785 protein-coding genes, 5 tRNA genes, 1 other RNA gene, 6 pseudogenes, 4 riboswitches and 1 other annotated feature (2 of these 802 cut by a window edge) are annotated in these 922,746 nt (G+C 65.2%); of the genes and pseudogenes, 435 read left to right on the forward strand and 362 right to left on the reverse strand.

Annotation, left to right across the window (positions count from 1 at the left end; genetic code table 11):
• The 3 genes from SJY41_RS03085 to SJY41_RS03095 all read left to right on the forward strand — a co-directional run.
• Positions 1-508 carry the 3' portion of a potassium transporter Kup gene (locus SJY41_RS03085; protein WP_380778969.1) on the forward strand. Its footprint begins 1,427 nt before the window's first position, so 508 of the gene's 1,935 nt are visible here — the last part of the coding sequence; the start codon falls outside the window, past its left edge; the stop codon is at positions 506-508.
• Between the two features lie 2 nt (positions 509-510).
• Positions 511-1,038, forward strand: coding sequence for a 2'-5' RNA ligase family protein (locus tag SJY41_RS03090; RefSeq protein WP_380778970.1), 528 nt, complete (start codon positions 511-513; stop codon positions 1,036-1,038).
• A gap of 66 nt (positions 1,039-1,104) precedes the next feature.
• Positions 1,105-1,181, forward strand: a tRNA-Met gene (locus SJY41_RS03095).
• On the opposite strand, the gene fdhD is transcribed toward SJY41_RS03095, so the two are convergent.
• Genes fdhD through SJY41_RS03110 form a run of 3 tightly spaced genes read right to left on the reverse strand, consistent with a single transcriptional unit; the run spans position 1,160 to position 4,793 of the window.
• Positions 1,160-1,972, reverse strand: coding sequence for a formate dehydrogenase accessory sulfurtransferase FdhD (gene fdhD, locus SJY41_RS03100; protein WP_380778972.1), 813 nt, complete (start codon positions 1,970-1,972; stop codon positions 1,160-1,162). The genes SJY41_RS03095 and fdhD overlap by 22 nt on opposite strands.
• The gene (locus tag SJY41_RS03105) at positions 1,969-2,457 is read right to left on the reverse strand and encodes a molybdenum cofactor guanylyltransferase (protein WP_380778974.1); all 489 of its coding nucleotides are present in this window, start codon (positions 2,455-2,457) and stop codon (positions 1,969-1,971) included. Before SJY41_RS03105 ends, fdhD begins: the two co-directional genes overlap by 4 nt.
• Positions 2,458-2,480: 23 nt before the next feature.
• A complete protein-coding gene (locus tag SJY41_RS03110) occupies positions 2,481-4,793 on the reverse strand; it encodes an FdhF/YdeP family oxidoreductase (protein WP_380778976.1) in 2,313 nt (770 codons plus the stop codon).
• Positions 4,794-4,920: 127 nt separating this feature from the next.
• Between SJY41_RS03110 and trxB the strand changes: the two genes are divergently transcribed.
• Positions 4,921-5,889, forward strand: a complete 969-nt coding sequence (trxB, locus tag SJY41_RS03115) for a thioredoxin-disulfide reductase (protein WP_380778978.1) — start codon at positions 4,921-4,923, stop codon at positions 5,887-5,889.
• Positions 5,890-5,910: 21 nt separating this feature from the next.
• Here trxB and SJY41_RS03120 read toward each other — a convergent pair whose 3' ends face one another.
• From SJY41_RS03120 to SJY41_RS03130, 3 genes are read right to left on the reverse strand one after another with little or no spacing between them, the layout of a single operon-like run.
• The gene (locus tag SJY41_RS03120) at positions 5,911-6,669 is read right to left on the reverse strand and encodes a hydrolase 1, exosortase A system-associated (RefSeq protein WP_380778980.1); all 759 of its coding nucleotides are present in this window, start codon (positions 6,667-6,669) and stop codon (positions 5,911-5,913) included.
• Positions 6,657-7,364, reverse strand: coding sequence for a hypothetical protein (locus SJY41_RS03125; RefSeq protein WP_380778982.1), 708 nt, complete (start codon positions 7,362-7,364; stop codon positions 6,657-6,659). Before SJY41_RS03125 ends, SJY41_RS03120 begins: the two co-directional genes overlap by 13 nt.
• Positions 7,365-7,366: 2 nt before the next feature.
• Positions 7,367-7,645, reverse strand: a complete 279-nt coding sequence (locus SJY41_RS03130; protein ID WP_380778984.1) for an acyl carrier protein — start codon at positions 7,643-7,645, stop codon at positions 7,367-7,369.
• A 94-nt stretch (positions 7,646-7,739) separates the two neighbouring features.
• Between SJY41_RS03130 and SJY41_RS03135 the strand changes: the two genes are divergently transcribed.
• From SJY41_RS03135 to SJY41_RS03190, 12 genes are all read left to right on the forward strand, one after another.
• A complete protein-coding gene (locus tag SJY41_RS03135; RefSeq protein ID WP_380778986.1) occupies positions 7,740-9,437 on the forward strand; it encodes an AMP-binding protein in 1,698 nt (565 codons plus the stop codon).
• Complete coding sequence (locus SJY41_RS03140; protein ID WP_380778988.1) at positions 9,434-10,660, forward strand: pyridoxal-dependent decarboxylase, exosortase A system-associated; 1,227 nt, start codon at positions 9,434-9,436, stop codon at positions 10,658-10,660. Before SJY41_RS03135 ends, SJY41_RS03140 begins: the two co-directional genes overlap by 4 nt.
• A 153-nt stretch (positions 10,661-10,813) precedes the next feature.
• Positions 10,814-11,458 carry an XrtA/PEP-CTERM system exopolysaccharide export protein gene (locus SJY41_RS03145; RefSeq protein ID WP_380778990.1) on the forward strand — a complete coding sequence of 215 codons (645 nt, stop codon included), beginning with the start codon at positions 10,814-10,816 and terminating at the stop codon, positions 11,456-11,458.
• Positions 11,459-11,468: 10 nt separating this feature from the next.
• Positions 11,469-12,992 carry an XrtA system polysaccharide chain length determinant gene (locus SJY41_RS03150; protein WP_380778991.1) on the forward strand — a complete coding sequence of 508 codons (1,524 nt, stop codon included), beginning with the start codon at positions 11,469-11,471 and terminating at the stop codon, positions 12,990-12,992.
• Between the two features lie 3 nt (positions 12,993-12,995).
• Positions 12,996-14,039, forward strand: coding sequence for an AAA family ATPase (locus SJY41_RS03155; RefSeq protein ID WP_380778993.1), 1,044 nt, complete (start codon positions 12,996-12,998; stop codon positions 14,037-14,039).
• Positions 14,039-15,772: a hypothetical protein gene (locus SJY41_RS03160; protein WP_380778995.1), complete on the forward strand. Its 1,734-nt coding sequence runs from the start codon at positions 14,039-14,041 to the stop codon at positions 15,770-15,772. The genes SJY41_RS03155 and SJY41_RS03160 overlap by 1 nt, the downstream gene beginning before the upstream one ends.
• Before the next feature lie 13 nt (positions 15,773-15,785).
• Positions 15,786-16,859, forward strand: a complete 1,074-nt coding sequence (locus SJY41_RS03165; protein WP_380778997.1) for an ExeA family protein — start codon at positions 15,786-15,788, stop codon at positions 16,857-16,859.
• On the forward strand, positions 16,846-17,721 hold the full coding sequence (locus SJY41_RS03170; protein ID WP_380778999.1) for an XrtA system polysaccharide deacetylase: 876 nt from the start codon (positions 16,846-16,848) through the stop codon (positions 17,719-17,721). Before SJY41_RS03165 ends, SJY41_RS03170 begins: the two co-directional genes overlap by 14 nt.
• The gene (locus tag SJY41_RS03175) at positions 17,718-18,755 is read left to right on the forward strand and encodes a FemAB family XrtA/PEP-CTERM system-associated protein (RefSeq protein WP_380779001.1); all 1,038 of its coding nucleotides are present in this window, start codon (positions 17,718-17,720) and stop codon (positions 18,753-18,755) included. Before SJY41_RS03170 ends, SJY41_RS03175 begins: the two co-directional genes overlap by 4 nt.
• Positions 18,752-20,041, forward strand: coding sequence for a glycosyltransferase (locus SJY41_RS03180; protein WP_380779003.1), 1,290 nt, complete (start codon positions 18,752-18,754; stop codon positions 20,039-20,041). The genes SJY41_RS03175 and SJY41_RS03180 overlap by 4 nt, the downstream gene beginning before the upstream one ends.
• The gene (gene xrtA, locus SJY41_RS03185) at positions 20,038-21,531 is read left to right on the forward strand and encodes an exosortase A (RefSeq protein ID WP_380779005.1); all 1,494 of its coding nucleotides are present in this window, start codon (positions 20,038-20,040) and stop codon (positions 21,529-21,531) included. Before SJY41_RS03180 ends, xrtA begins: the two co-directional genes overlap by 4 nt.
• Positions 21,532-23,418 (forward strand): XrtA/PEP-CTERM system amidotransferase, encoded by a 1,887-nt coding sequence (locus SJY41_RS03190; protein ID WP_380779007.1) that lies wholly within the window; start codon positions 21,532-21,534, stop codon positions 23,416-23,418.
• Between the two features lie 4 nt (positions 23,419-23,422).
• On the opposite strand, the gene SJY41_RS03195 is transcribed toward SJY41_RS03190, so the two are convergent.
• From SJY41_RS03195 to SJY41_RS03215, 5 genes are all read right to left on the reverse strand, one after another.
• A complete protein-coding gene (locus SJY41_RS03195; protein WP_380779009.1) occupies positions 23,423-25,093 on the reverse strand; it encodes a formate--tetrahydrofolate ligase in 1,671 nt (556 codons plus the stop codon).
• Between the two features lie 94 nt (positions 25,094-25,187).
• Positions 25,188-25,673 carry a DUF4142 domain-containing protein gene (locus SJY41_RS03200; RefSeq protein WP_380779010.1) on the reverse strand — a complete coding sequence of 162 codons (486 nt, stop codon included), beginning with the start codon at positions 25,671-25,673 and terminating at the stop codon, positions 25,188-25,190.
• Between the two features lie 26 nt (positions 25,674-25,699).
• Positions 25,700-26,485: an SDR family NAD(P)-dependent oxidoreductase gene (locus SJY41_RS03205; protein WP_380779012.1), complete on the reverse strand. Its 786-nt coding sequence runs from the start codon at positions 26,483-26,485 to the stop codon at positions 25,700-25,702.
• Positions 26,486-26,496: 11 nt separating this feature from the next.
• Complete coding sequence (locus tag SJY41_RS03210; RefSeq protein WP_380779014.1) at positions 26,497-27,675, reverse strand: zinc-dependent alcohol dehydrogenase; 1,179 nt, start codon at positions 27,673-27,675, stop codon at positions 26,497-26,499.
• On the reverse strand, positions 27,675-28,256 hold the full coding sequence (locus tag SJY41_RS03215; RefSeq protein ID WP_380779016.1) for an SRPBCC family protein: 582 nt from the start codon (positions 28,254-28,256) through the stop codon (positions 27,675-27,677). The genes SJY41_RS03210 and SJY41_RS03215 overlap by 1 nt, the downstream gene beginning before the upstream one ends.
• A 256-nt stretch (positions 28,257-28,512) precedes the next feature.
• On the opposite strand from SJY41_RS03215, the gene SJY41_RS03220 reads away from it, so the two are divergent.
• On the forward strand, positions 28,513-30,108 hold the full coding sequence (locus SJY41_RS03220) for an isocitrate lyase (protein WP_380779018.1): 1,596 nt from the start codon (positions 28,513-28,515) through the stop codon (positions 30,106-30,108).
• 96 nt (positions 30,109-30,204) lie between these two features.
• On the opposite strand, the gene SJY41_RS03225 is transcribed toward SJY41_RS03220, so the two are convergent.
• Entirely contained in the window at positions 30,205-33,327 is a 3,123-nt protein-coding gene (locus tag SJY41_RS03225) for a PAS domain-containing protein (RefSeq protein WP_380779019.1), read from the reverse strand.
• Between the two features lie 190 nt (positions 33,328-33,517).
• Positions 33,518-35,071, reverse strand: coding sequence for an aldehyde dehydrogenase (NADP(+)) (locus SJY41_RS03230; protein WP_380779021.1), 1,554 nt, complete (start codon positions 35,069-35,071; stop codon positions 33,518-33,520).
• Between the two features lie 187 nt (positions 35,072-35,258).
• Between SJY41_RS03230 and SJY41_RS03235 the strand changes: the two genes are divergently transcribed.
• Together SJY41_RS03235 and SJY41_RS03240 are read left to right on the forward strand one after the other, a co-directional pair.
• The gene (locus SJY41_RS03235; RefSeq protein ID WP_380779023.1) at positions 35,259-36,341 is read left to right on the forward strand and encodes a LacI family DNA-binding transcriptional regulator; all 1,083 of its coding nucleotides are present in this window, start codon (positions 35,259-35,261) and stop codon (positions 36,339-36,341) included.
• Positions 36,342-36,384: 43 nt separating this feature from the next.
• Positions 36,385-38,184, forward strand: a complete 1,800-nt coding sequence (locus tag SJY41_RS03240; protein ID WP_380779025.1) for an IlvD/Edd family dehydratase — start codon at positions 36,385-36,387, stop codon at positions 38,182-38,184.
• Between the two features lie 338 nt (positions 38,185-38,522).
• On the opposite strand, the gene SJY41_RS03245 is transcribed toward SJY41_RS03240, so the two are convergent.
• The 5 genes from SJY41_RS03245 to SJY41_RS03265 are packed head-to-tail and all read right to left on the reverse strand — an operon-like array spanning position 38,523 to position 43,672.
• Complete coding sequence (locus SJY41_RS03245; RefSeq protein WP_380779026.1) at positions 38,523-39,365, reverse strand: aldose 1-epimerase; 843 nt, start codon at positions 39,363-39,365, stop codon at positions 38,523-38,525.
• Positions 39,365-40,882, reverse strand: coding sequence for a sugar porter family MFS transporter (locus tag SJY41_RS03250; RefSeq protein WP_380784041.1), 1,518 nt, complete (start codon positions 40,880-40,882; stop codon positions 39,365-39,367). The genes SJY41_RS03245 and SJY41_RS03250 overlap by 1 nt, the downstream gene beginning before the upstream one ends.
• Positions 40,824-41,702 carry an SMP-30/gluconolactonase/LRE family protein gene (locus tag SJY41_RS03255; protein ID WP_380779028.1) on the reverse strand — a complete coding sequence of 293 codons (879 nt, stop codon included), beginning with the start codon at positions 41,700-41,702 and terminating at the stop codon, positions 40,824-40,826. The genes SJY41_RS03250 and SJY41_RS03255 overlap by 59 nt, the downstream gene beginning before the upstream one ends.
• Before the next feature lie 13 nt (positions 41,703-41,715).
• On the reverse strand, positions 41,716-42,501 hold the full coding sequence (locus SJY41_RS03260; RefSeq protein WP_380779030.1) for an SDR family NAD(P)-dependent oxidoreductase: 786 nt from the start codon (positions 42,499-42,501) through the stop codon (positions 41,716-41,718).
• Between the two features lie 4 nt (positions 42,502-42,505).
• Positions 42,506-43,672, reverse strand: coding sequence for a fumarylacetoacetate hydrolase family protein (locus SJY41_RS03265; protein ID WP_380779031.1), 1,167 nt, complete (start codon positions 43,670-43,672; stop codon positions 42,506-42,508).
• A gap of 204 nt (positions 43,673-43,876) precedes the next feature.
• Here SJY41_RS03265 and SJY41_RS03270 point away from each other — a divergent pair, with 204 nt between their 5' ends.
• From SJY41_RS03270 to SJY41_RS03280, 3 genes are read left to right on the forward strand one after another with little or no spacing between them, the layout of a single operon-like run.
• The gene (locus tag SJY41_RS03270; RefSeq protein WP_380779034.1) at positions 43,877-46,126 is read left to right on the forward strand and encodes a WD40/YVTN/BNR-like repeat-containing protein; all 2,250 of its coding nucleotides are present in this window, start codon (positions 43,877-43,879) and stop codon (positions 46,124-46,126) included.
• A 2-nt stretch (positions 46,127-46,128) separates the two neighbouring features.
• On the forward strand, positions 46,129-47,760 hold the full coding sequence (locus SJY41_RS03275) for a DUF5597 domain-containing protein (protein WP_380779036.1): 1,632 nt from the start codon (positions 46,129-46,131) through the stop codon (positions 47,758-47,760).
• Positions 47,761-47,795: 35 nt separating this feature from the next.
• On the forward strand, positions 47,796-50,681 hold the full coding sequence (locus SJY41_RS03280) for a TIM-barrel domain-containing protein (protein ID WP_380779037.1): 2,886 nt from the start codon (positions 47,796-47,798) through the stop codon (positions 50,679-50,681).
• 348 nt (positions 50,682-51,029) lie between these two features.
• Here the strand turns inward: SJY41_RS03280 and SJY41_RS03285 are convergent, their stop codons facing one another.
• On the reverse strand, positions 51,030-52,655 hold the full coding sequence (locus tag SJY41_RS03285; protein ID WP_380779040.1) for an alpha-L-fucosidase: 1,626 nt from the start codon (positions 52,653-52,655) through the stop codon (positions 51,030-51,032).
• A 9-nt stretch (positions 52,656-52,664) separates the two neighbouring features.
• Entirely contained in the window at positions 52,665-53,444 is a 780-nt protein-coding gene (locus tag SJY41_RS03290; RefSeq protein WP_380779042.1) for an SGNH/GDSL hydrolase family protein, read from the reverse strand.
• 392 nt (positions 53,445-53,836) lie between these two features.
• On the opposite strand from SJY41_RS03290, the gene SJY41_RS03295 reads away from it, so the two are divergent.
• Entirely contained in the window at positions 53,837-56,662 is a 2,826-nt protein-coding gene (locus SJY41_RS03295) for a TonB-dependent receptor (RefSeq protein WP_380779044.1), read from the forward strand.
• 85 nt (positions 56,663-56,747) lie between these two features.
• Here the strand turns inward: SJY41_RS03295 and SJY41_RS03300 are convergent.
• Positions 56,748-56,824: transfer RNA gene (locus tag SJY41_RS03300), tRNA-Arg, on the reverse strand.
• Positions 56,825-56,885: 61 nt separating this feature from the next.
• On the opposite strand from SJY41_RS03300, the gene SJY41_RS03305 reads away from it, so the two are divergent.
• Positions 56,886-57,641 carry a queuosine precursor transporter gene (locus SJY41_RS03305; protein WP_380779046.1) on the forward strand — a complete coding sequence of 252 codons (756 nt, stop codon included), beginning with the start codon at positions 56,886-56,888 and terminating at the stop codon, positions 57,639-57,641.
• Positions 57,642-57,739: 98 nt separating this feature from the next.
• Here the strand turns inward: SJY41_RS03305 and purQ are convergent, their stop codons facing one another.
• Genes purQ through purC form a run of 3 tightly spaced genes read right to left on the reverse strand, consistent with a single transcriptional unit; the run spans position 57,740 to position 59,415 of the window.
• A complete protein-coding gene (purQ, locus tag SJY41_RS03310) occupies positions 57,740-58,408 on the reverse strand; it encodes a phosphoribosylformylglycinamidine synthase subunit PurQ (RefSeq protein ID WP_380779049.1) in 669 nt (222 codons plus the stop codon).
• Positions 58,405-58,635, reverse strand: a complete 231-nt coding sequence (gene purS / locus SJY41_RS03315; RefSeq protein ID WP_031439802.1) for a phosphoribosylformylglycinamidine synthase subunit PurS — start codon at positions 58,633-58,635, stop codon at positions 58,405-58,407. Before purS ends, purQ begins: the two co-directional genes overlap by 4 nt.
• Positions 58,636-59,415 (reverse strand): phosphoribosylaminoimidazolesuccinocarboxamide synthase, encoded by a 780-nt coding sequence (purC, locus tag SJY41_RS03320; RefSeq protein WP_056050712.1) that lies wholly within the window; start codon positions 59,413-59,415, stop codon positions 58,636-58,638.
• A gap of 344 nt (positions 59,416-59,759) precedes the next feature.
• Here purC and parC point away from each other — a divergent pair, with 344 nt between their 5' ends.
• On the forward strand, positions 59,760-62,009 hold the full coding sequence (parC, locus tag SJY41_RS03325; RefSeq protein WP_380779051.1) for a DNA topoisomerase IV subunit A: 2,250 nt from the start codon (positions 59,760-59,762) through the stop codon (positions 62,007-62,009).
• Between the two features lie 191 nt (positions 62,010-62,200).
• Positions 62,201-63,757, forward strand: a complete 1,557-nt coding sequence (locus SJY41_RS03330; RefSeq protein ID WP_380784042.1) for a putative bifunctional diguanylate cyclase/phosphodiesterase — start codon at positions 62,201-62,203, stop codon at positions 63,755-63,757.
• A gap of 14 nt (positions 63,758-63,771) precedes the next feature.
• Here SJY41_RS03330 and SJY41_RS03335 read toward each other — a convergent pair whose 3' ends face one another.
• The 4 genes from SJY41_RS03335 to SJY41_RS03350 are packed head-to-tail and all read right to left on the reverse strand — an operon-like array spanning position 63,772 to position 66,734.
• Positions 63,772-64,995: a CCA tRNA nucleotidyltransferase gene (locus SJY41_RS03335; RefSeq protein ID WP_380779053.1), complete on the reverse strand. Its 1,224-nt coding sequence runs from the start codon at positions 64,993-64,995 to the stop codon at positions 63,772-63,774.
• The gene (locus SJY41_RS03340) at positions 64,992-65,588 is read right to left on the reverse strand and encodes a CoA pyrophosphatase (protein ID WP_380779055.1); all 597 of its coding nucleotides are present in this window, start codon (positions 65,586-65,588) and stop codon (positions 64,992-64,994) included. The genes SJY41_RS03335 and SJY41_RS03340 overlap by 4 nt, the downstream gene beginning before the upstream one ends.
• A complete protein-coding gene (locus SJY41_RS03345; protein WP_380779057.1) occupies positions 65,585-66,163 on the reverse strand; it encodes a DUF1285 domain-containing protein in 579 nt (192 codons plus the stop codon). Before SJY41_RS03345 ends, SJY41_RS03340 begins: the two co-directional genes overlap by 4 nt.
• Positions 66,164-66,206: 43 nt before the next feature.
• Positions 66,207-66,734 (reverse strand): GNAT family N-acetyltransferase, encoded by a 528-nt coding sequence (locus tag SJY41_RS03350; RefSeq protein ID WP_380779059.1) that lies wholly within the window; start codon positions 66,732-66,734, stop codon positions 66,207-66,209.
• A gap of 193 nt (positions 66,735-66,927) precedes the next feature.
• Between SJY41_RS03350 and SJY41_RS03355 the strand changes: the two genes are divergently transcribed.
• Both SJY41_RS03355 and SJY41_RS03360 read left to right on the forward strand, forming a co-directional pair.
• Positions 66,928-67,299 (forward strand): dihydroneopterin aldolase, encoded by a 372-nt coding sequence (locus SJY41_RS03355; protein ID WP_380779061.1) that lies wholly within the window; start codon positions 66,928-66,930, stop codon positions 67,297-67,299.
• A gap of 4 nt (positions 67,300-67,303) precedes the next feature.
• On the forward strand, positions 67,304-67,579 hold the full coding sequence (locus tag SJY41_RS03360; protein WP_380779062.1) for a Rossmann fold domain-containing protein: 276 nt from the start codon (positions 67,304-67,306) through the stop codon (positions 67,577-67,579).
• Here the strand turns inward: SJY41_RS03360 and SJY41_RS03365 are convergent.
• Positions 67,576-68,457 (reverse strand): hypothetical protein, encoded by an 882-nt coding sequence (locus SJY41_RS03365; protein WP_380779064.1) that lies wholly within the window; start codon positions 68,455-68,457, stop codon positions 67,576-67,578. The two genes, SJY41_RS03360 and SJY41_RS03365, sit on opposite strands and share 4 nt — an antisense overlap.
• Positions 68,458-68,699: 242 nt before the next feature.
• On the opposite strand from SJY41_RS03365, the gene SJY41_RS03370 reads away from it, so the two are divergent.
• The 5 genes from SJY41_RS03370 to SJY41_RS03390 all read left to right on the forward strand — a co-directional run bounded on the left by SJY41_RS03370 (position 68,700) and on the right by SJY41_RS03390 (position 71,870).
• Positions 68,700-69,380 carry an energy transducer TonB gene (locus SJY41_RS03370; RefSeq protein WP_380779065.1) on the forward strand — a complete coding sequence of 227 codons (681 nt, stop codon included), beginning with the start codon at positions 68,700-68,702 and terminating at the stop codon, positions 69,378-69,380.
• Between the two features lie 66 nt (positions 69,381-69,446).
• Complete coding sequence (locus SJY41_RS03375) at positions 69,447-70,241, forward strand: MotA/TolQ/ExbB proton channel family protein (protein ID WP_380779067.1); 795 nt, start codon at positions 69,447-69,449, stop codon at positions 70,239-70,241.
• 92 nt (positions 70,242-70,333) lie between these two features.
• Positions 70,334-70,810 carry a biopolymer transporter ExbD gene (locus SJY41_RS03380; protein WP_132735542.1) on the forward strand — a complete coding sequence of 159 codons (477 nt, stop codon included), beginning with the start codon at positions 70,334-70,336 and terminating at the stop codon, positions 70,808-70,810.
• 39 nt (positions 70,811-70,849) lie between these two features.
• Positions 70,850-71,272 carry an ExbD/TolR family protein gene (locus SJY41_RS03385; RefSeq protein ID WP_380779069.1) on the forward strand — a complete coding sequence of 141 codons (423 nt, stop codon included), beginning with the start codon at positions 70,850-70,852 and terminating at the stop codon, positions 71,270-71,272.
• A gap of 238 nt (positions 71,273-71,510) precedes the next feature.
• Positions 71,511-71,870, forward strand: a complete 360-nt coding sequence (locus SJY41_RS03390; protein ID WP_380779071.1) for a tetratricopeptide repeat protein — start codon at positions 71,511-71,513, stop codon at positions 71,868-71,870.
• A 528-nt stretch (positions 71,871-72,398) separates the two neighbouring features.
• On the opposite strand, the gene dcd is transcribed toward SJY41_RS03390, so the two are convergent.
• Complete coding sequence (gene dcd / locus SJY41_RS03395) at positions 72,399-72,953, reverse strand: dCTP deaminase (RefSeq protein WP_093397227.1); 555 nt, start codon at positions 72,951-72,953, stop codon at positions 72,399-72,401.
• Positions 72,954-73,258: 305 nt separating this feature from the next.
• Between dcd and SJY41_RS03400 the strand changes: the two genes are divergently transcribed.
• From SJY41_RS03400 to SJY41_RS03410, 3 genes are all read left to right on the forward strand, one after another.
• A complete protein-coding gene (locus SJY41_RS03400; RefSeq protein ID WP_380779073.1) occupies positions 73,259-73,978 on the forward strand; it encodes an N-acetylmuramoyl-L-alanine amidase in 720 nt (239 codons plus the stop codon).
• Between the two features lie 11 nt (positions 73,979-73,989).
• An RNA gene (rnpB, locus tag SJY41_RS03405) (RNase P RNA component class A) lies at positions 73,990-74,379 on the forward strand.
• Positions 74,380-74,427: 48 nt separating this feature from the next.
• Entirely contained in the window at positions 74,428-76,425 is a 1,998-nt protein-coding gene (locus SJY41_RS03410) for a hypothetical protein (RefSeq protein WP_380779075.1), read from the forward strand.
• 74 nt (positions 76,426-76,499) lie between these two features.
• Here the strand turns inward: SJY41_RS03410 and SJY41_RS03415 are convergent, their stop codons facing one another.
• Positions 76,500-77,138: a carbonic anhydrase gene (locus tag SJY41_RS03415; RefSeq protein WP_380779077.1), complete on the reverse strand. Its 639-nt coding sequence runs from the start codon at positions 77,136-77,138 to the stop codon at positions 76,500-76,502.
• Positions 77,135-78,715 (reverse strand): SulP family inorganic anion transporter, encoded by a 1,581-nt coding sequence (locus tag SJY41_RS03420; RefSeq protein WP_380779078.1) that lies wholly within the window; start codon positions 78,713-78,715, stop codon positions 77,135-77,137. Before SJY41_RS03420 ends, SJY41_RS03415 begins: the two co-directional genes overlap by 4 nt.
• Positions 78,716-78,930: 215 nt before the next feature.
• On the opposite strand from SJY41_RS03420, the gene SJY41_RS03425 reads away from it, so the two are divergent.
• Positions 78,931-79,470 carry a J domain-containing protein gene (locus tag SJY41_RS03425; RefSeq protein WP_380779080.1) on the forward strand — a complete coding sequence of 180 codons (540 nt, stop codon included), beginning with the start codon at positions 78,931-78,933 and terminating at the stop codon, positions 79,468-79,470.
• Positions 79,467-79,814: a (2Fe-2S) ferredoxin domain-containing protein gene (locus SJY41_RS03430; protein ID WP_380779081.1), complete on the forward strand. Its 348-nt coding sequence runs from the start codon at positions 79,467-79,469 to the stop codon at positions 79,812-79,814. The genes SJY41_RS03425 and SJY41_RS03430 overlap by 4 nt, the downstream gene beginning before the upstream one ends.
• 58 nt (positions 79,815-79,872) lie before the next feature.
• Here SJY41_RS03430 and SJY41_RS03435 read toward each other — a convergent pair whose 3' ends face one another.
• The 10 genes from SJY41_RS03435 to SJY41_RS03480 all read right to left on the reverse strand — a co-directional run bounded on the left by SJY41_RS03435 (position 79,873) and on the right by SJY41_RS03480 (position 83,473).
• A complete protein-coding gene (locus SJY41_RS03435; protein ID WP_380779083.1) occupies positions 79,873-80,280 on the reverse strand; it encodes a SufE family protein in 408 nt (135 codons plus the stop codon).
• Between the two features lie 187 nt (positions 80,281-80,467).
• Positions 80,468-80,707 carry a hypothetical protein gene (locus tag SJY41_RS03440; RefSeq protein WP_380779085.1) on the reverse strand — a complete coding sequence of 80 codons (240 nt, stop codon included), beginning with the start codon at positions 80,705-80,707 and terminating at the stop codon, positions 80,468-80,470.
• 11 nt (positions 80,708-80,718) lie between these two features.
• Positions 80,719-80,961: a hypothetical protein gene (locus SJY41_RS03445; RefSeq protein WP_136190431.1), complete on the reverse strand. Its 243-nt coding sequence runs from the start codon at positions 80,959-80,961 to the stop codon at positions 80,719-80,721.
• Entirely contained in the window at positions 80,958-81,311 is a 354-nt protein-coding gene (locus SJY41_RS03450) for a hypothetical protein (protein ID WP_380779087.1), read from the reverse strand. The genes SJY41_RS03445 and SJY41_RS03450 overlap by 4 nt, the downstream gene beginning before the upstream one ends.
• A gap of 12 nt (positions 81,312-81,323) precedes the next feature.
• A complete protein-coding gene (locus tag SJY41_RS03455) occupies positions 81,324-81,617 on the reverse strand; it encodes a hypothetical protein (protein WP_136190430.1) in 294 nt (97 codons plus the stop codon).
• A gap of 12 nt (positions 81,618-81,629) precedes the next feature.
• Positions 81,630-81,905 (reverse strand): hypothetical protein, encoded by a 276-nt coding sequence (locus SJY41_RS03460; protein ID WP_380779089.1) that lies wholly within the window; start codon positions 81,903-81,905, stop codon positions 81,630-81,632.
• Positions 81,906-81,937: 32 nt separating this feature from the next.
• Positions 81,938-82,321: an envelope stress response membrane protein PspC gene (gene pspC, locus SJY41_RS03465; protein WP_056482352.1), complete on the reverse strand. Its 384-nt coding sequence runs from the start codon at positions 82,319-82,321 to the stop codon at positions 81,938-81,940.
• A 1-nt stretch (position 82,322) separates the two neighbouring features.
• A complete protein-coding gene (gene pspB / locus SJY41_RS03470; RefSeq protein WP_380779091.1) occupies positions 82,323-82,610 on the reverse strand; it encodes an envelope stress response membrane protein PspB in 288 nt (95 codons plus the stop codon).
• Position 82,611: 1 nt separating this feature from the next.
• The gene (pspA, locus tag SJY41_RS03475) at positions 82,612-83,277 is read right to left on the reverse strand and encodes a phage shock protein PspA (RefSeq protein WP_380779093.1); all 666 of its coding nucleotides are present in this window, start codon (positions 83,275-83,277) and stop codon (positions 82,612-82,614) included.
• A gap of 52 nt (positions 83,278-83,329) precedes the next feature.
• Positions 83,330-83,473, reverse strand: a complete 144-nt coding sequence (locus SJY41_RS03480) for a hypothetical protein (RefSeq protein WP_168711631.1) — start codon at positions 83,471-83,473, stop codon at positions 83,330-83,332.
• A gap of 172 nt (positions 83,474-83,645) precedes the next feature.
• On the opposite strand from SJY41_RS03480, the gene pspF reads away from it, so the two are divergent.
• Complete coding sequence (gene pspF, locus SJY41_RS03485) at positions 83,646-84,683, forward strand: phage shock protein operon transcriptional activator (protein WP_380779095.1); 1,038 nt, start codon at positions 83,646-83,648, stop codon at positions 84,681-84,683.
• On the opposite strand, the gene SJY41_RS03490 is transcribed toward pspF, so the two are convergent.
• Positions 84,680-85,888, reverse strand: coding sequence for a cation:proton antiporter (locus SJY41_RS03490; RefSeq protein ID WP_380779098.1), 1,209 nt, complete (start codon positions 85,886-85,888; stop codon positions 84,680-84,682). The genes pspF and SJY41_RS03490 overlap by 4 nt on opposite strands.
• A 242-nt stretch (positions 85,889-86,130) precedes the next feature.
• Between SJY41_RS03490 and SJY41_RS03495 the strand changes: the two genes are divergently transcribed.
• Positions 86,131-87,051: a right-handed parallel beta-helix repeat-containing protein gene (locus tag SJY41_RS03495; RefSeq protein ID WP_380779100.1), complete on the forward strand. Its 921-nt coding sequence runs from the start codon at positions 86,131-86,133 to the stop codon at positions 87,049-87,051.
• 189 nt (positions 87,052-87,240) lie between these two features.
• Here the strand turns inward: SJY41_RS03495 and SJY41_RS03500 are convergent, their stop codons facing one another.
• Positions 87,241-88,881 carry an alkaline phosphatase family protein gene (locus SJY41_RS03500; RefSeq protein ID WP_380779102.1) on the reverse strand — a complete coding sequence of 547 codons (1,641 nt, stop codon included), beginning with the start codon at positions 88,879-88,881 and terminating at the stop codon, positions 87,241-87,243.
• 120 nt (positions 88,882-89,001) lie between these two features.
• On the opposite strand from SJY41_RS03500, the gene SJY41_RS03505 reads away from it, so the two are divergent.
• The 4 genes from SJY41_RS03505 (at position 89,002) to SJY41_RS03520 (ending at position 94,395) form a co-directional block, all read left to right on the forward strand.
• Complete coding sequence (locus SJY41_RS03505; RefSeq protein WP_380779105.1) at positions 89,002-91,044, forward strand: protein-disulfide reductase DsbD family protein; 2,043 nt, start codon at positions 89,002-89,004, stop codon at positions 91,042-91,044.
• 86 nt (positions 91,045-91,130) lie between these two features.
• Complete coding sequence (locus SJY41_RS03510; protein ID WP_380779107.1) at positions 91,131-92,651, forward strand: circularly permuted type 2 ATP-grasp protein; 1,521 nt, start codon at positions 91,131-91,133, stop codon at positions 92,649-92,651.
• Positions 92,651-93,586 carry an alpha-E domain-containing protein gene (locus SJY41_RS03515; RefSeq protein WP_380779108.1) on the forward strand — a complete coding sequence of 312 codons (936 nt, stop codon included), beginning with the start codon at positions 92,651-92,653 and terminating at the stop codon, positions 93,584-93,586. Before SJY41_RS03510 ends, SJY41_RS03515 begins: the two co-directional genes overlap by 1 nt.
• Positions 93,586-94,395, forward strand: coding sequence for a transglutaminase N-terminal domain-containing protein (locus SJY41_RS03520; protein WP_380779110.1), 810 nt, complete (start codon positions 93,586-93,588; stop codon positions 94,393-94,395). The genes SJY41_RS03515 and SJY41_RS03520 overlap by 1 nt, the downstream gene beginning before the upstream one ends.
• Positions 94,396-94,465: 70 nt before the next feature.
• Here the strand turns inward: SJY41_RS03520 and SJY41_RS03525 are convergent, their stop codons facing one another.
• Together SJY41_RS03525 and SJY41_RS03530 are read right to left on the reverse strand one after the other, a co-directional pair.
• Positions 94,466-95,242, reverse strand: coding sequence for an arginyltransferase (locus SJY41_RS03525; RefSeq protein ID WP_380779112.1), 777 nt, complete (start codon positions 95,240-95,242; stop codon positions 94,466-94,468).
• Positions 95,243-95,372: 130 nt separating this feature from the next.
• Positions 95,373-96,632, reverse strand: a complete 1,260-nt coding sequence (locus tag SJY41_RS03530; protein WP_380779114.1) for a threonine ammonia-lyase — start codon at positions 96,630-96,632, stop codon at positions 95,373-95,375.
• 201 nt (positions 96,633-96,833) lie between these two features.
• On the opposite strand from SJY41_RS03530, the gene SJY41_RS03535 reads away from it, so the two are divergent.
• On the forward strand, positions 96,834-98,519 hold the full coding sequence (locus SJY41_RS03535; protein ID WP_380779116.1) for an amidohydrolase: 1,686 nt from the start codon (positions 96,834-96,836) through the stop codon (positions 98,517-98,519).
• A gap of 6 nt (positions 98,520-98,525) precedes the next feature.
• On the opposite strand, the gene SJY41_RS03540 is transcribed toward SJY41_RS03535, so the two are convergent.
• The 5 genes from SJY41_RS03540 to SJY41_RS03560 all read right to left on the reverse strand — a co-directional run bounded on the left by SJY41_RS03540 (position 98,526) and on the right by SJY41_RS03560 (position 105,498).
• On the reverse strand, positions 98,526-99,413 hold the full coding sequence (locus SJY41_RS03540) for an acyl-CoA thioesterase (protein WP_380779118.1): 888 nt from the start codon (positions 99,411-99,413) through the stop codon (positions 98,526-98,528).
• A gap of 127 nt (positions 99,414-99,540) precedes the next feature.
• A complete protein-coding gene (locus SJY41_RS03545) occupies positions 99,541-100,668 on the reverse strand; it encodes an acyl-CoA dehydrogenase family protein (RefSeq protein ID WP_380779119.1) in 1,128 nt (375 codons plus the stop codon).
• A 133-nt stretch (positions 100,669-100,801) separates the two neighbouring features.
• Positions 100,802-101,986 carry an acyl-CoA dehydrogenase family protein gene (locus SJY41_RS03550; RefSeq protein ID WP_380784043.1) on the reverse strand — a complete coding sequence of 395 codons (1,185 nt, stop codon included), beginning with the start codon at positions 101,984-101,986 and terminating at the stop codon, positions 100,802-100,804.
• Between the two features lie 145 nt (positions 101,987-102,131).
• Entirely contained in the window at positions 102,132-104,168 is a 2,037-nt protein-coding gene (locus SJY41_RS03555) for a 3-hydroxyacyl-CoA dehydrogenase NAD-binding domain-containing protein (protein ID WP_380779121.1), read from the reverse strand.
• A gap of 109 nt (positions 104,169-104,277) precedes the next feature.
• Positions 104,278-105,498, reverse strand: coding sequence for a serine hydrolase domain-containing protein (locus tag SJY41_RS03560; RefSeq protein ID WP_380779123.1), 1,221 nt, complete (start codon positions 105,496-105,498; stop codon positions 104,278-104,280).
• 193 nt (positions 105,499-105,691) lie between these two features.
• On the opposite strand from SJY41_RS03560, the gene SJY41_RS03565 reads away from it, so the two are divergent.
• The 4 genes from SJY41_RS03565 to SJY41_RS03580 all read left to right on the forward strand — a co-directional run bounded on the left by SJY41_RS03565 (position 105,692) and on the right by SJY41_RS03580 (position 109,195).
• The gene (locus tag SJY41_RS03565) at positions 105,692-107,398 is read left to right on the forward strand and encodes a class I adenylate-forming enzyme family protein (protein WP_380784044.1); all 1,707 of its coding nucleotides are present in this window, start codon (positions 105,692-105,694) and stop codon (positions 107,396-107,398) included.
• 228 nt (positions 107,399-107,626) lie between these two features.
• Complete coding sequence (locus SJY41_RS03570) at positions 107,627-108,898, forward strand: AI-2E family transporter (RefSeq protein ID WP_380779125.1); 1,272 nt, start codon at positions 107,627-107,629, stop codon at positions 108,896-108,898.
• A gap of 44 nt (positions 108,899-108,942) precedes the next feature.
• Positions 108,943-109,019, forward strand: a tRNA-Asp gene (locus SJY41_RS03575).
• 99 nt (positions 109,020-109,118) lie between these two features.
• A tRNA-Asp gene (locus SJY41_RS03580) sits at positions 109,119-109,195 on the forward strand.
• Positions 109,196-109,485: 290 nt separating this feature from the next.
• Here the strand turns inward: SJY41_RS03580 and SJY41_RS03585 are convergent.
• From SJY41_RS03585 to SJY41_RS03600, 4 genes are all read right to left on the reverse strand, one after another.
• Complete coding sequence (locus tag SJY41_RS03585) at positions 109,486-109,686, reverse strand: DUF2842 domain-containing protein (protein ID WP_380779127.1); 201 nt, start codon at positions 109,684-109,686, stop codon at positions 109,486-109,488.
• Positions 109,683-110,216 carry a 5-formyltetrahydrofolate cyclo-ligase gene (locus SJY41_RS03590; RefSeq protein ID WP_380779130.1) on the reverse strand — a complete coding sequence of 178 codons (534 nt, stop codon included), beginning with the start codon at positions 110,214-110,216 and terminating at the stop codon, positions 109,683-109,685. Before SJY41_RS03590 ends, SJY41_RS03585 begins: the two co-directional genes overlap by 4 nt.
• Positions 110,217-110,420: 204 nt before the next feature.
• A complete protein-coding gene (locus SJY41_RS03595; protein ID WP_380779132.1) occupies positions 110,421-110,732 on the reverse strand; it encodes a cell division protein ZapA in 312 nt (103 codons plus the stop codon).
• An 11-nt stretch (positions 110,733-110,743) separates the two neighbouring features.
• Complete coding sequence (locus tag SJY41_RS03600; protein ID WP_380779133.1) at positions 110,744-110,989, reverse strand: hypothetical protein; 246 nt, start codon at positions 110,987-110,989, stop codon at positions 110,744-110,746.
• A gap of 144 nt (positions 110,990-111,133) precedes the next feature.
• Between SJY41_RS03600 and gap the strand changes: the two genes are divergently transcribed.
• The 3 genes from gap (at position 111,134) to SJY41_RS03615 (ending at position 114,041) form a co-directional block, all read left to right on the forward strand.
• Entirely contained in the window at positions 111,134-112,144 is a 1,011-nt protein-coding gene (gene gap / locus SJY41_RS03605; protein ID WP_056048489.1) for a type I glyceraldehyde-3-phosphate dehydrogenase, read from the forward strand.
• 299 nt (positions 112,145-112,443) lie between these two features.
• Positions 112,444-112,854, forward strand: coding sequence for an MOSC domain-containing protein (locus SJY41_RS03610; protein WP_380784045.1), 411 nt, complete (start codon positions 112,444-112,446; stop codon positions 112,852-112,854).
• On the forward strand, positions 112,851-114,041 hold the full coding sequence (locus SJY41_RS03615) for a phosphoglycerate kinase (protein WP_380779135.1): 1,191 nt from the start codon (positions 112,851-112,853) through the stop codon (positions 114,039-114,041). The genes SJY41_RS03610 and SJY41_RS03615 overlap by 4 nt, the downstream gene beginning before the upstream one ends.
• On the opposite strand, the gene SJY41_RS03620 is transcribed toward SJY41_RS03615, so the two are convergent.
• Positions 114,038-114,493, reverse strand: coding sequence for a TlpA family protein disulfide reductase (locus SJY41_RS03620; protein ID WP_380779137.1), 456 nt, complete (start codon positions 114,491-114,493; stop codon positions 114,038-114,040). The two genes, SJY41_RS03615 and SJY41_RS03620, sit on opposite strands and share 4 nt — an antisense overlap.
• Before the next feature lie 163 nt (positions 114,494-114,656).
• On the opposite strand from SJY41_RS03620, the gene SJY41_RS03625 reads away from it, so the two are divergent.
• The 28 genes from SJY41_RS03625 (at position 114,657) to SJY41_RS03760 (ending at position 139,463) form a co-directional block, all read left to right on the forward strand.
• Complete coding sequence (locus SJY41_RS03625; RefSeq protein ID WP_380779139.1) at positions 114,657-114,893, forward strand: ribbon-helix-helix protein, CopG family; 237 nt, start codon at positions 114,657-114,659, stop codon at positions 114,891-114,893.
• Positions 114,884-115,216, forward strand: a complete 333-nt coding sequence (locus tag SJY41_RS03630; protein ID WP_380779141.1) for a type II toxin-antitoxin system PemK/MazF family toxin — start codon at positions 114,884-114,886, stop codon at positions 115,214-115,216. The genes SJY41_RS03625 and SJY41_RS03630 overlap by 10 nt, the downstream gene beginning before the upstream one ends.
• Before the next feature lie 13 nt (positions 115,217-115,229).
• Positions 115,230-116,150: a class I fructose-bisphosphate aldolase gene (locus tag SJY41_RS03635; RefSeq protein ID WP_380779143.1), complete on the forward strand. Its 921-nt coding sequence runs from the start codon at positions 115,230-115,232 to the stop codon at positions 116,148-116,150.
• A gap of 6 nt (positions 116,151-116,156) precedes the next feature.
• On the forward strand, positions 116,157-116,633 hold the full coding sequence (locus SJY41_RS03640; RefSeq protein ID WP_380779145.1) for a hypothetical protein: 477 nt from the start codon (positions 116,157-116,159) through the stop codon (positions 116,631-116,633).
• Positions 116,630-117,319 (forward strand): thiamine phosphate synthase, encoded by a 690-nt coding sequence (thiE, locus tag SJY41_RS03645; RefSeq protein ID WP_380779147.1) that lies wholly within the window; start codon positions 116,630-116,632, stop codon positions 117,317-117,319. Before SJY41_RS03640 ends, thiE begins: the two co-directional genes overlap by 4 nt.
• 66 nt (positions 117,320-117,385) lie before the next feature.
• The gene (locus tag SJY41_RS03650; RefSeq protein WP_380779149.1) at positions 117,386-118,399 is read left to right on the forward strand and encodes a L,D-transpeptidase; all 1,014 of its coding nucleotides are present in this window, start codon (positions 117,386-117,388) and stop codon (positions 118,397-118,399) included.
• A 3-nt stretch (positions 118,400-118,402) separates the two neighbouring features.
• On the forward strand, positions 118,403-118,999 hold the full coding sequence (locus SJY41_RS03655) for a M23 family metallopeptidase (protein WP_380779151.1): 597 nt from the start codon (positions 118,403-118,405) through the stop codon (positions 118,997-118,999).
• An 86-nt stretch (positions 119,000-119,085) separates the two neighbouring features.
• The gene (efp, locus tag SJY41_RS03660) at positions 119,086-119,649 is read left to right on the forward strand and encodes an elongation factor P (RefSeq protein ID WP_093397280.1); all 564 of its coding nucleotides are present in this window, start codon (positions 119,086-119,088) and stop codon (positions 119,647-119,649) included.
• A 101-nt stretch (positions 119,650-119,750) separates the two neighbouring features.
• Complete coding sequence (locus SJY41_RS03665) at positions 119,751-120,563, forward strand: inositol monophosphatase family protein (protein ID WP_056048515.1); 813 nt, start codon at positions 119,751-119,753, stop codon at positions 120,561-120,563.
• Between the two features lie 457 nt (positions 120,564-121,020).
• Entirely contained in the window at positions 121,021-121,395 is a 375-nt protein-coding gene (locus SJY41_RS03670) for an NADH-quinone oxidoreductase subunit A (RefSeq protein ID WP_056048518.1), read from the forward strand.
• Positions 121,386-121,934 (forward strand): NADH-quinone oxidoreductase subunit B family protein, encoded by a 549-nt coding sequence (locus SJY41_RS03675; RefSeq protein WP_056058310.1) that lies wholly within the window; start codon positions 121,386-121,388, stop codon positions 121,932-121,934. The genes SJY41_RS03670 and SJY41_RS03675 overlap by 10 nt, the downstream gene beginning before the upstream one ends.
• Positions 121,931-122,791, forward strand: coding sequence for an NADH-quinone oxidoreductase subunit C (locus SJY41_RS03680; RefSeq protein ID WP_380779154.1), 861 nt, complete (start codon positions 121,931-121,933; stop codon positions 122,789-122,791). The genes SJY41_RS03675 and SJY41_RS03680 overlap by 4 nt, the downstream gene beginning before the upstream one ends.
• 17 nt (positions 122,792-122,808) lie before the next feature.
• Positions 122,809-124,023 (forward strand): NADH-quinone oxidoreductase subunit D, encoded by a 1,215-nt coding sequence (locus SJY41_RS03685; RefSeq protein WP_380784046.1) that lies wholly within the window; start codon positions 122,809-122,811, stop codon positions 124,021-124,023.
• Positions 124,020-124,358: a nuclear transport factor 2 family protein gene (locus SJY41_RS03690; protein WP_380779156.1), complete on the forward strand. Its 339-nt coding sequence runs from the start codon at positions 124,020-124,022 to the stop codon at positions 124,356-124,358. Before SJY41_RS03685 ends, SJY41_RS03690 begins: the two co-directional genes overlap by 4 nt.
• Positions 124,358-125,026: a complex I 24 kDa subunit family protein gene (locus tag SJY41_RS03695; RefSeq protein ID WP_380779158.1), complete on the forward strand. Its 669-nt coding sequence runs from the start codon at positions 124,358-124,360 to the stop codon at positions 125,024-125,026. The genes SJY41_RS03690 and SJY41_RS03695 overlap by 1 nt, the downstream gene beginning before the upstream one ends.
• Positions 125,026-126,327 carry an NADH-quinone oxidoreductase subunit NuoF gene (gene nuoF / locus SJY41_RS03700; protein ID WP_380779159.1) on the forward strand — a complete coding sequence of 434 codons (1,302 nt, stop codon included), beginning with the start codon at positions 125,026-125,028 and terminating at the stop codon, positions 126,325-126,327. The genes SJY41_RS03695 and nuoF overlap by 1 nt, the downstream gene beginning before the upstream one ends.
• Positions 126,327-128,321: an NADH-quinone oxidoreductase subunit NuoG gene (nuoG, locus tag SJY41_RS03705; protein ID WP_380779161.1), complete on the forward strand. Its 1,995-nt coding sequence runs from the start codon at positions 126,327-126,329 to the stop codon at positions 128,319-128,321. Before nuoF ends, nuoG begins: the two co-directional genes overlap by 1 nt.
• The gene (gene nuoH, locus SJY41_RS03710; protein ID WP_056058320.1) at positions 128,318-129,364 is read left to right on the forward strand and encodes an NADH-quinone oxidoreductase subunit NuoH; all 1,047 of its coding nucleotides are present in this window, start codon (positions 128,318-128,320) and stop codon (positions 129,362-129,364) included. Before nuoG ends, nuoH begins: the two co-directional genes overlap by 4 nt.
• The gene (gene nuoI / locus SJY41_RS03715) at positions 129,361-129,846 is read left to right on the forward strand and encodes an NADH-quinone oxidoreductase subunit NuoI (protein WP_055877898.1); all 486 of its coding nucleotides are present in this window, start codon (positions 129,361-129,363) and stop codon (positions 129,844-129,846) included. Before nuoH ends, nuoI begins: the two co-directional genes overlap by 4 nt.
• 119 nt (positions 129,847-129,965) lie before the next feature.
• Positions 129,966-130,577, forward strand: a complete 612-nt coding sequence (locus SJY41_RS03720) for an NADH-quinone oxidoreductase subunit J (protein WP_056048540.1) — start codon at positions 129,966-129,968, stop codon at positions 130,575-130,577.
• A complete protein-coding gene (gene nuoK / locus SJY41_RS03725) occupies positions 130,574-130,882 on the forward strand; it encodes an NADH-quinone oxidoreductase subunit NuoK (RefSeq protein ID WP_082441002.1) in 309 nt (102 codons plus the stop codon). The genes SJY41_RS03720 and nuoK overlap by 4 nt, the downstream gene beginning before the upstream one ends.
• A 5-nt stretch (positions 130,883-130,887) precedes the next feature.
• Positions 130,888-132,975: an NADH-quinone oxidoreductase subunit L gene (nuoL, locus tag SJY41_RS03730; RefSeq protein WP_380779165.1), complete on the forward strand. Its 2,088-nt coding sequence runs from the start codon at positions 130,888-130,890 to the stop codon at positions 132,973-132,975.
• Entirely contained in the window at positions 132,975-134,510 is a 1,536-nt protein-coding gene (locus SJY41_RS03735; protein WP_380779167.1) for an NADH-quinone oxidoreductase subunit M, read from the forward strand. Before nuoL ends, SJY41_RS03735 begins: the two co-directional genes overlap by 1 nt.
• Positions 134,510-135,955, forward strand: coding sequence for an NADH-quinone oxidoreductase subunit NuoN (gene nuoN, locus SJY41_RS03740; RefSeq protein ID WP_380779169.1), 1,446 nt, complete (start codon positions 134,510-134,512; stop codon positions 135,953-135,955). Before SJY41_RS03735 ends, nuoN begins: the two co-directional genes overlap by 1 nt.
• Positions 135,956-135,957: 2 nt before the next feature.
• On the forward strand, positions 135,958-136,689 hold the full coding sequence (locus SJY41_RS03745) for a biotin--[acetyl-CoA-carboxylase] ligase (RefSeq protein WP_380784047.1): 732 nt from the start codon (positions 135,958-135,960) through the stop codon (positions 136,687-136,689).
• A gap of 10 nt (positions 136,690-136,699) precedes the next feature.
• The gene (locus SJY41_RS03750) at positions 136,700-137,476 is read left to right on the forward strand and encodes a type III pantothenate kinase (RefSeq protein WP_380779171.1); all 777 of its coding nucleotides are present in this window, start codon (positions 136,700-136,702) and stop codon (positions 137,474-137,476) included.
• A gap of 63 nt (positions 137,477-137,539) precedes the next feature.
• Positions 137,540-139,177: a ribonuclease J gene (locus SJY41_RS03755; RefSeq protein WP_380779173.1), complete on the forward strand. Its 1,638-nt coding sequence runs from the start codon at positions 137,540-137,542 to the stop codon at positions 139,175-139,177.
• A 4-nt stretch (positions 139,178-139,181) separates the two neighbouring features.
• Positions 139,182-139,463 carry a DUF1467 family protein gene (locus SJY41_RS03760; RefSeq protein WP_380779175.1) on the forward strand — a complete coding sequence of 94 codons (282 nt, stop codon included), beginning with the start codon at positions 139,182-139,184 and terminating at the stop codon, positions 139,461-139,463.
• 151 nt (positions 139,464-139,614) lie between these two features.
• On the opposite strand, the gene SJY41_RS03765 is transcribed toward SJY41_RS03760, so the two are convergent.
• Together SJY41_RS03765 and SJY41_RS03770 are read right to left on the reverse strand one after the other, a co-directional pair.
• On the reverse strand, positions 139,615-140,394 hold the full coding sequence (locus SJY41_RS03765) for an SDR family oxidoreductase (protein WP_380779177.1): 780 nt from the start codon (positions 140,392-140,394) through the stop codon (positions 139,615-139,617).
• A 96-nt stretch (positions 140,395-140,490) separates the two neighbouring features.
• Entirely contained in the window at positions 140,491-142,776 is a 2,286-nt protein-coding gene (locus SJY41_RS03770; protein WP_380779179.1) for a hypothetical protein, read from the reverse strand.
• Between the two features lie 103 nt (positions 142,777-142,879).
• On the opposite strand from SJY41_RS03770, the gene SJY41_RS03775 reads away from it, so the two are divergent.
• The 4 genes from SJY41_RS03775 (at position 142,880) to SJY41_RS03790 (ending at position 146,958) form a co-directional block, all read left to right on the forward strand.
• Positions 142,880-143,173 (forward strand): Hpt domain-containing protein, encoded by a 294-nt coding sequence (locus SJY41_RS03775; protein ID WP_380779180.1) that lies wholly within the window; start codon positions 142,880-142,882, stop codon positions 143,171-143,173.
• 79 nt (positions 143,174-143,252) lie between these two features.
• Complete coding sequence (locus tag SJY41_RS03780) at positions 143,253-144,434, forward strand: hypothetical protein (RefSeq protein ID WP_380779182.1); 1,182 nt, start codon at positions 143,253-143,255, stop codon at positions 144,432-144,434.
• Between the two features lie 35 nt (positions 144,435-144,469).
• Positions 144,470-145,570 carry a DUF2336 domain-containing protein gene (locus tag SJY41_RS03785; RefSeq protein WP_380779184.1) on the forward strand — a complete coding sequence of 367 codons (1,101 nt, stop codon included), beginning with the start codon at positions 144,470-144,472 and terminating at the stop codon, positions 145,568-145,570.
• Positions 145,567-146,958 (forward strand): sensor histidine kinase, encoded by a 1,392-nt coding sequence (locus SJY41_RS03790; RefSeq protein ID WP_380779186.1) that lies wholly within the window; start codon positions 145,567-145,569, stop codon positions 146,956-146,958. The genes SJY41_RS03785 and SJY41_RS03790 overlap by 4 nt, the downstream gene beginning before the upstream one ends.
• Here SJY41_RS03790 and SJY41_RS03795 read toward each other — a convergent pair.
• The 3 genes from SJY41_RS03795 to gltX are packed head-to-tail and all read right to left on the reverse strand — an operon-like array spanning position 146,920 to position 149,862.
• The gene (locus SJY41_RS03795) at positions 146,920-147,123 is read right to left on the reverse strand and encodes a hypothetical protein (RefSeq protein WP_380779188.1); all 204 of its coding nucleotides are present in this window, start codon (positions 147,121-147,123) and stop codon (positions 146,920-146,922) included. The two genes, SJY41_RS03790 and SJY41_RS03795, sit on opposite strands and share 39 nt — an antisense overlap.
• Positions 147,123-148,406 carry a citrate synthase gene (locus tag SJY41_RS03800; protein ID WP_380779190.1) on the reverse strand — a complete coding sequence of 428 codons (1,284 nt, stop codon included), beginning with the start codon at positions 148,404-148,406 and terminating at the stop codon, positions 147,123-147,125. The genes SJY41_RS03795 and SJY41_RS03800 overlap by 1 nt, the downstream gene beginning before the upstream one ends.
• A gap of 25 nt (positions 148,407-148,431) precedes the next feature.
• Positions 148,432-149,862 (reverse strand): glutamate--tRNA ligase, encoded by a 1,431-nt coding sequence (gene gltX, locus SJY41_RS03805; protein WP_380779192.1) that lies wholly within the window; start codon positions 149,860-149,862, stop codon positions 148,432-148,434.
• Between the two features lie 39 nt (positions 149,863-149,901).
• Between gltX and SJY41_RS03810 the strand changes: the two genes are divergently transcribed.
• Positions 149,902-152,109, forward strand: coding sequence for a ComEC/Rec2 family competence protein (locus SJY41_RS03810; RefSeq protein ID WP_380779194.1), 2,208 nt, complete (start codon positions 149,902-149,904; stop codon positions 152,107-152,109).
• 51 nt (positions 152,110-152,160) lie between these two features.
• Here the strand turns inward: SJY41_RS03810 and lexA are convergent, their stop codons facing one another.
• The 6 genes from lexA to SJY41_RS03840 all read right to left on the reverse strand — a co-directional run bounded on the left by lexA (position 152,161) and on the right by SJY41_RS03840 (position 157,268).
• Positions 152,161-152,835, reverse strand: a complete 675-nt coding sequence (gene lexA / locus SJY41_RS03815; protein ID WP_380779196.1) for a transcriptional repressor LexA — start codon at positions 152,833-152,835, stop codon at positions 152,161-152,163.
• Positions 152,836-152,903: 68 nt separating this feature from the next.
• A complete protein-coding gene (locus tag SJY41_RS03820) occupies positions 152,904-154,085 on the reverse strand; it encodes a molybdopterin molybdotransferase MoeA (protein ID WP_380779199.1) in 1,182 nt (393 codons plus the stop codon).
• Between the two features lie 341 nt (positions 154,086-154,426).
• Complete coding sequence (moaC, locus tag SJY41_RS03825) at positions 154,427-154,894, reverse strand: cyclic pyranopterin monophosphate synthase MoaC (RefSeq protein ID WP_380784048.1); 468 nt, start codon at positions 154,892-154,894, stop codon at positions 154,427-154,429.
• An 11-nt stretch (positions 154,895-154,905) separates the two neighbouring features.
• On the reverse strand, positions 154,906-155,682 hold the full coding sequence (trpC, locus tag SJY41_RS03830) for an indole-3-glycerol phosphate synthase TrpC (RefSeq protein WP_380779201.1): 777 nt from the start codon (positions 155,680-155,682) through the stop codon (positions 154,906-154,908).
• Positions 155,683-156,675 carry an anthranilate phosphoribosyltransferase gene (gene trpD, locus SJY41_RS03835; protein WP_380779203.1) on the reverse strand — a complete coding sequence of 331 codons (993 nt, stop codon included), beginning with the start codon at positions 156,673-156,675 and terminating at the stop codon, positions 155,683-155,685.
• Positions 156,672-157,268, reverse strand: coding sequence for an anthranilate synthase component II (locus tag SJY41_RS03840; RefSeq protein WP_380779205.1), 597 nt, complete (start codon positions 157,266-157,268; stop codon positions 156,672-156,674). Before SJY41_RS03840 ends, trpD begins: the two co-directional genes overlap by 4 nt.
• A 221-nt stretch (positions 157,269-157,489) precedes the next feature.
• On the opposite strand from SJY41_RS03840, the gene SJY41_RS03845 reads away from it, so the two are divergent.
• Positions 157,490-157,894, forward strand: coding sequence for a hypothetical protein (locus SJY41_RS03845; protein WP_380779207.1), 405 nt, complete (start codon positions 157,490-157,492; stop codon positions 157,892-157,894).
• Between the two features lie 77 nt (positions 157,895-157,971).
• Here SJY41_RS03845 and trpE read toward each other — a convergent pair whose 3' ends face one another.
• Both trpE and SJY41_RS03855 read right to left on the reverse strand, forming a co-directional pair.
• The gene (trpE, locus tag SJY41_RS03850) at positions 157,972-159,462 is read right to left on the reverse strand and encodes an anthranilate synthase component I (RefSeq protein ID WP_380779209.1); all 1,491 of its coding nucleotides are present in this window, start codon (positions 159,460-159,462) and stop codon (positions 157,972-157,974) included.
• Positions 159,463-159,469: 7 nt separating this feature from the next.
• The gene (locus SJY41_RS03855) at positions 159,470-161,425 is read right to left on the reverse strand and encodes a SurA N-terminal domain-containing protein (RefSeq protein ID WP_380779211.1); all 1,956 of its coding nucleotides are present in this window, start codon (positions 161,423-161,425) and stop codon (positions 159,470-159,472) included.
• 160 nt (positions 161,426-161,585) lie between these two features.
• On the opposite strand from SJY41_RS03855, the gene tpiA reads away from it, so the two are divergent.
• Positions 161,586-162,332 (forward strand): triose-phosphate isomerase, encoded by a 747-nt coding sequence (gene tpiA, locus SJY41_RS03860; RefSeq protein ID WP_380779214.1) that lies wholly within the window; start codon positions 161,586-161,588, stop codon positions 162,330-162,332.
• Between the two features lie 117 nt (positions 162,333-162,449).
• Positions 162,450-163,148: a hypothetical protein gene (locus SJY41_RS03865; protein WP_380779216.1), complete on the forward strand. Its 699-nt coding sequence runs from the start codon at positions 162,450-162,452 to the stop codon at positions 163,146-163,148.
• A 114-nt stretch (positions 163,149-163,262) separates the two neighbouring features.
• On the opposite strand, the gene SJY41_RS03870 is transcribed toward SJY41_RS03865, so the two are convergent.
• Entirely contained in the window at positions 163,263-164,651 is a 1,389-nt protein-coding gene (locus SJY41_RS03870) for a leucyl aminopeptidase family protein (RefSeq protein WP_380779217.1), read from the reverse strand.
• On the reverse strand, positions 164,648-166,039 hold the full coding sequence (locus SJY41_RS03875; protein ID WP_380779219.1) for a serine hydrolase domain-containing protein: 1,392 nt from the start codon (positions 166,037-166,039) through the stop codon (positions 164,648-164,650). The genes SJY41_RS03870 and SJY41_RS03875 overlap by 4 nt, the downstream gene beginning before the upstream one ends.
• A gap of 165 nt (positions 166,040-166,204) precedes the next feature.
• On the opposite strand from SJY41_RS03875, the gene SJY41_RS03880 reads away from it, so the two are divergent.
• Complete coding sequence (locus tag SJY41_RS03880; RefSeq protein ID WP_107954842.1) at positions 166,205-166,351, forward strand: lmo0937 family membrane protein; 147 nt, start codon at positions 166,205-166,207, stop codon at positions 166,349-166,351.
• A gap of 104 nt (positions 166,352-166,455) precedes the next feature.
• On the opposite strand, the gene rimO is transcribed toward SJY41_RS03880, so the two are convergent.
• Entirely contained in the window at positions 166,456-167,808 is a 1,353-nt protein-coding gene (gene rimO, locus SJY41_RS03885) for a 30S ribosomal protein S12 methylthiotransferase RimO (protein WP_380779221.1), read from the reverse strand.
• Positions 167,809-167,902: 94 nt separating this feature from the next.
• On the opposite strand from rimO, the gene SJY41_RS03890 reads away from it, so the two are divergent.
• On the forward strand, positions 167,903-169,045 hold the full coding sequence (locus SJY41_RS03890) for an anhydro-N-acetylmuramic acid kinase (RefSeq protein WP_380779223.1): 1,143 nt from the start codon (positions 167,903-167,905) through the stop codon (positions 169,043-169,045).
• Positions 169,046-169,337: 292 nt separating this feature from the next.
• On the opposite strand, the gene SJY41_RS03895 is transcribed toward SJY41_RS03890, so the two are convergent.
• From SJY41_RS03895 to SJY41_RS03925, 7 genes are all read right to left on the reverse strand, one after another.
• Positions 169,338-169,664 carry a hypothetical protein gene (locus SJY41_RS03895; RefSeq protein ID WP_380779225.1) on the reverse strand — a complete coding sequence of 109 codons (327 nt, stop codon included), beginning with the start codon at positions 169,662-169,664 and terminating at the stop codon, positions 169,338-169,340.
• A gap of 89 nt (positions 169,665-169,753) precedes the next feature.
• Positions 169,754-170,932, reverse strand: a complete 1,179-nt coding sequence (locus tag SJY41_RS03900) for a VWA domain-containing protein (RefSeq protein ID WP_120300105.1) — start codon at positions 170,930-170,932, stop codon at positions 169,754-169,756.
• Positions 170,933-170,944: 12 nt separating this feature from the next.
• Positions 170,945-172,858 (reverse strand): CocE/NonD family hydrolase, encoded by a 1,914-nt coding sequence (locus tag SJY41_RS03905; RefSeq protein ID WP_380779227.1) that lies wholly within the window; start codon positions 172,856-172,858, stop codon positions 170,945-170,947.
• 121 nt (positions 172,859-172,979) lie between these two features.
• A complete protein-coding gene (locus tag SJY41_RS03910; protein ID WP_380779229.1) occupies positions 172,980-173,546 on the reverse strand; it encodes a CHAP domain-containing protein in 567 nt (188 codons plus the stop codon).
• 48 nt (positions 173,547-173,594) lie between these two features.
• Positions 173,595-175,040 (reverse strand): hypothetical protein, encoded by a 1,446-nt coding sequence (locus tag SJY41_RS03915; protein WP_380779232.1) that lies wholly within the window; start codon positions 175,038-175,040, stop codon positions 173,595-173,597.
• 36 nt (positions 175,041-175,076) lie between these two features.
• Entirely contained in the window at positions 175,077-175,931 is an 855-nt protein-coding gene (locus tag SJY41_RS03920) for an AAA family ATPase (RefSeq protein WP_380779234.1), read from the reverse strand.
• 66 nt (positions 175,932-175,997) lie between these two features.
• A complete protein-coding gene (locus tag SJY41_RS03925; protein ID WP_380779236.1) occupies positions 175,998-176,708 on the reverse strand; it encodes a DUF6975 family protein in 711 nt (236 codons plus the stop codon).
• Between the two features lie 271 nt (positions 176,709-176,979).
• On the opposite strand from SJY41_RS03925, the gene SJY41_RS03930 reads away from it, so the two are divergent.
• From SJY41_RS03930 to SJY41_RS03945, 4 genes are all read left to right on the forward strand, one after another.
• Positions 176,980-179,268 carry a DPP IV N-terminal domain-containing protein gene (locus SJY41_RS03930; RefSeq protein WP_380784049.1) on the forward strand — a complete coding sequence of 763 codons (2,289 nt, stop codon included), beginning with the start codon at positions 176,980-176,982 and terminating at the stop codon, positions 179,266-179,268.
• 340 nt (positions 179,269-179,608) lie between these two features.
• Entirely contained in the window at positions 179,609-180,634 is a 1,026-nt protein-coding gene (locus tag SJY41_RS03935) for an aspartate-semialdehyde dehydrogenase (protein WP_380779238.1), read from the forward strand.
• Positions 180,635-180,830: 196 nt separating this feature from the next.
• The gene (locus tag SJY41_RS03940; protein WP_380779240.1) at positions 180,831-181,592 is read left to right on the forward strand and encodes an alpha/beta fold hydrolase; all 762 of its coding nucleotides are present in this window, start codon (positions 180,831-180,833) and stop codon (positions 181,590-181,592) included.
• A 211-nt stretch (positions 181,593-181,803) separates the two neighbouring features.
• A complete protein-coding gene (locus tag SJY41_RS03945) occupies positions 181,804-183,636 on the forward strand; it encodes a M2 family metallopeptidase (RefSeq protein WP_380779242.1) in 1,833 nt (610 codons plus the stop codon).
• A gap of 281 nt (positions 183,637-183,917) precedes the next feature.
• On the opposite strand, the gene SJY41_RS03950 is transcribed toward SJY41_RS03945, so the two are convergent.
• The 3 genes from SJY41_RS03950 to SJY41_RS03960 form a co-directional block, all read right to left on the reverse strand.
• The gene (locus tag SJY41_RS03950) at positions 183,918-184,436 is read right to left on the reverse strand and encodes a hypothetical protein (protein WP_380779244.1); all 519 of its coding nucleotides are present in this window, start codon (positions 184,434-184,436) and stop codon (positions 183,918-183,920) included.
• A 76-nt stretch (positions 184,437-184,512) separates the two neighbouring features.
• On the reverse strand, positions 184,513-185,949 hold the full coding sequence (locus SJY41_RS03955; protein WP_380779245.1) for an AMP nucleosidase: 1,437 nt from the start codon (positions 185,947-185,949) through the stop codon (positions 184,513-184,515).
• A gap of 222 nt (positions 185,950-186,171) precedes the next feature.
• Positions 186,172-186,651, reverse strand: a complete 480-nt coding sequence (locus SJY41_RS03960) for a peroxiredoxin (protein WP_380779247.1) — start codon at positions 186,649-186,651, stop codon at positions 186,172-186,174.
• 109 nt (positions 186,652-186,760) lie between these two features.
• Here SJY41_RS03960 and SJY41_RS03965 point away from each other — a divergent pair, with 109 nt between their 5' ends.
• The 3 genes from SJY41_RS03965 (at position 186,761) to SJY41_RS03975 (ending at position 190,507) form a co-directional block, all read left to right on the forward strand.
• Positions 186,761-187,321 (forward strand): YqgE/AlgH family protein, encoded by a 561-nt coding sequence (locus tag SJY41_RS03965; RefSeq protein ID WP_380779249.1) that lies wholly within the window; start codon positions 186,761-186,763, stop codon positions 187,319-187,321.
• A 234-nt stretch (positions 187,322-187,555) separates the two neighbouring features.
• Positions 187,556-189,016 carry an adenosylhomocysteinase gene (ahcY, locus tag SJY41_RS03970; protein WP_380779250.1) on the forward strand — a complete coding sequence of 487 codons (1,461 nt, stop codon included), beginning with the start codon at positions 187,556-187,558 and terminating at the stop codon, positions 189,014-189,016.
• Positions 189,017-189,574: 558 nt separating this feature from the next.
• Complete coding sequence (locus SJY41_RS03975) at positions 189,575-190,507, forward strand: hypothetical protein (RefSeq protein WP_380779252.1); 933 nt, start codon at positions 189,575-189,577, stop codon at positions 190,505-190,507.
• Between the two features lie 239 nt (positions 190,508-190,746).
• Here SJY41_RS03975 and SJY41_RS03980 read toward each other — a convergent pair whose 3' ends face one another.
• Positions 190,747-191,586 carry an oxidoreductase gene (locus tag SJY41_RS03980; protein ID WP_380779253.1) on the reverse strand — a complete coding sequence of 280 codons (840 nt, stop codon included), beginning with the start codon at positions 191,584-191,586 and terminating at the stop codon, positions 190,747-190,749.
• A 47-nt stretch (positions 191,587-191,633) separates the two neighbouring features.
• Between SJY41_RS03980 and SJY41_RS03985 the strand changes: the two genes are divergently transcribed.
• The gene (locus SJY41_RS03985) at positions 191,634-192,239 is read left to right on the forward strand and encodes a TetR/AcrR family transcriptional regulator (protein WP_380779255.1); all 606 of its coding nucleotides are present in this window, start codon (positions 191,634-191,636) and stop codon (positions 192,237-192,239) included.
• 259 nt (positions 192,240-192,498) lie between these two features.
• Here SJY41_RS03985 and SJY41_RS03990 read toward each other — a convergent pair whose 3' ends face one another.
• The gene (locus tag SJY41_RS03990; RefSeq protein ID WP_380779257.1) at positions 192,499-195,432 is read right to left on the reverse strand and encodes a TonB-dependent receptor domain-containing protein; all 2,934 of its coding nucleotides are present in this window, start codon (positions 195,430-195,432) and stop codon (positions 192,499-192,501) included.
• A 285-nt stretch (positions 195,433-195,717) separates the two neighbouring features.
• On the opposite strand from SJY41_RS03990, the gene SJY41_RS03995 reads away from it, so the two are divergent.
• The 7 genes from SJY41_RS03995 (at position 195,718) to trxA (ending at position 207,140) form a co-directional block, all read left to right on the forward strand.
• Positions 195,718-198,093 carry a PAS-domain containing protein gene (locus SJY41_RS03995; RefSeq protein WP_380779259.1) on the forward strand — a complete coding sequence of 792 codons (2,376 nt, stop codon included), beginning with the start codon at positions 195,718-195,720 and terminating at the stop codon, positions 198,091-198,093.
• Between the two features lie 118 nt (positions 198,094-198,211).
• Positions 198,212-198,661 carry a tRNA (adenosine(37)-N6)-threonylcarbamoyltransferase complex ATPase subunit type 1 TsaE gene (gene tsaE / locus SJY41_RS04000; protein WP_380779261.1) on the forward strand — a complete coding sequence of 150 codons (450 nt, stop codon included), beginning with the start codon at positions 198,212-198,214 and terminating at the stop codon, positions 198,659-198,661.
• Positions 198,658-199,638 (forward strand): aminoglycoside phosphotransferase family protein, encoded by a 981-nt coding sequence (locus SJY41_RS04005; RefSeq protein WP_380784050.1) that lies wholly within the window; start codon positions 198,658-198,660, stop codon positions 199,636-199,638. Before tsaE ends, SJY41_RS04005 begins: the two co-directional genes overlap by 4 nt.
• 53 nt (positions 199,639-199,691) lie before the next feature.
• The gene (locus tag SJY41_RS04010) at positions 199,692-200,390 is read left to right on the forward strand and encodes a nucleotidyltransferase family protein (protein ID WP_380784051.1); all 699 of its coding nucleotides are present in this window, start codon (positions 199,692-199,694) and stop codon (positions 200,388-200,390) included.
• Positions 200,383-203,343 (forward strand): double-strand break repair protein AddB, encoded by a 2,961-nt coding sequence (addB, locus tag SJY41_RS04015; RefSeq protein ID WP_380779263.1) that lies wholly within the window; start codon positions 200,383-200,385, stop codon positions 203,341-203,343. The genes SJY41_RS04010 and addB overlap by 8 nt, the downstream gene beginning before the upstream one ends.
• Positions 203,327-206,752 carry a double-strand break repair helicase AddA gene (addA, locus tag SJY41_RS04020; RefSeq protein WP_380779265.1) on the forward strand — a complete coding sequence of 1,142 codons (3,426 nt, stop codon included), beginning with the start codon at positions 203,327-203,329 and terminating at the stop codon, positions 206,750-206,752. The genes addB and addA overlap by 17 nt, the downstream gene beginning before the upstream one ends.
• 64 nt (positions 206,753-206,816) lie before the next feature.
• The gene (trxA, locus tag SJY41_RS04025) at positions 206,817-207,140 is read left to right on the forward strand and encodes a thioredoxin TrxA (protein ID WP_380779267.1); all 324 of its coding nucleotides are present in this window, start codon (positions 206,817-206,819) and stop codon (positions 207,138-207,140) included.
• 190 nt (positions 207,141-207,330) lie between these two features.
• On the opposite strand, the gene argJ is transcribed toward trxA, so the two are convergent.
• Positions 207,331-208,557 carry a bifunctional glutamate N-acetyltransferase/amino-acid acetyltransferase ArgJ gene (gene argJ / locus SJY41_RS04030; protein ID WP_380779269.1) on the reverse strand — a complete coding sequence of 409 codons (1,227 nt, stop codon included), beginning with the start codon at positions 208,555-208,557 and terminating at the stop codon, positions 207,331-207,333.
• Positions 208,558-208,602: 45 nt separating this feature from the next.
• Here argJ and SJY41_RS04035 point away from each other — a divergent pair, with 45 nt between their 5' ends.
• From SJY41_RS04035 to SJY41_RS04055, 5 genes are all read left to right on the forward strand, one after another.
• A complete protein-coding gene (locus SJY41_RS04035; RefSeq protein ID WP_380779271.1) occupies positions 208,603-209,199 on the forward strand; it encodes an energy transducer TonB in 597 nt (198 codons plus the stop codon).
• A gap of 78 nt (positions 209,200-209,277) precedes the next feature.
• Complete coding sequence (locus SJY41_RS04040; protein ID WP_380779273.1) at positions 209,278-209,529, forward strand: hypothetical protein; 252 nt, start codon at positions 209,278-209,280, stop codon at positions 209,527-209,529.
• A gap of 99 nt (positions 209,530-209,628) precedes the next feature.
• Positions 209,629-212,367 (forward strand): preprotein translocase subunit SecA, encoded by a 2,739-nt coding sequence (secA, locus tag SJY41_RS04045; RefSeq protein ID WP_380779275.1) that lies wholly within the window; start codon positions 209,629-209,631, stop codon positions 212,365-212,367.
• A 257-nt stretch (positions 212,368-212,624) separates the two neighbouring features.
• Positions 212,625-213,041, forward strand: coding sequence for a secondary thiamine-phosphate synthase enzyme YjbQ (locus SJY41_RS04050; RefSeq protein ID WP_380779277.1), 417 nt, complete (start codon positions 212,625-212,627; stop codon positions 213,039-213,041).
• A 123-nt stretch (positions 213,042-213,164) separates the two neighbouring features.
• Positions 213,165-213,791: a CC0125/CC1285 family lipoprotein gene (locus SJY41_RS04055; RefSeq protein WP_353468224.1), complete on the forward strand. Its 627-nt coding sequence runs from the start codon at positions 213,165-213,167 to the stop codon at positions 213,789-213,791.
• Between the two features lie 176 nt (positions 213,792-213,967).
• On the opposite strand, the gene mfd is transcribed toward SJY41_RS04055, so the two are convergent.
• Together mfd and SJY41_RS04065 are read right to left on the reverse strand one after the other, a co-directional pair.
• Positions 213,968-217,438 (reverse strand): transcription-repair coupling factor, encoded by a 3,471-nt coding sequence (gene mfd / locus SJY41_RS04060; RefSeq protein WP_380779279.1) that lies wholly within the window; start codon positions 217,436-217,438, stop codon positions 213,968-213,970.
• 117 nt (positions 217,439-217,555) lie between these two features.
• Positions 217,556-217,822 (reverse strand): succinate dehydrogenase assembly factor 2, encoded by a 267-nt coding sequence (locus SJY41_RS04065; protein WP_380779280.1) that lies wholly within the window; start codon positions 217,820-217,822, stop codon positions 217,556-217,558.
• A 107-nt stretch (positions 217,823-217,929) separates the two neighbouring features.
• Here SJY41_RS04065 and recG point away from each other — a divergent pair, with 107 nt between their 5' ends.
• Complete coding sequence (gene recG, locus SJY41_RS04070) at positions 217,930-219,981, forward strand: ATP-dependent DNA helicase RecG (RefSeq protein ID WP_380779282.1); 2,052 nt, start codon at positions 217,930-217,932, stop codon at positions 219,979-219,981.
• Between the two features lie 4 nt (positions 219,982-219,985).
• Here recG and SJY41_RS04075 read toward each other — a convergent pair whose 3' ends face one another.
• The 6 genes and pseudogenes from SJY41_RS04075 to serS form a co-directional block, all read right to left on the reverse strand.
• On the reverse strand, positions 219,986-220,303 hold the full coding sequence (locus SJY41_RS04075; protein WP_380779284.1) for a PilZ domain-containing protein: 318 nt from the start codon (positions 220,301-220,303) through the stop codon (positions 219,986-219,988).
• Between the two features lie 107 nt (positions 220,304-220,410).
• Positions 220,411-221,634, reverse strand: coding sequence for a tyrosine--tRNA ligase (tyrS, locus tag SJY41_RS04080; protein WP_380779286.1), 1,224 nt, complete (start codon positions 221,632-221,634; stop codon positions 220,411-220,413).
• Positions 221,635-222,039: 405 nt separating this feature from the next.
• Positions 222,040-222,678: pseudogene (locus SJY41_RS04085) on the reverse strand (murein hydrolase activator EnvC family protein); the annotation flags it as partial.
• Between the two features lie 132 nt (positions 222,679-222,810).
• Positions 222,811-223,191, reverse strand: a pseudogene (locus SJY41_RS04090) (hypothetical protein); the annotation flags it as partial.
• Positions 223,191-223,955 (reverse strand): 5'/3'-nucleotidase SurE, encoded by a 765-nt coding sequence (gene surE / locus SJY41_RS04095; protein ID WP_380779288.1) that lies wholly within the window; start codon positions 223,953-223,955, stop codon positions 223,191-223,193. The pseudogene SJY41_RS04090 and the gene surE, both read right to left, overlap by 1 nt.
• Positions 223,955-225,232 (reverse strand): serine--tRNA ligase, encoded by a 1,278-nt coding sequence (gene serS / locus SJY41_RS04100; RefSeq protein WP_380779290.1) that lies wholly within the window; start codon positions 225,230-225,232, stop codon positions 223,955-223,957. The genes surE and serS overlap by 1 nt, the downstream gene beginning before the upstream one ends.
• 154 nt (positions 225,233-225,386) lie before the next feature.
• Here serS and SJY41_RS04105 point away from each other — a divergent pair, with 154 nt between their 5' ends.
• The 5 genes from SJY41_RS04105 (at position 225,387) to SJY41_RS04125 (ending at position 228,384) form a co-directional block, all read left to right on the forward strand.
• Positions 225,387-225,827, forward strand: a complete 441-nt coding sequence (locus SJY41_RS04105) for a host attachment family protein (RefSeq protein WP_380779292.1) — start codon at positions 225,387-225,389, stop codon at positions 225,825-225,827.
• Between the two features lie 191 nt (positions 225,828-226,018).
• Positions 226,019-226,225 carry a hypothetical protein gene (locus SJY41_RS04110; RefSeq protein ID WP_380779294.1) on the forward strand — a complete coding sequence of 69 codons (207 nt, stop codon included), beginning with the start codon at positions 226,019-226,021 and terminating at the stop codon, positions 226,223-226,225.
• A 6-nt stretch (positions 226,226-226,231) separates the two neighbouring features.
• The gene (locus SJY41_RS04115; RefSeq protein ID WP_380779296.1) at positions 226,232-226,738 is read left to right on the forward strand and encodes a hypothetical protein; all 507 of its coding nucleotides are present in this window, start codon (positions 226,232-226,234) and stop codon (positions 226,736-226,738) included.
• A gap of 679 nt (positions 226,739-227,417) precedes the next feature.
• Positions 227,418-227,888 (forward strand): RNA polymerase-binding protein DksA, encoded by a 471-nt coding sequence (gene dksA, locus SJY41_RS04120; protein WP_380779299.1) that lies wholly within the window; start codon positions 227,418-227,420, stop codon positions 227,886-227,888.
• Positions 227,889-228,015: 127 nt separating this feature from the next.
• Positions 228,016-228,384 (forward strand): PilZ domain-containing protein, encoded by a 369-nt coding sequence (locus tag SJY41_RS04125; RefSeq protein ID WP_380779300.1) that lies wholly within the window; start codon positions 228,016-228,018, stop codon positions 228,382-228,384.
• Positions 228,385-228,430: 46 nt separating this feature from the next.
• On the opposite strand, the gene SJY41_RS04130 is transcribed toward SJY41_RS04125, so the two are convergent.
• Entirely contained in the window at positions 228,431-228,586 is a 156-nt protein-coding gene (locus SJY41_RS04130; RefSeq protein WP_380779302.1) for a YdcH family protein, read from the reverse strand.
• Between the two features lie 278 nt (positions 228,587-228,864).
• Between SJY41_RS04130 and SJY41_RS04135 the strand changes: the two genes are divergently transcribed.
• Complete coding sequence (locus tag SJY41_RS04135; RefSeq protein WP_380784052.1) at positions 228,865-229,026, forward strand: DUF465 domain-containing protein; 162 nt, start codon at positions 228,865-228,867, stop codon at positions 229,024-229,026.
• A gap of 115 nt (positions 229,027-229,141) precedes the next feature.
• Positions 229,142-229,603, forward strand: a complete 462-nt coding sequence (locus tag SJY41_RS04140; RefSeq protein ID WP_380779304.1) for a DUF1465 family protein — start codon at positions 229,142-229,144, stop codon at positions 229,601-229,603.
• A gap of 44 nt (positions 229,604-229,647) precedes the next feature.
• Here the strand turns inward: SJY41_RS04140 and SJY41_RS04145 are convergent.
• Positions 229,648-229,724 (reverse strand) — tRNA-Pro (locus tag SJY41_RS04145).
• 131 nt (positions 229,725-229,855) lie between these two features.
• Here SJY41_RS04145 and lepA point away from each other — a divergent pair.
• From lepA to SJY41_RS04175, 6 genes are all read left to right on the forward strand, one after another.
• Positions 229,856-231,664 (forward strand): translation elongation factor 4, encoded by a 1,809-nt coding sequence (lepA, locus tag SJY41_RS04150; protein ID WP_380779306.1) that lies wholly within the window; start codon positions 229,856-229,858, stop codon positions 231,662-231,664.
• A gap of 533 nt (positions 231,665-232,197) precedes the next feature.
• Entirely contained in the window at positions 232,198-234,477 is a 2,280-nt protein-coding gene (locus SJY41_RS04155) for a TonB-dependent receptor (protein WP_380784053.1), read from the forward strand.
• Between the two features lie 251 nt (positions 234,478-234,728).
• A complete protein-coding gene (locus SJY41_RS04160) occupies positions 234,729-238,100 on the forward strand; it encodes a polysaccharide deacetylase family protein (RefSeq protein ID WP_380779308.1) in 3,372 nt (1,123 codons plus the stop codon).
• 77 nt (positions 238,101-238,177) lie between these two features.
• A complete protein-coding gene (gene modA, locus SJY41_RS04165; protein WP_380779309.1) occupies positions 238,178-238,936 on the forward strand; it encodes a molybdate ABC transporter substrate-binding protein in 759 nt (252 codons plus the stop codon).
• Positions 238,937-239,626 carry a molybdate ABC transporter permease subunit gene (gene modB, locus SJY41_RS04170; RefSeq protein ID WP_380779311.1) on the forward strand — a complete coding sequence of 230 codons (690 nt, stop codon included), beginning with the start codon at positions 238,937-238,939 and terminating at the stop codon, positions 239,624-239,626.
• A complete protein-coding gene (locus SJY41_RS04175; RefSeq protein WP_380779313.1) occupies positions 239,616-240,215 on the forward strand; it encodes an ATP-binding cassette domain-containing protein in 600 nt (199 codons plus the stop codon). Before modB ends, SJY41_RS04175 begins: the two co-directional genes overlap by 11 nt.
• A 112-nt stretch (positions 240,216-240,327) precedes the next feature.
• On the opposite strand, the gene htpG is transcribed toward SJY41_RS04175, so the two are convergent.
• Entirely contained in the window at positions 240,328-242,232 is a 1,905-nt protein-coding gene (htpG, locus tag SJY41_RS04180; protein WP_380779315.1) for a molecular chaperone HtpG, read from the reverse strand.
• Between the two features lie 360 nt (positions 242,233-242,592).
• Between htpG and SJY41_RS04185 the strand changes: the two genes are divergently transcribed.
• From SJY41_RS04185 to SJY41_RS04215, 7 genes are all read left to right on the forward strand, one after another.
• Positions 242,593-244,227, forward strand: a complete 1,635-nt coding sequence (locus SJY41_RS04185) for a flavin monoamine oxidase family protein (RefSeq protein ID WP_380779317.1) — start codon at positions 242,593-242,595, stop codon at positions 244,225-244,227.
• 75 nt (positions 244,228-244,302) lie between these two features.
• On the forward strand, positions 244,303-244,836 hold the full coding sequence (locus tag SJY41_RS04190) for a RidA family protein (RefSeq protein ID WP_380779321.1): 534 nt from the start codon (positions 244,303-244,305) through the stop codon (positions 244,834-244,836).
• A 243-nt stretch (positions 244,837-245,079) separates the two neighbouring features.
• The gene (locus SJY41_RS04195; RefSeq protein ID WP_380779323.1) at positions 245,080-245,487 is read left to right on the forward strand and encodes a DUF4126 domain-containing protein; all 408 of its coding nucleotides are present in this window, start codon (positions 245,080-245,082) and stop codon (positions 245,485-245,487) included.
• A complete protein-coding gene (locus tag SJY41_RS04200; RefSeq protein ID WP_380784054.1) occupies positions 245,484-246,866 on the forward strand; it encodes an FAD-containing oxidoreductase in 1,383 nt (460 codons plus the stop codon). The genes SJY41_RS04195 and SJY41_RS04200 overlap by 4 nt, the downstream gene beginning before the upstream one ends.
• Positions 246,863-248,521 carry an FAD-dependent oxidoreductase gene (locus SJY41_RS04205; protein ID WP_380779325.1) on the forward strand — a complete coding sequence of 553 codons (1,659 nt, stop codon included), beginning with the start codon at positions 246,863-246,865 and terminating at the stop codon, positions 248,519-248,521. The genes SJY41_RS04200 and SJY41_RS04205 overlap by 4 nt, the downstream gene beginning before the upstream one ends.
• Positions 248,518-248,823, forward strand: coding sequence for a UBP-type zinc finger domain-containing protein (locus SJY41_RS04210; protein WP_380779327.1), 306 nt, complete (start codon positions 248,518-248,520; stop codon positions 248,821-248,823). Before SJY41_RS04205 ends, SJY41_RS04210 begins: the two co-directional genes overlap by 4 nt.
• A gap of 70 nt (positions 248,824-248,893) precedes the next feature.
• Positions 248,894-249,571: a peptidylprolyl isomerase gene (locus SJY41_RS04215; RefSeq protein ID WP_380779329.1), complete on the forward strand. Its 678-nt coding sequence runs from the start codon at positions 248,894-248,896 to the stop codon at positions 249,569-249,571.
• Positions 249,572-249,727: 156 nt separating this feature from the next.
• On the opposite strand, the gene SJY41_RS04220 is transcribed toward SJY41_RS04215, so the two are convergent.
• Complete coding sequence (locus tag SJY41_RS04220; RefSeq protein ID WP_380779331.1) at positions 249,728-251,344, reverse strand: NAD(P)/FAD-dependent oxidoreductase; 1,617 nt, start codon at positions 251,342-251,344, stop codon at positions 249,728-249,730.
• Between the two features lie 54 nt (positions 251,345-251,398).
• Between SJY41_RS04220 and cobO the strand changes: the two genes are divergently transcribed.
• The 5 genes from cobO (at position 251,399) to cobS (ending at position 255,136) form a co-directional block, all read left to right on the forward strand.
• A complete protein-coding gene (gene cobO, locus SJY41_RS04225) occupies positions 251,399-252,004 on the forward strand; it encodes a cob(I)yrinic acid a,c-diamide adenosyltransferase (protein ID WP_380779333.1) in 606 nt (201 codons plus the stop codon).
• Between the two features lie 28 nt (positions 252,005-252,032).
• A riboswitch (cobalamin riboswitch) is annotated at positions 252,033-252,233 on the forward strand.
• 176 nt (positions 252,234-252,409) lie between these two features.
• Positions 252,410-252,817 carry a DUF1636 domain-containing protein gene (locus SJY41_RS04230; RefSeq protein WP_380779334.1) on the forward strand — a complete coding sequence of 136 codons (408 nt, stop codon included), beginning with the start codon at positions 252,410-252,412 and terminating at the stop codon, positions 252,815-252,817.
• Positions 252,814-253,827, forward strand: a complete 1,014-nt coding sequence (gene cobT, locus SJY41_RS04235; protein ID WP_380779336.1) for a nicotinate-nucleotide--dimethylbenzimidazole phosphoribosyltransferase — start codon at positions 252,814-252,816, stop codon at positions 253,825-253,827. Before SJY41_RS04230 ends, cobT begins: the two co-directional genes overlap by 4 nt.
• 11 nt (positions 253,828-253,838) lie before the next feature.
• The gene (locus SJY41_RS04240; RefSeq protein ID WP_380784055.1) at positions 253,839-254,396 is read left to right on the forward strand and encodes a histidine phosphatase family protein; all 558 of its coding nucleotides are present in this window, start codon (positions 253,839-253,841) and stop codon (positions 254,394-254,396) included.
• Complete coding sequence (gene cobS / locus SJY41_RS04245; protein ID WP_380779338.1) at positions 254,393-255,136, forward strand: adenosylcobinamide-GDP ribazoletransferase; 744 nt, start codon at positions 254,393-254,395, stop codon at positions 255,134-255,136. The genes SJY41_RS04240 and cobS overlap by 4 nt, the downstream gene beginning before the upstream one ends.
• Here cobS and SJY41_RS04250 read toward each other — a convergent pair.
• The 3 genes from SJY41_RS04250 to SJY41_RS04260 are packed head-to-tail and all read right to left on the reverse strand — an operon-like array spanning position 255,086 to position 258,463.
• Positions 255,086-256,570, reverse strand: coding sequence for a cobyric acid synthase (locus SJY41_RS04250; protein ID WP_380779340.1), 1,485 nt, complete (start codon positions 256,568-256,570; stop codon positions 255,086-255,088). The two genes, cobS and SJY41_RS04250, sit on opposite strands and share 51 nt — an antisense overlap.
• A complete protein-coding gene (cbiB, locus tag SJY41_RS04255; RefSeq protein ID WP_380779342.1) occupies positions 256,558-257,496 on the reverse strand; it encodes an adenosylcobinamide-phosphate synthase CbiB in 939 nt (312 codons plus the stop codon). Before cbiB ends, SJY41_RS04250 begins: the two co-directional genes overlap by 13 nt.
• A complete protein-coding gene (locus tag SJY41_RS04260) occupies positions 257,489-258,463 on the reverse strand; it encodes a threonine-phosphate decarboxylase (RefSeq protein ID WP_380779344.1) in 975 nt (324 codons plus the stop codon). The genes cbiB and SJY41_RS04260 overlap by 8 nt, the downstream gene beginning before the upstream one ends.
• A gap of 93 nt (positions 258,464-258,556) precedes the next feature.
• Between SJY41_RS04260 and cobU the strand changes: the two genes are divergently transcribed.
• From cobU to SJY41_RS04275, 3 genes are all read left to right on the forward strand, one after another.
• Complete coding sequence (gene cobU, locus SJY41_RS04265; RefSeq protein WP_380779346.1) at positions 258,557-259,123, forward strand: bifunctional adenosylcobinamide kinase/adenosylcobinamide-phosphate guanylyltransferase; 567 nt, start codon at positions 258,557-258,559, stop codon at positions 259,121-259,123.
• Between the two features lie 87 nt (positions 259,124-259,210).
• Positions 259,211-259,408, forward strand: coding sequence for a hypothetical protein (locus tag SJY41_RS04270; RefSeq protein WP_380779347.1), 198 nt, complete (start codon positions 259,211-259,213; stop codon positions 259,406-259,408).
• 341 nt (positions 259,409-259,749) lie between these two features.
• Positions 259,750-260,631, forward strand: a complete 882-nt coding sequence (locus SJY41_RS04275; RefSeq protein WP_380779349.1) for a Crp/Fnr family transcriptional regulator — start codon at positions 259,750-259,752, stop codon at positions 260,629-260,631.
• Positions 260,632-260,640: 9 nt separating this feature from the next.
• Here SJY41_RS04275 and SJY41_RS04280 read toward each other — a convergent pair whose 3' ends face one another.
• The 5 genes from SJY41_RS04280 to SJY41_RS04300 all read right to left on the reverse strand — a co-directional run bounded on the left by SJY41_RS04280 (position 260,641) and on the right by SJY41_RS04300 (position 264,652).
• A complete protein-coding gene (locus tag SJY41_RS04280; RefSeq protein WP_380779351.1) occupies positions 260,641-260,859 on the reverse strand; it encodes a hypothetical protein in 219 nt (72 codons plus the stop codon).
• Positions 260,860-260,955: 96 nt separating this feature from the next.
• Positions 260,956-261,972, reverse strand: coding sequence for an arginine N-succinyltransferase (locus tag SJY41_RS04285; protein WP_380779353.1), 1,017 nt, complete (start codon positions 261,970-261,972; stop codon positions 260,956-260,958).
• Complete coding sequence (locus tag SJY41_RS04290; RefSeq protein ID WP_380779355.1) at positions 261,969-263,174, reverse strand: hydrolase; 1,206 nt, start codon at positions 263,172-263,174, stop codon at positions 261,969-261,971. The genes SJY41_RS04285 and SJY41_RS04290 overlap by 4 nt, the downstream gene beginning before the upstream one ends.
• A gap of 40 nt (positions 263,175-263,214) precedes the next feature.
• Positions 263,215-264,117, reverse strand: a complete 903-nt coding sequence (locus tag SJY41_RS04295) for a YdiY family protein (RefSeq protein WP_380779357.1) — start codon at positions 264,115-264,117, stop codon at positions 263,215-263,217.
• Positions 264,118-264,157: 40 nt separating this feature from the next.
• Complete coding sequence (locus tag SJY41_RS04300; RefSeq protein ID WP_380779359.1) at positions 264,158-264,652, reverse strand: RNA pyrophosphohydrolase; 495 nt, start codon at positions 264,650-264,652, stop codon at positions 264,158-264,160.
• 94 nt (positions 264,653-264,746) lie between these two features.
• On the opposite strand from SJY41_RS04300, the gene SJY41_RS04305 reads away from it, so the two are divergent.
• Genes SJY41_RS04305 through SJY41_RS04315 form a run of 3 tightly spaced genes read left to right on the forward strand, consistent with a single transcriptional unit; the run spans position 264,747 to position 268,365 of the window.
• A complete protein-coding gene (locus SJY41_RS04305; RefSeq protein ID WP_380779360.1) occupies positions 264,747-265,664 on the forward strand; it encodes a histone deacetylase in 918 nt (305 codons plus the stop codon).
• 23 nt (positions 265,665-265,687) lie between these two features.
• Positions 265,688-267,052, forward strand: coding sequence for a cryptochrome/photolyase family protein (locus SJY41_RS04310; protein WP_380779362.1), 1,365 nt, complete (start codon positions 265,688-265,690; stop codon positions 267,050-267,052).
• Positions 267,053-267,102: 50 nt separating this feature from the next.
• Positions 267,103-268,365: a class I SAM-dependent methyltransferase gene (locus tag SJY41_RS04315; RefSeq protein WP_380779364.1), complete on the forward strand. Its 1,263-nt coding sequence runs from the start codon at positions 267,103-267,105 to the stop codon at positions 268,363-268,365.
• A 108-nt stretch (positions 268,366-268,473) separates the two neighbouring features.
• Here SJY41_RS04315 and SJY41_RS04320 read toward each other — a convergent pair whose 3' ends face one another.
• On the reverse strand, positions 268,474-269,184 hold the full coding sequence (locus tag SJY41_RS04320) for an SDR family NAD(P)-dependent oxidoreductase (RefSeq protein ID WP_380779366.1): 711 nt from the start codon (positions 269,182-269,184) through the stop codon (positions 268,474-268,476).
• Positions 269,185-269,200: 16 nt separating this feature from the next.
• The gene (purF, locus tag SJY41_RS04325; RefSeq protein WP_380779368.1) at positions 269,201-270,658 is read right to left on the reverse strand and encodes an amidophosphoribosyltransferase; all 1,458 of its coding nucleotides are present in this window, start codon (positions 270,656-270,658) and stop codon (positions 269,201-269,203) included.
• 121 nt (positions 270,659-270,779) lie between these two features.
• Here purF and hisI point away from each other — a divergent pair, with 121 nt between their 5' ends.
• Genes hisI through SJY41_RS04345 form a run of 4 tightly spaced genes read left to right on the forward strand, consistent with a single transcriptional unit; the run spans position 270,780 to position 273,918 of the window.
• Positions 270,780-271,142, forward strand: a complete 363-nt coding sequence (gene hisI, locus SJY41_RS04330; protein ID WP_380779370.1) for a phosphoribosyl-AMP cyclohydrolase — start codon at positions 270,780-270,782, stop codon at positions 271,140-271,142.
• A complete protein-coding gene (locus tag SJY41_RS04335) occupies positions 271,139-271,624 on the forward strand; it encodes a hypothetical protein (protein ID WP_380779372.1) in 486 nt (161 codons plus the stop codon). The genes hisI and SJY41_RS04335 overlap by 4 nt, the downstream gene beginning before the upstream one ends.
• A 32-nt stretch (positions 271,625-271,656) precedes the next feature.
• The gene (locus tag SJY41_RS04340; protein ID WP_380779374.1) at positions 271,657-272,112 is read left to right on the forward strand and encodes a MerR family DNA-binding transcriptional regulator; all 456 of its coding nucleotides are present in this window, start codon (positions 271,657-271,659) and stop codon (positions 272,110-272,112) included.
• A gap of 3 nt (positions 272,113-272,115) precedes the next feature.
• Positions 272,116-273,918, forward strand: a complete 1,803-nt coding sequence (locus SJY41_RS04345) for an acyl-CoA dehydrogenase C-terminal domain-containing protein (protein ID WP_380779375.1) — start codon at positions 272,116-272,118, stop codon at positions 273,916-273,918.
• 193 nt (positions 273,919-274,111) lie between these two features.
• Here the strand turns inward: SJY41_RS04345 and SJY41_RS04350 are convergent, their stop codons facing one another.
• The 3 genes from SJY41_RS04350 to SJY41_RS04360 are packed head-to-tail and all read right to left on the reverse strand — an operon-like array spanning position 274,112 to position 277,691.
• Positions 274,112-275,425: a cell wall hydrolase gene (locus tag SJY41_RS04350; RefSeq protein WP_380779377.1), complete on the reverse strand. Its 1,314-nt coding sequence runs from the start codon at positions 275,423-275,425 to the stop codon at positions 274,112-274,114.
• On the reverse strand, positions 275,422-276,342 hold the full coding sequence (gene cysK, locus SJY41_RS04355; RefSeq protein WP_056048760.1) for a cysteine synthase A: 921 nt from the start codon (positions 276,340-276,342) through the stop codon (positions 275,422-275,424). The genes SJY41_RS04350 and cysK overlap by 4 nt, the downstream gene beginning before the upstream one ends.
• Positions 276,339-277,691 (reverse strand): MFS transporter, encoded by a 1,353-nt coding sequence (locus SJY41_RS04360; protein WP_380779379.1) that lies wholly within the window; start codon positions 277,689-277,691, stop codon positions 276,339-276,341. Before SJY41_RS04360 ends, cysK begins: the two co-directional genes overlap by 4 nt.
• A gap of 472 nt (positions 277,692-278,163) precedes the next feature.
• Between SJY41_RS04360 and pdhA the strand changes: the two genes are divergently transcribed.
• Together pdhA and SJY41_RS04370 are read left to right on the forward strand one after the other, a co-directional pair.
• On the forward strand, positions 278,164-279,216 hold the full coding sequence (gene pdhA / locus SJY41_RS04365) for a pyruvate dehydrogenase (acetyl-transferring) E1 component subunit alpha (RefSeq protein ID WP_056048766.1): 1,053 nt from the start codon (positions 278,164-278,166) through the stop codon (positions 279,214-279,216).
• On the forward strand, positions 279,216-280,643 hold the full coding sequence (locus tag SJY41_RS04370) for a pyruvate dehydrogenase complex E1 component subunit beta (protein ID WP_380779381.1): 1,428 nt from the start codon (positions 279,216-279,218) through the stop codon (positions 280,641-280,643). Before pdhA ends, SJY41_RS04370 begins: the two co-directional genes overlap by 1 nt.
• Before the next feature lie 34 nt (positions 280,644-280,677).
• Here the strand turns inward: SJY41_RS04370 and SJY41_RS04375 are convergent, their stop codons facing one another.
• From SJY41_RS04375 to SJY41_RS04385, 3 genes are read right to left on the reverse strand one after another with little or no spacing between them, the layout of a single operon-like run.
• A complete protein-coding gene (locus SJY41_RS04375; protein WP_380779383.1) occupies positions 280,678-281,325 on the reverse strand; it encodes a TadE/TadG family type IV pilus assembly protein in 648 nt (215 codons plus the stop codon).
• The gene (locus SJY41_RS04380; protein ID WP_380779385.1) at positions 281,322-281,906 is read right to left on the reverse strand and encodes a TadE/TadG family type IV pilus assembly protein; all 585 of its coding nucleotides are present in this window, start codon (positions 281,904-281,906) and stop codon (positions 281,322-281,324) included. Before SJY41_RS04380 ends, SJY41_RS04375 begins: the two co-directional genes overlap by 4 nt.
• A 29-nt stretch (positions 281,907-281,935) precedes the next feature.
• Positions 281,936-283,687, reverse strand: a complete 1,752-nt coding sequence (locus SJY41_RS04385; RefSeq protein ID WP_380779387.1) for a Tad domain-containing protein — start codon at positions 283,685-283,687, stop codon at positions 281,936-281,938.
• 171 nt (positions 283,688-283,858) lie between these two features.
• Here SJY41_RS04385 and SJY41_RS04390 point away from each other — a divergent pair, with 171 nt between their 5' ends.
• On the forward strand, positions 283,859-284,548 hold the full coding sequence (locus SJY41_RS04390; RefSeq protein WP_380779389.1) for a squalene/phytoene synthase family protein: 690 nt from the start codon (positions 283,859-283,861) through the stop codon (positions 284,546-284,548).
• Between the two features lie 67 nt (positions 284,549-284,615).
• Positions 284,616-285,086 carry an EF-hand domain-containing protein gene (locus tag SJY41_RS04395; protein ID WP_380779390.1) on the forward strand — a complete coding sequence of 157 codons (471 nt, stop codon included), beginning with the start codon at positions 284,616-284,618 and terminating at the stop codon, positions 285,084-285,086.
• Here SJY41_RS04395 and trmFO read toward each other — a convergent pair.
• Complete coding sequence (gene trmFO / locus SJY41_RS04400) at positions 285,022-286,389, reverse strand: methylenetetrahydrofolate--tRNA-(uracil(54)-C(5))-methyltransferase (FADH(2)-oxidizing) TrmFO (RefSeq protein ID WP_380784056.1); 1,368 nt, start codon at positions 286,387-286,389, stop codon at positions 285,022-285,024. The genes SJY41_RS04395 and trmFO overlap by 65 nt on opposite strands.
• 58 nt (positions 286,390-286,447) lie before the next feature.
• Between trmFO and SJY41_RS04405 the strand changes: the two genes are divergently transcribed.
• Both SJY41_RS04405 and SJY41_RS04410 read left to right on the forward strand, forming a co-directional pair.
• Complete coding sequence (locus tag SJY41_RS04405; RefSeq protein ID WP_380779392.1) at positions 286,448-286,879, forward strand: DUF488 family protein; 432 nt, start codon at positions 286,448-286,450, stop codon at positions 286,877-286,879.
• A 315-nt stretch (positions 286,880-287,194) separates the two neighbouring features.
• Positions 287,195-287,250: a sequence feature (sul1 is cis-regulatory element that is thought to sense ions involved in sulfur or methionine metabolism; They are found in Alphaproteobacteria), on the forward strand.
• 68 nt (positions 287,251-287,318) lie between these two features.
• Positions 287,319-288,803: a SulP family inorganic anion transporter gene (locus SJY41_RS04410; RefSeq protein WP_380779394.1), complete on the forward strand. Its 1,485-nt coding sequence runs from the start codon at positions 287,319-287,321 to the stop codon at positions 288,801-288,803.
• Between the two features lie 18 nt (positions 288,804-288,821).
• Here the strand turns inward: SJY41_RS04410 and SJY41_RS04415 are convergent, their stop codons facing one another.
• The 9 genes from SJY41_RS04415 to SJY41_RS04455 all read right to left on the reverse strand — a co-directional run bounded on the left by SJY41_RS04415 (position 288,822) and on the right by SJY41_RS04455 (position 296,042).
• Positions 288,822-289,163: a hypothetical protein gene (locus tag SJY41_RS04415; protein WP_380779396.1), complete on the reverse strand. Its 342-nt coding sequence runs from the start codon at positions 289,161-289,163 to the stop codon at positions 288,822-288,824.
• An 11-nt stretch (positions 289,164-289,174) separates the two neighbouring features.
• Positions 289,175-290,602 carry a murein L,D-transpeptidase gene (locus SJY41_RS04420; RefSeq protein ID WP_380784057.1) on the reverse strand — a complete coding sequence of 476 codons (1,428 nt, stop codon included), beginning with the start codon at positions 290,600-290,602 and terminating at the stop codon, positions 289,175-289,177.
• A 180-nt stretch (positions 290,603-290,782) separates the two neighbouring features.
• On the reverse strand, positions 290,783-291,598 hold the full coding sequence (locus tag SJY41_RS04425; RefSeq protein WP_380779398.1) for a TrmH family RNA methyltransferase: 816 nt from the start codon (positions 291,596-291,598) through the stop codon (positions 290,783-290,785).
• A gap of 106 nt (positions 291,599-291,704) precedes the next feature.
• Entirely contained in the window at positions 291,705-291,980 is a 276-nt protein-coding gene (locus SJY41_RS04430) for an HPr family phosphocarrier protein (protein WP_380779400.1), read from the reverse strand.
• A complete protein-coding gene (locus tag SJY41_RS04435; protein WP_380779402.1) occupies positions 291,977-292,384 on the reverse strand; it encodes a PTS sugar transporter subunit IIA in 408 nt (135 codons plus the stop codon). Before SJY41_RS04435 ends, SJY41_RS04430 begins: the two co-directional genes overlap by 4 nt.
• Positions 292,385-292,417: 33 nt before the next feature.
• Positions 292,418-293,332, reverse strand: coding sequence for an RNase adapter RapZ (rapZ, locus tag SJY41_RS04440; RefSeq protein WP_380779404.1), 915 nt, complete (start codon positions 293,330-293,332; stop codon positions 292,418-292,420).
• Positions 293,333-293,342: 10 nt separating this feature from the next.
• Positions 293,343-293,774, reverse strand: coding sequence for an HPr kinase/phosphorylase (locus SJY41_RS04445; protein ID WP_380779406.1), 432 nt, complete (start codon positions 293,772-293,774; stop codon positions 293,343-293,345).
• Between the two features lie 8 nt (positions 293,775-293,782).
• On the reverse strand, positions 293,783-295,366 hold the full coding sequence (locus SJY41_RS04450; RefSeq protein WP_380779408.1) for a stimulus-sensing domain-containing protein: 1,584 nt from the start codon (positions 295,364-295,366) through the stop codon (positions 293,783-293,785).
• Positions 295,335-296,042, reverse strand: coding sequence for a response regulator transcription factor (locus tag SJY41_RS04455; protein WP_353442738.1), 708 nt, complete (start codon positions 296,040-296,042; stop codon positions 295,335-295,337). Before SJY41_RS04455 ends, SJY41_RS04450 begins: the two co-directional genes overlap by 32 nt.
• A 182-nt stretch (positions 296,043-296,224) precedes the next feature.
• Between SJY41_RS04455 and SJY41_RS04460 the strand changes: the two genes are divergently transcribed.
• Both SJY41_RS04460 and SJY41_RS04465 read left to right on the forward strand, forming a co-directional pair.
• On the forward strand, positions 296,225-297,835 hold the full coding sequence (locus tag SJY41_RS04460; RefSeq protein WP_380779410.1) for a phosphoenolpyruvate carboxykinase: 1,611 nt from the start codon (positions 296,225-296,227) through the stop codon (positions 297,833-297,835).
• 212 nt (positions 297,836-298,047) lie between these two features.
• Positions 298,048-298,239, forward strand: a pseudogene (locus SJY41_RS04465) (phosphoenolpyruvate carboxykinase (ATP)); the annotation flags it as partial.
• Between the two features lie 121 nt (positions 298,240-298,360).
• Here SJY41_RS04465 and SJY41_RS04470 read toward each other — a convergent pair.
• Complete coding sequence (locus SJY41_RS04470; protein WP_380779412.1) at positions 298,361-298,798, reverse strand: NfeD family protein; 438 nt, start codon at positions 298,796-298,798, stop codon at positions 298,361-298,363.
• Positions 298,798-299,769, reverse strand: coding sequence for an SPFH domain-containing protein (locus SJY41_RS04475; RefSeq protein ID WP_380779414.1), 972 nt, complete (start codon positions 299,767-299,769; stop codon positions 298,798-298,800). The genes SJY41_RS04470 and SJY41_RS04475 overlap by 1 nt, the downstream gene beginning before the upstream one ends.
• A gap of 129 nt (positions 299,770-299,898) precedes the next feature.
• On the opposite strand from SJY41_RS04475, the gene guaB reads away from it, so the two are divergent.
• The 3 genes from guaB (at position 299,899) to SJY41_RS04490 (ending at position 303,546) form a co-directional block, all read left to right on the forward strand.
• Positions 299,899-301,356: an IMP dehydrogenase gene (gene guaB, locus SJY41_RS04480; RefSeq protein WP_380779416.1), complete on the forward strand. Its 1,458-nt coding sequence runs from the start codon at positions 299,899-299,901 to the stop codon at positions 301,354-301,356.
• A 445-nt stretch (positions 301,357-301,801) separates the two neighbouring features.
• The gene (locus SJY41_RS04485) at positions 301,802-302,989 is read left to right on the forward strand and encodes an RsmB/NOP family class I SAM-dependent RNA methyltransferase (RefSeq protein WP_380779418.1); all 1,188 of its coding nucleotides are present in this window, start codon (positions 301,802-301,804) and stop codon (positions 302,987-302,989) included.
• A gap of 56 nt (positions 302,990-303,045) precedes the next feature.
• The gene (locus SJY41_RS04490; RefSeq protein WP_380779420.1) at positions 303,046-303,546 is read left to right on the forward strand and encodes a tetratricopeptide repeat protein; all 501 of its coding nucleotides are present in this window, start codon (positions 303,046-303,048) and stop codon (positions 303,544-303,546) included.
• Positions 303,547-303,721: 175 nt separating this feature from the next.
• Here SJY41_RS04490 and rsmA read toward each other — a convergent pair whose 3' ends face one another.
• From rsmA to SJY41_RS04510, 4 genes are all read right to left on the reverse strand, one after another.
• Positions 303,722-304,537, reverse strand: coding sequence for a 16S rRNA (adenine(1518)-N(6)/adenine(1519)-N(6))-dimethyltransferase RsmA (gene rsmA / locus SJY41_RS04495; protein ID WP_380779422.1), 816 nt, complete (start codon positions 304,535-304,537; stop codon positions 303,722-303,724).
• Positions 304,534-305,574: a 4-hydroxythreonine-4-phosphate dehydrogenase PdxA gene (pdxA, locus tag SJY41_RS04500; RefSeq protein WP_380779424.1), complete on the reverse strand. Its 1,041-nt coding sequence runs from the start codon at positions 305,572-305,574 to the stop codon at positions 304,534-304,536. Before pdxA ends, rsmA begins: the two co-directional genes overlap by 4 nt.
• Positions 305,552-306,913 (reverse strand): peptidylprolyl isomerase, encoded by a 1,362-nt coding sequence (locus tag SJY41_RS04505; protein WP_380779425.1) that lies wholly within the window; start codon positions 306,911-306,913, stop codon positions 305,552-305,554. The genes pdxA and SJY41_RS04505 overlap by 23 nt, the downstream gene beginning before the upstream one ends.
• A 97-nt stretch (positions 306,914-307,010) precedes the next feature.
• Positions 307,011-309,278, reverse strand: coding sequence for an LPS-assembly protein LptD (locus tag SJY41_RS04510; RefSeq protein WP_380779426.1), 2,268 nt, complete (start codon positions 309,276-309,278; stop codon positions 307,011-307,013).
• A 202-nt stretch (positions 309,279-309,480) separates the two neighbouring features.
• On the opposite strand from SJY41_RS04510, the gene SJY41_RS04515 reads away from it, so the two are divergent.
• The 4 genes from SJY41_RS04515 to SJY41_RS04530 all read left to right on the forward strand — a co-directional run bounded on the left by SJY41_RS04515 (position 309,481) and on the right by SJY41_RS04530 (position 312,550).
• Positions 309,481-310,956, forward strand: coding sequence for a leucyl aminopeptidase (locus tag SJY41_RS04515; protein ID WP_380779428.1), 1,476 nt, complete (start codon positions 309,481-309,483; stop codon positions 310,954-310,956).
• Positions 310,957-311,072: 116 nt separating this feature from the next.
• Positions 311,073-311,519: a DNA polymerase III subunit chi gene (locus SJY41_RS04520; protein ID WP_380779430.1), complete on the forward strand. Its 447-nt coding sequence runs from the start codon at positions 311,073-311,075 to the stop codon at positions 311,517-311,519.
• Positions 311,520-311,609: 90 nt separating this feature from the next.
• Positions 311,610-312,032: a nucleoside-diphosphate kinase gene (gene ndk / locus SJY41_RS04525; protein WP_056058698.1), complete on the forward strand. Its 423-nt coding sequence runs from the start codon at positions 311,610-311,612 to the stop codon at positions 312,030-312,032.
• Positions 312,032-312,550, forward strand: coding sequence for a GNAT family N-acetyltransferase (locus tag SJY41_RS04530; protein WP_380779431.1), 519 nt, complete (start codon positions 312,032-312,034; stop codon positions 312,548-312,550). The genes ndk and SJY41_RS04530 overlap by 1 nt, the downstream gene beginning before the upstream one ends.
• 162 nt (positions 312,551-312,712) lie before the next feature.
• On the opposite strand, the gene SJY41_RS04535 is transcribed toward SJY41_RS04530, so the two are convergent.
• From SJY41_RS04535 to purM, 4 genes are read right to left on the reverse strand one after another with little or no spacing between them, the layout of a single operon-like run.
• On the reverse strand, positions 312,713-313,318 hold the full coding sequence (locus SJY41_RS04535; RefSeq protein ID WP_380779433.1) for a hypothetical protein: 606 nt from the start codon (positions 313,316-313,318) through the stop codon (positions 312,713-312,715).
• Positions 313,315-313,680, reverse strand: coding sequence for an MmcQ/YjbR family DNA-binding protein (locus SJY41_RS04540; RefSeq protein WP_380779435.1), 366 nt, complete (start codon positions 313,678-313,680; stop codon positions 313,315-313,317). Before SJY41_RS04540 ends, SJY41_RS04535 begins: the two co-directional genes overlap by 4 nt.
• The gene (purN, locus tag SJY41_RS04545) at positions 313,677-314,249 is read right to left on the reverse strand and encodes a phosphoribosylglycinamide formyltransferase (protein WP_380779437.1); all 573 of its coding nucleotides are present in this window, start codon (positions 314,247-314,249) and stop codon (positions 313,677-313,679) included. The genes SJY41_RS04540 and purN overlap by 4 nt, the downstream gene beginning before the upstream one ends.
• Complete coding sequence (gene purM / locus SJY41_RS04550; RefSeq protein ID WP_380779439.1) at positions 314,242-315,357, reverse strand: phosphoribosylformylglycinamidine cyclo-ligase; 1,116 nt, start codon at positions 315,355-315,357, stop codon at positions 314,242-314,244. The genes purN and purM overlap by 8 nt, the downstream gene beginning before the upstream one ends.
• Before the next feature lie 64 nt (positions 315,358-315,421).
• Here purM and SJY41_RS04555 point away from each other — a divergent pair, with 64 nt between their 5' ends.
• Genes SJY41_RS04555 through SJY41_RS04570 form a run of 4 tightly spaced genes read left to right on the forward strand, consistent with a single transcriptional unit; the run spans position 315,422 to position 321,012 of the window.
• Complete coding sequence (locus SJY41_RS04555; RefSeq protein WP_380779441.1) at positions 315,422-316,666, forward strand: heavy-metal-associated domain-containing protein; 1,245 nt, start codon at positions 315,422-315,424, stop codon at positions 316,664-316,666.
• Positions 316,667-316,677: 11 nt separating this feature from the next.
• Positions 316,678-317,322, forward strand: a complete 645-nt coding sequence (locus tag SJY41_RS04560) for a chromosomal replication initiator DnaA (RefSeq protein WP_380779443.1) — start codon at positions 316,678-316,680, stop codon at positions 317,320-317,322.
• Positions 317,323-317,338: 16 nt separating this feature from the next.
• A complete protein-coding gene (locus SJY41_RS04565; RefSeq protein ID WP_380779445.1) occupies positions 317,339-319,504 on the forward strand; it encodes an RNA degradosome polyphosphate kinase in 2,166 nt (721 codons plus the stop codon).
• A complete protein-coding gene (locus SJY41_RS04570; RefSeq protein ID WP_380779446.1) occupies positions 319,501-321,012 on the forward strand; it encodes a Ppx/GppA family phosphatase in 1,512 nt (503 codons plus the stop codon). The genes SJY41_RS04565 and SJY41_RS04570 overlap by 4 nt, the downstream gene beginning before the upstream one ends.
• Before the next feature lie 57 nt (positions 321,013-321,069).
• Here the strand turns inward: SJY41_RS04570 and SJY41_RS04575 are convergent, their stop codons facing one another.
• Together SJY41_RS04575 and rnd are read right to left on the reverse strand one after the other, a co-directional pair.
• Positions 321,070-321,366, reverse strand: a complete 297-nt coding sequence (locus tag SJY41_RS04575; RefSeq protein ID WP_380779448.1) for an I78 family peptidase inhibitor — start codon at positions 321,364-321,366, stop codon at positions 321,070-321,072.
• Positions 321,363-322,538, reverse strand: coding sequence for a ribonuclease D (rnd, locus tag SJY41_RS04580; RefSeq protein WP_056048878.1), 1,176 nt, complete (start codon positions 322,536-322,538; stop codon positions 321,363-321,365). The genes SJY41_RS04575 and rnd overlap by 4 nt, the downstream gene beginning before the upstream one ends.
• Before the next feature lie 175 nt (positions 322,539-322,713).
• Here rnd and aspS point away from each other — a divergent pair, with 175 nt between their 5' ends.
• Entirely contained in the window at positions 322,714-324,537 is a 1,824-nt protein-coding gene (gene aspS / locus SJY41_RS04585; RefSeq protein WP_380779450.1) for an aspartate--tRNA ligase, read from the forward strand.
• Between the two features lie 170 nt (positions 324,538-324,707).
• The gene (locus SJY41_RS04590; protein WP_380779452.1) at positions 324,708-325,481 is read left to right on the forward strand and encodes a polyphosphate kinase 2 family protein; all 774 of its coding nucleotides are present in this window, start codon (positions 324,708-324,710) and stop codon (positions 325,479-325,481) included.
• A gap of 11 nt (positions 325,482-325,492) precedes the next feature.
• On the opposite strand, the gene SJY41_RS04595 is transcribed toward SJY41_RS04590, so the two are convergent.
• The gene (locus tag SJY41_RS04595; RefSeq protein ID WP_380779454.1) at positions 325,493-326,122 is read right to left on the reverse strand and encodes a carbonic anhydrase; all 630 of its coding nucleotides are present in this window, start codon (positions 326,120-326,122) and stop codon (positions 325,493-325,495) included.
• A gap of 59 nt (positions 326,123-326,181) precedes the next feature.
• Here SJY41_RS04595 and lipA point away from each other — a divergent pair, with 59 nt between their 5' ends.
• Positions 326,182-327,105 carry a lipoyl synthase gene (gene lipA / locus SJY41_RS04600; protein ID WP_380779456.1) on the forward strand — a complete coding sequence of 308 codons (924 nt, stop codon included), beginning with the start codon at positions 326,182-326,184 and terminating at the stop codon, positions 327,103-327,105.
• Positions 327,105-327,593, forward strand: coding sequence for a type II toxin-antitoxin system RatA family toxin (locus SJY41_RS04605; RefSeq protein WP_380779458.1), 489 nt, complete (start codon positions 327,105-327,107; stop codon positions 327,591-327,593). The genes lipA and SJY41_RS04605 overlap by 1 nt, the downstream gene beginning before the upstream one ends.
• Here the strand turns inward: SJY41_RS04605 and SJY41_RS04610 are convergent.
• Genes SJY41_RS04610 through SJY41_RS04620 form a run of 3 tightly spaced genes read right to left on the reverse strand, consistent with a single transcriptional unit; the run spans position 327,524 to position 329,726 of the window.
• Complete coding sequence (locus SJY41_RS04610) at positions 327,524-328,054, reverse strand: CinA family protein (protein WP_380779459.1); 531 nt, start codon at positions 328,052-328,054, stop codon at positions 327,524-327,526. The genes SJY41_RS04605 and SJY41_RS04610 overlap by 70 nt on opposite strands.
• Positions 328,054-328,578 (reverse strand): hypothetical protein, encoded by a 525-nt coding sequence (locus SJY41_RS04615; protein WP_380779461.1) that lies wholly within the window; start codon positions 328,576-328,578, stop codon positions 328,054-328,056. Before SJY41_RS04615 ends, SJY41_RS04610 begins: the two co-directional genes overlap by 1 nt.
• Positions 328,575-329,726: a bifunctional 2-C-methyl-D-erythritol 4-phosphate cytidylyltransferase/2-C-methyl-D-erythritol 2,4-cyclodiphosphate synthase gene (locus SJY41_RS04620; protein WP_380779463.1), complete on the reverse strand. Its 1,152-nt coding sequence runs from the start codon at positions 329,724-329,726 to the stop codon at positions 328,575-328,577. Before SJY41_RS04620 ends, SJY41_RS04615 begins: the two co-directional genes overlap by 4 nt.
• 91 nt (positions 329,727-329,817) lie before the next feature.
• On the opposite strand from SJY41_RS04620, the gene dusB reads away from it, so the two are divergent.
• The 7 genes from dusB to hflX all read left to right on the forward strand — a co-directional run bounded on the left by dusB (position 329,818) and on the right by hflX (position 338,914).
• Positions 329,818-330,816 (forward strand): tRNA dihydrouridine synthase DusB, encoded by a 999-nt coding sequence (gene dusB, locus SJY41_RS04625; RefSeq protein ID WP_380779465.1) that lies wholly within the window; start codon positions 329,818-329,820, stop codon positions 330,814-330,816.
• Complete coding sequence (locus SJY41_RS04630; protein ID WP_380779467.1) at positions 330,803-331,867, forward strand: nitrogen regulation protein NR(II); 1,065 nt, start codon at positions 330,803-330,805, stop codon at positions 331,865-331,867. Before dusB ends, SJY41_RS04630 begins: the two co-directional genes overlap by 14 nt.
• The gene (gene ntrC, locus SJY41_RS04635) at positions 331,864-333,303 is read left to right on the forward strand and encodes a nitrogen regulation protein NR(I) (RefSeq protein ID WP_380779469.1); all 1,440 of its coding nucleotides are present in this window, start codon (positions 331,864-331,866) and stop codon (positions 333,301-333,303) included. The genes SJY41_RS04630 and ntrC overlap by 4 nt, the downstream gene beginning before the upstream one ends.
• A 52-nt stretch (positions 333,304-333,355) precedes the next feature.
• Positions 333,356-335,599, forward strand: a complete 2,244-nt coding sequence (locus tag SJY41_RS04640; protein ID WP_380779471.1) for an ATP-binding protein — start codon at positions 333,356-333,358, stop codon at positions 335,597-335,599.
• A 4-nt stretch (positions 335,600-335,603) separates the two neighbouring features.
• A complete protein-coding gene (locus SJY41_RS04645) occupies positions 335,604-336,980 on the forward strand; it encodes a sigma-54-dependent transcriptional regulator (RefSeq protein ID WP_380779473.1) in 1,377 nt (458 codons plus the stop codon).
• An 87-nt stretch (positions 336,981-337,067) separates the two neighbouring features.
• Entirely contained in the window at positions 337,068-337,625 is a 558-nt protein-coding gene (hfq, locus tag SJY41_RS04650; protein WP_380784058.1) for an RNA chaperone Hfq, read from the forward strand.
• A complete protein-coding gene (gene hflX / locus SJY41_RS04655) occupies positions 337,622-338,914 on the forward strand; it encodes a GTPase HflX (RefSeq protein ID WP_380779475.1) in 1,293 nt (430 codons plus the stop codon). Before hfq ends, hflX begins: the two co-directional genes overlap by 4 nt.
• Here hflX and mazG read toward each other — a convergent pair.
• The 8 genes from mazG to SJY41_RS04695 all read right to left on the reverse strand — a co-directional run bounded on the left by mazG (position 338,895) and on the right by SJY41_RS04695 (position 346,902).
• Positions 338,895-339,605, reverse strand: coding sequence for a nucleoside triphosphate pyrophosphohydrolase (gene mazG, locus SJY41_RS04660; RefSeq protein ID WP_380784059.1), 711 nt, complete (start codon positions 339,603-339,605; stop codon positions 338,895-338,897). The two genes, hflX and mazG, sit on opposite strands and share 20 nt — an antisense overlap.
• A gap of 151 nt (positions 339,606-339,756) precedes the next feature.
• Positions 339,757-340,521: an MBL fold metallo-hydrolase gene (locus tag SJY41_RS04665; RefSeq protein WP_380779476.1), complete on the reverse strand. Its 765-nt coding sequence runs from the start codon at positions 340,519-340,521 to the stop codon at positions 339,757-339,759.
• Positions 340,518-341,312: a TatD family hydrolase gene (locus tag SJY41_RS04670; RefSeq protein ID WP_380779478.1), complete on the reverse strand. Its 795-nt coding sequence runs from the start codon at positions 341,310-341,312 to the stop codon at positions 340,518-340,520. Before SJY41_RS04670 ends, SJY41_RS04665 begins: the two co-directional genes overlap by 4 nt.
• The gene (gene metG / locus SJY41_RS04675; protein ID WP_380779480.1) at positions 341,312-342,859 is read right to left on the reverse strand and encodes a methionine--tRNA ligase; all 1,548 of its coding nucleotides are present in this window, start codon (positions 342,857-342,859) and stop codon (positions 341,312-341,314) included. The genes SJY41_RS04670 and metG overlap by 1 nt, the downstream gene beginning before the upstream one ends.
• 71 nt (positions 342,860-342,930) lie before the next feature.
• A complete protein-coding gene (locus SJY41_RS04680) occupies positions 342,931-343,908 on the reverse strand; it encodes an AAA family ATPase (protein ID WP_380779482.1) in 978 nt (325 codons plus the stop codon).
• Positions 343,909-343,936: 28 nt separating this feature from the next.
• The gene (locus tag SJY41_RS04685; RefSeq protein WP_380779484.1) at positions 343,937-345,100 is read right to left on the reverse strand and encodes a D-alanyl-D-alanine carboxypeptidase family protein; all 1,164 of its coding nucleotides are present in this window, start codon (positions 345,098-345,100) and stop codon (positions 343,937-343,939) included.
• Between the two features lie 25 nt (positions 345,101-345,125).
• Positions 345,126-345,872, reverse strand: coding sequence for a septal ring lytic transglycosylase RlpA family protein (locus SJY41_RS04690; RefSeq protein ID WP_380779486.1), 747 nt, complete (start codon positions 345,870-345,872; stop codon positions 345,126-345,128).
• On the reverse strand, positions 345,856-346,902 hold the full coding sequence (locus SJY41_RS04695) for a lytic transglycosylase domain-containing protein (protein WP_380779487.1): 1,047 nt from the start codon (positions 346,900-346,902) through the stop codon (positions 345,856-345,858). The genes SJY41_RS04690 and SJY41_RS04695 overlap by 17 nt, the downstream gene beginning before the upstream one ends.
• Before the next feature lie 407 nt (positions 346,903-347,309).
• Between SJY41_RS04695 and SJY41_RS04700 the strand changes: the two genes are divergently transcribed.
• Complete coding sequence (locus tag SJY41_RS04700; RefSeq protein ID WP_380779489.1) at positions 347,310-348,599, forward strand: N-succinylarginine dihydrolase; 1,290 nt, start codon at positions 347,310-347,312, stop codon at positions 348,597-348,599.
• A 48-nt stretch (positions 348,600-348,647) separates the two neighbouring features.
• Here the strand turns inward: SJY41_RS04700 and SJY41_RS04705 are convergent, their stop codons facing one another.
• From SJY41_RS04705 to SJY41_RS04735, 7 genes are all read right to left on the reverse strand, one after another.
• Positions 348,648-351,686: a TonB-dependent receptor gene (locus tag SJY41_RS04705; RefSeq protein ID WP_380779491.1), complete on the reverse strand. Its 3,039-nt coding sequence runs from the start codon at positions 351,684-351,686 to the stop codon at positions 348,648-348,650.
• 402 nt (positions 351,687-352,088) lie between these two features.
• A complete protein-coding gene (locus tag SJY41_RS04710; RefSeq protein ID WP_380779493.1) occupies positions 352,089-353,669 on the reverse strand; it encodes a carboxylesterase/lipase family protein in 1,581 nt (526 codons plus the stop codon).
• Positions 353,656-354,663, reverse strand: a complete 1,008-nt coding sequence (locus tag SJY41_RS04715) for a sugar kinase (RefSeq protein WP_380779495.1) — start codon at positions 354,661-354,663, stop codon at positions 353,656-353,658. Before SJY41_RS04715 ends, SJY41_RS04710 begins: the two co-directional genes overlap by 14 nt.
• 129 nt (positions 354,664-354,792) lie before the next feature.
• The gene (kduD, locus tag SJY41_RS04720) at positions 354,793-355,563 is read right to left on the reverse strand and encodes a 2-dehydro-3-deoxy-D-gluconate 5-dehydrogenase KduD (RefSeq protein WP_380779497.1); all 771 of its coding nucleotides are present in this window, start codon (positions 355,561-355,563) and stop codon (positions 354,793-354,795) included.
• Positions 355,564-355,679: 116 nt separating this feature from the next.
• Complete coding sequence (gene kduI, locus SJY41_RS04725; RefSeq protein WP_380779500.1) at positions 355,680-356,522, reverse strand: 5-dehydro-4-deoxy-D-glucuronate isomerase; 843 nt, start codon at positions 356,520-356,522, stop codon at positions 355,680-355,682.
• 12 nt (positions 356,523-356,534) lie between these two features.
• On the reverse strand, positions 356,535-357,977 hold the full coding sequence (uxaC, locus tag SJY41_RS04730) for a glucuronate isomerase (RefSeq protein WP_380779502.1): 1,443 nt from the start codon (positions 357,975-357,977) through the stop codon (positions 356,535-356,537).
• A gap of 103 nt (positions 357,978-358,080) precedes the next feature.
• Positions 358,081-359,115 carry a LacI family DNA-binding transcriptional regulator gene (locus SJY41_RS04735; protein WP_380784060.1) on the reverse strand — a complete coding sequence of 345 codons (1,035 nt, stop codon included), beginning with the start codon at positions 359,113-359,115 and terminating at the stop codon, positions 358,081-358,083.
• Positions 359,116-359,270: 155 nt separating this feature from the next.
• On the opposite strand from SJY41_RS04735, the gene SJY41_RS04740 reads away from it, so the two are divergent.
• The 6 genes from SJY41_RS04740 to SJY41_RS04765 all read left to right on the forward strand — a co-directional run bounded on the left by SJY41_RS04740 (position 359,271) and on the right by SJY41_RS04765 (position 370,261).
• Entirely contained in the window at positions 359,271-360,062 is a 792-nt protein-coding gene (locus tag SJY41_RS04740; RefSeq protein ID WP_380784061.1) for a 2-keto-4-pentenoate hydratase, read from the forward strand.
• Positions 360,063-360,086: 24 nt separating this feature from the next.
• Positions 360,087-361,397, forward strand: coding sequence for an MFS transporter (locus SJY41_RS04745; protein ID WP_380779504.1), 1,311 nt, complete (start codon positions 360,087-360,089; stop codon positions 361,395-361,397).
• 94 nt (positions 361,398-361,491) lie between these two features.
• Positions 361,492-365,292: a LamG-like jellyroll fold domain-containing protein gene (locus tag SJY41_RS04750; RefSeq protein ID WP_380779505.1), complete on the forward strand. Its 3,801-nt coding sequence runs from the start codon at positions 361,492-361,494 to the stop codon at positions 365,290-365,292.
• A gap of 199 nt (positions 365,293-365,491) precedes the next feature.
• The gene (locus SJY41_RS04755) at positions 365,492-366,937 is read left to right on the forward strand and encodes a DUF885 family protein (protein WP_380779507.1); all 1,446 of its coding nucleotides are present in this window, start codon (positions 365,492-365,494) and stop codon (positions 366,935-366,937) included.
• A complete protein-coding gene (locus tag SJY41_RS04760; RefSeq protein ID WP_380779509.1) occupies positions 366,934-368,532 on the forward strand; it encodes a family 43 glycosylhydrolase in 1,599 nt (532 codons plus the stop codon). Before SJY41_RS04755 ends, SJY41_RS04760 begins: the two co-directional genes overlap by 4 nt.
• Positions 368,533-368,608: 76 nt before the next feature.
• Positions 368,609-370,261: a Na+/H+ antiporter gene (locus tag SJY41_RS04765; protein WP_380779511.1), complete on the forward strand. Its 1,653-nt coding sequence runs from the start codon at positions 368,609-368,611 to the stop codon at positions 370,259-370,261.
• Between the two features lie 321 nt (positions 370,262-370,582).
• Here SJY41_RS04765 and SJY41_RS04770 read toward each other — a convergent pair whose 3' ends face one another.
• Positions 370,583-370,930, reverse strand: a complete 348-nt coding sequence (locus SJY41_RS04770) for a hypothetical protein (protein ID WP_380779513.1) — start codon at positions 370,928-370,930, stop codon at positions 370,583-370,585.
• A gap of 143 nt (positions 370,931-371,073) precedes the next feature.
• Between SJY41_RS04770 and SJY41_RS04775 the strand changes: the two genes are divergently transcribed.
• Entirely contained in the window at positions 371,074-373,227 is a 2,154-nt protein-coding gene (locus SJY41_RS04775) for a TonB-dependent siderophore receptor (protein ID WP_380779515.1), read from the forward strand.
• 90 nt (positions 373,228-373,317) lie between these two features.
• Positions 373,318-373,989 (forward strand): glutathione S-transferase, encoded by a 672-nt coding sequence (locus tag SJY41_RS04780; RefSeq protein ID WP_380779517.1) that lies wholly within the window; start codon positions 373,318-373,320, stop codon positions 373,987-373,989.
• Positions 373,990-374,122: 133 nt separating this feature from the next.
• On the opposite strand, the gene SJY41_RS04785 is transcribed toward SJY41_RS04780, so the two are convergent.
• The gene (locus SJY41_RS04785; protein ID WP_380779519.1) at positions 374,123-376,258 is read right to left on the reverse strand and encodes a M3 family metallopeptidase; all 2,136 of its coding nucleotides are present in this window, start codon (positions 376,256-376,258) and stop codon (positions 374,123-374,125) included.
• A 202-nt stretch (positions 376,259-376,460) separates the two neighbouring features.
• Between SJY41_RS04785 and SJY41_RS04790 the strand changes: the two genes are divergently transcribed.
• Positions 376,461-376,730, forward strand: a complete 270-nt coding sequence (locus SJY41_RS04790) for a hypothetical protein (RefSeq protein WP_380779520.1) — start codon at positions 376,461-376,463, stop codon at positions 376,728-376,730.
• A 53-nt stretch (positions 376,731-376,783) separates the two neighbouring features.
• Here SJY41_RS04790 and SJY41_RS04795 read toward each other — a convergent pair whose 3' ends face one another.
• The 7 genes from SJY41_RS04795 to cbiE form a co-directional block, all read right to left on the reverse strand.
• Positions 376,784-376,906: a hypothetical protein gene (locus SJY41_RS04795; protein ID WP_380779522.1), complete on the reverse strand. Its 123-nt coding sequence runs from the start codon at positions 376,904-376,906 to the stop codon at positions 376,784-376,786.
• Positions 376,907-377,062: 156 nt separating this feature from the next.
• Entirely contained in the window at positions 377,063-377,833 is a 771-nt protein-coding gene (gene cobF / locus SJY41_RS04800) for a precorrin-6A synthase (deacetylating) (protein WP_380779523.1), read from the reverse strand.
• Positions 377,830-378,552, reverse strand: coding sequence for a uroporphyrinogen-III C-methyltransferase (cobA, locus tag SJY41_RS04805; protein ID WP_380779525.1), 723 nt, complete (start codon positions 378,550-378,552; stop codon positions 377,830-377,832). The genes cobF and cobA overlap by 4 nt, the downstream gene beginning before the upstream one ends.
• Positions 378,549-379,856 carry a cobyrinate a,c-diamide synthase gene (locus tag SJY41_RS04810; protein WP_380779527.1) on the reverse strand — a complete coding sequence of 436 codons (1,308 nt, stop codon included), beginning with the start codon at positions 379,854-379,856 and terminating at the stop codon, positions 378,549-378,551. Before SJY41_RS04810 ends, cobA begins: the two co-directional genes overlap by 4 nt.
• Positions 379,853-380,638, reverse strand: a complete 786-nt coding sequence (gene cobM / locus SJY41_RS04815) for a precorrin-4 C(11)-methyltransferase (RefSeq protein WP_380779528.1) — start codon at positions 380,636-380,638, stop codon at positions 379,853-379,855. The genes SJY41_RS04810 and cobM overlap by 4 nt, the downstream gene beginning before the upstream one ends.
• The gene (locus SJY41_RS04820; RefSeq protein ID WP_380779530.1) at positions 380,635-381,000 is read right to left on the reverse strand and encodes a cobalamin biosynthesis protein; all 366 of its coding nucleotides are present in this window, start codon (positions 380,998-381,000) and stop codon (positions 380,635-380,637) included. The genes cobM and SJY41_RS04820 overlap by 4 nt, the downstream gene beginning before the upstream one ends.
• Positions 380,997-382,196, reverse strand: coding sequence for a precorrin-6y C5,15-methyltransferase (decarboxylating) subunit CbiE (gene cbiE, locus SJY41_RS04825; protein WP_380779532.1), 1,200 nt, complete (start codon positions 382,194-382,196; stop codon positions 380,997-380,999). Before cbiE ends, SJY41_RS04820 begins: the two co-directional genes overlap by 4 nt.
• On the opposite strand from cbiE, the gene SJY41_RS04830 reads away from it, so the two are divergent.
• Complete coding sequence (locus SJY41_RS04830; RefSeq protein WP_380779533.1) at positions 382,195-382,944, forward strand: cobalt-precorrin-6A reductase; 750 nt, start codon at positions 382,195-382,197, stop codon at positions 382,942-382,944. The two genes, cbiE and SJY41_RS04830, sit on opposite strands and share 2 nt — an antisense overlap.
• Here the strand turns inward: SJY41_RS04830 and cobJ are convergent.
• From cobJ to SJY41_RS04865, 7 genes are all read right to left on the reverse strand, one after another.
• Positions 382,920-383,669, reverse strand: coding sequence for a precorrin-3B C(17)-methyltransferase (cobJ, locus tag SJY41_RS04835; RefSeq protein WP_380779535.1), 750 nt, complete (start codon positions 383,667-383,669; stop codon positions 382,920-382,922). The two genes, SJY41_RS04830 and cobJ, sit on opposite strands and share 25 nt — an antisense overlap.
• Positions 383,666-384,403 carry a precorrin-2 C(20)-methyltransferase gene (gene cobI, locus SJY41_RS04840; RefSeq protein ID WP_380779536.1) on the reverse strand — a complete coding sequence of 246 codons (738 nt, stop codon included), beginning with the start codon at positions 384,401-384,403 and terminating at the stop codon, positions 383,666-383,668. Before cobI ends, cobJ begins: the two co-directional genes overlap by 4 nt.
• Positions 384,400-385,029: a precorrin-8X methylmutase gene (locus tag SJY41_RS04845; protein WP_380779538.1), complete on the reverse strand. Its 630-nt coding sequence runs from the start codon at positions 385,027-385,029 to the stop codon at positions 384,400-384,402. The genes cobI and SJY41_RS04845 overlap by 4 nt, the downstream gene beginning before the upstream one ends.
• Positions 385,030-386,187 (reverse strand): cobalamin biosynthesis protein CobG, encoded by a 1,158-nt coding sequence (locus SJY41_RS04850; RefSeq protein ID WP_380779540.1) that lies wholly within the window; start codon positions 386,185-386,187, stop codon positions 385,030-385,032. It lies immediately after the preceding gene.
• Positions 386,184-389,417 carry a cobaltochelatase subunit CobN gene (gene cobN / locus SJY41_RS04855; RefSeq protein ID WP_380779542.1) on the reverse strand — a complete coding sequence of 1,078 codons (3,234 nt, stop codon included), beginning with the start codon at positions 389,415-389,417 and terminating at the stop codon, positions 386,184-386,186. The genes SJY41_RS04850 and cobN overlap by 4 nt, the downstream gene beginning before the upstream one ends.
• An 8-nt stretch (positions 389,418-389,425) precedes the next feature.
• Positions 389,426-390,475 carry a cobalamin biosynthesis protein CobW gene (cobW, locus tag SJY41_RS04860; protein ID WP_380779544.1) on the reverse strand — a complete coding sequence of 350 codons (1,050 nt, stop codon included), beginning with the start codon at positions 390,473-390,475 and terminating at the stop codon, positions 389,426-389,428.
• Positions 390,476-390,574: 99 nt separating this feature from the next.
• Positions 390,575-390,790: riboswitch (cobalamin riboswitch) on the reverse strand.
• Positions 390,791-390,845: 55 nt separating this feature from the next.
• Positions 390,846-391,907 (reverse strand): HoxN/HupN/NixA family nickel/cobalt transporter, encoded by a 1,062-nt coding sequence (locus SJY41_RS04865; RefSeq protein ID WP_380779546.1) that lies wholly within the window; start codon positions 391,905-391,907, stop codon positions 390,846-390,848.
• Between the two features lie 166 nt (positions 391,908-392,073).
• Positions 392,074-392,291: riboswitch (cobalamin riboswitch) on the reverse strand.
• A gap of 243 nt (positions 392,292-392,534) precedes the next feature.
• Between SJY41_RS04865 and SJY41_RS04870 the strand changes: the two genes are divergently transcribed.
• From SJY41_RS04870 to SJY41_RS04885, 4 genes are read left to right on the forward strand one after another with little or no spacing between them, the layout of a single operon-like run.
• Positions 392,535-395,873 (forward strand): LamG-like jellyroll fold domain-containing protein, encoded by a 3,339-nt coding sequence (locus SJY41_RS04870; protein ID WP_380779547.1) that lies wholly within the window; start codon positions 392,535-392,537, stop codon positions 395,871-395,873.
• The gene (locus tag SJY41_RS04875) at positions 395,870-397,819 is read left to right on the forward strand and encodes a glycoside hydrolase family 97 protein (RefSeq protein ID WP_380779549.1); all 1,950 of its coding nucleotides are present in this window, start codon (positions 395,870-395,872) and stop codon (positions 397,817-397,819) included. The genes SJY41_RS04870 and SJY41_RS04875 overlap by 4 nt, the downstream gene beginning before the upstream one ends.
• Before the next feature lie 2 nt (positions 397,820-397,821).
• Entirely contained in the window at positions 397,822-398,568 is a 747-nt protein-coding gene (locus SJY41_RS04880) for a GDSL-type esterase/lipase family protein (RefSeq protein ID WP_380784062.1), read from the forward strand.
• Positions 398,565-400,034, forward strand: a complete 1,470-nt coding sequence (locus SJY41_RS04885) for a carboxylesterase/lipase family protein (RefSeq protein ID WP_380779551.1) — start codon at positions 398,565-398,567, stop codon at positions 400,032-400,034. Before SJY41_RS04880 ends, SJY41_RS04885 begins: the two co-directional genes overlap by 4 nt.
• 5 nt (positions 400,035-400,039) lie before the next feature.
• Here SJY41_RS04885 and SJY41_RS04890 read toward each other — a convergent pair whose 3' ends face one another.
• The 3 genes from SJY41_RS04890 to SJY41_RS04900 all read right to left on the reverse strand — a co-directional run bounded on the left by SJY41_RS04890 (position 400,040) and on the right by SJY41_RS04900 (position 405,410).
• Positions 400,040-401,284 (reverse strand): ROK family protein, encoded by a 1,245-nt coding sequence (locus SJY41_RS04890; RefSeq protein ID WP_380779553.1) that lies wholly within the window; start codon positions 401,282-401,284, stop codon positions 400,040-400,042.
• Between the two features lie 586 nt (positions 401,285-401,870).
• On the reverse strand, positions 401,871-403,991 hold the full coding sequence (locus tag SJY41_RS04895) for a S9 family peptidase (protein ID WP_380779555.1): 2,121 nt from the start codon (positions 403,989-403,991) through the stop codon (positions 401,871-401,873).
• A 45-nt stretch (positions 403,992-404,036) separates the two neighbouring features.
• Positions 404,037-405,410 carry a cytochrome P450 gene (locus SJY41_RS04900; protein WP_380779557.1) on the reverse strand — a complete coding sequence of 458 codons (1,374 nt, stop codon included), beginning with the start codon at positions 405,408-405,410 and terminating at the stop codon, positions 404,037-404,039.
• Between the two features lie 104 nt (positions 405,411-405,514).
• Between SJY41_RS04900 and SJY41_RS04905 the strand changes: the two genes are divergently transcribed.
• Positions 405,515-406,294 carry an SDR family NAD(P)-dependent oxidoreductase gene (locus tag SJY41_RS04905; protein ID WP_380779559.1) on the forward strand — a complete coding sequence of 260 codons (780 nt, stop codon included), beginning with the start codon at positions 405,515-405,517 and terminating at the stop codon, positions 406,292-406,294.
• A gap of 304 nt (positions 406,295-406,598) precedes the next feature.
• Here the strand turns inward: SJY41_RS04905 and SJY41_RS04910 are convergent, their stop codons facing one another.
• The gene (locus tag SJY41_RS04910) at positions 406,599-408,218 is read right to left on the reverse strand and encodes a choline dehydrogenase (RefSeq protein WP_380779561.1); all 1,620 of its coding nucleotides are present in this window, start codon (positions 408,216-408,218) and stop codon (positions 406,599-406,601) included.
• A gap of 50 nt (positions 408,219-408,268) precedes the next feature.
• The gene (locus SJY41_RS04915; RefSeq protein ID WP_380779563.1) at positions 408,269-408,841 is read right to left on the reverse strand and encodes a TetR/AcrR family transcriptional regulator; all 573 of its coding nucleotides are present in this window, start codon (positions 408,839-408,841) and stop codon (positions 408,269-408,271) included.
• A gap of 100 nt (positions 408,842-408,941) precedes the next feature.
• Between SJY41_RS04915 and SJY41_RS04920 the strand changes: the two genes are divergently transcribed.
• The 7 genes from SJY41_RS04920 to SJY41_RS04950 all read left to right on the forward strand — a co-directional run bounded on the left by SJY41_RS04920 (position 408,942) and on the right by SJY41_RS04950 (position 418,955).
• The gene (locus SJY41_RS04920; protein ID WP_380779564.1) at positions 408,942-410,195 is read left to right on the forward strand and encodes an acetyl-CoA C-acetyltransferase; all 1,254 of its coding nucleotides are present in this window, start codon (positions 408,942-408,944) and stop codon (positions 410,193-410,195) included.
• Positions 410,195-411,733: an acyl-CoA synthetase gene (locus SJY41_RS04925; RefSeq protein WP_380779565.1), complete on the forward strand. Its 1,539-nt coding sequence runs from the start codon at positions 410,195-410,197 to the stop codon at positions 411,731-411,733. Before SJY41_RS04920 ends, SJY41_RS04925 begins: the two co-directional genes overlap by 1 nt.
• Positions 411,730-412,827: an acyl-CoA dehydrogenase family protein gene (locus SJY41_RS04930; protein ID WP_380779567.1), complete on the forward strand. Its 1,098-nt coding sequence runs from the start codon at positions 411,730-411,732 to the stop codon at positions 412,825-412,827. Before SJY41_RS04925 ends, SJY41_RS04930 begins: the two co-directional genes overlap by 4 nt.
• A gap of 25 nt (positions 412,828-412,852) precedes the next feature.
• Positions 412,853-414,058 (forward strand): acyl-CoA dehydrogenase family protein, encoded by a 1,206-nt coding sequence (locus tag SJY41_RS04935; protein ID WP_380779569.1) that lies wholly within the window; start codon positions 412,853-412,855, stop codon positions 414,056-414,058.
• A gap of 5 nt (positions 414,059-414,063) precedes the next feature.
• A complete protein-coding gene (locus tag SJY41_RS04940) occupies positions 414,064-415,023 on the forward strand; it encodes an NADPH:quinone oxidoreductase family protein (RefSeq protein WP_380779571.1) in 960 nt (319 codons plus the stop codon).
• 19 nt (positions 415,024-415,042) lie between these two features.
• Entirely contained in the window at positions 415,043-416,449 is a 1,407-nt protein-coding gene (locus SJY41_RS04945) for a coniferyl aldehyde dehydrogenase (protein WP_380784063.1), read from the forward strand.
• 142 nt (positions 416,450-416,591) lie between these two features.
• Entirely contained in the window at positions 416,592-418,955 is a 2,364-nt protein-coding gene (locus SJY41_RS04950; protein ID WP_380779573.1) for a TonB-dependent receptor, read from the forward strand.
• 45 nt (positions 418,956-419,000) lie between these two features.
• On the opposite strand, the gene SJY41_RS04955 is transcribed toward SJY41_RS04950, so the two are convergent.
• Both SJY41_RS04955 and SJY41_RS04960 read right to left on the reverse strand, forming a co-directional pair.
• Positions 419,001-420,980 (reverse strand): ATP-binding protein, encoded by a 1,980-nt coding sequence (locus SJY41_RS04955; protein ID WP_380779574.1) that lies wholly within the window; start codon positions 420,978-420,980, stop codon positions 419,001-419,003.
• A 1-nt stretch (position 420,981) separates the two neighbouring features.
• Positions 420,982-422,493, reverse strand: coding sequence for an ATPase domain-containing protein (locus tag SJY41_RS04960; protein ID WP_380779576.1), 1,512 nt, complete (start codon positions 422,491-422,493; stop codon positions 420,982-420,984).
• A gap of 156 nt (positions 422,494-422,649) precedes the next feature.
• On the opposite strand from SJY41_RS04960, the gene SJY41_RS04965 reads away from it, so the two are divergent.
• From SJY41_RS04965 to SJY41_RS04975, 3 genes and pseudogenes are all read left to right on the forward strand, one after another.
• Positions 422,650-423,165, forward strand: coding sequence for a DNA-deoxyinosine glycosylase (locus tag SJY41_RS04965; RefSeq protein ID WP_380779577.1), 516 nt, complete (start codon positions 422,650-422,652; stop codon positions 423,163-423,165).
• Positions 423,166-423,175: 10 nt separating this feature from the next.
• Positions 423,176-423,676: pseudogene (locus SJY41_RS04970) on the forward strand (DUF1993 family protein).
• A gap of 42 nt (positions 423,677-423,718) precedes the next feature.
• Positions 423,719-424,306: a DedA family protein gene (locus SJY41_RS04975; protein ID WP_380779579.1), complete on the forward strand. Its 588-nt coding sequence runs from the start codon at positions 423,719-423,721 to the stop codon at positions 424,304-424,306.
• 418 nt (positions 424,307-424,724) lie between these two features.
• Here the strand turns inward: SJY41_RS04975 and SJY41_RS04980 are convergent, their stop codons facing one another.
• From SJY41_RS04980 to SJY41_RS05005, 6 genes are all read right to left on the reverse strand, one after another.
• The gene (locus tag SJY41_RS04980; RefSeq protein ID WP_380779581.1) at positions 424,725-424,943 is read right to left on the reverse strand and encodes a hypothetical protein; all 219 of its coding nucleotides are present in this window, start codon (positions 424,941-424,943) and stop codon (positions 424,725-424,727) included.
• A 175-nt stretch (positions 424,944-425,118) separates the two neighbouring features.
• On the reverse strand, positions 425,119-425,889 hold the full coding sequence (locus SJY41_RS04985; RefSeq protein WP_380779583.1) for a gamma-glutamyl-gamma-aminobutyrate hydrolase family protein: 771 nt from the start codon (positions 425,887-425,889) through the stop codon (positions 425,119-425,121).
• The gene (gene epsC / locus SJY41_RS04990; RefSeq protein WP_380779585.1) at positions 425,886-426,833 is read right to left on the reverse strand and encodes a serine O-acetyltransferase EpsC; all 948 of its coding nucleotides are present in this window, start codon (positions 426,831-426,833) and stop codon (positions 425,886-425,888) included. The genes SJY41_RS04985 and epsC (SJY41_RS04990) overlap by 4 nt, the downstream gene beginning before the upstream one ends.
• Before the next feature lie 19 nt (positions 426,834-426,852).
• Positions 426,853-427,665, reverse strand: coding sequence for a phosphate/phosphite/phosphonate ABC transporter substrate-binding protein (locus SJY41_RS04995; RefSeq protein WP_380779587.1), 813 nt, complete (start codon positions 427,663-427,665; stop codon positions 426,853-426,855).
• The gene (locus SJY41_RS05000; RefSeq protein ID WP_380779589.1) at positions 427,662-428,555 is read right to left on the reverse strand and encodes a fatty acid desaturase; all 894 of its coding nucleotides are present in this window, start codon (positions 428,553-428,555) and stop codon (positions 427,662-427,664) included. Before SJY41_RS05000 ends, SJY41_RS04995 begins: the two co-directional genes overlap by 4 nt.
• A gap of 173 nt (positions 428,556-428,728) precedes the next feature.
• On the reverse strand, positions 428,729-430,408 hold the full coding sequence (locus SJY41_RS05005; protein ID WP_380779590.1) for an alkaline phosphatase D family protein: 1,680 nt from the start codon (positions 430,406-430,408) through the stop codon (positions 428,729-428,731).
• Between the two features lie 167 nt (positions 430,409-430,575).
• Between SJY41_RS05005 and SJY41_RS05010 the strand changes: the two genes are divergently transcribed.
• Positions 430,576-432,978: a TonB-dependent receptor gene (locus SJY41_RS05010; RefSeq protein ID WP_380779592.1), complete on the forward strand. Its 2,403-nt coding sequence runs from the start codon at positions 430,576-430,578 to the stop codon at positions 432,976-432,978.
• Between the two features lie 50 nt (positions 432,979-433,028).
• Positions 433,029-435,500 carry an alkaline phosphatase PhoX gene (locus SJY41_RS05015; protein WP_380779594.1) on the forward strand — a complete coding sequence of 824 codons (2,472 nt, stop codon included), beginning with the start codon at positions 433,029-433,031 and terminating at the stop codon, positions 435,498-435,500.
• 219 nt (positions 435,501-435,719) lie between these two features.
• Here SJY41_RS05015 and SJY41_RS05020 read toward each other — a convergent pair whose 3' ends face one another.
• Positions 435,720-436,112: a MerR family DNA-binding transcriptional regulator gene (locus SJY41_RS05020; RefSeq protein ID WP_120300301.1), complete on the reverse strand. Its 393-nt coding sequence runs from the start codon at positions 436,110-436,112 to the stop codon at positions 435,720-435,722.
• Positions 436,109-437,794, reverse strand: coding sequence for a long-chain fatty acid--CoA ligase (locus SJY41_RS05025; RefSeq protein WP_380779596.1), 1,686 nt, complete (start codon positions 437,792-437,794; stop codon positions 436,109-436,111). The genes SJY41_RS05020 and SJY41_RS05025 overlap by 4 nt, the downstream gene beginning before the upstream one ends.
• A gap of 131 nt (positions 437,795-437,925) precedes the next feature.
• On the opposite strand from SJY41_RS05025, the gene SJY41_RS05030 reads away from it, so the two are divergent.
• The 4 genes from SJY41_RS05030 to SJY41_RS05045 all read left to right on the forward strand — a co-directional run bounded on the left by SJY41_RS05030 (position 437,926) and on the right by SJY41_RS05045 (position 443,452).
• The gene (locus SJY41_RS05030) at positions 437,926-439,062 is read left to right on the forward strand and encodes a thiolase family protein (protein ID WP_353468033.1); all 1,137 of its coding nucleotides are present in this window, start codon (positions 437,926-437,928) and stop codon (positions 439,060-439,062) included.
• Positions 439,062-441,380, forward strand: a complete 2,319-nt coding sequence (locus SJY41_RS05035) for a 3-hydroxyacyl-CoA dehydrogenase NAD-binding domain-containing protein (RefSeq protein WP_380784064.1) — start codon at positions 439,062-439,064, stop codon at positions 441,378-441,380. Before SJY41_RS05030 ends, SJY41_RS05035 begins: the two co-directional genes overlap by 1 nt.
• Before the next feature lie 313 nt (positions 441,381-441,693).
• Positions 441,694-442,104, forward strand: a complete 411-nt coding sequence (locus tag SJY41_RS05040) for a DUF2147 domain-containing protein (RefSeq protein ID WP_380779598.1) — start codon at positions 441,694-441,696, stop codon at positions 442,102-442,104.
• Positions 442,105-442,147: 43 nt separating this feature from the next.
• Positions 442,148-443,452, forward strand: coding sequence for an OmpP1/FadL family transporter (locus tag SJY41_RS05045; protein WP_380779600.1), 1,305 nt, complete (start codon positions 442,148-442,150; stop codon positions 443,450-443,452).
• Positions 443,453-443,500: 48 nt separating this feature from the next.
• On the opposite strand, the gene SJY41_RS05050 is transcribed toward SJY41_RS05045, so the two are convergent.
• Together SJY41_RS05050 and SJY41_RS05055 are read right to left on the reverse strand one after the other, a co-directional pair.
• Positions 443,501-444,028 (reverse strand): gamma carbonic anhydrase family protein, encoded by a 528-nt coding sequence (locus tag SJY41_RS05050; protein ID WP_380784065.1) that lies wholly within the window; start codon positions 444,026-444,028, stop codon positions 443,501-443,503.
• Positions 444,003-446,135, reverse strand: coding sequence for a malate synthase G (locus tag SJY41_RS05055; RefSeq protein ID WP_380784066.1), 2,133 nt, complete (start codon positions 446,133-446,135; stop codon positions 444,003-444,005). Before SJY41_RS05055 ends, SJY41_RS05050 begins: the two co-directional genes overlap by 26 nt.
• Before the next feature lie 103 nt (positions 446,136-446,238).
• Here SJY41_RS05055 and SJY41_RS05060 point away from each other — a divergent pair, with 103 nt between their 5' ends.
• Entirely contained in the window at positions 446,239-447,114 is an 876-nt protein-coding gene (locus SJY41_RS05060) for a LysR family transcriptional regulator (protein ID WP_380779601.1), read from the forward strand.
• On the opposite strand, the gene SJY41_RS05065 is transcribed toward SJY41_RS05060, so the two are convergent.
• A complete protein-coding gene (locus SJY41_RS05065; RefSeq protein WP_380779603.1) occupies positions 447,069-447,569 on the reverse strand; it encodes a MarR family winged helix-turn-helix transcriptional regulator in 501 nt (166 codons plus the stop codon). The genes SJY41_RS05060 and SJY41_RS05065 overlap by 46 nt on opposite strands.
• Positions 447,570-447,645: 76 nt before the next feature.
• Here SJY41_RS05065 and hppD point away from each other — a divergent pair, with 76 nt between their 5' ends.
• From hppD to SJY41_RS05090, 5 genes are all read left to right on the forward strand, one after another.
• Positions 447,646-448,725 carry a 4-hydroxyphenylpyruvate dioxygenase gene (hppD, locus tag SJY41_RS05070; protein ID WP_380779605.1) on the forward strand — a complete coding sequence of 360 codons (1,080 nt, stop codon included), beginning with the start codon at positions 447,646-447,648 and terminating at the stop codon, positions 448,723-448,725.
• A 203-nt stretch (positions 448,726-448,928) separates the two neighbouring features.
• Entirely contained in the window at positions 448,929-450,254 is a 1,326-nt protein-coding gene (gene hmgA, locus SJY41_RS05075; RefSeq protein WP_380779607.1) for a homogentisate 1,2-dioxygenase, read from the forward strand.
• Positions 450,251-450,895, forward strand: a complete 645-nt coding sequence (gene maiA, locus SJY41_RS05080; RefSeq protein ID WP_380779609.1) for a maleylacetoacetate isomerase — start codon at positions 450,251-450,253, stop codon at positions 450,893-450,895. Before hmgA ends, maiA begins: the two co-directional genes overlap by 4 nt.
• Positions 450,892-451,257, forward strand: coding sequence for a Rieske (2Fe-2S) protein (locus SJY41_RS05085; RefSeq protein WP_380779610.1), 366 nt, complete (start codon positions 450,892-450,894; stop codon positions 451,255-451,257). The genes maiA and SJY41_RS05085 overlap by 4 nt, the downstream gene beginning before the upstream one ends.
• Before the next feature lie 54 nt (positions 451,258-451,311).
• Entirely contained in the window at positions 451,312-452,286 is a 975-nt protein-coding gene (locus tag SJY41_RS05090; protein ID WP_380779612.1) for a rhodanese-related sulfurtransferase, read from the forward strand.
• 48 nt (positions 452,287-452,334) lie between these two features.
• On the opposite strand, the gene SJY41_RS05095 is transcribed toward SJY41_RS05090, so the two are convergent.
• Genes SJY41_RS05095 through SJY41_RS05110 form a run of 4 tightly spaced genes read right to left on the reverse strand, consistent with a single transcriptional unit; the run spans position 452,335 to position 455,224 of the window.
• Positions 452,335-452,853 carry an ankyrin repeat domain-containing protein gene (locus tag SJY41_RS05095; RefSeq protein WP_380779614.1) on the reverse strand — a complete coding sequence of 173 codons (519 nt, stop codon included), beginning with the start codon at positions 452,851-452,853 and terminating at the stop codon, positions 452,335-452,337.
• Positions 452,846-454,015 carry a glutathionylspermidine synthase family protein gene (locus tag SJY41_RS05100; protein WP_380779616.1) on the reverse strand — a complete coding sequence of 390 codons (1,170 nt, stop codon included), beginning with the start codon at positions 454,013-454,015 and terminating at the stop codon, positions 452,846-452,848. The genes SJY41_RS05095 and SJY41_RS05100 overlap by 8 nt, the downstream gene beginning before the upstream one ends.
• Positions 454,015-454,764 (reverse strand): PspA/IM30 family protein, encoded by a 750-nt coding sequence (locus tag SJY41_RS05105; protein ID WP_056481642.1) that lies wholly within the window; start codon positions 454,762-454,764, stop codon positions 454,015-454,017. The genes SJY41_RS05100 and SJY41_RS05105 overlap by 1 nt, the downstream gene beginning before the upstream one ends.
• A 25-nt stretch (positions 454,765-454,789) precedes the next feature.
• Positions 454,790-455,224: a YjfI family protein gene (locus tag SJY41_RS05110; RefSeq protein WP_380779618.1), complete on the reverse strand. Its 435-nt coding sequence runs from the start codon at positions 455,222-455,224 to the stop codon at positions 454,790-454,792.
• Positions 455,225-455,351: 127 nt separating this feature from the next.
• Between SJY41_RS05110 and SJY41_RS05115 the strand changes: the two genes are divergently transcribed.
• The 3 genes from SJY41_RS05115 to SJY41_RS05125 are packed head-to-tail and all read left to right on the forward strand — an operon-like array spanning position 455,352 to position 457,019.
• The gene (locus SJY41_RS05115) at positions 455,352-455,993 is read left to right on the forward strand and encodes a DUF2491 family protein (RefSeq protein ID WP_380779620.1); all 642 of its coding nucleotides are present in this window, start codon (positions 455,352-455,354) and stop codon (positions 455,991-455,993) included.
• 32 nt (positions 455,994-456,025) lie between these two features.
• Positions 456,026-456,439, forward strand: a complete 414-nt coding sequence (locus tag SJY41_RS05120; RefSeq protein ID WP_380779622.1) for a DUF350 domain-containing protein — start codon at positions 456,026-456,028, stop codon at positions 456,437-456,439.
• A 10-nt stretch (positions 456,440-456,449) separates the two neighbouring features.
• Entirely contained in the window at positions 456,450-457,019 is a 570-nt protein-coding gene (locus SJY41_RS05125) for a DUF1190 domain-containing protein (RefSeq protein WP_380779623.1), read from the forward strand.
• Between the two features lie 27 nt (positions 457,020-457,046).
• Here SJY41_RS05125 and SJY41_RS05130 read toward each other — a convergent pair whose 3' ends face one another.
• Positions 457,047-457,673 carry a glutathione S-transferase family protein gene (locus SJY41_RS05130; protein WP_380779625.1) on the reverse strand — a complete coding sequence of 209 codons (627 nt, stop codon included), beginning with the start codon at positions 457,671-457,673 and terminating at the stop codon, positions 457,047-457,049.
• Positions 457,674-457,774: 101 nt separating this feature from the next.
• On the opposite strand from SJY41_RS05130, the gene SJY41_RS05135 reads away from it, so the two are divergent.
• Entirely contained in the window at positions 457,775-459,190 is a 1,416-nt protein-coding gene (locus tag SJY41_RS05135; RefSeq protein ID WP_380779626.1) for a dihydrolipoyl dehydrogenase, read from the forward strand.
• Positions 459,191-459,239: 49 nt separating this feature from the next.
• On the opposite strand, the gene SJY41_RS05140 is transcribed toward SJY41_RS05135, so the two are convergent.
• Positions 459,240-459,440: a hypothetical protein gene (locus tag SJY41_RS05140; RefSeq protein WP_380779628.1), complete on the reverse strand. Its 201-nt coding sequence runs from the start codon at positions 459,438-459,440 to the stop codon at positions 459,240-459,242.
• Between the two features lie 108 nt (positions 459,441-459,548).
• Between SJY41_RS05140 and paoA the strand changes: the two genes are divergently transcribed.
• The 4 genes from paoA (at position 459,549) to SJY41_RS05160 (ending at position 464,393) form a co-directional block, all read left to right on the forward strand.
• Complete coding sequence (gene paoA / locus SJY41_RS05145) at positions 459,549-460,193, forward strand: aldehyde dehydrogenase iron-sulfur subunit PaoA (protein WP_380779630.1); 645 nt, start codon at positions 459,549-459,551, stop codon at positions 460,191-460,193.
• Positions 460,190-461,140, forward strand: coding sequence for an FAD binding domain-containing protein (locus SJY41_RS05150; RefSeq protein ID WP_380779632.1), 951 nt, complete (start codon positions 460,190-460,192; stop codon positions 461,138-461,140). Before paoA ends, SJY41_RS05150 begins: the two co-directional genes overlap by 4 nt.
• 5 nt (positions 461,141-461,145) lie before the next feature.
• The gene (gene paoC, locus SJY41_RS05155) at positions 461,146-463,338 is read left to right on the forward strand and encodes an aldehyde oxidoreductase molybdenum-binding subunit PaoC (protein ID WP_380779634.1); all 2,193 of its coding nucleotides are present in this window, start codon (positions 461,146-461,148) and stop codon (positions 463,336-463,338) included.
• Positions 463,339-463,433: 95 nt separating this feature from the next.
• The gene (locus SJY41_RS05160; RefSeq protein WP_380779636.1) at positions 463,434-464,393 is read left to right on the forward strand and encodes an NAD(P)H-dependent flavin oxidoreductase; all 960 of its coding nucleotides are present in this window, start codon (positions 463,434-463,436) and stop codon (positions 464,391-464,393) included.
• A 28-nt stretch (positions 464,394-464,421) separates the two neighbouring features.
• On the opposite strand, the gene poxB is transcribed toward SJY41_RS05160, so the two are convergent.
• A complete protein-coding gene (gene poxB / locus SJY41_RS05165; protein ID WP_380779638.1) occupies positions 464,422-466,170 on the reverse strand; it encodes a ubiquinone-dependent pyruvate dehydrogenase in 1,749 nt (582 codons plus the stop codon).
• Positions 466,171-466,424: 254 nt separating this feature from the next.
• Between poxB and SJY41_RS05170 the strand changes: the two genes are divergently transcribed.
• From SJY41_RS05170 to SJY41_RS05190, 5 genes are all read left to right on the forward strand, one after another.
• Positions 466,425-467,798, forward strand: a complete 1,374-nt coding sequence (locus tag SJY41_RS05170; RefSeq protein ID WP_380779640.1) for a cellulase family glycosylhydrolase — start codon at positions 466,425-466,427, stop codon at positions 467,796-467,798.
• On the forward strand, positions 467,798-468,805 hold the full coding sequence (locus SJY41_RS05175) for a glycosyl hydrolase (protein ID WP_380779642.1): 1,008 nt from the start codon (positions 467,798-467,800) through the stop codon (positions 468,803-468,805). Before SJY41_RS05170 ends, SJY41_RS05175 begins: the two co-directional genes overlap by 1 nt.
• Complete coding sequence (locus tag SJY41_RS05180) at positions 468,802-469,896, forward strand: GDSL-type esterase/lipase family protein (RefSeq protein ID WP_380779644.1); 1,095 nt, start codon at positions 468,802-468,804, stop codon at positions 469,894-469,896. The genes SJY41_RS05175 and SJY41_RS05180 overlap by 4 nt, the downstream gene beginning before the upstream one ends.
• 87 nt (positions 469,897-469,983) lie before the next feature.
• Positions 469,984-472,509, forward strand: a complete 2,526-nt coding sequence (locus tag SJY41_RS05185; protein ID WP_380779646.1) for an exo 1,3/1,4-beta-D-glucan glucohydrolase — start codon at positions 469,984-469,986, stop codon at positions 472,507-472,509.
• Complete coding sequence (locus tag SJY41_RS05190) at positions 472,506-474,317, forward strand: glycoside hydrolase family 9 protein (RefSeq protein ID WP_380779648.1); 1,812 nt, start codon at positions 472,506-472,508, stop codon at positions 474,315-474,317. Before SJY41_RS05185 ends, SJY41_RS05190 begins: the two co-directional genes overlap by 4 nt.
• Here SJY41_RS05190 and SJY41_RS05195 read toward each other — a convergent pair.
• Positions 474,314-475,330, reverse strand: a complete 1,017-nt coding sequence (locus tag SJY41_RS05195) for a cupin-like domain-containing protein (RefSeq protein WP_380779650.1) — start codon at positions 475,328-475,330, stop codon at positions 474,314-474,316. The two genes, SJY41_RS05190 and SJY41_RS05195, sit on opposite strands and share 4 nt — an antisense overlap.
• Before the next feature lie 37 nt (positions 475,331-475,367).
• Positions 475,368-478,751: a TonB-dependent receptor gene (locus SJY41_RS05200; RefSeq protein ID WP_380779651.1), complete on the reverse strand. Its 3,384-nt coding sequence runs from the start codon at positions 478,749-478,751 to the stop codon at positions 475,368-475,370.
• Between the two features lie 262 nt (positions 478,752-479,013).
• Here SJY41_RS05200 and SJY41_RS05205 point away from each other — a divergent pair, with 262 nt between their 5' ends.
• The 6 genes from SJY41_RS05205 to SJY41_RS05230 all read left to right on the forward strand — a co-directional run bounded on the left by SJY41_RS05205 (position 479,014) and on the right by SJY41_RS05230 (position 487,913).
• Complete coding sequence (locus SJY41_RS05205) at positions 479,014-480,534, forward strand: tryptophan halogenase family protein (protein ID WP_380779652.1); 1,521 nt, start codon at positions 479,014-479,016, stop codon at positions 480,532-480,534.
• A complete protein-coding gene (locus SJY41_RS05210; RefSeq protein WP_380779653.1) occupies positions 480,531-482,003 on the forward strand; it encodes a tryptophan 7-halogenase in 1,473 nt (490 codons plus the stop codon). Before SJY41_RS05205 ends, SJY41_RS05210 begins: the two co-directional genes overlap by 4 nt.
• The gene (locus SJY41_RS05215; protein ID WP_380779655.1) at positions 482,000-483,532 is read left to right on the forward strand and encodes a tryptophan halogenase family protein; all 1,533 of its coding nucleotides are present in this window, start codon (positions 482,000-482,002) and stop codon (positions 483,530-483,532) included. Before SJY41_RS05210 ends, SJY41_RS05215 begins: the two co-directional genes overlap by 4 nt.
• Before the next feature lie 90 nt (positions 483,533-483,622).
• The gene (locus SJY41_RS05220; protein ID WP_380779657.1) at positions 483,623-484,123 is read left to right on the forward strand and encodes a hypothetical protein; all 501 of its coding nucleotides are present in this window, start codon (positions 483,623-483,625) and stop codon (positions 484,121-484,123) included.
• Positions 484,124-484,263: 140 nt separating this feature from the next.
• Positions 484,264-486,489, forward strand: coding sequence for a TonB-dependent receptor (locus SJY41_RS05225; protein WP_380779659.1), 2,226 nt, complete (start codon positions 484,264-484,266; stop codon positions 486,487-486,489).
• A 14-nt stretch (positions 486,490-486,503) separates the two neighbouring features.
• Positions 486,504-487,913 (forward strand): PepSY-associated TM helix domain-containing protein, encoded by a 1,410-nt coding sequence (locus tag SJY41_RS05230; RefSeq protein ID WP_380779661.1) that lies wholly within the window; start codon positions 486,504-486,506, stop codon positions 487,911-487,913.
• 9 nt (positions 487,914-487,922) lie between these two features.
• Here SJY41_RS05230 and SJY41_RS05235 read toward each other — a convergent pair whose 3' ends face one another.
• The 6 genes from SJY41_RS05235 to SJY41_RS05260 are packed head-to-tail and all read right to left on the reverse strand — an operon-like array spanning position 487,923 to position 498,222.
• Positions 487,923-488,999, reverse strand: coding sequence for a glycosyl hydrolase family 8 (locus SJY41_RS05235; protein ID WP_380779662.1), 1,077 nt, complete (start codon positions 488,997-488,999; stop codon positions 487,923-487,925).
• Positions 488,989-489,444, reverse strand: coding sequence for a cellulose biosynthesis protein BcsD (gene bcsD / locus SJY41_RS05240; RefSeq protein WP_380779664.1), 456 nt, complete (start codon positions 489,442-489,444; stop codon positions 488,989-488,991). Before bcsD ends, SJY41_RS05235 begins: the two co-directional genes overlap by 11 nt.
• On the reverse strand, positions 489,441-492,866 hold the full coding sequence (locus tag SJY41_RS05245; RefSeq protein ID WP_380779666.1) for a cellulose synthase subunit BcsC-related outer membrane protein: 3,426 nt from the start codon (positions 492,864-492,866) through the stop codon (positions 489,441-489,443). The genes bcsD and SJY41_RS05245 overlap by 4 nt, the downstream gene beginning before the upstream one ends.
• On the reverse strand, positions 492,863-497,215 hold the full coding sequence (bcsA, locus tag SJY41_RS05250) for a UDP-forming cellulose synthase catalytic subunit (RefSeq protein WP_380779668.1): 4,353 nt from the start codon (positions 497,213-497,215) through the stop codon (positions 492,863-492,865). The genes SJY41_RS05245 and bcsA overlap by 4 nt, the downstream gene beginning before the upstream one ends.
• A complete protein-coding gene (locus SJY41_RS05255) occupies positions 497,212-497,928 on the reverse strand; it encodes a cellulose synthase operon protein YhjQ/BcsQ (protein ID WP_380779670.1) in 717 nt (238 codons plus the stop codon). The genes bcsA and SJY41_RS05255 overlap by 4 nt, the downstream gene beginning before the upstream one ends.
• Positions 497,929-498,222 carry a hypothetical protein gene (locus tag SJY41_RS05260; RefSeq protein WP_380779672.1) on the reverse strand — a complete coding sequence of 98 codons (294 nt, stop codon included), beginning with the start codon at positions 498,220-498,222 and terminating at the stop codon, positions 497,929-497,931.
• A gap of 603 nt (positions 498,223-498,825) precedes the next feature.
• Here SJY41_RS05260 and SJY41_RS05265 point away from each other — a divergent pair.
• The 3 genes from SJY41_RS05265 to SJY41_RS05275 all read left to right on the forward strand — a co-directional run bounded on the left by SJY41_RS05265 (position 498,826) and on the right by SJY41_RS05275 (position 503,896).
• Positions 498,826-500,505 carry a ShlB/FhaC/HecB family hemolysin secretion/activation protein gene (locus SJY41_RS05265; RefSeq protein WP_380779674.1) on the forward strand — a complete coding sequence of 560 codons (1,680 nt, stop codon included), beginning with the start codon at positions 498,826-498,828 and terminating at the stop codon, positions 500,503-500,505.
• A gap of 66 nt (positions 500,506-500,571) precedes the next feature.
• Positions 500,572-503,148 (forward strand): filamentous hemagglutinin N-terminal domain-containing protein, encoded by a 2,577-nt coding sequence (locus SJY41_RS05270; RefSeq protein WP_380779676.1) that lies wholly within the window; start codon positions 500,572-500,574, stop codon positions 503,146-503,148.
• A gap of 1 nt (position 503,149) precedes the next feature.
• Positions 503,150-503,896, forward strand: a complete 747-nt coding sequence (locus SJY41_RS05275) for a L,D-transpeptidase (protein ID WP_380779677.1) — start codon at positions 503,150-503,152, stop codon at positions 503,894-503,896.
• 4 nt (positions 503,897-503,900) lie between these two features.
• On the opposite strand, the gene SJY41_RS05280 is transcribed toward SJY41_RS05275, so the two are convergent.
• Positions 503,901-504,590: a prolyl hydroxylase family protein gene (locus SJY41_RS05280; RefSeq protein ID WP_380779679.1), complete on the reverse strand. Its 690-nt coding sequence runs from the start codon at positions 504,588-504,590 to the stop codon at positions 503,901-503,903.
• A gap of 608 nt (positions 504,591-505,198) precedes the next feature.
• Between SJY41_RS05280 and SJY41_RS05285 the strand changes: the two genes are divergently transcribed.
• Positions 505,199-505,642: a hypothetical protein gene (locus SJY41_RS05285; RefSeq protein WP_380779681.1), complete on the forward strand. Its 444-nt coding sequence runs from the start codon at positions 505,199-505,201 to the stop codon at positions 505,640-505,642.
• A gap of 429 nt (positions 505,643-506,071) precedes the next feature.
• Positions 506,072-508,051, forward strand: coding sequence for a beta-N-acetylglucosaminidase domain-containing protein (locus SJY41_RS05290; RefSeq protein WP_380779683.1), 1,980 nt, complete (start codon positions 506,072-506,074; stop codon positions 508,049-508,051).
• 56 nt (positions 508,052-508,107) lie between these two features.
• Here the strand turns inward: SJY41_RS05290 and SJY41_RS05295 are convergent, their stop codons facing one another.
• Positions 508,108-510,579, reverse strand: coding sequence for a TonB-dependent receptor (locus SJY41_RS05295; RefSeq protein WP_380779685.1), 2,472 nt, complete (start codon positions 510,577-510,579; stop codon positions 508,108-508,110).
• A 105-nt stretch (positions 510,580-510,684) separates the two neighbouring features.
• The gene (bamA, locus tag SJY41_RS05300) at positions 510,685-513,306 is read right to left on the reverse strand and encodes an outer membrane protein assembly factor BamA (RefSeq protein ID WP_380779687.1); all 2,622 of its coding nucleotides are present in this window, start codon (positions 513,304-513,306) and stop codon (positions 510,685-510,687) included.
• A gap of 228 nt (positions 513,307-513,534) precedes the next feature.
• On the opposite strand from bamA, the gene SJY41_RS05305 reads away from it, so the two are divergent.
• From SJY41_RS05305 to glpD, 7 genes are all read left to right on the forward strand, one after another.
• Entirely contained in the window at positions 513,535-513,861 is a 327-nt protein-coding gene (locus SJY41_RS05305) for a hypothetical protein (protein WP_380779689.1), read from the forward strand.
• A 271-nt stretch (positions 513,862-514,132) separates the two neighbouring features.
• On the forward strand, positions 514,133-516,970 hold the full coding sequence (locus SJY41_RS05310) for a TonB-dependent receptor (RefSeq protein ID WP_380779691.1): 2,838 nt from the start codon (positions 514,133-514,135) through the stop codon (positions 516,968-516,970).
• Positions 516,971-517,144: 174 nt separating this feature from the next.
• The gene (locus SJY41_RS05315) at positions 517,145-517,507 is read left to right on the forward strand and encodes a GCN5-related N-acetyltransferase (RefSeq protein ID WP_380779692.1); all 363 of its coding nucleotides are present in this window, start codon (positions 517,145-517,147) and stop codon (positions 517,505-517,507) included.
• A 121-nt stretch (positions 517,508-517,628) separates the two neighbouring features.
• Positions 517,629-518,831: an endo-1,4-beta-xylanase gene (locus tag SJY41_RS05320; RefSeq protein WP_380779694.1), complete on the forward strand. Its 1,203-nt coding sequence runs from the start codon at positions 517,629-517,631 to the stop codon at positions 518,829-518,831.
• Positions 518,832-518,972: 141 nt separating this feature from the next.
• Entirely contained in the window at positions 518,973-519,782 is an 810-nt protein-coding gene (locus tag SJY41_RS05325; RefSeq protein ID WP_380779696.1) for an MIP/aquaporin family protein, read from the forward strand.
• Between the two features lie 31 nt (positions 519,783-519,813).
• Positions 519,814-521,301 carry a glycerol kinase GlpK gene (gene glpK / locus SJY41_RS05330; protein ID WP_380779698.1) on the forward strand — a complete coding sequence of 496 codons (1,488 nt, stop codon included), beginning with the start codon at positions 519,814-519,816 and terminating at the stop codon, positions 521,299-521,301.
• Complete coding sequence (glpD, locus tag SJY41_RS05335) at positions 521,298-522,794, forward strand: glycerol-3-phosphate dehydrogenase (RefSeq protein ID WP_380779700.1); 1,497 nt, start codon at positions 521,298-521,300, stop codon at positions 522,792-522,794. Before glpK ends, glpD begins: the two co-directional genes overlap by 4 nt.
• A gap of 239 nt (positions 522,795-523,033) precedes the next feature.
• On the opposite strand, the gene SJY41_RS05340 is transcribed toward glpD, so the two are convergent.
• Entirely contained in the window at positions 523,034-523,450 is a 417-nt protein-coding gene (locus SJY41_RS05340) for a DUF3597 family protein (RefSeq protein ID WP_380779701.1), read from the reverse strand.
• A gap of 144 nt (positions 523,451-523,594) precedes the next feature.
• On the opposite strand from SJY41_RS05340, the gene SJY41_RS05345 reads away from it, so the two are divergent.
• The gene (locus SJY41_RS05345; RefSeq protein ID WP_380779703.1) at positions 523,595-524,167 is read left to right on the forward strand and encodes a DUF4142 domain-containing protein; all 573 of its coding nucleotides are present in this window, start codon (positions 523,595-523,597) and stop codon (positions 524,165-524,167) included.
• A gap of 109 nt (positions 524,168-524,276) precedes the next feature.
• Here the strand turns inward: SJY41_RS05345 and SJY41_RS05350 are convergent, their stop codons facing one another.
• Positions 524,277-524,411, reverse strand: coding sequence for a hypothetical protein (locus tag SJY41_RS05350; RefSeq protein WP_380779705.1), 135 nt, complete (start codon positions 524,409-524,411; stop codon positions 524,277-524,279).
• Between the two features lie 138 nt (positions 524,412-524,549).
• Complete coding sequence (locus SJY41_RS05355; RefSeq protein WP_380779707.1) at positions 524,550-525,257, reverse strand: PAS domain-containing protein; 708 nt, start codon at positions 525,255-525,257, stop codon at positions 524,550-524,552.
• 469 nt (positions 525,258-525,726) lie between these two features.
• Between SJY41_RS05355 and SJY41_RS05360 the strand changes: the two genes are divergently transcribed.
• Entirely contained in the window at positions 525,727-525,966 is a 240-nt protein-coding gene (locus SJY41_RS05360; protein WP_380779709.1) for a hypothetical protein, read from the forward strand.
• Entirely contained in the window at positions 525,959-526,945 is a 987-nt protein-coding gene (locus SJY41_RS05365) for a diguanylate cyclase (RefSeq protein ID WP_380779711.1), read from the forward strand. The genes SJY41_RS05360 and SJY41_RS05365 overlap by 8 nt, the downstream gene beginning before the upstream one ends.
• Positions 526,946-526,999: 54 nt before the next feature.
• Here SJY41_RS05365 and SJY41_RS05370 read toward each other — a convergent pair whose 3' ends face one another.
• Positions 527,000-528,886: a putative bifunctional diguanylate cyclase/phosphodiesterase gene (locus SJY41_RS05370; protein WP_380779713.1), complete on the reverse strand. Its 1,887-nt coding sequence runs from the start codon at positions 528,884-528,886 to the stop codon at positions 527,000-527,002.
• A gap of 228 nt (positions 528,887-529,114) precedes the next feature.
• Positions 529,115-530,395, reverse strand: a complete 1,281-nt coding sequence (locus SJY41_RS05375; RefSeq protein ID WP_380779715.1) for an amidohydrolase family protein — start codon at positions 530,393-530,395, stop codon at positions 529,115-529,117.
• Positions 530,396-530,423: 28 nt separating this feature from the next.
• On the opposite strand from SJY41_RS05375, the gene SJY41_RS05380 reads away from it, so the two are divergent.
• The 3 genes from SJY41_RS05380 (at position 530,424) to ahpF (ending at position 535,474) form a co-directional block, all read left to right on the forward strand.
• Positions 530,424-532,619, forward strand: coding sequence for a penicillin acylase family protein (locus SJY41_RS05380; RefSeq protein WP_380779717.1), 2,196 nt, complete (start codon positions 530,424-530,426; stop codon positions 532,617-532,619).
• Between the two features lie 595 nt (positions 532,620-533,214).
• A complete protein-coding gene (ahpC, locus tag SJY41_RS05385; protein WP_380779719.1) occupies positions 533,215-533,778 on the forward strand; it encodes an alkyl hydroperoxide reductase subunit C in 564 nt (187 codons plus the stop codon).
• A 106-nt stretch (positions 533,779-533,884) separates the two neighbouring features.
• Positions 533,885-535,474: an alkyl hydroperoxide reductase subunit F gene (gene ahpF, locus SJY41_RS05390; RefSeq protein WP_380779721.1), complete on the forward strand. Its 1,590-nt coding sequence runs from the start codon at positions 533,885-533,887 to the stop codon at positions 535,472-535,474.
• 123 nt (positions 535,475-535,597) lie between these two features.
• On the opposite strand, the gene SJY41_RS05395 is transcribed toward ahpF, so the two are convergent.
• Entirely contained in the window at positions 535,598-535,897 is a 300-nt protein-coding gene (locus SJY41_RS05395; protein WP_380779722.1) for a putative quinol monooxygenase, read from the reverse strand.
• Between the two features lie 189 nt (positions 535,898-536,086).
• Between SJY41_RS05395 and SJY41_RS05400 the strand changes: the two genes are divergently transcribed.
• A complete protein-coding gene (locus SJY41_RS05400; protein WP_380779724.1) occupies positions 536,087-537,655 on the forward strand; it encodes a tetratricopeptide repeat-containing sulfotransferase family protein in 1,569 nt (522 codons plus the stop codon).
• An 83-nt stretch (positions 537,656-537,738) separates the two neighbouring features.
• Here SJY41_RS05400 and SJY41_RS05405 read toward each other — a convergent pair whose 3' ends face one another.
• The 5 genes from SJY41_RS05405 to SJY41_RS05425 all read right to left on the reverse strand — a co-directional run bounded on the left by SJY41_RS05405 (position 537,739) and on the right by SJY41_RS05425 (position 544,658).
• Positions 537,739-540,150: a TonB-dependent receptor gene (locus tag SJY41_RS05405; protein ID WP_380779726.1), complete on the reverse strand. Its 2,412-nt coding sequence runs from the start codon at positions 540,148-540,150 to the stop codon at positions 537,739-537,741.
• A gap of 190 nt (positions 540,151-540,340) precedes the next feature.
• Entirely contained in the window at positions 540,341-541,204 is an 864-nt protein-coding gene (locus tag SJY41_RS05410) for a sterol desaturase family protein (protein ID WP_380784067.1), read from the reverse strand.
• Positions 541,205-541,579: 375 nt separating this feature from the next.
• Entirely contained in the window at positions 541,580-542,509 is a 930-nt protein-coding gene (locus SJY41_RS05415; protein ID WP_380779728.1) for a YncE family protein, read from the reverse strand.
• A gap of 32 nt (positions 542,510-542,541) precedes the next feature.
• Positions 542,542-543,555 carry an MBL fold metallo-hydrolase gene (locus SJY41_RS05420; RefSeq protein WP_380779730.1) on the reverse strand — a complete coding sequence of 338 codons (1,014 nt, stop codon included), beginning with the start codon at positions 543,553-543,555 and terminating at the stop codon, positions 542,542-542,544.
• 17 nt (positions 543,556-543,572) lie between these two features.
• A complete protein-coding gene (locus tag SJY41_RS05425; protein WP_380779731.1) occupies positions 543,573-544,658 on the reverse strand; it encodes an MBL fold metallo-hydrolase in 1,086 nt (361 codons plus the stop codon).
• A gap of 147 nt (positions 544,659-544,805) precedes the next feature.
• Here SJY41_RS05425 and SJY41_RS05430 point away from each other — a divergent pair, with 147 nt between their 5' ends.
• The 4 genes from SJY41_RS05430 to SJY41_RS05445 are packed head-to-tail and all read left to right on the forward strand — an operon-like array spanning position 544,806 to position 548,026.
• Positions 544,806-545,891 (forward strand): putative urea ABC transporter substrate-binding protein, encoded by a 1,086-nt coding sequence (locus SJY41_RS05430; protein ID WP_380779733.1) that lies wholly within the window; start codon positions 544,806-544,808, stop codon positions 545,889-545,891.
• Positions 545,892-545,921: 30 nt separating this feature from the next.
• Positions 545,922-546,737 carry an ABC transporter permease gene (locus tag SJY41_RS05435; RefSeq protein WP_380779735.1) on the forward strand — a complete coding sequence of 272 codons (816 nt, stop codon included), beginning with the start codon at positions 545,922-545,924 and terminating at the stop codon, positions 546,735-546,737.
• Entirely contained in the window at positions 546,734-547,504 is a 771-nt protein-coding gene (locus SJY41_RS05440; protein WP_380779737.1) for an ATP-binding cassette domain-containing protein, read from the forward strand. The genes SJY41_RS05435 and SJY41_RS05440 overlap by 4 nt, the downstream gene beginning before the upstream one ends.
• Positions 547,505-547,516: 12 nt before the next feature.
• On the forward strand, positions 547,517-548,026 hold the full coding sequence (locus SJY41_RS05445; protein WP_380779739.1) for a CopG family ribbon-helix-helix protein: 510 nt from the start codon (positions 547,517-547,519) through the stop codon (positions 548,024-548,026).
• A 60-nt stretch (positions 548,027-548,086) separates the two neighbouring features.
• On the opposite strand, the gene atzF is transcribed toward SJY41_RS05445, so the two are convergent.
• Genes atzF through SJY41_RS05470 form a run of 5 tightly spaced genes read right to left on the reverse strand, consistent with a single transcriptional unit; the run spans position 548,087 to position 555,414 of the window.
• Positions 548,087-549,853, reverse strand: coding sequence for an allophanate hydrolase (atzF, locus tag SJY41_RS05450; protein ID WP_380779741.1), 1,767 nt, complete (start codon positions 549,851-549,853; stop codon positions 548,087-548,089).
• Positions 549,850-553,470, reverse strand: coding sequence for an urea carboxylase (gene uca, locus SJY41_RS05455; RefSeq protein ID WP_380779743.1), 3,621 nt, complete (start codon positions 553,468-553,470; stop codon positions 549,850-549,852). Before uca ends, atzF begins: the two co-directional genes overlap by 4 nt.
• A gap of 3 nt (positions 553,471-553,473) precedes the next feature.
• On the reverse strand, positions 553,474-554,100 hold the full coding sequence (locus SJY41_RS05460; protein ID WP_380779745.1) for an urea amidolyase associated protein UAAP2: 627 nt from the start codon (positions 554,098-554,100) through the stop codon (positions 553,474-553,476).
• A gap of 10 nt (positions 554,101-554,110) precedes the next feature.
• A complete protein-coding gene (locus SJY41_RS05465; RefSeq protein WP_380779746.1) occupies positions 554,111-554,938 on the reverse strand; it encodes an urea amidolyase associated protein UAAP1 in 828 nt (275 codons plus the stop codon).
• Positions 554,935-555,414: a CopG family ribbon-helix-helix protein gene (locus SJY41_RS05470; RefSeq protein ID WP_380779748.1), complete on the reverse strand. Its 480-nt coding sequence runs from the start codon at positions 555,412-555,414 to the stop codon at positions 554,935-554,937. The genes SJY41_RS05465 and SJY41_RS05470 overlap by 4 nt, the downstream gene beginning before the upstream one ends.
• Positions 555,415-555,708: 294 nt before the next feature.
• Here SJY41_RS05470 and SJY41_RS05475 point away from each other — a divergent pair, with 294 nt between their 5' ends.
• The 6 genes from SJY41_RS05475 to SJY41_RS05500 all read left to right on the forward strand — a co-directional run bounded on the left by SJY41_RS05475 (position 555,709) and on the right by SJY41_RS05500 (position 562,086).
• Positions 555,709-556,713, forward strand: coding sequence for a sterol desaturase family protein (locus tag SJY41_RS05475; protein WP_380779750.1), 1,005 nt, complete (start codon positions 555,709-555,711; stop codon positions 556,711-556,713).
• A gap of 99 nt (positions 556,714-556,812) precedes the next feature.
• Positions 556,813-557,418, forward strand: coding sequence for a hypothetical protein (locus SJY41_RS05480; protein WP_380779752.1), 606 nt, complete (start codon positions 556,813-556,815; stop codon positions 557,416-557,418).
• A 190-nt stretch (positions 557,419-557,608) separates the two neighbouring features.
• Positions 557,609-557,947, forward strand: coding sequence for a hypothetical protein (locus tag SJY41_RS05485; protein ID WP_380779754.1), 339 nt, complete (start codon positions 557,609-557,611; stop codon positions 557,945-557,947).
• 349 nt (positions 557,948-558,296) lie between these two features.
• Complete coding sequence (locus SJY41_RS05490; RefSeq protein WP_380779755.1) at positions 558,297-560,660, forward strand: FdhF/YdeP family oxidoreductase; 2,364 nt, start codon at positions 558,297-558,299, stop codon at positions 560,658-560,660.
• A gap of 4 nt (positions 560,661-560,664) precedes the next feature.
• Positions 560,665-561,444 carry a formate/nitrite transporter family protein gene (locus SJY41_RS05495; RefSeq protein ID WP_380779757.1) on the forward strand — a complete coding sequence of 260 codons (780 nt, stop codon included), beginning with the start codon at positions 560,665-560,667 and terminating at the stop codon, positions 561,442-561,444.
• Positions 561,445-561,540: 96 nt separating this feature from the next.
• Positions 561,541-562,086 carry a hypothetical protein gene (locus SJY41_RS05500; RefSeq protein ID WP_380779759.1) on the forward strand — a complete coding sequence of 182 codons (546 nt, stop codon included), beginning with the start codon at positions 561,541-561,543 and terminating at the stop codon, positions 562,084-562,086.
• A gap of 73 nt (positions 562,087-562,159) precedes the next feature.
• Here SJY41_RS05500 and SJY41_RS05505 read toward each other — a convergent pair whose 3' ends face one another.
• Positions 562,160-563,095: a GNAT family N-acetyltransferase gene (locus SJY41_RS05505; protein ID WP_380779761.1), complete on the reverse strand. Its 936-nt coding sequence runs from the start codon at positions 563,093-563,095 to the stop codon at positions 562,160-562,162.
• 181 nt (positions 563,096-563,276) lie between these two features.
• On the opposite strand from SJY41_RS05505, the gene SJY41_RS05510 reads away from it, so the two are divergent.
• The gene (locus SJY41_RS05510) at positions 563,277-563,600 is read left to right on the forward strand and encodes a hypothetical protein (protein WP_380779763.1); all 324 of its coding nucleotides are present in this window, start codon (positions 563,277-563,279) and stop codon (positions 563,598-563,600) included.
• 127 nt (positions 563,601-563,727) lie between these two features.
• On the opposite strand, the gene SJY41_RS05515 is transcribed toward SJY41_RS05510, so the two are convergent.
• Both SJY41_RS05515 and SJY41_RS05520 read right to left on the reverse strand, forming a co-directional pair.
• Positions 563,728-566,229, reverse strand: a complete 2,502-nt coding sequence (locus SJY41_RS05515; protein ID WP_380779765.1) for a PepSY domain-containing protein — start codon at positions 566,227-566,229, stop codon at positions 563,728-563,730.
• The gene (locus tag SJY41_RS05520; RefSeq protein WP_380779766.1) at positions 566,226-568,286 is read right to left on the reverse strand and encodes a TonB-dependent siderophore receptor; all 2,061 of its coding nucleotides are present in this window, start codon (positions 568,284-568,286) and stop codon (positions 566,226-566,228) included. The genes SJY41_RS05515 and SJY41_RS05520 overlap by 4 nt, the downstream gene beginning before the upstream one ends.
• A 635-nt stretch (positions 568,287-568,921) precedes the next feature.
• On the opposite strand from SJY41_RS05520, the gene SJY41_RS05525 reads away from it, so the two are divergent.
• Complete coding sequence (locus SJY41_RS05525) at positions 568,922-571,951, forward strand: TonB-dependent receptor domain-containing protein (RefSeq protein ID WP_380779768.1); 3,030 nt, start codon at positions 568,922-568,924, stop codon at positions 571,949-571,951.
• A 553-nt stretch (positions 571,952-572,504) separates the two neighbouring features.
• Entirely contained in the window at positions 572,505-575,180 is a 2,676-nt protein-coding gene (locus SJY41_RS05530) for a TonB-dependent receptor plug domain-containing protein (RefSeq protein WP_380779770.1), read from the forward strand.
• Positions 575,181-575,279: 99 nt separating this feature from the next.
• On the opposite strand, the gene SJY41_RS05535 is transcribed toward SJY41_RS05530, so the two are convergent.
• The 3 genes from SJY41_RS05535 to hemN form a co-directional block, all read right to left on the reverse strand.
• Positions 575,280-575,654 carry a hypothetical protein gene (locus tag SJY41_RS05535; protein ID WP_380779772.1) on the reverse strand — a complete coding sequence of 125 codons (375 nt, stop codon included), beginning with the start codon at positions 575,652-575,654 and terminating at the stop codon, positions 575,280-575,282.
• 34 nt (positions 575,655-575,688) lie between these two features.
• Positions 575,689-575,868, reverse strand: a complete 180-nt coding sequence (locus tag SJY41_RS05540) for a hypothetical protein (RefSeq protein WP_380779773.1) — start codon at positions 575,866-575,868, stop codon at positions 575,689-575,691.
• Positions 575,869-576,178: 310 nt separating this feature from the next.
• Positions 576,179-577,459, reverse strand: coding sequence for an oxygen-independent coproporphyrinogen III oxidase (gene hemN, locus SJY41_RS05545; protein WP_380779775.1), 1,281 nt, complete (start codon positions 577,457-577,459; stop codon positions 576,179-576,181).
• 127 nt (positions 577,460-577,586) lie between these two features.
• Between hemN and SJY41_RS05550 the strand changes: the two genes are divergently transcribed.
• The 3 genes from SJY41_RS05550 to SJY41_RS05560 all read left to right on the forward strand — a co-directional run bounded on the left by SJY41_RS05550 (position 577,587) and on the right by SJY41_RS05560 (position 579,967).
• Positions 577,587-578,285 carry an OmpW family protein gene (locus tag SJY41_RS05550; protein ID WP_380779777.1) on the forward strand — a complete coding sequence of 233 codons (699 nt, stop codon included), beginning with the start codon at positions 577,587-577,589 and terminating at the stop codon, positions 578,283-578,285.
• Positions 578,282-579,073: a sterol desaturase family protein gene (locus tag SJY41_RS05555; RefSeq protein WP_380779779.1), complete on the forward strand. Its 792-nt coding sequence runs from the start codon at positions 578,282-578,284 to the stop codon at positions 579,071-579,073. The genes SJY41_RS05550 and SJY41_RS05555 overlap by 4 nt, the downstream gene beginning before the upstream one ends.
• 183 nt (positions 579,074-579,256) lie before the next feature.
• Positions 579,257-579,967, forward strand: coding sequence for a Crp/Fnr family transcriptional regulator (locus SJY41_RS05560; protein WP_380779780.1), 711 nt, complete (start codon positions 579,257-579,259; stop codon positions 579,965-579,967).
• Here SJY41_RS05560 and SJY41_RS05565 read toward each other — a convergent pair.
• The 6 genes from SJY41_RS05565 to SJY41_RS05590 form a co-directional block, all read right to left on the reverse strand.
• Positions 579,964-580,497, reverse strand: coding sequence for a hemerythrin domain-containing protein (locus SJY41_RS05565; RefSeq protein WP_380779782.1), 534 nt, complete (start codon positions 580,495-580,497; stop codon positions 579,964-579,966). The genes SJY41_RS05560 and SJY41_RS05565 overlap by 4 nt on opposite strands.
• Positions 580,498-580,656: 159 nt before the next feature.
• Positions 580,657-581,685, reverse strand: a complete 1,029-nt coding sequence (locus SJY41_RS05570) for an acetate/propionate family kinase (protein WP_380779783.1) — start codon at positions 581,683-581,685, stop codon at positions 580,657-580,659.
• The gene (locus tag SJY41_RS05575; RefSeq protein WP_380779785.1) at positions 581,673-584,057 is read right to left on the reverse strand and encodes a phosphoketolase; all 2,385 of its coding nucleotides are present in this window, start codon (positions 584,055-584,057) and stop codon (positions 581,673-581,675) included. Before SJY41_RS05575 ends, SJY41_RS05570 begins: the two co-directional genes overlap by 13 nt.
• The gene (gene adhP / locus SJY41_RS05580) at positions 584,054-585,091 is read right to left on the reverse strand and encodes an alcohol dehydrogenase AdhP (protein WP_380779786.1); all 1,038 of its coding nucleotides are present in this window, start codon (positions 585,089-585,091) and stop codon (positions 584,054-584,056) included. Before adhP ends, SJY41_RS05575 begins: the two co-directional genes overlap by 4 nt.
• A gap of 25 nt (positions 585,092-585,116) precedes the next feature.
• Positions 585,117-585,800, reverse strand: coding sequence for an NAD(P)H-dependent oxidoreductase (locus tag SJY41_RS05585; RefSeq protein WP_380779788.1), 684 nt, complete (start codon positions 585,798-585,800; stop codon positions 585,117-585,119).
• 127 nt (positions 585,801-585,927) lie between these two features.
• Entirely contained in the window at positions 585,928-586,629 is a 702-nt protein-coding gene (locus SJY41_RS05590) for a DUF2490 domain-containing protein (RefSeq protein ID WP_380779789.1), read from the reverse strand.
• A 219-nt stretch (positions 586,630-586,848) separates the two neighbouring features.
• Between SJY41_RS05590 and leuC the strand changes: the two genes are divergently transcribed.
• Genes leuC through SJY41_RS05605 form a run of 3 tightly spaced genes read left to right on the forward strand, consistent with a single transcriptional unit; the run spans position 586,849 to position 589,509 of the window.
• Positions 586,849-588,252 (forward strand): 3-isopropylmalate dehydratase large subunit, encoded by a 1,404-nt coding sequence (gene leuC, locus SJY41_RS05595; RefSeq protein ID WP_380779790.1) that lies wholly within the window; start codon positions 586,849-586,851, stop codon positions 588,250-588,252.
• Between the two features lies 1 nt (position 588,253).
• Complete coding sequence (gene leuD / locus SJY41_RS05600) at positions 588,254-588,877, forward strand: 3-isopropylmalate dehydratase small subunit (protein ID WP_380779792.1); 624 nt, start codon at positions 588,254-588,256, stop codon at positions 588,875-588,877.
• Entirely contained in the window at positions 588,874-589,509 is a 636-nt protein-coding gene (locus SJY41_RS05605; RefSeq protein ID WP_380779793.1) for an isochorismatase family protein, read from the forward strand. The genes leuD (SJY41_RS05600) and SJY41_RS05605 overlap by 4 nt, the downstream gene beginning before the upstream one ends.
• Here SJY41_RS05605 and leuD (SJY41_RS05610) read toward each other — a convergent pair.
• The 3 genes from leuD (SJY41_RS05610) to SJY41_RS05620 are packed head-to-tail and all read right to left on the reverse strand — an operon-like array spanning position 589,497 to position 592,693.
• Positions 589,497-590,120: a 3-isopropylmalate dehydratase small subunit gene (gene leuD, locus SJY41_RS05610; RefSeq protein ID WP_380779795.1), complete on the reverse strand. Its 624-nt coding sequence runs from the start codon at positions 590,118-590,120 to the stop codon at positions 589,497-589,499. The two genes, SJY41_RS05605 and leuD (SJY41_RS05610), sit on opposite strands and share 13 nt — an antisense overlap.
• A gap of 3 nt (positions 590,121-590,123) precedes the next feature.
• Positions 590,124-591,509: a 3-isopropylmalate dehydratase large subunit gene (locus SJY41_RS05615; protein ID WP_380779797.1), complete on the reverse strand. Its 1,386-nt coding sequence runs from the start codon at positions 591,507-591,509 to the stop codon at positions 590,124-590,126.
• A 2-nt stretch (positions 591,510-591,511) separates the two neighbouring features.
• Positions 591,512-592,693 carry a CaiB/BaiF CoA transferase family protein gene (locus SJY41_RS05620; protein ID WP_380779799.1) on the reverse strand — a complete coding sequence of 394 codons (1,182 nt, stop codon included), beginning with the start codon at positions 592,691-592,693 and terminating at the stop codon, positions 591,512-591,514.
• Positions 592,694-592,784: 91 nt separating this feature from the next.
• Here SJY41_RS05620 and SJY41_RS05625 point away from each other — a divergent pair, with 91 nt between their 5' ends.
• From SJY41_RS05625 to SJY41_RS05640, 4 genes are read left to right on the forward strand one after another with little or no spacing between them, the layout of a single operon-like run.
• Complete coding sequence (locus SJY41_RS05625; RefSeq protein WP_380779801.1) at positions 592,785-593,717, forward strand: hydroxymethylglutaryl-CoA lyase; 933 nt, start codon at positions 592,785-592,787, stop codon at positions 593,715-593,717.
• Positions 593,714-594,397, forward strand: coding sequence for an isochorismatase family protein (locus SJY41_RS05630; RefSeq protein WP_380779803.1), 684 nt, complete (start codon positions 593,714-593,716; stop codon positions 594,395-594,397). The genes SJY41_RS05625 and SJY41_RS05630 overlap by 4 nt, the downstream gene beginning before the upstream one ends.
• Positions 594,397-595,305, forward strand: coding sequence for a polysaccharide deacetylase family protein (locus SJY41_RS05635; protein ID WP_380779805.1), 909 nt, complete (start codon positions 594,397-594,399; stop codon positions 595,303-595,305). The genes SJY41_RS05630 and SJY41_RS05635 overlap by 1 nt, the downstream gene beginning before the upstream one ends.
• Positions 595,302-596,219, forward strand: coding sequence for a polysaccharide deacetylase family protein (locus tag SJY41_RS05640; protein ID WP_380779807.1), 918 nt, complete (start codon positions 595,302-595,304; stop codon positions 596,217-596,219). The genes SJY41_RS05635 and SJY41_RS05640 overlap by 4 nt, the downstream gene beginning before the upstream one ends.
• Before the next feature lie 50 nt (positions 596,220-596,269).
• Here SJY41_RS05640 and SJY41_RS05645 read toward each other — a convergent pair whose 3' ends face one another.
• Entirely contained in the window at positions 596,270-596,977 is a 708-nt protein-coding gene (locus tag SJY41_RS05645) for a hypothetical protein (RefSeq protein ID WP_380779808.1), read from the reverse strand.
• Positions 596,978-597,178: 201 nt separating this feature from the next.
• On the opposite strand from SJY41_RS05645, the gene SJY41_RS05650 reads away from it, so the two are divergent.
• The 4 genes from SJY41_RS05650 (at position 597,179) to SJY41_RS05665 (ending at position 600,838) form a co-directional block, all read left to right on the forward strand.
• Positions 597,179-598,750: an FAD-binding oxidoreductase gene (locus tag SJY41_RS05650; protein WP_380779810.1), complete on the forward strand. Its 1,572-nt coding sequence runs from the start codon at positions 597,179-597,181 to the stop codon at positions 598,748-598,750.
• A 90-nt stretch (positions 598,751-598,840) separates the two neighbouring features.
• On the forward strand, positions 598,841-599,134 hold the full coding sequence (locus tag SJY41_RS05655; RefSeq protein WP_380779812.1) for a DUF1330 domain-containing protein: 294 nt from the start codon (positions 598,841-598,843) through the stop codon (positions 599,132-599,134).
• A gap of 112 nt (positions 599,135-599,246) precedes the next feature.
• Positions 599,247-600,476 carry a class I SAM-dependent methyltransferase gene (locus SJY41_RS05660; protein ID WP_380779814.1) on the forward strand — a complete coding sequence of 410 codons (1,230 nt, stop codon included), beginning with the start codon at positions 599,247-599,249 and terminating at the stop codon, positions 600,474-600,476.
• Positions 600,473-600,838 (forward strand): hypothetical protein, encoded by a 366-nt coding sequence (locus tag SJY41_RS05665; RefSeq protein WP_380779816.1) that lies wholly within the window; start codon positions 600,473-600,475, stop codon positions 600,836-600,838. Before SJY41_RS05660 ends, SJY41_RS05665 begins: the two co-directional genes overlap by 4 nt.
• A 294-nt stretch (positions 600,839-601,132) precedes the next feature.
• Here SJY41_RS05665 and SJY41_RS05670 read toward each other — a convergent pair whose 3' ends face one another.
• Positions 601,133-602,350: an FAD-dependent oxidoreductase gene (locus tag SJY41_RS05670; RefSeq protein ID WP_380779817.1), complete on the reverse strand. Its 1,218-nt coding sequence runs from the start codon at positions 602,348-602,350 to the stop codon at positions 601,133-601,135.
• Positions 602,351-602,594: 244 nt separating this feature from the next.
• Between SJY41_RS05670 and SJY41_RS05675 the strand changes: the two genes are divergently transcribed.
• From SJY41_RS05675 to SJY41_RS05690, 4 genes are read left to right on the forward strand one after another with little or no spacing between them, the layout of a single operon-like run.
• On the forward strand, positions 602,595-603,353 hold the full coding sequence (locus tag SJY41_RS05675; protein WP_380779819.1) for an arylmalonate decarboxylase: 759 nt from the start codon (positions 602,595-602,597) through the stop codon (positions 603,351-603,353).
• Between the two features lie 17 nt (positions 603,354-603,370).
• Positions 603,371-604,294 (forward strand): polysaccharide deacetylase, encoded by a 924-nt coding sequence (locus SJY41_RS05680; protein ID WP_380779821.1) that lies wholly within the window; start codon positions 603,371-603,373, stop codon positions 604,292-604,294.
• Position 604,295: 1 nt separating this feature from the next.
• Positions 604,296-605,447: an FAD-dependent monooxygenase gene (locus SJY41_RS05685; protein ID WP_380779823.1), complete on the forward strand. Its 1,152-nt coding sequence runs from the start codon at positions 604,296-604,298 to the stop codon at positions 605,445-605,447.
• Positions 605,444-606,958 carry an aldehyde dehydrogenase family protein gene (locus tag SJY41_RS05690; RefSeq protein ID WP_380779824.1) on the forward strand — a complete coding sequence of 505 codons (1,515 nt, stop codon included), beginning with the start codon at positions 605,444-605,446 and terminating at the stop codon, positions 606,956-606,958. Before SJY41_RS05685 ends, SJY41_RS05690 begins: the two co-directional genes overlap by 4 nt.
• Before the next feature lie 140 nt (positions 606,959-607,098).
• Here the strand turns inward: SJY41_RS05690 and SJY41_RS05695 are convergent, their stop codons facing one another.
• The 5 genes from SJY41_RS05695 to SJY41_RS05715 form a co-directional block, all read right to left on the reverse strand.
• A complete protein-coding gene (locus SJY41_RS05695) occupies positions 607,099-607,872 on the reverse strand; it encodes an IclR family transcriptional regulator (RefSeq protein ID WP_380779826.1) in 774 nt (257 codons plus the stop codon).
• A gap of 116 nt (positions 607,873-607,988) precedes the next feature.
• Positions 607,989-609,101 (reverse strand): zinc-binding dehydrogenase, encoded by a 1,113-nt coding sequence (locus tag SJY41_RS05700; protein ID WP_380779828.1) that lies wholly within the window; start codon positions 609,099-609,101, stop codon positions 607,989-607,991.
• Positions 609,098-609,964, reverse strand: coding sequence for an oxaloacetate decarboxylase (locus tag SJY41_RS05705; RefSeq protein WP_380779830.1), 867 nt, complete (start codon positions 609,962-609,964; stop codon positions 609,098-609,100). The genes SJY41_RS05700 and SJY41_RS05705 overlap by 4 nt, the downstream gene beginning before the upstream one ends.
• Positions 609,965-609,973: 9 nt before the next feature.
• Positions 609,974-611,863: a hydantoinase B/oxoprolinase family protein gene (locus tag SJY41_RS05710; protein ID WP_380779832.1), complete on the reverse strand. Its 1,890-nt coding sequence runs from the start codon at positions 611,861-611,863 to the stop codon at positions 609,974-609,976.
• 10 nt (positions 611,864-611,873) lie between these two features.
• Positions 611,874-613,922 (reverse strand): hydantoinase/oxoprolinase family protein, encoded by a 2,049-nt coding sequence (locus tag SJY41_RS05715; protein ID WP_380779834.1) that lies wholly within the window; start codon positions 613,920-613,922, stop codon positions 611,874-611,876.
• Positions 613,923-614,110: 188 nt separating this feature from the next.
• On the opposite strand from SJY41_RS05715, the gene SJY41_RS05720 reads away from it, so the two are divergent.
• On the forward strand, positions 614,111-615,616 hold the full coding sequence (locus tag SJY41_RS05720; protein ID WP_380779836.1) for an aldehyde dehydrogenase family protein: 1,506 nt from the start codon (positions 614,111-614,113) through the stop codon (positions 615,614-615,616).
• Between the two features lie 18 nt (positions 615,617-615,634).
• Here SJY41_RS05720 and SJY41_RS05725 read toward each other — a convergent pair whose 3' ends face one another.
• Complete coding sequence (locus tag SJY41_RS05725; RefSeq protein ID WP_380779838.1) at positions 615,635-616,447, reverse strand: helix-turn-helix transcriptional regulator; 813 nt, start codon at positions 616,445-616,447, stop codon at positions 615,635-615,637.
• 109 nt (positions 616,448-616,556) lie between these two features.
• Between SJY41_RS05725 and SJY41_RS05730 the strand changes: the two genes are divergently transcribed.
• The gene (locus SJY41_RS05730) at positions 616,557-617,459 is read left to right on the forward strand and encodes an SDR family oxidoreductase (protein WP_380779840.1); all 903 of its coding nucleotides are present in this window, start codon (positions 616,557-616,559) and stop codon (positions 617,457-617,459) included.
• A gap of 135 nt (positions 617,460-617,594) precedes the next feature.
• Here the strand turns inward: SJY41_RS05730 and SJY41_RS05735 are convergent, their stop codons facing one another.
• Both SJY41_RS05735 and rsgA read right to left on the reverse strand, forming a co-directional pair.
• The gene (locus tag SJY41_RS05735) at positions 617,595-618,611 is read right to left on the reverse strand and encodes an LLM class flavin-dependent oxidoreductase (RefSeq protein WP_380779842.1); all 1,017 of its coding nucleotides are present in this window, start codon (positions 618,609-618,611) and stop codon (positions 617,595-617,597) included.
• A 133-nt stretch (positions 618,612-618,744) separates the two neighbouring features.
• Positions 618,745-619,743 (reverse strand): ribosome small subunit-dependent GTPase A, encoded by a 999-nt coding sequence (gene rsgA, locus SJY41_RS05740; protein ID WP_380779843.1) that lies wholly within the window; start codon positions 619,741-619,743, stop codon positions 618,745-618,747.
• A 311-nt stretch (positions 619,744-620,054) separates the two neighbouring features.
• Between rsgA and SJY41_RS05745 the strand changes: the two genes are divergently transcribed.
• A complete protein-coding gene (locus tag SJY41_RS05745) occupies positions 620,055-621,335 on the forward strand; it encodes a DEAD/DEAH box helicase (RefSeq protein ID WP_380784068.1) in 1,281 nt (426 codons plus the stop codon).
• A 108-nt stretch (positions 621,336-621,443) separates the two neighbouring features.
• On the opposite strand, the gene SJY41_RS05750 is transcribed toward SJY41_RS05745, so the two are convergent.
• The gene (locus tag SJY41_RS05750; RefSeq protein ID WP_380779845.1) at positions 621,444-622,331 is read right to left on the reverse strand and encodes a PAS domain-containing protein; all 888 of its coding nucleotides are present in this window, start codon (positions 622,329-622,331) and stop codon (positions 621,444-621,446) included.
• A 325-nt stretch (positions 622,332-622,656) separates the two neighbouring features.
• On the opposite strand from SJY41_RS05750, the gene SJY41_RS05755 reads away from it, so the two are divergent.
• The 7 genes from SJY41_RS05755 (at position 622,657) to SJY41_RS05785 (ending at position 631,879) form a co-directional block, all read left to right on the forward strand.
• On the forward strand, positions 622,657-623,094 hold the full coding sequence (locus SJY41_RS05755) for a TadE/TadG family type IV pilus assembly protein (RefSeq protein WP_380784069.1): 438 nt from the start codon (positions 622,657-622,659) through the stop codon (positions 623,092-623,094).
• A 16-nt stretch (positions 623,095-623,110) separates the two neighbouring features.
• On the forward strand, positions 623,111-624,766 hold the full coding sequence (locus tag SJY41_RS05760; RefSeq protein ID WP_380779847.1) for a pilus assembly protein TadG-related protein: 1,656 nt from the start codon (positions 623,111-623,113) through the stop codon (positions 624,764-624,766).
• A gap of 299 nt (positions 624,767-625,065) precedes the next feature.
• A complete protein-coding gene (locus SJY41_RS05765; RefSeq protein ID WP_380779849.1) occupies positions 625,066-625,446 on the forward strand; it encodes a lysozyme inhibitor LprI family protein in 381 nt (126 codons plus the stop codon).
• 210 nt (positions 625,447-625,656) lie between these two features.
• Positions 625,657-627,810, forward strand: a complete 2,154-nt coding sequence (locus SJY41_RS05770; protein ID WP_380779851.1) for a putative bifunctional diguanylate cyclase/phosphodiesterase — start codon at positions 625,657-625,659, stop codon at positions 627,808-627,810.
• Positions 627,807-629,585, forward strand: a complete 1,779-nt coding sequence (gene kaiC / locus SJY41_RS05775) for a circadian clock protein KaiC (protein ID WP_380779852.1) — start codon at positions 627,807-627,809, stop codon at positions 629,583-629,585. The genes SJY41_RS05770 and kaiC overlap by 4 nt, the downstream gene beginning before the upstream one ends.
• A complete protein-coding gene (locus SJY41_RS05780; protein WP_380779854.1) occupies positions 629,586-629,945 on the forward strand; it encodes a circadian clock KaiB family protein in 360 nt (119 codons plus the stop codon).
• 125 nt (positions 629,946-630,070) lie between these two features.
• Positions 630,071-631,879, forward strand: coding sequence for a diguanylate cyclase (locus SJY41_RS05785; RefSeq protein WP_380779857.1), 1,809 nt, complete (start codon positions 630,071-630,073; stop codon positions 631,877-631,879).
• Positions 631,880-631,957: 78 nt separating this feature from the next.
• On the opposite strand, the gene SJY41_RS05790 is transcribed toward SJY41_RS05785, so the two are convergent.
• A complete protein-coding gene (locus SJY41_RS05790; RefSeq protein WP_380779859.1) occupies positions 631,958-633,739 on the reverse strand; it encodes a DUF885 domain-containing protein in 1,782 nt (593 codons plus the stop codon).
• A 418-nt stretch (positions 633,740-634,157) separates the two neighbouring features.
• Here SJY41_RS05790 and SJY41_RS05795 point away from each other — a divergent pair, with 418 nt between their 5' ends.
• Complete coding sequence (locus tag SJY41_RS05795) at positions 634,158-634,847, forward strand: response regulator transcription factor (protein WP_380779861.1); 690 nt, start codon at positions 634,158-634,160, stop codon at positions 634,845-634,847.
• Between the two features lie 2 nt (positions 634,848-634,849).
• On the opposite strand, the gene SJY41_RS05800 is transcribed toward SJY41_RS05795, so the two are convergent.
• The 5 genes from SJY41_RS05800 to SJY41_RS05820 all read right to left on the reverse strand — a co-directional run bounded on the left by SJY41_RS05800 (position 634,850) and on the right by SJY41_RS05820 (position 640,305).
• Positions 634,850-635,755 carry a hypothetical protein gene (locus SJY41_RS05800; RefSeq protein ID WP_380779863.1) on the reverse strand — a complete coding sequence of 302 codons (906 nt, stop codon included), beginning with the start codon at positions 635,753-635,755 and terminating at the stop codon, positions 634,850-634,852.
• Positions 635,724-638,174 carry a fimbria/pilus outer membrane usher protein gene (locus SJY41_RS05805; protein ID WP_380779864.1) on the reverse strand — a complete coding sequence of 817 codons (2,451 nt, stop codon included), beginning with the start codon at positions 638,172-638,174 and terminating at the stop codon, positions 635,724-635,726. Before SJY41_RS05805 ends, SJY41_RS05800 begins: the two co-directional genes overlap by 32 nt.
• Positions 638,175-638,283: 109 nt before the next feature.
• Positions 638,284-639,039 (reverse strand): fimbria/pilus periplasmic chaperone, encoded by a 756-nt coding sequence (locus SJY41_RS05810; RefSeq protein WP_380779866.1) that lies wholly within the window; start codon positions 639,037-639,039, stop codon positions 638,284-638,286.
• A 63-nt stretch (positions 639,040-639,102) separates the two neighbouring features.
• Positions 639,103-639,450 (reverse strand): hypothetical protein, encoded by a 348-nt coding sequence (locus SJY41_RS05815; protein ID WP_380779868.1) that lies wholly within the window; start codon positions 639,448-639,450, stop codon positions 639,103-639,105.
• Positions 639,451-639,642: 192 nt separating this feature from the next.
• Positions 639,643-640,305 carry a helix-turn-helix transcriptional regulator gene (locus tag SJY41_RS05820; RefSeq protein ID WP_380779869.1) on the reverse strand — a complete coding sequence of 221 codons (663 nt, stop codon included), beginning with the start codon at positions 640,303-640,305 and terminating at the stop codon, positions 639,643-639,645.
• 258 nt (positions 640,306-640,563) lie between these two features.
• Here SJY41_RS05820 and SJY41_RS05825 point away from each other — a divergent pair, with 258 nt between their 5' ends.
• Positions 640,564-640,986, forward strand: coding sequence for a hypothetical protein (locus tag SJY41_RS05825; RefSeq protein ID WP_380779871.1), 423 nt, complete (start codon positions 640,564-640,566; stop codon positions 640,984-640,986).
• Between the two features lie 172 nt (positions 640,987-641,158).
• Positions 641,159-641,359 carry a 30S ribosomal protein S21 gene (rpsU, locus tag SJY41_RS05830; RefSeq protein ID WP_031393196.1) on the forward strand — a complete coding sequence of 67 codons (201 nt, stop codon included), beginning with the start codon at positions 641,159-641,161 and terminating at the stop codon, positions 641,357-641,359.
• A gap of 384 nt (positions 641,360-641,743) precedes the next feature.
• Here rpsU and SJY41_RS05835 read toward each other — a convergent pair whose 3' ends face one another.
• The 7 genes from SJY41_RS05835 to SJY41_RS05865 form a co-directional block, all read right to left on the reverse strand.
• On the reverse strand, positions 641,744-642,850 hold the full coding sequence (locus SJY41_RS05835; RefSeq protein ID WP_380779873.1) for an ABC transporter permease: 1,107 nt from the start codon (positions 642,848-642,850) through the stop codon (positions 641,744-641,746).
• The gene (locus tag SJY41_RS05840; protein ID WP_380779875.1) at positions 642,847-643,983 is read right to left on the reverse strand and encodes an ABC transporter permease; all 1,137 of its coding nucleotides are present in this window, start codon (positions 643,981-643,983) and stop codon (positions 642,847-642,849) included. The genes SJY41_RS05835 and SJY41_RS05840 overlap by 4 nt, the downstream gene beginning before the upstream one ends.
• Complete coding sequence (locus tag SJY41_RS05845; protein WP_380779878.1) at positions 643,980-644,981, reverse strand: HlyD family secretion protein; 1,002 nt, start codon at positions 644,979-644,981, stop codon at positions 643,980-643,982. Before SJY41_RS05845 ends, SJY41_RS05840 begins: the two co-directional genes overlap by 4 nt.
• Positions 644,978-646,456 (reverse strand): TolC family protein, encoded by a 1,479-nt coding sequence (locus SJY41_RS05850; protein WP_380779880.1) that lies wholly within the window; start codon positions 646,454-646,456, stop codon positions 644,978-644,980. Before SJY41_RS05850 ends, SJY41_RS05845 begins: the two co-directional genes overlap by 4 nt.
• 317 nt (positions 646,457-646,773) lie before the next feature.
• Positions 646,774-648,288 carry a S10 family peptidase gene (locus tag SJY41_RS05855; RefSeq protein ID WP_380779882.1) on the reverse strand — a complete coding sequence of 505 codons (1,515 nt, stop codon included), beginning with the start codon at positions 648,286-648,288 and terminating at the stop codon, positions 646,774-646,776.
• Positions 648,289-648,290: 2 nt separating this feature from the next.
• Positions 648,291-650,120, reverse strand: coding sequence for a DUF885 domain-containing protein (locus tag SJY41_RS05860; RefSeq protein WP_380779884.1), 1,830 nt, complete (start codon positions 650,118-650,120; stop codon positions 648,291-648,293).
• 117 nt (positions 650,121-650,237) lie between these two features.
• The gene (locus SJY41_RS05865) at positions 650,238-652,754 is read right to left on the reverse strand and encodes a hypothetical protein (RefSeq protein ID WP_380779887.1); all 2,517 of its coding nucleotides are present in this window, start codon (positions 652,752-652,754) and stop codon (positions 650,238-650,240) included.
• Positions 652,755-652,912: 158 nt separating this feature from the next.
• Between SJY41_RS05865 and SJY41_RS05870 the strand changes: the two genes are divergently transcribed.
• The 4 genes from SJY41_RS05870 to SJY41_RS05885 all read left to right on the forward strand — a co-directional run bounded on the left by SJY41_RS05870 (position 652,913) and on the right by SJY41_RS05885 (position 657,327).
• Positions 652,913-653,833: a LysR family transcriptional regulator gene (locus SJY41_RS05870; protein WP_380779889.1), complete on the forward strand. Its 921-nt coding sequence runs from the start codon at positions 652,913-652,915 to the stop codon at positions 653,831-653,833.
• A 124-nt stretch (positions 653,834-653,957) separates the two neighbouring features.
• Complete coding sequence (locus SJY41_RS05875) at positions 653,958-654,287, forward strand: hypothetical protein (protein WP_380779890.1); 330 nt, start codon at positions 653,958-653,960, stop codon at positions 654,285-654,287.
• Positions 654,284-655,438: a class I SAM-dependent methyltransferase gene (locus SJY41_RS05880; RefSeq protein WP_380779892.1), complete on the forward strand. Its 1,155-nt coding sequence runs from the start codon at positions 654,284-654,286 to the stop codon at positions 655,436-655,438. Before SJY41_RS05875 ends, SJY41_RS05880 begins: the two co-directional genes overlap by 4 nt.
• A gap of 383 nt (positions 655,439-655,821) precedes the next feature.
• Positions 655,822-657,327, forward strand: coding sequence for a hypothetical protein (locus tag SJY41_RS05885; RefSeq protein WP_380779895.1), 1,506 nt, complete (start codon positions 655,822-655,824; stop codon positions 657,325-657,327).
• A 177-nt stretch (positions 657,328-657,504) separates the two neighbouring features.
• Here SJY41_RS05885 and SJY41_RS05890 read toward each other — a convergent pair whose 3' ends face one another.
• On the reverse strand, positions 657,505-657,720 hold the full coding sequence (locus SJY41_RS05890; protein ID WP_380779897.1) for a hypothetical protein: 216 nt from the start codon (positions 657,718-657,720) through the stop codon (positions 657,505-657,507).
• A gap of 38 nt (positions 657,721-657,758) precedes the next feature.
• Here SJY41_RS05890 and SJY41_RS05895 point away from each other — a divergent pair, with 38 nt between their 5' ends.
• From SJY41_RS05895 to SJY41_RS05970, 16 genes are read left to right on the forward strand one after another with little or no spacing between them, the layout of a single operon-like run.
• Positions 657,759-659,099 (forward strand): AtzE family amidohydrolase, encoded by a 1,341-nt coding sequence (locus SJY41_RS05895; RefSeq protein WP_380779899.1) that lies wholly within the window; start codon positions 657,759-657,761, stop codon positions 659,097-659,099.
• Positions 659,096-660,430: an NCS2 family permease gene (locus tag SJY41_RS05900; RefSeq protein ID WP_380779901.1), complete on the forward strand. Its 1,335-nt coding sequence runs from the start codon at positions 659,096-659,098 to the stop codon at positions 660,428-660,430. Before SJY41_RS05895 ends, SJY41_RS05900 begins: the two co-directional genes overlap by 4 nt.
• Positions 660,427-661,326 carry a 5'-methylthioadenosine/S-adenosylhomocysteine nucleosidase gene (locus tag SJY41_RS05905; RefSeq protein WP_380779903.1) on the forward strand — a complete coding sequence of 300 codons (900 nt, stop codon included), beginning with the start codon at positions 660,427-660,429 and terminating at the stop codon, positions 661,324-661,326. Before SJY41_RS05900 ends, SJY41_RS05905 begins: the two co-directional genes overlap by 4 nt.
• A 1-nt stretch (position 661,327) precedes the next feature.
• Positions 661,328-662,911, forward strand: a complete 1,584-nt coding sequence (locus SJY41_RS05910) for a gamma-glutamyltransferase family protein (protein ID WP_380779905.1) — start codon at positions 661,328-661,330, stop codon at positions 662,909-662,911.
• Positions 662,905-664,290 (forward strand): Zn-dependent hydrolase, encoded by a 1,386-nt coding sequence (locus SJY41_RS05915; RefSeq protein WP_380779907.1) that lies wholly within the window; start codon positions 662,905-662,907, stop codon positions 664,288-664,290. The genes SJY41_RS05910 and SJY41_RS05915 overlap by 7 nt, the downstream gene beginning before the upstream one ends.
• A 43-nt stretch (positions 664,291-664,333) precedes the next feature.
• The gene (locus tag SJY41_RS05920; protein WP_380784070.1) at positions 664,334-665,515 is read left to right on the forward strand and encodes a pyridoxal-phosphate-dependent aminotransferase family protein; all 1,182 of its coding nucleotides are present in this window, start codon (positions 664,334-664,336) and stop codon (positions 665,513-665,515) included.
• A complete protein-coding gene (gene puuE, locus SJY41_RS05925; protein WP_380784071.1) occupies positions 665,512-666,399 on the forward strand; it encodes an allantoinase PuuE in 888 nt (295 codons plus the stop codon). The genes SJY41_RS05920 and puuE overlap by 4 nt, the downstream gene beginning before the upstream one ends.
• A complete protein-coding gene (gene hpxZ, locus SJY41_RS05930; RefSeq protein ID WP_380779909.1) occupies positions 666,396-666,776 on the forward strand; it encodes an oxalurate catabolism protein HpxZ in 381 nt (126 codons plus the stop codon). The genes puuE and hpxZ overlap by 4 nt, the downstream gene beginning before the upstream one ends.
• Positions 666,773-667,249, forward strand: a complete 477-nt coding sequence (gene uraD / locus SJY41_RS05935) for a 2-oxo-4-hydroxy-4-carboxy-5-ureidoimidazoline decarboxylase (RefSeq protein WP_380779911.1) — start codon at positions 666,773-666,775, stop codon at positions 667,247-667,249. Before hpxZ ends, uraD begins: the two co-directional genes overlap by 4 nt.
• Entirely contained in the window at positions 667,249-668,667 is a 1,419-nt protein-coding gene (locus SJY41_RS05940; RefSeq protein ID WP_380784072.1) for an FAD/NAD(P)-binding protein, read from the forward strand. Before uraD ends, SJY41_RS05940 begins: the two co-directional genes overlap by 1 nt.
• On the forward strand, positions 668,664-668,996 hold the full coding sequence (gene uraH, locus SJY41_RS05945; RefSeq protein WP_380779912.1) for a hydroxyisourate hydrolase: 333 nt from the start codon (positions 668,664-668,666) through the stop codon (positions 668,994-668,996). Before SJY41_RS05940 ends, uraH begins: the two co-directional genes overlap by 4 nt.
• Position 668,997: 1 nt before the next feature.
• Positions 668,998-670,443 (forward strand): xanthine dehydrogenase small subunit, encoded by a 1,446-nt coding sequence (xdhA, locus tag SJY41_RS05950; RefSeq protein ID WP_380779914.1) that lies wholly within the window; start codon positions 668,998-669,000, stop codon positions 670,441-670,443.
• Entirely contained in the window at positions 670,436-672,718 is a 2,283-nt protein-coding gene (gene xdhB, locus SJY41_RS05955; protein ID WP_380779916.1) for a xanthine dehydrogenase molybdopterin binding subunit, read from the forward strand. The genes xdhA and xdhB overlap by 8 nt, the downstream gene beginning before the upstream one ends.
• Positions 672,715-673,635: a xanthine dehydrogenase accessory protein XdhC gene (xdhC, locus tag SJY41_RS05960; RefSeq protein ID WP_380779918.1), complete on the forward strand. Its 921-nt coding sequence runs from the start codon at positions 672,715-672,717 to the stop codon at positions 673,633-673,635. The genes xdhB and xdhC overlap by 4 nt, the downstream gene beginning before the upstream one ends.
• Entirely contained in the window at positions 673,635-674,948 is a 1,314-nt protein-coding gene (gene guaD, locus SJY41_RS05965) for a guanine deaminase (protein ID WP_380779921.1), read from the forward strand. The genes xdhC and guaD overlap by 1 nt, the downstream gene beginning before the upstream one ends.
• Positions 674,945-676,093: a nucleoside hydrolase gene (locus tag SJY41_RS05970; protein ID WP_380779923.1), complete on the forward strand. Its 1,149-nt coding sequence runs from the start codon at positions 674,945-674,947 to the stop codon at positions 676,091-676,093. The genes guaD and SJY41_RS05970 overlap by 4 nt, the downstream gene beginning before the upstream one ends.
• Here the strand turns inward: SJY41_RS05970 and SJY41_RS05975 are convergent.
• Both SJY41_RS05975 and SJY41_RS05980 read right to left on the reverse strand, forming a co-directional pair.
• A complete protein-coding gene (locus SJY41_RS05975; protein WP_380779925.1) occupies positions 676,086-677,042 on the reverse strand; it encodes a LysR family transcriptional regulator in 957 nt (318 codons plus the stop codon). The genes SJY41_RS05970 and SJY41_RS05975 overlap by 8 nt on opposite strands.
• A gap of 223 nt (positions 677,043-677,265) precedes the next feature.
• Positions 677,266-680,277: a TonB-dependent receptor plug domain-containing protein gene (locus tag SJY41_RS05980; RefSeq protein ID WP_380779927.1), complete on the reverse strand. Its 3,012-nt coding sequence runs from the start codon at positions 680,275-680,277 to the stop codon at positions 677,266-677,268.
• Between the two features lie 579 nt (positions 680,278-680,856).
• Here SJY41_RS05980 and SJY41_RS05985 point away from each other — a divergent pair.
• Positions 680,857-682,485 carry a chloride channel protein gene (locus SJY41_RS05985; protein ID WP_380779930.1) on the forward strand — a complete coding sequence of 543 codons (1,629 nt, stop codon included), beginning with the start codon at positions 680,857-680,859 and terminating at the stop codon, positions 682,483-682,485.
• Positions 682,486-682,570: 85 nt separating this feature from the next.
• Positions 682,571-683,068 (forward strand): DUF2141 domain-containing protein, encoded by a 498-nt coding sequence (locus tag SJY41_RS05990; protein ID WP_380779932.1) that lies wholly within the window; start codon positions 682,571-682,573, stop codon positions 683,066-683,068.
• Between the two features lie 52 nt (positions 683,069-683,120).
• Here the strand turns inward: SJY41_RS05990 and SJY41_RS05995 are convergent, their stop codons facing one another.
• From SJY41_RS05995 to SJY41_RS06015, 5 genes are all read right to left on the reverse strand, one after another.
• The gene (locus SJY41_RS05995) at positions 683,121-683,663 is read right to left on the reverse strand and encodes a transcriptional regulator (protein ID WP_380779934.1); all 543 of its coding nucleotides are present in this window, start codon (positions 683,661-683,663) and stop codon (positions 683,121-683,123) included.
• A 140-nt stretch (positions 683,664-683,803) separates the two neighbouring features.
• Positions 683,804-684,094, reverse strand: coding sequence for a DUF1488 family protein (locus SJY41_RS06000; protein WP_380779936.1), 291 nt, complete (start codon positions 684,092-684,094; stop codon positions 683,804-683,806).
• A 5-nt stretch (positions 684,095-684,099) separates the two neighbouring features.
• Complete coding sequence (locus tag SJY41_RS06005) at positions 684,100-684,381, reverse strand: hypothetical protein (RefSeq protein WP_380779938.1); 282 nt, start codon at positions 684,379-684,381, stop codon at positions 684,100-684,102.
• A 179-nt stretch (positions 684,382-684,560) separates the two neighbouring features.
• Positions 684,561-685,955, reverse strand: coding sequence for an alpha-amylase family glycosyl hydrolase (locus SJY41_RS06010; protein WP_380779940.1), 1,395 nt, complete (start codon positions 685,953-685,955; stop codon positions 684,561-684,563).
• Positions 685,955-687,544 (reverse strand): MFS transporter, encoded by a 1,590-nt coding sequence (locus SJY41_RS06015; RefSeq protein WP_380779942.1) that lies wholly within the window; start codon positions 687,542-687,544, stop codon positions 685,955-685,957. Before SJY41_RS06015 ends, SJY41_RS06010 begins: the two co-directional genes overlap by 1 nt.
• 48 nt (positions 687,545-687,592) lie before the next feature.
• Here SJY41_RS06015 and SJY41_RS06020 point away from each other — a divergent pair, with 48 nt between their 5' ends.
• Positions 687,593-688,273: a DUF6445 family protein gene (locus SJY41_RS06020; protein WP_380779943.1), complete on the forward strand. Its 681-nt coding sequence runs from the start codon at positions 687,593-687,595 to the stop codon at positions 688,271-688,273.
• A gap of 113 nt (positions 688,274-688,386) precedes the next feature.
• Here SJY41_RS06020 and SJY41_RS06025 read toward each other — a convergent pair whose 3' ends face one another.
• Complete coding sequence (locus SJY41_RS06025) at positions 688,387-689,409, reverse strand: substrate-binding domain-containing protein (RefSeq protein ID WP_380779945.1); 1,023 nt, start codon at positions 689,407-689,409, stop codon at positions 688,387-688,389.
• Between the two features lie 200 nt (positions 689,410-689,609).
• Here SJY41_RS06025 and SJY41_RS06030 point away from each other — a divergent pair, with 200 nt between their 5' ends.
• The 6 genes from SJY41_RS06030 (at position 689,610) to SJY41_RS06055 (ending at position 701,614) form a co-directional block, all read left to right on the forward strand.
• Positions 689,610-692,558 carry a TonB-dependent receptor gene (locus tag SJY41_RS06030; RefSeq protein WP_380779947.1) on the forward strand — a complete coding sequence of 983 codons (2,949 nt, stop codon included), beginning with the start codon at positions 689,610-689,612 and terminating at the stop codon, positions 692,556-692,558.
• Positions 692,559-692,633: 75 nt separating this feature from the next.
• Complete coding sequence (locus SJY41_RS06035) at positions 692,634-694,148, forward strand: tryptophan halogenase family protein (RefSeq protein WP_380779949.1); 1,515 nt, start codon at positions 692,634-692,636, stop codon at positions 694,146-694,148.
• The gene (locus SJY41_RS06040; RefSeq protein WP_380779950.1) at positions 694,145-695,947 is read left to right on the forward strand and encodes an alpha-amylase family glycosyl hydrolase; all 1,803 of its coding nucleotides are present in this window, start codon (positions 694,145-694,147) and stop codon (positions 695,945-695,947) included. The genes SJY41_RS06035 and SJY41_RS06040 overlap by 4 nt, the downstream gene beginning before the upstream one ends.
• Before the next feature lie 11 nt (positions 695,948-695,958).
• Complete coding sequence (locus tag SJY41_RS06045; protein WP_380779952.1) at positions 695,959-697,560, forward strand: alpha-amylase family glycosyl hydrolase; 1,602 nt, start codon at positions 695,959-695,961, stop codon at positions 697,558-697,560.
• A complete protein-coding gene (locus tag SJY41_RS06050) occupies positions 697,557-699,089 on the forward strand; it encodes a tryptophan halogenase family protein (protein ID WP_380779954.1) in 1,533 nt (510 codons plus the stop codon). The genes SJY41_RS06045 and SJY41_RS06050 overlap by 4 nt, the downstream gene beginning before the upstream one ends.
• On the forward strand, positions 699,086-701,614 hold the full coding sequence (locus SJY41_RS06055; protein WP_380779955.1) for a TIM-barrel domain-containing protein: 2,529 nt from the start codon (positions 699,086-699,088) through the stop codon (positions 701,612-701,614). Before SJY41_RS06050 ends, SJY41_RS06055 begins: the two co-directional genes overlap by 4 nt.
• A 182-nt stretch (positions 701,615-701,796) precedes the next feature.
• On the opposite strand, the gene SJY41_RS06060 is transcribed toward SJY41_RS06055, so the two are convergent.
• Together SJY41_RS06060 and SJY41_RS06065 are read right to left on the reverse strand one after the other, a co-directional pair.
• Positions 701,797-702,237, reverse strand: a complete 441-nt coding sequence (locus SJY41_RS06060; RefSeq protein WP_380779957.1) for a DUF3617 domain-containing protein — start codon at positions 702,235-702,237, stop codon at positions 701,797-701,799.
• A 222-nt stretch (positions 702,238-702,459) separates the two neighbouring features.
• Positions 702,460-703,203, reverse strand: coding sequence for a dienelactone hydrolase family protein (locus tag SJY41_RS06065; RefSeq protein ID WP_380779959.1), 744 nt, complete (start codon positions 703,201-703,203; stop codon positions 702,460-702,462).
• 286 nt (positions 703,204-703,489) lie between these two features.
• On the opposite strand from SJY41_RS06065, the gene SJY41_RS06070 reads away from it, so the two are divergent.
• The 4 genes from SJY41_RS06070 (at position 703,490) to SJY41_RS06085 (ending at position 708,633) form a co-directional block, all read left to right on the forward strand.
• Positions 703,490-704,347, forward strand: a complete 858-nt coding sequence (locus SJY41_RS06070) for an oxygenase MpaB family protein (RefSeq protein WP_380779961.1) — start codon at positions 703,490-703,492, stop codon at positions 704,345-704,347.
• A gap of 143 nt (positions 704,348-704,490) precedes the next feature.
• Complete coding sequence (locus SJY41_RS06075; protein ID WP_380779963.1) at positions 704,491-705,585, forward strand: FUSC family protein; 1,095 nt, start codon at positions 704,491-704,493, stop codon at positions 705,583-705,585.
• Positions 705,586-705,722: 137 nt separating this feature from the next.
• Complete coding sequence (locus SJY41_RS06080; protein WP_380779965.1) at positions 705,723-708,170, forward strand: S9 family peptidase; 2,448 nt, start codon at positions 705,723-705,725, stop codon at positions 708,168-708,170.
• Positions 708,171-708,321: 151 nt separating this feature from the next.
• Positions 708,322-708,633, forward strand: a complete 312-nt coding sequence (locus SJY41_RS06085; RefSeq protein ID WP_380779967.1) for a hypothetical protein — start codon at positions 708,322-708,324, stop codon at positions 708,631-708,633.
• A 100-nt stretch (positions 708,634-708,733) separates the two neighbouring features.
• Here SJY41_RS06085 and SJY41_RS06090 read toward each other — a convergent pair whose 3' ends face one another.
• Genes SJY41_RS06090 through SJY41_RS06100 form a run of 3 tightly spaced genes read right to left on the reverse strand, consistent with a single transcriptional unit; the run spans position 708,734 to position 711,945 of the window.
• Positions 708,734-710,182 carry an aldehyde dehydrogenase family protein gene (locus SJY41_RS06090; protein WP_380779969.1) on the reverse strand — a complete coding sequence of 483 codons (1,449 nt, stop codon included), beginning with the start codon at positions 710,180-710,182 and terminating at the stop codon, positions 708,734-708,736.
• A gap of 25 nt (positions 710,183-710,207) precedes the next feature.
• Positions 710,208-710,744 (reverse strand): hypothetical protein, encoded by a 537-nt coding sequence (locus SJY41_RS06095; protein WP_380779970.1) that lies wholly within the window; start codon positions 710,742-710,744, stop codon positions 710,208-710,210.
• Positions 710,745-710,775: 31 nt separating this feature from the next.
• On the reverse strand, positions 710,776-711,945 hold the full coding sequence (locus SJY41_RS06100; protein ID WP_380779972.1) for an FAD-dependent monooxygenase: 1,170 nt from the start codon (positions 711,943-711,945) through the stop codon (positions 710,776-710,778).
• A 197-nt stretch (positions 711,946-712,142) separates the two neighbouring features.
• Between SJY41_RS06100 and SJY41_RS06105 the strand changes: the two genes are divergently transcribed.
• A complete protein-coding gene (locus tag SJY41_RS06105) occupies positions 712,143-713,147 on the forward strand; it encodes a LacI family DNA-binding transcriptional regulator (protein ID WP_380779974.1) in 1,005 nt (334 codons plus the stop codon).
• Here SJY41_RS06105 and SJY41_RS06110 read toward each other — a convergent pair.
• The 4 genes from SJY41_RS06110 to SJY41_RS06125 are packed head-to-tail and all read right to left on the reverse strand — an operon-like array spanning position 713,134 to position 716,948.
• Positions 713,134-714,369 (reverse strand): M24 family metallopeptidase, encoded by a 1,236-nt coding sequence (locus tag SJY41_RS06110; protein WP_380779976.1) that lies wholly within the window; start codon positions 714,367-714,369, stop codon positions 713,134-713,136. The genes SJY41_RS06105 and SJY41_RS06110 overlap by 14 nt on opposite strands.
• A gap of 13 nt (positions 714,370-714,382) precedes the next feature.
• Positions 714,383-714,910 (reverse strand): VOC family protein, encoded by a 528-nt coding sequence (locus tag SJY41_RS06115; RefSeq protein ID WP_380779978.1) that lies wholly within the window; start codon positions 714,908-714,910, stop codon positions 714,383-714,385.
• The gene (locus tag SJY41_RS06120; RefSeq protein ID WP_380779980.1) at positions 714,907-715,596 is read right to left on the reverse strand and encodes a hypothetical protein; all 690 of its coding nucleotides are present in this window, start codon (positions 715,594-715,596) and stop codon (positions 714,907-714,909) included. The genes SJY41_RS06115 and SJY41_RS06120 overlap by 4 nt, the downstream gene beginning before the upstream one ends.
• The gene (locus SJY41_RS06125; RefSeq protein WP_380779982.1) at positions 715,596-716,948 is read right to left on the reverse strand and encodes an LLM class flavin-dependent oxidoreductase; all 1,353 of its coding nucleotides are present in this window, start codon (positions 716,946-716,948) and stop codon (positions 715,596-715,598) included. The genes SJY41_RS06120 and SJY41_RS06125 overlap by 1 nt, the downstream gene beginning before the upstream one ends.
• A 156-nt stretch (positions 716,949-717,104) precedes the next feature.
• Between SJY41_RS06125 and SJY41_RS06130 the strand changes: the two genes are divergently transcribed.
• From SJY41_RS06130 to SJY41_RS06165, 8 genes are all read left to right on the forward strand, one after another.
• Complete coding sequence (locus SJY41_RS06130) at positions 717,105-718,496, forward strand: MFS transporter (RefSeq protein WP_380779984.1); 1,392 nt, start codon at positions 717,105-717,107, stop codon at positions 718,494-718,496.
• Between the two features lie 28 nt (positions 718,497-718,524).
• Positions 718,525-719,346, forward strand: a complete 822-nt coding sequence (locus SJY41_RS06135; protein WP_380779985.1) for an alpha/beta fold hydrolase — start codon at positions 718,525-718,527, stop codon at positions 719,344-719,346.
• A 265-nt stretch (positions 719,347-719,611) separates the two neighbouring features.
• Entirely contained in the window at positions 719,612-722,158 is a 2,547-nt protein-coding gene (locus SJY41_RS06140) for a TonB-dependent receptor (RefSeq protein WP_380779987.1), read from the forward strand.
• 87 nt (positions 722,159-722,245) lie between these two features.
• Positions 722,246-724,045: an amidohydrolase family protein gene (locus tag SJY41_RS06145; protein WP_380779988.1), complete on the forward strand. Its 1,800-nt coding sequence runs from the start codon at positions 722,246-722,248 to the stop codon at positions 724,043-724,045.
• Between the two features lie 10 nt (positions 724,046-724,055).
• Complete coding sequence (locus tag SJY41_RS06150; protein WP_380779990.1) at positions 724,056-725,228, forward strand: M24 family metallopeptidase; 1,173 nt, start codon at positions 724,056-724,058, stop codon at positions 725,226-725,228.
• On the forward strand, positions 725,221-726,564 hold the full coding sequence (locus tag SJY41_RS06155) for an MFS transporter (protein ID WP_380779992.1): 1,344 nt from the start codon (positions 725,221-725,223) through the stop codon (positions 726,562-726,564). Before SJY41_RS06150 ends, SJY41_RS06155 begins: the two co-directional genes overlap by 8 nt.
• 16 nt (positions 726,565-726,580) lie before the next feature.
• Positions 726,581-727,951, forward strand: coding sequence for an LLM class flavin-dependent oxidoreductase (locus SJY41_RS06160; RefSeq protein ID WP_380779993.1), 1,371 nt, complete (start codon positions 726,581-726,583; stop codon positions 727,949-727,951).
• Positions 727,951-729,042, forward strand: a complete 1,092-nt coding sequence (locus SJY41_RS06165) for a DUF3089 domain-containing protein (protein WP_380779995.1) — start codon at positions 727,951-727,953, stop codon at positions 729,040-729,042. The genes SJY41_RS06160 and SJY41_RS06165 overlap by 1 nt, the downstream gene beginning before the upstream one ends.
• Before the next feature lie 41 nt (positions 729,043-729,083).
• Here the strand turns inward: SJY41_RS06165 and SJY41_RS06170 are convergent, their stop codons facing one another.
• The 3 genes from SJY41_RS06170 to SJY41_RS06180 form a co-directional block, all read right to left on the reverse strand.
• On the reverse strand, positions 729,084-730,016 hold the full coding sequence (locus tag SJY41_RS06170; protein WP_380779997.1) for an alpha/beta fold hydrolase: 933 nt from the start codon (positions 730,014-730,016) through the stop codon (positions 729,084-729,086).
• A 344-nt stretch (positions 730,017-730,360) separates the two neighbouring features.
• Entirely contained in the window at positions 730,361-730,588 is a 228-nt protein-coding gene (locus tag SJY41_RS06175) for a hypothetical protein (protein ID WP_380779999.1), read from the reverse strand.
• A gap of 3 nt (positions 730,589-730,591) precedes the next feature.
• Positions 730,592-731,323 carry a Crp/Fnr family transcriptional regulator gene (locus tag SJY41_RS06180; RefSeq protein WP_380780000.1) on the reverse strand — a complete coding sequence of 244 codons (732 nt, stop codon included), beginning with the start codon at positions 731,321-731,323 and terminating at the stop codon, positions 730,592-730,594.
• Between the two features lie 211 nt (positions 731,324-731,534).
• On the opposite strand from SJY41_RS06180, the gene SJY41_RS06185 reads away from it, so the two are divergent.
• From SJY41_RS06185 to SJY41_RS06200, 4 genes are all read left to right on the forward strand, one after another.
• The gene (locus SJY41_RS06185) at positions 731,535-731,927 is read left to right on the forward strand and encodes a hypothetical protein (protein WP_380780003.1); all 393 of its coding nucleotides are present in this window, start codon (positions 731,535-731,537) and stop codon (positions 731,925-731,927) included.
• A gap of 204 nt (positions 731,928-732,131) precedes the next feature.
• The gene (locus SJY41_RS06190; protein ID WP_380780005.1) at positions 732,132-732,881 is read left to right on the forward strand and encodes an SDR family NAD(P)-dependent oxidoreductase; all 750 of its coding nucleotides are present in this window, start codon (positions 732,132-732,134) and stop codon (positions 732,879-732,881) included.
• A gap of 204 nt (positions 732,882-733,085) precedes the next feature.
• Positions 733,086-733,499 carry a DoxX family protein gene (locus SJY41_RS06195; RefSeq protein WP_380780008.1) on the forward strand — a complete coding sequence of 138 codons (414 nt, stop codon included), beginning with the start codon at positions 733,086-733,088 and terminating at the stop codon, positions 733,497-733,499.
• A gap of 369 nt (positions 733,500-733,868) precedes the next feature.
• Positions 733,869-735,104 carry a CaiB/BaiF CoA transferase family protein gene (locus tag SJY41_RS06200; protein ID WP_380780010.1) on the forward strand — a complete coding sequence of 412 codons (1,236 nt, stop codon included), beginning with the start codon at positions 733,869-733,871 and terminating at the stop codon, positions 735,102-735,104.
• 125 nt (positions 735,105-735,229) lie between these two features.
• Here the strand turns inward: SJY41_RS06200 and SJY41_RS06205 are convergent, their stop codons facing one another.
• Both SJY41_RS06205 and SJY41_RS06210 read right to left on the reverse strand, forming a co-directional pair.
• A complete protein-coding gene (locus tag SJY41_RS06205; protein ID WP_380780012.1) occupies positions 735,230-736,564 on the reverse strand; it encodes a chloride channel protein in 1,335 nt (444 codons plus the stop codon).
• Between the two features lie 173 nt (positions 736,565-736,737).
• The gene (locus tag SJY41_RS06210; protein WP_380780014.1) at positions 736,738-737,046 is read right to left on the reverse strand and encodes a YdeI/OmpD-associated family protein; all 309 of its coding nucleotides are present in this window, start codon (positions 737,044-737,046) and stop codon (positions 736,738-736,740) included.
• A 272-nt stretch (positions 737,047-737,318) separates the two neighbouring features.
• Between SJY41_RS06210 and SJY41_RS06215 the strand changes: the two genes are divergently transcribed.
• Positions 737,319-737,483, forward strand: a complete 165-nt coding sequence (locus SJY41_RS06215; RefSeq protein WP_380780015.1) for a hypothetical protein — start codon at positions 737,319-737,321, stop codon at positions 737,481-737,483.
• Here SJY41_RS06215 and SJY41_RS06220 read toward each other — a convergent pair.
• Together SJY41_RS06220 and SJY41_RS06225 are read right to left on the reverse strand one after the other, a co-directional pair.
• Positions 737,471-739,003, reverse strand: coding sequence for a DUF4139 domain-containing protein (locus tag SJY41_RS06220; RefSeq protein WP_380780017.1), 1,533 nt, complete (start codon positions 739,001-739,003; stop codon positions 737,471-737,473). The genes SJY41_RS06215 and SJY41_RS06220 overlap by 13 nt on opposite strands.
• Positions 739,003-740,433, reverse strand: a complete 1,431-nt coding sequence (locus SJY41_RS06225; protein ID WP_380780018.1) for a DUF4139 domain-containing protein — start codon at positions 740,431-740,433, stop codon at positions 739,003-739,005. Before SJY41_RS06225 ends, SJY41_RS06220 begins: the two co-directional genes overlap by 1 nt.
• Before the next feature lie 204 nt (positions 740,434-740,637).
• Here SJY41_RS06225 and SJY41_RS06230 point away from each other — a divergent pair, with 204 nt between their 5' ends.
• The 3 genes from SJY41_RS06230 (at position 740,638) to SJY41_RS06240 (ending at position 742,840) form a co-directional block, all read left to right on the forward strand.
• Positions 740,638-740,886, forward strand: coding sequence for a hypothetical protein (locus SJY41_RS06230; protein WP_380780020.1), 249 nt, complete (start codon positions 740,638-740,640; stop codon positions 740,884-740,886).
• A 320-nt stretch (positions 740,887-741,206) separates the two neighbouring features.
• Positions 741,207-741,593, forward strand: a complete 387-nt coding sequence (locus SJY41_RS06235) for a hypothetical protein (protein WP_380780022.1) — start codon at positions 741,207-741,209, stop codon at positions 741,591-741,593.
• The gene (locus SJY41_RS06240; RefSeq protein ID WP_380780024.1) at positions 741,590-742,840 is read left to right on the forward strand and encodes an arsenic transporter; all 1,251 of its coding nucleotides are present in this window, start codon (positions 741,590-741,592) and stop codon (positions 742,838-742,840) included. Before SJY41_RS06235 ends, SJY41_RS06240 begins: the two co-directional genes overlap by 4 nt.
• A 417-nt stretch (positions 742,841-743,257) precedes the next feature.
• Here the strand turns inward: SJY41_RS06240 and SJY41_RS06245 are convergent, their stop codons facing one another.
• A complete protein-coding gene (locus SJY41_RS06245; RefSeq protein WP_380780026.1) occupies positions 743,258-744,142 on the reverse strand; it encodes a hypothetical protein in 885 nt (294 codons plus the stop codon).
• Between the two features lie 23 nt (positions 744,143-744,165).
• Between SJY41_RS06245 and SJY41_RS06250 the strand changes: the two genes are divergently transcribed.
• The 7 genes from SJY41_RS06250 to SJY41_RS06280 all read left to right on the forward strand — a co-directional run bounded on the left by SJY41_RS06250 (position 744,166) and on the right by SJY41_RS06280 (position 748,103).
• Entirely contained in the window at positions 744,166-744,375 is a 210-nt protein-coding gene (locus SJY41_RS06250; protein WP_380780027.1) for a hypothetical protein, read from the forward strand.
• A gap of 150 nt (positions 744,376-744,525) precedes the next feature.
• Entirely contained in the window at positions 744,526-744,969 is a 444-nt protein-coding gene (gene msrB / locus SJY41_RS06255) for a peptide-methionine (R)-S-oxide reductase MsrB (RefSeq protein WP_380780030.1), read from the forward strand.
• Position 744,970: 1 nt separating this feature from the next.
• Positions 744,971-745,507 (forward strand): peptide-methionine (S)-S-oxide reductase MsrA, encoded by a 537-nt coding sequence (gene msrA, locus SJY41_RS06260; RefSeq protein WP_380780032.1) that lies wholly within the window; start codon positions 744,971-744,973, stop codon positions 745,505-745,507.
• Between the two features lie 76 nt (positions 745,508-745,583).
• Positions 745,584-746,552, forward strand: coding sequence for a magnesium and cobalt transport protein CorA (locus SJY41_RS06265; RefSeq protein WP_380780033.1), 969 nt, complete (start codon positions 745,584-745,586; stop codon positions 746,550-746,552).
• 206 nt (positions 746,553-746,758) lie between these two features.
• Positions 746,759-747,208, forward strand: a complete 450-nt coding sequence (locus tag SJY41_RS06270) for a hypothetical protein (protein WP_380780035.1) — start codon at positions 746,759-746,761, stop codon at positions 747,206-747,208.
• Positions 747,209-747,269: 61 nt separating this feature from the next.
• Positions 747,270-747,671: a RidA family protein gene (locus SJY41_RS06275; RefSeq protein ID WP_380780037.1), complete on the forward strand. Its 402-nt coding sequence runs from the start codon at positions 747,270-747,272 to the stop codon at positions 747,669-747,671.
• 141 nt (positions 747,672-747,812) lie between these two features.
• On the forward strand, positions 747,813-748,103 hold the full coding sequence (locus tag SJY41_RS06280) for a DUF2218 domain-containing protein (protein WP_380780039.1): 291 nt from the start codon (positions 747,813-747,815) through the stop codon (positions 748,101-748,103).
• A gap of 184 nt (positions 748,104-748,287) precedes the next feature.
• On the opposite strand, the gene SJY41_RS06285 is transcribed toward SJY41_RS06280, so the two are convergent.
• Positions 748,288-748,719, reverse strand: a complete 432-nt coding sequence (locus tag SJY41_RS06285; protein WP_380780040.1) for a heme-binding protein — start codon at positions 748,717-748,719, stop codon at positions 748,288-748,290.
• A 499-nt stretch (positions 748,720-749,218) separates the two neighbouring features.
• Positions 749,219-749,359, reverse strand: a complete 141-nt coding sequence (locus tag SJY41_RS06290; RefSeq protein WP_380780042.1) for a hypothetical protein — start codon at positions 749,357-749,359, stop codon at positions 749,219-749,221.
• Between the two features lie 325 nt (positions 749,360-749,684).
• Here SJY41_RS06290 and SJY41_RS06295 point away from each other — a divergent pair, with 325 nt between their 5' ends.
• A complete protein-coding gene (locus tag SJY41_RS06295; RefSeq protein ID WP_380780044.1) occupies positions 749,685-750,290 on the forward strand; it encodes a sulfite oxidase-like oxidoreductase in 606 nt (201 codons plus the stop codon).
• The gene (locus SJY41_RS06300) at positions 750,283-751,029 is read left to right on the forward strand and encodes a ferredoxin reductase (protein ID WP_380780046.1); all 747 of its coding nucleotides are present in this window, start codon (positions 750,283-750,285) and stop codon (positions 751,027-751,029) included. Before SJY41_RS06295 ends, SJY41_RS06300 begins: the two co-directional genes overlap by 8 nt.
• Positions 751,030-751,190: 161 nt before the next feature.
• On the opposite strand, the gene SJY41_RS06305 is transcribed toward SJY41_RS06300, so the two are convergent.
• Entirely contained in the window at positions 751,191-752,270 is a 1,080-nt protein-coding gene (locus SJY41_RS06305; RefSeq protein ID WP_380780048.1) for a sodium:calcium antiporter, read from the reverse strand.
• Positions 752,271-752,502: 232 nt separating this feature from the next.
• Between SJY41_RS06305 and SJY41_RS06310 the strand changes: the two genes are divergently transcribed.
• The 4 genes from SJY41_RS06310 (at position 752,503) to SJY41_RS06325 (ending at position 755,959) form a co-directional block, all read left to right on the forward strand.
• A complete protein-coding gene (locus tag SJY41_RS06310; RefSeq protein ID WP_380780050.1) occupies positions 752,503-753,255 on the forward strand; it encodes an SDR family oxidoreductase in 753 nt (250 codons plus the stop codon).
• Between the two features lie 311 nt (positions 753,256-753,566).
• Positions 753,567-754,988: a PLP-dependent aminotransferase family protein gene (locus SJY41_RS06315; protein ID WP_380780051.1), complete on the forward strand. Its 1,422-nt coding sequence runs from the start codon at positions 753,567-753,569 to the stop codon at positions 754,986-754,988.
• Positions 754,989-755,018: 30 nt separating this feature from the next.
• Entirely contained in the window at positions 755,019-755,669 is a 651-nt protein-coding gene (locus SJY41_RS06320; RefSeq protein WP_380780053.1) for an FMN-dependent NADH-azoreductase, read from the forward strand.
• Complete coding sequence (locus SJY41_RS06325) at positions 755,666-755,959, forward strand: GNAT family N-acetyltransferase (RefSeq protein WP_380780055.1); 294 nt, start codon at positions 755,666-755,668, stop codon at positions 755,957-755,959. The genes SJY41_RS06320 and SJY41_RS06325 overlap by 4 nt, the downstream gene beginning before the upstream one ends.
• 130 nt (positions 755,960-756,089) lie before the next feature.
• Here the strand turns inward: SJY41_RS06325 and SJY41_RS06330 are convergent, their stop codons facing one another.
• From SJY41_RS06330 to SJY41_RS06355, 6 genes are all read right to left on the reverse strand, one after another.
• Positions 756,090-756,926, reverse strand: a complete 837-nt coding sequence (locus tag SJY41_RS06330; protein ID WP_380780057.1) for an SDR family oxidoreductase — start codon at positions 756,924-756,926, stop codon at positions 756,090-756,092.
• Positions 756,927-757,007: 81 nt separating this feature from the next.
• The gene (locus SJY41_RS06335) at positions 757,008-757,667 is read right to left on the reverse strand and encodes a DsbA family oxidoreductase (RefSeq protein ID WP_380780058.1); all 660 of its coding nucleotides are present in this window, start codon (positions 757,665-757,667) and stop codon (positions 757,008-757,010) included.
• Between the two features lie 71 nt (positions 757,668-757,738).
• Positions 757,739-758,323, reverse strand: a complete 585-nt coding sequence (locus SJY41_RS06340) for a glutathione S-transferase C-terminal domain-containing protein (protein WP_380780061.1) — start codon at positions 758,321-758,323, stop codon at positions 757,739-757,741.
• Positions 758,324-758,347: 24 nt separating this feature from the next.
• Positions 758,348-758,812, reverse strand: a complete 465-nt coding sequence (locus SJY41_RS06345; protein ID WP_380780063.1) for a carboxymuconolactone decarboxylase family protein — start codon at positions 758,810-758,812, stop codon at positions 758,348-758,350.
• Positions 758,809-759,234: a hypothetical protein gene (locus tag SJY41_RS06350; protein WP_380780065.1), complete on the reverse strand. Its 426-nt coding sequence runs from the start codon at positions 759,232-759,234 to the stop codon at positions 758,809-758,811. The genes SJY41_RS06345 and SJY41_RS06350 overlap by 4 nt, the downstream gene beginning before the upstream one ends.
• 33 nt (positions 759,235-759,267) lie before the next feature.
• Complete coding sequence (locus SJY41_RS06355; protein WP_380780066.1) at positions 759,268-760,029, reverse strand: SDR family oxidoreductase; 762 nt, start codon at positions 760,027-760,029, stop codon at positions 759,268-759,270.
• A gap of 200 nt (positions 760,030-760,229) precedes the next feature.
• Between SJY41_RS06355 and SJY41_RS06360 the strand changes: the two genes are divergently transcribed.
• Complete coding sequence (locus tag SJY41_RS06360) at positions 760,230-760,889, forward strand: NADPH-dependent FMN reductase (RefSeq protein WP_380780068.1); 660 nt, start codon at positions 760,230-760,232, stop codon at positions 760,887-760,889.
• A gap of 38 nt (positions 760,890-760,927) precedes the next feature.
• On the opposite strand, the gene SJY41_RS06365 is transcribed toward SJY41_RS06360, so the two are convergent.
• The 6 genes from SJY41_RS06365 to SJY41_RS06390 all read right to left on the reverse strand — a co-directional run bounded on the left by SJY41_RS06365 (position 760,928) and on the right by SJY41_RS06390 (position 768,006).
• Positions 760,928-761,380, reverse strand: coding sequence for a group III truncated hemoglobin (locus SJY41_RS06365; RefSeq protein WP_380780070.1), 453 nt, complete (start codon positions 761,378-761,380; stop codon positions 760,928-760,930).
• A gap of 98 nt (positions 761,381-761,478) precedes the next feature.
• On the reverse strand, positions 761,479-762,408 hold the full coding sequence (locus SJY41_RS06370; protein ID WP_380780072.1) for a catalase family peroxidase: 930 nt from the start codon (positions 762,406-762,408) through the stop codon (positions 761,479-761,481).
• Positions 762,409-762,782: 374 nt separating this feature from the next.
• Entirely contained in the window at positions 762,783-765,164 is a 2,382-nt protein-coding gene (locus SJY41_RS06375; protein WP_380780074.1) for a TonB-dependent receptor domain-containing protein, read from the reverse strand.
• Complete coding sequence (locus tag SJY41_RS06380; protein WP_380780075.1) at positions 765,151-766,119, reverse strand: FecR family protein; 969 nt, start codon at positions 766,117-766,119, stop codon at positions 765,151-765,153. Before SJY41_RS06380 ends, SJY41_RS06375 begins: the two co-directional genes overlap by 14 nt.
• On the reverse strand, positions 766,109-766,663 hold the full coding sequence (locus tag SJY41_RS06385) for an RNA polymerase sigma factor (protein ID WP_380780077.1): 555 nt from the start codon (positions 766,661-766,663) through the stop codon (positions 766,109-766,111). Before SJY41_RS06385 ends, SJY41_RS06380 begins: the two co-directional genes overlap by 11 nt.
• Positions 766,660-768,006, reverse strand: a complete 1,347-nt coding sequence (locus SJY41_RS06390) for a lipopolysaccharide biosynthesis protein (protein ID WP_380780079.1) — start codon at positions 768,004-768,006, stop codon at positions 766,660-766,662. The genes SJY41_RS06385 and SJY41_RS06390 overlap by 4 nt, the downstream gene beginning before the upstream one ends.
• 112 nt (positions 768,007-768,118) lie before the next feature.
• Here SJY41_RS06390 and SJY41_RS06395 point away from each other — a divergent pair, with 112 nt between their 5' ends.
• Entirely contained in the window at positions 768,119-769,342 is a 1,224-nt protein-coding gene (locus SJY41_RS06395) for a hypothetical protein (RefSeq protein ID WP_380780081.1), read from the forward strand.
• 67 nt (positions 769,343-769,409) lie between these two features.
• Complete coding sequence (locus SJY41_RS06400; RefSeq protein WP_380780083.1) at positions 769,410-770,336, forward strand: formyl transferase; 927 nt, start codon at positions 769,410-769,412, stop codon at positions 770,334-770,336.
• Here the strand turns inward: SJY41_RS06400 and SJY41_RS06405 are convergent.
• From SJY41_RS06405 to SJY41_RS06420, 4 genes are read right to left on the reverse strand one after another with little or no spacing between them, the layout of a single operon-like run.
• Positions 770,287-771,390: a glycosyltransferase gene (locus tag SJY41_RS06405; protein WP_380780085.1), complete on the reverse strand. Its 1,104-nt coding sequence runs from the start codon at positions 771,388-771,390 to the stop codon at positions 770,287-770,289. The two genes, SJY41_RS06400 and SJY41_RS06405, sit on opposite strands and share 50 nt — an antisense overlap.
• A complete protein-coding gene (locus tag SJY41_RS06410) occupies positions 771,387-772,475 on the reverse strand; it encodes a glycosyltransferase (protein ID WP_380780086.1) in 1,089 nt (362 codons plus the stop codon). The genes SJY41_RS06405 and SJY41_RS06410 overlap by 4 nt, the downstream gene beginning before the upstream one ends.
• Before the next feature lie 26 nt (positions 772,476-772,501).
• Positions 772,502-772,738: a hypothetical protein gene (locus tag SJY41_RS06415; RefSeq protein WP_380780088.1), complete on the reverse strand. Its 237-nt coding sequence runs from the start codon at positions 772,736-772,738 to the stop codon at positions 772,502-772,504.
• Between the two features lie 17 nt (positions 772,739-772,755).
• A complete protein-coding gene (locus SJY41_RS06420; RefSeq protein WP_380780090.1) occupies positions 772,756-773,337 on the reverse strand; it encodes a TetR/AcrR family transcriptional regulator in 582 nt (193 codons plus the stop codon).
• Positions 773,338-773,514: 177 nt separating this feature from the next.
• On the opposite strand from SJY41_RS06420, the gene SJY41_RS06425 reads away from it, so the two are divergent.
• Together SJY41_RS06425 and SJY41_RS06430 are read left to right on the forward strand one after the other, a co-directional pair.
• On the forward strand, positions 773,515-774,114 hold the full coding sequence (locus SJY41_RS06425; protein ID WP_380780091.1) for a DUF308 domain-containing protein: 600 nt from the start codon (positions 773,515-773,517) through the stop codon (positions 774,112-774,114).
• 171 nt (positions 774,115-774,285) lie between these two features.
• The gene (locus SJY41_RS06430) at positions 774,286-775,428 is read left to right on the forward strand and encodes a DUF1176 domain-containing protein (RefSeq protein ID WP_380780093.1); all 1,143 of its coding nucleotides are present in this window, start codon (positions 774,286-774,288) and stop codon (positions 775,426-775,428) included.
• A gap of 54 nt (positions 775,429-775,482) precedes the next feature.
• Here the strand turns inward: SJY41_RS06430 and SJY41_RS06435 are convergent, their stop codons facing one another.
• Together SJY41_RS06435 and SJY41_RS06440 are read right to left on the reverse strand one after the other, a co-directional pair.
• Positions 775,483-776,295 carry a hypothetical protein gene (locus SJY41_RS06435; protein WP_380780095.1) on the reverse strand — a complete coding sequence of 271 codons (813 nt, stop codon included), beginning with the start codon at positions 776,293-776,295 and terminating at the stop codon, positions 775,483-775,485.
• Between the two features lie 251 nt (positions 776,296-776,546).
• Complete coding sequence (locus tag SJY41_RS06440) at positions 776,547-777,737, reverse strand: DUF2252 family protein (RefSeq protein WP_380780097.1); 1,191 nt, start codon at positions 777,735-777,737, stop codon at positions 776,547-776,549.
• A 475-nt stretch (positions 777,738-778,212) separates the two neighbouring features.
• Here SJY41_RS06440 and SJY41_RS06445 point away from each other — a divergent pair, with 475 nt between their 5' ends.
• From SJY41_RS06445 to SJY41_RS06455, 3 genes are read left to right on the forward strand one after another with little or no spacing between them, the layout of a single operon-like run.
• Complete coding sequence (locus SJY41_RS06445) at positions 778,213-779,310, forward strand: Acg family FMN-binding oxidoreductase (protein WP_380780099.1); 1,098 nt, start codon at positions 778,213-778,215, stop codon at positions 779,308-779,310.
• 31 nt (positions 779,311-779,341) lie between these two features.
• Positions 779,342-780,082, forward strand: coding sequence for a DUF6920 family protein (locus SJY41_RS06450; RefSeq protein ID WP_380780101.1), 741 nt, complete (start codon positions 779,342-779,344; stop codon positions 780,080-780,082).
• Positions 780,079-781,587 carry an acetyl-CoA hydrolase/transferase family protein gene (locus SJY41_RS06455; protein WP_380780104.1) on the forward strand — a complete coding sequence of 503 codons (1,509 nt, stop codon included), beginning with the start codon at positions 780,079-780,081 and terminating at the stop codon, positions 781,585-781,587. Before SJY41_RS06450 ends, SJY41_RS06455 begins: the two co-directional genes overlap by 4 nt.
• Positions 781,588-781,599: 12 nt before the next feature.
• Here the strand turns inward: SJY41_RS06455 and SJY41_RS06460 are convergent, their stop codons facing one another.
• Positions 781,600-781,803 carry a hypothetical protein gene (locus tag SJY41_RS06460; RefSeq protein ID WP_380780106.1) on the reverse strand — a complete coding sequence of 68 codons (204 nt, stop codon included), beginning with the start codon at positions 781,801-781,803 and terminating at the stop codon, positions 781,600-781,602.
• Positions 781,804-781,959: 156 nt separating this feature from the next.
• On the opposite strand from SJY41_RS06460, the gene SJY41_RS06465 reads away from it, so the two are divergent.
• Positions 781,960-782,523 carry a GNAT family N-acetyltransferase gene (locus SJY41_RS06465; RefSeq protein ID WP_380780108.1) on the forward strand — a complete coding sequence of 188 codons (564 nt, stop codon included), beginning with the start codon at positions 781,960-781,962 and terminating at the stop codon, positions 782,521-782,523.
• Positions 782,524-782,750: 227 nt separating this feature from the next.
• On the opposite strand, the gene SJY41_RS06470 is transcribed toward SJY41_RS06465, so the two are convergent.
• Complete coding sequence (locus tag SJY41_RS06470; protein WP_380784073.1) at positions 782,751-783,257, reverse strand: VIT1/CCC1 transporter family protein; 507 nt, start codon at positions 783,255-783,257, stop codon at positions 782,751-782,753.
• A 54-nt stretch (positions 783,258-783,311) separates the two neighbouring features.
• Complete coding sequence (locus tag SJY41_RS06475; protein ID WP_380780109.1) at positions 783,312-783,962, reverse strand: BON domain-containing protein; 651 nt, start codon at positions 783,960-783,962, stop codon at positions 783,312-783,314.
• 172 nt (positions 783,963-784,134) lie between these two features.
• Here SJY41_RS06475 and SJY41_RS06480 point away from each other — a divergent pair, with 172 nt between their 5' ends.
• From SJY41_RS06480 to SJY41_RS06515, 8 genes are all read left to right on the forward strand, one after another.
• The gene (locus SJY41_RS06480) at positions 784,135-784,953 is read left to right on the forward strand and encodes a universal stress protein (protein WP_380780111.1); all 819 of its coding nucleotides are present in this window, start codon (positions 784,135-784,137) and stop codon (positions 784,951-784,953) included.
• A gap of 262 nt (positions 784,954-785,215) precedes the next feature.
• On the forward strand, positions 785,216-786,778 hold the full coding sequence (locus tag SJY41_RS06485; protein ID WP_380780113.1) for a PAS domain S-box protein: 1,563 nt from the start codon (positions 785,216-785,218) through the stop codon (positions 786,776-786,778).
• The gene (locus SJY41_RS06490) at positions 786,771-787,403 is read left to right on the forward strand and encodes a response regulator transcription factor (protein ID WP_380780115.1); all 633 of its coding nucleotides are present in this window, start codon (positions 786,771-786,773) and stop codon (positions 787,401-787,403) included. Before SJY41_RS06485 ends, SJY41_RS06490 begins: the two co-directional genes overlap by 8 nt.
• A 79-nt stretch (positions 787,404-787,482) precedes the next feature.
• Complete coding sequence (locus SJY41_RS06495; protein WP_380780117.1) at positions 787,483-789,585, forward strand: oleate hydratase; 2,103 nt, start codon at positions 787,483-787,485, stop codon at positions 789,583-789,585.
• Between the two features lie 69 nt (positions 789,586-789,654).
• A complete protein-coding gene (locus SJY41_RS06500) occupies positions 789,655-790,233 on the forward strand; it encodes a general stress protein (RefSeq protein ID WP_380780121.1) in 579 nt (192 codons plus the stop codon).
• Positions 790,230-790,856, forward strand: a complete 627-nt coding sequence (locus SJY41_RS06505) for a cation-transporting P-type ATPase (protein ID WP_380784074.1) — start codon at positions 790,230-790,232, stop codon at positions 790,854-790,856. The genes SJY41_RS06500 and SJY41_RS06505 overlap by 4 nt, the downstream gene beginning before the upstream one ends.
• 108 nt (positions 790,857-790,964) lie before the next feature.
• Positions 790,965-793,418, forward strand: a complete 2,454-nt coding sequence (locus SJY41_RS06510) for a membrane-bound PQQ-dependent dehydrogenase, glucose/quinate/shikimate family (RefSeq protein WP_380780123.1) — start codon at positions 790,965-790,967, stop codon at positions 793,416-793,418.
• A gap of 91 nt (positions 793,419-793,509) precedes the next feature.
• A complete protein-coding gene (locus tag SJY41_RS06515; protein ID WP_380780124.1) occupies positions 793,510-794,904 on the forward strand; it encodes a carbohydrate porin in 1,395 nt (464 codons plus the stop codon).
• 11 nt (positions 794,905-794,915) lie between these two features.
• Here the strand turns inward: SJY41_RS06515 and SJY41_RS06520 are convergent, their stop codons facing one another.
• Complete coding sequence (locus SJY41_RS06520; RefSeq protein WP_380780126.1) at positions 794,916-795,536, reverse strand: TetR/AcrR family transcriptional regulator; 621 nt, start codon at positions 795,534-795,536, stop codon at positions 794,916-794,918.
• Positions 795,537-795,628: 92 nt separating this feature from the next.
• On the opposite strand from SJY41_RS06520, the gene SJY41_RS06525 reads away from it, so the two are divergent.
• Complete coding sequence (locus tag SJY41_RS06525) at positions 795,629-796,942, forward strand: NAD(P)/FAD-dependent oxidoreductase (RefSeq protein WP_380780128.1); 1,314 nt, start codon at positions 795,629-795,631, stop codon at positions 796,940-796,942.
• 338 nt (positions 796,943-797,280) lie between these two features.
• Here the strand turns inward: SJY41_RS06525 and SJY41_RS06530 are convergent, their stop codons facing one another.
• Positions 797,281-798,015, reverse strand: coding sequence for an SDR family NAD(P)-dependent oxidoreductase (locus SJY41_RS06530; RefSeq protein WP_380780130.1), 735 nt, complete (start codon positions 798,013-798,015; stop codon positions 797,281-797,283).
• A gap of 82 nt (positions 798,016-798,097) precedes the next feature.
• Here SJY41_RS06530 and SJY41_RS06535 point away from each other — a divergent pair, with 82 nt between their 5' ends.
• Entirely contained in the window at positions 798,098-798,502 is a 405-nt protein-coding gene (locus tag SJY41_RS06535; RefSeq protein WP_380780132.1) for a winged helix-turn-helix transcriptional regulator, read from the forward strand.
• A gap of 180 nt (positions 798,503-798,682) precedes the next feature.
• Here SJY41_RS06535 and SJY41_RS06540 read toward each other — a convergent pair whose 3' ends face one another.
• Positions 798,683-801,022: an EAL domain-containing protein gene (locus SJY41_RS06540; protein WP_380780135.1), complete on the reverse strand. Its 2,340-nt coding sequence runs from the start codon at positions 801,020-801,022 to the stop codon at positions 798,683-798,685.
• A complete protein-coding gene (locus SJY41_RS06545; protein WP_380780137.1) occupies positions 801,022-801,621 on the reverse strand; it encodes a methylamine utilization protein in 600 nt (199 codons plus the stop codon). Before SJY41_RS06545 ends, SJY41_RS06540 begins: the two co-directional genes overlap by 1 nt.
• Positions 801,622-801,760: 139 nt before the next feature.
• Here SJY41_RS06545 and SJY41_RS06550 point away from each other — a divergent pair, with 139 nt between their 5' ends.
• Positions 801,761-802,657, forward strand: coding sequence for a DUF3034 family protein (locus SJY41_RS06550; RefSeq protein WP_380780139.1), 897 nt, complete (start codon positions 801,761-801,763; stop codon positions 802,655-802,657).
• A 12-nt stretch (positions 802,658-802,669) separates the two neighbouring features.
• Positions 802,670-803,140, forward strand: a complete 471-nt coding sequence (locus SJY41_RS06555) for a group 1 truncated hemoglobin (protein WP_380780141.1) — start codon at positions 802,670-802,672, stop codon at positions 803,138-803,140.
• A 1,006-nt stretch (positions 803,141-804,146) separates the two neighbouring features.
• Here the strand turns inward: SJY41_RS06555 and SJY41_RS06560 are convergent.
• The gene (locus tag SJY41_RS06560; RefSeq protein WP_380780143.1) at positions 804,147-805,079 is read right to left on the reverse strand and encodes a GlxA family transcriptional regulator; all 933 of its coding nucleotides are present in this window, start codon (positions 805,077-805,079) and stop codon (positions 804,147-804,149) included.
• 186 nt (positions 805,080-805,265) lie between these two features.
• On the opposite strand from SJY41_RS06560, the gene SJY41_RS06565 reads away from it, so the two are divergent.
• The 5 genes from SJY41_RS06565 (at position 805,266) to SJY41_RS06585 (ending at position 810,315) form a co-directional block, all read left to right on the forward strand.
• On the forward strand, positions 805,266-806,138 hold the full coding sequence (locus SJY41_RS06565; RefSeq protein ID WP_380780145.1) for an alpha/beta fold hydrolase: 873 nt from the start codon (positions 805,266-805,268) through the stop codon (positions 806,136-806,138).
• Positions 806,135-806,485, forward strand: coding sequence for a hypothetical protein (locus SJY41_RS06570; protein WP_380780147.1), 351 nt, complete (start codon positions 806,135-806,137; stop codon positions 806,483-806,485). Before SJY41_RS06565 ends, SJY41_RS06570 begins: the two co-directional genes overlap by 4 nt.
• Before the next feature lie 244 nt (positions 806,486-806,729).
• On the forward strand, positions 806,730-807,293 hold the full coding sequence (locus SJY41_RS06575) for a DNA-3-methyladenine glycosylase I (RefSeq protein ID WP_380780149.1): 564 nt from the start codon (positions 806,730-806,732) through the stop codon (positions 807,291-807,293).
• Positions 807,290-808,708, forward strand: a complete 1,419-nt coding sequence (locus tag SJY41_RS06580; protein WP_380780151.1) for an MFS transporter — start codon at positions 807,290-807,292, stop codon at positions 808,706-808,708. Before SJY41_RS06575 ends, SJY41_RS06580 begins: the two co-directional genes overlap by 4 nt.
• A 275-nt stretch (positions 808,709-808,983) precedes the next feature.
• Positions 808,984-810,315: an MFS transporter gene (locus tag SJY41_RS06585; RefSeq protein ID WP_380780153.1), complete on the forward strand. Its 1,332-nt coding sequence runs from the start codon at positions 808,984-808,986 to the stop codon at positions 810,313-810,315.
• 96 nt (positions 810,316-810,411) lie between these two features.
• Here the strand turns inward: SJY41_RS06585 and SJY41_RS06590 are convergent, their stop codons facing one another.
• Both SJY41_RS06590 and kdgD read right to left on the reverse strand, forming a co-directional pair.
• A complete protein-coding gene (locus tag SJY41_RS06590; protein WP_107959558.1) occupies positions 810,412-811,299 on the reverse strand; it encodes a LysR substrate-binding domain-containing protein in 888 nt (295 codons plus the stop codon).
• Between the two features lie 48 nt (positions 811,300-811,347).
• Complete coding sequence (gene kdgD / locus SJY41_RS06595; RefSeq protein ID WP_380780155.1) at positions 811,348-812,283, reverse strand: 5-dehydro-4-deoxyglucarate dehydratase; 936 nt, start codon at positions 812,281-812,283, stop codon at positions 811,348-811,350.
• 342 nt (positions 812,284-812,625) lie between these two features.
• Between kdgD and SJY41_RS06600 the strand changes: the two genes are divergently transcribed.
• The 8 genes and pseudogenes from SJY41_RS06600 to SJY41_RS06635 form a co-directional block, all read left to right on the forward strand.
• Entirely contained in the window at positions 812,626-813,780 is a 1,155-nt protein-coding gene (locus tag SJY41_RS06600; RefSeq protein ID WP_380780157.1) for a mannonate dehydratase, read from the forward strand.
• A 54-nt stretch (positions 813,781-813,834) separates the two neighbouring features.
• On the forward strand, positions 813,835-816,687 hold the full coding sequence (locus SJY41_RS06605; protein ID WP_380780159.1) for a TonB-dependent receptor domain-containing protein: 2,853 nt from the start codon (positions 813,835-813,837) through the stop codon (positions 816,685-816,687).
• Positions 816,688-816,868: 181 nt separating this feature from the next.
• Positions 816,869-818,179, forward strand: a complete 1,311-nt coding sequence (locus tag SJY41_RS06610; RefSeq protein ID WP_380780161.1) for a sugar porter family MFS transporter — start codon at positions 816,869-816,871, stop codon at positions 818,177-818,179.
• A complete protein-coding gene (locus SJY41_RS06615; protein WP_380780163.1) occupies positions 818,176-819,534 on the forward strand; it encodes a family 43 glycosylhydrolase in 1,359 nt (452 codons plus the stop codon). The genes SJY41_RS06610 and SJY41_RS06615 overlap by 4 nt, the downstream gene beginning before the upstream one ends.
• Positions 819,531-822,698 (forward strand): glycoside hydrolase family 2 TIM barrel-domain containing protein, encoded by a 3,168-nt coding sequence (locus tag SJY41_RS06620; protein WP_380780165.1) that lies wholly within the window; start codon positions 819,531-819,533, stop codon positions 822,696-822,698. The genes SJY41_RS06615 and SJY41_RS06620 overlap by 4 nt, the downstream gene beginning before the upstream one ends.
• 399 nt (positions 822,699-823,097) lie before the next feature.
• Positions 823,098-823,763: a dihydrofolate reductase family protein gene (locus tag SJY41_RS06625; protein WP_380780167.1), complete on the forward strand. Its 666-nt coding sequence runs from the start codon at positions 823,098-823,100 to the stop codon at positions 823,761-823,763.
• 408 nt (positions 823,764-824,171) lie between these two features.
• A riboswitch (cobalamin riboswitch) is annotated at positions 824,172-824,408 on the forward strand.
• Between the two features lie 168 nt (positions 824,409-824,576).
• Positions 824,577-826,616 carry a TonB-dependent receptor gene (locus tag SJY41_RS06630; protein WP_380780168.1) on the forward strand — a complete coding sequence of 680 codons (2,040 nt, stop codon included), beginning with the start codon at positions 824,577-824,579 and terminating at the stop codon, positions 826,614-826,616.
• A gap of 40 nt (positions 826,617-826,656) precedes the next feature.
• Positions 826,657-826,808, forward strand: a pseudogene (locus tag SJY41_RS06635) (IS481 family transposase); the annotation flags it as partial.
• 98 nt (positions 826,809-826,906) lie between these two features.
• Here SJY41_RS06635 and SJY41_RS06640 read toward each other — a convergent pair.
• From SJY41_RS06640 to SJY41_RS06660, 5 genes are all read right to left on the reverse strand, one after another.
• Positions 826,907-827,755 carry an alpha/beta fold hydrolase gene (locus tag SJY41_RS06640; protein ID WP_380780170.1) on the reverse strand — a complete coding sequence of 283 codons (849 nt, stop codon included), beginning with the start codon at positions 827,753-827,755 and terminating at the stop codon, positions 826,907-826,909.
• Between the two features lie 293 nt (positions 827,756-828,048).
• A complete protein-coding gene (locus tag SJY41_RS06645; RefSeq protein WP_380780172.1) occupies positions 828,049-829,542 on the reverse strand; it encodes a deoxyribodipyrimidine photo-lyase in 1,494 nt (497 codons plus the stop codon).
• The gene (locus SJY41_RS06650) at positions 829,536-830,030 is read right to left on the reverse strand and encodes a DUF427 domain-containing protein (RefSeq protein WP_380780174.1); all 495 of its coding nucleotides are present in this window, start codon (positions 830,028-830,030) and stop codon (positions 829,536-829,538) included. Before SJY41_RS06650 ends, SJY41_RS06645 begins: the two co-directional genes overlap by 7 nt.
• On the reverse strand, positions 830,027-830,389 hold the full coding sequence (locus SJY41_RS06655; RefSeq protein ID WP_380780176.1) for a thiol-disulfide oxidoreductase DCC family protein: 363 nt from the start codon (positions 830,387-830,389) through the stop codon (positions 830,027-830,029). The genes SJY41_RS06650 and SJY41_RS06655 overlap by 4 nt, the downstream gene beginning before the upstream one ends.
• Positions 830,386-832,113 (reverse strand): tryptophan-rich sensory protein, encoded by a 1,728-nt coding sequence (locus SJY41_RS06660; RefSeq protein ID WP_380780178.1) that lies wholly within the window; start codon positions 832,111-832,113, stop codon positions 830,386-830,388. Before SJY41_RS06660 ends, SJY41_RS06655 begins: the two co-directional genes overlap by 4 nt.
• Positions 832,114-832,224: 111 nt before the next feature.
• On the opposite strand from SJY41_RS06660, the gene SJY41_RS06665 reads away from it, so the two are divergent.
• From SJY41_RS06665 to pelF, 11 genes are all read left to right on the forward strand, one after another.
• The gene (locus tag SJY41_RS06665; RefSeq protein ID WP_380780180.1) at positions 832,225-833,100 is read left to right on the forward strand and encodes an SDR family oxidoreductase; all 876 of its coding nucleotides are present in this window, start codon (positions 832,225-832,227) and stop codon (positions 833,098-833,100) included.
• Positions 833,101-833,178: 78 nt separating this feature from the next.
• Entirely contained in the window at positions 833,179-834,957 is a 1,779-nt protein-coding gene (locus tag SJY41_RS06670) for a diguanylate cyclase (RefSeq protein ID WP_380780182.1), read from the forward strand.
• A gap of 226 nt (positions 834,958-835,183) precedes the next feature.
• Positions 835,184-836,644, forward strand: a complete 1,461-nt coding sequence (locus SJY41_RS06675; RefSeq protein ID WP_380780184.1) for an aminotransferase class I/II-fold pyridoxal phosphate-dependent enzyme — start codon at positions 835,184-835,186, stop codon at positions 836,642-836,644.
• A gap of 236 nt (positions 836,645-836,880) precedes the next feature.
• The gene (locus SJY41_RS06680) at positions 836,881-840,276 is read left to right on the forward strand and encodes a M10 family metallopeptidase C-terminal domain-containing protein (protein ID WP_380780186.1); all 3,396 of its coding nucleotides are present in this window, start codon (positions 836,881-836,883) and stop codon (positions 840,274-840,276) included.
• A gap of 24 nt (positions 840,277-840,300) precedes the next feature.
• On the forward strand, positions 840,301-841,698 hold the full coding sequence (pelG, locus tag SJY41_RS06685) for an exopolysaccharide Pel transporter PelG (RefSeq protein ID WP_380780189.1): 1,398 nt from the start codon (positions 840,301-840,303) through the stop codon (positions 841,696-841,698).
• Entirely contained in the window at positions 841,695-842,591 is an 897-nt protein-coding gene (locus SJY41_RS06690) for an endo alpha-1,4 polygalactosaminidase (protein ID WP_380780191.1), read from the forward strand. The genes pelG and SJY41_RS06690 overlap by 4 nt, the downstream gene beginning before the upstream one ends.
• Positions 842,588-844,309 (forward strand): hypothetical protein, encoded by a 1,722-nt coding sequence (locus SJY41_RS06695; RefSeq protein ID WP_380780192.1) that lies wholly within the window; start codon positions 842,588-842,590, stop codon positions 844,307-844,309. Before SJY41_RS06690 ends, SJY41_RS06695 begins: the two co-directional genes overlap by 4 nt.
• On the forward strand, positions 844,306-845,781 hold the full coding sequence (locus tag SJY41_RS06700; RefSeq protein ID WP_380780194.1) for a hypothetical protein: 1,476 nt from the start codon (positions 844,306-844,308) through the stop codon (positions 845,779-845,781). The genes SJY41_RS06695 and SJY41_RS06700 overlap by 4 nt, the downstream gene beginning before the upstream one ends.
• On the forward strand, positions 845,778-846,746 hold the full coding sequence (locus SJY41_RS06705) for a hypothetical protein (protein WP_380780196.1): 969 nt from the start codon (positions 845,778-845,780) through the stop codon (positions 846,744-846,746). Before SJY41_RS06700 ends, SJY41_RS06705 begins: the two co-directional genes overlap by 4 nt.
• Positions 846,743-847,681 carry a hypothetical protein gene (locus SJY41_RS06710; RefSeq protein WP_380780198.1) on the forward strand — a complete coding sequence of 313 codons (939 nt, stop codon included), beginning with the start codon at positions 846,743-846,745 and terminating at the stop codon, positions 847,679-847,681. The genes SJY41_RS06705 and SJY41_RS06710 overlap by 4 nt, the downstream gene beginning before the upstream one ends.
• A complete protein-coding gene (pelF, locus tag SJY41_RS06715) occupies positions 847,678-849,189 on the forward strand; it encodes a GT4 family glycosyltransferase PelF (RefSeq protein WP_380780200.1) in 1,512 nt (503 codons plus the stop codon). Before SJY41_RS06710 ends, pelF begins: the two co-directional genes overlap by 4 nt.
• Before the next feature lie 33 nt (positions 849,190-849,222).
• On the opposite strand, the gene SJY41_RS06720 is transcribed toward pelF, so the two are convergent.
• From SJY41_RS06720 to SJY41_RS06730, 3 genes are read right to left on the reverse strand one after another with little or no spacing between them, the layout of a single operon-like run.
• Positions 849,223-850,824, reverse strand: a complete 1,602-nt coding sequence (locus SJY41_RS06720; RefSeq protein WP_380780202.1) for a TolC family protein — start codon at positions 850,822-850,824, stop codon at positions 849,223-849,225.
• Positions 850,814-852,187, reverse strand: coding sequence for an HlyD family type I secretion periplasmic adaptor subunit (locus tag SJY41_RS06725; protein ID WP_380780204.1), 1,374 nt, complete (start codon positions 852,185-852,187; stop codon positions 850,814-850,816). The genes SJY41_RS06720 and SJY41_RS06725 overlap by 11 nt, the downstream gene beginning before the upstream one ends.
• Positions 852,184-853,929: a type I secretion system permease/ATPase gene (locus SJY41_RS06730; protein WP_380780206.1), complete on the reverse strand. Its 1,746-nt coding sequence runs from the start codon at positions 853,927-853,929 to the stop codon at positions 852,184-852,186. The genes SJY41_RS06725 and SJY41_RS06730 overlap by 4 nt, the downstream gene beginning before the upstream one ends.
• Before the next feature lie 728 nt (positions 853,930-854,657).
• On the opposite strand from SJY41_RS06730, the gene SJY41_RS06735 reads away from it, so the two are divergent.
• From SJY41_RS06735 to SJY41_RS06745, 3 genes are all read left to right on the forward strand, one after another.
• Complete coding sequence (locus SJY41_RS06735; protein WP_380780207.1) at positions 854,658-855,935, forward strand: sensor histidine kinase; 1,278 nt, start codon at positions 854,658-854,660, stop codon at positions 855,933-855,935.
• Positions 855,932-856,612 (forward strand): response regulator transcription factor, encoded by a 681-nt coding sequence (locus SJY41_RS06740; RefSeq protein ID WP_380780209.1) that lies wholly within the window; start codon positions 855,932-855,934, stop codon positions 856,610-856,612. The genes SJY41_RS06735 and SJY41_RS06740 overlap by 4 nt, the downstream gene beginning before the upstream one ends.
• A 90-nt stretch (positions 856,613-856,702) precedes the next feature.
• The gene (locus SJY41_RS06745) at positions 856,703-859,183 is read left to right on the forward strand and encodes a TonB-dependent receptor (protein WP_380780211.1); all 2,481 of its coding nucleotides are present in this window, start codon (positions 856,703-856,705) and stop codon (positions 859,181-859,183) included.
• A gap of 74 nt (positions 859,184-859,257) precedes the next feature.
• Here the strand turns inward: SJY41_RS06745 and SJY41_RS06750 are convergent, their stop codons facing one another.
• Positions 859,258-860,157, reverse strand: a complete 900-nt coding sequence (locus tag SJY41_RS06750) for a quinoprotein relay system zinc metallohydrolase 1 (protein ID WP_380780213.1) — start codon at positions 860,155-860,157, stop codon at positions 859,258-859,260.
• 47 nt (positions 860,158-860,204) lie between these two features.
• Positions 860,205-861,002, reverse strand: a complete 798-nt coding sequence (locus SJY41_RS06755; RefSeq protein WP_380780214.1) for a quinoprotein dehydrogenase-associated SoxYZ-like carrier — start codon at positions 861,000-861,002, stop codon at positions 860,205-860,207.
• A gap of 73 nt (positions 861,003-861,075) precedes the next feature.
• Between SJY41_RS06755 and SJY41_RS06760 the strand changes: the two genes are divergently transcribed.
• The gene (locus tag SJY41_RS06760; RefSeq protein WP_380784075.1) at positions 861,076-861,615 is read left to right on the forward strand and encodes a rhodanese; all 540 of its coding nucleotides are present in this window, start codon (positions 861,076-861,078) and stop codon (positions 861,613-861,615) included.
• Positions 861,616-861,689: 74 nt separating this feature from the next.
• Here the strand turns inward: SJY41_RS06760 and SJY41_RS06765 are convergent, their stop codons facing one another.
• Entirely contained in the window at positions 861,690-861,989 is a 300-nt protein-coding gene (locus tag SJY41_RS06765) for an EthD family reductase (RefSeq protein ID WP_380780216.1), read from the reverse strand.
• A gap of 1 nt (position 861,990) precedes the next feature.
• Positions 861,991-862,443 (reverse strand): pseudoazurin, encoded by a 453-nt coding sequence (locus SJY41_RS06770; RefSeq protein ID WP_380780218.1) that lies wholly within the window; start codon positions 862,441-862,443, stop codon positions 861,991-861,993.
• A 190-nt stretch (positions 862,444-862,633) separates the two neighbouring features.
• On the opposite strand from SJY41_RS06770, the gene adh reads away from it, so the two are divergent.
• The 4 genes from adh to SJY41_RS06790 all read left to right on the forward strand — a co-directional run bounded on the left by adh (position 862,634) and on the right by SJY41_RS06790 (position 868,148).
• Positions 862,634-864,154: an aldehyde dehydrogenase gene (gene adh / locus SJY41_RS06775; RefSeq protein WP_056025322.1), complete on the forward strand. Its 1,521-nt coding sequence runs from the start codon at positions 862,634-862,636 to the stop codon at positions 864,152-864,154.
• A gap of 112 nt (positions 864,155-864,266) precedes the next feature.
• Complete coding sequence (locus SJY41_RS06780) at positions 864,267-864,683, forward strand: DUF779 domain-containing protein (protein WP_380780221.1); 417 nt, start codon at positions 864,267-864,269, stop codon at positions 864,681-864,683.
• Between the two features lie 40 nt (positions 864,684-864,723).
• Positions 864,724-865,899, forward strand: a complete 1,176-nt coding sequence (locus SJY41_RS06785) for an FIST N-terminal domain-containing protein (protein ID WP_380784076.1) — start codon at positions 864,724-864,726, stop codon at positions 865,897-865,899.
• Positions 865,896-868,148 (forward strand): NahK/ErcS family hybrid sensor histidine kinase/response regulator, encoded by a 2,253-nt coding sequence (locus SJY41_RS06790; protein WP_380780223.1) that lies wholly within the window; start codon positions 865,896-865,898, stop codon positions 868,146-868,148. The genes SJY41_RS06785 and SJY41_RS06790 overlap by 4 nt, the downstream gene beginning before the upstream one ends.
• Positions 868,149-868,266: 118 nt before the next feature.
• On the opposite strand, the gene SJY41_RS06795 is transcribed toward SJY41_RS06790, so the two are convergent.
• The 4 genes from SJY41_RS06795 to pedF form a co-directional block, all read right to left on the reverse strand.
• Positions 868,267-868,923 (reverse strand): response regulator, encoded by a 657-nt coding sequence (locus SJY41_RS06795; protein ID WP_380780225.1) that lies wholly within the window; start codon positions 868,921-868,923, stop codon positions 868,267-868,269.
• 86 nt (positions 868,924-869,009) lie between these two features.
• The gene (locus SJY41_RS06800) at positions 869,010-870,689 is read right to left on the reverse strand and encodes a methanol/ethanol family PQQ-dependent dehydrogenase (protein ID WP_380784077.1); all 1,680 of its coding nucleotides are present in this window, start codon (positions 870,687-870,689) and stop codon (positions 869,010-869,012) included.
• Positions 870,690-870,980: 291 nt separating this feature from the next.
• On the reverse strand, positions 870,981-871,838 hold the full coding sequence (locus SJY41_RS06805; RefSeq protein ID WP_380780227.1) for a substrate-binding periplasmic protein: 858 nt from the start codon (positions 871,836-871,838) through the stop codon (positions 870,981-870,983).
• Entirely contained in the window at positions 871,835-872,227 is a 393-nt protein-coding gene (gene pedF, locus SJY41_RS06810; RefSeq protein WP_380784078.1) for a cytochrome c-550 PedF, read from the reverse strand. The genes SJY41_RS06805 and pedF overlap by 4 nt, the downstream gene beginning before the upstream one ends.
• Positions 872,228-872,398: 171 nt before the next feature.
• On the opposite strand from pedF, the gene SJY41_RS06815 reads away from it, so the two are divergent.
• From SJY41_RS06815 to pqqE, 8 genes are all read left to right on the forward strand, one after another.
• Positions 872,399-873,361 (forward strand): PQQ-dependent catabolism-associated beta-propeller protein, encoded by a 963-nt coding sequence (locus tag SJY41_RS06815; RefSeq protein ID WP_380780229.1) that lies wholly within the window; start codon positions 872,399-872,401, stop codon positions 873,359-873,361.
• A gap of 105 nt (positions 873,362-873,466) precedes the next feature.
• A complete protein-coding gene (locus tag SJY41_RS06820; RefSeq protein ID WP_380780231.1) occupies positions 873,467-874,888 on the forward strand; it encodes a porin in 1,422 nt (473 codons plus the stop codon).
• A gap of 57 nt (positions 874,889-874,945) precedes the next feature.
• Positions 874,946-876,883 (forward strand): acetate--CoA ligase, encoded by a 1,938-nt coding sequence (gene acs, locus SJY41_RS06825; RefSeq protein WP_380780233.1) that lies wholly within the window; start codon positions 874,946-874,948, stop codon positions 876,881-876,883.
• Positions 876,884-876,994: 111 nt separating this feature from the next.
• Complete coding sequence (gene pqqA / locus SJY41_RS06830) at positions 876,995-877,075, forward strand: pyrroloquinoline quinone precursor peptide PqqA (RefSeq protein WP_042466497.1); 81 nt, start codon at positions 876,995-876,997, stop codon at positions 877,073-877,075.
• A 6-nt stretch (positions 877,076-877,081) separates the two neighbouring features.
• Positions 877,082-877,984, forward strand: a complete 903-nt coding sequence (pqqB, locus tag SJY41_RS06835; RefSeq protein ID WP_380780235.1) for a pyrroloquinoline quinone biosynthesis protein PqqB — start codon at positions 877,082-877,084, stop codon at positions 877,982-877,984.
• On the forward strand, positions 877,981-878,718 hold the full coding sequence (gene pqqC / locus SJY41_RS06840) for a pyrroloquinoline-quinone synthase PqqC (protein WP_380780236.1): 738 nt from the start codon (positions 877,981-877,983) through the stop codon (positions 878,716-878,718). The genes pqqB and pqqC overlap by 4 nt, the downstream gene beginning before the upstream one ends.
• Positions 878,715-878,978, forward strand: a complete 264-nt coding sequence (gene pqqD / locus SJY41_RS06845) for a pyrroloquinoline quinone biosynthesis peptide chaperone PqqD (RefSeq protein WP_380780238.1) — start codon at positions 878,715-878,717, stop codon at positions 878,976-878,978. The genes pqqC and pqqD overlap by 4 nt, the downstream gene beginning before the upstream one ends.
• Positions 878,975-880,060 carry a pyrroloquinoline quinone biosynthesis protein PqqE gene (gene pqqE / locus SJY41_RS06850; protein ID WP_380780240.1) on the forward strand — a complete coding sequence of 362 codons (1,086 nt, stop codon included), beginning with the start codon at positions 878,975-878,977 and terminating at the stop codon, positions 880,058-880,060. The genes pqqD and pqqE overlap by 4 nt, the downstream gene beginning before the upstream one ends.
• On the opposite strand, the gene pip is transcribed toward pqqE, so the two are convergent.
• The gene (pip, locus tag SJY41_RS06855; RefSeq protein ID WP_380780241.1) at positions 880,057-881,001 is read right to left on the reverse strand and encodes a prolyl aminopeptidase; all 945 of its coding nucleotides are present in this window, start codon (positions 880,999-881,001) and stop codon (positions 880,057-880,059) included. The genes pqqE and pip overlap by 4 nt on opposite strands.
• A gap of 296 nt (positions 881,002-881,297) precedes the next feature.
• Here pip and SJY41_RS06860 point away from each other — a divergent pair.
• The 3 genes and pseudogenes from SJY41_RS06860 (at position 881,298) to SJY41_RS06870 (ending at position 885,575) form a co-directional block, all read left to right on the forward strand.
• Positions 881,298-882,102: pseudogene (locus SJY41_RS06860) on the forward strand (IS5 family transposase).
• A gap of 76 nt (positions 882,103-882,178) precedes the next feature.
• Entirely contained in the window at positions 882,179-882,454 is a 276-nt protein-coding gene (locus SJY41_RS06865) for a hypothetical protein (RefSeq protein ID WP_380780243.1), read from the forward strand.
• 331 nt (positions 882,455-882,785) lie between these two features.
• Positions 882,786-885,575 carry a PAS domain-containing protein gene (locus SJY41_RS06870; protein ID WP_380780245.1) on the forward strand — a complete coding sequence of 930 codons (2,790 nt, stop codon included), beginning with the start codon at positions 882,786-882,788 and terminating at the stop codon, positions 885,573-885,575.
• Positions 885,576-885,590: 15 nt separating this feature from the next.
• Here SJY41_RS06870 and SJY41_RS06875 read toward each other — a convergent pair whose 3' ends face one another.
• Together SJY41_RS06875 and SJY41_RS06880 are read right to left on the reverse strand one after the other, a co-directional pair.
• Entirely contained in the window at positions 885,591-885,959 is a 369-nt protein-coding gene (locus SJY41_RS06875; protein WP_380780246.1) for a hypothetical protein, read from the reverse strand.
• A gap of 89 nt (positions 885,960-886,048) precedes the next feature.
• On the reverse strand, positions 886,049-886,597 hold the full coding sequence (locus SJY41_RS06880) for a hypothetical protein (RefSeq protein ID WP_380780248.1): 549 nt from the start codon (positions 886,595-886,597) through the stop codon (positions 886,049-886,051).
• Positions 886,598-887,389: 792 nt separating this feature from the next.
• On the opposite strand from SJY41_RS06880, the gene SJY41_RS06885 reads away from it, so the two are divergent.
• Both SJY41_RS06885 and SJY41_RS06890 read left to right on the forward strand, forming a co-directional pair.
• Positions 887,390-888,511, forward strand: a complete 1,122-nt coding sequence (locus tag SJY41_RS06885; protein ID WP_380780250.1) for an ATP-binding cassette domain-containing protein — start codon at positions 887,390-887,392, stop codon at positions 888,509-888,511.
• A complete protein-coding gene (locus SJY41_RS06890) occupies positions 888,508-888,855 on the forward strand; it encodes an ATP-binding cassette domain-containing protein (protein WP_380780251.1) in 348 nt (115 codons plus the stop codon). Before SJY41_RS06885 ends, SJY41_RS06890 begins: the two co-directional genes overlap by 4 nt.
• A 75-nt stretch (positions 888,856-888,930) precedes the next feature.
• On the opposite strand, the gene SJY41_RS06895 is transcribed toward SJY41_RS06890, so the two are convergent.
• A complete protein-coding gene (locus SJY41_RS06895; protein WP_380780253.1) occupies positions 888,931-890,091 on the reverse strand; it encodes an FAD-dependent monooxygenase in 1,161 nt (386 codons plus the stop codon).
• 62 nt (positions 890,092-890,153) lie between these two features.
• Here SJY41_RS06895 and SJY41_RS06900 point away from each other — a divergent pair, with 62 nt between their 5' ends.
• From SJY41_RS06900 to SJY41_RS06910, 3 genes are all read left to right on the forward strand, one after another.
• Positions 890,154-890,804 carry a TetR/AcrR family transcriptional regulator gene (locus tag SJY41_RS06900; protein ID WP_380780255.1) on the forward strand — a complete coding sequence of 217 codons (651 nt, stop codon included), beginning with the start codon at positions 890,154-890,156 and terminating at the stop codon, positions 890,802-890,804.
• Between the two features lie 152 nt (positions 890,805-890,956).
• Entirely contained in the window at positions 890,957-891,580 is a 624-nt protein-coding gene (locus SJY41_RS06905; RefSeq protein WP_380780257.1) for an epoxide hydrolase family protein, read from the forward strand.
• Positions 891,581-891,664: 84 nt separating this feature from the next.
• Positions 891,665-893,047, forward strand: coding sequence for an alpha/beta fold hydrolase (locus tag SJY41_RS06910; protein WP_380780259.1), 1,383 nt, complete (start codon positions 891,665-891,667; stop codon positions 893,045-893,047).
• Between the two features lie 73 nt (positions 893,048-893,120).
• On the opposite strand, the gene SJY41_RS06915 is transcribed toward SJY41_RS06910, so the two are convergent.
• The 8 genes from SJY41_RS06915 to SJY41_RS06950 all read right to left on the reverse strand — a co-directional run bounded on the left by SJY41_RS06915 (position 893,121) and on the right by SJY41_RS06950 (position 899,894).
• Positions 893,121-893,831, reverse strand: coding sequence for an SDR family NAD(P)-dependent oxidoreductase (locus tag SJY41_RS06915; protein ID WP_380780261.1), 711 nt, complete (start codon positions 893,829-893,831; stop codon positions 893,121-893,123).
• Positions 893,832-893,927: 96 nt separating this feature from the next.
• Positions 893,928-894,689: an SDR family NAD(P)-dependent oxidoreductase gene (locus tag SJY41_RS06920; RefSeq protein WP_380784079.1), complete on the reverse strand. Its 762-nt coding sequence runs from the start codon at positions 894,687-894,689 to the stop codon at positions 893,928-893,930.
• Positions 894,689-895,258 carry a type 1 glutamine amidotransferase domain-containing protein gene (locus tag SJY41_RS06925; RefSeq protein ID WP_380780263.1) on the reverse strand — a complete coding sequence of 190 codons (570 nt, stop codon included), beginning with the start codon at positions 895,256-895,258 and terminating at the stop codon, positions 894,689-894,691. The genes SJY41_RS06920 and SJY41_RS06925 overlap by 1 nt, the downstream gene beginning before the upstream one ends.
• A 37-nt stretch (positions 895,259-895,295) precedes the next feature.
• Positions 895,296-896,381 (reverse strand): catalase family protein, encoded by a 1,086-nt coding sequence (locus tag SJY41_RS06930; protein WP_380780266.1) that lies wholly within the window; start codon positions 896,379-896,381, stop codon positions 895,296-895,298.
• Positions 896,382-896,457: 76 nt separating this feature from the next.
• Positions 896,458-897,549, reverse strand: a complete 1,092-nt coding sequence (locus SJY41_RS06935; RefSeq protein WP_380780268.1) for a catalase family protein — start codon at positions 897,547-897,549, stop codon at positions 896,458-896,460.
• 69 nt (positions 897,550-897,618) lie between these two features.
• Positions 897,619-898,080, reverse strand: coding sequence for a hypothetical protein (locus SJY41_RS06940; RefSeq protein WP_380780270.1), 462 nt, complete (start codon positions 898,078-898,080; stop codon positions 897,619-897,621).
• Positions 898,077-898,685 carry a carboxymuconolactone decarboxylase family protein gene (locus tag SJY41_RS06945; RefSeq protein WP_380780272.1) on the reverse strand — a complete coding sequence of 203 codons (609 nt, stop codon included), beginning with the start codon at positions 898,683-898,685 and terminating at the stop codon, positions 898,077-898,079. The genes SJY41_RS06940 and SJY41_RS06945 overlap by 4 nt, the downstream gene beginning before the upstream one ends.
• Before the next feature lie 87 nt (positions 898,686-898,772).
• Positions 898,773-899,894, reverse strand: a complete 1,122-nt coding sequence (locus SJY41_RS06950) for an alpha/beta hydrolase (protein WP_380780274.1) — start codon at positions 899,892-899,894, stop codon at positions 898,773-898,775.
• A 94-nt stretch (positions 899,895-899,988) separates the two neighbouring features.
• On the opposite strand from SJY41_RS06950, the gene SJY41_RS06955 reads away from it, so the two are divergent.
• On the forward strand, positions 899,989-900,768 hold the full coding sequence (locus SJY41_RS06955; RefSeq protein ID WP_380780276.1) for a Crp/Fnr family transcriptional regulator: 780 nt from the start codon (positions 899,989-899,991) through the stop codon (positions 900,766-900,768).
• 237 nt (positions 900,769-901,005) lie between these two features.
• Here the strand turns inward: SJY41_RS06955 and SJY41_RS06960 are convergent, their stop codons facing one another.
• The 10 genes from SJY41_RS06960 to SJY41_RS07005 are packed head-to-tail and all read right to left on the reverse strand — an operon-like array spanning position 901,006 to position 910,405.
• A complete protein-coding gene (locus SJY41_RS06960) occupies positions 901,006-902,013 on the reverse strand; it encodes an aldo/keto reductase (protein ID WP_380780278.1) in 1,008 nt (335 codons plus the stop codon).
• Positions 902,014-902,047: 34 nt separating this feature from the next.
• Complete coding sequence (locus tag SJY41_RS06965) at positions 902,048-902,800, reverse strand: SDR family NAD(P)-dependent oxidoreductase (RefSeq protein WP_380780279.1); 753 nt, start codon at positions 902,798-902,800, stop codon at positions 902,048-902,050.
• Complete coding sequence (locus tag SJY41_RS06970; RefSeq protein WP_380780282.1) at positions 902,797-903,414, reverse strand: c-type cytochrome; 618 nt, start codon at positions 903,412-903,414, stop codon at positions 902,797-902,799. Before SJY41_RS06970 ends, SJY41_RS06965 begins: the two co-directional genes overlap by 4 nt.
• The gene (gene soxC, locus SJY41_RS06975; RefSeq protein ID WP_380780284.1) at positions 903,401-904,660 is read right to left on the reverse strand and encodes a sulfite dehydrogenase; all 1,260 of its coding nucleotides are present in this window, start codon (positions 904,658-904,660) and stop codon (positions 903,401-903,403) included. Before soxC ends, SJY41_RS06970 begins: the two co-directional genes overlap by 14 nt.
• A gap of 35 nt (positions 904,661-904,695) precedes the next feature.
• Complete coding sequence (locus tag SJY41_RS06980) at positions 904,696-905,811, reverse strand: LLM class flavin-dependent oxidoreductase (protein WP_380780286.1); 1,116 nt, start codon at positions 905,809-905,811, stop codon at positions 904,696-904,698.
• A gap of 44 nt (positions 905,812-905,855) precedes the next feature.
• Positions 905,856-906,710, reverse strand: a complete 855-nt coding sequence (locus tag SJY41_RS06985) for an NADPH-dependent oxidoreductase (protein ID WP_380780287.1) — start codon at positions 906,708-906,710, stop codon at positions 905,856-905,858.
• Complete coding sequence (locus SJY41_RS06990; RefSeq protein ID WP_380780289.1) at positions 906,707-907,504, reverse strand: ABC transporter ATP-binding protein; 798 nt, start codon at positions 907,502-907,504, stop codon at positions 906,707-906,709. The genes SJY41_RS06985 and SJY41_RS06990 overlap by 4 nt, the downstream gene beginning before the upstream one ends.
• Complete coding sequence (locus SJY41_RS06995) at positions 907,501-908,364, reverse strand: ABC transporter permease (protein ID WP_380780291.1); 864 nt, start codon at positions 908,362-908,364, stop codon at positions 907,501-907,503. Before SJY41_RS06995 ends, SJY41_RS06990 begins: the two co-directional genes overlap by 4 nt.
• Complete coding sequence (locus tag SJY41_RS07000; protein WP_380780293.1) at positions 908,361-909,458, reverse strand: ABC transporter substrate-binding protein; 1,098 nt, start codon at positions 909,456-909,458, stop codon at positions 908,361-908,363. The genes SJY41_RS06995 and SJY41_RS07000 overlap by 4 nt, the downstream gene beginning before the upstream one ends.
• The gene (locus tag SJY41_RS07005) at positions 909,458-910,405 is read right to left on the reverse strand and encodes an aldo/keto reductase (protein ID WP_380780294.1); all 948 of its coding nucleotides are present in this window, start codon (positions 910,403-910,405) and stop codon (positions 909,458-909,460) included. The genes SJY41_RS07000 and SJY41_RS07005 overlap by 1 nt, the downstream gene beginning before the upstream one ends.
• 159 nt (positions 910,406-910,564) lie before the next feature.
• Between SJY41_RS07005 and SJY41_RS07010 the strand changes: the two genes are divergently transcribed.
• Entirely contained in the window at positions 910,565-913,120 is a 2,556-nt protein-coding gene (locus SJY41_RS07010) for a TonB-dependent receptor (RefSeq protein ID WP_380780296.1), read from the forward strand.
• 71 nt (positions 913,121-913,191) lie between these two features.
• Here SJY41_RS07010 and SJY41_RS07015 read toward each other — a convergent pair whose 3' ends face one another.
• From SJY41_RS07015 to SJY41_RS07040, 6 genes are read right to left on the reverse strand one after another with little or no spacing between them, the layout of a single operon-like run.
• Positions 913,192-914,115 carry a TauD/TfdA dioxygenase family protein gene (locus SJY41_RS07015; RefSeq protein ID WP_380780298.1) on the reverse strand — a complete coding sequence of 308 codons (924 nt, stop codon included), beginning with the start codon at positions 914,113-914,115 and terminating at the stop codon, positions 913,192-913,194.
• Positions 914,073-915,347, reverse strand: a complete 1,275-nt coding sequence (locus SJY41_RS07020) for an APC family permease (protein WP_380780300.1) — start codon at positions 915,345-915,347, stop codon at positions 914,073-914,075. Before SJY41_RS07020 ends, SJY41_RS07015 begins: the two co-directional genes overlap by 43 nt.
• A complete protein-coding gene (gene def / locus SJY41_RS07025; RefSeq protein WP_380780302.1) occupies positions 915,344-915,889 on the reverse strand; it encodes a peptide deformylase in 546 nt (181 codons plus the stop codon). The genes SJY41_RS07020 and def overlap by 4 nt, the downstream gene beginning before the upstream one ends.
• A 6-nt stretch (positions 915,890-915,895) precedes the next feature.
• Positions 915,896-917,221 carry an LLM class flavin-dependent oxidoreductase gene (locus SJY41_RS07030; protein WP_380780305.1) on the reverse strand — a complete coding sequence of 442 codons (1,326 nt, stop codon included), beginning with the start codon at positions 917,219-917,221 and terminating at the stop codon, positions 915,896-915,898.
• 16 nt (positions 917,222-917,237) lie between these two features.
• Positions 917,238-918,173 (reverse strand): serine O-acetyltransferase EpsC, encoded by a 936-nt coding sequence (gene epsC / locus SJY41_RS07035; RefSeq protein WP_380780307.1) that lies wholly within the window; start codon positions 918,171-918,173, stop codon positions 917,238-917,240.
• A complete protein-coding gene (locus SJY41_RS07040) occupies positions 918,170-918,811 on the reverse strand; it encodes an RBBP9/YdeN family alpha/beta hydrolase (RefSeq protein WP_380780308.1) in 642 nt (213 codons plus the stop codon). Before SJY41_RS07040 ends, epsC (SJY41_RS07035) begins: the two co-directional genes overlap by 4 nt.
• 199 nt (positions 918,812-919,010) lie before the next feature.
• Between SJY41_RS07040 and SJY41_RS07045 the strand changes: the two genes are divergently transcribed.
• From SJY41_RS07045 to SJY41_RS07065, 5 genes are all read left to right on the forward strand, one after another.
• Positions 919,011-919,661 (forward strand): peroxiredoxin, encoded by a 651-nt coding sequence (locus tag SJY41_RS07045; protein WP_380780310.1) that lies wholly within the window; start codon positions 919,011-919,013, stop codon positions 919,659-919,661.
• Positions 919,662-919,738: 77 nt separating this feature from the next.
• Complete coding sequence (locus tag SJY41_RS07050; RefSeq protein WP_380780311.1) at positions 919,739-920,923, forward strand: dipeptidase; 1,185 nt, start codon at positions 919,739-919,741, stop codon at positions 920,921-920,923.
• Positions 920,920-921,489, forward strand: a complete 570-nt coding sequence (locus tag SJY41_RS07055; RefSeq protein WP_380780313.1) for an alpha/beta hydrolase — start codon at positions 920,920-920,922, stop codon at positions 921,487-921,489. The genes SJY41_RS07050 and SJY41_RS07055 overlap by 4 nt, the downstream gene beginning before the upstream one ends.
• Positions 921,490-922,087: 598 nt before the next feature.
• Positions 922,088-922,324: a DUF2188 domain-containing protein gene (locus SJY41_RS07060; protein ID WP_166748305.1), complete on the forward strand. Its 237-nt coding sequence runs from the start codon at positions 922,088-922,090 to the stop codon at positions 922,322-922,324.
• 153 nt (positions 922,325-922,477) lie between these two features.
• Positions 922,478-922,746: the beginning of a hypothetical protein gene (locus SJY41_RS07065; protein WP_380780315.1), read on the forward strand. Its footprint extends 535 nt past the window's final position; 269 of the gene's 804 nt are visible here — the first part of the coding sequence; the start codon lies at positions 922,478-922,480; its stop codon lies off the right edge, out of view.

Consider the following 922,746-nt stretch of genomic DNA (forward strand, 5'->3'; position numbering starts at 1 on the left):
GGCGTCGATGCCGATCAAGGTGTTCATCGGCTCGGCCGCCAGCTCCGCGTCGCGCGTGCCGGGGACCGCGGTCTTCATGACCTCGACGCCCGATGGCGTACCGCATGCGCTGCTCCACAACCTCAAGCACAACAAGGTCCTGCACGAGCGCGTCATCCTGCTGACCGTGAAGATCGTCAGCCAGCCCTACTGGCCCGCCAACGACCGTGCGGTGCGCGAGGAGCTCGGCGAAGGCTTCCACCGGCTGGTCCTGCGTTATGGCTTCATGGAGGATGCCGACGTGCCCGCAGCGCTGCGCCAGGTTCATAACTGCGGCGCGGACTTCAAGATGATGGACACCAGCTTCTTCCTGTCGCGGCAGACGCTGCTGGCCTCCGACAAGCCCGGCATGATGATCTGGCGCGAGAAGCTGTTCGCCTGGATGCTGCGCAACGCGGAAAGCGCGATGGAGTTCTTCCGGCTGCCCACTAACCGCGTCGTCGAGCTCGGCAGCCAGATCGAGATTTGAGCGTGAGCGATACGACACCAGCGTCTCTCCCGGCGCCGATCATCGTTACGGCGCTATTCGGTCGTCAGGACACCGCGTTCTTCGATGCGATGCGCCGCGAGCATTTTCCGCCCGAGCGCAACCAGCTCGACGCACACCTGACGCTGTTCCACCATCTGCCGCCGTCGGGGCTCGACGAACTCAAGCACCGCCTCAACCAGGAGACACGAGGCATCCGCGCGCCTCAGGCGCGTGTGGGCGGCCTGATGTCGCTGGGGCGGGGTGTGGCGTATCGAATAGAAGCGCCGGACCTGATCGGCATCCGCGGGCGGCTGGCAGACGCGTTTACGGGCATGCTCACGCCGCAGGACGCGGGCGGCTGGCGCCCACATGTGACGATCCAGAACAAGGTCAGCCCTCAGGTAGCCAAGCTCCTGCTCGGCAATCTGCAACGCGATTTCACGCCGAAAGACGTCGAAATCGCCGGTCTGGGTGCGTGGTGGTACCGCGGCGGACCCTGGGAAGCGATTTCTCGACACATGTTCGCTTGACCGCCTCGAAACGTCTTCCTATAGGCCGCGCCTCGCAGGGAAGAACGCTTCCCTGACGGACGGTACGGCGAAGTAGCTCAGTTGGTTAGAGCACGGGAATCATAATCCTGGGGTCGGGGGTTCAAGTCCCTCCTTCGCTACCATTTTCAAAGATATTCCACGGGTCGTTGACCACCAGGATCGCATCGCTGCGGGCGAGTGCGAGCAGGGTCAGGCCGTGCTCGCGAGCATGATCGATCGCCAGGCTGGTGGGTGCGGAAATTCCGACCAGCATCGGCGTGCCGGCGATCAGCGCCTTGTCGACCATCTCAAAACTGATCCGCGAGGTGACGAGGATGAAGCCCTCGATCGCTTGTGCCCGGATCGCCAAACCCCCGACAAGCTTGTCGAGCGCGTTGTGGCGGCCGACATCCTCAAAGGCGGCGATGACCGCGCCGGTGCGATCGCACGCGGCCGCGGCGTGGATAGCCCCCGTAGCGGCATTGAGAGGCTGGTGGGCCCGTAACCCCGCCAGTGCCGTAAACAGGCTGGAAACGGGCGTGTCGGGCCTTGGAGGAGTCTTCGGGACTGGCTTGCGAAGTTGTTCGAGCCCGGAGATGCCGCAAAGCCCGCAACTCGTGTCGCTGGTCCGGTGGCGGACGCGGTCATGGATGCGACCCTTGCAGCGTTCCGACAGCCCGACCCGGACGATCCAGCCCGCCTCCGCCTCGAAGATGTCGATATCGCGGACGTCGTCAGCGCTGTCGGCTAGCCGCTCGGTCAACAGGAAGCCGGTCGTGAACTGGGCAAGATCGGCCGGCGTCATCATCATCACCGCGTAGCCGAGTCCGTCGATCTCGATCGCCACCGGGACCTCGACCGCAATGGCGCGTTCGCCGGCGACCCTCGAATCAGGCCGCAGGATCGTGATCGCTTGCGTACGCGACGTGTTCATACGGTATCGAGGTCCTGCGGTGTGTTGACGTTCGGGATAGCCGCCGCCGCAGGGATCGGGATAGCGCCGATCGCTTCCGCCCAGCCACGTACCGAACGTCGTGGCACGGTCTCGATATGCGTGAGCAGGTTTCCGAGCAGGCCCGTCTCCCAGTGGCCGAGAACGGGCGCGTCGGGACAATAGGCGGATGCTCGTCGGGACAGGGCGGCGAGCAAGCCATCCGGCAACCACGGCATGTCGCACGCGATCGTCATGACCGACGTGAAACCGAGTGCGGCCGCATGATCGAGCGCTCCGGCGATACCGCCCAGGGGGCCCATGTCCGGCCCAGGCCGATCAGGTATCGCTCCGTCGCGTCCGGCGATCACCGCGACCTCGACATGCGGCATCAGCAACGCGCGCGCATGTTCGGCCAGCACCCGCCCGTTCACGACCGCCATCGCCTTGTCGGACCCGAAGCGGGACGACCGCCCGCCCGCGAGCACGACGCCGAGAATACGCTGCGCGGTCAGCGCGTCTTCTCGATGCGTACCGGTACGGATTTTGCCGCGGGAACATGACTTTCGCGGGCATGGTGCGCAACCGGTATGAGCAGGTTGCACTCGGGGTAATAGGCGCCGAGGCAGCCCTCGGGGATCGCATATTCGACCACGCGGAGCTTGTTCAGGCGACGGTCCGAATTGTCGCCTGCGTCGCCGACCAGATCGACGTCGTCGCCATCGGTGATCCCCATCCGGATCATGTCGCTGCGATTCATGAACACGATGTCGCGCGTCCCCTTCACGCCGCGGAAGCGGTCGTGATAGCCGTATACGGTCGTGTTGAACTGATCGTTCGACCGCAGCGTCATCAGCCGGAAGCGGCCCTCCGCCTCCTCGAACCCGGTGACGTTCAGCGCCTGCGGAACGTTGATTTCCGCCTTGCCGCTCTTGGTCTTCCACTCGCGGTGCGCCGCGGGCACGCCCTTCCAGAAGCCGCCCGGCGTGAACATCTGGTCGTTGAAGTTCTTGAACAGGTCCGGATACGTCACTTCGATCGCGTCGCGAACGCGCGCATAATCGCGCACCCACGCATCCCAATCGAGCTTTGGATTGGGCGCGAGTGTCGCCTTGGCGATCCCTGCGACGATCGCGGGCTCGGACAACAGCGTCTCCGCCGCCGGCGTCGCCTTGCCCTTCGATCCGTAGATCTGGCTGAACGAATCCTCGATCGACACGCTCTGCGGCCCGGTGCCCTGCATGTCGGTCTCGATCCGGCCGAGGCAGGGAAGCAGATACGACGTCTCGCCGGGCAGCAGGTGTGAGCGGTTGAGCTTGGTCGCGATGTGCACGGTCAGGTCGAGCGCGCGCCATTTCGGCTCCATTCGCGCATGATCGGGGATCGCGCGGACGAAATTGCCGCCGAGCCCGACGAACGCCTGCGCGCTGCCGTCGAGCACCGCTTCGCACGCCTCGACCGTATCCCAACCCTTGGCACGCGGCGGCTCGAACCCGTATTGCTCGGCAAGCTTGTCGAGCGGCGCGAGTTCGGGCTTCTCGGTAATGCCGACGGTGCGCTGGCCCTGCACGTTCGAGTGGCCACGAACCGGCCCCATGCCGGCACCGGGCTTGCCGATATTGCCGCGGAGCAGCATCAGGTTGACGAGCATGTGGACGTTGTCGATCCCGCCGACATGCTGCGTCAGGCCCATGCCGTACACCGCGATGACCGCCTTCGACTTGGCATAGACCTTCGCCGCCGCCTCGATCTCGGTGCGGGGCAGGCCGCTCTCATGCTCGATCGTCGCCCATTCGGTCGCGCGTGCGACATCGGCGAACGCCTCGAACCCGGTGGTGTGCTCGGCGAGGAACGCGTGATCCAAGACGGGCAGGCCGTTGATCCGCTTGGCGTTGTCGTCGGCCTCGATCAGGTATTTGCACATCCCCATGATCGCGCCGACATCGCCGCCGGTCTTCAACTGGTGATATTGCGAGGCGATCGGCGTCGATTTGCCCGTCACCATCTCGATCGGGTTCTGCGGGTCCTGGAATTTCTCCAGCCCGCGCTCCTTGAGCGGATTGAACACGACGATCTCGACGCCGCGCTTCGCACAATCGCGCAAGGGATGGAGGAACCGCGGGCTGTTGGTTCCGGGATTCTGCCCGAAATAGAAGATCGCGTCGCACTTCTCATAATCGGAGAGGTGGATCGTGCCGACCGCCGAGCCGATCGCCGACTTCAGACCGACCGAGGTCGTCTCGTGGCACATGTTCGAGCTGTCGGGCAGGTTCTGGCTGCCATACATGCGGGCCAGCAGGCTGTACATGTACGAGGTTTCGAGGCTGGCGCGGCCCGACGCGTAGAAGATGACCTTGGTCGGATCATAGGTCTTCAGCTTGGCACCGATGCCGGCGAACGCCTCGTCCCAACTGCATGCCGCATATTTGTCGGTCGTCGGGTCGTACTTCAGCGGATGCGTCAGGCGGCCTGCCTGTTCGAGATCGTAATCCTTCCAGCCTACCAGTTCGCTGACCGTATGCTGTTCGAAGAAGGCGGGCGTGACCCGGAACGACGTCAGCTCCCACGCGGTCGCCTTCGCGCCGTTCTCGCAGAACTCCGCGACGTGCGGATGCGCCGGTTTGCCCCAGGCGCAACTCACGCAGGCAAAGCCGTCCGGCTTGTTCTGGCGTGCGAGTTCGCGGACCACTTCGGGCCCCACTCTCTCTCGCGCGGAGATCTCGACGAGCGACTTCATCGACCCCCAGCCACCGGCGGGCGCGGTATAGTCTTCGATCTCGATGCTGCGGTCGTGGACGGGGGCGTCGGTGGGGGTATCGCTCATGGTAACTCCTTGCGTCGACACGAGAACGAAGCTCCAAAGCTTTCGATGCATGCGCAACAGATTTACCGACGGTTCAAATCGGGCCGCCGATCGCCTAGATGCAATCTCGAATCTCCAAGGAACGACGATGACCACCCATACCACCCGCATGCTCATCCTCGGCTCGGGCCCTGCCGGGCTCTCGGCCGCGATCTATGGCGCGCGTGCCGGCATGGCGCCGATCGTCGTGCAGGGCATCCAGCCGGGCGGCCAGCTGACGACGACGACGGATGTCGAGAACTATCCCGGCTTCAAGGACGTGATCCAGGGGCCGTGGCTGATGGAGCAGATGCAGGCGCAGGCCGAGCATGTCGGCACGCGGATGATGTGGGACACGATCGTCGAGGTCGACCTGACCAGCCGCCCATTCCGCCTGATCGGCGACAGCGGCGACGTGTATGAGGGCGACACCCTGGTCATCGCGACCGGGGCGCAGGCCAAGTGGCTCGGCATCGACAGCGAAGAGCCGATGAAGGGCAAGGGCGTCAGCGCCTGCGCGACCTGCGACGGGTTCTTCTACCGCGGCAAGAAGGTGGCGGTGATCGGCGGCGGCAACACCGCGGTCGAGGAGGCGCTGTACCTGACCAACCATTCGCCCGACGTGACGCTGATCCACCGCCGCGATTCGCTGCGCTCGGAGAAGATCCTCCAGGAACGCCTGTTCGCGCACAAGGGCGTGACGGTGTTGTGGAACAAGGAAGTCCGCGAGTTCATCGATGGCGGCGGCAATGCCGGGCTGGTCGCGCTGGAACTGGAGGACACGGTGACGGGAGAGCGTTCGCGGCTCGACGTCGATGGCGGGTTCGTGGCGATCGGCCACCATCCGGCGACCGAGCTGTTCCGGGGTCATATCGATCTTGATTCGGATGGGTATATCGCCGTCGAGACCGGTTCGACGCGGACCAGCGTCGAGGGTGTGTTCGCGTGCGGCGACGTCGCGGACAAGGTGTACCGGCAGGCGGTGACGGCGGCGGGGACGGGCTGCATGGCGGCGCTGGACGCCGAGCGCTTCCTGGCGGCGGCCGAGTTTGCGGAGCTTGCCGAAGCCGCTGAATAACGGGCGTAATCGGGGAGACTATCAGACCAGGTTACGCCTGAGTGCGGTCTCCAGTGCGGCGCCTGCCGCACCGGTGAAGCTGTGGGAGTCGGTGTCGATCGTCTCGGTCTGGACGGCCTTGCCGGCGGCCGCGGCGAAGGCGATCGCGGTCGCATCGCCGTGGGCCAGGATGACCGCGGCGTTGGTGTGCCAGCTCGCTAGCGCTGTCAGGACACGGGTTGCTAGCGCTTCGGGTTGGGTGTCATATATCCTTACTAAGCCTCTGATAAGCTTGCGAAAGTCGATCCCTCCGAGTAGTGCGCGGCGCCATGTCGCGGGGTCGTGTAGCGCGGTCCTGTAGCGGGCACGGATGGCGGCGGCGGGGGGGAGGTCGTCGATCGGTTCTACCACCCAGGGGTTGGCGAGGACGATCCGGTTCAGGCCTGCCGCCCGCCCGAACAATGCCAGGGTGCTGGCGGCGTCGCAGTTTCCGAAGCCGACGATGCGGGTGACGTGTGGCGCTAAGGATCGGAACGCGGCGGCGGCGGCGATGAGGTCGGGTTTGGCGGTAAGGAACTCGCCATTGTCGCCGGTTGAATCCCCTACGCCGCGGCGATCGTAACGGAAGACGGGGGTGCCGGTTGCGGCGAGGCGGTGGGCGAGCATCGCCATGCCGCGATGTGCGCCGCTGCGGATCTCGTTACCGCCGGACACGATCAGCAGGCCGGTGGCGCCGGGGGCTTCGTCGAGCGTTGCCGCTAGCGTTTCGCCTTCGCAGGGGAAGGCGATCAGCTTTCGCATGATGCCATGCACTGTGCGATATCGATAGCAAGTCTCTGTGCAAAAACGATATCATTTCCCGGCTCTGAGCGACGCCAGAGTGGCGAACCCGGATGTGCAACGTCCGCGGGCCGCGGGTCCGTATCCAAGCGGGCGATCCGCATCGGGCCTTCGCCGGCGTACGCCGTTGCCTCACGGAGATCGGCGAGCATGTCGGAGCATAGAATATTGCCGGCGTATTCGCGGTCTGCCGCCGGGGTGGTTCGGGTAGCGGCGTTGCGCGTGCGTTCGAGATCGCGGAGCAACTCTGCTCCGGTCTGCGGCGCCAGTTGCCAGCGACCGGCGAGGGTCGCCTGAGTGTCGAGCAGCGCGCCGCTTCTTATGGAGATGGCGTAGGTGCGGCTGCCAAGCTGTTGTGCGAGCGCCGTATATGCCTCGCGCTGGTCGTGCAGTCTCGCCTCGCAGGTCACGACGATGCTCTCACCGGTGCCGGGGAAGTCGGGGAGCACGCTGCCGATGCCTTTGGCCGCGAGGGCGCGCAGGATCGTGACCAGGAACTGCCGTGTGCGGTTCGCTTCTTCGAACAGCGGGAGTGCGGCGATGACGATCGGGCCGGTGTCGGGGCCGAATCGCAGCATCGCCTCGCTGCCGCCGTTCCAGTCATAGGTGTCGAAGCGGAGGCCGGTCATCCCGGTGGAGGCTAGACCCCCGGTCAACGCTAGACCAGCGCCTTGCCCGCGGCAAACGTCACCAGTGCGCCGAACGTCTCGAGCATCTCGCCGTCGATCTCGTCGTCCTCGATCAGGATGCCGAGCCGGTCTTCGAGCTCGGTCAGGACACTCGCCACCGCCATCGAATCGAGTTCGGGCAGTGCGCCGAACAGCGGCGTGTCGGCGGTGAACGCGGCGACTCGCTCGGCGCTGAGGCCGAGGATATCAGCAAGGACGGCGCGTACCGCCGTTTCGACTTGGGAAGTGCCTTCGAAGATCACGAGCATCGCCTGAACCGTTGCGAACCGGGCCCCGCTAGCGCGTGGGGGTGAATTCGGCAACGGCTTCGCGCCATCGGGGCTTGGCGCTATGAGGGTCACGATGATCGCGCTCGACCCCAAGCCATACCCTATCGACCATGTCGCGTTGCGCGGCGCTGCGGATGACGTCGCGCTGATCGACAAGGCGGGGACGATGACCTTCGCCGAGCTTGAGGCTGGCGTCGCGGCGTTGGCCGGGTGGCTGGCGGCCAGGGGACTGGCGTCTGGGGATCGGGTCGCGACGTGGTTGCCAAAGACACGGGCTGCCTGCCTGATGCCGCTGGCGGTGGCGCGGGCGGGGCTGGTGCACGTGCCGGTCAATCCGCTGCTGCGTAGGGCGCAGGTTGCGCATATTTTGGGGGATAGCGGGGCGCTGCTGCTGGTGACGCAGGGCGCGCGAGCGGCGACGCTGGAAGCGGACGACGTGCCGGATGGCTGTGCGATCGTGGACGAGGCTGACGTCCCGCTTGCGGATCCCCGGCTGAGGCCGGGGCCCAGTTGGGATGATGCCGATGACGTCGCGCGACGTGCTGCCACGAGGGTTCTCCCAACTGGGCCCCGGCCTTCGCCGGGGAACCGTGAGTGCGGTAGTTTGGGACCGTCGGATGCCGATCCTGATAGCCTTGCCGCGATTCTCTATACCTCCGGGTCTACCGGGCGGCCGAAGGGCGTGATGCTGAGCCACGCCAACCTGTGGCTCGGGGCGATTTCGGTTGCGCATTATCTGAAGCTGGAGCCCGAAGACCGTGTGCTGGGCGTGCTGCCGCTGTCGTTCGACTATGGCCAGAATCAGCTGTTCTCGACCTGGGTGGCGGGGGCGTCGGTGGCGCCGCTCGATTACCTGGTAGCGCGTGACGTGGTGAAGGCGGTCGAGCGGGTCGGAGCGACGACGCTGGCCGGTGTGCCGCCCCTTTGGGTGCAGTTGCTGGAGGCGGAGTGGCCGGGCGAGACCGCGACCCGGTTGAAGCGGCTGACCAACTCTGGAGGGGCGTTGACGCCGCGACTGGTGCGCGGGCTTCGCGCGCGGTTTCCGGCGGCGGACGTCTACGCGATGTACGGGCTGACCGAGGCGTTCCGGTCGACCTATCTCGATCCCGCGCTGATCGATTCGACGCCCGACGCGATGGGGCGGGCGATCCCGTTTGCCGAGGTGTCGGTGGTGAAGCCCGATGGGACGCGCGCGGTACCCGGCGAGGTCGGGGAACTGGTGCATTCGGGTCCCCTGGTCGCGCAAGGCTATTGGCGGGATGCGGCGCGGACGGCTGTGCGGTTTCGGCCTGCGCCGGATGGTGTCGGCATGGCGGTGTGGTCCGGGGATACGGTGGTCGAGGGTAAGGACGGCTTGCTCCGGTTCGTCGGGCGCGATGACGAGATGATCAAGAGCGCGGGGAACCGGATCAGCCCTCTTGAGATCGAGGAAGCCGTGCTGGCGGGCGGGGAAGCGCGCGAGGCGGTCGCGGTAGGGGTGCCGGACGATCGGTTGGGGCAGGGTATCGTCGTCATGCTGGCTGGGGATGTTAGCGGTGAGGCAACGTTGCGGGCGCGGTTGCGGACGGCGTTGCCGAGTTTCATGCAACCGGGTGTGTATCTCTGGCGAGACGAATTGCCGCGCAATGCCAACGGGAAGATGGACAGGTCTGCTATCGCCGCTGAAGTAAAGGCGGAGGTCCAGACTGGGCCCCCGCCTTCAGAGCCCCTTCAGAATATTACTTTGAAGGGCGACCCTTCGCGGGGGAACATGGAAGGGAGTGCGTCATGAAACCGATGGGCGCCCTTCCTCAGGAGTTCTCGCAGCAGTCCGGCGTGCTGAGGATCGGCCGCCGGTCCGCTAACGACTGGGCTGCGAAGGCCGGCGACACGCCGCTGTTCGTCTACGACATGGCCATCGTCGCTTCCCGCATCGCGCGGTTTCGGGCGGCGATGCCGGCGATCGACCTGCATTATGCGATCAAGGCCAATCCGCATGTCGACCTGCTCGCGGCGATCGCGCCGTTGGTCGATGGGCTCGACGTGGCCTCGTCGGGCGAGCTGGCCAAGGCGCTCGCGGTCAAACCCGCCGCGTCGATCAGTTTCGCGGGTCCGGGCAAGCGCGACGACGAACTGGTCGCCGCGATCACCGCCGGTGCCACGCTCAACGTCGAATCGGAAGGCGAGGCCGCGCGCGCGTTCGCGGTCGGCGATCGGCTCGGCCGCACGCCGCAAATGGCCGTGCGCGTCAATCCGGACATCGAACTCCGCGGGTCTGGCATGCGGATGGGCGGGCGAGCGTCTCCGTTCGGGGTCGATGCGGTCCGTGCGGCGGCACTGGTAAAGACGATAGTCACGGCCGGGGCGGACTGGCGCGGATTTCACATCTATGCCGGGAGCCAGGCGCTCGACCCTGTCGCGATCATCGAGACGCAGGGCGCGACGATCGCGCTTGCTGCGCGATTGAGCGAGGCGGCTGGCGTTGCGCCGCCGCTCGTCAATCTCGGCGGCGGGTTCGGCGTGCCGTATTTCGCTGGCGACGTGGCTCTGGACGTCGAACGTGTCGGCGAAGCGCTGAGCGAATCGCTTGCCGCGCGTCCCGACGTTCTCGCCGATACGCGGTTCGCGATCGAACTCGGGCGCTGGCTCGTTGCCGAAGCCGGCGTGTACCTGACCCGGGTCGTCGACATCAAGGAAAGCCAGAGCGAGACCTTCGTCATCGTCGATGGCGGGCTCAACCACCAGCTCGCCGCCAGCGGCAATTTCGGCACGGTCGTCCGCCGCAACTATCCGATCGCGGTGGCCACGCGGATGGGGCACGATGTTTCGGAAACCGTCTCCGTCGTGGGTCCGCTCTGCACCCCGCTCGACCGGCTCGGCGACAAGATCGCGCTGCCGGCCGTCGCGGTCGGCGACCTCATCGCCATCTTCATGGCCGGCGCATACGGCGCCAGCGCGAGCCCGACCGCATTTCTCGGGCATCCACCGGCCGTCGAGATCGTTACTGGTGTATAAGCCTCAGATGCCAAGGTCTTGGCGGAGCATGGTTACGGGGCGCTCCTAACCCTATCTTCACCTGTTCCTCACATAGCCAAGGCTGAGTTTAGCCGACCGCCGGGCAACCGACGGCCAGCGTTCCGCCAGTGAGGCGCCAGGAGAAAAGTGCCCATGCGTTCCGGATCCGTATCCAAATCCCTGCTGACCCTCGGCCTTGCGGCGACCACCCTGAGTGCCTGCGCGACGGCGGACACGCGTCCCGAGTTGCCACCCGCGTCGTTCGTCGCGAATCAGGAATTGCCGGGCGAGGAATACGTCATCGGCCCGCTCGATCAGCTCAATATCTTTGTCTGGCGCAATCCCGAACTGTCATCGAAGGTCCAGGTGCGGCCCGATGGCCGGATCACCACGCCACTGATCAACGACATGCCCGCGGTCGGCAAGACCCCGGCGATGCTCAGCGACGACATCAAGAAGGCGCTCGGCGCCTATATCAAGGATCCGATCGTATCGGTCATCGTCGAGAACTTCAGCGGCACCTACAGCCAGCAGGTCCGCATCGTCGGCGCGACCGAGAAGCCGGCGTCGATCCCGTACCGCGCCAACATGACGCTGCTCGACGCGATGATCGCGGTCGGTGGCCTCAGCCAATATGCGGCGGGCAACAAGGCGCGGCTGGTTCGCTACGATCGCAAGACCGGCAAGCAGACCGAGTTCGGATTGCAGATCGGCAATCTGCTGAAGAAGGGCGATTCGTCGGCCAACGTCCAGCTCGCGCCGGGCGACGTGATCATCATCCCCGAATCGATGTTCTGAGGCAGCCAGGATGAACGGGATCTACGACGAGGTGCGGGTCGCCCTGCACGCGATCTGGACGCGGCGCTGGCTGGCGCTCGTCGTCGCGTGGGGCGTGTGCGTGCTCGGCTGGCTTGTGGTGGCGCAGATTTCCAACCGCTACGAATCGACCGCGCGCGTGTTCGTGCAGATGCAGACGATCCTGCCGTCGGGCATGGACGGCGTGCCGCAAAGCGTGCCGATGAGCGTCGATACGATCCGCACCACGTTGATTTCGGCCGTCAATCTGGAAAAGGTCGTGCGCGGTACCGACCTCGCGAACACGGTGTCGAGTGACCGTGACGTCGCCGACCGGGTGGCGGCACTCGCACCCAACATCAAGATCGCGTCGCAGCAGGACAATCTGTTCCAGATCACGACGACCGCGGCGAGCCCGAAGCTCGCACGCCAGATCACGCAGAAGTTGATCGACCTGTTCGTCGAGCAGAACCTCGCCGGTGACCGGTCCAAGACGACCCAGAGCCTGACCTTCCTCGACCAGCAGCTTGCGGCACGCCAGAAGCAGCTGTCCGATGCGGAGACCAAGCGCGCGGACTTCCAGAATCGCTATCTCGGCGCGCTGCCGGGTACCGGGTCGGTAAGCGACCGGATCGGTGCATCGCGCTCGCAGATGTCGCAGGTCGATGCCGATCTTGCCGCCGCGCAGTCGAGCCTGGCGGCCGTGCAGGGCCAGCTGGCAGGTACGCCGGCGACCGTCGCCGGGGCTGGCGGTGTCGCCGGTGCGGCCGGACCAGCACGGGCGCGGTTGCAGGCGATCCAGGGCCAACTCGCCGATGCGCGCGCGCGCGGCTATACCGAAAATCACCCCGACGTCGTCGCGTTGAAGAGCCAGCTCGCAGCGGCGACCGCGGCCGCGCGCAGCGAACCGCTGTCGGGCGGAAGCGCGGGTAATTCCGCGCAGAACCCGCTTTACACTTCGCTCCAGTCGATGGCCGCCGATCGTCAGGCAACCGTCGCGTCGCTGCGCATGCGCAAAGGCCAGCTGCAGGGCGATCTCGATCTGTTGAACTCGAAGCTGTCGGGCGATCCCGAGGTGGCTGCCGAGCAGGGATCGATCGACCGCGACTATCAGGTGCTGAAGGATCAGTATGACGCGTTGCTACGCCAGCGCGAGCAGACCGCTTTGGTCGGGCAGGCCCAGTCACAGACCGATCACGTGAAGTTCAGCGTGATCGATCCGCCGACGACGCCGCGCACGCCGAGCGCACCGAACCGCATGCTGCTGCTGTCGGGCGTGCTGGTCGCTGGACTCGCAGCCGGGATCGGCGCAGCGTTTGCCATGGGGCAGCTTCGATCCACCTTCGCGACGACCGCTCGGCTTGAAAAGGCGGCCGGCATGCCGGTGATCGGCTCGATCGGGGAAGTCGTGACACGCGTACAGGCGAGTCAGCGTCGGCGAAAATTGAAGATGTTCCTGGGCGGCACTGCCGCGCTGGGCGCTGCGTATGTTCTTTTGCTGGGGGTCGAAATCCTTCAGCGCGGCCTGGCGGCATAGGGGATGACCGTGAGGAAACCTGTTCGCGAACCGTCGCTGCTCGAACGTGCGGCCAAGGTATATGATCTGAGCGCGCATCGCCGCGCCCGTGGTACGGTCGAGGCGGACAGCGGGGCCGAACCCGGTGTCGCGGACGACGAACCGTCGACCGACACGCCCGACTTCGACGGTGTTCCAGCGTCGCGGCCGGAACCTACCACCAGTCCGTTGCGGGAATTCCTCGATCCGACGTTCCTCGCGATCCCGGAAGAACTGCGTGCGCCGGTCGGCGAGGAGTTTTCGGACGAATTCTACCTTCCCGACAGCGTGGACGATGCGGCGCGGATCGATCGCGGGATGCTGGCGATCAACGGCATGATCGTGCCCGGTGCGCCGGTCGGCCCGCTGGCGGAGGAGTTTCGCCTGATCAAGCGCCAGTTGCTGATCTCCGCCGCGCGGATCGCCGAGAGCGAAAGTGCCGACAAGGCGCGCATGATTCTCGTCTGCTCGGCCCGACCCGGCGACGGCAAGACGTTCTGCGCGATCAACCTCGCGCTCTCCATCGCCGCCGAACGCGATACCGAGGTCCTGCTCGTCGACGCGGACGTGGCGAAGCCGGACGTCGTCAATCGCTTGGGCCTGACCGACGGTCCCGGCTTGCTTGACGCGCTCGGCGATGCAGGGATCGACGTCGAGGACCTCGTGATCGAGACCGACGTGCCGCATCTGTCGATCCTGCCGGCCGGTTCCAAGACCACGATGGATACCGAGCTGCTCGCCAGTGCCCGGACCAGGGCCGTGATCGCGCGACTGCTGGAAGCCAACCCGCGCCGCGTCGTTATCTTCGATTCGCCGCCTGCGCTCGCCGCGTCGCCCGCGGCCGTGTTGGCGATGCGTGTCGGACAGGTTATGCTGGTCGTTCGCGCTGATCGGACGCCCGAAAACGAACTTCGTGCCGCGGTGAACCTGCTCGACGGGTGTGATCACATCCAACTCGTGCTGAACGCCGTCTCGTTCGTTCAAGGCGGGGCGCGGTTCGGCAGCTATTACGGCCAGGAGGCCTCTTGATGACTGGGCCAACCATCAGGCCGACCGTTCGCGGCCGCGCATTGCTTCAGGGTGCAGTTGTGCTCGCCGCGCTGACCGTTCCGTCTGCGATCGCGCAGGCACAGGCACAGGCGCAGGCGCAGGCACAGGTGACGCCGACCGCGACCGACACGCCCGGTGCCGCGCAGGGCGCACGGCGCGTCACGATCGTCCCATATGTCGAGGTCAGCCAGACATTGGCCGCCGATCTCGATGGCGACGATGTCCTGACGTACACCAGCCTTGCCGCCGGCGTCGACGCGGCGGTCCAGACGAAACAGATTTCAGGCCAGCTCAGCTACCGCTACGAACACCGGTTCGGGTGGGGCGACAAGCTGGGTGACGACGATATCCATTCGGGTCTCGCGCGCGTCGATGCGCGGTTGACCCGGAACCTCACGCTCGAAGCCGCGGGCATCGCGACGCGCGCACGCTCCGACATCCGGGGGGCGGCGCCCGGGCTGCTCGTCGGCAACGTCAACAACGTCAGCCAGGTCTTTGCCGTCTACGCCGGTCCGAGCTTTACCAGCACTGCCGGCCCGGTCACGTTCAATGCCGACTATCGCCTAGGCTACACGAAGGTGGAGACACCGACTTTCGGCGATACCGCGCTCGGCGGACAACGGCTCGATTATTACGACGATTCGATCGGCAATACCGTCACCGCCAGTGCATCGGTCCGGCCGGGTGCGATCGCGCCGTTCGGCGTCACGGTCAGCGGATCCTACGACCGCGAGACCGCAAGCCAGCTGAAGCAGCGTTACGAGGGCTATTACGGCCGCGGCGACGTTCTCATGCCGATCTCCCCCTATGTCGCGCTGACTGCAGGCGTCGGCTATGAAAAGATCGAGACGAGCCAGAAGGACGCGGTCGTCGACGCGACCGGCACGCCGGTTCTCGACGACGACGGTCGTTTCGTCACCAACGCCGCATCGCCGCGGCGGATCGCCTATCGGACCGACGGGATCTATTACGACGCCGGCGTAATCTGGCGGCCCAACCGGCGTACCTCGGTCGAGGGACATGTCGGGCGTCGCTACGGTTCGCTCAGCTATACCGGCACCGCGACCTATCAGGCCTCGCAATCGGTCGGCATGGCGGTCAACGTGTATGACGGCGTGCAGACTTTCGGTCGGCAGTTGCGGACCGGTATCGGCAGCCTGCCGACCAGTTTCCTGACCGGTAACCAGCAAGGTTTCGGCCAGCAGTTCAACGGATGCGTGTTCGGCTCGACCGGCACGGCGCCGGGCGCGTGCCTCGACGACGTGTTCCAGTCGATCTCCACCGCCAGCTACCGCGCACGGGGCATCGACGCCGTGATCAGTGCCACCCGCGGCCGTTCGACCTGGGGCGCGGGCGCTGGCTATACCAACCGCAAGCTCTACGCGCCCAACGTCGCGCCGGGGCTGATCGTGACCGGTGTCGAGGATCAGAGCTACTACGGCCAGCTCTTCTACGTGCGCAGGTTGACCCAGGCGTCGGGCATCAACGCCGACCTGTTCGTCAACTATTACGACCCAGGTGTCGCCAATGTCGTCGCGGACGGCGTGTCCGGTGACGACGGCGTCTGGTCGTACGGTGCGACGGGCACATATTACCACAATTTCGGGCGTCTCGGCACAACCGCCTCGCTCGGGCTTTACAGCTTCAAGGTCGGCGACCTCGACAGCGACTGGTCGGCGCAAGCGCTGATCGGTGCGCGGTATCAGTTCTGAAGGCGAGCAGCAGATGTACGATGAACATTACGGACTGACGGGTCGGCCTTTCCAGCTCACCCCCGATCCCAAATTCTGGTTCGAGACCGCGACCCACCGCAAGGCGATGGCGTATCTCGGCTATGGGCTGGCGCAAGGCGAGGGCTTTATCGTCATCACCGGCGATATCGGCGCGGGCAAGACCACGCTGGTCGGCCATCTGATGGACACGATCGACCACCAGCAACTGAACGCGATCCGCCTGGTATCGACCGCGATCGAGGCCGACGACCTGCTGCGGATCGTCGCGACCGCCTTGCATATCGATCCGGCCGCGCTGACCAAGGCCGAGCTGCTCACCGCGGTCGAGCGGGGCCTGCATGCCGTCGCGCGCACGGGCAAGCGTACGTTGCTGATCGTCGACGAGGCGCAGGCGCTGCCGGTATCCGCGCTCGAAGAATTGCGGATGCTGTCGAACTTCCAGGCCGGCGGCCATGCGCTGCTGCAGATCGTCCTGCTCGGCCAGCCCGAGTTCCGCGACCGCCTGCACGGTTCGGAGCGGCTCGAGCAGCTTCGCCAGCGGGTCATCGCGATCCACCATCTCGATCCGATGGAAGAGCATGAGGTATCGGAGTATCTCGAGCATCGCCTGTCGGTGGTCGGTTGGACCGGAAACCCCGGATTTGCCGACGACGCATTCGCGGCGTTCTTTGCAGGGTCGGCGGGCGTTCCGCGTCGCCTGAACCTGCTTGCCGGGCGAGTTCTGCTCCACGCCGCGATCGAGGACCTGACGGTGATCGACGCCGACGTCGTCCGGACGGTGCAGCGCGATCTCGAAGGCGATCTGCCGATGCTCGCCACCGACAAGGGCAAGGGTGCGCCAGCGCTCGATGCCAAGCCCGAACCCGTCGCCCAGCCGCATACCGAAGCGCCGCGCACGGATCCCGTCATCGAGGACCGTATCGCCGAGCTCGAAGCGCGCGTGGAGTTGCAGGACAAGGCTCTGCGCCGCGTGCTGACGCTGCTGGTCGACTGGGTCGAAAGCGATGCAGACAAGCCGGAATACGCCCCGATCCGCGGTGTCGCCGCCTGGCATGACGCCGCGTAACATGGGCGCATCGAAGGTTTCCGTGCTGAACGGCATGTCGGTCGACGTCGAGGACTGGTTCCAGGTCGGCGCCTTCGAAAAGGTGATCGACAAGGCGGATTGGGACTCTCTCCAGCCCCGTGTCGAGGCGAACACCGACGCCGTCCTCGCACTGTTCGCCGAACAAGACACCAAGGCGACGTTCTTCACGCTTGGTTGGGTGGCGTATCGCTACCCCGCGTTGATCCGTCGGATCGTCGATGCGGGCCACGAGATCGCCAGCCACGGCTGGGATCACCAACGCGTCTTCACGATGACCCCGGAGGTCTTCCGCGCCGACCTTAGCCGCGCGCGCTCTGCGATCGAGGACGCCGCGGGGACGAAAGTCACCGGCTACCGCGCGCCGAGCTTCTCCATCGATCAGCGTACGCCCTGGGCGCACGTCGAACTGGCGGAGGCGGGCTACACCTACTCCTCCAGCGTCGCACCGGTGAAGCACGATCATTATGGCTGGCTCGATGCGCCGCGCTACGGCTTCAATCCGCTCGGCGACAGCGCGCTGATCGAGGTGCCGGTGACCGTGGCCGCGTTTGGCAAGCGCAAGCTCGCCACCGGTGGCGGCTTCTTCCGGCTGCTCCCCGCGGCGATCACGGATTTCGCCGTACGCCAGGTCAACCGCGAAGATCGTCCGGCGATGTTCTACTTCCACCCGTGGGAGATCGATGCCGCGCAACCACGCGTCGCGCAGGCACCGATGCGCGCGAAAATCCGCCATTATTCGCGGCTCGGCGCGATGGCGGGCAAATTGCGTGGCTTGCTCGGGCGCCACGAATGGGGCCGCGTCGATGCGGTGGTCGCACGCGAAGCGGCCCGGCTGGCGTGACTGCACCGATGCCCGTCGGCGTGCGCGAAGTGGACCTTCGCGATCCGGCCGAGTGCGCGCGGATCGCGGCGTTCGTCGCGGCAACCGACGGCGCAACGCCGTTTCATTTGCCGGCATGGAGCCTTGCCGTGCAGGATGGCTGCGGCCAACGCGCGCGCTATCTGGTCTCGGAGAATGCCGGCGCGATCGTCGGCGTCCTGCCGCTGACCGAGATGCGTTCGCCGCTGTTCGGGCGTGCGCTCGTATCGTCCGGGTTTGGTGTCGATGGCGGCATCTTGGGCGGCGCCGTCGAACCGCTCGCGGCGGGCGCGTGGAACCTGGCGCTGCGCATCGGCTGCCCCTCGGTCGAACTTCGCGGCGGTCCGGCACCGCAAGGCTGGGCCAGCGACGATGCCAGCTATCTCGGCTTCGTGCGCGATCTCGCGGCGGACGATGAGGCGGAACTGCTCGCGATCCCGCGGAAACAGCGCGCCGAGGTTCGGCGGTCGCTGGGCTTCGAACTCGAGATCGTGGCTGGCAACGACCGCAGATTGCTGGCCGAGCATTACCGGGTCTACGCCGAATCGGTCCGCAACCTTGGTACGCCAGTGTTTCCCGCCAAGCTGTTCCGGAGCGTCGCGGCGTCGATGGATGCCGACATTCTCACCGTCCGTCATGAGGGCAGGGCGGTCGCCAGCGTCCTCAGCCTGTATTTCAACGGCATCGTCTATCCCTATTGGGGCGGCGGGACCGGTGCAGCGCGGGGCTTGCGCGCCAACGATCGGATGTATTTCGCGCTGATGGCCCATGCCCGGGGACGTGGTTGCACCCGGTTCGATTTTGGTCGTTCGAAAACCGGCACCGGGGCGGCGGCGTTCAAAAAGAACTGGGGCTTCACCGCTGAGTCACGGCTCTACGCCAAGCGCAGCGATGGCCCGGCGCGCGAGGTGAATCCGCTGAACCCCAAATACGCGCTGATGGTGCGGACGTGGAAAAAGTTGCCGCTGTGGGCCGCCACTGCCGCAGGACCGTGGATATCCCGAGGCTTGGGGTGAACCTCCTCTTCCTGGCGCACCGCGTACCTTTCCCACCCGATCGCGGCGACAAGATCCGCAGCTTCCACATTCTCCAGTATCTGGCGAAGCGCGCGCGCGTGCATCTGGTCGCGTTCGCCGACGACGCGGCCGACTTCGATCCGCCCGCGGTGTTTACGGACATGCTGGCGAGTTGCACGATCCTGCCGCGCGGCAAGTCGCAGAAGCGCGCCGCGATCGAAGCGCTGGCAAGCGGCAAGCCCGTGTCGCTGACGGCTTTCGCCAGCCGCGCAGTGCAAGCCGCGGTTGACCGGGCCGTGCCGCATGTCTCGGGGATTTACTGCTTCTCGGGGCAGATGGCGCAGTTTCTTCCTGCTGGCGGTCCGCCGGTCGTCATGGATTTCGTCGATGTCGACTCTGCGAAATTCGCCGGGTTCGCGGATGACGTACGCGGTCCCATGCGCTGGATGATGCGAAGGGAGGCGCGGTTGCTTGGTGCGTTCGAACGTAAGATCGCGGCGAGAGTGTCAGCCAGTCTGTTCGTTAGCGAAGCGGAGGCCGCGCTTTTCCGCGATGGTGGCGCGATGGGCCGAATACTGGCGGTCGAGAACGGTATCGATGCGGGGAAGTTCGATCCGGCCGACAGCTACCTGAACCTTGGCCGCCACCCCGGCGGAGGCCGGGGCCCAGTTGGAAAGGTCGTAGTAACTGCGGACAGTCCGTCGTCATCGACGTTCCCCAACTGGGCCCCGGCCTCCGCCGGGGTGGTGGTAGGCGAGGACGACGTTAGCGCACCGCTCATCGTCTTCACCGGCCAGATGGACTATCGCCCCAACATCGACGCGGTGACCTGGTTCGTCCGCGACATCCTCCCGCTGATCCGCCAGAGCCACCCCGCACACTTCACGATCGTCGGCCGCGCTCCGACCGCTGTGGTGCAAGCACTCGCGAGCGACCACGTCACAATTACCGGCGCAGTCGACGATGTCCGGGGCTGGCTTGCGGCCGCCGATATCTGCGTCGCACCGCTGAAACTCGCGCGGGGCATCCAGAACAAGGTGCTCGAAGCGATGGCGATGGCGCGTCCGGTCGTCGCCTCGACCGCAGCGGCCGAGGGCATCGACCATGCCGGCACGATCCGCGTCGCGCAGACCGCACAGGATTTCGCCGATCAGGTGAAGGCGTTGCTCGAAACGCCGGAGGCCGCGACGACATTAGGCCATGCTGCCCGCGCGCAGGTCATCCGCCGCTATGGCTGGGACGCACGGCTCGCGCCGCTCGACGCGCTGCTGGACCTCGATTCGTGACGGCGTGGCGCCTGCACGGCATCGCACTGGCCATCGTCGCGATCCTGATCCTGTTGACGTTTCACGGCGACGTCGCCGACCTCGTGCATATCTGGTGGAACAGCACGACGTTCGGGCATTGTCTCTTCATCGGTCCGGTCGTCGCGTGGCTGGTCTGGCAGCGACGCACGGACCTTGCCCAATTGACCCCGACCGGCTGGTGGCCCGGCCTGGCGCTTGTCGCAATCGGCGGGATCGGCTGGCTCATGGGCGATGCCGCGTCGGTCGGCTTCGCGCGTCAGCTCGGCCTGATCATGATACTACAGGGCGCGGTAGTCACGATCCTTGGGCCGAACGTCGCCCGCGGGCTGCTCTTCCCTATGGCGTACGCGTTCTTCCTCGTGCCGTTCGGCGAAGGCATTGAGCCGCCGCTCCAGACCATTACGGTCGCGATCGTCATGCCGCTGCTCCATCTGGTCGGCGTGCCTGCCGTGGTCGACGGCGTGCTGATCCACGCCGGTCGCTATTATTTCGAGGTCGCCGAGGCGTGTTCGGGCGCGAAGTTCGTCATCGCAATGGTCGCGTTCGGCGTCCTCGTCGCCAATCTCTGCTTTGTCTCGTGGAAACGCCGCGCGATCTTCCTGCTGGTCTCGGTCGTCGTTCCCGTCATCGCCAACGGATTCCGCTCGTTCGGGACGATCTGGGCGGCCGACCTGACTTCGGTCGAGGCGGCGACCGGTTTCGATCATATCGTCTACGGGTGGGTGTTCTTTGCGCTCGTGATGGCCGGCGTTCTCGCGGTCGGCTGGCGCTGGTTCGACCGCGCGCCGGATGATCCCGCGTTCGACCCCGCACGGCTTCAGTCCGTCCCGACCTATCGCGCCGGCCCGTTTGCCGCGACTGCCCTCGTGCTCGCGACGGTCGCCATATTCCCGGTCTGGAGCGCCGCGATCGCCCGTCGCGCGCAGGTGCTGCCGGCGCATATCGACCTGCCCGAGATACCCGGTTGGCACCGCGTCGCGGTCAGCGTCCGGGCGCCGTGGACGCCCTATTACCCCGGCGCAGACCATTATCTGTTCGGTCGCTACGCCGACGCCACGGGCGCTTCCGTCGACATGAGCATCGCGGTGTTCGGCAACCAGCATGAAGGCAAGGAGCTGATCGGGTTCGGCACCGGCGTCCTGCGCCAGGAGGATCGCTGGGTCCGCGTCGAGGATCTGCCGCAAACCGTCGACGGCGCAGGCGCGGCCGGTTCGACGATGCGGATCACCGCGCCCGGGCCCATAGAGCGGATCGTCGCGACGTGGTACCGGGTCGGCGACGACACGACCACGCAGGACGACACGCTGGTGAAGATCGAGACGATGAAGGCGAGACTGCTCGGCGGTCCGCAACGCGCGGTGGCCATTCACCTGTCGGTCGAGGGTTCGGACCCGCGCCCGATTACGCGGTTTCTCGCGGCACTCGGGCCGATCGCACGGGTCGCCGACAACGCTGCGGGGATGCGCTGAATGTGCGGCATCGCCGGCATCTTCCATCCGGGCACGCCGAAGCCGGTCGATCCGAACCGGGTTCATGCCATGATCGCCGCGCTGGCGCACCGTGGTCCGGACGGCGACGGCATCTGGACCGCGCCCGGCGTCGGGCTCGGCCATCGCAGGCTGTCGATCATCGACCTCGAAGGCTCACCACAGCCGATGTCGAACGGCACGCTGACGATAACCTATAACGGCGAAGTCTATAATTTCGCCGATCTCCGCGACGAACTGACCGCGAAGGGTGCTGTCTTTCGCACGTCGGGCGATACCGAGGTCCTGCTGCATGCGTGGCGCGCCTGGGGCCCGTCGATGCTCGACCGGCTGAACGGCATGTTCGCCTTCGCGATCCATGATTCGGCCGCCCATACGCTGTTCATCGCGCGCGACCGGATGGGCGTGAAGCCGCTCCACTATGTCGAACTGGCGGACGGCTCGCTGGCGTTCGCTTCCGAACTGAAGGCCCTGCTCGCGCATCCGCAACTTCGCCGGGTACCCGATCTGGGGGCGGTCGAGGATTATCTCGCGCTCGGCTACGTTCCCGATGACGCGTGTATCGTCGCAGGCGTCAGGAAGCTCGCGGCCGGTCACTTCCTGCTGGTCGAGCGAGGCCGTCCGGTCCCGCCGCCACGCAAATGGTGGGACATCGACTTTTCCAACCGCGCAACCGGCTCTGCCAAGGCGCTGGGCGAGGAACTGGTCGACCGGATGCGCGCCGGCGTCCGCTCGCGGATGGTCGCGGACGTGCCGCTCGGCGCGTTCCTGTCGGGTGGCGTCGACAGTTCGGCAGTCGTCGCGCTGATGGCCGAGGCAAGCCCGAAGGCGGTCCGCACCTGCACGATCGGCTTCGAGGAGGCAGGGCATGACGAGCGTAGCTATGCCGACACCGTCGCGCGCCGCTTCGCCACCGACCACCGCGAGCGCGTCGTCAAGTCGGGCGACGTATCGCTGATCGACACGCTCGTCGCCAGCTTCGACGAACCCTTCGCCGACGCCTCCGCGCTCGCCACCTATCAGGTCTGCGCGCTCGCCCGCGAGAGCGTCACTGTCGCGTTGTCCGGAGATGGCGCCGACGAAGCACTCGCCGGGTATCGCCGCTACAAGTTCCAGTCCGTGGAAGAACGCGTCCGCGGCCTGCTTCCGGCGCATCTGCGCGCGGACGTGTTCGGCACGCTGGGCCGCTGGTATCCCAAGGCCGACTGGGCACCGCGCCCGCTGCGCGCAAAATCGACGTTGCTCGCGCTCGCGCAGGGCGGCGGCGAGGCCTATGCCCGCTCGGTCGGCGTCACCACGCCCGAACTCCGCGCGCAGTTGTTCAACCAGGGCGCGCGCGCCAGCCTCGGCGGCTACCGGGCGGAGGACCGTTACGTCGCGACGATGGCGAACGCGCCTGCGCGCGACGCGATCGACCGCGCGCAATATGCCGACATCAAGCATTGGCTGCCCGGCGACATCCTGACCAAGGTCGATCGCACCAGCATGGCGGTTGGCCTGGAGGCACGCGAACCGCTGCTCGATCACCGCCTCATCGAATTCTGCGCGACGTTGCCGGCCAGCATGCGGCTGCGCCACGGCGAGGGCAAATGGCTGATGAAGAAGGCAATGGAGCCCTATCTCCCGCGCGACATCCTCTATCGCCAGAAGATGGGCTTCGTGACGCCGATCAGCGCCTGGTTCCGCGACGCGCTGGCTGGCGAAGCGACCGCGCTCGCCAAGTCGCGCACGCTCGGCGAGACCGGCTGGTTCGACATGGCGACGATCGCGCGGATCGCCGACGAGCACCGGATGGGCCGTGTCGAGCACGGCCGCACCTTGTGGCAGTTCGTCATGCTCGAACGCTCGATGAAGCGGATGTTCGGGTAGGGGCTCAGAACAGCCCTTCGATCAGCCCTTCGTCGTTCAACCGGATTGCCTCGGCGGCCGGAACGCGCGGCAGGCCCGGCATCGTCATGATCTCGCCGCAGATCGCCACCACGAACCCGGCGCCCGCAGCAAGCCGGACCTCGCGCACCGGTACGATATGCCCGGTCGGCGCACCGAGCAGGGCAGGGTCGGTCGAAAAGCTGTACTGCGTCTTGGCGAGACACACCGGCAGATGGCCGTATCCCGCATCCTCCCAGCGCTTCAGCTGCGCCAGCACGCTCGGCTCGGCGACCGCGTGCTCGGCGCGGTAGATCCGGCGTGCGACGGTATCGATCTTGTCGAACAGCGACAGTTCGTCACCGTAAATGGGCGCGAACCCGCCACCGTGCGTATCGCAGAGCTCGGCGACCGCGTCGGCCAGTTCGACCGCGCCAGCCCCGCCTTCCGCCCAGTGCCGACACAGGATCGCGCGCGATCCGTGCTGCGCGGCCGCCTCGACGATCGCGGCGATCTCCGCGTCGCTATCGGTATGGAAATGGTTGATCGCGACGACCGCGGGCACGCCGAACTGCCGGATGTTCTCGATATGCCGGACGAGATTGACCGCGCCGCGCCGTACGGCGTCGACGTCCTCACGTCCAAGGTCAGCTTTGGCGACACCGCCGTTCATCTTCAGCGCGCGCGCGGTCGCGACGATCACGACCGCGTCGGGCGCCAGCCCCGCCTGACGGCATTTGATGTCGAAGAACTTCTCCGCGCCAAGGTCCGCTCCGAACCCGGCTTCGGTCACCACATAGTCACCCAGCGACATGGCTGCCCGTGTGGCGATCACCGAGTTGCATCCGTGGGCGATGTTGGCGAACGGGCCACCATGCAGGAATGCGGGCGTCCCCTCCAGCGACTGGACGAGGTTCGGCTTGATCGCCTCCGCCAGCAGCACCGCCATCGCGCCGTCCGCCTTCAGGTCGCGCGCGGTGATCGGTCGGCGATCGCGCGTGTACGCGACCACGATATCACCCAGCCGGCGCTCCATGTCGGCAAGGCCGTCGGCCAGGCACAGGATCGCCATGACCTCCGACGCCACCGTGATGTCGAAGCCCGACTCGCGCGGATAGCCATTGGCCACGCCGCCGATCGACTGGACGATATCGCGCAGCGCGCGGTCGTTCATGTCGAGTACCCGCCGCCAGACCACGCGGCGCACGTCGATCTCGAGCGCATTGCCCCAGTGGATGTGATTGTCGATCATCGCCGCCAGCAGATTATGCGCGGCGGTGATCGCGTGGAAATCACCGGTGAAGTGGAGGTTGATATCCTCCATCGGCGCCACCTGGGCACGGCCTCCGCCGGTCGCGCCGCCCTTGGTGCCGAAGCATGGCCCGAGCGACGGCTCGCGCAACGCCAGCACCGCGTTGCGCCCGGTATGCCGCAGCGCATCGGCGAGCCCGATCGAGGTGGTGGTCTTGCCCTCGCCAGCAGGCGTCGGGTTGATTGCCGTGACGAGGATCAGCCGACCGTTCCGCTCCGCTTTGCGCGCGTTCAGCCATTCCAGCGCGATCTTCGCCTTGTAGCGCCCGTAAGGCTCGATCGCCTCGTCGGGAATGCCAAGACCTTCGGCGATGGCGGCGATGGGGCGCAGGGCAACGCTGCGAGCGATGGCAATATCGGTATCCATGTCACCGCCTAGCGGGGGACAGCACGGCTTTCCAGACGGTTACAAACCTCAAATGTAACGCGGCGCCCGCTTTGTATCGCGGGCGCCGGCGCGCTTACATCGTCTGCAGTTCGGAAATGTGCGTCTGCACGACCGGGACGATCCCGGCAGCGACGGTCTTCAGCCCGGGTACGGTGCCATTGTCCGCATAGCCCTGCTGCAGGGCCAGTGCCTTCTGGTGCGCGGCCTTCTGCTGCGTGACGTACAGCCGGTCGCGTGCCATGCCCTTCGCGGCCCTCAGCGCCGCGACGTTCTTGGCGCCCATCGCATCCAGCTTCGGCGGCGCGACCTTCACTTTGGCGGCCATCGCTGCGGCCTTGACGTCCTCGGTGCTCTTGGTGTGATCGGTTACCATCATCTGCGCAAAGCCCTTGAGCTTCGGGTTGGTCGTCGTCGCCAGGACAAGCTGGCTGGACGTCTTCTCGTACAGGTCGCTGGCACCGGCCTTCATCACATAGGTCGAGGCGGGCATCGGCGCCTGGGCGGACAGCGCCGTCATCGGCATCGCGATCAGTGCCGCGGCGGTCAGGAACGTCTTCATGGTCTTCTCTCCTCGTCGTGTTCTGTTCAGCTGTCGGCGGTACCGGGTTCGGCCATCTTGCGGTGCATTTCGGCCAGCACGGCGTTCGGCGTGACGTTGGCGATCGTCGACTGGATCTTGTTTTTCCAGCCGGACACGATCGCCGCCTTGCCCGCCATCAGCGCATCCCAGCCGTCCTTCGCCACGTCGGCAGGGTCGCTCTTCTTCGGATCGGTGCCGACGTCGGTGTCCATCATGTGCGCGCGGTCGAAGAACTCGGTGTCGACCGGTCCCGGCATCAGGTTGGTCAGCGTGACACCGTCCGCATCCTTGATCTCGTTCTGGATCGCTGCGACGAAGCTGTCGACGAAGCTCTTGGTGCCGTTGTAGACCGCCTGGAACGCGCCGGGGATGTAGCCTGCAATCGATCCGGTCACGAGCACCTTGCCGGCGTTCCGCGCGACCATCGGCGGCAACACCTTCTGCAACAGATAGGCGGTGCCGACGACGTTGGTGTCGACCACCTTGCGCCACTCGGCCAGGTCCTGGTCGAGGAACGCCTTGCCGAGCCCGCGTCCCGCATTGGCGCAGACCAGATCGACCGTCCGGCCGTTCGTTGCCGCCAGCAACTGGTCGACGCCCTCGAGCGTCGAGAGGTCGGCCTGGACCGACTGCACGTCGGTGCCGAACTGCTTGAAGTCCTGCGCCGCGGCCTCGATCAGCGGTTCGTCGGCGACGACCAGGATGTCGTAGCCGTCCTTCGCGGCGAGCGTGGCGAGTTCGAAACCGATGCCCGTCGAGGCGCCGGTGATGATTGCGAATTTATCAGCCATTTCAGGTATCCTCAGTTGAAGCCGGGTTTCAGCACGACTTTCGTCACTTCGTTCTGGTTGTTCTTGAACATGTCATAGCCCTTGGGGGCATCCTCCAGGTCCATCCGGTGCGAGATCAGGAAGGTCGTGTCGATCTTCCCCTCCATGATCGCGTTGAGCAGCGCCGGCATGTAATGCTGGACGTGCGTCTGGCCGGTCTTGAGGGTCAGCCCCTTCTCCATGAAGGCGCCGAGCGGGAACTTGTCGATGAACCCGCCATACACCGCCGGCATCGACACCCGTCCGCCCTTGCGACAGGCGATGATGGCCTGGCGGATCGAGTGCGCCCGATCGGTGCCGAGGAAGGTGGATGCCTTGATCTGGTCGAGCACGTTGTCGACGAAGAACCCGTGCGCCTCCAGGCCAACGCTATCGATCACCGCGTCCGGACCGATGCCGCCGGTCATCACCATCAGCGCTTCGTAGACCGCGGTTTCCTCGAAGTTGATCGTCTCCGCGCCGAACTTCTTGGCGAGCTCCAACCGGTGCGGAAAATGGTCGATGGCGATCACGCGCTCGGCACCCATCAGGAATGCCGATTGCACCGCGAACAGGCCGACCGGGCCACAGCCCCAGACCGCGACCGTATCGCCGGGCTCGATCTGCGCGTTCTCCGCCGCCATCCAGCCGGTCGGCAGGATATCCGACAGGAACAGCACCTTCTCGTCGTCGACTCCCTCGGGAATGACGATCGGACCGACGTCGCTGAACGGCACGCGGACATATTCCGCCTGGCCGCCCGCATAGCCGCCGGTCATGTGGCTATAGCCGAACAGGCCCGACATGGGCTGGCCGTACAGTTCCTGCGCGATGTCCTGATTGTCGGCGGGAAGGCCGTTGTCACACGCTGAATATTGATGCTTGCCGCAGTGATAGCAGCTGCCGCACGCGATCGTGAACGGGACGACGACCTTCTGGCCCTTCTTCAGGGTCGACTTGGCGCCGACTTCCACGACTTCGCCCATGAACTCGTGGCCGAGGATGTCGCCAGCCTGCATCGTCGGGATGTACCCGTCGTACAGATGCAGGTCGGAGCCGCAGATCGCGGTCGCGGTGACCTTGATGATGCAGTCGCGCTGGTTGACGATTTCGGGGTCGTCGACCGTATCGACGCGAACGTCGTGCTTACCGTGCCATGCCAGAGCGCGCATCAGGCCATCTCCTCTTCGCGTTGCTTGCGGTTCATTGCGGCGGTCGCGATCTCGCCGGTTTCCATCAGTTGCTTGAAGCGGCGCAGGTCACGGCGTGCCTGGATCGCGGGTTCGCGCTGGAACATCTTGGCGATCAGCTTGCCGATCACGCCACCTGGCGGATCGTACAGGATGGTCGCGGTCACGACCGTGCCGCGGGCACCGGCGTCACGGAACTCGACGCGGCCGCTGTTCGGTACATCTGCCCCGTCTTCGGAGGCCCAGGCAATGACGCTGTCCTGCGCTTCGTCCGTAATCGCGGACGTCCACTCATAGGATTTGCCGGCCGGGCCTTTGACGACCCAGTGCGATCGGCGCTGGTCGAGGACATCGACGCGCTCGACATTCTCCATGAAGGTCGGGAGGTTCGTGAAATCACGGAAATAGGCGAACAACTCGGCGACCGGACGATTGATCGTCACGGCGCGGGCGACGATGCTGCTGCCCTTGCCATCAGTCAGTTCACGTGCTGCATCCGCGCCGGCGTCGCTGCGCTTGGACGTGCTGAGTGGCGCATCGTCCCTTGGTCCGCTTTCGGTCATGATCGTCTCCAGACTGCGAAGCCTGTTCAACAGCGTCGGGAGTTCGAATGTTCCGATCTTTCACGAGGAATAGCAGTGGCTTGATCTGCGTTAAGGCATCAGCGCGCTCGTCCAAGTCGCCTTTGTCACGAACATGACAAGTGGACACGCTGTCCGCATCGTTCGTGACACCGATACGCTGTGCGCCACGCGTTATTGGGCTTGGTGACTGTCAACATCGCTACACACCGATCATCGCAGCAGACGAGGATCGCCCGTGACCTACCAGACGCATATCGCACACATGACCAACCTCATCGCCGACCGGAACGGTACCTGGGATGCGATCTCGGCGGAGTCGGTCGCCCGGATGCGGTTGCAAAACCGGTTCACGACGGGGCTCGACATCGCCCGCTACACCGCCGCGATCATGCGCAAGGACATGGCCGCCTATGATGCGGACCCGACCAGCTACACGCAGTCGCTCGGATGCTGGCACGGGTTCATTGCGCAGCAGAAGATGATCAGCATCAAGAAGCATTTCGGGACGACCGATCGTCGGTATCTGTACCTCTCGGGATGGATGGTCGCGGCGATGCGGAGCGAGTTCGGTCCGCTGCCCGACCAGTCGATGCACGAGAAGACCAGTGTCCCGGCGCTGATCGAGGAACTCTACACATTCCTGCGTCAGGCGGACGCGCGCGAGCTCGGCATGATGTTCCGCGACGTCGATGCCGCTCGCGCTTCCGGCAACGCGATCGAGGAACAGCGGCTGCTCAACGCGATCGAGAACCACCAGACGCACGTCGTGCCGATCATCGCCGACATCGATGCCGGCTTCGGCAATGCCGAGGCGACCTATCTGCTTGCGCGGAAGATGATCGAGGCGGGTGCCTGCGCGCTCCAGATCGAGAACCAGGTCAGCGACGAGAAGCAGTGCGGTCATCAGGACGGCAAGGTGACCGTGCCGCACGAGGACTTCCTCGCCAAGGTTCGCGCGTGCCGTTACGCGTTCCTCGAACTCGGCGTCGAGGACGGCATCATCGTCACGCGCACCGACTCGCTCGGCGCCGGCCTGACCAAGCAGATCGCGGTCAGCAAGGAAGCGGGCGACCTGGGCGACCAGTATAACTCGTATCTCGATTGCGAGGAGATCGATCCGGCGACCGCGCAGAACGGCGACGTTATCCTCAACCGCGACGGCAAGCTGCTCCGGCCGAAGCGCCTCCCGTCGAACCTGTTCCAGTTCCGCGCCGGGACGGGCGAGGATCGCTGCGTGATGGACTGCATCGCGTCGCTACAGAACGGTGCGGACCTGCTGTGGATCGAGACCGAGAAGCCGCATATCGAGCAGATCGCCGGCATGGTCGACCGCATCCGCGAAGTCGTCCCCAATGCCAAGCTCGTCTACAACAACTCGCCATCGTTCAACTGGACGCTGAACTTCCGCCAGCAGGTGTTCGACGCATGGTCGGCGGAAAACAAGGACGTTTCGGCCTATGATCGCGCTCGCCTGATGAGCGTCGATTATGACGGCACCACGCTTGCCGACGAAGCCGACGAACGCATCCGCACCTTCCAGGCGGATTCGGCCAGGCGCGCCGGCATCTTCCACCACCTCATCACGCTGCCGACCTATCACACCGCGGCCCTGTCGACCGACAACCTCGCCAAAGAGTATTTTGGCGACGCCGGGATGCTGGGTTATGTGAAGGGTGTCCAGCGCAAGGAAATCCGCGAGGGTATCGCCTGCGTGAAACACCAGAACATGTCCGGCTCGGACCTAGGCGACGACCACAAGGAATATTTCGCGGGCGAGGCGGCATTGAAGGCCGGCGGCGCGCACAACACGATGAACCAGTTTGCGGCCTGACATCCGCGCCGGAGTGAAAGCTCCGGCGCGGCTCCAGCATCAGGCCAGGCCGGCGGGGCCAACAGCTCCGCCCGACGCCGTGGTCTCGGCTCGGTGCTACTTTGCGAGCTTCACGCGGTCCGTCACCGGCGGTTCCGCCAGCGTCGTTTCTCCGATCGACGCCATCACCGCCGCGGTCAGCGCATCCAGCCCATAGGGCTTCTCCAGCATGATCGCGTCGGTATCGCCCTCGACCGAGGCGGTATCGCCGCTTGCGAAGACGATCCCCACGCCGGGTCGCAGCGCGCGCGCGGTTCGGGCAAAATCGGGTCCCGACACACCCGGCAAATTGATGTCGGTAACCAGGGCATCGATCGGCACGGTCTGGAGCGCGGTCATCGCGTCCTCCGCGCTGGCCGCATCGACGACGACGAAGCCGCTTCCCTGCAGCATCTCGGCGGTATTCGCGCGGATCATCTCGTCGTCTTCGACCAGCAGCACCGTCCGCCGTGCCGGCGCGTCCAGCCGCCGGTCGGCCTCGATGCGTGAGTCGCGCGCGGCCTTGGCGGCCGGGTCGGCGACACGCGGGCCATTGGCCAGCACGTCGCGGAACTTACGCGCCAGGGCTTCGCGTGTGTACGGCTTTGACAGCAGGTCGACCCCGGCATCCAGCTTGCCGCCATGAACGATCGAATTTTCGGTATAACCAGAGGTGAACAACACCGCGATATCCGGCAACCGCTCCTTGGCCTTGCGTGCGAGTTCCGGGCTTTTAAGTGTTCCGGGCATCACCACGTCGGTGAAAAGGATGTCGATCGGCACGCCGCTTTCCACCACGTTGAGCGCGCTGGCCGCGTCGACCGCCTTCAGGACGCTGTACCCCAGATCCGTCAGCAACTCGACGACCGTCGTGCGCACCTCGTCGTCATCCTCGACAACCAGAACGGTCTCGGTGCCGCCCAGGATCGGCCCGGCATCGGCGACGACCTCGATGGCCTCGCTTTCCATCGCGCGCGGCAGATAGAGCTTGATCGTGGTCCCTTCGCCGACCTCCGAATAGATCTTCACGTGGCCGCCGGACTGTTTGACGAACCCGTAAACCATCGACAGGCCGAGGCCGGATCCCTTGCCTTCACTCTTGGTCGAGAAGAACGGCTCGAACACCTTTTCGATGATGTCGGGAGTCATGCCACTGCCGGTATCCGACACTGCGAGAAGGACATATTGGCCCGCTTCGACCTCCTCGTGGCTGCGCGCATAATTGTCGTCGAGGTGCGCGTTGCCGAGTTCGATCGTCAGCTTGCCTTGGCCCTCCATGGCGTCGCGGGCATTGATCGCGAGGTTGAGGAGTGCGTTCTCGATCTGGGCGGGATCGATGAAGGTGTTCCACAGGCCACCGCCGACGACCGTCTCGATCTCGATGCCTTCGCCGATCGCACGGCGCAGCATGTCGTCCATCCCGCGCACGAAGCGGGTGACGTTGACCACCTTCGGCTCCAGCGCCTGACGACGCCCGAACGCGAGCAGTTGCGATGCAAGCTTCGATCCGCGCGAGACCCCGGCCATCGCGTTGTCGACCCAGCGCTGAGCCCGTTCGTTCCCGGCCAGATTCTTGCCGAGCAGCTGGAGGTTGCCCGACACGACCTGAAGCAGGTTGTTGAAATCGTGCGCGACGCCGCCGGTTAGCTTGCCGACCGTCTCCATTTTCTGCGCCTGGGCGAGCTTGGCCTCGGCCTGTCGACGTTCGTCGATCTCGGAGATGACCCGCGCCTCGAGCGTCTCGTTGAGCTGGCGGAGTTGGTCCTCGGCGCGCTCACGATGACGGACCTGCCGCGCGAGCACCTCGGCCTGCTCGCGCAACGCCGCTTCGGCTGCGCGCTGGTGCGTGATGTCGGTATGAACCCCGACCCATTCGACGATGTCGCCGCCCTCGTCGATGATCGGCAGGCTTCGGACGGCGAAGGTACGCCATGCGCCGCAATGCCGACGGACGCGGTGTTCGAACACGAACATGGATTTCGCCAATACCGCCGCGGTCCACGCCTTAATGGTTGCGGCGACGTCGTCGGGATGGATCACGTCGGCCCACCCGAAATTCTGGTATTCGGCGATCGACTGGCCGGTCAGCGCAGCCCAGCCGGGTTGTTCGCCGACCATCCGGCCATCCGGGCTGTTGGTCCACAAGACGCCGTGGACCGCGTCCATCGCGGTCCGGAACCGGCCGTTGCTGATGCCGAGCGCCGCCTCGCGTTCGGCACGCTCCTCGACGTCGATGCCGAGGATGTAGATGCCGGGGATCGTGCCGTCCGCCGCGAAATGGGGCACGTAGCGAAACTCGGAACGGCGTGGCCGACCGTCGCGGTGCGGGAAGACCGCCTGCGTGGTGAAGCTTTCGCCGGCAAAGGCACGGTCGAACGATGCGCGACGATCCTGGTAGACCGCCTCGCCGACGATCTCCCTGACCGGCCTGCCGATCATTGCCTCGGGCGACGCGCCGATCCACGCGTCATACTGCGCGTTCGCCAGTCGATAGATGTGGTCGCGGTCGACATACGAGATGAGCATCGGCACGGCGTCGGTCACGCGGCGCAGTTCGGCTTCGCTGGCGGCGAGGCGGCGTTCGGCTTCGGCTCGGCCGCTATTGTCGACCATCGTGCAGAGCACACCGCCGACCGTGCCGCCCGCGCAGTAGACGGGGGTGTAGAACAGATCGAGCGTCAGCGTCTCGGGGCCGGTGGTCCGCTGGAAGAGGATCGGCTGGTCGCGGTAGGCAACGGTCTCGCCTGCGAATCCCGCTTTCAGAACGTCGCGGTTCCAGTCCCACACTTCGGGGAACGCCGTCGCGACCGGGCTGCCGAGCGCGGCGGGGTGGCGGTCCCCGGCGATCGCGCAGTAGCTGTCATTGTAGAGCATGATGTGCTCGGGCCCCCACATCACGACCTTGGCGACCGGCGAATTGAGGATGTTGGCAAGCGTGACGCGTAGTTCGGCGGGCCATGAGTCGATCGGCCCGAGCGGCGTGGCGTTCCAGTCGCGCTGGCGAACGAGCATGCCGCATTCGCCGCCGCCGATCAGGCTCGCGGCTGGTGCGGTCGAGGCGACATCGCGGTCGCGCATCTGCTGGAGCGCGGTGCGGACGATGGCGGTGGCGTCGCCAAGCCCTCCGCTGGTCAATTCGTCGATGTAGTTGCCAAGATCGGATGGCAGGGAAATGGAGCGCGACGAGCCAGGCGTTGTCATGCCGGACTAGTGGGTAAGCGACGCGCGCGTGTCAATAATTACGCGTGTTCTGAAAGGGCGCGTCGGCTGAACTCAAGCATGTCCGTCCGGTAAGGGAAGGACCCAGACCGGGCTGCCGCCCTCGCAGTAGAACAAGGGAGGAGGCGCCGCCGTGCGGTAGCACTTCCTCCCTTGTCAGGTCTCGAGTCGATCAGCCCTCGGTGCGCGGCAGGCCGAGCGGGTTGTCGTGCTTGACGGCCTTGGGAAGCAGCGCGTCGGGAAGGTCCTGGTAGCAGACCGGGCGCAGGAAGCGCTCGATGGCGGCTGTGCCGACCGAGGTCGTGCGCGGGTCCGAGGTAGCGGGGAAGGGGCCGCCGTGAACCATCGCCGGTGCGACCTCGACGCCCGTGGGCCAGCCGTTCGCGAGAATGCGCCCAGCCTTGCGCTCGAGCACCGGGACCAGCGCTGCCGCGTCGGCGTAATCGCCTTCGTCGATCTGCAGCGTGATCGTCAGCTGCCCCTCGACCTGTTCGAGAACCTGGCGGACCTCGGCCAGATCGGTGCAGCGGACGATGATCGAGGCCGCACCGAACACTTCGTGCGACAGCGCCGGATCGGCAACGAACGCCTTGCCGGTGGTCGAGAACAGCGCGGCGCGACCGCGATTGGCACCCTCGGCTTCGGTGCCGCGTGCGAGCGTCTCGACCGCGTCGTGACCGGCAAGCGCCGCGACGCCCTTGTCATAGCTGGCATGAATGCCGGGGGTCAGCATGACCTGCGGCGCAGCTTCACCGAGGGCTGCGGCGGCGGCCTCGACGAACGTGTCGAGGTCAGGGCCGTCGACTGCGACGACGATACCCGGGTTGGTGCAGAACTGGCCGGAACCCATCGTCAGCGAACCGATATAGGCCTTGCCGAGCGCGGCACCGCGCGCCGCGAGGGCGGCCGGGAACACGATCACCGGATTGACGCTGCTCATCTCGGCATAGACCGGGATCGGCTCGGCGCGCGCTGCGGCGAGAGCGACCAGCGCCAGGCCACCACCACGCGAGCCGGTGAAGCCGACCGCCTTGATGCGGGCATCCTTGACGAGCGCCGCGCCGAGTTCGTTCGCGGGCCCCTGGACCAGCGAGAACACGCCTTCGGGCAGGCCGCACTTGGCGACCGCAGCCTGGATCGCCTTGCCGACCATCACCGACGTGCCGGGATGCGCGGGGTGGCCCTTGACCACGACCGGGCAACCGGCGGCGAGGGCCGAGGCTGTGTCGCCGCCCGCGACCGAGAAGGCGAGGGGGAAGTTCGAGGCGCCGAACACGGCGACCGGGCCGACTGCGATGCGGCGCTGGCGCAGATCGGAGCGGGGGGCAGGCTTACGATCGGGCTGTGCTTCGTCGATGATGACCGACGCCCAGGTCCCGGCGCGGAGATGCTTGGCGAACAGGCGGAGCTGACCGGTCGTCCGGCCGCGTTCACCTTCGAGGCGTGGGCGGGGCAGGCCGCTCTCCTGGATCGCACGCGCGACGAGGGGATCGTGGATCGCTTCGATCTCGTCGGCGATCGTCTCGAGGAATTTGGCGCGAGTCTCGGGATCGGTTTCGCGGAAGGTGTCGAAGGCCGCCTCGGCGAGCTTGCATGCTTCGGCAACGTCGGCCTCGCTCGATACCGCGAAGGCGGGCTCGATCTTCGCGTCGGTCGACGGATCGATCGCCAGGAAGGTGACGTCGCTGCTTACGGCGCGCGCGCCGATCGGGAAGGTGCCGTCCATTTTAAATCTCCAGGCGTTCGGAGCGGCCACGCAAAAGGTAAGGCGGGGCCGCAAATGATGCTGGCGGCAAAGTAAGGTTGGGAGCGATAACACGCAAGCCACGCTTCAAATGTGGTGAAGTGTAGAGTGATATCGATTGCAGGCTGATTATCCTGCGTTCCCCTGCTAAACGTCGGCGATGGGGACAATGACGCGCAAACCGCGCACCGCAACCGGACGCCGGAGCGGAGCACCGACAATTTCCGATGTGGCGGCGCTCGCCGGCGTCTCGCCGATGACCGTGTCACGGGTCATCAACGGCGAAGCCAAGGTGCGCGATGCGACCCGGGACGCGGTCAACGCCGCGATCGCGACGCTTCACTACGCCCCGAACCGTGCCGCGCGCAGCCTTGCGGGCGGCGGGCAGATGCGGATCGGCCTTCTCTACAGCAACCCCAGTTCGGCCTATCTCAGCGAGTTCCTCGTCGGCAGCCTCGAACAGGCGAGCCGCAGCGACGTGCAACTTGTCGTCGAGAAATGCGACATCGGCGACCATGAGATCGAGGTGGCGCGGCACATGATCGACAGCGGGATCGATGGCGTGATCCTGCCGCCGCCATTGTGCGACTCGCGCGCCGTGCTGGACGTGCTGATGGAAGCGGGGGTGCCGACGGTCGTCGTTGCCACCGGGTCGCCGCCGAATGGGTCCGCGGCCGTCACCATCAACGATTTCGAAGCCGCACGGGCAATGACCGAACACCTTGTGAAACTGGGGCATTCGCGAATCGGGTTCATCATCGGCAACCCCAACCAGACCGCCAGCGAGTTGCGTCATCAGGGCTATCTGGCGGCGATCTCCGATGCCGGGTTGGCGGCGGACGAGTCGCTCGTGGTCGGCGGGTTGTTCACCTATCGATCGGGGCTCGATGGCGCAGAGCAATTGCTCGACGCGAAGGATCCGCCGACCGCGATCTTCGCGAGCAACGACGACATGGCGGCGGCGAGCGTCGCCGTCGCGCATCGTCGTGGCCTCGACGTACCCGGCGATCTTACGGTGTGCGGCTTCGACGACAGCGCGCTCGCGACGACGATCTGGCCCGAATTGACCACCATCCATCAGCCGATCGCCGACATGTCGCGCGCGGCGGTCGAGCTGCTCGTCTCGGCGATCTCGCATCGGCGCGGTGGCGGCAAGGATACCAACGGGCACGTCGTACTGGACTATACGCTCGTACGACGACAGTCGGATGCGGCGCCGCGGCGACGTCCTCCCGCCATCGTGCGCGCTTGACCGACTCCCGTTCGTCGCGGTAGCGCTCCCATAAGACAATCGAATGCGTTCAGGAGAGTTTGCAGTGGACCGTGTACCGGTGAAGCCGTTCCGATCGCGCGACTGGTTCGCCGATCCCGCGCGTTCCGACATGACCGCGCTCTACCTCGAACGCTTCATGAATTACGGGCTGACCCCGGCCGAGTTGCGCTCGGGGCGGCCGATCATCGGCATCGCGCAGTCGGGCAGCGATTTGTCACCCTGCAACCGGATCCACCTCGAACTCGCCAAGCGGACCCGCGACGGGATTCGTGATGCGGGCGGCATCGCGATGGAGTTTCCGGTTCACCCGATCTTCGAGAATTGCCGCCGGCCGACCGCCGCGCTTGATCGCAACCTCGCTTATCTTGGGCTGGTCGAGACGCTGTACGGCTACCCCATCGATGCGGTCGTGCTCACCACGGGCTGCGACAAGACCACGCCGAGCGGCATCATGGCAGCGTCGACCGTCGATATTCCTGCGATCGTGTTGTCGGGTGGCCCGATGCTCGACGGCTGGCATGACGGCGAACTGGTCGGATCGGGGACGGTGATCTGGCGCAGTCGGCGCAAACTCGCGGCGGGCGAGATCGACGAGGAGGAGTTCCTCAACCGCGCCACCGACAGCGCGCCCTCGGCCGGGCATTGCAACACGATGGGCACGGCATCGACGATGAACGCGGTCGCCGAAGTGCTTGGCTTGTCGCTCACCGGGTGCGCGGCGATTCCAGCGCCGTACCGCGAGCGCGGCCAGATGGCGTATGAGACCGGGCGGCGGATCGTCGAGATGGCGTACGAGGATCTGCGGCCGTCGAAGATCCTCACGCGCGAGAGCTTCCTCAACGCGATCCGCGTCGTCAGCGCGATCGGTGGGTCCAGCAATGCCCAGCCGCATATCATGGCGATGGCGCAGCATGCCGGCGTGACCTTGTACCCCGAGGACTGGTCGGATCATGGCTATGACCTGCCGTTGCTGGTGAACATGCAGCCGGCGGGGAAGTATCTCGGCGAGCGTTTCCACCGCGCGGGCGGCGTGCCCGCGGTGCTGCATGAACTCATCGCGGGCGGGAAGCTCGACACGAGCTGCCTGACGGTCACGGGCCGGTCGATCGGCGAGAACATCGCGGGGCGTGAGACGCGCGACCGCGAGATGATCAAGCCGTTCGACGCGCCGATGATGGAGCGTGCGGGCTTCCTGGTGCTGAAGGGCAATCTGTTCGATTTCGGGATCATGAAGACGTCGGTGATCTCGCCGGCGTTCCGCGAGCGGTATCTGTCGACGCCGGGCGCCGAGGATCGGTTCGAGGCGCGGGCGATCGTGTTCGAAGGCTCGGACGATTATCACCACCGGATCAATGATCCTGCGCTCGACATCGACGAGAGCTGTATCCTGGTAATCCGCGGGGCGGGGCCGATCGGCTGGCCGGGCTCGGCGGAAGTCGTCAACATGCAGCCGCCCGACGCGCTGATCCAGCGCGGCGTACTGGCGCTGCCAACGCTCGGCGACGGGCGACAGTCGGGGACGTCTGACAGCCCTTCGATCCTGAACGTGTCGCCCGAGAGTGCGGTCGGTGGCGGGTTGTCGTGGATCCGGACCGGCGATATCGTGCGGATCGATCTGGTCGCGGGACGGTGCGACGCACTGGTCGAGCCGGACGAGATCGCGCGGCGCAAGGGCGAGGGCCTGCCGCCGGTGCCCGAAAGCCATACGCCCTGGGAGGAACTGTACCGCGAGAAGACCGGGCAGCTGGCCGAGGGCGGCGTACTCGACTTCGCCGTGAAGTATCGCGGGATCTCGGCAAAGACGCCTCGGCACAACCACTGAGGCTTGGGCGGGGCGCGGGTGGAGGTGCGCAGCGTTCCTCTCCCCCGTCATCCCAGCGAAAGCTGGGATCTCTCAGTGGAGCGAGCGTCACCCGCCCCGCGGGATACCCCAGCTTCCGCTGGGGGGACGGATTTTAGGGGAGGGCGCTGGTAATCAATCTGGCCACGCAACGGCCGTGTCGCCCGTACCACTCGTGTCACGCACCACCCCGGCGAAGGCCGGGGCCCAGTTGGGGAACGTCGCTAACGAACGGCAGTGCGCAGTTACTGCGACCTTTCCAACTGGGCCCCGGCCTCCGCCGGGGTGGTGCTCCCCAACAATATGATGTGGTAGCCTGACTAGCCCCGGGCCACCGTCAGCGACATCGCGATCGTGCGCGTCTCGCCAGGTGCCAAAATCACCGGGTCCGCCAAGTTCAACGCGTTCGGCATGTCGCTCACCGGTTCGGCGCAGAAGAAGCCCAAACCCGGCGGCGTGAAGACGTGGAGATAGGGCGTACCTTCCCCGGTCAGCGTGATCGTGTCGTCCAGGGTGGCGATCGTCGCTTCCTTGTCCCACCCTTCATAGGCATTGTCGATCAGCGACGGACGCACGACCGTCTCGCCCTTCGACCAATCGGCGAAGTGGGTCGCGCCGATCCGTTCGGTCGGGAGCATGGCGTCGTCGGCCAGCCACACGGACCCTGCATCGAAACGCAGGCACGTGTCGTCGGCGGCAGGGAAATACGGGTGGAAACCCAGCCCGGCAGGCATGGCCCGGTCGGTCGTGTTCTGGACCGACAGCGATACGCGAAGGCCGGTCTCGTCGAGCGAGACATGCTGTTCGGCGCGGTACGACCACGGCCAGTTCGCGTCGGACCCGTGGGTGTGGACCAGGACCGCCGAGACCGCGTCGGAACTGTCAACGTCCCAAACCCGCAGCCAGCCGACGCCGTGGAGCGGGTGGTCCTGCCCCGCCATGTTGCGCGGGAGCACATACGACTCCCCCGCAAACATGAACCGGCCGTCCGCGATCCGGTTCGCATACGGCACCAGCGGGAAGCATGCCGTCTCCAGCGGGTTGGTCGCGCCCGCCAGGGTCGGTCGCAGGATGTCGCGGCCCTGGTAGGTGAGGGCGGCAATCGTGCCGCCCAGTTCTGGCTGGAGCGCGACCGTCCAGTCGCCGGCGTCGAGGTGCAGCATCAGCCGAGCATGTCCTCGAGCTCGCGACCGCGCGTCTCGGAGACCATCTTCCATACGAAGAAGAACGAGACGAACGCCGACAGCGCGTAGAAGCCATAGGTGAGCGACAGGCCGAGCGAGATCGCCATCGTCGGGAAGCTGACCGAGATGACGAAGTTGGCGAACCACTGCGCAAAGCCGGCGACCGCCAGACCCGAACCGCGGATCTGGGTCGGGAACATCTCGCCGAGCATCACCCACATGATCGGGCCCCAGCTCAGGTTGAAGAACACGACATAGGCGTTGGCGGCGATCAGCGCGATCAGGCCGTTGCGATCCGACAGGTGCAGCGAACCCTCGACGATCGCACCGCTGGCAAAGCAGATCCCGACAATCGCGAGCGTGACGGTCATGCCGGCCGAACCGATCAGCAGGAGCGGCTTGCGCCCGACCTTGTCGACCAGCGCGACCGTGAGCAGGCAGGCGATGATCGACAGCGAGCCCGACAGGATGTTGATGAGCAGCGCGTCGCTCTCGCTGAAGCCGACCGACTGCCACAGCACCGAGCCGTAGTAGAACACGATGTTGATGCCGACGAACTGCTGGAAGATCGCGAGGCCGATGCCGGTCCAGACGATCGGGCGGACCTTGCCACTGGCCTTGTCGATCAGGTCGGAGAGCTTGGGACGATGCGCGTCCGCCGACAGCGAACCGCGGATCTCGGCGACCTTGCGCTTGGCCTCGACCGCACCGAACAGGCGGGTGAGGACGACTTCGGCTTCGTCATAGCGGCCCTTGAGGACCAGGAAACGCGGGCTCTCCGGGATCAGGAACAGCGTCACGAGGTAGATCGCAGCCGGGATGACCTGCATCCAGAACATCCAGCGCCAAGCCGGATAGTCGAGCCAGAACGGCGCCGTCGACGATCCCGCGACGCGCGCGAGATACCAGTTGGCGACGAACGCACCGGTCAGGCCGGTGATGATCATGATCTGCTGCACGCTCGACAGTCGACCGCGGACGTTGGCGGGGACGACTTCGGAGATGTAGACCGGCGCGAGCACGCTGGCGGCACCGATGCCGAGTCCGCCGATGATCCGCGCCAGCACGAACATGGTGGCCGAGGTCGCGGCACCCGCGGCGAGCGCGCTGATGATGAACAGGACTGCGGCGATCATCATGACGTTGCGGCGGCCAAGATTGTCGGCGAGCCTGCCAGCCATGAACGCGCCGACCGACGAGCCGATCAGGATCGCGCCGACGGTGAAGCCGGTGCCGAGCGACGACAGCGCGAAGGTGCTTTCCAGCCCCGCCTGCGTGCCGTTGATGACGCCCGAGTCATACCCGAACATGAACCCGCCGATCGTCGCGACGATGACGATCATCGCGATGAGGGCTCGGTTCACCTGGGGTGCGGAAGCTGCCGCAATATTCATTGGTTTTCCTCTCCGGTACGACGCTCTGGCGGCATCGTTCGCATTACAATGTGATAGGTTCGACGGGGACGCCAGGGACGTCGACGCGGAAGGTGAACAGATTTCCCGCGAGCGGCTGGGCCGCGCGGGCTTCGTCGTCGAGGCCCTTCGCTGCGGTCGTCGCATACGCGGTGCGACCATCGGGGCCACCGAGCGCGATCTTGGTGATGTTCGCGACGGGGAAGTGGACGATGTCGGTGCAGGTGCCATCCGCGGCGAACCGGCGAGCCGCCCAGCCGCCGAAGAACCCGACCCAAACGCCGCCTTCCGAATCGCAGATCGCGCCGTCGGGATGACCGTCGTCGGGACCGATCGTCAGGAAGAGGCGCGGCTCGCCGACGTTGCCGCCTGCATCGATCGGGTACGCGTCGATCCGCTTGCCGAGCGTATCGACCGCGTAGAGCGTGCCGCCGTCGGGCGAGATCGCCGGGCCGTTGGTGATCGCGACGGGCGGGATGTCGGTCTTGGTCAGTTCCCCGCCGAGCCAATGATAGACGTGGCCGGTGTCCTCGGACTCGGCATTGTCCATCGTCCCGAACCACACGCGGCCCGACGGGTCGCGCGCGGCGTCGTTGAGGCGATTACCCGGCGTTTCGGCGTGAACGGACACCAGCTGCGCAAACGTGCCGGACGCGGGATCGAAGCGGTGAAGCCCGCCGCGAACGCCCGCAAGGAAGCCACCGTCATCGGACGGGATGACCCAGCCGGTCTGATCGGGCGCGTCCCACGTGTCCAGCTTGCCGGTTGCCGGATCGAAGCGGTGGACATGCGGTGCCTTGATGTCGACGAACCACAAAGCCGCGTCGCGGGCGACCCAGATCGGTCCTTCGCCGAGCGTCGCACCCACCTCGCAGATGCTTTCGGCCTGGCGTTCGCGGATCATGTCCCCGCCCACCCTAGCGCCAGCCGGCATCGACGAAATAGTCGTGGCCGGTGCACATCCGTGCATCGTCGGACGCCAGGAACAGTACGAGTGCGGCGACGTCGGCTGGCTGGACACGCGTTTTCAGGCACTGCGCGGCGATGATCTCGGCCTCGCCCTCGGGCGTGTACCATTTCAGCTGACGCGGCGTCTCGACGTTGCCGGGAACGATCGTGTTCACGCGGATGCCGTCGCCGCCCAGATCGCGCGCCATCGCGCGGGTCATGCCCTCGATACCGGCCTTGGCGGTCTGGTAGATCAGCAGTTCGGGCAAGGCGAGATGCCAAGAGATCGACCCGAAGTTCAGGATCACGCCGCCGCCGGCGCGCTTCATCGACGGCACCACGGCCTGCCCTGCGAAGAACAGATGGCGCAAATTGGTCGCCATCCGCTCGTCCCAATAGGCGGGCGTGATCTCTTCGATGGTGTGGCGATCGTCGTTGGCGGCGTTGTTGATCAGGACGTCGATCCCGCCGAGCTGGTCCTCGATGCGAGCGACCGTCGACTTCAGTGCATCGACGTCACGCAGATCGAGCGGCAGGAAGATCGGCGCGGTCGCGACATGGGGCGTCAACGCGTCGATCAGCGCGGCGGCAGCGTCCTCGGCCATGTCGACGAACGCGACGTGCGACCCCTGACGCGCGAACGCCTCGACCAGGCCAGCGCCGATCCCCGATGCGCCGCCGGTGATCAGGACGCGCTTGCCCTTCAGGCTCGGATAGATCGCCGTCTGGTCGGCGGCTTCGGTCTTCTGCAACACGTGTTTACGCTCCCTGATTCTTGTTGTGCGCCAGCAGGCCACGACCTGCCAGATTGCGCATGAGATCGCCGATCCCGTACTCCCACGGTGCAGCATCCTTCGACGTCGTCACCGGATTGACGAGTGCGCCGAGCTTGGGGTTCGAGATCGTCACGACGTCGCCGACGGCGTGCGTGAAACCGCGGCCGGGCTCGTCGCGGTCCTGCGTCGGCGCGAACAGCGTGCCGAGGAACAGCACGAAACCGTCGGGATATTGATGCTCGCTCATCGCCTGGCGAACGAGCTCCTCGGGATCGCGGCTGATCTGGTCCATCGAACTGCTGCCTTCGAGACGGTAGCCCTCGGCCCCTTCGATCGTCAGCGCGATCTGGGCGGCGCGCACGTCGTCCATGCCGAAATTATCGTCGAACAGGCGAATGAACGGTCCAAGCGAGCAGGACGCGTTATTGTCCTTGGCCTTGCCGAGCAGGAGCGCGGAACGACCCTCGAAATCGCGGAGATTGACGTCGTTGCCGAGCGACGCCCCGACCGTCTTGCCGTTGCGGTCGACGATCAGGACCACCTCGGGCTCGGGATTGTTCCAGGTCGAATCGGAGCGGATGCCGATCTCGCCGCCCCAGCCGATGGTCGACAACGTCGGCCCCTTGGTAAAGATCTCCGCATCAGGACCGATCGCGACTTCGAGATATTGCGACCACATGCCGTCTTCGATCAGTGCGGCCTTCAGCGCGGCGGCCTCGGGCGAACCCGGGACGACCGAGCGGATGCTGCCGCCGACTCGTTCCTCGAGACGACCGCGAACCGATGCCGCGGCGTTCGCATCGCCGCGCGCACGCTCCTCGATCACGCGTTCGAGCGCGGAAACGGCGAAGGTTACGCCCGACGCCTTGACGCACTGAAGGTCGATCGGGCTGAGCAGGCGCGCCGCGGCGTCGGCGGCCGGCGAAAGCTGCAGGTCGTCCAGATGGCCGAGGTCGGTCGCGGCGTCGGTAGCGAAGTCGCCGGCTGCGATCAGGTCGGCGACGGTCGGTGCGACCGACGACATGTCATATACGCGCCCTTCACGGACGATGACGGGCGTCGGACCCTCGCCCAAATCGAGTCGGCCGAGCAATGCCGCCTGTTCCCAATCGGCGGGCAAAGCCCACGCCGACGCGAATGCGATCTCCACGATGTAATCCCCTCCAGGCTGTTAGCGGTACCGTATGCTGCGTAGCGACAGCGTCAAGCCCCCAATGCGCGATCACGTTTCCTGACGCGGTCATCGATCGGGGTTGCGTAAAGATGAAATCGAAGTCATTAATCATACAAATCAAATGTGCGATTAGCACGGGCGTGTGAGCCGCGTCGAGGGGGGAGGGTAGCGAGAATGGCGATGCGAAAATCCATCACCGCCGCGCTGGGCTTCGCTATGGTAGCGATATCATTCGACTCGAGTGCGGCGACTACCGGAGCACCGCTCTATACGTGGCGCACCGTTACCGTCGGCGGCGGCGGGTTCGCGCCCGGCATCGTGTTCAGTACCGCCGAGCGGGGTTTGGCCTATCTGCGCACCGACATGGGCGGCGCCTATCGGTTCGATGCCAAGCGCGCACGCTGGGTGCCGCTGCAGGACGGCAATGCGATCGGCAGCTACATGGGCGTAGAGAGCATCGCGGCCGATCCGGTCGATCCGAACATCGTGTATCTGGCGGCAGGGATGTCGTGGCGGAGCGAGGCAGCGATCCTGCGCTCGGGGGATCGCGGCGCGAATTGGAGCGTGACGCCGGTGCCGTTCCGGATGGGGGGCAACGAAGACGGGCGTGGGCTCGGCGAGCGGTTGGCGATCGATCCGAACCGGACGTCGCGGCTGCTGTTCGGATCCCGGCACGACGGATTATGGCGGAGCGTCGATAGCGGCGCGCACTGGGTGAAGTTGGCGGCGTTTCCGCTCGCCGGGCTCGGTACGCCGACGGTTGCAAGGGCGACCCATGGCGGGTTGTCCTTCGTGCTGTTTGACAAGACGCATCCGGGCCGCGTGTTCGTGGCGAGCGCCGATCCGGGGGCGCGGCATCTGTTCCGGTCCGACGATGACGGCGCTACCTGGAGTGCGGTAGCCGGTGGTCCCGACGCGGCTATGCTGCCGGTAAAGGCAGTGCTGGGGTCGGACGGCGTGCTGACGATCAGCTATGCGAACGGCATCGGTCCGAACGGAATCACGCGGGGCGCGGTCTGGCGATACGATTTCGCGCGCGCGCTGTGGTCCGACGTGACGCCCGACAAGCGCGCGGATGCTCCGGTCGGCGGGTATATGGGCGTGGCGGTGTCGGCGCAGGATCCGCGGGTGATCGCGGTGAGTACGGTCGATCGCTACCAGCCGGTCGATACGGTATGGCGGTCGAGCGATGCCGGCGCGCATTGGGACGAGCTCTATACGAGAAGCACGCGCGATGTCGCCGCCTCGCCGTTTCTCAAGCTTGCTGGCGACAAGGCGGATTTCGGGCACTGGATCGCGGGGCTAGCGATCGATCCGTTCGATGCGAACCATGCCGCTTACGTCACCGGCGCGACGATGTATGCGACCAGGGCGTTCGGTGCGCGCGGGGCGATGGCGTGGAAGCCGTGGACCGCCGGGATCGAGCAGACCGCGATCATCACGCTGACCAGCCCGACCAGTGGCGCGCCATTGATCTCGGGCTTCGGCGATATCGGCGGGTTTCGGCATGACGATCTGAGCGTGTCGCCGGCGAAGGTGCATACGAACCCGTATCTGACGAACACCAACAATCTCGATTATGCGGGCATGGCGCCGCAGGTCGTGGTGCGCAGCGGCAATACGCATGCGCGCGAGGCTGCCGTGACGCTGGCCTGGTCGGGCGACGGCGGCACCAGCTGGCAGCCGATCGTACCGCCGACCGTGGCGACGACGGCGGTCGCGGGGCGCTTGCCACCCGAAAAGACCGGCGATGCGCCGATCGTGGTGTCGGCGGACGGCACGACGTTCATAGTTGGGACGGGGCTGGCGTTGCTGACGCGCGACCGGGGGCGGACCTGGTCTGCACCCGCGGGCCTGCCGTTGGAGACGCGGGTCACCGCGGACAAGGTCGATGCGCGCAAATTCTACGCGGTAGACGTCGGTCGACACGCCGTGTTGCGCAGCGATGACGGCGGCGCGAACTTCGCGGCGGTCGCCGGGCGCGGGTTGCCGGCGGATCTGCGCGCGGTTCGGACGACCAATCGCGAACAGCAGAACCCGTTGGCGGCGGTGCCGGGACAGGCAGGCGCGCTGTGGCTGAAAGTCGGTAGCGACTTGTATCGGTCGAGCGATGCCGGCGAGAGTTGGTCCAAGGGGAGCGATGGCTTGGCAGTCGATCTCTACGGCCTCGGCCGCGCGGCGCCGGGATCGCGATGGCCCACGGTCTACGCGATCGGGCGCAAGGGCGGCGTGCAGGCGGTGTGGCGGTCGATCGACGGCGGCGCGGGCTGGCAGCGGATCAACGACGAACGGCATCAATGGGGACTGCGCTTCCGCGTGATCTCCGGCGATCCGAAGACCTATGGCCGGGTGTATATCGGCACCGACGGGCGGGGGATCGTCTATGGCGACCCCGTTTTTGCAAAACCCGCCTTCACGAAAAAGGATTGATGATGGTTCGTATGAAACGCGTGCTTGCGGGGTTGGCTCTGTCCGCATCGATGATCGCCGGCGTCGCGTCGTCGCAGACCGCCACCGAGATCCCGCGGATCGTCACCAAAGGCGGCCGGCATGCGCTGATCGTCGACGGCGCGCCGTTCCTGATGCTCGGCGCGCAGGTCAACAACAGCAGCAACTACGCGGCCGCGCTGCCGCAGGTCTGGCCGATGCTGGACCGTATCCATGCGAACACGGTCGAGATCCCGATCGCGTGGCAGCAGGTCGAGCCGGTCGAGGGCAAGTTCGACCTCAGCTTCCTTCAGACGCTGCTCGATCAGGCGCGGGCGCATGACAAGCGCGTCGTGCTGCTCTGGTTCGGGACGTGGAAGAACACTTCGCCCGGCTACACGCCGGACTGGTTCAAGGCCGACAACCGCCGTTTCCCGCGGATGAAGGCGAAGGACGGCACGGACCACTATGTCCACTCGCCGATGTTCCGCGCGACGCTGGAGGCGGACAAGCGGGCGTTCGTCGAGGTAATGCGGTATCTGAAGGCGCACGACCCGCAGAACACTGTGATCATGGTGCAGCCCGAGAACGAGGTCGGCAGCTATCGCTCGCCGCGCGACTACGGGGCGCAGGCCAATGCGGTCTTCGCAAAGCCCGTTCCGACGGAACTGGCGAAGGCGCTGAAGAAGCCGGGCGGGAGCTGGACGCAGATGTTCGGCGCGCAAGCCGACCGCGCGTTCAACACCTGGCATACCGCGCGCTTCGTCGACGAGATCGCGGCGGCGGGGAAGGCGATCAAGCCGCTGCCGATGTACGTCAACGCATCGCTGGCCGGGCCGTCGAACGTGCCCGATCCGACCGGGGTGGCGAGCGGCGGGCCGCAGCAGGACGTCCTCGACATCTGGAAGGCGGCGGCACCCGCGATCGATTTCCAGGCGCCTGACATCTACGACCGCGATGCCGCGCACGTCGCACTGTACCTCGACGCCTATGCGCGCCCCGACAACGCGCTGATGGTCCCCGAGATCGGCAACGCCAAGGAGTTCGCGCGGTTCTTCTGGGCGGCACTGGGGCGCGGTGCGATCGGCTACGCGCCGTTCGGGATGGATGACACCGGGTATTTCAACTACCCGCTCGGGGCGAAGGCGCTCGACGGCGAGACGCTCGATGCGATCGGCCTGAAATATGGCGCGCTCGCGACGATGGGGCGCGACTGGGCGAAGATCGCGTTCGAGCATCCGACCTGGGGTACGGCCAAGCCCGAAGATGGCGCGGGCCAGACCACGACGATGGGCGATTGGACGATCGCCACGAGCTATGGCGAATGGCAGTTCGGGCAGAAGGACTGGACCTGGATCAAGTCCGAACCTCCCACATGGGCGAAGGAGGCTGTCGGCGGCGTCGCGGTCGCGCAGCTGTCCCCGAACGAGTTCCTCGTGGTCGGCGATCACGTCCGCCTGAACTTCGGCACCGCCAAGGATGGTCCCAAGAACGGCTCGGTCTTCCGCGTCGAGGAGGGCCGCGTCGTCGATGGGCGCTGGGTGATGAGCCGCATCTGGAACGGCGACCAGACCGATTACGGGATCAACCTCATCACGCCGGTCATCCTGAAGGTGACCATGGGCAGCTACAAATAACGAGCGCGACGCTCGACGGTATCAAGGGGATGACGATGACGAAGGCTTTCGGTTTCGCGGTGCTGCTCGCGGGCAGCGCACTCACGCCGGCGCTGGCTCAGGCGCAGGTCGCCAGGGGTGGGTTCGCGAAGATCGCGGGCGGGATCGGCGTCGCGCCGTCGAGCGGTCCGGCGCGGTGGGTCGAGGTGACGGTGCACGGCGACGGGATCATCCATGTCGTCGCGAGTCCGACGCGCGTGGCTACCGCGCCGAGCCTGATGGTGCCGACGCCGCCGATCGCGGGTCAGTACACCGTCACGCGGGAGGGCAAGCGCGTGCTGGTCGCGACCGCGCGCGATACCGCCGAGGTCGACCTGAAGACCGGTCGTGTCCGCTTCCTCGACGCGGCCGGCAAGGTCGTGCTCGATCAGGCGGCGGCGCCCGCCTTCGCGGCCACGAGTGCCGACGGCAAGCCGTTCGTCACTGCCTCGCAGCAGTTCAATCGCGGCACGGACGAGGGGCTGTACGGCCTCGGCCAGCACCAGAACACGCAGATGGATTACAACGGCGAGGACGTCGAACTCGCGCAGCACAACATGGACATCGCCGTCCCGTTCGTCGTCTCGACGCGCAACTACGGCTTGCTGTGGGACAATGACGGCATCACCCGGTTCGGCAATCCGCGCCCCTATTCGCTGGTCGGCACCGATGGCCTGAAGGTGACGAGTGGCGGCAAGCCGGGCTTTACGGCGCAATATTATCTCGGCGACCGGCTGGCGGTGACGCAGCAGGAAGCGTCGATCAACTACCAGTTCATCAAGGATCAGGCGAAGTGGCCCGCCGCTGCCAAGGCGCAGACGGTTGCTGCCACGGGTGGCCAGAACACCGCGGGCAATGCGGTCGAGACGCAGAAGGTCGTGTGGACCGGCGACGTGACGCCCGACGTCAGCGGCGTGCACAAGTTCCAGCTCTACGGCTCGAGCTATTTCAAGGTGTTTGCGGACGGCAAGGAGGTGCTCAATCGCTGGCGCCAGAACTGGAACCCCTGGTACGCGAACTTCGATCTGCCGATGACCAAGGGCAAGCGCGTCGCGGTACGGATCGAATGGGAGCCGAACGCAGGGTATATCGCGCTGCTCCACAACAACCCGCTGGCGACGCCCGATCGCCATTCGGTGTGGTTCACCAGCGATATCGCGAAGTCGGTCAATTATTGGTACGTGCCCGGCAAGGACATGGACGAGGTCGTCGCGGGCTATCGCTCGCTCACCGGCAAGGCCGTGATGATGCCGAAATGGGCGTACGGATTCTGGCAGTCGCGCCAGCGGTACAATACGCAGGACGAGGTCGTCGACGTCGTCAAGAAATACCGCGACCTGAAGATTCCGCTCGATAACATCGTCCAGGACTGGTTCTACTGGCCCGAGAATGCCTGGGGCAGCCACCAGTTCGACAAGGCGCGTTTCCCCGAGCCGCAGAAGATGGTCGACAAGATCCACGACATGAACGCGCGCTTCATGATTTCGGTCTGGCCGAAATTCTATCCGACGACCGAGAACTACAAGGAGCTTGCGGCGAAGGGGTACACCTATCGCGGCAACCTCGACTTCAGGAACAAGGACTGGGTTGGGCCGGGCTACGCGAACACCGATTACGATCCGTATGCGCCCAAGGCTCGGACGATCTATTGGCGGCAGATTAAGGACAGCCTCGCTAAGATCGGGACGGACGCGTGGTGGCTCGATGCGAGCGAACCGGACGTGCATTCGAACCTGTCGATCCCGGAGCGGATCGCGACGATGGGCCCGACCGCGGCGGGGCCGGGCGCGCAGTATTTCAACAGCTATCCACTGGTGCATGTCGGCGCGGTCTATGACGGCTGGCGGCAGTACAAGCCCGACGTCCGGCCGTTCATCCTGACGCGCTCGGGGTTCGGCGGGTTGCAGCGCGAGGGCGCGGCGGTGTGGTCCGGCGACGTGGCGAGCCGCTGGTACGATCTGCGCGCGCAGATCTCGGCGGGCGTGAACCTGTCGATGTCGGGGATCCCGAACTGGACGCATGATATCGGCGGGTTTGCGCTGGAGGATCGTTATTCGGCCAAGACGCCAACCGCGGCGAACCTGGACGAGTGGCGCGAACTGAACCTGCGCTGGTTCCAGTTCGGCGCGTTCAGCCCCCTATTCCGCAGCCACGGGGAGTCGCCGTACCGCGAGATCTACGAGATTTCGCCGGAAGGCTCGCCGATGCGGCAGTCGATGGTGTGGTACGATCAGCTTCGCTACCGCCTGATGCCGTATATCTACACGGTCGCGGCGGACACGTGGTTCAAGGACGGCAGCATCATGCGCGGGCTGGTGATGGACTATCCGAACGACGTGCAGGCGCGGAAGGTGAACGACGAATATCTGTTTGGCGACAGCTTCCTCGTCGCGCCGGTGACCGAGTACAAGGCACGGTCGCGCGCGGTGTATCTGCCGGCGGGGACGGCGAGCTGGTATGATTTCCAGACCGGGCAGGTGTATCGCGGCGGACAGACCGTCACGGTTTCGGCGCCGTTCGAGCGGATGCCGCTGTTCGTGAAGGCGGGCGCGATCGTGCCGATGGGGCCGGTCACGCAATATGTCGACCAGAAGCCCGACGCGCCGCTGACGCTGGCGGTCTATACCGGCGCGAACGGCAGCTTCGGGCTGTACGAGGATGACGGCACCAGCGAGCAGTATCGCGGCGGGGCGTATAGCCGGATCCCGGTGACGTATGACGATACGACCGGGGTGGTGACGCTCGGCGCCCGCGAAGGGCAGGGGTATAAGGCGATGCCGGCCAGTCGGACGGTTCGGGTGAAGTGGATGACCGCCGGTCGTCCGCTGGATCTCGACGGAGCGGGCGACGCAACGGTGACGTATCGGGGGGCTGCGGTGGAGGTGAAGCGCCCGGCTAAGTAAGGGCTGCCGATGGGCCCCCGGTCATGCCGGACTTGTTCCGGCATCCACCGTACCGCGGACCAACGCCAAGTTGGAACGCGGTACGACGGCCCGGCCACTACCCGTTCCCTCGCGCCTCGCCGAACGCGCGGATCAGTGGATGCCGGAACGAGCCCGGCATGACGGTGGAGCGCTGTGAAGCCTCGGCCTGCCACGATTACCGTGCCGGACCCCGCCTCCCGCCGTCATCCCAGCGAAAGCTGGGATCTCATCGTGGAACCCTCGGCACCCGCCACGAGGATACCCCAGCTTTCGCTGGGGTGACGCTTTTTGGTGGCGTACAGTGCGGGTCAGAACTCGCCTTTGGGCCTAGGCCAGCCCGCGCCCTTCCAGCTTCAGCACCGGCACGAACCCGCCGCGCGTATTCGCGGGCATCGTCACGTGCAGCCCCTTCGCATCCTGCCGATGCGCAACCACACCGCCACCCAGTAGCGTAACCCGCTCGACCACGCCGCTATTCACCGTCCGCGCCAGCGAGCCAACCGTCGCCGCGCCCTCCGGCCAGCCGAGGAACACCGCGTACAGCGCGCCCTTGTTGGTCGTGAACCGGATGTCCTTCGGCGTAAACGGCTTCACCGTCTCGTTCTGCATCCCGGTCGGCAGGATCGTCGGGCCCTCGCCGTACCGCCGCCACGGTCGCGAACCGAAGATTGCTTCGCCGTTGATCGCGACCCAGTCCGTCATGCCGTCGAGGATATGCTCGACCTCGCTGTCGATCGAGCCGTCCCCTGGCTGCGGCACCGACAGCAGCAGGTTGCCGTTCTTCGACACCACGTCGGCCAGTCGCTGGATCACTTCCGGCGCGCTCTTGTAGCTTTTGTCGCGGAGGCGGGCGACGTTGTAGAACCAGTCGCCCAGGCACGTATCGGTCTGCCACGGCTCGTCCCAGATGTGATCGGTGTAGCCGCGCTCGACATCCTGCACGAGGCCGAAGCGCTGGTGCGGCTTCAGCTGCTTGGCGGTGAGGACGACGTCGATCTTGCCGTGCCACTGGATCGAACGGTTGTAATAGTCGGCCAGCGACTCCAGCCCGATCGGCCCGAACGGCAGCTCGTAATCGTCGAAATAGACCATGTCGGGCTTGTACTTGTCGATCAGGTCGGTCTGGCGGAGCAGCCATTTCGCCGCATAGCCGGGGGCGTCCTTCGGGCCGTGCTCCATCCACTGGCCGTCGTTCTTGTCGTGCCAGTCGTTCATCGCGGCGATGCTGTCGATGCCGTCGGGCGCCGCCATGTGCGCACCGGTGTAGAGCTGCTGCGGGTCGAGTCCGTCCCACCATTTGCCCTTGCCATCCGCCTTCCGGAGGGTGGATGCGTCGTAGCGCACGCCCTTCAGCGGGCCGGTCGGATCATACGCGTAGCCGGGCTGGTACCAGTGCCAAGCATGCGCGGCGTGGTTGGAGACGCCGAACTTCAGTCCGGCCTTCCGCGCCGCCTTCTCCCACGTACCGACGATGTCGCGCTTCGGCCCGACGCGCAGCGAGTTCCACGCGTGATAGCGGCTGTCGTAGCAGTCGAGGTTATCGTGATGGCACGCCAGCGACATGAAGTATTTCGCGCCGGCCTTCTTGTAGCGTTCGATCAACGCATCGGGGTCCCAGCGGTCCGCGGTCCAGCGGTTCTGGATGTCCATCATCCCGGTCTTGGACGGATGGCCGTAGGTCGCCAAGTGATGCTCGTACATCGGATGCCCCTGCATATACAGGAACCGGCCGTACCAGTCGCCTTGCTCTGGTACCGATTGCGGGCCCCAGTGCGACCACAGCCCGAGCTTGGCATCGCGGAACCAGTCGGGGTAGCGATACGCGTTGACCAGCGACGGCCAGTTGGGCTGCACCGGGCCGGCAGCGAGACCCATCGGGCTCTGCGCCACCGCACCACGCGCCGCTCCGAGCGCCGCCATGCCGGCAAGGACCGACCGCCTGTTGAAATCCATGATCTTTCCTTACCGGCGGCCGAGGGTCTTGGTAATCGCAGCGAGCGCGAGCGGCTTCATTACCGCGTAACCCTGCGGCGTCGGGTGGACACCGTCGCTGGCATAGCCCGGCTTCATCCCGCCGTCAGGGCCGGCAAGCGCGGTGTAATAGTCAACATAGGTAAAGCCGTTCCTGGCCGCATAGCCGCGCAGCCACCCATTGAACGCGACGATCTGCGGTGCGGGCTTCATGGCCGGGCTCCAGGGGAAGGCGGCGGCGGGGGGCGTCGAGGCCAGGATGACCTTGATACCGTGCGCGCGCGCCAGTTCGGCCATCGTCATGACGTTGCCCTGCACGGTTTCGATCGTGGCCGCGCCGGTGTTGCCGGCGATGTCGTTCGTGCCTGCCATGATGTGGACCGCGAGCGGCTTCAGCGCGAGCACGTCGGCGCGAAAGCGGACCAGCATCTGCGGCGTGGTCTGGCCGCTGATCCCGCGATCGACGAGACCATTGGTGAACAGCGTCGCGTCCGCGCCGATCCAGTTGTCGGTGATCGAATCGCCCATTAACACCACGCGAGTCCTTGCCCGGGACGCGGTCAGCGCGGCGTTCTGGTGGGCGTACCGGCAAAGCTGCCCGAAATCGCGCGTGAGCATGTGCAGCTTCCAACGATCCCAGCCCGCGCCATCGGTCGGATTGGGATGGGCCGGGCAGGGATCTGCGACGATCCCGACCGGATCGCCCGCAAAGGGATCGCCCGGTACGCTGGTCTGTGCAGCGCCACCCTGCGGCGCCAAGCCGCACACCATGGCAGCGCATACCGAACGCACAAATCGCGATTTGATCATACCGTGCCTCATCCTCAAACTCTCTATGTCTGACAATCAACCAGGGTAACCGACGATGACCGATTATGACGGAACGTTACGGTTACCACGCGACCTTGCGCTCTTGTTTAGCCCGATACCACGTAGAAAACACTCTTCCCAACCGCAAAGATCGTGGTATGACAAATCAAGGCCGTTAGCGCTATCGCTAGCTGAAGAGGTCGAAGGAGGGAACGGGCAGGATCAGTGATCCGAGCCGGGCCATCGAAACTAGAGGCGCGAAATCGCGTACCCGGATCGCAATTCGACCGGGAGCAATCGGCACCGACGCGGCGACGCGGCGTGGCCATTTCGATGTGTTGAAAGGGAAAATCATGTTCGTCCGTCCGCAGCGCCAGATCGCGCTTCGTCTGCTCGCCGGGTCCTCCGCCGCAGTGCTGGCGCTGAGCCTCGCGCCCGCCGCGCATGCGCAGGACACGACGGTTGCCACGCCGTCGGCTGCTGCTCCGGCCGCTGATGGCCAGACCGCGTCGGACGCGCAGGCGACCACCGGCGCGAACACGGCACCCAGCGGCGATCAGGGCCAGGGCGTCCAGGCGGCCGAAGCGCCCGGCGGCGACGACATCGTCGTGACCGGCGTCCGCGCGAGCCTGCGCAGCGCGCAGGCTATCAAGCGCAACTCCGATCAGATCGTCGACTCGATCGTCGCCGAAGATATCGGCAAGCTTCCCGACCGCAACGTCGCCGAAGCCCTGCAGCGCATCTCGGGTATCCAGATCCAGCGCAATTACGGCGAAGGCAGCAGCGTCGCGATCCGTGGCCTTACGCAGGTCCGCACCGAGATCAACGGCCGCGACAGCTTCACCGCGAGCGGCAGCAATGGCCTGAGCTTCGAGGACGTGCCGTCCGAACTGCTCGCGGGCGTCGACGTCTACAAGAACCCGGCGGCCGACATGATCGAGGATCAGATCAGCGGCACGATCAACCTGCGGACGCGCAAGCCGTTCGACTTTGACGGCTTCCGCGCCTCGGCGAGCGTCACCAACAGCTATTTCGACCTGCTCGGCAAGAGCAAGCCATCGGTGTCCGGATTGATCAGCGATCGCTGGAATACCGGGATCGGCGAGATCGGCATTCTGGTCGACGTCGCGTACCAGAAGACGGCGTTCCGCCAGGACGTGATATCTACCGAGCCGTTCTACACGCTCGATCCGACCAACGCGACCGATGCCGGCACGCTTGCCGCTCTGGGCCGCAGCGGACAGGTCACGACCTTGCCGCACGGCACCGGGATCGGCGAGACGCTCGGCGATCGTCGGCGCCTGGGCACCGACGTGTCGATCCAGTGGCGCCCCACCAGCACGCTGGAGTTCACGGGCGAGGTGCTGCGCTCGGACTATAAGTTCCAGTGGCAGGACTACAGCTACTTCGCCTACACCAGCGGCAGCTCGATCACGCCGCTCGCCGGCGCACCGTTCACCTTTGCGCCGAACGGTGATTTCCAGAGCGGCACGTTCGCCAACGTGCCAACGGCCTCGAACACCAGCCTGACGCGGCGCCACTCGGTCACGACCGACTATTCGCTCAACGGCAAGTGGACGCCATCGTCGAAACTGACGATTACCGCCGATGCCCAGTATGTCCGCGGCACGACCAAGAACCTGCGCTCGATCGTCTCGCTCTCGTCGACGCCGGTGACGCTGTATCAGAATATTTCGGGCGCGGTGCCGGTGGTCAACATCACCAATGCGACCAGCCTTACCGATCCGACCCAGTACGGCGTCGGTTATTATCTCGACCATATCGACGAATCGACCGCGAGCAACAAGGCGGCGCGTCTCGATGCCGAATACAAGTTCGGCGATGGTTTCCTGCAGTCGGTCAAGGTCGGCGCACGCTATGCCAACCGCAAGAACACCACGGAGGATGCCGGCTATCGCTTCGTGTATCTGGGGCGTGGGATCGGAGCGGGAGACCAGGAAGTCGCCGATCTGAGCGACTTCTTCCGTGGCCAGGCGAATCTGTTCGGCAACGTCCTCGCCTTCCCGGCCTCGACGACGCTCGACTATGATGCGACGCTCGCACAGCTCGGGATCACCTCGAAGGTCGCCTATACGCCGACCAGCCTGAACGAGCAGAGCCAGAAGACCTATACCGGCTACGCGACCGCCAAGTTTGCCGCCAACGACCTGTCGATGCCGATCGACGGCACGGTCGGTCTCCGTGTGGTGCGGACCGAGCTGAACACATCGGGCTTCTACGCGATCAGCAGCTACAATGCGGCTACCGGCACGAACAACGACCCGACCTTTTCCGCGATCGACTTCACGCGGAAATACACCTCGTTTCTGCCCAGCGTGAACATCCGCCTGCACATCACCGACAATCTGCAGGCTCGCGTGGCTGCCTCGCGCGCGGTGTCGCGTCCGACCTTCACGCAGCTGAACCCGAGCCTTCAGATCAACGCGCCGTCGCCGATCACGCAGGCGCCGTACACCGCAAGTGGTGGCAACCCGTTCCTGAAGCCGCTGACGGCAAACCAGCTCGACGGCTCGCTCGAATGGTATTTCGCCAAGGCTGGTTCGTTGACCGGCGCGGTGTTCTACAAGAAGGCGAAGAACTTCATCCAGACTGCCGTGGCAGACCGTGTCGTCACGTTCGATGATGGTACGAGCGCGACCTACCAGGTCACGTCCTATCTCAACGGCGACAAGGGCACGATCAAGGGCTTCGAAGTCGCATACAACCAGTTCTTCGACTTCCTGCCGGCACCGCTTGACGGGTTCGGGGTGCAGGCTAACTTTACCTATGTCGACAGCAAGGCGCCGAGCCCGTCGGCCTCGGATACCGCCGGTAACGCACTGTCGGTACCGCTCGAGCTGCTCTCGAAGTACAGCTACAATCTCGTCGGTATCTACGAGAAGGGAAAGCTGTCGGCGCGCGCCGCTTATAACTGGCGCAGCAAGTATGTCGTGACGACCGCGGGCAACGGTACGGGCGCACTGCCAATCATCAACAAGGGGTTCGGCCAGCTCGACGCGTCGGTGAACTACAACGTCACCGACCATTTCTCGCTGGGCGTCGATGGCACCAACCTGCTGGACACGCGCCGCGCGACCTATTTCGGCGTCGAGACCCGTCCCCGCGACGTGCAGCTCAACGATCGTCGTATCAGCGGAACGGCACGCATCACCTTCTGATCCTCCTCTTTCACTATCTCTCCCCCCGACTGGCCGGATCTCACGATCCGGCCATTTTTTGTCGTGTCGAGGAGAACGGAAAGATTGGCGCGCCCGGAGGGGTTCGAACCCCCGACCGAGGAGGTAGAAGCTCCTTGCTCTATCCAGCTGAGCTACGGGCGCGCGCTGCGGCGACGACTAGCGCGGATTGTGCGGGCTTGGAACCTCGATCATAACCCGCTGCATGGATATTGATGTGGATGGGGGGCGGGGGCCCGAACCGGTTGCCGCGAGTGCGGTGTCAGGCGGGCAGTTTCGCTATTACGACTTCGTGATGGCGGCGTTCGTCACGATCCTGCTGCTGTCGAACGTGATCGGTGCGGGCAAGCGCGCGGTCATCGACCTGCCCTGGATCGGCGCATGGCCGTTCGGCGCGGGCATCCTGTTCTTCCCGGTGAGCTATGTGATCGGCGATATCCTGACCGAGGTGTACGGGTACGCGCGGGCGCGGCGCTGCATCTGGGCGGGGTTCGGCGCGATGCTGTTCATGGTGTTCATGTCGGCGGTCGTCGTCGCGTTGCCGCCCGACGCCGGGTGGACGGGCCAGGCCGCGTACGAGTCCGTGTTCGGACAGGTGCCGCGGATCGTGCTCGCGTCGATCTGCGCGTTCTGGGTAGGGGAATTCGCCAACAGCTTCGTGCTGGCGCGGATGAAGATCTGGACGCAGGGTCGCATGCTGTGGACCCGGACGATCGGCAGCACGGTGGTCGGGCAGGCGTTCGACAGCCTGATCTTCTACCCGCTCGCCTTTTACGGCGCGCCGGACTGGCCGGTCGAGGCGATGCTGATGGTGATGGTCAGCCAGTTCTTGCTGAAGGTATCGTGGGAGGTGTTGCTGACGCCGCTGACCTATGTCGCGGTCGGGTGGCTGAAGCGCCGCGAAGGCGTCGACGTGTACGACCGGGGGACGGATTTCTCGCCGTTCCGCACACGGGTTTGACGCCTCGACCTTGACCGTTCTCCCGCGCATGCGGGAGTCCAGGGTCACGGTCGATGTGGGTGGTATCCCGGGCCTCCGCTTTCGCGAGGGAACAAGGGTCAGGCGTTGACCGCTTCGAGCAGGCCCTTGAACAAACGACGACCATCGGTGCCACCGTGGGCCGCCTCGATACGACGCTCCGGATGCGGCATCATGCCGAGCACGTTGCCCTTGTCGTTGAGCAATCCGGCGATGTTGCGCGCCGAGCCGTTGACGCTCTCGGCATACCGGAACGCCACGCGGCCTTCGCCTTCGAGGCGGTCGAGCGTCTCGGTGTCGGCGAAATAGTTGCCGTCGTGGTGCGCGACCGGGAACGAGACCTGCTCGCCGGCGGAATAGCCCGACGTGAAGGTCGAACTCGCGGTCTCGACGGTCAGCGCGACATCGCGGCAGACGAAGTTCAGCCCCTCGTTGCGCATCAGCGCACCGGGCAGCAGTCCGGCTTCGGTCAGCACCTGGAAGCCGTTGCAGATACCGAGCACGGGAAGGCCCTTGCCAGCCTGCTCGACGACCGCACGCATGATCGGCGAGCGTGCCGCGATCGCGCCCGAGCGGAGATAATCGCCGTACGAGAAGCCACCGGGCACCGCGACCAGGCCGACATCCGCCGGCAGGTCGGCGTCACCGTGCCAGACCATCAGCGGCTTGACGCCGGTCACCGCTTCCAGTGCGACGGCAATGTCGCGGTCGCAGTTGGAGCCCGGGAAGACGATGACCGCGGTCTTCATGCTTTTTCCACGCGGTAGTTCTCGATCACCGTGTTGGCGAGCAGCTTGCGGCACATGCCGTCGATGGTCGCGTCGTCGGTGTCGTCGGCGACTTCCAGTTCGATCAGCTTGCCCTGGCGGACGTCCTGCACGCCGTCGAAGCCAAGGCTGCCGAGTGCGTGGTGGATCGCCCGGCCCTGCGGATCGAGCACGCCGGGCTTCAATGTCACGAAAACCTTGAGTTTCATCTACTTGCCCCGGTTCTTGCGATGCTTTTCGAGGTCGAGGACGGCGTTGTCGGCACCCTCGGGCAGCAGGCCGAGACGGCGTGCGACCTCCTGATACGCCTCGACTTCGCCGCCGAGATCGCGACGGAAGCGATCCTTGTCCATCTTCTCGTTGGTTTCCATGTCCCACAGGCGGCAGCCATCGGGGCTGATCTCGTCGGCGAGGATGATACGACCGAAGTCGTTGTCGAAGATGCGACCGAATTCGAGCTTGAAGTCGACGAGGCGGATGCCGACGCCGGCGAACAGCCCGCACAGGAAATCGTTCACGCGGATCGCGAGGTCGGCGATGTCGTGCATCTCCTCCTGGCTCGCCCAGCCGAACGCGGCGATGTGTTCGTCGGAGATCATCGGATCGCCGAGCGCATCGTCCTTGTAGTAATATTCGATGATCGTGCGGGGCAGCTTGGTGCCCTCCTCGATCCCGAGGCGCGTCGAGATCGAGCCGGCGGCGACGTTGCGCACGACGACTTCGATCGGGACGATCTCGACCTGGCGGATCAGCTGCTCGCGCATGTTGAGGCGGCGGATGAAGTGCGTCGGCACGCCGATATGATCGAGCAGCGTGAAGATATGCTCGGAAATCCGGTTGTTGAGCACGCCCTTGCCGTTGATCGTGCCCTTTTTCTGGGCGTTGAACGCGGTCGCGTCGTCCTTGAAATACTGGATCAGCGTGCCTGGCTCGGGACCCTCGTAGAGGATCTTGGCCTTGCCTTCGTAGATCTGGCGGCGGCGAGCCATGCGCGGTCCCCTGCAATTTGAGCGGCGAAAATTGAGCGGCCCCGGCCCACGCGACACCGATCGCGGAGCCGAGGCCGGGATAGGCCGCGCCTATAGGCGAAGGGCGCGGGGGGTGCAATCAGTAGCGGGCATCGCTGACGCTATCGCTGCGCCCGAGCAGTTTCAGCCACGATCGACGACCCCGACCCAGGCAGAGCAGGTACATTATCGCGAGGCGGATCACGGTGTTGGCGTAGCCCGCGTGGTTCGCAGCTTCATGCCGGCATCTGACGCTCGCGGGCAAGGCGGCGGCCGGCGCGCGTTCATGCTTTGATCGTACGTTCGCGACTGCTATCGGGTCCGTGATGGCCTCCGATTTCAAAGACCCGTTCGACTCAATCGTCGATGCCCCGTTCGACAGCGCATTGTCCGAGCGGTACCTTGTCTATGCGCTGTCGACGATCACGGCCCGCTCGCTCCCGGACGTGCGCGACGGGATGAAGCCGGTGCATCGCCGCCTTTTATGGGCGATGCGGTTGCTCAAGCTCGATCCGGCGCAAGGCTACAAGAAGTGCGCGCGGGTCGTCGGCGACGTCATCGGTAAATACCATCCGCATGGCGACCAGTCGGTCTACGACGCGATGGTGCGCTTGGCGCAGTCGTTCGCGATGCGGTATCCGCTGGTCGACGGGCAGGGTAATTTCGGCAACATCGACGGCGATAACGCGGCCGCCTATCGCTACACCGAGGCGCGACTGACGCAGGTCGCGATCGACCTGATGGATGGGCTCGACGAGGACGCGGTCGCCTATCGCCCGACGTACAATGGCGAGGATCACGAGCCCGAGCTGTTCCCGGGGCTGTTTCCGAACCTGCTGGCGAACGGCGCGAGCGGGATTGCGGTCGGCATGGCGACGAGCATTCCGCCGCACAACGCGGCCGAGCTGCTGGAGGCGGCGATCGTCCTGATCGACACGCCGGACGCGGACGATGCGGCGATCCTGCAACATGTGAGGGGGCCAGACTTTCCGACCGGCGGGCTGGTGGTCGATCCGCCTGCCGTGATCCGCGAATCCTATGCGACCGGGCGTGGCGGCTTCCGCGTCCGGGCGCGCTGGGAAACCGAGCGGGAGAAGGGCGGCGGCTGGCAGCTGATCGTCACCGAGATTCCGTACGGCGTGCAGAAGGGCAAGCTGATCGAGCAGATCGCCGATCTGATCAACGCCAAGCGTCTGCCGATTCTCGCCGACGTGCGCGATGAATCCGACACCGAGATCCGCATCGTGCTCGAGCCGCGCAGCCGCACGGTCGATCCGCAGATCCTGATGGACGGGCTGTTCCGGCTGACCGATCTCGAAACGCGGATCAGCCTCAACCTCAACGTGCTCGACAAGGATCGCACCCCGCGCGTGATGTCCTTGCGCGAGGCGCTGGCGGCGTGGGTCGATCACCAGTTCGTCGTGCTGCGCCGGCGGACCGAGCACCGGCTCGCGAAGATCGCCGACCGCGTCGAACTGCTCGACGGATACCTGATCGCGTATCTCAACCTCGACCGGGTGATCGAAATCATCCGCACCGAGGACGAGCCGAAGAAGGTGATAATCGCCGAGTTCGCGCTGACCGATCGTCAGGCGGAAGCGATCCTGAACATGCGGCTGCGGTCGCTGCGGCGGCTGGAAGAGTTCGAGATCAAGACCGAGCGCGACAAGCTCGACAAGGAGCAGGCGACGCTGGCGGCGCTGCTGGCCGACCCGAAGAAACAGCGCGCACGGATGAAGCGCGACATGGCGAAGATCCGCGACCGTTATGGGCTGGAGACCGTGCTCGGCAAGCGGCGCACGACGATCGAGGAGGCCGCGCCGACCCGCGACATTCCGCTGGAGGCGATGATCGAGCGCGAGCCGATCACGGTGATCCTGTCGCAGCGCGGCTGGATTCGGGCGATGCGCGGGCACAACGACCTGGCGAGCCCCGAAGCGCTGAAGTTCAAGGAAGGCGATGGCCCGGCGTTCGCGTTCCATGCGCAGACCACCGACAAGTTGTTGCTCGCGGCCGAGAACGGGCGATTTTATACGCTGGCAGCGGACAAGCTGCCCGGTGGCCGCGGGTTCGGCGAGCCGGTTCGCGCGATGATCGATCTCGACGGCAGCATCGGCATCGTCGCGTTGCTGCCCGCGAGCAAGCATCCCAAGTTGCTGGTGGTGGCGACCGACGGGCGTGGCTTCTCGGTCAGTTCGGCCGAAGTGATCGCCGAGACGCGCAAGGGCAAGACGGTCGTGACGCCGCGGCCCGGTGCGCATCTCAAGATCGTGCGGCCGATCGGACCGAACGACGATTACGTCGCGGCAATCGGCGACAACCGGAAGATGCTGGTGTTCCCGCTCGCCGAGCTGGTCGAGATGACCCGCGGGCAGGGGTTGCAGCTCCAGCGGTACCGCGACGGTGGACTGGCGGACGCGATCACCTTCGTCTTTGCCGACGGTCTCAGTTGGGCGATGGGCGGCGGTACCGGGCGGACACGCACCGAATCGGATCTCGGACCATGGCGCGCGGCGCGTGGTGCGGCGGGCCGGATGCCGCCAACCGGCTTCCCGCGCGACAATCGCTTCGGATAATGGTTTCGAAAGGTCCCGGTAGCGGTCCTTTAGAGCCTCTTAACGAAGGGTCGATACGCGGGGGCATGCCCTTGTCAGCCCGCGAAGACACATTGCAGCCAATCGTGGCAACCCAGTTGCAGCCAATCGTCGCAGCCGAGCTGGTCGCGCGGGCGCTGGAACTCATCCCGATTCCCGCGGTGCACGTCGTGATGGTCGGCCGGCGCTTCGATCTGTTCGCGATGAACCGCGCCTATCGGCTGGCGGGGCTGGGTGTCGTTGCGGAGCGGTCGCCGATGATCGCCGAGCTTGGCGACCGTATCTCTGCATTCCTCGAATCGCCGCATATCCGCTCGGATTTCGAATGGATGCTGGGCGACGAGATCGATTGTCGGCACTACCGCGTGACGATGGCACGGTCCAATGCGGTTTTTCGCGACCGCTGCACGATCAGTTTCATCGACCAGACGTCGCAAATCCAGACCGAGCGCAGCCTGCGCCGGGAAATGACGACGGACAGCCTGACCGGGTTGCTGAACCGGGAGGGCTTCGCCGACCTGATCGAAGGGATCGACGACCATGCGGCCAGCGTCGTGCTGGCGATCGACATCGATCGGTTCGGTCGTCTGAACTCCTGTCTCGGATCGCTGGCGGGTGACGAGTTGCTGATCACCGTCGCCAGGCGGATCAAGGGCGCGTTGCGTGGCCGCGACACGCTGGCCCGGATTGGTGGCGACCAGTTCGGGATCCTGATGCGGATCGACGACGATCGGGACGAGGCCCAGGCGCTGGCGGTGCGGATCCAGCGAACGCTGACCACGCCGTTTCGCCTCACCGATTACGAGATCGGTGTCGAATGCTCGGTCGGTATCGCGTATGGTGCCGACGAGCCGGGGGACATCGCCGAGTTGGTCCGCCACGCCCAGTTCGCGGTGAAACGCGCAAAGGTAAGCGGCCACGCGGAGAGCTATCAGAGGCAGGATTTCGCGATCGCCCGGGCGCAGTTCGGCATGGAGACGGCGTTACGTCGCGCGATCGAGAACCGCGAGTTGCGGCTTGCTTATCAACCGATCTGCGACCTGGCGACTGGCCGGATCGTGTCGTTCGAGGCGCTGGCGCGGTGGACCGACGAAAGCGGCAGGGATCATTCTCCGACCGAATTCATCGCAGTCGCAGAGGATGCAGGGTTGATCGTGCCGCTTGGTCGCTGGGCGATCGAAGAAGCGGCGCAGACCTTGGCACGGTGGGATGCACGTGCGGGCGGGCCGTGCGGCGTCAACCTGGCGGTGAACCTGTCCGCGATCCAGCTGCAGCGGGACGCGATCGCGCCCGTCCTACAGGCCGCGCTCGACTCGACGGGCCTGTCGGGGGACCGGTTCACGCTGGAGTTGACGGAAAGCGCGATCGTGACCGATCCCGACCGGATCACCGGCACGATGCACGCGCTGAAGGCACTCGGCACGACGCTGGCGATGGACGATTTCGGTACGGGCTATTCGAACCTCGCCTATCTGCAGAAGCTGCCGATCGACGTGTTGAAGATCGATCGCAGCTTCGTGACGGGAATGCTGGCGGACCGCGACAAGGTATCGATCGTCCGCGCGATTCTCAGCCTGGCGCAGGCACTGGGCATGAAGACAACCGCCGAGGGGATCGAGACGATCGAACTGGCGCAGACGCTCACGGCGCTCGGCTGCACCTATGGCCAAGGCTATCACTATGCGCGGCCGCTCGAAGCGGATGCGGCCTATGCGATGATCGGACGCTGACCCGCGGGATCAGCCTACCGTAAGGCCTCGGCCACCAGCTGATCGGCAATCGTCGCGACCCGTGCTTTATCGGGAAAACCCTCCGCGATCCACCGGGTCTCGACCTGGCGGAGCATTGCCGCGACGTCCGGGCCCTTGCGCAAACCGCGCTCCACCAGCGCGCCGCCGGAGAACGGAAAGGGGGGGGGGGCCCAACCGACGATCGACGACACGTCCTCGCCGGCGATGAGCAGGCGGTCGACCGCGTTCGCCGGGCCAACACGATATGCCAGCGCAAGCGGCCCTTCGTCGCCGGGACCTCCCGTCGCCGCGATCAGTCGCTTGCGATCGACGTTGGAGAGCTTCAGTCGCGCGCCGACGGCTTCGGCGGCCGCGGGCGCTATCACCGCGGCGAGCCGCCGGATCGGATCCGGAAGGATGCCGGCGGCTGCTTCCCGGTCCGCGAGCAGCGCGAGGCGCGCGGTTCCGGCGGCGTCGATCTCGGGCAGGACCGCACGGAAGATGCCGCGGTCGACCATCAGTCCGACAACCGGGACCGCGTTGGCGGCCACCAACAGCTTCAGGACTTCGCTGGCCACGCGTTCGCGCGAAAGCGCCATGAGGTCGTTGGCGCGCGTCGTGCAGGCATCGAGACCGGCCTGGTCGATCGCGTTCTGATCGGGCGGACCGAACCGGGCGTGGAAGCGGAAGAACCGCAGGATCCGCAGATGATCTTCGGCGATGCGTCGCAACGGATCGCCGATGAAGCGGACGCGACGCGCCGCGAGATCGTCGAGCCCGTTGAAATAATCGACGATCTCGCCGGTGACCGGGTCGGCATAGAGCGCGTTCATCGTGAAGTCGCGGCGGGCGGCGTCCTCGCGCCAATCGTCGGTATAGGCGATGATCGCGTGACGCCCGTCCGTCGAGACGTCGCGGCGCAGCGTCGTCACCTCGACCGGCCCGCCAGGGGTGACGGCGGTGATGGTGCCATGCGCCAGGCCGGTCGGAACGGCCTTGATGCGCGCATCCTGAAGCCGTTCGATCACCTCCTGCGGCGGCAGGCGGGTCGCGATGTCGATATCGGCAACGTCCATACCAAGCAACGTGTCGCGCACCGCGCCGCCGACGAAGCGCGAGTCTCCATCGGCAGCCCCGAGCACCGTGGCGAGCGCGTCGAGTCCCGCGCGCGCGCGCCAGGCAGCGTCCGGCAGGATCATGACGTCGGTGGCCTGCAGTGCGTCTCGACTGGTCGTCATGACCAGCGCAGCCGGCGCGCAAGGTTGACGATCATCGCCGCGGTCGCACCCCAGATGCGGCGGTCGTCCCACATGATTTCGTAATAATGCCGGTCATGGCCTTGCCACTCCACCGTCGCCTCGACGTGGTTCGCGGTATCGAGCAGGAATGCGAGCGGCACCTCGAACACGCTGGCGACCTCGGCTTCGCTTCGACTGAATACCAGGTCGGGCGGGATGACGCCGATCACCGGCGTCACCTGGAAGCCGGTGATGGTACGATAGCCGTCGGCCTCGCCGATCACCGTCACCCGCTCGCGGGGGAGGGCGATCTCTTCTTCGGCTTCGCGCAGGGCGGCGGTCACGACGTCCTCGCCCGGGTCGATCCGGCCGCCCGGAAACGCGATCTGGCCGGGGTGCCGGCTCATGGTCTCGGTACGCTGCGTGAGGATGACGCCGGGATCGGCGCGATCGGTGACGGCGATCAGGACGGCGGCAGGCAGCACGGTATCGGTCGGCGCCAGGTCGCGGTCCTGCTGGTCGCCCGTAAGCAGAACCATGTGCGAGCCTGCGCCCATCGCCAACGCAGCCGTCAGCCGTTTGGCAAGCGTCACGCCGATGCTTCCAGGGGAAAGAACGCGCCATCGCTCCAGATGCCGGGCGGTGTCGCGCCGTCGGCAAGCGCCCGCTCTGCGAGTTCGTAATAGACCGACCGCGCGACCAGCGCTTCCATGCCGCCGCGCACCGCGAGATAGGGACGGGGTCCACCTTCGGCGTCGGTCGGATCCGGTACGAAACGCAGTGGATGCTCGGGTCCCGCGGTGACGAGGTCGCCGGTATTGAGCCGGAAGGCGAGCTTGGACTCGGGCCCGGCGCCGTCGGCCTTCATCTCGACGGCGATGAACGGTGCGTCCTCGACGACGATGTCGAGCTTTTCGACCGGCGTGACCAGGACATGGCTGCCATCCGGTTCGCGCCGCAGGATCGTCGAGAACAGCCGCACCATCGCCGGGCGGCCGATCGGCGAACCCTGGTGATACCAGGTACCGTCGCGCGCGATGCGCATCTCGCTGTCGCCGCAATGCGTGGGGTTCCACTTCTCGACGGGCGGCAGCTTGGCCTCCTCGACCAGCTTGGCGATCTCTGCCAGGCTGAGCGAGGCGATGTCGGCGATGGGATCCATGGGCATCGCGGCGGACTAGGCGGGCAGGGCGGCGAGGTAAAGCCGCGGTTTACGCCGACGCGGTCAGTTGCGCAGCCACAGGCGCGCGCGGTCCGAGCATGCCGCCGGTATCCGGAACCGCGCGACCACGTGCGAGCAAGCGGTGACGCTCGACCGGACCGGGGGCCTGCCACCGTCCGGTACGCTCGGCCGTGAAGTCGAAGAAACGGCCATAATAGTCGGGATCCCCGATCAACATGAGCGCATCGTCGAGATGTTCGGTCGCGGCGGCATCGAGCGCGCGGGTCATCAGGCTGCGGCCAATGCCGTCACCCTGATGGGCGGGTTCGACCGCGACCGGTCCGAGCATCACGAGCGGGACCTCGCCGTCGTCGCCGATCAGCGCGATCGGCCAGCACTGGATCGACCCGACCAGGATGCCGTCCTCGACCGCGGCGAAGCTGAGCGCTGCGATCGATCCGCTCCGTCCGCGGATGGTGTAGGCGGTCCGTTGAAACCGCCCGGGACCGAACGCCGAATCGAGTAACGTCTCGACCAGGGTCGCATCGATCGTGTCGAGAGGGACGAGCTTGATCACCGGCATCTCCTGCCCCGGGCGCGGCGCGCTTGGATGTAGGGGGCTGCGCGCTTTACCCTCGACCCGCTGGAACGCAAGCATCGAACGCCGGAGCGTTGCCGCGTGAGGTGAGACTGCCGATGCCGGGACCGGAATGACGGCGCCGGACGGACTTCGCCTTCCTTCTCGTCGCTCGTCTGCTAGAGGCGCGTGGATGGAAGACAGTCTCCAACTCGAAGTGCATGATCTCGAAGTGCAGGTCCTGACCGGCATCTATTCGGAAGAGACGCACCTTCCGCAGCCGCTGCGGATATCGCTCACCATCGACATGGTATGCCCCAGGCGTTTCGCGCCGGACACGCCGCTGTCGGCGTCGAAGAATTATCTCGACCTGAAGAACGCGGCGACGACGGCGCTGCCACCGGGCGTGCATTTCACGCTGATCGAGGGGGTTGCAGACCATATCTGCGAGACGCTGTTCCTGCAGGATGCCCGCGTGCTGCGCGTGAAAGTGAAGATCGTGAAACTGGCGATCGCGGAGGCCGGCGAATCGATCGGCATCACGCTCGTCCGTCACCGCCGCTGACGGCATGCGCCTGACGCTTCAACCGGGCGACGACATCGTTGCAATGGTCCGCGGTACGGATACCGAGTCGGTCGTCGTCGTCGTTCCACCTCTGGCGGACGGTCTGGCGACCGCGCTGGCCCGCGCGGCGATCGGCCCGCTGGCCATCGAATGCGCGCCCCATCGTCGGCTCAACGCGGTCTTCGTGCACGAGAATGCCAGCGCGACTAACGTCGACGCCGCCATAGTCTTTCTCGAACAGGCCCGGTCCACGACCGGGCAGATACTCGACCTCGCCTAAACCTTGCGCGTCCGCCCGCAGGGGCCGAGCGCATTCAGGACGAACGCATAGTCTTCCCGCGCGATCCCGGCATCGGCAGGATCGACCGCGGCGGTGCTATGCTCAGGGAGCGTACGGGGAAGCGCGCACGCCATCCGGTACCATAGCAGCGTGTCCGGCGCGGGCGGCGTCGCGGCCTCGTCGACGATCTCGCTGAGCGCGACCGCCCAGCGCGGCTGTTCACCAGGACGGCGGAGGATCGACAGCGAAACCGGGCGCTGGTCCGACGTCGTCAGGAATATCTGGGTTTCGCCTTCGCCCGGCAACGCGCCGGCGACGTGGAACGCATTGCCGACGCCCGTAATCACCGGCGGTGCGTCGGTCGCCAGCGCAGCCTGCGCGATCTGCCGCACCAGCGCGTCCGAACCCGGTGTCCATTCCAGCTGCGCGTCGGGCGCGACGAGCTGGACCTGGCCGGCGGCGCCCGCGACGACGCGCGCGAACAGCAGCACGCGCGCCTTCTTGAATTTGGGTATGCGGCCACGCGAATCGGGGGCGACGTCAAGCAGATAACCGATTCGCGGTGCGAGGCCGCCGGCGCCGCGGACCAGCGCGGTCACGTCGACCTCGACGTATAAGCGTACGAGCCCGGGCGCCAGGTTGGGCGCTTCGGCTGGCTTGATCCGGGTCGTCGAGCGAATCGTAGCGTCGGCGATTACCGGCGCGGACAGCACGAGATCGGCCATGTCGGCGTAGCCCGGACCGGCGGCCGCGGCAGGACGACCGACCGGAAGCGATCCGGCGGCGTCCCGCGCGGTCGGGGTAGCCTCGGGTCTCTCCGATTGAAGGGCGAGGGCAGGTAGGGCCGGCGCCAGGATTGCAGCCAGCGCGACGGTCATGGAAAGCGCGAGTTTCATCGCGCCGGGCTACGCGATCGAAGCTGAACGATACAGAAATAATTCTGTCATGGCGCGCTTGTACGTTTGTTGCGTCTGACAAAGCGTTTGCGTGTCGCATGACGTGGCGATAGGACTTGGACACTGCCCCGTGGTTATTCCGGCCAACGGCAGACGTATGTGTCGCGTACCCAGTGCGGATACGTGCGTACGGAGCAGGCAGATTAAGGGAGTGTCGTTTCTGAATGGCCTATACTGACCAGAAGATGTCCGGAGGCAAAATCGTCGCGATCGTGATCGTCGCGCTGATTCATGCGGCCTTGGGCTATGCTTTCGTCACTGGCCTTGCGTACCAGTACGTGAAAAAGGCCCAGGAAAAGATGACGACGTTCGACGTGGAGCCGCCACCGCCGCCGCCTCCGCCCGACGAGCCCCCGCCGCCGCCACCTGACCAGCCAAACCTGCCGCCGCCACCGACCACGGTCGTGACGCCGCCGCCGGTCGTTGTAACGCCGCAGCCAGCGCCCGCGCTGACGACGTCGAGCATCATTCCGCGGTTCCAGCCGACGGCCCCGCCGTCGCCGCCTTCACCGGCGGTCGCGCCATCGCCTCCTGCACCTCCAGTCGTCTCGAAGGCGGCCGGTGCAAAGGGCAACCCGGCCGATTGGGTCTCGACGGACGATTATCCGCCGAGCTCGCTGCGTGCCGAGGAAGAAGGCACCGTCGGGATTGCCTGGGACATCAACACCCAGGGTCGCGTGGAAAATTGTCACGTGACGTCGTCGAGCGGATCTTCCGCGCTGGATCGTGCGGCTTGCGCCTCGATCACCCGGCGTGGACGGTATTCACCGGCGATGGATCAGGCGGGTAACCCGATCCGGTCGAGCTCGTCGCGTCGTGTGACGTGGAAGATCCCGCCCCAGTAATCGGGTCAGTTTAAGCGCTGCACTTTTCATTTCAGACATAGACTATAGTCAGAGGACTAACCGAACATGATCACCACCATTCTTGCAGCGGCCGGGGCCGCCGCTCCTGACGCCAACCCGTACGGCCTGCAGGCCGCACTCCGCGAAGGCGGCCTGATCTCACAGACTGTGTTCGGCATCCTGGTGCTGATGTCGGTCGTGTCGTTCTACATCCTGTTCTCGAAGCTGTTCGAGCAGCAGAAGATCATTGGTCAGGGCAAGCGCGTCCGTCAGGCCTTCTGGTCGTCGAACAACCTGCGCGAAGGCTCGGCCAAGCTCGACAAGAACTCGGCCTACAAGCAGATCGTCGACGACGGCCTGGCCGCTCAGGAGCAGCATTCGAAGCTGACCGATCCGGTCGAAGCGCATGACTGGCTGCACGGCTCGCTGGCGCGTTCGGAAGCCGCGATCAACTCGAAGCTGGGTGGCGGTCTCGCCTTCCTCGCGACGGTCGGTTCGGTTTCGCCGTTCATCGGTCTGTTCGGTACGGTTATCGGCATCTACCGCGCGCTCGTGAAGATCGGTGCGTCGGGTCAGGCATCGATCGACAAGGTCGCAGGGCCGGTCGGTGAAGCACTGATCATGACCGCACTTGGTCTGGTCGTCGCGGTTCCCGCCGTGCTGTCGTACAACTGGCTGCAGCGCCGCAACAAGTCGATCTCGGAAGACCTGTCGGCCTTCTCGAACGACGTGCTGGGCTTCCTCGCTTCGAACGGTGCCGTGCGCCCGTCGATGGCATCGGGCGCCAAGCCAGTGCCGGCCAAGCCTGTCACGACGACCACGACTGCCGGCCAGACCGGTGGCGTACCGCGCGCCAACTAAGACGCGAAAGGCGGGGCCTGCTGTCCGCAGCAGCCCCGCTTCATTGCCGCCGGCGGTTCCGGTGGCGATTAAATGGATAGGATAGTTCGCACATGGCGATGAGTGTTGGTGGCGATTCCACCGAGAGTTCGATATCGGACATCAATACGACGCCGCTGGTCGACGTCATGCTCGTGCTCCTGATCATCTTCCTGGTGACGACGACCGTCGCGGTCCAGGCTGTGCAGCTGAAGCTGCCGGATGTTCGCTTCGATCCGACGATGACCAAGCCCGAGAACGTCTCGCTGTCGGTGACGTCGGCCAATAACCAGTGCCAGGTGTACTGGGGCCTTTCGCCGGTAACGCATGAAGAGTTGCTGCAGCGGGCCGTCGACAAGCTGAAGGCGGAGATCGCGCGTCAGGGCGGCGTCAATGCCGCTGGTCTCGAACTGCCCGAGGCGCATATCCGGGGCGACGTGAACGCACCGTATCGCTGCATCGGCGCCACGATCTATACGATGCAGCAGGCCGGGTTCGCTCGCGTTGGCTTCATCTCTGAACCGCCTCCAGGCGGCACCACCGAACGCTGATGATCGCTCGGACGTATTTAGGAGTAGCATAGAATGGCAATGAGCGGCGGCAAAGAAGATGGCTCGCCGATGATGGAAATGAACATGACGCCGTTGATCGACGTCCTGCTCGTTCTCCTCATCATGTTCATCATCACGATCCCCATCCAGACGCACGCGGTGAAGGTCGACCTTCCGGTCAACAGCAAGAACCAGCCGCAGAACCCGGTCGATCCCCAGAAGAACAAGATCTCGATCGATGCCGCCGGTGTTGTCGCGTGGAACGGTTCGCCGGTCGACGAAGTTACGCTGCGTCAGTATCTGGATCAGTCGGCGGGCATGACGCCCGAGCCTGAACTCCACTTCCAGCCCGATCCGCAGTCGAAGTATGAAGTGGTCGATCGCACGCTGGCCGTCATCAAGCGGTCCGCGATCACCAAGCTCGGCTTCATCGGCAACGAGCAGTATCGCAACGACTTCTAAGTCGAACGCGTACAGTATCGAACGTCCAAAGGGCGGTCCTCCGGGACCGCCCTTTTTTTGCGCGCGCTGCAGGGGGGGGGGGTGCTGAGCATTTGCCGCCGCCACGACAAGCCCACGCGAAGGGTCACCTCGCTGCATCTGCACTTGATCGATGTACTTGTATGACAGTCATCGAAGTGACACACCGGTGTCACAAAAATGAAACCTTCGGATACGCGAAGGTCAGTGGAGATGGATGATGCGCAAGACCGTCCTGTTCGTTCTCGCAACCCTCGGTGCAGCGACGCCGGCATTGGCGAACCCGTCGGCGTCGGTCGATCGAACCGGCTACAGGGCGATCGCTGCGGGTGACCTCTCGACGGCCGAACGGCGCATCGTCGCCGAGCGTCGAATCTTTCCGCAACGCCCTGAATTGATGCTCAATCTGGCGTCGGTGTATCACCGCACCGGGCGCGAGCCGGAAGCACGGGCGCTGTACGCAGCGGTACTGGACCGGCCGGCGGTCGCGATGGACCTGCCCTCGGGTGCCGTGATCTCGTCGCATGATCTGGCGAACCGCGCTCTGGGACAGCGCGCGCCGCAGATCGCGACTCGCTGAACGCAAGCCGGGGGAGACTCGGTCGGGTAGGACGCGCTGCTTGGTTACCTCCGGCAGCGGCAGTCCGGCCGGTGTCACCGTTGTCGCGGGACAGGGGCGAACGCCGACCATGAGTATCGGCCGGTTGGAATGGACTGCCGGCTTCCTCGGCGTGTCATGCCTGAACGTGCGTGCCCACGATGCCGAGACCCGCAATGCCGAGGCGTCGGATGTTCGGGGGTGTCGAGTCCCGGAGATACGCGGCCTATTGGCTTTGCAAGAGACGCTGCCGAGGACCGCTGACTCGCTACTGTTCCTCCTGCGCCTGCGATGCGACCTTAAGACGAGCACGCAGTAAGGCGCGCCGATCTGGTCACGATTGTGGCCGCTCGGGGTTCGTCGCTGTCCGGAGGCGTGCGGCACTTCGCACGATTGAAGCCCGATCCGTGTTCGAGGAAACGGAACCGCGCGGTCCATAACGGCGCCCAGATGGCGTTTCAGATAGCGCGACTGACCGGGAGCGATCGGTCAGCGCCGCGCAACGCCAACCTAAAGCCGCGGCAACGTCACGCCGCGCTGACCCATATATTTCCCCGCCCGGTCCTTGTAGCTCACTTCGCAGGGCTCGTTGCCCTTCAGGAACAGGAACTGGCACGCGCCTTCGTTGGCATAGATCTTGGCAGGGAGCGGCGTGGTGTTCGAGAATTCCAGCGTCACGTGGCCCTCCCATTCGGGCTCCAGCGGCGTCACGTTAACGATGATCCCGCAGCGCGCATAGGTCGACTTGCCGAGACAGATCACGAGCACGTCGCGGGGGACGCGGAAATACTCGACGGTCCGGGCGAGCGCGAAGCTGTTCGGCGGAATGATACAGACGTCGGTCTTGCGATCGACGAAGCTGTTGGCGGCGAAGTCCTTCGGGTCGACGATCGCGCTGTCGACGTTGGTGAAGATCTTGAACTCGTCGGCGACGCGTGCGTCGTATCCGTAGGACGACAGGCCGTAGGAGATGCAGCCATCGCGACGCTGCGCTTCGTGGAACGGTTCGATCATCGCATCGCCCAGCGCGCGCTCGCGGATCCAGCGATCTGACATTACGGACATTGCAACTCCCTTTCCGCGGCTTTCGCGCGGATGCCGTGCAAGGGCAAGGGGCAAGGGGCAAGGCGCAAGGGCCGGGGGGCGCAGTGACCAGGTCGGGCGGGTCGGCCGGCGCGCGGCAAGGTCGAGGTCCCGTCGATCCGCCGTTTGACGCGCGATCAGCCACGCAGCCCCGGCGAAATGGCAGCCAACGCCGGTCTTAACCCTATTACGTCGACCGCACGTTGCCGCTATTGCTGCGGACGGATGGGAACGCCGACGGACGTCCTGTCGCGATCATCGCGATCGCGGCGCGGCATCGAAGCAAGATGAGCCGAGTGGCTCGGGGGGAAGCTTTCTTGAAGATCATCGAGACGCCGTCACCGAATTTCGACGACCGCACGCTGCCCATCACGATGATCGTGCTGCATTATACCGGGATGAAGGACGGCGCGTCGGCAATAGCGCGGCTGCGCGATCCCGAGGCGAAGGTCTCGTCGCATTACCTGATCGATGAGGACGGGACGGTCGTGCGGATGGTCGCGGAGGACAAGCGTGCCTGGCACGCCGGCCAGTCGCACTGGCGTGATATCGACGATGTGAACTCGGCCAGCATCGGCATCGAGATCGTCAATCCGGGGCACGAGTTCGGCTATCGGCCGTTCCCGCCCGAACAGATCGCCGCGCTGCTGCCGCTGGTCGCCGAGATCAAGGATCGGTACGAGATCACGCGCGGCAACATCGTTGGCCACTCCGACATCGCGCCGGTCCGCAAACGTGATCCCGGCGAGCTGTTTCCCTGGCATGAACTGGCGCGGCGTCGGCTAGCACTGCCACGTCCGACCAAGAATTTGATGGACCCGGGCTGGACCGAAGGCGGCTTCTGCCTCGCGCTCGAACGCTTCGGCTACGACGTGGAGAACCGGATGGCCGCGACCATGGCGTTCCAGCGGCGGTTCCGACCCGAACTGGTCGACGGCGAGGTCGATGCCGAATGCCGCTGCATTCTTCTCGCGTTGCTGCTTCCCAAACCGATGGGCGACGACTAGAGACCGCTTCGCCAGAGGGTCGGGCGGCCGCGGGGATGTCGTAATGGCATCCGCGAGGAAAGTCCGGGCTCCGCGAAACGACGGTGCCGGGTAACGCCCGGCGAGGGTGACCTCAGGGAAAGTGCCACAGAGAGCAGACGGCCAACCCTCGGCCTTGGTCGGGGCGGTCAGAGTGAAAGGGTGCGGTAAGAGCGCACCGCGCGCCTGGTAACAGGGGCGGCACGGCAAACCCCACCGGGAGCAAGATCGAATAGGGGTGGCACATGGGCTTCGTTTCAGCTCGTCACCCGGGTTGATTGCTTGAGGCGGCGGGCAACCGTCGTCCTAGAGGAATGGTCGCCTAACTTCCGTATCGAAGGATCGGAAATGGACAGAACCCGGCTTACAGACCCTCTGGCATCCTTCCGCGAACCATTGCAGACTGCCGGCAAATCACGCCGGGGGAAGTAATGCGTATCAACAGGGTCGGTTTGCTGGCCGCGGGCATGGTAGCCGTGTCCGCAGCGGCAGTTCGGGTGGTGGCGCAGGTGCCCGCTACGACCGTACAGCAGGATTTCGACGCCGCCGCGGCGCTGGACTCGAAAGGCGATCATGCGGTGTCGCTTGCAGCCTGGGAAAAGCTCGAAGCGAGGACGAAACCTGGATCGCGGAGCCGGGGCATCGTCCTGATTCGCAAGGCCCCGACGCTGTTCGCGCTCGATCGGGCAGACGAGGCGGTCAGAGCCGCGCAGGCTGGGCTCGCGCTGCTGCCCGCCAGTGATCCGACGCTGTCGGAGGATCGCACACGCGCCTATCTGGTCATCGGCCAGGTCGCGACCGACACGCTCGATTATGCTGGGGCGGTCATCGCGTTTCAAAAGGCCGAAGCGGGCGCCGTCGCGGTCCCCGACAAACTCGGCGCGATGCTATCGTTGGTGGCGGTACAGACCTTCGTCGATCCAGCCGCGGCCGCCGCGACACTGGGGCGCAGCGACGCGGTGATAAAGGCCACGAAACTCGACAAGGCCGTCACGGCGAGTTTTGCCCGACAGCGTACCCTGCTGCTTCTCAATACCGGTGATATCCCGGGCGCGCGGTCGAGTGCACTGCAGGCTGTGAGGCTGCTCGGCGGCATGGAAAGCAAGATGATCAGCACGACCGATGCCGCGGCGCGATCCGACGCGGCGATCGCGTATCTTCTCGGCGGAGATGCCGACGAAGCGCGACGCTATATGGCGTACACCGGCGCCGGGCGCATGGTGAAGGGCTCGTTCGATCCGGCCGCCGAGATGCGGTCGCCCGACTGCGGCGGCGATGCCGAACTCAAGCCGAAAGACGTTGCGGTCGTCGAGTTCACCATCGCCCCGGACGGGAGCATCGCCCAAGCCAAGCCGGTCTATGCGGCGGGCGGCGGCAAGGTGGCGCTGGAGTTCGCGCGGGCGGTGAAGGGTTGGTCCTGGCCGGCCGAGAAGGTTCAGGCGATCCCGGCCTTCTATCGCTATAACGTGCGCGTCGAGATGCGCTGTTCGACGGCGTTCGAACGCCCCTCGATCAGCGATGGACTGGACGGCGAGTTCGAACAGTGGCTGGAGAGCAGAGGCGTTGTGGTTCCGGCCAAACCCGTTGGTGCACTCGCCGCCGCGCTGGCGGTACAGCGCGCGGAGCTTGCCACGGCCATGACTGGGTCACCCACGAGCATGCGGACGTTGGCGGCGATCTATCGGCTTGCAAGCAATCCCACCGTGTCGCGTGAGGAACGGGCGGCGCTCTATGCGCAGGGGCTGCCGATCGCAACCGCCAATACGGCGCCCGCAAGCGCACGGCTGACGTTCGATCTGCCGGCGCGCATCAACGCGGTCGCCGACGTCTGGAAGCCTGGCGCTTACGAGCGGATATTGGCACCTATGCTGTCCGAACCCGTCTACGCGAACGATCCGCAGGCGCGTGCCGCAATCCGGCTGATGATGGTGGACGGCGCCGTTGCCCGGAGCCGGAAATCGGCCAATAACGATTATTCGATCGTCGTTCTGCGACAGGTTGCCGACGACAAGGCGTTGAATCCGAACGATCCGTTGCGGGTCGGCGCGCTGATCCGGATCGCCTCGATCGAAGAGCGCAACGGTCAGATCGACGCCGCGCGCGCGACGTTCGCGTCGAGCGGGCTGACGGCCAACCAATGCGCGATCATGGACGCTCCGCCCAAGTTGGTGTCCACGCCGGGAGCGGAAGCGTTTCCGATGGAGGCACTACGCTGGGGGTTCGAGGGCTGGACCCAGGTGCAATACGATGTCGGTGCCGATGGGACGGTGGTCAACCAGCGCGCCTTGCTAAGCTATCCGCCGTTCATCTTCTCGGAAGCGGGGACGAAGTTCTTCGGCAACGCCAAGTTCGCCAAGACCTACCGCCCCGATGGCGGTCTCGGTTGCGGAGCGACGACGCAGCGAGTGAGTTTCAAGATTCCCCAGTGACGCTTGACAATTTGACCAACCGGATCGGGCCGATCCGGTTGGTCGACTGGGACCGAGGGACCAAGGCAACGGCGCTACACCAGCACCTTCTCCGGCCGGCCGATCTCTTCGAGCACCGTATCCGAAGCGATCTCCATCAGCGGTTTGATGTGGCCGTCGCGCATGTCGTAGACCCAGCCGTGCAGCGCCAGCTCCTGGCCGTTGGCAAACGCGTCCTGGACCGTCTTCGTGCGCGCGAGCCGGACGAGCTGGTCGCGGACGTTCACCTCGACGAAGCGGTTGACCTTGGCTTCGTCGGTCGGCTGCGCATCGATCTCGTCACGGTGATCGCGCAGCACCTCGCGCGCGGTGTCGAGCCACTGGTCGACCGGCCCCTCGGTGCCGCCGTGCAGCGTGCCCTTGATCCCGCCGCAGCCGTGATGACCGCAGACGATGACGTGCTTCACCTTCAGCACGTCGACGGCATATTGCAGCACCGACATCAGGTTGAGGTCGTGATCGTTGACCAGGTTCGCGATGTTGCGGTGGATGAACATGCCGCCGGGCTGCGTCATCGTCATCTGTTCCGGCGACACGCGGCTGTCGGAACAGCCGATCCACAGGAACTCGGGCTTCTGGCCGACGGTCTGGCGGCTGAAGAATTCCGGGTTCTCGTCGGTGTGCTCGGCGACCCAAGCCTTGTTGGCGAGCAGGAGCTGTTTGTAGCGTCTCATGTGTAAAGAACCTCGCTCGATGGCGCGTTGATCAGGGCGGCGCGCTTGCCGGCGATGTCGCCGCGCAGGCTGACCGTGATGCCGCGATATTCGGCGCCCTTGATGAAGGCATTGATGATGTCGATGTTGTCGAGATCGACATAGTTGGTCGACGACAGGTCGATCAGCACGTTGGCGTTGTCGGGCACCCGGTTGAGCGACTGCTGCAACTCGTATTTATGGATGAAATACAGGTTGCGACGCGCGCGGACGAGGCAGTCGCCGTCGTCGCAGGCAAACGTGATCGCGGTGCGAAAATTGCGCGCGATGACGAAGACGAAGCCGACGACGATGCCGATCACGATGCCTTCGAGCAGGTCGGTGAACAGGATCGCGCCGACCGTGACGACGAACGGGATGAACTGCGTCCAGCCCTGTTTGTAGCGCTCGGTGAACAGCTTGGGCTTGGTCAGCTTGTAGCCGGTCGCGATCAGCACCGCGGCGAGTGCCGACAGCGGGATCAGGTTCAGCACCGCCGGGATCAGCGCGACGCTGACCAGCAGCCAGAAGCCGTGCAGCATCGTCGACAGCTTGCTTTCCGCTTTCGCATCGACGTTGGCCGACGACCGCACGATCACCGAGGTGACGGGCAGGCCGCCGATGAGCCCGGAGATGATGTTGCCGCCGCCCTGCGCCATCAGTTCCCAGTTCTTGTCGGTCGAGCGGCGGCGCGGGTCGATCTCGTCGACCGCCTTGACGCTCAGCAGCGATTCGAGGCTGGCGACGATCGCGAGCGTCACGGCGCTGCTCCAGACGATCCCCATCGTGATCCCGGAAAAGTCGGGGAAGGTGAACAGCGACGGGAATTGCGACAGTGTCTGCGTGATCGGCACCTGGACGAGATGGGTCGGCTGCAACTGCCATTCGGGCTTGACCGCGCCGAGCAGCATGTTGCCGAAGATGCCGATCAGCACGACCACAAGCGGACCGGGGACGAACCGCAACGGGCCGTCCTTGGGCTTGGCGCCGTCCCACCAGAACAGGAAGGCAAGGCTGACCGACGCGATCAGGATCGCCCCCGGGGTGACGGCGGCGCTGAGGCTGTCGAGGATCCGCGAGAAGGTGTTGATGCCGTTCGCCGTGGTGAATTCGAAGATGCCCTCGGCCTCGCGGTCGAAGCCGACGGCGTGGGGGATCTGCTTGAGGATCAGGATCAGGCCGATCGCCGCGAGCATGCCGGTGATCACGGACGACGGCACGAACTCGCTGAGGATGCCGGCGCGCGTCAGCGAGAAGCAGATCTGCAGCACGCCGGCGAGCACGACCGCCATCAGGAACATCTGGTAACTCGGCATGCTCTCGATCGCGGTCAGCACGATCACCGTCAGGCCGGCGGCGGGGCCGCTGACCGACAACGGCGATTTCGAGAACAGGCCGACCGCGATGCCGCCGACGATCCCGGAAATGATGCCGGCGAACAGCGGTGCGCCGGAAGCCAGCGCGACGCCGAGACACAAAGGAAGCGCGACGAGCGCGACGACGACGGAGGCGGGAAGATCCGCGCGCCACGTGGTAAGCTTTGGAATGAGAGTCGGCACCAGGGCTCCTGTCGCTAAGGTGTCGGCTGGGAATACGTCCGACCCGGACGCATCTATCCATGCCACATGACAAATAGTTCATGTTCAGTAATCGATGAACGGTGGCTGACTCAAGGTGGAATGTTGCAGCGCAGAAGATTGTCGGATCGACCAGTTTTGAACCGCTTTGCCGCGCATGGTTGCGTTGTCCGCGCGGACGCCTATCTCGGGGCGCTATGGCGAGAAGCACGACACGATCTTCCGACTGGGGTTTTCCGCGCTGGCGCGAATATGGCGCGAGCACCGAGGCGGTGACGGTGCGGCTGTGCGATCGGCATGGCTGCAACGAGCCCGGCAACTGTCCGGCGCCCAAATCGCCGAACAGCCCGGACCGCTGGTATTTCTGCATGAACCACGCCGGCGAGTATAATCGCGGCTGGAATTACTTCGAAGGTCTGAGCGCGGAGGAAGCCGCCGAGCGCGAGGCTGCGGAGACGCGGACCGCGGACGGCTACACCGATCCGAAGCATTACGCCTGGGCCGGCTCTGGCGATGGCAGCCGTTCGCGTGACGAGATGCGCGCGCTGGAGGTGCTGGATCTCGAGCCCGATGCGACGTTCGAGGACGTGCGCGCGGCGTGGCGGCGGATGGCGAAGGCGAACCATCCTGATGTGCGCCCCAACGACAAGGACGCAGCGAAGCGGTTTCAGGGCGTGCAGGCGGCCTATGAGGTTCTGAAGGCGGCCGAGGACATGCGGACGTGGAAACCGGCGTGATCCGCGTTCTTGCCAGTCGGTGGCAGGGGAGCGTGCTGGTCTGCGGCAAATGTTCGAAAAAACTGGATGGCGGGTTTGGCGAGAAGCGGCGGACCCCGCTCGCCAAGCTGTTGCGCCATGCGCTTGGACTGAAGAAGGGGCGCAAGGCGGAGCGCGGCGTGGTCGAGGTAAAGTGCCTCGGGGTGTGTCCGAAGAACGCCGTGATGATGATCGACGGTGCGCGACCGGACCGGTGGATGCTGGTACCGGCCGGTGCGGATGTGGACGAGGTCGTCGCGATCCTTACCGAACACCCTAGCGTGCCCTCACCCTCGCCGCCTTCGGCGTCTCTCCCTCTCCCCTGAGGGGAGAGGGAAGGGGCCCGGCCGGCGCTTGCCGGGTGGGAAGGGTGAGGGCACGGTTTCAGCCCGCGAACCGCTCCGCCGTCTCCCGGATCAGCGCGATCATGTTCGGAATCCCCTGCGTCCGGTTCGAACTCAGCTGCTTGCTCAGATCGAACGGCGCCAGTTCCGCTGTGATGTCGGTCGCGGCGATCTGTGCCGGAGCCTGATCCTGCACCGTCAGCAGCACCAGCGCGATGATCCCCTTGGTGATCGCCGCGTTCGAGTCCGCAAGAAAGTGCAACCGGCCGTCGTCGGTGGTGGTCGGGTACACCCATACCGACGCCGAACATCCCCGCACGAGCGTTGCATCCGTCTTCAACGCATCCGGCATCGGTTCGAGCTCGCGACCAAGGTCGATCAGCAGGCGGTAGCGATCGTCGGGTTCGAGGAAGTCGTATTCCTCGCGGATGTCGGTGAGATTGGCCATGTGCGGGCGGTTACTCTGGTGACGGTCGGGTCGCAACAGTCCCGCGGGCATGTTGGGATCATGGTCTCAAGCCTATTTCCGTCACCCCAGCGAAAGCTGGGGTCTCTCCGTTATGATGAGACCCCAGCTTTCGCTGGGGTGACGGTAAAAGAAGGGGGCGGTCCGTCAACCAGCCAATAGGCTCGCCCTAAAGATCCACCCCGGCGGCGATCGCTTCCAGTTTCTTGATCCGTTCCTTCAAATCCGCGATCTCGATCCGCGATCCGGTCGACACTGCGACCGGCATCCGGCCGTCATGCATCTGATCCAGTTCCATCCGTCGCAGCGAGAGCCAGCCGCGCCATCCGGCCAGTCCCCCGGCGACGACCATCGCCAGTCCGGCAAGGCTCGCCAGCGCGAGCGTGATATAGACGTTGGGTTCGATCATGTCCGCCTCCTCTAGCGGTCGCGGAGCCGTTCGATCTCTCGGTCGAGATCGACGCTCTTGTGGTTGTCGGTGATCACGCGCTCCAGAACCTGGATACGCTCCTTCATCTGCTGCACCTCGTCGCGCAGCCGCAGCGTATCGATGCTGTCGGCCGGCTTGGCCGGGGCGTCGCCCATCGCGCGGTAGCGCGCGGTCAGCACCTTGGCGGCCATCACGATCAGCACGATGCAGACGACCATCGAAAAGGGGTTCATCGTGTCTCTCCTTCAGCGAGGCTGGCGGTGCGCGCGGTCAGCGCGATTGAGGGCGAGGTCGGTGACAGTATCGCCTGGGATGGGGTTGGTTCGACCCGGAGCCGTTCAATCTCGTCGGCGACACCGGTGCCGCGGTCGGTGGCGATCCGTTCCAGCACGCGGACGCGCTGTTCGAGACGTTCGGTGTGGGCGGCATATTGCGCCGCCTTCTCCGCGGTCTGCGCGTTCAGCGCGGTGGCCATCGTCTCCTTGTGCCGCAACCAGCTCTTGAACATCTCGCTGCCGATCCCGAGTGTGACGGGGGCGCCGACACAGACGATGGCAAGCATGAAAACCGTAAATCCGTCCATGACCGATGTCCCTCAGCGATCGCGGAGTGCTTCGATCTCGCGAGCGGTACGCTCGGCGGGATCGGTGGCGATGCGCTCGAGGACCGCGATCCGTTCCTCGAGGCGGGAAACTTGCCCGGTCAGGCGCTCGTTCTCGTTGCTGAGCAGCAATACCTGGCGCTCACCGTCGACATCGCCGTCCCGCCCGCGCCTGCGGCGGCGCGCTTCTGGCTCGAAGCCATGCTTTGCGCGGACCCAGTTGTTCGCAACCCAGGCAACCGGTCCGATCGAAATTGCCACGACCGGTATGATCAAACCCCAATCCATTGCAGTATCCCTTCAGTTCGGCTGGAGGCGAAGCGCCTCGATTTCGCGGGCGGTGCGCTCGGCGGGATCGGTGGTGATCCGTTCGAGGACCTGGATCCGCTCCTGCAAGCGGTCGATCTGGCCGGTGCGGCGCGCATTCTCGCTGTCGAGCAGCGCGATGCTGCGTTCCGCATCCCGGTTCGCGGCCTTGAACGCGATCCGCGCCTTGCGCCGACCAAATGCCTGGATCGTCAGCGTTGCCAGCGTGCCAAGTATGATACCCAGTGTGAGTGCTGCTTCCGGTGGCATGGTATTTTCCCCTTTTGGATCGACGCCGCGTCTCAGCGCAGGCTGTCGATCTCTGCCGCAAGGCTGTTGCTTGAGCGGCTGGTGTAATGCGTCTCGATGTCGGCCAAGCGGCGGTCGATGTCGCGGAACTTGCTGCGGACCTCGGCTGTCGAGCGCTTCGGGTTCGAGCGGACGCCCTGCCAGAACTTCGCGTCGTCCGGCGTCTCGTACAGGCCGATCGGTTTGGCATGGCCCATCCAGGCGACCATCCAATAGGCCAGCAGCGTCCAGGGAAAGCCCCCGGCAAGCGTCAGGACGACCATCCCGACCCGGACGAAGAGCGCGTCGACGCCGGTGTAGTCGGCGATCCCGGCGCAGACGCCCTTCCACTTGGCGTTCTGCTTATCGAGGTAAAACTGTGTGCGGCTGCCGGACATCTCAGTTCCTCCGATCAGAAGTGCGGTCGGACTGATGGTCCGACAGATACGGCGATTGCGTGGTGCCAAGACCCGGCTTCCAGTCGGGATTGTCGGCGGCGATGATCCGTTCGACGGTCATCACGCGGTCTTCGAGGCGGCGGGCCAAGGCCTGCATCTCGTCGAGCAGCTTTTCGTCTTCCTCCGTGATCCGCGGCGCCTGCTTCCACTTTGTGATGTAGTGCAGGATCACCCACGGCAGCCCGATGAAGAGCACGGCGCAGACGAGAACGGGGGTCAGGTCATCCATCTCAATCGTCCTTCTTCATGCGCGCCTTGAGCGCGGCGAGCTGGGCGTTGACCTTGTCGTCGCTGCGCAGTTCGGCGATTTCCTCTTCGAGCGACTTCACGACTCCGAGCCCCATCGCATCCGCGCGGCCCTCGGCCTCGTCGACGCGGCGGTCGAGAACGTCGAACCGGCTGAATGCCTCGTGCGTCTTCGGACCGTTGTACATCTCGCGCAGCCGGGTGCGGTTGTTCGCGCTCTCGAGCCGGGTCTGCACCGCGTTCTGCTTGGTGCGCGCCTCGCGGAGCTTTGTCTGGAGCTTGGCGATGTCCTCTTCGGACGCCCGGAGAGCATCGTCGAGCACGCCGACCTCGGCCTTCAACTGCTCGGCCATGTCGAACGCCTTCTGACGCTCGACCAGGGCTGCCTTGGCAAGATCCTCGCGGTCCTTGCTCAGCGCAAGTTCGGCCTTCTCGGTCCAGTTGTCCTGAAGCTGCTCCAGCTTCGAGATATGGCGGCGCATCTCCTTCTGGTCGGCGATGGTGCGCGCAGCGGAGGCGCGAACCTCGACCAGCGTTTCCTCCATCTCCAGGATGATCATGCGGATCATCTTCGACGGATCTTCGGCCTTCTCGATGAGATCGGCGAAGTTGGCGGCGACGATGTCGCGGGTGCGGGAAAAGATGCCCATGTAAATCCTACTCCAGGGGTCGGCCCGAGGCTCTTGGCGAGCCGTCGGGGTCTTATGCCACGATTGCGGTGGTTGCCGCGATAGGCGTCATGTTGGTTGCGGTCGCAGGTCCAACCGCACCGATGACGCAGGTTGCGCTGGCGACGATGGTGCAGAGGGCGGCGACGACGGTGCGGGCGATGGTGGTGTTGAACATGGTGGGTCCCCTTTAAGGATGGCTGGTTCCGCTATTCGGCGGGTTGCCTCAAGCATTGCATCTGTCGTGCCAGTTTCGAAAATGGCGGAATTGCAGGGGTTTGCGCGAATTTGCCGTCCGGGCGCGCACCGCAAGCTTGCCAAGAGTTGGGAATTCGCGCCACATCTTCGCCATGGAGCGAACCACACAGGTCATCGGCGAGTCCGGCACGTTCATGGCCGCGCTCGAACGCGCATCGCGGGCGGCGGCGCTGGACCGTCCCGTGCTGGTGATCGGCGAGCGCGGCACGGGCAAGGAACTGGTCGCGGAACGCCTCCACCGCCTGTCGCCGCGGTGGGATCAGCCGCTGGTCATCATGAACTGCGCGGCACTGCCCGAGACGCTGATCGAGGCGGAGTTGTTCGGGCATGAGGCGGGTGCGTTCACCGGCGCGACCAAGGCGCGGGTCGGGCGGTTCGAGGAGGCCGATGGCGGCACGCTGTTCCTCGACGAGCTAGGGACGCTGTCGATGGCGGCGCAGGATCGGTTGCTGCGCGCGGTCGAATATGGCGAGATCACGCGGATCGGCTCGTCGCGCCCGATGCGGGTCGACGTGCGGATCGTCGCGGCGACCAACGAGCATCTGCCCGACAAGGTCGACCGGCACGAGTTCCGCGCCGATCTGCTCGACCGGTTGTCGTTCGAGGTGGTGACCTTGCCGCCGCTGCGCGCACGGACCGGCGACGTGGTGGTGCTCGCCGAGCATTTTGGACGGCGCATGGCCTCCGAACTCGGGCGCGAGCGCTGGGAGGGTTTCGGCCCGGCGGCGATGGATGCGCTGATCGCGTACCGCTGGCCCGGCAACGTCCGCGAACTCCGCAACGTCGTCGAGCGCGCGGTGTATCGCTGGGAAAAAACCGGGCCGATCGACGCGATCGAGATCGACCCGTTCCAGTCGCCGCATCGCCCTGGCGCCTCGACCGCGCCGAAGCCGGCGGCCGCGGCTCCGCAACCGGTCGAGACGGAGGATAGCGAGGACCCGGTGGTCGCGTGCGAGGAGGGCCCCTCCGACTTCAAGTCCCGCGTGTCGCGCTTCGAACGCGACCTCCTGTCACGCGCGCTGTCGGAACATCGTTTCAACCAGCGCGCCACCGCCGAAGCGCTCGGCCTGAGCTACGACCAGCTCCGCCACGCCCTGAAGCGTCACGAACTGCTCAACGCGGGCGCCTAGGCGCTCCGCTTCAGCAGATCCGGAAACTTCTTCAGCCGCGGCGCGACGATCGGGATCGTCAGCATGGTGCTCGCCAGCGCCATCAGCAGCAGCGCGGTGAAGGTCTCGTTGGTGATGATCTTCTTGTCGAGCAGGATGTTGACGAAGATGATCATGATCAGCGCCTTGGTCTGGAGTAGCCAGCCGATCGCCGAGGCCTCGCCCGGCCGCCATTTCAGGATCCGCCCGGCGGCATGAACCCCGGCGAGCTTGCCGCCAACCGACGCGACGAGCAGCAACGCCGCCGCGCCGAACACCGCGTGACCGCCGACCGCCCACTGCGTCTTCAAACCCGTCGACAGGAAGAATACCGGCATCACCGCGAGCAGTACGAAATGGCGAAACTGGTCCATCTTCGCGGTGGTGAACCATTTCGAATCGAGCACCGCGCCCGACAGGAACGCGCCAACCATGAAGTGCAGCCCCGCCCAGTCCGCCGCGAACCCGCAGCCGGCGAGCCAGATCAGGCTGACGTACCAGCGATCACCTTCCTCGATCCGCGCCATCAGTTTGCGCACGATGAGCGCCGCCACCGCGAACCCGACGAGGAAACCGCCCTGCCGACCGACCCGCTCCCAGTCGAGCAGGATCAGCGCGAGCACGCCCCAGATCGCGATGTCGTCGAGGCTGGCATAGCGGAGCACGCGCTGGCCGAGCGGTCGGCGCAGAATGTCGAGCTTCTCCATCAGCAGCACCAGGATCGGCAGCGCGGTGACGGCGCAGGCCATGCCGATGCCGAGGATCACCTGCCAGGTCGCGCCGTCCGGTCCGCGCCAGCCCGGCCATTGCAGCATGATCGCAGCGGCGATGCTGCCGGTCACGAGCGGCACGCCCAAGGCAAGCCCTGCGGTGACGCCGGTTTCGCGACGGCGCTTCCAGGCCTCGCCGAGATCGAGTTCGATGCCGGCGACCCAGACGAACATCATCACCGCCCACCACGCAATGCCGTTGAGCGAGCCGAGCGTCGCCGGCGTGAAGATCGTTGCGTAATAGTCGGGAAACGCCGCGCCGAGCACGCCCGGCCCGAGCAGGATGCCGCCGAAGATCTGCACCACCACCAGCGGCGCCCAGTAATCGGTCCGGCCCAGTCGCCAGACCAGATACGGGACCGTGAAGATGATGAGCATTGCGAGGAGGAAAACCTCCGTCGGCGTCATGGCGTGCATGTGATCCCCCCTGATACCAGGTCGGGATCCCCCCCGCCGGTGTTGTTACGGTAGCGGTATTATGCAGATTACGGCGCAGCGGCAATACAGGTCCGCTACCGGCGTTGGACCCGATTGTATGCGCCATTCCGGGACAGGCGACGTGTTCGCGGGTGTTGGGTCGGTCGATCGCCGATGATAGTCTCGACCCGCCTTGCACCGCCTCGGTTGGCGGGTGCATCGTGACCCTGAGAGGACGTCCCATGAAACGATCGCTGTTGGCCCTCGCGCTGCTTTCCGTCCCGGCGCTGGCGCAGACCGGTGCGCCGTTCACCGTCAACGGGCGGGGCTTCGCCAGTCTCCAGGAGGCGGTGTCGTCGATCCAGCAGGGGACGGCGACGATCCTGATCGCGCCGGGCACGTATCGGCAATGCGCGGTGCAGGCTGGTGGCCACATCACGTTCAAGGCCGTGCAGGCTGGTACCGCCATCTTCGACAGCGTCGCGTGCGAGGGCAAGGCGGCGTTCGTCCTGCGCGGGCTCGGCTCGGCGGTCGATGGCATCGTCTTCCGCGGCTACAGCGTGGGGGACGGCAACGGCGCCGGTATCCGGATCGAGATGGGCAACCTGACCGTGACCAATTCGATGTTCCTGAACAGCCAGGAAGGCATATTGGGCGGCGGACCGACGACCAAGCGGATCACGGTCGATCGCTCGACCTTTTCCGGACTCGGCCAGTGCGACGTGTCGCCGGGCTGTTCGCATGCGATCTACCTCGCCAACGACGGCAGCGTGTCGGTGACCAATTCGCGGTTCGAGCGCGGCACCGGCGGGCATTACGTCAAGCTCCGCAGCCCGACCGTGACGATCACCGACAACAGTTTCGACGATACCGGCGGCCGGAAGACCAACTACATGATCGACCTGTCCGATGGCGGGACCGGCCTGATCGCGCGCAACACGTTCGTACAGGGCACGCACAAGGAGAATCATGGCGGGCTGATCGTGGTTGCCGCCGAGGCGAAGACGTATAGCTCGACCGGGCTGCGGATCGAGGCGAACGATGCACGGCTGTCGCCGGGGGACAGCACCAGCCCGGCGTTCGTCGCGGATTACAGCCATGATAAGCTGGCGATCGGCGCGAACCGCCTGGGTGCCGGGCTGCGAGCGTTCGAGACGCGCTAAACCGATCCGCGTCCCAACCCCTATTCGTCACTTCAGCTAGAGCTGGGGTATCCCAATTCGGATGGGCTCGCACGGTCGCGGGGAGATCCCAGCTTTCGCTGGGATGAAGGATTTCCGGCGGAAGCAGCACCCCACCAAATACGCTTGGTCTCCCGCCCTTGCGGGAGAACAAGCTAGGGGAGACCTGCCTCAGCCGGGACACGTGCTCGCAGCACCGGGATCCAGGTCGAGGCACCGGCCGTCCAGTCCGCTCACCGGCAACCCGATCGTCGCCGCGAGGGTCGGCACGATATCCACCGTCTCCACCGACAAGGGCTGTTCGAACCCGGTCATCCCCTTGCGCCAGAACAGGATCGGCACGCGGCGGTCATAATCCCAGGGCGACCCGTGCGTTTCGACATAGCCGCCCGCTGGCGACACGATCGTCGTGACGCGCGGCTTGAGCAACACGACCATCTGTCCCGAACGCCCCTCGTAGAACGACGCACGCGCACGCTCGATCAGAGTCCAGGTTTCGGGTGGGGTCTTGGCCATCGGCGTCGCCATGATGTCCGCGGCCGAGAACGCAGCCGCTACCTGCGGCATCGCGCGATAGCGGCTCAGCGCTTCGGCCAGCACCTTCGCGCGGGTCTTCGCGGGCAGGGCATCGTCGATATACACGTCGCCCTCGGTGCCGAGCAGGACGCTGCCCGGCAGGCCCAGCTCATTGGCGATCGCCGTGCCGACCTGCTTGGCGAGCACGTTCTCGTCCATGTGCGCTTCCATCGGCATCGCCCGCTGCTGCTGGCGTTCGGTCGCATCGTGCGCGCCGTGATCCGCGGTCAGCACGACCTCGTAATCGACGCCGGTCTCATCCATCACGCCGAAGAAATCGCCCAGCGTCCGGTCGAGTTCGGCCATCTGGATGCACATCTCGGTCCCTTGCGTGCCGTAGGTATGCCCGACGTAATCGGTCGCCGACGCACCGATGTCGATGATGTCGGTCTGTGGACCCTTGCCGAGCTTCATGTCCTGCACCAGCGCGGCCGCCATCGCGAATACCGCCGCGTCGGAGGCTGGCGACACGCGGAAACCCTTGGCGTCGCCGGCTTCGCGCTCGAACCGGCCCTGGCCGTAGGTCTTGCCGGCGATCACGATCGGATGGTTCACGCTCGCGCAATAGCCGGGGAGCGGCAGTGCCGGCTGCGGCTTGGCGATCAGCGCGGCGACCGCATCGCGCGTGCGCTGCACCGCCGGCGGCACCGCGCGGCCCGCGTAGGAGACGTAGGTCTTGCCGTCCCACCACCAGAGCTCGTCGACCTTGTGGCCGCCCATCATCACCGCCGCGCGGTCCTTCCCCGCAACCGAGACCGAACGCGTCCGCGGGTCGCGTGCCTTCATCATTTCGCCGAGCGTCGGCACCTTCAGGTGCATGTCCGACACGGTGTAGCTGTCATGCGTGCTGCCCGCGACGCGCTCGTCCTCCGAGCAATAGACGATCTTGTCGGTCCGCCCGGCGCGCTGGTCGACCCAGTTGTTGGCGATGATCCCGGTATGCGCAGGTCGCATCCCCGTCAGGATCGTCGAGTGGCCGGGGCACGTCTCGGTCGCGGCGTGGCTCTGGTACCCGCTCGGGAACACCGCGCCGTTCAGCAGTCGCGTGAAGCCGCCGGTGTAGCGGTTGCGATATTGCTGGAACAGGTCGGCGGCGAACTGGTCTACCGAAATCGCGACGATCAGCTTCGGCGGGGTGGTCGGCTGAACCGCCGGTGCGGGCGCGGGCGCCGGGGCGGTCTGGGCAGAGACCGAAGCGGCCGAGGCCAGCAGGAGCGCGACAATAAGTGCTTTCACGAACAGTCCTTTAGCAAGCGCCAGGCAGCGACCGGGCCGGCGATCCGGCGCGACGCTTTGAAGTGCAATACGACATCGTCATCGCTATGGCTTTGCGCGATGAACGACACAAGGATGGCCATGCGCAGTTTACGTTGCGTCGTGATGACGGTTTTTGCTGCGCTGAGCGCGCTCGCGCTGGGAACGCCTGCGGCGGCGGAATCGCTGAACGGCTCCAGCCAGCATCTGACGATGCGTCTGGTCGCGGAGAGCGATCACCCGAAGGCCGGCGCGCCGTTGATGATCGCGCTCGCGACCACGCCCGAGAAGGGCTGGCACGGCTATTGGCGGAATCCCGGGGACGCAGGTTTTCCGGCGACGTTCGACTGGACGCTGCCCGCTGGCGCCAAGGCCGGCGATCCGGAATGGCCGGTGCCGACGACGCTGCTGATCGCGGGCCTGATGAACTATGTCTACGAGGCGCCTTATGCGCCGCTCGTGACGATCCAGGTTCCGGCCGGCCTGGCGGCAGGAGCCAAGCTGCCGATCCGGTTGAAGACGAGCTATTTGGTGTGTTCGGCGACGATCTGCGTGCCGGAGGAACAGGCGTTGTCGCTCGACCTTACGATCGGTGACGGCGCGCCGACCGCGGCCGCGGCGTTCGCGGACTGGCGACGCGCGATCCCAAAGCCGCTCGATGCCGGCGCGACATACGCGGTGACCAACGGGTCGCTCCGGATCTCGGTGCCGTTTCCGGCGGGTGCGACCGCTGACAAGGCGTATTTCTTCCCCGTCACCACCGGCGTCGTCGACAATGGCGCGGCGCAGACGGTGACCCGTGACGGCGACCGGCTGACGATCGCGACCAAGGTCGCCGCGAACGGCAAGGCGACCGGACCGATCGACGGTGTGCTCCGCATCGGCGAAGGGCAGGGGCTCAGCGTCAAGGCCACCGTCGGCGCGATCGCCGATACCGGCTCCACCGGCACGTCCAGCGAGAGCATCTGGCTGACCGCGCTGGTCGCGTTCGCCGGTGCGGTGCTCGGCGGGCTGATCCTCAATATCATGCCGTGCGTGTTTCCGATTCTCAGCCTCAAGGCACTCAGCCTGGCACGCGGTGGTGCCAGCGAGAAGGACGCGCGGGGCGAGGCCCTGGCCTATACCGCCGGCGTCGTGCTGGTTTGCCTCGGCCTCGGTGCGGCGATCCTGGCCTTGCGCGCGGGCGGCTCGGCCGTCGGCTGGGCGTTCCAGTTGCAGCACCCCGGCGCGATCGTCGTGCTGCTGCTGCTGAGCGTGGCGATCGCGTTCAATCTCTCCGGCCTGTTCGAGGTGCCGACACCGCGCTTCGCGGGTGAAAGCGGTGCGAGCGGGGCGTTCGCGACCGGCGCGCTCGCGGCGTTCATTGCCACCCCCTGCACCGGGCCGTTCATGGGGGCGGCGCTCGGTGCGGCGCTGGTCTTGCCGTGGCCGGCGGCGCTGGCCGTGTTCGGCGGGCTCGGGATCGGCTTGTCGCTGCCGTTCCTCGCGATCGGCTTCATTCCCTCGTGGCGCCGCTGGTTGCCAAGGCCCGGCGTATGGATGGAGACGTTCCGCCATGTCCTGTCGGTGCCGATGTTCCTGACCGCGATCGCGCTCGGCTGGGTGCTTGGCCGCCAGACCGGCGTCGAAGCGCTCACGCTCGCACTGGTCGCGGTACTGGGCGTCGGCGTGGTCCTCTGGATCGGCGGCACGCGGCAGCGCAAGGGCAAGGCGTTCGGCTTGGTCGCGCAGATTGCGCTCGCCATCGTCTTCGTCGGCAGCGCAGCGCTGATCGCGCAGACGCCGCAGCCGTCGGCAAAGACCGAGGCCGCTGGCGACGAAGTCTTTACCGAAGCCAAGCTCGCATCGCTGCGTGCCGAAAAGCGTCCGGTGTTCGTGTATTTCACGGCCGACTGGTGCCTGACGTGCAAGGTCAACGAGAAAGCCGCGATCGAGACGCGTGGCGTGCGTGACGCGTTCGCGAAGCACAAGGTCGCGGTGCTGATCGGCGACTGGACCGACGGCGATGCGACGATGGGACGCTTCATCCAGTCGCACAACCGCGCGGGCGTTCCGCTGTACCTCTATTACGCGCCGGGGGCTGCCGAACCGACCGTCCTGCCGCAGGTCCTGACGCCCGGCTTGCTGGAAGGACTCGGCGCCTGAAAAAGTGTGGATAACAAGCCCTTGTGCGCCGCACCAAAGCGTTGCAGCATGGAACCGCAACGCTTGATGGGGAATTGACCGTTTCGATGGGGAAACAAGCGTTCGACGAGATCATGGGGACACCGGGCGATACGACCGCCCGTCCCGAATTGGCGGCACTCGGGAGGTGGATCGAGGAGACGCCCGACCCCGAACTGCGTCGTCGGCAGGAGGCGGCCGAGACCACGTTCCGCCAGCTCGGCATTACCTTTGCGGTGTACGGCGAGAACGAGGCGGCCGAGCGGATCATCCCGTTCGACATCGTCCCGCGCGTGTTCCTGCATGACGAATGGAGCCGGTTGTCCGACGGGCTCGTCCAGCGGGTCGAGGCGATCAACGCGTTCCTCGACGACATCTACGGCGAGCGACGCATCCTCAAGGAAGGCATCCTTCCCGAGGACCTCGTGCTCGGCAATGCGCAGTTCCGTCCGGAGATCGCCGGGATGCGGCCGCCGCACGGGATCTGGGCGCATATCTGCGGGATCGATCTGGTCCGCACCGGACCCGACGACTTCTTCGTGCTCGAGGACAACGCACGAACCCCGTCGGGCGTCAGCTACATGCTCGAAAATCGCGAGGCGATGCTGCGGCTCTGCCCTGAGCTGTTCCGCGAATTTCGCGTGGCCGCAGTCGACAGCTATCCGGACCTTTTGCTCGAAACGATGAAGTCGGTCGCGCCGCATGGCACGGGTTCGAACCCGACCTGCGTATTGCTGACCCCCGGCCATTATAATTCCGCTTATTACGAGCACAGCTTCCTCGCCGATTCGATGGGGATCGAGCTGGTCGAGGCCGCCGATTTGGTGGTCGATGACGACGTCGTGTGGATGCGGACGATCGCGGGGCGGGTGAAGGTCGACGTGATCTATCGCCGGATCGACGACGATTATCTCGATCCGCTGGTGTTTCGCCCCGATTCCGCGCTCGGCGTGCCGGGGCTGATCGCGGCCTATGCGGCCGGCAACGTCGCGATCATGAACGCGCCGGGGAACGGCATCGCCGACGACAAGGCGATCTACAGCTACATGCCTGATATCGTGAAGTTCTATTCGGGCGGCGAGTGCAAGCTGCGCAACGTCGAAACCTGGCGCTGCCGCGAACCGCAAGCGTTGCAATACGTCCTGGACAACCTAGCCGAAGTCGTCGTTAAACTCGTCGACGGCTCCGGCGGCTACGGCATGCTCGTCGGGCCGACCGCGTCGAAACAGGAGATCGAGGATTTCCGCGCCGCGCTGATCGCCGAACCGCATCGTTACATCGCCCAGCCGACGCTGGCGCTGTCGACCGTGCCGACGATGGCGCAGGGCGGACTGTCGCCACGCCACGTCGATTTTCGGCCGTTCGTGCTGACCGGATCGAACGGCGTGCAGGTCGTGCCCGGGGGGCTCACCCGCGTCGCGCTCAAGGAGGGATCGCTGGTCGTGAATTCTAGCCAGGGCGGCGGCACCAAGGACAGCTTCGTCCTGATGGCGGACCAGTCGCAGCGGATCGACCGAGGCGGGATGACGCAGACGATGGGCAGCATGTCGCAGACATTGGGTGCTCAGACCTCGGGTGGTACCGCTTGATGCTCTCGCGCACCGCTTCGTCGCTGTACTGGCTTGGCCGCTATTTCGAGCGCGCCGACTTCATCGCCCGTCTGGTCGAGGCGACCGTCCGGCTCGACGTGCTGTCGTCGCAACCCGCGGGCGAGGCTGCATGGGCCTCCGCACTTGCCGTCACCGAGACCGACGAAGCCTTCGCTGCGACCGGCGTCGAGATCGGCCAGCGGGACGTCGTCCGCTTCCTGACGCTGGACTCGAGCCACCCCGGCTCGATCGTCCGCTGCCTCGACATGGCGCGCAACAACGCCAAGGCGGTCCGCACCGCGCTGACCCGCGAGGCGTGGACCGCGATCAACCGGGCGTGGCTGTTGTTCGAAAACCGTGCGACGCCGGGCAGCACGACCGCGCAGTTGAACCTGGTCGAAGCGGTCAAGAACGAAACGCGCGGGTTCGAGGGTGCGGTCCACCGGATGCTGCGCAACCAGACGACATGGTTCATCCGGCTCGGCCAGGCGGTTGAGCGCGCGGACAACACGGCGCGGTTGCTCGACGTGAAATACCATATCCTGCTGCCCGAAGGCGAACGGCTGGGCGGCGCGATCGACCGCGATCAGTGGACGACGATCCTGCAGACCGTCTCCGCGGTTACCGCCTATCGCTGGCTGTATAACGACGGTTTGCGTCCCGCCGACGTGATCGACCTTCTGCTGGCACGCGCCGAACTGCCGCGGAGCTTGGCGGCTTCGGTCGAGGAGACGGTCGACGTGCTCAATCTGCTGGCCAAACGCACGGGCAATCATGGGGAGGCCGACAGGATGGCACGTATGCGCGCATCGCGAATGATCAAGACGCGGTCCGGCGAGGTGATATCGTCCGGATTGCACCAGTATCTCCAGGCGTTCATCGCGGAGAACGCGATGCTGCACGGCGCGATCGGCCGTCAGTTCAAGTTCCTTTGATGCGACTGTCGATCGACCATCACACGATATACCGCTTTTCCAAACCGCAGGCACGGCTGGTCCAGATGCTTCGGTTGACGCCGGAAAACACGCACGACCAGACGGTTGCTTCGTGGAGGATCGACGTCGATTGCGACGCCCGGTTGCGTCCAGGCCGCGACGGCTTCGGGAATGCGGTGACGATGCTGTACGCGGAAGGTCCCGTCGACGGGATCGAGATCACGGTGAAGGGTGAAGTGCTCACCAGCCATTCCGACGGCGTGGTGCACGGCGTCCACGAAACACTTCCTCCGGCACTGTTCCTGCGTCCGACCGAGGCGACGATGCCTGACCGCGCCCTTGGTAAATTCGCGGCGGAGGCCGCCAGCGAAGCAAAGGACCGGATCGGCGCGTTGCACCGGCTCAATCGGGCGTTCCACAAGCGTTTCGAGTTCGATGAAGGCCGGCCTGAACCCGGTCTTGCCGCGGGAGCCGCCTTTAGGAAGACGAGTGCTACCTCGCGCGACATGGCACAGATGTTCGCGGTTGCCGCCCGGTCGCTCGGTGCGCCGGCACGATACGTGTCGGGCTATCATCACAACGACTTCGAGAGCGTGCACTTTCCTACCCCGCACGGCTGGGCAGAAGCGTATGTCGAAGGTCTCGGATGGGTCGGCTTCGACCCCTGCACGGGTATGTCGCCGGAAGAACATTACGTGCGCGTTGCCATGGCCCTCGACTCGGTCGGTGCTGCTGCAGTCGCTGGATCGCGGTTAGGCGAAGGCCACGAGGAACTCGACGTCGATGTGGTGGTCCAGCGCGAGGATTGATTGAGGGCGCCTGTGAACGCAGCTTCTCGGAGTCAGTCAAGCGCTGCTGTAATGTCGGCTTGGCGTACCGTCAGGCCATGGCCGCGACACGCGCGGATTGTTGCGCCAGATCGGCATCTTCCAGCCGCCGCCACCCTGCCGGCCCCAGAACCTCCAACGGCCGATAGCGCGTTTTATATTCCATCCTGGGCGAGCCCTTCACCCAATAGCCGAGGTACACGTAGGGCAACCCCGCATCGCGCGCGCGGAGGATATGATCCATGATGATGAAGTTGCCGAAGCCCGGTCGGCTATCCTCGTCGGCCGAAAAGAAGCTGTAGACCATCGAAAGACCGTCCGCCTGCTGATCGGTGAGGCAAGCGCCGACGAGCTTGCCTTGCGTTCCGTCGACGCTGGGTTCGCGGTACTCGACGATGACCGAATTGACCGGCGAATGCTCGATCATGTCGGCGTAGTCGTCCTCGTCCATGCCGGCCATCCCGCCCCCCGGGTGACGCGTACCGAGATACCGGCGCAGAAGCTGGAATTGTTCGTCGGTCGCCCAGGGCTTGCAGGCTGTGACTTCGATGTCGCCATGGCGTTTCAGCAACTTGCGCTGTGTCGCGTTCGGCACGAATTCGTTCGTGACAACCCGCACCGATACGCATGCCGTGCACCCGACGCATGACGGGCGGTACGCGACGCCCTGGCTGCGGCGAAAACCGATCCGTCCCAGAGCGTCGTTCAGCTCGTTCGCGTGGGGGCCCGTCAACTCCGTGAAAACCTTGCGTTCCTCCCGTCCCGGTAAATAGGGGCAGGGGGACGGGCTCGTGACGAAAAAGCGCGGGAAACGATATGGCGCAGTCACCGAACCGGATGTCCTTCAGGCAAACGCGATGAGCCGCGCGGGACCGTATATGAGGGCGTCACGCCGGACTGCAAAGCGGGTTTACCACGATAATGCGGTAACGCCTTAAATCACGGCGCGACCATGGTATTTATGCCAGTTCGACGGTCGAGGTTTCATATCCGCCAGCGCGCAACGCACCCACCAGCCGGTCGAGATGTGCGCGATCCCGCGTCTCGCATTCGATGTCGGTGATCAGGCCCTTTGCCGGCAACGTCGTGAAGACACGCTGGTGATAGATCTCGATGATGTTCACGCGCTCCTGATCAAAGATCCGCGCGACGTGGAACAGCGCGCCGGGCTTGTCCTGCAACCGGATCCGCAACCGCGCGAGACGGCCCGACCGCGCCAGATCGCGCAACAGCACGTTGGCGAGCAGTCGCGTATCGATGTTGCCGCCGCACAGTACGATGCCGACGGTCCGCCCCGCGAACCGCCCCGGGTGCGACAGCAATGCCGCCAGACCAGCAGCGCCAGCACCCTCGACGACGGTCTTCTCGATCTGGAGCAACAGGCTGACAGACTCTTCCAGACTGCGTTCGCTGACCAGCACGATCTCGTCGACCAGTTCGGCAACGATCCGTGACGTGATTGCGCCCGGCTCCTTGACCGCGATCCCCTCGGCGAGCGTATCGCCCGCGCACGGCATGTCGGTGCCGTTGATGCGGTTGTACATCGACGGGAACAGTTCGGCCTGTACGCCAACGACTTCGATCGGATGGCCACCCGCTTGCTGGCTCGCGGCGCGCGCGACCGTCGACATGCCCGAGATCAGGCCGCCGCCGCCGATCGGGATAACCAGCGTATCGATCTGCGGCACGTCTTCCAGCATTTCCACCGCCACGGTCCCCTGACCGGCAATGACGCGGGGATCGTCGAACGGATGGACGAAGGTGAAGCCGCACTCGCCTTCAAGGATCCGGGCATGCGCATAGGCCGCGTCGAATGTCTCGCCGTGAAGCACGACATTGGCGCCGTGACCCTCGGTCTGCATGACCTTCACGGTCGGCGTGTTGGTCGGCATCACGATCGTCGCGGGGATACCGAGCCGGTTGGCGTGATAGGCGAGGCCCTGCGCATGGTTTCCCGCCGACGCCGCGATGACGCCCTTGGCGCAGGCTTCCGGCGACAGTTGCAGCAGCGTGTTGAGCGCGCCGCGCTCCTTATACGCGGCAGTGAACTGGAGGTTCTCGAACTTCAGATACACCGTCGCGCCGGTCATCTGGCTCAACGTACGGCTGATAAGCGTCGGCGTGCGGACGATCGAGGCGCGGATCCGGTCATGCGCGACGCGGACGTCGTCGATCGAGACGGGGAGGGTGGATGCCGCTACGGCAGCTTGGGTAGCCATGCCCGACCCGCTAGACCATCTGGCGCGCGTGGGAAACACTGCTTATGCGCTTGGGCAGACGCCGGGCAGGCATTCATCGTGCGATGACGATCGCGCCAGCATTGGCGGTTCATCGCTATCATGCGTGCAAGCTACTGGTACGAGCGAATAAAGTGACGAATTCCGCGGGTATCCCTGCGTGCAAGTGTGGAGAATGTCCTAGTGCTGCGTTGTCTGGTGTCCGTTGCGGTTCTCTCGCTTTTTTCGACGCCGGCGCTGGCCGACGGGATCGTCGACAACGTCAACGGCATCACGGTCGCCGATGGCGGGCGCGTGATCCATTTCAAGGCGATCCTGATCGACAAGGAGGGTCGCGTCACGCGGCTCGTCCCCCCCGGTGAGGAAGCGCCCAAGCTCAACCGCAAGGAATTGAAGAAGAACGCGGGCAAGCCGCTGTACGACTGGCGGGTCGACATGGGCGGCAAGACCGTGCTGCCCGGCTTTATCGACGCGCACGGCCATGTCGCTGAACTCGGCTTCGGTGCGCTGTCGCTCGACCTGTCGATGACCAAGTCGCTTGAAGAGGCAAAATCGCGGATCGCTGCCTATGTCGCGGGGAATCCCGACCGGAAGTGGGTACTCGGCCGCGGCTGGAACCAGGAGGTTTGGGGCCTGGGCCGCTTCCCGACCGCCGCCGATCTCGAGTCCGTATCGGGCGGTCACCCGATCTGGCTCTCGCGCGCCGACGGCCACGCCGGGTGGGCGAACCGCGAGGCTATGCGCGAGGCTGGCATCACGGGTGCCACCGTCTCGCCGTCAGGAGGTCGCATCGAGAAGACCGGCGGTGCGCCCTCGGGCGTGTTCGTCGACAGCGCGCAAGCGTTGATCGAGAAGGTCGTCCCACAGCCTTTGCCCAAGGAGCGCGACGCGGCCTTCCTCACCGCGCAGCGCATCCTGCTCGGCTACGGCGTCACCGCGGTCGCTGACATGGGCACTACGCTCGACGACTGGCTGACCTATCGCCGGATGGCGGACATCGGCGGGCTGCGCGTCCGCATCATGAGCTATGCGATGGGCGTCGAGACCGCGGGTCGAATCGGCGGCAAGGGACCGACGCCGTGGCTTTACAACGATCGCCTGCGCATGGGCGGCGTGAAGTTGTACGCGGACGGTGCGCTGGGCTCGCGCGGCGCCTGGCTATTGAAGCCCTATGCCGACGCGCCCGGCCAGTCGGGGCTCGGCTTTCTGACCGACGCGCAGTTGCAGAATCAGATGAGCCGTGCGGCGATGGACGGCTATCAGGTTGCGGTCCATGCGATCGGCGACAAGGCCAACCAGGAGGTGCTCGACGCGATCCAGGTCGAAAGCGAGACCTATACCGGCGATCGGCGCTGGCGGATCGAGCATGCGCAGATTGTCGATCCGACCGACCTGCCGCGCTTCGGAAAGTTCGGCACGATCGCCTCGATGCAGCCGACCCACCAGACCAGCGATCGGACCATGGCGGAGGCCCGGCTCGGGCCGAGCCGTCTCGCTGGCGCCTATGCGTGGAAGTCGATGCTGACCAACGGCGCAAAGCTCGCCTTCGGCACGGACTTCCCGGTCGAGAAGCCCGATCCGTTCGCGACCTGGGCAGCGGCGTTCACGCGTCAGGATGCCAGCGGGCAACCGCAGGGTGGATGGCAGTCGCAGGAACTCGTCACGCGCGAGCAGGCCTGGTGGGCGATGACCGGTGCCGCCGCCTATGCCGGGTTTGCGGAGACCAAGTTCGGTGCGCTCGCCCCCGGTCAGCGCGCGGACTTCATCCTCGTCGACCGCGATCCGACGCTGGCCTCGCCGACCGACCTGCGCGCTACCGTCGTGCAGGAGACGTGGATCGGCGGCGAGAAGGTCTGGACGCGCAAGTAACCGGAGTTACGCGCGCATGCGGATCAGCCCTTCCTGCGCGACGCTGGCGACCAGCCGGCCGTCGCGCGAGAAGATCCGGCCACGGTTGAACCCGCGCGCATGACCCGACCACGGCGCGTCGCAGGCGTAGAGCAGCCAGTCGTCGGCACGGAAATCTTCGTGCAGCCATAATGAGTGATCCAGGCTCGCGGTTTGCAGCCCCGGCGTGATCCAGTTCACACCATGCGGCAGCAGCGCCGTCCCGAGCAGCGCCATGTCCGACGCATAGGACAAGATCGCGCGGTGCATCGCAGGATCGTCGCCGATGGGAGCCACCAGACGGAACCAATTGGCGTGAGCAGCGGGTTGCGGAACGGGCTCGATCCAGCTCCGCGGGTTGACCGGACGGATCTCGATCGGACGCTGGCGGAGCATGTGCGCGCGGAACTTCTCGGGGATGCCGTCGATGCTTTCCAGGCGCAGTTCGCGATCGGAGCGCAGATCTTCCGGCGGCGCGACGTCAGGCATAGCGTCCTGATGATGCAGCCCGTCCTCGGGTGTCTGGAACGACGCCGCCATGTTAAGGATCGGCTGCCCTTTCTGCATCGCGATCACGCGCCGCGTTGCGAAACTGCGCCCCTCGAAGTCGCGGACGACGCGGAAGACGATCGGGTAGTCCTCGTTGCCAGGGCGCATGAAGTACGCGTGCAACGAATGCGCGGCCTTGGGCGCTTCGGTGGAGCGTTGCGCGGCTTGCAGCGCCTGTGCGATCACCTGGCCACCGAACACCCGACCGACGCCGCCGGGCTGGCGCTTACCGACGTACAGGTCCGTGTCGACTTCCTCGATCTCGAGCAGGTCGACGAGACCCTGGGCGAGCGCTTCGGGTGACGTTTCGGGAGCATTAGTCGTCATCTAGAATCTTCACCTTGTTCCCCGGCGCAGGCCGGGGCCCAGTTGGGAAGGTCGCAGTAACGGATGGTAGTGGCTCGCGGCAAGGTCGCCCAACTGGGTCCCGGCCTTCGCCGGGAAACGGTGATGCTTAGTACCCTGCTGCAATAGCGAGCCTGTCAGCATGGAAGTTTGCATCGCCGAACATCTCCGCCAGAACGCGCGCGCGCTTCATGTAGAAGCCGATGTCGTACTCGTCGGTCATACCGATGCCACCGTGCATCTGCACGCCCTCCTGGACGCTGAGCGTCGTCGCCAGCGCGGTCATCGCCTTGGCGACCGACACCGCTTCGTCCGCCCTGTCGCTGCCGAGATCGAGCAGTTGCTGCGCTTTCAACACGGCCGCCCGCGCGACTTCCATCTCCGAATATAGATGCGCTGCCCGGTGCTGGAGCGCCTGGAAGCTGCCGATCAGCGCGCCGAACTGCTTGCGCTCCTTCAGATAGTCGACGGTCATGTCCATCGCCCCGCCGCCGACGCCGAGCAGTTCCGCGGACGCCCCGGTCCGTCCCGCGCGGAGGAGGCGGTCGAGCGGCGTACGCCCAGCATCGACCTCGCCGATCACCGCATCCGCATCGACCTCGACACCGTCGAACTCGAGGCGCGCGGCCAGGCTCGAATCGGCAAGGCGCTCGGCCTGCGCCGAAAGACCTGCTGCGTCCTTGGGCACCGCGAACAGCGTGATGCCGTCCTTATCGTCGTCACTGCCGCCAGTGCGTGCCGCAACGATGATGAGGTCTGCGGTGTGGCCGTGCGTCACGAAGCGCTTCGCCCCGCTCAGCTTGAAGCCGTTGCCCGAGCGCTCCGCCTTCATCGCTACCGTATCACGGTGCTTGGCGCCTTCGTCGATCGCCAGCGCGGCGACGGTTTCGCCGGCGATGATCCCCGGAAACCAGCGCTCCGCTTGCCCCGTGCCCTTGAGTGCCTCGACCGCGGCGACCGCAGTGGAGAGGAACGGGGAGGGGGACAGGTTGCGTCCGATTTCCTCCAGCACCACGCCCGCCTCGACATGGCCGAGCCCGAGCCCGCCCTGGCCCTCGCCGATCAGGATGCCGGTAAAGCCTATCTCGGCGAACTGCTTCCACAGGCCGCGCGAGAAGCCGGTCCGGTCGTCGGCGTCGCGCAGGGCTCGCATGTGGCTGACCGGTGCGTGTTCGGCGACGAAATCGCGGATGGTGTCCTGCAGAACGGTCTGGTCGTCGTCTAGGTAGAGTGGCATTTCGAATACTCCGTCGCCCCAAGGCAGCCCGTCACCCCAGCGAAAGCTGGGGTATCGTGCGGCAAGGGGGCGTTTCCTTACGGGGAGACCCCAGCTTTCGCTGGGGTGACGATTGTGAGAGTGCGCGAGGGACTTACGCCGGCAGGTCCAAGATCCGCTTGGCGATGATGTTGAGCTGGATCTCGCTCGTGCCACCCTCGATCGAGTTCGCCTTGGTTCGCAGCCACGACCGCGGGATCGCACCACCCCGCGACCGATCGCTGTCCCATTCGAGCGCGTCCGAGCCACCCGCCGCCATCATCAGTTCGTACCGGCTCTTGTTCAGCTCGGTGCCGTAATATTTCATCATGCTCGGCTGCGCCGGATGCGCCTTGCCGGCCTTCAGTTCGTCGATGAACCGCTCGGACATCGCCCCGAACGCCTTCGCGCGCACCTCGAACAACGCGATCGACGCGCGCAACAACGGATCGGCGAGCCGCCCGTCATGCCCGAGCCCGACGGTCGCGATCGCCCCATCGATCAGCGGATTGCCGCCGCTGGAAGCGAGCCCCATGCCGGAAATCATCTCGCGCTCATGCCCGAGCAGGTATTTCGCGACGTCCCAGCCCTTGTTCTCCTCGTAGACGCGGTTGACCTTGGGCACCTCGACATTGTCGAAGAACGTCTCGCAGAACGGCGAATTGCCGCTGATCAGCAGGATCGGCTTGGTCGAGACGCCGGGCGACGCCATGTCGAACAGCACGAAGCTGATCCCGCCCTGCTTCGACGTCTTGTCGGTGCGGACGAGGCAGAAGATCCAGTCGGCCTTGTCGGCATAGGACGTCCACACTTTCTGGCCATTGACCAGATAATGGTCGCCCTTGTCCTCTGCCGAGGTCGCAAGCCCGGCAAGGTCGGAGCCGGCATTCGGTTCGGAATAGCCCTGGCACCAGCGGATTTCGGCGCGCGCGATCTTTGTCAGGTGATCGAGCTTCTGCTCCTCGGTACCGTATTTGAGCAATGCCGGCCCAAGCATCGAGATTCCGAACGAATTGAGCGGGTTGCGTGCTTTTATTGCCGCCATCTCTTCGCGCAGGATCTTGGTTTCCGCGGGGGAGAGGCCGCCGCCGCCATAGGCCTGGGGCCAGTCCGGCACCGTCCAGCCCTTGGCCGCCATCTTGTCGAGCCATTCTTTCTGCGCCGGGACCGACGGTTTGAACTGACGCCCACCCCAGCAGACGTCGTCTTCCGAGCGCACCGGCTTGCGCATCTCTGGCGGGCAATTCTCCGCGAGCCACGCGCGGGTTTCGGTACGGAAGGTGTCGAGGTCGGTCATGATGGTCCTTTCTCCCTCTTGCTCCCTCTCCCCGTCGGGGAGAGGGCTGGGGTGAGGGGCTGTGGAGCGGATCGTCCGAGCCTCACTGCCCCTCACCCGGCTTCGCTTCGCTCAGCCACCCTCTCCCCGGAGGGGCGAGGGATTGAATTTACTTGATCTTACCGCCGGTTGCCGCTGCGTCTTTCAACGACCTGGCAACGGTGAACCCGTATTTCTCCAACCCCGCGACGACCTTAGGCAAGCCCTCGGACTGTGCCCAGAACATCGGTCCGCCGCGATACACCGGCCAGCCATATCCATAGATCCACACCACATCGACGTCCGACGCGCGCTGCGCCTTGCCCTCTTCGAGGATCAGCGCACCTTCGTTGACCATCGTGTAGAGTGTCCGCACGACGATCTCCTCGTCGCTGATCTCGCGCGGCGTCACGCCCGATTTCTTGCGGAAATCGTCGATGATCTCGGTGACGCGCGCAGAGTTCGACGGCGTCCGCTTCTCGTCGTAATCGTAGAAGCCGGCCTTGGTCTTCTGGCCCCAGCGATTTTCTGCAGCCAGCGCATCGCGGATGTTCTCGATCCGGCTCGGATCGCGGTGCCAGCCGATGTCGACGCCCGCCAGGTCACTCATCTGGAAAGGCCCCATCGGCATGCCGAACGCGACATGGACCTTGTCGATCTGCTCCGGGCTCGCGCCTTCCAGCAGCAGCTTGGTCGCCTCGACCTGCCGCGGCATCAGCATGCGGTTGCCGATGAAGCCGTAGGTGACGCCCGCCACCACCGCGACCTTCTTGATCTTCTTGGCGAGCGCCATGACGGTCGCCAGCACGTCGTCCGCGGTCTTGTCGCCGCGCACCACCTCCAGCAATTTCATCACGTTGGCAGGCGAGAAGAAGTGCATGCCGACCACATCCTCGGGGCGCTTGGTGCACGCCGCGATCTCGTCGATGTTCAGATACGACGTGTTCGACGCCAGGATCGCGCCAGGCTTGGCGATCGCGTCGAGCTTGGTGAAAATCTCCTTCTTCACCTCCATAGTCTCGTACACCGCTTCGATGATTAGGTCGCATTCGGCCAGATCGGCGAAATCGAGCGTCGGCTTCAGCGCGCCCATCGCCTGTTCGACCTGCTCGGGCTTCATCCGGCCCTTGGCGGCAGTCGCCTCGTAATTCTTCCGCACGACGCCGGTGCCGCGGTCGAGCGCGTCCTGCTGCATCTCGACGATCGTGACGGGGATACCCGCGGACAGGAAGTTCATCGAGATGCCGCCGCCCATCGTGCCGGCACCGATCACACCGACGCGCTTGATCTCGCGAAGCTTTGTGTCGGCGGGCACGTCGTCGATCTTGGCAGCCTGGCGCTCGGCGAAGAAGATGTGGCGTTGCGCTGCCGACTGCACGCCGCTCATCAGCTTGAAGAATTCCTGGCGCTCGAACGCGATGCCTTCCTCGAAGCTGGAGCCGTCGGCGGCCTTCTCGACGCAGGCGATGTTGGCCGCGGGCGCGTCGAAGTTGCGGAACCGGCGCGCATTCTCCTTCTTAAACGCGGCGACCGCCTCGGGATCGGCCTGCGCGGTCTTCTCGGAGGCACGGGGCAGGGGGCGCTTGCTCGCCACCTCGCGGGCGAAGGCGATCGCGTCGGCCTCAAGGCTGTCCTCGCCGACGATCTTGTCGATCAGGCCGGCGTCGAGTGCCTTCTTGGCCGAGATCGGATCGCCCTTCGCGGTCATCTCCAGCGCGAGCTTCACGCCGGCGATGCGCGGGATACGCTGTGTGCCACCCGCGCCGGGGAGCAGACCGAGCTTCACTTCGGGCGTACCGATCTTCGCCGAGGGAACGGCGACGCGGTAATGGCAGCCGAGCGTAACTTCGCAGCCGCCGCCGAGCGCGGTGCCGTGGATCGCCGCGACGACGGGCTTCGACGACGCCTCGATCATGTCGACGACGGTCGGCAGTCCGGGCTCGACCATTTCCTTGCCGAACTCGGTGATGTCGGCGCCCGCAAAGAACGTGCGGCCGTCGCAGCGGATCACCATCGCGGTGATGCTGTCGTCGTTGACGCCTTCCTTGATCGCAGCTTCGAGACCCTGCCGGACCGCGGCGCCGAGCGCGTTGACGGGGGGATTGTTCGAGATGATGACGAGCACGTCGTCATGGCGTTCGGTGCGGATCGGACTGGTCGAGGACATCGTAAAGTCTCCTGCTATCTGATCGTCATACCAGCGGAAGCTGGTATCTCCTCGTAACCGGGAGACCCCAGCTTCCGCTGGGGTGACGGGGTAAGTTCGTATGCGTGGATTAGGTCATCGCCGCGTAGATCATCGTCTTCAGTTCGCGGCGGATGGGGTAAAAGCTGCTCGGCGAAAGCTGCGTCATGAACACCATCGACAGCCGCTCGACGGGGTCGGCGAAGAACGCGGTCGAGAACATCCCGCCCCAGTAGAATTCGCCCTTCGATCCCGGCACCATCGTCTTCGCGACGTCGTCGGTGATCGCGAAGCCGAGCCCGAACCCGGTACCGGCGTTCGACGCCTCGCTGAACAGCGACTTCGACATCGCCGCCAGATCCGATTTCCCGGGCAGGTGGTTCTGCGTCATCAGGTCCAGCGTCTTGCGCCCAAGGATGCGCGCGCCATCGAGTTCGCCGCCGTTCAGCAGCATCGTGTTGAACCGGTGGTAATCGAGCGCGGTCGAGACGAGCCCGCCGCCGCCGGACACGAGCTTCGGTTGCCGGCTCCAAGCACTCTCGGCACCACGATCGTACATCACGCGGCCCTTGCCGGGCGCAAGCGTGTAGCAGTCGGTCAACCGGTCGAGCTTGTCCGCGGGAACCTGGAAGAAGGTGTCGTCCATCTTCAGCGGCGCGAAAATGCGTTCCCGAAAGAACTGGTCGAGCGGCAGGCCCGACACGCGCTGCACGACCGCGCCCAGCACGTCGGTCGCGACCGAGTAATTCCACGCGGTGCCGGGCGAGAATTCGAGCGGGATCTTCGCCAGCGCACCGATGAAGCCGTCTAGGTCATACCCGCCGTGCCAGCTCTCGATCTTGCCCTCGCGGTAGGCGGCATCGACATTCGACCGGTTCTGGAAACTATAGGTCAGCCCCGAAGTGTGGCGAAGCAGGTCGATCATCCGCATCGGCTCGGCAGTCGGCTTGGTCACGAACGGCACGCCGCCGCCGCCGCCATCATAAACGCCGATATCCTTGAACTCGGGCAGCACGTGGTGGACCGCCGTATCGACCGCGACGAGGCCCTGCTCGACCAGCATCATGAACGCGACCGAGGTGATGGGCTTGGTCATCGAGGCGATGCGGAACAACGACCCTTCGTCGATCGCCTTGCCGCCCTCACGCGCCGCGCCCGCATTCGAGAAATGAACGATCTCGCCGTCGCGCGCGATCAGTAACTGCGCGTTCGGTAGCTTGCCCGAATCGATGTAGCGCGTCTGGAGCAGCGTATCGATTGCCGCCAATCGGCTCGCATCGAAGCCGTGCGCGGCAGGTTCAGCGATTTTCACAATTCGACCGTCCGTGCCATGACCCGCTCCATACCCCTAGTTCGAACTTGGTGCCTCTATTGCCTTGAGTGCGGCAGGAATCAACTATAACCTGTCTTCGAACAGGCGATAAGCCAAACCCGAAATTCAACTCTGGAGTCAACCGGTCTTGGCAAGCGAACCGATCATCGCACTCGATCCCTCCTGGCCGGCGATGTCGCTCGCCGATGCCGAGCGAATGCTGACCGCACCCGGCGCGAAATTCGAGATGGAGATGCTGACGATCGACGGCATCGAGACGCGCATCTGGAAGAACGCGCCGCCATCGCTGCGCTGGCTGGCCGAGGCGGCGCGCGCGCATGGCGACCGGGTATTTACGGCGTATGAGGACGAGCGCGTCACCTACGAAGCGAATTTTTGTGCGATCGCGGTGCTGGCGCGCCGGTTGCGCGAGATGGGGATCGGCCCCGGGGACCGCGTCGCGCTGGCGATGCGCAACTTGCCCGAATGGCCGGTCGCGTTCTTTGCGGGCGCCAGCATCGGCGCGATCATGGTGCCGCTCAACGCGTGGTGGACCGGCGCGGAGATGGAATACGGCCTCGCTGACTCTGGTGCGCGCGTGCTGATCACCGATGACGAGCGGCATCACCGGCTGGAGGCGGCCTATGCGGCGCTGCCGGCGCTGGAGCACGTGTTCGTCGCGCGTGCCGCCCAGCCGCTGACGGGGATCGTGACGCGGCTGGAGGACGTGATTGGCACTCCGCACGACTGGGCTGCGTTGCCTGACGTTGGCCTGCCGGAGGCAACGATCGCACCTGACGACGATGCTACGATCTTCTACACCAGCGGCACCACCGGCGCGCCGAAGGGGGCGCTCGGCACGCACCGCAACATGATGTCGAACATCCTGTCGGGCGGCTATTCGTCGGCACGCTCGTTCCTGCGCCGCGGCGAGGCACCGCCCGAGCCGACGCCGCGCGTGACATTGACCGTGATCCCGCTGTTCCACGTCACCGCCTGCTCGGCGGGGATGATGGGGGTGATCGCGACCGGCAGCACGATGATCTTCATGCGCAAATGGGACACGATTCGCGCGATGGAGATCATCGAGCGCGAGAAGGTGAACATCACCGGGGGCGTGCCGACCATCGCGTGGCAGCTTCTGGAACATCCCGATCGCGAGAAATATGACCTCTCGTCGCTCGAATCAATCGCGTACGGTGGAGCGCCCGCTGCGCCCGAACTGGTGAAGCGAATCTATGCCGAGTTCGGCGCGATGCCCGGCAATGGCTGGGGCATGACCGAGACGATGGCCACCGTCACGCATCACGGCGGCGAGGATTATCTCAACCGGCCGACCAGCGCGGGGCCTCCGGTCGCGGCGGCCGACCTCAAGATCGTCGCGGACGACGGCGTGACCGAGATGCCAGTGAGTGAGGTCGGCGAACTCTGGGCGCGCGGTCCGATGATCGTGAAGGGGTACTGGAACAAGCCGGACGCGACCGCGGCGACGTTCGTCGACGGCTGGGTGCGGACCGGCGACCTTGCGCGGCTCGACGAGGAGGGGTTCTGCTACATCGTCGACCGGGCGAAGGACATGATCATCCGCGGCGGCGAGAACATCTATTCGAGCGAGGTCGAGAACGTCCTCTACGCGCACCCCGCAGTGACCGACGCCGCGCTGATCGGCATTCCGCACCGGATACTGGGGGAGGAGCCGGCGGCAGTGGTACACCTCGCGCCGGGGGCGGTGACGACCGAGGCGGAGTTGCAGGGTTGGGTGCGGCAGCATCTCGCCGCGTTCAAGACGCCGGTCGCGGTGCGCTTCGTGCACGAGACACTGCCACGGAATGCGAACGGCAAGATCCTGAAGAAGGACTTGCAGGTATTGTTCGAGGATCGCGCACGCAAATCGGCTTGAGCTGTCATGGAGCTTTGCGACGTCGTTGATCAATCACATTGATCGGCGTCGACGATCTCCTGTCGCTCCGACCGCGCAGCATTCTTGCTTCGTCAGGGCCTTGTTCGTCACGGCGACCCCGCGCGTGCAGCCGCCCGCTGAGCGCGCCTCAAATTTTGATAGGCAGTACCAGCCGATACCCTTGAATGCGGTCCCTGATTACGGGAAGGGAGGGCAAAGGAAATTGCCATGACGGACGAGGGTCTTCGCCAGGAAACGAACCGCCAGCAGGCGGGGGAGCACGTAGCTGCGGAAGGCCCCCCGGCGGAAAGCGCGTTCGGATTGCCGATCAGTGTCGGGGTCGAGGATGCGATGCGGATCGCTCAGCGTCGCGACCGACTGCTGGCTGCCCTTACGCTGACTGCCGGCGTAGGACTGGTGCTGGCTACGCCGTTCGCGTTGAAGGCGGGTGCGGAGTTCTTTCTACCGCTTACCGCGGCGCTGGTAATCGCCGTGGCGCTGGTGCCGGTTCTCGAATGGCTTGAGCGGCGCCATGTTCCGTCGCCACTCGCTGCGATCCTGTGCATTCTCGTATTTCTGATCGCCGCCAACATCGCGATTGCCGCGATCCTGGTGCCCGCGACCGATTTCTTCCGGTTGCTGCCGACGCGATTGGACCGGATCCAGAGTAATTTGGCGCCGTTGCTCGATCTCTACTCGAGCCTGGAAAAATACGTGAACAAGACGCTTCGGCAGGTTGCGTCAACGCCGATCAAACAGCCCGCAACCGCTGGTGTCGCCGCGCCGGGGTCGATCCTCGAACTTGCCGCGACGTCGGCGCCGGCGGTTATCGTCCAGTTCCTGTTCGGCGTGCTGATCGTATTCTTTTTTCTATCCGGCTGGACGCGGATGCGGCGGCGGACGATCACCGGGCGGACCAGTTTCGATGGCGCGATGGCCACTGCGCGGGTCATTCAGGATATCGTCGACGACGTCTCGGCGTATCTCGGCACCATCACGCTCATCAACATCGTCCTGGGGATCGTGACGGGGACGATGCTGTGGTTCATCGGCATGCCCTATCCGGCGATGTGGGGCGGGATCGTCGCGTTGCTGAATTACATTCCGTATTTTGGCCCGGTGATCGGCGCGTTCCTGCTCGCGCTAGGCGGGCTGATGACGTTTTCGGACATCTGGATGGCGATGCTGCCGCCGGCACTCATGTACGGGCTGCACCTGGTCGAGGCGAACGCGATCACGCCGTTCATCGTCGGACATCGGCTGACCATCAGTCCGTTGCTGATCCTGATCTCGCTGAGCTTCTGGGGATGGGTGTGGGGCACGTCGGGCGCACTGCTGGCGGTTCCCCTGTTGATCATCCTCCAGACCGTGCTGGGGGCGGCCGGCAAGCCTGATATCGCCGGGTTCCTGTTCGAACATGGCACGCTGGTACAACCCAAAGCGGGGCGAAATCGTCGTCGTGGTGACCCACCGGAGCAACAACGTGAAACTGGGGGTTGACGGTATCCGAACCCTCGCCTAGTTGCCGCCTCCACGCTGTTTCAGCGGGTGTAGCTCAGTTGGTTAGAGCGCCGGCCTGTCACGCCGGAGGTCGCGGGTTCGAGTCCCGTCACTCGCGCCATCGTTTGCCCTGACCGGGTAGATGGTTCGAGATAGTGTTTGAGGTTTTGACGAGCCTTCCCGCGTGTCCCTTGGGCCGCTAGGGTTCGTCATTGGGAATGCGGGTGTAGCTCAGTTGGTTAGAGCGCCGGCCTGTCACGCCGGAGGTCGCGGGTTCGAGTCCCGTCACTCGCGCCACCCTGATGGGTGGCCGAGACCCTTCAAGATTTTGGATGCTGCGAGCATCCAGTTCCGTAGATTATCCGGACCACCAAGCCTTTTCCGTTCGTGCTGAGTAAAGACCGAGTAGCTCCGCTAGGAGCATATCGAGGGCTCGTATCGAAGCATGTGTTCCGAGCGCCAACCTTCCTTCGACACGCCCTCTCGATACGCCGCCTACGGTGACTACTCGATGGCTACTCAGGAAGAACGGGAGGGGGGCAGGGGAGCGCATCGGCGCATGGAGCCGACAGGCGGCGGCAGGTCCTTTACCTCCCGATCTCCATCCAGCGCAGCACCGGCTTTAGCGGTGCGATCCAGATCAGGCCGGTGAACAGGTAGAAGACGAGTTGCGCCAGCCAGTGCCAGTTGCCGACGATGTTCGACAAACTCACGATGGCGACGCACCACACCAGGATCAGTAGCAGGATGCCGAGCATGCCGACGGGTTTGCGCCAGGTTGGCGTCATGGCGTGATCCAGTCTGATTCGGTGGCGATGGCGTGGAGCGGGACGTCCCACGGGTCTGGGGTCAGGCTATCGACCTGCTGCACCGATAGCGCAATGCCGACCCGCCACGCGTTCGGGTGCGCGAGGAAGGCGCGGTCGTAATAACCGGCGCCCTGGCCAATCCGGTTGCCGCTGCGATCGAAGCCGACGAGCGGCGTCAGGATGATGTCCGGTTCGAGTTCGGCGGCGTTCTCGGCGGGCTGGTGCAACCCGAACGGCCCGGCGACCAGCGCTGCCTCGGTCGCCCAGGACAGGAAGCGCATCGGCAACGACCGACGGACGATATGGGGCAGGGCGATGACGCATCCGGCATCGACCGCGGCGCGCGCAAAGGGCGAGGGATCGGCCTCCCCGCCGAACGGGACATAGGAGGCGACCGTCAATCCGGGTTTTAGCCGTGCCAGAAACGCCGACGGCACTGGAAGCGCGATGGGCGGGCGCGCTTCCCGCGCGGCACGGAGCGAGGCTCTCAGCGCGCTCTTGTCGATCATGCGCTTGCGACCCTGAGATAGGGGGAAGATGGTGGTGTGGCGGGCCCACCATGGCCGTGTGCCGGGTTATCCACTGACGCACGGTACGTCAGGTGGGGACCATGTGCTTCGGACCAGGATCCTAACAGGGACAGCCCCCTATGGATGATGAATAGCCTCAGGGATAATAAAGGCTCGTACCGGGCAGAACCCGCCACAACCAATCTAGGCGCTCGGCCCGGTTTGCTCAAGGGGGCTTAGCTCAAGGGCTTCTGCAAGGCCTTCGAGACGATCGGCGATCCGGGTGAGCGCGATTTCGCTGACCGCCGAGCCTTGGGGCGGGCGATGTGCCGCCTCGTCGAGATCGTCGGCGAGCATCAGGGCAACGAACAGCATCGCACGCTCGGCGCTGAGGCCGCCGGCGGCACGGTCCGCAATGGGCCAGCGCTCGGCCAGCATTGCGCCGAGCAGGCGGACGCGGGACTCTTCGCCGTCACGGCAGGCGACGGCGTGGGGCCGGCCGCCGATGTCGAGCATGACCTGTGCCATTAGTTGGTGCTTCCCCGTGTGATGACGTCGTCGAGCGCGGCAACGGCCTCCGCCATGCGTGCTTTGAGCGCAGCGTGGCGTTTTGCCAGGGCGTCGCCGCTGCGGGCGCGGGCGGTGATCGCGGCTTCAATTCGTGCGATCGCGGCGTCGATCCGGTCGACTGCGGCCGTATCGGATGCGACATCGGGTGCCGTATGGGCAGCGGTATCAACTGTATCTAGTATCGCGTCTGGAGTGTCTGGCATGCCGGTCGAGATAGCATGGCCGGAAGACGCGGCAAGCCGGTTTCGCCCCTTCAGTCTGCGATCCACGGTGTTGACAGGGCGCCCCACCGCCCCGCAAAGGCTGCGCGCCCGGAACGGACTCGCGGGCGTAGCGGAGAGACAGCAATGACGGTCAAGGTTGCGATCAACGGTTTCGGGCGCATCGGCCGTCTCGTCGCCCGTGCGGTACTCGAACAGTCGAACGGCGCACTCGAACTCGTCGCGATCAACGATCTGGGCGATGCGAAGTCGAACGCGTGGCTGTTCAAGCGCGACAGCGTCCACGGCAAGTATCCGGGCGAAGTCTCGGCCGAGGGCAACGAGCTAGTGGTCGACGGCAAGCGCATCCGCGTCACCGCAGAGCGTGACCCCGCCAATTTGCCGCACGCCGAGCTGGGCGTCGACATCGTCCTCGAATGCACCGGCTTCTTCACGGACAAGGCGAGCTGCCAGAAGCATCTCGATGCCGGCGCGAAGAAGGTGTTGATCTCGGCGCCTGGCAAGAACGTCGACCTGACCGTCGTCTACGGCGTCAACCACGACAAGCTGACCGCCGAGCACACGATCGTCTCGAACGCGTCGTGCACCACCAACTGCCTCGCGCCCGTCGCCAAGGTGCTGAACGATGCGATCGGCATCGAGCGCGGCCTGATGACGACCGTGCATGCGTACACCAACGACCAGAAGATCCTCGACCAGATCCACCCCGACCTGCGTCGCGCACGCGCTGCGGCGATGTCGATGATCCCGACCACGACGGGTGCCGCTCGTGCGGTTGCCGAAGTGCTGCCGGAGCTGAAGGGCAAGCTCGACGGTTCGGCGATCCGCGTACCGGTGCCGGACGTGTCGCTGATCGACCTGACCTTCACCCCGTCGCGCGACACGACGCGTGAAGAGGTGAATGCGGTGCTGAAGGCGGCATCCGAGAGCGGCCCGCTCGTCGGCGTACTCGACTGGTCGGACGAGCCGCTCGTCTCGATCGATCTCCAGCATACCCCGGCGTCGTCGACGATCGACAGCCTGGAGACCGCGGTGATCGACGGCAAGCTGGTCCGCGTCGTCAGCTGGTACGACAACGAGTGGGGCTTCTCGAACCGCATGGTTGATACTGCCACGGCGATGGCGAAGTTCATCTGAAGGTAGACGGACGCTGCGTTCCCTTCCCCGCTCTCCCACCCCAGTCCGTCCTCCCAGCGAAAGCTGGGATCTCCAAGTTCGGGTCGCGGCGCGCGCCCGTGGGGATGCCCCAGCTTTCGCTGGAATGACGGGGATTGGAATGGATAGCCCGTCATCTCGGCGAAAGCTGGGATCTCTCCGGTCGGGTCGCAGCGTCCGCCAACTGGACTACCCAGCTTTCGACCGGGTGCCGTATTTTGGATAAGGTAACCCGGGGCACGATCGCCGGCATCGCTCGCCACGCGCGCGCGAAAGCGCCGATGGAGGTCATCGACCGTGTCGAGATCACCGTCGCGGCGGGCCTGCATGGCGACTTCCGCGGCTATGTGAAGCCCGGCGGCAAAGGTCGGCGGCAGGTCACGCTGCTCGAACGCAGCGACTGGGCCGCGGCGATGGCGGAGGTCGGCCAGGATATCCCCTGGCAGGAACGGCGCGCGAACCTGCTCGTCGATGGCTTCGATTTGCCGCAAATACCCGGTACCCGGCTCCGCATCGGTGCGGATGTCGTGCTGGAGGTGACGCGCCACACCGATCCGTGCGAACGCATGGAAGCGCTGGCGCCGGGATTGTTCGCCGCGCTGACGCCCGACTGGCGGGGCGGGGCGTGCGCCCGAGTGTTGATGGGCGGCAGAATCGCCGTCGGTGATGAGATCAGGATCGAAGAACCATGACCAAGCCATTCAAGACGCTCGACGATATGGGCGACATCCGGGGCAAGCGCGTGCTCGTTCGCGAAGACCTGAACGTGCCGATGGCCGAGGGTCGCGTTACAGACGACACTCGCCTGCGCGCGACTGTCGCAACTGTCGGTGAGCTCGCCGACAAGGGCGCGATCGTCCTCGTGCTTGCCCATTTCGGTCGGCCCAAGGGCGTGCCTAGCCCCGAGTTCTCGCTGGCGCAGGTGGTGAAGCCGTACAGCGAAGTGCTTGGCCGTGAAGTTCGCTACATCGATTGGGAAGGCGCCGACGACGCGGTTGCGACGCTGGAACCCGGCGATATCGCGGTGCTGGAGAACACGCGCTTCTTCGGTGGCGAAGAAACCAACGACGCGACAGTGGTCCAGCGTTTTGCGAGCCTCGGCGACCTGTACGTCAACGATGCCTTCTCTGCCGCGCACCGCGCGCACGCCTCGACCGAGGGCTTGGCGCACGTGCTCCCGGCCTTTGCGGGTCGGGCGATGGAAGCCGAGCTCGACGCGCTGCAAAAGGCATTGGGGGCGCCCGAGCATCCGGTGGCTGCCGTCGTCGGTGGCGCCAAGGTCTCGTCGAAGCTCGACGTCCTGCGGCATCTCGTTACCCGGGTCGACCACCTCATCATCGGCGGCGGCATGGCCAACACCTTCCTCGCAGCGCGCGGCGTCGATGTCGGAAAGAGCCTGTGCGAACATGAGCTTGCGGGTGTTTGCGAACAGATCATGGAAGCAGCCGACAAGGCAAACTGCATCGTCCACCTGCCGTACGACGTCGTCGTTTCTAAGGAGTTCAAGCCGAACCCTGCAACGCGGACCGTCAACGTTCATGAGGTCGCGGCCGACGAGATGATCCTCGACGTCGGACCTGCTGCGGTCGAGTCGCTCGGCGACGTGCTCAAGAACTGCCGCACTTTGGTGTGGAACGGTCCGCTCGGCGCGTTCGAGACGCCACCGTTCGACACGGCTACCGTCGCTCTGGCGAAAACCGCTGCGGCGCTGACGGAGGGCGGGTCGCTCGTCTCGGTGGCGGGCGGCGGCGATACGGTCGCGGCGCTCAACCATGCCGGCGTCGCCGCGGCGTTCACCTTCGTCTCGACGGCGGGCGGTGCCTTCCTCGAGTGGATGGAAGGCAAGGACCTGCCCGGCGTCGCCGCACTGACGCGTTAAGGCGTCGGTTCCCGTAGCAGGGGGACCAGCAGGGTATTGAGGTCATCGAGGCCGAACGCGCCGGCTTTCGCGTAGCGAACGATGCCGGCGCGATCGATGATGTAGTTGGTCGGCAGCGCGCCCATGACGGCGAACGGTCCCTTGATCCGCCGCGCGGACGGGATCGCCATCGCCGTGAACAGGGGCTTCAGCTTGAACGCCGGCAGCGAATCTTCTGTCGCCACCGCGAAAACCCGCAGGCCATTGGGCTTGCGGACTCGATAATAGGCGTCGAGCAGCGGTAGTTCGGTCTTGCACGGCCCGCACCACGTCGCCCAGAAGTTCAGCACGACGACCTGGCCGCGCACGTCCGCGCTGCGAACCTTGCTCCCGTCGATCAGCGTCAATTCGAAATCGGGCGCTCGGTCGCCGACTTTTACCGCAGCCGGCACTGCGGTCGACGTCAGCAACATCGCGCCCGCTAAAAACCCACACGCCAATCGCATCATCCGTCCCCCGTTTTCGGCACAGTTGGCCGGAAGCAGGTCTGCGTCAATCGGGACGTAATCTGGAACCGCGAGGGGTTGATCCGTTCTGGCCGCCGATCTATGTTTAACATGTTAAACGGAGGTGTGCGTGCTCGGCGTCAGGCTTGATAGCGAACTCGAAGAGCGACTCGCGGCGGTCGCGCGCACCCAAGGGCGTAGCAAGAGTGACATCGCACGCGAGGCCGTCCGCCGCTACGTCGAACGGCATGATGCGGCGTTTCTGGCCGAGGCCAGGCGGCAATCCTTGGCTGCGTCCGCGCAGGATAATCGCGACGACTTTGCGTTCTGGGAGACGATCGAACTGGCGAGCGACACGTGGAAATAAGGCGTGGCGATATCGTGATTGCTGCAGGGCCGGACGAACATACCGGCAAACCCCGGCCTTTCCTGATCGTCCAGTCGGATGTCTTCAACGATGTCCACGCGTCCATGACTTCGTGTCCGATCGCCAGGGCGACCGGCGGCAATCTGCTCTTCCGGGTCAGTCTGCCGGCCTCCGACGAGACCGGCCTTCTCCTCGCCAGCGAGGTCCAGGCTGACAAGATGATCTCGATCCGTCGAGAGCGCATCATCCGCCGCATTGGCGCCGCCCCCATCACCACCATGACCAGCGTCGACGATGCTTTGCGCCGTTGGCTCGAGCTTTAGACAGGAGAGACCCATGACATCCGCGATAACCCTCGCCGTAAAAGACATTCTCGACAAGTACGAAGCCACCAGTTCGGCGGTGAAGGCGAACCTCGCGCGGATCCTGATGCAGGGTAAGCTCGGTGGTACCGGCAAGCTGGTGATCCTGCCGGTCGACCAGGGTTTCGAGCATGGCCCGGCGCGCAGCTTCTCGGTCAATCCGGCGGCGTATGACCCGCATTACCATTACCAGCTCGCGATCGATGCGGGGCTCAGCGCCTATGCGGCGCCGCTCGGGATGCTCGAAGCGGGAGCCGATACGTTTGCGGGACAGATCCCGACGATCCTGAAGTGCAACAGTTCGAACAGCTGGGCGACGTCAATCGACCAGGCGGTGACCGCGACCGTATCGGATGCGATGCGGCTGGGCTCGGCGGCGATCGGCTTCACGATCTATCCGGGCGCGGACCAGTTCTTCGATCTCGTCGAAGAGATTCGCGAGCTGAGCGAAGAGGCGAAGTCTGTCGGAATCGCCACGGTGATCTGGTCGTATCCGCGCGGTGGCGAGCTGACCAAGGACGGCGAACTCGCGCTCGACGTCGGAGCCTATGCTGCGCACATGGCAGCGCTGCTCGGCGCGCACATCATCAAGACCAAGCTGCCGACTGCGCATATCGAGCAGAAGGAAGCCAAGCCGCTCTACGCGAACACTGACTGGTCTAAGCAGTCGGACCGCGTGAAGCACGTCGTCCAGTCGAGCTTTGCCGGGCGTCGCATCAACGTCTTCTCGGGCGGTGCGTCGAAGGGCGAAGACGCGGTGTTCCAGGACGCACGCGACATTCGCGACGGCGGCGGCAACGGCTCGATCATCGGCCGCAACACCTTCCAGCGTCCGCGCGACGAGGCGCTGGCGATGCTCGAGCGCATCATCCGCATCTACAAGAACGAAGAATAAGGCCCTGTGATCGGGGCGTTCTCCTATGACAAGGCGATTGCCCCGATAATCTGGGTGCTGATTGGATTGTCGAGCGTCGAGCTCGTGGTCGTCCATTTATTGTTGGCGCATTGGTGGCCACGGGTCGCGGCCATCGTCGCGATCGTGACGGTGGCCGGAATTGTCTGGCTTGTGACGATCGTGCGGTCGTTCCGCGGCATGCCGGTGCTGCTCGATGCAGACCGCCTGCTCATGCGGATCGGGCGGTTGCGCTCGGTCAGCGTTCCGACTGATCTCATCAACGGACTGCGATCGTCTTGCGACGCAGCAGCGTTGAAGCAGCGCGATGTGCTGAACCTCGCGTTGATCGCGTATCCCAACGTAGTGGTCGATCTGACTGCGCCGATCACAGTCGGTCGGCGGCGGATTTCGACGATTGCGCACCGGCTCGATGATCCTGCCGGTTTCGCTGCGGCGCTGAACCGGCTAGGGCCGCGGGCATGACCGAATTCGAAGATCCGCTGGGCCCACTCGACCCGAATTTCGCCGACAATTTCCGCCGCGACATGCGCCGGCCGCCGTGCCAGCTGTATCTGGTGTCGCCACTGGACGTCGGTGGCGACTTTCCCGAGCGCCTCGCGCGCGCGCTGGACGCCGGGCCGGTTGCCGCGTTCCAGTTCCGGGTGAAGGACATCGACCAGCATGCGGCCGCCGCGCTCGGCGAGCCTCTGCGCACGATCTGTGCGGAGCGCGAGGTCGCGTTCATCGTCAACGATGACATCGGGCTGGCCAAGCGGCTCGACGCGGACGGTGTGCATCTGGGTCAGAACGACGGTGATCCGCGCGAGGCGCGCGCCCAGCTCGGGCCCAACGCGCAGATCGGCGTGAGCTGCCACGGCAGTCGCCATCTGGCGATGGAAGCGGGCGAGGCCGGGGCCGACTATGTGGCGTTCGGCGCCTTCTATCCGTCGACGACCAAGACCGTGACGCAGACGGCCGAGCCGGTGACGCTGTCGTGGTGGTCGACCCTGTTCGAGATCCCGTGCGTCGCGATCGGCGGCATCACGCCCGAGAACGCCGCGCCTTTGGTTGCTGCCGGCGCCGACTTCATCGCGGTCTCGAACGCGGTCTGGGGTGGCGACGAGGTCGCGGCGATCAAGGCGTTCGGCGAGGTTCTCGCCAAGCGCTGAGCGTGTGGGAAACAACCGTCGTGCCGACCGTTTGATGCAGAAGCGTAACGGTTTGGGATGACGGGCATGGCAGCATTCGTAACGAAGGTCTCGGTTCTGGCGGCATGCGTGCTGGGTGCCGCGTCGCCCGCACTGGCGCAGACAGCGCCGGCCAAGCCCTTACCGATCGACCGCAATGTGTTGCACGTGCAGGTGATCCTCGACCATCTCGGCTTCGGTCCGGGCGTTTTGGACGGACGCGGCGGGCAATCGCTCGTTGCCGCACTGAAGGGTTTTCAGGAATCGAAGGGCCTGCCGATCACGGGCAAGCCGGATGCCCGCACGTTGCACGCGCTCTACCCGTATCGCGCCGCGCGGCCGACGGTGACCGTGGCGTTGACGCCGGAGATGCTGGCCGGGCCGTTCGTCAATCCATTCCCGAAGGATCCGGCGAAGCAGGCCGAGCTTCCGTCGCTCGGCTACAAGGACGTGATGGAGAAGCTCGGCGAGATGTTCCACACGACGCCGGCAGTGATCGTCGCGCTGAACGCACCGACAACCAAGCTGACGCCGGGTGCCAAGGTCGTGTTCCCGAACGCGCTGCCGTCGTCGCGCGCCTATGATCCGAAGCTGAAGCCCGATTGGATCGCCACGCTCACCATGCTGAACGTCGATGCCAAACAGCCGCAGGCGGATCATATCGTGGTAGACAAATCCGACGGGGTGCTCCGCGTGCTCGACGCGCATGACACGCTTATCGCACAGTTCTCCGCGACGATGGGGTCGAGTCACGATCCATTGCCGCTCGGCACGTGGAAGATCTACGGCTCGGACTATAATCCGAAGTTCCATTTTAACCCCGCGCTCTTCTGGGATGCGAAGAAGGGGCAGACCAAGGAGATGTTGCCGCCGGGGCCGAATGGTCCAGTCGGCGTCGTCTGGATGGACCTGTCGAAGGAGCATTACGGCATTCACGGGACGCCGAACCCGGAGACGATCGGGCGTGCGGAAAGCCATGGCTGTATCCGCCTGACCAACTGGGATGCGGCACGACTGTCGATGATGATCAAGCCTGGGATCAAAGCGGTGTTCCAGGCCTAGGCGATGACGCGGACGTTTTGGATCATTCTTGCGTTGATCGTGGTCGTTGTCGGCGGATTCGCTTCGATGGTGTCGTTCGGCAGCGGCGGCGAGCATAGGGTAGCGTGGCGCAAGCCTCCGCCCCCGGTCGGGACGTCAGCTATTCCTGATACGACGGGCGTGCTCGCCGTCCCGGTAGCCGGCGTTCTGCGAAAAACGATCACGGACAGCTGGAACGACGCGCGCGGCGGCGGGACGCGCGGGCATCACGGGACCGACATCATGGCAGCGGGCGGCACGCCGGTCGTCGCGGCCGCGCCGGGGCGGATCGAGAAGCTGTTTCAGAGCGGGCTCGGTGGGATCACGCTCTACGTCCGCTCGCCGGATCGTCGCTGGACCTATTATTACGCGCACCTCGCTGGGTACGCGGCCGGCGTACGCGAGGGCATGACGGTCAAGGCCGGCGACACGCTTGGGTATGTCGGCGACACCGGCGATGCGGGCGCCGGCAACTACCACCTGCATTTTGGGCTCACCAAGATGCGGCCGGGCGAGCGCTGGTGGCAAGGGGAGAACGTGAACCCGTACCCGCTGCTTGCCGGACGCGAGCGCGCCCGCTAAAGCCCGCCGCTTCGGGTTTCCGCAGAGCCACGCCCTAGGGCCATGCTTCGCGGGCGGCCCCTAGCTCTTTCCAGCAGGAATCGGTCATGAAGATCAACGCGGTCGAGATTCGTCCCGGCAACATCCTTGAATATGAGGGCGGCATCTGGCGCGCCGTCAAGATTCAGCACACCCAGCCCGGCAAGGGCGGTGCCTATATGCAGGTCGAGATGAAGAACCTCATCGACGGCCGCAAGAACAACATCCGTTTCCGCTCCGCAGAGAGCGTCGAGAAGGTGCGGCTCGAGACCGTCGACTTCCAGTTTCTGTTCCGCGAAGGCGACATGCTCACCTTCATGGACAAGATCAATTACGAGCAGATCTCGCTCGATGCCGACATCCTGGGCGACGCCGCGGCGTTCCTGCAGGACGGCATGGACGTTGTGATGGAGCTCTGGGAAGAGCGTCCGATCTCGGTCCAGCTGCCCGACACGATCGAGGCGCTGATCGTCGAGGCGGATGCCGTCGTGAAGGGTCAGACCGCGTCGTCGAGCTACAAGCCTGCGGTGCTCGAGAACGGCGTGCGCGTGATGGTGCCGCCGCATATCGGTGCCGGAACGCGGATCGTGGTCGATGTCTACGAGCAGACGTACGTAAGGCGCGCGGATTAACCTTCGCTGCCACAAGAAGGGTGAGTGCTGGCTGCGTCATCGCGCCACTTTCCTGGGAACACCAACCCGCCCTCTTCCAAGTGGAGAGGTGGAGATTTTCAATGCCCAGCCATTCAGGCATCATGACCGTCATCGAGCGCGCTGCCCGCAAGGCAGCGCCGCGCCTGCGCCGCGACTTCAACGAGGTGCAACAGCTTCAGGTAAGCCGCAAGGGTCCGGCCGACTTCGTCAGCCAGGCCGACCAGCGCGCCGAGCAGACGATCTTCGAAGAACTGAGCCATGCGCGTCCCGATTGGGGCATGCTCATGGAGGAGCGCGGCGAGGTCGAGGGCGATCCGAACAAGCCGCGGTTTATCGTCGATCCGCTGGATGGGACGTCGAACTTCCTTCACGGCATCCCGCATTTCTGCATCTCGATCGCGGTTGAGGAGCCGATGCCGAACGGCAAGCGCGAGGTTACCACGGCGCTGGTGTATCAGCCGCTGACCGACGAGAGCTTCTGGGCCGAGAAGGGCCGGGGGGCGTGGCTTACCGACCAGCGGCTGCGCGTGTCGTCGCGGCGTGATCTTTCCGAATCGCTAATTGCTACGGGGATCCCGTTCCTCGGGCATGGCGACTTCGCGCAGTGGAGCCGGATCTTCGGTGCGGTTGCGCCTGAAGTGGCGGGCATTCGTCGGCTTGGCGCAGCGGCGCTGGATCTTGCCTGGCTTGCTGCCGGTCGTTTTGACGGGTTCTGGGAATCGAACCTGAAGCCCTGGGACGTCGCGGCGGGGATGTTGCTGGTCAAGGAAGCCGGCGGCTTCGTCACCGATTTCCGCGGTGGCGATCGGGCGATGGAGCGCAACGAGTTCCTCGCGGCGAACGATGCGCTGCACTCGCGGTTGCATAAGCTGGTCGCCGGCGCGCTGCGTTAACGCGGAGGGAGGGGGCGCCTTCTTCTCTCTCTCTCTCTCTCTGTTCTTCTTTCTGTCGCTGCCCCGTCTGCCGACCAACCCTGCCACCATCCGTCACCCCAGCGAAAGCTGGGGTATCCCCGTGGTGGCCGCTGCGCTCGCCAACCATGATACCCCAGCTTTCGCTGGGGTGACGGGAAGAGACGGGCGACGGGGAGAAGCGGGTGACGGGTATAAGGCAGGTGACAGGTATGAGGTGCTAAGCGACAGGCACGGGTTAGGTGAGCCGTAAGAACCAGAAGCTCACTAATATTCAAATCGAGCTAAGGTCACGGCTGTTGATAGCACGCGTCCAGCGATGACCCTCGCGCGTCATTTCTCCTCGTGTTGCGAGTGATTCTCACACCCTGCGAGCCTTGCCCATCACCCGCCATCGGCCTAAAGCGGCCCCGTTCCGTTCGCACTTGCGAGAAGCAATTTGGTCGACCTGTCGCACTATCTTCCGATCCTCCTGTTCCTCGGGATCGCCATCGCATTGTCGAGCACGTTCGTGTTCCTGCCGATGGCCGTCTCGCGCCTCACCGGGTCGCACAAGCCTACGCCTGAGAAGCTCAGCGAATACGAGTGCGGCTTTCCCGCATTCGAGGATCCGCGGAGCCAGTTCGACGTACGCTTCTACCTGATCGCCATCCTCTTCATCATCTTCGATCTCGAGGCCGCGTTCCTGTATCCCTGGGCCGTCTCGGTCTTCACGCTCGGCTGGACCGCGTGGATTTCGATGATGATCTTTATCGGCGAATTGGCCCTTGGCCTCGTCTACGCATGGAAGAAGGGAGCACTCGATTGGGAGTAGAGCTTCAGCCCGCACCCGGTTCGCCCAGCTCGCTGGTGCCACCCGACCAGGGCTTTTTCGACGGATTGAACGGTGAACTGACGGACAAGGGTTTCCTTGTCACGTCGACCGAGGAGCTGTTCCAGTGGGCCCGCACCGGCTCGCTGTGGTGGATGACGTTCGGGCTCGCGTGCTGCGCGGTCGAGATGATCCACGTCAACATGCCGCGCTACGATCTCGAGCGCTTCGGCGCCGCACCGCGCGCGTCGCCGCGCCAGTCGGACGTGATGATCGTTGCCGGGACGCTGTGCAACAAGATGGCGCCGGCACTGCGCAAGGTTTACGACCAGATGTCCGAGCCGAAGTACGTGATCTCGATGGGATCGTGTGCGAACGGCGGCGGCTATTATCATTACAGCTATAGCGTCGTGCGTGGCTGCGACCGGATCGTGCCGGTGGACATCTATGTCCCCGGGTGCCCGCCGACGGCTGAGGCGTTGCTGTACGGCATCATGCAGTTGCAACGGAAGATCCGGCGGTCCGGGAGCATCGAGCGTTGAGGGCTCCCGCACCAGCTTACACGTCGAACGACGGCGTGATCGACAGCGCCCGCGCGGCACTCGGCGGCATGCTGCTGGACGCTGTCGACCATGTCGGCGAAGTCGCGCTGCACGTCCGTCGCGAAGACTTGTACGACGCGATGATCGCGCTGCGCGACACGCCGGGGCTTGCCTACCAGCAGCTCATGGAGATCGCGGGCGTCGACTATCCAGATCGCGCGGAGCGGTTCGAGGTCGTCTATTGCATGCTGTCGCTGACGCGAAACCATCGCCTGCGCGTCCATGTCGCGACCGACGAGGAAAAGCCTGTGCCGTCGGTGACGGGCATCTGGCCGGTCGCGGGCTGGCTCGAGCGCGAAGTGTACGACATGTACGGCGTGCTGTTCACCGGCAACCCGGACCTGCGGCGTATCCTGACCGATTACGGTTTTCGTGGTCACCCGCAGCGCAAGGACTTCCCGCTGACCGGGTATGTCGAGCTGCGCTATTCGGAAGAGTCGAAGCGCGTCGTGTACGAGCCGGTGCAGCTCGCGCAGGACTTCCGCACGTTCGACTTCATGAGCCCGTGGGAAGGCGCGAACTACGTGCTTCCCGGCGACGAGAAGGGCGCTTTGCCCGAGACCAAGGGCGCGCCGACGCCGCTCAAGGCCGACACGATCGTCAAGGCTGATGCCGCGCAGTCGCCGACCAAGGCACCGGCCGCGCCGAGCGAACCCTATGCCAAGAAGGACGCGAAGCACACGGGACAGAGTGGCGCTGGCGAACCCGATCCAGGCAACCAAAAGCAGGACAAGCCCGTGGAATCGGATGTTATCCCGAGCAAGGGTGCCAACGGAACTGGGGGACAGAACCAGTGAGCGACTATGTCGACGAACTGCTGGGTCAAGCCGATCTCGCCGATCCCACGACCGGCGACGTCACGATCCAGAACTACACGATCAATTTCGGTCCGCAGCATCCGGCCGCGCACGGCGTGTTGCGCCTTGTCATGGAGCTGGACGGTGAGATCGTCGAGCGCGTCGATCCGCATATCGGCCTGCTGCACCGCGGCACCGAGAAGCTGATCGAGTACAAGACGTACGTGCAGGCGCTGCCGTATTTCGATCGTCTCGATTACTGCTCGCCACTGTGCATGGAGCATAGCTGGGTGCTGGCGGTCGAGAAGCTGCTCGACCTCGAAGTGCCCGAGCGCGCGCAGTATCTGCGGGTGTTCTTCGCCGAGCTGACGCGCATCTCGAACCACATGCTCAATCTCGGGTCGCACGTCATGGACGTCGGCGCGATGACGCCGAACCTGTGGCTGTTCGAGATTCGCGAAGACTGCATGAACTTCTTCGAGCGCGTTTCTGGCGCGCGCATGCATTCGAACTATTTCCGTCCCGGTGGCGTGCATCAGGATGCGCCGTTGAAGTTGCTGGCCGACATCGGCGACTGGCTCGACACGCGCCTGCCGCGGCTGTTCGAGGATGCGATCTCGCTGGTCGCGGACAACCGCATCTTCAAGCAGCGCAACGTCGACATCGCCGTGGTCAGTCGCGACGACGCGATCAAATGGGGCTTTTCCGGCCCGATGATCCGCGGCTCGGGGATCGCCTGGGATCTGCGCAAGTCGCAGCCCTACGACGCCTATGCGAAGATGGACTTCGAGGTGCCGGTCGGCACACGCGGCGATTGCTATGACCGGTTCATGGTGCGCGTGGAGGAAGTGCGTCAGTCCGCGCGGATCATGAAGCAGTGCCTGCGCGACATGCCCGAGGGGCCGATCGCGTCGCTCGATCGTAAGGTCGTGCCGCCCAAGCGTGGCGAGATGAAGCAGTCGATGGAAGCGCTGATCCATCACTTCAAGCTCTACACCGAGGGCTTCCACGTGCCTGCCGGCGACGTCTATGTCGCAACCGAGAGCCCCAAGGGCGAGTTCGGCGTGTATCTCGTCGCCGATGGCTCGAACAAGCCGTACCGCTGCAAGATCCGCCCGACCGCGTTCTCGCATCTGCAAGCCATGGACTTCATGGCGAAGGGCCACATGCTGGCGGATACGACCGCGATCCTCGGCGCGATGGATATCGTGTTCGGCGAGTGCGATCGATGAGCGATCCGCGTATCGACACCGCCCATCGTATGATCGCGCTGTACAACGATCAGGATGCCGACGGGTATGTCGCGCTGATGACCGAGGATGCCTGCGAGGCGACCTATCGCGGCGCTGTCCTACGTGACGGGCGCGAAGGCGTTCGGTCCGGTCTGAAGGCAATGTTCGAGCAGTATCCGCAGAACCGCGCCGATATCATGTCGAGCTATGTCCTGGGCGATACCGTCGTGTTGCACGAGACGGTCGCGCGCGCGCCGGACGGCGACCAGTTCGAGGTCATGTCCATATATTCCTTCAGCGGCGACCAAGTCGATCGCGTGGAGTTCATTCGCTAATGGCTGAAGCACCAAAAATCCCCGACGAGGCCGAGACCCGCGCACGCTGGGGTTCGTTCGCATGGACGGATGAGAACCAGGTGAAGGCGAACGAGATTCTCGGGCGCTATCCCAAGGGTCGCGAACAGTCGGCGTCGCTCCCGTTCCTCGATCTTGCTCAGCGCCAGGTCGGTGCGGAAACGCAGACGCAGGGCTGGTTGCCGGTGCCGGTGATCGAGTTCGTCGCGCGTCAGATCAGCGTGCCGTACATGCGCGTGTACGAGGTCGTGACGTTTTACACGATGTTCAACCTTGCGCCGGTCGGTCGCTTCCATGTCCAGGTCTGCGGTACGACGCCGTGCATGCTGCGTGGGTCGGACGACGTTCTGGCCGCGTGCAAGAACCGTGGGCTGGTCAAGGGTGGCACGACGCCGGACGGCATGTTCACGCTGACCGAGGTCGAGTGCCTGGGTACGTGCGCGAACGCGCCGATGGTGCAGATCAACGATGATAACTTCGAAGATCTCGATTACGACAAGACGACCGAGATTCTCGAAGCGCTGGCCAATGGCGGGCACCCGACGCCGGGTCCGCAATTCGGTCGTCGCGCGAGCTGCCCAGAAGGCGGCCCGACCTCGCTGAAGGCGATGGTCGACGCGAACCACGATTACCGGGGGGAGTGGGCCTGATGCTCGCCGACAAGGATCGCATCTTTACCAACGTCTACGGTTTTCAGCCGTGGAATATCGACGCGGCGATCATGCGCGGCGATTGGGACAACACCAAGGACCTGATGGCGCTCGGCCAGGACGCTATCATCGACGTGATGAAGGCGTCGGGGCTGCGCGGCCGTGGCGGTGCGGGCTTCCCGACCGGTACCAAATGGTCGTTCATGCCGAAGGAGCCGAAGCCGGACCGGCCGAACTTCCTCGTCATCAACGCCGATGAGTCCGAGCCGGGCAGCTGCAAGGATCGCGAGATCATCCGTCACGATCCGCACAAGCTGATCGAAGGCGCACTGATCGCCGGGTTCGCGATGCGCGCGCGTGCGGCGTACATCTACATCCGCGGCGAGTATATTCGCGAGGCCGAGACGCTGTTCGCAGCCGTTGCCGAGGCCTATGATCGCGGCTTCATCGGCAAGAACGCGTGCGGGTCGGGCTACGACTTCGACGTGTTCGTGCACCGGGGTGCGGGCGCGTACATCTGCGGCGAAGAGACCGCGATGCTGGAGAGCCTCGAGGGGAAGAAGGGCCAGCCGCGGCTGAAGCCTCCATTCCCGGCGGGCGCAGGCCTCTATGGCTGCCCGACGACGGTGAACAACGTCGAGTCGATCGCGGTTGCCCCCACAATCCTGCGACGTGGCGCGGCGTGGTTCTCCAGCTTCGGCGCGGAGAATAACCGCGGCACCAAGCTGTTCCAGATCAGCGGCCATGTGAACAAGCCGTGCGTCGTCGAGGAGGAGATGAGCATCTCGTTCCGCGACCTGATCGAGACGCATTGCGGCGGCATTCGTGGCGGCTGGGACAACCTGCTCGCGGTGATCCCGGGTGGTTCTTCGGTGCCGCTCGTGCCCGCCGCGCAGATCATGGACTGCGCGATGGACTTCGACGGCCTGAAGGCGGTCGGCTCGGGCCTCGGCACCGCGGCGATCATCGTCATGGACAAGTCGACTGACATCGTCCGCGCGATCAGCCGCATCTCGTACTTTTACAAGCATGAGAGCTGTGGCCAGTGCACCCCGTGCCGCGAAGGTACTGGCTGGATGTGGCGCGTGATGGAGCGGATGCGCACCGGCGACGCCGAACTGTCCGAGATCGACATGCTCCAGCAGGTCACCAAGCAGGTCGAGGGTCACTCGATCTGCGCGCTCGGAGACGCAGCCGCATGGCCGATCCAAGGCCTGATCAAGCATTTCCGCCCCGAGATGGAGCGCCGTATCCGTGAGCGCGGTGGCGAAACCGCGCCGATGATGGAAGCCGCAGAGTAATGCCCTTAGTCAAAGTCGATGGCGTAGAGATCGAGGTGCCGCAGGGTGCCACCGTGCTGCAGGCGTGCGAGCTTGCCGGCAAGGAGATTCCGCGTTTCTGTTATCATGAGCGGCTGAGCATCGCCGGCAATTGCCGGATGTGCCTGGTCGAGGTGAAGCCTGGTCCGCCCAAGCCGCAGGCGTCGTGCGCGCTGCCGGCGGCGGACAAGCAGGAGATCTTCACCAACTCGCCGATGGTGAAGAATGCCCGCGAGGGCATCATGGAATTCCTGCTGATCAATCATCCGCTCGATTGCCCGATCTGCGATCAGGGCGGCGAGTGCGATCTTCAGGACCAGTCGGTAGCCTATGGCCGCGGCCATTCGCGCTACGACGAGAACAAGCGCGCGGTCACCGAGAAGTACATGGGTCCGATCGTCAAGACGGTCATGACCCGCTGCATCCAGTGCACGCGCTGCATCCGGTTCGCCGAGGAAGTGTCCGGCGTCGAGGAGATCGGTGCGATCTTCCGCGGCGAGGATATGCAGATCACCTCGTATCTCGAGAATGCGGTCAAGAGCGAGCTTTCCGGCAACGTCGTCGATCTGTGCCCGGTCGGTGCACTGACGTCGAAGCCGTATGCGTTCGAAGCGCGTCCGTGGGAATTGCGCAAGACGCTGACGATCGACGTGATGGACGCGGTCGGCACCAACATCCGGCTCGACAGCCGTGGTCGCCAAGTATTGCGCTGCGTACCGCGGATCAATGAGGACGTGAACGAGGAGTGGGCGACCGACAAGACGCGCCACGCGATCGACGGCCTGGTTCGTCGTCGTCTCGACAAGCCCTATGTCCGGGTGAACGGCAAGCTGGTTCCCGCGACGTGGGATGAAGCGTTTGCAGCGATCAAGGCGGTAAACGCCGGGTCGAGCGTTGCGGCTGTCGCCGGCGATCTGGTCGATTGCGAGACGATGTACGCCGCCAAGGCGCTGCTGGCGAAGATGGGATCGAGCCTGCTCGAAGGTCGTCAGACCGGCATGGATTACGATGCGACGAGCATCGCCGCGGTCAATTTCAACACGACGATCGCCGGCACCGAGCGTGCCGACGCGATCCTGCTGGTGGGCACCAACCTGCGCTGGGAAGCGCCGCTGGTGAACACGCGGGTGCGCAAGGCTATCAAGAAGGGCGCGAAGGTCTTTGCGATCGGGCCGGAGACGGACCTGACGTACAAGGTCGAATGGCTCGGCGACGATCTGGCGCTGCTCGGCAGTCTGCCTGACGCGGTGACCGAGGCGTTCGGCAAGGCCGAGCGTCCGATGGTGATCGTCGGTGGAGGCGCGCTGAAGGGTGGCCATGCGGCTGCGCTGAAGCTCGTCGATACGCTCGGTCTCTTGAAGGACGGCTGGAACGGCTTCAACGTCGTCCACATGGCAGCCTCGCGGATGGGCGGGCTGATGCTCGGCTATGCGCAGAAGGGCGGCATCGCCGACGTGATGGGGGCGAAGCTCGGCTTCTTCCTCGGCGCGGACGAGGTGGACTATTCGAAGTTCGCCGGCTTCAAGGTGTTCGTAGGCCATCACGGCGACAAGGGTGCGGCGGCCGCCGACGTCATCCTGCCGGGCGTCACCTATGCCGAGAAGTCGGGCACGTGGGTCAATCTCGAGGGGCGCGTCCAGCGCGGCGAGCGCGCGGTGTTCGCACCGGGCGACGCGCGTGACGACTGGTCGATCTTCCGCGCGTTGTCCGACACGCTTGGCCACACGCTTCCGTTTGACAGCTTCGAGGGGCTGCGCGAGGAAATGTACGCGGACGTGCCTGCGCTGCGTCATCAGGCGCTCGCGACGTTCGAGTGGAACCCGCCTTCGCTTAATGGTGCAGGTGAGGGTGTCCTCGCGGGCTATCCGATCAAGGACTTCTACCTGACCAACGCGATCTGCCGCGCGTCGCCGACGATGCAGCGCTGCTCGGCCGAACTTCTCCACGGGGAAGACTACGCGGAGGCAGCCGAATGATCTCCTGGTTCGAATCCTCGCTCGGTTACGACTGGGCGTTTTTCCTCGCGACGATCATCGACATCCTCGTGATCGCCCTGCCGCTGATGCTGGCGGTGGCGATGATCATCTATGCCGACCGCAAGATCTGGGCGGCGATGGCGTTGCGGCGTGGTCCCAACGTCGTCGGTCCGTTCGGTTTGCTGCAGAGCTTCGCCGACGGCCTGAAGGTGTTCCTGCAGGAGACGATCGTCCCCGCAGCCGCCAACCGGACTTTGTTCCTGCTCGCCCCGATCATCACCTTCACGGTCGCGCTGATCGTCTGGGCGGTGGTGCCGTTCGGGGTTGGTGTCGTGCTCGCGGACATCAACGTCGGGCTGCTCTACGTGCTCGCGGCCTCGTCGCTCGGCGTCTACGGGATCATCCTGTCGGGTTGGGCGTCGAACTCGAAATACCCGTTCTATTCGGCGCTTCGTGCGGCCGCGCAAATGGTGTCGTATGAGGTCGCGATCGGCTTCATCCTGATTTCGGTCGTGCTGTGGACTGGCAGCTTCAACTTGTCGGCGATCGTGATGGCGCAGAAGTCGCACGTCTGGTTCTTCAACGGGTACATCCTGAACCCGCTGATGTTCCCGATGGCGGTGATGTTCTTCATCTCGAGCCTGGCCGAGACGCAGCGTGCGCCCTTTGATCTGACCGAGGCGGAGAGCGAGCTCGTCGCCGGGTACCAGACCGAATATTCGTCGATGTCGTTCGCGCTGTTTTGGCTCGGCGAGTACGCCAACGTGCTGCTGATGTGCGCGCTGAACGCGACGCTGTTCTGGGGCGGCTGGCTGCCACCGGTCGACTGGGCACCGCTGTATTACGTGCCGGGGATCATCTGGCTGTTCGCCAAGATCCTGTTCTTCTTCTTCCTGTTCAGCTGGGTGAAGGCGACCGTGCCGCGCTATCGCTACGATCAGCTGATGCGGCTCGGCTGGAAGGTCTTCCTCCCCGTCTCGCTGTTCTGGGTTTTCCTCGTGTCGGGCTATCTCATGCTGACGCGCGTTGGAGTGGGTTCATGAGCGTCGCTCAGATCATCAAGTCGTTTACCCTGTGGGAATTCGTGAAGGCGCACGCGTTGACGCTTCGCTATTTCTTCAAGGAAAAGGCGACGATCAACTATCCGTACGAGCGTAACCCGGTTTCGCCGCGGTTCCGCGGCGAGCATGCGCTGCGTCGCTATCCGAATGGCGAGGAGCGGTGCATCGCGTGCAAGCTGTGCGAGGCCGTGTGCCCTGCGCAGGCGATCACGATCGAGGCCGAGCCGCGTGACGACGGTTCGCGCCGTACCACGCGCTACGACATCGACATGACCAAGTGCATCTATTGCGGCCTGTGTGCCGAGGCGTGCCCGGTCGACGCGATCGTCGAGGGGCCGAACTACGAGTTCGCCACCGAGACGCGCGAAGAGCTGATCTACGACAAGTCGAAGCTGCTCGATAATGGCGACCGTTGGGAAAGCGCGATCGCGGCGAACCTTGCCGCCGATGCGCCGTACCGTTAAGCGCTCGCGACGATGACCCAGACCTACTCCGTCATCCCAGCGCACGCTGGGATCTCCCCGTTTCAGAGCGCGCCCGCGCGGCTTGAGACCCCAGCGTTCGCTGGGGTGACGAGGACCTCATGATTCAGGCCTTAGCCTTCTACCTCTTCGCCTTCGTCGTCGTCCTGTCGGGCGCGTTGACGATCGCGTCGCGTAACCCGGTCCATTCGGTGATGTGGCTGATCCTCGCGTTCTTCAACGCGGCCGGCCTCATGATCCTGGTCGGCGCCGAGTTCATCGCGATGCTGCTCGTCATCGTCTATGTCGGCGCGGTCGCGGTGCTGTTCCTGTTCGTGGTCATGATGCTCGACATCGACTTCACCGAACTTCGCGCAGGCGTCGCCCGGTATTTCGGGATCGGCCTCGCGCTCGCCGTCGCACTCGCCGCCGAGGTGATGATAGCGATCGGTGCCTGGAGCACCGGTCCGATCCAGCTCGCACGGCGTGCCGCACCGATCGACGACACCGTGCCGAACATCCAGGCGATCGGTAACCTGCTCTATACGCGCTATCTGTTCGTGTTCGAGGGTGCCGGTCTGGTACTGCTGGTCGCGATGATCGGGGCGATCGTGCTGACCCACCGCCAGCGTGGCGGCGTCAAGGCGCAGAACATCAGCCGCCAGAACGCGCGCCGTCCGCAGGACGCCACGCGCAACACGAGCCCGGTCGTCGGGCAGGGAGTCGAACTGTGACGATCGGTCTCGTCCATTATCTGGTCGTCGCGGCGATCCTGTTCACGATGGGGGTGCTCGGCATCTTCCTGAACCGCAAGAACCTCATCGTCATCCTGATGGCGATCGAGCTGATCCTGCTGGCGGTGAACATCAATCTCGTCGCGTTCTCGGCGTTCCTCCATGATCTCGTCGGACAGGTGTTCGCGATGTTCGTGCTGACGGTCGCCGCGGGTGAAGCCGCGATCGGCCTCGCCATTCTCGTGATCTATTTCCGCGGTCGCGGCACCATCGCGGTCGACGACGTCAACCGGATGAAGGGGTAATACGGTTGATCCAGCTTATCGTCTTCCTGCCGTTACTGGCCGCGATCGTTGCCGGGTTCGGCAATCGCGCGATCGGCAACGTGCCGGCGAAACTCGTCACCACGGCTGCGCTGTTCGCATCGTGCCTGTTGTCCTGGCCGATCTTCATCGGCTTCCTGTCGGGCACCAGCACGGCCACCGTTGCGCCGCTGCTCGACTTCATCCACTCCGGCGACATGAACGTCGCGTGGTCGCTGCGCGTCGATGCGCTGACCGCGGTGATGCTCGTGGTCGTCACGTCGGTCTCGGCGCTCGTTCACCTGTATAGCTGGGGCTATATGGACGAGGATCCCGATCAGCCGCGCTTCTTCGCGTATCTGTCGCTGTTTACCTTCGCGATGCTGATGCTCGTGACCGCGAACAACCTCGTTCAGATGTTCTTCGGCTGGGAAGGCGTGGGTCTCGCATCCTACCTCCTGATCGGCTTCTGGTTCCGCAAGCCTTCGGCCAGCGCAGCGGCGATCAAGGCGTTCGTCGTCAACCGCGTCGGCGATCTCGGCTTCATGCTCGGTATCTTCGGCACGTTCCTGGTGTTCGGCACGGTCTCGATCCCCGAGATCCTCGCCGCGGCTCCTGGCATGGCGGGCTCGACGCTCGGCTTCCTCGGCTACCGTTTCGACACGATGACGGTGCTCTGCCTGCTGCTGTTCGTCGGTGCGATGGGGAAGTCGGCGCAGCTCGGCCTGCACACCTGGTTGCCGGATGCGATGGAAGGTCCGACCCCGGTGTCGGCGCTGATCCACGCGGCGACGATGGTCACCGCCGGCGTGTTCATGGTCTGCCGCCTGTCGCCGATGTTCGAGATGAGCCCGGTCGCGCTGACCGTGGTCACCTCTGTCGGTGCCGCGACCTGTTTGTTTGCGGCCACTTGCGGGCTCGTGCAGACCGACATCAAGCGCGTGATCGCATATTCGACCTGTTCGCAGCTCGGCTACATGTTCTTCGCGGCTGGTGTCGGCGCATACGGCGCAGCGATGTTCCACCTCTTCACGCACGCGTTCTTCAAGGCGCTGCTGTTCCTCGGCGCCGGCTCGGTCATCCATGCGATGCACCACGAGCAGGACATGCGCTATTATGGCGGCCTGCGTAAGAAGATCCCGGTGACGTTCTGGGCGATGATGGCGGGCACGCTCGCGATCACTGGCGTCGGTATCCCCGGCATTTTCGGCAACACCGCGATCGGGTTCGCAGGCTTCCATTCGAAGGATGCGATCATCGAGGCGAGCTGGGCTGCGGGCCAGCCGGGCGTGTGGTTCGTCGGCGTGCTCGTCGCGTTGCTGACCAGCTTCTATTCGTGGCGCGTGATGTTCCTGACCTTCTGGGGCAAGCCGCGCTGGGCCGCATCGGAGCACATCCAGCATGCGCTCCACGACGCTCATGGTCATGACCACCATGCGGACGATCATCACGGCAACCCGGCGCAGGCCGAGGACGCAGGTCATGCGCCGCACGATCACCACGATGCGCAGCACGCGCCGGCCGAAGGCGATGGTGGGTATCACCCGCACGAGAGCCCGCTGCCGATGCTGATCCCGCTGATCGTTCTGTCGATCGGTGCGGTCCTCGCCGGCTTCGTGTTCCACGGCTTCTTCATCGAGCCGACCGCAGGCGAAGAGTTCTGGAAGGGCGCACTCGCGTTCCGCGAACATCTGATGCACGAGATGCACGGCGTGCCGTTGCTGATCAAACTGTCGGCAACGATCGCGATGCTGCTTGGCCTGCTGACCGCCTGGTACGCCTATATCAAGGCACCGACGTTCCCGGCCAAGGTCGTCGAACAGTTCAGCGTGCTCTACGACTTCCTGCTGCATAAGTGGTATTTCGACGAGCTGTACGACCTGATCTTCGTCCGCCCGGCGTTCGCGATCGGCCGCTTCCTGTGGCACCGCGGTGACGAGAAGACGATCAACCGGTTCGGGCCCGACGGCGCGACCTGGGTCGTCCAGATCGGCAGCCGCGTGGCCAACCGCTTCCAGACGGGATACCTCTACACCTATGCCTTCGTCATGCTGATCGGGCTGACCGCAGCCGTAACCTGGGCGATCGGACTGTAATGACCGGCTTTCCTATCCTTTCCGCCCTGATCGCGGTCCCGATGATCGCGGCCGTCGCGTGCCTGTTCGTCTCGGCGAACACGGCGCGGACACTGGCACTGGCGGCGACGCTGATCGACTTCATTCTCGGCATTATGTTGTGGATGAACTACGATATCGGCGGCGCGCAGTGGCAGTTCGTCGAGCATGCCCCCGGCATCTTCGGCCCGTTCGGCTGGTCGCTCGGCATCGATGGCTTCGCGCTGATGCTGATCATGCTCAGCGTGTTCCTGATGCCGATCTGCATCGGCGCCAGCTGGCGTTCGATCACCACGCGCGTGCCTGAATACATGGCGGCGTTCCTGTTCACCGAAGTGCTGATGATCGGCACGTTCGCGGCGCAGGACCTGTTCCTGTTCTACGTGTTTTTCGAAGCCGGCCTGATCCCGATGTACCTGATCATCGGCATCTGGGGCGGCGCCAACCGGATCTACGCGTCGTACAAGTTCTTCCTGTACACGCTGCTCGGCTCGGTCCTGATGTTCATCGCGATGCTGTACATGGCGAAGACGGCGGGCACGACCAGCATCCCTGCGCTGATGAACTACGACTTCCCGGCGCACGTGCAGACGTGGCTGTGGCTGGCGTTCTTCGCATCGTTCGCGGTCAAGATGCCGATGTGGCCGGTCCATACCTGGTTGCCCGACGCACACGTCCAGGCGCCGACCGCAGGCTCGGTGATCCTGGCCGGCGTGCTGCTCAAGCTCGGCGGTTACGGCTTCCTGCGCTTCCTGCTGCCGATGTTCCCCGAAGCCTCGGGTCAGTTGACCTGGCTGATCTTCGGCCTGTCGGCGGTCGCGGTGATCTACACGTCGCTTGTCGCGCTCGTGCAGTCGGACATGAAGAAGCTGATCGCCTATTCGTCGGTCGCGCATATGGCGATCGTCACGATCGGTCTGTTCGCGTTCAACCGCCAGGGCATCGAAGGTGCGATGATCATGATGCTGAGCCACGGCCTGGTATCGGGCGCGTTGTTCCTGTGCGTCGGTGTGATCTACGACCAGCTCCATACCCGCGAGATCTCGCGCTATGGCGGCCTCGCGATCAACATGCCGAAGTACGCGATCTTCTTCCTGTTCTTCACGATGGCCTCGATCGGCCTGCCGGGCACCAGCGGCTTCGTCGCCGAGTTCCTGTCGTTGATGGGCACATATCAGGTCTCGACCTGGACCGCGCTGCTCTGCACGACGAGCATCATTCTCGGCGCCGCATACATGCTGTTCCTGTACCGTCGCGTGGTATTCGGTGAGATCAAGTCGGACGACGTCCGTGCGATGGTCGACCTGTCGGGCCGCGAGATGTGGCTGCTCGCACCGATCGCAGCCGTCGTGCTGTGGATGGGCGTGTATCCCGAGAGCTTCCTGGCACCGATGCGCAAGGACGTGGGCGTGCTTCTCGCCCGTGTCGACCGCGCCAAGCCGGCCAGCGATTCCAACCCAACCGCGGGGAAGCCCGCCGCAACCGTCCATAGTGCCGCGCACGGGGAGGCACACTGATGGATTACGCCGCTAACATCGCAATGACCCTGCCCGAACTGGTGCTGGCGTTGGGTGCGATCGCGCTGATGCTCGTCTCGGCCTGGGGCGGGGACAAATCCACGCGCGCCGTCTCGATCGCCGCTGTCTTTGTGCTGGCTGGGGCAGGGATCGCATTGGTCGGTCCGGCCTCGTCGGGCGGCTATGCGTTCGATGGCCTGTACCGCGCAGACGCGTTCGGCGCGTTCGCCAAGGTGCTGATCTACATCGCTTCGGCGGTCGCGATCGTGATGGCGCCGAGCTTTTTCGCACGCTCGCACGGCGACGATCTGCGGCCGGAATATCCGGTGCTGATCCTGCTCTCGGCATGCGGCATGGGAATCATGGTTTCGGCCACCGACATGCTGACGCTGTATGTCGGGCTCGAGCTCCAGAGCCTTGCGGCCTATGTCCTCGCCAGCTTCATGCGCCGCGACGGACGGTCTGCCGAAGCGGGTCTGAAGTATTTCGTGCTCGGCGCGCTGGCCAGCGGCATCCTGCTGTACGGCATCTCGCTGGTCTACGGGTTCAGCGGCACGACGTTGTTCTCGGGCATCTCGGAAGCCTATGCGGGCACCAAGTCGCTCGGCCTGCTGTTCGGTCTGGTGTTCGTGTTCGCTGGCCTTGCGTTCAAGATCAGCGCCGTGCCGTTCCACATGTGGACGCCCGACGTGTACGAAGGAGCACCGACCCCGGTCACTGCGTTCTTCGCGTCCGCCCCGAAGGTCGCAGCGCTTGCGCTCAGCGTTCGCGTGGCGGTCGATGCGATGGGTCCTGCTACCGACCAGTGGCGCCAGATCGTGATCTTCGCGGCACTCGCCTCGATCATCCTCGGTGCGGTCGCGGCGATCGGCCAGACCAACATCAAGCGCCTGCTCGCCTATTCGTCGATCAACAATGTCGGCTTCGCGCTGATCGGTCTCGCGGCCGGAACGCCGGAAGGCGTGTCGGGCCTGTTGATGTACCTGACGATCTACGTCGCGATGACGCTGGGTTCGTTCCTGGTCGTGTTGCAGATGCGGGGTGACGATGGTCAGCCGGTCGAGACGATCGACAGCCTCGCCGGCATGTCGCGGACTCGGCCTGCGTTGGCAGCGGCCCTCGCGATCTTCATGTTCAGCCTCGCCGGCATCCCGCCGCTGTTCGGCTTTTACGCGAAGTTCGCGGTGTTCAGCGCGGCGGTCGACGCCGGGCTGTTCCCGCTCGCGGTGGTCGGCATCGCCGCTTCGGTGATCGGCGCGTATTACTATCTGCGCGTCGTCAAGACGATGTACTTCGACGATCCGGCCCCCGCGTTTGCGCCGATGGAGAGCAAGGTCGAGGGTGGCCTCATCGCCATCGCGGCAGTGTTCGTGTCGCCAGCCGGCTATCTCCTCATCCCCGTGCTCGGCGCGTGGACGATGGCGGCCGCACGGGCGTTGTTCTGAGCATCATCCGCACCGTCGCGGAAACAGGATCGACCAACGCCGACCTGCTTGAGCTTGCACGCGGCGGTGCCGAAGATGGTCTTTGGCTGCGTGCGACCCGGCAGACGGCGGGGCGGGGGCGGCTCGGGCGTGAATGGTCGTCGCCCGAGGGTAACCTCTACGCGAGCACTCTCGTGAGGTTGCGGCCGAGCGATCCTCCGGCAGCGAGCCTCGCGCTGGTTGCGGCGGTCGCCTTGCAGGAAACCGTCTCGACCTTTCTCGTCGCCGGGATCTGCCAGGGCACGACCGATGCGAGCGAGACGCTCGTCCTGAAATGGCCGAACGACCTGTTGCTGGCGGACGCCAAGCTGTCGGGCATCCTGCTCGAACGCGCGGACGACGCAGTGATCGTCGGCTACGGCGTCAACATCGCGCATCACCCGGACTTGCCCGACCGTGCGACGACCGACCTCGCCGCGCACGGCGTGGTGGTCGAACCGGCGATGTTCCTCGACATTCTCGCTGACAGTTTCGCGCGCTGGATCGGTCGCTGGCGGACCGAGGGTATCGCGCCGGTTCGCGAGCGCTGGGTCGATTGCGCGCATGCCGCCGGCACCGCGCTGACCGCCCGGCTTCCCGATGGCAGCGGCGTCGACGGCCTGTTCGTCGGGCTCGACACCGACGGCGCGCTGATCCTCCGCTTGGCGTCTGGCGAGCGGCGTGTCATTCACGCTGCCGACGTCTTCCTGCTTTGAGGCCCCGCTGATGCTGCTCGCGATCGATGCCGGCAATACCAATGTCGTGTTCGCGCTCGTCGATGCCGGCGAGATCGTCGCGCGTTGGCGGATCGCGACCGACCCCCGGCGGACGGCGGACGAGTATGCGGTGTGGCTGAGCCAGTTGATGCAGCTCGGCGGGCATGATCGCACCGCGGTCGAAGGCGTGATCGTCGCCACCGTCGTGCCGCGCGCACTTCACAATCTTCAGGTGCTCGCGTCGAAATACTTCAACACCGAGGCACTGATCGCCGGCCACGCGCCGGTCGAATGGGGCATCGCGATCGACGTCGACGAGCCTGCCTCGCTCGGTGCCGACCGTGCGGTCAACACGATCGCCGCGCATGCGCTGCATCCCGGTGACTTGATCGTGATCGATTTCGGCACCGCGACCACGTTCGACGTCGTCGACTATAGCGGCGCGTACAAGGGCGGGATCATCGCGCCGGGGATCAACCTCTCGCTCGACGCGCTGGTAACCGCGGCCGCGAAACTGCCGCGGATCGCGATCGAGGCGCCGACCGATACCAGCGTGATCGGACTCAACACCGTCTCGCAGATGCATATCGGCATCTATTGGGGCTATGTCGCGATGATCGAGGGGCTGGTCGCGCGGATGAAGCGCGAGATCGGCCGTCCCGTGAAGGTCGTCGCCACCGGCGGGCTTGCCACGTTATTCGAGAAACAGACCGACGTGTTCGACGTCATCGAAGCCGACCTGACGATCCAGGGGCTGGCGATGATGTGGGATCGTCACCATATCTAGGGCCATTGGGCTCGCGCCGACCGGCCTGCGGGCCATATTCCTGTATAATCCTGAAAGCATATAATGACTCCGAAGAACGAACTCCTTTTCTGTGGCCTTGGCGGCTCCGGCGAAATCGGCATGAACGTCAACCTGTACGGCTGCCAGGGCAAGTGGGTGATGGTCGATCTCGGCATCACCTTCGCCGATCCGCAATATCCTGGCGTAGACGTGATTCTGCCCGACCTGTCCTTCATCGAGGACCGGATCGACGACCTGCTCGGCATCGTCATCACGCATGGCCATGAAGATCATATCGGCTCGCTGCCGTACCTCGCCGAAGACCTCGGCGTGCCGATCTACGCGACGCCATTCACGATGGGACTGATCCGCGGCAAGCTCGAGGAAGAGGGCATCGCCAACCGCGTGAAGCTCAAGATGATCCCGATGGGCGGCAATTTTCAGCTCGGGCCGTTCGGCTTTACCTTCGTCGAGATGTCGCATTCGATCCCCGAGGCGAACGCGCTGTTGATCGATACGCCTTACGGCCGCGTGTTCCACACCGGCGACTGGAAGCTCGACAAGAACCCGGTGATCGGCAACCCGACCACGCCGGAGGGCTTCATGGCGATCGGCGACAAGGGCGTCGACGTGCTGGTCTGCGATTCGACCAACATCTTCAACACCACTGCGTCGGGCAGCGAGAGCACCGTTCGCAAGGGGCTGTTCGAGGAAGTCAGCAAGGCCAAGGGCCGGGTGATGATCACCAGCTTCGCGTCGAACGCGGCGCGTCTGCACACGTTCGGTGAAGTCGCGAAGGAAACCGGGCGCAAGCTGTGCGTCACCGGGCGTTCGCTCGACCGGATCATCAAGGTCGCGCGCGCGACGGGCTATCTGAAGGATTTCCCTGACACGATCAGCCCCGACGAGGCGATGCGCCTGCCCAAGAACAAGGTGCTGATCATTGCCACCGGCGGCCAGGGCGAGGAACGCGCGGCGCTCGCACGTGTCGCCAATGGCCAGCACACGATCACGCTCGAAGCCGACGACACGGTGATCTTCTCGTCGAAGCAGATCCCGGGTAACGAGGTCCAGATCGGTCGCATCCAGAACACGCTGGCGGCCAAGGGCATCCGCATGATCACCGAGCGCCAGGCGCACGTCCATGTGTCGGGTCATCCGGGTCAGCCGGAACTCGCGCAGATGTATGACTGGCTGCGTCCCGACGTGCTGGTGCCGACGCACGGCGAGATGCGCCACATGATGGAGCATGCGCGCTTCGGTCTCGAGCAGGGCATTCCACGCGCGATCGTGCAGAGCAATGGTGACATCATTCGCCTGGCGCCCAAAGGCCCGGCGAAGATCGGCAATGCGACGGTCGGGCGTTTGGTGCTCGACGGCGACGTGATCCTCCCGGCGGACGGCGCGACGATCGCCGAGCGTCGCAAGCTGGCGATCAACGGCCAGATCTCGGTCGCGGTCGCGCTCGGCAAGGACGGCCGGATGGTCGGCCAGCCGCAGGTGCGCGTGCAGGGCGTGCCGGTCGAGGAAGATCGCGCGGCGTTCATCGCCGATGCGGTGCAGGCGGCAGGCGATACGGCCCGCGGTGGCAAGCGCGAGAGCGAAAAGATGCGCGAGCAGATCCGTCTCGCGGTGCGCAAGGTCGCCAAGCGTTGGACCGGCAAGCAGCCGATCGTCGATGTCCTGCTGATCGAGGGCTGATCCGGTGCACTGGACCTCGGCACTCGCGATCTACGTCCTGTTCTGGGCGTTCTCGGTGTTCCTGGTCCTGCCGTTCGGTGTGAAGACGACGCGCGAGGCCGGGGGCGAGCACGTCCCCGGTCAGGCCGAAAGCGCGCCGCACGAGTTTCGATCTGGGCGGACGGCGTGGCGGGTGACCGTGGTGGCGACGGTGTTGTTCGCGCTGTTCCAGCTGAATTATGCTTATGGGTGGATCACGCCGCAGACGGTCGACCTGTTCGACCGTGGGAATATGGTCACGCGCTGAGGGGCGACCCCACGATCCTCCCCCGCAAGGCGGAGGTGGCACCGAAGGTGACGGAGGGGGAGGATACGGAACAGAGGTTTCCCTTACCTCCCCTTCCATCTGGCAAGTGCCAGCCACCTCCCCCTGGCGGGGGAGGATTACAATTTATCCTTTACCCCGGCGAGGCGGCAGACCCAGCCAGCAACCCGCCGTCGATGTTGATCTCCGCCCCCGTGATATACGTGGCCTCGTCCGACGCGAGCATCACCGCCACCGCAGCAACCTCGTCCGGCATCCCGAACCGCTTCAACGGCGTATCGGCAACCAGCGCCGCCATCCGCGCCTCACGATCCGGCCCCGAACCGAGCATTGGCTCCCAGATCGGCGTCAGGATCGCCGCGGGATGGACCGAGTTGCAGCGGATCTTCCACCCCTGCTGCGCGCAATACAGCGCCACTGTCTTGCTGTGATTGCGGATCGCCGCCTTCGACGACGCATAGGCAGCGGCAAGCGGGATGCCGACCAGCCCGGACCGCGACGAGATGTTGATGATCGAGCCCGTACCCGCTGCTTTCATCGCACCGATCGCGTAGCGGCAGCCGAGGAACGTGCCGTCTAAATTGACTGCATGAACCGCGCGCCAGTCCGACAAGGCCGCATGCTCAGGATCATGCGCGACCATGCCGTGCTCGAAACCGGTCACGCCGGCATTGTTGACGACCACGTCGACCGCCGGAACGAGCACTGCCAGCCGTTGCCAATCCGCTTCCTCGCGAACGTCCAACTTTTCGAACCGGCAGCCGATAGTCGCGGCCGTCTCGGCGCCGGCTGACTCCTCGATGTCGGTAACGATGACGATCGCGCCTTCGTCGTGGAAGCGCTCGGCGATCGCGCGGCCGATGCCACGCGCTGCGCCGGTGACGACGCAGATTTTGGTATTCAGTCTGGGCATGCGAGCCTCGAAACAGGAGTCCGGTCGGCGGGTTGCTCCGCTGGCGAAGGCCGCGTCAGCGGTGACGCTGGATCATGACGGCGACTCCCGTTCGGTTCAGCGCAGCCGCTCGATCGCCTGCGCCAGCGCGACGTACAGCTTGCCCATGTCCGACGACAGAAGCGTCACGCCGAGCGGCGAGCCATCGCGCTGCGTCAGGATCGTGCGGAGCATTGCTTCGAAATCGTGGATGTAGCGATTGACCATCTCGCGGAACGTCTCGTCCTGATCGTAGAGCGCGGCGATCTCGCGGACTTCGCTGGCGTCGAGGATGCGCACAGCGCGACGCGTAAAGACGCCGCGGTCGCCCTTGAGATACGCGCCCCAGGCGCTGTCGGAGATTTCCGGCGCGATCGCCTTGGTGATGTCGATCGAAGCCGAGTTGAGCGATTCGATCAGGAGGGAGACGCGACGCGCGAAGGTATCCTGATTGGCGTCCTCGCGCTCGGTGCGGGCTTCCTCGATCCGCGTTTCGACGATCGCGGTCTGGTCGACGATCGTCTGGACTTCCCGCGCGAGCCGTTCGGTCGCGCCGGTGGTGGCGTCGACCGCGGCTTCGGTGGCGTCGGCGAGCGCGCGAACCTGTCGCTCCACCGTGTCGGCGGTCGCCCGGCGCATTGCGTCGGCGCTGGCCACCCCCAGCGCGGCCGCTGCTTCGGGGATGACCTTCGACAGCGTCTCACGGGCTTTGTCGGCCGCGACCGCGGCGGTTTCGCGCACGCGGTTGAGCGCCTCGATCAACTGCGGGGCTGCGTCTTCCGCGAAATGCTGCGTGCGGCCGATCGCTTCGTCGACCATCTGGCCGAGGGCATCCGCCTTGGCGCGGCCGGTGTTGAGCGTGTTGAGCAGATCGGTCGACAGCGTGTCGAGCACATGGCGTTGTTCGCCGATCACTCCGGCGATCGCCTCGATCGCGTCGTGGGTGCTCTCCGCGGCAGTGACCAGCGCGAGCAGTTCGGGTCGCGCGGAAACGACGATGCTCTTGCTGGCGAGCACGTGCGAATCAAGTCGGCCAAGTGCCTCGGGCATCGTCTCGTCGATCTCACGCGCGGCCGCATCGAGTGCGACCAGCAGCGTTTCGGTGGTCGTGATCGTGCGGTGCGCCATTTCGTCGCCGGCCCGCAACGCTTCCGTCATCGCGTCAGCCGAGCCGCCAAGCGCGCTGATCGAGGCGGCGAGCCCCTGCGTGCGTTCGGTACCATGACGGTGCAGGTTCTCGATCCGTGCCTCGACTTCGCCAAGCCCGGTGTGGAGGTCGTCGACGATCCGGTCGCCGGCGTTGCGCTGCAGGTCCAGCCGGATGGCGACGCGTTCGATCGCGTCCTCGACGGTCGCGATGCGCCGGGCGAGCGCTTCGGCACTGTCACGGGCGGCGCTGTCGAGCGCGGCCTGGTTGGCCCCGACCATCGCCAGCATCGCGTCCCCCTGCGCGGCGATACCCTTGCGCGCTTCGTCGACCGCGTCTGCGGTACGGTTCAGTAGCGCATCGACTGCCGCGGACATGCCGTCCGTCACCGTTTCGAGATGCGTGCCGGCGGTCTGGCTGGTCGCCTCCATGCGGACGATGTGCGCGGCAAGACGCTGAGCGGCGCCGCTCGCCATCGTGTGGGCATCGCGGCCGCGTTCCGCGAGCGCGCCGATCTGCGCATCGAGGGCGGCGGCATGTTCACTTGCCGACAGGCCAGTGCGTTCGAGCCGCTTGGCGACGTCGTCGATATCGGCCTGAGCGCGGGGGAGGGTGGCGATCAGGACGCCCAGGCTGGTCTGCGCACCGGCGGTAGAGGTAGCGAGGTTGCGCGCATGGGCTGCGGCCTGATCGATTTCGGAAACCATGCCGCGACCGATTGCGGCCAGCTGTTCGGTGGCACCGCCACCCATCGCCATCAGCGCGTCGAGTTGCTTGGCAAGTTGCGTCCGGTTGGCCTCGATCGTGTTCGAAAGGGCTGCGACGGTGCGCTCGAGGTTGGCGGCCTCGTCGCGCATGGCTTGCGCGGTCACCCCGAAACGATGTGCCTCGGCGCGGCTGGTGCGCATCGCGAGCAGCCAGACGATGCCGACGAGCACTGGGACGACGCAGAGTGCGGCGATGAACTGGACGAGTAGGACCGGCTCCAGGGTTCCGAGCGAACCGCGCGCGATCCAGAGCATCGCGCTCAGCCAGATGATCACGGCGGCGAAGCCCATCGCTGCAAACAGGGGGCCGCGTTCGCGCGTGGGCTGTTGAAAAACCTCGTCGAAGTGAGATTCAGTGACGGTTTCGGACATGTCTTCTATCACCGGATCCATCACGATGTCCGCGCGAATGGGATGGGCATTGCCTGCCGTCGCGCGAAACCCGATCATTGACGAACCCCCGTTCATGAACCGCGGAAGTATCACGAAACGCGGCCGGACAAAACGCATAGTGCAAGCTTTGCTTAAGCATCCATCCGGTAAGCAGGGCGACATGGCGTATGATCCCGGAGCAATCGATGCGACGTTGGCGGCTGCAGTCGGCGACGAACCCACGCTGATCGCCGACTTACGAGTCGCGTTCATCGAGAGCGCGGAGCGTGCACTGACGGCGATGACGCTGGCGACGGGCGTCGACGATTGGCGGGCCGCGGCGTGGCGTCTGAAGGGCTTGGCGGCGAGTTTTGGCGCGGTCCGGCTGATGGCGCTTGCGACCGAAGTGGCCGAGGGCGATCCGCGCGATACCGAGGGTTTGAAGAAGCTGCGCCGCGCCGTATCGCGCCTGTGACGCGGTTCCGGCCGTAAGGGAGGGCGGCTCGGCCGAACGCGGGCTTTGCAGGACGCCGCGTACCGCCTAACAGCCGCCCATGCTTGCCGGCCTATTATTTGCAATTCACGACGCCGACGATCGACCCGATCGTCTGGCCGCGACGCTGCCGTTCAGTGGCGTAACGCTTATCGAGTACCAGGCGCGGTTGCTGATTGCGGCGGGCGTGTCGCAGATCATCGTCGTGGTCGCGCGGATGACGCCCGAACTGCTGGGCGCGATCAACCGGATCGGGCGGCGCGGCGTGAGCGTCGATACGGTGCGGTCCGCGACCGAGGCCGTCGAGAAGCTGCACCCGCTGGCTCGCGTTCTGATGCTCGGTGACGGACTGGTCACCACCGACGCGATCGTCAAGGCGATGGCGAGCGAGGAGGGCGATTGCCTGCTCGTCGTTCCGGAAAGCGATGCGGGGCCGGGCTTCGAGCGCGTCGGTGGGCAGATGGCTTGGGCCGGCGTCGCGCGGCTGAGTTCGAGCCGGATCGCCGAGGTCGCAGGATTGCCGCAGGACTATGATCTCCAGTCGTCGCTGTTGCGGTTCGCGGTCCAGTCGCGCGCGACCCACGTACTGCTGCCGACGGATGCCGTGCGGGGGGGGCACGGGATCGAGCGTCAGGCCCGGACGCTGGAGGAGCGTGGCCGCGCCGTCCTGATGACGATCGTGTCGGGGCGGCGGGGCTGGTTCGACCGGTTCGTGCTCGCGCCGATCGCGCGGCTGGCGCTGCCGTTGCTGGTGGATCGCGGCGCGGCGGGGACCAGCGTCGGCGCGGTTGGGCTCGCGCTGGGCGTTGCCGGTTTGGCGACGATCGGCTTCGGTCTGGCATCGATCGGGCTGATCCTCGCCCTGGTTGGCTGTATCGGGCTGGCGCTTGGCTCGGTGTTGAGTGGTCTGCGCGACGACGCGCCGATGGCGCGCTGGCAGACGCTGGCGATCGCCGGGGTGGCCGCGTCCGCGATCCTCGTCTTCGCATTTTTCGTCAGCGGCTATGCGGGTGACAACACTGCGCTGGCGATCGGCATCGCGACGGTCGCGATCGGCGGATTGGCGGAGCGTGGCATTCTCGAACGTGATCGGCTGCTGTGGTGGGGTAGCCCTACTGGGTATCTGCTCATGCTCGCAGTGTTCGCACTTGGCGGATTTCCGGTGTTCGGGCTGGGCGTGACGGCGGTCTATGCGACCGCTACGCTGACGGCGGTGATCGAGCGACTTCGCCGGCAACCTTAGGCGTACCTTAACGACCGGAGACTAAGCACGGGATCATGTCGGTCGGCCCAGACCCAGTGCGTGACGCTATGCCGTCGTTCGATGATCCCGTTGCGCGGGCGGAAAAGGCGCGTCTGCGCGCCGAAATGCGGCTGGCGGGAACGATTGCCGACTTTTTTCACGACGCCGACGCGCGATTGGACGACCGGACCCGGCTGATGCTGGCCCAAGTGCTGGCATCGATCATCGGCGCCATCGAATGGGACATCCGGCGCCATGCTGCCCGCTTGCTCGCCAATGGTGGATCGACCGGAGCGGGGGAGGCGATCCTCAAGGTCCGCGCGGGTAGTGTCGTCGAGCGGCTGTCGCGCGCGGGGTTGCTTCGCGACGAGGAACTGATGGACGAACTCATCGCACGCGTTCGCCATGACCTGATTGCGGCATCGTTGCCGGTCGAGGCCGGGGAGCCGGACGAAGCGAGCTTGCTGGTACGCCTCGCCGGAGTCCCGGACAGCGTCGTTGCGTCGGCCGCATCGGCGCTGCTGGTTGCCGAAAGCCGGCGGCGGGTTGCGAACGAACAGGGATCTGCAGGCGGGAGCGAACTGCCCGCCGAACTGCATCATCGCCTGGTGTGGTGGGTGGCGGCGGCGATCCGGGATGGCTTGCGGCGCGACACGGGGGAGTGCGACCGCGCCATCACCGATGCCGCGCAGCGTAGCCTTGCCGCGCATGACGAGGGCGAGCGGCCTGATGCCGTCGCGACGCGGCTTGCCAAGGCGCTCGATGCCCGCCCCAACGAACTCGCCGCGGTTCTGATCGAAGCGATCGGCGACCGGCGGCTGTCGCTGTTCGTCGCGGTGCTCGCGCATGCGATCGGCATCGCCTTCGATCAGGCGCGATCGATCACGCTCGAACCCGAAGGCGATCGGCTTTGGCTGGCCTTGCGCGCCATCAACATGGATCGGCCGACGATCGCGAAGATCGGGTTGGCCTTGTCGGAGGCAGATCCGCGGCGCGATATCGAGGCGTTTGCGGACGCGCTCGATGCGATCGCGTCGGTCGGCGTCGAGGATGCGCGCGCATCGCTGGCGCCGCTGGAACTTCATCGTGATTTTCGCATGGCGTTGCGCGCGTTGGCGCGTACGGATCGCCGATGAGCGTGTTCGATCCCACGACCGAAAGCCCGATCGCGCACGCCATTGTCGCGCCCGACGGCTCGCTGTCGTTCGCGGACCCCGCGTTGATCGCGCTCAACCAACGGGCTGGCGGCATGCGCGGCGCCCCGCTCGCGGTGCCGCAGTTAGCGACCATTGCCCGGCTGGCGCGCCGGCTCGGCATCGTCGTGTCGCGTGGCGTGGTGGTGGCCGACGACGAGGCGGACATCGATCTTTGGGTGCGTGCGCAGCCGGATGGCGAGAACGTGCGGCTGACGGTGAGCGGGTGGCGTGAGATCGCCGCATGGCGCCCGACCCGGCCCTCGCCCGATGCGCACCATGATTTCCTCGGCAGCGACACCGATTGGCGGTGGGAAACCGACTCGGCGCTGCGGCTGACGTTCGTGACGCTGGATGCCGGGCCGAAGCATGGCTTCGATGCCTTTGCGCTGCTGGGCCAGCCTCTTACGGCGATGTTCTCGTTCGATACCGGAACGGACGGCGCGTTGCCGATCCTGGACTCGCTTGCTCGGCGGCGAGCGATGACTGCGCAACCGGCACGCTTGCGAAGTTCCGGACGCCCGCTGACGCTGACCGCCAATGTCCGCCACGACGCCTCGGGCGACTTTGCCGGGTTCGTCGGCGCGGCGCGGATGGTGATCGACGACGCGGTACCGCCCGCCGAGCCTGCGACTCTGTCGTCGACGTTTACGAGCGGGCTCGACAAGGCATTGCGGATACCCCTGGCGCGGATCGTCGCCAATGCGGATAGCATCAATGCGCAGGCCGATGGTCCGGTACAGGGTGATTATGCCGACTATGCCGCGGACATCGCCAGCGCCGGACGGCATCTGCTCGAACTGGTCGACGATCTCGTCGACCTGCAAGCAGTCGAGCGTCCCGATTTTGCGCTGGCACCCGAGTCGATCGATCTAGCCGACGTCGCGCGTCGCGCCGCTGGCCTGCTGACGGTGCGCGCCAGCAACGCCGATGTGGCGATCGTCCGACCGGCCATGGACATGCGCGTCCCCGCGCTTGGCGATTTCCGTCGTGTGTTGCAGATCCTGGTGAACCTGGTTGGGAATGCGGTGCGCTATTCCCCGGCGGGGTCGCACGTCGCGGTCGACGTTACGCGCAACGATACGCATGCCGTCGTCGTCGTCGCGGATCGAGGCAAGGGCGTTGCGCTTGAGGATCAGGCGCGGATTTTCGAGAAGTTCGAGCGGGTCGATCCGTCGGAGGCCGGCGGCAATGGGCTGGGCCTGTACATTGCACGGCGTCTGGCGCGGGCGATGCAGGGGGATCTTACGATCGAGAGCGCACCGGGCAACGGTGCGCGGTTCATCCTGACGTTACCGGCGAATCCGGCGCGCAACCAGGATCAGCGCTAAACCGAACGCAGCGAGGAATGCGCCGCGATCCGCCCAAGGCCGCTGGTCGAGCATGAAGCTCGACTGCGGCCAGTGGACGTATCCGAGCCCCTGACCGATCCAGAGCAGACCCATCAGCGCGCACAGCACGCCGACGGCCATCAGGATCGGCCGGAGCGTCTTCATCAGCGTGACGCCATCGGGACGTAGTCACGTGCAGTCGGGCCGCTGTACAGCTGGCGCGGACGGCCGATCTTCTGGTCGGGATCGGTGATCATCTCGTTCCACTGCGCGACCCAGCCGACGGTGCGGGCGAGCGCGAAGAGGACGGTGAACATCGACGTCGGGAAGCCGATCGCCGACAGGATCACGCCCGAGTAGAAATCGACGTTCGGGAACAGCTTCTTCTCGATGAAGTACGGATCGCTGAGCGCGAGACGCTCGAGCTCGATCGCGACGTCGAACACGGGGTCGGTGACGCCCAGCTCGCCGAGCACTTCCTTGACGGTCGTCTGCATGACGGCCGCGCGCGGATCGTAGTTCTTGTAGACGCGGTGACCGAAGCCCATCAGGCGGAACGGATCGTTCTTGTCCTTGGCGCGGGCGATGTACTCGGGGATGCGGTCGACGGTGCCGATCTCATGCAGCATGTTGAGCGCGGCTTCGTTCGCGCCGCCATGCGCGGGGCCCCACAGGCAGGCGATGCCGGCCGCGATGCACGCGAACGGGTTGGCGCCCGACGAGCCGGCGAGACGGACGGTGGAGGTCGACGCGTTCTGCTCGTGATCGGCGTGGAGGATGAAGATGCGGTCCATCGCCTTTTCGACGATCGGGTTCACGACATACTTCTCCGCCGGGACGCCGAACGTCATGCGCAGGAAATTGCCGGTGTAGCTCAGCGTGTTGTCCGGATAGACGAACGGCTGGCCGACGCTGTACTTGTACGCCATCGCGGCGATCGTCGGCATCTTGGCGATCAGGCGGTGCGACGCGATGACGCGCTGTGCCGGATCGTGGATGTCGGTCGAATCGTGATAGAAGGCCGACAGCGCGCCGACGACACCGCACAGGATCGCCATCGGATGCGCGTCGCGGCGGAAGCCGCGGAAGAACTGCGCGAGCTGCTCGTGCACCATCGTGTGGCGCGTGATCGTGTTCGAGAAGTTCGCCAGTTCGTCTTCGCTCGGCAGTTCGCCGTTGAGCAGGAGATAGGCGACTTCCATGAAGTTCGACTGCTCGGCCAGTTCGCCGATCGTGTAGCCGCGGTGCAGCAGCGTGCCCGCGTCACCATCGATATAGGTCAGCTTCGACTGGCATGACGCCGTCGAGGTGAAGCCCGGATCATAGGTGAAATTGTCCGTCTGCGCGTACAGCTTGCGGATATCGATGACATCGGGTCCGACCGTACCGGACATCACCGGATACTCGAAATCCTTGCCGTCGACCTTGAGGGTTGCGGTCTCGCTCATGCTTGTATCCTTCCTCGAAATCTTATCAGCTAGCCATCCGGTCGGCGATCCGTCCCAGGCTCTCGTCGCGCCCGAGCAGGTCGAGCACGTCGAAGATCCCCGGCGACGTCTTGCGTCCCGTCAGCGCGGCGCGAAGCGGCTGTGCGACCTGGCCGAGCTTGACGCCCCGCGCTTCGGCCACGCGCCGTACCGCGCCTTCGAGCGCTTCCGTATCCCACTCGGCGAGCGCGTCAAGTTCGGCATGAGCATTGACCAAAATAGCACTCGCTTCACCCTGCAAAAGGCTCGCTGCGGCGTCGTCCATCGCCAGTGGTCGCTGGCTGAACAGGAAATTCGATCCTTCGGCCAGCTCGTTCAGGTTTGCTGCACGCGGCTTCAGGACGGGCATCGCGCGAGTCAGAAGATCCAGTCCACCGCTAGGCAGGTCGTGACCGAGGCGATCGGCAGCAAGTTGCGCCAGGCGCGCGTCGTCAGCTTCGCGGATGTAGTGGCCGTTGAGGTTCTCGAGCTTCTTCAGGTCGAAGCGCGAGGGCGACTTGCCGACGCCCGACAGGTCGAACCATTCGACCGCCTGTTCGCGGCTGATGATCTCGTCGTCGCCGTGACCCCAGCCAAGGCGCAACAGGTAATTGTCGAACGCCTCGGGCAGGATACCCATCTCGTCGCGGTATGCCTCGATGCCGACCGCGCCGTGACGCTTCGACAGCTTGGCGCCGTCGGAGCCGTGAATGAGCGGGATGTGCGCGTAGATCGGCTCGGGCCAGCCCATTGCCCGGTAGATCGGCAGCTGGCGGAACGCGTTGTTGAGATGATCGTCGCCCCGGATCACGTGCGTGACGCCCATGTCGTGATCGTCGACGACGACCGCGAGCATGTAGGTCGGCGTGCCGTCCGAGCGGAGCAGGACGAGGTCGTCGATCTCTTCGTTCTTGACCGTAACTGCGCCCTGGACGCGGTCTTCGATCGTGACGGCGCCTTCCTGCGGCGCGCGCAAGCGGACGACGTGGGGAAGATTCGGCGCTTCGCTCTCGGGGCGATCGCGCCACGGGCTGCGGATGCGGAGCGGCTTCTTGGCGGCTTGTGCCTCGGCGCGCATCGCTGCGATCTCGTCGTTGGTCATGTAGCAGCGATAGGCGTGGCCGTTCGCGACCATCTCGTGCGCGACCTGCGCGTGACGCTCGGCACCGGCGAACTGCATGACGACGTCGCCTTCCCAGTCGAGCCCGAGCCAGCGCATCCCGTCGATAATCGCGTCGATCGCCGGCTGTGTCGAGCGGACCCGGTCGGTATCCTCGATCCGTAGCAGGAACTTGCCGCCATTCGCCTTTGCGAACAGCCAGTTGAACAGCGCGGTGCGTGCGCCGCCAAGATGCAGGAACCCCGTCGGCGACGGAGCGAAACGGGTAACCACGGGAGCGGCCGGATTGGCGGTGCCCGTATCAGATATTGCGCCCAACCGCGGGTGCTCCCAGACTGATGAAACGATGGAAAAACGATGGCCATGACAGCCGTCGCCGCCCCTAGCATGCGTCCTTGGCGGCGACAAATGGGCGTGCCGCGATGGGAAGCTGTCGTCGGGCTTGCCGTGGAACGCTGGCTGGAGGCGGAGCGCGACCAGCTCGTTCTGTGGCTACCGGTGATGCTGGGCGTCGGCATCGCGTTGTGGTTCGCGCTCCCGGACCCGGCGGCATGGCGGGTGGCAGTCTTGATTCTCGTGGCCGGTGGGCTGGCGTGTCTGGCCATAGGGAGCGGTGGACGCGCCGCGCGCGCATTGGCAATCGGGTCACTGACGGCGGCGCTGGGGCTCGGGCTCATCTGGGCGCGGTCGGATTGGGTGGGGCGGGCTGTACTGGGCGGCCCGACGATTGCGAGTTTCTCGGCGAAGGTCGAGGCGATCGAGCCATTGGTCGCGCGTAGACTGGTCCGGCTGACGGTGCTGCCGATCGCGAAGGGTATGGAGACCGGCGGGCAACCCGTCGCCCTGCCGTACCGCGTCCGGGTAAACTTGGCCGAAGCGGATGCGCCCAAGCTGCTCGGGACGGACGCGGTCGTCCGCCTACGGGCGCGTCTGATGCCACCGCCCTTGCCTGCGGTACCGGGCGCCTACGACTTCGCGCGCGTCGCGTGGTTTGGCGGGATCGGCGCAACCGGGCGAGGTTTCGCACCGGTCGTCATCATCAAGTCGAGCGGGTCCGGGGCGGGCATCCGCGTCGCGCTGTCGCACCACATCGTATCGCACTTGGAAGGAAGCGCGGGCGGCATCGCTGCAGCGCTCGCGACCGGCGACGTCGGCGCGATCAGCGAGGAAGATTCGGAGGCGATGCGCCGCGCCGGGCTCGCGCACCTGTTGTCGGTGAGTGGGTTGCACATCACGGCGGCGGTGGCAGCGACGATCTTGATCGTATCGCGCCTGCTGGCCTTGAGTCCTTGGTTCGCGCTGCATAGCCGATTGCCGCTGCTTGCTGCATTGGCGGGGGCCGCGGCGGCGATCGGCTATACGTTGTTGACCGGGAGCCAGGTGCCGACAATCCGATCCTGCGTGGCCGCGCTGCTGGTACTCGCGGCGCTGGCGATGGGTCGTGAGGCGATGACCTTGCGTCTGGTTGCTGCGGGCGCGGTTTGCATCATGCTGGTCCTGCCCGAGGCCGCGGCCGGTCCGAGCTTCCAGTTGTCGTTCGCCGCGATCACCGCGATCATGGCGTTGCACGAACATCCGGCGATCCGCACCGTCTTCGGTCCGCACGACGAAGGACGCGCGCGCAAACTGGCGCGGGATGCCGCGTCGCTGCTGCTGACGGGGCTGCTCGTAGAACTCGCGCTGATGCCGATCGCGGTCTATCACTTTCACAGGGCCGGGCTGTACGGCGCGTTCGCCAACATCGTCGCGATTCCCCTCACGACGTTCGTGGTGATGCCGCTGGAAGCGCTGGCGTTGTTGCTGGACTGTGCCGGGTTGGGCGGACCGGCGTGGTGGCTCGTTCAGCGCTCGCTCGATGGCTTGCTGTGGCTCGCGCATCTCGTTGCGAATGCGCCAGGTTCGGTCCGGTCTCTGCCTGCGATGCCGACCGCGGCGTTCGCGGCGATGGTCTTCGGAGGTATCTGGATCGCCTTGTGGCGCACGCGGTGGCGGCGATTGGGGGCGGTTCCGCTCGCAATCGGCGCGATCTGGGCGCTGACGACGCCGGCTCCGGACATCCTCGTGACGGGTGACGGGCGGCATGTCGCCGTTAGAACCGCGGCGGGACTTGCGATGCTTCGCGATCGGGCGGGCGACTATACGCGCGATACGCTTGCCGAGAATGGCGGGGTCGACGGTGAGCCGCTGCTGCTCGCCGACCAGCCTGACGCGCGGTGCAGTCGCGATCTGTGCATGACCGACATCGTCGCCCGCGGGCGTACTTGGCGGGTGCTGGCGACGCGTAGTGCCTATATGGTGCCGATCGAGGACCTGATCGCCGCGTGCCGATTGGCGGACATTGTCGTCAGCGAACGTGGGCTGCCGAAGCGGTGTACGCCGCGCTGGCTGAAGCTGGATCGGTTCGTCCTGAAGCGGACTGGCGGCGTTGCGTTGACTTTGGGGGCGGGGCGCATGGTCACGATCCTGAACCCAAGCGACCGTCACCCCTGGCGGGATCCGCCCAGGCTCGGGCGGCCGTTCAAGCGCAGCCCCGACCCAAACCATCGCCAGCGGTACCGGCCGTGAAAGGCTCCGTCGTCCCGACTGCGCAGGAACGACAGATCCTCTCATCAGTATTCAGTCGTAGCGGCGAAGGATGCCCGAGAGCTTGCCCTGAACCCGGACTTGTGCCGGCGCGTAGCGCTGCGGGTCGTAGGCGCGGTTGGCCGGGTCGAGGCGAACCATCGCGCCTTCGCGGCGGAAGTATTTGAGCGTCGCTTCGCTGTCTTCGATCAGCGCGACCACGATTTCGCCATCCCGTGCCGTTTCCGTGCGGCGGATCAGCGCGAAGTCGCCGTCCAGGATACCCGCCTCGACCATCGAGTCGCCCGACACTTCGAGAGCATAATGTTCGCCCGAACCCAGCAACGCCGCGGGGACTGCGAGCATGGTACTGCCTTCGAACGCCTCGATCGGGACGCCGGCGGCGATGCGGCCATGGAGGGGAATCTCGATGACGTCGTTGGCCGGCTGCGGTGTCGCGGCGGCGGGGGCCGCCTTGACGTTCGAGGCCTTTGTCGGGGTCTTCTTTTCCGGACGCTCGGGCATCCGCAATACTTCGAGCGCGCGCGCGCGGTTCGGCAGGCGGCGGATGAAGTTGCGCTCCTCGAGCGCGCTGATCAGCCGGTGGACGCCAGACTTGGATTTCAGATCCAGCGCGTCCTTCATCTCCTCGAACGACGGCGAGACGCCGGTATCGTTGAGGCGGTCGTTGATGAAGCACACGAGTTCGTGCTGCTTGCGCGTGAGCATGGCGGTTCTCCGTCCGGAACAGACTGGGAACTTCTATGGAACATAATTAACGCCGTCAAGCGCCCGTATCAGGCGATCACGAGGATTTCTGCCGATTCGCCTTCCGTTGCAATCGGCGCATTGCCCGGCCGGACGATCAGGCAGGTCGACCGCGCGAGCGTGAGCAGCATCGAACTGTCCTGGATCGTCGAGGCATAAGCCTTGCCGTCGCGAAGTTCGGCGCGGAGATAATCGGTACGCGCATTGTTCGCGGGGAGGTCTTCGCCGAGCAGGGCGTGCGTCATCTGCGGCAGCGGATCGCGGGCGCCCGCCATGTGCGCGACGACGGGCTTTACGAACAGCGTCGCGGTCACGAACGCGGAGACCGGGTTGCCGGGAAGGCCCAGCACCATCATCTCGCCGATCCGGCCGGCCATCATCGGCTTGCCGGGACGCAGCGAAATCCGCCAAAAGTCGATCGTGCCACCGGCTGCCTCAATCGCCGGACGGACGAGGTCGTGATCGCCGACCGATGCGCCGCCGGTGGTGACCAGCAGGTCCGCCTGGACGCTGGCAAAGGCGTCGCGCAGGACGTCGAGGCGATCCGGCAATATGCCCAGGTCGACAATCTCGACGGGCATGTCCGCGAGCATCGCCGCCAGCATGATGCCGTTCGATTCCGGAAGCGCGACGCCGTCGGTGGTCGAGCCGGGGGGCACGAGCTCGTCGCCGGTAGCCGCTACCGCAACGCGAATGCGGCGGTTCACCATCAGGCTGCCGTGGCCCCCGGTCGCGGCGACGGCGATGCGCGCCGGGCTCAGACGGTCGCCCGCGGCGATCAGGCGGGTGCCGGTCGAGAAGTCGAGGCCTTTGCGACGGGTGTTGCGGCCCAACGTCGGCGGACCTTCCCCGGCGAGGATCAAGGTTGCGCCGTCGCGGTCGGCTTCTTCCTGGACCATCACGCTGTCGGCACCCTCGGGCATCGCAGCGCCGGTGAAGATGCGCGTCGCCTCGCCCGGGCCGACTTTGCCACTGAACGGACGGCCCGCCGCGCTCTCCCCGATGACCGTCCAGGGACCGGGAAGGTCGGCAAAACGGATGGCGTAGCCGTCCATCGCCGAAAGGTCGGCCGCGGGTTGCGTGCGACGCGCGAGGATGTCTTGGGCGGCCCAGCGGCCCGCGGCATCGCGCAACGAGACGGTCTCATGGCCGACGCGGGGGGCCATCGCGAAGAGGCGGGTCTGAGCTTCGGCGACGGGGACCAGGGTCATGCTTGCGACTCGAAAATCGGGCGGTTTCGGGGAGTGCAGTATAGGAAGTGCAGACGCTGGGCGCGGTTCGTACGTACGTATTCCGGGTCCGATGCGTACGGGAGAGGGGCGTGGTCTGCGGCCATGTTTCGTGCTTTGCCATGGGTTTGGCATGCAGGACAGGTCTTGTTCGCGCTGCCGGCGAGATTGCGGAGGCTATGGAGCCGATCGATGGGCTGATCGACGGTCCGGTCGATGGTGCGCGATGTGCGTAAACTGTACGCACGCGGGTCGAATAGGGCGTCGGCGAGCCTCCTCGGCTGAGTTGAACTCTCGGCTTTCCCCTGCCGGGGAAGGCTTGGTCAGGCGGTCCAGTTGCCGGACTTGCCGCCGCTCTTGGCGATCACGCGGATGTCACTAAGGACCATCGTCTTGTCGATCGCCTTGGCCATATCGTAGATCGTCAGGAGCGTGACGGTCGCCGCGGTGAGGGCTTCCATTTCGACGCCGGTCTTGCCTTCGGTCGAGGCCGTCGCCGTGGCCGTCACGCCGGCCGCGTCGACCACGAGCTCGATTTCGACCTTGGTGAGCGGGAGCGGGTGGCAGAGGGGGATCAGGTCGCTGGTGCGCTTGGCCGCCATGATACCGGCAACGCGGGCGACGGCGAGAACGTCGCCTTTCTTCGCGGTCCCGGCGCCGATCGCCGCAGCGGCTTCGGCGGTCATGGTGATGCGGCCGGTGGCGATGGCTTCGCGCGCGGTGACAGCCTTGCCGCCGACGTCGACCATGCGGGCCGCGCCGGCTTCGTCGATGTGAGTGAGCCCGGCCATCCGATCGCCGCTCATCCGACCAGCGCCCGCGTTGCGGCCTCGACATCGTCCTGGCGCATCAACGCTTCGCCGATCAGGAAGCAGTGAATGTCGTGCTCGGCCATCGCATCGAGTTCGGCGCGCGTCGTCAGGCCGCTTTCGGCGACGAAGGTGCAGTCCTTGGGCGCCCTGCCGACCAGCTCGTAGGTGCGGTTGAAGTCGACCGTGAAGTCGCGCAGGTCGCGGTTGTTGACCCCGATCAGGCGCGACTTGAGCTTCAACGCGCGCTCCAGTTCGTGCGCGTCGTGGATCTCGACCAGCACGTCCATCCCGCATTCGAGCGCGGAGGCTTCGATCTCGGCCATCTGCGCGTCGTCGAGCGCGGCGACGATGATCAGGATGCAGTCGGCACCGATCGCGCGTGCTTCGGTCGACTGCCACGGGTCGACCATGAAATCCTTGCGCAGGACGGGGATCGCGACAGCGTCGCGCGCGGCGGCCAGGTATTCGTCGGCGCCCTGGAACCACTTTTCGTCGGTCAGGACCGAGAGGCAGGCGGCGCCGCCCGCTTCATAGGCGCGAGCGTGGGCCGGCGGATCGAAATCGGCGCGGATCAGGCCCTTGGAGGGGCTGGCCTTCTTGATCTCGGCGATCAGCGCGTGGCCCTTCTTCGCGTCTAGCGCCGCGCGGAAGCCGCGTGGCTTCGACATGCGGGCGATGCCGGCGTCGATATCGGCGAGCGAGGTCGTTGCCTTGCGGGCGGCGACTTCGGCGCGCTTGGTTTCCAGGATACGGTCGAGCATGGTCATCTAGTATGCGATCCAGCGGGCGAGCAGCGCGTCGGCGCTGCCGGAGTCGAGCGCGGCGGCTGCTTGCGCGGCGCCTTCGACGAGGGTGGTGACGGTGCCGGCGACCATCAGGGCGGCGGCGGCGTTGAGCAGGACGGCATCGCGGTAGGGGCCGGGTTCGCCCTTGAGGAGGCGACGGAGCGCATCGCCGTTATGGGCTGCGTCGCCGCCGCGAATGTCGGTGATGGCGTGGCGGGTGAGGCCTGCATCCTCGGGAATGATCGTACCCGGCAGCGTGACGGTGCCGACCGAGGCGACGATGCTGCGACCCGCGCCGGAGAGTTCGTCCAGGCCTTCTTCGCCCGACACGACCAGCGCAGCCTCGGTGCCGAGTTGCTCGAGCGCGTCGGCGTAGAGCGCGACGTAATCGGGGCGGGCAATGCCGATGAGCTGGCGGGTGGTGCCAGCCGGGTTGGCGAGCGGGCCCATCAGGTTGAAGATCGTGCGCCTGGCGATCCGCTGGCGGATCAGCATGAGTCGCTTCATGGACGGATGATGGTAGCCGGCAAACAGGAAGGCGATGCCGATGTCGTTGAGACTCGCTTCGGCGGTTGCACCGGCGCGATCCATGTCGAGGCCGAGCACTTCGAGCGTATCGGCGGCGCCGGCCTTGCTCGAGGCGGCGCGGTTGCCGTGCTTGGCGACGGGAACGCCGGTCGCCGCGACGACGAGGGCGACGGCGGTGGAGACGTTGAGCGTGTGGTGACCGTCGCCGCCGGTGCCGCAGACGTCGATCGCACCGACGGGAGCGTCGATCGGGATCATCCGGTTGCGCATCGCGCGTGCGGCTTCCGCGATCTCGATGCTGGTTTCACCACGGGCCGAAAGGTCGATGAGGAAAGTCGTGATCGCGTCGTCGCTGGCGCGCGCGTCGAGGATGTCGGCGAACGCTTCGCGAGCCGATTCGCGCGACAGCGGCGAAGACGGATCGGGGAGCAGGGTGGTCGTGCTCATAACTCCAGGCCTTCGCGCGCCTTCACGGGGATACCCGCCAGCGTCAGGAAGTTCGCGAGCATGGCGTGGCCATGCTCGGTCGCGATGCTTTCCGGGTGGAACTGGACACCGTGGATCGGCAGCGTCTTGTGGCGGAAGCCCATGACCGTGCCGTCCTCGGCCGTGGCGTTGACGACCAGTGCGTCCGGCACCGCGTTGACGATCAGCGAGTGATAGCGCGTGGCGGTGAACGGTGAGGGGAGGCCGGCGTAGAGCCCCGTGTCGTCGTGGAGAACGGGCGACGTCTTGCCGTGCATCAGCCCACCGCGTTCGACCTTGCCGCCGAAATGCTGGCCGATCGCCTGATGGCCGAGGCACACGCCGAGCAGCGGCTTGCCTGCATCCGCGCAGGCGGCAACGAGATCGAGGCTGACGCCTGCCTCGGTCGGCGTGCGCGGGCCGGGAGAAATGAGGAACGCGTCCGCGCCGGAGGACAGGGCCTGCCCGGCGGAAATCGCATCGTTGCGGACGACCTCCACCTCGGCGCCCAGTTCCATAAGATAATGGACGAGGTTCCAAGTGAAGCTGTCGTAATTATCGACGACCAGGATCATGCGGACGCCATAGCCGATGCAGTGCCCCGCGCAAGGCGCGCCCGTGCGCGGCGGGCGCGCGTAACGGCATTGCACTTCGCTGGATCGGAACCATGTTACAGCGCATCGCCGAGGCGAACGCAGTGGGCATGACGCGCGCTGCGATCTCGCCTACGCCGTGGACCGTTCAGGACGGAGCAATGCCGCAGGCCGGACGTTGTTAGTCCGAAGGAGCTTAACCGATGTTTCGTACTGTCGTCCTCGCCGCGCTGATCGCGCTACCCGCCATGGCTTCGGCCCAGGACGCGCAGGTCGACAAGCCACCGCAGCGGATCCGCAGCGTCACGCTGACCGGCGACCAGACGTGCCCGAAATCGAGCGGTACCGAGATCGTCGTGTGCTCGACGCTCGACCAGCCGTATCGCATTCCAAAATCGCTGCGTGACGAGAAGCCGATCGCCGCGCAGAACCAGAGCTGGGTGAACCGCGCGGCGACGATGGATCAGGTCGGGCGCGTCGCAGGCGGCCTGCCGGATACGTGTTCGGCAGTCGGCACAGGCGGCCAGTCGGGCTGCTTCTTGCAGCGGAACCAGGCCTATGCGGCCGAGCGCCGCGCCTCGTCGAGCGAGACCACGACCACGCCGTAAGACGCTCGGCTCTCACGAACGCGGGAGCCCAGCCTGGGTCCCCGGTTAGGCGGGGACCCAGGCTTATCGGCGACGGATTACTGACCGAAGCCGGGTGCTGCTGCCCGGCTGACCGCTTCGCGCGCGGCGGCGAGGATGGCACCGGCTTTCGCCTCGCACTCGCGCTGTTCGTATTCCGGGATGCTGTCGGCGACGATGCCGGCTCCCGCCTGAACGTGGATCGTGCCGTCCTTCACGACCGCCGTCCTGAGCACGATGCACGAGTCCATCGAACCGTCCGGCGAGAAATAGCCGACCCCGCCGGCGTACGCGCCGCGTCGTTCCGGCTCGAGTTCGGCGATGATCTGGCAGGCGCGAACCTTGGGCGCTCCGCTGACGGTGCCGGCCGGGAACCCTGCGAACAGTGCGTCGAGCGCGTCCTTGTCCGGGGACAGCGTACCGACGACGTTCGAGACAATGTGCATGACGTGGCTGTAGAACTCGACGCCGTAGCTTGCGGTCACGCGCACCGATCCCGGGGACGCCGCGCGGCCGACGTCGTTGCGGCCCAGATCGAGCAGCATCAGATGTTCGGCGCGCTCCTTGGGATCGGCGAGCAGGCCGATCCGGTTCGCCTCGTCCTCGGCGGCGGTCTTGCCGCGCGGCCGCGTGCCGGCGATCGGGCGGATCGTCACTTCCTCGTCGCGGACACGGACCAGGATTTCCGGGCTCGACCCGATCAGCGCGAAGCCGGGCAGATCGAGATGGTAGAGGAACGGCGAGGGGTTGATCCGGCGTAGTGAGCGGTAGAGTTCGAACGGCGGCAGCGCGAACGGCGTGCTGAACCGCTGGGCGAGGACGACCTGGAAGATGTCGCCGGCGAGGATATAGTCTTTCGCAGCGGCAACCATCTCGCCGTAGCGGCCGTCGGGCAGCGCGGGGGTGTACGCGGGTTCGGCGACGTCGGCACGGATCGGTGCGGGGACGGGCGTGCTGGCAAGCTTGGCCGCGACCGCGTCGAGACGCTCTTCGGCTTCGGCAACGATCGCATCGGGATCGCGTGACGGATCGGGCCACGCGGGCGCGACCAGATGGAGCGCGTCGGTCAGGCGATCGAACACCAGCACGACGGTCGGTCGCACGAAGATCATGTCGGGCAGACCAAGCGGATCGACCGCCGGTTGCGGCAGGTCTTCGACGAGACCAATCGTCTCGTAGCCGAAATAGCCGACGAGGCAGGCAAGCGCGCGGGGCAGCTCGGCGGGAACGTCCGCACGGCATTCGGCGACGAGCGTGCGCAGTGCGTCGAGCGTCTGCGCCGTACAAGGCTCGAACGCGTCGCGGTCGGTCGCCCAATGACGATTGATCTCCGCCGCATGGCCGTGCGCGCGAAACAGCAGGTCGGGCGCGAGGCCGATCAGGCTGTGGCGGCCGCGGGTCGATCCGCCCTCGACCGATTCGAGCAGGAAGTCGCCGCGCCCCGGCTCGATGAGCTTCAGCGCGGCGGCGACCGGCGTTTCGGTGTCGGCGACCTGACGACGCCAGACGAGCGCAGGGCGCCCCTCGGCCAAGGCTGCGCGTGCGCTCATGCTACGATCAGTTCCCGGTGCCGCCCTGGCCGAGCAGGTCGGCGCGGACGCGGGCGATCGCGGGTGCGTTGGTCTTCACGCCGACATCGGCACGAACCGCCTTGGCGAACTGCTCGACATATTCGCGGCCGACCGAGCGCGCGATGGTGCCACGAGCGCCGCGGATCGCAGCCTGGTTGCCGACGGCGTTGCCGGGCGCGATGCTGTCGAGCTTGATGATGAACCAGCCGCTGTCATTGGGCGCGGCCAGCGTCTTCGCGGTGTTGGGCGCCATGCTGAACATCAGCGCGAGCGCAGGCGGTGCCCCGCGCGGGTCGGCGGCGATCTGCGCGCGCGACGCGGTCAGCGGGCGGGCGGCCGGGATCGGCAGCTTGGTCTGTGCGAGCGACTGCTGGATCGGCATGCCCTTGTTGATCCGCGCGAGCACTTCGCCCGCAACCCGGCGTGCGGCCTGGCGCGCGCGATCGGCGGCGACGTCGTGCAGCACGGCAGCGCGGATCTGCGCAAGCGGGCGCGGCGTCGCACGGACCACACGGCCCAGCGCGACGACGGCGAACCCGCCATCGGTGCCGAGCTGGACGAGCTGCGGGCCATCGCCCTCGGCGGCCTGGAACGCGGCGGCAACCAGTGGTGCGATCGCCGGATCGGGCTTGCTCGCGGCATCGTCAGGGTTCGCGCCGCTCGCGATGAGTGCGGGCGTCGTGACCGGCTGGAGCTTCTGGTCGGCGATCACTTCGTCGAAGGTCGCGTTGCCCGACAGCGAATCATCGATCTTGTCGTGGATCGCGGACAAGGCCTGCGTGGCTTTCTGGGTACCGAGCGCGGCGGCAATCTCGCTACGAACCTGATCGAGCGAGCGACCGGCGACGGTCTCGACCTTGTCGATCTTGGCGACGGTCCAGCCAAGCTGCGTGCGGATCGGGCCGATCACCGTGCCGCTGGCTGCGGCAAAGACGGCGTCGGCGACTTGCGACGAGGCCGTGCCAGCATATGCGGCCTTCTCGACACCGGTCTGGGTCGACGCTTCGAGGCCGGCGGCGCGTGCCGCGTCGGCAAGGCTGGTGCCGGCCTTGACCTTGGTCGCGAGCGCTGTCGCACCCGCCTGATCGGCGACCACGACCTGGGTGATCGTGCGCCTCTCGGTCGGGGCGTAGCGTGCCCGATCCTGCTGATAGCTCTTGGCGATCTCGGCGTCGGTCGGGACGGCCTGCGTCTTGACCTGCGCGGGCGTGACGATCGCGTAGCGGATGATGCGGCGTTCGGGGACGGTGTAGCGTGCCGCGTTGCGCTTGTAGAAGGTGGCGAGGTCCGCATCGCTCGGCGCGGGGCCGGCGGCGACGACCGCTGCCGGAATGAAGCCGATCGTGCCGGTGCGCTTTTCCAGCAGCAGCGATGCGTAGGGAAGCGCAAGCTGGTTCGCCACCTGAGTCGCGCCGTTCGACGGCAGGGTCAACTGCTGCGCCATCGTATCGCGCAGGATGTCGCTGCGGATCTGCGCGTCGGTCAGCTTCCGCTGGGCGAGCACCTGGTGGTAGAGATTTTCGTCGAACTTGCCGGTCGGGCCCTGCAAGGCGGGGATGCTGGCGATCTGCCCGTCCACAGCGCGCTTGCTGACGACCATGCCTTGCGAACGGCCGAACTGTTCGAGTGCCATGCTCGAGATGATGCGGTCGAGCGTGCCGTCCAGGCCGCCCTGGTTGACGAAGCTCGCCATGTCGAGCGTCGGCTGCTCCTGGCGGAAGCCTTCGAGCTGGGTCTGCGCCTGAGTCTTGAGCTCGTTGACGGTGACCTCGGCCTTGCCGACCTTCGCGACGTCACCGCCGGTGATCCCGGCACCGCCGGTCATCGAACTGAGACCGGTGATATCGCCTGCCGCAAAGGCAAGCGCGATCACGCCGAGAACGACGAACGTGATGACCACGCCGACCTTCGAATGGGTAAGGCGGCGAAAGAAAGCGAGCATGGACGGCCGATCGACAGGAATAGAACGGGGCTGCTTTACGGTGCGGGGGCGCCCTCTTCAAGTCGGGCATCTCGTCGTCCTGCTTAACGCGGGCCGCCGGCCGTTCGGGGTTGTGCGGGGCGGGTGCGGCGCTATCGCTACGCAAAATAATCGGGAGACGATGATGCGGCGCAAGCTCGTGGCAGGAAATTGGAAGATGAACGGGTCGCTCGCGGCACTGGCCGAGCTGGACCCGATCTCCGCGGCGGCGCGTGCTGCACCGGGCGTCGACGTGGCGGTCGCGGTACCCTTCACGCTGATCGCTGCGGCGTCGGAACGCGTGCCGGCGCTCGCGATCGGCGCGGAGGACGTGCACGAGGCGGATAGCGGCGCGCATACCGGCTGCGTGTCGGCGGCGATGGTCAAGGAGGTCGGCGCGCGCTTCACGATCGTCGGCCATTCCGAGCGTCGCGCCGACCAGCACGAGACGAGCCACGATGCCTGGGCAAAGGCGGCGGCGGCACGGCGGCAGGGGCTGCAGGTCATCCTGTGCTGCGGCGAAACCGAGGCGGAACGGGATGCCGACCGGGCCGAACGCGTGGTGCAGGCGCAGATCGAGAAATCGGTACCGGACAATGCGGACGGCAGCTGGTTCACGCTCGCCTACGAGCCGCGCTGGGCGATCGGCACGGGGCGGACGCCGACGCTGGACGAGATCGCCGCGATCCACGCGATCGCGCGGGCAAAATTGCGGATGCTGATCGGTGATGCGGCTGCGGGTGTGCGGATCCTGTACGGCGGATCGGTGACAGGTGCGAACGCCGGAGCGATCCTGTCGACTGCGAATGTGGACGGTGCGCTGGTCGGCGGCGCGAGTTTGACCGCGGACAAGTTCGTGCCGATCATCGAGGCGGCTGCCGGGCTTTGAGTCCCATGCTCGGTTTCTGGTCGTTAAGTATCGATAAACGCGGCAGTCTTATAGATAATGAGGCGATTCGCCGATGGGTCGTGATTTGGCATGGCGCCGCAAACGTGTGAGGTTTCGATGACCAAGTGGCTTCCCGGTTGCCTAGGCGCCACGATTGCGGTGTGTGCGACGATGTCGTCCGTTCCCGCACGGGCGGAAACGCCGCGCGAGCTGTTGACCCAGGCCGGGTTCGTCGACCGGGACCGAGGCGTTGCGCTGGCCCGGATCAACAAGGCCGCGACGGTCGCGGGGCAGGCGCTGAGCCGGTCACCGAACGATCAGGAGGCGGCGATCATGCAGGCGATGGCGAACGGGTACCGCGCGAAATTGCTCGGCAACCGGAGCGAAGCGATCGCGGCCCGCAAGCAATATGAGGCGCTGGTGACGCGCTATCCGCGCAACGCGGAGGCGCAGGCGGCACTGGGGGCTTGGCATATCGGCGTGATCGCGAAGCTTGGCCGGTTCGTCGGGCGTGCGGTGGCGGGTGCGCAAAAGGCCACCGGGTTCGAGGCGCTCGACAAGTCGGTGGCGCTCGGCGGCAATCGCGCGATGTTCTCCGGGTTGGCCGGGCTGTTGCGACTGGAGATCGATCCGAACGATGCACGGGGACGCGCATTGCTCGAGATGGCCAGCAAGGCACCGACCCCGACCGCGATCGATGGCTTCGTGCGGAAGGCGGCGTCGGCGGTGCTCGTGCCGCTGCGTGCGGGCGATGCGGATGCGACGAAGGCGCTGGCTGACAAGCTGCTGCCGTTCGGGCAATTCGCGGCAGGGTAAGCCGGTCTTCGCCGCTGTACAAAACAGCAGCGTGTTCCCCTGCGGAGGTAGGGGGCGACGGTCTCACGGGCTAGCGTCCGCAATTCCAGACCCCGGACTCCGCCGGGGAACGGGCTAACTAAGCGGGTATCTCGTTTTCAGCACCGCGAAGGCGGCGCGCAGGGCGTAGGCCTCGCCGCCCTTTGGCCGTCCCGGTTTGGCCGACGGACGCCACGCGAATACGTCGAGATGGGCCCAGGCCGTGTTCTCGGGCACGAACCGGCGGAGGAACAGCGCGGCGGTGACGGCGCCGGCAAACCCGCCATCGGGCGCATTGACCATGTCGGCGATATCCGACTTCAGCATGTCGTCATAACCGTCCCAGAGCGGCAGTCGCCACATCGGGTCGGATTGTGCGATGCCGGCTGCGAGCAGATCGTCGGCGAGCGATTCGTCGTCGGTGAACAGCGGCGGCAGGTCCGGGCCGAGCGCGACGCGGGCTGCGCCGGTCAGCGTCGCAAAGTCGAGGATCAGTTCCGGACTGCTCTCGCCCGCCTTGGTCAGCGCGTCACCGAGCACGAGGCGACCTTCCGCGTCGGTGTTGGTGTTCTCGACCGTCAGGCCTTTGCGGGTCGCGAGGACATCGCCGGGGCGGAAGGCGTTGCCGGCGATCGAATTCTCGACCGCGGGGATCAGCAGATGGAGGCGGACCGGCAGCTTGGCCGCCATCACGAGGCTTGCCAGCGCGAGAGCGTGCGCGGCGCCACCCATGTCCTTCTTCATCAGCCGCATGCCGGCGGACGGCTTGATGTCGAGGCCGCCGGTGTCGAAGGTCACGCCCTTGCCGACCACCGCGATCCGGGGATGCGAGGGATCGCCCCATTCGAGTTCGATCAGCCGGGGCGCGCGGTCCTTGCCGGCCGCTTGCCCGACCGCATGGATCATCGGGTAACCGGTTGCGAGCGCGTCGCCCCGAACGGTCGTAACGGTGCCGCCATGACGCTTGGCGAGCGCTTCCGCGGCGGCTTCGAGATCGGCGGGCCCCATGTCCGACGCGCCGGTGTTGACGAGATCGCGGACCATCGCCGTGGCCTGCGCCAGCTGGACGAACTCGTCGATATGCGCGGCATCGGTGGTGAGTAGAACGCGAGCGCCGACCGCGTCGGGCTTCACGTAGAGCGTGAACTGATGCTGGGCGAGCATCCAGCCCAGCCCGGCCGCACCGACCGGGCCCTCTGCAAGGCGGTACGTTCCTTCGGGAAGCGACGCGCCGAGCGAGGCGATCCGCCAGGGTGACGTCGACGCCTCGTTGCAGACCAGCAGCATCGACCAGTCGTCTGCGGTCTCGCCCGGCAGGATGGCGCGGTCGCCGGGCTTTCCGGCCAGCCGGTGCGCGGCAATCGTGGTGCGAACGCGCTGTGACCGGGTGGCGAGCCACCCTTCATACGCGTCGGGGTGGACGACGTGGATCGTCCGCGCGGGCTGGCCCCGGTCGGGTACGAGCATCGATGCGAAATCGGTCATGAAGCGGGCGCCACCAGGAGTTGTTCGTACCGACCGTTCGATCCCGGCTCGGCATAGGTGCTGAGCGAGAGCGCGCGGTCGGGATAGGTGATGCGGTAGGTGCGGTTGACGAAGCCGCCGCGCAAGCGGGTCTTGCCGGTTTGTACGAACGCGGTCGGTTCGCCGAGTACGCCGAGGCTGGTCTTGTAGTCGGCGAGCGCGACCGGCTTGAAGTAAAAGTTCGCGTCTTCGGTCAGCCGCTTGCGGTCGAGCGTACCCGTGCGGAGCTGGTCGTAGATGGTACGGGCCCCGGCAAGCGCGGCGGTGTCTTCGGCGCTGGCAGGTGCGGCGGGCAGGACGATCTTGGCGACGCCGGCAGAGATCCGGCCGACTGCGTCGCTGAACCAGCTGTTGGTCAGGACGACGATAGCGGCCTTGTCGTCGGGATAGACGATGTTCTCGGACAGGAAGCCGACCGCTTCGCCGCTGTGCTCGACATAGCGGCGGCCGCTCGCGCTGCCGGTGAAGACGCCGAGGCCGTAGCCGTTGCTCGATCCATCGGCGAGTTTCACCGGCGTTTCCTGTGCGGCCCAGTCGTCGGCGGGAAGCGTGGTGCGGTTGAGGCGCGCGACGTCCCATTTGGCGAGATCCTCGGCGCTCATCGACAGTTCGCCGGCGGCGTAGAGCCAGCCGTCCGCGCTCGGTGTCTCCGGGCGGACCGGACCCAGTGCGAACCGACCATAGCCTTGCGGGAACGCCTTGCCGATCGCCTTGTCCTGATCGAGCGCGCGGATGTCGAGCGGCGTGAAGATGCGTTGCTGGAGGAAGGCGAGCAGCGGCTGGTGCGCGACCTTCTCCACGATGAGTCCGGCGACGACATAGCCCGTGTTGGAATATTGCCACTGGGTACCCGGCTGGAAATCGAGCGGCTTCTTCGCCCAGCGATCGACGATCCCTTGCGGCGAGACGGGCTTGGCCATCGCCGCGAAGCTGTAGTCCTGCGGCCAATAGTCCTGCAGGCCGGAGGTGTGGCTTAGCAACTGGCGGATCGTGATGCGGTCGCCGCCGGTGATGCCGGGGATGTATTTCGCGACGGTGTCGTCGAGGCTGAGCTTGCCTTCGTCCTCGAGCAGCAGGATCGCGGCGGCGGTGAACTGCTTGGAGATCGAGGCGATCTGGTACGGGAGCTTGGGGTCGGCGACGGCGATCGCCTCGGACGGTTTGCCGTACGCCTTGGCGAACACGATCCGGCCGCCACGCACTACCGCGATCGAGGCGGACGGGACGCCGGTGTCGCCGAGTGCACCGCTAACAAGGGTGTCGATCTGCGCGGCTTCGGCGGAGGTGAGCGATTGCGCGAAGGCGGGGACCGGCAGAAGCGCGGCGACGGCGAGGAGGCGGAGGATCATTGCCGTATCGAAGCAGAAGCGGCGGACAGGCGCAACGCCGTGATATTAATATCGCGGGGACTGAACGGGTTACGCCGTGGCAGAAATGGCGACGGAACAGGCTGTGTTACAAGGACGTTTCACTGAGCGGCCGGGAGCCTTTTTTACGTCTTAGGGGACACAACCATGCTGTATACTATCGCCGTCATCCTGCTGATCCTCTGGCTGGCGGGCTTCGCCTTCCACGTCGCAGGCGGGCTGATCCACATCCTGCTCGTGATCGCAGTGATCGTCGTTCTGGTGAAGCTGTTCACCGGCCGCAACGTCGTCTGACGGACTCGCGAACTTAGCCGTTCTCCCGCGGACGCGGGAGTCCAGGATCACCAACGGTATCGTTCGAGATTCCTGGACCCCCGCTTTCGCGGGGGAACAGCTAATTAGACGGGCACACCGTAGAGGTCGTGATCGTCGGCGTCCTCGATCGTGACCGGGACGATGTCGCCGACCGTCAGGTGACCGGCGTCGCGGAGGAAGACTTCGCCGTCGATCTCGGGCGCATCCGCCTTCGAACGGCCGGTTGCGCCTTCTTCGTCGACCGCATCGATGATCACGTCGAGCGTGCGACCGATTTTCGCCTGGAGCTTGGCCGCGGAGATGGCCGCGGTCTTTTCCATGATGCGGGCGTAGCGCTCTTCCTTCAGCTCTTCGGGCACATGGTCGGGGAGCAGGTTCGCCGCGGCTCCCTCGACTGGCTCGAATCGGAACGCGCCGACGCGGTCGAGCTGCGCCTCGTCGAGCCAATCGAGCAGATACTGGAAATCCTCCTCGGTCTCACCGGGGAAGCCGACCACGAAGGTCGAGCGAATCGTGATGTCGGGCGCGATGGTGCGCCAGTTGTGGATGCGCTGGAGCACTTTCGCGTCGTTGCCGGGGCGCTTCATCCGACGCAGCACCGACGGCGCGGCGTGCTGGAACGGGATGTCGAGATACGGCAGCACAAGGCCCTCCGCCATCAACGGGATGACATGGTCGACGTGCGGATACGGGTAGACGTAGTGGAGGCGAACCCACGGCGCGATCTTGCCGAGTTCGCGCGAGAGATCGGTCATGTGCGCACGGACCTCGCGAGCCTCGCCGCGCGCCATCGGGCCGCCGGCCTTCACTGGCCAGCTGGCGTGGCGCAGGTCCACGCCATACGCCGACGTATCCTGGCTGATGACCAGCAGTTCCTTGGTGCCGGCTTCGACGAGCTTCTCCGCCTCGCGCAGGATCGCGTCGGGGCGGCGGCTGACGAGATCGCCGCGCAACGACGGAATGATGCAGAACGAGCAGCGGTGGTTGCAGCCCTCCGAGATCTTCAGATAGCTGTAATGGCGCGGGGTCAGCTTCAGGCCGGCGTCGGGGATCAGGTTGAGGAACGCGGACGGCGGCATCGGCGCGGCCTCATGGACTGCGCCGACGACCTGCTCGTATTCGTGCGCGCCGGTGATCGCGAGGACTTGGGGGAAGCGTGCGCGGATCGCATCGGCTTCCTTGCCCATGCAGCCGGTGACGATGACACGGCCGTTCTCGGCGATCGCCTCGCCAATCGCCTCGAGGCTTTCCTCCTTGGCGGAGTCGAGGAAGCCGCAGGTGTTGACCAAGACGATGTCGGCGCCGGCGTAGTCGGGCGACATCTGGTAGCCGTCGCCGCGCAGCTGGGTGAGAATCCGCTCGCTGTCGACGAGGTTCTTCGGACAGCCGAGCGAGACCATGCCGATCTTCGGCGGGGAGGGGAGTGTTGTTGCCATGAAGCCCGCGCACATAGGCGCAAAGTTCGGTTTTTTCTAGGCGGGCGAAATTGCATCCGGCATGAGTGGGAAGATTGCGCGGGAAGGAACCGGAATGCTGGCCATTGGACTGATGTCGGGAACGTCGCTCGACGGGATCGATGCCGCGTTGATCGAGACCGATGGCGAGGCGTTCGTTCGGCCGATCGCGTTTCGCGGTGAGCCCTATTCGGATGCGGCGCGGGCGCAGCTCGCGGAAGCCACGCGGATGGCGCTGACGTTCGACAAGCCGCGGGCTAGCCCGCCGGTGGTCGCCGCGGGCGAGCTGATCACGCGCGCGCACGTGTTTGCGGTGCACAAGCTGCTGGCGGATGCGGGCGTCGCGGCGGCGGAGGTCGATGTGATCGGCTTTCACGGGCAGACGATCGCGCATCGGCCGGATCGGCGCTGGACCTGGCAGATCGGCGATGGGGCGGCGGTCGCGCGCGCTACCGGGATTACGACGGTGTCGGATTTTCGGTCGGCGGATGTGGCCGCGGGCGGGCAGGGCGCGCCATTGCTGCCGGTGTATCATGCGGCGTTGGCGGCGGGGCTCGAGGGGCCGGTCGCGGTGCTGAACCTCGGCGGGGTCGGGAACATCACCTTCATTCCCGGTGGGCTCGACATGCATGATTCGCGCGAGATGTCGCCGGAGCGGGCTCAGATGACCGATCGCGACGGGCTGGTGGCGTTCGATACCGGGCCGGCGAACGGATTGATCGATAGCTGGGTCGAGGCGGAAACTGGCGCCCGGTATGATGCCGGGGGGGCGTTGGCGGCGTCCGGGCGGGTGGACGAGACGGTGCTGACGGCGATGCTCGATCATCCGTTTTTCGATGCACCTCCGCCGAAGTCGCTCGATCGGAATGATTTCACGATCCAGCCGGCGCGGGGGTTGTCCGCTGCTGATGGGGCCGCGACTTTGACGGCGTTTACGGCCGCTACGGTGGCTGAGGCTTTGCGACATTTGCCGGCTCGGCCGGTTCGGTTGCTGGTTGCGGGGGGTGGTCGGTGTAATCCGACGATGCTGGCGATGATCGCCGCGCGGACCGGGTTGGTGGTGGAGCCTACAGACGTGCTCGGATGGAACGGCGACGCGCTGGAAGCCGAGGGGTTCGCGTATATGGCGGTGCGGACGCTGAAGGGCATGGCGATCAGCTTTCCGGGGACTACGGGCGTGCCGGTGGCGATGGCTGGCGGATTTGTCGACCGGGTTTAGTTTGCCGGCCAACGTCTAAACGCTTGTTCGCCCGCGAAGGCGGGAGCCCAGTCTGGGCTCCCGCCTTCGCGGGAGAACATAGAGGCGGGGGGCGGGTGCGTGTTACTCGCACGCGCTTCGCGGTAACCGCACCTAACCCTCTACTACCCCGGCACCTTCTACCACCCCGGCGGAGGCCGGGGCCCAATTGGAAAAGTTGCAGTAACTAAGCGCGCGCTCAGTTAGCGACGTCCCCCAATTGGGCCCCGGCCTTCGCCGGGGTGGTAGAGAGCGTGGGGGCGGCAGCTTTGTATCAGTGCGGCTTCTTTGCCTTTGCCGGCTTCTTCGTCTCGGGCTTCTTCACTGGGGCCTTCTTCTCCGACGTGTCCTTAGCCAGTAGCGCAGGCGCCGCGAACGCAGCAGCAATCCCCGCGATGACGGTCGCGCCAACCGCGATCGCCGTCTTCGGGTGCGACTTCACCGCATCCGTCGCCGTCGCGAGGCCAGCCTTTGCGGCATCGGTCGCGTCCTCGACCCAATCGCTGGTCGTGGCAGTCTTCTTCGCCTCAGCCTTTGGCTTGTGGTCGTCGTCGTGATGGACCTTGGCGTGCGGCATGGCGGAGTTGGGGATCGACGACATCGGGCGTTCCTTTGGGAAGGGAATGATACCCGGTAAACCGACCGCGTCCGTGACGGTTCCGTTACGGTCAGCCAACTACCGCGCCAAACTCATCGTTTCCGCGTCAGCTCGCGCATCGCGTCGTCGAGCCCCGCGAGGCTCAGCGGGTACATCCGGTCGGTCATCAGTTCGCGGATGATCCGCACCGACTGCGAATAGCCCCATTGCGCCTCGGGCACCGGGTTGAGCCACGCCGCCGCCGGATAGGTATTCGTCAGCCGCTGCATCCACACCGCGCCCGGCTCCTCGTTGAAATGCTCGACCGAGCCGCCGGGGTGGGTGATCTCGTACGGGCTCATCGACGCGTCGCCGACGAAGATCAGCTTGTAGTCATGGCCGTATTTGTGGAGCAGGTCCCACATCGGCGTGCGCTCCGCGAACCGCCGCGTGTTGTCCTTCCACACGCCTTCGTACGGGCAATTGTGGAAGTAGAAGAATTCGAGGTTCTTGAACTCGGTGGTCGCGGCCGAGAACAGCTCCTCGCAGAGCTTGACGAACGGGTCCATCGAGCCGCCGACGTCGAGGAACAGCAGCAGTTTCACCGCATTGCGGCGCTCGGCGCGCATGACGATGTCGAGATAGCCCTGGCGCGCGGTGCCGGCGATCGTGCCGTCGATGTCGAGTTCGTCGGCGGCGCCGTCACGTGCGAAGCGGCGCAGGCGGCGGAGTGCCACCTTGATGTTGCGGGTGCCGAGTTCCTTGGTGTTGTCGAGGTTGCGGAACTCGCGCTGGTCCCAGACTTTCAGCGCGCGCTTGTGCGTGCTTTCGCCGCCGATGCGGACGCCTTCGGGGTTGTAGCCGCCGTTGCCATACGGGCTCGTACCGCCGGTGCCGACCCATTTGCTGCCGCCCTGATGGCGTTCCTTCTGCTCCTCGAGACGTTTCTTGAGCGTCTCCATGATCTCGTCCCACGACCCTAGCGACTTGATCGCCGCCATCTCCTCGGGGGTCAGGAACTTCTCGGCGACTGCCTTGAGCCAGTCTTCGGGGACTTCGCCGGGGACGGTGCCGTAGCTGGTGGCGAGGCCGCGGAAGACCTTGGCGAAGACCTGGTCGAACTTGTCGAGCAGTCCCTCGTCCTTCACGTACACCGCGCGGGAGAGGTAGTAGAAATCCTCGGGCGTCCGCTCGATCACCTCGGCATCGAGCGCCTCGAGCAGGATGAGGTGCTCCTTGAGGCTGGCGGGGATGCCGGCGCTGCGGAGCTCGTCGAGGAAGTTCAGGAACATGAGGTCACTCCGTCACTTCGCCGCAGCGATCGGCAGTTCGATCGCGCTGGGCTGCGCGGCCGAGTGGAAGACGCTGATCGTGGCCTTCCGGTAGTCGGCGGGCGTCGCGTCGAAGATGTTGGGGACGTAGGTCTGCGGGTTGCGGTCGTAGAGCGGGAACCAGCTCGACTGGACCTGCACCATGATGCGGTGGCCGGGGAGGAAGACGTGGTTGGCGTTGGGCAGGACGACGCGGAAATGCGTGGGCTGCCCGGCGACGATCGGGGTCGGCTTCTCGAAGCTATCTCGGTAGCGGCCGCGGAGAATGTCCATCGACACGGCGAGCTGGTAGCCGCCCATCTCGGGCTTGTCGGAATACTCCGCCGGGTAGACGTCGATCAGCTTCACCACGAAATCGCCGTCGGTGCCGGTGGTGCTGGCGATCAGGTCCGCGACGGGCGCGCCGGCGATCGCGACCGGGCTGGCCAGCGGCGGTGTCTGGTAGGTCAGCACGTCGGTGCGATCGGAGAACGGGCGCTGATCGTCGACGAGCCATTGCCGCCACGTCGAGCCGGTCGCGTAGGTCGGGCGGATCGGGCGGAGGCGGTAGGGGATCGGCTTGGCAGGGTCGGAGATATAGTCGTCGTGGCCGTCCTGCGCGGGGGCGGTGGCGCCGAGGCCGTTGGCGGGCTGAAAATAGAGCTTCTGCGTGGCGGTCGAGTTCGGCCAGCCCGCCAGCGTCTGCCACTGGTTCGTACCGGTCTGGAACGCGGTGACGGGCGCGAGCGCGGGCGGCGTCGCGCCGGTCTTCAGCGCGCCGTCGAGGAATGGGAGCAAGACGTTCTTGCGGAACCAGAGCGCGGTGTCGGCATCGAAACGGATCGCGCCGAGCGTCGAGCCGTCACCGTTCGCGCCGCCATGCGCCCAGGGGCCGAGCGCGAGGTGGTTGACGTGGTTCGGATCGACCTTCGACACCGCCTCATACGCCGCGACCGCGCCGTAGATGTCCTCCTGATCCCATTGGCTGGCGACCCAGAGCGTCTGCACGGTTTGCGGTTGCTTGGGCAGGATCGTCTCGAGCGCCTGCCCCTGCCAGAACGCGTCGTAGGTCGGGTGATCGTGGAGGCGGTTGACGAACGGGAGCTGCTCGAGCCCGCGGCTTTTCACGAACGCGCTGGCGGACCCGGCGCGAAGGAAGGTGTCGTAATCGTCATACGCGTCGCGCCAGAGGTCGCCGGCCTCGCCCTTCGCCGCGTCCTGCGTGTAGTAGTAATCATAGCCGATCTGGCGGAACGCGCCGCCGTGGAAGTCGTCGTCGCCCTTCCAGGTGTTAATCACCGGGTTCATCGGGACGGCGGCCTTCAGCGCGGGATGCGGGTTCACCAGCGCCATCGCCGCCATCATGCCGTCATAGCTGCCACCGATGATGCCGACCCGGCCGTTGCTGTTCTTCAGGTTCTTCACGAGCCAGTCGATCGTGTCGTAGGCGTCGGTGGAGTGATCGACTTTCGTCTTGTTGAGCGGGCCGATCAGCGGGCGTTCGTTGATGTACGCGCCGTTCGAGCCGTTCTTGCCGCGGACGTCCTCGAACACGCGGATATAGCCGGCGTCGAAGAACATCGCGTCGGAGGCGCGAACGTTCAGTGCGCCGCTGGGGCTGGAAAACCGGCTCGCGCTGCTCTCGGCATTGTACGGGGTGCGCTGGAGCAGGATCGGGGCGTCGGTAAGGCCCTTGCGCTGGAGGATCACGGCGTGGAGCGTCACGCCGTCGCGCATCGGGATGTCGACTTCGCGACGGTCGAAATCGAAGCTGGCATTGGCGGGTACGAACTTGGCGGGGATGTCGCCGCCGGGGGGCGGTGATTTTTCCTTTTGCGCACCGACGATCGCGGGCGCGGCAGTCGCGAGCAATGCCAGCGTGATCGTCGTCAGAGTCTTGAGCCGCATCGTCATTCCCACCGTCTTTGCCGCGACGGTGGTGGCACGGTTTCGCGGGTGGCGGCAATGGTTAGAATCTGAAGTCCGCCGACCTTCTCCGCTCCCCTCCTTTCCAGGTAGGGACGCAGAGTCACCGTGCGATGGGTTCTCCACTGACGGGGACATACGCATCGATCAATGCGCCGACGTAATCGGGGTTGCGGCTGGTGAGCTCGGGCGCAGCGTGCGCGTGGCCGTAGATGAATCCGTAGACCGGGTAGATCCCGCCACCGAGGCCGTCGACGTCCTTGTACCAGACCTTCACGTCGCTCCAGTCGTTGCCCGGCGAGACGTCGAACAGCGTCACGTCCTGCTCGGCGTGACCGCGTTCGCCGTTCTGCCGCGACCAGTTGGCGTGGGTAAGCATGACGACGCGCTTCTCGACCACGCGGCTGACCACCGCGACATGGCCCATCGGCAGCCGCTTGGTCTTTTCGAAGACGATCACCGCGCCTTCCTTGGGCTTGTGCGTGCGTTCGTACTTGCCGTCGGCCTGCTCCCACCAGGTCCAGGCGTTGCCGTAGATCTGGATTCCGGACGCGGCGCGGGCGAACGGGACGCACTGACCGACATAGTCTAGCAACGAGCTGGCGTTGGCGCTGGCCGCCGCTGCGGCGGCGATTGCGAGCGTGAGGAGCGTTTGAGGAATTCGCTTCATGATTATCGGATAGCGGCTGCCGGATGACCGGTCGGTTGCAGCCTATGGTTAACCCGGGGTCCCGACGTATTTTTCGGGCAAGTCGGCGCGGCCGTACAGCGCCCAGTCGACGCCGGACAAGACGCCTCGCCGACGAAGCACGAGCAGGCGATAGCGGACGGCGCAACGTATCGTCGATCGCGGGGCCGCGCGTCCGTCCGGCAAGTCGACGTTGAGAAAGTCCGGCGCCGGGCAATCCTGGACGATGCGGAGACGATATCCTCGCTCCGCCGCTCCGACTCGCAGCGTCGCGACGGGGCGGACATGCTCGACGAGCACGGTGGCACCGTTCGGACGGAGTGCTGCCATCGTCGCGATCGCCGCGCCGGTGTCACCGCGGCGCTTCGCTGCCTGCGACAGATCGTCCCGGATGCACGCGATCACGATGATCGCCAGGAGAGCGGCACTTGCGGCGCGGGTGGCACCACGCTTGCCGAGTCCATCCGCCAACAGGCCGGCGAGCAGGAGAAGGATGCCGACCGACGACAGCAGGAAATATCGCGGGATGCCGGTGTTGCCGACCCGCAGCAGTGCGAGCGCGACGGGCAGACCGACAATTGTCGCAAGATACAGGACACCGATCGTGTCGCGCCTTCGCAAAACGCACGCGAGACATGCCAGAATGCCGATCATCACGGTGAGAACGAACCACGGAGGCGACGTCAATGCGCCGATGCTCGCGGCCACCATGACTGCAAGGGCGTTCCACAGCGATGCGGCCGAGAAGCCGACATAGTCGCCGACCTGCAGCCCGGTCGGACTGGTGGCCGCTGCACCGAGGACGACGCCAAACACCGCGACGGCGACGGCGATCGTCGGCAGGAGAAGGCGGATGGCGCGTTTTCCGGCGCTGTCCGTCGGTTTGCGGCGTTCCAGGACGAAGGTCGCCCAGATCGCGATCGCGCCCAGTCCGAATACCATCGTCAGTTGCGAAAACAGGCCAAGCGCCGCCAATATGGCGAGCCGCCATCTGGGCCCCGGTGTCCCGTCCCCTTCCGCAAGCCAGCGTGCCACGAGCCAGATCATCGTCATCAAGGCGAGCAGCATCGGCATGTAGCCGCGGGCTTCCGATCCATAGTTGACCATGATCGGCGACACCGCGAACAGCGATGCCGCGACGATCCCATGCCGGACGCTGTGCCGTGACCCGATCGCAGCCGCGACGACGACGGTCGCGGTTCCCGTCGCGATCGAGAAGGCGCGCAACGCCAGCGGGGGCGCGCCATAGCCGACAAGCCACATCCACAGGCCGTTCAAATGGTGATTATTGTCGTGGTTGATCGCCAGCACGATATCGAGCGGCGATCGCACATGACGCAACATCTCGGCCGACCAGGCCTCGTCGACCCATAGTCCGCCACCGGCGCTGAGCACCCGGAGTGCCAAGGCCATGACGACGATCGCCGCCAACACCGAATTCGTGCGCAGGTTCGGCAGGGCTGGACGGTCGTGCATCGCCCTATCGTAAGGCCGCCGGCGTTAAGGTTGCCCTTACCCCTGGTTCTTCTGCCGCTTCGCCATGAACGCGAGGCGTTCGAACAGCATGACGTCCTGTTCGTTCTTCAGCAGCGCGCCGTGCAGCGGCGGGATCGCCTTGGTCGGATCGCGGTTCTGCAGCACGTCCAGCGGCATGTCCTCGTGGAGGAGCAGCTTCAGCCAGTCGAGCAACTCGCTGGTGGAGGGCTTCTTCTTCAGGCCGGGGACGTCGCGGACGTCGTAGAACAGGTCCATCGCCTTGGTGACGAGGATCTTCTGGATGCCGGGGAAGTGGACGTCGACGATCGCCTGCATGGTCTGGCGATCGGGGAATTTGATGTAGTGGAAGAAACAGCGGCGCAGGAACGCGTCGGGCAGTTCCTTCTCGTTGTTGCTGGTGATGATGACGATCGGGCGCTCGACCGCGCGCACCGTTTCCTTGGTCTCGTAGACGTGGAATTCCATCCGATCGAGTTCCTGCAACAGGTCGTTCGGGAACTCGATGTCGGCCTTGTCGATTTCGTCGATCAGCAGGACGGGCGGGGCGGGCTGGGTGAACGCCTCCCACAATTTGCCCTTGCGGATATAGTTGCCGATGTCGTGGACGCGTGCGTCGCCGAGCTGGCCGTCGCGCAGGCGCGCGACTGCGTCATATTCGTACAGGCCCTGCTGCGCCTTGGTGGTCGACTTGATGTTCCATTCGATCAGCGGCGCACCGAGCGCCTTGGCGATCTCGTAGGCGAGGACGGTCTTGCCGGTGCCGGGTTCACCCTTGATCAGCAGCGGGCGGCGCAGCGTGACGGCGGCGTTGACCGCGACCTTCAGATCGTCGGTCGCGACGTAGCTCTGGGTGCCCTCGAAGCGCTTCATGCGATGTCCCGTCCGGTTCTGAATACCGGGTATGGATAGAGGGAATGCGCTGACTTGCGCAAGCGGTCACAGATCTCCGCGGGCACTTGCGCGCGCTTCCAGCAGCGACCAGAGGCCGCGGTGCTGGGCGAACAGCTGCTGCGCCCCGAACAGGATCGCGCGTTCGCAACCGGGTGACGCTGCGAGCACGGCAATCGCGGCGGCGGTCTCGGATTCGGGTGGAAAGGTCGAGGGCGGTACGGCAAGACCAAACCGTTCGGCCGCGACGTCGAGGACGCGGCGGATTGCCGTCCAGTCGAGGACCAGGGCGGCGGCGGCACCGGTCGCGCATCCGGTCCGCTCCGACCGCGCCAGCATCTCCAGCGCATGGCGTTCCGCGACCAGCGCCGACTCGCTTACGGCTTGGCCCGGTGTCGAGGGCAGGGGACCCACGGCGGCGGTGAGTTGTGCCAGATAGCCCCGTTCGCCGGCAAACCCGGCCGCTGCATCGCCGAGCCACTCGGTCGCATCGGGCTGGACACCGCGCGCGCGGACGTCAGCGATCATCCCTGGGTGATGACCGTGGACCGAGCACAACGCGTGGACCGCGTCGGACAGGTTGCGCTGCCCCGCACCACCTGCGGTCAGGCGCCGCAAATGCGGGTGGACCGCGCTGCCATCCGCCGCGCCCAGGCGAACGAGCGCGTCCCATGCGCTTGACGGCCCGACGAGTGTTTGCGCGTTCGAAATCATCATGCCCCGGACGTAATGCGTCGCGGCAAGTCTCAGGCCGCACATCCTTATCGTCCTTTTCACTATACGAAGCGCGTAAAGACATGGTTTATTCGTCATTAATTATCGCAAAGTGACTTCATTTTTCGTTCGCGCGCCGGTCCGGTACGCGAAATTCACGCCAGATGCGGCCTTTACGCCGCCGCCAGCCATCGCGATAACGCGCCATCGTTACTGACGGGCCGCCGGGACGTGTCCGGCGGCATGATCCCACGGAGTCTACAGGATGCGCACATGGTTGCTCGGGCTTGCACTTGCTTCGGTCGGAACCGCCGCGATGGCCGCTGATCAGGTCACGCCCGCTGCCGTACCCGCCGCCGTACCCGCTGGTGGACCAGCCGAACCCGCAAAGCCGGTTGAGGCTGCCAAGCCCGGCGATCTGACGATGGCGCGGGTATTCGGCAATCCGGATCTATCGGGACAACAGCCGCGCGCGGTGCGCCTGTCGCCCGACGGCTCGCTGCTGACGTCGCTGCGCAATCGCGACGACGAGAAGGAGCGGTTCGATCTGTGGGCGGTCGATACCGCCACCGGGCAGGCGCGGATGCTGGTCGATTCGAAGAAGGTCGGCAGCGGCGCGGAGCTGACCGAAGCCGAGAAGATGCAGCGCGAACGGGCGCGGATCGGCGGGCAGAAGGGGATCGTGGCCTATGACTGGGCACCCGACGGCAAGTCGATCCTCGTGCCGCTCGATGGCGACCTGTATCTGGCGAGCTTGGATGGCAAGGTTCGGCGGCTGACCAATACGCCGGGTGGCGAGCTGAATCCGGTGGTCAGCCCCAAGGGCGGCTTCGTCTCGTTCGTCCGCGACCAGAACGTGTTCGTCCAGCCGCTGACCGGTGGCGACGCGCGCGCGGTTACAACTGGCGGCGGCGGCACCGTTCATTTCGGCGAGGCGGAGTTCGTCGCGCAGGAGGAGATGGATCGTCGCACCGGATACTGGTGGTCACCCGACGAGCAGTATGTCGCCGTCGAGCGGTTCGACGAGGCACCGGTCCATACCGCGACACGGGCGTCGATCGGCGCGACCGGGACCAAGGTGTACGAGCAGCGCTATCCGGCGGCGGGCACGCCGAACGTGCTGGTCGACCTGTATATCATGAAGCCCGATGGTTCGGGGCAGGTGAAGGTCGATCTCGGGACCAACCCCGACATCTATCTCGCGCGGGTCGACTGGACGCCGGATGGCCGCATGCTGCTGGTCCAGCGCCAGAGCCGCGACCAGAAGCTGCTGGAAATGCTCCGCATCGATCCCGCGACGGGCAAGTCGACCGTGCTGTTCACCGAGAAATCGGGCGTGAAGAGCTGGCTCAACCTGTCCGATTCGTATCATGTGCTGAAAGACGGCAGCCTGATCTGGCGCTCGGAGCGGAGCGGGTACGGCCAGCTCTACCGCTTCGCATCGGGCAAGTGGACGCAGCTTACCAAGGGCGACTGGGTGGTCACCGATCTGGTCGGCGTGGACGAAACCAAGGGCCGCCTGTTCTTCCTCGGCAACAAGGACGACGTGCTCGAGCAGCAGCTCTATTCGGTCGACGTCGCGAAGCCGAACGCGATCACCAGGCTGACCGAGGCCGGCTGGTGGAACAGCGCGACGATGGATGCCGCGGCCAGCCGCTTTATCATCTCACGCTCGAACCCGAAGCAGCCGACGCAGGTGTATCTGGCGGATGCGACGGGCAAGCGGATCTCGTGGATCAACGAGAATGCGGTGGTCGAGGGGCATCCTTACTACCCGTATCTCGCGAGCCATCAGGAAACCAAGTTCGGGACGTTGAAGGCGAAGAACGGCATGACGCTCCACTATGAGATGATCACGCCGCCCTTGGAGCCCGGCAAGAAATACCCGGTGTTCTTCGAACATTACGGCGGCCCCGGCACCGGCCAGCAGGTCACGCGCGGCTGGCAGGGTGCACTGCCGCAATATCTCGTCGATCGCGGCTGGATCTATTTCAAGATCGACAATCGCGGTTCGTACAACCGCGGCAAGGCCTTCGAGGACCAGATCTATCACGCGATGGGAACGGTCGAGGTCGAGGACCAGCTATCGGGGGCGAACTATCTGAAGTCGCTGCCGTTCGTCGAGCCGAGCAAGATCGCGACCTATGGCTGGTCCTATGGCGGCTATATGTCCTTGAAGATGCTGGAGAAGACGCCGGGCGTGTACGCAGCGGCGGTGTCAGGTGCGCCGGTCACCGATTGGCAGCTGTACGACACGCATTATACCGAGCGCTATCTCGGCGACCCGGCGAAGGACCCTGCGAGCTACTCGACGTCGGCGGCGGTCGAGGAGGCTAATCGCATCGTCGATCCGCTGCTGCTGATCCACGGGATGGCGGACGACAACGTGTTCCTCGACAATTCGACCAAGGTCGCCGCGCGTATGCAGGCGACCGCGACGCCGTTCGAGATGATGTTCTACCCCGGCTACACGCACCGCGTGTCGGGGCCGGGGATCAGCGAGCATGTCTGGGGTACGATCCTCAACTTCCTCGACCGGACGGTGAAGGACAAGCCGGCGGCTTCCGGAGCAGCGCTCGTCCCGTCACCAGTCCCGGAGAAGTAAGCGCTGGTCCAACTCGGCTTTCACCTCAACAACTGAGCACCTCCCCGACGTAGGCCGGGGTCCATTTGGGGAACGTCGCTGATCAAGCGCGGTCCGCCGTTACGGCGACCTGTCCAACTGGGCCCCGGCCTCCGCCGGGGTGGTACAGAAAGAAGGCGCTTAGAAGTATGTTCCCCCGCGAAGGCGGGGGGCCAGCCTGGGCTCCCGCCTTCGCGGGAGAACAAGGAGAAGGGGGTAACCTCTCCTCCAAACCCCATCTATCCGCGCAACAAGTCGAAAGCCGTTGGACCTTGCGACGCAACGACGTTAGGGCGCCGCCAAGTCCAATCGGAGTTATGACATGGGTTATCGGGTGGTGGTCGCGGGCGCGACCGGCAATGTCGGGCGCGAGATGCTCAATATCCTGGCGGAGCGCGAGTTTCCGGCGGACGAGATCGCCTGCGTCGCATCGTCGCGCAGCCAGGGGCTGATGGTCGATTACGGCGACACCGGCAAGCAGATCAAATGCCAGAACATCGAGCATTTCGACTGGAACGGCTGGGACATGGCGCTGTTCGCAATCGGCTCCGAGGGCACCGCGGTCTACGCGCCGATCGCTGCCGCCGTTGGGTGCGTGGTGATCGACAATTCGTCGCTCTACCGCATGGACCCCGACGTGCCGCTGATCGTCCCCGAGGTGAACCCCGAGGCGATCGACGGCTACAAGGTCCGCAACATCATCGCCAACCCGAACTGCTCGACCGCGCAGATGGTGGTCGCGCTCAAGCCGCTGCACGACGCGGCGGTGATCAAGCGTGTGGTCGTCTCGACCTACCAGTCGGTGTCCGGCGCGGGCAAGGCGGGCATGGACGAGCTGTTCGAGCAGAGCCGCAACATCTTCGTCGGCGATCCGGCGGAGCCCAAGCTGTTCACCAAGCAGATCGCGTTCAACGTGATCCCGCACATCGACAGCTTCCTCGACGACGGCTCGACCAAGGAAGAGTGGAAGATGGTCGTCGAGACCAAGAAGATCCTCGACAAGAAGATCAAGGTCACCGCGACCTGCGTCCGCGTGCCGGTGTTCGTCGGCCATTCGGAAGCGATCAACATCGAGTTCGAGAACGAGATCTCGGCCGAGGAGGCGCAGAACATCCTTCGCGAGGCGCCCGGCATCATGCTGGTCGATAAGCGCGAGGACGGCGGCTACATCACCCCGATCGAGTGCGTCGGCGACTTCGCGACGTACATCAGCCGCGTCCGCGAGGATCCGACCGTCGAGAACGGCATCAACCTGTGGTGCGTCAGCGACAACCTCCGCAAGGGAGCGGCGCTGAACGCGGTGCAGATCGCCGAACTCCTCGGGCGGCGGCATCTGCAGAAGGCGTAGCGGGGCGGCCATCAAGCCCCGTTCTTCTCGAGCTCCGACCGACATCGCCGCGCCGTCATTTCATAATGGCGGCGCGGTTTTTATTGGTTGGTCGCGGGTCGCGAGAGTCGCCGCCATGCTTTGTCGGGCGTCCGCGGGTTGACACTCCGGACCGAGAGACCGAATTGGCGGCACCCCATCACGACAGGATGAGACCGTGGCCAGCACCCCGAGCAAGACCCAGTATTTCGAGAGCTTCGACGGCGCCCGGCTGGCATGGCACGAGGTCGGGGAAGGTCGACCAGTCGTGCTGATCCACGGGTATTTCTCGGACGCGAAGACGAACTGGATCCGCTACGGCCACGCGGCGAAGATCGCGGCCAAGGGCTTCCGCGTGATCATGCCGGACCTGCGCGCGCATGGCGACAGTGAGAGGCCGCACGGTCTGGAGGCGTACCCTGCAGACGCGCTGACGCAGGACGGACATGCGTTGATCGCGCATCTGGGACTGACCGAGTATGATCTCGGGGGTTATTCGCTTGGTGCGCGGACCACGTCGCGGATGCTTGCGACGGGGGCAACGCCGCGGCGCGTTATCTTCTCGGGCATGGGTCTGGAGGGTCTGACGCACACCTCGCGTCGCGCCGGGCATTTCCGGAACATCCTGACCAAGCTGGGGCAGCACGTCCAGGGCACGCCCGAATGGCTGGCCGAGGCGTTCCTGAAGACGACTGGCGGCGATCCGGTCGCGTTGCTCGGCATCCTCGAGACGTTCGTCGACACGCCGCTCGACTCCGTGAAGGCGATTCAGCAGCCGACCTTGGTCGTGTGCGGCGGGGAGGACCAGGATAATGGTTCGGCACCCGATCTAGCGGCGGTCCTGCCGAACGGAACCTATGTCGAGACGCCGGGCGGGCATATGAGTGCGGTGGTGAAGCCAGAACTCGGCCAGGCGATCGCAGACTTCCTCGCGGCCTGACTTGGCTCCACCGATAGATCCTCCCCCGCCAGGGGGAGGTGTCGCCGAAGGTGACGGAGGGGGAGGACACGGAACAGCGGTTACACCTTACCTCCCCCTCCGTCTGGCAAGCACCAGCCACCTCCCCCTGGCGGGAGAGGATTGTGACCGGATGGCAGTTGACCGGGCGGCGGCGGGTGATCACTCTGGGCGCATAATCCAGGGGAATTACATGATCCGCAAAGTCTCTCTGATCGCGCTTGCGTACGCGATCGCCGTGCCCGCTAGCGCCCAAACCGCACCCGCACCACCCACCGCGACCGGCACGCCCACCGTCGCGCAGGCCGATGCCTTCGTCGCCGAGGCCGAGCAGGCGATGGCCGCCGCATCGCTCGATGCCAATCGCGTGGCGTGGGTCAATGCGACCTACATCACCGACGATACCGATGCGCTGGCGGCGAAGTCGGGCGCGGAGATGACCGATCTCGGCGTGAAGTATGCGCTCGGTGCCGCGCGGTACGCGTCGCTGCCGGGGCTGTCGTTCGATACCAAGCGCAAGCTCGACCTGCTGCGTGGCGGCCTGACGCTGCCGGCGCCGACGCGTGCGGGGGCGTCCGAGGAGCTGTCGACGCTCACCACCAAGATGTCGTCGTCCTACGGCAAGGGCATGGGCACGCTCGACGGCAAGCCGATCAACGGCTCGGACATCGAGGCGGCGATGGGCTCGGTGCGCGATCCGGCCAAGCTGACCGAGATGTGGACCAGCTGGAACGACAAGGTCGGCGCGCCGATGCGCAGCGACTATGCGAAGATGACGTCGATCTCGAACGAGGGCGCGCGCGAGCTTGGCTACAAGGACGTCGGCGCACTGTGGCGCTCGGGCTACGACATGACGCCCGAGCAGTTCGCCGCGCTGACCGACAAGATCTGGAAGCAGGTCGAGCCGCTGTACATGGCGCTCCACACCTATACGCGGTGGAAGCTCAACGAGAAGTACGGCGACGCGGTACAGGCCAAGACCGGACCGATCCGCAGCGACCTGCTCGGCAACATGTGGGCGCAGGAATGGGGCAACATCTACGACATCGTCGCGCCGAAGGGGGCGGGGGACGTCGGCTACGATACCGGTGAGCTGCTCAAGGCGAAGGGCTATGACCCGCTCAAGATGGTGAAGCAGGGCGAGGGCTTCTATTCGTCGCTGGGCTTTGCGCCATTGCCGGATACGTTCTGGACACGGTCGCAGATCACCAAGCCGGCGGACCGCGACGTGATCTGTCATGCGTCGGCATGGGATATCGACAACAAGGACGATATCCGGATCAAGATGTGCACGAAGGTCAACGCGGACGATTTCGTCACGATTCACCACGAACTCGGCCACAATTACTACCAGCGCGCGTACAAGGCGCAGCCGTTCCTGTACGCGAACGGTGCGAACGACGGCTTCCACGAGGCGATCGGCGATACCGTCGCGTTGTCGATCACGCCGGATTACCTGGTGAAGATCGGCTTGCTCGATCCGGCGAAGGTGCCGAGCGCGGACAAGGACATCGGGCTGCTGCTGCGACAGGCGATGGACAAGGTCGCGTTCCTGCCGTTCGGGTTGCTGATCGACAAATGGCGCTGGGGCGTGTTCTCGGGCCAGATCCCGGCGACCGGCTATCAGGCGGCGTGGGATCAATTGCGGCTCCAGTATCAGGGAATCAAGCCGCCGGTGGCGCGCGACGAGACCAAGTTCGATGCGGGGGCGAAATACCATATCCCGGCGGCGGTGCCGTACACGCGGTACTTCCTGGCGCGGGTGTTGCAGTTCCAGTTCTACAAGGCGGCGTGCGACCAGTCCGGCTGGAAGGGGCCGCTGCATCGCTGTTCGTTCTATGACGACAAGGCGGTGGGCACGAAGCTGAACGCGATGCTGAGCATGGGGCAATCGAAGCCCTGGCCGGATGCGCTGCAGGTGTTCACCGGCAGCCGCGAGATGTCGGGCGCGGCGCTGGTCGAGTATTTCGCGCCGTTGAAGAAGTGGCTGGACGTCCAGAACAAGGGGAAGCCGTCGGGCTGGTGACGGTGATTTGGGGCACGCTATTCGATACTATCTAGTTCCCCCGCGGAGGCGGGGGCCCAGGGTCACGAGGGCTAGTTTGGCTTTAGCTGGGGCCCCGCCTCCGCGGGGGAACATTGGAAGGTGACCCCTGCCAAGGCATCCACCCCGGCGAAGGCCGGGGCCCAGTTGGAACGTCCTGAGTAACGAAGCTCATCGCTCCGTTAACAACGTCCCCCAACTGGGCCCCGGCCTTCGCCGGGGTGGCGTGCTATCGGGGGGGTGAACTGCTGGGGTAGGTAACGTTACTCGGGGATCGTGCCTTCGTCGGCAATCCCGGCCTCGAACGACTTCGATGAATCCGTGCCGTCAGCCTGATGCGCGCCCTTGCCCTTGGGCTCCGGCGCCGCCGGCGTGGGCGGAGCAGGCTTCGGCGTACTACCGCGCAACGTGAACAACGCGGCCGCGGCACCGATTACGGCAACCCCGCCCGCGATCGCGGCAGCACCCCATTTGCCACCGACCTTGTCGGTCGCGGCCGTCACGGGAGACTTGGCGGCTGGCTTGCGCGACGCAGGCGGCCGCGGCGTGCTGCGTTTCGTAGAGCGCGGCTTTGGCGCCGGTTTGGCCGCAACCTTGCGCGGCGTTGCCGTGGCTGGCTTCTCCGCGACGGACTTTTCGGCCGCGACCGGCTTTGCCGCAGCAGCCGGCTTCGCGCCAGTCGCCTTGGCCGTTACAGGCTTTGGCGCGCTGGTCGTGCGCGGTGCGCGGCGGCGCGTGACGGGCTTCTTGGCGTCCGTTTCGGGCGTGTCGGTATCGGCCACGGCTGTGCTCCCTCAAAAGTGATTCCGGGTGCGTAACGCATTAGCGGCCGATCCGCTCCGTAATTACCAGCCCGTCTTACCGGAACGGCGGCTCGTCGAACGCGCGGAGCTTGCGGCTGTGGAGCTTCGATCCTTCGAGTCTCAACTGTTCGCAGGCCTCGATGCCGATCCGCAGATGCTCGCTGATCGCGCGTTCGTAGAAGCGGTTCGCTTGTCCCGGCAGCTTCAGCTCGCCGTGGAGCGGCTTGTCCGAGACGCACAGTAGCGTGCCGTAGGGCACGCGGAAGCGATACCCTTGCGCGGCGATAGTCGCCGATTCCATGTCGATACCGACCGCGCGCGACAGCGAGAAGCGCAGCGCCGACTTCGAATAGCGAAGTTCCCAGTTGCGATCGTCGGTCGTGACGATCGTGCCGGTCCGGAGGCGCCGTTTCAGTTCCTCGCCCGACTGGCCCGAGACGATCTCGGCGGCCTTGGCCATCGCGAGCTGGACTTCGGCGATCGCGGGGATCGGAATTTCCGGCGGCAGGACGTCGTCGAGGACATGGTCGTCGCGCAGATAGGCGTGCGCGAGAACGTAGTCGCCGATCCGCTGGCTCGGTCGCAGGCCGCCGCAATGCCCGATCATCAGCCAGGCCTCGGGGCGGAGCACCGCGAGATGGTCGCAGATCGTCTTCGCGTTGGACGGGCCGACGCCGATGTTGACCAGCGTGATGCCGGTGCGATCGTCCGCCATCAGATGATAGGCGGGCATCTGGTGACGCCGCCATGCGCTGTCGGAGATGATCTTGTCGATGTCGTCGCCCGACGAAATCGTGATCCCGCCCGCGCCCGACAGGCTTGTGAAGCGCGACCCCTCACCAAGCTGCGTGCCGGCCCAGCGAACGAATTCATCGACATAGCGGTGATAGTTGGTGAACAGTACGAAGCGCTGCGCATGCTCGGCCGGCGTGCCCATGTAATGGCGCAGGCGGGCAAGGCTGAAGTCGGTGCGCAGGCCGTCGAACAGCGCGAGCGGGCGGGTCTCGTCCTGCGCGATCCAGAGGCCGTCGGCGATCTCGTCGCCGATATGCGCGAGCTCGGTCGCGGGGAAGAAGCGCGCGAGTTCGGAGGCGGAGACCTCGTCGAGGCTCAGCGCGTGGCCGGGCTCGATCACATACGGGAACGGGATCTCCTGGCGACCCTCGACCGCCTCGACGGTGACGTCGTAATCCTCGATCAGCAGGGTGAGCTGTTCGGTGAGATACGCAGCGAAGATCGCGGGCTTGGTAACGCTGATCTTGTATTCGCCGGCGGTGACGAGGCGGCCGAACGAGCGCAGCGGCGTAGGCCGGTCGACGCCGCCCTTATATGTCAGGCGAATTTCGGGATAAGCGAACGAGCCGTCGGTGCGGGCAGCCGGATCGGGCACGGTGCCGTCGGCGATGTAGGCGCTCATTGCGGACTGGAGGCGCTCGACAGAAGCGCGGTAGAGGCGGTCGAGTTCGGCGACGAGGTCGGATGCGGTTGTCATCGCCCAGTGTTAGGTGGCGCCGGTTACGGTGGCAAGACTGCGGCGGATGGGCACGGTTACTGCGCACTCGGCGTTAATGCACCACCCCGGCGGAGGCCGGGGCCCAATTGGGGGACGGATGTAACAGCGGGCAGTCCAAAGTTACCTCGGCCCTGCCAGTTGGGCCCCGGCCTCCGCCGGGGGGGGGGCAGTGAGGGCGGGCATCGCTCCCGCCCCCTGACATCAGATCTCGCTGAGCAAATGTTCGGCCGAGCTCACCTTGAACTCACCCGGTGCCTCGACGTTCAGCTGCTCGACCACGCCGTCGTTGACCAGCATCGAATAGCGCTGGCTGCGAATGCCCATGCCGAAGCCCGAGCCGTCCATCGTCAGGCCGATCGCCTTGGCAAAGTCACCATTGCCGTCCGCCAGCATCGTGATGTCGCCGGCGCCCGCCGACTTGCCCCACGCGCCCATCACGAACGCGTCGTTGACCGAGACGCAGGCGATCTCGTCGACGCCCTTGGCCTTCAGTTCGGCTTCCTTCTCGACGAAGCCCGGCAGGTGCTTGGCCGAGCAGGTCGGCGTGAACGCGCCCGGCACCGCGAACAGCGCGACCTTGCGGCCCTTGAAGAAGCTGTCGGTATCGACCTGGTCTGGGCCATCAGCCGTGGCCTTGACGAGAGTGGTGGTGGGAAGCCGGTCGCCGACGCTGATCGTCATTCTGAATCTCCTGTCGCCGCGCAGTGATCGCGGGCGGCCCGTACCTCGTACGGTCAGGCATTGATTTCAAGCGTGGCGGGTGCCCGCCTTCACCACTATGGTGCGATGGATGGACAAGACCGCCTTTCTTTCCGGACAATTCCTGCTGGCGATGCCGGGGATGAGCGATCCGCGGTTCGCCCGCGCGGTGATCGCGATGTGCAGCCACGACGAGAACGGCGCGATCGGGATCGGGCTGGGCGCGACGATCGATGGCCTTGGCTTCCACGACCTGCTCGAACAGTTCGGGATCGAGCCGGGCGACGCGCCGAATGCGCCGGTGCATTTCGGCGGCCCGGTCGAGCCGCGGCGCGGCTTCGTGCTGCATTCGGCGGATTGGGGCGGCCAGGATAGTGTCGACGTCGCCGGGCTCTGGAAGCTGTCGAGCACGGTCGACGTGCTGCGCGCGATCGCCGAGGGGCGGGGGCCGTCGCAGTGGGTGGTGGCGCTCGGCTATGCCGGCTGGGACGGCGGGCAGCTGGAAGGCGAGTTGTCACGGCCGGGATGGTTCAACGTGCTCGGCGATACCGAACTGCTGTTCGATACCGCAGCGGAAGATCGCTGGACGATGGCGTTCGCGCAGGCCGGCGTGGACCCGCGGTTGCTGGTGGCGGAGACGGGGCGGGCCTGAAATCCTCCCCCGCCAGGGGGAGGTGGCAGGCACTTGCCTGACGGAGGGGGAGGTAAGGGAAACGCCTGTTCCGTGTCCTCCCCCTCCGTCGCCTTCGGCGCCACCTCCCCCTGGCGGGGGAGGAAAGGTAGCGTTGACGATCGCAAGACCGCCTCTCCAGGCATCATATAAAGATATCTTTATATTTGATTTGAGCCCTCCGATCCCCTAAGTGGCACGGCATCCGGCACGGGCATGAGGCTCGCCGATCACAGAATTTCCAGGAGACCCATTGTGGCCACCACCCTCGCCCCCGCGAAGACCGACTACGTCGTCGCCGACATCAGCCTCGCCGATTTCGGCCGCGCCGAGATCAACATCGCCGAGACCGAGATGCCCGGCCTGATGTCGCTGCGCACCGAATTCGGCCCGTCGCAGCCGCTGAAGGGCGCGCGGATCACCGGCTCGCTGCACATGACGATCCAGACCGCGGTGCTGATCGAGACGCTGACCGCGCTTGGCGCCGACGTCCGCTGGGCGACCTGCAACATCTTCTCGACGCAGGATCACGCGGCCGCAGCGATCGCCGCGACCGGCGTGCCGGTGTTCGCGATCAAGGGCGAGAGCCTCGCGGATTACTGGAACTATGTCGGCGACATCTTCCAGTGGGATCGCGACGTCGAGGGCCAGACCGCCAACATCATCCTCGATGACGGCGGCGACGCGACGATGTTCGCGCTCTGGGGTGCCAAGCTTGAAGCCGGCCACACGATGCCCGAGCCCGAGAACGAGGAAGAGGTCGAGATGCAGCGTGCGCTGAAGGCGTACGTCGCGAAGAACCCCGGTTACCTGACCGAGACCGTCAAGAACCTGAAGGGCGTCTCGGAAGAGACCACCACGGGCGTCCACCGCCTGTACGAGATCGCCAAGAAGGGCGAGCTGCCGTTCCCCGCGATCAACGTCAACGACTCGGTCACCAAGTCGAAGTTCGATAATCTCTACGGCTGCAAGGAATCGCTGGTCGACGCGATCCGTCGCGCGACCGACGTCATGCTCGCCGGCAAGGTTGCCGCGGTCGCTGGTTTCGGTGACGTCGGCAAGGGCTCGGCCCAGTCGCTCCGCAACGGCGGCGCGCGCGTGATGGTCACCGAAGTCGACCCGATCTGCGCATTGCAGGCGGCGATGGAGGGCTTCGAGGTCGTGACGATGGAAGAGGCTGTGACCCGCGCCGACATCTTCGTGACCGCGACCGGCAACGCCGACGTCATCACCGCCGATCACATGAAGGCGATGAAGCCGATGTCGATCGTCTGCAACATCGGCCACTTCGACTCGGAGATCCAGATCGCCGCGCTGTCGAACTACGACTGGACCGAAGTGAAGCCCGGCACCGACCTGGTGAAGTTCCCGGACGGCAAGCAGATCATCATCCTGGCGAAGGGTCGCCTGGTGAACCTCGGTTGCGCCACCGGCCACCCGTCGTTCGTGATGTCTGCTTCGTTCACCAACCAGACGCTCGCGCAGATCGAACTCTGGACCAAGGGCGAGAACTACAAGAACGAAGTGTACGTCCTGCCCAAGCACCTCGACGAGAAGGTCGCGATGCTCCACCTCGAGAAGCTCGGCGTGAAGCTGTCGAAGCTGTCGGAAAAGCAGGCCGGCTACATCGGCGTACCGGTCGAAGGCCCGTTCAAGCCGGACCATTACCGCTACTAAGACGCCGTCACGATCTGCGTGCGAAAAGGCCGCGTCCACCGACAAGGTGGGCGCGGCCTTTTCGTTGCGGCGCTCATGTGGCCGTTAGTGACCGCTTCCCGTCCAAAGCCGCACGCTCGGGCTGGCGATACGGGGGCCTATAACGGCCATTCGTTGAGCGCGATCTTTCCCGTTTCTCCGTCTCCGATTGGTCATTTTGGGAAAGCGAAACCGGCAGGCGTTCGTCAGCGCGGTCGAGGCAGCGAGGTTCCCGCCAGACGTTCCTCAGTGAGAATGGCGGGGCTAGTCACGATGACTATTAGCGCGATCAGAAGGTCGCCACGTACCGTACGCGGTTACGGCACGGGAAACCGCCAAAAACCGAAACGCACATAGATGATACTATCTTTGCGCTGAGGGCCCCGTTTACGTTACACAATCGACCATGACCCACACGCTGATCGGTGATGCTCGCTGCTCCACTGACAAGCAGGACCTTGCCGCTCAGCAGGACGGATTTGCGAAGCTCGGTGTTGCGCCAGATCGCACCTTGAGCTCTTTAGGGATAAACATTTACTTATGATCCTCCCTATTCTGCTAGCTGCCGCCTCGGTGTCGACGCCGCCGTGTGCGACAGGAGCATGGGCCGCAAAGGCTGGCGGACAGACGATTTTCAAACTGGAAATTGAAAATAACTCGACCGGCACAACAGCAATATGGACCCGGCCCGATCAATTTGGGTTTGATGGCGACACCTTCTCGAACATAAATGGCCACGTGGTTCGACGTGTGGCTAGCGAAGCGCACGTCAATGATGGTGACCTTATCCTCAGCTTTGAGGATCCTGAGCCCAATTCAACGCCTGACATGCTCCGCGTTCGTTGCGCGCAGGTAGGACATATTTCCGTTACTTTTATGGGGCCGGACTTCGATCCTTTTGACTTTGAAAAAACGTCGAGTAACGAAGCGCAACTAGGACCATGGGACGCCAAGACAGCCTACACGCGGAAGATCTTACGCCAGACAAACGGAGAAATGACCAACATCTTTGATGCTGATCAAGCCGATCGCCAAGCTGAGCATATCAATTTTTCCGTTGTCGGGCCAGCGGACGAAAAACGCAGGCGACGCACGCAAGAACTGATAGACGCCGGGGCGCTTCAAAGTGGCGAGGATTTTTACCACGCGGCCTTTATATTTCAGCATGGCAGCAAAGCTGATGATTATTTAAAGGCCCACCTATTATCAATGGTAGCTGCAGCTAGAGGGAGTGCGGGAGCGATCTGGATATCTGCCGCGACGCTCGACAGATATCTTCGGGCCATTGGCAGACCGCAAGTGCTGGGTACGCAATTCACGGCACCTAAGGGCAGCCCGGCAACTCAAGAGCCTTACGACCGCAACCTTATATCCGATGCCATGCGCAAGGCGCTTCGTGTCCCACCATTGGCGGAGCAGGAGAAGTATCGACAGGACTACACTGTGCACGAAGCTAAGAGCAGGAAACCGTGAGGACGCGCCTGTGTGTGCGGATGGTCCATCCTCTGCCTGTTCAAAGCTAGTCCAGGATGCATAATAGCGCGACTTAAGGGTGCCACTTAGCGCTGACATTCACACGGCGACGGAAGTGATGCCATTCCCGAAATTCGATCCCAATCGGGAAGGCCGGCGCCGACTGGGTAATGGCAGTAGAAGGTAGTGAGCCGGTCGATCGTCGGTATAGGCGATCGGTTCGGGACTTCGTGCTGATGTCAGGCGATGAAGCTGGTGGAGCGGGAGAGCGCATCCCATTCGTCACGCTCGGCCTTCATGGCACCAAGCTTCTGGTCGACCAGGCCTAGCGCATCCTCGCCAAGGAACAGGCGCGTCGGCGGGCTGTCTGAGGCTACGATCGTGAGGAGCGCCTGCGCCGCCTTGGCGGGATCGCCCGGCTGGTTGCCGCTCTTGGCCTGCCGCGCGGCACGGATTGGATCCATCACCGCGTCGTAGTCGGCGATGCTACGCGGCGTGCGATCCATCGAGCGGCCGGCCCAGTCGGTGCGGAACTGGCCAGGCGCGAGCGCGGTGACGCGGATACCGAATCCTGCGACTTCCTTGCCCAGCGCTTCCGAGATTCCCTCTAGCGCAAATTTGCTTCCGCAATAGGAGGTGATGCCGGGCATGGTGATAAATCCGCCCATCGAGGTCACGTTGATGATGTGACCGCGACGACGCTCGCGCATTCCTCGCAGCACGGCCTTGGTCATCGCAACGGGTCCGAACACGTTGGCGGCAAATTGACGCTGGAAGTCATCGATCGACGCCTCTTCCATGACGCCCTCGTGGCCGTAGCCGGCGTTGTTGACGAGGACGTCGATCGGGCCGACGCGCGCTTCCATGTTCGCAACGGCAGCGGGGATCGCATCGTAGTCGGTGACGTCGAGAACGAGCGGATGGGCATGATCCAGCGAGAGCGCAGCGAAGGCGTCGGCATCTTCCTGCCGCCGCACGGTTCCGATCACACGATGTCCGGCATCGAGCACGCCCTGCGCGAAGGCGCGGCCGAGACCGGAACTGACGCCGGTGATGAGGAAGGTTTTGCTGTTGGACACGTGACGACTCCGCTGGATCAATCTCTATATCATGATATAGTCGGCTCATGACGCGTGACAACCCCGATCATTCTCAGCCACCACGCGGCGAACCCCTCCGCCAGCGCGTGCTCGATGCAGCCGAGCGGCTGCTGCGCGATGGCAAGGCCGAGTTTTCGATGCGCGACCTGGCGACCGAGGCCGGGGTCAGCTTCGCGACGCCGTTCAACCAGTTCGGTAGCAAGGCAGCGATCATGCACGCTTTGTCCGGACGCCGGATCGACACGATGACGGAGTGCTTCGCCGCCGTGGCGCACCCCACCGACATCGCGGCGCGCGTCGCCTTGGCAGTCGAGACCGCCGTCGCGGTGATGCTGGAAGAACCGGCGGTGAACCGCGCCGTGATGGGCTGGATGGGCACGGGCGGACCGGCACGAGGTGACGCCCTGGCGCGGTCGCAGGCATTGTGGGCGCTCGCGCTCGACCTTGGTGACGGGAAGACGGAGCGGGTTGCGAGCGATCTTGCGCGGCACTTGGCGCTGGCCTTCCGCGGCGTCCTGTCCTTCTGGTCGGCGGGTGAGCTTGCCGACGAAGCGCTCGGTGTCGCGGCGCTCGACATCGCGGGCGCCTTACTGTCACCGTCACCGGACAGCGGTCGGCCGCCCGTTAGTTAGCGTGAAAGCTCGGCCAGCACTTCTGGGCTTATCTGCCGCGGCAGGCTTGCATCGCTTTCCCGAAACACCATCCTTTTTGAGAAAGGCCGCAGCGTCAGCCGATATCCGCTAACGCCATCTTCCTTCCCAATAGCGGCCGGTCCGCTATCCTTCCCATTGCGGACGCTCGCTTATCTGCCGATCGTGCGCAGTTCCCGAACGCAATCGGGCGGGGCAGTTTCCTGCCCCGCCCGCGCGGTCGTTCGAAGATGCGTGGCGACTAGAACTTGATCTGGGCGCCCATGTAGAAGCGGCGGCCGATCGGGTCGTAGACGTCCGAAGCGGTCGTCGTGCCGGTGATCGTGCCGTAGAACACGGTGTCCTCCAGCTTCGGCGGCTTGCGATCGAACAGGTTGGTGACGCCGAAGAACATCTCCATCTGCTTGCTTTCCTCGCCGACGCGCGCGCGCAGCTGGACGTCGTGGTAGAAGCGCGAGGCGATCTCGTTGTGCGCAGCGATCTCGTCCGAATAATCCGACGCGTATCCGGCGAATTCCGAGCGGACCGTGTCGACCATCGGGCTGAGATAGGTGGTCGTCCAGTTCGCGCTGAACGCACCGACGCTGTAGCTGAGCGTCGCGTTCACCTTGTCGCGGAAGACCTCGCCATATTCCAGGTTGCCGACGCCGCTGTAGACGGGCGCCGACGGATCGGACTGGGTGTCGTACTTGATCGTGTGCGTGTACTGGGCGTTGAAGTCGAGCCGGTCGTCGTTCAGCAGGCCGAGCGCGTGGCCGTAGCGCAGGTTGACGTCGATGCCGCTCGTCTTCGTGTCGGCGATGTTGATGTACTGCGCGTTCACCGTCTGGATGTAGCCGGTGTTGGCGAAGCGGATCACGTTGTCGCAGAACTGCGCTTCGCCGGTGGCGAGGCACTGCGAGATCGAGGTCGAGCGGGGCACGGTGCCGATGGCGTTGGACAGCTTGATGTTGAAGTAATCGACCGTCAGGCTGAGCCCTGGAACCCGATCCGGTGCGATGACCGCGCCCAGCGTCAGGGTCTTGCCCTTTTCTTCCTGAAGGTTGCGATTGCCGCCGTCGAAGCCGTTGATGCCCTGCGTATCAGCGAGCGTGTACTGGAACGTACCGCCGTTGTTCACGGCCGTGGCGATCGCCGGGATCGCACGGCAGGCGGCATCGTAGGTGCCGTTCGAGGTGGCCGTCACGTTGTTGCAGGGATCCTGCACCGACGGGAAGGTTTCCGACGCCGACGAGAACAGCTCCGAGATGTTCGGCGCACGGTTCGCGATGGCGTAGTTGCCGCGGAAGCGCAGGCCACGGATCGGCGAATACTCGCCGCCCGCATTCCAGCTGAACACGGTGCCGATCGTCGAATAGTCCGAATAGCGCGCCGCACCCTGCAGGCTGAGCGAGTGTACGAACGGCAGGTTCTTCAGCAGCGGCACGTCGACTTCGCCAAACAGCTCCTTGACGTTGAACTGACCCACCGTGTCAGGCGTCAGATTGCCCGAATTGAGGCCGGCATTGGTCAGCGCGTCCCAATCTTCGCTGCTCTTCTCGCGCCGGTATTCGCCACCGAATGCGACCTGAAGATCGCCATAAGGTAGCGTCAGGAGCGAGCCGTTGACGCTCGCGTTGGCGACGAACTGCGTGTTCTTGATGTAGACTTCACGTGGCACGGCAGCCTGGACGTACGCGGCCGCCGCAGGGCTGACGGTGTCGTAGCCGAACAGGTTGATCGGTGCGCAACCGGCAGCGCGTGCGGTGGCATCGCGGCAGACGATGGTACCGGTGGCATCGGTCGTCGCATCGAGCGCGTTGGCGTAGCGCGAGATGTCGATGTCCTGGCTGCGCGTATGGTCCTTGAGCTGGCCATAGACACCCGAGACTTCGTAGTTCCACTTCGGCGCGATCTCCCCGCGGAAGCCACCGGCGATGCGGAAGGTGTCGCGATCGTTGGAGTTGCTGCGGCTGAATACTTCGTTCTGGCGACGACGGAAGGCGATCGACGTCACGTCGTTGTCGGCGATCCCGTCGCTGTTGCGCGCGGCGATCTGGTCGCGGATCGCAGCAGGGATGTACGGGTTGTCGATGCTGTAGCCAGCGCCGACGTCGGTGCCGGAGTCGAGCGCGAGTGCCTCGATCTGCGAGCTCGACTTGGTCTTGGCGTAGGTGCCCTCGATGAACGCGGTGACCGCGCTGCTGAACGCATACTGGCCCGACACGGCCGCGAGGTAGCGCTCGACGGGCGTCGAGATGCGACGTACCGAATTGCGGTTGAAGCCGTCACCACTGCCCAACACGACCGAATTGTCGGGGTTGAACGAGAACAGATTGCTCGCATAGCCGCCATTGTTCGTCGACAGGCCGGTCGAGTTGTTCGCGTTTTGGAACTGGAAACGACCCTGCGCGGAATAGGAGCTGTACGACTGCGGACCGCAGCCGAGGTTCGAGCAATCCTGCGCCGAGATGCCGCGCTTGCTCGAGAGCAGGCCGAGATCCTTCGAATAGGTGACGTTGGCGATGACCGAGCCCTTGTCGTCCTCGCCGAACTTCGTGCCGCCGGTGATGCTGGCGGTATAGTTCGGATTGTCGCCACGGCTGGTGAGGCCGTATTGTGCGCGGGCGGTGATGCCCTGCATGTCCGTCTTCAGCACGTAGTTGACGACGCCTGCGACCGCATCGGAACCGTAGATCGCCGATGCGCCGCCGGTGACGACCTCGATCCGATCGACGAAATCCGCCGGGATGTTGTTGACGTCGACGACCGACGTGCCTGCGACACCCGGAACGAACCGGCGGCCGTTCACCAGGACCAGCGTGCGCGAATCGCCGAGATTGCGAAGGTTGATCGTCGCGATGCCGTTGCCGGACGTGTCGAAGTTGCTGTTGGTCTTGCTAAGACCCGGAATGCCGACCTGCGGCAGCTTCGCGAGCAAGTCCTGCGTATTGACGATGCCCTGTGCCTGGATCTGCTGCGAATCGACGACCGCCACTGGCGAGGCGGATTCCAGATCGGGACGACGAATGCGCGAGCCGGTGACGACGATCGCGTCATCCGCGCTTTGCGCGGGCTCGGCAGCGACGGTCGCATCCGGGGCCGCGGCCGGTGCAACGGTATCTTGCGCGAACGCCGGCGCGGACAGCGCGCCTGCGGCGAGAATGGTAGCGGATAGGAGCAGTTTCCGAGACAAAGAGCAGTCCTTTACAGATCAACGCAACGTGATGTTTCAACTGCGACACGCCGGTATTGCGATGCAAAGCCTATGCGATGAATGACAGCGCTCTTGTCTCTTTTTTCGCCAACTGACACAAATCTGCAACGGATTGTGTCATTCCCGTTAGGATCGCCCGGCTCTTGGGATGTGGTACTGCCCGATGGCGCTGTTCGACGTGGCGGCGGGAAATCTGGGCATCCGACTTCCCTATGCCGACATGCTTGGCTTAGACGGGGGCATGATGTTTCACGCGTTCCTACGATGATCACGGTCGGTACCGGGACGGTGCTCCTCGCGGGCGCACTATTGCTCGTGTTCGTTGCAACCGGCGCGGCGTTGCTATTCCTCGGACTCCGCGCACGCGGACAGGCCTCCGATATAGTGGACGCGAATACGCATCTGCGGGCGGTCATCGAGGGCGCGCCCGCGATCGTCACGGTGATCGGTGCTGGTGGTCGAATCGAGATGTCGCAGCCGATGGCGGACTGGTTGGGGTTCGAAACGCCGCCACGAGCGCTTGGCGAACTGGCGGCGGGCGGGGCGGGGCTTTCGCCGGACGATGCCGCGCAGCTGATCGCCGACGTTACCGCGGCGCAACGCTCCGGACGAAGCTTCGTACGCTCGGTCAGGCTGCTGGAGTCGACGCGCGCGATCACGTTCCGGGGTGGGCGGGCGCCGGGGGCCGTAGACGCAATCGGCACCGTATTGCTCTGGGCGTTCGACGCGACCGATAGCGAGGCCGAGATCGCGCGGCTGGGCGCTGAGGCTAGCCGGCTTGGTGCGGCATATGAGTCGCTGACTGGGCTGATCGAGGCCGCGCCGATGCCGATGTGGTATCGTGCAGCCGACTTGCGGCTGGCCATGGTCAACACGGCGTATGTCGATGCGGTCGAGGGGCGCGATGCCGCCGACGTCGTGGCGCGCGGGCTGGAGCTCGTCGAGGGATCGGGCCGGGGCGGGCCGCTAGCCGGCGCGGCCGTCGCGCGCGAGCAGGGCCGGCCGCATCAGCAGGTCTTGCCGGCGACCATCGACGGCGCGCGTCGGTCTCTGCAGATTTACGACGTACCGTTGCCGAGCGGTGGGGTCGCAGGGTTCGCGATCGATATCGAGGAGCTGGAGCAGGCGCGATCCGGAGCGAAGCGGTTCGCCGAGGCGCAGCGGGCGATGCTCGACCGTCTGTCGGCGGGCGTCGCGCAGTTCGGTGGCGACCGGTCGCTCGTGTTCTGCAATCAGCCGTTTCGGCGGATGTTCGCGATGCGCAGCGAATGGCTCGCCGATCGCCCCGAGTTCGACCGGGTGCTGGAGCGGATGCGCGAAGCGAACCGGCTGCCCGAAGTGCGCGACTTCCCGAGCTGGAAGGCGGAACGACGCGACTGGTTCATGCAGACCGGCTCGTCACAGAATGGCTCGGCCGGTGGCGGGGCGATGGAGGAGAACTGGCACCTGCGTGGTGGTACGCACCTTCGCGTCGTCGCGCAGCCCTTGCCCGATGGCGGGCTGTTGCTGATCTTCGAGGATCGCACGGAGCAGGTCCAGCTGGCGAGCGCGCGCGATACGTTGCTGCGCGTGCGGACCGCGACCTTCGACAATCTGTTCGAGGCGCTCGGCGTGTTCGCAGCTGATGGGCGGTTGCAGCTGTGGAACAACCGGTTTCGGCTGTTGTGGGGTCTGGAGGAAGAGTTCCTCGCCTCGCACCCCCGCGTCGATGCCTTTGCCGAGGCGGCGGGGGGTAAGCTGCTTACGCCCAACCGGTCGGCGCTGATACCGGACCTGGTACGGTCGGCGACCGTCGAGCGGCAGCAGCGCGGTGGCAGGGTGGCGTTTGCCGACGGGCGACATTTCGAGTTCGCCGGCGTGCCGCTCCCCGATGGCAACGCGCTGTTCACGATGCTCGACATCACCGACAGCCGCCGTGCGGAACAGGCGTTGCGCGACCGGGCTAACGCTCTCGAGGCGGCGGACAAGGTGAAGACCGCCTTCGTGGCGAACATGAGCTATGAACTGCGCACGCCGCTGACGTCGATCAGCGGGTTCGCGGAGATGTTGCATGGCGGGTACGCCGGCAAGATGACCAAGCAGGCCGAGAGCTATGTCGGGGCTATCCTCGAGTCGGTCGAGCGGCTCGGGTTGCTGGTGGACGACGTGCTCGACCTGACGCGCGCGGAGAGCGACCGCGAGGAGACCGACCGCAGCGACGTCGATCTGGCGACGACCGTGCGCGCGGCGGCGGAGACGATCCAGCCGTCGGCCAAGCGGCGCAAACTTGATTTTGCGATCGAGGTGGCCCGCTCGACGGGGCGGGTGAACGGCAATGCGAAGCGGCTGAAGGAGGTCGTCGAGCATCTGCTGCGACACGCGGTCGCGGCGACGCCGGACGGCGGCCGGGTATTGTTGCACACCGACGGCAATGCGACCTCGGCACGGATCGTGGTGTCGGACGACGGGCCGGGGATGGAAGCGGAGGCCGTGGCGCATGCGTTCGACCGGTTTGCGGAGGCCAAGCCCATCGGGGATCGCGCTTTGGGGCTGGGGTTGCCGTTGGCCAAGCAGTTCGTCGAGGCGCATGGGGGCACGATCGAGCTGCTGTCCGAGCCTGGGGGCGGAACGTTGATCACAGTCGAACTGCCGCGCCGATGAGCGCGTACTTTCTGCTCCCTCTCCCCTTCGGGGAGAGGGTCGGGGTGAGGGGCTGCCAAGCAATGCAACGCCTGGAACAGCTCCTCACCCAACCCTCTCCCCGGAGGGGAGAGGGCTCATGCGCGTGATCCGCTTACCCGATCCGCAAGCGACCGAAGTCTTCGGAGCGAGGCTTGCAGCACTCGTCCAGCCCGGAGATGTGATTACGCTCGAAGGCACACTCGGCGCGGGAAAGACCAGTGTCGCGCGCGGTCTTCTCGCCGCGCTCGGGCTCGTCGGCGAGGCACCGTCGCCGAGCTTTGCGATCGTCCAGCCCTACGAGCCGCCGGAGGTCCGCTTCCCCGTGATGCACGTCGATCTGTACCGCATCGACGATCCCACCGAGATCGAGGAACTGGCGCTCGACGACGCACGCTATGATTCATTGCTGCTAGTCGAGTGGCCGGAACGCGCGGGCCCCGATCATTGGCCGGATGCGCTTCGGTTGAGCCTGACGATCGAGCCCGATGGCACGCGCGGCTTGACAGTGGGAGTGCCGGAAGCTTGGAGGTCGCGATGGCCGACATGACCCCGCCGCCCGGCGCCGCCGCTTTTCTCGATGCTCATGGCTGGGGTGGGGCGCAGATCCTCCCGGTCGCAGGCGACGCGTCGTTCCGGCGCTATTTTCGCGCGATCCAAGCCGCCGAAGCGGGGGGGCGCCAGGCAATCCTGATGGACGCGCCGCCGCCGCACGAGGATCCGCGGCCGTTCATCGCCATCGCCGAGTGGCTGGTCGAACGCGACTTCGCGGCACCAGCGATCCTCGCGTGCGACCTCGATCAGGGGCTCGTGCTGATCGAGGATTTCGGCGACGATCGATTGCGCGAAGCGGTCGATGCGGCACCGGAAGACGAGCTTTCGCTCTATGCGCCGGCGATCGACCTGCTGGTGCGGTTGCGCGCCGAGCCGGCCGGACCGGTCCCTCCCTATGATCGCGCTGTCCTGAAACGCGAAGCGGGGCTGTTCATCGAATGGTATTGCCCGGCGGTCGGCATCGAGCCCGATCTCGCGGGCTGGAACGCGGCGTGGGAGGCTGTGTTCGATCATGCGATCGCCGAGACGCCCATCACCGTGCTGCGCGATTATCACGCCGAGAATCTGATGCTGGTCGGGCCGGAGCGTTCACTCGGGCTGCTCGATTTCCAGGACGCGCTGGCCGGGCATCCCGCCTATGATCTGGTGTCGCTGCTGCAGGATGCGCGGCGCACCGTTGATCCGTCGGTCGAGGCCGCGATGCTCGACCGGTATCGTGCCGCCACCGAGGCGAACGCGGCGTTCATGAACGCGTACCACGTACTCGGCGCGCAGCGGAATGCGAAGATCCTCGGCATCTTCACCCGCCTCTGGAAGCGCGACGGCAAGCCGCATTATGCGACTATGTGCCCGCGCGTCTGGGCTTATCTGGAGCGCGATCTGGCGCAGCCGGTGCTCGCACCGGTGGCGGCCTGGTTCGCGGCGAACGTGCCGCCTGCGTTGCGCGGCGATCCGCTGGCTATCGCGGCGTGACGCGCCAGCACAAGGTACGACCTGTGCCGCACGGTGTCGTGCCCGGGACGGCGATGGTGATGGCGGCGGGGCTCGGCAAGCGGATGCGGCCGCTGACCGCGACGCGACCCAAGCCGCTGGTGGAGGTCGCGGGCAAACCATTGATCGATCACGTCTTCGAGCGATTGCAGGCGGCCGGTATCAAGCGCGCGATCGTCAACGTGCATTACCTGGCGGACACGCTGGAGGCGCATGTGACCGATCGGTTCGAGGGGATGGAGGTCGTGGTCTCCGACGAGCGCACGCGGTTGATGGAGACGGGTGGCGGGCTGGTCCAGGCGCGGCCGCTGCTCGGCGATGGCCCGGTGCTTGTCGTCAACAGCGACAATCTCTGGATCGACGGGCCGATGGATACCATCCGGCTGCTCGCGTCGCGCTGGGACGACGCCAGCATGGATGCGCTGTTGTTGATGGTGCCGCTCGCCCGCGCGCACAACCATGGCGGCATGGGTGATTTCTATCTCGGCAGCGACGGGCGGATCGTGGCGCGGCGCAAGCCGGGCCGCGTCGCGCCATTCGCCTTTACGGGTATCCAGATCCTGCATCCGCGCGTGATCGTCGACTGGCCGGAGGGGCCGTTCTCGACGAATCTGTTCTGGGATCGCGCCATTGCGGCGGGGCGCGCATATGGCCAGGTCCATCAGGGGCTTTGGTTCGACGTCGGGACACCGGCGGCGATCCCGAAGACCGAGGCGATCCTTGCCCGTGGCTGACCCGGAAGGAGCCGCGCGCCCGACGGTGTTCACCATTCCTGCACACCGGGCGTTCGCCGATGCGCTGGTCGCAGGACTGACGCGGCGGGCGGGGCGTGATCCACTGGCGCTGGCCCGCGCGCTGGTGGTGTTGCCGAACAACCGCGCCGTAAAGGCGGTGACCGAAGCGTTCGTGCGCGGCAGTGGCGGCGGCCTTGTCCTGCCGCGGCTGGTGCCGCTGGGCGATCCGGAGATGGGCGAGGCGGTCGGTGCCGCGCTTGATCCGGCGGACGATGTCGACCCGCCGCTACCCGCGGTGCCACCCTATCAGCGACGGATGATCCTCGCGCGGCTGGTGTCGGAGGAACGCGCCCGCGACGGCCATCCGGTCGATGCGGCGGAGGCGGTGCGGCTCGCAGGCGAACTCGCGCGGACGCTCGATCAGTTGCTGGTCGAGGAAGTGCCGCCGACCCGATTGCGCGATATCGAGCTTGGACCCGAACTGACCGAGCATTGGCGGCGCGCACTGGCGACGTTCGAAATCGTGTTGCAACGCTGGCCGGGCGAACTGGCGCGGCTGGAACGGATCGACGCGGCGACGCGGCGCTCGGCATTGCTCGACCGGCTCGCCCAGCGCTGGCGGAGTGCGCCACCCCCCGGGATCGTCTGCGCGGCGGGCGTGACCGATTCCGCGCCAGCGGTCGCGCGTCTGCTCCGCTGCATCGCCGACATGCCGCAGGGCATGGTCGTGTTCGCCGGGCTCGACCTCGCGCTACCGGACGAGGAATGGGACGCACTCGGGCCGCATGATCCCAACCCCGTGACCGGTCTCACGCGGCGGTCGATCGAAACGCATCCGCAGTTCGATGCCAAGCTGATGCTCCTGCGCATGGGGGTCGCACGCGGCGAGGTGCAGACATGGCGCGAAGGTGGCGGGCACGACGCCGACGCCGCGCGCGGCCGGGCGATCGCCAACGCGCTGGCGCCCGCGGATTTCACCGGCAAGTGGACGCAGATCGCGGCGGAAGATCGCCGGTTGAAGGGTGTGACGGCGGCCGAACTTGCGACGCCGGCGGAAGAGGCTCAGGCAATTGCGCTCGTCCTGCGTGAAGCGTTGGAAGTGCCGGAGCGGACCGCTGCGCTGGTCACACCAGACCGCGCCCTGGCGCGGCGGGTGGCGGCGCATCTGGGGCGCTGGGGCATCGGCATCGATGACAGTGCAGGCCGGCCCTTGTCGATCCTCCCGCCGGGGACGTTGCTGCTCGCGCTGGCCGAAGCGGCGGCGCAGCGCTTCTCGCCGCTCGCATTGCTGGCGCTTCTGAAGCATCCGCTGGTGCGCGCGGGCGAGGACCGGCTGTTGTGGCTCGACGGTGCACGCGCGCTCGACCGCCGATTGCGCGGGCCTCGGCCGGCGGCGGGGCTCGAGGGGATCGCTGGACATCTGGCGGAGCGCAAGGGGACGGCGACGACGTGGTGGGTGGACGTGCAGCCATTGCTGACGCCGATCGCAGCGGCGTTCGATCAGGGGCCGCAGCCCTTGACGTCGGTCCTCGCGTGCCTGCGCGAAACGGCGCAAACCCTGTGCGGTGATAACCTCTGGTCGGGGCTCGCGGGGCGTGCCGCGGCGGAGTTCCTCGCCGATCTCGAAGCTGAAGCGCCGGCCGGACCCCCGCGGATCGATCCGCGGGAACTGCCGCAATTGTTGCGGACATTGCTCGACGAGGTCGCGGTCCGGCCGGCGCCGGGCGGCCACCCACGTCTCGCGATCTACGGCCTGATCGAGGCGCGGTTGCAGACCGCCGACGTCATGGTGCTTGGTGGTCTGAACGAAGGGGTGTGGCCGGGGCGGCCTGCGCCCGATCCCTGGCTGGCGCCGCGTATCCGCATGGAGCTTGGCCTGCCGGGGTTGGAACGGCGTGTCGGCACTGCTGCGCACGATTTCGCGCAGGCGCTCGGCGCACCGCGTGCGGTCGTCACGCGGGCACGGCGGGATGCGAAGTCGCCGGCTTTGGCCTCGCGGCTCTGGCTGCGGTTGCAGGCGCTCGCAGGTGATCGGTTCGAGCGGGCATCTGCGCTGGAAGGCTGGACGCGAGCGCTCGACGATCCGGGAGAGCATCTGCCAGTGGATCGTCCCGCACCGTCGCCGCCAGCGCTGCTGCGCCCCAAGGTGATCTCGGTCACCGAGGTCGATCGCCTGAAGGCCGATCCCTACGCCTTCTACGCACGCCGCGTGCTGGGCCTGATGCCGCTTGACCCGGTCGATGCCGACCCCAGCGCGGCCTGGCGAGGGACCGCGGTGCACGACATCCTCGAGCAATGGTGGAAGCAGGACAACTGCACCGTCGACACGCTGCGGCTGCGTGCGAAGGCGATGCTCGATGACGAGCGGACGCATCCGATGATGCGCGCGCTGTGGCAGCCGCGGTTGCTGGAGGCGATCGACTGGATTGCAGGTGCCATAGTCGCGCAAGGCGAGGATGGCCGCACGGTCGCCAGCGCCGAGGGCAAGGGCAAGATCGAGATCGTGGGGGTGACGCTGTCAGGGCGCTACGACCGGATCGACAAGCTGCCCGACGGGCGCCTCGCGGTGATCGACTACAAGACCGGCAAGCCCCCTTCGCCGACCGCAGTCCGCGCGGGTTATAGCCTGCAGCTCGGGCTGCTCGGCCTGATCGCCGAGCGCGGTGGTTTCGAGGACGTGCGCGGCACCGCGGGCGCGTTCGAATATTGGTCGCTCGGCAAGAAGCGCGACGCGTTCGGCTATATCGAGAGCCCGGTCGACCCCGAGGGCAAGCGCGACAAGATCCCTACCGCCGACTTCACCGCCATCGCCGCGCACAATTTCACCGAAGTCGCGGGCAAATGGTTGACTGGTGCAGAGGCCTTCACTGCCAAGCTCGTTCCCGAATACGCCCCCTATGCCGAGTATGATCAGTTGATGCGACGCGACGAATGGTATGGCCGTGAGCGGTGACGCACTCGCCACGCTGCCCCGGTTGAGGGGCGCGCAGGCCGATGCGAGCAACCCCGCCTCGCACGTCTGGCTGTCCGCGTCAGCCGGCACGGGCAAGACGCAGGTGCTGGCGGCCCGCGTGTTCCGACTGCTGCTGCGCGGTGTCGATCCCGGCGCGATCCTCTGCCTGACCTTCACCAAGGCTGGCGCGGCGGAAATGGCGCAGCGCATCAACGGGCGCCTAGCGGCGTGGGTGCGGATGCCCGCGCCGGCGCTCGCGGCAGACCTGATCGCGCTAGGCGAAAGCCCGGTACAGGCGCTGCAGGACCGCGCGCGCACCTTGTTCGCCAAGGTGCTCGATGCGCCCGGCGGGGGGCTCCGCATCCAGACGATCCACGGTTTCTGCCAGGGATTGCTGGCCGCGTTTCCGGTCGAGGCCGGGCTGACGCCGGGCTTCCGACCACTGGAAGCGCGCGAAGAGGCGGGCCTCGCCCGCGAGGCTCTGGCGACGATGCTGTCGGACGCCGAGCGCGAAGGACGCGAACGCCCGGTCGAGATCGTCGGGCGCTTGTCGCTACGGATGGGCGAGGGCGGGGCAGAGGCGTTCCTGCTCGCCTGTGCGCGTGCGCTGCCGGCTCTGGAGGCGCTGCCGGTCGGGATCCAGCCATGGCTCCGCCGCGAACTCGGGCTGCCGTCCGGCGATATCGACGAGGCAATCGCGGAATGGTGCGACGCGCTCGATCTCGACGCGATCGCGCGGATTGCCGCGGCCAATCGCGCCTGGGGAACGGCAACCGGGCAGGCTGCCGCGGCGACCGTGCAGCGTTGGCTCGACTCCGAGGACCGCGCGGCAACGTTGGACGAGCTCGCCAGCGTCGTGCTGACCGGCACGGGCACGCAGCGTAAAGCGTCGAAGAAGCTGATCGATGCCGAGCCCGACTACGAGGTTCTCGCCAGCGATCTGGGCGAGGCGTGCACCGACGTGCTGTCGATGGTCCAGCGCGCGACCTATTGCGACCTGCTGGCCGACGGGCTTGAGGTTGGGCGTGACTATGCACGAGCCTATGCTCTCGCCAAGCGGCGCGCAGGGGCGGTCGATTTCGACGACCTGATCGCGACGACGGTGGCGCTGCTCGACCAGCCGGGGATCGGCGAGTGGGTGCGCTACAAGCTCGACCAGGCGACCGAACACCTGCTTATCGACGAAGCGCAGGACACCAACGGCCACCAATGGCGGATCGTCCGCGCGCTGGCGGACGAGTTCTTCGTCGGCCGCGGCATCTATGCGCCATCGACGCGCACCCTGTTCACGGTCGGCGACTACAAGCAGGCGATCTTCGGCTTCCAGGGGACCGATCCGCTCAACTTCCAGGCAGCCGAGCAGTATTTCGGCGGGCGTGCGAGCGAGGCTCTTGGTGATGACGATTGGCCCGAGGAAGAAAAAGGGCTTCCGCTCGCGCGGCTGTCGCTACGCCACTCGTTCCGGTCGACGCGGACCGTGCTGGAGTTCGTCGATGCCGCGATCGATGCAATCGGCGAACCGGGCTTGGGTATCGCGGGCGAGGTCGAACGCCACGCGAGCGAGGTTGCCGGGCCCGGCACGGTGACACTGTGGCCGACGATATCGGCAGGCGGCGCGGAAGAGGACGAAGAGGGCTGGGTCGACGATGCGGTGCGCGAGACGGCGCGGACCATCGCGCGCGCCGTGAAAGGCTGGATCGCCGACGGACTGATGCTGGAGAGCAAAGGGCGTCCGCTCCGGCCCGAGGACATCATGATCCTCGTCAAGCGGCGCGGCGATCTCGCTTCGCTGATCGTCGCGCGGCTCTATGCCGAGGGCGTGCCGGTGGCAGGCGTCGATCGCCTGCGGCTGAACGCGCCGCTGGCAGTGCAGGACCTGCTCGCGACGATCCGCTTTGTGTTGCAGCCCGAGGACGATTTGAGCGTCGCGGCGTTGCTCGTGTCGCCTCTGATCGGGTGGACGCAGGACGAGCTGATGGCGGCGGCGCCGCGCGAGGCGGGGCCGTTGTGGCGGCACTTGCAGCGCACGCAGCCGGCCGAGCGGCTGGCGCCGTTGCTCGCGATGCTCGCACGCGCCGACATCGCCACGCCGTACCAGTTCCTGGAGGAACTCTTGTCGGGACCGCTCGATGGCCGCCGGAAACTGATCCGGCGGCTAGGGACCGAGGCGCGCGATCCGATCGAGGAGCTGCTCAACGCCGCGCTGACCTTCGAAAGTACGACGACGCCGTCGTTGCAGCGCTTCCTCGACTGGTTCGATCGCGGCGACGTGGAGATCGTCCGCGATCCGTCGGCGCCACTCGATGCGGTGCGCGTGATGACCGCACACGGCGCAAAGGGCTTGCAGGCGCCGCTGGTGATCCTCGCGGATGCGACCGCCGATCCGTCGGCGGCGCCGCGCTCGATCCTGAAATGGGCGCCCGAGCCCGGGGCGGCACCGATCCCGGTGTTTCGTCCGCGCTCGGCCGAACGGGGCGGCCCGCTCGATGTGGTCGTGTCGGCCGCCGAGCAGCGCGAGCTGGAGGAGCATTGGCGGCTGTTCTATGTCGCTGCGACGCGCGCGGAGGAGCGGCTGGTGATCGCCGGCGCACTAGGGCCCCGCGCGAAAGGCGTGCCACCGGAGCATAGCTGGTACGCGGCGGCAGACCGCGCGCTGACGGCGCTCGGCGTCGAGGCAGGCGACGGCCAGCGGATCTTCGCAGGGGTCGAGCCTCAGCCCGCCGTGGTGGCGAAACCTGCGGCGTCGGTCCGGGAGGTGGAGAACGCGCATCTGCCGGCCTGGGCGCACGAACCGGCGCCGCACGAGGCGCGTCCACCTCGCCCCCTGTCACCGTCGGCGCTGGGCGAGGATGCGGTGTCCGATCCGCCGCCTACGCCGGCGATGCGGGTTGCGGCCGAGCGGGGGCGACTGATCCATGCGCTGTTCGAGCGGCTACCCGCAGTCGCGGCGGCAGAGCGCGCCGATGCCGCGGATCGCTGGCTGGCCAAGGCTGGCGGCGTCGAGGACGCGCCGGCCCGCGCGGAAATCGTCCGGAGCGTGCTGTCCGTGCTCGACGATCCGAAGCTCGGCGATTTGTTCGGCCCGGACACGCTTGCCGAGGCGCCGATCGCGGCTACCCTGGCAAACGGCATCGTCGTGTCGGGCACCGTCGATCGCTTGCTGATCGAGACCGACCGCATTCGCGTGGTCGACTTCAAGACCGGGCGGCGTGCGCCGACCGGGCTGGACGACGTGCCGGACTATCACCTGAAACAGATCGCGGCCTATGCCGAGGCGCTGACGGTGATCTTCCCGGGGCGCGTGGTCGAAGCGGCGTTGCTCTACACAGCGGGACCACGGTTGATCGCGTTGACCGAGGATGCACTCGCCGCGAACAAGCCGCGCTATCGGCCCACGGAGCAAAGCTAGCGGCCCGGTGGTTGAGCGCACACGTGTGCGACCTTAGATACCAAACAACCAAGGAGAATTCACGATGGCGACCAAGCATATCACCGATGCCAGCTTCGATGCGGACGTACTGAACGCAGATGGCCCCGTGCTCGTCGATTTCTGGGCGGAATGGTGTGGCCCGTGCAAGATGATCGGGCCGTCGCTGGAGGAACTTTCCGACGAGCTCGGCCAGAAGGTGACGATCACCAAGATCAACATCGACGAGAACCCCGATGCGCCCGGCAAATACGGCGTGCGCGGGATCCCGACGATGATCCTGTTCAAGGGCGGCGTGCCAGCTGCGACGAAGGTCGGCGCTGCACCCAAGGGGCAGCTGAAAGCTTGGCTCGAGGGCGAGCTCGCTTAAGCGCTGACGGGTGGGGACATCACCCCACCCGTCATCCCAGCGACAGCTGGGATATCCCCGTTCGAGCCGCTCCACTCGCCAACCGGGATACCCCAGCTTTCGCTAGGGTGACGGTTTTAAGGCGAGGTAGGGGATGACTTAGAGGCAGTTGATCAGTCAGCGATTGGTCGGAGATCAGTCGCCGCAGAACTCAGCTCCGATAGTCGGCGTTGATCGAGATATAGCCGTGCGTCAGGTCGCAGGTCCACACGGTCGCGCGGCCTACGCCCAGCGCGAGATCGACGCCGATCTCGATTTCGTGGCCCTTGAGATGCGCGGCGACCGGTGCTTCGTCGTAGCCGCTAAGTGCGAGGCCGCCCTCCGCAACCTGTGTATTCCCGAACCGGATCGACAGAGTATCCCGGTCGGCGGGTTCGCCGGCCTTCCCGACCGCCATGACGACACGCCCCCAGTTCGCGTCCTCGCCGGCGATCGCGGTCTTCACCAGCGGCGAGTTAGCGATGCTCATCGCGATGCGGTGCGCGCTGCGGTCGCTGTCGGCGCCCATCACTTCGATCTGGATCAGCTTCTGCGCGCCCTCGCCATCGCGAACGACGAGCATCGCGAGTTGGTGGCAAAGGTCCGCCAAGGCCGCGCGGAAGGCATCCGCGCCTACGCTGTCGTCATCCACCAACGCTGCGTTACCAGCCTTGCCGGTCGCGAACGCCAGCACGGTGTCGCTGGTCGAGGTATCGCTGTCGACTGTGATGCACGAGAAGCTCGGCGCGTTCGCCTTCGACAGCGCGGCTTGCAGGAATTCCGGCTCGACCGCGGCATCGGTGAAGATGAAACCGAGCATCGTCGCCATGTCCGGCGCGATCATCCCCGAACCCTTGATGATACCCACCAGCGTGACGGTGCGATCACCTATCACCGCCGTCGTCACCGCGCCCTTGGTAAAGGTGTCGGTGGTCATGATCGTCGCCGCGGCATCTTCCCAGCCACAGGGCTCCGCGGCAAAAGCTGCGTCGAGCCCAGCTTCAGCCTTGTCGATCGGCAACGGCACGCCGATCACGCCGGTCGAGGAGACGAACACGTCCGAAGGCTGGCACCCGAGATGCGCCGCTGTCCGCGCGGCAATCGCCTCGACCGCCGCGCGCCCGCGCGATCCGGTAAAGGCGTTGGAGTTTCCGGCATTCACGACGAGCGCCCGAGCCTGGCCCAGCGTCAGCGCTGCGCGGCACCACTCCACCTCGGGCGACGGGCATTTGCTCTGCGTCAGCACCCCCGCGACAACGGTCCCAGGCTCCAGCGTCACGAACGTCAGGTCGCACCTATCCCACGTCTTGTACGCCGCCCGCGCGACATGCAGCGCGACCCCGTCGATCGCGGGCGCGGCGGGGAAGGGCAGGGCGAGGGGAGATGTGGACTCGGTCATTTGGTCGCCATAGACTGGAGATACCCTGTTTCGAAAGTGCCCTGGATGCTGCTGATCGCCATAGCCCTTCAATTGGTGTCTGCTGCAGCTACGGACCCTCGTCCGATCAACACGGATGAATCGGTTCAGCTGGACGATTATCCACAGGAAGCGCTGCGAAACGCACAGACCGGTATTGTCACGGCTGCTGTCTCGGTCGCTGAGGACGGCCGTGTCACTGGATGCGACGTCGTGGAGAGCTCGCATTTCGCGAGTCTGGATAGTGCGACGTGCGGAGCGATACGTCGGCGTGGTCGTTTTGCGCCGGCAACCGACGACACCGGTCGATCGATTAAGGGAGTTTATTACCGTGCGGTCTCGTGGGGAGTGGGTGCCGACCAGCCTCGTACGATCATGGACTTGACACTGATGACGCAAAATATTCCTCCAGGGTATGCCAATCCTGCCATGTTGCAGGCGGTGTTCGGCCCATCCGGCCACATCGTTCGGTGCAAGATCGAAAATAGCACCGGCAATACAGGAGCGGACTCGGTAGCGTGCCGCCAAGCTATCGCTACGATAGCGATAGCGCCGCCCATCACAAGAAACGGCAGTACGCCACTTGCAGTCCGCTCCGTCATCGTAACGTTTCGGGCACAATAAGCCCCAGCCGTCTAACGCCTGATACCGCGCGGTTTTCGATTGGACGATCTGCGTCACGCACCCTATGTCCGATTCCGCATGAACCTTCTGCTTCTCCTCTCTGCCCTGCTCTCCGCACTGACCGGCGTGGTGCCCGGCGTGCGTGGTCAGTCGGCACAGGCCGTGGCACAAGGCAGCGTCTGCTCGCAGTCGATAGCAGCAACGCCGGCCAAGATCTTGATAAGGCCTGTATCTGGCCTTCCCGCGCTGCTTCAGGTCGCGGTCGCCAGCGCGTTGCGCACCATCGCCGTCGCCTCGCTTCCCCTATGGGCCGAGCGCCGCCGCGAATAGCGTCTTGGCCTGACCTTATCGTAGCCTTTGGATCCGAGCGATCCGCTTCCGCGTGCACCCACCGTGTGCCGCCGCGTCTCAAATTCAGGAAATCAGCCCATGTTCGGTGGCCTCGCCAAATCCTTGTTCGGTTCGTCCAACGACCGCTACGTCAAGTCGCTCAACCCGATCCTCGCCAAGATCGCCTCGTTCGAGCCGTCGCTCCAGGCGATGTCCGACGAGGAACTCTCGGCGCAGACCGTCAAGTTCCGCGCGCGCCTTGCAGAGGGCGAAAAGCTCGATGACCTCCTTCCCGAGGCGTTCGCGACCGTCCGTGAAGCGGCCCACCGCGTGCTCGGCCAGCGCCATTACGACGTCCAGATGGTCGGCGGCATCGTCCTCCACCGCGGCGAGATCGCCGAGATGCGCACCGGCGAGGGCAAGACGCTCGTCGCCACGCTCGCGACCTATCTCAACGCGCTGCCCGGCGACGGCGTCCACGTCGTCACCGTCAACGACTACCTCGCGGCGCGCGACGCCGAGTGGATGGGGCAGGTCTACACCTTCCTCGGCATGACGATCGGCGTCATCATCCCGAACCTGTCCGACGAGGAACGCCGCGCCGCCTATGCTGCGGACATCACCTACGGCACCAACAACGAGTTCGGCTTCGATTACCTACGCGACAACATGAAGTACGAGCGCAGCGCGATGACGCAGCGCGCGTTCAACTTCGCGGTGGTCGACGAGGTCGATTCAGTGCTGATCGACGAAGCCCGCACGCCGCTGATTATCTCGGGGCCCACCGACGACAAGTCCGAGCTCTACATGCAGGTCGACGCGGTCGTGAAGCAGCTCGATCCGATCGACTACGACAAGGACGAGAAGCAGAAGACGATCATCCTCACCGAGGACGGCACCGAGAAGGTCGAGCGGATGCTCGAGGCGGCGGGGCTGCTCGAGGGGCAGAACCTGTACGACTTCGAGAACACGCAGGTCGTGCATCACCTCAACCAGGCGCTGCGCGCGATCGTGATGTTCAAGTCGGACATCGACTACATCGTCAAGGACGGCAAGGTCATCATCATCGACGAGTTCACCGGTCGCATGATGGACGGCCGGCGCTGGTCGGACGGTCTGCACCAGGCGGTCGAGGCGAAGGAGGGCGTCCAGATCGAGCCCGAGAATCAGACGATGGCCTCGATCACGTTCCAGAACTATTTCCGCATGTACCCCAAGATCGGCGGCATGACCGGCACCGCGGCGACCGAGGCGGCCGAGTTCTACGACATCTACAAGATCAACGTCGTCAGCATCCCGACCAACGTCGAGGTCAAACGCGTCGACGAGGAAGACGAGTTCTACAAGGACACCAAGGACAAGTTCGCGGCGATCGCCAAGAAGATCAAGCATCACGCGGACCTCGGCCAGCCGGTGCTGGTCGGCACCGTGTCGATCGAGAAGTCCGAGATGCTGAGCGAGTTCCTGGTCGGCGAGAACGTCGATCACAAGGTGCTCAACGCGCGCTTCCACGAGATGGAGGCGCACATCGTCGCGCAGGCCGGCCGCAAGTCCGCGGTGACGATCGCGACCAACATGGCGGGCCGCGGCACCGACATCAAACTCGGCGGGAACCTCGAATTCCGCATGCTCGACGAGCATCCCGAACTGGTCGAGGGTACGCCCGAGTATGACGAAGCGGCGAAGCGGATCACGATCGAGATCGAGGCGGAGAAGCAGGCGGTGCTCGCCGCGGGCGGCCTGTTCGTGCTCGGCACCGAACGTCACGAGAGCCGGCGCATCGACAACCAGCTGCGTGGGCGCTCGGGTCGTCAGGGCGATCCGGGCCTGTCGCGCTTCTATCTCAGCCTCGACGACGATCTTCTGCGAATCTTCGGGCCGGACACGCTGTTCGCCAAGATGATGCGCAACAATATCGAGGACGGCGAGGCGATCGGCAGCAAGTGGCTGAGCAAGGCGATCGAGACCGCGCAGAAGAAGGTCGAGGCGCGCAACTACGACATCCGCAAGCAGGTCGTCGAGTATGACGACGTGATGAACGAGCAGCGCAAGGTCATCTACGAGCAGCGCGCGGACATCATGGATGCCGATACGGTCGGTGACGTGGTGACCGACATGCGGGCGGAGACGGTCAACGTCATCGTCGGCGATGCGTGCCCGCCCAACTCGTATCCCGAGCAGTGGGACGTCGCGGGGATGAAGACACGGCTCGCCGAGGTGATGAACCTCGAGCCGCAGATCGACGCATGGTTGCTGGAAGAGTCGGTCGATCCCGAGGTTCTGGAAGAGCGGATCCGCACGATGGCCGACGAGGCGATCGCGCAGAAGTCCGCCGATCTGGATGCGGAGACGTGGACGTCGGTCGAGAAGTCGATCCTGTTGCAGAACCTCGATCATCACTGGAAGGAGCATCTGGCGACGCTCGACGCGCTGCGTCAGGTCGTCCATCTGCGCGCGTATGCGCAAAAGACGCCGATCAACGAGTATAAGCAGGAGGCATTCTCGCTGTTCCAGCGCATGCTCGAGACGATCCGCGAGGATGTCACCAAGACGATCGCGCATGCGCAGTTCCAGATGCAGGCGCCGGTCGGGCTGCCCGAACTGCCGGACTTCATCACGACGCATTTCGACCCGTTCACGGGTGAGGACGATTCGAATGACTTCGATGGTGGCACGCGGGGGCACATCACCTCGACGATGCCGCCGCTGCAGATCCCGCAGCCGCAGGCGGGCGACATCGGCGAGGACCCGGCGAACTGGGAGGGTGTGGTAAGCCGCAATGCGCCGTGCCCCTGCGGGTCGGGGCGCAAGTACAAGCAGTGCCACGGCGCGGTTTGAGGCGCTGAGCTTACCAAGCGTTACCACCCCGGCGGAGGCCGGGGCCCAATCGGCAAGGTTGAGGTAACGAAGCGCGTCCGTCGTTAGCAACGTCCCCCAATTGGGCCCCGGCCTTCGCCGGGGTGGTAGATATGCCCCTCAGTTCTCCCGCGAAGGCGGGAGTCCAAGCTACCGGCGATGGGACATAGGACTCTCGGACCCCCGTCCGTCGCCGGTAAACATCGGAGCAACCCCTCCCGACCGATCGTTAGGACCCAATGCGTCAAGCCTCCACCATCCTAGCGATCGAAACCACCCGCCAAGGCCTCGTCGATGTCACCGACCAGATCTCCCGCTGGACCCGCGAACAGCGCCTGACCGAAGGCCTGCTGACAATCTTCTGCCGCCACACCTCGGCTTCGCTCCTGATCCAGGAAAACGCAGCACCCGAGGTCCGCACCGACCTCGAAGCCTATTTCGCCCGCATAGCTCCTGAATCGCGTGAGTATCTTCACGACGACGAGGGCCCGGACGATATGCCTGCCCATCTCCGCACCGCGCTCACCCAGGTCCAGCTCTCGATCCCGCTGATCGACGGCCGACTCGCACTCGGTACATGGCAGGGCATCTATCTCTTCGAGCACCGCCGCCGCCCACATCGTCGCACTCTGGCGCTTCACGTCATCGGCGACTGACCCAGATTATGAAAAATGCGTCAGCTAGGTGGCGCATTGGAGCGATGTCGTTCATCAACCGTTCCACCACTGACGGCTAATAAGCGGCGTTTCGCCGCATTCGCCGCGAACGGAGACTAGACCATGTTCAAGACACCGGGTCGCAAGGTCGCATTCGCAGCGCTCGCAACGGGCGCGCTGCTGCTGGCCGGATGCGCGACCGAGACCGCTTATCGACCCGCGACGGGTCAGGGGTTCAACCGCACCGGCTATAGCGACCGCCAGGTCGAGCCCGGTCGCTTCCTTGTCAGCTTCGCCGGCAACAGCGTCACGTCGCGCGATACCGTCGAGCGTTACCTGTTCTTCCGCGCGGCCGAGCTGACGTTGCAGAACGGCTATGACTATTACCTGATGGCCGATCGCGACACCAACCTCCAGTCGCGTACCTATTCGACGCCGGGCATTGGCGGCGGGTTCGGGTATGGCGGCTTCGGCGGCTATTGGGGGCCGTCGTGGCGCTATTACGGCCGCGGCTTCGGCTGGCGCAACTGGAGCCCTTACGGCGGCTTCGGTGGTGGGTTCGGCGGCGGCTATGGCGGTTTCGGTGGTGGCCCATGGGGCAACGACTTCGACGTCCGCACGATCGATCGGTATGAAGCGACCGCCGAGATCGTGATGCGCAAGGGCCCGATCCCGCGCGACAACATCCGCGCGTTCGATGCGCGGAAGGTTGTCGACAGCATCGGACCAAGTGTCGTGTTGCCGAAGTAACCTTCGACATTTCGAAACGGTAAAAAGGCCGGGCTACCTCAAGGTAGTCCGGCCTTTTTGTTACGCTGCTCCCTCTCCCCTCCGGGGAGAGGGCCGGGGTGAGGCGCTGTTGTAGAGGGCAGCGCTAGCGGCGCCCCTCACCCAACCCTCTCCCCATAGGGGAGAGGGCTAAGAACTCACCCCGCAGCCTTCGCCAACCCCTTCGACAACTGCAACGCCCCGTGCAGCCGCGCCTTCGGATCACCCCACGCCCGCTGCAACACCAGCTTGCTGTCCGGCCGCAACCGCGCAACCCCGTTCAGCCGCTCGACATAGGCCAGCAACTTGTCGATGTTCGGCGGCTTGTCGTCGTGGAACGACACCAGCACGCCCTTCGGCCCGACATCGATCTTCGACACGCACGCCTTCTTGGCGTTCAGCTTGATCTCGATGACCTTGATCAGGTTCTCGGTAGCATCGGGCAGCGGGCCGAAGCGGTCGATCATCTCAGCCGCGAACGCCTCGATCTCCTGGCTCTCGTCGAGATCGTTGAGGCGACGATACAGCCCCATCCGCAGGTCGAGATCGGGCACGTAATCCTCGGGGATGAGGATTGGCGCATCCACCGTGATCTGCGGCGAGAAATCGCGCGGCCGCGACGAGGTCATGCCGCCGGCCTTGGCGTCCATGATCGCCTCCTCCAGCATCGCCTGGTAGAGTTCGAACCCGACCTCCTTGATATGCCCGGTCTGCTCGTCGCCGAGCATGTTGCCAGCGCCGCGGATGTCGAGATCGTGGCTTGCCAGCTGGAAGCCAGCCCCCAGCGAATCGAGATCGGACAACACCTTCAGGCGCTTCTCGGCGGTCACCGTCATCTGCCGCTCGGGCGGCGTCACGAGATACGCGTACGCGCGCGTTTTCGAGCGACCGACGCGCCCGCGCAACTGGTACAGCTGGGCAAGGCCGAAGCGGTCAGCGCGGTGGACGATCATCGTGTTGGCGGAGGCGATGTCGATCCCGCTCTCGATGATCGTGGTCGAGACCAACACCTCGAACTTCTTGTCGTAGAACGCCGACATGCGCTCCTCGACCTCGGTCGGCGACATCTGGCCGTGCGCGACGACGAAGCGGATCTCGGGCACCTGTTCGCGCAGGAAATCCTCGATCTCGGGCAAGTCCGCAACCCGCGGCGTGACGACGAAGCTTTGCCCGCCACGATAATGCTCGCGCAGCAACGCTTCGCGCAGCACGACCGGATCGAACGGCATGATGTACGTTCGCACCGCCAGGCGATCGACCGGCGGGGTCTGGATCACCGACAGCTCGCGAATGCCCGACATCGCCATCTGCAGCGTGCGCGGGATCGGCGTCGCGGTCAGCGTCAGCATGTGGACGTCCGCCCGCAGCGCCTTCAACCGCTCCTTGTGCGTGACGCCGAAGCGCTGCTCCTCGTCAACCACGACCAGCCCGAGCCGCTTGAAGTCGATGTTCTTGGCGAGCAGCGCATGCGTGCCGATGACGACGTCGATCGTACCGTTCGCGAGCCCCTCCTTGGTCGCCTTCGCCTCGCTCGCGGTGACGAGCCGCGAGAGGCGGCCCATGTTCATCGGGAAGCCTTCGAAGCGGCTCACGAAGTTGTTGTAATGCTGGCGCGCGAGCAACGTCGTCGGGCAGACGATCGCGACCTGCTTACCGCCCATCGCCGCGACGAACGCAGCGCGCAACGCGACCTCGGTCTTGCCGAAGCCGACGTCGCCGACGACCAACCGATCCATCGGTTTGCCCGCGGCGAGATCGCCGAGCACGTCCTCGATCGCGCGGTCCTGGTCTTCGGTTTCCTCGTACGGGAAGCGGTCGACGAAGCTCGGGTAGCCGCTCGCATCGGGTTCGAGCACGTCGCCCGGATGCAGCGCGCGTTCGGCGGCGGTCGCGATGAGTTCGCCGGCGATCTCGCGGATCCGCTCCTTCATCTTCGACTTGCGACGCTGCCAGCCTTCGCCGCCGAGACGGTCGAGCGTCGCGCCTTCCTCGGACGAACCGTAGCGCGAGAGGACGTCGATGTTCTCGACCGGCACGTACAGCTTGTCGCCGCCGGCATAGCTGAGCGCGACGCAATCATGCGGGCTCTGGCCGACGGGGATCGAGGTCAGGCCCTCATACCGCCCGATACCGTGCTCGGTATGGACGACCAGATCGCCCGGCGTCAGCGTCGCGAGTTCGGCCAGGAACGCATCGGCGGATTTCTTGCGCTTCTTGCGGTGGACGAGGCGGTCGCCGAGCATGTCCTGCTCGGTGAGGACTGCGATCCCCGGGGCGGTGAAGCCGTGATCGAGCGGCAGGACGATCAGCGCGACGCCGAAGCTGCGCGCGGTGTCGGCGATGCCGAGCGCCTCCTGCCAGGTCTCGGCGTGCTTGCCGCCCTTCATGCCGTGGTCGGCGAGCAGGCTCCCCAAGCGTTCGCGTGCGCCGATCGAATAGCTGGCGAGGATCGGCTTCCGGCCCTGTTTCCGCAGCTTCTCGACGTGATCCGCGACGGCTTCGTAGATGTTCGTTTGCGCGGCACGCTCAGGACCGAAGTCGCGTGGGCCGTCGACGTCGAAGTCGAGCACGGTGTCGCTCGGCGGTTCGTGGAACGGCGAGGTGATGTGCGCGGCGAACGCCTCGACTCCGCCCGACCATTCCTGCGCGTCGAGATACAGCGCCTTGGCGGGCATCGGCCGATAGCTGCCGGGTTGAGCGGCCTCGGCGCGCTTGCGGTTCTCGTAATAGTCGGCGATCGATTCGAGCCGGCTTTCGACCGCCGCCGCGACGCCGCTATCGCGGACCACGACGTCGTCAGCGCCGAGATGGTCGAACAGCGTCGCCATCTTCTCCTCGAACAGCGGCAGCCAATGCTCCATGCCCGCGATCCGCCGGCCTTCGGAGATCGCCTGGTACATCGGATCGCCGGTCGCGGTCGCGCCGAACGCGTCCCGGTAGCGCGTGCGGAAGCGCTTGATCGAGTCCTCGTCGAGCAGCGCTTCGGAAGCGGGTAGCAGGACGAAGCCGTCGATCCGCCCGGTGGTGCGCTGGTCCGCCGCGTCGAACGTGCGGACGCTCTCGATCTCGTCGCCGAAGAAATCGAGGCGCAGCGCGTGGTCTTCGCCTGACGGGTAGAGATCGACGATCCCGCCGCGCACGGCGTACTCGCCCTGGTCGTGGACGGTGTCGGTGCGGACATAGCCGTTCGCCTGGAGCAGCATGGCGAGCTTGTCGCGGCCGATCCGTTCGCCGGGCGCGAGCCGCGCGACGAGCTGACGGATGCGGAACGGGGTGAGGACACGCTGCGTCGCGGCGTTGGCGGTGGTCAGCAGGAGCTGCGGACCCTTGGGCTTGCCCTGCAGCCGTTGCAGCGCGGCAACACGCTCGGCCATGATGCGGAGCGTCGGCGATGCGCGGTCGTAGGGAAGGCAGTCCCAGGCCGGGAAGCTCAGCACTTCGAGATCGGGCGCGAAATACGCCGCGGTCGAGGCGACCGCGCGCATCGCCGCATCGTCCGGCGCGATGAACACCGCGCGGGTCTTCGCGGCCCGAGCGAGGTCGGCGAGCAGCGACGGCTGGAAGCCGGACGGCACGCCCGACAGCGTCAGCGGGGTCGTCGCGGAAAGGATCGTTTTCAGGTCTGGCATTGGCTTCCTAAAGCCCTCTTCCCGTCGGGGAGAGGGTTGGGTGAGGGGCTGTTCCGGGCGCTGCGTCTGCGGCTGCCCCTCACCCCGACCCTCTCTCCGAAGGGGAGAGGGAGTATGTTACTTCACGACCGTCACGTAATCGATGTCGCGCATCGCCTGCATCATCGGCCCGTCCCACTCCGGCGGGCAGACGATCGAGCCGATCGCCCAGCCCATGATGTCGACGTCCTGTTCCTCGAGCAGCGCCTCGAACCAGTCGAGCTCTTCCGGCGTCCACGTCCGGCCATAGGTCGCGAAGAAGCCGCCGATCATCATGTCGGCCTCGCGCGTGCCGCGATGCGAGCTGCGGAAGCTCAGGCGCTTGAGGCGGGTCTCGTGGTCCATCGGAACTCCAAACACGAACGGCCGGCGACCGCGGGCGGGCATCCGGCAAAACACTTGCAGGGACCCGTAGCAGCGGACGTCGGCTAGGCTATAGAGGCCAGATAGTCATGCGACCCGAAATCCTCAATCCGCTGTTCGCCGAAACTCTCGTCCTGAAAGGGGTGGGGCCCGCGCTCGCCAAGCCGCTCGACCGGCTCGGGCTCGCGCGCGTCGTCGACGTGGCCTTCCATCTGCCGACCGGCTACGTCGATCGCCTGCCGCGCACCGAGCTGATGTCGAGCGACGCGGGGCGGATCATCGTGATCACGCTGACCGCGCGCGAGCACCGGGTGAGTTCGGGGCGGGGCCCGACGCGCGTGCAGGCGACCGACGTCCACGGCAATTACGTCAGCCTCGTCTTCTTCGGCGGGAGTTCGGGCTGGGCGAAGAAGCTGCTGCCGATCGGCGAGGCCAAGCGCGTATCCGGCCGGCTCGACGAATACGGCCAGGAACTGCAGATCGTGCACCCGGACATCGTCGAGGAGGGTGAAGAGCTTCGCGAGCGTGAGCCCATATACCCGCTGTCGGATGGTCTTACGTCGCGTCGGTTGGCGGCGCTGACCACGCAGGCGGTCGCGCGCGCGCCGGACCTGCTCGAGTGGATCGAGCCGGGGCTGAAGGCGAAACGCGAATGGCCGGGGTGGCACGAATCGCTGGCGCGCATCCACGCCGACCCCTCGGACGCGAAGGCACGCGAGCGGCTGGCGTATGACGAGGTGTTCGCGAATCAGTTGGCGATGACATTGGTCCGTGCCGACACGCGGAAACGGCGGGGGCGGGCTCTCCACGGCGACGGTCGGCTGCGCGACCTGCTGAAGCTGCCCTACACGCTGACCGGCGCGCAATCCCGCACGGTCGGCGAGATCGAGGGCGATCTCGCGCAGACCGCGCCGATGCTGCGGCTGCTGCAGGGCGATGTCGGCTCGGGCAAGACGCTGGTCGCGGCGATGGCGATGCTGATCGCGGTCGAGGCCGGCGCGCAGGCGGCGATGCTTGCACCCACCGAGATTCTTGCGCGCCAGCATTACGAGACGCTGCGGAAAACGCTCGCCGGCCTGCCGATCGAGATCGGCGTGCTCACCGGTCGCGACAAGGGGCGCGTGCGCGAGGCGACGCTGATGGCGCTGGCGAGCGGCGAGATCGACATCCTCGTCGGCACGCACGCGATCTTCCAGGACGCGGTCGGCTACAAGGATCTCGGCCTCGTGGTGGTGGACGAACAGCACCGCTTCGGCGTCGCGCAGCGGATGACGTTGCAGGCCAAGGGTGTCGCCCCGCCGCATCTACTCGCGATGACCGCAACGCCGATCCCGCGCACGCTGACGCTCGCCCAGTACGGCGAGATGGACGTCAGCCGCCTCGACGAGATGCCGCCCGGCCGCCAGCCGATCGAGACGCGCGTGATCTCCGAAGATCGGCTCGACGACGTGGTCAACGCGCTAGGCCGGCATCTCGCGGATGGTGGCCAGGCCTATTGGGTGTGCCCGCTCGTCGAGGAGAGCGAGAAGAGCGACCTCGCCGCCGCCGAGATGCGCGCCGAAACCTTACGCGCCCGCTTTGGCGACAAGGTCGCGCTGGTCCACGGCCGCATGAAGCCCGCCGAGAAGGACGCCGTCATGGCCGAGTTCTCCGCCGCCCGCACGGCCGTCCTCGTCGCCACCACCGTGATCGAAGTCGGCGTCGACGTCCCCAACGCGACGCTGATCGTGATCGAGCACGCCGACCGCTTCGGCCTCGCCCAGCTTCATCAGCTCCGCGGGCGGGTAGGGCGCGGCACCGGGCGGTCGATCTGCCTGCTGATGCGCGGCGCGTCGCTGAGCGAGACGTCCCGCGCGCGTCTCGCCTTGATGCGTGAGACCAATGACGGCTTCCGCATTGCCGAGGAGGACCTCCGCCTTCGCGGTGCCGGCGAGCTGCTCGGCACGAAGCAGTCGGGCGAGATGGCGTTCCGGCTCGCGACCCCGGACATGATGGCCGACCTGCTGCAATGCGCGCATGACGACGCACGCCTGTTGATCGATCGCGATGGCGGGCTGGAGGGGCCGCGAGGGCAGGCCGCCCGCACCGCCCTGTATCTGTTCGACCGCGACGCCGGAGTCGCGCTGCTCCGCTCGGGGTGAGCCGTCAGCTGATCCGGATCATAACCGCGAGCATCGTATAATAGTCGGCAAGCGGGATCGTGCGCGTGAACTCGCAGCCGATCCGATCGCCAAGCGACCAGCGTATGACCGCGTCGACATAGCCCAGGATCGGCAGGCGAATCCGTAGACGATCACCCGCGGAAAGGGCGCCGTCGCATCGTGCCATGAGGCCGTTGGCGGACATGTTGACCAACACCAGTTTCACCGTGCGGTCGTCGCCATCGAGCGCATCGGTGCGGTGCATCACCTCGTCGCGGGGCTCGCCGCGCGCATCGCGAACGGCCGTTGCGTAGCGTGGCATCGATCGTTCCCCCGGCAGAATCATCCCGACGGTTTAGCTAGCGCGGCCTGAACTTCATACGAACGGTAATACGCAGCGCGGCGCGCTTCGAAACGAGACTGCGTCCATTACGAGGGGGTTAGCATTCCATGCCGCTTCTTGCCGAGGCTGAGCCGGACGGGCGTCGCGACGTCGATGTTCGTCGCTGGCTCGCGGACGGCCTCGCCGTCGACTCGCACCGCGCCCTCCGCGATCTTCCGACGGGCCTCGCCGTTCGACGCGACGAAGCCGAGCCCGACCAAGGCCTCGACGATACCGATCGCGCCACCAGCAACGACGTAGCTCGGCAGCGAGTCGCCCGAAGCGCCTTCCTCGAAGGTCTTTCGCGCAGTCTCGGCGGCTTGTTCTGCTGCCTCACGGCCGCGACACATCGCGGTCGCTTCGTTGGCGAGGACGATCTTGGCGGCGTTGATCTCCGCACCTTCGAGTGCTTCCAGCCGCGCGATCTCGTCGAGCGGCAGGTCGGTGAACAGCTTCAGGAAGCGGCCGACGTCACGGTCGTCGGTGTTGCGCCAGAACTGCCAATAGTCGAAGTGCGGCAACTGGTCCTCGTGCAACCAGACCGCGCCCGACATCGTCTTGCCCATCTTGCCGCCGTCCGCGGTCGTGATCAGCGGGGTGGTCACGCCGTAGACCTCGGTCGAATCCATGCGGCGCGCGAGTTCGATGCCGTTGACGATGTTGCCCCACTGGTCCGAGCCGCCCATCTGCAGGCGGCACTCGGCGCGGCGCGACAGTTCGAGGAAATCGTACGCCTGGAGGATCATGTAGTTGAATTCGAGGAAGCTCAGCGACTGTTCGCGGTCGAGGCGGAGCTTGACCGAATCGAACGCGAGCATCCGGTTGACCGAGAAATGCTGGCCAACGTCGCGCAGGAACGGGATGTATTCGAGCGCGTCGAGCCACTCGGCATTGTCAAGCATGACCGCGTCGGTCGGGCCGTCACCGAAGGTCAGGAAGCGTTCGAAGATGCGGCGGATCGAGGCGACATTGGCCTTGATCCCGTCCTCGCCGAGCAGCTTGCGCGCTTCGTCCTTGAAGCTCGGATCGCCGATCTTGCCGGTGCCGCCGCCCATCAGGACGATCGGCTTGTGCCCGGTCTGCTGGAGCCGACGGAGCAGCATGATCTGGACCAGGCTGCCGACGTGGAGCGACGGCGCGGTCGGATCGAAGCCGATATAGCCGGGCACGATCTGCTTGCCGGCAAGCGCATCGAGCGCGCTCGCATCGGTCATCTGGTGGACATAGCCGCGCGAGGTCAGCGTGGTGAGCAGGTCGGACTGGTAGGTCATGGGAGGGCGACTAGCATGCGCCTCCCGGTCCGTCATCCCAACCTCTCCCGTCATCCCAGCGAAAGCTGGGATCTTCGTGGGGCGGTGAGGCGGCTCGAACCGGGAGATCCCAGCCTTCGCTGGGATGACGAGCGGGCGTGAGGTCGGTGGGGCGGCTTGAACCGGATATCCCAACTTTTGTCCGAAAGTCGTGACGTCATGCCCGTCATCCCAACGAACGCTGGAATCGTCGTGGGGCAAGTGCTGCGGCCCGGACCGTGATCCCAGCATTTTCTCCAAAAGCCGCAACCCCACTCCGTCATCCCAGCGAAAGCTGGGATCTCCGTGAGGCGAATGCTGTGGCCCGAACCGGGAGATCCCAGCTTTGCCTGGGCTGACAAGAGAAAGCGGTATGTTTCCGGTGGTTCAGCTTCGTGGCAGTTGCGAGGTCGGATCGACGGGCGTCCGCCCCTTGCGCAGTTCGAAATGCAGTTCCGGACGATCTGCGAAGCCGGTGTCGCCCGACAGCGCGATCGTCTGGCCGCGTTTCACGCTCTGGCCGCGTTGCACCAGCAGTTTCGACGCGTGGCCATAGACGCTCGTCCAGCCGCCGCCATGCTTGATGATGACCAGCCCGCCGAGCGCGGCAATACCGTCGCCGACATACGCGACGACGCCGTCCGCCGCCGCATGGATCGGGGTGGAGACCGGTACGGCGATCTTGATGCCGTCATTGCGTTCGCCGCTCGCGCCGTGGCCGAAGCGCTTCACGACCTTGCCATCGACCGGCCACAGGAACCCGCCGCTGGCGAGACGTGCGGGGGCAGTCACGACCGCATTCGACGGCAGCACGCGGCGCGGTGTCGCGATCGGTTTCGCCGGCGCCTGATTGCTGGCGAGCGCGGGTTCGCCGCCGGTCAGGATGTCGTCGATATCGAGCGTGAAGGCCTGCGCGCGTTCGGCCGCGCTGGGCGTGCCGCCACCGGGGGCTTCCGGAATCTGGATACGTTGGTCGGCGCGCAACACATAGGGCTCGACCAGCGCGTTGACCGACACGATCCGCGACCATTCGACGCCGTACGCGCGGGCGATCGCGATGCCGGTCTCGCCGCGGCGGACCTGGTGATAGCGGCCGCCGGGGATCGTCAGCCGCTGGCCCGCGCGGATCGTATAGGGCGCCGCGAGATCGTTCGCCCGCGCGATCGCTTCCATGCTGGCGCCGCTGCGATCGACGACGCGGCTGAGCGTGTCGCCTGGCTGGACGACATAGGTTGAGTCCTGGATGGTCCTCGCATCCGCGCTGACGGGTCGCGCTTCCCAGGCGGGGCGCGGGGCGGGCAGGGTGGTCACTTCGCCGGTATCGCGTCCGGGGACATCGCGCGGCGGGGCATCGTCCCGGCGAGGCGGCGGATCGTCCCGGCGAGGCGGCGGATCGTGGCGGCGGGGCGGATCGTTGCGCGGAGTATCACGATAGGGTCGGGGTGGCGGGCTGTCATAGCCTGCGGGACGATCGACGTGGGGGATGCACGCCGTCAGCGCGAGCGTGGCCACCGACACCAGAACTCCCGCCCGCCGCATCAACGATAGGCCTGCTGCAACATCGCCATCGATTCGAAATGCGTCAGGTCGAGATGCAGCGGCGTCACCGATATGAACCCATCGGCGACCGCTTCGAGATCGGTGGCATGCGCGGGCGTCTCGACCGCGCCGGCCAGCGCGAACCAGTGATACTCGTATCCGCGCGGATCGGTGTTCGTGACGATCTGCAGCCGGCCATAATCGCGCAGGCCCTGGCCGACGACCCGCACGCCCTTGACCGCGTCAGCCGGGCCGGCGGGGAAGTTGATGTTGACGAGCGTGCGCGGCGCGAGTGGCGCATCGAGCAGGGGGCGCAAGACGCGCTCGCCCCACGCCGCCGCGGCCTCGAACGGGACGCTGTCACCCATGCCCTCGCGGCTGTAGATCTGGCTCAGCGCGATTGAACGGACGCCGGCGAGCGCGCCCTCCATCGCTGCCGAGACGGTGCCCGAATAGGTGACGTCCTCGGCGAGGTTCGCGCCGCGGTTGACGCCCGACAGGATCAGGTCGGGCTGGCAGTCCTTCATGATCTTGGCGAGCGCCATCATCACCGCATCGGTCGGCGTGCCCGCGACGGCGTAGCGCTTCTCGCCGTGCTTGCGGACACGCAACGGCCGCGACAGCGTCAGCGAATGGCCGGCCCCCGACTGTTCCTCGGCGGGCGCGACCACCCAGATATCATCGGACAAGGTCTTTGCGATCGCCTCCAGAACTTTTAGGCCGGGCGCGTGGTAGCCGTCGTCGTTGGTGAGAAGGATCCGCATCAGCGCTTGGGCTCCAACAGGGTCAGGCCGCCCAGATACGGCTGGAGCACGGCAGGAACCGCAACCGAGCCGTCCTCTTGCTGGTAATTCTCCAACACCGCGACCAGCGTGCGGCCGACCGCGAGCGCGGAGCCGTTGAGCGTGTGGACGAACCGCGTGCCCTTCTCGCCCTCGGGCCGGTAGCGCGCGTTCATCCGGCGGGCCTGGAAGTCGGTGCAGGTCGAGACGCTGCTGATCTCGCGGTAGCGCGCCTGACCCGGCAGCCAGACTTCGAGATCGTAGGTGCGTGCCGCGGTGAAGCCCATATCGCCGGTGCATAGGAGCGTCCGCCTGAACGGTAGCTGCAACGCGTCAAGCACGCCTTCCGCGCATGCCGTCATCCGCTCATGCTCGGCCTCGGACATGTCGGGCGTGACGATCGAGACCATCTCGACTTTGTCGAACTGATGCTGGCGGATATAGCCGCGCGTATCGCGCCCCGCAGCGCCCGCCTCGGAGCGGAAGCACGGCGTCAGCGCGGTGAAGCGCAACGGCAGTTCGGCCTCGCTCAGGATCTGTTCGCGGACGATGTTGGTGAGGCTCACCTCCGCGGTCGGGATCAGCCAGCGACCATCGGTGGTGCGGAACAGATCCTCCGAGAATTTCGGCAACTGGCCGGTGCCGAACACCGCCTCGTCGCGGACGAGAAGCGGCGGCGAAACCTGTTCAAAGCCGGCCTCGGCGACGTGATCGAGCATGAACTGGCCAAGCGCGCGTTGCAGCCTGGCGGCAGGCCCGCGGACCAGCGTGAAGCGCGCGCCGGACATCGCCGCACCGGTCTCGAAATCGAGGCCGATCGCAGGACCGATCGCGTCGTGCTCGCGGGCGGTGAACGCGAACGTCGTGGGCGTACCGCGGGTGTGGACGAGCGCGTTGTCGTCCTCGCCGCCGCCCTCGGGCACGTCGGCGGCAGGAAGGTTGGGGATCGCGGCCAGCATGTCGGAGAGTTCGGCGCCAAGCCGCGCCTCGTCGGCTTCCAGCGTAGGCAGCGCCGCCTTCAAGCGCGCGACTTCGGCCATCAGCCCCTGTGCCTTGGCCTCGTCCTTATGCGCCTTGGCCTGACCGATCGCCTTCGACAGTTCGTTACGGCGGGTCTGCGCAGTCTGCGACTCGGCGATCGTCGCGCGGCGTTGCTCGTCGAGCGTCACGAGCGCTGCAGACTGCGGTGCAAAGCCTCGCTTGGCGAGGGCGGCGTCGAAGGCGGCGGGATCGTCGCGGATCAGGCGTATGTCGTGCATCGCGCAGGCTATGGCGAGGCCGACAGGCGGGCGCAAGGCGGCGGCACGCTGCTATCCTCGCCGTCACGGACGTGTGGCGAGGAAGGCGGGTTCGCAACCTCCCGCGCAGGCGGCGCGTTGACCCGTCACACGCACAGCGAAAAGGAGATATTGCATGCATCTTCCCCACAATTCCGTCGTGCTCGTCGCGGACGGCCGGAAAATGCTGTTCCTGCGCAACGAGGGTGACAACGAGTTCCCCAATCTCGTGGTGGAGGAAGCGCAGGAGCAGGAAAATCCCGCGACGCGAGACCAGGCAACGGATTCGGCCGGTCGCGCCTCGTCACCGCAAGGGGGCGTGCAAAGTTCGGTCGAACCGACCGACTTCCACCAGATCGAGGAAGATCGTTTTGCGGCCGACGCGGCCGAGATGCTGAAGAAGCGCGCGCTGGCGAACGATTTCGAGACGCTGATCATCATTGCGCCGCCGCGCACGCTCGGCGAGTTGCGCAAACACTATCACAAGGAAGTCAGCAGTCGCCTGGTCGGCGAACTCGACAAGGATCTGACCGGGCATCCGATCAAGGACATCGAAAAGGCGCTGAAGAACGCCTGATCGGCGGACGAAAAGGGCCCCGTCGGAGCAATCCGGCGGGGCCCTTTTTTTGTCCCGGGTTAGCCGCTCAGGCGGCGATAGACGCTGGTTTCGCGAACCGCTTCCTGGCTACCAGTGCCGCTGCGGCTGCGCCAAACAGCAAGACCATCGGCGGCGCCGGGACCGGCGCCGGCTGACCGCCACTCGACCCGGTGCTGCCGCTCGAGCTGGCGCTGCTGGCACTGCTGGTGCTGGCGCTGCTCGCGCTCGATCCGCTCGAACTTCCCGACGATGCGCTACTGCCCGACGACCCGGAGCTACCCGACGATCCGTTGGAGCTCCAACCGCCGGTCGAGTTCCAGCCGCCGCTCGATCCCCAGCCCTTGCTGCTCGATCCGTATCCGCTCGATCCGCCATGACCCGGCGTGCCGGGATCGCCGCCCGAAGAACTGCCACTGCTGGCAGAGGACGCGGACGAGGCAGACGAGGCGGACGATGCGCTGCTCGACGCCGAAGACACGTTGCCGCTGGACGAGGACGAGACGTTGCCGCTCGAGCCGCCCGAGGCGGACGAGACGTTGCCGCTCGAGCCGCCCGAGGCGGACGAGACGTTGCCGCTTGAGCCGCCCGAGGCGGACGAGACGTTGCCGCTGGACCCACCGGTCGACGAGGTGCTCGAGACATTCGCACCACCGGTGCTCGACGAGGAACCGCCGCTGCTGGTGGACGAACCGCCGCTGCTGGTCGACGAACCACCGGTGGACGTGGATCCGCCGCTCGAGGTCGACGAGATCACGATGCTGCCGCTGGAACCGCCGCCACCGAACCCTCCGCCGAAGCCGCCCCCGAATCCACCGAAGCCGCCGCCGAAAAATCCGCCGCTTCCACCGACCACTACTGGCGCGGGACCAGCACCGCCGCCGCCGATATAGCCGTCACCGACGGGGGTGGGCACCGGCACCGGCGCAGCATTCGCAACGGTCACGACCGTTGGTGCGCAGGTAGTGCGGGTGGTCGTGACGCGACGCACGTGAGGCCTGGAGACGGCCGCGATTTGCGGATGGGCAACGCGCTTGACGAGAATGCGCTTCGTGTTCGCGGTTCGCTTCGGACTTTCGGCGACGTGCACGGCACCGCCCCCGATCAGGGCGCCTCCACATGCGCAGGCGCATAACTTGGCCAAGGCCATCCTCACCGACATATCGTCACTCTCTCGTTGCCGGCACCGTCGTGTTGCCGGATCCCCGTTCACAGCGTTAGTCTGCTGCTATCCGACTAACTGCAAAACAAAGCGTTAAGTGCAAGTAGGTTAACCATGTTCAATATGGTTAAACGCAGATTTACTCAAGCGCGAGCACCGAAGTCACGTTTAACGTGCCGTGCTGGGACAGAAGTTGGCAGCTTCAACCGTAACCTGCGGCGTATCGAGTCGGTTCGGGACCAGCGGAACGCGAACTGGCGAACTCGCAACAAAATGTCGGAACGATGCCGGAATGCGCAAGTCGCATCGCTTGTGGTCGTCGACGCGTAAGACTATAGGCGCTTTCACCATTTGGGGGCGGTCCCTGGAAATCAGCGACGCTGATCCGACGGGGCCAGAGGGAGAGTGGTATGGCGACCGTGATGAATCGTTTTGACGACACCGGCAGTTTCCAGCGTGAGGCCGCTAACGACAGCGGCGGTGAAGGCTATCGTCCCGATGCGGACGAACCCTTCATGAGCTTGAAGCAGCAGGCCTATTTCCGTGGAAAGCTTCAGGACTGGAAGGAATCGATCCTTCGTGAGTCGCAGGAGACGCTGTCCCAGTTGCAGGTCGACTCGTTGCGAGAGGCGGATCTTACCGATCGCGCATCGAGCGAGACAGATTGGTCGATCGAACTCAGAACGCGCGATCGGCAACGCAAACTCGTTTCCAAGATCGAGGCCGCGATTCGCCGGATCGACGAAGGCGAGTATGGCTATTGCGAAGTGACCGGCGAGCCGATCAGCCTGGCACGGCTCGAGGCGCGACCGATCGCGACGATGACCGTCGAGGCGCAGGAACGCCACGAGCGGAACGAGAAGGTGTCGCGAGAGGATTGATCGAAGGCGCGGCGTCGCTTCGGCGGCGCCGGATGCGGTCGTCCCGGCGGCATCGATTGGCGCGTGGCCGACCAGGGGTGTGGCCTCGGCTCGTTCCTCCAGTGTTCGATAATATCGGAACCCGAACGTGACGAACTATGACGACAGCGGAACGGATGGGTCCGAGGGCCGGCGCGAGCGTGCTCGGGACAGCCTGTTTCTCACGGCGTCGCTGCGGCTGGGATTGGATGCTTCGCCGCGGGACGTCCGGGTGCGCAACTTGTCCGAGGGCGGGCTGATGGTCGAACTCGCCAAGGTCGTCGATGTCGGTACGCCGGTGACGATCGACCTGAACGGTATCGGTGAGATCGCGGGTAAGGTCGCGTGGTGCACGGAAGGCCGTATCGGTATCGCGCTCGATACGCTGATCGATCCGAAAAAGGCGCGTAAGCCGGTCGGGGCGGCCAAGACCGCGGCTGCGACGCCATTCCACGCAAGGGCGCCGGATCGACGGTGATCGACAGGGTGCTTCCCGGACAATGCCCGGGAAGCGGCTCCGATCGTTACAGGCTGACGATCTCTTCCTTCAGGCGCAGCTTCTGTTTCTTCAATCCGGCCAGGATGGTCGGGTCGGGCATCGGCCGGTGGGCCTCGTCTGCAATACGCTGATCGAGTACGGCGTGCTTGGTTTCCAGGGCTGTCTGATGGGTCGTCTGCACGGTGGGATACCTCCTGCATTCGGGTTGGGGAACGGACTAAACCACTGGGACATGAAAATGTCTTCACCGGAAAACGATCGAATCGATTGATCGAGCGATTTGGTGCGATGGACCGATCGCATCTGTCGGCATTCGCGCGGGCCATCCGATCGCGAGAAATAAGCGTGCGACATGTTTCATGTTCGCGCGGCACGACGCATGCGCTAAAGATGCGGCACATGGCGGTATGAACCGGGGGACGAGTGGACGACGCGCAAACCAGGGTTCGATTGGATACCATGCGGATAGAGCATCGCGATCTCGACGACGCGATCGCTGCACTGGCGCTGGCCTCGACACCGGATCAACTCCAGATGGCGCGCCTGAAGAAGCGAAAGCTGCGTCTGCGCGACGAGATCGCGTCGTTGGAAGACTATCTGATACCCGACATTATCGCCTGAAACCTGTAACTTAACGGGATTTGAGGGCTGACTGACGCATTTCGGGACACGCCGTGGTAAACGGTTGGTTTACCGTACTGGGCGCGCCGGTGGAGATATGCCATCGATGCCCGGGATGACCCAGACCGGACTTGGATCGCGGATGCAGCCGCGCCTTCTCGATGCGCTTTATAGCGAGGCTATGCTGCTGGCGGACGAGGCCCGGGCCTATTTCGATGAGGTTGGCAGGGTCGAGCGCGAGGCGCTGGATCCATTGATCCGCGTGAGCTTCAGTTGCGAATCGCTGAAAGTTACCACCCGGCTGATGCACATCATCGCCTGGCTGCTGACACAGCGCGCGGTTCAGTGCGGCGAGCTCCGACCCAATGATGCGCTCGATCCCGCGCGCAGGCTGGGCGCTGCACCGATCACCGAGGCGGGCCTGCTCGCCATGCTGCCGACCAAGGCACGCAACATGATCGAGGCGAGCACGAATCTCCATCGGCGGGTCGCATTGCTGGACGATGCACTGGACATGCCCGTACTGGGCGCAAGTCCGGTCCTGTCGATGTACAGGCGGCTTCAGGACGCGTTCTGAGCGCCGCATCGCGGCGTAAGTTCGGGGAAGAAGAAAAACGGCAATGGTCGGGGCGATAGGATTCGAACCTACGACCCCTGGACCCCGAGACCAGTGCGCTACCAGACTGCGCCACGCCCCGACAACATTGCCGGTGAGCCCACTAGCCGCGACATGGATTCCGATCAAGACAAATATCGGCGGTGATCATCAGTGGCTATCGGCGTCGTCGCGCGTCTATCGCGCACGCGGCGGCACTGCTAGGAGCGCGCCATGACTCCGCTCGACCGCATCCGCAATTTCTCCATCATCGCCCATATCGACCATGGCAAGTCGACGCTCGCCGACCGGCTGATCCAGGAAACTGGCGGCCTGACCGCACGCGAAATGTCCGAGCAGGTGCTCGACAACATGGACATCGAGAAGGAGCGCGGGATCACGATCAAGGCGCAGACCGTGCGGCTTGCGTATCACGCCAAGGACGGCCTCGATTACGTCCTCAACCTGATGGACACGCCGGGGCACGTCGACTTCGCCTATGAGGTGAGCCGCAGCCTCGCCGCGTGCGAAGGCGCGCTGCTGGTCGTGGATGCTGCGCAGGGCGTCGAGGCGCAGACGCTCGCCAACGTGTACCAGTCGATCGAGCACGACCACGAGATCGTGCCGGTGATCAACAAGATCGATCTGCCAGCTGCCGAGCCCGAGAAGGTTCGCAAGGAGATCGAGGACGTGATCGGTATCGATGCGTCGGAGGCGGTGCTCGCGTCGGCGAAGTCGGGGATCGGCATCGTTGAAATCCTCGAGGCGATCGTCACCAAGATCCCGCCGCCGAAGGGCGATCCCGAGGCGCCGCTCAAGGCGATGCTGGTCGACAGCTGGTACGATCCGTATCTCGGCGTCGTCATTCTGGTGCGGGTGATCGACGGGGTCCTGAAGAAGGGCCAGCAGATCAAGTTCATGCAGACCGGGACGATGCATCTGGTCGACCGGGTCGGCTGTTTCCGCCCGAAGATCGAGCAGCTGACCGAACTCGGCACCGGCGAGATGGGCTTCATCACCGCGCAGATCAAAGAGGTCGCGCAGACCCGCGTCGGCGACACCATCACCGATGCGAAGCGGCCTGCACTGGAGGCGCTGGCGGGCTTCAAGGAAGTTCAGCCGGTCGTGTTCTGCGGCATGTTCCCGGTCGATGCCGCCGAGTTCGAGAAATTGCGCGAGAGCATTTCGAAGTTGCGGTTGAACGATGCGAGCTTCACGTTCGAGATGGAGACGTCGGCGGCGTTGGGCTTCGGCTTCCGCTGCGGGTTCCTCGGGCTGTTGCACCTCGAGATCATCCAGGAGCGCCTGACCCGCGAGTACGACCTCGACCTGATCACCACGGCGCCGTCGGTGGTGTACGAGATCGAGCTGGCGCATAACGGCGGTCATCTCGAATTGCACAATCCGGCCGACATGCCCGACCCGACCAAGATCGCGTCGATCGCCGAGCCGTGGATCGAGGCGACGATCTACGTCCCCGACGAATATCTCGGCAGCATCCTGAAGCTGTGCCAGGATCGCCGCGGTATCCAGAAGAACCTGACCTATGTCGGCGGCCGCGCGCAGGCGACCTACGAACTCCCGCTGAACGAAGTTGTCTTTGATTTCTACAACCGCCTTAAATCCCTCTCCAAGGGCTATGCGAGCTTCGATTATCACCAGATCGGCTACCGCGAGGGCGACCTCGTCAAGATGGGTATCCTGGTCAACGAGGAGCCGGTCGACGCGCTGAGCATGATCGTTCACCGCGGCACCGCCGAAGTGCGCGGTCGCGGTATGGTCGAGCGGCTGAAAGAGTTGATCCCGCGCCATCTGTTCAAGATCCCGATCCAGGCGGCGATCGGCGGCAAGGTGATCGCGCGCGAGACGATCAGCGCGATGCGCAAGGACGTGACCGCGAAATGCTATGGCGGCGACGCCAGCCGCAAGAAGAAGCTTCTGGAAAAGCAGAAGAAGGGCAAGCTGAAGATGCGCGAATATGGCTCGGTCAGCATCCCGCAAGAGGCGTTCATCGCCGCGCTCCGGATGGGCGACGACGCGTAGGCGCGCAAGGTAAGCAGCGTAGTAGCTTAGCCGCGACAAGCGCCGAGCCGGACGGCGACCGGCCGAGCTTGTACTTGGTCGCGTCGTCCGACGACGCGGCTTCGCTGCGGCGCGACTGCGTTTGGGAACAGGTCGCTCAGGCGCAGGCGCTCTAAGCTAAGCTTCCACCGCAACGACCCCAGTGCAGGCTAGGTTGTTTGCGAGGCGCGTGCTCGGCTCAATCGGGAAGATACCAGCTTTCGCTGGCATGACGGGGTAAGCTCTACCTGTCGCCATCGGCAAATATGTCGCACCGTGTTTCAGACCCGCGTTCGCAAGACCGTCCCGTCACCAACTGTCATCATACCAACACAATCCCCGCTTAACCGCCGGATCGGGGAGTGAGCGTCGTGGGGCGTTGTCGGGCCGTCCAGGGAGGGCGGTCGATGGCGTATAGCGGCGTTGCGTATTGGGATGTGCGGCGGGTCGTCAGGGACGACCACGCACTATTGGGGAATATCATCTTGAAGATTTCGGTCGTTAAGTCGGCGCTGATGCTCGGCGTCGCGTGTGGTTCGATGCTGGGCGGGTCTGCCGCGTTCGCGCAGGCTGCGCCTGTTCAAGAGCAAGCCGCTCCAGAGGACGGCCTGGGCGACATCGTCGTCACCGCAGAGCGGCGCTCGGAGAACTTGCAGAAGGTGCCGCTGTCGGTCGGCGTCGCGTCGGGCGATGACCTCCGGACGTATACCTCGGGCGGCGACGACACGTTGCTCGCGCTGTCGGGCCGCGTACCCGGCCTGTACGTCGAGACGACGACCGGCCGCATCTTCCCTCGCTTCTACATCCGCGGTCTCGGCAACATCGATTTCTACCTCGGCGCATCGCAGCCGGTCACGATCATCCAGGATGACGTGATCCTCGAGCACGTCGTGCTGAAGTCGAACCCGGTCTACGACGTCCGCCAGGTCGAAGTGCTCCGCGGGCCGCAGGGTTCGCTGTTCGGGCGCAACACGACCGCCGGCATCATCAAGTTCGACACGAACAAGCCGACCAACAATTTCGAGAGCCGCGCCACCGCGTCGGTCGGGTCGTATAACAGCGTCAGCCTGGACGCCGGTGTCGGTGGTCCGCTGATCAAGGACCTGTTGTCGATCCGCCTCTCGACGCTGATCCAGCACCGCGAGAACTATATCGACAACCGCTTTGCGGGCGTCAGCCAGGACAGCACGGCGACCCCGCGCAAGGACGCGATGGGCGGCTTCGACGATCGCAACGTGCGCGTTCAATTGATGCTGACGCCGAGCCAGGGCTTCACGCTGGACGTGTCGGGTCACGCCCGCTGGTATGACGGCACCTCGACCCTGTTCCACCGCGCCGCGCTCAAAAAGGGTTCGAACGACGTCTCGGGCGAGCCGCGCAACAGCGTTTCGCTCGACGAGGGTAACGACAACCCGCAGAGCTACAACACCTATGGCGGCTCCGTCCGCGCGACCTACGACTTTGGTCCCGCCGCGCTGACCTCGATCACTGCGTACGAGACGACGTCGGGCTTCAGCCGCGGCGATACCGACGGCGGTGCCGCGGCGAACTTCCCGGTTGGCGGCCAGCCTAATGGCTTCGGCGAATCGCAGGGCCAGATCCGCGATCTGGATCAATGGTCGCAGGAACTGCGCGTGGCGGGGACGCCTGGTGGCAAGTTCAATTGGCAGTTCGGCGGGCTGTATTTCGATACGCGCGACGTCACCGATTTCTACCAGCGGGCCTATTTCCTGACCACGCCGCAGCGCAACCCGAACAACTGGGTGCGCCTGCATGACGTCAACACGTCCTGGGCAGGCTTTGGCCAGATCAGCTACGAGATCGCGCCGAAGCTGACGATCACGGCCGGCGGCCGCATCACCGAGGACAAGAAGCGTACGCAGCTTCTGAAGACTGCCAATTCGGTGTCCAACGGCGTCACCTACAAGGGCCGCACCGACGTCACGCTGAAGGCCACCAAGCCGAGCTGGGATGCGAGCGTCCTGTATCAGGTGAACCCGGACATCAGCCTGTATTCGCGCGTCGCCGAAGGCTTCCGCGGACCGACGATCCAGGGCCGTTCGGCGGTGTTCAACTCCGACTTCACGACTGCCAATTCGGAGACGATCCTGTCGTGGGAGACGGGCATCAAAACACGCCTGCTCGACAACACGCTGACCCTGAACGCGACCGTGTTCGGCTACCGCGTCAAGGACATCCAGCTCAACGGCAACGACGTGAACGGCAACGGCGTGCTGTTCAACGCCGACAAGGCCGAGGCGTATGGCATGGAAGCCGAGGCGAACTGGAAGCCGGTGCCGAACCTGACGCTGGGGGCGGGCCTCAGCCTGCTGCACAGCGCGATCCGCGACAAGCGCGTCTATGCGCAGGTTTGCGCGCTGAACGGCGTGGTGGTCTGCACGGTCGAGGATCCGACGATCAAGGTCGGCACCAACGTGTTCGCCCAGATCGACGGCGAGCCGCTGCCGAATGCGCCCGAGTATAATGTCGACCTGACCGCACGCTACGACCAGCCGCTGGGCAATGGCGGTCACGCGTTCATCGCGGGCGACTTCAACATCCAGGGCTATACGCAGTTCGTGCTGTACAAGACCAAGGAGTTCACCGCGAACGGCAACTTCGAAGGCGGTCTGAAGATCGGCTATGCGGCGCCGAACGATGCCTATGAACTGGCGGTGTTCGCGCGCAACATCACCGGCGAAAAGAACCTGAAGGGTGTGATCGAGAACTACATGGCGGCGGTGTTCAACGAACCGCGGATCATCGGCGTTTCGCTCAGCGGCAAGTTCCGCTGATCGGCTGACCTTCCCCTCTCCTTATGCGGGAGGGGCCGGGGGTGGGCGGTCGCTATCGCCAGGTGCAGCGTGTGTTCTGACCTAGAGCCCACCCCTCGGTCCCCTCCCGCATGCGGGAGGGGATGCAGTGACTTTCAGGCCCGTTCCTGACGCTTGCGTGACGCATTTTTCAGCAGCGTCCGTCGGTAACGGACTGTAGCGACGTGAAATGTAATTTGCCGTTTTCCTTTAGTCGGTTGATACGAACGCCCATGTCGCTCAGTCCCGTTTTTTATGATGCAAGTGGTCGTCGGCGTCGGCGGTTCACGCTCGGCGTGATCGCGTTCGTTGCGCTGTTGCTGCTGTCGGTCGCGGTATTCGCAGCCTCGATCGGGATGGTGCCGACCGCGCCGCTGCTGCCGATCGAGCCGGAACATCCGGCCCTCCGGGCGTTGCCGGCACCGCGCGCCGGGATCATCCGCCAGACCAAGCGGGACATCAATTATTATGCGAACCGGTTGTTCGGGACCAGCGCTGCTCTGCCGGGGCTTGCCAAGGGACAGGCTGCACGCGGCGGCAACCCTTCGCTCGCGATCGCTTTCCACGCGCCGTGGGACGAGTCCAGCGTTGCCAGCCTTGGCCGTCATGTCGAGCAGCTCGACTGGCTGATTCCCGGCTGGGTTTCGGTAACCGGCGCAGATCATCACATCACGGTGTTCCGCGATCAGGCGGGGCGCGACATCCTGAACAAGGCGGTGCACCGTCCCGTGATCCTGCCGATGGTGCAGAACGCGGTCGACGGGAATTGGGACGGCGCCGGCAGCGCGGCGTTGTTTGCGGATGTAAAGGCTCGCGGTGCGTTCCTGGACAAACTAGTGCCGTTCCTCGCCGCGAACCACGCCGGCGGGGCGTTCTTCGATTTCGAAGATCTGCCGGTTAGCGCGCAGCCCAACTACCGTGCGTTTCTCGCCGACGCGCATGCCCGGTTCGCACCGCGCGGCTGGGTCGTCGCGATCGCGGCGCCGGTCGGTAATCCGGACTGGGACCTGCCGGCCTATGCCAAGGTGACCGACAAGGTCTTCCTGATGGCGTATGACGAGCATGAAACAGCGGGGGCCGCCGGGCCGATCGCGTCGCAGCGCTGGTTCGCCCGCATGGTCGCCGACGCCGCGCGGGGAATTCCACCCGCCAAGCTGGTCGTCGCGATCGGATCCTATGCGTATGATTGGCACGACAAGGGCGGCGATCCGCTTGACGTTGAAGAAGCGTGGCAGAACGCGGCGGATTCGGGGACCAAGCCGACCTTCGACAAGATCAGCGGCAACAGCAGCTTCGCCTATTCCGAAGGCGGGTCGCAGCATCAGGTCTGGCTGCTCGATGCGGCATCGGCGTACAACCAGATCGCGTTTTTGCAAAAGGCCGGGCTCGGCAGCGTAGCCTTGTGGCGTCTCGGGTCGGAAGATCCCGGCCTCTGGTCGATCTGGGGCCGTAACCACCGCAGATTGCCGCCGCCCGCAGCGATCGAGGCGATGCCGGCCGGCACCAACGTCGATATCGAAGGCAGCGGCGAGATCCTGAAGATCGGTGCCGAGCCCGTCACCGGCATCCGCAACGCCGTAGCCGCCAAGGATGGCACGATCGCCGACGTCGTCTTCACGCGGATGCCGTCGCCCTATGTCGTCGTCCGCACCGGCTATCGTCCGAAGCAACTCGCGCTGACCTTCGACGACGGCCCCGATGCGGAATGGACACCGCAGATCCTCGATATCCTCAAGCGTGAACACGCCCCCGCGACGTTCTTCGTGATCGGCGAGAACGCGCTGACCGAGCGGCCCCTGCTTGAGCGCATGGTCAACGAAGGCCACGAGATCGGCAGCCATACCTACACGCATCCCAACCTCGCCAACGTCTCGCAGCGGCAGGTGAAGTACGAGCTGAACACCACGCAGCGGCTGTTCCAGGCGTTCACCGGGCGTTCGCTCCGGCTGTTCCGCGCACCGTATTTCGGCGATGCCGAGCCCAGCACCGCCGACGAGATCGTGCCGGCACTCGAAGCCCAGCAGCGCGGTTATATCTCGGTCGGACTGCACGTCGATCCCGACGACTGGAAGCGCCCCGGCGTCCAGGCAATCATCGACCGGACCATTGCCGGTGTCGAAGCCGGCAATCCGGAGCGCAGCGGCAACGTCATCCTACTCCACGACGCGGGTGGCAACCGTGCGCAGACCGTCGCCGCGCTGCCGATCATCATCGAGCGGCTCCGTGCCATGGGGTACAGCTTCGTCCCCGTATCGACGCTTGCCGGCCTGTCGCGCGATGCGGCGATGCCGGTGATCTCGTCGAGCGACCGGGTCGCTGCCGTCGCCGACCTCGCGCTGTTCAGCACGTTGGGTGGCATCGTCGTCGCGCTACGCTGGATCTTCGGGATCGCGATCACGATTGGCATTCTGCGGGCTCTGGCGTTGTCGGCGCTGGCACTGATCCAGGCCCGTCGCGAACTGCACACCGTGTTCCCGGCAATCGATCCTTCACGGTTCGTGACGGTAATGATCCCGGCGTTCAACGAGGAGCGCGTGATCGTCCGCGCGGTGCAGGGCGTGCTGGCGTCGGCCGAGGTCGCGATCGAGGTGATCGTGATCGACGACGGCTCCAGCGACGGCACCAGCCGCGTCGTATCCGAAGCGTTCGCAGGCGACGATCGCGTCCGCCTGCTAACGCTGGAAAACGGCGGGAAAGCGCGCGCGCTGAACCGCGGGCTCGAACTCGCGCGCGGCGAGATCGTGATCGCGCTCGACGCCGATACGCAGTTCGAACCGATGACAATCGCGCGCCTCGCACGCTGGTTCGACGATCCGAAGCTTGGTGCGGTCGCGGGCAATGCGAAGGTCGGCAACCGGGTCAATCTCGTCACCAAATGGCAGGCGCTCGAATATATCACCGCGCAGAATCTCGAACGGCGCGCACTCGCACGGCTGAATGCGATGACGGTGGTGCCTGGCGCGGTCGGTGCGTGGCGACTGGAGGCGATCCGCAGCGTCGGCGGCTATCCCGACGATACGCTCGCCGAAGATCAGGATTTGACGATCGCGATCCAGCGGCATGGCTGGAAGGTACAATACGACCAGTTCGCGATCGCCTGGACCGAGGCGCCCGAGACGATGCGTGCGCTCGCCAAACAGCGGTTCCGCTGGGCGTTCGGCACGTTGCAGTGCCTCTACAAGCATCGCTCGGCAATTGGCGGGTCGCATCCGCGCGGGCTCGGCTGGGTCGGGTTGCCGCAGGCGATCGTGTTCCAGATCGTGCTCGCCTCGATCTCGCCGATCATCGATCTCGCGCTGCTGGTCAGCTTCTTCTCGACCTATGTCGCGGTGCACGCACATGGCTGGGAGCAGACCAGCCACGACGTCTATACGATGCTGGCATACTGGCTGATCTTTACCGCGATCGACCTGCTGGCCGCGACGATCGCGTTTGCGCTGGAGCGCAAGGAACGCTGGCGGTTGCTCTGGCTGCTGATCCCGCAGCGGATCGGTTACCGCCAGGTGATGTATTACGTCGTCCTGAAGGCCATCGCGCAGGCGTTGCGCGGGCCACTGGTCGGCTGGGGCAAGCTGGCCCGGACCGGGCGGGTCACCGCGAACTGACACGCAACGCATCGGCCGCTATGGCGTTATGGTGTGCCCCTATATATCGTTGGGGCAACTGTTCCCGAGGTGACCGAATGCGGTATCTGATGTTCGCGCTGGTACTGCCGGCGACCTTCGTAGCTAGCGAAGGGCAGGCGCAGCAGCGTCCTCCCCTCGTGCTGGCTGCTGCGTCGCTGCAGGAGTCGCTGACCGCAGCCGCTAACGCTTGGGCAAAGACGGGACATGTGAAGCCGACGATATCGTTCGCGGCCTCGTCGGCGCTCGCGCGTCAGGTCGAGAGTGGCGCGCCAGCCGATCTGTTCGTGTCCGCAGACGAGGACTGGATGAACGAACTGGCGGCAAAGAACCTGATCGTTGCCTCGACCCGTGTCACGTTTCTGGGCAACCGCCTGGTGGTGGCCGCACCCGCGGGAGGCGGTGTTCGTATCCCGGTGCGCCCGCCGGCCGCGCTTGTGCGCGTGCTGACGGCTGGGCCGCTGGCGATGGCGGACACTGCGGTGCCGGCGGGGAAGTACGGGCAGGCGGCGCTGGAGAAGCTCGGCGTTTGGCCGCAGGTTGCGCCGAAGGTCGTGCGTGCGGAGAATGTCCGCGCAACGTTGGCGCTGGTGGAACGTGGCGCCGCTCCGCTCGGGATCGTCTACGCGACCGACGCAAAGGCGTCTACCAAGGTACGGATAGCAGGCGTTTTCCCCGAAAATACGCACCCGCCGATCACGTATCCCGTTGCGCGGCTGAAGGCATCCACCAATCCCGAGGCGGAAGCGTTTCGGCGGTTCCTGGTATCGCGCGCGGGCAAGGCGATCTTCGTGCGTTTCGGGTTCTCTGCCCGCTAGATGCTCGATGCCGCAGAATGGGCGATCGTTGGGCTTTCGTTGAAGGTCGGCGGCGTTGCGATGGCCGTGACCCTGCCGATCGCGTTCGCGCTGGCCTGGGTGCTCGCGCGTGTCCGGTTTCCCGGCAAGATCGTGGTCGACGCCGCGATCCATCTGCCACTGGTTGTCCCGCCGGTCGTCACCGGATGGCTGTTGCTGCTCGCTTTCGCGCCGAACGGGCCGATCGGCGGGTGGCTTCAGGCGTGGTTCGGCGTGACGGTATTGTTCCGCTGGACCGGTGCGGCGATCGCCGCTGGGGTCATGGCACTGCCGCTGATGGTGCGCGCGATGCGGATCTCGATCGAGGCAGTGGATCGACGGTTGGAAAATGCGGCGCGCACGCTGGGTGCCGGTCCGTGGCGCGTATTCTGGACTCTGACATTGCCGCTCAGCGTACCCGGTGTGCTGGCCGGCGCCGTGCTGGGGTTCGCGCGTTCGATCGGCGAATTCGGCGCCACGATCACGTTCGTGTCCAACGTGCCGGACGAGACGCAGACCCTGCCGCTGGCGATCTATTCGGCATTGCAACAGCCAGGCGCAGATGCCCTGGTATGGCGATTGTCGGCCGTTTCCGTCGGGTTGTCGCTGATAGCTCTGATCGCGTCGGAAATGTTGACGCGCCATGCGGGACGGGGGCTTCATGTCCTTTGAAATCGATGTCGAGAAGCGTCTTGGCGATGCTTTCGTCTCGCTGAAGCTCGAGGCGGGGGAGGGGGCTACGGTCCTGTTCGGCCCGTCTGGGATAGGCAAGTCGAGCGTCCTGAACATGGTGGCCGGACTGTTGCGTCCCGACCGCGGGCATATCGTCGTTGGCGGCGAGACCTTGTTCGGCGAGGCTATCGAGGTCCCCCCCGACAAACGACGGGCGGGCTATGTATTCCAGGAAGCACGGCTGTTCCCGCACAAGCGGGTACGCGCGAACCTTCTGTACGGCGTGCGCGGCGCGGCGGAGGGTTTCGAGGAGACGATCGGCTTTCTCGGCATCGGTCACCTGCTCGACCGTTGGCCCCGCACGCTGTCGGGCGGCGAGGCGCAGCGCGTGGCGATAGGCCGCGCGTTGCTGAGCAAGCCGCGGTTCCTGTTGCTCGACGAGCCGCTGTCATCGCTCGACCGCGCGCGACGCGAGGAAATATTGGCCGCGATACTGTATGTACGCGACGTCGTGCGGTTGCCGATCCTCATGGTGACGCACGATCTTGCCGAGGCCGATCGCATAGGCAATCGGATCGTGCGAATGTGATCACGGCAGCGAGTGTTCGATCAGGGACGCTCGGCCGTTCTGGTTCTACGGGCGGGCTACGCGCCACGAGACATTCGTGACGCGTAGCCCTGCCCGTACGGATGCGAGATGATTAACCCAATGCGCGCGTGAACAGGCGGGTAAGCCGCGCGGAGAAGGCACGGGCGTCGACCGGACGCTCGCCATCCGCGATCTGCGCCTCGTCGAACAGCAGGTGCGCTGCGTCCTCGCGAAGGGACGTCTCGTCCTCGCCGAGCGCGGCAAGCCTGACGATCAGCGGGCTGCGAGGGTTGATCTCCAGAACCGGCTTGGCTGCCGGCATTGCCTGTCCACTGGCCGCGAGAATGCGTTCGAGTTGGCGATCCATGCCGCTGTCCGCCGCGACGAGGCAGACGGCGCTGTCGGTGAGGCGTTCGGACGCACGGACCTCGGAAACCGCATCCGCCAGCGTCGCTTTCACGAAAGCGATGAAGTCCGCGACCTCGGGGGGCGCGTCGGACACAGGCTGCTCGGCCCCGTCCGCGAGGGGGATGAGTCCGAGGTCTGCGGCACCCTGCGTTACGGATTTGAACGGCTTGCCTTCGTGGTCGACGCCGGCGGTTACCCAGAATCCATCGACGGGATCGGGCAGAAGCAGGACCTCGACGCCGCGCGCCCGGAACCCTTCGAGCTGCGGCGAGGCTTCGATACGGTCGAGATCGGTCCCGACCGCGTAGTAGATCGCGGTCTGGTTGTCCTTCATCGCGGCGACATATTCGGCGATCGATCGCCATGCCCCGCCCGACGTCGTCGTCTTGAAGCGCGCCAGTGCCAGAAGGGACTGACGGCGTTCGAAGTCTTCGTACAGGCCTTCCTTCAGGACTGCGCCGAAATTTTCCCAGATCTTGGCATAGGACTCGGGGTCGCGCGTCGCGAGCTTGTCGAGTTCCGACAGGACCCGACCCGTCACGCCCTTGCGGATCGCCGCGAGCATCGGGCTTTCCTGAATCATCTCACGCGAAACGTTGAGTGGCAGGTCGGACGAGTCCACCAGGCCGCGCATGAAGCGAAGATAGCGCGGCAGCACCTCCGCATCATCAGTGATGAAGACCCGTTTGACGTACAGCTTCAGACGGCCGCTACGATCCGGATCGAACAGGTCGAAGGGCTTCGATCCCGGAACGAATGCAAGCACGGAATATTCGTGCAGTCCCTCGGCGCGGTAGTGGAGCGTTACTGCGGGGTCGTCGAACTGGCCGGAGACGTTGCGATAAAAATCGGCATAGTCTTCGGTGGTGATGTCGGCCTTGGGCTTGATCCAAAGCGCGGCGCCATCGGCGATCTCGACCGGATCGGCGTCGGGCTTTTCGCGCAGCGTGATCGGTACCGGTACGTGGCCCGACTGATCCTTTATCAGGCGCTCGACGGTGTAACGTTCTGTATACGCCGTCGCATCCTCGAGAAGATGCAGGACGACACGGGTGCCGCGAACCGGTGCGGTGGCTACGTCTACCGGTGATATCGCGTAGGTGCCCAGGCCGTCCGACGACCAGATCGCGGCGGTGTCGGCCCCTGCACGGCGGGATACGACGTCGACCTTCCCGGCGACCATGAACGCGGAATAGAATCCGACGCCGAACTGGCCGATCAACTGCGCGCCTTCGGTCTCCGAGCTCGCGGCGATGCGATCCATGAACGCCTTGGTGCCGGACCGTGCGATCGTGCCGAGCGCCTCGACCATGTCGTCGGTGGTCATGCCGATACCATTGTCTTCGATCGTCATGGTGCGGGCATCGGGATCGAGCGTGATCGAGATCAGCATGCGGGCTTCGTCACCGAACAGTTCGGGCGCGCTAAGCGCTTCGTATCGCAGCTTCTCGCAGGCATCCGCCGCGTTCGAGATCAATTCGCGTAGAAAGACGGTCTTATCCGAATAGACCGAGTGAACCATCATGTGCAGCAGCCGCGCGACGTCGGCCTCGAACACGTGCGTCGCCGGGGCGGCGGTCTCGGGCGTGGGAACTGTTTCGGTGGACATAGTGTGTGACACGTCTCTCGCAGGAATGATCAGGCCCGAATTGGCCGGCGCGCGTCGGTAATTCAAGAGCCTGAGCCTGGAGACTCAGTCCGCGCACGTCGTGCCAGCCGGCTTCACGCAAAACGAAACGAAGTTTTTGTTTGCGTTACAAGTACAAGCGCTGTTCAATCGGGATCGTTCAGTCAACAGATGCAACGTGTCGAGATCCGTCACGGAAAAGATCGAGGTCTTTTCTGACCGAAGTCGAACGGCCATCGTGATCGAGCGGGGATGATGATCTCGCAAGGCCGCTGACGGCTCCGACCGACGGCGTTTCTGAGTCCGGCAGATACTCGGGGGTCTGTCGTTTCGGGGGCATCGATGATCACGAAAACTTCGGTAGTGACGCGCAGGGATATCTTGAGCCGGCTGGGCCTAATGGGCGGGCTGGGCGCCACGCTCGGTGCAATGCAGGCGCTGGGACTGACGGGTGGGCTGATCGGAACGTCGCATGCGCAGGCGCTCGCGACGCTGACACCGACGATGGGTAAGGGCGTTCATGTCGTCGTGCTGGGCGCCGGGATCGCCGGGCTGACCGCGGCATACGAGCTGGAGCAGGCAGGGTTTCATGTGACCGTGCTGGAGGCACGCGACCGGGTCGGTGGCCGAGCATGGACCGTGCGCGATGGCGACAAGATCGAGATGATCGGCGAGGCAACGCAAACCGCCACGTTCTCGGACGGTATCTATTTCAACGCCGGACCTGCCCGCATTCCGAGCTTTCACCAAGGCCTGATCGGCTATGCGAAGAAATTCGGTGTGCCGTTGGAAGTCGAAGTGAATTCCAGCCGGTCTGCCTATGTCATGGCCGAGAATGGCAGCAAGATCCGCATGCGGACCGCCATCAACGACATGCGCGGGCACATTGCGGAGCTTTTGGCAAAAGCGATCAACCAAGGCGCATTGGACCAGTCAGTCACGGCGGCGGACAGGCAAAAGCTGCTCCCGTTCCTCAAGGCTTATGGCGATCTGGGTGAGCGCTATACCTTCGAAGGTACCGAGCGATCGGGGTTCGGAACGGCGCCAGGTGCCGGTGCGGTCTTCTCGTCGGCGGGCAGCGCGGTGGCTCTCGACCAACTGCTCGCGAACGAACGGCTGCCAATGACGTTGTTCGAAGACAATCTCTACATGCAGGCGACGATGTTCGAGCCGGTCGGTGGAATGGACCGGATCCATGCCGGCTTCGATCGCAACCTGCGCCAGCCCGCGGTCCGTGGCGCCGAGGTCTCGCGGATCCGACATACCGCGCACGGCGTGGAGATCGTGTACCGCGACAAGGCGAGCGACGTCATCAGTACGGTGTCCGCGGATTACGTCATCTGCACGATCCCGTTCCCCGTGCTGGCGACGATCGACACCGATTTCTCTCGCGATCTGAAGAAGACCATCGCTGGCGTCGTCTACGATCATTCGAACAAGGTCGCATTCGAGAGCCCGCGCTTCTGGGAACGCGAGCAGATTTATGGCGGTATTTCGTTCGTGGGCGGTCCGACGACTCTCATCTGGTACCCCTCGGCTGGCCTGCATTCCGAGCGTGGCATGCTGCTCGGCTGTTATTCGTCCGGCGCCATCGCAGCGGAGTTCGCAAAACGGCCTATCGCCGAGCAGATCGCGTTTTCGCGCGGCGTCGTTGACCGGTTGCATCCGGGGCACGGCGCTGATCTGGTCAACGGGCTTGCGGTCAACTGGCACAAGATTCCGTACAGCCTGGGTCCCTGGCCGGATTGGAACGCGGGTAGCGCGAATGGCAGGCAGGAAGGACATATCGACACGCCCGCCTTCCGCGTGCTGCAGAAACCCGACGGCCGCGTCTACTTCGCGTCGGCCGCGCTCAGCCAGACGCCGGGATGGCAGGAGGGCGGGATACAGTCCGCTCATGCGCAAGTGATCGCCTTGGCCCAGCGGGTCGCTTCACAGGCGATCTTGCGACCAAATCGCCAAGACGCGTTGGGGTAAGCTACGATACCGTCGGCAGACGCCGATGTGAGCGGGCGCCGATGACCAGCACTAATGTTATTCGAGAGGAAGCGCATGTCGAAGATCATTGCCACGACGATCGTCCTGTTTGCCGCGATTGGCGGTTCATGCGCTGCTGTCGCTCAGGTGCCGACATCCGAAACCGGCGGCTCCGCGATCGTGCGTCATGCCAACACGCCACCCGGGTTGATACTTCAGGCGGTCACCGTACCCGCCGGTGCCACGATGCTGTATCTGAGCGGACAGCTCGCCGCGCCGCTCGACCCCGCCAGCAAGACGCCGGCGGCGCAACTGACGATCGCCGACTTCGGCGACACGAAGACGCAGACGATCAGCGCGCTGAACAAGATCGAGGCCATTCTGGCGGCGCAGGGCTATACGATGCGCGATATCATCAAGTTGACGGTATTCGTCGCGGGTGACCCCAAGCTGGGCGGCAAGATGGATTTCTCGGGGATGAACGACGCGTACAAGATGTTTTTCGGGACGACCCAGAATCCGAATAGGGTCGCGCGATCGACGGTACAGGTCGCCGCGTTGGCCGGGCCGGCCTTCCTTGTGGAAATCGAGGCGACGGCCGCAAAATAATCGACGGCAAGGTGCGTTCGACGTTCGTGCGGGAATCCAACGGCTTGGACGACGGGACAGATCGTTGACGCGACGGCCGCGCGCAGCGGCTCTGCCATATCGGTTCCGTAACGGTTTGACCGGTCCGGTGGAGCGTGTGAAACTCTTGGCCTCACAGGATCGGAGATTGCCATGCTCGTTCCATCGCTCGCTCACGGACTAGGTCTCGCATTTGCCATCGGTGTCGTAGCAGGACTACGCGCGATGATGGCACCCGCAGCGGTCGCCTGGGCGGCCGCGCGCGGTGGTCTGCCGTTGCAGGGAACATGGCTGGCGTTTCTCGGATGGCGGTTCACGCCCTGGATATTCACGCTGCTCGCCGCAGCGGAACTCGTCACCGATCAGTTGCCATCCACCCCGAGCCGCAAGGTGCCGCCGCAATTCGGCGCGCGCCTCATTGCCGGAGGATTGTCGGGCGGTGCCATCGGCTACGGCGTGAATGCCCCGCTGCCGGGAATCGTGCTCGGTGTGGTTGGCGCCGTAGTCGGGACCTATGGGGGCGCCGCCGCCCGCGCGCGGTTAGCGGTGGCATTCGGTCGCGATCGGCCGGCCGCACTCATCGAGGATGCGGTCGCGATCCTGGGCGCGGTGCTGGTGGTCACGTCGATCTGATGCGGCAGTTCGACGCGATCATCGTCGGCGCGGGGCAGGCGGGGCCGCCGCTTGCCGGCAGGCTGACGGCGGCGGGGATGACGGTCGCGCTGATCGAACGCAAACTGGTGGGCGGCACCTGCGTCAATACCGGATGCATGCCGACCAAGACGCTCGTCGCCAGCGCCTATGCCGCACATCTGGCGCGGCGGGCGGGGGAGTTCGGGGTGCGGACCAGTGAGGTCGCAATCGACATGCCCGCAGTCGCTGCGCGCGCGCAAAAAGTCGTGACGGACGCGCGGACCGGGAACGAGACGTGGCTGGAGGGCATGACAGGGCTTACCTTGCTGCGTGGGCATGCGCGTTTCACGGGCCCTCGAACCATTTCGGTCGATGGTGACGACCTGACCGCGCCTCGCATCTTCCTGAACGTAGGGGGGCGTGCGAGCGTGCCGGACATGCCCGGCGTTGGCGAGGTGCCACATCTCGACAACACCGACATGGTCGCGCTGGAGACCGTGCCCGACCATCTCGTGGTCGTCGGCGGGAGCTATGTCGGGCTCGAATTCGCGCAGATGTACCGCCGGTTCGGTGCCGCGGTGACGGTCGTGGAGCGCGGCAAGCGGCTGATCGCGCATGAGGATCCGGACGTGTCCGACGCGGTGCGTAAGATCCTGGAGGACGAAGGGATCACCGTACGGACCGGCGCGAACTGCATCGCCTTTGCGGGACATGCATCGGGCGTCGCGGTGTCGATCGATTGCGAGGCGGGCGATCCGGTGGTGGTCGGCAGCCACGTCCTGCTGGCGGTTGGGCGGCGGCCGAATACCGATGATCTGGGGCTGGAGGCCGCCGGCATCGTGACCGACGCGAAGGGCTACATCAGGGTCGACGACGCGCTCGCGACCAACGTTGCGGGCATCTGGGCGTTGGGCGATTGCAACGGTCGCGGCGCCTTCACACACACCGCGTACAATGATTTCGAGATCGTTGCCGCTAACCTCCTCGACGGCGAAGACCGAAAGGTCAGCCAGCGCCTGGTCGGCTATGCGCTCTACACCGACCCGCCGCTCGGGCGGGTCGGGATGACGCAAACCGAAGCGGAAAGGAACGGGCGGTCGATACTGGTGTCGAGACGACCGATGACCCGAGTGGGACGTGCGGTCGAGAAGGGTGAAACCAAGGGTTTCATGAAGATCGTCGCCGATGCCGGTACGCAGCGTATTCTCGGCGCAGCAATTCTCGGCACGGGCGGCGACGAGGCGATCCACGGGATCCTCGACATGATGAATGCCGATCAACCGTTGTCGGTACTGCGCTGGGCAGTCCCGATCCATCCAACGGTATCGGAACTGATCCCGACCGTCCTGCTTGGCCTCGCATTCCCGGAAACGCCATGAGCAATCTCGATTCGCGCGAGCACCAGATGTTCCCTGTCCTCGATGCGGGACAGATGGAGACCGCCAGGCGCTTCGCCAGCGGTCCCGAGCGCACCTTCGCGGCGGGCGAGAAAGTCTATGCGATCGGCGAGCAGGGGGCGCCCGCCTGGCTGGTGATTGTCGGAACGATCGACGTCGTACGCCGCGACGGGCTGAGCCACGAAGCGCCGATCACCACGCACGGCGCTGGCCAGCTGACCGGCGAGGTCAACCAGCTGGCCGGACGGCCGTCGATCGCGGGTGGTACGGCGGGACCTGAAGGATGTACCGCGCTGCCGTTCGATCCGGCGCATCTGCGTGCGCTGATGGTGGGCTCCGCCGACGTCGGCGAGATCGTGATGCGCGCCTTGATCCTGCGCCGTGTCGGCTTGATCGAGCAGGGCAGCGGCGGGACGGTGATCGTCGGCATACCAGGCAGTCCCGACATCGTCCGACTGCAGGGGTTTCTGACCCGGTCGGGCTATCCCAACATCGTCCTCAATGCCGCGTCCGATGATGAAGGGCATGCGCTGGTTGAGCGCATCGGCGTCGCATCCAGTGACCTGCCGTTGGTGGTCTGTCCGAACGGTACGGTGCTGAAGAGGCCGTCCGACGTTGAAGTGGCGGCGTGTCTGGGCATCACGCCCGACCTCGATCCTACGGTGGTGTACGATGTCGCGATCGTCGGCGCGGGGCCGGCAGGCCTCGCGGCGGCGGTGTACGCGACGTCCGAGGGACTGTCGGTGATCGTGCTCGACGAACGCGCGGTCGGCGGGCAGGCCGGCGCTTCCGCCCGGATCGAGAATTATCTCGGGTTCCCGACCGGCATCTCGGGGCAGGCGCTTGCAGGGCGGGCCTTTAACCAGGCACTCAAATTCGGTGCGGAGATCGCGATTCCGTTGACCGTAGAGCATCTCGATTGCGATGAAGAGCGGGCGGCGGGCGATCCGCTTGCCCTCGAACTGGCAGGCGACCGGCGGATTCAGGCGCAGACGGTTATCGTTGCCTCGGGCGCCCGGTATCGCCGGCCGGATATCCCCGATCTGGCAGTCTTCGAAGGTGCCGGTGTATCGTACTGGGCGTCACCGATCGAGGCACGGCTGTGTGAGGGCGAAGAGGTTGCTCTGGTCGGTGGTGGCAACTCCGCAGGGCAGGCCGTGGTGTTCTTGGCGCCGCGCGTGAAGCACCTCCATCTGATCATCCGGCGGCCGCTGTCGGCAACGATGTCGAAATATCTGGTCGACCGCATCGCAGCGCTCCCGAACGTGACGATCCACGTCGACACCGAGATCGTCGGCCTGGAAGGTGATCGGACGACTGGACTTACCGGTGCGATTTTCCGGTGTCGCGCGGATGGATCGACGCACCAATGCGCGATGCGGCATCTGTTCCTGTTCATCGGTGCGGATCCCAACGCAGGCTGGTTGAAGGGCTGCGTGGAAACCGACGCGAAGGGGTTCATCGTGACAGGGCGGGCGTCGTTGCCGTTGCAGACCAGTCGCGCGGGGGTGTTCGCGATCGGCGACGTTCGTGCCGGATCCACCAAGCGCGTTGCGGCGGCGGTTGGCGAGGGTGCGGCCGTGGTCGCGCAGATCCATTCGGTACTGGCCGAAGCAGCGGAGAGAGGCGCGGTATGAGTTACGGTTGCACGCACATGGAAACGATCCAGACCGTCACGCCAAGTGCCAAAGGGTGCGAAGAGTGCCTGACGATGGGCAGCGAATGGGTTCATCTCAGGATCTGCCGTACCTGCGGGCATGTCGGTTGCTGCGACGACTCGCCGCACCGTCATGCAACCGCACATTTCCAAGTCACGCGGCATCCGATCATCGAAGGCTATGATCCGCCCGAGGGATGGGGCTGGTGCTTCGTCGACGAGACAATGGTCGATTTGCCTGACCAGACACCGCAATGGGGCCCGATCCCGCGCTATGTCTGATCGCAGTCCGCTTGCGTCGACGGGGCGCCGAGACTAGCGCGCTCGACAAGTGCAGGCGTGAGAGATCGATATGCGGCGTTTTATGATTGGGCTGCTCGCCGTCGCGACACTCGCGACGGCCGGTTCGGCACAACGGACCGGGCAACCGCTGTCGGGCCCGAAACCGGGCTTGATACGGGTCCGGATCGTGACGTCGGAGGGACCGATCATATTAGCGCTGGACGCGCGCCATGCGCCGCAGACGTCGGCGAACTTCCTGGCTTATGTCGACGACGGCCGGTTCGATGGGACCGATTTCTACCGTGCAAGCCGGCAGAAGTCGGCGCCGAAACTTGGGTTTATCCAGGCAGGCATTCGGACCGATGCGCGGCGGATCCTGCCGCCATTCCCGCTTGAAACGACCGCGATGACCGGCATCAAGCATCTCGACGCGACGATCTCGATGGCGCGAGGGATGACGCCGGCGTCTGCAGGCGGCAATTTCTTCATCACCATCGGACCCGCGCCGGCAATGGACGCGCGGCCCGGTTATCCGGGATATGCGGCGTTCGGGCATGTGGTCGCAGGGATGGACGTGGTGAAGCGTATCCTTGCCAAGCCGACCGGCGGCGGCATGGACGCCTTCAAGGACCAGATGATCCTCAAGCGGGTGGCGCTGGTGAGCGCGCGCCGGCTGGACGGCGTAGCGAAACCGACCGGCTTGCCGCGCGCGTGGTTGATCAAGACGCGGCCCGACCGAGTAAGATGAGGGATCGCACCGCCGGTATGGGGAGAGGTGTCACGTTGATGAACTCACGGACGGGGCGCGGCACCAATGAGTGGGAACGCCAATTGTCTGGCCGTTGTCTGGCCGTTGTCAGGCTAGCGTCAGCCACTTTGCTCGCCAAGGGAGGATTGCGTCGGATCAGGCCGTCAGGCTGAGCGCGACGGCCTCCGCGACCTTGATACCGTCGACCGCTGCTGAAAGGATGCCGCCCGCATAGCCCGCGCCCTCGCCCGCCGGGAACAGGCCAGCGGTGTTCAGGCTCACGAAATCATCGCCTCTGGTGATCCTCACCGGTGAGGACGTGCGCGTCTCGACGCCCGTGAGGACCGCGTCGGGATGGTCATAGCCGGGAATCTCGCGGCCGAATGCCGGCAGCGCCTCGCGCAGGGCGGTGATCGCGAACTCGGGCAGGCATTCCGACAGATCGGTCATCGTCACGCCTGGCTTGTACGACGGGATCACGGAGCCGAGCGCGGTTGACGGCCGCCCGGCAAGCAGGTCGCCGATGCGTTGCGCAGGTGCCTTGTAGTTCGAGCCGCCCGCGACATAGGCGCGCGATTCCCAGTGACGTTGCAATTCGATGCCGGCAAGCGGGTGGCCGGGATAGTCACGCTCTGGATCGATTCCGATCACGATCCCCGAATTCGCGTTGCGTTCGTTACGCGAATATTGGCTCATGCCGTTGGTCGCGACGCGGCCTTCTTCGGAGGTCGCGGCGACCACCGTGCCGCCCGGACACATGCAGAAACTGTAGACGGTCCGCCCGTTCCTGCAGTGGTGCGACAGGCTGTACGCCGCCGCACCGAGATCGGGGTGGCCGGCACATGGGCCAAACCGCGCTTCGTCGATCCAGGATTGCGGATGCTCGATGCGGACGCCGATCGAGAACGGCTTGGCCTCGACATACACGCCCTTGGCATGAAGCATCTCGAACGTGTCGCGCGCGCTGTGGCCGACTGCGAAGACGACGTGATTGGCTTCGAGATAGTCGCCGGTGCTGAGGTGCAGGCCCCGCAGCTGCCGCGCGCCTGCCTCCTCGACGATGTCGAGACCGTCTACCCGCGTGGAGAAGCGGTATTCGCCGCCGAGCGCTTCGATCGTCTCGCGCATGCTCTCGACCATCGTGACGAGGCGGAAGGTGCCGATATGCGGGTGTGCTTCGGTGAGGATCTCGGGCGGGGCGCCGGCCTTCACGAACTCCGTCAGGACCTTGCGGCCGAGGTGACGCGGGTCCTTGATCTGGCTCCACAGCTTGCCGTCGGAGAAGGTGCCGGCCCCGCCCTCGCCGAACTGGACGTTGGATTCGGGGTTGAGGACGCTCTTGCGCCAGAGCCCCCAAGTGTCCTTGGTGCGTTCGCGGACCACTTTCCCGCGGTCAAGAATGATGGGGCGGAACCCCATTTGTGCCAGGATCAGGCCGGCGAACAGGCCGCATGGGCCTGCGCCGACGACGACCGGGCGGGGGCCGGTATAGCTGGCGCCGCCCTTGATGACGAAGCGATAGCCGGTGTCGGGCGTACGCTGGACGTGGCGGTCCTTGCGAAAACGCTGAAGGACCGTGTCCTCGTTCTTCAGCGTGACGTCGACCGAATAGACGAGCTGGATGTCCATCTTGTCACGGGCATCGTGCGCGCGACGCGCCACGGTGTAGCGGATCAGGTCGCGCGGCGTGATGCGCAGGCGGTCGCGGATCGCGGCGGGGAGCGCTTCGTCGGCGTGATTGAGCGGCAGCTTGAGGTCGGTGATGCGGAGCATGGCGCACGCTCTAGCGCCGCGCGGCGCGATCCGCCATCGGGAGCAGGAGAGGACATGATCATGCGGACCGACGACGAGCAGAATGCCAAGAGCGCCAAACGCAAGGAGGTCCAGGACCGGATCGTCGCGAGCAAGACGATCGAGAGAGGCTTGGTCATCGTCCACACCGGTAAGGGCAAGGGCAAGTCCACCGCCGCGTTCGGCATGGCAGTGCGGATGATCGGGCATGGGCGCAAGGTCGGTGTCGTGCAGTTCGTGAAGGGCGCGATGACGACCGGCGAAAAGGCGGTCTTCGACGCGTTTCCGAACCTGTGCGAATTCAAGCCGATGGGGGAGGGCTTTACCTGGGACACGCAGGACCGGGCGCGGGACATCGCGGTGGCACGGGACGCTTGGGACGAGGTCAGGCGGATGATCGCCGATCCGTCCTATGCGATGGTGATCGCGGACGAGCTGAACATCGTGCTGCGCTACGAGTATCTACCGGTTGACGAGGTGCTGGCGGCTTTGGCGGCCAAGCCGGAGATGACGCATGTCGTGGTGACAGGACGGAACGCACCAGAGGCCTTGGTCGAAATTGCGGATCTGGTGACCGAGATGACGCAGGTGAAGCACCCGTTCCGGTCGGGCGTTAAGGCGCAAGCCGGGGTCGAGTTCTAGGCGTCTTGCGTGACCCGTACCTCGGGCGTATCGCGACCTTGCGACAGGTTCCCTCGACGCGGCGACGTAGACGGGGATGAAAACGGGAACGGGTGAACCCCGGCTGCCCCTGCAACTGTAAGCGACGAGCCACCGTGCCACACGCCATTGGGATGCAGGTCCCGAGAAGGCGGCACGAAACGGCGCTGACTCGCGAGCCAGGAGACCTGCCTGTCGCAGTCGTCTTTCGTCCGGCCAGGGTGCGCCGAGCGGACGGGTAATACCCCGAGCGACGACATCGCTTCGCGTCTCGCGAGGGCCGTAGGCTTGTGCCTATGCCCGTCGCGCGATGCGGGATCGACTGTCCGAAGGGGAAAACATGCCTGTCATTTATCGTGTCTCGTGCTCAACCGCCGAAGCATCCGCATGTTGAAGCACGTCGAGGACGGCGTCGCGGTGGTCGCATGCAACACCTGCCGCCACTCATCCGATGCCCGCGACGACGGCGAGGGTATCCGCGGCGGTGCACGTCTCGTCGGCGCGTTGAAAGCGGTGCAGGCCAGCGATCCCGCCTATGCCGATGTCGCGGTGCAGGAAATGCCGTGTCTTTTCGCGTGCCAGGATTTCTGCACGATCCACCTGCGCGCGCCAGCCAAGGTTGGCTACGTGCTCGGCCGGTTCGAGCCGACCGAAGATGCCGCACGAGCAATCCTCGACTATGCACGCCTCTACGGCGAAAGCGCATTCGGACAGGTGCCGTTCAAGCAATGGCCCCAGGGCGTAAAGGGACATTTCATCACACGCACGCCGCCAGCAGGGTTCGTCGTGGAATGACCATGTTCGCAACACCGACGGCGTTCCTCGCCGCTTTGCAAGGCTTGCCGCAGCCGGATCAAGCCGCGCGATCCGCCGCGATTGCTCGCCAAGGGCAACTGACCAAACCACCGGGCTCGCTCGGCCGCCTGGAGGACATTGCGGTGTTCATGGCCGGATGGCAGGGCCGCGAACGGCCGCGGATCGACAACGCTCGGGCGCTCATCTTCGCGGGCAATCACGGTATCGTCGCGCGCGGCGTCAGTGCGTTTCCGGCATCGGTTACGGCGCAGATGGTAAGCAATTTCGAGCATGGCGGCGCCGCGATCAACGCGCTTTCGACGACGGCGGGGCTCGATCTACGGATCGTCGCGATCGATCTCGACCGGCCCACCGACGATTTCACGGATGCACCGGCGATGTCGGTGGAAGATTGCCTCGACGCGATCAACCTAGGGGCAGCGGCGGTAGCCGGCTCGCCTGATCTCGTCGTGCTGGGGGAGATGGGGATCGGCAACACCACGACCGCCGCAGCGCTGTGCATGGCGAGTTTTGGTGGATCGGGTCGCGATTGGGTCGGTCCGGGCACCGGGATCGATAGCGAAGGCATGGTACGCAAGATCGCGGTCGTCGAAGCGGGACTGGCTCGGCACCGTGAAGCGATCGGGACACCGTTCGAGGTTCTCCGACGGCTAGGCGGACGAGAGCTCGCGGCGATCGCGGGCGCCGTCGTCGCGGCGCGGTTGATGGGCGTTCCGGTGGTGCTGGACGGCTTCATCTGTTGCGCGTCGGTTGCCCCGATCGCTGCGGCGTGCCCGGATATCCTCGCGCACTGCCTGGCGGGGCATGTGTCCGCTGAGCCGGGGCACAGCCGGTTGCTGGCGTCGCTCGCGCTCGATCCGCTGCTGTCGCTCGACATGCGGTTGGGCGAAGGAAGCGGCGCAGCCGTCGCAACCCTGATCGTTCGCGCGGCGTTGGCCGCCCATGACGGGATGGCGACCTTCGCCGAAGCGGGGGTGGCGACGGCGTGAGCGCGCCGTACATGCTGTATCTCATGCGGCATGGGGCGCCGGTGCGCGAAGGGCTTTTGCTGGGGCGTACCGATGATCCGGCCACCGAGGCGGGGGTTGCGGCCTGCCTAGGACGCGCAGAATCGCTTGATGTCTTGCAGATCTTCTCGTCCGATCTGGCGCGTGCGCGTGCATGCGCCGCCGCGGTAGCTGCTCCACGTCGGATCGAGGTCGCGGCCGATGCGCGGTGGCGCGAGCTGAACTTCGGCGCGTGGGATGGATTGCGGCCGGACGAGGTCGATCCGTCGGCATTCGCCCGGTTTCATGAGGATCCTGACGTGGCGCCACCACCCGGGGGGGAGCGCTGGTCGGCGTTGCAGGATCGGGTCAGCCGGGCGCTTGACGCAATTCCGCCCGCGGCATCGTTGGTCGTGACGCACGGCGGCGCGATCCGCGCAGCGCTGGCGCATCTGTGTGGGTTCGACCGGCAGCAGCTATGGGCGTTCGATTTGCCCTATGCGGCGCTGGTATCGTTGCGGATCTGGCCGGGGGCGGTGCGGACCGTCCAGATCACCGGCTTGACGACATGAGGCGACTGATCGTTGCATTCGGCTTCCTGACGCGCCTGCCTATGCCGCGCATGACGATCGGCCAACGAGATTTCGCCGAGGCGATCCGCTTGTACCCGGTTGTTGGGTTGGGTATCGGCGCAATCGTCGCGGCGATGGGGTGGCTGGGCTCGGTGATGGATCCGTGGACTGGTGCCTGTGCCGCGTTGATCGTCTGGATCGCAGTGACCGGCGCCCTCCATCTCGACGGGCTCGCGGATCTTGCCGACGGCCTGGGCGCGGCGCACGGCGACCGAACGCGGTTGCTGGCGGTAATGGCGGACCCGCATATCGGCAGTTTCGGCGTGGTAGCCATCGCCGGTCAGATGATAGCCAAACTCGTACTGCTTCACGCGGTGGGAACGGCGGGGTGGTGGACAATCATGCTGGTACCGTTCGCGGCACGGATCGGACCACTCGTCTGGGCGGTCTGGTTGCCGCCGTTGCGCGCGGGCGGACTGGGCGCTGCGCTGGCGGGCATCGTCCGGTTGCGCGATCTGATCGGCTGGGGAATGGTGCTTGCCTTTGCGGCGGTCATCGCGCCGGCGATGATAACGGTGCCGTTCCTGCTGGTCGGTGTTGCTGCATGGTTGCGGCGGTCGATCGGAGGCATCACTGGCGACGCTCACGGGGCCGGGATCGAGATCGTGGAAACCGGCATACTTCTGTCGCTAGCCGTGGCCGGCACCATTGGCGGCGCTGCGACCGGCTTGTTGCGCTAACGCAAGCATCGCATCGAGGTCGAGCTGGCGTTCCAGGGTCGCGGCGATCGCGTCGAGCGCGGTATCGACCGATACGGCGTGATCTGGCCCCACTGCATCCACGCCGATCCGCGCAAGCCAGACAGCGCGTTGCTCGGCAAGCGCGAACAGCCCGTGGACATAGCTGCCAGCGACCAGCCCGTCGGCACTGATCGCCCCCTCCGCGCTGCCGTCGGCACGATGCCCGAACGGACGTCCCAGTCCTTCGCCGGTCGTCGCGCCCATGTGCATCTCAAACCCTTCGAACCGCGCGCCTTGGGCCATGCCCTGGACCTGTACGAGCGTTTTGGTGATGGCCAAACGCGTGTCGATCTCGAGCAGACCTAGGCCCGCTACCGTCGTGGCCTCGCCTTCGATGCCGTGCGGGTCTGCGATGCTTCGGCCAAGCATCTGATACCCGCCACAAAGCCCCACGATCGACTTGCCACGCCGGTGGTGCGCAAGGATATCGACGTCCCAACCCTGCGCGCGAAGGAAGGCCAGATCCTTGATGGTCGCCTTCGACCCGGCGAGTATGATCATGTCTACGTCAGGGATCGGCGTGCCGGGCGGCACCATTATCAGCTCTATGCCGGGTTCGAGGCGAAGCGGGTCGAGATCGTCGAAATTGGCGATCCTCGGTGTGATCGGGCACGCGATCCGCACGGCTCGCGCCCCTGATCGAACGGGACGTTCGAGTATCACCGCGTCTTCGCTGGGCAGGCGGACTGCATCGGCGAGCCAGGGTACGACCCCATAGCCGCGCCACCCGCTGAGCGTCTCGATCGCGCGATAGCCGTCATCGAACAACACGGGATCGCCGCGGAATTTGTTGACGAGAAAGCCGCGGATCATTGCCGCATCGGCAGGATCGATCACCGCACGCGTGCCGACGATCGAGGCTATCACGCCCCCGCGGTCGATGTCGCCGACCAGGATGACGGGGACATCGGCAGCGCGCGCAAAACCCATATTGGCGATATCGGCGTCGCGCAGGTTGATCTCGGCAGGGCTGCCCGCCCCCTCGACGATGACGAGGTCGCAGGCGTCCGACAGCCGGGCGAAACTGTCGAGTATCTCAGGAAGCAGACCGACCCTCCCTTCGCGCCAACGCGCTGCGGCCAAAATGCCGCGCACCTGGCCACGGACGATCAGTTGGGATGTCCGGTCGCCTTGAGGCTTGAGCAGGACTGGATTCATGTCGACGCTGGGTGCAACGCGGCAGGCGAGCGCCTGGGTCGCCTGTGCGCGGCCAATCTCGCCGCTGTCCCCTGTCACCGCGGCGTTGTTGGACATGTTCTGCGGCTTGAACGGGCGGACGGACAGGCCCCTGTTGGAAAATGCGCGGCACAGACCCGCGACGAGCACGGACTTGCCGACGTCTGACCCCGTACCCTGCAACATCAGCGCAGCCATGCGAATAGTCCCGCGATGACCAGCAGCAATATGCACGTCCTTCGATAGACCCGTAGCGCACGCCGTATATCGCGGGCTCCGAGATCGCGATTGCCGCTGCCGATGTACGGTTTGTCGGCGACGATACCGTCATAGGCGATCGGGCCGGCAAGCTGCACGCCCAAGGCGCCGGCCATCGCTGCTTCCGGCCAACCGGCGTTGGGCGATGCGTGGCTGCGGGCATCACGCATCATCGTGCGCCAACCGCCGGCGCCGGCCAAACACAAGGCCACGCCGCTGATCCGGGCGGGGATAAGGTTGGCGAGATCGTCTGTGCGGGCGGCTGCCCAGCCGAACGCCCGCCAGCGGTCCTCACGATGTCCGATGAGGCTGTCGGCGGTGTTGATTGCTTTATACGTCCAGATCCCGGGAAGACCGGCGACGAGCAGCCAAAACAATGGGGCGACCACACCGTCGCAGACGCTTTCTGCCAGGCTTTCGACAGCAGCCCGGGCAACGCCGCTTTCATCCAACGCTGTAACGTCTCGACCTACGATCATCGAAACGCAGGTCCGTGCGGCGTCGAGATCGTTCTGTTCGAGCGCCTGGGCCACCGGTTTGACGTGGTCGTGAAGGCTTCGCATCGCCAGCGCGGGCGCTGCCATGACGGCAATAGCGATCCATGTTGCCGGACCGAACAGCTGGCGCGCCAACGCGGCAGCGGGGAGGGTTGTGGCGATGGTGGCGCTGAGGAGGAATATAATGGTGAGTATTCCTGCGAGGCGGCGCGTGCCGGTCGACGAGGTGGGGCGGTTCCAACGTCGCTCCGCGTAGCCGATCAGGCGCGCGAACCCGCCGACGGGATGACCGATCCGCGCATACACCGCAGCCGGCCATCCGACCGCAACGTCGATCGCGATTGCCAGCGCCGCGACCGGCTCAACCATGCCCAAGCGCCTGATCGAGGCGTTCGAACGCCGCATCGCTGCCTGGCACCCCCATACGAAGCCACCGCGACGCATAGTCGAACGTGCGCGTCAGGATGCCAGTGCGGGCGAGGCGATCGAACAGCCCGTACGCGTCGCCCGTTTCGACCAGGCGAAACAACGCGCAGTCGCCGCGAACCTGCAAGCCATGCCGCGACAGCATTGCATCGAGCCGAGCGGCGCGGTCGATGATCGACTTGCGGGCCGTGCCGATCCACCCGGTATCGCGGTACGCGGCAATGCCGTACGCCACCGCATGCGCCGAGATCGGCCAGCTTCCCAGCCGGTCGCGCATTGCAGCAGCCTGGCTTGAAGGCGCGATCATGAAACCGAGGCGGATGCCCGGCAGCCCGAAGAATTTGCCGAACGATCGGAATGCGATCACCGGATCGTCGGGGCCGACCAGGGGTATGACGCTCGATGCCGGAGCAACGTCTGCAAAGGCCTCGTCCACGACCAGCCAGGTGCCGCCGCGCGCGATCGTCAGGAGCCGTTCGGGTGCGTCAAGGCAGCCGTCCGGGTTGTTCGGGTTCGCCAGGATGAGCGTACCGCCGTCAATTGCATCGATCGAGGCCCGGACGACCGGTAGCGCATTTTCCCTCACGGACGCATGCGTCGCGTAGCTTGGCGCGACGTACCGGATGGGCGCCGGTAGGTGTAGGCCGCGCAGCATGCGGAGGCCAAGTTCGCTACCGGGGAGCGCGACGACGCGATCTGGCGTGGTCCCGAATACTTTTGCAGCAGCCGCCTCGAGCGTCGATAGCGCATCGGGAGAAGGCAGGCTGTGCACGTCGACTTCGGGCATGGGGTCGGCCGTCCACGCGCACGGATTGATGCCGGTGGAAAGATCCAGCCATGGGCGTGGGGCGTTCGGGTAATGAATTGCGGCAAGATCGATCCGTCCGCCGTGGACGCGCAGAGCCTGCATAACGGTCTTTCACTCGATCAAGCGGTCTTCGCTTGATCTGACGCGCGTCATCGTCATTCCCGGTACGACCCGCAAGCGCGAAGGAGCATAACGATGCAAACTACAGGAGCCCCGTTCGGTCGAAGCCTGTTCGTGCTGGGGGGCGCACGGTCCGGCAAGAGCCGGCATGCCCAGGCGGTAGCCGAAGCCGCGGCTTCCAGCGCGACGTCCAACCTCGTCTATGTCGCGACGGCGCAAGCGTTCGACGGCGAAATGGAGGAGCGGATTTCGCGACACCGCGCGGATCGAGACGATCGGTGGCGCACCGTCGAAGCCCCGCTGGCGCTTGCGGATAGTCTGGTCGCAGCGGATGCTCCCGAGACGGTCATGCTGGTGGACTGCCTGACCTTGTGGGTATCGAACCTGTTGCTCGCGGACGACAATGTCGCAGCGCGGGTCGATCAACTGGTCGAGACTGTCGGCAGGCTCGAAGGGCGTATCATCCTGGTGTCCAACGAGGTTGGCCTGGGAATCGTACCGGACAATCCACTGGCTCGCCGTTTCCGTGATGCCGCCGGATTGCTTCACCAGCGTATCGCCGCGCAGGTCGACAGCGTGGACATGGTGATGGCGGGACTGACGCAGCGATGGAAGGCCTTGCTCGAGCCGAACCCTGTGTAGGCCAATAGCCCGCTTCCGGTTGTCGGCATTACAGTTGGCATTCTCCGGTTTCGAACTTAGGGTGCGTCAGAACACAGTGGGGGCCATATGCATAGCGAGGCGCAAACGATCGCACGGTTGAAATCCATGGTGTTCCTTATCGAAGAAGCGTTACGGATTGCGGACGAGGGCAACGACGCGTTGCTTGGTGCGAAGCTAAGCGATTGCATCGATTGCGTTTACGCTGAATTGGCCGAGATTGACGGGGCTCCACGTATCGGTCTGGCGGCCCTCGCGAGCGATTAATTGCTGCCGATGCGCGGGGTCTCGTTTTTGTCTTGAGCAATCGTAGAGACAAGCCCCGCCCGACCGAGCGCCAAAGCCAAAAGCTACAGGAAAACCAGCTATAGCCGCGTGCAGTGGCGTTCGCGCGAATGCGACAAGCCCGGCGGTTTGTTCGATCGAGCGCCTTGCGGTGCTAAGTGGCGCAATCAATTCTGCATTTCACGGTACAGCGATCGAATTATGGAGAACATTTGTTCAATATACGGCGATCATTTATCGATCATGTAAATGTATGCTTGGGTTGTTCAAGATTTTTTGCGGATATGATAATTTGAATTATATTTGACGGCGAACGCAATTAATTGCCGTTTATTGGAAATATTGAACATTTATTAGAACAATACCGTTCTGGTTATGTTAAAACAATTAATCGCCAGCCGGATTTTCGGGCGCTGACGACCGAGAGATGCATGTGCTTTCGCCCCGATATCTGCGGGAAAACAGTCATGGCTACGACGCCAAGCCCATTGGGGCTGATGGTTCGGAAATTGGAAACGCACGCGGTGCTCGATGCCGACGACCGTGCCGCTCTGCTTGCCCTTCCTTACACGTTCAGGACGTTCGAACCGTCCTCCTACCTGGTCCGCGAAGGCGATGCGCCCGAGCAATGCGCGGTGCTGCTGTCCGGATTTGCGTATCGACAGAAACTGACCGGCGCCGGCATGCGGCAGATCGTATCGCTGCATATTCCCGGCGAAGCGCTGGATTTCCAGCATCTGTTTCTCGATGTCGCGGATCACAACGTTCAAACGCTGACGCGTGCGGAGGTGGCCACCATTCCCCGGACAGCGTTGCGCGAACTCGCCCGTACGCGCGCGTCGATCGGCAATGCGATCTTCGTGAACACGCTGGTCGAAGGGTCGATATTCCGCGAATGGATCCTTAACATCGGGCGACGCGATGCGCGATCGCGGCTCGCGCATTTCCTGTGCGAATTCGCCATACGGCTCGACATGCAGGGCCTTACCGGCGAGGACGGCTACGAACTGCCCATGAGCCAGGAGCAGCTCGGTGACGCGCTGGGCCTTACTGCGGTACATGTGAACCGCACGATCAAATCGCTGGAGGCCGACGGGCTGATTGGCCGGAACCGACGTCGGATCAGTTTTCCGCAATGGGACGCGCTGCGAGAACTCGCCGATTTCTCCAGCCGGTATCTCCACCTTGCGCAGCAGAAAACCTAGCCGACAGACCTAGCCGTCGCGGCCGTGAGCGACGGAGTCTATGATCCGGCCACCAGCCATGAACACGGCTATCGGGCACGCGGCGAACAGGACCCATCCGCCATATCCAGGATATTGCTGGAGATAATGGATGCCCCGTTCGACCGCACCCAGGCCGAGCCCGTAGATGACCAAGAAGGCCTCGAACTTCGTCTTGATGACGAAGAGACGGGTAAAGCGGGTCCACATGCAGCTCGCGGAGCAAGCAATGTGCCAACCGCGGAATCAAGCCATTCTGGCAAGCATTATATACTTAACTGTAAGTTAACCCGACGGTCGTGCGGATCAGATACGTGCGACATGCGTGACGACGGCATCTTCGCCGACCGCCAACGCGCGAGCACAATCGCGTGAGAGGACCACGCCGTCGCCTGCCGACCGGGTCCGACCGAATGCCGCCCGGAAGTCGGCGAGATAGCCAGTCGCGACCAAGGCATCCTGACCACCGTCCTGATCGATCGCGACGACCCTGCTATCCTGCGCGTCGGCAATCGAACGCACCTGATCGGTGCGTGCGGTCATGGTCGGGCCGCCGTCGAAGATGTCGACATAGTTTTCGAACGCGAAGCCCTCGTTCTCGAGCATGCGCATGGCGGCGCGGCCCGAGGGATGGGGGAGGCCGATCGCCGCCCGTGCCGTTTCGGACAGCATGGCCGTGTAGATCGGATGCTTGGGCATGAGATCGGCGATGAACTGATGGCCGTTGATGGCATTGAACTGGTCGGCATCCTGAAAATTCATGCCGAAGAACCGCCCGGCAAGGCCATCCCAGAACGGTGAGCCGCCGGCTTCGTCGATGATCCCACGAAGCTCGGCCAGTATCCGGTCGGCGAAGCGCGCACGGTGCATCTTGATGAAGAGATAGCGGCTGCGGGCGAGCAGAAGCCCCAGACCGCTGGCACGCTCGCCAGGATGCAGGAACAGGCCGCCGACTTCGCTCGCACCCTCCAGATCCGTAGCGAGCGTCAGCATGTCGGCACGGAAGGTGCGCTTCAGTTCCCGGCTATGCTGGGCAAGCTGGCCGATCCGGTAGCTGTAGAACGGATAGCTCTGGCCCACCTGGGTAAAGAGCTGGCACGTGCCGCGAACGTCCTTGGTTTCGACGTTCTCCAGGATCAGGATAAACAACTCGTCCTGCAGCGGTCCGTCAGTGCGCGCAAAGGCCGCATGGCTGCGCTCAAGCTTGGTCGTCAAGGCGCGTCGGTCGGGCGGCAGGTTGGTGAACCCGCCCCCGGTGAGCTTGGCCATCTCGTACAGATGCTGGAGGTCTTCATCGACCGCGGGCCGTATCCTGAAGCTCACAGACGGCCCTCCGCAATACGCAATATGGTGATGGCCGATAGAGCGGCGCGCTCTGCCAGACTGTCGGGTATCATGAACTCGTCGGCGGAATGGATCGCACCGCCGCGGACGCCCATCGTATCGACCACCGGCACGCCGGCGGCGGCGATGTTGTTGCCGTCGCACACGCCACCGGTCGCCTTCCAGGCGATGTCGAGCCCGAGATCGCTGCCGGACGCCTTGACGAGGTCGAACAGGCGCGCGGCGCCCGCGTCGATCGGTTTTGGTGGTCGGTTGAACCCGCCATGGACGGCGATCCGCACGTCGTGCTCGGCAGCGACCGCAGCGACGACCGCGTCGATTTGCGACTGCGCCCGAGCAATCTCGTCGAGCGTCGCTGGGCGAAAATTGACGCGCAAGACGGCGAGGTCGGGGACGACGTTGTTGGGGCCACCGCCTTCCATGCGTGCCGGGTTCACCGCAAGGGTCGGACTGCGCAGCTTCGACAGCCGCACCGCGACGTCGGCGGCAGCGAGGACCGCGTTGCGGCCGTCCTCGGGGTTGCGGCCGGCATGCGCGCTGCGGCCGCGGACCAGGATCGAGAAATTGCCGGTGCCGCCGCGTGCGCCTGCAAGCGTGCCGTCGGCAAGCGCAGGTTCGTAGGTGAGGGCGGCGATCTTGCCGTGCGCGGCGCGCGCGAGCAACGCGGCCGACGAGAAGGAACCGGTCTCCTCGTCCGAGTTGATCACGACGTCGTAGCCGATACGCGGTGCCAGCGGACTCGCCTCGACCGCGGCCAGGCTTGCGAGCATGACGGCCAGCCCGCCTTTCATGTCGGCGACACCGGGGCCATTGAGCGTCCCGTCATCCTGCCAACGCAGAGACTGAAACGCGTGGTCTGCCGGATAGACCGTGTCCATGTGCCCCGTGAACAGCATGCGTAGCGCTGCATCCGGACGGACGGTGAGATGGAGATGCCTGCCGTGCTCGAGCGTCGAGACTAGGCCGTCCGACCCGACGCTTTCGACCGGAGCGGCCTCAACCAGGGTAAGGTCGCCGGGCAGGCGAGCGAACGCGTCAGAGAGCAGTCCGGCCATCGTCGCAAGTCCGGCGAGGTTGCGCGTACCGCTGTTCACGGTCGCCCACGCCTCGACCTGCGACAGCATCGGCGCCGCGCCCGCCGCGTCTACGGCATCACGCTCGATCTTCGAAAGTCCACTCATCACGCGACCGTAGCGCGCCAGCAGGGGCGTGGGAACAGCGTCAGAAACTGTAGACGAGTGACGCCCGGCTGGTGGTGTCGGTCGAAACCGATCCGACCGGCGGTTCGCTTTCATACTGGACGCTATAGGATAGCGACGCCGACAGGGGCCCGATCAGCTTGGCATTGACCGAGGTGGTACCGCTGAGCGTGCTGTTGAAGCGTTGGACGTATGCCGAGGCGATCTGGGTCAGCGATAGCCCGCTGAGTATCCGCACGCTGAAATTCGCCGTCCCGCGCGCCGCGATGCTGCTCTGCGTGGTGTCATCCGTAAACTCGGTGTGACGATAGGCGGGCCCGAGTTCGAGGTCGAGCTTGGTGCCGGCAGTCTTGATCACGCTGTAACCCGCGCCGACCGAGGTCGAGTAGCGGTTGTAATAGCCGAGGAACCGATCGCCCTCATACTGCCCGACGCCGTAGATATAGGCACGGTCGTCGACCTTGTAGTTGGGTTCGTACGAGGCGAGGTAATGCTCGCGCGTCGTGATGTTGAGGTTCGACTGATAGTCCGCCTGGGCGTGGAACTTGTGACGCCACTTGAGGCCTTCGCGGTTCAGGTCGAGCACTGCGGTGCCACCCGCGGTATCGGAATTGCCGGTCGTGAGGTAGCCGCCGATCTCCGCCTTGCCGCTCCAGAGGTCGAGGAAACTGGCTTGGCGGATGACCTGGGTGCGCTGTGCCGCGCGATCGGCCTTCCACTTCTCCGCGATCGCCAGCACCGCGTCGCCGCTGAGCGGGTCGGCGGCGCGCGCGTATTTCGCGATCGTGTTCACGTCGGCTTCGTTGCCCGCCTCCAGCGCGGCGTCGAGCATCGCGCGGATCGTCTCCGGGATCATGACGGACTGCGGATCCGGCGCGTTCGCCAGCAGCAACGGGGCGAGGAGGAGAAAGGATAAGCGGCGCACGCTGTGTTCCGTAATGGCAGCGTGGCGCATTGGGAACTGCTCAGTCCGCGATCGTTGCGCCGAGATGTGGCGCGAAGGCGGCGAGTACCTGTTCGTAGAGCGTCTTCTTGAACGGGACGATCAGCCGCGGGAGATCGGCCGGCTCGCTCCACCGCCAGGCGCGGAATTCCTCGTGTTCCGTCGCGATGTCGATGTCTGCGTCGGTGCCGTGGAAGCGGTACAGGAACCAGCGTTGCGCCTGACCCCGCCATTTGCCTTTCCAGACCTTGCCGAGCAGCTCGGGGGGCAGGTCGTAGACGAATTCGCCGGGTGCTTCGGCGATGAGTTCGACGTGCTGCGGCATCACGCCGGTTTCCTCGCCGAGCTCGCGAAGCGCTGCGGCCTCCGCGTCTTCGCCCGGGTCGATCCCGCCCTGCGGCATCTGCCAGGCGTCGACCGGCGAATCGTTGCGCTGGCCGACGAAGACCTTGCCCTCCGCGTTGATCAACATGATCCCGGCACAGGGGCGGTAAGGCAGGGTCGAATTGTCGGGCACGCAGGTCTCCGGAACGCAGGCGGTTGGGCAGGCGCCTGGGCAGGCGGTTGGGCAGGTAGTTGGGCAGGCGGTTACGCGTTCCTACCTACGGAGCATGATCCATGTCGTCCACCACCCCGATTACGTCACCGCGGCGCCGGCACGATCGACGTATCGCTGGAACAAGAACGGATTGATCCGCGACCTGTTGCTGGAACGCGGGACGGAGGTCGCGTGGCATCTGCCCGGGGCGACGCCGACCGCCTGGCTGGAAGCGGTCCATGACGAGGATTACGTCGCGGAAGTGCTCGAAGCCCGCGTACCCAGGGAGAAGGAGCGGCGGATCGGTTTTCCGGTAACTGCGGCCGTGGCGAGCCGTGCGGGAATCGTACCGCATGGCACCTGGCTCGCCGCGTGCCTTGCCCTCGAACACGGGTTCGCCGCCAACACCGCGGGGGGCAGCCATCATGCGCTGGCAAATACCGGGGCGGGGTTCTGCGTGTTCAACGACCTTGCGGTCGCGGCCACGCGGTTGGTCGAGGAGGGACGCGTCGACCGGGTCCTGATCGTCGACTGCGACGTGCACCAGGGCGACGGAACCGCCGCGCTGCTTGCCGGGCGGCCGGAAATCGCGACCTACTCGATCCACGCCGAAAAGAATTTCCCGGTACGCAAGGCGCGCTCGACCGTCGACGTACCGCTGGCGGACGGGATCGGCGACGCGGCCTACCTGACGATGCTCGAGACCACGCTGGTGCCGCTGCTCGATGATTTCAGACCGCAACTGATCCTGTACCAGGCCGGGGTCGATCCCTTTTCCGGCGATCGGCTCGGGCGGCTTTCCCTGACGCTGGAAGGGCTGGAGCGCCGCGAGGCGCTGGTGGCGCGACTGGCGATCGAGCGTCGGGTGCCCCTCGCAAGCACCGTTGGTGGCGGATACGGCGATGATGCGCTGGCGATCGCGGAACGGCACGTCGCGGCGATCATGAGGCTGGGCGCCGCTTTCGAAACGTCGTGGCGGGGGAACGCCTGAGCCACCGTAAGCGTACCTTCGCGATGACAGCCCCGACCCTGCTCTGGCTCCGCCAGGACCTTCGCCTTCACGATCAGCCCGCCTTGATCGCCGCCGCCCAGGCCGGGCCGGTGATCCCGGTCTATGTGCTCGACGACGACGCGCCGGGCAAATGGGCGATGGGCGGCGCGCAGCGGTGGTGGCTGCATCACACGCTCGTCTCGCTCGCGGAATCGCTTGCCGACAAGGGCTCGAAGCTGATCTTGCGTCGCGGCGATGCGGTCGAGGTGCTGACCGCGTTGATGGAGGAGACCGGTGCCACGCAGATCCATGCCATCCGGCATTACGAACCGTGGTGGCGCAAGGCCGAGGCGGCGCTTGGCGATCGGCTGCACCTGCACGACGGCAATCACCTCGCGCGGATCGAAGACGTCAGGACCGGATCAGGCGGACAGTTCAAGGTGTATTCGTCGTTCTGGAAGGCGCTGAACCAGATGATGCCGCCCGGCGAACCCGAGCCCGTGCCGCACACGATCCCCGCGCCGATATCATGGCCGAAAAGCGAGACGCTGGCCGTGTGGGACCTGCTCCCGACCAAGCCGGATTGGTCCAGTGGCTTTGCAAAGGACTGGACGCCGGGCGAGGCGCAGGCGATGGAGAACGCGCGCGACATGGCCGCGATCGTCGAGGCGTATGACGTGGATCGCAACATGCCATCGATCGAAGGCACATCGCGCCTGTCGCCGCATCTGCACTTCGGCGAGATATCCCCGCGCGCGGTCTGGCATGCGGTTGACGGTCACGGCGATGCAACGACGTTCCGCAAGGAACTGGCGTGGCGCGATTTCACCGATGGCGTCGTCCTGACCATGCCCGAATACGGCGACACGAACGGGCGACCGAAGTTCGATAAACTGCCCTGGCGGACTGGCAAGGACGCCGATGCCGATCTGAAGGCGTGGCAGACGGGCAGGACCGGCTATCCGATCGTCGATGCCGGGATGCGGCAACTCTGGACGAGCGGATGGATGCACAACCGCGTGCGAATGATCACGGCCAGCTTTCTCGTGAAGCACCTGCTGATCGACTGGCGCGAGGGAGAGCGCTGGTTCTGGGACTGCCTGGTCGATGCGGATTACGGGAATAATTCCGTGAACTGGCAGTGGGTCGCGGGCACCGGAGTGGATTCGAACATGTTCGGGCGGATCATGGCGCCGCTGTCGCAGTCGGAGAAGTTCGACGCGGGCGACTATATCCGCGAGTGGGTGCCCGAACTGGCCGGCGTATCGGGCGAGGCGATCCACGATCCCGAGGAGTCCGGATGCCGGCCGCGCGCGTACCCCGCCAAGATCGTCGGTCACCGCGAAGGCCGGGAACGCGCACTCGAGGCGGGGCGGCACGCGCGCTAGTCTCCCACCCCTCTTTCCTCGACGGCGGCGCTGTTGCATGGAGCGCCGCGATGACTGCGGTTCCAGCTTTCGATGACGTACCGAGCGAGCGAGCAACGACGCTTGCCCGGTTCGTCGCGCCGATCTTCCACCGGTTGCTCGACCGGATCGACGCAGGGCTGGAAAGCGGCGGGATCGAGGCGAGCCTGCCTGACGGAACGCGGCGGCTGATCGGTGGACGCGCGCCGGGGCCGCTGCCGATTGTGATCGTGCATCGATGGCGGGCGCTGGTCCGGCTTGCCACGGCCGGGTCGGTCGGCTGGTACGAAGGCTGGGCGGCCGGCGACTGGTCGAGCCCCGATCCGGTGCCGTTGTTCGAGCTGTTCATGCGCAACCGGGTGTCGCTGGGCACGGCAGCGCGGTCGGGTGGTTTCGCGCGGCTGTCGGCCCGCGCGTGGCACTGGATGCGGCGGAACCATCGCAGCGGGTCGCGGCGGAACATCGCGGCGCATTACGACCTCGGGAATGATTTCTACGAACTCTGGCTCGATCCCGGATTGACCTATTCGAGCGCGATCTTCGCCGAGCCGGTCTCGGAGGCGGAGACGTTGGAGCAGGCGCAGGCGACCAAGCTGCTGGCGATTCTGGACCGGACCGGGACCAAGCCGGACGATCATATCCTGGAGATCGGTTGCGGATGGGGCTCGTTTGCCGAGCTTGCGGCGCGCGCTGGCGTTGCCGTGCATGGGCTCACGCTGTCGATCGAGCAGCAGCGTCAGGTCGAGGCGCGGATCGCCGATGCCGGGCTGTCGGGCGTGACGGTGGCGCTGACCGACTATCGCGACGTCACCGGGACCTATGACGCAGTGGCGAGCATCGAGATGGTCGAGGCCGTCGGCGAGCAATATTGGCCGGCGTATCTGGATGCGGTCGCGCGTGCGCTGAAGCCGGGCGGGCGGGCTGCGCTCCAGTATATCTCGATCGACGATGCGATCTTCGATGCGTATTCGACGAGTGTGGATTTCATCCAGCGCTATGTGTTTCCGGGCGGGATGCTGTTGTCGGAGCCGCGGTTTCGGGCGCTGGCGGAAGCGCGCGGCCTAGCTTGGGAGGATCGCCGCGGATTCGGGCTGCACTATGCGGAGACGTGCCGCCGGTGGCGGGCGTCCTTCGATACCGTCGTCGCTCAGGGGCGCTTGCCGGCCCGGCTGGACGCGCGGTTCGTGGCGCTGTGGCGCTATTACCTGATGTATTGCGAGGGCGGGTTCCGCGGCGGCGGGATCGACGTGGCGCAAGTTACGCTGGTGAAGCGTCAGGATCAGGCAGACGGGTAACATCGTCATCCCCGCGCAGGCGGGGATCCATATTGGCGAACGTCGGTGCATGAGCCGCCAGGCCAGCCAGTCTGGTTTCCCGCCTCCGCGGGAATGACGGAGTGGGACTTAAGCTACTCGCTCGAAATGGCCAGCTTCGAAGCCCTCGATCGCCAGCGCCACGATGCGGTCCGCCACCACGGAGGGCTCCTTGACCGCGTTCGGGTCCTCGCCGGGATAGGCGCGCGCGCGCATCCTGGTGCGGGTCGCTCCCGGATCGACGATCGCGGTGCGGATCGCGCTGATCTCCGCCATCTCGTCGCCATACGCGCCCAACAGCGTCTCGAACGCGGCCTTCGACGCGCCGTAGAGACCCCAATAGGCGCGGGGCTTGCGGCCTACGCTGGAGGTCACGCCGATCACGCGCGCCGACTTCGCCTTCTTCAGCATCGCGTCGAACGCCGCGATCAGCGCTGCCTGCGCGCTGACGTTGAGCGTCAGGACCTGCGCCATCTCCTTCGGGTCGATCGCCGGGACCGACGACAGCGAACCGAGCATGCCGGCGTTCAGCACCAGGATGTCGAGTGCATCCCAACGATCGCCGATCGCCGTTGCCAGCCGCGCGATGGCTTCGCTCTCGGCAAGATCCAGCGGGGCGATCGTTGCCGAGCCGCCGGCTGCGTGGATCGCTGCCTCGACCTCCTCCAGGCCACCGGCGGTGCGCGCGGTCAGGACCACGTGCGCGCCCTTGGCCGCGAGTGCGATCGCGGTCGCGGCGCCGATACCGCGACTGGCACCGGTGACCAGCGCGAGCCGGCCGTCGAGAGGCTTGTCCGTCATAACAGCTCCGGGAGTATCAGATGACGCGTTCGGCGAGCATCGCGAACTGATCGACGTCGGCGCCCTCGTCATGGTCGGTCAGCGTCGTCGGATAATCGCCGGTGAAGCACGCGTCGCAATATTTCGGGCGGATATCCGCGCGCTTCGCCTCGCCGAGTGCCTTGTAAAGGCCGTCGATCGAGATGAAGTTCAGGCTGTCGGCATGGATGAAGCCGGTCATGCCGCCGAGATCGAGCTTGGCTGCGAGCAGTTTCGCCCGCTCCGGCGTATCGACGCCGTAGAAGCAGGAGTGCCGCGTTGGTGGGCTGGCGATCCGCATGTGGACTTCGGCAGCACCCGCCTCGCGCATCATCTGGACGATCTTCAGCGAGGTCGTACCGCGGACGATCGAATCATCGACGAGGATGACGCGCTTGCCCTTGATGAGCGCGCGGTTGGCGTTGTGCTTCAATTTCACACCGAGGTGGCGGACCTTGTCGCCTGGCGAAATGAACGTGCGGCCGACGTAATGCGAGCGGATGATGCCGAGCTCGAACGGGATACCCGACTGTTGCGCGTAGCCGATCGCCGCGGGCGTGCCCGAATCGGGGACCGGGATGACGAGGTCGGCATCGACCGGCGATTCGATCGCGAGCTGCGCGCCGATCGCTTTGCGCACCGAATAGACCGAGTGATCGCCGACGATCGAATCCGGGCGCGAAAAATACACCCATTCGAAGATGCACGGCCGCGCCGCCATTGGCGCGAACGGGCTGATCGACCGTATCTCGGACCCTTGCACGATGACCAGCTCGCCGGGCTCGACCGCGCGGACGAAGGTGGCGCCGACCACGTCGAGTGCGACCGTCTCGGAGGCGAAGATCACTGCGTCGCCGAGCTTGCCCATGACGAGCGGGCGAATGCCGAGCGGATCGCGGCAGGCGATCATGCCCTCCGGCGTCATCACGATCAGCGAATACGCGCCCTCGATCTGCTTCAGCGCATCGATGAAGCGGTCGAGCAGCGTGCGGTAGTTGGAGGTCGCGACGAGGTGGATGATCGTCTCGGTATCGCTGGTCGACTGGAAGATCGAACCGCGGCGGACGAGCTCGCGACGCAGCCGCATCGCGTTGGAGATGTTGCCGTTATGCGCGATCGCGAAGCCGCCGGTCGACAGCTCGGCGTACAGCGGCTGGACGTTGCGGAGCGCGGTCTCGCCCGACGTCGAATAGCGGACATGACCGCAGGCTACCGTGCCGGGCAAGGACCGGATCACGTCGTCGCGGTCGAAATTGCCGGCGACATGCCCCATTGCCCGGTGCGTATGGAAATGCGCGCCGTCGAAGGTGGTGATGCCAGCCGCTTCCTGGCCGCGGTGCTGCAGCGCGTGCAGCCCCAGGGCTACGAGCGCAGCTGCGCCATCGGTGGCGGAGACGCCGAACACCCCGCATTCTTCGCGGAGTTTGTCGTCGTCGAAAGGATTGGTCGTCTGCATGCCGGATCTCACGTCGTGCGGAAGCCGCCATATAGGAGCGGTTCGCGGCGTTGTCGCCTGTTTGTAATAACCGTGCTTTCCGCCCGTCGCATCGAAGCCGGTTTCGGGTATATCCGGCGGCATGACAAACAGCCGCGACACGGGCCTGACGCTCGATCCGAAATTCGATTCCGCCGGGCTTTTGACGGCGGTCGTCACCGACCGCGTCTCGGGTGATGTGCTGATGGTCGCGCACATGAATGCCGAGGCCCTGGCGCTGACCCAGGCGACCGGGGAGGCCCATTTCTGGTCGCGCAGCCGGGAGAAGCTGTGGAAGAAGGGCGAGACGTCCGGGAACGTCCTGCGCGTCGCCGAACTGCGGATCGATTGCGATCAGGATGCGGTGTGGGTGATCGCGGATGCGGCGGGTCCGGCGTGCCATACCGGCGAGCGGACCTGCTTCTTCCGGCGGATCGAAGGCGACGGGCTGGTGCCGGCCGAATGAAGCGCGTGCTGCTGCTTGCGATTGTGCTGGGTGGGTGTGGCCGAGAACCGGCGACCGACGTAGCCGACAGCGCAGGCGCCCGCCTGGAAGCGGCGGCGGAGACGGCGGGGATCGTGCCGGATCCGAACGCGCCGCTGCAAGGTTCCTGGGCGCGCGATACCGATCGGGTGTGCGTCGTCGGCACCGCAAAGACGGCGCGGATCGGGGTCAGCGTCGACTATGGCGAAGACCAAGGGTGCGCGGCGTCCGGCACCATCGAGCGATCCGCCGATGCGCTCAAGCTCGCGTTCGGCGCGTGCAAGTTCGACGCGACGTTCGACGGCGATCGGATCGTATTTCCCGCCGATGTGCCCGAGGCCTGCGAATCGCTGTGCACCGGCCGCGCGTCGCTCGCCGCGCTGACCGTGGATCGACTGAGCGAATCGCGATCGGAAGCCTCGACGCTACGGTCCGCGAAAGGAAAGCTGCTCTGCGGCGATTGACGTTGACGTAAACGAGAGTTATTTCAGCGGGGATGGCGACACGAGCATCCCCTCAATCCCCGGTCTCTCCTGAATCGTATGCGGTGATCGAGCCGCGCGGCGACCGGGAGAGCTTTACGATCTCCGACCTCTCGGCCGAGTTCGACGTGACCGCCCGCGCGCTCCGTTTCTACGAGGACGAGGGGCTGATCGCGCCCGAGCGTCGAGGCACGCAGCGGATCTATTCGCACCGTGATCGCGCGCGGCTCGCCTGGATCCTGCGCGGCAAGCGCGTCGGCTTTAGCCTCGGCGAGATCCGCGAGATGATCGATCTCTACGACGTCGGCGATGGTCGGCGGGCGCAGCGCCAGGTCGTGATCGAGCGCAGCCAGGCGCGGATCGCGCTGCTGACCGCGCAGAAGCGCGACATCGATCTCGCCATCGACGAACTCACCAGTTTCGTGGCCCTTCTCGAAGTGAGCCGCGCCCAAGACACCCCGCAAGGATAAACCATGCCCCAGTATACGCCCCCCGTCCGCGACACGCGTTTCGTCCTCGAGCATGTCGTCGGCCTCGCCAATTACGCCACGCTGCCCGGCTTCGATGCAGCCTCGCCGGACGTCGTCGATGCGGTGCTCGAAGAGGGCGGCAAGTTCGTCGCCGAGGTGCTGTTCCCGCTCAACCTGTCGGGTGACCAGCAGGGCTGCACGCGGCATGAGGATGGCTCGGTGACGACCCCGGACGGCTTCAAGGAGGCGTACAAGCAGTATGTCGAGAGCGGCTGGGCGACGCTCGGCAACCAGCCGGAATATGGCGGGCAGGGGATGCCGCACGTGGTGTCGACCGCGTTCCAGGAATACATGATCTCGTCGAACATGGCGTTCGCGATGTATCCGGGGCTCACGCACGGCGCGATCGCCGCGCTGATCGCCAAGGGCTCGGACGCGCAGAAGGCGATGTACGTGCCGAAGATGGTGTCGGGCGAATGGGGCGGGACGATGAACCTGACCGAGCCGCAGTGCGGCACGGACCTGGGTCTGATCCGCACCAAGGCCGAGCCGCAGGCGGACGGATCGTACGCGATCTCCGGCACGAAGATCTTCATCTCGAGCGGCGAGCATGACCTGACCGACAACATCATCCACCTCGTGCTGGCCAAGACGCCGGGCGCGCCTGACAGCTCGAAGGGCATCTCGCTGTTCGTCGTGCCGAAATTCCTCGTGAACGAGGACGGATCGCTCGGCGCGCGCAACGGCGTCACGTGTGGCTCGATCGAGCACAAGATGGGCATCCACGCGAACTCGACCTGCGTGATGAACTATGACTCGGCCACTGGTTGGCTGGTCGGCGAGGAGATGAAGGGCCTCGCGGCGATGTTCATCATGATGAATGCGGCACGTCTCGGCGTGGGTCTTCAGGGGCTGGGGATCGCCGAAGTCGCGTATCAGAACGCGGTTCAGTATGCGCAGGATCGTCGCCAGGGCCGCGCGCTGACCGGGCCGAAGGAGCCGCAGGAGAAGGCGGACACGCTGTTCGTCCATCCCGACATCCGCCGCATGCTGATGGAGGGCAAGTCGCTGACCGAGGGCCTGCGCGCGCTGATCCTGTGGACCGCGCTGCAGGCCGATCTCGAACATAGCGCCGAGACCGAGGAAGAGCGCCAGCTGGCGGGTGACATGATCTCGCTGCTGACCCCGGTCATCAAGGGATACGGCACCGACAAGGGCTACGAGATCGCGACCAACTCGCAGCAGGTCTACGGCGGCCACGGCTACATCGCCGAATGGGGCATGGAGCAGTACGTCCGCGACGCGCGGATCGCCCAGATCTACGAGGGCACCAACGGCGTGCAGGCGATGGACCTGGTCGGGCGGAAACTCGCGCAGAATGGTGGGCGCGGCATCCAGGCGTTCTTCAAGCTGGTGGCGGACGACGTCGCGGCAGCGAAGGGCGATGAAGCGACCGCGGTGTTCGCCGAGGCGCTGGAAAAGGCGAACGGCCAGCTTCAGGCGGCGACGATGTGGTTCATGGCGAACGGCATGAAGAACCCCGAGAACGTCGGGGCCGGCGCGGTCAGCTACATGCATTTGATGGGGATCGTCGCGGTCGGCACGATGTGGCTGCGGATGGCGGTCGCTGCGACCAAGCTGAAGGCGGCTGGCGAAGGCGAAGCTGCGTATCTCGACGCCAAGCTGGTGACGGCGCGCTTCTATGCCGAGCGGATCCTGCCGGATGCGGGCGCGCTGCGTCGGAAGATCGAAGGTGGGGCGGAGTCGCTGATGGCGCTGCCGCCCGAAATGTTCATGGCCGCTTGATCGGCAGGGGGCGGATTGCTGAAGCGGTCCGCCCCTCGTTCGTCATTCACCCGCCCACACCAACCCGATCGTGCCGAGCGAAGTCGAAGCACCTGCGCGCGAGCCATGCCCTTCGACTTCGCTCAGGGCGAACGGGTGGGGAAGCCTCGTTAAAACCACCTGCTGACGGTCGGCAGAGCGGATGCGAGAACGGTTATTTCGGTGCAGATGGTACAGGCGTGGAGCCAGGGACCGGCACCGCGGTCGCTGGCTTGCGACGTACGCCGTTCAGTTCAGTCGTTGCGGGTACCGAGGTCGACGCAGCAACCACCGGCGGCGGCACCGCGGTCATCGTCACCTGGACCTTCATGCACTGCGCTACATCCGCGCGCTTGAACTGGCGGCAGTTCCACAGCAACTTCTCATACCCGCTCGCCCGATCCCTCAGATAGCTGAAACCTAGCGAGGCGGTCTGTGTAGGGTCGAGCGGCAGCGAGGGCGCCACCTTCGTACCGTCCGTCCACGCCATGTACCGGCAGAACGGCTTGTCGCCGCAGGCTTGAGCCGCAAGCGCCGGAAGCGCGTCGGCCGCCTGGTTGCGAGGTAGCGTCACGAGTAGCGTGTCGCTGTCGACCGGAGCCGTGGCGGGTGTCGAGGCCGCTTCCGTTGCGGCACCGAACCCCATCGCGATCGACGCCTCCGCCAAGGCGGCATCCGCTTCGGCAAGCGCTGCGCCGGTTTTGTGCGCGTCGGACAGGTCGGCGAGCTGTGCGATCACTGGCTCGACCGTCTCCGGGTGGCGGCCGAACGCAGGCGGCGTGCCCCACCAGCCTGACCAGCGGAAGAACAAATGCGTGTTGACCGCGGTGATCTTGTCGAGGCTCGACTGCCAGTACGGAACCACCCAGTCGGTATGATAGTGCGTGGCATAGCCAACCTGCTTGAACACCGCACCCGACAAGGATGCCGCAGCCACTTCGCGCGCGCGGCGCCAGGCGTCGTCAGTCGGGTGCCAGCGGGTGAGCGCGCCGTCGCAGCTGAAGCTGAACTGGCAACCGGTCGCGCGGTCCTGCCCCTCGAACACGACGCCGCACACGGTTTTCGGGAAGGCCGGGTGATGCAGGCGGTTGAGGACGACCTGGGCGACCGCGCGTTCGCCGAGCGTGTCGTCGCCGGCCTCGTAGAGAATGCCCGCCGCCATGCAGTCGGTCGCGCGCGCCAAGTCGTCGGGACCGCCGGCGAAGCGGAACGGCCGGGCGGCCGGGTTCGGATCGGTCGAGAACGGCACGGTCGCATTGAATGCGCGCGCGTCTTCCGGCGTGAGGTCGACAAGCCGCACAGGTTCGACCTCAGGCACTTCGGCCTGCGGCACGATCCGGCCCGCGGGGAGCGTCACCCGCTTTGGCGGGTGCACGATCACCGGCGCGTTGGCGACGACCAGCGCCGGCCCGACGATCGCCAGCGCGGAAATGCCGACGAGGATGGCGCGCAGCACCGTGGTGCCGCGCGCGGAGAGAGGTGGCGTCACTGTTCGGGCAGGAAGTCCGGGACCGACAGATAGCGCTCGCCGGTGTCGTAGTTGAAGCCGAGAACCCTAACATTGTCAGGCAGATCGGGTAGCTTCTGGAGGATCGCTGCGAGCGTCGCGCCCGAGCTGATGCCGACCAGCATGCCCTCTTCGGTCGCCGAGCGCCGCGCCATGTCCTTCGCCACCGCCGCGTCGACCTCGATCACGCCGTCGAGCGCCTGGGTGTGGAGGTTGACGGGAATGAAGCCGGCACCGATGCCCTGGATCGGGTGCGGACCCGGCTGGCCACCGGCGATTACCGGCGAGGCGGCGGGCTCGACCGCATAGACCTTGAGCGACGGCCATTCCTTCTTCAGCGCCTCGGCGACGCCGGTGATGTGGCCACCGGTGCCGACGCCGGTGATGATCACGTCGATCGGCGTGTCGCGGAAGTCGGCGAGGATTTCCTGTGCGGTCGTAGCGACATGCACGGCGATGTTCGCAGGATTCTCGAACTGCTGCGGCATCCACGAGCCGGGCGTCTGCTCGACCAGTTCCTTGGCACGCTCGATCGCGCCCTTCATGCCCTTCTCACGCGGGGTCAGGTCGAAGGTCGCGCCGTATGCGAGCATCAGGCGGCGGCGTTCGATCGACATGCTCTCGGGCATGACGAGGACGATCTTGTAGCCCTTCACCGCGGCGACGAGCGCGAGGCCGATGCCGGTGTTGCCGCTGGTCGGCTCGATGATCGTGCCGCCGGGCTGGAGATGGCCGTCCTTCTCGGCCGCCTCGATCATCGCGAGCGCGATGCGGTCCTTGATCGAACCGCCGGGGTTCGAGCGCTCGGACTTCACCCAGACTTCGGATTCGGGGAACAGCTTCGACAGGCGGACGTGCGGCGTGTTGCCGATCGTATCGAGGATCGAGTTGGCCTTCATGGCTTGGCTTCTCCGTGCTGAGGTTCGGTCTCGAGAATTTCTGGGGGATCAAAGGTTTTCGCGCGCCCAAGTTCCGGGAACAGCCGCGCCCAGCCGATCGTGATCGCAATAGCACCGACGCCGCCGAACACCACCGCGCCTACGGGACCGAGGAGTGAGGCCATCACGCCGCTCTCGAATTCGCCGAGCTCGTTCGAGGCGGAGATGGTGAGTTGCGACACCGCGCTGACGCGGCCGCGCATCGCGTCCGGCGTGTGGAGCTGGATCAGCGACTGGCGGACATAGACCGAGATCATGTCCGCACCGCCCGCGACGATCAGCGCGACGAGGCTGAGGACGAAGGCGGGCTGGACCGGGATGCCGGCGATGGTGCCGGGCGCGATGCCGAGCAGGGTCACGATCGGGGTGGCGATGCCGAAGGTGAGGATCGCAAGGCCGAACACGACGACCGCGATCAGCATCTTGACGCCGACGTTGGTGCTCATCGGCCGAACCGAGAACCAGATCGCGGTTATCGCCGCGCCGATGCCCATGCCGGCAGCGAGCACGCCCAGGCCTTGTGATCCGACCTTCAGGATGTCGCGCGAATAGACCGGCAGCAGCGAGGTCGCGCCGGCGAGCAGCACTGCGAACAGGTCCAGTGTGATGGTCGCGAGGACGAGGCGGTTGCGGCGAACATAGGTGAAACCCTCGATGATCCGGGCGAGGGGGCGGTGATCGGTCTGCGCGGCGGGCTGCGGCACGGGACCGATCAGGAACATGAAGAGGAGTGCGACGACGAAGAGGATCGTTGCCACGCCGTATGCGACTTCGGGGTGGATCGCGTAGAGGAGGCCACCGACGCTGGGGCCCGCTATTGTGCCGACCTGCCAGGCGATCGAGCTGATCGCGATCGCGGTCGGGAGGACGGCGCGGGGGACTAGGTTGGGGGCGAGCGCGGAATAGGCCGGGCCGGAGAAGGCGCGTGCTACGCCGAACGCTACCGCCGCGAGGAACAGCACGCCGAGCGTGAGGTGGCCGGTCCAGGTCAGCAACCACAGGGTCGCGGCGGTGAGCACCAGCAGCGCGGTCGTGCCGCGGACGATCCAGCGGCGGTCGAAGCTGTCCGCGACCAGGCCGGTGATCGGGGTCAGCAGGAACAGCGGCACGAACTGCGCGAACCCGATCATTCCGAGCATGAAGGCGGCCTGGCGGATGTCCATCGTCTCGCGGGCGATGTTGTAGACCTGCCACCCGATCACGATCGACATCGCACTGACGGCGATCGTGCCGGTGAAGCGGGACAGCCAATAGGCGCGGAAATTGGCGATCCGTAAGGGATGCTGGTGGGGGTCTGTCGTGGTGGCCATCGGGGTTGGCTTTAGGCTTGCGCGCGCGAGGAGGGCAACCGGAGCTTTGCTTGGGGTGGGGATAGCGACCTAGCCAAGCACGCCCACCCAAAGAAAGCTTGTTTCCCCGCGAAGGCGGGGATCCAGACTGGGCTCCCGCCTTCGCGGGAGAACAGGAGACGGGAGCTGACGTGTTTGGCATCGGCGTTGTCGCCACCACTCCTCCGTTACCTCAGCACCACCCCGGCGGCGGCCGGGGCCCAGTTGGGGAACGTCGCTAACTGAGAACTGCGCCTCGTTACTCCGACTTCCCAACTGGGCCCCGGCCTTCGCCGGGGTGGTGGCTTGCTAGGAATGGATACCGCGACAAGCGCAGCATTCCCCCATCCCAAACCCCGCAAACCGACATACCCCAGACGGGAATTGATGTTCCGCCCCGTCCGCGCCTATAGGCTCCCTCAACTCCCCTACGGAAAACGAGGTTTCCCACATCGTGGCCAAGACCCCCCCACCAGCACGCGCAATCGCCGAACCGCCGATTACGAACCGCGAACGACCGGCCGAACCAAAGCCGTACGAGGCGTCGAAGGACGAACTGCTCGAAATGTATCGGCAGATGCTGCTGATCCGCCGTTTCGAGGAAAAAGCGGGCCAGCTCTATGGCTTGGGCCTGATCGGCGGCTTCTGCCATCTGTATATCGGCCAGGAAGCGGTCGCTGTCGGCCTGCAGTCCGCGCTCAACGGCGAGACCGATTCGGTGATCACCGGCTACCGCGATCACGGCCACATGCTTGCCTACGGGATCGACCCCAAGGTGATCATGGCCGAGTTGACCGGGCGCAATTCGGGGATCTCGAAGGGCAAGGGCGGGTCGATGCACATGTTCTCGACCGAGCATAAATTCTACGGCGGCCACGGCATCGTCGGTGCGCAGGTGTCGCTCGGCACCGGCCTCGCGTTCAAGCACAAATATTCGAACGACGGCGGCATCTGCATGGCCTATTTCGGCGATGGCGCCGCGAACCAGGGCCAGGTGTACGAGAGCTTCAACATGGCCGAGCTGTGGAAGCTCCCGATCATCTTCGTGATCGAGAACAACCAGTATGCGATGGGCACCAGCGTCAATCGCGCGTCTGCCGAGGACCAGCTGTATCGCCGCGGCGAGAGCTTCCGCATTCCCGGCATCCAGGTCGACGGCATGGACGTGCTCGCCTGCCGCGGTGCCGCCGAGGAAGCGCTGGCATGGGTCCGTGCGGGTAAGGGGCCGGTCATCCTCGAGATGAAGACCTATCGTTACCGTGGCCACTCGATGTCCGATCCGGCCAAGTACCGTACGCGTGACGAAGTCCAGGCGGTCCGCGACAAGTCGGATCCGATCGATCACATGAAGAAGCTGCTCGACGCGCAGGGCGTGACCGAGGCGGACCTCAAATCGCTTGAACAGGAAATCAGGAAAATCGTGAACGAAGCCGCCGATTTCGCCGAGCAGACCCCGGAGCCGGATGCTGCCGAGCTCTACACCGACGTTCTGGTGGAGAAGTACTGATGGCGATCGAGATCAAGATGCCCGCGCTCTCCCCGACGATGGAAGAGGGCACGCTCGCCAAGTGGCTCGTCAAGGAAGGCGATAGCGTCAAGTCGGGCGACATCCTCGCCGAGATCGAGACCGACAAGGCGACGATGGAGTTCGAGGCGATCGACGAAGGCACGATCGGCTCGATCTCCGTCGCCGAGGGCACCGACAACGTGAAGGTCGGCACCGTCATCGCGACGATCCTCGAAGAGGGCGAGAGCGCGAGCGACCAGAAGCCTGCGGAAGCACGCTCCGGCGACGCCGCCAACGCCGCGCCGAAGGAAATGCCGTCGGACGACAAGGCACCGCCGGTTCCCGAAGGTGCTTCGCCCGCCAAGGCCGAGAGCGGCACGCAAGCGCTCGTCGCGTCGGCGGACAAGGTCGGCATCTCCGACCCGGCGATCCCCGAGGGCACCGAGATGGTCAAGACGACCGTCCGCGAGGCGCTCCGCGACGCGATGGCCGAGGAAATGCGCGAGGACGACCGCGTCTTCGTGATGGGCGAGGAAGTCGCGCAGTATCAGGGCGCGTACAAGGTCACGCAGGGGCTGCTCGACGAGTTCGGCGACCGTCGCGTGATCGACACGCCGATCACCGAATACGGTTTTGCCGGCATCGGTGCGGGCGCGGCGATGGGCGGCCTTCGCCCGATCGTCGAGTTCATGACCTTCAACTTCGCGTTGCAGGCGATCGACCACATCATCAACTCGGCCGCCAAGACCAACTACATGTCGGGTGGCCAGATGCGCTGCCCGATCGTGTTCCGTGGTCCCAACGGCGCCGCGTCGCGCGTGGGTGCACAGCATTCGCACAATTTCGCGGCGTGGTATGCGAGCGTTCCCGGCCTGATCGTGATCGCGCCGTATGATGCGGCGGATGCCAAGGGCCTGCTCAAGGCCGCAATCCGCACCGAGGATCCGGTCGTGTTCCTCGAGAACGAGCTGATGTACGGCCGCAGCTTCGACGTCCCCAAGCTCGACAACCACGTCCTGCCGATCGGCAAGGCGCGGATCGTCCGCGAGGGCAAGGACGTGACGATCGTCAGCTACTCGATCGGCGTCGGCATTTCGCTCGAAGCCGCCGAGAAGCTTGCCGAAGAGGGCATCGACGCGGAGGTCATCGACCTGCGCACGCTGCGTCCGCTCGACACCGAGACGGTCCTGAAGAGCCTCGCCAAGACCAATCGCATGATCATCGTCGAAGAGAATTGGGCGACCTGCTCGATCGCGTCGGAGATCGTCTCGGTGGTGATGGAGCACGGCTTCGACGACCTCGACGCGCCGGTGCTGCGTGTGACGAACGAGGACGTGCCGATGCCGTATGCGGCGAACCTAGAGAAGCTGATGCTGGTGAACGTCGACAAGGTCGTCGCAGCAGTGAAGAAAGTCACCTACAAGTAGGTTTGGGCGAGTGAGGCGAGGGGACTCGCCTCACTCAGCAGGTCGATGCAACGACCCCGGTCACCGTCTGGATGCCGGACAAGTCGCGTCGTTCGCGTACCGCCATCGACGCGATCTCGACGAAGTCGCTCAACGCCACCAGCCCCGTGTTGATTAGTGGCTTGTACGGATAATAGACCTCCACGAACATCGTCGCGCTGCTCGGCTGCGCGGTGACCTGGCGATCGGCCGGACCTATGCCGGTCAAATTACCTGTTGGCGCAACCCCGTAAGTCGATGCGTGCGCGGTTTTTGCGCCGTAGCAGCGCTGCCATCTGATCCTGTATCTACCGGCATTGGCGGGGTCCTCTTCGAGATCCGACAGGATGACGCGCCCGTTGGTCTTGAGGTCGAGGCCACCCGACTGCAGATTAGCGCCGATGAAGACCTCGTTGATGTCCGCCTCGCTGATGGTCTTTGCCGCCAAGGGTGACCCGCTGCCCATCCGCGCGGCGTTGTCGGCAAGCATGAGCGCAAGCTGGCTGACCTGCATCTTGGTGATGGTGAAGTTGGTCAGTTCGGCCCCACCCAGCGCGAGCGTCAGCAAGACCGGAAAAACCAGCGCGAATTCCATCAACGCGAGGCCGGATCGATCGGCCGCCGCATGCCGCAATCGACGCCACAGGTTAGCCGACGATCTCACGAACAGAACCTCACGGTCGTACCCGTCGTGACCTGCTGTTCCGAATATGGCTGGTTCTGGAGGATCGTCGTCGCCACCAGGGTCTTGTTGGGCGAACCACCAATGAACCGGTACAGAGGCAGGATAGAGGGATACGTGACCGTGACGGTGTAGATCACGCGATCTTTCGCTCCGCCCTGTCCGGCGCTTCCGCCATCGGCATCCCAGCTGCCGTTGTTATTGCTGTCGACATAGGGCTCGCCAGCGTCGCATCGCTTGTTCGCGTTGGTATCGGTCCAGGATTCCGGAATCTTCGCAGAAGCCTGCGTGTAGGTCGCGAAATAACGACGCGAATAACTGATGGCCGCCGTGTTATATAATAGTCGTACCTGGCTTCCCACATTGGCGTCGATGGCTGCCTGGCGAGTGGCACCGCTGCTATCCTCGAGCGCGGAATCTCGGCCGGTCTTCTGAACGATGCCTTGCAGCACCGATTTCATGTAGAGCGTGTGGGCGATGTCGAACGCGCCCACGAGGAAAAGCGTCAGCACCGGGGCCACCATCGCAAACTCGACGGCGGCCACGCCGCGACGGTCGAACAAGGTCGACCGAGCCGAAGATGAGGCAGTCCTCACTTGGTAAGCCTGAGCTGGGAAATCTGATTGGCGATGCTACCGAAGGCTGCCTGCAGTGCGGCGGAGTCCGACGCCCGGAAAAAGTAGCTCGACGATGTCGCGCACGCCGACAGGCGGCTTTCCGTAGCGGCGTTCGAGCCATTGCCGAACGATATCACCCATAGCGTGATATTCTTGTTCTTCACGGCGGTGCAGAGCGCGGCAAACCTCGCATTCACCTCGTCGTTGAGATCCGCGGTCGAACTGGTGGGGTTGGCGACGTTACGGCGGTCGAACCAGGGAACGCCATACGCTGCGTAATCGGACGCGCGGGTCTGGGTATCGCCGTCGGTCATGAAGATCATGTGGCGTTCGATCTCGCCGCCTTGAGGCGTCGTCGCGTTGTCGGACGCGAAAATGCCGGTCGGCGACATCAATCGGGCGCCCCAGAGAAGGCCGATGTCGTGATAGGTGTTACCCTCGGGCGTCAAGCTATCGACATAGCCGTCGAACTCGTTGGGGTCCGTCCAGCTTCGCAGCCGTTTGGCGGGACGTGGGCACGTGTAATAGGATCCGTTTCCGTACTCGACCGTCGTGCTGGGGATGTCGCTGGCGTTCCAGTTGCCGGTGCTGTTGGTCGTGGCCTGGGGCGTATAGATCATGCCAGGCAGGTTGGGTCCCCACAACGTGGTCGCATCGGCCGCGGTGGGCGCGGTATCGATATCCAGGTCCTTCGCTGCGGCAGGGATCGGAGAAAAGCTCGTACCGGAAACCGTCTGACGTTCCTCTATGCAACCGTCCCATGTGATGGTCTTGGGCGCGCCCGCCGGGCCGATGGGCAGGGTGAAACTCGTCTTCCAGTTCGTGCCGTCCTTCAGCGCCGAAACGTTCTTCGTGATTTTTCCATAATGCCAGTTCACCGTCGTGATCTGGTCCCGATAATAATATGTGCAGTCGGTGCTGTAGACGAAGAACAAGATGCTGTTGGTCGATTTGACGACGGAGAATTGGCGCGTCGCGGTGGCCGTCGCGGCAGCGGGGCAGGTAACGTTGCCATTATACGTCTTTACCGCACCGTCCTGAACCAATGGCCCCCAATCGGTCGTCTTCGAAGCAATCTCGCGTGATCTATACGGCCAGTTGTCGGCCACGTACGCGGTGGGCAAAAGGAATCCCACGTTGACGTTGGTCGAATACGGTACGAACCCGAACCTGATCTGAACCCCGCTCGTTCCGCCAACCGGTTTACTGGCTGCGCACACTGCGTCGGTGGGAAGCTTCGCGAGCGTTTCGTAGAAACATTTCACGGCATTGCGCAGTCCCGCAATCTTGCTCTGCGTATCCGTCGATACGGCGGGATCCGCCATCGACCCGGTCGTGTCCAGAACGAACATCACGTCCGTGTTCGGCAACCGCATTTCGGCATCGCATGTCACGATCAGCGTCGTCTGCGTGTACCCAAAGACCTTCATCAAGGTCATCGGTAGCGTCGCCGTCACGATGCCCGACACCTTGCCGCCGCTTTCGTGAAAATCGGGCGGCAGGTTCGTGCTGCCATAGGATCCCGGCGCGAAATTGGCGATGAAGAAGCGGTTCGCCGTCGCCAGACTCGTAGCGTCCCAGGTGCCGCCGCCCATCTGCTTGCGCCCGGCGAGCGTACCGGCATCGCACGCATGTTGCATACGGGTCTTGGTGAGCCACAACCGGCTCATGTCCATCGCACCACCTACCATTCCGGTAAGCGGGATGAGTGCGGCAACGGCGATCATGAGCGTGTTACCGCCCGTATGACGCAGCAGACGGCCAACCAGGAGCAACCATGTCGGCGCCCGCGTTCCGTTGTCCCTTTGCCTTTTCCCTTTATTGGACGCCATTTACCTCACCGATAAGCCTGAGGGCTGCGTGATGCGCGCGAGACGGATAAAGGCAGTACAAGCAATATGGTTAAGGCTCACGAAACCATTCTCATCGACGGGGCGAGCGCGCGAGCAGCAGAGCGACGCCTGGCGATCGGGTATGCGTCCGCGGCCAGTCGTCCGGCGCTGACCGCGCTGTTCGCGCTCGACGACATACTGAGCGGGATACGGCGGACGACGCGCGATCCGATGGTCGGGCAGTTGCGGTTGACCTGGTGGTACGAAGCGCTCGTCAAGCTCGACTCCGCGCTTCCGCCCGCGGAGCCCGTCCTGCAGGCGCTGCATGCGGACGTGCTGACCAGGGGCGTGTCCGGCGCCAGCCTGGCTGCGATGGTGGACGGGTGGGAGGCGCTTCTCGATCCAGCCCCCGGGGGTGCCGCGATCGAGCAGTTTTTGACGGATCGTGGCGGGCGGCTGTTCCAAATCGCCGGGCAGCTGCTCGGGGTAGACGATCAGCGACTCTCGTCGGCAGGCGCTGGTTGGGCGCTAGCCGAACTGGCACGGAGCCTCGGCGACGCCGCCGGTCGAACGATGGCAAGGGAGCGCGGCATGGTATTTCTCGATCTGGCGCTGGCCGGACGATGGCCGGTACAGGGCCGCCCCCTGGGCGCGTTGGCGCTGTCGGCCCGGTTCGATCTGCGCGAGACGACGCCGCGATCGGGCAGCCCCAAACGGGTCGCGCGCATGGCGCTGCACAGATTGACCGGATACTGACCGACCGGGTTGGGGAAGCTTGCCGCAGGGCCTAGCGTGTCGTCCGGGCGAAACGGGAGCAACAGCGATGTGGCGATACCTGGCGGGCGGCACGGCGGTGATCGCGTTGATCGTCGCGGGCTTCATGATGTTCAGTGGGAAGGCTCGGCCGGGGCCGTTGCTACCTGCGCAACCCGTATCGCAAGCGGCCGGTACGACGGCCTCCGCCGAGCCGCTGCCCGATCGAGCCCCCGAAGCCAGCGACCGAACACGCGAGCAGAAGCGGTTCGACCGTTACGACAAGGATCGCGATGCCAAGATCACGCGCGAGGAATATCTCGTGCAGCGACGCAAGGCCTATGCGCGGCTCGACGTGGACGGTGATGGCAAGCTGTCGTTCGAGGAGTGGGCGGTGAAGGCCACGTCCAAGTTCGCCGACGCGGATCGCGACAAATCCGGGGCCATGACGGCCCCGGAATTCGCCACGACAGCGGTCAAGCGGAAGGGGCCAGTTCGGACGAACTGTCCGCCGGTTCAGGCTGCGGCAGAGGAAGGTTGAGCCACGTCGCCAGCGCGGCGCGGCCGCGATCGGTGTACATGCGCTTTCGATCAGCCTTTTTGGTACGGCCCATGATCGGCGGGAACAGGCCGAAATTGACGTTCATCGGCTGATAGGTCTCGACTTCCGCACCACCGGTGATGTGGCCCAGCAGCGCGCCGAGCGCCGTTGCATAGGGCGGGGGCGTCAGGGTCTTGCCGGTGAGTTCCGCGGCGGCGAACATCCCGGCGAGCATGCCGATCCCACAGCTCTCGATATACCCCTCGCAGCCGGTGATCTGGCCGGCGAACCGGATGTTCGGGCGCGACTTGAGGCGCAGCGTCTCATCGAGCAATTCGGGCGAGCGGATGAAGGTGTTGCGGTGCAGCCCGCCCAGCCGTGCGAACTCGGCGTTCTCCAGACCGGGAATGGTGCGGAACAGGCGGACCTGATCGGCGTGCTTCATCTTGGTCTGGAAGCCGACGATGTTCCACAGCGTGCCCTGCGCATTGTCCTGTCGGAGCTGGACGACGGCGTGCGGCCAGCGCCCGGTCTTCGGGTTGTCGAGCCCGACCGGCTTCATCGGCCCGTAGCGCAGCGTATCGACGCCGCGCTCGGCCATCACCTCGATCGGCATGCAGCCGTCGAAATAGGGGGTGTCCTTCTCCCATTCCTTGAACGGGGTCTTTTCGCCATCGATCAGGCCCTGGTGGAAGGCGAGATACTGGTCCTTGTCCATCGGGCAGTTGATGTAGTCCTTGCCCTCGCCCTTGTCCCAGCGCGACGCGAACCACGCCGTCTCCATGTCGATCGAATCGCGGTGGACGATCGGCGCGAGCGCGTCGAAGAACGCGAGCGCCTCGCGGCCGGTCTCCGCGCCGATGCCGGCGGCCAGCGATGCGGCGGTGAGCGGGCCCGTGGCGATGATCGTCGGGCCATCGGGCAGCGCGTCGATGCGCTCGCGGACCAGCGTGATGTTCGGATGCTGGTCGATCGCCTCCGTCACGCTGGCGGAGAAGTTGTCGCGGTCGACCGCGAGCGCGGAGCCGGCGGGCACGCGGTGGATGTCCGCCTGGCGCATGATCAGCGAGCCGAGCGTGCGCAGTTCCTGGTGGAGGAGACCGACCGCGTTGCTCTCGGCATCGTCCGAGCGGAAGCTGTTCGAACAGACGAGCTCCGCGAGGCCGTCGGTCTGATGCGCCGGCGTCTCTTCGCCGCTGCCGCGCATTTCGGAAAGGCGGACCTTGAGGCCAGCTTCGGCGAGCTGCCAGGCGGCTTCGGAACCGGCGAGGCCGCCGCCGATGACGTGGATGTCGTGGGTCATGGCCGCCAGATAGCGCGGGACGCTTGTCGTGTCAGGTGCGCAATCCCATTTCTTGGCCATGAAGATCTATACGATCGGCTATGAAGCCACGACGATGACGGAGTTTCTGGCGGCGCTGACGGGGGCCGGGGTGAAGCGGGTGATCGATGTCCGCGCGCTGCCCTTGTCGCGGCGGCCCGGGTTTTCGAAGACGTCCCTCGCGGTGTCGTTGCGCGAGGCCGACATCGACTATGTGCATCTGAAGGCGCTGGGGACGCCGAAGCGCGGGCGTGATGCGGCGAAGAAGGGCGACGTCGCGACGCTGACCGCGGTGTATGACGAGCAGCTCGAGCTCCCGGAGGCGCAGGCGCAGGCGGCGGTCATGCTCGGGCTGGCGGCGGAGATGCCGAGTGCCTTGCTCTGTTACGAGCGCGATCCGTGCCATTGCCACCGGACGTTGTTGCTGCAGGCTGTAGGCGAGGGGGCGGAAGTGGTCGATTTGTTTACGTAGGTTTGGCGTTGGCGGGCTGGGGGCTGGAAGCTGGGGGCTGCTGGCTGGGGGCTGCGGGCTGCGAGGTGCTTCCGGCTCTGTCACCATGCCCATTACGTCACCCTAGCGAAATTTACGTCACCCCAGCGAAAGCTGGGGTATTTCGCCGGATTAACGGCGCCCGCCAAATGGTGAGACCCCAGCTTCCGCTGGGGTGACGGCCTTCGCTGGGTGACGGCCGTAGGAAAGTGGATACCAGCCACGAGCCAAGCGCATCGCGAGTCCCGCTCGATCGTTGCAACCCATCCCCGGACCGGTTAGGTCGAACGCATTCGCCCTGGACCCGGTGTAATTCCGGGTGGCTATTCCGGCCGCCGATCCGCCGGACAACGCAACGACGCCTCTCGAACGAACCGCCCGCGCAATCGCTGCGGTTCATGCGTCCTATGCGGATAACACCATGACACCCTTATCCTTCTCCCATTACCGCGCCGAGTGGTTCAGCGGCCCTGCCGCTGCACGCCGCGACATCCTCGCCGGCATGGTCGGCACATTCGCGCTCATCCCAGAGGTCATCGCCTTCTCGTTCGTCGCGGGCATCGACCCCGAGGTCGGGCTGTTCGCGTCGTTCGTGATCGGCATCGTCATCGCCATTGCCGGCGGGCGACCGGCGATGATCTCGGGCGCAGCCGGGTCCGTCGCGCTGATTGCCGCCGCGCTCGTCCACGCCTACGGCCTCCAGTATCTCCTGGTCGCGACGATGCTGGCCGGCGTGCTCCAGATCGCGTTCGGCCTCGCCAAGCTCGACGTGCTGATGCGGTTCGTGTCGCGATCGGTCCGGACCGGCTTCGTCAACGCGCTCGCCATCCTGATCTTCTCGGCGCAGGTGCCGCAGATGGTCGGCGTCGGCTGGCAGGCCTATGCGATGATCGCCGCCGGCCTGGCGATCATCTATCTGGTGCCGCGTATCTCGACCGCGATCCCGTCGCCGCTGATCTGCATCGTCGTGCTGACCGCGATCGCGATGTGGTTCCCGATGCCGCTGAAGACGGTCGGCGATCTTGGCCGGTTGCCCAGTTCGCTGCCGTCGCTCGGGCTGCCCGACGTGCCGTTCGCCTGGGAGACGCTGAGCATTGTCGCCCCTTATGCACTGGCGATGGCGGCGGTCGGCCTGCTCGAATCGATGATGACCGCGAGCGTGGTCGACGAATTGACCGAGACGACGAGTTCGAAGGCGCGCGAGTGCACCGGTCTAGGTCTCGCCAACATCGCGGCGGGCGCGTTCGGGGGGATCGCGGGATGCGGGATGATCGGGCAGACCGTCGGCAACGTCCGCTATGGCGGCCGTGGCCGGCTGTCGACGCTGGTTGCGGGCGTCTTCCTGCTGGTCGTCATGGTGCCGCTGCGGCCGTGGGTCGCGCAGGTGCCGGTCGCGGCGCTGGTCGCGATCATGATCATGGTGTCGGCAAGCACCTTCTCCTGGGGCTCGCTGCGCGATCTCGGGCGGCATCCGAAGGTATCGGGCGTGGTGATGCTGGCGACCGTTATCGTTACCGTCGCGACGCACGACCTGTCGCTCGGCGTCGGCGTCGGCGTGTTGCTGAGCGGTGTGTTCTTCGCGTGGAAGGTCACGCGGATGATGGACGTCGCGATCGAACACGACATTGCAACCGATACGCGTATCTACCGGGTAAGCGGGCAGATCTTCTTCGCGAGCGCGGACATCTTCGCCGACCGGTTCGAGCTGCGCGAGACGGCGCGGTCGGTCCGGATCGACCTGACCGGCGCACATCTGTGGGACGTCACGGCAGTCGGTGCGCTGGAAGACGTGGTAGCCAAGTTGCGACGCCACGGCAGGATCGTCGAGATCATCGGCTTGAACCGCGCGAGCGAAACGCTCGTCGATCGTCATGCGCCGGGATTGGCGGATCCGGCCGGGGCATGATCGCCGGCCGAGCCCGGCTTATTGCTGAGGCGCGTCCTCGTTCTGCGTCGGCTCTTCATCGCGTGTGACACGGGAGGTCATGCCGGTGGCATCCGCATCGTCGAGCATCTGCTCGTCCGGCGCGACCGGCTTTTCACGCGGCGGCTCGACGACGGCCGGCGCAGGCGGCGCGACCTCGACCGGCGCTGGCTCGACCGGCGTCGGCGCTGCTGCCTCCGATTCGGTCACACCGGTGTCTTCGACCATGTTGGTATCCGTCGGCTGCTGCTGCTCAGGCTCGGAGCGTGAGCAGCCCGCCAGCGCCATCGCGGTCAGCAGGCCGCCGGCGATCGCGGTGCGGGTACGGGTGGAGATGGTCATGGTAAATCCTCTCAGCGAGCGGCGATCGTCTGGCGTGCGGTGCGCGCCTCGATCTTGGATGCGAGGATGCCGTCCCAGTCATAGGGATCGGCGCGGAAGTTCATCTGGCCGTTACCGCTGGCGAATGCGGTCCAGTACAGCAGATACACGGATACCGGCTTGACCAGGCGGGCACGGACGGTGTCGCCCTTTGCGACCGCCGCGTCCACCATGTCCGGCGTCCAGGCGGGGTCGCCCTGTAACAACAGATTGGCAAGTTCGGCAGGCTTTTCAAGACGAACGCAGCCATGGCTCGCAAGCCGACTGAAGCTCGCGAACTTCGCGCGGCTCGGCGTGTCGTGGAGATAGACCGAATAATCGTTCGCGAAATCGAACTTGAAGCGGCCGAGCGCGCTCTGGTCGCCCGCCTGCTGCTGCAGGCGCGTGCCGTCGATCACCTTGATGCCGTTGCGCTTGAAATAGCCGGGGTTGGCCTTTTCCTTCGGCCACAATTCCTTGGTCGCGATCGAAGTCGGCACGTTCCAGGGCGGGTTGATGACGATGCTGTGGATCGTCGACGAGAGCATCGGCGTCTCGTCGCCCGGTCGGCCGGTCACCGCGCGCATCGACTGTACAGGGGTATCGCCGTCGAACACGGTCAGAACCGCGGCAGCGATGTTCACCTGGATACGATCGCGCGGCAGGTTCTGCGGGAGCCAGCGCCAGCGCTCCATGTTCGCCATGATCTGACGGACGCGCTCCCCAGCCGGGACGTTCAACGCGGCGAGCGTCTGCGTCGAGACGATCCCGCTCGGGTTGAGACCATAGCGGCGCTGGGCCCGGCGGACCGCATCGACGAGAGCGGTGTCGAACTGATCGCCGCTCGTCGCGACGTCCTTGTCCTCGGCTGCCAGCCGCTTTCGTAGAGCGATCACACGGGGACCACTGGCACCGATCGTGAAGTCGGGGCCGGACGCGAGCGGCGACCAGCCACCGGCAGCAGCGATCGCGCGGTAATTCTGGAGACCCTTCCGCAGCCCGTCATAGCCCGCATAGGGCGGTGGAAGCGATGCGAACCACGCCGCTATCCGGTCGAGCCGGACCGCGTCGGCGAACGCCGGTGTCGGATCATAGGCGGGCGGGCGCAGACCCCAATCCTTCTGGAAATCAGCACCGCTGAGGCGGCCGGCATGGACCGCGCGGGCATGATCGAGCGCAGCACGGACGAGGTCCTCCTTGCCGGGCGCGGTCGTCGAGGCGGTCGCCGCGGACTTCAGGCCCTGCGCGACGATGTCGCCATTCAGAAGCTTTTCGAGCAACACCGCCTGCGCATCGCTGAGCGGCGGCACGGTGATTACCGGCGGTGCGAGCGTCGGCGTAGGCATCGCGGAGGGCGTCGTGGTCGGCACGACCGCTGGCGGTGTAACCTGTTGCGCGAACAGCGGCGTCGCCATCAGCATCGGCGTCGTGGCGATCGCCAGCACCGATCGGATCACGCCGTTCTTCACTCGTCCATCATCGAAACCGCGCGCCATAGTCGTCCTGTCTTGCCGTGTACTGCCGACGCTTTCGCACGGCGTGGCTCACCCTTAGCTGAACCGGACTCGCTAAGCATCGCCAATCGGGCCAAATTCGCAGGTTCAGGCCGATGGCGCCGATTTTTCCTGCTGCGCGAGCACCTCATACGCCATCACCGCCGTCGCGACGGCGGCGTTGAGACTGTCTGCCTTGCCGAGCATCGGGATCTTCACGAGCTGGTCGCAGGCCTGCGCCATTTCCGGCGGCATGCCTTGCGCTTCGTTGCCGGTAAGCAGGAAGGTCGGGCCGGTATAGCGCGCCGCGCGGTAATCCACGTCGGTATCGAGGCTCAGGCCGACCAACTGTCCGGGACCGGCGCGCAGCCAGGCGTGGAACGGCTCCCAGTCGGTCTTGACCACCGGGATCGTGAACAGCGCGCCCATGCTCGCGCGCACTGCCTCGACCGAGAAGGGATCGACCGACTCGCCGATCAGGATCAGGCCGCCTGCGCCGACGGCGTCGCCGGTGCGCAGGATCGTGCCGAGATTGCCGGGGTCGCGGAGCCGCTCGGCGACCAGCCAGATGCCGGCGCTGCTGCGGTCCAGATCTTCCAGCGTCGCGTCGAATTCGTCGAACACGCCAACGACGGCTTGCGGGTTATCCTTGCCGGACAGCTTCGAAAGGATGTCCGACGTGGTCTGGATCGATTCGCCGCCGGCGTCCTCGACGTCCATCGACAGCGCGTGGACGAGCGGGTGGTTGGCGCTGGCTGCGGCGTAGAACAGCGTGCGCGGCAGGCGGCCCGTTTCCCGCGCTTCGGTGAGGATGCGCAGGCCCTCGGCGAGGAACTGCCGGGCCGCGCGCCGATGCCGTTTGTCGCGCAGGTCACGGACATACTTGATCAGCGGGTTCGAAAAGGCGGTGATTTCGCGGGGCATCTAGCGCCCCTTCCGCTTGCGGGAGGGGGTGGGGGAGGGGTTTGTAAACACGCCGTCGCTCATGCCCTCCCCCGACCCCTCCCGCAAGCCGAAGGGGGGAAGAAGGTCAATCCTCGCCGAACTTCGCTTCGACCAGTTCGACCAGGGCGGCGACCGTGTGATCCGCGCCATCGCCACTCGCGCTGATCGTGATCGCGTCGCCCATCGCTGCGCCGAGCATCATCAGCCCCATGATCGACGTGCCCGTGACGTGATCGGAGCCGTCCTTGGTCACGAGCACTTCGACCGCGTGAGTCGAGGCGAGCGTCACGAACTTGGCGCTCGCGCGGGCGTGAAGCCCACGGCGATTGGTGATCTGGACGGTGCGGACCACTTCGCTCATGCCGCCGCCTCGCCGAGAACCTCGGACGCGACGGAGATGTATTTGCGTCCCGCCTCGCGCGCCGCGGCGACGGCCGCGACGACGGTCATAGACTTGCGGGCGGACCCCAGGCGTATCAGCATCGGCAGGTTCATCCCGGCAATCACCTCGATCCGGCCGCGCTCCATCAGCGAAATGGCAAGATTGGACGGCGTGCCGCCGAACAGATCGGTCAGCACGATCACGCCGCGCCCGGTGTCGACCTCCAGGATCGCGGCGGCGATGTCTGCGCGCCGACTCTCCATGTCGTCATCCGGACCGATCGCGATCGTCGCGACGCGCTCCTGCGGGCCGACGACGTGGATCATCGCGCGAACGAATTCCTCGGCCAGACGACCGTGCGTGACAAGAACAAGGCCGATCATATCAGCGTTTCATACTCATGTGACAACTCATGCTCAAACGACCGCCGGAGATCCCTCGAGCGCATCCTGCGGTGCGGCCCCCAGGTCGCGATGGCCAACACTGGGCGAAAAACCCGCTTCGCGCAACCGTCGCGCCACACGGTCTGCGACGTGAACCGACCGGTGTCTCCCTCCGGTACACCCGAAAGCGACGGTGACGTACGACTTCCCTTCGGCCTTGTAGCGCGGGAGCAACAGGATCAGCAGGTCTTCGATGCGACTCAGTGCCGCTTCATAGGCGGGATCGTCCATGATGTAGGCCGAGACGTCCGCATCGAGGCCGGTGCCGGGGCGCAGATCGGCGTCCCAGTGCGGGTTGCGGAGGAACCGCATGTCGAACACCAGGTCCGCGTTGCGAGGCAGGCCGCGGGCGAAGCCGAACGAGCGGATCGACAGCGTCGGCTCGCCCAGATCGTCACCGGCGAAGCTGGCACGGATCTGTTGCGCCAGCTCGTTGGCCGACATGTCGGTCGTATCAAGCAGGCGGTTCGCCCAGTCGCGTAGCGGCGCCAGCAACTCGCGCTCGCGACCGATGCCGTCGTTGGCGGGCCTGTCGAGCGCAAGCGGATGACGCCGCCGCGTTTCGGAATATCGGCGTTCGAGCTCGGCGCCCGAACAGTCGAGGAACAGCATCCCGACCTCCAGCCCATGGCGATCGCGCAGGTCGCGGATCCGGCGGATGATGCGCTCGGGATCGAAATCGCGGGTTCGCGCGCCGATGCCGATCGCAAGCGGCTGCGAGTTGTCGGGCGACCCTTCGGCGAGTGGTGCATCGAGCAACCGGTCGAGCAGCACTAGAGGCAGATTGTCGACGACTTCCCAGCCCAGATCCTCCAGCGTCTTCAGGACGGTCGACTTGCCTGCGCCCGACATGCCGGTGACGAGCAGGATATCCTTGGGTCGAGTCATACGGGACGGGTCATTCTACTGGCTCCGGGTTGCGCAATGCGAGTTCGACCTTGATCGGGGCGGAGGCGTGGAACGGGTCGACCGCGAACTGGCGAATCTCGATCCCCGCGATCCGGCGGACGCGGCGCTCGGGCATCCGTTCGATCGCTCCGTCGACCCGCACCAGCAGGCCTACCGGTACGGCATCGGCGTGCGGCATGGCGAGGATTCCGATGCCGCGGACTTCGATGCGGCCGGCGATCGTCGCGGGTGCGCGCGCGAGCAAGGCCTTGCCCGACCGCACGACGAGCGTCTGGTCGTCGCTGACGAGGATCGCGCCCCGGTCGATCAGCCGGAGCGCGAGGTCGGATTTGCCCGACCCGGAGGCGCCTTCGATCAGCACCGCCACGCCGTCGATCGCGACCGTTGTGGCATGGAGCCGATCGGAAGAGGGAACTGCCACGCGCCCCCTTACTCCGGCATGTCGGCGAGCGGTAGCCGTACGACGAAACGCGCGCCGCTAAGCCGGTCTTCGCGCGACTCGACGGTGATACTGCCCTGGTGGCCGTCAACGATCGTCCGTGCAATCGCGAGCCCGAGCCCGGAATGCTGGCCGAACGTCTCGCTGTCGGGGCGGACGGAGTGGAAGCGCTTGAACACCTCCTCGCGTGCGTCTTCGGGCACGCCGGGCCCTTCGTCCTCGACGCGGATGACCAGTTCGTAGCCGTCGGGGGTGGCCGAAATCGCGATCAGGCCTGCGTCCGGAGAGAAGGACAGGGCGTTGTCGATCAGGTTCTCGAAGACACGTTCGAGCCTCGCGCCTTCGCCGAGCACGGTCGCGCGGTCGTCCGGGTGACGATCGAAGCGGAGGCGGATGCCGCGTTCGATGCCGCGTGCATCCCGCTGCGCGACCAGTCCGTCGATCATCCCGGCGATATCGACGGGTTCGAACTTGGCGCGGCTGAGTTGCGCATCGAGACGCGAGGCCTCGGATATGTCGGAGAGCAGCCGGTCGAGCCGCTGGACGTCGTCGCGGACGATCGCGAGCAACTGTGCCTGCAGCGCCGGATCCTTGACGCGGGACAGTCCCTCGACCGCGGACCGGAGCGAGGCCAGAGGGTTCTTCATCTCGTGCGTCACGTCAGCGGCGAACGCCTCGGTCGCGTCGATCCTGGCCCTGAGTGCAAGGCTCATGTCCGAGAGAGCGCGCGCGAGCATGCCCAGTTCATCGCGGCGCGAGGGAAGGCGCGGCACCACCACTTCGCGGGCACGGCCGAGCCGGACGCGGACCGCGGCGCGGGCAAGCCGGCGCAGCGGACGAACGATCGTGCGGGCGAGGAACAGCGACAGCAGGATCGAGACGATCGAGACGCCGAGCAGCACCATGCTCAGGCGGAATCGCTCGATCCGGACCGTTCGGGTGATGTCGCGGGCGTTGACGGTCGTCATGACCACGCCACCCGCCGGGAGCGGCGCCGCGGCGGTGATGACCGGCGTGCGATCGGGGGCACGCCAGACCGTGGTGACGACGACACGGTGTTGCCGCGCGGTGACCACGTCCGGCCATGATTGGCTTCCACTGCGTTCGCGGTAGAGCGGCGGGCGTTGCGCCATGACGATGCCGTCGATCGCGGCATCGAGGAAACGGGCGAACGTCTGGTCCCAGTCCTCCTTGTCGGGGTCCATCAGGACGAAGTTGCGCAAGCCCAGAGCGCGGCTATCGACGATCGTGCGACCGCCTGCGTCGAACATCCGGATCCGTGATCCTGTGTCGCTGGCCAGTCGCAGTACCAGCGGATCGCGCAGCGCCGGATCGACGGCCGCGAGGGCTTCGCCGATCAAGCGGGCTTCGCGCGCCGTCTGCGCAACGCGGTTGTCGACCACGCGGCTGCGGTACGAATCGAGATAGAAGAAGCCGCCCGCCAGCAGCAGCAGCGCGAAGATGTTGACCGCCAGGATACGCCGGGTGAGCGAGATCTGCCCCGACCAGCGCAGGGTCAGATCGCGCCCGTCGATCCCCAGCTCATTCTTCAGAAAATCGATACCCGGCACCATATAATGTCTCGATAGCGTCGAATGCGGGATCGACCTGCCTGAATTTTCGGCGGAGTCGTTTTATGTGGCTGTCGATGGTCCGGTCGTCGACGTAGATGTCGTCCTGATAGGCCGCGTCCATCAGCTGGTTGCGGGTCTTCACGATCCCGGGGCGCTGCGCGAGCGTCTCGAGGATCATGAACTCGGTGACCGTCAGCGTGACCGGCTCGCCGCCCCATAGCGTGCGGTGCCGCGCCGGATCCATGCTCAGCCGCCCGCGATCGAGCGGGCCGGCAGCTTCCGCTTCCGTTTCCGTCCCCGGCGACTGGGTCAGTTCGGTGCGGCGAAGGATCGCGCGGATGCGGGCGATCAGCAGCCGCTGCGAGAAGGGCTTGGCGATATAATCGTCCGCGCCCATCGCCAACCCGAGCGCCTCATCCAGTTCATCGTCCTTGCTGGTCAGGAAGATGACCGGGATCTGGCTCTTCTCGCGCAGGCGGCGGAGCAGCTCGAGGCCGTCCATCCGCGGCATCTTGATGTCGAAGATCGCGAGATCCGGCGGGTTGTCGGTCAGTGCCTTCAACGCGGTCTCGCCGTCCGAATAGACGCGCGTGACGAAGCCTTCGGTCTGCAGCGCGATCGACACGGAGGTCAGGATGTTGCGGTCGTCGTCGACCAGCGCGATCGTTGCCGTCATTTAGGGTCGCTTGCCTCGGTCGTTGGTGTGACGGGGTAGGCCAAACGCAGCGCTCACTCAACCGTACCCGTATCGGGACGAGTGTAGCCCACACAGGTATTTGACCCGCATGGAGGCGCCGCCTACATCCCGCAGCAACGACATACATACGTATGCGCAAAAATATCTTGTGGAGAGATGCCTTGTCCAACGAACGTATTCCGGCCGGCGGCCTCGCCGTGCAGGGGATCGAAACCCGCGCCGCCCTGCATTGGAACCTGGTCACCGCGCAGCTCGTCGAGGCCGCGCTGGAACGTGGCGAAGGCAGCCTGTCCGCTGATGGGCCCCTGGTCGTCGAAACCGGCGCGCATACCGGTCGCTCGGCGCAGGACAAGTTCATCGTCCGCGATGCCGAGACGGACGCGACGGTCTGGTGGGGCAAGAGCAACAAGGCGATGGAGCCTGCGCATTTCGCCGCGCTGAAGGACGATTTCTTCGCGGCGCTCGCCGCCAAGGACGAGCTGTTCGTGCAGGATCTTTACGGCGGCTCGCAGGCCGATCACCGCGTGAATGTGCGGGTGGTCACCGAACTGGCATGGCATAACCTGTTCATCCGGACGATGCTGGTGCGGCCTGAAGAGGCTGCGCTCAAGGACTTTGTCGCGGACTATACGATCGTCGACCTGCCGAGCTTCCGCGCCGATCCCGCGCGGCACGGCTGCCGCAGCGAGACGGTGATCGCGGTGAACTTTACCGACAAGCTGATCCTGATCGGTGGCACGAAGTACGCGGGCGAGATGAAGAAGTCGGTGTTCGGCCTGCTCAACTACCTGCTGCCGCCGACCGGCGTGATGCCGATGCATTGCTCGGCGAACATGGGCGCGAACGGCGATACCGCGGTGTTCTTCGGCTTGTCGGGGACTGGCAAGACGACGCTCAGCGCCGATGCGAGCCGCACGCTGATCGGTGACGACGAGCATGGCTGGTCCGACACCGCGGTCTTCAATTTCGAGGGCGGATGCTACGCCAAGATGATTCGCCTGTCCGCCGATGCGGAGCCCGAGATCTTCGCGACGACCAAGCGCTTCGGGACGGTGCTGGAGAACGTCGTGATGGACCCGGCGACGCGGCTGCTCGATCTCGACGACCACACGCTCGCGGAGAACAGCCGCGGTGCGTATCCGATCGACTTCATCCCGAATGCGTCGGCCGAGAACATGGGGCCGGTGCCGCGCAACATCGTGATGCTGACCGCGGATGCCTACGGCGTGCTGCCGCCGATCGCCAAGCTGACCCCAGACCAGGCGATGTACCACTTCCTCTCGGGCTACACCGCACGCGTCGCGGGGACCGAGATCGGCGTGACCGAGCCCGATGCGACGTTCTCGACCTGCTTCGGCGCGCCGTTCATGCCGCGCCATCCTTCGGTCTACGGCAATTTGCTCAAGGCGCGGATCGCGAAGGGCGGCGTCGATTGCTGGCTGGTCAACACCGGCTGGACCGGCGGCAAATACGGTGTCGGCAACCGCATGCCGATCAAGGCGACGCGGGCGCTGCTGAACGCCGCGCTCGATGGGAGTTTGAACGACGCGGAGTTCCGGACGGACCCGAACTTCGGGTTCCAGGTGCCGGTGAGCGTGCCAGGTGTCGACAGCGCCATCCTCGATCCGCGAACGACCTGGGCGGACAAGGACGCGTACGATGCTACGGCGGCGAAACTGGTCGACCTGTTCGTCGAGAACTTCGCGCAGTTTGCTGAGCATGTCGACGAGGGCGTGAGGCAGGCCGCGCCGAAGGTGAGAGAGACGGCCTGAACTAAAACTCCTCTCCCCTCGGGGAGAGGAAGGGGCCCGCACGACGAAGTCGGGTGGGAAGGTGAGGGCACGTGATACGGCGTGCCCTCACCCTCGCCGCTACGCGGCTCTCCCTCTCCCCTGAGGGGAGAGGGTTTAGAGGGGCTCCACAACGACTTCACCGTCGATGACTTTGGTGATGGTTACGCGTGTCCCAACCGCCGCATCCTCATCACGTGCCGGTGAGCGTGCCGGGGGTCGACAGCGCGATCCTCGATCCGCGGGCGACCTGGACAGACAAGGACGCGTACGATGCTACGGCGGCGAAACTGGTCGACCTGTTCGTGGAGAACTTCGCGCAGTTTGCGGAGCATGTCGACGAGGGTGTCCGGCAGGCAGCGCCCCAGGTGCGTGAGACGGCCTGAACTAAAATTCAGAGGAAGGGGCCCGCACGACGAAGTCGGGTGGGAAGGTGAGGGCACGTGGTACGGCGTGCCCTCACCCTCGCCGCTACGCGGCTCTCCCTCTCCCCTGAGGGGAGAGGGTTTAGAGGGGGTCGACGACGACTTCGCCGTTTACGACGGCGCTGACTTTTACTCGTGTCCCGACCGCCGCATCCTCACCACGTGCCGGCCAGCTCCCATCGCCGACCAGTACCCGGCCACGCCCGCCGACCAGGGCGGTCTCCACAACGACCACCTGACCCACCAGCCGCGCAGACCGATCGTTCAGCATCGGATCGCCGCCCTCGACCGGATAATCCCGGTACCATCGCTTGCCGATCAGCACGGTTACCGCGCTCCAGATCGCGAACGCCGCCAATTGCGCAGGCACCGGCAGATCCGGCAGCGCGAACACTGCCAATCCGGTCACCGCCGCCGCGATCGCCAGGAAGACCAGGAAAATCCCGGGCGCCGCAAGCTCGGCGATCCCCAGCACCAACGCCGCGATCAGCCACGCGCCTGCCGCGCTGACGCCGTCCATCAGCGTTTCGGCAGCTCGAACGGACCTTTTCGCGGCTCGGGCTTGGCCGGCGGCGATGCCGTGGCATCGCGCAACGCATCCTTCGCCAGCTCCCCGATCCCGCCCAGCGTCCCCATCAACTGGGTAGCCTCGACCGGGAAGAGGATCGTCTTTGCATTTGGCGAGGTCGCGAACTTGCCGATCGCCTCGACGTACTTCTGCGCGATGAAATAGTTGATTGCCTGCGCACCACCTTCCTCGATCGCCTGGGACACCGCACGCGTCGCCGACGCCTCGGCAACCGCCGCCCGCTCACGTGCCTCGGCATCACGGAACGCCGATTCCTTGCGTCCCTCGGACTCGAGGATCCGCGCCTGCTTCTGCCCCTCGGCGCGCAGGATCTCCGACGCCCGCGAGCCCTCCGCATCGAGGATGTTCGCCCGCTTCTCGCGCTCGGCCTTCATCTGGCGGCCCATCGCGTTGACGATGTCCGCTGGCGGGCGGATGTCCTTGATCTCGACTCGCGTGATCTTGACCCCCCAAGGCGTCGTCGCGTGATCCACCACGTTGAGCAGCCGCGCATTGATCTCGTCGCGCTTCGACAGCGTCTCGTCGAGGTCCATCGAGCCCATCACCGTACGCAGGTTGGTCGTCGTGAGCTGCAGCAGCGCCTGGTACAGGTCCGACACCTCGTATGCCGCCTTGGCCGAGTCGAGCACCTGGAAGAACACGACCCCGTCGGTCGAGATCATCGCATTGTCCTTGGTGATGATCTCCTGGCCGGGGATGTCGATCACCTGCTCCATCATGTTCACCTTCCGCCCGACGCGGTAGAAGAAGGCGGGGTAGAAATTGAAGCCGGGTCGCGCGACCGTAGTGAACCGGCCGAAATGCTCGATCGTGTATTGATAACCCTGGTGGACGATCTTGATGCTGGTGAAGAGGTACAACAGCACCAGTGCCAGTAAGAGTGCGGCAACGGTCAGGCCCATCGGTTCATCCCCATCCTTGTCCCATCCGGGATCGCCGTCGCTATAGCACGGCGAAGAAGGAGAGGCCTAGCCGTACGCGCCGGCTTTGGTTACATGGCGCGCCACCTCACACCAGGAACGGCAGCTCTCATGGATATCCGCCTCGGCCTCACTTTCGACGACGTCCTCCTGTATCCGGGGGAATCGGACGTGGTGCCAAGCCAGGCCGATACCCGCACGCAGCTGACGCGCGGCATCGCGCTCAACATCCCGATCCTGTCCTCGGCGATGGACACCGTGACCGAGGCCGACATGGCGATCGTCATGGCGCAGCTCGGCGGTATGGGCGTGCTCCACCGTAACCTTACCGTCGAGCAGCAGGTCGCCGCGGTGCGCCAGGTCAAGCGCTTCGAATCGGGCATGGTGGTCAACCCGATCACGATCGCGCCGACCGCGACTCTCGGCGAGGCGCAGGCGCTTATGTCGGGCCACCGGATCAGCGGCATCCCGGTCGTCGAAGCAGACGGCAAGCTCGTCGGCATTCTCACCAACCGCGACGTGCGCTTCGCGGGCGATCCGAAACAGCCGGTCAGCGAGTTGATGACTCACGAGAACCTGGCCACCGTCTCGACCGAAGTCGGCAAGGAAGAGGCGCGCCGCCTGCTCCACCTTCGCCGGATCGAGAAGCTGCTGGTGGTCGATGCGCAGTATCGCTGCGTCGGGCTGATCACCGTCAAGGACATCGAGAAGGCGGTGATGTTCCCGGATGCCACCAAGGACGAGGCGGGGCGCCTGCGCGTGGCCGCCGCGACGACGGTCGGCGACAAGGGCTTCGACCGGACCGAGCAGTTGATCGATGCCGGCTGTGACCTGATCGTGATCGACACCGCGCACGGCCATAACCGCGACGTCGCACGCGCGGTCGAGCGGGTGAAGAAGCTGTCCAACTCGGTCCAGGTCGTCGCAGGCAATGTCGCGACGGGCGAAGCGACGCGGTCGTTGATCGGTGCGGGTGCCGACGGGATCAAGGTCGGCATCGGCCCGGGCTCGATCTGCACGACCCGCGTCGTCGCCGGCGTCGGCGTGCCGCAGCTGACCGCGGTGATGGATTGCGCGGAGGCTGGCCACAAGGCCGGCGTTCCGGTGATCGCGGATGGCGGGATTCGTACTTCGGGCGACATGGCCAAGGCGCTCGCGGCGGGCGCATCGACGGTGATGATCGGCTCGCTGCTGGCTGGCACGGACGAAGCGCCGGGCGAGACGTTCCTGTATCAGGGCCGCGCGTACAAGTCGTACCGCGGCATGGGCTCGGTCGGCGCGATGGGGCGCGGGTCGGCGGATCGCTATTTCCAGGGCGACATCAAGGATCAGCTGAAGCTGGTGCCCGAGGGCATCGAGGGGCAGGTCGCGTACAAGGGCCCGGCCAAGGACGTGATCCACCAGCTCATCGGCGGGATCAAGGCGGCGATGGGGTATACCGGGTCGGCGACGATCCCGGATCTCCAGGCGCGGGCGGAGTTCGTGCAGATTACCGGGGCGGGCTTGATGGAGAGCCACGTTCACGACGTGACGATCACGCGAGAAGCGCCGAACTACCCGACGCGGTAACGCCAGCGGGGCTTTTGCCGAAGGTGCGGCTCTCCCTTGTTCTCCCGCGAAGGCGGGAGCCCAGTCTGGGTCCCCGCCTTCGCGGGGACCCACGCTTTTCCTGGGGTATGTAAAAGATCGCTACCACCCCTATCCGTCATCCCGGCGACCGCCGGGACCCACGGACACGGTGGACCGAGCGATAGCGCGCAACCATTACCCAAATCGCAACCATGGGTCCCGGCGTCCGCCGGGATGACGGGGAGGGGGGTGACGGGGAAGGCGATAACGGATGAGGGGACGACGGGCGAAGAAATGACGGGCTACGCGCCGGCATCCGCTGCGGCGTGACGGCCAACCCGAAATTATTCCCCGTCCGCTCGCCAGAGACGCTAGGGGAGGGGATGATGACGAACACCCCGTACCAAGCCTGCCCCGGAACCCGCACGAAATCGGGAGCCCAGAAGTGACTCCTCCCGCACGCACCCAGGCCGCGATCGAACTGCTCGACCAGATCATCGCCGCAGCCCGCGAGTCCGGTGCCGCCGCCGACACACTGATCGCCCGCTACTTCGCGACCCGCCGCTACGCCGGCTCGAAGGATCGCCGCGCGGTCCGCGAACTGGTCTACGCCGCGGTTCGCAAAGCCGGTGACCGGCCAGAGAACGGGCGCACTGCAATGCTGCTCGTCGCCGATGCCGACCCCGAGCTCGCCGCGACCTTCGACGGCTCGACCCACGCCCCGGCCCCGATCGCCAAGGACGAACCCCGCGCCCGCGCCGGCGTCGCGCCGCAGTGGCTGACCAAGGCCCTCCGCGCCTCGGGGCTCGACGGCGCCGCACTCACCGACCTCGCCGGCCGCGCCACGCTCGACCTGCGCGTCAACACGCTGATCGCCGACCGCGCGACCGTCCTCGGCGCGCTCCCGGAGGCCGAAGCCACCCCACACGCGCCGTACGGCATCCGCCTGCCGACCGGCACCAACGTCGAAGCGCTCCCGCTCTTCAACGAAGGCGCGCTCGAAGTGCAGGACGAGGGCAGCCAGATCGTCGGTCTCGCGATGCAGGCGAAACCCGGCGAGCGGATCGTCGATCTGTGCGCGGGTGCCGGCGGCAAGACGCTCGCGCTCGCCGCGACGATGGCGAACGAAGGCGTTGTTCTCGCCTGCGACACCGACCGTAATCGCCTCTCGCGCCTCGCTCCGCGCGCGACCCGCGCCGGCGCGACGATCATCGAGAGCCGTCTGCTCAACCCGACGCGCGAGATCGAGGCGCTGAGCGAATGGGCCGGGCGCGCGGACGGCGTGCTGGTCGATGCCCCCTGCTCGGGCACCGGCACGTGGCGGCGCAATCCCGAGGCGCGCTGGCGGCTTACCCCCGACCGTGTCTCGCGGCTGCAATCGACGCAGCAGCAGGTGCTCTCCGTGGCCGCCACGCTGGTCAAGCCCGGCGGCGCGCTCGTCTACATCGTCTGCTCGCTGCTCGACGCCGAGGGCAATGATCAGGTGAAGTGGTTCCTGAACGCGCATCCCGGCTGGACCACCGAGCCGCTCACGCTCCCCGCGGGTGCCAAACACGGCCATGGCATCCGCCTCGAACCCGGTCGCGACGGCACCGACGGCTTTTTTGTCGCGCGCCTCCGGGCTGCGTGCTAGCCAGCCGCCCTATGGTCCAACATGTGGCCCAATCTGTGACCCGCCTGGAGACGATCATGCGTTTTTCGTCCGTTGCCCTTGCCGCCGCGCTGACCATCGTGTGCGTGTCGACATCGCTCAGTGGGCAGCGCCCCGACAGCCAGATCGACGCGCGTTCGATGCAACTGCTGGCACAGGGGCGTTCGCTGATGACGGCCGGGAATCTGGACGCTGCGACGGACACGCTGGAAACCTCGGTAGCGGTCGACCCGCGTAACCGGGCAGCGTTCCTGCTGCTCGCGCAGGTCGCCGAAACGCGCGATCTGCCGGGCAAGGCGATCCGCCTCTATCGCGAGGCGTTGCTGCTGGAGCCGAACGACGTCGCGGCGTTGAAGGGGCAGGGCGAGGCTCTGGTCGCCAAGGGCGCCGTGGTCCGCGCGAAGGACAATCTCGTGAAGATCCGGACGCTCTGCAAGGGCGCGTGCCCCGAGGCGACGCAGCTTGCGGCGGTGATCGCGAAGGGCCCGCCGATCACGACGGCACAGGTCGACAAGACGCCGGCCGCCGCCAAGGATTGAGGTTCCAGCGGGCCAGTTCCTCTTGCACCACCCCGGCGAAGGCCGGGGCCCGGTTGGGAAACAACAATAACCTCGGACGGCGGGTCGTTACCACGGCCTTGCCAACTGGGCCCCGGCCTCCGCCGGGGTGGTGCTTCTCGAAATTCTGAATGCGTCTGGGTTAACTGCCCCCTTGCTACCCGACCGCCTTCGCCAACGCGGTGAAATCCGCCACCGACAGCGTCTCAGCCCGTCGCGTAGCCTCCACCCCGATCCGCTCCAGCGCATCGAGCGCCCCGGGCACACCCTTCAAGCTCTGCCGTAACATCTTCCGCCGCTGCCCGAACGCCGCGCCCGTCAGTCGCTCCAGCACCGCGAAGTTCACCCCCTCGGGGGCCTCGACCGGCGTCAGATGCACCACTGCCGACATCACCTTCGGCGGTGGCGTGAAGGCGGACCGGTGCACCGGCATGGCGATCCGGGCGGTCGAGCGCCACTGCGCCAGTACCGCCAGCCGGCCGTAATGATCGTCGTTGGTCTTCGCCACGATCCGCTCCGCGACTTCCTTCTGGAACATCAGCGTGCACGATTGCCACCATGGCAGCCACGACGTCGACAGCCAGCCGACCAGCAGCGCCGTGCCGATATTGTACGGCAGGTTCGAGACGATGTGCGGCTTGCCCTCGAACAGGGCCGGGGCGTCGACTTCCATCGCGTCACCCTCGATCACGCGCAGCCGCCCAGGAAAGGCCTCACCAAGTTCGGCGAGCGCGGGGATGCAGCGCCGGTCACGCTCGATCGCGGTCACGCGGGCCCCCGCCGCGAGCAGTGCCCGCGTCAGGCCGCCCGGGCCGGGCCCGACTTCGAGCACTTCGGCATCCTGGAGATCGCCGGGCACCGCCGCAATCCGCTTGAGCAATTGCCCGTCGAACAGGAAATTCTGCCCAAGTGCCTTGCTCGCGTTCAAGCCATAGCGCGCGATGACTTCGCGCAGCGGTGGTAGCTCGGTCATGGCTTGCAAGCGGCAGTCTGCTCGCGCCGATCCGCGGCTTCGCCCGCCATCGCGATCGCGGCGATCATCGCGCCGGGTTCGGCGACGTTCTTGCCGGCGATCGCAAAGGCGGTGCCGTGATCGGGCGAGGTCCGCACGATCGGCAGGCCCAGCGTCATGTTCACGCCCTCGTCGAAGTGGATCGTCTTCAGGGGGACGAGTGCCTGATCGTGATAACAGCACATCACGACGTCATAGGTCGTACGCGCGCGGGGATGGAACATCGTGTCGGCCGCGAACGGTCCCGACGCGTCGATGCCCTCTTCGCGCAGGATGGCGATGGCCGGCGCGATGATGTCGATCTCTTCGCGACCCAACGCACCCTGTTCGCCCGCGTGCGGATTGAAGCCGGCAAAGGCGAGTCGCGGGTTTTCTATCCCGAAATTACGCAGCAGGCCGCGCGCCGTCGCCCGCGCCTTCGCAACGATGAGTTCGACGGACAGCAACCCTGATACTTCGTTGAGCGGTACATGCGTCGTTATCGGAACGACCTTCAGCGACGGCCCCGCCAGCATCATCACCGCGTTATCGCCCGCTACGCCGTAGCGCTCAGCGACGAACTCGGTCTGGCCCGGATGGGTGAAGCCGATCGCGTAGAGCTGCGCCTTCGATACCGGGCCCGTTACCAACGCGCGCGCGGCGCCGGTACGAACCAGCCCGACGGCCAACTCGAGCGAATGCAGCGCACAGCGGGCGCCTTCGGCATCGGGAACTCCGGGCGTGATGTCGCCGGCATCTTCGACGGTCAGGACCGGCAGCGCCTGCGGGAAAGCCGCCGCCACTTCGCCGAGGTCGGCAATCCGCGCAACCGGCCCATTCCAGACGCGCTCGACCGCGCGCGCATCGCCCACCGCGACGAACGGGGGAAGGGCGTTCGCAACCCTCCTCTCCCAAGCCTTGGCGATGATTTCCGGCCCGATCCCCGCCGGGTCGCCCATCGATACCGCGAGCGGCAGCACGGCGGTCACGCGCCGATCAACGATATTCGACGACGGCATCGCGCCGCAGATCGCGCAGTTTCTGCTGCGCCCGCAGATTGACGCGCTGCTGTTCGAGCTGGCCCTGGATCTGTTCCGAGTTCGGCACCGAACCGCCAGCCGCTTCGTCGCGACCACACAACACCAGCGCGCGCACGCCCTGCTCGGCGGAACCGAACGGCGGGCTCGACTCGCCAACCTGGAGCTTCAGCATCACTTCCTGCAGCTGCGGCGGCAGATCGCGGATCCGGACGGTGTCGTTGTCGACCACGTCCGCGCCGATCCCGGCCGCGACCTTCTCGACCGTACCACAGCCGCGCAACTCCTGGGTCGCCTTGGCGAATGCCTGCGCCCGCGCCGTGGCCTGTGCCTGGTTGGTGTTCGGCGGGAAGCGCAACGTCAGCTGCTTCAGGCTCAGCTTGGCATCGCGCGGGTCGGCGGTCAGCACCTGGCGCTTGTCGGTGAGATACAGGATCGAATAGCCGCCGGACACCTCGATGGGCCCTGCGACCTGGCCGACCTGCATCGTCGTCGCGGCTTCGGCCAGCTGGCTCGGCAAGGTGGCTGCACGGATCCAGCCGAGATCGCCGCCGACGGCCCGCGTCGATGCTTCGGAGAACTGCCGAGCATAATATTCGAACGGCTGCGCGCCCTTCTGAATTTCCTGCAGGATCTGCTTTGCGTTCGCATAGACCTGCTGGCTGTTCGCCGGCGTCGCCGCGAGATAGATTTCCTTGAGGTTGAACTCGTCGGTACCCTTGGCGGCCTGGAGACGATCGATGATCGACTTCACCTCCTCGTCGCCGACGTTGACGAAGGGCTCGACCCGGCGACGCAGATACCGCTGCCAGGCAAGCTCGCCCTCGATCTGACGCTTGAGCGAACGATCGGACGATCCGGATTCGCGCAGATACGTGCGCATCGCGACCGGGGTGCGATTGAACCGCTTCGCCACCGCGTCGTAGCTCTGGGTCAGTTCGGCGGGCGTGATCGTGATGTCGGCGGTCTTCGCCTCCTGGATCTGCAGCGTCTCGTCGATCAGCTGGCGCAGCACCTGCAGCTTCAACCGCTCGCGATCCTCGGCGGACAGCTTGGCTTCGTTCGCCATCGCCACCAGCGCGACGCGCTGATCGACGTCGGTCCCGGTGATCACGGTGTCGTTGACGATCGCGGTCGGCTTGCGGACGTTCGGGTCGAGCTTGCCAAAGATCTGAAGGTTCGCCGGGATATCGAGACCCGTATTGTCGGGTACGCTCTGGTCCGGCACGGTCTGCGCCAGCGCACTCGCTGCGAGCGCCGCCAAAACCACCGCACCGATCACACGGCCGCCACGCGCCGCCAGTCGAACATCATGCTTCAAGTGTCGGTATCCCATCATCGCGCCCCGTAAACAGCACCGCCATTGTCATGGCGACGCGTATTCGGCGCGGCTTGCCTCGATTTAGCTGAACGCGGGCTTAGCGGCCGAGGTTGGTGAACGCCAGCGTCAACAGGAAGCTGTTGCCCTTCCGCGCGTCGCCCGTGTCGTTGTAGGTCCGTCGCCATGTCGCGCCGAGGCGCAGGCAGTCATCCTCATACTGCACGCCGAGGCGGTGACGGATCGGGCTGAAGCCGTCGCTGACCGACAGCGGATCCTCCGACTTGTTCGTCAGATCGACCACCCCGGAGCCGAACGCCGACCAGAACCGCGCGAATTGCACGCGGCCGGCAACGCGGACCTCCTCGCGGTCGCGCAGATCCTCGATCGCCGCATCAATATTACGGTTCAGCTTCAGATACCCCACCAGCACATAGGTGGCGCGCGAACCGATCGTCGCGTCCAGCTCGTTGCGCCGGATCGCAAAGCTGTCCTTGTCGAGCCTGTAGCGATGGACGATCGAGACGAAGTCGCGAAACCGAAGCTCGGTGCGTCCGACGATATCCGAGAAGCGGTCGCTGAGGCCGGTGCCGTCGGGAAGGATCGTCGGCCGCGTACCCAGGCGATAGCTCTGGCCGACATTCGTCGTGAAGCTGATCCCGGGCAGGTCGAGAGCCCATTCACCGCCATAGGTCGCGCGGGACGCGTCCTCGAACCGATCGTAGCCGGCAAACCGGTTGAGCGCGAACAGGTTGGTATCATCGAGATCGACCGCGCGGGAATCTTCGTTCGGCAGGGTCGTGTTGGCGACCTTCGGCGCCGCGACGATCTGGACGCGCGGCGTGAAGCGCTGCGTGCCGCCAAGGAACGTGCCGATGAACGGCCATTTCACGTCGACCGCAACCGCGCCGATCGCGCGCTGGTGAAACCCGTCGAGCCCGCGATAGCCGATGTTGGTCGTCGCGAGCGTATCGCTCGTGTTGTACAGGTCGCCGCGCGCGAACGCGGTGAAGGTGACCTCCTGGCCCCAGTTGGTCAGGCGGCGCAGGTCCCATTGCAAGCTGGCGAACGCGCGCTGCGTGTCCTGGCCATCGGTGCGTGTCAGCGCGAGCGTGTTCAGCTGAAGCTGGAACCGACCGCCGACAAGGCCATCGTCGAAGCGTTTGCGATAATCGATCTCGGGCAGCGCGATCGGCTGTTGCCCCTGGCTGTCGTTCACGCGCAAGGTCTGCGCATACCAGCCGGTAAGCGAGAAATAACTGCTGTCGTCGATCCGTTCGAGGCTGGCAGTGCTGCGCAGCCGGTCGTCACGCGAGATGTCGTAGCGACGCAGGAATGTCCGGTCGGTCGTCAGGCGCAGCGAACCGCTGACGCTCCAGTTCGGCGACAATTGATAGCGTGCCATCCCGTCGAGATAGCCGCGGAACGCCATGCTGGTATCGGTCGGATCGGCGGTCGTCAGGTCGTCGCTGCGCCGGCTCTCGGTGGCATAGGCCCGCACGCGAAACGCGCCCTTCGTACTCAACGCCGAATAATCCACCTGCGCCATCGGCAGCACGCTGGTGTAGATGTGCGGCGTGATGATCAGCCCCTGATTGGGGGCAAGCTTCCAATAATAGGGCAGGCTGACTTCGAACCCGTTGACCCGGCTATACCCACCGTCCGGCGAGAGAAGGCCGCTGTCGCTGCCGCCACCTACCGGATTAGAGAATTTGGGCAGCGGCAGGCTCGGCAGGCCGAACAGATGCAGCCGTGCGCCGGAATAATAGATGCGTTTGCGTTCGGGACGATAGGTGACGCGGACCGCGGTGATCTTCCACGTCGGTTCCTTCGGACAGCCGGCTGCGTTGGTGACGCCGCACGGTGTGTATGCGGCAGTGCGCAGGTTCACCGTACCGTCGGTCTCGCGCGTGCCTTGCTTGGCCGCCAGTCGCCCGCCCTGTTCGAGCACGACGAGCATGTTGTCGACCACGCCGTCCTTCAGCGAATCGGTCAGGTTGATCTCGTCGCCGTATGCGATGTCGCCTTCGGGATTGGTGACCGCGATGTTGCCGGTCGCGACGACCTTGCCGGTCTTTCGGTTCCAGACGACCTTGTCGGCGCGCAGGCGATTGCCTTGGCGGAACATCCGGACTTCACCGGTCGCGGTGACGATATCGGTGTTGGTGTTGTACTCCAGCGCCGTGGAGCTGAACTGCACCTGGTCCTCCGCCGGCGTTGCGGTCGACGCGTTGGCAACCGGCGGATCCTGCACCGGAGGCGCCACGGGGCGGCTCTGGAAATCCTGAGCCTGCGCCGGGGCCGCGGCCAGTCCGGTCGCCAGCGCGAGCGAAAGGGCGCAACCCGTCAAAAGGTCGATACGCAACACGATCCGAACCAACCCCTTTGGCACTGGGCAGCCGTTTGCCACCATATCGCCCGCCTATCGCACCACCGAGGCTTCGCTGCAATCGCATCCCAGCGTGTCGCTGCAATCATCGTGCGTCGGGGGGACCACCTTGCTTTGCCGTACCCGCGGCATCAACTTATGGCGTACGTACATCCGTTCAAAAGCTTCCCGAGGTTTCTTCATGCAGATCGTCTTCGCCCCGACCGCTCCCGCCAACGCCCCGATCCTCGCCGTGCCGGTCGCGAAGGACGGCTTGGCGCAGATCAAGTGGCGCGCGATCGGTGGCGATAGCGAGGCGGTGGCGACGAGCGCGGCCGCGGCGGCACGCTTTGCAGGCGAGGCAGGATCGGTGATCGAGCTGTTCGTGCCCGTCGACGGCGCGGTTCGCCAGGTCCTGCTCGTCGGGGTCGGCGCCGGTGGAACCGGGGAATGGGAGAAGGCCGGCGGTGCGATCACCGCGCGCCTCCTCACCTCGGGCGCAAAGTCGGTCGTTGCCGACCTCTCGGCCGGCGTCGCGCCGACCCCGACGGCTGCTGCGCACTTTGCCGCTGCCGCCGCCCAGCGCGCATGGCGCTACGACACGTACCGCACCAAGCTGGCCGAGAAGTCGAAGCCGACTTTGACCGAAATCACCATCGCCGGCGCGCCCGACGGCACCGATGCAGCATGGGCGGAAGCGGCTGCGGTAACTGGCGGTCTCGACCTGACCCGCTGGCTGGTCACGTCGCCGCCGAACGTCGTCTATCCCGAGAGCTTCGTCGAGAAGGTGACGAAGGACGTCGAGGGGCTCGGGCTCGAGATCACCGTGCTCGACGAGGCGCAGATGACCGAGCTCGGCATGGGTTCGTTGCTCGGTGTCAGCCAGGGTTCGCGGCGTGAAGCGCGCATCCTCGCGCTCAAGTGGAACGGGGCGGGGGCGGATGCGCCGACGCTCGCGTTCGTCGGCAAGGGCGTGACGTTCGATTCGGGCGGCATCTCGATCAAGCCCGGCGCGGGCATGGAAGACATGAAGTGGGACATGGGGGGCGCAGGCGCGGTCGCCGGCGCGATGAAGGCGCTCGCCAGCCGGAAGGCGAAGGCGAACGTCGTCGGCGTGATGGGCTTGGTCGAGAACATGCCCGACGGCGCGGCGCTGCGTCCGAGCGACGTGATCACGTCGATGTCGGGCCAGACGATCGAAGTGCTCAACACCGACGCCGAGGGTCGCCTCGTGCTGTGCGATTGCGTGACCTGGGTCCAGCAGGCGCACAAGCCGACCACGATCGTCGATCTCGCGACGCTCACCGGCGCGATGATCGTCGCGCTCGGTACCGAGAATGGCGGCATCTTCGCCAATGACGACGCGCTGGCCGACCAGCTAATCGCGGCGGGCAAGACCACCGGCGACACGCTCTGGCGCTTCCCGCTGTCGCCCGCCTACGACAAGCTGATCGACTCGCCGATCGCCGACATGAAGAACGTCGGCCCCCGCGGTGCCGGCTCGATCACCGCGGCGCAGTTCATCAAGCGCTTCGTCGACGAAGGCGTGAAGTGGGCGCATCTGGATATCGCCGGCATGGTCTGGTCGGACAAGCCGGGCACGAACCACGACAAGGGCGCAACCGGCTACGGCGTGCGCCTGCTCGACCAGTTCGTCGCCGATAATTTCGAAGGCTGAACGCAGGAATTCCCCTCCCGCTTGCGGGAGGGGCTAGGGGAGGGGCCAACCGCGAGCGGTATCGAGCGAGGCAAAGCCCTCCCCGACCCCTCCCGCAAGCGGAAGGGGAGTAAGCAATGCAGGTCGATTTTTACCACTTAAGCAGCCCCCTCGACCGCGTCCTCCCGCGCATCGCCGAGCGCGTTGTCGCAACCGGCGGCCGCCTTTTGATCGTTGCCGAACCCGAAGAACAGCGCGTGGCACTCGACCGCCTGCTGTGGTCCTACGCCCCCGAGAGCTTCCTTCCCCACGCTCAGGCCGGCAGCAACGACGATTCCGCACAGCCCATTCTGATCGCCCAAAAAATACCCGAAACCGCCCCCGCGAACGCCGCGCGCAACGTCGCGGTGGTAGACGGACGTTGGCGTGATCTTATCCTGACGTTTGATCGCGCCTTCCACATCTTCGACGACGAAGCGATCCGCGAGGCGCGGCTGGCCTGGAAGGCACTCGCCGACCGCGAGGGGATCGAGCGCCGCTACTGGAAGCAGAACGACTCCGGACGTTGGGAGCAGGCTGCTTAGGGGGAGGAGGCCGCGCAGGTTGCTTTAGGCCCGATCCGCGCCTAAGCGCCGCGCATCCAATTACCGTCAACACAGGAGCCCGTGACCATCATGGCCGCGAACCGTACTTTTTCGATCATCAAGCCCGACGCAACCCGCCGCAACCTGACCGGTGCGGTCACCAAGATGCTTGAGGAAGCCGGCCTGCGCGTCGTCGCTTCGAAGCGCATCCAGATGACCCGCGAGCAGGCCGAGGGCTTCTACGCGGTCCACAAGGAGCGTCCGTTCTTCGGCGAGCTCGTCTCGTTCATGATTTCGGGCCCGGTCGTCGTCCAGGTTCTCGAAGGCGAGAACGCGATGCAGCGCAACCGCGACATCATGGGCGCCACCAACCCCGCCAACGCCGATGCCGGCACGATCCGCAAGGAGCTCGCCGAGTCGATCGAAGCCAATTCGGTGCACGGTTCGGATTCGGACGAGAACGCCGAGATCGAGATCGCGTACTTCTTCAAGCCCGAAGAAATCGTCGGCTGATGACCTGGCGGCTGCGACGGGCTGAGCCGGGCGATGCGCCCGCGCTATCGCTCGTCGCATCCGCCACGTTCCTTGATACCTATGCGACCGTGCTGTCCGGGGCCGACATCGTCGCCCACTGCACGAGGAAGAACAGCATCGCCGCGTTCGAGACGTGGCTGGGCGATCCGGCGACGATCGTGACGCTGGCCGAGTACGAGCCAGGCCACGCGCCGATCGGCTACACGGTGTTGACCGTGCCGGACTTCCCGATCGAGCCCGGCCCCGCGGATATCGAACTCCGCCGCATCTATCTTATGAAGCAGGCTCAGGGCTCTGGGCTGGGTGCCGCGCTAATGGCCCGCGCACTCGAAGACGCCGTAGCGGCGAGCCGAACCCGCATCCTGCTAGGCGTATGGGACCAGAACACCCGCGCCCGAGCCTTTTATGAACGCCAAGGCTTTCAGGTAATCGGCGCCCGCCAGTTCATGGTGGGCACCACGCTACACGACGACCCGGTCTACGCGCGAGCGGTCTGAGGAAGCGGACTATGAGGTAGGCCAACGCAGAGGGCCACCACCCCGGCGAAGGCCGGGGCCCAATTGCAAAGGGCGAAGTAACGGAACGCTGCCGTCAATTGGCAACGTTGCCCAATTGGGCCCCGGCCTTCGCCGGGGTGGTTGCTTCCAGAGGAGCGCGACTTACGCCGCCGGCTTCTCTTTCGCCCAGATCGCATCGAGCTTCGCCTGATCGCCGCCACGCTGGCGGACGCGCAGACCCTCCAGCTTCAGCGCGCGGCCGCGTAACACCCGCCCCTCGGTCTTCCAGATCACGTCGTAGATTCCGCTGGCAGACCGCGTCGCGTCACCATCGAAATACTGCACGCTGACCAGCACCGGCAGCCGTCCCGCCCGATCGTCCGCCCCACCATCGGTAAGCTTCAGCAACGGCGCCGAGAACCACGACCCGTCGATGACCGGCTCAGCCGGCGGCCGCTGCGCTGCAACCCCGAGCGCCCGCGGAAACGTGATCGTCACATCCTGGAGATCGTGCCGCGCATCCTTCAGCAACAGCGTATCGCCGCCATCCTGCACGATTGCCGACAGGTCGATCTTCGACCGCTCGTGCGCCGCGCTCGACTGTGCGGCGATCTTGTCCGCTTCGTCCGCGCGGTGATCGGACCAATTCGTCCAAAGCGTAAGCGCGGCGATCAACACGCCGGCGACCGCCACAACCTCGGCGAGTGTCACCCAGCGCCGCCGCGTTGCCGCCGCTTCCTGCCGTTCGGTCGGTGTCTCGGTGCTCATCGTCCGCCAGCCTCCAGCAGGCGGGCAGGGGCCGCCAGTTCCCAGCTCCGCGCGATCCGATCCTCGACCAGTGCCCAGTCGGGATCGCCCGCGACATTCATGCCAACCCAACCCGTCGCGCCGAGATACGCAGGGCGAGAATACACGGCCGGGTTCGCCTCGATCAGCATCGCCTGCTCGTCGCTCCCGCCGGTCTTCACGCACACCGTGGTCAGCCCGTCGCCGTGGTGATCCGCGCGGAACTGCGCGAACTGCTTGCCGGCGACGAAGAACGTCGGCTGACCATGCGACACGGTCTCTTCGGTTTCGGGCAACGCCAGCGCCGCCGCGCGAACGCGGGCGAGGGGGGACAAGTCGGTCATCGCGTCACGAACTCCGCCAAGGTCTTCGGGTACAAGACATGTTCCGCCGCCAGCACGCGATCCGCAAGCGCCTCGGCATCGTCGCCGGCAAGGATCGGCACTTCGGCCTGGCCCAGCACGACGCCGCCATCGAGTTCCTCGGTCACGACATGCACCGAGCACCCGCCGGCGGCATCGCCCGCCGCGATCGCCCGCGCGTGCGTGTCCAGTCCCTTGTACTTGGGCAGCAGCGACGGATGGATGTTGACGATCCGATCGCGCCACGCCGCGACGAACCCGTCCGACAACAACCGCATATAGCCGGCGAGCGCAACGACCTCGACACCAGCCTCGCGCAACGCCGCATCGATCGCCGCCTCGTAAGCCGGCTTGCCCAGACCCTTGGGCGAAAGCGCGAACGTTGCCACGCCCTCAGCGCGGGCCCATTCGAGCCCAGCCGCCTCCGGCTTGTCGGACGCTACCAGCGCGATCTCGTACGGGCACGCCGCCGCACGTGACGCGCCGACCAGCGCCATCATGTTCGATCCGCGCCCGGAGATCAGTACGCCGACGCGCGTCTTCTCAGCCATGCGTCGCGGTCCAGTCCTCGCGCGCGCTCCAGGTGCCGGCAGACCCCCGCACCGTGCAGCCATGCGACCCGGCCTCGATCCGTCCGATCGTGAACACGGTCTCGTGCGCCGCTTCGAGCGCCGCGGTCACCGCGTCGGCTTCGTCGGTACTCACGATCACCACCATGCCGATCCCGCAGTTGAACGTCCGCGCCATCTCCTCCGGCTCGATCGCGCCCTGCGCCTGCAGGAACGCCATCAACCGCGACTGCTCCCACGCATCCGCATCGACCACCGCGTGGACGCCGTCGGGCAGCACTCGCGGAATATTCTCGAGCAGACCTCCGCCGGTGATGTGCGCCAGTCCCTTGATCCGCCGCTCGCGCAGCAACGGCAGAAGGCTCGCGACATAGATGCGAGTCGGCGCCATCAGGTGATCGATCAGCAACTTGTCCTGGTCGAACAACGCCGGACGATCGAGCTTCCACCCGCGATCGGTGGCCAGCCGGCGCACCAGCGAGAACCCGTTCGAATGTACGCCCGACGAGGCCAGCCCCAGCATCACGTCGCCCGCGGCGATCTCGCGCCCGGTCAGCACGTTGGTCCGCTCGACCGCACCGACGCAGAAGCCCGCGAGGTCGTAATCGCCGTCCGCATACATGCCCGGCATCTCGGCGGTCTCGCCCCCGATCAGCGCGCAGCCGGCGGTCTTGCACCCTTCCGCGATCGAGGCGACGACGCGCTCTGCAACCGCGGCATCGAGCTTCCCGCTCGCGTAATAATCGAGGAAGAACAGCGGCTCGGCACCCTGGACGATCAGGTCGTTGACGCACATCGCGACGAGATCGACGCCGACGCCTTCATGCCGGTCCCATTCGATCGCGAGCTTCAGCTTGGTGCCCACGCCGTCGTTCGCCGCGACCAGCAACGGATCGACGAACCCTGCCGCCTTGAGGTCGAACATCCCGCCGAAGCCGCCGAGATCTGCGTCCGCCCCCGGCCGCCGCGTCGAGCGTGCGAGCGGGGCGATCGCCCGCACCAGCGCGTTGCCCGCGGCGATCGAAACACCCGCCTGAGCATAGGTGTAAGGGCCCGAAGCGGGAGCGGCGGAGTCTGGCGTATCGGTCATGATCGGTGCTGCTAGCCACATCGCGCTTGGATTTCCACGTCTGCTTCGCCAAAAGGCCCGCTTGATGCGTATCCGTACCCTTCCCACCGCCCTGGCCGGCGCCGCCCTGTTGTTGAGCGGCGGAGCCGTGCTCGCGCAGATCGAGGGCGGCAGCCGAGGCGCCGCCCCGGTCGACAGCGGCAGCGCGTACGAGGTGAGCGGCGTCACGGTCGATGTCGCTGGCAAGACCGCCGACGCCGCACGCTATTCCGGCTGGCGGCTCGCCCAACGAAAAGCCTGGGTCCAGTTGTCGAACCGGTTGGGCGGCGGCGGCGGCCTGGTTTCCGATGGCACGCTCGATTCGCTGGTGTCCGGGATCGTCGTCGAGAACGAACAGATCGGCCCGCAGCGCTACATCGCCAAGCTCGGCGTGCTGTTCGATCGCACCCGCGCCGGATCGATCCTCGGTATCTCGACCTACGCCGATCGCTCGCAACCCATGCTCGTCATCCCCGTCCAATATTCGGGCGGAGTCGGTCAGGCATTCGAGCAGAGCACGCAGTGGCAGCAGGCCTGGGCGCGCTATCGCACCGGCAACAGCAGCATCGACTATGTCCGCCCTTCCGGCTCCGGTCCCGACGCGCTCCTGCTCAACGTCGGCCAGACCCAGCGTCCCGGCCGCGGCTGGTGGCGAACAGTGCTCGACCAGTACGGCGCAAGCGACGTGCTGATGCCGGTCGTGAAGCTCTATCGCCAATGGCCCGGCGGCCCGGTGATCGGTGTGTTCGAAGCACGCCACGGCCCCGACAACGACCTGATCGGCAGCTTCACGCTGCGAGTCGGTACGCCCGACGGCCTGTCGCAGCTGCTCGATACCGGCGTGAAGCGGATCGACGACCTGTACCAGCAGGCACGCCGCAACGGCTCGCTCCACGCCGACGACAGCCTGTCGCCACCGCCGCCGCCCGAAGCCGCGGTGATCGACGACCTGCCGGCCGACGACACCACCGACGCCAACACGGCGGTGCTGACCGGCGGCGCTGGCGTCTCGATCATCGTCCAGTTCGACACGCCCGCTGCGACCGCCGTCTCGTCCACTGAAGCCGCACTTCGCGCCATCCCCGGCGTCCGCTCGGCGGCCACCACCAGCCTTGCGCTGGGCGGCGTCTCGCTGATGCGCGTCGCCTATGACGGGGACCCTGCCGCGCTGAAGACCGCGCTCGAAGCCCGCGGCTACCAGGTATTCGGCTCCGGCCAGACGATCCGCATCCGCCGGGTCGCCCAACTTCTTCCGCCGGATCTGCCCGCGGACAATGCGACGACAGGGTGAGCGCGACCAAGATGACTCAAATCGCGCTGCCACTCGGTTGGCCGGCGGACCCTCGCGATGACGCCTTCCTGGTTACCCCATCGAACTCGCGGGCGGTCCACACGCTGGAGCATACCGCGACCTGGCCGGTCATGACCGCCATCCTCACCGGACCGCGCAAATCGGGCCGTAGCCTGCTCGCGCGAATCTTCGCGGCGAAGAGCGGCGGCACCATCATCGACGATGCCGAGCGCGTGTCCGAAACGCAGCTGTTCCACGCCTGGAACCGCGCGCAGGAGGAGCACAGGCCGCTGCTGATCGTCGCCGACGCCGCGCCGCCCGAATGGAAGGTGAAGCTTCCCGACCTGCGCTCGCGTCTTGCTGCCAGCCCGATCGCAGCGATCGGCGCGCCCGACGACGAGCTCATGCGGCTGTTGCTGGCGCATCTGTTCGAGCGCCGCAGCCTCGATGCACGCCCCGATCTGGTCGACTGGCTCGCGACCCGAATCGAGCGCAGTCATATTACCGTAACGCGAACCGTCGATGCGCTCGATCAGGAGGCGATGGAACGTCGCAAGCGCTTGTCGATTAATCTTGCACGAACCACACTTACCGAGGCCGGGCTGATCCTCCGGCCGCAACTCGCTCTCGACCTCCCGCTCTTTACGCCACCATAAGCACCCAAGAGGCCCGATGAACCGTCCAGCGCATATCGTCCGCCAATCGGAAGACGACGACGATCCCATCGGCGCAGAGCCGAACGACCGGTATTTCAACCGCGAGCTCTCCTGGCTGGCGTTCAATCGCCGCGTGCTGGAGGAGGCATGCAACCCTGCGCATCCTTTGTTGGAGCGACTCCGCTTCCTGTCGATCTCGGGCTCGAACCTCGACGAGTTCTTCATGGTCCGTGTCGCCGGCCTGAAGGGCCAGCAGACGCAGGATGTTGACCGGCGCTCGGCGGACGGTCTTACCGCGGGGCAACAGCTGACCGCGATCGTCCGCGAAGCCGATGCCCTGATGGCCAGCCAGCAGGCGGTATGGGGCGACCTGCGTGTGCTGCTCGACGAGGCGGGCTTATTCGCGCTGCGTCGTGAAGCTGTGGAAGGCGAGGCCGACGAGTGGCTCGAAACGCATTTCCGCGATCAGATCTTCCCGATCCTGACCCCGCAGGCGCTCGACCCCGCACACCCGTTCCCGTTCATCCCCAACCGCGGCCTTTCAGTAATCTTCGACTTGGTCCGCCGCTCGGACAACGAACCGGTTCGCGAACTCGTCATGCTCCCGCACACGATGACGCGCTTCGTCCGCCTGCCCGGCGAGCCTGCGCGCTACATTGCGATCGAGACCTTGCTTAAGCGGTTCGCCCCCGTCCTCTTCCCCGGCTACGAAGTCCTCGCCGCCGCCAGCTTCCGCGTCCTGCGCGACAGCGACATGGAGATCGAGGAAGAAGCGGAGGACCTCGTCCGTTACTTCGCCAACGCGATCAAGCGCCGCCGCCGTGGCCGCGTGATCCGCCTGGAACTCGAGACCGGTATCCCGGATGTGCTGTCCGCCGTCCTCAAGGACGAGCTTGGCGGCGCGGACGCGATCATAACCGAGAGTGGCAATCTACTCGGCATCGTCGACCTCGACGGGTTGGTCGACGAAGATCGCCCCGACCTGAAGTTCCCGCCCTTCACGCCGCGCTTTCCCGAGCGTATCCGTGAATTCGGTGGCGACTGCTTCGCGGCGATCAAGGCCAAGGACATCGTCGTCCACCACCCGTACGAGACGTTCGAAGTGGTGCTCGCCTTCCTGAAACAGGCGGCGAATGACCCCGACGTCGTGGCGATCAAGCAGACGCTCTACCGTGCCGGCAAGCAGCCCGCAGTCATCAACGCGCTCATCACCGCTGCCGAAGCGGGCAAGTCCGTCACTGCGGTCGTCGAGCTGAAGGCACGGTTCGACGAAGAGCAGAACATGGTCTGGGCCTCCGCCCTGGAGCGCGCGGGCGTGCAGGTCGTCTACGGCTTCATCGACTGGAAGACGCATGCCAAGGTGTCGCTGGTCGTCCGCCGCGAGGGGCAGGCGTTCCGCACCTACTGCCATTTCGGGACGGGCAATTATCACCCGGTCACCGCCAAGATCTATACCGACCTCAGCTTCTTTACCGCCGACGCCGCGGTCGGGCGCGATGCGGCGCAGATGTTCAACTACATCACCGGCTACGTCGAGCCGACCGACATGGCGCGGGTCAGCCTCTCGCCGCGCGATCTCCGCCAGAACCTGATGAACCTCATCGACGTCGAGATCGCCAACGCCCGCGCCGGCAAGCCCGCCGGCGTCTGGGCGAAGATGAACTCGCTGGTCGACCCCGCGGTGATCGAGAAGCTGTACGAGGCGAGCGGGGCAGGGGTCGAGATCGACCTCATCATCCGCGGCATCTGCTGCCTGCGCCCTGGCGTCCCCGGCTTGTCCGAGACCATCCGCGTGAAGTCCGTGATCGGGCGTTTCCTGGAGCACAGCCGGATCTGGGCGTTCGGCAACGGCAAGGCACTGCCAAACGACGGCGCCAAGCTGTTCATCTCGTCCGCCGACTGGATGCCGCGCAATTTCGATCGGCGCGTCGAATATATGCTGCCGATCCTCAACCCGACCGTCCACGACCAGATCCTCGATCAGGTCATGGTCGCCAATCTCATCGACAACGAGCAGAGCTGGGAACTGCAACCCGACGGTGAGTATAGCCGCGTCGATCCCGGCGACCGCCCGTTCAACCTGCATCGGTATTTCATGACGAATCCTTCGCTCTCCGGCCGCGGTGCCTCGCTCGCGACCAGCAATGCCGTGCCGACCCTGTCGCTCCGCCGAAAACGATGAGCGTTACGAACCTGCTGTTCGGCAACGCGAACCCGAAGGCCGAGACGGACGATCACCCGCGTACCGGGATCATCGACATCGGCTCGAACTCGATCCGTCTGGTGGTGTATCAGGGCCCGCCGAGACTCCCGGCTATCCGGTTCAACGAGAAGGTCCTTGCCGGTCTCGGCCGAGGGCTGGCGGCAACCGGATCGATCGAGAAATCGGCGCTGAAGACCGCGCGCGTCGCGCTTGCGCGATTCGCAGCGGTTGCGCGTGAGATGGAATGCTCGACGCTCCGCACGGTCGCGACGGCGGCGGTACGCGATGCGAAGAACGGCGGCGAACTCATTGCAACCGCAGAGCAACTAGGCCTGAAGGTCGAGACGCTTTCCGGCGAGCAAGAGGCGAGCGCAGCAGGCTATGGTGTGCTTTCCGCGATCCCGGAGGCAGACGGTATCGTCGGCGATCTCGGCGGTGGCAGTCTCGAACTGGTCCGCGTCCGCCGCGGCAAGATCGAGGACCGCGTCTCGTTCCCCTTGGGCGTCCTGCGGATCGGCCCGATCCGCGCCAAACGCGGCAAGGTCCTCGAACGCCATGTCGCACGCCTGGTTCGCGAAGCCGGCTGGACCGCGCGCGGGCAGGGCCTTCCCCTGTACCTCGTCGGTGGTTCGTGGCGGGCACTCGCGCGGCTCGACATGGAGCTGTCGGATTACCCGCTGCCGATCATTCACCAATATTCGATGACCGCCGCAACGATCACGCGGCTCAGCCGAACGATCCCGCAGCTCTCCAAGCCGCGTCTGAAAGCTATCCCCGGTCTCTCCTCCGGCCGCACGGCGACGCTGGCGGATGCGGCGGCGTTGCTGGGGCTGCTGATGCGGCAACTCGGCAGCCGAACCACCGTGGTGTCCGCATACGGCCTGCGCGAAGGTCTTCTCTATGAGGACCTGAAGCCCGCAGACCGCGCGCTCGATCCGCTGATCGTTGCCGCCCGCGAGGAAGGGCGTTTGCTAGGACGCTTCCCCGAACACGGTGACCTGCTCGATCGCTGGATCGCACCGCTGTTCACCACCGAGCCGCCGGCTACGGCCCGCATTCGCCACACGGCGTGTCTGCTCGCCGACGTAGGCTGGCGCGCCAACCCCGAATTTCGCGCCGAACGCGGCGTAGAGGTCGCGCTGCACGGCAACTGGGTGGCGATCGACGCGCCGGGCAGGGGGATGCTGGCGCAGGCGCTCTACACGAGCTTGGGCGGCGATCTGTCCGCCGGCGATACCGTCGGACGATTGGCGTCTCCGGCGGCAGTGAAGAGTGCGACCGCCTGGGGCCTGGCCATGCGCTTGGGCCAGCGGATGAGCGGCGGGCTTGCCGGACCGTTGAAACGCTCGCGACTTGCCGATGATGGCGTGTCCCTCACGCTGACGCTGCGCCCGGATGATCGCGGTTTATACGGCGAAGCGGTAGAACGGCGCCACAACGCACTTGCCGCCGCGCTGGGACGAAAACCCCAGTTGGCGTTGAGCTGATCCCGTCCTCACTCGTCCCGCTCTCGATCGGGAGCGGGACGAAGGAAGACGAGCGGGTCAGGCGCAGGTGAAGCGTTCGATCCGGCCCTTGGCATCGACGTACACATTCAGCCGATCAGCGCGGAAATCCATCGTCACCGCCGTATTAGGCGCGATCCAGCGGAGCGTGCGCGCGCCCGACCGGGTCTGCATCACGTCGGCCCGAGCGTCGCTAGCTCGCTTACCGACCAGATCGCCGAGCGAGTCGGCACTGCACGTCGCGGCAACTGGCGAAGCAGCAGGCGTCTCGCCGCGCATCTCGACGGGCGTGCACGCCGCCGAAGCCAGCAAGGTTGCAGCCAGGAGGATCTTCATGCGGCATCCTCCGTACGCGTCATCTTGAGCTTCCCGCCGATCACCGCAAACGCCAGCCGCCCCTCGACCAGATCGAGCGCGTCGCGGCCGAACTGATCGAACCGCCAGCCTTCCAGCATCGGCAGGCCGGTCCGCACGCCAGCCGCTAGCGCCTCCAGTTCATCCGTCCGCGCCAGCAATTTCGACGCAACATCAATGTCTCGCGACCGGATCTTCAGCAGCAGCTTGAGGAGATCAGCGACCAGCGATCCTTCCTTACCGAGACCCGGCTTGCGATCGTCGCGCGGCGGCAGTTCGTCGTCGCCAAGCGGCTGCGCGCCCTCGATCGCCGCCATCAGGCGGCCACCGATGTCGTTGCCGGCCCAAGTCGCCGACAGCCCGCGAACACGTGCGAGGTCGGCCTGCTTCTTCGGCGGATGCCCCGCCATGTCGCCCAGCGTCTCGTCCTTGACGATCCGCCCGCGCGGCAGGTCCTTCGCCTGCGCTTCGAGCTCACGCCAACGTGCGAGAGCCTTCAACCGCCCCAGCACGTCAGGCTTGCGCCCCGAGATCCGCACGCGTTTCCAGGCCAGATCAGGATCGTTCGCGTAGTTGGCGGTATCGCCCAGCCGCTCCATCTCCTGATCGAGCCAAACGCCGCGCCCGGTCTTGCGCAACCGCTCCAGCATCTTCGGGAAAATCTTCGACAGATGCGTGACGTCGCCGATCGCATATTCGATCTGTCGCGCGTCGAGCGGGCGCCGCGCCCAGTCGGTGAACCGCGCGCCCTTGTCGACCGCGATCCCGAGCCAGCTGTCGACCAGGTTCGAATAGCCGATCTGCTCGCCTTGGCCGAGCGCCATCGCCGCGACCTGCGTGTCGAACAGCGGGAAGGGGGTCTTGCCGGTCAGGTTGTAGACGATCTCGATGTCCTGCCCGCCGGCATGGACCACCTTCAGCACGTCGTGATTCTCGACGAGGAGGTCGAGCAGCGGCTTCAGGTCGATCCCCGGCGCCATCGGGTCGATCGCGGCGGCTTCCTTGTCGTCGGCGATCTGGATCAGGCAGAGCTCCGGGTAATAGGTGCTTTCGCGCATGAATTCGGTGTCGACGCACACATAGTCGGCGTCGGCCATGCGCGCACACAGATTGGCGAGCGTGGCACTGTCGGAGATAAGCGGGTGGATATGCATTTGAACGCCATAGCGAGGGTCCGGCGGGTTGACAAAGGTGTGCAGTAAAGGGAAGCGCGCGACATCCAATTAGCCGTCATCCCAGCGAAAGCTGGGATCTCCCGTCGCAGGGCGCACCCTTGCCGCACGAGATCCCAGCTTTCGCTGGGGTGACGTAGACTCGAGAAGACCCATCATGCACGCCTATCGCACCCACAACTGCGCCGCCCTCCGCCCCGAACAGGTCGGCGAAGAGGTTCGCGTCTCCGGCTGGGTCCACAAGAAGCGCGATCACGGCGACCTCGTCTTTATCGATCTGCGCGACCACTACGGCATCACGCAGATCGTCACCGACGTGTCGGGCCCGGTCTTCAAGGTCATCGAGGGCCTCAAGAGCGAAAGCGTCGTGACGATCACCGGTAAGGTGACCGCACGGGCGCCGGAAGCGGTGAACCCCAACCTGCCGACCGGTGGGATCGAGATCCGGGCGGCCGCCGCGACCGTCCAGTCGATGGCGGGCGAGCTGCCGATGCCGGTCGCGGGCGAGGCCGAGTATCCCGAGGATATCCGCCTCCGCTATCGCTATCTCGACCTGCGTCGCGAGCGGCTTCATGCGAACATCATGCTCCGCAGCCAGGTGATCACGTCGCTGCGCAACCGCATGAACGGGCAGGGGTTCACCGAATTCCAGACGCCGATCCTGACCGCCTCGTCGCCCGAGGGCGCGCGTGATTACCTGGTGCCGAGCCGCGTCCATCCGGGCAAGTTCTACGCGCTGCCGCAGGCGCCGCAGATGTTCAAGCAGTTGCTGATGGTCGCTGGCTTCGATCGCTATTTCCAGATCGCACCGTGCTTCCGCGACGAGGACGCGCGCGCCGACCGTTCGCCGGGTGAATTCTATCAGCTCGATTTCGAGATGAGCTTCGTCACGCAGGACGACGTGTTCGCGGCGATCGAGCCCGTCCTCCACGGCGTGTTCGAGGAATTCGCTGACTGGCAGGGCAAGGGCCGCCAGGTCTCTGCGCTCCCGTTCAAGCGCATCCCCTACCGCGAATCTATGTTGAAGTACGGCAGCGACAAGCCCGACCTGCGCAACCCGATCCTGATCCACGACGTCGGCCATCACTTCGTCGATTCGGGCTTCGGCCTGTTCGCCGGGATTGTTGCCGGTGGTGACGTGGTCCGCGCGATCCCCGCGCCGAACACCGCCGACAAGAGCCGCAAGTTCTTCACCGACATGAACGACTGGGCGCGCGCCGAAGGGCATGCCGGGCTTGGCTACATCACGCAGAAGAATGGCGAACTCGGCGGCCCGATCGCCAAGAACCACGGCGAGGAAGCCACCCGCAAGCTGATCGCCGAGATGGGCCTCGGCCCGAACGACGGTATCTTCTTCGCGGCCGGCAAGGAACTGCCCGCCTCGAAGCTCGCTGGCGCCGCGCGTGCGCGGATCGGGGCAGACCTCGGCCTGATCGACGAGAACCGCTTCGAGTTCTGCTGGATTGTCGACTTCCCGATGTTCGAATATGACGAGGACGCGAAGAAGGTCGATTTCAGCCACAACCCGTTCTCGATGCCGCAGGGCGAGATGGACGCGCTGGAGAACAAGGATCCGCTCGATATCCTCGCCTATCAGTACGATATCGTCTGCAACGGCGTCGAGCTGTCGTCGGGCGCGATCCGGAACCATCGTCCGGAGATCATGTACAAGGCGTTCGAGATCGCCGGCTACACGCAGGCCGATGTCGACACGAACTTCGCGGGCATGATCAACGCGTTCAAGGTCGGCGCACCGCCGCATGGCGGCTCCGCACCGGGGATCGACCGGATGGTGATGCTGCTCGCGGGCGAACCGAACATCCGCGAGGTCGTGCTGTTCCCGATGAACCAGAAGGCCGAGGACCTGATGATGGGCGCGCCGAGCCCGGTCAGTGCCAAGCAGCTGAAGGAACTCAACATCCGCCTGACGGTGGATGGCCCGAAGGACGTGACCAAGGTAGTCGCGCCGAACGCAGGCTAAGTCCGATCGGACGAACGCCCTCTTCCGGCGGGGGAGGGCGCGTCGCGTAGACCGCGAAGCCCGCTACGCTGGATCAAGCCGGCACGCCTTGCCGCCCTTTTATCCGCCAGGCATGCACCGTTGCGCGCCGCGGAACGTTGACCCTCGAGACTGGCGACGGAGCGTGACGCATGACGATACACCTGACCGACTATGAAGACGGTGATGCGTATGACGGTAAGTACAAGGCGGATCTGAAAGCGCTGCAGCGGCGCCTGGAGCATATCCAGGTCGCGCATATTGTCGGCGGCAAGCGCGCGATCGTGATGTTCGAAGGCTGGGACGCAGCGGGGAAGGGTGGCATCATCCAGCGTCTTTCCGCCGAGTGGGATCCTCGAAACTACAAGGTGTGGCCAATTTCCGCACCCAGCGCGGACGAGAAGGCGCATCACTTCCTGTGGCGTTTCTGGCAACGCCTGCCTGCCAATGGCAACGTCGCCGTATTCGATCGCAGCTGGTATGGTCGCGTGCTCGTCGAGCGCGTCGAAGGCTTCGCGAGCGAGGCGGAGTGGCGGCACGGCTACGACGAGATCAATGCGTTCGAGGCGCAGCAGGTCGAGAGCGGCACGACGCTGGTGAAGTTGTTCATCCACACGACGCAAAAGGAGCAGGACCGCCGCCTGAAAGCCCGTCTCACGGACCCGTGGAAGCATTGGAAGACCGGCCTCGACGATTACCACAACCGCGCTCGCCGGGACGACTATCTCGAAGCGATGACCGAAATGTTTGCGCGGACCGACACTGCAACGGCACCGTGGACGGTTATCGATGGCAATGACAAGAAAGCCGCGCGTATCGCGGCGTTGACGGTGATCGCAGATCGACTGGAGGCTGGGGTGTCGATGGTCCCGCCGCCGCTCGACGAGGCGGTAGCCAAGGTCGCCCGGAAAGCTCTGCACCTATGATCCGTGCCGTTTTACGCGGCAGCGAATTGACCGTCCGCGCGCATGAGATGCAAAATTCCGTCGGCGATCGCGAAATAGGCACCGTGGATTCTCAGCCGGCCTGATGCCTCGCGTTCGCTCACGAACGGGAAGGTTCGGAGGTTGGCGATCGACACCCTGACCGTTTCGAGTTCGAGCGCGCGGACAGCCTCTGGCCCGTCGCCATGCTCGGCGACGACCCGATCGCGGCCCTCGTCGAGCAGGTCCATCCAATGCGCGATGAAGCCACCGTGTCCTGGCGCGGCGCCTTCGAACTTCCGCGACAAGGCTGCTTTGACGCCGCCGCATTGGCCATGCCCGAGAACGACGATCTCCGGCACTTCGAGTTGGGTCACGGCGAATTCCAGTGCCGCCGACACGCCGTGCCGTCCGCCATCCGCTTCGAATGGCGGAACGAGGTTGGCGACGTTGCGCACGACGAAGGTTTCCCCCGGGGACGTGTCGAAGATCTGGGCAGGATCGACGCGACTGTCCGAGCAGGCGATCACCATGATCCTCGGGCTCTGGCCCTCGCGTAGCTCCGCCCAGCGTTCGTGCTGGCTGCGCCATCCCGTGTCGCGGAAACGGCGATAGCCGTCGATGAGCTCGCTGAAACCGGTCATATCGTCCTCTTAACCGCATGTATGTTGTCTCGGATAGCGTGGATCGCTATCTGCCGCCCATGAACGAGATGACCCCGCTCGCTATCCCCCGCGCCCGCAAGCCCGACTGGATCCGCGTCAAGGCGCCAACGTCTGCCGGTTTTGCGAAGACCCGCGAACTGATGCGCTCGAAGAGCCTGACGACGGTGTGCGAAGAGGCCGCGTGCCCGAACATCGGCGAGTGCTGGTCCAAGAAGCATGCCACCGTGATGATCCTCGGCGACACGTGCACGCGCGCCTGTGCGTTCTGCAACGTGAAGACCGGCATGCCGCGCGCGGTCGACGCGATGGAGCCGCAGAACGTCGCCGACGCGGCCGCGCAAATGGGCCTCAACCACATCGTGATCACCTCGGTGGATCGCGACGACCTGCCCGATGGTGGTGCGTCGCAATTCGTGAAGGTCATCCGTGCGATCCGCGCATCGAACCCGACGACGACCATCGAGATCCTGACGCCCGACTTCCGCAACAAGGCGCAGGCGGCGATCGAATCGATCGTCGAGGCGCGGCCGGACGTCTATAATCACAACCTCGAAACCGTGCCGCGGCTGTATCCGACCATCCGCCCGGGCGCGCGCTATTACGCATCGCTGCGGCTGCTCGAAAGCGTGAAGCGGCATGATCCGTCGATTTTCACCAAGTCCGGCGTCATGCTGGGGCTGGGCGAAGAGCGCCTGGAAATCCATCAGGTGATGGACGACATGCGCTGCGCCGACATCGATTTCCTGACGATGGGCCAGTATCTCCAGCCTACTCCCCGTCATGCGAAAGTCGCGGAGTTCGTACCGCCCAAGGCGTTCGACGCCTATGCCTCGATCGCTCGGGCCAAGGGATTCATGCTGGTTGCTTCGTCGCCGCTGACCCGCTCGAGCTATCACGCCGGGGACGACTTCGCGCAATTGCGGGCGAACCGCGACGCCAAGCTCGGGGTCGTGCGCCTCTGATGCCGAAGCATTCGGAAACGCGTCACCTGCCCTACACGCCGGAGCAGATGTTCGATCTGGTGGCCGATGTCGGTCGCTATGCCGAGTTTTTGCCCTGGGTCAGCGCGATGCGGGTGCGCTCGAATAGCGAGACCGAGACGCTTGCCGACATGATCGTCGGTTTCAAGGGGCTGCGCGAGACGTTCACGTCGCGCGTGCAGAAGGTCCGGCCGAGCGAACTCAACGTCGATTATGTCGACGGCCCGCTGAAGTATCTCCGCAACGAATGGCATTTTCGCCCCGAACCGCAGGGCTGCGCGGTCGACTTCACGGTCGATTTCGCGTTCAAGAACCGAATGTTCGAGATGATCGCGGGGCAGGTATTCGGCGTTGCGCTGCGCAAGATGATCGGCGCATTCGAGACCCGCGCCGCCGAGCTTTACGGCACCAAGACATCCGGCGCCGACGCGTCCGGCAGCAACAGTTCGAGTGCGCACAACGCGGCCTGAAGCCGGATCCCGCCACGGCCGAGGTCGCCGAAATCCTTGCGATCGGCATGGACATCGGACGGATCGCGCCCCTTCTCGGCGCGGCCGAATACCACGGTGCCAACCGGTTTCTTGAGCGAACCGCCCCCCGGCCCGGCCACGCCGGTGATCGCGACTGCGATGTCGGCGCCCGACTGTTTCAATGCCGCCTGCGCCATGCTCCAGGCGACCGCGATCGAGACCGCGCCGAACGTTTCGAGCACGTCCGAACTGATCTTCAGTACGCCGAGCTTGGCGGCATTCGAATAGGTGACGAAGCCGACCTCGAACACGTCGGACGATCCGGGAATCTCGGTCAGCGCGGCAGCCACCAGGCCGCCGGTGCAGCTCTCCGCGACGGCGACCCGGCGGCCGATCGCGCGATTCTGCTCGACCACCTTGCGCGCGGCATCGACCAGTTCGGCAGGAAGGATCGTATCCATCAGCGAGTCTCCACCGGGCAGAGCAGCATCGCCACCGCGGCGATATCACCGCTGTGCGACTTCTGGGATTTCAGGTATCGCAACGTCTCGACGACGATGCCCGCGGTGTTGCGCGGTGGCAAGGGCTGCAGCAGCGTCACCATCCGGTCGATCGTCGCGCAATCGCGGGTCGCGATCCGCCCGACGATCTGCGGCACCAGCAACGTCGTCAGCAGCGGCCGTGCAAACTCCGAATCGAGCATCGCGTCCACCGCCGGATCGCTGAGCTTGACGATCGCGGCGCGCGCGGCCGGCCATGCCCGGTCGGACTCGACCTGATAGCGGTCGATCAGCGCACTCGACTGGCGTCGGATGAGACTGGCGGCGGGGAGCTGCGCTGCGCAGACACGACCGGTTTCGCGGAGAATGTCGGGCATCGCGACGAGCGTCAGCGATTCGGCTTCGGAACTGGTGATGCAACGCGGTTGCGCCACGGCGGGGCTGGCGAGTAGCGCGATGCCGGCGAGCGTTGCGGCAATCTTCACAAAGGCGATCCGGGAACGCGGACGGTCGCGACGGCCTGAGCGGCGATGCCTTCTCCGCGCCCGGTGAAGCCGAGGCGTTCGGTCGTGGTCGCCTTCACGCTGACCCGGTCGAGCGTGAGCCCGAGCAGGTCGGCGATCCGTGCGGTCATCGCTGCGCGATGCGGGCCGATCTTCGGCGCCTCGCACATGATCGTCAGGTCGACGAAGTCGATCCGACCGCGCTTGTCGGCGATCAGCTTGGCGGCGTGCTGAAGGAACTGGCCGGAATCGGCGCCCTTCCACTGCGGGTCGCTTGGCGGAAAATGCGTTCCGATATCACCCGCGGCGATGGTGCCGAGCAGTGCGTCGGTCAGCGCATGGAGCGCGACGTCGGCGTCGCTATGCCCCGACAGGCCCTTGTCGTGCGGGATCAGGACACCGCCGAGCCAAAGCTCTTCGCCGACTTCGAGCCGGTGGACGTCGAAGCCCATCGCGGTGCGGGTCTCGTATGCGAGACGCGCTTCGGCGGCCGCGAAATCTTCGGGATGTGTGACTTTCTCGAGCATCGCCGAGCCCTGCACCAACGCGACGTCGACGCCAAGCCGTCGTACCATCTGCGCGTCGTCGGTCGCCTCGTCGCCCACAGGCCACGCGGCATGGGCGGCACGCAATGTCTCGAGGGAAAACGCCTGCGGTGTCTGGACCCGGTTGAGGTCGTCACGTGGCACGATATCGCCGAGCAGCGCGCCGCCACGGGCGAGCGTATCGGTCACCGGCAGAACGGGAATCGCAGCATCGCCAATTTCTAACGCCGCGACGAGCGAATCGAGCACGGCCGCTGAAAGGAATGGGCGGGCAGCATCGTGGATCAGCACGTGGGTCGCGTCGCCGATCGCCGCCAGCGCCTTCGCCACCGAGTCGCGCCGCGTTGCTCCTCCAGCGACCGTCTTCACGCTCGGGCTGAGCGCTTCGACGGCGAACCCCTCCTGTCCCGCTGCGACGACGACGATGATCTCGGCGATCGCCGGATGCGCTGCAAACGCGTCATGCGAATAGGCAATCATCGGGCGTCCCCCGAGCAACGCGAACTGTTTGGGAACGGCGCCGCCCGCGCGCACGCCGGAGCCGGCGGCGACGATCACCGCGACGATGCGCTGTGGTTGTTTCATCATCGCGACCTAGCGCGTAGCTCTGGCGGTCGCCAGCCTTGCCTGAAACGACGGGCTGGGGTAAGCGGTTGCCTCTTTTTCAGGCACATTCATGCGTAATCTAATTCCCATCCAGATCGGTCCCGTCCGGATCGAAAGCCCGGTCGTGCTCGCGCCGATGACTGGCGTCACGGACAAGCCGTTCCGCACGCTCGTCCGCCGCTATGGTTCGGGCCTCAACGTTACCGAAATGGTAGCAAGCCAGGCCGCGATCCGCGAGACGCGCCAGTCGTTGCAGAAGGCGGCGTGGGATCGGCTTGAGGAGCCGGTGTCGATGCAGCTGATCGGCTGCACGCCGTACGAAATGGGCGAGGCGGCCAAGCTCAGCCAGGATCGCGGCGCGGCGATCATCGACATCAACATGGGCTGTCCCGTGCGGAAAGTTGTCAACGGCGATGCCGGTTCGGCGCTGATGCGCGATACCAAGCTGGCCAGCGCCATCATCGACGCTACCGTCAAGGCGGTCGACGTTCCCGTGACGCTCAAGATGCGGATGGGCTGGTGTCACGACAGTCTCAACGCGCCCGAGCTCGCGCGGATCGCCGAGGACCTCGGCATCAAGCTCATCACCGTTCACGGCCGCACGCGCAACCAGATGTACAAGGGTAGCGCCGATTGGGGCTTCGTCCGCACGGTCAAGGATGCCGTCACCGTGCCGGTCATCGTCAATGGCGACATCTGCACGATCGAGGACGCCGAAGCGGCGATGGACCAGTCCGGCGCGGACGGGCTGATGATCGGTCGCGGGTCTTACGGCCGGCCGTGGGTGCTCGGCCAGGTGATGGAGTGGTTCGCCACCGGCCGCCGTATCGAGGATCCGACGATCACCGAGCAATATGACGCGATCGCCGGGCATTACGAGGCGATGCTCGAGCATTACGGGATCGAGACCGGCGTCAACATGGCGCGGAAGCACATCGGCTGGTACACCAAGGGGCTGCCGGGGTCGGCCGAGTTCCGCAACAAGGTGAACCAGGTTCCTGATCCGAAGCAGGTCAAGGCGATGCTGGCCGAGTTCTACGCTCCCTGGCGCGAACTTGCGGCCGCCTGAGACCCAGTCGCGCAGCCGGCCGGGCTTCGCGGACCTGTTCGCGGCGTTGCCGGTGGCCGTGGTCGTCGTCGATCCCGATCACCGCGTGGCCCATGCCAATGCGCTGGCCGAGCAACTGCTGAACCTCTCGGAGCGGCTGATGATCGGTCAACCGCTCGACGCGATCATACCGCCGCCCGACGATCCGCGTAATCGCGATGGTCACGGGCTTGCAGTCTACGATACCGAGATGTCCACCGCGCGCGGGGGCAAGATCCGCGTCGATTTCGCCGAGACGGAGATTGCCGATTATCCAGGCTGGCGCGCGATCACGCTCCACGCGGCTGCAACCTCGCGACGCCTCGGACATTCCGCGGACCGCGCAGCGGGCGCGAGGGCCGCTGTCGGCGCCGCGGCGATGCTCGCGCACGAGATCAAGAACCCGCTTTCGGGGATCCGTGGCGCGGCACAATTGCTTGGTGCGGGCGAACTCACCACGCTGATCGTCACCGAAGTGGACCGCATCGCCGCGCTGATCGACCGGATGCAGGACTTCAGCGACACGCGTCCGTTGCCGCTCGGCAGCGAAAACATCTACCCGCTGCTCGGCCACGCGCGTCGTCTCGCGCTCGCTGGTTTTGCACGGGGAATTGCGATTGAGGAGCGCTTCGATCCTTCACTACCGCCCGCCCAGATCAACCGTGACGCGCTGCTCCAGATCGTCATAAACCTGCTGAAGAACGCGCGGGAAGCGGTTCGAAACGAACGCGAACCGCGGATCATACTGACCACCGCCTACCGGCACGGCATCACCGTCAGTTCGGCGCCGGGCAAGCCGCGCCTGCCGCTGCCGATCGAGATCTGTATCTTCGACAACGGCCCCGGGGCACCCGCCGACATCGCCGATCATCTGTTCGATCCATTCGTTTCCGGTCGTCGCGAAGGGCAGGGGCTTGGCCTCGCGCTGGTCGACAAGCTCACGCGGGACATGGGCGGGATCGTCCAATATGCCCGAGAAGGAATGCCCGAAATGACCGTTCTCCGACTGTTGCTGCCAAGGGCGGCATCATGAGCACGGTGCTGGTCGTCGACGACGATGCGGCGATCCGGACCGTCGTCGCGCAGGCATTGCGACGCGCCGGGCACGAGGTCACGGTCGCGGACAGTCTGGCGCAACTCGAGCACGCTCTCAAACTGGCGTTACCCGACGTCATCGTCACCGACGTCATTCTGCCCGACGGTGACGGGATCGATCATGTCCGCAGCGTTGCGGCCCGCTTTCCCCTGCTGCCCATCATCGTCCTGTCGGCGCAGAACACGTTGACGACGGCGGTTCGCGCGGCAGAGGTCGGCGCCTACGAATATCTTCCCAAGCCGTTCGACCTCGACGTTCTCACGCGAGCCGTGACCGGCGCGCTGGCTCGCGGCGGCCTGGTCTCCGACGACGATCTCCACGAGGAGGACCGGGCGCTGCCGCTGATCGGCCGGTCGGCGGCAATGCAGGACGTGTACCGGATCATCGCGCGCGTCGTGTCCAACGACCTGACCGTGCTGATCTCGGGCGAATCGGGTACCGGCAAGGAACTCGTCGCCCGCGCGATCCACGATCTCGGGCCTCGCAGCGCGGCGCCGTTCGTTGCGATCAACATGGCGGCGATTCCCCGCGAGCTGATTGAAGCCGAGCTTTTCGGGCACGAGCGGGGTGCGTTCACGGGCGCCGCGGCGCGCAACGCGGGCCGGTTCGAGCAGGCGTCCGGTGGCACGCTGTTCCTCGACGAGATCGGCGATATGCCCATGGAAGCGCAGACCCGCTTGCTCCGCGTGCTGCAGTCGGGCGAATTCACCAGCGTGGGCGGCGCGCGTACCATCCGGGTCGACGTCCGTATCGTCGCCGCGACCAATCGCGATCTCGCGGTTCACGTGGCGAACGGACAGTTTCGCGAAGACCTTTTCTACCGCCTCAACGTCGTGCCGATCGTCCTGCCTGCCTTGCGCGAACGCCGGCAGGATATCGCGCTGCTGGCCCGTCACTTTCTTGACCATGCAGCGGTCCAGGGACTGCCGCGGCGGCAACTCGCCGGTGACGCGTTGACGGCACTCGCGGTGCATGACTGGCCCGGCAACGTTCGCGAACTTGAAAACCTGATGCGTCGTCTGGCCGTGCTGTCCCGCGACGAAGTGATCGGCGCCGAGGCAATTCGTTCGATGATCGGCGTACATACGGTCACCGGGCAAGCCGCCGACGTCGATATCGCGCAAGCGGTTCACGGGCTGATCGAACGTATCGCGCGCGAGGATCCCGCCGCTCTCGACGATGGCACGTTGTACGACCGGGTTATCGGCGAGGTTGAGCGGCCCCTCATCGAGGCCATGCTCGCACGGCACGGCCAGAACCAGCTTCGTGCCGCACGGGCGATGGGCATCAACCGCAATACGCTGCGCAAGCGTCTCGATACCTTGGGTATCGCCGTAGTCGACATTCGTCTGAATGACGCAGGTGGACGCTGATTCCCGCATTATGTGGTTTCAAGGCAACGGTTGACGTTGTACCGCAGCAACGATGATCGCTTCCGCGACGCTACCTGTGGATGAAGATGGACCGGGCAACCGGTTCGTGGTGACGCCCGCCGTCGAGCTGCTCGTGCTGGCGGTTGCGATCGGGATCGCGATCGCGAGCTACTTCGTCATCGTCGGAACCGATGCACCGCAGCGGCTCATCGCGCCGCCTCTGGTAGCGTTGCTGCTCGTCGCCAATCTGGTGCCTGGCATAGCGTTGATGATGCTGCTGGGACGCCGCGTCGCGATGCGTCGGGCAGCGCGTTCGCCGGTTGGCGGCGGCGGCAGGCTGCACGTCCGGCTCGTCGCGCTCTTCTCGATCGTCGCGGCGGTGCCGATGCTGCTGGTGACGATCTTTGCATCGCTGCTGTTCCAGTACGGCGTTCAGTTCTGGTATTCCGACCAGGCGCGCGGGATGCTCGAGAACGCGACCGCGCTGGCGCAATCCTCCTACGCCCGGCAGCTCAATCGCTGGCAGGAGGCTACCGTGACGATGGCGGGCGACATGTCCGGCTATCTGCGCGAGCGATCCCTGCAAAGCCGCGAGTTCTCGGGATTCTTCCTGCAGCAAGTCTATTACCGCAGCCTGTCGGAGGGCGCGCTGTTCAAGGTCACGCCGCAGGGCGATATCCAGACCTTCGCGATCGTGAACCCGTATGAAATCGACTTCGCACGCCAGGTTACCCCCGCTGCGATCTCTCAGTTGCGCGCCGGGAAAACCGCAGTCGTCACGGTAACCGGCGACCGCATCCAGACGATCACGATGCTTCCCGGATCGGACGAGCTGTTTTTGTACGCAGGGCGCGTCGAGGACACGAAGCTTCTGTCCGGCCAGACGACGCGCGCCAACGAGGTCCTCACGAGCTATCGATCCTTGCTCGCGCGCTCGCGCAGCCTGCAGCTGACGTTCAATGCGGCGCTGCTCCTGATATCGCTGCTGATCGTCGGCATTGCGGTGTGGATCGCACTGGCGGTCGCCGACCGGGTGGTCCGCCCGGTCGGCGAGCTGGTCGATGCAGCCCGACGCGTCGCGGACGGCGATTTGCGGGCACGCGTCCCGGATCCCCGGAGCCGAGACGAGGTAGGCACATTGGCGCGTGCCTTCAATCAGATGACGACGCGGATCGAAGAGCAGAATACCGAATTGTTGACCGCGAACGGTCAGCTCGAGAACCGTCGGGCGCTCATCGAGGCGGTCATGGCGGGCGTATCGGCCGGTGTGATCGCCACCGGCCGCGACCGTACGATCACGATTACGAACGATTCCGCGACGGCGCTGCTGGGCACTCGCGCCGGCTCCGGCAGCCTTGTCGGGCGCAAGCTTGGCGACGTCGCACCCGAACTCGACACGATGCTCGACAGTGGAGATCGAGAGGCGATCGTCGAGGTCGGGCAGGGCGGCGAAACGCGGACGCTCGCGGTCAGGATCGCGCGTCCAGCGACCGGGCCGATCCTCACTTTCGACGACATCACGCAGCAACTTCTCGATCAGCGTCGTGCGGCATGGTCGGATGTCGCGCGTCGCATCGCGCACGAGATCAAGAACCCGTTGACCCCGATTCAGCTGGCTGCAGAGCGCCTGCAGCGTCGGTATGGCGGCAAGATCGAGATGCAGGACGGCACGTTCTCGCGGTTGACCGATACGATCATCCGCCAGGTCGGCGATCTGCGTCGTATGGTCGATGAATTCTCCTCCTTTGCCCGCATGCCGAAACCGGTCTTCCGTGAGGAATCCCTGGTCGATGCGGCGCGACAGGCGCTATTCCTCCACGAGGTCGCGCATCCGGGTATCGGCTTCCACCTGGTCCATGACGACCCTCGCTTGGCGCTCGTGTGCGATCGTCGCCAGATCGGTCAGGCTCTCACCAACATCGTTAAAAACGCCGTGGAAGCGATTGAAACGCGCGGGGAACCGGGTGGGACGGTAACGATGACATTGGTTGAAAAGCCGAATGCCGTCGAGATCGCGGTGGCCGATACGGGGATTGGCCTCCCCGCCGATCGCGACCGTATCGTCGAGCCCTATGTGACGACGCGTGCACGCGGCACCGGTCTCGGGCTTGCCATCGTCAAGAAGATCATTGAGGAGCATTGCGGAACGATCGGGTTTTCCGATCGGCCCGGTGGCGGCACTCTCGTCACGATGAACTTCGATACCAAGGCGCTCGCCGCGCTCGACCAAGGGGCATCCGCACCCGAGTTGGCAGGGGAGGGCCAACTCGCCACGATGACTCGCAACCGGACATGATTTGATGGCGCTCGATATTCTCGTCGTAGACGACGAACGTGACATTCGCGAACTGGTGGCCGGCGTCCTGGAGGACGAGGGCTATGACACGCGCGACGCTGGCGACAGCGATTCCGCGTTGGAGGCGATCGCAGCCCGGCGTCCGTCGCTGGTGCTGCTCGACGTCTGGCTCCAGGGCTCCCGGCTGGACGGCTTGGAACTGCTCGACGAGATCAAGCGCCGCGACCCGTCGATCCCGGTGCTGGTGATCTCGGGGCACGGCAATCTCGACACCGCCGTCGCCGCGATCAGGCGCGGGGCGTCCGACTTCATCGAGAAGCCCTTCGAGGCCGAGCGGCTCCTGTTGATGGTGGCGCGCGCGACCGAGACCGAGCGCCTCCGCCGCGAGGTCGCCACGCTGCGCGCGACCGTCGGTCGCGAAACCGATCTCACGGGGAGCTCGGGATCGATCAACGGGGTTCGTGCGACCCTGAAGCGCGTCGCCGCCACGGGCAGTCGCGTGCTTATCATGGGCGCGGCTGGCGTCGGTAAGGAAGTCGCGGCACGTCTGCTTCATGGCTGGAGCCTGCGGACCGACGCGCCCTTCATCATCGTCAGCGCCGCCCGCATGACCCCCGAGCGGGTCGACGAGGAACTGTTCGGCGTCGAGGAAGCGGGGGACCTGGTCCGTCCAGGCCTGTTCGAGCAGGCGCACGGCGGTACCCTGTTCCTCGACGAGATCGCCGACATGCCGATCGCGACCCAGGCACGCATCCTGCGTGCCCTGACGGACCAAAGTTTTACGCGCGTTGGCGGCACGCGGGTGGTCAAGGTCGATGTCCGCGTGGTCTCGGCCACGGCACGCGACCTGGTGTTCGAGATTGCCGAAGGCCGTTTCCGCGAGGATCTCTACTACCGGCTCAACGTCGTACCGGTGATGATCCCGCCATTGTCGGACCGTCGCGAGGACATTCCGGCGCTCGTTCAGCACTTTATCGCGCATTACGCCTCTGAGCGGCGGGTGCCGACGCCCGAGATTGCCGCCGATGCGATGGTCGCGCTGCAGTCCTACGACTGGCCGGGCAATGTCCGGCAGCTTCGCAACGTCGTCGAACGGACCATCATTCTGGCGCCCGGCGACCGGATAGGCCGCATCGACCTCGATCTCCTTCCTGCCGAAGTGTTGGGCGATCAGGGCGATATAGGGTCCGCCGGGTCGACGGCGATCATGGGTTCGCCGCTGCGAGAAGCGCGCGAGACGTTCGAGCGCGAATATCTCCGGGTTCAGATCCGCCGGTTCTCGGGAAACATTTCGCGTACCGCGAGCTTCATCGGCATGGAGCGCTCGGCATTGCACCGCAAACTGAAGCTTCTGGGGATCACCGAAACCCGCGAGGATTGATTGCCGTATTTCGGCCGCCCTCTGGAACTAAGGGTGCTTCGATCATAGATCACTATCCGTGCCCGGTAACCGGGCGCATCTCCGACGCTGGGAAACAGCGCCTCGCGGGCAAAGTCCCGCCAAAAACAAAGGGTTATCCCATTGGCCGAAAAACCAGGCTCGCTTCAGGATCTCTTTCTGAACGCTCTACGGCGCTCGAAGACGCCGGTTACCATGTTCCTCGTCAAGGGCGTGAAGCTCCAGGGCATCGTCACATGGTTCGATAATTTTTCCGTCCTGCTTCGCCGTGATGGCCAGTCGCAGCTTATCTACAAGCATGCGATTTCGACGATCATGCCGGCGGGACCGATGGACGTGTCGGCGATCGTCGACGCGGTCGGAGAAAACCAGAAGAAGCACCCGCTGCTACAGGAAATCTTCCTGAACGCGGTGCGCAAATCCGAAGACAGCGTGACCATGTTCCTGATCAACGGCGTCATGCTGCAGGGTCAGATCGCGGGCTTCGACCTGTTCTGCATGTTGCTGCAGCGCGAAGGCATGGCGCAGCTCGTGTACAAGCACGCGGTCTCGACGATCCAGCCGGCACGCCCGCTGAACCTCGCCGAAGAACCAACCGACACGGATGAAACGGACGATGACGATTGAGTAGTGGTTTCGAACGCGATCGGGACGAGTTTACCCGTGGCACCCGCGCGATCGTCGTTCTTCCCGATCAGGGCGATGCCTCGCGGGACGTCGACGCCCGGCTCGAGGAAACAGCTGGGCTAGCCGCGGCGATTGGCGTCGAGGTGGTCGAACGGATCGCGTACCGCGTTCGCCAGGCCAAGCCTGCAACGCTGATCGGCAGCGGGCAGGTCGAACTGCTCGCGACGCAGGTTCGCATGGAAGAGGCCGGACTGGTCGTCTTCGACGCGAGCCTGAGCCCGATCCAGCAGCGCAATCTCGAAAAGGCGCTGGAAACCAAGGTCATCGATCGTACCGGTCTCATTCTCGAGATTTTCGGCGAGCGTGCTGCGACGGCCGAGGGTCGTCTGCAGGTCGAGCTTGCCCATCTCGATTATCAGGCCGGGCGACTGGTGCGGAGCTGGACGCATCTCGAGCGCCAGCGGGGCGGTTTCGGCTTCCTCGGTGGCCCCGGCGAGACCCAGATCGAGGCAGATCGCCGGCTGATCCGCGACCGCATGGCGCGTTTGCGTCGCGAGCTCGAACAGGTCAGTCGCACCCGTGGCTTGCACCGGGAACGACGCCAGCGCGCGCCGTGGCCGGTCATCGCGCTGGTCGGTTACACCAATGCCGGCAAGTCGACGCTGTTCAATCGACTGACGGGGGCGGACGTGATGGCCGAGGATCTGCTGTTTGCAACGCTCGACCCGACGTTGCGACAGATCCAGCTCCCCGGTCTGGACAAGGCCATCCTGTCCGACACGGTCGGTTTCGTTTCGGACCTGCCGACGCAGCTGGTGGCCGCGTTCAAGGCGACGCTCGAAGAGGTGGTTTCCGCCGACTTGCTCGTCCATGTCCGCGACATCGCACATCCCGATACCGAGGCGCAGCGCGCCGATGTCGAAGCGGTGCTGGCCGAGATCGGCGTCGATGACGACACGCCGCGGTTCGAGGTCTGGAACAAGCTCGACCTGCTGGATGCCGACACGCATGATGAGATTGCCGGCGAGGCCGCCCGGCGTGACGACGTGGTCGCAATTTCCGCGCTCAGCGGGGAAGGGGTCCAGAACCTGATCGATCAGGTTGCGGCAAAACTCACCGACGCGCACCGACGCTACAGTATCAAGCTGGACGCCGGCGACGGGGCGGGGGCCGCGTGGCTGCACGCGCACGGCGAGGTGTTCGGCAGCTCCAGCGACGACCTCGTGACGACCTACGACGTCCGACTGTCCGAAGCCGATTATGACAGGTTCATCCGCCGCGATGCTTGACCGCCTGCCATAGGGCTTCCTTGTCGTCGAGGGACAGGTCGGCAAAATTGTCGCCGCCTTGTTCCTCGATCGCCCGGAACCGTCCTTCGAATTTGGCATTGCCGGCACGCAGCGCCGCCTCGGGGTCGATGCCGAGATGTCGAGCCCAGTTGGCCACCGCGAACAGCAGGTCGCCGATCTCCTCGGCTATGCTATCGGACGGAGCCTCGCGAACTTCTTCGATCTCTTCGTAGACCTTCGCCAATGGACCGGCGCTGTCGGGCCAGTCGAAGCCGACGCGGGCTGCACGTTTCTGCAACTTGTCGGCACGCGACAGCGCTGGAAGGCCAAGCGCCACGCCCGCCAGCGCGCTCGCATCTGGCTTGGCCGCGCGTTCTTCGGCCTTTATGGTTTCCCAACCAGGCGAACGCTCGGCCTGCCCGAAGATGTGGGGATGGCGACGTTCCATCTTGTCGGCGATCGACGTCACGACGTCGGCCAGCGCGAATTGGCCGGCTTCCTCGGCGATCCGGCTATGGAAGACCACCTGAAGCAACAGGTCACCCAGCTCGTCCTTGAGGTCGACCGGATCGTTCCGCTCGATCGCGTCGGCAACCTCATAGGCTTCCTCGATGGTGTACGGCGCGATGGTCGACCAGGTCTGCGCGCGATCCCAGTCACATCCGTCGACGGGATCGCGCAAACGAGCCATGATCGCAACGAGCCGCTCGATCACGACGAATGCTCCCGAACATTCAGATCCAAGGCCGATACCGCAAGATCGATAATATACATTATGTTAAATCCGGTGTGGTTTGGAGGCGTGGGTTGCTCCTGCGAAGCCGGACGCCAGCGCAAGCCGATCATGCTTCCAGTACGAGACCATCATACCCAGGCTCGACGCCCGGCGGCAATTCGGCACACAAGCGCGCATAGTCCATGCTGTGGTCCATATGGATCAAAGCCGTACGACCGGGCCTGAGCCGTTCGACCCAGTCCAGTACGGCCGGCAACTCCATATGCGTCGGATGCGGCCGCCGGCGAAGAGCATCGACGACCCATATGTCCAGGCCTTCGTACATGGTCGCCATATCATCGGTCATGATATTGAAATCCGTCGCATATCCGATCGCGGCGTTGCCGGCTTCGAACCGCAATCCGGCGGCATGGATGTTCCCGTGGGGCTGATCGGTCACGCTGATCGCAATGCCACCGATCTCCAGCCGATCGGGCAACGCCTTCGCCTCGATCGTCGGCGGATAGCCCGCGCGGCCGTGAAATGCATAGGTAAAACGCGCGTCGAGCGCCGCCAGGGTCGCCGGCCGTGCATAGCCCCGTACGGGCGTACCGCTCACGTGGTAGAGCTGGCGTAGATCATCGATGCCGTGGCAATGGTCCGCATGGTCGTGCGTCCAGATGACCGCATCGACCCGGTCGACGTCTGCAGCCAGCAACTGCTCGCGCATGTCCGGCCCGGTGTCGATCAGAATGCGCGTACCGTCGTGCTCGATCAGCGCGGACGCCCGCGTTCGACGGTTGCGAGGCTCGGACGGGTCGCAATCGCCCCAGTCGTTGCCGATCCGCGGTACGCCCGACGATGTGCCGGACCCGAGTATGGTAATTCTCACCTTCCGGTTGCGCTCGTCGGACGGGTCTTGGCGAACAGCCGGTGAAAGTTCTCGGCGGTAACGCGCGACAGCTCCTCGACGGACTCTCCGCGCAGCTCGGCGAGAAACTTTGCTGTATCGGCGACGAAACCGGGTTCGCCGGTCTTTCCGCGATGCGGTACCGGCGCCAGGAACGGAGCGTCCGTTTCGATGAGCAGCCGTTCGACTGGCAGCCGAGCCGCGGTCTTCTGCAGGTCCTGCGCGTTCTTGAACGTCACGATCCCGGATATGGAGATATAAAGGCCCATTTCCAACGCCTTGTCGGCGAAAACTCCACTTGCCGTGAAGCAATGGATGACTCCGGGATAGGCGCCCTTCCCCATCTCGTCGGCCATGATCGACGCTGTATCGTCCTCGGCGTCACGGGTGTGCACGACGATCGGCAACCCGGTTTCGCGCGATGCGGCGATATGGGCACGGAAGCTCTTCTGCTGGCGGGCGCGGTCAGCGGTATCCCGAAAATAATCGAGGCCACTTTCGCCGAGACCCACGACCCGCGGATGTTGCGCGCGTTCGATCAGCCTTGCCGCGTCGACATCCGGATAGGTGTCCGCTTCGTTCGGATGGATGCCGATCGTCGCCCATACATCTGGCTCGCGATCGGCGGTGGCGACGACGTCGTCCCATTCGCTTTCCCGTGTCGAGATGTTCAGCATGGCGGTCACGCCGCGGGCCCGCGCACGCTGGAGCACCGCCTGCTGATCCTCGACGAGACCCTTATAGTTCAGGTGACAATGGCTGTCGGCGAGCATCAGGCCTCCGCAGGAAGTTCAAGACGGGGGAACACCGGGGACGGCGGTGCGATCCGGAAGTCGGACGCCGCGACCCGGTCAAACCATCCGTCGTCGTCGATCGCAGCATGATCACGCTCGACGGCGCCAATCTGGTCCAGCACCTTGCCGGCGGACTCCGGAACGACGGGCAGGATGGCGATCGCCAGCATGCGGATCGCGCGGACCAGCGTGCGCAACACGGCATGCATCCGGTCGGGATCGGTCTTGCGCAATGCCCAGGGCGCTTGTGCGTCGATATACTGGTTGCACGCGAACACGCCGCGCATCCATGCCTCGATCGCCTGCGACAGTGCTAGGTCGGTAAAGGCGGATTTGAACCCCGCGCAGGCCACGACGATTTCCTCGATCAGCATGCCGTCGGCATCCGCGACCGTGCCCACCGAAGGAAACACGCCGTCCAGGTTTTTCGCGATGAACGACAATGTTCGCTGGGCGAGGTTGCCAAAGCTGTTCGCCAGCTCCGCATTGACGCGGGTTACGATGGCTTCGGCGGAATAGCTTCCATCCTGTCCGAAGCTGACGTCGCGCAGGAAGAAATAGCGAAGCGCGTCGACGCCGAACGCGTCCGCCAACGCCATCGGATCGACCACGTTGCCAACCGACTTCGACATTTTCTCGCCGCGTGTCAGCAGGAAGCCGTGACCAAAGACGCTCTTTGGCAACGCGATCCCGGCGGACAACAGGAACGCCGGCCAATACACCGCGTGAAAGCGGACGATGTCCTTGCCGATCAGGTGGATGTCGGCAGGCCAGTATTTGGCCCCATCGTCGGCCTTGTCGGGATAGCCCACGCCGGTCAGGTAATTGGTCAGCGCGTCGACCCAGACATACATGACGTGGCCGGGACTGTCAGGCACCGGCACGCCCCAGTCGAAGCTGGTGCGGGAGACCGAAAGATCTTTCAGCCCGCCCTCGACGAAGCGCATGACCTCGTTACGGCGGCTTTCCGGACGGATGAAGTCCGGATTGGCCGCGTAGAGATCGAGCAGGGGTTGCTGGTATTTCGAAAGACGGAAGAACCATGTTTCCTCCGCGGTCCACTCGACCGGCGTTCCCTGCGGTGAACGGCGATCATCGCCCTCCCCCGACAATTCCGCCTCATCGTAGAACGCTTCGTCGCGGACCGAGTACCACCCTTCGTACCGGTCGAGATACAGGTCGCCCGCTTCCGCCATCGCCTTCCAGATTGCCTGGCTCGCGGCGTAGTGATCCTTGTCCACGGTCCGGATGAAGCGATCGTACGAGATGCCAAGGCGGTCCGCCATAGCACTGAAATGGGCCGACATCTCGTCGGCGAACTCACGTACCGGAATGCCCCGTTCGCGCGCGGCCTGCGTCATTTTCAGGCCATGCTCGTCGGTCCCGGTCTGGAAAAGGACGTCGCGTCCGGCCTGGCGTTGAAAACGCGCGATCGCGTCGGCTGCGATCATCTCATACGCGTGGCCAATGTGCGGGCGGCCATTGGGATAGTGGATAGCGGTGGTGATATAGAAGGGGTCGGCCATGCCGCGCTCCTAGAGCATCGCTCCGATCAGGTGAAGCCCAGGCTATGACCGTCGTTCAAATCATCCTCGGGTCAGTGCCGTAGCGACGCGACGATACCCGCCATCTCGAAGACAGTCGCCTGAGCGTCGAGGGAAAGTCCGACTGCGGCGCCGGCCAGGTCCCGCGCGGCCGCATGGGCATCGAGCGCGGTTCGTAGCGACGGGCCCGACCGAACGCGCGCGGCGTCCGCGATAAACGCCTGCGCGCGATCGAGGAACGCTTCGTACCGGGGTTGCGACGTCTTGCCGGCGAGCGCCTTTGCTAGCTTCAGACGACGACCATTGTCGCGGTCGCCATCTGCGGCAATCGCCGCCAGCGCATCGTCGATCCCGGCGATATCCAGGCCCGCATAGCGAAGCGCGCGTCCCGGCGCACCGTCACTGGCCCTGACGAGCGCCGCGACTTCCTGCTCGTCGGCGTCCGGGCGCATCGCCCGGATCGCGGTCGTCACGTCCTCCGCGCCGAGCGCGTCGAACCGCAGGAGACGGCACCGCGATCGGATCGTAGGAAGCAGCCGTCCGGGCGCATGGCTGATCAGAAGAAAGATCGTTCCCGCCGGGGGTTCTTCGAGATTCTTGAGCAAGGCGTTCGCGCCGCCCCGCTCCAGATCGTCGATCGCATCGATCAGCACGACGCGGCGCGGGCTCATCGATGGCGTCGTCGCAAACAAGGGTTGCAACGTCCGCACCTGCGCGATCGTGATGCTGCGCGCGAGATCCTGGTCTGGTTTCTCCGGATCCTTGGGCAGGCGGGCGAGGACGCGGTAATCCGGATGCGAACCGGCCTCGATCAACGACCGCGTCCTATCGCCCTCGGCCACGTCGAAGCCGACGGCAGCCCCATCCAGGGCTACGCCGTCGGCCAACATCCGCATTGCCGCCGCGCGCGCGAACGTCGCCTTGCCCACGCCTTGCGGTCCGGTCAGCAACCAGGCGTGGTGCAGCGATCCGCCCCGCATCGCCGAGAGGAATGCGGACTGCGCGCCCTCGTTACCGTAAACTGCGGTCATGCCCGTCGCGCGACACGCGGCGACGTCATCAGCCGAAGAACCCGGTCAGCCCCGCCCATGCGCGCCCGAAGAAGCCGGCAACTGCAACGTCCTTCTCTGCAACGAGCGGCATGGTCTGCTGAAGCCCGTCGGAGGTCGTGACGACCAGATCGGCAATATGCTGGCCTGCCGTGATCGGCGCCTTGATCGGCCCGTCGTAGACGACCTTTGCCGTAAGGTTTGGCGAGGTGCCTGCGGGCAAGGTTACCGTCAGCGCCTTTGGCGCGACCAGTCCGACCGACGAGGCGTTGCCGAGCTGGACGGGGGCGGTCTCGATCTTGCGACCCTTCGCGACGATCGGCTTGGACTGCCACGCCCGGAAGCCCCATTCCATGAACCGAACCGATTCTTCGGCGCGCTGGTTGGCGCTGGTCAGGCCAGCCACGACCATGACGAGCCGGCGTCCGTTCTGTACGGCCGAGCCGGTGAAGCCATAGCCGGCCTCTTCGGTATGTCCGGTCTTCAGTCCGTCGGCGCCGGCCACTCGACCGAGGATCGGATCCCGGTTGGCCTGCGTGATCGCGCTGCCGCCCATCGTCTTGCCCCAGGTGAAATCGCGCTTCGAATAGAATTGCTTGTACAGGTCGGGGTAGTTGGTGATCGTCGCCGCGGCGAGTTTGGCGAGGTCATGTGCCGTCACGTAGGTGACGCCATTGTCGGGCCAGCCATTGGCGGTTCCGAAATGACTGTCCTTCAGCCCAAGTTCGGCCGCCTTGCGGTTCATCCGCTCGGTGAACGCCTGCTCCGACCCCGAGATGCCCTCGGCGAGAACGATGCACGCGTCGTTGCCCGAGAGCGTGACGATACCGTAGAGGAGGTTTGCCACGCTGACGTTCTCACCCGACGAAAGGAACATCGTCGAACCCGCGGCAGGACCATGCCATTTTGCCCAGGTTTCGGGGCGGACGGTCATCGGCTGATCGAGCTTCAGTTCACCCCTCTTGACCATGTCGAACGCGACATAGACGGTCATCATCTTGGCGAGCGAGGCTGGCGGCATACGGCGGTCCGCATCGCGCGCAAACAACACCGCGCCCGACGACAGGTCTTCCATATACGCGATCGGCGCCGCGGTCTGGAACTGCGGCGCGGCGGCGACGGAAGGATGGGCCAGCGCGATGGCGGCAATCGGGGCAACGATCAGCTTCTTCATGGGGATTCCGTAGGCAAAAGGGAACTCAATCCGTGGGCAGGACCTGTGCATCGCCATAGCCGCGCTCGGCGACCGCGTCACGTGCGCGTTGCAATGCGGAGGGATTGCCGAATGGTCCGATCCGAACGCGGTACAGCCCGCCGATCCGGATGACATCGGCGTCGAGCCGCTTCGCCAGTGCCGTCGCGCGCGCCTCGTTCGAAAACGTCGCGACCTGCAACAGATACCGCTGGCCCGCCGCGAACGTGGGCAACGGTTTATGCTCGGGCGCCGAATACTGGCTCGTCGCGAGCGTATAGCGCGCCGGGAGATCGGTTGATGGCAACGCAACGCCCTTGCCGGATCGCAGCAGTGAAACGTCCCGGAGTGTCGGAACGATCGCGCGAATGCGGACGGCGGCGACCTGACGACGATCCGTCCCCAGCAGATGAGCAGCGGCGCGCGACAGGTCGATCATCCGATCGCGTCGACCTGGCCCCCGGTCGTTGATCCGCACCAGGATCGACCGCCCCGTCTCCAGCGACGTCACCTCGACGAACGACCCGAGCGGCAGCGTACGATGCGCCGCGGTCATCGCATCGGGATCGAACGCCTCGCCCGATGCGGTCCGGTTGCCGGTCAATTCCTCGCCGTACCAGCTTGCGACGCCGGTATCCTCGTAGCCGCCATACAGCCCGCCACCCGCCGAAAGGACCGCGCCGCCACTTTCGCGCGCATGACCGCACGCAGCCAACGCGAATGCGAGGCAGAGAGCCTTAGCGCTCGACCGCATCGGCCAGCAATCCGACCGACAGCGCGTAGAAATTCGAACAGTTGTAATCGAGGATGACCCGGTAATTGCTGGTCAGCAAATAGGCGGTCGCCCCCTGCCCGTCCGGCTCGAGCAGCGTCGCCATGACGCCATCGGACGGCCAGCTGCCGCTCTGCGACGTGATGCCCAGCGCGCGCCATTCGGCGATCGTTCGCCAACCACTATGCCGTTCGAACACGCGTGGGCAGCGCGGCGACACCAGGCGATTACGGACCTGGGAGCGATCGAACCCGGCGGGTACGCCGACCGCGACCCCCCAGGGCTGCCCTGCCCGCCATCCGGCGTCGACGAAGTAATTGCCGATCGACGCGAGTGTGTCTGCGGGACTGTTCCAGATGTCCGCTCGCCCGTCGGCGTCGCCGTCGCGCGCGATGCGAAGATATATCGATGGCAGGAACTGGGGGTTGCCGGTGGCCCCTGCCCAGCTTCCCTTCAACTGGTCGCGCGTCACGCCGCGGTCGAGCATCTTCAGCCCGGCGATGAACTCGCCGGCGAATAACGACCGCCGCCTGCCCTCGTATGCCAGGCTCGCGAGCGAGCGAAGCAGATCGAAATTACCGGTATAGCTTCCGTAGTTCGTTTCATGGCCCCAGATCGCGACCATGATCGACTCCGGCACGCCGGTTTGCTGTTCGATCCGCTGCAGTCGGTAGCGTTGCGCTTGATATGTCTGCCGCCCACGCGCGATCCTTGCCGGATCGACATGCTGTGTCCGGTACGGTGCAAACGCGGGAACGGCGCTCGAGTTGGTGGCGCCGGGCTGCGCGCGGTCCAGTTCGATGACGCGCGTATTGAGCGTCAGTCCCGGAAAGACCGCATCCGCCGTACGGACGCTTACGCCGTCCGCAAGCGCCTGCTGACGCAGCGCAACCATGTAGGATTGAAACCCCGCATCGTCCTGCGCCGTAGCCGGCCCATTAACGGTCAGCGCCGCAACGATGCCGAATACACTCTTGCGCAGCCAAGCCGCTGCTGTCGATGCCCCACCCATTCACGAGATGTGCCACAGACGCGTCATGATCGGAACCTCGCGTCGTCGCATGCTTGGCACGCATAGCCGCGTGGACAGTTTTTCGCGTCTTCGCCCTGTTGGCGCTTTCACATCCGAGCAGGTACGCTAGAACTGCGACGCCGCCATGGGGTGGCGCGGGCTGGTAGCGCAGGTGGTTCGGGACCTGGCAATTGCAGGTTCGAATCCTGTCTGCCCGACTATATCCAGACACATCGCTGAGTGTGTAAGGTCGGTAGCCTGGCGTAGGTTTCCGCCGTGCAACGTGGCGCTGTCTCGACACTTGCCGTCGGTGGTGCCGTTTTACCCCGTAGCCCATTCCCGCTATCCTCCCCGCTGACGCCGGTACCGGCAAACTTAGTCGAACGTGGAAGCTTGGGAGTAACAGCGTGATCGAGGTCAACTTCGACGGCATCGTCGGTCCGACGCACAATTATGCCGGGCTATCTATCGGCAATCGTGCCTCGTTCGCCAATGCCGGCGCGGTGTCGTCCCCTCGGCTCGCTGCGCTTCAGGGTGTTGGTAAGATGCGGCGGATGTTGGCGATGGGGCTTGGCCAGGGCGTCTTTCTCCCGCACGTCAGGCCGAACACCGACTGGTTGCGAACGCTGGGGTTCAACGGCAGCGATACCGAAACGCTCGCTTCGGCTTGGATGTCCGACCGGGCCCTCGTCGCCAATGCGATGTCCGCATCGGCGATGTGGACCGCGAACGCCGCGACGGTCTCGCCGGCGCCGGACACGCGCGACGGGCTGTGCCATCTCTCGGTGGCCAACCTGTCGACCATGCCGCACCGCGCCAGCGAGGCCGGACAGACCGAGCGGCAACTTCGTCTTGCGTTTCCTGATCCTCGCTTCTTCCGGATTCATGCCCCGTTGCCGGCGGCCTTCGGCGATGAGGGCGCCGCGAACTTCATGCGTATCGCGCCCCGTTCAGGCGGGCCGGCGGTGGAAATGTTCGTCTATGGTGAGGGGCAATCGGGTGGCTTCCCGTCCCGCCAGCACCGTACCGCAAGCGAAGCCGTCGCCCGTCGGCACGGTCTCTCCCCCGCCCGCTCACTGGTGGTGCGCCAGAGCGATGCGGCGATCGCGGCGGGGGCTTTCCACAATGACGTCGTCGCCGTCGCGAACGGCCATGTCCTGTTCGCTCACGAAGCCGCGTTTGCCGATCCCGCGGCTCTGTATGCGGCGCTGGCCGCCTTGGTCCCGGATGTCGTGACCATCGAGGTTCCTGCCGACCGGGTCAGCCTGGATACCGCGATCAGGACGTATCTGTTCAATTCTCAGCTGGTGACGATGCCGGACGGGGGCATGACCCTGGTCCTGCCTGGCGAGGCGCAGGAGAATGCGGCGGTCTGGGCGTGGCTGAACGAACTCATCGCGCAGGGCGGTCCGATCGATCGCCTGGAGGTCGTCGACGTCCGCGAATCGATGCGCAACGGTGGTGGCCCCGCTTGCCTCAGGTTGCGCGTCCAGGTTGACGCGGACGCGCTTGCCGCGATCGACCCGCGCTTTCTGCTCAACGAGACGGTTTGCGCCCGGCTCGAACAGGTCATTACCCAAGAATGGCCGGAATCGATCGCTCCCGAAGAACTTGGCGACCCCCGCTTGTGGGATCGATGCGCACGGGCACGGTCAGCCCTGACGGAGGCGTTGGGCTTCGGCACGGACGAACTATAACGGGCGCACCTCGCTAAGGGGTGCGCCCGAAGGTCGACGGCGTTCGCGCTACATCTTGAACCGCGCGCCGGCCAGGAACGTGCGGCCGAAATGGTTGTTCTCGTAGTTCCGGTTCGCGTCGAGATCATTGTACCGGCTGCGGTAATTGTCGGTGAGGTTCGTGCCTTCCAGAGAGACCTCGACCGCGGGCGTCAATTTGTAGCGCAGCGAGGCATCGACGTTCAGTGTCGAGTTGTACCCTTCGAACAGATTGCCCGTCGCCGAACTCCCGTCGATATACGGACTGCGATAGCTGACCGACCCACGCGCGCTGAACTTCTTGTCCTCATAGTACAGCGTGCCGTTATAGGCGCGCTTCGACAGGCCGTAGAGCGTCGCAGTGCGCGTGATGGCAGGCAACGCGCCCAGCACGCCTCCCGGCGAGATTACCGCGCCGGTAACCGGATTGAACGTTGCGCGCGATACCGTGGTCGCGGGACCGGCCTGGGTATAGTCCGCCTTGGAATCGACGAACGTGGCATTGGCCAGGAAGCCGAAATTCTTCAGGAAGCCCGGCAGGAAGCGGAAGCTTGATTGAAGCGAGATTTCCATCCCCTTCAACGATGCGCCGACGCCGTTTACGGGCGCGTTGATCTGCCATTCCTGGCCTTCCGGATTGAGCGCGGCTGGCGAACTGGCGGGGATCACGGAAAGCGGCAGGCCGGTCGAGGCGAACGTGCCGCTGCGTGGCTGCGTGACGGGGAAGCTTTCGATCAGCTTCTTGAACAGCGCGACGGAGAAAATCGATTGCGGCGCGAAATACCATTCGGCGGCGAGGTCGAACGCCGTCGCGCGGAATGGCTTGAGCAGCGGGTTGCCGAACGTCACGCGGTAGTTGAAGCCATCGACGGATCCGCCCGGCGTCAGGCTGCCGAGACTGGGCCGTGTCAGCACCTTCGAGATCGCACCGCGCAGGATGACCTTCTCGGTCGGGAAGAACGCCACGTTGATCGCCGGGAGCCAATCGTCATAGCTTCGGCCCACCGTCGCTGGCGTGTTGACGGTGACGCCACCGACGACGGCAGATGAGATGCCGGTCGATTTCTGGCTCGTATGCGCATACCGCATGCCAGCGTTCGCCGCATAGTTGAGGCCGAGGATATCGCCCTTCACGTCGAACTCGGCATAACCACCGGTGACTTCCTCAATCACGCTGCGGGTATCGCCCACCAGCACGGTCGGCGTGCGGCGGTAAAGTCCCGTATAGGCGGCCGACGCATCGATGTTCGGCACGAGGAAACTGGTGGTCGATCCCGAAGGCTGACCGGCCTTGCCAAGGTTGAAGACTTCGCCGAGGCTGCCTGCAGGGAACCCGTAGACCGCAGTCGGGCCGAACAGCGTGTTCGGCGAACAGTTCAGGGTACCCAGCACGACGTCCTTGCCGCCTGCGTTCGGACAGACCACCGCATCACGCGAGAAGCCCTTGGTATCGAACGAGAAGCGCCGATACATCGCGCCGGTCTTGATCTGGAACCCTTCCGCGACGTCCCATTCGGTGCGGAGCTGCGCGGTACGGAACGTGTTGACCGTCTCCGACGGCCGGTCGCGGATCTCGGCCAACTGGAAGTTCGCCGGGTCGGTAACGCTGGTCCCGAACGTCAACGTCGGATGCTTCATGTCCGTATAATCGTAGCTATAGCCCTGGGCGTCGCGATCATCGAACACGAACGTCGTCTCGACGGGGATCGTCGCATCCGATTTCGAGAAGCCGCCGAGCAACGTGAAGCGGAACTTCTCGGTCACGTCCTGATCCCAGCTGCCACCCAGCTGATAGAACTCGGTCTGCGATTTACGCAGATAGTGCTCGGTACGAACCCAGGCGTCGTTAAGCGTCGCCTTCACCAGATTGTTGTTGGCATCGATCGTGAAGTTGCTGATGTCGATCGAGCGTTCGTTCGAGCGCAGCAGTACTTCGCCCCATTTTTCCTCGCGGGTTTCCTTGAAGCGGGAATAGAGCCCGTCGATCGAGACCTTGGTCGAGTCCGTCGGCGACCATTGGACGCTGCCCGTCAGACCAAGACGTTCGCGGTCGTGCCGGACCGAGCCGTAGCGCGGGATACGCGGATGGAACGCGAGCGCTGCCTGGTCGCAGCCTGCCGCGTTGGTGTACGTACCGCCCCGGTTCGGTTGCGTGAAGCAGCGGGCGCCGTTCACGGAATCGAACACACCCTGCGCCCAGCGGACGCTGTTGTTGCCGAGTTCGAGATTGTTGGTCTTGGTATAGGCGCCCGACAGCGCGACGCCGAACGTGCCGTCTGCCGACTTCCATGAGAGCAGCCCGGCAAGGCGCGGACCGAAGTTCTTGCTGAGATCATTGTAACTGGCCTGCGCCGATCCGACGAGCGTGACGCCGGTCTTGCCGCCAAGGGGGTTACCCGTGTTCAAGTCGACGACCGCACCAAGCGACCCTTCGTCGAGCGATGCTTCCGCGGTCTTGTGCACGACGATGGAATTGAAGAGCTCGGAAGCGAACACGTTGAAATCGAATGCGCGATCGCGATTGGAGCTGGCACCGTCGGTCGATGTGGCGACCGTTTCGAGGCCGTTGACGCGGACCCGCGTATACTGCGCGCCCAGCCCTCGCACGGTGATCGCACGTCCCTCGCCGGCATCGCGCTGGATCGAGATGCCGGGAATGCGTTGCAACGATTCCGCCAGGTTCTGGTCGGGGAACTTCGCGATATCCTCCGCGACGATCGCATCGACGGATGACACCGATTGGCGCTTCACGTTCAGCGCGGCATCGAGCGAGCGGCGGAAGCCGGTCACGATGATCTCGGCGGTCTCGCTATCTGCCGGTAGTGTACCCGGCGCGGTTTGCGGCGCCGTGGTCGCGGCGCTGTCGGTCGGCTGACCGTCGGGCACGACGGCAGTTTGCGCCGGAGAGAGATCGACCTGTGCGGGGGTGCCGGGCGTCACGCTGTTCGGGACCTGAGCCGCCTGCGCGAACGCGGCGGCTGGCATCGCGAGCCCGAGGATCAAGCTGCCAATGGAGATTTGCCCGAGACAGTTCGCCTGCCGGTTCCTGGTCGATTTCTTCAAGCCCATCACGTCACTCCCCGTCCGGTCAAACCGATGACACCGGTTGCGATCCGGTCATTCGCCGACTCGCAACCGCCCTAATTGGTTTTGGGGAACAAGATCCGTTACTTGGAACGGTCGCATCTCATCCTCTCCCGCATGGTCAGCCGTTGCTGATCCTCACCCCGGAGCCTCAAATGCTTAGGTAACCGGTGTCAGAACAATGTCGGAGGATCGATTGCGTGTCAACACGTCGTCGGTGCGTGCGGTTCGTTGCTCGGCGGACTGGTCGCGGATCGTCGTTCAATGCTGGAGTTTCGAGAGTACCGACCAAGACCCGGCGTCGGACTAGGGTCGGTAACGAGCGTTGCAGCGGCGGTGCGCGCCGACGCAGATCGGCCAGCAGATCCGTCGGATAAGCAGTATCCGTCAGCTTCCCGGCTGAACGTACGGGACTCGGGCGAACAGCTCGCGCTGCCAGCCTCTTGGGTCGTGTTCGACACGGGACCGGGCGTCGAATATCATCGTGGCGCGGTCCGAGACATCGTAGCGGGGCCAGCGCGCCGTGGTGCCATGATGGGGATTTCCGGTCTTGGCGAAAGCAACAAAGCTTTGCTGGATCGCGTCGGATGCCGACCGCGCGTCCGCCGAAGTTCCGGTTTGCGAACCCGCCGCGTCCAAAGTGCCGAACACGAGCGGAATGTCCATCGTGTGGAAGGCCCCGCGTCTTGGATCCGTCCGCGACGAGAAATCGACTTGATACACCCATGTCGGAGCGGCGATCGCGGATCTGGCTTCGGCTTCGACGACTTGCCCGCGCCAGCTTCGGCCTGCGGTGGTGGCGTCGTAGAAGACATCGACTGCCGACCAGGTCGGAAAGCGCGCGCGATACTGCGAGACGACCCATTCGGGAAGAATGTCGATCTTCAGTTCGGGGGCCATGCGCGCGGCCAGGTTGCTCCAGTCGAGCCCCCGCACCTTCGGCGAGTCCGGGCTGATGAAGCCGCGCGTCTCGCCGCGGGTGTTGCCGAGTATCATCGGAATGCCGCGCCCGAGCGGATTGGCATCGGGCCAGAAGGGATGCCGCGTCAGCCATTTCATGTCGAGGACAGGACCGAAATACAACCCGCCGCCCAAGATCGGGTCGGTCGCGTCCAGTGCTTCGACAAGTCGCTCCGTGGACATTGTCAGCAAGGGCGACAGATCATCCTCGGTCACGTTCAGGCGCTTGAGATATTCCCTTGCGCGCTCGGTGGCATGCATCGGACCGGATACCGTGACTTGTTGCCCGCTCATCGTTGCGGCTCGGTGGAACAGCCCTGACGCTGCCGGCATCCCAATCATCGTAGCGATCTTCGCGCCGCCACCCGACTGGCCGAATACGAGCACCCGCGCAGGGTCGCCGCCGAACGCCGCAATATTGTCCCGAACCCATTCGAGCGCGAGTATCAGGTCGAGTTGCCCGGCATTGCCGCTGTCCGCAAATCTAGCATCGAACCGCGCCAGATAGAGGTAGCCGAAAGCGTTGAGGCGGTGATTGACGGTGACGACGACGCAATCGCCTCGTGCAGCCAGCGTCCGCCCGTCGTTCAAGGGATCCGTGACGCTACCGTTCGAATAGGCACCGCCGTGGATGTAGACCATCACCGGCTTCTTAGCGCGCGCGTCGGTCTCTGCGCTCCAGACGTTCAGGTACAGGCAGTCTTCGGACTGCGGACCATAGGGCCCCGATTGCGGGCAGACCGGACCAAAAGCATCGGCCGGACGGGTCTGCCCCGGCATGGAAACCCCAACGGGTGCGCAAAACCGTTCGGCACGTCCGTAGCGTATGCCCTTGAACGTCAGGACCTGGCGATCATTGGTCCCGACGAACGTGCCTGAAGGCGCTCTTACCGTCGGCGAAATGCCTGCGGCCGCAGCCCCCGAGCCGATCGATCCGCTCGCAGGCATCAAGACTGCCGCAGCCGTGCCAAGAACGGACCGTCGGGTCCAGCGGTCAGCGTCGGACATCCAGTCCCCCGTCGAGATAGGCGTCGATATCTGCCTGCCGGAACAGACTCGCGTCGCCAGGCAGCGAGTGCTTGAGTGCTGCGAGGGCTAGGCCGATCCGCGCGACCTCGGCGATGTCCTTGCCGGACCGAAGCCCGTGGAGAACGCCTGCCGCAAACGCATCGCCGCCGCCGATCCGGTCAACGATGCCTGCCAGCACGACCTCGTCGGTCTGAACATGGTCGTCGCGCGTATCGATCCGCGCGGACAGGCGGTGAAGATCGACATGCTCGACGTGACGCGCGGTAGACGCGATCGTCTGCAGGCGGGGGAACGCCGCGAATGCCGCCTCGGTAGCTTCGCGTCGACGGTCTTCGGCGTCGCCGGCGAATTCACGGTCGAGCAACAGTGCAATGTCGCGATGATTACCGAACATCAGATCGGCGTGCTCCACCAACGGCACCAGGATCGCGCGGGGATCGGAATCCCAACGCTCCCATAGCTTGCCGCGCCAGTTACCGTCGAACGACACCGCGATCCCACGTTCCGTCGCCGCCCTGACGGCAGCGAGTGCCGCCGTTGCGGGAACGGGTCCGAGCGCCGGCGTAATGCCTGAAAGGTGTAGGCGATCGACGCCGTCCAGCAATGCTTGCCAGTCCCAGGCCTCAGCGGGCGCCTCTGCAAATGCCGACCATGCTCGATCGTAGACGACTTCGGTGGCGCGCAGACCCGCACCCGATGTCACGAAGTATAGCCCCATTCGATCGCCGCCGAGTGAGATCCTCGACGTGTCGACACCGTGACCCCGCAGCGTCGTGATCGCGGCCCGGCCAAGATCATTGTCAGGCACCATCGTCGCCATGCCGACATCGTGACCGAGCCGCGCGAGCTGCGTGACGACGTTGGCCTCGGCACCGGCGACCCAGACGTCCAGCTTGGGCGTCTGGAGCAGCAACTCGCGCCCCGGGGGAGAAAGCCGCAACATGATCTCGCCGAACGCCAGGAATTTACGCATATCGCTCTCTCATTTTGAACCGCCCGTCCCGGGGCGAGATCGTTGCGTCGCACGAAACGTGTGTCTCACGGCTGATACGGACGGGGAACCCCCGCGTCGGAGACGGCACCGCGTCACGGCTGCCGAAACCTACCGCGCCAGCCAGCCTCCGTCGACGGCGAGGATGTGGCCTTGCACGTAGTTCGCGGCGGCAGAGGACAGGAACACCGCCGCCCCGCCGAGGTCGCTGGCATCGCCCCAGGCGCCTGCCGGGATGCGGTCGAGGATCGAGCGGTTGCGGGTCTCGTCCGCCTGTAGTGCGGCGGTGTTGTTGGTCGCGATGTATCCCGGCGCGATCGCGTTGACGTTGATGCCTTTTGCGGCCCACTCGTTCGCCAGCAGCTTGGTAAGGCCGCCGATCCCGGACTTCGAGGCGGTATAGCTCGGCACGCGGATACCGCCCTGGAAGGTCAGCATCGAGGCGATGTTGACGATCTTGCCTGAGCCCCCCTCCTTTTCGATGCGCGCGATCATGTGGCGCCCGGCCGCCTGGCACAGGAAGAACACCGACTTCAGGTTGGTGTCGATCACCGCATCCCAGTCCGCTTCGCTGAAGTCGACCGCGTCGGCACGGCGGATGATGCCGGCGTTGTTGATCAGGATGTCGAGCCGGCCAAGCTTGGCGACGGTCTCGTCGACGACGCGCTGGACCGGTTCGATCGTCGACAGGTCGGCCGAGACGATCTCCGCTTTTCGCCCCAGCGCACGGATCTGCGCGACGGTGTCTTCGGCGGGCGTACGACCGACGCAGGCGACGTCGGCGCCAGCGGCGGCGAGCGCGACGGCGATCGCCTCGCCGATGCCGGTGTTCGCGCCGGTGACGATCGCGACCTTGCCGGTCAGGTCGAAGGGGTTTGTCATGCTTTCTCTCTCATTCCCCTCCCGCCTGCGGGAGGGGTTAGGGGAGGGGAAATGCGGACCAGCGCTCGTGGACACGCCCTCCCCCGACCCCTCCCGTGAACGGGAGGGGAGAAGATTTACGCCAGCTGGCAAATATCCAGGACGTTCATGTCGGTATAATCCTGGTTCTCGCCCGCCATCGCCCAGATGAACGCGTACGCCTTGGTCCCCGAGCCCATGTGGATCGACCAGGGCGGGCTGATCACCGCCTCCTCGTTTGCCATGACGATGTGGCGGGTCGCCTCGCCCTCGCCCATGTAGTGGAACACGCGGTCCTTCTCGAGATCGTCGAGTTCGAAGTAGAAATAGATCTCGCTGCGACGCTCGTGGATGTGCGGCGGCATCGTGTTCCACACCGATCCGGGCTTCAACACCGTCAGGCCCATCACCAGCTGCGCGCTGTCGCAGATGCCGGGGATGACCATCTGGTAGATCGTCCGCTCGTTCGAGTCCTCGAGGCTGCCGCGCTCCAGCGTGGTCGCATCGCCGACCGAGATCACGCGCGTCGTGAACGCCTTGTGCGCCGGGCACGACGCCAGATAGAAGCGCGCGCCGTCGCCCGAGAACTGCACGTCCTTGGCGCCCATCGTCACGTACAGGCAGTCCTTGTTGCCGAGCGTGAAGGTCTCGCCGTCGACCGTGACGGTGCCGCTGACCTTGCCGACGTTGACGACCGCGAGTTCGCGACGCTCCAAAAACGGGTGCCCCGCGGCTGATGCCGGCTCGGCCTGGTCGGGCAGCTTCACCGACCCGCTCGCAACGGCAACGCCGCCGATCACGAAGCGCTCGGCGTGCGTGTAGTTGAGCACGCATTCACCGTCGCGGAACAGGTCCTGGATCAGGTAACGGTCGCGCAGTTCGTCGTTGGAGACGCACTCCATCATGTCGGGGTGCGTGGCGTAGTAAGTGCGGTCGTACATGGTGAGCTCCGGTCAGGCCGCTTGCGCAGCGAAATGGGGTTCGTCGATACGGTAGGCGCGGCGAACGAGGCCGCTCGTCAATTCATGCGCGAGTTCGACGGCTTCCCAGTCGGCAAGGCGGTGTTCCGCCACCAACCGCGCCAGGAACCCGCAGTCGATCCGCCGCGCGACATCGTGCCGCGCCGGGATCGATAGGAACGCGCGCGTATCGTCGTTGAAGCCGACGGTGTTGTAGAAACCCGCGGTTTCGGTCGTCATCTCGCGGAACCGTCGCATTCCCTCGGGACTGTCGTGGAACCACCAGGACGGCCCCAGCTTCAGGCACGGATAATGCCCGGCGAGCGGCGCCAATTCGCGCGCGTAGGAACTCTCGTCGAGCGTGAAGAGAATGATCGATAGCCGCGTGCTGGTCCCGAACCGGTCGAGCAACGGCTTCAGCGCGTGCACGTAATCGGTCCGCGTCGGGATATCCGCCCCCTTGTCGCGGCCATGGCTCGCGAACAGCCCGGCATTGTGGTTGCGCGACGAGCCGGGATGGATCTGCATCACCATGCCATCCTCGACCGACATCGCCGCCATCTCGGTGAGCATCTGCGCGCGGAAGAGTTCGGCGTCGGCCGGCGTCCAGTCCCCGCGCGTCACCCTGGCGAACAGCGCCTCGGCCTCGACGCCGGAAAGATTGGCGGTCGCTGCGGTCGGATGCCCATGGTCGGTGGCGGTCGCCCCCGCCGCGCGGAAGTCGGCGCGGCGCTTGCGATGCGCGGCGAGATAGCCCTTCCAGTCATACACATCCTCACCGGTCAGCTCGGCAAAGCGCGCCATCGCCGGCGTGAATGCCTCATGCTCGACGTCGATCACCCCGTCCGGACGATAAGTCGTGACGACGCGCCCGTTCCAGCCCGACTGGCGAATCCGGCGATGCGCGGCGAGGTCGTCATGCGCGCCCTCGGTGGTCGCGAGAAACTCGATCCCGAACCGGTCAAACAACGCGCGTGGCCGGAACGCGTCCGAGGCCAGCTTCTCGCCGATGATGTCGAAATACCGGTCCGCGGTAGACGCTTCCAGGGCAACGTCGATCCCGAACACGTCGGCAAACACATGATCGAGCCACAATCGCGAGGGCGTGCCGCGGAACAGCGTATAATGCTCGGCGAACAGCGCCCACGCGGCACGCGGATCGGTCGCCGGCACGCCGTTCAGCCGCGGGATAGCCAATGCGTCCAGATCGACGCCCTGGCTGTAAAGCATTCGGTAGAGATAATGATCCGGCGCCAGCAACAACGACGTCGCGTCGGTCCAGTTGGCGTTTTCTGCGAACCAGACGGGATCTGTGTGACCGTGCGGGCTGACGATCGGCAGCGCCGCAACCTCCGCGTAGAGCATCCGCGCGATATCACGCGTCGTGGGTTCGGCAGGAAAGAGCCGGTCGGGATGCAGTTCCAACGGGCGGGCCATGCTACTTTCCCTCGTCCAAAATTCCGCCGCTTGATGCGATCGTCGTGAGACCGGTAACCGGTGTCAGTTTTCTAGGCAACCGCAAATGCTGCATCGATCGTGCTCATGCATGCTCTGGGGGTGGTGCCACGGACGCACGCCTGATCAGCGTCGACAGGAACAACGACGGCTCTTCGACACGGTCGCTGCCGTCGTCGACGCCGGCGATGAGCTTCAATGCCGCCGAGCGCGCCATCGACGCGATCGGCCAGCGTACCGTCGTCAGCGGCGGCCACACGTGTGCCGCGATCGGCGTATCATCGAACCCGATGATCGAAAGGTCGCGCGGGATATCGAGCCCGCGCTGTCGTGCCGCGTGAATGATGCCGGCCGCCATCTCGTCATTGGACGAGAAGATCGCGGTCGGCCGCGGCATCAGGTCGAGCAGACGCTCGGCGGCGGCAAGTCCTGATTCGAAGGTATAGTTTCCGTCAGCGATCATGCTGCGCGGCAAGGCTATCCCTGCCGACGCGAGCGCGTCTTCAAACCCCAATCTGCGTTCGCGTGCCGAGCGAAACCCGTGTGGACCGGCAACCAGCCCGATCCGGCGATGTCCTTGCGCTATCAGGTAATCGGTCGCGGTCCGGACGGCTTCGCGATCATTCGAAGCGACCATATGGTCGTTGTCGTCGATCACCGCCGAGCCCATCCGAACGTAGCGACACCCGATCGAGTCGCACAGTTTTGCTACAGAGTCGTTCTCGCTGACCGGGGGCATCAGCAGCACGCCGAACAACCGCTGCCGCTCGAGGAAATGGCGCAGGTCGTCGAGCATCGTCGCGGATCCCCGGTCCAGCGGGCGCACGACCATCTCGAACTCGGTCCCGTGCAGCGCCTCAAGCATACCCTGCTGTACGTTCAGCACCGTCTGGGCATTGGGATTGTCGTGAACCAGGCCGATCAGGAAGTTTCGCCGGAGCGCCAGCGCGCGCGCCTGCGGGTTCGGAATGTAGCCAAGACTGCCGATGACGTCTTCGACTCGCTTGCGTGTATCGTCGTTGAGCAATGGCGATCGGTTTATGACCCGGCTGACTGTCTTCTTGGAGACACCAGCAATCCGCGCCACGTCGTTGATCGTCGGCTGGCCGGTTTTCTGCATCCGCTCGGCATAGCCGGACGACATCGGAACAGCCAGTCCCCTCCATGATTGTCCCGTAACGGCGATAAGCCCGCGGCCGGCTTGTCAATGACACCGGTTTCCCATACGCACGTATCAACGCAGGCTAATGCGATAAACAGGAGGGGTTCTTGGCGGTGCAGCCGGACACGACCGATAACATCGGGCACATCGCCCGCACTTTCGTCGAAGCGCGACGCAACGGCGACGCCGTCCCGGAATTTCCGGGCGACGTGCCGGCGACGCTGGGCGAGGGCTACAAGGTACAGGATGCAGCGCTGCTGCTTGTCGAGGGGGTCGTCGCGGGCTGGAAGGTCGGCCGGATCAATCCGCCGATCGACGGCGTCGACCGACTCACCGGCCCGATCTTCGCCAGCCAGATCGTGGACGGCGAGGATGAGCCGGTTGCGATGCCGGTCTTTGCCCAAGGGTTCGCTGCCGCCGAGGCGGAGTTCCTGTTGCGGATCGGTTCCGCACCCGATCCGTCGAAGACGCAGTACACGATGGCCGAGGCACGGGCGATGGTCGACGCGGTGCATGTCGGCATCGAGATCGCAAGCTCGCCCTTTCCCGGTATCAACGCTCTCGGCGCGACCGTGACGGTATCGGATTTCGGCAACAACAACGGCCTGGTCATCGGCCCGGACGCGGACGGATGGCGTGACGGCGACATCAATGCCTGGCCGGTCGAACTGTGGATCAATGACGTCAGGATCGGCGCGGCGACGAGCGCGACCATGCTGGACGGACCGTTCGGCGCCGTGCGATACCTGCTCGAGCACATGGCGGCGCGCGGCATCGCGCTATCGTCGGGGCAATGGGTTTCGACGGGCGCCGTGACCGGCGTCCACCCCGTGGCGGTCGGCGACCGGGTCGAGGCGCGCTTCGACGAACGGTTCGCCGTCCATTGCACCATCAAGGCCCGCTAGAGGCTGTCTTTAGGAGAGAAGCCAATGGCGAGCGTGAACATGCCGGAGGTGGGCGCGGCGAGCGCGATCGGTGATGCGGGGATAGGTGGCAAGATCGGCCGCTATCGCTGGCTGATCTGCAGCCTGTTGTTTGCCGCGACCGCGATCAATTATGTCGATCGCCAGATGATCGGCGTGCTGAAGCCGACGATCTCCGCCGAACTCGGCTGGAACGAAACGACCTATGCCGACGTCATCTTCTGGTTCCAGGCCGCCTATGCGATCGGCTATCTGAGCTTCGGCCGGATCGTCGACGTGCTCGGTGCGCGGATCGGTTATTCGGTCGCCTTCGTGATCTGGACGCTTGGTCACACCCTTTGCGGGTTCGCGGGCAACGCATTCCAGTTCTCCGCCGCGCGCGTCGTGCTCGGCCTGGGCGAGGCGGGCAATTTTCCCGCAGGCATCAAGGCGGTCTCCGAATGGTTTCCCGCCAAGGAGCGGGCGTTTGCGACCGGCGTCTTCAACGCGGGCGCGAACATCGGCGCGGTGGTCACACCGCTGATCGTGCCCGTCATCACGATCGCCTTCGGCTGGCGGATGGCGTTCATCATCACCGGCGCGATCAGCCTGATCTGGCTGGTCGCATGGATCGCGATCTATCGCCGGCCGCGTGAAGTCGCCAAGCTGTCGCCCGCGGAACTCGCGCATATCGAGAGCGATCCGGCCGACCCGGCCAAGAAGATCGGCTGGCTCAAGCTGCTCGGCTACCGCGAGACCTGGGCGTACGCGCTCGGCAAGTTCCTGATCGACCCGATCTGGTGGCTGTTCCTGTTCTGGACGCCCGATTTCCTTGCCAAGACCTATCATCTCGATCTCAAGAGCTTCGGGCCGCCGCTGGTCGCGATCTACCTGCTGTCCGATCTCGGCAGCGTCGCAGGCGGCTGGTCGTCGTCGAAACTGATGAAGCGCGGCCATACCGCCAATTTTGCGCGGAAGGTCACGATGCTGGCCTGCGCGTTCCTCGTGATGCCGATCTTCTTCGCGCAATATGTCGACAATCTCTGGCTGGCGGTCGGCATCGTCGGACTGGCCACGGCGGCGCACCAGGCGTTCTCGGCGAACCTCTACACGATCCCATCGGACATGTTCCCGCGTGGCGCGGTCGGCTCGGTGGTCGGGATCGGCGGCACGGTCGGTGCGATCGGGGGCATGATGATGGCCAAGTTCACCGGCTATGTCCTGCAGACCACGGGCAGCTACACGCTGATCTTCGCGGTCGCCGGCAGTACGTACCTGATCGCGATCACGGTCGTTCATTTGCTCTCGCCGCGCTTGGCGAGGGTGAACGCGGGCTAGATCTGCCCTCCCTTGTTCTCCCGCGAAGGCGGTAGCCCAGCCTGGACTCCCGCCTTCGCGGGAGAACAAGCTTTTTTGGCCCTAGGAGAGAAGCGTGAAGCGTTTCACCACGGCGTCCGTTCTGGCATTGGCGATCGCCACCACAACGTCCGCCGCCGCACAGGATGCGACCGGCCTCCTCTTCCGCGTGTCCGCCGACAAGTCCCTCACCGCGGACTACGCCACCGGCGACCCCGTCCCCAACTTCCGCAGCGGCGTCGACGTGACCCCCGACGGCGCGATCGGCGGCGCCGCGCGCTGGGCCGACGACGGCTATGTAGCGTGGAAAGCGCCTGGCAACATCCGCGCGGACCGGGGCACGCTCGCCTTCTTCTGGCGCGCCCGCACACCCCTCGGCGAAGCACCTTTCGTGATCTTCCGCACCGGGTTCGCCGACCATTCGAGCTGGGACATGGCGTTCCTGCGGATCGACTGGAACGGCCACGGCTTCGACGCCTTCGTGACCGACGCGAACCTCTCGCGCATCCGCGTCTCCTGGACGATCCCCCAAGCCCCCGCCGCCGACACGTGGTCGCACATCGCCTTCGCCTGGGATGAGACCGTCGGCGTGCAACTGTTCGTCAACGGCAAGCTGGTCGCGCGGAATGACCAGAAGGCGGACCTCGACAGCGGCCTCGACCAGTTCGGCCTCGCCGGCCGCGTCATGTCCCCGCACCAGGTCCAGAGCCGCTACAATTTCATGCGCGGATCGGACCTCGACGAGATCCGCGTCTACGACCGCCTCCTCCCCGCCACCGATGTCGCAGCGCTCGCCGACAAGCGTGAACCATCCCGCGCTCCCGCGACTGACCCCACCGCGAAGCGCATCGCCTGGCTCCACCGCTACGGCTGGGACAAGACCGCGCCGCCGGTCCTCGACGCCGCCGTCACCCGCGTCCGAAAAGTCGAGTTCGCCGACGCGAAGGACTTGAAGGAGTGGATGTGGAAAGGTGTCGACGGCATTGCCGAGACAACCTGGCCCGGAATCTATAACCGCTCCCGCCTGCCCGGCCGCGACGACTATTTCGAGCTCCCCGACTGGAATACCTATGTCGAAGGCGGCAAGCGCTACGACCTGACGATCCCGACGAGCGAACGTGTCAACCGCGTCGAGATCCGCGGCGCCGCATACGGGCACCTCGATTGGAGCGATGGAACCAAGACCACCCAGATCGCCACCCGCACCCAAGGCATAGTCCGCAGCGTAACCCAGTTCGCCCCCCGCACCGGCGGCGCGCTCAGCTTCACGAACACGATGCAGGAGCAGCCGATTCAGGAACTCTGGGCCTACGACATCGGCGCAGGCGCAGAACCCGCCGGGACCTTCAAGCTCTCCTACACCGTAGACGCGACCGCCTCCCCTAACCTCGCCGCACTCGCCCCCCTGAACACGTACATCGCCGGCCGCTTCGCCCCTGACGAGCGTAGCACCGTCGTCGCCATGCCCTCTGCCGGCCTCAAAGCGGCGGTCGGCGCAGGCACCGGCGGTGCATCCGGCGCCCCCGTCCGCCGCGACAATGCCGCCCCGATCGTCCACATCCTGATCCCGGCGAGCTTCGGCGACGCGCTGCCCGACCGCCCCCTCGCCCGCGCGTTCGATTACGGCTGGCAGAACCTCAACGACGGCCTCGACGGCATTGCAATCGACATCCCCGCGCTGAAAGCGAAGCCCAACGCCGCCGGGCTGATCCCCCTCAATATCCGGATAAAAGACCCGATCTGGCCGGGCCGCGACATGATCGACCTCTCCGTCTCGGTCCGCCCTAACGAAGCGCGCACGCTCTGGCTCGACCTCCGCGACCGCATCCTACCCAACGACAGCCTCTATCTGACGATCGCCAGCGCCGCCCCCGACTTCGACGCGACCGCGCTGAACGGTGCCAGGATCCGGCTCGTCTTCAAACCCCGCGCCGCCGCCCTGCCCGAACACATCGCCGACCGCATGGCGCAGGTGAAGGACAATTGGGGCTTCCTCGTCGAGGAACACACTGCGTCGAAGCGCGCCGGCCTCTACCAGCGCCTGTTCGCCGACATCTCCGACCTGCTCCGCGTCGATCCCGACAATGCGCGCGCCCGCGCATATTGGGCGGACATAAACTATCGCCCCGAGAACCTGCCCGCGTTCGTCCAGCCGGTCGCCCCAGCAGGCGTCCCCCTCTGGGCCTTCCGGCAGCTCGAAGACCTGAAGCGCGTCCGCCAGTTCGTCACGTGGTGGATCGACCAGCGCCAGGTCCCCTACGGCGATTTCGGCGGCGGTATCTCCGACGACACCGACCTGACGCAACAATGGCCCGGCCTCGCGCTGATGGGTGTCGAGCCCGACAAGATCAACGCGTCGCTCCGCGCGCTGTCGGATGCGGTCTACAAGAACGGCATGATCATAAACGGCCTCGGCTACATCACCGCCGACGAACTCCACGCCTACGAGGAGGGCCTGAACAGCAACGCCGAGCGCCTTTATCTCAACTGGGGCGAACCCAAGGCGGTCGAGCGCCTGATGGACAACACGCGCGCCCTGCAGACCGTGATCCTGAAGAACCCTTCCGGCCACATGCACTTCGCCAGCAACTGGTATGGCGGCCGGAAAATGTACCGCGAGGGCGCGTGGGAATGGCAGAAACCCTATGCCTTCACCGTCATGCACGGACCGATGCTGGTCGGCCTCTACAACGCCAACCCCGCCGCGCGAGGTCTGGTAACCGGCGTGATCGACGGCTGGATGGCGCACGGCAAGCAAGCGCCGGACGGCAGCTGGAGCTATCCCAACGAGATCAACTGGCGCACCGATGCCGAGCGCGTCGGCGACGGCGGTGGCATCACTACGTCGCTACAGGCGACCTGGGCCGCGTGGCGCTACACCGGCGATGCGAAATACCTGCGCCCGATCGAAGCACGGCTTGCCAAGACCGGCCCGGGGGCGCTGGCCGAGTTCAACGAGAACGCCTTCGACGCACTCCCCGGTGGCGCCGCAGCCCGAACCAAGCTCGCCGCCAGCAAATCCGAAGACCCGTTCGCGCGCTACGCCGCCTGGACCGCGACCGGGGATACCGCGCCGCTCGAGGCACTCCACGCCGACGCGATCGCCGACAAGTCGCAGCACATGGACATGTATACCGAGGGCCATTGGTGGAGCGACCGCGTCGACCAGCCAAGCGAGATCCTGCAGCGCGAACGGCTCGGCGGCGTTGCGCTGCGCCGTAATCAAAGCTGGCCCGGCAACACGGTGAGCTGGCGCTTCGCCGAACCGGGCGCAGCCGAGCGTGTCGCGATCCTGCTCCCCGGCGCGACGCCGACCAAGTTCCGCGTGATCGCCTACAACACCACCGATCACGTCCAGCTCGCGACGATGTCGACCTGGACCGTCACCGCAGGCCGCTGGTCGATGCAGACATCGCGCAGCACCGACGGCGGCAAGACGCTCGCGCCGATCCGCGATCCGCAGACGATGACGTTGGAACGCAGCGCGAATACCGACGTGACGTTCGCACCCGGCACGACGGTGCTCGACTTCGCCTTGGTCGAGGCAGGCACTCCGGTCGACGTGCGCGCAGACATCGGCATCGGCACGGACGATGTCGTCATGAAGGGCCGCAGTCTTGTAGTCACCGTTCACAGCCTCGGTGCAAAGGACGCGAAGGGCGGTCGTGCCGACCTGGTCGACGCAGCCGGCAAGGTTGTCGCGACTTCGCGCATTCCGCCGCTTGCCGCCCCTCTGGATCTGCAACCCAGGACCACGACGGTGAAGCTGGCGATCCCCGCGCGCGTCGATCCCGCAACGCTGGCCGTCCATGTGGCGCTTGCAGGAGACGAGGCCGAGATCACCCAAGCCAACAACCGCGTTGCGCTCTCCCGATGATGCCCGGGAGTTTGCCGGTATCGGTTCCCGCCTGCGCGAGAATGACGGACGGATATTTGACGGGTGCGGTGACGAGCCCTGGCCATAGCGACACCGCGCGCCTTCCGATTTCCACTTCGTTCGTGGTTAGCGAAGCAGAAGCACATTTCTTTCGGAGCAGGTCCTTGGGCTTTGCTCAAGGCGAACGAGCGGGGGAGGAATGACTCCGAACCGTAGACACGTGCTGATGGGGCTAGGCGCATCGGCCTTCCTTCCCGCGAACGCCCGCGCCCAATCTACCGTGCGCCGAGCACTCGACGAAGCCGCCGCAACCGACCCCGACCACGCCCTCCACCTGCTGGCGCGGTTCGACGCAAGCACCTTGCAACCCGGCGACCGCCTCGACCTGACCACCGCTCGCGACGGCTTCATGATCGACGCTGCCATTGCACGGTCGGCGTTCGGTCGCCCCGGACGCAGCCCCTACCGCGTCACCCCGACCACCGGCGCCTGGAAGGCCGCAAGTCTCGATCAGGCCAAAATCGACGCAGACACCGCTGCCATCCAGGCGGACGCCGAAGCCGGCATCATCCTTCCCCGCCTGTCGCTCGATCGCACGATCGAAGCCCTCCGCTCCGCGCCATCAAACTTGGCGATCGATCGCCAGATCGTGACGCTCGAAGGCTTGCGCGACACCGCCCCCTCCGCCCCCGGCATCGGCCGGTTCCGGGGCGGCGAGGACTGGTACGCGCTCGTCCTGCGACGCGCGCTCGGAACCATCACGCCGGCCTATGCGGAACACCGGCTGTTCGCCGAACTGAACCGGCTCCATGCCCGCGCCACCCGCCTGTTCGACAGGATCGGCGCTGCCAAGGGCACGATCGCAGACCGCTATGCCAAACTCTGGCGCGACGATCGCTTCCTCTATCCCGACACCGACACAGGCCGCGCCGAAGCCGTCGCGGACATGAACCGCATGGTGGCGATTGCCCGCGGCCACGTCCCGGAAACGTTCGGGCAACTTCCGGCATGGTGCGTGAATGCCAGCGCCCGCTCCCTCTCCATGCAAGAGATCGCTGCCGGCCGCGCGGGCTACCGCGTGGTCCCGACGCCGACCCGCCCCGGCGCCTATGTCGTCGACCTCAAGGACATACGCCGCCGCCCCCGCTGGTCTCTCCCCAGCGTCATCGCGCACGAACTCCTCCCCGGCCACATGATCCAGCTCGGCCTCGAGGGCGCCGCCCCCCCGCACCCGCTCCGGATCGACTATGCCTCGGCGTTCGTGGAAGGCTGGGGCATCTACGCCGAGCAACTCGCCGAACAAGCCGGCGCCTACACCGACCCGCTCGACGCGCTCGGCTACGTCCACTGGCTGCTCTTCCGCGTCGCCCGCGCACTCGTCGATATAGGCATCCACCTTCACGGCTGGTCGATCGAGCAAGCCCGATCGCGACTGATCGAATGGCAAGGCGAACCCGCGTACTTCGCGCCGTTCGACGTCGAACTGACCCGCATCCCGCTCGAACCCGCATCGCGCGTCGCCGACGCGATGGGTTGGCTCACGATCGCCGATACCGCGCTCGGCAAGCCCCGTATCGCCTATCATACCGCGTTGCTCGCCGCCGGTCGGATGCGCATCGACGACATCCGAAAGATCCCCTCATGACCTATACGCGACGCGATGCGTTCACCACGCTGGGCGCGGCCGGAGCGTTACTCGTATCTGACCAGGCGTCTGCCAAGACGGGAGCAACCGCCAAGCCTGTCGCGCCGGACTGGCGTCGAGGTCTCGACAACCAGCGGATAGCCGATCTGGGCAACGGCCAGTTCCTCAACCCGGTGATGGCCGGCGACCGACCCGACCCCGCGATCCTGAAGGATGGGGCGGACTATTACATGACCTTCTCCAGCTTCGATTCCTATCCCGGGCTCGTCATCTGGCACTCGCGCGATCTGGTGAACTGGCAACCGATCGGCCCGGCGCTCACCCGCAATATCGGTTCGGTCTGGGCCGTCAGCCTGGAAAAGTACGACGGCCGATATTTCCTCTATATCCCCGTCAAGGCCGATCCGAACTCGATATGGGTGATCCACGCCGACCATATAGAGGGACCGTGGAGCGATCCCGTCGACCTCGGCCTGCACAAGCACATCGACCCGTGCCATATCGTCGGGGAGGACGGCAGCCGCTGGCTTTTCCTGTCGGGTGGCGACCGCATCCGCCTCGCCGCGGACGGCCTGTCGACGGTCGGGGCGGTCGAGCATGTTTATGATCCGTGGCGCTATCCCGAGGACTGGATCGTCGAGGGCTTCTCGCCGGAGGGCCCCAAGATCGTCCGCCACGGCGGCTGGTTCTACCTCATCACCGCAGTCGGCGGCACCGCCGGGCCGCCGACCGGACACATGGTGATCGCCGCGCGCGCCCGATCGATCCACGGACCGTGGCAAAACTGTCCCGCCAACCCGATCGTCCGCACCACCGACGCCACCGAACGCTGGTGGTCGCGCGGCCACGCCTCACTGGTCGAGGGGCCCGCGGGCGACTGGTGGGCGCTCTATCACGGTTTCGAGAACGGCTATTGGACGCTCGGCCGCCAGACGTTGCTCGACCCGGTGGAGTGGACTGCCGACGGCTGGTTCCGGATGAAAGGCGGCGATCTGTCGAAGCCACTGGCGAAACCGCAGGGAGGCGTCGCCGTTCCGCACGGCCAGGCGCTATCCGACCGGTTCGAGACCCTCGCACTAGGAACGAAGTGGAGCTTCTTCCGCCCCCGCCCCGACGAAGCGAAGCGCGTGTCGGTCTCCGACCATGTCTTGACGCTCGCCGCGAGCGGTACTGCGCCCGTCGACTCCTCCCCGCTTCTGCTGATCGCAGGCGACACGCGCTACCGCTTCGAATGCGACGTGCAAATCGACCCCGGCGTCACCGCGGGGATGCTGCTGTTCTATGACGACAAGCTCTATTGCGGCCTTGGCTTCGATGGCGACCGCTTCGTCACGCATCAATACGGTGCCGAACGCGGACGCCCCGCCAATCCGCACGGTCGTTCGATGCGCATTCGCGTGACCAACGATCGCCACATCGTGACGTACGACACGAGCGGAGACGGCGGGCTGACCTGGCACCGTTTCGATCGCGGGATGGAGGTATCCGGTTATCACCACAATGTCCGCGGCGGCTTCCTGATGCTGCGCCCGGGGCTGTATGCCGCCGGTACGGGCAACGCGCACTTCCGAAATTTCCGGTTCTCTGCTATCTAGCGACGCACGACTTGCCGGCCGCGTGGCCGCGCGCCTGCGTGCCTGCCGCGCCTTTTGATACTGTCGGGAGTCCGGTTTGCAGATAGTGACCTTGTGCCTGTTCCTGTTGCTCGCCGTCGTGGTGAGCGGCATCGCCTCGCGCATGCTGCCCTCGGCGCTGCCCCGGCCGCTCGTACAGATCGCGCTCGGTGCCTTGATCGGGATGGTCGCGCATGTTCGTGTCCAGCTCGATCCCGAACTCTTCTTTTTGCTCCTGGTGCCGCCGTTGCTGTTCCTTGACGGCTGGCGGATCCCGAAAGACGAACTCTTCCGCGATCGCGGCGCCGTCCTCGGCCTCGCGCTGGGCCTAGTCTTTCTAACCGTGCTCGGCATGGGATTGTTCATTCACTGGCTCATTCCGGCGATGCCCCTCGGCGTTGCGTTCGCGCTCGCCGCCGTGGTGTCGCCGACCGATCCTATTGCGGTCTCTGCGGTTGCGCAGAATGCGCCGATCCCGAAACGGATGATGCACATCCTCGAAGGCGAAGCGTTGCTGAACGACGCATCCGGCCTCGTCTGCGTGCGCTTTGCGATCGCCGCCGTGCTGACCGGAACCTTCTCGTTCGCCGACGCCGCCGCGACGTTCGCATGGATGGCGATCGCGGGTGTTGCGATCGGCGTCGGCGTCGCTCTCGGCATCGTCGCGACCAAGAGTGCGTTCGCGCGCCGGTTCGGTGACGAAGCCGGCTCGAACATCCTGGTCAGCCTGCTGATCCCGTTCGCCGCCTATCTGCTGGCCGAACACATCCACGCATCGGGCGTCCTTGCCGCCGCCGCGGCGGGTATCGCCATGAGCTTCACCGACGCGACGACGGCGGTCGCGGCAGGAACGCGTATCCGTCGCCGCGCGGTCTGGGACATGCTCCAGTTCACGTTGAACGGCGTGACCTTCGTGCTGCTGGGCGAGCAATTGCCCGAAGTATTCGTTCGCGTGCGCGATACCGTGACGTCGACCGGGCATGTCAGTCCGTGGTGGCTGGCAGTCTATGTCGTCGCGGTCGTCGTCGGACTTGCCCTGCTGCGATACGGTTGGGTCTGGGTGTCGCTGCAGTTCACGCTGTTCCGCGCCCGTCGGCGGAACGACGTCTCGGCCAGTGCCAGCCCCCCGCGCCGAATCATCGCGGCAATGTCGTGCGCTGGCGCGCGCGGAGCCATCACATTGGCTGGTGCGCTGACGCTGCCGATGGCGCTCAATGACGGGACCCCGTTCCCCGCACGCGATCTCGTCATCTTTCTCGCATCGGGCGTCATCCTGTCCTCGCTGGTCATAGCGGCGGTCGCCCTGCCGCTGCTGCTGCGCGGCCTGAGCTTGCCACCCGAAACGGGAATTGGCGCCGTGCGTGATCAGGCAAGGCTGGTCGCGGCCAACGCCGCGATCGCCGAGCTTGACCGGGTTCAACACCGGATGGCGGAAGGACGGGACGATCCCGACCGGTTCACCGACGTCGCCGCGCGTCTCATGGATCAATACCGCGAACGCATCGACAGCCTGTCTGCAGAGCCCGAGGACCGGGTCCGACAGGGCGAAATCGTGATCGAACGCGACATGCGACTGGCGGCGGTTCGCGCCGAGCGCAACGCGATCTTCGATCTGGCTCGGCGTCGCGAAATCGGCATCGAGCTCGCCGAGCAGCTAGGGCGTGAACTCGACCTGATCGATGCGCGCCTGTCGCGTCAGGGCTTGGCTTGATCTCGCGAAGGTAAGCGCCCCGCCCGTCCGTGTGACTGGTAACCGGCGGGGCGCAAAAGGTACGCGATACTAGGCGATGCCTCTGGCCCGCGATATGCCTGCGGAACGTGAATCCGATGTGAACGAAGTGCCCCGCCCGTCCGTGCGACACTCTCGTATCCGGGCAGGGCACCGAGGACGCAGCGCCATAAAGCAGCGCGTCTCTACGGTACAAGCTAGCAGCAGATGGCAACATGGGAAGCACGGTCCGTCACGCCCGGACCTCGTCTTGTCCGATATTTGGTGTGATCTGACATCTGCGGGATAGCGGAGCAGCTAGCCTCAGTTGGCTTCACCCCCGGGCGGCAACTTCACCTTGCGCATAGACGCGATCACGTCGCGTGCACCGGGCGGCGCGGCCTGGAGGAACAGGTTGAACAGGTCGCCGTCGCCAAGCGCATCGATATCGGTGGCGAGCGGCAACGCGATCGCCTGGCGGCTACGCGCGCCAGGCTGCGCTTCCAGGACTATCGTGCGCCACGTCATGCCGACGGGTGCTTGCCCGAGCACGTCGTCGAACTCGCCGGGTATCATGGCGCGGATCCGCAGCCGCCGCTCGGGATGCTTGTCGAACCACGATCCGTCGCCGGCCATGGCGATCTCGGCTACGCGAATGCCCTCGTTTTTCATGCCCGTTTCCTTACTGCCTCGATCGTCGAGCGGAGGTGTTGCCAAATTGCCATCGGTGCAAGCCGTATTTCGACTTCAGAAAACAGCTATTGATAATAGTTATCATAAACATTAGCGGAGCTGCGTAACGTAAAGGGTATCTCATGACACATCGCTTCGGCATCGCCTTCCTGCTGGGCTCGGCGGCATTGGCCATTACGCCCGCGCATGCGCAGGTCGCACAGGAAGACAGCGATTCCGGAACGATCGTCGTCACCGGCCAGCATGCACGCACGCAGGCTTCGTCAGGTACCAAGACCGACACGCCGCTCGCAGAAACCCCGCAGTCGATCACCGTCATCACGGCAGACGACATCGCAGGTCGCAGCCTTCAGAACCTGAACCAGGCGCTCCGCTTCGTTGCAGGCGTGACGCCCGAGACACGTGGATCGAGCGGCGAAGTCTATGACCAGTTCAAGTTGCGTGGGTTCGACGCGCCGGTCTATCTGGACGGATTGAAGCAGTTCGGTAGTGCGTCCGGCTATGCGGTCCCGCAGGTCGACGTCTCGCGGCTCGATCGCATCGAGGTCATCAAAGGGCCGGCATCGGTATTGTACGGCCAGTCCAGCCCGGGTGGCCTAGTCGCGGAGTCCAGCAAGCTGCCGCTCGATCAGGCCCTGTATGGTGCGATCAGCGGCACCTACGGCAACTATGATCTCTACCGCGTCGATGCCGATATTGGGGGTCGGGCGGGTGAAGGCGTCCTGTGGCGGATCAACGGCAGCGTGAACGGTGCCGAGACCCAACAGAAATTCGCCAAGCGGGAGCGCCAGACGATTTCAGGCGCAGTGACCGCAGGCGCGGGCAGTTCGACCAGCTTCACGCTGCTCGGCGCATATTCGCACGACCCGGATAACGGCGCATACAGCGTCTTTCCGGCCAGCGGCACGCTGATCGCGAACCCCAACGGAAAGCTTCCGACCAGCTTCGACGGCGGCGAGGCCGGCAATCGCTTCAGCCGCGAACAGGCCGCGCTCACCTATATCTTCCGCCATGATTTCGGCGGCGGCTGGGCCTTCCGCTCGTCGGGGCGCTACCAATATGTAAAGTCTGCGCTGGGGCTGATCTACACCAGCGGAGGGCTCGATCCGAGCGACCCGACCCAGCGGACCTTCAGCCGCTCGTCTTACGCGACCCGCGAACAGCTGAACAACTGGACGTTCGACAACCAGCTGACCGGCATTGTTCAGACCGGGCCTGTCCAGCATAGCCTGTTGTTCGGCGCAGATCGCCAAGTCGCGCATTCGACGGAAGATTACGCATTCGGTTCGGCGCCTTCGTTGAACGGTTACGCGCCGGTGTACGGAACGGTCACGGTCCCGCAGACGGTGGCGACGGTGCCCAACGCATTTGGCGGCTACATCGCGACCCGTCAGCGCCAGCAAGGCCTCTACGCTCAGGACCAGATGTCACTCGGCGATCTGCGCGTCGTGCTCAGCGGCCGTCAGGATTGGGCGCGTGCCGAGCAGATCGGCCAAGAGGCGAAGCACGACGAGAAGTTCACGTATCGCGCCGCAGCCCTGTATACGCTGCCATTCGGTCTCGCACCTTATGTCAGCTATTCGACGTCGTTCGAGCAGCAAGCCGGGCAGGTCGAACGTAGCGATGGCACGTTCGGAATCGCTGATCCGTCGCTTGGCAAGCAACTCGAAGCCGGGACGAAGTTCACGGTTCCCGGTACGCAGATCCTGCTGAGCGGCGCCTGGTTCCGGATCGACCAGACCAACGTGCTGACGTCGACGCCGGACTTCACCGTGTCGACGCAAACCGGCAAGGTCCGTTCGCAAGGCGTCGAGTTCGAGGGCAGTGCACCCCTGCCATACGGCTTCAACGCACGGGTCGCCTACAGCCGCCAGCGCGTGAAGGTGACGGAGGACGTCAACGATCCGTCGCGCGTCGGTCGCGGTCTCGAAACCGTCGGGCGGGGCGGCACCTCGGCCTATCTCGACTGGGCGCCACGTAGCGGCGGCCTCGAAGGGCTGACGATCGGCGGCGCGGTGCGTCATGTCGATCAGGTCTATGCGGGCGTCACGCCGGGCGAGACGGAGGGCCGCAACAGCCCGTCCTATACGGTCTATGACGCACTGATCCGGTATGACCTCGCGAAGTTCGCACCGTCGCTGCGGGGCCTCAGCTTGGCCATCAACGGTGCCAACATCTTCGACAAGAAGTATCTGACGTCGTGTTTCGCCAATTATAACTGGTGCTGGTACGGCAACCGCCGCACCGTCCAGGCAACCATCGGCTACCGCTTCTGATATTCTGCGGGCCCGTGATCGAAGTATCGGTCGCGGGCTCGGCTGCGAAGGCCACGCGACCTGCGGCCGCAACCGGGATATGAGGCGGGCATGATCCTGCCGATCCTCTACAGCTTCCGCCGATGTCCCTATGCAATGCGCGCGCGCCTCGCGATCATCGCGGGCGGTAAGCACGTCGAACTGCGCGAGGTCGCGTTGCGCGACAAGCCGGCCTCGATGCTCGGCGCTTCGCCCAAGGGGACGGTACCGGTTCTCGTGCTGCCCGACGGCGACGTGATCGATCAAAGTCTCGATATCATGCGCTGGGCGACGATGAGGGCGGACGGCACCGTGCCGCCGAGCGATCCCGCCATCATCGTGCTCAACGACGGCCCGTTCAAACATCACCTCGACCGCTGCAAGTATGTCGATCGTTACCCGTCGGATGGCATCGACCACCGCGAAGCCGCTACGGAAATCCTCGGACGGCTCGATGCGCGGCTAAGCGACAGCGGTCGGTTATGCAGCGACCCTGAAGCATTCACCGATCTCGCCGTCATGCCCTTCGTTCGCCAGTTCGCGGCGACCGATCGGTCGTACTTCGATGATTTGCAGTTCGCATACCTGCACGCCTGGCTGGCGGGACATCTGAGGTCGGACCTGTTCGTCCGCGCCATGGTGAGGGTACGGCCTTGGTCTCCAGGCGATGCTCCGACCGTGTTTCCGCCGGATGCTTCGGCTCCGATCGGCGCCCCACAGATCGGCCGAACGATCCGTGTCTGATCGGACGATGTTGCTCTGGGGCCTTGCTAAATGCCGCGGTGGAACGGACCGCGAGTCTCTGCCAGCGTAACCGCCGCCATCGGTATCCTAGCGGCGGTCGATCCCGACCACCGCTAAGGCACGTTTCCTCAAGCTACTTTCCCGCAGGCGCCAGTCCGCGGTCTTCGAGCATCGGACCGATATCCGGATCCTTGCCGTAGAATGCCTTGAACATCGGGCCATAATCCTCGGTATGCCCCTTGGACAGGATCATGTCGCGGAAGCGCTGGCCGTTCGCGCGCGTCAATCCGCCATGCGCGACGAACCAGGCATAGGCATCATTGTCGAGCATCTGCGTCCACAGATACGCGTAATACCCCGCCGCATAGCCACCTGCCCAGATGTGCGCGAAATAGCTGGTGCGATAGCGCGGCGGCACGTCCTTCGTATCCAGCCCCATCGTCGTCAGTGCCTTCGTCTCGAACGCATCGACGTCTTGCGGCCCCGTCGATGCCGGCAACGAATGCCAGTCCTGATCGAGCGTCGCGGCCGCGACCAGTTCGCCCAATTCATAGCCCTGGTTGAACTTCGCCGCGTTCTTGATCTTCGCGGTCAGCGTCGCCGGCATCGCCGCGCCGGTGCGGTAGTCCTTGGCGTAGTTGGCGAGCACCTTGGGATCGAGCGCCCAATGCTCGTTGAACTGCGACGGGAACTCGACCCAGTCGCGTGCGGTATTGGTGCCCGAAACGAGCGGATAGGTCTGGTTCGCGAACAGGCCGTGCAGCGCATGGCCGAACTCGTGGAACATCGTCGTCACGTCGTCGAACGTGATCAGCGCAGGCTGGCCTGGGGCCGGCTTGGTGAAGTTGCCGACGTTGTAGACGACCGGCTTGGTACCGAGCAGCTTCGACTGCCCGACGAAGTTCGACATCCACGCGCCACCAGATTTGTTGTCGCGCTTCCAGTAATCGAAATACATCAGGCCGAGTTCGGAGCCGTCCTTGTCGTAGACGGTGAAGACACGGATGTCGGGCTGGTACACCGGGATGTCACGGCGTTCCTTGAAGGTGACGCCGTAGAGCTGGTTCGCGGCGAAGAACACGCCGTCCTGCAACACGCGGCTGATCTCGAAATACGGCTTCAGCTCGTTCTGGTCGAGGTCATACTTGGCCTTCCGGACTTTGTCCGAATAGAAATCCCAGTCGGACGGGGCGAGCGGGAACGAAGTGCCGGTCGCGTCGATCGTCTTCTGCAACTCGGCCGCCTCGCGCCGCTGTTCGGCAGCAGTCGCCGGGACGAGCTGCGCCATGAAACGCTTGGCCGCGTCGGGGGTCTTCGCCATCTGGTCATAGAGCGAATAGGCGGCGTAGTTCGGATAGCCGAGCAGTTGCGCCTTCTGCGCGCGCAACTGAGCGATCTTCTGTATCAATGCGCGGGTATCGTTCGCGTCGCCCATCTCGGACCGCGTCCAGCTCTTCTCGAATAATGCGGCGCGAGTCGCGCGATCGGTCAGAGAGGCGAGTGCCGGCTGTTGCGTCGTGTTCTGCAGCGACAGGACGTACTTGCCGGTCAGGCCTCGCTCCTTCGCACCCTCTGCCGCCGCCGCGATCTCGGCGTCGCTGAGACCGGCGAGCTTGGCCTTGTCATCCACGATCAGCGCGGCAGCCTTCGTGCCCGCAAGCAGCTTCTGCTGGAAGTCGGTCGTCGCGGTCGAGATCTGGGTGTTGAGCAATCGTAGCTTGGTCTTGTCGGCATCGTTCAACCGCGCGCCAGCGTGCAAGAAATCGCTGTGGTAGATTTCCAGTACCTGCTGCTGTTCTGCATCGAGACCGAGCGAGGCCTTCCTCGCATACAGCGTCTGCACACGCGCAAAGAGCTTAGGGTCGAGATAGATCGCGTCGCTATGCTGCGCCATCTTCGGCGACACCGCACTCCGCACGGCGTCCAGCGCGTCGTTCGTGTTCGCCTGCGACACGCCAAAGAAGGCTTGGCTCGCGCGGTCAAGCGTCCGGCCCGAGCGCTCCATGGCCTCGATCGTGTTTGCGAAGGTCGGTGCCGCAGGATTGTTTGCGATCGCCTTCATCTCGATGATCTGCTCGGCCATGCCCTGCTCCAGCGCGGGCTGGTAATCGGCATCGGTGATCTGGTCGAAGCGCGGTGCCTGGAACGGCAGCGTGCTGGGGACGGTCAGCGGATTGACGCGGGTCGTCTTGGCAGGCGTTTGAGCGGGAGCGGTATTGGCGATGCAGCCAAGCATGGCGGCCGAAAACAGTAAGCGGGAACGCGACATCGATAACTCACAATGACAGGAGTGGTGACGCTCTTCTTGCATGGAGCGGCAGCGCGTTTCAATATCGATACTGGAGCGACGACAGGCACCACGGTGCCGCCTAGGGATCCGCCTCCCGCATACGAATGATAACCGCTGTTTCGGACGCTTGCGCTGCTGCGTCGGTGCGGGCAGTAGGCGGGTAGACCCCAGGAGTTCCCACATGGCAAATACCCTTGAAATCGACCAGTCGAGCATCGTCGACAACGACATCCAGAAGCAGATCGAATTCCTCGGAGAATTCGATGGCGACGAGTATGAGTTCGCGGTGAAATATGCCGTGCTGAAGGAACTGAGCGGCGACGAACCGGAGGACGATGGTATCGAACTGTTCAACCGGTTCAACGACGACATCATCGATGCCTGCCTCGCCGCGCTGGAGCGGAAGCCGTCGGCGACGACGATCGTGGTCGACGAAGACGACCTCGAATAACGTCCGGCTTATCGCGGTTGGAGGCGGTGCTCGTCGCCCCGATCGCGAGCGTTCTAATCGTCCGATACGAACCGGCGGATGCGCACCGAATACCGACTACCCACGAGCAGCGCCAAGCCGAACAGCATGGACGCTCCCCATATCGCCGCCAAGGCGATCATGACGATCCTCAACATGGCCCAACTCCGTCGTTTCCGTTGCCCGATCGGCGGTTACGACTCAAAGCCGGCATGGTCTCTGAACGTCGCAGCCATCTGTCATTCAGACTGCAGCAGAGTTCGTGTAACGTCAAAGCGTTAGAAACATGGCATTTTCTTCATGATCGTCGCATTCTACGCATTGGATTGATCGGACGCGGCACGCCGCAGCAGATAGATGTCCATGATCCAGCCATGCCGTTCGCGGAGCTGCGCGCGGGTTTGGGCGATTTGCCCGGCTATACCGACCAGCGGACCGGCGAGCAGCGCTTGCGCCGGCATGCCGAGATAGGCGCCCCACCAGATCGTGATACCGTGCGGATCGAGCGCTTCGAACGCGCATCCCGCATCAAGCATCACCGCGACGCTGTCTATCCCGTCCGGCCATCCGCCTGACCGTAACCGCCGGCCCGTGGTGATGAGGACCGGCGCGGCTAGCGTATTCAGCGGTATGGCATGGGCGGCGGTCAGTACCTGTAGGCTGGTGATGCCGGGCTCGACCTGCACACGCATCGCCATGCCGTCGCGTCTCAACCGCTCCGCGATCCGCAGGCTACTGTCGTAAAGCGATGGATCGCCCCATACGAGCAGCGCCAGTCGGCCTCCTTCCGGCAGATGACGTTCGATCTGCGCGCGCCAGCAGGCGGCGATCGCGTCGTGCCAGTGCTCGACCGCATCCAGGTACGGTGTTTCTCCACCGCGTTGCGGGAGATCGAACTCGACGATCCGCGTCGCGCCGGTCAGGACGCGGGCGCAGATCGACCGGCGCAGATCGATCAGGTCCGACTTCGCATCGCCCTTGCGCGGCAGCAGGAGGAGGTCCGCTGCGTTCATGGCTGCGACCGCGGCGCGCGTGAGATGGTCGGGGTTGCCGGTGCCGATCCCGATAAGGACAAGATCGATCATTCGCCGTCCATGAGCGGACCATACAGGATGAGCGCCGGCTTGCTGGAGAAGCCCTTCGCCAGCTGATCTGCCAGTTCGGCGATCGTGGAACGCGTCAGCTGCTGATCAGGGTGACCGATATTTTCCGCCATCAACGCAGGCGTGTCGGGAGCGAGACCATGCTCGATCAGTGACGCTGCCAGCGCCGGGAACGTGCGCTTCGGCATGAAGACGACCGTTGTCGCCTCCGGATCCGCAAGCGCCGCCATGTTGCGCTGTTCGGGGAGATCGCCTGTAATATCGTGCCCGGTGACGAACTGCACGCGACGGGCACTCAGCCGTCGTGTCAGCGGGATCTGTGCAGCGGCAGCGGCAGCACTGGCGGCGCTGATGCCCGGAATGATCTCGAACCCGATGCCAGCGGCTTTCAGCGCGACGATCTCCTCCTCAAGACGACCGAACATGCCAGCGTCGCCCGACTTCAGTCGGACCACGCGGCTGCCGCTTCGCGCATGGTCGACCAGTAGCTGCGAAACATGCGCCTGGCTCGGCGACGGGCGACCGGCGCGCTTGCCGACCGCGACGAGTTCGGCACCGACCCTGACATGGTCGAGGACCGCGCCCGAGGACAGATCGTCGAATAGCACCGTGTCCGCTGATTGCAGACGAGCAACTGCCTTGAGGGTCAGCAATTCGGGATCCCCCGGCCCCGATCCGACGAACGACACGAAACCGGTCATTGCGTGGCCGCAATCAGGTGAAAGAAACTGCCGGTGACCCGACCGCGATGCGAGCCGGTTTCGGCCACCGCGTTGCCCTCGGCATCGGTGACGGTGGCGAGCGCGGAATCCGGTTGTTCGACGATCGTCGAGTAGTGGAATTCGTGACCCGTCAGCATCGCGCCGGTATCGAAGCCGCCCATCGGCGCCAGCAGCGTCGCGCGACGATAACCGAGATGCATCTTGCGATGCGCATAGCTCGTGACGAGGCCAAGCAGCCCGGCCATCCGGTGATGCACGCCGTCCGCGTCGATCAGCCCCTCACCCAGCACCATATACCCGCCGCACTCTCCGTGAACCGGCCGGGTCGTGGCGTGTTCGGCAAGCGCCGTCTGGAAACGTCGCGCTTCGGCAAGGCGCCCGGCATGCAATTCGGGATAGCCGCCGGGTAGCCAGACCAGCTCCGCATCGGCAGCGGGAGGTTCGTCTGCAAGCGGCGAGAAGGGGCGAATTTCCGCGCCGGCGCGGTGCCACGCCTCCAACACATGCGAGTAGGTGAACGAGAATGCGGCGTCCCGCGCGAGCGCGATCCGTTGTGCCGGTGGACGGTGCCAGACGGGTTCGCCTCCGGCCGGCGGGTGCGCCGTCGCCGCGCCGCGAAGCGCAGCGATGTCGACATTGGCCCGTAGGAACGTTGCATATTCGCTGATCCGCGCGTCGAGATCAGGATGCTCGGCGGCTTGCACCAGTCCAAGATGCCGTTCGGGCAGCTTCAGGTCGCCGCGCCTCGGCAGCGCGCCGAAGACGCGGATACCGATCGCCTCCATGCCAGCGCGCGCAAGCCGCTCGTGGCGTGGACTCGCCACCCGGTTCAGGATGACGCCTGCGATGTTGACGCTCGGATCATATCGACTGAACCCAAGCGCGGTGGCGGCTGCCGACTGTGCCTGCCCGGAAACGTCTATAACAAGGACGACCGGCCAACCCATGCGCCGCGCGATATCGGCGCTGGCACCGTTGCCTGTCGCGCCGGCCTTCGCGACACCGTCAAACAGTCCCATCGAGCCTTCGCTTATAGCGAAATCCGCATCGCTCGCCTGGTCCGCCAGAGTATCGAGCATGGTGGCGGGCATCGACCAGCTGTCGAGATTGAACGAGGCGCGACCGCTTGCCGCGCGGTGAAACGCCGGGTCGATGTAATCCGGGCCGCACTTGAACGGCTGGACGACGATACCGTCATCCCGCAGCGCACGGAGCAGCCCGAGCATGACCGTGGTCTTGCCGGTGCCCGAAGCGGGCGCAGCAATCAGGAGGCCGGGCGTCATGCGGTATCTCCTGCAAACCTGGAATCGGCAGATTGCGGACGGAAGCGACGGTCATAGCCGGCCGCGTAAAGGCTGCTTTCGGCGAAATCGCGTGCGGCAAGCGCCTGTCCGACTAGGATCAGGGCGGTGCGGTCGGGCTTGCCCGCGACCGCATCCGCGATGGTCTCCAACGTGGCACGCACGATTTGCTCGTCGGGCCAACTCGCACGCCACACGATCGCTGCGGGGCAGTCCGGACCATAAACCGGGGCCAGGTCGGCGACGACGCTTGCAAGATTGTGAACCGAGAGATGGATCGCGAGCGTCGCGCCGGTCGCGGCGAACGCGGTGAGACTCTCGGCAGCGGGCATCGTGCTGGCGCGCCCCGGCGTGCGCGTGAGCACCACCGACTGCGCGAGTTCCGGAAGCGTCAGTTCGACTTCGAGCGCCGCTGCCGCTGCGGCGAAGGCCGGTACGCCGGGCGTGATCGTAAATGGAATACCGAGCGCGCGGAGACGACGAAGTTGCTCGCCCATCGCCGACCAGATCGAAAGGTCGCCGGAATGGAGCCGCGCGACGTCCTCGCCCGCTGCATGTGCCGTCTGAACTTCGGCGATGATCTGGTCGAGCGACAACGACGCCGTGTTGACGATCCTGGCGCCGGGCGGACAATGATCGAGCATCGCCGCCGGGATCAACGACCCTGCATACAAGCAGACGGGCGACGCCGCGATCCGATCGCGGCCGCGCAATGTGAGGAGGTCCGGCGCACCAGGGCCCGCACCGATGAAATGAACAGTCATGCAGCGAATCCTTGGGCGATGGCGCAGGTCGCCATCCGATCGGGAGATATATGGCGAGAGGTGAGCAACCTTGCGCCGGTACCAGCGGCGACGAGTGCCGATGCTTCGGCGACGCTGCCGGTTCCGCGAGCACGGACGCTGGCGGCTGATCGGGTGGCTGTATCTACACGCTGCAAGGCTTCTGCCGAGACGGTAATCAGCGGCAGTTTCAAGGCTCGCGCAAGACCGCCCACCAGCAGCGCTTTGTCTTTCGGGGCGGCGAGTGCAGTGACTGGAGGCTGGCCGCGTTGCGCGCGTGCAAGCGCCGCGCGAAGGGAAACCTCGTCGGCCGCCTGGCGAAAACCGAAGCCGGCGACGATCACAGCGCGACGCACCATTGGACGACCGGATACCGCGCCCGCCAACCGCGTCGGGTCCCGAGCGGAACAGCGTCCGAAAGCTCGATGCGGAGAAGAGTGCCGCCTTTCGCCTCGTGCCAACGGGCAAGCAACGCTTCGGACTCGAGGGTTACGGCGTTGACGACGAGGCGGGTACCGGTACCGACCAGCGTCCACAACGCGTCCAGCAAGGCGTCCGTCAAACCACCCCCAACGAAGATCGCGTCGGGCAGGTCCTGCCCCTTCAACGCCCCGGGTGCGCTGCCTTGGACGATCCGCAGGCGATCGACACCCAAGGCGGCGGCGTTGGTAGCCGCTCGCGCGACGCGGACCGGGTCCGCCTCGAACGCGATCGCTTGCGTCGACGCGTGGCTCAGCAACCATTCGATTCCGATCGAGCCCGACCCAGCCCCGATGTCCCACAACATTTCGCCTGGCTTCGGCGCGAGCGCGGACAGCGTCAGCGCACGGATCGGACGCTTGGTGACCTGGCCGTCATGCGCGAACCAGTCGTCCGACAGGCCCGATGCCCGCGGTAACGTCGCACCGTGCCCGACAAAGGCGATCGCGACTGCAACGGGGTGGGCAACGTCGACGAACGTCATCGCATCCGCGGTCACCTCGCGAATCCGCTCCCGGGGGCCGCCGAGTGCCTCGAGGATGTGCAGGTGCGACGCGCCGAGGCCTAGATCCCGGAGATAGCGCGCGAGCTCGGCCACCGCATCGCCATCCCGAACCAGCGCGATCGCGCGGCGGCCGACCGCGATATGCGGCCGAAGCCGTGTAAGTGGCGCCGCGTGGAGCCCCACACAGGCCGTATCCTCGAGCGCCCAGCCTAGCCGCGCCGCTGCGAGGCTGAAGGTCGACGGGGACGCGAGTGCGACCCACTCGTCAGCGGACAGGCGTCGCGTTATCGACGTGCCCGCTCCGAACCAGAACGGATCGCCGGACGCCAGCATGACGACCCGTCGGCCGCGATGAACCAGCAGCTGGTCCAGTCCATTCTCGAACGGCACTGGCCACGCCACGGCCTCGCTCTTAAGGTTCGGGAGCAGCGCGAGATGGCGGCTCGCGCCGAATACGATTTCTGCCTCGGCGATAGCGGATCTTGCCGAGGCAGAAAGACCCGCCGCGCCGTCTTCGCCGATACCGACGATCGTCAGCCAGGGAGTGTCAGTCATGCCGAACATCCTGGTGCTGGGCGGCACGACCGAAGCCAGCGCGCTCGCCGCCGTGCTGGCCGCACGTGGCGATGCCGCCGTGCTGAGCTACGCGGGGCGGGTAGCCAGTCCGAAGGTGCAACAGATTCCGGTCCGGATCGGCGGATTTGGCGGAGCTGCCGGACTGGCCGGGTATCTGCGGTCGCACGCCATTACGCATCTGGTGGACGCAACGCATCCCTTCGCCGCGCAAATGAGCGCCAACGCGATTGCGGCAGCGGACGATGCGGGCGTCCCGCTGATCGCCCTGACCCGGCCGGCCTGGACACCGATCGCTGGCGATCGATGGACTTGCGTCCGCGACATAGGCGCCGCCGTCGCGGCGCTGGCAGGGCCGCCTCGACGCGTGATGCTGGCGCTTGGACGGATGCATGTCGACGCGTTCGCCGCACAGCCTCAGCACACATATCTTCTCAGGTTCGTCGATGCGCCGGTCAAGGCGCCGGAACTGCCGCAGTACAGTCTCGTGGTCGATCGCGGGCCGTTCGATGTCGCCGGCGATCAGCACTTGCTGCAGGCCCATGATATCGAGATCGTGGTCTGCAAGAACGCCGGTGGCGTGGGCGCCGTGGCGAAGGTCGCAGCGGCACGCGCGCTTGGCCTGCCCATGATCATGATCGACCGCCCTGCCCTGCCCGCTCGGCGCGAAGTCCATGCCGTGGCCGACGTGGTGCGATGGCTGGATCACGAGGCCGACCGCGGCGTGTAGAGGATCGGGCCGATCGCCCGGTCGATGACCCGCGTCAGGCTCGAGCCGACGATGATCATCGTCCGCATATCGGCCATCTCGGCGCTGGCTTCCGGCAGCGGGACGATGCGAAGCGTTTCTTGCGCGGTGGAGACGGCGCGGGCGAACAGGACGGGGCGATCGTCGCGGCAGGTCTCGTTGAGGATCTCGAAGATGCGGACGAGCCCGTCGGGACGCGCTTTCGATCGTGGGTTGTAGAAGGCGATCGCGAAGTCGGCTTGGGCCGCGAGGCGCACCCGGCATTCGATCACGCCCCAGGGCTTGAGGTTGTCCGACAGGTTGATCGCGCAGAAGTCATGGCCCAGCGGCGCACCGGCGCGGGCGCTCGCGGCGAGCATCGCGGTGATCCCGGGAAGGACCCTGATGTCTAGGTCGCGCCATTCGGACGGGCCGGCTTCGAGCGCTTCGAATACCGCCGCGGCCATGGCGAACACGCCGGGGTCGCCGGACGAGACGACGACGACCCGGTGGCCCTGCGTTGCCAATTGCAAGGCATGCGTCGCGCGGTCGAGTTCGACACGGTTGTCGCTCGGGTGGAGCACCAGGCCCTCGCGGGAGGCGATGCGCGCGACGTAGGGGATGTAGCCGATAACGTCGGTCGCTTCGGCGAGCGCGGCGGTGACTTCGGGCGTCACCATATTCGGATCGCCGGGGCCGAGGCCCGCGATCGCCAGCCAGCCGGTCATGGTCGCCGCCCCTGTCCGTGGATCAGCAGGATCGAGAAATACGGCGTGATCACTCCCGCCTCGCAGAGCCGCGTGACACGTTGATCGGCCATTGCGGCGTATTCCACCAGCCACGCCTCGCTCTCGCGCCCGGCGGCGGCGACGGCGCGGCGGAGCTTGGCGAGGTGGCGGCCAATCTTCATCACCACCAGCGCGTCGGTATCGCGGATGCGGCGGACCAAATCCTCCTCGGGAAGCGTGCCCATGAGCACCGTGAGCACGTCGTCGCCCCAGGTGATCGGTGCGCCGCTCGCAGTCCAGGCGCCCGACATGCCGGTGATGCCGGGGACGACCTGCACCGGTGCGATCGTCTGCAACCGCGTGTAGAGGTGCATGAACGAGCCGTAGAAGAACGGATCGCCTTCGCAGAGCACGACAATATCCTCGCCGTTGCGGGCCAGTGCCGCTAGGTGATCGATACAGCCTTCGTAGAAGGCCGAAAGGCAGTCGTTGTAACGCGGATCTGAAACCGGGATCTCGGTGGTGACCGGGTATTCCATCGGAAACTCGATCACGTCGGCGCGCAGCATGCCCTCGACGATCTTGCGCGCTTGGCCGGGGCGGCCGGCCTTGCGAAAATAGGCGACGTGGCGCGCACTGCGAACCAGGCGATCCGAGCGGACGCTCATCAGGTCCTGCGCGCCCGGGCCCAGGCCCACGCCGTGGATGGTTCCGCCAGTTCGCACGGGAGTCATTCGGTGCCGCTCGCGAGCGCGTTGATCGCGGCGACTGTGATCGCGCTGCCGCCCATTCGGCCTTCGACGACCACGCACGGCACGGGCTGGTCGGTCCAGAGCGCCGCCTTCGATTCCACCGCGCCGACGAAGCCTACGGGGCAGCCGATGATCGCGGCCGGGCGCGGGCAATCGGGGTCCTCGAGCATGTTCAGCAGGTGGAACAACGCGGTGGGTGCGTTGCCGATCGCGACGACCGCGCCGGCGAGATGTGGGCGCCAGAGTTCGAGTGCGGCGGCCGATCGCGTGTTACCCATCGTCCTTGCGAGCTCGAGGGTTTCGGGCGCGTGGAGCGTGCAGACGATGCGGTTGTCCGCAGGCAGTCTCGCGCGCGTGATGCCTTCGGTTACCATGCGCGCGTCGCAGAGGATCGGGGCGCCGGCCTGCAACGCGCGGCGGGCTTCGACCGCGAATGTCGGCGAGAAGCGGAGGTGCTGGGCGAGCCCGACCAGCCCCGCGGCGTGGATCATGCGGACGGCGACGGGCTCCTCCCCAGGCGAGAAACGGGCGAGATCGGCCTCCGCGCGGATCATCGCGAAGGACTGGCGGTAGATCGCCGCGCCGTCGGTTTCATAGGCGTACGGCATTCAGGCGGCTCCGAAATGGGCGAGGATGTGCGCGGCGTCGAGACCAGCGCGGGTGGGTGGTGCGCCCGCGCGGGCGTCGAAAGCGAGATCGAAGCAGCCTTCACGACCGGTCAGCGTGACGTCGGCCGGGATCGCGCGGGCGCATCCCTTGGCGCATCCGGAAACGTGGAGCCGACCTTCAACGTAAGGCGCCAGGCGGAGCGCCAGACTGCGGGTGTCGACCGTGCCCTGCGGACAGGCCGGCGCGCCTACGCAGGCATCGGTGCGGAGTAACGGCGATAACGGATAAGTTATAAAGTCAGCGGGATCAGGCTCCACCGCGAATGCCGCATCGGTTTCGCAGACCGCGATGTGCCACGGCGTGAGGCGGATCGCCGCGATCGCGATCTCGGCTTCGATGAAGCGGGATAGCGCCACTGCCGAAACGCGGCCAAATGGCAGGCCAAGCGCGATGCCGAGCGAGTGCCGGCCGGGCTGGACGCGGGGCGCATTCGCTGCGGGCGTTATCGTTGCGGCAGCCCACTTGGGAAGAGGCGCGTGGTGTCTTGCCATCCGACCGCTCGCCGTGCCGCCGGTTTCGACGAACCAGCGGGCTAGCGCGATCAGGCGATCGACTTCGCTGCCGGGCGACAACGGCGCGCCAAGGTCTCGGCCGTCGGCGCGGAGGATCAATTGGCCGCAGGCGGCGCGTTCGACGCGGAAGTCGGCGGGTGCATCCTGCAGCAGGGGCGCAGCACCGGCGTCGATCGCGAAGCCCACCTTGCCGGGAAGGTCTGGCAGTTCGGAGAGCCGGGCGCGCAACTCTTCCGCGATACGGTGGGTGTCGTCCTCAGCGTGCCAGTCGGGCGCAACGAGAATGTTGGCGCGGGCTTCCCGGGTCGCATCGGGATCGATCAGGCCCAGGCTCAGGAGCGTGTCGATGAGCGCGCGCCAGCTATCCTCGCGGACCCCGCGGATCTGGAGGTTGGCGCGGTTGGTGGCGTCGATCTGGCCGTTGCCGTGTTCCGCTGCCGCCTCGCAGAGATCGAGCACCTGCGCGCGCGTCAGGCGACCGAGCGGTGGGCGGACGCGCACCAACAGGCCGTCGCCGGCCATCATCGGGCGCCATGCGTCGGGGCACCAGCCCTTGACGACGCCATTGGTAGCGGGCGCGCTCATGCCGGCAGGTCGAGCGCGGCGAGGATCGAGTTGCGGCGGGTCGGCCACAGGTCTGCGGCATGGAGCGCGGCGAACCGCGCCTGCATCGCCGCCAGTGCGACGGGGTTCGCCGCGGCGAGGAAGGCGTGGACGTCTTCGCGGCCCAGGGTAGCGACGTAATAGAGGTCGATCAGTTCGGGCCGGACTGCGCCGGCGAGGTGCGCGAACGCGCCAAGGTGATCGAGCGTGGCGGCGATCTCCGCCCCGCCGCGGAAGCCGTGGCGCATCATGCCGTCCACCCAGCCGGCGTGGGCTGCGCGGGCGTGGACGACGCGGGCGATCTCCTCCTTGAGCGGGCGCGCCTTGGCTCGAGACGGGTCTCGCGCGTCGAGATGGTAGAGGACGGCGTTCCCGCCGGCGACCGATTGCGCGGCGGCGAAGCCTGCTTCGTGCGCGGCATAGTCTGCGGCGAGCAGCAGGTCGGTTTCGGGCAGGTCCTGGACGTGGACGAAGGCGTCCGCAGCGGCGACACGGTCGCGGATGCCGATCGGGTCGAAGCTGTCGGTGCCGTCATCGAGCGCGTGGCTGGAGGCGGATAGCCAGGCCTTGCCGGCAATCAGGCGCGCTTCCGGCGTGTAGGTTTCGGCGGCGTCGCCCATCCTCAGGCCGTAGCGGCCGGGTTCGGGGCCGTAGACGCGCGGGGTTGGCGTCCGGCCGACGAACGGGTTCCAGTCCGCGGGCTCGTCGCGTGCGCCGAGCGCACGGACGGCTTGGCCGAACATCGTGCAGAGTGTCGGGAAGGCATCCCGGAACAGGCCGGATACGCGCAGGGTGACGTCGATGCGTGGGCGATCGAAACTGGCAAGCGGGAGGATCTCGACGCCCGTGACGCGGTCGGACTGCATGTCCCAGACCGGTTCCGCGCCGAGCAGGTGGAGCGCCATCGCGAACTCCTCGCCCGCGGTACGCATCGTCGCGGACGCCCACAGGTCGACGACGAGGGTGCGCGGGTAGTCGCCCTGATCCTGCAGATGACGACGGACTAGCTCTTCGGCGAGCTTCACGCCCTGGGTATGGGCGGCGCGCGACGGGACCGCGCGGGGGTCGGTGGTGTAGAGGTTGCGGCCAGTCGGTAGGACGTCGGCGCGGCCTCGCCACGGCGAGCCGGAGGGGCCGGCTGCGACACGCTCGCCTCGAAGCGCCGACAGCAGTCCGGCGCGTTCGGCTTCGCCTTGCTCGCCGCGGCCGTAGATGTGGAGGCCGTCGCCATACTGGCTCTCCTTCACATCGCACACGAACGTGTCGATGCGGGTGATGGCCTCCGACTGCGACTGTACGTCGTCCAGGCCAAGGGTTGCGGCGAGCCCCGTGGCGCTGGCTTCGTCGCGGATGTCGCGTTGCAGACGGTCGCGCCGCGCCGGGTCGAGGCCGTCGGCATTGGAGAATTCGTCGAGCAGCGCTTCGAGGCGGCCGAGGCCGGCGCCGGCACGGGTGCGTTCGAGCGGCGGCGGGACGTGACCGAGCGTGACGGCGCCGATCCGGCGCTTGGCCTGGGCCGCTTCGCCGGGGTCGTTGACGATGAATGGGTAGATGACGGGCGTCGCGCCAGTGAGGGCTTCGGGCCAGCAGGCGTCCGACAGCGCGACCGACTTGCCGGGCAACCATTCCAGCGTGCCGTGCGCGCCGACATGGACCAGCGCGTCGGTGCCGCGGGTGCGAAGCCACAGGTAGAAGGCGACATAGGCGTGGCAGGGGCAGCGCGAGAGGTCGTGATATTCTTCCGCACGGTGCTCGGTTCGGCCGCGTTCGGGTTGGAGGGCGACGAGCGCCCCGCCCTGGTCGATCGCGGTGAAGGTAAAGTCCTCGGTAGGTTCGCCCCAGGTTTGATGGAGATCTTCGCGGAGGGCTTTGGGGAGGTACGCGAGCGATGCGCGGTACTCGGTGAGTGACCAGTGGATCCGGGACGTGGCGAGGTCGCCGGTTTCGGGAATGATCGCGTAGCCGGCTTCGGTGAGGTCGGCGAGGATCGCCTGCGTGGAGGCGAGCGCGTCCAGACCGACGGCGTGGGCCATCTGGTAGGTCTTGCCGGGGTAGGTCGAGAGGACGATCGCGAGGCGGTGCTCGGCGACCGGTTTGCTGGCGAGGCTCGTCCGGGCTTCGATGCGGGCGGCGATCGCGGTGATGCGGGCTGGGTCCGCACGGTGTTCGCGGCGGGTATATTCGAGGTCACCATCACGCGCGGCGGCTTCCTTGAAGCTGGCGACGCCGGCGAACAGGCGGCCGTCCACTTCGGGGAGGACGACGTGCATGGCGAGGTCGGCGGGCGACAGGCCTCGCGTCGCGCCCGCCCAAGCTGCACGATCGGAGGTGGCCAGCGCAATCTGGAAGACCGGGACGTTGGCGGCGTCCAGCGGTGTGGTGTCGGTGGCACCGCGGGCGGAAAAGGCGGTGGCGTTGACGATCGCGGCGGGTTTCAAAGCTTCCACCCAGCGGGTTAGCCAGCCGGCTGCGTCTGGGGCTTTCAATGACGGTGCGAACAGGCCGATGACGTCGAAGCCGCGCGCGGTCAGTGCGGCGTGGAGTGCTTCGATCGGGTGTAGGTCGGCGGCAGTGAGATAGGAGCGGTAGAAGACGAGCAGTATGCGCGAACGTCGCGCGTTCATGGCGAAGGCGGCCGGGCACGTCGCGCCGTCGTGAAGCTGCCAGCCACCGACGTCGGCGATCGCGCGGACCCCGGTGACGGGACCGGCGTAGCAGCCAGACGCCAGCGCGAATTGCGCTAGTGCCGCCTGCGCTGCGACCGCGCCACCGGTGTCGCAAAGCTGGGCGAGGCGCCGCAGCGTCGAGAGCGGGATGGTCGAGGCGGCGTCGAGGCGCATGTCTATCCGGCCGTCTGCAGCGAGGACGGCGAGCGCGATGCGGTTCTCCCGCGCGAGGTTTTCGACCTGTTGCAGGCCGTAGCTCCAATAGGAGCGCCCGCCGATCAGCCGGATCAGGATGCCCTTCGCGCCCGCCAGCGTCTGTTCGACATAGGTGTCGACCGAGAGCGGGTGCTGGAGTGCGGTCAGGTTGGCGAGGCGGAGCGAGGGTAAGCGGCTTCCGAGGGCGTCCGCACGTCTCCAGCCTGCGGCGAACGCGCCGAGGTCGCCGTCGGAGAAGGACAGGACGACGAGATCCGCCGGGGATTGGGCGAGGTCCTGTGGGACCGCGCTTTCCTCCAGCCCATGGGTCTCGCGGAAGACGACGTGCATCTTGGGCCTCAGGCGTCCAGCGCGGCCTTGATGCGGGCCTCGTCGATACGGTCGTGCTCGGCGATCACCACGAGCTGCGTGCGGCGCGGCTCGTCGGCACGCCAAAGGCGATCATACTGCGTGCGGACGCGCGCGCCGACTGCTTGGACGAGGAGCCGCATCGGCTTTCCGGTGACCGCGGCATAGCCCTTCACGCGGAGGATGTCGGCGGTGCGAGCGAGCGCTTCGATCTTCGCGGTAAGGTCCGCGGGGTCGGCGATCTCGCCCAGTTCGACGACGACGCTGTCGAAATCGTCATGCTCGTGATCGTCCTCGCCGTCGTGGTGCGAGGGGCGACTGGCGATGTCGTCCTCGGCAGCGGCGTTGAGGCCGAGGATCACGCGCGGATCGATGATGCCGTCGGTCAGGTCGATCACCGGAAGCGGCCTTGCGGACTCGGCGGCGATCACCGCGCGCGCCTTGGCGACCCCCTCGGGGCCGGCGAGATCGACCTTGGTCAGCAGAACGAGGTCGGCGCAGGCGAGCTGGTCCTCGAACACCTCCGAGAGCGGAGTCTCGTGATCGACACTCGGATCGGCGGCGCGCTGGGCGTCCAGTGCCGCGACGTCTGGCGCGAAGCGGCCGGCGGCGACCGCCTCGGCATCGGCGAGCGCGATGACGCCGTCGACGGTGATGCGCGATCGGATCGCGGGCCAGTCGAATGCCTTCAGCAGCGGCTTGGGCAGCGCGAGGCCGGACGTCTCGATCAGGATGTGATCGGGGCGCGGGTCGAGCGCGAGCAATGCCTCGACGGTCGGGATGAAGTCGTCCGCGACCGTGCAGCAGATGCAGCCGTTCGCGAGTTCGATCACGTTCTCGGCCGGGCAATCGGGGATCGCGCAACCCTTGAGGATGTCGCCGTCGATGCCGAGCGTGCCGAATTCGTTGACGACGACGGCGAGGCGGCGGCCGTTCGCGTTGCGGATCAGGTGGCTGATGAGGGTGGTCTTGCCGGCGCCGAGGAAGCCGGTGACGATGGTGACGGGGACCTTGGCCAGATCGGGCGAACGGTCGGACATTCTTATTCTCCTTCGAGCACACGCACGCACGACCTTGCAGCCGCGCCTGTTCGTCGCTCAGACGGAGTACCGTGCCGTGACCACCCCCTGGATCATGGCAAGAGCGACCGTTGCGCTGGCAGGTCTCCTGGCTCGCGGGTCGAAGCTCTTCGCACACCTTCCCAGGATTTCGCCCAGTGGCTGCCCCGTAAAAGGGCGCGTGCGTGTCGCTCACCGCTTACAGTTGCAGGGACAGCCGCGGCATTGGAGGAGCGAACCCTTCCGCACCGCATTCCCATTCAAGCCCCGAAGGGCACCGGCGCGATCTGTGAGGTTCGGTCCAACCGACCCTCGAAGGCGCGACCTAAAGGACTTTGCGACCGGCCGCCAGCTATCCGTGCACGACTTCGATCTCGTCGAAGCGTTTCCAGCGGTAGATCGCGAAGCTCAGCACCCAGCAGAGCACGAACAGGCCTATGATCGCGAAGCCCAGGCCGTTGAAGTTCTCGCCGAGCGCCGCGGCGACGTCCCACACGCCGCCGGACAGGCCGAGCTTCGTGCCGAGCAGCGCCAGCGTCTCGATCCCGCCGATCGCGATCGCGACTATGGCGGAGATCAGCGTGATGGTGATGTTGTAATAGAGTTTGCGGATCGGCTTCACAAACGCCCATTCGTAGGCGCCGAGCATGACGACCCCGTCCGCGGTATCGACCAGCGCCATGCCGGTCGCGAACAGGACCGGGAGCACGAGGACGGTGCCGATCGAGAGGCCGTCGGCGGCTTGGCTCGCGGAAAGCCCGAGGATCGCGACCTCCGTCGCCGTGTCGAAGCCCAGCCCGAACAGGAAGCCGAGCGGTGCCATGTGCCAGCTTCGCGTGACCAGCCGGAACATCGGGCGGAACAGCCGCGCGAGCAGGCCGCGATTGCCGAGCAGCAGGTCGAGGTCTTCCTCGACATAGGTACCGCCGCTGCGAACATGGCCGAAGGTGCGCCAGACCGAGCGCAGGATGATCAGGTTCATCGCCGCGATCGTGAACAGGAACACGGCGGAGACGATAGTGGCGACCACGCCGCCGACCTGTTTGAACGCCTCGAACTGCGACAGTGCGCTGGCGGTGAAGGCGATCGCGACGGCCGCGATCAGGACGATGCCGGAATGGCCGATCGCGAACCAGAAGCCGACTGCGATCGGGCGCTGGCCGTCCTGCATGAGCTTGCGCGTCACGTTGTCGATCGCGGCGATGTGATCCGCGTCGACCGCGTGGCGCAGGCCGAGCCCCCAGGCGAGCAGCGCGGTGCCCAGCATCAGCGGTTGCGCGTGAAATAGCGAAAATGCCCAGCCCCAGGCGGCGATGTTGGCAACGACCAGGCCTGCGAACATCCAGCGGATCCGCTTGCGGGTGGCGGCGCGCGTCGGCCTTTCGACCGGTCTCCCTATCGTCAACGTCGTCATGCAGAACTCCCCGGCGTCCGACGAGGACGGGGGCCTGCCGCGAACGGCCGGGACGCGCGAAGACCGGACGCCATGAGCGGCCGACGCGCGTCGCCGTGCGGCCCCTGCCGCGCGTGTCGTCGCTCAGACGGCGTTCACCGTGCCTCGGTCACCCCCTGGACCGGGACAAGAGCGACCAGACGCCGGCAGGTCTCCTGGCTCACGGGTCAAAGCTCCACGCCACGCCTTCCCAGGGTAATCCCCAGTGGCTGCCCTCCAGTCGAAGGGCCCGTGCGTCTCGCTCACCGCTTACAGTTGCAGGGACAGCCGCGGCATTGGACGGCGAACCGTCCGCACCGCATTCCCAATCAAGCCCCGAAGGGCACCGACGCGATCATGCAGGTGACGTCGATCCGTCACCTGGATGATCGGGTATCCTGCTTTCGCCGCGCTGCCAATACGCATGGCTGCTCGACGCAAACCATTACGCAGCGGCCCCATCTCGTGCAATTCGTAATTCAATTTGGCTTTTTCGCCATGCTGCGTCATGTTCCTTGCCGAAGGCGGAGCGATCGAGACTCTGCGTACGGGAGGATGACGATGGGCAAGCGTATGATCGCGAGCGCTGTTTCGACGTTGGCGCTTTGTATGGCGACGACATTGTCAGCCCAGAGCTATGGGCCGCTGAACGTCGCGGCCCCTGCGGGCGGCGACACCCTCAAGACAAATATTGGTGGCGATAATGCCAAGCCGATCGACGCGCCGAACTGGACGCTGTCGGGATGGATCGAACCGCGGACGATCGGTGACGGGAACGTGCCGGTCGCGGGGTTCGGCGATATCGCGACCGGGCCACGCCGTTATCTCGCGCTCGACAAGGGCCGCCCGAGCCTCGTCACCGAAGCCGGTGCGCTGATCGCGCCGTCGCGGATCTCGGCGGGCAGCTGGCATCACGTCGCCGCGACGCTCGAGGAGGGTCAGGCCCGCCTGTACGTCGACGGCCGGCAGGTCGCGCAACGCCGCATGACCGCCGCGCCCGTACCGTCCGTCGCGACGGTCGCGCCGTTCGGTGGTCGCGTTTCCGGCTTCACACTGCAGGCCAATGCACTCGATACGAACGCCGTGCGCGCACTCGCCGCAACCAAACCGGACGCGCTGGTCGTCTATCAGGATGCGAGCCCCGACTGGCCGGTGCAGGTCCGCCAATCGCTGGGCCAGACCACCCCGCAGGATGCCTGGACCCGGCCGCTATCGAAGGCCCCCTTCCCCGCTCCCGTCGCCAAGCCATTGCCGACCGGACCCGCTATCGCGCCGCTGCGCGAGAATGCCTGGACAATTGCCGGCTGGCGTCTGGCCGAAGCGCCGAAGGTAACTGCGCCCGGCGCCACGCTGAGCCGCGCGGGCTTCGATGCGTCGACATGGTACGCGGCGACGGTGCCTGGCACGGTGCTGACGACGCTGGTCGACCGCGGCGTCTATGCCGACCCGGCATTCGGGCTGAACAACATGACGATCCCGGAAAGCCTCGCGCGGCAGGATTACTGGTATCGCACCGAGTTCGAGGCGCCCGCAGCGACCGTCGGCAAACGCCAGACGCTGAATTTCGACGGCGTGAACTACAGTGCCGAAGTGTGGCTCAACGGCGCGCCGATCGGCACGATGAAGGGCGCGTTCGTGCGCGGCCAGTTCGACGTGACCGGCAAGCTGCTGCCCGGACGCAACGCGGTCGCCGTGAAGGTGTCGCCGCCGCCGCATCCGGGCATCGCGCAGGAAGAGTCGCTGACGTCGGGGGTCGGCGAGAATGGCGGCATGATGATGCTCGACGGCCCGACCTTCGTCGCGACCGAGGGGTGGGACTGGATTCCGAGCATCCGCGACCGCAACATCGGCCTGTGGCGCGGTGTGACGCTGACCACCACGGGGACCGCGACGCTGGGCGATGCGCAGGTCGTGACGACCTTGCCCAAGGCGGACAACAGCGTGGCGGCGGTCGAGATCGGCGTACCCGTTGCGAACCATTCCGCTGGGTCGGTGACTGCGACCGTTCGCGCGGCGTTCGATGACGTCGTCGTCGAGAAGCAGGTGGCACTCGCGCCGGGCCAGACCGCCAACGTCGTCTTGAAGCCTGCGGACTTCCCGCAGCTGATGGTGCGCAACCCCAAGCTTTGGTGGCCGAACGGCTACGGCGCCCCTGCCCTGCACGACCTGACCCTGACCGCGTCGGTCGACGGCGCCGCGAGCGACACCAAGCACGTCCGCTTCGGCATCCGCCAGGTCACGTACGACATATCGCTGATGGACAAGGACGGCGACCTCGACCGTGTCGGCATCGACCTGTCGAAGGCGCGGCAGCGCGGCGAACGGATCGTCGACGGTTCGCATACCGGCATCCGCAAGGTCGCCAATGGCTGGGCCGCGAGCCTCGTGCCGGGCGCCGAGACATCGCCCGCGGTCACCCGGATCAAGGACCAGGACGGCCTGACACCGTATCTGGTGATCCGCGTCAACGGCGTGAAGATCGCTGCACGCGGCGGCAATATCGGCATGGACGACTTCATGAAGCGCGTCGACCGGACCCGGCTGGAGCCATTCTTCAAGCTGCACAAGGACGCGCATCTCAACATCATCCGCAACTGGGTCGGGCAGAACACCGAAGATACGTTTTACGATCTGGCCGACGAATACGGCCTGATGATCCTCAACGATTTCTGGGAATCGACGCAGGACTATAATCTGGAGGCGCAGGACCCGGCGTTGTTCATGACCAACGCGACCGACGTCGTGAAGCGATACCGCAACCATCCGTCGATCGTCGTCTGGTTCGGCCGCAACGAAGGCGTGCCGCAGCCGGTCCTCAACGAGGCGCTGGAGACGCTGATCGACAAGGAGGACGGCACGCGGCTCTACATGGGCTCGTCCAACCGGGTGAACCTGCAGAACTCCGGGCCGTACAACTGGCGCCCGCCGGTCGAGTATTTCACCCAGCACGCCAAGGGCTTCTCGGTCGAGAGCGGCACGCCGTCGCTGCCGACGCTGGAGGCGTGGAAACGCGCGATGGCGCCTGCCGATCAGTGGCCGATCAGTGATGCATGGGCGTATCACGACTGGCACCAGACCGGGAACGGCGCGGTGAAGACGTATATGGACGTGCTCGCCACGCGCTTCGGCGCCGGCACCAGCCTCGAGGATTTCGAGCGCAAGGCGCAGATGATGCAGTATGAATCGTACCGCGCGATCTTCGAGGGGATGAATGCGAAGCTGTGGACGGAGCATAGCGGTCGGATGCTGTGGATGACGCAGCCGGCATGGCCGTCGTCGGCGTGGAACATCTTCAGTTCGGACTATGACACGCAGGCCTCGTTCTACGGCGTGAAGAAGGCGTCCGAGCCGGTCCATGTCCAGATGAACCTGCCCGACTGGAAGGTCGTGCTGGTCAATAACGGTCTGGCCCCGCTCCGCGGCGTCACGGTGAAGGCGAAGGTGGTCGGGCTCGACAACCGGACGATCGCCGAGGAGTCCGCAACGATCACCGCCTCCGGCGAGGCGGCGAGCGATGCGTTCACGCTGGATCCCAAGGCGGCAACCGCGAACGGCGTCGCGCTCGTCCGGCTGGAGGCGAGCGATGCGGCAGGCAACCTGTTGTCGACCAACTTCTACTGGCAGGCGGCGAACGATGCGCAGTTCCAGGCGCTGAACGGTCTTGCGGCGGTGACGCTCGACACGGCATCGGCGACGCGGGTCGACGGCGCGGACACGGTGACCGCGGTGACGCTGCGCAATACCAGCGCGACGCCCGCGATCGAGACCAAGCTGACGGTGATGAACGCCGACGGCACGCAGGTCCTGCCCGCCTATTTCAGCGACAATTACGTCTCGCTGTTGCCGGGCGACCAGCGGACGGTCGAGATACGCTATCCGACAGCGAAGGCGTCTTCGGCGCATGTCGCGCTGCGTGGCTGGAACGTTGCAGGGGGAACGGTACGATGAAGGCGCTGGTATTCGTCGCGGCGTTGCTCGGATCGACGCCGGTCCTCGCGCAATCCGTTTCCTCGCCGGATGGGCAGATCGCGGTCACGCTTGGCACCAACGCCGCTGCGCAACCGACCTACCGCGTGGCCGTGGCCGGTCGCGAAGTGGTGGCGCCCTCGATGCTGGGGCTCGAGTTCGAGCGGTATGCCAAGTTGTCTAACGGGTTGAAGGTGACCGGCGTCGACCGGCGGCGCGGCGAGGATCGCTACACCTTGCTTGCTGGCAAGACGTCGTCGGTCGCGGAGCGGTATAACGAGATTGTCGTCCATCTTGCCGAGCCCGATGGCAAGGCGCGACGGCTCGACGTGATCGTGCGGGCTTACGACAGCGGGACGGCGCTGCGCTATGTCGTGCCGACGCAGCCGAACCTGACCTCGCTGCGGATCGTCAACGAACTGACGCAGGTCGCCTTCCCTGCCGATTACGACTGTACCGGGCTCAATCTCGGCAGCTTCGGGACCAGCCATGAGGGCGAATATGATCCGGTGAAGGCGTCGGCGATCCGCCGGCACAATCTGTACGAACTGCCGCTGGTGTGCCGCACCGGCGTTGGCGGGCCGACGCTCGCCTTTGCGGAGGCCGACGTGACCGACTGGCCGGCACTGTATCTGACCGGCACCGAAACCGGCGCCCTCGGCGTCGAGGCCAAGCTGTCGCGGCGGATCGACGAGCCCACGATCGCGGTGAAGGCGGACGTCGGCAGCGGCGTCCGGTCGCCGTGGCGGGTTATCATGGTCGGCGCCAACCCCGGCGCGCTGATCGAGAACACCCTTCTCACCAGCCTGAACCCGGCGCCTAAGGGCGATTTCAGCTGGGTGAAGCCCGGCAAGACCGCGTGGGACTGGTGGTCCGGACCGATCCTAGCGGGCGTGCCCAAGGCTGGCACCAACGACGCGACGATCCGCGGCTATATCGATTTCGCGCAGTCGTGGAGGCTGCCCTACATGATGATCGACGACGGCTGGTATGTGAACAGCGGCGACGGCGGTACGCTCAATCCGGGAGCCGACCCGACCAGGCCGATCGCTGCCGTGGACCTGCCCGCGCTGGTCGAGTATGGACACAAGCGCGGCATCGGCCTGATCGTGTGGATCCACTGGAAGCTGCTCGACACCGACATGGAGCGGATCCTGGCGCAGGTCGAGGCTTGGGGGATCAAGGGCATCAAGGTCGACTTCATGGACCGCGACGACCAGGAGATGGTCGGATACTATCACCGCCTTGCCGAAGCGACCGCGCGACATCACCTGCTGCTCGACCTGCACGGCGCGACGCACCCGTGGGGAATGACGCGGACTTGGCCCAATTTCCTGACTCAGGAAGGCGTGCTGGGGGCGGAATACAACAAGTGGACGCGGCGCATCACCGCGCGGCACAACGTCACGCTCGCCTATACGCGGATGCTCGGCGGGCCGATGGACTATACGCCCGGTGGCTATCGCAACCGCACGCCGGCGACGTTCGCGCCGCATCCCGTCGGACCCGAGGTGCAGACCACGCGCGGCCAGACGCTGGCGATGTACGTGGTGTACGAAAGCCCGCTCGGGTCGATCGCCGACAGCCCCGATGCGTATCGGGGGCAGCCGGGGCTCGATTTTCTCGCCGCGGTGCCGACGACGTGGGACGAGACCCGGTTCCTGACCGGCGAACTCGGCGAGCATATCGCGGTCGCGCGGCGCAGCGGCAGGACCTGGTATATCGGGGCGATGACCGATGCCGCGCGGACAATCACGCTGCCGCTCGGGTTCCTCGGGACCGGCCGATACCGCGCACGGACCTGGACCGACGGGGCGACGCCAACCGACCTCGTCACCGCGACCCGTGCGGTAACGGCGCGCGACGCCCTGACCTTGACGCTGGCCGCGTCCGGAGGCGCCGCCGCCATAGTGGAGCCGGCCCAATGACCATGAGCTACGCCAAGATTGCGCTCGCGGGCATGATGGCTTTGACCAGTACGATGGCCACGGCGCAGACCGACGCCGACAAGCAACGGCAGGCGCAAGCGGCGGAGACGCGGCTGCACGAGGATTGGGCGTGGCTGGGCCGCTATCAGTCCGCCAACGCCGCGTTGCCGAAGCCGAGCAACCACCGCGTCGTCTTGATCGGCGATTCGATCACGCAGGGATGGTTCGACATGGTCCCGGAGTTCTTCGCGGACGACCGGATCGGGCGCGGGATCGGTGGGCAGACGACGCCGCAGATGTTGCTGCGGTTTCGGCAGGACGTCGTCGACCTGCACCCGGCGGTGGTTCAGATCATGGGCGGCACCAACGATATCGCTGGCAACACCGGGCCGATGACGCCCGAACAGACCAGGGCGAATATCATGTCGATGGCCGATCTGGCGCGCGCGAACGGTATCCGCGTGATCGTCGCCTCGATTACGCCGGCGGACCGGTTTCCGTGGCGGCCAGGTCTGGCGACGGCACCGAAAATCGCTGCGATGAACGCGTGGCTGAAGGACTATGCGGCGAAGATCGGCGCGACCTATGCCGATTACTGGGGTGCGCTGCACGACGGCGACGCGACCCGCGCCTCGCTGACCTATGACGGGGTACACCCGAACAAGGCGGGCTATGCGGCGATGGCGCCGGTCGCGGAAGCCGCGATCCGCCGTGCGCTCGCCAAGCCGGCGCCGCGGGGCCTGTTATGATCCTGGCTTTGGCGCTTGCGCTGGCCGGCGCGCCGATCGTTCGTACCGACGACGGGCCAGTGCGCGGCCAGGTTCTACCCGGCGGGACGCGCGTGTTCCGCGGCATCCGGTACGCTAAGGCGCCGGTCGGGCCGCTCCGCTGGCGCGCACCCGAGCGCCCGGCGAAATGGACCGAGCCGGTCGACGCGGTCGCCGAGCACGCTGCCTGTCCCCAAGGGGATTATGGCGAATGGAACCGCTCGGCGGCGCAACATGGATCGGAGGATTGCCTGTTCCTCGACGTCCGCACGCCGGCGATGGCGCCCGCCAAGGCGCTGCCCGTGCTGGTCTGGATTCACGGCGGCGCCAATCGTGGCGGCGCGGGTGGTGGCACGGTCGAGTCCGCGATCACCGACGGCGGTATCGTGCTGGTCAGCATCCAGTACCGGCTGGGCGCGCTCGGCTTCCTGTCGCACCCCGCGCTCAGCCGCGAACAGGGCGGGCGTTCGGGCAATTACGCACTGATGGACCAGCAGGCGGCGCTCGGCTGGGTCAAGCGCAACATCGCTAGGTTCGGGGGCGATCCGGCGCGTGTCACGATTGCCGGTGAGTCCGCGGGCGCGCAGGACGTCGCGCTGCACCGGCTGGCGCCTGCGTCGCGCGGCCTGTTCGCGCAGGCGATCGAGGAAAGCGGGACCGCGGGCTTCGGCGTGAAGCCGCGCAGCCTGGCGCAGAACGAGCGGCTGGGATCGCTGATCACGACCGCCGCCGGGTTGCCCGAGGCGGCGACTGCGGCGCAACTGCGCGCGCTGCCGGTCGACCGCTTGCTTGCAGTGCAGGACATGGTCGACGTTCCCGATCTGGACGACGACAGCTTCATCTGGTTGCAGGCAGTGGTCGATGGCCGCGTCCTCACCGATACGCCTGCCCGCCTGCTCGCTCGCGGCCAGGTCGATCGTACGCCGTTGATCATCGGCGTGAACGCGCGCGAACTGGGGCTACATGGCGGCCGTGTTGCGGCCGAAGCGACCGTCCGAGCAGAGTTCGGCGCAAACGCGGGTGAGGCGCTTGCCTTCTATGGACTCGATCCCGGTGGGACGCCCGTCGACGATCCGCGACTGGGTGACGTGACGGCGCAACTGGCCACCGATCTCACCTTCCGATGCCCGACCGTCGCGGTATCGAAGGCCCTGACCCGCGTTGGCGTGCCCGTCTGGCAATATCAGTTCGACTATGCGCCGCCCGGCGGTGCGGTGAGCCATGCCAGCGAGCTCGGCTATCTCTTCAATCCGCCAAAGCCCGGCCAGCCGCCGCTGCGAGCCTATTGGGTGAACTTCGTGAAGACGGGTAATCCGAACGCCGCAACGCTGCCTGCGTGGACGCGATATACGCTCGCCGGGCGGGACTATATGGCGTTCGACCAGTCCGGTCCGGTGTCTCGCCGCGACCTTCGGGGTGCGGTGTGCGGTTTACGCGATACGCCCTGACGGGCTCAGCTTTTGATCAGGATCGCGTCCGAGGGGAGTATCCGGTCGAGGAACGGCAGGATCGCGGCCCCCACCGCCGGTGCATCGCGCGACAGGCTGGCGCGGTACATCGGCGCAGTTGCCGGCAAATCGGGCGCGGCGGCGCGCAATTGAAGATCGGTCTGCGCCGCCAGCCGATCGAGCACGTCGGCCGGTAAACGGCCACCGAGCAAGACCGCGGCGGGGTTGAGAAGGCAGTTCACCGCGGTCAGCGCGGGCACCAGCGCGCGCGACGCATCGTCGAGCCACGCGTCGACATGCGGCGCGAACGCGGTGGGAAAGGGCTGCGTCGGATCGATCCCCGGCTTCATCACCCCCGCCGCCTCCAGGCGCGCGTTCAGCGCCGACAGGGAGACGACGTCCTGCAGCACGCGCGTCGCGTCGTCGGCGAGCGGGAGGAAGCCGATTTCACCGCTGCGGGCGTTGGCGCCACGATAATAGGCGCCGTCGATCACCACGCCGCCGCCCAACCCGGCGCTCACCAGGATATAGAAGAAGCTCGCATGGTCGTGGCCGTCGCCGAACTGCGCCTCGCCGATCGCGGCGGCAGCAGCGTCGTTGTCGATGTGGATCGACCAGGGCACGAGATCGGCCAGCATGGTCTGGAGATCGACTGCGCTCCAGGCTTCATAGCCGGAGGGTCGATGCGGTAGCGCCACGCGCCCGAGGTCGTCCGGAAGAGCGACGCCCATGCCCAGGATGCGATCCATACCGATCGCCTCCGTCTTCCGGATCTCCGCGACGCCGGTCTGGATCACGTCGAGGACGTCGCCGGGCATCGCGAACGGTATCTGGCGCGTGAAGCGGGATCGGACGACCCCCGCCAGATCGAGCGATACGAGCGTAACGTGATCGCGATCGATGTTGAGTCCGATCGCGAAGCAGCCGTCCGGGTTGATCCGCAGCCGTACCGCGGGTTGACCGCGGCCACCGGTGCGGCGACCGGCATCGATGATCAACTCGGCGTCGAACAGGCGGTTGGTTATGTTCGCGATCGTCGGCGCGGTGAGGTTCGTCATGGCCGCGATCTCGGTCCGGGTGATGTCCGGATGGCGGCGGATCACCTGGAGCACGACGCGCTGGTTATAATCACCCGCGCGCTCGAGATTGGTACCCGACAAACTCGGGCCGAGCCTCACTGCCCGCTCGTTCGCCGTCACGCCACCGTTGGTCGCCTGCTCGAAATCCGAAAAATCCACGGGTTTGCTCATCGTTCGGGCCGCCCGATCACGGCGTCGGCAGGTCGTGCGAGAACCTTAAGCGGAACAGGCGTCACGGGCAGGAACGTGTTCTCGGGGAACATGTGGGAAGGGGGCGAGCTGCCGAAGCCCGTCCGATACGGTTGCCGCGCGATCAAATTATCGTCCCACCGATGTTGACGTTGAGGCGCGTTGCACCAGCTTCACCAGTCCGGACAGAAACGTCCAGGCACACGCCGTTCTTCGAGCCCGTTTGGACGCGGCTCGATATTCCGTCGCTGTGATCTGTCATGGCCAGCCTCCTCCCGAACTTCCTGCGGACCACCGGATGGCGACCGCTCAGCTAATCATTCGGAATGCCGTTGTCCGGGTGCGCGTCGAAGCGGTTCCGGCAACTCTCAACCTTATGTCGCCTGCGACTTTTCGTCGTCTCGAAGCGGGGGCGTTGTCCGACAGTCGGACGGAGCGGTCAATAAATAATTCAATTTTTATATACTGCATCAGCGTCGTCGGCGGCGGATAAGCACAACCCGTGCGCGCCAGAGAGCCAATCTCGTGGCGCGCGTGGGCCTTGGTCTTGCGCTGCAGTACGTCGGACTTACTGGGCCAGGCCTAGCTGCTGCAGCATGAACGCCTGCCATTCCGCGTTCTGGCGGAAGCGTTCGAAGCGACCCGACTTGCCGCCATGGCCGGCTTCCATATTGATCCGGAACAGCAACGGATTGGCATCCGTCTTGCGCTCGCGGAGCTTTGCGACCCACTTGGTGGGCTCGTAATACTGAACCTGGCTGTCCCAGAGCCCGGTGCCCACGTACAAGGCCGGATACGCCTTGGCCGTCACGTTGTCATAGGGCGAGTAGCTGAGCATGTAGTCGTAATATGGCTGCTTGGCGGGGTTGCCCCATTCGTCATATTCGAACGTCGTCAGCGGGATGGATGCATCCAACATCGTCGTGACGACATCGACGAACGGCACCTGCGCGATGATCAGCTTGTAGTCCGCTGGGGCCATGTTGGCGACGCCCCCCATCAGCAGCCCGCCGGCACTGCCGCCCATCGCAGCAACCCGGTCTTTCGCCACGTACTTCTGGGCGACGAGGTAACGGGTCACGTCGATGAAATCGGTGAAGCTGTTCTTCTTGTTCAGCAAATGCCCGTCGTCATACCAGCTGCGCCCCATTTCCTGGCCGCCACGGATGTGCGCGATCGCGTAGACGACGCCGCGATCGAGCAGCCCAATCCGGCCCGGGTCGACGGCAGGATCGGTCGAGATCCCGTAACTGCCATACGCATATTGGAACAACGGCGCGGTGCCGTCGCGCTTGGTACCCTTGGCGTAGACCAGCGACACCGGGATCTTCGTTCCGTCGCGCGCGGCTGCCCAGACGCGTTCGGTGACGTATTTCGCAGGGTCGTAGCCCGGCACCGGCGCAACCTTCAGCACGCGGCGTTCGCCGGTCTTCGCATTGACCTCGTACGTCGTCGTCGGCGTCACGAGCGAACCATAGGTATAGCGTACCCACGGTGTCGCGGTTTCCTCGTTGACGTCCAGCGACATGCGATAGGCGGGCTCATCCGCGGTGACGGGCGTGGATTTGCCCGCGTCGCTCAGCACCCGGATCATCCGATTGCCGCCCTGGCGCTGGTCGATCGCGACGAACCCGTCGAACGGCTTGAAGCCCTCGATGAAAATCGTGTCGCTGGCCGGCGTCAGGTCGCGCCACGCCGCCGTCCCCTTCGCCAGGTCGGCATCGGCTACCGTCACGAGCTTGTAGTTCTTGGCATCGCGGTTGGTGCGGATGATCCAGTGGCTGCCGATGTGGTCGGCACCGTAGCGGAACTCGCGCGCTCTGGGCGCGATGACGGTGAAGTTCGTCGGCGCGGCGGCGGGGGCGCACCGTTGCTCGTCGCTGACCGTGCTGCTCACGCCGATGCAGACGAACTTGTCGTCGGCGGTGCGCGAGACACCGATCGAATAGGTGTCGTCCTTCTCCTCGAAGAGCAACCGATCGCCGGCGACCGGTGTACCGAGGACGTGCGCCTTCACGCGGTATCCGCGCAACGTCACGGGATCCTTCTCGACATATAACAGCGTCTTGCTGTCGTCGGCCCAGACGATGTTCGGTTCGATATTGGTGATGGTGTCCGCATCGGCCGCACCGCTGGCGATGTCCTTGATCCTGAGGACATATTGACGACGGCCGACATTGTCCTCGGCCCAGGCGACACGGCGGTTGTCGGGACTGACCGCCCAGTCGCTCAGCGCGAAGAAGGTATGGCCCTTCGCCATCGTGGACTCGTCGAACAGCGTTTCGGCGGGCGCGGTACGACTGGCCTTGCGGCGCTCGACGATCGGGTAATCCGCGCCCTGCTGGAACCGCGACCCGTAATAATAGCCGTTCTTGGCATAGGGTACCGAGCTGTCGTCCTGTTTGATGTGGGCGACGGTCTCCTGATACAGCTTGGCCTCGAGCGGCTTCAGCGCGCTGAGCTGCGCGTCGGCATACGCGTTCTCCGCCGCCAGATAGGCAAGCATCTCCGGGTTCTTTCGCGTGTCGTCGCGCAGCCAGTAATAGTCGTCGGTGCGCGCGCCGTTTGGCGACGTGACCTGGAACGGCTTCTTCGCGACATGCGGCGGCGAGACCTGTGCGGTCGCGGCGCCAGCCAGCATCACGCCAGCCAGCATGCCGCCTGCCAGCATCATCGATCGTGTCGTCATGTCTCGTTCGCCCCTAGCCCGGATACTCCGCGCGAAGATGACGGATTACCGCGCCGACGCAAGCGGAACGAAGGTGACCGGCAAGCCATCCTTCGGCCGCGGGATCGGAAACACCTGCCATGCGTCACCGCTGCCCGGCGCTGCCTCGATCCGGTAGCGGGTGAGCAGGTGCGCGATCAGCAGCCGCATCTGCATCGTCGCGAAGTGCAGCCCGATGCACATGTGCGCGCCGCCGCCGAACGGCACCCACGCGAACCGGTGACGGCCCTTCGATGCCTCGGGCGTGAAGCGGAGCGGATCGAACGTGTCCGGATCCGGCCAATGCTCCGCCATGTGATGCGTGTAGGTGATGCCGACGCCGACGTTCGTTCCTGCTGGAATATCGAAGCCGCCGAAGCTGAAAGCCCTGAGGGCGCGACGCGGGATCGACGGGACCGGCGGCATCAGCCGAAGCAATTCCTTGAACGCGTATTCGGTCAGGACGAGACGATCGAGTTGCTCGGTCAGCGGCACCGCCGGGTCGAGCGCGGCGGCCTCTTCGCGTAGCCGCTCCTGCCACGCCGGATTGCGCGCGAGCAGCATCACCAGGCTCGTCGCGGACGACGTGATGGTGTCGTGCGCGGCCATCATCAGGAAGTTCATGTGGTCGGCGATCGCCAGCGCGGTCAGCGGCGCGCCGTCGTCATCGGTCGCGCGGCAGAATTGCGAGAAGAAATCTTGCCCGTCGCCAGTCCGCCGCGCCGGGATTTCACGTTCGAAGAAGTCGACGAGATAGGCACGGGCGCGGACGCCCTTGCGCATCTGCGTACCGAGCCAGGGCTTGCGGATCGGCGATACGCTCGCCTGCACCTCGTCGACGAACGCCTGGTTGATCCGGTTTGCCTCGGCACCGAGCGGGACGCCGAGGAAGCTGGTCGCGGCGAGATCGAGCGTCAGTTTCTTGACCGCGTCGTAGAAGCGCACGGTCTGCCCGCTCCAACCGCTGACCGAGGCGGCGATGCCGGCGTCGAGTTCGGTGGCATAATGCCGCATCGGCTCGGGTTTGAACGCAACCGACAGCGCTTTTCGGTCGGCGCGATGCTTGTCGAAATCCATCAGCATCAGGCCGCGCGGGAACAGCAGGTTGAGGATCGGGCCCCAGCCCTGTTCGGACGAGAACAGCTTGTCGCGATCGAACAGGACGAGCTCGTTCGCGTCCGGCCCCAGCAACGTCAGCCCGGTGCCGCCAAGCGCGTTGCTGCGGTAGATCGGGCCGTACCGCGCCGCCATCCGCGCGCCGAATGCGATTGGGTCGGCCAGCAGCTTGAAGGTGTTGCCGACGAGCGGCAGTCCTTCGTCGCCTGGGATATGATCGAGAACGCCCTTTGGCTGGCGCGGTAGCCAGTGTGGAGACGCGTTCTGCAAGGACGCTGCGGTCATCGTCGGATCCCCGTGCAACATGCCGACTTGGCAAGCCTCGAATACGAGCATAACTATTGTTCTGCAACCGGGGCATGAACCGCGGGCTTTGACAGGAGAGATGCATGGACGTCGAACATAGCGCAGCCGTCGTGACCGGCGGCGCGTCGGGACTGGGCGCAGCGACCGCGCGCGCGTTGGCGGCGAAAGGCGCGAAAGTCGCGATCTTCGACTTGCAGGCGGACAAGGGCGAGGCGCTCGCAGCGGAGATCGGCGGGGTGTTCTGCAAGGTCGACGTGACCTCCGACGACAGCGTCGATGCGGGTTTCGCCGCTGCACGCGCTGCTCACGGCCAGGAGCGGATCCTGGTCAACTGCGCCGGCACCGGCAATGCCGCCAAGACTGCAGGGCGCTCGAAGCAGGACGGCTCGATCAAGCATTTTCCGCTCGATGCGTTCGACCGGATCATCCAGATCAACCTGGTCGGCACGTTCCGCTGCCTTGCCAAGTCGGCGGCGGGGATGTTGACGCTGGAACCCGGCGCGGATGGCGAGCGAGGCGCGATTGTCAACACCGCGAGTGCGGCGGCGGAGGACGGCCAGATGGGCCAAGCCGCCTACTCCGCGTCGAAGGCGGGGGTGGTCGGCATGACCCTGCCGATCGCGCGCGACCTGATGAGCGAGGGGATCCGGGTGAACACGATCCTGCCGGGGATCTTCGATACGCCATTGCTGGCGGCGGCGCCGCAGCAGGTGCGCGATGCGCTGGCCGCGTCGGTGCCGTTTCCCAAACGGCTCGGCCGGCCGGACGAGTTCGCCGCGCTGGCGCTGACGATGATCGAATGCGGGTATTTTAACGGCGAGGACGTGCGGCTGGACGGCGCGATCCGGATGGCGCCGCGGTAAGCGTTCGGAGAACGTCCTCACCCTTTCCATTTGGAGAGGGGGAGACGCCGAAGGCGGCGATGGGTGAGGATGGTCCGGCTCCACAGCACGACAACCCATACCCACCCCGGCGAAGGCCGGGGCCCAATCGGGAGGTCGCAGTAACGAACCGCGGCCTTCAGTTGCCAACGTCCCCCGATTGGGCCCCGGCCTCCGCCGGGGTGGTGTTAAGTTTGCTCGGATGGTGTTGGGTTTGCTCGGGTGCTGTTGAGCTTGCTCGGGTGGCGTTCAGGTCGGCGAGGTCGTGCTTGGTGTGGCGCGCGCCTCAGGCCGCCCGCGCCAGCGCGCGCCCCCGGATCATGTCCGCCGCTTTCTCCGCGACCATGATCGTCGGCGCGTTGGTGTTGGACCCCACCAGCGTCGGCATCACCGAGGCATCCACCACCCTCAACCCGCGCAACCCGCGCACGGCGAGCGTCGCATCGACCACCGCCAGCGCATCGTCCGCCGTCCCCATCTTGCACGTCCCCACCGGGTGGTAGATCGTCTCCGCGGTCCGCCGTACCCAGGCGTCGATCTCGTCGTCGGTCCGCACGTCCTCACCCGGTGACAACTCGCCCGTGCGGTACGGATCGAGCGCCGCCTGCCGCGCGACGTCGCGACCGATCCCGACACACGCGCGCATCACCCGGCGATCCTCGGCGGTCGCCAGATAGTTCGCGGCGATCGTCGGGTCGGCGAACGGATCGGCCGAGCGCAGCCCGATCCGGCCGCGGCTCTCGGGGCGCAACTGGCACAGGTGCAGCGTGAAGCCGTCCTCGATCGCCTTGGTCCGCCCGTGATCCTGCATCAGCGCCAGCACGCCGTGGATCTGCACGTCCGGCCGCGACAATCCCTCGCGCGAGGACACGAACGCGCCCGCTTCGAGGAATTGCTGCCGCCCTGCCCCCTTGCCGCGCAACAGATAGTTGAGCCCGATACCGAGCATGCCGATGCCCTTCGTCATCGTGTAGCCGGTGCGCAGCCCCCGCGACTTCCAGTTCATGACGACGTCGAGATGGTCCTGCAGGTTCTCGCCCACGCCGGGGAGTGCGTGCACCACGCCAACCCCCGCTGCGGTCAGCCGGTCCGGATCGCCGATCCCCGACAGTTGGAGGATATGCGGCGACTGCACCGCGCCGGCGCACAGCAGCACCTCGCGCGCCGCCGTCACGCTCTCCGCCCGCGCGCCCTTGTCAAGCACATAGTCGACACCGGTCGCGCGCGCCTGGTCGATCCGGATCCGCGTCGTCCGCGCGCCCGTGACGCAGGTCAGATTACGACGCGACAAGATCGGCCGCAGATAGGCCGCCGCCGTGCTCCAGCGCTTCCCGTCTGCAACGGTCAGGTCGTAGCGGCCAAAGCCCTCCTGGCTCACGCCGTTGAAATCCTCGGTGACGGGATAGCCAGCCTGCCGCCCCGCCTCGACCAGAGCATCGTAGAACGGGCTGTCGGACTCGCCGCCCGAGATCGTCAGCGGCCCGCCGCCGCCGTGCAGATCGCACTCGCCGCGGTGATGCCCCTCGAGTCGTCTGAAATACGGCAGCACGTCGTCGAACGACCAGCCGGGCAGCCCCATCTGGCGCCATTCGTCGTAATCCTGCGGATGGCCTCTCGTATAGATCATGCCGTTGATCGACGAACTGCCGCCCAGCCCCTTGCCGCGCGGCCACCAAAGCCGGCGGCCGTCGAGATGTGGCTCGGGTTCGGTCGTGAAGCCCCAGTTGCTCGGGTTCTTGCTCTTGATGAGTTCGCCGACCCCCGCGGGCATCCGCACCAGCACGCCGTCGTTGCGCCCGCCGGCCTCCAGAAGCAGCACCGTCACCTCGGGGTCTTCGGTCAATCGCGCGGCCAGCACGCAGCCCGCCGATCCCGCTCCGATGATTACGTAGTCATACGTCTTCATGCCCGCATCCTCTTCCTGACGCTCCGTTTCTACGGAGTCGCCGCGCTACGCTAACGCTCGCATAGCAAGGTCAGCAATCCCCTGCGCAAGACGGCACGCTCGATTCCGTCGGCCGCGTGGACTTCGCTGAGGCCGATCGCCAACAACGCATAGGCGCGAGTCGCCGCCTCGACCGGACCGAACCCATGCGCCGTTAACTGTTCGACCAGGAATGCCATGACCTTGTCGTCATGCTCGCGGATCGCCGCCGCCACCCGCGCGTCGCTCTTCGCCCAGGCGCGCATGGCCAGCGCCAACTGCGACATGTCGTGGTCACGCACATGGTCGGCGAAGGCGCGGATCCGCTCGACCGGGTTCAGATCCGACACGGAGAGCGTCTCGACCAGCGGATCGATCTGCGCCTCCACAAAATACCCCGCAAGGGCGGCGTGATATCCGTCGAAATCCTTGAAATGGTGATAGAAACTGCCGGTCGAGGCGCCCAGTGCCTGCGCCAGTCCGCGAAGCTTCAACGCGCGCAGACCGCCGTTCTTCAGCGACTGCAGACCGATTTCCAGCCAGTCACGCGGCGCCAGATCTACGCGCGGTATCGCCGCTTCCTGCATCAATACCCTGCTTGACAAGCCAGTCTCCATAACGAATGTTACGTCGGAACGAAGCCGGACGCAATCCGGCATCAGGCGCCACGACCGGATATAGCGGCGGGTGCAACAGGAGAGCGATGTGGCCGAGGCACTGATCATCGACGCCGTTCGTACCCCGCGAGGGATCGGCAAGACCGGCAAGGGTGCGTTGTCGCACATGCACCCCCAGCATCTCGCCGCGACCGTCCTGAAGGCGATTGCCGAACGAAACAAGCTGGATACGGCCGATGTCGACGACATCATCTGGTCGACCTCGACACAGCGCGGCGAACAGGGGGGCGATCTCGGGCGGATGGCGGCGCTGGATGCGGGCTATGACGTGAAGGCGAGCGGGACGACGCTCGATCAATTCTGCGGCGGCGGGATCACGGCCGTGAACTTCGCGGCGGCGCAGATCATGAGCGGCATGGAAGACCTCGTCATCGCCGGCGGCACCGAGATGATGTCGCTGACCACGACGATGATGCAGGACGATATGGCGGCCGGCAAGCGGCCGATGGGCATGGGATCGGGGAATAGCCGGCTCGCCGAACGCCATCCGCAATCGCATCAGGGCATTTGCGCCGACGCCATCGCCAGCATCGAGGGGATCGACCGCGCGACGCTGGAAGCGCTCGGGCTGGAAAGCCAGCGACGCGCGGGCATCGCGATCGCCGAGGGACGGTTCGATCGCAGCATCGTCCCCGTGACCGACGACACCGGCGCGCTGGTGCTCGACAAGGACGAATACCCGCGGCCGGACACGACCGCCGAGGGTCTCGCCGCGCTCCGGCCTTCGTTCGCGGGGATTGCCGACATGCAGCTCGACGAGACCGGCACGACCTTCCGCAAGCAGATCAACCGGCGCTATCCCGATCTGGAGATCGCGCACGTTCACCATGCCGGCAATTCGTCAGGCGTCGTCGACGGGGCCGCCGCCGTGCTGCTCGCCAGCGCCGACTATGCCGCAACGCACGGCCTGAAGCCCCGGGCGCGGATCGTCGCGATGGCGAACATGGGGGACGATCCCACGCTGATGCTCAACGCCCCGGTCCCCGCCGCGCGGAAAGTCCTTGCGAAAGCCGGGCTGAGCGTCGACGACATCGACCTCTGGGAGATCAACGAGGCGTTCGCGGTGGTCGCCGAGAAGTTCATCCGCGACCTGAAGCTCGACCGCGACAAGGTGAACGTCAACGGCGGGTCGATCGCGCTGGGCCACCCGATCGGCGCGACCGGCGCGATCCTGATAGGTACGATCCTGGACGAACTCGAACGCCGTGACCTGAAACGCGGGCTCGTGACGATGTGCGCGGGCGGCGGGATGGCCCCGGCGATCATCATCGAGCGCGTCTGATGCATCCCGTCGCGCACGCGCAGACGTCGCCCGACAAGCCCGCCTATATCATGGCCTCGACGGGCGAGACGGTGACGTATCGCGAGCTCGACGCGCGGGCAAACCAGGGCGCGCATCTGCTCCGCTCGCTCGGGCTGAAGCGCGGCGACGGCATCGCGGTGCTGATGGATAATTCGGCGCGCTATCTCGAGATAGTCTGGGCGGCCGAGCGGACCGGCGTCTATTGCACCTGCCTGTCCTCGAAACTCACGGCGGGCGAGGCAGAGTACATCATCCGCGATGGCAATTGCCGCGTGCTGATCGCCAGCAATGGGTGTGCGGACGTAGCGGCGGCGTTGGTTCCGATGCTCGACGACGTGCGGCGCTACATGGTCGACGGCGAGATCGACGGATATGCGGCGTACGAAGCCGCGCGCGACGCGATGCGCTCGGACCCGATCGCCGACCCATCACCCGGCGGTATCCTGCTCTACTCCTCAGGCACCACCGGCAAGCCGAAGGGCGTCAAGCACGCGCTGTCGGACGAGCCGTTCGGGACCAACGTCTCGCCGCTCGTGACGCTCGGCAAGGCGCTGTACGGCTTTACGCCGGACATGGTCTATCTCTCGCCCGCGCCGCTGTATCATGCCGCACCCTTGCGCTGGTCGATGTCGGTGCATCAGGTCGGCGGCACCGTCGTCGTGATGGAGCATTTCGATCCCGAGTCCGCGCTCGCCGCGATCGAGCGCTACCGGGTCACGCATGCGCAATGGGTGCCGACGCACTTCATTCGCCTGCTCAAACTGCCGCGCGAAGTCCGCGCTCGCTACGACGTGTCGTCGCTCAAGGCCGTGTGGCACGCCGCGGCCCCCTGCCCGCTACCCGTCAAGCAGGCGATGATCGACTGGTGGGGGCCAATCATCGGCGAATATTACGCCGGTACCGAAGGAAACGGGTTTTGCGCTATCTCCAGCGCGGAATGGCTCGAGCACCAGGGCTCGGTCGGCCGCAACCTAACCGCGCAGACGATGATCTGCGACGACCAGGGCAATGCGCTGCCGGCTCGCGCCGAAGGCGACGTGTATTTCGCGGGCGGCGGCGCGTTCGAATACCACAATGATCCGGCCAAGACCGCGGCGGCCGCTAACGCGCACGGCTGGACGACGCTTGGCGACGTCGGCTGGCTCGACGAGGAGGGCTATCTTTACCTCACCGACCGCAAGAGCTTTATGATCATCTCGGGCGGCGTGAACATCTATCCGGCCGAGATCGAGAATGTGCTCGTCACGCATCCGAAGGTCGCCGACGTCGCGGTGATCGGCGCGCCGGACGAGGAAATGGGCGAACAGGTGGTGGCGATCGTCTGCCCCGCCGACCCGTCCGAGGACCGCGCGCTGCTCGCTGCCGAACTCAACGCGTTTGCCCGTGCGAACCTCAGCCACGTCAAGGCGCCGCGCCGGATCGATTTCCGCGACACGCTGCCGCGGCACGAGACGGGGAAACTCTACAAGCGCCTGCTCCGCGACGAATATTGGGCGCAAGCCAAGGAGTCCTCATGAACTTCGACTATTCCGACGACCAGAAATTCCTGAAGGACGAGGCACGCAAGTTCCTGGCCGCGCACTGCGGCAGCGACCGGGTCCGCGCAGTGCTCGACGATCCTGCCGTCGCGTACGACGCGGGATTGTGGAAAGCGGTCGGCGCACAGGGCTGGCTCGGCGCGGCGATCCCCGAGGAGTTCGGAGGGCTGGGTCTCGGTCACATCGAGCTTTGCGCGATTGCCGAGGAACTGGGGCGGGCCTGCGCGCCGATCCCGTTCGCCTCGACCGTCTATTTCGTCGCCGAAGCGCTGATGACGTACGGCAGCGATGCGCAGAAGATCCGGTGGCTACCCGGGATCGCGGCGGGCGACGTCATCGGTGCGTTCGCAACCTCGGACGGCGCCGGGCCCGTCACCGCACGCTCGATCCGCACGACGGTGTCCGGCGGCAAACTCACCGGCGAGAAGATCCCCGTCACCGATGGCGACGTCGCGGACGTGATCGTCGTGCTCGCCCGCGACGGGCTCTATCTCGTCGAGCAGGGCGCGGGCGTGGCAGTCGAAGTGCTTGAAACGCTTGATCCGACGCGCAGCGCTGCGCGCCTCACCTTCACCGACGCCCCTTGCGAGAAGCTCGGCACCGACAACGGGATGGCCGCGATGCAGGCGGTGTTCGATCGTGCAGCGGTTCTCCTCGCGTTCGAGCAGCTTGGCGGCGCGGACCGGTGCCTCGACATGGCGAAAGGGTATGCGCTCGATCGCTATGCCTTCGGGCGGCAGATTGGCGGGTATCAGGCGATCAAGCACAAGCTCGCCGATATGTACGTGAAGAACGAACTCGCGCGCTCGAACGCCTATTACGGCGCCTGGGCGCTCAACGCGGGCGCCGCCGAACTGCCGCTCGCGGCCGCCACCGCGCGCGTCGCCGCCTCCGACGCATACTGGTTCGCATCGAAGGAAAACATCCAGACGCATGGCGGGATGGGCTTCACCTGGGAGTCCGACTGCCACCTGTATTACCGCCGGTCGCGCCAGCTTGCGCTCGTCGCGGGCAGCCCCGCCGCTTGGCGCGAACGGCTCGTGAGCCAACTCGAAATGCGTAACGCCGCCTAGTCAGGCCGCCCAATCGGAGCAGTACATGGATTTTAAGGACAGCGACGAAGAGGCAACCTATCGCGCCGCCGCGCGCGACTGGCTGGACGCCAACATCGCCGAGCACGACGCCGGCCACTATGACGACGACATGATCAGGGCAAAGGCTTGGCAGGCACGCAAGGCGGCGGGCGGCTATGCGTGCATTACCTGGCCGAAGGAATGGGGTGGAGGCGGCGGCACACCGATCGAAAGCGTGATCTTCGGGCAGGAAGAAGCAAAGCACGCGGTCGACGGCAGCTATTTCACGATCGGCCTCGGCATGTGCGTGCCGACCGTGATGGGGTTCGCCGACGACGCGACCAAGCAGCGCTTCGTCGGCCCGGCAGTCCGCGGCGACGAAATCTGGTCGCAACTGTTCTCCGAACCCGCGGGCGGTTCCGACGTCGCCGCGATCCGTACGCGAGCGGTGCGGGACGGCGACGACTGGATCATCAACGGCCAAAAGGTCTGGACCTCTGGCGCACACTACAGCGATTACGGCATCGTCCTGGTCCGCACCAACCCCGACGTGCCGAAGCATCAGGGCCTGACGATGTTCTGGCTCGACCTGAAGGCGCCGGGGATCGAGATCCGGCCGATCCACCAGATGTCCGGCGGCTCGAACTTCAACGAAGTCTGGTTCAACGACGTCCGCCTCGCGGATGCGCAGCGCCTTGGGCCCGTCGACGGCGGGTGGAAGGTCGCGCTGTTCACGCTGATGAACGAACGTCTCGCGGTCGGCACGAGCGGCGGTGTCGGGCCCGAGGACATCCTCGCCTTTGCAGGCCAGGCCAATGGCGCGGACGGTCCGCTGCTGAAGGACCCTGCCTTCCGCCAACGCCTTGCCGACTGGTGGGTGCAGTCCGAGGGCCTGCGCAATACCCGGATGCGGACGATGACCGCGTTGTCGAAGGGACAGGCGCCGGGCCCGGAAAGCTCGATCGGCAAGATCGTCGCCGCCAACCAGTTGCAGGATATCGGCAACACCGCAGTGGAGGCGGGCGATCAATACGGCATCATCGCGGACCCTGCCCTGACGCCGCTCAAGGGCGCTTTCCACGCCGCGACGATGTGGTCGCCGGGCCTCCGCATCGCCGGCGGGACCGACGAGATCCTCAAGAACATCATCGCCGAACGCGTCCTCGGCCTGCCCGGCGAAATCCGCGTCGACAAGGATCAGGCGTTCCGGGACTTGCCGGTCGGCGCGTGAGGGCGGTGCGCGTTTCTGGCTTGTCGCCGGACCTGTCCGGGGTAGCGCTCGACGATGTCGCCGAGCCCCGGCGCTCGCCCGGCCAGATGCTCGTCCGGATGCGCGCGGCGTCGCTGAACTACCCCGATCTGCTGATGACGCGCGGTGCGTATCAGCTGAAACCGTCCTTGCCGTTCGTGCCCGGCATGGAAGTCGCGGGCGACGTGATCGAGGCGGAGCCGGCCAGCGGGTTTGTGGCTGGAGACCGGGTCGTCTGCGGTACGCGACTTGGTGCATTCGCGGAGATCGTCGCCTGCGATACGAGCCTTGCACGCGCGATCCCTGCCCGCCTCGACTATGCGCACGCGGCATCGATCGGCGTTGCCTACCTCACCGCCTATGTCGCGCTGGTCCGGCTGGGCGCGCTGGCAACCGACGACTGGGTGCTGGTCCACGGCGCGACCGGCGGGGTCGGGCTTGCCACGGTCGATCTGGCGCAGGCACTCGGCGCGCGCGTGATCGCCACCTCGCGCTCGGCGAACAAGTTGCAGGTTCTTGCCGACACCTATTCACCCGCCGCCACCCTGCCCGCGCCCGGCTTTCGGGACGCCGTCCGCGATCTCACCGGCGGCGGCGCGGATATCGTCGTCGACCCGGTCGGCGGCGACGTGTTCGACGAGTCCACGCGCTGCACGGCATTCGGCGGACGCGTACTGGTCGTTGGATTCACCTCCGGCCGCATCGCGACCCTCCCGACCAACATCGCGCTGATCAAGGGTTTCTCGGTCACCGGCGTCCGCGCCGGCGAATATGCCCGCCGCTTCCCCCGACGCGGTGCGGAAAACCTCGACGCGGTCTGGACGATGGCGGCTGAGGGTCGCCTTCGCCCCCGCGTCCATGCCATATACCGCCTAGCCGAATGGCGGGAGGCGTTCGCCGCAATGGCGGTCTCCGAGCATGTCGGCAAGATCGTGCTCGTGCCTTGAAGGACATCCAATGACCGATATGCAGACGATCCTCGCCGCCCAGCGCGATGCGTTCATGGCCGAGCTGCCCGTCACCAGGGCGGTGCGCCTCGATCGACTGAAGCGCGCCGCGGCGATGGTGCGGGACAATGCCGCACGGTTCTGCGACGCGGTGTCGGAGGATTTCGGGCACCGCAGTCGCGAGCAGACGATGATCACCGATATCGGCGCCTCGCTCGCGCCGGTTGCGCATGCCGCCAAGCATCTTGACCGCTGGATGAAACGCGAGCGCCGCCCGGTCCAATTCCCGCTCGGTTTGCTCGGCGCGAAGGCGTGGGTCGAATTCCAGCCCAAGGGCGTGATCGGCATCATCGCGCCGTGGAATTTCCCCGTGAACCTGCTGATGGCGCCGCTCGCGGGCGTGTTGGCCGCCGGCAATCGTGCGATGGCGAAGACCAGCGAATACACGCCCGCGACCGCCGCGCTGTTCGCCGAACTCGCCCGCAAATATTTCGCGCAGGACGAGCTTGCGATCGTCACCGGCGGCGCAGATGTTGGCAAGGACTTCTCCGCGCTCCCGTTCGACCATCTCGTGTTCACCGGCGCGACCGCGATCGGTCGCCACATCCTCCACGCCGCCGCCGACAACCTCACTCCGGTCACGCTCGAACTCGGTGGCAAGTCGCCCGTCATCCTTGGCGCATCGGCGGATATCGCGCGCGCGACCGAACGCGTGACGCTCGGCAAGATGATGAACGCGGGGCAGATCTGCCTGGCGCCCGATTACCTGCTCGTCCCCTCCGCGAACGAGGCCGAGGTCGTCGATGGCATCAAGGCGGCGGCCAGCGCGATGTACCCGACCCTGCTCGCCAACGCCGACTACACCTCGGTCGTCAACGACCGCCACCACCAGCGCCTCACCGACTGGATTGCCGATGCGAAAGCCAAGGGCGCGACGGTCGAGGTCGTGAACCCCGCCAACGAGGACTTCGCCAGCGCGAATTCGCGAAAGATGCCGCTGCACATCGTTCGCGACGCGACCGATGACATGATCGTGATGCAGGAGGAGATCTTCGGCCCGGTCCTGCCGATCCGCCGCTACGACGGGATCGACGACGCGATCGCGCAGGTAAACCGCCGCGACCGGCCGCTCGGGCTCTATTATTTCGGCAACGACGACGCGGAACGTCGGCGCGTGCTCGATCGGACGATCTCGGGCGGCGTGACGCTCGACGATGTGATCTTCCACGTCTCGATGGAAGATCTGCCCTTCGGCGGCAGCGGCCCGTCAGGCATGGGCGCGTACCACGGCATCGACGGCTTCCGCACGTTCAGCCACACGCGCGCTGTCTATAAACAATCGCGCTTGGACGTTGCCAAGCTTGCGGGGTTGAAGCCGCCTTATGGTGCTGCGGCCGCGAAGACGATCGCGCGGATGATGCGCTGATCCGCGCCGGCAGTGTGGCGCACGGGATACGCTTTAAGGCGATTAAGACGAACGTCTCGCAATCGTCTTGGAACTGACGCCGCGGCGTAACCTCGAGCGGCAATGTGCACCGCAGCGCAATCGCGCGCTGCAAAGGGGCTCCATGCACATCATCTCGTCGCTGCTGACCGGCGTCGCGCTCACCGCGCTCGCAGTGCCCGCCGCCGCCCAATCGCTGCCCGACGCAGCCCCGGTCTCACCGGCGGTCGACGCTGTTCCGGATGACACCGGCGCCGGATCCGACATCGTCGTGCTCGGCTTCGGCCAGAGCCGCCAGGTGCAGAGCGTCAGCGCGGTCGATCTGGCGCGTCTCACGCCCGGATCGAGCCCCCTGAAGGCGATCGAGAAGTTGCCAGGGGTCAATTTCCAGGCGTCCGACCCGTTCGGCGCGTATGAATGGGCGGTGCGGATCTCGTTGCGCGGGTTCAACCAGAACCAGCTCGGCTTCACGCTCGACGGGGTTCCGCTCGGTGACATGAGCTACGGCAACGTCAACGGCCTGCACATCAGCCGCGCGATCATCTCCGAGAACGTGGCGCGGACCGAAGTCGCGCAGGGTGCGGGCGCGCTCGGCACCGCGTCGACCAGCAATCTCGGCGGCACGATCCAGTTCTTCAGCGACAAGCCGCGGGACATGCTGACGGTGACCGGTGGCGGCACCTATGGCTCGGACAACACGTATCGCGGTTATGCTCGCCTCGACAGCGGCGATCTCGGCGGCGGATTAAAGGGCTCTCTCAGCTACGGCTACCTCACCACGGACAAGTGGAAGGGCGACGGCGTCCAGCGGCAGCACCAGGCGAACGGCAAGATCGTCAAGGATCTCGGCACGCTGGGTAGCCTGTCCGCGTTCCTGAACTTCTCCGACCGGCGCGAGCAGGATTATCAGGATCTGAGCTACGACATCATCCGTCGCCGCGGCCTGCGCAACGACAACATCGCCGACAACTACCCGCTCGCGCTGCAGATCGCCAAGACCTACCAGAACCAGGCGGCCGTCGCGGGCGGCGCTGCACGGCCATGGGCCAATGTCGGCACGACCTTCCCGGCCGGGTTCGGAACGGTCGACGATGCTTATTTCGATGCCGGCGGCGTGCGGCAGGATTATCTCGGCGGCGTCACGCTGAACGCGAACCTGACGCCTGAACTGACGATGGTCACGACCGGCTATTATCATGACAACAAGGGCCAAGGCTCGTGGATCACGCCCTATTCGCTGACCCCGGCCGGCGCGCTGAACCAGGATGGCAGCGCGATCACGGCTAAGAGCCCGCTGAGTTTCCGGACGACGGAATACAGCATTAAGCGCGGTGGTGCGCTCAGCAACCTTGCCTATGAAACGGGTGCGAATACCTTCGAGATCGGCGGCTGGCTGGAGACGAACACCTTCACGCAAGCGCGTCGATTTTACGGGATGACCGACAGCGCAACGCCGAACCGCGACGTCCTGGAATTCCAGAAGAACCCGTATGCGACGCAATGGCACGGCAAATACGCGACCGATACGATGCAGTATCACGTCGAGGATTCACTGAAATTGATGGACGACCGGCTGGTCATCAATGCCGGTTGGAAAGGCGCCTACGTCGTCAACCGTGCGACGATGTTGCCGGATACGACGTCTCCGCTCGCGGTTGGACGGATTTCGGCAAAGGACTGGTTCCAGCCTCAGGCCGGCATCCTGTTCAAACTGGCGCCGGCGGCTGAGATCTTTGCCGACTATACCGAGAACATGCGGGCCTTCGTCTCCTCGGCGACGACCGGCCCGTTCGCGGCGAACCAGGCCGGCTTCAATGCCGTACTCGGCCGCCTCAAGCCGGAGCGCTCGAAGACGGCGGAAGGCGGCGTGCGGTTGCACAGCGGGCCGTTCCAGGCATCGGCGGTCGGCTATTACGTCGACTTCTCGAACCGCCTGCTCGCGTTTGCGAACGGGGTCGGCATCCTCGGCAACGCGCCGACGCTTAACAATGCCGGCAGCGTGCGTACCTACGGCGCGGAAGTCTCCGCCAATTACCGCGTGTTCCGCCCACTCTCGCTGTTTGCGAGCTATTCCTATACCAATGCGGAATATCAGGACACGGTCACCGATGCGGCCGGCAAGCTCCAGGTCAGCAAGGGTGACACGGTCGTCGATACGCCCAAGCACATGGTCAAAGGCGAGATCGTGCTCGAACAGTCGGGGTTCACCGGCCGGGTCGGCGCGGACTATATGAGCAAACGCTACTTCACCTATCTGAACGACCAGTCGGTGCCCGCTCGCGTTCTGGTCGATGCCAGCATCGGCTACCGGTTCGACGGGGAAGGCGTGCTGCACGGCGTGGCGATCGAAGGTAACGTCACCAACCTGACCAACAAGAAGTACATTTCGACGATCGGGTCGAACGGCTTCACGGCAAGCGGCGACAATCAGACGCTGTTGGCAGGCGCACCGCGGCAATTCTTCGTATCGTTGAAGAAGGGCTTCTGACGCAGACCGTCGGGTCGGACCGGGCGATATCCGCCCGGTCCGACCTTAGTCTACCGCGCGCAGCTTCGGACGGGCTGGCGGCGACTGGCGAAGCAGTTCGTCGACGCGTGCAGCGAGGTCGGTCTGGCGGAACGGCTTGGAAAGCCGGACCACGCCGTCCGGAACGTCCTCGCCTGCCGCGGCATAGCCGGTGACGAGAAGCGCGGGGATACGGGTTCCCGACGCCCAGATTTCGCTGATCAGTTGACCGCCGGTCATGCCGGGCATGAGATAATCGCTGACGAGGATGTCGGCTTCCACGCCGGAGCGGATCGCCGACAAGGCCTGGCTGGCAGACGCCATCTCGACCACGATATAGCCGATATCGCGCAACATGTCGGCGGTCGCCGCCCGCACGAGATCCTCGTCGTCGACCAGCAGCACCTTGGCCGCACGCCGCGCGATGACTGGTTCGGCAGCATTCTCGATGGTGTCGGCCGCCGCTTCCTCGGTCGCGGGCAACCACAGCTCGACACTCGTTCCGGCACCCGGCTCGCTGGTCAGCCGGAGCGTACCACCCGATTGGGCGGCGAGCCCGTGGACCATCGACAGGCCAAGGCCAGTGCCCTTGCCGACGCCCTTGGTCGAGAAGAACGGCTCGGTCGCGCGCGCCAGTGTCGCGCGATCCATGCCGACGCCGGTATCGATCGAGACGATGCGGATATAGCGATCCGGTGCGAGACCGATCAGGTTGCGCTCGTCGACGACGACTTCGCTCACCGACAACGTCAGTTTGCCGCCACCGGGCATCGCGTCGCGCGCGTTGATCGCGAGATTGAGCAGCGCGAGCTCGAGTTGGTTGGGATCGACCCGCGCCGAGGACAAATGACGCGGGATCTCAATCGTGACGGCGATCGAGGGCCCGAGCGAGCGTCGCATCAGATCGACCAGCCCGTCGATAAGCGCACCGATATCGACGGCCTTGGGCTGCAGCGCCTGCCGCCGCGCGAACGCTAGCAATCGCTGGGTGAGCGTCGCCGCCCTCTCCGCTGCCTGGAGCGCGCCACCAATCATCCGCTGCGTGCGCTCGTCGTCCTTGTGGCGCCGACGGAGCAGGTCGAGACTGCCGACGATGGGAGTCAGCAAATTGTTGAAATCATGCGCGACCCCGCCGGTAAGCTGGCCGATCGCATCCATCTTCTGCGCCTGGGCGAGTTGTGCGTCGGCTTCCTTGCGATCGGTGACGTCGGAGATGACGCCGGTCATCCGCGCCGCCTTGCCGGTATCGTCGTACCGAACGCGGCCCTTGGCGACGAGCCAGCGCGATTGCCCGTCAGCTGCGTCGATCCGAAACTCGATGTCGAGCGCGCCCGTCCGCGTCGCGTCGTTCATCGCCCGCACGACGTTTGCCCGCTGCTTGACGTCGATATGGCTGGTGAAGACGTCCATGTTCCAGTCGGCGCGCCCTTCCGGGTAGCCGTATATGGCGTCATGGCGAAGCGTGCGGCGGGTTTCCCCGGTCGCGAGGTCGATATCCCAGCTGCCCATCCCGGCAGCTTCGAGCGCGATCTCCAGGCTTTCCCGTGCGGATCGCAACTCTGCGGTCCGGTCGAGCACGGCGCGCTCCAGCGTGACGGCAACATCGCGCAGCTCATACTGACGCCGTCGGGCGGCCAGTGCGGAACGAACCGCGCCCAGCATCGCCTCGGCGTGCAGCGGCCGTTCCAGCAACAACACGTTGCCGAGGTCGCCGAGCCGCTGCGACGCGCGTACCGTGCGCGGGGTCTTCGTCCCGTTAGCGAGAACGACGAAGGGGATGTCCGCCCAGTTCGGCTGTGCGGCGACCCAATCGGCCAGCGCAGATGGCTCATCGGTCGTCAGCGCCTCCTCGGTCAGCAGGACCGCGCCAGCCCCTTTGCCAAGCTCTGCGAGGAGGTCATCCTGATCGCGACATATCATCGCCGCGACGGCATTCCGGCTCAGCAAGTCCGAGGCTATCACCGCGTCGCGGCCGCGTGGCGCAAGGATCAGGACACGATCCTCCATATCAGTCGCGAATGTCCCGCATTCCCATTCGACTGGCCATCAACGTCTTTCCTTCGCCGGAGAATGTCGGGACTCCGGTCAGCACACCCTGGAATTCGCGTAAGGGTTCGCCGACCAGCAATCCGTTGCTACCGATCTGAAACTCCCGGATCGTGCGTTCGTGCCGTGCCGTGCGCGTCTTGATGACGGAAATCGCCTGCCGCACTTCGCCGTGCGCTTCGAAATAGCGAAGCTGGACGATCGTGTCCGACAGATAGCTCAGGTCAACGTCCGACCGGACTTCGCCAGTGATGCCGTGAAGACCCAGGATCAACAGGCTGACGATCCCCTTCTGGCCCAGATACGTCAGCATCTCGTGCATCTGCAGGATCAGGAACTGCTCGTTGGGCATCGCCTGGAGATAAGCGTTCAAGCTGTCGATCACGACGACCTTCGCCCCGTGATCCTCGACCGCGGCACGCACCGCGCCGGAGAATTCGCCAGGCGACATCTCGGCCGGGTCGATCGCGCGCAGTTCGAGTTGCCCGTTCTCGACGAAAGGCGTCAGGTCCATGCTTAGCGATGCGCTCCGCTTGAGCAGTGTCGGCAACCGCTCGTCGAACAGGAAATACGCCGCCCGCTCGCCACGCTTCAACGCCGCGATCATCGACTGGACCGAGGCGGTGGTCTTGCCAACGCCGGCAGGGCCGGTCAGCAACGTCGCCGTTCCAGGGATCAGTCCTCCGCCGAGCAACGTGTCGAGCTCGGACGATCCGGTCGAAACCGCATCGTCCGAATAAGGCGTCGCGTGTTCGGACGCGACCAGCCGAGGGTAGACCGAGAGGCCACCCCGTTCGATCTCGAAATCATGGTAGCCGCCGCGGTAGCGCACACCGCGCATCTTCACGACATGCAGGCGCCTGCGTTGCGCGCCGAACCCCGACAATGTCTGTTCGAGCGAGATCACGCCGTGCGCGATGCTGTGCAGCTGGAGGTCGCTGCCGGATCCGCTCTTGTCGTCGAGGAACAGCACCGTGCAGGCACGCGTCGAGAAGAAGTGCTTGAGCGCGAGGATCTGCCGACGGTAGCGGATCGGGCTCTGCGCGAGCAGGCGGAGTTCGGAGAGGCTGTCGATCACGACCCGCCTCGGACGCAGTTCATCGACCTTGTCCATCACGTCGCGGATGGTCTCGCCCAGCTCGACTTCGCTGGGATGGAGCAAGGTCTGTTCGTGATCTTCGCCCAGGCCGTCGGCCGGCACCATCTCGAACAGGTTGAGCGGGTCGAGCGACCAGCCGTGGGTCGCTGCTACCGCGCGCAACTCAATCTCGGTTTCCGCGAGCGTAATATACAGTCCGGTTTCACCGACCGCTGCGCCGGCGAGCAGGAAGCCGAGGCCCAGCGTCGTCTTGCCCGTGCCCGGCGTTCCCTCCACCAGATACATGCGGTCGGGGGTAAGTCCGCCGTTGAGAATATCGTCCATGCCAACGATGCCCGTTCCGGCAAGCGCCGGCAATTGTCCGTCCTGTGCCAACCCGGCATCCTTCTGTCGATCAAGCCTACGCGTATAGCGTGACGAATTGCGTCGATGATAGGATAGAACAGTTCGATCGCATAGTCTTGTGGCGGCCTGGGCCTCCTTGGCACCGCGATATCGACGCCACGACCAGACAGGCAAATAAGGACCCAGATGCCGCTCAAGCACTCTTTTCCCCCGATCGCCGATCCCGATGCACGGGTGCTGGTGCTGGGTAGCCTTCCCGGTGACCGTTCGCTAGCAGCTCACCAATATTATGCACATCCGCAGAACCAATTCTGGCGGCTCATGACGCCCGTCGTCGCTGTCGACCTGGCAACGCTAGCGTATGAACAGCGGCTGGCGGCGTTGCGTGCGGCCGGCGTGGCGTTGTGGGACGTCATCGGATCCGCGCGGCGCCCCGGCAGCAGCGACGCAGCGATAGTCGACATCGCGGGAAACGATATCGCGACGCTGATCGATCGACTGCCCTCGCTTCGGGCCGTAGCGTTCAATGGCGGAACCGCGCTGAAACAGGGCCTGAAACTGTTGGGAAAAGACTTTCGGGGGCCGGCGGTCGTCGCACTGCCGTCGAGCAGTCCGCTGCACACGATCGGCCTGACGGCCAAACAACCCGCTTGGAATCAACTGCGCGCGTTCCTCCTCGACCGGTCGGTATCGCGCGCCTAGGCTAAGGCGCATGACCAGTCTCTACGATCTCACCGTTCCCGCCTTTCGTCGCGGTTTCGCCAGTCTTTCGGCGATCCTCACGATCGGAGAGACCTATGCCCGGGACCAGGGTATCAGCGAAGCCGACCTGCTCGGGTCTCGCCTGATCGAAGACATGGCGCCGCTGACCGCACAGGTCCAGCGCGGCAGTGACACGGCGAAAGGCGCGATGGTGCGTATCGGCGGCGTCCCCACTGTATCGATGGCGGACGAAGAGACCAGTTTCGCCGAGCTTCAGTAACGCATCGCGGCGACCCTCGCATTCCTCGACGGGGTGCCGCGCGACGCGATCGACGGGAGGGAGGGCGCACCGGTCACGCTGGTCACCCCCAGCCAGACGTTTGAATTCACGGCACAAAGCTATGTGCTGGGTTTCGTGCTGCCCAATTTCTACTTTCACCTGACGACCGCGTACGCAGTGCTGCGGATGCGCGGCGGGCCAATCGGCAAAATGGATTATCTGGGCCGGTAAACATCGCTGGCGAAGTCTGCGATGCTGCGGCAAGGCGCGGCGATGTCGATCGAAACGCTTATCGCGCAATATGGCCTCGCCGCGATCTTTCTCGGTGCGGGTCTGGAGGGTGAGACCGCCGTCGTTACTGGCGGCGTTCTTGCCCACCAGCATCTCCTGCCGCTTTGGGGTACGGCCGCCGCTGCCGTCGGTGGATCGTTCGCCGCCGACCAGGTCTTCTTTCTCGCCGGACGGCGGTACCGCGATACGGCACGCGTCCGCAAGATTGCGGCAAAGCCCGCCTTCGCAAAGGCGCTCGATACGCTCGAACGTCATCCGACGATCTTCATCCTCGGATTTCGCTTCCTGTACGGCCTGCGCACGGTCAGTCCGATCGCGATCGGCACGTCGCACGTTCCGGCCCGGACCTTCCTGTTGCTGAATGCGGTCGCGGCTGCCGTCTGGGGCGTCCTGTTTACCGGCATCGGGTATCTGTTCGGCGATACGTTGCTCGATGCGGTCCACAGTATAATGCCGAAACACAAACTCGCTGGCGTCGCGATCCTTGCGGTGGTGATCGCCGGCGTATCGGGGGCAATCCGCTTCTGGCGCAGGCGACAGTCCAACACGGCCACGTCGCGCAAGTCCTGACGCAAACTGCCCGTGCTTTCAGGACGGGCGGCCTGAACGACGGGTGAGCAATGGCGTCGCCGACACGTTCGGTGTCGTCACGCTCTGGCGGCTGAAAGACGCCGTACAAGAAAAGTGGCCCGGCGGAGGGACGCCACCGGGCCACGAGGTTCCGTCTAGGGAGCTTCACTTCGCCTCGACGTTGCCCCCTTCTAATGCATACTCAACGAATGGGAATAGAATTTTGAAGTGTTGGCGTTGAGCCGAGTGTAAAACACGATCAAACATTTCAGTGTTTATGCACTTCCACGTAAGCAGCGGCTGAATTAAAAATGGCGGCGTGTCCCATCATCGAATGGAACACGCCGCCATAATTATGACTGCTTAGCATGGAATCACGAGAGCCGCGATACGCTACGCCGAAACTGTCATCATCCGATTAGAATGCGTTGCCGCTGCTATTCAGTTCGGCCGAATTCACCAGATCGTCCGAGTTGCTCGTCTCGATCCCATCGACTGCCGACAAATTCGCGTCAGTATCCTCGACGACCGTGTTCGTCTCGATGTCGACAGAATTCGACGTTGCTGCCGGCTTGGAGCATGCGGCCAGGCCAAGGGCCATGACTGCAATCATTGGCACGATCGTGATCTTCTTCATCGAATGGTCTCCGTGATGACTAGTGCAGAATTACGGACGCATAGTGCGACACTGATCCTGGAACCGAAAGCTACCGAGCGCGATTGCGAAACGCAATACCCTATCTTAGCGCTATGATTTAATAGCAACGAATGTGCGGTACGGACGTCGGTCCAGCCGTAGAGCGGACCCAGAATCACCGCGGCGGACGCGAGCCTAGTGATTGACCTATGAGCGAAAAGAACGCCTGGCTCGACGGGCTTGCCGTGACGTCCCATTCGGGGTGCCATTGCACGGCCAGAACGTCGCCGCCGCAAGGTCTTGCCGAGAATGCCTCGATCAGGCCATCGGCAAGCGCCTCAGCCTCGACGCGAAGGCCGCTGCCGAGCCGCGCGATGCCCTGGCGATGGACCGACGTCACCGATAGGCTCTGCCGCGCCGTAGCAGTCGCGAGCAGGCCGCCGGGCCGCAAGGTGACGTCGTGGACATGGTCGAACAGTGTTTCATATGCGGTTTCGTCGTCGGTCGAGCGATGATGACCATCCTCCAGAGAATCTGTCAGCGTTCCGCCGAACAGCACATTCAACTCCTGCAAACCGCGACAGATACCAAAGACGGGCCGCCCTGCCTCGATCATCCGACCCGCGAGTTCGAGCGCAACCGTGTCGCGATCAAGGTCGAGCGCGTCGTCCGTCGCATCGGCCTTGCCGTACCGAGCGCCGGCTACGTTCGACCGAGACCCGGTCAGCAGCAGCCCGTCGAGCCGAGCGGCCAGCGCGCGCGTATCCATCGCATCCGCTACCGCGGGCACCAGCAGGACCGTTGCGCCGGCATACCGGACCAGCGGCTCCACGAACCGCGTCGCGACCGCCTGGATCGGCCGGTCCGCGATCTCGTTGCAGCACAGCACGCCGATGACCGGCTTTATCGGTCCCCCCTCGTCCCGGCAGCAGGCGAAGCGCCTCATGCAGCGCGTCCGCGCAACGTTTCATGCAACTGGTCGGCCGCGAATCCGGCCAGGATCGTCGCGACAGGTTGCGCCACCACGCTGCCCGCCGGTACGTCCTCCAGCAGCCAGACATTGCCGCCGATCGTGGCACCCTGCCCGATCGTCACGCGGCCGAGGATCGTCGCGCCCGCATAGATCACCACGTCGTCCTCGATGATCGGATGCCGCGCGAGGCGTTCGCGCGCCGAGACGTGGGTCACGCCGAGCGGACTGCGGGCGCCGAGCGTGACGTGTTGATAGAGTTGCACCCGGTCGCCGATGATCGCGGTCTCGCCGATCACGACACCGGTGCCGTGATCGATGAAGAAGCTGCGACCGATGGTGGCGCCGGGATGGATGTCGATCCCGGTGCGATTGTTCGCGAGCTCGGAGATGATCCGCGCGACGATCAGCGCACCCAGGCCGTACAGCGCATGGGCGATCCGGTGGTATAATATGGCGACGATTCCGGGGTAGCAGATGAGGATCTCGTCGGTGCTGCGGGCTGCCGGATCGCCCAGGAAAGCCGCCCTGACGTCGTCGTCGACCAGTTCGCGGATCGGTCCGAGTTCCGCGCAGAACAAACCGATGATCATCGCCGCGTGACTGACGTCGAACGCTAGTACCGCCTCTTCCTGCCAATAGGCGAACTCGCTTTCGACCTGCCGCTGCAGTCTCGACAACGCCTCGCGCAGACGCGTCTCGACGAAGACATCCTCCTGTTCGATCGACCCGGAGAACATCCCGAGACGACCGGGAAACAGCGCTGCGACGAGATCGTCGACGGCGCGTCCCGTCTCCGCGAGCGAGGGAAACCGCTCGACGCTGAGGCGGCCGTCGGTCCCCTTCCGCCACGCGACGCGGGCCCCGCGGAGCTCTTCGATGGTGGTCGCCAGATCGATGCCGTCGGCAGCGTGGGCCATGGTCATATCCTTCGACACGTCAGCGGAGTTGCGGGTAGCCGGCGCGGATCGCGTCGGCTTCCAGTCTCGATGTCGGGGACAATGACGTCGGCGTGGCGGTGGTCATGCCCGTCAGGAACAGCGTGTCGCGCGCGTCCGCCAAGTTCGGGTCCGCAAAGATCTGGCCGAGTGCGACGTGAAGCGCCGCCACAGTTTCTGTGTCGGTTCCGGCTGCGGTGACGAACGGCAGGGTCGGCGATGGCAGGCTGTACGCGACGATCCTGACTCCGGCAGCCAGATCTGGTTCGAACCGTGCGACCGCGGCGTAGGTAACGCGGTCGATCGCCGCCAGGTCGGCCGCGCCCGAAGCGATCGCCTCGAGGCTGGCACGGTGTGAACCGGTGTCGACGACGTCGGCAAAAAATGGGCCTTGCCCGGCGACTGGCGCGATGGCGGCGCGGAACAGGTTCATGCCCGTGTTCGATCGACGATCGTTGACAGCGGCGACGCCACCGCGAAAATCGCGGATCGAAGCGCGCTCGTCGTCGGTGCGGGCGATCAAGACGCTACCGTGCGCTTGCGTGTCCGAGCCGCCCGTATCGTAGACCGGGAACCCCAGCACTTGCAGCGCGAGCGTTCCATCGACGACGAGCGGATAGCCGCAGGCCTGTCCGAACAGCAGGCCGGGATCGTGCCAGATCGCATCGACGTCGCGGGTCCGGTCCAGTCGGTCGGGAACGTTCGTCACCCCGCAGCCCCGAAGGGTGCGGGCGACCGCCGCCCAAAGCTGGTCGTTCGCGGCGTGCTGCGCGGGATGATCGTACATGCCGAGCGAGGCAATGCGCGCGGTCATGGCTGGCTCTGGCGATGTAGCGGGTGAACCACGTCGTCATGCGCTGCGAACGCGAACCGTCGGACGATCTCGGCGTAGCCGCGATAGATCGGTGCGCCGGCTGCAATGAAGCGCGCGCGGTTCGCCGCGTGGTACCGCGGCAGAGCATACCATGCGAGGGACGGACGCTCGTGATGGGCGGCGTGAAGGTTGTTGTTAAGGTACAAAAGCCCGAGCGGCCCGGCGTGCTCGACGCTTGCCGCCCGCCCGGGGCTCGAGAGGTCGGCACGGTGTTCGGCATAGGAACGCACCATCGTCAGGGCCATACCGGGATACACGAAGCACAGCACATAGCGCGCTATGCCGACGCCGAAATGATCGAGCCACGCGATGACCAGCGCGACGCCGAGCAGATGCGGCACCCAGTCCCGGGCGACCTGCCTGGGTTCCAAAATCGAGCGGTGCAGTTCGCCGAACACAAACCGCAGGACCGAGATGGCGGGACCGAAGAGCATCTGGCCGAACAGGGTCGACTGAAGCGCGCCTATCTTCCTGATCAAACCGCCGGCCTGCGCACGGTAGCGAGACTCGGGGTCATGGTCCGGATCGGTGATGACCGGCGCGCCGTGATGCGCGACGTGGCTGCGGCGATAGAGGCGATAGGGCAGCCAGAGTGACAAGGGCGCAAACCCGATCGCGTCGTTCAGCGCGCGGAAGCGGGTCGGATGTCCGTGGATCGTTTCATGCTGCAGTGACCCCTGCCAGGCGATCAACCATCCGCCGAGCAGTACGAGCAACGGCACCGGGATGGCGTCGTGCCAGGCCGTGACACCCAGCCAACCGCCATAGACTGCGCCCGCCAGGGCGACCGTCGGCCACTCGATCGTCGTCTTAGAAGCGCTTCGCCGCATCTTCACCTCCGTTCCGGACAGTGAATATCCCCCTACTCAATGGGAATTGACAGGCGATTGAGCTTTGTCGCGGCCAAACTATCATTTGCCGGCAATACTCAGCCGATCTCGGACGCGCGACGCGTCGTCGGTTGAAGCCCCGGACCGGCCGATTGGCCGATCCGGTAGCGCCGTTATGCAATCGCTTCCAAGGGTGTGTCTAGGCGATCCGCCCGTGCGCGAAACCGTATCGCGGTCGCTTGCGTGTAGGGCTTCGCGATGATCGTCGAGACAGTCCGGAAGTCGGCGATCGCGTGTTCGGGCGTGAGCGTCAGCAGCGTGTACCCCTTGGCGTCCTGATCACAGAACCGGACTTCCCCCTTGTTCGCCTCTGCAATCAACGTGCCGATCCCCGGCAACAGCGATCCGTAAGACGGACTGGTGATGGCGGTGCAGCCGAACTCGACCGCGACCAGGCGGCCGGTATCGTCGTGCAAATCGTTGGCCCACGCCGCATGGCTATCGCCCGACAGGACGATCGGCCGCGACTTGGCGCGCTGGAATGCGGCGTACAGGCGCTCTCGCGCGGGCGGATAACCGTCCCAGCTATCGAAATTGAACGGCAGCCCGGCACGGTATGATGCCATTCCGGTCTCGAGCCGCGAGCGCCATTGCGCAGGCAGCTTCGCCATCATCGCGGCATAGCGGACCGGTCCCAGTTGCTTCTCGAAATCGGGGCCGGCGACCTTGGCCATCACGACCTGATTGCCGAGAACCTGCCACGGCTTGCCTGCTGCTACCGACGTCGCCATCGTCTTTTCCACCCAGGCGAGCTGCGCCGGACCCAGCAGTTCCCGGTCTGCGCGCGCGCGTTCGGCCATCATCGGCGCGTATTCGGCGGGAGCGATGCCCTCCCCCTTCGCCGCGACCTGCTCGCTCCGTGCGAGCAACCGCGTCTCGACCATGACCAGCGTGGCGAGATCGCCAAAATCGAAGCTGCGGTTGATTGCAGCCCAGGGCTGACCGGGCTTCGGGTCGCGGATCGGCATCCATTCGAAATACGCCTGCATCGCGGCTGCCTTGCGCGCATCCCAGTCGCCTTCGGTCTTCGGGTCATGGTTCTCCGCGCCGTGCATCCAGTCGTCGTTGGCGACTTCGTGATCGTCCCAGACGCAGATGAACGCGGCGCGCGCGTGCGCGGCCTGCATGTCGACGTCGCGCTTCACCTGCGCATGCCGCATCCGGTAGTCGGCGAGGCTGACGATCTCGTGCCGCGGCTCGACCAGGCGACCGATCTTCTTCGCGATATCGGCGCCATACCCCTCGGCACCATATTCATAGATATAGTCGCCGAGGTGGAGCACCGCATCGAGCCGATCGAGCTTGGCGATGGCATCATAGGCGTTGAACAGCCCGCCGGCGTATAATTGGCACGACACGACGGCCATGACCACGTCGGCGACCTTGCCGCGTGGCAGGGTCTGGAACCGGCCGACCGGCGAGCGGGTGCCGTCGGCGGCGTCGAACCAGTATCGATAGTCGCGCCCCGGCTGGAGACCTGTCGCCTCGACCTTTGCGGTGAAGTCCCGCGCGGCGCGCGCCTTGACGCTGCCGGACCGGATCGGCTTGCCGGCGTCTGTCTCGGCGACATGCCAGGTCAACGCGATGTCGCCCGCTTGGGTGACATCGGCCGGTGTCGCCCGGGTCCAGAGGATCGCGCCGTCGACCGACGGATCGCCGCTCGCCACGCCGTGATCGAAGCGGGCCTTGGCCAGTCCCGCCGCCTGCGCCGCAACCGCCGGCAATACAAGCGTCGCGCCAGATCCGGCGAGTTTCAGGGCATTTTTCAGAGCATCGCGGCGGTTGATCGTCATGAGCGGTCTTTCAAGCGGGTGTCGCCCGCCTGCTAGCCGCACTCCGCGACAGTCCGGCGTAACCGGCGTGACAGCGCGATGACGGAACCGTCATGTTCGTTTCACGTATACGCCATGGAAACGTAACCCGCTCCGCCTAGTGCCTCCCCAACGACACGGGGGACACAATGACACGCATCTTCACGCGGCTCGCAATTGCGACGCTCGTCACGACCTGCTCGACCGCAGCACTCGCCCAGGCCGCACTCGGCCAGGCCATCACGCAGGCCGCACTGAACACCGATACGCCCGAAGACGAGATCGTCGTCACCGCGCAGAAGCGCGAACAGCGGATCGCCGACGTACCGATCACCGTCACCGCGCTGACCGGCGCGCGCATGGCGTCGATCGGCGTGTCCGAACTCGACGAGGTCGCCGCCTTCATTCCCGGTCTCCAGGTCCAGGAGCAGAGCGCGAACAACCCCGGCTTCGTGATCCGCGGCATCACTTCGGACAATGGTTCGTCGCAGCAGGGCGCGCGCGTCACGCTGTATTATAACGGCATCGATATCAGCCGGTCGCGTGGCGCGTGGCAGGATCTGTACGATCTGGAGCGCATCGAGGTCGTGAAGGGCCCGCAGGCAACCCTGTTCGGCACCGCAGCGGCGGTCGGCGCGATCAGCGTGATCTCGGCCAAGCCGCAGCCCGGTTTCTCGGGCGCGATCGACGCGTCGTACGGCAACTTCGACCGCACGCAGGTATCGGGTTTCGTCAACGCCGGCAACGAGACGCTCTCCGGACGCCTCGCCTTCGCGTATAAATATCGCAAGGGCTATGTCCGCAACATCGCCGGCGATGCGAACGTCCCCAACCAGAACCAGGGTCTCGTCGACCAGGACGATTTGAACGGCCAGGACCAGCGCGGCGTCCGCGGTTCGCTGCGCTTCAAGCCGAGCGACACGATCACCGCCGACCTCGTGCTGACCTATGACGGCCAGCGCAATCCCGGCACGGCGTTCAAAAGCCGCGCGCACGCTCCAACGGGCGGGCAGACTGGCGATTACGGATATGCCGAACTCTCGGGCTCGCCGTATAGCCTCCAATTGCTGGGCGCGCGCAAGCTGGGCCTGACGCGCAACGTCTATGACGCGAACCTGACGATCAGCGCTGACCTGTCGCCGGGAATCACCTTCACCACCGTCAACGGCTATCGCCGGTTCGATGCACTGGAGATCTTCGATGCGGATGGCGGTCCCGCCGCGTATCTGGAATTCGCGGAGGACGCGAAGGGCGACCAGTGGAGCCATGAGAGCCGGTTCGCGTTCGAAGGCCCGAAATATCGCGCTTCGGTTGGCTGGAATGCGTTCTTCGAGAATGGTTTCCAGCGGGTGCCTTTCGCGACTGAAGAGGGCACGTACCTCGCCTGCTCGGTCGCCGCCGCCTACGCACCGATCCGCGCCGCGCTCAACGGCGCCGGCATCCCTACCGGGACCAACTGCGTCGCTGCCAACGGTACGATCCCTGCCACCCGCGCAACATCGGTCCTGACCGGCGGCCGTGCGACGGCAATCCCGTATTCGTCGGTGTTCACCAACTTCGGCAACAACGACACCTATTCGGTGTTCGCCGACGCGACCTACATCCCGGTGCCGGCCCTCGAACTGACCGCAGGCGCGCGCATCCTGATCGAGGATCGCCAATCGGGCTATTCGTCGGTCCAGCCGAACTCGGTCATCCTGGCGGCACTCGGTATCCAGTCGAGCCTGCTCGGGACGGCCAACACCAACGGCAACAAGTTCGTCGCGGAGAAGAGCTTCACGGCGATCCTGCCGCGCTTCAATGCGCTGTTGAAGGTGGCCGACGACGTTAATTTGTACGCGACGATCAGCAAGGGACGCCGTTCGCCGGTGGTCCAGCTTGCAGCCCAGCGCACCGCGTTCGGCGTCGGCCCCAATCTCCAGGTCGTGCCGCAGGAGAATGTCTGGAACTACGAGGGTGGCATCAAGGGTCGGGTCGGACCGTTCAGCGGTGCGGCGTCGGTGTTCTACCAGACCTATGATGGCTTCCAGGTGTCGGTGACCGCCAACGGCGTCACGACGACGCAGAGTGCAGGGTCGGCCAAGAACCTCGGCGTCGAGCTCGAGGGCAATCTAAAGCTTGCTTCGTATCTCTCTGTATTCGGGACGTTCGCCTACATCGACGGCGGCATCGGCGACGAGGCTGCCAACGGCGTGTTTGCCGGCAATCAGTTCCGCCTCCAACCGAAGACCACGGCATCGGGCGGCGCAATGCTGCGTCTGCCGGTTGGCGGCGCGACGCTCTACGCGACGCCGACCATCACCTACAAAACGAAGGTGTTCTTCGAACTGCCGAACAACCCCGCGATCAGCACGCCTGGCTATACGCTGGTCAATCTGCGCGCCGGGCTCGAGCTTGGCGGCGGCAAGTACAGCGTCGGCGGCTTCGTCCGGAACGCGACCAACAAGCGCTATCTGATCGACGCGGGCAACACCGGCGGCGGTTTCGGCATCCCGACCTACATCGCCGGCGAACCACGCTTCTACGGCGTCGAACTGGGCGCGAAGTTCTGATTCGCACGCATTGATACGACACCGAATTCTCATCCCCGGGGGGAAACAGCATGACGTTCGAGACCATCTATACCGACGGCGATATCGATACCAACCCTACCGCCAATCCGCATCTGAACGACCTGATCGACGCCCGCTATTCGCGGCGCCAGACGTTGATGGGCGGTATGTCTGCAACCGCCGCTGCCGTGTTCGGCGGGATGCTTCTGACCGGGTGCGGCGATGACGACGACAGTGGCGCGAGCCCTGTCAAAGTGACGGCGATGGCGAGCGGCAGCTCGTCCGCCGGACGGGTCGCGACGCTGACCGGCGCGGCAATCGGCCAGGTCGACAGCGTCAGCTGGACCCAGACCGCCGGGCCGGCGGTAACGCTGGCGGGCGCGACGACGACGGTTGCCACCTTCGTCGTGCCAGGCGCCGCAGTAGGCACGGTGTTGAGCTTTCTGTTCACCGCGGTCTCTGCCAATAGTTCAGTGACCGCGACGACCAGTGTGACGGTCGGTGCCGCATCGCTGGGCTTCACTGCTGTTGCCAAGAGCCTGGCCGATATCGTTGCAGTACCGACCGGATATGCGGTCACGGTTCTGTACCGGCTCGGCGATCCCATCGGCAGCGGCGTCGCCGCCTATGCCAATGACGGCACCGATGCGACCTTCTCGAAGCGGGCGGGCGATCATCATGACGGCATGAGCTATTTCGGCCTGTCCGCGAGCGGTACGCCCGATGCGAACGGCAACACGCGCGGGCTGCTCGTGCTGAACCACGAGAACATCACGCAGGCGTATCTCCACCCGAATGGCGCTACCAACACCGGCGGCGTGCGTCCCGAGGCCGAGGCGTTGAAGGAGATGGAATGCCACGGCGTGTCCGTGATCGAGGTCAGTCGGGCTTCTGCCTGGAGCTATGTCACGACCTCGTCGTTCAACCGCCGGATCACGCCGCTGACTCCGATGAGCTTTTCGGGACCGGTGCGCGGCGCCGACAGCCTCAAGACGAAATATTCGCCGGACGCCACCGCGGGTCGCGGTACGATCAACAATTGTGCCAACGGTACAATGCCTTGGCACACGTACCTCACCAATGAGGAGAACTGGGTGGGCTATTTCAAGCGGGAAGTCGGCGACGGCGTGCGCCGTGTGGCAAGCGGCCCGGTTGGGGTGAAAGCGAACACTTCCCTCGCCCGCTACGGCAAGGCCGAGAGCAACACCGGCGGCAATTACGGGTGGTCGACGGTGACGCCTGCCGCCACGAGCAACACCGCTTACGCGCGCTGGAACATCACCGCGCAGGCCGGCGCCCCCGTCGACGGGACCGGCGATTTTCGCAACGAGATCTTTCAATATGGCTGGGTGGTCGAAATCGATCCGTTCGATTCCGCCTCGACGCCCCGCAAGCGTACCGCGCTAGGCCGCATGAACCATGAGGGCTGCCAGATCGGCCGGACGATCGCTGGCGTGAAGCCGGCGTTCTACATGGGAGACGATGCGCAGAACGAATATATATATAAATTCGTGTCGGCTACGCCTTGGGCAGCGGCCGATGCTACGGCGGCCAATCGGTTGGCGGTAGGTGACAAATACCTCGATGCCGGAACGCTTTACGTCGCCAAGTTCGCCAGCGATGGGAGCGGTCAGTGGATGCCGCTGGTGTTCGGGCAGGGTCCGCTGACTTCCGCCAATGTCGCCTACCCGTTCGCCAGCCAGGTCGACGTGCTGATAAACACGCGCCTGGCTGCCGATGCGCTGGGGGCGACTCGGATGGATCGCCCCGAGTGGACCGCGGTGAACCCGGCGACCGGCGAGATGTATTGCACGCTGACCAACAACTCGTCGCGGACCGTGGCGACGACGGATGCGCCCAACCCGCGCGCCTATGTTGATCCGAAGACTCCGACGGGCTCGACCACGGGCAATGCGAACGGGCATATCATCCGCCTGCGCGAGACCGGCGATACGTCGGAGGCGCTGACTTTCGCGTGGGATATCTACGCGTTCGGTGCGGGTTCCGATCTGGATGCGACCAACATCAACCTGTCGGGCCTAGATGCGACTAACGACTTCTCGTCGCCGGACGGGCTGTGGTTCGGCCTGCCGAGCAACGCATCGGGAACGATCGCGCCGGTGATGTGGATCGAGACGGATGACGGCGCATACACCGACGTCACGAACTGCATGCTGCTCGCCTCAGTGCCGGGGATCGTCAACGATGGCGGCACGTGGACGGTGACGAACACGATCGGTGCGACCAGCGGCTCGGTGACGACACGGATTGGCAAGGCACCGGGGGCGGCACTGCGTCGCTTCCTGGTCGGGCCGAAGGAGTGTGAGATCACCGGTATCCATACGACGCCGGATGGTCGGTCGCTGTTCGTGAACATTCAGCATCCCGGCGAGAATGGCGGGCCGACCAACATTACGAGCAGCTGGCCTGCCAACCAGGCCGGTGCGGTGACGACTCCCTCGCGGCCGCGATCCTCGACGATCGTGATCACCAAGACCGATGGGGGTGTAGTGGGGCTTTAAGCTTCGAAGTTGATCCTCTCCCGCGCGAGGGGAAGGATCAACTTACCCACCACCCCGGCGAAGGCCGGGGCCCAATTGAGGGACCTCGCTCATCAGCGCTGTGCGTCGTTACCTTGGCTTTCCCAATTGGACCCCGGCCTTCGCCGGGGTGGTACATTTTCGCCAAATGGTATCGTTTACAAAGGCATGGCACCTGTCTCTAACGAGCAGTAGCAGCCATCAAACAGTCCCCGCCGGAATTCGCGCGAGCGCCTCCTGCTCGATCTTCTCGAGCTCGTCCCGTGTCTGCACGATCGCCTCGCGTTGCGCATCGAGCAGATCGATCCGCTGGCGACAGCGTTCAGCCAGCGCGCGCATCTGCTCAACATGCTGCGGATCGGCGTCGTAGAGGTCGAGGAACTCCTCGATGTCGCGGAGCGTAAAACCGAGCCGCTTGCCGCGTAAGATCAGCTGCATCCGGGCCACTTCACGGCGCGTGTAGACGCGCGTTGTGCCAATCCGGCACGGCTCGATCAGTCCCTTGTCCTCGTAGAACCTGAGCGTCCGCGCGCTGACCCCGAGCATGCGCGAGACTTCCTGTATGCCGGTAAGATCGTCCTGTCGGTCGTTCACGCGCCCACTCCCCTCGCCTCCGACGACGCCGCCTTTGCGGTCTCTTCTGCGACAAGTTCCTTTTTGGATAGCTTGCCGATCAGCGTCTTTGGCAGACTGTCGCGGATTTCGACCTCGCGGGGAAGCTCGATCTTGCTGATCTTGTCGCGGAGAAAATCGCGCAGTTCGAGCGGGGTAGCGATCGCACCTTCGGCCAGCACGACGAATGCCTTGGGCGCCTGCCCGCGGTATTTGTCGGGCACGCCGATGACGACGGCCTCCAGCACGGCGGGGTGTTCGTACAACGCCTCCTCGATCACGCGCGGGTAGACGTTGTAGCCGCCCGCGAGGATCAGGTCCTTGATCCGGTCGACGATGAACAAATAGCCGTCCGCGTCGAGATGGCCAACATCGCCGGTGCGCAGCGCGCCGTCCGCGAACAGCGCGGCGGTCGCGGCAGGCTTGTGCCAATAGCCCTGCGTGATCTGCGGCCCGCGCGCGCAGATCTCGCCATTCTCGCCGATCGGCAGCAGCCGGGTCGGGTTCTCGCGGTCGCGGATCTCGATCGTCGTGCCTGGGAACGGCAAGCCTGCCGAGCCGGGTTTATTGAGGCCCTCGATCGGGTTGCAGGTGATGATCGGTGAGGCTTCCGAGAGGCCGTACCCCTCGCACAATTTGGCGCCGGTCGCGGCCTCGAACGCGATCCGTACCTCCGCTGGCAGCGGCGCGCCGCCCGAGATGCAGGCATGGATGGAGGACAGGTCGATCTTCTGCGTCTCCGCCGCAGTGGTAATGGCGGCGTAGATCGTCGGCACTGCGGGGAAATAGCTCGGCTTGGTCCGCGCGATCGTCTTGAGCAGCGCGCCAAGTTCGAAGCGCGGCATCAGGATCATCTCCGCGCCGGTGCGGATCGAATAGGTCAGCACGGTGGTCAGCGCGAAGACGTGGAACAGCGGCAGCGCGCCGAGCACGCGGTCCTGATGCGGTTGTTCGCCGCCCACGAACACGACCATCGCATCGGCGTTCGCGACGAGATTGGCGTGGCTGAGCATCGCCGCCTTGGGCTCGCCGGTGGTGCCGCCGGTATATTGCAGAACCGCGACCTCGTCCGGAGAAACCGCGACCGGCGACGGTGCGCCCTTGGTCTTCAGCAACGCGGCGAACGTCATATGCCGCGCATCATCTGGCGCGTGGCCGATCTCGGCGCGCTTGAAGATGCGGTAGGCGATCGATTTTAGCGGCGGCAGCGCGCCGGCGATCGGACAGGTGATGACGTGCTTCACGCCCATCTGGCCGGCCACCTTCAACACCCTCGCCTGGATTTCGGTGATGTCGCAGGTCGCGATGATCGTCGCGCCCGAATCCTCCAGCAGATGCGCGAGCTCGCGCTCGACATAGAGCGGGTTCACATTGACGACGATCCCGCCCGCCTTGAGGATCGCGAAGAACAGGATCGGATAATAGGGCGTGTTCGGCAGGCACAGCGCGACCCGCGTGCCCTTCACGACACCGAGCTCCTGCAGGCCACGCGCCGCCCGGTCGACCGACTCGCCCAGCTCGGCATAGGTCAGCGTCCGGCCCATGAAGTCGAGCACGTTGCGCGACCCGAACCGCCGCGCGGACAGGTCGAGCATGTCGCCCAGCAGCCGCGGCTCGCTTGGCAACGGCACGCCGATCGCCTTGCCTCCGGAAGTGTCCTGCATCTCGCTCTCCATTACATGGCGTGCGTAAGCCATATTGTCGGCCGCTTCACCTTGACGTAAAGGTGAGTTATCGCACCTTAAGGGTAACCCGCAAGCGTTAACCGGGTCGACCGCAATATGAGAGGATCATCGTGACCAACGTCGTCATCGCCGGGTACGCCCGTTCGCCGTTCCACCTCGCCGGCAAAGGCGAGCTCGCCCGCGTCCGTCCGGACGATCTCGCCGCGCAGACGATTCGCGGGCTGCTCGACAAGACCGGCGTCGATCCCGCCGAGATCGAGGACATCATCCTCGGCTGTGCGTTCCCCGAGGGCGAGCAGGGTCTCAACGTCGCCAAGCTGATCGCGCAGATCGCCGACCTGCCGATCTCGGTTGGCGGCATGACGGTGAACCGGTTCTGCGGCTCGTCGATGAGTGCGATCCACATCGCCTACGGGCAGATCGCGGTCGGCGCCGGCGAGGCGTTCATCTGTGCCGGTCTCGAATCGATGAGCCGCGTGCCGATGGGCGGCTACAACCCCCTCCCCAACCCCGAGCTCGCGAAGAAGAGCGCCGGCGCGTACATGGGCATGGGCGAAACCGCCGAGAACGTCGCGCGCAACTACCAGATCACGCGCGCCGAGCAGGATGCGTTCGCGGTGAAGAGCCAGGACAAGGCCGCCGCGGCTCGCGCCGATGGCCGGTTGTCCGACGAGATCGTGACAATCCAGACCAAGGCGGGCCCGGTCAGCCAGGACGGCACGATCCGCGCCGGCACGACCACCGAGGCGCTCGCCGGCCTGAAGCCTGCGTTCAGCGCGGATGGGTCGGTGACTGCCGGCACTTCGTCGCCGCTGACCGATGGCGCGTCCGCGGTGCTGGTCACCTCGGAAGAGTTCGCCAAGAAGCACGGGCTGACGATCCTCGCTCGGATCAAGTCGATCGGCGTGTCGGGTTGCGCGCCGGAGACGATGGGGCTTGGCCCGATCGGCGCGTCGAAGAAGGCGTTGGAGCGTGCCGGGATCACCGTCGCCGACCTCGACGTGGTCGAGATCAACGAGGCGTTTGCAAGCCAGGCGATCGCCTGCATCCGCGACCTCGGCCTCAAGGACGAGACGATCAACCTCGATGGCGGCGCGATCGCGATCGGTCATCCGCTTGGTGCGACCGGCGCGCGGATCGTCGGCAAGGCAGCATCGCTGCTGTCGCGCGAGGGTGGCCGCTATGCGCTGGCGACCCAGTGCATCGGCGGCGGTCAGGGCATCGCTACGGTGCTGGAGCGCGCATGATGGTCGACGCTGTGAAGAAGGTCTGCGTCATCGGCGCGGGCGTGATGGGTGCTGGCATTGCGGCACAGGTCGCCAATGCCGGCATCCCGGTGCTGTTGCTCGACATCGTCCCCCGTCAAGGTGACGATCGAGACGCAGTGGCAAAGGGCGCGGTCGCGAAAATGCTCAAGACCGACCCCGCCCCCTTCATGTCGAAGCGCGCGGCCAAGCTGGTCGAGACGGGCAACATCGACGATCACCTCGACCGCGTTGCCGAGTGCGACTGGATCGTCGAGGCGATCGTCGAACGGCTCGACATCAAGCAGGCGCTGTATGCCAAGCTTGAGGCTTTAAAGCGCCCCGGCACCGCGGTGTCGTCGAACACCTCGACGATCCCGCTCGGCAACCTCGTCGAGGGGCGTTCGGACCAGTTCAAGGCCGACTTCCTCATCACGCACTTCTTCAACCCGCCCCGCTACATGCGGCTGGTCGAGATCGTCCGCGGTGAACACACCGACGTCGCGGTCGCGGAGAAGGTCGAGGATTTCGTCGATCGCTTCATGGGCAAGCGGATCGTGCGGGCGAAGGACACGCCAGGGTTCATCGCTAACCGCATCGGCACCTATTGGCTGGCGATCGCGATCAATGCGGCGATGGACCAGGGGCTGACCGTCGAGGAAGCCGACCAGATCGGCGGCCGTCCGATGGGCGTGCCGAAGACCGGGATCTTCGGGCTGGTCGACCTCGTCGGCGTCGACCTGATGCCGCTGCTGTCGAAGAGCCTTTCGTCCACGCTGCCCGCAGGGGATCCGTATTTCGATACGGTCCGCCCGCTGCCGCTGGTCGACAAGATGATCGCCGAAGGCTTCACTGGCCGGAAGGGCAAGGGTGGGTTCTACCGCTTTGACAAGGCGACGCGGACCAAGCTGTCGCTCGACCTCGCGACCGGCGAGTATCGTGCGGAAGCCAAGCCTTCGGAGTTGCCGGGCAAGACCGGCAAGGACCTCGCGGCGCTAATCGCTGAGCCGGGCAAGATCGGCACCTATGCTTGGTCGATCCTCGGCAACACGCTGTCCTATGCGGCGATGCTCGTTGGCGAAGCAGCGGACGATGTCGTCGCGATCGATGACGCGATGAAGCTCGGCTATAATTGGAAAGACGGTCCGTTCGAGTTGATCGACCGGATGGGGCCGGGTCTGCTCGCTGCACGCCTTGCCGAGGAAGGTCGCGACGTTCCTGCGATCCTGATGACCGCGGGCGATCGTCCGTTCTACCGCGTCGAGAACGGCCAGCGTCAGTATCTCACCGCTGCTGGCGAGTATGCCGACGTGCCGCGCGCTAACGGCGTCGAGCTGCTAGAGGACATCAAGCTCCGCTCGCAGCCGATCCTCACGAACCTGTCGGCGTCGCTCTGGGATGTCGGCGACGGCGTAGCGGCGCTCGAGTTCCACACCAAGATGAACGCGCTCGACGATCAGGTCGTGGCGCTCATCAACGAGGCTATCCCGGTCGTCCGCGAGCGCTTCAAGGCGCTGGTGGTGTATAACGAGGCGTCGAACTTCTCGGCGGGCGCGAACCTGGGCGCAGCGATGTTCGCGGTCGGGGCCGGCCTGTGGGATATGGTCGAGGCCAGCGTCGCAGGCGGTCAGCAGGCGTACAAGGTGCTCAAATACGCGCCCTTCCCGGTCGTCAGCGCGCCGGCCGGGCTGGCGCTGGGCGGCGGATGCGAGATCCTGCTCCATTCGGACGCGGTGCAGGCGCATGCCGAGACGTATGCGGGGCTCGTCGAGTGCGGCGTCGGGCTCGTCCCGGGCTGGGGCGGCAATGGCGAGATGCTCGACCGCTGGACCAAGTCGCGCACGCTCCCGAACGGGCCGATGCCGGTGCTGACCAAGGTGTTCCAGGCGGTCTCCACCGCTCAGGTCGCCAAGTCGGCCGCGGAGGCAAAGGAAATGATGATACTGCGCAAGGCCGACGGCATCACGATGAACCGCGATCGGTTGCTGGCGGATGCGAAGGCCAAGGCGTTGTCGCTGGTCGACGGCTATGTTGCGCCGGAGAAACCTACGTTCCGCCTGGCAGGCGCAAGCGGGCGTACCGGTCTGAACATGGCGGTGTCCGACTTCCACAAGAAGGGGATGGCGACCGATTACGACCTCGTCGTCGCGGACCGTCTCGCCGAGGTGCTGACAGGCGGCGAAGCGGATCTGGTCGACACGGTGACGGAGGATCAACTTCTCGATCTGGAGCGCGCGGCGTTCATGGCGAGCGTCAAGGATCCCCGTACGCAGGCGCGGGTCGTTCACATGCTGCAAACGGGCAAGCCGCTGCGCAACTGAGTTCGCTGATCCGATCGCCGTGGTCGCGACGGCGGGGACCCATATCGACTGGCGGTGCATTAGAGGCACGGACGCCGCGCGTTTGTGTTGCGCATATGGGTTCCCGCTGGCAGCGGCAGGAAGGAACGGGCCAGATGAACAGTTTTTCACCGTGTAGAATCGGTAAGAAGGCTTGACTTGTCTTCGTACAATTCTAGTCGGGAACCATACATGCCGTATACGGCAATGGGCTCGCGATTAGGTCGCTTGTTTAACTCAGATTTCGACGACCGTACGCATACGGCGTCACCCTGCATCTAGGAGAGGATAGAAGATGTCCCTGTTGATCATCGGCGCATTGCTCGCCGGCGCTCCTGCGACGGCCGAGACCGTTCTTGGCCGCTGGAAGACCGAAACCCACAACGCCATCGTCGAGATCAGCCGCTGCGGCCCGTCGATCTGCGGCAAGATCCTGACCTCCGACGCGATCCGCGCCAATCCTTCGATGAAGGATGCCAAGAACGCAGATGCAGCGCTGCGCAATCGCCCGATCCAGGGGATGCAGATGCTCAGCGGGTTCAAGCCGGACTCGGACGGCGTCTGGAGCAGCGGTCAAGTCTACAACGCCGAGGACGGCAAGACCTATAGCGGCAAGATCACGCCCCTGGGCGCGAACCAGCTGAAGCTGCGCGGCTGCGTCTTCTTCCCGCTCTGCAAGACGCAAACCTGGACGCGCGTGCGCTGAGGCGCCGCCTTCCCTATCAGTATCATAGCTTAGGACCTGCCTCATGACGCTCCGTAACAAAGCCCCGTTGCTCGCCGCTTCCGCTCTCGTCTCCGCCTTCGGCTTCCAGGGTCTCGCGCACGCCGACGCCTTCTATCTCGAAGCGCAGTCGGCCCGCGGTGCCGGTCGTGCGTTCTCCGGCGAAGCGGCCGATACCGGTGCGACATCACTGTGGTGGAACCCTGCGGCGATCGCCGGCATCCGCGATGGCAGCGCGGCGATCAGCGCGACCGCGATCCTGCCGAAGGGCGACGTGGTCGACAACGGCACGCTGATCCGGCGCCCCGGTCAGGCGTTCGCCGCAGTCGGTGGCAATTCCACCTCACGCGACCCGATCAACAATGGCGTGCTGCCGAGCGGCGCAGTCGCCTATCCGCTGACTGACCGGATCGCGGTGGGCGTGGCGGTAACGTCGCCGTTCAGCTTCACCACGAACTACGAAGCGAACAGCTGGGCTCGCTACAGCGCCGACAAGACTCGGCTGCGCACGGTCGACATCCAGCCGTCGATCGGCGTGGCGGTGACCGACTGGCTGCGTGTCGGTGGTGCGCTGAATGTCGAATATACCGACGCTTCGCTTAGCAACGCGCTGCCGAACGTGCTCGCGTCGCTCCCGGACGGCGAGCAGGAATTGAAGGGCGACGGCTGGGATCTCGGCTGGACCGCCGGCGTACAGCTCCACAACGACTTCGCGACCGTCGGAATCAGCTACAAGTCGAGCATCCGTCATCACCTGAAGGGAAGCCTCGATGTTACTGGCCTGGTCGGGCCGCTGGCGGCATCGAACGAATCGCTTGATGGTGCCAAGGCGAGCTTCACCACGCCGGGCCAGGTGATCGTCGCCGGCCGGGTTCGCGCCACCAACGCGCTGACGCTGAACGCGCAGGTCGTCGCGTATAGCTGGAGCAAGTTCGATACGATTGATCTCGGCGCGCCGCTGAACGTCTCGATCCCCGAGAACTACCGCGACAGCTGGAGCCTCGCGGGTGGCTTCGACTACGACATCACCCCCAAGGCAACGATCCGCGCCGGTATCCAGCGGACCAAGACGCCGACCCAGGACGGCCTGCGCGACGCTCGTGTGCCGGACGCGAACCGCTGGACCTACGCGGCCGGTGGTTCGTACCAGTTGACGTCGCACATGACGCTCGACGCGGCGGCCAGCTATGTGGACTTCTCCGACACCACGATCGACCGGGTGACGGCGGCCTATGCTGGGACCGCGGCGCAGACGCCGATCATCACGAACGGCCTTCTCGAGAATGCTCATGCGGTGGTGCTGTCGCTCGGCGGTCGCCTTACCTTCTGACAACGTCCGATCCGATCCTCCCCCTGGCGGGGGAGGATTATGCGGTGTTCAATCGTCGACCCGCGTCAACCCTTCGGCGTATACGCGGTGCCTTGTCACATAGGCCGCGGCCGACAGCTTGAGGCTCGCAATCGCTTCCGGCGGCAACGCGCGCACTGCCTTTGCCGGCGCGCCGACGATCATGCTCCCCGCCGGAAATACCTTCCCCTCGGTTACCAGCGCGTTCGCGCCAATCAGGCAATTCTCGCCGATTACCGCGTTGTTGAGGATCGTCGCACCCATCCCGACCAGTACGTTGTTACCGATCGTGCAGCCGTGAAGGATCGCGTGATGGCCGATCGTGCAGCCCTCGCCGACGCTCAAAGGCGCGCCCGGATCGGAGTGCAGCATCGCGCCCTCTTGGATGTTCGTGCGCGCGCCGACCAGGATCGGCGTGTTGTCCGCGCGGATCACCGCGCCGAACCAGACGCTCGCGCCCTCACCCAGCCTCGCGTCGCCGATCACGTCCGCGGACGGCGCCACCCATACGTCGTCGGCCAGCGTCGGCCGTTTACCCTCGATCGCGTAGAGCGGCATCGGCATCCCTTTCCTTCACCCGCGCCCGGTACGCGTGGAGCAGTGGTTCGGTATAGCCGCTCGGCTGCGTGAGACCATCGAACACGAGCGCGCGGGCAGCCTGGAACGCGAGGCTATCGTCCTCATGCCCCGCCATCGGGCGATACAGCGGATCGCCTGCATTCTGGACGTCGACTTTCGCCGCCATCCGCCGCAGCGCCGCGTCCGCCTCGTCGGGTGTGGCGATGCCGTGGAGCAGCCAGTTCGCCATGTGCTGCGAGCTGATCCGCAGCGTCGCGCGGTCCTCCATCAGGCCGATGTCGTGGATGTCCGGCACCTTCGAACAACCCACGCCCTGGTCGATCCAGCGCACCACGTAGCCGAGGATACCCTGCGCATTGTTCTCCAGTTCCTCGCGAATCTCGTCGGGCTGCCAGTTATGTCCGGTAGCGACCGGGATCGTCAGTAGCGCATCGAGCGACGCGATCGGCTCGGCCTTGCGCTCCGCCTGCCGCGCGAACACGTCGACGCGGTGGTAATGGGTCGCGTGCAGCGTCGCGGCGGTCGGCGACGGCACCCACGCAGTGTTCGCACCGGTCATCGGATGCGCGATCTTCTGCTCCAGCATGTCCGCCATCCGGTCGGGCGCGGCCCACATGCCCTTGCCGATCTGCGCCTTGCCGCTGAGCCCGCAGGCGAGCCCGATCTGGACGTTGCGATCCTCATACGCCTTGATCCACGAGGAGGCCTTCATGTCGCCCTTGCGGATCATCGGGCCGGCGCGCATCGAGGTGTGCATCTCGTCGCCGGTGCGATCGAGGAAGCCGGTGTTGATGAAGACGACCCGGTCCTTCACCGCGGCGATGCACGCGGCGAGATTGGCGGACGTGCGCCGTTCCTCGTCCATCACGCCGACCTTGATCGTGTGGCGCGCGAGACCGAGCAGGTCCTCGATCGCGTCGAACAGCCGGTTGGTGAAGGCGGCTTCGTCGGGCCCGTGCATCTTCGGCTTGACGATGTAGACCGAGCCCGCCCGGCTGTTGCGGATCGGGCCCGTGCCCGTAAGGTCGTGCAGCGCGATCAGCGACGTGACTATTCCGTCGAGAATACCCTCGGGTGCCTCGTTGCCGTCGGTGAGCAGGATCGCCGGCGTCGTCATCAGATGCCCGACATTGCGCACGAACATCAGGCTGCGACCGGGGAGAACGATCTCGCTGCCATCGACCGCGGTATAGCGGCGGTCCTGTTCGAGCGTGCGCGTGACCGTGCGCCCGCCCTTGTCGAAGCTAGCAGTCAGGTCGCCCTTCATCAGCCCGAGCCAGTTGGCGTAGGCGGCGACCTTGTCCTCGGCATCGACCGCCGCGATCGAGTCTTCGAGATCTGCGATCGTACTGAGCGCGGATTCGAGCACGACGTCGGCAAGGTTCGCAGGGTCGTCGCGACCAATCGGATGCTGAGAGTCGATCGCGAGTTCGATGTGCAGGCCGTTGTGACGCAACAGGATATTGTCGCCTGCATACCCGACAAGCTGGCTGGGGTCGGCGAGTTCAGGCTTGCCACCGGTCCAGTCGGTCCACGACCCGCTCGCCAATGGCACCGCGTCGTCGAGGAAGGCCTTCGCCCAGGCAATCACCTGCGCCCCGCGGGCCGCGTCATAGCCCTTGCCGGATGCCGCACCGGGGATCGCATCGGTCCCGTAGAGCGCGTCGTACAAGCTGCCCCACCGCGCGTTCGCCGCGTTCAGCAGGAAGCGGGCATTGAGGATCGGCACCACCAACTGCGCACCGGCGAGCGAGGCGACCTCCGCATCGACGTTCGTCGGCGCAACCGCGAACGGCGCAGGCTCGTCGACCAGATAGCCGATCTCGCGCAGGAACGCCTGGTACTTGGCCTGCTCGATCGGCTTGCCGGCGCTGGCTTCGTGCCAGGCGTCGATCTTGGCTTGGAGGTCGTCGCGAACGGTCAGCAATGCCGCGTTCTCCGGCGCGAAGCGGGCATAGATATCGGCCACCCCCTGCCAGAACGGCGCGGCATCAAGACCTGTACCCGGCAGCGCTGATGTCTCGATAAAATCCACCAGCGACGCGGCGACCTTCAGACCCGCCCGATCTTGATAGCTGTCGATCATCTCGGCCATGCTGCTCTCCTATGCTCTTGGGAGCATGATAGACGCCCGCCACCTTCGCCACTAGACATCATAAACCGAAAGCTGTTGATCGTCTGGAGAACGAATGGACCCGGATATCGTCCTCTTTGCGGAAGTCGTCCGCACCGCCAGCCTGAGCGCAGCGGGGCGATCGCTCGGCATCTCGCCAGCGATGGTGTCGAAGCGGATCGCGCGGCTGGAGGCGCGGCTCGGCGTGCGATTACTCAATCGCACTACCCGGCGGCTGGAGCTTACCGCTCGGGGCGGGGCGTATCACCGCGACATGGTCGAGATCCTAGCCGCGATCCGCGATGCCGAGGCGCGGGTGTCGGACCGCATGGATACACCGTCCGGACCGCTACGGGTTAGCGCACCGACATCGTTCGGTCGCCTTCACATCGCCCCGCACCTCAAACCCTTCCTCGACGCGCACCCCGCAATCGAACTCGACCTTGACCTGTCAGACGGCTTCTCGGACGTCGTCGGCGACCGGCTGGACCTCGCCATCCGCATCGCCCCCGCCGTACCGCCGAGCCTGACCGGCTATCGCCTTGCCGACAGCCGCCGCGTCCTGTGCGCGGCGCCTAGCTACAGCCCGCCGAGCAACGCAGCCGACCTGACGAAACACCGCCTCCTCGCCGCGAAAGGCCAGATGCCGTGGCGACTGGCCGGGCCGGACGGTGACGTGACGATCTACTGCCCGAGCTATGTCGCGACAAACTCAAGCGAAGTCGTCCGCGAACTGACGCTGGCGGGCGTCGGCATCGCGCTGCGCTCGCTCTGGGACGTCAGCGCGGACCTTGCGAGCGGCCGACTCGTGCGGGTCCTGCCGGAATTGGCCGGATCTGCCGATGTCGGGATCTATGCAGTGCACGCTCGCGGGGCAGTGTCGTCGGGCACGACCGCGCTGCTTGATTACCTGCGCGGTCTCTGGTCGCCGATACCGCCATGGGATTCCTGAACGAGATCGATCGTCACGGCGTCGATTCGCCGGAGCATCGCCACGAACTGTGCCACCTCCGCCCCTGAGAACCCGGCAAAGATACGGCGTTCGAGGTCGAGCGCTTTCGGCGCGACCGACGCGTAGAGCGTGTGACCGTCGTCGGTGAGCATCAGGAGATGCGAGCGGCGATCGTCCGGGTTGGCATGCCGCTGCATCAGCCCGCGCTCGACCAGCGCGATCGCCGCGCGGCTGACGGTCACCTTGTCCATCCGGGTCTGCTGGCCGATCTGCTGCTGCGTGATCCCTCCGGCTTCGGTCACCACAGTGACGAGCCGCCACTCGGGTATCGTCAGCCCGAAAAGCGCTTCATACGTGTCCGCCACCGCTTCGCTGACGAGGTTCGAGGTGATCGACAGGCGATACGGAATGAAATCGTCCAGGACGAGCGCGCGGGCGGTATCGGAGTTGGGCATGCCAAAATCGTAACGATTGACACCAGTTGTTCAACCCGGCAGAATGGTAACAACAGATACCAGTCAGGATGCGAACATGAGCGATGTCGATCATATGGACGTAAACCCGATGGGGCTCGACGGGTTCGAGTTCGCCGAGTTCACCTCGCCCGATCCCGACCGGATGGCCGCGCAGTTCGAGCAGTTCGGCTTCGTCGCCGCCTCGACCCACCCGACCAAGGCCGTCACGCGCTACAAGCAGGGCCGGATCAACCTGCTGCTCAACCGCGAGGACGGCGGCCATGCGGCGGCGTTCCGCGTAGATCATGGTCCGTCCGCGAGCGGCATGGCGTTCCGAGTCCATGACGCCAAGGAAGCCTTCGACGCGGCGCTCGCACGCGGCGCCAAGGCAGCCGATGCCAGCATGGGGGCGCTCGGTGAGGGCAGCTATGTGCTCGAAGGGATCGGAGGTTCGCTGTTGTATCTCGTCGACAAGCACGGCGCGGCCGGCAGCCTGTACGACGACTGGAACCAGGTTCCGGGCGCAGCCGAAGCCGAGGCCGCAAACAATGTCGGGCTCGATCTGCTCGATCACCTCACGCACAATGTGAAGCGTGGCCAGATGCGGACCTGGGCCGAGTTCTACGGCCAGATCTTCGGCTTCGAGGAGCAGAAGTATTTCGACATCAAGGGCAAGGCGACCGGGCTGTTCAGCCAGGCGATGATCGCGCCCGATCGCGCGATCCGCATTCCGCTGAACGAGAGCCAGGACGACAAGAGCCAGATCGAGGAATTCATCAAGGATTACAACGGCGAAGGCATCCAACATCTGGCGCTGACCACAGCCGATATTTTCGAGACGGTCGAGAAACTGCGGGCCTGCGGCGTGAAGCTGCAGGACACGATCGAGACCTATTACGAGCTGGTCGACAAGCGCGTGCCGAACCACGGCCACGACCTCGAACGCCTGCGCCGCAACCGTATCCTGATCGACGGCAATGTCGGCGAAGAAGGGCTATTGCTGCAAATCTTCACCGAGAACATGTTCGGGCCGATCTTCTTCGAAATCATCCAGCGCAAGGGGAATGAAGGCTTCGGCAACGGCAATTTCCAGGCGTTGTATGAGTCGATTGAGTTGGACCAGATCCGTCGTGGGGTGATCACAGTCGACGCTTGAGTACTTAAAACCCTCTACCCTCAGGGGAGAGGGAAAGGCGCGGTAGCGCCGAGGGTGAGGGCACGCGCGGCGCCAGCACGTGCCCTTACCCTTCCGCCGCGCAAGCGCGCGCCTCCCTCCCTCTCCCCGGGGGAGAGGGGCAGAAAGAGTTTGAACGGCCGGCGGTTCGGGCGTTGATCGGGACAGGTGACGGAGAGGAAGCCATGACAATTCACCAGCCGACCAACCCCGCAGGCGAGACCGCCCGCCAGACTGAGTACCTATCCGGCTTCGGCAATCACGTTTCCACAGAGGCCATCCCCGGCGCGCTGCCGATCGGCCGAAATTCGCCGCAACGGCCCGCGTTCGGGCTCTACACCGAACAGCTTTCCGGCACCGCCTTCACCGCGCCGCGCCACGAGAACCGCCGCAGCTGGCTCTACCGAATGCGTCCGACCGCCGAGCATCCCCCGTTCGAGCGCTACGCCGGCGCCAAACGGTTCGCGCCCGGCACCACCGATGCGCCACTCGCGCCCAATCGCCTGCGCTGGGATCCGATCGAGGCGCCAGCCCCCGGGACTGATCTGGTCGACGGCATGACGACGATGCTCGCCAACCGTGATCCCGCCGATCTCGAAGGCGTCGCGCTGCACGTCTACGCCGCCAACGCCGACATGACTGACCGCGTGTTCATGGATGCCGATGGCGAACTGCTGTTCATACCACAGGCCGGACGCCTCCGACTGCTGACTGAACTCGGCCGGATCGAGATCGCCCCCGGACAGATCGCGCTCGTGCCCCGCGGCGTCCGCTTCCGCGCAGAACTCCCCGACGGCGAAGCACGCGGCTATGTTGCGGAGAACCACGGTGCGCTGTTCCGGCTGCCCGATCTCGGCCCGATCGGCGCCAATGGCCTCGCCAACCCGCGCGATTTCGAGACCCCGGTCGCCTGGTTCGAGGACCGCGACGAGCCCGTCGAGGTTGTCCAGAAGTTCATGGGTTCGCTGTGGACCACGACGCTCGACCATTCCCCGCTCGACGTGGTCGCGTGGCATGGCAACCTCGCGCCGTGGCGCTACGATTTGTCGCGGTTCAACACGATCAACACGGTCAGCTTCGACCATCCCGATCCGTCGATCTTCACGCTGCTGACCTCGCCGAGCGACGTGCCCGGGCGCGCGAATGCCGATTTCGTGATCTTCCCGCCGCGCTGGATGGTCGCCGAGGGCACGTTCCGCCCGCCTTGGTTCCACCGCAACGTTATGTCGGAGGCCATGGGCCTGATCACCGGCGCCTATGACGCGAAGGCGGAAGGGTTCGCGCCGGGTGGTATCTCGCTGCACAATCTGATGTCGGGCCACGGGCCGGATCTGGCGAGCTGGCAGGGTGCGAGCGCGGCGGACCTGAAGCCGCATAGGATCGACGGCACGATGGCATTCATGCTGGAGAGCTGCTGGCCGTACAAACCGACCGCCTATGCGCTTGAGCAATCGCAGCTCGACTACGATGCGGTCTGGTCGGACTTCCCGAAGGCGGTCCTGCCGCAGTGAGCCTCACGCTGCACGGCTATTGGCGCTCGACCGCCGCCTACCGCGTCCGCACCGCGCTGGCCGTAAAGGGCGTGAGTTACGAACAGGTCACGCACGATCTCCGCACTGGTGCGCAACACGAGGCCGGCTATTGCGCGCTCAATCCGCAGGGGCTTGTGCCGGCAATGGAGACCGACGACGCGGTCCTGACGCAGAGCCCAGCGATCCTCGAATGGATCGACGAGGTGTATCCCGATCCGCCGCTGCTACCGGCAGACGCGACCAACCGGGCAATCGTCCGTGCCATGGGCGCGACGATCGCGTGCGATATCCATCCGGTGAACAATCTTCGTATCCTGAACGCCTTGCGCGCTGAGTTCGGGGCGGACGAGGCGGCGGTGAACCGCTGGATCGCACGCTGGATCGGCGACGGGTTCGCTGCGCTGGAGACGCTGATCGCGCGGCACGGCGACGGCTTTGCGTTCGGTGCGATGCCGACGATCGCGGACTGCCATCTGGTGCCGCAGGTCTATTCGGCCGAGCGGTTCGCGGTCGATCTCTCACTCTATCCGCACCTCAAGGTCGCTGCTGACAACGCCCGCGCCCTGCCCGCTTTTGCCGCCGCTCATCCGGATCGGCAGCCGGACGCCGACCGCGCATGAGTGACGGGGAACGGCTGACCGCCACGCCCGGCGGGATCAAGCTCGCGCCGCTTGATGCAATCGCCGAGGGCAAGGCGCGTAACTTCGTGCTCCAGATGCGCGCGGGCCGCTTTCACGGCTTCGTCGTGCGCAAGGAGGACGCGGTGTTCGGCTATGTCGATCGCTGCCCGCATATGGGCCTGCCGCTCGCTCAAGTGCTCGACGACTATCTCACTCCGCGCGGCGACCTGATCGCGTGTAGCTGGCATTCCGCGCTGTTCGAGATCGAAAACGGCGCGTGCGTTGGTGGGCCATGCGGCGGGACAAGGCTGACGCCGTGGCCGGTCGCGGTCGTCGACGGGATGATCGTCACCGCAGGCTGACGCGGGGGGCGACTTGCGCTAAGGAGCTGCCCCTCACCCCTGCATGATAGACCGATGACTGAAACCCTGCCCATCCGCGTCGTGGCGCTGTACCGCTTCACGCCGTTCGCCGACATCGCCGCGATCCAGCCGCCCCTCGCGCTCGTCTGCTGTTCGAACGGCGTGAAGGGCACGCTGCTGCTGGCCGCCGAGGGGATCAACGGGACGATCGCCGGGTCCGAGGAGGGGATCGACGCGGTGCTCGCGCACATCCGCGCGCTGCCGGGATGCGCCCATCTCGACGTCAAGGAGTCGCGGGCCGAGACGATGCCGTTTCACCGGATGAAGGTGCGGCTGAAGCGCGAAATCGTGACGATGGGCGAGCCTGCGATCGATCCGCTGGAAGGGGTCGGCCATTATGTCGAGCCGGCGGACTGGAACGCGCTGATCGCCGAGCCGGGGACGATCGTGATCGACACGCGCAACGATTACGAGGTTGCGGTCGGGACATTTGCCGGCGCGGTCGATCCGCAGACGCGGACGTTCCGGGATTTTCCGGCTTGGTTTCGCGAGCATCGTGACAAACTGGTAGGCGACGGCCCGCCGCCGAAGATCGCGATGTTCTGTACCGGCGGGATACGGTGCGAGAAGTCGACCGCGTTCCTGAAGGCCGAGGGGCTGGATGAGGTGTATCACCTCAAGGGCGGCATCCTGAAGTATCTGGAGACCGTGCCCGCGGCGGAGAGTCTATGGGAGGGGGAGTGTTTCGTGTTCGACCAGCGGGTTGCGGTCGGACATGGGCTTGCTTTGGGAAGTCATGTCCTGTGTCATGCTTGCCGGATGCCGGTGAGCGTGGCGGATCGTTCTTCGCCGCTGTATGTCGAGGGGGTGAGTTGTCCGGCGTGTCATGATGCGCGGGATGAGGTGCAGCGGGCTGGGTATGCGGAGCGTGAGCGGCAGGTGCGGCTGGCGGAGGCTCGGGGCGAGGCACATGTCGGGGCTGTGCTGGCGAAGACGCATGCCGGAGCCGAACGGCAGGCTGACGACTAACCAAGCAAGGGAGCTTGTTCACCCGCGAAGGCGAACAACTTGGGGTAGCTAACCAGCCGTTGCGAAGCGTGCGGCCAACGCCTCGTTCCCTTGCGATACCGCCAGCGAGTGCACGCTGTTCCCTGCCGCATCGACGATCGCCGGGTCCGCACCGTGCTCCAGCAACAGGTCGATGATCGCCGTCTTGTTCACCAATGCCGCCAGCATCAGCGCGGTCTGGCCGACGCCATTGCGCCGGTTCACGTCGGCGCCCGCGTCGAGCAGGATCTGCGCGAGCTCGGCGTAACCCTTGAAGCACACGCCCATCAGCGCGGTGTTGCCGCGCGCGTCCGCGGCGCCGTCGACCTGCGCGCCTGCTGCGAGCAAAGCCGCGGTGGCTCCGGCCTGGCCGTTATAACTGGCGATCACGAGCGGCGTGTAGCCCTTGGCGTCGGTCACCTCGATATCGACGCCCGCCCGCAACAGCGCCGGGATCATCTCGTCCCGCCCCGTCCTAGCGGCATCGAACATCAGTTCGACCAGCCGCTCCATCGGCGGCAGCGGGGGCAATTCTCGCGCGTCAGTCATCATTCGCCTCGATGATATGCGGCACGAACCGCGCGAGATTGCGCGTCACGACCGTTTCATCTTCCCGAACGCCGATCCCCGCGGCTTCGTTGCCGACCATCCACGCGCCGATCACCGGATGGCGGCCGTCGAACACGGGAGGTGGCGCATAGGCCTGACGGATCGCACCCTCGGCGCCATAGCCTTGGTCAAGCACGGCATGGCCGCTCTCGCCGATCACCTCGACGTTCGCGCCCTCGCGCGAGAACAGCGGTTTGCGCACATATTTCGGCCCGAGAATCTTCGCGGCGGGATCGTCGTCGAAGAACGCGGGCAGCAGGTTCGGATGGTCGGGATGCCGCTCCCACAGCAGCGGCAAAATGCCCTTGTTCGACAGGATCGACTTCCAAGCCGGCTCGATCCAGCGCACGTCTGCGCGCGACAGGTTCGGCGCATAGGGCTCGCGCAGCATGAACTCCCACGGGTACAGTTTGAACGCGGCCTGCACCTCGAAGCCGTCGGTATCGACGAAGCGGCCGTCCGCGGCGAGGCCGATATCCTTCATCTCGACGAACTTCGGCTCGATCCCGACCTGCGACGCTACATCCTCGAAGAACCGCACCGTCTGGCGATCCTCGACCGCCGACGCATCCGCGGCGAAATGGACGAAGCCACCGCTCGGAAACAATGCACGGAACCGCTCGCGTAGCTTGTCGAACAGGCTGTTGAACTGGTCCGTGCCCGCCGGCAACGCACCGCTCGCGAGCAAATCCTCGAGCCACATCCACTGGAACGTCGCACATTCGAACACCGATGTCGGCGTGTCCGCGTTGTACTCGTAGAGCTTGGCCGGCCCGGTGCCGTCATAGGCGAAATCGAACCGCCCGTAGAGCGACGGCTGCCGCGTCCGCCAGGTTTCCGCGACGTAATTCCACTGCTCGCGCGGGATCGCGAGGCGTTCCATCAACTGCTGGTCGCGAACCACCTCATCGACCAGATCGAGGCACATCGCATGGAGCTGTTCCGCGGCGGGTTCGAGGTCGTCCTCGATCTCCGCGAGCGTAAAGGCGTAGGCCGCGCCCTCGTCCCAATAGGGTTCGCCGTCCGTGTCGTGATAGACGAACCCGATCGCGTCGGCCCGCTCGCGCCAGTCGCCGCGCGGATCGACCGCAATCCGGCGCATCAGGAGTCCGACGTCTTGGAGTCGTCGCGCTGCTCGATCTGCAGCGTTTGGCCGAGCTGTCCGGTCTTGGGGGCCGTCAGGCGCGCAAGCACGTCGTCGGCCGAGGACTGGCCGGGTCCGATCCCTGCCAACCGCAGCTTCTCGTCGAGATCTGCGCCGGTGCGACGATCCTCGAGTTCTCCCGCCGCCTTGATCCGCTCGCCGCGGATCGCCTGCCGCTCGCGAATGCGCGCGAGGCTGTCCGCCGCCGAGCCGAGCTTGTTGCCCGCACCCATGCTGCCCGATGCGACCGAGGCTTGCGCCTTCTGCACCGACTCGTTGACCTTGACGACCTCGACCTCGCGGCGGAGCTGTTCGATTTTCCGATCGGTCTGCGCGACGGCGGTGTGGATCTGCTCCTCGGCGGCGCGCATGTCCTCGACCTGCGGGGACTTCAGCGCGATGTCCTGTTCGAGATCGGCGATCCGCTGCGCGACCTGGCGCGCGAGGTCCATGTTGCCCTTCTCGACCGCGATCCGTGCAGACGCCTCGTACTTCGTCGCCTGAGCACGGAAGCTCTCGACTTCGGTTTCGAGGATGCGGCGGCGGGCGACCAGCCCTGCGAGATCGTCGCGTGCCTTGCCCTGCGCCTTGTCGGCATCGCGGATTTCCTGGTCGAGGATGCGTAGCGCGTTCGCATCGACGACGGCTGCGCCCGCTTCGTGCGCACCGGCACGACCGAGGGTGAAAAGCTTGCTCCAGATGGCCATGCCAGTCTCTCCGTTTGTATCTAAATCAGGCGGCGGGGATCTGCGCGTGGCGCAGGTCAGTGGCCGCATCAATCGCATTCTCGGCGAGCGTGCGCAGTTCGATCACGACAGTATCGAGCGGGCTCGACGTCGCGAGTTCGCCGAACAGCTCGTAATAATCGCGGCCCTTGACGGTACCGATCCCGAAGTTCGACAGCGGTACCAACTTCTGCGACTTCAAGAGGAAGGTGTTGAACGCGAGAGCGTCCTCCTGCTCGTCGCACGGCCATAGCAAGGTCGAAGCAGAGATCTGCGCCTCGCTGACGTTGACGAACAGTTCGAGGTCGCCGTGGTGGTGCATCGTCACCAGCAGCACCGGGTCCGCGCCTTCGAGGATCCGCGCGGAGAATTCGCCGGCCTTGGCAGGCTCTGACGTATCGAGCGCCGCCTTCAGGCTGCGGACGGTCCAGATGTCGGTCAAATGCAAGAACTCCCGTGCTTGTCGCTCGCGGAGACACATAGGCGCGGGCGCGGAGGACGCCAATGGCGCTTTGCGACGTCCCGCGCTTTGGCCTATGCGGGGGGCCAATCAGACATACGAGGATTGCATGTTCGATCGCCTGTTCGGCCGCAAGCCAGCGCTTGACGGAAACGCCCTGCCCGTCGTCCGCAACGTCACGCTGGGTCGGACGGTCACCGTCGATCCGCTCGCTTGGCGCCGGTTCGGGTCGGAGCTCCTGTTCCCGTTCGACCGCGATACGCTGGTGATCGTCGCGCAGGGCCTGATCGACCTCAATGAAGGCGGTTTCGTCCACCGGTTCTACACCGACGACGACATCATGTTCCAGGCGGTGTCGAACGACCGAGCCGGGCAAGACGTTACGGATGTCACGCTGTTCGCACCGTGGGACAGCGCCTACCCCTCGTCGTCCGCAGAGCGCCCCGCGTGGAAGAGCCGCCTCAAGGCGCGCACCTTCACCGCGGAAGGGTTGCCCGAATATGGCCGAGCATGGTTCGGTCCTGAAGCGAGCGAACAGGAGCCCGTGACGTTCTGGGAGGAGCTGCACGACGACCGCGACGGCATCGTCGACCGCCGCATCTTCCAGACCTGCATGCTGTTCAGCCGCGATCTGCCGGGCGACGACGGCCGCGAATTGCTGCTCGCGATCGACATGGAAACCGAGTCTGGTGAGGTCTCGTTCGAGATCATGCTGGGCGTGGCATTGGAACTCGGCGAGTTCCGGGCCTAGCGTCACGCGCAGACGGCTCCGGGGGAAATGCCATGATCGACCAATACAGCTTCGGCGCCAGCGCGCTCGCCTTCCTGATCGCGTTCGTCGCGGCGGGGGGGTTCACGATTCTGTTCAAGATCGTCTATCAGGTCGCGACGCCGTATCATGAGAAGTCGCTGATCCGGGAGGGCAATACGGCCGCGGCGATCACGCTCGGCGCGGCGTTGCTCGGGTATGTCCTGCCGCTCGCTTCCGCGTTGACGCATACGGTCTCGCTGGTCGAGTTTGCGGTTTGGGCGCTGCTCGCGGGCGTGATTCAGATCGTGACGTTCCTGGTCGTCCAGCATTTCGTGATGCGCGACTTCAACGACCGGATCGTCCGCGGCGAAATTGCCGCCGCGACGTATATGGGCAGTATCTCGCTCTGCGTCGGCATCCTCAACGCCGCCTGCATGACGAACTGAGGAGGCACCGATGAAGCGTTCCAGAACGATCGTCCTTACCAGCCTGATCGCGGGCTCGGGCATTTCGCTGACCGCGTGCGACGGCGATGTCGGCGGCAAGCCGGTCGAGGCGCAGAGCTATGCCTCCGTCGCCGAATGCCGCGCGGCCGGTGCGCTTTCCGCGGTGCAGTGCGACACTGCCTTCGAGCAGGCCAAGGCCGACGCCGCAAAGACCGGGCCACGGTTCGAGGACAAGCAAACCTGCGAAGAGCAATACGGCGCCGCGCAGTGCGAGCCGCGCAACAACGGCAGCGGCGGGAGCTTCTTTACGCCGTTGCTGACGGGGTTCCTGGTCGGCCAGGCACTCAATGGCGGCTTCGGCAACCGCGGCGCGCCGATGTACCGCGACCGCGATGGCAATTACTATGGCGGCGCGGGTGGCCGGATCAACCGGGACTATGTGACGGGCCGGACGCGGGTAGGGTCCGACGCCTTCACGCCGACGACGGCGAGGGCCCCTGCCCGCGTACAATCGCGTAGTTCGGTGATCTCGCGCGGCGGTTTTGGTGGCGGGTTCGGTGGACGCAGCTTCGGGGGGTGACGCCCCCCAAAGCTAAATCGGCGTTCGTCAGCGGCGGGGCGGCATCAACGGTCCGCCGATCTCGGTAGCGGCGACGAACGCCGGCCTTGCCTTCAGTCGGTCGAGATAGGCTGAGACCGCGGGATGCGCCGTCAACAGGCCCGCACCCTCTGCGATCGCGAGAATGTAGCACATCTGGATGTCGGCTAGCATCAGCGCGTCGCCCATGAGATACGGCCCCTCGCCTACACCCGCGGCGATATAGTCGAGCGTCTTGGTCACCTCCGGGCCGGTGAACTTGGCGAGGCCGTCGGGCAAGCCACCCATGCGCTTGCCGAGCGACGTCATCATGATCGGCAACGACGCAGAACTCTCGACATATTGCAGCCATTCGTCATGCAGCGCCGCCGGGTCGCTGCCGACTGGCGGGGAGAACCGGCGGTCGCCGTGGCGGTCGTCGATATAGGCCAGGATCGAGGCGCTTTCGGCCAGCGTGAGGTCGCCGTCGACCAGCACCGGCGCCTTGCCCAGCGGATGGATTGCCTTCAGTTCGGATGGCGCGCGAAAATTGGCATCGCGCTCGTATTTCACGAGATCATACTCGATGCCGAGTTCTTCGAGCAGCCAGATGACGCGGATCGAGCGCGAGAAATTCAAATGGTGAAGCGTGAGCATGGCCGTCCTTCTATAATGTATTGCTGCACTGCGGAACGGCTGGGGTGGGTCGAATGTTTCGTAGCGTTCTACCCCGGAATTCTCCGGCAGCGGAGAGACTTATGACTAACCTGACCTGCGACGTCGCGATCATCGGCGCGGGAACCGCTGGCCTTGCCGCCGAGCGCAGCGCCCGCCGCAACGGCGCCAAGACGCTGCTGATCGACACCGGCTTTGGCGGCACCACCTGCGCCAGCGTCGGTTGTATGCCCTCCAAGCTGCTGATCGCGGCTGGCAATGCGGCACACGCGGTAAAACAGGCCGCAACCTTCGGCGTCGAAGCCTCCGGCAAGCTCGACGGCGCCGCCGTGATGGCGCGTGTCCGCAAGGAGCGCGACGCGTTCGTCGCGGGTGTCGAGAATTCTATCGCTGGCCTTCCGGACGACGTGAAGGTCGATGCGCGCGCGAAGTTCGCCGGCGCCACGATCCTGTCGCTCGACGATGGTCGTAAGGTTCACGCCAAGTCCGTCGTGATCGCCACGGGGTCGAGCCCAGACGTCCCCAATATGTTCGACGCGGTGCGCGACCGGGTGCTGACCAACGAGACGATCTTCGACCTGCCGACCCTGCCCGGCTCGATCGGGGTAATCGGTGCCGGACCGCTCGGGCTCGAACTGGCGCAGGCGCTGGCGCGGCTCGAGGTCGAGACGATGGTGTTCGACATGGGCGACACAATCGCCGCGCTAAAGGACCCTCATGTGGCCGAGGCGCTCCAGACGATCCTTGCGCGCGAATTGCCGATCCTGCTGGGCGTCGAACTGACGGCAGAGCCGGACGGCGACTGCGTGATGGTGTCCTGGACCGGCTCGGCAACCGGCAAGAAGCGCTTCGACTATCTGCTTGTCGCAACCGGCCGGCCGCCGCAGATCGAGGGACTTGGCCTCGAGACTACCAGCTTGGACCTCGACGAGCACGGCATGCCCGATTACGACCGCGACACGATGCAGTGCGGCACCGCGCCGATCTTCTTCGCCGGCGACGCGGACCATGACAGGCCGGTGCTGCACGAAGCGTCCGCAGAGGGCACGATCGCAGGGCGCAATGCCGCGAGCTATCCAGAGATCCTGCCGGGCAAGCGCATGGTCCCGTTCTCGATCATGTTCACGCATCCCAACGTCGCAGTCATCGGCAAGGTCGCGCAGGACGGCGATACCGACAGCGTCATCGGCGCCGCCTCGTACGACGATCAGGGCCGTGCGAAGGTCGAGGCGTGCAACGCCGGTCTCGTCCGCTTCTATGCCGATCGCCGCGACGGGCGCCTGACAGGCGCGACGATGGCGGGCCCCGCGGTCGAGCACAGTGCGCATTTGATCGCTTGGGCCATCCAGAGCGGCTGGACCGCGACCGAGGTTTTGGACCTGCCCTTCTACCACCCGACCTTCGAGGAAGGGATGAAGCCGGCACTTCGCTCGATTTGCGCAGAAGTTCATGCTCCCACCCCGCGCGACCGCGACGATGGCTTCACGCCCGGGACGTGAGTCCGACCTCACGATCCTTTCCCTCCAGGGGAGGATCGTGAGGCAAGCCCTAGTCTTCCAGATCCAGATACGCGACAACGTCGTTCTCGGTGGCGAGGTACAGTCCCGCCTGGACGTCCTCCTCCTGTTGCGCCGCAATTCCCAGCGCCTCGCCGAGCGAGCCATAGAACAACGTTGTTGCCGCACCACCTTCGCCGCTATCGTCGAGATGGTAGAGGCGAACCGATACGCTCGAAGAAATAGTCCGCATTACAACACCCTATCACACGCCACATGACGCAGAATTCACGGAACCAATCACAGGTTAGCGCAACTTTGGCTGCCCTCGCTGGTTACGCTAACAGATACAGGGGTTTATATGCATCAAGATGAAGGATTTCCGGTGTCGCGCCGTGGCGTGATCGCCGGTGGCGTCGCGTCGGCCACGCTGGCCGCAACGCCGGGTGCGCAGGCACAGACCCAGGGCGCCCCGCAGCCAGCGCCGCCGACCATGCCGGTCACGCTGAAGGTCAACGGCCATACGACGAAGCTGACCGTCGACACGCGCACCACGCTGCTCGATGCACTCCGCGAAAATCTGAAGCTCACCGGCACCAAGAAGGGCTGCGATCACGGCCAGTGCGGAGCGTGCACGGTGATCGTCGAGGGGCGCCGCATCAATAGCTGCCTGACGCTAGCGGTCATGCACGAGGGCGAAGAGATCACGACGATCGAAGGCCTCGGCACGCCTGAGAAGCTGCACGCGATGCAGGCGGCGTTCGTCAAGCATGACGGATACCAGTGCGGCTATTGCACGCCCGGCCAGATCTGTTCCGCGGTCGCGACGCTCGGCGAGATCAAGGCCGGCATCCCCAGCCACGTCACCGGTGACATCGCCGCGCAACCGTCGGTCACCACCGACGAGCTGCGCGAGCGGATGAGCGGCAACATCTGCCGCTGCGGCGCCTATTCGAACATCATCGACGCGATCCACGACGTCTCGGGCACGGAGCGCACGGCATGAAGGCCTTTACGTACGAACGTGCGACCTCGGCGAAGGAGGCAGCAAGCGCCGCGGTCCGCACGCCAGGCGCGAAGTTCATCGCGGGCGGCACCAACCTGCTCGACCTGATGAAACTGCAGATCGAGACCCCGCAGCACCTGATCGACGTCAACGGCCTCGACCTCGACAGAATCGTGTCGACCTCCGACGGTGGGCTCCGCGTCGGCGCCCTCGTCCGCAATACCGATCTCGCCGCAGATGCCCGGGTCCGTAAGGATTACGGCGTGCTCACCCGTGCGCTCGTGTCCGGCGCGTCCGGCCAGCTTCGCAACAAGGCGACGACAGCAGGCAATCTGCTCCAGCGGACCCGGTGCCCGTATTTCTACGACACCACCAAGCCCTGCAACAAGCGTCAGGCTGGGACCGGGTGTGCGGCGGTTGGAGGGTTCAACCGCAACTTGGCGATCATGGGGACGAGCGAGGCGTGCATCGCGACGCATCCGAGCGACATGGCGGTGGCGATGCGCGTGCTGGATGCGACGGTCGAGACGGTGAACGCCGCCGGCGAGACACGCGCGATCCCGATCGCCGATTTTCACCGGTTGCCGGGCGCTACGCCGAACATCGAGACGTCGCTCGCGCCCGGTGAACTCATCACCGCGGTGACGTTGCCCAAGCCGATCGGCGGCACGCATATCTACCAGAAGGTCCGCGACCGGGCGTCCTATGCGTTCGCGCTGATCTCGGTCGCGGCGATCATTCAGCCCGGCGGGCGCGGCAGGCTCGCCTTTGGTGGCCTCGCGCACAAGCCGTGGCGGGTCGAGGCGGCCGAGGCGCAGATGCCCAACGGTGCCAAGGCCACCGCCGCGGCGGTGCTCGCCGGCGCCCGCACCACCTCACAGAACGCGTTCAAGCTGCCGTTGGTCGAACGCACCATCGGCGCCGTGTTCGAAGAAGCGAAGGCCTGACGCCCATGAAGTTCGATACCCCCGCCACGGCGAACCCGACCGACCGGATGAAGGTCCTCGGCCAGCCGATCGACCGCATCGACGGCAAGCTGAAGACCACCGGCACCGCGCACTACGCTTACGAGCGCAACGATGCCGCCCCAAACGCGGCCTATGGCTACATCCTCGGCTCGGCGATCGCCAAGGGCCGGATCGAGAGCATCGATGTCGCCGACGCGAAGTCTGCACCCGGTGTGCTTGCGGTCGTCACCTACGAAAACGCCGGCAAGCTCGGCAAAGCCAAGAACCACACGGCACGGATGCTCGCCGGGCCAGAGGTCCAGCATTACGACCAGGCGGTTGCGGTCGTCGTCGCCGAGACGTTCGAGCAGGCCCGCGCCGGTGCCAAGCTGCTCCGCGTGAACTACGCGCGCACGGCCGGCCGGTTCGATCTCGCCGCATCGCAAGCGTCGGCCACCAAGCCGAAGAGTGGCACCCCCGACACTGCGGTCGGCGACTTTGCGGGTGCGTTCGCCAAGGCGCCGGTCAAGCTCGACGAGCGCTACACCACGCCCGACCAGAGCCACATGATGATGGAGCCGCACTCCACCACCGCGGCGTGGAAGGACGGCAAGCTCACGCTCTGGACGTCGAACCAGATGATCGCCTGGGCGGTCGGCGACATGAGCGAGACGCTGCTCCTGCCGAAGGAAAGCATCCACGTGATGTCGCCCTATGTCGGCGGCGGTTTCGGCTCGAAGCTGTGGGTCCGGAGCGATGCGGTCATGGCAGCGCTCGGCTCGCGTGCGATCGGCGGACGTCCGGTTAAGCTCGCGCTCGCGCGCCCGCAGGTAATGAACAATACGACGCATCGCCCTGCGACGATCCAGCGCCTTCGTATCGGCGCGCAGAAGGACGGCAAGATCACCGCGATCGCCCATGAGAGCTGGTCGGGCGATCTGCCCGGCGGCGGCCCCGAGACCGCGCCAAACGCGACTCGGCTGCTCTACGCGGGTGCCAACCGCATGACCGCGACGCGTCTTGCCGTGCTCGATCTTCCCGAGGGCAATGCGATGCGTGCGCCGGGCGAGGCGGTCGGCCTGCTCGCGCTCGAAGCGGCGATGGACGAACTGGCCGAGAAGCTGAAGATGGACCCGGTCCAGCTGCGGATTATCAACGACACGCAGGTCGATCCGGAAAAGCCGACACGTCCGTTCTCGCAGCGTGATCTGGTCGGCTGCCTGAAGACCGGCGCCGAGCGGTTCGGCTGGGACAAGCGCAACGCCGTGCCCGGACAGGTCCGTGACGGTCGCTGGCTGGTCGGCATGGGCATGGCGTCGGCATTCCGCGACAACGTGACGATGAAATCGGGCGCGCGCGTGGGCATCGACAAGAAGGGCGCCGTGACGGTCGCCACCGACATGACCGACATCGGCACCGGCAGCTACACGATCATCGCGCAGACCGCGGCCGAGTTGATGGGCGTTTCCGTCGACAAGGTCATCGTGCTGCTCGGCGATAGCAGCTTCCCTGCCTCGTCGGGCTCGGGTGGCCAGTGGGGCGGCAACAGCTCGACCGCGGGCGTCTATGCGGCGTGCATGGCGCTGCGCGATTCGGTGGCTCGCAAACTCGGGTTCAATTCGGGCGACGTCGTGTTCGAGGACGGCAAGGTGAAGTCGGGCAACCGCAGCGTCGCGCTGTCCGAGGCGGCCGGTGATGCCGGCCTTTCGGCGGAGGACTCGATCGAGTTCGGCGACCTGACCAAGACCTACGCACAGGCCACGTTCGGCGCGCATTTCGTCGAAGTCGGCGTCGATTCGGCGACCGGCGAGATCCGCGTCCGCCGCATGGGTGGGGCGTTTGCGGCGGGCCGCATCCTCAACCCGAAATCGGCACGCAGCCAGGTGATCGGCGCGATGACGATGGGCGTCGGTGCGGCGCTGATGGAGGACGCGGTAGTGGACACGCGCTTCGGCTATTTCGTGAACCACGACCTGGCCGAATATCATGTGCCGGCGCACGCCGACGTCCCGCACCAGGACGTGTTCTTCATGGACGAACTCGACGAGAAGTCCTCGCCGATGAAGGCCAAGGGGATCGGCGAGCTCGGCCTGTGCGGCGTCGGCGCGGCGATCGCCAACGCGGTCTACAACGCCTGCGGCGTCCGTGTCCGCGAATATCCGCTGACGCTCGACAAGGTCATCGGCAAGATGGCCTGACCGGGTACCCTGCCCTCCATATCGTCCACACGGTGACGATATGGAGGGCAAAACCGGCTCTGGCGTGTGCGAATGGGTTGCGCTAGAAAACCCATATGACCGTACCCGCTATTCTAAAAAACCTGCGCCTGCCCGTCATTGGCTCGCCATTGTTCATCATTTCCGGCCCGGAGCTGGTGATCGCGCAGTGCAAGGCCGGTATCGTCGGTTCGTTCCCCGCGCTCAATGCGCGGCCTCAGGCGATGCTCGACGAGTGGCTGCACCGGATCACCGAGGAACTCAGCGCGCATAACCGCGCGAACCCGGATCGCCCCGCAGCCCCGTTCGCGGTCAACCAGATCGTCCACAAGTCGAACGATCGCCTGGAAAGCGATCTCGCGACGTGTGCGAAGTGGCAGGTGCCGATCGTCATCACCTCGCTCGGCGCGCGCGAAGACCTCAACACGGCCGTCCATGGCTGGGGCGGCATCACGCTCCACGACGTGATCGACGACCGGTTCGCGCGCAAGGCCATCGAGAAGGGTGCAGATGGCCTGATCGCGGTCGCGGCGGGCGCCGGTGGCCATGCCGGTCGACTGTCGCCGTTCGCGATCGTCCAGGAAATCCGCCAGTGGTTCGACGGCCCGCTCGCGCTGTCGGGCTCGATCGCGACCGGCGATGCGGTGCTGGCGGCGCAGGCGATGGGCGCGGACTTCGGCTATATCGGATCGCCGTTCATCGCGACCACCGAGGCGAATGCGGACCAGGCGTACAAGGACGGCATCGTTGCCGGCAAGGCCTCCGACATCGTGTATTCGAACCTGTTCACGGGCGTGCACGGCAATTACCTCCGCGCATCGATCGTCGCGGCCGGCATGGACCCCGATGCGCTGCCCGAGGGCGACCTGAAGACGATGGACTTCGGTGGCGGCAACGGATCGAAGCCCAAGGCGTGGCGCGACATCTGGGGATCGGGCCAGGGCATTGGTGCGGTCACCGAGGTCGAAAGCGTCGCTGACCGCGTCGACCGCCTCGAACGCGAATACCGCGCGGCGCGGGCCCGTCTGTCATTGTGACGGACACCGCGCCGACCCGTTCCGGCGCCTAGAACAGACGTTTCAGCAAGCCGACATTGGTCTTGCCCAGCTCGACCACCTCGTCTCCGCGCCCGCTGATGATCGCCTTTGCCATGTAGAGCGTGAAGCCCTTCATCTGCTCGAGCGTGATCTTCGGCGGCATCGACAATTCGGTCCGCGCGGTGACTGCGTCGAGCAACGCCGGCCCCGGATGCGACAGCACGTCGCGGATGCCCGCCTCGACCTCGCCCGGATCGGTCACTCGAACGCCGTGCAGACCCATCGCCCGCGCCATCGCCGCGAAGTCGGGATTGTCGAGCGTCACGCCGGTCTCGATCAGCCCGGCCGCCTTCATCTCCATCTCGACAAAGCCGAGCGTGCCATTGTTGAAGACGATGATCTTCACCGGCAGCCCAAGCTGGCGCACCGTCAGCAACTCGCCCATCAGCATCGCCAGACCGCCGTCGCCCGACATCGTGATCACCTGTCGGGTCGGACAGGTCGCCTGTACGCCGATCGCCTGCGGCAACGCGTTGGCCATCGATCCGTGGTTAAACGACCCGATCAGTCGCCGCCTGCCGTTCATCTTCAGATAGCGTGCGGCCCATACCGTCGGCGTACCGACGTCGCACGCGAAGACCGCATCGTCCGCCGCCTGTTCGCTGAGTACGCGCGCAACGTGCTGCGGATGGATGACGCCGCTGCCGGGCGTCCCGTCAGCAAGATCGTCGAGCCCCTTGCGCGACTCCGCGTAGTTCTCGCGCGCGGATTTCAGGAAACTGCCATCGCGTCCGCTTGTCAGCTGCGGGATGAGCGCGGCAAGCGACGCGCCGACATCGCCGACCAACCCGATATCGATCGCCGTCCGCCGACCGAGATTTTCCGGGATCAAATCGATCTGCGCGACCTTGGCCTTCTCCGGGTAGAACTGCCGATACGGGAAATCCGTGCCGAGCATCAGCAGGACGTCGCAGGCCATCATCGCGTCGTAGCCGCTCGAAAAGCCGATCAGGCCGGTCATGCCGACATCATAGGGATTGTCGTATTCGACGAACTCCTTGCCGCCGAGCGCATGGACGATCGGGGCCTGCAATATCCCTGCGAGCGTGACGAGTTCGGCGTGCGCGGTCCGGCACCCCCGCCCCGCCAGGATCGTCACTTTCTCGGCACCGTTCAACAGAGCGGCAAGGTCGGCGATATCCGTCGGCGTGGGGACGGTCACCGACGTCGGCGGCAAGAGCGCGCCCGCCGACCGCGCCAGCGTTCCCGTCGTCGCGCGCAAGGCGACATCGCCCGGCATCGCGACAACCGAGACTCCGCGGTGGCCGACCGCGGCACGGATCGCGGTCTCCAGCGTCCGCGGCATCTGGTCCGCATCGGAGATCGTCTCGCAATAGACGCTGCACTCGCGGAACAGCGCCTCCGGACGCGTTTCCTGGAAATAGTTCGAGCCCACTTCGCCGCTCGGCACCTGTGCGGCGATCGCCAGCACCGGCACGCGGGTCCGGTTGCAGTCGTATAGTCCGTTGATCAGGTGCATGTTGCCCGGGCCGCATGACCCTGCGCAGACGGCGAGCTTGCCGGTCAGTTGCGCTTCCGCCCCCGCGGCGAATGCTGCGGCTTCCTCGTTGCGGACGTGGATCCACTCGATCTTGCCCTGTCGCCGCAGGCTGTCGGTCAGTCCGTTCAGACTGTCACCGACGACCCCGTAGATACGCTCGACACCGGCCAGATGGAGCGTCTCGGCGAACAGATCGGCGATGATGGTCTTGGACATGAAGCAACTCCGGGCAGTGATGAGGACCTGACTCGACCAGCGAGGGGGCAGTGCACAAACGCGTTCCGCGGCGATCGGGATGCAAGGAATGCAGGCGTTGGTCGCCGGTCGCGCACGGCCGGTCATTCGGCTTGATATGATAAATCGCGGTGGCGCGGCGTCGCAACCAAACCTACAGGTGATCGCAGGCGCACGCGGGCCGTCACCGATCGGCGAACTGTCCGACGGGATTGCCTCGCGGTGCACGAGATACGATGCACGAGATACAGGGGGATGGTGTGAACAAGGCGATGATCGGCCGACGTGCGGCGCTGTTGGGAGGCGTCGCGCTGGTCGCGGCCTGTACCGACGTCGGGCATTTGAGCGCAACGCGTCCAACCTCCGCGTTCGTGACCGTCGATGGCACCGGCTTCCGCCGCGGCGGCAAGCCTTACCATTACGCCGGTGCGAACATCTGGTACGGCGCATGGCTCGGCGCCGAGACCGCGTACGGCAACCGCGCGCGCCTCGGCCGCGAGCTGGACCGGCTGAAGGCGCTCGGCGTCCGCAACCTGCGTATCCTCGGCTCGGCCGAACTGTCGCCGCTGAAGAACTCGATCACGCCCGGGTTCCGCGACAAGAGCGCGACCTACAACGAGGACTTGCTGAAGGGGCTCGACTGGACGCTCGCCGAGATGGCGAAGCGCGACATGACCGGCGTGATCTACCTGACCAACTTCTGGGAATGGTCGGGCGGGATGATGACGTATCTGTCGTGGGTGAACGGCGGCAAGTTCATCAACATGAACGACCCTGCGCATCCGTGGCCCGAGTTCGCCGACTGGAACGCCGCGTTCTACACCAGCGGCCAGGCGCAGGCGATGTACCGCGACTATATTCGCGCGGTCGTCTCGCGGACCAACAGCGTCACCGGCGTTGCCTATGCCGCCGATCCGACGATCATGGCGTGGCAGCTGGCCAACGAACCGCGCCCGGCGGGCGGGGACAAGGTTGCCGTCCCCAACCTGCCCGCCTTCTACCGCTGGGTCGATGAAACCGCGCGGTACATCAAGACGCTCGATCCGAACCACCTCGTCTCGACCGGCTCCGAAGGCCTGAAAGGTTCGATCGAGCGCGAGGACGTCGTACTGGCGGCACACCGCTCGCCGTCGATCGATTACCTCACCACGCATATCTGGCCCAACAACTGGACCTGGATGGATGCCGGGAACCTCGCCGGGACGTATGACGCGGGCGCGGCGAAGGTCGCGGATTATATCGACGCGCATATCCGGCTCGCCACGACGCTCGGCAAGCCGCTGGTGATCGAGGAGTTCGGCTATCCGCGCGATGGCCAGAACGCCTATGATCCGAGCATCACGACGGTCTACAAGGATCGCTTCTACCGCCAGATCTACGCCGCGATCGAGGCGAACGCGAAGGCCGGCGGACCGCTCGCGGGGTCGAACTTCTGGGCGTGGAACGGCGAAGCGCGCACGCTGCACGCCGATCACCGGTTCCAGCGCGGCGACCTCGGTTACATGGGCGATCCCCCGCACGAGCCGCAGGGCTGGTACGGCGTGTTCGACAGCGACGCCTCGACGCAGGCGGTGATCCGCGCGCACGCTGCGGCGATGGCAGCGCTCTGATGTTCAACCGGCGCGAAACGCTGGGCATGACCGCGGCGCTGGGGCTGCTTCAGGGCGTACCGGCGCTGGCGGCGGTGCCGAACCGCAGCCTGAGCAACCCGCACGCGTCGCCGGCCGCGCGAAACCTGTATGCGTACCTCTGGAGCCAGTACGGGCGGAAGACGCTGACCGGACAGCAGGAACAGGGGTCGGGACCGCGCAATCCAAACGGCGAGCTCGACTATCTGCAGCGCGTGACCGGCAAGCTGCCTGCGATCCTCGGCCTCGATTATATCGACCCGCGCGACAACGACGCGGTGAACGACCGGGCGACCGCCTGGGCGCGGTCGGGCGGGATCGTCACGCTGTGCTGGCATTGGGGCGCGCCCGACATCGGCACCGGCTACGAGAATTCGAAGAAGGATTTCGACGTCGCCGCCGCCTTGAAGCCGGGCACGCCGCAGAACGTCGCGATGATGCGCGACATGACCGAGGTCGCGCGTCTGCTGACGGTGCTGCGCGACCGCGGCGTGCCGGTGTTGTGGCGTCCGTTCCACGAATTCAGCGGCGACTGGTTCTGGTGGGGCAAGCACGGCCCGGACGCGTTCAAGGCGCTCTGGGCGCTGATGTACGACCAATTCACGCGCGTCCACCACCTCGACAACCTGATCTGGGTGCTCGGCTGGGCGGGCCAGAACGTCGATCCCGCCTGGTATCCCGGCCGGGCCACGGTCGATGTCGCAGGCGCGGATATCTATGCCAGCGACCACGGCAACCTCGCGCCGATGTTCGCGCAGGTGAAGGCGATCGTCGGCGACACGCTGCCGATCTGCCTGCACGAGAACGGCCCCGTCCCCGATCCCGCCTTGCTCGGTGCGTCCGCCGACTGGCTGTGGTTCATGACGTGGCACACGCGCTGGCTGACCGGCGCCGATCAGAACACGCCCGGGCAACTCCGTCTCGATTACACCGCGAAACGCTACGTCACCAAGGACGAGCTTCCCGCATGGTTGAAGGTAAAGGCATGACGAGGTTCCTGGGGCTGCTCGGTGCGATGTTGTTGTCGACGTCGGCGATTTCCGCGCCGCTGACCGTTACGCCGGTAACGATGACGGCTGGCGCCCCGCTGCCGATCCACATCGGTGGGCGTGTCGAGCGGACGGCGGGCGGCTATCGGCGGCAATGGCCCGGTACGTATTTCGAGGCGAGCTTTCGCGGCCGAGGCGTGTTGCTGCGGGTCGGCGAAGGTGACGTCATCCTGCGCGTTTCGGTGGATGCCGCCACCGCTGCGACGCTCGTGAAGCCCAAGCCCGGCCTTTACCGCGTCGAAGGCCTCGCGACCGGCCGTCATAGCATTCGCGTCGACGTCGCGAGCGAAAGCCAGGCTGCATCGACCGTCTTCGGCGGCTTCTATGCGACGGCGGGGACGCGGGCACTCCCCTCTCCTGCTCGCGCCCGCCAGATCGAGTTCATCGGTGATTCGCACACCGTCGGCTACGGCAACATCTCGACCAAGCGTGACTGTACGCAGGACGAAGTCTGGGCGACGACCGACGCGTCACAGGCGATGCCCGCGCTCACCGCCCGGCGCTACGGCGCGGACTATCAGGTCAACGCGATCTCCGGCCGCGGTATCGTCCGCAATTACAACGGCATGCCCGCGGACACGGTGCCCGCCGCCTATCCGTTCACGCTGTTCGACAAGGCGAAGCGCTACGCCGACCCTGCCTGGCACCCGCGCCTGTTCGTCATCGCGCTCGGCACCAACGACTTCACCACGCCGCTGCATCCCGGCGAACCGTGGAAGACGCGCGACGCGCTCCACGCCGATTACGAGCAACGCTATGTCGCGTTCGTCAAACGCCTTTGGGCTCGCGATCCGAATGCGCACATCGTCCTTTGGGCAACCGACATGGCGGACGGCGAGATCACGTCGGAAGTCGGCAAGGTCGCGGCACGCCTCAAGGCGGAGGGTCAGCGTAACGTCGCGTTCGTACCGGTGACGGGGCTCGCCTTTACAGGCTGTCACTCGCATCCTTCGACGGCTGACGACTCCCGGATCACCGCTGCGCTGTCCACGTATATCGACGCGCATCCCGAGATGTGGACGCGCAAATAAGCAAATGATTTGCGCAATGCTGCCGTCACCCGGTAGCACGCATGCAAAGGTACGGACCATGGTCGCGCACCGCACAGGGAGAGTATGATGTCGGCGAGTTTTTCAACCTTCACGATCGCGCTGCTGCTGCAATCGGCCGCCACGCCCGTGCCGGCGCCCGCCCCGCTGTCCGCCGTCGCGCATCCCGAGATCTGGCCGACCGCGAACGCGCGCCCCCTGCGCGATCCGAAGGTCGAGGCGCGGATCGACGCGATCATGAAGCGCATGTCGGTCGCCGACAAGATCGGCCAGCTTATCCAGGTCGACATCGCCAGCATCGAGCCGTCGGACCTTCGCACCTACAAGCTCGGTTCGATCCTGAATGGCGGCAATGCGGGCCCGCACGGCGACGACCTCGCACCCCCGATCGAATGGCTGAAGCTTGCCGATGCATTCTACGACGCGTCGATGGTCCGCACCGATGGCCGCCCGGCGATCCCGGTGATCTGGGGCACCGACGCGGTGCACGGCAACAACAACATACCGGGCGCGACCCTCTTCCCGCACAACATCGGGCTGGGCGCGGCGCGCGACCGCGACCTGATGCGCGAGATCGGCCATGTCACTGCGATCGAGACCGCAGCGGCCGGTATCGACTGGACCTTCGCACCCACGCTCGCCGTCGTTCGCGACGATCGCTGGGGAAGGACCTACGAGAGCTATTCCGAGGAACCGACGATCCAGGCCGATTACGCCGGCGCGGTGATCGAGGGCGTGCAGGGCAAGGTCGGCACCAAGGAGTTCCTCGCCCCCGACCGCGTGATCGCGACGACCAAGCACTTCCTCGGCGACGGTGGTACCGGCGGGCGTGACCAGGGCGATGCGCTCATCCCCGAGACCGCGCTGCGCGACATCCACCTCGGCGGCTATCCCGCCGCGATCGAGGCGGGCACGCAGTCGGTGATGGCCAGCTTCTCCAGCTGGAACGGCGCCAAGATGCACGGCAACAAGAGCCTGCTGACCGGCGTGCTCAAGGATCGCCTGCACTTCGACGGCTTCGTGGTCGGCGACTGGAACGGCCACGGCCAGGTCGACGGCTGCTCGAACGAGAGTTGCGCGGCGGCGATCAATGCCGGGCTCGACATGTTCATGTACTCGGGCAGCGGGTGGAAGACGCTTTACGACAACACGCTGAAGCAGGCGCAATCGGGTGAAATCCCCGCCGCCCGCCTCGACGACGCGGTCCGCCGGATCCTGCGCGTGAAGATCCGCGCCGGGACGTTCGACCGTGGTCGGCCGTCGTCGCGCGCGCTCGCTGGCAAGATGACCCTGATCGGTGCCGCAGACCACCGCGCAATCGCCCGCCGTGCAGCGCGAGAATCGCTGGTCCTGCTCAAGAACGAAGGCGGCCTGCTGCCGCTGAAGTCGTCCGCCAACATCCTCGTCGCCGGCGGCGGTGCCGACAACATCCCGCAACAGGCCGGCGGCTGGTCGCTGACATGGCAGGGCGGCGGCACGACCAACGCGAACTTTCCCAATGCCGAGACGATCTGGTCGGGCATCAGCACCGCAGTCAAGGCGGCTGGCGGCACCGCGACTCTGTCGGCGGACGGCAGCTTCGCGAAGAAGCCCGACGCGGCGATCGTCGTGTTCGGCGAACAGCCCTATGCCGAATTCAAGGGCGACCGCCCGAACCTCGAATACAGCCCCGATGACAAGTCCGACCTCGAACTGTTGCGCAAGCTGAAGGCCGCGGGCGTGCCCGTCGTCGCGGTGTTCCTGTCGGGGCGCCCATTGTGGGTGAACGCCGAACTGAACGCGTCCGATGCATTCGTCGCGGCGTTCCTGCCAGGCAGCGAAGGCGGCGGTGTGGCCGACGTGCTGTTCCGCAAGAAAGACGGCAGCGTCGCCAACGACTTCCGCGGCAAATTGAGCTTCTCCTGGCCGAAACGCCCCGACCAGTATGTCCTGAACCGTTCCGATCCCGGCTACGACCCGCTGTTCGCGTTCGGCTACGGGCTCAGCTACGCCAAGCCAGGCGCTGTTCCCAAGCTCGACGAAACCCGCCCTGCCGGCATGGCCGCATCGTCGAACGGTACGATCTTCGGCAAGGGCCGCGTGCCGGAGGGTTGGTCGCTCACGCTCGTCGAACAGGACCAGTCGAAGGTCCGCCTGCTCGGCGTCAACGCGACCACGGCGACCAAGCGCCTTACCGCCTCCGCGGTCGACCGCCGTCGCCAGGAAGATTCGCGCGCGTTCGTGTGGACGGGCGGCCCCGCGGACGCCCGGGTCGAGGCATCCGGCCCGCTCGACCTCACGCGCGAGAGCAATGGCGAGTTGAGCCTGGTGGTCGACGTCCGCGTCGACCGCGCCGGCAGCGCGCCGATCGGACTCGGGATGGTCAGCAACGACGGCAAGGCCGTGACGGTGCCGATCACCAGGACGCTGGCGGCCGGAAAGCCCGGCGACTGGCAACAGGTGATCGTCCCGCTCCAGTGCCTTGCCAAACGCGGTATCGACATGGCGCACGTCACCGCGCCGTTCGTGATCGCCACCGACGGCAAGCTCGGCCTGTCGATCTCCGACGTGAAGATCGACTCCGCGCCCGTGCCGATGACGAAGTGCGGCGATTGAGCCGGCGGCTTCTCGGCGTGGCGGCCGTCATCCTGACGACCGCCGCCACGCAAGCGCCGCCCGCACCGATCCGGATCGACCAGGCGGGGTTCGAGACGACCGGTCCCAAGACGGCCGTCCTGCCATCGACGCAGGCCGGGCCGCTCGCGTGGACGCTTACCGACGCACGCGGGAAGGTCGTCGCATCGGGGGAGACGATCCCGCTCGGCGCGGACGCCGCGTCTGGCGAAAGCGTGCACCGCATCGACTTCGGGTCGGTCCGTGCGGCGGGCTCAGGCTATCGCCTCCACGTCGGCACCGCTGCCAGCCACCCGTTTGCGATCACCGCCCGCCCGTTCGCACCGCTCGCGAAGGCGGCGATGGCGTTCTTCTACCAGCAACGTAGCGGCGTCCCGATCCTGCCGGCCTTCGTGGAGCGCAAAGCGCTCGCCCGCCCCGCGGGTCACGCACCGGACATCGCCACCTGCTTTGCCGGCCGCGATCAGAAGGGCGTGAAATGGCCAGGTTGCAGCTACAAGCTCGACGCGACCGGAGGCTGGTACGATGCCGGCGACCAGGGCAAGTACGTCGTCAACGGTGGCGTCTCGACCTGGACCCTGCTGGACCTTCACGAGCGCCTCGCCGCATTCGGTGACGCAAACGCGTTCGCCGACGGACGCCTGGCACTGCCCGAACATGCCAATGGCGTCGACGACCTGCTCGACGAAGCGCGGGTCGAAGTCGCCTTCCTGCTCGCGATGCAGATCCCCGACGGCACGAAACTCGCGGTCGCGCCGGACGCCGGCATCGCAGGCAAGGCGATCACCCGTTTCGAAACGATCGACGCGGGCGGGCTGGTCCACACCAAGATCGCCGACGAGAACTGGACAGGCCTGCCGACGGCGCCTGCCGACGATCGCCAGACCCGCTTCCTCTACCCGCCATCGACCGCGGCAACGCTGAACATGGTCGGCGTCGCCGCGCAATGCGCGCGGATCTGGCGATCGATCGATGCCGTATTCGCGCGCCGCTGTTTGACCGCGGCAAGACGCGGATGGGCGGCGGCGCTTCGCCATCCCGGCCTGCTCACCAATTCGGACTTCACCGGCAGCGGCGGATACGGCGACCCGGACGTCCGCGACGAATTCACCTTCGCCGCCGCCCAGCTGTATGCAACGACGCGCGAGCCGGCGTTTCTCGACCGCCTTCGCCGCGACGGCGTCTTCACTGATCCCGGCGCGGATATAGGCTGGGGCTCGCTCAGGCTGGCCGGCGCCCTGACGCTCGCCACGAGTCCGCTTCCGGCGGAAGATCGCGCCACGCTGCGCAGCCGCATCACGGGCATCGCCGACACCTTCGTCGAAGAGGGCAGGCACAGCGGGTACGGCATACCGTTTGCCGGCACGAACTACCCATGGGGCTCGAACAGCACGATCCTGAACCGCGCGATCGTGCTCGGCGTCGCGTGGCAGATCGACCCCAAGCCCGCCTACCGCGCTGCGGTGGTCGCCAGCATGGACTATATCCTCGGCCGCAACCCGCTCGACCGTTCCTATGTCACCGGTTTCGGGGTCCGGCCGATGCAACACCCGCACCACCGGTTCTGGGCAGCCTCGGCGGACCCGCGCTATCCGGCGCCACCGGCGGGGGTCGTATCCGGTGGACCGAACTCGGCAGCGGCGACCGCGCCCGGGCCGATGCAGGGATGCGCGCCGCAGACGTGCTGGGTCGACGACTACCGCGCCTTCACGGTCAACGAAGTCGCGATCAACTGGAACGCGCCGCTGGTCTGGACCGCCGCCTTCCTCGATGCGACGCAAGGGCGCTAAAGCCGCTCCAGCGTCCGGGACAGATAGCCGCGGATCGCGTCGTTCCGCGCCGGCGAGGGCGCTCCGAGCACGCCGCGTGCCGCCTCGGGCAGGTGCGCGGCCGCATTCTGCGCGTCGTCGCCGAAGACATAGTGATCGAACCAGCCGCGCACCGCCTCGCGCTCGCCCGGTGGCAGGTCGCGGATCGCCAGGATCGCGTGGATCAGCGCCGGGAACGGCGACGCCGCGCCCCCCTGCCCCCACCAGTAATTGACCAGCACGTTGAACCGCCCGAGCGCCTTGACGTCATGCCACCACATCGATGGAATGAAGATCGCGTCACCCGGCTCCAGCACCGTCACCTGCATATGTGTGCGCGCCTCGGCGAAGCGGGGGTAACGCTGCAGGTCGGGCGCTTCGAGATCGACCAGGCTGACCGGCTGGCCGGCGAGCGTCACGTCGAGCGGGCCGACATACAGGTTCGATCCCTGCTCGGGGGGAAACAGGCAGAACCGCCGCCTGCCCGCGACCACGACCGCGACGTTGCTCGATACGTCGTAATGCGTCGACACGCGGCTCTCGTTGCCGATCCAGACGCGCGGCACGGCATCGGGGGTCGGCAGCGGCAGGACGTTCGCGTCCGCCCAGCCCGGCAGGAACTCTCCCGCTGCGGCGGCTCCGGCGTAGATGGCGGGCGCACCCGGCACGCCCTGTAGCGCGATCAGTTGCTCGACCAGCGTCGGGATCGGCGCCTTGGCGCGCTCGAAGTTGAAGCCGCTGAGGTCGTCATTGTAGAAGAACCGCCCGCGCACGTCGCTCTGGGCGACCATGACCTCGGCGGAGCGCCCGCCATCGAACTGGACGATATGATCGCCGATCGCGCGATCGGACGTGCGCGCCGCCCGCACCGCGGGCCAGTCCGCCGCCAAACCGCGCATGACGACGGGACGATAGCCATGCGCGATCTCGGCTTCGAACCGGGCCGCGTCGATCGCGCCGGTTTCGGCCACCGGGAGGCCAGTGATCTCACTCATCCCGTGCGTGTAATCCCTGGCCTCACATCCCGCTAGCTCAGAAGGTCATGCGCGCCGACAGCGTGTACGACCGGTCGTTCTTGAAGAAGCTGCGCGGCGCTTCCAGTCCGGCACCGTTCAGCAGGAAGTTGGTCTTGGTCGTCTCGTCGAGCAGGTTCGACGCGGTCACGCCGAGCTTGAAATGCTCGTTCACCGTCACGAATGCCGAGGCATCGAGCTGGCCGGTCGGCAATGCGTAGACCGGCAGGAACGGGAAGCAGCAATCGCGGTTGGTCAGCAGGAACTTCGAGCGCCAGCTATACGCGACGCGGGCATAGAACGGACCCTTATCGTAGAAGCCGGCGACGTTGACGGTATGCTTCGACAGGCCCTGCAACGGCAGGTTGTCGTAGAGACCGGCGACGTCCTGCGGCGGGCGGCTCCCATCGGCAGCGCCGTTGGCGGGAACCGGGTTCGGGATCTTGCCTGCCTTAACATAAGTGTAGTTCGCCTGCATGCCGAGCCCGCTGAGCGGTCCGGGCAGGAAGTCGAACGTCTGCTGGTATGCCAACTCCGCACCCTTGATCCGCGACTTGCCCTTCACGTTGGCCGGACCACTGACCTGGACATCGAACGACTGTCCGTTGTTGGTCAGCGTGCGCGTGTAGCCGTAATTGTCGACGATGATGTTCGACAGCGTCTTCTGGAACAGCGTCGCGGTCAGCGAGCCGACCTTCGAGAAATACCATTCGCTGGTCAGATCGAATTGCACAGCCTCGACCGGGCGGAGGTACGGGTTGCGCGACGACGCCGCGAACTGGAAGTTGCCCGTCGTGTTGCCGCCCGATGAACCAACGCCGACGAAGTTGCGCAGGTCGCCGAAGTTCGGCCGCGAGATCGCCTTCGACCCGGCCGCGCGGAACAGCAGCGTCGGTGTGACCTGAAGCTTCACGTTGGCGCTCGGCAGCCAGAAGTTGAACTTCTGCTTGGCGATGTCGGGGGTCGATGACCCATTGGCATAGGCGATGATCGCAGCCTGCTGCGCGGCCGAAACCGTGCAGATCGTCGGCACCGTGCCCTGACCGTTGGGCTGATCGAACGCGCGTTGGCAATACCCGCCGAGCGTCGCTGCATAGGGTACCCCGGCGGCGTTGTTGCCGAGGTTGTTCGGATCGAAGATCGTGCTCTGCTGCGGGTAGGTGATCGCCCCTTCCGAGCTGTCCTTCGTACGGACGAAGCGGACCCCGACGTTTCCGGTGAGGCTCATTCCGTTGCCGAAATCGTCGACCCCGAAGTCCGCACGGGCGAAGGCGGCGTACGTCTGCTCGCGATTGCGATACACTTCACTTGGCAGGTACGCGCCGTCGATCAGCGGGCTGCCGTCCGCGGTCTTCCGGTCTTCGACTGCCGTGAAGCCGCCGCCGCCCAGTGCCGTGACCTTGCGCAGCAGATCGTTGAACGCGTCGTGGTCGCGCAGGATATCGTCCGCAACGAACGTCGCGCTCGGCGGCGTGTTGGTCTGGCCACGAAAGAAGTTGGTGAAGTTGTGCAGGCTTTGCTCGTTCTGGTTGAGCGCCGCAAAGCTGATCGGGCCCTTTGCCGACCACGTCTCCGACAGATAGCCCCAGTTGTTGTAGTCGACCGACTCCACGGTCTGCTTGCGATCGGCATAGCGCCCGCCGACCCGGACATTGCGCAGGAACGCGTCTTCGCTCACGTCGAACTGTGCGTCGCCGCGGAACGCCCACTCATGGCCCTTATTGTCCTGACGACCATTGAAGGCGTCGCGGAAATAGATCGAGTTCGGGTTCGCGAAGTAGCTCGCCGTATCGAAGCCCGGCGTGATCGAGGTGATCTGCGGGACGCCGCCACGCAAGTCGATCGCGGTCTGGCTGAACGTCGCGGTGTCCAGGATGTCGTCGCGCACCTTCACCTTCGAGGTCGCATACTGACCGTCGAAGTTCAGGTGAAGGCGATTGATCGGCTCGAACTTGATGTTGAGCGACTGGTCCTGCGAGATCGACTTCGAGAAGAAGTGACGGTTGGACTCGGTCGTGAATACGCCGTTCGGCGCGAACTGCGACAGCACGCCATAGCCGTTCGGGCCATTGCCCTGCACGGCACCGCTGCGCTTGCCGAGCGTGCCGCTCGTAAAGACACCATTGTCGTCATAGGTAAAGTCCGAGCCGCCGACCGGGAACACCGTGTTGGCATCGCCGTAATAGACGTTCGGTTCGACGGTGTGCTCGAGCCAGTCGTCGGTCGATTCGGCCCGGACGAACTGCGCGGTGACGAGCAGGTTGCCGGAGGCGTTCTCATACTGCGCGGCGCCCGAATAGCCGATGCGCGTACGATCGAAATCCTGCGTACGCGAGCCTGCGCCCAGCGGCGCATATACCACGTCGCGGCCGGCCGGCAGCGGGAAGGAGTCGAACAGGGTCGACTGGTACGGCGTACCCGCGTTCAGCACGCGGCCTTCGCCGGCATCCTGGACGCCGTTGCCGTTCTTATCGTCATTGTAGCGCGGCAGCATCGACGAGATGAACACCGAGTCCGAACGGCTATAGAGCTTTTGGTAGGTGCCGCTGGCGAGGATGCCGAAGCGTCCTGCGCTGCCGAGGTCGAACTGCTTCGAGACGAGACCGACGAATTGCGGCGCGCCGCGCTTCTCCAGGTCGCCAAGGTTCATGCCGGCCGACAGGAACAACAGGTCCTTCTTGGAATCGAATGGCTTGCGGGTGTTGATGTTGACGGTGCCGGCGATGCCGCCCTCGACCAGGTCGGCAGTCAGATTCTTGAACACCTCGACCGAGCCGACGATTTCGGCCGGAATGTCGTTGAAGCCGATCTCGCGACCACCACCCGCCGCAAACGCGTCGCGACCGTTGAATTCGCCGCGGACATAGCTGAGGCCGCGGATGACGACGCCCGAGCCCTGCGCCGAATAATGCGCGGAGTCGCTGGGAGCGGCAAAGCGGCTGATCGAGACACCGGGGACGCGCTGCAGCGCTTCGTTGACCGAGCGATCGGGAAGCGCACCGATGTCTTCCGCGGTGATCGCGTCGACGACGGTGTCGGAGTTGCGCTTGATGTTCTGCGCGTTGGCCAGGCTCTGGCGGATGCCGGTGACGACGATCTCTTCGCGGTCGGGGTCCGGCGTCGGATTACCCGCATCCTGCGAGGCGCCCGAGGTGCCGGTCGTGTTGCTGGCGGAGCCGGGTGCAGTCCCTGCGGTCGCCGAATCCAGGCTGGTCGCGCCCGACGTGGTGCTCGCGACACCCGTGCCGGCAGGAGCCGGTACTGCCTGCGGATCGGCCGCCGCAGGATCAGCGACCTGCGCGAACGCGGATGGCGCCATCACGGCGATCGCGATTACCGAGACGCTCGTCCCAAAAAGACGCGACGCGCGCGCGATCGCGCGCGTTGAAGCAACACCTGCCATGATAAACCCCTAAGCATCCTTCAGCACGATCGCCGTCGCTCTTCGAGCCGACGATCTGATCGCGCTTTCCCTAAATCGCCAAACATCCTTGGTTCGGCTTGCCACGGTGGTAGGCAGCTATTTTCGCCACCACAAGACGAATAAGACAATTTGATAGACAGATGTGTCGGACGTTGCCGATGTGTTGCTAAAGTGTAACAGGCTCGAAACGGTCCTACCGATACCGTCCGAGAAAATGCCGTGAAGAGAGGAGGATAGTGCGATGGAAACTGCGCCAACGCGGATCGTGGTCGTCGGGGGCGGCACGGCTGGGTGGATGACGGCCGCGGCTCTGGTCCGGTTGTTGCCAACCGCCTGCACCGTGCACCTGGTCGAGTCGGCCGAGATCGGGATCGTCGGCGTCGGGGAGGCCACGCTGCCGCACATCCGCGCCTTCGTCGAACGGCTTGGCCTCGACGAGGCCGATTTCATGCGTGCCACGCATGCGACCTTCAAGCTGGGAATCGACTTCCGCGACTTCGGCGCGATCGGCGACAGCTATATCCATCCGTTCGGCACGTTCGGGCGACCTCTTGGCGATGTCGGCTTCCATCATTACTGGCTGCGGCTTGCCGCCGAAGGCCGTGCCGGGCCGATCGGCGACTATTCGGTCGCGGTCGCCGCCGCCAAGCATCATCGTTTCACTATTCCCGACGGTCCGGCCGCCGATCTCGCGGCAAGCTTCGGCTATGCCTATCAGTTCGATGCAACGCTGTTCGGCCCCTATCTTCGTCGCTTTGCCGAAGCGCACGGTGCCCGCCGCACCGAAGCGCGCGTCGTCTCGGTCGACCAGAATCCGGTGAACGGTGACGTCCGTGCGATACGCCTCGATTCAGGCGAAATCCTAGAGGGCGACGTGTTCGTCGACTGTTCGGGGTTCCGCAGCCTGTTGCTCGGAGACGCGATGGCCGAGCCCTGGGAAGACTGGTCGCACTGGCTGCCGTGCGACCGTGCGGTCGCGATGCCCTGCTCGTCTCCCGAGGGGCCGATCGAACCGTACACCCGCGCGACCGCCAAACCCGCTGGCTGGCAATGGCGCATCCCGTTGCAGCACCGTGTCGGCAACGGCTATGTCTATTCCAGCGCGCATATCTCGGATCAGGCGGCGGCCGATGCGCTGGTAGCATCGGTCGAAGGCACGCCGCTTGCCGATCCGCGGTTCCTCAAGTTCCGCGCAGGCCGGCGGCGCAACAGCTGGGTCGGCAACGTGGTCGCGATCGGCCTCGCGTCCGGTTTCCTCGAACCGCTCGAATCGACGAGCATCTATCTCGCGCAGATGGCGATCACGCAGCTGATCGAGTTGTTCCCGCAACACGCCGGGTCGGAGGGTATTTCCGCCACCGACCGGACCGAGTTCAACCGGATGGTCGATATGGAATATGACCGTATCCGCGATTTCCTGATCCTCCATTATCACGCCACCACGCGGGACGATTCGGACTTCTGGAACCACGTCCGGACGATGGCGATACCCGACACGCTCGCCGACAAGATGGAGCTGTTCCGCAGCGCCGGCCGCGTGACCCAGTATCGCGAAGGCCTGTTTCTGGAACCGAGCTGGCTGGCGGTCTATCTCGGTCAGGGCATCGTGCCGCGGGCCTGGGACCAGCGCGCCGACCGGCCGGCGCTGGACGGTCTCGACCGCGCGGTCGCCACCTTGCGCGATCACGTCGCCGCCGCCGCCGCCGCGATGCCGGACCATGCCGCGTTCATCGCGCGCCGCAATGCGACGATCGCCGCATGACGAACCGTACGCCGATCGGCAGCATCGCCGTGCTCGGTGCCGGGATCGTCGGCCTGTCCGCCGCGATCGCGTTTGCGCGCGCGCTGCCCGGCTTGACCGTCACGCTGATCGAGACGCCGGACGATCCCGCCGCGCTGACCGACCGCCTGCCGGGCACGCTGCCCTCGATTGCGGGTTTTCACGAACGGATCGGGTTGCGCGAACGCGATCTTCTGGCGGCAGGCGCGACTCACCGCCTGGGCACGCGGCTGTCGGACTGGCGCGCCGACGGACCGTCGTTCGTGCTCGCGCAGGGCGAGCGCGGCGGTACGATCGCGCCGGGTGCGTTTCACCAGCATTGGCTGAACGCGCGGCGCAGCGGCAAGGTCGCGGCGTTCGATGCTTTCTTGGTGCCCGCGGTGCTCGCAGCGGCGGACAGGTTTGTGCATCCCTCGGACAATTCGAGCACGCCGATCTCGGGCTTTGGCTATGCGTTGCGCCTCGATCCGCCTCGCTACCGCGATTTGTTGCGCGCGCTCGCACAGCATCTCGGCATCGTCCCCGTTCCGGGCGCCTTTGCCGGCGTCGAACGCGCTGCCGACGGGCGCGTCGCGACGATGGTGCTGGCCGATGGTCGCCGGATCGTCGCGGACCTGTATCTCGACTGCTCGGGTCCCTCCGCGCGGTTGCGGTCGGCGCTGGATACGCAGTGGGACGATTGGCGGGCCTGGCTTCCCGCCGATCGCCTGCTGCTGGGCACCGCCCCCGCGCAGTCGCCGACACCCACCGACGACTGTGTCGCGGTGCCGGCGGGCTGGCGGTTTGCAAGCCCGTTGCGCGACCGCACGCTGGTCGGCCTGGCGTTTGCCGCCGACCAGACGCCGGACTCGAGCGCGCACCGGATTATGCCCTCAGGCGAGACGATCGTGTCGCTCGCGCCGGGTGTCCGCGCCGAGCCCTGGCGGCACAACGTCCTTGCGCTCGGCGATGCCGCAGTGGTCATCGATCCGCTTGCCAATGCCAATCTGCATCTCGCGCACGCCGCAATCCTGCGGGCGATCGACCTGTTGCCCGGTCGCGACTGCGCCGCGATCGAACTCGCCGAGTATAACCAGCAAAGCGTTCGCCAGGCGTCGCGTGTCCGCGATTTCCAGGCCGCGCATTTCCTACCGACCGGGCGGACGCGTGGTCCGTTCTGGAAAAGGGCGGCGCGGCTGCCACGCCCGGACAGTCTCGCCCATACGCTCGAACACTTCGCGCATCGCGGCCGGCTGCCATTCCAGGAGGACGAAAGCTTCGACAAGGACGAGTGGCACGGTCTGTTGCTGGGGCTCGGCATGATCCCCCGCGTCGCCGACCCGATCGCCGCCGCCACCGCACCCTCGACGATCGCAGCGACGCTGCAGCGGCTGGCCGACGCGACCGCCGCGTTGCCCGCGCGCCTGCCCCCCTACCCCGCCTATCTCGCGCAACTGGAGCGTGGCCGATGACCAATCCGAACCTCGGCCCGATCCGCAAGGTCGTCATCGTCGGCGGCGGCACGGCAGGCTGGATGGCTGCTGCCGCCGCCGCGCGCTATCTCGACGATGGCCAGCGCCAGATCGTGCTCGTCGAGTCCGACGCGATCGGCACGGTCGGCGTCGGCGAAGCGACGATCCCACCGATCCTCGGCTTCAACCAGTTGATCGGAGTCGACGAGCGCGAATTCATCCGCGCCACCGGTGCGACGTTCAAACTGGGCATCGAGTTCGTCGGTTGGGACACTGGCACGGACGCCTATATGCACGCGTTCGGCGCCTATGGCCGCGACATCCAGGGGCTGGCCTTCCATCAGATCTGGCTGAAGTTGCGCGATCGCGACGGGATCGGCGGGCTCGATGCCTATACACCGTCCGCGGTTGCCGCGTATCTCGGTCGCTTCGGGCTTGCCGACCCGGCGTCGGGACGCGCGCAGCTCGGCTATGCGTATCATTTCGATGCCGGCCTGTACGCCGCCTTCCTCCGCCGCCGCGCCGAAGCCGGGGGCGTGCGGCGCATCGAGGGCCGCATCACCAACGCCGAACGCGATCCCGACACGGGCCATGTCCGCGCGGTGCGCCTGGACGATGGCCGGTCGGTCGAGGGCGACCTGTTCATCGACTGTTCCGGCTTCCGCAGCCTTCTCCTCGGCGAGACGATGGGCGTGCCGTTCGAGGACTGGTCACACTGGTTGCCCTGCGATCGCGCCATCGCCGTCCCGACCGAACCGACCGCGCCGCTGTTGCCCTATACCCGCGCCACCGCTCGCCCGGCCGGCTGGCAGTGGCGCATCCCGCTCCAGCACCGCACCGGCAACGGCCATGTCTATGCCAGCGCGCATATGTCCGACGACGCGGCTGCCGCATTGCTGCTCGCCAACCTCGACAGCAAGCCGACCGCCGATCCACGCCAGCTGCGGTTCAAGGCCGGACGTCGTGCGAAGATGTGGGAAGGCAACGTCGTCGCGCTGGGACTGGCCGGCGGTTTCCTCGAGCCGCTGGAGTCGACGAGCATCCACCTGATCCAGACCGGTATCTCGAAATTGTTCGCGCTGTTCCCGGACCGCGGCGTCGCCGCTGTCGAGCGCGACGAATATAACCGGTTGATGGGCGACGCCTATACCTCGGTCCGCGACTTCATCATCCTGCATTACCACGCGACCCGCCGCGACGATTCGCCGTTCTGGCGCCATGTCCGGACGATGCCGGTACCCGACAGCCTGGCGCGCAAGCTCGCGCTGTTCCGCGAGAAGGGCCGCATCTTTCGCTACGACGACGAACTGTTCGGCATCCCGAGCTGGGTGCAGGTGCTGCTGGGCCAGAACGTGATGCCGGTCGGTTATGATCCGATCGTCGATGCGCTCGACGCAGACCGCGTTGCGGACGCGCTGCGGCAGATGCGGGCGATGACGCTGCGGGCGAGCGAAACCCTGCCCACGCACGCCGCGTTCGTCGCGCGGTATGCACCGTTCGGTGGTTTGCCGCCGTCGGCGGGCCGATGAAGCGTATCCAGGCCGATCGCGGCATAGTCTTTTCGGTACGGCTGATCCCGGGCAAGTGACACTGTGACGCATTCGTCCTACGCGTGCCGAGTGGCTGGATTTCGGCGCCTCATCCTGGATCATCGCGCGCTGGCGGCGTGGATGATGGCGTGCGCGCTGATGATGAAGGTCCTGATCCCCGGCGGATTCATGCCGGTGTTCTCCGCTGGATCCGTCACGATCCAGATCTGCGCTGGTACCGTTCCGGGGACCGCGAACGCAACCGCGAACGCGACCGGGACCGGGACCGGGACCAAGGGGGCCATGTCGCAGTCGGCGATGGCGGCCATGGCCGCGTCGCCTATGTCGATGGCCATGCCCAACATGGCACATTCCCCGGACAAGCCGGACCATCAGGCCCGTGACATGCCCTGCGCCTTTTCGGGTCTGTCCGCGCCCTCGCTGGCGAGCGTCGATGCCGTCTTGCTCGCGGTCGCGATCGCCTTCGCCGTCCGTCAGGCGCTCCGCGTCGAAGCTACCGGATCGTTCGGTTCGCCTGCATATCTCCGGCCGTTCCTGCGCGGTCCCCCGCCCTATCCTGCCGTGATCTGACGGTCTTTCGGGACCGTTCGGCTCACGATGCTCCGGCCGCGTCCCTTGGGATAGCGGCGCAAACCCGCGCGACCATCGCGCGCGGAATACGGCATCCGTAGCGGCGTCCGCGGACGCGTGCGGTACGAACAGGGACCTGCATGTTCAAGACCATCCTATGCGCGTCGGCTTCGGCCCTCGCATTCTCGCCCGTCGCGTGGGCCGATACGATCAAAGCCACGCATGATCCGCAGACCGAAATCATCGTCAACGGCCAGCGCGACGACCTGGAACTCGACCGCAAATCGGACACCGCGAGCCGCCTGGGCCTGTCCGTTCGGGAAACCCCGGCCAGCGTCGAAACGCTAACGCAGCAGGATATGCAGGTCCGGGGCCTGCGCACCGCGCGGGAGGCGTTCAACGCGGTCAACGGCGCGATCGCCGGCAATGTCCCCGGCAATCCGGCGGTCGTGACGCTGCGCGGATTTTCCGGCGGCGCGGTATCTGTCCTGCAGGACGGCGTCCGCGTTTCGACGTCCACCGTCGTCCAGCGTGACACCAATACGTGGCATTTCGACAGCATCGAGGTCATCAAGGGGCCAGCCTCGGTCCTGTACGGCGAAGGCGCGCTGGCCGGGGTCATCAACAAGGTCACGCGCAAGCCGACACTGGACGGCGACCACCTCGACGGCCTGATCGGGATCGGCAGCTTCGACACGGTAACGGCCGCCAGCGGCGTCAACCTGAAGCTGTCGGATACGCTCGCGGTCCGGGCGGATGCGAGTTACATGCATTCGGACAGTCTCTACGACGTCGACGACAACACGACGCGCTCGGCTGGCCTGACCGCCAGCGTGCTGGCGAAGCCCGCGCCCGATCTCTCGATCCTGGTCGCGATCGATCATTACGAGGACCGGTACGACAGCAGCTATCAGGGATTGCCGTTCGTTCCGATCGCCATCGCCCGCGACCCGAGTGACGCCTTGCGGAGCCAGAACGGGATGGTGCTCGACAAGGGGCTTCGTCGTCGGAACTACAATCCGCGTGGTGCCTATTCTGGCGCGCGGGACACGACGCTCCGGTCGAGGATCGACTATGGCATCGGCAGCGGCTGGTCGGTGGCGAACGACTTCACCTGGTATCACGCAAAGCGCGATTTCGTCCTTAGCGGCGACCAGATCTATACCGCGCCGACCGCCGCGTTCCCGAACGGCAGTTTCGCGCGGTCGGTCCAGCGGATCTACCACGACCATCGTTTCTGGAACGAGCGCGTCGTGGTCGCGAACACGACGACGATCGCAGGGCTACGCAACCGGTTCAGCCTTGGCGCCGAATATAATGACACCGACTTCACCAACCCGCGCCAGCAAAGCCCGGTCGGTGGTACCGCGGCCGCGCGGATCGCCAACGTCGATCCGTTTGCGCCCATCGTCGGCGCCTTCCCGGTCGGCGACGCGGCCTATTCGACGACCAACGTCGTATATGACTCGCGGTTGAAAACGGCATCGATCTTTGCCGAAGACGCGCTGAACCTGACCCCGGGCTGGCTGCTCGTGGGTGGCGCGCGCTACGATCACATCGACCTGACCCGCGTCATCACCAACCTGAACGCGAATGGCGCCGTGACGCGGGCGGCACCGACGTACGAACCGTTCTCGTGGCGTCTCGGCACGACCTACGACGTGGCCCCCGGGGTCACATTGTACGGCCAGTATACGACGGCGGTGACGCCGGTGTCGTCGATCCTTCTGCAGTCAATCGCCAACGCTGCCTACAAGCTGACCAAGGGCCGTTCCTACGAGGTCGGGTTCAAGGCGTCTGCGCTTGCCAAGCGGCTGACCGTGACCGGCGCCGCATACCGGATCGAGCAGACGAACATCCTCACGCGCGATCCCAACAACGCGCAGCAGGCCATTCAGGGCGGGGAACAATCGTCGCAGGGCGTCGAACTCAACATTGCCGCGGCGCTGACCGACGCGATCGCGCTATCCGCCGGGTTTGCCTATACCGACGCAAACTATGATGCGTTGAGCGAACTGATCTCCGGCGTGCGCATCGACCGTTCGGGCAACCGGCCGATCAACACGCCGTCGACGACGATCAGCGGATCGGCCCTGTACACGTTCGCCGCGCTGCCGGTCACGCTCGGCGGCTTCGTCCGCCATGTCTCCGGGTTCTACACAGACACGGCCAACACGTACCTCGTGCGCGGACACACGGTCGTCGAAGCGTCGCTCAGTTACCGCGTCAGTCCGCAGGCTTCGGTCTCGGTCCGGGGGCGAAACCTGACCAACGCCTTTTACGGCGAGTATTCGGGCTACCCAATCACGAACGTCTATATCGGCGCGCCTCGCAGCGTCGAAATCGCGCTCTCCATGCATTTCTGAGCAGGGTTTCCGTCATGACCACCGCCAGTTCGATCGATCCCAACGCCTATCGCGCCATCTGGCGATGGCATTTCTACGCCGGGCTCATCGTCGCCCCGTTCCTGCTCATTCTCGCCGTCACCGGCGCAATCTACCTGTTCAACGACGAGATCGACGATGCGCTCTATGCCGAGCAGCGTTTCGTTCCGGTCCACGTCCAGCACGTGGCTCCGTCACGGATGATCGACGCGGCACTGACGGCGCATCCCGGCGCGGCGACGCGGATAGACCTGCCGAAAGCCGACGACCGTTCCGCCGTCGTCTTCGTCACCCCCGACCACGGCGCTCCCCTTCGCGTGGCGGTCGATCCGGGTACCGGGCGGGTCCTCGGATCGACGGTCTATGCGCGAACGCTGGTCGGGTTCGCCGATGAAATGCACGGCTCGCTGACGCTCGGCACGATCGGCGACCGGATCGTCGAACTGGCCGCGTGCTGGGCGCTCGTTCTGATCGCGACGGGGCTTTACCTGTGGTGGCCGCGTAGCAGGCGCGGGCTGGCGGGTATCCTCTACCCCCGGCTTGGCGCCCGGGGGCGTCTGTTCTGGAAGGACCTGCACGCGGTGATCGGCCTTTGGTCGGTGCTGCTGATCGCGTTCCTCCTGCTGACCGGTTTGCCATGGGCAGGCATCGAAGGCGATCTGCTGAACCGCGGTACCGCGGCGATCGGGATCGGCTACCCGGAGGCGAACCGGACGCACAACGCGCCACAAAGCGTGACGATGAAGTCGGCGCTCGGCGAAGCACCGTGGACGATGGAACGCGCACGCATGCCCACATCTTCGCCGTCGTCGGAGCATGCCGGCCACGCTGGCCATGAGATGACGATGGCGGTCCGCGACGATGCAGCGGTAGCGGGAACCGACCGGATCGCGGCGTCGCTGGCACGCGATCACCATATGACAGATGCTTACCGGCTGTTCCTGCCAAGCGGCGCCACCGGGGTGTACACGGCCTACACCTATCCGGATCAGCCCCAGGGCCAACGCACCTTGTATTTCGACCGGTGGACGGGCGGTTTGATCCGGGAGGTCGGCTACGCGGATTACGGCTGGGCGGCGAAGGCCATCGAACTCGGCGTCCAGTTTCACATGGGCAATTACTTCGGCCTGCTGAACCAGCTCGTGATGCTGACGACGTGCATCGCAATCGTGCTGCTCGTGATAAGTGGCATCGTCATGTGGTGGAAACGGCGCCCCGCCGGCCGGCTGGCCGCGCCGGCCAGGGCGCCGCATGCGGGCATCCGGGGCGCCGTCGTGATCCTCGTCATCGCCGGCATCCTGTTCCCGCTATTGGGCGCGTCGGCGCTGGCGATCTTCCTGATCGACCGCGCCGTGCTTGCGGCGCGCGCAGGGCTCGGCCGACGTCCGGGTATCCGGCATGGCTGACGCCACCGCTCAGGCGAAGGCGCCAGCCAGACATTGAAGCGCTGCCGCGTAGTAATCCGTGGACAGGCCTCGCGGCGCGGGGGTACCAAGCGTGCGGCTGACGACCGCCCGGCCTCCGACGGACAAGGGATATTCCGCGACGTGCCCGGTGACCACGTCGGTCCAGGCGGGTATGCGTTCGACCGGCATCGTTCGCCACCAGCTTCGGATCGGCTCGATCAGGGCGCTGCGGCCCGAAACGCTGGCATAGAGCGGAACGCGGATGGCGTCGAAGCCGAAGCGCGGCGGCTTGTCGGCGGCGGGTGAGACCGCGCCGCTGTTCGAAACGTCGATCCAGTCGGTCGGTAACCTGTTTGCGCCGAACCGCGCCGCGGCGAACAGCGCTTCGCCGTCGGCGATCACTCGTCGCCAGAGCGTCGCATTGCCGGTCCGGGCGAACAGATCGAGCGCCGGCCAGACGTAATAGCTCTGGTTGATCGTCGTGCGCGCCGGCGTCGAGAACCCGTCCAGCCCCGGCAGCAGCAGCATCCGCCCACCGACCTGGCGAACGATGCGAGAGCCGATCGCGTCGACGATCGCGTGCGAACGCGCCGCGTAGCGGGGGTCCCGCCACCGGGTTGCCGCCTTCGCCAGGGCATAGGCGATCAGCAGGTCTCCGTCGGTCGCACTGTTGCGATCCGCGACCGGGTTGGGGGCGCGGGGATCGTACCGCCACGCATAGAGCGCGATATCGGGACGGGCGAGCTTGGCCTCGGTCCAGCCGAGAACCTTGTCGAAGCCGGCGCGATCACCCGCCGCCGCCGCCAGCATCAAGCCGTAGCTCTGGCCTTCGCTGTGGCTGATGCCACCATTGCCGTTGTCGACGATGCGGCCGTCGACGTCCATGAATTGCCGCTTGAAGCCGGCCCAGTTCACCTCGAACGGACCAAAGGGTGCGGCGCTCGGTTCCGCGTCGGCAGTGGTATGGTTTGCAGGAGGATAAGCGCCGCTGTCCGCCGCGCGATCGTCTGGTGTCTTTGCTTCGCTACACCCGGCGATCGCCAATCCGGCCATGCCGGCCATGAGATGGCGACGATCAACGTCCATGTTTCAACCGTGCCTCTGTATCGCTCCACCACAAGGTGCGCGTCGTAAGAGTGGCGCTGCTGCCCAGCGTATGCAACCAGCCGTCATAGGCGCCCTCCAGCATCGGCCGGAGGCTCTGCTCGGTGGCCGCGCCGAGCGTCGACGCGAGATTTTGTGCAAAACCGGTGTGGGTGATCAAAAGGCCGTCGTCGACCTGTTCGATGCGCACCTGGCCGCAATCATGCTCATCCCACAGCCGGTTGATCGAGGCGGCGAGCGCGGCGATGTCCTGGGCATCGCCGACCGGATGCGCCGCCGCGATCCTCGCGCCGACCGCGCGGAAGAACGCCCGGCGTTGCGCCGCGCTGGCACCGGCTACGACTTCCGCAACGAGGCAGCTCAATATCAGCGTCGCGCCCGTCGTCTCGCTGGCGCCGTCGGTGGACCAGTCTGCCATCGCGTTCATTTGGATCCTCCCAGGGACTGGCGGAGTTCGAAGGTCGACCGATAATCGTCGTATGTTCCGAACGTGTTGGCACTCGCCGATGCGCCGATACGCGTATTCGGGTTCAAGCGATAGAACAGCGACCCGTCCGCAGAGAAGGCGAAGCCGGTGTTGCTGAGGCTGTCGTAATAGGAGCGAACATCGGTGTTCAGCGCCTTCAACGCGTCGAGATCGGCCTGTGCGTTGGGGTCGGTCGGATACATCGGTGCCTTGTCCTGCTCGAAGCTCTGATAGCCCGGAGCCACGCCCAACCGTCCCTCCCAACGCGCCGAATTATACGCGTAGCGGACCGGCAGGCTCATGCTGAGGAAGCTCTGCGGGCTGAAATATCCGCCTTGGCCGTAGGTGAAATAATTCTGGTTGTTGTCGAACGACTGCCAGTTGAGGTTCAACCCGCCGGTCAAAGTCGAGTGCTCGTCATGGTAGACGGGAAGGTATCCGCCCGCATTGGCCTGATACCCGCGGTTCCGGCGAACATTGTCGCCGGTGTAGCGATAGCCCGAGACATCGGCATAGACACCCGTTCCCTCGCTGTCCCACGACAGCGAGGCGCCGCCGCCGGTGCGCATCACCTGGCCCCAGCGCGCGCCGGTGACCGGGTCGCGCGTGCCGGCATAGGAGACGATGCTGTCGGTCACCGGCTCGCGCTTTACCCAGCCCTGTGCGGATACGGTGCGTGACAATCTGGGTTTTGCCGTGAAGCCCCACGTGACCTCGGTATCGTCGAAACCGATCGGCGTGGAGCCAACCTCGGCCCGCAGTCCCGGGCTGTCGTAGGACGCGGCCAGGGCGACGCCCGATGCGTGCTGCGTCTCGGCCTGGACCAGTGCCGATGGCTGTGCCGCGACGATCCCCTGTGCCTCGGCCGTTGCATTGCGGCCGAAACGCGCGAGTGCGGAGCCGGTCGGGCGGCCGGAATCGATGACGACCGGCGTCGCCGAAACGGCGATGCGTCCACCCGCCAGACCGGTCGACAGCGTCGCCGTTCCCGACAGTTCGCGCAGTTCGCTCAACCCCGTTTCACCGGACCGTTCGCGGAAGCCGAGCTTCATTTCCGCGCGTGGTCCGGAGTCGTCGCTCAATCGGGCGATGTCGTCGCGCAGACGGACGAGCGTGGCATCGCCCCCGCCGACCCCGGCCGGTACAGCCGCGGCATTCCCGCCGGCATACGCCGCCGTCGCGTATCCAGCTGCGGGATAGCCCGGTGCCTGGTAGTTCGGGACCGGATAGCCGGCTGGCACGGCGCCACCGCGGTTGCCGGAACGATCCGGCGATCCCAGACCAGCGCCGTATCCTGGCGCTACGGTGAAGGCCATCGGTGCCGCGGCTGACCCCTGAGCGGAGACCTGCATGGGCCTTGCGCTCAATGCGAACGGGTTGGCGGCCGCGACGGGCATTTGTTCGGCCTGGCGGAACGGATTGGCCGAATTCATGCCGGCGGCGAACGGGTTCGCACCGGCGAGTTGCATGCCGGTACCGGACCGCGCGGCATAGGCGGTCTCGGCGCGACGCAGATAGCGTTTCGCCGCCCCCCGATCGCCGCGCGCCTGTTCCATCTGGCCGGCGGCGGCGTAGATCTCGTAGTCGTCCGGATAGGCCTGCAGCGCGCGGTCGACGGTGGCCACTGCAACATCGTGGTTGCCGCCGGCACCGGCGCTGCCGATCAGCCCGATCAGCGCGCCCTTGTCCCGCGGGCTCGTCGCAAGCACCATCTGGTACGTCTGCGCGGCCTGGGACGGCATGTTGCCCGACTGATACAGCCGAGCCAGCGCCGCCAGAACGTCGGCGTTGCCCGGTGCTGCGGTCCATGCCTGTTGCAGGAGGTCGAATGCCTGCGCGTTCTGCCCGACGAGGCGGAGGCGATCTGCTTGCGCGGCCGCCGCGATCCCTTCGAGCCGTGCGAGCGCGGGGGCCGCATCGACCGACCCGGCGCCTGCGGTCCGCGCGCGATCGATCGCATCGCCGACGGCGGCATCCTGCCCGGTCCGCGCGAGCACGCGTACGATCGGTTCGTAATCGGCGGCCGTCGCGGGACTGGAGGCAAGCGCGCGCTCCGCCAGCGGAACCGCGCCCGCCTGATCGCCGAGCTCGTCCAAGCCGCCGGCGACGGCCGCAAGGGAGGCTGCACTCAACGATGGTGTCGAACCGATCTGGCGCAACGCCGCGATCGCCTCGCCGCCGCGACCCTGCGCCGCGATGGTCCTGGCGCGCGCAATTGCCGAGCCCACGGCGATCTGTGCCTCGAAACGTCGGATCGCCGGTGTCTTCTGCGCGTCCGTCAGGCGCGACAACAGCGACGTAGCCTGTGCCTGCCGGCCACGCTCGTTGTGCAGCATCGCCGCTGCATACAGCGCGTCGACGGTGCCGATCGTCTGGATCGACTGGAGCAGCGAGTCTGCCTCGGGCAGGCGCCCCTGCCCCAGCATGTACCGGGCATATTCGTACCGGATCCAAGGATCCGCGGGATCGAGCAGCAAGCCGCGCTTGAACAGCAGATCGGCCTTGGCCGGATCACCATGGGTCGCCGCCTGTAGCGCATCGTTCCGCACGACCCGGCTTTCGAGCTGCGACGCGCTGCCGCCCGCCGAGCCTGCCTGACGCGCGAGATCGGCCGAATCCGCATACCGGCCCTGCCGCTCGTAGATATCCGCGAGCAGCGCCAATGCGGGGCCGCGGTCGTTGACGCCACTACGCGCCAACGCTTCGGCCTGCGCCTGGGCGCCGGTCACGTCGCCTGCCGCCAAGTGTTCACGGGCGTTGTCGAGCCCCGCGTAGAACTGCGCGGACGAAAGCGCCTCGGCCCAGCGTGCGCGGTTGCCGCGCGCCGATGCACGCGACAGCAGTTCGGCGGACTCCGCAAAGCGCGACTGGCGCAATCGGACGACGCCCAGGCCACCCGCGGCATCGGCGTCGTTGCGGTTGCTGTTCAACGCGGCTTCGAACTGGCTCTGGGCTTGCGAGAGGTCATTCTGTTCGAGCGCGCGGAACCCGGCCGCGCGTGCGTCGCCGCCGCGATTTGCGGGCGCAGGCGCCGCACGACGGGTCGACGTCGTGACCGTCGCGGGGAGGTTGCGCGTCGTGAAGGTCGCCGGTGCGGGCGCCGGTCCGGTCATGCCGGCCGATACCGGTGGCTGTGACCTCGCCGGTTGTGCGGCACGGGCGGTCGTCGCGGACAAGGCGCGGCGTGCCTCTGCGTTCGACGGATCGATCGCGAGCGCACGGCGATAAGCGGTCTTCGCCAGATCGGCACGTCCCCGCGACTGCCAATAGCGTCCCTGCTGGACGAGTGCGTCAACCCCGGCAACCTGTGCCAGCGCCGGACGGACGAGTACCGGCGAGGCGATACCCGCCATCAGCAAAGCTAGCGTCGTAAAGCGGATCATGCCGCGTCCTCCGAACCCAGGCGGCGACGCTGTTGACGCGTCAGCAGCAGATAGAGCGGTCCTGCGAGCAGAAGCGCGATGAGCAACCCGCTAAGGGCCATGAGCAGCGGCCGTTCGCTGAACCACCAGCCGATCCGCATCCAGACCGGCAGCGATCCCGACCAATAGGTCTGGCCAACCGCGAAGCTGCGCATGCTGTCTCCATTCGTCACCGACAGATCGCCCTGAACCTGCGCGTTGATCCGCTGTTCGGCGAGACCCTGTACCAGTTCGGGCATGTCGGCGGTGTCCGTGCTCAGCACCGCGACGACGGTCCGTGCGCTGTCGTAGGGCGAGCGGAAGCTGACGAAACCGTCGAAGCGCTCCGCCGTCGTCAGGAACGCGTTGGTCTCACCGACGTCGCTGTCGCCGTAGGGCGAGACCAGCCCGAAGACCCGTTCCACCGGATTGCGTTCGATCACCTGCAGCCGGCCGTTCGCGATCCGCACCGGTGCACCGGCGAACAGAGCGCTGGCACCGGCGGTCCGCGGCATCCCGATCACCAGGACGTCGTGCCCTGCAAGTCGGTCGCTATCGGCGGCCTGCGTGACCGTAACGCCGGTCGTCGCCGCACCCGTCGAGTCGCCGAACCGTCCCATCATCGTCAGGAACGCCTCGACCGTACCGACGTCGGGCGATGCGCCGATCACGACGATCGTCTCGGCAAGGTCGGGGCTGATCGTGAACGGGTAGCCGGCATTGGCGAAGGTGGCGAGGCTCGGCATCCGTTGCGCGTGATAGGCGTGGGTAAGGTCGATCGCGCTGTCCGGATCGATCGCGACATGGACGTTCTCGGGCAACGTGCCCTCGCACTTCTTCTTGTTCGCCAGGATCAGGTTATAATCGAAGATCAGCTCGTTCTGACCGAACAGCGTGTAGTTCGGCAGTTCCACCTTTGCGGTCGACTGGCTCGACGTCGCGCCGTCCTGGCTGCCGATCAACGCCTTCCACCAGGCGGCGCCCGCCAGCGGCAACGTCCGCAGATACTGGCCGTTGATCGAGATATCGAGGCGTGACGACCGGCGGTCGAGCCACGGTGCGGACGGATAGCGATAGCGCAGGTCGAGCGATGCGCCGCCACGTGGCCAGAAGAACAGGTCGGGCGCGGTACGGAACGCTGCCGTCAAGGGACCCGGCGGGAGGCCGACACCCTGCAGCGAGCTGGGATCGACGATCTCGCCAAGCTTGACGGCGCGATCCGAGCGAAGCCAGCGTGGTGCCGCGTAGCGAGCATAGCTCGGGATGCGGACTCCGTCGAACGATGCGGCTGCGCCACCGATCGTTCCCCGTCCGGTCGCCAGGGCGGCGGCGGCAAGCTTCAGTTCGCGCTCGTCGCGGCCCATAATCAGGAGCAATTCGCCGAAGCCGTCGAAGGGGTTGCGGATCACCGTCGCCGAAGGACCGGTGATCGTCGGCACATAGCTGCCGACGCGCATGCCGGGACGCAGGAAGACGATCGCGTTGCCGCGGGGAATACGGCCATAGCTCGGCTTGAAGGCGAAGCCGCGATAGCTGGCGAGGCGACCGAACCAGGACGCGACGCTGGCCGCCGCTTCGAGTTCGCCGTTCGACGGTGCGCTGGCGAACACGAACGGGAGGCTGAGGGGGAGGTTGTCCGCGCGGTCGAAGAACGGCGACGGCAAGCGGCGGAGATCGGGGCCCAGCGGCAACCGCTGGATCGTCAGGTCCAGCGCCGACCGGGTGTTGCTAACATTCGCCCAGAGCGAGCTGTGGAACGGATCCTCGCAATCGCGCGTGTAGTGACCGATCAGTCGCAGGTTGAGCTGGTTGTCGCCCGGCAGGAACAACGCCGGGTTGACCGCCATCGTCAGTTGCTGGCCGCCGGCGCCGTCCGGCGTCAGGCGCACCGTTCGCACCACCTCGCCGTTCAGGATCACGACGAACTGGCTGAGGTCGGCCAGCAAGGCGGGCGACCAGGCCAGCGAAAGCGTGAGTTTGGCAGCGGTCACGACCTCGTTGTTGCGAAGGCCGAACGGGATCGCGATCTCGCCGCGCGTACCCGCCAGTCGGATCGCGCTGCGGACGCGCAGGTCGCGAAACGTCAGTCGTTCCTGACGCACACCGCCCGCAGTATCCGGCGCCGCCGCGGGGACCGTGGCGGCCTGCGCCGCGACAGGCTGCGGCAAACCGGTGGCGAGCAGCAACCCTGCCGCGGCAAGCGACGCGGTCGCTGCTGTCAGGCGAGTCCGCTCGCGCTTCCGTTCAGCACGGTTGAGACCGAGCAGACGCTTCAGCGTGACGAGATCGACCACGAGAATATCGCGCAGCGAACGCAGCGTCGAGATCGGACGACGCGGCGCCTCGGGTTCCCACGCATCATTGCGCCCCATAACGGCGCGGACGAGTTGACGTAATTGTAGCATGTCGAGTTCCAGAAACCGCATGGTTGCCATTGTCCTGTCGACGCGCTGCGTCTCGACGGGGAGGGTAAGGACTTCATCCCCCATCGGCAGCGCGACGTGCGTGACGGGACGATCCGTCAACGTCACGCCGACAGGAACGGTGATCGCAAGGCCGCCCATCGACAGATCGACCGTCTCCACATCGACGACGTGTCCGTCGGCAAAATAGAGCGTCGCCGGCAGCTGGACGGGGACGCGGATATATTCGCGAACCTGCCGCGTCTCGCGTGCGACCGATACGGCGGCAAGCAGGATGACGAGGCTGAAGACCGCCCACACCGTGTTCAGCACCAGCGTATCGCCCTGGATATTGAACAGATGCGGAAAGAACAGGAATTTGACGAAGCCGAACGCGATCCCGAACAGCACGAGGCCGATGCAGATCAGATGCGGGCGCGCCGTGGCGGTGTCGAAATGCGTCTTGTCGAGCAGCGAGCCCTTGTCGGTCACGTTGAACTTGCCGCCATGCGGACGGAACAGCGTCACCAGGGTCGGCTTGACGAGGTGGAATGCCAGGATCGTCTCGTACACTTCCCCCCAGAACGGCCGGCGATCGCCACCCTGCAATCGTCCTCCGGAGACCTGAGCGCAGTAGAGGTGCGCGGCGGCATAGGCGAAGATCATCCCGGCGGACGCATGGATGATGTTCTCGCCGAGGATCAGATAGGCAAGCGGACTGGTCAGGAAGGCGATGCGCGGCAGCGGAAACTGGAAGTGCAGCATCGCGTTCAGGTAGCAAAGCCGCTGTTGCAGGCTCAGGCCACGGCCGAACAGCGGATTGTCGATGCGCAGGATCTGCGTCATCCCGCGCGCCCAGCGGATGCGCTGGCCGATGTGCAGCACCAGGCGCTCGGTCGCGAGCCCGGCCGACAGACGGATCCCGAGATACGCGGTCGACCAGCCCATCCGCTGCAGGCGCAACGCGGTATGCGCGTCCTCGGTGACGGTTTCGAACGCGAACCCGTTGGTGTCGGCCAGCGCCTCGCGGCGGATGATCGCGCATGATCCGCAGAAGAAGGCGGCGTCCCACAGGTCGTTGCCGCGCTGCACCGCGCCGTAGAACAGGTCGCCCTCGCCCGGCAGGTCGCGGACCGAGCCGAGGTTACGCTGGACCGGATCGGGCGAATAGAAGTGATGCGGGGTCTGGACGAGGGCGAGCTTCTTGTCGCGTTGGAACCAGCCGACCGTCATCTGCAGGAATGCCCGCGTCGGCACGTGATCGCAGTCGAAGATCGAGATCAAGGACCCTTCGGTGTTCGACATCGCCGCGTTGAGGTTGCCGGCCTTGGCATGGTTGTTGTCGGCGCGGGTGATGTAGCCACACCCGACCGAGCGCGCGAAGGTGCGGAACTCGGGCCGTCGTCCGTCATCGAGCAGGTACACGTGGAACCGGTCGCGCGGATAATCCATGTCGAGCGCCGCGAGCACCGTCGTGCGGACGATCTCGAGGCTCTCATTGTAGGTCGGGATATAGACGTCGACCGTCGGCCATTCATGCGGCTCGCCGATAAGCTCCACCGCCTGGCGATCCAGCGGCCATGCGGTCTGCAACACGCCGAGCGCCAGGATGATCCAGGCATAGAGTTCGGCGAGATACAAGCCGATGCCGAGCACCGTCCCGAGGGGGCTTTCGAACTCGAGCGTCGCGGTGGTGCGCCAGAACAGATAGCGGGTCGATACGACCAGCGAGAGCAGTGCCAGGACCAGCGTCGCCCGCCGCGATTTCGCACGGCCGAGCAGGATCGCACCGAGGATCGAGACTCCTGCGAATATCCACTGTGCATTGAGCGCCAGTGGCACCGTCACCACGACGATCGTCAGCAGTGCAGCGACGACGATGCCGAGGGTGTCGGCGCGGAACGCCTTGCGGAAGGACGGCACGGTCACGACGCTTGCTTTTCGTCGGCGACCAGCCCGCACCGCGTTTCGACGGCGGCGGTCAGCGCCACCAGATCGGGCAGCACGACGCTCTGCTTGGCATAGCGCAGGATCGGCTGGAACGACGCGAGCGCTTCGTTGACCGCCTCGTCGCGACGGACGGTCCCGATCAGGTTGTCGCCGAACAGAGCGCGCAGGAATATCTGCGAATGGCGCGATAATTTGCGGGTATCGTCGACCTGGTTCAAAACGAACGCGGTCTGCTCAAGGTCTACGGTGGCGGTGCCCGGCTGAACCTTGCTCAATGCCGCGAGCGAGGTCGGCTGGGGCGTGAGCACACACAGATGGAGTGCCGCATGCCGCAACAGCTTGGCCTTCAACGCGACGTCCGCAGACGACACGTCGGCGAACACCACGCGCTCGTCGTCGAACGGCGATGTTCCCAGCCGCGTCAGCAACCGGTCGAACGCGCCACTTTGCACCGCGGCGTAGCCCGACAGCAACTCGACGCCATCGACGACGATGCCTTCGGTGGTCGCATCCGTCATTGCCGGAATTTCCTGCGTCGGCAGCATGCCGAAGAACAGTTTCAGGGCATCGGCATGCGTGAAGTCGATCGCGGTAACGTCGTGACCGCGCGCGGCGAGGCCCAGCGCGAGGCGAGCGGCCAGGAACGTCGTTCCGGCGCCGCCCACCGGCGAATGGCAGAGGATCAACGGCATCTAGCGACGCTCCGCGGCATCGTCGGACAAGCCCGACAGGAACGCACGCAGGCTACCGCCCTGGCGCTGCGCAGGATCTTTCGTTCCTCCTAAGTCAGTGTAATCGCGGAGAAAGCTTTCGTTGGCGGTACGATCCGTACCCGATTGTTCCGGACGACCGACGACGCGTTCGTCTTCAAGTAACGCGGCGAAAAGCGGCCAAGGCTCAACATCCGCAATTGGATCGGCAAACTGGCGATATTGGAAATCGCGCTGTCCCAATCTTGATAACAGTGCCTTGGCATCGGGTCGCATCTGGAACTCCTTGTCGCAATGACACTCGTAGAAAATCTAGTTTAATTGGTTAATTTGCGTAGTTAGTTATCTACAAAGTTTTCGTTTCGTTCATCATGATCCGCGTCTCGAAATTCCATCCTCAGCGCAAAGCCGAAAATTGCGCCGATTCCAGCATCGTGAAAATGTGCGAAAGTATCCGCAGAGCGGTCAATTCAGCGTCGCGAGCTTGTAATTAATCCGGGTATGTGAAGCCGGGAGAACTGCCAGAGCTCAGTCTCTGAGCTACCAGTCGCTTGATTCGTACCGTTGAGATTACGATACTAATACAGAAATTGTAATTTTATTACCAGTTTATCAGTGATTTGACTTGCAGCTAATGCATATTGCATACATAGATTAAGAAACCTAGGACCGTGCCACAAATCGCGAACCTCGCGACCGACCACGCTCCAAGTGACTGACCCTGATGTCCGCTCGGAACGCAGCAAAATAGCTCGAGCGGCGCTGAAGGTTTCGAAGGCTTCGTCCTCGCTTCGGGCGCTCACAACCTCATTCCAACGGCTCCCGCTGCTGCGGATGGGAGACGCGTGCCTTCCATCCGCGGCGACTATCGAGGTGTTCATGTTGAAATCGACCCTATGGGGGGCCGTGCTTGCGGCCGTGAGCCCTGCTGCGCTGATGGTTTCGAGTCAGGCCGCGCAGGCACAGATTCCCATCGGGGCGGGCGGACAACTTCAACAGATTCCACCGGTGACGCTGAGCGACAAACCCGCTCCAGACTTTGGACTGGAGCACAAATCGGTCCCGATCGCTGCTCTCGCGGGCGGCCCCAAAACTGTAGTCAGGTCCTTGCGGGTCACGGGTGCGACAATATTCGCGGAAGCGGACCTGATCGCAGCGACGTCGTTCGCGCCGAATAGCGAACTGGACGTGTCGGAACTGAAGGCCCTCGCGGCGAAGATCACCGAATACTATAATCGCCGCGGATATTTTGTCGCCCAGGCCTATCTGCCCGAACAGGACGTTCAAAGTGGTACGGTGACCATCGCCGTCATCGAAGGACGGTTCGGCAAAGTCGCGGTTCAGGGGGCTGCGCTGTCCGAGGACACGTCACGCGGCATCCTGACCGGATTGAAGGTCGGCGATCCGGTCGCAGCAGCACCGTTGGAACGCCGGCTGCTGATGCTGTCGGACCTTCCCGGCGTGCGCGTTCGCTCGACCCTCAGCCCCGGTAACGCGGTCGGCACATCGGACTTGCTGGTCGACATTACGCCCGGCCAGAGCATCACCGGCAGCGTCGAGGCCGACAACGCCGGCAGTCGGTATACCGGCGCCTACCGCGTCGGCGGGACGGTCAACTGGAACAATCCGACCGGGTCTGGCGATGTCCTCAGCCTGCGCGCGCTGACGTCGTTCTCAGGGCTGGCTTACGGTCGCGCGTCGTATCAGGCGCCGATCGGCCAGGTAACGCTCGGCGTGGCGTTCGCGCATCTCGACTATACGCTCGGCAAGGAATTCGACGATCTGGACGGCAGTGGCAATGCGGACGTGGCCAGCGTCTATGCCAGCTATCCGCTGATCCGATCGCGCGACAACAACCTCTACGTTCTCGTCGGTGGCGACGTAAAATGGTTCGAAGACAAGATCGGCGTGGTCGATCTGGTCACCTATCGCCGGGCGCAGGTGATCACCGCCGGGCTCAGCGGCGACGAGCATGATACGCTCCTCGGCGGCGGCTGGAGCGCGTATTCGTTCAGCTACGTCGTCGGAAATCTGGACATTCGCGGCGCCTATGAGCGGTCCGTCGACCGGCTGACGACGCGCACCGATGGCGGTTACGGCAAGGTGCAGTTCAGTTTCGCGCGGTTGCAGACGATCGCTGGTCCGCTGTCGCTGTTCGCGTCCGCCCGCGGCCAGATCGCGTTCGACAATCTCGATATCTCCGAGAAGATGGAGCTGGGCGGTGCCTATGCGGTTCGCGCCTATCCCGAGGGCGAAGCCTATGGCGACCAGGGTTACGTCGCGACCGCCGAAGCACGACTGACGCTGCCACACGTCGTTCCGGGCACGGTGCAGTTGATCGGTTTCGTCGATGCCGGCGAGGTCGAGTACGCCAAGCACCCCTATTTCAACGGATCGAACCACGCGACACGCAGCGCCTACGGTGCCGGCGTCACGTGGAGCGCGCCCTATGACGTGGTGATCAAGGCAACCTACGCGCGCAAACTCGGCGATGCCGACGCGACATCGGCGCCCGACAAGTCCGGACGCGCCTGGTTCCAGATCTCCAAGACCTTCTGACCGCATCCCGCAAATGCTTTGCGCCAAGAACTCTACGGCTGTCCGCCGCTACCAAGGATACCGCACATGACCGTCATTCCCCCGTCGATCAGGAATACCAGCCGCTCCACCCTGACCCCCGTACCGGCGACGTCGATCACGCGATTGCGGCGCGGCGGGCTGTTCGGGACGACCGGCCTCGCGCGGTTTGCGTGGCTGATCGGGTTCAGCCTCGCGGGTGCGGCGGTGGCGCGCCCCGTCGAGGCGCAGGTCTTGCCGACGGGTGGCGAGGTGGTCGCAGGCCAAGCCAGCATCTCGACCGGCAGCAAGTCCGTCACCGTCACGCAGACCAGTGACCGCGCGGCGATCAATTGGCAGTCCTTCTCGATCGGCAAGGGCAAGAGCGTCGTGTTCGACCAGCCGAACAGCAGTTCCGTCGCGCTCAACCGCGTACTCGGGTCGGATGCCTCGGTGATCCTGGGCAACCTGTCGGCGAACGGAACAGTGTTTCTGGTCAACGCCAACGGCATCCTGTTCGGCAAGACCGCGACCGTGAACGTCGGCGGCCTGGTGGCCTCGACGCTGGACATTCCCGATGCCGACTTCCTCGCCGGCAAGACGAGCTTTGCCGGCTCGAGCCGGGCGAGCGTCCAGAACGACGGCACGATCAACGCGAAAGGCGGCTACGTCGCGCTGCTCGGCGCGACCGTCGGCAACAGCGGAGTCATCAAGGCCAATTTCGGCACCGTCGTGCTGGCGGGCGGCGAGGCGATCACGCTCGACGTGGCGGGCGACGCCCTGCTCAACGTCGCGATCGACAAGGGGGCGGTGAATGCGCTCGTCCAGAACGGTGGCCTGATCCGGGCGGACGGCGGCAAGGTCGTGATGACCGCGCAAGCCGCCGGCGGCCTGCTCCACACCGCCGTGAACAACACCGGCATCGTCGAAGCGCGGACGCTGCAGAACCGGAGCGGCACGATCCTGCTGCTCGGCGACATGAAGACCGGCACCGTGACCGTCAGCGGTGAACTCGACGCCAGTGCACCGGTCGGCGGCAATGGTGGTTTCATCGAAACATCCGCCGCTACGGTCGCAATCGCCGACGGCGCGCAGATCTCGACCTTTGCGCGCTCGGGCGCGACCGGCACGTGGCTCATCGATCCGCAGGACTTCGTGGTCGGCGCCGGCGGCAACATTTCGGGGTCGACGCTCGCGGCACAACTCGTCACCACCAGCATCACCATCAGCACCCTGCCCGCAGCTGGCGACACGACGGTCGGCAACGGCGATATCATCGTCAACGATGCGGTCGCCTGGACCGCGTCCGGCGTGCCGACGACGCTGACCATGAACGCGTTTCGCGATGTCACGATCAACGCGCCGATCACGGCGACGAACGGCAACATCGTGGCGTGCTGTGGTCGCGACGTGAACGTCAACGCGGCATTGACGACGACGAACGGCAGCATTCTGCTGAACGCGGGCCAGAACGTGAACGTCTATCATGCGATCACCACGACCGACGGCAACATCGCCTTGTGCGCCGGGCATGACGTGATGATCGACGCGGCGGTGACGCTGACGCGCGGCACGACCATTCCTGCGCAAAGCCTCGGCCTGCCGGTTGGCCTGACCCTGATCGCCGGAGCCGACGGCACCGGTCCGGGCGTCAACGGTGGCACGATCGTCTTCTCGGCCTTGTCGCCGCCGACCACGGTGACCGCGGCACCGGTATCGATCAATTACAACCCGGTATCCTATACGACTCCCACCGACTTCACGACCGAGTTCGTCCTGACCGAGGGCGCGGCGATCACCCAGCGGATGCTGCTGTTCCCAACCGCGCAGAAGGTAGCGGACGGCACGAATGCAGCGGTTCTCAACGGCTTCAACACCACCGCGACGTCCGGCCTGCCGACCGGCGTGACGTTGGTCGCCGGAACCGCCGCTACCGCGACGTTCGACAGTACGGGCGCCGGGACGGGCATCGGGGTCAGCTATAGCGGTTACACGCTGGCCGGCGCGAACGCGGACCGATACGCCCTTGCCAGCTCATGCTGCGTGGCAGGGTTCCGAACGACGGGAACGATAACCGCCGCGGCACCAGCGCCTGCCCCCGCCCCAACGCCCGCACCTGCACCAGCACCGGCACCCGCTCCAGCACCGGCGCCTGCTCCGGCACCCGCTCCGGCGCCTGCTCCGGCGCCTGCTCCGGCGCCTGCTCCGGCGCCTGCTCCGGCGCCAGCACCGGCACCTGCTCCGGCACCCGCTCCATCGCCGGCGCCTGCACCCGCTCCGGCTCCGGCTCCAGCACCCGCACCAGCGCCCGCTCCAGCTCCAGCTCCGACACCGACCCCCGCCCCTTCTCCTGCGCCTGTGCCGCCGTTCGTTCCGACTTTGCCCAACGCGACGCGGCCATTCCTGGAAGTGCCGCCGGTCCGTCCGCGGGTTCCGGTCTCGCCCGTCATCGAGATCGTCGAAGGCGGTGTCACTACGCCGGCGCCCGACCGTGCGGGGACCGTCATCGTCGAAACGCCCGAGACTCCCGCCACCCCTGTTGCACCGCAATCGTCGCTGCCGACCGTCGACCACCCGTTCGTGCAGCCGACGCCGCCGGAACGCCCGGCGGTTCCGAACTATCCTCGCAAACAGGCGAGGAACTGAGATGGTCGATGGTCGGCGACGCGTGCCGGGGTATTGGCATGCGCAGCCGACCTGGCGCGCGGTGGCTGTAACCGTCGTCGCGCTGGCGTTCGCGAGCGATGCGCATGCCGCGTCCGCTGGAGCACGCCCGGCCGTCGTGTCGTCGATGCCGGTGCCGGTGCCGGTGCCGGTCGCCGTCCCGGCAACCGCAACGCGGTTTGGGTCCGAGGCGGTTTCGGACGACGCGCGCGACGTCGCCGAGTGGGTATCGACCGCGCACGACAACCACATGCTGCCGTTCGTGGTCATCGACAAGGTGAACGCCAAGGTCTTCGCGTTCGACCGCACCGGTATTTTGCGCGGCACTGCGCCGGCTTTGCTCGGCGCTGCGCACGGCGACGACAGCGTGCCCGGCATCGGCCAGCGCAAGCTCGCCACCATCACACCGGCAGAACGGACGACGCCCGCGGGCCGGTTCCAGGCCTCGCTCGGCAATGATCTTGAACAGGATATCCTCTGGATCGACTATGACGCGGCGCTTTCGATGCACCGGGTCATCGTCGGCCGTCGCGTAGACGATCGCGCCGGGCGGCTTGCTTCGGTCACCCCCGACGACAACCGTATCTCGTACGGATGCGTCAACGTTCCCCCGGGCTTTTACGATAGCGTCGTGAAACCGCTCTTCACCGGCACCGTCGGCATCGTCTACATCCTGCCCGACACCAAGCCGTTGCGGGCGGTCTTTCCGATGCCACCCGCCGCACGGTAAGGTGTCATTGGCACCAGGGTCGTTCGCGATACCATTTGGTCAGTACGTATTTGACGCCCTGCGCGACCGGCATACCCTGATGCAGCGATCCCGGGTTCGGCACGCCGTATTCGTCCATGTTGTTCCAGATCACCAGATTGCCCGCTTTGGGCGCAATCATGACGCCGGCGGTCGGAAAGTTCGTCCGCCCGCCTTCCTCGGGCTCGTTCAGGAACGTCATCGCGGACCAGGTCCGCTGTCCCCCCATGGCAGCCTGATCCTGCCAATAGGCCTGGCCCGTATCGAAGAAGTCGTGATGCGGTTTGAATTCCTGGCCCACCGCGTAGCGTTGCCCCTGCAGCGCTTCTCCGTAACGGGGATCGAGCCCCGTCAACGCGTCCAGTTTGCGCTCGACGACCGCAACCGCGTCGGGACCAGGGTAGAGATAGCAGGTCTCGCTGGTCCGGTAGGACGGGATCGGATCGTCCGACACGACCGGCGATGGTACACGGTTGGCATCGATCAGAGCGATCAAAGCGTCACATTCCTCGCGCGATAGAAAGTCGCGGACGATGTAGAGTTCGACGTGATTGGTCGGCAGTTTTACCGCATGGGGAAAACTTTCGACATATTCGCGCACCTGGGAGGCCACGTCGGATCGCGCCAAAGCACCGATCTGGTCGACATGGTCTCCGCTTGGCGGATAGGCGATCATGTCCTCGATAGTATTCGCGTCTACGCCAGATTCTATATCGATGCTTAGGGGACCAGCCATTTAATTACCGCCATCTTCCGAATTATTATGATCCAATACAGCGTCGTAGAACAAAACATAGATTATATTCGCTGGCAGATGGGTCTTTATCGCCTAACCGACGTTTAACTTATACGACCAACATAGGTTAGGCTGGTTCAGCGATAACGATCGCGAAGCCCCGCCCTGATGGATGCGCACAAGTCGCACCAAACCGAAGAGTTCGGGAACATCCCACGCTCCGCTGCCGGCGAGAGCGAAGGGTGACGCGATTTAACGGACATCGGCGGAGAAATTCATGCACCCGAGATATTGCTCGGATGTAGGGCTGTTGCCCTGCACCACGCCCATCCCCCTCGCAACGTCGACAGTTCGCGGTCGCAACGTACCGACCACGGTCGCCGCAAAAGCAGGCGCGATCGCGGCGGGAAGCCGGCTTGTCGCGCAAGGTATCTCTGGACAGCCGACCGGTCGCTTTCGGTAACGACACCGATCGCCCCGCGATCGACCCCATCGTTTCCAGACCGATACTCTTTCTCGTCCTCGCGCTTCGCGGGGCCAGGATCACCATGTTCAAAAACATTCTCGCAGCTGTTGCTGCATCGTTGCTCGCGTTCACGCCGCAGCCCGCCACCGCCCAGCGGCTCATCCTGCCGGGCGCGTTGCTGCTGGCCGGCTACCGCGCGACCTGTGGTCCGGTCGATACGATGATCCAGCCGATCGACGATATCGCAGCAGCGTACAAAGGTCGCATCATCCTCCATCCGCGCGTACTCGACCTCCCGCGTGCGCAGCAATTGTTCTGGTACACGCACGAATGTGCTCACCAGATCTTCGGTCCTGGCGAAGCTGCGGCGGATTGCTGGGCAATCCAGCAAGGCAAGCTCCAGGGTTGGCTCTCGCGCGAAGAACTCGACAAGCTCAACACGTCGATCCAGCAGTTTCCGGGCGACGCTTCCCACGCCAGCGGCCCAGCCCGGATCGCGTCGATGGAGAAATGTTTCTCCCGCTAGAATAGGTATAGATGTCTGTCGCTCGACGGGGCCGCCGACGTAGAACTCGAATTCCTGCTATTGCCCCCTGTCCGCACCGCCCAGTGACTGGTCAACCGTCGTCACGTCGGTACGTCGTACCAACGCTCCGAGGATGAACGCGGCGACAAGCATCATCACTGGCACCGCGGGTACCCGTACGATGCCGAGCCGCGGCTGCACTTGATACACCGCGACCAGTATCGGCGCGATCGCGCGTAGGGCGTAGGAGCCTTCCGCTTATTGCACGCGAGCCAAGACGCATCTGCGGTCGATAGCCGGGGAGCGATCACGGCGCTTCGTCACGCACCGCCCGGCTGCCGAACGGTCACGGACGGCTGCAAGGCTTGCCGTCGACGGCGAAGCTGCCTATCCCGTTCGACAATACCATTATAGTACCGGAGAACTGGGATGACGCGACGCATTGGCCATATCGGTGCCTGCTCACCGCTGATCATGGCGGTGGCCGCCCTGACCGGTCTGTCGACGGTACCTGCGTCGGCGAAGACCGCTACGCTGCCCGAAATCTTCCCGGCGCCGGCATCGATCACGCTCGGAACCGGCGCGGTGACGCTGGGCACCTCGGTCGTACTGATCGCGGCGCCCGGGGTCGACCCGGAGACTATTGCCCTGGTCCGCAGGATATTGACCGCTTCCGGCGTGGAAACGATCGCGACCGCGCAGCGGCTGCCGTCGGTACTCGATCGGCCACATATCATTCTTGGCCCCGATACTGCCGCGGTCGTCCGCGATGCACTGGATCGCAGCCAGACCTCGGCGGATCGTCATGCCGAGGGCTATACGATCGTGAGCATGCCGGCGGGGCGTGGTGGCGTCGTCACGCTTGCCGGCCATGACGCGGATGGGCTGTTCCATGCCGCGCAGACGTTCCGCCAGATCGCCGCGCGTCCCTTCATCCCGGCGCTCGTCATTCACGATCATCCGGCAATGCCGATACGAGGAACGATCGAAGGCTTCTACGGCGCGCCGTGGTCGATGGCGGACCGCACCAAGCATCTGGAATTTCTCGCCACCGTCAAGGCGAACACTTATGTCTACAGCCCCAAGGACGATCCCTACGCGCGCGCGCGGTGGCGCGAGCCCTACCCTGCGGCCACGCTGAGCGCGCTCGGCACGCTGGCGGCGACGGCACGGCGGAACCATGTCGATTTCGTCTATGCGGTTTCGCCGGGTCCCTCGGTCTGCTTCTCCGACCCCGCGGACCTGCAGGCGCTTGAACACAAGTTCGACGCGATCCGGTCGATCGGCGTCGACAGCTTCTACGTCGCGCTCGACGACATCGAATATGCCAAATGGAATTGCGACCGCGACAAGGCGACGTTCGGTCCGTCGGGCGCGGAAGCGGCCGGCATCGCGCAATCCAGGTTGCTGAACGCGGTCCAGACGCAGCTCGCCAAGGCCGATCCCAAGGCCCGCCCGCTGATCATGGTTCCGACCGAATATTACGACGCGAAGGAAACGCCGTACAAGGCGGCGCTGCGCAAGTACCTCGACCCGCGCATCGTCGTGCAGTGGACCGGGACCGACGTCGTGCCACCCGCCATCTCAGTGCCGGACGCTCTTGCCGCGACCAAGGCATTCGGCCGCAAGACGCTGTTGTGGGACAATTACCCTGTCAACGATTATGCGCAGACGACCGGCAGGCTGCTGATGGCACCCTATGCCAGACGCCAGGCTGGATTGTCCGGGGAGCTTACCGGCATCCTGTCGAACCCGATGAACCAGGAGGCGCCGAGCCGCGTCGCGGTGACCGGTGTGGCCGCGTTCGCATGGAACGACGAGGCGTACGATGCGGACCGTACCTGGCATGCCGCCGCGCGCGAACTCGCCGGGGGCGATGAGCGGGCGACGCGCGCGCTGCTGACCTTCTTCGATACGCAGCACATGGCGCCGACGTTCGGCAGCCAACCGTGGCAGGAACAGGCGCCGCGCTTGAAGGCCACGCTGGACCGGGTCCGCGAGGCGATCGCCGGTTCGGATGATCGTGCTCGAAGCGACGCGATCAAGGATCTCGCCCGCTGCGCCGACGAGATCGCCAACGCGCCCGACATCATCAGGTCCGGCACCGTCGACCCCGGCTTCGCCGCGCAATCGCGCCCGTGGCTCGATGCGATGCAACGATGGGGTCGCGCGCTCCAGTTGACCGCCGCCGGACTGGCCGCCGCCGATGATGGCAACACCGCTGCGTCGCGCTATTTCGCCGATGCCAAACGCCTGGCGGCCGAAGCCGCGGCGATCCCGAGCATTCCCGGTGCGACGCGGTTCGATGGTCCGATCAAGATCGCCGACGGGGTACTCGATACGTTCGTCACGGACGCGCCGACCTTGTTCGCGCTTCCCGTCGCTGCGGAAGCTGCTCCCGCCAAGTAGGGGTAGCCTGGCAGCAGGCGATTGCGGCGGGGACCCTGATCCCCGCCGCACCGCGATCAGAACCCTACGTTAAGGGTCGCCGAGACCGCGCGTGGTGCACCGATCTGCGCATAGGTCAGCGAGTTGGTGGCACTCGTCCCGCTGAAGCCGCCGACGTACAGCTTGTCGAACAAATTGCTCACGTTCAGCTGCAGATAGGTCTGGTCGTCCAGCCCCAACGGCTTGAGCGAGATACGCGCGTCGAGATTGACCAGCGTATAGGCGGGCGCCTTGGCCCCATAGACCTGCACGCCCGAGATCGTGACGGGCAGGTTCTGGTCGTTGACGTAGCGCTCGCCGGTCCGCTTGGCCTCAAGGCCGACGCGGATCGGCCCGGCATTGCCCTCAACACGGCCACCGAAGGTGTAGGTGGGCGCGCCCGCTTCACGCATGCCGGCGGTATAGTAAGTGGTCGTCGCGGACGCCTGGACGTCGTCGAGGATCTTCGACTTCAGGTACGATCCGAACGCGTACAGCGTCACCAGGTCGATCGGACGATAGCTGACGCTGCCGTCGATCCCGTATTTGTGGACCGTGCCGAGGTTGCGATAGATGGTCGTGTTGGTCTCGAGATCGTAGGACGAGGCGAGCCGGTCGTGGAACACCGTGTACCAGCCCGAAACCTGGGCCTGCAGGCGACCCATCTGGTAGCGCAGCCCGGCATCGAAATTGTCGGTCGTCTCGGGCTTGGCACCCTCGGCGCCGGCCGTGCCGTCGGCATAGTAGAAGCTGTTGTAGAGGTTGTCCGTGCCCGGGACCTGCATGCCCTTCGAATAATTCGCGAAGACGGCAAGCGGCGCGACCAGCTGATAGACCAGTCCGGCGCTCGGCAGCACGCGGTTATAGTTGAACTTGCGTTCCTGCGGCCCTTGGTAGTTCGGGTAGGCGGCGGCGATGATCGCGTCGGTCGCCGCGTTCTGCCCCGAACAGATCAACGCCCCCGTCGAACTGGTGGTGAAGCAGTAATTATGCAGGTCGCGCGTGAAGAACGGTGCGCGGATGCCGGCGTTCAGCGTCAGCTTGTTGTCGAAGAACCGGCCGCGATATTCGCCGAACGCCTGGTTCAGGATCGCCTTCGAGAAGCGATCGCGCTTCTGGAGTGCGGTACCGGTCGAGTCGAGCAGCGGCTCTTCGCTCGGGAACGGCGTCGTCGCCATGCCGTACCCGTTGATCGTGGTCAGCTCGCCGGTCTGGCGATGGCGGCCGTAATCGAGGCTGTAGCCGACACGTATCGTCTGGGTGTCGTTGAAATCGTACCGCAAACCGAGATTGAGCAGGTAGCGGTTGGTTTCCGTCGCGCTCGGCGCGCTGACGAGCACGCTGTCCTTGGTGTCGCCGTCGCCGTTCAAATCTACGCCGCCGAAATACGGCGTGCTGCCGACATAGCCGGCGGCCGCATGGCCACCGATCGTCGCGAAGCCTTCCGAGGCGGTCGCGGTGCCGCCACCGTTCGCCAGCGTGTACGAATAGGCCGCGTCGGCGGTGAAGGTCAGCTTGTCAGCCAGCGTGAAGCGCGAATTGATGCGGATATTGGCGGTTTTCGACGGATTGTAGCGATAGTCGTAGGCGCCGAAGCCGCAGGCGACGCCGGCGCTGCTGACGCAATTGCCGACGTCATAGAAGCGCTCGTCACGCGTCTGCGGGAACCGGTTGCCCGAGCCCGTGCCGACGCTCGTGCCGACGCTCGTGCCGACGTTGCTCAATGGCACCGAGCCGAAAAAGTTGTTGATGTTGCGGTTGTAGTGGCCGGCAACCGAGATGAAATCGCCGCCGTTGCCGATCGGCTGGTAGATCTTCGCGTTGATCTGCGTCTTGTCGATCTTGCCGGCATCGGTGAACACGACGTCGTTGGTCGACTTGCTTGCCGAGAAGAAGGCGCGGGTGCCGAACGGCGTGAAGACGCCCGTGTCGACCGCGCCGAACACACGGAAGAAGTCGTACTGGCCGACCGATCCGGCCATCCGCACGTGGAAATCCTCGGATGGGTTGCGGGTGGTGTAGTTGATCGTCGAGCCGGTCGCGGACGCGCTCGGGCTATCGACATCGGTCGATCCTAGACTGACCGCAACCTGTCCGATCAGCTCGGGATCGAGCTGCTGGTTGGAATAGATCGCATAGCTGCCGGTGTCGTTGAGCGGGAAGCCGTCCCACATCTCCGATACGCGGCTTGCGTCGAACCCGCGAATGCTGAGCGTACCGCCTGACGACCCGTAGGGATCGTTGTTCTGGAAGCTGACGCCGGGCAGCATGTTGATCGTGTCGTTGATCGACTGGCCGGGCGTCTCGTGCTGGATGAACTCCGCGTTCAGCCCGACCTTGGCCTTGGATGTCGCCGGCAGGACGACGCCGCCGACTGCAGGATCGCCCTTCTTGCCGGTCACGACGATCTCGTCAAAATCCTTGGTGCCGGTCGACTGCGCGAACGCAGGAGACGCGATCAGACACAAGGAGCAGCCGAACAGGCCGCGCGTCAGATTAGTTTTGCCCACTTTGATACCCCGAACTCGTGGCGACATGCCGTCCGCCACTCGGGCGGATCATTTGGCGCATCGGCGTGTCTGCGGAATGTCCGAATGTTACGAAGCGTTCACGATTCAGAATTGTCCGCCGATGTTGAACGTGACGAGCTTGCTGTCGTCGCCGGGCGCTTTCAGCAACGCCTTGGCGAGATCGATCCGGAGCGGTCCGAACGGCGAGGTCCAGTTGACGCCGATGCCGACCGACAGGCGCGGGCTCGCCGTGTTGCCGGAGTAGGTCTCCTTATAAGTACCGAGCGCATAGGTGTACGGCGTGCCGGTATTGGTGGTCGTGCTGGCGCCGGCCGAGTCCAGGTACAGGAGGTTACCCGAGGTATCGGTATATTGGCGCGTGCCCGCGACGCACGCGGTGGACGCCGTGTTGGCGACGGCGCAGGTGTCGGTGAGGGTCGGCGTCTTGCCGCCGAACACCGCGCCGACATCCATGTAGATCGACGGACGCAGGCCGAGTTCACGCGCACCGGCACCCATCGGCAGTTCGAGTTCGAGGCGCGCCTGATAATAGGCGGTTCCGCCCAGCGCAGTCTGCGTGTTCGAGGTACTGCTGCTCGACAGCGTCGCCGGGACGGTCGTCGTATCGTAATAGGTGCGCGTCACCCGTGGGCCGACCCCGCGAATGTCGAAGCCGCGCATCTGCGGATCGCCGAGATAGAAGCGATCGGTCAGCCGGACGTCCTGGCCCAGCCCCTTGATATAGCCACCCTCGGCATGCGCGGACAGGATGAAGCTGGAGCCGAGGTCCATGTACTTGGTGTAGTTCGCAGTACTGCGGATGTATTTGGTGTCACCGCCGAGGCCGGCAAAATCCTGGCTGACGCTGAACGTGCTGCCCTTGCTCGGCCGGATGCGACTGTTGGTGTTGTCGAACACCAGCGAATAGCCGATCGACGAGGTCCAGCGATTGCCGACCGCGTCGCACAGATACGTGCCGGCGATGGCGGGATCGCAGACGCCGTTGGTGTAATAGGTGGCAGCGTCGAGCGTGACCTGATCGTAGGATAGCCCGTAGCGTGCGGTGGCGGACCAATATTCGGTGAGCGGCACCGCCGCGCGAATCTGGAAGCCGGTCGACACCTGCTCGTAGGTGGTGTCGTTGCTGTCGCCGGTGGTGCTGTACGAACTGTAGTCGCGGCGGAACAGATCGCCGCCCAGCGCCACGTTCGTATCGAACAGATACGGCTCGGTGAAGCCCAGATTGACCGATTTCGAATAGGCCGAGTAACTGACACCCGCGCGCAGTTCCTGGCCCATGCCGCGGAAATTGTGCTGGGTGATGTTCGCCGATGCGATGAAACTCTCGAGGCTCGAATAGCCTGCCGACAGCTGCAGCTCCCCGCTCGATTTCTCTTCCAGATTGGTCTCCAGCACGACGCGGTCGGGTGCCGATCCGGGGGTCTGCTTGATCGCCATCTTGTCCTGAAAATAGCCGAGCGAATTGATCCGGTCCTCCGAGCGCTTGACTTGGAAGCTATTGAACGCGTCGCCCTCGGCGAGGCGGATCTCGCGGCGGACGACCTTGTCCTTGGTCTGCGTGTTGCCGTTGATCTCGACGCGCTCGACATAGGTGCGCTTGGCTTCGGCGATGTTGAAGGTCACGCCCATCGTCAGCGTGTCCGGATCCTTCTGGAACTCCGGATTCACCTCTGTGAAGGCATAGCCGAACAGCCCCGCGGTCTGGCTGAGGTTGTCGACCGAATCTTCGACGAGCTTCGCATTGTACCAGTCGCCCTTCTTCAGCTGCAACGTGGCGGCGAGCTTCTTACTGTCGAAGTCGCGGATCTGGCTGTCGACGCCGACGTCGCCGAATTTATACCGTTTTCCTTCCTCCACCACATAGGTGATGATGAAGTCCTTCTTGTCGGGCGTCAGTTCGGCGACAGCGGAGGTGACGCGGAAATCGGCATAGCCCTGCGTCAGGTAGAATTGCCGCAGCTTCTGCTGGTCGTAGCTCAGGCGATCCTGGTCGTAACTCGTCGCCGACGAGAGCAGCCGGCTTACCCGCGCCTGCTTGGTGGCCATCTGCGCGCGGATCTGTGCGTCAGAGAAGACCGCGTTGCCGAGGATATTAATCTGCCGAACCTTCGACTTCGGGCCTTCGCTGACCTCGAACACGACGTCGACGCGGTTCTGGTCGAGATTGACCATCTTCGGATCGATCACCGCCGCGAACCGACCTTGCCGCCGATACAGTTCGATGATCCGGCCGATGTCCTGGCGGACCGCGGTGCGCGTGAAGATCTGGCGCGGTGCGAGCTTGATCTCCTTGGTGATCTTGTCGCTCTTCAGCGCCTTGTTGCCTTCGATGATCACCCGGTTGATGATCGGGTTCTCGCGAACGCGCAGCACGATGTTGCCATCCGCGACGCCGGCGATCGCGTAATCCGCGAACAGGTCGCTGGCTTGCAGATCCTTCAAAGCCTGGTCGAGCGTCTCGGCGGTGTACGGTGCGCCGATCCGAAGCCTGGTGTAGCTCATCACGGTCTCGGGTTCGATCCGTTGCGCCCCCTCGACGCGCAAGGTCTTGATCGTGCGGGCGGGGACGTCCAACGCCGGGGTTCCGGCGGACGAGGACGGTTTGCCGGGCACCGGACTGGCCTGCGGTGGCGTCGTGCCGGATGCCGTGGCCAGGGTTCCTGCGATGGCCCAAGCCACGGAACCAGCGCCCAAATCGAAAATCATGCATGCGTCTCCGGGGTGAACCGGGCGCATCGACGGCGGATGTTTCCTTCGGATGTTCCAACGTGTCAGGCCCGGCGACAGTCGTGCAACATCACGCGACCGCGCATCCCCCTGCGGTGTGATGTGACGCCGCCACGTTGCCGGAGAAATCATCGGGACATTGGAACGCGTCAGACAGGCTGCTTGCCACCAGGGCTTGTGCGCCCGCCTATTGCAAGGAGAAGCATCATGCGTGTTGCCATCAAGGGCGTTCCGGCGTCGGAACCGATGCCGTCGTCGAACCTGCCCGCGCTGATCGACAATCCCTTCGCGCCGGAGGTCTTCGCCACCGGGCTTGCGGGGTTCGCGAACCTCAACGGGGTCATCGTGCTGACACTTGAAAGTGCCCGCTGCGACCATGCGCGCCAGCCGCCATCGGTCGAGCGCGTGGTCGTCGGGCGGATCGCGCTGACCAGCGGCGCGGCGCAGGATCTGGTCGCCGGGCTCAACCAGTTCCTCGAACAGCAGGGCCTCAGCCCGAGCAAGGCCATGGCGAGTGGAGCGACGTTCCAGTGACGCGGCGCTCGATCGACGGAGTCATCGCCACGCCCACACCGATCGCACGTCGCGTGTTTCGCGGCCGTTACCCCGCGTCACACAAAGTCGTGACATAGCAACGCTGTGTCGCAAACCGTGCCAACGGTACAACACCTTCAGATGATGACATTTTGATGGCTGATTAAGCATTGTCGATCCCCGATTACGGCCGCAGACCAAGGCGACGGAACCAACCGTAATCGCACCAAATCACCGCAATATACGAGATTGTGGTTCAGGGAGTATCGACATGCGTCTCGACTTTCGCAAACGCCTTCTGGCGTCTACGCTTCTGCTTGGGTTCACCACCCCGGTTTTCGCCCAGACGGCCGAGACTCCTGTACCGGCGACGGCGACACCCGCGGAGGCACAAACCGACCCGGCGGCACCCGCGGACGGCGACACCATCGTCGTGACGGGCTCGCGCCTCGGCGGCGACAGCCTGAAGCAGGCCTCGCCCATCTCGGTCGTGAGCGCGAAGGAGATCGCGCTGTCGGGCCAGATCAACGTCGAGAACGTGCTGAAGGACCTGCCGCAACTCATCCCGAGCACCACCGGCGCGTCGAACAATCCCGGCGGCGGCGTCGCCACCGCAGATCTCCGCGGGCTCGGGTCAACCCGCACGCTCGTGCTGGTCAACAACCGCCGCTACGTCGCCTATGACGCCAACCAGGTCGTCGACCTCAATACCATTCCGGCCGCGCTGATCGAGCGGGTCGACATCGTCACCGGCGGCCGCTCAGCCGTGTACGGGTCGGATGCGATCGCCGGCGTCGTCAACTTCGTGATGAAGAAGGATTTCAGTGGCGTAGAAGCGAACGCCGATTACCGCATCAACGAGGCGGGCGATGGTGCGAACTTCAACGGCAATCTGTTGCTCGGCGGCAATTTCGAAGACGGCCGCGGCAATGCGACGATCTATTTCGATTACACCAAACGCGACGGCATCCTTCAGTCCGCGCGCGATTACTCGAAGCAGGCGCTGGTCGACGACGGCTCGGGTGGCCTCATCGCGGGGGGTTCCGGCTCGATCGAAGGTACCCGTTTCGCGATCGGCGGCGTTGGACGCAAGTTCGAGACTGACGGCAGCTACACGCCGTATAATTCGGCGACTGACGCGTATAACTACGCGCCATACAATTATCTCCAGGTCCCGCAGCAGCGTTTCCTGATGAGCGCGCAGACGCATTATGAGGTCAGCCCGGCGCTGAACGTCTATGCCGAAGGCCAGTTCATCAACAACCGCGTGAAGAACGAGCTGGCGCCGACGCCGTACACTGGCTCGGTCTCGCTCGACGCGGACTCGTCGTTCCTTTCGGCTGGGTCGCAGGCGTTGCTGAAGGGCCTGGATACCGATGGCGACGGTTATGTCACCTCGACGATCTATCGCCGCCTGACCGAAGTCGGCGACCGCGTCTCCAGCCTCGACAACACCGCGTATCGCGCGGTCCTCGGTGCCAATGGCGACCTTGGCGGCGGTTGGAACTACGACGCCTATTACAGCTATTCGCGCACCAAATCGATCGAGACGCAGAGCGGCAACGTATCGAACAGCCGCGTGCTCCAGGCCCTGCGCACGACCTATGACTCCAGTGGCAACCTCGTCTGCTCGGACCCGAGCAATGGGTGCGTTCCCCTCAACATCTTCGGCGCCGGCAACATCAGTTCGGCCGCCGCCGCGTTCATCACCATCCCGGTGCAGAACACGAGCACGATCAGCGAACAGGTCGCCAGCGCGTCGATCTCGAACCGCAACCTGTTCGATCTCGGCGCAGGCCCGGTCGGGATCGTCTTCGGCACCGAATATCGCCGCGAGCACGGCAGCTACAACCCGGACTTCTCGCTGTCGTCGGGCGACGTCGTCGGCTTCAACGCGGGCGAAGGTCTGAGCGGCGGCTACGACGTCAAGGAAGCGTATACCGAGGTCGCGGTCCCGCTGCTGGCAGATATCCCATTGATCAAGCGCCTCGAAGTGAATGGCGCGTATCGCTATTCCTATTACTCGACCGCGGCGAAGTCGGTGAACACCTATTCGGGTGGTGTGGTCTGGTCGCTGATCGACGACATCTCGTTCCGAGGCCAGTATTCGCGCGCCGTCCGGGCGCCGACCGTGTCTGATCTGTATAGCGGCTCGACGCAGGACTTCCCGTCGGCGACCGATCCCTGCACGACGGCAGTCGCGCTGACGAATACCAACCTCAACGCGAGCTGCCTGGCAACCGGCGTTCCGGCCAGCGCGATCGGCACCGCGTATGACGGTGGCAGCACGCAGATCCAGACGATCAACGGCGGCAACCCCGCGCTTCGCGAGGAAACCTCGGACACATACACCGCCGGCATCGTCCTGCAGCCGCGTGTCCTTCCCGGCTTCTCGTTCACCGCGGACTATTACAAGATCAAGATCGCGAACTACATCTCGACGGTCGGAACGACGAACCTGATCCGCGCATGTTACGGCGACGACGGTAATGGTTACACGCCGTACAACACCAGCTATTGCGCGTCGCTGCCGCGCGACGCCAACAGCTACACGATCACCAATGCCGCCAACACGTTGGCCAACACCGGCGGCGTCACCACCCGCGGCGTCGATTTCGAGGCACGCTATGCCTTGCCGCTCGGCTTCGGCGCCTTCGGCAGCAGCACCAGCAAGCTGGACTTCCGGTTCAGCGGCACCCGTCTTATCGCGTTCGACTACAACCCGGTCGCCGCCATCCCGGACCTCAAGATCGATTGCGCCGGCAAGTTCGGCACGACCTGCGGCAACCCGTACGCGAAATGGCGCCTGTCGGGACGGACGACCTATTCGACCGGTCCCGTCACCGTCTCATTGCTCTACCGCTATCTGTCCCCGGTCGATGACGATACCGGCGGCTATTCGGTCGATCACATCAAGGCGTATCATTATTTCGACCTGAGCACGGCGTTCGAGGTCAAGCCTGGCTTCACCTGGTCGGTCGGCGTCAACAACGTCTTCAACAAGCAGCCTCCGATCCTCGGCGACAACCAGGAACAGGCGAACACGTATCCGTCGACTTACGATCCTTATGGCCGCGCGTTTTTCGTGAGCACGAACGTCAAGTTCTAGGCGCGATCGGCTATGGGATGTCCGTATCCCATAGCCGATATTCTGGGTCAGGCTCGTCATGCACGTCGCCGGGCACGTCCGGAGTTACTGCGTGACGATCCTGCCTTTCCAACGAATGCCTGGAACGGCTTGCCCGCGACCGCGACTTTTCTTCGTACCGTTCGTTCGAACTCGATGGAGATCGAGAGCCGTAAGGCCGCAGAATCGTGTTGGCTTGAACTGACCCGCGAGGCGCTACCGGAAGCGGCAATCGGGCGGAGTTGGCCGGTGCGCGCGGATCATTGCTTCCAGCGCATCTTCCTCGACCACGCCTGCGCGGGCGTCTGGTACGACCATATTCAAGGCCGCCCGGCATATGCGTGCGCGGATCGGCGTTGTCTCGACCGGGCGATCGCTATAGCCGAGGCCGTCCTCGCCGGGGAGGCCGATCTCGACGCACTGAACCGTCAGTCGCTGGCGTGGCGAAAGACCCGCGCGCTGTCGCTGCAGGCAAAATTACCCGCCGCGCAATCTCAGTTGGAGTTCGGCCGCGACTGATGTTCCAGCATGGGTCCGGGGTGAGGTCGCAAGGCCAGGACGCTGCCGCGTCCGATTGACAGCGTCGACCTCGCGCACGATGCTCGCTCAAAGAGAATAGTCTCGGGGCAGAGGATGTTAGGTGGAAATCACGCGACGTGATGGGCTGGCGATGCTCGCCGGGCTTGCAGTAACCGGGTGCCAGACCGCGAATGTCGGTACCGCGACGGCGACGACCAGCACCGCCGCTGCCGGCCCCCTCGGGTCTCGGTCGACACCGTCCGGCTTCGTCAGCCTTCAATCGCTGGCCGCCGCCAAGGGAATGCGTTTCGGGTCCTGTTTCGCATGGGGCGAGCCCGGTGCCGATCGTGGGTCGTTCGCCAACCCCGCCTATGCCGACCTGTTGCGCCGCGAATGCGGTCTGCTGGTAGGTGAGAACGAGATGAAGTGGCAGTCGATCCGGCCTGGTCCTACCAGCTTCGATTTTCGTCGGTTCGACGCGATGATGGCCTGGGCGGACGCCAACGCCCTGCCGGTACGGGGCCACAACCTGCTCTGGCATCAGCCGAAATGGATGCCACGCTGGGAAGAAGCGTACGACTTCGGTGCACGACCGGCCCGCGAGGCCGAACGGTTGCTTGTCGAACACGTCACGACGGTCTGCCAGCGATACGGCACGCGCATTCGCAGCTACGATGTCGTCAACGAGGCCGTGAACCCGGCGGACGGGAGTTTGTACCAGACTGCGCTGTCGCGAGCCCTGGGTGGTCCCGAGCCGACGATCGACCTCGCCTTCCGGACCGCAAAGGTCGCGGCCCCGCATGCGCAGCTCGTCTACAATGATTATATGAGCTGGGAACCGGGGAACGCGAACCACCGCGCCGGGGTGTTGAAGCTGCTCGAAGGGTTTCGGACCCGCGGCGTACCCGTCGATGCGCTGGGCGTGCAGTCGCACATCGTGACCCAAGGGGTCGATGCGCAGGGGGCCGTCCGGGCGCTCGAGGGCGACTGGCGCCGGTTTCTCGATACCGTGACCGCGATGGGTTTTGCCTTGGTAATTACCGAACTAGACGTGCGCGACAACGGTCTGCCCGGCGACGTGGTCGCACGCGATACGGCGGTCGCGGCCTACACCCGCGGATATCTCGACGTCATGCTCGACTACCCATCGGTCCGCGACATCGTCGCCTGGGGAATGACGGACCGCTACAGCTGGATCGAGGGGTTCGAGCCTCGCGCGGACGGCGCTCGACGTCGCCCCTGCCCTTACGACGACCGATTTGCCGCGAAACCGATGCGCGACGCGATCGCCAGCGCCCTATCCGCCGCCCCTGCCCGGCGTTGAGTGCAGGCGATCCTTGCCCTGCCTCGGTGATCCCTTTCGCGCACCGAGGCGTGCCGAGGATGCGATCGAACCGCGAGACGCGCGCCGAGCCGCATGCTAACCCATGCCCAGCCGTGACGGCCCCGGCGCGAGGATAGGCAGATGAAACCGCAATCCAAGGCCTTCCTCGGCGAACTGATCTCCGAAGCGATTGCCATCCTGATCGTGATGACGTTCGGCCTGTCGGTCGCCGCCATGTACACGCTGTATGATCCCAGCCCGTACAAGACCGCCTATTGGGGCGTCTGCATGACCTGGGGGATGGCGGTCTCCATCTCGATCTACGTCACGGGCGCCGTATCGGGCACCCACGCAAACCCCGGCGTGACGCTCGCACTGGCGCTGTATCGCGGCTTTCCCTGGCGCAAGGTGATACCCTATTGGTGCGCGCAACTGGTCGGCGCGTTCCTCGGTGCCGCGATCGTGTACGCGCTGTATTACAACGTCATCGACCATTTCAACGCGACCCAGCATCTGACGCGAGCGGGTGGCGGCGCGGCGGGCGTGTTCTTCACCGCGCCGGGGGTCGCGGTGACGACGATGAAGGGGTTCGTCGACGAAATCATTCTGACCGCCATCCTGATATTCGGGATCTTCGCGATCACCGACGAGTTCAATACGATGGCCCCGCAAGCGAATTTCGGCGCTATCGTGATCGGCCTGCTGGTCGCCGTGATCGGCGCGTCGATGGGGTATCTGGAGGCCTGGGCGATAAACCCGGCGCGCGACCTCGGTCCGCGCAGCTTCGCGTGGCTAATGGGATGGGACTCATCCGCCTTTCCGGGCGTCGGCAATTATTGGTGGGCACCGATCGCGGGTCCGCTGATCGGCGCCGTGATCGGCGGCGGTGCACAGCATCTGCTGATCCGCCCTTTCCTGCCGCGGGACAAGCCCGTGGCCGGCCCGCAATGACGCGTGCCGAACTGAACGAGGAGCGTGACGCTTGACCGATACGATCATTCTGGCGATCGACCAGGGCACGACCTCGACCCGAAGCATGACCTTCGGCACGGACGGTGTGCCGCGCCACGCCGTGCGCCGCGAATTCGCGCAGCATTATCCGCAGTCGGGCTGGGTCGAGCACGACCCGGAGGACATCTGGCGCGATACGGTCGACACGCTCAAGGACGCTGCGGAAGCCGATGGCGGCAAGATCGCGGCGATCGGCATCACCAACCAGCGCGAGACGGTGGTGGTATGGGATCGCAAGACCGGCAAGCCCGTCCATAATGCGATCGTATGGCAGGATCGCCGCACCGCGAAGCTGTGCGCGCAACTGAAGGCGGACGGCAACGAACCGCTCGTCCGCGCGCGTACCGGGTTGATCCTGGATCCGTATTTCTCGGGTACCAAGCTGAAATGGATCCTGGACGAAGTCGCCGGCGTCCGTGAGCGTGCCGAGCGCGGCGAACTCGCGTTCGGGACGATCGACAGTTTCCTGCTGTGGCGTCTGACCGGCGGGAAGGTTCACGCCACCGATGCCAGCAACGCATCGCGCACGTTACTGTTCGACATCCACAAAGGTGCGTGGGACGACGACATGCTGCGGATGCTCGACATTCCCGTCAGCCTGTTGCCGGAGGTGAAGGACAACAGCACGATCTTCGGCGAGACGACGGCGGACCTGCTTGGCAAGCCAGTGCCGATCGGCGGCATGGCAGGCGACCAGCAGGCCGCCGTCGTCGGCCAGGCCTGTTTCCAGCGTGGCGACGCGAAATCGACCTATGGTACGGGATGCTTCGTACTGCTCAACACCGGCGAGGACGCGGTGACGAGCAAGAACGGCATGCTCACGACGATCGCCTATCAACTCGACGGAAAGATCACCTACGCGCTCGAGGGCTCTATCTTCGTCGCAGGGGCCGCGGTGAAGTGGCTTCGCGACGGCCTCGGCCTGATCAACCGCGCGGCCGATACGGATGACATGGCGACCAAGCTCGACGGCAACGACGGCGTCTACATGGTGCCGGCGTTCGTCGGCCTCGGCGCGCCGCACTGGGACCCGGACGCCCGCGCCAGCATCACCGGGCTGACCTTTGCCGCCACCGGTTCGCATATCGCCCGCGCGGCCCTCGAGTCCGTCGCCTACCAGACCGCCGACCTGATGAATGCGATGGTCGCCGATGGCGCTCGTGACGCACGGCAGATCCGGGTCGATGGAGGGATGGCCGCAAACGACTGGTTCTGCCAGTTCCTCGCCGACATGCTGGACACCGACGTCGTACGCCCGGCCAATATCGAGACGACCGCCGCCGGCGCGGCGTTCCTCGCGGGGATGGCGGTGGGGATCTGGAACGGTCCGGACGACATCGCCGCTGCCTGGAAAGAGGATCGGACGTTCCGACCGGCGATGAAGGACGCACAGCGCGCTGCTCTTATGGAGGGTTGGCAGGAGGCCGTCGGCCGTACCCGCTCGGGATCGAAGGCATGACCGGCGTCACGGACCACCACGCGGCAACCGTCGACCTTCTCGTCATTGGCGGCGGCGTGAACGGCACGGGCATCGCCCGCGATGCCGCGGGCCGCGGACTGAGCGTGATGCTGGTGGAACGCGACGACCTCGCCTCTCACACCTCGTCGTCGAGTACGAAGCTGATCCACGGCGGTCTGCGCTACCTCGAATATTACGAGTTCCGACTGGTCCGGGAGGCGCTCGCCGAACGGGAAAAGCTGATCGACGTGGCCCCGCACCTGATCCGGCCGATGCGGTTCGTCATGCCGCTGGCCGCGGGCATGCGGCCGGCGTGGCTGATCCGGCTTGGCCTGTTCCTGTACGATCACATCGGCGGTCGGACCCGGTTGCCGAAATCGAAGGGCGTGCGCCTCGACAAGACGAAATGGGGCGCCGGGCTGAAACCGATACGGCACGGTTTCGTCTATTCGGACGGCTGGGTCGACGATGCGCGGCTGGTCGTCCTGAACGCGCTGGACGCGGCCGAGCGCGGTGCCGACATCCGCACGCATACCAGCTTCGAGGGTGCACGGCGCGACAGCGACCTCTGGACCGCGACGCTGGGCGACGGCAGCACGGTGCGCGCACGCGCGATCGTCAACACGTCCGGCCCCTGGGTCAGCAAGGTGCTCGCGGAAATGCCGCAGGCGCATGCCGAACGCCCGCCCCGCCTCGTCAAGGGCAGCCACATCATCGTCGCCAAACTGTTCGAAGGCGAGCACGCGTATATCCTGCAGAACCCGGACAAGCGGATCGTCTTCGCGATACCCTATGAAGACGATTTCACCCTGATCGGCACGACCGACAAGCCGTATGAGGGCGATCCGTCGCATCCGACCATCGACCCGGACGAAACCGCGTATCTGTGCGACAGCGTCAACCGCTACTTCACGCGGCAGATCGGCGCGGACGACGTCGTCGGCAGCTATTCCGGTGTCCGGCCCTTGTTCGACGACGGCAACGAGAACGCCTCCGAAGTGACGCGCGACTATGTCCTGAGACTGGGCACGGACGCCGCGCCGCAGATCCTGTCCGCGTTCGGTGGCAAGATCACTACCTATCGCCGGCTCGCGGAACATGCACTGGCCGATTTGGCGCCGTTCCTGCCCGCGATGGCGAAGCCCTGGACTGCCGGCGTTTCCCTCCCCGGCGGCGACCTGCCGAACAGCGATTTCGCGACGTTCCTGAAAAGTGTCCGCGCGCGCTGGCCGTTCCTCGACGCGATCAACGCGGAGCGACTGGCGCACGCCTATGGCACGCGTATCGATCGCGTCCTTGGCGACGCCACGGACCTCGACGATATCGGGCACGGCCTTTCCACCCGGGAAATCGATTATCTCATCGATGAGGAATGGGCGCGGACTGCGGAAGACATCCTCTGGCGCCGGACCAAGCTCGGTCTACACGGCGGGGCAATTCTCACCGCGGCCGTAGATGCGTATCTTGCTAAGCGGGCGAGCCTTGCCGCGTGATAGCTCGACGGCCTGAGGTGCATTAGGCCGCGTCGGCACGGCGGGTAAGCGCGTTAGGCCCGATCACGCGCCGTAGGTAAATGCCATCTGTACCAGCGGCGCGGTGGTATCGGCGATATTTCGGAAGAGGCGAGCTCGTCGGTGTCGCGCCCCTCCCGGGAGCATCGACCGATCCGCCATCGACCGTGGTCGGGCACGCAACGATATTCGTTGGCGTTACCCACCACGGCCTAGCGACGTCAGTTCCGCAAGCTGTCCGGCACGACGCCACCGTTCTCGGCGAGCTTGGCCATCACCGCCTTGTGAAGTGCGACGTTCTGTTCGGCACTTCCATCCGCGCCCGAATGGACGTTCAATTCCGTTCCCAGTTCCTTGCGTGCGGCCAGGCTGGAGTCGAGATCGAGCAGCTTAAGCAGGTTGACGATCGACGTCTGGTAGTTTCCGCCGCCATCCTTCATCGCCGCCATTTCCGACAGCACTGCACCGACGTCGACGGACTGGGGTGCGGCTGCCTGTACCGGTGCGGCGGCCGGGGCCACCTGTGCAGGGGCTGGAGGTGCGGCGCTCGACGTTGCAGGCGCAGGGGCCGGCGCCGCGGCCTGCGTCGTCGCGCCGTGGTGAAAGATCTTGCTCATGATGTTGCCGAAGATGCTCATCGCGTTGGCTCCTTGTGGTTATCGGCCCCGACGGCCGTCATCGCGCTCAACGAGAGGCAACGCAGTAAGCTCCCGACAATAGTGGAACGTCGCCGCGCAACCGTACGTTCGGAACACCGGTTCATGGATTAAAGGAGACCACCAATGCTTTCGATGAAAAGCCTGTTGCCGCTGGCCGCTGCCACGCTCGCGCTGTCCGCGTGCGGTTCGAAGACCGAGACTGCGGACACCAACGCGACGGTGGCAACCGACACGACGGTCGCCAACGATGCGACGGCGACCGCTGCGGATGCGCCCGGTCAGGCGTTCGCCAACATGGCGGCTGCCAGCGATGCGTTCGAGATTGCGACGTCGCAGGCGGCCTTGACCGCCTCGTCCTCAAGTGCCGTCAAGAAATACGCGCAGATGATGATCGACGCCCATACCGCGTCGACCGCGAAGCTGAAGGCGACGGCGTCGGGCCTCAGCCCTGCCCTCGTGCCCGATCCTGCGCTCAATGCCGAACAGCAGCAGAAGCTGGACGCGCTGAAGGCAAAGACGGGTGCCGATTTCGACCGCACCTTTATCGCCGAACAGACCGCCGGGCATCAGCAGACGCTCGACACGTTGAAGGGTTATGCGGCGACCGGCGACGTTCCGGCCCTGAAGACGTTCGCTACCGGACTGGTACCGATCGTGACCGCACACCTGAACATGGCCAAGGGCCTGAAGGCGTAAACTTTTCGGGCGGGGTCGGTCACGGTAGTGAAGGACCCCGCCCCTCCGATTCCACTGGTTTCGCGCATACGCCCACCGCCTACCCGTACTGCGACCATCGGCCGCGTTTTCAGGCGCGCTTTGCCTTTTCCTTCAACAGATCGATGGCTTGCGCGATATGTGCCGCCGCCAAGTGCTCGCCCATCATATCCATCTGGCGCAGCGCCTCTTCGAGCAGTTCTATCGTCGGCCGGTAGAGTCCCATGCAAACCTCCACAACGCTCACCAGGAAATGCGCAAACCCCCGGCAATGCCGTCTCAAGCCAAGGCGCCGTTGAAAGGCGTCATGACCAACGTCAGCCCAACGTGCCGGCGATCAAGGCCGGCACGGTTTCGAACGTACCTATTCTGCCGGATCGTGCGCTCCGGTCATACGCGGTGCGTTGACGACGATCTGAGCTAGATACGTTTCCAGTTTCCTGTGTGTGTCCGCCGTCAACCGAAAGGCCTTCTCGCGGTCCAGCGTCGGATTTCGAGTCTCTAGTTCGAGTACGCCGTGCTGTTCGAGCGCCCTGACCCACCGGGTTACGACGGCATGGGGATACCCTAGCGCCTCAGCCAAGCCGGTCGCATCGACTGCGCGGCCTTCTGCCTCGGCCACATAGGCTGCGAGAATGGCATCCCATCCGGGTTCCGAAAAAAGCGACGGATCGCAGATCGTCGCCCGGTCTCGCCTGCCAGCAACGAGGAACCTCGCGGTTTCGAGCAGGAGCGCCGGATCACGCCCGCCATCATGCGTGATGACGGGCTCTATCGTCGCAACGATCGCGCCTGGATCATTGCCGCCCGCCATCAGCGACACGGTGTTTCTTACCCAGACGAGCGATCCGTCGTCGCACAGGAATCGTTTGACGATGCTGAAAGGCGTACCGGTCGCTATCAGTTTGGCGATTGCGGCCGCGCATTCCGTCCGGTCGGCCGGCGCGGTGACATCGAGCACGAGTTTGCCGCGCACCTTGTGGGGCTGCGACTTCAGTATGTCGCAAAACGCCGCATCGACGCCGGTAAGCTCCCCCCGACCGTTGACCGTCACATGACCTGCTTCCAACATCCGCCAACCTCCCGAAGCGAGACTGCCGTACGATCGTCACCGGCTCCGGATCAGCGATCCACGATGAACGCGATCAAAGTCCCGTTGATAAATTACGATAATTCAACGCTAAATATACATCAAGTTTCAAATTCTGGCCGATTCGGTTATGAGTTTCGGCGCACGCCGTTTCAGCTTTTCATAAACTCGGGTCGCAGCAACAATAAAAAGATCACGCCGTATCCGCCCGGTTTTTCCGACCATCTCGTTGGGCGCGACTGCGCGGGACTACGTAGAATCGTCATCGTGCCCCCCGAGGTTCTTGATCGAAGCCAGTTCGGATGCGCAATAATCTGCGGCTCGGGTCACCCATGCAGCGGCGCGCGATAAAAGCGCACCGGCTCCGAACCAGGGTCATTCGACCGCAGAATACGCGACCTGTTAACCATTGCGCCGTAACATGCGGTTGCCGTATTCAGGAAGACCGCCCGTGCGTATCGATCAACTGCATCCTACTCCAACGTCACCGGAACCGCTTGAGATCCCGGCCCAGTTGCTGGACAGCGTGCTACGCCATCAGGCGCACCTGTCGGCACTGATCGAAAGCTTGCGCGCGGCGGGCGTTGACGAGGACATGGTCGCCGCCAGCGTTCGGACGCTGGTCGACAGCTATGCCGACGACTTGACCATCGCGATCCGCGCGATGATGAAGGAGCCCTATTGTGGATGACGCCCGACTGCATGACGACGATGCACGGCTCGCCGCACTGCGCCGTCTCGAGGTTCTCGACACCGCGATCGAGGAACCGTTCGAGAAGATCGTGACGCTGGTCCGTACGGTCCTCGCCGTACCGATCGCGACGGTGACGTTGGTCGATCGCGACCGGCAGTGGTTCAAGGCGCAACGCGGCCTGAGCCGTACCGAAACACCTCGCGCCATATCGTTCTGCACCCACACGATCGCGCAACGCGAACCGCTAATCATCGAGGATGCGCTGTGCGACGCACGGTTCGCCGACAGTCCCCTGGTCGCAGGCCCGCCGTACGTCCGCAGCTACGCGGGTATCCCGTTGCGTACGCCCGAAGGCTATAATGTGGGTGCGCTCTGCGCGATGGACACCCGGGCTCGCCGGTTCAGCCCCGCAGACGTGTCGATCCTGAGCAATTTCGCCAACATCGTGTGCGATGAACTGGAATTGCGACTGATCGCCCGCGTCGACCACCTGACCGGTGCGCTGACGCGGCGCGGGTTCATCGAACAGGCGGAGCGCGAGATCGCACGCGCACGCCGCTACGGCCGTCCGAGCGCCTTGGTGATGCTCGACATCGACCATTTCAAGTCGGTCAACGATACGCACGGGCACGGGGTCGGCGATCAGGTACTCCACAAGATCGCGAGCATCGCCGAGGTCGTCTTGCGGCCCAGCGACGTGTTCGGCCGGCTGGGTGGGGAGGAATTCGCCCTGCTATTGCCCGAGACGAGCGGACGCGAAGCCGTCGAGGTCGCCGAACGGCTTCGACAGGCGATCGCCGACTGTTCGATGCCCTTGCCGGATGGCGGAACGCGCCAGGTTACCGCCAGCTTTGGCGTTTCGGAACTGTCGCCGCTCGTCAGCTCGGTAGCCACTTGGCTAGAGAGCGCGGACACGATGCTCTACGCGGCCAAAACGGGCGGACGAAACTGCGTGAAACTCGCTGCGTCGCTTTGAACAGGGCGTCAGGGACTCGGTTGCTTCGCAATGGACGGTCGTTGTCGGAAAATGTCAGCGCGCGGCTGATCCATCCTTCACGACCGGCAAGCGAACCGCGTTCTGGCTGTGGTCCAGCAGAAGCAGCGTCGTGGCGCGGCGATCGACCGCGGGCGAGAAGATGAAGCCCTGCCCCAGCACGCAGCCGATCACGCGAAGTTGTTCGACCTGATCCTCGGACTCGATCCCCTCCGCGACGATCCGGATCCCCATCTTCTGCGCGATCCGGATAAGCCCCTCGACGATCGTCAGGCTGACACCGTCCGGATCGAGATGGTCGACGAACGTCTTGTCGATCTTGATGACGTCGACCGGCACCGTCAGCAGGTGCGTCAGCGAAGCGTAGCCGGTTCCGAAATCGTCCAGCGCGACGCGTATGCCGCGCGCGCGTAGCGCCCTGATCGCGTCCTGAACCGCCTGATCGCCGCGGCCCATGTAGACCGTCTCGGTGACTTCCAGGATGACGTGTTCGAGGGATACGCCCTCGCGTTCGAACGCCGCGGTCAGGACGCGCTCGACGCCCCCGCCGCTCAGGTCCGCGGACGATACGTTGATCCCGACATGCTGAAAGGGGATGCCCAGATCCAGCCACCGGCGCAGGTCCGCCGCAACCAGGTCCATCATCCGCGCGGTCAATGCGGTCGCGACGTGGGCGTCGGTCGTCGCCTCATGGAACGACGACGCCGCGACGATATTATCGCCGATACGCATCCGGCAAAGCGCCTCGAGCCCGACGATCTCTCGCGTGTCGAGACGGAAGATCGGCTGGTAGAAGGCCTCGACCCGGTCTTCGCGCAGCGCGGCGCCGAGGTCCCTGATGGCCCCCAGTCGCCGCGTCATGCTCGATCCGAGGCCCGCCCAATAGCGGACGAACCCACCCCGGCCGGTTTCCTTCGCATGATACAGGGCGAAGTCCGCGTTCTGCCGAACGCGCTCGACGGTCGGGTCGTCGTGCGTATGGACTGCGCCGCCAATGGTCGCGCGCGGGACGACGATCTGCCCACCGCAATCGGCGGGCGGCGCGAGCAGTTCCAGGATGCGCTCGGCCGTCGCGTGAAGATCGCGCAAGGCGTCGGGAGACTCAAGGATCATGGCGAATTCGTCGCCACCGACCCGGAACGCCGGGCCCGGCTTTACAGCCGCGGCGATTCTTTCACTGGCGGTCTTCAACAACTGATCGCCTGCGTGATGGCCGAACGTGTCGTTGACCATCTTCAGGTTATCGAGATCGAGGATGAACAGCGCCCAGCCACGATCCCCCCGCGCTTCGAGGCCGGCGAGCGCAGCGTTGAACGCCGCGCGGTTCGGAAGCCCGGTGAGCGCATCGGTGAACGCCCGGCGCTGGTGCTCGACGACCCGGTGATGCCGGTCGATCGCGATCAGGCTGAGATACAGGCAGTTGGCAACCACCTCGCGTTCGAACGCGGTCGGTCCGCGGACCTCGCGGTAGTAGAAGGCGAACGTCGCGACCGTGTTGCCGTCGGCATCGCAAATCGGACTGGACCAGCACGCGAGCAAACCGTGCGGCAGCGCCAAATCCTTGTAGTCGGTCCAGCGCACGTCGGTCGCGATGTCCGTGACCGCGACGTCCGTCTGCAGGTAGGCGGCACTACCGCAGGAGCCGACCAGCGGGCCGATGACGACGCCGTCCAGGGCGTCGGAATAGGCCTTCGGCAGGCTTGGCCCTGCCAGCGGATGCATTCGCCCCGCCGCGTCCATGGTCAGCAACGAGCAGATGACGTCGGGCAGCAGGCGCTCTACCTCGTTGCAAAGCGTGGTGCAGGTAGACTGCAGGCCCGCGCCCTTGGCAATCATCTTCAGGATCGTGTTCTGCAGATGAAGCAGAACCCCTCCGGTATCGTCGCCGCTCCGGCTGTATCGGTCTGGAGCGCCATACGTCATGACGAACATCGGTATAGGCAAAGTATTGCCAATTACTTGCACAATAAAACCACATTGGATCACGTGGCTTCCAATGTGGTTTATTCAACTAGATCATAGCATCTAGTCTAGCCGATCAGAGCCGGCGCGCTTTCCAAGCTCCCCGCCGTGTTCGGAAAGGCCCCGAAGACACGGCATGGCTGCACGAATCAACGCGTAATCGAACGTTGATACTCGCGGCAATCCCGTTCAGCCGCCGGGCCCGGTTACCACCACCCCGCCCTTCATCACCAGCCTAAGCCGCCGTACAGCCCGTATGTCCACGACCGGGTCGCCCTCGACGGCGATCAGGTCGGCAAGCAGACCGGGCTTTACCGCACCAAGCCGGTCCGACATCTTCAACCATCGCGCGTTGCCCGACGTCGCCGCGATCAGCACGTTCGCAGGGCTGAGACCGGCGGCGGCCAGCAATTCCATCTCGCGCGCGTTGCTGCCATGGGCGAAGACGCCGACGTCGCCGCCCATGCAGATCGGGACGCCTGCATTGACGGCCAGCCTGAAGCTTTTGCGGTTGAGTTCGACCGCGGCGGGCGCCGGCTCGCTACCGGTCCAGCCACGATAGCGCGACGTCGCGTCGGACGCCGCCAGCGTGGGGCACAGGGCGATGTGCTTCGCGGCCATGTCCGCAAAGATCGCAGGCGTCCCGCCATAGCCGTGCTCGATCGTATCGACCCCGGCAGCGACCGCGCGCCGCATGCCCTCGGCGGTCGCGGCATGGACCGCGACCGGCCGCCCCGCATCGTGCGCGGCCGCGACCGCCGCCACCATCTCGGCGAGGCTGAGCGTCGCCCTGCTCTCTTCGCCGGGACGCCACCGATAGTCGGCGTACAGTTTGATCCAGTCGGCGCCCGCCGCGATCTGCCGCCGTACCGCCGCGACTATCTGATCGACGCCGGACACTTCTTCGGCACCTTGCGGGATCGCGACGCCGGGTTCGAAGCCCTTGGGGCCATAGGCGCCCAACGCGACGATGGCGCGCGTCGCCACCGATAACCGGGGTCCGGGCACGACACCCTGGTCGATCGCGGTCTTGAGTCCGACATCGGCATAGCCCGCGCCCTCGGTTCCCAGGTCGCGTTCGCTCGTGAACCCCGCGAGCAAGGTAGCCCGTGCGTTCGCCACGGCACGCGCGGTGCGCAACGCGAGAGGCTCGTGCAGAACCTGGTCGTCCCAACTCGCCTCGTCATAGGGATGCAGAAACAGGTGGCCGTGCCCTTCGATCATGCCGGGCATCAGCGTATCGCCCGCGAGCACGATGATGCGCGTGTCGGCGGGCGCGCGCAGATCGGGGCCGACCGCGACGATCCGGTCGCCGGTCACGAGCACTTGCCAGCCCGCGTGGACCTGACCATCGACACCGTCGAACACCCCGGCGGGTTTCAACAACACCGACGTCGGCGGCGACGCGCGCACCGCGCTGGGCAGGCCGAACATCATCGTCATCGCGATCGCCAGCCAACGCATGGCCATTCCCCTTTTGTCGCTTTACGCTGTGCCCATGAATACGGTCCTTCGGCGCGCGCGCAATCCGGTGATCCTTCTGGCGCTCGTAGCGGCGGCGCTGGTCGCGTCCCCCGTGGTGGCACCGACGGAGGCCGCACGGTGGCGAGCACAGGCGGCGCGCGTGACCATCACCCGCGATGACTGGGGCATCCCGCATGTCCGCGGGCGCACGGATGCCGACGCGGTGTTCGGTATGATCTTCGCGCAGGCCGAAGACGACTTCCCGCGGATCGAAGCCAATTACCTGACTGCGCTGGGTCGTACCGCCGAAGCGGACGGCGAAGATGCGGTGTGGGCGGATCTGCGTCAGCGACTGTTCGTCGATCCTGCCGAACTGAAAACCCAATACGCCGCCAGCCCGCCGTGGCTGCGCGGTCTGATGCAGGCCTGGGCGGACGGACTGAACTACTACCTTTCCACGCATCCGCAGACCAAACCCAGGGTGTTGACCCGCTTCGAACCATGGATGGCGCTGAGCTTTACCGAAGGCAGCATCGGCGGTGATATCGAGCGGGTTTCGCTCAGCGACCTCAAGACGTTCTACGGAACACCGACGCCACCGACCCCGGAAGAGCTTGGCAGTGTCCCGCGCGAACCATCCGGATCGAACGGTATCGCCATCGCCCCGCGGCTGACCGCCAATGGCCACGCCTTGCTGCTCATCAATCCGCACACCAGCTTCTATTTTCGCTCGGAAGCGCAGATGACGAGTGGTGAAGGCCTCGATGCCTATGGCGCGAGTACCTGGGGCCAGTTTTTCATCTACCAGGGCTTCAACGCAAAGGCCGGGTGGATGCACACCTCCGCGACCGTCGATAACGTCGACGAATTCGCGGAACGGATAGTGCGTCGTGGCGGAGGCTATGCCTATCGCTACGGGAAAGCGACGCGGCCGGTATCCACGGGTCGCGTGACCCTACGTTTTCGCAAACCGGATGGCAGCGTCGGAGAACGCGGGTTCACCATTTTCCGTACGCATCATGGCCCGATCGTCGCCATGAAGGGCGGTCGATGGATCGCCACCGCGTTGATGTGGAAGCCGGTAGCCGCACTGGAGCAAAGCTATCTGCGCACCAAGGCGACCGATCTTGGAGAATATCTGAAGGTTGCGGCGCTGAAAGCCAACGCCTCGAACGATACGCTGTTCGCCGACGCGAAGGGCGAGATCGCGTTCCTGATGCCGCAGTTCATGCCGATCCGCGACGACCGCTTCGATTACACCCGGCCTGTCGACGGCAGCGATCCCGCGACCGACTGGCGCGGACTGCATACGCTGCCGAGTTTACCGAGCGTTCTGAACCCCCGGACCGGCTGGGCGCACAACACCAACGACTGGCCCTGGAGCGCGGCCGGTCCCGACAGTCCCAAGCCCGCCGACTATCCTCGCTACATGGACCAGATCGGCGGCAATGCACGCGGCGTCCATGCCGATCTGTTGCTGGCGGGCAAGGCCGGCTGGACCGCGGAGACGCTGCGAAACGCCGCGTTCGATCCGTATCTGCCCGCGTTCGCGCGACTGTTGCCAGGGCTGATCGACGCGTGGAAGGCACTCGCGGTCGACGATCCCCGGCGGCCGTCGCTCGCGGTGCCGATTTCGTTGCTGGCGTCATGGGATCATCGTTGGGGATATGATTCCGTCGCGACCAGTCTCGCCGTCTTCTGGGGCGACGAGTTATGGCGCGAGGTCGGCACCTTCGCCCAGGCCGAGCGACTGAACGTTCCCGACTATATCGCGACACGTGTCGGCCCGGACGCCAAACTTGCCGCGCTGACGGCCGCCATCCGACGGCTCGATACGGACTTCGGCAGTTGGCGGACGCCGTGGAAAACGATTAATCGCTTTCAGCGACTGGACGACGCGATCGCGCCGCACTTCGATGACGCTCGCGGATCGGTCCCGGTGCCGTTCACTTCGGCACAATGGGGCAGTCTAGCGTCGTTCGGCGCCAAGACCTGGCCGGGGACGAAGCGCTATTACGGAACCAGCGGCAACAGCTTCGTCGCGGTGGTCGAATTCGGCCCGCGCGTGAAGGCCGCCGCGGTCATGGCGGGTGGACAGAGTGGGGACGTTCGCTCGCCGCACTTTTCGGATCAGGTCTCGCACTACGCACAAGGTAAATTACGGCCGGTCTATTTCTATGCGGACGAACTTACCGGGCATGTAGAGCGTCGGTACCGCCCAGGCTCGTAATCATGCCGCTGTCGCCAGTCGGGAGCTCCGCAGCCGATATGGCGACCGTGTTCCGCAACTGCGAAGTTAAATGGTGCGACCGCGAAGTCGCTGTGTTCGATAGCTTTTTCGAGTTGACAGCATCGCCGCATGGGGGGCCGTCATCAACGGGAACGCCAGATTTTTTGCGGGGCTGGAAAATTGACCGTTTGAGCGCCCTTTCAGGAGCAAGCGGCTGAGCGCCGATATCCTGGTTCCGCGCCACCGAACGGCGCATGGCACGTTACCGGTAAGCTTCGAGAGTGCCGGTCTACGGTTTAAAACCGGCGGAAACACGTAGGTTCGGCCGCTGAAGCCCGTTGATGGCGAGAAAAGGTTTCGTCCTCAGGAAGCCGTAAGCGCGGCGGCGTCGCACCATTCCCGGCTTCTGGATCCCGCCTTGCGGCACTCATAGTCGTCGGTCGAACGGCAGGCGTTCGGTTAATCGAGAAAGTGATCCGGCGTTGTGAAAAACGCTCTATGATCGATCCAGTCGATCACGAACTTGATATAGAGTTGTTTTGCAATGCAGCATAAGCGCCTATATCCGGTTGGCATCATTCAACGGAGACGACGCATGGCCCTCATTGGCAGCAAGCTGAAACCCTTCACCACCCAGGCTTACAAGCAGGGTAAGTTCGTCAGCGTCAGCGACGCGGACGTGCTGGGCAAGTGGGCGGTATTTTTCTTCTACCCGGCGGACTTCACGTTCGTCTGCCCGACCGAACTCGAGGACCTTGCGGACGTCTACCCGACCCTGCAGAAGATGGGCGTCGAGGTATTCAGCGTCTCGACCGATACGCATTTCAGCCACAAGGCATGGCATGATACCTCGCCGGCGATCGGCAAGATCAACTACTTCATGCTCGGTGATCAGAACCACAGCATCAGCAACAACTTCGAGATCCTCCGTGAGGGTCAGGGTCTTGCAGATCGTGGCACCTTCGTCGTCGATCCGGAGGGTATCATCCAGCTCATCGAAGTGACGTCGGAAGGCGTCGGCCGCAACGCGACCGAGCTGCTGCGCAAGATCAAGGCAGCACAGTATATTGCCGCTCATCCGGGTGAAGTTTGCCCGGCAAAGTGGGAAGAGGGCGAGGAAACGCTTGCTCCCAGCCTCGATCTCGTCGGCAAGATCTAACCGGCTTCGGCTTCTCCAGGAGGCCGAGACGATCGCGGCTCGGGGTGGAGCACCGCCACCCCGAGCCGTTCGCGTTTTCAAGACATATCTATTTTCGGAGTTTCCCATGCTCGACGCCAACCTGACGCAGCAGTTGAAGGCCTATCTGGTCAACATCCGGCAGCCCATCGAACTGGTCGCCAGCCTGGGTGACGACGCCAAGTCCCGCCAGATGGGCGAGCTGATCAATGAGATCGCGGTCCTGTCGGACATGATCACGGTCGTTACCGCGGACGACAAGCGCAAGCCGAGCTTCATGATCCGCCGCGCCGGAACGGACATCGGCGTGCGGTTCGCCGGGTTGCCGATGGGCCATGAGTTCACCTCGCTCGTCCTTGCCTTGCTGCAGGTCGGAGGCCACCCGTCAAAGGCGGCGCAGGACCTGATCGCGCAGGTGCAGGGGCTTGAAGGCAACTTCAATTTCGAAACCTATTTCTCGTTGTCGTGCCAGAATTGCCCGGATGTCGTCCAGGCACTGAACCTGATGGCCGTGCTCAATCCCCGGGTAACGCATACCGCGATCGACGGCGCGCTGTTCCAGGACGAGGTCACGGATCGCAAGATCATGGCCGTGCCGACGATCTTCCTCAACGGTGAGGTTTTCGGCCAGGGCCGGATGGAACTGGAGCAGATCGTCGCGAAGATCGATACCGGCGCCGTGGCCCGCAACGCGGAGAAAATCGCGCAGAAGGACGCGTTCGACGTGCTCGTCGTCGGCGGCGGTCCTGCCGGCGCCGCAGCGGCAATCTATACTGCACGCAAGGGAATCCGCACCGGCATCGCGGCCGAGCGGTTCGGTGGCCAGGTCCTGGACACGATGGCGATCGAGAACTTCATCTCGGTGCCGCATACCGAAGGTCCGAAGCTGGCGGCCGAACTCGAGCGTCACGTTCGCGAATACGACGTGGACATCATGAACCTGCAGCGTGCGGCCACGCTCATTCCCGCCACCGATGCCGGTGGACTACACGAGATCGTCCTGGAAAACGGTGCTTCGCTCAAGGCGCGGACGGTGATCCTGTCGACCGGCGCGCGCTGGCGGCAGATGAACGTTCCGGGCGAGGACAGCTACAAGAACAAGGGCGTGGCCTATTGCCCGCACTGCGACGGGCCCTTGTACAAGGGCAAGCGCGTCGCAGTCATCGGCGGCGGCAACTCGGGCGTCGAGGCCGCGATCGATCTGGCCGGGATCGTCGCGCATGTCACGCTGATCGAATATGATACCGATCTGCGCGCGGACGCGGTGCTCCAGCGCAAGCTGGCCAGCCTGTCCAACGTCCGCATCATTACCTCGGCTTTGACGACCGAGGTGCATGGGGATGGCGACAAGGTTACCGGGCTTTCGTACCGCGACCGCAATCACGATACGATGCACCAGGTCGAGCTCGAGGGCATCTTCGTACAGATCGGACTGGTTCCGAACACCGAATGGCTTCGCGATGCGATCGCGCTGTCACCACGCGGTGAGATCGAGGTCGATCATCGTGGCCATACGTCGCAGCCGGGCATCTTCGCGGCAGGCGACGCCACCACCGTCCCGTTCAAGCAGATCGTGATTGCGATGGGCGAAGGCTCGAAGGCCGGGCTTTCCGCGTTCGACTATCTGATTCGCTTGCCGGCAGAAGAGACCTTCGATTGGGAACAGGCGGCAGCCTGACCCTCGTCTCGGGAGAACTCCGCTCCGAGACTGAAAAGCTCGGTAACCCAACTGGGTTACCGAGCTTTTTCGTTCGCGGTCCGAGATTTGGAGTCCGGGTCCGTGACGACCGCAGAATTGGCCTCAGTCGATCACGTCGACCGGTTGGGTGACGACGATCTCGGGCCGTGCCGACGCAAGGTTTCGGGCTGCCAGGCCGAACGCCTTGAAATGGTCCGACGCCATATGCTGTTGGACCGCGGCATCGTCGACATACTGCTCGTTGAACACGAACCGTCGCGCCCCCTCCGTCTCCCGCCATAAGTCATAGTGAATTACGCCGTGTTCTTTGCGTGACGCAGCAACACAGATCCGCGCAGCGGCGGCGAATGCATCGTCTTCGCCAGGCTTGACGGTGACGAAGGCAACGATCTTGACGGCCATGGTTCACTCCTGAGTTGAACGCTACACCTGCCGTCCCAGCCGTTTCGTGGCAAGGGACTCGCGATCGGCGACGCGATGCGGGCGCCGTCGCTTCCATCATCTGGCGAAGAATATTTCCCCGTGGCATATCATATTTGACCGCATACCGTGCTGCGTGTCGAAGGTGATCCGCTTTCCAAAGGAATTCGCGTGACGTTGGAAGCAGAAGCCAGATCGGCGCTGAAGCGTGGCGATCTTCCCGCCGCCGCCGCCGCCGCGAAGACACTCGTATCGCGCGAGCCACAGCAGTCCGCCGGTTTCTTTCTGCTCGGTATGGCTGCTGCGGAGGCGGGCCATGTCGCCAAGGCGATCCCGCTGATCGAAATGGCTGTGGAGCGCGGCCCGGACGCCGAGCATCTGGCGCAATTGGCGCGATTGCTCATCTTGATGCGGCGGGATGGCGAGGCCGTCCATGCGGCGCGCGCGGCGATGGAGTTGGCGCCCGCCGATGCGCTGACGCTGGACACCATCGGATGCGTGCTCGCCCGCCTGGGCGATCACGAAGCGTCGATCGTGCCGTTCTCCGCAGCCGTTGCAACCAAGCCGGACAATATCGAATTCCGTTATAATCTCGCTGCAGCAAGTGGCTTTACCGGCCGCGTGGACGACGCGCGTTCGCACTATGAATTCATCCTCGCCAAGGAGCCCGGTCACGCTCGCGCGCATTATGCGCTCGCTATTCTGGGCCGCCAGACGAAGCAGTCCAATCACGTACCAAGATTGCGGACTGTACTGGCAAGCGCGACCCGGCCGGAGGATGCGTTGCGCATCCGGTACGCGCTCGCGAAAGAACTCGAAGACGTCGGCAGTGCACGCGATGCGTTCGACCATCTCTCCGAAGCCAATGCCGCACACAAGTTGGCGATCCGCTACGATTTCGCGCAGGACGCCGCGATCTTCGATGCGATCGAGACGGTGTTCGACGGCGATGCTGTAAAGTTGACGAGTAGCGCAGGCACGTCGAGCAGACTGCCGATATTCGTCGTGGGCATGCCGCGCACGGGTACGACACTCGTTGATCGTATTCTGTCATCGCACCGTGACGTACATGCCGCGGGTGAACTCCAGGCCATGCCGCTGGCGGTCAAGCAACTTGCCGGTACACCGTCTCGGGTCGTTATCGATCCGGCAACGGTCGCGGCAAGCGGCAACCTAGATCCCGCGCAGATCGGCGAGCTGTATCTGCAGCGCGCAAGTCATCACCGATCGAGCGACAAACCGCGCTTCACCGACAAGCTACCGGCGAACTTCCTCTACGTCGGCCATATCGCGCGTGCGCTCCCCGATGCGCCGATCATATGCCTGCGCCGTCATCCGATGGATACGATCTGGAGCAACTACAAAAACCTGTTCGCCAGCCAGTCGGCCTATTACGCTTATTCCTACGATCTCATGGATACCGCGCGCTATTATGCGCGCTTCGACCGGTTGATGGCGCTCTGGGAAAAGCTGTGGCCGGGGCGGGTGCTGCAATTGTCCTACGAGGCCCTGGTTGCAGACCAGAAAGGGCAGACGCAACGGCTGCTCGAACATTGCGGCCTGGATTGGGACGAGGCTTGCTTGTCGTTTCACGAAAATAGCGCTGCCGTCGCAACGCCCAGCGCCGCACAGGTACGACGGCCGATCAACGCAAGTGCAGTAGGGAAATGGCGGTCGCATGCCGATGCGCTGGAGCCGGCACGGGCTTGGCTGATGACGCAGGGCATCGACGTGCGATAACGCTTCAGCCGTTTGACGCGCGACCAACGATGTCAAACGGATCGAGGCGCCATTCAAGCAATGGCGCCTCTTCCCTTTAACCTTCAGTATTTGATGCGGGCATCGAGGCCGAATGTCCGCGGGTTCAGTACCGTCTGCCGGTAATAGCGAACGGCCACGCCGTCGTTGACGCCAATCCGTGACCGGTCCTGGCCGACCGACACGACCGCATATTTGTCGAAGATATTGTTCGTGAATATACCGATGCTGTATGTATCGGTTTCATACGACAGGGTCGCGCGATGCAGGACATATCCGGGTATCTTGTCCCCATAGCCACGGTCCCAGCCGAGCCGCGAGACCACGCTTCCGCGGTAGGTCGCGGTCCAGTTGGCGACGATGTTCCCGTCCACGGCTGGCACGGTGTACGTCGCACCGAGGCTACCTGAATTCTTTGCAGATCCCGGCAGGCGGTCGCCGTCGAGCGCGGCGATCTGCGTGAACTTTGGCCGGCCGTCATAATTGTTCGGCGTGGTCCGAATGGTAATGATGCCGGGCACGTCCTCTGTCAGCTTGGCGTCGGTGTAGGAATAGGTGCCTTGTATGGCTAGCGCCGGAAGCGGCTTGAGCTGGAACGACCCTTCCAGACCCTGCGAGCGAGCCGCTCCGCCGTTCACCGTGATGCCGGTCACGCCATAAAAGGTCGCCGAGTCCACCTGGATACCCTGCCAGGCGATGTGGAAGATATCGAAGTTGAAAATCAGCCTCCGGTCGAGAAGCTGCGTACGAATGCCGATCTCGGCGTTCTTCGTGGTATCGGGGCCATATTGGATCTCGTTCGGCAACGCGCAGGCGTTCTGCTGGTTTGCCGGTACGGGATCGGGGCATGGCGCCACGCGGTTGGGCCCTCCGATACGGTAACCCTTGCTGTAGGTACCGTAGATCATGAAGTTCGACGTGAAGTTATAGGAGGTGTTGAACTTCCAGACCCAGCCGTCCTTCTTCGCCTTGCCGCCTGCCGGGTCGACGTCATACGGACTGAGCGGGTCGCCGAGCAGCGGCAGCACCAACGCGCCTTGAATGTTCGAGGTGTATTTGAAGTAGCGCGCGCCGCCGGTGAGCTGCCATTTCGGCGTGACCTTGAACGTGCCTTCGCCGAACACTGCTTTTTCGGTGACCTTCGACTTGGTGTAGCTGACATATTCGAGATCGTCGGGATTGCCGGAAATCCCGTAGAAATCCGACAGGCCGGGCGTGTGCTCGGCATAGTCGTTCTTCGCCTTCTGATTATTGTAGAAACCGCCGAGTACCCAGCTGAACGGACCGCCATGACGCGAGACGAGGCGCACCTCCTGGTTGAACTGCTTGCGGTGGTTGTCGGACTCGTTGAAGCTCGAAAAGGCCGGGAACAGCTCGTAATCATAGTCGAGATCGAGCAGCAGGTCGGTATTGTCGCTCTGTGTACGCGTCCTGACGTTCGTATAGGCAGTCGTCGACACGAGGTCGGCGACGTTCGCGATATTCGCGTTGATCTCCATGCTGAGGAGATGCGCGTGACGGTTCACCGGCTCGCTATAGCGACTGGCATTTTCGTACTTGCCGGTCCCGAGCACGCCGGCGCTGTTGGCTTGCGCGCCGTCGGTTTTGGTTTGCTGGTAAGCATAGGTGAAGTCGACCTTTAGGCCATCATTGGCCTGAACCAGCAACTGGTTGCGGGTCGTGAACGTCTTCTCGAAATTGAGATCTTTGCGCGTCTTCAGGTTCGCCGCATAGTCAGACGCCGACACGCCCCCGGTACCACCCGGCTGCGGAAGCGACACGCCGGGTGTCTGCAGCAACAATGGGGAGTCGATAAAACCTGGATCGTAATAATAGCCCGTCGCCGTACGGAACGCGACATGGTCCTTCAAGATCGGGATGTTGATGACACCATCGATCTGCTTGCCCGACTTGCTGCCGTGGCTCTTGCCGTAAAGGCGGCCGTGCACCTCGCCTTCGAATTCGGTCAGGTTGGGGCGGTTCGGAATGTAGCGGATCGCACCGGCCAGCGTGCCAAGGCCGTAGAGCGTACCTTGCGGCCCGAGCAGCGTCTCCACTCGTGCGATGTCGTTGAGTTTGAAGTCGTAATAGAGCGGCACTTCGCCAAGATAAATGCCGAGCGAGTTGTCGTAATTGGTGCCGCCCGATGCCACGTCCGAGGCATTGAGGCCACGTAGGACGATCGTCCCGGTCGAACCCGGCCCGGTGTCGGATATCGTCAGGCCCGGCGTGAAATCCGCCAAATCCCGCACATCGTCGATCCGTTGCCGCGCCAGCTCGTCCGCGCCGATCGCCGAGATATTGATCGGCGTATCCATCAGGGTCGTGTTCCGCCGCGTACCGGTGACGATGATCGTATCGTCGGCTCCCGCAGTTGCAGCGAGCGTCTCCTGTGCCATGGCCGGCAGGGCAATTGCCGTACTGGTGAACATGGTTGCGGATAACAGCCCGATCTTCAGTTTCGCGCGGTACGACATATCTTTCCCCTTTATGTGGAATCGTCCTCCAGGCGCTGACACCTCCCTGCCAGAGCCCGGGCGTACGTAGATCCGAGATGTTCGGGCGTTCGATCGGCTGCCGCTTTTGCGGCTTGCCGACACAGGCTTTCGAACTCTCAGCTTTCCTCGCGGCGCTAGAGCCGATCCAAATTCGTCGTTGCGACGTGGATCAACCGGTTGCCGAGGCGGAATCTCTTTGCTTCCTCGCGCGCGCTCTTGCGATCAGCGGGCGCGCCGGGAAGATCGTCTGTTCCCAGACCGACAGTCGTTGTCGATCGTCCTGCCCCACCACGGACGATTCACCGTCGCGGTACGTACCGAAGATGCGGTCGAGCAAAATCAACGAGTTGCCGTAGTTGCACCGGGTATCGTCATAGCTCAGTGCAGTATGGTGAAGGCTGTGATGCCGGATCGTCGTGAAGAAAAAAGCATACCAGCGTGGTGGGTCGGACCGCACATTGGCGTGCGCGAAGGTCGAAACCACACCTAAAATGTTGAATGCGCAGAACTGGGCCGCTTGCGGCAGATCGAACAAGGCCATGACGCTGAGGCTGATGAGCACCAGCTCGACGGGGTTGCCGACAGCACCCTTTGCAGCGTTCAGCTGCGTGATGTGATGATGCGGCGCGTGCGTCCACCACAGCACCGAATTGTGCATGGCGCGATGCATCCAATACTGGCCGAATTCGACCAGGAACACGACCAGCGCGACCTGTATGACGAACGGCAAGTGCATGGCCCATTGCGTGGTGATGCCGAGCGAATGCTTGGCCGCCGCGAGCGGGTTTTCGGCGATCCTCGTCGAGACCCAAGAGATGACCGAATATCCAAGAACGACGTAGAACAGGTCCGTTGCGAATTCGCGCCCGTTCATTCGCCAGCCGGCATGCCGTTCATGGACCCATTCGAGCGCCTGCACGGTCGCCGTCGTGAGCGCGCCCGCGACGACGATCGACCAGGGGTTTTTGATCCACGCTGCCGGACCGAACGCGCAGAACAGGATGACCACCGCGATCATCGCAGGGGGTAGCATGTCGAACACCCACGTCTTGACGGGGTTGCCGTCCAGAGTGTCGGCAACAGAGTGCAGATCGTCCGAAGGAGCAGCGTGGCAGGTCGATTGTCGATCCATAGAAACCTCCCCAAACCAAGCCGTTTCCAGCGGCGCTCCTCGGTCTCCTCTCCTGGTCTTTTCGCTCTGAATGGCGATGTGTCACACGATATTCATATTACCTTTTTGGTCAAGAGTAATATTTTGTTACATTTTCCGACGATGCGAACTGACTAGATATGCTGAGGATTAACCCGATTTTCTTGGCTAGGCGGCGCGTTTCGGTCATCGTCGCGTCCTCCGAACACAGCCGCTACGACGACTCGTCGTCGGTTTCGCGATATGGCGACGCGCGGTCTAGTTCCGGCGCGGATTGGTGGCGCTCCACCACGACAGAGTCTTGAGGTCGTGCGCGGTCGTCCAGATGCCCGACGGTGTGTAGCGCAAAGCGCCGCTGCCCGACGCCTTGCCGGCACGTGCGCCGATTTTGAGCGAGCGCGGATCGATCGTGACGAACGTCTGATCCTCCGTGGTACGCAACCAGACCTGCCCGCCCCCAACGTCGATGTCGCCGTAGATGAGGGACTTTCCGACTTTCACGCGGCCCGACACCACGACCGTGCGCGGATCGATCCGCGCGACGGTGCCGTCGCCTTGTTCCTGGACCCAGACGGCGCCCTCCCCTGCCGCGAGGAAGCCCGGCTGGGCCCCCAGTCTGGCCTTGCCGGTCACCTTGTCGGTGCGCGGATCGATCCGCTGGAGCGAGTGTTCGGTACTGCTGACCGCCCACAGCGAACCCAATCCGAACGCGAGATAGAAGCTGTTGGGATCGACGCCGATCGTGGCGATTACCGCGTTCGTCGCCGGATCGATCCTGGCGACCTGCCCTGCCGCCTGGCTGGGCACCCAGATCGATCCCGCGCCCGCAACGACGTTCAGCTCGCCCTTTGGATTGGCGATATGGGTGGGGATGATGCTCTGGACGCGCGCCGTCTTCAGGTCGATGCGGTAGAGGTCGTCGCCCTTGCAATTCGCCACCCAGAGCGACCCGAACGCAACCGCCATCGCGCCGCAAGGCTTCGGCACCGCGACGGAGGCCAGCTTGCCACGGGTCGACCATTGCTCGACGCGCCCGTCATTGGTGGCCCACACCGTCTTGCCGTCGACCGCGAGGAAGTCGGCGAAACCGGGCACGCTGAGCGTGTGTTCGGTCAGCGCGCCGCGCCCGGGTGGTGCCGAAGCGCACAACGGGGCCAACAGCAGCAGCAAACCCATAGGTCGTTTCATACGCGCGTTTCCCCCTGTCGAATGTCGATGCCTCATGCGTAGCGATACGGATTGGCATCGATCGTCGTCGTGCCGCGCGTCTGGTTGCAGAGGAAGACGGTGCCGGTGAAGTAGATGCCGGGCTTTGTGATGGTCTTAGCCATCGCGAACGCGTCGCGCAGTTGCTGCACGGTCATCTCCACCGGTGCCTCGTTCGGTTGGTAGGTCATCCCGTAGGCATAGTCCTCGCCATCGCGGCTGATCTCGACATGACAGCCCATGACATGCGTGACCGGATGCGTGTCACAGAAGTCGATCAGCCGCTTCATGCTGTCGAACCAGGCGTCCCAGAAACCTATATAGCAGCGACCGCGGTAGAACATGTCGCCGGTGAAGAGGATCTGCGTGTAGCTGTCGTAATAGGCGAATTCCGACACGACATGGCCGGGTGATCCCCAGATGAGGACGTCGCGGCCGCCGAGATCGAGCGTCACGCGCTGCTCCGGGAAATGCGTCATGCCCCAGAAGCCGACCATCTCCTCGTGCGTCAGCCCCATGTAGCGCGTGTTGGGGCGGTCCGCGAACTGGTTGGTCGCGGCATAATGGTCTGCATGCAGATGGCTGAACGCGACCAGCAGTTCCAGGCTTGCCGGATCGCGGCCGTTGCGGCGGCACCAGTCGTCGATGCACTGGTCGATCACGCCGCGCAAATCCCAGTCGCTGCGGAGCTGTACGAAGCCCTCGTCCAGCAGCAGCACGCGGTCGTTGCCGAAATACAGCGGCGCGAACGGCGCCTCGTAGCTGTACGCCTTGTTCTGGCGCAGGATCGCGGTGTGCGGATTATACCAATGGACCTGTACCGGCGGGTCGGTGTTGTCCATTAACGACTCCGACCCGCAGATCCATTTCGGGGGGAAGGTGCCGGTTGCGGGCAGGTTGCTCTTGAAATCGATCGGGGCCGGCCGGGCAGCTGCCGACGCCATGTCGGCGAGACCGGCGAACGTTGCGCCCGATAGCGGAATGGCGGCGGCAAGGGCGTTATGAGTCAGGAAGGTGCGACGATCCACGGTTGCTGTCCTTGCCATCAAAAGGGACGCGGGGGATTGATGTTGGGCACACCCTCCGGCCAGCTTTGCGTGCGTTGGTCGGGGCTGACCCCGTTGAACAACACGAAATCGGGCCGGATCAGCATCATGTCCTTGCCCTGGACCTCGCGGGCATAGCGGAGCGCCTCGTCGAGCAGCGCAGGCTCCATCTCGAGGACACGCTCGTACGGCTTGTAGGTCGCAAACCGGGGATAGGATTTTCCGGGCACGAACATCATCTCGACATGGCCGCCCAGAATCCATTTTACGGATGTGGTCGCCGCGAAGGCCTTCAACCGCTCCAGCGAGGCGACGAAATCGCGGTCGTTGCCGATGTTGATCTTGCCGGGAAACAACAGGTCGCCGGTGAACAGGAGATCGCAATAGGGATCGTAGAAGCTCACCCCGTCCTTGTGCGTGCCTGGCGTGGGCAACACTTCGACCACCCGGTCACCCAGATCGATCCGCCCGGTGCCGGACGGCCAGCTGCGCTGGAGACCGTAAAACCGCTTCATCAGTTCCAGCGGCTTCGGGACTATCACGGTGTCCGGACGTCCCGCGAACTGCACCAGTCCCTGGTTCTGGGCGATGTCCTCGGCCGACGTCAGCGCGATTGTCAGCGGTACCTTTCGCCGCCCCCGCGCCTTCGCCCAGCGGGTGACGATCGCATCGACGGTCGCGCGCAACGGGTAGTGATCGGGGTTCGCGGTCGCGCCGCTGTCGATCAACAACGCGCCTTCGTTGCCGAACAGCAGATAGGTGAACGGCGCCTCCCAATGCACGCAGACGTTCTGGCGGAGCAGGAACGTGTCTTCATTATATTGCATGACCTGGACCCGCGGATCGCGGTTCCGGGCGGCGATGTTGGAGCCGTAGGTCCAACGCAGCGCGATGGTGCCCGGCGCAGGTCCGACGCAGGCGTAATTATGGCGCACCGGCGCGTTGCGGTGCAGCGGTAACGCGCTGTCGGTGTTGCGCACGCCGGGTGGATTATAGCCCCGGTCGGGGTTGCCGTTGGGATATGCGCGCCCCGGCGGCGGCGAAGTGCCGATGACTGCCGGAGTGTTGGTCGAGCTTTGCGCCACGCACGTCTCCCAGAAACACGCGGACCCCACCGATCCAGCGTGAACTCCTGACAATCTATCCATATTACGAAAGTCGGCAACAGTAATAATGCCGGTGGACAGGAATTTGGTTTGCGGCGATGCTGCGGTGCGAAAGGGGTGCGAATCATGCTCAAACGGATCGGCAGCGCAGGGAGACTTGCACTCACCGCCTGCATGCTGATGGCGACCTCCTGTTCGCCGTCATCGCCCACCGCGTCCGCGCCGCGTACGGAGTTCAGCATCGGCTGGTCGATCTACGCCGGCTGGATGCCATGGCCGTACGCGCAGCAGGCTGGAATCGTGAAGAAATGGGCCGATAAATACGGGCTCAAGATCAACGTCGTCCAGGTCAACGACTATGTCGAATCGGTGAACCAATACACCGCCGGCAAGCTCGACGGCGTCACCGTCGCCAACATGGACGCGCTGACCATTCCCGCGGCGGGTGGCAAGGATACCAGCGCGATCATCGTGGGCGACTATTCGAACGGCAATGACGGGATCATGCTGAAGGGCGGCGACACGCTGAAGGCGATCAAGGGGCGGCAGGTGTATCTCGCCGAGTTGTCCGTCTCGCATTACCTGCTCGCACGCGGCCTGGCTTCGGTCGGCATGGCGTTGACCGACGTGAAGACGGTCAACACGTCGGACGCCGATATCGTCGGCGCATTCGCGACACCGGAGGTCACCGCCGCGGTCGCCTGGAACCCGCAGCTTTCGGTGATGCGCGCCACGCCCGGCGGCAAGGAAGTCTTCAGTTCCGCGGACATTCCCGGTGAAATCCTCGACCTGCTGGTGGTCGACACCGCGACGCTGAAGGCCAACCCGAACCTCGGCAAGGCACTGGCCGGCATCTGGTACGAGACGACCGCGCTGATGCAGCGGCAGGATGCGCAGGGCAAGGCGGCGCGGGCCGCCATGGCGAAGCTCGCCGGCACCAAGCCCGAGATGTTCGACGGCCAGCTGTCGACCACGTTCCTCTACGCCGACCCGAAGGCGGCGGTGGCTGCCACCTCGTCCCCCGCCCTGATCACCACGATGACGCGGGTGCGGGACTTCAGTTATTCGAAGGGGCTGTTCGGTCCGGGATCGAAGTCACCCGGTGCGGTCGGCATGGCGTTTCCCGGCAACAAGACGCTCGGCGCCGCCGACCATGTGACCCTGCGCTTCGACGCACGCTACATGCAGATGGCCGCAGATGGTAAACTCTGAGCGGCGGTCACGCGCCGGGACGGCGGCGCCATGCGCTGGGTGAACCGGCGGATCGGGCGGGGTAACAGCGTCCTGCTGGGCGCGATCCCGATCGTCCTGCTCGCGCTGCTCTATGTCGTCGTCGCGGCAAGTCGCCATGCGGTCAACCCGAACGACAAGATCCTGCCGCTGCCCGGCGGCATGATCGAGGCGATGTCGGCGCTGCTGTTTCAGCCGGATCAAATGTCGGGCCAGCTGATCTTCTGGGCCGACACCCTCGCCAGCCTGCAACGGCTCGCGATCGGCCTCGCTTTGTCGACCCTGTCGGCCTTGCTGGTCGGGCTGGTCCTCGGCGTCCTGCCGCCGGTCCGCGCGACCTTCGGGCCGCTGGTCACGGGCATTGCGGTGATCCCGCCGATCGCGTTGCTACCAATATTGTTCATCGTCTTCGGCCTTGGCGAGACGTCGAAGGTGGCGCTGATCTTCATCGGCATCGCCCCGTTCATGATCCGGGACATCGCGGCACACATCACCGCGCTGCCGCGGGAACAGATCGTCAAGGCACAAACCCTCGGCGCGAGTAGCTGGCAGGTGATGCTCCGCGTCGCGCTGCCGCAGGCGATGCCGCGGCTGATCCAGGCGGTTCGCCTGTCGCTCGGCCCCGCCTGGGTCTTCCTGATCTCGGCGGAAGCGATTGCGTCCGACGTCGGCCTCGGCTACCGGATCTTCCTGGTCCGCCGCTATCTCTCGATGGATATCATCCTGCCCTATGTCGCCTGGATCGCGCTGCTGGCAATCGCAATGGACATGCTGCTGACCTGGTCGAGCCGGCGCTTCTTCCCCTGGGCACAGGAGCCAAATCGTTGAGCGTTCTGCTCCAGCTCCGCAACATCTGGGTCGAATATGGCGACAAGGTCGTATTGGAACGGGTGAACCTGGATATCGCTGCCGGGTCGTTCGTCTCGATCATCGGACCGTCGGGTGCCGGCAAGAGCAGCCTGTTGCGCGTCGTTCTGGGTCAGGAAGCGCCGACGCGAGGCTCGATCCTGCTCGACGATACCCCGCTCAAGCCCGAATGCGGCCCCGATCGCGGCGTCGTGTTCCAGCGATATTCGGTCTTCCCGCATTTGTCCGTGCTGGGCAACACGCTGTTCGGGCTGGAATGCGCGCAGGCGCCCTTTACCGCGCGGCTTTTCGGGACACGTCGCCGCGCGGCGATCGCCGAGGCGGAGGAAATGCTCGTGGCGGTCGGCCTCGGCGACAGCCTGCATCTGTATCCCGCGCAGATGTCGGGCGGGATGCAGCAACGACTGGCCATCGCGCAGGCACTGATCAAGCGACCGCGGATCCTGCTGCTCGACGAGCCCTTCGGCGCGCTCGATCCCGGTATCAAAGCGGACATGCATGCGCTGACAAGGCGGCTTTGGACCGACTATTCCCTGACGGTGATCATGGTCACCCACGATATCAAGGAAGCCTTTTCTCTTGGCACCCGCGTACTTACGCTGGATAAGCAGCGTCGCGATCCGCACGCGCCGCATCGTTACGGCGCGACGGTGGCATTCGATCTGCCGCTAACCAAACGGGCTCCGGCCCTTACGAAAAGTCCGATACTTGACGTCCTTACCATCTGAAAAATTCGCACGATGAGCACTGAAACGGCCAGTCTGGCTCGGCTCAGCATGAGCTTACCGGCAGAATTGTTTCGCCAGCTCGACGTCATGGTCGAAGAGAGGGGCCTACCCTCCCGGTCACAGCTCATCGCCGAACTCATTCGCCATGCGCTGGCCGAACATGAGGCGCTGACCCGTCCCGACGACATGCTCGCGGGCACGATCACGCTCGTCTATCGCGGCGACCGTGGCCGCGTCCGACAGCAACTCGCGCAGACGCAGGCCGAGTATCTGAAGGAAGTCATCTCCTCGCAGCACGTCTTCCTCGAGGACGACCAGTCGCTCGAAGTGCTGTTGGTGCAGGGTCCCACCACGCGACTGAAGGAGCTGTGCGACGCGCTGCGCCGGATCCGCGGCGTGCACCAGCTCCAGCTGGTCACCACGACCGCCCTGTTGCCGCCGCTTCATGAGCAGGACGGCGTGGAGACTGACACTAGCGCTGCGGCCGTCAGGAAATCGCCAACCAAGAGCGCCGCGGCCTAGGCTGACCCCGGGCCGGCCCTGTGCTGGGGCCGGCGCATGGTTTCCCGACAGGCGGGCCTATCACGCAGGGAGCGCGATGAAGGCCCGCCAGCCGCCCAGGTCGGTGATATCCCGAGCGCCGACCGTAGCGCGCGGCTCCGCGACGAAGCCCTTCACCGTCGTGCCATCGTCCAAGGTTACCGTTCCGATCGCCAGCGGCGCGGGTACCTCCGCGACGAAGCTTCCGAACGCAGCGACGTCCAGGCGGTATATCTCGACCGCGATCGCCGCGCCGGTGTCGTCGTGAACCAATGCCGGCTTGGGCGGTACGGTGCCTGCCATCGCATAGAGACGATAATTGGGCGCGGTAGTTGCACTGCGGACGAACGTCGCGTTGCGGCTCGTCAATTGCCAGTGCAGCGGCATTCCTTCGAGATGCGCGCCTACGACAGCGAGATCGACCTGTTCCATTACCGTTCCTTCGATATTGAGAGGGGGGGCAGTCTGCGCCGGCATCTTTTCCAGCCAGCGGCACGCGAAATCGAGCAGCGCTCGATCGGCGCCGTCGGGGGCTACGAACGTGACGCCGATGCCGGTCCGGTTCGATCGAAACCCCGCCGGCAGCGCGAGCGCGCTCATCTCCAGCAGGTTCACGAAATTGGTATAACGCCCCAGCCGCGCGTTCAGCGCGATGGGGGCTGCGCGCAGTTCGCTGATGCGAAAGATCGTCGGCGTCGTCGGCAACAGCAGCGCATCGACGTCTTGCCACATAAGGTCGGCCAGGCGGCGGGCATGGCGCAGCGCGTAGAGTCCGCGGAACGTCTCTATGCCCGTGACGGCTAGCCCGCCGGTGATGATCTCGCGGACCACTGGATCGATCGCATCCGGTTGCTCGCGCAGCAGCGTCTCGACCGCAGCGGTGCGCTCGGCTACCCAAGGTCCTTGGTACAGCAACTGTGCGGCATCGAGCAGGAACTGGATGTCGACGGGGACGATTGTGCAGCCGGCCGCGATCGCGGCATCGACCGCGATGCGGAACGCCGCGATCGTCTCCGCGTCGGCATCGAGTTGATGATCGAGCGGGATACCGATGTGACGACCGATGGGCTGATCGGGGACGGCGCGACTGTAATCGTCCTCGACGTCGAGACCTCCGACGACCTCGTCGACCAGCGCGGCGTCGGCTACGCTGCCGGCGAGCACCGTGATGCAGTCGAGCGTGCGGCAGGCCGGCACGAGCCCCTTGCTGCTCCAGCGACCGACGCTGGGCTTCAGCCCGACCAGGCCGTTGAACGCGGCGGGCACCCTGCCCGACCCTGCGGTGTCGGTGCCAAGTGCGAACGCGACCAACCCCGCCCCTACCGCGACCGCCGATCCCGAACTGGACCCGCCGCTGACAAAGGTGCGGTTGAAGACGCATTGCGGCGCGCCGTAGGGACTGCGCGTTCCCACCAAGCCGGTCGCGAACTGGTCGAGGTTGGTCTTGCCGACCGGCACCGCACCCGCCGCGATCAGCCGTGCCACCACGGTCGCTGACGCATCGGGAGTGTAGGCGAACGCGGGGCAGCCGGCCGTGGTCGGACAGCCCGCCAGATCGATATTGTCCTTGATCGCGAACGGGACTCCGGCGAGCGGCAATCGCTCGCCCGCCGTGATCCTGCGATCCACGGCCGCCGCCATTGCCAGCACCACGTCGGCGGGCAACCGGGCGATCCAGACTTCCGGCTGCACCGCGGCATAGGCCTCGATCCTGGCCAAGGCGTCCGTCGCCACGGTCACGGCCGATGTCCGGCCTGCCGCGACATCGGCTGCGAGCGCGGTCGCGTCGAGCAGGGCGCGATCGGTCATGCGGGCTGGATCGCGATCATCGGGCTGCCCGGATTCACCGCCTGCCGCTCTTCGACATACAGCGCGCCGATTACGCCGCCATGGGGACTCGGTATCGTCGTCTCCATCTTCATCGCCTCCAATATCGCGAGCGGCTGACCTTCGGCGACGGTCTCCCCCGCAGTGACGAGCATCTTCCATACGCTCGCACCGAACGGCGCTTCCACGACGGTCGCCCCGTCCGGTACGACGATGTCGACTACCGCGGCATCGCCCCCACCCTCTTCGACGAGTGCCGCGACGCGGTCGAACTCGCCGCGCAACTCCCAGTCCGCGCGCTCGGCATCGAACGCGGCCTGCCGCTTGGCCTGGAACGCCTCGATGCCCGAGGCGTGCTCTTCGAGGAACGCGCGGTATTCGCTGAGGCGGAAGGTTTCCTCCTCGATCCGGATCGCGCGCCGGCCGAGCGGGAAGTCGCGCCGCCACTCGGTCAGTTCGTCATGCGTGACGGGGAAGAAGCGGATCTGGTCGAAGAACCGCAACAGCCAAGGCTTGCCGGCGCTGAACGCATCCGTCTCGCGCCAGCTGTTCCACACCTGGATCGTGCGACCAAACAGCTGGTAGCCGCCCGGCCCCTCCATGCCGTAGATGCACATATAGGCGCCGCCGATGCCGACCACGTTGGGCGGCGTCCAGGTCCGCGCGGGATTGTATTTCGTCGTGACCAGCCGGTGGCGCGGATCGATCGGCGTTGCGACCGGCGCACCGAGATAGACGTCGCCCAGCCCCATCACGAGATAGCGCGCGTCGAACACGATCCGCTTCACGTCGTCGATGGCGTCGAGGCCGTTCACGCGCCGAATGAACTCGATATTATCCGGGCACCACGGCGCGTCGTCGCGCACCGACTGCATGTATTTGTCGATCGTCTCGTAGATCGCCGGGTCCTGCCAGCTGAGCGGCAGGTAGACGACGCGCGAGGGTATCTCGAAATCGTCTAGCCCGCCCAGGCGTGCTTCCGCATCTTCGAGGGCATCGAGCAGCGCGATCTGCGACAGGATGCGGCTGTCGAAATGGATCTGCAGCGATCGGATACCCGGCACCACGTCGATGATGCCGGGCAGAGCGAGCCGCTCGATCTCCAGCATCAGGGCATGGACGCGCAGTCGCAATTCCAGGTCGAGGACGATCTCACCATATTCGACCAGCAGGTTGCGGTCGCCCTGGCGGCGGTACAGCACGCTGGGAATATCGCCCGACGCTTCGCGCCTGCGTAGGATTGGCGAGATGTCCACTTCGGTCAGCGCGGGCGGTGTCTCCGCCATCGTCAGGGTAGCGATAGCTCGGTCCTGCGCCTGTTCGGCTGCCACCGCCATCTCGTCGTGGACGACGTCGAAGCGCAGCGTATCGCCCGGCGCAAGCTGCCCAACCTTCCATAGATCCGCCTGGATCACGACCAGCGGACATACGAAGCCGCCCAGCGACGGGCCATCGGGGCCGAGGATGATCGGCATGTCGCCGGTGAAATCGACCGCGCCGATCGCATAGGCGTTGTCGTGGATGTTCGACGGATGAAGCCCCGCCTCGCCCCCATCGCGCCGCGCCCAATGCGGTTTCGGCCCTATCAGCCGCACGCCGGTCCGGTTCGAATTATAATGGACCCGCCAGTCGGTCGAGCGGAGCGTCGCGATGTCGTCGTCGGTGAAGAAATCCGGCGCACCGTGCGGCCCGGACAGCACGCGGATCGTCCAGTTGCGCTCGATTGCAGGCATCGCGGTCTCTGCCAGCGCAGACGGTGCTGCCGCGTCCGACACGGTAGCGAGATGAAGCGTGTCGCCGGTCGCGACGGCCCGCGCGGCATGCCCGCCGAACTCGCCGAGCACGAAGGTCGAACGGCTGCCGAGGAACGCCGGCACGTCGAAGCCACCCGCCAGCAACAGATAGCCGCGCAGGCCGACACCCGTGACGCGGCCGATCTTCAGGACCTGCCCGGCCGCCACGCGCACCGGCACATAGGGTTCGATCGGAACGCCGTCCAACGCGGCATCGAACCGTGCGCCCGTAAGGCAGATCGTCGCCTTTGCCGCAAATCGCAGGGTCGGCCCGGCCGCGGTGAATTCGAGGCCGGCCATCCCCTCGGGATTGTCCAGCATCCGGTTGCCGAGGCGAAACGCGAACGCGTCCATCGGTCCCGATGGCGGTACCCCCACGTCCCAATAGCCGAGCCGGCCGGGATGATCCTGCACCGTCGTCGCTGGCCCGCCGCTCAGGACCTGGATCGTCGCCGGCCGATAATCGATATCGTCGAGCGTCCGCGTCGAGACGTCGCCGGTGGTGAACGCATCGCTTCGGACGACCGCGCGCAACCAGTCGAGATTGGTCTCGATCCCCGCGAGCCGCACCTTGTCCAGCGCGCGCTGCATCATGGCGATGGCCTGCGTCCGGTCGGGTGCCGTCACGATCAGCTTGGCGAGCATGGGGTCGTAGAACGCGCTGACCTCGCTGCCGGTCGCGATCCAGCCGTCGACCCGAATGTCGTCGTCGCGATCGGACACCGGGAACGCCACGTCGATCAGCATGCCCGTGCTCGGGCGGTAGGCTTGTGCCGGATCCTCGGCATACAGCCGCACCTGGATCGACGCGCCGCGAGCCTGCCCGTCCCAGTCGTCGAGGAACGCGCGTTCGCCGGCCGCGCCGCGAACCATCCATTCGACCAGGTCGATGCCGGTCACCTGTTCGGTGACGCCGTGCTCGACCTGCAGCCGGGTATTGACCTCCAGAAAGAAGAAATCGTCGCGATCGGCGTCGTAGAGGAACTCCACCGTCCCCGCCGACGCATAGTCCGCCGCCGCCGTCAGCCGCACCGCCGCTGCGATCATCGCCTCGCGCGTGGCCGCCGGCAATCCGGGCGCCGGCGTCTCCTCGACCGCCTTCTGGTTGCGCCGTTGCAGCGAACAGTCGCGCTCGCCGAGAGCGAGTACGCCGCCGCGGCCATCGCCGAACACCTGCACCTCGATATGCCGGGCACGAGGCACGTATCGCTCGAGGAAAACGCCACCGTCGCCGAAATTGCCCGTGGCCTGTCGCACGACCGCGGCAAAGCCATCCCGCAGCGTCGCTTCGTCGACGCAGATCCTCATGCCGATGCCGCCACCGCCGGCGGTCGCCTTCAGGATGACGGGATAGCCGATGTCCTGCGCCGCGCTCGCCGCCGCATCGACGTCGCTCAGCAACCCGCTGCCGGGCGCCAAGGGCACGCCCTGCTCGGCCGCGAGCGTGCGAGCGCTATGTTTTAGCCCGAACGCGGCGATGTTTGCTGCGGTCGGGCCGATGAAGACGATCCCCGCATCGTGGCAGGCGTCGGCGAAGGCGATGCTTTCCGACAGGAAGCCGTATCCGGGGTGGATCGCCTGCGCGCCGGTCGCCTTCGCGGCGGCCAGGATCCTGGCGATGTCCAGGTAGCTTTCGGCGGCAGGCGATGCGCCGATATGGACCGCCTCATCCGCGTCGCGGACGTGGAGCGAGCCGGCGTCGGCGTCGCTGAAGACTGCGACCGAGCGGATGCCCATGCGGCGCAACGTGCGGATGATCCGGCATGCGATCGCACCCCGGTTGGCGACGAGAACGGTGTGGAACAAGGCTCAGACGCTCACGATCATGCGGACGGGCGTCGGGTTGAAGCCGTTGCAGGGGTTGTTGATTTGCGGACAATTCGAGACGACCACGACGACGTCCATCTCGGCGCGCAGATCGACCCAGAGGCCCGGTGCGGAAATGCCATCGACTATCCCGAGGGCGCCATCGGCCTCGACCGGCACGTTCATGAACCAGTTGATGTTGGACACCATGTCCCGCTTGCCACGTCCGACGCGGGCGTTGGCATCGAGGAAATTGTCGACGCACGCATGCTGCGCCTTGGTGTGATGGCCATAGCGCAAGGTGTTGGACTCGCAGGAGCACGCGCCGCCGATCGTGTCGTGATAGGCGACGTTCGTATCGACCAGCGTCATCATCGCCCGCCCCTCGTTCGACAGCAGCACGGCCCCCGACCTCAGGAAGATATTGCCCTGCGCGGCGATGGTATCCTGCGCGCTGTAGCGCTCGGCATCGTCGTCCGCCGCGTACATCAGGAAATCGACCGCTTGGTTACCTTCCAGGTCGACGATCCGCAGATTCTGACCCTTGGCGAGCCGCTGCATCCACGGCGCGCGCGCAGGCACGACCTCGTCGAGCAGAACCGTGTTGGACAGGCTGGATTGCGCGTTCATCGATCTATCCTCACCGCAGGTAGAAGTCGTTGGTATTCATGAAGGCACGGGTCGCCTCCGGGGTGGCGAGCCGGACCGGGTCGTCCGCCGCCGCCGACGCACCGCGCCACGCCAGCACCCGCGCCGGCGAGACGGTATAGTCCTGGCGTGAATCGAGGATGTGCGGCGAATTGGCGACGACGACGAACAGGTCCATGTCGGCGCGCAACGTCACCGCCCGGCCGGCGGCGAACGGACCGGTATCGACGATCGTCTCCCCCCCGGCACCGATCCGCACCGGCTTGAACCAATTCACGCAAGGGTGGATGTCGCGACGACCGAGGCCAAGCTTGGCGACGGCGATCGCGAACCGATCCCGTGCGTTGGGATGCAACCCGTAATTGGCACCATCGCCGTAGCGCCGGGCGTTCCCGGCTACATTGGAGGCGCCACAGACCAGATCATGCCCCGCCGTATCGTCGGCCAACACGCTCGCCATCACGCGACCCATGTCGGACAGCAGCATGCTGCCCTCGCCCAGATACGCGTTCCACTGGATCTTCATCGTGTCGGCGACATTCAACCGTTCGAGCGGGTTTTCCGCGTTGAACACCAACATCGAAAGGCATGCATCGCCTTCCACGTCGGTCATCCTCAGCCGAGCCCCTCGCGGCAGGCGTCGCGAAGAATAGCCGCCTGCGCCGATCGTCTCGGACCACAGCATCGCGTCCGGCGATATCTCATCGGGGCGATCGGCCGCTTGCGACGGAGGAAGCGTCGGCATCGCCTCGACGACGGTGCCCGCCATCGCGCGGGCATGCGCCTGCGCGCCGTAAGGGTTTGCGGTGCTATTGCTCATTCGGTCGTTTCCATCTGCGAGCTATGGCCATGCGCGTGCAGCGGCGGCAGCAACGCGGTCGTCGTGACGAGGCGCAGCTGCTGCATCCCGCGAACCGAGCGCAACGCGTCGCACAGCGCATTGAGGCGTCTGACGGGACCCTGGACGAACAGGACTTCGAGCGACTGGTCGTCTTCGAGGAAGACGTGCTGCGAAGAGATGACTTCGGTAAGATACTCGACCTGCGTCAACGCGATGGCGTGGCGCACCTCGCCACTGTCGGCGCGGTAGATCAACGTCATCGTGCCCGCGACCATATCGTCCGGCCGCTCACGTACACCGTAACGGGCGAGTTCGTGGCGAATGAGTTCCGCCATCATCTGCGACCGATTGTGCAGCCCGCGCTCCTCAACCATCACGTCGAGCTGCCGGAACAACTCGGTCGGGAGGCTCAAGCTCAGGCGAGACGTAGCGCTGTCGATGCTTACGATGGGCATGCGCCAAGCTAGATCGTTATTACGCGTGGCGTCAATCGTAATAATACACGATTTTCGCGCCGGGCGGTTCTCGCAGGGGATGGCCGCCTTCTGCCTTCGCAACGGGGCGTTATCGCGCCGATGATCCGAGTGACTCGGCACGCTTAACCTTGAGAAATCTGCTGCAAATACGTGGCTTGCTGCACCTGCGAAGAATCATTCAAATACGTATGGACAGGACCAGCATGTTGATATTACGATTGCGACAATAAGTACTACTGGATTCGGCGACCCAGCATTGCGGGAGCGGGCGATATGGACGGAATTCGCGTAGGTAAACGGGTGATCGGTGCACAAGCGCCGGTGACGATCGGTTGGGACAACCTTCCCAAGGTCGAGGGCGGCCCGGTCAAGCAGTTCATCTTCACGTGGTTCCAGCCGACCATGTTGTTCGGGCTGATCCTGTTCTGGTATTACGCGCCCAACTCCATCGCCAAGGCATCGACCGCCATCGGTATCGGCATGGGCTTCAAGGCTCTGTTGCTGGCGCTCGAGTGGGTGAACCCGCGGTTCGACAGCTGGCGACTGACCTGGAAGGAGCTTGTCACCGACCTGTTCTATGTCGGGCTCGGTTTCACCCTGCTTAGGCTGGTCGACAATTATGCCGGCGATGGTGCCATGATCGAAGCTCTCCAGCACTCCTTCGACTGGGACAAGCTCGCATGGTTCACCGGCTTGCCGCTGCTCGTCCAGGCCTTGATGATCTCGTTCGTCTTCGATTTCGGGCAGTATTGGATGCATCGGGGGATGCACAACTGGCATCCGCTATGGCTGACCCACGCACCGCATCACTATATAACGCAGCTGAACATCAACAAGGGCGCGGTCGGCAATCCGGTCGAGCTCTTCCTGATCGGGCTCGGCATCGGCGGCTTCTTCGACTTCCTGCCGCGCGCCGCCTTGCTTGCCGGCACGTTCGGCTTGGCGGTCGGCACCTACCAGCACATCAACGTTCGCTTCAACACGCCGCGCTGGTGGCGCTTCATGTTCAACACGACCGAGCATCACAGCGTGCATCATTCGCAGGACTTCGAGGCCAGTCGCAGCAATTACTCAGGAACGTGGATCATCATCGACCGCATCTTCGGAACCTGTGTGGACGGAGAGGCGGAACTGCTCGGCATGGAAGGCGGCCGCCCGATGTCGGTCCGCGAGACGATGTCCTATCCCTTCACGGAAGGCTGGAAGTCGATCAAGCGGCGGTTCAACCGGCCGACCGATGAGCGCGATCCCGTGACAAACGCCGTACCGTCGGCATAATCGCAGCGGCCCGTTCGTCCGGTCGCTGGCGCTTCGTGCGGTCGACCCGGCGTGAGCCTTTTCCTTCGCAGTTTCGACGGCTCTCTTGAAGGAGGTCACGTGACCCCGCGATTTATCGACTGGATCTGGCACGTCCGGGGGAGCTTGGCGCTCGTTCCCGGGCAATCGAGCGACGAAGTTTTCGAGAGGCTGGACCCGCTGTTTCGCCAGAACGGCACGACCCACCAACGCACCAACGACACGCTGACGTTCAGCAAGAAGGACCAGGCCGCTCAGGACAAGATGTCCGTCTTTGACGGCGGTATCCTCCGGATCGAGCAGGACCTCGCGGGGCCGGTCTTGCGTTACCATCTCACGAGCCGGACTTTGCTGTTCTGCTTCCTCGCACCGCTTCTGTTCCTGGCGTTCGCTCAACTGACGATCGCCATTGCCAAGTACGAAAAACCGTCCTCAGAGGCTGCCGCGAAAGCCGCGAAGAAGCCCGCCAAGAAGGAAGTCGTGCGCGTTCTGAACCCGATCGACAAGTTCCTGGGCGCGCCGGCCCCTAAGAAACCCGATAAGAACAAGAAAGACGAGGACAAGAAGCCCTCGCCGACGGCCGCCTATGTGTTTGCTGCGATTTTTGCGACGTTGTACGGCGTTGGCCGTTTACTTGAAGACAGGTTGATTAAAGCGCGGTTTCGAAAGCGACTGGTGAACGATTGATCTTCCGACGGCATCTCCATGAGCCGGTCGTCGGCAAGCCTTCGGGGGCCCCGACCATCTTTTCGGTTTACAACCCTATGAGTAGGCTTCGGCACATCGACCGCGTCGATCCGGTCGGCAAGGATAACGTTATGTCTGGCCATACCGCCGAAATCCGCTAGCGCGTCATCGAGAAATTACAGGTGGACGCATGGCTCGCAAGCATTCCAAACACGGCCCGTACGAGGATCTGGCGCGCGAGGACGAGGCTCCTGAGCCGGTACCCGCGTGCTGGCTCTGCGGCAGACCCACCGGCAAGACCATCGTCTGGCACCATCCCGTACCCAAAAGCCGGGGTGGCCGCGACGTCGTACCGATGCACCCGATCTGCCAACAGACGTTGACGGCCAACTTCACCAATTCGGAACTCCAGCGTCACGGAATGGATGTGGAGGGCTTGCTGGCCAATCCTGCCGTCCGCAAATTCGTCGATTGGGTGGCGAACAAGGATCCCAACTTCACGGCCACGACGACCAAGAAGCAGCGATAACCTCCTCCTGGTTACCCTGATGGGGCCATTTGAAGCAGACACATCCGCGGAACTGCCTGAACGGTAGCCGTCCTCGGACCTTGCTCTCGCGGCGATCAGGTGCCTACGTCTAGACGGGTAGGCGCCCGCGCTCCGACAATCGCCGGGCGCGAATTCGCTGTCATCTCAACGCTTTCGGTAGCGCGTCCGACCAGCTATGGTGCCCTCAGGCGAACGTGGTGGTCCCACTTTTGAATGCGTGGAAGGTAGATCGCGCCGAGAAGCGTAACGGGCCATGCGTTTCGTGGGAGTTTCCGTTGCCGTCAGTGACCGAGCATCTGACCGCAGGTCCCGTTTCCGGAGAATGAGTATGCGTAACAAGCGACCCGACGGTATCAAGGATTACACCGGCCCCGCCGGCGGGTGGGGGGCGCTGAAAGCCGTCGCGATGACGTTGAAGGCGCAGCAGATCGTCCAGCGCGGTGCGCAGACTTTGCTGAAATCGAACCAGCCCGATGGGTTCGACTGTCCGAGCTGTGCCTGGCCCGATCCGAAGCACACGTCCTCGTTCGAATTTTGCGAGAACGGCGCCAAGGCGGTCGCGTGGGAATCCACCGCCAAGCGCATCGGCGCCGACTTCTTCGCCGCGCACAGCGTCTCCGATATCTGGAAGCAGAGCGATCATTGGATCGAGGGCCAAGGCCGCGTCACCGATCCACTCCGCTACAATGCCGAAACCGATCATTACGAAGTGGTCGACTGGGACGAGGCCTTGGCCGAGATTGGCGCAGGTCTCGCCAAGCTTGCAGATCCCAACCAGGCCGAATTCTACACGTCCGGCCGCTGTTCGAACGAGGCGGCGTTCCTGTACCAGCTGTTCGCGCGGCTCTACGGCACCAACAATTTTCCCGACTGCTCGAACATGTGTCATGAGGCGACGTCGGTCGGCCTTCCCAAGTCGATCGGGATCGGCAAGGGCACCGTCAGCCTGGAGGATTTCGACGACTGCGACTTGATCCTGTCGATCGGTCACAACCCGGGCACGAACCACCCGCGGATGATGGCGACACTGCGCGAGGTCGCGCGCCGCGGCGGCAAGATCATCGTGTTCAACCCGCTCAAGGAACGTTCGCTGGAGCGCTTCGAATCGCCACAATCGGTGCTCGAGATGGCAACATTCTCGGCGACGCCGATCGCGACCAACTATCTGCAGGTGAAGGTCGGCGGCGATGCGGCCGCGCTAAAGGGCATTTCGAAGGCGTTGGTCGCCATGGACAAGGCTGCGACGGCCGCGGGCGATGTCCCGGTGCTGGATCATGCCTTCATCGCCGAGCACACCGCCGGTATCGACGCGCTGATCGCCGACCTGGAGACCAGCGACTGGGCAGATATCGAACACGCCAGCGGTCTCGGCCGCAGCGACCTCGAGGAGGTCGCCCGCCTGTATTCGCGGTCCAAGGCGACGATCGCCTGCTACGGCATGGGTATTACGCAGCATCGCTCTGGCACCAGCAACGTCCAGCAAATTGCCAACCTCCTGCTGCTGCGCGGCAACATGGGGCGTCCTGGTGCCGGGATTTGCCCGTTGCGTGGCCATAGCAACGTGCAGGGCGACCGCACCGTCGGCATCACCGAGCGGCCGATGCCGATGCTGCTCGACAAGATGAAGGAAGTGTTCGGCTTCGAGCCGCCGCGCGCGCACGGCCATTCGGTGGTCGAGAGCATAGCGGCGATGCGCGATGGCAAGGCCAAGGCGATCGTCTGCCTCGGTGGCAACCTCGCCATCGCTTCGTCCGATCCACAGGCCTGCGCACAGGGCTTCCGGAACATGGATCTCGCGGTCCACATCACCACCAAGCTCAATCGCACCCAGTTGCTGATGGCCAAGGGTGCGACCTACATCCTGCCGTGCCTCGGTCGTACCGAGCGCGATACGCAGGAAAGCGGCCCGCAGGCGGTGACGGTCGAGGATTCAATGTCGATGGTCCACGCGTCGCGCGGCTTCCTGATGCCGCCGGGCGATAATGTCCGGTCGGAGCCGTGGATCGTCGCTGGCATCGCCAAGGCGACGCTTGGCGACAAGGGCGGGATCGACTGGGACAGCTATGTCGCCAACTACGACAGGATCCGCGACAAGATCGAAGCCGTGTTTCCAGCATTCAAGGACTATAACGTTCGCATCCGTGAGCCGGGCGGCTTCCATCTGCCGAATTCCGCCGCCGAACGCGTTTGGATGACCGATAGCGGCAAGGCGAACTTCATCGTTTCGCCTGGTGTCGAAGAGGATCAGACGACGGACGATCCGACGGTCATGCGCCTGACCACGCTGCGATCGCACGACCAATATAACACCACGATTTATGCGCTCGACGACCGGTATCGCGGCGTCTTCGGACGGCGCGATATATTGTTCATGAACGCAAAGGAGATCGCGCGCCTCGGCTTCGCCGAAGGTGACATCATCGACGTCAGGACCGCGCTCCAGTTCAAGCGGGACGATCGCATCGTCCAGGGACTCACTTTGGTCGAGCATGCGCTGCCCGACGGGTGCTGCGCGTCCTATTATCCCGAGACGCAGCCGTTGATCGCGCTGGAAGATCACGACCTGCAGAGCCTGACACCGTCCTACAAATCCGTTCCGGTTCAAATTCATACAGCCGGAACAGATGATGGTGCCGAGCGTATCGTCGAGCGGGCTGGCGTTGTCGGTCGACACGTTCTCTTGAAAGTTTGAACCGATGTACGCACCGACGATTACCAGCTTCGCGGACCGCGCGGCAGCCGAAGCGATTTCGATTCGGCGTTCGCCCGTCGGGTTCTTCGTCGGCGCGATGTTGGCGGGTGCGTATATCGGTATCGCGATGATCCTCGCGCTCAGCACGGCAGAAGCATTACCGGCAGGCGTGCGCCCCCTGGTGATGGGCGCGACATTCGGGCTTGGCCTGATCCTGACCGTGTTTGCGGGCGGCGAACTCTTCACGGGCTATGTGATGTATCTCGGGTTCGGGCTGATGCGCCGCACCGTGGGCTGGACTGACGCCACACTGCTGATGACGGTGGTATGGATCGGTAATCTGGCGGGCGCGCTGGTCCTGTCCGCCTTGTTCATCGCTGGTGGCGGTGGCCAGATCTTCGGCACTGCCGCAACGACGTTCAACGCTTATGCCGCGCACAAGGTCGAATCCGACGCGGTCGCGTTGCTAGCGCGGGCAGTGCTGTGCAACTGGCTGGTATGCTTGGCGATCTGGACCGCGGCACGCGTAACCGGCGACGTCGCCAAGTGCATCGTCATGGCGTGGGTGTTGCTTGCGTTCGTGGCAGCTGGGTTCGAGCATTCGGTCGCGAACATGACCGCGCTGACCCTGGGAATGTTCTCGCCCGGTGAAACGATCACGTTCCCGGGCGTGATCCACAATCTTGCTTTGGTGACCATCGGCAACATCGTCGGTGGCTTGGTGTTCGTGGTTGGCGCCTTCGGCCTCGCTGCAAGGACCGATGCCGAGCCAGTAAAGAGCTAACCGCGCGCATCCTTGCCTCTCACCGAGCACCGCGTACTCCTTGCTTCGTTGCGCATCCGTTCTAAACGCGCGAGGAAGGCGCATTGGGGGGGACTGATGTTCGAAAAGCTTTGTTGTGTCGCGGCGTTGTTCGCGATGTCGTCGGCGGGGCGAACTGCGGAGCCCTCGGCGTCGCCAGTTCCTGCGTCGGTCGATGCTTTGAACGGTTGCTGGGAGGGACAGGGCGACGTGATGGGCAAACCTGTCGCGATCGCGGTCAGCGCGTATCCGATCGTCCAGAACGCGATGGTCGCCGTGGAGGCGGCGAGTAGCGCCCTGGCCGATCCCTCGGATCAATATGCGGCGCACCTGATCCTCGGAGGAGCCGGCAAGCAGGCGGGCGCCACGCCCCATGCGATCGTCGGATACTGGGCGGACAGCTTCGGCGGCGCGTTTGCCGCGTCGGGAAAGGGGGAAAGCCGCCCGGATGGCTTCGACATCACCTATCAATATCCCGACGATGCGTTCGTGAACCGCTGGCGCCTGTCGGGCAACCATCTCTCGTGGAAGATCGTGGCGCGCGACGGAAAAGGGATCGAAAAGCCGTTCGCGAACTATACGCTTCACAGGTCATCGTGCCGTCCGTCGGCGCCTTCGCACTGACGTCGCAGCGCTCGGTAGCCAGAGAGGTCGAGCATGTTGGCCGAACCTCGATCCTCTCTCGCTAACGCATCGTTCAGTGGCGGTAGAGCATGGCCACATTGCATCGCTCGTAGCGACTGCCGAACTCCGCCATGATCTGGGCGTCATGGCGAAAGCCAAGCTTTTCATAGAGATGCACCGCGGCTTCGCTTTTCGCATTGCTGAGCAGGTACAGGCGATCGCAGCCCAACGCGTCCGCCCTTGCGATGATCGCCTCCAGCAGGAACTCGCCCGCCTTCTTGCCGCGCGCCTTGTCCAGCACGCCCATCTTCGTCAGCTCGAACTGACGGTCGCCGGTTTTGAGCAACGCGCATGCGCCGATGACGCCCAGTTTCGGGTCCTCGACGAACAGGATATCGCCGCCGGGCTCGATGATCCGCTCGCGAGGATGTTTGAGAACGTCGATATCGGTATGCTCGAGCTGGTACATATCCTCGATCCACTCGGCGTTGATTTGGTAGAACGCGTCCGCAAGCTGATCGGTAAAGCGCCTGATCGCCAGGCCGCCCCGCGGGCGCTGATCCAAAGGTTCATCGGCCAGCGCACTCTCGGCGGCAGCGATCAGCGCAAGCAGCGCGGGCGCGTCGCAGACCTCGGCGACAGCGGCTCGCAACCGAGGCCACAGCACGGTCTCCGCCAACTCCATTGCACCGGATCCCGCCAAGGTGAGCGAGATCGTCTTGCTGCGCTGGTCACGGACATCGCGACTGGTCTCGACCAATCCCATCTCGACGAGCCGCGAGAGTATCCGCGTCACGGCGGGCTGGCTGATTCCCAAGGCCTGGACCGCATCGCCTACCGTCATCGGGCCTTGCCGGTACAGCGCAGTGAGCAACGGCATCTGGCTGGGTTGCGTCGGCAGCCCACAATCCGCCGCGATCCGTTCGGCCCCGCCCTGTAGACGTTCGGCCAGTCTCTTGAGCCGGCTGCCAAGCATCACCGCGCCCTCCAGCGCCAATACGTCCTGCATTCCACCCTCCAACGCCATTAGATAACGCGGTATATGCCGCGTTATCGGCTTTGAACAGATAGTGCTTTGGACGAACCGCCGTTCTCCGTCCGACTTGGAGCAACCGTAGCCGCGCGCTTGGTCGGTCAGTGCAACGACACGGGTCGGCAAACGTTACGATGCTAACAAAACGGTGAGGAGAATGAAGTTGGCAGACGCGTTCAAACCAACGGCCAAGATGGCTGCGAGCGCCAAGAAGGGGCTGAAACTGCGTGAAGAGTTCGGTCGTGGCGGCACCGAGGTCGGCGTCAAGCGTGCCGAGCAACTCGCCGCGCAGAAGGACCTGTCCGATGTCGACGTAAAGTCGATGCACAGCTATTTCGCTCGACACGAAGTCGACAAGACCGGCAAGGCGCACGAATGGGGATCCGACACGGACCCGTCGGCCGGATATATCGCCTGGCTGTTATGGGGCGGCGACGACGGCAAGGAATGGGCCGATCGAAACGTCGAGAAGCTCGACTGATTTCGCGGGGTAGGGACTGACAACGCTGCTCTCTCTGAAGACAGTACTGTACCGAGCACGTGTCGCGCCGTTCGGCGTTGAAGGTCCGCACGCCTTCAACGCCTGTCTCGCAGCGGCAATCATCACGCTAATAAATGTCGCGCCGGTAGCGGCCTGCCTCCACCAACGTCTCGACGGTTGCATCGCCTAGCGCCGTGCGCAGTGCCGCATCGACCGCGGGCGCCATCCCTGCCAAGCTTCCACATACCAGGATCGACGCGCCACGATCAACCCAGTCGCCAATGTCGTCTGCGGCTTCCGTCACGAGGTGCTGGACGTACTGCCCCGATGTAGCGTCGCGTGAAAAGGCGCGGTCGACACGATCGAGTGTCCCGCCCCTGGCCAAGGCATCGATTTCGACGCGGTGGAAATCGTCGACCGCAGCGCTGCGTTCCCCGAACAGCAACCACGCCCCGCTTTGTCCGCGATCGGCCCGGGCGTGGAGATGCGCGCGCAGGCCCGCCAGCCCCGTCCCGTTGCCGATCAGGATCATCGGCGCATCGCTATCGGGCGCATGGAAGCCGGGATTGGCGCTGATCCGCAGCTGCACTTCGCATCCGACAGGCGCGATCGCCGTCAGCCAGCCAGATCCGAGGCCGAGCCCATCGGACCGCGTCACCTGCCGGACCAGCAGTTCCAATCGTCCCGAGCTCGGAACCGACGCGATCGAATACTCGCGGTGCGGTAGGTCGCGCAAACCTGCCGCGACCTGCGTCGCATCTTGCGCGGCGACCTCGGCGTGATCGGGCAGGATCGCACCCGCGAGGCGATCGGACAGCGCTACCCCATCGACCTCCGCCGTTCCATCCAGCCCGGTGACATCGAGGAACGCCGTCACCCGTGCCGGATCATGCCGGGGCGCTATCTCCGCGATGTCGCCTGCCGCCCAGGTCGGCAACACGCCGTCGACCGGTTCGAGGGCAAGGTGGAACGCCGGCCCGCCGAGGCTGCCCGGATTGAGCAGGCGTCGCTCGACCAGTCGCCAACGCTCGAACGCGGCCGGCGCCCAATCCGCGACATCGCCGTTCCCGCCGATCGCCGCGACCTGTTGCTGCCAATGGCGCTGTGCATCGACGTCGTCGCCGTCCATCTCGATCATGTCGAACAGCCGCCGACCGCCCCCGGCGTGCAGCCAATGATCGACCGCATGCCCGAACGCGCAGAAATCCGGATACTCACGGTCACCCAGCGCCAGCACCGCATAGTCCAGATCGGGCACGCTGGGCGGCGTCACCAGCGCACGCCGTGCAAAAGCTTGGGCGATGTCGGGCGGCTCGCCTTCGCCGTATGTGCTGACCACGAACAAGGCACGCCGGGCCTGCGCCAGCACCGCGCCATCGACCTGCCCCAGCGCCATCACCCGTGCGACGGTATCTGTAAACATTGCAGCGGTCGCGCGCGCGATCCGCTCGGCACTGCCCGTCTGCGTGGCATAGGCGATCAACAGCGTCCCGTCCGCCACACCCGCCGCCGCCGTGCTTGCGGACGGCCCGGCGCGCTTGCGCTTGCGCCGACCGAGATACAGCAGCAGCCCGGTTACCGTGAACAGTGGCATCGTCAGGCTTGCCAGCATCATCGCGACCCGGCCCGCCAGCCCGAAGAAATCGCCTCGGTGGATCGGCAGCATCGCACCCAGGATCGTCTTGCCCAAAGGCTTGTCGGCATAGCGGTCCGCCTTGACGATCCTGCCGCTTACCTGATCCACCGAAAGGTCGTCGGTCATCCGGTCGTACCGCGCGCCGTGGGGCAACACGCTGAACTTCACCGGCTTGGCATCGGTCGGCGGCGTGAAGGTGACGGTACCGAAATCGACTCCGGTCGCCGCCCGTACCCCGTTCCAGGCGACCGCGACGGATCGTACCGCGCTCTGGTCGTCGCGGCCTTCGCCCGGCTTTTCCTCGACGGCGGCCTGACCCGTCAGAACATAGGTCGCCGCGTCGCGGTACCAGCCGTAAGACCACCACAGCCCGGTGAACCCGGAGATCAGGTAAAAGACGAGTACCCATCCGCCGATGACTGCGTGCAGCGTGCGGTACAGGTTCCGCCCCGTCTTGCGGAGGTCGAGCACCAGCCACGATCGCCAGTCGAGCGCATGTTTCGGCCAGCGCAGATACAGCCCTGACAGCGCGAAGAAGATCAGCGACAGCGCCGCGATCCCGGTGATCTGCCGGCCGATTCCGTTGCCGTTCCCCGGCAGCGCGAGCCAGCGGTGGAGTTGTCGCACGAAGGCGAAGAACCCCTGCCCCGGCTCCGTTCCGATCAGGATGCCCGTAGCCGGGTCCACCAGCACATCCTCACGCGATTTGCCGTCCTGAATGCGCACTTCGGCCGGCAAGGCGTGGTCGCTATGAAGCGTCAGCCGCTGGATCCGCGCACCGGACCGTTGTTCTGCGATCTGCGCGATCAGCGCATCGGGCGCGAGCCGCGGCGCGTTCGGATGAAGTTCCGCAGCTAGCAACGGCCGAGACAGCGCTGCCATGATCTCCGTCTCGAAGCTCATGATCGAGCCGGTGACACCCATGATCGCGAGCACGAAGCCTGCGGTGATGCCGAGAAACCAATGGATCTGGAAAAGGACGCGGCGTGTCATTGAAAGTTTGCTCGCAGCTCGACGAACGCGGTGCGCGCACGCCCGACAAAGGCTCCCCGGCGTGAGTCGAACGCCGAGGTCGCGTAGCGCTTGTCGAAGATATTCTCCGCGCGCAGCATTACTTCGGCGAACCCGAGCTGCTTGGTGATGCTGCCGTCGAACACCGTAAAGCCCTGCATCTGCGCGCCGCCGCGTGCCAGCTGCCCGCCGACATATTGCCCGCCGAGCGCAAGAGCCGCGCCGATCGGGCGAAGCTGATACCGCATCCATGCGCCTGCCTGATGCCGGGGCGCATTGGGAAAGCGGCCGCCTACCGAATTATCGATCGCCGCGCCCGTCGCGCTGTCGGTGATCCGGGCGTCGTTATAGGCATAGTTGGCGGTGACCACCCAGTCGCGGGTAATGTCTGCGGCCAGCGTCAATTCGACACCCTTGCTCGTCACCTCTCCTACCGGCGCGAGCTGCTCGATGCCCCCAACCGGCGCCAGGTCCGGATCGGCCTGGACAATGCCGCGCCGCACGATCCGGTACAGGGCGATCGTCGGCTGCAATGCCCCGCCGAGCAGTTCGCCCTTGGCGCCGATCTCGACCTGCCGGCTGGCAACGGGATCGAACGCGCCACCGACGCTCGAACTCTGGTTGCCGGGCGACTGGGGTTCGAAGCTCTGCGAATAGCTGGCGTAGAGCGACGCCGTCTTGATCGGCTTGTAGATGCCGCCGGCGCGCCAGCTCATGCGATCGCCTGACGTCCGATCGTCACCCGCAGCCGGATCGCGGTCGTCGAACCAATCCTGTCGTAGCCCGGCGACGACGATGAACGACCCGATGTCGATCTGGTCCTGCGCATACACCCCGTATCGATGCGAGCGCGTATCGGTCAGTTCCGCGCTGCCCTTGGTGAAGTCGTAATCCGCACCCGATGTCAGCCCGTAGACCGGGTTCGTCAAAGAGAGCGATGGCACGCCCGCACGCACCGCGACGCTGTCGAGCTGCGAACGCTGCCGATACCGGTCCCCGCCAGCTGCGATCGTGTGCCGCAACGGCCCGGTCTCGAAATGCGCGACCAGATTGCCGGCGACGGTCAGGCCGATGATGTCGTAGCGCTGGCTCCGATATTCGCGCGGGACGATATCGAAGATGCCGTCGCCGTCGGTGTCCACGACCGCGCGCGGCTCGTGATATTCCTGGTGCTCGCGGTAGCGGAACCAGCGCGACGCCACGTTGAACGACACAGCGTCGCTGATCCTGTGGTCCAGCCGGGCCTGCGCCACCGTCCCGTTCAGCTTCGAAAAGTCTCTTGGCTCCAGGTGGTTCCAGGTCCGCTTCGCCAGGAAATTGCCATCGTCGGCAATCGGAATGCCGCGCAACCTGCCCGGCAGATCCTGCTCGAAATGCGTCAGCTGCGTCGTCAGCTTGGTAGCCGCGGTGAGCTGCGTGGTGAGCCCCCCGTCGAGCATCAGCGACTGGCTGCGGCTGTTGGTCTGCACGGTGTTCAAGCTTTCGTAGAATACCCCGGCCCGGCCCGCGACTGCACCGTTACCATCGAGCGGCCCGGTGATCTCACCCGAGGCACCATAGCGGTCGCGATTGCCGGCGATGCCGCGCAGCGAGGCGTCGAACCGGTCCGATGGCTTCTTGGTGACGTAGTTTATCATCCCGCCCGGCGCGCTGGCTCCGTAGAGCATGCCGACCGGTCCCTTCAGGAATTCGACGCGGTCGATGCTGAACAGGCTTGGTACCGCAAACCCCTGGAACGGATCGCCGCGTAGCCCGTCGTAGAAGGTGCCGTCCTGCCGGAAGCCGCGATAGGTGACGGTCGCGTATTGGCTGGCGCTGACGCCGGCGATGTTGCGATACAAGTCGGTGATGTCGCGCGCGCCCTGGTCGCGGATCAGGTCGGCGGTAACGATCTGCACCGACTGCGGCATGTCGAGCGGATCGGCAGGCGCACGCCCGATATCGGTCTGGTCCGCGCGGTACAGTTTCTGCGCGCGCGCCGTCACCAGAATGTCCTGTTCGCGCTCTTCGACGCCATTCTCTGCGCCAGACTGGGCCATTGCGGGTGCGGATATGAAAGCAGCGACGATTGAGGCAAACGCTGCAGGCGTACGTCGTAAATCAGGCAAGGCAATCCCGTTCATTGGCTAAAACCATCGACGGCGAAGACGCGTTTACGCCTCAACCGGACAGTCTCCCTTCGAACCATTACGGCTAATGCGAGCTATTATCAACGCCCTGCATCTGTGTGGCTACTTTGCGTTCGCGTCTGTTACTCTTCGGTCGCGTCAGCGGACGTCATACGGTCACAACTTCGGGCGCTTTACGGTGGGCACTAGCGCAAGCCCAGTTTGACAGAAGTCATGAGACTGGCACCGGGTCTTCATTGGTTCCGATCTGGTCCTATAGAACGCAATTGTCGTATTAAACCAGAGCGTTAGCTGGAACTGCGATGGATGCCTCAATTTAAGTATGCCGTTCGCACCGTCCGACCCAAACGGAGAATGGCGGTTTAAGGGCACCGACGTCGGAATGCCTACTGTGACATCTTGTCCTCAGTAGTGAACCAATCGACCGACGACGCAACGGTTTGTCATGCGTTGGTCATGCTTTGGTATTTACCTTACAAATAGCGGTGATACCAAGGGCGTCTGTTAGCCGAGCGTGAATACACGCCTTTCCCAAGAGGTTTGCCATGATCTTCAAGACCGTCGCTTCGCATGCTGCGCTGGCCACCGCGCTGTTCCTGAACGCCCAACCCGCGGCGGCACAGGAAACCCCCGAACAAGCCAAGGTTCAGGCAGATGCATCAACGGCTACGACTGCCGTCGATCAGGACGACCAGGCCAGCAGTGCGATCGTCGTCACGGGCTCGCGCATCCAACGCCCGAACACGACATCGGCGGCGCCGATCACGTCGGTCACCGCGCAGGACATCCGCGCTCAGGCGGCCGTCAATGTCGAAGAGGTGCTGAACCGCCTCCCGCAGATCGCCCCGGATAGCCAGCAGACCTACAACGACTCCGACGGTCGCCAGCGTATCAAGCTGCGCAGCCTCGGGTTCGAGCGTACGCTGGTGCTGATCGACGGCAAGCGCCTTGGCACGCAGAACGGCCAGGACGTCGGCATCATCCCGCCGTCGCTGCTCGAGCGAGTCGACGTGCTGACCGGTGGCGCGTCATCGGTGTACGGTTCCGACGCGGTCGCGGGCGTGGTCAACTTCGTCCTGAAGAAGGACTTCGAAGGCCTGCAGATCGACGGCAACTACAATTTCTACAATCACAACAACAAGGACACGGTCGTGTCGTCGCTGGCCCGCGCGTCGGGCTTCAGCAGTCCACGTGGGCTGACGAACGACGGTGGTCGCGCCGACATCACGGTTACCGCGGGCAAGAAGCTGTTCGACGGCGCACTGCGGATCAACGGTTTCGTCAATTACAAGCATACCGATGAAGTGCTGCTGTCGGAGCGGTCGAACTCGGGATGCTACCTGACGCAGACGAGCCTGAACGCGCCGTTGTCGTGCGGGCTCACGCCGAGCAGCTCGACGAGCGGGCTGATCACGCCGCAGAGCGGTGCGAACGCCAACGCGCAATACGTCAACAACCCCAACGGTACGCGCACGTTCGTGCCGTTCGGCCCGGGTACCGGCAACGCCTCGAACTACTTCAGCAACTACGCGTATCAGCGCCCGTCCGAGCGCGTGAACGCAGGCGGCTTCGTCAGCCTGGACATCGCGCCGGACGCCGAACTGTACGCGTCGGGCATCTGGTTCCGCGACAAGTCGTACAATAACTACCCTGCAATTGCCGGCGGTACGGTGCAGGTCAACTGCAACAACCCGTTCCTGTCAGGCTCGCAGGCCACGGCAATCTGCGGCGCCGCGGCCGGTACGGCGGCGACTGCGCCGATCGACCTGCGGTACCGCCTTGGCGAGGGCAACGATCAGCCCGATACCTATCTGAACACCGGCGTGCGTCTGACCGGCGGCGTCCGCGGCAAGGTCGGAAGCGCGTGGACCTATGACGTCGGCGGCGTCTATGCCCGCAACCACCAGGACTACACGCCGAGCTTCGTCAACGCGACCAACCTGCAGAACTCGATCAACGTCGGCGGCACGCTCGCGGCACCGACCTGCGCCACCACGACGGATGCCACTTGCGTCCCGTTCGATGCATTCAGCGCAGGGAACACCAATCCGGCCCTGATCAACTATCTGTATGATCAAGGGACTTCGACGACCACCGGCACGCTCTACGACGTGCAGGCGAACGTCACCGGCGACCTTGGCAAATACGGCATCACGTCGCCGTTCGCCGAGCAGGGCGTCGCGATCGCGCTGGGTACGGAGTATCGCAAGGACACGCTGAAATCGACCGCCGACAGCGTGTACCGTGCAGGTCTCGGCGGCACCGACAGCTATCTGAAGCAGGACGTCTGGGAGGCCAACGTCGAGGTCCAGATCCCGCTGGTCGAGCATAAGCGGTTCGCCGACCTGCTGCAGGCAAACGGCGGCTATCGCGTTTCGAAATACAGCAGCAATCCGAGCACCTTCAACACCTGGAAGATCGAGGGCATCTACGCCCCGATCAGCGATCTGACGTTCCGCGCCTCGTTCAACAAGGCGCAGCGCGCTCCGACAGTGACGGAAATTCGCCAGGCGACGAACGTCGATTTCGCCTCTGGCGGCGCAGGCACGTTCAACGATTTCTGCGCACCGACCGTCATCAACGGTCCTAATGGCGTGACCTACGGCGCGCCGGTTGCGTCACGCGAAGTGTGTCGTGCAACCGGGCTGTCGGACGCGCTCTACGGCAGCCAGACGCTGCTTTGCAGCAACGGCACGACCCCGAACGGTACGGCTGCCTGCACCGTCCGGTCGGGCGGCTTCACCGCCGATCCCGAGACCGCCTACACGCAGACCTACGGCCTGATCGTGAAGCCGCGGTTCGTGCGCGGGCTGGTCTTCTCGGTCGACCGCTACAGGATCAAGATCAACGATTCGCTCGGTTATAACGATTACAGCTATTACACCGATGGATGTCAGCGTTCGAACGGCGACGCATTCTTCTGCCAGGGCATCGTCCGCAATCCCGGCACCGGCACGCTCTATTCGTCGGCAGGCAGCAACCCGACAACCGGCTTCATCCGTCAGGGCACGACCAACTTCTACCAGTCGATCGCTCGCGGGTATGATTTCCAAGCCCAGTACACGCTCGACCTTGCGAGTGCGGGCAAGATCGACTGGAACTTCAACGGATCGCTCACGACGTTTGCCGGCGGCCAGGATTCACCGGTCCAGCCTACCCGCAACTGCGCCGGCTATTACGGCAACGGCTGCGGCCAGTTGATCCCGAAATGGTCGCACGGCCTGCGCGCCACCTACACCACGCTCGATCGCGGGTTCAGCGCCTCGTTCAACTGGCGCTATGTCGGATCGCTGACCAATGCCGACAATTCGGGTGATCCGGCGCTCGGCGGTACGCCCGAGCGCGAGCGGACCAGCTATTACCGGGTTTCGCCGAAGAGCTACTTCGACCTCGCGCTCAATTTTGCGATCGACAAGGACTTCTCGCTCCGCCTGATCGCCAACAACCTGCTCGACAAGAGCGCGCCGATCGTCCCCGACTCCTACAATGTCGCGCTTGCGCGCACGAACACGATCCCGCAGCGCTACGATTCGCTGGGTCGCAACTTGTCGGTCGGAGCAACCGTCAAGTTCTGAGTCCATTCGGGCTCCGCGCCTGACAACGCTACGCAGGGACTCGCAACGATCGTTGCGGGTCCCTGTTGCATGTCTTCACCGTGATGCGTCCGACGTCGCTCGATGCACGCCATGTCCGTGTGAGAGAAGACGCTAGAAATAGCGTGCCGCGTCTCTGCCGTATGAGAGGCCGCTCCACACTGGTCGGGTAGCTAGCGCCCCCGAATAATCGCGACAGGCATCTCCAAAAATCACGGACGCGAACGAAATAGTTGAGGCAACATACCTGTCTCAAACCTCTAAGTTTTTCCGCGCGCAACGAGACCTGACCGCGCACTTCAAGCGCGGCATAAATGCAACAATGCGGCATCGCTGTTACCGCCGACGACGTTTTCGGTTGTCAGATCGGAAATACTGTGGCGGTTTGTTACAGGATGACGATGCATCGAATGACATTGTCACAACGTCTGCAGGGCTGATCAAAAAGCGTTTTCGGTACGTCGAGCACAATCGACGATCGAGGGCGGGAACATCTGAAGGCTTGTAACGAGCCGGGTTTCTCAAGGGGCTTTAGATGATCAGACACACGACCTCGGCCGTCGCAATGGCGGTTGCATTGCTCTCGGGATCCGCTGCTTATGCAGCTGGCCGCCCTGCCCCACAGGATGCCGCAACGGCATCTGCTCAGGACCCGACCCCGCAGGCGGTAGCACCCGCGGAAGCCGAAATGCCGAGCGACATTCTGGTCCTCGGAACCCGACGTACCGACCGCACGCTCGCGAATTCGGCGTCGCCGGTCGACATCATCAGCGCGGCCGATCTGACGTCGCAGCCCGCCGCCAACATGATCGACGCGCTCAAGAACATCGTCCCGTCCTTCTATGCGGGGCAGAACTCGATCTCCGACGCATCGACCTTCGTCCGTTCGCCGTCGCTCCGCGGCCTTTCGGGTGACCAGGTCCTCGTGATGCTGAACGGCAAGCGCTATAACCGATCGGCACTGGTACAGGTGTACGGCGGCAGCGACACGGGTCTCGGTCGCGGCGCACAAGGTCCGGATATTTCGGCTATTCCCTCGCTCGCGATCGGCAACCTCCAGGTACTGCGTGAGGGCGCAACCGCGCAATATGGCTCAGACGCGATCGCGGGCGTGCTCAACTATGGTCTGCGCGAGGACCAGGGGATCGAACTGGTCGGTCGTGCCGGCCAATATTACGCCGGCGACGGCGAAAGCTACCAGATCGCCGGGAATGCCGGTTTGAAGGGCGATTGGGGCTTCATCAACGCGACCGGCGAGTATGTCGACGAGGGACAGACCAGTCGGGGTCGCACGCGTCCCTCGGCGGCGAACTTCGCGCAGAACTTCCCAGCCCTCGCGTCGCAACTGCCGAACTACCCGCTGCCGGTCCAGATCTGGGGCAACTCGCCATCCCATGGTTTCAAGTCGGTCCTGAACGCGGCGATCAACGTTACCCCGGACAGCAAACTTTATTTCTTCGGTAACTTTGCCGAGAACAAGGGCAACCAGAGCTTCAACTACCGCGCGTCGGTGAGCAGCACCGCCGTCGACACGAACGGGGTGGTCCGCAATCAAGGCGCCAATGGCGCGTTCAACAACACGTTCTTCCTGACGCCCTGCCCGGCCGGCAACGCAACCTGCCCGGCGGGTGGCTTCGTGCGGGACGGCAACACCTTCAAGTTCGGGACGCTGTATCCAGCAGGCTTCACGCCGCGTTTTGTCGGCAAGACGCAGGAACTCTACGGCGTATTGGGCTATAAGGGCACCAGCGGTGACTTCAGCTACGATCTGTCGGGAACACTCGCGCGGAACAAGCTTTCGCTGTCCATGTATAATTCCGCCAACTTCTCCTATGGGCCGGCGACACAGACAAGCTTCGACTTCGGCGACTTGATCCAGAAGGAAGCGAACTTCAATGCCGACTTCACCTACGCCGCGGATCTAGGCCTCGCAGCGCCGCTGACGATCTCTGCGGGCGGTGAGTTCCGCAAGGAAACCTACGAACAGACCGCGGGCGATACGCAATCCTATGCCGCCGGCCCCTATGCCGTCGCGCAACGGCTTTATACAATGACCGCGCCCGGCGTGTACACGGCCTCCGGCACGACCGCGGCGCAGGGCGTCGGTGCCAGCGGCTATGCGGGCACCAGTCCGGCTACCGCGGGCAAGTTCGACCAGAAGGCGTATGCCGCCTATGTCGGTCTCGAAACCGATCTCACCGCGGCGCTGACGGTCGGCGCGGCCGGACGGTACGAGCACTACAACACCTTCGGCAGTGCATGGGTCGGCAAGGTCAACGCGCTCTACAAGCTCGTCGAGGGCCTCTCGGTCCGCGGCAGCTTCGGCACCGGCTTCCATGCGCCGTCGCCGGGCCAATCGAACGTGTCGATCGTTACCACCTCGTTCAATAACGGCAACGCGTTCCAGGCAGGCACCTATCCGGTCAACAGCGCGGCTGCGCAATATTACGGCGCCGAACCTCTGACCCCGGAGAAGTCCACAAACTATGGCCTGGGTGTCATTCTGGAGCCGATCCGGGGCATGACGATCACGGTCGACGGCTACCAGATCAATCTGCGTAACCGCATCGGCCTGACCTCGCCCTTCATCGTCAGCGCCGCCGCGGTCGCGGCGCAACCGGCGCTTCAGGCGGTCGGCGTCGACGGCCAGGTGCAGTATTTCACCAACGGCTTCAAGACGCGCACGCGCGGTGTCGACGTCGTCGGCACCTACCGCACCAAGCTGAGCGAAGCATTGCTCAACTTCTCGCTGGCGTACAATTACAACGATACCAAGGTCACCGACTTCGACACCCGCGTAGTGGGAACGGCGCAGCTGATCGATGCCGAAAATCTGGCACCGAAACACCGTGTCGTCTTCAACGCCAACTGGTCTCTCGATAATCTGAGCTTCAACGTGCGCGAGAACTACTACAGCTCGTTCACCAGCGCCCAGGATTACGGCCAGACCAACGGTGTTGCGAATCAGGTCTTCGGTGGCAAGTTCACCACCGATCTCGAGTTGAGCTACACGTTCGCCGACCATTTCACCCTGGCGGTCGGCGCGCAGAACTTTACCGACGAGCATCCTGATCGGCTGGTGCCCAATGCAACGGTACAGATCTATCCTCTGACCGGCGGAACATCCGACGGCCAGGTGTACCCACGTAACGGCGGGCCGTTCGGTTTCAACGGCGGCTTTTACTACACGCGCCTTCGCGTAAAATACTGATACCATCGGGGGCGTCGCTTACGGCGTCCCCTTTTTCTCTATAGCTGAATGCAGAAACGCCCGCGCGACAGACCCGTCGTTACCCGTCTCGATCCCGGCCTATCGCTTACCATTGGGTACTGCGAGCAATGCGTCCTTGAGGGTAACTGCGTGGCGCAACAAATCTTCGATCTGCTTCATTGCGATCCCTGACAGCGTCAGTTCGTCGTCGAGATCGCCGGTGCCGTCACCGATCAACAACGCTTGCGCGGTCAGGTGCTTAAGCCAATGAGACATGACGCGGTGGGGCGTACCGCTACGCTCGGCGACGGCGCGACCTGTCATCGGGACCCCGTTCGCGTCGGCAATGAACAGTTCGAGCAACAATTCCCAAGCGGGTTCGCCGAAGATATCCGCGGTGACGACCTGTAGACGATGACGTCGAAAGTCGAGGATCGCCCCCGCAAGATGCGCCACCTCGTCATTGCCTAGCATGTTCAGCCCCCTGTGGTTTACCGGGCGATTTCCCTCATTCCCTAGCGGAAGGCAAGTCCTGCGGGGGATCGATATGGTAGGCGATCAAGCGGGCTTCTGCGTCGGCCAGCATGGCACCAAGCACGAAATCCTCACGTTCGTCGGCAAACGCGATCATCGCTTCAAGCTGTTCCGCGATTGCGCGTGGCCGATCCGTGGCAGTCATCTGATTCATTGTCCGGTTTCCGAATAGGGCGCAGCGCAAGAGACGCCGGCCCCTGAGCACAAGTTCACCTCGCGCATCATTCGCCTCGCCGTCCGCAAATTTACCTTAGTTTGGATATGGATCAAGAGGGTGCTCGCCCCTTCTCTAGTAACCTGTAGCAATATGGGACCAAACGATGAAATGGTCCGTCCGGCGGCGGTAAAGCTGAATAAGGCGACGAATGACGACACCGTCAATTCGACGCATATCAGGGGGGCGCTCAGGGAGAACGGCAGCCGCATTACACGGTAGTGCTGAACTGCTGGGCGCGAGGGGCCGTCTACGTGTCGATCGTCGCGGCGATCGAACGGGCATAAGGGCGCGCGTCGGCTGACAGCTTCAGCGTCGTACCCTCCCAGTTCACCAAACCCCTGTGTTCGAAACAGGTAAGGCGGTCGCGTACCAGGGTCAGGTCCGGTATCTGCGACAGGTCAGCGATGCCGCGCGTCAGGATCGTCTCGATCGCTCGGCCTCGTACGCGATCTTCAGCGTTTCGGCGCAGGCCGCGGGCGGTGGCAAACCGGCCTGCCGCGAGTGCGACGTGATAGCGGCCGGTATTCTTCTCGTTCTGGAGCAGGGAGCCGGGAAACTCGCTGATCGCACTCGCACCCAGCGCGATCAGCGTGGTCGCGGGGTCTTCGGTGAAGCCTTGGAAATTGCGACGTAAAGTGCCGTTTTGACTGGCTTTGGTAAGCGCGCCGCCGGGCTTGGCGAAATGGTCGAAACCGATCGCGGTATAGCCCGCCCCAGTCAGGGTCGTGTGCGCCAGAGCGGCCAGCGCGAACCGCGCACGTCCGTCCGGCAGCGCAGTCGCATCGATCTGGCGCTGACGCGGAATCATGCTCGGCATGTGCGCGTAGCCGAACACCGCGAACCGATCAGGCTTCATCACCAAGCTGTCGACCAGCGTTGCTTCCAGTGTGGCTTCGGATTGGTACGGCAGGCCGTACATCAGGTCGAAGTTGATCGAGCCAACATCGGCCTTACGGAGCAACTCCATCACCCGACGGATCTCGTCCGCCGGCTGCACGCGCCCGATCGCCGCCTGGATCGCCGGATCGAGTGTTTGCACGCCGAGACTGACCCGCGAGAAATGATAGGCGGCGAGTATCGCAGCCCATGCCGCGGTGAACCCACGCGGGTCGATCTCGACCGAGAGGACCGGGTTCTCGCACCGGAAGCTGGACGTGATACGCTCTACCAGTCGCGCGAACTGCGCCGGGGCGATCGCGTTCGGACTGCCGCCGCCAAACGCGATCCGGCCGATCTTGGCGTGTGCGGCGCGGTCTGCGACGAGCGCGATCTCCCGCTCAAGCCGTTCCAGATACGCGTCGAGCCTCGCACTACGGTTGGCCGCGCCGGTGTTGCACCCGCAATACCAGCAGATCTGCCGGCAAAAAGGTATGTGCACGTAGAGCGAGACGGTCTCATCCTCGGCAATGCCGGCCAGCGCGGCGTGCATGTCTGCAGGGCCGACCGTGTCGCCGAACTCGGCGGCGGTAGGATAGCTGGTGTAGCGCGGTACCGGCGCCGCGAGCAGCTCTGGATGATAGGTCCACATGCTCGGCGACCTGGGCGGCGGCGGGCGTGACGTCTTTGACCATGGTCAACCCGATCCTTGTCCGCGGTCAACGCCCTGCCTGCGACGCGCGCCTAGCTCGACGCCATTGGATTGCAGGAGCCGGACCATGACATCGTCGATCAACAGCCTTGCCATCGGTGCGGCATGTGCAACCTTGGCCGTTGCAGCACCAGCGTTCGCGCAGACCGACGCGACACCGCGCCAAGGCATCGCCGCCGGCGACGTGCTGGTCCGCGTGCGCACGATCCTGGTCGCGCCGAACGAGACGTCCGGCAGCATCCTGCCCAGCTTTCCCGGCGAGCATGCCAGCGTGAACAACAGCTTCATGCCCGAGGTCGACGTGACCTACATGGCGACCGATCACATCGGGTTCGAGTTGATCGCATCGACCACCAAGCACCACGCCGATGGCCGCACCGGCACCACCGGATCGATCGGCAGGCTCGCCTCGACCTGGGTATTGCCGCCGACGCTGACCGCGCAATATCATTTGAACTCGACCGGCAAGATCCGCCCCTATGTCGGCGCCGGGCTGAACTATACGGTCTTCTGGAACGAGAAGGCGTCCGATGGCCTCGTCGCCGGAGTCGGATCGACCACTGTCCACATGAAGGACAGTTTCGGCTGGGCGGCGCAGGCCGGCGTCGATATCGACATCACGCCGAAAATGTTCTTCAACCTCGACGTCAAATACATCGACATCGATACGACGGCGCGGCTGCGGACGACCGCGGCCGGTACGCAGCGCGTCGGCATCAGCCTCGATCCGCTGGTGTTCGGCGTCGGGCTCGGCATCCGCCTGTGACGACCGCGGCGACCGAGCGCGCGACCCCGTTCTGGCGGCGCGCGCATCACCTCGACCGGATGACGTTGCGCCAACTCGCGTTCGCCTATGTGCAGCATCATGCTATCCTCGCCTACCTGGCGCTGGTCGCGGCGTCGGTCGTCGTTTTCGCCCGGCATCCGGCGGGCGCGGCGCCGACCATTGCGACGATCGGACTGGTCGTCCTCGCCTATCCGCTGATCTGGTACGTGCTGCACCGCTGGGTGCTCCACTGCAACTGGATGTTCAAGACGCGCTTGCTGGCGAGCGTCTGGAAGCGGATCCACTACGATCATCACCGCGACCCCAACCATCTCGAGATCCTGTTCGGCGCGCTCTACACGACGTTGCCGACCCTCCTGCTGGTCGCAGCGGTTCCCGGCTGGCTGGTCGGCGGAACCGGCGGCGCCGCGGCAGGGTTCGCGACCGGGCTGCTCTGCACCTGCGCCTACGAGTTCTTCCACTGCATCCAGCATCTCCCATACAAGCCCCGGGTGACGTGGCTGGCGACTATGAAGGCGCGCCACATGGAACATCACTTCCATGACGAGACCGGCAATTTCGGCATCACCAATTTCACCTGGGATCGCGTGTTCGGCACGCTTTACCGCCGCAGCCAAAGGCCGGCGAAGAGTCCGACGGTATTCAATCTTGGCTATACCGACGCGGTCGCCGAGCGGTATCCGTGGGTAGCGGGACGATCGCACCCGACTCAGCCGCGACCGCGCACTGCCGGTTACACCGCGCGACCATCGCCGGATCGCAGCTAAACAGGCGGCGCCACCGCTTTGGCTGGCATTTGATTGCTACGGTCGTTGGCAAGATAAAGACCTGGCTTCATTAAGCATATCTGATCGTAGGGTATTCCGTCTTGGCTCCAGCTCACGCCAATTCATTACGGTACCGCAAAGAATTCGCGAGGATATTGCGGGCCGGCAAACTATACTGGGTCAATGGCTCACCACGACATCTGCGCGGATTGCGCCGTGCGCGATCAAGCCCTGTGCAGCAGCCTCAGCGACGTCGAGCTGGAAGCGCTGAATACGCTCGGGCGCAAGCGAAAGCTCGCGCGCGGCCAGACCTTGATCTGGGCGGGCGATGAAAGCATCATCTGCGCGAACCTGTTGTCCGGCGTGTTGAAACTGGTGGCGGCGACACCCGATGGCCGGGAACAGATCGTCGGGCTGCTGTATCCGGCCGATTTCGTCGGCCAGCCCTATGCAGGGCAAGCCGGTTTCACGATCACCGCCCTGACCGATTCTGAACTCTGCATCTTCCCGCGCGACGGGTTCGAACGCGTACTGGAGGATCATGCAAGGATGGAACGCCTGCTGCTGCAACGAACGCTGGCAGCGCTCGGTGTCGCCCGCGCGCGGATCCTGTCGCTGGCGCGCACGTCCGCGCAGGAGAAGATCGCGGGCTTCCTGCTCGACATGGCCTTGCGAGCGACCGCGAGCGGGTGTCGCGCGACGCCGAACGGCCCGATGACGTTCGACCTGCCCCTCACCCGCGGTCAGATCGCCGACGTGCTCGGATTGACGATCGAGACGGTCAGCCGCCAGATGACCAAGCTCAAGGCAGCCGGCGTGATTGCGTTGCCCGGCGGTCGCGCCATCACGATTTCCGACGAGAGCGCGTTACAGGATCGCGCCGAGGCAGCTTAACCCGTCGCCCTCTCAGATAACGCCTTTACGAGCATCTCCCGCGCGGCGTGCGTAAAGCGTTTGCCGCCGAGCGTCAGGATTGCGAGCTCGGTAAAATCCATCGTTCGCCGGCACCCGTCGAAGAAGCCGCGCAACATGTAACCGAACGCCTCCGCGCATGGGGCCGATGCGCCGCGCAGAACAGCCAGTATGTCGTCCGCATGGACCGCATCGCTCAGGTGGCGCGCGCGCATCCGCGCGACGAGTGTTGCCGTCAAAGGGTCGTCGAGATGGCGCGCGAACAGCGCGTCGATTACTGCATTCTCTTCTTGCGGATGACTTAGAACGATCGCGCTCAAGCTTGAGCAGACCGCGTCAGCCTCCGCGTCCGAAATCCCGCCCGGCAAGGCATCCGCGCAGGCCTCGAGCCGGTCGCACACCGCGCGAAGCCGGGCATGGTCGGCGATCAACCGAGCAAGATCGATATCGTGGATGACATGCCATCGCCGCGCGAACGGCACGACACGCTTGTCTAATTCGTCACGCTCCATCGCTGCGGCTCTCCATATCCGCAGTTTGCACGGCACCGCGTGCACGACATTGATGGTGGTCAAACGGCTTGCAGGTCTCGTCCAGACGGGTCTCGACCAGGCCCGAGCGCGGCAAGGATTGAACGCCGAGACTGGGAAAGCACGTACGCGCGACCCTGATCAGGCCAGTGCAGCGGTATGGTGCGCGATCTGCGCATCCTCCTGCGAGCCGACCGTGCGGATATCGAGACCGGGTATCCAGGCGAGACCCTGCCGAACGGCGCGGCCGGTAAGGACGTCATTCTCGCCGATGCCGCCTGTCAGTACGACCATGGCGGCACCCTGCAGCGAGGCGATCATCGCCGCGATCTGCTTGCATACCGATCGCTCGAACATGCGGACCGCAAGCGCGGCGTCACCGGTCGAAGCGCCGCGCAGAATGCGCATGTCGCCGGACAGTCCCGAAACACCGGCCATCCCGGAACGATGGTCGACCATCGTCGACAGCGTGTCGATGTCCTGGCCCCGCTCACGCAACAAATACAGCAGCACGCCTGGATCGATGTCGCCCGTCCGCGTCGCCATCATCACACCGCCGGACGGAGTCAGCCCCATGCTGGTGTCGATCGATCTGCCGTCGCGCACCGCCGTCACGCTTGCGCCATTGCCAAGATGGGCAATCACCAGGCGTGCCGGCATGGCGTCGCCAAGCCGTCGCACGATCGACTCGCACGACAGTCCGTGGAAGCCGTAGCGCCGCACCCCGCCCTCCCGATACGCGCCCGGGATCGGCAGCGTCCTGGCGATGTCGGGCATTCCCGCGTGGAATGCTGTATCGAAACAGGCGACCTGCACTAAGCCTGGATAGCGCGCCCCGGCTGCACGGACCAGCGCCAGCGACGCCGGTCCGTGCAGCGGTGCGAACGCACATGCCGCCTCCAGATCCGCCATCACCGCTTCGTCGATCCGGCAGTGCGCGTCGCGGTGCGGCCCGCCGTGCACGATGCGGTGGCCGATCGCCGTCGGCGCGGGCCATCCTCGCAACGCCGTTTCGATCGCGTCGAAAAAGCGCCCGTGATCGTCTGTCGTCTCGATCGTGCCGCCGACCAGCAGCACTGGCGCGTCGTCAACTCTGTACAGCCCATATTTCAGCGACGACGATCCGCTGTTGAGCGCCAGAACTACCGTGTCCGCGCTCACCGCGTCCATTGCCAGTCGCGCACTTCCGGCAGATCGTCGCCCTGCTCCGCGATATAGAGCTTGTGCCGCTCCATCGTCGTCCAGTAGCGCGCGGTCTCGCGCGGCACCCGGTCTTGGAACCGGGGAATACGTTCGATCGCGTCGAGCGCGAGCCGATACCGGTCAAGATCGTTCAGCACGACCATGTCGAACGGCGTCGTCGTGGTACCCATCTCCTTGTAGCCGCGGACATGGATATTCACGTGATTGGCGCGCCGATACGTCAGCTTGTGGATCATCGCCGGATAGCCGTGGAACGCAAAGATCACCGGCTTGTCCGCAGTGAACAGCGCATCGAACTCGCGCTCGTCGAGGCCGTGGAGATGTTCCGATCGCGGCTGCAAGCTCATCAGATCGACCACGTTCACGACCCGGATGCGGATATCAGGCACGTATTCGCGCAACATCGTCACGGCTGCCAGCGTCTCCAGCGTCGGCACGTCGCCCGCACACGCCATCACCACGTCGGGGTCGGCGTCGTCGCCCGCCCACGGCCAGATCCCGGCGCCCGCGGTGCAGTGTCGCACCGCCGCGTCGATCCCGAGCCATTGCCACTCGGGCTGCTTCCCCGCGACAATCACATTCACATAGCCGCGACTGCGGAGGCAATGGTCGCCGACCGACAACAGGCAGTTCGCATCGGGCGGCAGATAGATCCGCGCGACGTCCGCAGTCTTGTTCGCGACGTGATCGATGAACCCCGGATCCTGGTGCGACAGCCCGTTGTGATCCTGCCGCCAGACATGCGACGTCAGCAGGTAATTGAGCGACGCGATCGGTCGCCGCCACGGAATAGCCTTGGTCACCTTCAGCCACTTCGCATGCTGGTTGACCATCGAATCGACGATGTGGACGAACGCCTCGTAGCACGAGAACAGCCCGTGCCGCCCGGTCAGCAGATACCCTTCAAGCCAACCCTGGCAGAGATGCTCGCTGAGCACCTCCATCACGCGTCCGTCGGGTCCAAGATTCTCGTCGACCGTCTCGATCTCTGCCATCCACACCTTGCCCGAGACTTCGTATACGTCGGCAAGACGGTTCGACGCGGTCTCGTCCGGCCCGAACAGGCGGAAATTCACGCTCGCCAGGTTGAGCTTCATCACGTCGCGCAGATACCGGCCGAGAACGCGCGTCGCCTCGGCCTTCACCTCGCCTGGCGTCGCCACCGGCACCGCGTACTTGCGAAAATCGGGCAGCGACAACGGCACCATCAGCTCGCCGCCATTGGCATGCGGGTTCGATCCCATTCGGCGGTGCCCGGTCGGAGCGAGCGACGCATACTCCTCGAGGAACTTGCCGGTCTCGTCGAACAGCTCTTCCGGCCGATAACTGCGCATCCACTCTTCGAGCTGTCGAAGATGCTCCGGGTTCTCGAAGTCCGCGATCGGCACCTGGTGCGCGCGCCATGTACCCTCGACCGGCTTGCCGTCGACGAACTTGGGCCCGGTCCAGCCTTTCGGCGTGCGGAACACGATCATCGGCCAGCGGGCCCGCTCCGGTGTCACGCCCGCGACCCGCGCCGCCGCCTGGATTGCCTGGATTTTCGCCAGCGACTTGTCGAGTGCCGCGGCGAGCTGCTGGTGGACGGCCGCCGGATCGCTGCCGCCGACATAATAGGGCTCATGGCCATAGCCGCGCAGCAACGCGTCCAGCTCGTGCCCGTCGATCCGCGCTAGGATGGTCGGGTTGGCGATCTTGAAGCCGTTCAAGTGCAGGATCGGCAGCACCGCACCGTCGCGCGCGGGGTTGAGGAACTTGTTCGAATGCCAGCTCGCCGCCAGCGCGCCGGTCTCCGCCTCGCCGTCGCCGACCACGCACGCGACGATCAAATCGGGATTGTCGAATGCCGCACCGTACGCGTGCGCCAATGAATAGCCGAGCTCGCCCCCTTCGTGGATCGACCCCGGCGTTTCCGGTGCGACATGGCTCGGAATGCCGCCGGGCCAGGAGAATTGCCGGAACAGCCGGTGCATGCCGCTGCGGCTCCGCTCGATCGCCGGATAGCGTTCGGTGTACGATCCCTCCAGATACGTATTCGCGACCAGGCCCGGTCCGCCATGCCCCGGCCCGATGATGTTGATCATGTTGAGGTCGTGCTCGACGATGAGCCGGTTCAGATGGACGTACAGGAAGTTCAGCCCCGGCGTCGTCCCCCAGTGTCCGAGCAACCGCGGCTTCACGCCGGCGATCGTCAGCGGCCGATCGAGCAACGCATTGTCGCGCAGGTAGATTTGCCCGACCGACAGATAGTTCGCCGCACGCCAATAGGCATCCATCCGCCGCAGCATGTCAGGGGACAAGGGGTGCGTTCTGGTAGGGGCCAGCGTTACGAGATCGGTCATGACTGGCTCCCAAAATCGAGGACGACGCGCGACGCGACCTGCCCGTGTTCGAGCCGGTCGAAGATATCATTGATGGCAGAAAGCGGTTGCACTTCGATGTCGGCTCTCACCTTGCCGTCGGCGGCAAAAGCGAGCGCCTCGGCCATGTCCTTCCGCGTGCCGACGAACGATCCGCGCACCGTGATGCACTGCGCCACGACGTCGAACAGCGGCAGCGGAAAATCGCCCGGTGGCAGGCCGACGAGGACGCACGTCCCCTTCCGCCGCGTCATCGCCACGCCTTGGTTAAACGCGATCAGCGACGGCGCGGTGATCAGGACGCCGTGCGCCCCGCCGCCGGTGCCGGTCTTGAGCGCGTCGATCGCGTCGGGCTTTCGTGCGTCGATCAGTAGCTCGGCGCCCAGAGCCTTGGCATGCTGGAGCTTACCTTCGTCGACATCGACGGCGACGACCCGCAATCCCATCGCCTTGGCATATTGCACGGCCAGATGGCCCAGCCCGCCGACCCCCGAGATCGCGATCCACTCGCCCGCCCGCGCTGCCGTCTCCGTGATGCCCTTGTAGGTCGTGATTCCCGCACAGATGATCGGAGCCGCCTCGACCGCGGACAATCCGGCAGGAATATGCGCGACGTAGTTCGGGTCGGCCAGGATATATTCCGCGAACCCGCCATTGCGTGTGTAGCCGCCGAACTCCGCCTCGGGACACACCGTCTCCCACGCGGACAGACAATATTCGCAGTGCCCGCAGGCTGAGTAGAGCCAGGGCACGCCGACCCGGTCGCCCAGTTTGACGATCGTCACGCCCGCGCCAACCTCGACGACGATGCCGATCCCTTCGTGGCCAGGAATGAAGGGTGGGGTCGGTTTGACCGGCCAGTCGCCGCGCGCCGCGTGCAGGTCGGTATGACAGACCCCACACGCTTCGGTCTTGACCAGGATCTGGCCCGGCCCTGCGCTCGGCACTGGCATTTCGCGCAAGGTCAGCGGTTTGCCGAACGCCTCGACGACAGCGGCGTGCATCATACGGGTCATGGACTATCCTTGAGATGCGGAAAGGTCAGCGTGTCATCCGGGCGGCGAGCGAAGGATCGGCGAGCAAAGCCTCGTCCCCGAACGCGATCTGCGCGCAGGTCCGTTGCGCCTGAGCGGCGACGTCGTGCAGATATTGATCGGCAAACCGTTCACTGAGGCCTGGCACGATATGCGCGAACCGGCGATGCTCCTGCGATCGCATCCCGAAAGCGTGCACCAGATACTGGTCGAAGACGCTGTTGAGCCCCTGCCCCTGGCCCTGTTCGTCGAGCCAGATCTTGCTCGCAGCCGAGGTCGAGAAACTGAGCAATCGCTTCCGGCCTAGCAGATCGGTCCGAACCCGACCCTGCAGGGCGTCGGGCTGCACGCCCGCACCGAACACCCGTTCGACATATCCCTTGAGCATCGCTGGCGGCGTGCCGAACCAGATCGGGTAGACCAGCACGAACACGTCGCATCCGGCGATCACATCGACTTCAGCCAGCACGTCCTGGCCATAGGCCGCGGCGACATTGGTCGGCCGCTCCGTCGCCTTCAGCACCGGATCGAACCCGAGGGCATACAAGTCGCGGAAGACGACTTCCTGCCCTGCCGCGCGCACCGTGTCGCAATACGCAGCCGCAATCGCGTGGTTGAAGCTCGACGGATCGGGATGGCAGAGGATCACGGCATGCCTGCCGATTGCCGAAAATCGCTTCTCGTATGTCATCGCACTTCCCGCGGTTAAGCCTCGAACCTTTTCGGGGTCGAAAGGAGGCTAGCGTTTCACCTGCGAACTGGTGACCCTCGGGAATTACGGAGTGGGGCTGACTGGAGCTTCGCGTATAGAGGGCTGTTCAATCGTGCAGCCGGGGGACGGCGATCGCCTTGAGGTTGATCGTCAACTGCAGGCTCAACGCGTGGTCCATCTGTGCTCGTGCCGTACCGCGCGCAAAGCGGTATTGGTTCAGATACCCGATATCGGCAACGACCTGCGATCCGATCGGCACCGCTATCCCGGCGATGTTCCGCATCCGTTCATACCCGCTACGCTGCCCCCAGACGGTGCTGTTCGGCAGGAAGAAGCTTTCGTGGCTCACGAACAGGGCCAGGTGCGTGTTGCTAAGCGGTTGATTGTAGCGGATCAAAGGCCGTATCCGGAAGCCGATCTCACTGCCGCGAGGATTGAAACGCTCGTCGACGCGGAACCGGGTGGTGAAACGACCGAAGGTCCCGACGACCTGCTGGCGCAGGCGGTCCTCGTCGGCGCCGGTGTTGCCGTTATACGCGCCGACTTTCCGGTAACCAAAGCCCAGTTCGACACCGTCATGTACGCGAACGCCGAGCAAGCCGCCGAATTCCGTCTGATAAAGCCCGTTCTGTCGGTTGCTGCCCCGGGCAATCTGCTCGAGCGTGATCCGCACGCCCTTCGCCAAGGGAACGTTCGTGTTGATCTGCAGCCAGACTTGCTCGTCCTCTTGCTGTGCGCGCGCAGGCGATGCGACCATCCCGAGAGCAACGATCGCGATGCCGGTCCGGATATGGGCGATACGGAACATGTGATGGACCTTACGTGGCAACCGTTCCCAAAGCCGGGCCGGTACGGCTCCTTATGCCGTTGTCCAGACCGAACAAACAGCAGCGTGATTATAATCTGGCAGGTAAATGAAAAGAAGCGATGCATCACGCAACGACCTCGCACCTGTCTATTGGTCGCTACACGGATAGCCTGTCACCGGATCCGCCAGGCACGGCGTCGACCGCCTAGCGTCGCTGCCATGCCATCGACCTTGTATGAGAAACTCTGGAACAGCCATGTCGTCGTCGACCTGCCGGGCGACGACGCGCTGCTCTATATCGATCGCCACCTCGTCCATGAGGTCAGCAGCCCGCAGGCGTTCCAGTCGCTCCGCGATGCCGGGCGACGGTTGCGTCGTCCGGAAACGCATATCGCAGTCGCAGACCATGCCGTGCCGACGCGCAGCCGCGGCGGGCGGATCGCAGACCCGTTGGCCGCGGCGCAGGTGCACGAGCTGGAGGCGAATGCAGAGGCGTTCGCGGTGCCGTACCGCGCGCTCGACGGCGAGGGACAGGGCATCGTTCATGTGATCGGGCCAGAGATCGGCTTCACTCTGCCGGGCATAACTCTGGTCTGCGGAGACAGCCATACGACGACGCACGGTGCGTTCGGCGCGCTCGCATTCGGGATCGGCGCCAGCGAATGCGGGACCGTGATGGCCGCGCAGTGCCTGAAACAGGCGCGCGCGAAGACGATGCGGGTCGAACTGGTCGGCACGCTGTCGTCGTTCGTCTCGGCCAAGGACGTCGCGCTCGCCTTCATTGCCAAGGTCGGTGCGCTCGGCGCGGCGGGTCATGCGGTCGAGTATGCCGGCCCAGCGGTCACCGCCATGTCGATGGCCGCGCGCATGACCCTGTGCAACATGACGATCGAGGCGGGTGGTCGGATCGGCCTGATCGCGCCGGACGAGACGACCTTCGCCTTCCTCGAAGGCCGCGAGATGGCCCCGTCGGGCGCGCGCTGGACGCAAGCCGTCGATTACTGGCGAACGCTGCACTCGGATGCGGATGCGGTGTTCGACAAGTCCGTGACGATCGATCTCTCCGGGATCGCGCCGCATGTCAGCTGGGGCACCAGCCCGGAGGATTGCGGTCCCGTGACCCAAAGCGTGCCCGATCCCGCGACGATCGATGATCCCGGCGTCCGCCGCCGTGTCGAAAAGGCGCTCGCCTATATGGGCCTGGCAGCCGGGACGCCGTTGGACTCGATCGCCATCGACCGTGTGTTCATCGGGTCCTGCACCAACGGCCGCATCGAGGATCTGCGATCGGCGGCGGACGTCGTCGCGGGCCGGCGCATCGCACCGGGAGTCAGCGGCATCGTCGTTCCCGGTTCGACCGCGACCAAGCATCAGGCCGAGGCCGAGGGGCTCGATGCGATCTTCATCGCTGCCGGGTTCGAATGGCGCCACGCCGGCTGTTCGATGTGCGTCGCGATGAACGACGACCGCCTCGCGCCGGGCGAGCGCAGTGCGTCAACGTCCAACCGCAACTTCGAGGGTCGGCAGGGGCCGGGCGGCCGCACGCACCTGATGAGTCCGGCAATGGCCGCCGCCGCGGGAATCGCCGGGCACCTCGTCGACGTCCGCATGCTGGGAGCCTGACATGCAGCCCTTCACCCACCTTTCCGGCACCGCCGCCGCGTTGCCCGAAGAGAATGTCGACACCGACATCATCTTCCCCGCACGCTTCCTGCTGATCACCGATCGGCATGGCCTCGGACGTTACGCCTTTCATGATCGTCGGTTCGCCCCGGACGGTACGGAAATCGCGTCGTTCGTCCTGAACCAAGCGCCGTGGCGCGCAGCGCCTATCCTCATCGCAGGCGCGAATTTCGGCTCTGGATCGAGCCGGGAACAGGCGGTCTGGGCGCTGCTCGGCCAAGGTATCCGCTGCGTCGTCGCGCCGAGCTTCGGCGAGATCTTCTACGGTAACTGCTTCCGCAACGGGGTCCTGCCGATCGTTCTGGATCCTGCGACGATCGAGGCCCTTTCGGCAGCAGCGCAGGAGGCCGGGCAGTTCGTGATCGATCTCGAGACTCAGACGATCCAGGTCGGCGACGCGCCACCCCTCGCATTCGAGATCGCCGCGCAACACCGGCTCGCCCTGCTCAACGGCTGGGACGAGACCGACATGATCCTGAACGCGCGCGGCGACGACATCGCGGCGTTCGAGGACCGCCACCAACGCATCCAGCCCTGGCTGTTCGAGACGGAAGACCCATCATGAGCGACGATCTGACCGCCAACTATGCCGGCGTATACGGCACCAAAGTCGGCTTCGGGCGGCGTCCCGCGCTGCTGATGATCGATTTCTGCCAAGGCTATTTCGACCCGGCCTGCGACCTGTACTCGGGAGTCGAGGACGCACTCGCCTCGGCGCTCCGGGTGCGCGCGGCGGCGCGCGCGGCGGGGGTTCCCGTGATCCTGACCAACGTCGTCTATCATCCCAGCGCGATCGATGGCGGCCGCTTCTACGAAAAGGCCGCGCCGCTTCGTCACTTCCTGAAGGGGAACCCGATGGGCGCGTGGCCCGAAGGGTTGGCCCCGGAGAACGACGAACTCGTCATCTCGAAGCAATATCCGAGCGCGTTCTTCGGCACCTCGCTCGCCTCCACGCTGACTGCGATGGGCGTCGACAGCGTGTTGCTGACCGGGTTGACGACGAGCGGCTGTATCCGCGCGAGTTGCGTCGACGCGATGTCGCACGGCTTTCGCACCACCGTCGTCGCAGACGCGTGCGGCGATCGGCATACAGCGCCGCACAAGGCGAACCTGTTCGACATGAACGCGAAATATGCCGATGTCGTCGGCGAGAGCGATGTCGTGGCGTTCCTCGGCGGGCTCGCTCAGCTAGGGTAGACCCAATTGCGACGTGCCCGGTCGGCGGTGATGAAACCGTCGATCTCGGCGCGACGCTTCAACGTCAGGTCGATCGCGTCCAGCCCGTCCAGCAGCATCTCCTTCGCTTCATCGGCGATCTGGAAGGCGTGTGCGATCCCGTCCGAACCAATCAGGACCTGCGTCGGCAAGTCGACGGTGATCCGAAGCGCCTGCGGATCGGGCGCGAGCGCGGCCGCAAGCGACGTTATCGCCTCCGGATCGAGCGTCACGGGCACGATGCCGTTGCGGATGCAATTACCCTGGAAGATCGGGTTGAACGACGATGCGACGATGGCGCGGATGCCGTATTCCGCGAGCGCCCATGCGGCGTGTTCGCGACTGGAGCCGCACCCGAAATTCGCACCGCCCAGGATGATACGCGTGTCCGCATAGGCGGGCTGGTTCAGGACGAACGCGGGATCGAGGTCGCGCGTGCCGATCCCGATATAGCGCCAGCCCGCGAAAAGTCCGTCGGCGAGGCCGGTCTTCGATACCGAGCGCATCTCGCGAGACGGAATGATCGCGTCGGTGTCGATGTTGTCGCGCAGCAACGGTGCGGCGACGGCGGTAAGGCGGGTGAAGGGTTCCATCGCTCAGCGCTCCACGAGACGGGCCAATAGGCGGGGGTCGGCGATCCTGCCAGCGATCGCACTCGCGGCCACCGTCTCGGGACTAGCGAGATGCGAACGGGTTTCGGGACCCTGCCGGCTTTCGAAATTGCGGTTGGTCGAGGTGACGACCCGTTCGCGCGCGCCGAAGCTCTCGCCGCCTGCAAAGAAGCACATCGAGCAGCCGGACTCGCGCCACTCAAAGCCAGCCGCGCGGAAGATGTGGTCGAGCCCCTCGGCTTCGGCGGCGTGCTTGACCGCGGTCGAGCCGGGGACGCAAATCGCGCGGACCCCTTCGGCAACCTTGTGCCCGTCCAGCAACGCGGCGGCACGACGCAGGTCCGACAGACGACTGTTGGTGCAGGAGCCAATGAAGGCCGCGTCGATCGGCAGGCCGAGCAGCGCGTCGCCGGCCGCCAGTCCCATATAGGCAAGTGCGCGGGCGGGTGCGTGGGCGGGCACATTGCCGTCGAGCGCGACCGAATCTTGCGGGCTGATGCCCCAACTTATCGTCGGTGCGACCTCGGCGGCGTCGATCGCGATCTCCGTATCGAACACCGCGTCGCCATCGGTGGGGAGCGTTCGCCAATAGGCGACGGCATCGTCCCAGCCGGGGCCGTTCGGGGCGTGGGGGCGGCCCTTCAGATAAGCGAAGACCTTGTCGTCGGCAGCGATAATCGCAGTGAACGCGGAGAATTCGGTGGCCATGTTGCACAACGTCATGCGCGCCTCGACGTCGAGCGCGCGGACCGTGTCGCCGGCATATTCGACGACATGCCCGCGGCCGCCGCTCGATCCGTGCCTCGCGAGGATGTGCAGGGCGAGATCCTTGGCGGTCACCCCGCGGCCCAGTTCGCCCGAGATCGTGACGCGCATCGTCTTGGGCTTTAGCACGCGCAGAGTGCGGGTGGCGAGCGCGTGTTCGGCCTCGGTCGAGCCGATCCCCCAGGCAAGCGCGCCGAGCGCGCCTTGCGTGCAGGTATGGCTGTCGGGACAGACCAATGTTGCGCCGGGCAGGACGATAGCCTGTTCGGGGCTGATCACGTGAACGATCCCCTGCCCCGGGTCGCCGATGTCGAACAAGGTGATGCCAGCGGCGTTTGCGGCGGCGCGGGTCGCGCGGATGAAGTCGGTGCCGGTCGGCATGATCGTACGATCCGTCCGACCGGGAAGCGTGTCGACGACGTGGTCCATCGTCGCGAACACTTGGCGCGGGGCTGCGACCGTACGGCCGGCTTCCGCAAGGCTTTGCAACGCGATCCCGCCGGTGCGCTCGTGGAGAAGGACACGGTCGATCAGGATCAACCCGCCATCCGCGAGCGGCGCGACCGCGTGATCGCGCCAGATCTTCTCGAAGATCGTCAGCCCCATGCTCAGGCTACCGCGCCGGACGCGAACAGTGCGTCGATGGTGTCGGTCGACATGCCGGCATCGAGGAGAAGCGCGCGCGAGTTGGCACCAGGCTCGCCTAGGTCGTGGCGGACGCCGAAGCGTTCGCCGTCGACCTCGATCGGCAGCGCAGGGAGGCGTGCCGGCGTGCCGTTCGGCAAGTGCAGATCGACCAGACCGCCTTGCGCGTTGAGGTGGGGATCGTCGAACAGATCCTCAGGCCGGGCGATCGGCGCGACCGGCAGGCCGATCGCCTCGCACTTCGCCAGCAGCACATCGCGGTCGATATCGGCGAACAGCGCGCGGATCCGTGGCAGGATGCGGTCCCGCGCCAGGACGCGATCGTTGTTGAGCGCCAGCGTCTCGTCGCCTGCGAAATCGTCGAGCGCGAATGCGGTACAGAACGCGACCCATTGCTGGTCGCTGACTACACCGACGAAGATCTGGCCGTCGTTGGCGGTCGCGAACACGTCGTAGATCGCCCATGCCGAAATGCGCGCCGGCATCGGAGCGGCGGCGGTGCCGGTGACCGCCTTCTGCGCCATGTGCTGGCCGACAAGGAATGCAGTCGTCTCGAACAGCGAGCATTTAACCTGGCCGCCAGCACCGGTGCGATGGCGACGTTCGAGCAGGCCGAGAATGCCGATCACGCCGAACATCCCGCCGGTCACGTCGATCACCGATGCGCCCGCGCGGAGCGGCCGTCCGGGCGGGCCGGTCATATAGGCGAGCCCGCCCATCATCTGCGCGACCTCGTCCAGTGCGGTGCGATTTTCGTAGGGACCCGCAAGGAAGCCCTTTGCCGAGCAATAGATCAGGCCAGGATTGTCCGCCGACAAGGCGTCGTAGCCGAGCCCCAGGCGATCGAGCGCGCCCGGCCGGAAATTCTCGACGACGATGTCCGCGTCCGCAGCCAGTGCGCGCGCCGCCGCGATGCCGCCCGCGGACTTGAGGTCGAGGCAGACGCTGCGCTTGTTGCGATTGTACATCGGGTAATAGCCCGCGCCCGAGCCGAGCAGCCGACGGGTGCGATCGCCGCCGATCGGCTCGACGCGGATCACGTCGGCGCCCATGTCGCCAAGGATCAGCCCGGTCGACGGGCCCATCACCATGTGTGTGAATTCGACGACCTTAAGGCCCGCCAGCGGCATTTCCGTATCCGACATCCGGTCACTTTCTTCTGGTCCGTCGCCACCCTGCCGCGGCGGCGTCATCGCTGACCACCACGCTGAGACGACTATCCGAGGACCGGAAAAAATGACCGATATCGACATATTGGTAAGCGAAGTCGGGCCGCGCGACGGTCTGCAGAGCATCGACCGGATCATGCCCACCGCTGCCAAGAAGGCCTGGATCACCGCCGAAGCCGCGGCGGGGCTCCGCGAGATCGAGGTCGGCAGCTTCGTTCCCGCCAAGCTCCTGCCGCAGCTCGCCGACACGGCCGAGATCGTTGCCCATGCCCGCACGATCCCCGGCCTGACGGTCGCGGTGCTGGTGCCCAACGCCAAGGGCGCCGCGGCGGCCATCGCGGCGGGCGCGCACAAGATCACGTTGCCGCTGTCCGTCAGCGAAACGCACAGCCTGGCCAACCTTCGTCGTACGCACGCACAGGTGCTTGCCGAGGCGAAGACCATCGCGGACATGATCAGGGCATTGCCCGAGGGCGAGCGTCCGCATTTCGAGGGATCGTTGTCGACGGTCTTCGGCTGCACGCTGGAAGGCGCGATCCCCGATGCGCAGATCGCGCGGCTGGCGGAAGGATTGATGGCAGCGGGCTGCGACGAGGTCGGGCTGTCGGATACGACCGGCTACGCCGACCCGTCCGCCGTCAAGCGGCTGATCGCGCTAGTGAAGCGTGCGGCGGGCGACGATGCGTTAACCGGGATCCACCTCCACAACACGCGCGGGCTCGGGCTGGCAAACGCGCTGATGGCGCTGGAATGCGGGCTGACGACGCTCGATTCTTCGCTCGGTGGGCTCGGCGGGTGCCCGTTCGCACCGGGCGCGTCGGGTAATATCGTCACCGAGGATCTGTGCTTCATGCTGGCGGCCATGGGTCTGCGGACGGGGATCGATCTCGATGCTCTGGTCGCTGTGCGGTCAATCCTGGCCGACGCGCTGCCCGGTGAACCGCTGTTCGGCTTCCTGCCCGATGCGGGACTTCCGCTCGGCTGGAGGCAATCGGCATGACCATCTTGGGTACGAAAATGGTCCGCGAGGACAAGACCGCGCGGCAGTTGTTCGAGGCGGTGATGGCCAACCCGGCCCGCACGAAATTCGGCTTTGGCGAGAAGCTGGCGATCGTGAACATCGATTTTCAGAATGCCTATACGCGGATCGACGAGTTCAAGACCGCGTACGAGACCGACCCGCGGCAGATCGAATACGCCAACACGATCTCGCGCTTGGCCCGAGCGAAGGGCATGCCGGTCGTGTGGACGCATGTCGCCTATATGGAGGACGCCAGCGACGCAGGTGTTTGGGGCACGCGCACCGACACCCCGGACAGCTTGCAGAACATCAAATACGGGTCACGCCGGCACGCGTTCGACGATCGCTGCGAGATCGATCACGTAAAGGATGCGGTCTACACCAAGCGCATGCCGTCGCCGTTCTTCGAGACGCCGCTGCAGAGCCTGCTGGTATGGCACAAGGTCGATACGGTCGTCATCACCGGGGGCTCGACCTCGGGCTGCGTCCGCGCGGCTGCGGTCGACAGTCTGAGCCGTGGCTACCGCACCATCGTGCCGATCGAGACGTGCGCCGACAAGCACGAGAGCTATCATTTCGCGAACCTGACCGATCTCCAGCTCAAATACGCCGACGTCGAACCGGTCCAGACGGTGATCGACTGGTTGGAGGCACGGTAATGCTCGAAGGTGCCCCCGATCCCGGCCTGTACGACTTCAGCCCCTATCGCGACCGGAAACCGATCGTCTGGCCCGGCGACAAGAAGGTCGCGGTGTGGGTCTCGCCCAATCTCGAATATTACGAGATCGACCCACCCGCCAATCCGCACCGGAAGAGCTGGGCGAAGCCGCATCCCGACGTGGTCGGCTACAGCCACCGCGACCATGCCAACCGTGTCGGCCACTGGCGGATGGCGGAGGTGATGAGCAAGCACGGCTTTCCCGGCTCGGTCTCGCTGTCGGTCGCCTTATGCCAGCATCACCCGGAGGTCGTCGCGGACGGTGCTGCGCGCGGTTGGGAGTTCTTCAGCCACGGCATCTACAACACGCGCTACAGCTACGGCATGGACGAGCGCCAAGAACGCGCGATCATCGAGGATTCCATCCGCACCGTGCGCGAGGCGACCGGCCAGACGATCCGCGGCTGGCTCGCCCCTGCGCTGACGCACACGCCGCGCACGCTCGACCTGATCGCCGAATACGGCCTCGACTACACCTGCGACCTGTATCACGACGACCAGCCGATGCCGGTCAAGACCGCCAGCGGCGATTTGATCTCGATGCCCTACAGCCTCGAGGTCAACGACCATTACGGCTTCTTCATCTACAATATGAGCCCGCGCGACTATGCGAAGACGCTGATCCGCCAATATGAGCGGCTCGCCGACGAAGCGGAGAAAGCCGGTGGTGCCGGCGGCACGGTGATGTGCATCCCGCTCCACTCCTACCTGATCGGCCAGCCGCACCGGATCGGCGCGTTCGAAGAGGTATTGCGGCACATCGCCGCCGACGGCCGTGCATGGATCACTCGCGCCGGCGACATCGCCGACGCGTATCGGAATCAGATTGGTCGGGAGCGGGTCGCATGAGCCTCGACCCGACCTATCTCGACTATGCCAAGCGCCGTCTCGGCTACGACCATGATCTCTATCCGTACGAAACGCTGCCCAAGCGTGCTCCGATCGCCTGGCCTGACGGCAGGACGGTCGCCACATGGATCGTCGTCAGCCTGGAGTGGTTCCCGATCACGCCGGAGGACAAGCCGTTCCGCGCCCCCGGCCACATGCAGACCGCCTATCCCGATTACCGCCACTACACCGCACGCGAATACGGCACCCGCGTAGGCTTCTATCGTCTGCTCGACGCCTTCGCGAAGGCCGGCGTGCGCGTATCTGTGGCTGTGAACAGCGCGATTGCTGACCGCTATCCGTCGATCATCCGCGACATCGTCACCGCGGGTCACGAGATCATCGCGCATTCGACCGACATGAACGGCACGATCGCCAGCGGTTTGCCGCTGGACGAGGAACGTGCGCTGATCGTGTCGTCGCTCGACACGCTGGAGAGGGTCGCTGGCATTCGCCCGCGCGGCTGGCACTCGATCGCGCGGTCGCAGAGCTTCAGTACCGTACCGCTGCTGAAAGAGCTCGGCGTCGACTATTGCGTCGACTGGGCGAATGACGAGCTTCCCTGGACGTTCGCGAACGGACTGGTCAACGTGCCGCTCAACCACGAATTGTCCGACCGCCAGATCCTGAACGTCCAGCAGCAGTCGGTCGACAGCTATGCCGAACAGATCCTCGACGCGCACGACTGGCTCAGCGCGGAGGCTGCGACACAGGGTAGCGGACGCCTGCTACCATTGCACCTGACGCCGTACATCATCGGATTGCCCTACCGAATGGACGCGTTCGAAGCGCTGCTCGCAGAGCTGGCGGCGCGACCAGAGACGTGGTTCGCAACCGGCGGCGACGTGTTCGACAGCTTTACCGCGCAGCGCTGAGGGAGGTCGCCCTCCTCTTACCGAGGGGAGCGACGCACTTAGACACGACTTCAGGCGATACCCAGCCGCGCCCTGAGCGAACCCTCGGGCTCCTCGGCCAGGACGAGCCCGCGGGCGATCAGCGCCGGCAGCATCGTCTTCGCGAACGCCTCGAGCCCCTCCTCCATATCGGGTGGGGTCAGGTGAATGCCGTCGATGACGCCTTCCAGATACAGCGCCTCGATCTGGTCGAGTCCGGCCATCGCCGTAAAGGTGCGCAGCAGGACCTTCGGACCGGCCTTGGGTGCGGGCGAGTCGCGGTCGATGATGACGATGTCCGGCGATATCCGCGACCAGAGGGGATCGGCGTCGCTCTGGACCAGCACCGGGCGCTCGTGATCCGCCCATAACGCATGCGTGGCAGCAACAAAGACGACACCGTCGGCGAGGCTCTGCGCGGTGTGCGGTTGCACTAGAGTCGTTGGCTGCCAGCCAGCATTGCCTGACGCGAGCCGGTCGAGTTCGACCAGCGACGGTGCTACGGTCGCTGGGTTGTCGAACCCGGTATCCACCGTCGGAACGAACGCGAGGCCACCGGCGTCCGGCGCCATCGACTTGCCGATCGCAATCGAATCGAACCCCGCCGCGCCGCCATCGCCCAGCAGCAGCAACGCCACGCGCGCGGTACTCGCAAGCGCGACGATCTTTGCCGCCCAGGCGGGATCGTTCAGGCGCGCGTCGGCGATGCCGACCGATATGATCAACGGCGCGCGGGTCATGGGAAGTACTCCGATGTCAGGTAGGACGGATTCGAGCGAGGATGCCTCTGTCATTCGACCAGAATGGCCAAGCCCGACCGACAGTCGTTCACAGCGTCAAATCTAGCCGCCAGGTGGACAGACCCAGCCCGGATCGCGCGATCGAGTATCGGATAGCGCACCTGCGCTGCTCGCATCACGCGTCCGCATGATGCACTGGCGGTGTTTGATATCGCTGACGGCCCGGGGATGATGATGACGTTGATGCACGACCTGATCGCCGCGATCGGCAAGGATGCGGTCAGCGACGATCCGTCCGCCCGCTCGGTCATGAGCAACGACGTCTATCGCGGATCCGGCGTCCCTGCGCTGATCGTGCGCCCGACTACGGTCGAGGCTCTGCAGGCAGCAGTGCGTATCTGTTCGGCGGCGGGCGTCGCGATGGTACCCCGCGGTGGCGGCGCCTCCTATACCGATGGCTATCTGTTCGAGGCCGGCGGCCACGTGCTGGTCGACACGGCCGCGCTGGACAGCATTGAGGTCGATGCCGACAACGCGGTCGTGACGGTCGGCGCTGGCGCGACCTGGGCGAAGCTCAAAGATACGCTGGCAGGGCACGGCCTGCGCACGCCGTTCTGGGGCCCCTTTTCGGGTCTCGCCGCAACGATCGGTGGCAGCGTCAGCCAGAATACGCTGAGCCACGGCAGTGGTGCCTACGGCATCTCCGCACAGTCGGTCCTGTCGCTCGACGTAGTGCTCGCATCGGGAGAACTGCTCAAGACTGGTACCTCGCAGGCCACACGCTATTACGGTCCCGATCTCACGGGACTGTTTACCGGCGACTGCGGTGCACTGGGCATCAAGGCGACGATCCGCCTGCCATTGATCGCGGTTCGCTCCCATTTCGAGGCAGTCAGCTTCGCATTCGACAGCTTCGCGGCATGCCATGCCGGCGTCAGCAAGGCGCAGCGCGAAGGCCTCGACGATTCGCATTTCGGGCTCGATCTCGCACTGTCGCAAGGCCAGATCGCGCGCCAGGACGGCGTCGGCGCCAAGCTGAAGATCGCCCGCGATCTGTTCGCAAAGGCGCCCAGCGCGTTCGCCGGCGTAAAGCAGCTGGTTCGCATGGCGTTGGCCGGCGGCAAGGCGATGCAGGCCGGCGAATATATGTGCCACTTCATCATCGAAGGCGTCGACGCGACCGATGCTGCCGCGCGCGCGACCAAGCTCCGCGAAGTGATCGCGCCATATGGTCGCGAGATTGCCAACAGCGTGCCGAGCTTCGTCCGCGCGCTGCCGTTCGCACCTTTGACCAATATCCTTGGGCCCAGCGGTGAGCGCTGGGTGCCGATCCACGGCGTGCTGCAGCACGACAAGGTCGTGCCGTTCCACGACGCGCTCAAGGCGCTCTACGAAACGCGCAAAGCGGAGATGGACCGGCTTGGCATCTGGTCCGGCACGATGTTCAGCCCGGCAGGGTCGAGCGGCTTCCTCTATGAGGTCGCGCTCTATTGGCCCGACGATCGCACCGACTATCACCGCCATACGCTCGCGCCCGAGCACGTCGCGACCCTTAAACCCTATGCCGAGAACGCCGAGGCCCGCACCTACACGCATCAGCTGAAAGCGGACATCATCGCGCTGTACCAACAGTTCGGTGCCGCGCATTTCCAGATTGGCCGAGCCTATCCCTATCGCGACCGGCTCGACCCGCAGGCGCTTGCGCTGCTGCTCGGGATCAAGGCGGCGCTGGATCCCAAGGGACTGATGAACCCCGGCGCCCTGGGCCTTTGACCGGCAGGCGGACAGCGCCACGCATCGCCTTCGCGCATCGGCGGTCGGAGCTAGGCTGACCGCTTACCCGCCAGCTTCAAGGATATCGCCATGGCCGCCTACATCGTCGCGACCGTCAACATCACCGATCCGGTCCGCTTCGCAGCGTACGGCAAGGCCATCGCGGGTCTCAGCGAACGCCATGGCGGCGAATATATCGTTCGCGGTGCCATAGCCGAGGTACTCGAAGGTGACGTCCTGCCGAGCGAGCGTGTCGTCGTCAGCCGCTACCCGTCCGCTGAAGCGGCCCGTGGTTATGCCAAATCCGCTGAATATCTCGCCGCCGCTGCGCTCCGTGTCGGTGCAGGCACGGTCGAGATGCGCCTGCTCGTCGATCCCAACTGACGAAACGCGGGCGCGCTCCGATAACCGTCAGGCGGATATTCCTCCACAAAGCCTATCTTGCGCCGCGCTGATCCCGCAGAATTGGCACCGGCCAGCATTGGAGTTCTAGTACATGCTCAACACCTTCCAGCAGGCGCTGCATCCCATGCTGCCGACCGTCACGCATGACGAGGCGGCGCGGCAGGAGTTCACCAAGAGCTTCAAGGGGTTCATCCAGTCCAACCTCCTGCCCGGCCTAGGGCCCGTCTATGGCGGCCGGGTCTCGAAATCGTTCGAGCGAGAGCATGGCCGCGCGCCGGCCGATCGCCGCGACATCCGTACCGCGATGGTCGACGACCTGTATTTCCAGCACTATGCCTCGGCCAACCGCACCGCACAGGAACTGCTGTGGGAAGCGACCAACATCAGCGTCGAGCGTGAACTGCCCGAGCTGATCGAGAAGGCCAAGGCGCTGTCCGCCGGATCGAGCGCAGTGCTCGACATCCCCGAGACGTTCGACACGCCCCGCTACATCACCGCGCTCGACATCCACTGCATGCCGGGCGGCTATGCGACCGAGGTGGCGCCAGACGACGTGTCGGTTGGCGTGCTCTACGATCGCGGCGTGTATCTCTACGCGATGGGCTATACCGGGCCGATGAACGACGACATGGGTCGCTCGGTCTGCAATTACGTCAAGCGCAACCTCAAGGGGTTCTCGCCGAAGCGGATCCTCGACATGGGCTGCACCGTCGGCCATTCGACGCTGCCGTATGCCGAGCTGTTTCCCGATGCCGAGATCTGGGGCATCGACGTCGCCGCACCGCAGATCCGCTACGCGCACGCGCGCGCCGCGGGAGTCGGGCTGAACGTCAATTTCGCGCAGATGAATGCCGAGGAGACGCGCTTTCCCGATGGCCATTTCGACCTGATCGTCAGCCACATCCTGCTGCACGAGACCAGCGGCAAGGCGATGCCGCGGATCTTCGACGAGTGCGCGCGCCTGCTGTCGCCGGGTGGCTACATGATCCACGCCGATCTGCCGCCATTCGATCTGATGGACCCGTTCACGCAGTTCATCCTCGACAACGAGACCTGGTACAACAACGAGCCGTTCTGGGGCGCGATGCGCGATACCGATCAGGTCGCGCTTGCCGAGAAGGCCGGGTTCGATCGTTCCGAGGTGCGCTTCGATACCGCGCCGATGGCGGTGATGGAATTCGCCGCGCAATCCGGCGGCTATAGCGAGGAGGCCGCGAGCGCGGTCGCCGAGCGCGACTTCACCGCGGGTGAGTTCGCACCGGGTGGCGGCTGGGAAGTCCTGATCGCCCGCAAACCCCTGGCAGAGGCAATGGCAGCATGACGACCGAGACCCAAGACCGCCCGCACGTCGTCAAGGACGCCAAGGGCAAGCGGCCGGTGTTCTACGAGGCGCCGGGCATGGACCAGGCGATGTCGATGATCATGGTGCTGGCGAACGAGATCTCGGTTGTTCACGACCGGCTGGATTCGGTGGAGCGGGTCGCCGCCAAGCACGGCATCGACCTGGCGGCCGGTATCGAGACGCTGGAGCTGGATCAAACGGCGCTCGAGGCACGTGAAGCCTGGCGACAGGATTTCCTCGAACGCCTGTTCTATCTGATGCGCAAGGACGCGCATGAGGCCGGGCAGGCTGCGACGCACGAAGGGTATCGCTCGACGATCGCCGAGATCGCCGAGGGTTGAGCGTATAAGCCTCGACTAAAGACCTGACCTAACTCTTGTTCCCCCGCGAAAGCGGGGGCCCAGGAGCCGCAAGCGTTACCGCCCGTGACCCTGGACTCCCGCCTTCGCGGGAGAACGGGGCAGCTGAGATGGCAACGGCCCCTTCCCAAGCGACACCACCCCGGCGGACGCCGGGGTCCAGTTGGGGGACGTTGCTAACGAAGCGCGGTACGTCGTTACTGCGACCTCACCACCTGGGCCCCGGCCTTCGCCGGGGTGACGGAGAAATGTGGTGATAGAACGAAGCTGCGAGCCTCAAACGATCGCAGCCTCCTCCTTCAAGCTCTGATACATCGACTGCCGCAGCAGATAGGCGCGCCGCTGTTCGGGATCATTCGACAGGGCCGCCAGCCGCACTTCCTGCTCGCTGCGACCTTCACCCTGCGATTCCATCATCTTCTTGTTCGCGATCGTCTGCGACTGGACGAAAGTATTCGCGATCGTCCGGCGCTGGCGATCATAATGCGCCAGCGACAGCTCCGCGTCGGCATCGCCGAGGATGATGTCGCGCAACCGGGTCGTCAGGTTCCACACGTCGTGGATCCCCGAATTCATCCCGAAACCGCCGAGCGGATTATTGAGATGCGCCGCGTCGCCGGCGAGCAGCACGCGGCCGTGATGGAAGCCGCCTGCGACGCGCTGATGGACGCGGTACAGCGTGCGATGCGACGTCTCGACCTTGGTGCCGTCGCCGACCAGCCCGTCGAACACCGCATTCTTCTTGGCATCCGATAGCAGGTCGGCATCCTGCGCGGCAATGTTGGTCGGCACCAGCACGCGCCAGAAATCGGGTACGCGGAGCAGCACGCACCATTCGTCGCGGTCCGATACGTAATTGACGCCAGCCAGCCCGTCGAAATGCTGCTCGATCGGATAGCGCGTCGACAGCGTGAGGAAGCGTTCGGGATAAGTGAATCCGTCGAAGCTGGTGCCGGTCCACTTGCGCACCGTCGAGTTCGCGCCGTCCGCGGCGATCAGATAGTCCGCGCGGATGGTCTCGATCGCCATCGGCGTCTCGACCGATACCGTCACGCCGTTGACGTCCTGATCATAGGCCAGCACGCGTCGCTGGAACCGCGCTTCGCCATTGGGCAGCGCGTCCAGCTTGCCGGTCAGCAATCGCGCGAGCTTGAACTGTTCGCATTGCAGCCGGTACGGGTGCGCCGAAACGTCAGCGAGTTCGCCCAGATCGAGTTCGATCACGTCGCCGCTGCGACGGTTGCGGTAGTGATAGGTCGGCGCGCGCAAGCCGACCTGCTCAAGCTCGCCCAGCACGCCGAGTTCGGCAAGCATGTCGAGCGTCGGCGGATGCAGCGTCGAGGCGCGCATATCCTCCGGACAGTCGGGCAGCGCCTCGACCAGGATCGTGTCGATCCCCATCGTTGCGAGCCGATATGCGGCCACGGCGCCCACCGGGCCGCCGCCCGCGATCACGACCTGCGTTCGCCGGATCTTCGTGTTCGTTCCGGTCATGTCCGCCACACAGCTTCCCCCGTACAATCGCCTACTCGTGGGCTAGGGGTAGCGGCCGTGCGAAAACCGGCCTGCGCATGGATCAATACTATTCGACAGACGACCAATAAAGTGTGCTGGCGCCAGCGAAGGAATTCGACCTGCGCGGCTTTCGGCTGACCGCCAGTCGGAGACATATATCCGAAACCGTTCCGGGACATGTCGCCGGATGGTTGTGTGAGCGTCGCTTACAGGAGGCGCACGCATGGTAGATTCTCTCGGGTCACGGATGAAGTTTGCGGTTGTTGCGCCATCCACCAACACCAGCGTCGAGCCCGAATACGCGCGCATGCAGCCGCGCGGCGTCACCAATCACTTCTCGCGCATCGCGATCCCGGACACCAAGGTGACCGACGACGACAGCTTCATGGTGATGCTCAACACCATTCGCGCCTCGACCTTCGACGCAGTCGACGTATCGATGTCGATGGAGCCGGGCTGCGTCATCATGGGCATGTCGGCCGAGACGTTCTGGGATGGTGCCGAAGGTGCGGACCGGTTGCACAAGAAGATGGTCGAGCGGACCGGCGGCGTGCCCGTCATCATGGGGTCGACCGCGGTCGATGCGGCGATCAAGGCCTATGAAGCCGATCGCAAGCCGATCCGGAAAATCGGCATCATCACGCCGTACATGCCGGTCGGCGACCGCAACGTGCAGAAGTTCTTCGAGGACCAGGGTTACGAGGTGGTCAATCTCGTCGGTTTGAAGTCGCCCTCACCAATGATGATTGCCCATGAATCCAAGCAGATACTGAAACAGGCGGCGATCGACGTGTCGGACGGTGTCGACGCGATCATCCAGGCGGGCACCAATCTTGCCTTCGCCGAGGTTGCAGGAATCGCCGAATTCTGGCTGGAGAAGCCGGTGATCGCGATCAATACCGCGACCTATTGGCACGCGCTCAGAACGATGGGCATTTCCGATCAGATCGATGGCTTCGGTCATCTGCTCAGCCACTGCTGACCCCCAGGAGCATCCGCATGGACTATGATTACATCCCGCTTCCCGCCCGTCAGCCGCTTGTCTGGCCGAACGGCGCCCGCGTCGCGCTGATCCTCACGTTCAACCTCGAGACCTGGGATCTGACCAAGGATACTGACAAGCCCTATTACGCGGGTGGCCCGTCGATCCTGCCCGATATCCTGCCCGGCAACGTCCCCGATTTCCCGAACTACAGCTGGCGCGAATATGGCCAGCGGGTCGGCATCTGGCGTTTGTTCGAGTTGTTCGACAAATTGGGCGTCAAGGCGAGCTGCACGACCAACGGCGTGACGTTCGAGCGACGCGGGGCGATGACCGATGCGGTGCTGGAGCGCGGCTGGGAATTGCTCACGCACAATTGGGAGCAGGGCGAACTGCTGACCAACTTCGCCGGTGACCCCGATAAAGAGCGCGAGATCGTGCTGCGGACGCTCGACCAGTTCGAGAAGTTCACCGGGCGGAAGTCGAAGGGCTGGCTGTCGTCATCCTTGCGCGGCACGATGCAGACCGCGGACATTCTCGCGGAATATGGCTGCACTTTCTACTGCGACATCATGAACGACGATCAGCCGTATCTGCTGAAGACGCCGAACGGGCCGATCGTGTCGGTGCCCTATTCGAACGAGATCAACGACTTCACGTTCATCACGCGCAAGAATTTTACCACCGACCAGTTCTCGCAGGCGCTGATCGAGGAACTCGACGTGCTGTACGAGGAAGGCGCGACCACCGGGCGGATCATGAACGTCGGACTGCACCCGCACGTCTCCGGTCGCGCGCACCGGATTCGGGCGCTGCGTGAGTTCATCGAGCATGCCAAGTCGCTGCCGGGCGTCTGGTGGGCGACGCGCGAGGAGATCGCCGACTGGTATCTCCAGAACCATGAGTCGCATATTCCCGGTCAGTTGGGCCAGGCTACCTGAGATGGCCCGTAGCGAACGGATCACGATCGTCGGCGGTGGTATCGGCGGGATGACTGCCGCTGCCGCAATCGCGCAGGCAGGCTTCCCGGTGACGCTGGTGGAGGCGGCACCTCAGTTCGGCGATATCGGCGCGGGCGTCACCTTGTCGCCCAACGCGATGAAAGCGCTCGATCATATCGGCGTGATGGAACAGGTCGCCGCCGCCGGGGTCGAACCTACGCGCCAGCGAATCCAGCACTGGCAGGACGACCGCGTGCTCGTCCCGATGGAACGGGCGAGCGCGCGCGCGAAATACGGCGCACCCTATGTGACGATCCACCGCGCCGACCTGCACGCCGAACTGGTCCGCGCCGCGCGCGACGCCGGCGTCGACTTGCGCACCAGTGCGCCCGCCGCGTCAACCGAGGGCACTACCGTGATACTTGCCGACGGCAGCCGTGTCGAAGGCGACGTGATCATCGGCGCGGACGGCGTGAAGTCCGTCGTCCGTCAGCGATTCGAGACGACGCCGGCCAAGTTCACCGGCCACGTGGCATGGCGCGCGCTGGTACCTGTCGGCGACGCGATCCGCTCGGTCACCGAATGGCCGGGCATCCATATCGGTCCCGGCAAGATGATTACGCGCTATCCCGTGCGGGGCGGCAGTCTGCTCAACATGGTGTTCTTCGCGCGGCAGGACGGCTGGACCGAGGATGGCTGGACGCTTCCCGCTGATCCTGCCGATCTTGCCGCCACCTATGCGGGGTGGTCCGGCGAGGTCCAGGCGATGATCGCGGCAGCATCGACGGTGCCGCTGTTCAAATGGGCGATCAACGCGCGTGCGGCGCTGCCCGACTGGACGATCGACGGCAACGTCGCGCTGCTCGGCGACGCCGCGCATGCGATGACGCCGTTCCTCGGCCACGGCGCGGCCTGCGCGCTTGAGGATGCCGTCGTCCTGTCGCGTGCGCTTGCCGGGTCGGAGACGACGAAGGAAGGCCTGCGCCGCTACGTCGCGGCACGCCACGACCGCGCGAGCTTCATCCAGGCGGAATCCAACGCCAATGCCGATCGCATGCAGGCCGACGACGCCGCACTGTTCGGCCTCGGCGCGATGAAGGACGAGGAAAGCCTCGGCCTGTTCGATTACGATTGCCGGAGCGTACCCGTATGACCACCAACGCCGTGCCCTTCGACGGCCATGCCATCGCGCCCGAGACCGATGCGTTTCTCGGCCAGTCGCACAAGCTGCTGATCGACGGCGCGTGGGTCGACGGTGAGACCGGTGAGACGACCGAGACGCGCGATCCGGCAACCGGGTTGGCTCTCGCGCGGTTCGCGATCGGTGGAGCAGGCGACATCGACCGCGCGGTCGCGGCCGCACGGCGGGCATTCGAGGGGCCGTGGTCACGGCTGACTGTCGCCGAGCGCACCGCGCTGCTGATGCGGCTCGCGCGCGCCATGAACGACGACGCGCAGGTTCTCGCCGAGCTCGACGTGATCGACAACGGCATGCCGATGTTCATCGCCGGGCTGACGGTCGCGAACTGCGTCGAGATGGTCGACTATTATGCCGGCGGCATCATGCGGATCGAGGGCACGACGACTGCCCCGCCGCGCCACGTCTCGGCCGAAGCGGAGGCGCTGACTTATACGTTGCGCGAGCCGGTCGGCGTGGTCGGCCAGATCGTGCCGTGGAACGTGCCGCTGTCGACGGCAATCCTGAAGCTGGCGCCGGCGCTGGCGGCAGGCTGCACCGTGGTGATCAAGCCTTCGGAGGAGACGCCGCTGTCGATGCTCCGGCTCGGGCAACTGATCCTGGACGCCGGCTTTCCCAACGGCGTCGTCAACATCGTCAACGGGTTCGGGTCGACCGCGGGCGCGGCACTTGCCGAACACCCCGACGTCGACAAGATCTCGTTCACCGGCTCGACCGCGACGGGCAAGCGGATCGTTCAGGCGGCGATAGGCAATCTTAAGAAAGTCTCGCTCGAACTCGGCGGTAAGTCGCCGGTGGTGGTCTTGGCCGATGCCGACCTCGCGCTCGCGATCCCCGGCGTGGCGATGGCGACGTTCTTCCTGCAGGGCCAGAACTGCATGGCCGGTACGCGGATCTTCGTCCACGAGAGTATCCACGATCAATTGGTCGAGGGGCTGGTGGCATTTGCAAGCGGCATGACGCTCGGCCACGGGCTGGACCCGTCGAACATGCTCGGGCCGATGATCTCGGACACGCATACCGCCAAGGTGATGGGCTATATCGACGGCGCCGTCGCCGACGGTGCGACGCTGGTCGCGGGTGGCAAACGGCTTGATCGGCCGGGCAATTTCATCCAGCCGACAATCTTTACGGATACCCGGCCTGAAATGGCGGTCGTGCGCGAGGAGATTTTCGGACCGGTGATGACGGTGTCGAAGTTCGCGACGGACGATCTCGATGCAATCGCACGGCTGGCGAACGACACGCCGTTCGGGCTATCGGGCAGCGTCTGGACGCAGAGCCTTTCGTCCGCGCACCGCCTGGTATCGCGGATTCGGGCGGGCCAGGTGTCGATCAACTGCCACGGCGCAGTAGGGACGAACATTCCGTTCGGCGGATATGGTCAGTCGGGCTGGGGTCGCGAGTTCGGTCGTGAAGGGCTCGATGCGTATCTCGAGACGAAGGCGGTGACGGCACGGCTGTGAGGTACCTCCCCCAAAACCACCACCCCGGCGAAGGCCGGGGCCCAATTGGGGGACGGTTATAACGGCGGGCGGCCCGTCATTATTGCCACCTTTCCAGTTGGGCCCCGGCCTTCGCCGGGGTGGTGGTGGCGGATGCGGGTTTACGCGGTGGCGGGTTCGCTCAGATCATGGCTGATCAAGATCGCCGCCGCCTTCAGCTCCTCCAGATAGCTCTCCAGCGCGACCTCGAGCTTCATCGCGGTCACGAAGAACACCATCGTCATCGCCGCCTCGAACACGCCGTTCCTGAAGATCGGCACGGCGATCGACGAGGTCTTGCCCGGCGTGAGGTTGAAGTGATTGCGCCCCTGTACCGCATAGCCCTGTCGCCGGATGCGTTCGACATCGAGGCTCGCTTGCGCGGTAGCGAGATATTGCAGGTCGATCTCCTGCGAGACACGCATCCATTTCAGGATCATCAACCGCTCATCCTCCGGCGCGAACGCCATCGAGAGCTTGCCCGAGGCGCTGTCGAGGATAGGTAGCGTGAAGCCGGGATAATATTGCTCGAACGTCAGCGACGTGTTCGCGTGTGTCGAATCGCGCAGCATCATGTTGCGGCCGACGCGCGTCGCGATCGAGACGGGCCAACCGAACCGCCGGGTCAGCTCGACGATATGCGGCCGCGCCGCCTTGACCAGTCGATCGTCCTGCTGGAAGCCATGCGCCAGCGTCTGCACCATGGCCGTCGGCCGATAGCGCTTACGCGCCGGCTCTTGCTCGATCAGTCCTTCATACAACAGCGTCTGCACGATCCGGCAGGCGGTCGGATACGGGACTTCCGATGCTTTCGAGATTTCCATCATCGACAGCGATCCGTGGCGGTTGATCGCCTTCAGCGCGGCGATCGACCGGCTGATCGATCGAATGGGCACACCCTTTTCCATGCTCGCGATTCTCCGAAGCCGTGTTGTGACACCAACATGACAGGGAATGCGCTGCTGACCGCTACGTGACAATGTTTATCCGCCTGGCGGATAGACGATCAACTTTAGGGTTTGACCACCTGACGGATCGCTTCGCCGCTCGCGAGCCGATCGAGCAGGCCATTGATCTCGGACAACGGGCTTATCGAGGTGAGCAGGCGCTCGACCGGAAGACGCCCTGCCCGCCACAGCGCGACGTAGCGCGGGATGTCTCGCGACGGGATCGACGAGCCCATATAGCTGCCCATCAGCGTCTTGCCGTCTGCGACCAGCGACACGGCGGGGATCGACAGCATCTCCGACGGATTGGGCAAGCCGACCGTGATGACGCGCCCGCCGCGCCGCGCCGCGGCATAGGCCTGCGCCAGCACGGCTGCCTTGCCGACGGTCTCGATCACCACGTCGGTTTTCGGCAGCGACGCCGCCTCGTCCGGCGAGACGGCCTGGGTAGCGCCCAGTTCGAGAGCGAGCGTGCGTTTCTCGGGCGAAGGATCGACCGCGGTGACAGGTTGCGCGCCTGCCGCAAGTGCACCGAGCAGCGCGGCGAGGCCAACCCCGCCCAGGCCATAGATCAGCACGCTTTCACCCGGCCGCACCTGCGCCGTATTCATCACCGCACCAACGCCGGTCAGCACCGCGCATCCGAACAGCGCCGCGGTTTCCGCCGGGATGTCGCGATCGACCTTCACGGCGGAGCGGCGATCGATGACCGCGTGCGTCGCGAACGCCGATACGCCGAGATGATGGTGCACCGCCTCGCCGCAATCCGAAAGCCGGTGGCCACCGCGCATCAGTTCGCCCGCGCCGTTTGCCGCGGCGGCGTTGGGGCAGAGATAGCCTTCGCCCGATGCGCACGCGACGCATTCGCCGCACGACGGCAGGAACACCAGCACGACCTGGTCGCCGATCGCGAAGTGCGGGTCCGCGGCGTCGCCGAGCGCGACGACCGTCGCAGCGGCTTCGTGGCCGAGCGCCATCGGCATCGGCCGAGGCCGGTCGCCGTTCACCACCGACAGGTCGGAATGGCAGATCCCGGCGGCGTCGATCCGCACCAGCAGTTCGCCGGGCTTCGGATCGTCGAGCATCAGCGTTTTCAGCATCAGCGGCGGCGTGTCGGCATAAGGGCGCGGGTTGTCGCCGCTCCGGCCGAGCACGGCCGCCGTGATCTGAAGAGTCATGCGTCCGCCTTGGCCCATTTCTTCTCGAACGCCCAGACGTCTTCGAAGCCGATCAGCGAGCAGAATTCTTTGAAGTTGAAGATGCCATCGGGCTCGCCGACACCGTTCTGCTTCAGGTCGATCAGCGCCTTTTCCATCGCCGTCGCCGCGACCAGGCTGGTCAGCGACGGATAGATCGCGAACGCATAACCGAGTTCGGCGAGCACCGACGCATTTGGCACCGGCGAAAGGCCACCGTTTGCCATGTTCGCCATCACCGGCTTGTCGAATGCAGCGCAGGCGGTCCGCATCTCCTCTTCGCTCTGCAGCGCTTCGGGGAACAGGATGTCGGCACCGGCCTTCGCATACGCCTCGAGCCGGCGCAGCGATCCATCGAGCCCTTCGCTCTGCCGCGCATCGGTACGCGCGACGATGAGGAGGTTCTCCTTGTCGGTCCGCGCGTCGCACGCAACCTTGATCTTCTCGACCATGTCCTCGAGCGAAATCAGACGCTTGTTAGGCGTGTGGCCACATTTCTTCGGGAACTCCTGGTCCTCCAGCTGGACCGCGGTGACGCCCGCCTCTTCATAGCCCTTCACGGTGTGATGGACGTTGAGCAGGCCACCATAGCCCGTGTCGGCATCGGCGATCAGTGCCGCCTTGCTGGTCCGCGCGACGGTCGCCATGCGGTCGACCATCTGCGTGTAGCTCGCGATCCCGGCGTCTGGCAGGCCGTAGGCGGACGCGGTCAGCCAATAGCCGGTGCCATAGAGGATATCGAACCCGACCTTGTCGGCGATGACCGCCGAGATCATGTCGTGGACGCCGGGGACAACGAAGAACGCGCCGTCCGCGAGCTTGGTGCGGAGGATAGGATTGGCCATGATGATTCCTTATTCGGCAGCGGCAGCGAGAACGGAGGCGGTGGCGTGCCAGCGCGGTTGCTTCGGCGCGGGGAGCCCGGTTTCGGCGAGGCAATTGGCGCGCAGCGTCTCGATATCGGGGCCGTAGTCGAAGGTCGGCAGCTCCGCCGGACGGCCTGCACGCATCGTCGTGCGCAACGCTTCGGTTGCCGCACCATCGACCGCGCCGTCGACCAGCACCACGCCGTAGCGTTTCGCGCCCTCAGCCGTGACCAGTCCCTGTCGCAGTTCCTTCGCCAGCAACGCCGGATCGCGCTCGAGCGGATCGCCCCAGCCACCGCCCCCCCAGGTGACGAACTTCAGCTGCTCGCCTGCCTCGACCGGATAATCTTCCAGCTTGTTACCGAGCACGATCTCGGTCCCGTCGTTCTTGACCAAGACCTTGCGCGCCCGCGTCCCCGGCTCTCCGCCATTGACGCCCCAGGGCGGCACGAACCAGCGATCGTCGTGGATCGCGATGACGCCCGGCTGGAGGAAGCGGTACACCATGTTGATGCCGTTGCCGCCACGGTGCAGCCCTGCCCCGCCGCTATCCGCGACCGTCTCGTACGTCTCGATCCGGAGCGGGAAATAGCGCTCGAGGAACTCGTTCGGCACGTTGGTGAAGCCGGGCCAGAGCGAGTGGCCATCGGGTCCGTCGCCCATCGGCCTTGCGGGAATGCCGCCGAACCCGATCTGGAACAGCTGGAACCATTTTCCGCTGGCATCCAGCCCCGAATAGAACAGATGCGGCGACGACGAGAAGCCCGCAGCATTGAGGAACTCCGGCGTCTTCTGGCCGAGCAGCCCGCCGAGGATATCGAACAACCGGCCGAGTGCGTGCGTCCGGCCCGACAGCGCAGCGGGGAAGCGCGGCTTGAGCAGCGAGCCCTCCGGAATGCGGACGTCGATCAGGTCGTAATAGCCGTCGTTGAACAGGATCTGCGGATCGAAGACCATGATCATGTAGATGCCGAAAAACATCTTCATCATGTTTTCGTTGAGCAGGAAATTGATCGAGGCCTGGCTCTGCGGATCGGTGCCGTCGAAATCGAGGATGACGCGGCCGTTCTCGCGCCACATCGTGCACTTGATCTTGTACGGGCCGTAACCGAGCCCGTCGTCGCAGATATAATCCTCGAAGCTGACCTTCTCCTCGCCGATCGCCGTCTCGACGAGCTGCTTCATCGCGCGATAGTTGCGCTCCAGCAGCAGGTCGGTGGCGGACGCGTAGACGTCGTCGCCGAACCGCTCGCACATCTCGATGATCCGGCGCGAGGCGACCCGGCACGAGGCGATCAGCGCGTTCAGATCGGCACGGCACCAGTCGGGCGTACGCGTCTGGTGCATCACCAGGTTGAGTAGGTCCTCGTTGAAGACGCCCTGCTTCCAGAGCTTCACGGGCGGGATGCGGACGCCCTCCTGGAAGATGCTGGTCGCGTCGATCGGCATCGATCCGGGCACCTTGCCGCCGATGTCGCTCATGTGGCCGAACATCGAGGTATAGGCGACGACCCGGCCGTCCTTGAACACCGGCATCAGCACGAGCCAGTCGTTCAGATGGCTGATCGCGCCCTGCACCGAATAGGGATCGTTGAGAAAGATCAGGTCGCCGTCCTCGACGGTGCCGTCATAACCTTCGAGGAACGGGCCGATATACGAGCCGAACTGGCCGACGATCATGCGGCCCTTGCTGTCGGCGATCAGCGGGAAGGCGTCGCCCTGTTCGCGGATGCCGGGCGACATCGCGGTGCGGACAAGCGTCGCGTCCATCTCGATGCGCGCGTTGCGGAGCGCGTTCTCGATGACCTCAAGCGTGACGGGGTCGATCGGTACCGTCTCGAACGGTGTGTCGTTGGCCTGGATGATGCGTGCGGGCATGATGGTCCTCTCAGGCCAGATTGATCAGGATGTTGCCGACCGGGTCGACGATGCCGGTGCAGCCGCCCTCGATCAGCGTCGTGGAGTCCATCTCGACGATGATCGCCGGGCCGGGGATGACGTCGCCCGAGCGGAGTTTCGACCGGTCGTAGATAACCGCGGGACGCATTGCGCCGTCGGTCCACAGTTCGTGATCGCGCAGTTTCGCGGCGATCGGATCTCCGTCGCCCTCCTCCAGCACCGGCGCCTTCAGATCGAGCAACGGCCCGAGTGCGACCGCGCGCAGGTTCACGAGTTCGTGCGCCGTTTCCATGTTGAACGTGAACAGCCGGTGATGCTCCTCGTCGAACCGTCCGGTAACGCCGGCAAGCCCGTCGCGCGTCAATGTTTCTGCATCGATCGACAGCGGCACCTCGAACGCCTGGCCTTCATAGCGCACGTCGATCTCGAACAAGGACGTGATGTCGCTGTCTGCGATGCCCTCGGCAGCGAGTTCGGCGCGGGTCTGAGCCGCCATTTCGTTCAGGATCGACTGGACCTCGGCCTCATCCGTTTCGCTGAAACGTCGCGAGAAGCTGCGCGCGGTCTCGGTCCGCATCTGCGTCGTCGCGTCGCCGAGCGCACAGAGCACGCCGGGGCTGACCGGCGACACCGCAGGCCAACTGCCCATCAGTCGCGCGACCGCGTTGACGTGCAGCGGCCCTGCCCCGCCGAACCCCATCAGCGCAAAATGCCGCGGGTCGTAGCCCTGCTGGACCGAAATCATGCGGAGCGCGCCGAACATGTTCTCGTTGACGATGTCGATGATCCCGCGCGCCGCCTGCATTAGGCCGATGCCGAGCTTGTCGGCGATCCCCTGCACCGCGATCTTGGCGCCCTCCCGGTCGAGCTTGAACGCGCCGCCGAGCAGCGATTCCGGCAGATAGCCGAGCACGACGTTGGCGTCGGTCACGGTCGGCTCCACGCCGCCTTTGCCGTACGCGACCGGCCCCGGCACCGCGCCCGCCGACCGCGGTCCGACCCGCAATGCATTGGTGAGTTCGGGGACGTAAGCGATCGAGCCTCCGCCCGCGCCGACCGTCTTCACGTCGAGCGCAGAGGCGCGGACCGCGAGATGCCCGACCTCCGTGGTCCGCACGCGGCGTGCTTCGAGGTTCTCGATCAGCGCGACATCGGTGGACGTGCCGCCGACGTCGAGCGTCAGGATATTGCGGATGCCGGCGTTCTTGCCGACCCACAGCGCGCCGGTCACGCCGCCCGCAGGCCCGGACATCAGCAGCGAGACCGGATGCTCCTCGGCCTTTTCGGAACTCATCAGTCCGCCATCGGAGCGCAGCAGCGACAGGCTCCCCGCCATGCCGCTATCGCGCAGCTTGGTGCGCAGGTTGCGGACATAATTGCGCATGATCGGGCGGACCGCGGCATTGGCGACGGTCGTCAGCGTGCGCTCATATTCCTGCATCTCGGGCAGCACGACATGGCTGAGCGACAGCGGCACGTCCGGCAGGATCTCCGCCGCCAGTTCGGCGACACGCAGTTCGTGCGCCCCGTTGAGATACGCGTTGATAAGCGACACCGTCAGTGCCTCTATTCCCTGCGCCTTCAGTGCCTCCAGCGCGGCGCGGATATCGGCGTCGTCGATCGGACGGACTTCGTTGCCCTGCGCGTCCATCCGCCCGGCGATCTCGACGGTATCCTCCAGCGCGGCAAGCGGTTCGGGCTTCGGCCAGACGATCCAGCCGGCAAGGCCACCCGGCACGAAGCTCCGCGCGATCTGCATGATCTGGCGATAGCCTTCGCTTGTGACGAGGCCGACGCGCGCACCCTTGCCTTCGAGGACGGCGTTGGTCGCGACGGTCGTGCCGTGGAGAAAGAACTCGATTTCGGCAGGCTTGATCCCGGCTTGGCCGCAGATCGCCTCGACCCCGGTCAGGATGCCAACCGAGCTGTCATGCGGCGTCGACGGTGTCTTGTGCCGCCAGAACCCGCCGCTTTCCTGATCCAGCAACAGCAGGTCGGTGAAGGTCCCACCGACATCGACGCCCAAACGATAAGCCATGATGTCCCCGCGATAATGATGACGCGACGACCGCCCGGGCCGCCGCTTTTGCTGAGGCCTTCCTAGAACCGCCCGATGATGCGATTGGCCCGCGTCACCGCGACTATCCGCTGTGCGACTTTTCGGCCTTGGCCGTTGGTCATGCACAGTGGTGTTCGCCACGGTGCACGCTTGCAGGAGAAGCCGTCATGTCGATCGTCCGCCCAGAACTTCGCGCAGATACACGCGCCTTTCTCGATCGTCGTGCAGGTGGGATCGGGTTGCTGATCGACGGCGCATGGCAGTCGGCCGAAGGGGGCCGCACGCTCGCGACGCTGGACCCGGCGACCGGCGAAGAGATCGGCCGCATCGCCTCCGCTTCGGCTGCCGACGTGGATCAAGCGGTGACTGCCGCGCGTATCGCGTTCGACGGCTGGCGCACCACTACGCCGGTCAACCGCGCACGCGTGCTATGGGCGATCGCAGACCTTATTGAAGCGCATGTCGACGAACTTGCGGAACTGGAAACGCTCGATCAGGGCAAGCCATTGTTCGTCGCGCGCTGGGCCGAGATCCCCGGTGCGATTAACCAGTTCCGCTTCTTCGCGGGCCAGGCGATGGCGATCGAGGGCAACACGGTCGAGACCTCGATCGACTATCAGCCCGCAGGCAAGCAGATGTCCGCATGGACGGTACGCGAGCCGGTCGGGGTGGTCGCCGCGATCGTGCCGTGGAACTCGCCGCTGGTGCTGACCGCGATGAAGCTCGCGCCGGCGCTGGCGGCCGGCTGCACGATCGTCCTGAAGCCCGCCGAGGACACCTCGCTCAGCGCACTCCGGCTCGGCGAGTTGATGACACAGGCGGGGCTGCCCGCGGGCGTGCTCAACATCGTCACCGGCCTCGGCAGCGAGACGGGTGCCGCGCTCGCCGCGCATCCAGGTGTCGACAAGATCGCCTTCACCGGCTCGACCCAGACCGGCCGCGCGATCCTCGAAGCCGCCAAGACCAATTTCAAGCGCGTCAGCCTCGAACTCGGCGGCAAGTCGCCCGCGATCGTGCTGCCCGACGCCGATCTCGACCTCGCCATTCCCGGCGTCGCCAACGCGATATTTTTCAATGCCGGGCAGGTCTGCATCGCCGGCTCGCGCCTGTACGTCCACCGCTCGATCCACGACCAGGTCATCGAAGGTGTCGTCGCCTATGCCAAGGGGCTGTCGATGGGTCACGGTCTCGATCCCGCAACGCAGATGGGCCCGCTCGTCTCGGCACGGCAGGCCGAACGCGTCGCGGGCTTCGTCTCGGGCGCGAAGAACGATGGCGCAACCGTCCTGACCGGCGGCGACCGCTCAGGCGAGGCCGGCACGTTCGTGGCGCCGTCCGTCGTCGTCGACGTCCGCCCCGACATGACGATCGTCCGCGAGGAAGTGTTCGGCCCTGTCCTCGTCGCGCAACCCTATGACGATGTCGATGAAGTGGTCGCGGCGGCGAACGACAGCCAATACGGCCTCGCCTCGAGCATCTGGACACAGTCGCTCTCGAGCGCGCACCGCCTCAGCGGACAGCTGCGCGCGGGAACGGTGTGGATCAACTGCCACGCGATGTACGACGCATCACTGCCGATCGGCGGCATGAAGGCCTCCGGCTGGGGCCGCGACAGCGGCAAGCAGGCGATGGACAGTTACCTCGAATGGAAGACCGTCTGCGCGGTGATCTGAGCGCGGACTTGGGAGTCGTCAGCCACGCGCCATCAACGACTGGATGCGCTCGGCCGTTTGCGGAGACGCGGGATTGTAGACGATCATTCCCAAGTCGGGGCGACCGTCGACTGCAAAGGCAGAGAATTCCAGTTCGATCAATCCGTGGTCGGGATGATGGATCCGCTTCAATCCATCCGCATGTCCCGCCACGTCGTTGTCGCCCCACAGCATCGCGAACTCGGGGCTGAGCCTTGATAGCTCGTCGACCAGCTGCGCGATGTCCGCCCCCGCCCCCGCACGGGCGGCATCGGCGCGAAAAGCACCCACGACGTAGCGCGCGACGCTGAGCCAATCCTCCTGCGCCGCCTTGATACGAGAATTCGTGAACATCAGCCGCAAGATGTTGCGCTGTTCGCGAGGCAACGTTCCGTAGTCCGTCAACAACGCAGCCGCCGCCGCATTCCAGGCTACCACGTCCCACGTCGCGGTCTTGATGATTGCGGGACTGATCGGCAGCGCATCGAGGACACGCTGCAACCGCGGCGTCACGTCGTTCGAATTCCTGTAATCCGCTTCGGGCGGACGACCTAGGCCCAGAACGAATAGATGATCGCGTTCGGGCGCAGTCAGCATCAGACCGGCAGCGATACGGTTCAGGACATCTGCCGACGGCGCCCCACCCCGGCCCTGCTCGAGCCACGTATACCAGGTCGGGGAAATGTTCGCGCGCTGGGCAACTTCCTCGCGGCGCAATCCAGGCGTGCGCCGACGGCCGCCGCCAAATCCAAAGGCGGCAGGATCCATCCGCGATCGCCGATCTCGCAGATACATGCCCAGTGCGTTTTCCATCGAGAAGCTCTTCGCGATCCTATTAGAAACTATACCATGATACTGTCACTACTTTAACAGTATCATGTTTAGAGCGAAATCCTCCTTCGAACAACGCTGGAGAGTTTCAATGCGCGTATTCCTGACAGGGGCGACCGGTTTCATCGGCTCGCGCGTCTTACCCGAATTATTGGCTGCCGGGCATCAAGTCCTGGGACTGACACGGTCCGATGGTGGCGCAAGGTCTCTTGAAGCGGCCGGCGCCGAAGCGCATCGCGGCACGCTGGAAGATCTCAACAGCCTGCGCGCGGGCGCAGAGCAGGCCGACGCGGTGATCCACACGGCATTCGACCATGAATTCAGCAATTTCGTCGCGAACTGCGAAAAGGACCGACGCGTGATCGGTGCGTTGGGCGACGTTCTCGCGGGGTCCGATCGGCCGCTGGTCATCACTTCTGGAACCGGCATCGGCGATGCAGGGCCGGGACAACCCGCCTTGGAGTCCGTGTTCAATCCGGAGCATCCCAATCCAAGGATCGCGTCGGAACAGGCCGGTCATGTGCTGCTGGATGCGGGCGTCGACGTCCGCGTCATGCGGCTTCCGCAGGTTCACGATACCGTGAAACAAGGGCTGATCACGCCGTTCATCGACATATCGCGAGAGAAGGGCGCCGTCGCGTACATCGGTGAAGGTGCCAACAGATGGCCGGCAGCACACGTGCTCGACGTGGCAAAGCTGTACGCTCTCGTACTCGATGGCGGCGAGACAGGCGCCCGCTACCACGCGGTCGCAGAAGAGGGGATTACCGCGCGCCGCATTGCCGAGGTCGTCGCCACCGGTCTTGGCCTGCCGCTCGTATCGCTATCTCCCGCCGAGGCTGTCGACCACTTCGGATGGTTCGCGATGTTCGCGGGTCTCGACATGCGTGCGTCGAGTGCCTGGACGCGGGCTCAGCTCGGCTGGCAGCCGACCGGGCCCGGCCTGATCGCCGATCTCGAGGCGATGGACTATTCTGCGACCTCTACCGCCTGACGAGCGATCCTCGCCGATCCAGGAAAGTCGGCGACCGCGGCGTTTCGCCTCCCGATCAAAAGGCGAAACGCATTTGTTTTCCGATCGCTGGTCGGACCGACGCATCGTACGTACGTTCGGCCAGCGATCACGCCCCTACCGCCATCCGAGCGCAGGTGCGATGTGGGTAAGTATAGCGTCGATCACATGCACGTTATACTCGACGCCCAATTGGTTCGGCACCGTAAGCAACAGCGTATCTGCCTCGGCGATCCCCTCGTCGGCGCGCAACGCTTCGATCAGTTGCTCGGGTTCGTTGGCGTAGGAGCGGCCGAACACCGCGCGCATATCGTCGATCACCCCGATCTGGTCGCGACTTTCGCCCCGTCCGAACAACGCACGGTCGCGGTCGTTCATCAGCGCAAAGATCGAGCGTGAAACCGACACGCGTGGCGCCCAGTCATGCCCTGCTTCTTTCCACGCCGCACGGTAGAGACGGATCTGCTTGGCCTGCTGGACGTGCAGCGGCTCGCCGCTTTCGTCCGCCTTCAGAGTTGAACTCTGCAAGTTCATGCCCTGATGGGCTGCCCACACCGCGGTCGCGTTCGAGGAGGACCCCCACCATATGCGTCGACGCAGGCCTGGCGCATGCGGCTCCAGTCGCAGGAGACCTGGCGGATTGGGAAACATCGGGTTCGGGCTAGGCTGCGCAAACCCCTTCCCATCGAGCAGACCGAGCAGCACCTCGGCATGCCGGCGTCCCATATCGGCATCGGTCTCGCCCTCCGCCGGGGCGTAGCCGAAATGGCGCCAGCCCTCGACGACCTGTTCGGGCGAGCCGCGACTGATACCGAGTTGCAGACGCCCACCACCGATCAGATCGGCTGCGCCCGCGTCCTCCGCCATGTAGAACGGATTTTCGTAGCGCATGTCGATCACGCCGGTGCCGATTTCGATCCGGCTGGTCTTTGCGCCTATCGCAGCAAGAAGGGGAAACGGCGATGCCAGTTGCTGCGCGAAATGGTGAACGCGGAAATACGCGCCATCGGCGCCAAGCTCTTCCGCCGCCACAGCGAGATCGATCGATTGCAACAACACGTCGGAGGCGGACCGCGTCGCGGACTGCGGCGACGCCGACCAATGGCCGAACGAAAGGAACCCGATCTTCTTCATGGCACACTCCTGAAACGGGCGGCTGTCGCTAACCGGTGCAGACGGACCCGATCTGTTTTCGAAGATAGGGTGCGGCCTGCGCTTCGTCGCGGCCGCATCGGGAAACACAGCTATTCCGCTCGCCAGTGATACGTTACCGGGAGCGCCGCTTTGCAAGTCGGGACGCGTTGTCAGTCTCTTCGGCGGCGAGGCTACGCCAGCGGTCGAAACGCACCGACGTCAAGGCGCCCGACGCGATCGCGGCGCGTATGGCACAGCCTGGTTCTACGCCGTGGGAACAGTTTGAGAATTGGCATTCCTGCGCCGTCAGCGCGAAATCGTCGAACACCTCTGCGATGCCGGAAGCCGCCTCGGACAATTGCAGTTCGCGCATGCCAGGCAGATCAAGCAGCCAACCGCCATGTTCGAGACGATGCATCTCGCGTACCGTCGTCGTGTGGCGACCGGTGCCGTCGTTCGCGCGGATCGCCTGCGTCGCGATGCTGTCCGATCCGCGCAAAGTGTTGACCAGGGTCGATTTACCGACACCCGACGATCCAAGGAAGGCGACGGTCTTGCCGCGCCCGCACCACGCGGCGAGACGCTCGACACTGCTCGGCTCGCGGCCGTCGACCATTTCGACGAGCAACCCCGGTTCGATCGCGCGTGCTGCCGCAGCGAACGTTTCAGGCGTATCGGTCAGGTCGATCTTGGTAAGAACGACGACCGGATGCACGCCGACCTCGCGCGCCAGCACCAGATATCGTTCGAGGCGTGCGACGCTGAAATCCTGGTTGCACGATGCGACGATGAAGACGGTATCGACGTTGGCAGCGATCATCTGCTCTCGACGCGGATCACCCGGCGCGCGGCGTTTGAACAGGTTCAGCCTCGTGAGGACACGGAGGGGTAGCAGCGTTGCGTTGTCGATGAGCAGCCAGTCGCCGACCGTCGGATGATCGTCCGTCGGCTGCGCGCCCTGAATATACGGCACGACGAAGCGCTGCGATCCTTCGCCTGCGATGGCGATCTTGCCGCGGTGAACGGCCATGACCCGGACGGGATGGACATACGCCGCTTCGTCTAGCGAAATCTGATCGCTGAAATGCGTATCCCAGCCAAGGTCCTCGAGGGTCTCGTTCGTCGATATCATAGGGCGGCCGTATCTTTCGTGCGATCCGGTCCGCGCTTTCCAGTCACGGCGTTGTCCGGGCCAACCAATATGGACCGCATTCGCCACGAAAGCACGTGGTTGATGCGCGCGATCAGCACCATCGACGATCGAGACTTCCCTGAAGGTCCTTCGGCAGAAGGCCCCGGCCGTTCTACGGCAACCCTAAGGCCAAGCTGTAGCGGCCTCATTCCGCATTGACGCAGTGCAGCATCACAACTAACTGCCCGCGCTCTCGATACGCTTAGCCCTACCAGGCGCGTTTAGCTCAGCGCTGGAGGCGCCGCGTGACCATGACCATGACTTTCGCCGATCTCTCGCTGGCGCCATTTTTGCTGCAGGCGCTAGCTGAAGAAGGCTATACCAACCCCACGCCGATCCAGGCGCAATCGATCCCGATACTTCTCGAAGGCCGCGACGTGCTCGGCATGGCGCAGACCGGGACGGGCAAGACCGCAGCCTTCGCGCTGCCGCTGCTGCATCGGCTCGCTGCCAATCCTCGTCCGGCCCCCAAGCGCGGCGCGCGCGTCCTCGTCCTCGCGCCGACGCGCGAACTGGTGTCTCAGATCGCGGCCGGGTTCGAAAGTTTCGGTCGTCACATCAAGCCTCGCGTGCTGACGATCTTCGGCGGTGTCAGCCAGTTTCACCAGGTCGCTGCGCTGAAGGACGGCGTCGACATCATCGTCGCTGCACCGGGGCGCCTGCTTGACCTGATCGACCAGGGTCTCTGCGACCTGTCGCAGCTCGAAGCACTGGTGTTGGACGAGGCCGACCAGATGCTCGACATGGGCTTTGCCAAGCCGATCGAACGCCTCGTCGCGACGCTGCCGCAGGATCGACAGACGCTCTTGTTCTCGGCGACCATGCCCAAAGCGATCACCGCGCTGGCCGAGAGCCTTCTCACCGATCCAGCAAACGTCGAAATCGCGCCGCCGTCGACCACGGTCGAGCGGATCGAGCAGTCCGTAATGTTCCTCGATGCGACCGACAAGAAGGCGGCGCTGCTGGCGCTGTTGCAGACGCCGCAAATGGGTCAGGCCGTCGTCTTCACGCTTCAGAAGAACATCGCCAACGACGTCTGCGCATTCATCAGCGAGGCCGGCATCACGGCCGAAGCGCTGCACGGCAACAAGTCGCAGGGGCAGCGGGAACGCGCGCTGGACGCCTTCCGCGCCGGCACCGTGCAGGTTCTGGTTGCGACGGATATCGCCGCACGCGGCATCGACGTCGACACCGTGACGCACGTGTTCAATCACGACTTGCCGAGCCTGCCGGAAAGCTATGTCCACCGGATCGGCCGTACCGGTCGTGCTGGCCGCAGCGGCTTCGCAATCACGTTGTGCGATGCAGAGCAACGCGCCTGGCTGCATGATGTGGAGCGCGAGATCGGGCGCCCCCTGACGGTGCATGACGACCATGAATGGCATTGCGAAGTGGCGCGCCACTCGACCAAGCGCGCCCCGGTGCTGGGCGGCGGTCCGGTAAAGCAGGTCAAGCTGGTCAAGGAACGCGTGCGGAAAGTCTGGACCGAGGAAGAGAAGCTGGCCGCAAGAATGGCTGCTAAAGCGGCCTAACCGCCGTCGTCGTGCGCAGATGTTCCTGCTCCAAATAGGCTGACATCGGCGGGGAGCGAGTGGGCCGGGGTTCGAACGGTTCTGTTCAGCCCCCCGCCCCGCGATCCATCATGGTCTTGGCGCCGTGAACAGCACCATGGCTCCCCCGATCGCGAACCCGTCGGCGATCGGCGCGAGCGAAATCGTTACGCGCCGCTCGTCCCCCCCGTTGGTCAGGATCGTACTATCGAACGCGGTCGCCTCGGCAGACCCACCGAGCACCGCCTCGACCGCATCGCGTGCCTCGGCGCGAGCGGACAGCGAAAGCAGGTCGACCAGGCGCGCCTGCAGGATCCGCTCGCGCGGAAGCCCGAACACCGCGACCGCTCTGTCGTCGACCGACATGATCGTACCGCGCACGCTCAACCGCATCACGAACAGATCGTAATGATGCTTGCGCGCCTTCTCCAAGGCGCGTTGTTCACTCTGCCAGATATCGACCTGCGTCTCGTAATAGGGCGTGAGGCTGAGCGCCACGCCGCTTACCCACGGATAGGCATGGCCGCGCAACCGTCGATTCTGGCTGCCCGGCAACGGCAGGTCGAACCGCGCCTCTTCGCCCGATTCCAGGACTCGCTGGAGTTCCGATACGGCAAAGCCGATGCCGAGGCGGTCGAGCAACGGCGCAATCTGTGCACCACGTGCCGCGTCGACCGGGCAACCGATGAGCACCGCCGCCGCCGTCGACATCTCGCGGACTGCCAGCCCGTCGTCGAGGATGACGAAGCCGCCAGCCATCCGCTCGACCAGTGCCCGGTATTCCGCATCGCGCTCGGCGGTCGGTAGAACCGATCCTGGGATCTCCGCGTCGGGGGTGTGCCACTGATCGATCGACAGCAGGACGTAGCGGGGTCGGCCACGATTGGTGACCACCACGGGCGCATGCGAGGCACGGTCCTGCCATAAGCCGAAGTTCCGAACGATATCGGCCGAACTGACCATTTCAGTTTTCTGCAAGTTCGCCATCCGTCCATTCTACCGATCTCGGCCGCCTGCAGGCGCAGGTGGCGTTCGGTTTTGCGTGATCGGCCCCCAACCCAGCATTGGCGACCGAAGCGAAACGAAGCTTGTTCGGCAAGTTTTACGTTGCGTAACTTCGCCGATTATCGTCATGATAACCAGTCTACGACGATCGTCCATAGTAGAAAGAACACCAAACCGGTTTGATACTACCTCTAAACGGTTATGTGTGTTATACATCCACAAATTTATCAGGTATTGAACGTGTGGTTTACTATCACCGTATAAGATGCGGCGCATGAGTGTTTATCCGGCATCGACAATGCGCAGGCGACGCAGATCAACTCTTCGTTCGTTTGCGTGCTGTGGGCGCGATCGCCGCGGTGTCGTACTCATCGAGATGGCGATAACACTACCCGTATTCCTCACCTTGCTGTTCGGGATCATGGCGTATGGCCAGTGGTTTTTCCTGTCGCATACAGTCCAGCAGGCGGCGAACGATGCGGCGCGATCTGCATTATCCGGACTGTCCCGCACCGAACGCGCCGCAATCGTCGCAAAGACCGTGAGTGTGAGCTTCGTACGGGGCAGCACGCTGGACGCGAGCAAGGTGAGCGTTGCCATCGACGACGACGACACGACGATCATCGTCCGCTTGTCTTACAACGCTGCGTCGGACCCGCTGCTGTCGACCGGACTGGTACCGTTGCCCAGCAAGACCATCAACCGCAGCGCTGCGGTTCTGTTGGGGGGCATCTGAACATGCGGCGAGGCGGATGATCCTCGCACTGTCCCGACTTGCCGCCGATCGCCGCGGATACGTCACGATCCTGACGGCCGCGGCGATGTCTATGCTGATCGGTGCGGCAGCGCTCGGTGTCGATGTCGGCTCGCTCTACGTTGCCAAGCGACAATTGCAGGGTGTCGCCGATGCTGCGGCGTTGGCCGCGACCAGCAACATCGCGAACCCCATGGTCGGCGCGCGCGCGGCGGTGACGCTGGGTGGGACCCCCAATACGACGATCGCTGCCGTCGTGCGGGGTCGATATACCCGTGATCCGACCCTGACCGCGGACGCGCGTTTCGTGGCCGATGCGACGACCGATCCGACCGGACTCAACGCTTCGAAAGTAACGTTAAACCAAGACGTTCCGCTCTTTTTCGGGCGACTGATCGTCGGTCGCCCGACGATGCGGGTCACCGCGACGGCGCTGGCGGCGCGAAACGACCTGGCCGCATTCTCGCTTGGGTCACGTCTTGCCGCGGTCTCCGGCGGCCTTCCCGGCGCGCTGTTGTCGGCGCTGGCCGGAACCAGTCTGAACCTGTCGGTGATGGATTATAACTCGCTCTTGTCGGCCAATGTCGACGCCCTGGCGTTCGCTGGCGCGCTTCGAACCCAACTGGCGCTCGACGCGGCGACGTTCGGCGAAACGCTCGCCACGACGATAACGCTGCCCAAGGCCGTAGAGGCAATGGCGGCGGCGACCACCAACCCGACTGCGGCGGCGTTGTTGCGGACGATCGCGTTGCGGCTACCGCCGACGTCGGTCCAGCTGTCGAAGCTCATCGATCTGGGGCCGTTGTCGAGCCAGCGCACAGTCGATCCGGTCAATGTCTTCTCGTTCGACAGCTATTCGGGCCTTCGCGAGATCCTCCAGATCGCCAACGGACAGCGCACGATCACGTTGGGTAGCGGGCTCGTGTTGCCCGGCCTGTTGTCGACGCAGGTGATGCTCGCGAGCGGCCAGCGCACCACGACCACGCCGTGGCTCGGCGTCGCCAAGGATAACACGGTCATCGTGCGGACTGCGCAAACGCGGCTATACCTGGATACGCAGATTGCCGGTCCGGCGACGTTCGGGCTGGCCTCGCTGCGGGTGCCCATCTTCCTCGAACTGGCGTCTGCCCAAGCGTCGCTCAGTCGGATTTCGTGCGCCACGGGCGCAGCATCGGCCAGCGTCGACCTCGACGTGACCCCAAGTGTCGGCAACGTGATGATCGCCGATATAACGACCACCCGACTCAACGATTTCACGCAGCCGATCGTCGGGCAGCGGGCGACGATCGCGCATATCGTGCTGATCGATGTCTCCGGCTACGCCAATCTGAACCTGGGCGGCGTGAACCCGCAACGGCTCACGTTTTCCGCGGACGACATTGCACAGAAGCGTGTTCGAACGGTATCGACCGGCGATATCGCACAGGGGATCGCCTCGTCACTGATCCGCAATCTCGATCTACGGGTCAATATTCTCGGACTTGGTCTGAACCTGTCGGCGGTCACCGCCGCGGTCGGCAGCGCGCTCTCGGTCGCCGCACCGGCACTCGACCTGCTGGTCGACGAGGTTACCGGCCTGCTCGGCGTCCGCGTTGGGCAAGCCGACGTACAGGTCAACGGCGTACGATGCGGCAGGTCCGCGCTGGTCGCCTGAGCGAGCCCGAACCTTCGGTTCGGAGTCTCGCAGCACCGATCGCCCCCCAGTCGAATACGCCCCGACATACGCACTTCACGTAAGTCGGTACCACCTCGCCAAAGAATGGCGCCGAAGCCCGATCGAAACCGTCCTAATCGCAAAGAATTGATGCTGATTGCACGCGTGCAATATCTTCGTGCAAAACGACCAACAACGGCAAGAATTATGACGATGGCAGGATGTCGATCCAAGCGTGGACAGCGCCTTACGTCTTTGGCTAGGATCGTCGCAACGACCATGCAGCAAGGAAACGTCCAGTGAGATTGAAGATCATGGCGACAACCGCAGTCCTAGTCTACTTAGCCGCCCCGGCGCTCGGCCAGGTGCCGGAGGCGGGTATTTCCGATCGCTATACCGCTTGCCAGACGCGCGCGGGCGGAAACACGGTCCAGCAGGGGATCTGCGCCCAGTCTGAAATCGCGTCGCAGGACGCCAGATTGAACAAGGCGTATCAGCAAGTCATGCGCCAGCTGGCGAGCACCCCGGAAAGGCGTCTCGCCCTTCGCGCGGAGCAACGCTCGTGGCTGAAGGCGCGAGACTATGAATGCAAGGTCGATCAGGAGACCATCAACAGCAGCTGCCTGGTCATGAAGACCGCGACCCGCGCGAACGAGCTGGAAAGCAAAATCCGCTTCTGACCGACACGCGATCATTTACTCAATCGATTTCCGCGACGTCCCGACCGTCATCTTAACGGTCGTGGACGTCGTGCGGTATTGGGCCAAGGCCGCGGCGCCGGCCAAGTATTTAACTTTCGACGCATCGTCGACATCGACATTATGAGTAATTGTACATATTAATCTACGTTATGATTTGACAACCTGCCTGGATGCGAAGCTAGCTAGCAGGTGAGCATTTCGGATCATACGGCGCTGGCCGCTCTTACGGCGACATCGTGCTCGGTCCTCATTTCCGACGCCATGCTCGACGATCAGCCGATCATCTACGCGAACGCCGCCTTTGCCGCACTATCTGGGTATCCCGTCGACGATGTGATTGGCCGCAACTGTCGCTTCCTCCAGGGAGCGGACACCGACCGGCAAACCAGCGCCGACATCCGTGCGGCGATCCTGCAGGGCTCGCCCATCCAGCGGACCGTCCTGAACTATCGCAAGGACGGAACGCCGTTCTGGAACGACGTGACGATCGATCCGATTTTGGACACGTACGGCCGGGTCACGCATTATGTCGGTGTACAGCGCGTCGCCGAAGATGGGCAGATAGCGGCAGCCGGCCATGCCGAGGCCGAGTCCAGGCTCGCCAGCATCACAAACCATATTCCCGGCTACGTGTATCGCCGGGTCATGCGCACCGACGGAGCGATCGAGATCCTCTACGTCAGTTCGTCGTTGCGACAGTTGCTCGGCATCGACGAGATGGAAACCGGAGACACGCTCTACGATTATATCCATCCGGACGACCGGCAGGGTCTGGCCGCCGCCGTACGCAAATCGGCCGCCAATCTTTCGGACTTCAGAGAAGAGTTCAGACTGATCTCGGCGGACGGCGCGGTCCACTGGATGCGCAGCGACGCGCCGCCGCGGCGTATGCCCAACGGCGAAATTCTCTGGGACGGCCTGGCGATCGAGATCAGCGCCGAGAAGCGCTGGGAAACCGAGATCGCGAACCGGGCGTTTTGTGATCCCCTGACCGGTCTGCTGACCCGGACGGCATGGCGAAGTGTGCTCGATCGTCAGTTGAACGCCGGCACGTACCAGACGAGCAGGTGCGGCGTCCTGCATATCGATATCGAGCGCTTCAGTGCGCTCAACTACCGACTGGGTCAGGCGCTCGCCGACCTGGTACTGTCGGAAACCGCCCATCGCATCGCTCGGACCGTCGCGACGTTCGAGGGAACCGGCGCTCGCCTTGGCGGCGACGAATTTGCGGTACTGATCCCGGTATGCGCTACCGAGGACGCGCTACTGGGCGTAGCGCAGTCTCTCGGCGATGCGCTGGCGGCACCGATGCAGATCGGCGGCCAGGAAATCGCTATCAGTACCTGTATCGGGGCGGCCTTGTGGCGAGATCGCGTAGCCGGAGATGCCGCGGACCGAGACGGTACGAGCGAGTTGACCAAGCAGGCCGAACTCGCGCTGCGCTGGGCGAAACAGGCTGGCCCCGGTACTCCGGTGCCCTATTCGCTCGAGCGCGACGATCGTTTTCAGAACCAGAATGTCCTGGCGCAGTCCCTCGAAGAGGCGATTGCCAACGACGATCTCGAACTGCATTACCAGCCGCTCGTCGACTTGGCGTCCGGCCGCATCATATCTGCCGAAGCGCTCGTACGCTGGCGTCACCGCACGCTGGGCATCCAACGCCCCGACCTGTTCATTCCCCTCGCGGAAAAGATGGGGCTGATCGGCTTGCTCGGGGATTGGGTCCTGGTGCAGGTGATGCGCCAGCACCGGCAGTGGCAGGATGCCGGCCTTGCGCCGCCACCGATCGCGATCAACGTATCGGGCAACCAGTTGCTCGATCCCGCATTCGTCGGCGCGGTGGAAAACGCACTGCGGTGCACTGGAGCACGCGCCGGGGATTTCGAGATCGAGCTGACCGAAGGCGTGTTGATCGAACCTTCACCGCAGATCATGGCATCGCTCAATGCGCTACGGGCCATGGGGTTCACGCTGACGATCGATGATTTCGGCAGTGGCCATGCGACGTTTCGCTATCTTCGCGAGTTTCCGGTCGACAAGCTCAAGATCGACCAGGTCTTCGTCCGCAAGCTCGTCCTGGAATCGACCGATGCCCTGATTATCCGGGCGATCATATCGCTGGCACGCAGCATGGGGCTCGCCTTCGTCGCGGAGGGTATCGAAACCGAGATGCAGCGTGATTTCCTCGAGCGCGAAGGCTGCGCGATCGGACAGGGCTACCTGTTCAGCATGCCGTTTCTCGCCGAGGATTTCGCCTGGATGCTGGCCAACCAGGTTCGCCTTCCGCTTGGCGTGCCCGACGCTGCCGGACGCCCACTCGATTTAGAAAGCCAACCCGCATGACGACCATGGCAGCGCCGCCCCTCATGCGCCAAGACCGCCAAGCGGAGCCGGTTACGAAAGTGATCACGGGGATCCAAGGCTTCGACGAGATCAGCGGCGGTGGGCTGCCGCGCGGGCGGCTTACCGCGATCATCGGCGCACCGGGCGCCGGCAAGACCGTCTTCGCGCTTCAAACTTTGGTCAATCGCCTCGCGCATCTCGGCGAGCCCTGCATCTTCGTCACGTTCGAAGAGTCGGTCGACCGCATCCGCAGCAACGTGGCGTCGTTCGACTGGCCCGGGGACGCCCTGGACGAGAGCCGGTTCTTCTTCATCGATGCAAGAATTCCGGAAAACGCGCTGGTGACGGGGGCTTTCGACCTGGAAGGCCTGCTCGCCGGCCTGACTGCGCTGAAAGCAGAGATCGGCGCCTGCAACATAGTTTTCGATGGCATCGACATGCTGCTCAGCAGCTTGCAGGATGAAAGGCTAGAACGGCAGGAACTGTTACGGCTCGACAGTTGGATCCGTAGATCGGCCATTTCGGCGATCGTCACGGTCAAGACGTTCGGCGCCGGTGATCGCGATCAGATTCGAGCGGATTTCCTCCAATACATGACCGATTGCCTGATTAAACTTACCGAAACCGTGACCGCCACCGGGTCGTCGCGCGCGATCCGTATCGCCAAGTATCGCGGCTCGGGCTTCGCCGCCAATCCGGTTCCCATCGTCATCGGCGCTTCGGGCATCGACGTGATCGCGTTCAAGGGCGCGAGGATCGGCTATCCGATATTCGGCGACCGGGTCTCGTCGGGCGTCGGGCGTCTGGATGCGCTCCTCAACGGGGGCTACCTGCGCGGCAGCAGCACATTGATCTCGGGATCGCCCGGCACCTCGAAGAGCAGTCTCGCCGCAAGCTTCGTCTCGGCAGCCTGCGCGCGCGGCGACCGCGCTTTGCTCATCAGCTTTGACGAAAGCGTGGCGCAGATAATTGCCAACATGACGTCGATCGGCGTCGATCTGGCGCCCCATGTCGACGCCGGCCGACTGACGATCGCGTCGTTCCTGTCGGGCGGCCGCAGCCCGGAAGAGCATTTCATCGAGATCCGCAACCTGATCAAGACGCAGAAGCCCGATTGTCTGGTCGTCGATCCGATCTCGGCGCTGCCCAAGGCCGACTACCCCTTCTCGGCAATGATCTGCGAAAACTTGCTCGATACTGCCAAGTCGCTGGGTATCACCGTGCTGTGCACGTCGCTGCTGGATCAGGCGGTGGGCAATGCCGAGCTTTCGGAAAGTCAGATCTCGACGATCGCCGACACCTGGATCCACGTGTCGTACGTGGCACGCGACGGCGAGCGCAATCGTGCCCTGACGATCATCAAATCGCGTGGCACCGGCCATTCGAACCAGGTTCGCGAGTTGGTGCTGAACGCATCCGGGATCGACCTCGTCGATGTCTACGTCGCCGAGGGCGAGGTGCTGATGGGCAGTGCTCGCGCGCAGAAAGAGGCCGACGCAGAACGCGTCCAGGTGCTCTGCGACATCGCCGCCGAACGCCAGAGGCTCGATCTGGAACGCGAACTTGCCGAGGCGCGCGCGCGCGTACAGGCCGCGACCCTGGAACTTTCGTGGAAGCAGCGCGAGGCAGACCTGGTCAGCGTCGCGGAGAAAAGCCGCGTAGAGGTCGGCCGGGTCTCGGCAATTGAACGGCTTGACCTGCGCCGCTCCGGGGACGACAGCCTCGCTCCTGACATGCTTAACGCAGCACCGGTCGCTCTTGGCGTGGATGGGTAAGTGACACCGAACGACCTTCCCTCGGACGCCGTTTCCTCGCCGATCGATTTGGCGTCCGAAGCGGCCGTCGCCCATCTCCGGCTTTACATTGCCCGCTCGACGCCAAATTCGGTCCGGGCGCAGCACAATCTGACGACCGCGCTCGCTGCATTAGAGCGCGCGATACACTCCGACCTGGAGATCATCGACGTTTTCTCGCAACCCAAGCGCGCGATCATCGATGGCGTCGTCGTGACCCCTACCCTCATCGCTACGGCAGCAGCGAAGCGCGTGGTCCTGATGGGCGACCTCGCGGACCAGGACCAGCTGCGACGTACGTTGCAGGAATTTCTCGAATGCGACGGCCCAGTCGTTGCCTGAGTACGGGACGCTTCCACTTTGATCGACATCTACCGCTCCGCGACGGGGCACGGACAACTGCGTGGCGGCGGTCGAGTACAAGACCTTCGAGGAGTCGACGTCACGCACTTTGGGCCTTTGTTCACATGAAAGCCTTCCGTTCGCTGGGCGTCCGCATCTACTGCGTGGCTGCGCTGACCGCGCTTGCCGCGCTCTTGCTCGGGCTCATGATACTGCAGAGCAGCACGCATTCCCGCCAAGCCTTCGATTGGGTCGGCCATTCCCAGGAAGTCATCCTCAGCCTCGATGGTATCGAGAGCAGCCTGACCCAGGCCGAGTCGCGCTTGCGTGGCTTTCTGATGACGAGGGACGCGAGCTATGTCGCCGGCTTTGACGGCGACTTAGCAACGGCGAAACTCCTGTCCGCGAAGCTGACCAGTCTTGTCACCGACAACCCGGTCCAGCACGGCCGCGCCGTCCGCCTTGAAGCGTTGACCGCGGAAAAAGCCGGCGTGATGGCGGCCGCCGAGCAGCGGACACTGGCAAATCCAGTTGGAAGCCTTCCAAATCCGAAGGCGCGATTGCAAGGCAGGAACCTCATGACTGCCGTCGGTCGGGAGGTCGGCACCATCCGGACCGAAGAACGCCAGCTCTTGTTGCGCCGGACAGATGAAGCGCAGGCCGAGGTCGCACAGTCCAAGACGCTTCTCCTCTACGGCTTCCCGCTGCTCGTGCTGTTGATCGGCGGAATCGCCTGGTTCGTGAGCATCAGCATATCTCGGCCTCTCGCCGAACTGCTGGACGTCGTGACGCGCTTCGGCGCCGGTGATCGTGATGCGCGTGCGAGCATTATCGGTCACAGCGTCGAATTCCGGCGACTTGCGTTCGCGTATAACGAGATGGCCGACCGTTTGATGACGGTGAACGACCGCCAGGAGAAACGGCAGTACTCGGTTCAAATCCTGAGCGAGATGTCGCAGCGGCTGCAGGCGATCCAGAACGACGGCGAGCTGGCGGAAGTCCTCGACTGCTTCCTGCCGCAGGTCATGCCGGACCTCGCGGGCATCCTCTATCTGCACAACCATTCGCGCAACATGCTCATCCCGACCGCGAGCTGGGGCCATCCGCAGGTGATGCCGGAGATGTTCCCGCCCGCCAATTGCTGGGGACTGCGCCGCGGTCAGACCCATGCGGTCGGCAAACTGGGCGATGACCTGATCTGCGACCATGCTGCCGGACCCGTATCGATCGATCGGCGCTGCGAGCCGCTGTTAGCCGGCGGTGAAGTGCTCGGCCTGCTCTACATCGAAGGTCCGATCGCCGACGAGGCCCATTTCCGCCTGCGACTGCTGAAGGAAAGCGTCGCGCTTGCTCTGGTCAACGACAACCTGCGCTCGCGCCTTCGTGAACAGTCGATCCGCGATCCCCTCACCAAGCTGTTCAACCGGCGGTACATGGAGGAAGCGCTCGCACTCGAGACGGCACGCGCGAAACGGAGCGCCGCGCCTTTGTCGATCGTCATGTGCGACGTCGATCATTTCAAGCGCTTCAACGACGGTCACGGCCATGAAGCGGGCGACCAACTCCTCGCTGCCATCGCTCGCCTGATACAGTCGCAGTTCCGAGACGGCGATATCGTCTGCCGGTATGGCGGTGAAGAATTCATCGTGATCGCGCCCGGCGCATCTCCCGCCCTCGTCGAAAGCCGGGCGGAAGCGCTTCGCCTCGCGGTGCGCAACCTCACCGTGGAAAACCGCGGACACCGGCTTGGTCCCGTCACGATGTCGTTCGGCATCGATAGCTGGGACGCCGACGAGGGCCGTCCGGTGAGCGCGCTTCTAGGCGAAGCGGATCGCGCGCTGTTCGAAGCGAAGCGACTTGGGAGGGATCGCGTGCAGATCGCCGCAACGTCTCAGGTCAGACTGGAGGAAGCCGCCAGCGACACGGACCGATAGTATCGAGACCTCCCGACACGACGCCAACGACCGCGGTAACGTCCACAGGCGGAGGCAGGCGATCAGTAAGTCCGCAACCTACTTCCGTCTTGCTGCGATATAGAGCGTCACCTGTTCGTCTAGCACGTCGAGCGGGAGCGCACCTTGGCTCAGCACCGCTTCGTGAAAGTCGCGAATGTCGAACCGCGGCCCTAGCTCGCGTTCGGCGCGTGCACGCAGTTCGGCGATCTTTAGCTGACCGACCATGTAGCTCGTCGCCTGCCCGGGCCAGTTGAAATAGCGATCGACCTCGCGGGCGATGTCCGTGTCCGACACCGAGCTGTTCGCATGGAAATAGGCGATCGCCTGTTCGCGCGTCCATCGTTTGGAATGGATGCCGGTGTCGAGCCCGAGGCGAATCGCACGCCACACCTGAAGCGACAGCATGCCGAAGCGCGCATACGGGTCCTTGTAGACCCCCATCTCGTTTGCCAGCCGCTCCGAATAAAGGCCCCAGCCCTCCGTATACGCGCCGTAGCCGCCGAATTTACGAAACTTCGGCATATCGGGCAGCTCCTGCTGCCTCGCGATCTGGAAATGATGACCGGGCGCGGCTTCGTGCGCGGCGATCCCGGCGACCTGGACCTTTTGCGTCTGCTTCATGTCGACCAGATTGACGTAGTAGATACCTGGCCGCGAGCCATCTGCCGAAGGCGCGTTGTAGAACGCGGTCGGCGCAGTTGCCTCCCGCCATTTCTCGACCGCACGCACCTCCAATGGCGCTTTTGGCAACACGCGAAAGAACCGCGGCGCGGCGACCATGACCGTTGCGATCACCGCCCGCGCGTCGCTCAGATACTGCTCGCGCCCGGCTTCGGTATTGGGATATTTGAACTGCGGGTTCATCCGAACATTGTCGAAGAACTGCTCCAGCGTCCCCTTGAAGCCGACCTCGCGCTTGATCCCCTCCATCTCCTGACGGATCGAGGCGACCTGCTTCAACCCGAGCGCATGAATCTGCTCCGCGGTCAGATCGGTGGTGGTCGAGGCCTTGAGCTGGTCCGCATAATAGGCGTCGCCATTCGGCAAATGCCAGGCGCCGAAATTGCCGGTCGCCTTCGGTTCGATCTCGTCCAGCGCGGCAAGCAACACGCCATAGCCGTGCCGAAAAGGACCCTTGAGCGCTGCCTGCGCCTCGCCGATCAACTTCGCCTTCGTCGCTACCGGAACGCCGAGCGCGGACACCTTCTTCCGAAAGTCCGCCATTAGCGTCGAGTCCGGCCCGTTGTCGAACGGCGCGCCGGTAATGACCTTGCGCGCATCGGCGCGTGCCGGCGCAAAATTCACGGTATTGGGGACGATGCCCTTGGCTGCCTGCGCGCGCATCGTCGCGGCCACCTCGCGCATCACGCGGTCGGCGTCGCGCAGACGGGCGACATAGGCCTCCGCGTCGGCGACCGTGTCGATCCTGTGATTGTTGATGAGGAGAACGGGAATATCGCCCGCCGGGCTGCCGTTGGTCGATACCGGCAGGCGCAGGTCGCGGAACCGGAACGCCTCGCGCCCCCGCACCACGTCGTGCTCGAAAAGCCGATAGCTGACCCAGGCACCCTCGCCGAGGGTTTCGTGCCGGAAGCGGGCGCGCATGTCAGTCAGCTGCCGTTCCGCAAGAGCGCGTTGCCGCTGCGCCCCGGCGTCCGTGTAATCGTCGAGCCTATCCTCGTCGGTCTTGAAACCAAGCTGCGTCTGCGTTTCCGGGCTGAGCTTGACCTGCTCCTCGAACGCATGGTCCAGGAACTGGAGCAGCGCCGCATCCTGCGCGCCGTGTTGCAGGCTTACCGCCGGAACGGGGGCTGCGGCGCTCGCCTGGACGAGTGGCATGACGGGGAGCAGCAACAGCGTGAAGGCAGTACGGATCGGTCGTCTCCCGTCGGAATATGCGCTTGTTGCGTAAGCATTCGACAGATGCAATCGGCATCGAACTACGCTTTCGCAGCGCCTGAACGACCAGCGTCAGGCGCGGTGCAATTTGACCACTTGCCACGGTTTCGAAGCCTTCGCGTAAGTAATGGCGAACATCGATACGGTGGCCTGATCGACAATCCATTCGTCTTCATCAGATTTCCGCGTACCAATATGGATCAAGTCGCGGCGATTCTTTACAAAAGGTTTACCAAATTGGTCATTATCCGACCTTAACTACTAAATCGTTATGATCCCTCATATTTGACGCGCATGATGATCCTACGTGAGAGCGGCCTGTTAAGAGCGGCGACACGAGCAGGGGGAAGGAACGACAGTGGAATCGAGCAATCGACGCCGCTCGCAGCGTATCTATGTCGTCGGTGAAGAAACGGGGCTCATCTTCACCGAAATCTCGGACATCATCAGTGGAGACGAGGCCTATACCATAGTCGAATATCCGGAATTCGACGTTTTCGTATCCGATATCGACAACCTGACTGCCGCCTGCGTCGTCATGGAAGCAAGTGCGAGCCAACTGGCGGACCTCGCTGCCGCACGGCTCAGCAGCGGCGCGTCACCGCCATTGTCACTGATACTGCTTGGCGAAACCATCGATGTCGCGACCGTGATCGAGGCCATGAAGGTCAATTCGATCCAGTTTCTCGAGCGTCCCTTCGATGCCATGCACCTTCTCGCCGCACTGGCCGAGGGCTTTCATACGATCGATCGCCAATTGCAGGCGACGACGTCGGATCGCGAGAACGTTGATCAACTGGCGTCGCTGACGCCCCGCGAGCGCAACGTGTTCGAAGGACTGATCGATGGGCTCTCCAACAAGGAGATCGCCAAGCGATTGTCGATCAGTCATCGGACGGTCGAGGTCTATCGTGCCAATCTGGCCGTAAAGCTTCATTCGAAGAAGCCGACCGACTGGGTGCGGTTGAAGCTGAGCTTGCCGCCCGGCACCTCGGTCCGGATCGTCGAGGATCCCGTGCTGGAACCGCCGGCGGGCAGCAAACGCTAGCGTCAGGGCGAGACGTCGATCGTGATCGTGTCGCTGTAACGCCCCGACGGCATGCCGCCGACCTCACCGACGGTGACGCGGAGTTCGAGTGCGACGCCGTCGATGGTCAGCGGCGGTGCGATCGTCCGCGACGATGGTGCGGTCAGGTCGACGGGCGTGCCATCGATCGCAAGGCCATAGCGGATCCGTGCCTGCCCCGCGTCGCCGCCGACCAGATAGCCGGTGTTCGCCGACGCGACGAACAGGTGCGCGACGGTATTCGCGCGAACCTGAAGGATCGCGGTGCGTTGCTCGCCGGTGGCAAGGGTACCGAGGTCGATCGCCTGTGCCGAGGTTCCGCTTGCGAAACCGCTGCTGGTGCCGGCAAAATTGGCTTGGGCGCGCGGGATGCTCCGCAACAGGAGCGTCGATCGCGCGGAGAAACTGTCCGCCGCCTCTGGCGTCCGGAGCATCGCCTGAACAATCCGGGTATATTCACCGGCCGCGATCACCGCGTCCTGCTCGACCAGCAGCCGCCACACGATCGTAATGTGCGGCCGCGCGGTCGTCAGGCGAACGGTCGACAAGTCGGGGGAGAGCCCGCCGGTCACGCCGTCGCCCGGTTGCACTTCGATTCGGTAGACTAGCGGCCGGATCGCATCGCCGAACCGGATCGAACGCAGCGGTGCCGCCGCATCGTCAACCAGCGCGACGGTCGCCTCGCACTCGTCGCCCGAAACCAGATCGACCGTCGTGCGCAACGACCCTTCACCGGTGGTCGTGCCGAACGGATCATAGGCGATCGGACTCGCGATCAGCACGCCGATCCGGACTTCGCACGCCGACGCGGCAACCGGCACGGCCAATACAAGGGCCAGCATGCCGGGAAGCCAGCGGCTAAGGGCGCACTGCGTGAAGCGTACCGACATCGACTATTCCCTTCGAGGTTTCGGAGACGGCGAATTCGACCGTGGCGATGGTCTCGATCGTCACCCGGTAGCGGCCGGGCGAGAGATGATCGGCCGCGAACCGCCCGGCTTCGTTGGTGAAGATCGGCCGTTTACCGAACGCCGGGTCGCCGATCTTTTCGATGCCTCCGGAGTAGCTCGAGACCGGACCATCGGCGGTGACGATGAACCCCATAGCAATGCGCGACGCCGCCGACCCGACCGCGACGCGGTAGCCCGACGCCGAGCCCGGAAACGCCAGCAATTGCCCGTCGCCGAGATCATAGCCTGCGGGCAGCGGATCGACGTCATAGATGTCGAGGATCGGACTGAACACGAGGTTGAGCGGCACCAGCGGCGCGCCCAGCCAATCCTGTCTGCCGACCACGTAACCGGCCTCGTCCTTGATCGTGACCGCAGCGCCGTCCAGCGTGGCGTGCCGGTCGAAGATCGCGAAGTTGCCGACGCCGGGCCGGCCGATCGAAACCTTGCCATCGGCGAAACCCAGGAAAGTCGATGCGCGCAGCCGGGTTTCGCGCGCGCCGATGCCGAATGGCGAACGGGCATATTGCAGGTCCTGCTCGACCGACGCGATGAAGCGGTTGCCGAAATAGCGCGCGTCGCCGGAGACGCCGGCGCGATCGTCGTTGCGACCGAGCTGGATCCGCCCGGAAAGATCGCCGACCTGGTCGATCGGGCTCCGGCTCGCCTCGATCACGCCGGTATTCTGGCGGCTGTCAACACGTGCGGCGATCGTGTCGCGACGGCCGGTCCGCATCGACAAGCCGAGCAGTCCCTGCGGATGCCAGCCGCCCGGCAGGTCGCGCTCGATGCCGAGCGTCGCCGTCCAGACGAAGCGCCCGCGGGTGAGGTACCCGTTGAGGTCCAGCCCCTGTCGTCCGGTATTGCTGCGTGTCCAACCATAACTCCCGATCGCGGCGAGCCCGTAATTGCCGCGCCGCCAGTCAGCACGCGCGTCGACGTGCCAGCGCTCGTCGTTGATCCGCGCACCGCGATCGAACGGCGAGGTGAAGTCCTTGCTGTAGCGGGTCGACAGCACCGTGAAGTTCCAGGTGTCGCGGTCGAGCGTCAGCGTCTGCAGCCAGTCGACGCTGAACGCGGTCCCCTGCGCGCCCTCGAACCGGCTGGCGCTGGCTTGGCCGCGGAACAGCCCGATCGGCGTCCCCACCACGCCCTCCCCGCCAACCTGCCAATTGCCGTCGGCATATTGTCCGCCCGCGCCGAGCGTGAAGCGGTTGGCGAAACCATGCCGGACATAGCCGGTCGCGGTCATCGGGCCGCCATAACGGCGCTCACCGTCTTCTTGCCGGCCAAGCGCCGCACCGAAATCGGTAAGTCCGCCCGCCAGCATCGCAGTCGCCGTGAAGAACGCGGCGGATGCCACCTCGTGGCGGCCCAAATCGTCCTCGACGATCAGCCGCACGTCGTTCGCGCCGAACTGCGACGACAGGTCGTTCAGCTGGTACCGGCCGGGATCAAGTCGCAGTCGGCGGGTCTCGACGCCGTTGGTCTCGACGATGATCGTCGATGGCCGGTCGAGCGTCACCCCGCCCCGCCCCGATGGGCGAATGTTCTCGAACGGCCTGATCCCCTGGTAATCGCGCGCGACGGCGATCCCCAGGATCGTGTCGCTACCCTGGAAGCCGGTGATCCGCGGCGTCACCTCGCCCGCCGCATAGCGGATCGCGGAATCGAAATCGTCATAGGTCAGTCGGGTCACCGCGCGGTCGAACCCGTAATGTCCACGATCATGCTCGACGAGCACGCCGCCGGACCTGAGCGTGACGCCCGGAAACGCGCCGAACGTGACGAAGCCATCCGCTGTCACGCGCAACTGCGACCGGCCACGATCCGGCCCGCTGTCGATGAAGCCCTGATCCACCGCCAGCCCGACACCGCCCGCTAGCCGTGCCTGTTGCATATAGTGCGACGGATCGGGCCGGATGTCGCCGCGCATGCTGACCGTCTGGAGCGCTAGCGCGCTCGGCGGGACGGTGACGCGCACCTCGAGCGTCGCCGGATCGTATGCGACGTGGATCGGCGGCACGTCGAGCGCATCGAGCCGCGCCCTGAGCGCAGGCCCGACCCGCGCTTTCACCTTGGCGAACAGCACCGCATCGATGCTCGGCGCCAGCAACGCGAGCAACCGCACCGCGTCGATATCGCCATTGCCCGCGGTGTCGACCCGTACACCGATCTCGCCCACTAACCGACCGTTGACGAGCAGGGGCGCATCCAGATCGACGAGGCCACGCGGTACGAGAGGCGGTGCTGCCAGCGGAGGACGCGTGTCACCCTGCCCGACCGCCGGGGTGCGCTCCTGCGCATCGCCGGCCAGGGCAACGTCGGCCGCGACCAGCGCAGTGACGTCCGGCGTCACGATCGGGAATACGCCGGCGCCTGCAGCCGAGCCACAGGACAGAGCATAGAGGCAGACCGCCGATCGCCTTAAGTGCCTTCGGGCACGCCAAGGGGAACGCAGGGCGGGGTTATAGCCCGCGAGCACCACGCTCCTCCGGCAGAGCGCCGATGAGAAGCTGGGCGGGACCCTTGATGGTATCGACGAGCGACATTTCGCGCGAGCCACCGGGCATTATGAATACGGCGTCGCCGTAGCGAAGCTGATCGAGCGCGAGCGGTTCGACCTTGTCGCCGCGCTTCAATTGCCAACTATAGAGCGTCAGGTCGGCGACCCCCGCGCCGCTGTTGGTCATCCGCCCATGCAGCGCGCCGTCCTTGCCGAGCACGAGGTCACCGACCATCGCGAGCGCAGGCTTCAGCGCGTCGGGCTGGACGATCGCGGTCGTGTTGAAGTTCAGCGACATGGCGAGATGGCTCTGCATCGCCGCGGCGGCGTCCTGCTTGACCATCTCGGTGGAATTGGTCTGCTTCACGCGCAGGACGAACACCTTGCCGCGGTCCATCGTCGGCGATCCGACATAGCGGACCTGCATCAGCTGCGACTTGTCGCCGGCGATGCTCGCCTGGGGCGGAAAGATCAGGAAATCGTTGGGGGCCGGGGTAAAGGCGCGCTTGCCGGTCTCGTCGACCGTGACCGAGAAGGGCTGAAGCTCGACGTTCAGGACTTCGGCGCGGGTGTTGGTAACGGTGATCCGAGCGGTCGATCGCGCACCGCTGGGGGTCAGCGTGTAGATCATCGGCTGAACGCTATACGCATAAGCCAGCGTCGAGGTGAGCGCCGTCAAGGCGAGACCGACGATGACGCGACGCGATGTTTTCAGCACGATGGTTCCCCCCGGAAAAAAGGAGGTGGACACCGCCGGATTGCGGCGTCCACCCCAGTTTGGTCAGCCGACCGTCACATCCCAGCTCTCCGAATACGTACCGGCGAGGAAAGGCAGCGACTGCAACGTGACCGAGAAGTTGCCCGGCAGGCCGTTGGCGACGGTCGCATCAGGTGCGCCGATGCCGGAGGTGACTGCTGCGCTGGTCATGTTGATGTTGTTGAACGGCAGGAGATTGCCGTCGAGATCGAGCGTCAGGTTGTAGTGGACCTGCGATGCGGACGGACCGGCAAAATAGCCGTTCGCGGCGTCGACGGTGATCGCCTTGTTGCCGGCCTTGTTGCAGGTTACGAGCACACCGGCGATGTTCTGCAGCGTCTGATGCGAAGGATCGAACGAACGAGCAGTCATATCCACCTTGCAGACCGGAGCGATCGTGCCCGTCGTCGTCAACGTGGCTGCACTTGCAACACCGGCAAATGCGGTCGAAGCAACGATAGCGATGGATAGAGCCTTGAGTGCGTACATGATGAATTCCCGTGCTGTTGATCGACTTGATCGCCGATAATCTTTTCTACACAGATGACTTCGTTCACAAATCATTCAGTTGAATAGGTCTGATGAAGGGTCTGGGTAATTTACCCTGCGCTGAACGTGCATGGATAGCGACAACGCTATTCTTTGTGCCTGTGGAGCGCCGTTCACGTTCATCTTGGCATAGATCGACCGGAGGTGGGCACGCACGGTGTTCACCGAAATGTTGAGCGTTCGGGAAATCTCCTTGGGGCAGACCGCATCGGCCACGCCCTGGAACACCGGCAGTTCGGACGGCGTCAAACCGAACATGGCACCGGCGATGCTCGCGTCGATCAGCGTCCGCGAACTGATGTCGTCCAGGGTGACCAGCAATACCCAGCTGCCATCGGCGATCGTCTTGAGCATCGTCACCGCGACCCAGCGCGCGACACCGAACGGCAGGATCAGCGCCGCGACCGGATCCGTCCTCGACAGCGCGAGTGCCGCCTGTTGCTGGAACAGACGGTTGGAGGCCGGTTCGGAAAATCGCAGACGGTTGCCGATGTGCGGGGCGACCATGCCGACGTCCAGCAGCCGCTGCCCCGCCTGGTTCGTCCGCTGCAGCCGCAAGGCATCGTCGAGTACCAGCCGCGCCTGCGGATCGAGCTCGAACCACGCCACGCTCCAGCGCTGCGCAACCGCACTCGGGCTGGACCGCGAGAGCATGTCCATTCTGTCGATGACGTTCATATGACCCCCTTGGAATTACCCGCTGCATGAACCGCAGATCTTCCGTCGTCCTGTCCCGGGAAGCATGCGTCTGCGAGCGACTTTCCCCGTCGATCTCTATTCCAACCATTCTGATCGAAGTTAAAGTACGTAAGGCGACGTAGGTATTTGCACGTACGTACTAACGCGTAATCGACTGTGATGTTGGCACGGTCCCCACCGGTCTATAGCGATATTGCAAACGTGCATCCGGTACTGCCGACATAGATCGGAAAGACTGTGGATGTCGCGACGGGACAGGATGCGAACGACATGCGTGCGGACGGCGAACGCGAACCGATCGGGCCCGGGCAACGCGATTGCAGTCCCCGTTTCGTGCTCGCAGTAAGCGACGACTGGATCATCACACGCGCGTCGGCGAACCTTGACCGGTGCCTGCATGTACGGGCGTCCGCCGCGATCGGCATGCTGCTCGACCGTATCATCGTCGGGCCTGCCATGGACCATCTTCGCTACCGCATCGCCAAGGCCGGTAGCGGCTCGCGGATCGACCGGATCTTCGGGCTGAACCTGCAGCCGGGCGGCGCGCGTCACGATCTGGCTTGCTACGTGTCGGGTGATCTGCTGATCGTCGAGGGCGAACGTTCAGCGAGCAGGGAGTCGAGAAGCGGCGCGTTGCACGAACTAAGGATCTCTGATTGATCCGCCGGCAGAGGCAGACGGCGACAAAAAGCGATATCCGCGGCCCCCGATGTTGCCACTTTCCCTGACGCTTCGGTTCTGGTATTGCATTCGCGCCTTGGCTTCTGACGTAACCGGCCATAGAGCAACCCGGTTCGACAAACCGCCACGATAGCCGAGAGTTTAAATTAGCATGCAGATCATTGTCCGTGATAATAACGTCGATCAGGCCCTTCGCGCGCTTAAGAAGAAGCTGCAGCGCGAAGGCGTTTATCGCGAAATGAAGCTTCGCCGTCACTACGAGAAGCCGTCAGAGAAGCGCGCCCGCGAGCATGCCGCAGCGGTGAGCCGTGCGCGCAAGGCCGACCGCAAGCGGGCCGAGCGGGACAACTGATCGTAACGAAACAGTGCAAGGGCGACACCGCGTTTGCCCTTGCACCGTTTCTCCTAGCGGGAAGACAAGACGCAATTGCTTGTGTCCCTTCCCGCCCGGCGATCGATCGCCGACGTCACCCGCATCCGACTCGATCTCCAGCTAGCTGCAGACAAACGGCATCATACATCGTGCAGACCGGCATCATTCCCGCGCACGAAACCCGGTTTCCGAGCAACAGAGATTGCTCGCCACCGATAGGGCCGTCGATGACCGCCAGAGACTGTTTGCAAAATCGCTGTCCGGGAACGCTTTGCGCCCCAGCGTCACGGTAGATCCATGCGCATCGTCACGATGAACGCCGTCCCTCGCATAATTTGACCGGGAGCGATCAGCTACTCGGGATCACGACATCCCCTTTGGAAGGGTGTCGCTTCTCTGCAACCGGCGGCATGCCACCGATCCGAACCCGACCAACTGCAATGCGAGGATCGCGACCGCACCCCGGACTTCGGCGAGCGTTGCGCCCATCTGATTCAGCGGCACGAAGATGTGCGTCGCCGGCGTGACAGGTACCACCCACGCGATCGCCTGTACCCAGCCGGGCATCGCGAAGAGCGGCCATGCAAAGCCCGACAGAAAAACGAACGGGATCGACGTGGGAATGAGCAGCTTCAGGGCATCGTCACCGCTTCTCACCATGCTGCCGACCATCAGTCCGGCCGCGGCGACGGTCGCGGCAAACAATGGCACGGTCAGCAGCAGGGCCGGAACGTTGCCACCGTCCGGAATGTCCTGCAGCCAGAAGATCAGTCCGAAGTAGAACAGCCCGCTGAGCGTGCCGATCGTCGTGCATGCGGCCCATACGCCGAAGACCATACCGCGCTGCCACCGGCCCGTCCGCCGCCGCTCGGCGATCAGCCGCGCGACCGCGAACAGCAGCGTCTGTTGCAGGATGATGTTGGCAACCGCGGGGAATATGTAATCGCGATACCCCTCCGTGGTGTTGAACAGCGGGTGGGCAACGACTCGAGTCATGGGCAGCGCCGTCCGTCCGGCGAAACCCGACAGTCGTCCTTCAATCGTTGCACCGATCGCCTCGCCGATCGTCTTTCCGACAGCTTCCGCACGCAGCAGATAGGCGCCGTTGAGCCAGATCGCGATACCGCCACCGGGTCGCCCGTCGATCAACGCCGACGCGAGATCGCGGGGAATCACCAGGATGCCCTCGGCTTGCCGGTTTCGGACCATCATGCGTGCCGCCGCCATGTCCGACACGTCGGCGGCAATCTCCACCTCGTGCGCGGCGGCGAGGTTACGAACGATCTCACGCGACACCGTGCTGCGATCTGCATCGACAACGACGATCGGCAGACGCTCGACGACCTGATGGGCATAGGGCGCCGGGTAGTAGAAGGCGTAGAACAGCACGGAGATCACCGCGACCGCGACCAGATCGCGCGTCCGCAGGATTTCGAGCAGTGCCCCTTCGAAGGCTTGCCGGAACGTCATGCCGCTTTACGCGCCTGCCGCCGCAACAGCACCGTCGCACCGCCGCCCGCGACGAGCCCCGCCAGCATCAGGATCGCCGCCTTTTTCGCCCAGACCGCGGTGTTCACGCCGATCGTCTGGTCCATCTCGAGCGTGACATAATGCGTGAGCGGCAGGATCGCGCTCCAGATCCGCGCAACCGCGATGCCGCCGGTGATCGGCAACGATGCGCCTGAATAGGCAAGCGCCGACCCTGCATAGATCACGCTGGCGGACAGGCTGGTGGCGACCTCGCCGGTCAGCACGATGAGCAACGTCGAGATCGCCGCGGTTGCGATGAACAGCAGCAGGCCGCCGATCGCGACAAGGCCGATCGCCCCGGTGAACTCAAAGCCCTGCCCCAGGGTCAGCCACAGCAGCCACAGGCACAGCCAGAGCGTACCGATCACGACATGCGGCAACAGCCGACCCGCCGCCGCCATCGCGGGCGAACCGACCCGTAGCGCCCAAGGTCCCATCGACCCGCCCTCCAGTTCGCGCCCGAGCGACGCGGCGCTGGTCACGGCGATCAGGAGGTGCAGGATGGCGGGACCGATCAGCAGGCCGAGATACCATTCGAGACTGGCGGACGGATTGCCCAGCAGCGTCACCTGCACACCCGGCAGCGGCACCCTGAGCAGCGAAACGCCGGCGAGGCCGGCGTCCGCAGGCGCCTGTCGAACCAGATCAGCGGCGATAGTCGACTGAAGAAGCGCAGAGGTCAGCGCGCCAGTCGACAGGAACGCGGTCTGGTAGAAGACCTCGATGGCGGACGGGGTCGCCGGCGTCCGCGTGCCACCCAGACCCGACGGCAGTACGACCACTGCGATCGCCCGCTCGCGCCGGATCGCTGCAAAGCCCTCCGCCAGGCTCGATACGGAATCAACGACCGTCAGCGCATCCACTGCCCCGATCGCACGGACGATCGAGCGGGACGCGACGCTGCGATCCTGGTCGACGACGACAACTCCGAGACCGCGCGGCGAGCCCTGCGACAGCATCCCGCCCATCACCACGAGGCAGATCAGCGGCACCAGAGTCAGCAGCGCGAGATCGAACCGGTCGCGCCAGAGATGCGCGAGCTCCCCCGCCAGTGCCCGCCGAAACGCGCTCATCGCGGCCAGTCGAACAGCACGCTCATGCCGGGACGCAGATCCAGGACGCGCTCGGCCGGCCGCAACTGGACGCCGAACGCGCGGACATCGTAGCCGCTCGACTGGCGCGTGGCGCGGACCGTCGCGAAGGCGGCTTCGGGCGCGATGTGCGTGATGCGAAACCGGACGTCGCGTGCGAGCGCGGGAACATGGCCGACGAGAATGCCACCCGGGTGTATACCGGCATATTGGCTTTCGCGCACCGTGATCTCGACCCGCGGATGGTTGATGTCGATCACCTGATACGCGGGCAGCACGGGACTGACGATCTCGCCCGGCTGGAGCAATTTCTGTGATACCTCGCCGTCGATCGGCGACACCAGCCGCGTCTCGGCCATCAGCGATCGGGCGGTCGACAGCCCCGCCTGCGCGATCCGGACCTGCGCCGCCGCCGCCTGCTTGTCCTCGCTTCGGGTGCCGGCCAGCGCCTTCTCATATTGCAGGCGGGCAGCCTCGGCCGACATGCGGCTGCTGTCGCGTGCAGCATGCGCCTCGTCGCGCCGCTGCGCCGCGATGACGCCTTCAGCGTAGAGCGCATCCGCGCGGCTGCTCGATGTCGCACCGAGATTGGCCGCGGCCTGCGCCGACTGCCAGATCGCACGGAGCGAACCGACATCCTCGCTGCGGGCTCCTTCCTGCGCGACCGCGTCGAGCGCCCGCGCAGTGTCGAGCGCGCCCTGCGCCTGGCGTTCGGCATTGCCCAGTTCCGGGCTCGACAGGGTCGCGAGTACCTGCCCCGCCTTTACCCGCGCGCCCTCATCGACGAGCAACCGGTCGACGCGCGCCAGCGCCTTGGTCGCGACGTTGACGCTGTCCGCTTCGACCATCCCCTGGATCTGTTCGGGGCCCGGACGGCTGGCGAGCCAGAGCCCGATCCCAACGATCGCCACGACAATGACCAGGCCGGCATAGAGCAGCGTGCGCGCACGGCGGGTTGGGGGAGCAGTAGGATCGCTCATCGTTCGGTTCCGTAGGTGAGGCGCTGGTCGGCCTGGGCGAGATGGCTGCCGAACGCGTCGAGCCGACTGGCCGAGGCGAGCAGGCCGGCAAGCGCCAAGTCATATTCATAAGCGACGGCGATCCGCTGCGCCTCCGCGGTGTCGAGTGCGGCCTGCGCGGCGATGACCGGGGTCGCCGTCCCCTCGCCTTCGCGAAACGCGACCGCCTGCACGCGCACATTCTCACGCGCCGCGGTGAGGCTGCTGTCGAGCAGGACGAACGAGCGACGCGCGCCTTCGACGAGATTATAGGCGCGGATCGTTGCGCTCGTGGCGATCCTGCGCGCCTCTGCGGCAGTATCCGCGGCGGCGGCGGCCTGCGCGCGCGCCGCGTCCTCGGTGCGCCGGCGGTCTATGTTCGACAGAATCGTGTAGCGAACCCCGACACCGCCGATCCAGTCGGGCTCGATCGGCAGCGCGTTCGAGCGGTTGAAATTGTATTCGCCAAACGCATAGGCCTGCGGCAGGCGCCGCGACCGGGCCAGCGCCACGCCGGCGTCCGCGATCTGCCGCCCGGCATCCGCCGTCCGGGCTTCCGGTGCCGTGCCTTCGTTCCCGAGATAGGTTTCGACCGGCGCAAGCGGACGCGTCTGGACGAACAAGGGCGTCGTCGGGACCACGTTGCCCTCAACGTCGAGCAGCCTGGCGAGTTCGTCGCGCGCGGTCGCGCTGGACAGGTCGGCACGCTGATAGGTGCGCTCGGCAGTGTCGCGCGCGACCTGTACCTCCAGCGTCCGGGCATGCGGAATGACGCCCGCCGACTCCAGCTTGCGCGAATCTGTCAGGATCTTGTCGAGCGCGTCACGGCTGCGTCGTGCGGCCTGCAACAACCCGGCCGCCGCCTGCTGCCCGAAATAGGCGCGGATGAGATTGATCCGGGCCAGATCGATCACCTGCGCGCGGCGTCCCTCGGCCATCGCCACACCCCCTTGGGCGGCGCGCTGGATCGCCGGGATCGCGCCGCCCGTGTAGATCGGCATCGCTGCCTGCACGGTCGGCCGGAAGACCTCGTCGCGAAAGCGGTAGCTGAGCTGGTCGGGGATCGCGTCGAACAGCCCCGGCAATGCCTGCGACAGCCGCCCGGTAATCTCGCCTGCAATCTGCTGGAACGCCGGCGGCACGCTACCCGGAAACGCCGCCAGGAAATCCTGGGTGGTGTTCAGCGCATCACCCTTGGCGCCCGCGAGATCGATCGACAGCGTCTTCTCGTAGACGAGATACTGCGCCGACGCGGTCACGATCGGCCGGTGCAGCGTCCGCAGCGCGTCGGCACCGGCCTTGGCCGCGTCGACGCCGTGATCGGCGGCACTGACCGCACGCGACGTCCGGTCGAACCGCATTTGCGCCGCATCGAAGCTGAGCGCGGTCTGTGCGTCGGCAGTCGATGAGATTGATACCAGCGCGACCACCATCGACCAGTGCCACTTCCCCTTCACCCGTACCGCCCCCGAAATCGTTGCCCGATATCGCTCTAGCAGCGCCCGTCTTCGAGAGCGACGGGTAAGCGATTTATGCGACTCCGGCGCCCGATCCATGACGGCAGAACATTGAGCTATTTCCGGTCAGCATCCCGACAGTGGCTTCGAGCGGCATGCTGTTCGCGTCCGACGACTAAACGGGCGATGGCTCTGTCTGCACCCGAGGCGGAGTGATCTTGATGACCTCGAGCTTGCCCTTCGAAAGGGCGCGAACAGCCGCCGTCTAGGAATTGCCGGCTGCCTCAATCAGACGCGTCCGCGCCGTCCTGCGCCCGTCAGCCTCGATAGATCGCGCGGGCGTCGCGCTTGAAAGCCGCGCCACTGTCCTCGCGACTGTAGAACATGTGGCCACCCGGATAGACGTTCAGCTTCACCCGTTCCGCGGCGCCGAAGCTGGGCATCTGGTCCACGATCAGCCGCGAGGCGTAGAACGGGCAGGACAGGTCGTCCCAGCCGTGCACGATCATCACCGCCATCTTGGGATCGTTGGCGATCGCCTTGCGCAGATCGGTTACCGGCGTGTCGTCGGGCTTGCCGCGATCCCACGCCGCGTTCACCTCGTACGATAGCGCGTGGTAGCGCGCGTCGGTCTTCCATCCGACGACGCGCGTGACAAAATCGACCATCGCGCTGGTCGTCGGCGCGATCAGCGCGTCGAGGATCGGGTCGTTCGACTGACGCGAGGCGGACCAGGGAAACGGATCGAACGCGGTCACGTTCGAATCATAGACGCTGCCGATGGTGCCGTCGGCGCGGTGAATCTCACGCAGGAAGGTCGCTGAATCAACGCGGCCGCCCATCCTTTGCACCAGTGACGGATCGAGTCCGGTCAACCGGCTGACGTTGGCAACAAGCCGCGACACCGCCTGCGGATCGGTGCGTCCGCGCAGCAGGTCGGTTGCGAAGGCTCCGCGGGTGTATGCCTCGACGTCGACCATCGCGGCGGGGGTCAGGTGATGCTGTTGCTCAAGATGCGCCGCGGCCATCGACGGCAGGTCGATCATCCACGGCAGCGGCGAGAGCGCGGTCGCGCCGTCGCCTGAGGCGGGGTCGAGATACGGCGAGACCATGACGATCCCGTTGACCCCGACGCCGATCTGCGACTGGAGCTCGTAGGCGATCCGCGGCGCACGATACCCGCCATAGCTTTCGCCCATCACATATTTGGGCGAGCGCAGACGCCCCGCTTTCACGAGCCAGTCGTAGACGACCTTCGACAGGTATTTGATGTCGGGATCGTTGGCGTAGAAGGCCTTCTTGGTCTTCTCTTCGTCGACCAGGCTGCGGCTGAACCCGGTGCCGACCGGATCGATGAAGACCAGGTCGGTGAAGTCGAGCCAGCTGTTGGGATTGTCGGTCGTGATCGGCGCATCGGACGGCGCATTGCCCTGCGCGCCGAACTGGACGCGCTTCGGGCCGACCGCGCCGAGATTGAGATACACCGACGACGCACCGGGACCACCGTTGAACGCGAACGTCACGGGACGCGCCGTCGCCCCGCCCGCCGCGACATAAGTCGCCCCGCCCGCCGCGACATAAGACGTATAGACGACCTGGCCGATCTCCTTGCCCTTGTCGTCGCGCACCGAGATCGTGCCGATGGTGGCGTCGTACGCGATGCTCCGTCCGCCGATCGTGGCCGACTGGCGGACCGTCCTGTCGGCCGGCAGCGGCGGCAGTTTGACCTCGTCGTCGACCTTCTTCTCGACGGTCGAGGTCTCCTTCTTGTCCTGCGCCGCGATCGGTGTGGCGATCAGGCTCGCCAAGGCAAACGCGGTAACGAAGCGCATTTTCACTTGGCCTTTCCGCCACCAGCAGCAACCCAGGCATCGATCTTGCGTTCGAGCACCGGCATCGGCAGCGATCCGGTATCGAGCACCTGCGCATGGAAATCGCGTGGATCGAACCGGGCTCCCAGCGCTGCCTGTGCCTTGGCCTTGGTCCGTGCGATCGTCAGCTGGCCGATCTTGTAGGCGAGCGCCTGCCCTGGGATCGCGATGTAGCGCTCGACTTCGGCGGTCGCATCGGTCCGCGCCATCGGCGAATTGGCGAGCATGTAGTCGATCGACTGATCACGGGTCCAACCCTTGGCATGGATGCCGCTGTCGACGACCAGCCGCATCGCGCGCAGCATCTCGTCGTTCAGCCCGCCCATTCGCTGGTACGGATCGGTTTCCATGCCGAGTTCCTTCCACAGGCTCTCGGAATACAGCGCCCAGCCCTCGACATAGGCGGTGTTGCCGCCGAACCGCATGAACGCGGGCAGCGCCGTATTTTCCTGCGCGAGGCTGATCTGAAAATGATGCCCCGGTACGCCCTCATGGAGGAACAGTGTCTCCATTTCCCACATGTAGCGCGAGGGCAGGTCGTAGGTGTTGTAGTAGAAAACGCCGGCTCGCGTGCCATCAGGCGTGCCGCCCTGGTACGAACCGCCGGCATCGGTTTTTTCCTTGAACGCCGGGACCGGGCGGATTTCCAGCGCAGTCTTGGGCGTCAGCGAGAATTGCTCGGGAATCCGCTGATAGATGCGCTTCTCGATCGCCTGATAGCCGTCGCGCAACTGCGCGGCCGAGCTTGGCTGAAACTGCTTGTCGGTGCGCAGGAACGTGAAGAACGCCGGCAGATCACCCTTGAACTCGACTGCCTGCTTCTGCGCGTCCATCCCCTTCAGGATCCGGGCGACCTCGGACAGGCCGAGCTGATGGACCTGCTCGGCGGTCATCGGCAGCGTGGTGCGCTGCTGGATCAGATAGGTGTAATAGGCATCGCCACCGGGCAGCGCGGACAGTCCGACGGTATCGCGCGCGACCGGGAGATACGTCTTGGCGAGGAAGTCGCGCATCCGCTGGTGCGCGGGCGTGATCACATCGCGGATCTGTGCCGCATACGCTGCCTTGAGCCGGGCCTGGTCGGCAGCCGGGATTGTCGCCGGGAACGTCTTCACCGGTCCGTAGAAGGTCGATCCCTCGACCCCTTCGCCGATCAGATTGTCGAATTCCTGGATCATGTTGGTGACGACAAGCTTGGGCTGGACGATCCTGTCCTTCATGCCCTGGCGGAACAATCCGATCGCGCGGTCGAGCACCGCAGCATATTGCGCGTTACGCTTCAGATTGTTGTCATAGTCGGCAAGCGTCTTGAACGGTGCACCGCCCTTGCCCGACGCGAAATCGGGATAGAAGGTCTGGAACCCCTGGAAATGATCGATCGGCAGGTCGCGCTGGACCTTCAGGATCGCGGGCGCATAGCCGGCCAGATCGGTCTCGTTGCGCGTCTTGAACACGTCATAGGCGATCTGGTCGGTCGCGGTCAGCCTGGTGCGATCGATGGTCTTGAGCGCGGCGAGGTCATGCTCGATCGCGGCACGCTCGGCGGCCAGATACGCGTCGGTGAGATAGTCGCCGAGCCGGTCGGCATAGCGCATGTCACCGCGGAAGATCGCGTCGATCGGATTACGCTTCAGGCTCGCCTCGTCGCTGTCGTAGAACAGCCGCTTGAGCCGCGAGTCGTCCGCGCTCTCGCCGGGTTGCGCGGTCGGCGGCGGGAGCGCCTGCGCGGTTGCCGCCGCAGCGGTAACGACGGTGGACAACAGAGCGGCAATGACCAGTTTCACGGACAACATGCGTTCCTTCGGATGCGACGACACGGGGTTAGATTGCGTCCAGGTTCGCTGCAAGCACCCCCGCCGAAATGCGTGCCGGGGCGTGGGGCCGGACGACTTCAAGCAGAGACCTCGCTGTCAGAACACCTTGCGCAACGACACTGTCACGATCCGGCCGAGCGGGTCGAGAATGTCCCGCTGATAGCGATACGGGACGGTACCATCAGCATCCCGGACACGCTGATGCGCGTCGGTCACGTTCGTGACTTCCAGCTTCAGGCCGAGGTGGCGGGCCCAGTTCTGGTTCGGCAGGACATGATGGAGACTGAGCGAGCCGCTGAGGTTCAGTTTGCACAGCGGCGCAAACGCGAGGGTCGATGCGGGGAGGGTGCTGCGGACGCCTGCTTTTCCCGTGCAGTAGAAATCGAACGTGGCGCCATTGCCCATATAGTTGATCCCGCCATAGCCGTAACCAGACAGCCGCGACGTAATCCCGCTCGATAGCGTATCGCCGGCAAGGAGGTTGAGGGTCGTGCCGCCGGGCCGGAGTTCGATCCGGTCGGAAATCCGGATGCTGGGGCCGAGCCCACCATAATAACCGGGACGGTCGGGCGGCGGACCGCCTGGCGTCGCGGGCGGCTTGGCCCGGCCGACCTGGCCATTGACGCTGAGCGTCATGTTCAGCGCGCGTTTGCGTTCGCGAAAGACGTTGATCGGACGAAACGCGACCGATGTGAGCACGCCGTCCGCGTTTCGGCCGAACAGGGCCGGCGCTCCCGCCTCGGTATACGGGGTCAGCGCGTAGATCGTCTGGATGCCGTTCGCGATGTTCTCGATCTCGTACGTCGCGGCGAACCGCAGTTCGCGCGTCGCGAAGGGCTTGATCGTCGTACCGATCGAGCGGACGTGGTGACGCTCGGCAACCAGCGCCGGGTTGCCGCCGATGAACAGGGTGACCAACGTCGAACGTCCCGTTGCGAAATCGAACAGCGGCACCTGGGGTGCGGAGGTCTGCGGCGTCGCGAGTTGATCGAGCGTCGGTGCGACTTCGGCGCGCCGGAGTTGAACGAGGAACTGCACCGCCTGGATTGGCGCCCAGTTGAGCCCCATCGTCGCGTCGGCCAGCGTTCCCACGTCGCCGATCCGGCGGACCGCGGCAGAGGCATTGGCCGACAGCTCGCCCGCCCAGTCGAGGAACGCCTCGCGGCGCGATGCGAGCGGTACGTCGATCGCCATGCCACCTTCGACACGGCTGCGCGCGAACGCCACCGCATAGGGACTGGCGCCGCGCGTATCGGCATCTGTACGCGCATGCTCGGCCTCGACCGTGGCCGTCACCGCGACCCGCCCCGCGGGCAGCCGCAGCGGACGGCCCGTCGCGACCAGCTTCCCCCCTGCCCCGAGCGTTCTCTGCGTCGTGCGGTCGATGAGGCGGTCGGCGGCCAGCATCGGCGTCAAGGGCTGGAACGGATCGCGACCGCCGGCGATCGCATTATTGGCCGCGGTCAGGTCGATCCCCTTTGCCACGACGCCGCTTCTTCGCTGCGCGTCGAGGGTTCCGGTGAGGTCGACCTGCCAGCCACCCCACGCTCCGCGCAACACACCGCCCCCGTGAAGCGTCGTCGTGTCGAAACGCTGGCCGAGCGATGGGGCCTCGACGAGATAGCGCTGAAGCAGGACGTCCGTTGCAAACGGCGAGAACGGGTTGAGCGCTGGTATGAACAATGTCGCGCTGGCGGGTCCGAAAACCGTGACATCGTGGCTGTGGTCCGCGGTGATCGTCAAGGATCCCGAGATCTTGCGACCGATCCGGTCGGCCATGACGATCTCGCCGTGAACGGTGTCGTTGGTTGGCGCAAGTGCACGAAACGGCGAGATGTCGAACAGCCGGGGCTGGTTCGCGTTCGGTACGAAGCCGGCCAGTGTCGGACTGGCGACGGGCACGGGGGCGATGGTCACCGCTTGGCCAGCGAGCGTCGACAAGGCGGGGTCGATCTCGCCTCCTGCCAGTCCGGTCACGTTGCCGCGCGCGTCGAACGGCACGTCGGGATCGGGGGAGATGCTCCGCTGCGACTGCAACAGCCGGTCGGTGTGGCGTGCGTCGAACGACATTGTGAGGCGGCGATCGTCGTGCAGGCGGGTAAGGTCGAAATGCACGTTCGCGGTCTCGGCACCGCCACCTGTCGCCCCACCACCGGCGGCCTTTATCGCGACCTGGCGGAAACGGCGCTTGGTGATGAAGTTGACGACCCGCCGTGTCGGCGGATAGCCATATTGTAAGGCGACGGGCTCCGGAAACACTTCCACGCGCTCGATCGCTTCGGGCGGCAGATTGCCGATGTCCTGATACCCGGACACGCGTTGCGCATTGAGCAGGAATATCGGTTCCTGCCCGTTGCCCGACTGGGTCACGCCGCGTAGGGGCCGCAGCAATTCGGCGATCGACGTGGCCCCCGTTGCCGCAATCGCGGCGGCATCCAGGGTCGTCAACGACTGAAGATCTGTCGCCACCGTACCACGCTGGCCGAGTATGACGATCTCCGGGCTTTCGTTCTCGTGGACGACCTCGGCTTTGGGCACGGGCGCGGACCGGACCTGATCCTGCGCTGCGGCGGCACCGACCGCGGCACGCGCGAGCGCCGCGATGATCACCATTCGTGCGAAAGCCGCGCTGTCCCGCACTGATCCCCCCTGCCGTGCCATTGCTACCTGGGGGCAGAAGGAAGGGCAATGCTCGCAGACCAAGGTCGCGTGTGAAACGGTAAGCGCCCGGGGCTATGCCGATATCGACGATCAGCTTATACGCGCTGGGTATGGCCATAGACCTTCGCGCGCTCGAGCATTTCGTCAACGTTGCCGAAAGCAGCGGCTTTGCCGCGGCGGCGCGCAAGATGCGGACGAGCCAGCCGAATTTGTCACGCAGCATCGCGCAGCTCGAGGCGTCGATGGGCGCCAAGCTGTTCGAACGCACGACCCGCGGGACCGCAATCACCGAGGAGGGCCGCCGCCTCCTTCCCCATGCGATATCGATCATCAACGAGATGGCCCGCGCAGAGGCCCTGTTCGAGACCCCGCCAGACGAGGAGATCGAGCGAATCGCGATCGGAGTCTCGCCCAGCCTGCTCTACCAGGGACTGCCCGCGGCGCTCGGCGCGCTGACGCAGCAGCCCGACAAACGCAACATCGTGATCTCGACCGGTACGCTGGAGGAGCTTCTCGCCCAGGTCCGCAAGCATGCCGTGCATGCGGCGGTCTGCATCGTGCCGGACTATATGAGCGGACGGCGCAGCGACCATGCCGACGTGACGTTCGAGGAACTGGCCGACGAGGAGATGATCCCCGTCGCGCGCGGCGGCCACCCGGTGTTCGCACGCGCGCCGACCATGGCAGACCTGAGCGGCCATGACTGGGTCGTGCCGCACCAGATGTCGGTCAGCTATCGTTTCGAAAGCGCCTTCTTCCGCCGCAACCTGACGGTGCCGCCGCAGCGGCTGAACTGCTCGTCGATGCATTTGCTGAGGACCGCGATGCTCGACTGGTCGCTGCTCGGCATCGTCCCCCGGTTCCTGGTCGAACGGGAGCTCGCCGAGGGGACGCTGCGCGTGCTGGACATGCCGGAACTGCACTTTCCCTATTCGCTCAGCATGATCACGCTCAAATCGGCGATCCCGACAGAGGGTGTCGCCGCGGTCCTGCAATCGCTGCGCACGCACATGCAGCGAGCTCTCGGCTGACCAGTTATGCTCGATCGGTATAGCCGTATGCCGACATTGCGCATTGCCGATCCGACCTAGCCCGGTCAGTTCTCCTCGGTGCTTCGAGCCTCGACAAGGCTTCGGCAGTCCGGAGAAGAACGCCATGACGACCCCGCTACCCACGACCCCCAAGGGGTTGGCAACCATTCCCGGCCAGCGGCTGGTGGATGCGCAGATGATGTCGATGATCGTCGCGCTTGCCTCGCAACAGACAGTGATGCGCGCGCGTATAGACGCCTGCGAGCGGCTGCTGATCGAGAATGCCGTGCTGACGCCGGGCGCCATCGACACCTTCGTCCCCGATGCGGCGGCGCAGGCCGAGCGCGACCTGCTGCGTCAGCAGAGCATGACCAAGATCTTTCGCGCGCTCCACGAAGCCGGCGAGGCCGATCTCGCCGCATTGTCCGCCACCACCGCCGAGGAAGCAGCATGACCGGTATGAACGAAGGCAGCCCCGCAATGCTCGGGCACCCGATGATCGCGCAACCCAACCACGACGAACTCGTCGAGCAGATGTTCGTCCGCGATCTGAAGGTCTTCGTCAGCGGCACGCTGGAACCGACGCAGCGCGCCATCGCCCAACGGCTCGAAGCCGCCGCACCGCTGACCAACACCAACAGCCCCGTCGAGGATCTCCGCGACCGGATGATGGGCGTCGAAAGCTTCAAGACCTGGATCGGCCTCAAGCGGGAATCGCAGCGGCACCTCTGGTCTTCGGTCGGCGAAAGCGTCGAGCGACAGAAAGGCAGACTGGAGACGCTGGGCAAGATCGCCGCGCCGATCGGCTCGGTCACGCTCGATCCCGATTTCGTCGCGCCTGCCTATATCACCGGCGCGGATATCCACCTGATGCCGGGCGGAAACGCGCATGAGGACGGATCGCTGCTCCAGGGCGCGGTCATGGATCGCGGCGGCGCGGTGTTCATGCTCGGGCGTAACGGGGGGATGCTCAACGACCTGCGCGGGCATACCGCGATGGCCCATCTGCCGACCGTCTACCCCGATCTGAAACCGCTCAAGATCCTGGAAATGGGGTGCGGGATCGGGACCAGCGTCGTTCCCGCCGCGACGTGGTTCCCGGATGCCGAGATCCACGGGATCGACGTCGGCGCTTCGATCCTTCGTTACGCCCATGCGCGCGCGGAACATCTCGGTGCACCGATCCACTTCTCGCAGCAGAGCGCCGAGCGCACCAACTTTGCCGACGGCTCGTTCGATGTCGTGTTCAGCTGCGTCGTCCTGCACGAGACGTCGCAGGCCGCCGCGTCGAACATCCTCGCGGAATCGCGTCGCCTGCTCCGTCCCGGCGGTGTAGCGATCCACCTCGAAGTGCCGTTGATGAACACTTTCGGCATGATGTGGGAGGAACTGTCCGCAGAGATAGAGGCCGAGTTCAACAACGAACCCTATTGGCGCGGTGCGCTGTCGGCGGATTACGGGGCGCTGATGGGCGCCGCAGGGTTCAAGGACGTGAAGGTCGGTTACCAGTCGACCGCGTTCGCGGGGCCCCACTCGCCGCTCAAGTTCGGCGACACGTCCGACGGCGTATTCCGCTCGTGGTTCGTGACGTCCGGCACCGCCTGATCGCCGCAGCGCCTGATCGACTGGGACGTCGCCGCCATCTCGCGGCGATGTCCCGATCCCATGCGGAGGCGCGCGATTTTGCTCGACCATCCTGCCCGTTGACCCCGCCATGGAGCACGCGGCGGTAACGCAGACGCGTACGACGGCGACATTCCACCTGATACTGCCGATCCGTGCGCACGCGATGCGGCTGTGGAGATCGGACGATAGATCCGTCACTCCCGGTAACCCGTTGAACAGGATGCCGAAGCCCGGCCACGCCGCGGAAAGCGGCCGATTTTCCGCAAATACCGCTTTGCAACACGCATCTCGGCTGCGTACGCGCCTGGGACATATTGTCCGATCACGACGCGCCTCGACGCACTTTCTTCGAAGAGTGCCGCATGCTCCCAGGTACATCCGGCACGGATGCGCGTCGCCCGGCGTCGAGCATGGCATGGCGCACCGCGATCATCATCGCTGTCGCGGTCGCCACCCGGCTCATGACCTTCGGCAATCCGATCCTCTACACCGACGAGGAATTCTACTTTGCCGCGGGCCGGGCACTGGCCAACGGGGCGCTGCCATTCGTCGACGTCTGGGATCGCAAGCCGATCGGCCTGTTCCTCATTTATGCGGCGCCCGCGGCGTTACCGGGCAGCCTGGGTATCTGGGCGTATCAGGCAATGGCGCTGCTGTGCGCAGCCGCGACCGCGCTGATCGTCGCACGGTTGGCCGACGCGGCGGGCTGGTCGCGCGGGAGCATTCTGGCGGGCGTTGCGTATCTCGCCTGGATCACCGTCGCCGGTGGCCAGGGCGGTCAGTCGCCGGTGTTCTACAATCTCGCAATGGCACTCGCTGCGCTGCTGATCGTCGAGCGCGACAGACCTGCACTCGGGCGCGGCGCCGTCGCGATGCTGGTCGTCGGCGTGGCGATCCAGATCAAGTACACCGCCGCGCTGGAAGGCATTTTCTTCGGCCTCTGGCTGATGGTCGACGACTGGAAGCACGGGCGAAAGGTCATCGTCGTGATCGGTCGTGGCGCCGTCCTGGCCACCATCGCCCTTCTGCCGACGCTCGTCGCCGTATTAGTCTATGCGGGCCTCGGCGAGCTCTCCGCGTTCGTGTTCGCGAATTTCGAATCCATCTTCTCCCGCAACGCCGATCCGATGCGCGAACAGCTGGCGAACCTCGCAAAGGCGACCGCAATCCTGCTGCCATTGCTGGCCATGGCGCTGGGCGCAGGGCCGTCCGCGGAGGAGCGGATCGCCGGCTCCCGCCTCTTCCTCCGGGGTTGGCTGCTCGCCGCGCTGCTGGCCTTCGCGTTGCTGCCACCCTGGACCGACCATTACGCCCTGCCCGTCCTGCTGCCTGCCGCTGCCGTCGCGGCAGGCTTTCTCGGACACGCACGCGGGCGGCGGATCGGCGGTGCGCTGATCGTGATCGCGGTCATAGCCGGACAAACCTCGCTAGTGATGGATCGTCAGCGCCGCGGCACACCCGCCCAGTTCGGTTCGCTGGTCCAGGCGGTCGGTCGCGGCCCAGGCTGCCTATATGTCTATTCGTCGTCCAGCATGCTCTACCCGGCAACCGGACGGTGCGCGGTCTCGCGCTATGTTTTCCCAAGCCATCTCACGCGCGAACGGGAGAACGGTGCAGTCGGCGCCGACCAGATGACGGAAATGCGGGCAATCTTTGCAAAATTGCCGGCCGTGGTCGTGATGGGGCCACCCTATGATGGCGAGCGGCCCGATATCCGAGCCGCCGCGCTCGGCCTTCTCGCCCGCGACTATCGAGTGACCGCGCGGGTTACGCTCGGCCGCAAGCGGGTCGCCGTCTACCAAAGCCGGACTGTGGCGCAGTCAACCGGAGCGATCGCCCACTTCGACTGGGCCCGCAAACGCTCGTGAGAGCCAGTGTCCGCTTTTTTGCAACGGCCCGGACATATCATTGCTGTGGATCGGGAGGGGTGCGTCGGGCATCGACCACCAGATGTCGCGTTCCAATCCGGCCCCTCCTGGCGAAGCAGCATCGCAAATGGCGCGATTAAACGGCGTGACCAGCCCATCGTTCGCATCATGAGCATTTTAATCAATGCCGTCCGGTTTTTCCGCCGATGTTTCGCAGCCAACGGCGCTGACGACGGACCACGCGACCTCTCCGTTGGACACGATCTTCACGAACGTGCCAAGCTTCCCCGCACGGCGTACGAAGTCACGCGCGCGGCGAGCATCCGCGGGATGGTCATCCCTGACCCGTGCATGCCGGGCGTTCTCGACAATCTTGCGCTGCTCGACACCCATGCGAATACTCTCCTCGGCGATCCGCCGAGAGGCGGTCGATGATCGAGGCGTCGACGATCGCCGACGACGTTCGCGCTCGACGCGTCACGGCAACAGAAATCGTCGAGCGATACCTGATGGCGCTTGATACCGACGATCACGGGCTCGGCGCAGTCACGCGCATTCTCCACGATCGCGCGCGCCACGATGCCGGGCGCGTCGATGCAGCGATCGCAGCGGGTCGCGATCCAGGCCCGTTGGCCGGGGTACCGTACGGCGTGAAGGACCTGTTCGATGTTGCCGGCCTCCCGACCACCGCCGGCTCGTCAATCTACGCCGATGCGACTCCGGCACTGGCAGACGCCGAAGCGATCCGCCGCCTGGGGGATGCCGGCGCGATCCTGATCGCGACGCTCAACATGGACGAGTTCGCGTACGGGTTCGCAACGATCAACGCGCGCCACGGGACGACGCGCAATCCGCACGACCTCGATCGGCTGGCAGGTGGATCGTCAGGCGGGTCGGCCGCGATCGTCGCGGCAGGAATGCTGCCGTTCGCGCTAGGGTCCGACACGAACGGATCGATCCGCGTGCCGGCAAGCCTCACAGGACTTTACGGCCTGAAGCCGACGCATGGCGATCTGCCGATGGCAGGCGTCTTCCCCTTTGCCGAGAGCTTCGACGACATCGGCCCGTTCACGACGTCGATTGCAGATATGCGGTGCATCTGGAGCGTGTTGCACGGGGTAGTTGCTACTGAAAGCGAGCGTCGGTCGTTCAAAGTTGCGCAACTCGGCGGACGGTTTCCTCAGAATGCCGATCCCGATCAACTCGCGGCGCTCACCATGATCGCACCCGGTGCGGCCATACTCGACCTACCCGACATCGCCCGCGCGCGATCCGCGGCGTTCCTGATCACGGCTTATGAAGGCGGCAATCTACACCGCGCGGCATTGTCCAGGACTGCAATGGCGTTCGATCCCGCCACGCGCGACCGCCTGCTGGCAGGCACGTTGATCCCCCGAGCGCTATACGACGCCGCGCAGGCATTTCGCCACACTTTCAAGGTTATGGTCACCGATCTTGTCGCGCGATATGATGTATTGCTCGCACCGGCGACACCGTGCGTAGCGCCGTTGGTATCCGATCCACGTATCCTGATCGACGGCGTGCTCAAGCCCGCGCGATCCGACCTCGGCATCCATACCCAGCCGATCAGCTTTACCGGCCTGCCCTCGCTGTCGGTGCCGATGCGCAGACCGGGGCGGCTTCCACTCGGACTTCAACTGATCGGGCGACCGAACGGGGAGTCGACGCTGTTCGCATTCGCGGCCATGCTGGAAGCGCAGGGTTTGATCGGAACGTCTCCGCCACCTGACTATCGGGGGATAGAGACATGACGACGGCAAGTCGGCTCGACCGATATTTCGCGCTCACCGAACGCGGCACCTCGGCGCGCACGGAGGTGCTGGCGGGCTTCACCACCTTCCTGACGATGGCGTATATCGTGCTGGTGAACCCCGCGATCCTCGGTCAGGCGGGGATGCCGATCGCCTCCGTCGCCGCCGCGACCTGCTTTGCCGCCGCGTTCGGGTCTATCCTGATGGGCTTCGTCGCCAGCACGCCGCTCGCGCTCGCGCCGGGCATGGGACTGAACGCGTATTTCAGCTTCACCGTGGTGCAGCAGATGGGCGTGCCGTGGCCGGTCGCGCTGGGCTGCGTCTTCATCTCCGGCGTCGCGTTCCTGATCCTGACGCTCACCGGCGTGCGACAGTTGATCGTCGCGGTGATCCCGATGCACTTGTTCGCAGCGGTAGCGGGCGGGATCGGTCTGTTCATCGGCTTCATCGGCCTGAAGAATGCCGGTATCGTCGTCGCCAACCCCGCGACCTTCGTGGCGCTCGGCGACCTGAAGGCCCCCGGCGCCGTGCTCGCCCTATTCGGCCTGCTCTTGATCGCGACGCTCAGCGTCTGGAAGGTGCGCGGCGCGATGCTGATCGGGATCGTAGCGACAACCTTGGTCGCCTGGGTCTTCGGCCAGGTCACGGTGACGCCGGCGCCGTACAGCCTGTCCGCCCTCACCGGCACCGCGTTCGCGCTCGACCTGCCCGGTGTGTTCGGCCTGAGCGGCAAACACGGGCTCGGTCTGCTCGAAATCCTGTTCGTGTTCCTGTTCGTCGACCTGTTCGACAATATCGGCACGCTGGTCGCGGTCACGAAACGCGCCGGGCTGATGGACAAGGCCGGGCGCATCCCCGGCCTCAACCGCATCCTGATGGCCGATGCGGCGGCGACGATCGTCGGATCGATCGCCGGCACCAGCACGGTCACCAGCTATGTCGAGAGCGCGGCGGGCGTACAGGAGGGCGGCCGCACCGGGCTGACGGCGATCGTCACGGGCATCCTGTTCCTGCTGACGATGTTCGTCGCACCCTATGCGCAGATCGTGCCGCTGGCGGCGACCGCGCCCGCGCTGATCATCGTCGGCGGCCTGATGCTCTTGCCGCTGACCGAGGTCCAGTGGGAAGACCCGCAGGCCGCGATCCCCGCCTTCCTGACGGTGGCGATGATCCCGCTGACCTTCTCGATCGCCAACGGCCTCGCCTTCGGGATCACCGCCCATGCGGCGCTGAAACTGCTGCGCGGACAGGCGGAGCGGAAAGACTGGTTCCTGTTCCTGCTCGCCGGATTGTTCGTGGTCCGCTTCGTCTGGATGAGTGCCGGCGCATGAAGATACTCTGCCTCGCCCTGCTGGCGATCGTCGCCACGCCAGCTGTTGCCAAGCCGCTCGACCGGACGCCGCGCACCGTCGTGATGACCGCGTTCGCGCCCGAATGGGAGTCGCTCGCGCATTCGGTCGAGCGGCCGAAGACGTACAGGATCAACGGCCTGACGTTCCTGACCGGCACGATGGCGGGCAAGCCGGTGCTGTTGATGCAGAGCGGCGTCAGCATGGTGAATGCGGCGATGAACACGCAGCTCGTGCTCGATCGCTTCACGGTGCGGCGGGTCGTGTTCTCGGGCATCGCCGGGGGTGTCGATCCCGCCCTGTCGATCGGCGACGTCGTCGTGCCCGAGCATTGGGCGCAATATCTGGAAGTCTCGTTCGCACGGAAAGCCGGCGGAGGTTGGACACCGCCCGAGCCGCTCGATCCAGCCGCGCCAATAAGTTACGGGATGATGTTCCCGCGCGGCGTGAACGTCGGCAACGCGGTGGAGGCGGCCAAGCGCCATTACGACTTCCCCGTTGACCCGGGCTTGCTGGCGTTGGCGCGGAAGGTCGCCGCCGGCGTGACGCTGCGTCGCTGCGTGACCAAGGAGCGTTGCCTCGCGGAAAATCCCAAGATCGTCGTCGGCGGGACTGGCGTCAGCGCCAGCGTCTACGCGGACAACGCCGAGTTTCGCACCTACCTCACGAGCGCATACAAGGCAGACGTGGTGGATATGGAGAGCGCCGCCGTCGCCCAGGTCGCCTATGCCAACGCGGTCCCGGTGATCATATTCCGCAGCCTGTCGGACCTCGCCGGCGGCGACGCCGGCGCAAACCAGATGACGGTATTCATGGCGCTGGCGGCCGCGAACTCCGCCACAGTCGTCCGTGCGTTCGTCGCAGCGTTGCCGAACTGAGATGGCGCTCACGACCGTCACCGGCAACCACGGCATGGTGACCGCCCCGCATTACCTGGCGGCGGAAGCGGGCCTCAGGGTGCTGCGCGACGGCGGCAACGCGGTCGAGGCAGCGGTGGCGGTCGCGGCGACGCTCGCAGTGGTGTACCCGCACATGACCGGGATCGGCGGCGACGGCTTCTGGCTGATCTGCGAGCCCGATGGTCGCGTGCAGGCGGTGCATGGCTGCGGCGCCGCAGCGGCAAAGGCCGACTTGGCGCTGTATGCCGGCTTTGACGCCGTACCGACGCGCGGGCCGCTGGCGGCGAACACGGTCGCGGGGACGATCTCCGGCTGGGCGGCGGCGCTGGAGCAGACTGGCGGCACCCTGCCGCTGGAGCGATTGGTGCGCGACGCCATCGACCATGCAGAGTCCGGCGTGGCCGTCACTGCGGGGGGCGCGGCGATTGCAGCAGCGAAGGGCGATGAACTCCGCCGACAGCCCGGCGCATATGCCGCGATCTTCGAACCCGAGGGCCGCCCGTTGCAGATCGGCGATCGGCTTCGGCAACCGCTGCTGGCGCAGACTCTCCGCACGCTTGCCGCGGATGGTCTGGACGACTTCTATCGCGGCGGGCTTGCCGAACGGATCGCCGCAGATCTCGAGGCGCTCGGTAGCCCAGTAGCGCTCGGCGATCTTGCCGCACACCGCGCGACTCGACCCGTGCCGCTGACCGTCCGTATTAAGGGCGCACGCCTCTTCAACACCGCGCCGCCGACACAGGGCATCGCCTCGCTGCTGATCCTCGCCCTGTTCGACCGGCTCGCGGCCGGGGAAGGCGACGGCTTCGACCATGTCCACGGGCTGATCGAGGCGACCAAGCAAGCTTTCCTCTGGCGCGACCGGCATTGCGGCGATCCCGGCTTCATGACCGACGAACCGCAGGCATTGCTCGACGATTCCGTTGCGCTCGACGCCTTGGCCGCAAAGATCGACCCGATCCGCGCGCTGCCCTGGCCACAGCCGCCACAATGGGGCGATACCTGCTGGTTCGGTGCCGCCGATGCCGAGGGGCGCGTGGTCAGCGCGATCCAGTCAACCTATTTCGAGTTCGGCTCAGGGCTGGTCCTGCCCGGCACCGGCATCACCTGGCAGAACCGCGGCAGTTCGTTCCGCCTCGCCGAGCACGGCTGGAATGCGCTGAAACCCGGCCGCCAGCCCTTCCACACGCTCAACCCCGCGCTCGCGCGTTTCGACGATGGCCGGACGATGGCGTACGGCACGATGGGCGGCGAAGGCCAGCCGCAGACGCAGGCGGCGCTGTTCACCCGCTACGCGCGCTACGACAGCGATCTGCAGGCGGCAATCAGCGCGCCGCGTTGGCTGCTGGGCCGCACGTGGGGCGAGCAGAGCACGACGCTGAAGATCGAGGACGGCCTGCCGAACGAACTCTACGCCGCGCTCGCCGATGCCGGTCACGACGTCGAACGCGTCGGTCCGCTCACGGCGATGATGGGTCACGTTGGTGCCATCGTTCGCCACGCTGACGGCCGGTTGGAGGGCGCGACCGATCCCCGAAGCGACGGCGGCGTGGCGGCATGGTGAACGCCCTCCCTCCCGGCGGCGCGCGCGCGGTCGCCCGCTGCGACGAACTCGGCGTCGCGCCCTACAGTGACCTCCCCGATAGCCTCTACCGCGGCTACCTCACGCCAGCGCACCGCACCGCGATCGACCGCCTCGGAGCGTGGATGGTCGAAGCCGGCATGCAGGTCCGCATAGACCCCGCCGCTAACCTGATCGGGCGTTACGAAGGCCTCGTCCCCGACGCGCCGGCACTCGTGATCGGCAGCCACATCGACAGCGTTCGCGACGGTGGCAAGTATGACGGCCCGCTTGGCGTCATGCTCGGCATCGAAGCCGTCGCTGCATTGCAAGGTCGCCGCCTTCCCTTCGCGATCGAAGTCATCGCGTTCGGCGACGAGGAAGGCTCGCGCTTCCCCGCAGCAATGCTGACCAGCCGCGCGGTCGCCGGCACGCTCGACGCAGCCGCTCTCGACATGGTCGACGCGCAGGGTATTTCCGTTGCCGACGCGCTCGCCGAAATCGGCCTGGACGTCGGCGACTACCTGACCGCCGCCCGCAAGCCCGGCACAACGCTCGCCTATCTCGAAGCGCACATCGAACAAGGCCCACTACTCGAAGCCGAAGGGCTCGCAGTCGGCACCGTCACCGGCATAGCAGCGCAACTCCGCTACGAAATTACCGTCACCGGCACCGCGGGCCACGCCGGCACCACCTCCATGCCGCTCCGCCGCGACGCGCTCGCCGGTGCGGCCAAGATGATCCTCGCGGTGGAAACGATCGCCCGAGCTGCAGCCTCAGACCTCGTCGCGACTGTCGGCCGCATCGAGGCGTCACCCGGCGCCGCCAATGTCATTCCCGGCAGCGTGACCTTTACGCTCGACGTGAGATCGGGCGACGCCGCGCGACGCGACGAGGCCGCCGAGGAAATCTTCGAAGCGATCCGCGCGATCGCGGGCAATGAGGCATCCCCCTCTACCTTGTTCTCTCGCGAAGGCGGGAGCCCAGGGGTACCAGCGATACCGTTCGTGACTCCTGGACCCCCGCCTTCGCGGGGGAACGGCAGTTTTGCAGGCGATGGCGGCGTGGCCAGCCGCAACCTCGACCTCACGACAATCCTCATCCACGACCTCCCCGCCAGCCCGTGCGACCCAGCCCTCATGGACCTGATGGACGCCGCCACCGCCGCTGCCGGCCACCCCGTCCGCCGCCTCGTCTCCGGCGCAGGCCACGACGCGATGGTGATGGCCGCGCTCTGCCCGACCGCGATGCTCTTCATCCGCTGCCGTGGCGGGATCAGCCACAACCCCACCGAACATGTCGACCCTGCCGATGCAGACATCGCGCTACGAGTCATGTCCGGCTTCATCGACAGACTGGGAGCGTCCCTTGACCCTGCTTGACCCCCTGTTGTTCGGGGAAATCGACCCGCCACAGCGACTGCTGATGGGCCCCGGCCCGATCAATGCGCACCCGCGCGTGCTGCGCGCGATGGCGGCCGACCTGCTCGGCCAGTTCGATCCCGAGATGACCGCGTACATGAACCAGGTCATGGCGCTCTACCGCCCGGTCTTCGGTACGACCAACCCCTGGACGATGCTGATCGACGGCACCGCGCGAGCGGGGATCGAGGCTGCGCTCGTCAGCCTCGTCGCGCCCGGCGACACGGTACTCGTGGTCAATTTCGGCCGCTTCGGCCTGCTCCTGACGGAGATTCTCGCCCGCATCGGCGCGGTCGTCGAAACGGTCGAGGCACCCTGGGGTGAGAGCGTGCCGATCGACGCGATCGCCCACGCCATCGAGCGCACCGCGCCCAAAATTGTCGCCTCGGTCCACGGCGATACGTCCACGACGATGGCGCAACCGCTCGAAGGCCTCGGCGCGCTCTGCCGAGCCGCCGGCGCACTCAGCTATGTCGACGCCACCGCGACGATCGGCGGCATGGAGATCGCGACCGACCGCTGGGGGATCGACGTCGTCACCGGTGGCTTGCAGAAATGCCTCGGCGGCCCGTCCGGCTCGGCACCTATCACGATCTCCGACGCCGCCGCCGCACACATCGCCGCGCGCCGCCACGTCGAGCGCGGCATCCGGCGCGACGACATCACCGACGGCGCTGGCCCCCGCATAGGCTCCAACTATTTCGACCTCGCGATGATCATGGATTACTGGTCCGACAAGCGCCTCAACCACCACACCGAAGCCACCTCGATGCTGTACGCGGCAAGGGAGTGCGCGCGACTGGCGCTCGGTGAAGGGCTCGACGCCCGCTATGCCCGCCACGCCTCTGCGGGCCGCGCCATGACAGCAGGCCTGCGCGCAATGGGCCTGAGGGTCTTCGGCGACGACGCGCACCGGATGACCAACGTCACCGGCGTCTACATTCCCGAGGACGTCGACGGCGAGCGCGTCCGCACCGCGATGCGCGAGCATTTCGAAATCGAGATCGGCACCGCCTTCGGTCCGCTCCAGGGCAAGGTCTGGCGGCTGGGCGCGATGGGCTACAACGCGATGAAGCATAAGGTGCTGCTCACGCTCGCCGCGCTGGAGGCGTGCCTGAAGGCTGAGGGTTACCTGCTGCCCGACGGCGAAGCGGTAAAGGCGGCGCTCGAGGCATGGCACGCATGACGTTCGCGCGAGACCTGATCGGCTACGGTGCCGCACCGCCCGACCCGCAATGGCCCGGCGACGCCCGCGTGGCCGTGCAGTTCGTCATCAATTACGAGGAGGGCGCGGAGAACAGCGTCCTCAACGGCGACGCCGGCTCCGAGGCGTTCCTCTCCGAGATGGTCGGCGCAACGAGCCACCCGGATCGCGCGATGGCGATGGAGAGCCTCTACGAATATGGCGCGAGAGCAGGCTTCTGGCGCCTCCACCGCCTCTTCACCGAACGCACGCTCCCGGTCACGGTGTTCGGCGTCGCCCGCGCGCTGGAGATGAACCCGGCGGCAGTCGAAGCCATGCTCGCCGCCGGGTGGGAGATCGCAAGCCACGGGCTGCGCTGGATCGACTACCAGACCGTCCCCGAAGCCGTCGAACGCGCCCACATCGCCGAGGCGATCGCGCTCCACACCCGCCTCACCGGCACCCGCCCGCTCGGCTGGTACCAGGGCCGTACCTCCCCCAACACCGCGCGCCTCGTCGCTGAGGAAGGCGGGTTTGCCTATGATGCCGACAGCTATGCCGACGACCTCCCTTATTGGGACCGCCGACACGCAAAAGCACAACTGATCGTCCCCTACACGCTCGATGCCAACGACATGAAGTACGTAAGCCAGAACGGCTTTACCGAAGGCGACCAGTTCTTCCGCTACCTCCGCGACACGTTCAAGCAACTGCGCAGCGAAGGCGGCCGGATGATGTCGATCGGCCTCCACGCGCGTATCGCCGGCCGCCCGGCCCGCGCGCTCGCGCTCGCCAAGTTCATCGATCACGTCATCGCCAGCGGGGATGCCTGGGTCGCCCGCCGCATCGATATCGCGCGCCACTGGATGGAGGTGCATCCGGCATGACGATCGACGATCCAACCCTGCTCGCCGAAGTGACGCAGGCATTCGAGGCCTATGAGCGCGCGCTGATGGCCGACGACGTCGCCGCGCTCGACGCGCTGTTCCACGCCGCGCCCACCACCAACCGCTACGGCGTCGGCGAAGTCCTGTACGGCATCGACGCCATTCGCGCCTTCCGCAAAGGCCGCGGCGGCTCCCCCCAGCGCACGCTCGGCCGCGTCGCGATCACCGTCTACGGCGACGCTTACGCGACAGCCGACGCCGAGTTCCACCGCGACGGCAGCGACCGCCGCGGCCGCCAGACGCAGGCCTGGGTGAAGTTCGCCGACGGCTGGAAAGTGGTCTCCGCGCATGTCAGCCTCGAAGGGCCGACGCATTGAGCGCCGCGGACAAAGACGCGTTCGTCGCCCGCCACGCCGCCCTGTTCGAGCATTCGCCCTGGGTCGTCGAGCGCGCCGCCGAGGCGCTGCCCTTCACCGATGTCCACGCCGGACTGATGGCCTCGGTCTACGCCGCAAGCCCTGAGGAGCAACTCGCCCTGATCCGTGCGCACCCCGAACTCGCGGGCAAGGCTGCGATCGACCGGACCCTCACCGAGGCCTCAACCGCCGAACAAGCCTCCGCCGGCCTCGACCGCCTGACGCCCGCCGAGTTCGACCGCTTCCACGCACTCAACGCAGCCTATCGAGACCGGTTCGACTTCCCGTTCATCATCTGCGTCCGCCTCACCGACAAGGCCGGCATCCTCGCCGCAATGGAGCAACGTCTCGCCAATTCGCGCGACATCGAGATCGCCACGGCGCTCGATCAGATCGGCAAGATCGTTCGGCTACGGCTGGAGGACCTCCCGTGATCGGTCTCCCCGGACTCGAAACGGACCTGGCCCGCCAACTCGCGCTGATCGGCCACGGTGGCGCCGACTGGACCCGGCCCCGCACGCGTCCCGAAGGTCACGTCCACGACGTCGTCATCGTCGGCGGAGGCCAGAGCGGCCTCGCCGTCGCGTTCGGCCTGTTGCGTGAACGAGTCTCGAACATCCTTATCATCGACGAGAACCCGGCCGGCTATGAAGGCCCATGGGACACGTACGCACGGATGATCACGCTGCGTACGCCAAAGGGTCTCAACCCGATCGACTTCGGCGTCCCGGCGCTGAGCTTCCGCGCCTGGTACGAAGCGCAGCACGGCGCCGACGGCTGGGACGCACTCGACAAGATCCCCCGTGGTGACTGGATGGCGTATCTCCGCTGGTACCGCCGCGTGCTCGCGCTCCCGGTCCGCAACGACGCCAAGCTCGACTTGGTCGAACCCCTCGAAGAGGGCCTATATCGCCTTAGCATCGTCGGCCAAGCGCCTCTAATAGCGCGCAAAGTGGTGCTGGCAACCGGCATCCAGGGTGGCGGTGAATGGCACGTCCCGCCGATGATCGCCGACGCCCTGCCCCGCACACTTTACTCACATACCAGCGAGCCGATCGACTATGCCGCGCTTGCGGGCAAGCGGATCGGCATCCTCGGTGGCGGCGCGTCCGCGTTCGACAACGCCAACGCCGCGCTGGAAGCGGGCGCCGCAGCAGTCGACGTTTTCATCCGGCGCAAGACTCTCCCGCGTATAAACCCGATCCGCCACATGGAGCGCGTCGGCTTTACCGGCCGCTATCTCGCGCTCCCCGATGCCGACAAATACGCGGTGATGACGGCGTTCCTCGGCCATAACCAGCCGCCCACCAACGACACGTTCGCGCGCGCCGCCGCATGGCCGGGCTTCGCGCTGCATCTCGGCGCGCCCTGGCTGGCTGTCGCGGCCGAGGATGGCACCGTCCGCGTGACGACCCCGCAAGGCGATCACGCATTCGATTTCGTCGTCCTATCGACCGGCCTAGTCAGCGATTCCGGCCTGCGCCCCGAACTGAAGCTGGTCGCCGACAAGATCGCCCGTTGGGCTGACCGCTTCACACCACCGTTCGGCGAAGCCCACGCGCTGATCGACGCGCATCCCTATCTCGGCGCCGGCTTCGAATTGCTCGCCCGTGACCCGGCGGATGCACCCAAGCTGCACGGTCTCTTCGCGTTCAACTACGCCGCGCTCGTCAGCCTTGGCTTGTCCGCGTCGGCGCTGTCAGGCCTCCGCACCGCACTCCCCCGCGTCGTGAAGGGCATCACTGACCAGCTCTTCCTCGACGACCGCGAAGCCTTGGTCGCCGACTTGCTCGCGTATGACGAACCCGAGTTTCTCGGGGAATGGTCCCCCGCTCAGGACACCGCAGCATGACGACCCTATCGACCCACGTCCTCGACACCGCCCACGGCCGCCCTGCCGCGAAGGTCGCCGTCCGGCTGTCGACCGCGGTGGGCGTGTGGCTCTTCTCGGGCATCACCAATGCAGACGGCCGTTGCCCCGGTCTCCCGGCGATCGCGCCCGGCCGCTATCGTCTCGAATTTTCGGTCGCCAACTATTTCCGCGACGAAGGCGTGGCCCTGCCCGACCCACCCTTCCTGGACATCGTCGCCATCGACTTCGGCATCGCCGACGAAGCCGGCCATTATCACGTGCCGCTTCTCGTCTCCCCCTTCGCCTATTCCACCTACCGAGGCAGCTGAAGTGACCGTGCGTTTCATCCTCGACGACGAGATCATCGAACTCGGCGAGGTCGATCCGACTGCGACGTTGCTCGACCACCTACGCTATCGGATGCGCCGGACCGGCACGAAGGAAGGGTGCGCGGAGGGCGATTGCGGGGCGTGCACGGTCCTCGTCGGCGAACTCGCCCCAGAACGGGAAGGTGCGCGGGACGCGGTGACGTGGCGCGCGGTGAACGCGTGCATCCTGTTCCTGCCGATGCTCCACGGCAAGGCGCTGGTGACCGTCGAAAGCCTCGCAAACGACGGCGCGCTCAACCCCCTCCAGACCTGCATGGCGGAAAACGGGAGTTCGCAATGCGGCTTCTGCACGCCTGGCTTCGTCATGTCGCTCCATGGTCGCAGCATCGGTGCGGTCGGCCACGCGCTTCCGGTTGCCGACATCATCGCCGGAAATCTTTGCCGTTGCACGGGTTACGGCCCGATCCTCGCAGCCGGTGAGACCATCATGCCATCGACGCGCGAGGACGGCCCACTGGCCGCCAATCTCAAGGCGCTGGTCGAAATCGGCACCGTGTCCGGCAGCATCGGCGACCGTAAATGGTTCATCCCGCGCACCGCGGCCGCTCTTGCCGAACTCCTTGCAGAACACCCCGGAGCACGCCTCGTCGCGGGCGCGACCGACGTCGGCCTCTGGGTCACCAAGGGTTTGCAGACGATCGATACGGTGATCTTTCTGGGCGATATACTGGAGCTGGCCCGGATCGAAGAAAACCCGGATGGCCTGACGATCGGTGCCTCCGTCCGCTATGCCGACGCGCACGATGCATTCGTCCGCCTCCACCCCGATCTCAGCGAACTCACTCGGCGGCTGGGTGGTCTCCAGATCCGCAACGCCGGCACGATCGGCGGTAACATCGCCAACGGATCGCCGATCGGCGACGGCCCGCCTGCCTTCATCGCGCTCGGCGCGACGCTGACGGTGCGCGGCATCGACGGTCGCAGGACGATACCGCTCGATGACTATTTCATCGCCTATGGAAAGCAGGATCTCCGCCCCGGCGAATTCGTCGAAAGCCTCCACATCCCCCGCCCCGGCCGCGACGACGTCATTCACATCTCGAAACTCGCACGCCGCTTCGACAGCGACATCACCGCGATCTGCGGCGCGTTCAAGCTGACCGTCCGCGATGGCCAGATCACAAACGCGCGCGTCGCGTTCGGTGGCATGGCAGCGACACCCAAACGCGCCGGTGGATGCGAGACCGCGCTGGTCGGCCAGCCCTTCACCCTCGCCACGATCCAGGCTGCGATGGACGCCCTCCGCACCGATTACGCGCCCCTCACCGACGTCCGCGGATCAGCCGCCTACCGCATCGAAGCCGCCGCCAACCTGCTGCTTCGCCTCTGGTACAAGGCGCAGGGCGAAACCGTCTCCGTGCTCGACCTGGAGTCCGCCGGTGCCTGATCACGCGCCAAAACCCTCCAACCCGCACGACAGCGCCCGCCTTCACGTCAGCGGCGCCGCGCTCTACGTCGATGATGTCGCTGAACCCCACGGCATGCTGCATCTGGCGTTCGGCCAAAGCACCGAAGCGCACGCCGGCATCACCGCGATCGACCTCGCCGCTGTTCGCGCCGCGCCCGGCGTCGTCGCCGTTTTCACCGCCGCCGACATCCCCGGCGCCAACAACGTCGGCCCGGTCGCGAAAGACGACCTCCTGCTTGCCGACGGTGAAGTCCTGTACGTCGGCCACCCCGTCTTCCTCGTCGCCGCCACCAGCCAGCGCGCCGCCCGTGCCGCTGCCCGGCTCGGCTCGATCACCTACGAACCCCGCCCCGCCAGCCTGACGATCGAAGCAGCCCGCCACGCCCGATCGCTGATCGAACCGACCCAGCGCATGGCCCGCGGCGACGCCCGCGCCGCGCTCGCCAAAGCCCCGAACCACCTCAACGGCGGCTTCACCATGGGCGGCCAAGATCACTTCTACCTCGAAGGGCAAGTCGCGATCGCCACCCCCGGCGAGGACGGGCAGGTCCACATCCTCAGTTCCACCCAGCACCCGAGCGAGATCCAGCATCTCGTCGCGCACATTCTCGCCCGCAACTCCGCCGACATCACCGTCGAGGTCCGCCGGATGGGCGGCGCATTCGGCGGCAAGGAGACGCAGGCCGCCGCGTTCGCCGCTGCCGCCGCTTTGGTCGCCGACACGACCGGCCGCCCGGCAAAATTTCGCTGCGACCGCGACGACGACATGATCATGACCGGCAAGCGGCATGACTTCCAGATCGCCTACGATGTCGGTTACGACGATGAAGGCCACATCCTCGCGCTGCAACTCCGCTTGGCCTCACGCTGCGGCGCGACGGTCGATCTTTCGCCCGCGATCAACGACCGCGCAATGTTCCACTGCGACAATTGCTACTGGCTGCCCGATGTCGAGATCCTGTCCGAACGGCTGAAGACGAACACCGTCTCCGCCACCGCCTTTCGCGGCTTCGGTGGCCCCCAGGGCATGCTGGCGATCGAGCGCGTGATCGATGACGTCGCCGCGCATCTCGGCCGCGATCCGTTGGAGGTCAGGCTCGCCAACCTTTACGCCCCCGGCCGCGACACCACGCCCTACGGCATGACAGTCGCCGACAACATCGCTCCGCAACTCATTGCCATGCTTCGCGAAAGTGCAAGTTACGATGCGAGACGGCAGGATGTCGCAGCCTTCAACGCGCGCAGTCCCATCCTCAAGAAGGGCATCGCGCTCACCCCCGTCAAATTCGGGATCAGCTTCACGACAACGCATCTCAACCAGGCCGGCGCGCTGGTGCACGTCTATGCGGACGGCAGCATCCAGATCAATCACGGCGGCACCGAGATGGGCCAGGGCCTCTACATCAAGATCGCGCAGATCGTCGCCGACGTCTTCGCGGTTCCGGTATCGCAGGTCCGCATCACCGCCACGCGCACCGACAAGGTCCCCAACACCTCGGCCACTGCGGCCTCCTCCGGTGCCGACCTCAACGGCATGGCCGCCTACAACGCAGCCGTGACGATCCGCGATCGCCTGACCGATTTCCTCACGCGGACCCTCCATTGCCCGGATGTGCAGTTCACCCCGGGAGGCGTGGTCGCAGGCGCGGAGACCCTCACTTTCCGCGAACTCGCCAGAAAAGCGCATATGGGCCGAATCTCGCTCTCCGCGACCGGTTATTACGCGACCCCCGGCATCGCCTATGACCGCGCCGCGCACCAGGGCCGCCCGTTCTTCTACTTCGCCTATGGAGCAGCGCTCGCCGAAGTCGCGATCGACACGCTCACCGGCGAGCACAAGGTGCTGGCCGTCGATATCCTCCACGACATCGGCCGCTCGCTCAACCCGGCGATCGACATCGGCCAGATCGAGGGAGGCTTCCTCCAGGGCCAGGGCTGGCTGACCACCGAGGAGCTCGTATTCGACGCGAAGGGCCGGCTGCTCACGCACTCGCCCGCAACGTACAAAATCCCGACCGCGTCCGACCGCCCGCGCCACCTGACCATCACGCTATGGGATGGTGAGAACCTCGAACCGACGATCGGCCGTTCGAAGGCGGTCGGCGAGCCCCCCTTCATGCTCGCCATCGCCGTCTTCTCCGCGCTGAACCACGCCGTCGCCGCCACCGTTCCTGACAAGCGCAGCCTGCCGCCGCTAAACGCGCCCGCCACTCCCGAAGCGATCCTTCGCGCCATCGCCGGCCACCGCGCATGATCGACTGGCTGACCTGGCTGCGCGACATCGCGCCGCGCGAACCTTCGGCGATGATCAGCATCCTCGCCAGCGAAGGCTCGGCGCCACGCGGTGCCGGCACGCGGATGCTGGTCACGGCAAGCGCGCTCCACGGCACGATCGGCGGCGGCCAACTCGAATACCGCGCTGTCGACCAGGCGCGGGCCATCCTCGCCCACCCCGTCGGAAGCTGGCGCGTGCAGGATTATCCGCTCGGGCCGTTGCTCGGCCAATGCTGCGGCGGACGCGTACGGCTTCTGGTCGAAAATATCGATCCGACAGGACTGGCCTGGATCGCCGACGCCGCCGAGGAACGTGTCCTCGTCTCACTACTCACCCCCACCGGGATCGAGCGCCGCATCAGCCGCGATGCGGTTCCGATGTCACAGTCCGCCAGGGGCCCCGCCCCGCTCGCCGGCACCAGTTTCGCCGAGATCGTCGGCCAGCGCAGACGTCCGATCTATCTCTTCGGCGCCGGCCATGTCGGCCAGGCCATTGCCCGCCACGCCGTCAACCTGCCCTTCCGCCTGGCCTGGTTCGACACCCGCCCGGTGTTCGAAACGATCGACGGCGTCGCGATCGTCCCCGAGCCGTCGATCGCGACGTGCGTGGCGGAAGCCCCCGCCGACAGCGCGATCCTGATCCTCACGCACGATCACGCTATCGATTACCAGCTGACCAAGGCCGCGCTCGAACGCTCCCCGGTGGCGTTCGTCGGCCTGATCGGATCCGCCACCAAGCGCGCCCGCTTCGACGCAAGGCTCGATCGCGAAGGCATTCCCGTCGATGCCAGGGCGCGCCTGACCTCGCCGATCGGCATCGCCCGCGTGGCCGGCAAGGAGCCCGACGTTATCGCCATCTCCACCCTCGCCCAACTCCTGCAACTGACGAGCCCCTGATGCGCAAGGCCTTCCGCGGCGAGATACTCTCCGTCGCCCACGATCCCCGCGACGATCCGGATGCGGTCCGTCACGAAGCCGACGGGCTCCTCATCGTCGAGGACGGCATTGTCGTCGCTCGCGGCCACCACGCCGACCTCGCCGACCGCTTCGCCGACGTCCCGACCGAGACGCTGCCCGGCCTTATCGTGCCCGGCTTTGTCGATGCGCACGTTCATTACCCGCAGATGGACCGCATCGCCTCGCACGGCGCGCAGTTGCTCGATTGGCTCGACCGCCACATCTTCCCCGCCGAGCGCGCCTTTGCCGAACGCGCGCATGCCGATGCGGTGGCGAGCGCATTCCTCGACGAACTCCTCCGTAACGGCACGACCAGCGCGCTCGTCTTTCCAACCGTGCACGCGCATTCGGTCGACGCGCTGTTCGAGGCCGCACGGGAGCGCAACATGCGCGTGATCTCCGGCAAGGTGCTCATGGATCTCGGTCCCGATGGCCTCGCCGACACCCCCGACCTCGCCCGCAGCGAAACCGAGGACCTGATCCACCGCTGGCGAAACAAAGGACGGCTCGGCTACGCGGTCACGCCGAGGTTCGCGCTCACGTCCTCCGACGACCAACTCCGCGTCGCCGGCGACCTCGTGGCCGCGTATCCCGACGTCCTGCTGCACACCCATCTGTCCGAGAACGTCCACGAATGCGCCGCGGTCGCCGCGCGGTTCACCGACGCGCGCGACTATCTGGACGTCTATGACCGGTTCGGGCTGGTCGGTGCGCGCTCGGTGTTCGCGCACGGCGTCCACCTTTCCGACCGTGCCTGCACCCGTCTTGCGGAAAGCGGCGCCGGTGTCGCGGTCTGCCCTAGCTCAAACCTGTTCCTCGGCTCCGGCTTTTTCGACTTCGGCCAGGCCGACGCGCACGGCGTCCGCCTCGGCCTGGGCACCGACGTCGGCGCGGGCACGAGCTTCTCGATGCTCCACACCGCCGGGCTCGCCTACCAGGCCGCCCTCGCCCGCGAGGATCCGCTCGATCCGTTCCGCGCGCTCTACCTCGCCACCGCGGGGAGCGCGGCGCTGCTCCATATCGACGACCGCGTCGGCAGCCTCGAACCCGGCCAGGAAGCCGATTTCACGGTCCTCGACTGCGCCGCGACACCGTTGCTGGATCGGCGGACACACGGCGCCACCCTCGCCGAACGCCTGTTCGCGCTCCAGATCCTCGGCGACGACCGTGCAATCTATCGTACCTATGTCCTCGGCAATTGCGCGTGGGACAAGATGACAGGATTCACCGCGCGGATCATGGAGGCCTCATGACCAAGACACCACTTGCTCGCCACATATGGCACGGTTTCCGGCGGCTTATGCTGTGCTGCGCGATCTGCTCGGCCGTGACCGGTCTTGCAGAGGCATCGCCCCGGAAAGTCATCGTCGACGACGAGGGCTTCGGGCTGATGCACCTCATGCTGCTCGATGCGCCGGACGTCGAGGTGCTGGGCATCACGACAGTCTCCGGCAATGTCTGGGCCAATCGCGCCACCGCGCTCGCGCTTCGCGGCACGGAGGTCGCGGGCCGTACCGATGTGCCGGTGATCGAAGGCGCGACCTACCCGTTGCTGAATTCCGAGGCGCTGACCGATCGCTGGGAGGCGTTGTACGGCAAGCTGACCTGGAAAGGCGCTTGGATGAAGGCTTGGGTCGCGCCGACCCAGCAGAGCACGCCAGCGTATTTCGGCCCGACCGATCCCGTCCTGCTTCCGGGCGGCAATGCCGTGGTGAAGCCATTGCCGGAGATCGCGGCGCTGTTCCTCATCCGAATGGTCCACGCTCATCCCGGCGAGATCACCATCGTCGCGGCTGGTCCTCTGACAAACCTTGCTCTGGCTCAGCGCTTGGACCCGAGTTTCGCCGGACTGGCGAAGGAACTGGTCTATATGGGCGGCAGCCTGAACCCACGGCAGAAGCTCAGCGACCGATCCGCCGACGACTTCGCGCGCGAATATGTCAACACGCCGCGCCGCGAGTTCAACATCCGTTTCGATCCAGAAGCCGCGAGCATCGTCCTGCACAGCCCCTGGAAGCAGGTCACGCTCGTCCCGGTCGATCCTGCGACGGCGACGCAATTGAGTACCGACCTGCGCGCGCGCCTCGCCAAGGTTGCAGACCCCGCGATCGCCAAATTCATCATGGCGATGGAACCGGGCTTCCCGCTGTGGGACGAACTTGCCGCGGGAGTCTGGCTGGATCCGACGATCGTCACCGCGCGGGAAAAGCTTTTCGTCGACGCCAATACGCAATTCGGCGCGGGCTATGGCGACCTGCTTTCCTGGGACAAGGGCTATCAACCCGGTCTGGGCGAGCAATATGTCGACGTCGTTCGCGCGGTCGATCCGGCGCGGCTGGAGGCTTTGATGACAAGGCTGATCGCCCGGCGCGCGCGATCGTTGCGGACGGCTAGATGACCGGCCGTTGCTCCTCCGTATCGATGCCGGCTTCCATCGAGGCGGGATAGCTCAGTTGCGCAAAGCCGTTCTCGATCTCGCGCAGCACGATCCCTGCGGCAAAGGAGGGCGTCCGCGCCGACGACGTGCAGAGCGCTAGGATCATCGGCTTCAGGACCGCGTCCGATATCCGGGTGAAGGACAACAGCCCGCGACGAACCTCGGTCGTCACGTCGATCGACGTCAAAACGCCGATGCCGACGCCCTGCAATACCAGCGACGTGATCATCTGAATGTTGTCGGAGGTCACGGTCCGATCGGCAACCAGGCTGGTGATACCCTCCAGCACCGCAATCTGCTGGCAGACCGCCAGTGGTTCGGCAGGAACGATCAGGGTGGACCCCGCGCACGCGGAAAACCGCGCTTCCCGTCGCTGTCCCAGGGGATGGCCGGCCGGCGTCAACAGTCCCAGCACGACCTCCACGAACGCGCGCACGGTGATGCCGCGAAAGGATTGCGGCTCGAAGAATATCCCGAAGTCGACTTCGCCGCTGAGAATGGCACTGCGTACCGCGTCGTTGTTCAGCACCTTGATACCGATCGTGATCCCCGGATACTTGCTCTGGATCGCGTGGATCGTGGCGGGAATATAGCCCTTGGCGAGCGCGTCGATGATCGCAATGTCGACATGGCCGCGTTTGAGCCCGCGCAGATCCTCTATCTGCGTACGGACATCGGCCAGTTCCTTTTGCCACTTCAACCCCGACGCCATCATGATCTCGCCGGCGGCCGTCAGCCTCAGCCCGGTCGGAAGCCGTTCGAACAACGGCAGCTCCATTTGCGCCTCGACGTTCAATATCTGCCGATCGATCGCCGATGCCGAAACATTCAGAACATCGGCGGCCTTCCTGATCGATCCCAACCGCCCAACCGCGATGAAGTAGCGCATGAAACGTGAAAAGGCCGGCATGGGGCTCTCAATTTATTGCATCGGGCTGCGGGTTCATTGCACCTGACGGCGGTGCGTCAAGCCCCACGACGATAAACCTTTCCCCGCCCCGAAGGCGCTCCCGCTGCTTCTCGGGCACCGAAGCGCGACCGCCGTCGTCGCGTTCGACTAAGGCGCCGACGACGGAGCAACGAAAAAGGGCAGCTTCTCGCGAAGCTGCCCCTGTCCTGGTCATGGAAGGTGATCAGAACTTGAAGTTTGCACCTGCACGGAACGTCCGCCCGATCAGACCGGCATAATGCCATGTGGTCAGGAAGTTGGGCGAGCTTGCGTAGGACGCCGGCGCGATCGGAGCGCGTGCACCGAGAATGTTCCCCACATTGCCGAAGAACGAGAAGTCGTCGCTCACCGCGACCGTCGCGTTCAGGTCGACGTTGATGAAGCTGTTGACGTAGCAGAAGCGATCGACCGGAACCCCTGCCTGCGACGACTTGTAGAGGCTGTTGGTGCACGACGTGTCGAGGCTGCCCTGGTCGGTCGCGACCGCCTTGATCTTGCCGACGTAATACGCGGTCGCGGTCAGCGAGAATTTGCCGGCCTCGATCGTGTTCTGCCAGTTACCGCGCCAGTTCGGCGTGCCGTTGCCCGACGACAGGTCATAAGGACCCATCGTGCCGGCGTATTTCTGCACGCCCTGTGCCGTGTGGCGATCATACTGAATGATGTAGGTCGCTTCGACCCGGCTGGTGAAGCGGAGCCCTTCGGCCAGCGGGATACGGGCCGTTCCCGAGAAATCGAGCCCGGAGGTCTTGTCGAAGTTCACGTTGACGAACGGTGCGTTGATGATGAGCAGCCGCGGCAACGCGTTCGGGAAGGCCGGATCGATGCCGTCGACCGTGTTGACCGAATAGCCCGGTCCGACCGCGGCTACGGCAGCGGTCGCGGCCGCCAACGTCGACTGCTTGTAATAAGCGACGATCGCGTCACCCGCGAGCGGACCGTTGGCGATCAGGTTCGACTTCTTCACGTTGTAATAGTCGACCGTCGCGCTGAACCACGACGTCGGCTCGACGATGATGCCGCCCGTGAAGCTGCGCGACGTTTCCGGCTTGAGGTCGGGATTGCCGACGAACCCACGGCCGACCGAATAGGAGAGGTTGTACGGATTGCCGCCGGTGACGCAGGTGTTGGTTGCCGTCGCCGAGCCGCCATGCGCCGCGCAGAAATTGCCCGGAGGCTGGGTCGTGACGAAGCCGGCATATTGCGACCGCGGACCGGACTCGGCGAACGTCGGCGCGCGGAACCCTTGCGAATACGTACCGCGAACCGCGAACTGGCGGATCGGCGTGAACTTCATGCCGATCTTCGGCGAGAAGCGACCAAAACCCTCCGAATAATGATCGTAGCGGCCCGAACCGTTGATCTCGAGGATATCGAGCACGGGCGCCTGGATTTCGAAATAGCCCGCCGAAACCGTGTGCTTGCCGAACGCCGACGAGGTCGTGAGGCCGTAGGTGTCGAGCAGCGCGTTCTGATTGTTGTTGACCAGCGATTCACGACGCACCTGGCCGCCAACGGCGACCATCAAGGGGCCACCCGGCAGCTGGAACAGCTGCTTGGTGATGGCCGCATCGAGCGAGTACATCTCGGAGTGCGATGGCGTGATCTTGTCCGGCGATACGAAGTCGCGCACCGTCTGCGAGTTCTGCGACGGATTGACGAAGTTGTACGCGCCAGTGTTGATCGCGGTGAGGATGTTGGCGATGTTCAGATAGCCACGCTGGACGATTTCCAGATTGTCGCGAGCGTAGACGCCATCGACTTTCCAGGTCCAGTCGTCGCCGACGCTGCCATGCAGGCCACCGGCGAAGCGATACACCTCGTTCGTCCGGTCGCTGCCGGCATCGATGTCGCCGAACGAATAATAGAGGCGCGCAGCGCCGTTGGCGGGGGCGTTGGCGAACGCCGCGGCGTAGGGATTATTCGGGTTGAGCTGACGGCCGGGCGCGCCGGGAACCGCGCAGTTGATGCCCGACGTGCAGATATAGACAGGCAGGACGATGCCGGGGTTGCTCGATGCCAGCGACGGGGCACCACCATAAGGCTGCGTGTTGCGCAGCGCGCGCGGCGCGTTGTTGATGCTCACATAGCTGTTCGAGTAGCTGCCGGTCAGGTAGCCCTCGACATTCTCCGCCAGCCGCACGCTGATGCGTCCGTTGATCGAATATTTACGCTGCAGCGGCGCAAGCTGGAAATACTCGTCTTCCAGATTGTGCTTGCAGCCGACGCCGTTGGCGCCGCCGGTCTGGGTGTAGGTGCCGCCGGTGCAATTGCCGAGGTTCAGCGTCGTGTAGTTGGTGTTGAACAACGCGGTGCCACCGCTCAACGGGTTGTTGAGGTTGGATTGCGTGGTGCGCACGACGACTGCATTCGGGGTCGCAGTGGTCAGCGAATTGTCCGCGCCGTTATTGTCGTTGCCACCAATCGAGGTGAGATCGCGGTTGTTATAGGGAAAACCGCGGCTGTGGTTGCTGACGCGACCATCCTGCTGGAATTCGCCGTTGAGATAGACGTTGAACCCCTTGTCCGCATAGTCGCCATAGCCGATCGTCAGGTTCGCACGCTGGCGGCCCGCGTCACCATGGCTGCTGGCGCCGGCTTCCACCGTGCCGGCGATACCGGTGAACTGCTTCTTCAGGATGAGGTTGACCACACCACCGATCGCGTCGGCACCATAGGTCGACGAGGCGCCGTCCTTGAGTACTTCGACGCGCTCGATCAGGCTGAACGGGATCGAATTGAGATCGACGTACGAGTTGTGCCCATCGTCGTTGATCGGGAAGTTGGCGGAGCGCAGGCCATCGACCAGCACCAGCGTCGACGATACGCCGAGACCACGCAGCGATACGGCGACGCCGCCCGCCGAGAAGCCGCTCTGGAAGCCGACGCCGATCGAGCCGCCACTGTCGGCCGAGACCGAGCGGATCGCTTCGGCTGCCGTCGTGATACCGGCTTTCGCCAGAGTATCCGCCGTCAGCACCGTGACGGGCGACGGCGTTTCGGTGTTGGCGCGACGAAACAGCGAGCCGGTGACGACGATGTCCTGAGCCTGCTCGGCCTCCTGGTCGGCTGGAGCATCGACGCTCCCGGCCGGTACGGTCTGCGCGAAGACGGGGCTGCTCAAGCTCAGCAGGATGGCGAGCGGCGCCGCACCGGCAGACAGACGTATGGCGTTGGCACGATTGAACGAGCGCATAATTAGTTTCCCCCGATTACACGAGGATCGTCGTTGTCGACGCCCCCGCGAGACACCCCCCGGTGCCCTACGGGTGTTCTCTTGTCGGACGCATGCAGCGGTGTAAATCCAGATTAAGACCGAAGTGGCACTTTGCGACAGACTGTTACCGATGCGCAACATTTGTCGCCGGTTCGATCGTTCCACCATTCGCCGCTTCGGCGTACGCTTCCGGGAAGTCGGGATGTTGGCGCACCGAGGCCATCGAACCCACCGGCTCAAGGGGGATAAGGTCGCCGAGCTCAAGCTCAGGCGGCGCCGTTCGGCTGGTTGGTCGACGCATTGCGGTACCGCGGATAGGCGCGCCCCTGTCCGGACACGATGCCTCGGACAGGCGATGAATTTGCCGTCTAATCGACGACGAAGGATTGCCGGAGCGAGGGTCTGCTGGTGTAGACGAACTGGTCCGTCTCTCCAGCCAGGCGCCCGCCCCTGTCCGCTCTCTCGTCCCTCAAATGGATCCGCCGCCGCGTTCGCGCGAGCGAGGCGGCGTTCATCGTCCTGGCAACGATCGTCGGTGCAGCCGCAGGGCTGTTCAGCGTGCTGCAGGGCGCCGTCGCCCGGACGATGCAGCACGTGCTGTTCGGCCTGGCGTCGACCGCACGTCTGAGTGCGATGCCAGCCTTACCCCTCGCCTCGCTGATCATGCTGCCGATTGGCGGCGTGGTACTTGCCGCATTCTCCTGGGCGACACGTGCCCGCAAACGACCGCTGGTCGATGCGGTGGAGGCCAATGCGCTGCACGGCGGCCGGATGTCGGTGCCCGACAGCCTCGTGATCTCAGGGCAGACGATGCTGTCGAACGGCTTCGGCGCGTCGGTAGGACTCGAGGCGGCCTATGCGCAACTCGGTGGCGCGATCGGCTCGGTTGCGGGTCGCGTGGTCAACCTGCGACGCGCCGATCTCCGCAACCTCGTCGGCGCAGGTACGGGTGCGGCAATCGCCGCCGCCTTCGGTGCCCCGCTTGCCGGCGCATTCTACGCGTTCGAGATCGTCATCGGCGCCTACACGCCGACTGCGCTGGCACCGGTGGTCGCGGCGGCGCTGGCCGGCACGCTCGCCGCGCAACTGCTCGGCACCCACCCTTACGTGATCGACGCGGTATCGACGACGCCGATCGAAACGCATCACTATCTGGTCTATGCGGGACTGGGCGCGCTGTGTGCCGGGATCGGCATCGTGCTCATGCGCGCCGTCGCCCCGGTCGAAGCCGGCACCCGTCGCACTAAGCTTCCGGACTGGGCGCGTCTCGCGGTCGGCGGCGTGTTGTTGATCCCGGTCGCGCTAATCTCTCCGCAGGTATTGTCGGCAGGCCACGGCGCGCTTCATGCCGATCTCGCGCTCGGCGCACCGCTGGCGTTCATCGCGATGATCTTTCTTGCCAAAAGCGCGGCTTCGATCGTGTCCCTCGGCTTTGGTTTCCGCGGCGGGCTGTTCTTCGCATCGCTCTTCCTCGGGACACTCGTGGGCCATCTGTTCGCCGGCAGCCTCGCAGCGGTCGTCGGTTACGATGTGGTCGATCCGCGCAACGCGGCGCTCGTCGGCATGGCGGCGCTTGCCGTCGCGGTGGTCGGTGGGCCGATGACGATGGCGATGCTCGTGCTGGAGGCGACGCATGATTTTGCGCTGACCGGGGCGGTGCTGGCGGCGGCTCTGGTATCGTCGACGATCGTCCGCGAGACGTTCGGCTACAGCTTCTCGACGTGGCGCCTTCATCTGCGCGGCGAGACGATCAAGAGCGCGCGCGACGTCGGCTGGGTCAAGACGCTGACGGCCGGACGGATGATGCGCCGCGAGACCAAGGTGCTGCCGGCGGCGACGACGATCGCGGAGTTTCGTCGTCGCGTGCCGCTGGGCGCCACGAGCAGGACCGTGCTCGCCGATGGCGAGGACCATTACGCTGGCATCGTCCAGACGCCGACCGCCTATGCCGAAGGTCTCGATCTTCAGTCACCCGTGAGTGCGGTCGCCGTCGCCATCGACGCGGCGCTGACGCAGATGATGGACATCGCCGAGGTGATGCGCCGTTTCGATGCGTCGGCCGCCGACGAACTCGCCGTACTTGACGACGACCGGGCAGTGCTGGGCATCCTCTCGGAAACCTTTGTCAGGCGGCGCTATGCCGAAGAGCTCGAAAAGGCGCAGCGCGCGCTATTTGGAGAACGCTGACGTCCTGCGGTCCGATGTTGACCGTCTCCACCAAGCGTCAGATCCGCATTGATTCCACGACGCAGAAGAGCGAAAGCCGACAAGTATGATTGGTTTGTTCATCGCAGCATTGTCCGTAACGCCGAGCATCGTCGCGGAGCCAGCGAGCCACGACGCGGCGAAGTGCGCACCTGATGGTCAGCATCCGGCCATTCTCGTCGACGTCCGCGGGTTCAGGTCTCGTGCCGGCAACGTTCGCGTCCGCGTGTTCGGCGGGGCGACTTCGAGCTATTTCGACAAGAAACAGGCGTTGCTGCGGACCGAGATTGCGGTGCCGCGCCAGGGCCCGGTCGCGATCTGCATGCCGGTCGAGCGGCCTGGTATCTATGCCGTCGACGTGCGGCACGACATCAACGCCAACGGCAAGACCGATCGCGGCGACGGCGGTGGCGCGTCGGGCAACCCGCACGTCACGCTGTTCGACATGTTGTTCTCGCGCAAGCCCGATCCGAAGACCGTGCAGGTCCGTGTCGGCGCCGGCACGACCGTCGTTCCCGTCACGCTAAATTATCTTCAGGGCGGGTCGCTGAAACCGATCGAGTGACCCGAAGACAAGCCGACCGTTCGTTAATCCTGTTTCATCATTTCGTAGGCCGTCAACGCACCCGGGCACGTCGCCGCGCAGCTTCGTCACGCACGGCTATCCAACGCTGCCGTTCTTCTTCGGCGTCGGCAAGCGCGCGATGGGCGGGAACGCCGTGGCGGTCGCGCACACCTGTCAGCACGATGACGTCCTCGACCTCTGCGTCCAGCGCCTCGGCGCGGATCACGTCCATGAGCAGGCGTCTCGCAACGTCCCGTTGCGCGTCCTCGGTGTCGCGCAGACGTAACGTGTGACGCGGAATTCCGGCCGCGCGTAGGAGAGCACTCAGCCACTTGCCGTCCCAACTCGGCGCGGAGGCTAGGAGGTCGTGTTCCGCCAGGACCTCTACCATCCGGCGAGCGACGACATCATGCGGCGCCCCGTCGCGCTCCAGTTCCGCCCGCGATATACCATGTATCCGCTGTGCATCGTCGTTCCAGTCTTCCCATCCCGGCGCCGGGCGTATGAGATGGGTTTCGGAACCGCCGTCTTGAAACACCCAGGCGACTTCGATCGGGAAGCTGCGCTTGCCGAGCGAAGACGCTTCGAAGTCCATGAAGACCAACTTACGAACCGGGTTCGGATCAGCCTGGCGCGCGTCGATGTGCGGCGTGGTGCTGGCGACGGCGCTGCCGGCGGTGCTCGCGATCGACGACGCTTGGTCAGGCGAACGACGCTCCCGAGGACCTTCTGACATTATACGTCGAGATCGGCGGACGTCAGCAGGATCGGCGGTTCTCCGCCGAGACGCTTGACGAACTCTCGCAGAGCGACGCGGTGAATTTCGTCTTCGTGTTCCTCGAAGATCTCCATCGCGGTTTCTGGATCGATGCCGTCGAGATCCGGATCTTGCATTTCAGCCAGGGCATCCGCGGTAATCAGGAATTCGACGTCGCCGAGGCTCGTCGCGCCGATGAACCCGATGCTTTCCCGTTCCGCGATCCAAAGCCCGTCACCGCCTTGAAACCGAACGCTGGGGCCCGCCAACGACCTCAGCCCTTTGTCGCGGCTGGAAGCCGCTCGGCAAGTACCGCGATGCCTTCGCCAGCGAACGACGACGTCGAGACGCCTTCGATCTGAACCGGCCGTTCGGCCGTCAGCGTCGCCGCCGCCTTGTGTTCAGGATCTAGATCGACCCATGCACGGACGGCACTGGCAAGGCTCGTGACTTCGGCGATGTCGCTGTTGCCGCGCGGCACGTTCTCGAGCGCAGCACTCATACGCCAATCGATGGCGGGGGTCTTCGTCGCATCGCCCCAGGTTGCTTCGGTCATCGTGTTGCTCGCCCTTGATCGTTGCCGGCTGCGCCTCACCCTTGGGTAGACGCGCGCACTCAGGACAAGAAGCGCCGAACCGCGTTATTGTTCATCGGAATGCGTAATCCCGCATGACCATGTTCCGTCCAAGCGCGCGGTGCCGGCCGTTGCACATTCCGCTGCGCTCCAAAGGCGCTCTACGATCCGGCAAGCAGCGTCACGCCCCAGGCCGGCAGCGTCATCGTCTGGCCCGCTGCCACCGTCACCGCCTGTCCCGTCCGGAACGCGCGGTACCGCCCTGCCTGCAGCGTAGTAGGAAAGGTGACAGTGACCGGCGTTTTGGAGAAGTTGAACGCGGCGAACACCTTGTCCGCGCCCTGCTGCCGCACGAAGCTGAAGACCTGTTTGGGCTTGTCGTTCTCGACCTTGACCATCGTCGCGCCCCACTTGCCGTTGGCGAGCGCCGGGTGGCCCTTACGGAACGCGATCAGGTCGCGGTAAAGCGCGTCGAGTCGGCATGGCTTCGACCAGACGATCGGATCCTTCTCGAAGAATTCGAGGCGCTTGGGATTGCAGGCCTCCTGCCCGTCATAGATCATCGGGATGCCTTCGCCGACCATCTCGAGCGTGATGGCGGCGTCGAGCATCGGCCCGAACGCCTCGAATTGCGTCTTGTGCCAGGCATTGATGTCGTGGTTCTCGATCCACAGCATCCGCATGCCGGCCTTGGGCCACGCCTTCTCGTTCTCGCTGTAATAGCCATAGAGCGCGGTCGCGTCGGAGGTGCCAGCGGCGATGCCTTCCACGGTCTCGTACCACTGCCAGCTATAGGTCGCATCGAACGCGCGCGCGAGCAGGTCGGGCGTCTTCCATTCGGCGAGCATGAACACCGGCCGGATCGCCTCCAGATCGGCGCGCGCGCCCTCCCAGAAATCGAGCGGGACGTAGCCGGCGACGTCGGCGCGGTAGCCGTCGATCCCGAAATCGCGGACCCAATAGGCCATCGCCTCGGTCATCGCCTTGCGCAGGCCGGGCTTCGAATAATCGAGGTCGATGATATCGGTCCAGTCCCACCACGGGGTCGGGTGGAAATCGCCGTGCCAGTCGCGCTTGTACCAGTCGGGATGCTGCGTGACCCATTTGTTGTCCCATGCGGTGTGGTTCGCGACCCAGTCGAGGATCACGTGGAACCCTTGCGCGTGCGCCGCATCGACGAACGCCTTCAGGTCCGCCTTGTCGCCGAATTCGGGGTTCACCGCGGTGTAGTCCCGCACCGAATAAGGGCTGCCGAGGGTACCCTTGCGGTTCTTCACGCCGATCGGCTGGATCGGCATCAGCCAGAGGATGTCGACGCCGAGCTTCTTGAGACGCGGCAACTGCGCCTGAGCAGCGCGAAACGTGCCTTCCTTGGTGAACTGCCGCGTGTTGATCTGGTAGATCACGGCGTCCTTCACCCAGGGCGCGTTGGTCAGGCTGACATACGGCCGCGGGGTGTAATCCGCCTCCGTCCGCTGATTAAGCGGCGGACGCTGGGCCGCGATCGGCGCAGCGGCGGCGAGTAAAGCGAGGGCGGCGGTGAGGGCGCGGCGCATTAGGAGACTCCATCGGTGATTTCGGGGACGCGCAGCATCGCCAGCGCGGCCAGCGCAAGGACGACCGCGGCGAACGCCATCGTCCAGATCGGTTCGGTCGGGAAGAACGCCTTCAGCACCGACCCCATCAGAGTCGCGACCAGCAACTGCGGCAGGACGATGAAGATATTGAACAATCCCATATAGATACCGAGCTTGGCCTGGGGCAGGCTGGAGGCGAGGATCGCGTAGGGCATGGCGAGGATCGACGCCCAGGCGATGCCGACGCCCACTTCGCTGACGATCAGCAGCGTCGGATCCCGCACCACGAGGAAGCTGGCGAACCCGGCGGCGCCACACATCAGGCAGGCAATATGCGTCTTCACCCGACCGATCCGTCGCGCAAGCGCTGGCAAGACGAGCAGCGCGACCAGCGCCGCGACTGCGTTATAGACCGCGAACAACACGCCGACCCAGTCGCTGCCAGCGTTGTAGGCCGCACTCGTCGCATCGCTCGATCCGTACATGTACTGGGCGACCACGGGCGTGGTGAAGATCCACATGATGAACAGCGCCGACCAGCTGAAGAACTGGACGAGCGCGAGACGCTTCATCACGGACGGCATCGCCGCAAAGTCGCCGACGATCTGGCTCAGCGCGTTGTCGGTATTGCCGCCGCGCGCGAGGATGATCCCGGCGAGACTCGCGGCACCGTAGGCGACGAGCAGCCCGCCGAGCAGGTACACTTCCTTCTGCAGCGCCAGTTCGGGAACCGCGACGATCACTAAGATCCCGGCCACGATCCAGGCGATGCCGCTCGCCAAGCCGCGGCTGGCGAGCGCACGGACGGGCACGGCCAGCGCTTCGTCGGCGTCGCGTTCGCCGAACGCTGCCATTTCCGACGGGCTGTATTCACGCGTGCTGCCGACCGTCCACAGGACCGCAAGCAACAACGCCGCGCCGCCGACCCAGAAGCTGTAGCGTACCGTATCGGGCACGCCGGCCAGGGCATCGCCGGACACGCCCAGATGCGCCAGTACAAACGGGAAGATCGACCCGACCACCGCGCCCGTGCCGATGAACGCGGTCTGCAAGGCATAGCCGGCGGTGTGCTGATCCTTGCGCAGCATGTCGCCCACGAACGCGCGAAATGGCTCCATCGAGACGTTGACCGAGGCATCGAGCACCCACAATGTCAGCGCGGCGAGCCAGAGCATCCTGGCTTCCGGCATCACGAACAGCGCGAGGGCTGCGAGCACGGCGCCGGCGAAGAAATACGGGCGGCGACGACCGAAGCGAGTCCAGGTGCGATCGCTGTAGTGACCGATGATTGGCTGAACGAGCAAACCCGTCAGTGGTGCCGCGACCCAGAGATAGGAAAGGTCGTCGAGCGACCCGCCCAGCGTCTGGAAAATCCGGCTCATATTGGCGTTTTGCAGCGCGAAGCCGATCTGGATGCCGAAGAATCCAAAGCTGATATTCCAAAGACCGCCAAAGCCCTGGACTGGTTTTTCGGTCAAAATGCGCCTCTCCCGTCGGCCGCCGCTTGTCCGCGCGGCGATCCTGAGACGTCGGCTTGCCGCCAAGCGTGTGGCAAAACAACTATGCATACGAATACCTTGCCGCGTGGCACGTCACCGCGGCATGACGGCAGCGCAATGACCGACATAACGAAAACCACGATCTACCAGCAAGGCAACGAGCGACGACCGTTGATCGCGATCGATGATTTCTGGCCCGACCCGGATGCGCTGCGCGAGGATGCCGCCAGCCTGCGCATGGCGCCGATCGGCCCCCATTACCCGGGCGTCCGCGCGCTCGTACCACCTCGCCTGGCCGCGACGATGCGCCGACGGATCGCACCGTTGCTGGCCGGGCATTTCGGGCTCGATCCGGCGCCGGCGGTGTCGGAGGCCTATTATTCGCTGGTCACCACCGCCCCCGCCGACCTGGCCCCGATCCAGCGCCTGCCGCATTTCGATGGCGTCGAGCCGGGACGGATCGCCGTGCTCCTGTTCCTCGGGCATGACGAGCAAGGCGGCACCGCGTTCTATCGCCAGCGGTCGACCGGCTACGAAAGCGTTGATGCGTCGCGGCTCGACCGGTTCAAGGCGGAGCTGGAGCGCGGGGTTGGCACGCACGGGATGCCCGAAGCGGCGTATATCGCCGGGGACACGGCGCTGTACGACTGCGTCGCGGTTCGGCCGGCCCGTTTCAACCGTGCGCTCATCTACGCGGGCAACACCCTACATTGCGCGTATCTGCCGCCCGAAGTGGTGCTGAGCGCGGACCCGCTGGCAGGACGGTTGACGCTCAACCTGTTTCTCTTCGACGACTGAGCCGGCCGGCAGCGCACCGACCGAGCCCGCTCCCGTCGTCCGGACTTTCGTCAGCGTGACGGACTGCTCCGGACGACGCGGCCCTGCCCCGCACGGGCACGATTATCTTCGCGCTACGTCCCGCTGCTCGCCCGGATCACCAGATGCGTCGGGAGCGGTGAATCTTCGGTCACCTCGTCCCGAAGCCTCGCCAGCAGCGTCCGCACCAGCGCCTCGCCAGCCCGGCGCGCGTCCTGGGTGACCGTGGTCAGCGGCGGGGTGGTCAATTGCGCCGACGCGATGTCGTCGAACCCGACGATCGCCACGTCGTCCGGGACAGATCGTCCGGCCGCCGTCAGGGCGCGCATTGCACCGATCGCGATGCTGTCGCTCGCCGCAAAGATAGCATCGTACGTGACGCCACGCCGGGCGAGTTCGGCGACTGCGTCCTGACCAGCTTCCTCCGCCGTGATGGCATCGACCTGCAACCGCTCGTCCAGCTCCAGCCCGGCAGCCTCCAAGGCGTCCCGGTATCCCCGATAGCGGTCTTCGAGTTCGGGATACCGTCCATCAGCCGCCCCCAGAAACGCAATCCGGCGTCGTCCGCGCGCGATCAAATGCGCCGTGGCAGAATGGCCGCCGCCGCGATTGTCCGATCCGACGGTGATCCCCGCGGGTCCGGTCCCGACCGCGCCCCAGCGTACGACCTTGGTGCCCTGTTCGGTCAGGTGATCGAGGCGCGCGCGATATGCTTCGTAGTCGCCATAGCCGAGCAGGATGATGCCGTCGGCCTTGCGACTGTCCTGGTAATCGACGTGCCAGTCGCCCGACAGTTGCTGGAACGAGATCAGCAGGTCGTAGCCGGCGCGCGCGCAAGCATGGGTGATCGATCCGAGCATCGACAGGAAGAACGGGTTGATCGTCGAATCGTCCTCGGCCGGTTCCTCGAAAAACAATAGCGCGAGCGTGTTCGCCGCCTGGGTTCGCAACGACGATGCGTGCTTGTCGACCGCGTAATGCAGGCTCTGCGCGATTGCCTCGATCCGCTGGCGGGTCTGCGCATTGACCGATTTCGAGCCACGCAGCGCGCGCGACACGGTCGGCTGCGACACGCCAGCCAGCTGCGCGATGTCAAACGATGTCGGGCGACGGTTCATCGTCAGCGCCTTTGCCCGCGAGCGTGGTCCAGAAGAGACAGGGTCTGCATGAACCAGTGAATACGTATGCTCGTCTCTTTTGCAACGACCTCACCCGAAATATAGCGGCGTTGCGACACCCGACGCATCGTCATGACGTCGGGGATACCACGAGAAGCAATTGAGGATGCGCGGGATTTGTCTCGCCTGAAGGGGATTTCATGAGCCAGTCTACTCCGTTGCGCGCACGCGCGGCGTTCGGCATTTCCGCGCATGGCCGCCTTGCGCTCCGCGTCAGTGCAACCGCGCTCGCCGCCGCGCTGATCCTGCCCGGCCAGGCCGCGTTCGCGCAGGCGACGACCGGAACCGCACCGGGCACTGCAAACGCCAATCCGACCGCGCCGGTACAGGCTGACGCGATCACGACGACCGCGCAACCGACCCCCGAGCCAGCCGATACCGCCACCGCCGCGGCGCAGGCCGTGCCGACCGCCGACTCCGATATCGTCGTCACCGGCATCCGCGCCGGCCTCGACTCGTCCGCCAAGATCAAGCGCCAGTCGGTCCTGATCGTCGACTCGATCTCCGCCGAGGACGTCGGCAAGCTGCCCGACGTGTCGATCGCGGACTCGCTCGCACGCCTGCCGGGTGTAACGGCCCAGCGTCTCGAAGGTCGCGATCAGCGCCTGTCGATCCGCGGCCTAGGCCCCGATTTCTCGACCACGCTGCTCAACGGGCGCGAACAGGTGACGACCGGCGACAATCGCGGCGTCGAGTTCGACCAATATCCGTCGGAATTCTTCAAGAACGTCAACGTCTACAAGTCGGCCGACGCGTCGCTGATCGCTGCCGGTGTCGCCGGTACGGTCGATCTGCGCATGCTGCGCCCGCTCGATCAGGCCCACCGCATCATCGCGGTCAGCGCCCGTGCGCAGATGAACGGCATCGACAAGCTCAATCCCGACGGCGATCGCTACGGCTACCGCGCATCGGCGACCTATGTCGATAAGTTCGCCAACGACACGCTCGGCATCGCGATCGGCGTGTCGGCGACGCAGACCCCGTCGCAGGACGAGCGCTATAATGCGTGGGGCTATAACGGTACCGGCACCGCCACCGATCCATACGTCATCCAGGGCGCCAAGCCCTATGTCCAGTCGAACGAGCTGAAGCGCTATGGTGGCGTCGCGACGATCGAGTGGCAGCCCTCGGACAATTTTCACTCGACCTTCGACGCGCTGTATTCGCATTTCGAAGAGACGCAGCACCTTCGCGGCATCGAATTCCCGCTCGCGAGCAACGTCGGCGCAGCCAACACCAACATCACCGGTGTCTCGGACGGGTTCGCCGACGCGATCACGTTCAACAACGTTCACGCAATCCAGCGCAACGACTTCAACCAGCGCAAGGCCGAGAATTTCTCGCTCGGCTGGAACAACGACCTGAAGCTGACGGACAAGATCCACCTCAACGTCGACGCGAGCTGGAGCCGCGCGACGCGCACCGACTTCACGCTCGAGACCTACACCGGCACCGGCTATCAGGCGTCGGGTCCGGGCGACACGGTCAAGGTGTCGCAGAACGCCAACGGCACCTACAAGATCGTGCCGACGCTGGATTATACCGATACCAACGTCTTCAAACTGACCGATCCGCAAGGGTGGGGCTATAACGGCACGCAGGCCGTGGTGCAGGCAGGCTTCCTCGGCAATCCGGATTTCAAGGACGATCTGAAGTCGCTCCGCGCGAGCCTGAACGGCGAATTCGACAACAGCATCGTCAAGGGCTGGGAAGCCGGTGGCAACTATAGCCGCCGCGAGAAGACCAGCGCCTACAAATCATACTTCCTGTGCCCGAAGGGTACCGGCGTCGATTGCACCGTTGCCAGCGGCACGCCGACGTCGGCGGCCGTGCCGTCCGACGCCATCATCGGCACCGTTCCGCTCGACTATCTCGGCGTTCCAGCTGCCCTCGCGCTCGATCCGCTGTATCTCTACAACAACAGCTACAACAGCTTCTACGACAACCGCCCGGAGTCGCTGGTCCGCGACAATACGGTGACCGAGAACATCTACACCGGCTATGCCAAGATCACGCTCGACGGCGATCTCGGCGACAAGGCGTTGAAGGGTTCGATCGGCGCGCAGGTCGTGCATAGCGATCAGCGTTCGGACGGCCAGATCGCCAGCGTCGTCGGCGGCGTGGTGACCAATGCACCCGCCGCGCAGAAGGTGACCTACACGAACTTCCTGCCGTCGGCGACGATGTCGGTCGAGCTGATCCCGCTCGGCTTCGTGAAGCTGGGCGCTTCGCAGACGATGGTCCGCCCGCGCCTCGATCAGGAGCGCGTGACGCAGGCGGTCGGCATCAACGTCGCGAACATCCAGGCGAACAACACCAATCCCGGGCTGAACCCGGTGTTCACCTCGACCGGCGGCAACGTCAATCTCAAGCCGTACCAGTCGACCAACATCGATCTGTCGTTCGAGAAATATTTCGCCGGCGGCGGTTACGTCGCGCTGTCGGGGTATTTCAAGCACCTCACCGACTTCGTCGATCCGAACAACAGCTATGCCTATGACTTCTCCTCGCTGCTGAGCGCGCTGACCCCGGCGCAGCGTGCGATCGTCGTCGCGAACGGCCTGCAGGCCGGTGTCGTCAGTGCTCCGGCGAATACCGGACGCGGCTCGGTGCTGGGCGTCGAGGGCACCTTCTCGCTGCCGTTCAAGGCCGTGACGTCGGCGCTCGACGGGTTCGGCATTTTCGTCTCGGGCAATTATACCGAATCCGAGATCAAGTACGCCAACAACCCGGTCGATGCGATCACCCTGCCCGGCTTGTCGAAGCTGACCGGCAGCGGCACCTTCTACTTCGAGAAGAAGGGCTTCCAGGCGCGCGTCAACTATCGCTACCGCTCGTCCTTCCTCGCCGAAGTCGCCGGTATCTCGTCGACGCCGACCTATCGCACCGCGCGGTCCGAAGGCATCCTCGATGCGCAGGTCGGCTATGAATTCCAGAGCGGGCCCCTGGCGAACTTCGCGATCCTCGCGCAGGCCAAGAACCTGACCGATCGGCCGTTCGTGACGTACCAGAATGGCGACCAGCGCCAGGTGATCGACTATCAGCGCTATGGCCGCGATTACTATGTGGGCATCACGTACAAGTTCTGATCGGATCGAACGCGGCGCGGTCCTCCCGATCGCGCCGCGCCCGTGCCTGATATACTGGAAGCGGGAACGCGGACGATGGCCAACCAACCCTTGCGCATTGCGATCGCCGGCGGCGGCACTGCCGGGTGGATGGCGGCCGCGACCTTCGCTCGCTTCCTCGATGCCCGGTTCGAGATCGACCTGATCGAGTCCGACGCGATCGGCACGGTCGGGGTCGGCGAGGCGACTATCCCGCAGATCCGGTTGTTCAACGACGCGCTCGGGCTCGACGAGGACGCGTTCCTGCGCGCGACGGGTGGCACGTTCAAGCTCGGCATCGAGTTCGTCGACTGGTTCAAGCCGGGCCATCGCTACATGCACGCGTTCGGCGATGTCGGGCGCGACGTCGGTCTGTTGCCGTTCCACCAATATTGGTTGCGTGCGCGGTCGCTCGGGCTGGCCGGCGATCTGGGCGCCTATTCGCTCAATACGCACGCCGCGCTCGCCGAGCGGATGCAGCGCGGTCCTGCCCGCACGTCGCGTGTCCTGCCGGCGATGCCGTACGCGTATCATTTCGATGCCGGTCTCTACGCACGGTATTTGCGGCGCTATTCCGAAACGCGGGGCGTCAACCGGATCGAAGGCAAGATCGTCCGCGTCACGCGCGACGGCGAGAGCGGCGACGTCTCCGGCGTCGTGCTGGAGAACGGCACGACGGTCGTCGCCGACCTGTACATCGACTGCACCGGGTTTCGCGGGCTGCTGATCGAGCAAGCGCTCGGCACCGGGTACGAGGACTGGACGCACTGGCTGCCGTGCGACCGCGCGATCGCGGTACCCTCGGCGCGCAGCGAAGCGTTCACGCCGTACACGCGCTCGACCGCGCATGCCGCCGGTTGGCAGTGGCGCATTCCCTTGCAGCATCGCACCGGCAACGGCGTCGTCTTCTCCAGCGCGCACATGAGCGAGGACGAGGCGACGGCGACGCTACTCGCCGGGCTCGACACGCCGGCGATGGCCGATCCGCGGACGATCGCGTTCCGCACGGGTCGTCGCAAGCGGATGTGGAACCGCAACGTCGTCCCGCTCGGGCTCGCCGCCGGGTTCATGGAACCGCTCGAATCCACCAGCATCCACCTCATCCAATCGGCGATCTCGCGACTGCTAAAGCTGTTGCCGGGCCGCGTCATCGCCGAAGCCGACCGCACCGAGTTCAACCGCCAGAGCGACTTCGAATACGAACGCATCCGCGACTTCATCATCCTCCACTACAAGGCGACCGCGCGCGACGACACGCCGTTCTGGCGCCAATGCCGCGACATGGCCGTCCCCGACACGCTCGCCGCGAAGATCGACCTGTGGCGGGGCAACGGACACATCGTCCGCGAGCATGAGGAGCTGTTCACCGAAGTCGGCTGGCTTCAGGTACTGGCCGGACAAGGCATCATGCCGGCGGGCCACCACCCGCTGGCCGACGCGATATCGACGAGCGACCTGGGGGAGTTCATGGACACGATCGACAAGCTGAACGCGCGCGAGGCAGGCCAGATGCAGGACCACGCCGCGTTCGTCGCCCAGCATTGTGCAGCAGCGGCAGGGCTTGGCGCATGAGCATTGCCGCCGCCATCCTGCTCGCGCTGTCGGGCACCGCCGCCGTGCCGCCCGCCGACTACCGCGCGCGTGCGCCGCAGGACGAGGTGATCTATTTCGTCCTGCCCGACCGGTTCGAGAACGCCGACCCGAGCAACGATCGCGGCGGGATCGCCGGCGATCGGCTGAAGACCGGCTATGATCCGACCGCCAAGGGCTTCTATCACGGCGGCGACCTGAAGGGGCTGACCAAGCGGCTCGACTATATCCAGCATCTCGGCGCGACCGCGATCTGGCTCGGGCCGATCTTCAAGAACAAGGCGGTGCAAGGCGCGCCGGGCCACGAATCCGCCGGGTATCACGGCTATTGGATTACCGACTTCACCCAGGTCGACCCGCATCTCGGCACCAATGCCGACATGACGGCGTTCGTCGACGCCGCCCACAAGCGCGGGATGAAGGTGTACATGGACATCATCATCAACCACACCGCCGACGTGATCCAGTACCGCGAATGCTCGGTCGGCATGCCCTGCCCGTACCGCGACCGCGCGACCTATCCGTACCAGCGCAAGGGCGGGGTCGGTGGCAAGGCGATCAATCCCGGGTTCGTCGGTGACGGCGTCCAGACCGCGGCGAACTTCGCCAGGCTGACCGACACGACCTACGCCTACACGCCGTACGTGCCCGCCGCCGAGCGGACCGTGAAGGTGCCCGCGTGGCTCAACGACCCGATCTATTACCATAATCGCGGCGACACGACTTTCATGAACGAGAGCTCGACGATGGGCGATTTCTTGGGCCTCGACGACATCATGACGGAGAACCCGCGCGTCGTGAGCGGGATGATCGACATCTTCGGATCGTGGATCGACCGGTTCAAGGTCGACGGCTTCCGCATCGATACCGCGCGCCACGTGAACCCGGAATTCTGGGCGCAGTTCGTGCCGGCGATGCTGACGCGCGCGCAGGCGAACGGCATCCCGAACTTCCACATCTTCGGCGAAGTCTCCGACCACGAGATCCGCCCCGCGGTGCTCGCGCAGCATACGGTCGTCGACAAGCTGCCCGCGGTGCTCGACTTCGCGTTCCGCCAGGCGGTGGTCGAGACGGTCGCGGGCACGCGCGGCACCGATGCGTTCGAGGCGTTGTTCGACGGCGACGTGCTGTATGCGAAGGGCGTCGACACCGCGGCGATCCTGCCGACCTTCACCGGCAACCATGACGACGGGCGGTTCGCGACGTTCGTACGCAAGGCGTTCCCACAGGCGTCCGACGAGGAAGTGCTGAAGCGCGTGCTGCTGTCGAACGCGATGCTGTTGACCTTGCGCGGCGTCCCGACGATCTATTCGGGCGACGAACAGGGCTTCGTCAGCGACGGCAACGACCAGGATGCGCGCGAGGACATGTTCGCGTCGAAGGTCGCGATCTACAACGACAACCGGCTGCTCGGCACGACCAAGACGACCGCCACCGAAAGCTTTGGCGAGACCAATCCGCTGTTCCGCGAGATCGCCGCGCTGGCGAAACTCCGCGTGACGCATCCCGCACTGACCCGCGGCCGCACGCTGATGCGTAGCCGTAGCGAAACGCCCGGTCTGCTCGCCGTGTCGCGCTTCGATCCGACAACGGGTGCAGAAACCCTGCTTGCGTTCAATACCTCCGCGAAGCCGCTCAGGCAGGCGGTGCAGGTCGAGACCCGCTCAACGCAATTCGCTACGCTCGCCGGCACATGCGCAGCCCGCGCTGCTGCCCCCGGCAGTGTCACACTAACCCTGCCCGCGTTCGGCTATGCCGTCTGCGCCGCGGAGACTCGTTGATGCCTGTACGAATGCCTGACGCTGCCGCCGACCGCCCATGGTGGAAGGGTGCGACGATCTACCAGATCTATCCCCGTAGTTTCGCGGACTCGAACGACGACGGGATCGGCGACCTGCCGGGCATCACCGCGCATCTCGACTACGTCGCCAGCTTGGGCGTCGATGCGGTGTGGCTGTCGCCATTCTTCACCTCGCCGATGAAGGATTTCGGCTACGACGTGTCGGATTATCGCGACGTCGATCCGATCTTCGGTACGCTCGCCGATTTCGACGCCCTGATCGCGCGCGCGCATGCGCTCGGCCTCAAGATCATCATCGATCAGGTCTATTCGCACACCTCGGAGGAACATGACTGGTTCCGCCGGAGCCGCGCCTCGCGCAGCGGCGACAAGGCGGACTGGTATGTCTGGGCGGATGCGAAGCCCGATGGCACACCGCCGTCGAACTGGCAGTCGGTGTTCGGTGGCCCCGCCTGGACCTGGGATGCCAGGCGCGGGCAATATTACATGCACAATTTCCTGAAGGACCAGCCGCAGCTCAACGGGCATAACCCCGCGGTGCAGGACGAGCTGATCGCGACCGCGCGGTTCTGGCTGTGTCGCGGCGTCGACGGCTTCCGGCTCGATGCGATCAACTTCGCGATGCACGACCCGGCGCTCACCGACAATCCGCCTGCACCCGCGACCAATCGGCCGCGGACGCGGTCGTTCGACTTCCAGCAGAAGCTGTACAACCAGAGCCATCCGGACATCGTCGGCTTCATCGAGCGGATCCGTGCGCTGCTCGACGAATACGGCGCCGGGTTCACGGTCGCTGAAGTCGGCGGCGACGACAGCGACCGCGAGATGAAGCTGTTTACCGGCGGCAATGGCCGGCTCAACAGCGCGTACGGCTTCGACTTCCTGTACGCGGACCAACTCACGCCCGAACTGATCGTCGATGCGGTCGGCAACTGGCCCGATACGCCGGGTCTCGGCTGGCCGAGCTGGGCGTTCGAGAACCACGACGCGCCGCGCGCGGTATCGCGCTGGACCACGCCCGACCAGCGCGAGGCGTTCGCGCGGATGAAGATCCTGCTGCTCGTCGCGTTGCGCGGTAACATCTTCCTGTACCAGGGCGAGGAGCTGGGGCTGACGCAGGTCGACATCGCGTTCGACGACCTGCTGGACCCGGAAGCGATCGCGAACTGGCCGTTGACCCTGTCCCGAGACGGCGCGCGTACCCCGATGCCGTGGATCGGCGCCGCGCCCGATCTCGGGTTCGGCAGCACCGAGCCCTGGCTGCCGTTCGGGGAGGATCACCGCGCGATCGCGGTGGACGCACAGGAAACGGACGCGACGTCGCTGCTGCACTGGACGCGGACGCTGATCGCCGCGCGGAAGGCGCATCCGGCGCTGCGGCTCGGGAGCCTGCGGATCGTCCACAGTGACGATGCGGTGATTGCATTCGAGCGGGAGTCCGCGGACGAGACGCTGCTGTGCGTGTTCAATCTCGGCGACGACGCACGTGATTGGCCGTCGAGCATCTCCATCGACGGCGACATGCTGTTCGCGACCGACGGCGCCGACGCGACGACGCTGCCGCCGTTGTCCGGGCTGGTGCTGCAACGGTGATCGACGGACCCGGCCAGCATATCGTCATCCTCGGCGGGGGCACCGCCGGGTGGATGACCGCGTGCCTGATCGCGCATCGCTGGCGGAATCGCGGCGTCCGCGTGACCTTGGTCGAAAGCCCGGAGATCGGCATCGTCGGCGTCGGCGAAGGATCGACGCCGCAGTTGAAGCATTTCTTCGACACGCTCGGCATCGCCGAAGCCGAGTGGATGCCGGCGTGCGACGCGACCTACAAGCTGGGGATCGGCTTCGAAGGCTGGTCCGACCGCGCGGGGTACGAACGCTATTTCCACCCCTTCCCTACCGAACTCGACGGCCACACCGCGCCGCAGTTCTTCTACAACACGCGGGCACGGCGGACGGGGCGCGATGTTCAGGCGCATCCCGACCAGTTCCTGCTGCCCGATCGCCTAGCCGTCGGAAACTGCGCGCCGCAACCGGCCGCGAACTTCCCGTTCGAGGTCAGCTACGGCTATCACTTCGACGCGTACAAGGTCGGCGCCTTCCTTGCCACGCATGCGACCGAGAGACTGGACATCGTCCATCTGCAGCGCCGGATCGACAGCGTCGAGCGCGCCCAGACCGGGGATATCGCCGCGCTGATCGATACCGACGGCGAGCGCATCGCAGGCGATTTCTTCATCGATGCGAGCGGGTTCCGCGGCACGATCTTCAACGCGCTCGAAATGCCGTTCGTCAGCTATGCCGGCGCGCTGTTCAACGACCGCGCGGTGGTCATGCCCACCGCGCATACCCCCGGTGCGCCGATCCCCAGCCAAACGCGCGGGACCGCGCTGTCGGCCGGCTGGGCGTGGCACATCCCGCTTACCAGCCGAAACGGCAACGGCTATGTCTACTCCAGCCGCCACCTGACCGAAGCACAGGCGGAAGCGGAACTGCGCGCGCATATCGGCGCCGAGGTAGGCGAAGCGCGCCACCTCAAGATGCGCGTCGGCCGACTCCGCGACAGCTGGTCGCACAACGCGCTCGCAGTCGGGCTCGCACAGGGCTTCCTCGAGCCACTCGAGGCGACCGCGCTGCATCTCGTCATCGCGACCGTCGAGGCATTCCTCGCCGCAATCGACGAAGGCGGCGCGACCGACGCGGTCCGCACCGCGTTCAACACGCGCATCGCAGCGCGCTACGACGGCGTCCGCGACTACATCGTCGCGCATTACCGGCTGAATCAGCGCCACGACGATCCGACCGGCTATTGGGCGGAAGCGCGCGGTATCGAAGCCCTGTCCGACGACCTCAAGATGCTGATGTCGACCTGGTTCACCGGCGCGGACATGGTCGCGGCGATCGATCGCGCCGGGCTCGGCCGCTATTATTCGGCGATCAGCTGGCACTGCCTGTTCGCCGGCTACGGCACCTTTCCCGACGCCGCACGGCTCATTCAGCCCGGCGCCGATATCGATCCGATCGACCTGCCGAAGATCGACGATTTCCTGACCCGTTGCGTATCGAATTTCGGGTCGCACGCCTCTCGCCTCCGCCATCTGGCGGGCCACAAGGATCACGTATGAAACGCATCGCCCTCCTGCTCGCCGCTACCGCCGCCATCGGCAGCGCACCCGTCCATGCCCAGACGAGCGTCGTCGCAGCACCAAAGCTGGTCCCGAACCGCGACGGCGTAGAAGTCCAGGTCGGGACCAAGGCGACGCGGATCACAGCGATGACCGACGGTCTGATCCGCGTCCGCGTCGCCAAGAACGGCCTGTTCCCAGAGGACGCCAGCTGGGCCGTTCCCGCCGAGGTCCGCCGCCAGAAGATCGCCGTCACCGCGGCCCCCGATGGCTTCACCACCGCCAGCGTCCGCGTCCGCGTCGGTGCAGGCGGCGCGATCACCTTCGAGACGCTCGACGGCAAGATCATTTCCGCCGACGCCGCGCCGGTCTCGACCGACGGCAAGGCGTTCGCGATCGCGAAGACGCTGCCGATCGCCGAGCATTTCTACGGCCTTGGCGACAAGACGCAGGGGCTCGACCGGCGCGGCCACGGCTTCGTCGACTGGAACACCGACGCGTTCGGGTTCAGCAGCGCGGACGATCCGATCTACAAGTCGATCCCTTTCTTCATCGGCACCGGTGGCGCTGGCGGCAGCTACGGCATCCTGCTCGACAATACGTTCCGCACCTGGTTCGACTTCGGCCACCGCGATGCCGAGACGCTCTCGTTCGGCGGCCCCGACGGCCCGATCGACTATTACTTCATCGCCGGACCATCGATGGCGGAGGTCACGCGCCGTTATGCCGACCTGACCGGCCACGCGCCGCTCGCCCCGAAATGGGCGCTCGGCTATCAGCAGTCGCGCTACAGCTATGGCAGCGCCGACGAGGTCCGCCAGATCGCCGCCCGCCTGCGCAGCGACCGCGTGCCGACCGACGTGATCTGGCTCGACATCGGCTATCAGGATCGCAACCGGCCGTTCACCACCGACGCCAAGACCTTCCCCGACTTGCCGAAGCTTGCCACCGAGATGAAGGCGGACGGGATCAAGTTGGTCGCGATCACCGACCTCCACATCGCCGCGGTCGAGCAGGGCTACGCGCCCTACCAGAGCGGCATGAAGGCCGACGCGTTCATCAAGAACGCCGATGGCAGCCCCTATGTCGCGCCGGTCTGGCCCGGGCCGTCGGTGTTCCCCGACTTCACCAAGACCGCCGCGCGGACGTGGTGGGGCACGCAATATAAGGGCTTCCTGGACGCCGGGATCGCGGGGTTCTGGAACGACATGAACGAGCCGGCGATCTTCGAGACGCCGACCAAGACGATGCCGCTCGACACCCGCCACCGCATCGACAGCGACGATTTCGCCGCGCGGATCACCGATCACCGCGAGGCGCACAACGTCTACGGCATGCAGAATACGCGCGCCACGTACGACGGCCTGCTCAAGCTGCGTCCCGACGAGCGCCCGTTCGTGATGACCCGCGCGAGCTACGCCGGCGGACAGCGTTACGCGGTCACCTGGACCGGCGACAACAGCGCGACCTGGGATCACCTGAAGCTGTCGGTGCAGCAGATCATCAACCTCGGCCTGTCCGGCTTCGGCTACAGCGCCGCCGACGTCAGCGGCTTTGCGGGCGGCCCGAGCCCCGATCTGCTCACGCGTTGGACGGAGATCGGCGCGTTCACGCCGGTGTTCCGCAACCATTCGGCGACCGGCACGCCGCGCGTCGAGCCGTGGGTCGACGGCCCCGACCACCTTGAGATCCGCCGCCGGTTCATCGAGGAACGCTATCGCCTGATGCCGTATTTCTACACGCTGGCGGACCAGAACGCGCGGTTCGGCGATCCGATCATGCGCCCGGTATTCTACGATTATCCCGCCGCCGCGACGGCATCGTGCGACCAGTCGATGGCGTTCACGCTCGGCAAGTCGCTGCTGATCGCACCGCCACCCAAGCCGGAATCGCCGCAGACCTACGACGTCTGCCTGCCCGCTGGTGGTTGGTATGATTACTGGACCGGTCAACGCGTCGGCACGCCCGAGCCCGCCACCGCCGGCCCGATCCAGTCCGCGACGCAGGCAGTGCCGACCGCGCGCACGCTCGGCGACCGCGTGACGGAGACGCCGCGTCTCGATCGCCTGCCCGTGTTCGTCCGCGCCGGCACGATCCTGCCCCGGCAGCCCCTGGTCCAGAGCACGAGCGAAACCCCGAACGGCCCGCTGCGTCTGGACGTCTATCCCGGCGCCGATTGCCTCGGCACGCTGTACGAAGACGACGGCCGCACGCTGGCCTACACCCGCCGCAGCTTTTACCGCCAGACGATACGCTGCACGATCACGCCCGCGGGCCTCTCGCTCGACTTCGCCAAGCCCGAGGGGAACTTCAAGCCGTGGTGGAAGACCATCGCTGTCACCGTCCACGGGTGGACTGGCACCGGCGTAGCACGCGTCAGGGGCAAGCCGATCACCGTCGTTCAGGACGTGGCGGCTGGAACGTCGACCCTGGTCGTTCCGCCGCAGTCATCCGTCGGCACGTTCCTGCTCGAAGGTCGGCAACAGGGCGGCGGTTCGACGTCGAACGGTGCTCAAACGCAGTAGCTGGCGCTCAAGGGATGTCTCGGGACAGCGAATGAAAGCCCAGCATTCGTTCGCCAACTCTCGGCGCAACTCATGGCCGGTACTGATGCTAGGGATGGATCGGGCAACCGATCCGGCCAGCGCCGGCCCGACCAAGGATGGGTTCTCGAGAAGTGAGGCGCGGTAGCGGCCCGACGAACCAGCTAGTCGCCGACCCGCGCGGCGCGCTGGTTCAGCACGATCTTCATCGCCCCCTTTGGCGTGATACCCGTGACGATTGCCTCGCCAACGAAACCCGTTCGATCATAGGTGCCGACGCGGGCGATATGCATCGGGTCACCACGTTTTTGCGGGCAGCTCAGGGCCTGCGCATAGCGACCGCCCGCAACTTTCTGGCTGTCCACGCGGCATTGCGCTTTCGGGTCCGGGATAAGCAGCGCTTCGATACCCTGTCCCAACGTCAGATGCTTTCGCTCCGCCTTCGATTTGCCGCGCATCATCCGAACGAGGAAGCCCGGGACCCCCGGGACGGTGAGTTCGACGACCGTGGACGTGACGTCCCAACGACCCGGCGGCAGTGCGGGGGCGCTCGCGGTAGCGGCCGAGGACGCGAGGATCAGCGCTAAGACAGGGTATATCGACATACCGCCGCTTACCGTCGTCGCTTGCCCGCTACCAGCGCGACATCGAATTTCCGACACCGTAGCGTGAACCCGAACGCTGCCTATACGCTATAATCGGTCCTGAAGCTGCTGTCCAAGGTCGGCACGTGACACGTCAGCGAAGCAGGTCGCGATAGCGGATGCCGCCCTTCTGCGGTGTTCGGCTAGTGCCTCAGTCCGGTCGAAACGCCGCTTCGTCACGCGTCATGACAGTGCGCTACGATAGAATGCCAGCGTCAGCGCCAGCGCTTGAAGGAACAGCGCGGGGTCGTATCGCGGGCCCTCGTCTCGCAGGAACGCGTGCTGCGCGTTCAGCTCATGCCACTCATAGGACGCACCGACCTCTTCCAGTCGCGCCCGCACGATCTCACGCCCGGCAAAGGGGACATGCGGATCCTGCCGCCCCCAGACGAACATCGTTTCGGCCTTCAACTCCGTCATGCGCGCCATGCTGTCGTCCGAACGCCCCTCTCCCAGCGTTCCCGAATGAATATCGGTTGGATAGAAGCAGGCTGCGGCGGAAACGCGCGGGTCGAGTGCCGCCCGGTATGCGAGATGACCGCCGAGGCACACGCCGAACGTCCCCAACCGGCCATTGCACGCCGAATGCTCGAGAAGCGCAGTCAGGCCCGCCCGCGCATCGGCGTCGTAGGCGGCGACGGGCTTTGTGAACTTCAGCGTGTTCCCCCGGTCCGTGCCAGCCGGGTCGTAGGCCAGGACCGTGCCGGCTGGCTCATATTCGTGATAGACCTCGGGCACGGCTACGAGATAGCCGTTTCCGGCAATCATCGCGGCCAGCCGACGGATCGGCGCCGTCACCTGGTAGATCTCGGAAAACAGCAGCACGCCCGGAAAGCGTCCTTCGCCTGCCGGCCGGAAGAGGTGCATTCGCATCGGGCCGCTGTCGGGGACGTCGACATCCTGTATCTCGTCGGCGTGCAGGATCATCGGCTCATCCTCTTGGTGGTGTCGGGCGGAATGCGCTTCCACCATAAGGATTATCGGGCGATCGGGAACCGATACCGATCACCATCTCGTTCGCGCGCGTGCGGGACAGACCTCGTGCTCGCATGCGGCGCTTCGATCTCCGCGAGAAACTCGGCGTCCGCAGTTCACTGCGGGTCTGGGCGATAGCAGCTGGCCCGACCCTTCGGAGGAAGCCCGCGTATAGCGCAACCTGTCGGTCGCCGAGCAGCCGCCGTTACCGAATGCGTAATCGCGCGTTCGTGACGCTATGATAGAGATCCCCGCATCGTTACGTGATCAGGCCAAGAGCGGTATCGTCGGACACGTCCGCGGGCTGTTCAACGATCGGGCACGCGGCGAAGAGCCCGTAAGCCGGAGCAGCAACGCGCTGTTTCCACCGGAATCAGAGATCTGGCGCGTGCATGGGGACGTGGCCAGCATGATGGTCGGCGGCGTTGCTGCCCTCCTGCTTCAGATGCTGCATCCCGCTGTCCTTGCCGGCGTGTGGGACCATTCGAACTTCCGCGCCGACATGCTGGGTCGGCTTCGTCGTACCGCACGGTTCATCGCCGTGACGACCTATGGCGACCGGGCCGATGCCGAAGCCGCCATCGCGCGTGTCCGTGCGATCCATGCGCGCATTGCCGGCACGCTTCCGGACGGCACGCCGTACCGCGCCGACGATCCCGCCCTCCTCGCATGGGTGCACGTCACCGAAGCATGGTGCTTTCTCGCGGCGTGGCAACGCTACGGCAGCCGCCGGCTCACCTCCGCGCAGCAGGACAGCTATTTTGCTGCATTCGCCGATATCGGACATTCTCTCGGCGCCAGTCCATTGCCGCGTGATCGGCGGACGACGCTGGACTATATGACGGCAATGCAACCGCAACTGGTTGCCGACACGCGGACGCGCGAAGTCGCCCAGCTCGTGCTGAACCAGGAGCCAGCAAATCCGCTCGCCATCCCGCTCCAGCGGTTCGTGATGCAAGCGGCGGTCGACCTTCTTCCGCCATGGGCGCGGCAGATGCATGGCTTGCAGGGGTCGCCCTCGCTGACGCGGCCGATCGTCACGTCCGGCACCCGGCAACTCGCCCGGACCTTGCGCTGGGCCTTCGCGGATCGATGACGGTCAGGCGAGTGCAGCGCCTTCTCGCACGCTACGCGACACGATCCTGCGTTCGAGGCAAGCAACCGCAGGCGATTTGCGGCCTCCGATCAAGACCGTGTCGCTACGGTGACGGGGTCCGCAAACTGCGGTAGCGATGGCGGGTGACCGGTTTCGCCATTTTTACCCCCGACATGCCCGCGCTGAAGCAGACGTTCCGCGTTGCCGTGGCCTGCGCCATAGCATTTGCCGCATACAAGTTGCTGGGCCTGCAACAGGGCTATTGGGCGGTGTTTACCGTGCTGATCGTCATGCAGGGCTCGCTTGGCGGGACGCTCGGCGCCGCGTTCGACCGCATGCTGGGTACGCTCGTCGGCGCAGGCCTGGGGGCACTCGGCGCGTTGATCCACGACGACGGTACGCTCGCGACCGGCGGCGCGCTGGTCGCCGCGACCGCGCTCGGCACCTATGTCGCGATGCTGCGGCCGCAACTGAAGGTCGCCCCCGTCACCGCGTCGATCATGATGCTGACGATGCCGCATGGCACGCCCATCGCCGACTTCGTCATCGATCGCGTCGTCGAGATCACGCTGGGCGGTGCCATCGGCGTCGCGGCGATGGCGCTCATCCTGCCGGCCTCGTCGCAGGCCATGGTTACACTTCGCGCCGCCGCGGCTCTCGACAAGATGCTGGACCTGATCGGTCGCATGGCGGACGCCGTCGCAACCGGCGAGACGACGTCGTTCGTCGTTCCCCTTGTCGAGTTGCGTCCCGCGCTCGCCGCAATCGAGCAGGCGCTTCGGGAAGCGGACCGCGAACATGCTGCACGGCTCTCGCGGCACGCCATTCCGGCTGCCGTTCCCCGCACCCTGTGGCGCATCCGCTCCGACATCGTGTTGGTCGCGCGCGCACTGGATCCGCCCTTCCCTCAACCGGTCCGCGTGTTGCTTGGCGAAGCGGCGGCCGACGTGCTGCGGCAGATCGGCAACGACATGGCCGCGTGCGGTACTGCATTGCGCACGCGCAGGGCAGTGGAACGCATCGATATCGCCGGATCACGTGGGGCCTTCTCCAGCGCCTTTGCATCGTTTCGGACGAGCGCAGAGGGAAACGCGCTTAGCCTCGACGTAGCAGGACGCGTCTTCGGTATCTCCTTTGCACTGGACGAACTGGTGCGTGACCTGCGCGACCTCGCGGTCCGCATCGACGAGATGAACAGCGCAGTTCTCCCGCCAAGTTCTTCCGCCAACGAGCGCTGAAGGTCGGGATGCCTTTAGAGGCACCGGCACGCCAATCGTCGAGGTCCGGGCTTTCGTCGTCGCTCTATCCATCATCGCCTAGCGCTCGATGCGAACGCATGCCAAACCGTGTCGGATACCAGAATAAGGGGTTACGAATGCGCGCCGGTGCCTGTCTGATCGCTCTCCTCCTAGCCACCACCGCGACGGCGCAAACGCCCGGCACCGCCTATCACCGTGCACCCGATGCCATCGCGAAAGCCCTGGAGACCCCGCCTACGCCTGGCGTCGCCGTCAGCCCCGACCATCGCACGCTGGCCATCTTCGGCCGCGAGAACCTGCCGTCGATCGCCAACCTGTCGAAGCCCATTCTCCGCCTGGGCGGGTATCGCATCGATCCCGCCACCAACGGTCAGGCCGAGGTTCGCGTACAGTGGCTGAACGCGCTCGGGTTCAAGGACGTGTCGAGCGGCAAGACGATTCAGGTCAAGCTACCCGCCGGTCTGCGCTTCGCTTCGCCCGATTGGTCGCCGGACGGCACCCGCCTCGCCTTCTACGCGCAGGAACCGCAGGGCCTGTCGCTGTGGATCGTCGATCGCGACGGCACTGCACGCTCGGTGTTGAAGGGGCTGAACGGTAGCTTCGGGACCCCATTCGCCTGGACGCCCGACAGCAAGTCGCTGATCGTCTATACCGTGCCCGACGATCGCGGCACCGCCCCGGAAGCGAGCGCAACCCCGGTGGGACCAGTCATACAGGAAAGCGCAGGACGCACGTCGGCGGCGCGCACCTACGAGGATCTGCTCGGCGATGCGCATGACGAAGCAGTGTTCGACTATTACTTCACCGGGCAACTCGTCCGGGTCGACCTTGCCGGTATGGCGCGCCCGATCGGGAAGCGCGGTCTGGTTACCGACTTCAGCGTGTCGCCCGACGGGCGCTACCTCCTGACGGAGCGGCTCAAGCGCCCCTATTCCTATCTGCTGCCGGCAAGCTTTTTCCCGACCGAAATCGCCGTTTCGACGATCGACGGCCAGCCGGTGAAGACACTGGTCGACCGGCCCCTCGCCGACGATCTTCCGGTAGACTTCGACGCCACCGTCAAGGGGCCGCGCGAGGCGGTGTGGCGGTCGGATGCGTCAGCGACGCTCGCATGGGCCGAGGCGCTCGACGGCGGTAACCCGCGCGCGAAGATCGCCTTCCACGACAAGGTGATGATGCAGGCTGCACCGTTCGATGCGCCGCCGGTCGAACTGGCGATGACGCCTGCCCGCTATGAGACCACGCTGTGGGGCGACGACGGCTTCGCGCTGGTCATCGATGGTGAATGGCGATCGCGTACCGAGCATCGCCTTGCCGTAGCGCCATCACGACCGGGCCAGGCGCGGACCGTGCTGACGCGCAACTATCAGGACCAGTACGGCGACCCCGGCCGTCCGATCGTCGAGGAGAATGCGGCCGGCAAGCCGGTAATGCGTTTCACGCCGAAGCACGACGGCGTCTACGTCACTGGCAACGGGGCGACAAAGGCGGGTGCATTCCCGTTCCTCGCCACGATGCCGTTGACGGGTAGCGAACAGACCCGGCTATGGACGGCCAAGCCACCCTATTACGAGACGGTCGTCGCGCTGCTCGACGCCAATGGCGGTCGTATCCTGACGCGGCGCGAAAGCGCGAAGCTCGCGCCGAATTATATGGTCCGCAGCGTCAAGGGCGGCAGCGCCAAGCCCGTTACCGCCTTCGCCGATCCCGCCCCGGTCTTCGCCGGCGTGACGCAGCGCACGATCACCTATGCCCGCGCCGATGGCCTGCCCCTGTCCGGCTCGCTCTATCTGCCCGCGGGCTATGATGCGAAGCGCGATGGCCCGTTGCCGACCTTGCTCTGGGCCTATCCCGGCGAGTTCACCGATGCGAAGGTCGCAGGCCAGACCGTCGACCAGGGCAACCGCTTCGTCCGTCCGCGCGGTATCAGCCACCTGTTCCTGCTGACGCAGGGCTACGCGATCCTCGACAACCCGGCGATGCCGATCATTGGCGAAGGTGGCGCGGAGGCCAACGACACCTACATCAAGCAGCTCCAGGAGGATGCGCAGGCCGCGGTCGATGCCGTGGTCAAGCTCGGCGTGGGCGATCGCTCGCGGATGGCGGTCGGCGGACACAGTTATGGCGCCTTCATGACCGCCAACCTGCTTGCGCATACCGACCTGTTCCGTGCCGGCATCGCCCGGTCAGGTGCGTATAATCGCACGCTGACGCCGTTCGGATTCCAGGCGGAGCAGCGCACCTACTGGCAGGCGACGCCGACCTACACGGAGATGAGCCCGTTCACCTACGCGGACCGGATCAAGGCGCCTATCCTGCTGATTCACGGCGGTGCGGACGACAATAGCGGGACCTTCCCGATCCAGTCCGAGCGGATGTACGCGGCGCTGAAGGGCAATGGTGCAACGGTACGCTACGTCGTCCTGCCCAACGAGCCGCACGGCTATCGCGCGCTGGAGTCGACCGAAGAGACGCTGTGGCAGATGACCGACTGGCTGGATCGCTACGTCAAGCCAAAGCAGCTGGCGGCAGCGACGGACGCCACTACGGCAGTAACGAAGTGATCGACCCTTATCGTCGCGCTCGAAGCGCGAGGATTTGAACATTGCCAGAGATCGCTGGTTCTCGTTGTGAACGATCCGAGCATTGTGGCCCCTTGGCCTGCCGGGTCATTCAAACTTGCGGCACACGCGCAGACATGATCGGAAGAGGCATATGACCACCGCCTACGATAAGCAGAAACGACTTCATCACGACGTCACGAACGTCGGACTCCGTGCTCAGGCGACCGCCGTGGGACTGATACAGCTTTGTATCGAACTGCGCGATGCCGGCATGGTGAGTGAGGATGCGATTACCCGGATCAAAGGTGCAATCGGCGATGAGCTGGCAATCGGCCCGTATCGACGGACCGCGTCACGCGAACAACGGAGCGAAATCGACGACAGACTGAACCGGCTGTTCGCTGGCGAGCAGAAAGTGGGGTCGGCGGAGTCGTTGTCGTTCGTTACCGAAACCGACGATTAGAAATCCATCGCCCGCCGCCCGGACGATCTGAGCTGGGTCGTTCTTGCGGAGATTAGATGCGCCCCGCATTGGCCCTTCCTCCGGGTTGCTGGACCGCCAACTATCGTTTGAGACCACCAGGCATCATGACCGTGATCACCTGGAGCCGCATCGTGCCCTTTATCCCGTGGTCGGCGTAATCGACCCCCATGCCCGACTGTTTGATCAACGGAAACGGCACGGCCGGGTCGAACGCGGCGTGACGGTTGACGGCCGCCGAACCGACGATCAGGCGGCCAGCCAAGGCTTCGCCTGCCTCCAGATCGGACATCCAGATCGAAGCGGTAAGGCCGTAAGCGCCGGCATTGATCCGATCGATGACGCCATCGATATCGTCATATCCGATCACGGGTATGATCGGCCCGAACTGCTCTTCGTCGACCAGCCGTGATCCGTCGGTCAGCCCCGTCACCACCGTCGGCGGGAAGAAATATCCGGGACGATCGAGCGGCGCACCACCGCTGACCATGACCCCACCGTCGCCGCGAGCATTCTCGGCGATCGCGCAGACCTTGTCGAACTGCGCCTTGTTCTGGATCGGACCCAGCGTCGCGCCGGGCTCGAAACCATTGCCGATGACATAGGCGTTGGCGGCCGCGGCGAGACGCTCGGCGACCACATCGACCTTGTCGAACGGCACGTAGATGCGCTTGATTGCCGCGCAATATTGCCCGCAATTGCTGAAGCCCGTCATCGCAGCCGCCGTAACCAGATCGTCGATCGAGCCGTCGGGCAACAGGATCGCCGCGTCGTTGCCGCCGAGTTCCAGCGTCACCGGGCGCAGGAATTCAGCCGACGTCCTGGCGATCGCGATTCCGGTCGGGGTCGAGCCGGTGAACGACACCTTGTCGAAGCCCGGGTGCCCGACCATCGCCGCGCCGGTCGCCCTGCCGCCGCTGATCACGTTCAGCACGCCCGGCGGCAGCATCCCGAGGCTGATGCGGCCAAGTTCCAGCGTGCTGAGCGGAGTCAGTTCGGACGGTTTGAGGACGATCGTGTTGCCGGCGATCAGCGCGGTCACGACCTTGACCATGCCGAGCAGCAGTGGCCCGTTCCACGGCGCGATCGCCGCGACCACGCCGAGCGGATGCCAGCGCTCGACCACTTTCCGCGCTGGCTCCTCGATCAGGGTCCGGTCGACGACCCGGAACCGCGACATGATCCGGATCCGCTCGGCGGTGGTCCGAACGAACAATCCGGACTGCGCGAACGGCATGCCCTGTTCCATCGTGTGCAACGTGGACAGCCACTCGCTCTCCCGGTCGATCGCGTCGGCGAACGCCTGGAGTTGCCGGGCACGCTCGTCCCAACCAAGCGCCGCCCAGCCAGGCTGGGCGCGCCGCGCCGCCGCGACCGCCGCGTCCAGGTCCGCGGCGGTCGCGACCGGCGCTCGCTGGAACGCGGCGCCGGTCGACGGATCGATGACATCCTCGAACAGCGTTGCGACGCGGGCGCCGTCGATGGTCTGCAGGAACGTCGCTTGCGCGGCGCGGTCGATCAGATGCTGCAAGGTCGGGCTCCGGTATCGAACGAGGTCAGGGTTTTGGTGGCGCGCGCAACGGAATGGCGCGCGGGTTCGGGTCCATCAGGATGTCCATCGCCACGCAGGTCGGCTTCACCTTCGACGGCGCACAGCCCGAGCGGTGGCCGCGACCGGTCCAGTCCTCGGCGAGGATCGCTTCGCCGGGCTTCAGGTTCAGCGTGCGGCCGTCGCCAAGGTCGAAGAACATCTCGCCCTGAAGCGGGATGATCAGATGCCGGTATTCGACCGCGCCGTGCCATTCGAAGATCGAACCCTGCACGCCGCGACCGATCGTGATCTGGTGCGGGTCCTTGATGTTGAAATAGGTCTGCAGCGACGAACCGGCCTTCGCTATCGTCTCCTGCGATGGAATCGAGATCTCCTCGAGATAGCTCTTGCCGTCGCTGGCCGCGTACGCGTGATAGATCTTCAGCGCGTGCAGATCGTCCCATGTCAGCAAGGAATCCGCGGCGTTCGCCGATGCGCTCGGCAGGAACGCTGCTGCCGCTGCGAGCAACCCGACGATCTTGGTCCTGAATCTTCTCGCCATCATGTCGATCCTTTTGGGTGGGGGAAGAGCGTCACGCGGCGACCGGCAGTTCGGCGGTCAGCGCGTCATAGGGTTTGCGGCTTTCGCGATCTTCGGCGGCAATCTCGGGTGCGCCACCGGGCCCGGCGTCGAACGTCTCGCCCTGCCGTCGCGATTCGAGGAGGATGGCGTTGGCGCGGTCGCGGCGCGCGCGCTCGTATAGCTTGAGCGCGGCCTGCGGTGCCGCGCCGGTCGCGAACGCCCGCCCGAGGACGATCGCGTCCTCGATCGCGAGCGCTGCGCCGAACCCTAAGAACGGCAGCACCGCATGCGCTGAATCCCCGAGCAACCCGACGCGGCCGTCGGTCCAGACGTCAAGCGGATCGCGGTCGTACAAGGCCCAGCGCGCGGTCCGCTCGAGCGGCGCGCACGACGCGAGCCCGACGACGTTGGCGTTCCAGCCCTCGAACAGCGCCAGCAATTCCCCGCGCGTGGCCTGCGCGGACCAGTCCTCGTCCTCGATCTCCGGGGCATGCGCGAAGGCGACGCAGTTCACGACGCTGCCCTTGCGGATCATGTACCGCGCCAACGCGACACGCGAGCCGACATAGATGCCGGCCGTCCATTCGCCCATGAACGGTGCGGCATCCTCGATCGGCACGAGGAACCGGTACGCGACGCGGCCGGTCTTGCGCGGCTCGCCGGCGCCGAGCATCTGCGTCCGCACGGTCGATCGCAGGCCATCGCAGCCGAGCAGCGCCTGCCCGGTGAAGCGACGCCCGTCGGCGAGCAGGATCGTCGCGTCGTCAGCGGTCTGTTCGAACCCGACGACCGCGGAGTCGAGCTGGATCGCGTCGCGGTCGTTGGCGTCGACCGCCGCCCTGAGCACCGCGAACAGATCGGCACGATGCAGCATGTTGACGTCGACCAGGTCGGCTGCGCTCCAGTTGCGCCGCGCGAACGCACCGCCGAGGACGTCGCCGGTCCGGTAGTCGAACGCGGCCGAGGCCTGCGGACGATCGGATACGGCGGTCAGCGCCTCCTCGAGCCCGAGCGAATACAGGCTGCGGCTCGCGGTCGCGCCAAGCGCTATGCCCGCGCCGACGTCACCGACGGTGGCGGTGCGTTCGAACAGCCGGACGCGAAATCCATGCCGCTGCAACGCCAGCGCCGCGGCGAGGCCGCCGATCCCGGCACCGGCAATGAGAATGGGAGAAGGCATCGAACGGCATCCCGATTGATCGCGTGGTGCCACGATGTGCAACGATCGTGCACGCGGTTGCATGAACGGTCTTCGGTCTATTCGTCAGGCGATCATGGCCTGTGCGCGCGTCAGCTGTGGTCTTTCGTCAGCGAGCTTTGTGCAATAGTGTGCAAGCGCCAGCCTGCTGCGATGCCACCAATTTCGGACTTCCGACCATGACCCATCCCCTGCCCCGCCGGATCACTTCCAGCGACGTCGCGCAATTGGCGCAGGTATCGCGGTCGGCCGTCTCGCGGACCTTCACCGCCGGTGCGAGCGTCGCGCCGCACACGCGCCAGCGCGTCCTCGCCGCCGCCGCCGAGCTTGGCTATCGCCCCGCCAGCGCCCGAGCCGATCGCCCCGTGGCGGTCGTCATGGCCAACGTCCTGAGCCCGTATTTCGCCGAACTGAGCGATCGGCTCGGCGCGGAGCTTGCCGGTAGAGGCCTGCGCACGCTGTTCTTCATCTCGTCCGATCCGGCCCGGATCGACGACCTGGTCCGGAATGCCATCGCGGCGGATGCGGGCGGCATCATCCTGTTCTCCGCCGTTCCCTCGCGCGTGGTGCTGGCGGAGGCGCGATCGAACGACCTTCCGATCGTGATCCTCGACCGCAACGAGCGGGTCGAGAATGCGAGCCTGGTCTGGATCGACAGTGCCGAGATCGGTCGCACGGTCGCAACGCGCATGCTCGCGGAGGGACGCCGACGCCCCGCCGTAATCGCCACCGCGTCGGATCGATCGCGCGAACTTAAAGCCTTCGCGGATACGATGAACGCCGCAGGCACGGGACCGTGCCGCTGGATCGATACGGGGTGGAGCTACGCCGACGGCGTGGAAGCCGCGGCACGCATGCTGGCAGGCGAGGACGTGCCGGACGCCGTATTCGCCGCGTCGGACGCAGTGGCGATCGGCGTGCTCGACGGTATTCGCCGTGACAGCCGCCTGACCGTCCCAGGCGACATGTCGATCATCGGCTTCGGCGACACCGCGCCGTCGAACTGGCTGTCGCACCAGTTGTCGACCGTCCATATTCCCGTCGTCGCCCTGATCCAGACCGCGGTGTCGACGCTAATGGCGCGCATGGCGTCGACGGGAACGCCTGCGCCACGGATCTGGCTGAGCTGCGATCTTGTCGAACGCGGCACCAGCCTGGGACTTGACGACGCTATATCTGGATGAACGGCGCGTCGCGTTCGTTGAGCGGTTCGCAACCGTCTGCGGTGATCAGCCAGAGGTCTTCGAGATGGACGTTGCCGGACGCGTCGGCCTGCAACGCGGGACAGTCGACGCTGATCACCATGTTCGCCTCCAGCACGTGATCCGCCTTGGCAAAGTTCAACGAGTTGTCGCGGAAGGCCTCGTCGGTGTGGAACAGGCCAACGCTATGCGCCGAACAGGCGATCAGGACGTCGAGCCCCGCCTTCGCGACCGCCTCCCGGCCGATGCGCGTGATCTCGGAATAGCGCAGACCCGGTTTTAGCGCCTTTGCGACCGCCTCGTTGGCGGTAATCGCCGCATCGAGTGCGCGGCGGACGGCGGGGTCGGGCGTGCCGACGAACACGGTGCGCCCGTAATCACCGTGATAGCCCGCATACTGGCTGACCGCGTCGATCTGGAACGAGCGGCCGGCGCGGATGATACCGTCGCGCTGGCGGACCGGCATGCTGTCGGTCGAGATGAACAGCGGTACGCCGCCCCGCGCACCGGTTTCGGCGAAGAACGCCCGGCGCAGATCGTCGAAGCTTCGGCCGACCGCCATCGATTCGACCGCGGTGCGCGCCGCCTGCGCGTTGTTCTGCGCGGCATGGCGCATCAGCAGGATCTCTGCCGGCGTCTTGACCATGCGGATCCGCCGCAGCAGCGGATCGGCGGGGCGATACGCGAAGTCGTCGCCGAAGAAGGATTGCGGAATGGAGGAATCGACCGCCACCAGCCCCTCGATCGCGGCATCGTGCAACGCCGCACGGAGCGCCCGTTTGACGTCCGGATGTGCCGGGTATGTCGCCAGCTGCCGCTCGGTGGATGCGCGCGTGATCAGATCGAACGGATCCGGCGTGCCCCCCTCGGCGCTCGCGAAAAAGATCGGCGGGGCGGCGGTATCGCCCTCCAGGCCGTCGGGCGCGGTATAAAGCGCGATGCGCAACGGGCATGTCGCCGGCGTATCCTCCAGATCATAGAGGTAATGCATGAACTGGCTGGTCACTAGGACGACCGGTGCAGAGCGATCGCGGGGGACGATGGCCAGCGATACGCCGAGCTGGCCCATCGCTACGGTCTGCGGCCAGAAGCCCGTCGCGTAATAGACGTTGGTCGGATCGGCGAGGATAATCGCCGAAACGCCGGAATTGTCCATCACGCGCTGGGCACGGTCGCGATCGATCAACGGAATAGGCATGGCCATGCGATACTTCCTTTCAGGCGGTCGTGCCGCGGACGTCCGGGGCGCCGCCCTCGACGCCGGTAAGATCTTGTTCTGCGGGATCGGTCTCGACCAGGTTGAGCAGCACGCCGTCGGGGTCACGCAGGCACACTTCGCGCTGGGCGCGGTGCGCCATCCGGAACATCTCGGGCTCGGGTGACCAGCTCGCGCCGGCAGCGCGCAGCGCGGCGAGGACCGGGTCGAGCGCGCGGACGTAGAAAACCAGCGCGACCTCGCCGATCCTCGCCGGACCTTCGGCCATCGGCACGACGTCGGGATGAAGCGCAGGATCGATCAGGAACAGTCCGATCATGCCGAAATTGGGACCGCCACTCTTCACGATTTGCACGCTCAGCGGCCCATGTTCGGCGAAACCAAGGATCGTCGACGCCGAGGAGTCCGAGATCACGCCTTCATAATAGATCCGGTCGAACCCGAGTGCTGCATAGAACGCCGCGGCGGGCTTCAGGTCGCGGACGAAGATCGTGCCGCGGATGAGCGACGAAACGGACGGTAGGATCATGCCGAAAGCTCCTGGAACGCGGTCAGTTCGTAGGTGGTCGGCACCAGAGCCCATCGCATGCGCAGGAACAGGTGGTCGCCGCCCCGCACCCACAGGTCTGCGGCCGGCCAGTCCTCACGCCAGCGCACCGCATAGCGACGCGCGTCGAAGCGGCCGGCGATCACGGAAATGGTTTCCTCGCCGATATAGGCCACCTCGATCCGCACCGGCACGGCGCGACATGCCTCGTCGCCATTGGGGGATACCGAGTTGGTGACCGCATCGATGCCGACGAACCGGCCCGGATCGTCGGTGCCGCGGACTGCCGTGATCAGTGCGTCGCCCTGCAGCGGATGGAGCCCGAGATAGGGCAACCGGCTTTGGGTGAAGAGATGCAGTTCGTTGCTCGACTGCTGACCGATGCGGGCCGTGACGCGAACCGATTCCGCGCCGACGTCGAACCACATCGCCGCCAGCGGCTGGCCGTTTTTGACAATGCGGCAAAAGCCGTCGTTCGGCCGCCAATCCGCATCCATCGCCAGCGTCACGTCGCGCAACAACGCCTCGTCATCGATCTCGCACAGCGCGCGAAGGACATGACCACCGGGATGGTGAAGTATCTCGAACCGCTCGCGCCCGGTCTCGCGGCCATCCGCGGCAAGATAGGCGATCCTGCCGCTGACGCCGCCGGTGCGAGGCCCGTCCATCACCAGATTTCCGGCTCTGCACGGAGCGACGGGTCGATCTCGTACTGATTGTCCGGACGCGACAGGCCGAGATTGCCTCGCAGCGTGTCCGACTCATAGTCGGTCCGGAACAGGCCTCGCTCCTGAAGGATCGGCACGACCTGGTCGACGAAATCCTCCAGCCCGCCCGGCAGGAAGGGGGCGGCGATGACGAAGCCGTCGGCCGCACCCTCGGCTTCCCATTTCTGCAGTTCGTCGGCGACATCTGACGCCGTGCCGACGATCGTCCGGCTGGTGCGCCCCGCCGCGACCCGACGCGCGAGTTCGGCGACCGGCAAGTTCTCGTTCCGGCTCAGTTCCAGCACGCGGTCGCGCGTCGAATTCTCGCCTTGCAGCGCGGCCTCCGGAAGCGGCGGCAATGGCGCGCCGGGATCGGCGTTCGACAGGTCGATATTGCCGAGGAGCGCGCCGAGTTTCGAAATCGCGATCTCGGCCGGGATCAGTCCGTCGAGCTCGCGCTGCAGCGCAGCAGCGTCCTCGCGCGTACGGCCGATCACCGGCGTCACCGCCGGCATGATCTTCAGCATGTCCGGCGTCCGGCCAAAGGCGCCGAGTTGCGCATGCATGTTCGCACGGAACGCGCGCGCCGTCTCGATGCTCGGATGCGAAGTGAAGATCACTTCGGCGCAACTGGCTGCGAAATTCTGGCCGGTGGCCGACGCGCCTGCCTGGACCAGCACGGGATGCCCCTGCGGCGAGCGCGGCACGGTCAGCGGACCGGCGACACGGAAATGGGCGCCGTCATGGTTTACGGCCGAAATACGCGCGGGATCGGTGTAGCGGCCGCTCGCCTTGTCCGCGGCGACTGCGCCGTCCTGCCAGCTGTCCCACAATTTGCGCGCGACATCGACGAACTCAGCGGCACGTTCGTAGCGCACGCCGTGCGCCAGATGCGCCTCGCGGCCATAATTATGCGCCTCGTTCTCCATCGTCGAGGTGACGATGTTCCAGCCTGCCCGACCGTGGCTGAGATGATCGAGCGTCGCGAACCGGCGAGCCAGATCGTACGGCTCGTTATAGGTCGTGGAGGCGGTGCCGATCAGCCCGAGCTTGCTCGTCGTTGCAGCGATCACCGACAACAACAGCAGAGGATCGAGTTTGGGAGTCTCCATCCCCGCGAACACCGATGCACCCTTCACCGGATGATAGCCGACGTAATCCGCGAGGAAGACCGCATCGAACAGGCCGCGCTCCGCGACCCGGCCAAGCGCGGTGAAATAGTCGATGTCGGTCAGCGCGTCGGTCGCTGCGCGAGGGTGCCGCCAGCCGGCGATATGGCCGCCGGTCTGCATCAGGAAAGCAAGCAACTTCATCGGAGTGTCCCTACGCCGGCCATGTCGTGCGCCGGTCTAACCGCCATGTCCGGCATCACGGTGCCCACGCCTCGACTATCCGACTGGCGACCAGATCGCGGGCGCGACGCGTCCGGGCACGCACCTGCGTCAAGATGGCGGCAACAGGAGTTCTGCATGGCGCATCCCTTCCCTTCCGTTCCGTCCGGCACCCAGGTCCCGCTGCCCACCACAGGTCATGATGGCAATGGCGGTGCCGCGGCGTGGTTCGCGGTCGTCATCCTGTGTATCGCGCAGATCGTGTCGACGATCGACCGCGGCATGCTGGCGCTGGTGATCGATCCAGTCCGTGCCGACCTGTCGATCAGCGAAATCCAGATCGCGCTGTTGCAGGGGTTCGCCTTCTCGGTGTTCTACGTGACGATCGGCCTGCCGCTCGGCGCGGTCGCCGACGTCGTCAATCGGCGCCGGTTGCTGATTGGCGGGATCATCGTCTGGAGCGCCGCGACGATCGGCGGCGGTCTCGCGCAGGATTTCGGCCACATGTTCGCCTCCCGCGTGTTCATCGGCGTCGGTGAAGCCGTGCTCGGCCCATGCGCGGTGACGATGATCGGCGACATGTTCGCGCCCAGCCGTCGCGGTCGACCGATCGCGGTGTACGTACTCGGATCGATGGTCGCCTACGGAGTCGGCTCGCTGGTGAGCGGCTATATCCTCCAGATCGCGCCGACCGGTGTGTTGAATGGCGTGCCGTTCCTCGCCGACCTCGCACCCTGGCGGATCGTCTTCGTGCTGGTCGGCAGTTTCGGCTTCGTCATCGCGTGCCTGCTGGCGCTGCTGCGCGAACCACCGCGCCGCGGCAGCGTGCCGGGCGTCAAGGGCAAGACCGCGTTCCGCGCGTCGCTGCGTCATTTCATCGACCAGCGCGGCGTGTTCCTGCCGCTGTACGGGATGCTCGCGTTGTTCGCGATGGGTGGATCGGCGGCGACCGGCTGGGGCGCAGTGTTGCTGACCCGCTCGTTCGGGTTCCAGATCGGCGCCGCCGGCAAGGGTCTCGGCGTCGGACAAATCACCTGGGCGATCGTCGGCGCGCTGGTCGCCAGTATTCTCGTCGACCGCGTTTCGCGGGAGGCGGGCGCCGCGGGCAAGGTCAAGCTTGCCGCCGCCCTGTGCCTGGCCGCGATCCCCGCGACGATCGCGGGACTCGTGAACAACGGCACGTTCGCGGTCATCCTGCTGTCCGAGATCATGTTCGCGAGCGCCGTGTTCGGCACCACCATGCTGTCCGTCATCTCGCAGATCACGCCTCCCGGCGCGCGCGGCCTCGCGGTCGCGCTCTATGCGTTCGTGATGACGATGATCGGCGGATCGCTCGGTCCGCTCGCAGTCGCCTATCTGACGCAGCACGTGTTCGGCGCGCCGGAAGCGGTCGGTCAGTCGATGGCGATCGTCGGTGTCGCATCGCTCGGCGCGGCGACGTTGCTCGGCGTGCTCACCCTGCGCCGGATGCGAACCGACGGCGTCGCCGCTGCCTGGCTCGCCGCCGAAACCCAGCCTTCCGTCGCCTGACCGCGGCACATTGAGAAAGACCAGACCCATGAACGGTATCAAGCGTGCCTACGCGGACTCGCGGTACGGCCAGGTGCATTACCGGATCGTGACGCCGGCCGCGCCGACCTCGGCAATCCCCTTGCTGTGCCTGCACCAGACGCCAGGCAACGGCGGTGACTGGGCGCCCGTATTGCCAGCGCTCGGCGAGACGCGGATCGTCATCGCCGCCGACACGCCGGGGTACGGTATGAGCTCGCCGCCGCCAGAACCGGCGCGGATCGAGGATTTCGCCGGCGTGATGACGCAGCTGATGGACGATCTGGCGGCACGCGGCACGGTTCCCGCTGGGCCGTTCGACGTCATCGGCTATCACACCGGATCGCTGATCGCGACCGAACTGGCAAAGACGCTGCCGGATCGCGTGCGGCGTGCGGTGCTGTTCGGGCTTGCCGCCTACCCCGCCGAGGCGCGCGCGGAAAAGCTCGCCCGGTTGCGCGACAACTTCCCCGTTCCCGAACGCAATCTCAACCACGTGCACAAGCTTTGGGACATCATGCAGTCGCTGATGGACCCGCGCATGAGTGCCGAGGAGATGCATGTCGGCATGGCGGAGTGCCTGCGCTTGGGCACGCGCATGCCGTGGGCCTATATCTCGGTGTACAAATACGACTTCCTCGCCGCGATGGAGGCGGTCGCGCAGCCGGTGCTGGTGATGAACCCGGAAGACGATCTTTGGGACGTCACCCGCGCCACCGCCGAACGGTTCCCGGCAGGACGTCGCTACGACATGCCCGGCGTTCGTCACGGCGTACTATCGATCGAGCATGATCGCGTGGTCGGCGAGATCACGAAATTCCTCGACTCATGACGGCTGCTTTCGCCACGGACTATCTGCGTGGCGGACACACCCGCGAACCGCGTGGCGAGTAGCGGGCAAAATCCGCATCCCGTCATCATGGCGCTGCAGTCAGCTTAAGCTGAGGGCGCTTGAAACGTCACAGTTCGCAGGAACCCCCGATCGCTGATGGCTCCTAATGGCTGCAGCATATGATCGATGGGCAGAACACCGAAAACTTATCTTGCGGTGAAGGCGAACAGGCGCCCGGCCGTGCTTTGTAAAAGGGATCGCGCGAATGCTTTGTTTCTCGAATACGTTCACCCGGACATGCCTCGCAGCGTCTGCGTCCGTGCTGGCGATCAGCGCTGTCACGGCACCCGCGTTCGCCCAGTCCGCGGCGGTCCCGGTTGCCGATGCAACACCGCAGGCTACGACCCCCGCGGCGCTGCCTGAGCCCGAAGTCGATTCCACGGAAATCCTGGTCACCGCTAGAAAGCGCGCTGAGGACATTCTGAAGACGCCGATCTCGATCACGGCTCTTACCAGCGCCGATATCCAGGCGCGTGGTATCCAGTCGATCACCGACCTGTCCGCGTTCACGCCGAGCATGAAGATCGTCAGCACGTCCTCGGGCCGCAACGATCGCTCGTTCCAGCAGGTCATCATTCGCGGCTTCACGCCGTCGAGCGCAGCCGCGCAGACCACCTCGCTGTTTATCGACGGTGTCCCCGTGTCGACCGCCACCGGTATCCAGACGATCACCGATCCCGAGCGGATCGAAGTCCTGAAGGGTCCGCAGAGCGCCTATTTCGGCCGCCAGACCTTCGCCGGCGCCGTCAACGTCGTGACCAAGGCGCCCCCCAAGAATTTCGAAGGGTCCGCGACCGGCATGATCGGGACGCGCAACAATCGTGACGTTCAGCTGGCGATCGGCGGCCCGATCTTCGGTGACGTACTCGGCTTCCGTGCGACCGTGCAGGAAACCGCCAAAGACGGCTCCTACAAGAACGCTGGCGTTCCGGGACAGACCCTGGGCGACCAACGCACCCGCGCGGGAACGCTGTCGCTGCAGTTCCAGCCGACGCACAACCTGACCTTCAAGGCATTCGGCCTGCTGTCCGAGAACAATGACGGGCCGAACGCGACCGGCTTCGTTTCGGCGTACGGCGTCACCAATCCGACGACCGGTGCAGTGGTCGTTCCGAACCAGTCCAACTGTTCGTTGAACGGCAGAACCTCGGCCGGCGTCGCGGTGGTAAACCGGTATTTCTGTGGCACCGTACCCAAGCTCGCATCGACCGCACCGTCGGTGAACTCGGCGAACGATGCGTTCATCACCAATTTCCTCGCAAACCCGCGCGGTCGTGTGGTCGATCCCAAGGACGGCGTGCAGGGCTATGGCCTCAAGAGCCGCTATTACCATCTGCACCTCAACGCGGATTGGGAAATTGGCGACACCGGCATCACGCTGTCGTCGCTGACCGGCTACAACAACGAGCGCCGCAGCCAGCTGTCCGATCTCGATCTCTACTATGACACGACGATCGCGAACCCCACCACCGCGGCCGGCGCCCCCGCCTATTTCAACTATCCATATCTGGTCGAGGCGATCAGCCGCGACGTCTCGCAGGAGGTTCGTGCCAGCTACGAGCCGGGCGGCCCGCTCCACGCCACGCTGGGCGCAAGCTATCTGAATGCCTTCTTCCAGGGCAGCGGTGGCGGTAACAACGGCGCACTCGGCGTCAGTGCGTTCAGCCTGGTCAGTGGGGCCACGCGCTCCAAGACCTACGGTGTCTTCTTCGGGCTGGGCTACGACATCACGTCGCGCCTGAAGATCAATTTCGACGGCCGGTATCAGCAGGATCACCTGATCGCCTATACCAAGCCCGATGGTCTTACCCTGACCACGAGCGAGTTCGCGCCTGCAGGCGTGTATGCGGGCGGGTCGGTGCTGACGCAGGACAAGTACAAGAACTTCATGCCACGCGTCATCGTCAACTACGACGTCACGCCGGAAACGATGGTCTACGCGTCGTATTCGAAGGGCATCAATCCGGGCGCGTTCAACACCGTGTTCTTGAGCAATCCTGCCGCAGTTCAGCGTGCCGCGGCGGCCGCTGGCCTGAAGATCGCGGTGGAACCCGAGAAGCTCGACAACTACGAGGTTGGCATCAAGGGGCGGCTGTTCGACAACATCCTCCGCTACAGCCTGAGCGCCTATTACGGCATCTGGAACAACCAGATCAACGGCATCACCGTCGCGACCACCGACCCAGCGACCGGCCTGCCCTATGTCATCCAGTCGACCGACAACACCGGCAAGGTCCGCGTTTCGGGTCTCGAGGCTGAACTCTCCGCCCGTGCGTCGTCACAGCTGAACTTCAATCTCAGCGGCTCGATCAACGACACGCACATCCTTAAGCTGAGCAGCCCGACGACGTCGCAGCTCACCGGGATCACCGATTTCCGTGGCAAGGAAAATCCGCTGACGTCGAAATATTCGGCCTCCGCATCGGCACAGTACACCGTGCCGATCGGCACCGAGGGCGTGAAGGCGTTCGGACGCGCAGACTTCACCTATAAGTCGGGTGTCTACACCAACGCTGCGAACATCCTGAAGACGCCCGACATGAAGCAGGTCAATTTGCGCCTCGGCGTCGGCGACGACCGGATCTCGATCGAGGCGTTCGTCAACAACGTCCTGAACGACAAGGCCTATGCCAGCGCGATCGACTTCTACACGTTCGATCGCAGTTTCTCGAAGCTGGCCATTCCGTCGGCAGTCGCCGTTGCGTTGCGCGACCTGCGGACGTTCGGCCTGCGCGGTCGCTACAACTTCTGACCGACCGAGGGCGCGAGGCTTGGGTCGCGCCCTTATCCGATACCGTCGGTCCGCCACCCGGCGGCCGACATGTTCGAGGAAGCGTTCATGAGCGCCTATGATCTCGTTGTGCGAGGCGGCACCGTAGCGGACGGCACTGGCGGCTCGCTGTGGGACGGCGACGTCGCGATCAAGGACGGCAAGATCGCTGCCGTCGGCATCGTCACGGGATCAGGCACCGAGGAGATCGACGCACGCGGCAAGCTCGTTACGCCGGGTTATGTCGATATCCACACGCACTACGACGCGCAGGTGACGTGGGATACGCAGTTCTCGCCCTCCACCAATCACGGCGTCACCACCGTCCTGATGGGCAATTGCGGCGTAGGCTTCGCGCCTTGCGCGCCCGATCGTCGCGAACAGATGATCGACGTGATGGAAGGCGTCGAGGACATTCCCGGCATCGTCATGGCCGAGGGGCTGCCGTGGAATTGGGAAAGCTTCCCGGACTATATGGACGCGATCGAGCGTCGTCGAATGGACGCCGATTTCGCCGTCGCCGTTCCGCACATTCCGATCCGCGTTCACGTCATGGGCCAGCGCGCGATCGACCGCGAGCCCGCCACCGCTGCCGACATGCGGGCGATGGCCGCGCTCGTCAGCGAAGGGTTAGACGTCGGCGCGTTCGGCTTCTCGACCACTCGCGTCGTCGGTCACCGCACCGCGAGCGGCGAACAGCTTCCCGTCACGACCGCCAGCGAAGAGGAGCTGATGGCGATCGCGATGGCGATGAAGCCGCATGGCCGCTCGCTGTTCATGTCGGCGTCCGAATTCGATACGAGCGACGGCTTCTCCAGCGAATTCCGCATGCTTGCACGTATCGCCGAAGCATCCGGGCTGACCACGACGTTTCCGCTTCTCCAGTATAACGAATTTCCCGATCGCTGGCACGAGATCGCCGAGGCATGTGCCGCCGAGCGCCGCCGCGGCGTCGACATCTACGGACAGGTCGTGGGCCGGCCGGTCGGCGTGCTGTACGGGCTGCAACTCACGCTCCACCCCTTCCGCGGCTGCCCCAGCTACGACCGGATCGATCATCTGCCGGTCGCCGTACGCGCAGCCGAAATGCGCAAGCCCGAAGTCCGTGCGGCGATCCTGGCCGAAATGGCACTGCCGCTGGATACCAATGTCTACCCGGCGTTCATGCGTGACATCGCGCTCTGTTACGCGATGGGCGACGATCCGGACTATTCGCCGGCCGAGGCCGATCGGTTCGACATCGTCGCCGCACGTCGCGGCTGTTCGGTCGAGACGGTGGCCTATGACGCGCTGCTCGAAGCGAACGGCGAAGGCATCCTCTATTTCCCGGCACGCAATTTCACCCGGTACAATCTCGACGTCGTCCACACGATGCTGGGGCGCGAGGATACCGTGCTCGGCCTCGGCGACGGTGGCGCGCATGTCGGGTCGATCTGCGACGGCAGCATGCAGACCTACATGCTCAGCTACTGGACGCGCGACCGCAAGGGCGACCGGCTGTCCGTCGCCGAGGCGGTACGCCTGATGACCGGACATACCGCGTCGGTCGGCGGCTTCGGCGATCGCGGCATCGTCGGCACCGGCTATAAGGGCGATCTCAACGTCATCGACTACGACGCTCTGGCGCTATCCCCGCCCCGCGCGAGCTTCGACCTGCCCGCCGGCGGGCGTCGACTGACTCAGGCAGCCAGGGGCTATGTCGCGACGATCGTGTCGGGTACGGTCACCAGCCGCGACGATCGATCGACCGGCGCGCTACCCGGCCGCCTCGTCCGCGGCCGACGCAACTGGCCCGCCCGAACGGCGGACCGAGCGGCCAATGCCGCTCTCCCCAGCAGAGGATCCGTTTTTTCCTGTTCCCCTTCGTAAAGGCGTTAAGATGCTTCTGAATCGAGACCGGGCCGATGCCCTGATGGACCGGGACGGCGTGACGGCGATCGTTGCCTCGACGCCGATCAACACTTTTTACCTGAGCAGCTGGGCGACCGATGCGAGCTGGGGCTTTGGCGATCTCGCGCTCGCGGTCCTGCCCCGCGATCATGCGCGCGACGCGGCGGTCCTGACGGTCGAGGTCGACATGGGCCAGCCGCAACAGGGCCAGGGTACATGGATGATCGTCCGCGGCTATGCGCGCAAAGCCGGCATCGGTGCAGGCGGTGTGCAGGCGACGATGAACGCGGAAGGCCTGCCGCAGAACCACCCGGAAGCGGTCGCCGCGCATTTGCGCGAACAGCGTCTCGACACGGGCCGGGTCGCTTTCGAGGATCGCGGCCTGGGCATCGACGTCGCGGCCCTGCTGGGCGGAACGATCGAAATCGTCGAGGCCCGCGACCTGCTCCGCGACATCCGCATGGTGAAGACCGCGCCGGAAATGGCCAATATGCGTGCCGCCTCGCGGAAAACCGAACTCGCGTTGCAGATCTCTGCCGAGGCGATCGCCGCCGGCGCGACCTGTGCGGAGGCGGAGCGCGTCTTCTGGTCCGCCGCTGCGCTCGCCGGTGGGCGCCCGGTGTTCCTGCTCATCACGCCGTATCGCGCCAATTTCGGTCGCTTGCCAAAGAACGCGGCGCTCGAACCCGGCGATACCGTCACCTTCGATGCGACCGCCGAGTTCGGTCACTACACCAGCGATATCGGCCGTACCGCGGTGATCGGCGAGCCCTCCCCCGACCAGCTCCGCCGCTACAACGCGACACGTCTCGGCTGGCGTGAAGCCCTGCCGCATTTCAAGGCCGGCGCGCTGTCGACCGACGTCGAGAAGGCGGTGGTCGCCTGCATCCAGGCCAATGGCAACCCCGAGTTCCGCGCCTGCGGACTGCACTCGGTCGGGCTCGAACATACCGACCACCCGCATCCCGGCGGCGGCATGCACAGCTTCACGCTGGTCGACGGCATGGTGCTGAGCTGCGACCTGCCCTGGATCGGGCCAGAGGTCGGCAAATTCCATTTCGAAGACATTATTTATCTGAAGGACGACGTCGTGGAGATCCTCAACGATGCCGATGGCCGCCTGATGGCGTGCATCGACGGCCGGACCGTTCGCGTTGACTGACCCCGTCATCGGAGGTGCGCCCTCGTATCCATCGCTGCGCAAGAGCTGGTGGCCGATGCTGCTGCTCTTCCTCGCCGCCAATCTCTACAGCATCGACAAGGCGATCGTCGGCGTGCTCGCCGAGCCGATCAAGGCCGATCTCGGCATCAGCGACATCCAGATGGGGCTGCTGCTCGGGCTCGCGTTCACGCTGCTGAGCGGCATCTGCGGGCTCTGGCTCGGCAGCCTCGCGGACCGCGGCATCCGCCGCAACATCCTGGCCGGCAGCATCATCCTGTGGAGCCTCGCCACCGCCGCCGGCGGTCTTGCGCCCAACTTCGCCAGCTTCTTCGTGTTCCGCGCGCTCGTCGGGCTCGGCGAGGGCGCGATCGCCCCAGCCGCGCTGTCGCTGCTCGCCGACATGTTCCCGCCCGCACGCCGCGGCCGGGCGATCAGCGGCTACATGATCGGCGCCTCGGTCGGCACCGCGCTGTCGTCGATCATCCCCGGCTGGATCCTCAGCGAGAACCTGCATCTGTCGATCCCCGGCTACGGTCAGGTCGTGCCATGGCGCACCACCTTCCTGCTGTGTGGCATGATCGGGCCGGTCGTCGGATTGCTGTTCTTCACGATCAAGGAGCCGGTCCGCCACGGTCTGAAGGCGATCGAGACGACGCCGTCGCACGTCAAGGACAAGCTCGCATATCTCTGGCGCCAGCGCAGCGTCGTGGCGCCGTTGTTCGGCGGGTTCACGCTCTATTACGTGGCGTTCATCGGCGTGCTGTCATGGACCGTACCGCTGCTGATGCGGACGTTCGGCGTCGGCCTGACGAGTTTTGCAGGCTTGCTCGGCGGGGTCGCGCTGGTGGCGGGACTGTCCGGCTATCTGTTCGGCGGGTTCATCGTCGACACCGCCTCGCACGGTAACCCCGGCAAGCGCCTCCGCCTGATGGCGCTGTTGCCGCTGATCGCGCTGCCCTGCGCGTTCGCCGGCTATGCGCCGAGCGTGCTGGTCGCGATCCTCGCGCTCGCCACGATCAGCTTTGCGACGCCGATCCTGAACGTCGCGACCAACGTGACCATCCAGGAAATCGTCTCGAACGACATGCGGGGATTCTCGTTCGCGTTCCTCGGCGTGGTCGTCGCGATCCCGGCGGGCGCCGGCGGACCGTTCGCGATCGCCTGGGTCACGCAGACCCTGCTCGGCGACCCGCTGCGCCTCGGCCAGGCGTTCCTGATCGTCGGCCTGCCCTGCTTCCTGCTCGCCGCCGCCTGCTTCCTGCTCGCCGCCCGCGCCTATGCCCGCACGACCGACGACGGCGAACTCGCCCGCGTCGTCCAGTCGAGCCGAACCTGAATCCCGGAGACAGACGATGACCGACCCCAACCGAAAGATGATCCTCGCCACCTTCATCCACAACAGCGGCGCGCATCCCGGCGGCTGGCGCTATCCGGGTGCGGAGGCGGTCGACCAGCACGACTTCCAGCATTACGCGCACATCGCCCAGACCGCCGAACGCGGCAAGATGCACTGCTATTTCTCGGGGGACTCGGTGGGTTTCCCGCAGATCTCGGGCAAGGACGCGTTCGCCGCGACGGACTATGCGGGCAAGCTCGAGCCAACCACGCTGCTCGCCGCGCTCGCCGTCGTCACCAAGCATATCGGCCTGATCGCGACCGCATCGACCACCTATAACGATCCCTATTCGATCGCCCGCCGGTTCGCCTCGATCGACCATATCTCGAAGGGTCGCGGCGGCTGGAACGTCGTCACCTCGGCCGGCGACAACGAGGCGCGCAACTTCGGGCGCGACGCCAACATGGACCATGACGACCGCTATGCGCGCGCCGAGGAATTCGTCGACGTCGTCAAGAACCTCTGGGACTCCTGGGAAGACGGCGCGATCCTGCGCGACCGTGCGGCGGGCCGCTATTTCGACACCGACCGCGTCCACCAGCTCGATCATGTCGGCAAGTTCTTCAAGGTCGCCGGACCGCTCAACGTCAACCGCCCGCCCCAGGGCCATCCGATCATCGTCCAGGCCGGCGGATCGGGCGTCGGCCGCGCCCTCGCCGCGCGCACCGCAGACCTGATCTTCACCGCGCAGAGCACGCTCGAAGGCGCCAAGACCTTCTACGACGACATGAAACAGCGCGCGGTCGGCTTCGGGCGCAATCCCGATCACCTGCTGGTGATCCCGTCGGTCCAGCTGATGGTGCGCTCGACCGAACGCGAGGCGAAGCTCGCCGAGGCGGAACTGCTCGACCTGATCCCCGACGCGCTCGCGCTCCGCACGCTTCAGCTGCAGCTCGGCGTCGACCTTTCGGGGTATGCGCCCGACGCGATGCTGCCCGACCTGCCGCTGACCAATGGCGGGCAATGGGTGCAGCAGCAGATCGTCAAGATGGCGCGCGACGAGAGCCTGACGATCGCCCAGCTCGCGCGCCGCGTCGTCGTGTCGCGGGCGAGCTTCTCGCTGTCGGGTACGCCCGAGCAGATCGCCGACATGTGCGAACGCTGGTTCCGCGAAGGCGGCGCCGACGGCTTCTCGCTGTCGCCGAACTACCTGCCCGGCGGGCTCGACGACTTTGTCGACCAGGTCATTCCGATCCTGCAGAAGCGTGGCCTGTTCCGCACCGAATATGAGGGCGCGACGTTGCGCGAGAATCTCGGCCTGCCCCGTCCGGAGAACGCGTTCGTCGCGAACCCGGCGCTCGGTTGCGAACCGACGATGTGGAACTGATGCGCGCTTCGTTCCGCACCGCGGTCGCGGCGCTGTCCCTCTGCCTTCCGTTCGCGTCCGCCGATGCCCAGACCCCGGTCGGCACGCCGGCTAGCACGGCACCGCCCGCGCCCGATTATGCGCTGGCGCAGAGCTGGGCCGCGCGACCCGGCAGCGAAGGCGCCGCCGACGCGGTCGCGGGCGGAGCGATCGCCGCGGCGCGCGCGGCCGGGGTCGACGTGTTCTACGTCCACCCGACGACCGACAAGAGCACGACGCAGTGGAACCAGGACGTGGCCGATGCGGCGGTCGATCGCTGGACCGACGACAGCGTCATTGCGCGCCAGGCGGGCGCCTTCAACGCGTGCTGCCGCGTGTTCGCGCCGCGCTATCGCCAGTCGACGGTCGCGGCATTCCGCGATCCCGTCATCCGCAAGGCGGCGTTCGCAGTCGCTTACGGCGACGTCGTCCGCGCGTTCGACGACTATCTCCGCCGCGACAATCACGGTCGTCCGTTCATCCTCGTCGGCCACAGCCAAGGCGCGTCGCATATCGCGGAGCTGCTCGAAGAACGGATCGACGGTACGCCCCTCGCCCGCCAGCTGGTCGCCGCCTATGTCATCGGCGGCGGCCTGACCGAAGGCGATTTCGGCCGCAGCCTCAAGTCGATCCCAGCGTGCGACACGCCTGCGCAGACCGGGTGCGTGGCCGCCTGGAACAGCGTGCTCGAGACGATGCCGAACCCGCAAAAGTTCGCGGCGCTCATCGAGTCCGGCTATGTCGAACGCTACGGCGACGTGCCCGGCAAGACGCTGTCTTGCATCAACCCGCTGACCTTCGACCGATCAAAGCCCGCCGCGCCTGCCACTGCCAGTCGCGGTGCGGTGCCCGGCACGCCGGGGGTCGGGCCGCTGAGGCCGCTCGTGCGCCACCAGGTCGCGGCACACTGCGATAACGGAATGTTGCGCGTCACGCCCGCAGCCTCGCTCGACCTGACGCCACTCCCCGGCGGCAGCATGCATTACCACGATATCGGGCTGTTCTATGAGGACGTCCGCGAGAACGCCGTGCTTAGAGCGCGTGCGTATCTGAAACAGCACCACGCCAGATAACCGATCGACCGGCGCCCCCGTTCGGGCGCCGGTCGATGATCTCAGGCCTCGTCGAGGAATGTCTTCAGCACGGCGGCGGTCGCAGGCGGATTGTCCTGCATGACGAACGCGCCGGAGTTCGGGACGATCGCGGTCCGCCCATGCTTCAGGGCTGCTTCGGCCGCGGGACGGAACTTCGGGTACGCCTTGTCGCGGTCCCCATAGACCAGCAGCGTCGGCGCCGCGACCCGCTTCAGCGTGCCTGCAATGTCGGTGATCGCCACGCCGCGCTCTGACGGCTGGATCCAGTGCCCTGCCGCCTTGCGGCTGGCGATGCCGTCGACGTTGATCGCCGCGGCATGGACCATGCCGAAGATCTGCTCCAGCAGCGCCGGCTCGGTCGGGATCGGGTTGCCGGCAGCATCGAACAGCGCCTTCTGCTTTTCGTCGACGTTGATCGCGATCTCGGCAAGCGACCGCCGCACGCCGAGCGCGCTCGATATGATCGCGAGCTTGTTGATGCGTTCGGGCCAGAACGCGGCAAGCGGGACCGCGACACAGCCGCCGAGCGACGTGCCGAGCAGGTCGATCCGGTCGATCCCCAACTCGTCGAGTGCGCCTACCAACAGCGCCGCGGTCTCGCCCAACGACTGGATATAGGGCGGCGTCCCCAGCCAGCGCGATCCGCCATGCCCGGGAAGGTCGAACGCGATGACGCGGCGGCCCTGCGCGAGTAGCGGCGCGACGAAGCGCCAGTCCGACAACCAGCCGCCAAGCTTGTGTAGCAGCACGATCGGCGGGCGGCTCACGTCGTTGCCGATCATGGCATAATGCAGCTTGCCGCCCGAGCGCTGCAGGTCGCCGAACTTCGTCCAGGGACCTTTCGGCGGCATGACTTGAGCCGGTGCGACGGTCTGCGCGCCGGCGGCAGTGCCGATCCAAGTGGCGGCAGCCGCGATGGCGGTACCGGTTGCGAGATCGCGACGGTTGATCATGACGAACGTCCTTTGATGACGGAATGCGTGCACGAACACTGCACGCAAAAATGGGGGTCTATAGCCAGACGGCGCATGCGGCCGTGTCTTGATGCGACACGTCGTTTCGCGCGTTTCGGATCACGCAGGCTTCGCGGCATCGAAAGTCCGAATTGCGACGCTGGTCGCGGTTTCGGCATGCGTGCGGTGCATCGATATCCTCCCTGCGTGGCTACGCAACAGTGCGCCGAGCGCGGCCACGATACAGGTCGCACGCAACACTGTCCGCCACGCGGAGAGTTTGGCAGGTTCGCTCCGGATACAAGCCGGAACGCATCCGTAGCATGACAAGCTACCCTATCGGCTCAGGTCCGGTCGAGGATCGCCGCGATATCGTCGAGGGTCTGATAGCGCCGACCCGTAATCAGCAACGCGCCGGTAAATACCGTCTCCACGAACCATTCCCCCGCCGCAGTCCCGTGATCGACGCCCAGGCGCGCGGCAATGGCAACCAGCTGCCCCTCACGGAGTATTAATACCGCGTCTTCGTCGCCGTGATTGAACTCGAGGCGTATCGGCTGGAACGTCAGCATCGGCTACGCCACGTTATGCAGGTACATCGGATCGAAACCGCCGATATCGCGCAGGCGTTTCCAGTCCGTGATACGCACGTCGCGCTTGTCGCGATCGATCACCCCGTCCTCGCCCAGTGCCCGCAGCATCCGGTTGACGTGGACGGAGGTCAGTCCCGTCGCATCGCCGATCTGTTCCTGGCTCATCGGCAGATCGAAGCGCTCCGGCGAGCCCAGGCCGGCCGCTTCACGCCGGATCGCAAACTCGCACAGCATGTGCGCGACGCGAGATTTCGCGTCTCGTTGTCCGATGTTGAGCACCCATTCGCGAAACACCGACGCATCCACCAACGTGTCGCGCCACAATGCTTCAGCGATAAGGGGATAATCCTTTGCGAGTCGTCTCAGCGCCAGGGAAGGTATCTGGGCGTATTTCACCTCGGTGATCGCCTGTACGCTATGATCTGCAGTCGCGAAGAACAGATGCTGGAGATCGACGATGTCACCGGCCATGTGGAACGACACGATCTGACGGCCGCCATTGCTGGCGACCTTGTGGCGACAGACATAGCCTGCAAGAAGCAGGTAACAGTCGCCCGACGGCATCCCTTCCCTGACCAGGAACGCGTGATTGGACGCCGTCTCGATCGTCGCGGGCAGGCGGCGGATAGCGTCCTGTTCGACCTTCCCCAATTCTCCCAGGCGACCAAGCTTCTGGATCACCGATCCGAATATGTCGTTATCGTTTGTCCGCATCCCTGACCCATTCGTTCCATGCATACTCGACATGCCGTCGCGTTGAGGATTGCAGGCAAAACGTAGGGGTTTCGATCTCGTTCCGATGGCCAGCCCATGCTCTTAAAAATCTGTCGGCCGCCGGCGAGCACCCGCAAGCACCATGACTACAGAGACCAAGCGTTCCTGTACCCTTAAGCTCCGGTTCAGCAGAACAGGCCTAGCAAAGACCATGCTCAAAACACTATTCATAGCGGCCCTGGCGGTCGCGGCGCCGGCCGTGGCCGCCCATCACGACACCCCGGACATGCAGCTACAAAAGGCGCTTGCCGGCCGTGTTGCCGGCAAGCCGGTGAACTGTATCCGCCTGTCAGGAACGGACTCGTCAGAGATCATCGCGGGCAAGGCGATACTCTACCGCGATGGCGGGCGACTATACGTCAACGTTCCTCGTGCCGGTGCGGACACGTTGCGCGACGACGACATTCTCGTGACTCGTACGTTCGGTTCGCAGCTGTGCAGCATCGACACGGTGAACTTGGTGGACCGCGCCTCGCGCTTCCCTCGCGGCTTCGTTTCGCTGGGCCAGTTCGTCCCCTACAGCCGGGTCACCAAGCCCCACTGAACCCGGACGGCGCTATCTTCGCGTCGTGCTGCCACGGTCGATCAGGCCCGAAGCGATCAGATCATTGTGGTCGCTAAACCTCATCCCCAGGCCAGATTGTAGACCGGGGGGTAGAACGAGCGCTACTCCTCGCTCCGGCCTCATCGTATATCACCGGTTGGGTGCTGCCCGTGGCGGGCGGCGATCTGGGCTGAGGAACACGACATGAAGACGGCAATCGTAACCGGCGCGACCTCCGGCATCGGTCAGGCGACCGTGCGGGCGCTCGTAGGCGCCGGCTGGCAGGTTATCGCGACCGGTCGTCGGGCCGAGCGCTTGGAGCGGCTTGTCGAAGAACTAGGGTCGCAGGTCTACGCTGCGGTGTTCGACATCCGCGATGCCGAGGCGACCCGGGGGGCGATCGATGCCCTGCCCGAGGCGTTTCGGGGGATCGACCTGCTCGTCAACAACGCCGGGCTCGCGCTCGGCACGGCGCCTGCGCAATCCGCCGATCTCGATCAGTGGCGGACGATGATCGACACCAACGTCACCGCGCTGGTCACGATTACCCGCACGCTGCTGCCGACGCTGGTCGAACGGCGCGGCGCGATCGTCAACATCGCATCGGTCGCGGGGACTTATCCCTATGCCGGCGGCAACGTCTATGGCGGCACGAAGGCGTTCGTGCAGCAGTTCACGCTGGGTTTGCGCTCCGACCTGCACGGTACCGGCGTCCGCGTCACCTCGATCGACCCCGGCATGGTCGAAACCGAATTCACCGTCATACGCACCGGCAACCAAACCGCCTCGGACACCCTCTACGAGGGCGCGCACCCGATGACCGCGGAGGACATCGCCGGAACGATCCTGTGGATCGCCACCTTGCCGCCCCACCTCAACGTCAACCGGCTGGAGATCATGCCGGTGAGCCAGTCGTTCGCCGGTTTCCAGGTCGCGCGCGAGGGGCCGGAATGACGACCACGATCACGTCAGCTGGCGCGGCGCTGGACTGGCTGCCGAATGTTCGGGCGACGTCTTTCGCCCGCCTAAATTAGACCGGAGACGTTCGCCGACGCGAACGGCCATGGCATCGATACGCTACCGCTTTCATCGACCGCACATTGGCTCCCTGCGATCGCTCCACCTCGAGCCCTTCATTGACATTCGAAGGATGACGTCATGACCACGAACAGCCTGAATACCAGCACCTCGTCCTGGGCGCCTCGCCTGCACGCCATCTTCCGGATCGTGTTGGCGCTCCTGTTCCTGTCGCACGGACTGGTGAAGCTGTTCGGCTTTCCGGCCGGGGCAGCACCGGGCCAGGTGCCGCTGCTGAGCCTGTTCGGGCTTGCTGCGGTCCTTGAACTCGTCGGCGGCCTTGCCGTGCTCGTCGGCCTGTTCACCCGCCCGATCGCCTTCGTGCTGGCCGGCGAGATGGCCGTCGCCTATTTCATGGTTCACGCGCCCCAGGGCTTCTTCCCCGTCCTCAACGGCGGCGAGTTGGCGATCCTCTACACGTTCGCCTTTCTCTTCCTGGCAGCCGCGGGTTCGGGACCCTGGAGCATCGACGCCAAGCACGGTGGAGGATCCTAAGACGTTCCCGGCACGGCACGCTATCCGCGGCCGCACGGGCGCTGAAGGTCAGCCAGACGACGGTGTGCTGCCGGCTCGCTGGCGCACCCGACTGCCCGGCACGGGTTCCTACGCTGCGTTACCGCTGCCGGATGACGTCGAGGGGCCGGGTCGCAGGGTCGTCAACTCGGGTTCGTTCGTTGTCATTCGCTGCCGGTCCCTGCTAAGCCGCAACGTCGAAGCATCGAAAAACGACGAATGGCGGCACTGCGTATCGCAGCGCGGAACCGTATTGATAGGTAGGGATAGCGTGAAGCCAGCCACCCCCTGTATCGGTGGGCGATCCAGCCTTGGGAGCCAAAGCCGGACATGGTCCGTGGGGCGCGCGGCGTGAGCGGCGCCCTGACCGGGATCACGGTGATCGATCTCAGCCGCGTCCTCGCAGGTCCCTGGTGCAGCCAGATCTTCGCCGATCTCGGTGCCGACGTGATCAAGGTCGAGCGCCCGGTCGCAGGTGACGACACGCGCAGCTGGGGCCCTCCCTTCATGCCGACGGACGCGGGCAGCTCCTCGGGCGAAGCCTCCTATTATCAATCGGCCAATCGCGGGAAGCGGTCGGTGGCGATCGACATCGCGCGGCCCGAGGGGCAGGACCTGGTGCGCCGGCTGGTCGCCAATGCCGATATCGTGATCGAGAACTACAAGAGCGGCTCGCTTGCCCGGTACGGTCTGGATTATGCGACGCTGTCGGCGATCAACCCGCGGCTGATCTATTGTTCGATCACCGGGTTCGGGCAGACCGGCCCGCGCGCCGCCGAGCCAGGCTATGATTTCATCGTCCAGGGTCTTGCCGGACTGATGAGCATCACCGGCGAGCGCGACGACCGTCCCGGCGGTGGTCCGCAAAAGGTCGGCGTCGCCGTCGCGGACCTGATGACGGGGCTGTACGCGACGATCGCGGTCCAGGCGGCGCTGATCGCGCGCATGACGACCGGGCGCGGCCAGCATTGCGACATGGCGCTGCTCGACGTGCAGGTGGCGACGCTCGCCAACCAGTCGATGAACTATCTCTCGACGGGCCGTTCGCCGGGTCGCTACGGCAACGCGCACGCCAATATCGTCCCGTACCAGCTGTTTCATGCAAGCGACCGCGCGTTCATCATCGCGTGCGGTAATGACAGCCAGTTCGTCGCGCTGTGCGGTGCCATCGGCCTGCCCGCCCTGCCGCGGGATCCACGGTTCGCGCGCAATACGGATCGGATCGCGCACCGCGACGTGTTGGAAGCCCTGCTCGAGGCGCGGTTCGTCACGGCCACCGCCGACGAATGGATCGCGATCATCCAGGCGGTCAAGGTGCCCGTCGGGCCGATCAACGACGTCGCCGCTGCGCTCGGCGAGCCACAGGTCGCCGCGCGCAAGATGCTCGTGGCTATCCCGCATCCGCTGAACGACGCGTTCCAGATGATCGGCAGCCCGATCAAGCTGTCCGACACGCCGGTCACCTACCGATCGCCGCCGCCGATGCTCGGCGAGCATACCGAGGCGGTGCTGGCGGACCGGCTCGGCCTGTCGGGCGAAGAGCTGGCAGCGCTCGCCGCGGCCGGGATCATCGATCAGCACGACTGATAACAAGGGCAGGATCGCCATGTCGCCATCGCCCTGCCACTGGACGGAAGGATCGCGGTGGCAGACGCAGGCGCTAGCGTGCTCGTTACTCCCGGCAGGCCTGGCGACCCCGGATTTTGCAGTGCTCAGGCGGACCGGGTCGTCTGCGTCGTGACGAAGGTCTTCGATAGACCATGATACAGCTTTTCGCGGCAAACCCACTGGCTGGCGGCGTCGGCGATGAACGCGGTCGCGAACATCGGTAGCATCAGGCCTCGGCTGGCAGTCGTCTCCGACAGGATGATCACGGCGGTCAGCGGTGCGCGGACGACGCCCGCGAAATAGGCGACCATCCCGAGGATTACGATCGCACTGGCTGGCTCTCCGGGGAATATCTCCCGCAGCAGATTGCCGACGCCAGCGCCCACGGCGAGCGATGGCGCGAAAATGCCGCCAGGCAGACCGGCGATCGCCGTTGCAGCCGTGGCTATCAGTTTGGCAGGTCCGAACCATAGCGGGGCGTCCACGCCGACAATCATAGCGCGGGCCGACGCGTAACCGGTGCCCCAGGTCAGTCCGGTCACCACACCCAGCACCGCGACGACGCTCCCACAGATGCCCGCGAATGCGACCGGATGCGCGCGAGCCCATCCGGTCAACCGATTTCGGCTGATCGCCATCGCCAGCAGGGTCCGCGAAAACAGCCCGCCCAACATGCCGCCGGCGATCCCGGCGACCGGGGCGACGAGAAGTGCCGACAGGAGCGGCATATGCGCGCCGATCGCGCCGAAATAGATATAGTCGCCCTGCACGGACTGGGCGACCATGCCCGCAATGACGATTGCGGCGAGCACCAGCAGCGTAACCCGCTGCTCATAGGCCGAGGCGAGCTCCTCGATCGCGAACAGCAGTCCGGCGAGCGGCGTGTTGAAGGCAGCGGCGACGCCCGCCGCGCCGCCGGCGATGACGACGCCGCCGCGCAACGGCACCCGGACGACGCGGTGGGTGAAACCCATGACGGCTGCCGCCAACTGCACGGTCGGCCCTTCCCGACCGACCGAGGCGCCACCCAGTACCGCACCGATCGTCAGCACCGCCTTGGCCGCCACCGTCCGGATCGAAATGAGCGTCCCGGTGGCGTCGTTCGGATTGGCCTGGGCTGCAATGACCTGGGGAATCCCGGATCCTCGCGCGAGCGGCGCGTAGCGACGGGTCAGCCAGACCAGTCCCATAAAGGTCAGCGGTGTGGTGATCAGCGGCATCCAGTGCCATGTATGGGCAAATCGCCCGAAAACTCCGCCCGCCCAGTCGGCGGCCTCCGCGAACAGCGTCGCGACGATCCCCACGAGGATCGCACCGGTCAGGATCGCTACCCGCGTCCGAAACTGCGTCGATCGGGGTCCGCGCGCGCGCAACAGCGCTCGATACCGCGACGGAGTCCAGCGCCTGGACGTTGCAAAGCGATTGAACGGGCCAGCCATCAGGTCTTTTAGGTCTTGGAGCGATTTAGGCCACCCCTTCGTGCGCGGTCGCGGTTGGTCCTTGGGCAACACTGGTGCTCATCGGCCGCTTCCTGAAGCCGGCTGCTAACGCGTATCAGCGAAACCTCGGCTCAGACGCTGCCAGGAAGGACCATCAACGGTCACCGCCTCACTTATCGACGCGGCTTCCGGTCGATCAGTACCGCCTGCTGCCATTTGCTCGGCGGCTTGTCGGTACGGTGAATACATCCTGCCCAGCAGCACGGGCGTTTCTTGCCCTCGAGCAGGTCATCGCGTGTCCGCCGAATGCGGCGCTCACGGGTGGTCTTCTGTTTGGCGTCCTCCACCCAACAGATGAACTCGTTGCGGCCCAAGGGTGTCAGGCTGCTCCACAAATCGAGGGTCATGGCGTCGCGCTGCAACGCGGCCTGCAGATCCGCAGCGGCCTCATGGACGGTGCCGTGCTGGAAAGCGTCCGTCATTGAGCTACCGCATCCGGCCGACAGCAGCCGGCCAAAGTGGCGCCAACCTGTCCGACGGCTATCGGCCGACCGTTGCCGAAAGCCGTCATTCTACAACCCCGAACCCTGGCCAACGCTGCCGGTAGCTCGGCGCTCTCTGTTGAAACAGCGCCGGCTCGGAATTGAGCGGGTTTTGACCCAGTCGCCCGGATGCCAGGTCGCCAAAGCCCGCCGGCCGCGAATAATTCGCCGGTCCGCACATCGATGCCAGCGCGGGTCCCGGTGAGCCCGGCATGACCGTCACCGAAGCGCCGAGAATACCGGAGGGGAATGCGAGTCTGGTTCTTCACCTCGACCTGGATGGGACGATCGCCGGCTTTTTCCGCGAGCTCTCGCAATGGCGTGGCAAAGCGATCCGCACGTGCCGATGCTGGAAGCTCGCCGGTCAATACCGGTAACGCAGTTCAGCGTGACTTCCCGCAGGCAGTTGGGGCGACCAGGTAACGATACCGTCGGTGCGGCTGACGTAGTGATCCTCAGCGGTGATCTTCTGTCCCGCCGCACCGATGGGTATGTCGAGATTCACGGCGAACGAGGTCGCGTTGACCGCTGTGAGTATCGCCTCGCGCGAACCTTCGGCGGGCGCTGCGACACCCGGTGGCGTGCCAGGCGCGGCGTTCGTCTGGGTCAGCGTCACCTGGTTGCTGGAACCGGCTGCCAGCCGGACCGTCTCGCCGACCGCGCGGTCGGTGATGGCCCCCAAGCCTAGTAGAAGTCGCCCACTCGGCCGCGCAGTGTAAAGCGCGGTGCCGCCAGCAGGCAACGGCACGCCCAGGCCGCCTTGCTGGTCGTTCTTCAGCATCAACACGATCGCGGTCGGTACTTCGCTGAGTAGTTGGCCGGGATACACCGATCGCCGATAACGACGTTCGACCGGCACATCGCGCTGAGCCAACAGAGCCACCTGTTTCTGGCCTCTGGCGGCGACTGTCGTTGGCGCCGGCACGCGGTAGAGCTTGAGGTCGCCGAGATCCTCAGGTGGGGGCGGCGGCGGCGGCGGTGCCACAGGTGCCGGTAATGGCGCAAACGCCATCATGCGCGACCCCGTGACCACTATCTCATCGGCTGGTTCGAATTGCGCCTCGCGCAGGTCGGATGTGGTGGTTCCAAGCGGGTAGCAGACCAGCCGCAGTGCGCCTGCCTCCGCCGGGATTGCCCGTATTGCTACGCGATTGAGCCGGCCCGCCACGGCCTGCACGTCGGCGTCGGCAAATATCTCGGGATTGCCGTTGGCAAGGGTAAGCCAGGCGAACAGGTCGATCGACTGCCTGTCAGTCGCGAGCGTCGCGACATAGCTTGCCCGCCAGTCGAACCCGGAGGCGAGATAGGACAGGCGCACCGTCGCCGTACGCGCCGTGCGGCTTCTCGTCGTCACGCTCAAGACCGGTTTGCTCGAAAGGTTCGCGGGCACCCCGGCGAAATTCAGTCGCTCCGCCAGCCCTGAACAGCGCAAAGCCTCGATCCCGGCCATCGTGCGCAGAATGACCCCCGGCGCTGGGCCTGCAACGATTGTCGCGGGTTCACTCAGCTGGCGTCCGGTCGCCTTGTCGGTGCGGGTAAGCGTCACCTCGCGCCCGAGTGTACCATCCACCAGCGAGGCTGGCGAAAGCAGACGCGCGTCGCGGTTCTTCTCGATCGTTCCGCCGGGTAATCCGTCGACGACGGCGCTGACCGGCACGATTCCTTTCGCCACACCCTCGAACCGTAGCACCGCGGTTCCGCGCGGCAGCCGAACCCGGCGGATTTCCGTCACCAGCGCGAAGCCGCCGAGGTACCGGAGATTCATCACCCCGCTGCCGTCAGGTGCCCGGTACACGGTCAGTGCAACATGATCGGGCGCGGACGAGGTGACGGTGGTCGTCTGCGCTTCTGCCCTGCCCGCCAGCAGCGCAGCGGCTAGCAGCAGGAGGCGCCGCATCAGTAGCGCGTGTCGAAGGTCGCGGTGACCGTTGCATTGCCGTTGGCCGGTACCGGAACCTGCCACGCCAATGTCCCCGCGTCGCGGCGCTCGCCCTTGGCGCTGTCCTCGACAACGCGCACGTCGCCCCAGTCCAGCCCGCCTTGTACCAGCTCGACCGTCACCGGCCGCGCGCGGGCGTTGGTCAGCTTGTAGCGCACCGCGGTCCGCCAGCGGCTGTCGCCCAACCGGGTGCGCGAGACGGTCGTGGGCTGGACCTTCACATCGAACGCATCGCCGGTGGGGAGCGCTATGGTCGATCCCTGCGGCGTATGCTCGATCCGGTTCTCGCCGGTAAATTGCGGCTGCCCGCGCGCATCGCGGACATAGACGCGGACCACCCCGGCCGGCAACGCATCGCCCAGCCCGGCCGCGCCCGCGTTGCTGAAGCGCAGCACCGACTGCGCGCTGCGTGGCTCGTCCGCGCTGCCGAGCCAGCTGTTCTCGAACCGATAGCCGGAACTCGCCGCGACGCCCTTGGCATCGAGGAAGCTGACCTGCTTGGTCTGCTTGTCGGCGATCGTGGTGCGCTCGGCCAACGGGTATAGATAGAAGTCGCCGAGTTGCTCGCGCGCTGCGCTCTCGGTGCCGGGTCGTGTCATCGTCACGCGGCGCGGTCGCGGCGTGTAGCCGCCATTGCCGTCGTCGTCGGTGCTGCCCACCTCCCCGGCGACCAATAGCGTCCGGGCGTTGCCGAACGTCGTGCCGCTGGTGTTCTTCAGCGTCACCCAGCCCTGAACGTCCACCGTCCCGCTCTTGTCGTCGAACAGCGCGACATAGTCGGCGCTCCAGCCGAGGCCGCGGCTCAGGTACGAGAGCGTGGCAGGGCGCGATCCCTTGCGCGTGCTGGCTAGCGTGACCGACAATGTCGGGCGTGCACGCAGCGCGTCCGGCACCTTGTCGAATATCGCCCGCACCGGCAGGCCGTCGTCGCGCAGCACCTCGACATGGCCGTTGACCGCGATCACCACGCCGCCGTTGACCGCCAGCACCTTCGCGCGATCGCGGGTCTCGACCCCGGTGGCGGGATTGGTGCGCACCAGCGTGATGGTCTCGCCTACCGCCTTTTCCATCAGGCTTGACGGGCTGAGCAGGTCATAGTCGAAGTTCTGCTCGACGATCGTGGCGTTGGGCACCGTCAGCGATACGGTCTCTGGCCGGATCGCCGCGCTCACGTCGGGAAAATTCTGCTGCGCGCGGCCGCTCGGCAGGGCCAGCGAGCGTATGTCCTGTATCAGCGCGACGTCGTTGTTGTAGATAGTGACCGACACGTCCCCCTGCGCACTGCCGGCGGTGGGCGCATCGGCCGGAGCCGGCAGTTGCTGTGCGGCGGTCGTTGTCGCTCCAAGCAGCATCGCCAACCCATACGCCCGCCCGATAGTCTTGCGCATGATGTTCCCCCCTGATTGTTGCAACAATGCCGCGCTTCGGCCGGGAGTGCAACGCGACCGTGTCGCTACAACCGGATCATCAGACCTGTGACCGCTAGCCCGCTGCGCGCCAGGCCGTAGAGGGACCCGACCTGATCGACGCAGTATCTCGGCGATGGTGCATGCCCCCTGTCGTGGAGAACAGCCGTTACTGCCCCCGGCGATATGGATGATCTCGCTTCCGCCGATCGCGCCCCAAGGCTGCGACGTCTCGCCCGCCAACGGATCGCCGCTGGCGACCACCAGCAACAATTCGTCCTCCACGACGAGATGCGTCTCCAGGCCTTCGAGATCGCCCAACGCCACGCCGACGACGACGTCCTCTTAACCGAACTCACCGTGGATGCAGGCGCGGATGCCATGTGCAATACCGTCGATCCCGTTAGCCACCCGGCTAGGCGGCAGTACCCATGACAGCGAAGAGATTGCAGGACTAGCAGTCCAGTCCGATGGATTGATTGCAGCGACGCCGCGCGGAATGCGGGCGTTGATCGGCTTAACTCTCGAATGGGTCGGCAAGGCCATGCCTTCCGATATCCCGAGGTCCGCATCTACATCGTTGATTATTTGGTCCGCGCCGGAACCAGTACGCGCTGCGAAGCGATATCGCGCGGCCCATCCAGCATGTGTCAAGTCATTGTAAATCCAACCTGAACGGCATCGTTCAGACGGCCGCCGACGAAGCACGCTACCAAACGCTCTACCTTTCCCCGCGCGAACTCCGGAGACCCGAAATGGCATTTGCGGCAGCCATGTCCGAGACGAAAGCCCCCTCGCAGCGCAGCACGCCTACCGGCACGCTGGACGCGCTCAACTTCTTCCTGGCCGATGTCCGCGACGGGCTCGGGCCCTATCTCGCCATCTACCTGCTGGTCGTTCGCGGCCCCTCGCACGGCTGGAACGAGGCGACCGTGGGACTCGTGCTCACCATCGCCGGGATCGTCGGCCTGCTGTCGCAGACACCGGCAGGCGGACTGATCGACCGCGCAAGGCTGTCCGCGACGCTGGCCGGCTCGATGATCGTCTGGGCGGGATACAGCGCCAGCTTTCTCACGCTCGCAGGGATCGCCGTCGCCGGCTTCGTGCTGTACCTCACCGCGATGCCGGAGACGCACGCGTGATCGTCGCAACCGGCGCAACCTGGGGTATCTGCGCCGCCGCCACGGCCGCGGTCATCGCGCAACCGTTTCGCTGGCCGGAGGCGATCTGGGCAGTCGCCGGCGCGGCGTTGCTGCTGCTGTTCGGCCTCATCCCGTTGCCCGCGGCGGTCGGCGCAGTCGCCAAGGGGATGGACGTCTACCTGTTCCTCATCGGCATGATGCTGCTTAGCGAGGTCGCCCGCGCGGAAGGGCTGTTCGACTGGGTCGCAGCCACCGCGGCGATCCACGCCAGGGGGTCGACCGCGCGGCTGTTCGCGCTCGTCTACGTCACTGGCATCGTCACGACGACGTTCCTGTCGAACGATGCGACCGCGGTGGTACTGACCCCGGCGGTCTACGCCGCGGCGAAGAAGGCGAAGGCGGATCCCTTGCCTCTGCTGTTTGCCTGCGCGCTGATCGCCAACGCGGCGAGCTTCGTGCTGCCGATCTCCAATCCCGCCAATCTCGTGCTTTACGGTGGCAAGATGCCGCCGCTCGGCCAGTGGTTCGCGTCGTTCGCGCTGCCGTCGGTGGCGTCGATCATCGTCACCTTCCTCGCGCTGCGCTGGCTCGAGCGCAAGCGACTGGCGGGCATCTGCATCAGCGAGGTCGAGCGCACCCCGCTGACCGCAGGCGGCAAGGCCGCGTTCGTCGGCATCGTCGCAACCGCGGTCGTGCTGCTGGTCGTCTCCGCGCTCGATAGCGAGCTCGGCCTGCCGACCGCGATCGCAGGCATCGTCACGACGCTTGTTGTCTGCGCGATCGCCCGGTCGTCGCCGGTCACGCTGCTGCGCGATATTGCGTGGAGCGTGCTGCCGCTTGTCGCAGGACTGTTCGTGCTGGTTGCGGCGCTCGACCGCACGGGGGTGATAGCGTGGGTCGCGCAGGCGATCCGCACCGCGTCGGCCGATCCGGTGCAGGCATCGGCGGTATCGGGGACGATCCTGGCGTTCGGATCGAACCTGATGAACAACCTGCCCGCGGGACTCGTCGCCAGCACCGCCGTTGCACAGGCACAGCCGCCGAAGTTGGTCGTGGACGGCTTGCTGATCGGCGTCGACCTCGGTCCCAATCTGTCGATCACCGGTAGCTTGGCGACAATCCTGTGGTTGCAGGCGATCCGCCGGGAGGGCGAGGATATCGGGTTCTGGCGCTTCCTGAAGGTCGGTGCGGTGGCGATGCCACTGACGCTGATCGCCGCGCTCGGCACCAGAATTGCGCTGGGGTGAAAGAGTGACGCCAGCGGAGACCGATGCGGACGAAGAGCAGGCTCGGGATCGTCGTAAGACGGTCGCTGATCGAGACAAACGCCTTGAGCGGGCCTACCGAATATCCCTGCAAACGGCCTTTCCTGCGCGATGTCGCGGGAGAACTCCTTCCAATTGGCCTTTTGCAACGGCTGGACAACAATAGCGCTTCGATGGCGAGTTTGCCGGTGCCGCACGCGCTACAATTCCGCGACCAGCGGGCCGAGTACGACCCCGCTGGTATAAGCGGCACCGGTTCGCGCCACAGGATCGAGCTCAATACCGACACTGCCGCGACCGAAGCGCCCGAGGCGGTGGAAGATGGCCGTTGTGACGACGAGTTCCGTCGCAAGGGGAGTTCGATCAGCGTCGCCAGAGTACCGCCAGCAGGCACGAGGTTCAGAATTTGCGCGTCTCGTGGCCAATCACGTCGCACGAACCGCGGAAGCCGTAGCTGGCGGTTCCCTGCACGGTGATCCGCCCGGTCCGCCGGTCGATCACGATGCGTGGCTTGTTTAGGCCGTTGAGCCGGTAGGTCGCGCGGATGACGTCGGGACCCGAGACGACGTCGTAAAGGTCCCACCAGCCATTGTTGCCGCGCGAGTTGATCGGCGGAATCAGCGAGCGCGGCAGGCGGATGCGGCCGCCACCGTCCCAGGTCTGCACCATCAGCGACGCATCGAAGACTTCGCGCGTGGTCTGGTTGTAGGTGCCGTATTCATAGCGATCGCGGTCGCGGTTCCACGTCCATGCCGTACCTCTGGCGATGCCGCTTTTCGATCCGTCACCGAAGCAGACCAGACCGAGGCCGACGGAACGGCCGTCGATCACCGGGCCGCCAAGGGGATAGCCAAGCTGCGTGCTGCCCGGGTGGTTCGGTGGACGCAAATAGCCTGGCTCGGGCTGATAGCCGGGTTGGGGTCGGTGCGTCGCATACCCAGGCGCCAACCTGAGGTTTGCAGGCTTGCGGCAATCGGGTGGAGTCGTCGCCTGGATCGAGTTGTAGCGCCCTTCCATCGTGGCGATGACGACGCACTGGCGGCGATCGGCGTTCCACCAATAGGCGTAGCTGCGGTCGTCACCCTTCTCGGCGCGGATGTTGGTGTAGCCGCGATGCCGCACCTCCGCCTCGGCCTGCCCGGCGCGCGCGCCGACCATGTCCTCCAGACCGATGGACTGCCCGGAGGATGGACCGGAGGATGGACCGGCGGATTGGCCTGCGGCAATGGCCGGCACGAAAGTCGACAGCAGAAGCGAGACGGCAAAGGCAGTTGCGCTTTTCATGATCGGCACGTGAGCCCCCCCGTTTGTCCCGCTTCTGTTTGCCCGACGAGACGCGGACATTTTACGGTCGCGGCACGACCGCGTCTATAACCGTGATCGGTTCGCCACCGTTCGCGCCGACGCGCGACTGGGTAATGATCGTGGACCGCGAGGTCTTGATCGCGACGGTATCCGGGTCGACGGCCCCGCTCGAGGTCCGCAATATCGCGCGACTGGTTTCCGGATATGCGTGAGGCTGAGCCACGACGCCAAGAACTGCGGCGCTAGTGAAACTATGTATCTAGCATATTGACCAAATCCAAACTGTACTGCGATAGTATATGGGTGAACGATAAACTTGCGAAAGCGCGCCTGGTGCTCCAAGATGAACACCGGAGACTATCATGAAGCTTGAAGAGTCGCAGACATCAGTCGATCGCCTCCCCGCCGAGCAACGTCGGATCAGTCAGGATTCGGGTACCGAACGGCCGTTTTCGGGAGCGTATAACGACGACGAGGAGCCGGGCATCTCTGTCGAGGTCGTGGCGGGAGAGCCGCTGTTCGCCTCGACGGACAAGTTCGATTCCGGTTCCGGCTGGCCAAGCTTCACCAAGCCGACCGCGCCCGCGAACGTGAACGAACTGCGCGACACCACGCACGGCATGGTCCGCACGAAGGTCAGGTTGGTGCATCCCGACGGTCATCTCGGCCACGTTTTTCCGGACGGCCCCTCCAACCAGGGTGGTCTGCGCTACTGCATCAACTCGGCGTCTCTGCGCTTGATCCCCCGCGATGATATGGAGTCCGAGGGACACGGTGCATATCTCGATCAGACAGAGGAAGCTTAATATGCATGAGCGCGCCATTCTCGCAGGCGGGTGCTTCTGGGGCATGCAGGATCTGATCCGCAAGCGGCCCGGCATTGTCTCGACCCGCGTGGGTTACACCGGCGGCGACCTGGCGAATGCCACCTATCGCAATCACGGCACGCATGCCGAGGGGATCGAGATCGTCTTCGATCCGGCCGTGACGAGCTACCGAGACATTCTGGAATTCTTCTTCCAGATCCACGATCCAACGACCAGGAACCGCCAGGGCAATGATCTGGGGCTCTCCTACCGGTCGGGAATCTACTACACGGACGAGGCGCAGAGGCGCGTCGCCGAAGAGACGATTGCCGATGTCGATGCCTCCGGACTGTGGGATGGCAAAGTGGTCACCGAGGTCGTGCCGGCCGGCGCATTCTGGGAGGGCGAACCGGACCATCAGGATTGTCTGGAGAAGCGGCCGAACGGCTACACCTGCCACTTCCCCCGCGCCGGATGGGTACTTCCGAAGCGCCAGAAGGATGACGCGCAACCTTCCGTCCTTACCACGGTTGAATGAACGTCGAGGCACGACTTGGACGCGGGCTTGCTCGACCATCCGCCCAGCGTGGCCTCGCCATCGCGGCGCGTCCGGCATGAGCGTCATCGCCGCGTATTATTACCACCAGGGCAAGCGGGTCCGGAAAATCGCGCTCGATGAGCATGTCCAGCTAAGCGACGATCGCTCGGGTTTCTGCTGGATCGCGCTTGGCGACCCCACCGACGACGAACTTGGCACGCTTCAGGCGACGTATAATCTTCATCCGTTGGCGGTCGGCAACGCGATGCACGCGCTGGGCCCGCCCAAGCTCGAAGTCTATAACGACGAGCTCTATATCGTCGCGCAGACCGCGGCGCTTGCGGGCGACCGGATCAGCTATGGCAAGATGGCGATCTTCACCGGTCACAATCAACTGATCAGCGTACGGCATGGCAGCGCTGGCGCATTGGGCAACCTCCGCGAGCAACTCGAGGGATCGCCGACGCTCTTCGGTAAGGGTGTCGACTATGTGCTGCACGCGATCCTGCACCGCATCGTCGACCAGTATTTGCCGATCTTCGAAATGATCGAGGACGACGTCCTGGCAATGGAAAGACGATCGCTCGACGACTTCCTCGGGCGAGAGGAGGTCGTCCGGATCTTCGAACTGAGATCCGAACTGACCCGCTTCCAGCGCACGCTCGGGGCGATGGCGGAGCTGGTGCGAAAACTCGTTCGCGGCCATTTTCCGTGCATCAGCGCTGAAATGACACCCTATTTCAGCGACGTCGCGGATCATGTCCACCGCGTGCAGTCGATGGTCGATGGTCTTCTTCACGTCCTGTCCACGGTCTTCGAAGCCAGTAGCCTCCTGGAAGCGCAGCGGATGGGTGTAATTACCCGTCAGCTCGCAGCGTGGGCAGCGATACTGGCGGTCCCGACCGCGATCGCGGGAATATACGGGATGAATTTCCGGAACATGCCGGAACTGGACACGACCTACGGATACTTCGTCGTGCTTGGCGTGATAGTCCTGTTCTGTCTGCTGCTGTTCGTGCGCTTCAAGAAGGCCAAGTGGCTATGACTACCGAACTGACCGATGTCGTTGAAGCCGTGCAGGCGTTCGTCGCCAAAGCTACGACCACGAGTACCGCGTCGAGCGCGGCGATGACGGCAAGGACGCGTTCCACCGCGATCCCTGCGAGGGCGAGGACGTCATCAGCGACCAATAGCGTCGCCGTATTACGAGTCCCCTGAACGACCAAAGCACCGTAACGAAAAGAGGGTATCATGGACTGGAACAAGGCCCACATACGAGACACGATGCTCTCGCTGGAGACCGCAGCCCTGCAAAGCGCGCGAGAAAACTATCTGGACTATGTCTTCACCGCGCGGGTCGATCAAAGCGAACCGGTCGAGAACGACGAACTCGCCCAGGCCGAAATCGCCAGCGACCTCGCCGAAGCGCTCGACGACACGCTGCATGATTACGCCGACAAGATCGACAAGCTCAGGATGATCGATTTCGGCGCCAAGTCGACTGTCGAGGAAGGCGCCGTCGTCAAGCTGTCCGGCCGCTACTTCGCGATCGCCGTTTCGACGAGCAGGTTCACCTGCCAGGGTCGTGAACTGATGGGGATTTCCACGATGGCGCCGATCTTCGCGGCGATCGAAGGCGCCCGAGCCGGGGAGACCGTGCAGTTCAACGGCCGCGATCTCGTCGTGGAGGACGTGGAATAGGGTCCGGCCACCAGCCACGGCGCCTGTCACGAGCGCCCCTCATCTCATCAAAGGCAAGCTCATGACGACACCGTTGTTCTTCATCACCCCCGGCTACGGCACCCGCCTGCATGACGCACTGCATTATTCACAGGCAATGCGGATTGGCGACCGGGTGGAGATCTCCGGGCAAGGTGGATGGAACGACGATCTCGTCATTCCGGAGTCGATCGAGGAAGAGATTGTGCAAGCGTTCGAGAACGTGGAACGGACACTCGCGACAGCCGGGGCGAGCTGGCGGGATGTTGTCCACGTCAACTCCTATCACGTCGGTGGCTTCCCTCCCGTGATCAACGAGACGATGGCCAGACTGTACCGGCTCTACATGCCCGACCGCGCGCCGATCTGGACGCAATTGGGGATCGAAGCACTGGGGCTTCCGACCATGCGTATCGAAATTAGAGTAACGGCGATCGCCGTCTGACCCCGCCTCCGGTTCGTGTCAGCGGCTTACCGCTCATGAGCACGGTCAACCCGGCCGCTCGACAGAGAATAACTGGAAGGACTCTGATCTCGCTCGATTACATGATTTCTCAATCAAGCATCAATTCCACGGAAGGTCATTATGTTCGAAGCCGAAGCACGGATCGCCACGATCGAAAGCAGCCGCTATTTGACCGAGATCGCCGAGGCGTGGGTCCATGCCTATCCGGTTCGCTATGACGCGCTGACCGCGGAAGTCGAGCTTCCCGGCGGCCAACTTATCATGACCGCCGATGGCGACAGCTTGTCGCTCCGGCTTGTAGGCACGGATCATCGACGTTTCGAAGCGGCGAAAGAGTCCGTGGCCCAGCACGTAGATCGCGTAGCTGAACACGATGCCGGAGTACGCTGCGTCTGGCATGAGATTTCCTGACCGCAAGCGACATGGTCAGTCCACACATCGGTTGCAGCGGACAATTTCCCCGGGCCCGACGCGATAAGGTGTGGCCATCTGCTCACGTTCAAGGCCGCCGTTGGAGCTGATGCTCCGCGGCGCCGATGAAGTGGTGCAATGCTGCAACGAGATGATCATTCTTCAAGCCGGACCCTGATAGTCGTCAGGCTGGTAGCTCGAACCCGATTTGCTGGAGAGCCTCGACACACGCATCCTGATCCTGCTGATAGGTGCCGCCGGAGATGCCGATCCCGCCGATCAACTTCCCGTCCTCCAGGATCGGATAGCCGCCACCGACCGCGACCATGCGCGGGCGATAGGCCAGCGGTGCCACCTTCGGATCGTTGGTCACATAGTCGTTCCAGACATGCGTCGGAAACCCGAACGAGGCGGAACTCCATGCCTTGTCGATGGCAACATCGACCGTGAGGAACGGCGCGTCGTCGGTGCGCTCGAACGCGCGCAGATATCCCGTAGCGTCGACGACCGCGACGGCCGCAGGGGTGCCGATTGCACGCGCGGCGGCGATCGCCGCATCGATAAGGGCGACCGCGGTTTCGCGGTTGATCGAGGCGGTAGCGATGGATTTGCTCATGGGATGTTCCTCTGCTGGGGATGACCCGTCCGGGATTGCTTAGGTTAGAAACGTGTTTGGCAGTGGCGATCGTCGGAAGCTTTCGAAAGTGATCTTTGGTCGCATCGCTTCCGAACGCATCGACCGGTGCCGGAACCGGGTAGCCAACAGCTTTTCATAAGTTTCTGCCTGCTGCACATCAATTCGTTAATCATAAGCTCGAAGAGCCTAATTCTATTCGGCGTTCAATAAGTTATCGAAGCCAGACTATGAAGGTATATTCACAGTTTTTCCAATAGCGAATAGGCGTAGTTTTTATATGGCCCAGCTGCTTCGATCGCGAATCTCGCTGGTTTTGTACAGCAATAGTCAAACGATGTAAGAGGCGCGTTCTACTATATACTGTTCTGCATCTGCGCGGCCATGTGCCTGACCGACGATCGTACTGACGACAACACGGTACCAGGCATAAAACAATTGCGTGCGATCTGCGCGAGATGCGGCGCGGTCCCTTCTTTCGTCAGCGCACGTCGCGGCGCTGCGCGCCGTAGGCACGGTCCGTCGCTATCGTGCTGGCACGTCCGTCGCACGGGCCGGGAAACTCGCCGACCGCGTCGTGTATCTCGAAGAGATCGTGCATCCCTTCACGGACGAACGCCATATCGCATCACGTTCGGTTCAACCCGGGGCATGTCGGAAATTCCCTTCCTGAACGGCGGAAAGCGAGCAAGATGTAGCTGGAGCGCTGCTGCCCTGCTATGATAACTATAGCGACAGGGGATTAAGGGATCAGACTGACCCGCCGCTATGGTCCAAGGTGCATTGGTCACGTTACCAACGAACGAGATCACAATAATTCCAATTCACCGCGCCGGATTTTTACAGTGCCGATCGATCTCGATGGGTGCGTTCGGGAACGAAGATGTCGCAATAGATCGCAAACGGAAGCTGGTTCCAACCTATCGTGGCAAGCAAGGGGATGTGTGATGGTCACCAGAGGATTCACCGGCCGAGGTTCGAGCGGCGACCCGCCGAACCGGATACCGCCAGGCCAGCATCTCGTGGAGGATTTCCCCGTCCTGTCTGCCGGCCCCACGCCGCACGTGGAGCCATCTGACTGGAAATTCACGGTCAAGATCGGTCCCAAGCCCGTCAAGGTCTGGAATTGGAGCGAATTCAACGCGCTACCGAAGACGAAGATCACCAGGGACATTCATTGCGTCACCTCATGGTCCAAGCTGGATACTGCCTGGGAGGGCGTACTCGTCGAAGACATACTCGCCGATGCAGGGCTCGATCGACCCACCGACTTCGTGTTGGCCCACTGCTACGACAAATATTCGACGAACGTGCCGCTGGCGGACCTTCTCTCCGGCAAGGCGATGGTCGCTCTTACCTATGCGGGCAAGCCGCTTCCGCGCGATCATGGGGGGCCGGCGCGCCTTCTGGTTCCGCACCTCTACTTCTGGAAATCTGCCAAGTGGGTGAATGCGCTACAATTCACGACGCGCGACGAGGCGGGTTTCTGGGAGGGACATGGCTACCATATCTACGGGGATCCGTGGCGCGAGCAGCGATACACCAATGACTGAGGGCGGCGCACAAACCGTGCCGTGGCAGTCGTGCGTGGTCGAGGACATCGTCCAGCAGACACCGAGCATCAAAAGCGTCTTCCTGCGATTGAGGAAATCGTTCGCGCACATCGCTGGGCAGCATGTCGATGTCCGGCTGACCGCGCCCGACGGCTACAGTGCGATGCGTAGCTACTCGATCGCGTCGGCGGCGACCTCATCCCCAATCATCGAGCTCGCGATCGAGCGCCTGGAGGATGGCGAAGTCTCGTCGTTCTTTCACGACGTCGCGGCGATCGGCGACGAAATCGAGCTTCGAGGCCCGCTCGGCGGCTATTTCCTGTGGCCTGCCCCTCCGGTGGATGCGGTGTTGTTGATCGGGGCGGGCTCCGGCCTGGCGCCGTTGATGGCGATGATCCGGCAACGCCGTACGCTGTCCCCAGCCGTGCCGACGGCCCTGCTCCTGTCCGCTCGGACCGCGGAGGACGTTCTCTTTGCCGATGAACTTCATTCCATCGAGGTCAGCGACCCGGCATTCGTCCTCGCGTTGGCGATCACGCGCGAAGAACCGGCCCGCCCGTCGGACTTCGGCCGACGGATCGACGGCGCGATGGTCCAGGACATCGTCGGTCGGCTTCACGAAAAACCCAGTCATGTGTTCGTTTGCGGGTCCAACGGTTTCGTCAATATTGCAACCGAGGGCGCGTTGCTGGCCGGCTTGGACGCCTCCAGTATCAAGACCGAGCGCTACGGTGGCTAGCGATGCATGCAACTGGCGTAACCCCGATCGCGAACGTCCGGCTCAGACAGAGCTTGCAGATCGGTACGACCGGCTTCGCTATGGAGCTAGCCGGGGAGGACATGACGAAAGCCCGTGCTCCGAACAAGCCGACACCGTCCGATCTCGACGGATATGCGACGCTAACCACCGTGAACATTCGAGATCGCAAACAGCCCGCCAACCCCAATAGCGTACAGGACCAGAACGGCGAGGGAATCGACGCCCATCCGCAGGATCTGCCGCTTCGGACGGAAGATCAGTCCCGCAGCGTAGACACAGGTCAGCAGCACACCGAGGCCGGCAAGGTAAATGTCGCTGGCCTGAGCTTCAGGCAACACGGCCTTGCCCGATATGACGACGGCAAGCAGGAAGAGCACCGACAGGAAAGCGTTGCCGCCGAAGATATCGCTGACCGCCAGCTGATAGTCCTTCATCCGCACTGACGTGATGCCGGTCGAGAGCTCGGGCAGCGACGTGGCGGCGGCCAACACCGTAGCGCCGAAGAGAACGCCGCTGAGCCCAATATTCTGGGCAATAGCGTCGCCGCTCCGCTCCAGAAGAACGCCGGCTGCCAAAGTGGCGAGTGCAGCCGCACCGAAGACAAGTGCGATGCGAACCGTGCTTTCGCCGCGTTTGTCGGACGCCCCGTCCTTCTTTGCCTGGGAGTGTCCCTTCGGCTCTTCCTGCCCATCGGGCGCCGTACCGCGCGCGTCCTGCCACGGCAGCCCCTTGCTGGCCCTGCTCGAGAGCCACACGCCGATCACCCACAGAACGGCAATCAAGACGGCTCCGGGAGTAAGTCGGGCAGCGATCAGCGTGCCGGGAAGCTGCGTCGCCATGATCGACACGACAAGGACAGCAACGACCAGCACCGCCTCAACGACCAGGGTCAGGCTGGCGGCGCGGTACGTCAGCGGCACCTTCTCCGTCATGGCGATGTCCATCGCCACCAGCACGAGCGTCTGGATAGCGATGCCGCCCAGAATGTTGCCGACCGCTACCCCAAGATTGCCCGACAGCGCCGCGCTGACGGTGATGGCGAGCTCGGGGAGATTGGTTGCTACTGCGAGCACGATGATGCCACCGAGCGCCTTACCGAGATGCAGGCGCGAGGAGAGGATGTCCGTGGTATCGGCAAGCTTGACGCCTGCGACCCAGATTACCCCGGCGCAGGCGGCAAAGATCCCGAGCAGGATCGGCAGGCTAAGTCCGTCAAACATGCATGACTTTCGAATGGCTTGTGGGCAGCAGATGATTGCTTCCAGCGAACGAGCCAGTCAGGTGTTCCCGTAGTGATCAGGCGACACGAGGCGCTCCTGCGAGCGCGCAGCGTTCAGCTCTGTAGCATCTCGCCACCCTGCAGGCTTCAACGGATGACGTAATTCAGGAAACGATCCCGACGGCTCGGTCGTTGACCGGGTCGAAATGATCGCGGCATTTGAGGGAATATCTATGCAGACGACCGGCAACACGATCCTGGTTACGGGTGGCGGCAGCGGCATCGGACGCGCGCTGGCCGAACGCTTCCACGACCGCGGCAACCAGGTCATCATAGCAGGGCGACGGCTTGATGTGTTGAACCGGGTCGCCGCCGGCCGGGACGGCATGGCAACTCTGGAACTCGATGTGGCCGACGCGGGCAGCGTCAACGCCGCGGTTGCCGAGCTAGGCCAGCGCTTTCCCGCCATGAACGTGCTGATCAACAACGCTGGTATCTCGCGCCCTGAGGACCTTACGGCCGCTGCGTGGGACTTCGACCTTGCCGAGGCGACGATAGCGACCAACGTGACCGGCGTACTACGTCTTACCGGCGCGCTTCTAGCCATGCTGCGGCAAAAGTCGAACGCGGTGGTGATCACCACGACATCCGGGCTCGCATACGTTCCGCTCGCGAGCCATCCGACATACAGTGCCACCAAGGCATTTCTGCACTCCTGGCTGCAGTCGCTGCGGCATCAGCTGCGCGATACCGGCATCGAGATACTCGAGATGTCACCGCCCTATGTGCAAACCGAACTTGGCGGCCCGCAACAGTTGACCGACCCATATGCCATGCCGCTCGACGCATATGCCGACGAGATCATGACGCTGTTGGAAACCGGCGATACGCCCGATAGCGAGGTGCTGGTGCAACGGGTAATGGGCTATCGCATGGCCGAACGCGAGGGCCGGTACGCGGAAACATTCGCGCAGGGCAATCCTTGACCGACCTTTAGCGTGTCTTCGCTGGTGAGTGCGTACGGATCGTTCCTGCGCGCACTCGCGTGCCTGTCAGCCTCAGCAGATATCCGCGCACGAGCGGACAGGCGATGTAGATTGCCAAGCGAGTAACGCTGATCGGCTCGACCACTAGGTAGCGCAACATAAACAGCACGAATACGCCGCCCCGTCCGGGTCACACCGCGCGGCCGACCCGTCGCAGGCTGGCCTGGAAGATATCGAGACAGTCTCGCGACGAAGCTGTACAGAGATGCCACCCGACCGGCAGTCCAAAACCAGATTCCAGGGAAACGACCATGAGCATGCCACTGGCTGCGTCGCCCCTGTCGATCGTCATCGATCGCGAACGCCCCGTGCCGATCGCCGAACAGATAGCGGTCAATCTGCGCGACGCTATCGTCGAGGGACGGCTGGAGCCTGGCGCCCGGCTGCCGTCGTGGCTCGACATGGCGACCCAGCTCGGCGTCGCCCGCGGTACGGTCAAGACGGCGTACGAACGGCTGATCGACGAATCGCTCGTGATATCCTCCGGTGCCGCGGGAACGCGCGTCGCGGAGAAGCCGATCACGCTGCCGGCCGCAGTCCATGTCGACATTCCCCGCCCGATGCAGGGGATCGAGCGCGGCTTCTATCTCAAGCCCCTGCCCTTCCAGATGGGCGTACCGGCGCAGGACGCCTTTCCGGCTAAACTCTGGTCGCGGATGCGGACCAAGGCGGTGCGCGACGACGCGATGGCACCGGTCGGCCCGCCCGACCCGCGCGGCCATCCCGATCTGCGCGCGCAGATCGCAAGCTATCTGGCGATCGCGCGTGGTATCCGGTGCCTGCCCGACCAGATCATCCTGACGAGCGGCTACAAGAATGGCCTGAGCCTCGCCATTTTGACGCTGCAGGCACAGGGACGCATCGCCTGGATGGAAGATCCCGGGTTCCCAATGGCGCGGCGGGCGCTGGAGCTTGCCGGCATGTCGATCGCCTATGTGCCAGTCGACGCGGAGGGTATCCAGGTCGCCCGCGGTGTCGAGATCGCGCCCGACGCCGCGATCGTGGTGGTGACCGCGGGGCAGCAGGCGCCGACCGGGGTCACCCTGTCGCCACGGCGCCGACGGGAACTGGTGGCGTGGGCGGTGCGGGAAGACGGCTGGATCATCGAGGACGATTATCTGAGCGAACTCCAGTTGTCTGGCCGCGCGGCGCCGGCCTTCGCGGGCACCGATCCGACCGGCCGGGTGATCCATGTCGGCAGCTTCGGCAAGACGCTCAGCCCGGCGCTCGGCCTCGGGTTCGTCGTCGCGCCGCTGTCGCTCGCCGAGCGGTTCGGCGAGGTCGCAGCCTTTCTCAATCCCGCGCCGAACGCCACGACCCAACTCGCACTGGCGGCCTTCCTCGCCGAGGGTCATTATTTGCGCCACCTGCGCCACATGAAGGCACTGTACCGCGAGCGGCGCGACGCGCTCAACGCCTGCCTCGGCATGAATTTCGGCGTGGACGCTTTCGCCGGGCTCGCCGTTCGCGTGACGCTTCCCGACGGAAGCGACGATTCGGCGATGGCCGAACGCGCGCTCGAGATCGGCATTGCGCCGGCGCCGCTTTCGGGCTGGCGAGGTGGCGATGGTCCTGCGACACCGGGCTTCCTGCTCGGCGTGACCAACCTGCGACCCGGGCATCTCGAAATTGCTTGCGCGTCGCTCAAGCAACTGCTGGCTGAAGCCGGCTAAGCCGAATGGACTGATGACAAGGACTGACGGATGAAACTGCTGCACGTCGATACCAGTCCCAAGAGCGAACGATCGAACTCGCGCGCTCTGGGGCGATATTTCATCGAAAAGCTCGCACTCCGCATGCCGTCGCTGACGGTCGATCACCTCGATCTCGTCACCGACCCCGCGCCGGCGATGACCGAAGCGTTCACGATCGCGAGCTATACGCCGGCGGCGGACCGCACGGTCGAGATGCAACATGCGTTGGTGGCCTCGGATGCATTGTGCGCTCGAATGCTCGACGCCGATGCGTTGCTGTTCGCCATGCCGATGTACAATTGGTCGATGCCGGCGGCGTTCAAGGCATTCATCGACGCGGTGGTCCGCGCCGGGATCACCTATGTCGCGACCGCCGATGGCCGGTATGTGGGCGCGCTGGGAACGAAGAAGATCCTGTTCCTGACGACGCGCGGCGGCGATCTTCGGCCCGGTTCGCCGTTGGCGGGCATGGATGCGCTGACCCCTGCCCTGCGCGCCGCGTTCGAATTCATGGGCGCGGTCGAGCCGTGCTTCATCGATGCGCAACCCGTGCAATTCGCCCAGCCCGACGATCGCGCCGCCGCACTGGGTCGTGCCCGCGCCGAGCTCAACCGGGTTGCCGACGCCTGGAGCGGGCACTTCGGATCGGCCACCGCATGAGCCGCACGACCAGACCCGTCGTCGACAATTCGGCGCAGCACCGGTTCGAGATGCCGATCGACGGCGACGCCATTGCCGCCGCCTATTACCGGATCGACGAGAATGATCGCGTGACCCTGATCCATACCGAGGTTCCGAGCGAATATGGCGGCCAAGGCCTCGCCACCGCGCTGGCGACCGGCGTGTTCGACCTCATCCGAAAGGCGAAGCGCAAAGCCGTGCTCAGTTGCCCGTTCATGGCCGACTTTTACCAGAAGCATCCGGAATATGCGGACGTCGTCGATGGTTGAACGGACGCCCCGGTTCGAACCGGGCGCGCTGGCGAGCGGTTAGACGAGCCGTCCCAAGGACACCCATGCCGAACTCGGGCACGACAAGCTCCTGGGGCTCGACTAGGCGCCGCTATCGCTGCGCTGATACCTAAGCCGTCTCATCTAGTCGAGCGGAAGGGGGCGTGCTGGAAAACGCCATCTCCACCGGTCGCCGCGCGAAATCGGCGGTGCTGGATACCTCGAGAGACTTCCGCAGCCAGTCGTCGAATCTAATCGACGATGTTGATGAACCCGAACCCACGACCAGAGCTTCGCCCTGCATGTGCGCGCCGAAATACGGCGTCTCGTCGCTGACCACGATGTCGCGCGGGTCCTCGTTGGCACCGAGGATATCCTCGGCGAACCGGTCGAGGCGGCGCACGTCGGGTCCGGCGATCTCGATCACCGCATTCGCCGGATGCTTCAGCGCGATCCGTCGCAGTGCCGCGACCACGTCGCTCACCGCGATCGGTTGCATCAGCACGGGCGGTAGATGGAGAAGCCCGCCGTCCCCACCGACGTCGACGATCCCGTACAGATATTCGTAGAACGGCGTCGATCGCAGGATCGTGAACGGAATGGCCGATGCCGCGACAAGGCGCTCCTGCAGCAGTTTCGCCCGAAAATAGCCGGTGGTGCCCAGCTGGTCGGCGCCGACCGCCGACAGGGCGATGTGGTGCGCGACCCCGGCAGTCCGTTCGGCTTCCAGCAGGTTGCAGCACGACGCGTCGAAGAACGCGTGCATGTCGTCCGCCGCTGCGTAGCCGGGGTTGGAGACATCAATGACAATATCCACGCCGCCGAGCGCCTCTGCGAGGCCCATGCCGGTAACCGTATCGATCCCGCAGGAGCGCGCCAAGACGACGACGTCGTGACCATCGAGGCGCAGCCCCGCGACGAGCCTGCGACCAACCATTCCCGTGCCGCCAACCACCGCAATTGTCATCGGACCCAATCCCTGTCGCTGATGCCTTGTCACGGGACGGCTGTATCGATGCGCGGCAGGGTCGCCAGACCCGAGACCTGGCTAACCGCCTGTACCAACGGCACCCGCGATCTGCCGCAACGCCTGTTCGAAGGCCGCGACGGGTTGGCCGCCCGAGATCAGATGCTTGCCGTCGATCACAATCGCCGGCACCGCGTTGATCCCGCGGCTCCGCCAATAGTCCTCAGCCTGCCGGACCTCGTCGGCGTAGCGCCCGGAGCCAAGCACATCGCCAGCGGCAACCGGGTCGAGCCCGGCCTTCACCGCCGCATCGATCAGGACCTGGCGGTCGCCTGGGTCGGTGTTGGCGGTGAAGTTGGCATCGAACAACGCGTGCTTCAGTTCGGACTGCCGCCCTTCGATGCCGGCCCAGTGCAGCAGCCGGTGCGCGTCGAACGTGTTGTAGATCCGGCTGTCGTCGGTCATCGCCATCGTGAAGCCGAGTTCGGCCGCGCGGCCGACGATCATCGCCCGGTTCGCGGCCGACTGCTCGCGCGTCGATCCGTATTTCTGCGCCACATGCTCGACCATATTCTGACCGCCGGCCGGCATCGTCGGGTTCAACTCGAACGGCTGGAACGCGATCTTCGCATCGAGCGCGTCGGCGGATTGCGCCAGCGCCTCTTCCAGGGCGCGCAGGCCGATGACGCACCACGGGCAGGCGATGTCCGACACGAAGTCGATCTTGAGGTGGGCAGTCATGCTGGTCTCCAAGGAACACGTCGCAAACGCGATACGCTGCGGTGCTGCAGGATCGCCACCCCTGTCGGCATTTACCGCAAACCTTCTGCCGCCAGCGTAGCCTGCACCGCCGGACGAGCGCGGAGATTATCGTACACCGGCACCAGCGCGGACGGGATCGCGACGCCGAACCGGGTCGCCCACAGCAGCGTGACGAACAGATAGAAGTCGGCAACGCTCGGCTGGTCGCCCAGCAAGTACGCACCCGTCACCCGGTCGGCGAGATACTGGAGCCGCCTGGTGATGTAGGCACTCGCGATCGCCTTCTGGGCGTCCGGGCCATTGTGCCAGAACGGCTTGTAGCTCTTGTGGATCTCGGTCGAGATATAGGCCAGCGCCTCGAGCAGGCGGGTCCGTCCTATCGGGCCTTCCAGCGCAAGCTGCGGGTAGATACCGGCCAGATAATCGAGGATCGCGATGTTCTCGGTCACCAGGTCGCCGTCGTCCAGCACCAACGCCGGCACGTAGCCCTTGATCGTGACGGCATCGAAATCGGCACCCGAAATCGTCGTCTTGGTCTTCAGGTCGACGCTCTCGCTGTCGAACGGCGTCCCGACTTCGTGGAGGGCGATATGCGCGGCGAGGCTGCACGCACCGGGGGAATAATAGAGTTTCATCGGATGTGTCCTAGGTCGATCGGGTCAGGCGGCGATGGCGGTCGGGACGGCGAGCGGATGCACCGCGTGCAGGCCGATCTGCACCCTGTTCCACAGGTTGATCGCGCCGATCAGCACCGTCAGATTGGCGATCTCGACCGCGTTGAACTGGCTTTGCAACACCGCATAGTCGGCATTCGGAGCACCCGCGCTGGACACATGCGTCAGCGTTTCGGTCCAGTTGAGCGCTGCCCGCTCGCGGTCGGTGAACACAGACGAGTCGCGCCAGGCGGCAAGCAGGTGCATGCGCATGTCCGTCTCACCGTGCTTCAACGCATCGGTGACATGCATGTGGATGCAATAGGCGCAGCCGTTGATCTGCGACGCGCGCAGTCGCACCAGTTCGAGCAGGCCATGCTCGATGCCCGATTTGGCGATGCTCGCTTCGACCGCCATCATGCCTTTCAGGGCGTCCGGCGCTAGCGCGGCGATGTTCAAACGTGATGTCATGATAATGTCCTCGCGTTGAGATTAGGTGCGGTGCGGCGTTCGCCGATTGCCCAGACTGCGATCAGCGTGCCGAGCAGCGCGGGCAACGTCACGGCGGGGAAGTCACGCGCCAGCGCGGCGGCGCCACAGATGCCGACCGCGACTTCCCAAAAATGGAACAGCGCATGGCCCCATAGCCACAATGTCGGCGCCGCCCAGGCGATGATCCGGTATTGTGGCCGGGCGGCGCCGAACAGGAACGCGCCTCCGAGAAAGAGGAAGATCAGCCCGATGTCGCGGATAAAATGCTGGTTGAACGGCCCGGTCGTGGTCACGCCGGGTACCGCGAAATACCAGCCCGTAGGCGAGTAGAGCATGTAGCAACCGTTCGCGATCGCGCCGATGCCGAGCACGACCGCTAAGCCGAGGCAGAATGTCTTCACCGTCGATCTCCTGTAAGGGAAGCGCAAAGCCGGTCAGCGCTTGGGGGGCGGCGCGACGTGCTCGATCCACCAGTCGAAGCGCGTCTTGCCGAGCTTCGCGTCCGGCCCAGGAATCAGCGAGTTCGCCTCGAGCTTCACGCCGAAATACGGCGCGTCCGGATCGGCAACGACGGTCCGGGGATCCTTGTCATAAGCGAGCACGCGCGCGACGATCTCGTCGATCGGGAATTTTTCGGGCCCTCCGACCTCGATCGTGCCGTTTGCAGCCGGCGCGAGCGCAGCCTCGACGACTGCATCGGCGACGTCTTCGGCCGCCATCGGCTGGATGAAGGCATGCGATAGCCGCACGGTACCGCCTTGGGTCGCGGACTGGGCGATCCCGCGCAGGAACTCCATGAACTGCGTCGCATGGAGCAACGTGTACGGTATCGGCCCCGCCTTGATCAGCGTCTCCTGAGCCAGCTTCGCACGGAAATACCCGCTGCCCTGCAGATGCTCGGTGCCGACGACCGACAGCGCGACGTGCAGTTTCACCCCTGCGACGCGCTCGGCCTCGATCAGGTTCCTGCCCGCCGTGGTGAAGAAGTCCATCGCGGCCTGATCCTCGAACGAGGGCGAATTCGCCATGTCGATGACGATATCCGCACCGTCGAGCGCCGCGGCCAGACCCTTGCCGGTGATCGTGTCGACGCCCGTGCTGGGCGCTGCGGCGAGCGCGTCATGGCCAAGCGCGGCGAGCTTGCCGACGACCTTCGAACCGATCAGTCCGGTCCCGCCGATCACTACGATCTTCATAACTTTGCCTTCCGCTGGGATGGGTACACGGCGCGACGCCGAGGCCGCCCTGTTGATCTGTGTTAGCCCTCCGGCCGCGCGTGTTGCAGACCCGAGATATGGCAAAGCCAGTGTACCAAGTGGGCGATCGGCGTTTGGTACAGTCGCTGCGTCATCTCTTGGGCCTTACGTCGGGATCGTCCTACTGATGGTATCGCGGCGTGAACGACGAACCGCCCCCGCCAGATGACAAGCCCGCGTCGGATGGATTGCGGCGCGCGGGGGCCGGCAGCCGGATTGCGCTGCTGGCCCTGTCCGGGACTGCACACAGCGGATCACGCAACGCACTGCTGCTGAACCTGGCGATCGACGCGGCCATCGCGATCGAGGCCGATGTCTCGGTGCTGGACCTGCGTGACTTGGACTTACCCGTCTATGTCCCGGGGCTCGAGGGGGCCGTGGTTCCGCAAGGCGTTCTGGTCATCCGGCAGATCCTGTGCGCGCACGACGGCCTGCTCATCTGTTCGCCGGGGTATAATGGCTCGGTCTCGGTCCTGCTCAAGAATGCCCTCGACTGGGGATCCCAGCCGACCTTCGGCACCAGCGGCCTCACCCCCTTCCGCGCCAAGATCGCCGCGATCATGTCGGTCTCCGAAGATGTCGCGAGCGGCGCCACCGCCCGGCAGCACCTCCGCGCAATTCTCGAGCATATGGGGGTGGCCGTGATGCCCGACGATCTTGCGTTCGGCGATGAGGCGTTCGGCAATCACACGCTTCGCGATGCGTCGGTCGTACCCCGCGTTCAGCGACACGTGCGATTGTTGATCGATGCGTTACGCGCCCAGCAGCACGGGAGCGTGCCGAGACGCCCCGATCGATGAACGCGCGAAGCCCCCGTCGCCGCTTATCCCGTCGCAGCTTATAGCGTGTCGGTCTTGCTCGGTCCAAGGCCGTCGCCCTGATGCACGATCGCCGCGGCGAGCAGACTGTTCGCGATGTTCCGGGCGCGATCGATCACGTGAGCCCGCGCCGCCTCCGTCCCGATTTCGCTCAGCGTCTCCTCCAATAGGCGGAGCCAGCGGGCGAAGTCGGCACGCCCGAGATCCGGAATGACGAGATGCTTCAGCATCGGACTTCCAACGAATTCGCCCGAGCTGAACAGCACCGAACGCCAAAACCGGTTCATCTGTACGAGGTGCGGCGTCCACTCGATGACATGCGCCGCAAAGATCGGCCCCAGGACGTCGTCTCGCCGAACCTTCTCGTAGAACCGCTCGATCATCCGCGCGATGAAGGCATCGTCGATACCGAGCGCCTCCGCATGTCGCCGCTTGGCGTCCCGTGCGGCAACTGAATGCTGAGTGGCGGTCATACCGGGGTCCCATAGGTACGTGCGGCAAACGAAACGACAACCGCGCACCGAGTGGTTTGAACATCAGCCCGTTACATCAACGGGCCAGCGGCTTCGAATTACTGGCGTTCGCGGAACGACACCGGATACGCCTCGGTGCGCACCGCGAGCATCGGGTCGGCAGCGGCGATCCCGTCGGGCATCCGTCCCGGCAGGAACGTCAGCGCACGATCGGTTTCGGCCGTGTTCGCGGCCAGCGTATCAATCATGATCGTGCCGAGCTTTACGCGTTTGCGGCTCGATGGCCACGCGATCGACGGATCGTCGAGCAGGTCCTCGGGCTCGCCGAGTTGCGCGTACCAGTCGAAGCGGATCGGCCCGTCCTTCACACGTTTCGCGATTTCCGGCTGGAGATAGTCCGGCGTCGGGCCTGAGCCGACGCCGAAATAATGCTCGCCGGCTGCGGGGACGAACCGATAGCGCACCGGTCGCGCATGGCCCTTGCGGTCGGTAAAGGTGACCGCATTGACCCCGAAATATGCCGTCGTCGCATAGCTCAACGGCGCCGGGTGCTGGGTCGTCAGGAACGTCTTGGCATCCGGATGCGTGGCGAGAAACCGGTCGAGCGGCGTCGGTGCAGCAACGCCGGGACCGCTCGTGCCGATCGCCCGCAGCAGCGCGCCGAACTCCGTCGCGGTCCGCGTCGGGAACCCGTCGAAATTGTGGGTAACGATATCGAGCGAGGGATCGGTCGGCGAACCGAACTTGATCGCCATGCCGCGCGGGTTGGCACCGGGATCGTTGTCCGCGATGTTCGGAAAGCCGGTGAAGTTCGAGAAGCGCACGATGACCGGCGTCGCATGCTCGAACATTGTAGCACGGCTCAGCGTTCGGGCGGTGCTCGTCGGTTCGAACCGACCTTCGAGGATGATACCCTTGGCGTGAACGGCGCGCGCGTGATGCTCGCCAAACGCAGTGTGGAGGTCCTCGACCAGATCGCGCCCCGATTCGACGCGCCTATCCTGTGCGGTCGCGGTCGCCGTGATCAAAAGCGCCGCTGAAGTCGCTGAAAGAAAGGTATTATTGCGAGCTTGTTGATAAAAGGATCGTGATGTCGACGTCGCCAGGGTTTGGCCGTTGATCTTGAACATGAGCAAATTCCCCCTCGCCCTAGATCGGCGACCAACCCTGAGTAGGCTATGCCTTCAAAACCGACAGACCCAAGAACTTGCAAAACGACCATACCATTGACATCGTCGGCTTGGTTCGGCTGGCGACACGCACAGCTTACTTCTTGCTCCCGATTTCGACCGCTAGTTTACCGAACGATATCTTCTATTCGCAAAGACGTGTCCGGCGGCAGTCGATGACCACGGTGTGCCGGATGACGAGCGAGGCCGCTATGTCCGATCGAGTGAGCTGATCACCACGTGATCGCCCCGCCGATCCTCAGCGTACGTGGTCGCAACGGGGTATATTCGTTGCGTGCTGCGAGCGCGAAAGGGTTGCCTCCGGCGAAGCGATCGCCTTTGACGTCGAACACGTTCTCGATCGTGGCGGTCGCGCGCAAGCGTCCACGCGTCCATGTGCCGCCAAGGTGCGCGGTGCCGTATTCGCCCTGCGACACGTCCAGCGGCGCCTGCGTCCCGATCGTCGAGCGGCCGACGTAACGCCAGCCGGCGTCGATGCTCGCGCTGGCGTCGTCACCCATCGACCAATCGTAGCCGATACTGCCCGACACCGCGAACGGCGGGGTGTTCGGCAACCGCGTGCCGACCTGGCGACGCAGCGCAGGATCGGGATCGGTCACGCGCGTGCCGTTCAGGAACATCGCCGCGTCGACCCGCACGCCGACCAGCGGCACCCAGTCGATGCTCCCCTCAAGTCCGCGGATGTGGCTGTTGCCGAGGTTGGTGGTGAACGGAAATCCCGTCCGATCGACGAGATCCGCCTGGATGTGGCGCCAATCCGTGAGCGATGCGCCCAGCGATCCGGCGAGCCCGGTCGGTCCGCCGCGTTCCTTGCGGATGCCGATCTCGGCGACGTGAATCGTGTCGGGCACCAGGTCTGCGATCCGCCCGATACCCGGTGCGACGGTAATGCCGCCCGTCCGGAAGCCCGATTGATAGCGTGCATAGGCCGAGACCGCGGGCGTCAGCAGCCACGATGCGCCGAGCGTCGGATCCAACCGGGTCGCGCTGCGCCCGCGGATATAGGTCGTGGTGCGCAGGCTGGCGATCGGATCGCCGTCAGTACGCTGATGCGTCAGCCTGGCGCCCGCGGTGATCGTCAGTGCCGGCGTCAGTGCGACGCCGGCCTCGCCGAACACCGCCGCGTCGAGTGTCCGGTTGGTGACGCCGACGATATCGCGCAGGCGGTCGGGCGGGCCGTACATGCGCGCATAGGCGTCGCGCGCGTGGATCAGCGCGACCCCGACCAACCAGCCCGCCCCATTCGGCTTGGTCCGCGACAGGCGAGTCTCGTGGGAGAACAGCCGGCTGCGCTCGTCGGTGTCATAGGCAATCGGGGCGTTGGGTCGGTTGGGGCGGGTAGCATCGAACCGGCTGTCGGCATCGCGTCGGACGAGACCGGTCGCGGAGACGAGATGCAGGCCGTCTTCCCAGCGTCGATCGACCACGACGCGACCAAGAAGATATTGCTGTTCAAACGGCTGGGCGAGCAGCGACGCGCGCGACATCGGCGCCATGCCGCGCTCGGCATATTGGAGGTCGGGCGCCGATACGCGCTGCGCGACGAGCCCCGCATCGATCGTCCAGCCGCTTGCGGGAACCACGCGGACGTCGAAGCGCCCGCCGGTCGTCGTCACGCGGTTGATGTCGGTCAGGCCGCGCCGCACGTCGTCGATATAGCCGCCCTCGACGATGCGGTAACCGACCGCGCGCAGACCAATCGTGCCGCTCCGGATCGGCAGGTTGATCATACCGGCGATGTCGCCGCCGGGATCGCCCGATCTGGTCGCGCTGACGCCGCCGGAGACGTTGGCCGACACGCGCGTCAGGTCGACGGCATGCGGCACCAGCCGGACGATACCGCCGATCGCGCCCGCGCCGTACAGCGTGCCCTGGGGCCCCTCGAGCACCTCGACCTGATCCATGTCATACAGGTTCAGGCCGGGGTCGGGACCGTTATAGGCTACCGGGACTTCGCCGAAATAGACGTTGGCGGTCGACTGGGTCGGGCCGGTGAAGCTGCTGTCCGCGACGCCGCGGATGAACAGCTTGTTGCGGCCGGCGCCAAGCGCGGTGCCCTGCAGGATCGGCGTGGCGGCGATCGCGGCGTCGAGGCCGTTGCTCGCAGCATCGCCGAAGACCAGGGCTCCGCCCGGCCGGAGGATCGTCACGGCGCCGGGAAAGCGAAGTCGCGAGGTCGTACGCTTGGTCGCGGTAACGACGATGTCGAGTGATGTTTCGACGCCGGGTGCGATCGGCGCAGGTTTGGGCGCACGGCGAACGGCTGGCGGGGCGATCCGGCGACGGACGATCCGGTAGCTGCCGGCATCCAGTCGCTGTGTCGTGAAAGGCGTACCCACGAGCAGCCGGTCGAGTGCCGCCGCCGCCGTCAGGCGCCCCTGCACGCCCCTGACCATCATCCGCGCGAGGCCCGGTTCCGCGCTGCCAATGTCGACGCCCGCCTGTTCCGCCAGCACCGATATCGCGCGATCGAGCGGTCCCGCTGGCACGGCGATCGCGCGCCGCTCCGCCGCGTGGACGGGAGCGGGCAACGATAGGGTGAACAGCGATGCGGCCAGCAGCGGGACGGCGAAGCGGGCGTTACGGACCGGCATGCCCCCCAACCAGCCGCCAGCGTCCACCGACATGTTCCGCACGAGCGCCAATCAGTGCGGCGGCTCTCGGGATCAGGCGGTCGGCACCGCCTGTCATTCCGATCGACCCCGTGAACGGTGTTTCCGCGAGTCCGGGCGTGACGGTCACGACCGATCCGGTGCTGCGCTCCAGCGCCGCCGCGACGAGCCGTACCGGCGTCTGCTGGAATACGAGCCGTCCGCTGCGCCAACTGCCGACGTCGGCAACCGCGACTCCCGACATCCGCGGTGCCTCGCCATCGACGTGCGACAGCGCGGCGCCCGCCGTCAGCATGATCCGGTCATGCTCGGGCTGGAACATCACCGCGCCCTCGGCGACCTGCACGCCGAGATGCGGGCCGACCCGCGTTACGTTGAAAACCGTGCCGACGTCCTGCAACCGCATCGAGCCCGACTGGACCAGAAACGGATGCGCGGCATCATGCGTGACGCGGAAGATCGCCTCGCCGCGCTCCAGCGTGACCAGACGCGATGCGCTGTCGTCGATCGCGATACGCGTGCCGCCGTTCAGTTCGATCCGGCTGCCATCCGCCAGCACCACGGCACGGCGAACGCCCGCGGGAGTCTCGACGATACGGACGGCGGGATCGCTCTCCAAAGGCAGCATCACGCCGACGATGCCAGCCGCGGCGAGCCCGCCGAACGCGGCCAGCGCCCAACGCCGGCGCGGCGCTGCCCGATCGTCGTTTGCCGGCGTCAACGGAACTACCTCGGACCAGTCCGGCGGAGTCAGCGCCTCGTCGAGTTCGGCATCGGCGCAGGTCAGCGCATCATACGCGTCCGCATGCGCGGGGTCGGCCTCGAGCCAGAGCGTGAACGCCTGCCAGTCGGCTGCGCCGGCGCCGGGCAGACGGAGATGCCATGCGACCGCCTGCGCCGCCGCGCCATCCTCCTGCTCGTCCCACTCATCGACCATCGCGCTGGTCCTCCTCGATAGTGAGACGTCCTGCCTGTGCATCATCCGCACCAGATTTCGGGCGTTGCAAGTGAATTCGCAGGTACGCGCGGTGCAACAGCTTCTCCACACCACTGACGGTGATGTTCATCCGCTCTGCTATCACCTTCTGTGGCAGGTCCTCGAACCGGTACAGGCGGAATGCGGTGGCGACCCGCTCGGGCAGGTTGGCAAGCGTCCGCTCGACCCGCGCAAGCCGTTCGCGGGCGATCAGCGCGCGCTCGGCATCGGGTTGCTCGTCCGCACCCGCCTGCGTCTCCATCCAGCCGGTGTCTCGGTCGGCGCGACGGACCGCGCGGCGGCGGCGATCGACCGCGATGTTGTTCGCCATCCGGCAGATATAACCGACCGGTTCGGCAATCGGGCCGCCGGTGACCGTCTCCAGCTTCAGCCACAAATCCTGCAGCGCGTCCTCCGCCTCCTCGACGCTGCCGAGCCGCGCGACGAGCAGCCGCAGGACCATCGCCCGTTCGGCCAGGAAGACCGCCCTGAGCCCCCCGGTCATGCCGGCGTCCCGCGCGCGTCGAGGCGGAACATCGCTGCCAGCGCGACGATCGCAACGCCGTTCTGCAACAGTGCATGCCACCCTGCCCCATCGGTCCCGAACTCCCACAGCATCAGCGGCAGCAGCGGATACAGCGCGAGGCTGGTCACCAGCCCGATCGTCATCGATCGCCCCGGCAAACCAAGCGCAGTCAGCCCAGAGGCGAGCGGCGCGCTTGCCAGCCCCGCCGTGCGTGCACCGGCGATCAGGATCAACAACACCGTCCCGCCACCGAAGCTTGCGCCACCCAACAGCACGAGCAGCCGATCGCCGGCGAGCGCAAGGACGACGACGATCGGGATTGCGACCGCCAGCGCGATACCGGCGCTCCGCCAGACGGTATGGCGCAGCCCTGCCAGATCGCCGCGCGCGACCTGTGCCGCGAGCACCGCATAGCTTGCCTGGCTGAGCAGCACGGTCGGCTGCGCGAGCAGCGAGGTCGCCCGCTGAGTAAGCGCGAGCAGACCCGCCGCCGCCGGCCCGAGCAGCCAGCCGACGGTCAGCGGCGCGAGATTGGGCGCGAGTTCGCGCACGGTGATGTCGAAATTGGTGATCAGGATGAACCGCTTGAGCCCTTGGGTATCACGCGCCGCGCCGCGCCAAGGCCCGCGCAGCGGCTCGCCTGCCGCCAGCTTGCGCCACGCCACCAGGCCGAGGCCCCACATCGCGATCCCTTCCGCAACCGCGGCGACGAGCCAGACCGTGATGAACCCGATCAGCCCGCCGCCGGTGAACCAGACACCCAACGCGCCGATCAGCCGGATCAGCGGCGATACCGCCTGATGCAGTCCGATCAGGTCGAACCGTCCGGCGATCTGGAGTAGCCCCTGCGGAGTCGCGCGGACGGTGGCTATCACCGCAAGGCTGTACGGTATGGCGATGCGGATGGTGTCCGGCGACCAGCCGAGCCGCGGCCCGATCAACGGCACCAGCAGCGCTGCGACGATCACCGCGACCACGCCGCAGCCAAGCTCGATCGCCGCCAGGAACCGGACGATCCGTGCGAACCCTGCACGGTCGCCCGCTTCCAACGCGATCCCGCCATAGCGAACGACTCCGTGGAACCCCGAAAACGCGAATATGCTGCCGATCAGGACCGCATAGGCGTTGACCAGTACCAGCACGCCATAGTCCGCAGCGCCCAGTCGGTGAGTGACGAGCACGAGGTAGACGAGGCTCATGACGCCCGCCGCCGCCTTGCCGCCGAGCAGATGCCCGAGATTGGCCAGCACCAGCCACACGCCCGACCGCGCGGGGGCGGCGTGCCCTTCAGGGGACGGAAGACGGCGAGAGGGCGATCGCATCGCCGCTCCCATAAACACGCTCCTGGGGACCGACGACCACAAAGTTCCCACGCTCAGGGTCGATGACAAAATATTTAGTGAGGATCGCTGCGAGCGCCAACGTCTACCAGCCATGAAGATCGGTTTTCTGTTCAACCACGACCAGGTTCATCAGGTCGCGCACGCCCTCCCGACCGCGCTCGCGATGGCCGAAGGCTATCCGCACGCCGAGATCGTGGTGGCGACCACTAACGACAGGCTGACCGCCGAAGTCCGGCGGTTGTGCGATCGCCTGGGCGCGAGCGTCACGCTGATCCAGCTCGGGTTGCAGCGGCCATCGACGCGTGCGCTGGCTGGCGCGCTCGAATGGGCGCTGCCCGTGACCAAGATCGGCGTATACCGCGACAATCTCGATTTCTTCCGCTCGCTCGACGCGTTGGTCGTCGCGGAGAAGACCTCGCTGCTGCTGAAGACGCGTTACGGTCTCGACGATCTCAAGATCATCCACACGCGCCACGGTGCCGGTGACCGCGCAATCGGCTTCAACAAGCACAGCGCCACCTTCGATCACGTCCTCGTCTCGGGCAGTAAGATTCGCCAGCGCCTCCACCGCGAAGCGGGTGTTCCGTTCAACAAGATGAGCCTGATCGGCTATCCCAAGTTCGACCTGATGCCGACCCCCGCCCCGCGCCTGCCGTTCCAGGCCAACGGCAAGCCTACCGTGCTCTACAACCCGCATCCCTCGCCGCATCTGTCATCGTGGTACGAGCAGGGCCGTGCGGTGCTCGAACATTTCCTGCACGACGATCGGTACAACCTGATCTTCGCGCCGCACGTGATGCTGTTCCACCGCAAGTTCGTGGTGACGATCGACAAGTTCCGGATCGACCGGGCCGGCGTGATCGATCAGCGGTTCCTCGATGCGCCGAACATCCATGTCGATCTCGGCAGCGCTGCGTCGACCGACATGACCTACACCGCCGCGGCCGACATCTATCTCGGCGACGTCAGCAGCCAGGTGTATGAATTCCTCCACAACCCGCGTCCGTGCGTGTTCCTAGACGCACACGCGACCAAATGGGAGGGCGACACGAACTACGCGCACTGGCAGGCCGGCGAAGTCGTAACCGGTACCGAGCGTCTCGCCGATGCGCTGGACCGCGCCGTCGCGCACCACGACCGCTTTCGCCCGGTCCAGCGCGCATTGTTCCAGCGCAGCTTCGAACTGACCGCCGAGCGATCCGCGGTTCGCGCCGCTCGTGCGGTGATGAGCGTGCTCGGCGATACGACCCCGAGCGTGCTGCCGGAACGCGAACTGGAGACGATCACGGGAACGCAGGGGTTGCGCGTAGCCTGAACCGACGCGAGAAGGCCGGTCATTCAGGCGCCACCGTCCGGCGCCGCCCGAGGATCGACTGAACGCCGTGGCTCTACGCAAGGATATCTGGCGCCCCGCCATCGTGCTGGCGACCGCCGAGGCGATCGTCGCCAACGGCTCGATCGCGGGTTTTCCGATGATGTGGCTGCCGCCGATGAGCAGCTTCCAGTTCCTCGCGGATCCCTTCGGGCTGTGGCGTGACGGGCGGCTGTATGTGTTCGTCGAGACCTACGACTACCGTATCCGGATCGGCGCGATCGAGGTGCTGGTCTATGATGCCGAATTGCGCCTGATCGACCGCCAGCCGGTGCTGAACGAGCCCTGGCACCTGTCCTACCCGCTGGTGTTCGAAGCAGAGGGCGAGACGTGGATGCTGCCCGAGGCGCACCGCTCGAACCGGCTGACGTTGTACCGCGCGGTCGACTTCCCGACCCGGTGGGAGCCGGCGCACGTGATCGAGCTCGATCACGTCGCGGTCGATGCGACGCCGGTGTTCCATGCCGGCCTCTGGTGGCTGTTCTACACGTCGGCGGACCGCGAGCCCGACAAGATGAGCGCGCTGCACGTCGCCTGTGCCGATCGGCTGGCGGGACCCTGGACGCCGCACCCGGCCAACCCGGTACGCGTCGACCTCGCCAGCGCACGACCGGGGGGCATGCCACTGGTAGTCGATGGCCGGATCGTGCTGCCGGTACAGGACTGCAGCCGGACCTATGGTGGCGCGATCCGGCCGCTGACGATCACGACGCTGACGCCCGACCGGTTCGAAGCCGAAGCGGGCGACCCACTGGTCGCGCCTGCGTCGTGCGCGCCGTTCGTCGAGGGGTTCCACACGCTGTCCGCTGCCGGCCCGGTCACGCTGGTCGACATGAAGCGCACCGAATTGTCGCTGCATGGCCTGTCGATCGAAGCGGTGCGGGAACTCAGGAAGCTTGGCCGCGCCGCGCGAACGCGCGCATCCGCGCTAGGATAGCGAGCCCGGTCGCGGCGAACCGCTCCGGGCCGAACGTCGCTAGAACGCGCGCGCGTCCGGCCTGCCCCATCCCCGCCAGCCGCGCTGGGTCTGCCAGCAGCGCCGACAACGCCGCGGCGAGCGCGACCGGGTCGCCAGGCGGTACGGTCGCCCCGGTTTCGCCCTCGACGATGCTGCTCGGCAATTCACCGACCGCTGACGCCACCACCGGCAACCCTGCCTGCATCGCTTCATGCGCCGCGACGCATAGCCCCTCGGATCGCGACGGTTGTACGTAGAGATGGCAGCCGGCGACGAACGCCGCGGGGTCCGCGGCGTAACCGGCGAACCGCACCGTCGTGACGCCCAACGCCGCCGCCCGCGCCTGCAGCGCCGCACGCTCCGCACCGTCACCCGCGATCGCCATCTCGTACGGCGTGCTCGTAGCGACCAGCGCCAGTGCGTCGATCAGGACGTCATAGCCCTTCACGCGGTGAAGTCGGCCGAGGCTGCCGATCCGGACCGTGTCTCCCACCCGCCAGGGCACAGCCTGAAGCGCGTCGGGATCCGCACGAAAGATCGACCATTGAACGAGACGCTCGGGCGGTACCCCGAGCCGCTCCGCCGTCAGCCGCGTTACCGCCGTCGAATCCCCGACCCACAGCCGCGACAGGCGCTGCATCGCGCGCAGCAGGACGCGGTTGGCAGGCTTCAGAAATGCCGCATGTTGCCAACTGACCACCGGCCAACCACAACGCAGCCCGACGATCTGTCCGAGCAAAGTCGCGCGCGTCAGCGAGGTCCACACATGCGTCGGCGCCCAGTCGCGCAACGTCGCGTCGAGCCACCGTAGCGCCGCGCCGTGATCCGTCTCGCCACCGTCGCGTACGTGCACGTCGAACCCGGCCACGCGCATTGCCGCCTCGCCCCGCCGATCGCGTGCGGTGAGAGCAAACACCGCGATCTCTGCACCGCCACCGCGCAACACGCCCAGCACGGCCGGCACCGGGGACGCCGCCCCGCCGCCCTCGACCGAGTTGATCACATAGGCGATCCGCACCGGCCGACCGCTCACGCGCGCACCTCTGCAAACAGGTCGAGATACGCATCGGCGACATCACCGATCCGGTGATGCGCGACCAGCGCCGCCAGCTTCACAGGATCCGGCGGTGCCCGGTCGAGCATTGCGGCGATCGCTCGTGCCAGCGCCGCGCTATCGCCGAGCGGTACGACCATCCCGGCCCCCGGCGCCTCCAGCAACCGCGTCGCCGGCGTGCAGTCGGTCGCCACCACGGGTCGCCCCGCCGCCAGTGCCTCCACGACGACGGCAGGATACCCCTCGAAATCCGACGCCAGCACGAACACCCGCGCAGTATCGAGCGATGGCCGGATATCGGCGACGTACCCGGCAAGCTCGACGCGATCGGCGATCCCCAACGCCTCGCTCTGCCGGCGCAGCGTATCCGCTTCCGGGCCATCGCCAACGATCACGAGCCGCGCCATTGCTGCGGGCAGCATGGCAAACGCCTCGATCAACTGTGCAAAGCCTTTTTCAGGCACCAGCCGCCCCGCAGCCAGGACGACGGCAGGTTGAGTGCCGGGAACCGGGGTTGGCGGGGCCACGTCGTCGCCAAGTGCAGGCAGCGCGATAGTGGTCGCGACGGCGCGGCGTAAGATCCGGTTCGCCTGATCGCGCGCGACGTCCGATAGTGCGACGACCGCCTCCACCTTGCGCAACAGCCGTCGCATCCGCAGTTCGAACGCCCATTGCTGCACCCGCCCCCGCTGCGGCTTGTCCAGCGCCGCACTCACCTGTGCGACGACCGGGATACCGCGCCCGCTTAGCGCCGCGGCAACCGGCCAGTGATAATTGCCCGGCACGAACACGCCGTCGAACCGCCGCGCCGCAACGAACGCGCGTGCTGCCCGGGCGAGGCGTGCACGCGAACCACGCGATCGAGGGATCGGCGGATCGGCAATCACGACCTCGACGTCATCACCCGCCAGGACGCGTAGAGGACCGTCGTTGGATCCCGCAAACACGGTTACGTGCACCCCCTTTGCGGCCCAGACCGCGGCCAGACGGGTCGCGACGCGTTCGGTCCCACCCAGCGAAAAATCGTGGAGTACGATCAGGATCGAGGCAGGGAACTGGGACATTCGCGACCGACTAACCCGCCTTTTCGCTACACGCTAACCTTATCGATTTTTGCGCTGGCGCCGATAGAGGAGCTTCCGGCGATCAAGGCCGAAATCGCTACTTGGGACGCGCTCTCCCGCTCGATCAGCTTCACATCGTAGCTGCGACACCCGTTAAAGGCGTGCTGACCCGGCTCCCGCGGTACGACGCGATCGTGCTGGATCGCCGGGACGGACGCGAGCGGAAAGAGCATTGTCACCGCCCTGGCGACGATATCGGCCAAGCCGCGCGCCCGCGGGATCAGCGAGGCTTGCCCGTGGCCATCCGCGCCAGAAAGGCATCCACGATAAAGTTGAACTTGCGAGCGTCGCCGTAAGCGCGGGCCATTACCATCGCGCCGTACACCGCGGTCTGGAAGAACTGAGACGAGGTTCTGGGCTCGAGGTCCAACTGGATCGTACCCTGTTCGAGTCCCAGTTCCATGACACGTTCGATCCATCTGCCAAGGTCGTCGAAATGGCCGCGCACGGCGGTACCAACCCGCGGCGGTAGCCCGGGCAGTTCCGTCGCCAGCACGCCAGCGAGGCAGAAGGTGTTCGTCTCGTCCTCGATGCACCGTTTCCAGTAATTCACGTAAGCAAGCAGCTGCACCATGGCATCGGGAGAACCGACCTCGAGCGCACCAAGCTGGGCCTGAATAGCGGCACGCTGTTCCTCGACGACGGCCACGACCAGATCGACCTTCGACGGGAAATGATGGTGGATGCTCGGCTTGCTGATACTCAACCGCTTGGACAGATCCGCGTAGCTGAAGCCGTTGTAGCCAACGTTCGCGATCATCTGGCGTGCTTCGCCGATAAGCTTGCTCGCAGTCGTATTCATCGCCCACCTCTACCTTCTAGTAGGTTGATATAGCGTGCATAAGGTAGCGCGCAAGCGAGGCGAGAGCGGCACAGGTCTACCCGTCAGCACCGACCGGCGTGGCTACAAGCGAAAGCAACCGTTTGACTATAATTGACCTACCTACTAGTAGGTCAACAACTTGTTAGGAGATTCCACGTGGCTACTCAGACACTCGATCGCGCGCAGTCATTCTCGGCCCCGGTGGGCTCGGGATGGCTGAAACACTATTATTTCGCTCGGTTTGCCTTCTCGGCGCTCTGGGTTCTGCTCGCCATTTCGATCGCGAAAGATGCGCCTGTGCTCGCCGCGATCATGCTCGTCGGTTACCCCGCGTGGGACGCGATCGCGAACCTCGCCGATGCCACACTCAGTGGCGGACCTAAGCCCAAGCTCGCGCAGAGGCTGAACTTCGGTTTCAGTGCCCTCACCGCCATCGCGGTTGCCGTGGCACTCGGTACCAGCATGAACAGCGTGCTGATCGTGTTCGGCGTCTGGGCAGGCGTTTCCGGGGTACTGCAACTCGCCACTGCCGTCGGGCGCTGGAAGGCCAGTGGTGCCCAATGGGCGATGATCCTGAGTGGCGCGCAGTCGGCGCTGGCGAGCGTCTTCGTGATCAGGATGGCGCAAGGGCCAGCGCCGGTGAGCATCGCCAACATCGCACCCTATGCTGCTTTCGGTGCTTTCTATTTCGCCGTCTCGGCGATCTCCCTCGCCGTCGGCGATGCCCGCAAGGGCAAGGCACGCCGCACGCTCTGATCCGTCATCGTGCCTTCGAAGCGATCCTCGACCTGGGCGACGCGGTAATAGCAAGCTCGGGCGTGATGCGGCTAGGCGGAGGCGGGCCCTGGACGGGAACGCTGGCAGGCTCGACATTCTCGCTCGGGTGCGCGACGGGGCTGATCTGGTCTGGACGCTGGAGCGGCGCCGATGAAAAAAATTGCCCGACTGTCTTTTGCGCTTTCCCTTGCGATGGCGTTGCCAGTCGCGACCGTTGCTGGGGCGTCCGCACGCCCGGCCTTTCCGCCAGGCATCCAGCCGGTTTACCGGGAAATCGGAGACTGGCTGGTCGCCTGTGACAATACCCGCCAGTGCGTCGCCAAATACGTTCTCGACGATCGCGATGGCGATACCAGTCCGTATGACGAGGATGCCGGGATCGTGATTGCGCGCGCGGCAGGTCCGGCCGGAGAGCTGACTGTCGACGTCACGTCGGGTTCGACGTTCGACCCGAACACCATCCGGATCGACGATGCCATGCCGCTGCGTCGACCAAAATGGGCAAGGTCCGATCAGAACCGTGGTGCAAGTATCGATGGCGACGATGCGCTGTCGTTCGTGCGCGCAATACGCGACGCCAAGGCAGTATCGTGGTCGGGAAGCAGCCACGGCTCGCGCGTACCGCTGCGTGGTCTGGCCGCGGTCCTGATCGTGGTGGACGAGGCGCAAGGCCGCATCGGCAACGTGACCGCCTTAGGACGCCCCGGCCCCCGCTCCGCTACGACCACGTCCGGAGCCGTCCTGCCACCAATCGTGGCCCAGGGGCCGACGCCAGGCCCTCTGGCGAAACCCGCCGCGTTTGCCGCAAGCGTACGTCGACTGCAGGGCCGTGCATTGGCCGCACATGATTGCGACCGTGAGCCGGGCATAGGCGACAGTGCCGACCCGCTCGACGCGTCTCGGGCCATCGTGCTGCTCGCGTGCGGCCGTTTTGCGTACCAGACTTCGGTGCTTGCCTTCATCGTGGCGCGCGGGGACCCGGGCGACGCACGGTTGTTGATACTGCCGGATCCCCTGCCTTCTGCGCCGACAGACCAAGAGAGTCGCGGCGAATATGTCGAGGGCCGTTACGATCCCACAAGTCGCGTCTTCGGCCAATATGCAAAGGGTCGCGGCATGGCGGACTGCGGATCGGCGCAGGAATGGACCTATGACGGCACCGGTTTCCGTCTGTCGTCATACACCCTGCAGCAGCGGTGTGGCGGCGGCCCTGGCGATTGGCCGACACTGTTTCGCACGCGTGTAAAGCCTATGTCGGAGGACAAATCCGGCACGATGTCGTCGCCCAGATAACGTTCAAACCATCCGCCGGCGATCGGGGCTGCAGACTCGTGTTCCTGCCACTCGTCACGCCGGGCGCGCATCGGCGTTAGCGACGATCGTTCGCCGCCAGACCGGCGAAACCGGGACATCCCACCGCCGCCGGACCGTTTGCCAGCGGCCGTTCTTCTTCGTCTGAAGGGTAACCAAAAAGGGCGAAGTGGCGTGCAACGCCTGCAGGATCACGATGCGCCCCGTTCCGTAAACCAGCGCATCGAGTGCCGCCTCGAGTTGGGGCGGGAGACCCTGCTCTGGACCAAGAAGGTCGATAGAGTTCAGATCCCATCCAGCGCCCCAGCAATGGATCATGCCCTTCTCCAAGGCGAGTGACAGCTCGAACGAAAGGCCCGGTTGAACGCGAAACGTACAGGCCACCTCGAACGGCACGTCGCTGCGCCACGATGGATGGAGCGCATGCCTCAGGGCAAACGTCTCGAGCGAGGCACGTGTCGCGGGTTGATAGAGTGCCCAGGTCCGTCTGCCCTCCACGCATGCTCGCTGCGAGGCGGGGGCAGGCAGGATCGGCGACGATACCGGCCAGGCGATAATCTGTACCTTGCCCTGCGCGAACTCGTCGTCGTTGATGGTCCCGCGCGCGCGCATCCCCTCCAGACCATCGATGTCATCGGCGATCGAACGCATGGCAACGGGTGGCGGCGAAATGGGCTGCTTCGAGGGTTTCCCGTCTTTCCGGCGGGAAAGAAGCAAGATCAACGTCACGGCGACAGGACCCGTACACAGGCCAAGGCTCATCCAAAGCGCAGGCGAGCGGCCCTTGAGGGATGCGATCACGCCGCCAACACCTGCGCTGATCAGCATCGAAAAGACGAGCACGTTCACGCTGACCTGATCTCCTCGACAGTCGCAGACTGTTTTCGGCTCGCCGACTCAAGCCACTGGTTCACGCTCGATGCGAGGCTGATGCCGGACGCACTCCCTTTGCCCGACGGCACGGCTGCCCGAAAGGCATGACGTCTCGGGAAACCTGCGCCGTCATCACGCGTCAACAGTCTTGCGCCACGTGCAGCCGACGTTCCCCCTCACCGGCTTGAGCTAACGTGCGCTACGCCATGCGTCCACGTTCCGAGACTTCACGCGAGGGCATAGCGCCTGCAATGGTCGAGATATCCCGCCTCGTGACTGCCCGCCAGGGATACGATGCTTTCCCACAGCCATGTAGGCGCGTCGATGGCGTGACGGCGGTCGGCATCGAGAATCTCAGCCCATTCAAGCCGCGTCCTGTCGTCCATTTGGCGGGCGTGGGCCTTGCCTACGACAAAGGCCAGATAATGTGAGGCCGTGACCGCTTGGCCGTTGCTGAATTGATCGACCTCGAGCTTTAAATCCTGCGGCGACAACTCACGGATAAACAGCGAACGGCCGAACGCCCTGGTCGCGACCATGCGTTCGCCGAGATGCGGCGACAAGGCGCGCGCTGCGGCCACCACCCGTTCGGCCGGGTCGCTCGGCATCACCGCTCCTCGCGCCGCCGGGGCTATCGGATCGACGGCTTCCTTGAGGTCGAGCAACGCATAGTCCGATCGCCCTTTTGCGTTCTTCAGACCGACCAGCGCGGCAAAGCGCAGCAGGCCAAGCGAGCTGCATCCCTTCATCCAATAGGCGGCATCGACCATCCTCACGCTGCGGTTCCGGTCCTTGCGATCAAGCGACAGGATCAGGTTCGAGACGTCGGAGGCGCCGAGCATTTCGCCAAGGGTGGCGCGCTCATCGTCCTCCAAGGCCCAGAACTTGTCGCCGAGCGGAATGACAGGGTCGGGGCTGTCCAGACGCTCTTTGGCGAGATGCTTCCATTTGCGGCCGAGCGCGCGGCGTTTGACGCTGCGGACGACATTGGGTTCGGGGACGGCGTCTCCGCTGGTGGGATCCGCCATCGCCCTGGCATAACCATCCACCATTGCTTCCATCATACGCGCCGTCGTGACACCGGGCAGGTCCGAGCCTCGCGCCGCCGTCGCCAGCGACAGGCCGAGCCGGATGAGGTCGTGTGCCGGATTGCCGATCACCGCCTGGTCGAGATCGCGGATCTGTACCTCGATACGACCGTTGCCGTCATCGATCGGGCCCAGATTGCCGAGGTGACAATCGCCGCAGATCCAGATTGCCGGCCCGCGTGGAACGCGTTTTGCCGCAGATGACTCCTCCAGCCATTCGTAGAATTTGGCGGTGTTGCCGCGTACATAGGCATGCGTTGACCGAGCCATTTTCAAAGCGCGTTTGGATTGAAGCAGCGCATGACGTTCATCGCGGGTCGGGCTGGCCATGAATATCCTTGTAATGTTCCGAGCCAACAGCGTTCGGACACGTGCTCCGTTCCCGCGCGATGGCTCTGGATCAACACGATTGCCGGAAGAACAGATGTCCGCCGACCACGCGCCTTCGACTCAACCGTATCCGGGCATAGCCAAACGGCGTGACGAGCCTCACGATCTACTTGAAACCTAACGTCGCGATCAACCTGCCGGCCGACCCGATATAATCGGTCGAACCGGCGAATCGTCCTGAAACGCGCCGCTTCACCAACTGGCGACCAAATCCCCCGGTTCTTTCGAATCCCTGCGCAAATCGCGAACGCGGAAGTCAGGCCAAGTGCCACGATCGCGGTGTCGAACCGGGCCGCCGCGACAAGAACGCACGGCCGATCCGTCTAAGTATTTCACGTCGGTTCTCGGTCGCCATGGAAAGTAGCAGGCTGCCTCATCGGGAGCGTCGGTGCATCCGTGATATTGGGGACTGACGGTGAACCGACGACAAGTCCTGATTGGTGCGGGGGCGACCGCCCTGGTTGGCGGCGAGGCGACCTATCTTATGGATCGAGCCGCGAATGCCTCGTCGAACTACGCTGATCGCGCGACCGCCATGCGCGCGCCACTGGCTGATGCGCCGTCTGCGCATGATCTCATTCGTTATGCGACGCTCGCGCCGAACGGCCACAACACGCAACCGTGGCGCTTTCGTATCGGCGACCGGCAGATCGATATCATGCCCGACTTTTCGAGACGGACCGCGGTCGTCGATCCGGACGATCACCACCTGTTCGTCAGCCTCGGTGCGGCGGCGGAGACGCTGTCGCTGGCATCGGCGGCGCGCGGCATGCCCGGCACCGTCGCCTTCGATCCGCGGAACCCAGGCTCGGTCGCGGTCCGTTTCGAAAGGGCACGGCCGGCCCCTTCCCCGCTGTTCGACGCCATAACCAGGCGTCAATCGACCCGCGCCGCGTATGACGGTCGCGCTATTCCCACCAGAGACCTCGACACGCTGGTAAAGGCCGCGGCCGTCCCCGGTGTCGGTCTCGTCCTGCTCACCGATCGGCGGCGCATCGATCGCCTGAGCGACCTCGTCCTCGCCGGCAATACCTTGCAGAGGACCAACCCCGCCTTCGTCCGCGAGCTGAAATCATGGCTCCGGTTCAATCCGGAAGCGGCGCTGCGGACCGGCGACGGGCTCTATAGCGCCGCGAGCGGCAATCCCGCGCTACCGGACTGGCTCGGGCCTCATGCGTTCGACTGGATCTCGACGGCGCGATCGGAAAACCAGGCCTATGCCGCCCAGCTACGATCGTCGGCAGGTATAGCCGTATTTATCGGGGCGGGAGAAACCGCGGCGGACTGGGTTGCGGTAGGGCGTGCGTGCCAGCGTTTCGCGCTTGAGGCGACCGCGCTGGGATTGAAGCACGCCTTCATCAACCAGCCGGTCGAGGTCCCCACACTCCGCGCGGATCTGGCGGCGCTGGTCGGCACCTCAGGCAGGCGCCCGGATATCGTGATGCGGTTCGGCTATGGACCGGAGCTGCCTTGGTCGTTGCGGCGACCGGTAAATGCGGTGATCGTATCATGACGACACCGATCGCAGCAACGAAGGTGCGCGGATGAGCAGGGCTGGAACCTTGCCGACCGCCGTCGTCGATCTCGCGATGCGCCTGGGTGTGCGGCCCGCGGCGCATTCCCCATGCGTCAGCCTGACCCAGACCGGACACATGAGGCGGTCGCTCCAGTCCGACTCCTGGATGGCGCTCAAGGCCTTCCAAACCATCGCGACGGACCGTTGCGCGTTCGACTGGCGCGCCAAGGTCGGGCCGTTCGGCCTGATCTCCGGACGCGACGCGCTGCAGGATGGCGCCGGGCGGTTCGACATTACTGCGCTCGGGGTCATTCCGCTCGCTCGGGCGCAGCACACGCCAGCGCTCGTGCGCGGCGAGTTGATGCGCTACCTCGCCGAGATCGCATGGGCGCCGCAGGCCATCCTCGACAATCCCGAACTGCGCTGGCGGGTCGACGGCCCCGACACCCTGTCGGTCAGCGCGGGTATCGGGGCGACGGCGTCGGAAGTCATCCTCGGGCTGGATAGCGACGGACGGATAACGACGGCTTTCGCGCCGGATCGCCCCCGCTCGGCAACCCCGCCGATCCTCCCGACCCCGTGGCATGGCCGGTTCTCCGACTATCGGCTGGTCGATACGATCTGGCTGCCGATGGCGGCCGAGGTCGCGTGGAGTCTCGGAGCGAAGGAAATCGTCTACTGGCGATGCCAGGTGAAAAGCTGGCACGCGGACGTCCGAAAAGCCGACCGCGATCGATCGAAGCGCAACGAGATGACAGGAACCCCATGAGCCGAATTGCCAACCACAGCCTGCGCGACAGGATCATGAGCGCCGCCGACGCCGCATCGCTGATCGCATCGGGATCGACGGTCGGCCTGAGCGGTTTTACCGGCTCGGGTTATCCCAAGGCGGTGCCGATGGCGCTCGCCGCACGGATCGAGGCCGAGCACGCCGCGGGCGATGCGTTCCAGATTCGCGTCTGGACCGGCGCGTCGACCGGGCCCGAACTCGACGGCGCGCTGGCCAAGGCGGACGGCATCGAATTTCGCCTGCCGTATAATTCCGATCCGATCGCGCGCGAGAAGATCAATCGCGGCGAGATGGAGTATTTCGACATGCACCTGAGCCAGGTCGCGCCGATGGCGTGGCAGGGCTTCTTGGGACCGCTCGATACCGCCGTGGTCGAGGTGTCGGGCATCCGCGCCGACGGATCGCTGATCCCCTCTTCGTCGGTCGGCAACAACAAGACCTGGCTCGATCGCGCCGACCAGATCATCCTCGAGGTTAATCGCTGGCAGAACCCCGCGCTGGAGGGGATGCACGATATCTATTACGGTACCGCGCTGCCGCCGCACCGCGTGCCGATCCCGCTGGTGCGGCCCGACGACCGGATCGGCGACGCCTATTTTCGGGTCGATCCCGCCAAGGTCGTCGCGATCGTCGAGACCGAAGCCCCCGACCGCAACCTGCCGTTCGCCGCGCCCGATGCGTCGGCACACGCGATCGCTGGCCACCTGATCGAGTTCTTCCGTCACGAGGTCGCACGCGGACGCCTTCCTGCCTCGCTGCTGCCGTTACAGTCGGGCGTCGGCAACATCGCGAACGCGGTACTGACAGGCCTCGTCAACGGACCGTTCGACGCCATGACCTCCTATACCGAGGTCATTCAGGACGGGATGCTCGACCTGCTCGATTCCGGCAAGCTGCGGATGGCGTCGGCAACCGCCTTCTCGCTGAGCCCCGAGGCGGCGGCGCGGTTGAACGCGGACATGGGTGCGTATCGCGACCGCATGATCCTGCGCCCGCAGGAGATCAGCAACCATCCCGAACTGATCCGCAGGCTCGGCTGCCTGGCGATGAACGGGCTGATCGAGGCGGATATCTACGGCAACGTCAATTCGACGCACATCATGGGATCGCGGATCCAGAACGGCATCGGCGGCTCGGGCGATTTCGCGCGAAACGCCTATGTCTCGATCTTCATGACGCCGTCGACCGCAAGGAACGGCGACATCTCCGCGATCGTGCCGCAGGCGAGCCATGTCGACCATATCAGCCAGGACGTCCAGGTGCTGGTGACCGAACAGGGCCTGGCCGACCTGCGCGGCCTGAGCCCCAAGCAGCGTGCCGCGGTTATTATCGAAAATTGCGCGCATCCCGATTACCGCCTTGCACTCGCGGACTATTACCGGCGCGCGCGAGAAGGCTCGTACGGGCAGCAAACGCCGACTTTACCGGGCGAGGCGCTGTCGTGGCATCAGCGGTTCCTCGATACGGGTACGATGCGGATGTGACGGGCGTCGCGGCTACAACCGCACCGCGTCACGCCTCAGCGCGTCGGGCAGAACCGTGAACGACGACGGGGCCAGCGCCGCGGCCGCGAGCCTCTGCGACAACAGCATGCCCGTCGCAACGCCAAGCGCGGGCCGCCGCCGCTCGCGTTCGATTTCTCCCTCGCGCCGGACGATCAGGTGCGCCAGATCCTGCGTGCGCCGCATGTCGATAGTCATGCGGCCATTCGGGCGGAGATCGCCCTTCCAAGCCAGCCAGGCGTCCGCCGGTAGCGTTGGCAACTACGTGTTTCCCGACGCTGCGGGGGCAACGGCTTTGCGACTAGCACCGGGTGCAACGCCATCGACGGCGCACACTCGCAAAGGGACATCAAGATGGTCGAACGCGTCAGCGAGCGGGCACAGGTCACGCAAACACCCTCGGTCGTGTCCTGGGATACCGACCTGACGACGCGCGACGGCTATGTCTTCCACGTCCGCGCTGCGTCGCCCGCCGATGAACCGGCGCTCGGCGAATTCTTCGAGCATGTCGACAGGGAAGACCTTCGGTTCCGGTTCCTCAGCGCGATCCACAAGGTCGGCCACGACCAGCTTCTCGCGCTGGTTACGGTCGATCACGAGCATACCGAGAACTTCCTCGCCTTCGATCCCGCCACGAACCGGATCGTCGCGACGGCAATGCTCGCCGCCGACGAGGGCCTGACCCGCGCCGAAGTCGCAATCGCGATCCGCACCGACTTCAAACGCCGCGGGATCAGCTGGACCCTGCTCGATCACGTCGCGGCGTTCGCCCGCGCTAAAGGCATCATGACGCTGGAATCGATCGAGAGCCGCGACAATCACCAGGCAATCGACCTCGAACGCGAACGCGGCTGGATCGCGTCCGCTTGCCCGGGCGATCCCGCGTCGATGATGCTGCGGATGACGATATCAGCCTGACGGCGCCTACAGCTCAGCGCCTCGGAATAGGTCCCGGTCCTGACGGCCGGCCCGACCCATGTCGAGACGAGCGTTGCGGCCGGTTGTTTCGCCATGCCGCACAGGATCACGCGCGCCGGACTCAGCGCGCTGCGGCAGTTTCGGCCTTCGACGACCGGCGGTCTCCGTGCTGAAGCCGTCGGGCGAACGTCAGTGCGAGCGAGAAGCGGTACGGCAGCGGCGCATCGTCATAATAATATCCGATCGAAAGGTGTCGCCGACAACGGCTGTCGGCCAGGCGCGGTCGATCGCGTCGCCTCACCGATCAGGCGTCCGATTGCACGGCCTTCTTCGCATTGGGGCGCCGAGCGGTCCGAAGAACAGCAAGGCTGCGCTGCAACCAAGCATACGAGCTTTGACGGCGAAGCGACGAGCACCGTCAGCAACGGCAGCGCCGCTCCCGCCGCGACGCTTGCCGCCAACGCGAAGGGCGTCCGGAGAGGCCGCGCCCTCGAGTCCGACGGGGCGTTCAGTTCGTCGCTCGCGAATTGGGCGGTCTCGGTGTCCGCATGCGCGCTGATCGAGACATGTTCGGCCACCGCCATCGACATCGCGCCTGCGACCACTCCGACCGTTGCAGGGATGACGATGGCGCTAGTCTCGCCAGCGGTATGCGCAAACGCCGCCGCAACGCCGATGACCAGGCTCGCGGTCGAGACGGACTCGTCGTTTGCGCCGAGCAGCGCCGCGCGCAGCCAACCGGACCGTCGGCAACGTGGCGGATGCGATACGACGTCGGCGCGCGCAACTCAGGCGATCTCGAGCATGTTCTCGACGTTCACCGCGCCCGGCGCCGCCCACGCGGTGCGCTCAGCGACCATCCGGTCGTGCGGCGAGTCGACCGATCCGGTAAGTCGCACGGTGCCCCCGTCGACGGACACCTTGATCGTGTCGCCGTCGAAGAACCATGAGCGGTGCAGCGCCGTCCGGATGTCGTTGCTGACGTCGGTCACGTCGACGCGCGGCTTGAGCGTGACGTGATTGATCACGCCGACGACGCCCGCGAGCGGCCGCACCGCCGCCTCGGCCGCGTCCTTCTGGAAATGCCAGCACACTTCGCCGCGCAGGCTGACCCAGCCGTCCTCGACCTGTGCCCTGATGCTGTCGTGCGGCACGGTCGTATCCCACGAGAGCCGCTCGACGATCGCGCTGGCGATGGCCTCGTCCCCGCGCTTGAAGCGATCTTCCAGCTGGACTTCGATCTCCTCGGCCACCGCCTTGACGCCGTCTACCCGCGCCGCGGCACGTTCGGCGGCGTATTTCGCGGCGTAGCTGCCGGCGTGGCCACTCAACGTGACGACACCGTTGGTCGCGGTGACACCGATATGCCCGGCGGGGACGCTCGGGTCCCAGTTGAGTTCGGCGAGCACGGCTTTCTGCAATCGGGCGTCGTGGGACATCACACTCTCCTCAGGCGACGCGGGGAAACCCGGCCGATGACCCCAAACCTACCGACCGGCCCGGTCGCGGACAGCGTCGGGAACTACGCATCTGCGGCGCTTATGCGTAGTTCCCGATCCTTACCCAGGTCCGCCCGAACGCCGAAAGCTCGGCGAAAGAGGGAGACCGCGCATGACCTATTCGACCCTGATGGTGCATCTCGACGGCGGCCGCGCCAACGCCGCGTTGCTCGACGTCGCCGCGACGCTCGCCGACCAGTACGGCGCCGCGGTGATCGGCATCGCTGCTTGCCAGCCGGTGCCGATCGGGTCGTGCGACGGCTATCTCGGCGGTGAATATGCGGTGATCGAACGCGATATCGTTGCCGACGAACTCGCCCGCGCCAAGACCGAATTCCACGCGCACGAACGGCTCGCGCACCACGTGCTTGAATGGCGGTCGATCCCGACGATCGTCAACATCGCGCACGTCGTTGCGGAGAATGCGCGGGCCGCGGACCTCGTCATCACCAGCGCCGGGCCCGGGTTCGCCGACCTCGCGACGCATGCCGACACCGGTGACCTCATCCTCCGTGCGGGCCGCCCGGTGCTGGTCGTCCCCGACGGCGCCACCACCGCGACCTTCGCGACCGTCATGGTCGCGTGGACCGATACACGCGAGTGCCGCCGGGCGATCAGCGATGCGCTGCCCATGCTCCAGGCCGCCGACCGCGTCGTGATCGTCGAGGTCGCGATCGACGCGACCCACGCGCGAGGACCGGTCGACGACGTCACCGCATGGCTCGCACGCCACGGCGTCGATGCGGACAAAATGGTCGCTCGGATGAAGGGGACCAGCATCGACACGCTTGCCGGGATCGCGAACGAGGTCGATGCCGACCTCGTCGTCGCGGGCGCCTATGGCCATAGCCGGATCCGCGAATGGGCGTTCGGCGGGGTCACCCGCGACCTGCTGCTGCGCGACCGGCGCTGCACGTTGCTGTCGCACTGAGCCATGACCGTTTCCACGATCGGCAAGTATCTCGTCCCGGTTGCCAAGGCGAACCCAAGACTAATCGTTGGCGCCACGATCCTGGCGGCGATCGTGATCATAGAAGGACTATTAGCATATAGCGGGTCTTTGGCTTAACATGCGTCATGTTCCGAACGAGGGTATCATAGTATTGCCCCCTGCCGGATCGGACCAGTGTGTCGAACAAGGCCCGCGTCTCAATGACTTGCCTCTGCGTTCCCCGAGCAACCGCACCGCCCGCATGATCGCGTCGCAGTCTCCGCACGATACCGGGTCCCAGGCGGTGGCGCGCGGCGATGCAGCGCTCGCCGAGGAACTGGGGCTGCTGATCGACGGCGCGACGACCTACGCGATCTACATGCTTGATCCCCGCGGCCGCGTGACGATCTGGAACCGCGGCGCCGAGCGGATCAAGGGCTGGGCCGAGGCGGAAATCATCGGCCGCGATTTCGCGATCTTCTACCCTGCCGACGATATCGTCGCGGGAAAACCAAAGGCCGACCTCGCCCGCGCGCATGACTGCGGCCGGATCGAGGAGGAAAGCTGGCGGGTCCGCAAGGACGGCTCGGAATTCCTCGCGCACGTGACGATCACCGCACTGCATGACGACGCGGGCGCACTGCGCGGGTTCGGCAAGGTGATCCGCGACATCACGCACGACAAGGCCGCCGAAGCCGCGATCGTCCGCCGCGAACATCACCTCCGCTCGATCCTCAACACCGTCCCCGACGCGATGATCGTGATGAACGAGAACGGCATCGTCGCCTCGTTCAGCGCGGCGGCCGAACTCGTCTTCGGCTATGCGGCGAGCGAGGTGATCGGCCAGAACGTCGCGATGCTGATGCCGCAGACCGAAGCGCGCGACCATGACGCGCACCTGCGCAAATACCGCCACACCGGCGAGCGCCACGTCATCGGCAACGTCAGGCTCGAACGTGCGATGCGCAAAGGGGGGGAGACGTTTCCGATCGAACTCGCGGTTGGTGAGGCGTCGATCGCGGGCGAACGCATCTTTACCGGCTTCATCCGCGACCTCACCAACCGCCAGGCGACCGAACGCCGCCTCCACGAACTTCAGTCCGAACTCGTCCATGTTTCCCGTGTCAGCGCCATGGGCACCATGGCCTCGACGCTCGCGCACGAGATCAACCAGCCGCTGACCGCGATCGCCAACTACCTCGAGGCGACGCGGGCGATGATCGACGGCAGCGATGACCCGTTGCTGGCCGACATCGCCGAAGCGGTGGAACTGGCCGCGGCGCAATCGTTGAGGGCGGGCACGATCGTCCGCCGGCTGCGCGCATTCGTCGATGGCGGCGATACCGGGTTCCGGGACGAACGCCTCGACCTGCTCGTCGAGGAGGCGACCAGCCTTGGCCTGCTCGGCGCGCACGAAGCGGGCGTGACCGTCGTCAACACCGCGCCGCCAAGCCCGGTCCTCGTCCGCGTCGATCGCATTCAGATCCAGCAGGTGCTGGTCAACCTCATCCGCAACGCGATCCAGTCGATGGCCGTCTCGCCGATCCGCACGCTTTCGATCGCCACCGCGTCCGAGCGTGAGGGTTGGGTGCAGATCACCGTCGCGGATACCGGCTCCGGCATCGACAGCCAAGTTCGCGCGCGGCTGTTCGAAGCGTTCGCGACCACCAAGGAAGACGGCATGGGCCTCGGCCTGTCGATCTGCCGGACGATCGTCGAGGCGCATGGCGGCCGAATCTGGGCGGAGGGTGTCGCTACGGGCGGCACCGCGTTCCACTTCACCGTGCCGCTCGCCGCCCTACAGGAAGGCGACACCGATGACTGACCTACTCCGCACAGTCCACATCGTCGACGACGACGAGGCGATCCGCCAGTCGGTCGGCTTCCTGCTGCGCAAGGCGGGGTATGCGGTCGAAACCTATCCGGCGGGCACGCACTTCCTGAAGTCCGTGACGCGCGAAACACGCGGTTGCGTGTTGCTGGACGTCCGCATGCCCGATCTCGACGGGCTGGAGGTACAGGCGCGCCTGGCACAGACCGGTATCGCGCTGCCCGTCATCATGCTGACCGGCCACGGCGACGTCACGCTCGCGGTCCGAGCGATCAAGGCGGGTGCGATCGAGTTCCTCGAAAAACCGTTCGAGCGCAGCGTCTTGCTCGCCGCGATCGAGACAGCACTGGCGCACGCGGCACGGTCCGACCGCGATCACCTCGCCGCCGCGGACGCACTCGTTCGGCTTGCCGCCCTCACCCCGCGCGAACGCGACGTGCTCGATGGCATGGTGCTGGGCCGCCCCAACAAGCTGATCGCCTACGACCTCGACATCGCCACCCGCACCGTCGAAGTGCACCGCGCCAATCTGATGGAAAAGCTGGCCGCACGCAGCCTGTCGGACGTCCTGCGCATCGCGTTTTCGGCAGGACTTGGCGAGACCGCAGAACCGGCCTGAGCTCCTGCACGCCCTCGTCTTCTACGTAGAGACGTGGCGCGGGGCGCGTGCCATCGAAGGTCGCAACGAGGACCGCCCGATGACCGACCAATCTACGCAATCCCATGACGGCATCGGCGTTTCGCTGGTCGATGGCGATCCCGCGATCCGCCGCGCGCGCCAGATCATGCTGTTGTCGGAACGCTACGACGTGCGCTCGTACGCGACCAGTGCGGCGCTGCTCGCCGATCCGCGCTCGCGTGATTTCCCGTGTATAATCGTGGACGTCGAAAGCGCAGACGGCAGCGGGTTGGAAACCTTGCACGCGATGCGCGCCTCCGGCTGGCACGGTAAAGCGATCCTGCTCGACGGCTCCGTTCCACCGGCTGCGCTGATCCATGCCGCCGAGCGACACGGCGATCGCATCCTCGACCGCACCACCGGCGACGCCCCCCTGCCTCACCGCGATCGCTGCCTCGATCGACCGCGGCTGGTCCGGTTGGAACGCCGAAAGGTAAGCCGCGCGCACTGCCCCTTCTTTACCAAGGACGTTCCCATGCCCACCACTGACCCATTCCACGAAGACCCCGACACCGCGCCCGTCCCGCGCGACGAGGGACGGGCCTTCCTGGTCGGCGGCGGGATCGCGTCGCTCGCGGCGGCTGCGTTCCTGATCCGCGACGGCGACATGCGTGGCGCGGATATCACGATCATCGACGAGGGTGCGCTGCTCGGCGGCAGCCTCGACGGCGGTGGATCGGCGGAGAACGGCTATTCGTTGCGCGGGGGGCGGATGCTGGAATCAAAATACCTCTGTACCTTCGATCTGTTCGCCTCGATCCCGACGGTGGCGGGCGACAAGACCGTCACCGAGGATATCTTCGACTGGAACGCGGTGATGAAGACGTCGTCGCACTCCCGGTTGTTCTCGGGTGGCAAGCGCCACGTCGCTCCCGAATTTGGCCTGACGAGCCATCAAATCCACGGACTCGAACGGCTCGCGATCACGCCCGAAGCGATCCTCGACCGTTCGAGCATCGCCGACCAGTTCGACTCAGGCTTCTTCAAGACCAATTTCTGGCTGATGTGGTGCACGACGTTCGCGTTCCAGCCGTGGCACAGCGCGGTCGAGTTCAAGCGCTATCTGCTCCGCTTCGCGCACATGGTTGGCGGCTTCAACCGGCTCGAGGGGATCATGCGGACGCGGCTCAACCAGTATGACTCGCTGGTTCGCCCGCTCCACGCCTGGCTCGTCGCGCGCGGCGTGCGCTTCCGGATGAACACGGTCGTCACCGATCTGCGCCTCGCCGACGAAGACGGAATGACCGTCGTCCGCGGCATCCGCATCGCCGAGGGTGCGAAGACGAGCGAGATCCGGGTCGATACCGACGACTACGTGCTGCTCACGCTCGGCTCGATGACCGAGGGCTCAAGCCTCGGATCGATGGACGCCGCCCCAGACCTGCTCGGCGCGAACGCCGGCGGCGGATGGGCGTTGTGGAAGAAACTCGCGGACGGGCGGCCGCAATTCGGCAGGCCGGCGGTCTTCACCGAAGACGTCGACCGATCGAAATGGGTGTCGTTCACGGCCACGTTGCAAGACGCGACCCTGCTCGCGCTGATCCAGGACGCGACGGGCAATGTCCCCGGCGAGGGCGGGCTGATCACCTTCCCCGAGTCGAGCTGGCTCGCCTCGATCGTCATTCCGTACCAGCCGCATTTCCTCGGCCAGCCCAACGACGTCGCAGTGTTCTGGGGATACGGGCTGACGGTCGATGCGCCCGGCGATTTCGTAAGAAAACCGATGGCGGACTGCACCGGTCGCGAAATCATGATCGAGATCCTGGGCCATCTCGGCATCGTCGCGGAGGCCGACACGATCCTTTCCAACGCGATCTGCATCCCCTGCATGATGCCGTTCATCACGAGCCAGTTCATGCCGAGACGGCACGGCGACCGGCCGGACGTCATACCGGCCGACACCGCCAACCTCGCGGTCATCGGCCAATATTGCGAACTCCCCGACGACTGCGTCTTCACCGTCGAATATTCGGTGCGGTCCGCACAGACCGCGGTGTACGCGCTGCTCGGCCTGCGTCGATCACCGCCCGCGGTCTACAGGGGGGCGTTCGATCCGCGCGTGCTTTTGAAGGGGTTCGTCGCGCTCCACGATCTCACACCCGCCAGCACGCACGGTAGGTAGTTCCCGACGCTGGTGCCGCCGCATCCCGATCGTACGGTTTGGCAACGTTCCTTGACCGAGGATCACGCCATGAAGTTCAGCCATTCGATCGTCGCCGTGTTCGACGACCACGCCCAGGCCGATGCCGCGGTGAAGGCGCTTGCCGCGTCGGGGTTCGGGCTGCGGCGGTTGAGCATCGTCGGCAAAGGCTATCACAGCGACCAGACCGCGACGGGGTTCTACAACAGCGGCGACCGGATCCGCTTCTGGGGGTCGCGCGGCGCGCTCTGGGGCGGCCTGTGGGGGCTGTTCATGGGCGGACTCTACGCGACCGTTCCTGTCGTCGGCGGGGTCGTTCTGCTCGGACATCTGGCGGCAACGGTGATCGCGGCGATCGAGGGCGGGGTCGTACTTGGCGGCACTGGCGCGCTGGTCGCGGCGCTCGCCAGCCTCGGCATCCCCGAGGACTCGATCCTAACCTACGAGACCGATATCGTCGCAGACGGGTTCTTGGTGATGGCACACGGCAGCGAAGCGGAAATGGAGCGGGCCAAACTGGTGCTGGAACCGCTCGGCCCGCGCCGGATCACGGTCCACCATGACCACGGCAATACGTCGCCGCATACGCAACTGACCGGCGAACTGCCTATCGCCGAGCCGGTCGCCTGACGCAGGGCGAGCCGCCCTTCTGGACCAAGGCGACCAACGCGCTGCTGGCCGAGCTCGAAACGTCGCGTGACGGACTTGCCGAGAGTGAAGCAACGCGGCGCCTTGCGCGCTATGGCCCGAACAGCGACAGCGCAGAGAGGCATACCGGCCCTGTACGGGCGATCGCGCGGCGGTTGCTAGAGCCGCTGTCGTTGATTCTGCTCGCCGCCGGGCTCGTCTCTGCGGCGACCGGCGATGCGGTCGGCGGGTCGATCATCGTCGTGATCCTCGGCTTTTCGGTACTGCTCGACACCTATCAGGAGGGACAGGCCACCCACGCCGCGACGGTCCTGCGCCAGTCGGTCGCTGTGTCCGCGCGCGTCCGCCGCGACGGCGCGTTCCGCACAGTGGCCGTCGAAGCGGTCGTGCCCGGCGACATCGTCGAAGTGCGCGCCGGCGACATCATTCCCGCCGACGCGCTGATCCTGAACAGCACCGCGTTCACCGCGAACGAGGCCGCGCTGACCGGCGAACCCTATCCGGTCGACAAGCGCGTCGGCATCGTCCCGGCAACCACCGCCGCCGAAGCCTCAAGAATCGCGTCTAAATTCGACGGTCTTGAACGGCGGCAGCCAGTGTACTAGGTAGTACACATCGAGTGAGACGGCGACTCCGGTTTGGCAAGAGAGTTGGCGTGCCACCATCGCAGGCGGTCCGTCCTGGACGCATGCCAGGACCGAAGGAATTGCCGCATGTCGGGCACGAACGTGAAGAATGGCTGGATTACCAAGGCTTGGCTCGCCGTCTTGGGGACCGTCATCGTGCTGGCCGGACTCGTCTTCACGATCGGCGGCGCCAAGCTCGCGACGCTCGGCGGCAGTCTGTATTTCGTCGTCGCAGGCATCGCCCTGCTCACGTCCGGCATCCTGATCGCGCGCCGTCGCCCGGCCGGTGCGCTCGTCTTCGGCGCCACGTTCCTGGTCACGATCGCCTGGGCGCTGTGGGAAGTCGGCTTCACCTATTGGCCGCTGATCTCGCGCCTGCTGGCGATGAGCGTCGGCGCGACCGTGGTCGCCGCATCCTATCCTTTGCTCCGCCTCGCCAGCGGACGTCTGCCCGCATGGCGCCGCGCCTTGGGGGTCACCGCCGTGCTCGCGCTCGCATCGGCCGGCGGTGCCGCGGCGATGTTCGTGCCGCATGCCACGGTCGCCTTCGCCGGCGCCGAAAACCCGTTGATCCCGGTCGACGCGGCGCATGAGCAGAAGAACTGGGAAGCATACGGCAACACGACCGGCGGCAGCCGCTTCGTCGCGCTCGACCAGATCAACCGCGACACCGTGAAGAATTTGAAGGTCGCCTGGACCTACCACACCGGCGACATCGCGGTCAGCGACGGCAACGGCGCCGAGGACCAGGATACGCCGCTGCAAGTCGGCGATACCGTGTTCATCTGCACGCCGCACAACAACGTCATCGCGCTCGACGCCGATACCGGCCGCGAGAAGTGGAAGACGATCATCAACGCCCGCGCCTCGGTGTGGATGCGGTGCCGCGGGCTCGCCTATTTCGACGTCCATGCGCCGCTCCAGCAGCCCAGCGTCCCCGGCGCCACGCCGGTCACCGCCGTCACCGTGCCGACCGGCGCCGTGTGCCAGCGCCGCATCCTGATGAACACGATCAATGCCGAGCTGGTCGCGCTCGATGCCGACACCGGCAAGTTCTGCCCAGGCTTCGGCACCAACGGCAAGACCGACCTCAAGGCCGGACTCGGCGATGCGCCTGATCCGAAATATCAGCTGACCTCCGCGCCGACGCTCGCCGGCACGACGGTCATCGTCGGCGGCCGCGTTGCCGACAACGTCCAGACCGACATGCCGGGCGGCGTGATGCGCGGCTTCGACGTCATCACCGGCAAGCTGCGCTGGGCATTCGATCCGGGCAACCCCGCGATCACCGGCATGCCTGCCGCCGGCAAGACCTACACGCGCTCGACGCCCAACGTCTGGGCGGCGATGTCGTACGACCCCGCCTCCAACACCGTGTTTATGCCGGTCGGCAGCGCCTCGGTCGATCTCTACGGCGTCACCCGCAGCGCGCTCGACCACACCTATGGCGCGTCGATGCTCGCGCTCGATGCGACCACCGGCCGTGAGAAGTGGCATTTTCAAACCGTCCACAACGATCTGTGGGACTTCGACCTGCCGATGCAGCCGTCGTTCGTCGATTTCCCGGTCAACGGCCGCAAGGTACCGGCGCTGGTGTTCGGCACGAAGGCCGGGCAGCTCTACGTGCTCGACCGCGTCACCGGCCGGCCGCTGACCAAGGTCGCCAACGTCCCCGTCAAGGCCGCCAATATCCCGAACGAACCCTATGCGCTTAGCCAGCCACGCTCGGTCGGCATGCCGCAGATCGGCGCGGGCACGCTGACCGAGGCGGACATGTGGGGCGCCACGCCGTTCGATCAGCTGCTGTGCCGCATCGCCTTCAAGGGGATGCGTTACGAAGGGCTCTACACCGCGCCCGGCACCGACAAGTCGCTCAGCTTCCCGGGCTCGCTTGGTGGCATGAACTGGGGCGGGCTCTCGACCGATCCGACCACCAACACGATCTTCGCCAACGACATGCGGCTTGGCCTGTGGGTACGCATGATCCAGCAGCCCACCGCCAACCAGGCCGGCCCGGACAAGACCCACAACAAGCACGCGCTCGCGGCGACCGGCGGCGAGGCGACCAACACAGGCATGGGCAGCGTACCGCTCAAGGGCACGCCCTATTCGGTGATCAAGGACCGCTTCCTGTCGGCGCTCGGTGTCCCCTGTCAGGCGCCGCCCTACGGCACGCTGACCGCGATCGACATGACGACCCGCCAGATCAAATGGCAGGTTCCGGTCGGCACGGTCCGCGATACCGGCCCGATGGGCATCCGCATGGGCCTGCCGATCCCGATCGGCCTGCCGACGCTGGGTGGCACGCTGGCAACGCAGGGCGGTCTCGTCTTCATCGCTGGCACGCAGGATTATTATCTGCGCGCGTTCAACTCGGCGAACGGCCATGAAGCGTGGAAGGCCCGCCTCCCGGTCGGCAGCCAGGGCGGACCGATGAGCTACAAATCGCCGAGGACCGGCAAGCAGTATGTCGTGATCACCGCCGGTGGCGCGCGTCAGTCGCCCGACCGCGGCGACTATGTGATCGCCTACGCGCTGTAATTATTGGGGGCGAGACACCCTCGCCCCCTTTCTGCCGCGCTCGTTTCAGTAATTCCCCCACCGACCGATCGGGTTGCGGGACGGAGGGCTCGTGACCCAGCATATCCAGAATATCGCGCGGGCCGCCGGTTGCGGTCTGCTCATCGCCGTAGCGACCGTCGTCTCGATCCCCGGTGCGGATGCGCAGGCGATCGATCCGAGCCCCGCGCAGACGACGGCCGCATCGTCCGGTCCGGCCCGGGCCCACGACGCCGCCGCCCCCAAGGGCGCCGCGGTCGCCAAGCCGCTCGCCGCGCCGCACCCGCGCGATACGCTGACCGGCGATTGGGGCGGCTTGCGCACCGACCTGAAGGAAGCAGGCATCAGCGTCCGCGCCGATTACGTCTCCGAAACCTTCGGCGTGGTCCGCAGCGGCCTCAAGCGCGGCACCGCCTACACGCAGCAGATCCGCGCCGGGATGGACTTCGACCTCGATACTCTGGTCGGCTGGTCGAGCGCGCAAGTCCATGTCACGCTCAACGATCGGCGCGGAATCGGCATATCGTCCGACTATGTGGGCAACCGCCTGCCGATCCAGGAAGCCTATGGCGGCCAATATACCCGGCTCAGTGAGCTCAGCTACGAACAGGACTTCGCGGACGGAAAGCTCAATCTGCGGCTCGGCTATTTCGCGATGGGCAACGATCTCGGCGGCATGGCGCTCGGCTGCAACTTCGTGAACGCGGCGTTCTGTGCGCATCCCCTCTCGCTGTCGGGCGATAGCGGCTGGTACAACTACCCGAACGCCCGCTGGGGTGGCGCGGTCCGTTACCGGGTGCGGCCGGACATCGCGCTACGCACCGGCGTGTACCAGGTGAACACCCGGCTCGGCGACGAGCACAACGCCTTCCGCCCGTTCGCCGGGGGCACCAGCGGCGTCATTCTCCCGATCGAGGTCGAATATGATCCGGGCATCATCGCCGGCAGCCACGTCCTGCCGGGGCATTACAAACTCGGCGCCTATTACGACACGTCGCGCGTCGCCCGCCAGGGCGAGACCGGTAGGATCCGCGGCCGCCGCGGCGTCTATGTCCTCGCCGACCAGATGGTCTTGCGCGACGGCAACGGCCCTCGCGGCCTGTCGATCTTCGGCCAGTTCACCGCCAATCCGCAAAGCTCTGCCCAGATCACTCGCTGGTACGCCGCCGGCCTCGTCAAGGCCGGCACCTTCGCCGGACGCGACCTGGACACGCTGTCGCTTGGCGTCACGCACGCTATCGTGAACCCACGCCTGCGCTACGCCGCCGTCGAAGCGACGGCTATCGGGGACAGCTATGCCTCGCTCCCCGCCGGCGAGACCGCGATCGAACTCAGCTACGGCATCCAGGCACGCCGCTGGTTCAGCATCCGCCCCGACGTCCAGTACATCGTCAGCCCCGGCGCGTTCGGCTTCCGCACCACCCGCAACGCGCTGGCGGTAGGGTCGCAGGTCAAGGTGCAGTTTTGATCGCCCCGCGCCTAGTCCGCATTGGCACGGCAATAGCGCGTGACCGTCTCGACCACCTGCACGCGGCGCCGTGCGGCCGCCTCCGCACTCTGCATGTCGGCCTTGAACAGCGTCCCGAACGTATAGCGGTTGGCCACGTAATAGAATGCGAGCGCACTGATCGTCATGTGCAGGTCGACCGCGTCGAGCCCCGGCCGGAAACTGCCGTCCGCGACACCGCGATCGAGCAGCCCCTGCGTCTTGGGCAAGATGAGTTCGTTGTGCGCCTCCGCGACCGAGCCGACATGCGGGCCGTGTCGCATGTTCTCGTCCATCACCAGCCGCACCAGTTCGGGATGCGCGAAATGATAATCGAACGTCAGCGCGACCAGATGATCGAGCGCCGCGATCGGCGCCATCGCGTCCAACCCGGCATCGAGCTCGGCCGATCGGATGCCGCGATACGCCTCGGTCAGGACCGCGCGGTACAGCCCGTCCTTGCTGCCGAAATGATAATAGAGCATCCGTTTCGAGGTAGCGGTCGCGGCCGCGATCTCGTCGACCCGCGCACCGGCAAAGCCCTTGTCGGCGAAATGCGCCGTCGCGACCGCGATGATGTCGAGGCGGTTTCGTTCGGTAAAACTGTCCTGCACGCTCTGCCTTTGGCCGCCCCGACCATGGTTGGCAATCGCGCCCGTACCACGTCGGTTCGATCCGCCCGCCCCCTTGAACGAGGTACCGCATCATGACCGCCAAGATCCAGATCGTCATCGTCGGCGGCGGCGCCGCGGGGCTCGAACTCGCGACCCGGCTCGGCGCGCGCTATGGCCGCAAGCGGCACGACATCATCGTCGTCGACCGCAACCGCACGCATATCTGGAAGCCGCTGCTGCATGAGGTCGCGACCGGCTCGCTCGACGCCAACATGGACGAGGTCGGCTATCGCAGCCATTGCCACCGCTGGGGCTACCGGTTCTTCTACGGCGCGCTCGCCGCGATCGACCGCACCGCGCGACAGGTCCATCTCGCGCCGGTCAACGACGAGGATGGCCGCGAGGTGATCGCTGCGCACAGCATCCGCTATGATTACCTGGTGCTGGCATACGGCTCGGTGACCAACGATTTCGGCACGCCCGGCGTGGCCGAGAACTGCACCTTCCTCGACAGCCGCGCGCAGGCCGACCGGTTCCGCGATCGTCTGCTCGACCAGTGCCTCCGCGTGTCGCGCACCATGACCACCGATCCCGCCAGCGACGCGCGCGTCCGCGTGGCGATCGTCGGCGGCGGCGCGACCGGCGTCGAACTCTCCGCTGAACTCTTCAACGCCGCCGCCGCCCTCGGCTATTACGGCCTCGAAGTATTCGATGGCAGCCGCCTCGACGTCACGCTGATCGAAGCCGGCACGCGGATCCTGCCCGCTCTTCCCGAGCGGCTGGCAGCGGCGGCACAGCGCGAACTGGAAGTGCTCGGCGTCCGCGTCCTCACCAACACGCCCGTCACCGCGTCCGATCGCGACGGCATGACCACCGGCAATGGCGACCGGATCGACGCCGATCTTCAAGTCTGGGCGGCAGGCGTGAAGGCAGCGGCGATCCCCGGCGGGCTCGATGGTCTCGAACTCTCGCGCAGCGGCCAGATCGTCGTCACGCCGACGCTCCAGACCGCGATCGACGACCGCGTCTTCGCAATGGGGGATTGCGCGTCGTGCCTGCTTCCCGGCCGCGACCGCCCGGTGCCGCCGCGCGCGCAGGCCGCGCACCAGATGGCGTCGGCGGTGTTCGACAATCTCAACCGCCTGATGACCGGCAAGCCGCCGCGGCCATTCGTCTACAACGATCATGGCTCGCTGGTGTCGCTCAGCCGCTTCTCGACGGTCGGCACGCTGATGGGCAATTTGGTCGGCGGCAAGCTCGCGATCGAAGGCCGCCTCGCCCGCTTCGTGTATCTATCGCTGTACCGAATGCACTTGATCGCGATTCACGGCTGGCTGAAGGGCACCGCGCTGATCGTCGTCGGCCACGTTAACAAGATCGTCCGGCCAAGGCTGAAGTTACACTGATTGCCAAGGCCAACCTTAGTCGACTCGTATCGCTGCCAGATAATCGCGTTGTATCGCCCTTGAGCCACTGTTTCTCCACGTCTGAAGCCGATGGCAACCTGCTTCTGGTGCTAAACAATTGGGCAACGACGGAACGAGACTTCTACCTTTATTACTCTAGACGGGGGCCGGTGCCCGCGGGTTTGCGCACATCGCAGGCTCGTCGAAGCTTCGCGGTTAGCAATGGCAGGTCGGTGTCCCGGGAAAGATCGAAAGGGACGGGGTATTGGGCGGCGAGCAAACTTGCCCGCCAACCGCTTTCGAAGCCAGCGGGCTTCCTTGCCCGCTGGCCCAATCCTTTAAATCTGAGCTAGGCCTCCATCCGTGAACAGTTCGCTGCCGGTCATGAAGCTGCTATCCGACGATGCGAGGAACGCGGCCGCTGCCGCGACTTCGGACGGATCGCCGACATGCCCGATCGGCGTGGTAGCCCCCATCTCGATCATCGCGTCGCGACCGACGACTTCAGCCGCCAGTTCGGTCAGCGTTGGTCCGGGCGATAGAACGTTGACGCGAATACCCGTACCACGCAGATCCTGGGCCCAACTGCGCGCGAGATTGCGAACAGCAGCTTTCGACGCGCTGTAGATACTGAAGGCAGGCGTCCCCATCACGCCGGTGGTCGACCCAGTGAGGATGACCGAACCTCCCTCGCCCATCAGCTTCAAGCCTTTCTGCACGGTGAAAATCGTCCCCTTCACGTTGATGTCGAAGGTCTCGTCATAATGCTCGGCCGTGATCTCGGTAAGCGTCACCAGCGCGCCGGTTCCGGCATTGGCGAACAGGATATCGAGCGTGCCGCGCTCCTGTTTCGCCGTTTCGAACAGCCGGTCTAGATCGTCGGCATCGGTAACGGATCCCACCACCGCACGCGCATTCGCGCCGAGTGTGGCCACTGCTGCGTCCAGCTTCTCCTGCCTTCGACCGAAGATGTAGACGAACGCCCCTTCCTCGATGAAACGCCTCGCCGAAGCCAGGCCGATGCCCGTGCCGCCGCCGGTGATGATCGCAGTTTTGCCTTCAAGTCGGTTCATACATGCCTCCAGTTCTCGGTTGCATGCAGCTGGCTCTCAACCTACCTATCAGCAAGTATGCACCTTTTGGTAAGTGTCAAAAATGTTGGATAAGCTTCGGTCCACTGTCGCAGAGTCCGCTCCCGTCGCGCCGGCCTTCACCTGCGGCCTGGATGCGACGCTCAAGATCATCTCCGGCAAATGGAAGCCGCTCATCCTGTATTTCCTGTTGCGCGGGCCGACGCGCTACGGCGAACTCAAGCGCGCCGTGCGTGACGTGAGCGACAAGGTGCTGATCCAGCATTTGAAGGAGCTGGAAGCGGACGGCGTATTGCGCAGGAACGACTATAAGGAAGTGCCGCCGCGCGTCGATTACACGCTGACGCAGCTCGGCCAAAGTCTCGCCTTGGCGCTCGAGCCGTTATGCATCTGGGGTACCAAGAACATGGCAGAGATGCAGGCGATCTTTGTCGAACGCGACGGCTGGATGCGCAAGAAGCCCGGTTAGCCGCCTACCGTCGGTTTTGCATTCGAGGCGGGCAGACTTGGACGTCGGCACAGACTAGGCGGCTTCCGGATATCGGCCGCCCGTTCGGGTTCTACTTCAGCTCACGCCGTTTCAGGCTGACAGTACGTATCTGCCGGACTTTGCTCAGGATCGAGTGGGTACTGGACGACAGCGGTCATATTAGGCGGCTTGGCTGCTTCTGGTCGCGAGTAGTCCGGCAATACGGGAACTCTCAACCGGGCGGCTGAACAGATAGCCCTGGATATTACCGCAGCCTTCGCCGCGCAGCAGGTCGAGCTGGCCGGTATCCTCGACGCCCTCGGCGGTCGTTTCCATGTCGAGCGCGGTCGCCAGGTCGACGATCGCACGGACGATCGCCGCGGCGCTTGGATCGCTAGCGATGCTGGTGATGAACGAACGGTCGATCTTGATCTTGTCGAACGGGAAGCTGCGCAGGTAGCTGAGCGACGAATAGCCAGTGCCGAAATCGTCGAGCGCAACGCGGATCCCCATCGCGCGCAGTTGGTGCAGCAACGCGATTACCGGCCCCTCGCCGTCGAGGAAGACCGATTCCGTGATCTCGATCTCGAGCCGGTCGGGTGCCAAGCCACTATGCGCGAGCGCCTGAAGAATGATCGCCTGGAACCCGGTGTTGCGGAACTGCAGCGGCGAAACGTTGACCGCGACGCGGACATGCTCGGGCCAGTGCATCGCCTGACGACAAGCCTCCTGCATGACCCACTCGCCGATCGCGATGATCAGCCCGGTATCTTCGGCAATCGGGATGAATTCGACCGGAGGGACGATGCCGCGCTCTGGATGATGCCAGCGCACCAGCGCTTCGAACCCGCCGATCCGGTCCGCCTTCAGGTCGAACACCGGCTGGTAATTGAGGACGAACTGGCCCGCCTGGATCGCCTCGCGAAGATCGAGTTCGACCTGCCGACGCCAGCGCGCCGCAGCGTCGAGTGCGGGTTCGAAAAACCGGAAGACGCCGCGACCATCTTCCTTTGCGAGATACAGCGCGAGATCAGCATTCTTGAGCAATTCGTCGGCGTCCTCGCCATCGACCGGTCCGATCGCGATGCCGATGCTGACCGCTGTCGCGATCTGATGTCCATTGGCCGCGACCGGCTGGCGCATCATGTCGAGAATGCTCTGCGCGAGGGCGCGCGGACGGTCGGCATCGAACTGGCCCGACAATATTATCGCATATTCGTCGCCGCCCAGCCGTGAGACCAGCCCGTCGGGCGCCTCCTCACCCAACATTGCGCCGATCGCTTTCAGCAACGCATCGCCGACCGGATGGCCGAGCGTGTCATTCACGCCCTTGAAGCGATCGAGATCGAGACACAGCACCGCGATCGCCCCGCCGGTGCGTCCGACCTGGAGGATCGCCTGGTCGAGCGACTGACGAAAGTACGTCCGGTTCGGCAGGCCGGTCAGGACATCGTGGAATGCGAGATGCGTGATCCGGTTCTCGCGTTCTAAAATACCGACCGACATCCGATTGAAGCTGGCCGCAAGTCTGCCGATCTCGTCGCGGCCCTTCACAACGATTTCGGCGCGACTACCCTCCTCCAACGCGCGCGCCGCGGCGTCCAACGCGGCGATCGGTCCGGCAATTCCCAACGCCAGCCGCCGACTGCCGAACACTACGAGGATCAGTCCGGCCAGCCCGGCCAGGGCGATGCCCGCCTGTAGCGGCAAATACGGGATCAAGGCGGCGTTGAGCGGATAGCGGATCAGGATTGCCGCCTGCGGTCGATTTGTCAGGCCAGCCAGCGGCTTGACGATGGCGAAAGCGCGGCCGGTGGGCAAATTGAGCGTGGCCAGTGTCCGCGTCGATTGCGACGCCTTGACCAAACCATCGACAGCGGCGTCCGATCCGATCGACCTGTCCGCTGCATGCCAGCGCCCTGTGCCATCGTTGCGCATGATCGTCGCGATAAGCGGGATCGCGGAGAGCCGTTCGAGCGCGTGCATCTCGGTAACGTCGAGTCGTACGGCGAAGACCACCCAGCCGACCTGCGTCGGTGCCATCACCGGTGACAGGATCAGTCGATACACCTGCCCTGCCACCACAACCACCGCGTCGCGCCGGCCGTCCGGAACCGCGAAGGGGAACCGAGCGACGGTCGACGCCAGCGCGCCTGTAGGGCCGGTAACCTGACCGTCCTGATCGACCACGAATGCGGCGGTCACCTCGGCCCGGCGGCTGATATTGGCGAGCGCGGACGCGATCGTGGGTCGATCGCCGCTGGCGACTGCTGCGCGAAATCCGTAATCTCGCGACAGAAGATCGGCCGATGCGATCAGTGATTGCGACCTGAGCAACCAGATCCGGTCGTAGACGCTGCCGCTGGTGATCAGTTCCTGGCGCACGGATTCGCGCGCATGCGTCCAGATCATCGCCTGCGCGACGACCGCGAGCAGCACCAGCGTCACCGCGAACAGGCTCGCATACAGCACCGACAGCTTGGTCCGGAGATGGCGGAACCTCGGCGGGTGCAGACGCATCACCGGTGCAGCACGAAGGTCGTGGCAAGGCCGGTGGCGGCGACGTCGATCAGCTGGGACGCCATGCTGCCGGGCGCGCGGATCGAGGGGTGCCAGACGCGGACCGTACCCGTCCCCGCCGGCACGCCGGTAAAGCTGACATGCCCCGCCTCATCGGTCAGCGCGGCAAACGGAGTGGCGGTCACGAACACGAACCCGCTCATCGAGTCGTGAATGTTGCAGCCGAGTGGGACAACGCCCGGACGATCGAACAGGACGGTCCGCGCATCCTCCTGCCCGTACAGTTTAAGGTCGAACTTCTTGGTCTTCGAAAACGAATAGACGTGGTGACGCACCCGGTCGCGGTTGGGGAAGCCGACGGTCGCACCGACGGGGACGATCAGCACATGCGGCTGAAATGCGATGTCGCGCTGTTCGATCATGTATGGCCCGCGCACCGTCAGCCCCGGCGCCTTGGGTGTCTCGATCGTGACTACCGCGTTGACCAGCGGCTTGCCATCGAAGCCACGCACATCGATCGCTACCGTGGCGGCATGCGCCGCGATAGGGAGCGCAAGCGCTACGATCGTCGAGGTCAGGCGGAGAACAAATGCGTACATGGACTTGGCAGTAACGGTCGGAGGATTGCGAACCCGTAAACGTCACCGGTGCTCGTCCCTAACTTTTTTGACCAAGCTACGTGACGCTGGCCCAGCCTGGGAGACCGGGAATTAACCAATGGTCTCCATGAGATGCGGGATGATTCGCATTTCGCCTTCGACTGTCGCCAGATGTATCGCCAAGGTCCTAGTGGCGATCGCCGTCGTGACAGCGGCACCCGCCGAAGCCCGCGAGGGTCGTGCCGGCGGCAAGCTAATGCTAACCAACGGCGTCACCACGATCGAGGGCAGTTCGGGCGGCGGCATCTCTACCTGGGCGCTGATCGCGGGCAATGAAACCGTCGATGGGATCGGCGGGTCCGCGCATGTCTCTATCATCCTCCTCCCGGACTATCGGTGGGAAAGCCACGGCGCAGCCATCGGGGTCCACGACCGGTTGGAACTGAGCTACGCTCGACAGAATCTCGACACGCGAGACGTTGGCCAAAAGCTTGGTATCGGCCGCGGCTATACGCTAAATCAGGACGTGTTCGGTGCCAAGCTGCGTATCGCCGGCGATGCCGTCTATGGCAGCCCCTACCTGCCGCAGATCGCGATCGGCGCGCAGTACAAGCACAATCTCGATGCGCCGATCATCGCCGCGGTCGGCGGACACCACGCAAGTGGTACGGATATCTATGTGGCTGCTACCAAGCTCTTGTTACGACAGAGCATCCTGCTCGGTACCACGCTCCGCTACACTAAGGCCAATCAGAACGGCTTGCTCGGGTTCGGTGGCGATCGCGGCGCGAACCGTACCGTCCAGGTCGAGGGCACGCTCGGCTACCAGATCTCGCGCCAGCTGGTCGTCGGCGGTGAATACCGGTCCAAACCCGATAATCTCGGGTTCGCCAAGGAGAATGACTGGAAGACCGCCTATGCCGCTTATGCGATCAACAAAAACCTGACTGCGACCGCGGCCTATGTCGATCTCGGATCGATCGCGACGGCCGAGCGCCAACGCGGCGGCTTCCTGTCGCTCCAGACCGCCTTCTAGGAAACGATTTCGATGCTCTTTCTTGCCCTGTTCGTCCTCCTTCAGACAGCGCCCACACCACGCGGCGAGGACCCGGTCGCGCCCTATCCGATGAGCGATGCCAATGCCGGCGGCGATCCGTTCAAAGGCGTTGCCATGCTCAAGGCGTTTCACGGCATGGCCGGCATCGACCGGATCGTCGACGATCTGGTAGCGACGAGCCAGGCCGATCCGCGGATCGGCAACATCTTTAAGGGGCAGGACATGATCCGCTTGCGCCGCACGCTGAAGGAGCAGTTCTGCGTCCTGTTGAACGGCAGCTGCCGCTACACCGGTCGCGACATGGCGACTGCGCACAAAAACCTTGGCATCCAGACCATGGACATGAACGCGCTGGTTGAAAACCTTCAGGCCGCCATGCGTCGCGAGGGTGTGCCGTTCCCAACCCAAAACGCTTTTCTCGCCAAGCTTGCCGTCATGAAGCCGGAAGTGGTCACTCGTTAACGTCGCTGCCGGCGTTGAGCTCGAGCAACGCCATATCGCGGGTTGCGACACCGCAGCCAGCATAGCCTGCCCGCCGCAGTCTCCCCGCCTGCCGCATCGCGCTGCTGCCGGGAACACCAGATTGGCCGCACAACGTGCTGCTCCGGAGCCTGCTCGCCTCGACCGTCGCCGCTGCGATTGCGTGGCTATGTCACGCAGCGTTCATTCCGCTGACTGGAGCAACGTGGTCGTTCCTGACTGCCTTGCTTTTCAAGACCGCATACGGTGCCATTCTGGGCGCAGCGGAAGCGCGTTTTGCGGTAAGCATAGCTTTAATGGACTGAGCACCCGTTACGGTGAGGCTCTGGTCAACTTACCATTGATCATGCGGATTGCATCCGGTCGAGATGTGCGGAGTCGATCGACTTGTGAATGCTATTTCTCTCGACAGGGGCATCCAGCGCCCGCGCCGTGACGGGAGCAAAGAACCGCTTAAGCACTGCGCGACTATTGTTCATTCATTGCTGCACGACTGTCGTGACTTCGGGATGGCGTGTCGAGCAGGCGTAGCTCAGCAACAGCGTGCGCTGAACCGCTTAGACCGAGCCGGCAGTGATGTAGATGACCCCCTCGATTGCCTCACCGCGCGTGGTTGCTCCGTCTAATTTCTTCTAGAACGCTTCGGACGAGGCCGTCGCCAGTTGTAGTAACGCGATGGTCACCATCGACTCCGACGGGAGCCGCGGCACCAAATTGCTTGGCATCGCGGCGATCTCCAGGCGGGCCAGTTCACCATGAAACGTGCAGCGTGCGACGCCCAGCAGGCTGGCGTTCCCGCCGAGCGCGGTGCTGATCTAAGCGCCTAGCGTGAAGGGCAGGCCTGCGCCGGCAGCCAGACCGCAACCAAGGAGACGACGTCCGTCGTCGCCCAGATGGCCTTTGTCAGTCGACATGCATCCAGCGCTTGTCGCGCAAGGCACGTCAGCATTGCCCATACCTCTCTTTGCGTGAAGGGGCAGCGTTAGCCTCACGCCCGCTTGGCTTTACGCATGGCTTGTGGCGAACGACCGAACGCGCGCCGGAACGCGCGACGCATCCGTTCCTGATCGCCAAAGCCTGTCTCGATAGCAATCATTTCGATGCTATGCCGGCTTTGCTCGATCATCTGGCGAGCGGCCTCAACCCGCAGACCTTCCACGGCCTTGGCGGGCGACGTTCCCGTCTCGGTACCGAACGCCCGGCTGAACTGACGCGGGCTAAGGCCGGCGACACGCGCTAGGTCATCAACCGACAACGACTTGCCTAGGTTGCTCCTGACAAACAGCAACACGTCCTGGATCCGATCGGAGCGCGGCGCGAAGGTTTGGTGGACGGATGACTGCGGTCTTCCCCCGGTGCGCTGATAGTCGATGACCAGTGTCTTCCCGACCGCACGCGCCATTTCGAAGCCGAGATCGTTTTCGAGCATGCACAACGTCAGGTCGATCCCGGCGCTGTTGCCCGCGGCGGTCCACACCGAGCCGTCGATGACGAACAGCCGGTCCTCCAGCAAGTCGAGATCGGGAAAACGCGCTCTGAAGGTTTCCGTGAACGCCCAGTGCGTCGTCACCTGGCGCCCCTTCAGCAGACCGGCATCGGCCAGCGCGAACGCGCCGGTACAGATTGCCGCAAGCCTGCGGGAGGCAACCCCCGTTTCGATCAGGAATGCCGCCAGTCGCGGTGACGTCGGGACGACCTGGGTATTGCCGCCGATGATCAGCGTATCGCACGGCAATTCCGAGAAAGGCGAAGTCATCAGGGTCACGCCGGACGATGTCGCGATCGGCCCGCCAAATTCGGACAAGATCTTAACGTCATAGATTGGCTCTGGAGCGCTGAGGTTGGCGAATTCAAATACGGATAGCGCCGCCAAACTCATGACAGGAAAACCCGGGGTCACGACGAATTCGACGGTTATCATGATTTCCTCACGACCTGAAAGGAGGGGTATACGACGTTTCTGCAAATACTGGACAGTGCTATTACTGAACCGACCGCCACTGTCCGGGATCTGAACAACGATCTTGCTGAAACTGGATGCCAACGCCGTTGAGGGAGGGGCTCTGCGAAACGTTCGGGAGTGCGCGCGTCGCTACGAAGCGTCATGATGTCGTTGCCATCTTTCGCAGAGCATCGCATCCCCAGCGGACAAGGCGTGGCGCGGATCTACGCGCGCGACCATGCGGGGCACGGTCCTGCTTTGGTCATGATGCACGGGTTTCCCGACAATCTTGGAATATACGACGCGTTGATTCCGCATCTGCTGACAGCCGGTCGTCGCGTCGTCGTCTTCGATTTCCTCGGCTTCGGCGCCTCGGACAAACCGGCCGACGCGATTCACGACTTTGCGCAGCAACGCGACGATCTCGAGCGTGTCGTGGCGTATCTCGACCTCGGTGCCGTCGAACTGGTAGCGCATGATTCCTCAGGCATCGTCGCTATTGATTTCGCGCTCGCCCACCGAGACGCGGTCTCGCGCCTCCACATGCTCAATTCGGCGTTCGATGCGTCGCCATTGGCAGGCTGGCCGGAGATGATTGTCGTGTTCGGCGATCCCGCACTGTCCGCGCTGGCAAGGCAGTTTGCGGTGAGCCCTGCACAGTTCGCGTGGCTGCTCGAATGGCAGCGGGGGCAGTTCGCCGCCGCCTTGGCGCCGAAACATAGGGCCCGGTTCAATGCCACGATCGGGCCGTTGATCGCCGCCAATTTTATGACGCAGCCAAGTGCAGCGCCGGCATTTATGCAGATGGCAGCCCATTTCTACGCCGAGCTCGCGCGCAACAGCGGCCGACTGGACGAAGTCGCCACGCTCGACATGCCGGTGACCGTCATCTGGGGCATAGGCGACACGTATCTGACCGCGGCGATGGGCGAGGAACGCGCACGCCGGTTTCGTCACGGTACGTTTCATCCGGTGGACGCCGGCCATTGGCTGCAATCAGACGAACCGGCGCTGGTCGCCAAGGAGATGCTAGGATGAACACGAATGCCCCCACCCCCGCCGAGGTGAAGGTCCTCGCGAACGTGCCCGTTACGCGCGTGCTCGCACTGGGTCGCTGGACCGATACGGCGCTTCCGGAGAAGCGGGCTGCGGTGATGCCGTTCGAGGCGCGCGAGACGATGGCGCTGATGCTGGCGGGCAAGATCGACCAGTGGTTCGCGCGGTCCGACGGCGAGGGTGCGGTATTCCTTATGAATGTCACCGATGCGGACGAGGCACACGCGCTGCTCGAGGCACTGCCACTGGGGCAGGCGGGAATGATGACATTCGAGCTGATTCCGATCGGGCCGCTATGGCCGCTCGGTCTGCTCGCACGCGACGGCTGATACAAGTCTTCACACGCGCCGCGACGTGCTCTCCCTGCCTACCTCCGCTCTCGGGCGCGGATCGAAGACGCACCTCACGGCATGTGGGGCAAACACACACCGAGCGGATCCGCGCCGAACCGCTCACAAATTCGTCACTGCCTGATCCGCATCGGCAAGAGTGAATGCCATCGACACACGCACGCGGAGCGACCATCGTCGCGGCCAGCATGCAAAACAACGGCAAGATCGGGCACTGCGCGACATGACGCGAACCGAGCTATCCCGCTGCCGGTGGGCGCAGAGCGATGCGTTGCTCGCCGCATATCACGACGCCGAATGGGGCGTGGCCGAACGCGACCCGCGCGCGCTGTGGGAAAAGTTGATGCTCGACGGATTTCAGGCCGGGCTGGCCTGGATCACGATCCTGCGAAAGCGCGATGCATTCCGGACGGCCTTCGCAGGCTTCGATCCGGAGATAATCGCGCGGTTCGGCGAGCAGGACATCGCGACGCTGCTCGGCAATGCAGGTATCGTCCGCTCGCGCGCCAAGATCGAAGCCACGATCGGTAACGCCCGCGCCTATCTCGCGATGCGTGATGCCGGCGAAGACTTCTCCGATTTCGTCTGGCGTTTCGTCGATGGTATGCCGGTGATCAGCGACGGCGGAAAGGCGCCGACCCGCTCGCTCGCATCCGAAGCCCTGTCCGCAGCGCTCAAGCAGCGTGGCTTCAAGTTCGTAGGCCCCGTCATCGTCTATGCGTGGATGCAGGCCTGCGGCCTCGTCGACGATCACGAGGCGCGCTGTTTCCGTCGAGTTACATCATGAGTGAGCCGCCGCCACGGTCGGTCGATCCGCTTAATGCACAGGACGGAACGAACCGAACGGTCCAGTATCCCGCTTGGACGATTGCTGCGACGATGCTGGCATCGAGCCTCGCCTTCATCGACGGCTCGGTGACCAACGTAGCGCTTCCCGCGATCGGCAACGACCTCGGCGGCGGTGCAGCGAACCTGCCCTGGATCATCAACGCGTATCTGCTCCCGCTTTCGGCGCTGCTCCTGCTTGGTGGTGCAGCAGGCGATCATTATGGCCGGAGACGGATGCTGGTGATCGGTACGGTCCTGTTCGCGCTTGCGTCGATTGGCTGCGCGCTGGCGCCGACGCTGTGGATCCTGTTGGCCGCGCGCGCGGTGCAGGGTATCGGCGCGGCGATCCTGATGCCCAACAGCCTGGGAATACTCGGCAGTTCGTTCGAGGGGGAAGCAAGGGGGCGAGCAGTCGGGACATGGGCCGCGGCCGGCGCGATCGCCAGCGCCGTCGGCCCGCCACTCGGCGGCTGGTTGGTCGACACGCTGGGTTGGCGGACGATCTTTTACCTCAATCTGCCTGTCGCAGCCGCCGCGATCGTTGTCGCCTTACGCTATGTCGAGGAAAGCGATCCCGGCGAGCAACCACTCGACTGGCTCGGCGCCATCCTGGCGACCGCCGCTCTCGGGACGCTGACATGGGCGCTAACCCTGTGGTCGAGCGGTCACATGCTGTCTCCTAAGATTGTGATGGGCCTGGGAATCGGTATCGTACTGCTGATCGCGTTCGTCCGGCAGGAGCATCGTTTGGGTGACCGGGCGATGATGCCGCTGACCTTGTTCGCGTCACGCCCGTTCGTAGGACTGACCCTTTTGACGCTGCTGCTCTACGGCGCGCTGGGCGGACTGCTGGTATTGCTGCCATATCTGTTGATCGTCGGCGGTGGATACAGCCCGACGCAGGCCGGCTTTGCCTTGCTACCCTTCTCGATCGTGATCGGCACGGCGTCGCGCTTCGCCGGACGTATCAGCGAGCGGATCGGCCCGCGCTGGCCGCTGACGGTCGGGCCGATCGTTACCGGGGTCGGTTTCGCGCTGATGGCGACAGCCGATCCCGCGGGACGCTATTGGAACACCGTGCTACCCGGTCTGGTGGTGATCGCGCTCGGGATGGCCGGCGCAGTCGCGCCGCTCACCACTGCGGTTCTTTCGTCCGTCGACGATCGGCACACCGGTACCGCATCGGGGTTCAACAGCGCAATTGCGAGAACCGGCGGCCTGATCGCGACGGCATTGGCTGGCGCCGTCGTCGCTGCATCGGTCGCTCAGTTGACCAGCGTGTTTCATACCGCGGCCTTGCTGGCGGCAGCGTCGGCGGTGATGGCAGGCATCATTGCTTTTGCGACGCTTACTCGGGAGCATGGCAGACGATAGCGTCACGTTCGGACCCGGAAATGGACCTCGGCGTGCCTGACGCCTCTCCAGACTCGATCCTTCGTTTGTCGAACGATGATGCCTTCGCTTAGGGAAAACGGTGCCGTCTGCTAACTTAGCTTGCGAGGTCCTGCCACTGCGCTTGAAGCGCAGCCATTCCCGATCGAGCCAATCTGAGACTGGATTAAGTTGCTAACCAGTTTGGACTGCTCATCCCGCTGTCTTTATGATGACAAGAAGCCAACTGCAAAAATGGCGTTCGGGAGAGAGTTGACGTGGCAGATTTCGAGCACGACGCGAAGCCGCTCGGTGGCAAGCCGACCAGGGTTCGGTATGGCATCATTGCTCTGATCTTCATCATCACGTCGCTGAACTATGCGGATCGTTCGACCTTTTCGATCGCCGGGAGCGCGGCGTCGCAGGATCTCGGCATCTCGACCGTGCAGACCGGGTTCATCCTCTCCGCCTTCGCTTGGGCCTATGTGCTCGCGCAGATTCCCGGTGGCTTGCTGCTCGACCGGTTCGGCACGCGACGGGTGTATGCAGGAGCGATCGCGATCTGGTCGGTGCTGACCGCTATGCAGGGGTTGGCAGGATTGGTGGCGCTGCCCGTGCTGGCGATGCTGTTCGCGTTGCGCTTCATGGTCGGTGTTGCTGAGGCGCCGTCGTTTCCCGGCAATGCGCGGCTCGTCGCGGCGTGGTTTCCCGGCAGCGAACGCGGCACTGCGTCGGCCGTGTTCAACTCTGCGCAGTATTTTTCGTTGGTGGTGTTCGCGCCGCTGATGGGATGGCTCGTCCACGAGCATGGCTGGCGCAGCGTGTTCTGGGTGATGGGTGCGCTCGGCCTGGTCGCAACCGCGGTGTTCTGGCTGTTCATCCGTAGCCCGGTCCGCCACCCGCGCATCAACGCCGCCGAACTCGCACTGATTGAAGCGGGCGGCGGGCTGATCCACATGGAGGAAGCGGCAGGCGCAAAGCAGGTGTTCAGCTGGCACAATGTCCGCCAGCTGCTTGCCAACCGGATGCTGCTTGGCATCTATCTCGGCCAATATTGCATCAACGTGCTGACCTATTTCTTCGTGACGTGGTTCCCGATCTATCTCGTCAAGGAACGCGGCTTGAACATCATGGAAGCGGGCATCGCCGCCGCGGCACCGGCGTTGTGCGGGTTCGTCGGAGGCCTCGTTGGCGGCTATCTGTCGGATACGCTGCTGCGCCGGACCGGTTCACTCGACATCGCGCGGAAGACGCCGCTGGTGATCGGCATGCTGCTCGCGACGCTGATCATCGCGTGCGTGTTCGTCGAGGCGGAATGGCTGGTCATCACGCTGATGGCGGTCGCGTTCTTCGGCAAGGGTGTCGCGTCGCTCGGCTGGGCGGTGATGTCCGACGTCGCGCCGCGCGAATTGTCGGGGGTCGCCAGCGGGATCTTCAACATGTTCGGCAACGTTGCGGGGATCGTCACGCCGATCGTGATCGGCTTCATCGTCGCGGGCACAGGATCGTTCGACGGCGCGCTGGTATTCGTCGGCCTGCACTGCCTGCTGACTATCTTCTCGTTCCTGGTGGTGGTGGGGCCGATCAAGCGGGTCGAACTGAAGGCGTAAGACGCTCTTTAACCGTTCGCCCTGAGCGAAGTCGAAGGGCATGCTCCGCACGACGGTGCTTCGACTTCGCTCAGCCCGAACGGTAGGAAAGGCGCGTCAGCCAAGCGTATCGAGGCAGAGCTGGCGCATAGGGGCCAGCGCCGGGTTCGAGTTGTCGCGGCGCCATGCCATCACCAGCTCGACCGGGTTTTCCGGTTCGGTCTGTATCGTGCGGAACTGGACGTCGGTCATGTGCAGGCTGGTCGCCGCTTGCGGCACGATCGCCGCGGCGAGCCCGGCGCGGACCAGACCCAGCATCGAATGGATCTGCGTGACGTGCTGGACGTAGTCGGGCTCGGCGCCGGCGTCCGCGAACAGCTTGAGCAGCATCTCGTGGAAATAGCCGGCGCCCTGCCGCGCGTACATGATCAGCGGCAGCCCGTCGAAATCGGCGGGGACGAGCACGCCCCTCGCCTGCCGCGGATCGCCCGCGGGTAGCGCTGCGATCAAAGGTTCGCGCAGGACGCAGACCGACTCGAATTCGTGGCGATCGATCGGCGGGCGCACGAACGCGACATCGATCAGCCCCGTCACCAGCGCGTCGACCTGTTCGGAGGTGACCATCTCGCGCAGTTCGAGTGCGATGTTGGGAAGGCGCGCGATCGCCTGCGCGACGATCCGCGGCATCAGGTCATAGCCCGATACCGCGGTGAAGCCGATCACGACGCGGCCGGCATCGCCGCGCGCCACGCGCCTTGCGGACAAGGCGGCGCTTTCCGCGAGGCGGAGGATACGGCGCGCCTCGATCAGGAACGCGCTGCCCGCGGGTGTCAGCCGCACCTGGCGGCTGGTCCGTTCGAGCAGCATTACATCCAGGATGCGTTCGAGCAGCTGGATCTGTCGACTAAGCGGCGACTGCGTCATGTTGAGGCGCTGTGCCGCGCGGCCAAAATGCAGTTCCTCGGCCGCCGCGACGAAACAGCGGAGCTGGCTGAGGTCGAACATGGCCGACATCTATAGAGTGCCGGCCACTAGATTGTCACTCGCCGACGATCACGCCGCGCGCTTGACGGCTGCCGGCGTCGCCTTCGCGATCAGCGCGGCGAGATCGCGTTCCTCCTCGGCGGTCAGATCGGTCAGCGGCGTGCGCACCGGTCCCGCATCGCGGCCGACGACGCGCATGCCCGCCTTGACGATCGACACCGCATAGCCGCGGCTGCGGTTGCGGATCGCGATATAGGGCAGCACGAAATCGCGCAGCTCGGCCTGGACCTTGGCGTGATCGCCCGCGCGCACCGCCTTGTAGAAGTCGAGCGCCCATTCCGGCATGAAGTTGAAGATCGCCGACGAATAGGTGGTGACGCCCATCGTCAGATACGGGGTGGCGAACGTCTCGGCGGTCGGCAGGCCACCGATATAGGTGAGCCGGTCGCCCATCCGCGAATAGATCCTCGCCATCAGCTCGATATCGCCGACACCGTCCTTGTAGCCGACCAGATTGGCGTTGCGCTCGCAGGCCCGTGCCAGCGTCTCGTCGTCGACGATCGCGTTGTCGCGGTTGTAGACGATCACCGCGAGCCCGGTCGACTGGCACACCGCGTCGATATGCGCGCCGAGGCCTTCCTGGTTGGATGTCGTCAGATACGGCGGCAGGAGCAGCAGCCCGTCCGCGCCGACACGCTCGGCACCGCGTGCGATCTCGCAGGCGATCGCGGTACCATAGCCGCAGCCGGAGATGACGGGGAGCTTGCCCTTGGCTTCCGCGACCGCAGCCGCGACGACGTCGACGACTTCGGTCGGGGTCAGCGAGAAGAACTCACCGGTGCCGCCCGCTGCGAACAGCCCGGCGAGCTCATGCTCGAGCATCCACGCGCAATGCGCGCGGTAGGGATCTTCGAGGAACGCGCCCGCTGCGTCAAAATGCGTGACCGGGAACGACAGCAAGCCGCCGCCGATCGTCTTCGCTACGTCTGTAGGACCAAATGCCATTCTATGCTGCCTCCCCTGCCGCGCCGAACCTTGTCCGCCGGCGCTGGATCATTGGTCGCAGGGTCTATGGCAGCGTTATCATGCGGTCCATTCCAAAGGCGCAATCGATCGATGCTGTGGTTAGCATGATCCCGCTCGCGCTAACCGCGACCATGTCCAAACATCTTGAAGCAATAGCAGAGTCGGTGGGATCGATTTTCGTCTGGTCCCGAATTGCATCGAACGATCCAGGATTGGCAATGGAATTCGGTCCAGACCGGATGCAATAGGCATCGTCCGGGCCAGAGATGCCCGGACCGGACGGACGGAAACATCTGCCGCCGACATCGAGGGGAGGACTGGATGCATCGTCGCACGTTCATGCTGGGTACCGGTGCCGCCGCTTCGCTGTCGGTGATCGGCGAGGCCGCAGAGGCGCAGACCCGCGAGACGCAGTCGCGCCGCCGCGCCACGCCGCCCGCCGCGAGCCAGTACCGCATGAAACTGGGCTGCCAGAGCATGCCTTCCACAGACGAGCATTTTCAGGTTTTTGCGCGCTATAGCGTGCGCAACATCTCGGGGCGCGCCAAGGTTGCGGATGGCCGGATGTACCCGACCGTCGCCGAACTCACGACGCTCAAGCAGATGGCGGAGCGCCACGGGCTGAGCCTCGACATGCTCGAACCCGAGATCCTCAACTCAACGCATATCGACCGCGAGAAGCACCCCGGCATCATGCTCGGGCAGGACCCGGACCGCGAGCGCGAGATCGAGGCGTTCGCGACCACGCTGCGCAACTGCGCCGCGGTCGGCATCCCGTGCGTCAAATATAATATGAGCCTGCTCGGAGTGCTGCGTACCGCGCCCGTCGAGGGGCGGGGCGGATCGAAGTATTTCGGCTGGGACCTGGCAAAGGCCAAGCCGTCGACGCCGCTCACCCGCGCCGGGCGGGTCGATGCGACCGAGTTCTGGAAGCGCATCACCTATTTCCTCGACCGGATCGTGCCGATCGCCAACGAGACCAAGGTGCGGATCGCCTGCCACCCGCAGGACCCCGGCACGCCGCCGGGCGGATACCAGGGGATCGATAACGTGCTCGGCACGATCGAGGGCCTAAAGCGCTTCGTGCTGATCAACGAGAGCCCGTATCACGGCCTGAATTTCTGCCAGGGCTCGGTGTGCGAGAACCTGACCGATCCCGCCAACCAGATCTTCGACGTGATCCGCTGGTTCGGCGAGCGCAAGAAGATCTTCAACGTCCATTTCCGCAACATCCACGGCGCGCGCAACAAGTTCAACGAGACGTTCCCCGACGAGGGCGACATCGACATGGTGCGCGCGCTGCGGACCTATGCCGAGGTCGGCTATGACGGGATGATCATGCCCGATCACGTACCAGGCATGGACGATCCGCTGGTCGTCGACGGCAAGCCGGTCTGGACGCCGCGGGCCGAGAATTTCGCCTTTTGTTACGGATATATCCGCGGACTTCTGCAGTCCGCGCAACGATCGGCCTGACGGCCTTCAACGACATAACGGCAGGCTGAAGCCCGCCACCAGGGGAGGAAAGACATGATCAACCGCACGACCGCATTCGGCGGCGCCTCGGCGCTTGCCATGATGATCGCCGGCACCGCAGCCGCGCAGGTCCAGCCGCAGCCGCAGCCCGACGTGCCTGCCGCGTCGCCTTCGGCGAGCGTCGCCGCCGATGGCACCTCGCCCGCTGCCGATACCGGCACGGCGCAGATCAGCTCGGCGGGCCCCGCCCCCAGCGAGACCGCGGACGCGGACATCGTCGTCACCGGCAGCCGCATTCCCGCCAACGGCTTCGGTGCGCCAACGCCCGTGACGGTCGCCAGCGCGACGCAGCTCAACGCCGCCGTCCCGACCACGCTCGGCGAAGCGCTGAAGCAGCTCCCCGCGCTCTCCTCGTCTGTGGGTCCGCGCGGTGCGCAGACGTCGAGCGGCCAGGGCGGCGCGTATCTCAATTTGCGCAACCTCGGCCCGACCCGCACGCTGACCTTGTTCGACGGTCGTCGCTTCATCCCCAACGACGGCAGCGGCCAGGTCGATACCAATTTGTTCCCGCAGGCGCTGGTCGAGCGCGTCGAGGTCGTCACCGGCGGCGCCTCAGCGGCCTATGGCTCGGACGCCGTGGGCGGCGTCGTCAACTTCATCATCAACAAGAAGTTCACCGGGCTGACCGGCACGATCCAGGGCGGCGTCACCACATACGGCGACAATGCCGAGCAGAAATATGAGCTCGCCTACGGCACGCCGTTCGCCGGCGGTCGCGGTCATTTCCTGGTCAGCGGCGAATTCTTCCGCAACGAAGGCGTCGAGGATCGCCTGAGCCGCAGCTATTCGCGGAAAAGCTGCCAGCCGATCGCGCTGCCCGCCGGCTCCGCCACCTCGCGCGAATTCGCCTGCGACGTGCGCGTTGCCAACGCGACCTTCGGCGGGCTGATCACCGGCCCGACGGCCTTCCGCGGCACGACCTTCGACGCCAACGGCCAGCCGATCCCGTTCATCTACGGCACCAGCCTGACCAATTCGACGATGATCGGCGGCAGCGGCCCGCGCCCGCAGTTCGCCCCGCTGATCTCCGAGCTCGAAAAGCACATCGCCTACACGCGGGCGAGCTATGACCTGACCGACAGCGTGACGATCTTTGGCGAAGGCAATTACGGGAAGACGCACAACGACTATCAGGTCGGATCGTACAGCAACCAGATTGGCACCACCGCGCTCGTGATCCGTCGCGACAACGCCTATCTGCCGACGACCGTCCGCGACCGGATGATCGCGCTTGGCACGCAGACGCTGACGATGGGACGTTATGACGACGACCTGCCGCGCACGCAGGTGAACGCCGACAACGAGACGATCCGCGGCGTGCTGGGCCTTGAGGGCACGGTGTTCGGCGGGCTGAAGTGGAATACCTATGTCGAGGCGGCGCGCAACGATCGCCATCTCGCGTTGAAAAACGACCTCATCCAGCAGAACTACGTCAATGCCGCCGATGCGGTGGTGAACCCTGCGAACGGCCAGATCGTCTGTCGCTCGACGCTGACCACGCCTGGCAATGGCTGCGTCCCCGTCAACGTCTTCGGCTTCCACGTGCCGACCGACGCCGCCACCAACTACGTCACCGGCACCAATACCGCCGACCAGCGCTTCAAGGAATTCGTCGCGGCGGGCTCGATCGCCGGCTCGGCGTTCCGCAACTGGGCGGGCGACGTCGGCTTCGCGGCCGGTCTCGAATATCGCAAGCAGAGCTTCACCCAGACCGTCGACGCGCTGTCGGAGGCGTTCAACCCGGTCACCAATGCCGAGGGCGCCTACCGCGTCGGCAACGCCAAGGCCCAAAGCGGCGAATATGAGGTGACCGAAGGCTTCCTAGAGGTCGACGTGCCGCTGCTGCGCGACGTCAATTTGTTCAAGGCACTCGATTTCAACGGTGCGGTACGACGTACGCATTACACCACCAGCGGGTCGGTGACGACGTGGAAGGCCGGCCTCACCTGGGCGATCAGCGACGAGTTCCGCCTGCGCGGTACGCGGTCGCGCGATATCCGGGCGCCCAGCCTGTACGAATTGTTCCAGCGCGGCACCACGAGCTTCCAGCCGCAGGTGTTCGACCGCGCGACCAACAGCACCGCGACCAACGTGCGCTCGGTCGTGCTCGGCAACCTCAACCTCGTGCCCGAAATTGCGAAGACGACCACTTTCGGTGCGGTCTATTCGCCGTCTTTCCTGCGCGGGTTCAACGCATCGATCGATTTCTACGACATCCGGATCAAGGACGCGATCGCCTCGCTGTCGTTCCAGCAGACGCTCGACGACTGCTTCAACGGTAGTTCGGCAAGCTGCGCGTTCGTCCGTCGCAATACCGCGGGCCAGCTGATCCAGATCGATCTGGTGACGCAGAACCTCGCGGCGTTCGACACCCGCGGCATCGATTTCGAGATGAGCTACAAGTCGCGCATCGCGACCGATGCGAACCTGTCGCTGCGGCTGCTCGGCAATTATGTCGATCGCTATATCCAGCGCACGCCGAACGTCGTCGCGGTCGATCGTGCGGGCCAGATCGGCACCGCGCCGCACTGGCGGATGACGGGCCAGGTCCAGCTCGACGCCAAGCCGTTCAGCGTCTTCACGCAAGGCCGCTTCATCGGCGGCGGCGCCTACGACAAGGGCACCGTGCCGACCGATCTGGCGCAGCGCCACTTCAACGGCCAGCTGCTGGTCGACACGCGGATCGGCTACAAGCTGCCGATCGGCGGCGACGTCGAGACGTATCTGAGCGTCACCAACGTCTTCAACCAGCTGATCAACCCGTATGTCTCGAACGGCCCGTCGGGCGTGCAGGACTTCGACTCGATCGGCCGCACCTTCCGCGCCGGTGTGCGCTTCACGTTCTGAACTTACGATCCTCCCCCGCAAGGGGGAGGTGGCGGGCGCAGCCTGACGGAGGGGGAGGACAGCGAAACGTCTGTTCCGTGTCCTCCCCCTCCGACGCCTTCGGCGCCACCTCCCCCTTGCGGGGGAGGATTGCAGGGGCGAATACCGGGCGGCGTGACCTTGAATACTGGAGCGAAGACGAATGAATGCAACCCTGTTCCGCGGCGTGCTGGTGGGTGCGCTCGCCGGCCTGTTGTTCGGGTTCGACACCGCGGTAATCGCCGGTACGACCGAAGGCATCCGCACCGCGTTCGGCCTCGATGCGGCGGGGGTTGGCATCACCGTCTCCAGCGCACTCTGGGGCACGCTCGCGGGCGCACTGCTCGCGGGGGTACCGGGTGATCGCTACGGTGCGCGGACCTCGCTCAAGGCGATCGCGCTGATCTATCTCGTGTCTGGCATCGGCTGTTTTGCGGCGTGGAACTGGGGTGCGCTGCTCGCCTTCCGCGTGCTTGCCGGGTTCGCGGTCGGCGCATCGTCCGTGCTGGCCCCGGTCTATATCGCCGAGATCGCGCCCGCCGAGAAGCGCGGCATGATGGTCGGTGCGTTCCAGCTCAACATCGTGCTCGGCATCCTGGTTGCCTATCTCAGCAACGCGATCGTCACCGGCATGGATCTGGGCGCGCTCGACTGGCATGTGAAGTTCGGCGTGACCGCGCTGCCCGCGCTGCTGCTGCTGGTGATGATGTTCACGATCCCCGACAGCCCGCGCTGGCTCGCTGCCCGCGGTCGTGAAGCCGAAGCCGAAGTCGTACTCCGTTCGCTGGGGGTCGCCGATCCCGTCGCCGACATCGCCAGCTATCGCCAGTCGAACGTCGCCGCCGCCGCGCGGAAGCCCCGCCTCAGCTGGGCGCGGCACCGTCGCCCGATCCTGCTCGCGTTCGGGATCGCCTCGTTCAACCAGCTCTCCGGCATCAACGCGATCCTGTATTACCTCAACGACATCTTCGCCGCCGCCGGCTTCGACAGCGTCTCGGCGGACCGCCAGGCGATCGTGATCGGTGCGTGCAACCTGTTCTTCACCGCGCTCGCACTGACCGTGATCGACAGGATCGGCCGCAAGACATTGCTCCTGATCGGTGCGGCGGGGCTGACCGTCATGCTGTCGGGCGTCGCCTATGTCTTCCTCAGCGGACAGCATCAGGACATGCTGTTGTGGCTGCTGATCGGCTTTATCGCCTTCTTCGCCTTCTCGCAGGGCGCGGTGATCTGGGTGTATATCAGCGAGATCTTCCCGACCGACGTGCGCTCGCGCGGGCAAAGTCTGGGCTCGTCGACGCACTGGTTCATGGACGCGATCATCGCGATGGCGTTCCCGCTGGTGGCCGCCTACTCGCGCGGCGCGCCGTTCATCCTGTTCGCGGCGATGATGGCGCTGCAGTTCGCGGTGGTCCTCGCGTTCTTCCCCGAGACCAAGCGCCGCTCGCTCGAAGCGATCGAAACCGCGCTGTGAGGCGCGTGCGGGCGCTGATCGCCGGCCTGCTGGCACTGACGGCGGCGCCCGTATTCGGCCGCGACGAGGCGCTCGCACCCGGCATGCGCAACCCGCTGTTGCCGGGCTATTTCGCCGATCCGTCGATCGTCCGCGATGGCGGCGAATGGCTCGTCTTCGCGACGATCGATCCGTGGGGTGCGGACACGCTCGGCCTGTGGCGCTCGCGCAACTTCCGCGACTGGACCTTCGAGACGCCGAACTGGCCGACCAAGGCGGCCGCCACCAGCTCTACGTCGAGCAAGAGCAAGGTCTGGGCGCCTTCCGTCGTGAAAGGTCGCGACGGCAAGTTCTGGATGTACGTGTCGGTCGGCAGCGAAATTTGGGTCGGCAGCGCGGACCACCCCGCCGGGCCGTGGCGCGATGCCAATGGCGGCAAGCCGCTGATCCCGCGCAACTTCCGCCCCGGCCTGCACATGATCGACGCCGAGGCGTTCGTCGACGACGACGGCCAGGCCTATCTCTACTGGGGCTCTGGCCTGAACTGGGTCAACGGGCATTGCTTCGTCGTGAAGCTCAAGCCCGACATGGTGACGTTCGACGGCGAACCCCGCGACGTCACGCCGCCGCATTATTTCGAAGCGCCGTTCATGCTGAAGCGCGGCGGGCGGTATTTCCTGACATACTCCTTCGGCAACACGACCAAGGACACGTACCAGTTGCGCTATGCGGTCGGCGCGTCGCCGATGGGGCCGTTCCGCGAGGTGTCCGACACGCCGCTGCTGGCGACCGATGCGACGCGGCAGATCATCAGCCCCGGCCATCACGCGATCTTCCGTGCAGGTGGTAAGGATTTCGTGCTGTATCACCGGCAGGCGCTCCCGTTCACGCCCGCCGGCGACATGGTGCTGCGCCAGGTCGCGGTCGACCGCCTTACCGTCTCGGGCGACAAGCTCTCGATCGTCCCCACGCATCGCGGCGCGGATGTTCCCGGCACCGCCGCCCGGCGATCTGGCGCAAGGCCCGGCCGGTTGACCGCGTCGGGCTCCGCTGACCCTGTCCATTCCGCAGCCGCGGCCGGCGACGACAACTACGCCACCAGCTGGCGCTCGAACCCCGGCGCAGCGTGGTTGCAGGCTGATCTCGGCGCGGTGAAGGCCATCGGCGCGACCACGCTCCGCCCGGCTTACCCAACCGCGACGGTCAGGTTCAGCATCGAGGCCTCGCTCGATGGCAAGGTCTGGCGACAGATCGCAGCGGAACGCGTCGCCAGCGGCTCACCGATCGCGCTGGCTGCCATCCCGAAGGCCCGCTTCGTCCGGCTCGTCTTTCCGCAGGGCGCCGACATCCTCGAATGGAACTGGCCGACACGATGACCTGCCGCCCCCTCCTTGCCGCGCTGTTGCTGACCGCCGCGCCGGTCGCTGCACAGCGCGCACCGGTCGCCGTGCCGATCCAGCCGCAGGTCTCCGCCGACCGGCCCGACTGGGAAAACCCGGCGGTCTTCGCGATCGGCAAGAAGCGTGCGCGCGCGACCGGCTTCCCGTTCGAAACGCGAGAGACCGCACTCGACGGCGCGATGGAGCGCTCGACGCGGTTCGTGACGCTCGACGGCCAGTGGAAGTTCGCGTTCTCGCCCGATGCCGACAAGGCGCCGAAGGATTTTGCAAATCCCGCCTACGACGTGTCGCAGTGGAAGGAGATCAAGGTCCCTGCCGACTGGCAGGCCGAGGGCTATGACCAGGCGCGGTTCAACAACGTCACCTACCCCTTCCCCGCCAACCGACCGCTGATCCCGCACGCGACCAACCCGGTCGGCTCGTACCGCCGCGACGTCGAGGTGCCGCGCGACTGGACGCACAGCGACGTCATCCTCCACATCGGCGCTGCGGGCTCGGCCTATTATGTCTGGGTCAACGGTCACAAGGTTGGGTATTCGGAGGACAGCAAGCTGCCGTCCGAGTTCGACGTCACCCGCTGGATCAAGCCCGGCCGCAACAGCATTGCGATCCAGGTCTATCGCTGGTCGGACGGGAGCTATCTGGAAGACCAGGATTTCTGGCGCGTGTCGGGGATCGAGCGTTCGGTCTACCTGATGGCCGCCCCCAAAGCCCGGATCGCCGACACGTTCGTCAAGGCGGGTCTCAGCGACGACTATACCGACGGCACGCTCGACGTGGCGCTCGACCTGACCAGAGCGGCGCGTGGCCACACCGTCCGCGCGACCGTGATCGACGGCGACCGCACGCTGTTGACGCAGACCGCGCGCGCCACCGGCGCAAGGCTGTCGTTCATCGGCACGCTGCCCGGCATCCGCAGCTGGACCGCGGAAACGCCGAACCTCTACACGTTGCTCGTCGAGCTGCTCGACCGGCAGGGTCGCACCGTGCAGGCGACCGCGCGGCGCATCGGCTTCCGCACCGTCGCGATCCGGAACGGCCTCGTCACGGTCAACGGCAAGCCGATCACGATCCGCGGCGTCAACCGCCACGAGCATGATCCCGAGACGTTCCACGTCATCTCGCTCGCCTCGATGCGGCGCGATATCGAGCTGATGAAATTCAACAACGTCAACGCGTTGCGCACATCGCATTACCCGAACGACGAACGGCTTTACGACCTCGCCGACGAATACGGCCTGTACGTGATGGACGAGGCCAATATCGAGAGCCACGCCTACATGTCCGCGGCGAACCGCGGTGGACGCACGCCGGAGAGCATCCAGATCGGCTACGACCCCGCCTGGGAGGCTGCGCATGTCAGCCGCGTCACCAACATGGTCGAGCGCGACAAGAACCATCCGTCGATCATCTTCTGGTCGCTCGGCAACGAGGCGGGCACCGGCCCTAGCTTCGAGAAAGCCGCGGCGGACGCGCGCGCGATCGATCCGACCCGGTTGATCTCGTATCTCGGCTACAGCCAGATCAACGACTTCAAGCCGAACGCGTACGCAGACATCTACGCGCCGATGTACGACAGCCCGGCCAGGATGCTCGACTATGCGCAGCATCCCGAGTTCAAGCAGCCGATGATCCAGTCCGAATACGCCCATATGCAGGGCAATTCCGGCGGCAATTTCAAGGAATATTGGGACGCGATCTATGCGCGGCCCGACCGGTTGCAGGGCGGCTTCATCTGGGACTGGGTCGACCAGTCGATGTATCGCTACACCAAGGATGGCCGGCGATACTGGGGCGATGGCGGCGAATACGGCCCCAACCCCGGCGGCGAGATCGAGTTCGGCGACGGGCTGCTCAACCCCGATCGCACGCCGCATCCGCAGCTGTTCGAGGTGCAGAAGGTCTATGCGCCGGTCATCTTCGCTGCCGTCGACGCGGTCGCCGGGCGGTTCACCGTCACCAACCGCCACGACTTCCGCGATCTGTCAGGCTTCGACTTCGACTGGACGGTGAACGAGAACGGCGTCCCCGTCGCGCACGGCGCGGTGCCGGCGCTGCACACCGCCGCCCATGCGACCGAGCCGTTCACGCTTTCCCTGCCGAAACTGCCCGCCAAGCCGGGTGCCGAATATCTCGTCACGATCAGCGCCCGCGCCAAGGCTGGCACGATCCCGCTGGTGCCGGCCGGTCACGTCGTCGGCTGGGACCAGTTCGCGCTGGGTACGCCGGTCCCTGCGCCGGTCACGATACCGCGCGGTCGCACCACCTTGCAGGAAACCGGCGGCATGATCGCGTTGACGGCCGGCGACGCCAGCCTGACGATCGACCGCACGACCGGACTGATCGCGAGCTACCGCGTCGGCGGAGACGAACTGTTGAGCGGTGGCGCGCCCAATTTCGCACGGGCGCTGACCGACAACGATATCGGCACGCGGGGCGAGGCGGCGAATGCGCCGTGGCTCGCGATGTCGGCCACGCGCACGGTCGAGTTGGTCAAGGCCGAGCGCATCGGTTCGGGCGCAGCGGCGGTCACCGTCCGCTATGTCATGGGTAACGCGGCTGTCCGCTTCACCAGCCGCTACACGATGCGCGGCGACGGCAGCGTCGACATTGCCGGTGAATTCACACCGCTGAAGGCGGACCTGTCGGACCCGCTCCGCATCGGCCTCCAGTTCGCCGCACCCAGCCGGTTCAAGACCGTCGAATGGTACGGCCGCGGCCCGCACGAGAACTACGCCGATCGCAAGACCAGCGCGGCGATCGGCCTGTGGCGCGGCGCCATCGCCGACCAGAACCACAATTTCATGCGTCCGCAGGAAACGGGTACCAAGAGCGACGTCCGCTCGATGACACTCGACGGCGACGGCGAGACCGCTCTGAGGCTGGCCGGCGACCATCCGCTGTCGATGAATGCGCTCGCGTTCCCCTATGAGGATCTGTCCCGACGCGCGCCCGGTACGCGCAAGAGCACGGATATCGTGCCGCATGGCCATGTTTCGGTGCTGGTAGACGCGCTGCAATCGGGATTGGGCGGCGACACGACCTGGAATGCACAAGGCCGTCCATTGCCCAAATACCGTGTCCCGATAGCGCCCGTTCGATTCAATCTACGACTGACCCCCGTACCGAAAGTTCGGTGACTGACCCCCGTACCGAAAGTTCGGTCCTAATCGGTGCAATCCCTGCGCCTTTGATCGAGCGCGAGATCCCGTATTGTCCGCTTACCGGTACATGCGGGTCCGGCCTCTCGTACATGGTGGTTGCCGACCGCCTTTTCGATCAGTCAGCCGGATCTGCCCGCCTGTTCGGCGCGCTCTCGCGCCGCGACATCGAACGGCTTATACTTGGCGGCAATCTACTCCCGCCAGTATAGACCGCGCGCCGGCGGATGACCGCGTTGCTGACGTTCGGCGTCCTTCCGCCGTGTCCTGATACTGGCCCTCATTCACGCCCGCAGAGGTACGATTGCGCTCTTGCCCCGCGACCCCTTCCCGTCGAGAATAGAAGTTGGTGAGACGTCCATCGAAAGGATTTGATCCATGCGCAAGTTGACCGGTGCGGCGTTCGTATCGCTCGATGGCGTGATGCAAGCGCCCGGGGGGCCAACCGAAGATCCAACCGGAGACTTCGACCAGGGCGGCTGGGTGTTCGGCATAGGCGACGATGTCATCGATCCGGTTTTGGGCGCGCTCTTCACCCCGCCTTACGCGCTACTCCTAGGGCGGCGGACCTACGATATCTTCGCAGCCTATTGGCCGTTCGTCGACGGCGAGATGGCGGGCATGGGTGCAGCGCTGACGGCGGCAGAAAAATATGTCGTGACCGGTGGCGATCAGCCGCTCGGTTGGGCGAACAGCCACCGGATCGACGGCATTGCCGCCATCAGAGCGCTGAAAGAGAGCGACGGTCCCGACTTGCTGATCCAGGGTTCATCGACGCTCTACCCGCCGTTGCTCGCTGCCGGACTGATCGACGAACTGGTGCTGATGACCTTTCCCGTCATGCTCGGGACCGGCAAGCGCTTGTTCGGCGACGGCACGCCGTCAGGTGCGCTGCGACTGATCGACCATCAAGTTGGCACGAAAGGCGTGATCGTCACCCGCTGGTTACCGACCGGGCCGGTTCCGCGGATCAACCATCCTCACCCCAGCACCAGCGCGGCGGAGACCGAACGGCAGCGGCGGATGAACGAAGGGACCTGGTAAGCCCGAATCCGTGCTCCCAGACCCCAGACGCGCTCAACCAGAAGCGGATGCTCGGTGCTGGGTTACAACCGCGCGAACACGGTCGTTCGGGTGGATATGCTATACCGCCGATGTGGCGCCCGAGACTGATGGTCTCTCCTGCCATATCTGTGAGCGGAAGGATGCAGAAGGACTGATCACTGTGGGAAGCGACTGAAGATAGAGGACATTCTGCGCCCTGCCGCATGGCTTGAAAAGATGTTGTTTTGAGAACTTCCGAATTCAGGTGTTAGCGGAGGCGACGCTTCACGCGTCGCAGCTTTTGGCAGAAGTCGAACACATATAAGGAAATCTTTATATGTGTTCGCGGCAATCTTGCGGATCGGCATCATCACAGGTACGCAGCACAGGTCAGGCTGGGATCACCAGTCTGACATTGATCACGCTGGTGTCCCGAAAGGGACTTAAAAGGGAACACGGTATGGGAGACGCTCTCCCGAAGCCGAGGCTGTCCCTGCAACTGTAAGCGGCGAGCGAGATGTACATCGCGCCCTCTCAGGAGGGCGCAGCCACTGGACCAACGCCCTATCGGCCGGAATCCGGGAAGGCCGTATATCGAGCGACGACCCGTGAGCCAGGAGACCTGCCAGCGTCTGGTCGCTCTTGCTTTGGTCCAGGGGATGGTCGGGGCACGGTTCTTCCGTCTGAGCGACGAACGAGCGACGGGGGTCGCATCGGTTCGTGTCGCGGGCGCTTGCGTCCGCCTGCCGACGCGCGCCGACCGTTCGTAGCGGACGCCCCCGTCCGAAGTTGCTTGGCGCACGGGGGACGGACATGAAAGAATCGAAATCACGCACTGGATGGCTCGGATGCGCGGCGCTGGCCGCGATGTGCATCACGACGCCTGGATGGGCTCAGGCAAACGAGGCCGAGGGCGCATCGACACAGTCACCGATCGACATCGTCGTGTTCGGTCGCGGCGAAGCGAAGATCGGCGTCGCACACGCAGCAAGCGAGGGCACGGTTGCCGGGGCGGACCTTCTCGTTCGACCGCTGCTGCGCGTCGCCGAACTGCTGGAAGCGATCCCCGGCATGGTCGCCGCGCAGCATTCGGGCAGCGGCAAGGCCAACCAGTATTTTCTGCGCGGCTTCAATCTCGATCACGGGTCGGACTTCACGACCTATATCGACGGCGTGCAGATGAATTTGCGGACGCATGGCCACGGTCAGGGCTATCTCGACCTCAACGGGCTGATTCCCGAGATCGTCGCGCGTGAGGATTTCCGCAAAGGGCCCTACCGCGCCGATGGCGGTGACTTCGCACTGGCAGGCGCGGCTTACATGACGACGACCGACGGTCTCGCTCGACCCTTTCTATCGGTAGAGGGCGGCTCCTACGGCTATGGCCGGATCGCCGCCGGTGGCACGATCGACGGTGTCGGCGCCGGTAAACTCACACTTGTCGCGCAGACGAAGATCTATGACGGGCCATGGCAAGAACCCGAGCACCTGCGACACGTGTCAGGCTTCGCAAAATATATCGCTCCAGCCGGCGCAGGCCAGATCGAGGCCTCGTTCAACGCCTATCGCGCGACCTGGCGCCCGACCGAACAGATACCCGAGCGGATCATTGGCACCACGCTCTGCGAGGACGTGTTCTGCTCGCCCGATCCGACTGCACGCGGCGAGACCACCCGGCTCGTAGGCAACATCGCGGTCCGCCAACCCGATTGGCATGCCAATTTCTATGGCCAGTTCTACGACTGGTCGATGTATTCGAATCCAACCTACACCGAACCGGATGGGACCAGCGCGCAGATCCGTCAGTTCGACAAACGCTGGATCGTCGGGGCGCGCGGCGAAAAGCGTTGGACGCTTGCACCCACCCTCGCCGTCTCGCTCGGCACTGAGGAACGCTATGACCATATCGGCAGCGTCGGTGTTTATCGCACCAGCGCGCGATCGTTCCTCTCGTCAATCGGCCGCTACCATGTCGAGGAAGCGTCGGCAGCACTGTATGGCGAAGCGACCTGGACACCGGTTGCGGGGCTTCGCCTAATCGGTGGAGTCCGCGGCGACTATTATCATTATGTCGTCCGGGCGCGGGATCCGGCGGCGGTCGTAGCGGGCGAGGGCAGCGGCGACGACACGATCCTGTCGCCGAAGGCATCGATTGCCTATTCACCGACTGCCTGGCTGGAACTCTACGGCAATTGGGGTCGCGGCTTTCACTCCAACGACGTGCGCGGCGCGGTCAACGTCGAAACACCGGTGCCGGTGCTGGTCCGCGGCAGCGGCCGTGAAGTCGGCGCACGGTGGCAGTTGTCGGGTGTCACGCTGACTGCGACCTATTGGTGGCTCGACGTGGACAGCGAACTGCGGTTCATCGGCGATTCCAACGCGGTCGAACCGACCGGCGCGAGCAGGCGTCGCGGCTATGAACTGGTAGCGTTCTGGCGTCCCAGGCCGTGGCTCGCGATCGATGGCAACTACACGGCGAGCCGGTCGCGCTACGATACCGGCGACCGCATTCCCAACGCCTTCGAGAACGCCGCATCCGCCGGGATCGCGTTGGTGCTCGATCCGTGGGAGGCCAGCGTGCGTGTCCGTCATCTCGGGCCCTACCCGCTGCTCGATGACAACAGCGTCCGGGACTCTGGAAGTACCGTCGTCAACGTCCGGGCCGCCCGCAAGATTGGACGGTTCGACGTTTATGGCGAGGTACTCAACATCCTGGACAGCCATGACAAGGACATTGCCTATTTCTACGAATCCTACATTCCCTCGGTCGATATTTCGGGACCGACCGAGGGCCGGCTGAGCCGCGTAGTAGAGCCGCGCACCTTGCGCCTAGGTGCCCGAGTGAACTTCTAGAAGATGCAAGATGATCGCCAGCTTAGGGGGAGCTGGCGATCGCCTTCACTATGAGATCCACGAGCAACTACGGGTCACTTCGCCGACTTGATGGCGGCCTACAATTTCGCCCATCGGCTCAAAACGCTCAGTGGCCTTACGCCTTACGAATACATCGCCAAAAGCTGGACGTCAGAGCCAGACAGTTTCATCGGTTGGACGGCACGCTTAGCGGTCGAAGTGCTGTCTGAGCGGTTAATGGGTGGATTTATGGCCGATCCGCGCTCGTTCTTCGAGGTGGCAGGGCTCCGTCAGTTTATTACTCGGTGCTCTTGTTGGTTTCCCTGCGAGGAATCAGCTACGCGGCTAGTACCGACGTACATGGCGACTATTTCTACCCAAGCTTCGGGCTGCTGATCAACAATATCAACGCCGCCGCCCTGCAGTTCCGCGAACGCGAAGTCGGGGCGGATCTTGTGCGCGCGATGTGCCATCGGATAAATCATATCGCCCGTGTTGGTGAGGATCATTGCGGGCTGCGTTATCTTCGCCAAACTCTCCTCATGACGATACTGGAAGGCAGCATGATGACCCCACCAGAATGCACCTCGCCCTGAAAACGCTTGAACGACGTAATCACTCAAGCGCTCGGGAGAGACCGTGCCCGCTGCAAAACCGTCACGGATTGCAAACAGTTCGGTCAGATGCGTGCCACCGGGACGCGGACCAAAGCCTAGCTCCCATTGATGGCCCGATGCCAGATAGTCGGCTCGCTCCTCTTCGGTGAGCGGCAACGGGCCGTTGAGGATGAGTTTATCCACACGGTTGGCAAATTGAATGGCAACCTCGGTTGCGACCAGGGCACCCGTGTGGTGACCGACGATCGACGCGCGATCGATCCCCAGGGCGTCAAGCACGGGCGTGATGCCCTGCGCATAATCTTCGACCTTCGGTATGAACGGTGTCGGATCCGACAACCCGAAGCCCGGCATGTCGATGCCGATCACCCATAGGCCACGCCGCGCAAGCGGTTCGTACACCAGGTCGAACTGGCCCGACGTCATCGGCACCTGATGCAGCAGAACAACCGCCGCGCCTTCGCCGAGGTGTTGAAAATGGATCTGCCCGAACGGACCGTCAACATAACCACGCCTCGGCATATCAGTTTTCTTCCGTCGCTAGGGTGCCGGGATATACGCGAGGGGTATGGATACGGTCGGGTTGCCGAATATGACCGGCTGGCGACAATCCGGCAGCGTTGAGGGCCGCCTCTTCCTCGTGTCAGACCTTACCCGGTGTCGTGGTGCAACGCCCGCCGGCAGCCGATCAGCAGTGCGAGCAGCCGACAAACCCGCAGTTCGCGGACGATCTCGACGACGAGGTGCCGTGCTGAGAAATGACTAATTCTGGCGGAAGCCGTCGTTCAACCGCTTCGCACGTTCCGAAGGGTGCTTCACCGCGCAACTGTTGGGCTTGTCGGCTCGCCAGTCAGATACGGATCGACGGGCACCTCTGCCGGAACTGATACTAGCGGCACCGGCCTGGACGCTGCAGCAGCAAGCCATTCGTCGCCGCCTTCCCGGTGCCGGGTAGAGCCGTCGCCGCGGGTCGAGACGCGTCCGTAGATCGGCCGCTCACGGTCCGAGGGGGAGCCTGCGAACATGGCGGCGATGTTGCCGTAAGTCGACGGGTCGCGACCATCGAGGCTCAGCCGGTCGTTGAGGTAGCAGGCGGTCGCCCATGCCGCCTCCGGGCTGGGCGTCATCGCGATGATGCGCTTGGCCCAGTACATCCGCAGGTTGTTGTGCATCCAGCCATCGAGGAGAAACTGCTTCTGGCAGGCGTTCCAGGTCTCGTCGCGAGTCTCGCCGCGCAGGAGCGCGTGCACCGTCTCCAGCTCGGGTCGGGGGTCGCCTGCATGGTGCGCGAGCGTGTCGACCGCCCAGCCGGCGACGCGGTCGTAGCGTTCCGGTGCGACGAGCACTCGCGCCTGGTAGTGAAACCACTCGCGCCAGCCGAGCAGCTCGTCGGCGAACTTGGCTTTATGCTTGCTCGCTGCATCGGCCGCGGCGACCGCAGCCATCACCTCGCGAGGGCCCAGCACGCCGAAATGCAGATAGGGCGATAGTCCGCTCGCGCCCTCCGCCCTCGTGGCGTCGTTCCGCGCCGACGCGTAGCCCGGCAGCACATCGGTCACCAGCCGCCGCAGCCGACCCTCCGCTGCGGAGCGGCCGGCCGGGTGCCGGTCGCTGATCGGCAAGCTGTGATCGATCGCAAGACCGGCCACCAGCGCGTCCAGATCGCACGTTTGTACCATGTCCGGCGAAAAGGGCAGTGGTCCGGCGTAGGCAGGCACCTCTGCCACGACCTCCTCTGTCTGCATCCAGCCCGCACGTTCGGGTTCGTGCCGCCGAAGGAAGCCCGATCGCCCACGAATGCCGTCGCCCAGCACGGCTGGTGGCACCATGCAGGCCGCATTGACTGCGTAGACCGGCACGGCTGCGCGCGTGGCAACCCGGTCGGACTGCCAACGGGCGACGAAGGTCGGTTGGTCCTCCAGCACGATCGCCGCCGCGTTCGCGCCGAGCCGGTGCACGAGACCCTTTTCCCTGTGTCCGTCGCGGTCGACGTGCTGGACGCAGGCGATACCGCGCTCGCGGCAGCCGGTACCGAGGTCGCGGCTTGCACCCAAGATGAAGTGGTGAAGCCGGTCGGAGGCGTAGGGATAATCCTCGCGCACGCCGTGGTAGACGAGCACCGGTAGCGCCAGCGCGTTGCCGAGCCGCACGCTTGCATCGATCACCGGGTTGTCGCGGGCCCGCAGCGCCTGTTGCAGCCAGCACAGAACGTAGCCCCTACCGGCAATCACCACGCGATCGTTCAACGCACGCACGCGCGGCGCTTCCAGCCAATCGTCGAGGCCGGGAGGTAGAGCGGGCGTCACCATCCCATGCTTCCCGGCACGCCCTTGAACGGCCCCGCGAGGTCGGACGTGATCCAGCCGCCGTAAAAGCCGCCGGGCTGCGGGACCACTTGCTCGCCATCCACCGTGCATCGGTCGAGCGGCCCCGCATAGAAGGCGACGTGGTCGCGCAATGCCGCAAAGGCCGGCGTCGGCTTGGGGTAGCTCCACGCCACGTCACGCAGCACCTCTTCGCCGATCGCCAGATGCCAGTAGACCGCGTGGCCCTTCCACTCGCAGAACGAGCGTCGCTCCGAGCGGCGAAGCAGGCCGGGCGTCAGATCGGCGGGCGGCAGATACCAGCTGGCCGGATGGCTGGTCTCCAGGGTGCGGACGGCCCGGCATGTATCCGCGACGAGGACGCCGCGATGCTCGATGCGGACCCGCCGATCGCTGGCTTCGGCAACGGCCGGACGGGGAAAGCGCCACACGCTTTCCTGACCTGGCGCGACAGGGTCGGGCTTCGGCCTCACGCCCGCGCCTCCCGCCGGGACAAATATCGTTGCAGGCGCGGCCGGATGCGAAGGAAGCGGAGGTACAGGCGTTCCAGCACCGACAAGACCAGCCGGTTGCGTGCCGCCTCACCCAGCGGTCGCAACATCGGAATGGCGCGCCACATCGCGGCGAATGCGGCCGCCCCCGACAACAATGGTCCATCCGCTTCGCGCGCGTGGAGGCGCGCCAGCATGTCGGTCCGATCAAGCGGGCACGTGCCCGATCCGTTTGCGTCGACAAACGCGATGGCGCCGCGGGTGTCGAGACGGCGCATCAGCGCGATCTCGCGCCGGCAGAGCGGGCACGCACCGTCGTGCCAAACCGTCACCTGCGTCATCGCCCCTCCGCCGGATTGTCGCGCCAGATACGCTCGGCGAGCAGTGTCGCGAAGCCGAGCCACACGACGAACGGCACCGCCGCGGCGGCGGCCGGCCGGTCCACCTTGGCGGCGGCAGCGACGTAGGCGGCGCCGGTGGCGACCATCGCACCCGACGCGACCGTGCTCGCGCCCAATCGCTTCTCGCGGAAAAACAGCTGCGTCCACCCGCCCACCATGGCGGTGTTCAGCAGCCATAATCCGACCGCCGCATTGCGCGCCGGACCCGACGGTTGTCGCAGCAGGCGATATCCTCCGACCGCGAGGCCGGTCTCCAACACCGGCCAAACCGCGCCGAACGCCGCGTCGGGTGGCGTGTATCCAGGCTTGTCCAGACGGCGATACCAGCGGCGAATGCCGGGATGCGATGGGTCGGGCGCGTTGCGCCGCCCGACGAGAGCGCTCGCGCCAAGTACGACATCGACCGCGCTCAGCGCCAGAACCGGCGACACGCCGCCGGGGCTGGAGCGCGCCGCGATCTGCGTTTCACCTGAACGCGGCGCGTCGTAGCGCGCGAGATCGACATCCTTCGAACGACCGCCGAACAGCTTGCCCGTGACGCCGCGCACCGCTGGGCGGCTTGCCACGCTCAGGGCGCCGTGAAGAAGGCGGATGCCGAGCCGGCTGTGCGGATTGGCTAGTCGCGGCGCGATCCTGGGCACGCCTTGCGCATCCTCGACCATCGGTCGCATTGCCTGCTCGTAAGCCGTCAGTGCCGTTTCGACATCGGCGGAGCGGATCAGTTCCTGCGCCAGGACGTAGGCGCCGGTGACCGCCAGCGTCGTGCCGTAGCCCGCGATCGGTGTCGCGCACCATGCCGCGTCACCGGTCAATACGACGCGGCCGCTCGACCAGCGCGGCATCCGCACCTGCCGCAAGACGTCGAAGTAGAAATCGTCGGTCGTCTCCATCCCGGCAATTACGCGATCACTCTGCCAGCCCGCATCGGCGAAGCGCTCGCGCAGCCACGCCGTCTGATGCACGACGTCCCAGTCCTGCTCGCCGCCGGGCGGCTGCTGCACCGACAGCATGGCGCGGGTGGTGCCGTGATGGTCGGGGCGCAGCGAAATGCTGCGGCCACCACGCGCATTGTACCAGCGCCACAGACGATCGTCGTCGGCTCGGCGCGGGATCGTGAAATAGGCTATCGTCAGGTCCATCCACCGCGGCACGTTCTCGCCGGGAAAGACCAGCTCGCGCGTCCTGGACCCCACGCCCTCTGCGAGGATGACCACGTCGTATCGCTCGGCAATACCGCTGGCGAAAGTAACAGTGGCGGCGTCCGGATCCTGCTCGACCCGCGCGATGCTGTCGCCGAACCGGTAGGTCGCATGCTCGCGGGCCGGCTCGTAGAGTAGACGGGCCAGATCCCCGCGCAGGATTTCCATTTCGGCGGTAGGTCCGTCGGTGCCCGTGTCCACGGTGAGGAACTGCGCGGCAATCCTGCCGTCCTCCTTTACCCAGGCAGTCCCCTCTTCGCCCGTCCCCTGCTCCAAGGCGGCCTGCTCTAGGCCCATCCGGCGCAGTATTTCCCGACCGGGACCGCGCACGTCGATGTTCTGGCCACCATCGCGAAATTCGGGCGCCCGTTCGACCACGGTGACGGTGAAACCCGCGCGCCCCAGCCACCAGGCGACGATGTTGCCGGCGACGCTCGCGCCGGTGATCAGGATGCGACGGGACATGGAAATACTACTCCTCGCCTGCTCAACGCACAGAGACGGATTAGTCGCACGACGAGGGCACGTTCCTGATCGCGATCCGTTCTGGCCGCAGCCCCATGGACAGGAACCGACATGACCGACGATCCGCGCACCAGCCAGCCGACACGCTTTCCGGACGAGCCGCAGCAGCCGAAACCCGGCCTGACAGCGAACATGCGTACCAAGCCAGATCACGGTGAGGAGAGCTATGTCGGCAAGGGTCTCCTTCGGGACAAGGTAGCGCTCATCACCGGCGGGGACTCGGGGATCGGCCGCGCGGTCGCGATCGCCTACGCACGCGAGGGTGCGAACGTCGCGATCTCGTATCTTGCCGACGAACAGACCGACGCCGAGGAGACGCGCGCCTGGATCGAGAAGGCCAACCGTCGCTGCCTGCTGCTGCCCGGCGACATTCACGACCGGGATCACTGCATCGCGCTGGTCGAGCGCACCGTCGCGGAGTTCGGCGGCCTCGACATTCTCGTCAACAACGCCGCCGCGCAGACGATGAACGAGGGCCTGGACAGCATCGACGACGACGAAATGCAGGGTGCTTTCGCCGTTAACGTCTTCGCGATGATCCGCCTCGCCAAGGCCGCCGCAAAGCACATGAAGCCCGGCTCGGCCATCGTGAACACGACCAGCGAACAGGCCAAGGTCGCGGGCAAAACCATGATCGTCTACGCCGCGACCAAGGGCGCGATCTCCAGCCTGACGGTCGGCCTCTCCAACCTGCTTGCCCCCGACGGCATCCGCGTCAATGCGGTCGCGCCGGGCCCGATTTGGACGCCGATCCAGCCGATCGCCAAGTCACCGCAAGAGCTCGACGCGCTCGGGCAGGACACGCCGCTCGGCCGCGCAGGCCAGCCCTCCGAACTCGCGCCCGCCTACGTGCTGCTTGCCTCGTCAGAAGGGAGTTACATATCCGGCAATGTCGTCGCCGTGACCGGCGGCGTGCCCGTCTCCTGAGACCCGGTTGCGGACATTCAGAGCGCCCTACCCGCGACGGCCGATAGATCGTTAACCTTGCGGTCTTATGGCAGCATCATGCGCATCGGACGCCTAACATCGCCGGGCGCGATCAGATCGGCACTGACCGGGTGCGGCTATTTCGCTGCGAGCGCCATGGCCGTTGCGCTTACGCGTTTTGGCGGTGGTGCCGCATTCATCTGGGTGGCGAACGCGGTGCTCCTGGCATCTCTGGGGACCTGCCGGTCCGCCCGGTGGCCGGGGCTGATCATCCTGTCCTGGATTGCAGGCGTTGTTGCGGCTGGGTTGTGGGGACTTGGCTGGGCAGCATCGCCGTTCATTGCTACCGCCAACGTTCTCGAACCCGTGATCGCGGCCGCATTGATAGGGCGTTGGCGCATCCATCGTACGGGGCTCGATTCGCCACGCAACCTGGGCGGTTTCCTACTTGCCGCCGGACTGATCGCGCCTTGCACCACAGGCGTCCTCGGCGCGATCATCATCGACCGGACCTCGGGCACCGGTGTCGGCCAGAACTATCTCCACTTGGTCGTCGGCCATGCGCTGGGCGCAGTGACGTTCACGCCGATTTTCGTGCAGATCGCCGGCGGGGAGGTACAGCGGTGGTGGGGCAAAACGCAGCGGCGCGACCTGGTCGAAGCGATCCTGCTGCTGCTATTCGTCGCGATCACCGCAATCAGCGTCTTTGCACAGACCAGCCTGCCGCTACTCTTCCTACCGGCGTTGCCGCTGATGTTGATCACCTTCCGGGTCGGCAAGATCGGCGCGTCGATGGCGATAGTCGTGCTGACCGCGATCGGTGTGATACTCACGCTGCACGGCGCTGGGCCAGTCAACATGATCCACGCCGGGCTCGGCGAACGGCTGCAGTTCCTGCAATTGTACCTGGCCGTTACGGTGCTGACCGTTCTGCCCGTCGCCGCGGACCTGACGCGCCGCAAGAAGCTGTTCGATCAGTTGCGCGACAGCGAGGCGCGGTTCCGACTCATCACCGAAAATTCAACCGACATCGTGCTCAGCCTCGATGTGAACGGGGTGATCCGGTACGCATCGCCATCGATCCGTTTGTTGGTTGGGCACGATCCGGATAAGTTGATCGGCCAACAGAGCAGTGCGCTCGTATCCGAGCCCGATCGTGACGCAGTACGCGCCGTGCATATCAAGGCGCTGCGGAGTCCCGATCGGACCTTTACGGTCGAATTCCGCGGCGTCGTGCCGGGTGGCGAGGTTCGGTGGTTCGAGACACACACGCGCGCGGTGACGGACGAGCGCGGCGCGGTGCAGGGCGCAGTCAGCGCGGTGCGCGAAACTTCGCGCCGCCGCCAACACGAGGCGGAACTGACGGAAGCGGCGCTCACCGATCCGCTGACAGGCGTGTGCAACCGGCGCGCGTTCGATCGCGCGCTCTCCGAGCTATCGGTGTCATCTGAGCGCGAAAAAGCAGGCTGCATCGCGATCTTCGACCTGGATCACTTCAAGCGCGTGAATGATATGTTCGGGCATGCGATCGGCGACGAAGTGCTGCGCGCGTTCGCCCGGACGGCGCGGTTGCAGATCCGGGATGGCGACATGCTCGCGCGGATCGGCGGAGAGGAATTCGGTATCGTCTTCCGCGAAGTCCCGCTCGACCGCGTCCACTCGGTCTGCGAACGCATCCGCCAAGCCGTCGCGGCGGACGTCGTGCGTGCTGGCGACTGGCCGGTGCACGTCACGGTGAGTATAGGCATTGCGACAATGAAGGTTGGCGACGATCCGCTCGACGTGCTGAAACGCGCCGATCGCGCGCTTTACCAGTCAAAGGATGAGGGCCGAAACCGCTCTTCGCTTGCCGGGTGAGCGGTACTTATCGTGTCACTGCGTCGATCGCGTGTCGGACGCTTTCGGAGGGAGCGTTGTAGTCGACGGATCTTGGCAAGAGTAGCCCCGTCCAGACTGGTATGCGGCCGGGCCAGCACTCGCGCCTTCAGACGGTAACTGCTTGTTTGGTAAACAAGATCAATGTTCGTAATGGGGCTTTCCGGGCTTCGCGCGTTTGACCCACTCGATCATGAGAGGGTTTGGCATGGATCAGAAGAGTGCGCCGTTGGCCGATGCGCTGGCGGCAATCGAAAAGCGGCCGGTTGTCGGCTTCGGCGCGCCCGGCCACAACCAGGGATCGGCCATTCCCGGAGGAATGAAGGCGCTGCTAGGCAAGCGGGTTTTCGAAGCCGACGTGCTGACGCCAAAAGGGCTCGACGATCGTACCGAGGGCAAGCTGGCTCTGCAACGTGCGCACGAGATCGCGGCGGAGGCCTGGAATGCCGACTTCTGCAGGTTTGTGACAGGCGGCTCCACCCAGAGCCTTCACACGGTCATGGCGTCCGTCGCGGGGCCCGGCGACACTATTCTGATCGCTGCGAACGCCCACAAAGCCGAGCGTAGCTACGCGCTGGCGACAGGGATCGATGCCGTCATCGTGCCCGTACAGATCGACGTGGAATGGGATATCGAGCACGGCGTCGAGCCGCAGGCGCTGAGCGCAGCCTTGGCGGCTCATCGAACCGCCAAGGCATTCATCGTCATCAGCCCGACCTACTACGGCGTCACGAGTGACATCGCGGCACTCGCTTCTGTTTGTCACGATTACGGCATTCCGCTCATCGTCGATGCCGCCTGGGGTGGCGCCTTCGCATTCTGTGAAGGCCTGCCAGACGATCCGCTTACCAAGGGGGCGGATGTCGCTGTCTACAGTGCGCACAAGACCATGGGCGCGCTTGCGCAAGGGTCGGTGATCGTTGCCAAGGGCGACCTGATCGATCGGCAGCGACTTTGGATGGCCTATGAGCTGTTCGAAACGACCAGCCCATCGGTGCCTATTCTAGCCACGCTCGACGCGACCCGGCGAGACCATGCGCTCAACGGCGAGCAGTTATGGACCGGGGTCATCAAGCTCGCGGAACGGTTGCGGAAGCAGATTGCCGGTATCGCACCTTTGCGCGTGTTCGGTCACGACCAATTGCCGCGTGATGCCGATCTGGATGTCACGAAAGTGCTGATCGACGTTTCGGCGCTGGGCGTATCGGGGTACGCCGTCGACGACTGGCTTTACAAGCATCACCGGATCAGCATGGGATTGTCCGACGCCCGCCATATCCTGGCGGTTCTGTCGCTGGGCACGACCAGATCCGATCTTCGCAAGCTCGTCCGCGGCTTGCAGGATCTGGTGGCTCAGCTCGCTTCCGATCCCTCGCTCCTCCCGGCGATCTCGCCTGTGCCTGGGATCGGCACCCTGTCCGTCGACATGGCGATGCCCGGGCTTGCGGCACTCTACGGCCCTGCCGAGATGGTGGCCTACGAGGCGTCTGCGGGGCGGATCGCGGCCGAGATGATCGCCCCCGCGCCGCCTGGCGTTCCTCGACTGGTGCCGGGCCAGCGCATCACCGTTGCGCATGTCGCATGGCTCGTGGCGAACCGTGATGCCGGGGCTTTCGTCATGGATCCCGTCGATCCCACTGAAGTGACCGTCAGGGTCGTACATGGCTGAAATGGCAACCGGACCGGTACTCCAAAGCTAACATCCGTCGCAAATAGGTGGATCGCGCCCCACCACGGCTTCCGGTATCGGAGGCGCTATTGCCGTACCACCTTGATACAGGTTTGGCTGAAGCCAGGCATCTAAGCTGTTCGAAAGGCCGACTGTATCCACTAGGAGGCGCTCGAGCTTCATGATGAGCAGCTTTAGCGCTTTCATGCAGCCCGTGATTAAAACGGGGACGAATGATGGCGAACGCGACACCGGTAATTCTTGATGGAAACCTGAATGACTGGACCGCCGCTGATCGGATCGATCGCGGTCTGGGCACCGGCTACGCGATCTATGCCCGCAGCGACGGCGCCGATTTCGCGTTCGCGATGACCGCCCCGACCACGATCGGCGCGAACACCACCGCGTGGCTCAACACCGATCGTAACGCGACGACTGGCTATCAAGTTTTCGGCTTTGCCGGTGGCGCCGAGTATAACGTGAACTTCGCCGCTGATGGCACGGTGTCGCTCTACAGCGGGGCTGCCGGGCAGACGTTGATCGCCAGCGGCCTGCAGGCGGCGTGGTCGGCGGATCGTACGACCGTCGAGTTCAAGGTGCCCAAGGCGGCAATCGGCAACCCGAACGCGATCGACACGATCTACGACGTCAACGACACCGCGTTCCTGCCGGGCAATTATTCGAGCCCCGCGTTCACCGTCTTCAACGATACCGGCATCGTCGCCGATCCGTCGCACCGGATTGCGATCGTCTGGTCCGATTCGACCGCCAACGCCTATTTCAGCAAGACCGCCTATTCGCAGCTGTTCATGGCGGCGCAGAGCCAGGCGATGCAGGCCGGCGTACCGTTCGACATCCTGACCGAAGGCGACCTGACCAGCCTGGCGACGCTCGCCAAGTACGACACGATCGTCTTCCCGTCGTTCCGCAACGTCGACGCGAGCAAGGCGGACCTGATCGCGCAGACGCTCGAACAGGCGACCAAGCAGTTCGGCATCGGCCTGGTCGCAGCGGGCGAGTTCATGACCAACGGCGCGGACAACATCGCGCTCGCTGGCGATTCCTACTCGCGGATGAAACTGTTGTTCGACGCCACGCGCGTGACCGGTGGATTCCCCGCCGACGTGACGGTGAAGGCGAGCGATGCGTCGCACCTCGTGCTCGACGGCTACAGCGACGGCCAGGTCATCCGCCAATATACCGGTGTCGGCTGGAACGCATTCACCAGCGTCAGCGGAACCGGCACGACGATCGCCACGGAGACGATCAACGGCCAGACCTATTCGGCGGCGATCGCGACGCAGACCGGCGGGCGCAACGTGCTGTTCTCGAGCGAAGCGGTGATGGCCGACGACAATCTGCTGCAGAAGGCGATCGACTATTCCGTGCACGGCGATGGCCTGTCGGTCGGGTTGCAGATGACCCGCCAGGCCGGGCTGTTCGCATCGCGCGTCGACATGGACCAGAGCAAGCAGATCGAGGAGGTCAATCCGGCCGGCACCGCGCCCGGCATTTACGACAAGCTGCTGCCGATCCTGACCGAGTGGAAGACCAACTATAATTTCGTCGGCAGCTATTACGTCAACATCGGCAACGATGCGGCCAATGGCGAGGCGACCGACTGGGCGGTGTCGCTGCCGGTCTACAAGGCGCTGCTCGATGCGGGCAACGAGATCGGCACGCACAGCTATACGCACCCGATGGACACCAACCTGCTCACCGACGCGCAGATCGCGTTCGAGTTCGGCCAGTCGCGGACCGAACTCGAAAAGCAGCTGAGCGCGTATCTCGGCAAGACCGTCACGGTCGGCGGGGCCGCGGTGCCGGGCGCGCCCGAGCAGATCGCGACCAGCCAGGAGATCCTGAAATACGTGACGTATCTCAGCGGCGGCTATTCGGGCGTCGGTGCGGGCTATCCGAACGCGATCGGCTACATGACGCCGCAGAACGCCGCCGACGACAAGGTCTATCTGGCGCCGAACACGTCGTTCGACTTCTCGCTGATCGAATTCCAGAAGAAGACCGTCGCCGAGGCCAGCGCAGCCTGGGCGAAGGAATTCGGCGCGCTGACAGCCAATGCGGACGCGCCCGTGATCGTGTGGCCTTGGCACGATTACGGCCCGACGATGTGGGCCAGCGAGGGCGAGACGAGCCTGTATACCAAGCAGATGTTCACGACCTTCATCGCGCAGGCCGCCGCTGCTGGCGTCGAGTTCGTGACGCTTGCCGATCTCGCGGGGCGCGTCAGCGCATTCCAGAATGCGACGATCACCTCGACCGTGGTCGGCAACACGATCACTGCGACGGTCGGCGCGACCACCGGCACCTTCTCGCTCGACGTCGATGGCCAGAGCAGCGGCCAGGTGATCAAGGGCGTCGCCAACTGGTATGCCTATGACGCCGACACGGTGTTCCTGCCCAAGGCGGGCGGCACTTATGCGATCACGATGGGCGCGGTCGCGGACGACGTGACGCACATCACCGCGCTGCCGATGCGCGCGACGCTGACGACGCTGAGCGGCGACGGCCGCGACCTGGCGTTCACGGTCGAGGGCGAAGGCAAGGTCACGGTCGACCTGAAGGCCCCCGGCACCGACTGGACGACGATCAGCGGTGGCAAGATCGCGAGCCAGATCGGCGAGATCCTGACGATCGATCTCGGCGCGATCGGCGTCCACGACGTCAAGATCGGCCATCAGGCGAACGTCGATCCCGTGCTGACCTCGTTCGGCGGCGGCACGACGGGATCGCTGTCGATTGCCGAGAACGGCACCGCGCTGACCACCATCACCGCGACCGACGCGAACATGGTCTGGGGCAATTCGATCAAATATTCGATCGGTGCTGGCGGCGACGGCGCCAATTTCTCGATCGACGCGACGACCGGCGTGCTGAAGTTCGTCACGGCGCCCGATTACGAAGCACCGACCGACGCCAACCGCGACAATATCTACGGCGTGACCGTGGTCGCGACCGATGCGCGCGGTGCGATCGACACGCAGACGCTGACTATCGGCGTGACCGACGTGGTCGGCATCACCAAGACCGGCACGATCTTCGCCGACACGATCAACGGCACCAGCGAGCAGGACGTGCTCGATGGCGGATGGGGCAACGACGTGCTGAACGGGCTTGGCGGCAACGATCGCCTGACCGGTGGCCTCGGCAACGACACGCTCAACGGCGGTGCGGGCAACGACACGCTGATCGGCGGCGATGGCAAGGACATCCTCAACGGTGGCGACGGCAACGACATCCTGATCGGTGGCGGCGACATGGACACGATGACCGGCGGCGCAGGCGCGGACATCTTCCGTTTCGAGGTGAAGGGCGACAGCCCGGCATCGTCTTCGCGCGACGTGATCACCGACTTTACCGTCGGGCAGGACAAGATCGATCTCTCGATGATCGACGCCAACACGTCGCTGTTCGCACGCGGCGACCAGGCGTTCAGCTTCATCGGCACGACCGGCAAGTTCACCGCACCGGGGCAGCTCCGCTACAGCTACCAGATGATCGGCGGCAAGGAATTCACCGTCGTCGAAGGCAACACCGACAGCGGTTCGGCTGCCGATTTCTCCATCGCGCTGACCGGCCACCATGTCCTGTCTGCGAACGATTTCTTCATGTAGCCCACGGCATAGGCCGGCGGTGTTATGGCGGGCATAGGCTTCCAATTAGCGAAAACCGCGCGTGAGGGCGGCGTCGGCGGGATCGTCGGCGCCGCCGCGTTTGGTGCTGTGATCAGCGCCGGGCCGTGGCTGATCACCGCGGTCGCGATGGCGATGCTCAACCACTGGTCGGGCGCGCATCTCGGCGCGGGCGGCGCGCGGACCGTCCAGACGATCCTGGTCTATGCGTTCAGCCTGTCCGCACTCGCTGCTGCACCGGTCGGCATTCTCGCAACCCGGATGGTGGCGGATCGGATCTTCGCGCGCGATGCGGGCGGCGTGTCGGGGATCATGCTGGTGGCCCTCGCTGCGGGCGGCGCGATCGCGCTTGCCGTCGGCGCCACCGTGTTCGGATACCTGGCCGGGCTGCCGCTTGGCGAAGCCGCGCTCGCGACCTTGATCCTCGCTTGGCTCACCCAGGTCTGGATCGCCGCGCCCCTGCTCACCGCGCTGCGCCGCTACCGCGCGATCCCCCTCGCCTACCTGCTCGGCATCGGCTTTTCGACGCTGATATTGTGGCTCCTGCCAACGCCGAACGTCGTCGTCGTGCTCGCGGTCATCGCCGGCGGTATCGGCCTGACGCTGGCCGCGATCATGGTGGTGATCCGCCGGCATTTCTCTGCGCTGCCCGTCTTGCCCGAGAGGGATGCGATGGCGCTGCGGCTCGCGTGGATCGTCGCGGCGGCAGGCGTCGCCGGGGTCGTCGCGATCTGGATCGACAAATGGCTGTTGTGGGCGGGGCCCGACAGCATCCGCGCGATCGGACTGTTGCGGCTCAATCCGATCAACGACCAAGGCAGCTTTCTCGGGCTTCTGACGATGGTCCCCGGGCTGACGCTGTTGCTGATCGTGACGGAGACCCGCTTCGATCGCGCGTTCGGCGACATGATCGTCCGGTGTACCGGCACGTCGACGCTGCAACGGATCGAGGAGGCGCGCAGCGAACTCGCGCGGACGATGTTCGACGGCCTGCGGATCATGCTGCTGGTGCAGGTGCTGGTCGCCGCGCTCGCCTGGGTGTTCGCGGTGCCGCTGTTCGAGCTGATCGGCGCAGACGCGCGCGCGATCTTCGCGTTCCGCCAGACTTCGCTTGGCACCGTCTTCCACCTCGTGGTGATCGCAACGACCGTCGTGCTGGCCTATTACGACCTGTTCGGTCGGATCCTGCTGACGTGGACGGCCTTCGCGGTCGGCAGCGGCGTCGCGACACTGTTGCAATGGGATGCAGGGTTTGCCGCATTCGGCTGGGGCTATATGGCCGGCGCCGTGGTCGGTGCGTCGGTCGGCATCGCGCTGGTCGCGGAGGCCACGGTCAACCTCACCTACCTGCTGTTCGTCGGCAACAATCCCTCGGTCGTGGGGCATGGAGGGCGTCTGCTATGACGGGAAGTACGGATATGCCGCGCCGGAAGATCATGCGGCGGATGCTGGCGCTGGGTGCAACGGCCTTGACGCTCGGCTTCCGATCACGGTCGGACGCCACCGCCAAGCCGCGCGCCAGCACGGCACGCCGTTGGGGCGTCGATTACGGCGCAACGACCGATCCCGCGCTGGCAAAGGCGTGCGCCTTGCTGGTGCTGGAGCCGCACCATGCCCGCCCGATCGCACCGCTTCGTGGACCCGGCAGCATCCTGCTCGGCTATGTCAGCTTCGGCGAAGTCGAGCGAAGCCGGCCCTATTTCACCGCGCTCGAAAAGGCCGGTGCGCTGAGGGCCGCCAATCCCAACTGGCCCGACGCGCGGCTCGCCGACCTGCGTCATCCGGCGTGGCGCGCGGCGGTGCTCGACCGCCTCGTCCCCGCGATCCTGGCGCTGGGTTATGACGGAATCTTCATCGATACGATGGATAACGCCGAAGCGATGGAACGGCAGGATCCGGCGGCCAACAAGGGCATGGTAGCGGCAGGCGTGTCGCTGATCGCCGCCGTGCGCGCGCGCTTCCCCAGGATCCGCATCATGCTCAACCGCGGCTATGCACTGCTGCCCGACGTCGCGCCGAAGATCGATTATTTGCTAGGCGAGGCGATGGCGTCGCGGTGGAACTTCACCGCCAAGCATTATGAGTTGCTCAGCGATTCGGACTGGGCGTGGCAGGCCGGTCGCCTGCGCGCAGCTCAGGTCCGGAACCCGGCCTTGAGCCTGATGACGCTCGATTACTGGGATCCGGCAGACACCAAACAGGTCGCGGCACTGTATGCGCGCGAACGGGCGGCGGGGTTCAGCCCCTATGTCGCGACGCTCGCGCTCGACCGACTGGTCCCGGAGCCGGCCGGATGAGGATCGACCGCCGACGCGGACGGCTCGCGATCGTCCTGCCCGCAATCGCCGGGCTTGGCCTGCTTGCGGGCGGGCTGATGCTATTGCCGAACGACCGCGAGATCCTTCACGCCGAGCGTCGCGCACGGCCGGTGCCGACGGCGAGCAGTTCGCTGCCCGTCGCGCCGGTATCGCCCCCGGCGGTGGCGCCTGCGCATCCGGCGATCGCGGCGCAGATCGCGACGGCCGATGCAGCGGCGCTGGCCGCGCTGACCACGCAGTTGATCGCGGCGGGTCAGCCGGTGTCGACGATGCAGGTCGCCTATGATCTGGTCGCGGCAAAGCGGCCGGCGGTGGCGCTCGACTATCTTGCGGCACGGCCCGATGGCGAGGCGGCGGCGACGTGGCGGTTGCGTGTCGATCTTCTTCGCCAGGCCGGGCGAACCGCGGATGCGTCGACGCTCGTCACGCAGGCGGCGCAGAAGCGCGGATCGGTGCCGGCTGCGGACATCGTTGCGGCGGCCTATGCCATCGATCGGCCCGACCTCGTGATCGTGGCAGCGGCGAACCACGTCGTACCGTCACCCGATGCCGCGCTGTCGCTCGATCTGGCCCGGCGCGCCGACAAGGCCGGGCGCAACGACCTGATCGCACTGCTCGACACGGCGACGACGGCGAACTGGCGTGCAGCGGATCCGTGGCTGGCGATCCGGGTCGCGGCGCGCGCGAAGGATACCGCGGCGGGCTTGAAGGCTGCCGACTATCTGCCGGTCGAGCAGCGTCCGGCGGCGCGCGAGGCGATCCTGACCACAGCGGGCGACCGTGAAAGCTTGCGTACCGAGTTGCTGGCGCGTGCCGCGGCGCCGGATGCGCAACCCGAGCGGGAGGCGGAACGACTGCTTGCGTCGGGCTACCGTGCCGATGCGGCGGCAGTGCTGCGGCGGGCAGCGACCGGGCAGCCACCGACCGCCCCTGCCGCTCAGCGCGCGCTGTACCTGATGGGTCCGCGGCCGGAGTCCGACGATCTCGCCTGGCTGAAGCAGCAGAGCCTGCAGGGCAATGGGGCCCAGCAACGCGCGTGGCTGGCACGCTATGTCGAGCGCGACCGGCCGGGCGAGGCGCTGGCGTTCGTGTCGCGGCATCCGCTCGCGAGCCAGACCGACGTGATGCTGATGCGGCTGTCGCTGGCCCGCACGGCTGGCAATGATGCCGCCGGTCGTGCGGTGCTGGCATCGTTGCTGGACGGCCGCGCGCTCGATCCTGCGCAGGTCGCGGCGCTGTCCGCTGCGGCCCCCGCGAGGATCGAACCGGCCCAAGCGGCAGCGATCGCGAAACGCCGCGTCGCGGCCGGGGTCGCGGCGCCACGCGACCAGCTCGATCTTGCCTGGACGGCGTGGAACGCGGGCGATGCGAAGGGCGCGGCCAAATGGCTCGACGCGCATCTGGAGACGGCCCCGACCGACCTGCCGGCGCTGCGGTTGATGGCCGATGTGCAGGCACGCGTTGGTGGAGATCGGGCTGCGCGTCCCTGGCTGGACCGTGCGCTCGCGCAGACACCTGCGGAGAGCAAGGCTCGCGTGGAAATACTCGAGAAGCTCGGTCGTCGGGCCGACGCCTTGTCGCTGGTCGAAACATTGCGTGCCGATACCCCGCACGACCGATCGCTCGCCGCGCTGCACGCGCGCCTGCTGATCGCGCAGGGACAGGCCGGGCGGGCGCGAACAGTGCTGGCGCAATGATCGCACTGCTGCTCTGCCTGACGGACGCGCCGGCGCTGACCGTTCCCCGCACCGTCTTCGCGGACAGTCGGGTCGTGGTGCCCGAGGCCGTGCTCGCCTGGCCCGACGACGCGGTCGTCCGCATCGAAGACCGCGACGGGGAGCTGGTCGCGCGGTTCGATCACCCGGTGACGCCGGACCGGATCGTGGCGTTCCGTGACGCCGCCGGGGATGCGATCGGCGATCTGCGCTGGAACGACGACAGCCTCGTCCTGCGTCCCGCCGCCGGCTGGACGATGACGTGGCGACAGGCGGGCCCGGTGGTCGCGCTCGCCTTCTCGCCGCCGGCTTCGAACGATGGTGTCCCCGAGAGCGTGGACGACAGCGCTTCCGAGGCCGCGCTGACCGCAATCGAGGCGGATGCCGCGGCCGGGTATTCGGGGCAGGCACGGCGCGCCGCAACGGCGTTGGCGAAACGCTATCCAACCGACCGGCGCGCCGCCCGCATGCGCGCCGACACGCGGCTTGCCGATGGCGACGTGCGCGGGGCGGCGCGCGATTACCGTGCGCTCGCAGCGGACGACCTGACCGCCCGCCGTGCGATCGCCGCCGCGCCGGGAACCGCGAGCGTTGGCGTCACCGCGCGCGACGGCAGCGACTTGTCGCAGGCAGAGTTCGCGGCGCGGGTCGACGCCGCGGTCGGCTACACCCTCGTCGCCGGTGGCGGCCTCCGACATATTGCCAGTCGGGTCAGCGAAGACGCACGGACCGTGCGAACGGGCGATACCGTGGTCGACGCCTCGCTGGCCGCCGCGTTCGACGGCGCGGTCCGGGTGCAGTTGCTCGCTTCGGCCGCGCTCGACGACGGCGTTACCGGAGGCGGTGCGAAGGCCGTCGCGGGATCGGCCGACGCGCAGTTCCGCGTGACGCTGACCCGTCACATGCCCGATTACTCGACGCCGGCGCAGGTCCTGGCGGGCGGGTATCTGTCGCGTGCACTGCTCGGCGTCACCTATCGCCTGACCCCGGGGCTGGTCGCGCAAGGCGATTTCGGTGCGAACCGCTACGGGCTCGCCGGCAGCAGCGGTGCGAGCGACACCATCGTCGCGAACGGCGGGCTGGACTACCTGATCCGACGGCAGTTTCCGGCGCTCGGCCTGACCTATCGATTCGAGGCGGAATATGTCCAGCGCATGCAGAGAGGAGTCGGCGACCTCGCCCTCATCCCGCTCGCCACGCGCGAGAACCATACTGTCCAGGGGCTGGTCAGCGGTGCGCTCGGCGCGGTGCAGATGACCGCGCTGGCCGGGTGGACCGTCGACCGGTTCGGAGGCGACGGGCCTACTGCCAGCCTTGGTATCGCCGCACCGATCGGAGTCGCGTGGCGGGTCGAGGGCAGCGGCGGCATCACGTCGATCGCCCGCCCCGGCTTTTCGGGCCGGCAACTTTACGCGCGGGCGCTGCTGACGCGCAGCCTTGGGGATACGCAGTGACGCACGACGAACAGGCCCCGAAGTGGCGGACCCGGTGGCGCCGCCCCGCGCGCGTTGCCGCCGAGATGGCGATCGCCTTTGCCACGCTGATCGTGCTCGACTGGTGGCTGACCGGCGGAACCGGATTCACGCGCGTCCAGCCCAACCCGTATTGGTTGCCGGTCCTGATGATGGCGCTAGCCTACGGCACCGGCCCCGGTGTGCTGGCTGCCGCCATCGCAACGGCACTATGGCTCGCGCATGTTCACGACGACCCGGGCGAGCGCGACTATCTCGACCATCTGTTCCATCTGTCGCTGCAGCCGCTGATGTGGTTCGTCCTGGCCGGCGTGATCGGCGAAGTGACGATCACGCGGACCGGGCGGCACGATCGGCTGGAAAAGCGTGGCCGTGTCGCGACGCGCAACCTGGCACGGCTGACCGAGGCGTTCGCGACGCTGTCACAGACCAATCGCCAGTTGCAGGTCCAGATCGCGACCGAGGCGCATACCGTCGGCCATGCGATCGATACGGCAACGCGGCTGAGTTCGCAGGACCCGGCCGCCCGACGCGCCGCGATCGGCGAGCTGATCGCCCTCGCTGCGCGGACTCCGGATTTCACCTGCTACCGGGTCACCGGCGGTGAGGCGCGCGCCTGGATCCGCGGGCCGGTCACTGCAGGGCGACGCGACACGTTGCCGGCGGCGTTGCTGGAACGGGCACAGCGCCACCACGCGATACTGCACGTCGCCAAGCGTAGCGACCGGCACGTACTCGACGGTATCGGTGTCGCTGCGATCGCCTTGCCTGACCGGAAGACCGGCGAGGTCGTCGGTTGCCTGGTGCTCCATGCGCTGCCGTTCGAGACGCTGAACGCCAGCCGTACCGCCGAACTCGCTGAGATCGCCGCGTGGTTGACGCCGCTGCTCACGGATACGGCGCATGCGACGCAGCGACCGGTGAGATCCGCCGGGCTGGTCGCGTGACGCTGCGTCTTGTTGCACTCTCGGTTCTTGAAGTAATCGTCCTCGCGGCCTGCTGGATGTCCGGAGCCGCGGCCGGCTGGGGGCTTGCCGCGCATGCTGTGTTCAGCGCGCTCGGGTTTGCCCTGTGGCTCCGTCGCGGTGCCGCAGCCAATTTTGCGGCGGCGATGCTCGGCGTGCTGGGGCCTCTCGGGTTGCTCGTCGCGCTGCCGATCGGCCGCCTGTCTCGGCTTACCAGTCAGCGCAGCGACGACGAAATGTTCGGCCCGGTCGCCGGGCGTTCCGCGCAACGCGGCGCGCGTCTGGCGGTGGCGCGGATGCTCGACGGGCGCGTGCATCATGCGGCCCCCGATACGCTGAACTCACTGGTCACGATCATGCGCCACGGCTCGGTTGCCGAGCGGCGGCGTGCGCTGGAGACCGTGGTGCGATCGTTCGAGCCGGCGCTGTCGCCGCTGATCGCGCTGGCGCTGACCGATGGCGATCAGACCATCCGGGCGCTGGCGGCGGCGGCGTCGGCCCGGGTCGCGGAGAACCTGGTGCTGGCGCGCGCGCGGTTGTCGGCGCGCGTTGCCGATGGCACCGATCCGGATGCAGCGATGACCCTGGCCAAGCTGCTCGGAGACCATGCCCGCTCGGACGTGCTGTTGTCCGATTCGCAGCGGCTCCACCTTCGCGAGGATGCGGTCGCGACCATGGTTGCAGCAGTGCCGTCCCGGACGGACGAACCGCGATCCGGAACGCGCGATGCGTTGATGATGGAAACATTGTGGGCCGCAGGCGATTACGCGGCGATAGACCAGATCGCGACGGCGATCGAGGCCGCGTCGCGGCGGAACGATGCGCCAATGGCACAGCGGATCGATGCGCCGATGGACCCGGCACACCGCGGTGCGACGAGCCTGGCCACCTGGTGGCTGACGGGGGCGGCGGCATGATCCCGCTCTCCGCGCTGGCCGAACGCTCGCAGCCGGTGTCGCCGGACATCCCCGACGCCGACATCTGCCTGATCGTCGAGGGCGCCTACCCCTATGTGATCGGTGGCGTGTCCGGATGGTTGCAGGACCTGATCACGCATCTGCCCGATGTCCGGTTCGTGATCGCCGCGATCAAGCCGGGCGCCGGACTCCTCCCGTTCCAGTTGACGCCGCCGCCCAACGTCGTCGCGGTGGTCGAGATCGGCCTCGCACCCGCGCCAGCGGTGCCGCGCGCGATCCCCGACCGGATCGCAGTGCCGATCGCCGATGCGCTGGTCGCGTTCGTCGCGACCGGTGGCGCGGATCGGCTCGCGACGCTGATCGACGTGATCGGCGGCAGCACCCGGCCGCTTGCGCCTGGCGACATCCTGTCGCACCCGGCGATCTTCGCGCGGCTTAGGCGCCATTACCAGGCGATGCTGCCCAAGGCGTCGTTCCACCATTATTTCTGGGCGATGCGCGTGCTGCTGGGCGGATTGCTCGCAGTCCTGACCACGCCCTTGCCCCGCGCAAAGGCGTACCACACGATCTCGACCGGGTTCGCAGGCCTGCTCGCCGCCCGCGCCGCGCGCCAGACCGGGCGCCCGGCGTTCATCACCGAGCACGGCATCTACCTGCTCGAACGCCAGATCGAGGTGATGATGGCGGACTGGATCGGCGACCAGGTCGATACCGGGCTCGAGCTGGAGCGCAGCGTCCGCGATCTGCGCGACCTGTGGGTCCGTGCGTTCACAAGCTATGCCACTGCCTGTTATGACAGTTGTGATCCGATCGTCGCGCTGTACGGCGAGAATACTGCGGTGCAGCGCCGACTGGGAGCAGCGGCCGAGCGTGTCCGCGTCATTCCCAACGGCATCGATTCGAAGCGGTTCTCGGCACTCCCGGACCAGCGCGAGCCGGCGCATCCGCTGGTCGCGTTGCTGGGCCGCGTTGTGCCGATCAAGGACGTGAAGACGTTCATCCGCGCGGCCGCGATCGCGCATGCCGAACGCCCCGACATCCGCTTCGTCGTGCTCGGCCCCGAGGACGAAGATCCGGAATATGCCGCCGAATGCACGCGGCTGGTCGAGGATCTGGCACTGACGCCGGTCTTCCGCTTTGCCGGGCGCGTGCGGATCGAGGACTGGATGGCGAAGATCGACCTGCTCGTGCTCACCAGCCTGTCCGAAGCGCAGCCGCTGGTGATCCTGGAAGGCGGCGCGTGCGGGATCCCGGTGGTGGCACCGGACGTCGGCAGCTGCCGCGAGATGATCGAGGGGCGCGGTGGGGCGGATTCGGGGCATGGCGGGATCGTCACGCCGCTGGTCAACCCGGCAGCGACCGCGGCGGGGATACTGGCAATCGCGGGCGATCCCGCGATGCGACTGACGATGGGCGAGACGATGCGCGAACGCGTACGTCGCGACTATGACCACAACACGATCATCGGTGCCTATGCGGAACTCTACCAGACCCTGATCGAACGATAACGCGCGTGCCATCCTGCGCGCGTCCGGATCGGCTCACGTCCCGCCGGTAACCACCGCGTCGCTCAGGTCTGCAGCAATAGGCGCAGCAAGCACGGGAATGGTCGCGATCGGCAGTGCGGAGCCGACCGGTCCCGCCAACACCTGGACGATTGCCGGCCTGATCCGCGCGTCGATGGCGGGTGCGAGCACAGGCGCGACCCGCGCGGTGCCAGATGGCATTTGCGCGCGGTCGATCGGTGCAAGAACCGGATCGAACGGGCCGAACGTCTTCGCCCGCACGCGCCGGGTGTTCTGCGCCGGATCGTAGGTCGGTACGGCCTGATCGATCGCCGCCGCCTGCAATCGCCCGAGCGTCGCCAGCAAGCGCGCTTCCGCGGCATAGGCGCCGTAGGTAGCGTTGACGGAGACGAGTTGCGCGGTCAGCAGGCGCTGTTCCGAATCCAGCACCTCGAAATTCGAGCGAAACCCCTCCGAGAAGCCGCGCTGGACGCCGGTAAGCGCGGACTCCGCGGCCTCGGTCGCGAGCTTCCCCGCCGCCATCTGCTCGCCGCCCGCCACCGCCTGGTTCCAGGCGTTCTGCGCGTTGGCCAGCGCGGCACGCCGCGCGGTCTCGACCTCGAAGCCGAGTTGCTGGCGTTCGGCGACTGCGGCCCGGACGCGCGATCCGATCACGCCGCCGGTCAGCAGCGGCATCGTCACGGTGACCCCACCGGTCGCCTGCGCACCGGCATCACGCAGGCGATAGGAATACGGACTCGCATAGCCATAACTGCCCGACAGCGCGACGATCGGCGCGCGTTCGGCGCGTTGCGCGGCGATCCGCGCGTCGCCCGCCTTGGTGGCAAGGATCGCCTGCCACAGGCTCGGGCTCTCCTTCTCGACCACCGCAAACGCCGCATCAAGCGAGCCAGGCAGGCCGGGCAACGTCGGCGGGACGAGCAAACTACCGGGATTGCGCCCGACCACCGCTGCGAACCGCCCTCGGCTCGCCTGGAGGTTGACCGTCGCCTGCGCCAGTTGCGCGCGGATGATCTCGCGCTGCGCCTGCGCCTGCGCGATGTCGGTGCGGGTCAGGTCACCGCCGCGTTCGCGCGCGATCGCCTGCGTGACCTGACGTCCGTAGGAATCGAGCGACCGTTGCTGGATCGCCACCAGTGCCTGGTCGCGCCGCACCGACACGAACGCATCCACGACTTCGAGCAGGATCGCGTTCTCCGCCTCGCGCAGCCGTTCACGGCCCGCCAGCACGGTCGCTTCGGCCGCGGAGACCTGTGCCGCGGTGCGCCCGCCGTTGAGCAGGATCTGCGATGCGCTCAACGAGGCGCCGACCGTCCGCCCCCGTGCCGTATCGAAATCGCCGAGCAGGCCGCGCTGGTCCTGCGACTGGTATTGCAGCGTCATGTTGACGCCCGCGTTGAGCCGGTACGCCGCCCCCGCCTGGACGATCTGCTCGTCCAGCGCGCGGAGTTGCGCGCGCTGCCCCTCCAGCGAGGGATTGCTGCGATAGGCGTCGGCGATCGCCTGCCCCAGTGTTTCGGAGGCGGCAGGCTGCGCGTCCGGTGTCGTCTGGGCGACGGCGGATGCCGCGGGCAGCACCAGCATGGCAGCGGCGAGACGAAGGATATCAGCGTTCATGGAGCGACCGTGAAAAAGCCTCGGTCAACGGATCGAGGAGATAGTCGAGTGCGGTGCGTGACCGCAGCTTGACGAGGACGGTGACCGGTACGCCCGCGCGGATACCGGTATCGCGACCGCGCACCGCTTCGATCTTGGCGATCTGGTCGCGCGGCACGTCGATCTCGGCGCTGAAGTAACTATGGCCGGTCTGCTCGTCGCGGAGCGAATCGGCGGAGACGGTGCGGACCTTGCCGAGCAGGATCGGCAGGTCGCGTTCGTGCAGCGACAGGAACTTCACCTCGGCTTCGCGACCGGCAAACACGCCATCGATGTCGCCGGGCGAAAAGTTCGCGCGGACCACCAGTGGCGCGGCATCGGGAACGATGTCGAGGATCGCCTGCCCCGGCTGGATCACGCCACCGACCGAGAACACGCGCAAGCCGACCACGCGACCAGCCAACGGTGCGCGAATGATCGTGCGCGCCAACTGCTCACGCGCGGCGGCGAATTTGGGCATCACCTCGTTCAACTGGAACTGCGTGTCGCGCAGCAACGTGGCGCTGTCCTCGACATATTTGCGCTGGGTCTGCACGCCCTCCGCGCGCGTCTGACCGATCTGCTCGCGCGCCGCCGCCGAGCGCGAGACATAGTCGGCGTCGGTCCCCTCGAGCTGCTGGATCGAGCGTTCGATCGCCCGCACGGTGTTCCGCGAGACATAGCCCTGGTCGGCCAGCGCCCGGGTGCTTTCCAGCTGTTGCCGAAGCGACGCGCGCTGCCGAGCGGTCGCCTGTGCCTGTGCGTTGAAACCGGTCGTCTGCTGCGCGACGGTCGCCGCCTGCTGGCGGAGCACCGCGCCGTTTGCCGCCAGTGCCGCCGAGCGCGCCGTGCGTTGCGCGATCTGGAGCGACTTCGCCCGCTCGACGAGGCGCAGATCGTCCCCTCGTGCCGAGGCGAACTCTGCCGGCCAGACGATCGCACTACCGCGGACGTCAGCTTCCAGACGCGCGCGTTGTGCTTGGAGGTCGATGACGCTCGCGGCCAGCGCGCGTTCGCTTGCGGTCACTTCCGCGCCTTCGAGGCGGAACAGGATCTCGCCAGCGCGGACGTGCTGGCCGTCGCGCACCGCCATTGCCGCGACGATCCCGCCCTCGCGGTGCTGGACGGTCTGGCGGTTGCCGGCGACGACCACCTGACCGTCGCCCGCCGCCGCCGCATCGAGCCGCGCGAACGCTGCCCAGCCGAGCCCGACGATAAAGAACAGGATCGCAATCACGGCGCCGACCAGGATCGCATGTCGCGGAGAATCATCGAGGCGGAGACGATCCGCCAGGCTCGCGCCACCGGCGGCGGGGACCGGGCTAGCCAGTTCGGCGGGGATCATCGTGCGCCCCCTGCTGCGGCGACATGCGGCCGCACGACTTTCGCGCGTTCGTCGAACAGCTGGATCGTGCCGTTTCGCAGCACCATGATCTTGTCGACCGCCTGGAGCAGCCCGGTGCGATGTGTCGAGACGATCACCGTCGCGCCACGCGCGCGCAGTGCCGCCAGCGTCGTCACCAGCCGTGCTTCGCCGTCGCTGTCGAGGTGTGCGTTGGGTTCGTCGAGGAACAGGATCGTCGGCGTGCCGAACAGCGCGCGCGCCAGTGCGACCGACTGGTTCTGCCCCGCCGACAGCCCCGATCCGTCCGCCATGCTCAGCATCGTCGCATAACCCTGCGGCAGGCCAAGGACCACCTCATGCGCGCCCGCCGCCTGCGCCGCTTCGACCACCGCGGCGTCGAGTTGCTCGCTCTCGCCCGCCAGCACCGACTGGAACCGCGAGATGTTGGTGTGGACCGAAGTCGGAAACAGCGACGGCGATTGCGGCATATACCCGACATGGCGGCCGAGCTGCTCGCGGTTCCAGTCAGCCAGGCTCGCACCGTCGATCCGCACCTCGCCCGTATCGGGCGACAAGGCGCCTGACAGCACGCGCAGCAAGGTCGATTTGCCTGCCCCGCTCGGACCGACCAGCGCGACGATCTCGCCGGGCTCGACCGCGAAACTGATATCGGACAGCAGCGCCCGATCGCTGCCTTCGGCGCGGACGGTGACGCCGCGAACGTCGATCCGGCCGACCGGCGTCGGCAGGACGGTCGCATCGATCGCCGGCCCCGGCATCGCGCAAAACGCATCGAGATCGCGATAGGCGTTGCGCGCGGCGGCGAGCGGCTTCATCGCGCCCAGGATCTGCTCGACCGGTTGCAACGCACGCCCCAGCAGCAGCGACGCCGCAAAGATCGCACCGCCCGAAATATCCTGCCGGATCGCCAGCAACGCCCCGAGCGCCAGCGCGAGCGACTGCAGCAACAGCCGCAGGAACTTGGTGATCGCAAGGAACTGTCCCGCAGTGCCGGCAAGCGCCGACTGACGGCGGACGAGTTCGGCGCGCTCCAGCAGGTGCCGGGTGATCAGCGCGTTGCGCATCCCCATCACCCGGGCGACCTCCGACCCGTGGATCGACACGTCCTGTTCGCGCGTCGCCAACACTGCCCGCGCATGCGTGTCGCGCGCAGCCCCCGCCGTCACCCGGTCGCTGAGGATCGCGATCCCGCCGAGCAGCAGCGCGCTGACCAGCGCCAGTACGCCGATCCACGGATGGAGCAGGAACGCGATGCCGATATAGATCGGTGCCCAGGGCGCATCGAACAGCGCGATGATCGTCGGCCCGGTCAGCGTGCCGCGTACCGTGTCGAAGTCGCGCATCGCCTGGCTACGCTGGCCGATCGTCGCAACGTCGGTGCCAAGGATCCGCAGCAATATGCCCGGCGCCGCCCGGCGCTCGAGCCGCATGCTCGCGCGCAACAGCAACCGCATACGCACCGCATCGAGGATCGCGAACACGATGAGCGACAGCACGAGGATCAGCGTCAGCAGCAACAATGTCGCACCGCCCCGCGTCGGCACCACGCGGTCGTACACCTGCAGCATGAAGATCGACGGCACGAGGTACAGGACGTTCACCAGCCCCGAGAACAGCGCCGCAAACACCAGATGGCGTCGACAGCCACGGACGGCGTCGGCCAAGGCATTCTGGCGGTGTCCGGATGGTGCCGTCGCAGGCGCGGAGGATAACGTCGGCATGACGACCGCTTAGCCACGAAAGGTTAAACGAACGGTTTCTCCGACGCCTGCGACCTTCAGGCACGCCAGACATGCCGGTTGTCCGATAGCGGCAGTTCGAGAAGATCCGAACGAACTTTCACCACACCGTCATGCCGCAGGCGATTACGGTCTTACAATCGGCAATATCGTCACCCTAACGAACATGTCTAAGGCCATGTCTCGCTGATCGCCCCGATGTTCGGCTACCTCGCGGACATCAACCACTGCGTGGCAAAATGGCGAAGGCACCTCAGGCGCAAGGATTACTTAGTTATAACGATCCAAAACCTGGCCGACCGTTATCGAACGAAGAGTTTAGTTTCGAATGCCTTGCTGGTCCAGCTGTCCCAAAGGCGATCTTGCACAGCACCGCGGACACCGACGTCTCCATCAGGCTCAACCGTTCGAGGGCCAAGCGCCCTACGAGCGTCGATCTGGTTGAGGTCGCCCCTGCCCGACCGCATGAACGAAGCGCCGGTCCGGTGAGCGACGCCCAAAGACAGCCGGGCCGCTTCGACTTCCACCAGAACAACTCGTGAACGAAGACTACCTTCCCCTGCCGTCCTGCCAGCGTATCGAAGAGCTGTAGGTATGTCCGCGGGTGCAACGCCGCGCCCACTCTGGACAACGGTGCCATAGCCACGCCTCGTGCATAAGTTCAACGTGCGCGTGCTTGTTCGGCGGCGGGTGTCGACTAGGATCGGGACATGTCGATTGAACGTCGCCTGCGTCAGCCGCTGAGACTCGCCGCGCTGTGTTGCCTTGCGCTGTTGGTATCGCTGGCGGCGCTAGCGACGGCGTTCATCCTGAGCCTTGCGAATGCGGGACGGAACTTCGACCGCGCCGGCATCGCGCAGGCGCAGCTTGCGGCCGTGTCGCGGATCGAAACGCTGGCAAACACTGGGGACGCCGCGGCGCTGCGCCCGGATCTCCACGCCTATGCACGGTTGATCCGCAACGAGACGGCGCTGTTACCTACCGCATCCGCCGAACACGCAGCGCAGGTGCGCGAGGCGGTGGATGCGGACCATCTCGCGGTGCTGGCCGCCGATCCGCAGCGGCGCGGCGAACTCGCGGACCTGGTTTCCCGCATCGTCGCACGGGAACGCAGCGAAGCCGCGCGGATCGGCGCGGACATGATCCGGCTGCGGGCGCGAACGACGATCCTGGCCGTGCTCCTCGTGCTGGCGGCAGGCGGATCAGCGTTGCTCGGAGCGCTGGGGCTGATCGCAGCCAATCGCCGGCTCGCCAATGAAGTTGCAGAGAAGACGGCGGAACTCGCCATGATTGATCAATCGCGCCGGCTGTTCTTTGCAAAGGCCAGCCACGAGATGCGGACTCCGATCACCGTGATGCGGGGAGAAGCGGAAGTGGCGCTGGCCGATCTCGCTGCCGAGCCGCGTGCACTGCGCGAGGCGCTCGGGCACGTCGTCGCCAATGCCGAGTTTCTCGAACACCGGATCGCGGAATTGCTAGGCTTGGCGCGCGCGGATGACGGTCAGCTTCAACTCGCGCGCGAGCTGGTCGATCTGGCGACGCTGGTGGAGGGGGCGGGCGACGCCGCCAGTGGTTATGCGCGCTCGGCCGAGGTCGCGCTGGCGGTCGAGACTATGGTGCCGCCGCTGACTGTACGGGGCGACGCGCGGTGGCTGCAACAGGCGGTGCTTGCCATCGTCGATAACGCGGTAAAGTTTTCGCCACTCGGGGGAACCGTCACCGTACGGCTCACGACCAAGGATGATGCGGCGCGGATCGATGTGGTGGATCAGGGATCGGGCGTCGCGGACGAGGCTTTGCCGCGGATCTTCGACGCCTATTACCAGGGGGATGCGGGACGATCACGGGGCGGCACCGGGCTCGGCCTGTCACTCGCACGGTGGGTCGTCGAGCAGCATGACGGATCGATCCATGCCGCCAACGCGCTCGCGGATGGCCTGAGCGTCGGCTGTACCGTGACGATCGACCTTCCCTTGGTACAAGTATGAAGATCCTGTTGGTCGAGGACGATGCCGGCATCGGCCGCTTCGTCAGCCGCGGACTGACCGCGCGCGGGTATGAGGTCGCCTGGGAACGCGCGGCTCGGGAGGTGCCGACGATGCTGCGAACCGGCGGATATGCCGCCGCACTGCTCGACGTGGGCCTGCCCGACCGTGACGGGATGGACCTGTGCCGGGCCCTGCGTGACGACGGGATCCGGGTGCCGATCCTGATGTTGACGGCGCGAGGGACGTTACAGGATCGGCTCGACGGGTTCGACAGCGGCGCGGACGATTATCTCCCCAAGCCGTTCGCATTCGAAGAACTCGTCGCGCGACTGGCGGCGATCGTCCGTCGGGGAGCCGACGCCGCACCGCCGCCGATGCGCTACGCCAATCTCGCGCTCGACCCGATTTCGCGGCATGCGCTGGTCGACGACCGCCCGCTCGCGCTGAGCCGGCGTGAGTTCGACCTGCTACAGCGGCTCGTCGCGGCCAATGGCGGCATTGCGCCACGAGTGGCGCTGGCCGCCGCGGTCTGGGGCACAGATGCCGGGATCAGCGATAACGCGCTCGACGTCTATATCGGCTATCTTCGCCGCCGACTGGGCGAACTTCGCGGCGCGCCGGCGATCGAGACGCTGCGCGGTCGTGGCTTCCGAATAGTGCCACCAACCAAGGTATGACGTAACCTGAGACCGATCTCAGGCAAGTGTCGATCAGCCAAGTTATCGTTTCCTCGGCGACGCAGATCGCAGGCGTTGGGGGGATGCAGCATGAAGACCCGTTTCCGTTGGCTGGCCGGTGTCGCCCTGATCGCCGTACCGGCCGCTGGCCACGCGCATCCGCAAACGCAGACAGGCCTCTCCCCCGAAATCATCGTGACGGCGACCCCGCTGTCCGACGTTGGCGAAGGGACGCTGCCCTTCCCCGCGCAGACCACCAGCGACGAGGAGATCGAGGCCGCGCACGCGACCGATATCACCGACTATCTGAAGCGCATGGCGGGCGGCGTGTTCGTCAACGACATCCAGAACAACCCGTTGCAGCCCGATATAAACTATCGCGGCTTCACCGCATCGCCGTTGCTCGGCACGCCGCAGGGGCTGTCGGTCTATGTCGACGGCGTCCGCGTCAACCAACCGTTCGGCGACGTCGTCAGCTGGGACCTGATCCCCAAATCCGCAATCCGTTCGATGACTTTGGTGCCCGGATCGAACCCGCTGTTCGGGCGTAATTCGCTGGGTGGCGCGATCTCCGTTCGGACCAAGGATGGCAAATCCGACCCCGGTGTCGAGATCGAGGCGAACTACGGATCATTCGATCGCCGCACCGTCGAGGCGCAGGCCGGCGGCAATGCCGACAACGGTTTCAACTGGTTCTTCAGCGGCGATTATTTCGCCGAGGACGGCTGGCGCGATGTCTCGCGGTCGGAGGCGGGGCAGGCATTCGGCAAGCTCGGCTGGTCTGATACGAAAACCAACGTCGCGCTGTCGGGGAGCTATGCGAATACCGACCTCAACGGCAACGGCCTACAGGACCAGCGCCTGCTCGAACGTGATCGGTCCAGCGTCTACACCTATCCCGACACTACCCGGAACACGGCGTACCTGATCAACCTCACGGGCGACCACCGGTTGTCCGACGCTCTGTCCTTTGCCGGCAACGCATTTTACCGCAACATCAGGACGCGCACGTTCAACGGCGACATCAACGACGATGCACTCGGCGAGAACCTGTATCAACCCAGCGCCGCCGAGCGCGCCGCACTGACCGCGGCCGGATATAGCGGCTTCCCGGTCGCGGGCGAGACGCAGGCCAACACCCCCTTCCCCAGATGGCGCTGCATCGCCAACGTGCTGCTGAACAGCGAGCCGAACGAGAAGTGCAACGGGCTTGCCAACCGTTCGGGCACGCGACAGCGCGAGTTCGGCGCGACCGGTGAGCTGACGCTGAAGACGCCGGTCGGGGGCGGTTTCAACGCGCTGACGGTCGGCGCTAGCTACGTCAACGGTCGCTCGGTGTTCGTCCAATCGTCGCAATTCGGCTATCTCTCGCCCGACCGCGGCATCGTCCCGGTCAGCGGTGCAGGCGCGTTCGCCGACGGGACGCAGGATTCCGAAAACGCGTTCGATGCGCGCGTCGACCTGACCGGCCGCACGACCACGCTCAGCGCCTATGGGCTCGATGCGTTCGACGTCAGCCGGACGCTGCATGTCGACCTGTCCGCGCGCTACGATCGCACCGTCGTCCACAACCGCGATGGGCTGCAACCCGGTGGCGGTACCGGATCGCTCGACGGCGACCACAAGTTCGACCGCGTGAACCCGGCGATCGCGCTGCGCTGGAGCCCGACCAAGACCTTCGCGATCGATGCGGCGCTCGCCCAGACCAGCCGTGCGCCATCGGCGATCGAGCTTGGCTGCGCGGACCCCGAGAGCCCCTGCCGCCTGCCCAACGCCCTGGCGGGCGATCCGCCGCTCGACCAGGTCGTTGCGCGCACCGTCGAGACGGGCATCAACGCCGACCTCCACGGTATCGCGCTGCGTCTCGGCGCATTCCGCACCGTCAGTCGGAACGACATCCTGTTCGTTGCCGACGATACCGCGGGCTTCGGCTATTTTCGCAATTTCGGGAAGACTCGCCGCCAGGGTATCGACGTCGATCTCGCCGGCGATGTCGGCCCGGTCCACCTGACCGGCCACTACACGCTGCTCGACGCGACCTATCGCAATGGCGAGACCGTCGACGGCTCGGGCAACAGTTCGAGCGAACACGTCGCGCCCGGATTCGAAGGTGAGATCGCCATCGAGAAGGGCGATCGCATCCCACTGATCCCGCGACACATCTTGAAAGCCGGCGCACGCTGGAAACCGGTAGAGATGCTCTCGCTCAGCGCCGACATGATTGCGATCTCGGGCGTGTATGCGCGCGGCAACGAGAACAACGAGCATGAGCCCGACGGGGTGTATTACCTCGGCGAGGGCAAGACCGATGCGTATGCGGTCGTCAATTTCGGCGCGGAGATCCGCCCGGCACGCCGGTTCACGATCTTCGCACAGCTCAACAACGCGTTCGACAAGCGCTATGCGACCGCCGCGCAACTGGGCGCGACCGGGTTCGACGCGAGCGGCAACTTCGTCGCGCGACCGTTTGCCGGGCCGGTAATCGACGGCGAACGGCCATTGGTGTCGTCGACCTTCTATGCACCGGGTGCCCCACGCTCGATCCAGGTCGGCGCCAAAGTGCGGTTCTGACGTCTTGGTGGGCGCTCGTCTTTGCGGAAGTACCAAGCCGGGTAGCCGAACCTCGATGGGGCGGGCGAAGGGTCCTAGCCCCGCTTGCCTACCAGTGGCAGCGATCGTTCCTCCAGACCCGGATATAAGTGCGACACCGACCGCTGTAGCTCATAGCGCGCGGCCTTCATCGCGGCGAAGCGTGGCGGGATCGCGATCTCGCCGGCTTCGACTGGATCCAATCCAGCCTGGATCGCGTCGGTCAATGCCATATCGATCCAGTCTATCCAGTCGCGGGTCTGGTCGATCGCGGCGTGCGGCGTGGAGTCGATCGGCCCATGGCCGGGAATTACCCGGAGCTGTCCCAACCCCTTCAGCGTATCGAGCGACGTACGCCAGTGCGGCAGGTTGGCATGCGGCGTCGATGGCGCACGATCGTGGAACACCAGATCGCCGGCAATCAGCGTCTTCGTCGCTTCGTCATAGATCGCAAGGTCTGCGCCGCTGTGCCCGGCCAACGCCAGGAGCCGGAGCGTGCGGCCGCCGATCGTCTCGCTGGGCGCAGCGATCACATGACCGGGGATGTGCAGCTCGGTCCCACGCATCCAGTCGCCCAGCAGGCGGTACATGCCGTCCGAAAAGCCTGGCCCTTCGCTTTTGAGCTCGGCGATCAGCGCGGGTGTCGCGGCGATCTGCGCAGGCTGGAACGCGGCATCACCGTAGGTGTGATCGGGGTGGAGATGGGTCAGATAGACGCGTGCGACAGGCTTGCCGGTCAGCTTTTTTGCAAGCGCGGTCAGCTCGGTACCATAGCGCAGCGACGGACCCGCATCGACCAGCACTGCGCCGTCCGCGGTATCAAGGATCGTGACGTTGGCGATCGCGCCGCCATTGCCCATGAGGATCGCATCGTCGGCGCCGCGGACCACCCAGATGCCATCGGCGACGACCTCGGGTTTCAGGCCATATTGAAACGCGGCTGCCAGGACCGGCATTGCCGCAACGCTCGCCAAGCAGCCGCCGACGAATGCGCGTCGGTGAATCAGCGACCTGCTCCCTGCACTGCGGCACTCACCGTTGCTGCGGTCAAGATGCCGGCATATTCGATACCGTTGGTGTCGCGGCCGTCGAACGAGACCGACTCGCCTGGCTTGATCTTGGGCATGAGCGTCAGGACCGGATCCTCGGCAACCGACGCCTGCATGTGCACCGTACCGATCGCGCTGCCGCCCGAGGAGGTAACCGTCATCTGTTCGAGATAATAGGCCGGGATATTATCGACGAAACCGGTATCCATCGGATGCCGGAACGACAGCATGACGCGCGCAGTACCGGCACTTTCCCAAAGCCGCCCGCGGGACTCGCCGAGATGCTGCGCCCAGTCGCCCTTCACGCGGCTGACCGGTGGCGCCGAACAGCCGCCCCCCGCCGCATCGATCCAACCGCCCGAAACCAGCCAGCTGCCGTCCTTCAACTGCACCGCGCCGCGTACCGGCGTCCGCTGGTCGAGTTTGATCCGCGTGGCGATGAACGGCTCGGCATTCGCCAGGCTGAAATCGATGGATTGCTGGATCGGGTTCATGTCCGCGAAGATCACGATCCGCACGACGTTCGGTATGGCGCGCGCATCGACCTGAACCGGGAAGGAGCGCTGATTTTCCGCGATCTTCGGAAAGTCGACCTTTACCCGCGGATCGAACCGGACGACCGCGTTTTCGCCGAACACCTGCTTGCCGACATAGCCCCACATCGGCGAGCCGAGCTGGTCCTTCGGCAGCGCCGCACCGGCGGTGGCGGGGATGGCCAAGAGGCCTGCGAGCAAGATGCCAAGCGTCTTCATACCTTGGTAGAAAGGTACGCACGAGGGACTTGCGCTACAATCCGACTTTGGGAGGAGAGCCGCCGTGATTCGGATGATGATGTTCGCTGCCGCAGTCGCTGCGCAATCGGCCGTGCCTGCTCCCGACATCGATCCCGGGACCGGATACCGGACCGCCCATTACCGCGCGGTCGTGCCGGCTGCGCCAGAGGGCGTACCGAAAATCGATACCGCGGCCGTCGCACGGCTGCTGGCGAAAAAGCACGCCATCCTGATCGATGTCATGCCAGCCGAGGGTGGCGTACGCGATCCGGCAACGGGCGTCTGGCGACTTGCCAAGCCGCGTCCCAGCATCGCCGGCGCACACTGGTTCCCCGAAGCGGGGCGCGGGGTGGTGGATCCGAGTATCGCAGCCTGGTTCGAGACGGGCGTCGCGTCGCTTCGCGGCAGGCGCGATCCGCGTCCGCTGATCGTGTTCTGCCTCGCCGACTGCTGGATGAGCTGGAATGCCTCGCGTCGGTTGGCGAAGGCCGGGTATGGGCATGTCTATTGGTATGCGGACGGTACCGATGGCTGGAGCGAAAGCGGGCGGACGCTGGTCGATGCCGTGCCGTTTCAAACTCGCCCGTACTAGAGAATGTTCATCTGCAAAGGCGGGTGCCCGGTCCGGGTCCCCGCCTTCGCGGGGACCCAAACTCAGCTGTTCGATCAACCGGTCAGGCGCTGTGCCGCGGGGCTGATCGTCGTGAAGTTGGCAACGTCGCCGAACACCGTCGCCGCAGTCGATCCCGAGATCGCCGCATCTCGCGCGGCGCCGTCGGTGAAGGTCAGTACCGCCACCGCAACGGCAGTCGGCGCATCGTCGTCGGGGAACAGCGCCACCGCGTCGGTCAGGCCGAGCGGTCCCCATTTCTCCTTCACGAGCGGCATGTGCGTGCCCGTATAATAGTCATGATCGAAGCTTGCGCCTTCGGTGGCTGGATAGCTGACGAGCAGGATACCGGCCATCTTACTTCGCCTGTGCCAGAGCGGCGGCCATGCGCTTGCCGGCCAATCCCGGGACCTTCACCGCCTTGGCCGCGGCGAGGTTCGCGGACGGGCCGTTGCCGACCTGGACGACCGCGACCATGCCCATCGCGTAATGCGGCTTGCACTTGATGCCGTAGATGCCCGGCTTGGTGACCGGCAGGACGAACTCCTTGTTCATCAGGCCGGAGCTCGGCGCAACGCCGTCGGGTAGCATCGTCGGGATCGTCTCGGCGTTGTGGCTCGGGTTGGTCGGAATGAAGTGGATCACGTCGCCTGGCTGCGCCTTGATGAAGGATGGCTCGAACACCATCATGCCGCCCTGCCCGCTGGTCTTCATGTGCACGGTGAGGTCCTTGGCGGCGGCCGGAGCCGCGGCGAACAGGGCGCCGATCATCAGCGAAGGGGCGGCCAGCGATGCGATGGTAAGCTTCATGCGATACTCTCCTGAAACGCGCGCGGCACGACCCCGCGGTTGACGTCCCCCTCACGCACGCTGCGGCGCGATCCCGCAATTGCCCTTTGGTGCAATGGCGCCCGCGCTGCGACGGGTCGATGGTCGCTGCAAGCCATAGATACGTCCGCAATCACCAAGGCGCGGACAATTGTACCGAGGAGGGATTACCATGCTGCAGCAGGCACTAGACCAGTTGAAGGGCCAGATCGCGATCCGGTCGAAATATGACAATTACATCGGCGGCGAATGGGTCGCGCCGACCAAGGGTCAGTATTTCGACAATCCTTCCCCCGTCACCGGCAAGACGGTGTGCCAGGTCGCGCGCGGCACCGCCGAGGACATCGAGCTGGCGCTTGACGCCGCGCACGCCGCTAAAGACGCCTGGGGCAAGAGCAGCCCGGCCGAGAGGGCCAACATCCTGAACAAGATCGCCGACCGGATGGAGGAAAAGCTCGATCTGCTCGCGATGGTCGAGACGATCGACAACGGCAAGCCGATCCGCGAGACGACCAACGCCGATATCCCGCTCGCGATCGACCATTTCCGCTATTTCGCCGGCTGCGTCCGTGCACAGGAAGGCGGCATTTCCGAGATCGACCACGATACGATCGCCTATCATTTCCATGAGCCGCTGGGCGTCGTCGGCCAGATCATCCCGTGGAACTTCCCGATCCTGATGGCGGTGTGGAAGCTCGCTCCCGCGCTCGGTGCCGGCAACTGCGTCGTGCTGAAGCCCGCCGAGCAGACGCCGATGTCGATCATGGTGCTGATGGACGTGATCGGCGACCTGCTGCCGCCGGGCGTGCTGAACGTCGTCAACGGCTTCGGCGTCGAGGCAGGCAAGCCGCTCGCGCAGAACAAGCGCATCGCAAAGATCGCGTTCACCGGCGAGACGACCACCGGCCGCCTGATCATGCAATATGCGACCGAGAACCTGATCCCCGTCACGCTCGAACTCGGCGGCAAGTCGCCCAACATCTTCTTTGCCGACGTGATGGACGCCGACGACGATTATTTCGACAAGTGTCTCGAAGGCTTCGCGATGTTCGCGCTCAACCAGGGCGAGGTCTGCACCTGCCCGAGCCGCGTGCTGATCCAGGAATCGATCTACGAGAAGTTCATCGCGCGCGCGATCGAGCGCGTGAAGGCGATCAAGATGGGCTCGCCGCTCGATCCCTCGACGATGATCGGCGCGCAGGCGTCGAACGACCAGCTCGAGAAGATCCTGTCGTACATCGATATCGGCAAGGCGGAAGGCGCCAAGATCCTGACCGGCGGCGAACGCGCGCAGCATGACGGCGAGTTCTCCGACGGGTATTACATGGAGCCCACGATCATCGAGGGTAACAACAGGATGCGCGTCTTCCAGGAGGAAATCTTCGGCCCGGTCGTCGCAGTGACGACCTTCAAGGACGAAGCCGACGCGCTCGCGATCGCCAACGACACGCTCTACGGCCTCGGTGCCGGCGTCTGGTCGCGCAACGGCACGACCGCCTACCGGATGGGCCGCGGTATCCAGGCCGGCCGCGTATGGACCAACTGCTACCACCTCTACCCTGCGCATGCCGCATTCGGTGGCTACAAGCAGTCGGGGATCGGCCGCGAGAACCACAAGATGATGCTCGATCACTATCAGCAGACCAAGTGCCTGCTGGTCAGCTATTCGGCCAAGGCGCTCGGCTTCTTCTGATACAGCTTCTGGTACGCACGTGAGATCGGAACCCCTTTCTCCCATGATCTCGCGACCGCGCTGCGGCGGGCCCCAGGGTCCGCCGCATTTTTCCGTTTTCAAGGCTGGCTCCATGACCCTTGCTACGCTCGCCCCGCCCCGGATCCTGTCGACCGCCGCCGCCGATGCGCTGATCGCGAAGCTTGCCGCGCAACACGGCCCGCTGATGTTCCACCAGTCCGGCGGCTGCTGCGATGGGTCTGCGCCGATGTGCTATCCGGCGGGCGAATTCCGCGTCGGCACGCAGGACATCCTGCTCGGGCGTATCGCACCCGGCGCGACGGAAGGGGGCGTCCCCGTCTGGATCGGCGCCGCACAGTTCGATTATTGGCGGCATACCCAGGTGACGATCGACGTCGTGCCGGGGCGCGGCGCGGGGTTCTCTCTCGAGGGACCCGAGGGACTGCGCTTCATGATCCGCAGCCGCGTCTTCACCGACGCGGAGGCCGATGCGCTCGACGCAGCCGGCCCGCCGGAGCGTGGCGCTTGACCCGGTCGATCGGCGGATGACGAGACTGCCCGAGCGTGACATGATCGCGGCGATGTCCGTTCCGCCTCATCCGTCGCGTGCGCCGTCCTCACCGATCCGTGTCGCCGCGACCCGCGTCACCGATCCCGAGATGGCGATCCGCGATCTGTTCGGTCGGCTCGATCTGCCCGAGCTCGCCGGCATCGTCCTGTTCTGTTCGAGCCGATATCCGCTCGACGCATTGGCCGAGGCAATCGGCAGCCGTGCCGAGGGCCTGACGATCGTCGGTTGCACGTCGTCGGGGGAGATCACGCCGGACGGACTGGACGAGGGCACGATCACCGCGATCGGCTTTCCCGCGAGCGATTTCCGGTTGAGCGCGACCTGTTTCGAGAATCTCGACACGTTCGATTCCCGCGTCGCGCAACAGACGGTTCGATCGATGGTCGCCACCGCCGCGCTGCCCGGACCACAACTGGGCGACACGCCGAGCCACGCCGCAATCTTCCTGGTCGACGGGCTTTCGCATCGTGAAGAGATGCTGACGCTGACGTTGCAGGACGCGTTGGGCGAGGTGCCGCTGATCGGCGGCTCCTCGGGCGACGGCCTCGATTTCCGCGAGACGTTCGTGTTCTACGAAGGACGGTTTCGCCGCGACGCCGCGATCGTCGCGATCCTGTCGTCGTCGCGCCGGATGAAGGTGTTTCGTGCGCAGCATTATGGCCCGGGCGACGTCAAGATGGTCATCACCGTCGCCGACCCGGTGACGCGGATCGTCCACGAGATCAATGCCGAGCCCGCCGTCGAGGAATATGCGCGACTGATCGGTACGACCGTGGCAGAACTCAGCCCCAACCACTTCGCGGCACACCCGCCGATGGTCCGCGCAGGCGGCGAATATTTCGTGCGATCGATCCAGACCGCGAACCTCGATGGCAGTCTCACTTTCTACTGTGCGATCGACGAAGGTATCGTCCTGACGCTGGGCGAAGCGACCGACATCATGCAGAACCTGCACGAGCTGTTCGAGGATCTCGATCGTTCGGTCGGCGGGATCGACCGTATTCTCGGCTTCGACTGCGTCCTGAACAACGTCGAAGTCGAGCAGCGCCAGTTGCGCAGCGCGGTATCGGCGCTGTTCGCCGACCGCGGCGTCGTTGGATTCAACACGTACGGCGAGCAATATCATGCGCTGCACGTGAACCAGACGTTCAGTGGGCTGGCGATCGGGCGATGATCGCGGATCCCGATGAGCACAGCGACGACCGGGTCGCCGCGCTGGAGATCCAGCTGGGAAAACTGGCGCGGATCAATGCATCGCTGATGGGCCGGGTCGAGCGATCGACCGATCTGCGCGGCAACGCCTTTTCGGTGTTCGAAACCGCGATCTCGCTGGAGGGCAAAGTCCGCGAACGCACCGCCGACCTCGAGCGCGCGCTCGGCGAACTGGCCTCGACGAATGCCGAACTCGCGCAGGCCAAGGAAGCAGCCGACAGCGCGCGCCGCCGGCTGGGCGACGCGATCGAGACGATCAACGAGGGGTTCGCGATCTTCGACGCGGACGATCGACTGGTGCTGTGCAACCAGACCTATCTGTCGCTTTGGCCCAAGGTCGCCGACCAGATCGTGCCCGGCGTGCGGTTCGACGAGATCCTCGGCAAGATCGGCGAGACCCGCGGGATGCTCGGGGCGATGGTTGCACCGGATCGCTGGATATCGGAGCGCGGCGCGGCGCACGAGATCGCCGAGGGTGGCCAGGTCATCGCGCTTGCCGATGGCCGCTGGATCCAGGTCAACGAGCGGAGGACGACCGAAGGCGGCGTCGTCGGCGTCTATACCGACATCACCGACATCAAAGCCGAGGATGCCCGATTGCGCGCGCGCGAGCTCGCCGAGCGTGCGGTCGTGTTGCAGGCGACACTCGATGCGATGCCGCAGGGCGTGTGCGTGTTCGATCGTGAGCGCGCGCTGCTGGCGTGGAACGATCCGCTGCTCGCGTTCCTCAAGCTGCAGCCGACGCGAGCGAGGCTTAAGATCGCGGATCACGCCGCATTGATCCAGTGGTGCCGCACCGCGTTGCCGCGTGCGAATGCTGCCGACACGCTCGGCTGGCTCGGCGAAGGCGAACCGGAAACCGTCGCGATCCGCGCGCTGGAGGATGGCCGCAGCGTCGAGGTGCGGCGGCTGCCGATGCCGGGCGGCGGCATGGTGATGAGTTTCGATGACGTCACCGACCGGCTCCGTGCCGCGGCGGCGTTGCGCGAGACAAACGAGACGCTCGAACGCCGGGTGCAGGAACGCACCGCTGCGGTCGTCGCCGTCAATATCGAGCTCCAGCAGCAGGTGGCCGAACGCGTCGCCGCCGAGGCCGCGATGCGCGAGGCGAAGACCGCCGCGGAACAGGCAAACCTGTCGAAGACGCGGTTTCTCGCCGCCGCGAGCCACGATCTGTTACAGCCCTTGAACGCCGCGCGACTGTTCGTCTCGGCGCTGGCGACGCGGCGAATGGCGGCGGCAAACCGGACGCTGGTCGAGCAGACCGGCTCCGCGCTCGATTCGATCGAGGACCTGCTCGAGGCGCTGCTGGAGATATCGAAGCTCGACGCGGGCGCGGTAAAGCCCGAGATCGTCGACGTGCCGCTCGGCGAATTGCTGCACGCGCTGCAGGCCGAGTTCGCGCTGGCTGCGGGCACGCGCGGTCTGACGCTGACCGTCGAGCCGAGCACCGCCTGGGTCCGCTCCGACGCGCGCCTGCTGCGGCGGATCCTCCAGAACTTCCTGTCGAACGCGCTGCGCTACACACGGCAGGGCGGCGTCGTGATGGCCGCGCGGCACGAAGGAGCAAACGTCCGGATCGCGGTCACCGATACTGGTCCCGGGATCGATCCCGCACACCATGTCGAGATCTTCGAAGAGTTTCGCCGGCTGAACGCCGGGCATGAGCGCGGCATGGGGCTGGGCCTTGCGATCGTGCAGCGTGCCGGGCGGATGCTGGACCACCCGATCGGCGTACGATCGGCGATCGGTACAGGGTCGACCTTCTGCGTGACGGTGCCGCTGGCGGTCGAGGGTACGCGTCAGATCCGCGCGGTTAGCGCCGTTGTCCGCCGGGGAATTGCGGCACGCACGGTGCTGGTGATCGACAACGAGGAGACCATCCTCGAAGGCATGCGCGCCGTACTGGAGGGCTGGGGCTGCGACGTCCTGACCGCGGTCGGTGCGTCCGAGGCGAGAGCAGCGATCGCCTCGTCGGGCGCGCCGGTCGACGTGATCCTGGCGGACTATCATTTGGGTGACGGCATGACCGGGGAAGTCGTAGTGGCGCAGTTGCGGACGTCGCTCGACCGACCGACACCGGCGGTGATCATCACCGCAGACCGCGAACCGGACCTGCGCGACCGGTTGCTGGGTGCCGGTCTGCATGTATTGCAGAAGCCGGTGAAGCCGGCGCAGTTGCGGGCGTTGCTGGCGCGGCTGACTGGCTAGGCTTTGGGCAGGTGCTGTTGCCCCCTCCTCCTTGTTCTCCCGCGAAGGCAGGAGCCCAGCCCGGGTCCCCGCCTTTGCGGGGAAACACGGTACCGAGATCGATCGTTCGTTGAACTCTTCAGTGCCGCGCCGCCAACGGTGCCGGGACGAAATTGATCTTGTTTGCCAGGATCACGGCCTGGGTCCGGCTATAGACGTTGAGTTTCGCCAGGATCGCCGAGACGTGCGCCTTCACCGTCGTCATCGAGACGTCGAGTTCATACGCGATCTGCTTGTTGAGCTTGCCGCCGACGACCAGCCCCAGCACGACGCGCTGTTGTGGGGTCAGCGTGTCGACGCGGCGGCGAATGTCGTCGAGTTCGACATTGTCCGCGCCGATCGTCCGGAATTCCTCCGGCATGAAGATATCGCCCGCCAGGATCGACTGGATCGCCGCGACGATCGCGCTGCGCTTGAGCGACTTCGGGATGAACCCGGCCGCGCCGTTGGCAATCGACGCGCTGATCAAACCGCCCTCGCACGCACCCGATACGATCACGACGGGTACCGACGGGAACCGGTCGCGCATCTGGGCAAGTCCCGAAAACCCTTCGGCATCGGGCATGTTGAGATCGAGCAGGACGAGGTCGAAATCGCCTTCACGCTCGACGATCGCGATGGCCTCCGCGATCGACGAGGCCTCGAACAATTCGCACTGATCGAACGCGACCGAGATGACGGTGCGGAGTCCGTCCCGTACGAGCGGATGATCGTCCGCGATTAGCACCCGTTCCACGTCATGCCCCCCTGCCCGCGGCTGGTGTACCGGCTCGGCGCGCGACAGGGAATGGGATGCCGCCTGCGACATCCCATTCTCGATCATCACGATTTCGGCAGCTTGAACACCCAGAGCGCACCGCCCTGGTTGATATGCTGCACCGCCTTGGCGACCTCACCACCCCATAGCGGCACCGCGCCGCCCCAGCCTGACATGACCGCGACGAACTGCTCGCCGTCCTGCGTCCAGGTGACCGGCGAACCGACCACGCCCGATCCGGTGTTGAACTTCCAGAGTTCCTTGCCCGTCTTCGCGTCGAACGCCTTCAGATAGCCCTCGGGCGTGCCGGTGAAGACCAGGTTCCCCGCGGTCGCGAGCACCCCGCCCCACAGTGGCGCCTTGTTGTTGTATTCCCACGCGATCTTGCCGGTGGCGGGATCGATCGCGCGCAGCACGCCGATATGATCGGGGTACAACGGCTTGATCGTGAAGCCCGCGCCGAGATACGCCGCGCCCTTCTTGTACGCGATCGGCTCGTTCCAGATATCCATGCCCCATTCGTTGGAAGGCACGTAGAACATCCCGGTCTGGCCGCTATACGCCATCGGCATCCAGTTCTTGGCGCCGAGGAACGCCGGTGCCGAGAACACAGTCGTACCCTTTTCGGTCGAAGGCGGGCCCGGCCGGTTGGTGTCATCGAAGATCGGCCGTCCGGCCTTGGTATAGCCCTTCGCCCAGGTCGTCTTCGACACGAACGGATTGGCCGAGATGAACTTGCCGGTGGTCCGATCGAGCACGAAGAAATAACCGTTGCGATTGGCCTGCGCGCCGAGCTTCATCATCTTGCCGCCGATCTTGGCGTCGAACGGGATGAACTCGTTCACTCCGTCGAAGTCCCAGCCGTCGTGCGGGGTGTATTGGTAATGCCATTTGATCTCGCCAGTGTCGGCATCGATCGCCAGCGTAGACGAGGTGTAGAGATTGTCGCCGGGCCGCAGATGGCTGTTCCACGGTGCTGGGTTGCCGGTGCCGAAGAAGAGCAAATTGGTGTCGGGATCGTAGGTACCGCCGAGCCACGGTGCGCCGCCGCCGGTCTTGTACTGATCGCCCTGCCAGGACGCGTTGGTCTTGCCCGTGACGGTCGAATCCTTGCCGTTCAGCGTCCCCATATTGCCTTCGATCGTCGGCCGCGACCACACCAGCTCACCCGTGTTGACGTCGCGCGCCTCGACCTTGCCGATCACGCCAAATTCGCCGCCCGAATTGCCGTAGATCACCTTGCCCTTGACGATGATCGGCGCCGCGGTGTTCGAATAGCCCGCCGAATAATCCTGAAGCGTCTTGTTCCAGATCACCTTGCCAGTGTTGCGGTTCAGCGCGACCATGTGCGCGTCAAGCGTGGCGAAGATGATCTTGTCGCCGTAGATCGCCGCACCGCGGTTCACCACGTCGCAGCACGGCATGATGCCGTCGGGCAGGCGTGCGTCATACTGCCACTTCTCTTCGCCGGTCTTCGCATCGAACGCGAACAGACGCGAATAGGAGCCAGTGACGTAGATCGTGCCGTCATAGACGATCGGCTGCAATTCCTGGCCGCGCTGCTTTTCGCCGCCGAGCGAGGCGGAGAACGCCGGGACCATCTTGGCGACGTTGGTATCATTGATCTGGGTGATCGTGCTGTAGCGCTGCGCCTTGGGGCCCATGCCATAGGTCAGAATGTCGCCAGGAGTGCTCGCGTCGCTCATCAGGTCTGCGTCGGTCGGGCCGGCGCCCGCGGCCGCCATCGGTACGGGCGATGCCGGGTTCCCCGCGACCGGCGCTGTCGCCGTACCAGCCGCCGGAGTAACCGGAGCAGCATCTTTGATTGCCGCAGCGAGCGGCGTCGTCGCCATAATGGCGGCCCCCGCAAGCAGTGCTGCCACACGCGTCATGCGAAAAATCATTGTCTTATCCCCTCCTGTTCGTCGATTCATTGGATCGACCGTTCTTTGTATTGTCTCGGAATTTTCTCAGGATAATCTCAGATTTGCGTTCGCCCCATTGGACCTTGGGTCGCCGCGAGCAGCCCGTGGTCGTCAGATCGAAAGCGGAGTCCTGGGCGACACTCCGTAGCGCGCGAAGATGGCGTCGAGCGTACCGTCGGTACGGAAACCGGCGATCATCGAATCAAGCATGTCCGCCAGATCACGGCTGTCGTCCTTGACCGCCACGCCGACATCCCAGCCGGGACTGGGCAGCGCCGGCAGCGGCCCTTTGCGGACCTTTACGGTTTTACTGCCATCGTGCAGCGCGTGCTCGATCTGCGCCCGGCTCGCCATCGCGACGTCGGCGTTGCCGGTCTTGACCGCATCGATCGCCGCCTGCCCGCTGGTCAGATGCTTGACGTCGGGACGCAGCACGCCGCCGAACGATCCCGAAAGATAGAAATCGGGGATGCTGTCGAGCTCGGCGACCAGCCGCATGCCCTTGAACGCGGCCGGTGCGACTTCGCAATCGGTGTCGATCCCGCACGCCATCTGGAAGCCTTCGCGGTAGTACGGCGCACCGATCACCGCGCGGTCGTTAGCGAGCGCGAAGGCCCGGTCGACCGGCACGTGCATCATGACGTCGCATACCGTCCCGCCGACCAGCGATCCGCGCCATACCATGTTGCGCAGATCGTCCGACACGCCTTCGTCCGCGAGGAAATCGATCGGCTCGGCGCGCACGCCGATCTTCTTCGCGATGGCTTCGGCGATCTCGACGTCGATGCCGACGATCTTGCCGTCCCGCTTCCACGACCACGGCTCGAAATCGCGGTACACCGCGACGCGCAGCACGCCGTTCGCCTTGATCTTGTCGATCGGTGCCGCCGACACAGGCCCGAACGGCACCAACGCGGCGCTGGCCAGTGCGCCGCCGAGAAACGCCCGCCTCGATGATCTCACGATCATTCTTCCGAATGCTTCGTGTCGAGCCAGGAGCGGATCGCCCAGCCCGCCTTCTGTCCCAGCACGTCGCCCATCGGCGGCATGTACACCTTGCCGTCGCGGACCGAGCCATGCTGGAACCGCTGGATGAACCATTCGTCGCCCGCCTCGCCGACGTCGAGATAGCGCAGGTCCGGCGCGATCCCGCCCGAGATCGCCTCAAGGCCGTGGCAGCGTGCGCAGTTCTGCCCGTATGCGCTCTCGCCGATCTTGATGGCGGTGGCGTCGCCGCGATACGGGTTCACCTTCAGCCATTCGGTGCCGATGTCCTTCAGCGCGGTGGTGTCGACCGGCTGCGGCGTCACGTTCCCATGCGCGTATACATTGACGCCGATCGATCCGGCCGCGACCATTGCCGACGCCGCGAAGACGAAACGCGATACTCTTCCAGCCATTCCAAACACCTCACCATTGCCGTCGGCCGATCTGACGCGGCATGGCAGACCCTATGGACAGCCCGCACGCTGGTCCTATTGCACTTTGGTATCAGGGAGTTGCGCGCGCATCGGGGATAGGGTCGGCCGATGCGAACCCTGACCCTGCTGCCCCTGCTGGCACTCACCGCCGCTGCTCCTGCGCTTGCGGAGACGATCTACGTCTCCAACGAGAAGGGCAATTCGATCACCGTCATAGATGGCGCGACGCTGAAGCCGATCGCGACGTGGCCGGTTGGCCGCCGCCCACGCGGCATCATCGTGTCGCGCGACGGCAATCAGCTCTACGTCTGCGCCAGCGACGAGAATGCGGTGCAGGTGCTCGACCGCAGGACCGGCAAGGTCATCGCCGACCTGCCTTCGGGCGAGGATCCGGAAACGTTCGCGCTCTCGCCCGATGGCACGTTGCTGTTCGCCTCCAACGAGCGTGATGCCGCGGTCACCGCGATCGACGTGCCGGGGCGCAAGGTCGCGTTCCAGGTGGTGGTCGGCGTCGAGCCCGAGGGGATGGCGGTCAGCCCCGACGGCAAGACCGCGGTATCGACCGCCGAGACCGACAATTCGCTCCACTGGATCGACATCGCCAGCCACCAGCCGACCGGCGTCACGGAAGTCGAGCAGCGCCCGCGTCACGCCGAATATACGCGCGACGGCAAACAGTTATGGGTTTCAGCCGAGATCGGCGGCACCGTCCAGATCGTCGACACCGCGGCTCGAAAGGTGACCGACACGATCCGCTTCGCAATCCCCGGCACCAACCCCGAGAAGATCATGCCGGTCGGCATCCGGTTTACCCCCGATAACAAGACCGCGTTGGTTGCGTTGGGCCGCGGCAACGCCGTCGCGTTCATCGACGTCGCCAGCCACAAGGTGACGCAGATCGTTCCCGTCGGCCTCCGCGTCTGGCATCTCGCGATCAGCCCCGACGGCAGCCGCGCCTTCGCCGCCAACGGCCTCAGCGACACCGTGTCGGTGATCGACATCGCCACCGCCAAGGTGACCGCGACGATCCCCGCCGGCCGCGCACCCTGGGGAGTCGCGATCGCGCCCTGACGGCATTCGCCACCCGGACCCAAAGTCTAATTTTCGCAACCGCCCGTATCCGCCAGCCTTTGCAACAAGACGCAGATCACATCGCGTCGCAAAAGGGAGGTTTGGATGATCGGACTAGGCAAGCTGCTGGCAACGGCCGCAGGCGGGACTTTACTGTGCTGTGCGGCAACCCCCGCTTTCGCGCAGGCCGACGACACGACCAGTCAGCTGCTCTTGCGATTGAAGGAAAAGGGTATCCTCACCGACGACGAATACAATGCGCTCGTCGCCCGCAAGACCGCCGAAGTCGCACCGTCCCAGCCAGCTGCGGTCGCCACTAGCGCTCCCCAGGCACCGCAACAGGCCGCGCAGGCGCAGCTCGACGACAAGCGCTCCGTCCGCATGACGGACGCCGGGATCGGCATGGAGTTCGGCGGCGTGACCGTCAAATTCTCCGGTTCGGTCAACGGCTTCTACGTCCACGACAATGGCGACCGCGCGATTGCCAGCAACACCGTCGTCGGCGGCCTCGCCGCGGTCGGCAAGAGCAGCTCGTCGATCCGCAACGGCCTGTTGCCCGGCATTTTCGGCATCGACGTATCGACCAACCAGGGCGGCTGGGACGTCGCCGCGCATATCGGCCTGTATCCCGGCATCAACAGCGTCTCGAACGTCGGCGGGGCCAATTCCGCCGGTACGCCGCAGGCGCTCGCCACCTCGGGCATCGACGCCCGCCAGACCTACCTCACCTTCGGAAAGCCCAGTTTCGGCACGATCAAGGTCGGTCGCGACATCGGCCTGTTCGGATCCGACGCGATCCTCAATGACATCACGCTGCTCGGCGTCGGCTCGACCGGCGGCAACGTCGCGCCGTCCAACACCTCGCTCGGGCGGATCGGCATCGGTTATATCTACACCGATTTCCAGCCGCAGATAACCTATTCCAGCCCCAAGTTCGGCGGTCTCCAGATCAGCGCCGGCATCTTCCAGCCGCTCCAGACCATCGGCAATTCGGAGGTCAACGGTTCGCCCGGGTTCCAGGGCAAGGTCACCTACGACTTCAAGTCGGATAAGTTCGGCGGACACCTGTGGGCCGGCGGAATCACCCAGAAGCATGACGGGGTCGACGGATCGCCGAGCTACACCGGCAGCGGCTTCGATGTCGGCGCGAAGCTCACTTATGCGGGCTTCGGGCTGCTCGGCTATTATTACGACGGCTCTGGCATCGGTACGACCGGCCTGTTCATCCTCTCCACCGATGCCGCCGGGCGCAAGCGCGACAGCAACGGCTATTATGCGCAAGGCACCTATACGATCGGCAAGTTCACGCTCAGCGGCAGCTACGGCGCAAGCTTCCTCGATCTCGCCCGCAACGAGGTCAACCCGACGTTGCTCGACAAGAACAGCAGCTGGGTCGGCCAGGCGCGTTACGGCCTGACCAGCTGGGTCACGCTGATCGGCGAATACACGCGGACCAAGGCCGAGGCTCATAACGGCAACGATGCCAAGTCAGATACACTGGCTGCAGGTGCGATCCTGTTCTTCTAATGCGACGCCCGGCCGCGGGACATCATCGCCCCGCGGCCTCTTCTTTCCGGGACACCTATGACCGAACAAATCATCTTCCCCGTGACCAGTGGCTGGGCCGACCACGCCCGCATCGACAGCGACGGCTACGACACGCTGTATGAAGCGGCGTCGAGCAATCCGTGCGCGTTCTGGCTGGAACAGGCGAAGCGGCTGAACTGGACGACGGTGCCCGCGATTGCAGGCGACTGGTCGTTCGCGAAAGACGATTTCCACATCAAATGGTTCGAGGACGGCGAACTGAACGTCGCCGCGAACTGCATCGATCGGCATCTGAAGGAGCGCGGCGATCAGGTCGCGATCATCTGGGAGCCGGACTGCCCCGCCGACGCGCCGCGTCACATCACCTACCGCGAACTCCATGCCGAAGTGTGCCGCTTCGCCAACGTGCTGACCGCGCAGGGCGTTGCGAAGGGCGATCGCGTCACGATCTACCTGCCGATGATTCCCGAAGCGGCATTCGCGGTCCTCGCCTGCGCGCGGCTCGGTGCGGTGCATTCGGTGGTGTTCGGCGGCTTCTCCCCCGAGGCGATCGCCGGGCGGATCGAGGATTGTGGATCGACTATCGTCGTCACCGCCGACGAAGGCTGTCGTGGCGGCAAGCGCATTCCATTGAAGGCCAATGTCGATGCCGCCGCCGAAAAGGCTCCAGGCCTGAAGCGCGTCATCGTCGTCAAGGCGACCGGCGCCGACGTCACGATGCACCCCCGCGACGTCTGGTATCACGAAGCAGCCGAGGGAGTCGGTACCGACTGCCCCGCGGTGCCGGTCGCCGCCGAAGATCCGCTGTTCGTGCTCTACACCAGCGGGTCGACCGGCAAGCCCAAGGGCGTGCTGCACACCAGTGGCGGCTATCTCCTCTGGGCGGCCTACACCCATGAGATGGCGTTCGATTACCGGCCCGGCGACATCTACTGGTGTGCCGCCGATATCGGCTGGGTCACCGGCCACACGTACATCCTCTACGGCCCGCTAGCCAATGGTGCGACGACCTTGATGTACGAGGGGCTTCCGAACTGGCCGAATGCCAGCCGGATCTGGGAGATCGTCGATCGCCACAAGGTCCACACACTGTTCACCGCACCGACCGTGCTGCGCGCGCTGATGAAGGAAGGCGACGATTTCGTCACGCGCACCGATCGCTCATCGCTGAAGCTGCTCGGCAGCGTCGGCGAACCGATCAATCCCGAGGCATGGCGCTGGTATCGCGACGTCGGCGGCGGCGGACGTGCGCCCATCATCGACGCGTGGTGGCAGACCGAGACCGGCGGCATCATGATCTGCCCCCTGCCCGGCGCGACCGCATTGAAGCCGGGTTCGGCGACCAAGCCCCTGCCCGGCGTCACGCTGGAACTGGTCGATGAGAAGGGCAGCGTGCTGGTCGGTCCGGCGGAAGGCAACCTCGTCATCACGCAGAGCTGGCCAGGCCAGATGCGGACCGTCTGGGGCGATCACGAACGCTTCTTTCAGACCTATTTCTCGACCTACCCGGGCAAGTATTTCACCGGCGACGGATGTCGTCGCGATGAGGACGGTTATTACTGGATCACCGGCCGCGTCGACGACGTGATCAACGTCAGCGGGCACCGGATGGGCACGGCAGAAGTCGAAAGCGCGCTGGTGCTGCACAAGCACGTCGCCGAGGCCGCAGTGGTCGGCATGCCACACGAGGTTAAGGGCCAGGGCATCTACGCCTATGTCACGCTCAACGACGGCGTCGACCACAGCCACGACCTGCGCGACGAGCTGTGCCGCTGGGTACGCACCGAGATCGGCCCGATCGCAACCCCCGACAAACTCCAATTCGCGCCGGCTTTGCCCAAGACGCGCTCGGGAAAGATCATGCGCCGCATCCTGCGCAAGATCGCGGAAGGCGACACTTCGAGCCTCGGCGACACCAGCACGCTGGCCGATCCAAGCGTCGTCGATCACCTGATCGCCAACCGGGTCGCATGATCCAGCAGCCGGTCCGGCGCGATTTGGCTAAGTCGTACTTAAGGCCAATTCCCTCGCATCGACCGATCGCTAGGATCCAGAAGGCGCATATCCGCGCACAGGAGACAGTGAATGGCCTGGAAGAAGCCCCGGATCGTCGAGATCGCCCTCGGTGCCGAAATCAACTGCTATGCGTGCGCCGAACTCGTCTGATAGCAGATGGACGTCATCGTCCTGGGGGCGGCGGCCGGCGGCGGCTTCCCCCAATGGAACTGCCATTCGCCCGCCTCCCGCCGCGCACGCGCCGGTGACACTGCAGCACGTCCGCGGACGCAAGCCAGCATCGCGGTCAGCGGCGACGGCCAGCGCTGGCACCTTTTCAACGCCTCGCCCGACTTACGTCGCCAGCTTGAACTCACGTCGGCGCTGCATCCCACCCATGGCCAACGCTCGACCCCGATTGCTAGCGTCGTGCTCACCGGCGGCGACGTCGACGTGATTGCCGGACTGTTGACCTTGCGCGAACGCGAGCCCTTCGCGCTGCATGCGACCGCAGCCGTGCACGCCATCCTCACCGCCAATCCGATCTTCGACGTGCTGGCGGACGGCATCGTCGACCGTCGCACGGTCATGCTCGGCCAGCCCATAGCGCTCGACGACACGCTAACCGCGACGCTCTTCGCGGTGCCGGGCAAGGTCCCGCTCTACATGGAGGATGGCGACCGCATGCAGCCGATCCTGGTCGACGACACCACGGTCGGCGCAGAGATTTCCGACGGCACGCACCGCGTCCTCTTCATTCCCGGCTGCGCGGCGATGACGGACGACCTGCGTGCGCGGATCGACGGCGCCGACCTGCTCTTCTTCGATGCAACTTTGTGGGACGACGACGAGATGATCGATGCCGGGCTCGGCACCAAGACCGGTCGCCGTATGGGCCATATGAGCATGGCCGGTGCGGGAGGCTCGATAGCATCGCTGGCCGACCTGACGATCGGACGACGCATCGCGCTCCACATCAACAATTCCAACCCCGTGCTGCTAGACGACAGCCCCGAGCGCGCCGCGGCCGAAGCCGCGAATTGGAACATCGCCGAGGACGGTTTGCGGTTCACATTATGACCGAATTGATGGACGACGACGGCCTCGAAGCCGCGCTCCGCGCGATCGGCGCCGAGCGTTATCACATCCTCCACCCGTTCCACCGCCTCCTCCACGACGGTAAGCTTACCCGCGGCCAGGTTCAGGCGTGGGCACTGAACCGCTATTACTACCAGAACCAGATCCCGGTGAAGGACGCGCATCTGCTCGCGCGCCTGCCGACCTCGGAGCTGCGCCGCGAGTGGCGCCGAAGGATCGAGGATCACGACGGCGATGGCAGCAAGCCCGGCGGTATCGAACGCTGGATCAAGCTGGCCGAGGGCGTCGGCCTGGACCGTGCGCTGGTCGAGAGTACCGACGCGATCCTGCCGACCACCCGTTTCGCGGTCGACGCCTATGTCCATTTCGTCCGCGACCGCACGTTGCTGGAGGCGGTGGCATCGTCGCTGACCGAACTCTTCTCGCCGACGATCATCGCCGAGCGCGTGTCCGGCATGCTCGCGCATTACGACTTCATAACGCCCGATACGCTGTCCTACTTCACCCCGCGCCTCATCCAGGCGCCGCAGGACAGCGACTTCGCGCTCGCCTATGTGAAGGCGCATGCCGATACGGCGGAGAAGCAGCAGGCGGTGCTGTCGGCGTTGCGCTTCAAGTGCGACGTGCTCTGGTCGCAGCTCGATGGGCTGTACCTCGCCTATGTCGCGCCCGGATTGATCCCTCCCGGCGCGTTCGTGCCGCAGGACGTACGATGACTGCGGTGCCTCGTTTCAAGCGCGGCGTGAAGTTCCGCTTCGATACCGTCCGCAACGTCTGGATCATCCTCGCGCCCGAAAAGCTGTTCATGCCCGACGACATTGCGGTGGAAATCCTGAAGCTCGTCGACGGCGCGCGCACGACCGACCACATCGTCGACGACCTCGCCCGCCGCTTCGATGCCCCGCGTGAGACGATCGCGGACGACGTCGTGGCGGCCCTTGACGACCTTTCCCTCCGCGGAGCGATCCAGCTATGACCCCACCCCCGATGGGACTCATCATTGAACTCACCCACCGCTGCCCCCTCCAATGCGCCTATTGCTCGAATCCTTTGAAGCTCGATCCGCCGTCTAGCGAACTGGCGACCGACGAATGGCTCCGTGTGTTGGACGAGGCCGCCGCTCTCGGCGTCCTTCAGGTGCATTTCTCGGGTGGCGAACCGATGGCGCGGCGCGATCTGGAACAGCTCGTTGCCCATGCGAACGCCGCTGGGCTATATACCAACATCATCACCTCCGGGGTGCTGCTCGACGCCGAGCGGATGCACGCGCTGATCGCGGCGGGGGTGGATCATGTTCAGCTGAGCTTCCAGGACAGCGAGGCGCTGCGCGCGGACGTCGCCGGCGGTTATCGTGGCGGCCATGCGAAGAAACTGCTCGCCGCTGCGCTGATCCGCGACTCCGGCCTGCCGCTGACGAGCAATTTCGTCGTTCACCGCCAGAATATCGATCGGGTCGAAGAGATGATCGCGCTGGGCGAAGCGCTCGGTTCCGAACGGATGGAGATCGCCCACGTCCAATATTATGGGTGGGCGCTGCGCAATCGCAACGCGCTGCTGCCGACGATCGGCCAGCTTGAGAGCACCTCCGCGATCGTCGAGGCTGCGCGCGCTCGACTGCACGGCCGGATCGCGATCGATTACGTCGTCCCCGATTATTATGCGGCGCGGCCCAAGGCCTGTATGGGCGGCTGGGGCCAGCGTTTCATCAACATCTCGCCCTCCGGCAAGGCACTGCCCTGCCACGCCGCCGAGACGATCCCCGACATGGAATTCCCCTCGGTCCGCGAATGGTCGCTCTTCGATCTTTGGCATGGCGCCGAAGCATTTGCGCGGTTCCGCGGCACCGACTGGATGCCGGCACCATGCCAAGGCTGCGACCGCCGCGAGATCGATTGGGGCGGATGTCGCTGCCAGGCGCTGGCACTCGCCGGCAACGCCGCCGCGACCGACCCCGCCTGCACGCGCGCGCCGATGCATCACGTGATGGCAACCGCGATCTCAGAGGCTGGCGAAACCGACGTCACCATTCCTCGCCGACTGGCCCGCGCGCCCGCCTAATCGGCGGCGTAGCGGTCCGTCGCGCGGATCAATTGGTCGAGGATACCCGGCTCGTTCCAGGCATGGCCGGCGCCCTCCACCAAATAAAAGTCCGCTTCGGGCCAGGCCTGATGCAGATCGTAGGCGGTGCGTGCCGGGCAGACGATGTCGTAACGGCCCTGGACGATCGTGCCGGGAATGCCCGCGAGCATGCCCGCATTGCGGATCAGCTGTCCCTCCTCGAGCCAGCCGTTGTTGACGAAATAATGGTTCTCGATCCGTGCGAACGCCAGCGCGAAATGCGCGTCCTCGAACCCCGCGCTGGTCGCCGGATCGGGCAGCAAGGTGATCGTCTCGCCCTCCCACAATGCCCAGGCCTTGGCCGCCTCGATCTGTGCCGCGGTATCGGCGCCGGTCAGACGCTTGCGGTACGCGCCGCGCATGTCGCCGCGCTCAGCAATCGGGATCGGCGCCTCGAATGCCGCCCATTTGTCGGGAAACACCTCCGACGCTCCAAACTGATAGTACCAGTCGAGCTCCGACGTCCGCAAGGTGAAGATGCCGCGCAGGACCAGCTCACTGACCCGTTCGGGATGCGTCTGTGCATAAGCTAGCGCCAGCGTCGATCCCCAGGACCCACCGAACACTAGCCAGCGTTCGACACCGATCATCGTGCGCAGTTGTTCCATGTCAGCGACCAGATCCCAGGTGGTGTTCGCGTCGAGCCCGGCATGCGGCGTCGACCGCCCACATCCGCGCTGATCGAACAGCAGCACGTCGTATCTCGCCGGATCGAACAGCTGGCGATGCTTTGCCGAGGTGCCCCCGCCTGGCCCGCCATGGAGGAACACGGCGGGCTTGCCCCCAGGCGTACCGCAGCGCTCGAAATACACCGAATGCCCGTCACCGACGTCGAGCATGCCGGAATGATAGGGCTCGATCGGTTCGTATACCGTGCGCAAATCCAAGTCCTCTTTAACAGTTCACTGACGGTATCAGCTTGGGTTTAGGTCTGGTTGCTCGGCAAACCAAGGCGTACACATCGGTATCGCTACCCACGGGGATTTGAGCCCCTTGCACCGATGCATTAACGATAGTCTGGTTACGGCACATCGTCACCTGTGTGAGACCGCGCTGCTAAACCAGCGAACCAGTCACTTACGCTCATCCCCTATCACGTGAACCAACGACCGCTTAGGGATCAGGACCCATTGATGCGAGAGGCGCGACTGATTCAGGCTCCGTGAGGAGACTGAGGATAAGCGACCCGTACTGGTTGACGGAGGAGCAGATGGCGCGCCTGCGGCCATATTTCCCAAAGAGCCATGGCAAGCCGCGAGTTGACGACCGGCGGGTATTGAGCGGCATCGTTCTTGTGAACCGCAATGGGCTGCGCTGGCGTGATGCGCCCAACGACTACGGCCCGCACAAAGCTTGTCCTGAGCCTTTCGAAGGGACGCTCTACAACCGCTTGAAGCGATGGGGTGAGATGGGTGTGTTCCTCCGTATGATGGAGGGCTTGGCTGCCGCTGATGCCGACCCGAAGACCGTCATGATCGACGCGACGTACCTGAAGGCGCACCGCACGGCATCGAGCCCGCGGGTTAAAAAGGGGATCTCGGGCGCCTGATCGGTCGCACCAAAGGCGGCATGAACACGAAGGCTCTCCTGAGCTTGTCGAAGGGTTCCACGCCGTGACCGACGCAAACGGCCGTCCGCTCAGCTTCTTCATGACCGCCGGACAGGTCAGCGACTACACCGGCGCGGCCGCTTTGCTCGACGATCTGGCCAAGGCACAGTGGCTGCTCGGCGACCGCGGCTACGACGCTGACTGGTTCAGGAATGCCTTGCAGGCCGAGGGCATCCAGCCGTGCATCCCAGGTCGGAGGTCTCGGCCTGAGCCCATCAGATATGACAAGCGCCGCTACAGGCGCCGTAGCCGTATCGAGATCATGTTCGGACGGCTCAAGGACTGGCGCCGCGTTGCGACCCGCTACGATAGGTGTCCGACGGTCTTCTCGTCCGCCATCGCCCTCGCTGCCACCGTCATCTTCTGGCTTTGATCAACGAGTCCTGACCTTAGCCGCGTATATCGCTGAAGCAGAAGGTTGATTATTTTTCGCCGGGTCAGACGAACCGATGGGTCGACCTTCTGTCAATATCACCGATCGCTGGATCAAGGCATTAGTGCATGAGGGTATTTTCGAGGGCGAGACACGTAACCCTGCTCCTGACACCGCGAAGTCGTCTCGATTAACAACCGCGACGCAGGGTAAGCTTGAAACTTATCTGAACGATATGCCTAAACGAAACGGAGTAGTCGCCGATTTCAACCCCGCTCGGACGGCGCAAGCCGAGAACGGCTACGAAGCGAAGAATGGTCCGTTGCCGCCCATCGTTGACACGGAAGATTGACCATCGGAGCTGTCAGTTCCATGCGCTTGAGCGCGAACCGCGCGTGCTAACAGACGGTCAATCGACTAAAAGGCCTTGAGCTTCCAATAGAGGATATGCAGCCAGTTTTGTTATCTTGTTCGACAATCCTTGACCGACAACGTCTGCGTATCGCTGCGCCGGCCACAAATCGTCTGGCCGTACTCGAGCAGCTATGACCGGATCGGGCCCGCGGAGCTTTTTGAATGGTGGGGGCGAGCTCGGCGCCTTGATCCGCGCGCATGCCTGGTCAGGCACGTCGCTAGGTCCAGTCGAACGTTGGCCGCACGCACTATGCGCTGCTGTGCATTTGATGCTCAACACCGCCCAGCCGACAGCGATCGTCTGGGGGGAACACGCGATTTGCCTGTACAATGACGCCTATAGCCGGTCTCTCGGTATTGAACGTAACCGCGAGTCGCTCGGGGAGTCCGCGCACGAAGCCTGGGCGGAGATCTGGCCACTTCTAGGTCCGCCAATCGACTACGTCCTGCGCAGCGGGGAAGAAACCCAACGCGATGACCAGCCGGTAGATATCGTTAAAGACGGACGGCAACAGGAAACCTTCTGGACGTATAATTTCAGACCGATCTACGATCTCGAGCAGGACCGTGTTTCCGGCGTCCTGATCGCCTGTACCGATACGACGGACCGCGTGCTGGCCTCTCGTACGCCCGATGCGCAGCAATCCTATTCCTTCTTCGACCGTTTGCCCGGCTTTGTCGGCGTCCTGCGCGGGCCTGATCATGTATACAACTATGTGAACGCATCCTACGAAGCCTTTGTCGGCCGGTACGACCTCATCGGACACTCGGTTCGCGACCGATTTCCGGAGTTGGATGGCCAGGGCTTTTTCGAGATGCTCGACGGTGTTTACGCGACGGGGAAACCTGTTGTGCTGCATGCCGTACCGATCAGGTTCACTGGCGAAAACCCCGATCAGTTCATGGATCTTCGCTATGATCCAACCTTTGACAAGACGGGCGCGATCAACGGTATTTTCGTCAGCGGCCACGACCTGACCGAACGTGTTCTCGCTGAGACCCGTCGCCAAGTCCTGGCCGAACTCAGCGAGCAACTCCGTAATCTGGCAACGCCGTCGGATATCGCCTTCGCTGCCGCTCAACTGCTTGGTCGAGCGATGCAAGTCAGTCGAGCCGGCTATGGTACAATCGACGTTGCCACGGACATGCTTCACGTCGATCGAGACTGGTGCGCGCCGGGGTTTGCGCCGCTGCCTGCGAAAGTCCCGCTCCGCGAGTACGGATCGTTTATTGACGATCTGAAACGAGGGACTCCGGTTGCCATACCCGACGTCGAACGGGACGATCGGACGAGGTTCACCGTTGCGAGCTTCACCGCTCAGCGCGTGCGAGCGTTCGCGAACATACCCGTGATCGAAATGGGGGCGCTGGTCGCCATCCTGTACCTGAGCCATGCCGACATACGCGCGTGGTCAGACGAAGACATGGCGTTCATTCGCGAATTTGCCGATCGGACCCGAACCGCGGTGGAGCGCAGCCGCAGTGATCTGGCGCTGCGTGCACTGACGGCCTCTCTTGAAAAGCAGGTCGAGCAACGTACTCGGGAGCGCGACCGTCTCTGGGAAACGAGCGAGGACCTGCTTGCTGTCGCCTCCTATGACGACCGGCTGTTGCGCGTCAGCCCGTCCTGGATGCGAAGCCTTGGCTTTGACGAGCAAACGATCCTGGCCGGCTCGATCCGGCGCTTCGTACATCCCGGCGATATTGCAAGCTTGGTCGATCATGTCCGCAAATTGCAGAGTACCGGTCGGTCGGTACGGTTCGAAAGCCGCCTGAAGACCCGCGACGGCGTTTGGCGATGGATTGCCTGGTCGCTCGTTCCCGAGCCCGACGTCAGGCGGTTCAACGCGGTCGGACGCGACGTCACTACCGACCGCGAGGCAACCCAGGCCCGCGGGCTTTTGGAGGATCAGCTCAGGCAGTCGCAGAAGATGGAGGCAGTCGGCCAGCTGACCGGCGGCATTGCGCATGACTTCAACAATATGATCCTGGGCATCACCGGCAGCCTGCAGATCGCCACACGACGCCTGGCGCAAGGTCGCGCCGACGAAATCGCTCCGTTCATGGCCCGCGCGAAAACCGCGGCCGATCGTGCGGCCGCGCTGACCCACCGCCTGCTCGCGTTTTCGCGTCGCCAGCCGCTCGACCCGCGCCCCATCGACGCTAACGCGTTGATCACCTCGCTCGAAGATCTGTTCCGCGGCACGATCGGCGAGCATATCACGCTAGACTTCGTCCAGACCAAGGGGCTCTGGACGCTAACGTGCGATCCCAACCAACTCGAGAATTCGCTGCTCAATCTGGTTCTCAACGCACGCGATGCGATGCCAGACGGAGGCAAGTTGACGATTGCGACCGGCAATACCGAGTGCGAAGTGCCTGATATGAGCGAACAACTCGGTATCGCGACGGGCCAATATGTCTGCATCTGCGTTCGCGACACCGGGATAGGCATGGACGCCGCGACCGTATCGAAGGCATTCGATCCTTTCTTCACTACCAAGTCGGTCGGGCGCGGCACGGGGCTGGGCCTGTCGATGATTTACGGCTTCGCGCGGCAATCCGGTGGGGCCGCCCGTATCGACAGCGAGCTTGGCGGTGGAACGTCGGTGACCCTCTATCTCCCCCGCGCTAGCAGCAACGCTATCGCCGCACCCTCACGGACCGAGGTTCTGCACCCCATCACGACTGCCAAGAGCGAGACGATATTGCTCGTGGAGGACGACGCCATCGTTCGCAGCGTCGTGGTCGAGGAGTTGACGGAAGCGGGCTACCGCGTTCTTCAAGCGGATGATGGGCACAGTGGACTGGCGTTGCTGCAATCCACGATCCCGATCGATCTGCTGGTGACGGATATCGGACTTCCCGGCTTCGATGGACGCCATCTCGCCAACGAAGCGCGCAAGACAAGGCCGGCTTTGAAAATTCTGTTCATGACCGGATATGCTGAAGTAGCGGCCGGCGCATCAGGGTTCCTGGCGGACGGCATGGCACTGATTACAAAACCCTTCGTGACCGACGATCTTTTGGCTCGGATCAAGATCATGGTCGACATTTGATCGGGTGATAGTCGATTATCCTGTCTCGATCGTGTCGAGCATCCTGTCCATTGCGTTGATGCCCTTGGCAGTGAGGTCGAGGTTTGCGCGGCGCATGTCGACATTGCCGTCCAAGCGGTGGACGAAGCCAGCATCGATCAAAACGTCGATCCAGCGCAGAGCAGTGCTCTTTACTACCTTGGAGCAAGCACACACTGCATCAACGCTCATCTCGCGTGCTTCGAGCTTTGCGCTATACAGGCCAAGAAACAATGGCCATGCGGCACCCGAAAATATCACCGGCGGAAAGTATTGATCTTTTGCATCCTGTCGTCGGCCACATTCCTTGGCTTGCATCAACCTGACTTGCGGCGACGCAGATACGGAAGGTTTTTCCATTGTCATGGCGCCACTCCTTCAAACAACGACCAGCCCGCCGCCACATTCGCCTACTGCGTAAGGGTAGGTTTTATCGCACCAAGCGAGCCCATAGTTCACAGCTGCGCGCTGTCACTTTCAAGAACGTCAATGGCGGTTTGAAGATGAACGGCCGCGAGCCGTTCGCCTCCAGCGTCGAGCAATCCTAACGCGGACACCATCATGCTGAGTGCCGAGCCCGCCGGTGCCGCATGCGCGCGCGTCGACTTGACCAAGTGCAGCACGTTGTTCATCACAAATTCTGGATCCGCTGGCTTCATAACTACGCGCGGCTCGAGATACATCGCTGCCAAGTCATCGGGTAGAGCGTAGCCGGAATGAATGACGAAGGGCACGCCCTTTTCAATTAATCGTAGCGCGACCGGCGTTATGTCACGATCCTGGAGCCGTACGTCGATAACGGCGCCATCTATCCCGCCCGCATCTAACCGGACAAGCGCCTCCGCAACGGAACCGACCGGTCCTACGACGGCAGCACCAACATCTTCAGCAGCAGCGGCAAGATTGAGCCCGACCGCCTCATCGTCCTCGACTATAAGCAGTGACAATTTTGGCATTAATGTCCAATCAAAGCACGAGGAAATAACCTTCTGGTGCAAAGACATATTGCAAGATCGTCGGTGTGAACAGTCCTTCCTTGTCGGCGTCGGTACATAGAACGGACCGAGATATACGCTAAGCGCCGGCAGCCATTCAGGCGCGCAAAACACCCGGTTGTCGGGCACCGGAGAAAGCAACAGGCTTTACCGCCCCCTCGGCCGCCAAGCGACTCCGTTTGGGACGAAGCGGTTGTTCCTGTCACGCCGCAGAAATGGCGGCTTCTGCCGGAAGCGGTCGTAGCTACGTCGTCGCGCAGTGCTGGTTGCAGATGAGCAACTGTACGGGCGATAGTTGCCGGCGGTTTGGCCCTCATCCAAACCAGTGAATCATTCACATCGGAAGCGGCCGTTTGCGAAGCAGGCCGATCTTAAATGCCTTCGATCGACTGGAGTCCCTTTGCCGTCAGGTGGTTTCTATGCGGCTGCCTTGATCAAGCTGCGGACGGTATCGTGAGTAACTCTCAGAGGAACCTTTGGTGACGCTTCTGTCGACCATCAGGCCGCTCGCGATCGCCTAACGTCTTGCGCGGCCGGTCGGTGAAAAGCCGGATTGGGCCGTATAGCAAGCGCTTGCGCACCAGGGGGCGGCATTAGATAATCAAAGGGCCACAACCGTGGGATCACATGCCAAGCGCACTGGGGGCCATTTGAACGACAGCTGCGAACGCTCTGACGAGCCTACTTCGGAGGACGACCTCACTCCTTACGCTAAGCAGAACATGACAAGCGCTTTTGGCTGGCTAGCTGGTCGACGGGCTTCTCTCCGATCGTGTCAGCAACGACGCCAGCGTAAGGCTGATGGAGCACGCCGCGACCCTGGATCTCGCGGACTTCGAGGACGCGGCCTTCCAGGACCGCATGGATCGCGCGCGTATGCAGGCGAGCGGGCGCATGTCGCTGATGGGGCAGCTGTTCGGCCAGGCCCAGGACATCGTCACGGTCGTGACCTTCGCCGCGGGCCTGGTCGTTTACGCCCCGTGGCTGATCGTGCTGCTCGCCGTCGCCCTGGTGCCCTCGTTCCTTGGCGAAGCGCACTTCAACGCGCTGAGCTACGCGCTCAACTACATGCGCACACCCCAGCGGCGCGAGCTCGATTACGTCCGTCAGGTCGCCGCCAGCGCGGACACGGCCAAAGAAGTTAAGATCTTCGGCCTCAGCCCTTTCCTGATCGACCGCTATCGTACCATCTCACGCGACACCTACAGCGCAAGCCGACGGTTGGCGCTGCGCCGGGCGGTTTGGGGCTCGGGCTTCGCCGCTCTTGGCACGATCGCCTATTACGCGGCCTACGCCTATATCGCCTGGCGCGCGGTCACCGGATCGATCTCGATCGGCGACCTTACCTTCCTCGCGGCCTCGTTCCTGCGGCTCCGCGGACTGCTGGAAGGATTGCTCACCGGCTTCTCGTCGACCGCCGGGCAGGCCTTGTACATCGACGACCTGTTTTCCTTCTTTCGGACCGAGCCCGGCATTCGCTCACCCGAGGGAGCGTTGTCGTTCCCGGATCCCGTTCGGCAGGGCTTTGTCTTCGAGGATGTGGGCTTTCGCTATCCCGGCGCCGAACGATGGGCGGTGCGGCATTTGTCCTTCACGTTGGGACCCGGCGAGGTGGTGGCGCTGGTCGGCGAGAACGGCGCAGGCAAGACCACGCTCGTGAAGCTGCTGGCGCGACTGTACGATCCGGTCGAGGGCCGTGTCCTGCTCGATGGACGCGACCTGCGCGAATACGATCTCGACGGCCTGCGCGCCGCGATAGGCGTGATCTTCCAGGATTTCGTGCGTTACAACCTACCTGCCGCGACAACATCGCGGTCGGTCGCATCGAGGCGCGCGGCGATCGCGAGCGGATCGAGGCGGCAGCGTCCGCCGCGCTCGCCGACGGCGTTGTTGCCAAACTGCCCGACGGTTACGACCAGATGATCAGCAAACGGTTCAGGAACGGCGTCGACCTGTCCGGCGGCGAATGGCAGAAGATGGCGATCGCTCGCGCCTACATGCGCGATGCCCAGGTGTTGATCCTCGACGAACCCACCGCAGCGCTGGACGCGCGCGCCGAGTACGAGGTGTTCCAGCGCTTCCGGGAACTCAGCGCAGGACGCTCCGCGGTGCTGATCTCGCACCGATTTTCGAGCGTGCGCATGGCGGACCGCATCCTGGTGCTCAGCGACGGAAGGGTGGAGGCGTCGGGTACGCATGACGACCTGCTTGCTGCCGGGGGCCGCTATGCCGAACTGTTCGAGCTTCAGGCCGCGGGCTATCGATGATCCGCGGACGCCAAGCGTCGTGCCCACGAGAGAGAGACGCATAGGATTGTCGGGCCGATCGACGTGCGGCAACGCCTACATGTCCATCTCACCCGCCAAGAGCTTGCGATCGCGCTCCGCAAGCTCGGTCTCATCGGCAGGAAACATCATCGCCAAGCCATTGGTAGCGGCGCGCTCCTGGACCTCTTCGACGAACGGCCGCAATTCGTTTTCGTAATGGCGAAAGGCTGCAGCGTGATCGTCGGGATATCGCTCGAGCGCGTCCGCCAGCCGGCCCGCGCCGATGATCGCCATCGAGCCGCCGAACCCTGCAAGCGGCGAGACGCAGTAGCCCGCGTCGCCGACCAGGGTCACTCGACCGCGCGACCAGCAGGGCATCCTGATCTGATTGATCCTGTCGAAGTAGAAGTCGTCGTCCCCGTCCACGCTGGCGAGCATCGCCGGCACCTTCCATCCCAGGCCGTCAAATCGATCGTGGATCAGTCGGCGCTGCTGGCTTCGATCGCGATGATCATAGTCGATCTCGCCGACCGTCCGAAAACCGAAGCCGATATCGGTTCGGTCGTCATAACCGTTGAGCATCGCCATGCGACCGGGCAAGCTGAAAACTTGCGACATGTTGGCGGGAAGCAACCCGATGTGCGGCACCACCTTCAGGAAGACATAGCCGCCCATGAAGTAGGTGAACTGCTCGCCATCACCAAACACGAGCTTGCGCGTGTTGGACCGGTTGCCGTCGCACCCGAAGACCAGAGCATAGTCGCGCCGGTCGCCGTTGCTGAAGGTTACCGACACGTCGTCAGTGCCCTCGTCAAGCCGAACGATCGATTGGCCGAACAGGATATCGACCTTGCCGTCCACCTCCGCAGACAGGATATCCAGCAGATCGTCACGATGAATCTCGTAGCGTTCGTGCGCCGAGGGTTCGGTGCCGATGCCGATCGACCCCAAAGTGACGTCCTCCGCGTTCTTGAACTCGAAGCCGCGCGAGGGCAGCGCCTTGGCGCGCACCGCCTCTGCAAGTCCCATGCGGCCTAGGATTTCGATCGTCTCTCCTTCGATATCGACGGGCGTACCGCCCCGCCGCAGTTCAGATGCCGTTTCGACGATCGTGACGGCGTGCCCCAACCGCTTCAGCCAGTAGGCGGTAGCGAGGCCGGCAAAGCTCGCGCCGCTGACGAGCACCGACGTCTCGCTCGCTTTGATCGCCGCTGGCATGACGGTTGACGAAGGCATAGGAACGTCCTCAAATTGGATACGCTACATAACTATACTGAGTATATATTGATGTGCAAGCCATGACGAAACCGGCTCCAGACCGTCGAACGCGCAAGAGGCTCGCGACACGACAGGCGATATCGGATGCCGCTACTTGCCTGTTCATGGAGCGCGGCTTTGACCGGGTAACGATCGACGAGATCGCAGAGGCGGCCGATGTTGGGCGCATGACGGTCTTCAACCACTTCCCGCGAAAGGAAGATATGTTCTTCGACCGCGAGCAGGAGGCGCATGATGTCGCGTTCGAGGCCATCAGATCGCGCCCACCGGGCACGTCGCCAATCGCGGCGCTTGGCGAGCTCGCCCATCGCATGGCCGACCAGCGCGAACCGGCCTTCCCGCTGTTTGCGGATACCCAGGCCTTCATCGAAACGGCACAGGCTAGCGAGGCGCTGAAGGCGCGCGCGCGGCAAATGCGGGACGACTTTATCCGCGCTCTGGCCCTTGTATTAGCGGAAGCTGTAGATCGCCCCAGCAATGATGCCGATGCCTACCTCGCTGCCGGGCTGATTACATCGGCGTGGAGCACCGCATTCGTACAGTCACATGCCGAAATGAGCGAAACGGGCGACCTTGATGCAGCGAAGGGCACTTTCCTTGCCTTAGTCGACAGAGGAGTGCGCGGTACACATGCTGCCCTGTCTGGTACACCTTACGCCGCAGGTTCTTGACCCAATTCCAGACGTCCAAACCGCCGTACCCGCTTCCCAAAAGCAGCCGTCCGTTCATCCCGCTTCGAAGCGCCTTTCGGCGGCTTTCGCGCGTTCGAAGTTAGGCTTTTAATCGGGGAAGCAGGATTTACCCCCTTCGGCAGGATCGACACATGGCACAACCCTTCACCATAGCGGTACCCGACGACCGGCTCGCCGCCATTCGCGCCAAGGTCGAGGCGTTCGACTGGAGCCTTATGCCAGACGCGGGAGGCTGGCAGTCAGGCGTCGGCCTCGCTGATCTCAGGCGGCTCGTCGACTATTGGCTGGCGGACTACGACTGGCGCGCGCAGGAGCGTCGGCTCAATATGCTGCCGCAGTTTACGGCCGACGTGCAGGGGCAGAGCCTCCACTTCATTCATGCGCGCGGCGATGGCTCGCGTCCCCCGCTGCTTCTGCTGCACGGCTGGCCGGGGTCGTTCCTCGAATTCGAGGCGCTGATCGCGCCGCTCGTCGCCGACGGTCACGACGTCGTCGCTCCGTCCCTGCCCGGCTACGCGTTTTCGGGCCGCCCCGTGTCTCCGATCGGACCGAAGCAGACCGCAGAACTCATGCACGGTCTGATGGTCGAGCTGTTCGGCAAGCGACGCTATCTCGTGCAGGGCGGGGACTGGGGTTCCGCGATCGGTGGCTGGATGGCGCACGCGCATCCCGATGCGATCGCCGGACTCCATCTGAACATGGTGCTGCTCCAGGCCAATGATGCGGTGCCGAAAAAGCCTGACGAGGTCGCCTAGGCTGCGAAACGCGCCAAGCTTGCCAAGGAAGAAACTGGCTATTCGCAGGAACAGGGCACGCGCCCGCAGACGCTAGGCGTAGCGATGTCGGACAGCCCGGTCGGCGTCGCGGCGTGGATCCTGGAGAAGTTCGGCGCATGGGCCGACGTGCCACGTGACGCACACGGCCGCCCCGACCTGTGGCAGGCGTTCGACGAGGACCTGCTCCTTACCAACATCATGCTGTATCTGGTCGAGGGATCGTTCGTGACGTCGACCTGGATGTACCGTGGCCGCGTGCTGGAGGATTCGGGCACTTTTCCCGCGGGAACGCGGATTACCGTACCGACCGGAGTCGCGGTGTTCCCCGACCCGGTCTTCCCGCCGCCGCCGCGCTCGCAGGCGCAGAAGACCTATGACATCGCCCAGTGGACCGAGATGCCCGCGGGCGGCCACTTCGCCGCGCTGGAGCAACCCGAGTTGCTGCTCGCCGACATGCGCCGCTTTTTCGCTTCCAGATCGGTTTCCGACGACGCCCCGAAACGCTCGATCGCACTTCGCTCGGCTGGGATCATCGCTGCGACACTGGCAGCAGCCGCGGTCTACACTCGCGCGACGACCAAGCGGATCGAGCAGGACGTGCCCGCCGACGGCCGTTTCCTCGACGTCGCGGGTGCACGGATCCACTATGTCGATCGCGGTGCGGGACCGTCGATCGTCCTGATCCACGGGCTGGGCGCGCAACTCCGCAACTTCTCCTACGGCATCGCCGATGCGCTGGCCGACAAATATCGCGTCATTCTCGTCGATCGACCCGGCTCGGGCTATTCGGTGGCAACCGGCGAACAGCCCGGTATCCTTGGCCAGTCGGCGATCATTGCAGGGTTCATCGACAACCTCGCACTCGATCGTCCGCCGCTGCTCGTCGGTCATTCGCTGGGCGCTGCGGTCGCCCTCGGCGTGGCGACGCACCACCCTGGTTCGGTCGCCGGCCTCGCGTTGCTGGCGCCGATGACGCAGCCGCCTGGATCGATGCCCGCCTCGGTGGCAAACGCGATCGAAAGCAACCCGCGCGCGCTCACGCTATTCGCCAATCTGCTCGGTACGCCGATCAGCCGTGCGGCGTACGGTTTGCGCTGGGGCAAGATCTTCGCGCCCGATCCGGTCCCGGCCGATTTCGGCACGCGCGGTGGCGGGGGGCTCGGCGATCGCCCGGTTTCGGTGAACGCCGCGTTGGTCGAACTGGCTAGCGCAGACGTTGACCTTGCCGCGATCGTCAGCCGTTATGCCGAGCTGACGATCCCGGTTGCGTTGCTCTATGGTCGTGACGATCAGGTGATCGCCCCCTTGATCGACGGCGACCGGGCAGTAGCCGCAATTCCAGGCGCGACGCTGGACATGACCGACGGAGGCCATATGCTCCCGGTCGCGCACCCGCAGGCCAGCGCCGCGTTCGTCCGCCGATGCGCCGAACACGTCTTGCAGTAGCGCCAAGGTGGCCAGGGGGCTCGGCGCCTGCCGACCCCCTCGGAGAGATAACGACGCGTACCTGTCTTGCGCGTCAGTGACCGGCGACCTGCCCACCGTCGACGTGGAGTATCTCGCCGGTCACGAACGCGGCATCCTCGAGGTACAGCACCGCGCCGACTACGTCCGCGACCGTGCCCATGCGGTCGAGCGGATGAAACCGTCCGAGTCCGGCGCGCGTCTCGGGGGGATGCATCGGCGTTTCGGTGATGCCGGGCGACACCGCGTTCGCGCGGACGCCGCGGGCGGCATATTCGATCGCCAAGCTGCGCGTCGCCGCGGCAAGACCGCCCTTGGTCAGCGACGCCAGCACCGAGGGGAATTCGACATTGGCGTGCTCCGCCAGCGTCGTGACGATCTGCAAGATATGGCCACTGCCCTGCGCGACCATCAGCGGCAGCGCCGCCTGCGTCATGTGGAAGAAGCCGTCGAGATTGGTCTGCGTGATCTGGCGATACTGCTCCGCCGTATAGTCGGTAAAGTGCTCACCGATGAAGACGCCAGCGTTGTTGACGAGCGTGTCGACACGCCCGAACCGATCGCGCGCGGCCATCACGGCGCACCTCGCGGTTTCAGGATCGGCGACGTCACCCGCAACGGTAATCCAGTCGTCCGATTGCGACGCAGCGATCGATCGCGACACGCCGACGACGCGCCAGCCGCGCGCGCGATACGCGCCTGCAATCCCCTCGCCCAAGCCTTGCGAGGCACCGGTGACGATAGCGACCTTGGGCGCGTCAGACATCGACGGCGCCCAAATGCGCACGGAAAGTAACGGGATTCGTCATTGCCGAATGGACTCCGAAAAGGACCGAAAGCGCATTCCTGCGCTCTCGCGATGTCAGGACAGCGGGGGTTGGCCGTTGGACGCGGTCAGCCCGCCATCGACCGGCAGGTTGACGCCCGTCACGAAGCGCGCGTCGTCGCTCGCCAGGAACGCGATCGCACCGGCGATGTCGGAGGGTTCCGCACCCCGTCCGAGAGGGATCCGCTCCTCGAACTTGGCGATCAGGTCGGGCTGTTCCTTCATTCCCGCAGTCAGCCCGGTATAGGTCAGCGACGTGTTGACCGCGTTGACGCGTACGCCGTTCCTCGCCTCGTCCATCGCCAGCGCGCGCGTGAAGTTGCTGACCGCACCCTTGGCCGCGCAGTAGAAGCTGTGGTTCCAGTCGCCGCCGAGCCCCGACACCGACGACACGTTGATGATGCAGCCCTTCGACGCGCGCAGATGTGCGATCGCCGCGCGGCTCATATGGACGACGCCGTACAGGTCCGTCTCGATCACCTTGGTGAATTCCGAAAAGTCGCCCTCGTCCAGCTTGCCCAAATGGTCGACGCCGGCGTCGTTGACCAGCACGTCGATCCGACCGAAGCGATCGATTGCCGCCTTGACCAGCGCCTCGCACGCGGCGCGGTCGGTGACGTTGGTTTCCCGCGTCTCGACGGTGCCGCCCAGTTCGCTCGCCAGCTTGTCAAGCGCGCCGGTGTCGATGTCACCCAGCACCAGTGTCGCGCCTTCCTCGGCAAAACGGCGAGCAGCCCCCTCGCCGATGCCCGAGGCGGCACCGGTAATCACGACGACCTTGTCGGCAAAGCGCGCCATCATGCGTTCTCCGCCTGCGCCTCGTGCTTGCCCTCGCAGAACTCCTCGACGAGCTTTGCACAGAACGCAGGCAAGTCATCCGGGGTGCGGCTGGTGACGAGACCCTGGTCGACGACCACTTCCTGATCGACCCACGTACCGCCCGCGTTGCGGATGTCGGTGGCGAGCGTCGGGTACGACGTGAGCTTGCGGCCGCGCACCTGATCGGCCTCGATCAACGTCCACGGCGCGTGGCAGATCGCGGCGACAGGCTTACCGGCAGCGAAGAAATCGCGCACGAACGCCACGACCTCAACCGACGACCGCAGCGTGTCTGCGCCGACGCACCCGCCCGGGATCACCAGGCCATCGAAGTCGGACGCCGACACGTCGCCGATCGCCTTGTCAATGGCGAACGTCTTGCCGGGGTCGAGATCGTTGTTGACCGTCTCCGCTTCGCCCGTCTCGAGGCTGATGACGGTCACAGCACCGCCCGCCTGCTCGACCGCCGCCTTGGGCTGCGCGAACTCGGGTTCCTCGGTGCCGCGGGGTGCGATCAGGATCGCGATTTTCTTGCCTTGGAGCTTCATGGGTATCCTTTCGAAATTTGAATAAGCGTGAGCGGCATCAGGCCGGAATATCGGTGATGGCCGCGGTGTTCGCGGCAGCGATGCCGGTCTCGCGGTGGCGGAAATCGCTTAGCGCGCGGTAAACCTGCATGCGTGCGCGCATCACGCCGCCGAGCGGTCGATGCGCCTCCAGGGCGTGCGCCGGCCGGAACGTCATGACCTCGTCGAAATAGCGGACGCGATCCGGGCCAAAGGCGGCCTGCCGCGGCAGACGGATCGTCGCGATCGTACGGTATTCGCTGACCCGCGTCGGCCAGTCGACCGACGTGTCTTCGATCGGCTGCGTCTCGGCATCGACCCAGAGTTGCGCGCGCAGTTCGAAGGCCGCGTCGTTGCCGTCGAAATACGCGATCGCGGCGTGACGGAAGCCATCCTCATCCTGATGCGGATCGAGCCGCCAATCGTCGAGCGCGCGCTGCTCAAGCGCGACCGGAAACACGCCGAGTTTCGCGACATAATCGCCGTACCGGATGGGGCACTGGCTGAAATACGTCTCGACGAGCGGGTGGCTGAACGGATGGCCGTAAAAGTCCAGCGTCGGGCTCGGTTCGGCACCGACGGCGTTCAGGACCTTGTTGAGGTTGCGCGCGATCGATGCGGCCGCGCTTTTGACGCCTTCGGGCATCGGCACGGTCATGCCGATCTTCTTCGCCTGCGCTAGGAACCCGGCGGCGGTGCCGGCCGGGAACGTCGTGCCGCTCGCCAGTACGAAATCCTGCGTCGGCGCGTCGTGACCGGGCAGCTTGGCGCCTTCGACCCCGAAGACCTTGATAGCCATGCCACGGTGCGTCGAGACCCGGTCTCCCAGCTTCTCGCCCGGCCCTTGCGCGAAGCGGACCGCAACGTCGAACGTCCCCGGTTTCGCGAACAGCCCCTGCGCCAGTTCGGGCGGCAGATCCTCGGCGACGACCATCGTGCCGATGACGCAGGCCGTGCTCTTGGCATGGCTGGCGCGCACCGCGTGGCCGTCGCGCTTCTCGACCGCCTGGCTCTCCTGCGTCATCCCTTTGATGATGCCGTCGATACTCTCCTGCTCGCCGGGCTCAGGCGTCTCGATGTCGTCGCGATAGGGTAGATAGGGCATGGGAAGCTCCTGTTGGATCAGGATGTTAACACTCGAATGCCCTGCGACGTTTCGGTACGGTTCCGTGCAGACCCGATCAGTCGAGCGTAGGCAGCGACCGCGGCTCGTGCATCGGGCAGCCGTTCAACTGGCTGCGCAGATCCTGGATCACCGGATACACCGCACGGCGCGCGCGCATGACCGACCCGAGCGGTCGATGCGCCTCGACGCCGTGCCAGGGGCGGAACGCGGTCTGTTCGTTGAGCACGGTGACGCGCTCCTCGGACCAGCTCTTCTGTGGCTTCACCGTGATCGTCGCGACCGGGATGTAGGGATTGCCCTGCTCCGGCCACGGCGTCGCGGCGTCCTCGATCGGGTTCTCCTCGAGGTCACGGCAGAGCTGCGCGCGCAGCGTCCAGGCACCACCCTCGTTCGCAAAGATCGCCATCAATTCTTCGCGGATCGAGTCGGGGCTCTTGCTCTCGTCGAGCTTCTGGTCGGTCAACGCGCGAAAGTTGGGCGATTCCGGCACGATGTCGAACTTGGCGATATAGTCGCCAAACCGGAGCGGCGCCTGCGTCCCGTAGCGGTCGCCGATCGGATTGGTGTCGGGATAGCCGCCAAAGCCCTTCAGCAACGCACTCTCGCCGCCGACCGCTTCGAGCGCCTGTTCGATCGGGCGCAGCGCCTTCGACAGCGCCGCCTTCGCCCATTCCGCGCGATTGGTCGTGGTGGCGAGCAACTTGGTGTTGCGCAGGAACCCGACCGGCGTCGGGTTCGAGAAGGCGACCCCGGAGGCCATCAGGAAGTCCTGCGTCACTTCGTCCTCGGCGCCGGGCAGCCGCTCGCCATCGACGCCGATGATCTTGATCGAGAAGCCGCGCGGCAGGGAGACGCTGTCGCGGATCGGATCGCCGGGGATCGCCGACATCCGGATGATGACCGGGTAGCGACGCCCGCGCTCGAAAATGCCCTGCGCCTGCTCGTCCGCAAGGTCGTCGTGGACCACCATCTCGCCTTCGAGCAGCGCGTGGCTCTTGGCATGGACGCCGCGCTGCGCGTGGCCGAGATCCTCGTGCGTCTTCTCGACGATGTAGCTGAACGTCTTGTTGAGGCCGTCGATCGTTTCCTGCTCGTCGGGACCGATCGTCTCGACGTCGGGGCTGTAGCGGATCGGGTTCTTCAACATGGGAAATCCTTGTGGTTCAGCGCAGTAACGCGCGGTTCGCGCTTTGGGGGCGTCGGTATTCCGGAACGGTCAGGCGTTGGCCGCTGCCTTCGCGCCGGCCGCGGTCGCGACGCCGAAGACGAAGTGGACCATCGTGTGCGTCCCGATCGTCGCCGCGTCCGCCTGCCATTCGGGCTTCTTGAGCCCCAGCAATGGCCCGGTGATCCAGTGCATCGTCGCATAGAACGCCAGGCCGAACACAATCCCCGACGGCAGCACGCCCGCATCTTCGTCGACGGTCGCCGCATAGACCGCGCCGGCCGCCGCGGAGAGCAGGAGGTGGCTGCCCTGCACGACGACCTGTTCGGTCGCATCCGGCAGGTCGCTTAACGGTACGGAGCGGACGCCGAGTTGCCGTGCACCGGCCCGTTCGAGATCGGTGAGCTCGGACGGCGTCCCGCTCTTCTTCTCGCCCGCCATCATCATCGCGGTGATGCCTAGCCCGGCCACCAGTCCGCCGGCGATCGCGCCGGCCATCCGCTTGCCGTTCATGCGCGCTCTCCCTCTTCCTGGGGATCGTCGGGCAGCCCTTCCTCACGGCCGGGGACCGACATGTCGTAGGCGTTGAGCAGCAGCGACACGAGGCAATAGCCACCGACCAGATAGACCAGCTCGGCCGTCCGGTCCTCGCCGAACGCGCGCACGGCACGGTTATAGGTCGAGGCCGGCAGCTGACGCCCGCCCGCCAACGTGACCGCGACGTCATAGGCGGAAGCCTCCTCTTCGGTCAGGTCGGCGGGACGCTGGCCGGCGGCGATCGTCGCGACCTTTTCGGCCGACAGACCCGCCGCCTCGCCGACCCGCTCGTGCGCGTAAAGTTCGTAGCGCGAGTTCAAGACCGCGCCGGTCGCGAGGATAGCGACCTCGTGCGCCGCTTTCGGCAGCGTCGCGTTGTCGATCAGCGCCTTGGTATACGTCCAGGCAGCGCGCCCAAACGCGGGAAAGCGCAACATCGGCGCGAACGGCCCGACCAGCGCACCGTCTGCACGGTGCGAGACGAAGCCCTTCAGATGCTCGGTGATGTAAGCGTCCATCTCGTCGTGAAGCGGACGCAAATCCGCGGGCATGTCCGCAGGCGGATAAGGTGGGGTACGCATCGCTGGCTCTCCGTTGTCAGGCCGCGCCGGCCGGATACCGGTCACGCATTGATCGACGGGGCGGCACCAGCCACCCCGTCGAACCGATCAGCGGCGGGGCGCCCCTGCGAACGCTGCCTTGAGGCGCGCAACCGCCAGTTCGTTGGCGTCCTTGGCACCGCGAACGACCTTCGCCATGCCGAAGAACTCATGCGTCACGCCTGGGAAGGTCTTCTGCTCGACCTTCACGCCCGCGGTGCGCATCGCCGCGGCCAGCGTCTCGCCGTCCGAGCGCAGCGGATCGATCTGCGCGTTGATGATCGTCGTCGGCGGCAGGCCGCGCAGGTTGGCGGCAACAAGGTTCAGCCGCGGATCCTGCGCATCGGCGGCGCTGGTCTGGTAATAATAGCCGAACCACTTCAGCATCGCTGCATTCAGCGGCTTGGCGTTCGCCGAATCCTTGCGCGACGGCAGCGTCATGCTGCTGTTGGCGATCGGATAGACCGAGACGATGTACCGCGGCAGCGTCAGGCGATTGTCGCGTGCGTAGATCGCCGTCGCCACCGCCAGATTACCACCCGCGCTCTCGCCCGCGACCGCGATCTTCGCAGGATCGCCGCCCCAGCTCGCCGCGTTCTGCAACGTCCAGCGATAGGCCGCTGCGGCGTCGTCATGTTGCGCCGGGAACTTGAACTCGGGCGCATGGCGGTATTCGACCGACACGACGATCGCGTTCAGCGCCTTGGCCATTGCACGCGGTGCCGAATCATACGTGTTGACGTCCGCGATCACCCAGCCACCGCCGTGATAATAGACGACGACCGGCATCGGCTTGCCATTCGCGGCCGCTGCCGCGGGCTTGTAGATACGCGCGAACTGCTGCGCGTCCGAGCCATACGGCACGTCCTGCGTCGTTACCGAAGCGTCGGGTGCGGTCGACATGCCCTGCTGGGCCATCGCCGCCTTGGCACCGTCGGCGGCCGAAGGCTGCATCCGCGCCTGCGCCGGGGTCAGCGTCTCGATCGGCTTGCCGCCGAGACCCGCTAGCGCGTCGAGCACCTTCTGCATGTCGGGCGCCGCCTTGGGGGGCTGCGTCGCGCTTGCCGGCGGGGCGGCGGGCGGCGGTGCGCTCGGCGAACGCGCCGATTGGGCGAGAACGCCGGCCGATGCCGTCAGCAGCGCCGCCGCGAAAAGGCTGCGCGCGACCGGGCGCTTCGAGATGGAAATCATGTAGTCCTCCTGTTTGATCGCTCATGAACAAAGCAGGATGGCCAACGTTGCTGTACGGAACCGTGCAAAGTCCTGATGTTAGAAGGAGAATTGGGTGTCGACGATCGTTTCCATCACCGGCGCAACGCCTCGCGCGGCGATCGATCGCGATGACGCCCCTTTCGAAAGAATGGTCGGCAATCGGCTGCTAGCCAGCCTCTCCCCGGAGGATTTCGGCTTGCTGGCGCCGCATCTCGAGCCGGTATCGTTCGCGGTCGGCGATTTCATTGCGCGAGCCGGCGATCCGATCGAAAGCATCTGCTTTCTGGAACAGGGTATTGCCGGAGTGCTGGATTCGCTCGACGACGATCGTCGCTATGCGGTCGGTCTGGTCGGCGCAGAGGGGTTCATCGGCTGGCCGCTGGTGATGGGCGACGATCGCTCGCCCTACGACGTGACGATGCGCGCCGAGCGTGGCCAAGCGCTGCGCATGCCCGCCGAGGCATTGCTGGCCGCGATCGAACGAAGCCCTGCCCTGCACCTGACACTGCTGCGGTTCGCCCACGTGTTCATGCTGCAGATGGGCCGGACCGTCGTGTCATCGCTGGCGCATTCGATCGAACGCCGCATGGCCCGGTGGATCCTACTATACCACGACCGTGTCCAGGCCGACGAGATCTGCATGACGCATGATGAGTTCCGGCTGATGCTCGGCGTTCGCCGCAGCAGCGTTACGGATGCACTCCACCGGCTGGAGGAGGAGCATGCGATCCGGGCCGTCCGGGCCAAGGTTCTGGTCCACGATCGGACAAAGCTCATGGCCCTGGCGGGCGATACATATGGCCAACCAGAGCAGGACTATGTCCGCCTCCTACAGATGGACCGGAACCGCTAAGGCCTCGCGCTAGGTGACCCATAGTCGGCCATTCGAGCGTCCTTCCGCGTTTCCTAACTTCAGACACTCATTCATGTTCGAGGTGGGAGTAATGCCGCAGGCCGTCCCCCCTGCCGACGGCGCGCCGATCCAGCTTCGATGACTTGACGCGTCGTAGCCGGCCCCGCGTTTCAAATGTTCAGTGATATTGTCGAGCGTAGTTTTACTTACGGTCGTGGTCTTGAGACTAGTAGCAGCTCACACAATGCGCCCTTCGATAGGATGGCCCGGATCATTGTAGCCATGGGTCGATGCATGGCCTGCCACGACCAAACTATCGATCAACGCCTCGTCGTCAGAAGACAGACGAACGTCGATCGCACCGATATAGCTATCCCAATGCGCCTCCGTGCGAGGCCCCGTGATCGTGCTGGTGACAAGCTTGTTGTTCAACACCCAGGCTATCGCGAAGGCCGTCGGCTCGATCCCACGCTCACGCGCATGCGTTGCAATACGGGCGGCCAGTTCGATCGATTCGGGGCGCCATTCGGTCTCGAGAATGCGCTTATCGCCCCGTCCGGCGCGCGTATCCGCAGGCGGTGCCCGGCTTGAATCATATTTGCCGGTAAGAACGCCCCGCGCCAGCGGACTGTAGGATACGGTGCCTAGCCCGTAGAAACTGGCCGCCGGCAGCTGCTCGACTTCGGCCACGCGGTTGAAGATGTTGTAGAGCGGTTGGCTAGCGATCGGCCGGTCGATGCCGAACTGATCGGCTAGGTGTGATACCTCGGCGATCCGCCAGGCCCGGAAGTTGGACACCCCGAAATAGCGCAACTTGCCCTGCGCAATCAGATCGCCGATCGCGCGTACTGCTTCACCGAGCGGCGCGTCGAACACCGCACGGTGAAAGTAGATCAAATCGATATAGTCCGTCCCCAGCCGGCGCAAACTGTCCTCCACGCTTTTGATGATCCATTTGCGGGATTGCCCGCCGCCGTTCGGGCCCGGCGCCATGGGGTTCGAGAATTTCGTAGCCAGAACCCAATCGTCGCGGCGCGCCTTGATGCCTTTGCCCACGACGATTTCGGATTCACCGCCATTGTAGACGTCGGCGGTGTCGATGAAGTTGATGCCCTGCTCGTGCGCCTTGTCGATGATCCGGTGCGAGGTAGCCTCGTCGGTCTGGCCGCCGAACATCATGGTGCCAAGCGAAAGTGGCGAGACCTTGATTCCGGACCTGCCAAGGTAGCGATACTGTAATGTCATGCGATGTTCCGTTCTGGAATGCGGCTGCGCGGGCTCAGGTCGTGGGCGTGCGGGCGACCTGAAAGCCGGCGAAGGATTGGTTGACCGGCATGAGTTCCAACCGGTTGATATTCAGATGCGAGGAAAGCGTTGCGATCCACAGAATGGTGGCGGCGATATCCCCAGCAGTCATCGGATCGGCGCCGCTATAAAGCGTATCCGACGCGCTCTGGTCGCCGCCCGTGCGAACCAGCGTGAACTCGGTTTCGACCATGCCGGGATCGATCGCGCTGACGCGAACGCCCGTGCCGTGAAGATCGGATCGGAGACCCAGCGTGAACTGCTGCACGAAGGCCTTGGTCCCCCCGTACACGTTCCCGCCGGTATACGGGTAGGTGCCCGCGACGGAGGCGATGTTGATGATCCCACCGCGCCGTTCGACGAGGCCCGGCAGCAGGCGGTGCGTGACGGAGACCAGAGCCGTGACGTTGGTGTCGATCATCGTGCGCCATTGATCCAGGTCCGCGCGCTGCGCCGTCGCCGTGCCGAGGGCGAGGCCAGCGTTGTTGACCAGCAGATCGATGCCCCGGAACCGCTCCGGCAAGTTATCGAGCGCAGCGGCCATCGCGGCTTCGTCGCGAATGTCGAAGACGGCCGGGTGGATGCGGTCGCCAAACGCCTCGACCAGCGGCGCAAGCCGATCGGCGCGACGCCCGGTCACGATCACCTGCCATCCCGCGCCTGCAAGCGCGCTCGCCGCTGCCTTGCCGATGCCCGACGTTGCGCCAGTGATGAATGCGGTCTTCAATTCTTTTCTCCTTGCGATCGGCTCGATGCGCCGCGCGGGGGCGCCTTGCGGTCGCTGCCTATATTGCCGTCGAAGTCATGCGTTTCGAGGCTGATGAATCCGTTACGATTGGGCATGGCTATCTTTGACAGGCTGGCCGCGTCGAGCCTTGCGTCGGGCCGAACGATTCGGTCGACGGATAACAGATAGGCGACCAGCCCATAGACCTCCACGTCGGTGAGCGACTGCGGCGCGGTAAGCGGCATGGCGCGGCGTACATAATCGAAGATCGTGGTCGCATACGGCCAATAGCTGGCGACCGTCCTGACCGGTTTTGCCGAGGCAAGCGAACCGACCCCGCCGGTCAGGCGATCCGCAATCCCGCCGGTCCCCTCGGAGCCGTGGCAGGCGGCGCATTTGGCGGCAAAGGTCGCCCGTCCCTCCTCGACCGAACCGGACCCAGGAGGAAGCCCGACTCCGTCTGCCGCGATGGTCAGATCCATGCGGCCGATCACGGCCGGAGAGGCTGGTCGACCATGATGCGGCCCGTCATTGGTGGCGTCGCGGGCCTTGCCGGAGCAGGCGAGAACCAGCAGGCCGCAACACGCCGCGATCGCACGCTTATGCATAGACATGGCTTACATGTCCCGACTCATCGATGCGCCAGCTCTGGATGGCGTTGCTGTGATAGCCTTGCCCGATACCGTATTTCGCGACCCATTCCTTGCGCCGCGGCTGCACGGCGCCGGTATCGTCTACGGCGCGGCTCAACAGCGTGGCGGGGCCGCCGTCCCATCGCCAAGGTATGCGAAATCGCGTCAGCGCCTTTGGCAGGACGGACTCACCAAGGGCGGCTTCCGCCCAGGTGGTCCCGCCGTCGGCCGACACTTCCACTTTGCGGATGCGACCATGCCCCGACCAGGCAAGCCCGCTTATCTCGCGTCGACCCGGACCGGGCAGGTCGAGCCCGAACGACGGAAACAGGATGATCGACTTCACGCCCATGCGCAGCGAGAAGAGTTCCGCCCGCCCGTCCGCCAGCAGATCGGAGTATTTCGAGGTTTCCTCCCGCGAGAAGGCCGGCGTCGCTATCACCTTCAGGCGGCGTAGCCATTTCACGGATGCGTTGCCCTCGATCCCCGGCAGCAACAGCCGCATGGGAAAGCCCTGCTCGGGCCGCAGCGGCTCGCCATTCTGGAACAGGGCGATCATCGCATCATCGAGACAGATCGACAGCGGAATGCTGCGCGTCATGCCGGCGGCATCCGCACCCTCCGCCTGCACCCAACGCGCGTCGAGATCGACGCCAACTTCATCGAGAAGCGTGCCAAGACGCACGCCCGTCCATTCCGCGCAGGAGACCAGCCCATTGAGCTGACCCGCACTCGCCTGGACCGGCGCGGCGGCAGCGATCGTGCCGCTGTTGCCCGAGCACTCGATGAACAGGATCCGATTTTCGCGGGGATAGCGAAGCAGGTCGTCGTAGCGGAACAGCAGGGGCTGGCGGACCAGGCCATGTATCAGCAGTTCGTGCGTCGCCGGGTCGATCGCTGGAACGCCGTTATGATGTCGCTCGAAATGCAGGCCGTTCGGTGTGATCGTCCCCTCCAACAGCTGAAGCGGCGTGCGGGATGACCCTGTGCCGGGAAAGGGAAGCTCCGGGACGATCCGCTGGATGATTTCGGCGGAAGGCGCCCGCGTGCCATATCCCGACAGCGCGCCGCCCGGCTCGCGCATCGACACCGGCGATCGCGGGTCGGTTGCGGCACCCAGCCCGCTTGCCAAGCCGCCTGCCGCGACCGCGCTCATCCCCAGAAACGCGCGCCGGTGGAGCAACCCGCCGCCCGCGACATGCTCTTCACGCTCCCTGTTCACAGTCACTGTTTCATTTTCCATACCGGAGCGCTCGCTTGTGCCTACGCAACCCGTTCCGGGACAAGCAGCTGGTCGGCCGCGAGGGCGGGCTGATCGCGCAGGAGAGGAAGCAGTTGATCGCCCTGTCGCCGAATTTCGGAGAGATAGGGCGTATCGGACAGGACGAAGTGCGTGATGCCCAGGTCGCGATACCTGCGCAGCGAGCTTGCGACGTCGGCGGCCGATCCGACCAGCCACGTCGTTCCCGCACCGCCGCCGCCATAGCGGCCAGGCGCGGTATACAGGTTGTCGTCCAGCACGTCGCCGCGCGCGTGGAGATTGAGCAGGCGTTGCTGGCCAACCGCTGGCGCGCGGCGATGCTGATCCAGCTGACCATGCTGCTTCGCCATCTCTTCGACCTTTGCCTCGGCATCGGCCCAGGCCTGTTCGGTCGTGTCGCGAACGAGTGTGGTGATGCGCAGCCCGAATTGGAGCGGCGGCAGATCGCGGTCGAGGTCGCGGCTCAGGCGCTTCAATCGCGCGATCCGCTCGCCCACGCCATCAAGCGGTTCGCCCCAGAAGAGCTGCACGTCGGCCTCGGTCGCCGCCACGCGTTCGGCCGCCTCAGACGCGCCGCCGAAATAAAGGCGCGGATGCAGCCGGTCACCGCGCGGCGTGATCCGCGGTTCCACGGTCGATCCCGCCACCTGGAAATGCTCGCCGTCGAACGTCACGTTCTCTTCGGTCCAGAGCCGCCGTACCAGGCGCATGAACTCCTTGGTCCGGTTGTAGCGGTGCGTCTGATCGCCCTCGTTGTCGCCATAAGCCGCCAGATTGTCCTGGCCCGAGACGATGTTGACGCGCACCCGTCCTCCGGACAGTTCGTCCAAAGTGGCGGCGGCGGAGGCGAAATTGGCCGGTCGCCAGTAACCGGGCCGGATCGCGATGAGCGGCTCGAACGTCTTCGTGCGCGCCACCAGGGCGGCCGCCACTGTGAACGTGTCGGGCCGTCCCCAACCCGCGCCGATCAGCGCCCCGCCCCAGCCATGCTGTTCCAGCGCCTCCGCGTGGCTCGTCAGCGTTTCAAGGCTTGAGGGTCCGACTTGACTGATGTCGCCGCGATGGCCGCCCTCGACCTGATTAGGGATGTACCAGAGAAATTCGGACGAATTTGACATGAGAACTCCGTATCGCTGTTTCGTAAGAACCGGGTCGGACTGCGCTATTTCAACTGGAAGCCGAGGCCGTGCAGGACGTCCCGCAGCACATCGCGTCCGGCGAGAGACTCCGCGCCCCGCACGCGCTGCGAGGCCTGATCCGTCCAGTCGCGCTCGGTCATGGCCTGCTCGCGCTGGAAATCGCGCAGGCGACGATCATAGGCCGCGAGCGCACTCGGCGCGGCCGCCTGGCCGTAGGTTTCGCGGAACAGCACGGCGTCCTGCGGGAGGCGCGGCTTTACCGACGCCGGGGCGGCGGGATCGGGAACGCCAATCGTAAGCCCGAACAGCGCAAAGGACTGCGGCGGCAGGCCGAGCTCGGCCGCCACCTCGGCGGGCTGGTTGCGGATCCCACCGATATAGCAGGTGCCCAGCCCGATCGACTCCAGCGCGACGACCGCGCTTTGCGCCGCGAGCGACGTATCCAACGCACCCAGCAGGAAGCTCTCGAGATAGTGGAGCGCGTCCGCCGGCGTACCGGCCCGCTCGCCGATCCGTGAAAGGCGATGATGGTCGACGATCCACAACAGGAAGAGCGGAGCCTGGAGGATCTGCTTCTGGTTGCCGGCAAGCGCGGCGAGCCGCGCCTTGCGCGCCGGGTCCTCGACCGCGACGACGCTCCACGGCTGGAGATTTGAGGAGCTCGCCGCCGATTGCGCCGCCGCGACAGCAAGTTCGATCGTGCCTTCCGGTACCGGATCGGACGTGTAGGCGCGCACGGAGCGATGAGCGAGGAGCGTGTCGAGCGTCTCGTTCCACGCGGTGTTCAGGTCGAGATCCTGCCGATAGCGGTCGAACAAACGGCTACCGCGCCGATCTGTCTCGTCCACGCGTGGATAGGCCAGGCCCGCTTCGCTCATGCTGTTGTCCCGCTTTCGAGGTTGGTCGTGCCGATCCGCGTTACGAGCGAATGCCGGTCTTCGTGATAATCGGCCGGCGCTTCCTCGACGCCGAGCAGGCGGTGGAGCCGCGCGCGCAGCTCGGCGATGCGCTCGCGTCGGGCGATGCCACTGTCGGGCAGATCGACCGGCAGATCGGCAACCAGGCGGCCGTCATCCAGGATCAGGATCCGGTCGGCCAGCAGGATCGCCTCGTCGATATCGTGCGTGACGAGCAGGACGGCCGGGTCGTGTACGTCGGACAGGCGGCGGAGCAGCGCGTGCATCTGGATTCGGGTCAGCGCGTCGAGCGCGCCGAACGGCTCGTCCGCCAGCAGCAGCTTGGGCTGGCGAACCAGCGCGCGGGCCAGCGCCACACGCTGTTGCTCACCGCCCGACAGTTCGTGCGGCCAGGCGCGCTCGCGACCGGCGAGGCCGACTTCGGCCAGCGCATCGCGACCTCGTTGACGTTGCTCGCGGCCCGTGACGCCAAGCAGGACGTTGTCCAGCACCCGCATCCACGGCAGGAGGCGCGCATCCTGAAAGATGACGGAGAGCCGCTCCGGCAGCTGTATCGCGCCCGTGCCTTCCGCCTCGTGATCGATCTCGGCCAGCGCGCGGAGGAATGTGCTTTTGCCCGAGCCGCTGCGACCGAGCAACGCGACGAACTCACCAGGCGCGATGTCGAGATCGATCCCGTTGAGCACGCCTTTCAGCGTGAACGTCCGGAAAAGTCCCCGAACCCGAACGGCCGGGGCGTGAAGGACGGCACTCATCGGCCGAGCGTCCGGCGCCAGGTGAGCAAGCGACGCTCCACCTGTCGGACGAGTGCGTCGGATCCGAAGCCGAGCAGCGCATAGACAACCAGCCCGACCAGCATCACGTCGGTCTGCGCGTAGTTGCGCGCCAGCGTGACCATGTAGCCGATGCCGCTCGTCGCGTTGAGCTGCTCCACCACCACCAGCGCCAGCCACGAGGACGTCACGCCGAAGCGCAGGCCGGTCAGGAAACCCGGCAGCGATCCCGGCACGACGACATAGCGCACGAACTGCCAACGGCTCAGCCGCACAGTCTCCGCCAGTTCCACATGCCGGATGTCGATGGCCCGCAGCGCGTTGTGTGTGTTGATGTAGACGGGGAAGAACACGGCGGTGGCGATCAGCGTGATCTTCATCGCTTCGCCGATCCCCAGCCACAGGATCATGAACGGGATCAACGCCAGGATCGGGATCCCGCGCTTGATCTGGACCAGTCCGTCGATCACGTAGCCACCAAGCAGCGACAGGCCGGACAGGAAGGCGAGCGTCACGCCGACCGCCACGCCGAAACCAAGCCCGGTCATCGCCCGCCAGGTCGAGATTGCGAGATTGTCCTGGAGGCGGCCTTCACGGATCAGGTCGATCGTCGTCGTGATCGCGGTCCATGGTGCTGGAAGGACACGGGGATCGAGCCAGCCCGTGACTGACAGTACTGACCAGTAGAGTAACAGCAGCGCAGGCCCGAGCAGAGTGCCATAGCGAGCCGGCTTGCCGGGACTGAGACGCTGCTTGGGCTGCAGGCGCAATTTATAGTGAGGCACGACCGCAACCTTCATCGTCGGAGATGGCACGCGAAGTCCTTGCGGATAGGCGTTCATGACGGTTTCCCCTGCACCGAGGCCGCGGCGTCGCCTGCGATCCTCTCGAAACGGCGATCGAAAAGCGTTGCCGCATCGAGGCGGGGGTGCTTCGTTTCGGGGCCGAGTGTGTCGATCGCAGCCTGCTGATAGGCGATCGCCCCGGCCCAGCTTCGCGGCACGGAGACATTGCCAGTATAGGCCGCCATCACACGGGCATCGGCGATGGGAAGGCCCCGATTTCCGACGTAGTAGCCGCGTGCCACGTCCTCGGGATGCGCGTTGACCCATGCCTGGGCGAGGCCCCAGTAATGAATGAAGATCCGAAGCGCAGCCGCCTTGCCCGGATCGGCCAGCGAGGTCTCCGGCACGTACACGTTGCCGCCGTCGTCGCGGAACGGAGGGTGTTTCAGAATATGTGCGCCCCTTGCACCGAAGTCCCGGACGTAGCGCTGCGCAACAAGATCAGCTCGGATAGGGGCGGCATCGATAGCGCCGGAGGCGAGCGCGTTGCTGTACACATCGCCGCCGATGCTCGAGGGCAGTTCGACGAGCGTAACGTCCTGTCGTCGGATACCGACAGCTTTCAGCGTCTCGATAACGATCTGCGCTTGAACTTGACTGGGACTGAAGGCGATCCGCTTGCCTCGAAGATCAGACAGCGTCTTGATGTTCGCCTTGGGCGCAATGCCAAAAACATAGGCCTGACGGGTCGCGCGGTCGGCATATTCGCGAAAGGCGACGATGCGGACCGGTATACCCATCCAGACGGCATGGATGGGCGGCACGCTGGCGCCGAAGCCTACATCAAGCACGCCGGCATGAAACGCCTCGGTAACATCCGGTCCGCCTGTGATCTCCGCCCACTCGACGCGGAACGGCAACCGTTTTTCCCAGCCGTTATGCTCGAAGACCCAGCGTGTGACCGGATCGCCGACGCGCAGCACCACCCCTGGCGGCACGCGGTCGGGTAGAGGGGCGGTGAGCGGAAGCCCGGTCTTCGCTTCGGCCGTCCTGTACGCGGGTGCGAAGGCGAACAGCAGCGCGATCGACCCGGCGACGAACGCCGCCAACGCGACGGACCCTTTCGGCCAGCGATAAACGGCCTGCGACATCAGACCAGCGCTGGCTCGGCTGGGACCGACTTCATCTGCTCGGCAGGATAGCGGTCGCCGATGGTCGCGCCGCGCGGGAACGCGGCCTCGAGCTCTTCGATCGTCCCCTCGTTCAATCGGATGTCGCCTGCGGCCCAATTGTCCTCGAGATGGCGAATATGCCGCGTACCGGGGATCGGGACGACACCCTTGGACAACACCCAGGCAAGGCTGACCTGCGCCGGCGTCAGGTGCAATCGCTCCGCCACGTCCTCGATCGAGCGTCGCGAGCGGCTGTTGGCGGCGACCGCATCGGCCTGGAACCGCGGGTGAATGCGGCGGCGATCATTATCCTCGACCGGTTCGGCGCCGGCCAGAAATCCTCGACCGAGCGGGCTGTAGGCAACGAAGCCGATACCCAGTTCGAGCGTGGTGGGAAGGATTCCCACCTCCACGTCGCGGGTCCACAACGAATACTCGCTCTGCAGCGCGGTCAGCGGCGCCACGGCGTGCGCCACGCGGAGCTGAACAGCGCTCGCTTCCGAAACGCCGATCCCGCCGATCTTGCCCTCTTCGCGTAGCCGCCCGAGCTCGCCGACCGACTCCTCGACGGGTGTCTCCGCATCGACGCGGTGGAGATAATAGAGGTCGATCTGTTCCACGCTCAGCCGGCGCAGGCTCGCCTCCACCGCCTCGCGCGCCGAGACCCACCGACCGTCGCCCTGACGATGCGTGAACTTGCTGGCGATGACGAGGCCGTCTCTCCGGCCTGCGATCGCCCGGCCCAGCAGTTCCTCGTTATGCCCATTGCCGTACCCGGTGGCAGTATCGAAAAAGGTGACGCCGAGGTCGATCGCGCGGCGCAGCGTACGGATCGAGTCCGCTTCATCCGCCTGCCCGTAGACATGGGAGAGGCCCATCGCGCCGAAACCTTGCGCGCTTACTTCCAGCGTCCCGATCGTTGCCACATGTCTTCTCCCAGCCCGATTGCCGATGTCTGAAGGGGCGCTCGATCGGACGCGATGCAGAAAAACTTCCCGACCGCGGACATTTCCTACCTGTTCGATGGGGATTCAATTTCTAGAACTCCCACTTGATGAGTAGGAATTAAGACGGGGGTCTACCGAATGAATCGTTCTGTTATCGTGCGGGCGCTTTTCGCGACTGCGGCTACGCTGACGATACCCTCTGTTACCTCGGCGCAAGAAGCGCCAGCGGTTAGGCTCGATAGCAGCGACGAGGTCGTGGTGACCGCCCGCCGCAGGGCCGAAAACATTCGGGACGTTCCGATTTCGGTGCAGGCGATCAGCGGCGAGACGCTCGAGCGCAAGGGCACCATCGATCTGCAGAGCCTGGTCGAACAAACGCCGGGTTTGAACTCGACGGGCGGCAACCCGCGCAACTTCTCGGTGACGATCCGCGGCATCGGCTATGCCCCGACTGCGGCGGACGGCCTCGACAACGCGATCGGGGTCTATTTCGACGGCGTCTATCAAGCCCGGCCGGGCCAGGTCCTGCAAGATCTGGTCGACGTCAAAAGTTTCGAGGTCCTGCGCGGCCCGCAGGGGACCTTGTTCGGTCGCAACGCAGCCGCAGGCGCTCTGAACGTCACGTTCAACAAGCCGAGCTTCACCCCAAGCCAGACGTTCGAGGCGTCCTATGGACGGTATGACTTCGCCCAGGGCAAAGCCATCATCACCGGCCCGATCACCGAAAACATCGCCTTTCGCACGGCAGTGTATGGAACCCGCTCCGACGGCTGGATCGCTACGCCGTTCAGACCCGACTTCAAGAGTGCGGCGGCGCAGAAAGGCATCTACGCTCCGACCGCGACGGACGACGATACCACCGCGGGTACGAAGCGTTGGGGCATACGCCAGCAGTTCCTCATCAACGCAGGCAAATTGAGCGTCAACCTCTCGGGCGACCTGAATATCGAGAGCGACAGTTCATCCGGCTTCAGTTCCGGCGGCGGCATCCAGGAACTATTCGGCCCCGGCAACTGGGGCATCAATACGACCGCGGCGCAGCAGGCCCGAGTTACGACCGCCCTCAAGGCACTGAGCCAGCTTACGAATTTCGGCGGCGTCCAGAACTGGGTCCCGACGGTCGATCCGAGAACCAACATCACCAACAACTACAACCACATGCTCACGAGAAACGCGGGAATTTCCCTGACAGCGGATTATGACTTTGGTGGCGCGACTCTTACCTCGATCAGCGCATGGCGTCTTTGGACGTTCGATCCGCCACAGGACAGCGACAGCTCACCGCTCGACATCTATCAGAATGCGGCGTTCAGCCACAGCGACCAGTTCAGTCAGGAGTTCAGGCTGGCCTCCAAACGACAGAGTCCCATCGAATGGCAGGTCGGGGCGTTCCTGTATTATTCCAAGCTGAAGGATCACTATGTCGTTCATCAGTTCGGCGCAGATGTGATCCCGTGGTACAATGCGTATAACAGCTTGGCAGGCACGGCGTTCACGCCGATTCCGCTGTCGTTTCGGTCCCAGCTGACCGGCGCGCAGATTATCGAAGACACGAGCGTCGAGAACCGGAACGCGGCCGTCTACGGCCAGGCGACCTGGCATATCACCAGCGCTTTGGACCTGACGGGCGGCCTGCGCTACACCTATGATCGCAAGAATGGCAGCAGCCCGGTCGATACGAGCCTGCTTCCAACCTCGCTCCCTGTTGGGGTGACGAACGCACAACTAAACGCGTTTTATAACGCGATCGATGCCGTTCAGCGAAATTCGGGGGTCGCCTACACGGTGCCCGGCTATCCGACCGCGGTCGCTGCGACTGGATATCCGCTCGATATCAAGACGTCGAACGACAACGTGTCCGGTACGGCCAGCCTTTCCTACAAGATCACGCCCAATCTGACGACCTACGTTACCTATGCGACGGGCTTTCAGGCCGGCGGTCTCGATCTGAACAATCGCTCGCTCGATCCGTCGGCCCCTGCCGTCCAGCCAACGAAGACGAAAAACCTCGAAGCCGGCGTCAAGGCCTCGCTGCTGGATCGTCGCTTGACCCTGGCCGTCGCGGCCTACCAGGAGAAGCTGGAGGGGTTCCAGACCTCCATCTCCTTCACACTGCCCAACGGCACCATCCAGCGAGGCGCGACGAATGTCGGCGATATTCGCGCGCGTGGTGTCGAGTGGAGCATCACAGCCAATCTCGGGGCGGGGCTCCACCTCACGTTCGACGGCAATTACAACGACGCGATCTATACGAAGGCGCCTTCGCTCCCGGCGCCCGCGGAGTTGAGCTACAACGGTGTCGCAAGTATCAACGCCAAGGGTCAACGCGCTCCGTACGCGCCCAAATGGGCGCTGTCCGCCACGCCGTCCTGGGACTTCGAGATCGGGCCTCGCACCGAATTCTACAGTTATGCGCAATATTCGTACACCACGTCGTACGGCACGGGCGTGACTCAATCGATTTACACGCAGGTGCCAAACCAGTTCAACCTCAACTTGCGGGCAGGCCTACGGCTCAATAGCGACAAGTATGATATTTCGATCTACGCGAACAACGCGACCAACGAACGTAACATCATCTCGCAAGCGCTGTTGGCAGCACCCTCAGGCGCGGGTGTGACGGCGTATCTTGGGCGTACCGTCAACTATAACCAGCCCGCACGGTATGGCCTCACCTTCAGGGCGAAGTACTGAAGTCGGCATCGCCATCGAACATGTAGGTCGATGGCCACGCCGGCGCTTTGGCGTGTCGGCGGCGGCAGTCGCTAACTGACGACTGGGCCGGCCGAGACAGGGCCAAAAGGTACGTCGCCACGTATCGTGACCCGTTCCATTCGCCGGCGGGCAGGCCAGTAATCCGCGACCGGATAATGCTGGGTCGCGCGGTTGTCCCAGACCACGACGGCATTCGGCGTCCAGCGGAAGCGAACCTGGTATTCCGGGACTTTGAATCGGTCGAACAGATACATGAGCAGCTCTGCGCTCTCGGTCTCGCCCAGTCCGTCGATGCAGCTGGTGAAGCTCGCGTTGACGAATAGAACCCGCTCACCGGTTTCGGGATGCGTGCGGACGATCGGGTGGTGCTGCGGCGGAAACTCAGTGGCGATCACGGCGCGCCGCTCGGGTGCGACGCGGTCGCCGAAGTCGAACAACAGGTCGTGGGTAGCGGTCAGGCCCTCGATCCGCGTTTTCACCGCGTCGGGCAGCCCGGCGTAGACCGCAGCGGCATCGGCCCACAGCGTGTCGCCACCGATCTCCGGGATTTCCCGCGCACGCAACACCGCCCCCATCGACGGCGAAGCGCGGAACGTCACGTCAGCGTGCCATTTGTCCAGCGTCTGGAAGCGATGGTTGCCGGCATTGTCCTCGACGCGTCCCTCCGATCCGCGAATGTCGAGGATCTCGGGGTATCCGGGCACATGCTTGATGACCGGATGTCCTTCGAGGTCGCCCCACACTCGGGCCAGTGCCAGATGCTGCTCGTAATCGAGATCGAGGTCCCGAAAGAACAGGACCTTGTGGCGCAGCAGCAGAGCTCGGAGCGCTGAGGCCAGGTTGGCGTCGATCGATCCGTCGATGCGCAAGCCGGCGACTTGCGCGCCGAGGACCGGACCACATGGCGCGACTGACAGCCTTGGGGCGTCTATCACGCCCGTCGAAACCAGCGTTTCCCGTTCGACATCAGCCAAAGCAATCCTCCAAAGACAATCAGAACACCCAGCCGTGCAAGCTCGGCCGAGGCGGCGACCAGCAATGCCCCGCATACGACGATCACGCAGGTGGCGACTACGGTGCCGAGCGGCAAGCGGAAGCACGCGTCCGGCGCATCGCTTTGACCACGAAGCCGTAGCAACGCCGCGGCGCAGACCATGAAGATCAGCAATCGCGACGCGCTCGACGCTGCGATGCTGGTGACGAAATCGCCTCTAAACGCCAGCATCACGGCCACGACACCGGTCGTGAGGATGGCGACGTCCGGCGTTCGCCTGCCCGACGCGAGCCGCCCGAGGGCCGCAGGCAATTGCCCGCGCTCGGACAGCGCAAGCATGAGACGCGGCGCCGTGATCCATTGGCTGACGAGCGTACCGAGCACGATCACCGCAGCAGCGATCTCGGCAGCACGCGCAAACTCGTTCCCGAACAGGCGGGCCAGGAGGTCGCCAACGGGACGCTGACTAAGCGCGAGATCGGGCACGCCGCGCCAGCATGCGGCGATGACGCCTGCATACAGCGCGGTGACCACGGCCATCCCGGCGATCAGCGCAAACGGAACGGCGCGGCGAGCGTCCACGACTTCGCCCGCTACTGCCGTCGGTCGCTCGAAGCCGACGAATGCGAAGAACATCAGGATGAGCGCTGATACAGGCTGGGCCGCCGCGGTCGGTGCGACTGCCGGTGCCGCCGGTGCGGCAAGCCCTGCGATCGCCACGCCGGCCAGCAGGCCAAGTTTCAGCACGGTCAGCGCACCGCTCGCGATCGCCGAGCGTCCCATGCCCGCACAGGCCAACGCGGTCAGTCCCAGCCCCGTCCCCACCACCGTCAACCGGTGCGCTTCGGGTGCCACCATCGTCGCGAACAAATTGAGCAACGACGCCGCGGCAAGAACCGTTGCCGCCCAGGACAGCCAGCCTGCCGCGAATCCCGCGACCGGTCCAAAGGCGGCGGTACAATATTCGACAGGTCCCCCGCTCCCCTCCATGCGGCTGCCGAGTTCGGCGAGGCAGAGCGCGGCTGCGAGCGCGAGGACGGCAGCCCCGGCAACGACCCAGCCGGTCGAGGCGCCTGCGAGCGCGTAGACCTTGCCCGGCAGTCCCAGGATCCCTGCGCCGACGACGCAGTTGATCGTGAGTGCCGTCAGTCCCCACTTGCCCAGCGCACGCACGAGGCCGCTCGGATTGGTGCGGTCCGAGGCCAAGCTCACCGTCGACGCGCTTCGAGAGCGGCCAAGCCGCTATCCGGGAACAAGGCGTCGATAAAACCGAACTTCGTCATATCGGCGATCCGCTGCGGGTACAGGACACCGTTCAGATGATCGAGCTCGTGCTGCACGACCCGCGCGTGGAAACCACGCGCCTTACGGATGAGCTCGCAACCGTCCTCGCCGATACCGCGATAGCGGATATGCGTCGGACGCGGCACTGATCCTCGCATGGCCGGGATCGACAAACATCCCTCCCACCCCTCTTCGGTCTCGTCGGTCAGGATGTCGACGTGCGGATTGATCAGCGTCGTCATCGGCACCGGTGGTTCGTTCGGATAGCGCGGGTTCTTGTCAAAGCCGAAGACCATGACGCGCAGTTCGACGCCGATTTGTGGCGCTGCCAGGCCCACGCCGTTCGCAGCGGTCATGGTCTCGTACATATCCGCTATGATCGTCCTCAGCGCGGGATCGTCGAGGTCGCACACCGGCTGCGCGACGCGAAGCAGGAGAGGATCTCCCATTTTCAGGATCGAACGGATCATGGCTTGTCAGTCCGGAGAGAAGCGGTTGGCGGGTCGCGGCAAGCCCAGATGATCACGCAGTGTCGTGCCCGCATACTCGGTACGGAACAGGCCACGGCGCTGCAACTCCGGCACGACGCCATCGACGAACGCATCGAGCCCGCCGGGCAGCCACGGGAACATGATGTTGAATCCATCCGATCCCACACCCAGCCACTGCTCCATCTCGTCTGCAATCGAGGCAGGTGTCCCGACAAACGCGAGCCCCGCGTAGCTCCCCGCCTTCTGTGCAAGCTGGCGGATCGTCAGCTTCTCGTCGCGTGCCAGACGGACCATCCGCTCGCGCGCGCTCTTGCTGGCATTGGTCTCGGGAATGTCGGGCAAGGGGCCGTCGGGATCGAAGCCCGATACGTCATAGCCGAGCATGCCGTTCAGCGAACCGATGCCGCTATCGTAATGGACCAGGCTATCGAGATGCGCGCGCTGGGCCTGGGCCTCCGCAATGGTGTCCGCGACCACGACGAAAGCGGCAGGCAGGATCTTCAGATGATTGGGGTTACGCCCGATCGCCTTGGCGCGCGCCTTCACATCGGCGTAGAACCTCCTGGCCGAGTCCAGCGTCGGTTCGGCGGCGAACACGACCTCCGCGGTTTCGGCCGCGAGCTGGCGGCCTGGCTCCGAGGATCCCGCCTGTACGATCACCGGCCAGCCCTGCACCGGCCGGGCGATGTTGAGCGGCCCGCGGACCGACAGGCTCGGCCCCTTGTGGTCGAGCACATGCAGGCGCTCGGGATTGAAATAGATTCCCTGGTCGACGTCACGGACGAAGGCGTCGTCGGCGAAGCTGTCCCAGAGGCCGGTCACGACGTCGTAGAACTCGCGCGCCCGGACATAGCGTGCGTCGTGATCCATCTGACCCTCATAACCGAAATTGAGTGCCGCGTCGGGGTTGGCGGTGGTCACGATGTTCCACCCGGCACGCCCCTCGCTGATATGGTCCAGGGAGGCGAACCGGCGAGCGATGTGATAGGGTTCGTCGAACGTCGTCGAGGCGGTTGCGACTAAGCCGATCCGCGTCGTCGCACCGGCCAGCGCGGCAAGCAGCGTGAAGGGCTCGAACGACGTCACCGTATGGCTGCGCTTCAGCGCGTTCACGGGCATGTCGAGCACCGCCAGGTGGTCCGCCATGAAGAACGCGTCGAACTTCGCCGCCTCCAGCCGCTGCGCAAAATGCTTCAGATGGCGGAAGTTGAAGTTCGCATCGGGATAGGCACCGGGATAACGCCACGCGCCGGTATGGATGCTGACGGGCCGCATGAACGCGCCCAGGTGCAGTTGGGGTCGATCGGTCACACGATGTCCTTCAAAATCAGGATTGGGCCGGGGCGATGATGGCCTCGGGAACCTCGACCACATGGTCGGGCGGTACGTCGCGACGCAGCCAGACGTTGCCGCCGATCCGGGTACGGGCACCGATCGTGATCGGCCCGAGAAGAACGGCGCCGGCAAAAATGACGACATCGTCGCCGATCTCGGGATGGCGGCGGACGAACGCTTCGCCCGCCGCACGCGCGGCCCCCGTCACCGAAGGCTCTCCGCCCAGCGTTACGCCCTGATACAACCGCACGCGGTCGCCGACGATGGCCGTCTCGCCGATCACGACGCCGGTACCATGGTCGAGGAAGAAACCGTGTCCTATCCGTGCGCCCGGATGAATGTCGATTCCGGTTTCGGCATGCGCAACCTCGGCGATAACGCGTGCGACAAGTTCTGCACCGAGTTTGTGCAGCCGGTGCGCCAGGCGGTGATGAATGACTGCTGCCACCGACGGATAAGACAGCAGGACTTCGTCCACGCTGCGCGCCGCGGGATCGTTCGCGTATCCGGCCTGGATGTCCTCATCCAGCAACCGGCGGATGGCAGGCAGGCTCGCCGCGAAGTCGCCGACGATGCGGTCGGCGCGCTCGCCTTCTTCAACGCTGTCGATCGCCGGACGCACGATCCGTAGCTCGAGCGCGATCTGCGCGGCGAGTTGCGAAAGAGTCGATTCCAGCGTCGCCTCGACCCAGCGGTTCTCGTTTTCCGCGGTCAGTTCGGGCGGACCAAGCCGTAACGGAAACAGCGCTGTGCCCAGTTCGCGCAAAATTCGGCCTAGAGCTTGGCGCGATGGAAAGCGGATCCCACGCTCGGCATGACGAGCATGACCCCCACGCCACTCGCGCCGTGCGCCCTCCAGGCCATCGACGACATGGCCGAGTTCGCGCGGAAACGCGATCGTCGAGGCATAACTGTTAAGGTCGGTCATAAGGTATTCCGTTCGCTATAGGCGGGTTCCGCAAGTCGGGTGGTCTGCGCAACGGGTCGACCGTGGTGACTACCGATCAGCATCGAAAGTATGTCTTGTCCGTCCGGCCAATTGCCGAGGTTCGATGCCGTATTGATATGTCCGCATTCGCCTACATCGATGAGATGCGCCCCCCACGCCCGCGCCATCGCCTTTGATCGGACCATCCTCGCATAGGGGTCGTCCTGGCTGGCAACGACAACGCTCGGGAACGGCAGGGTCACGATCGGTGTCGGCCCGAACCGCAGGATCCGCGGATCGGCATCGGTTCGATCGACATCGGGCGGTGCGACCAGCAAGGCCCCCCTCACCTGCGCCGTTCCGCTCGGCCCCAATTGCTTTGCCCACCACGCGACCGCGTGACAGCCCAGGCTATGTGCGACGAGCACGATGTCGCCGCGCGCCTCGTAGATCGCCTGATCGATACGGCTCATCCATACGGTGCGGATCGGATCGTCCCAACAGCCAAGCTCGATGCGCGCGCAGTCGTCGCGTTCCCGCTCCAACCGCGTCTGCCAGTGGTCGATCCCGGAATTCCATAGACCGGGAATGGTCAAAATCCGCGGCGGGGCCGCTGGTGTTGCCTCGTTCGCCTTCATCGACGACCTCTCGAAAGGAGCAGCTCGTATCATCCACTAACCTGATCGGAATTCACCACAAGAAAACATAGCGCATGCGAAAAGGAGGCTTGTCTCCTGCACCTGCCGGCACCGCCTTCCGCTTTCGTCGTCGAAACGTTTTCTTCTTTTGATATCCCAGCGAGCGAGAGGACATTAACCTTTGACTCAGGAGGCCATCATGTCGCTCAAGCTGCTCGATACCGTTCCCGATTTCACGCAAGACTCTACCACCGGCCCGCTTTCCTTTTACGACTGGGCAGGCACGGATTGGGTCGTTCTCTTCTCCCACCCGCGCGATTTCACGCCGGTGTGCACGACCGAACTGGGTGCCGTGGCGAAGCTGAGACCGGACTTTGAAAAACGTGGCGTGAAGGTCGTCGGCCTTTCGGTAGACTCGCTGGCGCGGCATCACGAATGGGCGAACGACATCCTGCTGACGCAAGGGGCCGAACTCAACTTCCCGCTGATCGCCGACGAGGATCGCCGCGTTTCGCAGCTGTTGGGCCTGATCCACCCGAACGCCTCTGACACGACCACGGTACGCACCGTGTATGTGATCGATCCCGCGCACCGCATCCGCCTCACGCTGACCTATCCAGCCTCGACGGGACGCAATTTCTCGGAGATTTTGCGGACGATCGACAGCCTGCAGCTGACGGACACGCACAAGGTGGCGACGCCGGCGGACTGGGTGCATGGCGACGACGTCATCATCCTGCCCTCGCTGGACGATGGCGCGGCGCGTGCGCTGTTCCCGAACGGCTGGACGACGCACGCACCCTATCTGCGCACCGTCGCGCAGCCGGGAGCGCAGTCCGCAGCGTCATAATCGTACGGCGGCTTCGGCCGAGAACCACAGCCTTAGCGGCGTGCGCGCCGCCCGCTGGTTCGACCATCAAGGATTCCATGATGCGATATTCCGCGATCCTGCTCATCGCCTTGATCGGTGCCACGCCGCTCGGCGCACAGACGCTCACGCTCGACCCCCATCTGGACCTGCCGAAATCTGCAGGTGTGCCGGGATGGACGGGGTTTGAGGATCCCACGTCTCAATTCGACCTGGAACGCGCCAAGACCGGTGGCCTGAACGCCGCGGCAATCGCATTGTTCGTGCCGCAGGGCGCGCGCGATGCCGCTTCGTTCGCCAAGGCACAGGCCGAACTCGTACGACGCGACGCTGCGATCCACGCGATCGTGGACCGCAATCCCGGCCGCGCGGCGCTAGCCCTGTCGCCGACGGACGTCCGCCGGATCGCCGCAAGCGGCAAGTTCGCGGTGATCGAGAGCCTGCTCAACACCTGGCCGCTCGGTGACGATCTTGCCCAGTTCGATCGATGGTATGCTCGCGGCGTCCGGATCGTCGGCTTCGTTCATGCCGGCCACAACCAATATGCCGATTCCTCGCGTCCCGCACTTCCGCTCGGCGACAAGCCGGCCGAACATGGCGGGCTCTCACCGCTCGGCAAGGCGGCGGTGACACGGCTCAACGATCTCGGCATCCTGATTGACGTGTCGCAGCTATCCGATGCCGCCTTCGATCAGGTGCTTGCGCTATCGCGCGCGCCGGTGATTGCGAGCCACTCCGATGTCCGCGGGATGGTCGACACGTCCCGCAACCTGAGCGATCCGCAACTAGATGCGCTGCGGGCCAAGGGCGGCGTCATCGCGATCAATGCGTTCAGCGCGTACCTGCGGCCCCGTTCGCCCACGACCTCGAAGGCCGTCAACGATCTCCAGCGCAGCTTCGGTCTGTCGGCGGGCGCTGGGGTGACGCTGAGTGCCGAGCGGCAGGTGGACTATGACCGACGCTATCACGACATCGTCGGCAAGGAGCCCAGGGCGAGCGTTGCCGATCTGATTGACGCGGTCGATTACGCCGTAAGGCGGATCGGCATCGATCACGTCGCGCTGTCGTCCGATTTCAATCACGGCGGTGGTGTGACCGGATGGAACGATGTCGGGGAGCTTGGCGGCGTGACCGCGGAACTTGTCCGGCGTGGATACACGCCCGGCCAGATCGACAAGCTCTGGAGTGGCAACGTCCTTCGCGTCTGGCAGGCTGCAATCGACGGGCGAAAGGGTGCGACATGACACTTGATACGGACCAGATCGTCACGGTCGTGACCACCGGCGATCGCGCCAGCTCGACGTCGGGCACGGTGCTAGAACTCGACCTTTCGCGATTTCAGACTGGTCGCTGGGCGCTACAGCTCGATGGTGTGTTCGCGAAGCGGACCCAACCGGTCTGCGTCATTGCGCGCGGCGTCGCCGCGCTCGCGGTAGCCTGGTGGGCCCAATTGTCGCCACGAAGCTATATGAAATCCATACGCGGCGCGATATTCGTGGCTCCGCTGAGCATTGGGCTCGGCCAGGATGGTATCGCTGCGGCTGCACGAGGTGGTCCGATCACGCAGTTACCCTTCCCATCCATAGTGGCAGCATCGTCCGATTTCGGTATCGATCAGATGCGAAAGTTTGCTGACGGTTGGGGAAGCTATCTCATCGACTTTTCCTCTGGTGGCTCAGAACGGCCTGCCAGCCCCATCGAGGCAGAACTTGTCGATATTCTTGGGTCTACGAACGCTGTACCACCGCTCGACCAACTTTCTCCATTGGGCACGGTTGGAATTACACAGATGGATTTAAACGTCGGCTGATTTGCCAACTACCAGATCGTACTTACCCAAAGATATGCCCGCCCTCTGAGCCAAGATCGGAGGCATAGAGTGCGTCGTCCCAAACGCACCTTAACAAGTTCGTTTTCACTTCGACGACGGCATCTCAGGGCGCAAGCAACCCGCCCGTTGCCCTGCCAGTACCGGTAAGTTTAGATTGCATGTACCTTGAGGGCACCAAACTATCTTCAACCTGCGACGTTTTGCTCCATTAGTCCTAGGACGATACGTCGTTTTGCAGCTAGTTTGCGCCTGAAGCGCAAGCGGTTATTCCCCTGACCTGCTACCAGCTCATTTTTTCGACCAAGCTCGCAGTGATTAACGCCCAGACCCACATTCGGTCATTCGCGCGCCGTTCCCCACTCCCCAACTTCGGCCCCTCATTCATCTCCGCGTTACAGCCACTTTTGGTACGCGTTTTCCGCTGCGGATGTCGCGATGTGGCGTTTCCTCAAAGAGTGGATGCGGAGGTAGTCCTCCGTCCGTCGCCAAGTACCTTTACAGCCCGCCGGGCAAATCGCGGCCTCGACTCCGGGGCAGGACGGCCCGATGATGTCGAAACGACGAAGGGAGATCCCGGATGGACAAGTTCACGCTGCACAAGGACGCAAAGACGGAAAAATGGCGGCTGGAGAAGGAAGGCTCGGACCGCGCAGTCAAGCTCTTCGACAAGAAGGCCGACGCGACCAAGGGCGGCGCCCTCGCGGACGCAATCGGCAAGGGCGGCGGCTCGGTTAGGATACGCAAGGTCGACAATACGATACAGGAGGAGCGGACCATCAGGCCCGCGAAGGATCCGCGAAAGTCTAAGGGCTAAGGGCGTTCGCTCTCCTGCCGGGAACCGATAGGACGGGCGGAACTATACGGTGATCGCGCCGATCACAGAACGCATCGGCGTCATCGAGCCCTGAGCGGGTAACGCGTGCGTGGGAGCTTGCCGCAAGCGCGAACGGATGGTCTTGAATACCGCATGGCAAATTTCCCGCGCTCGCTTCCCGAAAGGGCGTCCCTCTACGCGAACGCGATCCACGAAATACGCATGCGGCTGCGTATGGTAGAAGATCTCCGCCGGACGGAGTTGCCTCAACTGTTCGTCTATGAGTCGTGCCGGCTTCAGTTGCGGATGGCCTGCGAGTGCCTCGCGATGGCCTGCCTTGCTGCGCAGGGGGACTACGAGACGCACAGGGCTTTGCGCGAGGGATACGCCGTTCCGGCGATCTTCAAGGTCCTCGCTGAGGC

Source organism: Sphingomonas sp. R86520, from assembly GCF_042466285.1.
In the GTDB taxonomy this organism is placed as follows: Bacteria; Pseudomonadota; Alphaproteobacteria; order Sphingomonadales; family Sphingomonadaceae; genus Sphingomonas.

What these genes read in the sequence shown, in the direction of transcription:
- SJY41_RS05305 (WP_380779689.1), top strand. Translation starts at nt 513,535, where the DNA reads ATGCGTGTTGCCATCAAGGGCGTTCCGGCGTCGGAACCGATGCCGTCG.
- cobS (WP_380779338.1), top strand. Translation starts at nt 254,393, where the DNA reads ATGAGGCGACTGATCGTTGCATTCGGCTTCCTGACGCGCCTGCCTATG.
- SJY41_RS05205 (WP_380779652.1), top strand. Translation starts at nt 479,014, where the DNA reads ATGGAAACTGCGCCAACGCGGATCGTGGTCGTCGGGGGCGGCACGGCT.
- SJY41_RS04335 (WP_380779372.1), top strand. Translation starts at nt 271,139, where the DNA reads ATGAAGCGCGTGCTGCTGCTTGCGATTGTGCTGGGTGGGTGTGGCCGA.
- SJY41_RS06160 (WP_380779993.1), top strand. Translation starts at nt 726,581, where the DNA reads ATGACCGACCCCAACCGAAAGATGATCCTCGCCACCTTCATCCACAAC.
- pspF (WP_380779095.1), top strand. Translation starts at nt 83,646, where the DNA reads ATGGAGCGAACCACACAGGTCATCGGCGAGTCCGGCACGTTCATGGCC.
- SJY41_RS04620 (WP_380779463.1), bottom strand. Translation starts at nt 329,726, where the DNA reads ATGAAACAACCACAGCGCATCGTCGCGGTGATCGTCGCCGCCGGCTCC.
- SJY41_RS06380 (WP_380780075.1), bottom strand. Translation starts at nt 766,119, where the DNA reads ATGGTCGATGAGTGGGACGAGCAGGAGGATGGCGCGGCGGCGCAGGCG.
- SJY41_RS04975 (WP_380779579.1), top strand. Translation starts at nt 423,719, where the DNA reads ATGTCGATCGAAACGCTTATCGCGCAATATGGCCTCGCCGCGATCTTT.
- SJY41_RS05855 (WP_380779882.1), bottom strand. Translation starts at nt 648,288, where the DNA reads ATGCGCTTCGTTACCGCGTTTGCCTTGGCGAGCCTGATCGCCACACCG.
- SJY41_RS03360 (WP_380779062.1), top strand. Translation starts at nt 67,304, where the DNA reads ATGCGCCTGACGCTTCAACCGGGCGACGACATCGTTGCAATGGTCCGC.
- SJY41_RS03875 (WP_380779219.1), bottom strand. Translation starts at nt 166,039, where the DNA reads ATGATCCTCCGCCTCCTCGCCGTCGCCGCGCTTCTGCCGGTCCCCGCC.
- SJY41_RS05465 (WP_380779746.1), bottom strand. Translation starts at nt 554,938, where the DNA reads ATGAGCAATAGCACCGCAAACCCTTACGGCGCGCAGGCGCATGCCCGC.
- SJY41_RS04340 (WP_380779374.1), top strand. Translation starts at nt 271,657, where the DNA reads ATGGCGACACGAGCATCCCCTCAATCCCCGGTCTCTCCTGAATCGTAT.
- SJY41_RS03240 (WP_380779025.1), top strand. Translation starts at nt 36,385, where the DNA reads ATGCGTTCAGGAGAGTTTGCAGTGGACCGTGTACCGGTGAAGCCGTTC.
- SJY41_RS05060 (WP_380779601.1), top strand. Translation starts at nt 446,239, where the DNA reads ATGGACCCGGATATCGTCCTCTTTGCGGAAGTCGTCCGCACCGCCAGC.
- SJY41_RS06125 (WP_380779982.1), bottom strand. Translation starts at nt 716,948, where the DNA reads ATGAAGTTGCTTGCTTTCCTGATGCAGACCGGCGGCCATATCGCCGGC.
- SJY41_RS03635 (WP_380779143.1), top strand. Translation starts at nt 115,230, where the DNA reads ATGACATCCGCGATAACCCTCGCCGTAAAAGACATTCTCGACAAGTAC.
- SJY41_RS06215 (WP_380780015.1), top strand. Translation starts at nt 737,319, where the DNA reads ATGACCGTCACCGAAGCGCCGAGAATACCGGAGGGGAATGCGAGTCTG.
- SJY41_RS06575 (WP_380780149.1), top strand. Translation starts at nt 806,730, where the DNA reads ATGACGCGAACCGAGCTATCCCGCTGCCGGTGGGCGCAGAGCGATGCG.
- SJY41_RS06185 (WP_380780003.1), top strand. Translation starts at nt 731,535, where the DNA reads ATGCTCAAAACACTATTCATAGCGGCCCTGGCGGTCGCGGCGCCGGCC.
- SJY41_RS03170 (WP_380778999.1), top strand. Translation starts at nt 16,846, where the DNA reads ATGACGCCGCGTAACATGGGCGCATCGAAGGTTTCCGTGCTGAACGGC.
- SJY41_RS06475 (WP_380780109.1), bottom strand. Translation starts at nt 783,962, where the DNA reads ATGTCCCACGACGCCCGATTGCAGAAAGCCGTGCTCGCCGAACTCAAC.
- SJY41_RS06060 (WP_380779957.1), bottom strand. Translation starts at nt 702,237, where the DNA reads ATGTCGATATACCCTGTCTTAGCGCTGATCCTCGCGTCCTCGGCCGCT.
- msrA (WP_380780032.1), top strand. Translation starts at nt 744,971, where the DNA reads ATGCATGAGCGCGCCATTCTCGCAGGCGGGTGCTTCTGGGGCATGCAG.
- SJY41_RS05310 (WP_380779691.1), top strand. Translation starts at nt 514,133, where the DNA reads ATGCGTCTCGACTTTCGCAAACGCCTTCTGGCGTCTACGCTTCTGCTT.
- SJY41_RS04560 (WP_380779443.1), top strand. Translation starts at nt 316,678, where the DNA reads ATGACTCAAATCGCGCTGCCACTCGGTTGGCCGGCGGACCCTCGCGAT.
- SJY41_RS04685 (WP_380779484.1), bottom strand. Translation starts at nt 345,100, where the DNA reads ATGAAGAAGCTGATCGTTGCCCCGATTGCCGCCATCGCGCTGGCCCAT.
- SJY41_RS06270 (WP_380780035.1), top strand. Translation starts at nt 746,759, where the DNA reads ATGGACTGGAACAAGGCCCACATACGAGACACGATGCTCTCGCTGGAG.
- SJY41_RS05880 (WP_380779892.1), top strand. Translation starts at nt 654,284, where the DNA reads ATGACCGGTATGAACGAAGGCAGCCCCGCAATGCTCGGGCACCCGATG.
- SJY41_RS06440 (WP_380780097.1), bottom strand. Translation starts at nt 777,737, where the DNA reads ATGGCCAGCCCGACCCGCGATGAACGTCATGCGCTGCTTCAATCCAAA.
- acs (WP_380780233.1), top strand. Translation starts at nt 874,946, where the DNA reads ATGACCGAACAAATCATCTTCCCCGTGACCAGTGGCTGGGCCGACCAC.
- SJY41_RS04040 (WP_380779273.1), top strand. Translation starts at nt 209,278, where the DNA reads ATGAACCTTCTGCTTCTCCTCTCTGCCCTGCTCTCCGCACTGACCGGC.
- SJY41_RS03800 (WP_380779190.1), bottom strand. Translation starts at nt 148,406, where the DNA reads ATGAGCGAGACCGCAACCCTCAAGGTCGACGGCAAGGATTTCGAGTAT.
- SJY41_RS06815 (WP_380780229.1), top strand. Translation starts at nt 872,399, where the DNA reads ATGCGAACCCTGACCCTGCTGCCCCTGCTGGCACTCACCGCCGCTGCT.
- SJY41_RS05675 (WP_380779819.1), top strand. Translation starts at nt 602,595, where the DNA reads ATGGTAGATTCTCTCGGGTCACGGATGAAGTTTGCGGTTGTTGCGCCA.
- SJY41_RS04810 (WP_380779527.1), bottom strand. Translation starts at nt 379,856, where the DNA reads ATGACGCCCGGCCTCCTGATTGCTGCGCCCGCTTCGGGCACCGGCAAG.
- SJY41_RS04705 (WP_380779491.1), bottom strand. Translation starts at nt 351,686, where the DNA reads ATGGGCTTGAAGAAATCGACCAGGAACCGGCAGGCGAACTGTCTCGGG.
- SJY41_RS04595 (WP_380779454.1), bottom strand. Translation starts at nt 326,122, where the DNA reads ATGACCGGTTTCAGCGAGCTCATCGACGGCTATCGCCGTTTCCGCGAC.
- SJY41_RS05015 (WP_380779594.1), top strand. Translation starts at nt 433,029, where the DNA reads ATGACGTTCGAGACCATCTATACCGACGGCGATATCGATACCAACCCT.
- SJY41_RS04475 (WP_380779414.1), bottom strand. Translation starts at nt 299,769, where the DNA reads ATGGGCCTGACCGTTGCCGCACTCTTACTGGCACTGGTGCTGTTGTAC.
- SJY41_RS06295 (WP_380780044.1), top strand. Translation starts at nt 749,685, where the DNA reads ATGGTCACCAGAGGATTCACCGGCCGAGGTTCGAGCGGCGACCCGCCG.
- SJY41_RS06730 (WP_380780206.1), bottom strand. Translation starts at nt 853,929, where the DNA reads ATGCCGACGTTATCCTCCGCGCCTGCGACGGCACCATCCGGACACCGC.
- SJY41_RS04790 (WP_380779520.1), top strand. Translation starts at nt 376,461, where the DNA reads ATGGCAAATACCCTTGAAATCGACCAGTCGAGCATCGTCGACAACGAC.
- SJY41_RS04890 (WP_380779553.1), bottom strand. Translation starts at nt 401,284, where the DNA reads ATGAGCAAACCCGTGGATTTTTCGGATTTCGAGCAGGCGACCAACGGT.
- SJY41_RS05540 (WP_380779773.1), bottom strand. Translation starts at nt 575,868, where the DNA reads ATGAATCAGATGACTGCCACGGATCGGCCACGCGCAATCGCGGAACAG.
- SJY41_RS03595 (WP_380779132.1), bottom strand. Translation starts at nt 110,732, where the DNA reads ATGCTCGACATCGGCGGCCGGCCCCACGCCGTCGCCTGCCGTGACGGC.
- SJY41_RS05645 (WP_380779808.1), bottom strand. Translation starts at nt 596,977, where the DNA reads ATGACCCGCGCGCCGTTGATCATATCGGTCGGCATCGCCGACGCGCGC.
- SJY41_RS03910 (WP_380779229.1), bottom strand. Translation starts at nt 173,546, where the DNA reads ATGAAGCGAATTCCTCAAACGCTCCTCACGCTCGCAATCGCCGCCGCA.
- SJY41_RS03140 (WP_380778988.1), top strand. Translation starts at nt 9,434, where the DNA reads ATGAAACCGATGGGCGCCCTTCCTCAGGAGTTCTCGCAGCAGTCCGGC.
- SJY41_RS03435 (WP_380779083.1), bottom strand. Translation starts at nt 80,280, where the DNA reads ATGGCCAATCTCACCGACATCCGCGAGGAATACGACTTCCTCGAACCC.
- SJY41_RS05995 (WP_380779934.1), bottom strand. Translation starts at nt 683,663, where the DNA reads ATGGACTTCGAAGCGTCTTCGCTCGGCAAGCGCAGCTTCCCGATCGAA.
- SJY41_RS06220 (WP_380780017.1), bottom strand. Translation starts at nt 739,003, where the DNA reads ATGCGGCGCCTCCTGCTGCTAGCCGCTGCGCTGCTGGCGGGCAGGGCA.
- SJY41_RS05355 (WP_380779707.1), bottom strand. Translation starts at nt 525,257, where the DNA reads ATGTTGGAAGCAGGTCATGTGACGGTCAACGGTCGGGGGGAGCTTACC.
- SJY41_RS03975 (WP_380779252.1), top strand. Translation starts at nt 189,575, where the DNA reads ATGATCCTCCCTATTCTGCTAGCTGCCGCCTCGGTGTCGACGCCGCCG.
- SJY41_RS04565 (WP_380779445.1), top strand. Translation starts at nt 317,339, where the DNA reads ATGAACCGTCCAGCGCATATCGTCCGCCAATCGGAAGACGACGACGAT.
- SJY41_RS04845 (WP_380779538.1), bottom strand. Translation starts at nt 385,029, where the DNA reads ATGCCGTACGCCTATGAAACCGACGGCGCGGCGATCTACCGCCAGTCC.
- SJY41_RS05130 (WP_380779625.1), bottom strand. Translation starts at nt 457,673, where the DNA reads ATGCTCACGCTTCACCATTTGAATTTCTCGCGCTCGATCCGCGTCATC.
- SJY41_RS05225 (WP_380779659.1), top strand. Translation starts at nt 484,264, where the DNA reads ATGTTCAAGACCATCCTATGCGCGTCGGCTTCGGCCCTCGCATTCTCG.
- SJY41_RS03530 (WP_380779114.1), bottom strand. Translation starts at nt 96,632, where the DNA reads ATGGCTACCCAAGCTGCCGTAGCGGCATCCACCCTCCCCGTCTCGATC.
- SJY41_RS03410 (WP_380779075.1), top strand. Translation starts at nt 74,428, where the DNA reads ATGCGTATCAACAGGGTCGGTTTGCTGGCCGCGGGCATGGTAGCCGTG.
- SJY41_RS05010 (WP_380779592.1), top strand. Translation starts at nt 430,576, where the DNA reads ATGACACGCATCTTCACGCGGCTCGCAATTGCGACGCTCGTCACGACC.
- SJY41_RS05890 (WP_380779897.1), bottom strand. Translation starts at nt 657,720, where the DNA reads ATGGGTGTCGAGCAGCGCAAGATTGTCGAGAACGCCCGGCATGCACGG.
- surE (WP_380779288.1), bottom strand. Translation starts at nt 223,955, where the DNA reads ATGCGGATCCTTCTCACCAACGACGACGGCTACCACGCGCCCGGCCTA.
- SJY41_RS05125 (WP_380779623.1), top strand. Translation starts at nt 456,450, where the DNA reads ATGAAGCGTTCCAGAACGATCGTCCTTACCAGCCTGATCGCGGGCTCG.
- SJY41_RS05735 (WP_380779842.1), bottom strand. Translation starts at nt 618,611, where the DNA reads ATGAAGAAGATCGGGTTCCTTTCGTTCGGCCATTGGTCGGCGTCGCCG.
- bamA (WP_380779687.1), bottom strand. Translation starts at nt 513,306, where the DNA reads ATGATTTTCGATTTGGGCGCTGGTTCCGTGGCTTGGGCCATCGCAGGA.
- SJY41_RS04050 (WP_380779277.1), top strand. Translation starts at nt 212,625, where the DNA reads ATGCGTCAAGCCTCCACCATCCTAGCGATCGAAACCACCCGCCAAGGC.
- SJY41_RS05380 (WP_380779717.1), top strand. Translation starts at nt 530,424, where the DNA reads ATGAATACGGTCCTTCGGCGCGCGCGCAATCCGGTGATCCTTCTGGCG.
- pspC (WP_056482352.1), bottom strand. Translation starts at nt 82,321, where the DNA reads ATGTCCGGCAGCCGCACACAGTTTTACCTCGATAAGCAGAACGCCAAG.
- SJY41_RS03155 (WP_380778993.1), top strand. Translation starts at nt 12,996, where the DNA reads ATGACCGTGAGGAAACCTGTTCGCGAACCGTCGCTGCTCGAACGTGCG.
- SJY41_RS04735 (WP_380784060.1), bottom strand. Translation starts at nt 359,115, where the DNA reads ATGCAGAAAACCGGCCAGCCGACGATCAACGACGTGGCGCGGATTGCT.
- SJY41_RS05270 (WP_380779676.1), top strand. Translation starts at nt 500,572, where the DNA reads ATGACCGTCATTCCCCCGTCGATCAGGAATACCAGCCGCTCCACCCTG.
- SJY41_RS05040 (WP_380779598.1), top strand. Translation starts at nt 441,694, where the DNA reads ATGTCCCTGTTGATCATCGGCGCATTGCTCGCCGGCGCTCCTGCGACG.
- SJY41_RS06450 (WP_380780101.1), top strand. Translation starts at nt 779,342, where the DNA reads ATGAGCAGGGCTGGAACCTTGCCGACCGCCGTCGTCGATCTCGCGATG.
- SJY41_RS03870 (WP_380779217.1), bottom strand. Translation starts at nt 164,651, where the DNA reads ATGACCGATTTCGCATCGATGCTCGTACCCGACCGGGGCCAGCCCGCG.
- leuD (WP_380779795.1), bottom strand. Translation starts at nt 590,120, where the DNA reads ATGGAACCCTTCACCCGCCTTACCGCCGTCGCCGCACCGTTGCTGCGC.
- SJY41_RS05700 (WP_380779828.1), bottom strand. Translation starts at nt 609,101, where the DNA reads ATGACTCTTCAGATCACGGCGGCCGTGCTCGGCCGGAGCGGCGACAAC.
- SJY41_RS06915 (WP_380780261.1), bottom strand. Translation starts at nt 893,831, where the DNA reads ATGTCTGACGCGCCCAAGGTCGCTATCGTCACCGGTGCCTCGCAAGGC.
- SJY41_RS04310 (WP_380779362.1), top strand. Translation starts at nt 265,688, where the DNA reads ATGACAGCCCCGACCCTGCTCTGGCTCCGCCAGGACCTTCGCCTTCAC.
- SJY41_RS06055 (WP_380779955.1), top strand. Translation starts at nt 699,086, where the DNA reads ATGAAACGCATCGCCCTCCTGCTCGCCGCTACCGCCGCCATCGGCAGC.
- SJY41_RS05530 (WP_380779770.1), top strand. Translation starts at nt 572,505, where the DNA reads ATGATCAGACACACGACCTCGGCCGTCGCAATGGCGGTTGCATTGCTC.
- SJY41_RS04645 (WP_380779473.1), top strand. Translation starts at nt 335,604, where the DNA reads ATGGCGCTCGATATTCTCGTCGTAGACGACGAACGTGACATTCGCGAA.
- SJY41_RS04175 (WP_380779313.1), top strand. Translation starts at nt 239,616, where the DNA reads ATGTCCTTTGAAATCGATGTCGAGAAGCGTCTTGGCGATGCTTTCGTC.
- SJY41_RS06785 (WP_380784076.1), top strand. Translation starts at nt 864,724, where the DNA reads ATGATCGCGGCGATGTCCGTTCCGCCTCATCCGTCGCGTGCGCCGTCC.
- SJY41_RS06365 (WP_380780070.1), bottom strand. Translation starts at nt 761,380, where the DNA reads ATGACCGCCACTCAGCATTCAGTTGCCGCACGGGACGCCAAGCGGCGA.
- SJY41_RS06355 (WP_380780066.1), bottom strand. Translation starts at nt 760,029, where the DNA reads ATGAAGATCGTAGTGATCGGCGGGACCGGACTGATCGGTTCGAAGGTC.
- SJY41_RS05875 (WP_380779890.1), top strand. Translation starts at nt 653,958, where the DNA reads ATGACGACCCCGCTACCCACGACCCCCAAGGGGTTGGCAACCATTCCC.
- SJY41_RS06600 (WP_380780157.1), top strand. Translation starts at nt 812,626, where the DNA reads ATGCATCGTCGCACGTTCATGCTGGGTACCGGTGCCGCCGCTTCGCTG.
- SJY41_RS06225 (WP_380780018.1), bottom strand. Translation starts at nt 740,433, where the DNA reads ATGCGCAAGACTATCGGGCGGGCGTATGGGTTGGCGATGCTGCTTGGA.
- SJY41_RS03915 (WP_380779232.1), bottom strand. Translation starts at nt 175,040, where the DNA reads ATGCACGACCGTCCAGCCCTGCCGAACCTGCGCACGAATTCGGTGTTG.
- SJY41_RS06265 (WP_380780033.1), top strand. Translation starts at nt 745,584, where the DNA reads ATGAGCGTCATCGCCGCGTATTATTACCACCAGGGCAAGCGGGTCCGG.
- SJY41_RS04570 (WP_380779446.1), top strand. Translation starts at nt 319,501, where the DNA reads ATGAGCGTTACGAACCTGCTGTTCGGCAACGCGAACCCGAAGGCCGAG.
- SJY41_RS03445 (WP_136190431.1), bottom strand. Translation starts at nt 80,961, where the DNA reads ATGAACCCCTTTTCGATGGTCGTCTGCATCGTGCTGATCGTGATGGCC.
- SJY41_RS05375 (WP_380779715.1), bottom strand. Translation starts at nt 530,395, where the DNA reads ATGGCCATGCGTTGGCTGGCGATCGCGATGACGATGATGTTCGGCCTG.
- SJY41_RS03210 (WP_380779014.1), bottom strand. Translation starts at nt 27,675, where the DNA reads ATGCGCGCTCTGGCATGGCACGGTAAGCACGACGTTCGCGTCGATACG.
- SJY41_RS03610 (WP_380784045.1), top strand. Translation starts at nt 112,444, where the DNA reads ATGGAGGTCATCGACCGTGTCGAGATCACCGTCGCGGCGGGCCTGCAT.
- SJY41_RS05705 (WP_380779830.1), bottom strand. Translation starts at nt 609,964, where the DNA reads ATGGCCAATCCTATCCTCCGCACCAAGCTCGCGGACGGCGCGTTCTTC.
- SJY41_RS05970 (WP_380779923.1), top strand. Translation starts at nt 674,945, where the DNA reads ATGACCAAGACACCACTTGCTCGCCACATATGGCACGGTTTCCGGCGG.
- argJ (WP_380779269.1), bottom strand. Translation starts at nt 208,557, where the DNA reads ATGACCGAGTCCACATCTCCCCTCGCCCTGCCCTTCCCCGCCGCGCCC.
- rapZ (WP_380779404.1), bottom strand. Translation starts at nt 293,332, where the DNA reads ATGACTCGACCCAAGGATATCCTGCTCGTCACCGGCATGTCGGGCGCA.
- SJY41_RS03920 (WP_380779234.1), bottom strand. Translation starts at nt 175,931, where the DNA reads ATGAAGCGCTTCGAGGGCACCCAGAGCTACGTCGCGACCGACGATCTG.
- cobI (WP_380779536.1), bottom strand. Translation starts at nt 384,403, where the DNA reads ATGACTCCCGTGCGAACTGGCGGAACCATCCACGGCGTGGGCCTGGGC.
- SJY41_RS06300 (WP_380780046.1), top strand. Translation starts at nt 750,283, where the DNA reads ATGACTGAGGGCGGCGCACAAACCGTGCCGTGGCAGTCGTGCGTGGTC.
- SJY41_RS03820 (WP_380779199.1), bottom strand. Translation starts at nt 154,085, where the DNA reads ATGACCCTGGTCCCCGTCGCCGAAGCTCAGACCCGCCTCTTCGCGATG.
- SJY41_RS04320 (WP_380779366.1), bottom strand. Translation starts at nt 269,184, where the DNA reads ATGACGGACAAGCCTCTCGACGGCCGGCTCGCGCTGGTCACCGGTGCC.
- purC (WP_056050712.1), bottom strand. Translation starts at nt 59,415, where the DNA reads ATGGCTCGCCGCCGCCAGATCTACGAAGGCAAGGCCAAGATCCTCTAC.
- dusB (WP_380779465.1), top strand. Translation starts at nt 329,818, where the DNA reads ATGCGTAATCTAATTCCCATCCAGATCGGTCCCGTCCGGATCGAAAGC.
- SJY41_RS04590 (WP_380779452.1), top strand. Translation starts at nt 324,708, where the DNA reads ATGACGATACACCTGACCGACTATGAAGACGGTGATGCGTATGACGGT.
- SJY41_RS03695 (WP_380779158.1), top strand. Translation starts at nt 124,358, where the DNA reads ATGGCTGAAGCACCAAAAATCCCCGACGAGGCCGAGACCCGCGCACGC.
- SJY41_RS03160 (WP_380778995.1), top strand. Translation starts at nt 14,039, where the DNA reads ATGACTGGGCCAACCATCAGGCCGACCGTTCGCGGCCGCGCATTGCTT.
- SJY41_RS04470 (WP_380779412.1), bottom strand. Translation starts at nt 298,798, where the DNA reads ATGGACGGCGTCAGCGCGGCAGGCGCGTGGCTGATCGCGGCGTTGGTG.
- paoC (WP_380779634.1), top strand. Translation starts at nt 461,146, where the DNA reads ATGAAGTTCGATACCCCCGCCACGGCGAACCCGACCGACCGGATGAAG.
- SJY41_RS05980 (WP_380779927.1), bottom strand. Translation starts at nt 680,277, where the DNA reads ATGCGCTCGTTCAATCGTGCCAACGCCATACGTCTGTCTGCCGGTGCG.
- SJY41_RS06170 (WP_380779997.1), bottom strand. Translation starts at nt 730,016, where the DNA reads ATGATCAACCGTCGCGATCTCGCAACCGGTACCGCCATCGCGGCTGCC.
- SJY41_RS04250 (WP_380779340.1), bottom strand. Translation starts at nt 256,570, where the DNA reads ATGGCTGCGCTGATGTTGCAGGGTACGGGGTCAGACGTCGGCAAGTCC.
- SJY41_RS03490 (WP_380779098.1), bottom strand. Translation starts at nt 85,888, where the DNA reads ATGCACGCCATGACGCCGACGGAGGTTTTCCTCCTCGCAATGCTCATC.
- SJY41_RS06005 (WP_380779938.1), bottom strand. Translation starts at nt 684,381, where the DNA reads ATGACCGAAGCAACCTGGGGCGATGCGACGAAGACCCCCGCCATCGAT.
- SJY41_RS03845 (WP_380779207.1), top strand. Translation starts at nt 157,490, where the DNA reads ATGTTTCGTACTGTCGTCCTCGCCGCGCTGATCGCGCTACCCGCCATG.
- SJY41_RS03755 (WP_380779173.1), top strand. Translation starts at nt 137,540, where the DNA reads ATGACTCCGAAGAACGAACTCCTTTTCTGTGGCCTTGGCGGCTCCGGC.
- SJY41_RS05520 (WP_380779766.1), bottom strand. Translation starts at nt 568,286, where the DNA reads ATGGCCCAGTCTGGCGCAGAGAATGGCGTCGAAGAGCGCGAACAGGAC.
- SJY41_RS05260 (WP_380779672.1), bottom strand. Translation starts at nt 498,222, where the DNA reads ATGCGACCCGATGCCAAGGCACTGTTATCAAGATTGGGACAGCGCGAT.
- SJY41_RS06565 (WP_380780145.1), top strand. Translation starts at nt 805,266, where the DNA reads ATGTCGTTGCCATCTTTCGCAGAGCATCGCATCCCCAGCGGACAAGGC.
- SJY41_RS05105 (WP_056481642.1), bottom strand. Translation starts at nt 454,764, where the DNA reads ATGGCCATCTGGAGCAAGCTTTTCACCCTCGGTCGTGCCGGTGCGCAC.
- SJY41_RS03335 (WP_380779053.1), bottom strand. Translation starts at nt 64,995, where the DNA reads ATGACGACCAGTCGAGACGCACTGCAGGCCACCGACGTCATGATCCTG.
- SJY41_RS06015 (WP_380779942.1), bottom strand. Translation starts at nt 687,544, where the DNA reads ATGCATAGTTGTTTTGCCACACGCTTGGCGGCAAGCCGACGTCTCAGG.
- SJY41_RS03890 (WP_380779223.1), top strand. Translation starts at nt 167,903, where the DNA reads ATGCTGGCCATTGGACTGATGTCGGGAACGTCGCTCGACGGGATCGAT.
- SJY41_RS05325 (WP_380779696.1), top strand. Translation starts at nt 518,973, where the DNA reads ATGAAACCGCAATCCAAGGCCTTCCTCGGCGAACTGATCTCCGAAGCG.
- SJY41_RS04140 (WP_380779304.1), top strand. Translation starts at nt 229,142, where the DNA reads ATGACCCAGACCGGACTTGGATCGCGGATGCAGCCGCGCCTTCTCGAT.
- guaB (WP_380779416.1), top strand. Translation starts at nt 299,899, where the DNA reads ATGGATATCCGCCTCGGCCTCACTTTCGACGACGTCCTCCTGTATCCG.
- SJY41_RS06030 (WP_380779947.1), top strand. Translation starts at nt 689,610, where the DNA reads ATGAGCCAGTCTACTCCGTTGCGCGCACGCGCGGCGTTCGGCATTTCC.
- SJY41_RS06210 (WP_380780014.1), bottom strand. Translation starts at nt 737,046, where the DNA reads ATGACGGACGCTTTCCAGCACGGCACCGTCCATGAGGCCGCTGCGGAT.
- SJY41_RS06675 (WP_380780184.1), top strand. Translation starts at nt 835,184, where the DNA reads ATGGATCAGAAGAGTGCGCCGTTGGCCGATGCGCTGGCGGCAATCGAA.
- SJY41_RS05395 (WP_380779722.1), bottom strand. Translation starts at nt 535,897, where the DNA reads ATGGCCGTCAAGATCGTTGCCTTCGTCACCGTCAAGCCTGGCGAAGAC.
- SJY41_RS03555 (WP_380779121.1), bottom strand. Translation starts at nt 104,168, where the DNA reads ATGTCCTCGACCAGTCCGATCCGCACCGAACGCCATGACGACGTGCTC.
- SJY41_RS04205 (WP_380779325.1), top strand. Translation starts at nt 246,863, where the DNA reads ATGAGCAATCTCGATTCGCGCGAGCACCAGATGTTCCCTGTCCTCGAT.
- SJY41_RS07055 (WP_380780313.1), top strand. Translation starts at nt 920,920, where the DNA reads ATGACACTTGATACGGACCAGATCGTCACGGTCGTGACCACCGGCGAT.
- SJY41_RS05370 (WP_380779713.1), bottom strand. Translation starts at nt 528,886, where the DNA reads ATGACGTATGGCGCTCCAGACCGATACAGCCGGAGCGGCGACGATACC.
- dcd (WP_093397227.1), bottom strand. Translation starts at nt 72,953, where the DNA reads ATGTCCGTAATGTCAGATCGCTGGATCCGCGAGCGCGCGCTGGGCGAT.
- SJY41_RS06865 (WP_380780243.1), top strand. Translation starts at nt 882,179, where the DNA reads ATGGGTCGACCTTCTGTCAATATCACCGATCGCTGGATCAAGGCATTA.
- SJY41_RS06510 (WP_380780123.1), top strand. Translation starts at nt 790,965, where the DNA reads ATGTCGGGCACGAACGTGAAGAATGGCTGGATTACCAAGGCTTGGCTC.
- SJY41_RS06895 (WP_380780253.1), bottom strand. Translation starts at nt 890,091, where the DNA reads ATGCCTTCGTCAACCGTCATGCCAGCGGCGATCAAAGCGAGCGAGACG.
- SJY41_RS03425 (WP_380779080.1), top strand. Translation starts at nt 78,931, where the DNA reads ATGGCGAGAAGCACGACACGATCTTCCGACTGGGGTTTTCCGCGCTGG.
- SJY41_RS03965 (WP_380779249.1), top strand. Translation starts at nt 186,761, where the DNA reads ATGGACAAGACCGCCTTTCTTTCCGGACAATTCCTGCTGGCGATGCCG.
- SJY41_RS06120 (WP_380779980.1), bottom strand. Translation starts at nt 715,596, where the DNA reads ATGGACGGGCCTCGCACCGGCGGCGTCAGCGGCAGGATCGCCTATCTT.
- SJY41_RS06610 (WP_380780161.1), top strand. Translation starts at nt 816,869, where the DNA reads ATGAATGCAACCCTGTTCCGCGGCGTGCTGGTGGGTGCGCTCGCCGGC.
- SJY41_RS04785 (WP_380779519.1), bottom strand. Translation starts at nt 376,258, where the DNA reads ATGTCGCGTTCCCGCTTACTGTTTTCGGCCGCCATGCTTGGCTGCATC.
- lipA (WP_380779456.1), top strand. Translation starts at nt 326,182, where the DNA reads ATGAACGAGATGACCCCGCTCGCTATCCCCCGCGCCCGCAAGCCCGAC.
- SJY41_RS05625 (WP_380779801.1), top strand. Translation starts at nt 592,785, where the DNA reads ATGACCGATATCGACATATTGGTAAGCGAAGTCGGGCCGCGCGACGGT.
- SJY41_RS06140 (WP_380779987.1), top strand. Translation starts at nt 719,612, where the DNA reads ATGCTTTGTTTCTCGAATACGTTCACCCGGACATGCCTCGCAGCGTCT.
- SJY41_RS03245 (WP_380779026.1), bottom strand. Translation starts at nt 39,365, where the DNA reads ATGCTGCACCTCGACGCCGGCGACTGGACGGTCGCGCTCCAGCCAGAA.
- pqqC (WP_380780236.1), top strand. Translation starts at nt 877,981, where the DNA reads ATGACCGAATTGATGGACGACGACGGCCTCGAAGCCGCGCTCCGCGCG.
- SJY41_RS03495 (WP_380779100.1), top strand. Translation starts at nt 86,131, where the DNA reads ATGAAACGATCGCTGTTGGCCCTCGCGCTGCTTTCCGTCCCGGCGCTG.
- SJY41_RS06780 (WP_380780221.1), top strand. Translation starts at nt 864,267, where the DNA reads ATGACCCTTGCTACGCTCGCCCCGCCCCGGATCCTGTCGACCGCCGCC.
- SJY41_RS04135 (WP_380784052.1), top strand. Translation starts at nt 228,865, where the DNA reads ATGCGGATAGAGCATCGCGATCTCGACGACGCGATCGCTGCACTGGCG.
- SJY41_RS03355 (WP_380779061.1), top strand. Translation starts at nt 66,928, where the DNA reads ATGGAAGACAGTCTCCAACTCGAAGTGCATGATCTCGAAGTGCAGGTC.
- SJY41_RS06325 (WP_380780055.1), top strand. Translation starts at nt 755,666, where the DNA reads ATGAGCCGCACGACCAGACCCGTCGTCGACAATTCGGCGCAGCACCGG.
- SJY41_RS06820 (WP_380780231.1), top strand. Translation starts at nt 873,467, where the DNA reads ATGATCGGACTAGGCAAGCTGCTGGCAACGGCCGCAGGCGGGACTTTA.
- SJY41_RS04490 (WP_380779420.1), top strand. Translation starts at nt 303,046, where the DNA reads ATGCGTTTTTCGTCCGTTGCCCTTGCCGCCGCGCTGACCATCGTGTGC.
- SJY41_RS03365 (WP_380779064.1), bottom strand. Translation starts at nt 68,457, where the DNA reads ATGACCGTCGCGCTGGCTGCAATCCTGGCGCCGGCCCTACCTGCCCTC.
- SJY41_RS05290 (WP_380779683.1), top strand. Translation starts at nt 506,072, where the DNA reads ATGACGCGACGCATTGGCCATATCGGTGCCTGCTCACCGCTGATCATG.
- SJY41_RS06010 (WP_380779940.1), bottom strand. Translation starts at nt 685,955, where the DNA reads ATGCGCCGCGCCCTCACCGCCGCCCTCGCTTTACTCGCCGCCGCTGCG.
- SJY41_RS06035 (WP_380779949.1), top strand. Translation starts at nt 692,634, where the DNA reads ATGGCCAACCAACCCTTGCGCATTGCGATCGCCGGCGGCGGCACTGCC.
- SJY41_RS03400 (WP_380779073.1), top strand. Translation starts at nt 73,259, where the DNA reads ATGAGCCGAGTGGCTCGGGGGGAAGCTTTCTTGAAGATCATCGAGACG.
- SJY41_RS03385 (WP_380779069.1), top strand. Translation starts at nt 70,850, where the DNA reads ATGAGCGGCGGCAAAGAAGATGGCTCGCCGATGATGGAAATGAACATG.
- SJY41_RS06430 (WP_380780093.1), top strand. Translation starts at nt 774,286, where the DNA reads ATGAAAAAAATTGCCCGACTGTCTTTTGCGCTTTCCCTTGCGATGGCG.
- SJY41_RS05570 (WP_380779783.1), bottom strand. Translation starts at nt 581,685, where the DNA reads ATGGACGCGGTGAGCGCGGACACGGTAGTTCTGGCGCTCAACAGCGGA.
- SJY41_RS06990 (WP_380780289.1), bottom strand. Translation starts at nt 907,504, where the DNA reads ATGAGTGCCGTCCTTCACGCCCCGGCCGTTCGGGTTCGGGGACTTTTC.
- SJY41_RS04905 (WP_380779559.1), top strand. Translation starts at nt 405,515, where the DNA reads ATGGACGTCGAACATAGCGCAGCCGTCGTGACCGGCGGCGCGTCGGGA.
- SJY41_RS04410 (WP_380779394.1), top strand. Translation starts at nt 287,319, where the DNA reads ATGACACCCTTATCCTTCTCCCATTACCGCGCCGAGTGGTTCAGCGGC.
- SJY41_RS04105 (WP_380779292.1), top strand. Translation starts at nt 225,387, where the DNA reads ATGCATCTTCCCCACAATTCCGTCGTGCTCGTCGCGGACGGCCGGAAA.
- SJY41_RS06080 (WP_380779965.1), top strand. Translation starts at nt 705,723, where the DNA reads ATGCGCGCCGGTGCCTGTCTGATCGCTCTCCTCCTAGCCACCACCGCG.
- SJY41_RS03450 (WP_380779087.1), bottom strand. Translation starts at nt 81,311, where the DNA reads ATGGACGGATTTACGGTTTTCATGCTTGCCATCGTCTGTGTCGGCGCC.
- trmFO (WP_380784056.1), bottom strand. Translation starts at nt 286,389, where the DNA reads ATGACCCACGACATCCACGTCATCGGCGGCGGCCTCGCCGGTTCCGAA.
- leuC (WP_380779790.1), top strand. Translation starts at nt 586,849, where the DNA reads ATGCCATCGACCTTGTATGAGAAACTCTGGAACAGCCATGTCGTCGTC.
- SJY41_RS06175 (WP_380779999.1), bottom strand. Translation starts at nt 730,588, where the DNA reads ATGCTGACGTTCCAGCCGATACGCCTCGAGTTCAATCACGGCGACGAA.
- SJY41_RS03945 (WP_380779242.1), top strand. Translation starts at nt 181,804, where the DNA reads ATGATCCGCAAAGTCTCTCTGATCGCGCTTGCGTACGCGATCGCCGTG.
- pqqD (WP_380780238.1), top strand. Translation starts at nt 878,715, where the DNA reads ATGACTGCGGTGCCTCGTTTCAAGCGCGGCGTGAAGTTCCGCTTCGAT.
- SJY41_RS05745 (WP_380784068.1), top strand. Translation starts at nt 620,055, where the DNA reads ATGACCATGACTTTCGCCGATCTCTCGCTGGCGCCATTTTTGCTGCAG.
- SJY41_RS06320 (WP_380780053.1), top strand. Translation starts at nt 755,019, where the DNA reads ATGAAACTGCTGCACGTCGATACCAGTCCCAAGAGCGAACGATCGAAC.
- SJY41_RS03145 (WP_380778990.1), top strand. Translation starts at nt 10,814, where the DNA reads ATGCGTTCCGGATCCGTATCCAAATCCCTGCTGACCCTCGGCCTTGCG.
- SJY41_RS06070 (WP_380779961.1), top strand. Translation starts at nt 703,490, where the DNA reads ATGATAGAGATCCCCGCATCGTTACGTGATCAGGCCAAGAGCGGTATC.
- SJY41_RS06680 (WP_380780186.1), top strand. Translation starts at nt 836,881, where the DNA reads ATGGCGAACGCGACACCGGTAATTCTTGATGGAAACCTGAATGACTGG.
- SJY41_RS03345 (WP_380779057.1), bottom strand. Translation starts at nt 66,163, where the DNA reads ATGCCCATGGATCCCATCGCCGACATCGCCTCGCTCAGCCTGGCAGAG.
- SJY41_RS06770 (WP_380780218.1), bottom strand. Translation starts at nt 862,443, where the DNA reads ATGAAGCTTACCATCGCATCGCTGGCCGCCCCTTCGCTGATGATCGGC.
- SJY41_RS07040 (WP_380780308.1), bottom strand. Translation starts at nt 918,811, where the DNA reads ATGAAGGCGAACGAGGCAACACCAGCGGCCCCGCCGCGGATTTTGACC.
- nuoI (WP_055877898.1), top strand. Translation starts at nt 129,361, where the DNA reads ATGAGCGTCGCTCAGATCATCAAGTCGTTTACCCTGTGGGAATTCGTG.
- SJY41_RS07045 (WP_380780310.1), top strand. Translation starts at nt 919,011, where the DNA reads ATGTCGCTCAAGCTGCTCGATACCGTTCCCGATTTCACGCAAGACTCT.
- SJY41_RS03110 (WP_380778976.1), bottom strand. Translation starts at nt 4,793, where the DNA reads ATGAGCGATACCCCCACCGACGCCCCCGTCCACGACCGCAGCATCGAG.
- SJY41_RS03600 (WP_380779133.1), bottom strand. Translation starts at nt 110,989, where the DNA reads ATGCCAGACACTCCAGACGCGATACTAGATACAGTTGATACCGCTGCC.
- SJY41_RS06540 (WP_380780135.1), bottom strand. Translation starts at nt 801,022, where the DNA reads ATGCGTCTGCACCCGCCGAGGTTCCGCCATCTCCGGACCAAGCTGTCG.
- SJY41_RS04230 (WP_380779334.1), top strand. Translation starts at nt 252,410, where the DNA reads ATGTTGAAGCACGTCGAGGACGGCGTCGCGGTGGTCGCATGCAACACC.
- SJY41_RS06665 (WP_380780180.1), top strand. Translation starts at nt 832,225, where the DNA reads ATGACCGACGATCCGCGCACCAGCCAGCCGACACGCTTTCCGGACGAG.
- rimO (WP_380779221.1), bottom strand. Translation starts at nt 167,808, where the DNA reads ATGGCAACAACACTCCCCTCCCCGCCGAAGATCGGCATGGTCTCGCTC.
- SJY41_RS04745 (WP_380779504.1), top strand. Translation starts at nt 360,087, where the DNA reads ATGGCGAGCGTGAACATGCCGGAGGTGGGCGCGGCGAGCGCGATCGGT.
- kaiC (WP_380779852.1), top strand. Translation starts at nt 627,807, where the DNA reads ATGACGACCATGGCAGCGCCGCCCCTCATGCGCCAAGACCGCCAAGCG.
- SJY41_RS05275 (WP_380779677.1), top strand. Translation starts at nt 503,150, where the DNA reads ATGGTCGATGGTCGGCGACGCGTGCCGGGGTATTGGCATGCGCAGCCG.
- ndk (WP_056058698.1), top strand. Translation starts at nt 311,610, where the DNA reads ATGGCCGCGAACCGTACTTTTTCGATCATCAAGCCCGACGCAACCCGC.
- SJY41_RS05470 (WP_380779748.1), bottom strand. Translation starts at nt 555,414, where the DNA reads ATGCCCATCGTAAGCATCGACAGCGCTACGTCTCGCCTGAGCTTGAGC.
- SJY41_RS06885 (WP_380780250.1), top strand. Translation starts at nt 887,390, where the DNA reads ATGGAGCACGCCGCGACCCTGGATCTCGCGGACTTCGAGGACGCGGCC.
- def (WP_380780302.1), bottom strand. Translation starts at nt 915,889, where the DNA reads ATGATCCGTTCGATCCTGAAAATGGGAGATCCTCTCCTGCTTCGCGTC.
- trpC (WP_380779201.1), bottom strand. Translation starts at nt 155,682, where the DNA reads ATGACCATGCTCGACCGTATCCTGGAAACCAAGCGCGCCGAAGTCGCC.
- SJY41_RS06480 (WP_380780111.1), top strand. Translation starts at nt 784,135, where the DNA reads ATGACCTATTCGACCCTGATGGTGCATCTCGACGGCGGCCGCGCCAAC.
- aspS (WP_380779450.1), top strand. Translation starts at nt 322,714, where the DNA reads ATGCACGCCTATCGCACCCACAACTGCGCCGCCCTCCGCCCCGAACAG.
- SJY41_RS03305 (WP_380779046.1), top strand. Translation starts at nt 56,886, where the DNA reads ATGGATATTGATGTGGATGGGGGGCGGGGGCCCGAACCGGTTGCCGCG.
- rpsU (WP_031393196.1), top strand. Translation starts at nt 641,159, where the DNA reads ATGCAGATCATTGTCCGTGATAATAACGTCGATCAGGCCCTTCGCGCG.
- SJY41_RS06545 (WP_380780137.1), bottom strand. Translation starts at nt 801,621, where the DNA reads ATGTACGCATTTGTTCTCCGCCTGACCTCGACGATCGTAGCGCTTGCG.
- SJY41_RS03735 (WP_380779167.1), top strand. Translation starts at nt 132,975, where the DNA reads ATGACCGGCTTTCCTATCCTTTCCGCCCTGATCGCGGTCCCGATGATC.
- SJY41_RS06720 (WP_380780202.1), bottom strand. Translation starts at nt 850,824, where the DNA reads ATGAACGCTGATATCCTTCGTCTCGCCGCTGCCATGCTGGTGCTGCCC.
- SJY41_RS03905 (WP_380779227.1), bottom strand. Translation starts at nt 172,858, where the DNA reads ATGCGGCTCAAGACTCTGACGACGATCACGCTGGCATTGCTCGCGACT.
- SJY41_RS04210 (WP_380779327.1), top strand. Translation starts at nt 248,518, where the DNA reads ATGAGTTACGGTTGCACGCACATGGAAACGATCCAGACCGTCACGCCA.
- ahcY (WP_380779250.1), top strand. Translation starts at nt 187,556, where the DNA reads ATGAGGCTCGCCGATCACAGAATTTCCAGGAGACCCATTGTGGCCACC.
- SJY41_RS05665 (WP_380779816.1), top strand. Translation starts at nt 600,473, where the DNA reads ATGACGACCGAGACCCAAGACCGCCCGCACGTCGTCAAGGACGCCAAG.
- SJY41_RS06230 (WP_380780020.1), top strand. Translation starts at nt 740,638, where the DNA reads ATGGATGATCTCGCTTCCGCCGATCGCGCCCCAAGGCTGCGACGTCTC.
- SJY41_RS03565 (WP_380784044.1), top strand. Translation starts at nt 105,692, where the DNA reads ATGTCGCTCGCCGATGCCGAGCGAATGCTGACCGCACCCGGCGCGAAA.
- SJY41_RS05900 (WP_380779901.1), top strand. Translation starts at nt 659,096, where the DNA reads ATGACGACGGCAAGTCGGCTCGACCGATATTTCGCGCTCACCGAACGC.
- SJY41_RS06985 (WP_380780287.1), bottom strand. Translation starts at nt 906,710, where the DNA reads ATGAGCGAAGCGGGCCTGGCCTATCCACGCGTGGACGAGACAGATCGG.
- SJY41_RS06580 (WP_380780151.1), top strand. Translation starts at nt 807,290, where the DNA reads ATGAGTGAGCCGCCGCCACGGTCGGTCGATCCGCTTAATGCACAGGAC.
- tsaE (WP_380779261.1), top strand. Translation starts at nt 198,212, where the DNA reads ATGCGCGTGATCCGCTTACCCGATCCGCAAGCGACCGAAGTCTTCGGA.
- SJY41_RS03190 (WP_380779007.1), top strand. Translation starts at nt 21,532, where the DNA reads ATGTGCGGCATCGCCGGCATCTTCCATCCGGGCACGCCGAAGCCGGTC.
- secA (WP_380779275.1), top strand. Translation starts at nt 209,629, where the DNA reads ATGTTCGGTGGCCTCGCCAAATCCTTGTTCGGTTCGTCCAACGACCGC.
- SJY41_RS06660 (WP_380780178.1), bottom strand. Translation starts at nt 832,113, where the DNA reads ATGTCCCGTCGCATCCTGATCACCGGCGCGAGCGTCGCCGGCAACATC.
- cobW (WP_380779544.1), bottom strand. Translation starts at nt 390,475, where the DNA reads ATGTCCGACCGTTCGCCCGATCTGGCCAAGGTCCCCGTCACCATCGTC.
- trxB (WP_380778978.1), top strand. Translation starts at nt 4,921, where the DNA reads ATGACCACCCATACCACCCGCATGCTCATCCTCGGCTCGGGCCCTGCC.
- cobT (WP_380779336.1), top strand. Translation starts at nt 252,814, where the DNA reads ATGACCATGTTCGCAACACCGACGGCGTTCCTCGCCGCTTTGCAAGGC.
- SJY41_RS04950 (WP_380779573.1), top strand. Translation starts at nt 416,592, where the DNA reads ATGCACATCATCTCGTCGCTGCTGACCGGCGTCGCGCTCACCGCGCTC.
- SJY41_RS03935 (WP_380779238.1), top strand. Translation starts at nt 179,609, where the DNA reads ATGGGTTATCGGGTGGTGGTCGCGGGCGCGACCGGCAATGTCGGGCGC.
- adhP (WP_380779786.1), bottom strand. Translation starts at nt 585,091, where the DNA reads ATGACCCGTATGATGCACGCCGCTGTCGTCGAGGCGTTCGGCAAACCG.
- poxB (WP_380779638.1), bottom strand. Translation starts at nt 466,170, where the DNA reads ATGTCCAAGACCATCATCGCCGATCTGTTCGCCGAGACGCTCCATCTG.
- pqqA (WP_042466497.1), top strand. Translation starts at nt 876,995, where the DNA reads ATGGCCTGGAAGAAGCCCCGGATCGTCGAGATCGCCCTCGGTGCCGAA.
- SJY41_RS05135 (WP_380779626.1), top strand. Translation starts at nt 457,775, where the DNA reads ATGACTAACCTGACCTGCGACGTCGCGATCATCGGCGCGGGAACCGCT.
- SJY41_RS04055 (WP_353468224.1), top strand. Translation starts at nt 213,165, where the DNA reads ATGTTCAAGACACCGGGTCGCAAGGTCGCATTCGCAGCGCTCGCAACG.
- SJY41_RS03585 (WP_380779127.1), bottom strand. Translation starts at nt 109,686, where the DNA reads ATGACGCCAACCTGGCGCAAACCCGTCGGCATGCTCGGCATCCTGCTA.
- cobM (WP_380779528.1), bottom strand. Translation starts at nt 380,638, where the DNA reads ATGACTGTTCATTTCATCGGTGCGGGCCCTGGTGCGCCGGACCTCCTC.
- SJY41_RS06745 (WP_380780211.1), top strand. Translation starts at nt 856,703, where the DNA reads ATGAAGACCCGTTTCCGTTGGCTGGCCGGTGTCGCCCTGATCGCCGTA.
- SJY41_RS06905 (WP_380780257.1), top strand. Translation starts at nt 890,957, where the DNA reads ATGGCACAACCCTTCACCATAGCGGTACCCGACGACCGGCTCGCCGCC.
- SJY41_RS06110 (WP_380779976.1), bottom strand. Translation starts at nt 714,369, where the DNA reads ATGGCCATGCCTATTCCGTTGATCGATCGCGACCGTGCCCAGCGCGTG.
- SJY41_RS03205 (WP_380779012.1), bottom strand. Translation starts at nt 26,485, where the DNA reads ATGGCTGATAAATTCGCAATCATCACCGGCGCCTCGACGGGCATCGGT.
- SJY41_RS03235 (WP_380779023.1), top strand. Translation starts at nt 35,259, where the DNA reads ATGACGCGCAAACCGCGCACCGCAACCGGACGCCGGAGCGGAGCACCG.
- SJY41_RS05430 (WP_380779733.1), top strand. Translation starts at nt 544,806, where the DNA reads ATGCTCAAACGGATCGGCAGCGCAGGGAGACTTGCACTCACCGCCTGC.
- pedF (WP_380784078.1), bottom strand. Translation starts at nt 872,227, where the DNA reads ATGGTCGCGGCCGGATCGATCGGCGTCAATGTATACGCGCATGGGAAC.
- SJY41_RS03270 (WP_380779034.1), top strand. Translation starts at nt 43,877, where the DNA reads ATGCGAAAATCCATCACCGCCGCGCTGGGCTTCGCTATGGTAGCGATA.
- SJY41_RS05535 (WP_380779772.1), bottom strand. Translation starts at nt 575,654, where the DNA reads ATGCTAGGCAATGACGAGGTGGCGCATCTTGCGGGGGCGATCCTCGAC.
- SJY41_RS06095 (WP_380779970.1), bottom strand. Translation starts at nt 710,744, where the DNA reads ATGGCGAGAAGATTCAGGACCAAGATCGTCGGGTTGCTCGCAGCGGCA.
- SJY41_RS06900 (WP_380780255.1), top strand. Translation starts at nt 890,154, where the DNA reads ATGACGAAACCGGCTCCAGACCGTCGAACGCGCAAGAGGCTCGCGACA.
- SJY41_RS03690 (WP_380779156.1), top strand. Translation starts at nt 124,020, where the DNA reads ATGAGCGATCCGCGTATCGACACCGCCCATCGTATGATCGCGCTGTAC.
- SJY41_RS05860 (WP_380779884.1), bottom strand. Translation starts at nt 650,120, where the DNA reads ATGTTGTCCGTGAAACTGGTCATTGCCGCTCTGTTGTCCACCGTCGTT.
- SJY41_RS04530 (WP_380779431.1), top strand. Translation starts at nt 312,032, where the DNA reads ATGACCTGGCGGCTGCGACGGGCTGAGCCGGGCGATGCGCCCGCGCTA.
- modA (WP_380779309.1), top strand. Translation starts at nt 238,178, where the DNA reads ATGCGGTATCTGATGTTCGCGCTGGTACTGCCGGCGACCTTCGTAGCT.
- pqqE (WP_380780240.1), top strand. Translation starts at nt 878,975, where the DNA reads ATGACCCCACCCCCGATGGGACTCATCATTGAACTCACCCACCGCTGC.
- SJY41_RS06630 (WP_380780168.1), top strand. Translation starts at nt 824,577, where the DNA reads ATGAAAGAATCGAAATCACGCACTGGATGGCTCGGATGCGCGGCGCTG.
- SJY41_RS04875 (WP_380779549.1), top strand. Translation starts at nt 395,870, where the DNA reads ATGAAGGCGCTGGTATTCGTCGCGGCGTTGCTCGGATCGACGCCGGTC.
- SJY41_RS06130 (WP_380779984.1), top strand. Translation starts at nt 717,105, where the DNA reads ATGGCGCATCCCTTCCCTTCCGTTCCGTCCGGCACCCAGGTCCCGCTG.
- SJY41_RS06115 (WP_380779978.1), bottom strand. Translation starts at nt 714,910, where the DNA reads ATGATCCTACCGTCCGTTTCGTCGCTCATCCGCGGCACGATCTTCGTC.
- SJY41_RS06235 (WP_380780022.1), top strand. Translation starts at nt 741,207, where the DNA reads ATGGCATTTGCGGCAGCCATGTCCGAGACGAAAGCCCCCTCGCAGCGC.
- SJY41_RS06340 (WP_380780061.1), bottom strand. Translation starts at nt 758,323, where the DNA reads ATGAAACTCTATTATTCCCCCGGTGCGTGCAGCCTCGCCGCGCATATC.
- cbiB (WP_380779342.1), bottom strand. Translation starts at nt 257,496, where the DNA reads ATGGTTGAGCCGGTCGCGGCGCTGGCAATCGCGATCGACGTTGCGGTC.
- SJY41_RS04680 (WP_380779482.1), bottom strand. Translation starts at nt 343,908, where the DNA reads ATGACCGCAGTTTACGGTAACGAGGGCGCGCAGTCCGCATTCCTCTCG.
- SJY41_RS05185 (WP_380779646.1), top strand. Translation starts at nt 469,984, where the DNA reads ATGTCGGCGAGTTTTTCAACCTTCACGATCGCGCTGCTGCTGCAATCG.
- SJY41_RS03930 (WP_380784049.1), top strand. Translation starts at nt 176,980, where the DNA reads ATGGCCGCTGATCAGGTCACGCCCGCTGCCGTACCCGCCGCCGTACCC.
- nuoG (WP_380779161.1), top strand. Translation starts at nt 126,327, where the DNA reads ATGCCCTTAGTCAAAGTCGATGGCGTAGAGATCGAGGTGCCGCAGGGT.
- pelF (WP_380780200.1), top strand. Translation starts at nt 847,678, where the DNA reads ATGATCCCGCTCTCCGCGCTGGCCGAACGCTCGCAGCCGGTGTCGCCG.
- SJY41_RS06790 (WP_380780223.1), top strand. Translation starts at nt 865,896, where the DNA reads ATGATCGCGGATCCCGATGAGCACAGCGACGACCGGGTCGCCGCGCTG.
- SJY41_RS05715 (WP_380779834.1), bottom strand. Translation starts at nt 613,922, where the DNA reads ATGGCTTATCGTTTGGGCGTCGATGTCGGTGGGACCTTCACCGACCTG.
- trpD (WP_380779203.1), bottom strand. Translation starts at nt 156,675, where the DNA reads ATGAGCACGACCACCCTGCTCCCCGATCCGTCTTCGCCGCTGTCGCGC.
- SJY41_RS04430 (WP_380779400.1), bottom strand. Translation starts at nt 291,980, where the DNA reads ATGAGCGAAGTGGTCCGCACCGTCCAGATCACCAATCGCCGTGGGCTT.
- SJY41_RS05725 (WP_380779838.1), bottom strand. Translation starts at nt 616,447, where the DNA reads ATGGAAAACGCACTGGGCATGTATCTGCGAGATCGGCGATCGCGGATG.
- cobN (WP_380779542.1), bottom strand. Translation starts at nt 389,417, where the DNA reads ATGCACGTCGTCTTCCGCGAGACCCATGGGCTGGAGGAAAGCGCGGTC.
- SJY41_RS06625 (WP_380780167.1), top strand. Translation starts at nt 823,098, where the DNA reads ATGCGCAAGTTGACCGGTGCGGCGTTCGTATCGCTCGATGGCGTGATG.
- SJY41_RS04880 (WP_380784062.1), top strand. Translation starts at nt 397,822, where the DNA reads ATGAGCTACGCCAAGATTGCGCTCGCGGGCATGATGGCTTTGACCAGT.
- hppD (WP_380779605.1), top strand. Translation starts at nt 447,646, where the DNA reads ATGAGCGATGTCGATCATATGGACGTAAACCCGATGGGGCTCGACGGG.
- SJY41_RS05660 (WP_380779814.1), top strand. Translation starts at nt 599,247, where the DNA reads ATGCTCAACACCTTCCAGCAGGCGCTGCATCCCATGCTGCCGACCGTC.
- SJY41_RS04985 (WP_380779583.1), bottom strand. Translation starts at nt 425,889, where the DNA reads ATGAGGCGCTTCGCCTGCTGCCGGGACGAGGGGGGACCGATAAAGCCG.
- SJY41_RS04945 (WP_380784063.1), top strand. Translation starts at nt 415,043, where the DNA reads ATGCAGACGATCCTCGCCGCCCAGCGCGATGCGTTCATGGCCGAGCTG.
- lepA (WP_380779306.1), top strand. Translation starts at nt 229,856, where the DNA reads ATGACTCCGCTCGACCGCATCCGCAATTTCTCCATCATCGCCCATATC.
- SJY41_RS05100 (WP_380779616.1), bottom strand. Translation starts at nt 454,015, where the DNA reads ATGCGCCGGATTGCGGTCGATCCGCGCGGCGACTGGCGCGAGCGGGCC.
- SJY41_RS04315 (WP_380779364.1), top strand. Translation starts at nt 267,103, where the DNA reads ATGACTGCGGTTCCAGCTTTCGATGACGTACCGAGCGAGCGAGCAACG.
- SJY41_RS05460 (WP_380779745.1), bottom strand. Translation starts at nt 554,100, where the DNA reads ATGAACGCGCAATCCAGCCTGTCCAACACGGTTCTGCTCGACGAGGTC.
- SJY41_RS05200 (WP_380779651.1), bottom strand. Translation starts at nt 478,751, where the DNA reads ATGGCAGGTGTTGCTTCAACGCGCGCGATCGCGCGCGCGTCGCGTCTT.
- SJY41_RS06485 (WP_380780113.1), top strand. Translation starts at nt 785,216, where the DNA reads ATGATCGCGTCGCAGTCTCCGCACGATACCGGGTCCCAGGCGGTGGCG.
- SJY41_RS04760 (WP_380779509.1), top strand. Translation starts at nt 366,934, where the DNA reads ATGACCTATACGCGACGCGATGCGTTCACCACGCTGGGCGCGGCCGGA.
- SJY41_RS06180 (WP_380780000.1), bottom strand. Translation starts at nt 731,323, where the DNA reads ATGCGGACAAACGATAACGACATATTCGGATCGGTGATCCAGAAGCTT.
- SJY41_RS05195 (WP_380779650.1), bottom strand. Translation starts at nt 475,330, where the DNA reads ATGAGTGAGATCACTGGCCTCCCGGTGGCCGAAACCGGCGCGATCGAC.
- SJY41_RS07000 (WP_380780293.1), bottom strand. Translation starts at nt 909,458, where the DNA reads ATGTCGCAGGCCGTTTATCGCTGGCCGAAAGGGTCCGTCGCGTTGGCG.
- SJY41_RS06755 (WP_380780214.1), bottom strand. Translation starts at nt 861,002, where the DNA reads ATGAAGACGCTTGGCATCTTGCTCGCAGGCCTCTTGGCCATCCCCGCC.
- SJY41_RS06330 (WP_380780057.1), bottom strand. Translation starts at nt 756,926, where the DNA reads ATGACAATTGCGGTGGTTGGCGGCACGGGAATGGTTGGTCGCAGGCTC.
- SJY41_RS05800 (WP_380779863.1), bottom strand. Translation starts at nt 635,755, where the DNA reads ATGTCGGTACGCTTCACGCAGTGCGCCCTTAGCCGCTGGCTTCCCGGC.
- SJY41_RS04995 (WP_380779587.1), bottom strand. Translation starts at nt 427,665, where the DNA reads ATGACCGCGCGCATTGCCTCGCTCGGCATGTACGATCATCCCGCGCAG.
- SJY41_RS05005 (WP_380779590.1), bottom strand. Translation starts at nt 430,408, where the DNA reads ATGACGATCAACCGCCGCGATGCTCTGAAAAATGCCCTGAAACTCGCC.
- SJY41_RS04540 (WP_380779435.1), bottom strand. Translation starts at nt 313,680, where the DNA reads ATGACCGACTTGTCCCCCCTCGCCCGCGTTCGCGCGGCGGCGCTGGCG.
- SJY41_RS04605 (WP_380779458.1), top strand. Translation starts at nt 327,105, where the DNA reads ATGCCGAAGCATTCGGAAACGCGTCACCTGCCCTACACGCCGGAGCAG.
- SJY41_RS06085 (WP_380779967.1), top strand. Translation starts at nt 708,322, where the DNA reads ATGACCACCGCCTACGATAAGCAGAAACGACTTCATCACGACGTCACG.
- SJY41_RS03415 (WP_380779077.1), bottom strand. Translation starts at nt 77,138, where the DNA reads ATGAGACGCTACAAACAGCTCCTGCTCGCCAACAAGGCTTGGGTCGCC.
- SJY41_RS05915 (WP_380779907.1), top strand. Translation starts at nt 662,905, where the DNA reads ATGGTGAACGCCCTCCCTCCCGGCGGCGCGCGCGCGGTCGCCCGCTGC.
- SJY41_RS03960 (WP_380779247.1), bottom strand. Translation starts at nt 186,651, where the DNA reads ATGACGATCAGCGTCGGCGACCGGCTTCCCACCACCACTCTCGTCAAG.
- SJY41_RS06670 (WP_380780182.1), top strand. Translation starts at nt 833,179, where the DNA reads ATGCGCATCGGACGCCTAACATCGCCGGGCGCGATCAGATCGGCACTG.
- fdhD (WP_380778972.1), bottom strand. Translation starts at nt 1,972, where the DNA reads ATGAACACGTCGCGTACGCAAGCGATCACGATCCTGCGGCCTGATTCG.
- SJY41_RS03795 (WP_380779188.1), bottom strand. Translation starts at nt 147,123, where the DNA reads ATGAAGACGCTCCGGCCGATCCTGATGGCCGTCGGCGTGCTGTGCGCG.
- SJY41_RS04395 (WP_380779390.1), top strand. Translation starts at nt 284,616, where the DNA reads ATGTGGCGATACCTGGCGGGCGGCACGGCGGTGATCGCGTTGATCGTC.
- hmgA (WP_380779607.1), top strand. Translation starts at nt 448,929, where the DNA reads ATGACAATTCACCAGCCGACCAACCCCGCAGGCGAGACCGCCCGCCAG.
- SJY41_RS06910 (WP_380780259.1), top strand. Translation starts at nt 891,665, where the DNA reads ATGTCGGACAGCCCGGTCGGCGTCGCGGCGTGGATCCTGGAGAAGTTC.
- SJY41_RS03750 (WP_380779171.1), top strand. Translation starts at nt 136,700, where the DNA reads ATGCTGCTCGCGATCGATGCCGGCAATACCAATGTCGTGTTCGCGCTC.
- ahpF (WP_380779721.1), top strand. Translation starts at nt 533,885, where the DNA reads ATGCTCGACGCCAACCTGACGCAGCAGTTGAAGGCCTATCTGGTCAAC.
- SJY41_RS05280 (WP_380779679.1), bottom strand. Translation starts at nt 504,590, where the DNA reads ATGATCGCCTATCCGCCAAGCGGAGACCATGTCGACCAGATCGGTGCT.
- SJY41_RS05685 (WP_380779823.1), top strand. Translation starts at nt 604,296, where the DNA reads ATGGCCCGTAGCGAACGGATCACGATCGTCGGCGGTGGTATCGGCGGG.
- cobJ (WP_380779535.1), bottom strand. Translation starts at nt 383,669, where the DNA reads ATGACCGGCTGGCTGGCGATCGCGGGCCTCGGCCCCGGCGATCCGAAT.
- purF (WP_380779368.1), bottom strand. Translation starts at nt 270,658, where the DNA reads ATGCAGACGACCAATCCTTTCGACGACGACAAACTCCGCGAAGAATGC.
- SJY41_RS03810 (WP_380779194.1), top strand. Translation starts at nt 149,902, where the DNA reads ATGGCCATGACAGCCGTCGCCGCCCCTAGCATGCGTCCTTGGCGGCGA.
- pspA (WP_380779093.1), bottom strand. Translation starts at nt 83,277, where the DNA reads ATGGGCATCTTTTCCCGCACCCGCGACATCGTCGCCGCCAACTTCGCC.
- SJY41_RS05975 (WP_380779925.1), bottom strand. Translation starts at nt 677,042, where the DNA reads ATGCCGGCCTTTTCACGTTTCATGCGCTACTTCATCGCGGTTGGGCGG.
- SJY41_RS06875 (WP_380780246.1), bottom strand. Translation starts at nt 885,959, where the DNA reads ATGACAATGGAAAAACCTTCCGTATCTGCGTCGCCGCAAGTCAGGTTG.
- SJY41_RS05835 (WP_380779873.1), bottom strand. Translation starts at nt 642,850, where the DNA reads ATGACGTTCCGGCAAGCCTTCGAAGGGGCACTGCTCGAAATCCTGCGG.
- purS (WP_031439802.1), bottom strand. Translation starts at nt 58,635, where the DNA reads ATGAAACTCAAGGTTTTCGTGACATTGAAGCCCGGCGTGCTCGATCCG.
- efp (WP_093397280.1), top strand. Translation starts at nt 119,086, where the DNA reads ATGAAGATCAACGCGGTCGAGATTCGTCCCGGCAACATCCTTGAATAT.
- SJY41_RS05315 (WP_380779692.1), top strand. Translation starts at nt 517,145, where the DNA reads ATGGAGATCGAGAGCCGTAAGGCCGCAGAATCGTGTTGGCTTGAACTG.
- SJY41_RS03590 (WP_380779130.1), bottom strand. Translation starts at nt 110,216, where the DNA reads ATGATCGACAAGAGCGCGCTGAGAGCCTCGCTCCGTGCCGCGCGGGAA.
- SJY41_RS07060 (WP_166748305.1), top strand. Translation starts at nt 922,088, where the DNA reads ATGGACAAGTTCACGCTGCACAAGGACGCAAAGACGGAAAAATGGCGG.
- SJY41_RS05630 (WP_380779803.1), top strand. Translation starts at nt 593,714, where the DNA reads ATGACCATCTTGGGTACGAAAATGGTCCGCGAGGACAAGACCGCGCGG.
- SJY41_RS04240 (WP_380784055.1), top strand. Translation starts at nt 253,839, where the DNA reads ATGCTGTATCTCATGCGGCATGGGGCGCCGGTGCGCGAAGGGCTTTTG.
- SJY41_RS04965 (WP_380779577.1), top strand. Translation starts at nt 422,650, where the DNA reads ATGCCGCTCAAGCACTCTTTTCCCCCGATCGCCGATCCCGATGCACGG.
- lexA (WP_380779196.1), bottom strand. Translation starts at nt 152,835, where the DNA reads ATGCTCACGCGCAAGCAGCACGAACTCGTGTGCTTCATCAACGACCGC.
- SJY41_RS06750 (WP_380780213.1), bottom strand. Translation starts at nt 860,157, where the DNA reads ATGCCGGTCCTGGCAGCCGCGTTTCAATATGGCCTGAAACCCGAGGTC.
- SJY41_RS06535 (WP_380780132.1), top strand. Translation starts at nt 798,098, where the DNA reads ATGTTGGATAAGCTTCGGTCCACTGTCGCAGAGTCCGCTCCCGTCGCG.
- mazG (WP_380784059.1), bottom strand. Translation starts at nt 339,605, where the DNA reads ATGGCTCGTTTGCGCGATCCCGTCGACGGATGTGACTGGGATCGCGCG.
- SJY41_RS05525 (WP_380779768.1), top strand. Translation starts at nt 568,922, where the DNA reads ATGATCTTCAAGACCGTCGCTTCGCATGCTGCGCTGGCCACCGCGCTG.
- SJY41_RS05285 (WP_380779681.1), top strand. Translation starts at nt 505,199, where the DNA reads ATGTTCAAAAACATTCTCGCAGCTGTTGCTGCATCGTTGCTCGCGTTC.
- SJY41_RS04715 (WP_380779495.1), bottom strand. Translation starts at nt 354,663, where the DNA reads ATGCGTAAATTCCTGGCGTTCGGCGAGATCATGTTGCGGCTTTCTCCC.
- SJY41_RS06570 (WP_380780147.1), top strand. Translation starts at nt 806,135, where the DNA reads ATGAACACGAATGCCCCCACCCCCGCCGAGGTGAAGGTCCTCGCGAAC.
- SJY41_RS05415 (WP_380779728.1), bottom strand. Translation starts at nt 542,509, where the DNA reads ATGAAACGACCTATGGGTTTGCTGCTGCTGTTGGCCCCGTTGTGCGCT.
- SJY41_RS05245 (WP_380779666.1), bottom strand. Translation starts at nt 492,866, where the DNA reads ATGATCCGCTTTACGACGCTAGCTTTGCTGATGGCGGGTATCGCCTCG.
- SJY41_RS03225 (WP_380779019.1), bottom strand. Translation starts at nt 33,327, where the DNA reads ATGACAACGCCTGGCTCGTCGCGCTCCATTTCCCTGCCATCCGATCTT.
- SJY41_RS05620 (WP_380779799.1), bottom strand. Translation starts at nt 592,693, where the DNA reads ATGTCGGATACGGAAATGCCGCTGGCGGGCCTTAAGGTCGTCGAATTC.
- SJY41_RS06765 (WP_380780216.1), bottom strand. Translation starts at nt 861,989, where the DNA reads ATGGCCGGTATCCTGCTCGTCAGCTATCCAGCCACCGAAGGCGCAAGC.
- SJY41_RS06100 (WP_380779972.1), bottom strand. Translation starts at nt 711,945, where the DNA reads ATGCCTTCTCCCATTCTCATTGCCGGTGCCGGGATCGGCGGCCTCGCC.
- nuoH (WP_056058320.1), top strand. Translation starts at nt 128,318, where the DNA reads ATGATCTCCTGGTTCGAATCCTCGCTCGGTTACGACTGGGCGTTTTTC.
- SJY41_RS06760 (WP_380784075.1), top strand. Translation starts at nt 861,076, where the DNA reads ATGATGATGTTCGCTGCCGCAGTCGCTGCGCAATCGGCCGTGCCTGCT.
- SJY41_RS05210 (WP_380779653.1), top strand. Translation starts at nt 480,531, where the DNA reads ATGACGAACCGTACGCCGATCGGCAGCATCGCCGTGCTCGGTGCCGGG.
- SJY41_RS06280 (WP_380780039.1), top strand. Translation starts at nt 747,813, where the DNA reads ATGTTCGAAGCCGAAGCACGGATCGCCACGATCGAAAGCAGCCGCTAT.
- SJY41_RS06460 (WP_380780106.1), bottom strand. Translation starts at nt 781,803, where the DNA reads ATGACTATCGACATGCGGCGCACGCAGGATCTGGCGCACCTGATCGTC.
- SJY41_RS05870 (WP_380779889.1), top strand. Translation starts at nt 652,913, where the DNA reads ATGGCCATAGACCTTCGCGCGCTCGAGCATTTCGTCAACGTTGCCGAA.
- SJY41_RS03390 (WP_380779071.1), top strand. Translation starts at nt 71,511, where the DNA reads ATGCGCAAGACCGTCCTGTTCGTTCTCGCAACCCTCGGTGCAGCGACG.
- SJY41_RS04770 (WP_380779513.1), bottom strand. Translation starts at nt 370,930, where the DNA reads ATGAAAAACGAGGGCATTCGCGTAGCCGAGATCGCCATGGCCGGCGAC.
- SJY41_RS05550 (WP_380779777.1), top strand. Translation starts at nt 577,587, where the DNA reads ATGACATCGTCGATCAACAGCCTTGCCATCGGTGCGGCATGTGCAACC.
- SJY41_RS04345 (WP_380779375.1), top strand. Translation starts at nt 272,116, where the DNA reads ATGCCCCAGTATACGCCCCCCGTCCGCGACACGCGTTTCGTCCTCGAG.
- SJY41_RS05410 (WP_380784067.1), bottom strand. Translation starts at nt 541,204, where the DNA reads ATGCTACCCCCTGCGATGATCGCGGTGGTCATCCTGTTCTGCGCGTTC.
- SJY41_RS06135 (WP_380779985.1), top strand. Translation starts at nt 718,525, where the DNA reads ATGAACGGTATCAAGCGTGCCTACGCGGACTCGCGGTACGGCCAGGTG.
- SJY41_RS03135 (WP_380778986.1), top strand. Translation starts at nt 7,740, where the DNA reads ATGATCGCGCTCGACCCCAAGCCATACCCTATCGACCATGTCGCGTTG.
- SJY41_RS03895 (WP_380779225.1), bottom strand. Translation starts at nt 169,664, where the DNA reads ATGTCGTCGATCCCCAACTCCGCCATGCCGCACGCCAAGGTCCATCAC.
- SJY41_RS03775 (WP_380779180.1), top strand. Translation starts at nt 142,880, where the DNA reads ATGGCGTATGATCCCGGAGCAATCGATGCGACGTTGGCGGCTGCAGTC.
- SJY41_RS04220 (WP_380779331.1), bottom strand. Translation starts at nt 251,344, where the DNA reads ATGCTCCGCATCACCGACCTCAAGCTGCCGCTCAATCACGCCGACGAA.
- thiE (WP_380779147.1), top strand. Translation starts at nt 116,630, where the DNA reads ATGACCGAATTCGAAGATCCGCTGGGCCCACTCGACCCGAATTTCGCC.
- SJY41_RS06590 (WP_107959558.1), bottom strand. Translation starts at nt 811,299, where the DNA reads ATGTTCGACCTCAGCCAGCTCCGCTGTTTCGTCGCGGCGGCCGAGGAA.
- SJY41_RS05150 (WP_380779632.1), top strand. Translation starts at nt 460,190, where the DNA reads ATGAAGGCCTTTACGTACGAACGTGCGACCTCGGCGAAGGAGGCAGCA.
- SJY41_RS06550 (WP_380780139.1), top strand. Translation starts at nt 801,761, where the DNA reads ATGATTCGCATTTCGCCTTCGACTGTCGCCAGATGTATCGCCAAGGTC.
- SJY41_RS05920 (WP_380784070.1), top strand. Translation starts at nt 664,334, where the DNA reads ATGGGCCCCGGCCCGATCAATGCGCACCCGCGCGTGCTGCGCGCGATG.
- epsC (WP_380780307.1), bottom strand. Translation starts at nt 918,173, where the DNA reads ATGACCGACCTTAACAGTTATGCCTCGACGATCGCGTTTCCGCGCGAA.
- SJY41_RS03285 (WP_380779040.1), bottom strand. Translation starts at nt 52,655, where the DNA reads ATGGATTTCAACAGGCGGTCGGTCCTTGCCGGCATGGCGGCGCTCGGA.
- SJY41_RS04775 (WP_380779515.1), top strand. Translation starts at nt 371,074, where the DNA reads ATGACACATCGCTTCGGCATCGCCTTCCTGCTGGGCTCGGCGGCATTG.
- purQ (WP_380779049.1), bottom strand. Translation starts at nt 58,408, where the DNA reads ATGAAGACCGCGGTCATCGTCTTCCCGGGCTCCAACTGCGACCGCGAC.
- SJY41_RS06560 (WP_380780143.1), bottom strand. Translation starts at nt 805,079, where the DNA reads ATGATAACCGTCGAATTCGTCGTGACCCCGGGTTTTCCTGTCATGAGT.
- SJY41_RS03165 (WP_380778997.1), top strand. Translation starts at nt 15,786, where the DNA reads ATGTACGATGAACATTACGGACTGACGGGTCGGCCTTTCCAGCTCACC.
- SJY41_RS06465 (WP_380780108.1), top strand. Translation starts at nt 781,960, where the DNA reads ATGGTCGAACGCGTCAGCGAGCGGGCACAGGTCACGCAAACACCCTCG.
- SJY41_RS06740 (WP_380780209.1), top strand. Translation starts at nt 855,932, where the DNA reads ATGAAGATCCTGTTGGTCGAGGACGATGCCGGCATCGGCCGCTTCGTC.
- nuoF (WP_380779159.1), top strand. Translation starts at nt 125,026, where the DNA reads ATGCTCGCCGACAAGGATCGCATCTTTACCAACGTCTACGGTTTTCAG.
- SJY41_RS06410 (WP_380780086.1), bottom strand. Translation starts at nt 772,475, where the DNA reads ATGTCCCAGTTCCCTGCCTCGATCCTGATCGTACTCCACGATTTTTCG.
- SJY41_RS04830 (WP_380779533.1), top strand. Translation starts at nt 382,195, where the DNA reads ATGCCGAACATCCTGGTGCTGGGCGGCACGACCGAAGCCAGCGCGCTC.
- SJY41_RS04270 (WP_380779347.1), top strand. Translation starts at nt 259,211, where the DNA reads ATGCATAGCGAGGCGCAAACGATCGCACGGTTGAAATCCATGGTGTTC.
- SJY41_RS06735 (WP_380780207.1), top strand. Translation starts at nt 854,658, where the DNA reads ATGTCGATTGAACGTCGCCTGCGTCAGCCGCTGAGACTCGCCGCGCTG.
- SJY41_RS05090 (WP_380779612.1), top strand. Translation starts at nt 451,312, where the DNA reads ATGACTGAAACCCTGCCCATCCGCGTCGTGGCGCTGTACCGCTTCACG.
- SJY41_RS03520 (WP_380779110.1), top strand. Translation starts at nt 93,586, where the DNA reads ATGCGACTGTCGATCGACCATCACACGATATACCGCTTTTCCAAACCG.
- SJY41_RS05215 (WP_380779655.1), top strand. Translation starts at nt 482,000, where the DNA reads ATGACCAATCCGAACCTCGGCCCGATCCGCAAGGTCGTCATCGTCGGC.
- SJY41_RS05095 (WP_380779614.1), bottom strand. Translation starts at nt 452,853, where the DNA reads ATGACTGACGCGCGAGAATTGCCCCCGCTGCCGCCGATGGAGCGGCTG.
- SJY41_RS06245 (WP_380780026.1), bottom strand. Translation starts at nt 744,142, where the DNA reads ATGAAAAGCGCAACTGCCTTTGCCGTCTCGCTTCTGCTGTCGACTTTC.
- SJY41_RS03615 (WP_380779135.1), top strand. Translation starts at nt 112,851, where the DNA reads ATGACCAAGCCATTCAAGACGCTCGACGATATGGGCGACATCCGGGGC.
- kduD (WP_380779497.1), bottom strand. Translation starts at nt 355,563, where the DNA reads ATGACAAACCCCTTCGACCTGACCGGCAAGGTCGCGATCGTCACCGGC.
- SJY41_RS06290 (WP_380780042.1), bottom strand. Translation starts at nt 749,359, where the DNA reads ATGGCGTTCGTCCGTGAAGGGATGCACGATCTCTTCGAGATACACGAC.
- SJY41_RS03230 (WP_380779021.1), bottom strand. Translation starts at nt 35,071, where the DNA reads ATGGACGGCACCTTCCCGATCGGCGCGCGCGCCGTAAGCAGCGACGTC.
- SJY41_RS06390 (WP_380780079.1), bottom strand. Translation starts at nt 768,006, where the DNA reads ATGCGATCGCCCTCTCGCCGTCTTCCGTCCCCTGAAGGGCACGCCGCC.
- SJY41_RS03955 (WP_380779245.1), bottom strand. Translation starts at nt 185,949, where the DNA reads ATGACAACCGCATCCGACCTCGTCGCCGAACTCGACCGCCTCTACCGC.
- SJY41_RS06805 (WP_380780227.1), bottom strand. Translation starts at nt 871,838, where the DNA reads ATGATCGTGAGATCATCGAGGCGGGCGTTTCTCGGCGGCGCACTGGCC.
- SJY41_RS06800 (WP_380784077.1), bottom strand. Translation starts at nt 870,689, where the DNA reads ATGGCGGCCGCGGGCGCCGGCCCGACCGACGCAGACCTGATGAGCGAC.
- SJY41_RS03780 (WP_380779182.1), top strand. Translation starts at nt 143,253, where the DNA reads ATGCTTGCCGGCCTATTATTTGCAATTCACGACGCCGACGATCGACCC.
- SJY41_RS04885 (WP_380779551.1), top strand. Translation starts at nt 398,565, where the DNA reads ATGATCCTGGCTTTGGCGCTTGCGCTGGCCGGCGCGCCGATCGTTCGT.
- SJY41_RS04385 (WP_380779387.1), bottom strand. Translation starts at nt 283,687, where the DNA reads ATGATCGCCGTTGCCGCACTCATCCCGCTTACCGGAATGGTAGGTGGT.
- SJY41_RS04935 (WP_380779569.1), top strand. Translation starts at nt 412,853, where the DNA reads ATGGATTTTAAGGACAGCGACGAAGAGGCAACCTATCGCGCCGCCGCG.
- SJY41_RS05655 (WP_380779812.1), top strand. Translation starts at nt 598,841, where the DNA reads ATGGCCGCCTACATCGTCGCGACCGTCAACATCACCGATCCGGTCCGC.
- SJY41_RS05605 (WP_380779793.1), top strand. Translation starts at nt 588,874, where the DNA reads ATGAGCGACGATCTGACCGCCAACTATGCCGGCGTATACGGCACCAAA.
- SJY41_RS04710 (WP_380779493.1), bottom strand. Translation starts at nt 353,669, where the DNA reads ATGTCCGACGCTGACCGCTGGACCCGACGGTCCGTTCTTGGCACGGCT.
- SJY41_RS03770 (WP_380779179.1), bottom strand. Translation starts at nt 142,776, where the DNA reads ATGATCGGGTTTCGCGCGACGGCAGGCAATGCCCATCCCATTCGCGCG.
- SJY41_RS04450 (WP_380779408.1), bottom strand. Translation starts at nt 295,366, where the DNA reads ATGGTGCCGGGTATCGATTTTCTGAAGAATGAGCTGGGGATCGACGGG.
- SJY41_RS05475 (WP_380779750.1), top strand. Translation starts at nt 555,709, where the DNA reads ATGGACGGAATTCGCGTAGGTAAACGGGTGATCGGTGCACAAGCGCCG.
- SJY41_RS03150 (WP_380778991.1), top strand. Translation starts at nt 11,469, where the DNA reads ATGAACGGGATCTACGACGAGGTGCGGGTCGCCCTGCACGCGATCTGG.
- purN (WP_380779437.1), bottom strand. Translation starts at nt 314,249, where the DNA reads ATGGCTGAGAAGACGCGCGTCGGCGTACTGATCTCCGGGCGCGGATCG.
- msrB (WP_380780030.1), top strand. Translation starts at nt 744,526, where the DNA reads ATGAAGCTTGAAGAGTCGCAGACATCAGTCGATCGCCTCCCCGCCGAG.
- SJY41_RS06935 (WP_380780268.1), bottom strand. Translation starts at nt 897,549, where the DNA reads ATGTTGAAGAACCCGATCCGCTACAGCCCCGACGTCGAGACGATCGGT.
- SJY41_RS05230 (WP_380779661.1), top strand. Translation starts at nt 486,504, where the DNA reads ATGACCACCGCCAGTTCGATCGATCCCAACGCCTATCGCGCCATCTGG.
- xdhC (WP_380779918.1), top strand. Translation starts at nt 672,715, where the DNA reads ATGATCGACTGGCTGACCTGGCTGCGCGACATCGCGCCGCGCGAACCT.
- SJY41_RS05340 (WP_380779701.1), bottom strand. Translation starts at nt 523,450, where the DNA reads ATGAGCATCTTCGGCAACATCATGAGCAAGATCTTTCACCACGGCGCG.
- SJY41_RS03720 (WP_056048540.1), top strand. Translation starts at nt 129,966, where the DNA reads ATGATTCAGGCCTTAGCCTTCTACCTCTTCGCCTTCGTCGTCGTCCTG.
- SJY41_RS06420 (WP_380780090.1), bottom strand. Translation starts at nt 773,337, where the DNA reads ATGAATACGACTGCGAGCAAGCTTATCGGCGAAGCACGCCAGATGATC.
- SJY41_RS03925 (WP_380779236.1), bottom strand. Translation starts at nt 176,708, where the DNA reads ATGTGCGGCCTGAGACTTGCCGCGACGCATTACGTCCGGGGCATGATG.
- SJY41_RS05045 (WP_380779600.1), top strand. Translation starts at nt 442,148, where the DNA reads ATGACGCTCCGTAACAAAGCCCCGTTGCTCGCCGCTTCCGCTCTCGTC.
- pqqB (WP_380780235.1), top strand. Translation starts at nt 877,082, where the DNA reads ATGGACGTCATCGTCCTGGGGGCGGCGGCCGGCGGCGGCTTCCCCCAA.
- SJY41_RS04555 (WP_380779441.1), top strand. Translation starts at nt 315,422, where the DNA reads ATGCGTATCCGTACCCTTCCCACCGCCCTGGCCGGCGCCGCCCTGTTG.
- SJY41_RS03650 (WP_380779149.1), top strand. Translation starts at nt 117,386, where the DNA reads ATGGCAGCATTCGTAACGAAGGTCTCGGTTCTGGCGGCATGCGTGCTG.
- SJY41_RS05755 (WP_380784069.1), top strand. Translation starts at nt 622,657, where the DNA reads ATGCGCAGGCGACGCAGATCAACTCTTCGTTCGTTTGCGTGCTGTGGG.
- SJY41_RS04980 (WP_380779581.1), bottom strand. Translation starts at nt 424,943, where the DNA reads ATGAAGAAGATCACGATCGTGCCAATGATTGCAGTCATGGCCCTTGGC.
- nuoN (WP_380779169.1), top strand. Translation starts at nt 134,510, where the DNA reads ATGGATTACGCCGCTAACATCGCAATGACCCTGCCCGAACTGGTGCTG.
- SJY41_RS04850 (WP_380779540.1), bottom strand. Translation starts at nt 386,187, where the DNA reads ATGAGCGCGCCCGCTACCAATGGCGTCGTCAAGGGCTGGTGCCCCGAC.
- SJY41_RS06690 (WP_380780191.1), top strand. Translation starts at nt 841,695, where the DNA reads ATGACGGGAAGTACGGATATGCCGCGCCGGAAGATCATGCGGCGGATG.
- SJY41_RS05490 (WP_380779755.1), top strand. Translation starts at nt 558,297, where the DNA reads ATGCGTAACAAGCGACCCGACGGTATCAAGGATTACACCGGCCCCGCC.
- rsgA (WP_380779843.1), bottom strand. Translation starts at nt 619,743, where the DNA reads ATGATATCGACGAACGAGACCCTCGAGGACCTTGGCTGGGATACGCAT.
- SJY41_RS06960 (WP_380780278.1), bottom strand. Translation starts at nt 902,013, where the DNA reads ATGACATTACAGTATCGCTACCTTGGCAGGTCCGGAATCAAGGTCTCG.
- SJY41_RS04360 (WP_380779379.1), bottom strand. Translation starts at nt 277,691, where the DNA reads ATGGCCACCACGACAGACCCCCACCAGCATCCCTTACGGATCGCCAAT.
- uraH (WP_380779912.1), top strand. Translation starts at nt 668,664, where the DNA reads ATGACGACCCTATCGACCCACGTCCTCGACACCGCCCACGGCCGCCCT.
- trpE (WP_380779209.1), bottom strand. Translation starts at nt 159,462, where the DNA reads ATGAGCGCACGCGCAGCCTTGGCCGAGGGGCGCCCTGCGCTCGTCTGG.
- SJY41_RS06195 (WP_380780008.1), top strand. Translation starts at nt 733,086, where the DNA reads ATGACCACGAACAGCCTGAATACCAGCACCTCGTCCTGGGCGCCTCGC.
- SJY41_RS04195 (WP_380779323.1), top strand. Translation starts at nt 245,080, where the DNA reads ATGATGGCACCCGCAGCGGTCGCCTGGGCGGCCGCGCGCGGTGGTCTG.
- SJY41_RS05575 (WP_380779785.1), bottom strand. Translation starts at nt 584,057, where the DNA reads ATGACCGATCTCGTAACGCTGGCCCCTACCAGAACGCACCCCTTGTCC.
- SJY41_RS05160 (WP_380779636.1), top strand. Translation starts at nt 463,434, where the DNA reads ATGACCGTACCCGCTATTCTAAAAAACCTGCGCCTGCCCGTCATTGGC.
- SJY41_RS05560 (WP_380779780.1), top strand. Translation starts at nt 579,257, where the DNA reads ATGGCTCACCACGACATCTGCGCGGATTGCGCCGTGCGCGATCAAGCC.
- SJY41_RS06500 (WP_380780121.1), top strand. Translation starts at nt 789,655, where the DNA reads ATGAAGTTCAGCCATTCGATCGTCGCCGTGTTCGACGACCACGCCCAG.
- dksA (WP_380779299.1), top strand. Translation starts at nt 227,418, where the DNA reads ATGGCGACCGTGATGAATCGTTTTGACGACACCGGCAGTTTCCAGCGT.
- SJY41_RS06305 (WP_380780048.1), bottom strand. Translation starts at nt 752,270, where the DNA reads ATGTTTGACGGACTTAGCCTGCCGATCCTGCTCGGGATCTTTGCCGCC.
- SJY41_RS05840 (WP_380779875.1), bottom strand. Translation starts at nt 643,983, where the DNA reads ATGAGCGCGTTTCGGCGGGCACTGGCGGGGGAGCTCGCGCATCTCTGG.
- guaD (WP_380779921.1), top strand. Translation starts at nt 673,635, where the DNA reads ATGCGCAAGGCCTTCCGCGGCGAGATACTCTCCGTCGCCCACGATCCC.
- SJY41_RS03570 (WP_380779125.1), top strand. Translation starts at nt 107,627, where the DNA reads ATGACGGACGAGGGTCTTCGCCAGGAAACGAACCGCCAGCAGGCGGGG.
- SJY41_RS06205 (WP_380780012.1), bottom strand. Translation starts at nt 736,564, where the DNA reads ATGGCTGGCCCGTTCAATCGCTTTGCAACGTCCAGGCGCTGGACTCCG.
- SJY41_RS06310 (WP_380780050.1), top strand. Translation starts at nt 752,503, where the DNA reads ATGCAGACGACCGGCAACACGATCCTGGTTACGGGTGGCGGCAGCGGC.
- SJY41_RS06025 (WP_380779945.1), bottom strand. Translation starts at nt 689,409, where the DNA reads ATGAACCGTCGCCCGACATCGTTTGACATCGCGCAGCTGGCTGGCGTG.
- htpG (WP_380779315.1), bottom strand. Translation starts at nt 242,232, where the DNA reads ATGTCCACCGAAACAGTTCCCACGCCCGAGACCGCCGCCCCGGCGACG.
- SJY41_RS06275 (WP_380780037.1), top strand. Translation starts at nt 747,270, where the DNA reads ATGACGACACCGTTGTTCTTCATCACCCCCGGCTACGGCACCCGCCTG.
- cobO (WP_380779333.1), top strand. Translation starts at nt 251,399, where the DNA reads ATGATCATGCGGACCGACGACGAGCAGAATGCCAAGAGCGCCAAACGC.
- SJY41_RS03375 (WP_380779067.1), top strand. Translation starts at nt 69,447, where the DNA reads ATGATCACCACCATTCTTGCAGCGGCCGGGGCCGCCGCTCCTGACGCC.
- SJY41_RS03880 (WP_107954842.1), top strand. Translation starts at nt 166,205, where the DNA reads ATGCTGTATACTATCGCCGTCATCCTGCTGATCCTCTGGCTGGCGGGC.
- rnd (WP_056048878.1), bottom strand. Translation starts at nt 322,538, where the DNA reads ATGCATATCCACCCGCTTATCTCCGACAGTGCCACGCTCGCCAATCTG.
- pspB (WP_380779091.1), bottom strand. Translation starts at nt 82,610, where the DNA reads ATGGATGACCTGACCCCCGTTCTCGTCTGCGCCGTGCTCTTCATCGGG.
- SJY41_RS05345 (WP_380779703.1), top strand. Translation starts at nt 523,595, where the DNA reads ATGCTTTCGATGAAAAGCCTGTTGCCGCTGGCCGCTGCCACGCTCGCG.
- SJY41_RS06920 (WP_380784079.1), bottom strand. Translation starts at nt 894,689, where the DNA reads ATGGCGCGCTTTGCCGACAAGGTCGTCGTGATTACCGGTGCCGCCTCG.
- hisI (WP_380779370.1), top strand. Translation starts at nt 270,780, where the DNA reads ATGACAAACAGCCGCGACACGGGCCTGACGCTCGATCCGAAATTCGAT.
- ahpC (WP_380779719.1), top strand. Translation starts at nt 533,215, where the DNA reads ATGGCCCTCATTGGCAGCAAGCTGAAACCCTTCACCACCCAGGCTTAC.
- SJY41_RS05845 (WP_380779878.1), bottom strand. Translation starts at nt 644,981, where the DNA reads ATGAGCGATCCTACTGCTCCCCCAACCCGCCGTGCGCGCACGCTGCTC.
- SJY41_RS05640 (WP_380779807.1), top strand. Translation starts at nt 595,302, where the DNA reads ATGAGCCTCGACCCGACCTATCTCGACTATGCCAAGCGCCGTCTCGGC.
- bcsD (WP_380779664.1), bottom strand. Translation starts at nt 489,444, where the DNA reads ATGAACGCGATGGCAGACTGGTCCACCGACGGCGCCAGCGAGACGACG.
- SJY41_RS03545 (WP_380779119.1), bottom strand. Translation starts at nt 100,668, where the DNA reads ATGCCACTCTACCTAGACGACGACCAGACCGTTCTGCAGGACACCATC.
- pdxA (WP_380779424.1), bottom strand. Translation starts at nt 305,574, where the DNA reads ATGCCGTCGTCGAATATCGTTGATCGGCGCGTGACCGCCGTGCTGCCG.
- SJY41_RS04520 (WP_380779430.1), top strand. Translation starts at nt 311,073, where the DNA reads ATGCAGGTCGATTTTTACCACTTAAGCAGCCCCCTCGACCGCGTCCTC.
- SJY41_RS05115 (WP_380779620.1), top strand. Translation starts at nt 455,352, where the DNA reads ATGTTCGATCGCCTGTTCGGCCGCAAGCCAGCGCTTGACGGAAACGCC.
- SJY41_RS03790 (WP_380779186.1), top strand. Translation starts at nt 145,567, where the DNA reads ATGAGCGTGTTCGATCCCACGACCGAAAGCCCGATCGCGCACGCCATT.
- SJY41_RS04155 (WP_380784053.1), top strand. Translation starts at nt 232,198, where the DNA reads ATGCTCGGCGTCGCGTGTGGTTCGATGCTGGGCGGGTCTGCCGCGTTC.
- SJY41_RS06695 (WP_380780192.1), top strand. Translation starts at nt 842,588, where the DNA reads ATGAGGATCGACCGCCGACGCGGACGGCTCGCGATCGTCCTGCCCGCA.
- SJY41_RS05785 (WP_380779857.1), top strand. Translation starts at nt 630,071, where the DNA reads ATGAAAGCCTTCCGTTCGCTGGGCGTCCGCATCTACTGCGTGGCTGCG.
- SJY41_RS03275 (WP_380779036.1), top strand. Translation starts at nt 46,129, where the DNA reads ATGGTTCGTATGAAACGCGTGCTTGCGGGGTTGGCTCTGTCCGCATCG.
- cysK (WP_056048760.1), bottom strand. Translation starts at nt 276,342, where the DNA reads ATGAAGGCCAACTCGATCCTCGATACGATCGGCAACACGCCGCACGTC.
- SJY41_RS04260 (WP_380779344.1), bottom strand. Translation starts at nt 258,463, where the DNA reads ATGCAGGCTCTGCGCGTCCACGGCGGACGGATCGATCTTGCCGCAATT.
- SJY41_RS05265 (WP_380779674.1), top strand. Translation starts at nt 498,826, where the DNA reads ATGTTGAAATCGACCCTATGGGGGGCCGTGCTTGCGGCCGTGAGCCCT.
- SJY41_RS05445 (WP_380779739.1), top strand. Translation starts at nt 547,517, where the DNA reads ATGAGCACTGAAACGGCCAGTCTGGCTCGGCTCAGCATGAGCTTACCG.
- SJY41_RS06040 (WP_380779950.1), top strand. Translation starts at nt 694,145, where the DNA reads ATGAGCATTGCCGCCGCCATCCTGCTCGCGCTGTCGGGCACCGCCGCC.
- SJY41_RS06495 (WP_380780117.1), top strand. Translation starts at nt 787,483, where the DNA reads ATGACCGACCAATCTACGCAATCCCATGACGGCATCGGCGTTTCGCTG.
- SJY41_RS05500 (WP_380779759.1), top strand. Translation starts at nt 561,541, where the DNA reads ATGTTCGAAAAGCTTTGTTGTGTCGCGGCGTTGTTCGCGATGTCGTCG.
- SJY41_RS03840 (WP_380779205.1), bottom strand. Translation starts at nt 157,268, where the DNA reads ATGATCCTGGTCGTCGATAATTACGACAGCTTCACTTGGAACCTCGTC.
- metG (WP_380779480.1), bottom strand. Translation starts at nt 342,859, where the DNA reads ATGGCCGACCCCTTCTATATCACCACCGCTATCCACTATCCCAATGGC.
- SJY41_RS06525 (WP_380780128.1), top strand. Translation starts at nt 795,629, where the DNA reads ATGACCGCCAAGATCCAGATCGTCATCGTCGGCGGCGGCGCCGCGGGG.
- SJY41_RS05585 (WP_380779788.1), bottom strand. Translation starts at nt 585,800, where the DNA reads ATGACATACGAGAAGCGATTTTCGGCAATCGGCAGGCATGCCGTGATC.
- SJY41_RS04900 (WP_380779557.1), bottom strand. Translation starts at nt 405,410, where the DNA reads ATGACCGCAGCGTCCTTGCAGAACGCGTCTCCACACTGGCTACCGCGC.
- tyrS (WP_380779286.1), bottom strand. Translation starts at nt 221,634, where the DNA reads ATGACCTACCAGTCCGACCTGCTCACCACGCTGACCTCGCGCGGCTAT.
- SJY41_RS06970 (WP_380780282.1), bottom strand. Translation starts at nt 903,414, where the DNA reads ATGTCTATGCATAAGCGTGCGATCGCGGCGTGTTGCGGCCTGCTGGTT.
- SJY41_RS06145 (WP_380779988.1), top strand. Translation starts at nt 722,246, where the DNA reads ATGAGCGCCTATGATCTCGTTGTGCGAGGCGGCACCGTAGCGGACGGC.
- hpxZ (WP_380779909.1), top strand. Translation starts at nt 666,396, where the DNA reads ATGACGATCGACGATCCAACCCTGCTCGCCGAAGTGACGCAGGCATTC.
- SJY41_RS06190 (WP_380780005.1), top strand. Translation starts at nt 732,132, where the DNA reads ATGAAGACGGCAATCGTAACCGGCGCGACCTCCGGCATCGGTCAGGCG.
- SJY41_RS03665 (WP_056048515.1), top strand. Translation starts at nt 119,751, where the DNA reads ATGCCCAGCCATTCAGGCATCATGACCGTCATCGAGCGCGCTGCCCGC.
- hemN (WP_380779775.1), bottom strand. Translation starts at nt 577,459, where the DNA reads ATGTGGACCTATCATCCAGAGCTGCTCGCGGCGCCGGTACCGCGCTAC.
- SJY41_RS05720 (WP_380779836.1), top strand. Translation starts at nt 614,111, where the DNA reads ATGTCGATCGTCCGCCCAGAACTTCGCGCAGATACACGCGCCTTTCTC.
- SJY41_RS05510 (WP_380779763.1), top strand. Translation starts at nt 563,277, where the DNA reads ATGAAGTTGGCAGACGCGTTCAAACCAACGGCCAAGATGGCTGCGAGC.
- SJY41_RS03440 (WP_380779085.1), bottom strand. Translation starts at nt 80,707, where the DNA reads ATGATCGAACCCAACGTCTATATCACGCTCGCGCTGGCGAGCCTTGCC.
- SJY41_RS03455 (WP_136190430.1), bottom strand. Translation starts at nt 81,617, where the DNA reads ATGGATTGGGGTTTGATCATACCGGTCGTGGCAATTTCGATCGGACCG.
- SJY41_RS06285 (WP_380780040.1), bottom strand. Translation starts at nt 748,719, where the DNA reads ATGAGCAAATCCATCGCTACCGCCTCGATCAACCGCGAAACCGCGGTC.
- SJY41_RS03620 (WP_380779137.1), bottom strand. Translation starts at nt 114,493, where the DNA reads ATGTTGCTGACGTCGACCGCAGTGCCGGCTGCGGTAAAAGTCGGCGAC.
- SJY41_RS04610 (WP_380779459.1), bottom strand. Translation starts at nt 328,054, where the DNA reads ATGGATACGATCCTTCCTGCCGAACTGGTCGATGCCGCGCGCAAGGTG.
- SJY41_RS05495 (WP_380779757.1), top strand. Translation starts at nt 560,665, where the DNA reads ATGTACGCACCGACGATTACCAGCTTCGCGGACCGCGCGGCAGCCGAA.
- SJY41_RS03370 (WP_380779065.1), top strand. Translation starts at nt 68,700, where the DNA reads ATGGCCTATACTGACCAGAAGATGTCCGGAGGCAAAATCGTCGCGATC.
- SJY41_RS04455 (WP_353442738.1), bottom strand. Translation starts at nt 296,042, where the DNA reads ATGACGGCAACGATCGCGCTGGTCGACGACGACCGCAACATCCTGACC.
- SJY41_RS05820 (WP_380779869.1), bottom strand. Translation starts at nt 640,305, where the DNA reads ATGAACGTCATCGACAGAATGGACATGCTCTCGCGGTCCAGCCCGAGT.
- SJY41_RS03480 (WP_168711631.1), bottom strand. Translation starts at nt 83,473, where the DNA reads ATGTTCAACACCACCATCGCCCGCACCGTCGTCGCCGCCCTCTGCACC.
- trxA (WP_380779267.1), top strand. Translation starts at nt 206,817, where the DNA reads ATGGCGACCAAGCATATCACCGATGCCAGCTTCGATGCGGACGTACTG.
- SJY41_RS05790 (WP_380779859.1), bottom strand. Translation starts at nt 633,739, where the DNA reads ATGCCACTCGTCCAGGCGAGCGCCGCAGCCCCCGTTCCGGCGGTAAGC.
- SJY41_RS03510 (WP_380779107.1), top strand. Translation starts at nt 91,131, where the DNA reads ATGGGGAAACAAGCGTTCGACGAGATCATGGGGACACCGGGCGATACG.
- SJY41_RS05235 (WP_380779662.1), bottom strand. Translation starts at nt 488,999, where the DNA reads ATGGACGTTGATCGTCGCCATCTCATGGCCGGCATGGCCGGATTGGCG.
- SJY41_RS05515 (WP_380779765.1), bottom strand. Translation starts at nt 566,229, where the DNA reads ATGACACGCCGCGTCCTTTTCCAGATCCATTGGTTTCTCGGCATCACC.
- SJY41_RS06105 (WP_380779974.1), top strand. Translation starts at nt 712,143, where the DNA reads ATGACCCATCCCCTGCCCCGCCGGATCACTTCCAGCGACGTCGCGCAA.
- SJY41_RS06880 (WP_380780248.1), bottom strand. Translation starts at nt 886,597, where the DNA reads ATGTCTTTGCACCAGAAGGTTATTTCCTCGTGCTTTGATTGGACATTA.
- SJY41_RS05910 (WP_380779905.1), top strand. Translation starts at nt 661,328, where the DNA reads ATGGCGCTCACGACCGTCACCGGCAACCACGGCATGGTGACCGCCCCG.
- glpD (WP_380779700.1), top strand. Translation starts at nt 521,298, where the DNA reads ATGACCGGCGTCACGGACCACCACGCGGCAACCGTCGACCTTCTCGTC.
- gap (WP_056048489.1), top strand. Translation starts at nt 111,134, where the DNA reads ATGACGGTCAAGGTTGCGATCAACGGTTTCGGGCGCATCGGCCGTCTC.
- atzF (WP_380779741.1), bottom strand. Translation starts at nt 549,853, where the DNA reads ATGACCGATCGCGCCCTGCTCGACGCGACCGCGCTCGCAGCCGATGTC.
- cobU (WP_380779346.1), top strand. Translation starts at nt 258,557, where the DNA reads ATGCAAACTACAGGAGCCCCGTTCGGTCGAAGCCTGTTCGTGCTGGGG.
- SJY41_RS06455 (WP_380780104.1), top strand. Translation starts at nt 780,079, where the DNA reads ATGAGCCGAATTGCCAACCACAGCCTGCGCGACAGGATCATGAGCGCC.
- SJY41_RS03120 (WP_380778980.1), bottom strand. Translation starts at nt 6,669, where the DNA reads ATGCGAAAGCTGATCGCCTTCCCCTGCGAAGGCGAAACGCTAGCGGCA.
- rsmA (WP_380779422.1), bottom strand. Translation starts at nt 304,537, where the DNA reads ATGACCGAGCTACCACCGCTGCGCGAAGTCATCGCGCGCTATGGCTTG.
- SJY41_RS05505 (WP_380779761.1), bottom strand. Translation starts at nt 563,095, where the DNA reads ATGCAGGACGTATTGGCGCTGGAGGGCGCGGTGATGCTTGGCAGCCGG.
- SJY41_RS04010 (WP_380784051.1), top strand. Translation starts at nt 199,692, where the DNA reads ATGGTGATGGCGGCGGGGCTCGGCAAGCGGATGCGGCCGCTGACCGCG.
- SJY41_RS06640 (WP_380780170.1), bottom strand. Translation starts at nt 827,755, where the DNA reads ATGCCGAGGCGTGGTTATGTTGACGGTCCGTTCGGGCAGATCCATTTT.
- SJY41_RS04870 (WP_380779547.1), top strand. Translation starts at nt 392,535, where the DNA reads ATGGCGACGACATTGTCAGCCCAGAGCTATGGGCCGCTGAACGTCGCG.
- SJY41_RS03295 (WP_380779044.1), top strand. Translation starts at nt 53,837, where the DNA reads ATGTTCGTCCGTCCGCAGCGCCAGATCGCGCTTCGTCTGCTCGCCGGG.
- SJY41_RS06315 (WP_380780051.1), top strand. Translation starts at nt 753,567, where the DNA reads ATGAGCATGCCACTGGCTGCGTCGCCCCTGTCGATCGTCATCGATCGC.
- SJY41_RS06165 (WP_380779995.1), top strand. Translation starts at nt 727,951, where the DNA reads ATGCGCGCTTCGTTCCGCACCGCGGTCGCGGCGCTGTCCCTCTGCCTT.
- SJY41_RS06045 (WP_380779952.1), top strand. Translation starts at nt 695,959, where the DNA reads ATGCCTGACGCTGCCGCCGACCGCCCATGGTGGAAGGGTGCGACGATC.
- SJY41_RS04390 (WP_380779389.1), top strand. Translation starts at nt 283,859, where the DNA reads ATGGTTAAGGCTCACGAAACCATTCTCATCGACGGGGCGAGCGCGCGA.
- SJY41_RS03985 (WP_380779255.1), top strand. Translation starts at nt 191,634, where the DNA reads ATGACGCGTGACAACCCCGATCATTCTCAGCCACCACGCGGCGAACCC.
- SJY41_RS06345 (WP_380780063.1), bottom strand. Translation starts at nt 758,812, where the DNA reads ATGACATCACGTTTGAACATCGCCGCGCTAGCGCCGGACGCCCTGAAA.
- SJY41_RS05730 (WP_380779840.1), top strand. Translation starts at nt 616,557, where the DNA reads ATGCGCGTATTCCTGACAGGGGCGACCGGTTTCATCGGCTCGCGCGTC.
- SJY41_RS05405 (WP_380779726.1), bottom strand. Translation starts at nt 540,150, where the DNA reads ATGTCGTACCGCGCGAAACTGAAGATCGGGCTGTTATCCGCAACCATG.
- SJY41_RS07010 (WP_380780296.1), top strand. Translation starts at nt 910,565, where the DNA reads ATGAATCGTTCTGTTATCGTGCGGGCGCTTTTCGCGACTGCGGCTACG.
- SJY41_RS06375 (WP_380780074.1), bottom strand. Translation starts at nt 765,164, where the DNA reads ATGCCGGTCCGTAACGCCCGCTTCGCCGTCCCGCTGCTGGCCGCATCG.
- SJY41_RS04910 (WP_380779561.1), bottom strand. Translation starts at nt 408,218, where the DNA reads ATGAAGACGTATGACTACGTAATCATCGGAGCGGGATCGGCGGGCTGC.
- SJY41_RS04065 (WP_380779280.1), bottom strand. Translation starts at nt 217,822, where the DNA reads ATGGACCACGAGACCCGCCTCAAGCGCCTGAGCTTCCGCAGCTCGCAT.
- SJY41_RS04930 (WP_380779567.1), top strand. Translation starts at nt 411,730, where the DNA reads ATGAACTTCGACTATTCCGACGACCAGAAATTCCTGAAGGACGAGGCA.
- SJY41_RS03460 (WP_380779089.1), bottom strand. Translation starts at nt 81,905, where the DNA reads ATGCCACCGGAAGCAGCACTCACACTGGGTATCATACTTGGCACGCTG.
- SJY41_RS05140 (WP_380779628.1), bottom strand. Translation starts at nt 459,440, where the DNA reads ATGCGGACTATTTCTTCGAGCGTATCGGTTCGCCTCTACCATCTCGAC.
- SJY41_RS04190 (WP_380779321.1), top strand. Translation starts at nt 244,303, where the DNA reads ATGTCGAAGATCATTGCCACGACGATCGTCCTGTTTGCCGCGATTGGC.
- adh (WP_056025322.1), top strand. Translation starts at nt 862,634, where the DNA reads ATGCTGCAGCAGGCACTAGACCAGTTGAAGGGCCAGATCGCGATCCGG.
- modB (WP_380779311.1), top strand. Translation starts at nt 238,937, where the DNA reads ATGCTCGATGCCGCAGAATGGGCGATCGTTGGGCTTTCGTTGAAGGTC.
- SJY41_RS06925 (WP_380780263.1), bottom strand. Translation starts at nt 895,258, where the DNA reads ATGAAGCTCCAAGGCAAGAAAATCGCGATCCTGATCGCACCCCGCGGC.
- SJY41_RS06930 (WP_380780266.1), bottom strand. Translation starts at nt 896,381, where the DNA reads ATGCCCTATCTACCCTATCGCGACGACATCGAGACGCCTGAGCCCGGC.
- SJY41_RS05350 (WP_380779705.1), bottom strand. Translation starts at nt 524,411, where the DNA reads ATGGGACTCTACCGGCCGACGATAGAACTGCTCGAAGAGGCGCTGCGC.
- SJY41_RS06940 (WP_380780270.1), bottom strand. Translation starts at nt 898,080, where the DNA reads ATGAACGGCAAGCGGATGGCCGGCGCGATCGCCGGCGGACTGGTGGCC.
- recG (WP_380779282.1), top strand. Translation starts at nt 217,930, where the DNA reads ATGCGACCCGAAATCCTCAATCCGCTGTTCGCCGAAACTCTCGTCCTG.
- SJY41_RS05690 (WP_380779824.1), top strand. Translation starts at nt 605,444, where the DNA reads ATGACCACCAACGCCGTGCCCTTCGACGGCCATGCCATCGCGCCCGAG.
- paoA (WP_380779630.1), top strand. Translation starts at nt 459,549, where the DNA reads ATGCATCAAGATGAAGGATTTCCGGTGTCGCGCCGTGGCGTGATCGCC.
- SJY41_RS04415 (WP_380779396.1), bottom strand. Translation starts at nt 289,163, where the DNA reads ATGACCATCTCCACCCGTACCCGCACCGCGATCGCCGGCGGCCTGCTG.
- uxaC (WP_380779502.1), bottom strand. Translation starts at nt 357,977, where the DNA reads ATGGCCCGCCCGTTGGAACTGCATCCCGACCGGCTCTTTCCTGCCGAA.
- SJY41_RS05865 (WP_380779887.1), bottom strand. Translation starts at nt 652,754, where the DNA reads ATGGTGATCATCGCGGCGCTCGCGCGTGCCGCGGTCGGTGCCGCCGCA.
- SJY41_RS06700 (WP_380780194.1), top strand. Translation starts at nt 844,306, where the DNA reads ATGATCGCACTGCTGCTCTGCCTGACGGACGCGCCGGCGCTGACCGTT.
- SJY41_RS03200 (WP_380779010.1), bottom strand. Translation starts at nt 25,673, where the DNA reads ATGAAGACGTTCCTGACCGCCGCGGCACTGATCGCGATGCCGATGACG.
- SJY41_RS05055 (WP_380784066.1), bottom strand. Translation starts at nt 446,135, where the DNA reads ATGATCGACAGCTATCAAGATCGGGCGGGTCTGAAGGTCGCCGCGTCG.
- addA (WP_380779265.1), top strand. Translation starts at nt 203,327, where the DNA reads ATGGCCGTGAGCGGTGACGCACTCGCCACGCTGCCCCGGTTGAGGGGC.
- SJY41_RS05035 (WP_380784064.1), top strand. Translation starts at nt 439,062, where the DNA reads ATGGTCGACGCTGTGAAGAAGGTCTGCGTCATCGGCGCGGGCGTGATG.
- SJY41_RS06605 (WP_380780159.1), top strand. Translation starts at nt 813,835, where the DNA reads ATGATCAACCGCACGACCGCATTCGGCGGCGCCTCGGCGCTTGCCATG.
- purM (WP_380779439.1), bottom strand. Translation starts at nt 315,357, where the DNA reads ATGACCGATACGCCAGACTCCGCCGCTCCCGCTTCGGGCCCTTACACC.
- epsC (WP_380779585.1), bottom strand. Translation starts at nt 426,833, where the DNA reads ATGGCCCACGCTGCCGACGGCATCGATCTGGCGACCACCATCGAAGAG.
- SJY41_RS04955 (WP_380779574.1), bottom strand. Translation starts at nt 420,980, where the DNA reads ATGGAGGATCGTGTCCTGATCCTTGCGCCACGCGGCCGCGACGCGGTG.
- ntrC (WP_380779469.1), top strand. Translation starts at nt 331,864, where the DNA reads ATGAGCACGGTGCTGGTCGTCGACGACGATGCGGCGATCCGGACCGTC.
- SJY41_RS04695 (WP_380779487.1), bottom strand. Translation starts at nt 346,902, where the DNA reads ATGGGTGGGGCATCGACAGCAGCGGCTTGGCTGCGCAAGAGTGTATTC.
- SJY41_RS05565 (WP_380779782.1), bottom strand. Translation starts at nt 580,497, where the DNA reads ATGGAGCGTGACGAATTAGACAAGCGTGTCGTGCCGTTCGCGCGGCGA.
- SJY41_RS06395 (WP_380780081.1), top strand. Translation starts at nt 768,119, where the DNA reads ATGAAGATCGGTTTTCTGTTCAACCACGACCAGGTTCATCAGGTCGCG.
- SJY41_RS04215 (WP_380779329.1), top strand. Translation starts at nt 248,894, where the DNA reads ATGCGGCGTTTTATGATTGGGCTGCTCGCCGTCGCGACACTCGCGACG.
- SJY41_RS04795 (WP_380779522.1), bottom strand. Translation starts at nt 376,906, where the DNA reads ATGTTGAGGATCGTCATGATCGCCTTGGCGGCGATATGGGGAGCGTCC.
- SJY41_RS05120 (WP_380779622.1), top strand. Translation starts at nt 456,026, where the DNA reads ATGATCGACCAATACAGCTTCGGCGCCAGCGCGCTCGCCTTCCTGATC.
- pelG (WP_380780189.1), top strand. Translation starts at nt 840,301, where the DNA reads ATGGCGGGCATAGGCTTCCAATTAGCGAAAACCGCGCGTGAGGGCGGC.
- SJY41_RS06020 (WP_380779943.1), top strand. Translation starts at nt 687,593, where the DNA reads ATGACCGACATAACGAAAACCACGATCTACCAGCAAGGCAACGAGCGA.
- SJY41_RS05670 (WP_380779817.1), bottom strand. Translation starts at nt 602,350, where the DNA reads ATGACCGGAACGAACACGAAGATCCGGCGAACGCAGGTCGTGATCGCG.
- SJY41_RS04435 (WP_380779402.1), bottom strand. Translation starts at nt 292,384, where the DNA reads ATGATCGGCCTTGTTCTTGTCACGCACGGTCGTCTGGCCGAGGAATTC.
- SJY41_RS06945 (WP_380780272.1), bottom strand. Translation starts at nt 898,685, where the DNA reads ATGCGTACCCCACCTTATCCGCCTGCGGACATGCCCGCGGATTTGCGT.
- parC (WP_380779051.1), top strand. Translation starts at nt 59,760, where the DNA reads ATGGCCTCCGATTTCAAAGACCCGTTCGACTCAATCGTCGATGCCCCG.
- SJY41_RS05000 (WP_380779589.1), bottom strand. Translation starts at nt 428,555, where the DNA reads ATGCGGCGAAGCGCTTCTAAGACGACGATCGAGTGGCCGACGGTCGCC.
- SJY41_RS03995 (WP_380779259.1), top strand. Translation starts at nt 195,718, where the DNA reads ATGATCACGGTCGGTACCGGGACGGTGCTCCTCGCGGGCGCACTATTG.
- SJY41_RS03215 (WP_380779016.1), bottom strand. Translation starts at nt 28,256, where the DNA reads ATGACCGAAAGCGGACCAAGGGACGATGCGCCACTCAGCACGTCCAAG.
- SJY41_RS03865 (WP_380779216.1), top strand. Translation starts at nt 162,450, where the DNA reads ATGACCAAGTGGCTTCCCGGTTGCCTAGGCGCCACGATTGCGGTGTGT.
- SJY41_RS05990 (WP_380779932.1), top strand. Translation starts at nt 682,571, where the DNA reads ATGATTGGTTTGTTCATCGCAGCATTGTCCGTAACGCCGAGCATCGTC.
- SJY41_RS04755 (WP_380779507.1), top strand. Translation starts at nt 365,492, where the DNA reads ATGACTCCGAACCGTAGACACGTGCTGATGGGGCTAGGCGCATCGGCC.
- SJY41_RS05815 (WP_380779868.1), bottom strand. Translation starts at nt 639,450, where the DNA reads ATGACTGCTCGTTCGTTCGATCCTTCGCATCAGACGCTGCAGAACATC.
- cbiE (WP_380779532.1), bottom strand. Translation starts at nt 382,196, where the DNA reads ATGACTGACACTCCCTGGCTGACGATCGTCGGTATCGGCGAAGACGGC.
- SJY41_RS06995 (WP_380780291.1), bottom strand. Translation starts at nt 908,364, where the DNA reads ATGAACGCCTATCCGCAAGGACTTCGCGTGCCATCTCCGACGATGAAG.
- SJY41_RS06555 (WP_380780141.1), top strand. Translation starts at nt 802,670, where the DNA reads ATGCTCTTTCTTGCCCTGTTCGTCCTCCTTCAGACAGCGCCCACACCA.
- SJY41_RS04640 (WP_380779471.1), top strand. Translation starts at nt 333,356, where the DNA reads ATGATCGCTTCCGCGACGCTACCTGTGGATGAAGATGGACCGGGCAAC.
- SJY41_RS03380 (WP_132735542.1), top strand. Translation starts at nt 70,334, where the DNA reads ATGGCGATGAGTGTTGGTGGCGATTCCACCGAGAGTTCGATATCGGAC.
- SJY41_RS06620 (WP_380780165.1), top strand. Translation starts at nt 819,531, where the DNA reads ATGACCTGCCGCCCCCTCCTTGCCGCGCTGTTGCTGACCGCCGCGCCG.
- SJY41_RS06065 (WP_380779959.1), bottom strand. Translation starts at nt 703,203, where the DNA reads ATGATCCTGCACGCCGACGAGATACAGGATGTCGACGTCCCCGACAGC.
- SJY41_RS04925 (WP_380779565.1), top strand. Translation starts at nt 410,195, where the DNA reads ATGCATCCCGTCGCGCACGCGCAGACGTCGCCCGACAAGCCCGCCTAT.
- moaC (WP_380784048.1), bottom strand. Translation starts at nt 154,894, where the DNA reads ATGGCCGGGCTCACTCACATCGACGAAGCCGGCGCGGCCCGCATGGTC.
- SJY41_RS04535 (WP_380779433.1), bottom strand. Translation starts at nt 313,318, where the DNA reads ATGAGCACCGAGACACCGACCGAACGGCAGGAAGCGGCGGCAACGCGG.
- SJY41_RS03255 (WP_380779028.1), bottom strand. Translation starts at nt 41,702, where the DNA reads ATGATCCGCGAACGCCAGGCCGAAAGCATCTGCGAGGTGGGTGCGACG.
- kduI (WP_380779500.1), bottom strand. Translation starts at nt 356,522, where the DNA reads ATGTACGACCGCACTTACTACGCCACGCACCCCGACATGATGGAGTGC.
- SJY41_RS04780 (WP_380779517.1), top strand. Translation starts at nt 373,318, where the DNA reads ATGATCCTGCCGATCCTCTACAGCTTCCGCCGATGTCCCTATGCAATG.
- SJY41_RS06980 (WP_380780286.1), bottom strand. Translation starts at nt 905,811, where the DNA reads ATGTCAAATTCGTCCGAATTTCTCTGGTACATCCCTAATCAGGTCGAG.
- cobA (WP_380779525.1), bottom strand. Translation starts at nt 378,552, where the DNA reads ATGACCGGTTTCGTGTCGTTCGTCGGATCGGGGCCGGGGGATCCCGAA.
- SJY41_RS05180 (WP_380779644.1), top strand. Translation starts at nt 468,802, where the DNA reads ATGACGAGGTTCCTGGGGCTGCTCGGTGCGATGTTGTTGTCGACGTCG.
- mfd (WP_380779279.1), bottom strand. Translation starts at nt 217,438, where the DNA reads ATGCCAGACCTGAAAACGATCCTTTCCGCGACGACCCCGCTGACGCTG.
- SJY41_RS05485 (WP_380779754.1), top strand. Translation starts at nt 557,609, where the DNA reads ATGGCTCGCAAGCATTCCAAACACGGCCCGTACGAGGATCTGGCGCGC.
- SJY41_RS04290 (WP_380779355.1), bottom strand. Translation starts at nt 263,174, where the DNA reads ATGAGTGGACTTTCGAAGATCGAGCGTGATGCCGTAGACGCGGCGGGC.
- SJY41_RS03195 (WP_380779009.1), bottom strand. Translation starts at nt 25,093, where the DNA reads ATGGATACCGATATTGCCATCGCTCGCAGCGTTGCCCTGCGCCCCATC.
- tpiA (WP_380779214.1), top strand. Translation starts at nt 161,586, where the DNA reads ATGATGCGGCGCAAGCTCGTGGCAGGAAATTGGAAGATGAACGGGTCG.
- SJY41_RS06890 (WP_380780251.1), top strand. Translation starts at nt 888,508, where the DNA reads ATGATCAGCAAACGGTTCAGGAACGGCGTCGACCTGTCCGGCGGCGAA.
- SJY41_RS05760 (WP_380779847.1), top strand. Translation starts at nt 623,111, where the DNA reads ATGATCCTCGCACTGTCCCGACTTGCCGCCGATCGCCGCGGATACGTC.
- SJY41_RS05710 (WP_380779832.1), bottom strand. Translation starts at nt 611,863, where the DNA reads ATGCCCGCACGCATCATCCAGGCCAACGACACACCGTTCGAGACGGTA.
- SJY41_RS06870 (WP_380780245.1), top strand. Translation starts at nt 882,786, where the DNA reads ATGCTCAACACCGCCCAGCCGACAGCGATCGTCTGGGGGGAACACGCG.
- SJY41_RS04425 (WP_380779398.1), bottom strand. Translation starts at nt 291,598, where the DNA reads ATGCCCCGCGAAATCACCGCCTTTTCGAACCCGCTGATCAAGTATGTC.
- SJY41_RS05255 (WP_380779670.1), bottom strand. Translation starts at nt 497,928, where the DNA reads ATGCCGTTGATCCTCTGCCATTCGCCGGTGGGCGGCGCCGGAACGACG.
- kdgD (WP_380780155.1), bottom strand. Translation starts at nt 812,283, where the DNA reads ATGGCATTTGGTCCTACAGACGTAGCGAAGACGATCGGCGGCGGCTTG.
- SJY41_RS04865 (WP_380779546.1), bottom strand. Translation starts at nt 391,907, where the DNA reads ATGACGACGTTGACGATAGGGAGACCGGTCGAAAGGCCGACGCGCGCC.
- SJY41_RS04405 (WP_380779392.1), top strand. Translation starts at nt 286,448, where the DNA reads ATGAAGATCTATACGATCGGCTATGAAGCCACGACGATGACGGAGTTT.
- SJY41_RS05085 (WP_380779610.1), top strand. Translation starts at nt 450,892, where the DNA reads ATGAGTGACGGGGAACGGCTGACCGCCACGCCCGGCGGGATCAAGCTC.
- SJY41_RS05590 (WP_380779789.1), bottom strand. Translation starts at nt 586,629, where the DNA reads ATGTTCCGTATCGCCCATATCCGGACCGGCATCGCGATCGTTGCTCTC.
- SJY41_RS03540 (WP_380779118.1), bottom strand. Translation starts at nt 99,413, where the DNA reads ATGACGACTAATGCTCCCGAAACGTCACCCGAAGCGCTCGCCCAGGGT.
- SJY41_RS05050 (WP_380784065.1), bottom strand. Translation starts at nt 444,028, where the DNA reads ATGCCGCTCTACGCGATCGAGGGTAAACGGCCGACGCTGGCCGACGAC.
- SJY41_RS03130 (WP_380778984.1), bottom strand. Translation starts at nt 7,645, where the DNA reads ATGCTCGTGATCTTCGAAGGCACTTCCCAAGTCGAAACGGCGGTACGC.
- SJY41_RS05170 (WP_380779640.1), top strand. Translation starts at nt 466,425, where the DNA reads ATGCACGAGATACAGGGGGATGGTGTGAACAAGGCGATGATCGGCCGA.
- serS (WP_380779290.1), bottom strand. Translation starts at nt 225,232, where the DNA reads ATGCACGACATACGCCTGATCCGCGACGATCCCGCCGCCTTCGACGCC.
- SJY41_RS04690 (WP_380779486.1), bottom strand. Translation starts at nt 345,872, where the DNA reads ATGCGGTCGAGCGCTAAGGCTCTCTGCCTCGCATTCGCGTTGGCTGCG.
- SJY41_RS03655 (WP_380779151.1), top strand. Translation starts at nt 118,403, where the DNA reads ATGACGCGGACGTTTTGGATCATTCTTGCGTTGATCGTGGTCGTTGTC.
- SJY41_RS04160 (WP_380779308.1), top strand. Translation starts at nt 234,729, where the DNA reads ATGTCGCTCAGTCCCGTTTTTTATGATGCAAGTGGTCGTCGGCGTCGG.
- SJY41_RS03515 (WP_380779108.1), top strand. Translation starts at nt 92,651, where the DNA reads ATGCTCTCGCGCACCGCTTCGTCGCTGTACTGGCTTGGCCGCTATTTC.
- SJY41_RS05885 (WP_380779895.1), top strand. Translation starts at nt 655,822, where the DNA reads ATGCTCCCAGGTACATCCGGCACGGATGCGCGTCGCCCGGCGTCGAGC.
- SJY41_RS05025 (WP_380779596.1), bottom strand. Translation starts at nt 437,794, where the DNA reads ATGCAGGACACTTCCGGAGGCAAGGCGATCGGCGTGCCGTTGCCAAGC.
- SJY41_RS03505 (WP_380779105.1), top strand. Translation starts at nt 89,002, where the DNA reads ATGCGCAGTTTACGTTGCGTCGTGATGACGGTTTTTGCTGCGCTGAGC.
- SJY41_RS04515 (WP_380779428.1), top strand. Translation starts at nt 309,481, where the DNA reads ATGCAGATCGTCTTCGCCCCGACCGCTCCCGCCAACGCCCCGATCCTC.
- SJY41_RS03280 (WP_380779037.1), top strand. Translation starts at nt 47,796, where the DNA reads ATGACGAAGGCTTTCGGTTTCGCGGTGCTGCTCGCGGGCAGCGCACTC.
- SJY41_RS06530 (WP_380780130.1), bottom strand. Translation starts at nt 798,015, where the DNA reads ATGAACCGACTTGAAGGCAAAACTGCGATCATCACCGGCGGCGGCACG.
- SJY41_RS03765 (WP_380779177.1), bottom strand. Translation starts at nt 140,394, where the DNA reads ATGCCCAGACTGAATACCAAAATCTGCGTCGTCACCGGCGCAGCGCGT.
- SJY41_RS03290 (WP_380779042.1), bottom strand. Translation starts at nt 53,444, where the DNA reads ATGGTGTGCGGCTTGGCGCCGCAGGGTGGCGCTGCACAGACCAGCGTA.
- SJY41_RS06655 (WP_380780176.1), bottom strand. Translation starts at nt 830,389, where the DNA reads ATGACGCAGGTGACGGTTTGGCACGACGGTGCGTGCCCGCTCTGCCGG.
- SJY41_RS05680 (WP_380779821.1), top strand. Translation starts at nt 603,371, where the DNA reads ATGGACTATGATTACATCCCGCTTCCCGCCCGTCAGCCGCTTGTCTGG.
- SJY41_RS06335 (WP_380780058.1), bottom strand. Translation starts at nt 757,667, where the DNA reads ATGACTGCCCACCTCAAGATCGACTTCGTGTCGGACATCGCCTGCCCG.
- puuE (WP_380784071.1), top strand. Translation starts at nt 665,512, where the DNA reads ATGACGTTCGCGCGAGACCTGATCGGCTACGGTGCCGCACCGCCCGAC.
- SJY41_RS04670 (WP_380779478.1), bottom strand. Translation starts at nt 341,312, where the DNA reads ATGCTCGCCGACAGCCATTGTCACCTGAACTATAAGGGTCTCGTCGAG.
- SJY41_RS03785 (WP_380779184.1), top strand. Translation starts at nt 144,470, where the DNA reads ATGTCGGTCGGCCCAGACCCAGTGCGTGACGCTATGCCGTCGTTCGAT.
- SJY41_RS05635 (WP_380779805.1), top strand. Translation starts at nt 594,397, where the DNA reads ATGCTCGAAGGTGCCCCCGATCCCGGCCTGTACGACTTCAGCCCCTAT.
- SJY41_RS04035 (WP_380779271.1), top strand. Translation starts at nt 208,603, where the DNA reads ATGCTGCTGATCGCCATAGCCCTTCAATTGGTGTCTGCTGCAGCTACG.
- SJY41_RS03900 (WP_120300105.1), bottom strand. Translation starts at nt 170,932, where the DNA reads ATGTTCCTGAACTTCCTCGACGAGCTCCGCAGCGCCGGCATCCCCGCC.
- SJY41_RS05175 (WP_380779642.1), top strand. Translation starts at nt 467,798, where the DNA reads ATGTTCAACCGGCGCGAAACGCTGGGCATGACCGCGGCGCTGGGGCTG.
- SJY41_RS06645 (WP_380780172.1), bottom strand. Translation starts at nt 829,542, where the DNA reads ATGGTGACGCCCGCTCTACCTCCCGGCCTCGACGATTGGCTGGAAGCG.
- SJY41_RS05435 (WP_380779735.1), top strand. Translation starts at nt 545,922, where the DNA reads ATGCGCTGGGTGAACCGGCGGATCGGGCGGGGTAACAGCGTCCTGCTG.
- leuD (WP_380779792.1), top strand. Translation starts at nt 588,254, where the DNA reads ATGCAGCCCTTCACCCACCTTTCCGGCACCGCCGCCGCGTTGCCCGAA.
- SJY41_RS04185 (WP_380779317.1), top strand. Translation starts at nt 242,593, where the DNA reads ATGATCACGAAAACTTCGGTAGTGACGCGCAGGGATATCTTGAGCCGG.
- SJY41_RS03330 (WP_380784042.1), top strand. Translation starts at nt 62,201, where the DNA reads ATGGTCGGCCGGCGCTTCGATCTGTTCGCGATGAACCGCGCCTATCGG.
- SJY41_RS06950 (WP_380780274.1), bottom strand. Translation starts at nt 899,894, where the DNA reads ATGATTTCCATCTCGAAGCGCCCGGTCGCGCGCAGCCTTTTCGCGGCG.
- SJY41_RS05905 (WP_380779903.1), top strand. Translation starts at nt 660,427, where the DNA reads ATGAAGATACTCTGCCTCGCCCTGCTGGCGATCGTCGCCACGCCAGCT.
- SJY41_RS04005 (WP_380784050.1), top strand. Translation starts at nt 198,658, where the DNA reads ATGACCCCGCCGCCCGGCGCCGCCGCTTTTCTCGATGCTCATGGCTGG.
- SJY41_RS06150 (WP_380779990.1), top strand. Translation starts at nt 724,056, where the DNA reads ATGCTTCTGAATCGAGACCGGGCCGATGCCCTGATGGACCGGGACGGC.
- SJY41_RS06490 (WP_380780115.1), top strand. Translation starts at nt 786,771, where the DNA reads ATGACTGACCTACTCCGCACAGTCCACATCGTCGACGACGACGAGGCG.
- cobF (WP_380779523.1), bottom strand. Translation starts at nt 377,833, where the DNA reads ATGATCGATCTTGTCCTTATCGGGATCGGCACCGGCAACCCCGACCAT.
- SJY41_RS06725 (WP_380780204.1), bottom strand. Translation starts at nt 852,187, where the DNA reads ATGATCCCCGCCGAACTGGCTAGCCCGGTCCCCGCCGCCGGTGGCGCG.
- SJY41_RS04075 (WP_380779284.1), bottom strand. Translation starts at nt 220,303, where the DNA reads ATGCCACGCTACGCAACGGCCGTTCGCGATGCGCGCGGCGAGCCCCGC.
- SJY41_RS05065 (WP_380779603.1), bottom strand. Translation starts at nt 447,569, where the DNA reads ATGCCCAACTCCGATACCGCCCGCGCGCTCGTCCTGGACGATTTCATT.
- SJY41_RS07050 (WP_380780311.1), top strand. Translation starts at nt 919,739, where the DNA reads ATGATGCGATATTCCGCGATCCTGCTCATCGCCTTGATCGGTGCCACG.
- SJY41_RS04575 (WP_380779448.1), bottom strand. Translation starts at nt 321,366, where the DNA reads ATGAAGATCCTCCTGGCTGCAACCTTGCTGGCTTCGGCGGCGTGCACG.
- SJY41_RS04370 (WP_380779381.1), top strand. Translation starts at nt 279,216, where the DNA reads ATGGCGATCGAGATCAAGATGCCCGCGCTCTCCCCGACGATGGAAGAG.
- SJY41_RS05615 (WP_380779797.1), bottom strand. Translation starts at nt 591,509, where the DNA reads ATGGGGCTGACGATCTTCGAGAAGATCTGGCGCGATCACGCGGTCGCG.
- SJY41_RS03855 (WP_380779211.1), bottom strand. Translation starts at nt 161,425, where the DNA reads ATGCTCGCTTTCTTTCGCCGCCTTACCCATTCGAAGGTCGGCGTGGTC.
- SJY41_RS04895 (WP_380779555.1), bottom strand. Translation starts at nt 403,991, where the DNA reads ATGACGACACGATCGATGATGCTGGCAGGCGGCATGCTGGCTGGCGTG.
- SJY41_RS05895 (WP_380779899.1), top strand. Translation starts at nt 657,759, where the DNA reads ATGATCGAGGCGTCGACGATCGCCGACGACGTTCGCGCTCGACGCGTC.
- SJY41_RS06385 (WP_380780077.1), bottom strand. Translation starts at nt 766,663, where the DNA reads ATGACCGGGGGGCTCAGGGCGGTCTTCCTGGCCGAACGGGCGATGGTC.
- SJY41_RS04305 (WP_380779360.1), top strand. Translation starts at nt 264,747, where the DNA reads ATGATCCATGTCGTCCACCACCCCGATTACGTCACCGCGGCGCCGGCA.
- SJY41_RS04420 (WP_380784057.1), bottom strand. Translation starts at nt 290,602, where the DNA reads ATGCTGATGGCGACGCCGCTGTTCGCGCAACAGGTTACACCGCCAGCG.
- SJY41_RS04280 (WP_380779351.1), bottom strand. Translation starts at nt 260,859, where the DNA reads ATGTGGACCCGCTTTACCCGTCTCTTCGTCATCAAGACGAAGTTCGAG.